This is a genomic window from Brevibacterium sp. XM4083 (assembly GCF_006489205.2).
Taxonomy (GTDB): Bacteria; Actinomycetota; Actinomycetes; order Actinomycetales; family Brevibacteriaceae; genus Brevibacterium.
On sequence record NZ_VFYR02000002.1, the window covers coordinates 115,344 to 801,351 of the forward strand.

A 686,008-nucleotide genomic window follows, 5' to 3' on the forward strand; every position below is an offset into this window, starting at 1 on the left:
TCAGCGCCGATCACACCAGCGGCGACCGGCCCGCTGTCAGACGGCCCGCAGCCGACCGGCCGACCGGCCGATGCCGGCAGACCGGCCGGCGCCGGCAGACGCCCGGGGGAGTCCCTGCGCTCGGTGACCGTCGTGCTCGAGGACCTCGCCGCGGCACTCACCGCATGGTCGGCAGCCGAGCGCGACATCGTTCCCACCCTTGATGACGACATCACCGCCGTCCACGCAGCGCGCTGCGTGCTCGCGGCCGGTGCGACCACGGTCCTCGCCACAGGACTGCGACTGCTGGGCGTCACCGCCCCGGAGAGGATATGAATGCCCGCCCACATCGCCGGACAGCTCCACGCGACCCCCGCCCCCGTGTGGCTGCCCTACCCCGACGACGTCAACGCCGTCATGCCGAGCCTCTGGTCGGACAACGTGGCCAAGGGCGCCGACGGGGTGCTCACGATCGCCGGACACCCGGTGACCGAGCTCGCCGAGCGCTTCGGCACGCCGACCTTCGTCTTCGACGTCGATGACTTCCGCTCCCGCGCCGGGCTCTACCGCGATGCCTATGCGGCGGCGTTCGCCCCGGAGAAGGGCCTGTCCGGCGTCGACGTCTTCTACGCCGGCAAGGCCTTCCTCTGCACGGCCGTCGCGAAATGGGTGCACGAGGCCGGACTCGGACTCGACACGTGCTCGCTCGGGGAGATGATGATCGCCCACGCCGCCGGCGTGCCGGGGGAGAGCATCGGTCTGCACGGGAACAACAAATCGATCGCCGAACTCGAGTACGCCCTCGACTACGGCGTCGGCCGGATCATCGTCGACAGCCTCGACGAGGTCGACCGGCTCGAAGCCGTGGCCGCCGCCAAGGGCGTCATCGCCCCCGTCATGCTCCGCGTCACCGTCGGCGTCGAAGCCCACACCCACGACTTCATCGCCACGGCGCACGAAGACCAGAAGTTCGGTCTCTCCGTCGCCGCCGGCAAGGCCGCCGAGGCCGCCGCCCGCGTCGTCGACTCCGCGCACCTGCGCCTCGACGGCCTCCACTCGCACATCGGGTCCCAGATCTTCGACATCTCGGGATTCCAGGTCGCGGCCGCGCGGGTGCTCGCACTGCGGGCCCAGATCATGTCCGACCACGGCGTCGACCTGCCCGACGTCGATCTCGGCGGCGGCTTCGGCATCCGCTACACCTCGCAGGACACGCCCATTCCCGTCGCGGAGATGGCCGGCGCCCTCGCCGAGGTGGTGGTCAAGGAGTGCCGCGGGCTCGGGACGAACGTGCCCCGGATCTCCATCGAACCCGGCCGCGCGATCGTCTCCCCGGCGGTCTTCACCCTCTACGCGGTCGGCACCGTCAAGGAGGTCGTCACCGACTCCGGTGTGCGCACGTACGTCGCCGTCGACGGCGGCATGAGCGACAACATTCGGACAGCTCTCTACGACGCCGACTATTCGTGTACCTTGGCCAATCGGAACTCCGATGCCGACCCCGCCGTCGTCCGCGTCGTCGGGAAGCACTGCGAGTCCGGCGACATCATCGTCCGCGACGAGTACATGGGCGCCGACGTCGCCCCCGGCGATCTCGTCGCCGTCCCCGGCACCGGAGCCTACTGCCGCGCCCTGTCGAGCAATTACAATCATGTCGCCCGACCGGGGGTGCTGGCCGTGACACCGGATAGGGTGGACTGGATCGTCACTCCCGAGACGTACTCGCAGCTCTTTGCGAACGACCCCGGGATGGCGGACGCCACCGGCCAGTGACGATAACGCAGCCCCCACCTGCGCAGAGACTGAAGAACAGAGAGTGAGCCATGCAGCCATTGAAAGTCGCGATGCTCGGAAGCGGAGTCGTCGGCACCGAGGTCGCCGCACGCATCCAGTCCCGCTCCGAGGCGCTGGCGGAGCGGATCGGCGCCCCCCTCGAGCTCACCGCCGTCGTCGTCCGTGACCTGGGCAAGGACCGGCCGGGCATCGACCCCAGCCTGCTCACCACCGACGCCGAGGCGGCGATCACCGGGGCCGACATCGTCATCGAGCTGATGGGCGGGATCGAACCGGCGAAGACGCTCATCATGCAGGCGCTCGCGCAGGGATCGTCGGTCGTCACCGCGAACAAGGCGCTGCTCGCGGCGTCCTACGGCGAGCTCATGGCCGCCGCCGACGACACCGAGGTCCGCCTCGAGCACGAAGCCGCGGTGGCCGGTGCCATCCCGATCATCCGGCCCGTCGGCGACTCGCTCGCCGGTGACCGCATCGACCGGATCATGGGCATCGTCAACGGGACGACGAACTACATCCTCGACCAGATGGACACCGAGGGCTGGGACTTCGCCGACGCGCTGGCCTCCGCCCAGGAGCTCGGATACGCCGAGGCGGACCCGACGGCCGACATCGGCGGACACGACGCCGCCGCGAAGGCCGCGATCCTCTCCTCGCTCGCCTTCCACGCCCCGATGACGATCGCCGACGTCCACGTCGAGGGGATCACCGGGATCACCGCCGACATGGTCGCCACCGCCAAGGAGCAGGGCTTCGTCATCAAGCTGCTCGCGGTGTGCGAACGCGTCGCCGACTCGCCGGCCGGACCCGGCCTCTCGGCCCGCGTCTACCCCGCGCTGCTGCCGCGCACGCATCCGCTGGCCTCGGTCCACGGGGCGTTCAACGCCGTCTTCGTCGAGGCCGAAGCCGCCGGCTCCCTGATGTTCTACGGTCAGGGCGCCGGGGGAGCGCCGACGGCCTCGGCGGTCCTCGGCGACGTCGTCTCCGTGGCTCGGCGCCGCGTGCTCGGCGGTCGCGGTCAGTACGAGCGTCCCTTCCACCCCGAGACGACGCTGCTGCCGATCTCGGCGATCACCACGCGCTATCACATCACCCTTGACGTCGTCGACCGTCCCGGCGTGCTCGCCGCGGTCTCCGAGGTCTTCGCCGCCGAGGGCGCCTCGATCGAGCTCATGCGCCAGACGATCGGCGAGATCGACGACGACGGAGTCCAGCACGCCAAGCTCGTGCTCGCGACCCACGAGAACACCGACGCCGCGCTGTCGCGGACGGTCGAGCGCCTCGGCGAACTGCCCGTCGTCCGCTCCGTCGTCTCCGTCATCCGCGCCGAAGGCCAGTGACCCGACCAACCCGCATGCGACACAAGAGAAGGACGAACATCGCGTGAGCACTTACCCCAGGCACCAGTGGCAGGGCGTCATCGACGAATACCGCAGCCTCATCGACATCGGGGAGACCACTCCGTCGGTCAGCCTCGGCGAGGGCGGAACGCCGCTCATCCGCGCCGAGCGCCTCAGTGAGCGCACCGGCGCCGAGGTGTGGGTGAAGTACGAGGGCCTCAACCCGACCGGCTCGTTCAAGGACCGGGGCATGACGATGGCGATCACCCAGGCCAAGGCGCAGGGCGCGAAGGCCGTGATCTGCGCGTCGACGGGCAACACCTCGGCTTCGGCCGCGGCCTACGCGACGAAGGCCGGGCTCACCTGCGCCGTGCTCGTGCCCGCCGGCAAGATCTCCCCGGGGAAGATGAGCCAGGCCGTCGCCCACGGTGCGACCCTGCTCGAGGTCGACGGCAACTTCGACGACTGCCTCACCCTGTGCCGGAAGCTCGCGGAGTCCTACCCCGTCCATCTCGTCAACTCCGTCAACCCCGACCGCATCGAAGGTCAGAAGACGGCGTCGTTCGAGGTCGTCGACGTCCTCGGCGACGCCCCCGACATCCACGTGCTGCCCGTCGGCAACGCCGGCAACATCACCGCGTACTGGAAGGGCTACAACGACTACCGGGCCGCCGGCGTCTCGACGCGGCTGCCGCAGATGTGGGGCTTCCAGGCCGCCGGCGCCGCGCCGCTCGTCCTCGGCCACCCGGTCACCGACCCGGACACGATCGCCACCGCGATCCGCATCGGCAACCCCGCCAGCTGGGAGCGGGCGATCGCCGCCCGCGACGATTCCGGAGGCCTCATCGACTCGGTCACCGACGAGGAGATCCTCGCCGCGCACAAGGTGCTCTCGCGCGAAGAGGGCATCTTCGTCGAACCCGGATCGGCCGCCTCGGTGGCAGGTCTGCTGAAGATGTCCGAGGCCGGTCGCGTTCCGGCCGGCGCGACGATCGCGGTGACCGTGACCGGACACGGGCTCAAGGATCCGCAGTGGGCCCTGCACACCGCCGACGGCGCCGACCTCGAACCCGTCCGGGTGCCCGTCGATGCCGTCTCCGCCGCCCGCGAACTCGGACTCGAGGACCGGTGAGCCGGGTCTTCCGGCTCGAGGTGCCGGCCACCTCGGCGAACATCGGACCCGGTTACGATTCGCTGGGCCTGGCGCTGCGCCTCGTCGACACGCTCGTCCTCACCCTCGGGGACGACCCGGTCGACCCGGATGCTGCGGTGACCGTGCGCGGGGAGGGCGCTGAGGATGTGCCCACCGACCATTCCCACCTCATCATGCGGGTGCTGTCGGACGTGCTCGCGCAGCTGCAGGGCGAGAGCGCTGCCGCGATCATGTCCCGGCTCAGCCTCGACTGCACGAACCGGATCCCGCATTCACGGGGTCTCGGGTCGTCGGCGGCCGCGGTCGTCGCGGGCATCGCGCTGGCCGGGGCCGTCTCCGAGTCCCTCGGCGGGCCGGGGCTGACCCGGGAGCGGATGCTCGAGATCGCCGCGGACCTCGAGGGCCACCCCGACAATGCGGCGCCGGCGATCTTCGGCGGACTGACGATCGCGCTGCCGGAGCCGGCCCGCGCGTGGACGGTTCCCGTCCGCACCGTCGAGGAGGTCACGGTCCTCATTCCCTCTGTGAGACTCGACACACTCACCGCGCGCGGTCTCATTCCGGCGACGATCGCCCACGCGGTCGCGGCGGAGAACTCCGCGCGCACGGGACTGCTCGTCCACGCCCTGAGCACGGACGCGACCGCGCTGCTCGAGGCCACCGACGACCGCCTCCACCAGGAGTTCCGTCGCAGCGCGTACCCTGAGTCGATGGCGCTCGTCGACGATCTCCGGGCCCGGGGGATTCCCGCGGTGATCTCCGGCGCGGGACCGACCGTGCTCGCTCTCACCGGGGATGTCCCCGCCGAGGCGGTGCCCGCGGGGGTGCGCGCCGTGCCGGTGGGGATCGATGAGGAGGGATTCCGGCTCGAATTCGCGTGATCGGGCCGGAGGAAGTAAACTGGTGCATGTTCCACCAGTGAACGGGCTTGGCGGTGTCACCGCGAACCCCATCTCAACTTCACGAATCCTGGAACATCTCCTGCACTCTTCAAGCAGGATGTCTTTCACAATGCACCGTCAAGGGTGTTTCCGTCGCCGTGGGATTACGGCTCTTTGCCGCACGGCCGAATGAGGGAGAAGGACCTTCGTGTCTGAAACCACAACCCCGGATTCCACACCGCGCACCGGCAGTCTGACCGCTCTGCGCCTTCCCCAGCTGCAGGAAATGGCAGCGGGAATGGGAATCAAAGGATACCGTCGACTTCGCAAGGGCGAACTCATCGACGCCATCAACAACCAGGGCGGATCGGGCGCCGGCACGGCTCCCGCCCCCACCACCGCGGCGCCGGCCGAAACCGCTGACTCCTCGGCCTCCGAGGGCAAGCGCGGCCGCCGGCCCGCCCGTCGCAGCGCGGCTGCGACCGCCCGTGAGGACTCCGCGGCCCGCGAGGACGCCGAGACCAGCGCGCCTGAGACCTCCGCCGCCGAGACTCCCGCTCCCGAGGCTGCTGCGGCACCCGCCGCCGAGACCGCCGGTGACGAGCAGGCCGGCCAGGAGCGCCAGCGCAACCGCCGCGGCCGCTCGCGTTCGCGCGGTGGTGACGCCGACACCGATCAGGGCGGCGACGAGGCCGCGAACCGTCGCAGCCGTCAGGGCGACGCCGAGGAGCGCCGGTCCGACCGCAAGGACCGCGAGGATCGCAAGTCCGACCGCGAGGACCGCGGGAACGATCGCAAGTCCGACCGTGACGACCGCGGCAATGACCGCAAGTCCGATCGTGACGACCGCAAGTCCGACCGTGACGACCGCCGGTCCGATCGCCGCAACCGCCAGGGTGACAGCGACGACAACCGTCGCGACAACGACAACCGCCGGGACAACGACAACCGCCGCGACAACGACCGCCGGAACCGCAACGGCTCCGACGACGACGAGCGCGGCGGCCGCCGCGGTCGCGGTCGTGACCGGAAGCGTCGCGGACGCGGGGGAGACGAGCCGGAGCTGCGCAGCGACGACGTCCTCATCCCCGTCGGCGGCATCCTCGATGTCCACGACAACTACGCGTTCCTCCGCACCTCGGGCTACCTGCCCGGGCCCAACGACGTCTACGTCTCGGCGTCGATGGTTCGCAAGAACGGTCTGCGCAAGGGCGACGCCGTCGCCGGTGCGATCCGTCAGCCGCGCGAGGGCGAGCGGGGCGGCAAGCGGGAGAAGTTCGACGCGCTCGTCCGCCTCGACTCCGTCAACGGGCTGAGCGTCGACGATGCGAAGAACCGCGTCGAGTTCTCGAAGCTCACCCCGCTCTACCCGCAGGAGCGCCTGCGCCTCGAGACCACCTCGAAGCTGCAGTCGACCCGCCTCATCGACCTCGTCACCCCGATCGGCAAGGGCCAGCGCGGACTCATCGTCGCGCCCCCGAAGGCCGGCAAGACGACGATCATGCAGCAGGTCGCCAACGCGATCACGGAGAACAACCCCGAAGTCCACCTCATGGTCGTCCTCGTCGACGAACGTCCCGAAGAGGTCACGGACATGCAGCGCGCGGTCGCCGGAGAGGTCATCGCCTCGACCTTCGACCGTCCCGCCGACGATCACACGACGATCGCCGAACTCGCGATCGAGCGCGCCAAGCGCCTCGTGGAGATGGGCTCCGATGTCGTCGTCCTCCTCGACAACATCACCCGCCTCGGCCGCGCCTACAACATCGCGCAGCCGGCCTCGGGCCGGATCCTCTCCGGTGGTGTCGACGCGAACGCGCTCTACCCGCCGAAGAAGTTCTTCGGCGCCGCCCGCAACATCGAAGGCGGCGGCTCCCTGACGATCCTCGCCACCGCCCTCGTCGAGACGGGGTCGAAGATGGACGAGGTCATCTTCGAGGAGTTCAAGGGCACCGGCAACATGGAGCTGCGCCTGTCGCGCCAGCTCGCCGACAAGCGCATCTTCCCGGCCGTCGACGTCAACGCCTCGTCGACGCGTCGTGAGGAGATGCTCATGACGCCGGAGGAGACGAAGGTCATGTGGCGTCTGCGCCGCCTGCTCTCGGGTCTCGAGCAGCAGCAGGCCGTCGAACTCCTCATGTCGAAGCTCAAGGAGACCGGCTCGAACGCGGAGTTCCTCATGCAGGTGCAGAAGACGACGCCGCTGCCGAAGTCCTCGACCGACGACCACTGAGATGAGCAGTGACAGCCTCACGGCCGGCCTCGCCGTGCTCGTCGACGAGCACACGAGGCTGTCCGAGGAGCTCTCCGACCCGGCCGTGCACGCTGATGCCGGCCGGGCTCGGAAGCTGTCGCGCCGCTATGCCGAACTCGACCGCATCGTCGTCGCGGCCCGTCGCGTCGACGAGCTGCGCGACGATCTCGCAGCGGCCGAGGAGCTCGGCGACGACGATCCCGAGTTCGCCGCCGAGGCGACGCGCCTGAGCGCCGAGCTCGAGGCGGCCGACGCCGAACTCCGCGACCTCCTCATCCCGCGCGATCCCGATGACGCCCGGGATGCGATCGTCGAGATCAAGGCGGGGGAGGGCGGCGACGAGTCGGCGCTCTTCGCCGGTGACCTCCTGCGCATGTACGAGCGCTGGATCGCCTCCCACGGGTGGTCGTCCCAGGTGCTCACCGCCACGCACTCCGACCTCGGCGGCTTCAAGGACGTGACGATCGCCGTCAAGGCCGGTGCCGACGGTGCGTACGGCTGGCTGAAGTTCGAAGGCGGCGTCCACCGGGTCCAGCGCGTCCCGGTCACCGAATCCCAGGGCCGCATCCACACCTCGGCCGCCGGCGTCCTCGTCTTCCCCGAGGTCGACGAACCCGAGGAGATCCACCTCGAGGACAAGGATCTGCGCATCGACGTCTACCGGTCCTCGGGCCCGGGCGGACAGTCGGTCAACACGACGGACTCGGCGGTGCGGATCACGCACCTGCCCACCGGGATCACCGCGAGCTGCCAGAACGAGAAGTCACAGCTGCAGAACAAGGAAGCGGCGCTGCGCATGCTCCGCGCCCGCATCCTCGCCAAACAGGCCGAGGAGGCCGCCGCCGAAGCCGCCGACATCCGCCGCTCCCAGGTGCGCACCGTCGACCGCTCGGAGCGGATCCGCACGTACAACTTCCCGGAGAACCGGATCACCGACCACCGCACGGGGTTCAAGGCCTACAACCTCGATCAGGTGCTCGCCGGCGACCTCGACGCCGTCATCGGCTCGAACCGCGACGCCGAACGCGCGGCACGCCTCGAGGCCCTGGGGGACTGAGCTGGACCCGACGACCATGGACGTCCCCACTCTGCTGCGGGCCGGTGCCCGTGTGCTCGCCGAGGCGGGGGTGCCCTCTCCCGAGGCCGACGTCTCCGCTCTGCTCGCCCATGCGTGGGACATCGACGCATCGACCCTGGCCCGTCGCCGGCTCTTCGCCGAGGCGGTCCCGGCCGCCGTCGCCGCCCGGTTCGCCCGGCTCCTCGACGAGCGCAGCCGCCGCATCCCGCTCCAGCACCTCACCGGTGTCGCGCACTTCCGCCGTCTCGATCTCGCGGTCGGACCCGGCGTGTTCGTGCCCCGACCCGAGACCGAACTCCTCGTCACCGAGGTCCTCGATCACCTCGCGCGCCGGGACACCGCGGCGGACTCCGACACCGCCCCGCTCGTGGTCGATCTCTGCTCGGGCTCGGGGGCGATCGCGCTGTCGGTCGCCCTCGAGCGCCCGGGCACCCGCGTCATCGGCATCGAACGCGAAGCCGGCGCCCTGCGGTGGTCACGGACGAACCTCGCCCGCCTCGACCTCGGCGCCTCCGACGTCGACCTCATCGCCGGCGATGCGACGACCGCGGCCGGCGACCACCCAGAGCTCGTCGGCACCGTCGACGTCGTCGTGACGAACCCGCCGTACGTGCCCGATGCGGCCGTGCCGAAGGACCCCGAGGTGCGCGACCACGATCCCGCCGCCGCGCTCTACGGCGGCGTCTCCGGACTCGAGATCCCCGCCCTCATCCTCGCCCAGGCAGCGCTGCTGCTCCGTCCCGGCGGGCTCGTCATCATGGAGCACGCCGAGGATCAGGGTGCAGGGGTCCGCGAGATCATCGCCGGTGTGGCGGGTCTGGCAGCTGCGACCACGTTCCCGGACTACACTGGACGCGACCGCTACACGGTGGCCGCGGCGACCGCTCCGCGCACCCACCCGACGAGCTGACAGCAGGAAAAGAGATTCAGTGTCCCGACGATTCGACGTCACGCAGGCCGATATCCGCGATCTCGTCCTCGACGAGTGCGCGCGCGTCGTCGAGGCGGGCAACCTCCTCGTCATCCCCACCGACACGGTCTACGGCATCGCCGCCGACGCCTTCAACGCCTCGGCGGTCGCCGCCCTGCTCACGGCCAAGGGCCGGGGCAGGAACATGCCGCCGCCGGTGCTCGTCCCCCGCGCGGAGACGGTGTTCGGTCTCGTCGACGGCGTCGATGAGACGGTGCTCGCGCTCACCGCGAAGTTCTGGCCGGGACCGCTGACGATCATCGCGAACGCCCAGCCCTCCCTCGACTGGGACCTCGGGGACACCCACGGCACCGTGGCCGTGCGGATGCCCGACGACGAGTACGCGCTCGCGCTGCTCGGCCGGACGGGACCGCTCGCCGTCTCGAGCGCGAACACCACAGGAGAGCCCGCGGCCACCTCGGCGGATGCTGCCCAGGACATGCTCGGATCTGATGTCGAGATCTACCTCGACGGCGGCGGGCGCGACTCCGGTCAGTCCTCGACGATCATCGACCTCTCCGGCGACGTCCCCCGCATCGTCCGCAACGGGCCGATCACCGCAGAGCAGCTGCGGGAGATCGTGCCCGACCTTCGCGACCTGGACGGCTGAGTGCGCGCCTACCTCTTCATCCTCGTCGTCTCCGCGCTGGTGGCGTACCTGCTCACGCCCATGGTCAAGCGGGTCGCCGAGCGCGGGCTCATCTTCTCCCCGCTGCGCGAACGCGACGTCCACTCCGTGCCGACGCCGAGGCTGGGCGGAGTCGCGATGTTCGGGGCCGTCATCGTCGGCCTCGTCTTCGCCTCCCAGACGCCGTTCCTCCAGCGGATCTTCGTCGAGATGGGCCCGATCATCGGCATCGCCGGGGCCGCCGGACTGCTCTGCCTGCTCGGGATCATCGACGACATCTGGGACCTCCACTGGATCACGAAGCTCGCCGGCCAGGCACTGGCGGCGGGCTTCATGGCGATCAACGGCGTCGCCCTGCTCTCGATCCCCTTCGGCGGGGTGATCATCGGCAGCCCGCGGATGTCGATCATCGTCACGATCCTCGTCGTCCTCGTGACGATCAACGCCGTGAACTTCGTCGACGGACTCGACGGGCTGGCCGCCGGGGTCGTCGCGATCGGCGGCAGCGCCTTCTTCATGTACTCGTACTGGCTCGCCCGCGACGCCTCGCCGGACTCGTACGCGAACCTCGCCTCGCTCATCATCGCGATCCTCGTCGGGGCGTGCCTCGGCTTCCTGCCGCACAACTTCAACCCGGCCCGCATCTTCATGGGCGACTCCGGCTCGATGCTCATCGGTCTGCTGCTCGCCGCCTCGACGATCCGGGTCACCGGTCAGGTCGATCCGGCCCTCATCGGACAGGAGCGGGTCTTCGCGACGTACCTGCCGATCATCCTGCCCATCGCCGTGATGTTCCTGCCGCTGCTCGACCTCGGACTCGCCGTCGTCCGCCGGCTCATGGCCGGGCAATCGCCGTTCTCCGCCGACGCCAAGCACCTCCACCACCGGATGCTCCGCCTCGGGCACTCCCACGCCCGGGCCGTCCTCATCCTCTACACGTGGACGGCGCTCATCGCCTTCGGCTCCGTCATGCTCCTGCTCGTCCCGGCCGTCTCCGTCGTCATCGTCGTCGGCCTGCTCTTCGCCGTCACCCTCGTCTTCACCTTCTACCCGCTGCGCGCCCGCCGCCATGCCAGAGAGGAAATCTCGTGACCGACCCTCAGCCGACCTCGGAGACCGCCGTCCAGGCCGCCTGGACCCGCGTGTGGAGGACGATGCTCATCCGCGGGGCGATCCTCGTCCTCGTCGTCGCCGCCGCCGGCATGGGCATCGGCTGGCTCGTCTCTGGCAGCGCCGGGCTCATCGGCGGGGCGATCGGCGGGGGACTGGCCGCCGTCTTCATCATCGTCACGCTCGTCATCATGTACCTCGGACGCAATCTCGGGCTCACCGCGATCGCGGGGTTCCTCGGGCTCGGCTTCCTCTTCAAGGCGTTCATCTTCATGATCGTCATCTGGCGGCTCAAGGACGCCGCGTGGCTCGACGGCACGGTGGCCTTCTTCACGATCGTCGTCGCCGTCATCGGCTCCTCTCTCGTCGAGGCGATCACCGTCGTCAAGGCGCGCGTGCCCTACGTCGATCCCGAAGCGGGAGGGTCCCGCTGATCCGTCCATATGCCGAGCTTCCACCGCTGCCAGGATTCGCTCAGCCAAGCCGCAAGGATTTGTCGGCAGCTCTCTACCGTTGGTAGAGTAGTTCCGGTGCTGGAGCCGTGTCGCTCCAAGTCGCTCCTGATCTTGATCCCCGCGCTCCTCGCGCGGCCGAAGGCCAGGCCATTTCCGGCCGATGACCATGGGAGAGAAACGTAAACGTGGGTAAACTCAACGCCGCGCACACACTGATCCAAGCCGCTGAAGGCGGATTCCACGCCCCGTCGATGGCGGAGTTCTTTCCCGCACCGTTCGCATTCGCCGGCACGCCGTTCGAGATGAACCGCGTGATGCTCATCCGCATCATCGCCACGATCGCCGTCGTCGTCGTCCTCGCCATCTGGGCGAAGCGGATGAAGCTCATTCCCGGCCGCTTCCAGTCGGCCATGGAGCTCGCCATGGAGTTCGTCACCGTCGGCATCGCCGAGGAGACCATGGGCAAGGAGAAGGCGAAGAAGTTCATGCCGCTCATCGTGGCGATCTTCTTCGGCGTCCTCTTCTGGAACGTCACGAAGCTCATTCCGTTCTTCAACATGCCGGCCACCGGCGTCATCGGACTGCCACTCGTGCTCACCCTGGTCGTCTACGTCACCTACCACTGGGCGGGCATTGCCGAGAAGGGCCTCGGCGGCTACCTCAAGTCGGCGCTCATCCTCCCGGGTGTGCCGTGGCCGATGCATATCCTCCTCATCCCCATCGAGTTCATCACGAAGTTCGTCACGCAGCCGTTCACGCTTGCGATCCGACTCTTCGCGAACATGATGGTCGGCCACCTCCTCCTCGTCCTCTGCTTCTCCGCGACGAGCTTCTTCCTCTTCGACGCCAGCAACGGCTTCCAATTCTTCTCGATCCTCACCTTCGCCGGCGGCTTCTTCGTCTTCCTCCTCGAGATGCTGGTCGTCGTCCTCCAGGCCTACATCTTCGCTCTGCTCTCGTGCGTCTACATCAACGCCGCCATCTCGGACGACCACTGAGTCGTCCCCACAGTCTGTAACCACGTGTTGCAAGGCCGGGCCAACCCCCCGGCCGACATATGAAAGGAAAGCATTCAATGGATATGCTCGCTGCAGTTGACGGAAGCATCGCCACCGTCGGATACGGCCTCGCCGCCATCGGCCCCGGTATCGGCGTCGGCATTGTCATCGGCAAGACCATCGAGGGAACCGCTCGCCAGCCCGAGATGGCCGGTGCACTCCGCGGAAACATGTTCCTCGGTATCGCTCTGATCGAGGCGCTGGCCCTCATCGGCATCGCGACCCCGTTCTTCCTGCCCTGATCCAAAAGATCCGAAGAGGACTAAACGATGACTCCGGTACAAATTGTTGCAGCGTCTGAGAACCCGCTTCTCCCGGCGCTGTATGACATCGTCTGGAGTGCCGTCTGTCTGCTGATCGTCTTCCTGGTTGTCTGGAAGTACGTCCTCCCCGCCTTCAACAAGACACTCGACGAGCGCGCTGAGCGCATCCAGGGTGGCATCGAGAAGGCCGAGAAGGTGCAGGCCGAAGCCGATCAGGCTCTGGCCGAATATCAGAAGCAGCTCGCCGACGGTCGTGCGGAAGCCGCACGACTGCGCGCCGAGGCTCAGGAAGAGGGCGCTCAGATCATCGCCGAGATGAAGGCACAGGCTCACTCCGAGGCTGATCGCATCATCGCGCAGGCGCAGGTCCAGATCGACGCGGAACGCCAGTCCGCCATGGTGCAGCTGCGCAGTGAGGTTGGCACGCTCGCCACCGATCTCGCTTCCCGCATCGTCGGCGAATCGCTCACCGATGACACCCGGTCCGCCGGAGTCGTCGATCGCTTCATCGCCGATCTCGAAACGCAGTCGTCCGGCCAGCCGGTCAAGGGGGCGTGATGCTCCAGTCGAGCAGGCTGTCCCTGCAGGCCGTCCTCGAGGCCGCGAACGCTGAGATCGCCACCGGCAATGCCCGTGAGATCGGCCAGTCGCTGCTCGGCGTCGTCGGCGTGCTCGCCGACAACCTCGGCCTGCGCAAGGCACTCGCGGACTCCTCGGAGTCCGCGGAGAAGAAGCAGGGCCTGCTGCGCGCCGTCTTCGGCGCCCAGGTGCCCGAAGCCGCTCTCACGATCGCCTCGGTGGCGGTCGGCCAGCGGTGGGCGCGCACGCAGGACTTCGTCACGAGTCTCGAGGTCGCCGGGGTCACGGCGATCGCGGCCGCGGCTCAGGAGCTCGGCCAGCTCGGTCAGGTGGAGGAGGAGATCTTCCGCTTCGCCCGACTGCTCGAGAGCGATCATGAGCTCTCGCGGGCGCTCGACTCCGATGCCGGGGCCGACGCCAAGCGCGCACTCGTGGAGAACCTGCTCGCAGGCAAGGCCTCGCCGGACACGATCACGCTCGTCGAGCACGCTGCGGTCCATCCGCGCGGGCTGCGCGTGGCGATCGCCCTCGACCACTTCAGCGACATCCTCGCCGCGCGCCAGCAGCGGTCCGTCGCCGATGTCACGGTGGCCAAGCCGCTGACGCCCGCGCAGACCGAGCGCCTCGCTGCGGCGCTGGCGAAGAACTACGGTCGTGAGCTCGTGCTCAACGTCCAGGTCGATCCCGAGGTCCTCGGGGGAGTCCGGGTGCAGGTCGGCGACGAGGTCATGAACTCGACCGTCGCGGACCGTCTGGCAGAGGTCCACCGCAAACTCGCAAGCTGATCACGCTCGCCGGCAGATCCGGCGGCACAGGCGGCCCACCGGTCGTCGGACACACGTTCTGAGTAAAAGGAAGCAGGGAAACCACAATGGCGGAACTGACAATTCGCCCGGAGGAGATCCGGGACGCTCTGGGGAAGTTCGTTGAGTCGTACAACCCCGAGAGCTCGGAGAAGACTGAGGTCGGAAAGGTCGTCACCGCCGGTGACGGCATCGCCCACGTCTCAGGTCTGCCGGGCACCATGGCCAACGAGCTCCTCCGTTTCGAAGACGGCACCCTGGGCCTGGCCCAGAACCTCGACGAGCGCGAGATCGGCGTCGTCGTCCTCGGCGACTTCGCAGGCATCGCGGAGGAGCAGGACGTCTACCGCACCGGTGAGGTCCTCTCGATCCCCGTCGGCGACGGCTACCTCGGTCGCGTCGTCGACCCGCTCGGTCGCCCGCTCGACGGCCTCGGCGAGGTCGAGACCGACGGCCGCCGCGAGCTCGAGCTCCAGGCCCCCGGCGTCATGGACCGCCAGGAAGTGCGCCAGCCGCTGCAGACCGGCTACAAGGCCGTCGATGCGATGATCCCCGTCGGCCGCGGCCAGCGTCAGCTCATCATCGGCGACCGCAAGACCGGCAAGACGGCTCTCGCGATCGACACGATCATCAACCAGCGCGACGCCTGGGCGACCGGTGACCCCGAGCAGCAGGTCCGCTGCATCTACGTCGCCGTCGGTCAGAAGGGCTCGACCGTGGCGAACGTGCGCCGTTCGCTCGAAGAGAACGGTGCGCTCGAGTACACGACGATCGTCTCGGCCCCTGCTTCCGACCCTGCGGGCTTCAAGTACCTCGCGCCCTACTCGGGTTCGGCCATCGGCCAGCACTGGATGTACAACGGCAAGCACGTCCTCATCGTCTTCGATGACCTCTCGAAGCAGGCCGAGGCCTACCGCGCCGTCTCCCTTCTGCTCCGCCGCCCGCCGGGCCGCGAAGCCTACCCGGGTGACGTCTTCTACCTCCACTCGCGCCTCCTCGAGCGCTGTGCGAAGCTCTCCGACGCCCTCGGCGCCGGCTCGATGACCGGTCTGCCGATCATCGAGACCAAGGCCAACGACGTCGGCGCGTTCATCCCGACGAACGTCATCTCGATCACCGACGGACAGATCTTCCTCCAGTCGGATCTGTTCAACTCCGGTCAGCGTCCTGCCGTCGACGTCGGCGTCTCGGTCTCCCGAGTCGGCGGTGCCGCGCAGACGAAGGCGCTCAAGAGCGTCTCCGGTACGCTCAAGCTCTCGCTCGCGCAGTACCGTTCGCTCGAGGCCTTCGCGATGTTCGCCTCGGACCTCGACGATGCGACCAAGCGCGACCTCGCCCGCGGTGCTCGCCTCATGGAGATGCTCAAGCAGCCGCAGTTCGACCCGATGCCGTTCGAGAAGCAGACCGTGTCGATCTTCGCCAGCACCAACGGCTACCTCGACGATGTCGCCGTCTCCGACGTGCTGCGCTGGGAAGCCGAGATGCTCGACACCGTCGAGCGCAAGACCGAGATCCTCACCGTCATCCGCGAGACGCAGAAGCTCGAGGACGACGTCCGCGAGCAGATCGAGAAGGCGCTTGACGAGTTCAACAAGAACTGGGTCGCTGACGAGAACGACGGCAGCAAGGCCGGCGCTGAGGACTCGTCCGTCGCCTCCTCCGATGACGTCGAGCAGGAGCAGATCGTTCGGCAGAAGCGTTGAACCTGATCTGTAACGGCGAAAGGAAGAACTGATGGGAGCCCAGCAGAGGGTCTTCAAACAGAAGATCCGCTCGACTCAGTCCTTGAGGAAGATCTTCAAGGCCATGGAGCTCATCGCCGCGTCCCGGATTCAGAAGGCGATCGCGCGTTCGCAGGCGGCCAGCCCGTATGCCAACGCCCTGACCCGCGCTGTCTCCGCCGTCGCGAGCGAATCGAACGTCGACCATGTGCTGACCTCGGAGCCGGACCATGTCACCCGCGCCGCGGTGCTCGTCATCGGTCCGGACCGAGGCTTCGCCGGAGCCTACTCCGCCAACCTCATCCGGGAGTCCGAGGAACTCGTCCGCCTGCTCAAGCAGGAGGGCAAGGAGGTCGCGCTCTACACTGTCGGCGGCAAGGCCGAGAGCTACTACACGTTCCGCGATCGTCCGATCGTCGAGGCGTGGACCGGGTTCTCGGAGAACCCGACCGCCGAAGACGCCCGGAAGATCGGCGAGGCGCTGCTCAAGGCTTTCGAGACCGACGCCGGTGACGGCGGGGTCCAGGAGATCTACATGGTCTTCACGCGATTCGTCTCCTCGGTCAAGCACGATCCCGAGTACCGGCGCCTGCTGCCGCTCGAAGTCGTCGACGCCGACGAGGCGACGACCTCGGGCAGCACCGGAGGCGGCGGGTCGGATGCCGGCACGATGCCGCTCTACGAGTTCGAACCGAGCGCGGAGGCCGTCCTCGACGCCCTCCTGCCGCGGTACATCGACTCGCGCATCCTCTCGGCACTGCTGTCCGCCTCGGCGTCCGAACAGGCCTCGCGTCAGGCGGCGATGAAGACGGCGACGGACAACGCCGACGACCTCATCAAGACCTACACCCGGCTGGCCAACTCGGCCCGTCAGGCGGAAATCACCCAGGAACTCACCGAGATCGTCGGTGGGGCCGACGCCCTTGCGGCATCGGCAGCCGGCGACTGACCGGTACGAGCAGAGAAGAAAGAGACCATGACTGCCACAGTTACGGATAACTCCCCGGCACAGGGCACAGCCCTCGGTCGCATTTCCCGGGTCATCGGCCCGGTCGTCGACGTCGAGTTCCCGCTCGATTCCGTGCCGGAGATCTACAACGCACTGACCACGACGGTTGAGCTCTCGGAGGGCACGCGCAAGCTCACCTTCGAGACCAGCCTCCACCTCGGCAACGGCATCGTCCGCGCCGTGTCCCTGCAGCCGACCGACGGCCTCGTCCGCGGCCAGGAAGTCGTCGACACCGGCGCGCCGATCTCGGTGCCCGTCGGCGACGTCACCAAGGGCCACGTGTGGAACACCACCGGTGACTGCCTCAACCTCGCCCCCGGCGAGGAACTCGACATCACCGAGCGCTGGCCGATCCACCGTCCCGCTCCGGCCTTCGACGAACTCGAGTCGAAGCAGGAGGTCCTCGAGACCGGCATCAAGAGCATCGACCTGCTCACCCCGTACGTCCAGGGTGGAAAGATCGGCCTCTTCGGCGGCGCGGGTGTGGGCAAGACCGTCCTCATCCAGGAGATGATCTACCGCATCGCGCACAACCACAACGGCACCTCGGTGTTCGCCGGTGTGGGTGAGCGCACCCGTGAGGGCAACGACCTCATCTTCGAGATGGACGAAGCCGGCGTCTTCGGCGACACCGCCCTCGTCTTCGGTCAGATGGACGAGCCGCCGGGCACGCGTCTGCGCGTGGCCCTGGCCGGGCTGACGATGGCGGAGTACTTCCGCGATGTCGCGAACCAGGACGTCCTCCTGTTCATCGACAACATCTTCCGCTTCACCCAGGCCGGTTCCGAGGTCTCGACGCTGCTCGGCCGCATGCCCTCGGCAGTGGGCTACCAGCCCAACCTCGCCGATGAGATGGGTGTGCTCCAGGAGCGCATCACCTCGACGCGCGGTCACTCGATCACCTCGATGCAGGCGATCTACGTCCCGGCCGACGACTACACCGACCCGGCTCCGGCGACGACGTTCGCTCACCTCGATGCGACGACCGAGCTCAACCGTGACATCGCCTCGCGTGGTCTCTACCCCGCGATCGACCCGCTGACCTCGTCCTCGCGCATCCTCGACCCGCTGGTCGTCGGCGAGGAGCACTACCGCGTGGCCAACGAGGTCAAGGCGATCCTGCAGAAGAACAAGGAGCTGCAGGACATCATCGCGATCCTCGGCGTCGACGAGCTCTCGGAAGAGGACAAGCTCGTCGTCCACCGTGCCCGCCGCATCGAGCAGTTCCTCTCGCAGAACACGTACACCGCTGAGAAGTTCACGGGTGTTCCCGGTTCGACTGTTCCCGTGGCCGACACCGTCGCGGGCTTCGCGAAGATCGTCTCCGGTGAGGTCGACTACATTCCGGAGCAGTGCTTCTTCAACGTCGGCGGCATGGACGATGTCATGCGCAACTACGAAGAACTGCAGAAGAAGTAAGCCATGGCAGTCCTCGATGTCAACGTCGTCGCAGCCGACCAGGAGGTGTGGGTCGGTGAGGCCAAGCGCGTCATCGCCCGCACCCTGGACGGCGAGATCGGCATCCTGCCCGGTCACGAACCCGTTCTCGGGGTCGTGGCCGATGGTGAGGCGAGGATTCTCACGACCTCGGACGAGACCGTCCGCGTGCAGGCCGACGGGGGATTCCTCTCGGTCGAGAACAATCGCGTCATCATTGCGGCTGATCAGGCCGAACTTCTCTGATCAGTCAATTACACTTGGCAACCGTGAACCCTTCCGTCCTGCTCATCGTTCTGCTTTCGCTGGTGGGACTGGCTCTTGCCCTCATCGTCGTCGTGACGATCCGGCGCAGGTCGATCTCGAAGTTGTCGGGTGCCTTTGACTGTTCGATCAACGTGGGCGAGGAATCCAGTTCCCGCCCACGTTGGCGTTTGGGCGTCGCGGTGTTCGCCGTCAGCTCGCTCGACTGGTATCCCGTGTTCGCTCTCAACCGGCGCGCGGCAGTGCGTCTGCCGCGCGCCGACCTCGACATCCTCGTGCGGCGCAAGCCCACCTCGGGGGAGCAGTACTCGGTGCTCCCCGATGCGGTCGTCGTCGACTGCTCGTACGGCAAGGCCGACGGGCGCCCGCGCAATGTCTCACTGGCGATGGACACCGAGTCGCTGTCGACGATGGCCTCGTGGCTCGAGTCCTCGCCCCCCGGCTTCAATCCGACGATGGGACGGTTCACCTGATGGAAGTCTTCCGCCTCACCGGCCCCACGCAGCTGCGCGGCACCGTCGACGTGCGCGGTGCGAAGAACAGCGTTCTCAAGCTCATGGCGGCGAGTCTGCTCGCCGTCGGCAAGACGACGATCACGAACGTTCCCGCGATCCTCGATGTGCGGATCATGGTCGAACTCCTCAGCCGCCTCGGATGCACCGTCGACTACGATGCCGAGGCCGGAATCGTCAGCATCGACGTCCCCGCCGAGGTGGGGATCCAAGCCGACTACGAACTCGTCCGCGCGATGCGGGCCTCGATCTCCGTCCTCGGACCGCTGACGGCGCGGATGCACTCGGCGCACGTCGCGCTGCCCGGCGGCGATGCGATCGGCTCCCGCGGCCTCGACATGCACCAGGCCGGACTCGAAGCCCTCGGCGCCCATGTGCGCCTCGAGCACGGCTACTTCGTCGCCGAGGCCCCCGGCGGCCTGACCGGCACGGACATCGCCCTCGATTTCCCCTCCGTGGGTGCCACGGAGAACCTCGTCATGGCAGCGACCCTGGCCTCGGGCGTGACGACGATCGCGAACGCGGCGAAGGAGCCGGAGATCGTCGACATCTGCCTCATGCTCGTCGAGATGGGTGCTCGGATCGAGGGGATCGGCACCGCGGATCTCACGATCACCGGCGTCGACGCGCTGCATCCGGTCGAGCACCGCACCGTCGGCGACCGCATCGTCGCCGGCACCTACGCGTTCGCCGCCGCGCTGAGCGGGGGAGACGTCATGGTGCGCGGGGTCGGCCTCGACATCATGCCCAACGTCGCGATCAAACTCCGCGACACCGGCGCGACGGTCGACGACCTCGGCGACATCACCCTGGGCGACGGCACGCAGGGCAAGGGCTTCCGCGTCATCGGTCCCGAGCGTCCCCACGCGATCCGCGTCGCGACGATGCCGTTTCCGGGCTTCCCGACCGATCTCCAGCCCTTCGTCATTGCGCTCAACTCGGTCTCCGACGGCGTCGGGCTGCTCTCGGAGAACCTCTTCGAGGCGCGCTGGCGCTTCGTCCAGGAGGTCGCCCGCCTCGGCGCGAAGGTCCGCGTCGACGGCAATCATGCCCTCATCACCGGGGTCGATGAGCTCTCCGGCGCCGAGGTGGAGGCCTCCGACATCCGCGCCGGTGCCGGTCTCGTCCTCGCCGGTCTGCGGGCGGCCGGGATCACCGAGGTCTCCGGAGTCGATCACATCGACCGCGGCTACGAGGGCTTCGTGCAGAAGCTCCAGGCGCTCGGCGCCGACATCGTCCGCGTCAGCCGCGCCGACCGCCTCAGCTTCGACTGAGCTCCCACTCGCACGGTGCGGCGACTCATCGGTCGTCGCTCAAGCCGCCTGTCGGTCAAGCCCGCCAGCACGTTTCGAGAGTTCCCGCACATCCGCGAGCTCACTCCAGGCTGAGCGCGGATCGCCGGTGTTGCACGCCTGGCTATCCGCGCCACGCCGTGACCGACACCACCCGGGCGCTCACTCCAGGCTGAGCGCGGATCGCCGGTGTTGCACGCCTGGCTATCCGCGCCACGCCGTGACCGACACCACCCGGGAGCTCACTCCAGGCTGAGCGCGGATCGCCGGTGTTGCACGCCTGGCTATCAGCGCTACGCCGTGACCGACACCTCCGGCGTACTCGTGCCGTTTGACTGTCCACAGGCGCGTTCGCCGCTCAGTAGTTATCCACAGGGCATTTTGATGCTCTTGCGTTTCGGATGCGTTTTGTTCCATGCTCGATTGCATGTTTGCGTGCTTGGAGACTTCGGATCTGGTGGCGGCGGGCTGGAACTCCCATCAGATCAGATCTGCCGTCGATTGCTGCCTGCGGCGACTCCGGCGGGGACGATAGGTCGTCACGCGTGCGTGCGACAATCCGTCGCACGCTTTCGTCGCAGCGATCGCGGAGGCGGAGGAGACCGCGTTGCCCCATGAGACCACGGGGATGCTCAAGCGCGGAGAGGATCTGAGGATTCTCGTCCGGTCATTCGTCCCCGACCTGCCGCATGACGCAGTGTTCTCCCATCGCAGTGCGCTGCTCGTCCACGGCCTGCCCGTGCCGTATGTCGATAAGGGTGAGGTGTACGTCGAAGTCGCGAGCCCTCGCAGCTCGGTCCGCCAGAGGGATCTCGTGATCCGCCGACGGTCCCTTCAGCCCGACACCATCGAGATCGTCGACGGGATTCCGGTGACGACGGTGGTGCAGACGCTCCTCGATGTCGCCAGGGATTGTCCGTTGGCGTTCGCCGTGGCTGTTGCGGATGCCGCGGTGCGCTTGGGGCAGGTGTCTCGCGAGGAGTTCCGAGCGCACCAATTGGCGCATCCTGTGCGGACCCGCCAGTCGCGGATCTCAGCGGTGCTGGAGAACATCGACGGACGGCGTGAAACGGTGGCGGAGTCGATCTGCGCCGTTCGATTCGTCGAGTATTCGATACCGGGCTTCGAGCCGCAACTCGTCATCTGCGACGCCGATGGCCGCTTCCTCGCTCGGTCCGACTTCGGCAACGAAGCAGTCAAAGTCATTGCCGAGTTCGATGGCGCCGGCAAGTACTACATCGATGACGGTGATCCGCACCGAGCCTTCGAACGCGAACGGAAGCGGGAGTACGCCCTGCGGAACGAGGGGTGGATGGTCTTCCGCATTCGATGGGCCGACCTCTTCAGGGCAGACCTCTTCCTCAGGATCAAAGAGGCGGTGCGGATCCGCGAGACGGAGATCGCCGCGCGAGACCGACTCGCAGGCCCGATTCACGGCGCGCAGTGAGGGCGATTCAGTCGTCGGTCAAGGCGCAGCGCGGATAGCGGGGCGTGCCCGGCCCGCCATCCGCACTAACGCTGGATCGGCGGGAATGGGCGCCGAGGCGGTCAGAAGAGGCGCGTCTCCGGGTCGTCCATCCCGCGCAGGGCATCGTAGTCGAGGACGACGCAGCGGATGCCGCGGTCCTCGGCGAGGGTGCGTGCCTGCGGTTTGATCTCCTGCGCGGCGAAGACGCCGGTGACCGGCGAGAGCAGCGGGTCGCGATTCATCAGCTCGAGGTAGCGGGTGAGCTGTTCGACGCCGTCGATGTCGCCGCGGCGCTTGATCTCGACGGCGACGGACTTCTGCGCCGCGTCGCGAGCGAGGATGTCGACCGGCCCGATCGCCGTCATGTACTCGCGGCGGACCAGGCTGTAGCCCGTGCCGAGGGTGTGGATGTGCTCGGCGAGGAGCTCCTGAAGGTGGGCTTCGACGCCGTCCTTGACGAGTCCGGGATCGACGCCGAGGTCGTGGCTGGAATCGGAGAGGACCTCGGCGACGGAGATGACGAGTCGGTCCCCGGTCTTCGCCTGGGAGACCGTCCACACTTCGCGCAGCCCTGCCTCGGCCTGCTCCTCGGTCGCCGGTGCGATCTGGACCGAGCACGGGGGAGTCATCCAGTTGAGCGGTTTGTACGATCCGCCGTCGGAGTGGATGAGGATCGAACCATCGGCCTTGAGCATGATGAGGCGGGTGGCCATGGGCAGATGGGCGGTCAGACGACCGGCATAGTCAACAGAGCATTCAGCTATCACGAGGCGCACCCGTCACACACTACGTGAGAGAATCGGCTTATGCCACGATCGAACTCCTCGCGTCGCCGGAACAAGTGGAGCACTCCCGGCCGGGACCTCTCGGAGTCCGTCGGCGGCCTGCGCCGCAGCCGTGATCTGCCCGACGGCACGTGGTCGGTCCAGCAGGTCGCCGGCAATGCCAGCGGCAAGGTCTATGTCTGTCCCGGCTGCGGTCAGAACGTGTCGGCAGCGACGGCGCATATCGTCGCGTGGCGGCAGAGCGCCCCTCACGGCATCGACATCGGCGTCGACGCGCGCCGGCACTGGCACATCCGCTGCTTCGAGAAGTTCCGCTGACGACAGCGCACCGGACACGTGAAAGGGGACCCACCGCGGTGGGTCCCCTTTCACGTCCGCGCCGCGCTCAGGCGAGCGATCGCTCTCAGACGGGAGCGTTTCAGTCCGTGAAGCGCGGACTCAGCGCAGAGAGTTGCGCGTGCGGGCGGCCTTCGACCGTCCCGCGCCTTCGTTCGCCGAAGCGGCTCCCCCCGAGCCCTGCGTCCCCGACGTGCCGCCGGAGACCTGGGCGTCGATCGCGATCGTCTTGTCATCGGTGGCGCCGTTGGGCAGCTCCGAAGTGTCGACATCGGACTCGACCGATTCCGCCTCGGCGGTGACCGTATCGTCGGCGGTCGCCTTCGCCCTCTGGGCAGCTGTCGCACCGCCCTGGTCGGCACCGGCTTTCTCTGCCGCGCTCTTGTCCGCGGAGCCCTTGTCCGCCGCACCTGCGGCTGCGGCTCCCTTGGCGGAGCCTGCCTTCGCGTCGGCGTTCTTCTTCGCGGCGTCCTGCTCCTCAGCGGCGTCGGCGGCGAGGAGGTCGGCGAGCGTCTCCCCATCGGCGATCTGCTCGGTCGCATGCGTCGCGGCTTCGGCCTTCGCCGGATCGACGGCGTCGCCGCCCATCACACCGGGCATCGCGAAGAGCGAGCGGAGCTGGTCGAGCTGCGCGGTGATCGTCTTGCGCTGCTTCGTGAGCAGATCGACCTGCGACTGCGCCGAGGCGACGTTGCGCTTGGCCTCGGCCGCGGACTCCTCGATCGTCGCCTCGGCCGTGGCGCGCGCCTCGGAGATGAGCGTCTGCGCCCGGGCCTTGCCGTCGGCGATGATCTCGTCGGCCTTCTTCACGGCATCGGCACGCGTGGTCTCGGCGCGCTCGGCGGCAGTCTTCGCATCGGTGTCGGCCTTGGCCGCGCGGGCCTGGGCCTCCTCGATGAGCTTCTTGTTCTCCGTCTGCGCGGTGTCGTAGCGCTTCTTCCGCTCGGCCTCTGCGTCCTTGCGCTTGGCGGCGAGTTCGACCTCGAGGTCGTTCGCGGCCTTCTTCGACGCCTCGTCGCGGGACTTCGCGGACGCGAGGAGCTCATCGGCCTGGGCCTGCGCTGCGGCGATGGTCTCATCGGCCTGGGTCTTGGCCTCGGCCCGGAGGTCGGTGGCCTCCTTCTCGGCGGCGGCGCGGAGTTCGGCGATCTCGTGCTCGAGGCTCTCGCGGGCCTCCTTCGACGCGGCGTCGTTGGCCTCCTTGGACTGGAGGGACTCGCGCTCGGCGGTGGCTTTGAGCTCGGCAGCGCGGTTCTCCGCCGACTTCACGGCCTCCTCGGCGCGCAGCTCCGCGGAGCTGATGATCGCGTCGGCTTCGGAGCGGGCGCTGCTGAGGGTGTCGTTGCTCTCGGTGCGCATCCGAGCGCGGGCTGACGCCGCCTCGGCGCGGGCCTTGTTGCGGATCGTCTCGGCATCGGAGTTCGCCTGGGCAAGCGTCTCGCGGGCCTGGGATTCGGCGATCTTCAGGAGATGGTCGATGCGGGATCCGGGAGGACCGGCCGCCTCGGCGTTCTCATTGGCCGCCTTCTTCAGCTGTGCCTTCGCCTCGGACAGCTCACCGGCGATCTGGAGCTTCGCTCGATCGGCGTTGATGACCTGACTGCGGGCATCCGACAGCGCCTTTCGCACGGATTCGATCTCCGTGCGCAGCTGCTGCAGTCGGGAATCGACTTCGCTCTTCTCGTACCCGCGCATCGCTGTGCGGAATTCTTCGGTGGGCGTCACTGAAGCTGACTCCTGTCGTCTCAAGGGGATGTTGTCGTGCCTGCGCGCTCCCCACTCTATCGGACTCAAGATGAGTGTTGTGTCCGAATCCGGCGGTCGGGACGGGACTGTGCGCCGGTCCGGTGACCCCGCGCACAACAGCTGCAGCGAGTGGATCGAGGGGCCGCCTCGGCGAGCAGGAACGATGCTCCACCGGCGTCAGAGGCGGGGCCGAACGCCCCCGCGGCACCCCAGTGATCAGTGCCACAGAGGGCTCGGTTACCCTGGGTGCAAGCAGCTCACCGCCGTGCAGCACCTGCTCGGGGCGAGGACATCCTTGATCAAGGAGGAAACATGACTGAAGCAGTGATCGTCTCCGGCGCGCGCACGCCGTTCGGCAAGCTCTCGGGAGCCCTGGGATCGCAGACCGCGGTCGACCTCGGCGCCGCCGCGATCAAGGGGGCCCTCGATCGCGCGGGGATCTCCGGAGATGAGGTCGAGTACGTCATCATGGGACAGGTGCTCCAGGCCGGCCTCGGCCAGGGTCCGGCACGTCAGGCCGCGGCTCAGGCGGGCATCCCGATGAGCGTTCCCGCGATCACGATCAACAAGCTCTGCCTCTCGGGGATCAACGCGATCACGCAGGCCGCACAGCTCGTGCGCGCCGGGGAGTACGACGTCGTCGTCGCCGGCGGACAGGAGTCGATGACGCTGGCCCCGCATCTGCTCGAGAAGTCGCGGGCCGGCTATAAGTACGGCGATGTCGTCGCCAAGGACCACATGGACTACGACGGACTCTGGGACGCGTTCACCGACCAGGCGATGGGCGGGCTGACCGACGAGGCGAACAAGGGCGATTCCGAGTTCAGCCGTGAGCAGCAGGACGCGTTCGCCGCGCAATCGCACCAGCGCGCCGCGGCCGGGTGGGAGTCCGGCGTCTTCGAGAACGAGGTCGTGCCCGTGACGATCACCAGCCGCAAGGGCGAGACGACGGTGACCGACGACGAGGGCGTGCGCCCGGACACGACGCCCGAGTCGATGGCGAAGCTGCGTCCGGCCTTCCGCAAGGACGGGGCGATCACCGCGGGCAACGCCTCGCAGATCTCCGACGGTGCGGCCGCCGTCGTCGTCATGTCGAAGGAGAAGGCCGAGGAGCTCGGTGCGCCGATCCTCGCCGAGATCCGCGCGCACGGATGGACCGCCGGACCGGACTCGACCCTCCAGCACCAGCCCTCGCAGGCGATCCGTGCGGCCGCTGAGAAGGAGGGCGTCGCTCCCGACTCGTTCGACCTCTACGAGATCAACGAGGCGTTCGCCGCCGTCGGTCTCGCGAGCACGCAGGACCTCGGCCTCGATCCCGAGAAGGTCAATGTCAACGGCGGTGCGATCGCACTTGGCCACCCGATCGGAGCCTCCGGGGCCCGCATCGTCCTCACGCTCGCCCTCGAACTCCAGCGCCGAGGCGGCGGCACCGGTGTCGCGGCGCTGTGCGGCGGCGGCGGCCAGGGCGATTCGCTCATCATCACCGTTCCCGCCCAGAGCTGAGGTCCGATGGCGGCGGCGCGCGTGGTGAGTGTCAGCAGCGATGCGGAGCATGCGTTCTCGAAGCCTGTCCGTGACGCGATCGAGCTCGTCGAGGGCATCGGCGTGCGCGGTGACGCGCACGCCGGCGTCACCGTCCGGCATCGCTCCCGTCTCGCCCGTACGCCGTCGGCGCCCAACCTCCGCCAGGTCCATCTTCTCCACGCGGAGCTCTTCGACCGCCTCGGCGCCGCCGGGTTCACCGTCGGCCCCGGGCAGCTCGGTGAGAACATCACGACGCTCGGCCTCGATCTCCTCGCGCTGCCCGTGGGCACGCGCCTGGGCATCGGGGAGGCCGTCGTCACGCTCACCGGTCTGCGCAATCCGTGCGCGCAGATCGACGGACTGGCCCCCGGACTGCTGGGGCAGGTCGTCTTCCGCGACGACGAGGGCCAGACTGTGCGCCTGGCCGGTGTCATGGGCATCGTCTCGACCAGCGGCACGGTGCGACCCGGGGACGCGGTGACCGTCGAGCTGCCGGACGGCGAGCCCCACGCCTTGGCGCCCGTCTGACCCGCCTCGGCGAGCTGACCGGAGCACCGCCGCAGCGTTTCCTCGGCCCCGAACTGACGACACCGACCACGACAGCAGACCAACCACGACCACAGGAAGGCACCACCATGCTTCTCGCATTCTCCGTCGCCCCTTCGGGCACCGGCCGCAGCGACGGCTCCGTCCACGAGGCCGTCGCGGCGGCCGTCGAGGTCGTTCGCGCCTCCGGGCTGCCCAACCGCACGACGAGCATGTTCACCGAGATCGAGGGCGAATGGGACGAGGTCTTCGACGTCGTCAAGCGCGCCACCGAGGCGGTCGCACCGTTCGGCTCCCGCATCTCCCTGGTCATCAAGGCCGACATCCGGCCAGGTCACGACGGGGAGATCGAGGCGAAGGTCGACCGCCTCGAAGACGCGCTCGAGGCGCGGAGGAAACTTTCCGACGAGTAATCGGTGACATGCGCGCCCAACGGGTCTATCGTCGTATTCAGGAAGAAGGAGGATGACCCATGAAGAACGGATCCGCGTATTTCACCACAGCCACTGCTCTGACCATGATCGCCCTGCTCGGGTTCATGATCGCCGGCTTCATTCCGCTCGCGGCCGAAGTGGCCTTCGGCGTCGAAGCCCTCGCCGTCATCCTCGCCCTGACCGGCGTCGTCATCCTGGCGATCGTCACGGTGCGCAAGACGCTCGAGAAGGCCGGCAACACCCACTGAGCTGACGACACCTCAGCGGTCCCGCACCCGCCGCCCGGTCATCTGACCAGGCGGGGGAGTGCGGGGCCGCTTTCGTCTGCCCGGCGGCGATCGGTTACGATGTGGGGGCCTCCGTAGCTCAGTCGGATAGAGCAACCGCCTTCTAAGCGGTAGGTCGCGGGTTCGAGCCCCGCCGGGGGCGCACAGTCCAGGGCAATTGTCGCTCGTCACGGCGTGCCTGGTGGAGCTCAGCTGTGAAAACGTGGAAAGTGGATGCGTGATGACAGACAGCGGAAATGCCGTGACGCCACCAGTGGGCGGAGCTCTCGCCGATATCGCGAAGAGGATCTCCGAAACCCGCTTCACCCTGCAGACCGACGACGCGGCCGAGGGGCGCCGTCTGCTCGGATCGCTCTCGGCTGAGATGACCGACTTCATCCTCCCGCGGATCAACCGCGCTCCCGCACCGTTCCTCATCGCCGTCGGCGGATCCACCGGCGCCGGCAAATCGACGCTCGTCAACTCGCTCATCGGACGCGTGGTCAGCCCTGCCGGCGTGCGCCGCCCGACGACGGCGAACCCGATCGTCATCCACAACCCCGCCGACGCGAAGCACTTCGAAGCCCAGACCTTCCTCGCCGATCTGCCGCGCAGCACCGACCCGGCCTCGCCGACCCCGGCGCTCGTCCTCATCCCCGATGCCGACATCGCCCCGGGCACCGCGATCCTCGACTGCCCCGACATCGACTCGATCGCCGAGGCGAACCGGGACCTCGCCCGCCGCATCCTCATGTGCGCCGACCTCTGGCTCTTCGTCACCACCGCCAACCGCTACGCCGACGCCGCGCCGTGGACGCTGCTGCGCGAGGCCGCGCAGCGGAGCACCTCGGTGGCCATCGTCCTCGACCGGGTGCCGCCGGAGGCCAACCGTGAAGTCCGCCACCACCTCTCCCATCTCCTCTCCGAGGCGGGACTGGCCCAGTCGCCGATCTTCTCCGTCGCCGAACTCCCGCTTGAGGACGGTCTGCTCCCGCACACGGCCGTCTACCCGATCCGCTCGTGGATCCAGGAGGTGAGCTCGGAAGCCGAATCCCGGAACCGGATCCGGCGACGCACCCTCACCGGATCGATCGCCGCGCTCCCGTCCCGCGTCGACACCCTCGCCTCCTGCGCCGAATCCCAGGAGGAGGCACACGCCCAGCTCGCCCGCATCGTCGACGAACGCTTCCGCGCCGCCCATGACGGCCTGGCCACGGTCGTCTCCGACGGTCGGATCCTCCAGGGCGCGGTCAACGCCCGGTGGCAGGACTTCGTCGGCACCGGACAGCTCTTCCGCGGTCTCGAGCCGACGATGGCCCGCATGCGCGACCGGATCTCCGCCGCCGTGACGGGCAAACACGATGCCGCCTCGCCGCTGCACATCGCGATCCTGCGCAGTGCCGCGATCTCCCTGCGCGAAGCCGCCGTCGACGTCGTCGACGGGGTCGTCGACGACTGGGGCCGGACCCCGGCCGGCGCCGCCCTCGTCGAATCCGATCCGGGCCTGCGCGCCCCGACCAGCGAACTCGAGGACCGGGTCAAAGAGGCCGTGAGCGGTTGGTCGAACGAGGTCAACGCCCTGGTCCGCGACATCGGTCAGGGAAAGAAGTCGAAGGCGCGGATTCTCTCCTTCGGCGTCAACGGCGTGTGCGCGGTCCTCGAATACGCGACCTTCTGGGACCCTCAGCACGCCCGGGCCACGGACGCGCAGACCACCGGTCCCGGGGTCGCCCTCAACCTCGCGGGAACGATCTTCGGCGAACAGGAGGCTGTCAGCCTCATCGCCTCGATCAGGGACCGCTTCCTCACCGCGGCTGCCGGCATCGTCGGTGACTGCCGTGTCCCATTCGACAGCGCACTACGACTGACAGCGGTGCCCACGCGACAGTCCGGAGCCCTCCGGACCGCCGGTGCCCGCCTCGAGGAGGCATTGTGAACGATTCGGCACAGTCCGAGATCCGACGGCTGGCCGAGGCCATCCGCCACTCGCTCGCGCTCGACCCCGACAAGGTCAGCCCCGACGTCCGCGCCGACGCCCAGAGCCTGCTCGAACGCGCCGACGATCGCCTCGACCTCGGCGAGGACTTCACCGTCGTCGCCTTCGCCGGGTCGACGGGGTCGGGCAAGTCCTCGCTCTTCAACGCCGTCGCCGGCCTCGACATCGCCCGGGTCGGCGTCCGCCGTCCCACGACCTCCCGGCCCACCGCGTGCGTCTGGGGAGAGGGCGGCCGGGAGATCCTCGACTGGCTCAAAGTCCCCGAGCGCAGCCGCACGTGGCGTGAGTCCGCGCTCGACGGCGACGACCAGCGCCGCCTCCACGGGCTCATCCTCCTCGACCTGCCCGACCACGATTCGACGGCAGTGGAGCACCGCGTCGAATCCGACCGCCTCGTCGGGCTCGTCGACGTCGTGTTCTGGGTCGTCGACCCGCAGAAGTACGCGGACTTCTCCCTCCACTCGGAGTACCTGACGAAGCTCGCGGAGAACAGCTCGAACATGGTCGTCGTGCTCAACCAGGTCGACAAGCTCAGCCCCGAGGAGCAGAAGGCCGCCGCCGATCATCTCCGGCAGCTGCTCGCCGAGGACGGACTCACCGACACCGAGGTGCGCCTGTCCTCAGCCGTGACCCGTGAGGGCATCCCGCAGCTGCGGTCGATCCTCGCCGACACCCTCGACTCGAAGCAGGCCGCAGCCGAACGCCTGCTCTCCGACATGCAGGCGATGGCCCGCCGGATCAGGGCGGAGCTCGGCGACCCGGTCGCCACTCCGGACGAGCTGCCCGGTGCCTCCCACCTCGTCGAGACGATGTCCGAGGCCGCCGGTGTCGAGGCCGTCGCGCAGACCGTTCACGACGACTACATCCGCCGCGCCTACAAGCGCACCGGGTATCCGCTTCTCGCCTGGATGCAGCGCAACGCACCCGACCCGCTCGGGGCGAAGCACGGTCTGACCCGCGACGAGCTCATCCGAGCCTCGGTGCCGGCGACGAGCAAGACGCAGAGCTCGCAGGTCCGGCTGATGGCCCACGATCTCATCACCGAATCCGTTGCGACGCTGCCGCGTCCGTGGCAGACTGCCGCGGCCGAGGCGGAGAAGCAGAGCACGAACCAGCTCGCCGACACCCTCGACTCGGCCGTCACGGCTGTGGACATCGAGCGTCGCAGGCCCGGCTGGTGGTCGTTCGCCGGCTTCCTCCAGATCGTGTTCTTCGTCGCCACGGTCATCGGACTCCTCGGTCTCATCGTCGTCACGGCCCTGACGTTCGCCGTTCCCGGGGCCCTTCCGGGGTGGATATGGGCCGTCGTCATCGGGCTCCTCGTCGTCGGGATCCTCGGCTCCGTCATCACCTCGGTGATCGCCCGCAATGCGCGGAACAAAGGGGCAGACGAAGCCGCCGAGGCGGTCGACCGCGAGCTGCGCACCGCCGTCGCCCAGGCCGCGCAGAGCTCCTATCTGCAGCCGGTCAACGCGGTCATCGCCGAGCACCGCGACGCGTACGAGAGACTCGCCTGAGACTCGAGCTCACAGGCGACACGACTTGCGTGCAGATGCCCTGTGGACGGCCGAGCGCTGTCCACAGGGCATCGTCGCACCCTCGACAGAACACGGCGGCGCGCGCTTCGCTGGAATCCCCACGGCGGGAAACGACCTGACGAGGCAGGAGACTCCCGATCGCTTCTCGCCGACCGTGCGAAGAGAAGCGAGGAAGCAATGTCGACCATCCCCATCAACGTCTGCGGCACCGTCGCGACCGTCCCGAATCTGAGAACCCTGCCCACCGGACGCCCCTGTGCGTCGTTCCGGCTCGCCGTCAATCACTGGAAGCTCGACAAGTCGACCGGCGAATTCGTCGAGGACGGCACCTCGTGGTTCGGCGTCGACTGCTACGGCACCCTGGCCAGCAACGTCGGCACATCGGTCGAGCAGGGCACGACAGTGCTCGTCCAGGGACACCTGCGCAATCGCGAGTGGGCCAGCGGAGAGCGGACCGGGATCGCACCGACGGTCATCGCCGATCACATCGGCCCCGATCTGCGCTTCGGCACGGCGCACTATCGGAAGTCAGCGACGACGCGACCGCGGCCGGCCGAGCCGGCCGGTGACGCTCAGGCGACGTCAGGCTGGGGTGGGCTCCCGGAACCCGGCGAGGCCGGGCGGCCTGCGACGACCGACCCGTCCGGCGTCGGTGCTGGCGGGGAGGGGACTGTCCCCGACGCCGTGGGGGAGGGACCCGACCTCGCGGGGCCGGACGGCGAGAGCGCAGACGGTGCCGCCGGCTGGTCGCCTGCCGCGGTGCCGTCCGAGACGGCGCACGGGTCGTACGCGGGCGGCGAGGACACCGATCCCGATGAGACCGGCGAGGACACCGACACCGGCCCGGAGGACGGTCAGGGGAAGGATCCCGCGATCGCCGAGGCGACGGCAGCCGCCGCGGCTCCGTTCTGACCCGTGCGGGACCGGGTGGAGACTCGGGGCGACGTCGTCCGCGCGGTCTGAGGCCGGAATCGGCTAGAGTGAGAACGTTCGTCGTCGTCCTCCCCAAGGTGATCCATGCGTGTCGTTCCCCTCCTGGGTGTCGCAGCCCTGACCATCGCCCTGTCCGGCTGCTCGCTGCTCGGACAGGACGACAATGCGGAACCGGCGCCGGCGACGACGTCGGCCAAGCCCGAGGCCGAGGTCGACAAGGTCATCAAGGCGGTCGAACCGCTGACCGGTGACTCCGAATCCGTGCCGTCGACGAAGAAGTTCTTCGACACGATGATCGACGCCGGATACAAGCCGGAGCAGCTCGAGGCCACCCTCGACGAATCGCCGCTGGGCAATGAGGTGCCCTCGAAGGTCTTCGGGGTGAAGACGAAGAAGGGCTGCGTCGTCGGTGAGATCCGTGCCGGCAAGGCCACGGCCGAGCTCATGCCGCCCTCGGAGTCGACAGGGGCCTGCCTGCTCGGCAAGGTCGACCGACCCGAAGGCGTCGAGGCGCCCGAGGGGGAGATGCGCGATGAGGACGGCGACGACAACGGCGCCGGACACCTCCCGGGTGAGAACATCACCGGTGACGACGCGGAGACCCCCAGCCCGGACAGCTCGTCGGGTTCGAGCGACTCCTCAGGGTCGTCGGGCTCCGGAGGCTCCTCCTCGAGCGGCTCGTCGGATTCGAGCGGGTCGTCGGATTCGAGCGGGTCGTCGTCGGGCTCCGGCGGTGGTGAGGAGGGCTCGTCGAGCTCGGACGGACCGTCGCTCGGCGGAGGCTGATGCGTTTGGCGCGGAGGCGCGCCAACCGATAATCTGGGGCCACTATGGCCGAATTCATTTACACCATGCACAAGGCGCGCAAGGCGCACGGTGACAAAGTCATCCTCGACGACGTGTCGATGTCCTTCTATCCGGGGGCGAAGATCGGCATGGTCGGCCCCAACGGCGCCGGCAAGTCGACGATCCTCAAGATCATGGCCGGCCTCGAACAGCCGTCGAACGGCGAAGCCCGGCTCAGCCCCGGCTACACGGTGGGCATCCTCATGCAGGAGCCCCCGCTCAACGAGAACAAGACCGTGCTCGGCAACGTCGAAGAGGGTGTCGCCGAGATCAAGGCGAAGCTCGACCGCTACAACGAGATCTCCGAGGAGATGGCGAACCCCGACGCGGACTTCGACGCCCTCATGGAGGAGATGGGCAAGCTGCAGGAGGCCATCGACGCCGCTGACGCGTGGGACCTCGACTCGCAGCTCGAACAGGCCATGGATGCGCTGCGCTGCCCGCCGCCCGACGCCGACGTCAGCGTCCTCTCCGGTGGTGAGCGCCGCCGTGTGGCGCTGTGCAAGCTGCTGCTGGAGAAGCCCGACCTGCTCCTCCTCGACGAGCCGACGAACCACCTCGACGCCGAATCCGTGCTCTGGCTCGAGCAGCACCTCAAGTCCTACCCCGGTGCCGTCATCGCCATCACCCACGACCGCTACTTCCTCGACCATGTCGCCGAATGGATCGCCGAGGTCGACCGCGGCCACCTCTACCCCTACGAGGGCAACTACTCGACCTACCTCGAGAAGAAGCGCGAGCGCCTGCAGGTCCAAGGCAAGAAGGACGCGAAGCTCGCCAAGCGCCTCAAGGACGAACTCGAATGGGTGCGATCGAACCCGAAGGCCAAGCAGACGAAGTCGAAGGCCCGCCTCGCCCGCTACGAGGAGATGGCAGCCGAGGCCGAGAAGACGCGCAAGCTCGACTTCGAAGAGATCCAGATCCCGGCCGGCCCCCGCCTCGGCGACATCGTCATCGAAGCCAAGGACCTCGAGAAGGGCTTCGACGGCCGCCTGCTCATCGACGGACTGAGCTTCTCGCTGCCGCGCAACGGCATCGTCGGAGTCATCGGCCCCAACGGCGTCGGCAAGTCGACGCTGTTCAAGACGATCGTCGGACTCGAAGAGCTCGACAACGGCAACCTCAAGGTCGGCGAGACCGTGAAGATCTCCTACGTCGACCAGTCCCGTGGGGGCATCGACCCGGAGAAGTCGCTGTGGGAGGTCGTCTCCGACGGACTCGACTTCATCCAGGTCGGCGCCGTCGAGATGCCGTCGCGCGCCTACGTCTCCGCGTTCGGCTTCAAGGGCCCCGACCAGCAGAAGAAGGCCGGAGTGCTCTCCGGTGGTGAGCGCAACCGCCTCAACCTCGCGCTCACGCTCAAGCAGGGCGGCAACCTGCTCCTCCTCGACGAGCCGACGAACGACCTCGACGTCGAGACCCTGGGATCACTCGAGAACGCTCTGCTCGAGTTCCCCGGCTGCGCCGTCGTCGTCTCCCACGACCGCTGGTTCCTCGACCGCGTCGCCACGCACATCCTCGCGTGGGAGGGCAACGACGAGGACCCGGCTCAGTGGTACTGGTTCGAGGGCAACTTCGAAGCCTACGAGAAGAACAAGGTCGAACGCCTCGGGGAGGATGCGGCCCGTCCGCACCGCGTCACCCATCGTCGCCTGACCCGCGACTGACGGACTGACGACACGAAGGCCCCGGCATCATGCCGGGGCCTTCGTGCGTGAGCGGCCGGTCCGTCTATGAGCGCGGGCCGGCACCGGGTTCGAAGCGGTCGAAGAGCTTGCGCCACATGCGGTGGAAGAGCGTGAGCAGGTACCGGACGACGAACGTGCCGAGGATGCCGAGGACGAGCGCGAGGATCGCGACGAGTCCGATGTGGAGATCCGTGCGGTCTCGGAGGACGAGCAGGGCGATCGAGGTGAGCACGAGGCACAGGGCGACGTTGACGAGGCGACTGAGGATCGAGGCGAGGACCTCGATCATCGCGGTCTTGTCATCGCTCACGGCATGTCCTTGACGCGGACCATGCCCTCCTGCGCGACGGTGGCGAGGAGCTCGCCGTCGCGGGAGAAGATCCGCCCGTAGCCGAGACCGCGACCGCCGCGGGCCGCCGGCGATTCCTGGACGTAGAGCATCCAGTCGTCGACGTGGACGCGCCGATGCCACCACATCGCATGGTCGAGACTCGCGACCCGTAGCCCGGGGGTGGCCCACGTGAGGTCATGTTTGCGCAGCACCGGTTCGAGGAGATTGAAGTCGCTGGCATAGGCCAGGGCCGCCGCATTGAGCACGGGGTCGTCGCCGAAGTGCGCGCTCGCGCGGAACCACACGTGCTGCTCGGGCAGCTCCGAGTCGACGTCCCCGGCACCGGGAACGCCGAAGGGCTCGACGGGACGGATGTCGAAGGGGCGCCGATTGAACCATTCGGTCACGCGCAGGGAATCGTCGGCGGCGAGCAGCTCCCGCAGATCGGGGCTGTCCTCCGGGCCGGGGATTCCCGCCGGCATCGGCTCGGAGTGCTCGAATCCCGGCTGCTCGTCCTGGAACGAGGCGATGAGCGAGAGGATCGGCACGTCCTTCTGATAAGCGTGGACGCGCCGGGCGGAGAAGGACCGGCCGTCGCGGAGGCGTTCGACGCCGAACTCGATGGGCTCGGCGACGTCGCCGGCCCGCAGGAAATAGCCGTGCAGAGAGTGGATGAGCCGGTCGGCGGGCAGGGTCGCGGCGGCCGCGACGATGCACTGCGCGAGCACCTGACCGCCGAAGACGCGGCCGTCGGGCTTGTACTGGCTCGGCCCGATGAAGTGATCCGACTCCCGCGTCGACTCGTCCACGGCGACCTTCCTCAATTCGAGGAGTTCGTGCAGGCGGGCGACATTCGCCTCGGCCAGGGTCGGCTCGGTCTCACTCACATGGGCCTCCAGGAGGACGGGGTCGGGCATCGTCTCGATCCTACCCGGGCACCGTGCGACCTGCGAGGAGACGCATCGCACCACCGCCGGCAACCAGGCAGTTCGAGTCGGTCCGCGGGTGATCCGGTCAGGTGAGCCACCTGCGTGTTCGATTGAGTCGCCCGGTCACAGGCTGGGCCCAGCGGGATGGCATCATGGGATCATGCACTCAGGCGCTGCGAACCCCCTTCTCGACGAATTCACCCGAGTCCTCCTCGAACTGCGATGGGGTGATATGGACGCCTACGGACACGTCAACAACGTCGTCCAGCTCCGGCTCCTCGAAGAGGCCCGCGTCCGAGCGCTGGGGTCCCCGACGCAGAGCCGTGACGCCGCCGTCCGGGCGGGAGACTACGGCGCCGCCGAGGTGGTCTCCGGTCTTCCGATGCCCGAGGTCTTCGGTGCCGCCTCGGCGACGACCGAACTCCTCGTCGCCTCGCACGCCATCGAATACCGCGCCCCGATCAGCTACCGTCCCGGTCCGATCGCCGTCGATCTCGTCATCAGCGAGGTGCGGCCCGCCTCGGTGACGATCAGCTACGTCGTCGTCGAACCCGACGGCTCGCTGGTCTACACGGTCGCCGAGACCGTCATCGTCTTCGTCGACCAGGCCAGCGGCCGTCCGCGGCGCCTGAGCGAGGACGAGATCGTCGCCCTCGAGTCGGTCGTGCGCGCCCCCGCGCGGATGCGGAGCCTGCGCCGATGACGACCCTCGAGATCGCCGATGAGAAGGCCCTGTCCGACCTCGCCGCGTTCACCTCGCTGGCGCACCGACTCGACCCCGACGGGGCGATGCGCCTGCAGGTCGCCTCGGAGGTCCTCGTCCTCACCGTCGCCCCGCTCTTCCCACACGGGATCGGCGATTCGACCCCGCTCGTGCTCGCGATGCGGATGCAGCGGCTCGATTCCCCCGAACTCGACGGCCTCGACGAGGTCGTCCCGCTCGCGGCGCTGGCCGACCGCTTCGCCCGCGCGGAGAACGGCACTAGCCTTCCGCTGCCGCCGACGTCGATGCTCGTCTCCTGGGCCGGCATCGCCCCGCCTCGGGGCCCGTGGGAGCAGACGGACACGATCGCCCCGTCCGCCCTCATCGCCGGCGCCGAGGCGGGGATCGCCGGGGTCGCCGACGGCACCCCCGACGGGGCGGGCTCGCATGCGGTCAAAGCGCTTCGGGCGCGGGTATGGGCGGCGCCGCTGACGGGCGACCACGGGACGACGGTGCCGGCGGGCCTCGCCTTCGCCGCCGCGGGCCTCCGCTTCCTCCCGCCGTCGGCGAGCGCCGCCTGCCCGGTCATGGAATCCGCCGGCTGGCTGCGCGTCGTCACCCCCGGCGGCCACCTCCTCACCCGGAAGGCCGCCTGAGGCAACCGGCAGCCCGAGGCAGACGGCCGCCTGAGGCAACCGGCAGGGGAGCGCGACCACGCGAGGGCTCACCCTGGTTCGCACGGCTCTGGTGCTGAACAGAGCCCTGCATACCGAGGTGAGCCGCAACGGGCGCCGTGCGCAGAACAGGGCGCGCACCAGTCGCGAGCCGCGCACGCCGCGTCGACCCGAGCAACGCCGTGCGCACGACGCGCACCGTGCCCACCGCCGTGAGCCGCGGCCTCAGGCTCCGGTGCTGTTCGTGTTGACCATCGCGGTGGCGGCGCGCTGGAAGTAGTCCCAGAACACCTCGTCGTAGAGGGGCGGCAGGTCGACTTCGTCGAGCGCCCCGCGCATCGCCCGCAGCCAGCGATCCCGGGCGTCGAAGTCGACGGGGAACGGGAAGTGGCGCATCCGCAGACGCGGGTGGCCCCGTTCCTCCTGATACGTCGTCGGCCCGCCGAAGTACTGCTCGAGGAACATCTGGAGCCGGTGCTTGGCCCCCGTGAGGTCGTGGCCCTCCGGATACATGCTGATGAGCGGTTCGTCGGCGGCGACATTGGCGTAGAACGCGTCGACGAGCCGGGTGAAAGTCGGATGGCCGCCGACCGCGTCGAAGATCGTCTCTGAGCTCATCGCTTCCTTCCGTCGGGGTTGCCGGTGCCCTTGTGTCCGGCACCTGAGCGGCTGCCCGTCGAGCGGCCGCCGGAGGCCCGACCGGGCGCCGGGGACTTGCCCGAACCGCCGGCCGAGGCGGACTCCCGGTCGTGGTCCTCGGAGTCGTCCTCGGCGTCGTTGGTCGCCTTGATCTTCGCCGCCTCGGTGGGGTCGGGCAGGGTGCGGAAGACCGTCTCCTGGGTGATCGGGATGTGGATGCCGTACTTGTCCATCTGGCGCTTGAGCTCGGCACGGAAGGCGCGCGCGACCTTCCACTGCTGGTTCGGCTTCGTCTTGAGCACCGTGCGGATGACCTGCGACTGCGCCGACAGGGACTCCACTCCCCAGATCTCGGGCGGCTCGAGGATCGCATCGGCGATCTCCGGATCCTCCTCGATGACCTTCGTCGTATCGGCGATGACCTTCGAATACGTCGCCACCGAGGTGTTGTACGCGACGGGGATGTCGAGGACGGCACGCGCCCAGCCCTGCGACTGGTTGCCGACGCGGAGGATCTCACCGTTGCGCACATGCCACAGGGTCCCGTCGAGGCCGCGGACCTGGGTGGTGCGCAGACCGACGTCCTCGACGGTGCCGATCGCCTCGCCGAGGTCGACGGAGTCACCGATCCCGTACTGGTCCTCGATGACCATGAAGAAGCCCGACAGGTAGTCCTTGACGAGCGCCTGCGCGCCGAAGCCGATCGCGACACCCGCGATACCCGCCGAGGCGAGGATCGGCCCGACGTTGAAGTTGAGTTCGGAGAGGACGATGAGGCTCGCGACGACGGCGATGACGATCGAGGTCACCGAGGAGAGCATCCGTCCCACGGTCTGCGCGCGCTGGGCGCGCCGCTCCCTGATCGTCGCCTGGTCGATGCCGGTGAACTGCGACTCCATCGCCGAGGTGGAGAACCGCGACGTCGACTTCGAGCTGCCGACGGTGCCCTTCGCCACGCTCGCGGCGAAGCGGCGGATGACGATGCGCATGAGGAAGTTGATGATGAGCGCGCCGACGATGATGAGGGTGACCCGCAGCGGGACGTCGAGGAGGAACGCCCAATCGATCTGCGAGGCGGCGAGCAGAGTGGTCTCGAGAGAATCAGAAGTCATGATGCCCTCGAGCCTAGCGAGCGATCTTGGACGGGTCCTCAACCATGCTGGACGTCTCCTGAGCCGTCAGGGCCCGCTGCGCGTCGGCGAGGTTCTCCCGCATCAGCCGCAGCAGTCCCTTCGGCGCCGCCGGATGATCGGTCAGCCACGCCGTCGCCTGGGCCACGGTGTGGTCGGTGGCCGGCGGGAAGAGCCTGAGCGTCATCGTCTGTGCCATCTCGAGCGTCCGGGTCTCCCACCAGCCCGAGACCCGCTGGAAGTACTCGGTCGCGAAGTCGAGGAGGGGCGCCTCGGCGGCGATGAGCTCACCGGTGTCGGTCTGCAGTCCCATCGCGAACCCGGTGGCCAGGGCCCCGAGCTCAGAGTTCGGCAGGTCGACCTCGTCGATCATCCGGGTGAAGGCCTGCGACTTCGCCGCCGAGGTGGCCCTGGCGGCCCGTGCGGTCGCGGCCTGCCGCTGTCCGGTGGCGCTGGGATCCTCGGCGGCCATGTCCGCGATCGCGGACTCGGCGATCGCATCGTGGTTCGACAGCGCGATGAGCAGCTCCCACTTCAGGTCCGTGTCGATCGTGATGCCGCCGACCTCGGCGGCGTCGAGCCACTGCCGCAGCCCGTCGATCTGCGCCGGTGACTGGGCGTGCCGGATGACTCCGCGGAGGAACTGGAACGCCTGATCCGATCCGGCCGGGGCCGATGCGAAGAGCTCGCCGAGGCGGTCGGCGACGCGGGTGTGCGCCTGTGCCCGCTCGGCCGGCGGCAGGTAGGCCCCGACGGCCGTCTCGAGCTGGCGCATCTGCGTGAGCAGACCGGAGGAGTGGGTGATCGCCCCGAGGTGGTTGAGCAGGGTCTCGATGTAGACGCCGGCCGGCAGCTCGCCGTCGCGCACGGAGTCCCACAGGGTGCTGAGCACGATCAGCTGGGTGAGGGAATCGTCGAAGTCGCTCAGCCGCTCTGCCGCGACCCGCATGCTCTCGGGATCGAAGCGGACCTTCGCGTACGTGAGGTCGGCGTCGTTGACGACGATGACGTCGGGCTTGGGCAGTCCCACGGCCTCGGGCACGTCCGTCTCGGCGGAGTCGAGGTCGAGCGGGAAGGCATGCGTGCGCACGAGCCGGCCCTCCGCGTTCTCGGAGTAGAACCCGATCGCGAGGCGATGCGGACGCAGGGACGGCACCGGCTGGCCCTCGATGATCCACGGCTTCTGCGTCACCTGCAGGCGCGTGACGGTCTCGGACTCCTCGTCGGTGTCGGCGGGAGCGGTCTCGACGCTCGCTTCGATGAGGTTGACGCCGGACTCCTCGAGCCACAGCTTCGACCACGTCGCGAGGTCCCGTCCGCTCGTCGCCTCGAGTTCGCGCAGCAGGTCGTCAAGCTCCGTGTTCGCCCACGCATGCTTCTCGAAGTACTGGGCGAGTCCGGCGAAGAACTCGGCCCGGCCGACCCAGGCGACGAGCTGCTTGAGCACCGAGGCGCCCTTGGCATACGTGATGCCGTCGAAGTTGACCTCGACATCGGCAAGATCCTCGATGGGAGCGACGATCGGATGCGTGCTCGGCAGCTGATCCTGGCGGTAGGCCCACGACTTCTCGATCGTCGCGAACGTCGTCCACGCCTCGGTGTACTTCGTCGCCTCGGCTGTCGCGAGCGTCGACATGAACTCGGCGAAGGACTCGTTGAGCCAGAGGTCGTTCCACCACTTCATCGTCACGAGATCGCCGAACCACATGTGCGCGAGCTCGTGGAGGACGGTGACGGTGCGGCGCTCGACGAGGGCCTCGGTGGGACGGGAGCGGAAGATGTAGTTCTCGAGGATCGTCACGGCCCCGGCGTTCTCCATCGCCCCGGCGTTGAACTCGGGGACGAAGAGCTGATCGTACTTCTCGAACGGGTAGGGCACGCCGAACTCGCGTTCGAAGAACTCGAAGCCGGCGCGGGTGATCCTGAAGAGGGTGTCGGAGTCGAGGTATTCGAAGAGCGACTCCCGGCAGTAGAGGCCCAGCGGCACCGGCTGTCCGTCGGAGGAGACGAGTTCGGAGTGGACGCTGCGGTAGGGTCCGGCGATGATCGCGGTGATGTAGGAGGAGATCGGCGTCGTCGGGGCGAACTGCCACACGGCCATGCCCTCGGCGGCCTCCTCGCCGAGGTCGGCGAAGGTCTCGGCCGGATCGCCGGGGGTCGGTGTCGGGGAGTTCGAGACGACCGTCCAGTGCTCGGGGGCGACGACGGTGAAGGAGAACGGGGCCTTGAGGTCGGGCTGTTCGAAGACGGGGAAGACGCGGCGGGCGTCGGGCACCTCGAACTGGGAGTAGAGGTAGACCTCGTCGTCGATCGGATCGACGAAGCGGTGGAGGCCCTCACCCGTGTTCATATAGGAGAAGTGGGCGTCGATGACGAGCTCGTTCTCCGCCGCGAGTCCCGGCAGGGTGATGCGGGAGGGGGCGACGACCTCGGCGAGTTCGAGGTCGAGGCCGTTGAGCACGATCCGTTCGACGCTCGCGGTGATCGCGTCGATGAAGGTCGTCGCATCCGGATCGGCGGTGAAGCGGATCCGGGACCGCACCCGGAACGAGTCCCCGCGACCGGTGAGGATGAGCGTGTGCTCGTAGCTCGTGACGTCAATGTGGGACGACCGCGAACGTGCTTCGTCGCGGGTGAGGTTGTATTGGGGCACTGTCTGGCGACCTCCGCATCAAGTCATGTGTACTGTCGTCATTCTGTCATGAACGCCGTGCGATCTCGGCTACGAGGACGCGGTGGGCCGGGGCGCGCGGAGTTGGTAGATTGGCACAGTGACCAGGGCGCTGCGGCGCACCCCTGCCGATGAGGAGCGAGAATGAGCAGAGAAACCCTTGACCTGTGGTTCGACACGGCGTGCCCGTGGGCGTGGATGACGTCCCGGTGGGGACTCGAGGTCGCGAAGGTCCGCGACGTCGACGTCCGCTTCCATCCGATGAGCCTCAACATCCTCAACCGCGGCAAGGACCTCCCCGAGGACTACCGGGAGCTCATCGACCGCACCCTGGGTCCGATGCGCGTCGTCACCGCCGCGATCGCCGAGCACGGCGAGGAGATCGCCGAGCCGCTCTACACCGCGATCGGCACCCGCATCCACCCCGGTGGGGAACAGGACTTCGACAAGGCCGTCGCCGAGGCGCTCGCTGAGCTCGATCTGCCCGCCGAACTCCTCGACTACGCCGAGCGCGACGACTACGACGCCGCGCTGCAGGCTTCCCACGACGAGGCGATGGCCCTCGTCGGCGACGACGTCGGCACCCCGATCTGCCGGGTCGCCGGCACCGCGTTCTTCGGTCCCGTCGTCACCCCGGCCCCGCAGGGCGAGGATGCCGGGCGCCTCTTCGACGGCGTCGTCGCCGTCGCCTCGACGCCGGGCTTCTTCGAACTCAAGCGCACCCGCGACCAGGGTCCGATCTTCGACTGAGGCTCTGCCCACAGCTCTGTCCGCTGCACTGTCCACGACCAGCGAGCTCACCACCCCTGACGAAAGGCACATGATGAAGGTTCACCTCGGCACCGACCACGCCGGGTACGAGTTCAAAGAGGTCCTCAAGGGCCACCTCGGCGAGGAGGGCTACGAGGTCGTCGACCACGGGGCACTCGAGTACGACGCGCTCGACGACTATCCGGCGTTCTGCATCGCCGCGGCTCAGGCCGTCGTCGACGACCGCGCCGCGGGCCTCGACTCGCTCGGCGTCGTCATCGGCGGGTCGGGCAACGGGGAGCAGATGGCGGCCAACCTCGTCACCGGCGCCAGGGCCGCACTCGCGTGGAACCCGGAGATCGCGCAGCTCGCCCGTGAGCACAACGATGCGCAGATCGTCGCCGTCGGCGCCCGCCAGCATTCCGAGGCCGATGCGATCGCCATCGTCGACGCGTTCCTCACCACCCCCTTCTCCGGTGATGACCGCCATGCCCGCCGGATCGGGATCATGGCCGCCTACGAGACCGAGGGTCAGGCCGGACTGTGAGGATCCGGGGCGCGGTGCTGCGCGAGGCAGAGCGTGACCGGCCGTATGCGGAGTCATCTCCGCTCACGGTCGAGGAGCTCGACCTCGACGCCCCGGGCCCCGGGGAGATCCGCATCCGGCTGACCGCGGCCGGGGTGTGCCACTCCGACCTCTCCGTCGTCGACGGGAACCGGCCCAGGCCGCTGCCGATGCTGCTCGGCCATGAGGGCGCGGGCATCGTCGAGGCCCTCGGCGACGGCGTCGACGACCTCGAGATCGGCGATCAGGTCGTCACCGTGTTCCTGCCGCGCTGCGGGGTCTGCCGCAACTGCCTCACCGACGGGAAGCTGCCGTGCCTGCCCGGGAGCGCGACGAACGCCGCAGGCACCCTGCCCTTCGACGGCCACAAGGTCAGACTCCACGATGCCTCCGGCGCCGAGGTGCTCCACCACCTCGGCGTCTCCGTCTTCGCCACGCATGCCGTGGTCAACCGCGCCTCCGTCGTGCCCGTCGGCCATGATGTGCCGGCCCCGATCGCCGCGGTCCTCGGCTGCGCGGTGCTCACCGGCGGGGGAGCGGTCCTCAACGCCGGCGCCCCGGGACCCGACGACGAGGTGATGATCGTCGGCCTCGGCGGGGTCGGGATGGCCGCGCTCATCACGGCGCTGTCGATCGAGACCGCCGGGGTCATCGGCGTCGACGCGAACCCGGAGAAGCTCGAGCATGCGCGAAGGCTCGGTGCGGTCGAGGTCTGGACGCCCGAGGAGCTCGGAGACCGGACGGCACCGATCGTCGTCGAATGCGTCGGCCATCCCCGCGCCTTCGAAACCGCCTTCACCGCGACCGCCGTGGGCGGAACCACTGTGACCGTGGGCCTGCCTGCTCCGGACGCCGAGGCCCGCATCACCCCGGTGACGCTGACCGCCGAGGCGCGCACCGTCATCGGCTCCTACCTCGGGTCGGCCGTGCCGGCCCGCGACATCCCGATCTACGCGCAGCTGTGGCGCGAGGGCCGGCTGCCCGTCGAGGAGCTCATCACCGAGACCGTCGCCCTCGACGACATCAACTCCGCGTTCGACGCGCTGGCCGCCGGCACCGTCATCCGCCAGGTCATCGACTTCGAGCGCTGAGGCACGCTCCCTGCGGCGGGGCGGCCGCTCAGTCCGGTGCCGGGATGCGGATGATCCGATCGTCGCCGGGACCCGGATCCCCGCGCCCGTCGGTGTTGTTCGTCAGCATCCAGATCTCCCCGGTCGGGGTCGTGACGACGTCGCGGAGGCGACCGTATTCGCCGTCATAGAACGTCCGCGACTGCGAGAGGTCGGTGACCGGAACCTCGCGCAGCGTCGCACCGCGGAGATTGGCGATGAGGATCGAATCGCCGGTGATCGTCATGCCGCTCGGACTCGCCTCCGCCGGAGCCCACTGCTGGACCGGATCGACGAAGTCCCCGCCCTCCCCGGGATCGGCCATGCCCTCGACCTCGGGCCAGCCGTAGTTCGCTCCCGGTTCGATGACGTTGAGCTCGTCCCACGCGTTCTGCCCGAACTCGCTGGCATACATCGTCCCGTCCTCGTCCCAGCTCAGCCCCTGCGGATTGCGGTGGCCGTAGGAATAGACGTACGACCCGTCGAACGGGTTGTCCTCGGGCACCGCACCGTCGGGGGTCAGCCGCAGGATCTTGCCCGACAGAGCGGCCCGGTCCTGCGCCGACGCGCTTTCCCCGGCATCGCCGGCCGTGGCGTAGAGCATGCCGTCGGGTCCGAAGGCGAGCCGGCCGCCGTTGTGCGTGGTGCCCGCCGGGATGCCGTCGAGGAGCACCTCGGGCTCCCCGAGTCCGAGGCCTCCGGGGTCGCCGGTGAGCGGGAAGCGGACGATGCGGTTGCCGTCTGCGGCCGTGAAGTAGGAGTAGAGGACGTCGTCGGCGACGGCGAGGCCGAGCAGACCGCCCTCGCCGGCGGCGGCGACATCGGGCACGGTGCCGACCTCCCGGACCTGCGCGGGACGGTCGGCGGAGAGTTCGAGGATCCGTCCCGTATCGCGTTCGGACACGAGCGGAGAGCTGCCGGCGAAGGCGATCGACCACGGTGCCGCGAGGTTCTCGGCGACGACCTCGGGGGCGGTGAGCGGCGGGGGAGACCCGGTCTCTGTACTCGGTGCCGGCGATGAGGTGAACGCCGAGGTGGCCGGCGCCGAGCTCGGGTCATCACCGGCAGTGCAGGCACTGAGGGCGAGACCGACGGCGGCCCCGAGTGCGGTCAGACGCACGGTGCGCGTCCGCGTGCGCAGTCGTGAGAGCGGGGTCGGGTGCGGGGGCAGCGGCGCCATGGCGGGTCCTTCCTGGATCCGGTCGGGACACCATTGTCGCGAACCTCCCTGCCGCGGGTCGAGCCGCAAACCGTCCAATGGGAACGGGGCGCATGCAGAAGAGCCGCCCTGACCTGCAGGTCAGGGCGGCTCTCGATCGTCGGGATGACAGGATTTGAACCTGCGACCCTCTGTTCCCAAAACAGATGCGCTACCAAGCTGCGCCACATCCCGCGACACTCAATCTAACCACATCCGCAGGCGCCGTCCCAACGACGCTCGCACCCTGTGACACACGTCATGAAAGCCCGATTTGGCCCGTGCCGACGACCTCGGATATAGTCATATTCGCAACACGGGGATGTAGCTCAATGGTAGAGCCTCAGTCTTCCAAACTGATGGTGCGGGTTCGATTCCCGTCATCCCCTCCACCGGCCGGTCGGACCCTCGTGGTTCGGCCGGTTTTCTCGTCTGCGCGACCACCTCGGCGCTTTTCGTGTTTTGGCTTGCGTTTCGCGTAGGATGGGTGACTGCATCTCAAAAGGACATGGTCCATGTCCGATCCCTCAGCGGTCCCACGGCTGACGAACCGTCGTGTCGACTGCGAGCATGATTGTCGATTCTGAAAGGTCCCACTGTGAAGAGCTCCGTCGAGCAACTCGACCCGACCCGGGTCAAGATCAGCGTGGAAGTCCCATACGCCGAACTCAAGCCGAGCGTCGACGAGGCCTACAAGACCATCGGTTCCCAGGTCAACGTCCCCGGGTTCCGTCAGGGCAAGGTCCCCACGCGCATCATCGACCAGCGCGTCGGCCGCCCCACCGTGATCCAGGAAGCGATCAACAACGGACTCGACGGGTTCTACCGTGACGCTGTGGAAGCCAACGATCTCAAGCCGCTCGGCCAGCCCGAGGTCGAGATCTCCGAGGTTCCCGGTCTCGACGGCACCGAGGACGGCGACCTCGTCTTCACCGTCGACGTCGACGTGCGTCCCGAGATCACGCTGCCCGCCTACGACTCGATCACCGTCGAGGTCGACCCCATCGAGGTCACCGACGCCGACGTCGACAACGAACTCGAGCAGCTGCGCTCGCGCTTCGGCACCCTGACCTCCGTCGACCGTCCGGCGGCCAAGGACGACTTCGTCACCCTCGACCTCGTCGCGAAGATCGACGACGAGGAGATCGACTCGGCCTCCGACATCTCCTACCAGGTGGGCGCCGGCACCATGCTCGACGGCATGGACGAAGCCCTCGAGGGTCTCTCGGCCGACGAGTCGACGACCTTCTCGACGACGTTCGCCGGCGGCGAGCACGAGGGCGAGTCGGGCACCGTGACCGTCACCCTCAAGGCCGTCAAGGAGCGCGAACTGCCCGAGGCCGACGACGACTTCGCGCAGCTGGCCAGCGAGTTCGACACCATCGACGAGCTCCGTGAGGACCTCAAGGTCCAGGCCGGCAAGCAGAAGGAGTTCGCGCAGGGCGCCGAGGCGCGCGACAAGGTCCTCGAAGCGATCATCGAGGCCGTCGACGTGCCGGTGCCCGCGAAGATCGTCACCGACGAGGTCGAGCGCCACCTCGAATCCGAGAACCGCGTCGACGACGATGAGCACCGCAAGGAGGTCACCGAGGAGACCGAGCGCAACCTGCGCACGCAGTTCGTCCTCGATGCCATCGCCGAGGCCGAAGAGGTCGAGGTCACCCAGCCCGAGCTCATCGAGTACCTCATCTCCGCCTCGCAGCAGTACGGCATGAACCCGAACGAGTTCGCGCAGATGCTCGACAACTCCGGCCAGGTCAACGCCCTCGTCGGTGAGGTCTCGCGCCGCAAGGCCCTCGCCGCGGCGCTGGCCGGTGCCGTCGTCAAGGACACCGACGGCAACGTCGTCGACATGGAGGAGTTCACCTCTCCTGCCGACGACTCCGCCGAGACCGTCTCCGCTGACGATGCTGAGGCCGACGACGCCGACGAGACCGTCGCCGAGGATGCGAAGGCCGACGCCGACGAGAAGTGAGCTTTCGTCACGCAGGCCGACAGCTGCCTCGGCGAGGGTCTGCTGACTGAGCACCGCTGACAACGGCGGGCACGGGATGACCGTGCCCGCCGTTTCGCGCATTCAGCCGCGGATCGCAGCCTTTCACGCTGAGGGCGAACACGGCTGATCGGGGGGACTAAAACCTGCGGCGCACCAGTTAGAGTCCATAGCAAGCCAATCTAGACCAACAGGAGAGAAACGTGAGCGCACAGAACACGACAGCGCCCGTCGGCCTCGACGCCGGTGGGGGAATGGGCCTCGACGACCACATCTTCAACCGTCTGCTCAAGGAGCGGATCATCTGGCTCGGCTCGGAGGTCCGTGACGACAACGCCAACGCGATCTGCGCGCAGATGATGCTGCTGGCGGCTGAGGACCCGGATTCCGACATCTGGCTCTACATCAACTCGCCCGGCGGCTCGGTCACCGCGGGCATGGCGATCTACGACACGATGCAGTACATCAAGCCGGACGTCGCGACCGTCGCGATGGGCATGGCCGCGTCGATGGGACAGTTCCTGCTGTCCTCCGGTGCCAAGGGCAAGCGCTACGCGACCCCGCACGCGCGCATCCTCATGCACCAGCCGCTCGGCGGCATCGGCGGCACGGCCACGGACATCAAGATCCAGGCCGAGCTCATCCTCCACATGAAGAAGCAGATGGCCGAGCTGACCGCCGAGCAGACCGGCAAGTCGCTCGAGCAGATCCTCAAGGACAACGACCGCGACCACTGGTTCACCGCCGAGGAAGCCCTCGAATACGGCTTCATCGACGACGTCGTGACCCAGGCGTCCGAAGTCAACGACAAGTGACGGGGAGACAGGGAAGAATGAACTCAATGAATCTCATGCCAGGATCGACCGCCGGCCAGATGCCGGTGTCGCGCTACGTCATGCCGCAGTTCGAAGAGCGCACGCCGTACGGCTTCAAGCGTCAGGACCCCTACACGAAGCTGTTCGAGGATCGCGTGATCTTCCTCGGCGTGCAGGTCGATGACACGAGCGCCGATGACATCATGGCGCAGCTGCTCGTCCTCGAATCGCAGGACCCCGACCGCGACATCACCCTCTACATCAACTCGCCCGGCGGCTCGTTCACCGCGCTGACCGCAATCTACGACACGATGCAGTACATCAAGCCGGAGATCCAGACGGTGTGCCTGGGCCAGGCGGCCTCCGCCGCGGCCGTGCTGCTCGCCGCCGGCACCCCCGGCAAGCGACTCGCGCTGCCCAACGCCCGCGTCCTCATCCACCAGCCCTCGATGCAGGGCCAGGGGCAGGGCCAGGCCTCGGACATCGAGATCCAGGCCGCCGAGGTGCTGCGCATGCGCCAGTGGCTCGAGGCGACGCTGTCGAAGCACTCGAACAAGACCGAGGAGCAGGTGTCGAACGACATCGAACGCGACCTCTTCCTCACCGCCGAGCAGGCGAAGGACTACGGTCTCGTCGACCAGGTGCTCACCTCCCGCAAGGGAGCCTGAGTCCGGCAGTCAGCGGGCCCGGACGGTGACAGCCGTCCGGGCCCGCTGGCGTCTCGGCGTCTCGGCGTCTCGGCAGGGAGATCCGCCGAGCCGGGTGCCGGAGGGCGATCGTTGGTGGTGGTCCGCGGGGCGGTCGACGGGACCGTTCCGACACACCGTATGACCCCGCGCAGGCGCTGCGTCAGTGTCATATGGGAAGCTATTGAGGTACAGGAAACACGAGCGGTAGAGTTGGGGCGAGACGCCCTGGCGAAAGGTTGTGACAGTGGCTCGCAGTGCGGACGGAGCAGATCTGCTCAAATGTAACTTCTGTGGCAAGTCACAGAAGCAGGTGCGGAAACTCATCGCCGGACCTGGGGTGTACATCTGCGATGAATGCATCGGACTGTGCAACGAGATCATCGAAGAGGAGCTCAGCGAGTCGACGGCGGAGCACGCCGAACTCGAGCTGCCCAAGCCGCGGGAGATCTTCGACTTCCTCCACGAGTACGTCGTCGGTCAGGATCCCGCGAAGAAGGCCCTCTCCGTCGCTGTCTACAACCACTACAAGCGCATCCGCGCCCTCCAGGGCGGCGACGACGCGAAGACGCTGGGCAGCGCCGATTCCGAGGTCGAGATCTCGAAGTCGAACATCCTCCTCGTCGGCCCCACCGGCTCCGGCAAGACCTACCTCGCCCAGACTCTGGCGAAGCGCCTCAACGTGCCCTTCGCCGTCGCCGATGCCACCGCGCTGACCGAAGCCGGCTATGTCGGCGAGGATGTCGAGAACATCCTCCTCAAGCTCATCCAGGCCGCGGACTTCGACATCCAGCGCGCCGAGCACGGCATCATCTACATCGACGAGATCGACAAGATCGCCCGCAAGTCGGAGAACCCGTCGATCACCCGCGACGTCTCCGGTGAGGGCGTGCAGCAAGCGCTGCTGAAGATCCTCGAGGGCACGCAGGCCTCGGTGCCCCCGCAGGGCGGCCGCAAGCACCCGCACCAGGACTTCCTGCAGATCGACACGACGAACGTCCTCTTCATCGTCGCCGGCGCCTTCGCCGGGATGGAGGAGATCGTCGCCGGTCGCAAGGGCAAGCACGGCATCGGCTTCGGCGCCCTGCTCCAGTCGAAGAACGACGAGGAGGACCTCTACGCGGACATCCTGCCCGAGGATCTGCTCAAGTTCGGGCTCATCCCCGAGTTCATCGGCCGTCTGCCGGTGCTCGCGACCGTGTCCAACCTCGACCGGCCGGCACTCATGTCGATCCTCACCGAACCGAAGAACGCCCTGGTCAAGCAGTACCAGCGGATGTTCGAGTTCGACAACGTCGAACTCCGGTTCGAGACCGAGGCCCTCGAGGCGATCGCCGATCTCGCACTCCTGCGCGGCACCGGGGCCCGCGGACTGCGGTCGATCATGGAGGAAGTCCTCCAGCCGATCATGTTCGATGTGCCCTCCCGTGAGGACGTCGCCGAGGTGGTCGTGACCAAGGACGTCGTCGAGAGCAACGTCGCCCCGACCCTCATCCCGCACGAGCAGACGCGGACGACGAAGAAGTCCGCGTGAGCGCTTCGCGCGCCGCATGAGGCTGTTCGCGGACACCAGACCGCTCAGATACGACAACTACCGCCGGCTGTGGCTGGCCAACATCGTCACCGTCCTCGGTACGCAGATGACCGTCGTCGCCATCCCGGCGCAGATCTTCCACATCACCGGGTCCTCCGGGTACGTCGGACTCAGCGGTGTCTTCGGGCTCGTCCCGCTCATCGTCTTCGGGCTCTGGGGAGGGTCGCTCGCCGATGTCATCGACCGGCGCAAGCTCCTCATCATCTCGACCGTCGGCCTCATCATCACGAGTGCGCTGCTCGCGTTCCTCGCCGTCATCCAGATCGACAACGTGTGGGTGCTGCTCAGCGTGTTCGCGATGCAGCAGGCCTTCTTCGGGCTCAACCAACCCGCCCGCGGGGCGCTGCTGCCGACGATCGTGCCGCTGGCACTGCTGCCGGCGGCGAACTCGCTCAACATGACGGTCGCGACACTCGGGGCGGTCGCCGGTCCCGTCATCGGCGGGGCGCTCATTCCGGTCTTCGGCTACCAGATGCTCTACATCCTCGACGCCCTCTTCCTCGCGACCACGCTCTACGCCGTGGTCAGGCTTCCCCCGCTCGTGCCGGGGAAGCAGCCGGACACGCGCTCGGGGTTCAAGGGCGTCGTCGACGGGTTCCGGTACCTCGGGACGAACACCGTCGTCATGGTCTCGCTCCTCGTCGACGTCATCGCCATGGTCTTCGGCATGCCCCGCGCCCTGTTCCCGCAGATCGCGACCGAGACCTTCGGCGGTCCGCCCGAGGGCGGCATCGTCTTCTCCCTCCTCTTCGCAGCGCTGGCCGCCGGCAGTGCCCTGGCCGGGATCTTCTCCGGGTGGGTCTCGAAGGTCGAACGCCAGGGGCTCGCCGTCATCGTCGCGATCATCGTCTGGGGCGCGGCGATGACGATCTTCGGACTCGCGCTGCCGTTCGCGAGCGGATTCTGGACGGCCGCGCTCATCGTCGCGCTCTTCGGCCTCGCACTCGGCGGGGGAGCGGACATCATCTCCGCCGCCTTCCGGTCGACGATGCTCCAGGAGGCTGCGAGCGATGACATGCGCGGGCGGATGCAGGGCGTGTTCATCGTCGTCGTCGCCGGAGGACCGCGCATCGCCGACATCGTCCACGGCTATGCCGCCGAGGCGACCACGACGACGATCGCCTCGGCCGGCGGCGGCATCGCCGTCATCGTGCTCGTCCTCATCTGCGCGGCAGTGTTCCCGGCGTTCCGGCGCTACCGTGTCGAACGGGGTGGGGCGGACGAGACGCGCGCGGTGGCCTGAGCCGCCGGCTCCCGGTCATGTGCGGGAAGGCAGGGGATCGCCTCGGGGCGGCTGGCCGGGGTTGCGCTGGTGAAGGATCGGCGGGGGACCGCCTCGGCGATCACACCTCGGCGATCACACCTCGGTGAGCGCGGACTCCATGGTCGCGAGGATGCCCGGCCATCCCGATCCCATGCCCTTGTACGCCTGCTGACCGAGCGGGGAGTCGACGTCGAGACCGGAATGGGCGAGGAACAGTCGCGTGCCCGTGCCCTCGGGTTCGATGGTCCAGGTCAGGGTCGAGTCGAGGCTGCCCTCGGCGAAGGTGAAGGCGATGAGGCGTTCGGGTTCGACGCGGGTCACCGTGCACGGCTGCTCGCCGAAGCCGCCCATGTCGAGGGTGAAGGCGTGGCCGACCACCGGTGCGATGTCGCCGGGCGCCCACCAGCGCGCGAGCAGCTCGGGTTCGGTGAGTGCCCGCCATACGGTGTGCGGCGGGTGGGTGAGGAACTGGTCGACTTCGATGGTCCGTTCGTCAGTCATCGTTCGTCTCCGTTTCGGGGTCGGTGGGGGTGTCGGTTTCGGTGATGTCGTCGAGGGTGCGCGCCAGATCGCCGAGGCGGTCGCGCCAATACCGTTCGAAGGGGTGGAGCCATTCGCCGAGCTCGGCCAGTGGCGCCGGTTCGAGATGATAGATCCGTCGCTGACCCTGCGGTTCCTCGCGGACGAGGCCGGCGAGACGGAGGATCCGCAGATGCTCGGAGACCGCGGGCCGGCTGAGGTCGAAGAGCCCTGTCAGCTCGGTGACGGAGCGGGGTTCGTCGCGCACCGCCTCGAGGATCTCGCGGCGTATGGGGTTCGCAACGGCTGCGAAGACATCGGTGTTCACGCCCTCGAGGTTATGTCGGGAATATCCGACATGTCAAGAAGTTCCGACATATCGTTCCGGTGAGCGGCGGGCAGTGTGTGCGGATGCCGGTCAGGGCGCGTGAAAGCGCGGCGCGGCCGCCGGTGGGAACCGACGGCCGCGGGGGATGTGGTGCGGGGATGCGTGGAGCGGGTGGGGAGTGTGCTCAGGCCGGGGCCGAGTAGACGGCGTTCTCGGCCGGCTGGACGACGACGAAACCGGGTCCGTGGAAGGCGAGCTGGATCGATTCGCCGGAGCCGCGTCCGAAGAACGAGCCGACGCTGACGTCGGTCTTGATCTTCGGGGCCAGCGACGACGACCAGCAGACCGCGGACTGCGGATCGACGAAGGTGGGCTGCTGTGAGGCGTCGAGGACCATCGGGTCGCCCTTGCAGCAGATCGCCGCCGTGCCGGTGCCGCTGAGCTCGAGGTTGAAGAGACCCGAACCGCTCGCGAGCGCGCCGATGCCGCCCTTGATGCGCTTGATCTCCCAGTTGAGGGCGTCGTCGAAAGCGAGAAGGTTCGACGTGTTGACGGTCAGGGCGTCCTGCTGGCCTTCGAGGGACATCATGAAGATGTTCGAGGCTTCGCGGGCGAAGAACACCTCACCATTGCCCTCGACGCGCATGACGTTGCCGCCCTCGCCGGTGGCCGCCTTCTTCATGAACTGGCCGACCGACTTCGATCCCTGGTGGGAGAAGCGGACATCGCCCTGGTAGGCGACCATGGCGCCCTTCGTGGCGATCATCGGAGCGTCCGGCGTGATCACCGTGCGCAGCATCTTACTCGACTGCAGCGTCCACCGATCCCGGTTCTGGACCTCGGCGTTGCGCTGCGCAAAGAGCTCACTTCTCATGGTCTGTCATGCCTTTCAGTCAGGTCGGGACCGAGTGCCCCGGCGTCTGCGACGACTCCATGATATGTGGGTCACACCGGGATTCCGGGACGATTCGTGTGCTCATTTGGGAACAGGTCTCGCACCGAGGCGACCGCTGGGTGGCACCGAGGCGACTCCTGGGTGACGGCCGGCAAACGCAGAGAGGCGGGACCGGAAGCATGTCCCGGTCCCGCCTCGCGGCAGCGAACCTCAGGCCTGCGGTTCGAACTCGATGGCGGCGACGGTGATCTCGTCTCCGCCGACGTCGGTCGTCAGGCTCTGCACCCTCCCGGCGGCCTTGAGGTCGCCCTCCGCCGAGGCGACAGCGCCGGTGATCGCGGCCGGGGCTTCGATCGTCAGGCTGAGCACCGAGGTCTTCTGCGAGACCTTCGCCTCGGTCTTCGCACGACGGATCTCCGAGAGCACAGCGGCCACGGAGCGCAGCAGCTCGGGATCGGCGGCGCCGGCCTCGGCGAGCGTCGCCTCATCGGAGGGCCACGGCGCGCGGTGAACCGAACCGGTGCGCCACCACGACCAGACCTCCTCGGTGACGAACGGCATGAACGGGGCGAACAGGCGCAGCAGCACATCGAGCGCGGTGGCGAGGGTGACATGCGCCGAGAGCTGATCGGCCTCCCCGGCGGCACCGTACGAGCGGTCCTTGACGAGTTCGACGTAGTCGTCGGTGAACTCCCAGAAGAAGCTCTCGACCTCGCGCAGGGCGTGCGCGTAGTCATAGGCCTCCATGTGGGTGGTGGCGCCGGCCGCTACCTCGCCGAGGCGGGCGAGCAGGGCCCGATCGAGGTCATGGCTGACCGCATCGACCTGTCCGACGAGTCCGGCGTGCACGCCCTGCGCGAGCGCGAACTTCGAGGCGTTGAGCAGCTTCATCGCCAGGCGGCGGCCGATCTGCATCTGCGAGACGTCGTAGGCGGTGTCAGCGCCGAGCTTCGCACTCGCCGCCCAGTAGCGCACGGCGTCGGGACCGAACCCGGGCTTCGCCTCGGCGAGGATGTCCGAGGGCACGACGACGTTGCCCTTCGACTTCGACATCTTCTTCCGGTCGGGGTCGAGGATCCACCCGGACAGGCCCGCATGCTTCCACGGGGCGGCGTCGTTGAGCGAATTCGCCCGAACGACCGTGGAGAAGAGCCACGTGCGGATGATGTCGTGGCCCTGCGGCCGCAGATCGAACGGGAAGACGGTGTCGAAGAACTTCTCGTCCCGGCTCCACTTGCCCAGCAGCTGCGGGGTCAGCGACGACGTCGCCCACGTGTCGAGGACGTCGGGGTCGGCGGTGAAGCCGCCCGGCTGGTCACGCTGGTCTTCCGTGAAGCCCGCCGGCACCTCGGCGATCGGATCGACCGGCAGGTTCTCGGGCACGATCGGGTTCTCGTAGTCCGGGGTGCCGTCGGCATCGAGGCGGTACCACAGCGGGATCGGCACCCCGAAGTAGCGCTGGCGGGAGACGAGCCAGTCGCCGTTGAGGTTCTCCACCCAGTTCTCGTAGCGGGAGCGCATGAACGCCGGATGCCATTCGATCTCACGCCCGCGGGCGATGAGCTCGTCGCGCAGCTGCGCCGAGCGGCCGCCGTTGCGGATGTACCACTGGCGGGAGGTGACGACCTCGAGCGGCTTGTCGCCCTTCTCGTAGAACGGCACGGGATGGGTAATCGCCTCGATCTCGCCGACGAGGTCACCGGAGTCCCGGAGCATCTCCGCGATGTCCTTGCGGGCGGTGAATGTCGTCTTGCCCGCGAGCGCCTCGTAGTTGGCCACGGCATCGGGTTTCGGCGAGGCCGCGATCCACTCGGGCACCTCGAGGCCGAGGCGTCCGGCGCGGTTGACCACGGCCCGGGTGGGCAGGTCGAGCTCACGCCACCAGGTGACGTCGGTGAGGTCGCCGAACGTGCAGACCATGGCGATGCCCGTGCCCTTGTCGGACTTCGCGAGCTCGTGGGCCCGGACCTCGACCTCGACGCCGAAGAGCGGAGAGACGAAGGTCGTGCCGAAGTGCGGCTGGTAGCGCTCGTCGTCGGGGTGGGCGACGAGGGCGACGACGGCGGGAATGAGCTCCGGCCGTGAGGTGAGGATGATGATCGGATCCGCCGAGGTGTCGGCCAGTCCGTCGGCTCCGCGCGGGAAGAACTTCACCTTGTGGTAGGCGCCCTCCTTCTCCCGGTCCTCGAGTTCGGCCTGGGCGACGGCGGTGCCGAAGGACACGTCCCACATCGTCGGGGCATCCTGCGAGTACGCGTGCCCGCCGGCGAGGTCGGTGAGGAACGCCCGCTGGCTCACGGCCCGTGAGGTGTCGTCGATCGTCCGGTAGGTGTACTTCCAGTCCACGGACAGACCGGTCGAGCGGAAGAGGTCCTCGAAGATCTGCTCGTCCTCGGCCGAGAGGCGTTCGCAGAGTTCGATGAAGTTCCGGCGCGAGACACGCTCGAAGTCCCGAGAGTTCTTCGCCGGCTTGGCCGGGGGAGTGAAGTCGGCGTCGTAGGGCTGCGACGGGTCGCACGTCACGCCGTAGTAGTTCTGCACCCGACGCTCGGTCGGCAGGCCGTTGTCGTCCCAGCCGAGCGGGTAGAAGACGTTCTTGCCCCGCATGCGCTGGAAGCGGGCGATGATGTCCGTCTGCGTGTACGAGAAGACGTGACCGACATGGAGCGACCCGGAGGCCGTCGGCGGGGGAGTGTCGATCGAGTAGACCTGCTCCCGGTCCGTGTCGGCGTCGAAGGCGTAGACGTCGGACTCGCTCCAGGCGGCGTCCCACTTGTCGCGCAGGCCCTCGAGAGCCGGCTTGTCCGGCAGGTTCACAGACTCGTGCGTCGAGTCGGAATAGGCAGAGTTCATAGTTGTCGATTTTCCCACTCGCGGACCCAGGCGCCAAACCGGTCCCCGCGGCCTCTCCCGCGGTGAGCCGAACCGGTCGCCGCAGCGTGTCCGGCGGTGAATCGGGACGGGTGTCCGCGCAGTCTCGACAACCGTCGGTGAGTTGTGTCGACAACCGTCGGAGAATTGCCTGAACGGGAGGTTCGAATGCGACCACCTGGTCAGATGAGACGATGGACGCATGGCGACCTTGGACAGAATCGGGACAGAGAATCCGCCTCCCACCTCGACGGGGTGGATGAACCCCGCGCGAGCCTTCGCGATCCTCGCCGTCGTCGCCATCCACTCCCTCGGCACCGTCGTCGAGGTCAACTTCGCCTCGATGGGCCCCGACTGGTGGGTCGCCAACGCCATCGACTCGGCGAGCCGCTGGTCGGTGCCCGTGTTCATCATGATCTCCGGTGCCCTCGCGCTCGACCCGCTGCGGGGCAGCAAGCCGCGGAAGTTCCTCTCCAAGCGCGTGTGGCGCATCGGCATCCCGCTGGTCTTCTGGACGATCGTCTACGTCGCCTTCCGCCGCTTCTACCTCCTGCCCCCGGACTCCGACTGGAACGCGCTGGTCGCGATCCTCTCCGGCTCGCCGTTCGTCCAGCTCTACTTCCTCTACGTCCTCGCCGGCCTCACCCTGCTCACGCCGTTCTTCCGTCTGCTCAGCGTCCACGGCTCCCGGCGCCTGCAGTGGGGCACAGGGCTGATCTTCCTCGGCATCGGCATGCTCGACCAATTCGTGTCGATGATCTTCTCCGTCGGGGAGGCGAACATCGCCACACGGTTCCTGCCCATGGCCGGGTTCTACATCCTCGGCTGGGTGCTGCGCGACGTCATGCTCTCGACCCGCGGTGTCGTGTGGGCCTGGGTCGCATTCGTCGCCTCGACCGCGGTGACCGCGCTGTGGGCGGGCTTCGGGCCGGGGGAGAAGCCGTGGCTCTATCCCTACGAATACCTGTCCCCGGGCGTCGTCGTCGCCTCGCTCGCGGCCTACCTCCTCCTCCACCACTACATGCGCACCGGGTTCAGGGTCCTCCACTGGTTCTACCCCTACTCGTTCGGCGTCTTCCTCCTCCACCCGCTCGTCCTCTACCCGCTGCGCAACCTCATCGGCCTGCCGACGACCGTGCCCGGGGTGCTCTTCCACGGCGTCGTCATGGTGCTCGTCTACACCGCGATCTGCGTCGCCGTGACGTGGGTGGCGGTGAGGATCCCCGGTCTGCGCGCCGTGTTCGGCGAGGGCGGACCCCGCAATCCGTACTCACCCCAGAAGCCCGAGACTCCTCCGGACGACGCCCCACCGGCCGGGGACCAGGCGCCCGACGGCGCCCGCTAGGGCCCCGACCGTAGACTGAGAGCGAGACCCGTTTTCAGTCGAGAGGGAGTTGAGGCAGATGCAGGCATTGCGAGCAGTCGTCACCGGAGCCAGCTCGGGCATCGGCGCCGCCACCGTGCGCCGGCTGCGGGACCAGGGCTGGGACGTCGTGGCCGTGGCCCGTCGCGGAGACAAGCTCACCGCCCTGGCCGAGGAGACCGGTGCCACCGCGATCACCGCCGACCTCACCGACGACGCCGCCGTGGCCGCAATGGCCGCCGAGGTGCTCGCCGGCGGTCCCGTCCACGCCCTCGTCGCCAACGCCGGTGCCGCGTTCGGCACGGACACCGTCGCCGAGGCCTCGGTCGAGGGATGGCGCGACATGTTCGACATCAACGTCCTCGGAGTCCTCCGCGTCGTCCAGGCATTCCTGCCCGCCCTCATCGACTCCGGCCGCGGCGACATCGTCGTCATGTCCTCGACCGCCGGTCACCAGGCCTACGAAGGCGGGGGCGGCTACGTCGCGACGAAGCACGGCACCCATTCGATCGCTGCGACCCTGCGCCTCGAACTCGCTGGTTCGCCCGTCCGCGTCATCGAGATCGCCCCGGGCATGGTCGCCACCGACGAGTTCACCCTCAAACGCGTCGGCGGGGACACCGCACGGGCCGAGAAGGTCTACGAGGGCGTGGAGAACCCGCTCACCGCCGACGACGTCGCCGACGCCGTGACCTGGACGCTCACGCGCCCGCACCACTTCAACGTCGACCTCATGGTCATCCGTCCGATCGCCCAGGCCGCCCAGCACAAGGTCGCCCGCCACCAGGGTCTCTGAGCAGCCCGCGACCAGGGTCTCTGAACTGCTCGCAGAGACCGCGGACGCAGCCCCTGATCCGCAGCGGGTGCGTCCGCTCGTCAGCGCTCCGGGTGACTGGTGTGGGTGCGGCCTGCGGGTATAGAATTGAGGACGCGTCGATCCGGCCATCACCGGGGAGCATCCGGAAGAACAGCACGACCGATCCTTAGCCGACCACCTCGGCGGGATGGGGTGCCCACTAGACCCGGACGGTCGGACCCGTCATCGTCCGCATGAATGAGCGATCCGTCGCTGAGGCACTGTGCCGGTCGGCACTGCGGCCCCGCGGCGGATAAGCGGGGTGGTACCGCGGCAGCAATGTCGTCCTCGCGGCCAGTGACCGCAGCTACCGTGAAGGACGCTCATGACGCAACCCCTCTATCCCAAGGTGTCGACCTCGGCCTTCGGCCTCAGCGCCTCGCCGAACTTCCCCGAGATCGAGCGCGCGGTGCTCGAGTACTGGAAGACGGACGATACCTTCGCCGCGTCGATCGCCGAACGCGATCCCGGTGAGAACGGGTCGAACGAATTCGTCTTCTACGACGGCCCGCCCTTCGCCAACGGCCTCCCGCACTACGGTCACCTCCTCACCGGCTACGTCAAGGACGTCGTCCCGCGCTACCAGACGATGCAGGGCAAGAAGGTCGACCGCCGCTTCGGCTGGGACACCCACGGGCTGCCGGCCGAACTCGAAGCCGAGCGTCAGCTGGGCATCACCGACAAGTCCGAGATCGGCCGCATGGGTCTGGCCGCCTTCAACGACGCGTGCCGGTCCTCGGTGCTGCGGTACACGCAGGAGTGGGAGGAGTACGTCACCCGGCAGGGCCGGTGGGTCGACTTCGAGAACGACTACAAGACCCTCAACGTCGAATACATGGAGAGCGTCATCTGGGCGTTCAAGCAGCTGTGGGACAAAGGCCTGGTCTACGAGGGCTACCGCGTCCTGCCCTACTGCTGGAAGGACCAGACCCCGCTGTCGAGCCATGAGCTGCGCATGGACGACGACGTCTACAAGATGCGGCAGGATCCGGCCGTGACGATCGGCTACAAGCTCACCGATTCGGACGAATGGGTCCTCATCTGGACGACGACTCCGTGGACGGTGCCGTCGAACCAGGCCGTGGCCGTCAACCCGGAGATCCCGCTCGTCGCGGTCGTCCCCGGCCCCGACGGTGCGCCCGAACTCCAGGGCAGGACCCTCATCCTCGCCGAGGCGCGCCTCGGCGCGTACGCCCGTGAACTCGGGGAGGACCCCGAGGTGCTGCGGACGTTCCCCGGCAGCGAGATCGTCGGACGCTCCTACGAGCCGCCGTTCCCCTACTTCGAGGGACGCCAGGACGAGTTCGGGCAGCGCATGCACACGATCCTGCCCGCGGACTTCGTCACCACCGAGGACGGCACCGGCATCGTCCACCAGGCTCCGGCCTTCGGTGAGGAGGACAAGGAGCTCACCGACGCCTTCGGCATCACCGCCGTCCGCCCCGTCGACGACGCCGGCCTCTTCGACGCCACCGTGCCCGACTACGCCGGGGAGCAGGTCTTCGACGCCAACCGCCCGATCATCCGGGATCTGCGCGACCACACGGGACCGCTCGAGGGCCGCAGCGCCCTGCTCGTGCGCCACGAGTCCTACGAGCACTCGTACCCGCACTGCTGGCGCTGCCGCAACCCGCTCATCTACCGCGCGGTGTCCTCGTGGTTCGTCCGCGTCACCGAGTTCAAGGACCGGATGGTCGAGCTCAACGAGCAGATCAACTGGGTGCCCGACAACGTCAAGGACGGACAGTTCGGCAAGTGGCTCGAGAACGCCCGCGACTGGTCGATCTCGCGCAACCGCTTCTGGGGCTCGCCGATCCCGGTGTGGATCTCCGACGACCCGACCTACCCGCGCACCGACGTCTACGGGTCGCTGGCCGAGATCGAAGCCGACTTCGGCCGGCTGCCGGTCAACGACCGCGGCGAGGTCGATCTCCACCGTCCGTGGGTCGACGACCTCACCCGTCCCAACCCCGACGACCCCACAGGGACGTCGACGATGCGCCGGATCCCGGAGATCTTCGACGTGTGGTTCGACTCGGGGTCGATGAGCTACGCCCAGGTCCACTACCCGTTCGAGAACGCCGCCTGGTTCGACAACCACTTCCCGGCCGACTTCATCGTCGAGTACATCGGGCAGACCCGCGGCTGGTTCTACCTCCTCCACGTCCTCGCCACCGCGATCTTCGACCGTCCGGCGTTCCTCAACTGCATCTCCCACGGCATCGTGCTCGGCTCCGACGGGCAGAAGATGTCGAAGTCCCTGCGCAACTACCCCGACGTCAACGAGGTCTTCGACCGCGACGGCTCGGATGCGATGCGCTGGTTCCTCATGGCCTCGTCGATCCTGCGCGGCGGCAACCTCGTCGTCACCGAACAGGGCATCCGCGACGCGGTCCGCCAGGTCGTGCTCCCGCTGTGGAACACGTGGCAGTTCTTCGCGACGTACTCGAACACCGCGGACCCGGCCGCAGGGACCGACGACGCCGAGGCGGTGGCCGGCTACCGGGCGTCGAAGCGCTACGACTCCTCCCAGGTCCTCGACCGCTACCTGCTCGCGAAGACGCACGACCTCATCGTCGACTTCGCCGCGGCGATGGACGACTTCGACATCTGGGCGGCCTGCGAGATCGTCCGCAGCTACCTCGACATGCTGACGAACTGGTACGTCCGCCGCTCGCGCCGGCGCTTCTGGGACGGCAGCGCGGAGACCCACGAGACCTTCGACGTCCTCTACACGTGCCTCGAGGCCTTCGCCCGGGTCGCCGCCCCGCTCCTGCCGTTCACGGTCGAGGAGATCTACCGCGGGCTCACCGGGCACCGGTCGGTCCACCTCGAGGACTACCCGGATGCCGCGGAGTTCCCGGCCGATCCCGATCTCGTCGCGGCGATGGACCTCACGCGCGACATCAGCTCGACGGCCTCCTCGGTGCGCAAGGCCAACCGACTGCGGGTGCGCCTGCCGCTCAGCCGCCTCGTCGTTGCCGGCAGCACTCCGCTTGCCCGCGAGTTCACCGACATCATCGCCGATGAGCTCAACGTCCGCGAGGTCGAGGCCCTCGATCTCACCGCCGCCGAGGATGCGGGCTTCTCGCTCACTCAGAACCTCGTCGTCAATGCCCGCGCCGCCGGTCCGCGACTGGGCAAGCAGGTGCAGGCCGCGATCAGGGGCTCGAAGACCGGTGACTGGTCGGTCGCCGCCGACGGCACCGTGACCAGCGGCGGCGTCGAGCTCGTCGACGGCGAGTACACGCTCGAGTCCGTCGCCGAATCCGGCACCGAGGGCATGGAGCTCGCCCCCCTCGACTCCGGATTCCTCGCGCTCGACACCCGGGTCACCCCGGAGCTCGAAGCCGAGGGCGTGGCCCGGGACACCGTGCGGGCGATCCAGGGCATCCGCAAGCAGCTCGACCTCCACGTCGCCGACCGCATCACCGTCGTCATCGAGGCCGATGAAGCCGTCACCGAGGCGCTCGGGACCCACCGGGACCTCATCAGCACCGAGACGCTGGCGACGGGACTCGACTTCGCTCCCGTCGCCGAGTCCGCGGAGGTCTTCACCCCCGAAGAGCTGCCCGCGGGCACCCGGATCTCGGTGGTGCGGGCATGAGCGCGGACGACCTCACCCGGGTCTATGCCACCCTGCTCGCCCGGGCGGGGGAGGCCGCCGTCGAGGTCCGCCTCGACGCGACCCGCCGGGCCGTCGAGCTCCTCGGCGACATCCACCGGGCCGCTCCCGTCATCACGGTGACGGGGACGAACGGGAAGACGTCGACGGCGCGGATGATCGACGCGATCATCTCCGCCCACGATCTGCGGGTCGGCCGGTTCACCAGCCCCCACCTCCATTCGGTCACCGAACGCGTGTCCGTCGACGGGCAGCCCGTCGACGCGGAGACGTTCGTGCGGATCTTCGACGAGATCGCCCCGTACCTCGACATCGTCGATGCCGAGCTCGTCGAATCCGGTCGTCCGAAGCTCACCTATTTCGAGGTCCTCACCGTGCTCGCCTTCGCGATCTTCGCCGACGCTCCCGTCGACGTCGTCGTCGCCGAGGTGGGGATGGGCGGGGAATGGGATTCGACGAACGTCGCCGACGCCGAGGTGTGCGTGTTCACCCGCATCGGCCTCGACCACCAGGCCTACCTCGGCGACACCCTCACCGCGATCGCCGAGACGAAGGCGGGAATCCTCAACCGCACCATCGACCCGACCCCGGCCCCGGAGCCGGTGGCGATCATCGCGGCACAGGAGGATGAGGCGCTCACCGCCCTCGACGCCGAAGTGGCCCGCCGTCAGGTGCCCGCGCTCGTCGAGGACCGCAGCTTCCGCCTCGTCGACCGGCAGCGGGCCGTCGACGGCCAGCTCATCGCCGTCCAGGGGATCCGGGACGTCTACACCGACCTGTTCCTTCCCCTCCACGGGGAGCACCAGGCGCACAACGCGGCCGTCGCGATCGTCGCCGCGGAGACCTTCCTCGGCGATGAGGACAAACCGCTCGACCGGGACACGGTCGCCGAGGGGCTGTCCCGTGTGACCTCGCCCGGACGCGCCGAACTCGTCCGCACCGGTCCCGCCGTCGTCGTCGACGGGGCGCACAATCCTGACGCCGCCCGCGTGCTCGCCGACACGATCACCGAGGCGTTCGACTTCGACTTCACCGTCATCGTCCTCGGCATGCTCGCCGACAAGGACGTCCACGGCGTCCTCGACGAACTCCACCGCACCGCCGACGCCTTCGTCGTCACCGCCCCGGTCAGCGATCGGGCGCTCGACCCGGAGACGCTCGCCGAGGCGGCCCGGGAATGGGTCGACGAGGACGCGGTGACCGTGGCCCCCGACCTCAACGCGGCACTGATGACGGCCTTCGACCTCGTCGAGGGCAGCGGTGCGCAGCGGCCCGGGGTCATCGTCACCGGCTCCCTCTACACCGTCGCCGAGGCGCGTCTGCTGCTCGGCCGGGGGGACGAGGCATGAAGTCGAAGTACCCCGTCCTCGCCGGCTCGATCCTCATCTGCGAACTCGTCGTCGTCTACTTCGCGGCACTCGCAGCGTTCGGCCTGACGGTGAAGACCAACGGCACCCTCGAGCTCTCCCAGCTCCTCATCGGCGCGTCTGCCATCGCGGTGGTCGGGATCGTCGCGACGATCCTCCTGCCGCGGCGCATCGGACAGAAGCGTCCCGGCGTCGTCCTCGGCTGGATCACGCAGGTGCTGCTGCTCGCCACCGGCTTCATCCTCCCGCCGATGTTCTTCATCGCCGCGATCTTCATCGCCCTGTGGGTCGTCGCCCTCTACTGGGCGGCCCGCATCGATCGAGAGGTCGCCGAGCGGTCCTGATCGCCCGTGTGCCCCGGGTACACTGTGCATCGACGAACTCTACGGAAGGACCCGAATGGAACGCACCCTCATCCTCATCAAGCCCGACGGCGTCGCCCGCGGCCTCATCGGTCAGATCGTCGGCCGCATCGAGGCCAAGGGCTATGCGATCGACGCCCTGAGCCTGCGCACGGCCACCCCTGAGGAGCTCGCGTCGCACTACGCCGAGCACGAGGGCAAGCCGTTCTACCAGCCGCTCGTCGACTTCATGTCGGAGGGCCCGATCGTCTCGATCATCGCCTCCGGTGAGGGCGTCATCCCCGGCTTCCGCTCGCTCGCCGGCGCCACCGACCCGACGACGGCCGCCCCGGGCACGATCCGCGGCGACTTCGGCCGCGACTGGGGCGCGAAGGTGCAGAAGAATCTTGTCCACGGATCCGACTCACCCGAGTCGGCCGAACGCGAGATCGGCATCTGGTTCCCCAACTGAGGTCGCCGGACCGCCCGAACGCACAGACACGTGGTGCCCCGCAGTTCAGCTGCGGGGCACCACGTGTCTGTGCCGTCGTCCGCGTGCGGCGGACGGGGCTCTCCGGACGGGAGTCTCAGCTCGGAGTCTCGGACAGGCGGAGGCTCAGAAGAGGGTCGCGAAGAAGTTCCAGAACTGGACGACGATGGTCGTGGCGATGATGAGCAGCCAGACGACGGCGATCGCGACGTTCTCCCGGGCGAGGACCGTGACCACGGCGCTGTCGCGGACCCCGCGGCCGAAGTTGCCAGCGAGCGCATTGTGAGCGGTGACCGCGCAGAACATCGGGATCGTCATCGTCCACACGACCATGCACCACGGGCAGCCGACGCCGATGACGTAGATCGACGTGTAGTAGAGGAACATGACGAGGACGACGCCGAGGGCGAGTCCGATGTTGAGGCCGATCATGATCCAGCCGGGAAGCTTCGCGCGGGCGACGAGAAGGACACCGATGAGGAGCGGGAAGATGAACGCGGCGACGCCGAGGAGCTGATTGGGGAAGCCGAAGAGCTGACTCTGCGGATACTCCATGACCGAGCCGCACGAGAAGAACGGGTTGAGGTCGCACGAGAGGACGGCGTCGGGGTTCTCGAGCTTCTCGTACTTCTCCACCGACAGGGCGAAGGAGGAGATGAAGCCGATCACCGAGGTGACGATGAGGAAGACTCCCAGCGCCGTCGGGCGCAGCACCCACGGACGCTTCCGCGGAGGCGCGTCGATGGCATCGTCGAGGTCGTCGTCTGCAAGCGCGGGTGCCGTGTTCACACTCCTAAGGATGCCTGCCCGCGGAGCATGCGGCAAACCCGGCGGGCCCGGTCTCAGCGGTCGGACAGCAGATCTGTGACATAATGATGCGACGGATACCTGCTCCCACACCGGGCAGGAGAAGTGCCTCCACCGAGTCGAGGGAACGGCCTCGCAGGTCGACACGAAGAAGAGGCAGCATCGACGGCCTACGCGCTGAGCGCGAGCCGAAGACGCCATCCACAGGTTTCGGTCCCACGGGGACCATGCAGGACACCGGAGATCCGTATGGTGTGAGCGGAGGCTCCGGTAGGAGTGAACATGAGCGATTCCACGAACGACAGCAACGGCACAGCCGATCCCACCGAGGGCATCCTCGCCGATCTCGCCGATCTGCAGGCCAACGCGGCCGCGGCCAAGGGCGCCGAGCACACGGTCGACGACGACGTCCGCGAGGAGCTCGACCACCTCGCCGATGCCGCGGGCTCCCTGCGGGAGAGCCCCGAGCGCGACGACGAGGACCGTGAGCGCGGTCGCCGTCGGCCCAAGCGGGCCCGCGATGCGGTCGCCAACCGCGGGCTCGTCTTCGAACAGTTCGTCCGCGAGACCGACGAAGGACTCGATCCCAGCGCCGAGGACGACGAGGATGAGTCGACCCCGCAGCCGCCGCAGGCCCCGGCCTTCGATCCCCGCAACCCCTTCGCCGCGCCGGCCGCCCCGGCCCCGGTCGAGCCTGCGAGCCGTCCGGCCGCCGCGGTGCCCCAGCACGGCGGACTGATCTTCCAGGTGCCCAAGGCGGAACTCGCCGAGACGGTGAGCATCGACGACGACTTCGACGATGAGGACTTCGACGAGGACGAGACCGACGACCGTGACGACCGCGAGGATCGTGACGACCGCGACGACGAGGGCGGCAGTCGTCGGCGCCGCCGCGGCGGACGCGGTCGCCGCTCGCGCAGCCGCGACGATGACGAGTCGGAGGCGCAGAGCTCCCGCAGCGAGAAGAGCCGGGAGAAGCCTGCGGAGAAGTCCGCGGAGAAGGACTCCGAGACCGCAGACGGCGACGAACGGCCCGCCCGCGCGAACCGTCGCGGAGACAAGGCGGAGAAGAAGTCCGACGACGACGCCCGCGACAAGACGAGCGAGAGCGACGACGACGGAGACGACGAGGACGGCGGTTCGCGCCGCCGCCGGCGTCGCCGCTCCCGCTCCCGCGGCTCCGACAGCGACGAGGTGACCTCGCTCAAGGGCTCGACGCGTCTCGAGGCCAAGCGCCAGCGGCGCAAGGAGGGCCGGGAAGCCGGACGCCGTCGCCCCGTCATCACGGAGGCCGAGTTCCTCGCCCGCCGCGAATCCGTCGACCGCACGATGCTCGTGCGCGAGAACGGCGATCAGACGCAGCTCGTCGTCGTCGAGGACGGCATCGCCGTCGAGCACTATCTCAAGGAGAACCGTCAGCAGTCCTCCCTCATCGGCAACGTCTACCTCGGCAAGGTGCAGAACGTGCTGCCGAGCATGGAGGCCGCCTTCGTCGACATCGGCAAGGGCCGCAACGCCGTCCTCTACGCCGGTGAGGTCAACTGGGACGCGCTCGGCATGGACGGCAAGGCCCGTCGCATCGAGGCCGCGCTCAGCCCCGGCGACTCCGTCCTCGTTCAGGTGACGAAGGACCCCGTCGGCCACAAGGGCGCCCGTCTGACGAGCCAGATCTCCCTGCCCGGACGCTTCCTCGTCTACGTGCCCGGCAACTCGATGACCGGCATCTCCCGCAAGCTGCCCGACGTCGAACGGGCCCGCCTGAAGAAGCTGCTCAAGGAGCTCGTCGGCGATTCCAACGGCGTCATCGTCCGCACCGCCGCCGAAGGCGCGACGGACAAGGAGCTCAGCCGCGACGTCGAGCGACTCGCGAAGCGCTGGGAGACGATCGAGAAGAAGTCGAAGTCGACGAAGGTGCTGGCCCCGCAGCTGCTCTACAGCGAGCCCGACATGATCGTGCGGATCATTCGCGACGTCTTCAACGAGGACTTCAATTCGCTCGTCATCGACGGCGACGGGGCGTGGAACACGATCCACGAATACGTCGAGGCCGTCGCTCCCGACCTCCTCGAGCGGGTGCACCGCTACTCCGAGGATGAGGGGATCTTCGACCACTACCGGATCGAGGAGCAGATCCAGAAGGCCCTGCAGCGCCAGGTCAATCTGCCCTCGGGCGGCTCGCTCGTCATCGACCGCACCGAGGCGATGACCGTCATCGACGTCAACACCGGCAAGTTCACCGGGGCCGGCGGCAACCTCGAGGAGACCGTGACGCGGAACAACCTCGAAGCCGCCGAGGAGGTCATCCGTCAGCTGCGCCTGCGCGACATCGGCGGCATCATCGTCGTCGACTTCATCGACATGGTCCTCGAATCGAACCGCGACCTCGTCGTGCGCCGGCTCGTCGAGTGCCTCGGCCGTGACCGGACGAAGCACCAGGTCGCCGAGGTGACCTCGCTCGGTCTCGTGCAGATGACGCGCAAGCGCATCGGCACGGGACTCGCCGAGTCGATGGTCTCCGCCGGAGCCGACCTCACCGGACGCGGCCTGCTCCTGCCCGGGTCGGAGGAGGACGGGTCGAAGGCCCATCGCGGCAACCGGTCGCAGAATTCCGAATCCTCGGGCAACGGCAAACGCGACCGCAAACGCCGGTCGTCGAAGAACAGCGAGTCGGAGTCACAGTCCGAGTCGGTCGGCAACGACGCCTCGCGCTCCGCAGTGGCAGCGATCGCGAAGGCGACGCTGAAGAAGGACGACGACGCCGAGGCAGCGGACGCACAGACCGACACGGGCGCAGCCGACACGACGCCTGAGGAGAAGCCGAGTCGCGCGAAGTCCCGCGGACGCAAGCGGACGAAGAGCACCGACCGGTCCGCCGAGGCCGGCCGAGGCGACACCGACACGCAGGACGAGAAGCCGAGCACCGGCGAGGAGCAGCCGATGCTGCCCGTCGAATCGGAACCGGAGACCACCGCACCGGCAGCGGACGCTCCCGCAGCGGCGGAGGCCTCACCGGAGGCCGAGCCGGCGGGGGAGATGCCGCTGATGATCGGCGCCGACACGACGACGAAGGTCGCCGTCGCCGCCGAGCCCGAAGCCCCGCGCCGCAAGGCCCCGGCGAAGAAGGACAAGCCGGCGGAGAAGCCCCAGGAGGCGCTGCCGACCTCGTTCGTCATCATCGGCGAGGACTGAGGCTCTCCCGCCTGCGAGCCACCGGCGACAGCGCAGCGCCCCACGTCGAATGACGTGGGGCGCTGCGCTGTCCGTGCCCGGATCCGGGCTCAGCCGCTGCCCCGGACTCGACCCCAGCACGCGCGCGAGCCGGGCACGCGCACCGCGGCGGAGCCGAGGAGAGGGGAGCGGTGGTCAGGTGCCCGACTGCTTGTTCCGGGTCGTGCTGATCGTCGGCTGTGCGGCCTGATCGCCGCAGAGGACGATCATGAGGTTCGTGACGAGGTCGCTGCGTTCGGCGTGCCCGAGGGAGACGATGTCACGACGTTCGATCTGCTCGATCGCCGTCTCGACCATGCCCACCGCACCTTCGACGATGAGCTGCCGGGCCGCGACGACGGCCGTGGCCTGCTGCCGCTGGAGCATCGCCCGGGCGATCTCCGGAGCATACGCGAGCTGGGTGATCCGGGATTCGATGATCGACACGCCCGCGGCGGCGACCCGGGCGGCCACCTCGGCGGAGAGCTTCTCCGTGATCTCATCGGCATTGTCGCGCAGAGACATCCGATGCGGATCGGAGGAGTCGTAGGCGTAGGAGTTCGCGATATGGCGCACCGCCGTCTCGGCCTGGATGGCGACGAACTCCTCGAAATCGTCGACCTCGAACATCGCCTGAGCCGTGTCGCGGACCTGCCAGACGACGACCGCACCGATCTCGATGGGATTGCCGTCGAGGTCGTTGACCTTGAGCGTCGAGGTCTCGTGATTGCGGATGCGCGTGGAGATCTGGATCTTCGAGAAGAGGGGATTGACGAAGCGCAGACCCGACTGACGCACCGTGCCGACGTATTTGCCGTAGAGCTGGAGGACGACGGCGTGGCCGGGGGCCACCGAGGTGCAGCCCTTGAAGAGGAACATCGAGGCGATGAAGGCGAGGACACCGAGGACGAGGAGGATGACGCCGAGCGGGTTCTGTCCGATCATCAGGCCGAAGCCGACGAGTCCGAGGAGGATCGCGACGAGGAGGAGGACGACGGCGCCGACGATCGCGAAGTAGCCCGAGACCGCACCGGCGGGTCGTTCGCGGACCCGGTCGCCCTCGACCGACTCGATGCGGGTCGGCTGATCCGGTCCTGGTCGTCCGCCGGCGGGTCCGCCGGTCATCTGCGGGTGGTGGCCACCTGGGCGTCCGGGCTGCGGGTGCTGCCCCTGCTGCCAGGGCTGCTGGGGTGGTGGGGTCGGGTGCTGGGGAGGGGGAGGGTTCTGTGACATGCGGCCAGTCTAGGTCACACCGGAAATCCACTATCCGAAACTCGCGGTGAGACCAATGTCACTTGCGCCGTGGTCGGTGTGATGCAGATAACAGTTCTGTAACTGTCCGAATATTGGAAGGTCGATTGCTTGATCCCGGTGTCGCATTGCGGAACATTTGATCGACATGGACATACTGCTGCTAGCGTCAGACGCACCGACGTCTCCCGTCGACGATGCCATCAACTCCTGGTTCACTCCGATCGCCACCTGGTTCTCCAGTGTGATCTTCGTGCCCGTCACGATCGGCGAGATCTCCTTCCCGTTCGTCGTCTTCTGGCTCATCCTCGGAGCCCTGATCTTCACCCTCTACTTCGGCTTCATCCAGTTCCGCGGCTTCAAGGTCTCCCTCGACGTCGTCCGCGGCAAGTACTCCAAGCCCACCGATCCCGGCGAGATCACCCACTTCCAGGCCCTGGCCTCCGCCCTCTCGGGCACCGTGGGACTCGGCAACATCGCCGGTGTCGGCGTCGCCGTCGCCCTCGGCGGACCGGGTGCGACGTTCTGGATGATCATCGCCGGTCTGCTCGGCATGTGCACGAAGTTCGTCGAGTGCACGCTCGGCGTGAAGTACCGCGAGATCGATGAGAACGGCGTCGTCCACGGCGGACCGTTCAAGTACCTGCCGGTGGCCTTCCGCCGGTTCTCCAAGCCCGTGGCCGCGATCCTCACCGGCCTCTTCGCCGTCGCGATCCTCATCTTCGGCGTCGTCGGCGGCGGCATGTTCCAGGCCAACCAGACGTTCGCCCAGGTCCGCACCGCCACCGGCGGGGCTGACGGCTTCCTCGGCGGCGCGTGGGCCGGACTGATCTTCGGCATCTTCTTCGCCCTCCTCGTCGGACTCGTCATCCTCGGCGGCATCCGCTCGATCGCGAAGGTCACCGACAAGCTCGTCCCGGCGATGGCGATCTTCTACGTCGTCTCCTGCCTCCTCGTCCTCGGCATCAACTTCCAGCAGATCCCGATGGCGATCGGCGAGATCTTCGAAGGCGCCTTCAACCCGCAGGGCATCGCCGGCGGCATCGTCGGCGTGATGATCATCGGCTTCCAGCGCTCGGCGTTCTCGAACGAGGCCGGCATCGGCTCGGCCGCCATCGCGCACTCGGCGGTCAAGACCCGCCGGCCGATCTCCGAAGGCTTCGTCGCCCTCCTCGAGCCCTTCATCGACACCGTCGTCATCTGCACCATGACCGCCCTGACGATCATCGTCGCCAACCAGCCCTCGTACCGCGAGGACCTCGGCGAAGGTGAGATCGGCGGCGTGGCGCTGGCCTCGGATGCCTTCTCCACCGTCGCCTCGTGGTACCCGGCGCTGCTCGCCGTCGCCGTCGCGCTCTTCGCGTTCTCCACCCTCATCACGTGGACGTACTACGGGGAGCGGGCCTGGAGCTACCTCTTCGGTCGCGGCAAGGCGACGATCATGGCCTTCCGCGTCCTCGTCTGCGTCTTCGTCGTCATCGGCTGTGTCGCCAGCTTCAGCAAGGTCGTCGAGTTCGCCGATGCGGCGCTGTTCATGTGCGCCTTCATCAACATCCTCGGCCTCTACCTCCTCATGCCGGTCGTGAAGAAGGAGATGAAGAAGTACCTCGCCGACCGCAAGGCCGGCACCCTCACCGACCCGGACACCAAGGACGCGGTCCCGGTCGAGCAGCCCGCCTGACCCTCACCCTCCCGTGCCCCGGCCGTCCCCGCGACGCCCGGGGCACGGTCGTGTCCGCGGCAGTGTTGCCTCTGCGGATTGTCTAGACTGATCGGGTGACTGACGACGACACCGCCGCCTCCCAGGCCGCCGACCGCCTGCTCGAGCTGCGGGGCAGCATCGACAACATCGACGCCGCCCTCATCCATCTGCTCGCCGAGCGCTTCAAGCTCACCGAATCCGTCGGCGTGCTCAAGGCCGACCACGGTCTGCCCCCGGCCGACGAAGCGCGGGAGGCCCGGCAGGTCGCCCGCCTGCGCCGGCTCGCCGAGGACTCGCACCTCGATCCGGAGTTCGCGGAGAAGTTCCTCGCCTTCATCGTCGCCGAGGTGATCCACCATCACGAGCGGATCGCGGAGTCTCGCGAGAGCTGAGCACCCGGTCCGGCGCCGTCGCAGCGCTGCGGTCCCGCATCGTCGCCGGACTGCGGTGCGGCGACGAGGCGGAGGTCACCTCCGCACCGGTTTGCCGTCGGCGGCCGGGATCGACTAAGCTTGAACGTCGGTGCGTCCGTCGCACCACGGCTGGTGATTCCTCTCAATGGGTCTGTCGTTCAGGGAGTTCGCTCCCTGTCGAGCCAAGGCATCAACCGCCGTTCGCAAGATTTCTTACGCAGAAAGGGTTCGACCATGGTCTACGCCATTGTCCGTGCCGGTGGCCACCAGGAAAAGGTCAGCGTCGGCGACATCATCACAGTGAATCGAATGAAGGCGCAGGCCGGGGACAGCGTCACGCTCGAACCCGTTCTCTTCGTCGACGGCGACGCGGTCACGACCGACGCCGATGCCCTCTCCAAGATCTCGGTGAGCGCCGAGGTCGTCGGTGAGCTCCGCGGTCCCAAGATCGTGATTCAGAAGTACAAGAACAAGACCGGGTACAAGAAGCGTCAGGGCCACCGCCAGGACCTCACCCGTCTGAAGATCACGAACATCAAGTAAGAGGAGGCCTCTGACATGTCAAGCAAAAAGGGAGTCAGCTCGACCCGCAACGGTCGCGACTCGAACCCGCAGTACCTCGGTGTCAAGCGCTTCGGCGGCCAGGTCGTCAAGGCCGGTGAGATCATCGTCCGCCAGCGCGGCACGAAGTTCCACCCCGGTGCGAACGTCGGCCGCGGCGGAGACGACACGCTCTTCGCTCTGACCGCCGGTGCCGTCGAGTTCGGCAAGCGCAACGGTCGCAAGATCGTCAACATCGTCGGCGTCTGACCGATACGATCTGATCTGCCCCGCTTCAGGGGTCCATGAAGGGTGAGTCTCACGACTCACCCTTCATCTGATATAAGGACATCATGGCCACCGAGTTCATTGATCGCGTCACGGTACACCTTGCGGCCGGCGACGGCGGAAACGGCTGCTCGTCGATCCGGCGGGAGAAGTTCAAACCGCTCGGCGGCCCCGACGGCGCCAACGGCGGTCGCGGCGGCGACATCACCTTCGTCGTCGACCCGCAGACGACGACCCTGCTGCCCCTCCACCACCGCCCCCACCTCAAGGCCGACGGCGGCGGTATCGGCAAGGGCGACCTGCGCCACGGCGCCGACGGCAAGGACCTCATCGTGCCCGTGCCCGACGGCACGGTCGTCAAGACCCAGGACGGTCAGATCCTCGCCGACCTCGTCGGCGCCGGCACGGAGTTCGTCGCCGCGGCGGGCGGCCGGGGTGGGCTCGGCAATGCCGCTCTCGCCTCGACGAAGCGCAAGGCACCCGGTTTCGCCCTCCTCGGCGAACCCGGTGAGGCCTCCACGCTCGTCCTCGAGCTCAAGACGATCGCCGACGTCGCCCTCGTCGGCTACCCCTCGGCAGGCAAGTCGAGTCTCATCGCCGCGCTGTCGGCGGCGAAGCCGAAGATCGCCGACTACCCGTTCACGACGCTCGTGCCCAACCTCGGCGTCGTCGAAGCCGGGGATGTCCGCTACACCGTCGCCGACGTCCCCGGGCTCATCCCCGGGGCGTCCGAGGGCAAGGGCCTCGGGCTGGAGTTCCTCCGTCACGTCGAACGGACCGCCGCCCTCGTCCACGTCATCGACATGGCGACGTGGGAGCCCGGCCGCGACCCGGTCTCCGACCTCGAGGTCATCGAGGCCGAACTCACCGCGTACTCCGTCGACCTCGGCGAGGAGGGCGGGGACCTCCCGCTCTCGCAGCGTCCGAAGCTCGTCGCCCTCAACAAGGTCGACATCCCCGACGGCCGCGAACTCGCCGACATCGTCCGCCCCGACCTCGAGGCCGCCGGCTACCGGGTCTTCGAAGTCTCCGCCGTCAGCCATGCGGGACTGCGCGAGCTCTCCTTCGCGATGGCCGGTCTCGTCGCCGCCGAACGCGAACGGCGCGCCGAGGTCGAAGCCGTGCCGCAGCGCGTCGTCATCCGGCCCAAGGCCGTCGACGACAAGGGCTTCACGATCCGCACCGAACGCGACGCCGACGGTCCGGTCTTCCGGGTCCTCGGCGACAAGCCCGAACGCTGGGTCGTCCAGACCGACTTCGCCAACGACGAAGCCGTCGGCTACCTCGCCGACCGACTCGAGCGCCTCGGCGTCGAAGAGGCACTGTTCAAGGCCGGCGCGACCCCGGGCGATACCGTCGTCATCGGCGAGGGCGACGGCGTCGTCTTCGACTGGGACCCCACGAGCGTCGGCGGTGCCGAGCTGCTCGGCTCCCGCGGCACCGACCTCCGACTCGAGGAGGAGGCCCGTGCGAGCCGCAAGGAGCGCAAGGCCGCCTACCACGAGCGGCAGGACGCGAAGGCCGCGACCCGGGCGGAGTTCGAGAAGGAGCGGCTCGCCGAGCGCGCCGCCCGCGAGAACTCCGCCGACGAGCGATGACCGCGACGACCGCGGCCGCCGACTCCGCGACCGTGCGGGCCGACATCGCCGGTGCCAAGCGCGTCGTCGTCAAGGTCGGCTCCTCGTCGCTGACGACGCTTGACGGCGGGCTCGACGAGTCACGGCTCGTGGCGCTCACCGACGTCATCGCCGCCCACCGGGCCGACGGCCGGGAGATCATCCTCGTCTCCTCGGGGGCGATCGCCGCGGGACTCGAACCCGTCGGCCTGCGCCGCCGGCCGCGCGACCTCGCCACCCAGCAGGCCGCCGCCGGGGTCGGACAGGGGCTGCTCATGGCCGCCTACGCGCGGGCACTGGGCCGCTTCGACCTCGTCCCCTCCCAGGTCCTGCTCTCGGCCGACGACCTCATCCGCCGCACCCGGTACAAGAACGCGCAGCGGGCCATCGACCGTCTGCTGTCCCTGGGCACGCTGCCGATCGTCAACGAGAACGACGCTGTGGCCACCGAGGAGATCCGCTTCGGCGACAACGACCGCCTCGCCGCCCTCGTCGCCCACCTCTCCCACGCCGACGCGCTCGTCCTCCTCTCCGACGTCGACGCCCTCTACACGGGACCCCCGTCCCAGGCCGGCGCCAGGCGCATCGACCATGTCGCCGGTCCCGACGACCTCGGTGCCGTGGCGATCGGCGGGGTCGGGACGGCCGGCACGGGCACCGGGGGAATGGCGACGAAGGTCGACGCCGCCCTCATGGTCACCGACTCCGGCATCCCCGCCGTGCTCACCTCCGCCGACCGGGTCGGCGACGTGCTCACCGGGGGGAGCGCTGGCACGTCCTTCGCCGTCACCCACCGTCGCCGCGGCACCCGACTGCTGTGGCTGCGCCATCTCGCCAAGACGTTCGGTTCGGTGACGATCGACGACGGCGCCGAGGCGGCCGTGCGGTCGCGGGGCACGAGCCTGCTCGCCGCCGGCGTCGTCGGCGTCGAAGGGGACTTCGAAGCCGGGGATCCCGTCGAGATCAGGAACACCGGCGGGCAGATCGTGGCGCGGGGGATGACGAACTTCTCCGCCGCCGAGCTGCCGACGATGTTCGGCCTGACCACCGAGGAACTTGGCACCCGGCTGGGAAGTGACTACCGTAAAGAAGTCATCCATCGCAATGATCTCGTCCTCACGCATGTGAGCGAGAGGAGTTAGTCCATGCCCGCTGCTGCCGACATCCATCCCAAGATCGTGCGCGGGGTGACGCGGATCGCCAGGAACGCGAAGGCGGCCGCCGCACGTCTGGCCACGACCTCGACCGCGGAGAAGAACGCCGCGCTCCAGGCGATCGCCGACGGTCTGCGGGCGAACTCCGCGCGCATCGTCAAAGCCAATGCGATCGACCTCGCCGCGGGGGCCGAGAACGGGATGAGCGAGTCCCTCCTCGATCGGCTCCGCCTCGACGAGGAGCGGATCTCCGCGATCGCCTCGGCGGTCGAACAGGTCATCGACATCCCCGACCCGGTCGGCACCGTCGTCGTCGGCCGCACCCTGCCCAACGGTGTGCGCCTGACCCAGAACCGGGTGCCCATGGGTGTGATCGGCGCGATCTACGAGGCCCGCCCCAATGTTACGGTCGACATCGCGATCCTCGCGCTCAAGGCCGGCAATGCGACGATCCTGCGCGGGGGATCGGCCGCGGAGAACACGAACGCCGAACTCGTCTCCGTCCTCCGCCGCGCCGTCGAATCCGTCCGCCTGCCCGCGGACACGATCAACACGATCGACCAGCACGGCCGCGACGGGGCCGTCGTGCTGATGAACTCCCGCGACTACGTCGACCTCCTCATCCCGCGCGGCGGGGCCGAGCTCATCAACACCGTCGTCCAGGAGTCGATCGTGCCCGTCATCGAGACGGGCATCGGCAACGTCCACATGTTCATCGACTCCTCGGCGACGGTGAAGAACGCCGTCGACCTCGTCCTCAACTCGAAGACCCAGCGGCCCAGCGTCTGCAACGCACTCGAGACCCTGCTCGTCCATGAGAAGGCCGCCAAGCGCGTGCTGCCGAAGATCCTCGAACGCCTCGACCAGGCCGGCGTCGTCGTCCACGCCGACGCCGATGTCGCAGCGCTGGCGCCCGAGTCGATGAAGATCCGCCGGGTCTCGCGCCGGGACTGGGCCAAGGAGTACCTCGACCTCGAACTCGCGATCAAGCTCGTTAACGGCATCGACGAGGCGATCGAGCACATCCGCGCCTACACCTCGGGCCACACCGAGGTGATCGTGACGAAGGACATCGACAACGCCGAGACCTTCGTCACAGCCATCGACGCCGCCGCCGTCGGCGTCAACGTCTCGACCCGCTTCACCGACGGCGGCGAGTTCGGGTTCGGCGCAGAGGTCGGCATCTCGACGCAGAAGCTCCACGCCCGCGGACCGATGGGCGTCGAGCAGCTGACGACGACGAAATGGGTCATGCTCGGAAACGGGCAGATCCGCGACTGACTTCGCCCATGTCGCTGCGCACGCAGACGACAGGGCGTGAGAAACTGAAGTGAACAGACTCATCAAGGGACAAGGAGCACTCTCGTGAACGCAACTCTGCTGGCCGCCGCAACCGAAGGCGCGGCACACACCGAGCTGCCGATGGAGCCGATCGGCTACGGCCTCATCACACTCGCGATCTTCATCTCGATGGCCGTCGTCGCACGGTCGTGGAAGGGCATCTCGTACCGCCACTGATATGGCAGAACGCACACGTCGGGTCGGTGTCATGGGCGGCACCTTCGACCCCATCCACCACGGACACCTGGTCGCGGCCAGCGAGGTGCAGTCGACGTTCGACCTCGACGAAGTCGTCTTCGTCCCCACCGGTCGGCCGTACCAGAAGGACGACAAGACCGTCACCGACGCCGAGCATCGGTACCTCATGACGGTCATCGCGACGGCGTCGAACCCGCGGTTCCGCGTCTCCCGCGTCGACATCGACCGTCCCGGTCCGACCTACACGATCGACACCCTGCGGGATCTGTCGAACAGCCTCGGCGAGAACACGGAGATGTTCTTCATCACCGGCGCGGACGCTTTGGCTCAGATTCTGACATGGAAGAATGTCGATGAGCTGTTCTCCTTGGCGCACTTCGTCGGGGTCAGCCGGCCGGGGCACGAACTCCGCAGCGAGGGCCTGCCCGTCGACCGGCTGAGTCTCGCGCAGATCCCGGCGCTGGCGATCTCGTCAACGGACTGCAGGCAACGGGTGATGGATGGAGCCCCGGTCTGGTACCTCGTGCCGGACGGCGTGGTGCAGTACATCGCGAAACACGATCTGTACAGGAGTGGAAATGGCTGAAGAGCAGTTCACGTCTCGACGTGCGAGGCGCGAAGCCGAGCGACTGGCCGCGGAAGAGGAGTTCGAGGCCAGGTCGTCCGCTCCCCAGGCGTCCGACGGCAGCCGCGCGGACTTCCTCACCCCACCGAAGCGTCCGACCGAGAAGCCGGCGACGACCACCGAGGCGGACTCCGCGTCGGTCAGCGACGCTCCGCTTGCCGCCGGTGGCGGCTCAGCATCGGGCGCCGGTGAGGCGGCTCCGTCGGCCCAGTCACCGGTGCCGTCGACGCCCCCGGCGTCTTCGCCGCAGACTCCGCAGGCCCCACAGACGCCTGCGGCCCCACAGACCCCTCCGGCCGCTGCGGCCCCGCAGACTCCTGAGTCTCCGGCGACACCGGCTCCCGAGAAGTCCGCTCCGGCCCGGCCCGCCGCGGCAGCGCCGGCCCCGGTCGGCGGCAGCGCGGGATCGACTCCCGCTGACCTTCCCTCGTCGCGCATCGACCCGGCGCCGACGCCGAAGGTCTCGCACGAGCGCGGGGCACTGGCCTCCGATCACCTGCCGCAGGAGCGGCCACCGGTCAACGCCGAGGATCGGCTCGACCCCCGCCGGGCACCGCTGCCGCACTTCGAATCGCGCGCCGCGCGCAAACGCTACCTGCGCGAGCACGGCCTGTCGATGGACGGCGACCTCTCCACGGGAGCGATCCCCGTCATCGCCGACCCCGCCGCGGATTCCCAGTCCGACGACACTGCCTCACAGACCAGCGACACGACCGCGAAGGCAGCCTCGGGTGAGCACGAATCGTTCGACGCCGCCGGCTTCGGTGGGTCGTCGGCCGAAGTGGCTGCTCGCGACTTCGAATCACCGGTGACCGCCGACTCGGCGCCGCGCCCGGCCTCCGGACCCGACGACGCGCTCTCGCGTCCTCTCCCGGAGACCACCCCCGAGACGTCGGCCCCCGCGCAGCCGACGCCGAGCGGCGACGCTGCGGCGGCGAAGGCGCCTGCGGCGGACACCTCTGCGACTGCCGCGAAGACGGACGCCGCCACGACCGACGCGAAGCCGGACGCCGTCGAGTCGGCGGCGACGAAGGCAACCCCCGCCGCGACGTCCGATGCGGCCGCGAAGCCCGCGGCCGCATCGGACGCGGACGGACCGGAGCCGGCCACCCGGTCCCGGCGGATGCCGATCGTCAATCCGCCGAGCACCTCGGGCGTGCGGGTCGTCACCGCCGCCTCGGCGAAGGTCTCCGAACCCGGCGCGAAGGAGACCGCAGCCTCGAAGGACGGTGCTGCGTCGAAGAGCGATGCCGCGTCGAAGACCGATTCCGCGTCGAAGGGTGAGGCAGCCTCGAAGGGTCAGGCCGCGTCGAAGGGCGAGGCCGCGTCGACGAAGCGCGGAACAGCGACGGACGCCTCGGCGCCGAACTCCTCGTCGGACGCCGCACGGGACCGCGACTCTCGCACCGAGGAGGCGGCGACGGTACAGTCGGCCGACGACGCCGCCCGCGAACTCGCCGCGAACCCCGAGACCCGTCCGATGGACACCGTGCCCGAGGCGTGGTCCCTGCCGAACTCCGACTATGAGGACGAAGAGACCGAGAACCCGCCCGGCACCCGCATCAAGGCGAGTGCCGTGACCGGGTACGACGGGCAGATCCTTGTTGGCGAAGAGCCATCCAAAGTACCCTTTATCGTGCTGGGCGTGGCGGCGCTCTTCGCCGTCGCCCTCATCGTCATCGCACTCGTCATGCTGCTGTGACAACCTGAACCCTGGGAAAGGACCACGTGGACACCACTGAACTGCTTCGGATCGCCGCCAAAGGCGCCGATGACAAGCTCGGCACCGATATCGTCGCCCTCGACGTCAGCTCCACCCTCTACATTACCGACGCCTTCCTCATCGTGTCCGCGGAGAACGAACGGCAGGTCGGTGCGATCGTCGACGGCGTCGAGGAGGCGCTGCTCAAGCAGGCCGGACGCAAACCCCTGCGGCGGGAGGGACGCGGCACCGGTGACTGGGTGCTCCTCGACTACGGCGACATCGTCGTCCACGTCTTCTCCACCGAACAGCGCGAGTACTACGCGCTCGAGCGCCTGTGGAAGGACGTTCCCGTCATCGACGTGACGATCGACGAGACTGCCGATGACGACGACTCGGCCGACGACGCTGCACCTGTCGACACCGAGTCCGACGGTCCTGCCGCCGGCACCGAGACTCGATGACGAAGACCGTCATCGTCTGGCGGCACGGGCAGACGGACTTCAACCTGCAGCGGCGCTTCCAAGGACAGTCCGACATTCCGCTCAACGCCGTCGGAATCGATCAGGCCGAACGGGCCGCCGCGGTCCTCGCCGCCCGCAGTCCCGAACTCATCGTCTCCTCCGACCTGCTGCGCGCAGCGGTCACCGCCGACACCCTCGCCGACCGGCTGGGGACGAGCGTCGACCGCGATCCGCGCCTGCGGGAGATGGCCTTCGGCGAGTGGGAGGGCCTGACCCGCGAGGAGATTGCGGCAGTCTGGCCCGAGGAGCTCCACAAGTGGCTCTCCGGCGGTGACCCGAAGCCGCCCGGGGGAGAGACCCGCAGCGAGTCCTCGCAGCGAGTGGCCCGCGCCATCACCGACATCGTCACGACCTCGGACGCGGAGACGATCGCCATCGTCGCCCACGGTGCGGTGCTGCGCGGTGCCGCAGAGATCCTCCTCGAGATGACCGGATCCGGAAGACTCGCCGTCCTCGCGAACTGCGGGCACGGCGAATTCGGCTTCACCGGCGACACGTGGGTGCTGCGCAACTGGGGCGAAGCCCCCGACTGATCACCGTCGCCTCGCGTTCACATCCCGGATGAGGCCGACGAGAGCGTCGGCCGACTCCGACCACGCGAACCTCTGCGACTGCACCTGCCCGGCCGCGGCGGCCCGTGCCCAGGCGTCGGGCTCGGTGAGTCTTCCGACCGCCTCGGCGATCGAGGCGGGATCGTCCTCGTCGAAGTACTCCGCCGCATCCCCGGCGATCTCATGGAAGATCGGGATGTCGGAGACCGCGACAGGCACGCCCTTGGCCATCGCCTCGATGACGGGCAGCCCGAAGCCCTCGGCGCGGGAGGCCGTGACGAGCGCTGTCGCCTCCTCGAGCAGCTGGGCGTACTCCTCATCGCTGACCCCGCGGTGGAAGACGACCCGCGCACGGTCGGGGATGAGCGCCCGCAGCGCCGCCTCCCGCCGCCCTTCGATCCGGCTCGCGATGTGAAGCGTCCACCCGGGCAGGTGCGCCAGGGCGCGGATGAGGGTTTCGACGTTCTTGTACGGCATGAACGAGCCCATGTAGACCAGGGACCTCGCCCCCGAGCGATCGACCGATCGGGGTGCGGCGGCGGTGACCTCGGCGGCGTTGGAGACGACGGTCACCGGTTTCGTCGTCAGATGCTCCTCGGCGATGAGGGCCTTCGTCGTCTCACTCACCGCGGCGATCGCATCGGCCCGGTTGAGCAGCAGTCGCTGCGGGGCGTAGCTGAGATGGTAGAGCCGCCACAGCAGCCGCACCGGGGCCGGCAGGTCGGCCGGCGGGAGCGGATGCGAGTAGTAGATGAGGTCGTGGACGGTGAGGATGAGCCCGTAGCGGCGACCGGTCGACCCCATGACCTGCATCGTCGAGAACACGACATCGGCGCCGAGGTCGTTGAGCCGTTTCGCGATGCCCACCTCGGCGGGGGAGAGCGGGGAGCTGAGCTTGACCCACGGGCAGTCGGGGAGGAGGGCGAGCTGGTCCTCGTCGCTGATGATCGCGGTGACCTCGATGTCCGTGCCCGCGGTCGCCTCGAGGAGGGCCTCGAGCAGGCACGAACCGTACCGGGAGATCCCGTCATGATGGGTCGTTCGGGTGAAGCGCGCGTCGAAGAAGACCCTGATTCGGTCGGGGGCCTGTGGAACGCGTGGGTTTTTGCTCATGGAACTCCGAGTCGATAGTCTGAACATTCGAAAGTGAGCGTTCGCCGCGACGAAGGGCCAGTGAGTGAAGGAACCAGCACCTGCGTCCGAAGCCCTGAGGCTCCGGTCATGATCCTAACGATTATCGCACTCGCCGCCCTCGTCGTCCTCACCCCGCTCCTCACCCGCCTCCTGGGTCGAGCCACCGGATGGCCGCTGGCCGCCGCCTACCTCGCCGTCGCCGCTCTCTTCACTCCCACCGCCGCCGAGGTGATGGCCGGGTCGACGCCGGAGGAGACCGTCTCATGGGTGCCGAGCCTCGGCGTCGACCTCGCCCTGCGCGCCGACGGCATCGGCGTGATCTTCACGTACATCGCCCTCGTCATCGGCGCCGTCGTCTTCGTCTATTCGACCGGATACCTGCCCAAGGGCCGCAATACGAGCTTCTACTGGCTCATGGTGATCTTCACGTTCTCGATGGTCGCCCTCGTGCTCAGCAACAACCTCATCGTCCTCTTCATCTGCTGGGAACTGACGTCGCTGGCCTCGTTCTTCCTCATCGCCCGCTCCGGGTCGCCCGGGCAGGCACCGTCCCTGCGCACCCTGTTCATCACCTTCATCGGCGGCCTCACGCTGCTGGTCGCCGTGGGACTGACGATCGCGGTGACCGGGACGACGAACCTCAACGAGGCGCTGCTCTCCGGAGCGTGGGCCGCGCAGCCGGCGGCCGCCACCCTCGTCGCCGTCCTCGTCGCGATCGCCGGCATGACGAAGTCCGCGCAGTTCCCGTTCCATTCGTGGTTGCCCGACGCGATGGCCGCGGCCACCCCCGTCTCGGCCTACCTCCACGCCGCGGCCGTCGTCAAGGCCGGCGTCTTCCTCATGCTCCGGTTCTCCCCGGCCTTCCATGCGACCCCGGCCTGGAACATCCTCCTCATCACCTCGGGTCTCATCGCCGCGTGCATCGGCGGCTGGTTCGCGCTCAACCAGCACGACGTCAAGAAGCTCATGGCGTACTCGACGGTCTCCCAGCTCGGCCTCATCACCGCCGTCATCGGCGTCGGCACCGAAGCCGCGATCGCCGCGGCGGCCCTCCACATCATCGCCCACGCGCTCTTCAAGTCCGGCCTGTTCATGATGGTCGGCGTCGTCGACCACCTCGCCGGGACCCGCGAACTCACCCGCATCCCGCGACTCATGGGTCCGGCCCCGACGGCCTTCGTCGTCATGATCCTCGGCTGCGCCTCGATGGCCGGGATCCCGCCTCTGCTCGGCTTCGTGTCGAAGGAGTCGCTGTTCACCGCGCTCGTCGAATCCGGCGGTGCCGGGTGGATGCTCTTCGTCATCGCCGTCGCCGCCTCGGTGCTCACCTTCGCCTACTGCGCGAAGACGGTGTGGGGCGCGTTCATCGACGGCAAACCGGTGACGAAGTCCGAACTCGAGCACTCCTCACCGATCATGCTCGCCGCCGCGGCCCTGCCGATCGTCGCCTCCCTCCCGCTCAGCCTCGTCCTCTACCTCTTCGACACCCCGCTCACCGCCGTGGTCGCCGCGGCGCTCCCCGGTGAGGTCGAACCCGTCCACGTGAAGTTCTGGCACGGATTCACCCCCGAGCTCATCGCCTCGGGCCTCATCATCGCCATCGGCATCGTCATCATCATCAACCGCTCCCGCGTCTTCGTCTTCTTCCACCGCGCCCGGCTCAGCTTCGACGGCGCCGACGTCATCGCCGGCATCGCCGACGGCCTTCAGCGCCTCGGCCGCGGCCTCGGCATCGTCGTGCGCCCGATGAACTCGACCCCCTACCTGGCGACGACCCTCGGCGGCCTCGCGCTCATCACGTTCCTCTCCGTGCCTGCGGTCTACCCGAGCCTGCCGCCGCTCCAGGAGAACCTGTGGCGGCCCGCGGACATCATCCTCCTCGTCCTCATCACCGTCGCCGTCCTCGTCGTGTGCACCTCGCACTCGCGTCTGACCACGGTCGTCGCGCTCTCGGCCATCGGCATCCTCGCGACCGTGCAGATCCTCGCCCTCGGCGCGCCCGACGTCACCCTCACCCAGCTGCTCGTCGAGGCGATGACGATCATCGTCATCATGCTCGTCCTCCAGAAGCTGCCCCGGTCGTTCTGGCGGTACTCGAAGCGCCTGCAGTCGAGCCGGGCGATCTTCGCGATCCTCGTCGGCATCGCCGTCACCGTGCTCACCCTCATGCTCAACGGACGGCGTGAGCGCTCCGACCTCGGTCTCTACTACATCGAACAGGCCCCGGAGATCAGCGGCGGCCACAACATCGTCAACACGATCCTCGTCGAGTTCCGTGCGCTCGATACGCTCGGCGAGCTCACTGTGCTCGGCATGGCCGGCATCGCGATCGTCGCCGTGATGTCGACGGTCAAGGACCGCTACATCGACCCGCCGGCGGAGAACATCCCGGAACCGCCGCGACGGGCGTGGGTGACGGTGCGCCCGAAGGGCACAAGCGCCTACCGCGGCGTCCACGAGGCGTGGCCCAACGTCATCCCGCTGCAGCTGACGATCAAGGTGCTCGGACCGCTGCTCATCATCGCCTCGCTGATGATCTTCTGGCGCGGCCACAACGAACCCGGCGGCGGCTTCATCGCCGCGCTCGTCGGCTCCGCCGTCATCGGCCTGCTCTACATGTCGACGGCCAAGGACCGCGCCATCGGACCCCCACGGGCGCCCCTCTACCTCATCGGCCTCGGCATCGGCATCGCCGTGGTCACCGGCCTGCTCGGGCTGATCTTCGCCGGATCCTTCCTCGAGCCGCTGCACACCTACATCCTCGGGCAGCGCTTCACGACCTCGATGCTCTTCGACGTCGGCGTCTACCTCGCCGTCCTCGGCCTCATCCTCCTCTCCTTCAACATCCTCGGCGTCTCCGACTCCGCGGCGACCCCGGCCGGTGACGACGTCCTCACCGACGGCATCATCCGCCGTGACGTCGAACTCACGCGTGAGCGCGCCGATGAGCTCCTCTACGGTGAGCTGCGCGGACCGCTCGAATCGATCAGGGGCGAGCGGCCCGGCCGCGGAGAGAAGATCGCCGGACGCGGCTCCGAGGAGAAGGCCAAGGCCTCGACGACGCACATCCTCGACGGTGATGCACCGCTCGACCGCGGTGAAGCCCCGACCACGAAGGAGGGGGATCCGCGATGATCCTTGCCCTGACGATCGGCGTGCTCACCGCCGGCGGTGTCTACCTCATGATGCAGCGGTCCATGGTCCGCGGCGTCTTCGGCCTCACCCTGATCTCGCACGCCGCGAACTTCATCCTGCTGTCCGCCGGAGTCGGGGCCTGGCGCGTCGAGCCGCTCGCCGAACGCGGTGACCAGACCATGGCCGCCGACCCGCTGCCGCAGGCGTTCGTCCTCACCGCGATCGTCATCACGCTCGCGGTGACGATCTTCATGCTCGCCCTCGCCGTGCTCGGCCACGACGACGACCAGAAGCGCGCTCCGGAGACCGGGGAGGTCCGCGAATCGTGAACTCCTCCCTCCTGCTCCTCCTCGTCGCGATCCCGCTGCTCGCCTCGGCGCTCAGCGTGCTCATCACCTCCCGCACCTTCGACCGCATCCTGCTCTTCGCCGTGCCCTCCTTCGTCGGCGCCGCGGCGATCGGGCTGCTCGTCCTCCACCGCACGGAACCGGTCGTCGCCCATTCCGTCGGCGGTTACATCCCGGGACTGGCGATCCCGTTCGTCTCGGACACGTTCACCGCCCTCATGCTGCTCCTGACGTCGCTGACGTCCCTGGTCAGCTGCATCTTCCTCGTGAGCACGGGGGAGGACCAGTACCGGTTCGTCCCGGCGCTCATCCTCATGATGCTCACCGGTGTCTACGGGGCGATCCTCACCGGCGACCTCTTCAACTTCTTCGTCTTCGTCGAGGTCATGGTGCTGCCGGCCTACGCGCTCATCGCGGTCACGGGAACGTGGCGCCGCCTCGGCGTGGGGCGGATGTTCGTCATGGTCAACCTGCTCACCTCGACCCTGCTGCTCATCGGCGTCGGCTTCGTCTACGGTGCCCTCGGCACCGTCAACCTCGCCGTGCTCGCCTCCCTCGGCACCCCGACGGGACAGGGGGCGCTCGCGCTCGGGATCGTCCTCTTCGCCCTGCTCGTCAAGGCCGGCGGCGCCCCGTTCCACGGCTGGTTGGCCCGCAGCTACCCGAACACCTCGGCGGGGATGATGTCGCTCTTCGCCGGTCTCCACTCGAAGGTCGCCCTCTACGCGATCTACCGCATCTGCACGACCGTCTACGGTGAGCCCCCGGCCTGGGCCAACGCGATCGTCGCGATCGCCGTGGTCAGCATCCTCGTCGGCTCCCTCTCCGGCTTCGGACAGAACCGGGTGCGCAACGTCCTCGCGTTCCAGATGACCTCCGGCGTCGGCCACATCCTCCTCGGCGTCGCCCTGCTCACCGCCCAGGCCCTGGCCGCCGGTGCCTTCTACATGGTCCACCACATGATCACGATGGCCGGTCTCCTCCTCGTCATGGGCGCGATCGAGCAGACCTACGGCACCGGGTCGTTCAAGAAGCTCTCCGGTCTGGCCAGTCGGGAGAAGTGGGCGGCGGTGCTCATGGTCCTCGGTCTCTTCTCCCTCATCGGCCTGCCCCCGACCTCGGGCATGTGGGGGAAGATCGGCTTGATCTCCGCGGCCACCGCCGTCGAGGACGCCGCCGGCTGGTGGCTCGTCTCCGCGATTGTCATCGGCTCGCTCATCTCCATGCTCGCCCTGCAGAACACGTGGCGCAACACGTTCTGGGGCGCCCCGATGCAGTCGTACCGCCCCGATTCCGCGGAGACCGGACGCGCCGCCTCGGTGGCGATCACCGATGATGTGCGCATCCCCGGTCGGCTGCTCGTGCCGGCGACGATCCTCATCGCGCTGTCCGTGGCGATCTTCGTCTGGCCCGAACCCCTGCTCGAGATCACCGGGCGGGCCGCGGCGGGACTGCTCGACCACACCGAATACATCGAGGCGGTGATCGGACGATGAGGCGAATCCTCCACGGCATCTCCTACGTCCTCTACATTCTCTGGGCGATCATCACGGGATCGGCGACGGTCGTCGGCCACCTCTTCCGCGTCGGCCGGCCCTACGCCCACCCGATGATCGTCGAGGTGCCCCTGCGCTGCCGCACCGACCTCGAGGTCACCCTCTTCGCCTCGTCGATCACGATCACCCCGGGCACGCTCGTCACCGCGATCGCCGCAGGCACCGCGACCACCCCGCCGGTGTTCTTCGTCCACTGCCTCTTCGAGGACTCCGAGGAGGACGCACTGGCCGGTCTCTACGACATGGAGTCGCGCCTGCTCGCGATGACCCGGGGCCGGGCGCCGCAGTCCTCGGCCTCGGACGTCGCCGAGGTGGAGGCCGCGTGGGTCGACCCCGGCCCCCACAATCCGTCCGCCGAAGAGGAGAGGAGAGGGCGATGACCGTCATCGTCGCCATCTGTGCGATCATTCTCGCCGCCGCGATCGTCGTCGGCCTCATCCGCGTGCTCACCGCCCGCGATCTGGGGTCCCGCGCGGTCGTCAGCGATCTCATCTACTTCTGTGCGATCGGAATCCTGACGATGATCGCGATCGGCGTGTCGTCCTCGATCGTCCTCGACGTCATCTTCCTCGCCTCGATGGTCGGCATCCTGGCGACGATCGCCCTGTCCCGGATCCTCACGAGGGGGCACCGCTGATGTCGGACACCGTCGCCACCGTTCTCGTCGGGATCTTCGGCATCACCGGGTCCCTGCTCATGCTCGCCTCGGCGCTGGCGATGTTCCGGGTCAAGGACGCGCTCTCCCGGATCAACGTGTTCTCCCCGGCCACCGGCCTGGGCATGCCGCTCATCGTCGTCGCCGCCTACATCCACACGCTCCACACCGAGGGCTTCAGGGTGATGACGCTGTTCATCGCGATCATCGCCATCCTCTGCCTCATCATCGTCTCCTCGGTCGCGAGCAACACGCTGTCGCGGGCGAGTGTGCTGTCCGGGCAGCCGATCTACCGCAAGACCTCTCCGAACCGTCTGGCCCAGCCCCCGGAGGGCATCGAGGACCCGGCTCCGTGAGACAGCGTGGCAAGGATTCGCGGCGCTCTGAGGCTTAAGTAAGGCTTTCCTTATGCTACGCTGAGCGAGCCGTGCCCCGCGGCGCTCCCCAGGACCAGAAAGCCGCCCATGTTCCAGACATTCCTCATCGGCCTGCGTGAAGGCCTCGAGGCCGCTCTCATCGTGAGCATCCTCATCGGCTACCTCGGCAGGATCGGCCGGACCCGTGAGGTCAGGGCGATGTGGTGGGGGATCGCCGCGGCGATCCTCGTGTCCCTCGGCTTCGGGGCGCTGCTCACCTTCGGTCCCTCGACGCTGACGTTCGAGGCCCAGGAGTTCATCGGCGGGACCCTGTCGATCATCGCCGTCGGCTTCGTCACGTGGATGATCTTCTGGATGGCCACGACGGCGAAGAGCCTCGGCGGGGAGCTGCGGGCGGCGGCGGACAAGGCCCTCGACGGTCCCGTCATCGGGCTCGTCATCCTCGGCGCCTTCTCCGTCGGCCGGGAAGGACTCGAGACCGCGCTCTTCCTCTGGGCCGCCACCCGCGCGAACGCCACCGGCACCACCTCGGCGCTCGGACTCACGGCGGCAGCGATCGCCGGCATCGCCATCGCCATCGTCCTCGCGTGGCTCATCGCCAAGGGCCTGCTCAGACTCAACCTCTCGGCGTTCTTCCGCTATTCGGGGGCGTTCCTCATCCTCATCGCCGCCGGCGTCCTCGCGTACGGATTCCACGACCTCCAGGAAGCCGGAGTCGTCCCCGGCCTCCACGCCCTGGCCTTCGACGTCTCCGATGCCATTCCGCCAACGAGCTGGTACGGGGTCCTGCTCAAGGGCATCTTCAACTTCTCCCCGGCGACGACGTGGGTCGAGTTCACCGTGTGGTGGCTCTACGTCCTCATCGTCGGCGCGCTCTTCATCCGCAGCCTCCGCGCCTCCCCGGCACCGGCGGCGCAACAGGCCGACCGCGGCGTCGCCGCCTGAGCGTCGCCACCGGCGACCCCACCCTGATCCCACTCGTGCCGGTTCCCCGGCGACCGCCTCGGCTGACCTCCCTCTGCCTCTTCGCAGGCCAACGAACAAAGGACCGATATGACCACTCTCTGGCCCCGTCTCGCCATCGGCCTCGCCGTCGGCGGTGCGCTCGTGCTCACCGGCTGCGAACCCAATGACTCAGGCGACGGCACGATCGCGGTGACGAGCACCGACGACTCGTGCGACGTCGCCGCCCAGGAGGCTCCGGCGGGCACTCTGAAGTTCTCCGTGACGAACGACGGATCGAAGGTCACGGAGTTCTACCTCCTCGGCGAGGACGGCCTGCGCATCATCGGCGAGGTCGAGAACATCGCGCCCGGACTCGAGCGCACCCTCACGGTCACCGCCCCGGAGGGCAAGTACTTCACGGCGTGCAAGCCGGGCATGGTCGGTGACGGGCTGCGCGGGGACTTCACGGTGACGAAGGGCACCGGGGGTCAGAGCGTGAGCGCCGAGGACTCGCAGCTCGCTAAGCAGGCGACGACGCAGTACGCGGCGTATGTGAAGGATCAGACGGAGCAGCTGCTCACCGGCACCGAGGAGTTCGCGAAGGCGTACAAGGACGGCGACGACGACAAGGCGCGGACTCTCTACGCCCAGGTGCGCACGAACTGGGAGCGCATCGAACCCGTCGCCGAATCCTTCGGCGACCTCGACCCCAAGCTCGACCTGCGTGAGGCCGACCTCGAGGAGGGACAGGAGTGGACCGGTTGGCACCGCATCGAGAAGGACCTGTGGCCGCCCAAGGACGGGTACACGGCACTGAGCGATGCAGACCGGACGAAGTACGCCGACCTCCTCGTCTCCGACACGCAGGTCCTCTATGACCGGACCCGGGACATCAGCTTCACCCCCGACCAGCTCTCCAACGGGGCCAAGGAGCTCCTCGACGAGGTGGCCACCGGCAAGGTCACCGGTGAGGAGGAGACCTGGTCGCACACCGACCTGTGGGACTTCCAGGCCAACGTCGACGGCGCCCGGGTCGCGTACGAGAACCTCCAGCCGCTGCTGGCCACGCGCGACAAGGAGCTCGACGCGACGCTCAAGACGCGCTTCGCCGACCTCCAGGCCCTCCTCGACGAGCACCGCAAGGGCGACGGGTTCGTCCTCTACACCGAACTGAGCGAGGACGAGGTCAAGACCCTGTCCGATTCCGTCAACGCGCTCTCCGAGCCGCTCTCCCAGCTCACCGACAAAGTGGTGGGCTGATGGCGGACCGGCCGGGTGTGTCGCGGAGGGCGATGTTCGGCATCGGGGCGGGTGCCGTCGCGGCCGGTGCCGCGGCCGGGTACTTCGCGCATGATCCGATCGCCGAGGCGGTCGGGGCCGATTCCGATGTCGTCGACTTCTACGGCGCGCACCAGGCCGGGATCGTCACCGAGGCCCAGGACCGCATGTGCTTCGCCGCGATCAACGTCCTCACCGACGACCGTGCGGAGCTCGTCGACCTCCTCAAGACGTGGACGGCAGCGGCGGCCAATCTCAGTCAGGGGCTGCCGGTCGTCGAGGGCGGCGTCGCCGACGGCTCTCGGTACGCCCCGCCCGAGGACACGGGGGAGGCGCAGGGGCTGAGCGCCGGCCACCTCACGGTGACGATCGGGTTCGGCCGCAGCCTCTTCACCGATGCCGAGGGGAAGGACCGCTTCGGCATCGGGGAGAGGCTGCCCGCCGGGCTCATCGACCTGCCGCACTTTCCCGGAGATCAGCTCGACGAGGCGCGCGTCGGCGGGGATCTGTGCATCCAAGCGTGCGCCGATGATCCGCAGGTCGCCGTCCATGCGGTGCGCAACCTCATCCGGATGGGCTTCGGCATCGTCTCGACGAAGTGGATGCAGCTGGGCTTCGGACGCACGGCGTCGACCTCACCGGCCCAGGAGACCCCGCGCAACCTCTTCGGGTTCAAGGACGGCACGGCGAACATCCGCTCCGACGAGGACACCGCGCTCAACGAGCACGTGTGGGTCCGCGACGGCTCATGGCTCGACGGCGGCAGCTACCTCGTCGCCCGGCGCATCCGCATGCACATCGAGACATGGGATCGGGAGAGCCTCGACGGGCAGGAGCAGATCTTCGGCCGCACGAAGATGACCGGCGCGCCGCTGTCCGGCGGCGAGGAATTCACCGCGCCCGACTTCGCGATGGCCGGGGCCGGCAGTCAGCCGATCATCCCGGTGACCTCACACGTCCATCTCGCGCATCCGAAGCAGAACGGCGGGGTGCGGATCCTGCGCCGCGGCTACAACTACGCCGACGGCGCGGATGCGCGCGGCAACCTCGACGCGGGTCTGTTCTTCATCGCCTTCGTCGCCGACCCCGCCCGTGACTATGTGCCGATGCAGAACCGGCTCGCATCCCAGGATGCGCTGAGCGAATACCTGCTCCACACGGGGTCGGGGCTCTTCGCGATCCCGCCAGGAGTGAGCAGGGGCGGCTGGATCGGGGAAACGCTCTTCGGGTGAGCGCGTTCAGTCGCGGCCGGTCGTGCGCATCGTGATGTTGATCCTGCCGCCGCCGAAGTCGGTCAGCTGCGCCGAGTCCGGGGCGGTGTCCGGGTGGATCTTCGTCACCCCGTGGTAGGCGAAGCGGGCGGGACCACCGAAGACGAAGGCGTCGCCTGAGGCGAGCCGGATGTCCTCGTACGGCTTGTTCCGCGTCTCGGTGTTGCCGAATCGGAAGGTGCACGTGTCGCCGAGGGAGAGGGAGACAACCGGGGCCGGATCGTGTTCGTCTTTGTCCTGGTGCATTCCCATCTTCGCCGCCTCGTCGTAGTAGTTGATGAGGGCGACGTCGGGGGAGTAGTGCGCGGGGTCGAACCCCCATGCCGCGGCCGCCCCGGCAGGGTGGTCGGGGTCGGCGTCGACCGCCTCGGTGGCGGTGGTGAGGATCTGGCGTCCGAGCCGTGTCATCCAGTCGGGGAACGGCGGGACGCGCTGCCGGTTGACGTCGACGGCTTCACGGTCGTAGCGGCCCGGCCGCCAGTGCCACCCGAGTCCGATCGTCGTCACGCTCATCGGGTGTCCCATGATCGTCGTCGAGTGCGGCGGGACCGGGCCGGAGCGCCACTGGGCGTACTGGCGGACGATCCATGCCTGCCCGGCATCGTCGAGGAAGCCGGGCAGCCACACGGCCCCGGGCGCGATCACCCGGGGGCCGCGGTCGAAGGCGTCGTCGGCGAAGAGGGCGGGCACAGACGCCTCAGAGGTCGGCGAGCGGAACCGATTCGTCGGCGAGGCGGGAGGCGTCGACCTGCGTGCCGACGATCGTGCGCAGGTCGTCGTTGACGTCCCAGACGTTGACGTTCATTGCGGCGGTGACGGTGCCGTCCTTGGTCCAGAACGCGATGAACTCGCCGGAGTCCTTGTCGCCGCGGATGACGACGTCGTCGTCTCCTGAGCCGTGGCCGACGTACTCCATGCCGAGGTCGAACTGGTCGGTGTAGAAGTACGGTTCCCAGTCGTAGACCTTGCTGCCGCCGGTGAGCGTCGAGGCGGCGACATCGGCCTGGCGCACCGCGTTGTCCCAGTGCTCGACGCGGATCCGGGAGTCGAGCCGGGTGTTGAAGGCGTTGGCGATGTCGCCGATGGCGAGCACACTCGGTTCGCTCGAGCGCATCTTCTCATCGACGGGAACGCCGTTGTCGATGTCGAGGCCGGCCGCCTCGGCGAGTTCGATCGTCGGATCCGCGCCGATGCCGACGACGACGAGATCAGCGGGCAGGTCGCCCTTCGTCGTCTGCACGGTGTCGACGGAATCCTCGCCGGCGAAGCCCGTGGTGTCGGCGTCGGCGAGGAACTTCACGCCGTTCTTCGTCTGCAGATCCTCGAAGTACTGGCCCAGCTCGTCGCCGAGGACCTTCTTCAGCGGGGGAGCGTCGCGGAGGACGACGGTGACGTCGGAGCCGTGCGTGCGGGCGGCAGCGGCGACCTCGAGGCCGATCCAGCCGCCGCCGATGATGACGACCTTCCTGCCCTCGCCGAACTGCGAGCGGATGGCCACGGCGTCACCGGCGGTGCGCAGGGTGTGCACGTTGGCGAGTTCCTGGCCGGGAACCTCGAGGGTGCGCGGAGTCGAACCGGTGGAGAGGATCGCCTGAGCATAGGTGAGCTCCTCGCCGGAGGCCAAAGTGACCGTGTTGGCGGAGGTGTCGAGCTTCGTCACGGTGTCGCCGAAGAACGTCGTGACGTCATGGGCCGGGTACCACTCCGCGCCGCGCAGTGCGGAGTCCGCGGGGTCGGTGTCCTCGAGCATGACCTTCTTCGACAGATCAGGACGGTAGTACGGCGGAAGGGGATCGGTGCCCACCAGGGCGATGGTGCCGGCGAAGCCGTCATTGCGCAGGGCCTCAACCACCTGACCTCCGCCGATTCCTGCACCGATGACGACGATTCCGAATTCCTGGGCCATGCTCGCTCCTTGCTCTTTCGGGGTCCTTGTCACAGACTCTACTGTCGGAATCCCGAGTCAACCACTCCCGGTTTTGTGCTTCCTGGGTGCTCGGGTCTAGAGTAGTGCGGTGTCAGGGGCTATAGCTCAGTTGGTAGAGCGCTTCGTTCGCAATGAAGAGGTCAGGGGTTCAATTCCCCTTAGCTCCACCCTGAAAGCGGGGGTCGGGGTACACGAGCGTGTACCCCATGTGTACCCCCGCTAGCGATCCAACTTCCTCACCGGATGTCTCACATCATCGTTTCGGTCGACGCGGTCATAGCAGTTGCGCAGGACCTAGGAGCCGACCACACCTCCAGCGAATTTCTCGCTCCGCCGAATCCGCATTCACGCTTTCATGATCGCAACATGACGGATTGCGAGGCCGTACCTGGCTGAGCGTGCGTCCCCACGGTCCGCACCTGGCGGCCTGAGTTGTGTGCGGTGTTGTCGTTGAAGACCAAACGATGCGGCAAAGCTGCTCCGAATATCCCCCGGAGCCAATCGAACCTTCAGCAGCCCCCAGCGCGAGCGTCGTTCAGTGGTGAACCGGCCTCAACCGACGTCTCTTCACATCGCCCTGTCGACCGCGACCGACGAGAACGGCGACACCGACCGCGGCTGTCCAGACGGTGAGCGTGTCGAAGGAGAGACGTTCGGCGACGCCGAAGCTCAGGCCCGGCAGCGCCGCGCCGTCGAGGGCGAGAAGGAAAGCTGCGAATCCGAGAATCGAGACAGCGACGGCGGCAATCGTCAGCCACCTGAAGACACTGCGCCCGGCAGCAACGGCAAGCAGGAGCATCGCCGCCCACTGGACGAGAGCCTGAGCTGCCGCGGCACCGTCATGCAGGGCCGGCAGTCGATCCCACGGCGCGAAGCCCACCGCGACGACACACACTCCGACGACGGCCATGAGAATCGTCGCCACACGTCCAGTCCGACTGCTCCAGCAGCCGTGCAGCAGCACCGCTCCGAGGGCCGTGAGCACACCGGAGGCGATCATGCCCGCATTGAACCCGACGTGCCACGGTGAGCAGACCTCGCGGACGACGCCGCCCTCGGTGAAGGGGCCGCAGACCGTGACACCGAGGTCGCTGATCGCATTTCGCGTCACCGAGTACCCGTCCGGCCACTGCAGTGCCACGATGAGCTGGACGGGCAGCAGCAGTGCACTGGCCACCCAGAGAGCTGCCCCGATTCTCCAACGCTGCCTCATGTCCCTCGCCCTCCTCATCGAACGCGATTGCCTTCGACTGCGCTGGGGACGCGGCAACCGGAGACGCGGTCTGCGTCCATCGTAGGGCGATCAGAGGTGATGCGAGGCGATCGGCGGGAAAGTCATGACCCCGCCACGCGCATGCCCTGCCCATCTCCGGGGGCGAGCACGATGTCGAAGCGCGTCTCGGCCCACCCTCTGCCACCGTCGTCATGTCCGTCCGGTGACGGGGTGCCGGGCTCATGATGGGAGAAGTCCATGATGAGCGACTCCTTGACCCCGAAGACGCTGTCACCGATCTCCAGCTGCTCATCACCGCGGACGAAGATGTGCGTGACCAGCGTCCGGAATCCCGGTGCCGTGACCATGAAGTGCAGGTGGCTCGCGCGCATCGGCGAGCGTCCGGTCGCTGCGAGCATCGCCCCGACGGGTCCGTCATCGGGGATCGGGTACGGCGTGGGAAACAGCCCCCAGAACCGGTAGGTGCCGGAATCGTCGGAGAACAGATGCGCTCGGGCAGCCATCCTCTCGTCGTCGTACTGGACGTCGTAGAAGCCGTCCTCATCGGCCTCCCACACCTCGATGCGCGCCCCGGGGATCGGGTTGCCCTCAGTGTCCGTGACCGACCCCTCAACGAGGCAGGGTTCGCCGAGCGCCCCGAACGCCATGTCCCCTCCGTGGGCGATCTCCGGGGCATCGTCGACGAAGAACGGTCCGAAGACCGTCGCCTCGGTGGCATTCGCATGCTCGGGATTGTTCATGCCCACAACCTGCATCGACGCCCCGAGCGTGTCCGAGAGGAGCACGAACTCCTGCCTCGTCTCGGTCGTGATGTGCCCGGCATCGGTGAGGAAGCGGATGCCGGCGTTCCATTCCGCCTCGGTGAGGCGCACTTCCCGGAGGAAGGCGTGCAGATGTCGGGTGAGGGCCTCCATGACGGATTTCAGGCGGGCGTCGTCGGTGCCGGCGAACGACGCGATGACCTCATCGACGAGTCCCTGTTCGCGCGCCGACTGCTCGGGGGAGATGTCGCTCATGCTGCTGCCCGCACGATCATGCCCGAGAGGATCGTATCGAGGCGCGTGGTGAGTTCGGCGGCATCACCGGCGACGAAGGCGACGTAGAAGTCCGGTCGCATGAGGAGATGGAGGGCACCGTGCTCACTCATCCACGTCGAGTACGTGCCGTCGAGATCGATGACCTCGGCACCGCTGTCGGGACCGCCGACCGTCAGCTGCCGACCCCCGACCCGCTCGAGGTCGGCGGCCAGGCCCGGATCGAGGTCACCGGCCGCCTCGGGAATCGAGAGGAGGAACCAGCCGTGGCCGACGGCATCGTCGAAGCGGCCGGTCCGCCCCTGATGGGCGACTCGGCCCTGGATTCCCGTCTTGCCCGCGGTGCCGTCCTCGGCGACCCAGGTGCCGGGGCCGAGGATCGTCTCATGCGCCGGCAGCGGGCCGACCTTCGACTGCTCGGCGTGTTCGGCGAGCATGCGCGCGTCCCGGGCGGCCGCCTCGGCGGGATCGGTGATGCAGATGATCTTGCCGAGATCGACGGAGAACTCGATGTACCACTTCGCCTGATCGCGCCGCTCGTCGGACCAGGCGTCGAGGAGGTTCCCGTCGGCGAGACCCTGCAGCACGAGATCGAGGCGCCACGCGAGATTGACGACATCACGCAGCCCCGCGCACATGCCCTCACCGGCGAACGGCGGCATGAGATGGGCGGCATCGCCGACGAGCATCGTCCGCCCGTGATGCCACTTCTCGAGGTACTTCGCCTCGAACCGGGGGAGAGCCAGGCGCTCGAGCGAGGCGTTGTCGGGACGGATGTCCCACGGCTCGAGCAGCTTCCACGCCGCCTGCGGGGTGAGCATCTCCTGGAGATCGTCGTCGGGCAGCATCATGAACTCCCACCGGCGCCTGCCCGGCCCACCCGGCACGACCGTCGTCGGCCGCACGGGATCGCAGACCTGGAAGTGGTGAGTCCTGTACGAGGGCATGACCTCGGGCTTCGTGTCGACGATGAGCCAGTGGAAGAGGAAGCCGAGATCCGTCATCTCCGCCCCGACCGACTCCCGGAGGAACGAATTCGCCCCATCCGCCCCGATCGCATACCGCGCCCGGATCCGACCGGACTCCCCGCCCTCGGCGTATTCGACGGTGCGCAGACCGGGGACTGTCTCCCGGAAGTCGAGGGTGACGCCGTCCTCGTCCTGGGCGAAGGCGACGGTGTCGCGTCCGAAATGGAGGGTGACGTTGGGCAGGGTCTGGGCGATGACGCGCAGCCGGTCCTCGAGTTCGGGCTGGCTGAACCAGTACCGCTTGCGGAACCCGTTGTCCTCCTTGCCCAACCAGTCGATCTCCATGAGGATCTCGCCGTCCCCGTTGAGCCAGTAGTAGTGGTCGTCGTGGAAGTCGATCGCCGGGTCGTTGTCGGGATCGATCCCGATCATCGCGAGCACGCGGGCGATCTCATGATCGAACGTCACCGCACGCGGGCGTCCGTACTGCGTGTGCCACCGGTCAAGGGCGTGAACGCGGTAGCCCTGGCGGCCGAGGAGGATCGTGGCGAGGAGGCCGACGGGGCCGAGGCCGTTGATGACGACGTCGGCGGTGTGTTCGACGGTGGGTGCGGATGCGGGGGTCATGTCTCACTCCTATGTGAACATATGTTCATCGTTGAACTTATGTTCATTATGGGGATGAGTTGAGGGGCCGTCAAGGGTTTGTGCTCGGATTCCGCCTGGGAGTTCTCCTCGCGCGCCGAGGCTGTCGCCCGTTCCCGTCTCCTCCGACCTCGCGCGCCTGCTGGCCGAGGCATGGCCTGAGCAGGCACAATCGTGTCCATGGCAGAATCTCCTGACCGGCGAGCCCGCAAGGCCGAGGCAACTCGTCGTCGCATCCTCGACGCCGCGCGCGACGTCATCGCCACCGGCGGACCGGAGGCGCTGACGATTCGGGCTGTGTCGAGCGGCGCCGACATCGCCGTCGGGACGTTCTACAACTACTTCACCTCCGTCGAGCAGCTCACCGATGAGGTCGTCTTCGATCTCGTCGAGACCTTCGGCCAGCGTCTTGATGCGCTGACCGGGGGCTTCGACGATGCCGCCGAGGTCTACGCGGTGTCTCTGCGGCACCTGGCGACGACGGCAATCTCCGATCCGGTGTGGGGGTGGCTGCTCGTCCGGCTCGGTCTCGCCCACGCGGGTCTGCTCGACGTGCTGGGTCCGCGTGCCAATCGCGACATCCAGAAGGGCGTCGACAGCGGTCGCTTCGACATCGACGACGTCGCCCTGGCCGGGGCGATGACCTTCGGGGCGCTGCTCTCGGCGATGCGCCTGCGTCTTGAACGCGGGGGATCCGATGAAGTCGTCGCCACCTACACCCAGTACCTGCTGCGGATGGTGGGGATCTCACGTGAGGAGGCGCGCGATCTCGCCCGGCGACCGCTGCCGCCTCTGCCGCCGCTCGAGGCATCCGACGGAACCGGGAGTCCAGCCGCACCTGAGTGACCGGGCGCGGCACTCAAGCAGTGCGGGCCGGCTCCCGTGGCGACCGTTCTATCCGTTCCCGGTCGTCGTGTCGAACTGCGCCCACGAACCCAGAGGCATCTCGACCATGGCGTAGCGATCGATATCGCGTTCGGAGACTCGGCCGAGACGCAGGAGTTGGTCGAGCACGTACGCTCGGGCGTCATAGCGCCACTTGTCTTCCGGGGAGAGAGTGTTTCGGTCGAGGCGTGAGTGGGGGTGCGTCCGTCGCATCCTGACCAGCAGCGCGATGGAGACGATGCCTGAGAGGACGACGGCGACAGCGAGCCAGGACAGCCATGCGGGCGACAATCCGTCAGCGAGCAGCAGTCCGGCTGCCGCTGCGGTGATGACGAGGGCGAGCGCGGTGACCCGAAGGCTGCCCCGGTCCCGCCGGCCTGCCTCAGACGTCAGTGTCGGAATGAGCATCCCGATACCGGCGACGATGAATGCACCGCCGGTGATCGTCGCCAACCACGATGGCGCCTCGGGGAGCTGAGTGGCCCAGGCGACGAGGCCGATGGTGGCAAGCGCGGGGAGCACGTAGACCGCCAGCAGAATCGCCCCCAGCGCTGCGGCGTTCATAGGATGCCGCATCTCGTCCGCCCGAGCGGCGTCGTCAGGGGACACCGGCAGGGACAGGATCTGAGCCTCGATATCACCCCAGGAGACAGGCCGGTCGTTCGGAGCGGACCTGGCGATCTCCTTCAGGTCCCGCGTGCTGTCTGCCACGTGTTCTCTCCCCTCGTCGGCGTGGTGGGTTTCGTCAGTGAGCTCAACGGCGGCCGAAACTCCACCCGACCTTTGCCGACCATGCGTGGTGACGGATCGTATCACGGCCGTGAGTGCTGGGATCGAAGCCGGCGCAGTCTGCAGAGATCCGTCATCGCGGACCCGGGGACGCACGTCGGATCCCTGTGGTCGATCCGATTGTGCTGGGAGTCCGAATACTCACCGGTAACACCGTGACGCCGGAATCGACTAGCCTGACGACTGACCTGTCCAAGACGCTGACACTTTTCACGCCGAGGAGTCCGATGAGACTGAGACCTGCACTGATGACCGGCCTTCTCGGATTCGCCGGGGCCATGCACTTCATCCGACCGCAGACATTCGATTCGATCGTCCCGCCTGCCCTCGGCAATCGGCGGGCGTGGACCTACGCGAGCGGGGTCGCCGAACTCGGCTGCGCTGCCCTGCTCGCCAACCCGGGCACACGACGCCTCGGAGGGGCTGCCTCGGCGGCACTCATGGTCGCCGTCTACCCGGCCAACCTCTACACCGTGGTCAAGTACTGGCACTCACCCCGCGGGCGGGCGATCGCGCTCGCGCGCCTGCCGCTGCAGATTCCCCTCGTGCAGATGTCGTGGGCGATCGCCACCGACAGGGGCGCGCGGGACTGACCTCCGGGCGGTGCGCCGATCGGCGGTCATTGGTAGCCTGGACGCAGCGAGTGCCCGTGTGCCTGACCCGTCCGGGCAGACGTCAGCAGGCATCGTGAGGGCGGCCCAAGGGGTCCTCATGTCTCAGCGCCACCACCTCGTCAGCCTCTGGCTCATCTTCTTCATCAACGGCTCAGTCATGGCCAGCTGGTCGCCGCGCATTCCCGAGGTCGCAGCCGCCCTCGACGTGGGTGACGCGGCATTGGGCATCGCTCTGCTCGGCTTCGCCGCCGGAGCCATCCCGGCGATGTTGTGTGCCGGTCACCTGACCCGTTGGGTGTCGCCTGAACTCGTCAGCCTCCTCTCTGCGACGGGGTTCTCCCTCGGCCTGCCGATGATCGCCGCGGCACCGAACCTCGTTGCGCTCTTCGCAGCTCTCTTCGGCATGGGGATCGCCGGGGGCCTGTGCGACATCACGATGAACCTTACAGGGGTGCGCATTGAGCATCGACTGCGCTCGAGCGTGCTCGGACGGCTTCACGCCGGATTCAGTCTCGGGGTCGTGGCCGGCGGTGTCGGTGCACTTATCGCGACCGCCCTCGGTGCGAGCGTCGCCGGGCATTTCGCGGTCGTGGCAGCCGTACTCGTTGTCCTCGCGGCAACTGGTGCTCCCGGTCTCATGCGCATCGGCGGACGGCGACCTGAGCGGGAGCGCGTGCCCGAAACCGCACGCTCTCCCGACAGTCCTCGTTTCACCTCGCACCTCCCGGCGGCGATCGCCGTCATGGCCATCTGCGGACTGTTGCTCGAGGGCGTCATCACCGACTGGTCGGCGCTCCTGCTCACTCGCGACCTCGCCGCCACCGCAACGCAGGGTGCATTGGCGCTCACGCTGTTCTCCGTGGCCATGGTCGGATCACGGGCAGTCACCGACCTGCTCGTCGACCGCCTCGGCGAATCGGTGATCCTTTGTGCCGGGGCAGTGACGGCCGCGACGGCGATGACGATCGGAATGCTCAGCGCGGTGCCCGGGATCGTCGTGGGGTCGATCGTGGTCATCGGCTTGGCGATCGGTCCGGTGTTTCCGATCACCCTGAGCCGAGCCTCCCGGTTCGGTGATCCGGCGGCCTCGATCGCCCGCATCAGTGTGGTCGGCTACACCGCGGGTCTGGTCGGTCCGCTGCTCATCGGCGTGATCTCCTCTGCTGTGGGCCTGCCGTGGACGATCACCGGCGCGGTGCTCGCCGGGAGTCTCGGCATCCTCTTCGCTCTTCGTCCCTCGTCGCGTGGTGACGAGACCGGCACGGCGCCTTAGTCCTCCGAAATCGGCGAGGTGATCTCTTCAGCACTCGGCGCCGAGTCAGGGTCGAGCAGCCACTGGGCGGCTACGCCGATGAGCATTGCGTAGTGACGCGAACCGGCTCTTTCGTCGTCACCCCCGAAAGCGCGTGCGAGCACGGCCCGTGCGGCATCGCCGCGCTCTTCGAGGCCTACGCGAATGGTGTCATTGTGCTGAGCCAGACTGATGGCCTCAAGGCAGGTGGTGTCAGGAGAGAACCACGAGCTCCGCGGTTGATCGGGTCATCGCGACGTAGCGGTCGACGGCACCGGTGATGCCGTCACCGAACCGATCGGGGTCGACGAGGACGACGAGATCGAATTCGAGACCCTTGACCTCGAGTGGATTGAACGCGTTCACCCGCTCGGATCGCCGCCAGTAGTCCGGGACTGGGAGGACACTGGGGTCGACCGCGATGATGCCGACAGTGCCCTGCTCATGGGCGCTCAGCCACGCCTCGATGACGGGGATGAACGCCTCCGTCCGTTCACGGCGCACCGGGTGTCCGGAGGAGCGCACGGAGTCGGGCACATTCGCATCGGGGAGGGCGGCGCGGATGACGGGACCGGCTTCGGCCATCACCTCGGCAGGGGTGCGATAGTTGACGCTCAGATGCACCGTCTCGACGCTCAGCCCCATCCGCGACAGTCGTTCCTCCCACGTCTCGGCGAACCCGTCCCTCGCCTGAGCGCGGTCTCCGACGATCGTCACCGACTTCGAGGGGCATCGGTCGAGGATCATCCGCCACTGGGCGTCGGTGAGCTCCTGGGCTTCGTCGATGATGATGTGACCGAACGGACCGGCGAGCCGGTCGGGTTGCGGCACCGTTCGACCACCGGAATTCTCGAGAGCGGTCTGCAGGTCGGCACCGCGGAGCATCGTCATCTCCCGCAGCTCGCTGTCGTCGGCAGAGATGAGGTCGTCGATGACGTCGCTCATCCGCGTGCGTTCGGCGGCGGACTCGCGCTCGTCGGTGCGTCGACGACGGAGAGCATCCGGGTCGCCGATGCGACGGCGAGCGGCATCGAGGAACGGCAGATCCTGTGCTGTCCATTCCCGTGGCCCACGGCGGATGAGCGCGTCGATCTGCGTCGGCGCCAGCCCCGGTGCGCACATGCCCAGGTAGGCCGGCACGGTCCACAGGTCGCCGACGACGTCGAGCGGATCGAGCACTGGCCATGCGGCGTTCAGTGCCGCCCGAAGCGCCGGATCGCAGCGGACCATGCGCCGAGTCAGTTCCTCGTCGATGTCGTCATCGAGGTCTCGGGCATGGTCGACGATGATGTCGACGAGGTCGTCCCACACCTCATCGCGGGCGTCGTTGTGCGGGGTCGTCCCGATCCCGGCCCGGAACGCTTCGGCCCACATTCCCGGTCCGACCGGGATCTCGCCGGCCGGAGTCGGGACGCTCAGATCGTCGGTCGGCGGCTGCTCGTAGAGCGACACGGCCCGGTCGACCACCTCGGCGGGATCGAGCGCCCCTTTGATCCGGGCGGAGTGCGCGGACTCGGGAGCCGTGGCAGTCTCCGGTACGAGGTCGCTCAGCGTGCACATCTGCACCGCATCCTCGCCGAGGCGGGGGAGGACGTCGTCGACATACCGCAGATACGATGCGGTCGGGCCGATGAAGAGCAGCCCGCCTCCGGATCTCACCTGCGGTGCGGAATGGAGCAGGTAGGCGGCCCGGTGCAGCGCGACGATGGTCTTGCCCGTGCCCGGCCCGCCGTCGACGACGAGCGGTCGACGAGCAGACGTGCGGATGACCGCATCCTGGTCGGCCTGGATCGTGCCGAGGACATCGGGCATCTGCGGGGAGCGCACCGCGGAGAGAGCTGCGAGGAAGGCCGACTGGTCGTCGAGCACAGCGGCATCGGCACCGCCGTCGGGACTCAGCTGCTCATCCCAATAGTCGATGACCACGCCGTCCCGCCAGCGATATCGTCTCCTGCTCGTGAGACCGAAGGGGGAGGCGAGGGTGGCGGCGAAGTACGGTTCGGCCGCAGAGGTGCGCCAGTCGACGAGCAGCGGGTCGCCGAGCTCGTCGCGGATGCCCATCCGACCGATGTGGAGCGTCTCACCGTTCGTGGTCACCATCCGACCGAGGCACAGGTCGAGGTCGAAGCGGCCGAGCAGGCTCAACTGCGCGGAGGCCTCGCGGATGAGGGCGTCGCGTTCGACGGCCGCCTCCCCGGAGGCAACGCGAGTCGCCCGCAGCTCGGCGAGGCGGGTGGTCAGCCGGGCGGACTCGGTCTCCAGGGCTTGGGAGACGCGGGAGAACAGCGCGTCGTCGGCAGCGATGAGGTGCGGTTGGGCTTTGGCGGACAGACGAGTGGGCAGGGCAAAGGCGCTGGTTGGCAAGGAGGCTCCTGGAGGGTGAACGGCGAGGTGAGGCACCTATTGTTCACCCTGTCAGGGGCCTTGCGGCAAGCCCCCTGTGCGCTGATATCCTGAGATTGCGAGGAGATATCAGCCGCTCGTCAGTCGCCCATGACGACAAGTCGGAGTGCTCGACCGGGAGGGTGTCAGCGGAAGTCGATGAGCTTCCCGCTCTTCGACAGCTCCGGATCCGTGCAGGAGGACAGGTCGAAGCAGCACGGCCGGCGCTTGCCGTTCTCGAGCTTGTCGATGGCCACGCCGACGCGTTTGGCCCGCGTCGCGGGATTCTTCGTCGCCTTGATCCAGCGCACCCACTCCCACCGCGCCATCGGCGTCAGGCTCGCCCACGTGTCATCGAGATCGCCGGCATCCGCGAGCGCCGCGGCGAGATCCTCCGGCACGCTCACCTCGGGCCAGTCCTTCGTCGGAGTCAGCGTCACGGACACCGTCGCGCTGTCCTCGAGGCCCGCGACCTCATCGAGATTGAGCCAGTGACCGCGCATCCCATCGGGCTCGACAACCGTCGCGAACCGCGCGTCGCCGACGACCGCCTCGGCGGCGACCTGACCCCGTGAGGGAAGCTCCGCACTCGCGTCGGGACTCAGCCGGATGATCGTGCGATCACCGAGCGTCGACACCTCTCCGGTGAACTCGATCGGTGCGGTCTGCGTCGCTGCCATGTCTCTCCTCCAAGGACAGGGATCCGACCCTCCGGATCCCCTCAACTGCTCTCGTCCCAGGATACTCGCGGGCAGCTGAGCAGGCTTCTCGATTCCTGACCGGTGCGCCCATCACCCTCTGCGCCCGGGGAGAGGGGAGGCGACAGGCGGGGCAGCGAGCAGGATTGACATTTCCTGAACAGTGTTCAATGATCGTGGCCATGCCGTCTTTCACCACCATCGCCGATCGCGCCTGCGCCGGTTCGCCGGCCACTCCCGACGAGGCTCTGGCCATCCTGCAGTCCTCCGATGACGACCTCCTCGACGTCGTCGCGGCAGCCGCGCGGGTCCGCCGCCAACACTTCGGCGACGCGGTCAAAGTCAACTATCTCGTCAACCTCAAATCGGGACTGTGCCCGGAGGACTGCGGCTACTGCTCCCAACGACTGGGGTCGGAATCGGAGATCCTCAAGTACTCGTGGCTGCCCGGTGACGAAGCGCGCCGGCAGGCGGAGTTCGGTCTCGCCGGCGGTGCCTCCCGAGTGTGCCTCGTCGCCAGCGGCCGCGGCCCCTCGAACCGGGACGTCGAACGGGTGGCGTCGATGACCGAGGACATCAAAGCCCACAACCCTGATGTCGAGGTCTGCGCGTGCCTCGGCTTCCTCAAAGGCGGCCAGGCCGAGCGCCTCCGGTCGGCCGGAGTCGACGCCTACAACCACAACCTCAACACCGCCGAGTCCAACTATCCCGAGATCTGCTCGACGCACACCTTCGCCGACCGCGTCGACACCGTCGAACAGGCCCGCGACGCGGGTCTCTCCCCATGTTCGGGACTCATCGTCGGCATGGGGGAGTCCCCGGAGCAGATCGTCGAGACGATCGTCGAACTGCGCCGCCTCGACGCCGACTCCATCCCCGTCAACTTCCTCATCCCGTTCGAGGGCACCCCGCTAGCAGGCACCCACGAACTCACTCCCCAGCACTGCCTGCGCATCCTCTGCGCAGTGCGGTTGATGTGCCCGGACAGCGAGCTGCGCATCGCCGGCGGCCGCGAGATGCACCTGCGCACTCTTCAGCCGCTCGCGCTGCACGTCGCGAACTCCCTGTTCCTCGGCGACTACCTCACGAGCGAGGGCCAGGACGCCGAGGCGGACCTCGACATGATCGTCGACGGCGGCTTCTCCATCGTCGGCGCCGACAGCGCAGCCCAACTGCGGGAACAGGTGCGCGCAGCCAAGGCGGCTCGCACCGCGGCCCTTCTCCCCGAGGCCACCCCGGCCGCCGCGAGCCTGCCGTGCGGGAAGCCGGCCCCGGCTTCCACCGCGACCGCTGGGATCGTCGTCCCCACGATCCGCCGTCGCGGGGCGGGAACGGCCGCGGCTCCCAATGCGTGAGACCGCAACCGCCGCTGGTCTCCACGACCGCGAGCGCGGCCTGCTCTGGCACCCCTACGGCGCCCTCGCCGACGGTTCGCACTTCGCGGTCGCCGGTGCCCGCGGCCCCCGCGTCGAACTCGTCGGACGAGACGGGCGCAGCATCACCGCCCTCGACGGGATGAGCTCATGGTGGTCAGTCGTTCACGGGTACCGCAATCCCGCGCTCGACCAGGCACTCGAGTCCCAGCTGCGGTCGTTCTCCCATGTCATGTTCGGCGGGCTCACCCACGAACCGGCGGTCGAACTCGCCGAGCGCCTCGTCGCCGTGACCCCGCCGGGCCTCGACCACGTCTTCCTCGCCGATTCCGGGTCGGTCTCAGTCGAGGTCGCACTCAAGACCGCCATCCAGTACCAGCGCGCCCAAGGTCGCGACCGCGGACGCTTCCTCGCCCTGCGCGGGGCCTATCACGGCGACACCACCGGTGCGATGAGCGTGTGCGACCCGGTCGAGAGCATGCACGCCGACTTCCGGGCCGTGCTCAGCGAGCAGCTCTTCGCCCCGCGGCCCCCGCTGCCGGGCGCCCCCGTTGCCGAGGTCGACGCGTGGTGCGCGGCCGTCGACGAGCTCTGTGACCGCCACGGTGACGAGCTCGCGGGCATCATCGTCGAACCCCTCTTCCAAGGCGCCGGCGGAATGCGGCCGTACGACGTCCGCGCCCTCCGCCATCTCGCCGCCCGGGCCCGCGACCTCGACGCCGTGCTCATCGCCGACGAGATCGCCACCGGCTTCGGCCGCACCGGAACCGCGTTCGCCTGCGAGCAGGCCGGCATCGTTCCCGACATCCTCTGTCTCGGCAAAGCGCTGACCGGTGGGTACATGACCCTGGCTGCGGTGCTCTGTGCCAGCGACCTCGCCGAGGTGATCGCCGGATCACCCCACCGTGCCCTCATGCACGGACCGACATTCATGGCCAACCCCCTGGCCTGCGCTGCGGCGCGGGCGTCGCTCGATCTGCTCTTCGCTCCCACCCCCGAGGGAACGCCTGCGTGGGCGACAGCCGTCACCCGGATCGGGGAGGGCCTCACCACGGGCCTCGCGCCGGCCGCGACCCTGCCCGGGGTCGCCGACGTCCGCGTCGTCGGCGGGATCGGCGTCCTCGAGATGCATCGCCCCGTCGACGTCGACATCGTCACCCGCATCGCGGCCGACCACGGTGTCTGGCTGCGCCCCTTCCGCACGCACATCTACACGATGCCGCCCTATATCGCCACGACCGAGGACGTCGCTGGGATCTGTGCGGCGATGCTCGCCGCCGCAGAGGGATGCTCGTGACCGCGCCGGTGCGTGAGGCGAACAGGATCCTCGACCGCCTCGACGCCGAGGCGCGAGCCCGTGCGGAGGCCGGCCTCGACCGCGCCGACGCCGGAGCCCACGGACTCGATCTCGCCTCGAACGACTACCTCGGACTCGCGAACCACCCGAGGGTGATCGCCGCCGGACGCGAGGCGATCGCCCGCTGGGGGACATCCGCGCGGGCCTCACGACTCGTCACCGGCACCACCCCGGCCCACCATGAGGCCGAAGCGGCACTGTCGGCTCTCACCGGGCGGGACACGGCGCTCGTCTTCTCCTCGGGCTACACCGCGAACCTCGCCGTGCTCACCGCGCTGAGCGGACCCGACTGCCTCATCGTCTCCGACGCCCACAACCACGCCTCGCTCATCGACGCCTGCCGTCTCTCGAAGGCCGAGGTCGTGCGCACCCCGCACGGAGATGCCACGGCCGTCGAGGAGGCCCTGCGGCAGCGCACCCGACCCGAGGCGATCGTCGTCGTCGAGTCCGTCTACTCGGTCCTCGGCGACGCTCCGGACCTGGCGGGTCTGCTCGAGCTCTGCGCTCGCTTCGATGCCCTGCTCGTCATCGACGAAGCCCACGGCATCGGCGTCGTCGGCGGCGGAGCGGGCGCGGCTGCCGCACTGGAGGACCACCGTGACCGTGTCGTCGTCACGGCCACCCTGTCGAAGGCCCTGGGAGCCCAAGGCGGAGCGGTGCTCGGTCCCGCTGCCGTCCGGGAGGCACTGGTCAACACCGCCCGGACCTTCATCTTCGACACCGGACTCGCCCCGGCGGCAGCGGCCGCGGCCACCGCCGCGATCCGGCTCATCGCGGCCGGTGAGGCACCGGTGGCGCAGCTGGCCGCCAATCGGCGAGCTCTGACAACATCCCTCGGCATCGCCGAACCGGCCGGGGCTGTGGCGTCTGTGCCGATGTCCTCGGCCCGGGCGGCCGTCGCCGCGCGTGACGCACTCCGGGAGCGCGGCCTGACCGTGGGGTGCTTTCGTCCGCCCTCGGTTCCCGACGGCGTCTCCCGCCTGCGCATCACCTGTCGCGGCGATCTCACCCCGTCCGCCGTCGACACCGCCGCCGCGGCGATCGGCGCCGTCGTCGCGGAGATGGGCTGACGATGCGCTGCATCGTCGTCACCGGGACCGACACGGGGGTCGGCAAGACCATCGTGACAGCGGCTCTCGCCGTCCGACTGCGGCAGCGCGCTGTCGCGGTGCACATCCGCAAACCGGTGCAGACCGGTCTCATCGCCGCCGACGACCCGCATCGCGGAGACCTCGAATCCCGCTACACCGACGTTGTCACCCGGGGTGATGCGGAGATCGCCGGGACCCTCGCCGGCGTCGCCTGGTCGACCGGGGTGAGCCTGAGACTGCCGATGGCACCGGCGGCCGCGGCCGCCGCGGTCGGAGTGTCGCTGCCGACGCCCCACGACCACGCCGAGGCGATCCTCGCGTGCGGCCGGGACGCCGCCGATCCTGCCGCGGTCATCGTCGAAGGCGCCGGGGGTCTCCTCGTCGACTTCGGCGACGGGCACACGCTGGCCGACATCGCCGCCGCTCTCAGCGAGCTCGCTCCCGCGGTCCGGGTCGAATTCGTCATCGTCGCCCGGCCAGGTCTCGGAACCCTCAACCACACGGCGCTGACCTGTGAGGCCCTACGTGCCCGCGGGCTTCCCATCGGCGGGATCGTCCTCGGCTCGTGGCCTCCCGATCCTGCTCCGGTCGCCGTCGACAACCGTCGCCGCCTCGGCGACAGCGCCCCGGTGCTCGGCGCTGTCCCTGCCGGCGCCGGACAGCTGCGCCCAGCTGCCTTCCGCGCCGCGGCAGGCAGCTGGACGAGCGTCGCCTGACTCAGCCCACGCGGCGACCGGACCACTCGGGCGTGCTGCGGGCCACCTTGGCGATCGTCGCTGCGATCTCCGGGGGGAACTCCGTGGCGGCATCCGCCGTCTGATCGACGTGGAGGGCGAGGATCTCCTCGGTCGCGACGACACGGCCGTCGACGATCATCTCGTACGCGAGGTGGAGCTTCTTCGCCCCGGCGGCGACGAGCTGCGGACGGACGATGAGCGTCGAGCCGAGCGAGACCTCGTCGAGGTACCGGACATGGGACTCCACGGTGTAGAGGGAGCACCCGGTGGCCTTCCGGTACTCAGCATCGAGGCCGAGTTCGTCCATGATCGCATCGGTGGCGAACCCGAAGACGAGGACGTAGAACGCCTCGGAGAGGTGCCCGTTGTAGTCGATCCACTCCTCGCGGACCGCGGTGCGGTACTCGCTGAGCTGACGACCGGTGCCGGCCGCAGCCGGGTCGACAACGCCTGGGCCGGCCGCATCGCCTGTCACAGCGGTGGTCGACTGAGCCGCAGCCTGAGTCGCGGCAGCGGTGGCACCCCCGCCCGAGTCGAGGTCGGCGGTGAGCCTGCGCAGGGCGACGATGCCGGCATCGCGAGCGGAGACGAGGTCGGCGATCGAGCGCCCCGCGCTCTCGTCCTCACAGCCGGCGACGACGGCATCGCGCAGCGCAGGCGTCAGCTCGGGCGCGTCGAGTCGCGTCCACGGCGACTTCAGCGAGGGACCGAAGTGATCGAGCATGTGGGCCATGCCGCCCTCACCCCCGGCGAGGTGGAAGGTGAGCATCGGCCCCTGGAAAGGCCAGCGCAGGCCCGGACCGTCCGTGATCGACCGGTCGATCTGCTCGACGGTGGCCTCGCCTGCCTCGACCATGTGCAGGGCTTCGCGCCACTGCGCCTCCTGGAGGCGGTTGGCGATGAATCCGGGGACTTCGCGGTCCATGCGGATGACGGACTTCCCGATGTGGGCGTAGAAGTCCGCGGCCCAGTCCACGGCGGCCGGGTCGGTGGCCTCACCGCCGACGACCTCGACCAAGGGGATGAGGTAGGGCGGGTTGAACGGGTGCCCGACGACGAAGCGTTCGGGGCGGGTCACCTCGGTGGCCATCTCCGTCATCGAATACCCCGAGGTCGATGATCCGATGATCACCGAGGCGGGGGTGAGCACGTCGATGTCGGCGAAGAGGCGGCGCTTGAGGTCGAGGTTCTCCGGAGCGGACTCCTGGACGAATTCGGTGCCGGCCAGCGCCTCGGCGAGGTCGGTGTGGATCGTCCAGGCGGTGCGGTCGGCTCCGGGAACCATGTCGAGTTCGGCGAGGGCGGGCCAGGCGGCGTCGATGAGGCGGGTGAGGCGCTCACCGGCAGCGGGATCGGGGTCCCAGACCTTGACCGTGTACCCGCGGGCGAGGAAGTAGGCGGCCCAGCCGCCGCCGATCGTGCCTGCGCCGATGCACGTGATCGTCCGCACGGACTCGGGGGCGGGGAAGGAGGAGGGTGCGGTCACAGGTCGGCTCCCATCGCGGTCGCGGTCTGCACGCGCAGATCGAGGATCTCGCGGGCTTCGTCGGGGGTGGCCACCTCGGCGCCGAGGTCCTCGATGATCGACACGGCGCGGTCGGTCAGGGCGGCGTTCGTCGCCTTGACCCCCTTGGAGATGTAGAGGTTGTCCTCGAGGCCGACTCGGGCGTGGCCGCCGGCAAGCACCGACTGCGCGACCCACGGCAGCTGGTTGCGGCCGATCGCGAACGAGGTGAACTCCGCGCCCTTGGGCAGGAGGTGGACCATGGCCTGGAGGAGGCCGGCGTCGACGGGGGCACCGTAGGGGATGCCCATGCACAGCTGGTAGAGCGGCGGCGGGTCGATGAGCCCCTCCTCGACGAGGACGTTGGCGAACCACAGGTTGCCGGTGTCGAAGATCTCGAGTTCGGGACGCACACCGAGGGTCTGGATCTTCTTCGACCCCTCACGGAGCATGTCCGGGGTCGAGACGTAGATGTTCGACCCTTCGCCGAAGTTGAGGGATCCGCAGTCGAGCGTGCAGATCTCCGGCAGGAGCTCCTCGACGTGGGGGAGGCGGTCGAGGGCGTTGACGAGGTCGGTGCCCGGCATCTGCGTCGTCGGATCCTGGGGGTCGATGACGAGGTCGCCGCCCATGCCCGCGGTGAGGTTGATGACGGGGTCGACGTCGGAGGCGCGGATGAGGCGGACGACCTCACGGTAGTAGGCGACCTCGCGGGAGCCGAGCGTCGTCTCGAGATCGCGGACGTGGATGTGGACGACCGAGGCCCCGGCGCGGGCGGCGGCGATCGCATCGGCGGCGATCTCCTCCGGGGTGACGGGAACGTGCTCGCTCTTGCCCGCGGTGTCGCCGGCACCTGTGACGGCACAGGTGAGAATGACTTTGCGATTCATGATGACTCCTCATCAGGTTCGGGGGTGATAATCGCTCGCCGCAGGTAGCGGTCGAGGCGGTGGCGGAACGTCGGCACGTCCATGAGTCCGGTGACGACTTTGATGCCGAGGCCGTCGACGACGGAGGTGAGTTCGTCGGTCATCTCCGTCGCATCGCCGGGCCGGAAGACACCGCTGGCCTGACCGTCTTCGAGCGTGGCGCGCACCGTCCGCGACCACCGGTCGTACCCGGCCGGATACGCGGACTCCGCCGGGTCCTCGACGGCGAGGCGACTCCACGTCTGAATCCAGATCGACCATTCCCGACGGGCGTCGGGTCCGATGGGCGACTGGAGTTCGAGGAGACGCTCGAGGCGCCGGCGCGGCGAGACGATCTCGTCGAGCCACGCGACCTGACGGTCGAAGGCGAGCTTGACCGAGAACTCGAGGGTGGCGTCGAAGAGCTCCGACTTCCCGGCGAAGTGGTAGTGCACGGCCGCACTGGAGACGCCGGCCGCCTCGGCGATGTCGGCGATGCGGACCGCATCGTAGCCGTGGCGGGCGAAGAGGTCCCAGGCGGTCTCGACGATGAGGCGCCGCGGCGAGGCCTGATCGGCCTCATCGAGCGCCGAGGCGGTGCGCAGGCCGGCAGGGACCGCGGAGACCGTCGACTCGTCGCCGAGCAGCCAGCGCACGGTCACGCCGGTCGCCGTCGCGAGGCCGAGGAGCTCCTCGGCGGTGAACTTGCGCCGACCCGAGAGCGACTTCGACAGTTTGGTCTCGTCGATGCCGATCGCCTGGGCGAGGCGGCGCTGGGACAGGCCGCTGCCGGCGACGGTCTCCCGGGCGCGGGCGGCGATGCTGGTGGCCATGCCTCGAGCCTACGGCAGCGTCTGCGGGAATCGCAAGCAAATATGATGTTCAATCAGTATTTGCGATTTCGGTGGGGCGGGCACCGCTGGAGAGCATCGTGAGGTCAGCGGTCGTCGCGAGCGCTGACGGCCGCGCCGGGAGCGGCCGCCGCTGACCGCCGAGCGGCTGCCGCTGGTCGCCGAGCGGCTGCCGCCGGTCGTCGAGCGGCGCCCGCCGGCCGCTTCGCGGTGCGGCACGAGGTCGGGAATCGGCCTGCGAACCGATATCCTCGGACGAATGAACACCCGCTCTTTCTCTCGGAGGCCCCGATGACCGACACTCCCCACGACCGCATGCACGTCGTCTCCGATGAGACCCGCAATCTCGTCAACCTCGTGCTCGACTACTCACGGCGGCGCACCCTCGCCGTCGACACCCCGCTCGACCACCCGATGAAGGACTCCGAGCTCACGCGGCTGGCCGGACCGACGATCAGCGAGGAGGGCCTCGGATCGGCCCGCGCACTCGCGATCTTCGAGCACATCTTCGCTCCCGCGTGCATCACGACCGACCACCCGAAGTACCTCTCCTTCATCCCCAGCGCCCCGACGAAGGCCGCCGTCGCCTTCGACCTCGTCGTCTCCGCGAGCGCCCTCTACGGAGGGTCGTGGCTCGAAGGCGCCGGAGTCGTCCACGCTGAGAACGAGGTGCTGTCGTGGCTCGCCTCCGAGTTCGGCCTCCCGAAGACCGCCGGTGGGGTCTTCGTCCAGGGCGGGACGATCGGCAACCTCTCCGCACTTGTCGCGGCCCGGGAAGCGCAGAAGGCGAAACTCGGGGACACCCGACCGGGCCGGTGGGTCATCGTCTGCAGCGCCGAGGCGCATTCCTCGGTGAAGTCCGCCGCTGACGTCATGGACGTCGACATCGCCCCCGTGCCCACCGATGAGTCCGGAATCCTCCGCCCCGAGGGCGTCCGCGAGGCGCTCGAGGAGCACGGCGACGCCGTCATCGCCGTCGTCGCCACCTCGGGGACGACGAACTTCGGGACGATCGACGACATCGCCGGGATCGCCGCCCTCAAGGACGACTTCGACTTCTGGCTCCACATCGACGGCGCGTACGGGCTCGCCGCGATGCTCTCCCCGCTCGCCAAGCACAAGTTCGCCGGCGTCGACCGCGCCGACTCCGTCATCGTCGATCCGCACAAGTGGCTCTTCGCCCCCTTCGACGCGTGTGCGCTCATCTACCGTGATCCCCGCAACGGCCGGCGCGCCCACACGCAGAAGGCGGAGTACCTCGACACCCTCACCGAGTCCGATGAGTGGAGTCCCTCGGACTACGCCATCCAGCTCACACGCCGCCCGCGCGGCCTGCCGCTGTGGTTCTCGCTCGCGACCTACGGCGCGCAGACCTATCGCGACGCCATCAGCCATTCGATCGATCTCGCCCGGCAGATCAGCACGGAGATCAAGAGGCGGCCGAACCTCCGCCTCGTGCGCGACCCCGAGCTCTCCGTCGTCGTCTTCGAACGCGTCGGCTGGGAGCGCGAGGACTACGACGCCTGGTCGGACAAGCTCCTCGAGGAGCAGCGGGCCTTCGTCGTCCCGAGCTCCCACGAGGGTCGCCCGAACGCGCGGTTCGCGATCGTCAATCCGCTCACGACCTTCGACGACCTCGTCGACATCCTCGACACCATGGAGTGAGCCTGCAAGCCTGCTGCCGCCGACGGCGCCGCTCTCCCGATGCGGGGAGGGCGGCGCCGTCGGCGTTGTCCGGGTGAATTGCCCTCAGGCCGGCTGTCGTCAGGTCAGGTGCCCACGGTGCTGCCGGGCGCGGTGCGGTCCGGTCAGTCTCGGGCGGCCCTGCGGGGCCGCAGCTCGACGGTGAAGACGGGCAGAAGCGCCTGCGTGATCGGTCCGATGCTCAGCGCGTAGAGCGCGGTGCCGATCCCGATGACCCCGCCGAGCGCCCACCCGACGGCGACGACGGTGACCTCGATGAGCGTGCGCACGAGCCGGATCGAACGACCGGTGACCCGGGAGAGCCCGGTCATCAGGCCGTCGCGCGGTCCCGGACCGAACTGCGAGCCGATGTACATCGCCGAGGCGACCCCGTTGAGGACGACGCCGGAGACGAGGAGGGCGATCCGCCACCCCAGATCCTCAGGTCGCGGCAGGAAGAGCAGGGTGACATCGAGGGACGGGCCGATGAGCAGCGCATTGAGCACCGTGCCCAGGCCCGGCATCTGCCTGAGCGGGATCCACGCGAGGAGGACGAGCACCGAGGTGATCGTGATGATCGTGCCGAACGTCAGCGGGACATGCCTGAGGATGCCCGAGTGGAGCACGTCCCACGGAATCATGCCGAGTCCGGCGACGACGACCATCGCCATCGACGCGCCGTAGAGGTAGAGGCCGACGAGGAGCTGGACGAGACGGCGGGGGAGCCGTCCCCCGGACAGCTGCTGAAGCGGTCCGACGTTGGCGAGTTCGCGTCGCGGTGGAGGAGTCGAGGCCATGGAGTGGACTTTCGGGTCGGTCGATGCGGTCTGTGTCAGAGGACCGCACGGGAGTGCGGCGTCTGACCATGATGACGTGAATTGGCATTGCGGAAAATAGCCAATTGGGACAAAGTGGTTCCATGACGACTGCGATGGGAGCCCGCCGGCTGGCACGGATCATCGGCACTGGCCCGTTCGCGCCGCCGGCCTATGAGTCGCTGGCCGGGGCGATCGCCCACGCGATCTCCGATGGCCGTATCCCGGTCGGCGTCCGCTTGCCGAGCGAACGCGAACTCGCGACCGCCCTCGACCTCTCCCGGACGACGTCGTCGCGGGCGTACGCCCGGCTGCGGGAACTCGGGTTCGTCCGCACGCGCCGGGGGTCGGGCAGCCTCGTCGAACTTCCCGAGGTGCCCGGCGGTCGCATCGACCACCTGCTCTCCCCGACGGAGCCGACCGCGGGTTCGATCGATCTCACGTGCACGGCCACGGTCGCACCGCTCGGACTCGTCGACGCCTATGAGCGGGCGGTCTCGCAGGTCCACGCGTATCTGCCGGGCACCGGCTACTATCCCTCGGGCATTCCGGCGCTGCGCGAACTCGTCGCCGCCCGTTACACGCAGCGTGGTCTGCCGACCCGCCCGGACGACATCCTCATCACCTCCGGGGCCCTGGGCGGCGCGGCGATCGGCATCCGCGCCCTGCTCGGCGGGTCCGGCGGCGTTCTCGTCGAGAGCCCGAGCTACCCGAACGCGATCGCGACGATCGAAGGCGCAGGCGCCCGCATCGTCGCCTACCCGCTCGAGGTCGACGACGACGGTCGCCACCGCTGGGACGTCAGGGCGATGGGGCAGACGATGCGCGAGAACCGCGTGCGCGCCGCCTACCTCATCCCCGACTTCCACAATCCCACGGGGGCGCTCCTGCCCGATGCCGATCGTGCAGCCCTGGCCGCGGAGCTCGCGAGGTCTGCAGTCGTTCCCGTCGTCGACGAGTCGCTCGTCGAGCTCGGTCTCGACGGCACGCCGGGACAGACGCCCCTGTCGGTGTTCGCCCCCGATTCGATCGCCGTGGGGAGCACGAGCAAGATCTTCTGGGGCGGGCTGCGGGTCGGCTGGATGCGTGTTCCGGCCGCCCGGATGGAGGAAGCCGCCGCCGTCCGCCTCACCCTCGACCTCGGGGCGCCCGTCCTCGAGCAGCTCGTCGCCGTCGAACTGCTGCGCAACCACGATGAGCTCGTCACGCAGATGCGGGCTCGGCTCGCCGCGGCTCGTGACCGACTCGTCGCCGACGTGCGCACCCACCTGCCGAGCTGGCAGGTCGCCGTGCCCGACGGCGGCATGGCGCTGTGGGCGCGACTGCCCGAGGAGCGCTCCGGGGCGCTCGTCTCCGCGGCCCGGGCGCACGGCGTCACCCTGGCATCGGGTCCGAACTTCGCCCCGATCGGAGGGCTCGATCGGTGGATCCGCCTGCCCTACACCGTCGCCGAGGCGGAGCTGGCCGAGGTCGCCCCGCGCCTGGCCGCGGCGTGGGAGGATGCTCTGCAGATGCCCGGGCCCATCCCCGACGAACGCGCACGGATCGTCGCGTGACTGCCTGGCAGACGCTCGGCTGCCTCGGTGCAGTGGCCGTCGGCATCATCGCCGGCACCCTCATCCCCGGTGCCGGGGATCTCGCCGGACTGCTCGTCACCCCGGTGCTCGTCCTGCTGCTCTTCACGACGTTCGCCTCCATCCCGCTTGCCGGGGCGGCACGCGCGTTCGGGAGGCCGCGCTTCGCCCTCACGGTCCTCGGCCTCAACTTCCTCGTCGTCCCCGTCGTCGTCGCGGGCATCCACCTCGCTGTGCCCCTGCCGGGCCCTGTCGTCGTCCCGGTGCTCATCGTCCTGCTCACCCCGTGCATCGACTACGTCATCGTCTTCACCGGGCTGGCCGGCGGGTCCGCGGACAGGCTGCTCGCGCTCACCCCCGTCCTCATGATCGCCCAGATCCTCCTGCTCCCGGTGTGGCTGCGGATCATCCTCGGCGAGGACGCGACCGCGGCGATCACCCCCGGCCCCTTCCTCTGGGCGCTCGTCGTCTTCATCATCGTCCCGCTCCTGGGCGCGGCCCTTCTCCAGGTCGCGGCAGTCCGGTCGGCTGGGGCCGTGCGCGTGCTCACTGGAGCGACCGCGGCGATGATACCGCTCATGCTCCTCACCCTTGCGCTCGTCGCCGCCGCTGAGGTGGCTGTCGTCGTTCCCCATCTCTCGGACCTCGGTCCCGCGGCGCTGGCGTTCATCGTCTTCGCCGTGGCCATGACGGGCATCGGATGGCTCCTCGGTCGCGCGAGTCTGCCCGAAGCGGGGGAGCGGCGGGCCCTGATCTTCACCGGCGTGACGCGGAACGCGCTCGTCATGCTGCCTCTCGTCCGCGCTGTCGATCGTGACGGTCTGGGCACCGCGGCCGTCGTCACCCAGACCCTCATCGAACTCGTCACGATGGTCGCTCTCGTGTGGCTCGTGCCGCGGATCGTTCCCCGTACTGCGATGTCCGAAAACCGCTAGCACGGTGCCGCGCCGGGGAGCAGAATGGTCCTATGCTCTCCACGGATCAGTGCTACCAGGCAGTCGCCGGCCGCGACCGGCGCTTCGACGGCATGTTCTTCACGGCGGTGTCGACGACGCGAATCTTCTGCCGGCCTTCGTGCCCGGCACGCACGCCGATGCGGGAGAACGTCACGTTCTATCCCACCGCTGCCGCTGCCGTCGAGGCCGGCTATCGGGCATGCAAGCGGTGCCGACCCGATGTCAGTCCCGGCTCCCCGGACTGGGATGTCCGCGCCGATGTCAGTGCCCGCGCGGTGCGGCTCATCCGCGACGGCCTCGTCGACCGGTCCGGCGTCTCCGGGCTGGCCGCGGCACTCGGCTACAGCAGCCGCCAGCTCGGCCGGGTCCTCCACGCCGAACTCGGGGCCGGGCCCTTGGCGCTGGCTCGCAGCGAACGGGTCCGCACCGCGCGCACCCTCGTCGAGTCGACGACGCTGACGATGAGTGAGATCGCCTTCGCCTCGGGATTCTCGAGCATCCGGCAGTTCAACGACACGTTTAGGGACACGTACGGTCTGGCCCCCGGGCGGCTGCGCACCGGTGCGCGTCTGCCGCGCGGCGACGACCTCGTCGTCCGGCTCGCGTACCGGCCCCCGTTCGACTTCGACCACCTCGTCGCCTATCTCGCCGCCCGCAGCGTGCCCGGCATCGAGGACGCCGGCGACGGGCGCTACACCCGGTCGCTGCGACTCGCCCACGGGCCCGCCGTGATCTCGCTCGCCGCCGGGATCGGGGACTTCGTCAGCTGCCGCCTCCACCTCGCCGACACCCGCGACCTCGGTGCGGCAGTCGCGCGGGCACGCCGGATCCTCGATCTCGACGCGGATCCCGCCGCCGTCCACGGAACCCTCGCCGAGGCGGGGCTGCGTGACCTTGCCGCCCTCGTGCCGGGCATCCGCTCACCGGGCCACGGCGACCCCGTCGAACTCTCCGTCCGCACCGTGCTCGGACAGCAGATCTCGATCCGCGCCGCGCAGACCCACCTCACGCGGCTCGTCGAGTCCACCGGTGAGATGCTTCCCGTCGAGATGCGCACGGGTGCCGTCGATCGGGTGTTTCCGACCGCCGAGGCGATCGCGGAGCTGCCCGATGACGCGTGGGCGCTGCCGGCCAAGCGCATCGCCACGCTGCGCACCCTCGCCGAGGCGCTCGCACGTCATGACATCGACCTCGGTCCCGGCTGCGACCGGGAGGAAGCTGCCGAGAGACTGCTCGCATTGCCCGGTGTCGGGCCGTGGAGCGTCGGCTACATCCGAATGCGCGCCCTCGGCGATCCCGACGTCCTCCTCGGCTCCGACCTCGGGGTGCGGAAGGCGCTCGAGGATCTCACCGCCGCCGGACCGCGGGGGCTGCCCGACCTCGACCGGGCCCGCCCGTGGCGGTCGTATCTCACCCATCTGCTCTGGGCGCTCCACGCCCGATCAGTCGCGTCGGGTCCCTGACCGCAGAGCACTTCTCACCGCCGACGACTCCGCTGCCGTCACAGCAGACCACCGTCGACCACACCGTCCATCGCACTGAGAGGAACGACCATGACGTTCACGACTCCGAGGACCGACGTCCTCATCTACTCGATCATCGACTCGCCCCTCGGGCAGATCCTGCTCACCTCGGACGGGGCCAGCCTCACCGGGGCCTACCTCGACGGATTCGCCGAGGTCCTCGACCGCCTCGCGGTGCGCACCGGCGCCGACCCGGTCGAGGATCCCGACCTCGACGTCCTCGTCGCGGCGCGAGCGCAGCTGGGGGAGTACTTCGCCGGCGACCGGACAGAGTTCGCCCTGCCGCTCGCCCCCATCGGCACCGTCTTCCAGCTGCAGGTGTGGGAGGCCCTGACGACGATTCCCTTCGGCGAGACCGCCGGCTACGGCGAGCTCGCGGGATGGATCGAGCGCCCGACCGCGGCGCGTGCCGTCGGGGCGGCCAACGGGAAGAACCCGATCAGCATCATCGTCCCGTGCCACCGGGTCATCGGCGCAGGAGGTGCGCTCACCGGGTATGCGTGGGGCGAGGAGAGGAAGCAGACCCTGCTTGACCTCGAGCGGTCAGCCGGCTGACAGGCGCCCGTCGCGGAAACGACGGTCTCGGTGGAACGACGAAGGCCCCGGACTTATTCGTCCGGGGCCTTCGCCCTGCGGTGGAGGTAAGGGGATTCGAACCCCTGACCTTCTCCATGCCATGGAGACGCGCTACCAACTGCGCCATACCCCCGCTTGCCTGATCAATATTACTCAGGCGCGGGCTGTGCGCCAAATCGGCGGTGCGTGACGCTCGGCACATCCTGCGGAAAGGCGCTGGTGACCCCGCGGCCAGTGTCCGGCTGCAGAGCCCGCAGGCCCGCGACCGGTGTCCGGCCGCGGGCCTGCAGCCGCTCAGACGAACGGGCGGACGTGCCAGAGGTAGCGCGCGACGTCGCGTTCGCGGCGCCGTGCCAGTTCCTCCCGGGCGGCCAGGCTGCTGACCTCGGCGATGCGACGGTCGACGTCGCGCTGCGTGACCGCGGTTGACGCGGTATGCGGACGCCGAGCCCAGCGCACCAGGCGCAGACCCGCGGACAGTGCGACCCGCCTGGGAAAAGTGAATGCAAATGTTGTCGACACGATTAGTCCTCACGTGTTTTCGGGCAGGGGAAATCCCCGGAAGAATGTCAGGTGAAAACTCACTGTTTCGAGCGTGCGGCAATGCACGAGAAGCAATGAGGTGAAATGCTCGCTGAGCGGAATTCCGAGACACCGGCACCGTGCCGCGTGACGATCACAGCTTGGACGTGAGGATCACAGTCCGGGAGTGAGGTCCACGAGGGCAATCGATGCGCGAGGCGCAGAGGAATCGCCGGCGCTCAGGGTGCCGGCGGAAGAAGACGAGTCAGGCTGGAAGGATCAGCCGTCGAGTCCCAGTCCGCCGACCGAGCAGGCAGCGAGCGTCGTCGGACGGATGTCGGAGTCCGGAAAGACGGGGTGGAAGATGTCGTTGGCATACATCTCAGCTGCACTCCTTTCATGGTCGTGGATCGTCGATGAGCGGCGTCAGTGCTCATGGGGAACAATGCAATTCTTTTATGGGTGCGAATCCGTAATTGCACTCACGAAGTTATCACAGAATCACTGCATCGTGGGACTTCTGGTCAGAATTGCTGAACTTTATTTCTCCTCCGGTCGATTTCCCAGTCGTCGGCATTGTGCGCAGACCCACATGTCACCATGTGCGGAATGCTCAGCGCGGACCGTCTCCGCCCACGTAGAATCGCTGAGAGAACCGCTACCAGCCAGGAGTCCTCCATGTCAGAATCCGCTGCCTCCCTGCCGCGCCTCGTCGTCGGCTACATCGCCACCGACCGCGGACGCGACGCCATCTCCCTGGCGATCTCGATCGCCCGCTCCGTCGCCGTCGAACTCGTCGTCACGATCATCCGGCCGGAGACCTCGACGTTCCACGCCGCCGGGTCGATCCCCAAGGACGGCACGGGAATCGTCGCTCAACAGCTCGACGACTGGCTCGAGGAGGCCCTCGCGCTCATCCCCGACGACATCGCCGCCCGCGGTGTCATCCACACCGCGACGAACGAGTCGAAGGGACTCATGGAGGTCGCCTCCGACGAGGACGCCGTCGCCATCGTCATCGGCGCGCGCGCCACGACGCTCATGCGCCAGTTCCGCATCGGCACAGTCGCCACCTCGCTGCTCCACTCCTCCGAGGTCCCCGTCGTCCTCGCCCCGGCCGGACGCTCGGACATCGGCCCGGTCTCGCGCATCACTGCGCTCTTCGGTGCCCGCCCCGGTGCCGCCGCCCTCGTCGGGTCGGCGATCGAGGCCGCCACCGCCTTCGACGTTCCCCTCCGTCTGCTCGCGCTCATCGAGAACGACGGCATGGCCGAGGACGAGGTCGCCGAGGTCACGGAGTTCGCCGAGGAGTTCGGCGGAGCAATGCTCGCCGGCAGGGCCTCCGACCTCTTCGCCTCCGGCCGGGCCACCGTCGTCTCGGAGGCCGGTGCCGACATCGAGGAGGCCGCCGAAAGCGTCGAATGGATCTCCGGTGAGCTCGCCTTCATCGGCTCGAGCCGGCTCGGTCACGGGCGTGTGTTCATCGGCGCCCGGGCGCGCCGCCTGCTGCGCGTACTCCCGGTGCCCGTCGTCGTCATTCCGCGTCGCACGCTGTCCGGCTCCGCACCGGCGGAGGCCTCCGACACCGTCGAGTCGGCCACCGCGGCCGACGACCGCTGAGCGTGGGGGAGCCGGAGCGCCGCGACCTCAGCGTCGCCGGGCATCCCACTCCGGTGTGGGTGCACCCCGGGCGCAGGCCCGGGCGACCGGTGCTCATGATCCACGGCTTCCGGGGTGACCACCACGGTCTCGACCGGATCGCCCACGGGCTGCGCGATCGCACCGTCATCGTGCCCGACCTGCCGGGTTTCGGTGAGGCGGCGCCCCTGACCGGCGGGCTGAGTCTGGCCGCCTACCTCGATCATCTCCGCCAGCTCATCGCCGAGGTGACCGCTGAGTGGGAGGCCGTGCCGATCCTCGTCGGCCACTCCTTCGGGTCGATCCTCGTTTCGCACCTCGCCGCAGCCGATCCTGCCGCGATGCCCGAGCTCGTCCTCATCAACCCCATCACCACCCCCGCCCTCGAAGGCTCAGCGCGCGTCCTCACGGCACTGACCCGGGTCTACTACGAGCTCGGCGCCCGCCTGCCGGAGGGACCCGGCCGGGCTCTGCTCTCCAGTCCCGTCATCGTCCGGCTGATGAGCGAAGTGATGGCGACGACGAAGGATCCCGGGCTGCGCCGCTACATCCATGACCAGCACGCCCGCTACTTCTCGACCTTCAGCGACCGGCGCTCGCTCGCGCAGGCCTTCGACGTGTCCGTCGCCCACACCGTCACCGAGGTGGCGGACAACCTGACGATGCCCCTCCTCGTCATCGCGGGGGACGCGGATGCGATCGCCCCGATCGACGTCACCCGCTCCGTCGTCGGCGGGCTCGACGACGTCAGGTTCGTCGAACTCACCGGGGTGGGTCACCTCGTCCACTACGAGCGGCCCGAGGAGGCCGCCTCGGCGATCGAGGATTTCTCCCGCACACGCGACTGACCGCGCCGCAGATGGTCTGCGACGCGGTCAGCGAAGTCTCAGGTCAGCGGTGACCCGACGTGAGGATCAGGAGCGGCGATCGACGATCGCGTGGTAGATCATCGGCAGCATGAAGGCGACCGCGGCGACGATGAGGCCGGCCCAGAACACCCAGAACTCGGTGCCGGCGGGGGAGGAGAACGCCGCGCCGAAGAGGTAGATCGAGAAGATGAAGAGCGCGAAGCAGACGACGAAGACGACGACGTCAGCGAAGTTCGCGGAGTTCTGCGTTCTCTGCGCGACGGGGTTGGACATGTTCTCCTCCGAGACTTGCGGCGATACGGCGATGATCAGCCATCAGTCTACATGCCGTAGAGAACGACACGGGCATTCGGAAGCCGGCCGTGTCAGTCCCGGTCGTAGGAGCGCTCCGGGGCGAGCCAGCCGAGCAGCGCGGAGACGACGGAGACGATGATCGCGGCGAGGATCGCCTGGAAGAAGAACGAGTCGATCGTGAAGACGAACGGCGTGAACCCGCTCAGCCAGCTCGTCAGCGCGAGCATCGCCGCGTTGATGACGATCGAGAACAGCCCGAGGGTCAGACACGTGATCGGTGCCGACAGCACGCTGATGATCGGTTTGATGAAGGCGTTGGCCAACCCGAAGATCAGACCGATGACGAGGTAGGAGACGACCATCGCGAAGACCGGACCGACCTGTTCCTCGATGAGCTCATTGCCGGCGATGCTCACGCCGGGCAGCAGCCACACGGCCACCCAGATGGCGAAGGCGTTGATGCCGACTCGGAAGAGGAAGTTCATGGTCATATCCTTTCACTCTCGTCTGCGGGTCCACTGAGTCAGGGATGGGAAAGCCGTGTCCGCGCCGCTCTGCGGCCGACCGTTCCGCGGGCTCTGCCGGCGTGAGCGGCCACACCTCACGGCCGGATCGTGACCGATGACACCGGTCGGCGACGGTCGCTTGCGGGTAGGCTGGGAGCTCAGTTCCCAGCAAGTCGATGTGCATCTACCGAGTGCAGAGCAGTTCACCACGGCGGCACCGAATCCTCGCGGTCACCCGCGGGCAGAAACGAAGAGCGCCATGCCACATCCCGAACCGACGAATTCGCACACCGACCCCGCGGACGCGGCGACGGCTCCGGATGCGACCCCCGTCGCGGCCGAGCCGGGCCTGCTGCGCGCCGTCGGCCTCAGCTATTTCCCCATCGCCTTCCTCGCCCGCATGCCCTATGCGATGGTCGTCGTCGGCGTCCTCACGCTCGTCGTCGCCGGTCGCGATTCGCTGAGCCTCGGCGGTCTCAACTCCGCGATGGTCGGTCTCGGCACGGCGATCTTCGGCTCCTTCATCGGCGCCGCCGCTGACCGCTGGGGACAGCGCCCCGTTCTCCTCGTCGTCGGGGCGATCAACAGTGCGGCGCTGCTCTTCCTCGCCTGGGTCGTCTTCTCCCCGCTGCCCGACGTCGTCGTCCTCCTCGCGTCCTTCCTCATCGGGGCGAGCGCCCCGCAGGTCTCCCCGATGTCGCGCTCCCGCCTCGTCGACGTCATCCTCTCGGTGCTGCCCGGCACCCGGCAGTCGAAGGTGCTCAACGGCACGATGGCGTACGAGTCCGCCGCCGACGAAGTCGTCTTCGTCTTCGGCCCCTTCATCGTCGGCCTCCTCGCCACGTGGTTCTCACCCGTCGCCCCGATCCTCGGGGCCGTCGCCATGACGCTCATCTTCGTCACCGCCTTCGCCCTCCACCGCAGCGGTCGCATCGCGACGTCCGGCGGGGCCGCGACCGTCGTCAAGGGACCGGTGCGCGACCTCTTCACCGGTCGGATCTTCGTCGTCGTCCTCGGCGTCTTCGGCATCGGGCTCGTCTTCGGTTCGACGCTCACGGCCCTGACTTCGCTGATGAATGACCTCGGCCACCCCGAACAGGCCGGGCTCGTCTACGGCGTCCTCGGCATCGGCTCAGCGATCCTCGCGATCTCCGTCGCCCTCTTCTCCCCGCGCTTCGCCCTCTGGGCGAGGCTGCTGTGCTTCGCCCCGCTGCTGCTTGCCGGGACCATCGTGCTCGCGACCGCATCAGCGATGCCCGGAGTCGTCATCGGGCTCCTCCTCATGGGCACCGCGATCGGGCCGTCACTGGTCACCCTCTTCAGCCTCGCCGCCGAACGCAGCCCCCGCGGACGTTCGGCCACCGTGATGTCGATGGCGGGATCGGCGATCATCGTCGGGCAGTCCGTGGCCTCGGCGCTCGTCGGCATCCTCGCCGAGGTGGCCGGAACGTCCACGGCCATCGCCGTTCCGATCGGTGCCGCGGTCGTCGTCGTCCTCGCTGCGCTGCTCAACGTCCTCGTGCGCTTCCGCCAGCGGAAACGAGATGTGGTTCACACCGAGATTCCGTGATCTGGGACGCCTCTTCCCATATCGGCGAAAATGTGCTGTGTGCCATGTCGTGGGAGTAGAGTAACCCGTTGTTCGCGCTCTCACATCGCGCGACCGCACGTCACAACGGAAAGCACGATATGTCTACCAGCACCTCGACGACCGAGGTCGTCAAGAGCGATACGCGGTTCTTCGGACACCCGCTTCCGCTCTTCCAGCTCTTCAGCCTCGAACTGTGGGAGCGCTTCTCCTACTACGGCATGAACGGCATCCTCGCCCTCTACCTGTACTTCCAGGTCTCAGACGGCGGACTCGGACTCCCGCAGGCCACAGCGGTCGGGATCGTCGGCGCCTATGGCGGTGCCGTCTTCCTCGCCACGATCCTCGGCGCCTGGATCGCCGACCGCATCCTCGGTGCGGAGAAGGTCCTCTTCTACTCGGCGATCATCATCATGGCCGGCCACATCGCGCTGGCACTCGTGCCGGGATTCGGCGGTGTCGCCGCCGGCCTCATCCTCGTGGCCCTCGGTTCCGGTGGACTCAAGGCCAACGCCTCCGCGCTCGTCGGTGAGCTCTACGACGAGAAGGACCCCCGCCGCGACGCGGGCTTCACGATCTTCTACATGGGCGTTAACATCGGCGCCCTCTTCGGCCCGCTCATCACCGGACTGCTCCAGCAGAACGTCGGCTTCCACTACGGCTTCGGCGCCGCCGCCGTCGGCATGGCCCTCGGCCTCGTCATCTACGGCTCCGGCCGGAAGAAGCTGCCCGCCGAATCGCGCACCGCGGTCAACCCGCTGCCGAAGTCGAAGCTCTACCTCTTCATCGTCGCGGTCGTCGCCGTCGTCGTCCTCGCCACCGTGCTGTGGATGACCGGTCTCGTCAACCCCGAGAACCTCGACTGGTGGATCGCCGGCATCTCCGCCGCGGCCGCAGCGTGCTACTTCATCGTCATGTACACCTCGCCGCAGACGAACGCCACCGAGCGCTCCCGGGTGCTCGCGTTCATCCCGTTCTTCATCACGAGCGTCGTCTTCTGGTCGATGTACCAGCAGATCTTCGGTGTCCTCACCGTCTACTCCGACGGCAACCTCAACCGGTCGATCTTCGGGTGGGAGATGCCGATCAACTGGATCCAGCTCATCCCGGCCGCGTTCGTCATCATCTTCGCCCCGCTGTTCGCGACGATGTGGATGAAGCTCGGGCCCAAGCAGATCTCGACCCCGGTCAAGGCGGGCCTCTCGCTCGTCTTCATCGGCCTCGGCTTCCTCATGTTCCTGCCGTACGCGACTGCGCCGGCGAACTCGACGCCGCTGCTGTGGGTCTGCCTCATCCTCGCCGTCTTCGTCTTCGGCGAGCTGCTCATCTCCCCGGTCGGTCTGTCGTTCTCGACGAAGGTCGCCCCGAAGGTGTTCCAGTCGCAGATGATCGCCGTGTTCTTCCTCGCCTCCGGTGTCGGCACCGCGCTCTCGGGTGTGCTCGGCGGGTACTTCGACCCGGCGAACCAGACCCCGTACTGGACGTCGATCGGCGGCACCTCGGTCGTCCTCGGCCTGCTTGCGCTGACGCTGACGAAGCCGATGCTCAAGCTGCTCAAGGGCGTGCGCTGAGCAGCCTCTGACACCCGTCGCCGCGGGTGACCAGACCACGACAGAACCGCCCTGTCCGGAACTCTCCGGACAGGGCGGTTCTCCTGTCGGGATCAGACCCCGATGAAGATCGGCAGCGCCTGCGGGTGGTGGGCGGCGACGATCGTGAGGAAGACGATCGCATCGAAGATGAGATGGACCGTGACCGTGTAGGGCAGGGACTTCGTCTTCGTGAAGATCACCGCCTGGACGAGGGCGAAGGGAATGGTCAGCAGCGGACCGATCGACCGGTAGCCGAGCTCCCAGAGGAACGAGACGAAGATGATCGTCGTGAGCACGTTCGCCGTCCAGAAGTCGAAGTGCCGGCGCAGCAGGGCGAAGACCGTGCAGATGAAGAACAGCTCGTCCCAGAGCCCGACGGCGTTGACGCCGATGAAGAGCCTGAGGATCTCATGCCATTCGGTCACCGCCGGCCAGTTGAGGTAGACCCCGGTGCGGAAGAAGTACTGGGGGAGGACGAGCCAGGCGACCACGACGACGAAGATCAGCCACCCCCACTCGAGCTTCGACCACGGCTGACCGTGCCGGCGCGGGTAGACGATGCTCTTCTCCTTGAACCAGTACCGGGTGACGAGGAAGGGCCCGATGACGACGGCGCTGAGCACGATCCCCATCCGCAGGATGTTCGTCCACGAGATGTCGGCCTCGACGGAGATCGCGGAGATGAGCGCAAGCGCGCCGGCGATGACACTGAGATCCCGGGCGAAGCTCCTGTCCGCCGTCGTCCACGCGAGGATGAGGGACGCGGCCATCGGCGCATAGCCCCACACCTTGACGGCCCGGAACTCCGTGCCGATCCCGAAGAGGATGACCGCCGAGGCGGCGAGGAGGACCGCGGCGAGCCCCGGCTGCGAGACGACGCTCCATCTTCTCGGGTCGGTCTTCTCCTCCACGTCACCCACTCTAATCGAGGCCGGCAGGGCGCATTGGTCGAGAGCGGCGCCCACGCCCTAGGATCGACGGAGACATCTCCGACCGGACGACTCACCGCGACTCCTCCGGCCCGCCGCAGCGAAAGGACGTGCGTGGACCCCGAGGCCTATTCCCGGATCATCGCCGGACCCCTGCCGGTCGGCAGTGAGACCGTGCCCCTCGCCGAGGCGGTCGGTCGGATCCTCGCCCACGACGTCGTCGCCCGGGATCCGATCCCGGCCTTCGCCACCTCGGCGATGGACGGCTACGCCCTTGACGCCCGCGCCCTCGAACGGGCCGGCGCAGGCGCCCCCGTCACCGTGGTCGGCGACGTGCCTGCCGGTCACCGGCCGGTCGACGTCGCCCCCGGCACAGCGGTGCGCGTGATGACCGGTGCCGCCGTGCCGGATGGTGCCGCGGCCGTCATCCCCGTCGAATTCACCGATGCCGCCCGGACCGGAGACATCCCCGAGACGATCACCGTCGCCAGCCTGCCGGAGAACCTTGTCGACCGGTGGAACATCCGCGACGTCGGTGAGGACACCGCGGTCGGCGACATCGTCGTCCTCGGCGGTCAGCGCCTGGGGGCCGCGGCGATCGGGACGCTCGCGATGCTCGGGGAGACCACCGTCGAGGTGCACCGGCGGCTGCGCGTCGGGCTCATCGTCACCGGCGACGAACTCGCCGCCGCCTCGGGCGCGGAGGAGGCGAGCGCGCCGATCATCCCGAACTCGAACCTGCCGATGCTCTCAGCCGCCATCGTCACCGCCGGGGCGATCCCGCACGTGGGCACGAGCAACGACGATCCGACCGAGTTCCTCACCGTGCTCGACGGTCTCCTCCCGGACGTCGACCTCGTCATCACGACCGGTGGGATCAGCGCCGGGGCCTTCGAAGTCGTGCGGGCGAGCCTCGAGGGCACCGATTCCGAGTTCGTCCGGGTCCGCCAACGCCCCGGGGGCCCGCAGGGCCACGGGCGCCGCGGCGGCGTGCCCCTGCTCCACTTCCCGGGCACCCCGTCCGGCGCGCTGCTGTCCTTCCACCTCTTCGCGCTCTCCCTGATGTCCGGGACCGACCTCGCCGCACGCTGGCAGAAAGCCGTCTATGCCGGCCCCGAGCTCGCAGGCCACGTCAAGGGCGTGTCCTTCGTGCCGGTCACCGTCTCGGTCGACGGCACCGTCGTCCCGGCCGAACGCTCCCGGCTTCGCGACTTCGCCGGTGCCGACGCGATCCTCCGCGTGCCCACTGCCCCGGCGGCGATCACTGCAGGCGACCTCGTCGAGGTCCTCGCCCTGCCGGCGGCCGGCCTCGAGAGGTAGGGGGCGCGCACGCGTGCGCGCACCGGACCTAGACTGAGAGCCATGGACCTCGCCCGCTACACCCGCCAGATCCGTCTCCGCGGATTCGGCGCCCAGGCTCAGGAGAGACTGCTCGCCTCCCATGTCGTCGTCATCGGCGCCGGTGGCCTCGGAGCGCCCGTGCTCACCTATCTCGCCGCCGCCGGGGTCGGCACCATCAGCGTCATCGACCCCGACGTCGTCGAACTGAGCAACCTCCACCGGCAGTTCCTCCACGCCGAGGAGGAGGTCGGCAACCGCAAGGTCGACTCCGCGGCCCGGCGGCTGGCCGGTCTCAACTCCGACATCGAGATCATCACGCACCCGGTGCTGCTCACCGCCGACAACGCCGAGGAGCTGCTGACCGGGGCCGACATCGTCGTCGACGGCAGTGACAACTTCGAGACCCGCTACCTCGTCAACGACGCGTGCGAGATGCTCGGGATCCCCCTCGTGTGGGGCACGATCCTCGGCTTCGACGGGCAGCTCGCCGTCTTCGACGCCCGCACCGGGTCGACGCTGCGCGACCTCTATCCCGAGATGCCCGCGCCGGGGTCCGTGCCCAACTGTGCGACCGCCGGGGTCATCGGCGCCCTGTGCGGCAGCATCGGGTCGGCGATGGCGATGGAGACGGTCAAGGTGCTCGCCAGCATCGGCACACCCCTGTTCGACGCCGTCTCGATCCACAGCAGCCTCGAGGCGAGCTGGGAGACGATCCCCGTCGCCCGGGACCCCGAGCGCCGGCCGGTGACGAGTCTCGAGGCCCACCGTTCCGGCGGTGTCCATGGAGCAGCCGGTGACCTCTCCGGAGCCACCGCGGCGAACGCGCCCGCCGACGAGGCCATCCCGGTCATCACGTGGGATGACCTCACCGCGGACGACGTGCTCGTCGACATCAGGGACGACGACGAGGTGGCGGCGGGCAGCGTCGCCGGAGCCGCCCACATTCCCATGGAGCGTCTCCTCGCCGAGCCCGAGCTGCTCACGGCGGCCGCAGGCGCGGCGGTGGTGGGGGAGTCCGCACGGTTCGCCCTCTACTGCCGGTCAGGGGTGCGCTCGGCCCGGACGGTCAGCGCTCTGCGCCGGGCGGGGATCGACGCCGTGTCGATCTCCGGCGGCTACCTCGCCCACCTCTCCCGCGGCGGCATCGACGCCGCGTCCTGACCGGCGGTCACGCTCCCACTCTCCGGCAGGTGTTCACGCCCGGCGGTCCCACGCCGACGGCGTTCCCATTCCGGCGGGCGGACCCGCGCTCTGTCCCGCTCAGCCTCCCGCGAAGGGCGGGAGGACGTCGACGGTGTCCCCGGCGGCCAAGGGCGCCTGCCGGTCGGTGCGCGCCCGGGCGTTGACGAGGAAGCTCGACCGCTCAAGGACGGTGACCGCCTCGGTGTCGGCCCCGGCGGTGAGGACGGAGATGAGCTCGCCGAGGGTGGCCGCCTCGGCGGTGGACTGCTTCGTGCCGAACGCCTCCCGGGCGGCGGCGAAGAAGCGCACGGTCACGGTCGCGGGTGCGGCGGCATGCGAGTCTGCGGTGGTCGACACGGTCTCTCTCATCCTCCGATGGCGCTCATCGGTCGCTGCGGCTGGGTGAAGTCGGCGGAGTCCATGCCGTGCCCGGCGAGCTTCGCCCAGTGCGCGCCCTTCCACAGGTTCGCGATCTCCTCATCAGTGGCACCCGAGCGCAGTGCGGCGAGCAGATCGACCTCGGTGCGGGAGAACAGGCACGTGCGCACCCTGCCCTCGGCGGTCAGTCGGGTGCGGGTGCAGTCGGCGCAGAACGGACGCGTGACCGAGGCGATGATGCCGACGTCGCCGAGGTCGGTGTCCGGATCCTCCCGGCTCGCGACCCGGAACTTCTCCGCCGGCGCCCCACCGCGCGGGGCCTCGTCGGGTGTGAGGACGAATCGGGGTGCCAGCAGTGCGAAGACGTCAGCGGCGGTGATCATCGTGCCGCGGTCCCACGAGTGCCCCGCATCGAGGGGCATCTGCTCGATGAACCGCAGCGACAGCCCGTGGTCGAGGCACCACTGGAGGAGGTCGGGCGCCTGAGCGTCGTTGACTCCCGGCAGGAGCACGGCGTTGATCTTCACCGGGTCGAGACCGGCCTCCTGTGCCCCCCGGACTCCGTCGAGGACGCGCTGGAGGAACGGACGCCGGGTGATCGCGGCGAACGTGTCCGCATCGACCGTGTCGAGGGAGACGTTGATCCGGTCGAGACCGGCCTCCTTGAGCTTCGCCGCGCGCTTGTCGAGACCGATCGCGTTCGTCGTCAGGGCGATGTTCGGCCGCGGTGTCAGGGCGGCGACGCCTGCGATGATGTCGGTGATGTCGTGGCGGGTCAGCGGCTCTCCGCCGGTGAACCGGATCTGGTCGACACCGAACCGCTCGACGCCGATGCGGGCGAAGCGGATGATCTCCTCTGCGCTCATCGCCGCGTCGCGGGGCATGAACTCGACACCCTCGGCGGGCATGCAGTAGCTGCAGCGCAGATTGCAGAAATCCGTCAGCGAGATCCGCAGGTCGCGCGCGCGACGCCCGAACGTGTCGAGGAGAGACTCCTCGCTGTGCGCGGTGAACGACGTGCCCGGGTCGAGAGTCGGAGTCCTCAGCACCGGGGTCGGCAGACCGATCGTCCCCATGTCCGTTCTCCTCCCTTGACGAAAGCTCTTCGCTATCATCGTCCCATGACCAGCGCCTTCACGCATCGTCGTCGGGTATTCGAGACGATCAGTCCGCTGCGCGGCGCGGCGCGCAGGCCCCTGACAGCCCTGTTCCAAGTGCCCAGGCAGCTTGCCGCCGATGTCGTCTCCGCCGTCGACGTCCCCGCGTTCGACAACTCGAGCATGGACGGCTTCGCCGTCGCCGCGCAGACCTTGACGACCGCACCGCGGGACGGGTCCCGCCTCGGCCCGCTGCCCGTCGTCGGGCAGGTCGCCGCCGGAGCCCGGGGCGCTGCCGTGGACCCCGGCACCGTCGTCGAGATCATGACCGGGGCCCCGGTGCCCGAGGGTGCGGACACGATCATCCCCATCGAGGCCACCGAACCGGGCACCTTCGGGGCGGCGGAGATCACCGTTGACGCCGCACCCGCAGCGGGCGCGTTCGTCCGCTCCCGCGGCAGCGACGTCACCGCCGGGACCACCGTCCTGCGCGCCGGTGCGCTCCTCACCCCCGCCCGCCTCGGCGTCGCCGCCGCCTGCGGAGTCGTCGACCTCGAGGTCGTCACCCTCCCGCGCATCCTCGTCCTCAGCACCGGAGACGAGATCGCCGGGGACGCCGACGCCGGCATCGAAGACGCCAACGGCATCACCCTGAACGCGAGCCTCACCCGCCTCGGTGCGGAGGTGACCCGGCTGCGGGTGCCCGACGACCCGGAGGAGCTGCTGCGTCGAGTGCGCGACGTCGACACCGACCTCGTCGTATCGACCGGCGGCATCTCGAAGGGCGCCCGCGAGGTCGTCAAGCTCGCCGCGGACCGAGACCCGGCCGCGGACATGCTCTTCGAACCCATCGCGATGCAGCCGGGCGGACCGCAGGGTGTGGGCAGGCTCGCCGGTCACCCGTGGGTGGCCCTGCCGGGCAACCCCGTGAGCGCCCTCATCAGCTATGAGCTCTTCATCCGCCCGGCCCTCCTCGGCATCGATCCCGGCACTGACGCCCGCCCCGTCGGCTTCCACCGGCTTGCCGCCGACCTCGACGAGACCCCGCCCCGCGGCAAACTCCAGGTGCGGCGGGCGATCGTCGACGACGACGGCATCACCCTCGTCGGCGGCTCCCGGTCGCATCTGCTCCACAGCTACGCCGAGAGCACCCACCTCGTCTTCATCCCGCCCACCGATGACCCTGACGACCCGTTCGCGGGCGCGGGGGATAGGCTGAGAACGTGGACAATCGCGTGAGCCTCACACACCTCGACGAGACCGGAGCCGCCCGGATGGTCGACGTCGGCGACAAGAGCACCACCCGGCGGCGGGCCGTGGCCACGGCCACGATCACGACGACCCCGGAGGTCATCGCCCTCATCGCCGAGGCGGGCCTGCCCAAGGGCGACGCCCTGCCGGTGGCGCGCATCGCCGCGGTGATGGGCGCCAAGCGCACGAGCGACCTCATCCCGCTCTGCCATCCGCTGCCCCTGACCGGCGTCGACGTCGACTTCATCCTCACCGACTCCGCCGTCACGGTGACCGCGGCCGTGAAGACGGTCTCGGTGACCGGTGTCGAGATGGAGGCCCTGACCGCGGTCTCCGTCGCCGCGCTGACGATCTTCGACATGATCAAGGCCGTCGACAACCGCGCGGTCATCGGCGACATCAAGGTGCTCGAGAAGACCGGCGGCAAGAGCGGGGACTGGAGTCGGGAGTCATGACCGTCATCACCACCGGCATCACCGAGTCCCCGATCAGCGTGACCGAACTCGAACCCGAGGTCGTCACCGCCGAATGCGGGGCCGCCGTGACCTTCTCCGGAATCATCCGCGACCACGATTCGGGCCGCGGTGTCACCCGGCTCGTCTACGAATCCCACCCGCTGGCGCCCGCGCACATCGCCGAGGTGGCCGCCGACGTGGCCGCGCGGCATCCCGCGGTCCGCCTCTCCGTCGTCCATCGGGTCGGAGAGCTGTCCGTCGGCGACGTGGCGCTGGCCGCCGTCGTCGCCTCACCGCACCGCCGTGAGTCGTTCGCCGCGTGCGGCGAGCTCGTCGATGAGGTCAAGGAGAAGGTGGCGATCTGGAAGCACCAGTTCTTCACCGACGGCGACGACGAATGGGTGGGAGCGCTCGAATGACTCAGCTGCGCATCAGCGAGGCCGCCCGGTTCCTCGGCGTCAGCGACGACACCATCCGCCGCTGGATCAGCGACGGCCGACTCGCTCAGCACAAGGACGCCTCGAACCGGTCCGTCGTCGACGGCGCCGAACTCGCCGTGCTCGCCCAGGACGGCGCCGGATCCCTCGAAGACCCGACGCACGTGCGCAGCTCGGCGCGCAACCGCTTCACCGGTCTCGTCACCGACGTCGTCATCGACGGGGTGATGGCGCAGGTCAGCCTCCAGTGCGGACCGTTCCGGGTCGTGTCCCTGATGTCCGCCGAGGCGTGCCGTCAGCTCGAACTCGAACCCGGCAGCCTCGCCACCGCGGCCGTCAAGGCGACGATGGTGTGGATCGACACCGCCGGCGGCGACTGACCCGAACCAGTCTCAGATGCTGACGCAGATGGCATGAAACTCCGCATCTGCGGGTGATAATGGGTGGATGATCTGTGATTCCACACCGGGAGACCGTCCGTGACGGGACGTGTCCGGAGGCATGCGACGGCGCCGAGGTGGCTGTGGATTCCCGCTGTCCTCGCCGTCGCGTTCCTCCTCGTCCCCATCATCGGGATGGTCACCCGCATCGACCTCGGCCACCTCGGCGAGGTCATCGCGGCCCCCGAGTCCCAGCTGGCGATGGGACTGTCCCTGCTCACGTCGACGATCTCCGCGTTCGTCAGCGTCGTTCTCGGCTTCCCGCTCGGGTATCTTCTCGCCACGACGACGTTCCATGGGCAGCGGCTCGTGCGCACCCTCATCCTCCTCCCGCTCGTCCTGCCGCCGGTCGTCAGCGGTCTCGCGCTCCTCTACACGTGGGGGCGCTCGGCATATCTCGGGTCCCTGCTCACCGAGGCCGGTCTCGGGCTCGCGTACACGACGGCGGCCGTCGTCGTCGCTCAGATCTTCGTCTCCCTCCCGTTCATGGTGATGTCGGTCGAGACCGCGGTCGCCGCGCGCGGGCAGCGCTATGAGATCGCCGCCGCCGAACTCGGGGCGACGCCGATGCGGGTGTTCTTCACGGTCACCCTGCCGATGCTGCGGGCGGGCATCGTCACCGGTGCCGTCCTCTGCTTCGCCCGGTCCCTCGGCGAGTTCGGGGCGACCCTCACCTTCGCCGGCTCCCTGTCGGGGGTGACCCGGACGATGCCGCTGCAGATCTACCTCGTCCGCGAGTCCGATCCGCAGTCGGCGATCGCCCTCTCCCTGCTCCTCGTCGTCACCGCCCTCATCATCATCGTCCTCGCCTACCGCTCGCCCCACGCCCCCCGCCTGCGCCGCTTCGCCCCGCGCGCCTCGACTCCCGGCGCGTCCGGTGCCGCCATCGCGCGCACGGGCGCACCCGCCTCCGCGCCGGCGGATACCGAAGTCGCGGCTCCGCTGGCGGCTCAGGGGGAGTCCCTCGCCGTTCACAGCAGCGCCGGCGACGGTGTCCGCGACAGTGTCGGCGCCGGGCGACTGAGCCTGAGCGCCCGGCTGCCCGCGCGCGGACTCGACGTCGCCCTCGACGTGCCTGCCGGGCAGACGACAGCACTCATCGGCCGCAACGGGGCCGGGAAGTCGAGCCTCTTCCAGATCATCACCGGCGCCCTGCCCGCCGAGTCCGGCGCGCTGCGCCTCGGCGACCGCACGATCTTCGACATCGACGCCGGACAGTGGCCGCCCATCCACGCCCGCGGGGTCGTCCACCTCGCCCAGAACCCGCTGCTCTTCCCGCACCTCAGCGTCCTCGACAACGTCGCGTTCGGACTCCGCGCCCACGGGCACCGGAGCGCCGACGCCCGCGCCGCCGCGCAGGCGATGCTCGACCGCCTCGGCGTCGGCTACTGCAGCGACCGCCGCCCCGAGGAGGTCTCCGGCGGGCAGGGAGCGCGCATCGCCCTCGCGCGGGCGCTCGTCATCGACCCCACGCTCCTCCTCCTCGACGAACCCCTCGCCGCCCTCGACGTCGACGTCAAGCTGAGCACGCGCGCCGTCCTCGCCGACGTGCTGCGCGGACGCAGCGCCCTGCTCATCACCCATGACGCCGCCGACGTCGCGGCCCTGAGCCGCGGACTCGTCCTCATCGACGCCGGTCGTGCGCGCGTCGTCGAGGCCGACGGCGTCGCCGGGCCCGGGATCGACGACGACTTCGTCCGCAGCTTCCGCGCCACCACCCGCACCCGCCTCGGCGGGGAGGCCGACGAGCGGGAGACCCCGGCCTTTGCGAGTCGGAGCGAACCGGAATAGTGTGAAGACGATCACAACGCACGCTGTCAGTGAACGCTGACGGGATACGAAGGGCGACAACGACGTGGCTGACCTCTCCTACTCCTCCGGCCCGTCGACCGAACCCCTGCGCGGGGAGACGATCCCGGCGAACTTCCGGCGCACTGCCGCCGCCCACCCGGACGCGATCGCCCTCATCGACCGCGGCTCCGACCGGCGCTGGACGTATGCCGAGTTCGACGCCGACACCGATGCGCTGGCCGCGGCCCTGATCGAGCGCGGCCTCGGCAAGGGCGACCGCATCGGGATCTGGGCGCAGAACGTCGGGGAATGGGCCCTCGTCCAATACGCGACGGCGAAGATCGGGGCGATCCTCGTCAACGTCAACCCCGCCTACCGCGCTCACGAACTCGAATTCGTCGTGGGCCAGTCGGGGATGACGATGCTCATCTCGCAGATCGCCGCCCCGCCCCATTCGGACTTCCACGCCCTGGCCACCGAGGTGGCCGCCTCGGTGCCGGGACTCGATCTCGTCTTCCTCGACACCGTCCCGGACGACCTGACCGGGACGGCGACGATCGGGGAGCGCGAATCGTTCGCCCGCCTGCTGACCCAGGGACGGGAGCTGCTCGCCGACCCCGGCGCGAAGTACGCGGTGCGCCTCGAGCAGGCGGCGGCCGAACTCTCGGCCGACGATCCCATCAACATCCAGTACACCTCCGGCACGACGGGCTTCCCCAAGGGCGTGACGCTGTCCCACCACAACATCCTCAACAACGGCTACTTCATCGGCGAGCTGCTCTCGTACTCGCCCGCCGACTCCGTCGTCCTGCCCGTGCCCTACTACCACTGCTTCGGCATGGTCATCGGCAACCTCGCGGCGCTCAGCCACGGGGCCTCGGTCATCCTCCCGTCCCCGGGCTTCGACCCGGCGGCGAGCCTCACCGCCGTCGCCGAGGAGGGGGCGACCTCCCTCTACGGAGTGCCGACGATGTTCATCGCCGAACTCGGCCTGCCCGACTTCGCCGACTACGACCTGACGACCCTGCGCACCGGGGTGATGGCCGGATCCCCGTGCCCGGTCGAGGTGATGCGCCACGTCATCGACGACATGAACATGTCCGAGGTCGCCATCTGCTACGGAATGACCGAGACCTCGCCGGTGTCGACGATGACCCGCGCCGACGACTCGCTCGAGGCCCGCACGCAGACGGTGGGCCGCGTCATGCCCCACGTCGAGGTGAAGATCGTCGACCCCGTGACGGGCCAGACGATGCCCCGCGGGCAGAAGGGCGAACTCTGCACTCGCGGATACTCGGTGATGCTCGGGTACTGGGAGGAGCCGGACAAGACCGCCGAGGCAATCGATGCCGCCCGCTGGATGCACACGGGCGATCTCGCGATCATGGACGACGACGGGTACGTCGACATCTCCGGGCGGATCAAGGACATGGTCATCCGCGGGGGAGAGAACGTCTACCCGCGGGAGATCGAGGAGTTCCTCTACCAGCATCCGGCGATCAGCGACGTCCAGGTCATCGGCGTCCCCGACGAGAAGTACGGGGAGGAGCTCATGGCCTGGGTCATCCTCAAGGACGGCTTCGACACCCTCACCGCCGCCGACGTCAGGGAGTTCGCCCAGGGCCGCCTCGCCCATTTCAAGATCCCGCGGTACGTCGAGGTCCGCGACTCGTTCCCGATGACGGTGTCCGGAAAGATCCGGAAAGTCGAGTTGCGCGACGAGGGCGAGAGGATCGTTCACGCAGGCAGCACGGTGTGAATGTCGCCCAGGTCACAAGTTCATTGCAGTTGTCCTGGGAACACCTGACGTTTTTCATGTGAGCAGGTCATTCACTAAGATCAATGGTCATGAGAGTTGAATCACAACCGCTGGTCTCGATGACCGACGTCGAGAAGCACTACGGTGACTTCCACGCGCTCAAGCACATCGATCTCGACATCCACGAGGGTGAGGTCGTCGTCGTCATCGGTCCCTCCGGCTCGGGCAAATCGACCCTGTGCCGGACGATCAACCGGTTGGAGACGATCACCTCGGGATCGATCACGATCGACGGCAAGGAGCTGCCGGCCGAAGGTGCGGCACTCGCGCAGCTGCGCTCGGACGTCGGCATGGTCTTCCAGTCGTTCAACCTGTTCGCCCACAAGACGATCCTCGAGAACGTCACCCTGGGCCCGATCAAGGTGCGGAAGCTGAAGAAGGCCGACGCGGATAAGCAGGCGATGGCGCTGCTCGAACGCGTCGGGGTCGCCCACCAGGCCGACAAGTACCCCGCTCAGCTCTCGGGTGGGCAGCAGCAGCGCGTCGCGATCGCCAGGGCGCTGGCGATGAAGCCGAAGGTCATGCTCTTCGACGAACCCACCTCCGCCCTCGACCCGGAGATGATCAACGAAGTCCTCGACGTCATGGTCGAACTCGCCAAGGAGGGGATGACGATGGTCGTCGTCACTCACGAGATGGGTTTCGCCCGCAAGGCCGGCAATCGCGTGGTCTTCATGGCCGACGGGGAGATCGTCGAGGTCAACGGTCCGGAGGAGTTCTTCACGAACCCGCAGAGCGGGCGCGCGCAGGACTTCCTCTCGAAGATCCTCACGAACTGACCCACTGATGCGACCTTCTGTTCCGTTCGACACCACCAAGGAGAAACCATGAAGAAGCTCAGCGTCGCGATCGCCTCGGTCGCGGTCGGACTCCTCGCCCTCAGCGGCTGCGGGCAGGGCGGCACCCCCGACAACCCGGCCGACGGCGGTTCGCAGGCCGCGGCCCCCGAATACCCGGTCAACGAGAGCGCCGATGTCGCCGACTCGAAGACCTGGCAGGCGGCGAAGGACGCCGGTCAGCTCAAGGTCGGCGTGAAGTTCGACCAGCCCGGTCTCGGCAATGTCACCACCGGTTCCGAGGACCCGGAGGGCTTCGACATCGAGATCGCGAAGATGGTCGGCGCGCAGCTCGGCTTCGCCCCTGACCAGATCGACTTCGTCGAGACCGTCTCGGCCAACCGCGAGCCCTTCCTCCAGCAGGGCACCGTCGACATGGTCGTCGCGACCTACACGATCAACGACGAGCGCAAGCAGGTCGTCGACTTCGCCGGCCCCTACTACGTCGCCGGTCAGGACCTGCTCGTGAAGTCCGACTCCGATATCGCCGGGCCCGAGGACCTCGCCGGCAGGAAGGTCTGCTCCGTCGACGGTTCGACCCCGGCGCAGCGGATCCAGGACGAGTACAAGGACGCCGAGCTCGTCACCTACGACACGTACTCGAAGTGCGTGACCGACCTCCAGTCCGGCGCCGTCGACGCGGTGACGACCGATGACGCGATCCTGCGCGGCTACGCGGCGCAGAACGAAGGCGAACTCAAGGTCGTCGGCAAGCCCTTCAGCGAAGAGCCCTACGGAATCGGCCTGCCCAAGGACGACACGGCCCTGCGCAACGCGGTCAACGACGCCGTGCAGAAGAGCATGGACGACGGCCAGTGGACCGAGGCCTTCGAGTACACGCTCGGATCGGCTGAGGGCGTGAAGATGCCGGAGATCGACCGCTACTGACCGCTTGCCGCACCGAGGCCGCCGACCGGCTGCCTCACTGACCTGATGCGAGGGCACCGACCGGTGCCCTCGCATCGATTAAGGAACCCGGGATGGACTTTCTCGCCCTGCTCGAGCTCTTCGGCTCCGGCGTCTGGGGCACGGTCAAGCTCTTCACCGTCACCCTCGTCGGATCGCTGGTACTCGGCACGATCCTCGCCGCCATGCGGGTCTCACCGACCCCGGTGCTGCGGATCGCCGCCTCGGCGTACATCAACATCGTCCGCAACACCCCGCTGACGCTCGTGATGTTCTTCTGCGCCTTCGGACTGCCGTTCCTCGACATCCGCTTCGGCGACTCGAGTTCGTTCAACTCCTTCGTCTACGCGACGCTCGCGCTCACCGCCTACACCGCGTGCTTCGTCGCCGAGACCCTCAAGGCGGGCATCGCGACGATCCCCGTCGGCCAGGCCGAGGCCGCCCGGGCCATCGGACTGACGTTCAACCAGACCCTCACTCAGGTCATCCTGCCGCAGGCCTTCCGGACGGTCATCCCGCCGCTCGGCAACGTCATCATCGCGATGCTCAAGAACACGTCGATCGCCTCGGCGTTCAACAACCGCGAACTCATCTCCGCGATGCGCAATGCGATCGAGCTCCGCGGCGACCTCGTCATCCCGATCCTCTTCGGCACCGCCGTCGCCTACCTCATCCTCGCGCTCATCCTCGGGCGCATCTTCTCCTACCTCGAGCGGAAGCTGGTGATCCTCCGATGAGCGCACCGACAGAGGTTCTCTTCGACGCCCCGGGCCCGAAGGCCCGCCGCAACAACGTCATCCTCTCGATCGTCTCGACGATCGTGCTCGCCGGACTCATCGCATGGATCATCTGGAAGTTCGCCGACGCAGGACAGCTCGAACCCGAGAAGTGGTATCCGTTCACCTTCGCCCAGATCCAGCTCGTCCTCCTCGACGGCATGCTCGCGACCCTCAAGGTCGCCGCCGTCGCCTCGGTGCTGGCGCTGGCCGTCGGCGTCGTCTTCGCCCTCCTGCGCCTGTCGTCGAAGCGGATCATCTCCGTGCCAGCGACGATCATCCTCGAGTTCTTCCGCGGCGTGCCGGTCCTCCTCCTCATCTTCGCGACGTTCCTCCTCTTCGGGAACACGATCGGCCCGTTCTGGTCCGTCGTCATCGGCCTCACCCTCTACAACGGCATGGTGCTCGCCGAGATCATCCGCGCCGGCATCCTCGCCGTGCCGAAAGGCCAGCGGGAGGCGGCGATGGCGATCGGCCTGCGGCCGGGACAGGTGATGAGCCTCGTGCTCATGCCGCAGGCGCTGCGGGCGATGATGCCGACGATCGTCGCGCAGATCGTCGTCCTCCTCAAGGACTCGGCGCTCGGCTTCATCGTCACCTACCAGGACCTTCTCTACCAGGTCAACCTCATCGGCCGCGAGTACAATAACCTTCTGCCGACGTTCATCGTCGGTGCCGCGCTCTTCATCATCATCAACATGATCGTCGCGAGCTTCGCGCGGTGGCTCGAGAGGCGACTGCAGCGCAAGACCACCGCCGACGTCGAGGGCGAAGGGCTGACGACGGCACCGGTGCGCTGAGCAGCTCACCGACGATGAAAGGGACGTGAGGATGGAACCCGAACTCAGCGCCACCCCGGTGACGATGCGCCACAACCGTGACCGGGAGCGCTTCGAACTCTTCACCACCGACGATCCCGAGGCGTTCGTCGGGTTCCTCGCCTACCAGCGGATCGGCGACACCACGCTCGAGCTCCAGCACACGATCATCTCCGAGGACTTCTCCCGGCGCGGGTTCGCTCGCACCCTCGTCACGCACGCCCTCGATGAGATCCGGGCGAACGGGGAGACGATCGTTCCGCTGTGCACCTACGTCCAGGACTACCTGCAGCGGTTCCCGCAGTACGCCGATCTCGTCGCCGACAGGTGAGGGCGGGAGCCGGTCGGTTCGCCCCGAGCCCCAGCGGCGACCTCCACATCGGCAACATCCGCACCGGGGTGCTCGCGTACGCGCGCGCCCGGCAGCAGGGCCAGCGCTTCCTCTGGCGCGTCGAGGACCTCGACCGGGTCCGAGCCGGCGCGGCGGAGTCCCAGCGGGCGGTGTTCGCCGACCTCGGGATCGTGCCCGACGACGAACCCCTCGTGCAGTCCGCGCGCCTCGACGTCTACGCTGAGGCGATCGCCCGTCTCGATCAGGCGGGACTCGTCTACGAATGCTACTGCTCGCGCAAGGACATCCAGCAGGCTCCCTCGGCACCGCACGCCCCGCCGGGAGCGTACCCGGGCACGTGCCGAGACCTCTCCGCGGAGCGGCGGACCGAGCGGCGGGCAGCTCTTGCCGCCGCGGGCCGCAGACCGGCCCTGCGGCTGCGCTCGGAGAACCGGGAGGTCACCGTGGCCGATGCTCTCCTCGGCACGATCACGGCACCGGTCGACGACGTCGTGCTCCGGCGCGGTGACGGCGTGTTCGCGTACAACCTCACCGTCGTCGTCGACGATGCGGCCAGTGGGATCACCGAGGTGGTCCGCGGGGACGACCTCGCCTCCTCGGCGCCGCGGCAGGCCCGCCTCGCCGAACTCCTCGACCTGCCCGAGCAGGCGTGGCTGCACGTTCCCCTCGTGCTCAGCGAATCTGGGTCTCGGCTGGCCAAACGCGACGGGGCCGTGACCTACGAGCAGCTGCGCGCCCGCGGCTGGACGGTCGCCGATGTCTACGGATGGATCTGGGAGTCGCTCGGCGGATCCGACCCGACGAGCGCCACCGGAGGCAGTGCCCGCTGGCGGTCGGTCGATGATGTCATCGCCGGTCTCGACGTCGCGCGGCTCGGGTCGGAGCCGTCGGTGTTCGTCCCGCCGGCCGACGACGCGGCCTGAATCGAGGCCGCATGGACTCCGTCGACGGGCCCTGAGCGGCAGGCCGCCTCAGGCAGCCGGTATCAGGCTGCGGTGTCGATGTATCCGGCGATGACGTCGGCGTAGATCGACTCGAACGTGTCGAGCGTGTACTCGATGTCATGGGTGGCGACGACGTCGAGGGAGGCCCGGGACATCGCCTCGCGCTCCTCGGGCGTCTGCGTGCAGATGCGGGTGAAGCGATCGGCAAGGGCCTCGACGTCCCGCGGCGGGAACAGGTAGCCGTTGACGCCGTCGCGGACGAGGTGGGGCAGGGCGACGGCGTCGGCGAGGACGACGGGTTTGCGCGAGGCCAGGGCCTCGAGCGTGGCGATCGACTGGAGTTCGGCCGTCGAGGGCATGCAGAAGAACGCGCACCGGGCATAGGCGTCCATGAGCGCGGAGTCGCTGATCTTGCCGAGGACGTGGATGCGGTCGGCGATGCCGAGTTCGGCGGCGAGTGCCTTGAGCGGCTCCTCCTGATCGCCGCCGCCGACGATGTCGGCCTCGAGCCCGAGTGCCGGGTCGGTGAGCGCGACGGCGCGGACGATGTCCTCAGCGTGCTTCTCCGCCGAGAGCCGACCGACGAAGAGGACTCGCGGGGCGGCCGCCTCGGTGCCGGTCGAGGAGCCCTTCCCACCGATGGCCGGCTGCTTGAGGTGGGAGAACCGGTCGAGGTCGATGCCGCAGGAGACGGCGCGGATGGGGGAGCTGAACCCGTTCTGGGTGAGCAGGTCAGCGGCGAGCTGCGTGGGGACGGTGATGAACTCCGCGGACTGGAACTTCCGGCGCAGATCCCACCACGCCAGCGCTGTGCCGCCGTCGACGAGCGGCTTGGGCACCCGGAGGTAGGGGCGGACGTTCTCGGGCATGAAGTGGTTCGTCGCGACGACGGGGATGCCGCGCTTGTGCGATTCGGAGAACGCGTAGCGGCCGATGACGAAGTGCGCCTGCGTGTGGACGACGTCGGGCTTGAGGGTGTCGAGGAGGCGGGCGATCTCCGGTTTCGTCTCCCACGGCATGCAGATCGTCCACGTGGGGTGGAGCATCCAGCGGTGGGAGGTGAGCCGGTGGACGGTGACGCCGTTCTCCACACTCACCGACGGGGTGCCGGTCGCCGACGGGCAGGCGACGTGGACGTCATGTCCGCGGGCGGCGAGTCCCGCTGCCAGGCGTTCGGCGAACTTCGCCGCTCCGTTGACCTCGGGGGCGTAGGTCTCGCTGGGGATGAGGATGCGACGGGTCGATTGTGCGGACAGAGCTCAACTCTCCTCGGTGTCGGTCAACTGATCGGTCTGGCGGGCGTCGCGGCGTTCGTCCTCGCGATCCTTGACATCGGGATGATACCGCGACAATACAACGACCCCGAGACACGCGACCAATCCTGTGATCGTGATGACAACGACGAGCCACGGGGGAGCCGTATGGGCCTCACCGAGGACGACGGAGCCGAGGATGACCGCGGCGATGGGATCGACGACGGTGAGCCCGGCGATGACCATCTCCGGGGGGCCGGCGGCGTACGAGTTCTGCACGAACCAGGAGCCCAGGGCCGCGGCGATGACGAGGGCGGCGACGTTGAGCCACGTGACGTTCTCGATGCCGGCGCGGAGGAATTGGACGCTGACGAGGTGGGCGTTCGTCGCCACGCACGCGAAGAGCAGGCCCGCCGCGGTGATGAGGACGAGCTGCGGGGCATGGCGGAAGAAGAGCATGACGATGAGTCCGGCGGCGACGATGACGCCGGTGATCCACACGAGCGGCAGGGCATCGGCGCCGAGGTGGACCGATGTCCGCGCGGTCGTGGCCGACAGGGCGACGAAGACCGTGACGCCGACGGTGCACCACACGACGGCCTGGACGAGGCGGCGGTTGACCTTGAGTCCGCGGTACTTCACGCCGAGGAGGACGGAGACGATGAGGGAGAACGCCCCGATCGGCTGGACGACCATGACGGGGGCGAGGGCCAGCGCCAGGAAGTTCCCCAGGGTGCCGAGGCCGAGGATGAAGAGCCCGAGCAGCCATTTCCGGTTCCCCAGCAGCTCCTTGAAGTGCGCCCAGCTCAGACCGTCGTGCGAATTGTCCTGATCGGCGACGGCGTCGTGCTGGTAGAGGGCCCCGTACGCGAGGGCCACAGCTGCCAGAACGGCTAAGGCGATGGCCACAATGGTCACGTGTTCTGCTTCCGTCGGGGATGGCTCGAAAGGGTCACCCCCGATGTTACAGTGCGGTACGCGGCAGCGTCGTGCGCGCGGGGCGATTGTCCGGTTCCCCGTCTCGCCGAGGTGGGGGAAACCGGAGGTGCCCACCGCGGCACCTCGAGGATCGGCACGAGCGGCGCTGGTGTGACCTAACGCACTGGGCGCCGCTTTGGCGAGGTCGGCTCACCTTTGCTATGCTGATTTCTCGTGCGCAGGTCACTGCCACATTCCTCCGTAGCTCAGTTGGCAGAGCATTCGACTGTTAATCGAAGGGTCGCTGGTTCGAGCCCAGCCGGGGGAGCAGAGCAAGGCCCCGTCGTTCGCGACGGGGCCTTCGTCGTTCCCTGCGTGCCCGCACTGGTAGGCGCGAGCCGTCGCCGCCCAAGCCCGCCGCGACACCTGTGATCAGCCGGAATAATTGAACCGTCAACCAGGTTGCCATCAGTATGAAGGCATTCGGATTCTTGAGTTTCGGCCATTACGGACCAGGCGCGGCCCCAGGGGAGTACGGCGCGAAGGAAGCGCTGAAGCAGGCCGTCGAGATCGGCGTCGGCGCCGATGAGATCGGCGTCAACGGAGCGTACTTCCGGGTCCACCACTTCGCACGGCAGGCGGCGTCGCCGATTCCCGTCCTCAGCGCGATCGCTGCGAAGACGAAGCACATCGAGGTCGGCACCGGCGTCATCGACATGCGGTATGAGAATCCGCTCTACCTCGCCGAGGAGGCCGCAGCGCTCGACATCCTCGCCGACGGCCGGGTGGCCCTCGGTGTCAGCCGGGGATCACCGGAGCCGGCCGAACGCGGGTGGGAGGCCTTCGGCTATCTCGATGCCGAGGACGCCAAGGGGGCGAACATCGCCCGCGCGAAGTTCGGGAAGTTCATGGCCGCGATCAAGGGCGAGAAGATGGCACCGGCGGATCCGAAGCAGTTCGGTCCCGGTGCCCGGCTCTCCATCGAACCGCATGCCCCCGGCCTCGACCGCCGCATCTGGTGGGGTGCGGCGACCCGAGCGACGGGGGAGTGGGCGGCCGAACAGGGCGTCAACCTCATGAGTTCGACCCTGCTCACCGAGGCGACCGGCGATTCGTTCGCCGACCTCCAGCGCGAGCAGATCGACAAGTTCCGCGAAGCATGGAAGGAAGCCGGTCACGACTGGACCCCGCGAGTGTCGGTGAGCCGCAGCATCTTCCCGATCACTACCGATCTCGACGACCTCTACTTCGGGCGGCGCTCCCATGAGGACGGCGACCAGATCGGCATCATCGATGACATGCGCTCGACGTTCGGCAAGACCTACGCGGCGGCCCCGGACGTCCTCATCGAACAGCTCAAGGACGACCCGGCGATCGAAGCCGCCGACACGGTCATGCTGACGATCCCCAGCCAGATCGGCGTCGACTACAATCTCCACGTCCTCCAGTCCTTCGCCGAGCACGTCGCTCCGGCACTGGGCTGGAAGCCGAACTGGGAGGGCCCGGTCACCGGCTACCCGATCTGATCCGCTCCATAGCAGGGCCCGGCGCACACCTCGTGCACCGGGCCCTGCTGTGCGTCATGACGGTACTGCCGGTGGTGCGCCCGGTCTCGCCGAGACGATGGTCGAGGTCATGCTTCTTTCCGTCTGTAACTGCTCAGAGGGGGTCGGCCGTCGCCGCACGCCGCCGCCGGCGGACCATGATGACGGCGACGATCGTGCCGAGAGCGAGCATGAGCGAGGACACGAGACTGCCCTCGAAGCCGAACGATCCGCCTGAGATCAGGTCGCTGGCACCGGGGGTCGGGCGGAAGGAGAGGACGGAGGTCTCGACGTCCATGTTCGAGACATGGGCACCCCAGAGGTTGCCCTGACCCCAGTTCCATACGGCATGGAACGCACAGACGCCCCAGAGCCCCTCCTCGGCGAGCGACCAGAAGCCGAGGAACACCGCCACGAGGACGAGATTGAGCACGGGCACGACGGTGATGCCGCCGTTGGCGCCGTGAAGAAGAGTGAACCACACCGTCTGGACGACGAAGGCCGCGAGCAGTCCCCACTTCCAGGACACGGCCTGGACGAGGTAGCCGCGGGCGAAGAGCTCCTCGGTGCTGCCCTGGATCGTGAAGCCGACGAGGAGGACGAGTGCGGGAAGCAGCGCATTCCAGTTCGGCGCGCCGAGGGTCCCCTGACCGGTCGCGACGGTGATGAGGGCGACCGCGGAGATCATGACGAGGCCGATGAGCGCTCCGCGGAGGATCTTCACCCCCGCCGAGGGCGCGGCGAAGCCGAGCGAGCGGATCGGTCGGCGCTCCTTGAACCGGACCCAGAGCATGAGGAGGATCGCTCCGACCCCGAAGCTGCCGGTGAGCACCGCCTGTTGGACGAAGGTGAGTCCGGCTCCCTCGGTCGGCAGACCGGCCGGCAGGGCCGCGAGCTGGGCGACGAAGAAGATCACGGTGGCGATGACGATGCCGAGGATCGGACCCGTCGGCCGCTGGGCCTGACCCATCGCCGCAGGGAATGTCAGGGACTGAGCTGGGTTGCCGTTCGGATTCATCATGGTCCGATCGTCGCGGTGGGAGGGGAGGTCGCCCTACCGTCACACGCTCACGGGCCGGTGTCAACGGGTGGTCCCACCGCGCCGGCCACCGGGCAAGGGGATAGGATCGCCAGCGGGAGGACGGTCGACGGTGACGTCGGCTGTCGAGAACGGTCGAAAGGTGTGGAATGGCTGCTGGCGGCGGAATGACTCAGGTGCAGAAGCGGATCCTCCTCGTCGCTCTCGTCCCGCTGTTCATGTCCCTGCTGTCGGTGTCGATCATCAACGTCGTCCTCCCGGCGATCGAACGCGACCTCGGCGCCTCAACCTCCGCTCTGCAGTGGGTCCTCACCGGGTATGCGCTCTCCTTCGGCGTCGTCCTCGTCGCGGCCGGTCGCGCCGGCGACGTCTTCGGCCGGGCCCAGCTCTTCATCGCCGGGGTCAGCCTCTTCGGCATCTCCTCGCTCGTGTCGGGGCTTGCCCCGGACCCGATCACCCTCAACATCGCCCGCGTCGTCATGGGCCTGGGCTCGGGGCTGCTCAACCCGCAGGTCGTCGGTCTCCTCCAGCAGTACTTCGAAGGACCGCGCCGCGGTCGTGCCTTCGGCCTCATGGGCACGATCGTCGGTCTGTCGGTGGCGATCGGACCGGTGCTCGGCGGTGTCCTCATCGCGATCTTCGGCAATGCCTTCGGATGGCGGGCGGCGTTCCTCGTCAACGTCCCGTTCGCCATCCTCGCCGTGATCTTCGCGATCGTCTGGCTGCCGAAGTCCGCGTGGGGCCCGGCTGTCGACCAGACCGACCCCATCGACGAGGCGGTGCCCCCGGCCCAGCGTCGGCACCGGCACGATCTCGACCCCGTCGGCGTCATCCTCCTCGGCCTCGGCGTCCTCCTCGTCCTTCTGCCGTTCGTCGAATCCTCCGTCGGCTGGTTCGTGTGGTTCGCCCTGCCGCTCGGACTCGTCGTCATCTGGGCGTGGACGAAGTGGGAGCGACGGTACGAATCGCGTGGCCGGACCCCGATGGTCGAACTCGACCTCTTCGCGATCAAGAGCTTCAGCAACGGCTCGATCATCATCGCCCTCTACTTCATGGGGGTGACGAGTGTGTGGGTGATCGTCGCGATGTTCATGCAGCAGGGCCTCGGTCACACCGCACTGGCCTCGGGGCTCATCGGGCTGCCCGCCGCGCTGCTCTCGGCCCTGTCGGCCGACATTTCCGGGCGCTACGTCTTCCAGGCCGGGCGCCGCCTCGTCGTCTGGGGCATCGTCACCTGCCTCTTCGGTCTGCTCTCCTCGGTCCTCGTCGTCGCCCTCCTCGCCCAGGGCATCGGCAGCGAATGGTGGCTGCTGCTCACCCTCAGCTTCGTCGGCATCGCGCAGGGCATGGTCATCAGCCCGAACCAAACGCTCACGCTCAACGAGGTGCCGCTCAAGTACGCCGGATCGGCCGGGGGAGTGCTGCAGACCGGTCAGCGCATCGGCACCTCGATGGGGTTGGCGATCCTCACCGCGGTCGCCTTCGCCGTCGTCGCGGTCAGCGACTGGGATCTCGGGCTCATCGTCGCGTTCCTGGCAATCGCCGTTGTCGTCATCATCGCCGGCATCGTCGGGATCGCCGAGGTCAGGCGCACGCGGCGACCTCAGCTGTGAGCGGAATAATGTTATCGAATCCAAACCGTTGACCGGACACGACTGTGGAAGACTGTGTACGCAGGTTTTCACAGGGAAGGACAGACGGTGGTAGGCACGGCGAACGATCAGGACCTGGCCCTCGAGGAGCTGGTGCGGTCGGGAGGGATCGAGACCTTCTTCGCACCCGTGGTCGACTCCTTCACCTTCGACACCGTGGGCTATCAGATCCTCCAAGCGCCGATCGGCGACCCCGCTCTCGGCCACGCCGAGTCGGAGAACCTGCGCCAGGCGATGCACGCCTCAGCGATGATCGGCGACATCGACGCCTCGATGCGGGCGACCGCCCTGCGCACCGCCGAGGCGGCCGGACTGCCGAACTCCAACCGCCTCTTCCTCCACGCTGAGGAGGAGTCCTTCGCCACGCTCGAGGATCGGACGGCCGAACCCGATCGCTCGTGCATCCTCCAGCTCGACGCCGACCGCGTCTCCTCCTCCCCGGCCTCTGTCCTCCGCTCAGTGCGCCAGGCCCGGTCGATGGGGTGGGGTGTGGGAATGTCGTCGGTGGGACCCGACCTGCGCAGCACGTCGTTCGTGCCGCTCGTCAACCCCTCGGTCGTCGGACTGCACCCCGACGTCCTCACCATCGAGTGCAGTGCGCAGCTGGCCGAGCTCAATCGGCTCCTCCATGCCCATCTCGAGCGGACCGGTGCGGTCATCCTCGCCGAGGGGGTCTCGAGCGAGGACGACCTCGACCGGGTGCAGGCGCTCGGCGCGCGTTTCATGTCGGGGCCGTACTTCGGTCGTTCGACCCGTGAGCCCGAGCCGTTCGCGCCTCCGGTCGAAGACGCTCTCGCCGATCACCATTCGCGCAACCTCCCGGCGCTCGGCACTCCGTACTCGATTGCGCAGGGGCTGCGGCGCGAGCCTCTCGTGATGAACCGCGAACTGCTCATCGCCCAGATCGCCGCCCTCGAGGAGCGGGCTCTGGCCTCCGGTGCGGCGACGATCACGCTCGGCGTCTTCGGGGACGAGGAGTCGTTCTCCCAGGAGACCTATGACCGGTATGAGCGGATCCGCGACACGGTCGGCCTCACAGCGATGTTCTCCGGCGGCTTCACGACTCCGCCGGTGCCTGGAGTTCGCGGGGGAGTCGTCGACGCCTCCGATCCGATGCGCAAGGAGCACGGAGTGGTCGTCGTCGGACCCGACTGGTCGGGTCTCGTGGCCGCCGCCCGCCGCAACGATCCCGGCAGCGACGGACAGGTCGAGTACGACGTCTACATCACCACAGAGCGCTACACGTGCGTCGATGCCGCCCGCAGCGTGCTCACTCGGATCTCTCCGAGCACCTCGGCGCACTGACCCGTTCGCCGCGCAGTTCGCCCACCGTCGAGCAAGCTCCGCCGGCTCTGCGTCGTAGGTCTCCCGCGATCCGCGCGAAATGGGAGCTGCCGGACTTCTGGTGCTAATCTGGTCAGGGCTCGCCCCCGTAGCTCAGCTGGTCAGAGCAGGGAACTCATAATTCTTTGGTCGCCGGTTCAAGTCCGGCCGGGGGCACCCCTGTGCGATCGCCCCGCAACCCTCACCGCGGTGAGAGGTGCGGGGCTTCGTCGTCACCCGACACCGCCAATGAGGCTCGACCTCAGCTGTGCATCGGCGCACCGGTCTCGATCCAGGTTTTGAGGTTGGAGATGAGGACCAGGCTGCCGTGGTCGACCTGGCGGGCGGTCTCAGTGGACGGGTCGAGGTCGAAGTGTTCGATCGTCACCAGCGTGGATCCGTCGCGGGACTCGAGGGACCACACGAGGCGGAAGGGGGCCTCCGGAGCGACGGCGTCGTCCCAGACCGGAGAGAAGGTCATCTCCAGGCGGTGGCCGGGGTCGGCTGCGATGATCGTGCCCTCAGCGGCTTTTCGGCCGTCAGGGTAGGTGTAGGTGTACGCGGTGCCGGGCTCCAGTGACGAGTTGAGCGTCGTGGTGAAGTACCACGAGGAACTCTCCTCGGTCAGTGCGGTCCAGACCCGTTCGGGTGAGGCGTCGATGACGATGGCGTGGCGGTGCAGCGGTGTCGTGGTGCTCATGATCTCCGGTCTCCGTTCGGAGGTGCTCTTCAGTCGGTTCAAAGCCTGCCCCCACTCGAACGCGTAGTCGTCGAGCCAGCGGTGTGCCAGCGCGACCAGCGGTGCGGCATTGAGATAGCAGTGGCGGATTCGCCCGGCTTTGTGCGAGGTGACCAATCCTGCGTCCTCGAGCACACCCACGTGCTTGAGGACGGCATGGCGTCCGAGTGCGGGCAGGACCTGCCCGAGCTCGCTCACGCTCTGCCCGTCTCGGTCGTGGAGGGCGTCGAGAAGAGCCCGCCGGCTCGGATGGGAGAGCGCCAGGAGGACCGCGTCGTCATCGGAAGTCGCCACGGACGCAACAATAGGTGACTCATGAGTCACCTGTCTAGACCCGGCCTGGACCCGATTCGATAGGCAAAGACGTCGGCTGCGACCCCAGCCCGGGGAACCGCGAAGGCAATCGGTCTCCAGGAGAGAGCTCGATCATTAAATCTCTGCCTGATGATCATTCACAATGATTTGCTTTTCATTGAGGGCACGGAGGTTCATGCTGAAAGGGAGCGAAAGTCGCTGCACAGGTGGGAGGAGTTGGTGATGATGGTGCTGCTGATTGTGGTCGGGATGATGATCGGTGTTCTCCTCATCATCGGGCGGGCCGTGTGCCCCGCTGCCGAACGCCTCGCGTGGCAGGACCTCGGGCTCGACGGATGGGTGGTCACCGCCGTGCGCGGCTGGGCCGCCGTCAGCGGTCTCTCGCGGTTGGAGACGATGACCGAGCAGATGCATCGCCGCCGCTCCTGACCGCGTTGAAGAACCGCGTGTCATCAGGCATTTCGCTACTTGGCTCACGTGTGTTTGTCGACTATCATGAGCGGAGTACCTCCTTTCGGATCGTAGGGGAAGACGTATCCGAGGTAGGAGGCACACATGGATATGACACAGGGCGTACTCTTCGTCCACTCAGCACCTCGCGCGCTCTGCCCGCACATCGAATGGGCAGCGGGCGGGGCGATCGGCGCACAGGCACGCTTCGACTGGACTCCCCAGCCGGCAGCACCGGGCCTCGTGCGCGCCGAAGTCTGCTGGCGTGCGCCGGCAGGTTCGGGCTCTCGCATCGCATCCGCACTCCGCGGATGGGACTCTCTGCGCTACGAAGTCACCGAGGAACCCTCGGCCGGTGTCGACGGCGGGCGGTGGAGCCACACTCCTGACCTCGGCATCTACCACGCCGTGACCGACACCGTCGGCAACATCCTCGTGCCCGAAGACCGCATCCGCTCCGTCATGGAGCGTGCCGGCGGAGATCCCGCGAAGCTCGCCCACGAGATGGGCCTCGCCCTCGGCGAAGCGTGGGACGAAGAGCTCGACGCATTCCGCCACGCCGGTGAGGGCGCCCCCGTGCGCTGGCTGACGAAGGTCGGCTGACTCCGGCACACTCGCCGCGATTCCGCACCCCGACTGTGCGGCGACCCTGCAGGATGACGAGTGGGAACGTCTCTGCCTCCGACGTGCCCACCGGTCTGCGCCTCATCTGCGACACAAGGAAGGGCCCCAGCTTCGGCTGGGGCCCTTCCTTGTGTCGCCGGACGTGTGTCGGTCGATCACACCGACTTGAAGGCGACGACCGCGTTGTGTCCGCCGAATCCGAAGGAGTTCGACAGGGCGGCGATGTCACCGTCGGGCAGCTGTGCGGGAGTGTCCCGGACGATGTTGATCTTCACCTTGGGATCGACCTCGGTGATGTTCATCGTCGGGGGAGCGGTCCGCGTCTCGAGCGCCTTGACCGTGAAGATCGCCTCGACCGCCCCGGCACCGCCGAGGAGGTGACCGGTCATCGACTTCGTGCCGCTGACGAGCGTGTCGTCGACGGAGTCGCCGAGGAGCTCGGCGATCGCCACGGACTCGGGGATGTCACCGACCGGCGTCGACGTCGCGTGCGCGTTGACGTGCTTGATGTCGGCAGGGGTGAGGCCGGCGGCCTCGAGCGCATCCTCCATCGCCTTGAGCGCATACTTGCCCTCGGGCTCGTTGCCGGTGATGTGGTAGGCGTCGTTCGAGATGCCCCAGCTGGCCACCTCGGCGTAGATCTTCGCCCCGCGGGCCTTCGCGTGCTCCTCGGTCTCGAGGATGAGCGCGCCGGCGCCCTCGCCCATGACGAAGCCGTCACGGTCGACGTCATAGGGCCGGGACGCGGTCTCGGGGGAATCCGTGCGACGCGAAAGCGCCTGCATCGAATTGAACGCCGCCAGGGTGATCGGGTGGATAGCGGCTTCGGAGCCGCCGGCGATGACGATGTCGGCGTCGCCGTTCGCGATGAGGTCGTAGGCGTGACCGAGGCTCTCGGTCGACGACGCGCAGGCCGAGACCATCGTCTGCACACCGGCGCGCGCCTTGAACTCCATGCCGATCGCGGCGGCCGGGCCGTTGGGCATGAGCATCGGCACGGTCAGGGGCATGACGCTGCGCGGACCTTCGTCCTTGAGCGTGTCCCAGGCGTCGAGCAGCGTCCACACGCCGCCGATGCCGGTAGCCCAGGAGACGGCGGTGCGTTCGGGATCGGTCTCCTCGAGACCGGCGTCGGCCATGGCCTCACGGGCGGAGATGAGAGCGAACTGGCTCGAGGGGTCGAGGCGCTTGGCCTGCACCCGCTTGAGCTTCTCGGGCACGACCTCGGGGTCGACCGTCGCAGCGAAGTCGACGGTCAGGCCGTACTTCTCGGCCCAGTCGTTGTCGAGCGTGGACACGCCGGACTGACCGGCCAGCAGGGCCTGCCAGGTCTCATCGGCAGTGGCGCCCAAGGGGGTCACCGCACCAATCCCGGTGACGACAACTTTTGGTGTCATGGTGTAAACCTCGTCGATAGTGTGGGACACGGCCCGTCGGTGGACGGGCCGTGTGCGTCCTCAGATGTTCAGGCTTCTTGGGCCTTATTGATGTAGTCGACGGCATCCTGGACGGTGACGAGGTCCTTGACGTCGTCGTCCGGGATCTTCACGCCGAACTTCTTCTCGGCGTTGACGACGATCGTCATCATGGAGATCGAGTCGATGTCGAGATCGTCGGTGAACGACTTGGAGGGCTCGACGGCCTCGACGGCCAGGCCGGTCTCTTCGTTGACGATCTCTGCCAGTCCGGAGAGGACTTCAGCTTCGGTGAATGCCATTTCTTTCCTACTTTCTAGTGACAACCGAGATGTCCCCGGTCGGATTGGAACGGTATCGACGAGTGTCCCGCCGAATATCTTAGGTCATTCGCGCGGTGATTTCGCCCGCGCCACGGGGGCTCAGGGCAGGCGAACGACCTGTGCGCCGTAGACGAGTCCGGCGCCGAATCCCATCTGCAGGGCGAGTCCGCCGCTGAGCTCGGGCTGTTCGCGCAGGAGACGTTCGGTGGCCAGCGGGATCGAGGCCGCCGAGGTGTTGCCGTTGTCGGCGATGTCACGGGCGATGACGACGGACTCGGGCAGACCCAGCTGCTTGGCGAGTTCGTCGATGATGCGCATGTTCGCCTGGTGGGGGATGAAGGCGGCGAGATCGGAGGCCTCGACTCCGGATTCCTCGAGAGCCTTCTTCGCCACCTCGGCGCCGTCCCACACCGCCCAGCGGAAGACGGTGGGTCCGTCCTGGCGCAGGGTGGGGAACGGCAGGTCGCGGTCGTCGCGGACATCCATGAGGGATTCGGTCATCCGGATCGTCGACCAGTTCTCGCCCTTCGACCCCCACACGGTCTTCGAGATCCCCGGCTCATCGGCCGAGGTGACGACGACCGCGCCGGCCCCGTCGCCGAGGATGAAGGAGATCGAGCGGTCGGTGGGATCGATGACGTCGGAGAGCTTCTCAGCGCCGATGACGAGGACGTTGTCCATCGTGCCGGCGCGCACGAGCGCATCGGCCTGGGCGATGCCGTAGCAGTAGCCGGCGCACGCGGCGCTGATGTCCCACGCGGGCACCGGTCCGGTGCCGATGCGGTCGGTGAGCGCAGCGGCAGCCGAAGGCGTGAAGTAGGGGAAGGTCACCGTGGAGATGATGACGCCGCCGACGTCCTCGGGCTTGAGACCCGCCGAGGCGATCGCCTCGAGGGCCGCCTCTTCGCACATCTCGAGCACGCCGACGTCCTTGCTGGCCCGGCGGCGGGTGACGATGCCGGTGCGCTGCCGGATCCACTCGTCCGAGGAGTTGATCGGACCGGCGATCTCGTCGTTGGTCACGAGGTTCTCGGCGCGGTAGGCGCCGATGCCGGCGATCTTCGAGAACCGGCCGGTCTGTGCGGTGTTGAGTGTGGGCATGGCGGTGGTCATCCTTCTTCTCCGGCGTTGGCCGCGGCGCCCGCATGGGCGGCCGCGAACTCACGCGCACCGTCGAGGTCGGCGGCTGACTTGATCGGGTAGGTCTCGACGCCCTTGAGCGACCGGCGGGCGATGCCGGTGAGCGTGCCGCCGGGGACGAGCTCGATGAGCCCGGTGACGCCGAGGCGCTGCAGCGTCTCCTGGCAGAGATCCCAGCGCACCGGGTTGGTCACCTGGGAGACGAGGAGGTCGACGTAGGCAGCACCGCTGTCGACGACGCTGCCGTCGGAATTCGTGAGGATCGGCAGGCTCGGATCGGTCACGGTCAGCTCGGTCGCGGTCTCCGTCAGCGCCGGCACAGCCGGAGCCATGTACTCGGTGTGGAACGCCCCGGCGACGGGCAGCGGGATGACCCGGGCGCGCTCGGGCGGGTTCTCCGCGAGGGTCTCGAGGTTCGGCAGTGCACCGGCGGCCACGGTCTGGCCGCCGCCGTTGACGTTGGCCGGTGCGGCACCGGCAGCGTCGATCGCGGCGAGGACGTCCGCGGGCTCCCCGCCGACGACGGCGGACATCCCGGTCGGGGTGGCGGCTGCGGCCTCGGCCATGCCGGCGCCGCGCACAGCGACGAAGCGCATGGCATCGGCGGGAGTGAGGATGCCGGCGATCTGTGCGGCGGCGATCTCACCGACCGAGTGGCCGGCGACGACGTCGGGGGTGACGCCGAGCTCGGCGGCGCAGGCGATGGCCGCGGCGACGAGCAGCGGCTGCGCGAGCGCGGTGTCCTTGATCGTCTCGTCATCGGAGGTCGTGCCGTGTGCGCGCAGGTCGATGCCCGACGCGGCGGCGAGTTCATCGATCTGTGCTGAGAAGGTCTCGAGTTCGAGGAAGGACTCGAGGAAACCTGACTTCTGGGCGCCCTGACCTGGGCACGTGATGACTAGCACTGAGAATCTCTTTTCGTTCGACGTCGCTGTTCAATCTAACGGATGGTTGTCGGGCGTCATTGCGTTTTGTCGCCTTGCGACAATAGCCCGGCATCTGACAGTCGTCCGTACACCAATGCGATGTGGATGACGAAGGCGTCCCGGGAGACTGTGGGATCGAGTCCGATCGCCTCGGTGATCTTCCGCAGCCGGTACCGGACGGTGTTGGGGTGGACGGACAGCGCCTTCGCGGTGGCTTCGAGGGAGGAGCCGAACTCGACGTAGGCGCTCACCGTCTTGAGCAGCTGGCCGGTGCCCGAGGTCAGCGGCTCGTAATAGCGGGAGATGAGCTCGCCCAGGGCCACGGCATCACCGGCCAGAGCCCTCTCGGGCAGGAGCTCGTCGGCCTTGACCGGGCGCGGGGAGTCGGGACGGGCGGTGGCTGCCTTGAGCGCCATGATCGCCGCCTTCGCCGAGGTGGCCGCCTCGGCGAGCGTCGGCACGCTGGGACCGACGATGACCTCGGAGGGGCCGAAGCAGTCCGAGAGGTCCTCGACTGCGGTGTCGAGGTCGCTGACGCCGCCGAGGACGAGGAGGAGGCGGTTGTCGTGGATGCCGACGAGGGCGTCCTCGGCCCATTTCCGAGCCTTGCGGCGGATGACCTCGATGCCCTTCTTCGCCGATCGCTGCGGGGCGCGGCCGACGAGGACGGTGACCGGTTCCTCGGACTGCCACCCGAAGGCGGCGGTGCGGCTGGCGAGTTCGTCGACGGAGTCCCCGCGCACGAGGGCGTCGACGACCATCGCCTCGAGACGGGCGTCCCAGCTGCCGCGGGCCTCGGCAGCCCGGGCGTAGACGTCGGCCGCGGCGAACGCGATCTCGCGGGAGTAGATGAGCACGGCTTCGCGCAGCGCCGGCTGCTCGGCGGTGCGCGCGATGTCGGGCACGCGCTCCTCGACGACTTCGACGACGACCTTGAGCAGCTGGAGGGTCTGCTGGAGGCTGATGGCGCGGATGAGGTCGCGGGGCGCGGACTTGAAGATCTCGCTGACGACCCGCAGGTCGGTGTCGGGCTGACGGTACCAGTCGATGAACGAGCTGATGCCCGACTGGGCGAGGAGCCCGACCCATGAGCGATCCGATGGCGACATCGAGCGGTACCAGGGCAGCCGGGTGTCGAGCCGCTGCAGGGTCACGGTGGAGAGGACGCCGACGCCTGCGCGCAGTCGTCGACCCGTCTCCGCTCGCCGACGGAGAGTCTCAGTGTCGGAGGTCATGGACTCCAGCTTAAAGCCTGTGGGACAAAACGCTTGTGCGAAACGCACAAAAATCTGTCATCGGGGACAGAAATGGCCGGAGTCCTGTCGACTCCGGCCATCTCCGCCACTCAGCGAGTGCGGCTGCTCACCTGTTCAGGCTCACGCACCGGCACCTTCGGTCGAACCGGAGGCGCCCGCCCGCGGATCGTCGAGCCGGTACTTCTTCGCCGCCTCGGCGGCCTTGTCGATCGGGATCACTCCGGTGTCCGCAAGCGAGATGAGCGCCTGGGTCGCCATCGAGGGACCGTCGACGAGGTAGTACCGGCGCGCCGCGGGACGGGTGTCCGAGATCGCGTAGCCGTCGGTGCCCAGCGACGTGAAGTGATTGGGCACGTACTGCCGGATCTGGTCGGGCACGGCCCGCATGAAGTCCGAGGTCGCGATGACCGGACCCGAGGCGTCGAGGAGCTTCTCGGTGACGAACGGGATCCGCGGCTCCGCCTCAGGGTCGAGCAGGCGCGCATCGTCGGCGGCGAGGCCGTCGCGGCGCAGCTCGGTCCATGAGGTCACCGACCACACGTCGGCGGACACGCCCCAGTCCTTCTCGAGGAGCTCCTGGGCCTCCAGGGCCCACGGCACACCGACGCCGGAGGCCATGAGCTGAACCTTCGGTCCTCCGTTGTCGGGCCCCTTCTTGAGCAGGTACATGCCCCGCAGCAGGCCGTCGACGTCGAGGTCCTCGGGTTCAGCCGGCTGGACCATCGGCTCGTTGTACATCGTCAGGTAGTAGAGGACGTTGGGGTCCCGGCCGTCGTCGGGCCCGTACATCCGGTTGAGTCCGTCCTTGACGATGTGGGAGATCTCGTAGACGTAGGCCGGGTCGTAGGAGATCACCGACGGGTACGTCGAGGAGAGCAGATGCGAGTGACCGTCACCGTGCTGGAGTCCCTCGGCCACGAGCGTCGTGCGTCCGGCGGTGGCGCCGAGGACGAAGCCGCGGGCCATCTGGTCACCGGCGGCCCAGAAGAAGTCACCGGTGCGCTGGAACCCGAACATCGAGTAGAAGATGTAGAACGGGATCATCGGTTCGCCGTGCGTGGCGTACGAGGTGCCGACAGCGGTCAGCGCCGCCGTCGCCCCGGCCTCGTTGATGCCGACGTGGAGGAGCTGGCCGTCCATCGCCTCCTTGTAGGCGAGGAACAGGTCGCGGTCGACGGAGATGTAGTTCTGCCCGTGCGGGTTGTAGATCTTCGCCGTCGGGAAGAACGAGTCCATGCCGAAGGTGCGGGCCTCATCGGGGATGATCGGCACGATGCGCTTGCCGAACTCCTTGTCGCGCATGAGGTCCTTGAGGACGCGGACGAAGCCCATGGTCGTCGCGATCGTCTGCTTGCCCGAGCCGCGGCGTCCGGCCTCGTAGGCCTTGTCGCCGGGCAGGGCGAGGTCGACGTACGTGCTGCGCCGTTCGGGGGAGTACCCGCCGAGGTCGGCCCGCCGCTGCTGGAGGTACTTGATCTCCGGGGCGTCGGGGCCCGGGTGGTAGTACGGCGGCAGCTTCGGGTTCTCCTCGAGCTCCTTGTCGGAGATCGGGATCTGGAAGTGATCGCGGGCGAGCTTGAGGTCGTCGATCGTCATCTTCTTCATCTGGTGCGTCGCGTTGCGCGCCTCGAAGTGCGGACCGAGCGAGTAGCCCTTGACAGTCTTGACGAGGATGACGGTGGGCTGACCGGTGTGCTCGAACGCGGCCTTGTAGGCGGCGTAGACCTTGCGGTAGTCGTGGCCGCCGCGCTTGAGCTGCCAGATCTGCTCATCCGAGTAGTTCTCGACCATCGCCTTCGTCCGCGGATCGCGGCCGAAGAAGTTGTCGCGGACGAACCCGCCGGACTCGCCCTTGTAGGTCTGGTAGTCACCGTCGGGGGTCTCGTTCATGAGGTTGACGAGGGCGCCGTCGCGGTCCTTGGCCAGCAGCGCATCCCACTCGCGGCCCCAGACGACTTTGATGACGTTCCAGCCGGCCCCGCGGAAGTACGCTTCGAGCTCCTGGATGATCTTGCCGTTGCCGCGCACCGGTCCGTCGAGGCGCTGCAGGTTGCAGTTGATGACGAAGTTGAGGTTGTCGAGCTCCTCGTAGGCGGCGACGTGGAGCATGCCGCGGCTTTCGGGCTCGTCGAGCTCGCCGTCGCCGAGGAACGCCCACGTCTGCTGCTGCGACGTGTCCTTGATCCCCCGATTGTGGAGGTACTTGTCGAACTGGGCCTGGGCGATCGCGTTCATCGGGCCGAGGCCCATCGAGACGGTCGGGTGCTCCCAGAAGTGCTCGAGCTGCCGCGGGTGCGGGTACGACGGAAGGCCGGCGGGCTTGCCGTCGATGAGGTGGGACTGCTGCTGACGGAATCCGTCGAGCTCCTCCTCGCTCATCCGTCCCTCGAGGAAGGCGCGGGCGTACATGCCGGGGGAGGCGTGTCCCTGATAGAAGATGTGGTCGCCGCCGCCGGGGTGGTCCTTGCCGCGGAAGAAGTGGTTGAGACCGACTTCGTAGAGAGTCGCCGAGGAGGCGTAGGTGGAGATGTGACCGCCGACCTCGATGCCGGGGCGCTGGGCGCGGTGGACGAGCATCGCGGCATTCCAGCGGTTCCACCGGCGGTAGCGGCGTTCGACCTCTTCGTCACCGGGGAACCACGGTTCGTTCTCAGGCCCGATCGTGTTGACGTAGTCGGTGGCGGTGAGGCTGGGCACGCCGATCTGCTTCTGGCGCGAGCGCTCGAGCATCCGCAGCATGACGTAGCGCGCACGCGAGCGCCCGCCTTCATCGATGAGGGAGTCGAGAGAGGCCAACCACTCCTCTGTCTCCTCTGGATCGATGTCAGGCACCTGGCTTGGCAGCCCGTTGAGTATCGGTCCGCCCTGATTGCGATTGTCCACAGTGTGGTCCTCTCTTCCCTCCGCGACCTGCATTGGTGGCGAAGTCGCGTTCTGCCGATGGAATGCGGTTCGGGTGATGACACTGAGCCCAGGGTCCACCGGATTCGATTCCAGCCTAGTACGCGGCGGCCGACTTCGCTCTGCCGTCTCCTGTGATCTGGATGACGACGACGGAATCCGCAGAACGGCCCGGCGAACGGGCGCGCCGACATTTGCCCCCGTCTGCAAATGGCGGAACAATGTCTGTATGAGCAACTCCGCTTCTGAAAGGACCTCTTCCACGTCGACCCTGCCGACCGAACTGGGACACAATCTCGGATTGGCAGCGGGGGACTATGTGCAAGAAATCGGCTACGACGACGACGTCGACCTCGATCTGTGCCAGGCGATCGAAACCATCATCGGAGAGAAGATCGCCGACGGCGACGTCGATGACGTATTCGACGTCATCCTCATGTGGTGGAGGTCCGACGACGACGACCTCATCGACGGCCTCGTCGACGCTCAGGTCACCCTCAAGGACGGAGGGGTCGTGTGGCTGCTCTCTCCCAAGGCCAACCGACCCGGCCACATCACCCCGGCAGAGATCTCCGAAGCGGCCCCGACCGCCGGCATGCACGTCACCTCGACCGTGTCCGCGGCCGAGGATTGGGCGGGCTTCCGCCTCGTCGGCAAGAAGAACTACTCATGAGCGCAGGCCGTCCATGATCCCGGGGCCCGGCGACCGGGCTCCCGACTTCTCCGTGACCGATCAGTTCGGCCGGACCATCACCCTCGCCGAGGCGACCGGCAGCTCCGTGGTCATCCTCGCATTCCTGCCCTATGCCTTCTCCCCGGTGTGCGGCGACGAGATCCGCGCCCTGCAGGAGATCCAGGACGACGCCGATGCGGCAGGCGATGATCTCACCGTCATCGCGATCACCGCGGATGCGAAGTACACCCTGGCGGCGTGGGGTGCCGAACGGGGTGTGAATCTCTCGATCGGCTCGGACTTCTGGCCCCACGGTGCGGTGGCGCGTGCCTACGGCGTCTTCGACGAGGACCACGGGGTCGCCGAGCGCGGTGTGTTCGTCATCACGAAAGCCGGTACGATCGAAAGCGGCCGCCAGGTCGCACGCACCGAGACCCGGGACTTCGCGATCGAGGCCCGCATCGCCGCCGGCATCGCCTGAGCCACCGGCAGCGCTGCGACCGCAGCACACCGGGCCGCTTTTCAGCCGCCCTCGACCGAGGAGGACCGCCATGGCCACGATCTTCACGAAGATCATCAACGGAGAGATCCCCGGAGCATTCGTCTACGAGGACGACCGGTGCGTCGCCTTCCTCGACGTCTCCCCGCTCACCGAGGGACATGCGATGGTCGTCCCGCGTGAGGAGATCTCCGCGTGGACGGACCTCGACGACGATCTCCTCGATCACCTCATGAATGTTGCGAAGCGGATCGGCCGTGCTCAGGAGGCCGCGTTCGAGTGCGAGCGGATCGGGATGATGATCGTCGGCTACGAGGTGCCCCACGTCCACATCCATGTGTGGCCGACGACGTCGATGGCCGATTTCGACATCTCCGACCGGGCCCCGATGCAGGACGCGCAGACGCTGGAAGGGCCCGCCGAGAGGATTCGGCAGGCCCTGTCCCAGCAGTCCTGAGCGTCAGTTCGCGTCGAGGTAGGACACGAGCGCGGCGCGGACGAACTCCGCACCCTGCTCACCGTAGTTCGCGGCGAACCGCGGGTCGGCGACGTACATCTCCGCGAGTCCTCGAACGTAGCCGTCGGTGTCACCGTCGGGGTCGGCGGCCGGGGTGCCGGGGACCGAGGACAGCCACTCGATGTGACGGCGGGACAGATCCCGCGCCTCGGGCGAATCCGGGTCGACACCCGCCTCGGCGGCTTGGGACCATTCGGTGGCAAGGTCACGGACACGGGCCTGCCAGCCGGCGCGCTCGTCGTCGCTCATCCCATTCCACCATTTCTCCGAGGTCTCGTAGGCGGCATCACCCCACCGCTGCCGGACCTCGTCTTCGTGCTCTCGATGGTCGAAGCCATCGAACATCTCCTCCGCCATGAGCGGTTCACCTGCTCTCAGTCGTGTCATCGTCGCGGTGACGGCGGCGATCTGCCGCTCCAAGCGCGCTCGCTCGCGTCTGAGCTCGCGCACGTGCTCCTCGAGGGCGGTGATCGGATCCGCGGTGGTCTCGAGCACCTCGGCGATCCGACCCAGCGGCAGGCCGAGCTCCCGCAGGAGGAGAATCCTCTGCAGGCGGACGAGGGCGTCCTCGTCGTAGTGTCGGCTGCCACCGGCTGCCCTCGACGACGGAGACAGCAGGCCGATCGCGTCGTAGTGACGCAGAGTCCGGCTCGTCGTGCCCGTCAGTCGCGCTGTTTCCTGTATGGACCAGTCCATGGGAATCAGCGTAGAAGTTGACGTCGCGTCAACGTCAACACCCCGTCAAGCGGCAGCGGCGTTAGTGGTCACAGAACCGAGGGATGCGCGCGATCTCGGCTGCATTGCCCAGGGTCTGTGACTGCGAACGCCTGCTCACGCGGCGGCGCGGACGGCGTCGAGGGCGGTGAAGAGGTCCTCGGCGAGGTCGTCGACGTGTTCGAGGCCGACGGAGAGGCGCACGAGTCCGTCGCCGGGTTTCGCCTCGGAGGCGACGGGACGGTGGGTCAGCGATGCGGGGTGCTGGATGAGGGTGTCGGCGCCGCCGAGGGAGACGGCATGGACGACGAGGCGGCAGTTCTCGACGAAGGTGCGGGCCGCCTCGAAGCCGCCGGCGATGTCGAGGGCGATCATTGCGCCGGGGCCGGCCATCTGCCGGCCGAGCAGACCGTGCGGATCCTGCCCCTCGAGTCCGGGGTAGCGGACCGCGGCGATCGCCGGATGGGCGCTGAGGCGCTCGGCCAGCTGCGTCGCGGTGGCCTGGGCGGCGCGCATCCGCACCCCGAGCGTGCGCAGTCCGCGATGGAGGAGGTAGGCGCCCATCGGATGGAGCAGGGCGCCGGTGATCGCGCGGACCTGACGCAGCCGGGTCGCCCACTGCGAGTTCGTCGCGATGATCCCTCCCATCGCATCGCCGTGGCCGCCGATGTACTTCGTCGCACTGTGAAGGACGAGGACGGCGCCGTGCCGGATCGGGCGCTGGAGAACAGGCGTGGAGAACGTGTTGTCGACGAGGACGGGAACAGCGCCCGCCGCCGCGACGACAGCGTCGAGGTCGACGAGGTCGAGGCTCGGATTCGCCGGGGTCTCGACGATGACGAGACCGGTGTCGTCCCGCACGGCCGAGGCGATGCCCTCCGGCGTCGTCCACGTCACCGTGGTGCCGAGCAGACCGGAGTCGAGCAGATGGTCGCTGCCGCCGTAGAGCGGACGGACGGCGACGATGTGCGGAGTCCCGGCGCTGACCGCGGCGAGCAGAGCCGTCGTCAGGGCCGCCATGCCGGTGGCGAAGGCCACAGCCTCCTCGGCGTGTTCGAGTTCGGCGAGGGCGGATTCGAAGCGGGCGACGCCGGGCTGCCACAGGCGCTGGTAGACGGCGGAGTCGCCTTCGCGCAGGGGATGGCCGGTGGCGAGCCATTCATACGATTCGCCGCCGGTGTCGATGTCGCCGACCGGGTTCGTCGTCGAGAGATCGATCGCGGGAACATGGACGCCCGCCTCGGTGAGGCCGTCCATGCCGCCGTGGACCATGAGGGTTTCGGGGTGAAGGGGTGATTCGGGGTGAAGAGAGGTCATGGCGGAATTCAATCGGGTTTCTCTCAACGACCGCAAGGTATCATCAAGGATCTTCTGCATTCGACCCTGTTCCGGCAGGATCCTTGACGAAGTGAACAGTGACGTGACGCGCGCCGCAGGATCTGCCGCCGGTGCGTCTCGCCTCGGTGCGCGAGTGCCGGGGAGCTGAGAGGAGCCTCTGCGTGGTGGTCATGCCTTGACCGGGCCACCCGATGTGCCTAAGCTCATTGAACATAATCATTATGTTTAATATCACATGATGACCAAACTCGAGGAGGAGTTGCCCCATGGTTGATGTCGATGTCATTCAGGTCGGATTCGGTCCCGTCGGACAAGTGCACGCAGCACTGCTCGGGGCGCAAGGGCACACGGTCGCGGCCTTCGACAAATGGCCGGGAACCTACCCGCTGCCGCGCGCCGGACATCTCGATCACGAGATCATGCGGATCCTCCAGGGCATCGGCGCGACCGACGCCTTCCGGCTCCAGGCGATTCCGATTCCCGACTACGACTGGGTGAATGCGGCGGGGGAGCTGCTGCTGCGGATCGACTGGAATGCTCCGACGCCGTCGGGCTGGAAGTCGGACTACCTCTTCTACCAGCCGGAGCTCGAGGCCGCCGTGCTCGACGCGGTCGGCAGGCATCCCAGTGTCACCGTCGAACTCGGGTGGGAGGCCGTCGAGGTGACCAACCATCCCGACCATGTCGAGGTGCGCGTGCGCGAGGTCGAGAAGACCGAGGCGGGCCTCACTCCCACCGGCAACGAGAAGACGGTCGCCGGTCGCTACCTCATCGGTGCCGACGGCGCGAACTCCCTTGTCCGCCGGCAGGTCGGCATCGAATGGGAGGATCTCGGCTTCGAGGAGGACTGGCTCGTCACCGACATCGAACCCCATGATCGCGATATGGTCATCGATATGCCCGACGCCGGGCAGATCTGCGACCCGGAGCGCCCGGTCTCCCTCTTCCGCTGGCTCGGGCGGCACACGGCGCGCTGGGAGTTCATGCTGCTCGACGATGAGAGTCCCGAGGACATGGCGAAGGAGGAGACGATCTGGTCGCTGCTGTCGCGATGGGGGCTGAGTGCGGACAACGCGTCGATCGTGCGGAAGAAGGTCTACGGCTTCCGCTCGCTCATCGCCTCGACGTTCCGCCGGGATCGCACGCTGCTCATCGGCGATTCCGCCCACCTCATGCCGCCGTTCATGGGGCAGGGGCTGTCCTCGGGCCTCCGCGACGCGGTCAATCTCGCATGGAAGCTCGACCTTGTGCTCTCCGCGCGGGCCGGTGACGATCTGCTCGACGCCTACACCGTCGAACGGCGCCCCCATGCCCGGGCCTACATCGAGGCGTCGATGGCGCTCGGCCGGGTAGTCTGCATGAAGGATCCGGATGAGGTCGCGGCCCGTGATGCCGCATTCCTCGCCGGGGAGGTCCCGCCGCCGGTCCTGCCGTGGCTGTATGAGGGGGTTCTCGACGGCGGTGAGAGCACCGAGGTGATCGGACGTCTCGGTCTGCAGGCCAGGGTGGAGGCGCAGGGCCGGGACGGCCTGGCCGACGACGTCATCGGCACAGGGTGGACGCTGCTGTCCTCCCGCGGTGACTATCTTGACGACCTCACCGCCGAGCAGCGGGCGATCATCGATGCGCTGGGCATGGTCCACGCCCATGTCAGCCGGGCCGAACTCGATTCGGCGCACAGCGTCGTCGACGTCGACGCCGACTACTCGCGCTGGTTCCGCGACATCGGCTCACCGATCGTCATCGTGCGACCCGACTACTACGTCTTCGGTCATGCCGCGAACTCCGCGGAGCTCGGCGCGCTCCTCGACCGTCTCGCCGAGCGGGCCTCACTCACCGTGTCCCCGGCGGCGGACGCCGTCCACGACAAAGCTGCCGCGCAGGTCTGAGCGGCCAGCAGCTCGGGGCGCTGGGCACGCGCGGATCGTCGATGGGATGGGAGCAGGCGCGCCCGAGTGCGTAGACTCTCCGAGACGGATCAGTTGAGGGGAGCGGGCACCGTGTCGCAGAAGATCGAACTCGATGACATCGACCGGCGACTGCTCTCGGCCCTGAGCGAGAATGCCCGCGCGTCGGGTGCTGCTCTGGCCGCGGAGGTCGGGATCTCGGAGTCGACGGTGTCGCTGCGGCTCAAGCGTCTGCGCTCGAGCGGCGTCATCCGCGGCTACAGCGTCGACATCGACACCTCGGCGCTCGGGATTCCGCTCCAGGCGCTCATCTCGATCCGCCTCGCCCAGCACGACCGGGCGCAGATCGACGCCTTCACCGCTGCGGCGCCGAAGTTCCCCGGCGTCGTGCGGATGTACCACATGGCCGGCGCCGACGACTATCTCCTCCACATCGTCGCCCCCGACACCGAGGCAGTCCAGGCCTTCGTCCTCGACTACCTCACCCGGTACCCGGCGGTCGCCCACACGCGGACGAACCTCATCTATCGCGTCGAGGACGGCACGGACTGGCTGCCGGAGAGCTGAGCACTGACAACGCCGACCGCCTCGGCGATAATCGATCCATGGCCGAACAGAAGACAAAGCCCACCGACGCCGATGTCCACGCCTTCATCGCTGCCGCGACCCCGGCGAAGCGCCGTGTCGACGGCCAGCGGCTCGCGGAGATCTTCACCGAGGTGACCGGGGTCGATCCGGTGATGTGGGGGCCGTCGATGGTCGGCTACGGCGAGTATCACTACCGGTCACCGGTCAACCCGCGCAATCACGGGGTGTGGCCGAAGACCGCGTTCTCCCCGCGGAAGGCGCAGCTGTCGCTCTACGGCCTCAAGGACCTTCCGAACGGTGCGGCTCTGCTGCCGAGGCTCGGGACGTACACCGAAGGGGCCGGGTGCGTGTACGTGAAGAAGCTCGAGGACATCGACGAGGCGGTCCTCCGGCAGCTCATCGCGATCGCCTTCGCCCGGGAGGACGACCCCGAACCGCAGCGGTGAGCGTTCTGCACAGGCCCCGGTGGCTCTCAGGTCCTGAGCGGTGGCCGTGATCCGATGCTCAGGCCCGGTTTGCGCTGGTGGACGGAGAAGTAGGTGAGACCGGATGGGCCGGCGAGGAACCGGCGCGTCGAGCGGCGGGGGAGCCAGACGATGAGACCGGGCGAGAGGTCGAGGGTGTCCGCGGCCGTCTCGAGGGTTCCCGAACCGGAGAGGACATGGATGAGCACGTCGAGGTCGGGGCCGGTGTGGGCGCGGATCTCGTCAGCGGCCGGCAGAGTGATGATGTTCGCGTCGAGATCCCGCTCTGGCGGGGTCAGCTGCCAGGCGGAACCGGACATCCGCGGTGGAACCTCGAGTTCGGAGGTGTCGGCGACAATCTGGGGAGTGGGCATGGGAACCACTCTAGAACGAAAGAATCTCGGGGCATCGTGCCTGCGATGCCCCGAGATTTCACTTGGTCGGGATAGCGGGATTTGAACCCACGACCTCCTCGTCCCGAACGAGGCGCGCTACCAACCTGCGCCATATCCCGTGACCAGCAACTACTATAGCCAGGGGATCGCGCATTTGAGAAATCGAGCGCGGGGAATGTCGAAAAGTGAAAGGTACGTCTCATTGGCGCTGAGTGCTGAGAGCATCACGATGACCGCACTCGACGTGCTCTCACGCTACGGATTGGGCGATCTGTCGATGCGTCGCCTCGCCCGTGAGCTCGACGTCCAGCCCTCCGCGCTCTACTGGCATGTGAAGAACAAGCAGGACCTCCTCGTGCTCATCGCGAAGAAGATGGGCGCCGAGGTCGACGGCCGCGCCCCGGTCACTGCAGACCCGCTCGTCACCGTTCTGGCGCTGCGCGATGTGCTGCTGCGGTTCCGTGACGGCGCGGAGATCTTCATGCTCGGGTACTCGCTCGCCCCGGACGACGTCACCCCCGCCGGACTGACCCCGACACGGCTCGGGGCGACCACCTCGGCGGCCGTGCTGTCGTACGCCCTCGGTGCGGTCGCCATCGAACAGAACCGCGCCCTCTTCGACGTCGCGGACGCCGCCGCAGGTGAGCGGTTCGCCGAGGTGGCCGCCGGGCTCCTGCGCCAGCGGGCCTGACCCTGTTTGGGGCGGGATTGACGTGGTCGTCACTGGTTGCAGCAGCGGGTGGGGGATATGACATACTGAACACGCGCGTTTGGGGCCTATAGCTCAGTTGGCTAGAGCATCTCGTTTACACCGAGAGGGTCGGGGGTTCGAGTCCCTCTGGGCCCACCAATGTGATGTGTCGCGACACATTTCACGCTTCTGACCCAGGTATGTCTCACGGCATCGGGTTAATGATCAGAATGTGGCTATAGCGCAGGCGCGTCGAGCTCACACACGTCGTCGTGGCCGGACGCCTTACTCCTTTGGTACAGTTGCCGCCTCGGTACTGAACCCAGTCCCATAGAACCGGTTCGGCTCCTCCGTGCCTTTCGCGGGCGGCCGCCGACGAGGGCCCGCCGATCGTTGGGTGCTTCGGTTCGCAAATATAGCGGCCTAGCGATCATACGGCCGGCATGTCCGATCGCTAGGCCGGGGCGGTCGCGGAAGAAATCGTGATGCCCGGGGATAACAAGACCTGGAAGATCGAAATTCTCTCTTACGACTGAAGTACACCGACGAGACCAAGGCACGCGCCGTTGTTTTACTCCTGTGTGCTCAAATCGGCCCGACCACGACCGACAGAGTGACTATCAGCGTGGAAAGGAGCCACTTCATGGGTAGGGAAGCCCTGCCCGTGCGGTGATCAAATAAAGGAACTCGGGCGAGACGACTCTAGCGACGTCGATTGACTTTGCGGCGGAGAACCGGAAACTGCGGGCAGAGGCGGCCCAAGTGAAACGAGGCGATGAGGTCCGCGCCAATCCGCGGCTTACCTCGTTCGGCTGAACTCGATTGTCCATCAAAGTGATCGTCGCATTCATTTTCTAGATTTAACATGAGTCCGCCAGACATGCCGATTGTGTCCGCTCTGAGAAGGACCGACGCACGCTTCGCTGTGAGCAGGCATCGCGCACACGAGATCGTAGGCCTTCGCCATGGGCGATCAGGGATTGGCGCCTGAAGTTCGCCAACGGTTGGTCGACGAAGCCAATCGTTCCTGCTGAGGAGTGCGGAAGATAGGGAACGCGATTCCCTGAGACCGTACCGGTCGGTTCGGACAAGTTGCCCGCTGCTACGTGATGGAGCGGTTGATGGTCGTCCGGCTGAGCTTCGACGGGGTTCGGTGCAGGCGGAAGCGCCCGAAAACGACGTCTGCCCGTGATGAGGAGACCGCGGATGATCACGTTGAGCGTGAGTTCACTTCTTAGGCTCCGAACGGCATGCGGCAACCGAGTGTACGAATGTTCCGACGTAAGCCGGCTGGGTCTGCGCGATGTTCATTATTGTCGTGGTCTATCGCGAGATCGTGGACTTACAGGTCACAAATCATCTACAGAAGAGGGATGCACTAATGCTGTCTCTGGCTGCGAAGAATGGGACTTATCGTACATGGTAGTGTTTGGCTATCGCGATATCTGAAGGATACTACGACTACGTTAACCCGCAGTTCGATGGATGTGAGTGCACCTAAAAAATACGTTTAGCCGCTCACGATGTGAAGATGAATGCAGTTCTAATCTGGTTTATGGGCGGGGGCTTGTAATGTCCACCGTCACGCGGTCCACACTGACGACGTTCACCCCTACAGGAGAAGCGAGTTCAGGAAAGAAAAGGGCCAAATTGACGCCCTCGCTTACTGAGCTTCGGTAGATAACACCTTGATAGCCCAGATTTTTGATGAACTCACACAAGTATTGGCTTGGTATGTACTCAAACGCAGCACTGCTGGGTTGCACTGGTTTCGTGAGTTCTTCGCCGAGTCTCTCCAACAATGGTAGTCCGGATCGAATTGCTGCGATCTGCTCCGCGTTCTCAAGTATGAATGGGGAGGCGCTGCGCCGAGGGTCGCGGAGATCAACAGCAAGAATAGAAGGCACTTGGAAAGTTGCGACGCACGCCCTCTCTCCGGTGTGCGGACGTACTTCAGCAACCGCCGTTTTGGCAGTCGAGCCGAGGTACAGGTAACGAATTCCTGCTGGATTCGCGCGTCCATGTCCGGCAAGGTGAGGAGGCGGGGCGCTCATCTTGTCTAGAGGAAAAGGCTTGTCGTCGGTGAGTAAGCGCGAGCGATGCCATAAAGTGGTGATCTCCGTCAGAGAGTTTACTGGGGCGATTAACTGCCCTAACAACTCAGCCAGACGGCCTAGATTGATCGGTTCGTCAAGAAACCAACGATTACGGTGCATCATCTCGTCCCGGAGATCATTCCAGCGTTGCGGTGTCTCACTGACTAAAAGGTCGATGGGAGCGAAGGGCTGCCGGACGATCTCGCCATCATCGAGGATCTCCGCGAGAAGCTCTTTGGCGTGGGCCTCGTCCATCGCAGGGTGATCAAAAAGTCGCCAGTCATCGGCGAGCAGAGATGCTAGAGACTTGCCATTGCTGTCAGGAACATAGCAATCGAGCAACATCTCAAACCACTGGCTTAATGCGGAGGGTTCTATAGTAGTAGTGTCTCTGTTTCCGCAGAAACCACAGTCGCCTTGGATGGGTTGACCAGTACCATCAGCGATGACCTTGGGAAGGATGCTCTGGGTCAGTCCTGGATCCCCGAAACAATCTGCGCAACAGTACTTCCTAACCATTGTTATCCACGGAATGGAAGCGAGCTAGTGTCTCTAAGTGGTGCTTAATAGAGAGCTTCTTGACATACCCCAATCCTGGAAAGTGACCCCGGTCGTGCAGGGCGCGAAACTCAGTAATTGCACTAGTTTCGAGTAAGTGTGAGTCGCGGGAATCGAGTTTCGCGATCAGCTTGCTCAGAGCCTGAGCGAACTTTCCTGCGGGGTCCGTGGGCGTATCGTTCGTTTCGGACTTGAAATGATAGACAAACATTGCGTCATCCTGACTCGAGTCAATGAAAGTCAAGTGGATAGCAACCGCATATGCAGGACCGCCGCCCTCGCTGTAGTTGTCGCCGACCGTGAGAAAGTCGCCATACCCGTCCATGCCTTCCTCAGGGTATGTGATGTGAAGGTCTGAGAAGGCCTCAACAGGAGGGTAGTCTGCGTTTTTCATCTGAACGAATCCATCGCTAACCAGAATCCTCGGTTTTCCGACGAAGTGTCTCCTGTAGAGGCGATTCGCGTGGTCTTCTAAGAAGATGTTGCGGAAGCGGGCCGCATCATCTGCAAGCTGATCTGACAGTGCCCGAGATTCGGTAAATCCAGCGTGTATCAGGGTGGTTCCGGCCGCAGTAAAAGTTTTGGCCAAGCTTAACGCGCGACTTACGCTTGTTTCATTTGTGAGGAGAATCCCGGCATTAACTCCATCGTTTCCACTATAGTCCTGTTCAAGAAGGCCCGTAATGTTCTCACTGTTCTCGCGATGGTCGCCGTGGCGTGGATTGACTACTACGACTGCCTTTGCGCCTGCATCGACCAAGGACCTAAGAGCCTTTTCCAGACCTCCCAGCGATTCGCGCACTGGCTCGATGATCGGAACAAAACCCGAGTCTGCGATGAGACTTGCTGATTCACGGATGGCCATCAGCTCGAATTGCTTACCTCGGAAATACGGGTAGTACATTTGGTCCTCAATTCCAGGCAAGTGCCTCAGCTAGTGGAGTATCAACAGCTTCCTTGATGCGAATCCTGCTCTTGGGGTTTGGCTTTGCGGCCAGGGAGGCTGCTCGAATTGAAGCGGGTATGGAGTCGATGAACGAGGCCAGATTGGCCTGGGAGCGGCTTGCTCTGAGGGTCTTGACTAACTCCTCGTGGACGGCAGTCGGATCCAGTTCTGCGAAGATTCGGTCAAGCTCGGAACGAATCTGAGTGTTCGGCACGCCAGGGACCTCCAGCCCAAGACGAGTCAGGACCGCAGCGGCTTCATCAACGCGTAGGACTTCAAGGGCCATCCTGGGAACGATGCGCTCTGCGCGGCTCTGCGCTTCTCGTGACGTTTGGAATCTGAAACGTTCAGATAGGGTGATGACTCCAACATCCTCGGGCGTAGCCTTGAGAACTTCAGACAGGTGCGACTTGCTGACCACCACGTTCACAGTTGCGAATACTTGCCGGTAGTTGAATATTTGGTTTTGTAACCGTGATAACGAGTCTCGCTCAGATTTTATTTCGTACGCTGTCGAAGTTCCATTTAGAATGACAACATCAGCCTTGCATGATCCTGCGCGTACTTCATTGAGTAACGTCGCTGTATTTAGATTGTGCCGACCTAGAACGATCTTCTCTGTAATCGCGGTTCGGTAGACATAGTCATCACGAAACCGGGATTTGCTCAGTAGTTCGAATGCTTTGTCGAACGCGGTTCCGACCGTTTCCTTTGGGGACATGTAGGTGGCAAGACGAGTGTGGTCGACTAGTCTCGCAAATAGCGGAGAACGGCCCTGCTTGCCAAGTTCTCGAAGAACCGTTGCGGAGAAAAGGCGGCTCAACGCCGCTGCTTCACTCCTGTCAAGACTCATGCGCTGTCCCTCCTTTGCTTCGGCGATGTGAGAACTTTCCGACCGCTCCAAGAGTATCGTGCTGCGACCTTTCATGCCTTGTGCGGCTCGCTACTTCTGAATCCGGTTGCCGGAAGCGGCTCAGGTTGTGCCGTGTATCGAAGCTCAAGGCACATCTGGGGCCGGACTCACCGTAGCTCGCGACTTTTCCAAGACTGCCATCGGGTGGTCTTCGAGCACCCGCGCGATGGACAAGAGGCTCTATCCGTTGTCGGGGACCAAGTGAATGGCGACTACGGTAATTGAGGCGTCTTAGACGTTCGACTTCTACACATTGGTTCGGCCAAAGCCTCAAACGGCTCCTCGGGCGCGTATTGCCCGATTGGTCGGAGCTCCCGCTTCATTTGTTTCTCCGTGGCTTCCAGTCGATCTACCCGGTTGACGACGTGTGCTTGCTATCCGGCGGCGGGCAGCGTGTACTAATGCACTTCATGGCGCTGTTTCTCCACCTCCGGCACCCCGGCCTCGCCGCGCATCATCGGGGTCCATTCAGTGTCACCCGCATACAATCAAGGCGTGAACGACCCCTCCCCAGACGGCCCACCCAGCCGACGCCGCACCTGGCAGCAGCTCATGAGCTCCCCAGGGTTGCGCGGCGTCAGTCTCATCGTCGGTCCCCTGGCCGTCCTCGCGCTCTACTTCACTGTTCCCCTGGCCAGTTCCGAAATGGGTGCGATCGAACGCCTGCTCGCAACCGCAGCGGCGCTGTCGGTCCTTGCCTTCGCCCTGCTCCGCCTGCGTCGCACCGACACGAATCTGCCTCTCCTCGTGCTGTCCTTCGTCCTCGTCGCGGCCACCTTCTCCGCGGTCTTCTTCGTTGTCGCGACGAACAATCCCCACGAGTTCGACGGCATCGAAACACGCGTCGACGCCCTCTACTTCACGCTGACGACGATGACGACGACCGGCTACGGTGACATCGTCGCCACCGGTCAGCTCTCGCGCATCCTCGTCTCCGCGGTCTTCGTCTTCGATCTCGTCTTCCTCGGACTCTTCGCCAGCGAACTCTCACGGATCGTCAGCCGGAGGCAGGCCGGTCCGACCGCGGCAGCTGATCGCCCATGAGGGCGCGCTTCGGGGGTGTCACCCCACGCCTGACGCTGCTGGCCATCGTCTACGGCGGCATCGCAGGACTCGTCGCGGCGCTGACCTTCAGCGGCATGACCGCCCTCCAGCACCTCGTCTGGGGAGCCGGCGGTGAACTCTTCGGAGATGCGACGACCATCCAGATCCTCGCGACCATCCTCGTCGGGGGTGCGCTGCTCATCCTCCTCGACCGGGCCGCCCCGACCGAGGATCTCCAGACGCTGCTCAAGCAGTCCGATGATCCCGCCGGACTGCCGCGGCGCGCCGTGCTCACCACGGCTTTCGCCGCGATCGTCGCGGTCGCCTTCGGCGGTGGCATCGGACCCGAAGCCGGCATCGTCGCCGTCGTCGCGCAGCTCTCGACGATCGTCGCCCACCTCATCGGCGAAGACGTCGCCATGCGCCGCACGATCGGCCAGGCCGGCAGCGCCGGCGCCCTCGGCGGTTTCTACGGGTCGCCACCGGGCGCGGCCGCCATCGACGGCGACCAGCTCGGCCCGCAGAAGGTCCTCCAGTTCGGTGCGGCCTTCGCCGGGTTCTTCGTCTTCCTCGCCGTGATGAGGGTGATGCCCGAGGGCAGCGGTGCACGCATCTCCCTGCCACCGGTCGACGTCGCCTACTTCAGCCCGTGGCTGCTCGCCGTCGCCGGCGCTGCAGCCGCCGCCGGCTTGGCCTTCCGTGCCCTCCACCATGTGCTCGACGTCGCAGCGCAGCGGGTCTCCCGCACCTGGGCGACGATCGCCATCGGCACGGTCCTCTTCGCCGTCCTCGCCGCCGCCGTGCCCCTCGTCCGCTTCTCCGGACACCACGAGTTGCACGATCTCCAGGTGCTCACCGACTCCGGGGCCTGGCCTGCGCTGCTTCTCGTCGCGGCGGCGAAGATCGTCGCGCTGTCGCTCTGCCTCGTCAGCGGCTGGCGGGGCGGGGAGTTCTTCCCGCTGATCTTCATCGGTTCGGCTATCGGCGCCGCCGCGGCCGTCCTCATCCCGAGCCTCGCTGTCGGAGCGGCCATGGCGACGGGAATGGCGGCGACGACCGCCGTCGGATGGCGCCGCCCGCTGGCCGTCCTTCTCATCCTCGTCCTCCTCGTCGACACCCCGGTGGCCCTGCCGCTCATCGTCGGAGCCGGCGTCGCCTACCTCGTCACTCTCCTCATCCCCGGCCGCGGTGGTGCCCCAGACGACGGCGAATCACCGCCTCCCGAGGCCGCGCGCTAACCACAGTCGCCGGCGATGAGAACCTCCGGTGATGACACGATCCGGCACATCCACCGGCGCTGGCCTTGACGGGTGAGCGTGCACCTTCTAAGTTGAGCGAAACTCCATCGGTCGCAGGCGTGCCTGCGACCACGAGAAGGCCGGGTGGGCGATGGCAACGGACAAGACAGGGTCATCGTGGCCGCAGCTGCGCGTCGATGATTGGACGGGAACGCGCGAGAGCCTCCACCAGTGGCTGCAGATCGTCGGCAAGATCGAACTGGTCTCCACGACGCTCATCAACCACTGGTGGAACGTCACTTATGACGTCAGCGCTCGCGGACTGCGCACGCAGATCCTCATGCGCCAGCAGGGCCGGACCTTCGATGCGGAATTCGACTTCATCGCCGACCATCTCGTGCTGCGAGCGAGCACCGGCGACATCGAGACCGTGCCCCTGAAGCCCCAATCTGTGGCCGACTTCTACGCCGCCGTGATGGAAGCCCTGACCAGGCTCGGCGCCCCGTGCACGGTGTGGGCATGGCCGAACGAACTGCCCCAGGCCACCCCGTTCGCCGAAGACACACGGCCACGGGAATACGATGCCGACGCCGTGCGGCTGTGGTGGAGACAGCTGCAGCACATCGATGACGTCTTCGCCTACTGGCGCGCCGGATTCGCAGGCAAAGCGAGCCCCGTCCAGCTGTTCTGGGGGTCGATGGACCTCTCCGTGACACGGTACTCGGGACGGGTCGCCCCGCCGAGCACGGCCTCACCCCCGAACTGTCCGCCCTGGGTGATGGCCGAGGCTGAGGACCGGGAGAATGTCGCCGTCGGGTTCTGGGCCGGCGGCAGCGACGAAGGCTCCTTCTACGCCTATGCGTATCCGGCGCCGAAAGGCTACTACGACGGGAAGCTCACCGCCGGCGGATACGACGCGAGCCTGGGGGAGTACCTCCTGCCCTACGCCACCGTCCGCACCTCCGCCGATCCCGAAGGCACGCTGCTGACGTTCCTCGACGAGGTCTACGACCGGGCCGCGGACCTCGCGCACTGGGACCGCACGATCCTCGACGTCGATCAGGATCGGCTCATCAAGTACCTGCCGCCTGCCGACCTCAGCTCCCACGAGCACTGAGCGAGGTCTGTCCTCACCCCGGCGGATCAGTCCTCGCCGAGGTCGGCGAGGATCCGGCCGATGAGCCGTTCGCGCGCTGACGCGCTCATCGGCGCGGTGAGAATGCTCTCATACCCCCACGAGCCGTCTGCGGCCATGCGGGCGACCAGGCACCGCAGCGACACGTCATCGAGCTCATCGACGGGGACGCCGTCATCGGGGAACCAGCGCCGATAGACCTCCTCCCAGGGCGCGATCCACTCCGGCTCGTTCGCCGCCTCCATGATGAGACGCAGCTCCACGGTGCTCGGCGTCTTCAGCGCTGCCCGCACGTAGCCGCGGGTGCGTTCGACGAGACTTGCCTCCTCGGGTGCCTTTCCGGTGGCGGCGAGGAGGTCCTCCTCGATGCGGGCGGCCAGATGCTCATGGATGCCCGCGAGCAAGTCGTGCTTGCTCGCGAAGTGGTAGAGCAGGCCGCGTTTGGTCACCCCCGCCTCCTCGGCGACGGAGTCAAGCGTGAGGGCAGTGATCCCTCGCTCCTCCACCACGGTCAGTGCCGCCTCGATGAGTTTGCGTCGTGCGCTCGGTCGTGCCATGGGTTCTCCTCTCGATGTCATAAGTATACCTTTCGGTGTAGTACACTCATTGGTGAAGTAACTCGAAAGGAGATGGAACCTCATGGACACCACACCCCCTCGGGCCACAGCCCGCACCTGGGTCGGTCTGGCCGTGCTCGTGCTGCCGATGCTGCTCATCGCCATCGACAGCATGGTGCTGATCTTCGCCCTCGGCGAGATCACCGCGGAACTCGAGCCCTCCGGTGCGCAGCAGCTGTGGATCCTCGACATCTACTCGCTCATGCTCGCGGGCCTGCTCGTCACCATGGCCTCACTCGGTGATCGTTTCGGAAGGCGGAAGGTGCTTCTCATCGGTGCGGTCGGCTTCGCGATCGCCTCGGTGATCGGCGCCCTGTCGACAGAGGCCTGGATGCTCATCGCCGCCCGGGCCCTCCTCGGCATGTCCGGTGCCGCGATCATGCCCGGCACCCTCTCACTCATCCGCAACATGTTCCTCGACCGCAGCGAACGCCGCACTGCGATGGCCGTGTGGGCGGCGGCCGGGGCACTCGGGGCCGCTGCCGGACCCATCGTCGGCGGAGCCCTCATCGAGGCGTTCAGCTGGCATGCCGCGTTCCTCATGAACATCCCGGTCATGATTCTCCTGCTCGTCCTCGCGCCCTTGCTCGTCCCGGAGAGCAGGAACCCCAACCCCGGTCGCGTCGACCTCCTCAGCATCGTCCTCTCCCTGGCCGGGATGATCGCCGTCATCTACGGAGTCAAGACCTTCGCCGAGGGCGATGAGCCCAGCATCGCCGTCGTCACCTTCATCGGCGGTCTCGTTCTCCTCGTCCTCTTCGTCATCAGGCAGCTGCGGATGCCGCTGCCGATGATCAACGTCCGCCTCTTCACCGGACGAGCGTTCACCGGTGCCGTGGTGACGAACTTCCTGTCGGTGTTCGCCCTGGTCGGGGCCATGTTCGCGCTCACGCAGTTCCTCCAGCTCGTCGCGGGACTCTCGATCATCGAATCCGCCCTGTGGATGCTGCCGCAGGCGCTCGTCTCGGCCGGTGCCGGCTTCGTCGCTGCGGCGCTCGTCAAGCGCATTCCGACATCGATCATCGTCACTGCGGGCATGCTCGTCACCGCGGGCGGGTTCGCGATCCTGCTCACGCTCACTCCCGAGACCCACCCGTGGGTCATCGCCGTGGCCCTCTGCCTGGTCGGTCTCGGCGCGGGTGTGGGGCTGACGCTGACCAACGACATCATCATGAGCTCGGTCCGTCCCGAGGAGTCCGGTCAGGCGGCGGCGATCAGCAACACCGGCTACGAGGTCGGCACCTCGTTCGGCATCGCGGTCCTCGGATCCGTGCTGCTCGGCTTCTACCGCACGAACCTCGAGGACTCGGTGCCGGCGGGACTGCCCGGCGAGGTGCTCGAGGCCGCCAAGGAGACCCTTGCGGCGGCGCTTCTCTACGCGGAGCAGATCTCCGGTGACATCGGTGCGGCCCTGGCATCGGCAGCCATGGAGTCTTTCACGACGGCGCTGTCGCTGACCGGCGGCATCGCCTCGGCGATCCTCGTGGCAGTGGCGATCTTCGCCGGCATCATGCTCCGCGGTGTCTCCGCTGAGGCCGATCTCGCCGAGAGCAACCGCGAGAACGTCGATCAGGAGGTCTGATCCGCTGTCGTCCGGCCCGCTCTTCCGCCGGCGCACTGCCGGATGAGCGGGCCGGCGAGCGGTCTGCCCCGGGCGACCGCGGTGGTCTCCGAAGCTGGGAAGTGAGCTTGCCCCGTTGCCAGGGCCGCGAAATGTTGCCATGATCGGTGGGACATCCGCACCATTCCGAGCACCACCGCTTCAGGAAGAGGAACCACCATGGCCACCGCAGATCTCGCCCAGCAGTTCCACACCGCTCTCGTCAGCGGCGACGCCGACACCCTCGGCTCGCTCGTCACTCCCGATGTCACGTTCACCGGGCCCGTCGCTCATGCCTCCGGCGCCGAGGAGGTGGTTCGGGGTCTTGCGGAGATGGGCTCGATGACGACCTCCGACGACGTCAAGGTCCAGCTCTCCGATGACGACAATGCCCTCATCTGGTCCGAACTCGCCACCTCCGGCTCTCCGGCGATCCCGGCCGCGACATGGCTGCGCTTCGAGGGCGGGAAGATCGCGGAGATCCAGACGGTCTTCAACGCCGCCCGCTGACTAGGGCTGCCCCGCCGGGGCGCCGATGAGGCCCGCTCGCGCACCCTCCGGTGTCATCCCGGTCCAGGTTTTGAACGCACGATAGAACGAATTCGTGTCGGTGTAGCCGAGGAGGAAGGCGATCTCGGCGGTGCGCAGATCATTGCGCACGAGATAGTGGCGTGCGAGGTTCTCTCGGGTCTCGGCGAGCACAGCCTGGAACGACGTCCCCTCGGCTTTGAGCTGCCGTTGCAGAGTGCGTGGACTCGTCGCCAACCGCCGGGTGACGGCGCCGATCGACGGATCTCCCGCCGGCAGCGACTCGACCAAGGCTGAATGCACGCGGTCGCGGGTGCTTGCGTGCGCGTCGAGATCGGCGAGCCGGCGGCGCAGCTCGGGCGCGAAGACCTGCCACATCCCCCTCATTCTCCGTGAGGAACGGCCGGGTGGCATCAGCCTGTGAGAAGGTGACCGACCATGCGTCCCCGGTCCGCACCCGCGCCCCGAGGTGGTCTTCGAGCACGCCGGGATCCGTGGGGATCTGCGGCATCGTCACCCGCACCGGACGCACCGGTTCCCGCGTCGCGAGGCGGGCGAGTGCAACCCAGAAGAGGATTTCGGCCATGGCGAGCAGGACCGGCGGCTCCGGCGCGGTCGGCCACCGATAGGCGATGGTGAGGTCGGATGCACTGTCGACGACGAGGGCGACCGGACCGATGAGCGGTTTGTAGACAGCCAGGCGCTCGGCTGCCGTGCGCAGATCCTGACTCGAGAGCGCAGCGAACAGCGGTGGGGAGAAGTGCTCGACGGAGATCGCCTCGCCGATCGCGACGGCCGCCTCCGTCGCGGTGCCGTGACGCTCGGCCTCCCGGGCGATCGCCTCCCAGAAGCGGTAGTAGTCCGCGGGGTCGAGCTCGGACGCTCCACGCGAGAGCAGATCCGCGGGCAGTCCTGCCCGACGGAGGACGAGTGCGGGGGAGATGTCGAGATCGCGCAGGAGCACGGCGATGCTCGGATCGAGATCGAAGCGGGTTCCGGCCATGGTCGAAGCGTAGCCGAGATCGCCGCGTTGACCACCGGCACAGTGCGCCAGTCGACCCGCAATGGACGCCAGGCGACGGTGGCGCGATCCGCAAGCACCTCGGCGTGCTCTGCCGGTCACACGGCGTCCTGTGACCTCTAATGTCGATGGTGTCATCACGGATCCGGTGGCGAACACCGACCGGATCCGCCCCCTGAGCACCACCCTGTTGAAAGGTCACCATCATGAAGGCAGCAGTCATTCCCGAACTCAACGGCACCTGGGAGCTGCGGGAGATTCCCACCCCGACCGCCGAACCCGGTCAGGTCCTCATCAAGGTTCATGCCACCGGCATCTGCTTCACCGACATCTGGACGACGCGCGGTGCCGCTGGCGATCTGTTCCCCAACACCCCGGGACATGAAGTCGTCGGCGAGATCGTCGCAGTCGGCGACGGCGTGACCGGCCGCAAGGTCGGCGACCGGGTCGGCACCACCTGGGTGCAGTCGACCTGCGGCCGGTGCGACTACTGCCGCGAGAACCTTCCCCTGTCCGGCCAAGCCGCAGTCAACTGCCCGAATGCCCGGCTCACCGGGTTCACCACCCAGGGCGGACACGCCGAGTACATCGCGGCCACCGCCACCGGCACCGTGCTCATCCCCGACGGACTGTCCTATGAGGAGGCCGCACCGATCTTCTGCGCCGGGTACACCGTGTGGAGCGGACTGCGGGCGGCTGATCCTCAGCCGGGCGAGACGATCGCCGTCGTCGGGATCGGCGGTCTGGGTCACCTTGCCGTCCAGTTCGCGAAGGCAGCCGGTTTCAGGACGATCGCGGTGACCCATTCGCCGGACAAGCATGACCTTGCCCGCGATCTCGGTGCCGATCTCGTCGTCGCCGACGGCGCGGGGCTCCAGGCGGCGGGTGGAGCCGATGTCCTGCTTCTGAGCTCGAACTCCTACGAGTCGGGCAGGGACGCGTTCAAGGGCCTGCGGCACGACGGTCGTGCTGTCCTCGTCGGTCTCGACCCGTTCGACGACTTCACGATCCCGACCGAACCGCAGCCGTTCTTCGCGCAGCGACAGAAGGTCATCGGCGCCACGCACAACGGGCTCAACTACCTCACCGAAGCACTCGAGATCGCTGCATCGGGGAAGGTCAAGCCGATGATCGAGGTCTTCGACAAGGAGGACATCACCGAGGCGGTCGCCAAGGTCACCGCCGGTGACGTCCGCTTCCGCGCCGTCGTCACCTACTGAGTGCCCTTCGGCTCCGACTGGTCTGCCATCGCGCCGGTCCCCGCCTCGGCGGGGACCGGCGCGGTGCCGCGCCACCGGGCGATGACCGTCATGAGCTGGTAGATGACGATCGCCGAGGCGGTGCCCAGGGCGATCCCGGCGAACTCGAGTCCGGCCGGGGTCCACGTGAAGTTCGCGATCGCGACGATGAGGGACACCGCTGCGGTGTTGAGGTTGATCGGATTGGCGAAGTCGACCCGGTTCTCCACCCAGATGCGGACGCCGAGGAGGCCGATCATCCCGTAGAGCACGGTCGCCGCCCCGCCGAGCACACCGGGTGGGATCGTCGCGATGATCTCCCCGAACTTCGGCAGCAGACTGAGGATGAGGGCGATGACCGCGGCACAGAGGTACGCGGCGGTCGAGTAGATCTTCGTCGCGGCCATCACGCCGATGTTCTCCGCGTACGTCGTCGTGCCCGATCCGCCGCCGGCTCCGGCGAGCGTCGTGGCGAGGCCGTCGGCGAAGAGGGCCCGACCGGTCAGCCCGTCGAGGTCGCGGCCGGTCATCGCGGCCACGGACTTCACATGCCCGATGTTCTCGGCGACGAGGACGAGGACGACGGGCAGGAAGAGTCCGAGGTATCCGAGGTCGAAGGCGGGAGCGTGGAAGGTCGGCAGGCCGAACCAGGCGGCGGAAGAGACGGTGGAGAAGTTCACTTCCCCCTGGACGAGTGCCGCACCGTAGCCGACGAGCACCCCGATGAGGATCGACAGCCGCCCGAGCATGCCCTTGAAGAGCACGGAGGTCACGACGATGACGGCGATCGTGATGACCGCGGTCAGCGGTGCTTGCTGCACCCATCCCCAGGCGGCAGGGGCGAGGTTGAGGCCGATGAGGGCGACGATCGAACCGGTGACGACCGGCGGCATCGTCACCTCGATCCACCGCACCCCGGCGAAGTGGACGACGATGCCGACAAGCGCGAGGGTCACCCCGACGGAGATGATCCCACCCTGGGCGAGCGCCATCGCCTGCGAGTCGAGCCGCTCCCCGGAAGTCGCCGCGAACCCGGTGACCGCGCCGATGGGGGCGAGCAGGCCGAAGGACGAGCCGAGGTAGGACGGCATCATCCCCTTCGTGATGAGGAGGAAGAGAAGCGTGCCGATCGCGGTGAAGAAGAGCGTCGTCGACGGCGGGAAGCCGGTGAGCAGAGGAACGAGGAACGTCGCCCCGAACATCGCGACGACGTGCTGGGCGCCGATCCCGATGGTCCGCGGCCAATTCAGCCGCTCCTCGGGTAGCACGATCTCCCCGGGACGGATCGTCCTGCCGTCACCGTGGAGGCTCCACTGCCACCTGGCGGTCGTGTCCATCTCGCGTACCCTTCCGTCGACGTCGGGCCCTCATCGGGCCCCAGTGCAGTGTATGCGCGCCGAGGCGGCCGTGCACGACGGCTCATTCGTCCCGCAGCGACCGCTTGAGGATCTTGCCGGCGGAGTTCTTCGGCAGCCCGGCGACGAACGTCACCCGTTTGGGCACCTTGAAGCCGGCGAGACGGTCTCTGACATGGGCGATGACATCCGCCTCGGCGATCTCACCGGCGTCGTCGCGGAGGACGACGAAGGCGCTGATGGCCTCGATCCACTTCTCGTCGGCGATGCCGACGACGGCAACCTCGGCGACTCCGGGCATCGCGAAGATCGCGTCCTCAACCTGACGACTGGCCACGAGCACCCCGCCGGTGTTGATGACGTCCTTGACGCGATCGACGACCTCGACGTAACCGTCGGCATCCATCCGCACGAGGTCACCGGAATGGAACCACTGGCCGTCGAAGGCGGCTTCGGTCGCCTCGGGCCTGTCCCAGTAGCCCTCGCACAGCTGCGGGGAGCGGTAGAGGATCTCCCCGAGCTCACCGGGGCCGACCTCCTCGCCGGCGGCGTCGACGACCCGGGTCTCGACGAAGAGGACGGCGCGTCCGGCCGAACCGGGGTGGGCGTCGTGCTCCTCGGGGCGGAGCACCGTGCACAGCGGACCCATCTCGGACTGTCCGAAGCAGTTGTAGAACCCGAGCCCGGGCAGTCGGGTGCGCAGCTTCTCGAGCACCGGGCCGGGCATGATCGACGCCCCGTAATAGGCCTTCTCGAGGCTGTCGAGGTTCCTCGTCGCCAGGTCGGGACTGTTCGCGAGCGCCACCCAGACGGTCGGGGCGGCGAAGAACGAGTTGATCCGCCGCTCCTCGAAGAGGGCGAGCAGGTCGTCGGGGACGGGGGCTGCGACGATGACGTTGTGGGCGCCGACGGCCAGCAGCGGGAGGAGAAAGACGTGCATCTGCGCCGAATGGTAGAGCGGCAGCGCATGGACGACCCGATCGGTGCCGGCGAAGTCGAGGCTCGTCAGGCACGAGAGGTACTCGTGGACGAGCGCGCGGTGCGTCATCACCGCGCCCTTCGGCGCCGAGGTGGTCCCCGAGGTGTAGAGCAGCTGCGCGACATCGGTGTCGGCGACGTCGAATTCGCCCTCCCCGGCCGGGGCGATGTCCGGCGCCGAGGCGGGACCGAAGAGTTCGTCGAACTCGACGAGACGGGCACTGCCGCCATGCGCGGTGGCGACGACCGCCTCGGCGAGGTCGGAGTCGGCGACGACGATCCGGGCCCCGGAGTTGGCGAGGATGTAGTCGAGTTCGTCCCCGGTGAGCTGGAAGTTCACGGGAACGTGGACGAACCCGGCACGGGCGCACGCGAGATAGAGGAGTGCGTAGAGGTCCGAGTTCCGGCCGTAGGCGGCGATCCGGTCGCCTGGGCCTGCGCCCACGCGGCGGAGTTCGCGGGCGAGCGCGGTGACCGCGGCATCGAGCTCGGCATAGGACCAAGTGCGGTCGCCGAACTCGACGGCGGTCCGAGAGCCGAAGCGGTCGGCGCTGCGCCGGATGAGATCGGCGACGGTGGAGGAGACGGGCTGGAGGGACGACGTCATCGTCGACGTGGAAGAGGTCATGGGGCCAATCTAGCGGCGATGCCGCGGCACGTGAACAGGTTCGCGCATCCGGCGCCTCGGCCGGGCAGCCTCGTCGGGTCGGTGGCAGGCGGCTCGCCGCGACCGGAGCCAGGGCGTGCGCTCCATCGCCCAGGCGGAGTGCCGGTGACGATGCATTAGTGTGGGCGTATGAGATATCCGACGGTCAGCGAATGTGTGGACCTCTTCGACTCCCTGTGGCCGCCGTCCCTGGCCGAGGACTGGGACACCGTCGGTCTCGCGGTCGGAGATCCGGACGCCGAGGTGCGCTCGATCCTCCTCGCCCTCGATCCCACCGATGCCGTCATCGCCGAGGCGGTCGTCCTCGGCGCGGACCTGCTCTTCACCCATCATCCGCTCATGCTGCGCCCGGTCTCCTCGGTGAGCGCGGGAACCCTCAAGGGCGGGGCCGTCCACACGCTCATCACGAACGGCATCGCCCAGTTCAACGCCCACACGAACGCCGACTCCGCCGTCGGAGGAGTCTCGGATGTCCTCATCGACCTCATCGGCGTCGCCGACTCCTCACCGCTCGTCCCCGATCCCGCGGATCCGGCACGCGGCATCGGCCGGGTGGGCGACCTCGGGAAGCCGACGACGGTCCGCGACATCGCCCGGACCCTGGCCGGTCGACTGCCGCGGACGACGACCGGTGTGCGCATCGCCGGTGACCCTGCCGCCGAGGTGACCCGGGTCGCCGTGTGCGGGGGAGCGGGGGATTCCCTCTTCGAGGCCGTGCGCGCCAGCGGTGCCGACGTCTACGTCACCGCCGATCTCCGCCATCATCCGGCGACCGAGGCGCTCGACACCGGCAATCGCGGCGACGCCCGCCCTCAGCTCATCGACGTCTCGCATTGGGCTTCGGAAGCGGTCTGGCTGGCGGCCGCCGCCGAGGCGCTCGAGGCCGAATTCGCCGCCCGTGGGCTCTCCGTCGCCCTTCAGGCCTCCGCCGTCAACACCGACCCCTGGGTCGAACGCTACTGACCTCTGCCCTCACTGCCCTAGGACCTGACCATGCAGCTCACCGCCGATCAGCGCACCCGTCTCGAGGAGCTCATCGAGCTCACGGCGAAGTCACGGGCCCTGCGCCACGAACACGAGAATCCCATCGAGGGACCGAAGCTGCAGGAGCTCATCGAGCGGCACAAGGCGCTGAGTGCGGAGAAGGCGGCCGCCGCCGAGGTGATCGCCGGGTTCGAGAGCGAGACCGCCGAGCTCACTGCCGCGATCGACAAGCAGGCGGCGCAGATTGCGAAGAAGACGACCGAACTCAATGACGGCACGGGGCTGACGAGCCGCGACCTCGTCCACCTCCAGGAGGAGATCGCCGCGCACGAGGCGAAGGTCGCCGAGTTCGAGGACACGGAGCTCGCGACGATGGAGCGACTCGAATCCGCGCAGGCGGAGATGGCGGGCATCGACACCCGCATCGCCGAGGTCACGGAGCAGGGACGCACGACCCAGACGGCGATCAAGGAGCGCAAGGCGGCGCTGGCCGAGGACATGGACGAACTCGGCAGCCAGGAGTCCCAGCTCAAGGCCGACCTGCCGCCGGAGCTCGTGCGCCGGTTCGAGGGCAATGTCGCCGAGGGCGGGCCGGGCGCGGCGATCATCGCCGGCCCCCACTGCCAGGCCTGCGGTCAGGAGATCAGCGGCGCCACATGGCATCAGTGGCTGAGCGAGGATCCGAACGAGGTCCACACCTGCGAGGAGTGCGAAGCGGTCCTGCTTCGCCGCGCGTGAAGCCGAGGGTTCAGTCGCGCAGAACGATCGTCAGTCCCGCCGGTCGGGTGGCGGTCGCCTCGGCGAATTCCACCTCATAGTGCTCTGCGGCGCGGGTGACGAGTGCGTCGATGCTCTCCGGCAGGGCGCGGTCGTCACGAAGCAGCCGGCCGACGAACTCGCCCCGGTAGAACTTCGCCCAGTGGGAGACGACGCTGCGCTTGTCCCCGGCCATCTTGACCGCCCCGAGCGTGACGACCTGCCCGTGGGGACCCGGCCACGCCGAGCGGTAGTCGCTCGAGCGGCAGTCGAGGATCACCTCGGCGTCACCGACCGTGAAGGACTTCGCGAGGATCGGCTTCCACCACGAGGAGAGACGGCCGAGCTGGCCGAGGTCGCTCTTCATCGCCAAACGGTACGCGGGGATCGGGTCGAGGCCGCCGACCTGCCCGAACACCGCGGAGAAGACATGGACGTCGCGGAGGCGGTCAGCGAACGCCGCATCGGATTCGGCGAGGGCGACGAGATCGGCCGCGCCCATCGCCTCGAAGAGGACCCCGGTGTAGGTGAGCAGCGCGGGAGCGCACGGCTGTTCGTCGATGGTGACGTTGCGGGCGACCTCCTCGGCCAGTGACTTCCCGACGCCGAGGGCGGTGAGCGCGTCCTTGCGCTTCGAGACCTTCTTCAGCGCACCGAGCACCTGTTTGCGCTTGGCGGTGAGATCCGGGGACGACAGGGCGGCCAGGTCGAGCGGTGCCCCGGTCGCTGGTGGGGTCTTGCCTTCGGAGGGAGGGAGGAGGATCTTCACCCCACCATCGTAGGCGGCAAGGCTGACACGCCCACCCCCGGTCCGTGTTGCCTTGGTCACCTGCGAGCGAGCTGTCGCCGCCACCTGCGGCCGATCCGCGTAGACTGGTCGGTGAGGACAGGTCACCAGACGGCCGCGGCCTTCGGGCTGAGGAACGTCCGGGCTCCGCAGAGCAGGGATGGTGGGTAACGCCCACCCGGGGCAACCCGCGGGCAAGTGCAACAGAAAGCAGACCGCCACGCGAGGCGATGCACATCGTGTCGCGGGGTAAGGGTGAAACGGTGGTGTAAGAGACCACCAGAGTGCCGGGTGACCGGCGCTGCTGGGTAAACCCCATCCGGAGCAAGATCAGACAGACGGCGTTCGAGGCTGCTCGCCGAGCCGTCGGGTGGATTGCTTGAGGCTGCTGGCAACAGTGGTCCCAGATAGATGGCCGTCAGTCGAGAAGGGCAACCGACTCGATGACAGAACCCGGCGTATCGGTGGCCTGTCCTCCTCAGTCACCCAGTCGTCTCACGACCGCTCCGCGCTCAGCTCTCGCCCTTCTTCACCCGCGCCTTGCCGTCATTGACCGCGAGGATCGCGGCCCCGACGATGCCGGCGTTGTTGAACATCTTCGCCGGGCACATGAGCGCGCGGGTCTTGATGAGCGGGAGGAACTCATCGTGCTGCTTCGAGATGCCGCCGCCGACGATGATGAGGTCCGGGGCGACGAGTAGCTCGACCTGGGAGTAGTACTGCTGGAGGCGAGCAGCCCACTCGTCGTACTCGAGCTCCTCGCGGACCTTGACCGATTCGGCCGCCTGCGTCTCGGCGTCGCGGCCGTTCATCTCGATGTGTCCGAGCTCGGTGTAGGGGACCAGCCGACCCTGCGTGAACAGCGCGGTGCCGATGCCGGTGCCGAGCGTCGTCAGCAGCACCGTCTTCTTCCGGTACTTCCGGCCGGCGCCGAAGACCATCTCCGCGAGTCCGGCGGCATCGGCGTCGTTCATGATGAAGAACCTCCGGCCGACGTGCTCACGGAGGATCGACTGGATGTTCGAGCCGATCCAGCTCTGATCGAGGTTCGCCGCGTAGTGGACCTCGTCGTCACGGACGACACCGGGGAACCCGCAGCCGAGCGGAAGCGCATCGAGGGACGACCGGTCGTCGACGACCTCGAGCTCGAGGGCGCGCTCGACGAGGAGTTCGACCACCTCGGCGATGGCATCGGCGACCGCCACCGGCGTGCTCGGCTTCGGCGTGAGCACCCGGACGCGCTTGAACGCGAGCTGACCGGTCGCCGTGTCGACGAGCGCGGCTTTGATGCCCGTGCCGCCGATGTCGATGCCGATCGCGAACCGGGCGGGGGAGTCGTCAGTCATTCGTGTCCTTGGGGCTCGGGCCTCCGGCGATCGCCGTGTTCGGATCGGGGAGGGTGAGGATATCGGCACCGGTGTCGGTGACGACGATGGTGTGCTCGAACTGGGCGGAGCGCTTCCGGTCCTTCGTCACGACCGTCCAGGAGTCGTCCCAGACGTCCCAGGCCTCGGTGCCGAGGTTGAGCATCGGCTCGATCGTGAAGATCATGCCCGGCTCCATCACCTCGGCGTGGGCGGGGGCGGCGTCGTAATGGGGGACGATGAGCCCGGAATGGAACTCCCGTCCGACCCCGTGGCCGCTGTAGTCGCGGACGACGCCGTACCCGAAGCGCTGCGCGTACTTCTCGATGACGCGGCCGATGATGTTGATCTCCCGACCTGGCCGAACGGCCTTGATGCCGCGCATCGTCGCCTCCCACGTGCGCTCGATGAGCAGACGGGACTCTTCGTCGATGTCGCCGACGGCGAACGTGTAGTTCGTGTCTCCGTGCATGCCGCCGATGAACGCGGTGATGTCGACGTTGACGATGTCGCCGTCGACGAGCGCGGTGGAGTCGGGGATCCCGTGGCAGATGACCTCGTTGACCGATGTGCACACCGACTTCGGGAACCCGCGGTAGCCCAGGGTCGACGGGTAGGCGCCGTGATCGGCCATGTACTCGTGGGCCACCCGGTCGATCTCATCGGTCGTGACTCCGGGGACGATGATCTCGCCGACCGCGGCCAGCGCGTTCGCCGCGATCGTCCCGGCGGTGCGGACGCGCTCGATCTCCTCCGGCGTGTAGTGGTTGCCGCCGCGGCCCTCATCGGCGTCGGCGCGACCGACGTATTCGGGGCGGGTGATCGAGGCGGGGACTCGACGTTCGGGAGAGAGCGTTCCGGGCGTGATGAGGCGAGGCTGGACTGTCATGATGGTCACGATTCTAGAGCCCCGGCGTGTCGATATTCCACCGCACACCCGCACCCGTGACCGCGGGTGGAGGCGCAGAAGCATAGACTCGATGGTGAGCAATGACGACGGAATCGACGCAGGAGGGGTGATGAGCGAGCGATCGGATGTGTCCGGTGGGGAGTTCTCCGGACTGAGCGAGGTGGTGAGCCTGACGAGCGCACCTCAGCAGATCGCCGACCACATCCTCTCCGGCATCGCCGTGGGAGCCCTGCCCGAGGGCACCCTGCTGCCCGGCGAGCGGGCCCTGGCCGCTGACCTGCAGGTGTCGCGTTCGAGTGTGCGGGCTGCGCTCGAACGGCTCGAGCGCCTCGGGGTCGTCGAACGGCGCCGAGGTCGCGGCGGCGGCACCTTCGTCGCCAACGTCGAACCGGCCACCTTGGCCCCCATGGCCGAACGCATCGAGGAGTTCTACGCCGAGCGCAAGAACCTCCTCGACGCTCGCGCCGTGTTCCAGAACGGTCTGGCCGCAACCGCGGCGACACGGCGGACTGATGACGAGCTCGCCGAACTCCGGGAGCTCGCGGCGGTGTACTCCGAACGCGCCGAGGCGGCCGCCGCCCGGACCGCCGATGCGCGGTTCCATTTCGCCATCGCCCGGGCCGGTCACAATCCCGAACTCGTGCGCATGGCCATCGACATCGACACCCGGATCAACGCCGGCTTCCGCCACGACCCGTTCTCGCATGAGCTCTTCGACCGTGCCGTCAACGACCATGCCGCGATCGTCGAGGCGATCGCCAACGGAGACGCCGAGGCGGCCGGGCGGCTGTGCGAAGAGCACTTCCGCTCGACGACGATGCCCGAACCCGGCTGACCGCGCCCCCGGAACTCCGCGGGGAGCGCTGAGACTCCGGGGAGCGCTGTGACTCCGCGGGGTGCCGCCGACACCCTCGGTGTGCAACCGCAACCCTGGGTCGAACACACACCTCTGCGCTCGACACACACCTCTGCGCTCGACACTCACCCCTGAGCACAGCGACAGGCACCCGCAGCTCCACCTCCACCGCGTGCACGGGGAGGATGTGGAGTTGCGGGTGCCTGTTGCGACGACTGCCGCCGGACCGGGTGCAGCGTCAGGCCTGCGCAAGGCCCGACGCTGCGGCGAGCAGCCTGCGACGAACGCTCAGTCGGCGAACGCTCAGTTGGCGAGTGCGTGCTCGACGGAGACGGCCTCGAGGCCGAACGCCTCGGCGACGTTGTCGTTGGTGACATGACCGTTGTGGACGTTGAGTCCCCGGGCGAGGCCGGCGTCGTTCGACAGCGCCGCGTGCCAGCCCTGGTCGGCGAGCTTGACGGCGAAGGGCAGGGTCGCGTTCGTCAGGGCCGCCGTCGCGGTGTTCGGCACGGCGCCGGGCATGTTCGCCACGCAGTAGAAGATCGACTGGTGGACGACGTAGGTCGGATCGTCGTGCGTCGTCGGGTGCGAGCCCTCGAAGCAGCCGCCCTGGTCGATGGCGATGTCGACGAGCACCGAACCGGGCTTCATGCCGGCGACCATCTCGTCGGTGACGAGCTTGGGAGCCTTCTTGCCGGGGATGAGGACCGAGCCGATGACGAGGTCGGCGGTCGAGAGCGACTTCGTGATCTCGTACTTGTTCGACACCTTCGTCGCGATCGCTCCGCCGAAGGTCTCATCGATCTGGCGCAGACGCGGGATGTTGATGTCGATGACCTCGACGTTGGCTCCGAGTCCGAGGGCCATGCGCGCGGCGTTCGTGCCGGCGACACCGGCGCCGATGACGACGACGTTGGCCTTGTCGGTGCCGGGGACACCGGAGAGGAGCACACCGCGGCCGCCTTCGGCCTTGAGCAGGCTGTGGGCGCCGACCTGCGTCGAGAGGCGTCCGGCGATCTCGCTCATCGGCGCGAGCAGCGGCAGGCCGCCGCCGTCGGGCTGAACGGTCTCGTAGGCGATCGCCGTGGTGCCGGCCTCCATGAGCGCCTTCGTCAGCGCTTCGTCGGCGGCGAGGTGGAGGTAGGTGAAGAGGATGAGATCCTGGCGGAGGAAGCCGTACTCGGAGGCGATGGGCTCCTTGACCTTGAGGACCATGTCACCGGCGGCCCAGGTGGCGGCGGCGTCGGGGGCGATCTTCGCGCCGGCAGCGATGTACTCATCGTCGGTGATGAATGATCCTTCGCCGGCTCCGGCCTGGACGGTGACCTGGTGACCGCGGGAGACGAGCTCGTGGACGCCGGCAGCGGTGATGGCGACGCGGAACTCGTTGTTCTTGACCTCTGTGGGCACTGAGATGCGCATTGGGATTCCTTCTTTCATGGCGCCCATGGGACGGGACAGATTCGGCTCTGCGGGGCAGCGACCGAGGGTACATCTCACTCTAAGCTTGTGAAGGTTCGCGAGGCAAACCTTTACGTGCCTATTTCGTCATCAATCTTGCGGAATCGGTTGTCCACCATGCGAAAGAATGGGGAAATCCGCGGAACTGGTCCCACATCGAGGGCACCTCTGTGGACCCCTCGCGAGCGCCGCGGCACTCCGCGGAATCGGGCACGGTCACCGGCCGACACCTCGGCGAACTCCCTGTCAGGCGGCCCGCGAACCGGTAAGCTGGCCGGTGTCAGAGCATCATCTCACCGACGACGGAAGGCCTGTCATGGGACTGTTCAGCGATATCGACGAAGCGAACTCGAAGTGGTACTTCAACACCGCCACGGGCGAGGTCGAGCAGGGTCTCGTCAGCGATTGGACCCACCGCATGGGTCCCTACGACACCGAGGCGGAGGCACGTGACGCCCTCGAGCAGGCGAAGAAGCGCAACGAGGAGTGGAACGAGGCCGACGAGAAGTGGAACGGCTGATCGATGTCGAAGCAGGAAGAGTTCGTCCTCCGCACCGTTGAGGATCGTGACGTCCGGTTCATCCGGCTGTGGTTCACCGACGTGCTCGGCGGACTGAAGTCCGTGGCCGTCGTCCCCGCCGAACTCGAAGGCGCGTTCTCCGAGGGCATCGGCTTCGACGGGTCGGCGGTCGAGGGACTCTCCCGGGTCTACGAGGCCGATATGGTCCTCAAGCCCGATCCGTCGACGTTCTCCCTGCTGCCGTGGCGCGGGGAGACGGAGCCGACGGGCCGGATGTTCTGCGACATCCACGTGCCCGGCGGGGAACCGGCGAAGGCCGATCCCCGCAACGTCCTCAAGCGCACGCTCGAGAGCGCAGCGAAGAAGGGGTTCACCTTCTACGTCCATCCCGAGATGGAGTTCTACCTCTTCCGGTCCGGCAACCTCGACCTCGGCAACGGCACCCTCGGTGCCCCGGTGCCCGTCGACACCGCCGGGTACTTCGACCACGTCAACGGCGGGACGGCGAACGACTTCCGGCGCTCGGCGGTGACGATGCTCGAGGCGATGGGACTGTCGGTCGAGTTCTCCCACCACGAGGCGGGTCCGGGACAGAACGAGATCGACCTGCGCTACGCCGACGCGCTGACGATGGCCGACAACATCATGACCTTCCGCTCGGTCATCAAGGAGGTCGCGATCGCCCAGGGCGTCTACGCCTCATTCATGCCCAAGCCGCTCGCCGACCACCCGGGCAACGGCATGCACACCCACGTGTCGCTCTTCGAGGGGGAGAACAACGCGTTCTTCGAACCGGGCGCGACCTATCAGCTCTCGAAGATCGGTCGCCAATTCATCGCCGGCCTGCTCCACCACGCGGCGGAGATCACGGCCGTGACGAACCAGTTCGTCAACTCCTACAAGCGCCTGTGGACCGGCCACGAAGCCCCCTCCTACATCTGCTGGGGACACCGGAACCGGTCCGCGCTCGTGCGGGTCCCGCAGTACAACTCCGGCAAATCGTCCTCGGCCCGCGTCGAGTACCGCGGCCTCGACTCCTCGGCCAACCCGTACCTGTCCTACGCCCTGCTCCTCGCCGCCGGGCTCAAGGGGATCGAAGAGGACTACGAGCTGCCGGAGGAGGCCGAGGACAACGTCTGGCTGCTCTCCGACACCGAACGCCGGGCGATGGGCATCCGCGCCCTTCCCGCGAGCCTCGCCGAGGCGCTCGAGATCATGGAGGGCTCCGACCTCGTCGCCGAGACCCTCGGTGAGGAGGTCTTCGACTTCTTCCTCCGCAACAAACGACAGGAATGGGACGGCTACCGCGCTCAGGTGACCCCGTACGAGCTCAGCAAGCACTTCTCGTCGATGTGATCCCATGGCGCGCCTGACCTCCCGCACCCCAGCGACGACCGCCTCGGCGAACCGCTTTCTCGGCGACATCGACGACCTCCTCGGCCAGCCCCTGGCCACGGATTCCCGCTTCGTCGACCTCCTCGAGGCCACGCCGGATCCGCACGCCGGCGCCCTCGGACTCCTCCGAGTCCTCGAAGAAGCCGAGAAGGACGCCGAGAAGGATGCGGCGACCGGCACCGGCACCGCGGCACCGGAGACGACGACCGCTGAGGTGGGGGAGGGTTCGCCCGCCGGCGCCGAGGCGGCAGCGAGCGGGATCGCGCGCTTCGTCGACGCGGCCCGGGTCACCGGCACGGGCACGGTCGCCGAGGACGAGCTCGACCGGCCGATGCTCGCTCGCCTGCTCGGTGTCTTCGGCACTTCGGAGGCGATGGTCGACCACCTCGTCCGGCACCCGGATTCCCTGCCGCTGCTCCTCGACCGCTCCCCGTACCTGATGATCTCGACCCCGCAGGCCTCGGCGAGTGCGCTGCGGGCGACCCTGCTCGAATCCGTCGGCGCCGATCCCAGCTCCGACGCACCGGTGGCCGCCCGGACGGGCAATGAGGGGATCGCGCGGATGCGGCGGGCCTACCGCGACGTGCTGCTGCGGCTCGTCGCCGATGACCTCTACTCGGATCAGCCCGAGCAGATCGTCGACCTCGTCACCGCGGTCCTCTCCGATCTCGCCGCCGCGGCGATCGAGACCGCCCAGGCGATCGCGCGGGCCGAACTCGACCCGGAGTCGACCGTGCGCATGGCCGTCATCGCGCTCGGCAAGACCGGGGCACGGGAGCTCAACTACGTCTCCGACGTCGACGTCGTCTTCGTCCAGGACTCCGAGGCGACCGAGGAGCAGCGGACGCTGGCTACCGAGGTGGCCCAGCGGATGCGCTCGATCCTCTCCGATCCCGGTGCCGAACCGGCTCTCTGGGAGCTCGACACCGCTCTGCGGCCCGAAGGCAAGGCCGGGGCGCTCGTGCGCACGCTCTCGGAGTTCGAGCACTACTACACCGACATCGCGAAGAACTGGGAGTTCCAGGCCCTCCTCAAGGCCCGGGCGGTCGCCGGTGACCCCGCGGTCGGTGCGGCGTTCACCGAGACCCTCTCACCGCTGGTCTGGGAGGCCGCCGGCCGGGAGGGGTTCATCGACGGCATCCGGGCGATGCGCCGTCGTGTCGTCGACCTCATCCCCGCCGCCGAGGCCCCGAGGCAGATCAAGCTCGGCCGCGGGGGACTGCGCGACGTCGAGTTCTCCGCGCAGCTCCTCCAGCTCGTCCACGGGCAGAGCGACGACGAGATCCGCTCGCCGAACACCCTGCGCGCCCTCGACGAGCTCGGGGAGCACGGGTACATCGGACTCGACGACGCCCTCGTGTTCTCCTCGGCCTACCGGTTCATGCGCGTCGTCGAACACCGGGTGCAGATCCCGCGGATGCTGCGCAACGCCCTCATCCCCGACGACGAGGCGAAGCTGCGGACCCTCGCCCGCTCCGTCTTCCCCTCCGGTTCCCGCACGGGCGCTCGGCTCGAGGAGAACCGCCGCGACTTCGCCAAACAGGTCACCCGGCTCCACGAGCAGATCTTCTACCGGCCGATCCTCGACGCCGCCGTCGGCATCCACGGTGAGGTCGTCGACGCCCATCACCGCGGGACGAGTCTCAAGGCGGCAGCCGACCGCCTCCGCGCGTTCGGCTACCGCGACCCGCAGGGGGCGCTCGGCCACATCAAGTCGCTGACCACGGGCATGTCGCGGACCGCGCTCGTCATCAAACAGGTGCTGCCGGCGCTCCTCGACTGGTTCTCCGACGGCGTCGACCCCGATGCCGCCCTGCTCTCCTTCCGCCGACTCACCGATTCGCTGTCGTCCTCGGGTTGGTTCCTCAAGATGCTCCGCGACTCCGGGCTCGCCGCGAAGTCCGTGGCGGAGGTGCTCACGCTCTCCGGCTACGCCACCGAACTCCTCCTCCGCCAGCCGGCAGCGGTCGCGTGGCTCGACGACTACGCGAGTCTCGCCGCGCGCGATCAGCAGGTGCTCGCCGCTGAGGTCGACGGGCTGCTCCACCGTCACGGCGCCGAGGCGATCACCCGGATCCGGGAGACGTACAGTCGCGAACTGCTGCGGATCGCACTGCGGGACGTCCTCGACGTCGGTGACCGCGCCGAGGTGCCCGGGGACCTCTCCGACCTCATGGACCTCACCGTCGACGGCGCCCTGCGCGCCGTGCGCCTCGACCTCGACGACGCCGCGGTGCCGGAGTACGAGTTCGCCGTCGTCGCGATGGGCCGGTGGGGCGGCCGGGAGATCGGGTACTTCTCCGATGCGGATGCGATGTTCGTCTACCGTGCCGTCGCCGACGACCTCGACGCCGAGGCCCGCGCGAAGCTCGCCAAGCACGTCACGAAGGTCGCCCTGCAGCTGAGCTCCCGGCTCAAGGCCAGCGAAGGCGCTCGCGGCATCGAGCTCGACGCGGATCTGCGGCCGGAGGGGAAGAACGGTCCGCTCGTGCGCACGTTCGCCTCCTATGAGTCCTACTATGCGAAGTGGTCGCAGCCGTGGGAGGCCCAGGCCCTGCTTCGGGCGCGGCCGATGGCCGGTGACGCAGCGCTCAAGGACGACTTCACCGCGCTCATCGACCCGCTGCGCTACCCGGCGGAGATGCCGGCGAAGGCGCTCACCCAGGTCCGCACCCTCAAGGCGCGGATGGAGGACGAGCGGCTGCCGAAGGGAGCGGACAAACGCCGCCACCTCAAGCTCGGCCGGGGCAGCCTCTCCGACGTCGAGTGGACGGTCCAGCTCCTCCAGCTTCAGCACGCGCACGCGATTCCGGGACTGCGGACGACCTCGACGCTGGACGCCCTCGACGTCGCCACGCAGGAGGGACTCATCCCCGCCGAGGACGCCGCCGAGCTCGCCGCGGCCTGGCAGCTGGCGACGAATGTCCGCTCGGCCGTCATGCTCTTCCGGGGCCGCACCGCTGCGGCGCTGCCCGACGAGCATTCGGAGCTCGAGGCGACGGCGCGGCTGCTCGGCTATCCTGCCGGCGGCGGGCGCGAACTCGAGGACGACTACCTCCGGGCGACCCGTCATGCCCGGACGGTCATGGAGCAGCGCTTCTACGGGTTCTGACTCGCTGAGGTCGCTGACCCACAGCGACCTCAGGCCGGCCGACCGGTCCGCCTCGGCGCAGTCAGCGCGGCGTGAACTCGAGTCCGAGCAGAGCGTTCTCGACGACCTCGGGCAGCGCCGGGTGGATCCAGTACTGGCCCCGAGCCACCTCGTCGGCGGGCTGGTCGAAGGCCATCGCCTGGATGAGCGGCTGGATGATCATCGACGCCTCGGCCCCGACGATCTGCGCACCGAGGATGAGCCGGGAGTCCCGGTCGGCGATGATCTTGACGATCCCGGGATCGTCGGCCATCGCCCACCCGTAGGCGACGTCGGAGTACTGCTGGACTTTGACGGTGACGTCGTGTCCGGCCTGCCGGGCTTCGTCCTCGGTCATGCCGACGGTCGCGACCTGCGGGGAGGTGAAGACCGCAGCCGGCACGGCCTTGTGGCTGGCGGCCTCGAGAGCGTCCTCCGCGGCGGCCCCGGGTGCCCCGGCGGCAACGTCGATGACGAGGTTGTCACCGACGACCCGAGCCTCGTGGTTGGCCACGTGCTTGAGCTGGTGCTCGGAGCTGATGTCGCCGAGGGCGAAGACACCGGGGACGGGCTCGCCGCCGGCATAGACCCGCTGGAACGCGTCGACGACGAGCCTGCCGTCGGGAGTGAGATCGTAGCCGACTTCGGCGGCGTCGAGGCCTGCGGTGTTCGGGTGACGACCGATGGCGATGAGGACGATGTCGGCCTCGATCGCGGCGGGAACGTCGACGTCATCGACCCGACCGCTGGGTTCGAGCTCGATCGTCATCGGTGCGCCCTCCCCATCGCCGAGGCGGTAGGCCGCAGGCTGAGCCCCGAGGATGACGTTGTGGTCGACGGTGAAGATCTTCGTGAATTCCGCCGAGGCGGTGCCGTCGAGGTCCTGGAGCAGCCGGGGTCCGCGGGCGATGACCGTGACATCGCTGCCGAAGCTCGTGAAGATGTGGGCGAATTCCATGGCGATGACGCCGGAGCCGACGATCGCCAACCGCTTCGGCTGCTCGGGCAGGCGCATGATCGAATTCGAGGTGACGATCGGGTAGCCCGGAGTGTCGACCCGCGCCGGATCGAGGCCGGGGGTGTCGGGGAGGGTGGGTGCGGCCCCCGCGGCGATGACGATCCGATCCGCGGTGATCTCCTCACCCGATGCGGTGACCACGGTCTTCTCATCGATGAAGCGGACGTGTTCGGGGATGACGGTGTTGTTCGGCTGGCGGTCGCCCGATCGGTACTCCCGACCGCCGGCTTCGATCGCGTCGACGCGGGAGAAGATGCGCTCCTGCAGACCCGGCCAATCGACGCCGTCGAAACTGGCCTCGACGTCGTAGCGGCGGGCGTGTGCGGCCTCCTCGGCGACGGTGGCCGGGTAGACGAACATCTTCGTCGGAATGCACCCGACGTTGAGGCACGTGCCCCCGAAATGCCATTCCTCGGCGATCGCGGTCTTCAGCCCCGCGAACCTCTTGTCGAGGAACATGTTCCCCGACCCCGTGCCGATGAGCAGCAGATCGTAGTGCGTCATAGTTCGTCCTCGCAGAAGATGGTGTCGATGCCGAGCGCCCGTGCCGCCGTGCAACGCAGCGGGGGCGCCACCGGAGAAACCGGTGACGCCCCCACTGTATTCCCTGCGAGCCGAAATGGTCCGCCGGTCGGGTCAGATCGAGTAGTAGAGCTCGAACTCGGTCGGAGTCGGGCGCAGACGCGCGACGTCGATCTCGTTCTCGCGCTTGATCTTGATCCACGTCTCGATGAGGTCAGGAGTGAAGACGTCACCGGCGGTGAGGAAGTCGTGATCGCGCTCGAGCTCGTCGAGCGCCTCGTCGAGGGAGGCCGGGACGAGCTTGATGTCCTTGGCCTCCTCCGGGGGCAGCTCGTAGAGGTCCTTGTCGATCGGCTCCGGCGGTTCGATGCGGTTGCGGATGCCGTCGAGGCCGGCCATGAGCTGCGCGGAGAACGCGAGGTAGGGGTTGCTCGACGGGTCGGGCACGCGGAACTCGAGGCGCTTGGCCTTCGGGGAGGAGCCGGTCACCGGGATGCGGATGGCTGCCGAGCGGTTGCGGGCCGAGTAGACGAGGTTGACGGGCGCCTCGTAGCCGGGCACGAGGCGACGGTAGGAGTTGATCGTCGGGTTCGTGAACGCGAGGACGGCGCCGGCGTGTTCGATGAGGCCGCCGATGTACCAGCGGGCGAGGTCGGAGAGTCCGGCGTAGCCGTTCTCGTCGTAGAACAGCGGTTCGCCGTTCTTCCACAGCGACTGGTGGCAGTGCATGCCCGAACCGTTGTCGCCGAAGAGGGGCTTGGGCATGAAGGTGACCGTCTTGCCGTACTCGTCGGCGGTGTTCTTGACGACGTACTTGAAGTCGAGGAGCTGGTCGGCGGCGTGCTGGAGGGTGTTGAACTTGTAGTTGATCTCCTGCTGCCCGGCCGTGCCGACCTCGTGGTGGGCGCGCTCCATCTCGAAGCCGATCTCCTCGAGCGTCATCGACATCTCATCGCGGATGTCGGCGAACTTGTCCTGCGGGGAGACGGGGAAGTAGCCGCCCTTGTAGGGCGTCTTGTAGCCGAGGTTGCCGTCGGGTTCCTGTGCGCCGGTGTTCCATGCCGCTTCGATGGAGTTGACCTCGTAGAAGCTGTGCCCGGGGGTGTTCTGGTAGCGGATCGAGTCGAACATGTAGAACTCGGCCTCGGCACCGTAGTAGACGGTGTCGGCGATGCCGGTGCTCTCCAGGTACTTCTCCGCCTTCGCCGCGACCTGGCGGGGATCGCGGGAGTAGGGCTCGTCGGTGAAAGGGTCGACGATTGAGTGCGTGACGACGAGGGTCTTCGCCTCCCGGTAGGGGTCGATGAACGCCGAGGCGACATCGGCGAGGAGCTTCATGTCCGATTCGTGGATGCCCTGGAAGCCTGTGATCGAGGACCCGTCGAAGAGGAGACCTTCGGTGATCTCATCCACGCCGTACGAGGCGGCGGGAAGGTTGAAGTGCTGGACGACACCGGGCAGGTCGCAGAAGCGGACATCGACGAAACGCACGTCGTTCTCCGCGATGTAGTTGACGAGTTCTTCAGCAGACGAGAACACTTAGGTCTCCTAGTTAGACGTATGGTCGGTTCTTCGTGACCGAGATCCATCCTAGTTCTTGCTCGGTGAAGCCGTGATGACAGTCATGTTTCGGGGATGTTTCCTGATGATTCACTCAGGGACGACTTCGGTACCCTGGAGGAGTGATCAATCGCGACGACCTCGGGTCCTGGCTGCAGGGACCACAGATCAGCCGAGACGAGGGTGACTGGCCCGGACGCCGACTCGGCCTGCCGGAGACCGGCAGCCATGCGGTGGCCCCCGCGTGGAAGCGCCTGCTCGCCCTCATGGTCGACTGGTTCATGTGTCTGGCGATCGCCGGACTCTTCGCCTCGACCAACCCGTTCCTCGCCCCGGGCATCTTCCTGCTGGAGAACATCCTCCTCGTCTCGACGCTCGGCTATACCGTCGGCCACCGCATCTTCGGGATCGAGGTGCGCCGCCTCGACGGCCGCGTCCCGGGATTCGTGCCCGCCCTCATCCGCTCACTGCTCGTCGTCCTCGTCATTCCCGCGCTCATCTTCGACCGCGACCACCGCGGTCTCCACGACCTCGCGGCGAAGACGGCGATCCTCCGCCGCTGAGCCGGCAGCCGGCGCCGACGACAGCGGCCCCGTCACCATGGTCTCGGTGACGGGGCCGTATGCGTTGGCGAGGCGGAGCGGCGATCAGCGTCCGCGCATCGCCTTGTGGTTGGGGCGCGCCTTGTTCGGGTCGATGCCCTTGGGGATCGGCGGACGGGTGCCCTGGGTGCCGAGCGCGGAGAGGCGGTTGCGCACGGCGAGCACCTCGGCGCGGTTGAGCTTGCGGGGCAGCTTGTGGACGGTCGAGACGACCTGCTTCATCTGCAGCTGGCCGTCCTCGCTGCCGCCCTGGAGGGTGTGGACGGGGACGTTGGGGAGGATGCGCTCGTGGCGCTTCTTCTCCTTGGCGAGCAGCTTCGCGCTGCGGGCCTTCGGTCCCTCACTGAGCAGCACGACTCCCGAGCGGCCCGTCGAACGGAAGACGAGGTCACGGCTCTTCGGGTCGATGGCAATGGGCTTCTCGTCCATGAGGTAGCCGCGCCGTGCGGTGTTGAGGACCGCGCCGAAGGCGCCTGGCTGGCCCTCCATCTGCGCGAACGCGGCGGTCTCGGCGAAGCGGCCGAGCATGAACATGCCGAGCAGCAGACCGACCATGAGTCCCAGGATCGTCGTGAACACGGCCCCGCCGAAGACGAGTCCGGCGAGCAGGCCGAGGAGCGTGAAGCCCACGACAGCGGCGGCCAGCAGCCACGGGGTCGCCTTGTTGTGCTTCGCGGCGAGGTCGTAGACCTGCCGCATCTGCGCCAGACGGCCCGGCTTCTTGTTCGGATCCTTCGGCTTGCGACGGAACAGTCCCTTGCGCGGTTCTTCGCTCATTCTCTCACTTGCTCTTGACGGGCCGACGGGTCCCGAGGACAGGCCCGCGGAACCACTCATTGCTCAGCAGACAAGTCTACCTCTTCGCCTGCGCCGAACATATCCACAACGGCCTGCGCCTCCTGCTTGGCCGGGGTGTGCTTGTCGAGATGCGCGAGGTGGGCGGGGATCTCCTCGCCTCGGTGGCGCATCGCTGTGGCCCAGAGGCGACCGGCGCGGTACGACGAGCGCACGAGCGGACCGGACATGACTCCGAGGAAGCCGATCTCCTCGGCGGCGTCGCGGAGCATGACGAAGTCGGCGGGCTTGACCCAGCGGGTGACGGGATGGTGGCGCGGCGACGGGCGCAGGTACTGGGTGATCGTGATGAGGTCGCACCCGGCGTCGTGGAGGTCCTGAAGCGCGGAGATGATCTCGTCGTTTGTCTCGCCCATGCCGAGGATGAGGTTCGACTTCGTGATGAGTCCGGCCTCGCGGGCCTGGGTGATCACCGACAGGGAGCGCTCGTAGCGGAAAGCCGGACGGATGCGCTTGAAGATGCGCGGCACCGTCTCGACATTGTGGGCGAGCACCTCCGGCCGGGAGGAGAACACCTCGGCGAGCTGGTCGGGCTTCGCGTTGAAGTCGGGGATGAGGAGCTCGACCCCGGTGCCGCGGCCGTCGACGTAGTCGAGGTCGTGGATCTGGCGGACCGTCTCCGCGTAGAGCCACGCACCGCCGTCGGGCAGGTCGTCGCGGGCCACACCGGTGATCGTCGAGTAGCGCAGGCCCATCTCGCCCACCGAGGCGGCGACGCGGCGCGGCTCATCGGCGTCGAAATCGGCGGGACGGCCGGTGTCGATCTGACAGAAGTCGCAGCGGCGGGTGCACTGCTCGCCGCCGATGAGGAAGGTCGCTTCGCGATCCTCCCAGCATTCGAAGATGTTCGGGCAGCCGGCCTCCTCGCACACGGTGTGGAGGTCCTGTTTGCGCACGAGGGACTTCAGGGAGGTGTACTCCGGGCCGATGTGGGCCTTCGCCTTGATCCAGGCTGGCTTCTCCTCGATCGGCGTCTCCGAGTTCCGTGCCTCGACACGGAGCATGCGGCGGCCTTCGGGTGCGATCGTCACGTCGGTTCTCCTAAGCGGTGATGGTCTCGTGCAGGATCTCGTCGAGCCGGGGAGCGACCTCTTCGGGGGTCACAGTCCGGCCGAGTTCGGCACTGATGGTGGTCGTGTCGGCATCGGTGATGCCGCAGGCGATGATCGATTCGTAGGCACCGAGGTCGTTGCTGCAGTTGAGAGCGAGACCGTGCATCGTCACGCCGTCGTGGATGCGGATGCCGATCGCCCCGATCTTGCGGTCACGCCGGGTGTCGTCGCCGAGGATCCACACTCCCGCGCGGCCCTCGATCGTCGTGGCGTCGATGCCGTACTCGCTGAGCAGGCGGATCATCGAATCCTCGAGCTGGGCGACGAAGAGGCGGACCTCTTTGGGATCGTTGAGCCGGTAGATGAAGTAGGCGACGAGCTGACCCGGGCCGTGCCAGGTGATCTTGCCGCCGCGGTCGACGTCGATGACCTCGGTGCCATCGGTCGGTCGTTCGTGGTCCTCCGTGCGTTTGCCGGCAGTGTAGACCGGGGGGTGTTCGAGGAGCAGGATCGTCGACTCCCTGTTCCCGGCGAGCACGTCTTCGTGATACTTCTTCTGCAGGTCCCACGTGGTGCGATAGTCCGAGAAGACCGGCGCGAAACCCAGAATCTCTGTGGCCAGTGGCATGCGTCCAGACTATGCCCGTTGACCGGGGTGTTCAATTCATCTCCGCATGACCCTCGACACGTTCTCCACAGCCTCGCCATTGACTTATCACAGCGCATCATACATCATCAAATGATATCGAACACCAATGACTGTCATTGACGGGGATGACGAACTATGACATGGCACTTCGAAGCGACGATCGCCGACGACATCCATCGCGTCGGCGACGACACGGGGGAGACCCGCTGGGGCGTCGTCGCCGGAGAGCAGACCCGCAAGCCTGGCACGGCTGACCCGTCTGCCACCGATCCGGCCGACGATGCCGGAGTGCTCGAAACGGCCGAGGTCATCCTCCCGACCGGGGAGGCGAGACTGCTCCTCGTCCCGGTCCTGCCCGGCGGCCTCGTCATCGACGTCGTCCGCGCCTTCCACGGTCTCACGGAGGGCGAAGCCCACACCCTGCTGCGCGGCATGTTCGCCGAACTCGCCGAGGTCGACGCTGCGACCGAGCGGCTCAGCCTCGCGTGCTTCGGTCTCGACGCCGCTGGCCGCCCGCGGGTCATCCCCGGCATGCGCCGCGCCTTGGAGACTCCGGTGAGGCGCGCGGTGGGGGAGCTGCTCTATCACGCCCTCCACGGGGTGCCGTGGACCGACAGTCTGCTGCCCGTCGGGGTCGCGCTCGAGTCGTGCAGCGCCGACGTGCAGGCCCTGGTCACCGATCTCCTCGACGAGTCGAGTCCGGCAGCGGGGGCGTCGCTGCCGGCCGTCATCGCCGAGGTGACCCCGCGGCTCAGTCGCCTCGGCACTCCGGCTGTGCTTCCGCTCGTCCCGGCCTCCCGTGATCTCGATCCGGCGCTGGCCCTGACGGCCCGTCTGCGCGTGACCACGTCCCCGGCGGTCGAGGACCGCGACCTGCCCGATTCGGTGGGGGCCGAGGGGGCCGGCTCCGGGTCGTCGCGGCGGGGGCTGTCGACGGTGGCCGCTCTCCGCTCGAGCGGCCGCTCACGCTTCGGACGCCGAGGCGAAGCGACCCCGGACCGCGGTGACGCGCCGGTGGTCCGACGCCGTCCGGGCGATCGCGGTACAGGCGATCGCGGTACAGGCGATCGCCGCTCCGGCAGTCGCGGCACCGGGCGGGCTCGGGAACGCGCCACCGCCTCGGCGGTTGCCCGTCTCTGCGCTGTCGTGACCTCGCCGTGGGCCAAGCGTGCCGCGCTCGGGGCGGCGATGGTCGTCGTTCTCCTCGGCGGTCTGCTCATGGTCCGCGCGTGGTCGACCGGTGATGAGGCGTCTCCCTCGCCGGTCGCCGCCGACGACGGTGCGGCGGAGAGTGCGGACACGGATGCGGGCGGGCTCAGCGACACGGCCGTCGCCGAGCGCCTCGGCGAACTCTGCGCCGAACGCGCACGCGTGCTCGAAGCCGGAGACGAGGAGGGTCTGGCCGGGCTCACGGTGCCCGGGTCGACGGCGGCGGCCGCCGATGAACTCATTGACCTCGCCGCATATTCCGGAGGGACGTACACGATCACCGTGACCGATGTCGCCGTCGAGTCGCAGTCGCCTGCGGAGATCGTCGTCACCGCGACGATGACGACGACAGCGGAGAGCGGGGGCGACCAGGAGGCGTTCGACGCGAAGGACGTCGTCGTCACACTCGGTCGGCATGCCGGGCAATGGCTCATCGCCGAGGTGGCCGAGGCGTGAATGCCGCAGGGGGCCGGTCGATGACCGGCCCCCTGCGGGCTGCTGAGATCGCGGTGGCTCAGAGTTCGAGGTCGGCCTCGAAGTTGCCGTCCTCGAGACGCGCCTTGATCGTCTGCAGGAAGCGTCCCGCATCCGCACCGTCGACCAGCTGGTGGTTGTAGGTGAGCGGAAGGTAGACCATGTCGCGGATCGCGATCGACTCCTCGCCGTCAGCGGTCTTGACGACGATCGGGCGACGCACGATCGCACCGGTGCCGATGATGCCCATCTGCGGCTGGTTGATGATCGGCGTGTCGAAGAGCGCACCCACGGAGCCGATGTTCGTCACCGTGAAGGTGCCGCCCGACAGCTCGTCCGGCATGATCTTGTTGTTGCGGGTGCGATCGGCGACATCGTCGATGGCCTTGGCGAGGCCCGCGATGCTGAGATCCCCGGCGTCCTTGACGACCGGCACGAGCAGACCACGCGGAGTGTCGACCGCGACCGCGAGGTTCTCGTGGTCGAAGTACGTGATCTGCTGGGTCTCGAGATCGTACTGCGCGTTGACCTTCGGGTGCTGCTTGAGCGCCTCGACGATCGCCTTCGCGAAGAACGGCAGGTAGGTGAGCTTGACGCCGTGCTTTTCAAGGAACGCGTCCTTGTTCGCCTTGCGCAGCTTCGCCACCCGCGTCATGTCGACCTCGATGACCTGCGTGAGCTGAGCCGAGACCTCGAGCGATTCGCTCATCCGCTTCGCAATGGTCTGGCGGATGCGCGAGGCCTTCTCGGTGGTGCCGCGCAGCTTCGCAGCCTCCTCCGGGATCTCGAGCGTGAACGGCTTCTTCGCCTCGCCGGAGGCAGCCGGTGCCGCAGCGGACGATCCTGCGGCAGGACGGTTCGCCGCTGCGGCGATGACGTCCTGCTTGCGGATGCGGCCGCCGACTCCGGTGCCGGTGACGGTCGAGAGATCGACGCCCTCGTCCTTGGCGAGACGACGCACGAGCGGCGTGACGTACGCGGAGTTCTCTCCGACGGTGTCAGCCGCCGCCGACTCGGACTTCGCCGGAGCCGACTCCGACTTCGCCGGAGCGGACTGCGCGGCGGCCGCCGACTGCGCTGCCGGAGCGGAGGCGGAGCTCGTCTCCTGCTTCGGAGCCTCCTGCTTCGGGGCTTCCTCCTTGGGAGCCTCCTGCTTGGGAGCTTCCTGCTGAGGTGCCTCTTCCTTCGGAGTCTCCTGCTGGGGAGCCTCTTCCTTGGGCGCCTCTTCCTTCGGAGCCTCCTCCTGCTTCGACTCCTCGGCGGCCGGCTGCGACTCCGCCGGAGCTCCCGAACCGATGCGTGCGAGGGGAGCGCCGACCTCGACGGTCTCGTCCTCCTCGGCGAGGTGCGCCTGGACGACACCGGCGACGGGGGAGGGAACCTCGGTGTCGACTTTGTCGGTCGAGACCTCGAGGAGCGGTTCGTCGACCTCGACCTCTTCGCCGACTTCCTTGAGCCAACGGGTCACAGTGCCCTCGGTGACGGATTCGCCGAGCGCCGGCATCGTCACCTCGGTGCCCTCACCGGACGACGACTGGGAGTCAGCGGCGGGAGCGGACTCTGCGGACTTCTCGGACTCGGAGGATTCTGCCGACGAGGAGGTGTCCTCGGCCGGAGCCTCGTCCTCGGCCTTCTCCTCGGCGGGGGCCGACTCTTCGGCCGCCACGCTCGCCGGCTCCTCCTCAGGAGCCACCTCGGCGGATCCGGAATCGCTGCCGTCGCCGATGTACGCGAGATCGCCGCCGACCTCGACGACATCGTCTTCGTCGGCGAGGATCTTCTCGAGCACGCCGGCGAACGGGCTCGGAATCTCCGTATCGACCTTGTCGGTCGAGACCTCGAGCAGGGGCTCGTCGACCTCGACGGTGTCGCCGACGGACTTCAGCCACCGGGTGACTGTACCTTCGGTCACCGACTCACCGAGAGCCGGCATCTGAACGGAATTCGACATGTCTTTCGTCTCCTCGGATCTTATGAGTGGAAGTGCAGGGGCTTGCCGGCGGCGGCCAGGTGTGCCTCGCCGATCGCCTCATTCTGCGTCGGGTGCGCATGGATGAGCTGTGCGACTTCCTCAGGGAAAGCCTCCCAGTTGACGATGAGCTGCGCTTCGCCCGCCTGCTCACTGAGACGCGCGCCGATGCCGTGGATGCCGACGACCGGGCCGTCCTTCTCCCGGATGACCTTGATGAAGCCGGTCGTGTTGAGGATGACCGACTTGCCGTTGCCGCCGAGGTTGTACTCGAGCGTCTCGACGTTGTCCGCACCGTACTTCTCCTCGGCCTGCTTCGCCGAGAGTCCGACGGAGAAGATCTCCGGTTCGCAGTACGTCACACGCGGGATGCCGCTCTCGACGATCGGTGCCGGGTTGAGGCCGGCGATCTCCTCGGCGACGAAGATGCCCTGGCCGAACCCGCGGTGGGCGAGCTGGAGGCCGGGGACGATGTCGCCGATCGCGTAGATGTTGCCGACTCCGGTGTGGAGGCGCTCGTTCGCGAGGACGAAGCCGCGATCCATCGGGATGCCCTGCTCCTCGAAGCCGAGTCCCTCGGTCACGGGACCGCGTCCGACGGCGACGAGGAGGTACTCGGCCTCGAGCGTCGTGCCGTCCTCGAGCGTCACCTTGACGCCGTCGGCGGTCTCCTCGACGCCCTTGAACATGACGCCGAGCTTGAAGTTGATCTTGCGCTTCTTGAACGCGCGCTCGAGCGCCTTCGAGATCGACTCGTCCTCGTTGGCCACGAGGTGGGGCAGACCCTCGACTATCGTGACGTCGGCACCGTAGGAGTTCCACACGCTCGCGAACTCGACGCCGATGACGCCGCCGCCGAGGACGATGACCGACTTCGGCACGGTCGCCAGCTGCAGGGCCTCGGTCGAGGTGATGACCCGGTCGGTGACGTCGAGGCCGATGGTCTTCGACGTCGAACCGGTGGCGAGGATGATGTTCTTGCCCTTGAGGGTGTAGTGCTCATCGTCGCCGGTGACCTCGACGGTGTCCTCGCCGACGAGCTTGCCCTTGCCGATGTAGGTGTCGATGCCGCGGGCCTTGACGAGACCCTGGAGACCCTTGTAGTTGCGGTTGATGACGTTGTTCTTGTAGTCGAGCACCTTGTCGATGTCGATGCCCTTGAACTCCGCCTGCACGCCGAACGTCTCCGAGTCCTTCGCGGCATCGGCGATCTCCGCCGTGTGGAGGAGGGCCTTCGTCGGCACGCAGCCGCGGTGCAGGCACGTCCCGCCAACCTTGTCCTGTTCGATGAGGGCGACCTTCATATCGAGTTCTGCGGCGCGCAGAGCAGCGGCATAGCCGCCGGGTCCGCCGCCGAGGACGACAAGGTCATAGGTCAATGCGTCACTCACGGATTACTCCTCGTAGCTGTGGTCAAGCCTGCCAAGGGCAGCTTTCCCTCTTATCTTTCCACTTTTCTCGCCAGGGGCGAAAGCAAACGGTGTCTGTTGCGCCACAGGTGGGGAGCATCACTCCCGCCGTGTCCCGGACGCAGAGTTCGGCGCCCGGGACACGGCGCGGCGATGCTGGTCAGTCGGCGTCGCGGGCGATCTCGACGAGCGTGCGCACGGCGGCTCCGGTCGCCGCGGCCGGGGTGTAGCCGAAGGCCGAGCCGGTGTTGAAGCTCGGACCGGCGATGTCGATGTGCGCCCATTCGGCGTCATCGGCGACGAATTCCTGGAGGAACGCGGCGGCGGCGAGCATGCCGCCGGCCCGCGGGCCGGAGTTCTTGAGATCGGCGGCGGTCGAATCGAATCCGGAGAGCAGCTCTTCGGGGATCGGCATCGGCCAGACGTCCTCACCGGCCACGGCGGCCCGCTCAGCCACCGTCGTGCGGGCCGCGGGCGTGCCCATGACTCCGGAGGTGCGGTTGCCGAGGGCGACGATCTGCGCGCCGGTCAGGGTGGCGACGTCGATGAGGAGGTCGGGGTCCTCCGCCCCGGCGTCGGTGAGCGCGTCGGCGAGGACGAGGCGACCCTCGGCGTCGGTGTTCGTCACCTCGACGGTCTTGCCGCTGCGCATGGTGAGCACGTCCGAGGGACGCTGCGCCGAGGAGCCGGGCATGTTCTCCGCCAGCGGCAGCCAGGCGGTGGCGCGGACGGGCAGTCCGAGGTCGGCGATCGCGAAGACCGCCTCGACGACCGCTGCGGCTCCGGCCATATCGGACTTCATGTCCTCCATGCTCGCGGCAGGCTTGAGGGAGAGACCGCCGGAGTCGAAGGTGATGCCCTTGCCGACGAAGCTGATGTGACGGCGGGCCTTCTTCGGGCTGTACTCGACCTTGACGAGGCGCGGTCCCCGGGTCGACCCCTGACCGACGCCGATGAGGCCGCCGTAGCCGCCGGCGGCGAGTTCCTTCTCACCGAGGACGGTGACCTTGACCTTGCGGGACTTCGCTTGGTCCTTGACGAGCTGGGCGAAGGACTCCGGGTAGAGGTCGAGCGGGGGCGTGTTGACGAGATCGCGGGCGGCGTTCGTCGCCGCGGCGATGATCGTGCCGGCCTCGTGAGCCGCTGCGTACGTCTTGCCCTTCGGGCCGAGCACCGTGACGGGGCCGGGCACGCGGTCATCGTCGCCCGAGCGGTAGGTCGTGAAGCGGTAGGCGCCCAGGGCGGCGCCGACGGTGACGGCTTCGACGGCGGCGGGGGAGTCGACGGGCAGTGCCACGGCGATCGAGGAGGCGCCCGAGAGTGCGCGCAGTGCGGCACCGGCGGCCCGGCGCAGGACTTCGTTCGCGGCCGCGGCATCGTCGCCGGCGCTCGTGGCATCGAGGTCGCCGAGACCGACGAGGAGGATGCTCTCGGCGGTCACGCCCTTGGGTGCGGGGATGCGCGCGGTGGCCCCGGCCTTCCCGGTGAATTCGATGGCCCGGGCCGCGTCGTCGACGGCCGTGCGCACCGTCTTCGCGGAGTCGAGGCCGTGGACCGAACCGTCGGCCACGCCGAGGACGAGGACGGCTGCACTCACCTTCGTGGGGGTCGTCGAAGCGTAGCTGCTGGGGGTGGTGGCACCGGGCATGGAATCCCTTTCTTCGTCGTTGAGCGTTGTCTCGATCCTAGTCGCAAAACCCGCCGAGGTCGTGTTCGGAGCACAGCGGGCACCGGGCACTGCCCTATTGTTGAGGCGTGTACCGACTCATCTTCTCTCTCGTCTTCCGACCGATGGACGCCGAGCGCGCGCACCATCTCTCCTTCTCCGCCCTCCGGATCCTCGACCGGATCCCACTGCTCGGCCGGCTGCTGCGCCTCGTCTTCGCCCGGGGCACCAGCGCTCCGGTGAACGTCCTCGGCCTCACCTTCCCCAACCGGGTGGGCCTGGCCGCCGGCTTCGACAAGAACGGCGTCGGCATCCGCGCGCTGTCGGCCCTCGGCTTCGGACACATCGAGGTGGGCACGATCACCGCGCACGCCCAGCCGGGCAATGACCGGCCGCGGCTCTTCCGACTGCTGCGCAACCGCGCGCTGCTCAACCGGATGGGGTTCAACAACGACGGCGCCCGGCAGGCGTCGTTCAACATCACCGCCCAGCGTCGCGCGCTCAACGCACTGCCCGCCCGGCAGCGTCCGATCATCGGAGTCAACATCGGCAAGACGAAGGTCGTGCCCGCCGCTGACGCGGTCGCCGACTACGTCGCCTCGACCCGGGAGCTCGCCCCGCTCGCCGACTACCTCGTCATCAACGTCAGCTCCCCGAACACCCCCGGTCTGCGCGACCTCCAGTCGGTGGCGAGTCTCGAACCGATCATCACCGCTGTCAGGGACGCCGCCGCCGAGGTGGTCGCGGCACCCCGGTCGACCCTCGGTCACGTCCCGCTGCTCGTCAAGATCGCCCCGGACCTCTCCGACGAGGATGTCGTCGACATCTGCGACCTCGCGGTGCGCACCGGCGCCGACGGCCTCATCGTGACGAACACGACGATCGATCGCGCTGTGCTCACCGGCCCCGAGGCCGAGTTCGCCCGGTCCCAGGCCGGCGGCATCTCCGGGCGCCCCCTGGCTCCGCGCTCCCTCGAGGTGCTCCGGCTCGTGGCCGCCACCGTGAGCGGGGAGCTGACGATCATCTCCGTCGGCGGCATCGGCGACGGAAACGACGTCGGCGCCCGCGTGGCAGCGGGCGCCGATCTCGTTCAGGTCTATTCGGAGATGATCTACTCGGGCCCGTTCTGGCCCGGCCGGATCATCCGCTCCGGCGGGCGGACCCGCCTGCTCACTCGGGGTACTGGCGACGCTTGACCTGCGGCTTGGGCATGCGCAGCGGCCGCAGCTGGACGCTGCGCATGACCGCGTAGAACGGCAGGCCGCGCTCGACCGTGCCGAACTTCGCCCGCAGGCGTCCCTTGAGGATGTAGTTGAGGATGAAGCCGTCGAGGATGACGAGCGCGAGCAGACCCCACACCGCGTACGTGAAGTACTGCTGGATCGCCACGGGCTGGGTGAAGGCGACGACGAGGATGAGGATCGCGGCGGGGATGAAGAGCTCCCCGATCGAGAAGCGGGCGTCGACGAAATCGCGGACGTAGCGGCGCTGCGGGCCCCGGTCACGGCGGGTGAGGTACTTCTCCTCACCGTTCATCATGCCGATGCGCGCACGGTCGCGCTCTTTGCGCTGCTGCTCCTTGGCCCGCTGGTTCGCCACCTTGCGATCCTTCGAGACCAGCGGCTGGCGCCGCATCGATTCCTGCTGGCTGCGTTTGGGGGTGGGACGTCCCTTCTTCGCTTCCGCATCACGAGGGCTGGCCTCGCCTGCGGTGAGGTCGTCGTCTGGCGTCGTGGAGGAGTCGTTGTCCTCGTGAGTCTTTTTGCTTCCGAACACCCTTTCAATACTACCGTTGGACCATGACCGAATCGACTTCCGCGCTTGACGGCGCCTCCCTGCACACCCGCGTCGACGAGATCTTCGACGACGTCCTCGACTCCCTCGCCGATCTCGTGGCGATCCCGTCCGTGGCCTGGCCGAGCTTCGATCCCGCCGCGGTCACGGCCAGCGCCGAGGCGGTCGCCGCCCTCGCCCGCGACCTCGGCCTCGACGTCGAGATCCTCACCGCCGACACCGCGGACGGCACACCCGGCTATCCCGCCGTCGTCGCCTCGGCGCCGGGGCCTGCGGGGGCACCCACGGTGCTCCTCTACGCCCATCACGACGTCCAGCCGCCCGGCCGCGACGAGGCCTGGGACACCGAGCCGTTCGTCGCGACGCGGAAGGGGGACCGTCTCTTCGGTCGCGGCGCCGCCGACGACAAGGCCGGGATCATGGTCCACCTCACGGCTCTGCGGCTGCTCGCCGACCGCCTCGGCGTCGGGGTGCGCCTCTTCATCGAAGGGGAGGAGGAGGCGGGCAGCCCGAGCTTCCGGAACTTCCTCGAGCGCTACCGCGACAAACTCGCCGCCGACGTCATCGTCGTCGCCGACTCGAGCAACTGGGCTGCCGGCACCCCGGCCCTGACGACGAGCCTGCGCGGGATGTGCGCCCTCGAATTCGAGGTCTCCACGCTCGATCACGCCGTGCATTCGGGCATGTACGGGGGAGTGGTGCCCGATGCGATGCTCGCGATGACGAAGGTGCTCGCGAGCCTCCACGACGACGACGGCGCGGTCGCGGTGGCCGGACTCGCCGCGGTGCCCGAATCCCCGATCGACTACGCCGAGGCCACGGTCCGCGAGGACTCCGGTGTCCTGCCTGGCACTGAGCTCATCGGCACCGGGAGCCTGGCCTCCCGGATGTGGACGCAGCCGTCGATCACCGTCATCGGCCTCGACATCCCCGACGTCGACGTCTCCTCGAACACCCTGCAGCCGAGCCTGCGGGCGAAGCTGTCCATCCGACTCGCCCCCGGGGACACCCCTGAGAGCGCGATCGCGGCGGTGACGAAGCACCTCGAGGACAATCTTCCCTTCGGCGCGACCCTGAGCATCGGGGCGACCGAGGGCGGCAGCCCTTGGCAGGCCGACCTCGACGATCCCGCTGTCCGGGTCGCCCGGGCCGCTCTCACCGAGGCGTGGGGGACCGAATCGGTGACGATGGGCATCGGCGGATCGATCCCCTTCATCGCCGACCTCCTCGAGGTCTTCCCGCAGGCCTCGATCCTCGTCACCGGGGTCGAAGATCCCGACGCCCGAGCGCACAGCGCCAACGAATCCCTGTATCTGCCCGACTTCAAGGCTGCGATCGTCGCCGAGGCGCTTCTCCTCGACGCCCTCGGACGTCAGGGTCGTCGCGCCGGCGACGCCGCGCCGGGCACGTCAGCGCAGGCGTGAGCGCCGAGGATTTCGGCGCGCGGGGAATAGGTCCCGGATGATCCGCGTTGAACGCGGTGTAGCCTGGGCCCAGGAACAATGAAGGAGTACCAATGACAGCGACGAACGAAGCCACTGCCACGCACGAGGTCGAACTCTCGACGACCGCGGCGGACAAGGTGCGCAGCCTCCTCCAGCAGGAGGGCCGTGACGATCTGCGCCTGCGCGTGGCCGTCCAGCCCGGCGGCTGCTCAGGTCTGATTTACCAGCTCTACTTCGACGAGCGTCACCTCGACGGGGATGCCGTGCGCGACTTCGACGGCGTCGAGGTCATCGTCGACCGGATGAGCGTGCCCTACCTCAACGGCTCGACCATCGACTTCTCCGACACCATCGAGAAGCAGGGCTTCACGATCGACAACCCGAATGCGGGCGGATCGTGCGCCTGCGGCGACTCGTTCCACTGAGCGGAACCGCTGACCCGGCAGCCGCACAGCAGCACTGACGAAATGGACCTGGAGGATCTGCGCGCCGTCACGACGACGGCCACAGATCACCAGGTTCTTTCCGCATATCGGGCCGGACTCTTCCCGATGGGCATCGGCCGCGGCGGCACCGGTCGCATGGGGTGGTGGGGCCCGCGCCGTCGCGGCGTCCTCCTGCCCGGTGACCTCAAGGTGAGCAAGAGCCTGCGCAAATCGCTGCGCGGCTTCGAGTTCACCGTCGACGAGTCCTTCGGCGAGGTCATCCGCGCGTGCGCAGAACCGAGCCGTCCCGGCGGCTGGATCACCGCGGAGATCATCAGCCTCTACGAAGGCCTCTTCGCCGACGGCTGGGCGCATTCGATCGAGGTGCGCCGAGACGGGCGCCTCGTCGGCGGACTCTACGGCGTCGCCATCGGGTCCCTCTTCGCCGGCGAATCGATGTTCCACCGCGACCGCGATGCCTCGAAGGCCGCCCTCGTCCACCTCGTCGCCCTCCTCGACGGCGAGCCGGAACCGGATGCGGCGCGGTCGCCCTCCGGCCCCCGAACCGACCCCGCCACCTCGGACGATGATCCCGACTGGCTCATCGACACACAGTGGCAGACACCACATCTGGCCACCCTCGGCGTGTCGGAGATCAGCGGTCTCGACTACGCCGCGCGCCTAGAATCCGCGCTCCGCGGCAATCGTGCTCAGCGAATTCTCAACAAATGAACATCTGCATGTGAATTTCTACCGTGTGTAGCGGTAGTCTGTTAGATGACAAAGTACGTACTCGTCTTTCGGCCTGCCGAACGGCGAAGATGGTTGTGAAAGGCTGCACGTGGATTCTCCGAATCAGCCAGGACCGCGCCGGTCCTGGGCGAAGCGGCTCGGCATTCTGGGCGCCGTGGTTCTGCCGGTGTTGCTCTCGGGATGTACGAAAGAGCAGATTGCCAACGGTTTCTTCCCCCTTGAGTCGAAGGGCGCGACCAACCACACCGAGGCCTACACCTCGCTGTGGAACGGAGCGTGGATCGCTTCGATGATCGTGGGACTCATCGTCTGGGGTCTGATCCTGTGGGCCATCGTCGCCTACCGTCGCCGCAAGAACGATCGCGGCCTGCCGGTGCAGATGCGCTACAGCATGCCCATCGAGATCCTCTTCACGGTGACCCCCGTCATCCTCGTCCTCGGATTCTTCTTCCAGAACGTCCAGGTCATGGCGAAGACGACCGACGACCGGACCCCGGGCACGCAGGTCATCGAAGTGGCCGCCAAGCAGTGGGCGTGGGACTTCAACTACGTCAACCAGGACGTCTACTACGCCGGCACGCAGGTGCCGCTGGACGGCACCGCTGAACCGGGCGAGAACGCCCCCACTCTCTACCTCCCCGTCAACACCGACCTGGAGATCAAGCTCCACTCGCGTGACGTCATCCACTCCTTCTGGGTCCCCGCCTTCCTCGAGAAGCGCGACATGATCCCCGGCAACGACCAGAGCCTGTATCTGCGTGCCGAGAAGGAAGGCGACTTCGTCGGCAAGTGTGCCGAACTCTGCGGTGAATACCACTCCGAGATGCTCTTCAACGTCAAGGTCGTCTCGCAGGCGGAGTTCGACGAGTACACGCAGTCTCTGGCTGATCAGGGCAACACCGGTCAGCTCGGGCCTGAGTACGATCGCAACTGGTACCCGAAAGAAGGTGCTCAAGAATGACCGCGACAGCTGAGAAACCGGCTCTCGACGCTCCGGTCGTACCCCGGAGCAAGGGCAAGATCATCGTCGACTGGATCACGTCGACGGATCACAAGACCATCGGGTACATGTACCTGATCGGCTCGTTCTTCTTCTTCTGCGTCGGCGGCGTGATGGCTCTGATCATCCGCCTCGAGCTCTTCGAGCCCGGCATGCAGATCGTCGAGACGAAGGAACAGTACAACCAGCTGTTCACGATGCACGGCACGCTCATGCTGCTGATGTTCGCGACACCGCTGTTCGCCGGCTTCGCCAACGTCATCATGCCGTTGCAGATCGGCGCTCCCGACGTCGCGTTCCCCCGACTCAACGCCTTCGCGTTCTGGCTCTACCTCTTCGGCAGCCTCATCGCCCTCTCCGGCTTCCTCACCCCGCAGGGTGCGGCAGCATTCGGCTGGACGGCGTATGCGCCATTGAGCAATACGACATTCACACCAGGCGCGGGCGGCAATCTCTGGGTCCTCGGCCTCGCGCTGCAGGGCTTCGGCACGATCCTCGGTTCGGTCAACTTCATCACCACGATCATCACGATGCGCGCTCCGGGCATGACGATGTTCCGCATGCCGATCTTCAGCTGGAACGTCCTCATCACCGGCATCCTCGTGCTCATGGCCTTCCAGCCGCTGGCCGCGGCCCTGCTCGTGCTCGCCTCCGACCGCATACTCGGGTCCCATGTGTTCAGTCCGGGCAACGGCGGACCCATACTCTGGCAGCACCTGTTCTGGTTCTTCGGACATCCAGAGGTCTACGTCATCGCTCTGCCGTTCTTCGGCATCATCACGGAGATCATCCCTGTCTTCAGCCGCAAGCCCGTCTTCGGCTACAAGGAGCTCGTGTTCGCGACGATCTCGATCGCGGCCCTGTCCGTGACCGTGTGGGCGCACCACATGTACGTCACCGGCGTGGTGGCGTTGCCGTTCTTCGCCTTCATGACGATGCTCATCGCGATTCCCACAGGTGTGAAGTTCTTCAACTGGATCGGCACGATGTGGAGAGGCTCGATCACGTTCGAGACGCCCATGGTCTGGGCGATCGGCTTCCTCGTGACCTTCCTCTTCGGCGGTCTCACGGGTGTCATCCTCGCCAGCCCGGCGCTCGACCAGTCGGTCTCGGACTCGTACTTCGTCGTCGCGCACTTCCACTACGTCGTCTTCGGCACGGTCGTGTTCGGGATGTTCGCCGGATTCTACTTCTGGTGGCCCAAGTGGACGGGCCGGATGCTCAACGAGAAACTCGGCCACATCCACTTCTGGATCCTCTTCATCGGCTTCCACAGCACGTTCCTCGTCCAGCACTGGCTCGGCGTCGACGGCATGCCCCGTCGCTACGCGGACTACCTGCCGCAGGACGGCTTCACGTGGATGAACCAGGTGTCGACGGTCGGCGCGATGCTGCTCGGTCTCTCGATGGTTCCGTTCTTCTGGAACGTGTGGATCACGGCGCGCAATGCGCCGAAGGTCACCGTCGACGATCCGTGGGGCTACGGCGGTTCGCTCGAATGGGCGACCTCGTGCCCGCCCCCGCGCCACAACTTCACGTCGCTGCCTCGCATCCGTTCGGAGCGCCCGGCATTCGACGTCAACCATCCTGAGCTTCTCGAATACGCCGGACACGGCCACGCAGAACCTCAGCTCACCGGAGGTGCTGCCAAGTGAAGGCTTCGATCAATCTCTTCGTCCTCTGCGGCATCTTCTTCATGATCATGGCCGTCATCTACGGCTTCGTCACCCATTTCGACGAGATGGTGGGCTTCCCGGCCCTCCTCCTCGTGGGCGTCATGTCGATCATGATCGGCGTCTACCTGTGGCTGACCGACCGTCGCGTCGGCCGTCAGCCCCAGGACACCGAGACCGCCGAGATCTCGGATGCGGATGCCGACTACGGCTTCTTCAGCCCGTGGAGCTGGTGGCCGATCGTCTGCGCCGCTGCCGGTGCCGTCTCCTTCTACGGCATCGCCATGGGCTGGTGGATCTTCCCGTTCGGTGCCGTGCTCGGCATCATCGCGCTCGTCGGCATCTCCTACGAACACGATCGCGGCGGATTCGCCCACTGATCACCGCATGAGCGGCCCGCATCGCTGATGCTCGGCTCAGTCGCGGAGGCCCGGACTCGTGAGAGTCCGGGCCTCCGCGCATTCACCCCGCTGTCGCTGTGGTGGGGGCGGGCGCCGGCGTGCCTGTTGAATCCGGCGGCGCGCGGGACATCAGCAGGCCATCCAGTGCCGGCCTGGGCATCAGCCGGCCGTCCAATGGCGGCCTGGCATCAGCCGAAGCCCCCTTGCACCCCCTGGAGCGCGTTGTCCGCGCTCAACGCGCCTCATACCACCAACGGCACCTGCAGCTGCTGACAACGCGGCCTGAGCGTCTTCTCCAATCCGTCCCAGGGCGGTGAAGCGCAGTGGTCGATGCAAGGCCGCCTGCGGGGTCGTCGATCCCGTCGTCGTCCGAGGCGCGATGGCGCGGTGTTCGGGGGCGCGGTCACCACCTCGTCGACTGCCCTGCCCTCGCGCCGCTGAGTTCGCACGGATCCGTCCCCGTCGTGACGGTCGACCGCCTCGACGACCGTGCGACCGCACGCGCACCATTCGCTGACTGCACTGAGGACCGTACGACCGCACGCGCACCGTGGGACCACCTCGAGGACCGTGGGACCGCACGCGCACCCATCGCTGACTGAGCACCCTTCTTTGGAGCGATCGAAAACGCGTCAGTGGAGCACGCGCTGCAGCGATCTGGGCCGCGGGACGGTGACCAGCGGACACAGAGGCCCCCGAACGATTGCACCGTGGAAAGCGACGCCCTCAGCAATACCGCCGAGTGGGACCCAGACCACCGGTTCCCTCGCGTAGAGAGTCCATCGCGACCAGGGGAGTGAGCGCGCCGGCACCGTGGCCTCGTGGCTGGTCACCCGCGGGGAGCGTCACCCCGAGGGATCGCGACGGTCGCACTCCGCGCCGAAACCGCGCCGCTCGTTCAACACTTCGCGCGTTCATCGCCGCTGCGGCGACTCACCGACCGCTCATTCAACACTTGGCGTGAATAAGTCGCCTTTGGGGACCACATTTTCACGCGAACTGTTGATTGAGCGGCCACCCGGCTGTTCGGCAGGCTGAACTTCATCGTGAAGGTTCGCGCAGGACAGGGGAGATCAACGCGGGGAGAGCGCGGACACCGTCGATGAGCCGACCGCCAGGTGCGCCCCTCAGGAGGACGTTCTCGCGGCTGTTCAGCTGGGGGAGCGGGACAGTGGGCGGGTACGCGAGAGGGCCCAGCACATGATGTGCTGGGCCCTCTCGAGTGCGACCGGAGTCAGCGGGTCAGGATCCGGTGCTCGCCGGAACCCGAACCGTGGCGATCAGTGGCTGATCGACTTCTGATCCGCGCCTTCGACCGCTCCGTGGTCGTGGTGCGAGGCCTCGAGTTCGGTCTTCGTCACCGGTGCCACACGGTCTTCGAAGAAGAACTTCGACAGGCGGGCGCGGAACTTCTCGAGCTTGGTCACCTTGCCTTCGGCGTTCGGCTGCGGCGGGATGTAGTGCGGCGATTCGAACGCGGTGAGCTTCCACAGCTTGTTCGGCGGGAGCGCCTCGTGACGCTCGAGGAACTCGCCGTGGGGGAGGCGGATGATGTTCGCCGTCTCCCGACCGTGCAGAGCGACTTCACGGTCCTTGCGCTGCAGTGCGAGGCACATGCGCTTGGTCACGATGTAGCCGATGACCGGGCCGATGAAGAAGAGCGTGCGGAAGATGTAGATCATGTCGTTGAGCGACATGTGGAAGAACACGGCGATGATGTCACCCGACGCAGCAGCCCACATGTTGCAGTAGAAGATGATGCCTGCGACACCGATCGCGGTGCGTGTGGGGTTGTTGCGCGGACGGTCGAGGATGTGATGCTCACGGTTGTCCTTGAGCAGCCAGGCCTCGAAGAACGGGTAGACGAACATCGCTGCGAACACGCCGCCCATGACGAGCACGGCGCTGTTGATGTTGAACGAGATCGGCCAGCCGGCGATGTAGAACTCGAACCAGCCCGGCACGATGCGGAGGAAGCCGTCGGCCCAGCCGATGTACCAGTCCGGCTGCGTGCCGGCGGAGACGGGGGAGGGGTCGTACGGTCCGTAGTTCCAGATCGGGTTGATCGTGAACAGTGCCGAGATGACGGAGATGAGACCGAAGATGAGGAAGAAGAATCCTCCGCCCTTCGCGGCGAACGTCGGGAGGACGGGTTCGCCGACGACGTTCTTCTCGGTGTGTCCGGCGCCGGGCCACTGCGTGTGCTTGTGGACGACGACGAAGATGAGGTGGATGCCGATGAGCGCGATGAGCAGCGCCGGGACGATCATGATGTGCAGCGAGTACAGTCGCGACACGATGTCGACACCCGGGAACTCGCCGCCGAAGAGGAAGAACGAGATGTAGGTGCCGACGAGCGGCAGCGACTTGAGGATGCCGTCGATGATGCGCAGACCGTTGCCCGAGAGCAGGTCGTCCGGCAGCGAGTAGCCGGTGAAGCCGGCAGCCATCGCGAGGATGAGGAGGAAGACGCCGACGACCCAGTTGAGCTCGCGCGGCTTGCGGAAGGCACCCGTGAAGAAGACGCGCAGCATGTGAAGGCTGAGTGCTGCGACGAAGAGCAGCGCGCCCCAGTGGTGCATCTGGCGGATGAAGAGTCCGCCGCGGATCTCAAAGGAGATCGCGAGCGTCGAGTCATAGGCCTCGGAGATCTGGACACCGCGCAGCGGCACCCAGGGTCCCTCGTAGTGGAGCTCGCCCATGGCGGGCTGGAAGAAGAACGTGAGGAACGTGCCCGAGAGCACGACGATGACGAAGCTGTAGAGGGCGACCTCGCCGAGCATGAAGGACCAGTGCGACGGGAAGATCTTGCGCCCGAACTCGCGGACGAGGACAGAGGCCCCGACGCGCTGTTCGGTGAAGTTCGTCAGCTTCCCGACGGTTGTTGTGGGCTGTGCAGTACTCATGGGTGATTGATCTCCCAGAACGTAGGTCCGACAGGCTCAGGGAAGTCCGACTGCGCGACCAGGTAGCCTTCGCTGTCGACCCGGATGGGCAACTGTGGCAGCGGGCGCTTCGCCGGGCCGAAGATGACCTTGCAGTGCTCGGTCACGTCGAACGTCGACTGGTGGCACGGGCAGAGCAGATGGTGGGTCTGGTGCTCGTAGAGGGCCACCGGGCAGCCGACATGGGTGCAGATCTTCGAGTACGCGACGATGCCGTCGTGCGACCAGTCGGCGCGTGCCGGATCCTCTTTGAGTTCCTTGGGGTCGATGCGCATGAGGAGAACAGCGGCCTTCGCCTTCTCATCGAGCGCATGACCGGCGTTGGACTCGTCGCCGATGCCGGAGGGCAGAACGTGGTAAGCGGAGCCGATCGTGACGTCTTCGGCCTTGATTGGGCGCTCCGAATCGGGGCTGGGAATGCCGCCCGGATCGCGGATGAGCCGCACGCCCTCGCCCCACAGGGTCTTGAACAGGGCGTCGCCGGGCAGCGGCCCGAGGTCGCGGAAGACGAGGATCGCCGGGAGGGGAGCAATCGCCAGTGCTGCGATGAGCGTGTTGCGCAGGAGGGGACGACGGGCGATGCCCGATTCCTCCTTGGCCTGGTGGAGGATCTCGAGCGCGATCGCCTGATCCTCTTCGCTGCCGCTGATGTCGTGGCGCTCGTCGATGCCCTCGTGATCGCTCATGAGGTTCTTCGCCCACAGCACCGCGCCGGCACCGAGGGAGAACATCGCGACGGCGGCACCGAGGCCGACCATCATGTTGGCGATGCGGATGCTCTGCATCTCCTCACCCAGGGGGAAGAGGAAGTACGCGACGATGAACCAGATCGTGCCGACCATCGACAGCATGAACCAGAAGGCGACCTGGCGCTCCGCGACCTTCTGGGCGCGGGGGTCGGAGTCGGACAGACGCGGCTTGTGCTCGGGCAGACCCGGGTTGGTGAACCCGTTCAACTCCTCGAGCTGGCTGCCGCCGCCGGAGTGCTCTTTCGAGGTCATCGAATAATTCCCCGTCTAATCTCGTAATGGAAGGTGGTCAACAACGCTGCGCTCATTTCGCTCTCGAGGACAGCCAGACGGTCAGACCGATGACTGCTGCGAGTCCGAAGAACCAGATGAAGAGGCCCTCGGCCACTGGTCCGAGCGAACCGAGCTTGAAGCCGCCGGGGGACGGGTTCTCCGAGACTTCGCGGACATAGGAGATGATGTCGCGCTTGTCTTCGGGGGTGAGGTTCGCGTCGTTGAAGATGGGCATGTTCTGCGGTCCGGTCTGCATCGCCTCGTAGAGGTGCTTGGGCGAGACATCCTGGAGGTTCGGGGCGTACTTGCCCCGGGTCAGCGCGCCGCCGGCGCCGACGACGTTGTGGCACATCGCGCAGTTGGTCCGGAAGAGGCCGCCGCCGACAGCGGGATCGCCCTTCTCGGGATCGATGTACTGAGCTTCGGGGATCGCCGGTCCCGGTCCCAGAGAAGCGACATACGCTGCCAGCTGCTCGGTCTGCTTCTCGTTGAACTGGGGTTCCTTGGCGGGGGCCTGCGGGCCGTTGGCCTGCAGGGGCATGCGACCGGTGCCGACCTGGAAGTCGACGGCCGCGGCGCCGACGCCGATGAGGCCGGGGCCGGCCTTGGTGCCCTCGGCGTTGAGGCCGTGGCAGGTTGCGCAGTTCGCGGCGAAGAGTTTCTGGCCCTCTTCGATGTCAGAGGCGCTGGCGGTCTGGGCCTTGGCGCTCGAGGTCTGAGTGAAGAGAGCATACGCTCCGCCGGTCAGCAGCAGGCCCACGAGGAGCAGCACGACGAGTGCCATCGGGTGCCTGCGGCGATCTGCTAAAAGCTTCACGGGAAAGTCCTTTGCTTGAAGTTTCTGATGTCCGGGTGACCGTGTCGGCGGTGGACTACTGGAGGAGGTAGATGACGCCGAAGAGGCCGATCCAGACGACATCGACGAAGTGCCAGTAATAGGACACGCAGATCGCGAATGTGGCTTCGTGGTGGCCGAACTTCTTCGCTCCGTAGGCGCGTCCGATGACGAGCAGGAAGCAGATGAGTCCGATGGTGACGTGGAGGCCGTGGAAGCCGGTGGTCAGGTAGAAGACCGAACCGTATCCGTCGGTGTCGATCGACAGACCCTCGCGCACGAGCTCCGCGTACTCCATGACCTGACCCGAGACGAAGACCGCGCCGAGGAGGAACGTGAGGTAGAACCACTCGATCATGCCCCACTTGGCGATGTTGAACAGCCCTCCGGTCCGGCGGGGCCGGAACCGCTCAGCCGCGAACACGCCCATCTGACAGGTGAAGGACGACGACACCAGGATGATGGTGTTGCCGAGCGCGAACGGGACGTTCAGCAGCTCGGTCTGCGTCTCCCACAGACCCGGGACGACGGATCGGATGGTGAAGTACATGGCGAAGAGCGCGGCAAAGAACATCAGGTCGCTCGCGAGGAACACGATGAAGCCCACCGTGGTCACATTCGGGCGATTGACTACCGGATGCGCTGGCGCTGTCTGGGATGCAGTGGCAGTTGACACCCCACCATTATTACCCGTCTCGGGGTGAGTTTTCACCTTTTACCCAGGTTTCGGAGGAGAAATTTCTACACGGTGTAGCGAAATCCCCGGATTGGTGCCCCAATCTCGTGATTCTGTGATCTCCACCCCGCGTGTCGAAGACGCGATAGGATGCCGCAGGTAAGGTCCGCCTCCTGTTGGGAGGCGGTGCACGCGCCCCCGGATGGAGAGCACTGAGCAATGACGGATCACCCGCGCACGACAGCCCCGGCGACCACGGTCACCGGGACCGCTTCGACAGGTGCGGATGTCGCTGCGAACTGGCCCGATCTGCTCATGACCCTCATGCACGGCCAGGACCTCACCGAGGCGCAGGCCTCGTGGGCGATGGATCAGATCATGTCCGGGCAGACGCCGGATGTGACGATGGCCGCATTCCTCGCCGCACACCACACGAAGGGCGAGACGGTCGCGGAGATCGCCGGTCTCGTCGCCGCGATGATGGATCACGCGGTGCCCCTGCCGGGTCTCGAGGACTCCGTCGACATCGTCGGCACCGGCGGTGACCGGGCGAAGACCGCGAACATCTCCTCGACGGCGGCGATGATCATCTCCGCCACCGGGCAGCGGGTCGTCAAGCACGGCAACCGAGCGACCTCCTCGGCGTCCGGGTCGGCCGACGTCCTCGAGGCTCTCGGCGTGCGGTTCGACATCACGCCGGAGCAGACGGGCATCGTCGCCGCCGAGGTGGGGCTCGCGTTCTGCTTCGCCAACGTCTTCCATCCGTCGATGCAGTTCGTCGCCGCCGTGCGGCGCCAGATCAGCGTGCCGACGGCGTTCAACATCCTCGGTCCGCTGACGAACCCGGCCCGCGCCCGGCACACGGCGATCGGCGTCGCCGATGCGCAGATGGCCCCGCTCGTCGTCGGCACGCTTGCCAAACGCGGTCACCAGGCGGTCGTCTTCCGCTCCCGTGACGGCCTCGACGAACTGAGCAACACCGATGTCAACGACGTCTGGGAGGTCCGCCACGGCGAGGTCGAGCACACGACCTTCGATGCCCTCGACCTCGGGTTCGAACGGGTGACGAAGGACGACCTGCGCGGCGGGGGTCCGCTCGAGAACGCGGCGATCACCCGGTCGGTGCTCGCCGGCGAGAAGTCACCGGTGCGCGACATCGTCCTCATCAACGCCGCCGCCGCGCTCGTCGCCGCCGACGAGGCGGCTGTCGGATCGTTCACCGAGCGCCTCGCCGCGAAGCTGCGCATCGTCGAGGACACCGTCGACTCCGGGCTCGGGGCCCAGAAGCTCGATCAGCTCGTCACGGTCTCACGACGCATCGCCGAGGCGAACGGCGCCTGAGGCCCGGGCGTGGAAGGCTGCGCCCTCCCGCGGCAGCGCCCATTCCCCGGTGACCGACCACGGCACGGCAGTCTCCAGCCAGTGGGCGAGCATCCGCGTCTCCTCGGGCAGCGGATCGCCGGGGGAGGGGAACAGGCCCGGGGCCGGCACCCACTCCGCCGTCGCCGCCAGCGCCGTGAACGCCTCGTCGAGGCCGGTCGGCGTCGACCGGTGACCGGCCGCGGCGAGCCGACCGTGGCGGATGACGACGAGATCGATTCCGCCCTCACCCCCCGGGGCCCACGCCTGGATCTCCTCGACGGCGGCCAGGCCTCCCACGGTCTCGGCGCGGGCGGCCGTGGTCAGTGCCGCCCGCATGCCGTCACGGACCTCGGCGGCCGTCTCGTAGCGGGCTTCCCCGGACAGCCGTGCCATCCTCTCCCGACTGTGCTCGCGCAGCGAGGTGAAGTCTCCCGACAGCGCGCCGAAGAGCCCGGCGATGACCGCCCGGTACTCGCTCGGATCGGTGACTCCGGCGCAGGGACCCCCGCACTGTCCGACCTGAGCGCTCACGCACGCACGGTGGGCTGCCAGTGTCGCGGGACTCACCTTCGCAGTGCACCGTTTGACGGGGTAGAGGGTCTCGAGGAGCTCCTTGACCGCCTGGGCCCGCTTCCGGGACCGGAACGGGCCCAGCGGCGGTGCCGGTGAGCGCTCGAGTGCGGAGCGGGAGCGGACGACGGAGAGCCTCGGGTAGGCCTCGTCGCTGAGGACGACCCAGGCGCTGCGCTCGGGGTTCTTCGACCGCCGGTTGTACGGCGGGGCGAGTTCGCCGATGAGGCGGACCTCGCGCACCTCCGCTTCGAGGACGTGCGCGCACGGCAGCGCGGTGACCTCCTGGGCGGCGGTGATCATCTCAGCCATCCGCCCCCGATTCTCCGAGGCGTTGAAGTAGCCGCGCACGCGTCGGGCCATGTTGCCGGACTTCCCGATGTAGAGGACTCGACGGGTGCCGTCGACGAACATGTAGACCCCCGGCTCGGCGGGCACGCCCTTCGCGAGGTGCGCTTTGGCCTGGCGGCGGGCCCAGCCCGCCTGACGGACCGTCGCGAGCTCTTCGAGGGTGGTGATGCCGAAGCTCCCGAACCGCTCGAGGAGGCGGTGGAGCACCTCGCCGGTCGCGCGGGCGTCCGACAGCGCGCGGTGGTCGGGTTCGACCGCGGTGCCGAAGTGGGCCGCGAGCGTGCCGAGTTTGTGGTTGCGGACCTCGTCGCGACCGAGCACGCGGCGCGAGAGCGTCACCGTGTCGAGCACCTGAGGGCTCGGCCAGTGGTAGTCGAGACGGTCGCACGCGGAGCGGAGGAAGCCGATGTCGAAGGGGGCGTTGTGGGCGACGAGCACGGTGCCGGCGGCGAATTCGAGGAAGCTCGGGAGCACCGAGCGGATCGTCGGGGCGTCGTCGACCATGGCGTGGGTGATGCCGGTGAGGCGGGAGACGAACGGGGTGATGACGGAGTGCTCGGGCTTGACGAGGGTCTGGAACTCCCCGATGACCTCCCCGGCCCGCAGCTTGACTGCACCGATCTCGGTGATCTCCGCCGTTCCCGCGTGCGTGCCCGTCGTCTCGAGGTCGACGACGACGAACGTGACGTCGTAGAGCGGGGTGCCGATGTCCTCGAGGCTCAGCTGCGTGTGCTCGAGGCGGGTCGGCGCCCGATCGAAGGGGGCGGCGGGAGACGTCATGGTCGCCAGTGTGCCAGGCGCCCCTGACACGCGCTCACACCGAGGCTCCGCTGTCCCCGCCCTCGGTGCGCGACTGCTTGGGCAGGTGGAAGAACAGTCCGATCGCACCGCCGATGCCGACGGCGAGCCCGACGAGGAGGAACCACTGCGGCAGCGGACGGAAGAGGACTGCGCCGATGATGAGGAGGACGACGGCGCCGAAGGTCGCGACGACGGAGAGCATGAGCGTCGGGGGAGCCGTGCGCCACCCGATCGGGGCCGCGGGCTCGGGTTCCCAGTGCTCGGCGTCGGCCAGCCGCTCCCGGATCTCCTCGACGGGCAGCTCGCTCATCGGCGCATCCGGTTCGGACAGCCGGGCCACGACATCCTCCCAGTGGCTGTCGCTGACCCGGGAGGAGTCGCCGATCGTCTCGGACTCCGGCACGTGCCGGCGCCAGTCCTCGGTCTCGTCGTCGCTCATGTCATTCATCAGCAATCACCGCTGCGGCGATATTCCCGGCACCGGCGAATCCGTCCCCGACCGCGGGGCGCCGGCCGCGCGCGGAGCATGCGCGCGGTGTGCGGCGGCGGCGACCGCCTCGGCGATGACGTCGGCATCGTAGTCGAGGGTCGCGACATGACGACTGCGCCGCAACGGCACGATGGCGGCTCGCACGCCGAGGCGGGACCGGAGCACCCGCAGACTCCGCGGTCCGACGACGCTGTCCTGACCGGACACGAGCACCGTCGTCGGCGTCGCCACCTGCCAGAGGTTCTCCCGCAGGTCGCGCAGGGCAGCGGCGAACGAGGCGACCGCGGCCACCGGGGTCCGGTCGCCGGCGAACTCGTCGCGGTCGGGATGGGCGATGTCGTTGCCGATCGCCGGGACGAAGGGGACGACGTGCCGGAGCACGGGCAACAGGGGAGTGAGCGGGGAGTCGATGTAGAGGCCGGGGTTGACGAGGACGATCTCATCCGGCGGGTTCTCACCCGCCGCCAGGGCGAGGGTCAGTGCCCCGCCCATCGAGAGTCCGGCGACGACGACCCGGGTGTGGCGGGCCTGGAGCTCACGCAGCTCCGCCTCGGCGCCGGTCAGCCAGTCCGCCCACGTCGTGGCCGCAAGCTCCCGCCACGTGCCCCCGTGGCCGGGGAGGAGGGGGACGGAGACGCTGAGGTCCTCGGCTGCCAGGGCGCGCGCGATCGGCTGCCAGGCCGCCGGCGAGCCGGTGATGCCGTGGAGGAAGAGGACCGCGGTGTCCGCAGACGGGGCGATCGCGGAGTACGCGGCGCGCGGGGCGGCAGAGGGGGTGAAGTCGATGTCCATTCCACCAGCATCGCACGTCGGTCGGCGACGCACGGTTCGACAGTGCAGTTGGATATATGATGACCGGGGACGTTCAAGCGTCGTGACATGGAAGGGTGCGCGTGTTCTACTGGTTTCTCAAACGGGTCCTGGCCGGACCCATCCTGCGGATCCTCTTCCGTCCGTGGGTGCGCGGTTTGGACAACCTGCCGCAGGACGGCCCGGCGATCATCGCCGGCAACCACATGCACTTCATGGATTCGATCTTCGTTCCGCTGCTCGCCCCGCGCCCCGTCGTCTACCTCGCGAAGAAGGACTACTTCACCGGACGCGGCATCAAAGGCGCGGCGACGCGGTGGTTCTTCAAGCTCAACAACCAGCTGCCGATGGACCGCGGCGGCGGCTCCGGGTCCCAGGCGTCACTGGAGTCCGGGCTCAAGGTCCTCCGTGAGGGCAATTCGCTGGGCATCTACCCCGAGGGGACGCGCTCTCCCGACGGCAAGCTCTACCGCGGCCGCACCGGCATCGCCCGCCTCGTCCTCGAATCCGGGGCCCCCGTCATCCCCGTTGCGATCATCGGCACCGACAAGATCCAGCCCGCCGGCCGTCTCATCCCGAAGTTCCGGCGCGTCGGCGTCGTCTTCGGCTCGCCGATGGACTTCTCGAAGTACGAGGGCCTGCCCGTCGACCGGTTCCTGCTGCGGTCGATCACCGATGAGATCATGTACGAGATCATGCGCCTGAGCGGCCAGGAGTACGTCGACACCTATGCCTCGACCGTGAAGACGAAGCTGCTGACCTCGGCGAAGCCGAAGAAGGCAGCGGAGGAAACCGACGACGGGACCGCCGCCTGAGCTCTCATCGTCCGAGGTCACAAGCGGTGCCTGCCGGATCCGTCACAGGTTGGAGACGGTGTTCGATTCCTCCCATAACGGCGACACGCGCAAATCGTTACCTTGGGGTGTTTGTCGCGGCCTCCGCGGCAGAATAGTTTGGAGTTGTTGAATCCCACTGTAGGTTCGCTGCGAAGAGCGGTAGAATGGTTCCATTCTCTGACCCTTCGAAGCGGCCTCGCTTCCCCCAGGGACTATAAGGAGGAGTCGGTGTGAACCGCTCAAGTCACGAAAGCGTCGAGTCGACGCCACTGCCGTCGGCAGCACAGGGTCTCCTGTTCGACGACGACCTGCCCGTCCTCGACGAAGAGGCCGGCTACCGCGGTCCCACCGTGTGCAAGGTCGTCGGCATCAGCTACCGGCGCCTCGACTACTGGGCACGCACCGACCTCGTCACTCCCTCGATCCGCAACGCCACCGGCTCCGGCAGCCAGCGTCTCTACAGCTTCCGCGACATCCTCGTCCTCAAGATCGTCAAGCGCCTCCTCGACACCGGTGTCGGGCTGCAGTCGATCCGCACCGCCGTCGACCACCTGCGGTCCCGCGGCGTCGAGGACCTCTCCCAGATCACGCTGATGTCCGACGGCGCGAGCGTCTTCGAATGCACCTCGCCCGATGAGGTCGTCGACCTCCTCCAGGGCGGACAGGGAGTCTTCGGCATCGCCGTCGGCCGCGTGTGGAACGAAGTCGAAGGCAGCCTCTCGGAACTGCCGAGCGAACGCCTGCCCGAAGACGATTCCGCCGTCCTCGCGATGGACGAGCTCGCGCAACGCCGCGCCCAGAAGCTCGGCTGAGCACAGACCCCAGGGAAGACGGCGAAGGGCCCAACCGATTCGGTTGGGCCCTTCGCCGTTGTGCCGCACTGCGGCAGGGAGGGTCTAGGACTGCTTGGCCGACTTCCGGCCGCGGATGTTCTCCGAGCGCAGGGCACGCTCGAGGAGGGCATCGAACGAGGAGGTGACCTCCTCGGCGGGTTTGCCCGGCCATGAATGGATGGGCCGAGCCGAGCCCTGCGCCTGCTGCATGACAGCGCGTTCGGCGAGCGGGGGATTGAGGACGAGCGGGCCGAACATCTCCCGCATCTCCGTGATCCGGTAGTCGTGCTCGGTCGAACCGGCGCGCACGCGGTTGACGACGAGGCCGAGCGGCTGGATGTCGGAGGTGCCGCGCTGGCGCAGCTCGTCGGCGGCGCGCAATGCGCGGTCGGCGGCGGCGACGGAGAAGAGACTCGGCTCGGTGACGACCGCCACCCGGCTGCTCGCCGTCCACGCGGTGCGGGTGAGTCCATTGAGGCTCGGCGGGCAGTCGATGAGGACGAGCCGGTAGCCCTTCGCGATGCGGCTGAGCGCATCCTCGAGCCGGCGCAGGTAGCGCTCGGACAGGGAGGGACGGTCGAACTCCGCGGCCCGCGGCGAGCCGGAGATGACATCAAGGTGCCCCAGCTTGTCACCGACCCACCCCGAGGGGATGATCGCCTCGGAGAGGATCTTCTGCGATTTCGGGGCGGCGAGGACGTCGGCGATGTCGACCCTCGTCGAGGTGGGGACGTCGAGTCCCGTCGACGAGTCCGCCTGCGGGTCCATGTCGACGACGAGCGTCGGGATGCCGCGGTTGTACGCGGCCGACGCGAGACCGAGGGTCACGGACGTCTTGCCGACGCCGCCCTTGAGACTGCTGATACTGAGGACAAGCACCCTCCTACGGTAACGTATCCTCCCCGTTCGGGCAGGGTCGACCACGCCGAGGTGAGCGCGGTGCCCGAATCGGGGACCCCCTGCATTCAGTGGTCCACGTCACTGAGTAGAGTGGTCTCTCGACAGCCAGTCGACTGTTCGCCGCTCGGCGACCGATGAAGAAGCGAGAAACACGGATGTTCTCTAAAGTGCTTGTGGCCAATCGCGGGGAGATCGCCGTCCGCGCGTTCCGCGCGGCGTACGAACTCGGCGCCTCGACCGTTGCTGTCTTCCCCTACGAAGACCGCAACTCCGAACACCGGATGAAGGCCGACGAGGCCTACATGATCGGCGATGAGGGGCATCCGGTCCGCGCCTACCTCAATGTCGAGGAGATCATCCGCGTCGCCAAGGAGTCCGGCGCCGACGCCGTCTACCCCGGGTACGGCTTCCTCTCGGAGAACCCCGATCTCGCCCGCGCGTGCGCAGAGAACGGCATCACGTTCATCGGCCCCAAGGCCGATGTCCTCGAACTCGCCGGCAACAAGGTCCAAGCGCTCTCGGCAGCGCGCGGGGCGGGAATCCCGGTCCTCGACTCGACCCGTCCCTCCGCGGACATCGCCCAGCTGCTCGCCGACGCCGAATCGATGGAGTACCCCCTCTTCGTCAAGGCCGTCGCCGGCGGCGGGGGCCGCGGCATGCGCCGGGTCTCGGATCCCGACCAGCTCGAGGACGCCCTCAAGGCCGCGATGCGCGAAGCCGAAGGCGCCTTCGGCGATCCCACGGTCTTCATCGAGCAGGCCGTGCAGCGGCCGCGCCACATCGAGGTCCAGATACTCGCCGACAACGATGCGAACGCGATCCACCTCTTCGAACGCGACTGCTCCGTCCAGCGCCGCCACCAGAAGGTCATCGAGATCGCTCCGGCGCCCAACCTCGACCCGGAGATCGCCGCGGCGCTGCACTCCGACGCCCTGAAATTCGCCGAGGCGCTCGGCTACCAGAACGCCGGCACCGTCGAGTTCCTCCTCGAGACCGACGGACCCCGAGCGGGCAAGCACGTGTTCATCGAGATGAACCCCCGCATCCAGGTCGAGCACACCGTGACCGAGGAGATCACCGACGTCGACCTCGTCGCCTCCCAGATGCGCATCGCAGCGGGGGAGACGCTGGCCGACCTCGGGCTGCGCCAGGAGGACATGCGGATCAAGGGCGCGGCCCTGCAGTGCCGCATCACGACAGAGGATCCGGCGAACTCGTTCCGTCCCGACACCGGCACGATCACCGCCTACCGGTCCGCCGGCGGCGCGGGCGTCCGCCTCGACGGCGGCACCGTCCACGCGGGCGCCTCGGTGAGCGCGCACTTCGACTCGATGCTCGTCAAGCTCACATGCCGCGGACGCGACTTCGCCCAGGCCGTCTCCCGCGCCCGCCGCGCCCTCGCGGAGTTCCGCATCCGCGGCGTGTCGTCGAACATCGGCTTCCTCCAGGCCGTGCTCGAGGACCCCTCGTTCGTCGCCGGCGACCTCGCGACCTCGTTCATCGAGGAGCGCCCGCAGCTCCTCGACGCCCGGGTCAGCGCCGACCGCGGCTCGAAGATCCTCGACTACCTCGCCGACGTCACCGTCAACCGGCCCCACGGTGAGCCGACCGTGCGTCTGCGCCCGGCCGACAAGCTGCCCGACCTCGACCTTGGTCAGGCTCCGCCTCCCGGCAGCCGCGACCGCCTCCTCGACCTCGGCCCCGAGGCCTTCGCCCGGTCCCTGCGCGACCAGGAGGCCCTGGCGGTCACGGACACGACGTTCCGCGACGCCCACCAGTCCCTGCTCGCCACCCGAGTGCGCACCCGCGACCTCCTCGCCGTCGCCGGCCATGTCGCCCGGATGACCCCGCAGCTGCTGAGCATCGAGGCCTGGGGCGGGGCCACCTACGATGTCGCGCTGCGCTTCCTCGGTGAGGACCCGTGGGAGCGGCTGGCCCAGCTGCGCGAGGCCGTGCCGAACATCGCCCTGCAGATGCTCCTGCGCGGGCGCAACACCGTCGGGTACACGCCGTACCCCACGCAGGTCACCGATGCCTTCGTCGACGAGGCGGCCCGCACCGGCATCGACGTCTTCCGCATCTTCGACGCCCTCAACGACATCGAGCAGATGCGCCCGGCGATCGAGGCCGTGCGGGGGACGAACACGACGATCGCCGAGGTGGCCCTCTGCTACACCTCGGACATCCTCGACCCGAACGAGGAGCTCTACACCCTCGACTACTACCTCCGGCTCGCCGAGCAGATCGTCGAGGCCGGAGCACACGTGCTCGCGGTCAAGGACATGGCCGGTCTGCTGCGTCCGGCCGCCGCAGCGAAGCTCGTGACCGCGCTGCGGGAGAACTTCGACCTGCCCGTCCACGTCCACACCCATGACACGGCCGGCGGTCAGCTCGCGACCCTCTTCGCCGCGGCCGGCGCCGGAGCCGACGCCGTCGATGCCGCCTCGGCGGCGATGGCCGGCACGACGAGCCAGCCGAGCCTCTCCGCTCTCGTCGCCGCCTTCGAGCACACCGACCGGGACACCGGCATCAGCCTCACCGCCGTCGAGGACCTCGAACCCTACTGGGAGTCCGTGCGCAAGGTCTACGCTCCCTTCGAATCGGGCCTGCCGGGGCCGACGGGCCGCGTCTACCGGCACGAGATCCCCGGCGGTCAGCTCTCGAACCTGCGGCAGCAGGCCGTGGCCCTCGGCCTCGGGGAGCGGTTCGAGGAGATCGAGAAGATGTACGAGGCCGCCGATGACATCCTCGGCCACCTCGTCAAGGTCACGCCCTCGTCGAAGGTCGTCGGCGACCTCGCCCTCCACCTCGTCGGAGCTGGCGTCGACCCGGCCGAGTTCGCGGAGAACCCGGAGAAGTTCGACATCCCGGACTCGGTCATCGGCTTCCTCTCCGGCGACCTCGGTGACCCTCCGGGCGGCTGGCCCGAGCCCTTCCGGACGAAGGCCCTGGCCGGTCGCACCCACAAGCCCGTGACCGAGGAGCTCGCACCAGCGGATGCGGAGGCCCTGACGACCCCCGGACCCGAGCGGCAGGCGAAGCTCAACGAACTGCTCTTCCCCGCCCCGACGAAGGAGTTCGAGCGGATGCGCTCGAGCTTCGGCGACCTCTCGATCGTCGAGACCGCCGAATACCTCTACGGCCTGACCTCCGGGGAGGAGGCGACCGTCGAACTGTCCAAGGGCAAGAACCTCCTCATCGGCCTGCGCGCGATCGGCGACACCGACGAACGCGGCATGCGTTCAGTGATGTTCACCCTCAACGGCCAGCTGCGTCCGCTCGAGGTCCGCGACCGGTCTGTCGAGTCCGACGTCAAGACCGCGGAGAAGGCCGACCCGTCGAAGCCGGGGCACGTCTCGAGCCCGTTCGCCGGTGTCGTCACCCTCCAGGTCGGCGTCGGCGACACCGTCGAGGCCGGCGATGTCATCGCGACGATCGAGGCGATGAAGATGGAGGCCTCGATCACCGCGCCGGTGGCCGGGCCGATCTCCCGGATCGCGATCGACTCCGTCTCCCAGCTCGAGGGCGGCGATCTCGTGGCGGTCATCGATGCCTGAGCGGGACATCCGCCTGTGGGGTGACCCGGTGCTCCGCAGCAAGGCCGACCCGATCACCGTCTTCGACGACTCCGTGGCCGCCCTGGCCGCCGACCTCGTCGACTCGTCCCTGCCCGAGGGGCGGGCGGCCGTCGCCGCACCGCAGATCGGGGTGGGTTTGCGGGCCTTCGGCTACGACCTCGACGGGCGCACCGGCTACGTCATCAATCCCGAGATCGTCGAACTCGGCGGTCAGCTGCGCGACATCGACGAAGGCTGCCTGTCCGTGCCGGGGCTCTTCTTCCTCACCCCGAGGTGGGAGTTCGCCCGGGTGCGCGGCGTCGATGCGCAGAACAACCCGATCGAGATCTCCGGCACCGAGGTGTTCGCGCAGATGCTCCAGCACGAAGTGGCGCACCTCGACGGGCAGGTCTACATCCAGACGCTGCCGGGGGAGCGCCGACGCGAGGCGATGAAGGCCATCCGCAGCGCGGACTGGTTCCTCGCCTCATGACAGTCACCGAGGTGCCCGCCCGGGGTACTGAGAACGAAGGGAAGTCCATGGTCATCGCCCGCACCGCTGTCATCGGCAGCGGACTCATGGGAGCCGGCATCGCCGAGGTGCTCGCGAAGTCCGGTCTCGACGTCATCGTCTCCGAGGTCAGCGACGAGGCGGCTGCCGCCGGTCAGGCACGGATCGAGAAGTCACTGGCCCGCGCCGTGGAGAAGGGCAAGCTCACGGCAGCCGAGAGCGAGGCGGCCAAAGCGCGGCTGCGGTTGACCACCGACATCGCCGAACTCGCCGACCGGCAGCTCGTCATCGAGGCGGCGAGTGAGAACGAGGAGATCAAGAAGTCGATCTTCGCCCGCCTCGATGAGGTCGTCACCGATGAGGAGGCGATCTTCGCGTCGAACACCTCGTCGATGCCGATCATCCGCTTCGCGCAGGCGACGTCGCGGCCCGAACGGGTCCTCGGCATCCACTTCTTCAACCCCGCACCCGTCCAGCCGCTCGTCGAGGTCGTGTCCTCGGTGCTCACCGACCCCGGTGTGGCCGAGTCGGTCACGGATTTCGTGGGTGAGGTGCTCGGCAAGACGCCGGTGCAGGCGCAGGACCGGCCGGGCTTCATCGTCAACGCCCTCCTCATCCCGTATCTGTGCTCGGCGATCCGCATGCTCGAGTCGGGGGCGGCGACGAAGGAGGACATCGACGCCGGCATGGTCGGCGGTGCCGCCCACCCGATGGGCCCGATCGCCCTCGCCGATCTCGTCGGGCTCGACACGTGCCTGTTCGCGGCCCAGAGCATCTTCGACGAGACCGGGGATCCTGCCGCGAAGCCTCCGGTCCTCCTCTCCCGCATGGTCGATGCCGGTCTCCTCGGGAGGAAGACCGGCCGCGGCTTCTACGAGTACTGAGCCCGCACACGCCGACGGGGCTGTCCGCGCACGATGCGCAGACAGCCCCGTTCCGCTGTGCCGGAAGATCCTGGGCTCAGCCGGCGAGGAGCTTCTCGTAGCTCGCGAGCTTGACGCAGGCGACGAGTCCCTCGGCGGCGAGTTCGACGTCGGCCAGCGTCGGCATCGTCGGAGCGATGCGGATGACATTGCCCTGCGGATCGAGGCCGTACGGGTGCGTGGCCCCGGCCGGGGTGAGCTTGACCCCGGCCTCGGCGGCGAGCTTGACGATCCGATCGGCTGTGCCCTCGAGGGTGGTCAGGGTGATGAAGTAGCCGCCGTCGGGCTTCGTCCACGTCGCGAGATCCGTCCCGCCGAGTCCGGACTCCAGGGCGTCGAGCACTGCGTCGAACTTCGGGGCGATGATCTCAGCGTGCTTGCGCATATGGTCGATCACACCCTGGCTGTCTTTGAAGAAGCGCAGGTGACGCAGTTGGTTGACCTTGTCGGGTCCGATCGCGATCTTGCCAAGGTTCGAGGTGAACCAGCGCACGGTCTCCGGACCGCCGGCGAAGAACGAGACCCCGGACCCGGCATGCGTGATCTTCGAGGTCGACGCGAAGATCCACGGCCGTTCGGGGTGGCCGGCCGCTGCGCAGAGGTCGAGGATGTCGATGGTCTCCGGATGCTCGTCGCGGAGGTGGTGGAGGGCGTACGCGTTGTCCCAGAGCAGCGTGAAGTCCGGGGCCGCGGCGGGCAGCGCAGCGAGCGCGGCGGCCCGCTCGGGGCTGATCGTGATCCCTGTCGGGTTCGAGTACATCGGCACGAGCCACATGCCCTTGACGCTCGGGTCCGCGGCGAGCCGCTGCGCTGCGGCGAGGTCGGGGCCTTCGTCGTCCAGCGGAATGCTCAGCAGCTCGAAGCCGAGGGATTCGGCGAGCGTGAAATGGCGGTCGTAGCCGGGGACCGGGCAGATGAGCTTGTGGGGGCCCGCACCCCACGGGGTGGCGTCGGCGGCCGTGCCGTGGAGGAGGGCGAAGGTGAGCGCCTGCGCCATGAGGGTGAGCGAGGCGTTGCCGCCGGCGAGCAGCTGCTCGGCGGGCACCTTGAGCAGCGGAGCGAAGATCTCCCGGAGTTCGATGATCCCGTCGAGGCCGCCGTAGTTGCGCGTGTCGACACCCCCAGGTGTGCGGTAGTCGTCCCCGGTCACCTGCGTGAACAGGTCGTCGGCGAGGTCGAGCTGGGCGGGACTCGGCTTGCCCCGGGTGATGTCGAGGTCGAGACCGCGCGAGGCGAACTCCTCGTACGCGCGGGAGGCCTTCTCGAGTTCGGACTCGAGATCGGGGGTGGGGGTCATCGATGCTCCTTCTCGCCGCGCTGCGGCGGTGGTGACTGCCAGTGGCTCCATCCTAGTCACAGGGCGGGCCGGGCGGGTTCGTTAGAGTGTGTTCCTGAGACGATCCGCCACAGAGCCGCAGAGGAGGGCAGCGCGATGGTCAGACCCCGAGCTCGGGCCGCGCATGGGACCCGGTTCGGCACTCAGGCCCACCTCTACGACGCCGTGCGGCCCGACTATCCGCAGGCGGCCCTCGACCTCCTCGGCGCCGACTGGGCCGGGCTGCGGGTGTGCGACCTCGGGGCGGGCACGGGAATCCTCAGCCGCAGGCTGCTCGCCGCCGGCGCCGAGGTCGTCGCCGTCGATCCGGACGCCGAGGCTCTCGAGCACAACCCGGCGCCGTCGCTCGTCGGGTCCGCGGAGACGACCGGCCTGGCGGCCGGCAGCGTCGACGTCGTCACGGTCGCCCAGGCCTGGCACTGGTTCGACGAGGCGGCAGCGGGGGAGGAGATCGCGAGGATCCTCAGGCCCTCCGGTCGGCTGCTCATCCTCATCAACCAACTCGACGTCCGCGTCGACTGGGTGCTCAGGCTCAGCCGCATCATGCACGCCGGGGACGTCTACCGCCCGGCGTATGTGCCCGCTCCGCGCGGCTTCGCGCTCCGCGATCGGGCCGTCATCGACTTCTCCACCCCGCTCGACGTCGACGGCATCGTCGATCTTGCACGCACCCGGTCGTACTGGCTGCGGTCGAATGAGGCGACCCGCAGCCGCGTCGAGGCGAACCTGCGCGGCTATCTCACCGAGGAGCATCCGATCACCGGCACTGTCGACCTGCCGTACATGTGCCTGGCCTACCTCCTCGTCCCGCAGCACTGAAGAAGCGGGCAGGGCCGCATGAGTGCGTCCCTGCCCGCCGGTGCGGATCATCCCGAGATCAGATGTTCGGGTCGTCCTCGGTCTCGACCACCTCGGTGGATTCGATGACCTCGGTCTGCTTCGGCGCCTGGTGGGAGACGCTGATCTTGCGCGGGCGGGCCTCCTCGGCGACGGGGATCGTCAGGGTGAGCACGCCGTCCTCGTAGTCGGCGCGGATCCGGTCGAGGGCGACGCGATTGCCGAGGGTGAGCTGGCGGGCGTACGTGCCCGAGGTCCGCTCCCTGGTCAGCCACTTGACGTCCTTGTCCGCCACCGGTGAGGTCCGCTGCGCGCGCACCGTGAGCGTGCGGTCCTCGACATCGACGTCGATGCTCGAGGGATCGACGCCTGGCATATCGATCTGCGCGACGAACACCTCGCCGTCGCGGTAGAGGTCCATCGGCATGGTCGCGGCGTTCGGGGTGCGGGTGACCTCGGTGAAGAAGCGGTCGAGATCGCGGATGGGATCGAAGCGAGTGGCCATGATCGTCCTTTCAGTGGGGTACACGTCCTGTATTGAGTCAAGCACACTCAATTTTGAAATCAATCCTCGCACATGGAACTCTCAAGAACTATGAGCCTGTCTCCGATCCTCGCCGCCCTCGTCCCGGTCACAGCGCTCATCGTGCTCGGGCTGGGACTGCGGAGGACTCCGCTGTTCTCCCGCGAGGACTTCTGGGCGGGGGCGGAGCGGCTCGCGTACTACTGCCTCCTGCCCGTTCTCCTCTTCACCTCCGTCGCCGAGGTGGACGTCACCGCCGTGCCCGTGCTCAGACTCGCTGTCGCCCTCGTCGTGCCCACGCTCCTCGTCTCGGTGCTCATCATCGTCCTCCGCCGCGTCGTCGCCGCGGATCTGCCGGCGTTCACCTCGGTGCTCCAGGGCGGGATCCGCTTCAACACGTACATCGGGCTCTCGATCTCCGCGAGCCTGCTCGGACCGAGCGGGGGAGCGCTGGCGGCGATCGTCGCGGCCATCCTCGTGCCCACGGTCAACATCGTCTCGAGTCTCGGGTTCGAGTTCCTCCGCACGGGACGACGGTCGGTGCTCGGCATCGTCCGCGTCGTCGTCCTCAACCCCCTCGTCATCGGGTGCGCCCTCGGGGGACTGTGGAACCTCACCGGGTGGGCGCTGCCGCAGCTCGTCTCCGGTGTCCTCGATCCGCTCGCGGCCGCGGCCCTGCCGATCGGTCTCATCTGTGTGGGGGCGGGGCTGCGGTGGTTCTCCCTGCGGGAGCACGGTGCCGGCCTCGTCTGGTCGACGGCGGCCAAGCTCGTCGTCCTGCCCGGTTTCAGTCTCGCCGCCCTCGTCCTGCTCGACGTCCCCGCCGAGGCGGCCGTGGTCGGACTGGTCTTCCAGGCGATCGCGACGGCGAGCTCCGGATATGTCATGGCCCGGCAGCTCGGCGGCAACGCCGAGCTCATGGCCGCACTCATCGCCGCCCAGACGGTGCTCATGCTCGGCACCCTGCCCCCGACCCTGCTCCTCGCCCAGTTCGTCTTCGGGGTCTGAGGAACCCGCTGCAGGGGCCCGGCATCGGCCCGCGGCCGGCGCGGAGAAGCACAACGGCCGGCTCCCCGCAGTGGGGAACCGGCCGTGTCAGCGCAGTCTCACTCGCTGTCAGCGCAGTCTCACTCGCTGTCGGCGGAGATGTCCGGGTGGCGCGAACCGAGCGCATTGTCGATCGAGAGCAGACCCGAGCCGCTGTCGCCGACGATCTCGAGACGACCGATGATCTCGGAGATGCTCGCCTCTTCTTCGACCTGCTCGTCGATGAACCAGTTGAGCAGGGGGAGGACGTCGAGGTCGCCCTCGGCCTGGGCGGTGCGGTAGATGTTGCGGATCGACTCCGAGACCTTCTCCTCGTGGGCGAGTGCGGCCTTGAAGAAGTCGAGCGGACGGGACCCGGAGACCTTCGGGGCGGCGATGTCGCCGATCTGCGGGGCGAAGCCGCGGTCGACGCAGTGCTGGATGAACTTCGCGGCGTGGACCTGCTCCTCCTCCGACTGGGCGCGCATCCACCGGGTCATGCCGGTGAGCTCGAGGTCGTCGAGCTGAATGGACATCTGCAGGTAGACCATCGAGGCCTCGAGTTCGAGCGTGACCTGCTCGCCGAGGACCTTCTGCATTGCGGGGCTCAGGTGCATGTGAATCTCCTAATGCGTTGTCAGGCGGCGGACTGCCGCCTGCGTCGTGACCAGCTTGACACCATTTCTGGAATCATTCCAGTGTGGAAAGGCTCGGCAAACAGTGCTGAGGCAAGCCGAACCATCACTGGTCGACCGTCGGGTGGCGTTCATTCCACCGGGTGGCCTGTTCGAAGGCCTGGGCGATCTCGAGGAGGCGGACATCGTCGCCGGGCTTCGCGACGAGTTGGACGCCGACGGGCAGCCCCGCCGCGGAGAACCCGGCCGGCACGGAGATCGCGGGGCAGCCGGTGGCGGTGATCAGGCACGGCGCCCGCATCCAGTCGAGGTAGGTCTCGAGCTCGACGCCGTCGATCTCCATGGGGTATTCGATGCCGACGTCGAAGGGCAGGACCTGGCACGTGGTGAGCACGAGGAGATCACGGTCGGCGAAGAACCGCTGCACCTCGCCGCTCAGCCTCGCGCGGGCCGCCTCGGCCGAGACGATCTGCGGGCCGGTGAGCCGCAGTCCGGCTTCGATGTTCCAGCGCACCGATTCCTTCATCCGGTCGCGATCGGTCTCGTAGAGTCCGCCCCAGGAGGCGAGGAAGTCCATGGCTCGGCGCACGCCGAAGACCTCATCACCGTCGGAGAGATCGGGGATGTTGTCGTCGACGGAGGCACCGAGACCCTCGAAGACGGGGGCCGTGGCCGCGACGATGTCGATGACCTCGGACTCGACGGGCAGGAGTCCGTTGAGATCGGGGCTGAAGCCGATCCGGACCCCCGTGAGGTCGGGAGCCTGCCCGCCGAGGCGGAACTGGGGACGGTCGAAGACCGATCCGGGTTCGGGCAGGATCGCCGGCAGCCCGGGTTCGGGACCGGCGGCGATGCTCATGAGGAACGCGATGTCGGAGACGGTGCGCGCCATGAAGCCGGTCTGTCCGAGCCAGGAGAACGGCGACGGCGAGGAGTTGGGGATCCGGCCGTTCGTCGGTCGGAAGCCGGCGACGTTGTTGAATGACCCGGGGGAGCGCAGCGACCCGCCCATGTCGGAGCCGTCACCGGAGGCCTGGATGCCCGCAGCCAGGGCCGCCCCGACACCCCCGGAGGAGCCCGAGGCGGACTTCTCGCGATCGTACGGGTTGCGGGTGACGCCGAAGACGGGGTTGAACGTGTGCGAGCCGGCGGCGAACTCGGGGACGTTCGTCTTGCCGGTCGTGATCACCCCGGCGCGGCGCAGCCGGGAGATGATGAGGGAGTCGGACTCCGGTACGCGGTCGGCGAAGATCGGCGACCCCCACGTCGTGCGCATGCCCGCGGTGTCGTTCGTGTCCTTGTGGGTCATCGGCACGCCGTGGAGGGGTCCGATCTCCGCTCCGGCCGCGAGCGCGTCGTCGGCGGCTGCGGCTTCCGCCCGTGCCCGCTCGTCGTCGCGGGTGACGACGGCGTTGAGCGCGGGGTTGACCTCGTCGATGCGGCGCAGCTGATCCTCCAGCGCCTCCCGGGCCGAGATCTCCTTCTCAGCGATCCTCGCGGCGAGTTCGCGGGTGCTCATCCAGCGCAGGTCCTCACTCATGCCTCCGCCTTTCCGAGGTCGGAGAGCACAGCCGTCAGGGCGGCGCGCAGACCCGTCTCGAGGGTGGTGGGCACATCGTCAGGGGCGAAGTGCGGGGAGTGATTGCCCGCCGGCGGTTCGTCGCCGTCGAGGGCGGCGGGGGAGTAGCCGCCGAAGAACCAGTAGACGTAGGGCACACCGAGCGCGTCGCCGAACGCCCCGAAGTCCTCACTGCCGGTCACGGCGGGCACGACGTGGACGTGGTCCTCACCGAGTTCGGCGCCCGCGGCTGAGACGAAGGCGGCCGTGCGATCGGGATCGTTGACGCAGCGGGGGAAGGAGTGCATCGGTTCGATGAGGGGGTCGGGGGCGCCGGAGGCCGCGGCTTCGGCGCGGACGATGCGGTCGACCCGGTCGAGGACGACGGCGCGGACGTCTTCGTCGAAGGTGCGGATGTTGAGGGTGAAGACCGCGGTCTCGGGGATGATGTTCTCCTTGAGACCGCCGTGGAAGGTGCCGACGGTGACGACGGCGGTGTCGCGACCCGAGATCTCCCGGGACACGATCGACTGGAGGCGGGTGATCATGAAGGCGCCGAGGACGATCGGGTCGATCGCGTTCTCCGGCTGGGAGCCGTGCGCCTGCTTCCCGCGGACCGTGACGCGCAGGGAATCGGACATCGCCATCGCCGTGCCCGAGGAGACGTAGACGTCACCGGCGCGTCCGGGCCACACGTGCTGACCGTAGACGACCTCGGGATTGACCACGGTCTCCCACAGGCCGTCTGCCAGCATCGCCTTCGCCCCCGCAGCGGTCTCCTCCCCGGGCTGGAAGAGGAGGACGACGGTGCCCGCCCACGCCTCGCGGTGCTCGGTGAGGAACCGCGCGAGGTAGAGGCCGACGGTGATGTGGGTGTCGTGGCCGCACCCGTGCATGACCGGGGTCGTCGTCCCATCAGGCAGGGTGCCCTCGGCGCGGGAGGCGTAGTCGAGTCCGGTGTCCTCGGCGATCGGCAGTCCGTCCGTGTCGGCGCGGTAGGCGACGACGGGTCCCTCGCCGTTCTCGATGACGGCGACGACGCCGGTGCCGCCGAACGTGTGCGGAGCGAGACCGAGCCCGGTGAGGAACTCAGCGATCGCTGCCGCCGTCTGCGTCTCGGCCATCGAGAGTTCGGGGGTGCGGTGGAACTGCTGGTAGTCGGCGACCGCCTCGGCGAGGGAATCGGTGACCGCGGTGCGCAGGCGCGTTGTCAGCGGCATGGCGTCCTTTCGTGCTCGGTCGGGAGCTCAGTTGATCCCGACGGTGTCCTCACCTGGGTCATCACGGGAGTCGGTGACCGCCCGGTTCCGGGTGAACCATGTGATGACGATGGTGACAATGACCACAATAGCGACGTCGCCGGGGGCGAGGACGGGGACGACCGGAATGAGGACGAGGATGACGAGGGCGGCGACGGCCAGCGCGATGATCGTCGACTTCACCTGCCGGAGCGAGACGATGAGCTGGACGGTGACCCCGCCGAGGATCGCCGGGAGGATGTAGAGCTGGGCGATGAGGGTGATGTTCTCCGGGATGACCGTGACGAGCCACGTGCCGAGGACGCCGACGAAGAGGACCATGGAGACGACGTGGATCATCGCGGCCCCGCAGATCGCCATCGTTGCCGCGTACTCGCCCTTCCGGGTGCCCGGCCGCGCCCCGATCGTGTCCTGGGCGACGATCGCCGAGGGCAGCAGCTTGTTCGCGACGTTGCCGATCATGAACGCCTGGTACATCCCGGCCGGTCCGAGGATGGGGAAGTACGTCAGCGGTTCGACGATGTAGAAGACGCCGTAGACGGCGAAGACGGCGAGGAACGCGGTGAGGATGTCGCCGAACCCGATGTCGGCGTCGGCGACGACGAGGAGGTAGAACGGCACCGAGGTGGCGATGAGGAAGCCGGCGAAGAGCGTGATCGAGCCCCACTTCGTCGTCGTGGCTTCGAACGCCTCATGCGAGGGAGAGGGAATGACGGACATGGGGCCTCCTTCAGGCGTCGGGCATGCCGAGGCCGGCGTAGTGGGCGAAGTAGGCGGCGACGAGACCGGCGAGCACGGAGATGCCCAGTCCCCATTCCTTGAGCCATGACTGGCGGAGGACGTGGGCGGCGGCGAGGCAGTTCGCCATCGTCACCGCGGACACGGCGATCGCGATGACGTGGGTCGGTGACTTCGGGATCTCGCGGAACGTCAGCGCCGCGAACGCCGCGAGCAGCGCGGCTCCGGGCACGAGCGACATGAGCGCGGGATTTATCTTCTCGAGCTTGTGGGAGCTGCGTTTGAAGATCGGGGTGAGGATGAGCGCCGAGAGCATCCAGCCGGCACCGGAGAGGCTCATCGCCATGAGCGCGACGATGAAGACCCCGCGGGTGAAGGTCGCATCGCCGAGGTTGGCGTCCATCGTCCCGGCCGCGATCGAGGCCGAGGCCACCTCGGTGGCGGCGGAGCCGATGAGGCCGACGCGGACGATGACCGGGGGAGTGCCGAAGAGCGGGAGGAGCGCGATGGCGACGAGGACGACGGCGAGCGAGGGGCCGATCGCCGCGACTCCGCCGGCCCGGAAGGCGGCGGTGACCTCGGCCTGGCTCATGTCGGCCGAGGCGGCGTTCCGCCGCACCGCGCGCATGTAGATGAGCGATTGGACGACGACGACACCCATGACCGACAGCGCGAGGATCCACAGGACCGGGGCGTTGGCCAGGGGCAGATAGTCGGCGGAGGCACTTGCCGTCACCATGGTCGGACTCCTCACCTCGGATGCTTCTTCTCGTGTGAGCAAGATAACCCCAAACGCCGAGGCGGCCCAGAGCCGGCGCGAAACTTCCCATCAGATGAGAAGCCGGCCGTCGTGGCAGAATCGGTGGCATGCTCTCACCCGTCATCGCCGAGAATCTCGACCGCGCCGAGGCCTGCTGGGTGCAGGCTCTGCGGCATCTCGGACCGCCCGAGGGCAGTGCGCGCTATGCCGCGCCGAGCGGCTGCCAGGGCTGGTCGAACCGCGAGCTCGTCAACCACCTCATCGGCGGGGGACTGCGGTACGCGATGCTGCTCGACCAGGACCCGCCCGCCGAGGTGGAGGCGACGAGGGACCGGGACCACCTCGGCGAGGATCCGCTCGAGGCGTTCTGGACCCATGAGCGCCGTTTCCGCCGTCTCGCCGCCGACGTCGATCTCACGGTGCCGGTCAGCCACCGGATCGGGAAGATGCCGGGCACCCAGCTCGTGCAGATGCGCATCCTCGAACTCGCCCTCCATGCCGCTGACCTCTCCGTGGGCACCGGTGATCCCTGGCCGGTCGATGACGCGCTCGCGGAGTTCATGGCGACCGATCTCGCCGCGCTCATCGTTGAGCTCGGCGACACCGGCGGCTATGCCCCGCCGCGGACCGACGCACCGGCGGCGAGTGCGGCCGACCGGGTGCTCCTGTTGTCGGGACGCGCGGTCACACGCCGAGCATGATCATGCCTGGGCGGCGGCGCCGCGGACGATGACCTTGTCACGTTCGGGATCGGCGAAGAGCAGGGTGAGCACGGCCGAGACTGCCGCGGCGATGCCGAGGACCTGGAACGCCGTCGCGTAGCCGAGGCCGGGGCTCGCAGCGGCATCGACGATGAGCCCGGTGACATAGGGACCGACGAGCCCGCCGATGGCCATGAGGGCGAGGAAGACTCCCAGCGTGCCCGCGGTCTGCTGGGGCGGGCAGATCTCCGAGACCGCGGCATTCGACAGCGGGAGGACGACGACCCCGACGCCGTATCCGATCGAGACGATCGCGACCGCAGCGGCCGCGTTCTCGATCGAGGGCAGAAGGCAGAGGATGCCGCCGCCGACGATGACGAGCAGCGAGGGTCCGACGATGCGGACGAAGCGTGACGACCAGCCGCGGGCGAGGAGGAAGTCAGAGAGCAGGGTGCCGCCGATGAGGCTGATGAGACCGACGATCGAGGGGATCGCGAGCATCGATCCGGCCTCGAGGCGGCTGAAGCCGAGACCGACCTCGAAGTACGACGGCAGCCAGGTGAGGACGACGGTGACGAGGGCGTAGATGCTCGCCACGAGCGGCACGCCGGTGAGGAAGGTGCGGGTGAGGAGGATCCTCGCCCACGGCACTCGGGGTTCGTCCGAGTCTCTCGCTGCGGTGTCCTCGTCCTCGGCGCCACGCGCCTTCTTCGCCGGTCCGGTCGCCTTCGCGGGGATGTAGGGTCCGACCTCCCAGAAGCGCAGCCAGAAGACACACCAGACGATGCCGATGACGGCCATCGTGATGAGCGCGCTGCGCCAGCCGAACGTCACCGAGAGGTACGCGAGCAGGGGAGCGAGGACGATCTTCGCCACCGAGGCGGCGCTGGCGAGCAGTGCACCCGGGAAGCCGCGGCGAGACGAGGGGTGCCACGAATACGCGGCGGTGTGGATGAGAGCCGAGCTCGGGCCTTCGGCGAAGCCGAGGAGCATCCGGGAGGCGATGAGCACGGCGAAGGTCGCGGCGACGACGAGCGGGAGCATGGCGGCTGCCCACACGAGGGCGAGCACGAGGAGGACGGTGCGCAGCGACATCCACCGGTTGAGGGCGCCGGCGAAGAAGCCGCCGACCGTGAAGGCGAAGAAGAAGAGGCTGCCGACGAGGCCGATCTGGGCGGCGCTGATGCCGAGTTCCTCGCCGAGCGCCTGCGCGATGATGCCGAAGGCGGCCTTGTCGCCGTAGTTGACGACGTAGAGGACGACGAGCAGGGCCGTGAGCGACCAGGCCTTGCGGCGGGATTCCGATCCGGCTGTGGCAGCGAGCGCGACAGGGGGAGTGGACTGAGGGTGAACCATGAAGCGTCCTTGCGTCGTGGTGACATCCGACCGATCTCCTGTGGCCGCGATCACACACACCCTATTGAACGCTCGTTAGATAAGTCAACAGTCCGATGTCTGGTAGTTCCATCGCGATAGATCGACGCTGAAAGCGGCCGAATGGCCGATGGGACTAGGGGAGTAGTCCGACGACTGGACGTCAAGGACGGTGCACCCGGCAGGACGTCTCAGCCGTTCAGGCCAGCTCGTCACGCAGTCGTCGACCGCCGAGGCGGTGGAGATGCAGGTGCATGACGCACTGGATGGCATGCAGGCTCCATGTCGACCTGCGGGTTCCACGACCGACGCGAGATGCAGTCGGGGCAGTGGCCTCATCAGTTTAGTTAACATAATGTATATTATCGGCGCGATACACAGGAGCGCCGGGGATGCGGTGCAATGTGCGTGTGGCCGCGGACAGCTCGACGCTGTCCGCGGCCACACCATGATCCGACGATCATCAGCTCACGACATAACCGCCGAGGCCGACCTTGCCGGAGTCGTCCGAACCACCGGAGCCACCGCCGTCGTCAGCAGCGCCGTTCTCCTTCGTCAGGCCGGCTTTCTCACCGCACGTCGGCCAGGCACCGGGTCCCTGTTCCGCCAGCGTCTTCTGGGCGATGCGGATCTGCTCCTGCTTGCTCGCCTCATGCGGCATGCCTTCACCGCCGAAGGCCTTCCAGGTCTGCTCCGAGAACTGCAGTCCGCCGTAGTACCCGTTGCCGGTGTTGATGCTCCAGTCACCACCGGACTCGCATTCGGCGACGCGATCCCAGACGCCGTCGGACTCAGCGGCCTGGGCTGGTGCGCCGAAGCCGACGAGTCCGGCGGCGGCGATCGCGCCGACACCGGTGAGCAGTGCTGTTCTGCGCAGAGTGGTCGCAGCGTGTTTCACGAATGTCATCTCCATCGGTCGACTGCATTCGGTCAAGCGGTTCGGCCGTTACCGAACCGTTATACACGCTAGCGAAGATGAGCACTTCTGTCCGGTGTGCGCGCGTGGGAATCGCCTCAGAGGACGGTCACCGTGCCCTGAGTGCCCAGAGTGCGCTGAGTGCACTGACTCCCCCAGCAGACTGCGTGGTCAGAAGATCTGGATGACGTGACCGGTGAGGCCGGTGCCGTTCGGCGGGCTCCCGCCGTCGTCGTCGCCGTTCGACGCGGGTGCGTCGCCGGTGCCCGCCGAGTCATCGGCGGTGTCCTCGGCAGGCGCGTCGGTCGTCGGTTCCTCCGGTGCCGTCGGCTCCTCGGTCGCTGCTGGTTCGTCCTTGGGCTCCTCGGCCTTCGGTTCTTCAGCCTTGGGCTCCTCAGGCTTCGGTTCCTCAGCCTTCGGTTCGTCCTTCTTCGGCTCCTCGGGTGCCGGCGGTTCCTCAGCTTTCGGTTCGTCCTTCTTCGGCTCCTCAGCCTTGGGCTCTTCGGCCTTCGCGTCCTCGTCCTTCGTGGCTTCGGAGGCTCCGCCGTCATCGGCAGCGCCGTTCTCCTTCGTCAGGCCCGCCTTCTTCCCGCACGTGGGCCAGGCGCCGGGACCCTGCACGGCGAGTGTCTTCTGCGCGATCCGGATCTGCTCCTCACGGCTGGCTTCGTGCGGCATGCCCTCACCGCCGAAGGCCTTCCATGTCTGCAGCGAGAACTGCAGACCGCCGTAGTAGCCGTTGCCCGTGTTGATGCTCCAGTCGCCGCTCGACTCGCAGGCGGCGACGCGATCCCACACGCTCTCGGACTCATCGGCGAGGGCGGGCGCATTCGCCCCGAGGAGACCGGCCGCGGCCAGTGCCCCGGCCCCGACGAGCATCGCAGATCTGCGCAGGAAGGTGCTGACGAGTTTCACAGTGGTCATCTCCGTTGTGAGGTGGGTGCATGCCCTTGGGAAGGAGCCTCGGACACGGCCGGACGTTACCGAACCGTTAGAAACGGTAATCGACTTCTCCGACCGTGTCCATACGGGCACGGAAAGTTCACACCTGTACACTCTGCCGGACATAGTCGCCGAGGTGGCGCGCCGTGAGCGTGGCACCGTCGGCGATGAGTTCGGCAGGAGTGCCGGTGAAGACGACCCGCCCGCCGTCGTGTCCGGCGCCCGGCCCGAGGTCGATGATGTGATCGGCGTGGGCCATGACCGCCTGATGGTGTTCGATGACGATGACGGTGCGCCCGGCGTCGACGAGGCCGTCGAGCAGCCGCAGGAGGTTCTCGACATCGGCGAGGTGGAGCCCGGTCGACGGCTCGTCGAGCACGATGACCGACGCGGCGTCGGCGGCCTTCGCCGACAGATGCGCGGCGAGTTTGAGGCGCTGCCGCTCACCGCCGGACAGCGTCGTCAGCGGCTGGCCCAGACTGATGTAGCCGAGACCGACGTCGACGAGGGCGGCGGCGATCTTCGCGGCCTGCGGGACCTTCGACTCCCCCGCGGAGAAGAAGTCGACCGCCTCGGCGGCGGGCATGTCGAGGACCTCGCGGATGTTCCTGCCCCCGAACGTGTAGTCGAGCACCGCGGCCTGGAAGCCCTTGCCCTGACAGACATCGCACGGGGCGGACATCCCCACCATCATGCCGAGATCCGAATAGATCACGCCGGCCCCGTTGCACACCGGGCAGGCTCCTTCGGAGTTCGCGCTGAAGAGGGCCGGTTTGACGTCGTTGGCCTTCGCGAACGCCTTGCGGATCGGTTCGAGCATGCCGGTGTACGTTGCCGGGTTGCTCCGTCTCGACCCCTTGATCGGCGTCTGGTCGATGATGATGACGCCGTCGCGGGTGGCGAGCGAGTTGTCGATGAGCGTGCTCTTGCCCGACCCCGCGACCCCGGTGACGACGGTGAGCACACCGAGGGGGATGTCGACGTCGACATCGCGGAGATTGTGGCCGTTCGCTCCCCTGATCTCCAGTGCACCGGTCGGTGTGCGCACCGTCTCCTTGAGCGCGGCGGTGAAGCCGAGATGATCGCCGGTGCGCGTGCCCGACTCCCGCAGACCCGCGACGGTGCCGGTGAAGCAGATCTCTCCCCCGGCGGTGCCGGCCCCGGGACCGAGGTCGACGACATGGTCGGCGATGCCGATCGTCTCCGGTTTGTGCTCGACGACGAGGACGGTGTTGCCCTTGTCGCGCAGCTGCAGGAGCAGACGGTTCATCGACTCGATGTCGTGGGGGTGGAGGCCGATCGTCGGTTCGTCGAAGACATACGTGACGTCGGTGAGTGCGGAGCCGAGATGGCGGACGAGCTTGATCCGCTGGGCCTCTCCCCCGGACAGCGATCCTGATGAGCGGTCGAGGGAGAGGTAGCCGAGACCGATGTCGACGAAGGCCTGCACGGTCTCTTTGAGGGAGGCGACGAGCGGTGCGACACCGGGGTCGTCGATCTCATCGAGCCACGCGGTCAGGTCCGAGATCTCCATCGCGCACACCTCGGCGATGGACGCACCGGCGAGCAGCGAGGACCGCGCTACCGCGTTGAGCCTGGTCCCGTGGCACTCGGGGCACTCGGTGAAGACGACGGCACGGTCGACGAACTCCCGGATGTGCTTCTGCATGCCGTCCCGGTCCTTGGACAGGAAGGACTTCCGGATCTTCGGGATGAGGCTGTCGTAGGTGAGGTTCGTCCCGTTGACGACGATCTTCTCCCCCTCGAGATCGAGCAGGGCGCGACGCTGCGCGGCGGTGAACTCGGCGACGGGGACGTCGGGGTCGAAGAACCCGGACTCCGCGTAGAAGCGAACGGACCAGCCGCCGACCTTGAATCCGGGGACGGTGATCGCCCCCTCGTTGATCGACTTCGTCTCGTCGATGATCTGCGTGACGTCGATGTCGGTGGCCGTGCCCATGCCCTCGCAGTGCGGGCACATGCCGCCGTTGACGCTGAATTCGCGCCGTTCGACCTCCTTGGCATCGCCCTTGACCGTCGTCACCGCGCCCTTGCCGCTGATCGTCGCGACGTTGAACGAGTAGGCGTTCGGGGAGCCGAGGTTCGGTTCGGCGAGCCGGGAGTAGAGGATCCGCAGCTTCGCGTTGATGTCGCTCACGGTGCCCACCGTCGAGCGCGGGTTCGCCCCGATCCGCTCCTGGTCGACGAGGATCGCCGTCGTCAGGCCCTCGAGGACGTCGACGTCGGGCCTGGCCATCTGCGGCATGAACCCTTGGACGAAGGCGCTGTAGGTCTCGTTGATCATCCGCTGCGACTCCGCGGCGATCGTGCCGAAGACGAGTGAGCTCTTGCCCGACCCGGAGACACCGGTGAACACGGTGAGCCGGCGTTTGGGCAGGTCGACGGAGACGTCACGGAGATTGTTCTCCCGGGCCCCGCGCACCCGGATGAGGTCATGGCTGTCCGCTGCCTGGGTCATCTCAGCCCTTCAGTCCCGCTGCTGGACGCGGATGAGGTTGCCCGCCGGATCGCGCAGCGCGAAGTCGCGCAGACCGTAGGGCTGGTCCATCGGCTCTTGGACGATGTCGGCGCCCTTCGCCTCGACCTCGGCGAAGACGGCGTCGACGGCGGGGCTCGCGAAGACGATGGAGGCGTAGCTGCCCTTGGCTATGAGCGCCGCGATGGTCTCGCGCTCGGCTTCGGTGAGCGTCGGGTCGACGACGGCGGGGGTGAGCACGATCGAGGTGTCGGGCTGGTCGGGCGCGCCGACGGTGATCCAGCGCATCTGGCCCTGGCCGACGTCGAGGCGGACCTCGAAACCGAGGACGTCGCGGTAGAAGGTCAGTGACGCCTCGGCGTCGGTGTGCGGAAGGAAGCTGGCATTGATCGAGATGTCCATGACGCTCATGCTAGTCGGAAGGACGGGGTCTCTCTTCTCGATTCCTGACGGGTCTGAGCACGGTTCGCACGATGATCGTCGGCAGGTCGAGGTCGCCGTGGACCGCCCGCTGCCGGTAGCTCGTCGGCGACAGACCCACGAGTTCGGAGAACCGTGTGCTGAACGTGCCGAGCGAGCTGAACCCGACCATGAAGCAGATCTCAGTGATCGAGAGGTCGCGGCGGCGGATGAGCGACATCGCCCTCTCGATGCGCCGAGTGAGCAGGTAGGCATACGGCGACTCGCCGTAGGCGGCCTTGAATCGACGACTGAGGTGACCGGCCGACATGTGCATCCCGGCTGCGAGATCGGGGACGTTGAGGGGGCGGTCGAACTCGCGGTCGATGCGATCGCGGACCCGCCGCAGCGCCCGCAGCTCGGCCAGCCGGTGCCTCTCCCCCACCTCAGGCAGCCTCGGCGTGGACGCCCTTCTTCAGCGTCTCTCCGCGGAAGTACGCGGGGTGGCGCACGGCCTGGATGATCATGATGACGACGCCGAGGAGGAGCACGCCGATCCCGAGGACGAAGACGAGGCCGATGCCGAAGACCGACGACCCCGACCCGTACGAGGGGTCGAGGGAGTCGATCGCGGTGCGGACGAAGATGACGAGGAGGGTGAGCCCGCCGAGGAGGGGGAAGAGGAAGCGGAAGAACACCGTCCGGGCGGAGAGGAAGAGGGACCGGCGGAAGTACCACGTGCACGCGAGCCCGGTCACCCCGTAGTAGAAGCAGACCATGAGCCCGAGCGCGGTGATCGTGTCCCACAGGGCGTTCTCGGACAGCAGCCGCATGACGACGTAGAAGATGATCGCCGCTGCCGCCGAGGTGATCGTCGCCACCGAGGGCGACTTGAAGCGCGGGGAGACGTTGCCGTAGCGCTTCGGCAGCGCACCGTAGTGCCCCATCGCGAGGATCGTCCGGGAGGGTGAGACCATCGTCGACTGCAGCGAGGCCAGTGACGAGGAGAGCACGGCGATCGAGACGATGATGGCGAAGGGTCCCATGATCGGCGAGGCCAGTGCCGCGAAGATCGACTCCTGGTTCTCCGGGTTGCCGGCCCCGAGTCCCTCCGTGCCGACGCCGGCGTAGGCGATGACGGCGATCGTGCAGGCGAGGTAGATGATGACGATCGCGACGATCGTCAGCATCGCCGCCCGGCCGGGGGTCTTCTCCGGGTCCTTGGCCTCTTCGTTCATCGTGATGACGGTGTCCCAGCCCCAGAAGAGGAAGATCGACAGCGACACGGCTGCGGCGATCGTCGAGAAGTCCCCGGCCGCGGCCGGGTTGAACCAGTCGAGGCTGACCGGCGTCGCGTCGAAGGCGGTGCCGTTGGCGACGTGGATGAGCGCGGCGATGACGAACCACCCGAGCGCGATGACCTGGAAGGCGACGAGCCAGACCTGGACCTTCTCGGTGGCTTCGACGCCGCGGTAGGAGATCCACGCGGCGATCGCGGTGAGCAGGATGGTGATGGGGATGTTGATCCACAGCACCCGGGTGAGGTCGGCGATCGCGGGATCGGAGAAGATCTGGCTGAGGAGGATGAAGAGGAAGTCGACGCCGACGGCGGCGAGGTTGGACAGGACGAGCACGGTCGCGGCGATGAGCCCCCAGCCGCCCATCCACCCGAGCCACGGACCGAAGGCGCGCGTCGCCCACGTGAAGGTCGTGCCCGAATCGGGCATCGCGGTGTTGAGTTCCCGGTAGCCGAAGACGACGAGGAGCATGGGGACGAAGCCGATGAGGAGGATGGCGGGGGTGTGGACCCCGACCTCGGAGATCGTCGGGCCGAGCCCTGAGGTGAGCGTGTACGCGGGCGCGATACAGGCGATGCCGATGATCGCGCCGCCGATCGCACCGACCTTGCCGGCGGAGAGCCCCTTTGCGCTGAGGCCGGAGTCGGTTTCGATGGGGCGTTCTGGTGCGGGTGTTGCCGAAGTCATCCGTTCATCTAACCACTAGTCGGCGAGAGCGCGAAGCACCGTCTCAGCGGTGTCCCGCCCGATCCGCACCGCCCCGTCGACATGCTGGTAGCCACGGCCGGCGATGTCCGAGCTCGCGAAGTGGAGCGGTCCGACGGGATCGTTCTGGTGCCGTCCCCAGCGGCTCAGCCCGCCGAGGTCGTAGCTCGTCGCGTACGCCCCGCGCGTCCATTCCTCGGCCCCGAAGTCCGAGAGGTGGAAGACCGTCGGGGTGAGCGCCTCCGGTCCGAGGAATGCCGCGATCGCCTCGAGGATCTCAGTCTTCCGGTCCTCCTCGTCCAGTGCCCACATGCGATCGGCGTTGACGTCGGAGATGAAGCCGACGAGCGTGCCCTGCTCTTCCCCGTGGTTCGTATTGTCGTAGACCTCCTGGACGAGGTGGCCCGCGCCGAAACCGGTGCCCGACAAGCCCTGCTCCCGCCAGAACGGGCGCGGGTACGTCGCGTGGACCTTGATGACGAGGCCCATCGACTGGTGCTGGTGGAAGACCTGTTGGAGGCGCGGCAGGTGCGGGACGTAGGTGATCCGGGAGTAGAGGTTGGGCGGGACGGCGACGATCACCTCGGTTCCGGTGAAGGACGCGTCATCGGTGGAGACGACGACGTCCTCACCGCTCCAGTCGATGGTTCGGACGGGGCTGTTCAGCCGCACGATGTCCGGACCGAGATCGGCGGCCAGGCGCTCGGACACCGACTGCATGCCGCCGACGACCCGGCGGTCGAGGATGAAGTGGTCGTCGACGAGGTGGGAGAACGATCCCGCCGAGGCGGCCATGAGGATCGCCTGCAGCGCCGAGAACGCGGTCGTCGGCTTCGTCAGCATGCCACCGGCGACGAACATCCCGATGTTCGCCACCGCGAGCTCGTCGTCGGACTGCTCCTCCAGCCAGTGCTGGAAGGAGACCGCGTCGAGTTCGGCAGCCTCAGGTGCGTCCCACGGGGCGTCGGCGCCGATGCGCTCGGCGAGGTCGTCGAGCAGGCCGATGAGGCGTTCCATCTCCGCCTGCGTGGCCGCGGGCACGGGGAACATGCCGCCGTCGTAGACGGTCCGGGTCCCGTCGGGGGCGAGGTAGACGCTGTCGCCGTCGCGGTAGCGCTGGTAGGTCGTCAGCCCGAGTTCGTCGACGAGGTCGAGGATCGCCGTTTGGTCCGGTGAGATCCACTGGCCGCCGATCTCGAACATCTGTCCGTCGATCGTGTCCGTCCACGTCCTCCCGCCCACCCGGTCACGGGCTTCGAGGACGATGACCGACCGCCCCGCAGCAGTGAGCGCGCGGGCGGCGGTCAGCCCCGTCGGCCCGGCTCCGACGATGATGACGTCTGCTGTCTCCTCCGACATGGCGCTCCCCTCAAGGATCGTGGTTCCGCTGATGTACTGCCAGAGTAGTCCCGGGTGCCGGGGTTGGGTAGCGGTGTCTCACCTCGCTCGGTCACCGGAAGGTCATCGGGTCCACGGACGGATCGTCCTCCTTCGCGGCGAGGAAGCCCCACGCATCGGGCCGGGAGCCGTCGAGGTCGGTGAGATCGTAGGTCGCCGCGAGGTCGAAGCTGCTCAGTGTCCGTCCCGTGAAGCGGTGACGGTCGGGATCGGCGGCGAGTGCGGCGATGCCGCGGCCGATCAGGTGCGGAGTCTCGGAGATCGCGAAGTCCCGCGGCGTGGCCTCGTTCGACTCGTCGAGGGCGTCGGTCAGCCATGCCTCCTCGCTCGTCGCGAAGCCCTCGAGCATCATCTCCGAGCGCAGCCAGCCCGGAGTCAGGGCGACGGCGGTCGCGCCGACGGGGCCGAGCTCATGGGAAAGGCCGAAGGCGAACCGGCTGATCGCCGTCTTCGTGAGGTCGAGCCAGACGGATTCCCGGAAGTGAGTCGCGTTGTAGTCGCTCGTGCCGTCGGTGATCTCGAGGTGGAGCCCGCCCGGCGTGCGGGTGAGCAGCGGGAGAAGCGCGCGAGCGGTGAGGACGTGGCTGAGCAGTCCGGTCTCGAAGAGTCGCCGGCCCTGGACGGCGTCGGCCTCCCACAGCGGCTGACCCCAGGACACGTAGGCCTCGCCGCCGATGTCGCCGACGAGGATGTCGAGACCTCGGCCCTCCGCTTCGACCCGCTCGGCCAGGGCCGACACCGACTCCTCGTCGAGGTGGTCGCAGACCACCGCCTGGCCCTCTCCCCCGGCGGCCCTGATGAGGTCGACCGTGCCGTCGATCGTCTCCGGGCGCCCGTAGTCCGATGGTCTGCCGGCGGTCGACCGGCCGGTGCACCACACGAATGCTCCGGCGGCGGCGAGTTCCCGGGCGATCGCCCGGCCTGCGCCGCGGGTCGCCCCGGCGACGAGAGCGGTCCGGCCGGCCAGCGGCCGGCTGTCGAGAGGGGTCGGTTCGGCCAGCGGCCGGCTGTCGAGAGGGGTCGGTTCGGGGCGGGTGGACGACTGTGCTGGTGCTGCTGAATGCGTCATGGATCGATCCTCGACCCCGATCCCTGACATCGACTGTCAGGGATGAGCATAGAATCTCTGTCCATGGATGCTGTGTCGTCGGTCGGGAGTGCACCATGAAGGCCGCCCGCCTCGTCTCGGAGATCGCGCTGCTCTCGGCGCGGTCGCATCCCCTCACAGCGAGCGACCTCGCGACCCGCCTCGAGGTCACGGTGCGCACGATCTACCGCGACCTCGCTGAGCTCTCCCGGATGGGCGTGCCCATCGTCACGGAGTCCGGTCCGGGCGGCGGGGTGAGCCTCCTCGGCGAGTGGACGTCACCGCTGTCGGGTCTCACCCGCACCGAGCTCGATTCGGTGCTCCTCGGATCCTTCGCCGCTGCCGACCTCGGTCTCTCCGGCGACCTCGCGACGGCGCGGGCGAAGATCGCCGCCGCCGGTCATGACGATCTCACGCGCACCGTCATCGTCGACGGACCCGACTGGTTCGCCGAGGAGGCCGCTCCCCCGGCGCTCGACACCGTGGCCACCGCGCTGCGCCGGCGCCGCGGTCTCCGCTTCGCCTATCCGCGGGCCTCCGGCACCCGGCTGCGCCGCGTCATCCCGTTGGGGCTCGTCGTCAAGGCCGGGCGCTGGTACCTCGTCGCCCAGCCGCCGGGAGGCGCGCCGCGGACGTATCGGGTCTCGCGGATCACCGACGCGCGACTGCACTGGACGCAGGCGACCGGCCCCACGGGGTTCGACCTCGGTGACCACTGGCAACAGGCGCGCATCGACTTCGACCGGAGTCTGCGCACCCTGCCGGTCCGGATCCGGCTGGCGCAGGCGGCGTGCGCTGATCTTCTCCGCCTCGTCCCCGGTCCTCTCACCGCCGAGGCGGTCGCCGCCGCTCGTCCGGTCACCGGGGCCGACGGCGTGGCGCGCCTCGAGGTCGACATCGCGCTCGAATCGGTCGAGGTCGCCGTCTCTCAGCTGCTCACCGTGCCCGGAGTCGAGGTCGTCTCTCCGGCACCGGTGCGCGAGAAGCTCGCACGCCGGGCGTGCGAGCTTCTCGAACTCAATAGGGTGTGACCGGCCGCGCGGTCGGTCTCAGAGGACTTCGTAGGAGCCCTGGATCTCCCCGGCGCTGATTCCGCCGACGGCTTCCATCGCGGCCTTCGAGAGGTCGATGCAGCGAGATCCGCTGTAGGGGCCGCGGTCGTTGATGCGCACGGTCACGGACTTGCCGTTGGCCTTGTTCGTGATCTTCACCTTCGAGCCGAAAGGCAGGCTCTTGTGCGCGGCGGTGAGCTCGTTCGTGTTGAACGTCTCGCCGTTCGCTGTCTTCTGCCCGTCGAAGCCGTCACCGCCGCCGTAGTACGACATCGGGCACGAGCCGGAGCTGCCGGCCGAGGACCCCGACTTCGAGGGTGCGGAGTCGTCGGATCCGGAGGACTTCGATCCTGAGCTCTGTGCCGGCGACGACTTCTTGCTCGAGGCAGAGGGCTTGGGCTCCGGTGCCTTCGTCTTCGCTTCGAGTGAGAGCTTCTCCGGCTCGGCCTTCGCCTGCTCCTCGGCCTTCTTGAGGTTGTCGTCGGCGGCGGGGCTGGCAGCGGGGACCTCGACGACGACGGGGCTCTGTGCGACGACCTGCTCCGCGGGACCGGTCGCATCGGGTGCCATGGCGAACGTCGACCCGACGACCGCTGCGGTCGCGGCGGCCGGGACGATGAAGGCCGAGAGCACGGGCCGTGAGCGGACGGCGGAGAGGACTCCGCTCGCCGAGTTCGCCTCGGGCGCGTGGCGCCCCGTGCGCTTCTTCGCCGGTTTGAGTGCGGCGAGGAGAGAGCCCTTCGTCGAGGTCGAGGAGTGTTTGCCCACAGTCCGTCCTTCACGTGAGAGTGCGCGGCACACGCTCATCGAGCCTGCGCCCCAAGTTATCGGATCGTTACCTGGGGCCAGTCTAGTTAACGAACTGTTACATTTTCAACGCGGCGCGCGCAGTCGCCGCCCGAGGGCGGGAGAGATGCGTCACGGCAGCGATCTCAGTCGCGGGTGCGCCCGGCGTCCTGCGGCCCGGCATCATCCTGTCGTGACCGGCGCGTGACGAGGCGGCGGACGCTGTCGGCCCCCGAGGTCACGGTCTCCTGCGCGCGGTCGAAGGCGCGTTCGACCTTGCCGCTGCGCACGGCGTCGTCGATCGCATGGGAGACGCTGCCGAGCGCCTTGTTCACCGACGACTCGGCGGCCTCGATGAGACGTGAGCCCTTCGCGGCCTCGCGGACGTTCCTCACGCCGCTGCTCGCGGCGCCGTAGGCGCGGGTCGCGGCGGTGCGCGCCCGCTCGGTGGGGGTGCGCTTGGTCGAATCGATGACGAAGTCCGGTTCGATGGGGTCCTGTGCTCGGCTCATGCCTCCATCGTTGTCGACACCAGGGGAGATTTCAACAGGACTCTAGGATTGGATCATGAATTCCCAGCCTGAGATCATCGCCCATCGCGGCGGCCTGTGGCCCGGCACGAGCGAGAACACGCTCACGGCATTCACCGCGGCGTGGGACGCGGGAATCTCGTGGATGGAGACCGATGTCCACGCCTCCGCCGACGGGGTGCTCTTCGCCGCCCACGATGCGGATCTGCGGCGCATCGCCGACTGCCCGCACCTCATCCGGGACCTGCCGGCCGACGAGCTCGACGCCATCGACCTCGTCGACGGCGGGCGACTGCCCCGCCTCGGCGAGCTCGTCGACGCACTGCCGGGCGCGAAGTGGAACATCGACGTCAAGGCTCCGGAGTCGATCGCGGCGATGGTCCGCTTCGTCCTCGTCCGCGGCATCGAGGACTCCCTGCGGCTGGCGTCGTTCTCCGATGCCACGCTGCGGCGGCTGCGGGCGAGCCTGCCCGGGGTGGCCACCTCGGCGGGCACCGGGGAGACGGCACGGTTCCTCCTCGGCGCCCTGCCCGGCTTCCCGACCCGCGGTCTGCTTCAGCTCGCTCCCGACCTCGACGCCTTCCAGGTGCCGATGCGCTGGAAGGGCGTGCCGATCGTCACACGGAGCTTCGTCGATCGCGCCCACCGGCTCGGACTCGAGGTGCATGTGTGGACGATCAACGACGCCGCCGACATGCGCACGCTCGCCGGTCTCGGCGTCGACGCCATCGTCACCGATGACGTCCCGCTCGCGCAGGCGACGCTCGGCTGACCGCCTGCGCAGGGGAACGGCTGCCCTGTTCCTTGAGCCTGCACAGAACGAGGCCGGCTCCCCGCCCCCGCCGGGGAATAGCCCGACGCGGTAGACTGTTGCTTTCGTATGCACGTCTGCAGTCGAGTCGGAAGGTCTGAAAGATGAGCGAACGCAGTCTTCGCGGAACACAGTTGGGCTCGCGCAGCCTGGAGTCGGAGGAGGGCGTCGAGCCGGCGCCGCGCCAGATGGTCGAATTCGAATGCGAGGACGGCACCCGCTTCAAGGTTCCGTTCTCGATCGAGGCGGAAGTCCCCTCGACATGGGATTCGGGCATCCACGGCATCGGCGTGCGCGTCGGCGTCAACGAACCCGACGGCGAACCCGAGAAGCACGTCCGCTCGCACTGGGACATGCTCCTCGAGCGCCGCTCCTTCGACGAACTCCAGGTCCTCCTCGACGAGCGCCTGGCGATTCGCCGCGGTGAGGTGCCCGCGCAGAGCTGAGACTCCGCCGCCCGACACGAGGGGCGTCGACCGACAGGTCGCCGCCCCTCGTGCATTTCAGGAACGGAATCCGGTCCTCAGCGTCCGAAGAGCGCCCTCACCTGGCGGCCGCGGCGGGCCAGTCCCCAGCCGGCGACCTTCGTGAACGCCTCCGAGATGATCGAGGAGCTCATCTTCGACTCCCCGAGCTCGCGTTCGACGAAGACGATCGGAACCTCGAGCACCCGGAAGCCCGCGTCGATCGTGCGGTACGTCATGTCGATCTGGAAGCAGTAGCCCTGTGACTCGACCCCGGTGAGCTGGAGCGCCTCGAGGACCTCGCGCCGGTAGGCCCGGAAGCCAGCGGTGGCGTCCCGGACTCCGAGGCCCATCATCGCGTCGACGTAGAGGTTGGCGCCCCGGGAGAGGAGGAAGCGGGACCGGGGCCAGTCGACGATCGCGCCGCCGCGCACCCAGCGGGAGCCGATGACGAGATCGGCGGCACCGGCGAGTGCCGGAGCGATGAGCTGACCGAGGTCGAGGGGCCGATGCGACCCGTCGGCATCGAATTCGCAGATGATCTCGTAGTCGCGCTCGAGCGCCCACGTGAAGCCGGCGATGTAGGCCATGCCGAGACCGGCCTTCTCCGTGCGGTGGAGGACGTGGATGCGATCATCGACGGCCGCCTGCTCGTCGGCCCACTCCCCCGTCCCGTCGGGAGAGCCGTCGTCGACGACGAGAACGTCGACCTCGGGCTGATGCTCGAACAGCCCCGCGAGAGTGACGGGAAGGGCGAGACGTTCGTTGTACGTCGGGATGACTACCAGAATCTTCGAAACCACGGCGTCAACCCTACGCCCCTCGGGCCCCGAACAATGAGCCGACACCCCCGCCTTCGGACCACGCTGTGCTCACACGGGGAAACCGCGGCGCACAGTGAGTTATCTATTGACAGGAGTGTCGGCTCCATTCCACAACCGGTGGAACGTCAACGACGAATCTAATCGCTCGACCCGAGTCTGCAAAATGTCTGTGACCTGCGACTTTGATCAAATCCGCAGGTGAGAGCGAAGCCTGCGGGGCAAGAAAACTTCTCACTCCTCGGCGTGTCGGGTTGAAATCCGACTCAGCTCACGCGTGTCGGCAGGGCGACGTCGGGTGCGAGCTCGGGCAGCCCCGGAGTGCCCGACGCCGGATCGGTGCTCCACGCCGCGACCCTGGGGTCGGCGACCTGGACGACGAGACGCTCGACCCGCCAGCGGACGTAGTCGGCTGCGGCACCGGGACGGAGCACTCCGCCCTCCGGATTGCCGGCGGCACGGTGGGCGAACCGGGTGGCGGCGTTGAAGGCGGCGCGGGCGCCGACCCCGTCGCTGCCGATGACCGCATCGCGCACGCTCGCCCACGGCGACTCGCCTGCGAGGACGAAGGAGACCTGCGCTCCGGCGGAGAGCAGCGCGGCCAGCGGCTGATCGCGGCTCGGGTCGAGGGTGAGCGCGACACCGCTGCGGCCGAGGTCGTCGACCAGGGCGGCGGGCACCGTGAAGTCGAGGAGCAGACGGTACCCCCACCGCTGCGCGTGGGCCGCATCCGCAGCGAATCGGGTGAGCACCGCGGAGAGCTCCTCAGGGTCGGCGACGACCAGGTAGAGGGAGGTCTCGGGCAGGGCGGTGAGCTCCGTGAGCGCCGCGGCGGGCAGCCACGCCAGGCTGTCACCGGCCGCGAGTTTCGGGTAGCCGATGACCCTCAGGCCCTCGGGCGCGGCGGCCGTGAAGCGCGCGAGCGCCGTCTCGTCCCCGAGCGCGTGGACGTAGGCGATGCCCGCGTCATGGAGGGCCGCCGGACTCGGCGCCGCCTCGTCGAGGAGGAGGCCGGCGTGGACGAACCCGGGAGTGAGGAAGTCACCGCCCAGGTCGACCGCCTCGGCGTCGAGGGCCAGTGCCGCCTCGTCCGAGCCGATGAAGTTCACGGTCCCGTCCGCGCTGCCGAGGGCAGTCGCGAAGGGATCGACGCTGCTGTAGACATCTCCGCCGTAGTACATGATCACAGCCGCCAGGCTACACCTGCCCTCGCGCGCCGCGCGCATCGGGCGTCGCGGTGTCAGCGCCGTCGGGTATCGTCGGGGACTGTGAAGCCATTGGTACTCGTCGACACGCCCGCGCTCTACTACCGCGCCTTCTATTCGGTGCCGGATTCGATCGTCAACGACGAGGGCCAGCCGGTCAACGCCGTCCGCGGCGTCGTCGACGCCATCGCCCAGATGATCCGCCGCTTCTCCTCGGCACGGGTGATCGCGACGATGGACGCCGACTGGCGTCCGGAGTTCCGCACCCGGATCATGCCCGAGTACAAGGCGGCCCGCATCAAGGACGCCGAGGCCGGCACGGAGATCCCTCCCGAACTCGACGCCCAGCTGCCGATCATGCGTCGGGTGCTCGCGGCCGCCGGCATTCCGATCGCCGAGGTGGAAGGGACCGAGGCCGACGACGTCATCGCCACGCTCGCCGCGGAGTCGACGACCCCGGTCGTCATCGTCTCCCCCGACCGTGACCTCCTCGCCCTCCTCGACGCCGAACGCGACATCAGCGTGCTGCGCCCGCGCAAGGGCGGTGAGTGGGAGGCGATCGGCGCCGCCGACCTCCCCGAGCTCTACGGGGTCGCGACCGGCCTGCGCTATCGCGAGCTCGCCGCGCTGCGCGGTGACCCCTCCGACGGGCTGCCGGGCGCGCCGGGCATCGGGGAGAAGACCGCCGCCACCCTGCTGGCGAGCTTCGGTTCGCTGTCGGGCATCATCTCCGCCGCCAAGGCCGGGGTCAAGGACGGAGGACTGAGCCCGAAGCGCGCGACGACGATCGTCGACTCGGAGGAGACTCTGCTCAAGACCGTCGACGTGATGACGTGCCTGACCGACGTCGCCCACGGTCTCGATCTCAGCGCGCTGCCCCACCCGGTCGATGCCGACGCCGTGACGGCGGCCGCGGCGGGACAGAACATCACCCGTTCGGTCGACAACCTGCTCGCGGCCCTGACCGAGGCCACCCGCGATGGGGATGCCCTGCCGGCCGCTCCTGCAACAGCGACCGCGCCCGCGCCGGGGCCCGCCTCCCGTGCTGCCGCCGCGCCGCCGTGGCCGCAGGCCCGCCTCATCGGCTTCGACCTCGAGACGACGGGGGTCGAACCGGCGACCGCGCGCATCGTCACCGCCGCGCTCGTCGAGGATTCCGACCGCGTCGAGATGTGGCTGGCCGATCCCGGCATCGAGATCCCCGAGTCCGCCCGCGCCGTCCACGGCATCACCACGGAGTACGCGCAGGCCAACGGCTCCCCCGCCGTCGAGGTCGTCACCGCCCTGTGCGCCGCGTTCGCCGGCTTCCGCGATGAGGGCGCCGTCGTTGTCGGGCACAACATCGTCTATGACCTCAGCGTCCTCGACGCCGAGGTCCGCCGCCACCGCCCCGACCTCTCCCTGAGCGAGCTGCTGCCGGCGATCGTCGACACCTTCGTCATCGACCGGCACGTCGACCGGTACCGAAAGGGCAAGCGCACCCTCACCGCGACCGCCGAGGCGTGGCACGTCTCCCTCCTCGACGCCCACGACGCGGCCGCCGATGCGCGTGCCGCCCTGGACATCTCCCGAGCGATCGCTGACAGCTCGGCGGAAATCGCCGGGCTGACCGGACCGCAGATCATGGCCTCCCAACGGGACTGGAAGCGCGCTCAGGCCGCGGATCTCCAGGCGTTCCTGCGCCGCAAGGGCAACGCCGAGGCGGTCGTCGACGGGTCCTGGCCGATCGCCGTCGAGGATAGAATCGACTCTCGACCACCGCAACAGACAGGACGATGACTTGGGACTTCTTTCCCGTTTGCTCAACCGCCCGGGCGCGCAGGCCGAGAAGGCCACCGGCTGGTTCGAGAAGGCCACCACGGACATCGACGCCGCAGGCGCCGAATTCGCCGATCTCAGCGATGCCGAGCTCACCGAGGCCGCCGGTGAGGTCTTCGCCAGCGGCGGCGCCAAGGACACGCTCATCCGGTACGCCGCACTCGCCCGCGAAGCCGCTGAACGCACCCTCGGCGAACGCGCCTATGACACGCAGCTGACCGGTCTCGTCGGTCTCCTCCAGGGCCACATTGTCCAGATGGCCACCGGTGAGGGCAAGACCCTCGTCGGCGCTCTCGCCGCCGCCGGGTACGCGCTCCAGGGCCGCCGGGTCCACGTCGTCAGCGTCAACGACTACCTTGCGGTGCGCGACCGCACGTGGATGCAGCCGGTCTTCGACCTCCTCGGCGTGTCCTCCGCGGCGATCTCCGCCGCCCAGGACGACGACGAGCGCCGGGCCGCCTACCGTGCCGAGGTGCTCTACGCCTCGGTCACCGAGGTCGGCTTCGACGTGTTGCGCGACCGCTTCGTCCTCGACGATGACGACATCAGGGTCGCCGACCGCGACGTCGTCATCGTCGACGAGGCCGACTCCGTCCTCATCGACGAGGCCAGGGTCCCCCTCGTCCTCGCCGGCTCCTCGACCATCGAGGACGGCAATGAGCGCATCGCCGCGCTCGTCGAGAACCTCACCCCGGGCGTCGACTACGAGATCAGCCCCGACCGCCGTGCGGTGTCCCTGACCGACGACGGCGTCACCCGCGTCGAGGACGAACTCGGGGTCGAACTCTACGGCGACGGCGCGGCCGACCTCGCCGCGGTCAACCTCGCCCTCTACGCCAAGGCGCTCGTCAAGCGCGACGTCGACTACCTCGTCGTCGACGGAGCCATCAAGCTCATCTCCGCCTCCCGTGGTCGAGTCGCCGAACTCCAGCGCTGGCCCGACGGCCTCCAGGCCGCCGTCGAGGCCAAGGAGAAGCTCGTGACCACCGAGAGCGGGGAGATCCTCGACCAGATGACGGTCGAAGAGCTCATCCACGGCTATGCCACCGTGTGCGGGATGACCGGAACGGCACTGGCCGTCGGCGACGACCTCCGCGAGTTCTACTCGCTCGAGATCGTGCCCGTCGACACGCATCTGCCCGTCATCCGCGATGACGAACCCGACCGGCTCTACACGTATCAGGAGTCGAAGGAGCGGGCGATCGTCGAGGAGGTCGTCGAGAACCATACGAAGGGCCGCCCCGTGCTCATCGGCACCTCCTCGGTGGCCGAGAGCGAATCCCTGGCCGCCCGTCTCATCGACCGCGGTGTCGACGTCGCCGTCCTCAATGCCAAGGACGACTCGGCCGAAGCCGCGATCATCGGCGATGCCGGGCGCGCCGGCGCGGTGACCGTGTCGACCCAGATGGCCGGGCGCGGCACCGACATCCGCCTCGCCGATGACGAGGTCGCCGAGGCGGGCGGACTGCTCGTCATCGGCGCCGGGCGCTACCTCTCCTCCCGCCTCGACGATCAGCTGCGCGGTCGTGCCGGACGGCAGGGGGATCCGGGGTCATCGGTGTTCTTCACGAGCCTCGAGGACGAACTCCTCACCCGCGTCCCGGAGATCCAGCGCTTCGTCACCGAGGGCGACGAGAACGGGTGGATCGAATCGAAGCGGGCCCTCACCCTCGTCGAGCACGCCCAGCGGGTCGCGGAGGGGCAGAACACGGCCCTGCACCGCGACACGTGGCGGTTCAACGAGCTCATGGCCAAGCAGCGCGAACTCGTCCTCGCCCGCCGCCGGGAGCTGCGCGATGGCAACGAGGCGATCGACGAGCTCAGGGAGCGCCTCGGGGACACGGTGACCGAGCTCGAGAAGGAGCATTCGCCCGAGCTCATCGACGAGAGCCTGCGCTCCGTGCTCCTCTTCCACCTCGACGCCCGGTGGGTCGACCATCTCGCGTTCCTCAACGATCTGCGGGAGGGCATCCACCTGCGCACCTTCGCGAAGGAGAAGCCGCACGAGGCGTTCAACACGGAGTCGATCCGCGTGTTCTCCTCGTTCTGGTCCGATGTCCTCGACGACTCGCAGGCCACGGTCGAGGAGGCGGAGTTCACCGACACCGGGATCGACCTCGCCTCTCACGGCCTCAAGCGTCCGTCGTCGACGTGGACCTATCTGACGACGGAGAACGCCTTCGGCTCCGACATCGAGAACATCGTCAAGCGCATCCGCCGCTGAGTCGACGGCTCACGAGGCGTCAGTTCAGCAAGCGTCGGCCCAGCAGGCGTCGCGTCACGAGTCGTCGGCGACGACGCCGCGGCGCACCGCGTCGATGGTCCGGCGGATGCGCACCGCGGTCTCCGGCGTGACGACCTCGGTGAGCTGTCCGAGGAGGTCGAGGGTCTGCTTCGCCCAGCGGACGAAGTCGCCGGCGGCGATGTCCGTGCCCCGCAGGGACTCGGCGAGGTTCTTGCCCTCCGTCCACCGGAACATCGGGGTGAACAGACCGCGGTCGGGTTCCGGCGTCGGGGTCAGGGCGTGCTGCTCCTCGAGCCGGTAGAGCTCCTTCCACAGGTCGATCGCCTCATCGCCTGCGACCTTGAGGTCGCGGCTGGGGGCGCGTTCGGCGTGGAAGCTCTCGCTGCGCCGGGCCTGGTAGACGAAGCTCGAGGCGAAGGCCGCGAGTTCGGGTTCCGTGAGCCGATCCCAGAGGCCGGCGCGCACCGTCAGTGCCACGAGGAGGTCGCGCTCCCCGTAGATGCGGCGCAGCATGTCCGAATGCTCCGGGTCGAACCCGAGCGTCGCCAGCACCTCCTGCACGCGTTCGAAGACGAGGGCGATCGAGGTCGTGCGTCCCTCGATGCGCTTGATGAGCGACGCGTTCTCCTTGTGCAGCTTCGCCGCGCGATTGGCCCACCGGGCGTGCATCTCGCGATCGGGACAGTCATGGCAGGGATGGGACCGCAGCCGGGCCTGGAGTTCGGCGACCGTCGTGCTCACCCCGGTGCCCGTCGGTGTCGAAACCCAGTGGGCGTCGCGGTCGACACGGCCGTCGGCGATCGCCTCGGCGAGGATGCCGAGCAGCACCCGGCGGTCCGCTGCCTGCCGGTGATTGAACTTCTTCGGCACCTTGATCCGCCCCATCGAGGCGACCGGTTCGGTGACCTCATGGGGACGCAGATGCCACACCTTGCCCTGTTCGGTGAGCACCGTCGGCAGCCGGGAGACCCCGTCGCGGGAGCTCATCGGGGCGATGATCACCGCGGTGCCCTCGACGCGCTTCGTCGGCAGGGTGATGACATCGCCGACCTTGAGCGCGGTCAGCGATTCGACGATGTCGCGCTGCTTCGTCTTCGTCTTCGTCCGCGTCTCCTGCTTCTCCGTCTCGGAGATCTGCTGACGCAGCCGCGCGTACTCGCCGAAGTCGCCGCGGTCGCACTGCATCGACGTCTCGTACGCCGCGATCGTCGCTTCGTTCTTCCGGACCTTCCGGGCCAGACCGACGACGGCCTTGTCAGCCTGGAACTGGGCGAACGAGGTCTCGAGCACCTTCGCGGCGTCGGCGGGGCTCATCCGGGAGAGCAGGTTCGCCGTCATGTTGTACGTCGGACCGAAGGCCGAGCTCAGCGCGTACGAGCGGTTCGAGGCGAGGCCGGCGACCTCGCTGATGTCCATCGTCGGATGCCAGACGACGACGGCGTGACCGATCCGGTCGATGCCGCGGCGGCCGGCGCGGCCGGTCAGCTGCGTGTACTCGCCGGGGGTGATCGACACGTGGGCTTCGCCGTTGAACTTCACGAGCTTCTCGAGGACGACGGTCCGGGCGGGCATGTTGATGCCCAGCGCGAGGGTCTCCGTGGCGAAGACGACCTTGATGACGCCGGCCGAGAAGAGCTCTTCGACGAGTTCCTTGAACTGCGGGATCATCCCGGCATGGTGGGCGGCCACGCCGAGGAGGAGGCCCTCGCGGAACGAGTGGTACCCGAGGATCCCGAGGTCCTCGGCGGGCAGTTCGTCACGCAGCCGTTCGAGCGCCGCGTTGACGATGACCTTGTCCTCACGCGTGTTGAGGTCGGCACCCGTGGCGATGTACTGCTCGACGGCTTCGTCGCAGCCGTTGCGGGAGAAGATGAACATGATCGCCGGCAGCATCCCCGCCTCGGCGAGGGAGGCGACGATCTGCGTGCGGCTGGGCCGGCGGAAGCGGGCCTTCGCGCCGCGCTCGCGCTTCGACCGCGGTCCCCCGTACGTCCGGGTGGCATGGGAGAGCGCGGGATCGATGCGCTCGGAGTCGTGGTGGGTGAAGAGGTCGTACATGCGGTGCCCGACGAGCGCGTGGTTGACCAGCGGCACCGGACGGTGCGAGGTCGAGATCACCGTCGTCGGTCCCCGGACCTCGCGCAGCCACGCCCCGAACTCCTCGACGTTCGACACCGTCGCCGAGAGCGAGACGACCTGGACGCGTTCGGGCAGGTGGATGATGACCTCTTCCCACACGGGCCCGCGGAAGCGGTCGGCGAGGTAGTGGACCTCGTCGAGGACGACGAAGCCGAGGTCGTCGAGGCCCTCGGGGTCGTTGTAGAGCATGTTGCGCAGCACCTCGGTCGTCATGACGATGATCGGCGCATCACGTCGGATCGAGGTGTCACCGGTGAGGAGGCCGACGTTCTCCGCCCCGTGGACGGCGACGAGATCGGCGAACTTCTGATTGCTCAGGGCCTTGATCGGGGTCGTGTAGAAGACCCGCTTGCCCTCGTCCATCGCAAGGTCGACGGCGAATTCGGCGATGATCGTCTTGCCCGCCCCGGTGGGCGCGGTGACGAGGACGTCCTTGCCCTCCTGCAGCTCCGTGCAGGCCTCGAGCTGGAAGTCGTCGAGGGCGAAGTCGGTGCGGGCGATGAACCGTCCCAGCGGCGTCTGGTCGCGTTCGGCGCGGGCCCGGAACTCCGCATACGCGGCAGCCGGGCTCTGGGAGTCGTTCATCGCTGTCCCTTCTCATCGTCGTCGTCGAGTTCGTCCGGGTCGACCCAGACGCCCTGTGCGACGAGCTTGCGCTTGCGTCTGCGGTCGCCGAGCACGCAGATCCCCCACGCCAGGCAGAAGAGCGTGAGCATGGGGATGACGAGGAAGAACATCGACATCGCATCGGGGGTGGGGGTGGCGACGGCGGCGAAGACGAAGGTGATCATGACGATGATGCGCCAGGACTTCCGGATCCGCGTCGCCGAGAGGATGCCGAGCATGTTGAGTCCGACCATGAGGACAGGCAGGACGAAGGCGAGGCCGAAGACGACGATGATCACCATGACGAAGTTGAGGTAGTCCTGCGCCGGGATGATGTTCGTCGCGCCCGAAGGCGTGAACGAGGTCAGGGCCTTGACGGCGTTCGGCAACGCGAAGAACGCCATCGCGGCGCCCGCGAGGAAGAGCGGGACGGCGGCGCCGAGGAACCCGAACGAGTACCGCTTCTCCTTCTTCGTCAGGCCCGGGACGACGAACGCCCAGACCTGATAGAGCCAGATCGGGCACGAGATGAAGAGGCCGATGAAGAACGAGAGCTTGATCTTCATGTCGAACGGCGAGGCGACGCCGGCGAAGTTGACCTGCGCCACCCGGCCAGTGGAGTCGTTGATCGTCCTCACCGGCTCCTGGAGGATGTCGAGGACCGGGTCGTAGAGGAACCAGCCGCCGATGGCGCCGAGGAGGATCGCGACGGCCGCGATGACGAACCGGTTGCGCAGTTCGATGAGATGCCCCATGACGGGCATCTTCTTCTCAGGGTTCTTCTTCCGTGAGGACAGGCCGCTCCGTTCGCTGCGGGATTTCACTTCTCGCGAGACTGCGGATCCTGGTTCGGCTGCGCCGCGGACCGGTTCGGCGCGGCGTCAGGCGTGGTGCGCGGTGCCGACTGGTCGGACTCTCGGCCCAGCTGACCCGGCTCGGTGGTCTTCTCATCGGTGTCATCGCTGCGGAGGTCCTTGACCTCGGACTTGAAGATCTTCAGCGACTGGCCGAGGCTCCTGGCCAGCATCGGCAGCTTGGGAGCACCGAAGATGAGGATGATGACGATGACCACCACGGCGATGTGCATGGGGCTTAAGTTCATGAGAGCTCCTAGGCTTGTGACTGCTCCTGGCAATTCTACGCTGTGCGGCTGAGCCTTTCATCCGCGCGCGCCGATCAGCCGAGGCGCTCCCGGGCGGCGGCCACCGCGTCCGGCGCGTCGATGGCCGCAACGACGTCGGCATGGCCGAGGAGGAACCGGGCCAGCCAGTCGCGGGAGTGGACGGTGAGACGGATCTCGACGCTGCCGTCGCCGTCGACGCCGTACGTCCGCTCGCGGACGTCGAGTTCGTCGGCGAGCCACGCCCCGGCCGCGGTCAGGGTCATCGTCACCTCGGTCGGCGCCTCGGGGGCGGCACCCTCGTGCATCGGCGGATGGGCGGTCTCCGTCCAGGCCCGGATCCGGGAGAGGGCGAAGCGGCGCGGGCCCTGCGCGGAGTAGCACCACGCGTCGAGATACCAGTCGGCGCCGGGCACGAGGCGCGTGGGGGCGATGGTGCGCGTGGTCAGTTCGTCGCGGGACTCGACGTAGTAGTCGATCTCGACGGCCGCCTCGGCGGCGATGAACCCCTTGAGCGCGCTCATCAGCTCCTCGTCGGCGGGGACGGGGTCGACGTCGACGGGGGTGTGGAGGTTCTCGCCGGCCGCGACCCGCAGCTTCGCCGCCGCCGTGCGCACCGCCTCGGCGTCGAGGCCGGGCAGGGCGTCGATGAGTTCGAGGGCGAGGACGAGGAGGCCGGCCTCCTCGGCGCTCAGGCGCACGGGGACGGAGACCTCCTCGGCGTTGGAGATGTAGATCTTCCCGCCGTCCCACGTCGCGTCGATGAGGTCATCGGGCATGTGTCCGGGACGACCGGTGACGAAGAGGAGCTCGAGGTCGTCGATGAGGGTCGCGGCATCGATGCCGAAGTACGCAGCCGTCTCCTCGAGGTCGGCGCCGGGGTGGGCATCGAGGTAGGGCACGAGGCTGAGCAGCCGGGTGAGCCTCTCACGCGCTGAGGACACTGCGACCTCCCAAGCGGTCGAGGGAATCGGCGATCGTCTCCCGGCGCGCCTGCACCGCGCGCACGAGCTCGGCGGGCCCGCGGACCTCGACGGCGTCGCCGTAGCCGACGATCTCGGCCGCGAGCGTCTGGGCGTCGGAGTATTCGACGATGATGTCCTCGCCGTCGCGCCGCACCCGGCGCCGGCGCAGCGGATCGGCCCGGTGGGCGGCCAGGCGCAGCCGCGCCTCGGTGACGACGGCCATCTCCGTGCTCGCCTGGAGGCTGACCGCGGGCGCGAAGTCGGCGGGGATCTCGTAGTCCCCGGGGTCGCGGCCGCCGAGTTTGGCGAGCTTCCCCTCGATCCGGGTGAGCCGGAACGTCCGTTCGGCCCCGCGGTCGAGGTCGAAGCCGATGAGGTAGACCCGGTCCCCGCGGCTGAGCAGGGCGTAGGGCTCGAGCCGCACCTTCCGCGGACTCTGCCCGGGCTTGTGGTACTTGAAGCTCACCGCTTCGCGGGCGTTGATGTGGTGGAGGGCGGTGGCGAAGTTGGCGTTGCCGAGTTTGCTCGCCGCTCCCGGGCCGATGCCGAGCCCCTGCCCGGCGGTGAGTTCGATGCCCAGCGCCCGCAGCTTCGTCAGCGCCTGAGCGCTCGATTCGCCGAGTTCGGTGTCGGACCAGAAGCGTGCAGCCACGGCCACCGCTGCCGCCTCGGCGGGGGTGAGATCGACGTCGCCCATCGCGTAGTCGTCGGTGGAGATCCGATACCCGGTCTCCCCGACATCGGAGTACGCGTCGTGTTCGCCGCGGGTCGCGATCGTGATCCCCATGTGCCGCAGCAGCTCCTTGTCGCGGGAGAACTTGCGGTCGAAGGCGGCGTCGTCGAGGTCGCCGTAGCCGTCGATGGCGCTCATCAGGGTCGTCCGGGACACCCAGCCGCGGGCCGCCCGCAGGGCGATGAGCAGGTTCATCAGCCGCTCGGTCTGCTGCCGCTGGCGGCTCGCGCGTTGTGTGTTCACAGCATCCACCGTAACCCACCGCCACAGGGTTCGGGCGATAGGGTTGGGACCATGATTCATTGGCGCACAGGCACCGTCGCAGGCATCCGCTCCTCCCGCCCCGGTCTCACCGAGGTCGACGCCGACCTCGACCGGCCCCTGCCGGGCACGGACGTGGAGCGGATCAGGGCGATCGCCTACACCGAGGCGACAGGCACCCCGCAGGTCGGCGACACCGTCCTGCTCAACGTCTCCGCGCTCGCGAAGCGGCTCGGCACCGGCGGCTTCGGTCTCATCGTGGCCCTGCCCGACCGTCTGCCCGCGGACCCCGCCCCGGGTCCCGGCCATCTCGTCAAGGACCGCTACTCCCCCCTGCAGACGATGGTCCTCGGCGTCGACGATCAGGAGTCGGAGCATCACGGGATCCTCGCCGCGGCGGAGTCGATCGACGGCATGCCCGTCCTCGTCGCCGACCTCCACTCCGCGCTGCCGGCGGTCGTCGCCGGCATCCGCGCCGTCGATCCGACGCTGCGCGTCGCCTACATCCTCACCGACGGCGCGGCGCTGCCGGCCGCGTTCTCCCAGGCCGTGGCCGGGCTCACCGCTGCGGGGTGGATCACCGGCAGCATCAGCACGGGTCAGTCGTGGGGTGCTGATTACGAGGCGGTGACGATCCACACCGGACTGCTCGCGGCCAAGCACGTCCTCGGCGCTGACATCGCCGTCGTCGCGCAGGGACCGGGCAACCTCGGCACGGGGACGAAGTACGGGTTCTCCGGTCTCGTCGTCGGCGAGCACCTCAATGCCGCCGCCCTCCTCGGCGGCATCCCCGTCGGAGTCCTGCGGATGTCGAACGCCGATGCCCGGGGCCGGCATTTCGGGATCTCCCACCACACGCTCACCGCGCTCGCCGAGGTGGCCCGTCCGGGCGTGCGGGTGCCGGTGCCGGACTTCGCGACGCTGCCGGAGGCCGACCGCGCCGCCATGGATCCCGATCCGCAGGTCATCGCCGAGGCGGTCGCCGAGCAGTTGCCTCAGCTGCGCGACCATGAGCTCGTCGACGTCGACCTGACCGGGCTGTGGGCGGCCCTGCACGACAGCCCCGTGGGCCTGTCGACGATGGGACGCAGACTGCCCGCCGATGCGGCAGCGTTCCTCGCTGCCGCCGCGGCGGGCAGGTATGCGGCGGGGCTCGTCTCCCCCGCCTGAGTCAGCGTCCGGTCAGCGGATGCCTTCGAGGTCGCAGACGAAGATCAGCGACTCGCCGGGCTTGATGACCCCGCCGGCGCCCTGATCGCCGTAGGCGAGGTGCGCGGGGATCTGCAGGGTGCGGCGTCCGCCGACCTTCATCCCCTGGATGCCCTGGTCCCAGCCGGCGATGACCATGCCGGAACCGAGACGGAACTCGAGCGGGGTGCCGCGGTTGTACGAGGCATCGAACTCCTCGCCCGTCGAGTGGGCGACGCCGACGTAGTTGACGCTCACGGTGTCCCCGGGCTTCGCCTCGGGGCCATCGCCGATGATGTCGTCGACGATGACGAGCTCCGTGGGAGCCTCGCCGCCGGGGAATTCGACTTCGGGCTTCTGCTTGGCCATGGTGTTCCTCCTTGGTGGTGGACTGCTGCGCCTGACCGGGCGGTCGACGCGAGGGGGGTCTCAGCCGTCGGCCGAGAGGATGTCGATGACGAAGATCAGCGTCGCGTTCTCCGGGATCTTCGGCGGGCTGCCGGCCGCGCCGTAGCCCTTGTCCGGGGGAATGACGAGGACGATCTGGCTGCCGACCTTCTGGCCGACGAGGCCTTCGTTCCAGCCGTCGATGACGTTGGCCTGTCCCACCGGTGAGACGGGGAACGGCTGGCTGCCCTCGGGCCAGTTCGAGTCGAACGGCTGGGACGTGTCGTCCCACAGCCATCCGCTGTACTTCACGGCGACCGTCTGGCCCTCCTTGACCTCGGGGCCGGTGCCCTCGATCGTCGTATACGTCTGGAGGTCGCTCGGCTTGTCGCCGGTGGGGGCGGTGATCTTCGGTTCGCCGTCGTCCTCCCATGTCACGGTCACGGGGTTGCCGGACTGGTCGGTCTTCTCGCCCTCGGCGCGGGTGAGCGGCTGCGAGGTCTTCTCGATGTCGATGACGTAGACGAGCGTCTGGCTCGGCTGTCCCTGCTGGGGGCTGCCGTTGAGGGTCATGAGCACTCGGGAGCCGACCTTCTTGCCCTCGATCGCGGTGTAGAGGTCTTCGGAGATCTGGGACTTGTCCATGGGGAACCCGGCGGGCGATCCCGAGTCGTAGCTCGACTCGATGACCTCACCGGTGACGCCGGAGACCAGCGTCATCTGCGCGGTGACCTGCTCGCCGGCAGCCACCGGATCGCCGTCGCCCTCGGTGAGCACCTTAGCCTCGGTCGATTCAACGACGAGAGGGGCAGCGAACTCCACCGTCGGCTTCTCGCCCGGCTTGCCGTCGACGGTGACGTCGTCGAGGCTCGTCGACTTCGCGTCCTGGGCGGGCACGGAGGCCGGAGCGCTCGCTCCGCTGTCGTCGGGCTCGGACGACCCGCAGGCCGAGAGCAGCAGCACGGCTGCCGCGATGGCGCTGAGCACTGTGGTGCGCACGTGGTTCCTTTCGTCGGAATGTTCCAGACGATCCTACAGGCCGGCGATGAGAGCTTCGGCCTGCGGATGCGTCGGAGAGAAGGGGTCCTTGAGCGCCACGGCACGGCCCGATTCGTCGTTGAGGCGCAGATGGACCCAGTCGACGGTGTAGTCGCGGCGGGCGTCGTGGGCGGCGCGGATGAACTCTCCACGCACGGCCGCCCGCGTCGTCTGCGGTGGAGTCTCCTTCGCCGCGTCCTGGTCCTGCCGGCTGACGAGGTTCTTCGCCAGGCCCGCCGCCTCGAGCTTGGGGAAGAGTCCGGTGGCCGGGGTGATGTCGTGGTAGGCGATGTCGAGGCGCTGGATCTGCGGGTCGCTCAGCCCGATGTCGCCGCGGGTCATCGCCCGGTCGATGAGCGTGCGCTTGATCACCCAGTCGATCTCGGTGTCGACGCCGGAGAAGTCCTGCGCGTCGACGGCGGTGAGCATCCGCGACCACAGGTCGATGACATAGGCGGCCAGCGTCTCGTCCCCGAGGCTGTGGTCGCCGGTCTCGACGAGGTGGGCTGCCCGGTCCCGATAGTCGGTGAGCAGTCCCAGCGGTGTCGTCGTCGACCCGTCCGTGCGTTCGAGAACGGTCCTTCCCGTGAGGTCGCGGGCGATGACGCGGATGTCGCGGACGGGGTGGCGCAGCCCGTGGTCGGGGATTCGCGCCCCCTGTTCGATGAGGTCGAGCATGAGCACGGCGGAGCCGAGCTTGAGCGCCGAGGTGGCCGTCGACATCGAGGAGTCGCCGACGATGACGTGGAGTCGGCGGTACTTCTCCGCATCGGCGTGCGGTTCGTCGCGGGCGTTGATGATCGGCCGCGAGCGGGTCGTCGCCGAGGACAGGCCCTCCCACATGACGTCGGAGCGGGCGGAGAGGCCGAAGGTCATGTCCGTGCGCGAGACGTCCTCATCGGGGTGGAACGAGGAGGCGCGGGGAATGATCGCCCCGGCTCCGACGAGCAGCTGCCGGGTGACGAGGAAGGGCAGGAGCACGGTGGTCAGCCGGTTGAAGTCGAGGCCGCGGCGGATGAGGAAGTTCTCGTGCGAACCGTAGGAGTTGCCCGCCGCATCCGTATTGTTCTTCACCATGTGGATCCGCCCGGTCAGCCCGTCGGCGGCCAGCGCCTCCTGCGCCTGGTCGAGGAGGTCGATCATCAGTGCCTCACCCGCGCGATCCTGGGCGAGCAGGTCGGTGAGCGAATCGCATTCGGCGGTCGCGTACTCCGGGTGGGAGCCGACGTCGAGGTAGAGGCGGGAGCCGTTGGGGAGGAAGACGTTCGACGACCGTCCCCAGCTGACGACGGGCCGGAAGAGGTAGCGGGCGATCTCCTCGGGGCCGATCCGCCGCCGGTCCTCCCCAGGGGTGTGGGCGAGCCCGTACTCGGTCTCGAGCCCGTAGATGCGGGCCATCAGTCCGACCGGAGCTCGGCCAGGGCGGCGTCGGAGAGCCGCCGGAAGGTGCGATGTCCGGGCACCTCGCGGTCGAGGACGGCGGCTTCGAGATCGTCGACGGGCAGCGGACCCGAACCGGCGGCGGTCAGCGCCTCGATGCCGAGGTCGACGACCTCGGTGAGCGGCTTCGCGCTCGTGACGATCCCCTTGAGCCGCGCGGTGATCGCATCGGCCTGGCCGCCGATGGCCACGTGCTCGGTCTCATCGATGACGGACCCGTCGTAGGTGATCCGGTAGAGCTGGTCGGTCGCGGCGGTGCGGCCGAGCTCGGCGACGACGAGTTCGACCTCGAAGGGCTTCGACTCGGTCGTGAACACCCCGGCCAGGGTCTGGGCGTACGCGTTCGTCAGCCCCCGGGCGGTGACGTCGCTGCGGTCGTAGGAGTAGCCGCGCAGATCCGCGTAGCGGACCCCGGCCTGCCGCAGCGTCTCGAACTCGTTGTACTTGCCGACGGCGGCGAAGCCGATGCGGTCGTAGATCTCGGCGATCTTGTGCAGCGTCGGCGAGGGGTTCTCGGCGAGCAGGAGGATGCCCGAGTCGTAGCGGAGGACGACGACGGACCGGCCGCGGGCGATGCCCTTGCGCGCGAAGTCCGCCCGATCCTTCATCAGCTGTTCGGGTGAGACGTAGAACGGTGCCTGAGTCAAGCCTGTGCCTTCCGCGTGCGCTCCGCGACCACCTCGGCGGCGGTGGCGAGCACCCGATCGGCGGGGATCTCCCTGACCCCGGTGCCGAGTTCGACGGTGAAGACCGTCGGCGCGAGCTTCCGCACGAAATCCGGTCCCCCGGTCGCCGAGTCGTCGTCGGAGGCGTCGAAGAGGGCTTCGACGGCGACGCTGAGCGCGGCATCGGGCTCGAGTCCGGGCTCCCAGAGCTTCTTCAGCGCACCCCGGGCGAACCCGGAGCCCGAGCCGATCGCGTGGAAGCGGTGCTCCTCGTACTTGCCGCCGGTGATGTCGAAGCTGAAGATCTGCCCGTCCGGGCGGGAGTCGTCGACGCCGGCGAACATCGGCACGACGCTCAGCCCCTGCATCGCCAGTCCGAGGTTGCCGCGCAGCATCGCCGCGAGCCGGTTGGCCTTCCCGCCGAGGGAGAGCCGGGCGTCCTCGATCTTCTCGTAGTGCTCGAGCTCGAGCTGGAAGAGCCGGATGAGGTCGAGGGCGACACCGGCGGTGCCGGCGATGCCGATGACGGAGTAGTCGTCGGCGGGGCGCACCTTCTCCATCGCATGGGAGGCGATCATGTTCCCGATCGTCGCGCGCCGGTCACCGGCCATGAGGACGCCGGCGGCGGTGTGGAACGCGACGATCGTCGTCGCGTGCGGCAGCTGCTCGCTCATCGGCGAGCCCTGCGGCTGCGGCAGCGCGTCCGGGGCGAGATCCCGGATGAGGTCGATGAAGGAGTTGCTCGTCGAGCTGAGGAATGCAGGCGGGAACCCTGCCATCTCATTGGCCGCCCTTCTGCACGAAGTTGCGGACGAACTCTTCGGCGTTGGACTCGAGCACGCTGTCGATCTCGTCGAGGATCGAATCGACGTTCTCGGTGTTGATCTGGGCGGACACCGCCTGCGGCGGATCGACCGGCGGCTCGTCCCCACCGGCGGAGTGGTCCTTGTTGATCTGTTCGTTCGAGCTCATCACAGCCTTCTCTCTTGCGTCTTGGCGCTCAGTCTAGTCACTCCCAGGGCCGTCAGCAGGCCGTCGACGTCGTCGACGTCGGCCAGTCGCTCGGCGAGGAGAGCGCGGGTTCCCTTGCGGGGTTCGCTCATCGGCAGACGCACCAGCCCGGCGGTCCCGGCGTCGAAGACGAGGGAGTCCCAGCTCGCGGCGACGAGAGCGTCGGAGAACCGCGTCACCGCGAGTCCCCTGAGGTAGGCGCGAGTGCCCTCCGGCGGGGTCGTGACGGCGGCCTCGACCTCCTCCAGTGTCGTCAGACGGGTGATCCGCCCGGCCCGCTCGAGCTTGTGGAAGAGGCCCTTCTCAGGGCGCACATCGTGGTACTGGACGTCGATGAGGGCGAGCTTCGGATGATCCCAGGACAGTCCCTCCCGCTGCCGGTAGCCGTCGAGGAGCACCCATTTGGCGACCCAGTCGATCGAATCGGCGAGCGTCGTGGGATCGGCCGCGAGACCGTCGAGGAAGCGGCGCCATTCGGCGAGCACCTCCTGCGTCTCCGGGTCGTCACCGGCCTGCTCCCGGCAGGCGCTCCAGTAGAGGTCCTGGATCTCCAGGGCGGTCAGGTGCGACCCGTCGGCCAGCGGCAGGCGGGTGCTCAGCTGCAGATCATGGGAGACGTCCCAGAGCGCCTGGAGCGGGTCGGCGAGCTCGATCCGGGGAGCCAGACCCGCCTCGATGAGGCCGAGGACGAGGGCGGTCGAGCCGAACCGGACGAGGGTCGCAGGTTCGGCCAGGGTGGCGTCGCCGATGATGACGTGGAGTCGACGGTACCGGTCGGGATCGGCATGCGGTTCGTCACGGGTGTTGACGATGGGCCGGCGCAGCGTCGTCTCGAGTCCGACTTGGGCTTCGAAGAAGTCCGCCCGCGAGGAGATCTGGAAGCCGGGGGTCTCCCCTTCGCGGCCGATCCCGACCCGACCGGAGCCGCAGAGGATCTGCCGGGTGACGAAGAACGGGATGAGTCCGGCGACGAGGTCGTCGAAGTCAACGGTGCGCTCGACGAGGTAGTTCTCATGGGTGCCGTAGGAGGCGCCCTTCGAATCGGTGTTGTTCTTGTAGAGGTTGACCGGGGCGTCGGTCGCGGCCAGGCGACGGACGGAGGCCAGGGCGACGAGATCCCCGGCCCGGTCGTAGGTGACGAGGTCACGCGGGGTGAGCACCTCGGGTGAGGAGTACTCGGGGTGGGCGTGGTCGACGTAGTAGCGGGCGCCGTTCTCCGTGACGACGTTGGCGAGGTACTCGGCTTCGACCGCCTCGGCGGGCAGGTGCGTGAGCTGGGAGACGTCGGCGTCGGCGACGTTCATGAGGAACCCGCGGGCATCGGCGAGCGGGGACTCGGTCTCGAAGTCCCAGAAGCTCTGGGACGACTTGAGACCGCGCGGCCCCGCATACGCGTCGACGACGCGCGCGGAGTCGCGCATCGGGTTCGCCCCGGGGTTGCCCGGCTGGCTCAGCCCGAACTCGGTCTCGGCTCCCATCACCCGGTGCACCGTGATCATGACCTGCTCCCTCCACCGTTAGACTCGCAGTCGTGGCTGCGAAGAAATCTCATCTCCCGATCGCCCTTGTCGTCGACCTCGTGCTCGTGATCCTCTTCACGATCATCGGTCATTACACCCACTCTAACGACCTCGACCCGCAGGGCATCGTCACGACCGCATGGCCGTTCGTCGCCGCCCTCGTCGTCGCGTGGGTGCTCGCCGCGGTGTGGGACCGACCGCTGTCCCCGCTCGCCTCGGGCACCGGGATCTGGGCGATCACCGTGCTCCTAGGACTCGTCATCCGCGGCCTCACGGGCGCCGGTGGCGATCCCGGGCAGGTTCCCGTGAGCTTCATGGTCGTCGCCACGACGCTCAACTTCATCACCCTCGTCGGCTGGCGGGTCATCGCCACCACTGTCTCCGGCGGCGGCACGCGCCGACGCTGATCCCGCGGCCCTGTCAGGCCTGGACCGGCCACCGACCTCAGAGCAGGTCGGGGTTCGGTGTCGCCTCGGCGATCTCGGACTCGAGCGTCGGGGCTCCGCGGGTCGTGTCGAGGTGCATCATCCGCAGATGGGTGACCCGCTCGCCCTTGCGCCCGGAGATCCGGGCCCACTCGTCGGGGTTCGTCGTGTTCGGCAGGTCCTCGTGCTCGCTGAACTCCTCGGCGATCGCCTCGGCGAAGTGCTCGGGGTGCAGACCCCGCTGCCCGGTCTCGAGCAGTGACTTGATCGCTCCCTTCTTCGCACGGTCGACGATGTTGTGGATCATCGCGCCCGAGGCGAAGTCGGAGAAGTGGAGGACCTCGCGGGAGCCGTCGGCGTAGGTGGCCTCGACGAACTCGTTCTCCGGCACGCTCGCGTACATCCGCTCGACGCAGTAGTCGATGAGGGCGCTGACCGTGGCCTCGGCTCCCCCGTGCTCGGCCACGAGGCTCTCCCGCAGCGGCAGCGCCGGGGTGAGGTACTTGCCGAAGATGTCGCGGGCGGCCTCGGCGTCGGGCCGTTCGATGCGGATCTTGACGTCGAGGCGACCGGGGCGCAGGATCGCGGGGTCGATGAGGTCCTCGCGGTTCGAAGCGCCGATGACGATGACGTTGTCGAGCTGCTCGACGCCGTCGATCTCCGTGAGCAGCTGCGGAACGATCGTCGTCTCGACGTCGGAGGACTTGCCGGTGCCGCGGGTGCGGAACAGCGATTCCATCTCGTCGAAGAAGACGACGACGGGGAACCCGGCCGAGGCCTTCTCACGGGCCCGGGCGAAGATCAGCCGGAGCTGCCGCTCCGTCTCTCCGACGTACTTGTCGAGGAGTTCGGGGCCCTTGATGTTGAGGAAGTAGGTCCGGCGCGCGCGTTCCGAGCTGCGTTCGGCAAGCGAGTTCGCGACCGCCTTGGCGATGAGCGTCTTGCCGCAGCCGGGCGGACCGTAGAGGAGGATGCCCTTGGGCGGTTTGAGCCCGTGCTCGGTGTAGAGCTGCGGGTGCTCGAAGGGCAGCTCGACGGCGTCCTGGATCTGCCCGATCTGATCGGCGAGGCCGCCGATGTCCGAGTACGTGATGTCGGGGACCTCTTCGAGCAGGAGCGAGGACACCTCCGGCTTCTCGACGACCTCGAGGGCGAAATGGGTGCGAGTGTCGACGACGACGGCATCACCGAGGCGGACGCCTGAGTCGAGGACCTCCTGAGTGAGGACGTAGACCTGCTCGTCATCGCCGGGAGCGCCGACGAGGATGCGGGTGTCGTCGATGAACTCGCGGACGGTGACGACGCTGCCGACCGAGCCGAAGTCGCCGGTGCCGATGATGACGAGACCCTCGGACAGGAGCACCTCGGTGCCGGGCCGCAGCGTCGCCGTCTCGACCTCGGGACCGACCGCCACCCGCATCCGCCGTCCGCCGACGATGACATCGGCGGACAGACCCTCGGCGTCGACGGCGATGAGAGTGCCCCAGCTGTTCGGGGGTTCGGTCAGCCGCCGGGCCTCCTCCTTGATCCGCCCGAGCTCCTCCCGGGCGGTGCGCAGCGTCGTCGACAGCGCCTCGTTCCGCTTGCCGGCGGTGAACAGCTGCTGGCGCAGGGAAGCGGTGTCCTCCCGCAGCTTCTTCACCTCGCTCGTCGGTGTCTCTGTCATCGGCTGTCCTCCTTCTGCTCTGGTTCCGTGGCCGCTGCGGCCGGTTGGGCGGGGTCGGTCTGGTCTGCGGCCGGCTGGGCCGGGTCCGTCTGGTCTGCGAACGGCCGGTCTGGCGCGGGCTGTGGCTGGTCCGTGCCGGGGGTCTCGAGCCGTCTGCCGGCCTCGCGCATCACGCGACGCAGCTTCTTGCCGGTCGCCACCCGGGTGCCGATCGCCGTCTCCGTCACCTCTCCCCCGGTCCACGCTTCGACGTCGGCGCTCGATGCCGGCGCTCCCTGGGGACGCTTCTTCTTCTCGAGGGGAACCTCCCCCGGTGCCATTCTGCGGGCGATGACGAGGAAGCCGGTGTGGGCGATCATCCTGTGGTCGGGACGGACGGCGAGTCCGTCGACGTGCCAGCCGCGGACCATCGACTCCATCGCGCTCGGCTCGCTGAAGCACCCGGTCTCCCGGACCGCCTCGACGAAGCGCGAGAGCTGCGGGACGGTCGCGACATAGGCGATGACGACGCCCCCGGGAGCCAGCGCCTGCGTCACGGCGGCGAGCACGTTCCACGGGGTGAGCATGTCGAGGACGACGCGGTCGACCGTGCCGGGAGCGAACTCGGCGGGCAGGGTCTCGGCGAGGTCGCCGACCGTGACCGCCCAGTTGTCGGGGGCGCCGTCGAAGAAGTCGGCGATGTTGCCGGCGGCGATGTGGGCGAACTCCTCCCGCAGCTCGAACGAGTGGAGGCGGCCCTGCGGTCCGACGGCGCGCAGCAGGGCGATCGACAGGGCGCCTGACCCGACGCCCGCCTCGACGACGGTGGCACCGGGGAACACATCGCCGAGGGTGACGATGAGGCCCGAATCCTTGGGGTAGACGACGGCGGCACCGCGCGGCATCGAGAGCACGAAGTCCTCGTAGAGGGGGCGGAAGACCTGGAAGTCGACACCCCCGGAGTTCGTCACGACGATGCCCTCAGGTCGGCCGATGATGTCGTCGTGGCTGATGAGTCCCTTGTGGGTGTGGAACACCTCTCCGGAGGCGAGCACGATCGTGTGCATCCGGCCCTTGGGATCGGTGAGTTGGATCTTCTCCCCCGCGCGCAGTGCGGTGTCGGGTCGGTGAGGCTCAGTCATGATGCTTCTACTCTACGCTGGTGAGGTGTGCCTTATGCACACCGGTTCAGGCCGCGAGAAGCTCGTCGAAGAACTCCTGCAGATCGATGACGCCGACGAGCGTGTTGCCGTCCATGACCAGGCAGAACTGCGCCTTGGGGCGGTGGGTCAGCGACTCGAGCAGGTGCGGTGCGGTGATGTCCTTGGGCACCCCGATCCAGCCGGCAAGGGGCCTGGCCACTTCGCCGACGGGGATGTGGGTCATCGATTCGGCAAGCCGGCCGGCCGCGGCGTGCCGGTCGACGAGACCGTAGGGCAGCCCCTTCTGGTCGAGGACGACGATGAGCGTGCGCTCCTTGGCGTGGCCGAGGGTGTTCGCATAGTCGAGGGTGTCGGCGAGATCGGCGTCCCAGGTCGCGGCGATCGCCGGCTGGATGACCTGCCGCAGGTCGTAGGTCTCCATCTTCCGGGCCCGCTTCGCATGGGTCGCGGCATCCCCGGCGGAGAACCACAGCATGATGGCGATGAGCGACATCCAGGCGACGTTGAGCGGATCGGGCCGCTGCCCGGCGAGCAGCGGGGTGATGACCGACCAGCCGATGAAGCCGATCGCGATGATCCGCCCCACCCAGCTCGCGACGATCGTGCCGAGGTACTGGGAGCCGGTGATCCGCCACATCAGCGCCTGCAGTGCCCATCCGCCGTCGAGCGGGATGCCCGGCAGCAGGTTGATCGCGCCGAGGGCGACGTTGGCGAAGGTGATCGCGATGAGGAGCAGCCACGGCACCGAGTACGGGGTGACCGCGCTCAGGCACCACCACCCGAGGAGGGCGAGGACGATGTTGACGATGGGCCCGACGATGGAGATGACGAAGCTCGTCATCGCCGCCTTGTCGCGCGGATTGTCCACCTGCGGTTCGAAGCGGGTGAAGCCGCCCCAGATGTTGAGCTCGATCGCCGCGACCTTCTGCCCGTAGAACTGGCCGGCGACGCCGTGGGCGAGTTCGTGGAGGAACACCGAGGCGAAGAGGAGGACGGCGTAGGCGAACGCCACCGCCCACGACCACAGACCGAGGTCGGGGCGCACGGTGTGCACCCAGGGGGCGAAGAGGATCGTGATGACGATCGCGGCGAGGAACCACGACCACGCGAGGATGACGGGGGCGCCGAGAACGGTCCCCAGGCGCACGCCGGATGAGGCGCCGGTCTGGTGGTTCTTCGCGGCCATGAAAAGGACATCCTCTTGCACGTCGGGGTCGGGATTCTCAGCCTAACAGCGGCAGAGGCCTTCACCATGTCAGACGCGTCGTGTCCGCTCAACTCGACGGCGGCGCCCCGCCCGTGTCAGGACCCCTCGCTAGAGTGGGTGCATGGCCGAGCTCACCAGTCTCTCTCCGTCCCGTGCGAACGACTTCGTGCAATGCCCCTTGAAGTTCCGCTTCCGCAGCATTGACAGGCTTCCGGAACCCCCTTCACAGGCGGCATTCAAGGGCACGCTCGTCCATTCCGTGCTCGAGCAGCTCTTCGCGCTGCCGGCGGCCGAGCGCACCGAGGACGCCGCCCAGGCGATGCTCTCCCCGAGCTGGGACGCACTCGTCGAGAAGGACCCGACCGTGCTCGAGATCTTCGCCGACGATGCGGAGAAGGAGACATTCTTCACATCCGCCCACAACCTCGTGCGCGCGTACTTCACCCTCGAGTACCCCGAGCATCTCGAACCGGAGACGACGGAGAAGTACGTGACGACGACACTGGACAACGGCCTCGAGCTGCGCGGATTCATCGACCGGGTCGACGTCGCTCCGGGCGGGGAGAAGCGCCTCGTCGACTACAAGACCGGCAAACAGCCGAAACCCCAGTACGGGCGGGAGGCGAAGTTCCAGATGGGCTTCTACGCGCTCGTCGAGTACCGGCTCACCGGAGAACTCGTCCACACGCTCCAGCTCATGTACCTCGGCTCGCGGAGCATCCTCAAATCGCATCCGACGCCGGCCGACCTCGAGGCCAGCGAATTCGAGATCGCCGCGATCTGGAACGACATCGTCGCGGCGGCCGAAGCCGATCGCTGGCGCCCCCGGAAGTCCCCGCTGTGCAACTGGTGCTCGTTCAAGCCCCTGTGCCCGGCCTGGGGCAACGCCGCTCCCCCGACGCCTGAGATCACGCGGATAGTCGGGACGTGAGCGCGCGCAGATCGTCGACGTCGTGTCCGGCGAGGCTCGTCCACAGGGTCGTGCCCGGTGCGGGGTCGAGGTCGACGAGGTGCGGGATGCCGATCGCGATCGTGCCCGCCGCCTCGGCGCTGGCCAGTCCGGGCCGGGAGTCCTCGAGGGCGATGCAGCTGCCGGGATCGAGACCGAGCAGCGCGGCACCCGCAAGGTAGGGCTCCGGGTCGGGTTTGCCGGCGCTGACCTCGTCACCGGAGATGAGCCCGACGAAGCTGTCGGGCGGGCACGCGGCGATGACCGCCTCGGCGAGGCTGCGGTAGGACATCGTCACCATGACGCACGGAATCCCCTCCTCCCGCAGCGCGCTCAGCAGCTCCAGCGCCCCGGGCCGGAAAGGCACGGACTCGGCGATGCGGGCGATGACGGCCGCGAGCAGGGTGTCGACGATGACGGGTGCCGGCAGGTCGAGCCCGGCCTCCCGCATGAGGTTGCCGGAGGTGAGGAGATCGTTGCCGACGAACTCGAGCCCCTGCTCCTCCGACCACGGCAGTCCGTGGGCGGCCATGAGCTCGGTCTCGGCCTCGATCCAGTACGGTTCGGTGTCGACCAGGGTTCCGTCCATGTCCCAGAGGACCGCGCCAGGATTCGTCATGGTTCCAGCGTAATGTGGTCGCATGACATTTCTCCCATCAGGTCACGGTGCGCTCGTCTTCATCGCCTTCGAGGGGCAGGATGCCGATGCTTCGGAGGCGGCGAGCTCGCTGGTCAAGGACATCATCGACACGTGGGGGCTCGACGACAGCGAGATCCTCGACACCGACGGCTTCTACGAGTTCCGCTTCTCCGAACCGGAGATCGAACGCGATGAGACGGGGCGGGCGAGCATCGCGTGGCCCGGTGTCGAGGTCCACCGCGGCACCCATGAGGGGCGCGCGGTCACCGTCATCCACGGGCACGAGCCCGGACTCAAGTGGCGGGAGTTCCTCTCCCTCATCCTCGCCGAGGTGGGTGAGGACGATTCCGTCGTCCTCCTCGGCGGTCTCCACGCCGAGGTGCCCCACACCAGGCCGCTGCCGGTCGTCGCGAACACCGAGGACCCCGACCTCGCCGCGCAGCTGGGCATCGAGATCAACAGCTACGAGGGGCCCATCGGGATCCTCGGACTCCTCGGGGTCGCGTGCTCGTGGCGGCAGCTCACCGCCATCAACCTCTGGGTGGGCGTGCCCGACTACCTCGGCGACTCGCCGTCGCCGAAGGCCGAACTCGCCCTCGTCCGGGCCGTCGAGAAGACCACGGGGGTGGAGATCGACATTCCCATCCTCGAGGAGGAGAGCCGGGCTTGGGAGCTCGGCGCCGATGAGGTCGTGTCGGCGAATCCGCAGCTGGGCGAGCTGCTCGGACGCCTCGAACAGCGCATCGACGCGACCGAACTGCCCGAAGCCAGCGGCGAGGCGATCGCCGCGGAGTTCGAACGCTACCTGCGCGGTCGCGGCCGCGAGCGCTGAGTCAGTCGCGCAGTCGGATGCCGAGCAGGGCGTCGACGGCGTCGGCGACCCGCTCGCCCGTCACCGGGCCGGGCTGCCCGGCCGGGGTGTCGGCGTAGTGCTCGGCCCATTCGTCGAGGATCCCCAGGGCCCGCGGGCTGTCGAGGTCGTCGGCGAGGGCTTCGCGCAGGAGGCCGATGATATGGGTGCGCAACCCCTCCCGGCACTCCGATTCGCACGTCGCCGCGTGCCGCCATGCGGCGAGGCGCTCGGCGGCGGAGTCGAGGAGGTCGCGGGTGAAGTTCCAGTCGCTGCGGTAGTGGTTCGACAGGAGCACCGTGCGGATGACCATCGGGTCGACGCCTTCGGCGAGCAGCTGCGAGACGAGGACGAGGTTGCCCTTCGACTTGCTCATCTTCTCGCCCTCGAAACCGACCATGCCGGTGTGCATGAACGTCCGCGCCAGCGGCGTATGCTGCCACGCCGCGGCATGGGCGGCGCCCATCTCATGGTGCGGGAAGATGAGGTCGCTGCCGCCGCCCTGGACGTCGACCGGCAGTCCGAGACAGTCATCGGCGATGACCGTGCACTCGATGTGCCAGCCGGGGCGTCCCGGGCCGAGCGCCCCGCCGTCCCAGGAGGGCTCGCCCTCGCGGGCCGCGCGCCACAGCAGCGGATCGAGCGGATTCTCCTTGCCGGGGGTCTCGGGGTCGCCGCCGCGTTCGGCCGACAGGCGCAGCATCGTCGCGCGATCGTCGTGGCTGACGCTGCCGAACGGCGGCTGGATCGGGGTGTCCACCCGGTAGTAGACATCGCCGTTGTCCAGCGTGTACGCCGCCCCCTCGGCGAGGAGGGCGCTGACCGCGGCGGCGATGCGCGGAATCGATTCGACGACGCCGACGTAGTCCTGCGGCGGGATGACGCGCAGGGCCTCCATGTCGTCGCGGAAGAGATGGATCTGCGATTCGGCGAGTTCGCGCCAGTCCACGCCCGTGGCCGCGGCGCGTTCGAGCAGCGGGTCGTCGACATCGGTCGTGTTCTGGACGTAGACGACGTCGAGGCCGGCATCGCGCCACACCCGGCCGAGCAGGTCGAAGGCGACGTAGGTCGCGGCATGACCGAGGTGAGTCGCATCGTAAGGGGTGATCCCGCAGACGTAGAGGGCTGCTCGGCCGTCGCGTCCGCTCAGTCGCCTCGGGCTGCGCGCCCCGGTGTCGAAGACGGTGGGGACTGTGCCGGTGGTGGACAGCTGGGGCAGCTCAGGTGCGGACCATGATTTCACGCAGACCAGCCTAACCGAGACCGACGGTCGCGAGCACGTCCTAGATCGGCGGCCAGGGAATCGCCGTCCGGTCCTCGGGCGGGGCGGGGAACACCCCGGTGTCGGCGAGGGTCTGCGCCCGCTCCGCGAGCGCCGTGATCTCCGTCTCCTTCAGGCATCCGGTGAGCGCGTCCCCGAGCACCGCAGGCATGGCCGCGACCTCGTCGAGGGCAGCGCGCTCGGTGTCATCGAACGCGGAGTCGGCGAACCCCCAGAGCACCGTGCGCAGCTTCTCCTGCCGGTGGAAGCTCAAGCCGTTGTCGATGCCGAACGTCCCGAGTCCCCCGGCCGCCCCGGGCAACACGCTGCCGGTGATGATGTGTCCGGCCTTGCGGTCGGCGTTGCCGGCGAGCAGATCGAAGAAAGCGACCCGCCGCAGCTCCTCGCCGAGGCTGTGGGAGAGGACGAGGTCCCGTCCCTCCTCGGTGCGCAGAGCGAACATCGGGGCGAAGGCCTCGGGGATCCCGTCGATCTCGGTGAGGGCGACATCGGCGTCGTCGCCGGCGTCCTCGACGTAGGCCTGGAGGGAACCGGGGCCGTGCGGCAGGTCGGTGCGGAGCACGGTGGGCGGGACGACCCGCAGGCCGAGATGGGCGCTGAGCCGGTAGGCGGCGACTTCGCGCCGCCCCAGGGTCCAGTCGGGGAAGTCGCGAAGGGGTCTCTCGCCGGCGATCGGCTTGTAGACGGCCTTGAGCACGCGGCCGGCGTGGTCGACGACGACGAGCGAGGTCGCGTTGCTCGCCCGCGGGATGTCTCCCATGAGCGTCAGCTCCCCGCCGGTCAGCGCGGATTCGACGAGGCGGTCGACCGCCGCCGGACCCTCAGGCTCGTGCAACACCGTTGGCGCGCGGGCAGAGGTGGCCTTCGGGTTCGAGCGGCAGCGAGCAGAACGGGCAGTCCCCGCGCCCGGCGGAAACGACCTGCTCGGCGCGGCGCGCGAACTCGCGGGCACCGGCCGCATCGAGGACGGTCCGCAGCACGTCACGCTCGACTTCGTCGTCATCGGGGTCGGCCGAGGTCCCGGCCTGCGCGTCCTCCTCGGTGAGTTCGAAGCATTCGACGACGAGTTCGTGGGCGACGGTGTCCCACCCCAGGCTCATCGTCCCGACCCGGAACTCGGGGTCGATGGGGACATTGAGTCCCGCGTTGTCGATGCGGTCGTCGATCGCCGTCTGCGGCACGCGGGCGGCAGGGTCTTTGATCATCACCATGTCGAGGAGCTCAGTGATGCGGTCGGCGAGGATCTCGACCTGCTCCTTCTCGACGATCACCGTCGTCAGGGCGTCGCCGGACTTCGCTTGGAGGAGGAAGGTCCGCTCCCCCGGCAGGCCGATCGTGCCGACGACGAAGCGGTCGGGTGTGGGGTGATCGTAGAGTGAGGCCATGTGACCCAGCCTAATCCACTGTCGCCCAGTGTTCGGAACCCCGGCCATCTGCGCCGACTCTAGGCGTGACCGTCGTGCTGGGATACATTTGACTCATGAGCACAGATCCTCGTGAGGCCCTGGACGCATTCCTCGAAGCGGTGAGGGAGCACTTCGCCGCATCCGCACATCGCAATGGAGACCAAGACCCCCGAGTCGAAGCCGCCTACATGGCTTTGGCCGACGCCTTCGAGATCTACGAAGACGCCATCTACACCGCGTACGACGAAGTCACCCCGTTCGAGCTCTTCGACGATGTCGAGGATGCGAAGGCCGACGACGAGGACGAGGACTACGACGAGTTCGGCGTCGCCGATGACGACGATGACGAGGACGACATCGACGACGCCCGACGCTGACGGCTCACGAGAGCTCACGACCTCACGGGAGCCGGTGCCTGTCGAGAGCCGAGGCCTCAGGAGATCTGCTCGAGCACCTCGGCGATCTCCGGTTCGAGGGTGACATCGCTGCCCATGACCTGATTCAGCTGCTCCGGGGTGCGCGCGGAGACGAGGGTGGAGGCGATGCCGCGTTCGCGGTTGAAGGCCAGGGCGATGTCGGTCGTGCTCACCCCGAGGGCCGCCGCGGCCCGGCGCACCCCGGCGAGCACTCGCGACGCCCTGTCGTCGAGGTAGGGCGAGACGTAGTCGGAGAGCTCCCCCGCCAGCCGCGAGTCCTGCGGAGTGCCGCGCTGGTACTTGTCCGCGAGCACCCCGCGGCCGAGCCCGGCACCGGCGATGAAGCCGATCCCCGCATAGTCGCAGGCCGGTCCGAGTTCGGCATCGGCGTCGCGGTTGAGCAGGGAGTATTCGCTGATCGCGCACGCGATCGGGATGCCGGCCCCGCGCATCTCGGCGAGCTGCCACCCCGTGTGGTGGGAGACGCCGACGTAGCGGACGGTGCCGAGCGTGAGCAGGGTGTCGATCGCCGAGGCGGTCTCGGACCTGTCGACCTCAGCGTCGAAGACATCGAGGACGAGGACGTCGAGGTGGTCCCGGCCGATCGCGCGCAGCAGCTCGGCGACCTGGTCGAGGATGCGGGCGCGCCCGAGCCCGAGCTCGATGTGGGATGACTCACTCAGCGACACCCCGACCCTGCCCATCACACTCACCGCGTCCGGCAGGTCGACCTGTCCGAGGATCTCGGCCGCATGGAGGCCTGAGCTGGGAAGTTCGAGGAGATTACCGCCCGCCTCGGCGTAGGCGTCGACGAGCCTCTGCGCGTCCCGCCCGTCGACCCGATGCCCCCACTCGAAGGTGCCCAAACCCACATCGCTGACGTCAAGACCGGTCGTTCCCAGGCGGTTGGAGTTCATGATTCTTGAGGTTACCCGATTCGCCGACTACCGTGGTCACGTTCCCACCAACCCTCTTCTCCTAGGAGACGCATGTACGAATGGCTCGTGGCCGCCGTGCTCGGAATCGTCCAGGCACTCACGGAATTCCTGCCGATCTCATCGTCGGCGCACGTGCGCATCGTCGGCGAATGGCTCCTGCCGGGTCGGGATCCGGGCGCGTTCTTCACCGCGATCATCCAGATCGGCACCGAGCTCGCCGTCGTCGTCTACTTCTGGCGCGACATCGTCTCCATCATCTCGAAGTGGTGCCTGGCGCTCGTCGGCAAACATGACCGCAAGGACCCCGAGGTGCGCCTGGGCTGGCTCATCATCGTCGGATCGATCCCCATCGTCATCCTCGGACTCCTCTTCCAGGACTACATCGAGACGACCTTCCGCAGCCTGTGGATCACCGCGACGATGCTCATCGTCTTCGGCCTCATCATCGGCCTCGCGGACTGGGTGGGGAAGAAGCAGTACACGATCGAGGACATGACCTGGGGACAGGGCATCGTCTACGGTTTCGCGCAGGCCCTCGCCCTCATCCCCGGCGTCTCCCGCTCGGGAGGCACGATCATGGCCGGCCGGTTCATGGGCTTCGACCGGCCCTCCGCCGCGCGCTACTCGTTCCTGCTCGCCATTCCCGCCGTGCTCGGGTCGGGCCTCTACGGCATCGTCAAGAGCCTCGGCGACACCGAGATGGTGCTCGGCTGGGGTCCGACGATCCTCGCCACCGTCATCGCGTTCTGCCTCGGACTCGCCGTCATCCACTGGTTCCTGCGCTACATCCAGACGAAGTCGTTCGCGATCTTCGTGTGGTACCGCGTCGCGCTCGGCATCCTCCTCTTCATCCTGCTCGGCACCGGCGTCCTCGCCGCAGGCTGAGGTCACTCGGGGTCGCTGAGACCGCCGCCGCCGGGCACACCGGCCTCCGCGAGTCCGGCGGCGGTCACCGACATCGCCGTGAGCACCGGGAACGGCCCGGACCAGTCGATGATCGTGAACGAGCCGGGGGCGACCGCGAGCCGCTGGAAGTCATCGAGCGGCATGCCGAGCGCCTCGGCGATGATCGCCTTGATGATGTCGCCATGGGAGACGATCATCCCCCACGCGGGCTTCGGCTTCTCCCCCGCCGCCGACTCCGCGGTCCCTGGCGCGTCCGCCGGCTCGGGCCGCTCCGCTGCCTGCTCCCGCCTCTCGAGCTCCCGGAGTTCGCCGACGAGGAACCGCACGCCGGACACGGCCCGGTCGGCCGCCTCGGCGATGGCCTCACCGGCCGGGAACCGCATCGCCGAGGCCCGCTCGGTCACCGTCTTCCAGTCGGGTGTCGTGACGAGGTCGGCGAGGCTGCGACCGGTCCAGTCCCCGTAGTCGAGTTCGACGAACTCCTCGCCGATGCGCGTCTCGGTCACCTCGATGTGCCTCTGGGCGATCTCGGCGGTCTGCACGCAGCGCAGCAGCGGCGAGTGGATGAGGCGGGCGAAGGAGGTGTGCGGAAGCAGCCGCAGCGTCGCCTCGAGTGCGCGGGTCCCGTCCTCGGTCAGCGACACGCCGGGCGTGCGTCCGGCGAGGATCCCTGCCGTGTTCGCGCTCGAGAGTCCGTGTCGGAGGAGGACGATGACGGGCATACGATCCAGATTAGCCCACATCGTCTACAGTGGCCCTATGAAGGAGGTGGGCGCATGAAACGCCAGCGACCGAGGATGACCTACGAGTTCCGGAAGGTCTCGTTCTCCAAGGACGTCCCGCGCTCCGTCAGTCTCCAGGAGCTCAACGACCAGGCCGAATACGGTCAGTGGGAGCTCGCACGGACCCGGATCTCCGCAGGCGGAACCCGCACCGTCTGGCTGCGCCGCAAGATCATGCCGCTCCCGACCGCCGGCTGACCGCGGGATTGGGAACGCACTCGGGCTTCCTGTCCCTCCTCCTCGCCGGCTCCGCGACGATCCTCGCGGGGGCGGCGATGTCGTTGCAGGGACGCGCCAACGGTCTGCTCGGGGCGGTGCTCGGAGGCGCCGTCTTCGCCGCCCTCATCTCGTTCGCCACAGGCCTCCTCGTCGTCGGTGTCGTCCTCGCCGCGTCCGCGTCGTCGCGGGCCGGCGCCCGTGAGCTCGTCGTTCGGGTGCGCTCGGGGCGGCTGCCGTGGTGGATGCTCCTCGGCGGGCTCAACGGCGCGTTCGTCGTCGTCGCCCAGGCCGTGACGGTCCCGCTCATGGGGGTCGCGATGTTCACGATGGCGTTCGTCGCCGGTCAGGTCACCGGCGGCATCATCGTCGACGGCACGGCGCTGCCGCCCGGCGGCCGTCAGCGGCTGACGGTGTTGCGCATCATCGGGGTCCTCATCGTCCTCGGAGCCCTCGTCGTCGGCGCCGCCGAGCGGCTCGACCTCGGGGTGCCGTGGTGGGCACCCCTGCTGCCGTTCATCGCCGGCGGTCTCGTCAGTGTCCAGCAGGCCTTCAACGGCCGTGTCCGAGCGGCCACCGGATCGGCCGTCGTCGCGACGACGGCGAACTTCGCGACCGGGTTCCTCGCCCTCCTCGCGGCGACCGCCGTCGTCATGGCCGCCGGTGTCCGGTGGCAGGGGTTCCCGACGGCGCCCGATCAGTGGTGGCTGCTGCTCGGCGGAGCCTTCGGGGTGATCTTCATCGGAATCACCGCGCTCACGGTCAGTCGCCTCGGCGTGCTCCTCCTCAGCCTCTTCTCGCTGTTCGGGAACCTGCTGGGCGCGCTCCTCCTCGATTACCTGCTGCCCCTGCCGGGATCCCTCGTGAGCGTGACGACGGTGCTCAGCGCCGCGCTCGTCCTCGTCGGGATCGCGGTGACGATCACGCCCGCATCAGGAAGTCGCCGAGGACGCGGGTCCCGAACCTGAGCGCGTCGACGGGCACACGCTCGTCGACGCCGTGGAACATCGCCGGGAAGTCGAGATCCCCGGTGAGCCGAAGAGGCGCGAAGCCGTAGCCGGCGATCCCGAGCTCCGACAGCGACTTGTTGTCGGTGCCGCCCGAGAGCGTGTACGGCAGCACCTTGGCGTCCGGGTCGGCGGCGAGCAGGCTCGCGTTCATCTGGGCCACCAGCGGGGTCTGATAGTCGGCTTCGAGTGCAGGGCCCTGTTCGCTGACCTCGATGTCGATGCCCGGACCCGCAAGCTCCTTGATCGTGAGCATGACGTCCTCGTGCTGGCCGGGCAGAGTGCGGCAGTCGACGTACCCGGTCGCGGTGCCGGGGATGACATTGTGCTTGTAGCCGGCCTCGAGGAACGTCGGGTTCGACGTGTTCTGCAGGGTCGGGGCGACGAACTTCGCGACGGAGCCGAGTTCGGTGAGCAGCTCGCCGATCGTCTCCGAGGTGAAGGCGATCCCAGTGATCTCCGAGACCCCTTCGAGCAGCTGCCGTGTCGCCGGAGGGATGTCCTGCGGCCATTCGTGCTCGCCGATCCGGGTGATCGCCGCGGCAAGGCGGGTGACGGGATTGTCGTCGTTGCGCTGGGAACCGTGGCCGGCGGAGCCGTGGGCGATGAGGTTGAGCCACGCCAGCCCCTTCTCCGCGGTCTGGATGAGGTAGACCCGCTGTCCGCGGATGTCGACGGAGTAGCCGCCGACCTCGGAGATCGCCTCGGTGGCACCGGCGAAGAACTCGGGGTGGTTGCGCACGACGTAGCGGGCCCCGTATTCGCCTCCCGCCTCCTCGTCGGCGAAGAAGGCGACGATGAGGTCGCGGCGAGGCTGCAGGCCCTGACGGACCATGTCGCGGATCGCTGCGATGATCATCGCGTCCATGTCCTTCATGTCCACCGCGCCGCGACCCCACAGCAGACCGTCCTTGATGACACCGGCGAAGGGGTCGACGCTCCAGTCCTCGGCGGCGGCCGGGACGACGTCGGTGTGGCCGTGGACGACGAGGGCGGGGGCCGTCGCATCGACGCCGGAGATCCGGGTGACCAGCGACGCTCGGCCGGGAGCGGATTCGACGATCGTCGACTGCAGCCCCACCTCGGCGAACCAGCTCTCGATGAGCTCAGCGGCGGGCCTTTCCGGGTTCGCCTTGTTCATCCCCCAGTTCTGGGTGTCGATGCGGATGAGCTGCTGGCACAGGGATGTGACCTCGTCCTCGGCGGCACTGAAATCAAACATGGAGACTCCCCTTCGACGCGACGGTGCTGAACAGGATCAACGTTAACGCACGGGCGCGACGGTGAATGAGCGAAGGCCCTCCCGGATCACTCCGGAAGGGCCTTCCCTGTTGTGCGCGAAGGGGGACTTGAACCCCCACGTCCGATAAGTTGGACACTAGCACCTCAAGCTAGCGCGTCTACCAATTCCGCCACCCGCGCTGGCAACAGGAATTACTCTACACGCGTTCGGCGGCGGCGCAAAATCGAATCGGCCGTTTGTGACCGACCTCACTGCCCACCGTCTCTGACCTCAGGCGATGCCGCTCGGCAGGCTCAAGCGCTGCCGCTCAGCGGCCTCAGGCGCTGCTGGTCGGCGCGGCGACCTCGGTGACGCTCGAGAGCACGTGCGGCTTGCCCTTGGCCGGGTCGAAGACCGCGAAGTCCGCCGCTTCGTGCCGCGCTCCCTCGGTGAAGGCGAACCCGACGGTCCCGGGAAGCAGGATCGGCTTCGCGAAGGAGACATCCCAGCGGTAGGACTCGAGTCGGGGATCGGCCGCCGCCAGCGCCCGGGACGCGGTGTACATCCCGTGCGCGATGACCTTGGGGAACCCGAAGCCGCGGGCGGCGAGCCCGTTGAGGTGGATCGGATTGTAGTCGCCGGAGACCTTCGCGTAGCGCTGTCCGATGATCGGATCGAGCCGCCAGCGCGCGGTCGGCAGCGGCGCAACGAAGTCCTCACGCTCCGGCTGCGGCTGCTCCTTCGCGCCGGCGAGCCGCTTGCCCTTCGCCAGGTACGTCGTCGTCTCCGTCAGCACCGTCTCGCCGTCGACCTGCGCGGTGACCTCGACGTCGATCGTCGTCCCCGACGGATGCGCGTACGGACCGGCCAGGGAGACGTGGAAGTCGACGACGTCGCCGATGCGCACCGGGCGCAGGACATCGACCCGATTGCGGATGTGGACCATCCCGACGAGCGGCAGCGGCACCGCTGGGTCGCTGAGGAGCTGCATGCTCAGCGGGAACGCGAGCACGTGGAGGTAACCGGGATGGACGACGTCGCGCAGCGGAGCTTCGATGACCTTCGCGAACCCCGCATAGGCGGTGGCGTCGATGGCGATGCTGCGCCCGATCGTCCGGTCGGGCAGATCCGTGCCGGGACGCGTGCCGAACGGCAGGGCCTTGAGGACGGCCTTGGCATAGACGGGAAGCATGCTCATCACGCACCCACCATGTTCTGCCCGCACACCCGCAGGGTCTGGCCGTTGATGCCGCGCGCCGAGGCGGAGGCGAGGAACGCGATCGTCTCGGCGACGTCGACGGGCAGTCCGCCCTGCTGGAGACTCGAGAGGCGCCGCGCGACCTGCCGGGTGAGCGGGGGCATCGCCGCGGTCATCTCGGTTTCGATGAACCCGGGGGCGACGGCGTTCGCGCTGCCGCCGAGTGCCGCGAAGTCCCCCGCCGAGGCGGCCGTGAGTCCGATGACCCCGGCCTTCGACGTCGCATAGTTCGTCTGACCGCGGTTGCCGGCGATGCCGGAGGTCGAGGCGAGCGAGACGACCTGGGCGCCTTCGGCGAAGCGTCCGGTCTCGAAGAGGCGGGCGTTGATGCGCGCCTGGGAGGCGATGTTGACCGCGATCACCGAGTCCCAGCGGGAGGCGTCCATGTTCGCGAGCAGCTTGTCACGGGTGATCCCGGCGTTGTGGACGAGGATGTCGACGGTGCCGTCAGCGGCTTCGGCGATCGCGTCGGCGGCTCCGTCGGCGGTGATGTCGAGCTGGAGGGACTTCCCGCCGACCTCGTTCATCACCTGCGCCAGGGCCTGCCCGGCCTGGGGCATGTCGACGCCGATGAGGTGGGCGCCGTCGCGGGCGAGCACACGGGCCACCTCGGCGCCGATCCCACGGGCGGCTCCGGTGACGACGGCGGTGCGCCCGGCGAGCGGACCGGCCTGGCCGGTCGCGAGGAATTCGGCGTCGGTCACCGCAGCGCCGGCATCCGAGGTCACAGTGATGAACTGACCGTCGACATAGGCCGATTTCCCCGACAGGAGGAACCACAGCGCCGACGCCACCGACGGGGCGTCGATGCCGACGCCGCGCCCGAGGAGGATTCCGTTGGCGGTTGCGCCGCGCCGCATCTCATGGGCCAGCGACCGGGTCAGACCGGTGATGCCCTGGGTGGCGGCTGCCACCTGCGGATCCTGAGCGGTCGGGTCGGGGGTTGCCGAGATCGTCACAACGCGACCGCACTTGGCCAGCGACCGCACCGCACCGCCGAGGCCGAGCACGGTCTCGGAGAGCGCGGAGGGCGAGGTCACGTCGTCGAGGACGGCGATGATCGCCCGCAGCGACTCATCGGGGGCCGCGTGCCGCCGGACCTCGAATCCGTTGTCGAGGAGGAGGTCGGCGATCGTCTGGGCCCCGCTGCCGGAGCCGAGGACGAGGACGGGCCGGCGCAGATAGGACTCGGGAGTCGAGCCGAAGCGCTGGAGTTCGACGGGCTGCGGGAGACCGAGGGTCTTCGCGATCTTCCCGAGCGGGCCGCCCATGAGTTCGAGGTACTTGTCCTTCATGCCGCCTCCACGATCGCCGTGAGCCCCTGTCCGCCTGCTGCGCAGATCGAGACGAGGGAGCGCTTCTTGCCGGTCTCCTTGAGGTACTTCGCGGTCGTCGCGATGATGCGCCCGCCGGTCGCGGCGAACGGATGTCCCGCCGCGAGCGAGGAGCCGAGCGGGTTGAGCTTCGCACGGTCGAGCGTGCCGAAGGCCCCGTCGAGACCGAGCTTCTCGCGACCGAACTCCTCGGACTCCCACGCCGCCAGATGCGCGAGCACCGTTGAGGCGAAGGCCTCGTGGATCTCGAAGACGTCGAAGTCGTCGAAGGTCAGACCGTTGCGGGCGAGCAGCCGGGGTACCGCGTAGGCGGGAGCCATGAGCAGGCCCTCGGCCCCGTCGACGAAGTCCACGGCGGCTGCCTCGGCGTCGATGAGCCGGGCCAGCGGGGTGAAGCCGCGCTCGGCCGCCCACTCCTCGCTGCCGAGCAGGACCGATGCGGCCCCATCGGTGAGCGGGGTCGAGTTGCCTGCGGTCATCGTCGCCGGGGTCGGCAGGCGCTTGCCGAAGACCGGGGAGAGCTTCGCCAACGACTCCAGAGTCGAGTCGGGGCGGAGGTTCGTGTCGCGGCTGACTCCGAGGTACGGGGTCACGAGGTCGTCGAAGAAGCCCTCGTCCCACGCCCCGGCCAGTCCCTGGTGGGAGGCGAGGGCGAGCTCGTCCTGGGCCTCCCGGCTGATCTGCCATTCGGCGGTCGTGATCGCCTGGTGCTCACCCATGCTCAGGCCCGTCCGCGGCTCTCCCGTCGACGGCGCCTGCGGAGCGAGGTAGGCGGGCCGGATCTGCGCGGCGATGCGCACGCGCTGTGCCAGCGTCTTCGCCCGTGAAAGCTCGAGGAGGATCTCCCGCAGCGAGTCGTTGACGACGATCGGCGCGTCCGAGGCCGAGTCGACGCCCGCGGCGATGCCCGATTCGATCTGCCCGGCGTTGATCTTGTTCGTCAGGCTGACGACGGTCTCGAGGCCCGTCGCGCAGGCCTGGCCGATGTCGTAGGCCGGTGTCGTCGGGGACAGCGCCGAGCCGAGGACGGCCTCGCGGGTGAGGTTGAAGTCCTTCGAATGCTTGAGGACGGCACCGCCGGCGACCTCGCCGATCGTCTCTCCGGCCAGCCCGAAGCGGGCGACGAGGCCGTCGATCGTGCTCGTGAGCATGTCGAGATTGCTCGCCTTCGCGTACTGCTTGTTCGACCGCGCGAAGGGAATGCGGTTGCCGCCGAGGATGACGGCGCGTGAGGTGGGTGCGGGCATGAGCGCCTCCGTGTCTGTCGAGGAATTAGCTGTTACCGACAGTACCTGATACCGTCTGTATCATGAAATCGCTCACAGACGGCCGCTCGACGCGGTGGCAGGAGCATCGCGACAGTCGTCGCCGCGAGCTGCTGCGGACGGTCCGCCATGTCGTCGACGAACACGGTGACGATCTGTCGATGGAGCAGATCTCCGAGCACTCCGGGACGACGAAGGCCGTGCTCTACCGCTACTTCACCGACCGCGCCGGGCTCCAGGAGGCGATGGGCGGCTGGGCGATGCAGGTGATCGCGAACTCGCTCGACGAAGCCAGCGCCTCCCGCGTCCCGGCCCCGGACTCCGCCGGCCCGACCCCTGACCGCCGTGAGACCCTCGAGGCGATGATCCGCGCGTTCGTCAGCCTCGCCGCCGAGTCGCCGAGCATCTACCGCTTCTGCGACCAGGCGGTGGGGCGCTTCGATCCTGGTGAGGAGGGCGGCTTCTTCCGCGAAGTCGCCGACCTCCTCGCCGAACGCCTCGACCTCGATGTCACCGACGGACGGTTCGCCGGTGACGACGGGAAGCTGTGGGCTGCCGGCGCCATCGGCTTCGTCCGCGCCGCGACGGAGACGTGGCTCTCGGCCCCCGGCTCCCCCGAGGCGTTCGCCGCCTCGGTGAGCACGTGGCTGTGGGCGTCCCTGCCGCCCGAAGCCAGGGGCGCACCGCCGACAGCCTGAGACACTCGCCCCGATCCGACCACACACCGCCATCGCACAGACCAGGAGCACACGCATGACCGACTTCGCGCTCGACCTCGATCCCACTGCCATCCAGACCGTCCTCGACGGACGCTGGGCCGATGCCCGCCGCCAGGGACGCAGCCTCGCCCTCGACGAGTCGACCCACCTCGACCCCGCTGACGACCTCGAGACCACCCGCGCGAACACCCTCGCCGCGGTCGGACTCATGGCCGGCACGAAGCTGCCGATGGCCGCGCTGCCGGAGACGCTCGGGGGGACGAACGAACACGCGAAGACCGTCGCCGGGTTCGAGGAGACCGTGACCGCCTCGCCGAGCCTGCAGATCAAGGCCGGGGTGCAGTTCGGACTCTTCGGGGGCGCGATCCTCCACCTCGGCAACCCCACCCAGCACGCCGACTGGCTCGTGCCCGCCCAGCAGGGAGAGCTGCTCGGGTCGTTCGCGATGACCGAGATCGGCCACGGCTCCGATGTCGCCGCGATCGGCACGACCGCCACCTACGATGCCGCGACCGAGGAGTTCGTCATCGACACCCCGTTCCGGGCTGCGACGAAGGAGTACATCGGCAATGCCGCCCGGGACGCACGGGCCGCCGTCGTCTTCGCCCAGCTCATCACCGCCGGGGTCAACCACGGCGTGCACGCGTTCTTCGTGCCCATCCGCACCGCCGAGGGCCAGCCGCTGCCGGGTGTGAGCATCGAGGACGACGGATACAAGGGCGGACTGCGGGGAGTCGACAACGGTCGGTTCGCCTTCGACGCCGTGCGCATCCCGCGCACGAATCTCCTCGACCGCTACGGCGCAGTGACCGCCGACGGCGAGTACTCCTCCCCCATCGATTCGCCCGGACGCCGGTTCTTCACGATGCTCGGCACCCTCGTCCAGGGCCGCGTCTCCCTCGACGGATCCGCGGTCGTGGCGAGCAAGCTCGCCCTCGACATCGCCGTGCGCTACGGGCTCGAACGCAAGCAGTTCACCACCGTCGACGACTACACCGAGACGACACTGCTCGACTACCAGCAGCATCAGCGCCGGCTCATGCCCGGCCTCGCCGCGGTCTACGCCTCGAGCCTCGCCCATGAGAAGCTGCTCACCTCGTTCGAGGAGGTGTTCTCCGGCGTCGACGACAGCGAGGAGAATCGCGCCCTGCTCGAGACCCGGGCCGCGGCGTTCAAGGCCGACTCGACGTGGATGGCCCTCGACGTCATCCAGGAGTGCCGCGAAGCCTGCGGCGGTGCCGGGTTCATGGCCGAGAACCGCCTCGTGGGCCTGCGGGCCGACCTCGACGTCTACGTGACGTTCGAAGGCGACAACACGGTCCTCCTCCAGCTCGTCGCCAAGCGCATCCTCGGCGACTACGCCAAGGAGTTCGCGCACATCGATGTCGGCGGAGCCGCCCGCTTCATCGGCACCCAGGCCGCCGAGCACACGCTCTACCGCAGCGGCCTGGCCAATGCCGGACGCGCGATCTCCGATGTCTTCACGCCCAATCTCAGCGAGAGGCGGATCCGTTCGGGTCGCCTCCAGCGCACCCTGCTCGAGACCCGTCTCGAGGTCATGGTCTCCGGGCTCGCCGCAGCGCTGCGTCCGGCGGCGAAGATGCCGGCGGCCAAGGCGGCCGAGCTCTTCAACTCCCAGCAGCACGAACTCGTCGAGATGGCCCGCGCCTACGTCGAGCTCGAGAAGTGGAAGGCCATCGACGAGGCGATGAGGGAGCAGAAGGATCCCGCCCAGGCGAAGATCTTCCGCCGACTGCGCGACACCTACGGGCTCAGCCTCATCGAGAAGCACATCGGCTGGCACCTCATGTACGGCCGTCTGCCGATGTCGCGCGCCCGCCAGGTCGGTGAGACGCTCAACCGCCTCTGCGCGAAGCTCGCGGCCAACGCCCTCGAGCTCGTCGACGCCTTCGGCTACGGGGACGATCACCGCCGGGCGACGATCGCCACCGGCGTCGAAGCCGAACGTCAGGCCGAGGCCGCCGCACACTACCGGCGGGCCCGCGCCCAGCGCGACTACCCGGTCCCGGAGAAGCAGCTGAAGAAGGCCGCGAAGTCCCGCACCGCCTGATGAGGCCGGCGCCTCACGCGGTGAGGAAGTCCCGCAGCGCCGCGGACACGGCGGCGGCCTCGGTGAGGAAGCCGTCGTGTCCGACCGGGGAGTCGATGACCCGGTAGTCGACCCGCCCGGGAAGATGCCTCGCGAGCTGTTCGACCTGCGCCGGCGGGTAGAGCCGATCCGAGGACACGGAGACGACGAGGCTGTCGGTGCATGCCTGCGCGAGTGCCGTGCGCAGGTCGGCCGAGCGTCCCGTGCGCACATCGTGGTCGCGCAGCGCCTTCGACAATAGGACGTAGCTGTGCGGGTCGAAGCGGGCGGTGAGCTTCTTCGCCTGGTGGTCGAGGTACGAGCTCACCTCGTAGTAGCCGGCTGAGCGCAGCCGCCGGGAGAAGCGCTCGTTGAGGTCGGCGTCGTTGCGGTAGGTCAGGTGGGCGATCTGCCGGGCGAGTCCGAGGCCGGCGGCGGGGAACCTGCCGATCGCCGCATAGTCCCCACCGCAGTAGTCGGGGTCGAGTTCGATGGCCCGCTCCTGCGTCATCGCCCACGCGATCTGGTCGGCCTCGGAGAAGGCGGGAGCGGCGATGATCGCACACTTCGCGGTCTTGCGCGCATCGAGGAGACCGAATTCGAGGGCCCTCGCCCCGCCCATCGATCCGCCGATGACGGCATGCCAGGTCTCGATGCCGAGGATCTGCGTGAGATTGTGCTCGAGGCGCGCCATGTCCCTGATCGTCACCGCAGGAAAGCGCGACCCGTAGGGCAGACCGTCGCCGAAGGCCGACTGCGGACCCGTCGTGCCGCTGCACCCGCCGAGCGCGTTCGCGCAGACGACGAAATACTCGTTCGTGTCGACGGCCCGACCCGGTCCGACGACCCCCGACCACCAGTCGGTGGCCCGGGTGTCGCCGGTGAGCGCGTGTTCGACGAGGATCGCGTTCGACCGGTCAGCGTTGAGGGTGCCGAAGGTCTCGTAGGCGATCTCGACGGTCCCGAACGTGTGTCCGGAATCCGTGGTGAAGCCGAGGATCGACTCCACGGACGTGCTCTGAGTGGTCATCTCAGGCGGCGGTCTCGGCCGTCGCCGCTGCGGCGGCGAAGCCCGCATCGAGGTCGGCGAGGATGTCGTCGATGCCCTCGAGGCCCACCGAGAGGCGCACGAGTGCGGGGTTGACCCCGGAGGCGGCCTGCGCGGCGTCGTCGAGCTGGGAATGCGTCGTCGAGGCCGGGTGGATGACGAGCGAGCGGACATCGCCGATGTTCGCGACGAGTGAGTGGAGTTCGAGCGCGTCGACGAAGGCCACGGCCGCGTCGTAGCCGCCGGCGATGTCGAAGGCGAGGACCGAGCCGACGCCGTAGGGCAGGTACGTCTGCGCCCGTGCATGCCACGGGCTGGATTCGAGACCCGCGTAGGCGACGCGCGTGACCTGGTCGTGGCCTTCGAGGTAGGCGGCGACCCGCTCGGCATTCGCGACGTGGCGTTCGATGCGCAGACTCAGCGTCTCGAGTCCCTGGGCGATGAGGAACGCGTTGAACGGGCTGACGGCGGGACCGAGGTCGCGCAGCAGCTGGACGCGGAGTTTGAGGCCGTAGGACACGTTCGCCCCGAACGCGGAGTCCGCACCGAGGTCGCGGGCGTAGACGAGACCGTTGTACGACTCGTCGGGAGTGTTGAAGCCGGGGAAGCGCTCGGGGTGGGCGCCGTAGTCGAAGGTGCCGCCGTCGACGACGACGCCGGCGATCGAGGTGCCGTGACCGCCGAGGTACTTCGTCGCGGAGTGGATGACGACGTCGGCGCCGTGTTCGATGGGGCGCACGAGGTAGGGGGTGGCGAGCGTGTTGTCGACGACGAGCGGCACCCCGGCGGCGTGGGCGATGTCGGCGACCGCGGTGATGTCGAGGACGTCGGAGCGGGGGTTGGAGACCACCTCGGCGAAGAAGAGCTTCGTGTTGTCCTCGACGGCGTCGCGCCAGGCGTCGAGGTCGTCGACGTCGACGAAGGTCGTGGAGATGCCGAGCTTGCGCAGGGTGACGTCGAGGAGGTTGTACGTGCCGCCGTAGAGGCTCGAGCTGGCGACGATGTGGTCACCGGCCTCGGCGATGTTCGCGATCGCGAGGAACTCGGCGGACTGGCCCGAGGCGGTGAGCACGGCATGGACGCCGCCTTCGAGGTCGGCGATCCGGTTCTCGACGACCTCGGTCGTCGGGTTGGTGATGCGGGTGTAGATCGGGCCGAGTTCGGCGAGGGCGAACCGGTTCTTCGCCTGGTCGTTGTCGGCGAAGACGTAGGAGGTCGTCTGGTGGATCGGCAGCGCACGGGAGCCCGTCGCGGGGTCGGGGACCTGTCCGGCATGGATCTGGCGGGTTTCGAATGACTGGGCCATGGCATCTCCTCTGAGTGAGCGGGTGCCTCCACTCTCACCTGTGACCGCTCCTGCTCTGCGCGTTCTCGTCATGGAGCTGTCACCGACCGTCATCTGTCGTCATGTGGCCGACCTCACCGAGGCGGCCCCGTCACCGGAAGTTGCGGGCCTTCGTCGGCAGCTGGACCTCGAGCGGGACGAGCTTGTGGGCATAGAGGCTCACGACGTCCCCGCCGCGCTGGATGAGCCCGGTGACGACGAGGGCGTTGCGGGAGGTCGCGACCGCCCGGAACCGCTTCATCAGCCCGGCGGTGGCGACGACGTTGAGCATTCCGAACTCGTCCTCGAGGTTGATGAAGGTGATCCCCGAGGCGGTCGCCGGGCGCTGCCGGTGGGTGACGAGCGCGGCGACGGTCATCCGCTTGCCGTCGGGAGCGGCGGCGGCATCGGCCGTCGAGGCGTAACCGCGTTCGCGCAGCGACTGCCGGAGGATCTCCGTGGGATAGCCGTCGACGGTGATCCCGGTGGAGAAGAGCTCGGCCAGGGTCGTCTCGAAGGCGTCCATCGTCGGCAGGGCCGGGGCGTGGGAGACGGCGCCCGTGCCCGGCAGCACGCCCGGGTGGGATCCGGCGACGCCCCCGGCCAGCCACAGCGCCTGCCGCCGGTCGAGGTCGAAGCCGGACAGGGCCCCGGCGGTGGCGAGTCCTTCGAGGGCCTGCTTCCCGATGCCGGTGCGTTCGGCGAGGTCGGCCACCGAGGCGAACGGCGCGTGTTCGCGTTCGGCGACGATCACCTCGGCGAAGGAGCCGACATGGGAGACCGAGTCGAGGCCGAGCCGGATCCCCAGCTCCCCGGTCTCCGTGGCCTCGAGATCGGTGCCGGCCGCGGAGCGGCTGAGGTCGACGGGCAGGATCGGCACCGCGTGCCGGCGGGCGTCGGCGATGAGCGACTGCGGGGAGTAGAAGCCCATCGGCTGGGCGCGCAGCAGGCCCGCGGTGAACGCGGCATGGTGATGGTATTTGAACCATGCGGACTGGTAGACGAGGTTGGCGAAGCTGATCGCATGCGATTCGGGGAACCCGTAGTTCGCGAACGCCGCGATCGTGTCGAAGATCTTCTCCGCGGTCTCCGCGTCGACGCCGCGCTCCTGGGCCCCGGTGCGGAACTTCTCCGCGAGCTCGGCCATCCTCCGCTGGGAGCGGCGCGAGCCCATCGCCTGCCGCAGCCGGTCGGCGTCGGCCCCGGAGAAGCCGCCGACGTCGATGGCCATCTGCATGAGCTGCTCCTGGAACAGCGGGACCCCGCACGTCTTGGCCAGGGACTTCTCGAGCAGCGGGTGGAGGTATTCGACCGCGTCGAGTCCCTGCCGCCGTCGGATGTAGGGGTGGACCGACCCGCCCTGGATGGGGCCGGGGCGGATGAGCGCGACCTGGACGGCGAGGTCGTAGAACTCGCGCGGTCGCAGTCGGGGCAGGGTCGCGAGCTGGGCGCGGGACTCGACCTGGAAGACGCCGACGGCGTCGGCCCGGCAGAGCATCTCGTACACCCGCGGGTCCTCATCGTCGATGAGGGCGCGGTCGATGCGCTCCCCGGTGTGCCGCTCGACGAGGTCGACCATCTCGTGGAGGGCGGTGAGCATCCCGAGGCCGAGGAGGTCGAATTTGACGAGGTCCATCGCCGCGCAGTCGTCCTTGTCCCATTGGACGACGGTGCGATGGTCCATCGTCGCATGTTCGATGGGCACGACCTCGCCGATGGGACGGTCGGCGAGGATCATCCCGCCGGAGTGGATGCCGAGGTGGCGGGGTGAGCCGAGCAGGTCACCGGCGACGTCGATGACCTGGGCCGGCACCGGGGAGTCCGCGGCCTCGGGCAGGGTCGACCAGCGGTTGCTCGCCTTCGAGAACGCGTCCTGCTGCCCCGGGGCGAAGCCGAGGCTGAAGGCGGCGTCGCGGATCGCCGACTTCGCCCGGTAGGTGATGACGTTGGCGACCTGGGCCGCCCGCTCCCGCCCGAAGTGGTCGTAGACGTACTGGATGACCTCTTCCCGCCGGCCCGATTCGATGTCGATGTCGATGTCGGGGTAGCCCTTGCGGTCCGGGGAGAGGAAGCGGTCGAAGAGGAGGTTGTGCTTGACCGCGTCGACGGCGGTGATGTCGAGGACATAGCAGACCGCGGAGTTCGCCGCCGATCCCCGGCCCTGGCAGAAGATCGCCTCCCGATGGCAGAAGCTCGTGATGTCGTGGACGATGAGGAAGTACCCGCAGAACCCGAGCCGGGCGATCATGTCCATCTCCCGGTCGAGCTGCTCCCAGGCCCGCGGATGCTCCGCCCGCGTCCCGTAGCGGGCGAGGCCGCAGTCGGTGACGAGCTCCCGCAGGTACTCCTCGGCCTCACGGTCATCGGGCATCGGCGCCTTGGGCAGTTCGGGGCGGGCCGAGCTCAGGGTGAACGCGCACTCCTCGCCGATCCGCACGGCCCCGTCGAGTGCGGCGGCGGGGAACTGCGCCGCCATCTCCTCTCCTGTGTGGATGCGGCCCACCGCTGTCGCCGGCAGCCACCCGGCGAGGTCGTCGAGGGAGCGCCGCGACCGCACGGAGGCCCGCACCTGCGCTGAGCGCCAGTGCGCCCGCGTGGCGAAGTGGACGTTGCTGCTGGCCGCGGTCGGCAGTCCCGTCCGGGCGGCCAGGTCGGTCAGGTGACGCAGCCGCTCGTCGTCGTCAGGGGTGCCGTCGCGGCTGAGTTCGACCGCGACGCGGTCGGGACCGAAGAGCGCACTCAGCCGCCGCAGGGCGCTCAGCCCGCCGTCGGGGTCGCTCAGCGCCCGACGCAGGGGGCCCTTGCGGCAGCCGGTGAGGATCATCCAGTCCGCACTGGCCGCGGCGAGCTCCTCGAGGTCGAAGACGGGGCGGTTCTTCTCCCCGGCGAGGTTCGCCTGCGTGATTGCCGCCGAGAGGCTGCGGTAGCCTGCGACTCCGCGGGCGAGGACGAGCAGGTGCGTGGCCGCGGGATCGGTCTGACCGGGGATCTTCTCGCTCAGCCCGACGGAGAGCTCGGCACCGAAGACCGTGGGCAGTCCCGCCTCGGCGGCGGCATGGGCGAAGCGGACGGCTCCGTAGAGTCCGTTGTGGTCGGTCAGGGCCATCGCGGACAGGCCTGCGGCGGCACCGGCGGTGACGAGGTCCTCGGGGTCGGAGGCGCCGTCGAGGAAGCTGAACTGGGAGTGGACGTGCAGCTCCGCCCACGGTCGGGTCGGCGAAGGCAGGAGGATCGGGCCGCCGACGCCCGAGCTGTCTCCGAGGGCTCCCGGGTAGCGGGCGAGGCCGTCGGGACCGCGCGGGCCGACGGAGACCGGGTAGCGGTCCGGGCGGGAGAAGGCCGGGGCGTCGGAGCCGTCGGCGTGCTTGTCGACCGGGGTGCGGTTCGAGCCGGAAGGGGTCGGCGTGCCGTCTGCCTGCGTGCGTCCGGTCGGTTTGCCGCCTGCCCGAGTGCCGCCGGTCGGTTTGCCTTCGAGACGTCGGGCGAGTTCCGACCACGGGGTGCGCGGGTTCGAGAATCCCATCAGCGGTACCGTCCCGTGAGATACCACTGGCCGGATTCGCGGCTCAGCAGCAGCGCCTGACCGGACTCCGTGACGACCTGCAGCCGTGTCCGGTACGTCGACCGGGACGGATCCCACCACCCGGATTCGATCGGCCACGAGCCGGAGAAGTCGACGATCGCCTCGGTGGTCCCGGTCGGGAAGCGGATCGTCTGCGGGGCGGCGCCGAGGCCTGCGGGACGTGCCTCGACGGGGAGGCCTCCGGCGGCGAGCACATCGACGGCGACCCGGTCGACGGTCGTCGGCCGCGGGGTGCCCAGCGATCCCGGCCAGGGGGCCTGCGGGTCCCGGGCGGGGGCGGCGGTCTGCTGCCACGGGGTCCAGAGGTTCGTCTCGGCCGGATCCCAGCCGCCCTGCAGGCGGGGCACGAGGACGGCGTCGGGGCCGAAGAGGCCCTGCAGGCGTTCGAGGGTGTGGGTGATCTGCCCCGTGTTCTCGTCGAAGAGGCTCTTCGTCGCGCCCACCGGTGTCGTCAGCTCCGCGGCGATGAGGCCGAGCGCGGTGATCCCCTCCTCGGAGAAGTCCTCGGGATCGGGGCCGGGGTCATCGCCGTCGTCGGTCGGGACGGCGCCGATGCTCCGGCCCCTGCCGAGGTTCCGGCCTCCGGTGCGGGGACGGCCGAGGCCGGCCAGCCAGCCTTCGGCCTGCCACCGCAGCCGGTCGGCGATGGCGTTCTCGGTCATGTCCTCGATGCGCCATGTCCGCCGCGAGGAGCGGTCGCCGGCGGCGCGGAGGTCGATGGTGATCTGCGTGCACACGAGGCCTCCCGCGCGCACCCGGGTCAACAGGTCGGCGGCGAGCTGCCGGGCGAGGAAGCCGAGGGTGTCGCTGCGGGTGGTGGGGACGTCGAGGACGCTCTCGACCTGGAGGTCCTCCGTGCGGAGGTGGTCGCGCAGGGGCCTGTCGGGACGACCCGAGGCGAGATCGTGGGCGCGCCGACCGGCAGGGCCGAACCGGGACATCACATCGGTCGCGTCGAGGGCGGCCAGGGCGCCCAGACTCCGCAGGCCGAGGTGGACGAAGACGTCGATGAGCTCGGTCCAGTTCTCTCCGGTGACCTCGAGGGCGGTGATCGGCTGGGCGCTGAGGAACGCCACGGTCTCCCCCGGCGGGACCCGGGTGGCCCTGCCGGCGGCGATCCGGGCGGCGAAGACGGTGTCGGCGATGCCGGGGAAGAACTCCCAGCCGGTCGTCGCGACGAGCGCGGAGATGAGGGCCTCGACGGCGGCGGCTTCGTCGGCATAGCCGTGCCGCAGAGCGTCGAGGGGAACGGCGAGGGTTCCCGGAGCGAGCAGGGTGAACCGGGCGACGAGGTCTTCGAGCGCCCCCACCCCGGCCGAGAAGTGCCGGTTGTCGACGTCTTCGTCCCACACGAGGATCTGCGCCTCGGGACAGCGGAAGCCCGCGGCGCGCTTGTTGTTGCCCACCGCGATGCCGGCGGTCCGGGCCGGAGCGTTGGCGGCGATGACCTTGCCGGCGTGGAGGACGGCGACCGGGGTGCCGGGACTGAGGTCATGCTCGATGGCAGCGGCCACCGCCGGCCAGTCGGGGACGGTGAGGACGAGGGTGCGCGTGTCAGCTGACACTGCGGATCACCGGCCTCTGCTCTGGGCCGGGCCCGACGGCTGGTTCGGCACTCGGCCCGGCACCCGGCACGGCATCCTGCCCGGCGGAGGCCGGCGCGGGGGTGCCGTCGGGTCCGGGGAGGAGGAAGCGGTGGACTCCGGTCTGCGAGCGGGCTTCGACGAGGCACGAGCGCAGTCGGCCGTGCCCGTGGTCGGTGCCCGACCAGTGGACGTCGGTGATCTCGATCTGCTCCGTGCTCCCCTGCAGCGGCGTGAGACTGATGAAGCTCATCTTCCTCTCGCGGACCTTGGCCAGCAGGCGGGCGCGCTCGCCCGCGCTCGGCTGGTAGGCGGGATCGACGAGGAGGATGTCGAAGGATTCGATGAGGATCGAGGCCACCCGCAGCCAGTCCTGCGGTGGGGTGACGAGATTGACGAAGTGGTCGAGGTCGACGCCGAGGTCGGCGATCGAGGACACCGCCGGTTCGCCGAGGCCGATGCCGGCGCACCACTTCTGCTCCCGGGTGGCCGCCGCGACCGTCGCCAGGGCGCAGCTGAGCGACTGTCCGCCGGTCAGGGAGACGATCTCCCCGCGCGGCAGACCGCCGCGACGGAAGATCGGCGCGAGCACGGGATGCACGGGCCGAGGCGGATGGCCGTCGAACAGGGACGTTGCCGTGGAGATCCCCATCTCCCGGCTGAGCTGTTCGACGAGTGGTGCAGCGGACATGACATCTATTATCGAACTAGTGTTCGAAATAGGCAACATTCAGGCGGCAGCTGCGTTCGCTCGGGCGTGTCGCATCTTCGGCAGATACGGAATATACGGGTTCATACGGACCGGAGCGCTGAGCATCAGGATCCGGGCGACTGCCCTCTGCCTCACTCGGGCAGCGCCGGGGCCTCCTTCGTCGTGAAGGACACCGTGATCCACGCGTGCGGATCGTCGCCGCCGAGGCGCGCCTCGGCCTCGTCGCGGATGCGATCCCAGTCCTCGAGCGGACGGGCAGGCAGACCGCGGGGAACGTAGAAGACGATCTCGATCGTCCGCGCACGCCCCTGCGCCGTCGCATACACCCGGAAGTCGTCGAAGCCCTCGGCCGCGCAGATGTCTCGGGCGACCGCCTCGGCGTCCTTCCGCAGCGCGGGCGGGGTGACGAGGGAGACCTGGGCCAGGGCGCGGCGCGCCGTCGACAGCGGCACGGGGATGAGGACGGCGGCGACGACGGTGAGGACGGCCGGGTCGACGTAGGGCATGAGCCAGGCGGCCTCGGTGCCGTCGATGAGCATGCCGATGATGAACGCGATGAGCAGGGCGCCGGTAACGCCGCCGGCCATGATCCAGCCCTTGACGTCCATGGCGACGAACTCGGAGCCGATCCGCCGGTTCGCCCGGTGTTCGAGGGTGCCCATGACGGCGGTGATGAGGACGACGACTGCGGCGTAGACGACGGCGGGGCCGAAGTCGACCGGGCGCCCGCCGCTGAGCAGCGCAGAGACCGCTTGGAACAGGGCGTAGGCGGCCACACCCATCATGAGCACCGAATTGATGAGGAGGACGATCGGCTCGAAGTGCCAGAATCCCATCGTAAACGCGTTCTGCGTGCGCAGCGACAGTCGGTTCGTCACCGACCGTGAGATGAGACCGGCCACGGTGAGCGAGACGATCGACATCACCGCGTCCATGAGGGAGAACACGCCGTCGAAGAGGATCGCGAATGATCCGGAGACGAGTCCGAAGCCGATCCCGAGCACGGACACGAGGAGGATCGCGGCCAGGGAGACCTTGAGTGCCTGATGTTCGGTGCGCATGTGACGGCGGGTCCCTTCACCTCGGCGGATGTCCGACCTCCATCCTATAGAGCGCCGAGGCGGTCGTCCGGTCGCATCGGACGGACCCATCCGCAACGGACTGCCCCATCCGCACCCGGCCGCAGCATCCCCGCGGAGGACGGGTCCGTCGGGGCACGCTGTCCCCGCGGAGGCGTTTCGTTTGCGCCCGGCACGGTCTAGGCTCAGGGCATGAACGCCTCCGACTACGTGACCGCGACCCGCACCTCCTATGACGCGATCGCCAAGACCTACACGGACTGGGTCTCCGCCGAGCTCACCGCCAAACCCCATGATCGCGCCGTTCTCGGCGCCTTCGCCGAACTCGTCCTTGCCACCGGGCACCCCGAGACCCTCGACCTCGGCAGCGGCCCGGGGCGGATCACGGCGTTCCTCACCGGGCTCGGCCTCGACGCAACCGGTCTCGACCTCTCCCCGGAGATGATCGCCTCCGCCCGCAGCCTCTACTCCGATCTCGAGTTCACGACCGGATCGATGACGTGCCTGCCGTATCCGGCGAGCAGCTTCTCCGGCCTCGTCGCGTGGTATTCGATCATCCACATCCCCGATGACGATCTCGATCAGGTCTTCGCCGAGGCGGCGCGCGTGCTCCGCGCCGGCGGGTACTTCCAGCTCGCCTTCCAACTCGGCGACTCCGTCGACCACTTCTCCGACCTCGCCGGGTTCGACGTCGACCTCGACTTCCACCGCCGCAGCCTCGACGACGTGCTCGAGCGCCTCCGTCCCCACGGCTTCTCTCCCGTCACCCGGCTCGAACGCGAACCCGACGCCGCCGGCCGCTTCCCCGAGTCGACCCGGCAGGGATACCTCCTCGTGCGCCGGGACTCCGGTGACCGCCTCGGCGAGGATCATTACTGACCGAGGTGAGATGATGTCAGTGATATGAGCATCGACATCGTCTTCCACACCCCCGAGATCCCCGGCAACACCGGCAATGCGATCCGTCTGGCCGCCGTCACCGGGGCCCACCTCCACCTCGTCGAACCGCTCGGCTTCGATCTCACGGACGCGAAGCTGCGGCGGGCAGGCCTCGACTACCACGACCTCGCCCACGTCACGGTCCATCCCGATCTCGACCACCTGTGGGAGGTCCTCGGCGACCGGCGGGTCATCGCGTTCACGACGCACACGTCCGACTCCTTCGCCGAGGTGGCCTATGCGGACGGCGACGTCCTCCTCTTCGGTCAGGAGTCGACGGGTCTGCCCGATGCCGTCGTCGACGATGAGCACGTCGACCTGCGGGTGCGGATCCCGATGCTGCCGGGCCGGCGCTCCCTCAACCTCGCGAACTCCGCCTCGATCGCCGTCTACGAGGCATGGCGTCAGCGCGGTTACGCGGGCGCGTAGACTTCTCGTCGACAGTTTTTCCCGAAAGGACCACCATGACCGCCAAGTTGCTCACCATCGCCGGCTCCGACGTCTCCGGCGGGGCCGGACTCGAAGCCGACCTGAAGATGTTCGAGGAGTACGGTGCCTTCGGCACCGCCGTCGTCACCTGCATCGTCACCTTCGACCCGGAGGACTCGTTCAACCACGCGATCGACTTCATCGAGCCCGAGGTCGTCAATCGCCAGCTCGCCTCAGCACTCGCGATCCACCGCTTCGACGCGATCAAGTCGGGCATGCTCGGCTCCGTCGAATCCGCCCTCGTCCTCGCCGAGGACCTCAAGGACAATCAGCTGCCGTACGTCTTCGACCCCGTCCTCGTGTGCAAGGGCTCCGGGTCGATGGTCGACCTCCGCGACCTCTTCGTCGAGAACCTCGTGCCCCTGGCCACCGTCATCACCCCGAACCTCGAAGAGGCGGCCGTGCTCGCCGGCATCGACCCCATCGACTCCGTCGAGGGCATGATCGAGGCCGCGCAGATCATCCACGGGCAGGGAGCTCAGAACGTCGTCGTCAAGGGCGGAGCGCGCCTGGCCGGTGAGGACGCCATCGACATCCTCTTCGACGGCCAGACCGTGACGACCCTGCGCTCGCGCAAGGTCAACGACAAGCTCGTCAACGGCGCCGGCTGCTCGTTCGCCTCGTCGATCGCCGCCGGCATCGCCACGGGACTGTCGATTCCCGACGCCGTCGTCAAGGCCAAGGAGACCGTCGCCCACGGGATCGCTGCGAGCCTCGACAACGCCACCGGCGTGTCCTCGCTCCTCCACCCGGCCGCCCGCACGACGCCGTCGGCCGAGGTCGCCGTGACCGTCGCCTGAACGCCGCTGCGGCCTGAGGCCCGCCGCGCCCGGGGCGTCCCCGCGGGAACGCCCCGGGATGCAGAACTGCCCCGCACACCACTGGTGTGCGGGGCAGTTTCGCGTTCGCAGATTCGCGGTGGGAACCGCGAGGGGGATCAGCGCTTGCCGAAGCCCTTGTAGCGGTCCTTGAACTTCTCGACGCGGCCCGCGGAGTCGAGGATGCGCTGCTTGCCCGTGTAGAACGGGTGCGAGGCGCTGGAGATCTCGACGTCGATGACGGGGTAGGTGTTGCCGTCTTCCCACTCGATCGTCTTGTCGCTCTTCGCGGTCGAGCGCGTGAGGAACTTGGTGCCGGACGCGAGGTCGTTGAACACGATCGGCGCGTATTCCGGGTGGATGTCCTTCTTCATATTCTTACCTTTGCTGAATCCGCTCAGGCGCCTGGTATGGGTCCGACCCATCCGCCAGTGCCCGAATTCGTCTGCTGAAAACGCTTCGCGCCGTAGGAACCGGACGCGAACCGACAGTCCAGTCTAACCGACGCAGGCCCCCAATGCGATTCGACACCGGTCTCCTAGACTGTGGGCATGAACACTGCCCTCCCCACCCGGGCCCGTCTCAGCGCCCAGTTCGACGTTCGCCCCGCCGCGCAGGCACCCGAGCTCATGGCCGCCCCGACGGCCGCGGCACTGCCGACGGTCACCGGTGACGTCGAGGTCTTCGCGATCGATCCCGAGATCGCCGACACCGCGGCCCTTCTCGCCGCGACCGGGCTGGGCCCGGAGACCTCGGCGAACTGCGTCCTCGTCGCCGGTGCCCGCTCGGGCGAGGAGCGGATCGCCGCCTGCCTCGTCCTCGCCGACACCCGAGCCGACGTCAACAAGCGCGTGAAGAAGCTCCTCGACGTCCGCAAGGCATCGTTCCTGCCGATGGACCGGGCCGTCGGCGAGTCCGGCATGGAGTACGGCGGCATCGGCCCGATCGGTCTGCCGGACTCCTACCGGATCCTCATCGACTCCCGCGTCGCCGAGGCCGATGAGCTCATCATCGGCTCCGGCATCCGCGGGTCGAAGCTCCTGCTCTCCGGTGCGGCACTCGCGTCCCTGCCGGGTGCCGAGGTGATCGAGGGCCTGGCGACAGCGATCAACTGAGGACGGCGCCAGGACCCACCCGGCCGCGCCCGGACTCACCCGGCGCCGTACGCTTCTGCTCAGCCGAGTTCAGTTCAGTCGAGTTCTGCCCGTTCGAGGCCGGCCCGCTCGAGGACGAACTCGATGAGCGGACCGTAGAGGTAGGGGTCGACGTCATCATCGAGGGGCACGACCGTCTCGATGGCCCCCTGGGCTTCGGCGACGAAGAGCGCCGGATCGTTGCAGTCGGCGTAGCCGACGGTGCGCAGTCCCCGCGCCGAGGCGGCCCCGGCCCAGCCGTGGTCGGCGACGATGAGGTCAGGCAGCGTCTCGCCCCGGCGCGCGAGGTCGTCGAGCAGGGTCTGCATCGGTTCGGCCAGATGCGTGTGCGGGGTGCCGCCGTGGAGCTGCCAGACCCAGACCCGGTCGATCTCGCGCAGGTCGCCGCCGAGTTCGGGCAGCGGGACCGAGGACGACTGGCGCACGATGGCAGCCCCGCGTTCCTCAGCCGCTTCGGCGATGGCCATGTGCACGGGCAGGAGTCCTGCCGGGTGGCCGGTGGCGAAGAGGATCCGTCCTCCGGCCCGGGCGACGTCGCCGATGGCGGCCGCGAGCCGTTCGAGGGCGTCGATGCAGCGCTCGGTCGAGATCGTGTCGACCCCGTGGGTGAAGTCCTTCTCCGGGCGCAGACCCGCACGCTCGACCATGAGCGCGAAGACGGAGTCGAAGTCCCAGTCCTCGGTGAGGGTCACCCCGAAGTCGAACTGGCGTTCTCCGGTGAGGAAGCGCCGCATGTGGTCGAGGTTGTTGTCCCGCGGAGTCGCCACCTCCCCTGTGATGCGTCCGGTCTCCAGGGCTTGGGCTAGGGTCGTGCGGTCCACTGATCTCCTCATACGGGGCGGCTGTGCTGTCACAGCGCCGGTCTCTCCGCCATCGCCTCTCTGTCTCCGGCAACGGCTCCCACAACTCTATACAGTCCCGCGACCGCGCGGCCCCCGCACGCCCGTGAGGACGGGGGCGGCGACCGGTGTTCCCGAGGTGTTCACGCGGAGGTCATATCACCTCAGCGCTGAAGTCGGCCATCGGGACTGCTCGCCGAGGCGGACCACCGCGGGACCTCCCCAACCAGTCGGAGAGCGCGTACCCTGGTGGCATGAGCTCAGCGATGCGCGTCATCAGTGATCCGGCCGCCTGGCTCGAGCGCGCCTTCGCCGCTCCCGACGAGGACGTCATCCTCGTCAGCCCTCACCTCGCCCACAGCTTCGGTGAGCGCATCGCCGAGGCGGCCGCCGACTCCCCGCGGACGTGGGCGGTGGTGACGACGATCGATCCCGTGGCCGTCGCCGGCGGTTATCTCTCGGTCGACGGTCTCCAGCGCCTCCTCGACACCGGAGTCCAGATCCAGCATGTCGACCGCCTGCGCACGCACTGCTTCTTCGTCGGCCGTCGCGCCCTGCTCGGGTCGCCGAACCTCGGTGTCGCGGCCCCCGGGGCTGCCTACCTCGATGAGGACGAGCCCCAGTCCGGTGAGCTCGCCGTCGAACTCACCGACGACGACCTCGCCGCAGCGTGGCGGGAGATCGCGGCACTGCGCTCCGTCATCGTCGATGCCCGCGACCTCAACTGGTTGCGGCAGCAGGCCGGTCGCTGAGCGCGAGGCACGCCCGCTGACTCACCGACCCTGCAGGGCGAAGCACGTGACCGCCGAGGCGGCGGCGACGTTGAGGGAGTCGACTCCCCCGCTCATCGGGATCATCACCTTCGAATCGGCCGCGGCGATCGTCGCCCTCGCCAGTCCGTCGCCCTCGGTGCCGAAGACGACGGCGGTGCGCTCCGGGGCGGTGGCCGCGAACTCCTGGATCGAGACCGAGTCCTCGTCGAGGGCGAGAGCGGCGACGTGGAACCCGAGCTCCCGCAGGGTCGCAGCCCCACCCGGCCAGGGGTCGATGCGCGTCCACGGGACCTGGAACACCGTGCCCATCGACACCCGGATCGACCTCCGATAGAGGGGGTCGGCGCACCGCGGCGTGACGAGCACGGCGTCGACGCCGAAGGCCGCCGCCGAGCGGAAGATCGCGCCGACGTTGAAATGGTGCCCAACTACGTTCCACTGCGGGGCAACCGCGCCTGACCAGGTGCAACGGCATAAGCGCGTATCGCATAAGAATATTGATAGATCGTTCCGATAGGAACGACTATGGCTTTTGAATCGCAGCGCGAAGGCTGTCAAAGCGCCGAATTGCCCCGAGATGGCGACAGTTCCGGCACTCGTGCAGGTTGTGTGCTGACAGGGGATGCGGGTGGCACCGAGATGTACATTGGAACGTCGGACGAGCCGCGCGAGGTTCTGGTTTCGTCGACCTGTGCCACACGGCACGATCGCCGAGCGACCGAGGACGAAGTGGCATTGAAGATCAGCAGCCCGTTCAACACGAGCGCTTCCAATGTCGGCAATGCCGCGATGCAGGCGGCCAACGTCCCCTGGGACACTCCCGTGGAGATGCAGCTGGGTGCCGACGGGTCGGGTGAGATCGGAGCGTACGTCGAAGTCAGCGACCCACGCGGATTCGGCACACGGATCCCGATCGACGAGGGGCGACTGTCCGATTGTCGGCACGAGAAAGGTGGTCCGGCTGGGATCGCGCTGTGCCAGCGACTCGTCGACGACCTGGCTGCGCAGATCAGGACAGCCGTGAAGGAAGCGGTGCGCGGGTGAATGGCCGGGTCGAGATGCTCGATTACGCCGCGCCTTTGGTGCTTGGCTGGATGCGCAGATTGAGTCAAGCAAGCGGCTGCACCGCCATCACTCTTCGTACTGGCCTCAGTCCCCAGGCTCTCCATCTCCTGTGGTAAGCCCCCGGAACCGCTCAAAGAATCTAGAGAGCGCTTCGATGACCCGCTTCTTTTTGTCGCCGTGGTTTGTCTCGCGGTTGAACCGTGACACGGGTGGCAGTATGTGGATGATCTCGATACCCGTCGTGCGCAGCTGACCGTCACGGAATGCCGCCTCGATGAAAGCTTGCGTCGATTCTGGTTTGAGTCCCTCCGCGTCGATGATCGCCTGGATCTCGGCATCACGTTTGGCTGCGACAAACGCTTCCCATTGCCTGTCGATGCCGCCAAGCTGCGAGACTGACTCAACGAAGTCCTCGACGAGGTCGCGCTTGCTGCGCAGACTCGGGCTCGCGTCTACGGCACGTGTAATCTCGGCACGGATTTCTTTGTCGTTGCCGTCGCCCTTCTCGGTGCGGAGCTTCTCCACGAGCATGAGGATGTAGTCGACGTTGATCTCGACCTGCTTGACGAGCTCGATCTCGAACACAACGTCGTCGTTGATGACTTCCCTGTCGCCGTCGCGATCGCGGGTGTACTCATCGCGGAGGCGCAGGTAGATGCTGGTGTAGTCCTGACGCTGCCGCTCGGTGAGTGGGTCGTTGCCCTCGAAATCGTCGAACGACGTGAGGATATTCCGGAACCGCAGGATCGCGCCGAACAGCTGGATGAAGTCCTTCTGCGCTTGCTCCCCCACGTTCTGCTGCCAGATCGGGAAACGCGTGAGCAGCTCGGTCACCTTGTCGACGTACTCGCCGTAGTAGTCGCCGTACGGTTTCAGCAACACGACGCCGCGCGCGTCCTTGTTACCGAACAGCTCCAGCGCTGCGTTCGTTTCTTCTTCGAGGTCGCGGAAGGCGACGATGTTTCCGTAGGTCTTCACGGAGTTGAGGATGCGGTTCGTGCGCGAATACGCCTGGATCAGGCCGTGCGCGCGCAGGTTCTTGTCGACGAACAGCGTATTCAGTGTCGTCGCGTCGAACCCGGTGAGGAACATGTTCACCACGATGACCAAGTCGATCTCGCGGTTCTTCATCCGCTGCGACAGATCCTTGTAGTAGTTCTGGAACCGATCCGCGCTCGTGTCGTAGCTCGTCCCGAACATGTCGTTGTAGTCCTGAATCGCGTCTTCCAAGAACGAGCGCGCGTCAAGGTCGAGCGCATCGGTGTCGAACGCTTCATCATCGAGGATGCCGTCCGCCTCGGCCTCGTTCGCGCCGTAGCTGAAGATCAGCCCAATCTTCAGGCGCTTGTCCGGTGGAAGCTCCGCCATCTGCATCTGGAATTGGTTGTAGTAACGGCGCGCGGCATCGATCGACGCAGTCGCGAACAACGCGTTAAATCCGCGGACTCGCTTCCGCTCCTTGAGTGCCTCCGCCTGGCGCCGACCCCGCACCGAGTCGGCGACGTTCGTCACGACTCCATGCTCGTAGCTCGATGAGCGCTTCGTCTTCTGATCGAAGTGCTCCAGGGTGTACGCCACAACGTCCCGGATCCGACGCACGTCCAGGAGAGCTCGCTCGCGGTCGATCGCAGAGACCTGCGAGTCGTCGGGGTTCCCGACCTTGATGGTGTTGATGTAGTCGATCCGGAACGGCAGCACGTTCTTGTCTGTAATGGCGTCGACGATCGTGTACGTGTGCAGCTTGTCGCCGAAAGCCTGCTCAGTCGTGCGCAGCTGAGGATTTCCACCGCTACCGGCGTTCGCGGCGAAAATAGGCGTGCCGGTGAATCCGAACAGGTTGTACCGTTTGAACGCGCGCGTAATGTCGGTATGCATGTCGCCGAACTGCGAACGGTGGCACTCATCGAAGATGATCACCGCGTGGCCCGAGAACACCTCGTGGCCCTTGTTCGCCTTGATGAACATCGACAGCTTCTGGATCGTCGTGATGATGATCCGCGCACCGGAGTCCTCAAGCTGCTTCTTCAGTACCGCCGTCGACGTGTTTGAGTTCGCCGCGCCCTTCTCGAAACGGTCGTACTCACGCATCGTCTGGTAGTCGAGGTCCTTGCGGTCCACGACGAATAGCACCTTGTCCACACTCCGCATCTTCGATGCGAGCTGCGCTGCCTTGAACGAGGTAAGTGTCTTGCCCGACCCGGTCGTGTGCCAGATGTACCCTCCGGCATCGACGGTACCGAGTGACTTGTAGTTCGTAGAGATCTGGATCTTCTGCAGGATCCGCTCAGTCGCGACGATCTGGTACGGCCGCATCACGAGCAAGTCGCGATCCGCGGTGAGCACGCAGTACTTCGCTAGAATGTTCAACAGCGCGTGTTTTGCGAAGAACGTCTTCACGAACGCCGTCAGTTCAGTGATTGGCCTGTTATTCGCGTCAGCCCACCAGCTGGTGAACTCGAACGAGTTGCTCGACTTCTTCCCCTTGCCCGCACCACTCGCCTTCTTCTGCTCGGCCAGGTGCCTGCTGCGAGTGCTGTTGGAGTAGTACTTCGTGAGCGTGCCGTTGCTGATGACGAACAGCTGAACATATTCGAACAAACCCGAGCCCGCCCAGAAGCTATCTCGTTGGTAGCGGTTGATCTGGTTGAACGCTTCCCGGATGTCCACGCCGCGCCGTTTCAGCTCGATGTGCACCATCGGCAAACCGTTGACGAGCACGGTCACGTCATACCGGTTCGCGTACTTCGCACCACCCTCTCCGGTGTCACCCCCGCCGCGCCCGATCTCATACTGGTTGATGACCTGCAGCTGGTTGATGTGAATGTTCGACTTGTCGATCAGCGCGATGTTTTTTGTCGTTCCGTCGTCGCGCTTGAGGATCTGGACGTGATCCGCCTGGACGCGGACTGTCTTTTCGACGATGCCGTCGTTAGCACCCGCAATCTTCGTCTTAAAGAACTGCTCCCACTCGGCATTCGAGAAGGTCATCTTATTGATCTTCTCAAGCTGCACTCGCAGGTTCGCGACCAGGTCTGCCTCCGATGTGATCGGCAGGTAGTCGTACGCCTGCCCCTCGAGTAAGCGGATCATCTCGCGCTCGAGCGCGGACTCCGACTGATACGCATCAGCCTGCGACGGATTATGAACATACTCAGCGACGACCGTGCTCTCCGAAGAGATCGCGATCGGGTCGAACTTCCGTGCCGCTGACTCGCTCATGAGGCAGCCGCCCATCTGAAGGTCTTCAGAAACTCCTGAAACTCGCTCCTAAAAGCTTCCCTGAACTCTTCGGCCACGTCGAAGGTGTCGATATCAGCGAATCGGTCGTGACTGTACAGATTGAGAACCTTAGTCACCAAGGCGGCGTCTGGCCCGACAAGGAGGTCACCCCAACCACCTGTGTGGCCGAGGAAGTTGGCCGTCTTCTCGAGCAGTGCTCGGAACTGGTTGAAATGGGCTCGCTCAATCGCATTCGCGGAAATGGCTTCTTGAATATCTTTAATAATCCCGAGGTGGTAGCTGAAAGGCGAGTCCTTTGATTGCCTTGCAAGCGTCCACCCGGCAATGGGATCTATCGCGAGAATATACGCTCGGTCAGTCTTCCGCCGGAGCGAGTTGAACAGAACATTAAAGAAGAGAGCGTGGTGTGTGGCGATCACAAACTTCAAGTCAAGCTCTGATGCTCGCTTGATAAGCGCTGCTAATGCGAGAGCGACCGAAACGATACGCACGTCGTCCATTGAAGACACGGGATCGTCTATAACTGCATGCGTAAGCCTGTCATAGTCAACCGTTGAACGAAGATCGGGGCTATCACTAAGTGCCTCAATCGCTTCATTTAGTACCGAATAATACACACTCCAAACAAATATGCTCTCCTCAGCTCGCGATATTTTGATGCCGTCCGCCGAGTTATCGTCTCCCCTATGTACTCCAAAGCTCACCTCGCCATTCTCGAAGTCGATTCTTGGTTCGATTTTGCCGTTTGTGAAGGCTTTGAAAGTATCGATAATAGCACTGTCGAGACCTTGCGTCACGATAGTTTCAAATAGCTCTGCCTCTGGGTTCATCTTGAATACGACACGCTCGTTATCCCAGCTGAATACGTCCTCGACAAAGGAGTTGTAGACGACTACACCCTCTGGATTGTGCTCCTTGAGGCACTGCGCCAGCCGAGTCTTGCCGACCGTATTCGGTGCGTAAATAAGAGCGGTACGAGAATCGGCAAGGCCCTGTAGTACCTCCTCAGCCAAGCTCGCGACCGTCTCATGAAATCTATTCACCTAGACAGCCCCCTTGAACGTCAGCAGGCGGTCGCGGTAGTACTCGTACTGCTTGCGACGCGCGTCGAGTTCAGCCGGGAGACCAATGCTGATGTCGTTGACGAGCGCGTCGAACCTGTCGAGCGACCGGACGATTGATGCTTGTTCCTCCAGCGATGGCACAGGGATTTCGATCGCCCCAAGACCCGTGGCCGACAGTCGCTTTACCTTTGCACGCGACACGTGGCGCTCCTTCTGCCGATGAAAATCAGCCGTCTGCACCGCATATGCCACATACTTCGGGTCGAGGTCGGAGCTGAAAACGAACGTGTCGTCGTGCGTGGCGATCGGCTCTTCACCTAACCACGCCACGGCCTTCCCCACGTCCGCGACCGTCTCGCCGACGCCGGCGAACACAACACTCCCGGGTTGCGCGAACCGAAGCTCATCCCTTAGATCAGCTCGAATATGCCGGACGGCCCTCGTGGCTGACGTCCCGTAAACAGTGTAGATCTCTCCGTAGTGGAGGCTGGGAATACCCGCCTCAACGACGTCACTCTTGGTGAACCGGCGACCACGAACGAACGTGCCAAGATCGGCAAGCCTCTTCCTTCGATACCCGTGGCCGCGCACGAGCTCGTCGCGGTAGTGCTCGTACTGGTCGCGCCGGGCTTCCAGCTCCGCTTCCAGCTCCACTTCCAGCTCCGCTTCCAGCTGCGTGAACTTATCCAATACTCGCACGATCTCGCGCTGCACCTCGAGAGGCGGCACGGGGACCCGAATTCGCATGAGTGTCTGATTCGTGATCCCCTTGACAATCGTCCCGTTCCCGACAATATGAAGTGTTTTGAAGTAGTACGTCAGGAAGTATGGGTCGAGTTCAACATTCAGAAGAAGCCCACGTATGTCCTGGTTGATTGCGATAGGTTGCTCGACAACACGCATTGCTCCGGGAGCGATCTTCACGGCAACAACAACCCAGCCCGCAGCGACAAGATTGCTGGAACTTGCCTGAAGCCCTTCTCCAGTGATTGTCTGCCGGGTGCCGCGAATCTTCAACATTGTCGCGGTGATGTCACCGACTGAAGCCCAATACACGCCTCCGTTCCAGTACTCAAGTTTCGAACGCGACGGTGTACCTCCGCCTACGTTCCGCGTCACACAGTCGCCAAGCTCTTTGAACTCCACTCCGCGTGGGCACAGGTCTTGAATCAGTTCGTCGATGCGGCTCACTTAGAACCCTCCAGATCCGCCACGATCTCGTCGATCGCCGTGCGGAGCTCTGCCTGGCGCGCCACGATGCGCGCGATCTCGGCATTCAGCTCGACGATGTCGACTTCCTCGCGGGTGTCCTCGGCCTGGACGTAGGACGAAACGGCGATGTTGTAATCGTTCGAGGCGATGTCCTCGTTGCTGACGACGGTGGTGAAGTAGTTCTCGGGCTCGCGCGTCGTGAACGCCTCGAGGATCCTCGCCTGGTGCTCCGCAAGCAGCTTGTTCTTGTTGCCGACACGCTTGAATTCGGCCGACGCGTCGATGAACAGCACGTCGCTGGTCTTCTTCGATTTCTTCAACACTAGGATGCAGGTTGCGATTGTCGTGCCGAAGAACAGGTCCGGTGGCAGCTGGATCACGGCGTCGACGTAGTTGTTATCGACGAGGTACTGCCGGATCTTCTTTTCCGCACCACCTCGGTAAAGCACACCTGGGAATTCGACGATCGCGGCCGTACCATTGATGGCCAACCAGCTAAGCATGTGCATTGTGAAGGCGAGATCGGCCTTCGACTTCGGTGCCAGCACGCCAGCCGGAGCAAACCGCTCGTCGTTGATCAGGAGAGGGTTGGCGTCGCCCTCCCACTTGATCGAGTACGGAGGGTTGGAGACGATTGCCTCAAACGGCTCGTCGTCCCAGTGCTGTGGGTCAATCAGGGTGTCGCCGTGGGCGAGGTTGAAGTCGGCATAGTTAACGTCGTGCAGGAACATGTTGATCCGCGCGAGGTTGTAAGTCGTCAGGTTGATCTCCTGACCGTAGAACCCCTGACGGACGTTGTTCTTGCCGAGCACCTTGTCGAACTTCAAAAGAAGAGACCCCGAGCCGACCGCCGGGTCGTAGACCTTGTTGACATGCTTCTTGCCGACCACCGTGATTCGCGCCAGGAGCTCGGACACCTCCTGCGGCGTGTAGTACTCACCACCTGACTTACCGGCATTGGCCGCATACATTTGCATCAGATACTCGTAGGCGTCACCAAACAAGTCAATCGAATTGTCCTCCCACCGCCCCAGGGGAAGGTCACCGATCTCGTCGAGTAGCTTCACCAGCTTCTGGTTGCGCTTCGCGACCGTCGAACCGAGCTTGTTGCTGTTGACGTCCAGATCGTCGAACAGACCCTTGATGTCGTCCTCGCTGTCCGTGCCCAACGCCGACGCCTCGAAGTTCTTGAAGACCCGCTCGAGCGTCTCGTTCAGGTTCTCGTCGTCCGCGGCACGTTCACGGACGTTGGCGAACAGGTCGGACGGCAGGATGAAGAAGCCCTTCTCAGCCACCACCTCGTTGCGCGCGAAGTCCGCCTGCGAGTCTGCCATCTGCGTGTAGTCGAACGACGCGTCACCGGCCTCATGCTCACCGTGATTGATGTAGGCCGTGAGGTTCTCGGAGACGAACCGGTAGAAGAGCATCCCCAGCACGTAAGACTTGAAATCCCACCCGTCAACACTGCCCCGAAGGTCATTTGCGATGCGCCAAATCATCTTGTGCAACTCGGCTCGCTGCGCCTCTTTGGTGCTCGGTGCCATAGGTCTAACTCCTCCGCGCCACTGCGCAATTACGGTACTGGGTGGTTTACATCTCAGGCTATCGCGCACCACTGACATCGGGTCGAGTCGACATCACTTAGTTGCGTAAAAAGCCACAGCTGCTGCTGCGGTCACGTTCAACGAGTCGACGCCGCCCATCATCGGTATCGTCACACGGCGATCCAGTAGAGCATTAGTTTCCCTCGTAATCCCGTGGCCCTCAGTCCCGAACACAAGAGCAAGCTTCTCGTGGTCTTCGGCCACCAGATCATCAAGTGTGATCGCGCCCTCCCCCAGCGTCAGGCCAGCCACGACGTAGCCAGCCTCCTTGAGGTCCGCGATGCCCTTCTCCCAATCAGGGATCCGGGTCCACGGCACTTGGAAGACCGTCCCCATCGAAACCCGTACCGACCGCCGGTATAGGGGGTCAGCGCAAGTCGGCGACACCAGCACAGCATCGAGGCCCAGAGCCGCAGCATTGCGGAAGGCACTGCCCACGTTGGTATGGTCCACTAGGCCTTCCAGGACCGCTACCCTACTGCGTCCGCTCGGCGCGGCGACAGGTTCCGGATGGAGTAGTTTAGGATCAGACACGTTCGTATGGTCGACAACGTCCTCGATGACGACGACCCGGCGGGCTTCGGCGAGCAGATCGGTGAGTGGGGGCAGGACCGGGCGCTCCATCGCCGCGAGTGCCCCGCGGTGGAGGTGGAAGCCGGTGAGCGCCTCGACGGCGTCGTCGGTGCCGATGTGGATCGGGGCGTCATTTCCGGCGATGAGGTCGGCGAGATCGAAGAGCCACTTCGGGCTCGTCAGATACGACCGCGGTGCCATGCCTGCGGCATGGGCACGGCGGATGATCTTCGAGGATTCGGCGATGAAGAGTCCCTCGGCCGGTTCGCGGACACTGCGCAGGGCGACGTCGGTGAGGTTCGTGTAATCGGCCAGCGCCGCGCCGGCCTCAGCACCAGCGCCCCCGGCCGCACCCGCGTCTGCCCCGCCGACCTCGGCGGTGTCGAAGAAGTGCAGGCGGCCGGTGGCGATCCCGAGTTCGGCAGCCCGTGCGATGATCTGCTCCCGGGTCAGCGGAGCCTTCGCCGGAGTGTTCACTGCCTGTCCCCCCATCTCGGCGCCGCTCACAGCGTGAGGATCCGCACGATCGCGACGATGCCGAGGACGACGATGACCGCCCGCAGCAGACCCGGGGAGAACTTCCGTCCCACCCGGGCCCCGATGTAGCCGCCGATGAGCGAGCCGACGGCCACGCAGACGACTGCCGTCCAGTTGATCCGGTCGTGACCGACGATGATGTACGTCGTCGCCGAGACGGTGTTGACGACGAGGACGAGGACGTTCTTCAGCCCGTTGAGCCGCTGCAGGTCGTCGGTGAGGATGAGCCCGAGCAGGGCGACGAGGATGATCCCCTGCGCCGCGGCGAAGTATCCGCCGTAGATCGCGGTGAGGAAGATGATGATGAGCGCGACCGTGTACTTCGCCGGTCCCAGCCCCGCCCCCGAGCCGTCGAGCGCAGAGGGGGCAACGACCGCCTCGGTGGCCTCCCGCCGCAGCGCCCGCTCCTTGAGGTACCGGGAGAGGTAGGGCTGGCCGACGACCATGACGACGGCGAGGACGAGGAGGATCGGCACGATCGTCTCGAACGCGTCCTCGGGCAGGTGGAGGAGCAGATAGGCACCGAGGAGGGACCCGGCCAGGGAGGCGGGAACGAACCCGGCGAACCGCTTCCACTGCCCCTTGAGCTCCTCCCGGTACCCGAACGACGAGGCGATGTTGCCGGGGACGAGGCCCACGGCATTGCTCATCGTCGCCACGACCGGGGGCACCCCGAAGGCGACGAGGACGGGGAACGTGATGAGCGTCCCGGATCCGACGACGGCATTGATCCCCCCGGCGCCGATGCCGGCGAGGATGATGAGTGCGATCTGCCAGATCTCCACGCTGTCAGCCGCGGTTCACGACTGGGAGCGCGCGTGGAAGCGATCGCCGTCGCGGGTGAGCTTGACGTCGAGGCCGAAGGTCTCCGAGAGGTTCTCCGCCGTGAGCGTCTCATCGAGCGGACCCGCCGCGACCGCCTTCCCACCGCCGAGGAGGAGCGCGTGGGTGATGCCCACGGGGATCTCCTCGACGTGGTGGGTGACCATGATCGTCGCCGGAGCCCACTTCGAGGAGAGGATCTCCGTGAGCGCGCTCAGCAGCTCCTCGCGACCGCCGAGGTCGAGGCCGGAGGCGGGTTCGTCGAGGAGGAGGAGTTCGGGGTCGGTCATGAGCGCACGGGCGATCTGGACGCGCTTGCGCTCACCTTCCGAGAGGGTGCCGAAGGTGCGCTCGGCGAGGTGGGTGATGTTGAAGGCCTCGAGCAGATCCTTGGCACGGTCGATGTCGGTCTCGTCGTACTGCTCGACCCAGCGACCGGTGACGCCGTAGGCGGCGGTGAGCACCGTGTCGAGGGCGGCTTCGGAGTTCGGGATGCGCCCGGCCAGGGCGGTCGAGGCGTAGCCGATGCGCGGACGCAGCTCGAAGACGTCGACCCGTCCGAGGCGCTCCTCGAGGATGCCGACCTTGCCCGACGTGGGATGCATGCGTCCTGCTGCGAGTTCGAGCAGCGTCGTCTTGCCGGCGCCGTTGGGGCCGAGGACGACCCAATGCTGGCCTTCGGAGACGGTGAGGGAGAAGTCTCGGAGGAGGAAGCTCTCCCCGCGGCGCACGGACACGGAATCCACAGTCAGCACATCACTCATATCACCCAACTCTATCTCAGCGGTGGATCTATTCTGGTCCGACATGGACTCACTGCTCGACTCGCTGCTGCTCACGCTCGCACTCAATCACCGCCTGTCGGGGACCCGGGCCCCCGACGAGGTCAGCACTGCCTTCCTCGACGCCGAACGTGATGTTCCTCTCATCGTCTCCGATGCCGTCCTGGAGACGCCTGGCCCGACCGGTCTCCTCCTCTTCGCCGCGGCCGCGCAGGCGGCTGGGATCACCCATGCCCGTCTCGCCCTCCACCATCCCTCCCTGCCGCACACCACCCCGCCGGTCGCGAAGGAGGACCGTGCGCGCGTCGGTCGTCACCCCGCCCCCATCGTCCTCCACCGGGGCGCCGATCAGGTGGGGATCATGCTGCTCGGCGCCGAGGCGAACGTCGAGGTCATCGCGTGCCGGGAGTCCGTCTATCGCCCCGTCACCGTCGAGACGCCCGCCGAGGCACTGCGCCGGCTGCGGCTGCTCGTCATGGAGGGTCTGTCGATCGTCGAGTCGATCGACGTGCCCGAGCAGTGGCGGACCGCGCCGTGGCGGGACTGGCAGGAAGAGCTGACGTCGACGCACCCGCTGACGACGCTCCTGCCGCTCGACGTCGATTCGCGGGCGATCTTCGCCGCCCTCGACATCCACGCGCGGATGCGCACCGTCCTCGCCCCGGCCACACTCGACCCGCCGGTCTTCGGCGAGCTGCTCTCCCGCCTCCACCCTGCCGCCGCGGACTACGTCACCGCGGTGGCTACGATGAGAGGGTGACTGACTCTCCCGCGCTCGCCGCCCCCGTCCAGCTGCTCGTCATGGACGTCGATTCGACGTTCCTCAACGAAGAGGTCATCGACCTCATCGCCGACCATGCCGGAGTCGGCGCCCAGGTCGCCGACATCACCGAACGGGCGATGGCCGGTCAGCTCGACTTCGCGGCGTCCCTGGCCGAGCGCGTGTCCCTGCTCGCCGGTCTGCCCGTCTCCGTCCTCGACGCGGTCCGGGAGCGGGTGACGCTCACCCGCGGAGCCGCCGAACTCGTCGCCGCCGTGCAGGCCGCCGGCGGAGTCGTCGCCCTCGTCTCCGGCGGCTTCACCGCCGTCATCGGCCCGATCGCTGAGACCCTCGGCATCACCGAGGTCCACGCGAACGGTCTCGAGGTCAGTGAGGGCCGGCTCACGGGACGCACGCAGGGTCCCGTCATCGACCCGGGGGCCAAGGAGCGGATCTTCACCGAACTCGTCACCCGATACGACTGCGACCCCGAGCGGACCGTGGCGATCGGTGACGGTGCCAATGACATCGGCATGATCGGCGCGGCCGGGCTCGGGGTCGCATTCTGTGCGAAGCCGGCGCTGAGAGCGGCGGCGGACGTCGTGATCGACACCCGCGATCTCGCCGAGGTGGTCAGATTCCTCGGAACGACGTGACCTCGGGGGCCGGGTAGGCTCCGGGTTCGACGTCCCACGACGGCAGGTCGAAGACCGCGAGCGACGAGGGACGGAACGACTCCGGGACTCCGGCGTCGGCGGAGAGGTGACCGACCACCTCGGCGACGGTGGGCTGGTGGCCGACGATGTACGCGCACGTCGCAGCCGCCGGGATCGACCGGATCACGTCCATCCAGTCCTCGACTCCCCCGCCGTAGAGGGACTCGTCGAGGACGAGCTCGAGGTCGCCGCCGGACACCCGGTTGACGGCCTCGACGACGGCCTGCCCGGTCTGCGTGGTGCGCCGGGCCGCCGAGGCGATGGCCACCTCGGGTGACCATCGCTCGGCGATCTCGGCCCCGGCCTCGACGGCTTGGGCCAGTCCGGTCGCGCTCAGCGAGCGCTCGAAGTCGGTCGGACCGTTCGGTTCGGCCTTCGCGTGCCGGGCGAGGATGAGGACGGGCATGGTCTCAGGCGCCGGTCGAGTGGAATCCGCCGTCGACGTGGACCATCTCGCCGGTCGTCGCGGGGAACCAGTCGGAGACGAGGGCGACGATGGCCTTGCCGGCCGGCGTCGTGTCCTTCTGGTCCCAGCCGAGCGGGGCGCGCTCGCCCCACATGTCCTCGAGCGTCCCGAAGCCGGGGATCGAGGTCGCCGCCGTCGTCTTCAGCGGTCCCGCGGAGACGAGGTTGACGCGGATGCCCTTGTCGCCGACGTACTTCGCGAGGTAGCGGGCGGTCGACTCGAAGGCGGCCTTGGCCACGCCCATCCAGTCGTAGACCGGCCAGGAGATCGTCGCGTCGAAGGTCAGGCCGACGATGCCCGCGCCCGGGTTGAGCACCGGGAGGGCGGCGACGGTGATCGCCTTGAGCGAGTACGCCGAGACCTGGATGGCGGCCTGCACCGACTCCCACGGGGTGTCGAGGAAGACGCCGCCGAGGGCGTCCTTGGGGGCGAAGGCGATCGCGTGGACGATGCCGTCGATGTTGCCCTCGAGGCGCTCGGGCAGAGCGGCGAGGTCCTCTTCGCTCGTGGCGTCGAGTTCGATGACGCGCGGGGTCACGGGCAGGCGCTCGGCGATGACCTGGGTGATCTTCATCTGGCGGCCGAAGCTCGAGAGGATGACCTCGGCTCCCTGCTCCTGGGCGATGCGGGCGGCGGCGAAGGCGATCGACGCCTCGGTGAGCACTCCGGTGACGAGGATGCGCTTTCCGTCAAGAATTCCCATGGTGGTCCTTTCTCAGTCTGTTCTCTGATGCTGGTGCAGCGTCAGGCTGCTCAGTGTCTGGGGTCAGGGGGTGGTTGTCAGTGTCCCATGCCGAGGCCGCCGTCGACGGGGATGACGGCTCCGGAGATGTAGGAGGCGTCGTCGGAGGCGACCCAGCGGACGACGCGGGCGACCTCGTCGGCCTCGGCGAAGCGCTTGGCGGGGATGGTCGCGAGGTAGTCCTTCTGCTGCTTCTCGTCGAGCTCATCGGTCATGTCGGTGCGGATGAAGCCCGGGGCGACGACGTTGGCGGTGATGCCGCGGGAACCGAGCTCGCGGGTGATCGAGCGGGCGAAGCCGACGAGACCGGCCTTCGACGCCGAGTAGTTCGCCTGGCCGGGCACGCCGTAGAGGCCGGAGACCGAGGAGATGAGGACGATGCGGCCCTTCTTCGCGCGGATCATGTTGGTGATCGCGCGCTTCACAGTGCGGTAGGCACCGGTGAGGTTCGTGTCGATGACCGCTGCGAAGTCGTCGTCGCCCATGCGCATGAGCAGGTTGTCGCGGGTGATGCCGGCGTTGGCGACGACCACCTCGACGGGTCCGAGCTTCTCCTCGACCTCGCTGAACGCGGCGTCGAGGGACGCGGAGTCGGTGACATCGGCGGCGACGGCCAGGGCGCCGTCGGGGGCATCTCCGTTGCGGGAGGTCACGGCCACCTTGTCGCCGTTGGCGAGGAACTCCTCGGCGATGGTGCGGCCGATTCCGCGGTTGCCTCCGGTGACGAGGACTACACGTGGTTCTGACACGGGACTCTCTTCTGTTGGAACGACAGTACGGAGACCAACCTACCGTGTTTGGTGCGGCCTCGACATGCTCCCACAAACGAAGCGTATGATTTTGTAGGTAGACCCGAGTGAAGAAGGTTATGGCCAAGCACCCGCAGCAGATCACCACAGCAGACACTGCGCTCGACGACGATATGAAGTCGAGGATCATCAAGTATTCGATCACCATGGGGATCCGCACACTCTGCTTCGTGGCGGCCTATTTCGCGTTCGTCGCCTCGCAGCACGTCCTCATGTGGATCTGCGTCGCCGGCGCCGTGCTCCTGCCCTATCCGGCTGTCATCTTCGCCAACGCCGGACGGGAGCGCTCCCGCGACGACCGCTCGGCGCTCATCGACTCCGCTCCCCTCGACCAGCTGCCGCCCGGCCGCGGCGAGACGATCAGCGGCGACACCCTCGGCGGAGAGCCCGGTGAGGCGACCGCGGAGGACTCCGGGACCGGGCGCGCGCCGCGAGGCGAGACGATCCCCGGCGAGACCGTCGATCCCGGGACAGGCGATGCGGGAACCGACGGGACCGACCCGGGCACCGCCTCGGCGGGTCCGTCTGCACAGCGATCCCCGCGGATGACCGAGAGCGAACACCACTTCACCGCCTCGAGCAGCGGCGAGATCGTCGAGGACGACGATGAGAGCGCGGGTGGCCGCCGGTGACCGAGGCACTGCGGTGCTCGGCCAAGGGGTGCCGAGCCGATGCGACACGGGCAATCCTGTGGAACAACCCCCGCCTGCACACGCCTGTCAGGCGCAAGGTGTGGCTCGCCTGTGACGAGCACCTCGACCAGCTGCGGGAGTTCCTCACCCTGCGCAGCTTCTATCGCACCGATGTTTCCGTCGACGAGATCCCGGAGGACGCCGGCTGATGGCCCGTTACTCATTCCTCTTCAGTGCCCGGTGGCTCAAGTACATCGCGATGACGATCATCGTCGTCATCGCGTGCGTGTTCCTCGCGCTGTGGCAGAAGGACCGCCGCGCCGAACGCCAGGCGGAGATCGACACGATCAATGCCAACTACTCGGCGGCTCCCGTCGACATCTCCGCGGTGCTCCCGTCGACCTCGGCGACGCTGCCGGAATCCGCGGAATGGACGCCGGTGTCGCTGACCGGGCGCTTCGAGACCGAGGACACGGTGCTCGCCCGCAACCGCACCGTCAACGACAAGGTCGGCTTCTACGTCGTCGTCCCGTTCACCCTGACCAGCGGAGAGACGATCGCGATCGTGCGCGGATGGGTGCCCGAATCGACCGCGGTGCCCGAGGCCCCGGCCGGTGAGCAGACGATCACCGCGCGGCTGAAGATCGCCCAGGACGGCTCCGACGATGACAATCCCGACGGCATGATCAAGGCGATCGACCCGGCCCGGATCCCCGGCATGGGCGAGGCGTACGCCAATGTCTACGCCGAGGAGGCGGCGACGGGGGCAACCCAGGCCGAGGGCCTCACTCCCCTGCCGGCGCCCGACCTCAACCCCGGCAACCACCTGTCCTACATGCTCCAGTGGTTCGCGTTCGGGATCATGATCATCATCGCCGTGTCGATCTCGGCGCGGAGGGAACGCAAGGCGAACGCCGAGGCGGTGGCCACCGCGACGACCGACACCGAGTACGTCGTCGTCGACAAGGCGGCCCTCGACGCCGGGGCCAAGGTCAGCCAGCCGGGCAGCCGGTACGGCCGCAATCGCTTCGTCAGTCCCACCGTGCGCGGACGGGACGAAGCCGAGGAGGACGAGCTCCTCGAGGAGCGCTTCCGGTCGAGGTGAGCCCCCTGCGGCTCTGCAGCTCGCTCAGGGGCTCAGCGGCTCAGGCGAGGGTGACGAGGTCGAGGTAGGTGTCGTTCCACAGGTCCTCATCGCCGTCGGGCAGGAGCAGCACCCGGTCGGGATCGAGTGCGGACACCGCGCCCTCATCGTGAGTGACGAGGATGATCGCTCCCTCGTAGCGGCGGATCGCTGAGAGGATCTCCTCCCGCGAGGCCGGGTCGAGGTTGTTCGTCGGCTCGTCGAGGAGGAGGACGTTGGCGCTCGAGACGACGAGGGTCGCCAGGGCCAGTCGCGTCTTCTCACCGCCGGAGAGGACTCCGGCGGGTTTGTGGACGTCGTCGCCGGAGAAGAGGAACGAGCCGAGGACGTTGCGCACCGCGGTGTCGTCGAGGTGCGGGGAGTTGCGCTGCATGTTCTCGAGCACGCTGCGGTCGAGGTCGAGCGTCTCATGCTCCTGCGCGTAGTAGCCGAGCTTGAGCCCGTGACCGGCGATGACCTCGCCGGAGTCGGGTTCGTCGAGTCCGGCGAGCAGGCGCAGCAGAGTCGTCTTCCCGGCGCCGTTGTAGCCGAGGATGACGACGCGTGAGCCCTTGTCGATCGCGAGGTCGACACCGGTGAAGACCTCCGTCGACCCGAAGCTGCGGGACAGCCCCTCGGCGGTCAGCGGCACCCGGCCGACGTCGGCGGGGGCGGGGAAGCGGAGGTTCGCGACCTTGTCGGCGCTGCGTTCCTCATCGAGGCCGGCGAGCATCCGTTCGGCGCGCTTGACCATCTGCTGGGCGGCGACGGTCTTCGTCGCCTTCGCCATCATCTTGTTCGCCTGGGCCGTCAGCGCCGCGGCCTTCTTCTCCGCGTTCGCCCGTTCGCGCCGGCGCCGGCGTTCGTCGTCCTCGCGCTGCTTGAGGTAGAGGCGGTAGCCCATCGAGTAGATGTCGATGGTCTGCCGGGTGGCGTCGAGGAAGAAGACCTTGTTGACGACTTCGTCGATGAGGTCGAGATCGTGGCTGATGACGATGAGCCCGCCGGAGTACGCCTTGAGGTAGTCGCGCAGCCAGAGCACGGATTCGGCGTCGAGGTGGTTCGTCGGCTCGTCGAGGATCATCGTGTCCGGGGCCGAGAAGAGGATCCGGGCGAGTTCGACGCGACGGCGCTGACCGCCGGAGAGTGTGCCGATCTCCTGGTTGACGAGGTCCTCGTCGAGGCCGAGGTTCGCGGCGATCGCGTACGCCTCGGACTCCGCGGCGTATCCGCCGGCGGCGACGAATTCGGCTTCGATGCGCGGGTAGCGGTCGATGGCCTTCGCCGCGACGTTCTCATCGGGTGAGGCCATCTGACGTTCGGCCTTGCGCAGGCGCTTGACGAGCACGTCGAGGTCACGGGCGCCGAGGATGCGCTCCTTCGCCGTCGCCTCGAGGTCGCCGCTGCGCGGGTCCTGCGGCAGATAGCCCACGGACCCGGAGATCGAGACGGTGCCCGAGGTGGCGGGGTGGCCGCCCATGATCACCTTCGTCAGCGTCGTCTTCCCGGCGCCGTTGCGTCCGACGAGCCCGACGCGGTCGCCCTTGTCGACGCGGAAGGACACGTCGGACATCAGGGTGCGGGCGCCGACGGCGACTTCGAGGCCGGAGGCCTGGATCATTCTCTCTCCAAACTGCGGCCAATGAGGTCGGCCAGGTATTCCTGTGGGTGGACTCCCTGGGCGCGGGCCCGGGAAACGAGTTCGTCGGCGACGGTGCGGGCCACGCGCGTGGAGACGACAGTGGTGTCGCCGCCCGGCGCGGGGGCCTCGGCGTGCGCCGGTGCCTCTGGCTCGACCGCAACGTGCGCCGGTGCTTCCGTGCCGGCCTCGGCGTGCGCCGGGGATTCCCCGCCGGCGTCGACGCTCACCGACGTCCCCACGGGGACGTATCCGGGTCCTTCGGGCACCGCTGTGCCCTTCTGGTAGGCGGTGGCGACGGCCCGGGCGCGTTCGTCGGCGGCTTCGTTCATCGCGTGGTTGTTGTGGCCCTTGACCCATTCGAACTCGACGTCGCGCCCGGTCAGCGCCTCGTCGAGGGATTCGAGGAGGTCGCGGTTGAGGACCTCCTTGCCGTCGGCCTTCTTCCAGCCCTTGCGCTTCCAGCCCGGCATCCATTTCGTCAGGGCGTTGATGACGTATTGGGAGTCGCAGAAGATCTTGAGGTCCTCGTCGACGTCGGCGGTCGATTCGAGGAGGTCGAGGACGGCCATGAGCTCGCCGCGGTTGTTCGTCGCGTTCTTCCAGCCCCCGGCGTGCCAGCAGTCGTCGTCGATGTACCAGGCCCACCCGGCGGGTCCGGGGTTGCCGAGCGCAGACCCGTCTGCGGCAGCGATGATCGTCAATGGTTCTCCTCTGGACGTCGGGCCCGGTCGTCAATGGGCCCGCACCATTGTTTCACGAACGTCGCGATGCCTGGGCACTTGTGACAGCGAGTCAAAGTTCATGATGCAGCGAAATCGCGGTCAGTGGCGTGCAGTTTATGGACGAAGTCTTTGACCGCTCGGCTGCAGAGACCAGCAGAGCAGTTCGATACGTACTTCAGAGCCGGGGCGCGCATATATCACCACCCTTTACGGTGTTGTCACAGCTCGCTCCGCTCGACAGCCTTGAGCATTTTCGTCAGCTCGTCTCTGCTTCATCGGATTCCCTATTGAGAAGGGACTGCGCGAACCAGTAGAGGCTTTGTCCCTGGTATTGCCAACCGTCGGCGGCTGAGAAGTTGTGCGAACTCACACCTGCCTGGGCGAATATCTCGTCGCGCAGCGCTGTAGGCGTCCACCGAGCGGAGGGATCCTCTGCCGCGGCCCAAAGTAGAGGCCTTACCTTGTCGTTCACCCAGGTGACCGAACGGCGGCTGGACTCAGCGGCGAGCCAATCATCGATCTGGGCGACGATCTCGGATTTCACCAGCGTGTCGAGATTTAGTTCGATCCGGGCGTGGTCAGGGATACCGCGACGCTCTGCAATGACTTTCACAGACCTGGCCCTCCGCTCCCGAGTGGCGATCCGTTCGCGCACCTGACCAGTATCCACCGCTGGAGCGGGTCGCAGAGTTCGCCCTTCGAGGTTCTCCACTGGGAAGATCTTCTGAAAGCTTGAGTAGAGCGCACCGTTATCTCGGAAGAGGCTGTATTCGTGACACTCGATCTCGAGGCCGTGGGCAACGGTGTCCGCAAGCCACTGCACGGTGGTGAGCACCTGGTCCGGAAAAGATTCGGCGACAAGGACGAGTCGCGGGAGCTTGAGGATCTCGTCGTCCCATCCGGATTCCAGATGCTCCGTCAGTTGTTCGAGGGCCTCCTCGGCGGTTGTCGCTGCGCCATTCTTGGTGAGCCAATGAGCATGCGCATCTGCGAGCATATGCCTGTCGAAGCCCGCAACAAGTGCCTCGTATGTAATCGCCTGGAGATGTACTTTGCGGTCGCTCCCCCGTTTGAGTTCGATCACCACAGTCTGACCGCTGGACGACAATGCCAGGACATCGAGAGCTTCCTTCGCCGAACCTCCCTCAACGGAGACCCAACGGTTGTACTGAGATGCGACAATCTTCAGTCCTTCGTCGATCACCTCAGGGTGGTGGACGATCCACTGCTCCAGGTGCCGCGTTTCCTCAAGGCATTCTTCGGACATGGTTGTCTCCACTGCAGGGGTAGCTGTGGCCTGGTCGATTCGAAGCAAGTGCGCCATGCACTCATCATGCCAGGGAAGCTCCTGCCAAACCGTCTGAGTTGCTCCGAAAGCCCTTTCGCGGACATCGGACGTTGAAGTCGAGCACTCGCATATTGTTGCTTGCGCCTTCGTTGACCATGGCCGGAATTCATGGAGGCAACCGCAGGCGCAAGAGGACGAAGCCCTGCCCGTATATCGAGTCGAGCACTGGTGTCTGCGCTCAACAAGCCGGGTGTCTTTTAATCTAGATTTTCGTTATCCCACGGACACGCCGTTGCGATATTCCGATGCCCGGGCGGTTGTTCTATGAACCCGCACATCCGACGTACGTTCCTCTACGCAACCTCGCCGAGGCGGCGCATCGGCCACCTCGGCGAGGAAGGTGCGGAGTTCATGAAGCGGCAAGTGCGCGGACGTACGTGGCCTGCTGGTCGATGTGCACTTCGATGACCCCGACTCGAGCCAATCGCTGAAGACTGTCCAGAGAAGGCACAGCGTCACCGCGCTCCAGTCTCGCCACTTGCGGCTGCTTCCAGTTGAGCATTCTTCCGAACGCCGTCTGCGTCAGGTTGTGCTGGGCCCGGTAGCGGACGACAGCGAGACTCACCGCGCCGGCCAAGGCGAGACGTTCCGCTTCGGCGGCGTATTCGGGATCGTCCTCCTGGCGTTCGCGGATCATCGCATCGTGGCTCTGCAGCTCCGAGAGCTTCATGATCATCACCCTCATTCCTCGATTTGATTCAGTCGCAGTTCGGCGTCTCGGCACGCTTTGGCGAAGCCCTTGCGGTCATGCTGAGCTTCCGGCCCGTAGGCCCCGACGACGAAAACCTCGCCGAACTGTCTGTACAGGGCACGTGTGATGCTCCGTCCGCCTCGAGGACGCAGTTCTCTGAGCTTCTCGGCACTTCGCACCGCACTGCTGTGCGGATATGGAAGCGATGGCCCGAGCAACGCCAGCTTCGCGATCGCGTTGTCTACGGCCACGGCCTCCCGAGCGTCAAGTCGTCTGTATTCGACTGCGGCATCGGGGTGGTCGACTACCCTCCACATGCCACGAGTATATCACTGCTGTTATACTCCGTAAGCCCCATTTTGGAGAGACGTCAACCGAGTGAACCTGGGTGAGCCCGCTGGCCGGGGTGACGTCATCATCTGCCACGACCCCAGCTAACCGAATCCACTTCCTGCAATGGCACCACTACGCACAAAACTACGCACAATTGACAGAGAATCACTCCCCGCCGCGAACAAGAGTCCCAAAGCGCCGAGACTGTTGCGACGTGCCCCGGAGGACGAACAGTTGTCCTGCGAGGGCAGCATCCTGGGACAGGAAAGGCCCTCCCACCGGCAGATTTGCTGGCAGGAGGGCCTTTTCGCGAGTGCTCAGATATTGAACCCGAGGGCGCGCATCTGCTCGCGGCCGTCCTCGGTGATCTTCTCCGGACCCCATGGCGGCATCCACACCCAGTTGATGCGGTACGCCGGCACGATGCCGTCGAGGCACTGCGCGGTCTGGTCCTCGATGACGTCGGTGAGCGGGCAGGCCGCCGACGTCAGGGTCATCTCGATGACGGCGGTGCCGTCGTCCTCCACGGCGAGGCCGTAGATGAGTCCGAGGTCGACGATGTTGACGCCGAGCTCGGGGTCGACGACGTCCATCATCGCTTCGCGCACTTCGTCGACGCTCGCGTTCTGCGGTGCATCAATGACTTCGGGCATCACTTCTCCTCGTCTTCGGTCGGTGCGGTGGGAGTCTGTTCCGGAGCTCCCGCCTGGGCTTGGCTGAGCGCGTCCTTGAACGCCATCCAGGCGAGCAGGGCGCACTTGATCCGTGCCGGGAACTTCGACACTCCGGTGAACGCCGCGGCGTCGCCGAGTATTTCCTCGTCGGCCTCGACGGTGCCCCGGGAGTGCATGAGCTCGTGGAAGGCCCCTTCGATCTCGAGCATCTCGGACACCGTCGCCGAGGCGGCGAGCTCGGTGAGCACGGACGCCGAGGCCATCGAGATCGAACACCCGTCACCGGTCCATCGCACGGTCACGGTGCCGTCGGCGGCGAGTTCGGTCTCGAGCTCGATCTCGTCCCCGCAGGTCGGGTTGACCTGGTGGGAGTGCCCGTGCGGTCCGGGCGCCGAATCGCCGAGCAGCGCGGCATTGCCGATCCGCGACCGCGAATGGTCGAGGATGACCTGCTGGTAGAGCTGCTGCATCTGGGTGGTCATGACGCCTGCGCCTTCTCCGCGGCCGGCGGGTCCTCGAGACCGAAGAACGGGCGCACCTCGGCCAGCGCGGTGAGGAAGCGCTCGACATCGTCGCCGTTGTTGTAGAGGTACGTGCTCGCCCGAGTCGAGGCGGTCACCCCGAACCGGCGGTGGAGCGGCTGCGCGCAGTGGTGACCCACGCGCACGGCCACACCCTGGGAGTCGAGGTACTGGCCGACATCGTGGGCGTGGACGCCGTCGACGTCGAAGGCCACGGTGCCGATCCGGTTCTCGGCATTGCCGAGGACCCGGATGCCGGGGATCTGCGCGATCCCCTCGAGGAGCCGGCGGCCGAGCTCGACCTCATGGTCGAAGACCCGGTCGAGGCCCACCTCGGTGAGGTAGCCGACGGCCGTCGCGAACGCCGCGACCTCGGCCACCGGCTGAGTGCCGGCCTCGAAGCGCTGCGGTGCGGGCATGAACTCCGCGGAGTCCATCGTCACGGTCGTGATCATCGACCCGCCGGTGAGCACGGGCGGGAGCGCGTCGAGGAGCTCGGTCTTCCCCCAGAGCACGCCGAGGCCGGTCGGCCCGAGCGCCTTGTGCGCGGAGAACGCGGCGAAGTCGACGTCGAGGTCGGTGAAGTCCACCGGCATGTGCGGCACCGACTGGCACGCGTCGAGAACGACGTACGCCCCGACCTCGCGGGCCCTGGCGACGAGTTCGGCGACCGGGTTGATCGTGCCCAGGACGTTCGAGACGTGGGTGAACGCGAGCACCTTCGTCGTCTCGTCGACGATCGTCTCGAGGTCGGTGAGGTCGAGCTCTCCGTCATCGGTGACCGGGATCCACCGCAGCTGCGCCCCGGTGGCCTGGGCGAGCTGCTGCCAGGGGACGACGTTCGCGTGGTGCTCCATCTCGGTGACGACGATCGAATCGCCCTCCCCGATGGCGAACCGCTGCGCGGCCTCTCCCCCGAACCCGTGGCTGGCCCGGTCGATGCCGAGGGCGACGATGTTGAGCGCCTCGGTGGCGTTCTTCGTCCACACGACCTGGTTCGGCGCACCGCCGACGAGGTTCGCCACGGCTTCCCGGCCGGCCTCGAACGTGTCGGTGGCCATGACGGCGAGCGTGTGCGCACCCCGGTGGACGGCGGCGTTGCGCTGCGTGAAGTACTCGGTGAACGTGTCGATGACGCATTCGGGCTTCTGCGACGTCGCTCCCGAGTCGAGATAGGTCAGCGGCGACTCCCCGACCCTCGCATGGAGGATCGGGAAGTCACCCCGGAGCCGAGAGAACATCAGACCGCGGACGAGAGGAAGCGGTCGTAGCCCTCGTTCTCGAGGCGCTCGGCGAGTTCCGGTCCGCCCTCCTCGGCGACCTTGCCCTTGACGATGACGTGGACGAAGTCGGGCTTGATGTAGCGGAGGATCCGCGTGTAATGGGTGATGAGGAGGACGCCGACGTCGGTCGTCTCACGGACCCGGTTGACGCCTTCGGAGACGATGCGCAGGGCGTCGACGTCGAGGCCGGAGTCGGTCTCGTCGAGGACGGCGAACTTCGGCTTGAGCATCTCCATCTGGAGGATCTCGTGGCGCTTCTTCTCACCGCCGGAGAAGCCCTCGTTGACGTTGCGGGTCGCGAACTCGGGGTCGACGCGCAACTGCTCCATCGCCGACTTGAGGTCCTTCGTCCAGTTGCGCAGCTTGGGAGCCTCGCCGTCGATCGCGGTCTTGGCCGAGCGGAGGAAGTTCGTCACGGTCACGCCGGGCACCTCGACGGGGTACTGCATGGCGAGGAAGAGACCGGCCTTGGCGCGCTCGTCGACGGTCATGTCGAGGACGTCCTCACCGTCGAGGGTGACGGATCCTCCGGTGACTTCGTACTTCGGGTGACCGGCGAGCGAGTAGGCCAGCGTCGACTTGCCCGAGCCGTTGGGGCCCATGATCGCGTGCGTCTGGTTCGAGTCGATCTCGAGGTTGATGCCGTTGAGGATCGGCTTCTGGCCGGCCTCGGTGTTGACGCTGACGTGCAGGTCGGAGATTTTCAGTGTGGACATGATTATCCTTTTCAGTTCACAGTCGTGTTCGGGTCGAGCAGGATGCGGCCGGCGATCTCCTGGCACGGGTAGACCGCGACGGGTTCGAAGGCCGGGGGGCTCAGCGGCTGGCCGGTGTTGAGGTCGAACTGGGAGCCGTGCAGCCAGCATTCGATGGCGCACCCCTCCACGTCGCCCTCGGCCAGGGACACCTCGCCGTGGGTGCACAGATCGTCGATCGCGTGGACGACTCCGAAGGAGTCGCGGGCCAGGCAGATCTCGCGGTTCTCCACGTCGATCCGCAGCGCGCTGTCGAGTGCCACATCCTCGGAGGCGGCCACGTCGATCATCGTCACAGAACGCTCCGGGACAGTTCGTCCTCGATGCGGGCCGAGAGGACCTCTTCGATCTCCGGCACCTGGATCTTCTGGATGACCTCGTTGAAGAAGCCCCGGACGACGAGCTGGCGGGCGACGTCCTCGGGGATGCCGCGCGACATCAGGTAGAAGAGGTGCTCCTCATCGAAGCGACCGGTCGACGAGGCGTGTCCGGCTCCTTCGATGTCACCGGTCTCGATCTCGAGGTTCGGCACGGAGTCGGCGCGCGCCCCATCGGTGAGGATGAGGTTGCGGTTGAGCTCGTACGTGTCGATGCCGAGCGCCTCGGGGCGGATGAGGACGTCGCCGATCCACACGCTGCGCGCGTCCTTGCCCTGCAGGGCGCCCTTGTACATGACGTTCGACGTCGCCTTCGCGGTGTTGTGGTCGATGTACGTGCGGTGCTCGAGGTGCTGGCCGGCATCGGCGAAGTAGAGGCCGAGGAGTTCGGCCTCGCCGCCGTTGGCGGAGTAGCGGACGTTGGCGTTGAGCCGGACGATATCACCGCCGAGGGTGACGACGATGTGCTTGAGCTTCGCGTCCTTGCCGACGATCGCGTCGTGCTGGCCGAGGTGCTGCGCACCGTCGTCCCACAGCTGCAGGGAGACGAAGGTGAGGTCCGCGCCGTCGCCGACGACGAGGGAGACGAGCTCGGAGTAGCGGGTCAGTCCCTCGTGCTCGACGACGATCGTCGCCTTCGCGTTCGCTCCCACGGACACGACGACATGGCCGTGGACGAGGTCGGTGCCGGTGCCGTCGGCGTGGATGACGACCGCCTCGGTGAGCTCCGTGTCAGCGGACACCGTGTAGTGGGTGACGGAGCTCGTGCGATTCGCGGCCACAGCGGCCGCCCGGTCCTCGGGTTCGAGGATGCCGAGCTCCTGGGCGGCGTCGAGGCTGATCTCCTCGACGGTGACGCCGGCAGGCAGCTCGCCGGTGACGTTCAGGCGCGCCTCGCCGGGCGCATCGGCGAAGAAGTCGCTGAGCTTGCGCACGGGCGAGAAGCGCCACTCCTCCTCCCGGCCGGTGGGCACGGGGAAGTCGGCGACGTCGAAGCTGCGGGTGCGCGCGTCGCGCTTGGCGTCGGGCACGTGGACGCCCGCGCCGTGCGAATGCTCGGAGACGCCGAGCGGGTTGGTGGTGTCAGTCACAAAATCTCCTTAAGCGTGCAGTCGGTCGCGGGCTCAGCCCACGGCGCCTTCCATCTGCAGTTCGATGAGGCGGTTGAGCTCGAGGGCGTACTCCATCGGCAGCTCGCGGGCGATCGGCTCGACGAAGCCGCGCACGATCATCGCCATCGCCTCGGTCTCCTCGAGGCCGCGCGACATGAGGTAGAAGAGCTGGTCCTCACTCACCTTCGACACGGTCGCCTCGTGGCCGAGCGTGACGTCGTCCTCGCGGATGTCGATGTAGGGGTACGTGTCCGACCGGGAGATGTTGTCGACGAGCAGGGCATCGCAGAGCACGTTGTTCGACGAGCCCTCGGCACCCGGGTAGACGTGGACGAGTCCGCGGTAGCCGGCGCGACCGCCGCCGCGGGCGACGGACTTCGAGACGATCGAGGACTGCGTGTGCGGGGCGGCGTGGACCATCTTCGCACCGGTGTCCTGGTGCTGGCCCTCGCCGGCGAAGGCGACCGAGAGCGTCTCACCGCGAGCGTGTTCGCCCGTCAGCCAGATCGCCGGGTACTTCATCGTCACCTTCGAGCCGATGTTGCCGTCGACCCATTCCATCGTCGCGCCCTCTTCGGCGATCGCACGCTTCGTCACGAGGTTGTAGACGTTGTTCGACCAGTTCTGGATCGTCGTGTAGCGGACGCGGGCGTCCTTCTTAGCGATGATCTCGACGACGGCGGAGTGGAGCGAGTCCGTCTTGTAGATCGGGGCCGTGCAGCCCTCGACGTAGTGGACGTACGAGCCCTCGTCGGCGATGATGAGCGTGCGCTCGAACTGGCCCATGTTCTCCGTGTTGATGCGGAAGTAGGCCTGCAGCGGGATCTCGACGTGGACGCCCTTGGGGACGTAGATGAACGATCCGCCCGACCACACGGCCGTATTCAGCGCCGAGAACTTGTTGTCACCCGAGGGGATGACCGAGCCGAAGTACTCCTCGAAGATCTCCGGGTGCTCCTTGAGACCGGTGTCGGTGTCGAGGAAGATGACGCCCTGGCTCTCGAGCTCCTCGTTGATCTTGTGGTAGACGACCTCGGACTCGTACTGCGCGGCGACGCCGGCGACGAGGCGCTGCTTCTCCGCCTCCGGGATGCCGAGGCGGTCGTAGGTGTTCTTGATGTCCTCGGGCAGGTCCTCCCACGACTGGGCCTGGCCCTCGGTGGAGCGGACGAAGTACTTGATGTCGGCGAAGTCGATCCCCGAGAGGTCAGCACCCCAGTTCGGCATCGGCTTCTTCTCGAAGAGCTTGAGCGCCTTGAGGCGACGCTGGAGCATCCAGTCCGGTTCGTCCTTGAGCTTCGAGATGTTGCGCACGACGTCTTCGTTGAGACCGCGAGCCGCTGCGGCTCCGGCATCGTTCTCGTCGTGCCAGCCGTATGCGTACTGCCCGAGGTCTTTGAGCTCGGGGTTCGCCTCGATGATCGGATTGCTTGTGTCAGTCATCGTGAACCTCCTTGAGGTCGATCGATTGAGTGGATGAGGGGCCTGGTGAGTTCCGAGGTCGGAATGTGGGTCGTGCAGACGTGGTCACCGTGGGCGAGCGACGAGAGTCTTCTCACATCGACGCCGAGGTATTCCGAGAACATCGCGAGCTCTGCTTCGCAGATCTCGGGGAACTCGGCGGCCACGGATTGGATCGGACAGTGTCCTTGGCACAGCTGCATCGCCTCGAGCGACGTGCCCGCCGCAACCGGTGTCGCCGAGGCGGCGTAGCCCTCACGGGTGAGCGCTGAGGCCAGGGCTCTCGAGCGCGACGCCACCGACGTCCCGCCCCGCTTCTCGAGCTCTCCGCCGAGGCGGTCGCGCAGCTTGGCGACGAAGTCGTCGGAGAAGTCGACGACCGCGTCCTCCCCCATCCGGTCCTGGAAGAACCGGAGGATGTTGACGGCGAACTCGTCGTAGGAGCGGCTGAGTTCGTCGTGGCCGCGCGAGGTGACGACGTAGTGCCTGGCCGGTCTGCCCCGCCCTGCCTGCTTCCCGGCGAGACCGCGGACCTCGATGAGTCCCTGGCCTTCGAGCGCGTCGAGGTGACGACGGATCGCTGCCGGGGTGAGCTCAAGGCCCTTTGCCAGCGCCGAGGCGGTGATGGGACCGTCGTCGAGCACGGAGCGGAACACCTTCTGCCGGGTCCTGCTGTCGTCCGCGTCGTTCGCAGTCATAGTCCACCTCCCTTGACTAACACAACACTATTGTTGCGTAAATTGTTTCGTAAAACTAGGTGAGCCTAACTGAAGGCCCGGTTTCGACGGGACGTTTCGACCGGTCGTAGAATGGTCGGGTGGCACAATCGGCACTCCTCATCCGTGGGCTGCGCTATTCCTACGGGGCGCACCACGTCGTCGACGGCATCGACCTCGACGCCCGCGTCGGCACCGTCCTCGGCGTTCTCGGCCCCAACGGGGCGGGCAAGTCGACGACGATCGCACTCGCCGTCGGCTCGAAGCGGCCCGACGCCGGAACCGTGGAGATCTTCGGTCGCGACCCGTACCGCCGCCACGAGGAGACCGCACAGCTCGCCGGTGTCATGCTCCAGGACGGCGGCCTGCCGATGAGCGCGAAGCCGCTCGCCGTCCTCCGCCACCTCGCCGCCCTCTATCCCGATCCGCGCCCGCTCGACGAGCTCGTCGAACCGCTCGGCATCCGCGAGTTCGCCAACCGGTCGATCCGCCGGCTCTCCGGCGGACAGCGCCAGCGCGTGGCGCTCGCCGCCGCCCTCATCGGCCGTCCCCGCATCGTCTTCCTCGACGAGCCGAGCGCCGGGCTCGACCCGCAGGCCCGTGAGGTCGTACACGAGGTCATCGGCGACCTCGCCGCCTCCGGGGTCAGCGTCGTCCTCACCACGCATGACCTCGCCGAGGCGGAGAAGCTCGCCGAGGACATCGTCGTCGTCGACCGCGGCAGGATCATCGCCCGCGGTGCCCCCGCGGAGCTGCGCGGCGCCTCGGCGGCGGGACGTCGGCTCGTCATCACCGTGCCCGACGCTCCCGACCCGTCGACGGACGCCGGACGGGAGCTGACCACTGCCCTGACCGCCGTCGCCCCCGCCTCGGTGCAGGGCACGCTCATCGTCGCCGCAGGGAACCTCGACAGCGCGCGCATCGCCGCCCTGTGCACGGTCATCGCCGAGGCGGGGCTGACGATCGGGGACATCAGCATGCAGTCGCAGTCGCTGGCCGATGTCTTCTTCGAACTCACGGGAAGGCCGCTGCGATGACCGAGACGACAGTCAGCGGCGCGGGTGCCTCCCAGCCGTCCACGGCACCGGGCATGCGCGCCCGGCGGGTGTTCGCCCAGGCGAAGTTCGAGACCGCAGCCGTGCTCCGCAACGGCGAACAGCTCCTGCTCGCGCTCATCCTCCCGCTCGGACTCCTCGTCTTCCTCACGACGACTCCCCTGCTCGACGCGCTCGGGGCGATCCCGGCCGGCGGCGACCGGCTGAGCATCGCGTTGCCCGGCACCCTCGGTCTCTGCCTGGCCTCGACGGCGTTCACCGGGCAGGCGATCGCCACCGCCTTCGACCGGCGCTACGGGGTGCTCGCCCAGCTCGCGACGACGCCGCTGGGCACGACAGGCCTCATCCTCGGCAAGCTCGGGGCGGTCATCGGCGTCGTCGTCATCCAGTACGCGCTCGCGTTCGGCATAGCCGCCGTCCTCGGCTACCGCGGCGGACTCGACGTCCTCGCGCTCATCATCACCACGATCCTCGGTACTGCGGCCCTGCTCGCGCTCGGGCTGCTCATGGCCGGCACGCTGCGCGCCGAGGCGACCCTGGGCGCTGCCAATCTCGTCTGGGTCCTCATGGCCGGTGCCGGCGGACTCGTCCTTCCCGCCACCGGCGAATGGGGAACCATCGTCGGCTGCCTTCCCTCCGGTGCCCTCGGGGACGCGATGCGCGCGAGCCTCGCCGGCACCTGGGACGTCACAGCTTTGATCGTGCTCCTCGTCTGGAGCCTGGTGGGAGCGCTTGCCGCACGCAGGTGGTTCCGCTTCGAATGAACAGAGGAATGCGCATGAAGAACCAAGTGACCCGAATCCGGTTCGCCGCGTGGGCGATGCTCATCGCTCAGGCCGGGATCATCTTCACCGGCGGCATCGTCCGCCTCACCGGCTCCGGACTGGGCTGCTCGGACTGGCCGAAGTGCACCCCGGATTCGCTCGTGCCCACGCAGGCGATGGGCTTCCACGGTCTCATCGAGTTCGGCAACCGCCTGCTCGCCGTGGTCCTCGCCCTCATCGGCGTCGCGATCCTCGTCCTCCTCTGGCGTCACCGGAAGGCGCGCCCGGATCTCTTCTGGCTCAACATCGCGCTCACGGCGATCGTGCCGATCCAGGCGGTGATGGGCGGGATCACCGTGTGGACGAAGCTCAACCCGTGGGTCGTCGCCGGACACTTCGTCCCCTCGGCCATCGCCGTCGGCGTCGCCGCGTACTTCGTCCGCCGTACCTATGACACCGGTGTGCGCACCGGAGAGAAGGCGCCGTCCCCGCTGCCGGCCCTCGGGTGGGCGATTCTCGTGCTCACAGCGATCGTCGTGTTCTTCGGTGTGCTCACCACCGGCGCCGGCCCCCACTCGGGATCGACGATCTCGACGCGCAACGGCCTCGACAACATCTGGATCACCCGCTTCCACGCGTTCCCCGTGTGGCTGCTCGTCATCTCGACGATCGCCGCGCTCGTCGTCGCGCGCAAGCGCTGGGCCCCGATGGTGCGCCCCCTCGTCGTCCTCCTCATCGTCGAGCTCGCACAGGGACTCATCGGGTACGTCCAGTACTTCACCGGTGTGCCCTGGGTGCTCGTGGCATTCCATATGATCGGTCTCTCGGCTACGATCGCAGCCAGTGTCGCTGTGCTCGACAGCGCGTACCCGAGGAGAACCCATGTCAACGCCGATCGTTCCGTGTCTGTGGTTCACTGACCGCGCCGAGGAGGCGATGGAGTTCTACTGCTCCGTCTTCCCGAACTCGCGCATCGTCTCGATCGAGCGGTATCCCGATGAGAGTCTCGACGAGCACTTCGTCGGGATGAGCGGGAAGGTCATCACCGGCGTCTTCGAGCTCGACGGCAACCGCTTCATCTGCCTCGACGGCGGACCCGCGTTCACCTTCAATGAGGCGATCTCGCTGACTGTCGAATGCGCCGACCAGGCGGAGATCGACCACTACTGGCAGGCGCTGTCCGCGGTGCCCGAGTCCGAGCAGTGCGGCTGGCTCAAGGACCGGTACGGGATCAGCTGGCAGATCGTGCCGAAGAACCTCGACGAGCTGATGACCGGCGACGCTCAGGTGCGCGCACTCATGGGGATGAAGAGGATCGTCATCGCCGACCTCGTCGCCGCCGGCTGACCTGCCGGCTCAGGAACAGCCTCGGCGTGCCTGCACCACCCGGAGACTCACTGACAACCTCGGCGCGCCTGCGCCACTCGCAGCTGCGCAGTTCGTTCACTCAGGGATGAGCACACCGTGGGCACGGGTGGTGCGTGGAACCTCAGGTGCGGGGCGGCAGAAGCTAGCCGCCGGTCACCAGAGGCTCGGCAGCAGCGGGGTGACGAACGGGTCGACGGCGACGGCGAGGAAGAGCACCGACAGGTACGTGATCGAGCCGTGGAAGACCTTCATCGCCCGCAGCGAGGTGCCGCTGAGACCCTTCTTCGCGCGGGACACGAGCTGGTAGCAGGACCAGAGGAACCAGGCACCGGCGAGCACTGCAACGGCCGTGTAGACCGGGCCCATCGGGGCGACGGGGATGAGCACGAGCGAGGTGAGCACCATCGCCCAGGCGTAGAGGATGATCTGGCGGCCCACCGAGGTCGGCGGGACCTTCGACGGCAGCATCGGCACACCGGCGGCGTCGTAGTCGGCCTTGTACTTGATTGCGAGCGGCCAGTAGTGCGGCGGCGTCCAGAAGAAGATGACGAGGAAGAGGATGACCGGCTCCCACGACAGTCCGCCGGTCACCGCCGACCAGCCGATGAGCACCGGCATGCAGCCGGCCGCGCCGCCCCACACGATGTTCTGCGTCGTCCGGCGCTTGAGGACGAGCGTGTAGAAGACCGCGTAGAGGAGGATCGCCGAGGCGGTCAGTCCTGCCGTCACCCAGTTCGTGAAACCGCCGAGCCAGAAGATCGATCCGATGCCGAGGACGAAGGCGAAGATCAGGGCCGCGCGCGGCGAGATCTCGCCGGTGACGAGCGGACGGTGCTTCGTCCGATCCATCTTCGCGTCGATGTCGCGGTCGACGTAGCAGTTGAACACCGACGCCGAGGCGGCTGCGGCGGCCCCGCCGATGAGGGTGTTGAGGACGAGCCAGAGATTCGGCATGCCGTTGGCGGCGAGGAACATCACCGGGGCGGTGGTGACGAGGAGGAGTTCGATGACCCGCGGCTTCGTCAGGGCGATGTAGGCGCCGATGATCGACCGGGGTTTCTGCGAGTGTCGAGCTTCGTCGATGGTCCTCTGCAGAGGTCGTTCACTCTGCGTGCCCGGGTTCTGACGAAGTTCACTCACGAGACACGATTCTACTCTGTGTCGAATGAATTTCCAGTTGGGGTCGGGCGAGTCGCCCTGTCATCGGGACCGGATGCGCGGTCAGCGGGACCCTGCGCGCGCTCACGGCGGCGGTGGAGAAGCACCGCGACGCCCCCGACGACCAGCCCCACCACGACGAGTGCGGCCCACAGGACCGCCGCGAGGACGACCAGTCCGAGCCCCGCGAGGGGGTCGTCGAGTGTGAGCATCTCGACATCGAGGATGAGGCCGTAGGCTCCGGCGACCACTGTGAAGACCACCGCCGCCCACCAGATGAGGCCGGCAGGTCGGGCGATCGCGAGGACGACGAGGACGACGAGGAAGGGGCCCGCGCCGAGGAGGAAGGCGAGCAGCCAGCTCCCGACCGCCTCGGCGCCGGCATCGTTTCCGAATGGCTCGAGGAAGAGGGTCGTGAAGACGATCCGCCAGACGAGGACGAGGACGGTCAGGCTGATGCCGAGGATCCGGAATGTCCGCGCATGGCGCGCGGGTGATCGACGAGACAGGGGCGGGTGTTGGAGGCTGCGGGGAATGGGGAGTTCTCCTTGAGGCGAGCGTGGACGTGCCGGTGACGAGGTTCGGGCAGCACAGTGGGGACACTGCCAGCGTAGTGGCTGTATCAACCGGTGTCCGGACGGGGAGGGTCGGGCCGGTGCGCGGTAGAGTTTGAGAGGACGCATCGCCGACGACAGAAGGAACGCTCTCAGACATGAATGCCCTGTCCTGGACAGACCTCGACTCACAGGCAGTCGACACCGCCCGCCTCCTCGCCGCAGACGCCGTGCAGAAGGTCGGAAACGGACACCCCGGCACCGCGATGAGCCTCGCTCCCGTCGCCTACTACCTCTACCAGAAGGCCCTCACGCTCGACCCGTCCGATCCCACGTGGGTCGGCCGTGACCGCTTCGTCCTCTCCCTCGGTCACAGCTCGCTGACGCAGTACGTCCAGCTCTACCTCGCCGGCATCGGCCTCGAGCTCGACGACCTCAAGGCGCTGCGCACGTGGGATTCGCTCACTCCCGGCCACCCCGAGGTCGGGCACACTCCCGGTGTCGAGATCACCACGGGCCCGCTCGGCTCAGGTGTCGCCTCGGCGGTGGGCATGGCGATGGCCTCCCGCCGCGAACGCGGACTCTTCGATCCCGACGCCGCCCCCGGCACTTCGCCGTTCGACCACGACATCATCGTCCTCGCCTCCGACGGCGACATGGAGGAGGGCGTCTCCGGTGAGGCCTCCTCGCTCGCCGGCACCCAGGAGCTGTCGAACCTCATCGTCATCTGGGACGACAACCGCATCTCCATCGAGGACGACACCGCGATCGCCTTCGGCGAGGACACCGCGGCGCGCTATGAGGCCTACGGCTGGCACGTCCAGCACGTCGACTGGACTGCCGACGGAGAGTACACCGAGGACCTCGATGCCCTCCACGCCGCCGTCGAGGCCGCGCGCGCCGACTCCCGTCCCTCCTTCATCCGCCTCTCGACGATCATCGCGTGGCCGGCCCCGAACGCCCGGAACACGGGGGCCGCGCACGGCGCCGCCCTCGGTGAGGAGGAGGTGCGGGCGACGAAGGAGCTGCTCGGCTTCGATCCCGATGCGACCTTCGCGATCTCCCCCGAGGTGCTCGAGCACACCCGCCGCAGCGCCGAGGAGCGCGGCCGCGCCGCTCACCTCGCGTGGAAGGAGAAGTACGCGGCATGGCGCGACGCCAACGGCGACCGCGCCGCGCTGTTCGACCGCCTCTCCACCCGCACCCTGCCCGAGGGCCTCGACGGAGACTTCCCCGTCTTCGACGCCGACGCGAAGGGCATCGCAACCCGCGCCGCCTCCGGCCAGGTGCTCAATGCCATCGCGGCCCGGATGCCCGAACTTTGGGGCGGGTCGTCCGACCTCGCGGGGTCGAACAACACCCTCATCAAGGCCGACCCGAGCTTCCTGCCGACCGACCGCTCGACGGACTCGTTCTCCGGCAACCCGTACGGACGCAACATCCACTTCGGCGTCCGCGAGTTCTCCGCCGGCCTCATCGGCAACGGCATCGCCCTCCACGGCGGGACCCGCCCCTACAACGGCACGTTCCTCGTCTTCAGCGACTACCAGCGACCCGCCGTGCGCCTGGCCGCCATCCAGAAGCTGCCGAACATCTTCGTGTGGACCCATGATTCGATCGGCCTCGGTGAGGACGGCCCCACCCATCAGCCCGTCGAGCATCTCTCGGCCCTGCGCGCGATCCCCGGCCTCGACGTCGTCCGCCCCGCCGATGCCAACGAGACCGCGGTCGTGTGGCGGAAGATCCTCGACCGCACCGACGGCCCCAGCGGCCTCATCCTCAGCCGGCAGGCCGTGCCGACCCTCGACCGGACGAAGTACGCCCCGGCCTCCGAGGCGGCCCGCGGCGGCTACGTCCTCCTCGACACCGGCGACGACCCGCAGGTCGCGATCATCGCCACCGGCTCGGAGATCCAGCTCGCGATCGCCGCTGCCGAGGAGCTCGAGACCAAGGGAATCGCGGCTCGCGTCATCTCGATGCCGAGCCAGGAATGGTTCGACGCCCAGGACGAGGACTACCGCGATGCCGTCCTCCCCCGGTCGCTCAAGGCTCGCGTCAGCGTCGAAGCCGGATCGGCGATGAGCTGGCACCGCTACCTCGGCGATGCCGGCCGGGCCGTGTCCCTCGAGCATTTCGGCGCCTCAGCGGACGCCGCGACGCTCTTCGAGAAGTTCGGCATCACCGCCGAGGCGGTCGTCGCCGCGGCCGAGGAATCCATTGCAGCAGCGAAGGGAGAAGCATGAGCGAGAACCTCACCCGCCTCACCGAGGCCGGCGTGTCCGTGTGGCTCGACGATCTGTCCCGCACCCGGCTCGAGTCCGGAGACCTCCAGACCCTCATCGATGAGTCGTCGGTGACCGGGGTGACGACGAACCCGACGATCTTCGCCACCGCGATCGCCGGCTCCGACAGCTATGACGGCGCGCTCTCCGACCTCGCCGCCTCCGGTGCCGACGTCGAAGAGGCGATCGAATCGCTGACCACCGACGATGTCGCCGCCGCTGCCCGGCTGCTGCGTCCCGTCTACGACGCCACCGAGGGCGCCGACGGACGCGTCTCGATCGAGGTCCCCCCACCGCTGGCCCGCGACACCGCGGGCACGGCGTCGGCGGCGAAGCTCATGTGGGAGCGGGTCGGCGAGCCGAACGCGATGATCAAGATCCCCGCCACCGAGGAGGGTCTGAGCGCGATCGCCGACACCATCGGCGCCGGCATCAGCGTCAACGTCACGCTCGTGTTCTCTCTCTCGCGCTACCGGCACGTCGTCGAGGCGTACCTCCAGGGACTGGAGAAGGCGCGGGCCGCCGGCCACGATCTCTCGACGATCCGCTCGGTCGCCTCGATCTTCGTCTCCCGCGTCGATGCGGAGATCGACAAGCGCCTCGCCGCCCTCGACGACCCGGCCGCCGCGGAGCTCGCCGGTCGCGCGGGCATCGCCAACTGCGTGCTCGCCCACGAGATCCACTCGCAGCTCTTCACCTCCGAGCGCTTCCGCGTCCTCGAACTCGCCGGAGCTCAGCCCCAGCGGCTCCTGTGGGCGTCGACCGGCGTGAAGAACCCGGACTACCCGGACACGATGTACGTCACCGGTCTCGTCTCCCCCGACACCGTCAACACGATGCCCGAGGCGACGCTGCGCGCCTTCGCCGACCACGGCGAGGTCGGGGCTCCCATCGCCGCCGAGGACTACCGGGCCGCCGATGAGGTCTTCGACCGACTCGCCGGGCTCGGCATCGACTACGCCGATGTCATGACCGTCCTCGAGACCGAGGGCCTGGAGAAGTTCGACGTCAGCTGGACCGAGCTCCAGGGCACCGTCCGTCGGGCATTGGAGCGCGCATGAGAGTCGAACTCAGCGTTCCCATCAGTGCGGAGTTCGACGCCGAGCTCGACCGCCTGCTCAGCGCCCGGGTGCCCTCCCGGATCGCGGCGCAGGACGCGAGCGTCTTCTCCGACTCCGTCGCCGCCGATCGTCTCGGCTGGGTCGATCTCGCCGGCCGGGCCGGTGAGCTCGTCACCGAAATCGAGGCGCTGCGCGAGGAGTTGGCAGCGCAGGGTCTGCGTTCGATCAGCCTCACCGGCATGGGCGGCTCCTCGCTCGCTCCCGAGGTGATGGCGGCGTGGGCCGGGGTCGACCTCGAGATCGTCGATTCGACCGATCCCAATCAGGTCGCCGAGGCGATCGGCACCGACCTCGACCACACCGTCCTCGTCATCGCCTCGAAGTCGGGGACGACGATCGAGACCGACGCCATCCGGCGTGCGTTCGCCGCGGCGTTCGAGGCCGTCGGCATCGACCCGGCCAGCCGGTTCATCGCGATCACCGATCCGGGGACCGAACTCGCTGAGCTCGCGAGTGCCGAGGGCTACCTGGCGACGTTCCACGCCGACCCGAACGTCGGCGGCCGGTTCAGTGCGCTCTCCCCGTTCGGCCTCGTCCCTGCCGGTCTCGCCGGGGTCGACATCCGCCGGATCGTCGAGTCCGCGGCGGGCATCGCCGCCGACCTCGGCGCCGACAGCGCGGACAATCCGGCGCTGCGGTTCGGCACCTGGCTGGGCATCGCCCACGCCCGGGCCACGGAGAAGCTCGTCCTCGCCCCCACCTCGGCGGCGCTTGACGGTCTGGGAGCCTGGGTCGAGCAGCTCATCGCCGAATCGCTCGGCAAGGACGGCCAGGGGATCCTCCCCGTCGTCCTCGACGAACCCGGTGATGTCGGCTTCGCCGACGCCCGCGCCGATGCCCTGCTCTGCACGCTCGGACCGGCCACGACGATCGGCGCGCCCTCGGGCTTCAACGCCGAGGTCGACGGCGATCTGGGCGAGCAGTTCCTCTTCTGGGAGTTCGCCACGGCGATCGCCGGCTACAGCATCGGAGTCGACCCATTCGATCAGCCGGATGTCGAGGCGGCGAAGGCCTTCGCCCGGGAGGCCCTCGACACGGGCACCCACGCCGAGGAGATCCCGGCGTTCGTCGACGGCGCCGTCGAGGTCTACGGCGACATCGATGAGGCCGACGACCTCGTCGGGGCCCTCCGTGAGCTCTTCGCACAGGTCGACGAGTACGGCTACGTCGCCATCCAGGCCTACCTCGATCGGCTCGGCGACGCCGAGGCGGTCGACCTCCGTCCGCTCGTCTCCCGGCACGCCGGGGTGCAGACGACGTTCGGATTCGGCCCGCGCTACCTCCACTCGACGGGCCAGTACCACAAGGGCGGGCACCCCAACGGCGTGTTCCTCCAGATCACGGCCGACCCGCGCACGGAACTCCTCGTGCCCGGCCGCGGCTACGGGTTCGGTGAACTCGAGCAGGCGCAGGCGCTCGGCGATGCCGCGGCCCTGCGGGCGAAGGGGCGTCCGGTGCTCCGGGTCCATCTCACCGATCGGGCCCGCGGTCTCGAACAGCTCCGCAGCGCCGTCTCCGAGGTCGCCCCGCACCACCACTTCGGAGTCGACTGACCTGGCGAACACAGCGAAGGCCCTCACCGGTAACGGTGAGGGCCTTCGTCGGTTCTGCGCTTCGTCGGGTGGTCCGCCCGCTCAGCTGTTGAAGCGCGTGATGAGTCCGAGGAGGATGATCGACGCACCCCAGACGATCGCCATGAGCGCGGTGAACCGGTTGAGGTTGCGCTCGGCGACGCCGGAGGACCCCAGCGAGGAGGACATGCCGCCGCCGAACATGTCGGACATGCCGCCGCCCTTGCCCTTGTGCATGAGGATGAGCAGGGTGAGGAAGATGCTCGTGAGGACGAGCACGCCGATGAGTACGTAGGTCAGTATTTCCACGTCGAGTTCAACCTGTGTTTCTGTCAGAGGATTTGGGGTTCAGTCTACTTGCCGACGGCGGCCTTGCACAAAGCGGCGAAGTCGGGCCCGCTCAGGCTCGCACCCCCGACGAGTGCGCCGTCGACGTCGTCGGAGACGAGGATGTCGGCGACGTTGTCGGTCTTCACCGACCCGCCGTAGAGGATCCGCGTGGTGTCGGCGAGGCTGTCGCCGTACTTCTCCCGCAGGCGACCGCGGATCGCCGCGGCCATCTCTGCGGCATCAGCGGCCGTCGCCGTCTTCCCCGTGCCGATCGCCCACACGGGTTCGTAGGCGACGACGAGCCCGCTGAGCTCCTCGGCCGAGAGGCCGGACAGCGAGTCGTCGAGCTGGCCCAGGGTGAAGTCGACGTGGGTGCCGTCCTCGCGCTCGGCCAGGGACTCGCCGACGCAGACGATGGGGGTGAGGTCGTGGCCGAGCGCGGCCTTGACCTTCGCGGCGACGACGTCGGAGGTCTCGTGGTTGTCGGCGCGGCGCTCGCTGTGGCCGACGACGACAAACGAGCAGCCGAGGCGGGAGAGGAACGACGCGGCGATCTCCCCGGTGTGCGCGCCCGGTTCGTGGCGGGACACGTCCTGGGCGCCGTAGCGCAGCCACAGTTTGTCGCCCTGGACGAGCGTCTGCACGGAGCGGATGTCGGTGAACGGCGGGACGACGACGACCTCGAGCTGGGAGTCGTCGAGCTTGGCGTCCTCGAGTGCCCACGCGAGCTTCTGGACTGTCGAGATCGCCTCGAGGTGGTCGTGGTTCATCTTCCAGTTGCCGGCGAGCAGCAGTGTGCGGTCAGTCATGGTGGGTCGTCCTCACGCGAGAGCGTCGATGCCGGGCAGGGTCTTGCCTTCGAGGTATTCGAGGCTCGCCCCGCCGCCGGTGGAGATGTGGCCGAATTCGTCGTCGGAGAAGCCGAGCGCCCGCACCGCGGCCGCGGAGTCTCCCCCGCCGACGACGGTGAGCCGGTCGGCTCGCGCCCCCTCGGCGGTGGCCGTGAGGGCAGCGGCCACGGTCTTCGTGCCCGCGGCGAAGGCCGGGAACTCGAAGACGCCCATGGGGCCGTTCCAGAACACGGTCGCGGAGTCGGCGATCACCTCGGCGTAGGCCCGTGCGGTGTCGGGGCCGATGTCGAGGCCGAGTCCCTCAGCGCCGGCCGGGGTGTCCTCGAGGCGGTCGACGGGACGCACCCAGTTCTCGGCGTCGGGGGCGAAGGCGGCGGCCATGACGATGTCGGTGGGGAGCATGATCCGCGCCCCGCCCTTCTCGGCACGGTCGAGGTAGCCCTTGACATCGTCAATGCGGTCCTTCTCGACGAGGCTCGCACCGATGTCGTGGCCGAGCGCGGCGAGGAACGTGAAGACCATGCCGCCGCCGATGAGGAGGTTGTCGGCGCGGTCGATGAGGTTGTCGATGACCCCGAGCTTGTCGGAGACCTTCGAGCCGCCGAGGACGACGGTGAAGGGCCGCTCCGGCGAGTTGAGGAGACGGTCGCTGACCTCGACCTCGGCCTGGACGAGCGAACCGGCATAGTGCGGCAGGAGCTGCGCGAGTTCGTAGACCGAGGCCTGCTTGCGATGGACGACGCCGAATCCGTCGGAGACGAAGTCGTCGGCGAACGCCGCGAGCTGCTCGGCGAATGCGCGCCGTTCGGTCTCGTCCTTCGAGGTCTCCCCCGGGTTGAACCGGAGGTTCTCGAGGAGGAGGACGTCCCCGTCGCCGAGCGCTGCGACCTTCGCCTGCGCATCCTCACCGACGGTGTCGGAGGCGAAGGCGACGTCGCGGCCGATCGCGGCGGCGAGTTCGCCGGCGATCGGGGCGAGCGAGAAGTGCGGGTCGGGTTCGCCCTTCGGGCGGCCGAGGTGGGAGATGACGATCACCCGGCCCCCCGCCTCGGCGAGGGATCGGATCGTCGCCGCGGATGCGAGGATGCGTCCGCTGTCAGTGATCGTCGTCCCGTCCATGGGAACGTTAAGATCGCTGCGGACGAGCACCGTCCGGTGGGCGAAGATCTCCGGGTCCGTGAATGTCCTCATTGGGGCCTTTCGCGCAGAAGGTAGCTGACCATGTCCTTGAGTCGGTTCGAGTAGCCCCACTCATTGTCGTACCACGCGACGACCTTGACCTGGTCGCCGAGGACCATCGTCAGCTCCGAGTCGGCGATCGCCGAGGCGGTGGTCCCGACGATGTCCGTGGAGACGAGGGCCGCCTCGGTGTAGTCGAGGTAGGGCGAGTCCTCTGCGGCGGCCTTGAGGATCGCGTTGACCTCGTCGCGGGTGACCGGCTTCTTCGGGGTGAAGGTGAAGTCGATGATCGATCCGGCGGGCACGGGCACCCGGATCGCGAAGCCGTCGAGCTTGCCCTCGAGGTGGGGCATGACCTTGCCGACGGTGCGGGCGGCGCCGGTCGTCGTCGGCACGATGTTGATCGCGGCCGCGCGAGCGCGGCGGAGGTCGCGGTGCGGACCGTCGACGAGCTTCTGGTCGCCGGTGTAGGCGTGAACGGTGTTGAGCAGTCCGGATTCCACGCCGATCGCGTCGTCGAGGGCCTTGACGACCGTGGCCATGCAGTTCGTCGTGCACGAGGCGTTGGAGACGACTTCGTGCTTCTCCGGGTCGTACGTCTCCTCATTGACGCCCATGACGAATGTCGCGTCGACATCCTTGCCGGGAGCGGAGAGGACAACGGTCTTCACGGACCCGCCGAGGTGGGCCTCGGCCTGGTCGCGGCGGGTGAAGATGCCGGTCGATTCGACGACGAGTTCGACGTCCTTCGCGGTCCACTCGATGTCGGCGGGGTTCTTCTCCGAGAAGACGGCGATCTCACGGCCGTCGACGATGAGCGAGTCCTCCCCGGCCTCGACGGTGTGGTCGAAGCGCGGCCACACGGAGTCGTAGGCGAGCAGGTGGGCGAGCGTCGCAGTGTCGGTGAGGTCGTTGATGGCGACGACTTCGAAGTCGGCACCGGGTTCGAGGGACAGGCGGAAGAGGGCGCGACCGATGCGGCCGAAGCCATTGATTGCGATTCGTCTCATGCTCGAATCCTATCGGTCTTCGAGCATGTCGGGAGTGAGACTTGCTTCAGTCCCAGGAATTCCCAATTCTTCCGCCCGCTTGTCCGCCGTCGACAGCAGCCGCCGGATGCGTCCGGCCACGGCGTCCTTCGTCATCGGCGGGTCGGCGAGCTGTCCGAGCTCCTCGAGGGAGGCCTGTTTGTGGGTGACGCGCAGCTGCCCGGCGTAGCGGAGGTGTTCGGGCACGTCCTCGCCGAGGATCTCCAGCGCCCGTTCGACGCGAGCGCCTGCCGCCACGGCGGCCCGGGCGGAGCGGCGCAGATTGGCGTCGTCGAAGTTCGCGAGTCGGTTGGCCGTCGCCCTGACCTCGCGGCGCATCCGCCGCTCCTCCCACACGAGGACCGCGTTGTGAGAGCCCATGCGCGTGAGCAGAGCGGCGATGTCGTCGCCGTCGCGGATGACGACGCGGTCGACGCCGCGGACCTCGCGGGCCTTCGCGCTCAGGCCCAGCCGCCGAGCGGCTCCGACGAGTGCGAGTGCCGCCTCGGGGCCGGGGCACGTGACCTCGAGGGCGGAGGAGCGGCCGGGTTCGGTGAGTGAGCCGTGGGAGAGGAAGGCCCCGCGCCAGGCGGCCTCGGCATCGGCGACGGAGCCGTTGACGATCGCCGAGGGCAGACCGCGCACGGGTCGGCCGCGGTTGTCGACGAGCCCGGTCTGGCGGGCCAACGCCCCGCCGTCGCGGGTGACGCGCAGCAGGTAGCGGTTGGAGCGGCGGATGCCGGCGGCGTTGATGACGACGATGTCGGCGAACTGGCCGTAGAGATCCTTGATCTCGCTGCGCAGACGCTTCGCGGCCTGCGCGGTGTCGAGTTCGGCTTCGAGCACGATCGAGCCGTTGACGAGGTGGAGGGCGGAGGAGAAGCGGAAGATCGAGGACACTTCGGCCTTCCGAGCCGAGGTGCGGGTGATCTTCACCCTCGCCAGCTCATCCTTGACCTGAGCGGTCAATGCCATTGTTCGTCCTCCTGCACGGATCGGTCCTACCACTGCTCGTCGACGTCGATCCCGGCGTCAACCAACATGTCACGGTAACATGCTGCGAGCTTGAGGCTGTCATGCTGCCCTGCCCGCCGGGAGCTGAGCGGATGCACGCGGAGTTTGGCGTCGAACATCTCCCGCGCATGGTGCTCGAGCTCCGGTTCGGCGACCACGGACGCCTCGTCGACGAGCACGTAGTCGAGGGTGAGGGCGGGCGCGTGGCGGTGCAGCGACATGAGGTGCTGACCGAGGCTGAGGTCCCTCGTCTCCCCGTCCGAGGACGAGAGGTTGAGCGTGAGGGATTTCACCGCGTTCGACCGCACGATCGCATCGGCGAGGGAGGGCACGAGCAGGTGCGGCATCACCGAGGTGTACCACGAGCCGGGACCGAGGTTGAGGACCTCCGCCTCGGCGACGGCTTCGACGGTCTCATAACGGGCCGGCGGATCCGCGGGGTCGAGGCGGACGGATTCGACATGACCGCGGGTCGAGGCGAGCACCGACTGTCCGCGCACAACCTGGAACGAACCGGGGAACTGGACGTCGGCTTCGATCGTCAGCGGCACCGAGGACATCGGCAGCACGCGGCCGTGGGCGCGCAGCAGCTTCGCCATCCAGTCGAGGCCTGCCACGTGGTCGCCGTGGATCTGCCAGAGGGCGGCGATGAGGAGGTTGCCGACGGCGTGGCCGTTGAGCTCCCCGCTCGATTCGAAGCGGTGCTGGATGACGTCGCGCCACGTCTTGCCCCAGTTCCCGTCGTCGCAGAGCGCGGCCAGAGCCATGCGCAGGTCCCCGGGCGGCAGCCCGCCGAGCTCGTCGCGCAGCCGACCGGAGGAGCCGCCGTCATCGGCGACGGTGACGACGGCCGTGAGCGATTCGGTGAGCAGCCGGAACGCGCGCAGCGCGGCGTAGAGACCGTGACCGCCGCCGAAGGACACGATCTTCGGACCCTTGTTGATGACGGCCGGGGTGATCTGCGGGAGATCCTCGGTCTCCATGTCATTCCCTCCCCAGGTCGCGATGGCGCACGGTGACGGGAATGCCGGTGCGGGCGGCCAGGCCCTTCGCGATGCGTTCGCTGATCGCCACCGACCGATGCTTGCCGCCGGTGCAGCCGATGCCGATGAGGGCGTAGCCGCGGCCCTCCCGGAGGTAGCCCTGCGCGATCGTGTCGAGGGTGGCGGTGTAGCGTTCGATGAACTCCTCGGCGCCGTTCTGTCCGAGCACGTAGTCGGCGACATCGGAGTCGAGCCCGTTGTGTCCGCGCAGATGGGGAATCCAGTACGGATTGGGCAGGAAGCGCACGTCGGCGACGTTGTCGGCGTCCTTGGGCAGGCCGTACTTGAAGCCGAAGCTCATCACCGTCAGCCGCAGCGGCGGGGCGTCGTCGGCGCTGAAGCGCTTGCGCACCTCGGCGCCGAGCTGGTGGACGTTGAGGTCGGAGGTGTCGATGATGATGTCGGCACGGTGCTTGAGGGATTCGAGGGCCTCACGTTCGGCTTCGATCCCCTCGAGGAGGGTCCCCTCCCCCTGCAGCGGGTGCGGCCGGCGGGTGGATTCGAAACGGCGGACGAGGACCTCGTCGGCGGCGTCGAGGTAGAGGATGCGCAGCGACAGCCCCTGGTCGAGGAAGTCGGAGATCGTGTCCTCGAGCTCCGTGTACTTCGCCCGGCCCTTCGAGTCGGTGACGATCGCGATCTTCGGCACGGCGCCGTCGGCGCGGGCGACGAGTTCGACGAGGGTGCGCATCATCTGCGGCGGCAGGTTGTCGACGACGTACCAGTCGAGGTCTTCGAGGACGTTGGCCACGGTGGTCCGCCCGGCCCCGGACATGCCGGTGACGAGGACGACCTCGATGGGGTGGTCGTCGGCCTGTGTGGTCATGCGTCCTCCTCGTGTCCCCGGCTCCGAGCGACCGCGCACGGTCGCTCATATCGAACACTACTGTAGAGCACGCCCACGGGGCGTCGATCTCAGTGCCCGTTCAGCTCGGGGTGCTGGGGCTCGGGGTGCTGGGGCTCGGCGTGCTGGGGCTCAGTCCGTCTGCAGGGCCGCGGCGATCTTCTCCGCCAGGGCCGGTCCGATCCCCTTGACCTCGCAGAGCTGCTCGACGCTGGCCGCCCGCGTCCGCTTCACCGAGCCGAAGTGCTTGAGCAGCGCCGTCCGCTTCGCCTCGCCGAGGCCGGGGATCTCGTCGAGGACGGAGCTCGTCATCGCCTTCGCCCGCTTCGACCGGTGGTAGGTGATCGCGAAGCGGTGCGCCTCATCCCGCAGGCGCTGCATGAGGAAGAGTCCCTCGGAGTTGCGCGGGAGGATGACGGGGAACGGGTCGTCGGGGACCCAGACCTCCTCGAGGCGCTTGGCGAGGCCGACGACGGAGATGTCGACGATGCCGAGGTCGTGCAGCGCCCGGGTCGCCGCGGCGACCTGGGGTCCGGCGCCGTCGACGACGAGGAGACTGGGGCGGTACCCGAAGCGGTCGTCGGGTTCGTCGGACGCCATCTGCTCGAGGTAGCGGCTGAAGCGCCGGGAGACGACGTCGTACATCGAGGCGGTGTCGTCGGTCGCCGCCTCACCATGGATCGCGAAGTGCCGGTAGTCGCGCTTCTTCGCCAGGCCGTCCTCGAAGACGACGAGGCTCGCGACGACGTTCGAGCCCTGCGTGTGGGAGATGTCGATGCACTCGATGCGCAGCGGCGCCTCGGGCAGGTCGAGGTGCTCCTGGATCTCCTTGAGCGCGGTGCTGCGGGTCGTCAGGTCGGAGGAGCGCTTGAGCTTGTGCTGGACGAGCGCCTCCTTCGCGTTCTTCGTCACCGTCTCGAGCACGGCCTTCTTCTCGCCGCGTTCGGGCACCCGGACGGTGACCTTGGCTCCGCGCTGTTCGCTCAGCCAGGCTTCGAGCGAGTCGAGGTCGGCGGGCACGGTGTCGACGAGGATCTCCTTGGGGATCGCGTCGGCGTCGAGACCCGTGTACGCCTGCCGGAGGTAGTCGGTGGTCAGCTCGGCCGGAGTGTGGTCGTCGGAGCGTTCGATGATCCACCCGCGCTGCCCGCGGATGCGCCCGCCGCGGACGTGGAAGACCTGGACGGAGGCTTCGAGCTCCTCGGTGACGAGGGCGAAGACATCGCAGTCGGCGGACACGGAGAGGACGACGGCGGACTTGTCGAGGACCTTCTGCAGTGCGGTGAGCTCGTCGCGCAGCCGCGCCGCCTGTTCGTAGTCGAGGTCGGCGGCTGCGGCCGCCATCTCCTTCTTCCGCTCGCTGATGAAGCGTCCCGTATTGCCGGACATGAAGTCGACGACGCTGCGAGCGAGGTCCCGATGCTCGTCGATGCTGATCGCGCCGACGCACGGGGCAGCGCATTTGTCGATGTACCCGAGCAGGCACGGTCGACCTCTGCGTTCGGCACGGCGGTACACCCCCGGGGTGCACGTGCGCATGGGGAACGCCTTGAGGAGGAGATCGAGAGTGTCCCTGATCGCCCACACCTGGGCGAACGGACCGAAGTACTTCACGCCCCGGCGCCGTTTGCCGCGGGTGATGAACGCCCGGGGCACCTCATCGTTCATCGTGATCGCCAGATACGGGTAGGACTTGTCGTCGCGGAACATGACGTTGAACCGCGGATTGAATTCGTTGATCCACGTCCACTCGAGCTGGAGCGCCTCGACCTCGGTGTCGACGACGGTCCATTCCACCGAGGCGGCGGTGTGGACCATCGTCGAGGTCCGCGGGTGCAGCTGCGCGGGGTTGGCGAAGTACGAGTTGAGCCGGTTCCGCAGGTTCTTCGCCTTGCCGACGTAGATCACCCGCCGGTCGGGGTCACGGAACTTGTAGACCCCGGCCGAGGTGGGAATGCTGCCGGTGGCCGGACGGTAGCTCGCGGGATCAGGCATCGAGCATCTCGGCGAGGAAGCGCCCGGTGTGGTTGGCGGGGTTCTTCGCGACCTCCTCCGGGGTGCCTTCGGCGACGACCTGACCGCCGCCGCGACCACCCTCGGGGCCGAGGTCGATGACGTAGTCGGAGTTCGCGATGACATCGAGGTTGTGCTCGATGACGATCACGGAGTTCCCCTTCTCCACGAGCCCCTGGAGGACGTGGAGGAGCTTCGAGATGTCCTCGAAGTGGAGACCGGTCGTCGGCTCGTCGAGGACGTAGACGGTGCGACCGCGGGAGCGCTTCTGGAGTTCGGCGGCGAGCTTGACGCGCTGCGCCTCACCGCCGGAGAGCGTCGTCGCGGGCTGACCGAGCCGGACGTAGCCGAGTCCGACGTCGACGAGGGTCGACAGGTGCCGGGAGATCGCGGGGATCGCAGCGAAGAACTCCGCGGCCTCCTCGATCGGCATGTCGAGCACCTCGGCGATCGTCTTGCCCTTGAACGTCACCTCGAGCGTCTCCCGGTTGTACCGGGCTCCCCCGCACACCTCGCACGGGACGTAGACGTCGGGGAGGAAGTTCATCTCGATCTTGATCGTGCCGTCACCGCTGCAGTTCTCACAGCGTCCGCCCTTGACGTTGAAGGAGAAGCGGCCCGGCTGGTAGCCGCGGACCTTCGCGGACTCGGTCTCGGCGAAGAGCCTGCGGATGTGGTCGAAGACTCCGGTGTACGTCGCCGGATTCGACCGCGGGGTGCGGCCGATCGGCGACTGGTCGACGTGGACGACCTTGTCGAGGTTCTCCAGCCCCGTCACCCGCTTGTGCCGACCGGGCACGCGGGACGCGCCGTTGAGGACGTTCGCCATCTGCGTGTAGAGGATCTCGTTGACGAGCGTCGACTTGCCGGACCCGGACACCCCGGTGACCGCGGTGAGGACGCCGAGCGGGAAGGAGACGGTGAGGTCGCGGAGGTTGTTCTCGCTCGCCTTCTCGACGGTGACCATCCGTTCGGGGTCGATCGGCCTGCGCACGGTGGGGATCGCAATCGACTTGCGCCCGTCGAGGTAGGCGCCGGTGATCGACCGCTCGGCGTCTTTGAGCCCGGGGACCGGACCGGAGTAGATGACCTCTCCCCCGTGTTCGCCGGCGCCGGGGCCGATGTCGACGATCCAGTCGGCCGCGCCGATCGTGTCCTCGTCGTGTTCGACGACGATGAGGGTGTTGCCGAGGTCCTTGAGCTTGATGAGCGTGTCGATGAGACGGCGGTTGTCCCGCTGGTGGAGGCCGATCGACGGCTCGTCGAGGACGTAGAGGACGCCGACGAGGCCCGAGCCGATCTGCGTGGCCAGGCGGATGCGCTGGGCCTCACCGCCGGAGAGCGTCCCGGCGGCGCGGTTGAGACTGAGGTATTCGAGGCCGACGTCGAGGAGGAAGCCGAGCCGGGCGTTGATCTCCTTCATCACCTGCGAGGCCACGGCGGCGTCACGTCCGCTGAGCTCAAGTCCGGAGAGGAAGCCGGCCGCCTCGTCGAGAGCGAGCTCGGCCACCTCGGCGATCGATCGGTCACCGACCTTGACGGCGAGGGCCTCGGGCTTGAGCCGGGTGCCGTTGCACGAGGCGCACGGGATCTCGCGCATGTACGACTCGTAGCGCTCACGCGACCAGTCGGACTCGGTCTCGTCGTGTTTGCGCTGGATGTACTGGAAGACGCCCTCGAAGCCCGTCGAGTACGTCCGCTCCCGGCCGAAGCGGTTGCGGTACTTGACGTGGACCTCGTAGTCCTTGCCGGTGAGGATCGCGGTGCGCTGTGCGCTCGTGAGATCCTTCCACGGGGTCTTGAGCGTGAAGCCGAGCTCGTTGCCGAGCCCGGTGAGCAGGCGGTTGAAGTACTTCGACACCTGCTTGCCGCCCGACCACGGGGCGATCGCGCCGGCGCCGAGGCTGAGGTCCTCATCGGGGACGACGAGGCTCTCATCGACCTGGAGCCGGGTGCCGATGCCGTCGCACGTCGGGCACGCGCCGAAGGGCGAGTTGAAGGAGAACGTCCGCGGTTCGATCTCGTCGATCGTCAGCGGATGCTCGTTCGGGCACGACATGTGCTCGGAGAACGTGCGGGTCACACCTTCGTCGACGAGGTCGACGTCGATGCGGCCGTCGGCGAGTCCCAGAGCGGTCTCGACCGAGTCGGTGAGACGCGGACGCATGCCCGGCTTCGCGACGAGGCGATCAACGACGACGGAGATCGTGTGCTTGTACTTCTTGTCCAGGGTCGGCGGGTCGCTCAGGCTGATCTGCTCACCGTCGACGATGGCACGGGAGAAGCCCTTGGCCTGCAGGTCGGTGAAGAGGTCGACGAATTCGCCCTTGCGCAGGCGCACGACGGGCGCGAGGACGAGGAACTTCGTCCGCTCCGGCAGCTCGAGGAGCTGATCGACGATCTGCTGCGGGGTCTGCTTCGTGATGACCTCTCCGCAGATCGGACAGTGCGGCACGCCGATGCGCGCCCAGAGGAGGCGGAGGAAGTCGTAGACCTCGGTGATCGTGCCGACCGTCGACCGCGGGTTGCGCGACGTCGACTTCTGATCGATCGACACCGCCGGGGAGAGTCCTTCGATGAAGTCGACGTCGGGTTTGTCCATCTGGCCGAGGAACATCCGGGCGTACGACGACAGGGATTCGACGTACCGGCGCTGGCCCTCGGCGAAGATCGTGTCGAACGCCAGCGACGACTTGCCCGACCCCGAGAGTCCGGTGAAGACGACCATGGAGTCGCGCGGCAGCGCGATCTCGACGTTCTTGAGGTTGTGCGCGCGGGCGCCCTTGACCCACAGCGTGTCGAGATGGGACACGCCGGAGGGGTTCTGCGCGCTGTTCGCACTGTTCGTTTTCATCACCTGTCCACTGTATTACTCGGTCCTGACATGACGGTCGCGGCGGGAGGAGGCGACGCCTGCGAGGAGTGTCTCACTCGGCCCTGACATGGCTGTCGGCGATCTCTCCGACGGCGAGGATGCGCACGACGATGTCCCCGGTCTCATCGCTCGCGGCGACGTCGACCTCGGCATCGATCGCCCAGTCGCGGTTGCCGTCGGGATCGGCGAGGATCTGGCGCACACCCCAGGTGGTCGAACCGGGAACGATGTCGATATATTCCCGTCCCCGGGCGGTCTGGTCGACGAGCAGGTCCCCGTATTCGTCGTAGAAGTCCTCGATCGCGGTCTCCCAGGCCTTCTCGTCGAACCCGGACTCCCCGTCGAGGCGGCCGAGTTCGGCGTAGTCCGCGCGTTCGGCCAGCAGCACGCGATGGAACATCGCATTGCGGATCTCAGCGGTGAAGAGCTTCGTGTTCGCCGAGAACGCGCGGTCGAGGTCGGGAAGCTCCTCGTCGCCGAAGTCCGTGGGGCTCAGCCCCTGGAGGGTGCGCCATTCGTCGAGGAGGGAGGAATCGGTGCGGGCCACCGTCTCCCCGAGCCATTCGATGATGTCCTGGAGCTCCTCCCCGCGCCGATCGGCCGGGACATTGTGGGTCAGCGCCCGGTAGACGTCGGTGAGGTAGCGCAGGAGGCTGCCTTCGGCGCGGGCGAGACCGTAGTAGCCGACGAACTGGGTGAAGCCCATCGCCTGTTCGACCATGTCGCGCACGATCGACTTCGGCTCGAAGTCGCCGGCCCGCAGCCACGGGTGGGAGAGGAGGAAGTGGTCGAACGCGGGTTCGAGGATCTCGGCCAACGGCTTCGGTCCGGTCACCTCGTCGAGGATGGCCATCCGCTCCGGGTAGTCGAGGCCCTCGGATTTGAGTTCGGCCAGCGTCTCCCGCTTGATCCGGTCGAGCTGGCCCTTGAGGATCGCGAAGGGCACGGGGGTCGTCGCCTCGACGAGGGAGACGACGTCGAGCGCCCACGTCGGGGAATCGGGGTCGAGGAGGTCGAGTCCGGCGAGGACGAACGGGGCGAGCGGCTGGTTGAGGGCGAACTGGGGGCCGAGGTCCTCCGTCGGCACGAGTTCGGTCCCGCGCCGCTCGATGAGTCCGGCATCGAGGAGGGAGCGGCCGATCTTCAGCGCCGTGAGCTTGAGGTCGAGGTGGCGTTCGCGGCTTTCGTGCGTCCCGTCGATGAACCGGCTGATCGTCGCGACATCGGATCCGGGGCGGGCGATGAGGTTGAGGATCATCGAATGGTCGATGCGCATCCGCGACCGCAGGGACTCGGGCGCGGACTCGATGAGCTTGGCGAAGGTCTCCTCGGACCACCCGACGAATCCGGCGGGGGCGGACTTCTTCTTCACCTTCTTCCGCTTCTTCTCGTCGCCGGCGGCCTTCGCCTCGGCGCGGAGGTTCTCGATGACGTGCTCGGGGGCCTGGGCGACGACGAACCCGCGGGTGTCGAAGCCGGCGCGACCGGCCCGGCCGGCGAGCTGCTGGAACTCGCGGACGCTGAGCTTGCGCATCCGCCGCCCGTCGAACTTCGTCAGTCCGGTCAGGAGCACGGTGCGGATGGGCACGTTGATGCCGACCCCGAGGGTGTCGGTGCCGGAGATGACGAGGAGGACGCCCTTGAGGGCGAGCTGCTCGACGAGGCGGCGGTACTTCGGGAGCATCCCGGCATGGTGGACGCCGACGCCGTGGAGGAGGAGGCGGCGCAGCGTCTGGCCGAATCCCTTCGAGAACGTGAATCCCCTGATCTCCTCGGCGATCCTCGCCTTCTGCTCCTTGCTCGCGAGATCGACCGAGAGCAGGCCCGTGGCGAGGTCGATCGCCCCGGCCTGGGAGTACGAGACGACGTAGACGGGTGCCCGGTCGTGGCGGACGAGAGCGCGCAGGGTGTCGGAGAGCGGTTCGGTCGAGTACTCGTATTCGAGCGGCACGGGACGCGACGCCGAGGTGACGAGGGCGGAGTCGCGTCCCGTCGTCTCCGTCATCGTCGCCCGGATCTCCGCCGTCTCCCCGAGCGTGGCCGACATGAGCACCATCTGCGCCTGCGGGAGTTCGAGGAGCGGAACCTGCCAGGCCCACCCGCGGGTGGGGTCGGCGAAGTAGTGGAACTCGTCCATGACGACCATGCCGACGTCGAGGAGTCCGCCTTCGCGCAGGGCCTGGTTGGCGAGGATCTCCGCGGTCGCGCAGATGACGGGCGCATCGCCGTTGACCGTCGAGTCGCCGGTGATCATGCCGACGTTCTCGGGCCCGAACGCGTCGATGAGGGAGAAGAACTTCTCACTGACGAGGGCTTTGAGCGGTGCGGTGTAGTACGCCCGGATGCCGCGGGTGAACGAGCAGTAGAGCGCGAAGAGCGCGACGAGGGACTTCCCCGAACCCGTCGGGGTGGCGACGATCGTGTTGTCCCCGGAGAGGATCGCGAGCATCGCCTCCTCCTGCGCCGGGTAGGGTTCGATCCCCAGTTCGCGGCAGTACTCGGCGAACGCCTCGAAGATCGTGTCCTCGTCGGCGAACTCCGCCGGTATCTCCTGCAGCCTCGTCACCACTGTGCACTGACCTTTCGCTCTAGACTGATGTCCATCCTATTGACCTCGAATCCCTCAAGGAGTGGCAGATGCCGGTTTTCGCCGTCACCTACGTCTATGGCCCCGACACCGAGACGCGTCTCGCGCACAGGCCCGCACACCGCCAGTGGCAGGCCGCGCAGAACGCGTCCGGTGCCATGCTCGCCTCCGGCCCGTTCACCGACGACGAGCAGCCCGGCGGCCTGCTGCTTGTCAGCGCCGCCGACCAGGATGCCGCCCGCGAGATGCTCACCGGCGACCCGTACCACGACCTCGGTGTCATCGCCGAGACCCGGATCCGTGAGTGGAATCCGATGTTCGGGGCGTTCGCCGAGGACTGAGCCGGTCCCCGACTCACCGGTCCCGGACTCTCCGGTCCGGGCTCTCCGGTCTCCGACACTCCGGTCCCGACGACGCAGTGCGCGGGTGCCCCCGCTGACGGGGGCACCCGCGCACTGCTGTCTCCGCTGTCCCTGCAGGCGGCGCATGCCGCCTGCAGGAACGCGGGCTCAGTCCTGCTTGGCTTCCGTTTCGGTCGTCCCGGCGTCGCGGAACGACCTGCCCTCGCGCTTCATCTTCCACAGCGAGGCGAGTGTCGCCACTGCCATGGCGACGACGATGAAGGTCAGGGACAGCCAGGTCGGGACCTCGGGCACGGAGTTGCCCCACGACAGCCATGAGACGTCCGTTTCGTGGAGGGCGTGGAGGAAGAGCTTGACGCCGATGAACGCGAGGATGGCCGCGATTCCGTAGTGGAGGTAGACGAGCTTGTCGACGAGTCCGCCGAGGAGGAAGTAGAGCTGGCGCAGTCCCATGAGCGCGAAGACGTTGGCGGTGAAGACGAGGAACGCGTTCTGGGTGACACCGAAGATCGCCGGAATCGAGTCGAGGGCGAACATGACGTCCGTCGAGCCGATCGCGAGGAAGACGATGAACATGGGCGTCCAGTACTTCTTGCCGTCGATGTCGACGCGCAGCTTGTTGCCGTGGTACTCGTCGACGACGTTGATCCGCTTGCGGAGGAAGCGGATGAGCGCGTTCTCGCCGTCGCCTTCGTCGTCGCTGCTGAAGGCCTGCCGGTAGGCGACGAAGAGGAGGAAGAGGCCGAAGATGAAGAACACCTCGACGAACGCGCTGATGATCGCCGCTCCCGCGAGGATGAAGATGCCGCGGAAGATGATGGCGATGATGATGCCCACCATGAGGACTTCCTGCTGGTACTTCCGGGGCACCTGGAAGCTGGCCATGATGATGATGAAGACGAAGAGGTTGTCGATGCTCAGGGAGTACTCGAGCAGCCAGCCGGTGAGGAACTCACTCCCGTGCTGGGCGTCGCCGATCCAGAAGAGCGAACCGGCGAAGGCGAGGGCGAGGGCGACGTAGAACGCGACCCAGATGCCGGCTTCGCGCATCGAGGGGACGTGGGGGCGCTTGATGACGAGGAGGAGGTCGAAGATGAGGATCGCGACGACGACGATCCCGGAGGTGATCATGAACCAGCCGGGAATGACTGCTCCTGTCGATGCGGCGGCATTGCCGCCGGCGGCGAGGGTGGAGGACAGGGTATCCAATTGGGGCCTTTCGTGATGACGGACTGTACCCGTGTCGAAAGTCTCTCCCACGCTGTGACCGCGGAATCGTCGGCCGACCGCGGATGGTCGCGGTGCGGCAGGCGGGCCTGCGGCGGCGTGCGCTCCGTGCCCGGACCCGCGGACGGGTCGTGGTGACGAGCACGGATGGACGGGATACTCCCTTTCGCCAGCCTCACCAGTATAGTCGGGTTGCCGCGATTGTGCGCATCCGCCTCTCAGGACGCGGACGGGATTCCCGTCAAGCCCGCCTGCTGCTTTGCCGCCGGCTCCGCCGAGCGCGCGGAGACTGCGGGAGCCGATTCACGCGTGGCCGACCTCCTTCATCGCCCGCAGCTCCTTCTTGAGGTCGGAGAGCTCATCGCGCAGCCGCGCGGCGAGTTCGAACTGGAGTTCCGCGGCAGCCGCATGCATCTGCGTCGTCAGGGACTCGATGAGCTCGGTGAGATCGGCGGCCGGGGGCCGCAGCGAGCCGCCGCCGCTCGAAGCGGCCTGCCGCTGTTCGTCGGTGAGCGTCGAGTTGTAGCCGCGCTTGCCCTTGCCGTAGTCGAATTCGGTGAGGAGTTCGCGCGTGTCGGCGTCCTCGCGCTGCAGGCGCTCGGTGATGTCGACGATCTTCTTGACCAGCGGCGCCGGGTCGATGCCGTGTTCCTCGTTGTAGGCGATCTGGATCTCGCGACGGCGATTCGTCTCGTCGATCGCCTCCTGCATCGACCGGGTGATCGTGTCGGCGTACATGTGGACTTCGCCGTGGACGTTGCGGGCCGCGCGTCCGATCGTCTGGATGAGCGAGGTCGCCGAGCGCAGGAAGCCCTCCTTGTCGGCGTCGAGGATCGCCACGAGTGAGACCTCCGGCAGGTCGAGGCCCTCACGGAGCAGGTTGATGCCGACGAGGACGTCGAACTCTCCGGCTCGCAGCTCGGTGAGCAGTTCGACGCGGCGCAGCGTGTCGACGTCCGAGTGGAGGTACTGGACGCGGATCTCGTGCTCGAGGAGGTAGTCGGTGAGGTCCTCGGCCATCTTTTTCGTCAGGGTCGTGACGAGGACGCGCTCGTTCCTCTCGACCCGCGTCCTGATCTCATCGAGGAGGTCGTCGATCTGGCCCTTCGTCGGCTTGACGACGACCTCGGGGTCGACGAGACCGGTCGGGCGGATGATCTGCTGGACGGTGCCCTCCGACCGTTCGAGTTCGAAGTCGCCGGGGGTCGCCGACAGGTAGACGGTCTGTCCGACGCGCTCGCGGAACTCGTCGAACTTCAGCGGCCGGTTGTCCATCGCGCTCGGCAGGCGGAAGCCGTGTTCGACGAGGGTGCGCTTGCGGGACATGTCGCCTTCGTACATGCCGCCGATCTGCGGCACGGTGACGTGGGACTCGTCGATGACGAGGAGGAAGTCCTCGGGGAAGTAGTCGAGCAGGCAGTTCGGGGCCGACCCCGCAGGGCGTCCGTCGATGTGCCGGGAGTAGTTCTCGATGCCCGAGGTGAAGCCCATCGACTCCATCATCTCGAGATCGTAGCTCGTGCGCATCTTCAGGCGCTGGGCCTCGAGGAGCTTGTTCTGCGCCTCGAATTCGCTCAACCGCGACTGCAGCTCGTCCTCGATCTCGCTGATCGCCCGCCCCATCCGGTTCTCCCCGGCGACGTAGTGGGAGGCGGGGAAGACGTGGATCGTGTCCTCGTCGCGGACGATCTCTCCGGTGAGCGGGTGGAGGGTCTGGAGGGACTCGATCTCGTCGCCGAAGAACTCGATGCGCAGGGCGAGCTCCTCGTACTGCGGGATGATCTCGACCGTGTCGCCCCGCACCCGGAAGGTGCCGCGGGTGAACGCCATGTCGTTGCGCGAGTACTGCATCGACACGAAGCGCTTGAGGAGTTCGTCGCGGTCGTACTCCTGCCCCTTGTGGAGGGTGACCATCCGGTCGACGTACTCCTCGGGCGTGCCGAGGCCGTAGATGCAGGAGACGGTCGAGACGACGACGACATCGCGTCTGGTCAACAGCGAATTCGTCGCGGAGTGCCGGAGCCGCTCGACCTCGTCGTTGATCGACGAGTCCTTCTCGATGAATGTGTCCGTCTGCGGGACGTACGCCTCGGGCTGGTAGTAGTCGTAGTAGGAGACGAAGTACTCGACGGCGTTGTTCGGCAGCAGCTGACGGAATTCGTTGGCCAGCTGCGCGGCGAGCGTCTTGTTCGGCGCCATGATGAGCGTCGGACGCTGCACCTGTTCGATGAGCCACGCCGTGGTCGCCGACTTGCCGGTGCCGGTCGCGCCGAGGAGGACGATGTCGCGCTCTCCCGACTCGAGGCGGTCGGAGATGTCGTGGATGGCGGTGGGCTGATCGCCCGACGGGGAGTATTCGGAGACGACCTCGAACGGCGCCACCGTGCGGGTGACGTCCGGGCGGTGCCCGATCGCGGGCAGGGGACGGGTTTCGCTCATGCCTCCAGCCTAGACCTCGGCCCTGACACGGCACTGAGCGCCTCCGCGCAGCGACCGCGTCGGGCGGTGGGCGCCCGCCTGGCAGGGCGCGGTCACTCCGTTGCCTCGACGAGGAGATCCGCGGGCTGGCCGGGGTCGGCACTCGCCCGCCGGCCGATGTCGCCCGCGGATTCAGCCGGCGGGAATCCGAGCGCGGTCAGCTGCGGGGAGAGCGCCTCGGCGGTCGGGCCGTCCCCGGCGTCGAGGACGAGGGAGAGCGGGGCACCGGGCGGCGTCTCACGCGCGGAGATCGGGTGGGCCTCCCCCGTGCCGTGACGCAGCTTGGCCACGAGTCGGTCCGCGTCGCCGGCCCGATGCTCATCCGCGCCGACAGCGTGCCGCCGGCGGCTCGCCTCGGCACGGGCGGCCGGCCGTCCGGCGGCGAGGTTCTCCGCGAACGGCTCGAGTCGCTGCGTCCACAGCGCGTCGACGACCGCTGCGGTCTCGGCGATCGTTCCCGTGTTGTCGATGAGGACGTCGCATGCGGCGCGGCGCGCCTCGTCCGTGGTCTGCCGGGCGATGCGGGACTCGGCATCGGCCCGGTCCATCCCCCGGGTCTCGACGAGCCGGGCCAGGCGCACCGCGGCGGGGACGTCGACGAGCAGCGTGAGGTGGTAGCCCACCTCCATGTGGTTCTCGACGAGGAGGGGCACGTCGTGGACGACCACCTCGGCGTCGGAGGCGGCGAAGCGGGCGGCGGTGCGGTCCCGGATGACCGGGTGCATGAGCTCGCCGAGGCGCTTCGTCGACTCCGCGTCGGCGAAGGCGACGGCGGCCAGCCGGGCCCGGTCGAGGCTGCCGTCGGCGGCGAGGATCGCGGGCCCGAACTCGCCGGCGAGGACGTCGAGGAGCGGTTCCCCGGGGGCGACGACCTCCCGGGCGATGGCGTCGGCGTCGATGATCTCCGCGCCGTGGGCGGCGAGGAGGTCCGCCACCGTCGACTTGCCCGCGCCGATTCCCCCGGTGAGTCCGATTCTCAGCATGGGGCCAGCTTAGCGAAACGCCTCACGGGCCCACCCGGTAGACGACGACGCCTTCGCCGGAGAACACGGGCTCACCGAGCGCGGCGTCGAGGAGGCCTTCGAGCTCGCCGGTTCCGCCCGGGGTCAGCGGGGCCTCGGGCGCGAGGACGACGAAGTCGACGCCGTCGGCGCGCAGACCCTCGACCCCGGCGGTGACGGCCGGATCCGAGGCCGCCGGCACCGGGGCGCCGTTGAAGATCGTCGCCCGCAGCGCGGCATCGAGGTCGTCCTCGGGGGCCGAATAGATGATCGGCGAGCTCGGGCTCGACCCGATGAAGTACCCGCCGGTCTCCCGGTAGCGGAAATCGGCGACCGACTGCCACACCATCGCCTCGTCGGCGTGCGGTTCGGCCCACGCCAAGGGGCGCGGGAGGGTCTTGACGACGGATCCCTCCGGGATCACCTCGGCGATGGATCCGCTGTAGAAGTCCGGGACGTAGACCTCACGGGTCGGCTGGGCGCCGGGCATGACGACGACGGCGGACACGGCGAGGAGGGCGAGCATGCCGATGCCCGCCCGGGTGCTGCGGCGGTCGAGCGCCCACTGCAGTCCGCAGCCGAGGACCGCCCAGAGCGCGATCGTCGAGTGGAGGACGAGGCGCATCGGCAGGATGTTGTTGAGGACCGGGATCGCCTCGACGAGGGCGAAGGGACCCGCGCCGAGGAGGGGCTGACCGGCGAAGAGCACGGGCGACCCGAGGGAGAGGAGGAAGACGAGGGTGCCGGTGACGGCGGCGACGCGCACCGGCACGACCCATCTCCCCCGCCGTCCGAGGGTGAGGACGATGATGGCCGCGGCCACGAGCGCGGGGACGCCGACGTACGCGCCGATCTCCGCGCCGTCGAGGTCCATGACGCGCGGCAGCGGCGACTCCCCGGTGCCGAAGAGCGTCGGCAGGCCCGGCACGATGGGGTCGAGGAGGTCGGTGTTCCACACGCCGTGCGGCCGGATCGCCCCCGACGGCGCGTTGGGCCCGGCCATCGTCATCAGCAGCGGCAGGGCCGCGAGCAGGGCGATGCCGGCGCCGACGAGGCCGCCGGTTCCCAGCCGCAGCCAGCCGGCCCGCGACAGCAGGGACCGACCGCCGACGATGAGGGCGGCCAGGAAGCAGAGGAACGCGAGGAAGGTCCCGGCGAGCACCTCGGTGGAGACGTAGAACTGGAATCCGAGGACGACGCCGAGGCCGATGCTCGGCAGCCAGAAGCGGCGCCCGGCGGGCCGGCCGGTGCGCGGACCGGACAGAAGCGCGAGAACGAGGGCGGCGACGAGCGGCGGGGTCACGGCGAACGCGAGGTTCGGGTGGCCTGAGAGCTGCGCGATGACGTAGGAGGAGAAGCCGACGCCGGCCGCGGCAGCGAACGCGGGTCCGCGGCCCAGGAACCGGCGGAAGAGGATCGCGCAGGCCAGCGAATTGAGCACCGGGAGGCTGAGGATGAGGACGTTGTAGGCGATGATCGGCCCGGCCACCCACGTCAGCGGGGCGAGGAGGATGGCGATGCCGGTCAGCGAGGTGTTCCAGGCGCCGTTGACGCCGCCGGCCAGCGCATTCATCGCCTCGGTGTAGAGGAAGCCGTCGCCGGTGCCGGCGAGCCCCCCGCCGAAGCCGAGGAGGCCGGCGAGCACCTCGGCGCCGTGGCCGAGCCACCAGATGAACAGCGAGGAGTCGTCGTTGCCGGCCGACACGGTGCCGCCCGGGTCGGCGGCGACCCCGCCGAAGACGGTGATGCTGCCGAGGGTGAGGGCGAGGGCGTACCACGCCCATGGTCGCAGTCGCGCATATGCAAAGGGCTCCCGGCCTGTCGGCCGGGAGCCCTTCACTGCGCTGATATCAGCTGCCTGCAAGCTTCTCACGCAGGGCTGCGAGTGCTTCGTCGCTGGCGAGCGTGCCTTCGTCGCCCGACTCCTCGGAGGAGAAGGACCCGGTGGCAGGAGCGGCGTCGGAGCCCGATTCCGCGGCGCCGGCCTCGGCGTCTGCGGCAATCGCCTTCGCGACCTGCTTCTTGTGCTCTTCCCAGCGGGACTGGGCGGCGGCGTACTGCTGCTCCCAGATCTCGCGCTGTGCCTCGAAGCCCTCGATCCATTCGTTGGTCTCGGGGTCGAAGCCTTCGGGGTACTTGTAGTTGCCGTCCTCGTCGTACTCCTGCGGCATGCCGTAGAGCGCGGGGTCGAGGAACTCTTCGGCCTCGGGGTCGACGCCTTCGTTCGCCTGCTTGAGCGAGAGCGAAATGCGGCGGCGCTCGAGGTCGATGTCGATGACCTTGACGTAGATCGTCTCGTCGACGGAGACGACCTGCTCCGGGAGGTCGACGTGGCGCACGGCGAGCTCGGAGATGTGGACGAGGCCCTCGATGCCGTCTTCGACGCGCACGAACGCACCGAACGGAACGAGCTTGGTGACCTTGCCCGGCACGATCTGGCCGATGACGTGGGTCCGGGCGAAGTGCTGCCACGGATCTTCCTGCGTCGCCTTGAGCGAGAGCGAGACGCGCTCACGGTCCATGTCGACGTCGAGGACCTCGACGGTGACCTCGTCACCGACGGTGACGACCTCACCCGGGTGATCGATGTGCTTCCAGGACAGCTCCGAGACGTGCACGAGTCCGTCGACACCACCGAGGTCGACGAAGGCACCGAAGTTGACGATCGAGGAGACGACGCCCGGACGGACCTGACCCTTCTGGAGGGTCTGGAGGAAGTCGTGGCGAACCTCGGACTGGGTCTGCTCGAGCCAGGCGCGGCGCGAGAGGACGACGTTGTTGCGGTTCTTGTCGAGTTCGATGATCTTCGCCTCGACCTGCTGCCCGATGTAAGGGGCGAGGTCGCGGACGCGACGCATCTCGACGAGCGAGGCGGGGAGGAAGCCGCGGAGGCCGATGTCGACGATCAGGCCGCCCTTGACGACCTCGATGACGGTGCCGGTGACGACGCCGTCCTCTTCCTTGATCTTCTCGATGTCGCCCCAGGCGCGCTCGTACTGCGCACGCTTCTTCGACAGCATGAGACGGCCCTCTTTGTCCTCCTTCTGGAGAACGAGTGCCTCGATGGGGTCCCCGACCTCGACGACTTCGCCGGGATCGACATCGTGCTTGATGGAGAGTTCACGCGAAAGGACGACGCCTTCCGTCTTGTATCCGATGTCGACGAGGACCTCGTCGCGATCGACCTTGACGACGGTGCCTTCGACGATGTCGCCATCGTTGAAGTACTTGATCGTCTCGTCGACGGCGGCGAGGAAGTCCTCAGCGGTTCCGATGTCATTGACAGCGACCTGCTTCGGCTGCACCGATTCCGGCGTGGTGGTGGTCATATAGGTAGGGACTCCGATGGAATTGTGTCCCGGATCCGATACCCTTGATCTGCTGTGACACAGCGTGTGGGGAATCGCATCCGGTCTCGATTACGATTATGGACTTGTATGCATACGCACATACGGTTGTCAATACTAGCATCATTCAGGGCGTGAATGCACCCTCGGAATCCGAGGTGATCTGCCCGTTCGACCGCGGAGGACTCATGAGCGACGGAAGCTATTCGACAGAGGTCATCAGCGGCGGGTACCTGCCCATCGACGAAGAGGCGTCAGTGCGCGCCAATCGCAGCTATTGGGACAACTCCGCCGAGGACTACCTCGCCGAGCACGGCAGCTTCCTCGGCGCCTCCGATTTCATCTGGTGTCCCGAGGGAATTCACGAATCCGACGTCCATCTCCTCGGTGACGTCGCCCGCCGCCAGATCCTCGAAGTCGGGTGCGGGGCCGGCCAGTGCTCCCGCTGGCTCGCCGAAGAGGGGGCGATCGCCACCGGCATCGACGTCTCCGCGGGCATGCTCGAACAGGCCTCGCGCCTGCAGCGGGAGAATCCGCTGAGCGCCGACGCCACTCCCCCGACCTTCGTCCGCGCCGATGCCCGCCAGCTGCCGTTCGCGTCGAACAGCTTCGACATCGCGTTCTCCGCCTACGGGGCCCTCCCCTTCGTCAAGGACGCCGAGGTGGTCCTCGCCGAGGTGGCCCGCGTCGTCCGACCCGGCGGGAAGTGGGTGTTCTCGACGACGCATCCGATGCGCTGGATGTTCCCCGACGTGCCCGGAGAGAACGGGCTGACCGTCGAGTACTCGTACTTCGACCGGACCCCGTACGTCGAGATCGCCGCCGACGGTCAGCCCGTCTACGCCGAGCACCACCGGACGATGGGCGACTGGGTGAGCCTCCTCGTGGCCGCCGGCTTCCGGATCGACGCGGTCACCGAACCCGAGTGGCCCGACTCCAACGAGACGGCGTGGGGCGGCTGGTCGCCCCTGCGCGGTGCCCTCATGCCCGGCACCGTGATCTTCTCGACGACCCTTCCCGAGGCCTGACCCCTGCCCGAGGTCTGAACCCTGCCGGACGCCTGACCCGTGCCTCGCACGGCCGCCTCGGCGCACCGCCGTCTCGGCGTAGCTTCCCCTCATTCAAGCGTTAGCGCGGATGGCGGGCCGTGCACGGGCCGCTATCCGCGCTCCGGCTTGATCGAGAGCGCGCCAACGCGATTTCCTCGTTGCCGCGAGTTCGAGAGCGGGGCGGCCGCGAACCTCGGTTGAGGACCTCGTCAGTCGAGGACGGAGAACCGGTCTCCGAGCGCGGTTCTGCCCGTCAGCGCCAGGAGCACGCGTTCTCCGTCGCCTCCGTGGACAGCCAGTCGGGCTGCGATACCGAGCGATTCGACCAAGGGACCTCGCGGCGCCGAAGCGGTGATTCCGGCAGCTGCGGCGATGTCGAGACCGTGCACGGTGAGTTCGAACGTCCGCGTCGGCAGATAGGCACTGAGCAGCATGGGGCCGGCGGCAGTCGTCATGACGCGGTCCTCAGCCGACTGAACGAGCGGGATGACCCGGTCGGCGATCTCGCTCAGCGCACGCCCGAGGTCGCTGCCGAGGGCCTCACCGGCGGCAACGCCCCGCTCGAACACGGCACCCGGATCAGTGCTCGTCTGCGTGGCGACGAAGGCGAAGTAGGCCTCTGGGCTCTCAAGCGCCACCTCGTCGGCGGGAGCGGCCAGGTAGGCCTCAACGGTGAGCAGTGACCTGCTCGTGTGACCGACGAGGGCACGAAGACTCCAGTCGCCCAGGCCGGGTCCGTCCCAGGCGCGCGGGTCGATGCGGCCGACGAGCGCCTCGACCCAGCGAGCAGCCTCGGCGAAATTCTCAACCAATCGCTCATCCATGCCAGCAGTGTAGTCGGGTCCGCCGGACCGGAATCCCGCGCTCACGCAGGATCCTCGCGTTCACGCCGGGCCGCCTCGTCGCGCTCTTCTGTCGATCACACGTGCGCGCGAGAATCGGCCCGCCCACGACGCGATTTCCCCTCGTGCACGCGGCAGCTTCCCCTCGATCATGCGTTAGCGCGGATGGCGGGTCGTGCACGAGCCACCATCCGCACTCCGGCTTGATCGAGCGCCGCAGACGCCCTCAGTGGGCGGCGGCGTGCCAGGAGACGCCGGTGCCGACGTTGACGTCGAGCGGGACGTCGAGTTCGAACGCCGAGCCCATCTCCTCGGTGACGATGGCCGTGACCTCGTCGGCCTCCTCGGGGTGGAGGTCGACGATGATCTCGTCGTGGACCTGCAGCAGCATCCGGGACCGGAAGCCCTCGAGGCGGTCGGCGACCTTGAGCATGGCGATCTTCATGATGTCGGCCGCCGAGCCCTGGATCGGGGCGTTGAGCGCCGCGCGCTCGGCCATCTCGCGCAGCTGACGGCGGTCGCTGTGGAGTGCCGGCAGATAGCGCCGGCGGCCCATGATCGTCTCGGTGAAGCCGTTGTCCCTGGCCTGTTCGACGATCTCGTCGAGGTAGTCCTTGACGGCGCCGAAGCGCTCGAAGTACTGGTCCATGAGACCGCGGGCCTCGTCGACGCCGATCGCCAGCTGCTTCGACAGTCCGAATGCGGAGAGTCCGTAGACGAGGCCGTACGACATCGCCTTGACCTTCGAGCGCATCGTGGAATCGACCTCGTCGATGCCGACGGAGAAGACCTTCGAGCCGACGTAGGAGTGGAGGTCCTCGCCGTCCTTGAACGCCTGGATGAGCGCGGCGTCCCCGGACAGATGGGCCATGATCCGCATCTCGATCTGCGAGTAGTCGGCGGTGAGGAGCAGCCCGCCCGGCACGTTCGGGTCGGCGACGAAGACCTCCCGGATGCGTCGACCCGATTCCGTGCGCACGGGGATGTTCTGCAGGTTCGGGTCGAGCGAGGACAGGCGCCCGGTCGCAGCGACCGTCTGCTGATACGTCGTGTGGATGCGCCCGTCCTCGGCGACGGTCTTGCCGAGGCCGACGACGGTCTGCTTGAGCTTCGTCGCGTCGCGGTGGGCGAGCAGATGCTGGAGGAACGGGTGCTCGGTCTTGACGAAGAGCTCGGCCAGCGCGTCCGCGTCGGTCGTGTACCCCGTCTTCGTCCGCTTCGTCTTCGGCATGTCGAGTTCGTCGAAGAGCACCGTCTGGAGCTGCTTCGGGGAGCCGAGGTTGACCTCGTGGCCGATCGCCTCGTACGCGAGTTCGGCACTGGCCTGCGCCTGCTTTGTGAAGTCCTCGACGAGTTCGGCCAGCCCCTTCTCGTCGATGGCGATGCCGGCGAGCTCCATGCCCGCGAGGACGGGCACGAGCGGCAGCTCGATGTCGCGGTAGACCTGGGTCATGTTCGCCTCGTCGATGGCCGTCGCGAGGATCTCGTGGACCTCGAGCAGGGCCGCGGCGTTGGCGCCGTGGGTGCGCGCGGTCGCGTCGGTGTCGAGGTCGAGGGCGAGCTGACCGTCCTTCGCCTCGGCGGGGGCGAGGTCGATGCCGGCGCGCTCGGCGGCGATGTCGCGCAGCTCGTAGCTGCGCTGATCGGGCACGAGGAGGTACGCGGCCAGGGCTGTGTCCCCGGCGACGTCGGTGAGGTCGATGCCCACCGAACGCAGGGCCTTGATCTGCACCTTCGAGGAGTGGAAGATGAGCGCGGCCTTCCGCAGGGCGGCTTCCAGGGCGCTGAGGTCGGCGTCGCTCGCCTCTCCCAGGTCGACCACCGAGGCGGTCCCCGGCTGCGCGGAGACCGCGAGGAACCGCACATCGCCGTGCCCGAGTTCGTACGTTCCGTCGGTGTCGAGGGCGAGGACATCCGCCTCGGCGATGGAGTCGAGGAGGGCGGGCACATCGACCGTCGCGACCTCGACCTCTCGGGCGGGTGCGGACTCCCCCGCCTCCGGGGTCGCGGCGTCGCCGAAGATCGCCGCGAGGCGCTTGCCGAGGGCCTGGAACTCGAGCTGGTCGAAGAGGCTGCTGAGCTCGGCCGGGTCGCCCTCGCCCCATTTCAGGTCGGCGAAGTCGAGGCCGAGGTCGAGGTCGTCGAGGAGCCGATTGAGGCGGTAGTTGCGTTCGACCTCGGGGATGTGGTCGCGCAGCTTCTCCCCCACCTTGCCGCCGATCTCGTCGGCGTGCTCGAGCACACCGGGCAGGTCGCCGTGGGCTGTGAGCCATTTCGCAGCGGTCTTGTCCCCGACTCCGGGCACGCCGGGCAGGTTGTCGGCCTTCTCCCCGACGAGCGCGGCCAGGCCCCGGTAGTTGGCGGGGGTGACCCCGTACTTCTCCTCGATCGCCTCGGGCGTCATCCGCACGAGGTCGCTGACCCCGCGCTTGGGATAGAGGATCGTCACGGTGTCGGTCGAGAGCTGGAACGAGTCCTTGTCCCCGGTCATCACCTCGACCGCGGCACCGGCCTCGGTGCCCATCTTCGCCATTGTCGCAAGCGCGTCGTCGGCTTCGAAGCCCTCCTTCGTCACAACCCGGATGCCCATGGCCGTGACAATGTCCTTGATGAGGTCGATCTGCGGGTGGAACTCCGGCGGGGTCTTCGCCCGCCCCGCCTTGTACTCCGGATACTCCTCGAGGCGGAACGTCTCCCGGCCGAGGTCGAAGGCGACGGCGACGTGGCTCGGCGATTCGTCGCGGAGGACGTTGATGAGCATCGAGATGAACCCGAAGATCGCGTTCGTCGTCTGGCCGGTGCTCGTGGAGAAGTTCTCCGCCGGGAGGGCGTGGAAGGCGCGGTAGGCCAGCGAGTGACCATCGATGAGCAGGAGGGATTCGTTAGCGTGACTCACATGCCTTAGCCTAGCGTTCATCACGGACATGAGAAGGAGATCAATGGTGGTTCCGCACGTATCGCTGACAGCAGAGACGACCGAGGACGAGGCGCGGGTCATGCTCGACCAGCTCAATGCCCAGGGCGCCGGCGGCGGCCTGGCCAACCGGATGGGCATCGCGTTCACCGGCATCAGCTTCGACTGGATGAGCGCGACGGTCCCGGTCGCGGGCAACACGCAGCCGATGGGCCTCTTCCACGGCGGCGGTCACGTCGTCCTCGCGGAGTCGCTCGCGTCGATGCATGCGTTCCTCACCAGCGGCGGGAAGAACGTCGTCGGCGTCGATCTCAACGCGACCCATCTGCGGGCGATGCGCGGCGAGCTCGTCACCGGGCGCGCCGAGGTGCTCCACCGCGGCCGCACGCTCATGTCCCACGAGGTGAGGATGACCGATGAGGAGGGCCGGCTGCTCTCGATCGTGCGGATCACGAACATGATCCTCGCCTCGAAGGCGCAGTAGCTCGCCCGGCGGTCGGGTGAGCAGCGCTCACCGGGTGGCAGCGCTCGCCGGGTGGGCACCGTCATCGTGATGCGCCGAGGCGGTCGACCGCCTCGGCGCGTTGATCGCCTCCGCACGCACGACGGCCCCGGTCGCGGTTCTCTCCGCGTCCGGGGCCGAGTCGTCTCAGTGTGAATCCGGGACGGCGCCGCTCAGCGGCGGCCCCGGGGACGGTGTCAGTCCTTCTTCGCGCCGATCTGCTTGAGGACGGTTTCGGCGACTTCGCGCATCGTCAGACGGCGGTCCATCGAGGTCTTCTGGATCCAGCGGAAGGCCTCGGGCTCGCTCAGACCCATCGAGGTCTGGAGGAGGCTCTTCGCGCGCTCGACGAGCTTGCGGGTCTCGAAGCGCTCGGTGAGGTCGGAGATCTCGGATTCGAGCGAGCTGATCTCTGCGTGGCGCGACAGCGCGATCTCGAGGGCCGGGATGAGGTCGGCCGAGGTGAAGGGCTTGACGACGTAGGCCATCGCACCGGCGTCGCGGGCGCGCTCGACGAGTTCCTTCTGCGAGAACGCGGTGAGGAGGACGACGGGGGCGATGCGGGCCTTGGCGATGCGCTCGGCCGCGGCGATGCCGTCGAGGATCGGCATCTTGATGTCCATGACGACGAGGTCGGGGCGCAGCTCTTCGGCCAGCCGGATCGCGGATTCGCCGTCCGCGGCTTCACCGACGACGTCGTAGCCGACCTCGCGGAGCATTTCGACGATGTCGAGACGGATCACGGCCTCGTCTTCGGCCACGACGACGCGGCGGACGGGCACGGATTCATCTGCGGTGGGTTGTTCGCTGTTGGAAAGCACGGCACCAGTCTAGACCAGGCATGCCTGCGCATCAGTCGTTTCTCCTGTGAGGACAGCCACCCATCGGGCCAGGCGATTGGGCGATGCCGCGCGCCCTGCCGTAGAGTTGTCGATGTCGGGAACGGTGTTCGCGACGAGCCGGATTGGCGGAATCGGTAGACGCGGCGCACTCAAAATGCGTTGTCGAAAGACGTGTGGGTTCGAGTCCCACATCCGGTACCACGGCGCTGAATCCCAGCATCACGGTGTCCCAGCACCGCGCTTGCGCGTGCAGAATCGTGTTTCGCGCCGGGTTGAGGGCGGCCACTGGCATTCTGCGCCCGGTTCAGGACGGACTCTGGACATTCTGCGCCAGGTTCAGCGCGGCCACCGGGATTCTGCGCCAGGTTCAGGGCGGTATCGCGCTCATAATCACCATGGGCGCGGCGCACAATCGCCCCGGAGGTGGCGCACACTCTGCGGGGCGGCTCAGATTCGCCACGAGGACGCACCGGGACGACCGGACCGCGCGAAGAAAGAAGCTGCACGGTCACGATTGGCAACACCGCGTGGTTCCGCGCCAGGTTCAGCGCGGCGCCCGAGATTTCGCGCCGGGTTCAGCGCGGCCGCTAGCATTATGCGCCCGGTTCAGGGCGGTCTCTGAGGTTCTGCGCCAAGTTCAGGGCGATATTGCCTTCGTTTTCACCGTGGGAGTGGCGCACAATCGCCGCCGAAGTGGCGCATACTCTGCGGGGCGGCTCAGGGTCGCCACGAGGACGCACCGGCACGGCCGGACCGCGCGAGGAAATAAGCTGCACGGTCACGATTGGCAGCACCACGTGGTTCCGCGCCGGGTTCAGGGCGGCCACTGGCATTCTGCGCCCAGTTCATGGCGGGTCTGAGATTCCGCGCCAAGTTCAAGGCGGCGCCTGAGATTTCGCGGCAAGTTCAGGGCGGCCACTGGGCATTCTGCGCCTGGTTGATGGCGGCGCCTGAGACTCTGCGCCAGGTTCAGGGCGATATCGCATTCATAATCACCACGGGCGCGGCGCACAATCGCCTCCGAGGTGGCGCAGATGCGATTCGTGCAGCGAGTCAGGGACTGCGGAGAGAGCGTGAGTCGCGCGGGGACCGCCGGGGGACAGCGAGGATTTCAGAGAATCTGACGAAGAGCACGCGGCCGACACTGCGACCCTGGAAGACACAAGGCTAACAAGGGCCCGGACGATGAGAGCGGGTGACGGGAGTCGAACCCGCCTCTAGACCTTGGGAAGGTCTCATTCTACCGATGAACTACACCCGCGAAGTGGAACATGTCCCAATGTAGCCGATATCTGGCGGTTCTGCGCAGTCGACGCGCGAATCCCTTCACCGCGACACGCTGATCGCTCATTCCGTGCCGGTCTCGCCTCGCAGGTCGAGGGCGTAGAAGTGGGTGTCGTAGCGTTCATCGCCGACGGCGACGAAACCTTCGAGGAGACCGTAGCGGACAAAACCGAGCGACTCGTAGAGCCGTATGGCTGCGTCATTGTCACCTCGCAGGTCGAGCGTCATCACTTCGACGCCGAGGTCGCGGGCCTCACTGATGAGCGCCGTCATGAGCGATCGCCCGATTCCTGCGCGCTGCACGGCCGCGCCGACTGCGACCTTCTCGACGTCGACATGTCGCCGAAGAGTGGGCCTGGTGTAGCGGGTCCAGTACGCGAATCCGACCACGGCGCCCTGTGACCGCGCGAGCGCGACCCGCGCATCATTCTCTGCCGTCGCGATGGCCAAGTCCTCAAGGAGCGCACTGACCTCCTCACGGCTGGGCGGTTCGATCCATCCCAGCGCTGCTCCCCCGGAGACGAGGTCGTCGAGCAGCCTGGTGAGATCGTCGAGCTCGGCGGCATCGAGCACTGTGTCCGCAGACAGACCGGCGGCCGGGGGCATGAGCATGATGCTCACCCCGCCCGGCCGCCGATTCTCAGTCATGGTCGGATGATATCCCGCATTCAGACGCGTGAGCTCTCCGCCCGCGACTCGGCAGCAGCTCCGGAGTCGGCGACGGACTTCGGCGCATCGCCGACGCCGTTCGAGCCTTCGGCAGCCGGGCCAGCGACCGTCGGGCCAGCGATCGTGGAACCAGTCGCACCCGTGGTGCCGTCCGCATCCGAGACACCGTCCGCACGCCCACCGTCAGCGACGTCCTCGCTCACCGGCACGTAGCCGTCGATGCGCTTCGCGTCGTACCGGGCGACGTCGAGGATACCGTGGCGCTTCGCGACGATCGCCGGGATGAGCGCCTGACCGGAGACATTGAGCGCGGTGCGGCCCATGTCGACGATCGGTTCGATCGCGAGCAGCAGGCCCACACCCTCGAGCGGCAGGCCGATCGTCGACAGCGTGAGGGTGAGCATGACCGTGGCACCCGTCGTCCCGGCGGTCGCAGCCGACCCGATGACGGAGACGAAGATGATGAGCAGGTACTGGATGGGTCCGAGCTCGATCCCGAAGAACTGAGCGACGAACACCGCGGCGATCGCCGGGTAGATGGCCGCGCAGCCGTCCATCTTCGTCGTCGACCCGAACGGCACGGCGAAGGCCGCGTAGCCCTGCGGGACGCCGAAGTTGTCGGTCGCGACCTTCTGCGTCACCGGCATCGTCCCGATCGAGGAGCGGGAGACGAATCCCATCTGCGTCGCCGGCCACACACCCGAGAAGTACTGGCGCACGGAGAGTCCATTGACGCGGGCGAGCAGCGGGTAGACGACGAAGAAGACGATCGCGAGCCCGATGTAGACGGCGACGACGAACCACAGCAGCGATCCCATCGTCGACCAGCCGTACGAGTTCACGGCGTTGCCGATGAGGCCGAGCGTGCCGATCGGGGCGATCCGCACGATCCACCAGACGACCTTCTGGACGACGGCGAGGGCCGCCTCGGCGAATTCGAGGAACGGCTCGGCGGCCTTGCCCACCTTGACCGCGGCGATGCCGAGCGCACCGGAGACGATGATGAGCTGGAGGACGTTGAAGTTGACCTCCGAGGCCAGCGCGCCCGTGTCATCGGGAGCCGTGGCGACCTCGAGGCCGAGGAAGTTCACCGGGATGAGCCCGGTGAGGAAGCCGATCCAGCTGCCTTCGCTCGACGGAGCCCCGCCCTGCAGGGACGCGGCATCCGCGTGCGCGCCGGGCTGCATGACGACGCCGATGATGAGACCGATGATCACGGCGATGAGCGCGGTGAGCGCGAACCACAGCAGCGTCGACACGGCGAGCTTCGCGGCGTTCGTCACCTTGCGCAGGTTGCCGATGCTCGCGATGATCGCGGTGATGATGAGCGGCACGACAGCCGCCTTGAGCAGAGTGACGTACGAGGACCCGATGGTCTCGAGCGTCGTCCCCAGCCAGTTGTCCTGCGTCTCGCTCACAGGACCCCACGAACGGGCGACGAGTCCGAGGACGACACCGGCGATCAGCGCGATCGTCACCTGCACCCCGAACGACTTCGACCAAGCCGGCAGTCTCATATGGTTCCTTTCGACGGTGGCACGGGCACAGCGGCGCCCGCGGAAAACTCAACTCACTGCACAACTGTTGAGCAATCCGTCGAATTCCGCAAACCGGAGTGACATGGATCGCATCCGCGCCGAGGTGGCCGACCCTGCCATACGACCGCGTCCTCGCCGAGGTGGCCGGCGGTCCCGCACACACGCACCGCGCCGAGGTGGTCGACCGATCTCTACGACTGCACCCCGCCGAGGTGGTCGGCGGTCCCGCACGAGCGCATCCCCGCCGAGGCGGTCCACCGTCTCGTACGACCGTTTCCCCGCCGAGGCGGCCGACCAGAAGGGCGGTGGCTGAGAGCAGAGCGATCGCCCCGCAGAGCGTCCCGCACGCAGCAGGGCCCGACCGGAGATCATCTCCGGTCGGGCCCTGCCTGCTGCCAGAAGTGAGCCTCAAGTGCTCAGCACCCGCGCTCAGTCGCTCAGCCCTCCGCGGTCCGCACGATCGGGATGTCGCGGGTGATCGGCGCCTCGGACACGACGCCGTACCCGGCGAGGGGATCCTCGTCGCTGTCGCTCGAGTCCTGGTAGGCCGCGGTCACACCCTTCGCGGCATCGCCCATCGTGTGGATGCGCAGTGCGTTCGTCGACCCGGGGATGCCGGGAGGCGAACCGGCGACGAGGATCGACTGGTCCCCTTCGCGGGCGGTGCCGTCGGCGAGCAGCACCGCGTCGACCTGTCGGGCCATCTGGTCGGTGTGGCGGACGGTCTTGACGAGGTAGGGCCGCACACCCCACGTCAGCGCGAGCTGGTGGCGGACCTGCGGGTCGGGGGTGAAGCCGAGGATCGGCCACCGCGGACGCAGCCGCGACATCCGGCGCACGGAGTCACCGGTCTGCGAGAACGTGCAGAGCAGATCGATGTCGAGCTGCTCAGCGATCTGCACGGCGGCAGCCGTGACGGCGCCGCCCTTCGTGTGGGGGACGGTGCCGAGCGGACGGATCCGATCGAGCCCGTGCTCCTCCGTCGAGGAGATGATCCGGCTCATCGTCCGGATCGCCTCGACCCAGTGCGCACCGACCGAGGTCTCCCCGGAGAGCATGAGCGCATCGGCGCCGTCGAGGACCGCGTTCGCGCAGTCGCTCGCCTCGGCGCGGGTGGGCCGTGAGGCCTCGATCATCGTCTCGAGCATCTGCGTGGCGACGATGACGGGCTTGGCCTGCTGGCGCGCGATCTCCACGGCGCGCTTCTGCACGATCGGCACCTGTTCGAGCGGCAGTTCGACGCCGAGGTCGCCGCGGGCGACCATGATCCCGTCGAAGGCGTCGATGACGGCGTCGAGCTCCTCGACGGCCTGCGGCTTCTCGAGCTTCGCGATGACGGGGGCGCGCACGCCGACCTCGTCCATCACGGCGTGGACGTCGTCGATGTCGGCGGGGCTGCGGACGAAGGACAGCGCCACCCAGTCGAAGCCGAGGCCCAGACCCCATTTGAGGTCGTCGATGTCCTTCTCCGACAGCGCCGGCACGGACACGGGCACACCGGGGAGGTTGATGCCCTTGTGGTTGGAGATCGGACCGCCGATCTCGACCTCGGTGACGACGTCGGTCTCGGTGACCTCGGTGGCCCGCAGGCGCAGGCGCCCGTCGTCGATGAGCAGCGGGTCGCCGACGGACACGTCGTTCGGCAGGGTCTTGAGCGTCGTGCTCACGATCTCCGCGGTGCCGGGCACGTCGCGGCTCGTGATCGTGAAGGTCGCCCCGTCCTCGAGGTACTCCTTGCCGTTGGCGAAGGTGCCGACCCGGATCTTCGGACCCTGGAGGTCGAGGAGGACGGCGACGGCACGTCCGGTGTCGAGAGCGGCCTGGCGGACCCAGGCGAACTTCTCCTCATGCTCTTCCCGCAGCCCGTGGCTGAGATTGAATCGGGCGACGTCGACGCCCTCATCGACGAGTGTGCGGATGTCTTCGTAGGAATTCTGATTCGGACCCAGTGTTGCGACTATCTTTGCTCGCCTCATGCACTCCACCCTACCTGCACCTCAGGAGTCGCATCGACCCCTCTCCGGCAGGAGTTCCCTGCCGGAGAGCCGATGCACGCCCTTGTGCGTATTCTCAAATAGTGACACAGATCATTTTACACTGTGAATCCGGTGTCGCGCGGGCGGACCGGTGCCGGAAGCCGCGTCGACCCGGTGAGGTACGTGTCGACCTCGGCGGCGACCGCCCGTCCCTCGGCGATCGCCCAGACGATGAGCGACTGCCCGCGGCCGGCGTCACCGGCGACGTAGACGCCCGGCTGCGAGGACGCGTAGCTGTCGTCGCGGACGAAGGCTCCGGTGTCGGCGACGTCGAGGCCGAGCGCCTCGGACTCCGGTCCGGAGAAGCCGAGCGCGAGCAGGACGAGGTCCGCGTCGAGGACGTGCTCGGTGCCCGGGGTCGGGATCCGCCGCCCGTCGACGAACTGCGTCTCGGAGACCTCGATGCCCGCGACCGCGCCCTCGCCGTCGCCGGAGAAGCCCGTCGTCGACGCCAGGTACTGCCGGGTGCCGCCCTCCTCGTGGGAGGTCTGGACCTCGAAGATCCGCGGCACCGTCGGCCACGGGTCGCGTTCGCTGCGCGAGGCCGGGGGCTTGGCGCCGATCGCGAGCGTCGTCACCGAGGCGGCCTCCTGGCGCAGCGCGGTGCCGAGGCAGTCGGCTCCCGTGTCACCGCCGCCGATGATGATGACGTTCTTGCCCTTGGCACTGATCGGCGTGGGATCCCCGCCGGCCTGCGCCTTGTTGGACGGGACGAGGAAGTCCATCGCGAACTCGACGCCGTCGAGCTCACGGCCGGCCACCGGCATGTCCCGGGGCACGGTCGCCCCGGTGCACACGATGACGGCGTCGAAGCGCGACTGGAGCTGCTCGAGGGTGATGTCGACGCCGATCTCGACGTCGGTCTCGAAGCGCGTGCCCTCGGCCCGCATCTGGTGGAGGCGCCGGTCGATGTGGTGCTTCTCGAGCTTGAAGTCGGGGATGCCGTAGCGCAGCAGCCCGCCGAGGCGGTCGTCGCGTTCGTAGACGACGACGGTGTGCCCGGCGCGGGTGAGCTGCTGGGCCGCGGCGAGTCCCGCCGGACCCGACCCGACGACGGCGACGGTGTGACCGGTGATGCGGTCGGGGATCTGCGGCTGGATGAGACCGGCGGCGAACCCCTCGTCGACGATCGTCACCTCGACCTGTTTGATCGTCACGGCCGGCTGGTTGATGCTGAGCACGCACGCGTTCTCACACGGCGCCGGGCACGCCCGGCCGGTGAACTCCGGGAAGTTGTTCGTCGCGTGGAGGAGGTCGACGGCCCGGGGCAGCTCGCCGCGGTACATCGCATCGTTGAACTCCGGGATGAGGTTGCCGAGCGGGCAGCCCTGGTGGCAGAACGGGACGCCGCAGTCCATGCAGCGCGAGGCCTGGCGGCGCAGCTGCTCGGGGTCGCCGGCCTCGTAGACCTCGCGGTAGTCGAGCAGGCGGATGGGAACCGGGCGGCGCTGAGGCAGCTCGCGTTCGGTGACGGTGAGGAATCCGTGCGGATCAGCCATGGGTGACCTCCAGAATCTTGCGCCAGGCGGCGTCCGAGTCCGCTGGCGTGCCCTCGGCGGCCATCTCGGACTGGATGTCTCGCACCGCCTGGTAGGCGACGGGAATGATCTTCGTGAAGCGGGAGAGGACGTCCTCGCCGCGGCGCAGGCCGTCAAGCAGCTGGGCGGCCAGTGGGGAGTCCGTCCATTCGACGTGCTCGCCGAGCAGCCGCTCGAGGACCTCCATGTCGTCGACGCCGACCCCGGTGAAGCGGAAGACGCCGGCGGCGCGTTCGTCCGGGTTGAGCCGGGCCGGGTTGAAGTCGAGGACGTAGGCGGTGCCGCCGGACATGCCGGCCGCGAAGTTGCGTCCCGTGCCGCCGAGGATGACGGCGACCCCACCGGTCATGTACTCCAGGCCGTGGTCGCCGATGCCCTCGACGACCGCCTCGGCGCCGGAGTTGCGGACCATGAAGCGCTCCCCCACCTGACCGGAGATGAAGAGCTTGCCGCTGGTCGCGCCGTAGCCGATGACGTTGCCGGCGATGACGTTGTGCTCGGGACGGGTCGGGTTCTCCGGGGCCGGATGGACGGCCACGGTGCCCCCGGACAGTCCCTTGCCGACGTAGTCGTTGGCGTCGCCGGTGAGGTCGATGCTCACCCCGATGGGCAGGTACGCGCCGAGCGACTGCCCGGCGGTGCCGTGGAGTTCGAGGCGGATCGTGTCCTCGGGCAGGCCGCGGTCGGCGTGCGCCCGGGTGACGTGGTGGCCGAGCAGGGTGCCGACGCTGCGGTCGGTGTTGACGACCGTCGAGGAGATCGTCACCGGCGACTTCGTCTCGATCGCCTCCCGGGCCTGCTCGAGCAGCTGCGGGTCGAGTTCCCCGTGGAAGTCACGGAACACCTGACCGGCGCATTTGCGGGCCACCGAGGTGTCCCCGGAGAGGTTGCCCGGGACCGTGAGGATCGTCGAGAGGTCGAGGTCGAGACCCGACTCCCGGGCCCGGTCCTCGTCGACGCGCAGGCGCTCGACGGCGCCGATCGCCTCGTCGAGGGTGCGGAAGCCCAGCTGCGCGAGGTACCCGCGGACCTCCTCGGCGATGAACGTGAAGAAGTTGACGACGTGGTCGGCCTGACCCGTGTAGCGCGAGCGCAGCAGCGGGTTCTGCGTGGCCACGCCCACCGGGCACGTGTCCTTGTGGCAAACGCGCATCATGATGCAGCCGGAGACGACGAGCGCGGTCGTCGCGAACCCGAACTCCTCGGCGCCGAGGAGTGCGGCGATGATGACGTCGCGGCCGGTCTTGAGCTGACCGTCGACCTGGACGCTCACCTTCTCCCGCAGGCCGTTGAGGATGAGCGTCTGCTGCGCCTCGGCGAGGCCGAGCTCCCACGGGGTGCCCGCGTGCTTGAGGGAGTTGAGCGGGCTCGCGCCCGTGCCCCCGTCGTGACCGGAGATGAGGACGACGTCGGCACCCGCCTTCGCGACTCCCGCCGCAACCGTGCCGACCCCGACCGCGGAGACGAGCTTGACGTGGACCCGGGCGCGGGCGTTGGCCCGGCCGAGGTCGTAGATGAGCTGCGCGAGGTCCTCGATCGAGTAGATGTCGTGGTGCGGCGGCGGGGAGATGAGCCCGACGCCGGGGGTCGCGTGGCGGGTCTTCGCGATCCACGGGTAGACCTTCTCCCCGGGCAGCTGACCGCCTTCCCCGGGCTTGGCACCCTGGGCCATCTTGATCTGCAGATCATCGGCCTCGGTGAGGTAGTGGCTGGTCACCCCGAAGCGGCCCGAGGCGATCTGCTTGATCGCCGAGCGGCGCTCGGGATCGAGCAGCCGGTCGACGTCCTCGCCGCCCTCACCCGTGTTCGACTTCCCGCCGATCCGATTCATCGCGATCGCGAGCGTCTCATGGGCCTCCTTCGAGATCGACCCGTAGCTCATCGCGCCGGTCGAGAAGCGCTTCATGATCGCCTCGGCCGGTTCGACCTCGGAGATGTCTATGGGGCCCTCGGCCCCGGGCACGAGGTCGAGGAGGCCGCGCAGGGTCATGAGCTCACGCGACTGGTCGTCGACGGCGCGGGTGTACTCCTCGAAGATGTCATAGCGCTTCGACGCCGTCGCGTGCTGGAGCTTGAAGATCGTCTCCGGGTTGAACAGGTGGCCCGGGCCCTCCCGGCGCCACTGGTACTCCCCGCCGACCCCCAGCGGCCGGTGCGAGGGACGCGGATGGTCGTCGCGGTGGGCATCGGCGTGGCGTGCGGTGTTCTCCGCGGCGATCTCGCGCATCCCCTTGCCGCCGAGCTGGTGCGGCGTCGACGTGAAGTGCCGGTCGATGAGGTCATCGGAGAGGCCGACGGCTTCGAACGTCTGCGCCCCGTGGTAGGACTGCACGGTCGAGATGCCCATCTTCGACATGATCTTGAGCAGGCCCTTGTTGAGCGCGCCGAGGACGTTGGCCACGGCCGCGGATTCGCTCACCCCGGTCACCCGGTCGGAGCGGACGAGGGCTTCCGCGGTCTCCATGAGCAGGTAGGGGTTGACCGCCGAGGCGCCGAAGGACACGAGCGTCGCGGCATGGTGGACCTCGCGGACGTCGCCGGCCTCGACGACGATGCTCACCCGGGTCCGGGACCGTTCCCGCACGAGGTGGTGATGGAGCGCCGAGGTGAGCAGCAGCGAGGGGATCGGCGCGAGGTCGGCCGTGGAGTCGCGGTCGGAGAGGATGATGAACACCGCACCGGCGTCGACCGCGGCGCTCGCCTCGGCGCACAGTGCCTCGATCCGCGCCTCCATCGCGTCGGGTCCGGCGTTGACCGAGTAGAGACCCGAGAGCGTGACGGTGGGACGGGGAGTGTCGACGCCGAGGTGGTGGCCCTTGACGTGGCCGATCGCCGCGAGCTCGTCGTTGTCGATGACCGGGCGCGAGATCATGATGTGCGCGGAGTCGGGGCGGCTGTGCTCGAGGAGGTTGCCCTCCCGGCCGAGTCCCGCGGCCATGCTCGTGACGATGTGCTCGCGGATGGAGTCGAGCGGCGGGTTCGTCACCTGCGCGAAGTTCTGGTGGAAGTAGTCGAAGAGCAGCCGCGGGCGCGTCGAGAGGCCCGCGATCGCGGTGTCGGTGCCCATCGCCCCGAGCGGTTCGGCCCCGGTCTCGGCCATCGGGGTGATGAGCAGCCGCAGCTCCTCCTCGGTGTAGCCGAAGGTCCGCTGGCGCCGGCGCACCGAGGCCTGCGGGTGGAGGACGTGGACGCGGGTGGGCAGATCCTCGAGTCGCTTCGAGGAGTCGGCGACCCACTCGGCGTAGGGGTGCTGGGTGGCGAGCTGGTTCTTGATCTCCGTGTCGGAGATGATCCGCTCGGATTCCGTGTCGACGAGGAACATGCGGCCGGGGGTGAGCCGTCCGCGGCCGACGATGTCGGCCTCGGGCAGGTCGACGACGCCGATCTCACTGGCGAGCACGACGGTGTCGGAGGTCATGACGTAGCGGGCCGGCCGCAGACCGTTGCGGTCGAGCACGGCACCGGCGAGCTTGCCGTCGGTGAAGCCGACGCACGCGGGACCGTCCCACGGCTCCATGAGCAGCGAGTGGTACTCGTAGAAGGCCTTGCGCGACTCCCCCATCCCCGGGTTGTTCTCCCAGGCCTCGGGGATCATCATGAGCATCGCCTGCGGCAGCGACCGCCCCGAGGCGACCATGAGCTCGAGGACGGCGTTGAAGGACGCGGAGTCCGAGGCGCCCGGGGGCACGATCGGGAAGAGGCGCTCGAGGCTCGAGTCGGTCTCGGGCACCGGGGAGGCGAGCAGGTCGGAGGCGAGATGGGCCTCCCGGGCCCGCATCCAGTTGCGGTTGCCGCGCACGGTGTTGATCTCCCCGTTGTGGGCGATCGTCCCGAACGGCTGGGCGAGCTGCCACGACGGGAACGTGTTCGTCGAGAACCGCGAGTGGACGAGCGCGATGCGCGAGGTCACCCGTGCGTCGTTGAGCTCCGTGTAGTACGGGGCGAGCTGACCGGTCGCGAGCATCCCCTTGTACGTGATCGTCGCCGGCGACAGCGAGGGGAAGTAGATGCCCTCCCGATCGAGGCGCTTGCGCACGATGTAGGACCGGCGGCGCAGGTCGTCGGCGTCCCGGGCCGGGTAGCGGGCGTCGAACCCGAAGAAGACGTGGCGCATGTGGGGCTGCGTCGAGGCCGCGATCTCGCCGAGGACGCTCTCGTCGCGGGGGACGTCGCGGATGGCGAGGACGCTCAGGCCCTCTTCGGCGGCGATCCGGCGCACGAGCGCCTCCTCGTCGGCCAGCGGCTCCTCCCCGGCGGTCGGGAACTCGCCAGCGGGGATCGGCGACTCGGTCGAGGTCAGTCCGGTGAGGTCGGTGCGGTAGTCCTGGGAGAAGAAGCCGATGCCCACGGCGTACTCGCCGGGCGCGGGCAGGTCGATGTCCTGCTCGGCGCGGAGCACCTCGGCGAAGTAGTCGTGCGGGATCTGCAGGGTGAGCCCGGCGCCGTCGCCGGTGCCTTCGTCGGAGCCGATGCCGCCGCGGTGCTCGAGCTTGCGCAGCGCCCTCAGCGCCTGTTCGACGACCTCGTGGTCGGCCGTGCCGCGGTAGCGGACGATGAGAGCGAGACCGCACGCATCGTGTTCGAGCGCGGGGTCGTAGAGTCCGGTGCGCTGCGGCGGGAGTTGCGGGGTCGATGAGGTTTCACGGGACATCGGCTGCCTTCACGGGGTCTAGTCATTCTCCAGCAGACGACGCTGTCTCGAACTGGCTTCGGCATGCCCTGGGGAGATCGTCCTGCGGGCACAGGTGTGACGTGGTTCTCACGGTCGGATTACCAACTTACACCCCGTGAGGGCTCAACGTGAAAACGAGAAAGGACCGAAAGGTGAACCTCAACGTCTCAATTGCCGGACTTTTCGTCCTCTCCTCCGCGGTTCCGCGACCGCACATCGGGGATGATCGAGATCGCCGAGGTGACTGCTCCGAAGAATCCGAAACCGGGCTTCTCGTCGTCCTTGCCCCGCTGCTTGCGCCGGGCATCGGCCCGGTCGACAGCCGCGTCGTCGGCGGTCACGGTCTCCTGCGCGGGGGCCTGTCCCTGCGCGGCTGCGCGGGTCGGCCCCGCAGCTCCGCCGCCGGGGGTGCCGTCGTGGTCGGCTCCGTCGTCCTCGTGTCGGCCGTGCTTGGCCAGCGCGCGGGCCCCGGGCACGTAGACGGTCGACTCCGGCTCCTTGTGGCGTGAGCGGGAGACGAGGAACCAGATGAGTCCGACGGCGAAGACGAGGATCGATGTCCAGATGTTGAGCCGCAGTCCGAGGACGAGTTCGGCGTCGTCGATGCGCAGCGCTTCGATCCACACGCGTCCGAGCGTGTAGTAGCAGATGTAGAGCGCGAAGACCTGGCCGTGGCCGAGCCGGAACCTCCGGGCGGCGACGATGAGGATGAGGCAGCCGGCGAGGTTCCACAGGGATTCGTAGAGGAACGTCGGCTGGAAGAGCGTGTCGGCCGGCAGCGCGGGATCCGGCCAGTTCGGGTTGAGCCGGCCGTCGATGAACTTGTCGATGCGTAGACCCCACGGCAGGGTCGTCGGGGCGCCGAAGAGCTCCTGGTTGAACCAGTTGCCCCACCGGCCCACGGCCTGGGCGAGGATGAGCCCGGGGGCGGCGGCGTCGAGGAACGGGAGGATCTTAATCCCCTGATAGCGGGCGACGAGCCATGCCGCGAGCATGCCGAGCGCCACGGCGCCCCAGATGCCGAGGCCGCCGTTCCAGATCTTGAACGCGTCGAGCGGGTTGCCGTTCGGCCCGAAGTACGGGTCAGGGCTGGAGAAGACGTGGTAGAGCCGTCCGCCGATGATGCCCGCGGGCACGGCGATGATCGCGATGTTCCACAGGTCGTCCTCGTGTCCGCCCATCGCCCGCCAGCGCCGCGAGGTCAGCCACAGGGCGAGCAGGATGCCGGCGAGGATGCACAGCGCGTACGCGTGGATCGTCAGCGGCCCGATGGAGAACCCGCTCCACGTCGGAGACGGAATCGCAGCGGTGATGTCGACGGGGCTCATGCACAGCCTTCCCTGAGTTGCGCGGCGAGATCGGACAGGGCGGGGACTCCGCCGTCGTCGAGGCTGCGGACGAGAGCGGAGCCGACGATGACGCCGTCGGCGTACGCGGCGACCTCGGCGGCCTGGTCCCGGGTCGAGACGCCGAGTCCGACGCACGCGTGCGGGGCACCGGCCTCGCGGAGGCGGGCGACGAGGTCGCGGGCATGGTCGTCGACGGACGTGCGCACCCCGGTCACTCCCATCGTCGAGGCGGCGTAGACGAAGCCGCGGCTGGCGGAGACGATGCGGCTGATGCGCTCAGGCGTCGAGGACGGGGCGGCGAGGAAGATGCGGTCGAGGTCGTACTCGTCGGAGGCGGCCAGCCAGTCGGCGGCTTCGTCGGGGATGAGGTCGGGGGTGATGATCCCGGCCCCGCCGGCGGCGGCGAGGTCGCGGGCGAACGCGTCGACGCCGTACTGGAGGACGAGGTTCCAGTAGCTCATGACCACCGGCGTCCCGCCCGCCTCGGCGACGGCACTGATGGCCGCGAAGACGTCCTTCGTCCGCACCCCGCCGGCCAGGGCCTGCTCGGCGGCGCGCTGGATGACGGGCCCGTCCATGCCCGGGTCGGAGTACGGGAGTCCGACCTCGACGATGTCGACGCCGGAGTCGACGAGGGCGGTCATCGCCTCGATCGACCCTGCCACGGTGGGGAACCCGACGGGCAGGTAGCCGATGAGGGCGGCGCTGCGTCCGGCGGCCGTGATCGCGTCGAGCATCGCCCCGGTGCGGGGTCTGGCTGTCGTGCCTGTCATACCTGCACGGCTCCTTCGTCGAAGTAGTCGAACCACGTGGCGGCCGTGGTCATGTCCTTGTCGCCGCGGCCCGAGAGATTGACGAGGAGGACCGCGTCGGGCCCGAGCTGTCGGCCGACCCGCATCGCCCCGGCCAGCGCATGGGCGGATTCGATCGCGGGGATGATGCCCTCGGTGCGGGCGAGCAGCTGGAGGGCCTCCATCGCCTCGTCGTCGACGACGGGTTCGTAGGTGACGCGCCCGGCATCGTGGAGGAACGAGTGCTCGGGTCCCACCGACGGGTAGTCGAGGCCTGCCGAGACCGAGTGCGAGGGCCGGGTCTGGCCGTCCTCGTCCTGGAGGATGTAGGTCGCCGATCCGTGGAGGACGCCGGGGCGCCCCCCGGAGAAGCGGGCGGCGTGCCGTCCGGACTCGATGCCCTCTCCCCCGGCCTCGAAGCCGTAGATGCGGACCTCGGGGTCGTCGAGGAACGCCGCGAAGATGCCCATCGCGTTCGACCCGCCGCCGACGCAGGCGAGGACGGCGTCGGGCAGGCCGCCGGTGGCTTCGCGCAGCTGGTCGCGGGCTTCGTCGCCGATGACGCGCTGGAACGCGCGGACCATCGCAGGGAACGGGTGGGGACCGGCGACGGTGCCGATGACGTAGTGCGTGCTCCCGACGTTGGCGACCCAGTCGCGCATCGCCTCGTTCATCGCGTCCTTGAGGGTGCGGGTGCCGTTGGTCACGGCGTTGACCTTCGCCCCGAGCAGCCGCATTCGGGCGACGTTGAGCGCCTGGCGCTGCGTGTCCTCCTCGCCCATGTAGACCTCGCACTCCATGTCGAGGAGGGCGGCGGCGGTCGCCGTGGCGACCCCGTGCTGGCCGGCCCCGGTCTCGGCGATGAGCCGGGTCTTGCCCATCCGCTTGGCGAGCAGGGCCTGACCGAGGGCGTTGTTGATCTTGTGGCTGCCCGTGTGGTTGAGGTCCTCCCGCTTGAGGAAGATGCGGGCACCGCCGCAGTGGGCGGAGAACCGCTTGGCCTCGGTGAGCAGGCTCGGGCGCCCGATGTAGGACACCTGCAGCTCGTGCAGCTCGGCCCCGAACTCCGGATCGACCTGGGACTTCCGCCAGGTCTCCTCGATCTCATCGAGGGCCGGGATGAGGGCTTCGGGAATGAACCTGCCGCCGAAGGCACCGAAGTACGGTCCGGTCTCCTGGCTGGTCTCGGTCATGGTGCGTCCTTTGCGGTTCGTGGTGCGTCCGGCACCGAGGCGGCCGGGCCGTCTCGGGCGCCGTGCGGGTCAGCGGCTGGGGTGGGTCGTCCGGGGTGTCCGGGCGGCCCGACCGGCGGCGGTGAAGGCGGCGACGGCCGCGGCGGGATCGCCGTCGCGGACGAGGGCTTCGCCGACGAGGGCGACGTCGGCTCCGTCCCGTGCGTAGTCCTCGATGTCGGTCACCGAGGCGACTCCGGACTCGGCGACGAGCGTGGCCTCGGCCGGGGCGAGGGCCGATAGCGGCGCGAATCGTCCCGTGTCGACGCTGAGGTCCTTGAGGTTGCGGGTGTTGACGCCGATGAGGCGGGCGCCGATGTCGATCGCGGTGGCGAGTTCGGCTTCGCTGTGGGTCTCGACGAGCGCGGTCATCCCGAGGGAGGCGGCGAGGTCGTGGAACTCCCGCAGCTGGGCGGGGCTGAGGGCGGCGACGATGAGGAGGACGAGGTCGGCGCCGTGGGCGCGGGCCTCGTGGAACTGGTACTCGTCGACCATGAAGTCCTTGCGGAGGACGGGCAGGTCGACGGCCGCACGGACCGCGTCGAGGTCGGCGAGGCTGCCGGAGAACCGACGGCCCTCGGTGAGCACGCTGATCGCCCGAGCGCCGCCGGCGGCGTAGAGGCCGGCGAGCGTGCCCGGATCGGGGATCGTCGCGAGGTCCCCGCGGGAGGGCGAACGGCGCTTGACCTCGGCGATGACCCCGAAGTCGGCGCTGAGGTCGAAGGGGCGGACCGCCGGTGCGGCCGCCGCCGCATCGCGCAGGGCCGCCAGCGGGACCTCGCGCCGCCGAGCGGCGAGGTCCTCGGTCACCCCGGTGACGATGTCGTCGAGGACGGTCATGTGCGCTTCGGCTTGTTTCCCAGTCCGACGGCGCGCAGGATGATGCCGACGATGAGGCCGAGAACGGTGACGCCGCCGCCGATGTAGGTGATCATCGGGGCATGGATCGTGAAGCCCACGCAGCCGATCGAGAGTCCGATGAGCATGATGATGACGCCGGTCCACCCGGCGACGGAGTTGCCGTGACCGGGATCGGCGATCGCAGCGTAGTCGATCGTGGACTTATCGAGATCGGTGGCACCCGAGCGGGCGACTGATTGCGACATGGTGCTCCTTATGCTGACGTGCACGTGATGGGTCTATTGTGTCATGTCCGAGGGGGTGAGTTCGCATCGACGCGACCGGCGGGCCAGGGTCGGGGCAGGATCGTCATGTCCGAGGTGGTGAGTTCGCATCGACGCGACCGGCGGGCCAGGGTCGGGGCAGGATCGTCATGTCCGAGGTGGTGAGTTCGCCTCGGCGCGAGCGGCGAGACGTGGCAGACGCCACACGCAACCTCAGCGGCGGCTCGTCGGGCCCTCGTCGCTGCGCGGGGACTCATCCTCCGCCGTCTCCGCGGCCTGCGCATCCGCCGCCTCCGCCTCCGCGGTCTGCGCGTCCACTGACTCCGCGTCCTGCTCGTCCGCGGATTCCGCGTCCGCCGCCTCGGCGCCGGTCCCCTCGCGTCCGGTCTCCACCTCGTCCCCACGGGAGAGCGCATCCCACGTCGCGGCCGAGTCGAACTCGCCGCCGGCGCCCTCGGCGCTGCGGGCGTACCGGTTCGACCCCGTCCAGGCCCGGGAGGCGTAGGCGACCCAGCCGATGACGACGACGCCGACGACGGCGGCGAGCAGCGCGACGATCGGCCATGAGGTCGCCCCGGGGGCACCGATCGCGGTGATCGCGCTCACCCCGTAGCCGAGTGCCGCGAGCTCCGCGAGACCGAAGATGACGAACCGGCCGATGCGCCCGAACATCGCCGAGAGCAGCCCGCACACGGCGATGATCGCCACGCATGCGGTGGCCACGGGCGAGGCCTGCGTCGTCTCGGCCTGACCGGGCATCGCGACCCCCGCGGGACCGAGAGTCTCGCTGCTCGCGCCCGCCTGCCATGTGGCCAGGGTGATCGCCCACATGCCGGCGGCGACGACGAGGACGAGGAGGACTCCGCGGGATTTCGTCATCGTGCTCCTTCCGTCAGGCGCTGGACCCGACCGGCGGCTGCGGCGGCCGCGAGCACCGCGGCCGCCTTGGTCTCCGACTCACGATACTCCGTCTCCGGTTCGGAGTCGGCGACGATCCCGCCGCCGGCGAAGACGCTCATCACTCCCCGCGCGAGCACCCCGGTGCGGATGGCGATCGCGAGATCGAGGTCACCGGTGAACGAGAGGTAGCCGACGACTCCCCCGTAGAGTCCGCGCCCGACGACTTCGAGCTCGTCGATGATCTTCAGGGCCCGCGGCTTCGGCGCCCCGGAGAGGGTGCCGGCGGGAAACGTCGCCCGCAGCACGTCGATGCCGTCGTGGCCCTCGGCGACCTCGCCACGCACGGTCGAGGAGATGTGCATGATGTGGCTGAAGCGCTCGATGTCCATGAAGGTGCTGACGTCGACCGTGCCCGCGGTGCAGACCTTCGCGAGGTCGTTGCGGGCGAGGTCGACGAGCATGAGGTGTTCGGCGCGCTCCTTCTCATCGCGGAGCAGCTCCCGGGCGAGCCGGTCGTCGTCCTCCGGGGTCGCGCCGCGGGGACGCGACCCGGCGATGGGGTGGGTGACGACGGTGCCGGAGCGGACCGTGACGAGAGCCTCGGGCGAGGAGCCGATGATGCTCACCGGCTGCCCGTCGGCGTCGTGGAGGCCCAGCAGGTACATGAACGGCGAGGGATTGGAGTGCCGGAGCATGCGGTAGACCATGAGCGGGTCGGCGTCGCAGTCGGTGTCGAAGCGCTGGCCGAGGACGACCTGGAAGATCTCCCCGTCGACGATGTCCTGCTTCGCGCGCGCGACACCGGCGAGGTATTCCTCCCGGGGTGTGCGGGTGCGCACCTGCGGTGTCGCGGGGCCGGGGACGACCGCCTCGGCGAGGGCGGGACGGGACAGCCGGGCGAGCATCGCCTCGATCCGCGCCACCCCGGAGGCGTAGGCCTCGTCGATGCCGGTGTCGGCCCCGTTGACGTTGACGACGTTGGCGACGAGGGTGAGCGTGCCCGAGTAGTGGTCGTAGACGGCGATGTCGCCGGGGATCATCAGCTGCACGGTCGGCAGGCGGTGCTCGTCGGGATTGGCGGGCCCGAGCTTCTCGAACTCCCGGATGATGTCCCACCCGAAGTACCCGACGAGGCTCGAGACCATCGGCGGGAGATCGCTCGTGTCGATCTTCAGCAGCTCGAGGGTCGCCGAGACCGCGTCGAGGACGCTGCCGGTCTCGGGCACCCCGACCGGCGGAGTGCCGGTCCAGGTGAAGCCCTCGGGAGTGGTGATCAGCGTCGCCACGGGGGCGGAGCCGATGAACGAATAGCGCGCCCAGGCCCCGGCCTCGGCGGATTCGAAGAGGAACGACCCGGGACCGCCGTCGGTGAGCTTCCGGTAGAGGCTCAGAGGCGTGTCGGTGTCGGCGAGGACCTCGGTGTGGACGGGCACGAGCCGGTGGTCGGCGCCGGCGGCGCGGAACTCGGTGAGGCTCGGGCGGATGGTCAGCGGCTCAGTCGTGCGCGTCGTCACTGATCGTCCTTCCGGTGAAGCAGGTTGCGGTCAGCGTGTGGCAGGCCGGACCGGTCTGGTCGACGGTCATGAGGAGGGCGTCGGCGTCGCAGTCGAGGGCGAGCGAGCGCAGCGCCTGGGTGTTGCCCGACGTCTCCCCCTTGACCCAGTGCTCCTGCCGGGACCGCGACCAGTAGACGGCACGGCGTTCGGTCAGCGTCCGCTCGACGGCGGTGCGGTCCATCCACGCGAGCATGAGGACATCGCGCGTCGTCGCCTCCTGGACGACGACGGGGATGAGGCCGCCGGGCCCGAAGCTGATGATCTCGCGCCAGTTCTCCGGCGTCGCGTCGATCTGCTGCTGACTCATCGGACATCGAACCCTTCTGCGCGCAGTGCGTCCTTGACCTCGGCGATGGTGAGCGTCCCGAAGTGGAACACGCTCGCGGCGAGCAGGGCATCGGCCCCGGCCCGCACGGCGGGGGCGAAGTGCTCGACCTTCCCGGCGCCGCCGGAGGCGATGAGCGGGACGCCCACGGCCTCGCGGGCGGCGGCGATGAGTTCGAGGTCGAAGCCCTCACGGGTGCCGTCGGCGTCGATCGAGTTGAGCAGGATCTCCCCCACCCCCCGGTCGGCGGCCTCGCGGATCCAGTCGATCGCGCAGCGGCCCGTGCCCTCGCGCCCGCCGCGGACGGTGACCTCGAAGCCCGACGGGGTCGTCGTGTCCCGGGTGCGCCGGGCGTCGAGGGAGAGGACGAGCACCTGGTTGCCGAAGTGCCGGGAGATGTCGCTGATGAGCTGCGGGTCGACCACCGCTGAGGTGTTGACGGAGATCTTGTCGGCGCCGTCGCGCAGGAGGCGGTCGACGTCGTCGACGCTGCGCACTCCCCCGCCGACGGTGAGCGGGATGAACACCTGTTCGGCACTGGCCCGGACGACGTCGTGGACGGTCTCCCGGTTGCCGCTGCTCGCGGTGACGTCGAGGAACGTCAGCTCGTCGGCCCCGGACTCGCCGTAGACGCGTGCGAGTTCGACCGGGTCTCCGGCGTCCCGGAGGTCGGCGAAGCGCACGCCTTTGACGACGCGTCCCTCATCGACGTCGAGGCACGGGATGACTCTCACGGCAACCATGGTTCTCTTCTCTCTTCGCTAGATCCCGAGCGCGCGGTAGCGCTCCATGCGGCGGGCCAGACGGCGCTGCGACTGGGCCCGCATGAGCTCGATGAGCTCGAATTCGAGGGTCTGTCCGACCCGGGCGACGAAGTCGAGGGGTTCGTCGCTGGCATCGGGATGTTCGGCGATGATCCGGTCGACGACTCCTGTGGCGAGCAGCTGGGGAGCGTGGACGCCCTGGCTCTGCGCCATCTGCGGGGCGAAGTCGGTCGTCCGGTGGACGATCGCCGAAGCGCCCTCGGGCGGCAGCGGGGAGAGCCACCCGTTCTCGGCGCTGAGCACCCGGTCGGCGGGGATGAGCGCAAGCGCCCCGCCGCCCGAGCCCTCCCCGAGGATGAGGGAGACGGTGGGCGCGTCGAGGTTGGCGAGTTCGGCGAGCGAGCGCGCGATCTCTCCGGCCATCCCGCCCTCCTCGGCGGATTGGGACAGGGCGGCGCCGGGGGTGTCGATGACGGTGACGAGCGGCAGGTCGAGCTCCCTGGCCAGCCGCATGCCGCGGCGGGCCTCCCGCAGCGCTGCCGGACCGAGCGGTGCCCGCGAGTCCTGCCGGAAGCGGTCCTGGCCGAGGACGATGCACGGGGCGGAGCCGAACTTCGCGAGCGCGAGCAGCAACCCGGGATCCTTCTCGCCCTCACCGGTGCCGTTGAGCGGGAGCACCGTGTTCGCCGCGGTGCGCAGGAGATCGCGCACCCCGGGACGTTCGGGACGGCGGGACCGGGTGATCGCCGCCCACGCATCGGATTCGGGGTCGGTCGTCTCCGGGCGGGTGTCCGGGTCGGGCACGCGCGGGGGCACCTCCTTGGCGCCCATGAGGACGTCGAGGACCCGGGAGACCGTCGTCTGGATCCGCTCGGGACCGATGACGGCGTCGATGATCCCGTGCTTGTGGAGGTTCTCCCCGGTCTGCACACCCTCGGGGAACGCCTCGCCGTAGAGGGCTTCGAAGACGCGGGGGCCGAGGAAGCCGATGAGGGATCCGGGTTCGGCGACGGTGACATGGCCCATCGAGCCCCACGAGGCGAACACGCCGCCGGTCGTGGGGTGGCGGAGGTAGACGAGGTAGGGCAGACCGGCCCGGCGGTGGGCGACGACGGCGTTCGTGATCTTGACCATCGAGAGGAACGCGACGGTGCCTTCCTGCATCCGGGTGCCCCCGGAGGCGGGACCGGCGAGCAGCGGCAGGCCCTCGAGCGTGGCCCTCTCGATCGCGTCGACGAGCCGCTGGGCGGCGGCGACGCCGATCGATCCGGCGAGGAACCGGAACTCTCCGGCGACGACGGCGACCCGCCGGCCGCCGATCGTGCCTTCCCCGGTGATGATCGCCTCGTCGACCCCGGACTTCTCGCGGGCCGCGGCGAGTTCGGCCGCGTAGGCCTCGGAGATGCCGCCGGCAGGGGTGATGGGGGCCTCGTCCCAGGAGACGAACGACCCCTCATCGACGACGATGTCGACGAGTTCGTGCGCATTCAGCCTCGCCATCGTCTCACTCCTCGTCCGCAGTCGCCGAGGCGGTCGCCGGCTCACCGGTCAGCCAGGCCGCGATCGCCTCGGCGTCCTCATCGAGCAGCGGCGGGGCGTCGTGGGACGTCTTCGTCGTCTCGACCTCGCCGTCGGCTCCCGTGTCGAAGAATCGCAGCGGGGGTCCGGGCAGGTCGATGTCGCCGAGCACCGGGTGGTCGACGGAGACCTTGAGTCCCTGGCTCAGCGCCTGCTCCCAGTCGTAGACCTCGGCGAGGGTGCGCACCGTGCCGGCGGGGATGCCCGCGGCGCTGAGCTTCTCGAGCAGCTGCGCGGACGTGAAGTCGGCGAAGCGGGATTCGATGAGGGCGATGACGGCCGGACGGTTGGCCACGCGCTCGGCGTTGTCGGCCATTCCCGGGGTGGCCGGGTCGATGTCGAAGGCCGCGGCGAACTTCTGCCAGAGGCTCTCGTTGCCCACGGAGATCTGCACGGCCCCGTCCTGGGAGGCGAAGAGGCCGTACGGGGACAGCGACGGGTGGTGGTTGCCGCCGGGCTGCGGGTTCTCCCCGGCCACGGTGGCCCGGGTTCCCTGGAACGCGTGGACGCCGACCATGCCGGCGATGAGCGAGGTGCGCACGATCTTCCCGCGTCCGGTGCGCTCGCGCTCCAGCAGGGCGGCGAGAACCCCGTAGGAGCCGTAGATGCCGGCGAGGAGGTCGGCGATCGGCACGCCCACCCGCTGCATGTCCTCCGGCCCGGACCCGGTCAGGGACATCAGCCCGGCTTCGCCCTGGGCGATCTGGTCGTAGCCGGCCCGGGCGGCCTCCGGCCCGTCGTGGCCGAAGCCGGTGATCGAGAGGATGACGAGGCGCGGGTTGATCTCCAGGCACGTGGCCGGGGAGAACCCGAGGCGGTCGAGGACCCCGGTGCGGAAGTTCTCGATGAGGACGTCAGCACGGGCGATGAGCGCCCGCAGCGTGTCCTTGCCGGTCTCGGATTTGAGGTCGAGGGCGATCGACTCCTTGTTCCGGTTCGCCGAGAGGAAGTACGTCGCCTGCGGGTCGTCGGCGGGACCGACGAAGGGCGGCCCCCACGAGCGGGAGTCATCGCCGCGGCCGGGGTTCTCGACCTTGATGACCCGGGCGCCGAGGTCGCCGAACATCATTCCCGCGTGCGGTCCCGCGAGCGCGCGGGAGAGGTCGATGACGGTGTAGCCGCTCAGCGGCCCCTCACCTGTGGCCGGTGCGTCGTCGAACATGCCTAGTCCTCCTCATATGTGGTCCATGTGGTCACGAGCTTACGCAGTCGGGCGACCTCGTCGTACGCGCGGGGGCCGTCGGCGTGCTGGATGGCCATGACCGCGCACGTCGAGCCGTCGGCGAGGTCGAGGATCGCCCACGGGTCGTCGCCGTACGTCGAGAACGTCACCCCGAGGATCTGGCCCCAGCCGAAGCGGCGTGTGCGCACGATGTTGCGCACCGTCAGCCCCGCCTCGTCGGGACGGGCCTCGATGCTGCCGACCCGCAGGAGCGCTGCGGAGAAGAGGACGCCGAGGAGGTTCATCCACACGACGTCGAACCACGTCCACGGCCGCCAGTCGACGACGAGGAGGGCGACGGAGAGCACCGCGAAGCCGACGAAGACGACGCCCGCGCCGACGAAGCCGAGCGCGCGGACCCGCCGGGGCCGGAAGACGGCGAACTCAGATGCGGCAGGCGCCAATGGTCGTCACCAGGATCGCACGCGCACCGACCGCGTAGAGGCGGTCCATGACGTTGTTCACGGACTTCGCCTCGACCATGACCCGCACGGCCACCCAGCCGGTCTCCTGCAGCGGGGAGACCGTCGGCGATTCGAGCCCCGGGGTCAGACTGATCGCCTCGGGCACGAGGCGCTCTTCGATGTTGTAGTCGACGAGCACGTACTGGCGGGCGACCATGACGGATTCGAGGCGGCGCTTGAGCACCTCGATCGAGGCGTCGGCGCCGTCGCGCTGGACGAGGACTGCCTCGGACTCGAGCATCGGCTCCCCGAAGGTCTCGAGGCCCGCCGCCCGCAGGGTGCTGCCGGTCTCGACGACGTCGGCGACGGCATCGGCGACGCCGAGCTGGATCGAGACCTCGATGGCGCCGTCGAGCTGGACCGTCTCAGCCGTGATGCCCCTGGCGTCGAGGTCGGTCTGAACGAGGTGCGGGAAGCTCGTGGCGATCCGCTTGCCGGCGAGCTCGGCGACGCTGGAGTAGCGGCCGCGCTCCCCGGCGTAGAAGAAGCGGGAGTTCCCGAAGCCGAGGCCGATGACCTCTTGGGCCGTCGCCTGGGATTCGAGGAGGAGGTCGCGGCCGGTGATCCCGGCATCGAGGATTCCGGAGCCGACGTAGACGGCGATGTCGCGGGGGCGCAGGTAGAAGAACTCGACCCCGTTCGTCTCGTCGCGGTGGACGAGGGTCTTCGATCCGCGCCGGGTCGAGTACCCGGCTTCGCTGAGCATGTCGGTGGCGGCTTCGGACAGGATGCCCTTGTTGGGCACGGCTACACGCAGCATGGCGTCCTTTGCGAGGAGGAGAGGAAGGTCACAGGTGGGCGTTGACGTCGTCGAGGCTTAAGTCCTTGGCGATCATGAGCACCTGGAGATGGTAGAGCAGCTGGGAGATCTCCGCGGCGAGGTCGTCCTGCGTCTCGTACTCCGCGGCCATCCACACCTCGGCGGCCTCCTCGACGATCTTCTTCCCGATCGCATGGACTCCCGCGTCGAGTTCGGCGACGGTCTTCGATCCGGCGGGCCGGTCGAGGGACTTGGCGAGGAGTTCAGCGTAGAGAGAGTCGAAGGTCTTCACGTGATCCAGGGTAGACCATCGCCGCTGCGTGCCCTGACCGGGGTCTCAGGTCCCGGACGCGGCATCGGGGCCGCGGGTGATGTCGGTCGCACCGGTGTGCGGGGCGGAGATCGTCTGCTTCGAGCGCTTCGACCAGTCGAGGAAGCCGATGACGACCATGACGAGGAAGATGAGGTAGACGGCGCCGGAGAAGACGAGTCCCCCGGCCACGGCCAGCGGGATGCCGACGAGGTCGACGGCGAGCCAGACGAACCAGAACTCGACGATCGCCCGTCCCTGGGCGTACATCGCCACGAGGGAGCCGATGAAGATGTAGGCGTCCGGGTAGGGGTTCCACGACCAGCCGCCGACGGAGAGGATGTACCCGAAGACGGCGGTGCCGATGACGAGGGCGGCGATGAGCCCGATCCGCTCCTTCCACGTCGCCCACCGGACGACGACCTCCCCCTTCGCTTCCCGCGACTTCCGCCACTGCGTCCATCCCCACACGGCGGCGACGATGATGACGACCTGGCGGGAGGCGTTGCCGCCGAGGCCGGCCGAGAGCGACGCGGAGAAGAGGAGGATCGATCCGAGGATCTGCACCGGCCAGGAGAGGATGTTGCGCCTAAGGGCGAGGACGACGGTGGCCAGCGCGCAGATGTTGCCGAAGAGATCCGAGTACGGCACGGGTTTGCCGAGAAGCTCGAAGGCCGGGGTGTTGAGCCAGGTGAGGAATTCCATGATGTGCCTCGGATCGCAGGTCGGTCAGTGGGTGTGGGCGGCGGCGAGGCTGCGGAGCTCGGCGATCGCGGCGCCCGCATCCTCGGCGCTGTAGACGGCGGATCCGGCGACGAGGACGTCGGCGCCGGCGTCGACGACGCGCTCGACCGTCGCGGCGGAGACTCCGCCGTCGACCTGCAGCCTGATCTCGAGTCCGGAGGCGGAGATCGCCTCCCGGGTGCGGGCGATCTTCGGCAGGCACACGTCGAGGAACTTCTGCCCGCCGAAGCCGGGTTCGACGGTCATGATGAGGATCTGGTCGAATTCGGGCAGGAGGTCGATGTAGGGCTCGATCGGGGTCGCGGGCTTGAGCGCGAGGCTCGCCTTCGCCCCCAGCCGGCGCAGCTCCCTGGCCAGCCGCACGGGAGCCGCGGCCGCCTCGGCGTGGAAGGTCACCGAGGCGCACCCGAGCTCGGCATACACGGGCGCGTTGCGGTCGGCATCGGCGATCATGAGGTGCGCGTCGAGCGGGATCGGGCTGATCGCCTGGATCCGCTCGACGACGGGAGGCCCGAAGGTGAGATTGGGCACGAAGTGGTTGTCCATGACGTCGATGTGGGCCATGTCCGCCGTCGCGATCTTCGCAAGCTCCCCGCGGAGGTCGGAGAAGTCGGAGGAGAGGATGCTCGGGTTGATCTCGATCGCCATATCAGTTCGCCTTCTTCAGCAGGGCCAGGAACATTCCGTCGGTGTCGTGGACGTGGGGCCACAGCTGCGCGAAGCGGCCGTCGCCGCGGCTGACCGAGGCGAAGGAGTCGGCCTCGGCGCCGGTGACGGCGGCGAGCACGGCCGGGGTGTCGAGGATCTCGACGTCGTCGCCGGTCTCCTTCCGCCGCCGGCGGAGGACGTCGTCGACGACGAGGACGGTCTCCGCATAGTGGGGTGAGCACGTCGAGTACGCGACGACGCCGCCGGGTGCCGCCGCGTCGAGGGCGGCGGTGAGGATCTCCCGTTGGAGCGCGGCCAGGGCGTTGACGTCGTCGGGGCTGCGCCGGTAGCGGGCCTCCGGCCGGCGCCGCAGCGCTCCGAGGCCGGTGCAGGGGACATCGACGAGGATCTTCGCGTACGGGCCCTCGGCGTCCCGGGCGTCGGCGACGCCGACGGTGACGTTCTCAAGGGCCTGGGTCGAGGTCTCGACGAGGGACGCCCGGTGCGGGCTCGAGTCGAAGGCGTCGAGGGTCTCCCCCGCGGTGCGGGCACGGGCGGCGAGGACGGCGGCCTTCCCGCCGGGGCCCGCGCAGAGGTCGGCCCACGTCCCGTCCGGGGCGGCCGCCTCGGCGAGTGCCAGGGCAACGAGGGCCGAGCCTTCGTCCTGGACCCGGGCGAGACCGTCGGCGACGGCGGGGATGTCCTTGGGTACGGCCGTCTCGAGGTGGACGCCGAGCGGGGAGAGCGGAGTCGGGGTGCCGGGCAGGTCGCTGCGGTCGAGCAGTCCCGGCAGGGCGGTGACAGCGACCTGGGCCGGGGTGTTGTCGGCGGTGAGCAGCGCGTCGAGTTCGCCGGCGTCGCGGCCGTGGCCCTTGAGCGCCTGGGTGAGCGCGCGGACGATCCATTCGGGGTGGGAGCTGGCGATCGCCTGCCGGGCGGTCTCCGAGCGCCCCTGCCCGATCCGGTCGAGCCAGGTCTGCCGGTCGGCTTCGGAGACACGCCGCAGCACTGCGTTGACGAAGCCCGCGGTCTTCGGGGCCGCGTATTTGACGACACCGACGGTCTCGGACAGCGCGGCGTGGTCGGGCACGCGCATCGCGAGGATCTGGTGGGCGCCCATCCGCATCGCCGCGAGCGGCTCGGGGTCGATCTGCGTCACCGGCCGCCCGGCGGCGTGCGCGATGACGGCGTCGTAGAACTCCTGTCCGCGCAGGGTGCCGTACGTGAGTTCGGTGGCGAACGCGGCGTCCGGGGGGCTCAAGTGCGTGCGCGCGATCTTCGCCGGCAGCAGGAGGTTCGCGTACGCGTCCTTCGTGTCGACGTCGGTGAGCACCTCCCACGCGAGCCGGCGGGGCAGGTTGGGCTTCGCGGCCATCTCAGGCCTCCTTGCTCGTCGTGGCGCGGCCGGCATCGGTCGATGCGTCGGCGTCGGTCGGTACGGCGGCGTCGGCCGGTGCGTCGGCGGCGACGGCGTCGATGCGGACGTCACCGTGTCCGCGCAGGTAGTCGGCGGCGACGGCGTCGATGCGGACGTCACCGTGTCCGCGCAGGTAGTCGGCGGCGCTCATGCGGGGTTTGCCGAAGGGCTGGATCTCACTCACCTGCAGCCAGCCGTCCCCGACCCCGAGCACGGCGGCTCCGTCGCGGGCGGTGAGCAGGCCGATATCCGCCGAGGCGGTCGGGGCCTGGGTCCCGGCGGCATCGCCCCCCACCGGGGCGAGGCCGAAGAGCTTCGTCCGCTTCCCGTCGACCGTCACCCACGGTCCCGGGGCGGGGCTGACCCCGCGGGAGCGGGCGATGACCTCGGCAGCGGGACGGGTGAGGTCGAGGTGGGCGTCGGCGGCGGTGATCTTCTCGGCATGGCTCGGCTGGGAGCCTGTGGCGATGAGCGCGTCCTGCGAGGTGAAGACCGCGGTGCCGGCGGCGAGATCGTCGAACGCGGCGACGAGTTCGCCGGCCCCGACCTCGGCGTAGGCGGCCAGTGCTGCGGCGGCGTCGGGCTGATCGAGCGGCAGGGTGCGGGTGCGCACGACATCACCGGTGTCCATGCCGGTGTCGATGCGGAAGACGCTCACCCCGCTCGTCGTCTCCCCCGCGATGAGCGCGCGCTGGACGGGGGCGGCCCCGCGGTGGGCGGGCAGGAGCGAGAAGTGGAGGTTGAACCAGCCGAGTCGCGCCGTCGACAGCGCCGCCGGTCCGGCGATGGCGCCGTAGGCGACGACGGCGACGGCATCGGCCCCGATCTCCCGCAGCTGCCCGATGACGTCCCCGCGCAGACGGTCGGCTTCGATGACGGGCAGTCCGAGTTCGAGCGCCCGGGCCTTGACGGGTGAGGGGGTGAGGACGCGCTTGCGGCCGACCGGGGCGTCGGGACGGGTGAGCACCGCGCGGACCGTGTGGGCGGAGGCGACGAGCGCCTCGAGCGCGGGAACGGCGACCTCCGGGGTGCCGGCGAAGACGATATCCACAGAAAGTGATTGTACGTCGTGGGGACCCGGCTCAGAGCGACCGGGGATCGTCGATGCGCACCCGCACCTGCGGCAGCTTCTTCGCCGACCGCGCCGCCGTCGTCTCGGCCAGGCGCGTGCCGATGTGGGGGCCGGCGGCGATCGGGAAGGCGGCGACGACGCGCTGGCCGTCCTCGTCGTCGTCGCGGATGAGTTCGGTGAGCTCCGGGACCGCGGCGAGCACGGCGTCGATCTCGGTGCCGGGACCGGTGAGTTCGACGATTCGGCGGTACGGCGGGAACCCGAGTTCGCGGCGGTCGGCCAGCGATCGCGTCATCGTCACGGCGGGGTCGAAGGTCGTCAGCGCCCCGCGGATCGTCTCATCGGCATCACCGAGGTAGACGACTCCCCCGTCGGTGCGCGACCGGACGAGGGAGGCCGCCCGCATCCGCCGCCGCACCCCTTCGTCGCTCGCTCGCATCCACGGGCCCGGCCACAGGGTGTCGAGGAGGATCCCTGCGGCGTAGCCGCCGATCGCGTAGGGTTCGGCCCCGGTCGTCGCGACGACGACGCGGGGGGCGAAGTCGAGGGCGACGGGGATGTCGTCGCCCCCGGATTCGACGATCTCGATGCCCGGCAGCGCCTTCGTCAGCTCCTCGACGGTGCGGGTGCGTCCGCGCACGATCGAGCGCACCTGGTGGGAGTGGCAGCGCGCGCACGTGAAGGTCTCCGAGTGGTAGCCGCACGTCCGGCAGGCGAAGGGGCCGACCTCGGACTGGGTCGACAGCGGAGATTCGCACACCGGGCAGCGGGCCGTCTCCTGGCACCGTGCGCACGCGAACACCGGGTAGTAGCCGCCGCGGGGGACCTGAACGAGGACAGGACCGGGTGTGCTCCCGTCCCGGGGCTTCAGCGCCGAGCGCATGATGTCCCACGCCCGGGTGGGGATCCGCTGCCACGCGAAGGGGTCGCGCTCCTCGTCGGGGACGATGACGAGCGGTGAGGAGCTGCGGCGGGCCGCGGCGGCGGGGCTGATGTCGCGCAGCCACCCGATCTCGACGAGTCGCTCGACCTCGGCGCTGCGGTCGGTCGAGGCGAAGAGCAGGCCGGTCTCCTCGAGGTTCGACCGGAGCAGGCTGACCTCCCGCGCGTGCGGGTAGGGGGCGTGCTGGTCGAGGTAGTTCTGGTTGGCGTCGTCGAGGCAGATGATGACGCCGAGGTCAGTAAGCGGGGCGAAGGCGGCGGCGCGGGTGCCGATGATCAGCCGGGTGTCGCCGAGGAGGCCGCGCAGCCACGCCGCCCACCGCTGCTCCGGTGACTGGTCGGCGTGGAGGGCGGTGTACTCGGTGATCTCTCCACCGCGGGCGATCTCGGCGTCGAGCGCTGCCGAGAGCACCGCGATCTCCCGGTGGTCGGGGACGAGCCAGAGCACAGCGGCCCCCCGGGCCAGAGCGGCCTGCGCGGCACGCAGTCCTGCGGTGATCCACCCGAGGCCGGGGGTGGTGCCGGGAGTGAAGGTGAGCGCGAGGCGCGCACGGTCGGACCCGGCGGCACCGGGATCGCCGTCGGTCACCTCGGTGCCGGCCTCGATGACCCACTCGCCGAGCGCGTCGACGACCGGGGTCTCCTCGGGGGCGTCCTCGTCCGCTCCGGGCTCGTCTCGGCTGCGCCCGTCCCGGCCGGGCCCGCCTCCCGCGGACTTCCCGGCGGTCTGCGCCGTCTGCCGCTCCTCGATCGCGTGGAGCACGGCCTTCTCCGCGCGGGCGTGGCGCGGTGGGATCGCAAGCCGGAGCACATCGGGCAGGGTGCCCGCGTAACGGGTGGCGACGGCCTCGCAGAGTTCGAGGAAGGATGGGGTGAGCACGGGCAGCGGGCTCGTGATCCGTTCGATGACGGCGAGCGGACCGATGTGGTCGCTCTCGTCCGCGCGTTCGAGGATGAACCCGTCACGGAGCCGGCCGGCGAACTTCACGCGCACCCGCACCCCCGGCTGCGCCGCCTCGGCGAGCTTCTCCGGGACGGCGTAGTCGAAGGCGCGCGCGAGATGCGGGACCGGATGGTCGACGAGGACGCGGGCGACGGGCGCGTCCGGGGCGAGCGGCACCTGCCCCACAGCGGTGGTGCCGGTCGCGATGGGAAGGGGCTCGTCCACTCTCAGTGCGCGGACACGGCGCGCAGCAGGTCGTCGGCGCGGTCGGTCCTCTCCCACGTGAAGTCGGGCAGCTCACGACCGAAGTGACCGTAGGTCGAGGTCTGCGAGTAGATCGGGCGGAGCAGGTCGAGTTCGCGGATGATCATCGCCGGGCGCAGGTCGAAGACCTCGCGGATGGCCTTGGTGATCGCTGCGGGATCGACCTTCTCGGTGCCGAAGGTCTCGACGTAGAGGCCCATCGGGTCGACCCTGCCGATCGCGTAGGAGACCTGGACCTCGGCGCGGTCGGCCAGTCCCGCGGCGACGATGTTCTTCGCCACCCAGCGCATCGCGTAGGCGGCCGAGCGGTCGACCTTCGAGGGGTCCTTGCCGGAGAACGCGCCGCCGCCGTGGCGGGAGAAGCCGCCGTAGGTGTCGACGATGATCTTGCGTCCCGTCAGTCCCGCATCGCCCATCGGGCCGCCGGTGACGAAGGGTCCGGCGGGGTTGATGTGGATCTTCTCATTGCCGCGGTCGAGTCCCGAGGCCTCGGCGATGGGGCCGACGACGAATTCCTTGATGTCGGCCTGGAGCTGGTCCTGGGAGACGTCGGCGGCATGCTGGGTGGAGACGACGATGTTCTCGAGCGAGACCGCGGTGTCCCCGTCGTAGCCGATCGTCAGCTGGGTCTTGCCGTCGGGGCGGAGGTAGGACAGCTCCCCGGACTTGCGGACGGCGCTGAGCTTCTCGGCCATCCGGGAGGCGAGGTGGATGGGCAGGGGCATGAGGACATCGGTCGCATTGTCGGCGTAGCCGAACATCAGCCCCTGGTCGCCGGCGCCCAGCGACGAGCCGTGGTCGGTCTCGAGCGCCTCGCGGAAGTCGAGCGGGTTCGTCACCCCGGAGTGGATGTCGAGGGACTGGCTGCCGATCGAGACCGACACACCGCACGAATGACCGTCGAAGCCGGTGTCTGAGGAGTCGTAGCCGATCCCGGTGATGAGGCTGCGGACGATGCCGGCGACATCGGCGTACGCGTCGGTGTTGACCTCACCGGCGACGTGGACGAGTCCGGTCGTCACCATCGTCTCGACGGCGACCTTCGCGTTCGGATCCTTGGAGAGGAGGTCGTCGAGCACGGCGTCGCTGATCTGATCGCAGATCTTGTCGGGGTGGCCTTCGGTGACGGATTCGGAGGAGAAGTAGCGCAGTTCGGATGTACTCACGGCGTCGATTCTACTGGGGTGATGCGGCGGGCGATTTCGGCAACGACCTTTTGCGCAACATCGTCCTTCGTGCCCGCCAGCGTCGCCGCGTCGACGACGTCGGAAGCGCCGTCCCCGGCGGCGAGGATGACGACCTCGGTGACATCGTGGCCGAAGGCGCGGTCGGCGGAGACGTCGTTGAAGACGAGGAGGTCGGCACCCTTGCGGCGGAACTTCGCCTCCGCGTACTCGTGTGCGGAGTGGGCGGCGTCGCCGGTCTCGGCGGCGAAGCCGACGATGAACTGGCCGGGCCGGCGGTCGGCGACGAGCCCGGCGAGGACGTCGGGGTTCTGGACGAGTTCGATGCTCATCCCCTCGTCCCCGGACTTCTTGAGCTTCGCATCGGCGAGCCGGGCCGGCCGGAAGTCGGCGACGGCGGCGGCCATGATGATGATGTCCGCGTGCTCGGCGGCTGTGGCCATCGCGGCCTGGAGGTCAAGCGTCGACTCGATCGGGGTCACGGTGATGCCGGCGGGCAGGTCGGCCAGCAGTCCGGAGTCGACGTGGGCGGCGACGAGTTCGACCCGGGCGCCGGCGGCGAACGCGGCGCGGGCCAGGGCGATGCCCTGCTTGCCCGAGGAGCGGTTGCCGAGGAATCGGACGGGGTCGAGCGCCTCCCGGGTGCCCCCGGCGCTGACGACGACGCGCTTGCCGCTCAGGGAGCCCGCGGAATCGGTGCGGTCCGTGCCGGACCCGGCAGTGCCGGTCTCAGTCGTGCCTCCTTCGGCGGCGGCGAGGGCGAAGGCGACGATCTCCTCGGGTTCGGGCAGGCGTCCGGGCCCGGAATCGGGTCCGGTGAGGCGGCCGACAGCGGGGTCGAGGACGTGCACCCCGCGCTCGCGCAGCGTCGCGATGTTCGCGACCGTCGCAGGGTTGTGCCACATCTCCGTGTGCATCGCAGGCGCGACGACGATCGGCGCCGTCGTCGTGAGCACCGAGGCGGTGAGCAGGTCGTCGGCGAGGCCGGCGGCGATCTTCGCGATCGTGTTCGCCGTGGCCGGGGCGACGATGAGGAGCTCTGCCTCATGGCCGATGCGCACATGGTTGACCTTGTCGACCTCGTCGAAGACGTCGGTGGTCACCGGCTGTCCCGACAGCGCTTCGAAGGTCGGGGCGCCGACGAACTTCAGGGCGTCAGCGGTGGGCACGACCGTGACGGTGTGCCCGAGCTCCCGGAGGCGCCGGATGACGTGCGCCGATTTGTAGGCGGCGATCCCACCGGCGACTCCGAGGACGATTCTCACTGGTCGCTGAAGTCGATCGCGCCGTCGGTGCTCACGGGCGCCTCGGTGGTCTCCTCGACGGTCGGCGTCGCGAAGTCGGCTTCGCTGATCTCACGGGAGACGATCTTGCCCTCGTTGATCTCGCGCAGGGCGATCGACAGGGGCTTCTCGTGGGGTTCCGGGGTGACGAGCGGTCCGACGTTCTCGAGCAGACCCTCCTGCAGCTGTGCGTAGTAGGAGTTGATCTGGCGCGCACGCTGAGCGGCGACGGACACGAGTTCGTACTTCGAGCCGGTGACGGTGAGGAGTTCGTCGATCGGCGGATTGGTGATGCCTTCGGGCTGAGCAGGCAAGGGGTGTCCCATCTAATCGAGTGTGGATATACCCATCAATTGTATGAGTTCTTCTGCCGCAGTGCGAACACTGTCGTTGACGATGGTGACGTCGAACTCGGATTCCGCGGCGAGTTCGGCCCGCGCGGTGGTCAGCCGCCTGGCCTGCTCCTCGGCGCTTTCGGTGCCGCGCCCGGTGAGCCGGCAGACGAGTTCGTCCCAGGTCGGCGGGGCGAGGAAGACGAAGAGGGCGTCGGGCATCTTCGCCTTGACCTGGCGCGCCCCCTGCAGGTCGATCTCGAGCAGGGAGGGGATGCCGTCGGCGAGGTGCTGCCGCACGGGACCCGACGGGGTGCCGTAGCGGTGTCGGCCGTGGACGACGGCGTACTCGAGCATCTCGTCGCGGGAGATGAGTCCGTCGAACTCGTCGTCGGAGACGAAGTGATAATGAACACCGTCGATCTCACCGGGGCGTCGCGGCCGCGTCGTCGCCGACACCGAGAACCAGATCTCGGGGTGGTGCTGTCTGATATAGGAGCTGATGGTGCCTTTTCCGACCGCGGTGGGTCCCGCGAGAACGGTGAGTCGAGTGTTCACAGATCTAAAGTGTCACACTCAGGAGTATTTCTCCAACAGGGCGTTCTTCTGGTGCACGCCGAGGCCCTTGATGCGCCGCGATGAGGCGATCCCGACCTCTTCCATCGCCGCTTCGGCCCGGCGATCGCCCACTCCGGGCAGCGACCGGAGGAGGTCGAGCACGCGCATCTTCGCGAGTGCTTCGTCCTTCCCTGCCTTCTTGAGCACTGCCGCAAGATCGGTCTCGCCGCTCTTGAGGGCCGACTTCACCTCGGCGCGCACCTGTCGAGCCTTGAACGCTTTGTCAAGAGCGGCCGAACGCTGTTGCGGGGTCAATGGTTCGAGTGCCACATTATCTCCTCTGTCACCATGAACGGGCAGGTAGGGAAGTTGCTTCAGTCTAAAACACAAACCATGACAACCGACACAGCGCAGGGAAGAAAATCCGCGCCCCGGCCCAGCCGTGCGGCAGGGCAGGGGCGCGTGCGGAGCCGATCAGCCTCCGGGCGGATTCCGGCGGGCGCCGTCAGGCGGGTGCCGTGAGCGACGCGTTGAGGCTGCGGGCCGCCTCGGCGAGACCGGTCGGTCCGGCGGCGAGCACGGCGCGGGAGACGGCGACGACGACCTGGTGGCGCGCGAGCGCCGCTGCCCCGAAGACGTCGAGGAGTTCGTCCCGGCCGGCCCCCTGCGCCCCGACGCCGGGGGTGAGGAGCGGTCCCCCGCAGGCGCTCGGATCGAAGCCGAGGTCCCGCGCGGCCGACCCGATCGTCGCCCCGACGACGAGGCCGAAGGGGCCGAGCTCACCCGCTCCCCCGGTGAGCTCCGCGTTGCGGGCGGCGACGGCGGCGGCCACGGACCCCGCGACGGAGTCGCCGAAGTCGGGGACGCCTGAACCGGTGCGGGCGTGCTGGATGTCCGCGCCCTCCGGGTTCGAGGTGAGCGCGAGGACGAAGAGGCCCCGATCGTGGGCGGCGGCGAGGTCGAACGCGGCGGCCAGGGCACCGACGCCGAGGTAGGGCGAGACCGTGATGGCGTCGGCGGACAGGGGTGAGTCGGGCAGCAGATGGGCCTCGGCGTAGCCGGCCATCGTCGAGCCGATGTCCCCGCGCTTGACGTCGAGGATCGTCAGCAGCCCCTGCTCCCGGCACGCCGCGACGGTGTCCTCGAGGGCGGCGACACCGGCGGAGCCGAAGCGCTCGAAGAACGCGGCCTGCGGTTTGACCGCGGCGACCGTCCCCGCGAGCGCCTCAACGGTGCGCAGCCCGAACTCCCGGACGCCGGCGGCGCTGCGCGGCAGCCCCCACGCCTCCAGGAGATGGTCGTGGGGGTCGATGCCCACGCACACGGGACCGTGCGCGGCCATCGCCGCGGTGAGCCGGGTGGAGAACATCACGCGCTCCAGTCCTGGAGGCTGCGCACGCCGAAGGTCTTGTCGCGGACGACGTGGAGCGAGGTCACGGCGGCGGCGAACTCGGCGATCGTCGTGATGAGCGGCACCGAGTTCGCGGTCGCCGCGGCACGGATCTCGTAGCCGTCGGCGCGCTCCTGGCGGCCCGAGGGCACGTTGATGACCATGTCGATCGTCCCAGCGGCGAGGTAGTCGAGGACCGTGCGGTCCTCGGCGTCGGCCTCGAAGTGCTTGTGGACCTGCGAGGTCGCGATGCCGTAGCGGGAGAGCACGGCGGCCGTGCCCGTCGTCGCGACGACGTCGAAGCCGAGGTCGACGAGCTCCTTGACCGGCAGCACCATGGCCCGCTTGTCGCGGTCGGCGACGGAGACGAAGACCGTGCCCGAGGTGGGCAGTTTGATCGAGGCGCCGAGCTGGCCCTTGGCGAACGCGGTCGGGAAATCGTGGTCGATGCCCATGACCTCGCCGGTCGAGCGCATCTCGGGGCCGAGGATCGAATCGACGACCTTGCCCTCGACGGTCCGGAACCGACGGAACGGCAGCACGGCCTCCTTGACGGCGATCGGGTGCTCGAGCGGCAGGGTCGAGCCGTCGCCGGTCTCCGGCAGGAGATCGCCGCGCAGGTCGGCGATGGTCCGGCCCACGGCGATGAGCGCGGCGGCCTTCGCCAGCTGCGTCGACGTCGCCTTCGAGACGAACGGCACGGTGCGCGAGGCGCGCGGGTTGGCTTCGATGACGTAGAGGACGTCGGCGGTGATGGCGAACTGGATGTTGAGCAGGCCGCGGACGCTCACGCCTTCGGCGATCGCCCGGGTGGCCTGCCGGACGCGGTCGAGGACATCCTCGCCGAGGGTGAGCGAGGGCAGCACGCACGCGGAGTCGCCGGAGTGGATGCCGGCCTCCTCGATGTGCTCCATGATGCCGCCGATGAAGATGTCCTCACCGTCGTAGAGGGCGTCGACGTCGATCTCAATGGCGTCCTCGAGGAACCGGTCGACGAGGACGGGCCGGTCGACGGAGACCTCCGTGGCGGTGGCCATGTAGTCGAGCAGCTGCGTGCGGTCGTAGACGATCTGCATGCCGCGGCCGCCGAGGACGTAGGAGGGGCGCACGAGCACGGGGTAGCCGATCTCCGCGGCGATCGCGGCGGCCTGGGCGGCGGTGACGGCGGTGCCGTGCTTGGGCGCGGTCAGCCCCGCCCGGTCGAGGACGGCGCCGAACTCGCCGCGGTCCTCGGCGAGGTCGATCGCCTCGGGCTGGGTGCCGAGCACCGGCACGCCCGCCGCCTTGAGCTGGTCGGCGAGTCCGAGCGGAGTCTGCCCGCCGAGGGTGCACACGACGCCGGCGACGGGGCCGGCGGCGAGTTCCGCGTGGTAGACCTCCATGACGTCTTCGAATGTCAGCGGTTCGAAGTAGAGGCGGTCGGCGGKGTCGTAGTCGGTCGAGACGGTCTCGGGGTTGCAGTTGACCATGACGGTCTCGAAGCCTGCCTCCCCGATCGCCATCGTCGCGTGGACGCACGAGTAGTCGAATTCGATGCCCTGACCGATCCGGTTCGGGCCCGACCCGAGGATGAGGACGGCGGGACGCTCCCGCGGGGCGACCTCGGTCTCGGCGTCGTAGCTCGAGTAGTGGTACGGGGTGTGGGCTTCGAACTCTCCCGCGCACGTGTCGACGGTCTTGAAGACGGGGCGGATGCGCAGGGCGTGGCGGATGCCGGTGACGACCTCGGTGGTGAGGCTGCGCAGGCCGGCGATCTGCTCGTCGGAGAACCCGTGGTTCTTCGCGACCCTGAGCACTTCGGCGTCGAGCTCGTCGGCGTCGGCGATGAACTGCGCGACCTCGTTGATGAGCTCGATCTGGTCGAGGAACCACGGGTCGATCCCGCAGGCCTCGTGGACCTCCGCATTGGTCAGGCCCGCGGCGAGCCCGCGCTGGACGGAGTGGATGCGATCGGCGGTGGGGTGGGCGATCCGCTCGAGGAGGGCCTCGCGCACCTCGTCGTCGCTGATGTCGGGCAGGTCCGACCAGTCGAACGAGGAGTCCTTCTGCTCCATCGAGCGCATCGCCTTCTGCAGGGCGGTCGTGAAGTTGCGGCCCAGCGCCATGACCTCGCCGACGGATTTCATCGTCGTCGTCAGGGTCGGGTCGGCGGCGGGGAACTTCTCGAAGGTGAAGCGCGGGATCTTGACGACGACGTAGTCGAGGGTCGGCTCGAAGCTCGCCGGGGTGACCTTCGTGATGTCGTTGGGGATCTCGTCGAGGGAGTAGCCGACGGCGAGCTTGGCCGCCATCTTCGCGATCGGGAAGCCCGTGGCCTTCGACGCCAGCGCCGAGGACCGGGAGACCCGCGGGTTCATCTCGATGACGACGATGCGGCCGGTGGTCGGGTCGACGGCGAACTGGATGTTGCAGCCGCCGGTGTCGACGCCGACGGCGCGGATGATGTCGATGCCGATGTCGCGCATCGTCTGGTATTCGCGGTCGGTGAGCGTCAGCGACGGGGCGACGGTGATCGAGTCGCCGGTGTGGACGCCGACGGGGTCGACGTTCTCGATCGAGCACACGACGACGACGTTGTCCTTGTGGTCGCGCATGAGCTCGAGCTCGTACTCCTTCCAGCCGAGGATCGACTCCTCGAGGAGGACCTCGGTCGTCAGCGAGTCCGAGAGCCCGGCGCCGGCGATGCGGCGCAGGTCGGTCTCGTCGTAGGCCATGCCCGACCCGAGGCCGCCCATCGTGAAGGAGGGACGGACGACGAGCGGGTAGCCGAGCTCCGCGGCCCCGGCCAGCGCCTCGTCGAGGGTGTGGCAGATGACGGAGCGGGCCACCTCGGCGCCGCATTCCTCGACGATGTCCTTGAACTTCTGGCGGTCCTCACCGCGCTGGATCGCGTCGACGTCGGCGCCGATGAGCTCGACGCCGTACTTCTCGAGCGTGCCGGCGTCGTGGAGGGCGATCGCGGCGTTGAGCGCGGTCTGCCCGCCGAGGGTCGGAAGGAGGGCGTCGGGGCGCTCCTTGGCGATGATCGACTCGATGATGTCGGGGTCGATCGGTTCGACGTAGGTGGCGTCGGCGACGTCGGGGTCGGTCATGATCGTCGCGGGGTTCGAGTTGATGAGGATGACGCGCAGGCCCTCGGACCGGAGCACGCGGCACGCCTGGGTGCCGGAGTAGTCGAACTCGCAGGCCTGTCCGATGACGATGGGACCGGAGCCGATGACGAGGACGGATTCGATATCGCTTCTCAGTGGCATGGGGTCTCCTTAGGCGCGGGCGGACATGAGGTCGACGAACCGATCGAACAGGTAGCTCGAATCGTGGGGCCCGGCCGCTGCCTCGGGGTGGAATTGGACGGAGAACGCGGGGATGTCGAGGCACTGGAGTCCCTCGACGACGTCGTCGTTGAGGCACACGTGGGAGACGGCGACGCGGCCGAAGGCCGGGTCCGCCGGGGCCGTGGTCTCCCCCTCGAGCGGGGCGTCGACGGCGAAGCCGTGGTTCTGGGCGGTGATCTCGACCTTCTCGGTCGTCCGGTCGATGACGGGGACGTTGATGCCGCGGTGGCCGAAGGGCAGCTTGAACGTGCCGAAGCCCAGGGCCCGGCCGAGCAGCTGGTTGCCGAAGCAGATGCCGAAGAACGGGATCCGGGCGGTGAGCACCTGCCGCAGCAGTGCGACCTGGTCGTCGGCGGTCGCAGGGTCGCCGGGTCCGTTGGAGAAGAACACCCCGTCGACGCCGAGGGCCTCGATCTCGGCGAAGGTCACCGAGGCGGGCAGGACGTGGACGTCGATGCCGCGCTCGGCCAGTCGCTGCGGGGTCATCGCCTTGATTCCGAGGTCGACGGCGGCGACGCTGAACTTCGCCTCACCGACGGCGGGCACGAACTCGGCTGCGGAGACGCTGACCTCCTCGGCGAGCCGGGCCCCGGCCATCCGCGGGGTCTCGAGCACAGTATCGAGCATGACAGTCGGGTCGAGCTCGGCGGCGGGACCGGAGAAGATCCCCATCCGCATCGCTCCCTTGTCCCGCAGGTGCAGGGTGAGCGCCCGGGTGTCGACGTCGCTGATGCCGACGATGCCCTCGGACTTCAGCCGCTCGTCGAGGTCGCCCTCGCTGCGCCAGTTCGACGAGACGCGGGAGGCGTCGCGCACGACGTAGCCGGCGGCCCAGAAGCGGCGGGACTCGTCGTCGGCGGCGTTGACGCCGGTGTTGCCGATGTGGGGTGCGGTCTGGATGATGATCTGCCGGTGGTACGACGGATCGGTCAGCGTCTCCTGGTAGCCGGACATCGCGGTGACGAACACGGCTTCGCCGACGGTCTGGCCGATCGCGCCGTAGGCGGATCCGGTGAACGTGCGGCCGTCTTCGAGCACGAGGACGGCGGGAGTGGTGGACAGTCTCATGATGCCTCTACGATCATCTCTCTGATGCGGTTGACGGTGGGGGCGGTGTCGGCGGAGTACCGGGCGCGGAAGCCCGTGTCGACGAGGGTCTCCCCGAGCCTCCAGGTGATGCGGACGATGCCGCCGCGTTCGACGAACTTCCCGATCATCCCCGAGGTGGTGTCGACGGAGACGATGTCGGAGCGCGGGATGATGAAGTCCTCCCGCCCGGCGAGGTCCATGATGACCCCGGCGTCGGTGACGACGAGCTCGCCGCTGGTGCGGATGCCGAGGCCGTGGACGGCGACCCGGTCGAGCGGGTTGCCGGCCGTCGTCGTCGAGACGTACGAACCGGCCACGGGGTCGGCGATCGGGGTGATGCCGAGGCCGGGCTTGACGGGGGCGGCGACGTCGGTCTGTCGGCTCTTGCGCCGCGACCAGCCCCAGGTCAGGGCGAGGAGGATGAGGAGGAGGATGCCTGCGATGATGAGGACGCTCACTGTTCGGTCCATGACGCTCCTGCCGGATGGGGGGTGGTGAGTTCGCCGTCTGCGAGCACGCGGTGCCCGTAGAAGAACGTGTCGGTGATCGCGGTGGCGACCTCGAGCCCGGCGAAGGGGTTGTTCCTGCCCTTCGTCGCGTGGTCGGCCGGGACGATCGTGTGCGGGGCGTTCGGGTCGATGAGCACGAGGTTCGCGCTCGCGCCCGTCTCGAGGCTGCCGTGGCCGGTGGCGCCGGTGATCCGGGCGGGGGCCTGGGACATCACCCGGGCGATGTCGCCGAAGTCGAAGTCGTAGTCGCGCATCGCCTCGACGACGATGGGCAGGGCGGTCTCCATGCCGACCATGCCCATGGCCGCCGCCGACCATTCGCTGCACTTGTGTTCGGCGGTGTGCGGGGCGTGGTCGGTGCCGATGACGTCGATCGTGCCGTCGGCCAGCGCCTCCCGCAGGGCGGTGACGTCGCGCTGCGTGCGCAGCGGCGGGTTGACCTTGTAGACGGGGTCGAAGGTGCGCACGAGTTCGTCGGTGAGCATGAGGTGGTGCGGTGTGACCTCGGCGGTGACCTGGACTCCGCGGGACTTCGCCCAGCGGACGATGTCGACGCTGCCAGCGGTCGAGACGTGGCAGATGTGGAGGCGGGAGCCGACGTGTTCGGCGAGCAGCACGTCGCGGGCGATGATCGACTCCTCGGCGACCGCCGGCCAGCCGGGCAGGCCGAGTTCGGCCGAGACCACGCCCTCGTTCATCTGCGCGCCCTCGGTGAGCCGGGGCTCCTGCGCGTGCTGGGCGATGACGCCGTCGAAGGTCTTGACGTATTCGAGGGCCCGGCGCATGAGCAGCGGATCGGAGACGCAGATCCCGTCGTCGGAGAAGATCCGCACGCGGGCCTCCGAGCGGGCCATCGCGCCGAGTTCGGCGAGCTGCCTGCCCTCGAGTCCGATGGTCACGGCGCCGATGGGCACGACCTCGGTGAAGCCGGCGCTGCGGCCCAGCCGGTGGACCTGTTCGACGACGCCGGCGGTGTCGGCCACGGGGGCGGTGTTCGCCATCGCGTGGACGCACGTGTACCCGCCGGCGGCGGCGGACCGGGAGCCGGTGAGCACCGTCTCCGCGTCCTCCTTGCCGGGTTCGCGCAGGTGGGTGTGCATGTCGACGAGGCCGGGCAGGGCGATGAGCCCGGTGGCGTCGATGACCTCGGGGTCGGGCCCGAGGAGGTCGGGGTCGACGAACGCGCCGTCGGAGATCGCGATGTCGGCGCGTCCGCGGCCGAGCACGTCGGCACCTGTGATGAGGTAGTCAGTCAATGGTCTCCTCCTGACCGGTCAGCAGGCGGTAGAGCACCGCCATGCGCACGCTCACACCGTTCTCGACCTGGTCGAGGACGAGGGCGCGGGGTGAGTCCGCGGCGGCCGCGGAGATCTCGAAGCCCCGGTTCATCGGCCCGGGGTGCATGATGAAGGCGGACTCCGGCAGGGCCCGCAGGCGGGCCTCGCTCAGTCCCCACAGGCGCGCGTACTCGCGGGCGTTGGGGAAGAACGACTCGTGCATCCGCTCGTGCTGGACCCGCAGCATCATCACCGCGTCGAAGTCCTGGCCGGCGATCGCCTCGTCGAGGTCGTAGTGGATCGTCACCGGCCACGTCTCCGCACCCCAGGGCAGGAGCGTGGGCGGGGCGATGAGGTGGACGTCGGCGCCGAGGCGGTCGAGCAGGTGGACGTTCGACCGGGCCACCCGGGAGTGGAGGATGTCGCCGACGATCGCCACGGTGGCGCCGTCGAGTCCCTTCCCGCGAGGTCCGTCCTTGACCGCCCCCGACGCGGGGAAGCCGCCCAGCGCCCGACGCAGGGTGAAGGCGTCGAGCAGGGCCTGCGTGGGGTGTTCGTGGGTGCCGTCCCCGGCGTTGACGACGGGGACGTCGATCCAGCCGGTGTCGGCGAGGCGCTGCGCGGTGCCGGCGGCGGAGTGGCGGACGACGATCGCGTCGGCACCCATCGCGGAGATCGTCTGGACGGTGTCCTGGAGGCTCTCGCCCTTCGACACCGAGGAGCCCTTCGCGGAGAAGTTGAGGACGTCGGCGGACAGGCGCTTCGCGGCGGCTTCGAAGGAGAGCCGGGTGCGGGTCGAGTCCTCGAAGAAGAGGTTGACGACGGTGCGGCCGCGCAGCACGGGCAGCTTCTTCACCTCGCGCTCACCGACCTGCGCCATCTCCTCGGCGATGTCGAGGATCGCGACGGCGTCCTCACGGGTCAGCGACGCGGTGTCGAGGAGGTGCTTCATTCGCGGCCTCCGGAGATCGTCACGGCGTCGGTTCCGTCGATCTCGGCGAGCGAGACGTTGACGCGTTCGCTGCTCGAGGTGGGGAGGTTCTTGCCGACGTGGTCGGCGCGGATCGGCAGGTCCCGGTGGCCGCGGTCGACGAGGACGGCCAGGCGCACCTTGGCGGGGCGTCCGAGGTCCGAGAGCGCGTCGAGGGCGGCGCGGATCGTCCGACCCGAGAAGAGGACGTCGTCGACGAGGACGACGGTGGTCCCGTCGACGCCCTCCCCGGGGATGTCGGTGGGGGCCGGTGCCCGGTAGGCATTCGAGCGCAGGTCATCGCGGTACATCGTGATGTCGAGGCTGCCGACGAGTCCCGGAGCGCCCTGCGGACGGTCGGAGATGTCGGCGATGAGCTCGCCGAGGCGGGTGGCCAGGGGGACTCCGCGGCGGGGAATGCCGAGGAGGACGAGATCGTCGGTGCCCTTGTTGCCTTCGATGATCTCGTGGGCGATGCGGGTCATCGCCCGCCGCATGTCTGCGGCATCGAGCACTGTTCGCTCAGTCATATCTGCCCTTCTCCGCCTCTCGGGACGGTGGTTAAAGGAGCGTGGTGTGCTCAGTCTAGCGCGCGCCTGCGCCGGCCCGAGCGGTGGGTCCGCTGCGCCCGGCGAGTGCGGGCGCAGCGACTCACGTCAGCGTCGGTTTGACGTCGAGGATGCGCGAGAGCAGACCCGAGACGAAGCCCGGGGAGTCGTCGGTCGAGAACTGCTTCGCGAGCATCTTCGCCTCGTCGATCGCGGCAGTGTCGGGAACCTCGTCGTTGAAGAGGATCTCCCACGTGCCGATCTCGAGCAGCGCCCGGTCGACGGCCGGCATCCGGTCGATCGTCCAGCCCTCCGAGTAGGTGGAGATGATCTCGTCGATCTCCTCGCGGTGGGACTTCACGCCGTCGACGATCTCGACGGCGTAGGCCTTCATCGGGTAGTCGGGGTCGTTCGACCGCATGGCCACGACCTCGTCGATGTCGAGTCCCCGCTGTCCCGCTTCGAAGAGGAGCTCGAGGGCCCGGCGCCGGGCCCGGGTGCGTGCTCCCACTTACTTGACGCGGCCGAGGTAGTCACCCGTGCGGGTGTCGACCTTGATCTTCGTGCCCTCTTCGAGGAAGAGCGGGACCTGGATCTCGTAGCCGGTCTCCAGGGTCGCGGGCTTCGATCCGCCGGTCGAGCGGTCGCCCTGGAGGCCCGGTTCGGTGTGGGAGATCGTCAGCTCGACGGAGGCCGGGAGCTCGACCGACAGCGGGGTGCCGTCGTGGAAGGAGACCTGGAGCTCCTGGTTCTCGAGCATGTAGTTCGCGGCGTCGGCGACGAGGCTCGCGGGGATGGTCACCTGGTCGTAGTCCTTGGCGTCCATGAAGACGTAGTCGGAGCCGTCGTGGTAGAGGTACTGCATGTCGCGGCGGTCGACGTTGGCGGTCTCGACCTTGGTGCCGGCGTTGAACGTCTTGTCGATGATCTTGCCGGAGATCACGTGCTTGAGCTTGGTGCGGACGAACGCGGGACCCTTGCCGGGCTTGACGTGCTGGAACTCCAGCACCTGCCACAGCTGGTTGTCGAGGTTGAGCACGAGGCCGTTCTTCAGGTCGTTCGTTGTCGCCACTAATCCGTCCTTCTTCACATCATGCCCCGCACGATGCGGTCGTGTCAGGGGGCGGCGGTTTCGCCAATGAGCGATTCTAGCAAGCCCGCACTGCCACTGTCATACGCGCTCAGGGAGCGCCCCCGTCGCTCACGCGCCGGGCCCGAGCAGCCTGCGCGGGGAGTCCTCGCCGATCTCCTGGTACGCGGTGTGGAGGAGGGAGACGTCGGGGATCTCGACGGTCGTGGGCTGACCGATGTCGCTCAGCAGCACCATGCGCAGCATCGACCCGCGGGCCTTCTTGTCCCGTTTCATCGTGTCGAGCAGCTGCGGCCACACGTCGGCACGGTACCCGGTGGGCAGGCCGAGCTTGGTGAGCAGCTCACGGTGGAGGTCGACGACCTCGGCGGGAAGGTTCTTCACCATCGCCGCGACTTCGGCGGCGAAGACCATGCCGACGGACACGGCCGCGCCGTGGCGCCACTGGTAGCGCTCCTTGTGCTCGATCGCGTGGCCGAGGGTGTGGCCGTAGTTGAGGATCTCGCGGCGCCCGGCCTCCGTGAAGTCGTCGGCGACGACCTCGGCCTTCACGGCGATCGCCCGTTCGATGAGTTCGCGGAGCACGGGTCCCTTGACGTCGGCGATCTCCTCCTTCGTGTGGTCGCGGAGGAGGTCGAGGATGACGGGGTCGGCGATGAAGCCGGCCTTGACGACCTCGGCGAGCCCGGTGAAGAGTTCGTTCTCCGGCAGGGTGGACAGCGTGTCGAGGTCCACGAGGACGCCGGCGGGGGCGTGGAAGGAGCCGACGAGGTTCTTGCCCTCGGCCGTGTTGATCCCGGTCTTCCCGCCGATCGCGGCGTCGACCATGCCGAGGACCGTCGTGGGGATGTGGATGACGCGGATCCCGCGCAGCCACGTCGCGGCGACGAATCCGCCGAGGTCGCTCACCGCTCCCCCGCCGACGGTGACGATCGCGTCGGTGCGGGTGAAGTCGGACTGTCCGAGCACCTGCCAGCAGAAGGCGGCGACCTGGATGTGCTTGGCCTCCTCGGCGTCGGGGATCTCCGCGACGATCGCGTCGAGTCCCGTCGCGCCGAGGTCGTCGCGCACCGCCTCGCCCGTCGAGCGCAGGGCGCGGGGGTGGACGACGAGGACCTTCTCGACCTGGGGTCCGAGCAGGTCGGGCAGCTGCCCGAGCAGTCCCTGACCGACGAGCACCGGGTAGCGGCCTCCGGCGTCGACGTCGATGGTGGTCACGGTCATGGGGTCTCCTTGGTCTGCTGGTACTTCGCGTAGTCCTCGGCCCGCTGGAGGCCGGTGAGGACGTCGACGATGCGGTTGACGACGGTCGAGGGCGGTGAGTTCGAGGCATGGACGCGGAACGTCGCCACCTGCTGGTAGAGGGGTTCGCGTTCGGCGACGAGGGCGAGCCAGTTCTCCACCGGGGAGCCGGCACCGCGCAGCAGCGGCCGGTGCGGGGCGTTGAGCCGCGGGGCCACGGTCTCGGTGTCGATGTCGATGTGGACGACCTTGATCGCGGGGTGGAGCAGCTGCGCGCGGGTCCCGGAGTTGAGGATCGCTCCCCCGCCGAGGGAGACGATGCCGGGGCGGTCGAGGAGGCGGCGCAGCGCCCGGCGCACGACTTCGCGTTCGAGGCGGCGGAAGTGGTCCTCACCGCGTTCGACGAAGATGTCGGCGATGACGCCGTGGCGGTCGACGATGTTCGCGTCGGTGTCCGTCAGGGGCAGGCCCAGCCGGTCGGCGAGGAGCCGGCCGATCGTCGACTTCCCCGCCGCCGGCGGTCCGGTGAGCACGATGCGCGAGTGCGCGGCGGGCACCGGTTCGAGCGGCGGAACGGGTTTCGGAAGCGGGTGCTCGCTCATCGTCCGATGCGCAGGTTCTCCGGGATGGCGGCGAGGTAGCCCTCCAGGTTCCGCTTCGTCTCGGCCACCGAGTCGCCGCCGAACTTCTCGACGACCGCCTCGGCGAGGACGAGGGCGACCATCGCCTCGGCGACGACGCCGGCGGCGGGCACGGCGCAGACATCCGAGCGCTGGTGGTTGGCCTTCGCCGGCTCCCCGGTGACGACGTCGACGGTCGACAGGGCGCGGGGCACGGTGGCGATCGGCTTCATCGCCGCGCGCACGCGCAGCGGCTCACCCGTCGACATGCCGCCCTCGGTCCCGCCGGCGCGGTTGCTCGCCCGGTGGTAGCCGGAGGCGCCGACGAGGATCTCGTCGTGGGCGGCGGATCCGGGGCGGGCGGCAGTGAGGAAGCCGTCGCCGACCTCGACGCCCTTGATCGCCTGGACGCCCATGAGGGCACCGGCGAGGCGGGAGTCGAGGCGACGGTCCCAGTGCACGTGGGAGCCGAGGCCCGGCGGGAGGTCGTAGGCGAGGACCTCGACGACTCCGCCGAGGGTGTCCCCGGCCTTCTTCGCCGCGTCGATCTCCGCGACCATCCGGGTCGAGAGCGCCGGATCGAAGCTGCGGACGGGGTCGCCGTCGAGGGTGTCGACGTCACTGGCGCGTGGCAGCGGGGCGTCGGCGCCGGGGGCGTTCTCGACGCCGCCGATCGCCACCGTGTGCGAGACGAGGGTGATGCCGAGTTCGCCGAGGAACTTCGCGGCCACGGTGCCCAGCGCCACGCGCATCGCCGTCTCCCGGGCCGAGGCGCGTTCGAGGACGGGGCGGGCCTCGTCGAAGCCGTACTTCTGCATCCCGACGATGTCGGCATGGCCGGGGCGGGGGCGGGTGAGCGGGGCGTTGCGGGCCTGACCGTCGAGGTCGGACTCGTCGATCGCGTCGGCGCTCATCACCGTCTCCCATTTGGGCCATTCGGTGTTGCCGACCTCGATCGCCACCGGCGAGCCGAGGGTCTTCGCGTGGCGGACGCCGCCGAGGATCCGGACCTCGTCGGCCTCGAACTTCATGCGTGCGCCCCGGCCATAGCCGAGCCTGCGCCTGGCGAGGTTGACGCGGATGTCGTCCCTGGTGATGGGGATGTGGGCGGGCAGCCCCTCAATGATCCCGATCAGCGCTTCGCCGTGGGATTCGCCTGCAGTCAGCCATCTCAACATTCCACCGATTCTACAAAACGAACGGTGCCCCCACCGACCCCAGCCACAGACCGGACAGCATCGCAGGACCGAACGGGATCGTCGTCGCCTTCAGGTCGTGGGCGCGCAGGCCGGCGATGAGCGCCCAGATCCCGGCGATGAGCACGCTGAGCAGGAGGACGACGAGCGGGGCCCACGGGGAGAAGAGCCCGGAGACACCGGCGACGACGAATGCGAGCTTGACGTCGCCGAGTCCCATCGTCGGCTTCCGCACGAGACGTCCGACGAGGTGGATGGCGCCGAAGAGGAGGATGCCGACGACCGCCCCGAGGAGGGCGAACCACCACAGCGTCGAGTTCCCGACGAGGATGCCGGTGATGAAGGCGGCGCCGAGGAGGGCGATGAGCGGGTAGACGATCCGGTCGGGCAGGCGCCGGATGAGGAGATCGGTGACGAACAGGACGGGTGTGGCGGCCGCCCCGGCGCCGAGGCTGAGGCTCGTCAGCGCGAAGTCGATCCCCGTCGGGTGGGGTGGGGTGAGCGTCGTGCCGCTGCCCGGCGCGTGGGCCGTCCATTCCGGTGGGTGGGGAATCGCCTGGTCGATGGGAAAGAGCGCAGCGGCGGCCGCAGCGAGGGCGACGGCTGCGAGGATGAGGAGGCTCGGCCGGAAGGCGCGGGAGCCGGTGAGCGCGGTGAGGTCGGCGTCGTCGGCGAGCCACCGGGCGGGGGTCGCGACGAGGAGGGCGGCGAGACCGCCGGCGATGACCGCGGTGACGGCGATGAAGAGCGCGTGGGCGACCATACGCGGTCCCGGTCAGGCCCTCTCGGCCGCGCCGTGCATCGCTTCGGCCACCGTCGCCAGCTGGGCCGCGGTGAGCGGGGTGCCGGCGGCCGCGGCGAAGAAGAGCGCGAACTGGGCGACGGCCTGTTCGACGAGCATCGCGATGCCCGGGACAGGGGTGAAGCCGTGGGCGGCGGCGTCGGTGAGCAGCGCCGAATCCGCGGCGTAGGCGACGTCGAGGGCGACCCCGGGCCCGGTCGGCCAGGTGAGCGCGGGGGCCGCCTCGGCGGGAAGGGTCGAGACGACGATCGCCGAGGGCGCGATCGTCGTCAGCGGTGCGGTGTCGGCGCTCATCCCCAGCCGGTCGGCCAGGTCGAGGACGGCGGCGGCCCGGGCGGGGCTGCGGACGAGGATGTCGACCTCGGTGACGCCGAGGCGGTGGCAGGCGAGCAGTGCCGACCGGGCGGTGGCCCCGGCGCCGAGGATCGTCGCCCGCCCCCGTCCGGCCGCCTCGGTGTCGGGGAGGACGGGAGTGAGCGCGCGGACGATGCCGTCGACGTCGGTGTTCGCCACCGTCGTCTCAGCTCCGGCACGGACGAGGGTGTTCGCGACCCCGGTCTCCTCGGCGGTGTCGTCGAGGACCCAGCCGCGGTCCCGGGCGAGTGTGACGAGGCGCTCCTTGAGCGGCATCGTCAGGGAGAACCCGGTGTGGTCGGGGTGGGCGTCGAGGAAGGCGGTGAGGTCGTCGGCGCCGACCTCGGCGCGCTCATAGCTGCTGTCGGTGAGACTGAGCGCGGCGAACGCCGCGGTGTGGAGCACCGGTGACTGCGAATGCGCGATCGGGCGTCCGAGAACGGCGGCGCGGATGCGCGCGCCCGCCGCTATCCCCCGTTCTCCCGCAGCCATGCGCGGTACTCCTCGACGTTCTTCTGGTGGTCGGCGTACGTGTCGGCGAACTTCGTCTCCCCCGTGTCGGGGTTGACGGCGACGAAGAACTGCCAGGATCCGTCGGCCGGGTTGAGGGCCGCGTCGACGGCGCCGGCGCTCGGGGAGTTGATCGGTCCCGGGGGCAGGCCCTTCGCCTTGTACGTGTTGTAGGGGCTGTCGGAGCTGCGCTCCTCGGCCGTCGTCGTGAGATCGGCGCGGGCGCCGAAGATGTAGGCGACGGTCGCATCGGACTGGAGGAGCTGACCGGTCTGGGACTGGTCGGAGATTCGGTTGAGGAAGACGCGGGCGACCTTCTTCCGCGTCTCCTCGTCACCCGGCGATTCGATCTCGACGAGGCTGGCGAGGGTGAGGACGCGGTTGGCGTCGGCGTTCTCGATGCCGGCGGTGTCGAGTTCGAGCTTGGTCTTGTCGACCATCTCCTGGACGATCATCTCCGCGGTCTTGCCCGCCCCCACCTCGTAGGTGGCCGGGTAGAGGTAGCCTTCGAGGCTCGGGGCCTCGACGTCGAGGTCGTAGTCGACGGGCTTCTTGTCGTCGATGGCCTTGTCGACCTCTTCGGCCTTCATCCCCGATTCGATCATCGTCGCCTTGATCTGCTCGATCTTCCGGCCCTCGGCGATCGTCATCGTCGGCGGTTTGATCGGGTTGATGAACGCGTCGACGGCGGCGGCTGAGCTCATCTGCTCGCGCATGACGATCGGACCGGCCTGGATCGTGAGATTGCGGCGCTCGACCTCGTCGAGGAAGGGCTTGGAGTCCTTGATGACGCCCTCTTCGACGAGCTGGTTGGCCACCGACCGCGCCGAGGCGCCCGGTGGGATCTCGAGGGAGACCTCGGTCGTGCCGTTGCCCTCGTAGTCGGAGCCGCCGCCGAAGAGGTCGTCGACGACTCCCCCGGCTGCGCGGAGGCCGAAGAATCCGCCGAGGCCGAAGACGAGGACGCAGATGACGACGATGACCGTCGTGCGCCGCTTACGCATCATCCGCCGCCGCTTCTTCGCTTTGATCTCGGACCGGGACAGTCCTTCGTCGTCCGAGAACTCACCGGGGAACGGAATCATTGCTCACTCTCCTGTGTGGGGCAGCTCGCGACCTGCGGGCATGCCCGTGTTGCGTTCGGATTCGAGCGCATTCTGCAGAATGATGACCGCCGCCTGGGCGTCGACGATCTCCCGGCGCTGGCGGGAGTTCTTTCCCGCTGCGGCCAGGGCGCTGTGGGCTTCGACGGTGCTGAAGCGCTCGTCGACGAGGCGGATGGGCACCCCGGCGTCGATCTTCACCGCGAAGTCGAGGGCGGCGTCGGCGGCCGCCCGCGCGGTGCCGTCGAGGGACTTGGGGTCCCCGACGAGGAGTTCGATGGGCTCGTATTCGGCGATGATCTCCCGCAGCTGTCGCAGCGCTGCCGGTTCGTCGGTGCGGCGCACCACGGTCAGCGGGGTCGCGAGGATCCCCTCGGGGTCGCAGGCTGCGACCCCGATGCGCACCGAGCCGATGTCGAGACCCAGTCGGCGCCCCCTCCTCAGTGTCACGTGAGCTCCGCCTTGACCGCGCTGATCGCCGCGGGGATCTGCGCGGGTTCGCTGCCGCCGCCCTGCGCGAGGTCGGGCTTGCCGCCGCCTCCGCCGCCGAGCGTCGAGCTCGCCAGGGACACGAGTCTGCCGGCCTGGTTGCCGGCCTGGCGCGCCGCCTCGGTGGTCGCGATGACGACGACGGGCTTGCCGCCGGAGACGCCGATGCCGAGGACGACGGCGGAGCGGTCGGAGACGCGGGCGCGCAGGTCGGTGACGATCGTGCGGACGTCCCCGCCGTTGGCGACCTCACCGAGGTCGGCGACGACGAAGAGGGTCGCACCCACCGTTTCGGCGCCCTCGAGGAAGCGGCCGGCCTGGGCGAGCAGCTGCTGCGAGTGGAGGCGTGCGATCTCCTTCTCCGCATCGCGGAGCCTGACCATGAGCTCCGAGACCCGGTCCTTGACGTCGGTGCCGGGGACCTTGAGCATCTCGGACAGGGAGGACACGATCGTGCGCTCGGCGGCCAGGGAGCGGAAGGCGTCCATGCCGACGGCGGCTTCGATGCGGCGCACCCCGGAGCCGACGGAGGCTTCGGAGAGCACGGAGATCGGTCCGACCTCCGCCGAGGCGGCCACGTGCGTGCCGCCGCACAGCTCACGGGAGAACGGTCCGCCGATGTCGACGACGCGGACGATGTTCGGGTACTTCTCGCCGAAGAGGGCCATCGCGCCGGAGCGCTTGGCCTCCTCGAACGGGAGGTACTCCGTGCCGACGTCATAGTTCGAGCGCACGGCGAGGTTCGCGACGTCTTCGATCTCGTCGCGCATCTGCGCGCTCGGGGCCTCCGGGAAGGAGTAGTCGAAGCGCATGTAGCCGGGCTGGTTCATCGAACCGGCCTGGACGGCGTGGGTGCCGAGGATCTCCCGGAGTGCGGCGTGGACGAGGTGGGTGGCCGTATGGGCCTGGGAGCCCTGGAAGCGGTGCTCGTGGTCCACCTCGGCGAGGACGTCGGCGCCGACGGGGATCTCCCCGTCGATGACCTCGATGCGGTGGGCGGCGAGTCCCTTGAGCGGGTTCTGGACGTCGAGGACGCGGGCGGTGAAGCCGTCGCCCTTGATGAGGCCGACGTCGGCGCGCTGGCCGCCGGATTCGGCGTAGAACGGGGTGAGGTCGAGGACGATATCGCCGGTCTGTCCGGTGGTGAGCACCTCCTGGGCTTGACCGTCGACGACGATGCCGCGGATCCGGGAATCGGCTTCGAGGGCGTCGTAGCCGACGAATTCGCTCTGCCCCTCGTCGAGCAGCGCGGAGTACGCGGTGAGGTCGGTGTGGCCGCCGCCCTTCTTCGCCTTCGCGTCGGCCTTCGCGCGGGTGCGCTGTTCGGCCATGAGGGAGCGGAAGCCCTCCTCGTCGACGCTGACACCGTGCTCGGCGGCCATTTCGAGGGTGAGGTCGATCGGGAAGCCGTGGGTGTCGTGGAGGGTGAAGGCGACGTCGCCGCTGATCGTCTTGTCGGAGCTGTCGAGCTTCTCGTAGGCGGTCTCGAAGAGCTGGGTGCCCGATTCGAGGGTGCGCAGGAACGCCTTCTCCTCGGCGTAGGCGATGCGCGAGATCCGGTCGAAGTCGGTCTCGAGCTCCGGGTAGGAGTGCTTCATCGCGTTCATCGACACGGGCAGCAGGGAGGGCATGACCTCGGTGGTGACGCCGAGGAGGCGCATCGCCCGCACGGCCCGGCGGATGAGGCGGCGGAGGATGTAGCCGCGGCCCTCGTTGCCGGGGCGCACGCCGTCGCCGATGATCATCAGGGCGGAGCGGACGTGGTCGGCGACGACGCGCATCTGCACGTCGGAGTGGTGGTCGGCGCCGTACTCGTGGCCGGACAGCCGGCTCGCCTCGGCGATGACGGGGAAGACCTCGTCGATCTCGTACATGTTCTCGACGCCCTGGAGGAGGAACGCGACGCGTTCGAGTCCCATGCCGGTGTCGATGTTCTTCGCAGGCAGCTCGCCGGCGATGTCGAAGTCGACCTTCGAGCGGACCTCGGAGAGCTCGAACTCCATGAACACGAGGTTCCAGATCTCGATGTAGCGGTCCTCGTCGGCTTCCGGACCGCCTTCGGCACCGTAGGCGGATCCGCGGTCGAAGTAGATCTCCGAGCAGTAGCCGCCGGGTCCGGGCTGGCCGGTGTGCCAGAAGTTGTCCTCGTTGCCGCGCAGCTGGATGCGCTCGCGCGGGATCGAGGTCTCCTCGAGCCAGAGGTCGATCGTCTCGAGGTCGTCCTCGTGGACGGTGGCCCAGAGCAGGTCGGGGTCGAAGCCGAGTCCGCCGTCGGCGGTGGGCTGCGTGAGCAGGCCCCACGCATAGCGGATGGCTTCGCGCTTGAAGTAGTCGCCGAAGGAGAAGTTGCCGTTCATCTGGAAGAACGTGCCGTGGCGGGTCGTCTTCCCGACCTCTTCGATGTCGGCGGTGCGCACGCACTTCTGCACGCTCGTGGCGCGGAGGAAGGGCGCGGGCTCACGGCCGGTGAGGTACGGGATGAACTGCACCATGCCGGCGATGTTGAAGAGGATCGAGGGATCGGAGCTGATGACCGACGCCGAGGGCACGACCACATGTCCGTTCGCCTCGAAGTAGTCGAGCCAGCGCTTCTTGATCTCTGCCGTCTTCATCCATGGCCTTTCAGGTGTTGCGTCTGCGGTGGGTGCGGTGCGCACCCGTTCCACACTAGTTTAATTGCTCACCAGTCGAGATGGTGATGGCCTGCGAGTCGTCGCACCCGCAGATGAATGCACGACTGCCCGGAACGCGGGCGTTCCGGGCAGTCGGGTGAGGTGGCTCAGCGCGAGTAGAACTCGACGACGAGCTGCACGTCAGCGGTGATGGGCACCTCTTCGCGCTTGGGGCGGCGCAGGAGGGTGGCCTGCAGGCCCTCAAGGTTGACGTCGAGGTAGCCCGGGACTGCCGGGAGAACGTCCTTGTGTCCGCCTGCCGCGGCGACCTGGAACGGATCCATGTCGGCGCTCTTCGGGTGGACCTGGATGGTCTGGCCTTCCTTGACGCGGAAGGACGGGCGATCCACGCGCTGGCCGTCGACCGTGATGTGGCGGTGGACGACGAACTGGCGGGCCTGAGCGATCGTGCGGGCGAAGCCGGCACGGAGGACGAGGGCGTCGAGACGCATCTCGAGGAGCTCGACGAGGTTCTCACCGGTCAGACCTTCGAGGCGCTTGGCCTCCTTGTAGGTCTTGAGCATCTGGGCCTCGCGGATGCCGTACTGGGCGCGCAGACGCTGCTTCTCCTTGAGGCGGACCGAGTAGTCGCTGTCATTGCGGCGACGGGCGCGGCCGTGCTCGCCCGGAGGGTAGGGGCGGCGCTCGAAGTACTTCTCAGCCTTCGGGGTCAGCGGCAGGCCGAGGGCACGCGAGAGGCGGGCCATCCGGCGGTTACGTGCTGGTGCTGGCACTGGGTTACCTTTCGTGGGTGCGGGTCGTCCCGGCAGGCATCGAAGTCCTCGCCCTGATCGGAACCGTTGTTTCCCCGGTTGGGAAAGAGGGATTGAGCGTCGAGAACCGCTCGCACCGACCGCCTTTACATATGAGGCACAACAGCTGACCATCTTAGCCGAGTTCGCACCCCTCCCGCAACGCGGACGGAGGCGCTGCGACGCGGATCACGCGGAGGGTCAGTTCCCGCGGAGGATCGTGCGGATCGTGGCCAGCCGCTCCTCGATGGTGCGCTCGAGGCCGTTGCCCGAGGGCGTGTAGTACTCCGTGCCCTTGAGCGTCTCAGGCAGGTGCTCCTGCGGCGCGACGCCGTGGGGGTAGTTGTGGGCGTACATGTAGTCCTTGCCGTGACCGAGTGCCTTCGCTCCCGGATAGTGCGCGTCGCGCAGATGGTTGGGGACCTCACCGGACTTCCCGGCTCGGACATCGGCGATCGCCGCGTCAAGCGCCTTGTAGCTCGCATTCGACTTCGGGGCCATCGCCAGGTAGGTGACCGCCTCGGCGAGAGGGATCCGACCTTCGGGCATCCCGATGTTCTGCACCGCCGTCGAGGCGGCCACGGCGATCGGCAGCGCCTGCGGATCGGCCATCCCGATGTCCTCGGCCGCGGAGATGACGACGCGGCGGGCGATGAATCGCGGATCCTCACCAGCGACGATCATCCGCGCGAGGTAGTGGAGGGCGGCGTCGACGTCGGAGCCGCGGATCGACTTGATGAACGCGGAGATGACGTCGTAGTGCTGGTCGCCGTCCCGGTCGTAGCGGAGCACGGTCTCGCTGCTCGCTTCGGCCACGGCCTCCTCGGTGATGAGGATCGGACTCGCATCGTCGGCCGCGCTCTCCGCAGATGCGGCGGCCTCGGACGCGCCCTCCCCGGACGCAGCTTCCCCGGACTCGTCGCCCGCGTCGCCAGCGCGTGCCGCGTTACTCTCGTCGGCCGTGTCACTCTCGCCGGGCTCGCTTTCGCCCGCCTTCTCATCGCCCGCCTGCTCCACGTCAGCACCGCCCTGCTCGGCGGCCTGGGCCGCGGCGATCCCGGCCGCGGCCTCGAGAAGGGTGAGCGAGCGCCTGGCATCAGCCCCGGAGATGCGGACGATGAAGTCCTTCGCCTCGGGGTCGAGGGCGAACTGTCCGGCCAGTCCCCGCTCGCTGGCGATCGCGCGCTCGAGGAGCTGCGCGATCGCCGCGTCGTCGAGCGGGCGCAGCGTGAGCATGAGCGACCGGGAGAGCAGCGGCGAGATGATCGAGAACGACGGGTTCTCCGTCGTCGCCGCGACGAGGACGACGAGCCGGTTCTCCACCGCCGGCAGCAGCGCGTCCTGCTGCGCCTTGGAGAACCGGTGGATCTCGTCGAGGAAGAGCACGGTCGTGCGTCCGTACATCTCGCGTTCGCGGCGGGCGTTCTCGATGACCTGCCGGACGTCCTTGACTCCGGCCGTGATCGCCGAGAGCTCGACGAACCGACGGCCAGGGGCATGCGAGATGACATGCGCGAGCGTCGTCTTGCCGACTCCGGGAGGACCCCAGAGGATCACCGAGGAGGCCCCGGCCCGGTCTCCCCCGCTCGCTTCGACGAGCTGGTTGAGCGGGGACCCGGGGAACGTCAGATGGTCCTGGCCAACGACCTCGGCGATGGTGCGCGGACGCATCCGCACCGCGAGCGGATCGAGCGCCCGCCCCTGACCGGGCTCGAACGCACCGGTGCCCGGACCGGGATCGTCCCGGTCCGGGTCGGAGAAGAGGTCGGGCCCGTCGGTCACCGCGAACCCTCGATCATCGGGCTGCCTGGGTCACTGCATCACGCGATCACTGCATCACGCGTCGGCGTCAGCGTCCGGGTCGAAGTCGACGCCCGCCTCGGCGCGCTGCGCCTCGGTGATGGGGGCCGGAGCCTGCGTGAGCGGATCGTAGCCGCCGCCGGACTTCGGGAACGCAATGACCTCGCGGATCGACTCGACCCCGGCGAGCAGGGACACGATGCGGTCCCAGCCGAAGGCGATGCCGCCGTGCGGGGGCGCCCCGAACTTGAAGGCCTCGAGGAGGAAGCCGAACTTCTCCTGCGCCTCCTTCTCGGAGATGCCCATGATCTCGAAGACGCGCTCCTGGACGGCGCGCTGGTGGATGCGGATCGAACCGCCGCCGATCTCGTTGCCGTTGCAGACGATGTCGTAGGCGTAGGCCAGCGCCGCCCCCGGATCGGATTCGAGGGAGTCGAGGAACTCCGGCTTCGGGGCGGTGAAGGCGTGGTGGACGGCCGTCCACTGGCCTTCGCCGACGGCGACGTCACCGGCGGCCTGGGCGTCGGCGGCGGATTCGAAGAGCGGTGCGTCGACGACCCAGACGAACGCCCAGTCGCCGTCCTTGATCAGACCGGTGCGCTCGGCGATCTCGCGGCGCGCGGCGCCGAGGAGGGCCCGCGAGCTGCCGGCATCGCCGGCGGCGAAGAAGATCGCATCGCCGGGGTTCGCTCCGGCGGCCTCGACGAGTCCGGCCTTCTCCTCATCGGAGATGTTCTTCGCGACGGGACCGGTCAGCGTGCCGTCCTCGGCGACGAGGACGTAGGCGAGGCCCTTCGCGCCGCGCTGTTTGGCCCAGTCCTGCCACGCGTCGAGCTGACGTCGCGGCAGCGAGCCGCCGCCGGGGTAGACGACGGAGCCGACGTAGGCGGACTGGAAGACGCGGAACGGGGTCTCGGAGAAGAACTCGGTGAGGTTCGTCAGTTCGAGGCCGAAGCGCAGGTCGGGCTTGTCCGACCCGAAGCGCTCCATCGCCTCGTGGTACGTGATGTGCGGGATCGGCGTCTCGATGTCATAGCCGATGAGCTTCCACAGGGCGACGAGGATCTCCTCGGCCAGGGCGATGACATCGGCCTGCTCGACGAACGAGGCCTCGATGTCGAGCTGCGTGAACTCCGGCTGCCGGTCGGCGCGGAAGTCCTCGTCACGGTAGCAGCGGGCGATCTGGTAGTAGCGCTCCATGCCGGCGACCTGGAGGAGCTGCTTGAACAGCTGCGGCGACTGCGGCAGGGCGTACCACGAACCGGGCTGAAGGCGGGCCGGGACGAGGAAGTCACGGGCGCCCTCGGGCGTCGACTTCGTCAGCGTCGGAGTCTCGATCTCGACGAAGCCGTGCTCGTCGAGGACTCCGCGGGCGGCCTTGTTGACCGCCGAGCGCAGCCGCATCGCATGCGCCGGACCCGACCGGCGCAGGTCGAGGTAGCGGTACTTCAGGCGGGTCTCCTCACCGACGGTGCCGGCATCCTCGGCGTGGTCGGAGACCTGGAACGGCAGCGGGGCCGCCTCGGCGAGGATCTCGACACTCGTGTCGACGATCTCGATCTCACCGGTGGGCAGGTTGGGGTTCTGGTTGCCCTCGGGGCGCAGGGCCACGGTGCCGGTGACCTTGACGACGGTCTCGTTGCGCAGCGCGTGCGCGTCGTCCTCGCGGACGACGACCTGGACGATTCCCGAAGCATCCCGCAGATCGATGAAGGCGACACCTCCATGATCGCGACGGCGATCGACCCACCCGGCGAGGGTGACGGTCTCTCCTGCGTTGGCGGCACGCAGGCTTCCGGTTTCGTGGCTTCGCAGCACTGATGGGCTCCTTTACGATGGTGATGCGGGGAGTGCGTGACCAATGATAGTCGCTCGAACACCCTACCCCCGCACGCGTACAGCGCGGACAGAGAGGACCCATGGACGCCACGGAGACCGACCCGACGCCCACCTCGGCGCAGGTCGAGGTCGCTGCCGAGACGTTCCGCATGCTCTCGCAGGCGACCCGGCTGCGGGTCGTGTGGACGCTCGTGCACCAGGAGCTCGACGTCTCCTCCCTCGCCGAGGCGATCGGGGCGACCGTGCCCGCCGTCAGCCAGCATCTCGCCAAGCTCCGGTTGGCCGGGCTCATCTCCTCCCGCCGTGAGGGTCGGCGGATCTTCTACACCGTCGACGACCCGCACGTCGTGTCGATGGTCCGGGAGATGTTCGAGCACATCGCCCCCGACGGGTCGCTCGCCCCGGATCCCGCCTAGGCGCGCTCACTGTCCGGCGCGCGCCTCCGCGAACGGTCCGGTGCGCACGCCCTACGCCCCGGTCACGCGGGGTCGGAGATCCTCGGCCGGCGGCTCCCACGTCTGCGGGTCGGCCGGGGTCTGCTCACCGGAGCGGATGTCCTTGACCTCGTGGCCGGCCTCGCCGTCGGTGAACCACACGAAGGGGATGTCCCGGCGTTCGGCATAGCGGATCTGACGGCCGAACTTCGCCGCACTCGGGGAGACCTCGCAGGCGATGTCGCGGGCGCGCAGAGCCGCCGCGACGGCGTCGGCCTCACCGCGGCGCGCCTCGTCGGTGACGGCGATGACGACGGCCGAAGGGGTGCCCCGAGTCGCGGAGATGCCGCTGTCCTCACCGAGGACGAAGGCCATGAGCCGGGAGATGCCGATCGACATGCCCACCCCCGGGTAGGTCTTCTTTCCCACCGTCGCGAGTGAGTCGTAGCGTCCGCCCGAGGCGACGGAGCCGAGCTCCTCGTGGCCGACGAGCTGCGTCTCGTAGACGGCACCCGTGTAGTAGTCGAGTCCGCGCGCGATCTTCAGCTGCGCGACGAGGACGCCGGGGGCGCGCTCGGCCGCCGCGGCGAGCATCGTCGTCAGTGCTTCGAGCCCTTCGTCGAGGAGCGGGTGGCTCACGCCGAGGGCGCGGATCTCGTCGGCGAAGTCGGGCGAATCGGATTCGATCGCGGCCAGCGCCAGGCACAGCTGCTGCTGGCGCTCATCGGCACCGGCGTCGGCGGCGAGCAGCTTCGCGACCTCCTCGGGCCCGATCTTGTCGTACTTGTCGAGGCTGCGCAGCACGGCGGGGATGTCGGTCAGCCCGATCCCCCGGGCGAAGCCCTCGAGGAGGCGACGGTCGTTGACGACGATGCGGATCGGCGGGACGCCGAGCGGGGCGAGACGGGCGAAGGCATCGGCGATGGCGAGCGGGATCTCGACCTCGAAGTGTCCGGGCAGCTCGCCGTCGGCGATGATGTCGATGTCGGCCTGGATGAACTCGCGGTAGCGGCCCTGCTGCGGACGCTCCCCGCGCCACACGGGCTGGATGCGGGTGGCGCGGAACGGGAAGCTCAGCGCGTTCGCGTTCTCCGTGACGAAGCGGGCCAGGGGCACCGTGAGGTCGAAGTGGAGGCCGAGCGGGTTGCGCTCGGTGCCCTCGGAGTGGAGACGGGAGACCGCGAAGATCTCCTTGTCGATCTCCCCGTCCTTCGCGAGCTGGCTCAGGGGTTCGACGGCGCGGTGGTGGAGGGCGGAGAAGCCGTGGAGGGCGAAGGTGTGGTCGAGGATGTCGATGATGCGCTTCTCGATCACGCGCTCGGCCGGGAGCCGTTCCGGGAATCCGGACAGACGGGCTGACTTCGCCATGGTTCTCCTTGCTGTGGGTGGTGCGGGGTGTGCTGTGAGTGGTGCGCTGAGGCCGCTGAGGTGCGGGGTCGACGCCGCGGTGTGCGATTGCCGCGCGGGTCAGAGGAACGGGTTCGTCCGCAGCTCGTGACTGACCCGGGAGGCCGGACCGTGTCCAGGATAGATGGGAACGTCGGGCAGGGTCGCAAACGCCCGCAGCGTGTCCGCCATCGCCGCGGCGTCCCCGCCGGGCAGGTCGATGCGGCCGATCGCGCCCGCGAAGACGACGTCACCGGTGAAGATGACCTCCTCCCCGTCGGCGCTGACGGACAGCAGCGTCGAGCCCTCGGTGTGGCCAGGGGCGGGAATCGCGGTAACGGTGAGGCCGGCGACGGTGACGACGGTGCCCGCATTGAGGGGGACCACCTCGGCGGGGGCCTGCCATCCTTCGAGCAGCGGAGCGATCATCTGCGCGAACTGCGGGCCCAGCGTCTCCCCCGGTGCGCTGACCCGGTAATGGTCGGGTTCGCCGAGGTGGACGGGCACGTCCCAGCGGCCGAGCAGCGAGGGCAGCCCGAGGATGTGGTCGGGATGTCCGTGGGTGAGGAAGATCGCGACGGGGTTGAGTCCCTCGGCAGCGGCGAGCTCGGCGAGCTCGGGCCCGGCGTCGTAGCCGGCATCGATGAGGATGCAGTCGCTCTCCCCCTCCGCCCGGACGGCGTAGCAGTTGACATCGAGGAATTCGGCGCGCGTCGTGAAGACATCCATGGCCAAAGTCTAACGAGAGGTGACGTGGTGGTTATGCTGGGATAACCCCAGCAGATCGAGTGATCGGCGCCAGTGCCGGTTCGACCGATGAAGAATAGGTGAGAAACATGTCGACCCCGACTCCGAAGCCGACTCCCCGTCCCTCAGCCGTGCCGCGTCCGCAGGCAGCGCAGCCGGTGGCCGGCAGCACGGTTGACCATGACGCCGAGGTGGCGCGCGCGGTCACGCACGGTCGCGCCGACGAGCAGGGCACCGTCTTCGTCATCACCGCCGATGGCGAACGCGAGGTCGGCCAGTACCCGGATGCGACCGGCGAGGAGGCCATCGAGTACTTCGCGAAGAAGTACGTCGAACTCCTCGAACACGCCGCTCACCTGCGCAGCCGCCTCTCCGCCGGAGCACCGGGCCGCGAGGTGACGCACGCGGCGACGACGCTACGGGAGTCGCTTTCCGAGGCCAACGTCGTCGGCGACCTCAAGGGACTCGGCGCCACTCTCGACACCCTCATCTCCGATGCGAAGGCGACGGAGTCGAAGCAGGCGGCCCGCACCGAGGCGGCCAAGCTCGAAGCCGCGCAGAAGCGCGAGGAGCTCGTCGTCGAGGCCGAGAGCCTCGCCGGCAAGGACCCGGACAAGATCCAGTGGAAGGTCTCCGGCGCCCGCCTGCGGGAGCTCTTCGCGCAGTGGAAGGACATGCAGCGCAGCGGGCCGCGCCTGCCGCGCTCGGTCGACCAGGAGCTGTGGGGCCGGTTCTCGCAGGCGCGGAACACGTTCGAGCGCAAGCGCAAGGACTTCTTCGCCGAACTCGACAAGCACAACTCCGAGGGCAAGCGGATCAAGGAGAAGATCGTCGCCGAGGCGGAGGCCCTGTCCGGCTCGACCGATTTCCGCACCGTGTCCCAGAAGTACAAGGACCTCATGAGCCAGTGGAAGCGCGCGCCGCGGGCCTCCCGCAAGGACGACGACGCGCTCTGGGCGCGCTTCCGGGCCGCGCAGGACGTCTTCTTCGCCGCCCGCGATGCCGAGAACGCCGCCCTCGACGAGGAGTTCAAGGGCAACCTCGTCGTCAAGGAGGAGCTGCTGAAGAAGGCGCAGGCGCTGCTGCCGATCACCGATCCGACGGCCGCGAAGCGTGAGCTGCGGGTCATCCAGGACGAGTGGGAGGAGGCCGGGAAGGTTCCCCGCGCCGATGTCTCCCGCATGGAGAACGGTCTGCGCGAGGTCGAGCGGGCTCTGGCCGAGGCCGAGGACGCCGCGTGGAAGCGCAGCAACCCGGAGACGAAGGCGCGGACTTCGGGGGCGCTGAGCCAGCTCGACGAGTCGATCGCCGAACTCGAGGCAGCGCTGGAGAAGGCGAAGGCCGGCGGCGATGAGAAGGCCGTGGCCGATGCGCAGGCGGCCCTCGATGCCCGCCGGGCGTGGCGCGATCAGCTCGCGCAGACGGCCGCCGAACTCGACTGACGCCGAACTCGACTGACAGAGCTTCGGCGGTTATCCACAGGCGATGCCGCCGCCGGCCGGTTATCCACAGGCGCCGTCTCCGCTCTTGATCTCAGCGTGTGAGGCGACGAGAGTTGCGCCATGGAGGACATCTACCGTCTCAGCGACTTCGGCTATGAGCATCTCACAGAGCTCACTCTCGACGGTCTGCTCACCAGACTGTCGGAGACGACGTGGGTGCGCGCGGGGGCGGTGCTCGGTCCCGAGGAGCGGATGAGTGCGCTCGCCGCGCAGATCCCTGCCCGCCTCGTCGTCTCCCACGCGACCGCGTGGTGGGTCCACGTCGGGCTCGGTCGTGCCCCGAGTCCGCTGACGCTGACGACGCATCCGCGCCGGCGCGTGCTCGAGACGACGGGGCTCGTCGTCCACGAGCTCAGTCTTAACCGCGGTGATTGGGAGACGATCGCGGGTCACCCGGTGACAACGCCGATGCGCACCCTCTACGACCTGCTTCTCCCCCTCGTCCGCGACCCCAGGCGGGCCTCAGGCCCGCAGATCGCGGCACTCATCGACGATGTCCCCGGTGACATGGTCAGGCGCCTGCGGCTCTACCTCGACGAGGTGGGACGGCGCCCGTACGCCGCGCAGATGCGGCAGGTCGTCGACCATTTCACACGCCCCGGCATCCGGGCCGCAACAAGCGTGCAGCGGGACGAGGGAACTCAGCCGCCGGAGATGCGGTAGACGTCGAAGACGCCTTCGACTTTGCGGACCGCGGAGAGCACGGTGTCGAGGTGGCTGGCATCGGACATCTCGAAGACGAACTTCGACTGGGCGACCCGGGCCTTCGATGTCGCCACCGACGCGGAGAGGATGTTGACGTGGGTCTCCGTGAGCACCTTCGTGATGTCGGAGAGCAGACCCGAACGGTCGAGGGCCTCGACCTGGATCTGGACGAGGTAGACCCCGCTCGTCTTCTCGCCCCACGAGACCTCGACCATGCGCTCGGGTTCGCGTTCGAGGGAGACGACGTTGGGGCAGTCGACCCGGTGGACGGAGACCCCGGAGCCGCGGGTGACGAAGCCGACGATCTCATCCCCGGGCACCGGAGTGCAGCAGCGGGCGAGTTTGACGAGGACGTCGTCGACGCCCTTGACGACGACGCCGCCGGCCGAGGAGTGGTGGCCCGATGACTGACCGGTGCGGTTGCGCGGCTCCGGCGGGAGGACCGCGACCTCCTCCTCTTCGCCGACCTCCTTCGCGAGCAGGTCGACGACGTGGGCGGCCGAGGTCACACCGTTGCCGATCGCCGCGTAGAGCGCGGTGACGTCGGGCAGGCGCAGCTCGGTGGCGACGACCTGGAGGGCTTCCTGGCTCATCAGGGCGTTCGCTGACAGCGAGTGTCGGCGCATCGCGCGGGCGAGCTGTTCGCGACCGTTCTCGATCGCCTCTTCGCGCCGCTCCTTCGAGAACCACTGGCGGATCTTCGACCGCGCGCGGGGGCTCTTGACGAAGCCGAGCCAGTCGCGGCTCGGGCCGGCGTTCTCGTCCTTCGAGGTGAACACCTCGACGGAGTCGCCGTTCTTCAGCTCCGTGTCGAGGGCGACGAGGCGGCCGTTGACGCGGGCGCCCATCGTCTTGTGGCCGACCTCGGTGTGGACGGCGTAGGCGAAGTCGACGGGGGTCGCACCCGCGGGCAGGCTCATGACGTCGCCCTTGGGGGTGAAGACGTAGACCTCCTTCGAGTTGACCTCGTAGCGGAGGCTGTCGAGGAACTCGTCGGGGTCGCTGACCTCGCGCTGCCAGTCGAGCAGCTGGCGCAGCCACGCGGCGTCGTCGACTCCGCCGTCGTCGGAGACCTTGACCGAACGGGCGGTGTTCGAGGTGATCGCCTTCGACGGGTTGCCGCGATCCTTGTACTTCCAGTGGGCGGCGACGCCGAACTCCGCACGGCGGTCCATCTCATGGGTGCGGATCTGGATCTCGACGGGTTTGCCGCCTGGGCCGATGACCGTGGTGTGGAGGCTCTGGTACATGTTGTACTTCGGCATCGCGATGTAGTCCTTGAACCGGCCGGGGACCGGGTTCCAGCGGGCGTGGACGATGCCGAGGGTCGCGTAGCATTCGCGGACGGTCTCGACGAGGACGCGGACGCCGACGAGGTCGTAGATGTCGGCGAACTCGTGACCGCGCACGACCATCTTCTGGTAGATCGAGTAGTAGTGCTTCGGCCGGCCGGTGATGGCCGCCTCGATGCCGGAGTCGGCGAGTTCGGACTGGAGCTCGTGCGAGACGGTCGAAAGGTACTTCTCCCGCTCCGGTGCCCGGTCGGCGACGAGGCGGACCACCTCGTCGTAGACCTTGGGGTGGAGGACCTGGAACGAGAGGTCCTCGAGTTCCCACTTGATCGTGTTCATGCCGAGCCGGTGCGCGAGCGGGGCGTAGATCTCGAGGGTCTCGCGTGCCTTCTTCGTGCTCGAGGAGGCGGGCACGAACTTCCATGTGCGCGCGTTGTGGAGACGGTCGGCGAGCTTGATGACGAGGACGCGGATGTCCTTGGCCATCGCGACGATCATCTTCCGCACGGTCTCCGACTGGGCGGCCTGACCGTAGGTGAGCTTGTCGAGCTTCGTCACCCCGTCGACCATTGCCGCGACTTCGGGTCCGAAGGACTCGGTGAGCTGCTCGAGCGAGTAGTCGGTGTCCTCGACAGTGTCGTGGAGGAGCGCCGCGGCCAGGGTGACCGGGAGCATGCCGATCTCGGCGAGGATCGTCGCGACCGCCACCGGATGGGTGATGTAGGGGTCCCCGGACTTCCGGGTCTGCCCGCGGTGGGCCTCCTCGGCGACCGTGTAGGCACGCACGACGAGGTCGATGTCAGCCTTCGGGTGGCTCGACTGCAGGGCCCGGATCATCGGTCCGAGCACCCGCGGGTAGCCGGGGTCGTTCTGCGCCCTGGCCGCCCACCAGGCCAGACGGGAGATGCCGCGCGGACGGCGCGATTCAGCCGATGATGCCACCACGTCCCCCTCTCTGACGTGATCCAGCTCGTGGTCTCGTCTCAGACCTCGGCGTGGATCACGGGTGCCACATCGTCTTTGCCGTCCTTCAAGCGTAATTCACGCACGGCCTCTTCCTGTTCCTTCACGGCGGGTTCGTTCGACCGCAGGAGCGCGTATAGGGGGCTGGCGACGAAGAGCGTCGAGGCGGCGGCGACGATCGTGCCGACGAAGAGCGAGAGCGAGATGTCGACGAGCGTGCCCGCGCCGAGGAGGAAGACGCCGATGAAGAGGATCGAGGCGATCGGCAGCACCGAGACGACGGAGGTGTTGATCGAGCGCACCGTCGTCTGGTTGATGCCGAGGTTGACGAGCTCGGAGAACTTCAGGCGCTTGTTGTCCTTGAATCTCGCGGTGTTCTCGCGGATCTTGTCGAAGACGACGACCGTGTCGTAGAGCGAGAAGCTCAGGACGGTGAGGAAGCCGATGACGGCTTCCGGGGTGACTTCGAAGCCGGTGGCCGAGTAGATGCCCATCGTGACGATCATGACGACGAAGAGTCCGACGATCGCGGCCAGCGACATCTTCCAGGTCCGGAAGTAGAGCGCCATGACGATCATCGCGATCGCGACGAAGATGACGAGCGCCCTGACCATCTTCTGGGTCACGTCAGCGCCCCACTGGGGGCCGACGAAGGTCGAGGTGACGTCCTCGGCGGGGACGTCGTAGCCGGCCGACAGGGCGTCGCGGACTTCCTGCATCTGCTCGTCGGAGAGCTGGTTCGTCTCGATGCGCACCGCGGTGTCCCCGGTCGGGGTCAGACGCGGTTCGGAGTCGGGGACGACGTCGTTGACGATGGTCTCGCCCTTGCTCGCCGAGGTGTCGGTGACGTTGTCGACCTGGAACTGCGAACCGCCGCGGAAGGCGATGCCGAAGTTGAATCCGGCGATGAGCGGAACGAGGAGGGAGAGGATGACGAGGACGCCGGCGATCGAGAGCCAGAGCTTGGCCTTCCCGACGAAGGGGATGGAGGACTCACCGTTGTGGAGGCGGTTGCCCCAGGCGAAGAACTTCTTCACTTCTCTGCCCCCTTCTCTTCGTCTGCGGCTGCCGCGCGCTTGGCGGCCGCCTTGCGTTCGGCGATCGTGCCGCCGGTCGACGGAGTGTCCGATCCGCGTTTGCGTCGCGAGCTCTTCGTCTTCTTCGTCACGGCCGAATCTGCGGACTCGGTCGACGCTGCCGTGCCGGACTCGGAGTCTTCTGAGTCCGCGGCGGTGTCCTTCGTCGTCGTGTCGTCGGCCTCGGTCACCTCGGCGGTCTCCGACGAACCGTCGGCGAGTGCGGTCGTCGTCGCGGTGGCCGTGCGGGAGCTGCCGGTGGACTCCTCAGACGACGTGGAGTTCTTCGCCTCGGCCCGGCGCTTGGCGCGGCGGCCGGCGATGGTCTCCGTGTCGTCGTCGAGGCCGAGTTTGCGGGCCCGCGCCTTGTCGCGGCGTTGGGCTTCGGGCGACTTGTCCTTGTTGTCGAGGTCGATGCCGAGCGCACCGCGGTAGGCGGCCGGTTTGACTCCGAGCAGACGCGGATCCATACCCGACATCGGGTGCCCCTGGCCGAAGAACTTCGTTCGGGCGAGGAGCTGGAGCATCGGGTGGGTGAAGAGGAAGACGACGAGGATGTCGACGATGACCGCGAGGCCGAGGGTGAACGCGAAGCCGCGCACCGAACCGACGGCGAGGATGTAGAGGATGACGGCGGCGAGCATGTTGACCGACTTCGACGCCCAGATCGTGCGCTTGGCGCGGTCCCAGCCGACTTCGACGGCCGAGAGGAGGTTCCGTCCGCTGCGCAGCTCGTCTCGGACGCGTTCGAAGTAGACGATGAACGAGTCCGCCGCCATGCCGATGCCGATGATGATACCGGCGACACCGGCCAGGGAGAGCCGGTAGCCGTATCTCCACGATGCGATGAGGAGGAGCAGATACGTGAGGACGCCGACGACGACGAGGCTCGAGACGGTGACGAGTCCGAGGACCCGGTACTGCAGGAGCGAGTAGACGACGACGAGGAGGAGACCGACGAGTCCGGTGAGGATGCCGATGTTGAGGTAGTTCGCACCGAGGGTCGGTGAGATCTGCTCTTCGCTCTGGACCTGGAAGCTGATCGGCAGGGAGCCGTTCTTGAGCTGGTTGGCCAGTGTCTGGGCCTCGTCGAGGGTGAAGTTGCCCGAGATCTCGGCCCGGCCGTCGGTGATGACGGCGTTCGAGGTCGGAGCGGAGAGGACGAGGCCGTCGAGCGAGATCGCGAACTGGTTGTACGGCTGCTGGAGGCCGGTGATCGCCGAGGTGATCTGCTTGAAGATCTCGCGACCCGTGTCGTCGAACTCGAGGTTGACGGCGGGCTGGTTGGTCTGGACGCCGTTGGCGCCGGCCGCGTAGCCGAAGGTCGCGTCGGTGAGGTGGTCACCGGAGAGTTCGACGGGGCCGAGCACGTACTTCGCCGACCCGTCCTGGGCGCACGAGACGACCGGCTCGTCGGCCGGCTGCTGGACGCCGCCGGTCCGGTTCTCCGGGTTCGTGCAGTCGAGCTCCGTGTACTGGTTGATGATCTCCTGCGTCTGCCATTCGGCAGTGTCCTGCTCGGGATCGAACAGGGGGCGCGGCGTCGAGTCGGTCACCTGGGTGTCCTCGCCCTGGCCTTCGCCTGCCTGGGTCGGGGCCGGCGACTCACCGGCCGGTGTCTCACCGGCTGGCGACTCGGACGGGGCGGGCGCGTTGCCGCCGGCGTTCGCGGGTTCGTCTGCGCTTCCGTTGCCTGCGCCGGGTTCGTCTGCGCCGGTTTCGTCTGAGCTGCTCGAGTTGACGACGGCGCCGCCGCCGGTCGGGGCGTCCTGGCTGCCGCCGGTCAAATCTTCGAGGCGCTGACGCTCCTCGTCGGTGAGTCCCTCAGAGGGGTCTCCCCCGTTCTGTCCCTGCTGCTCTTCGTCGATCTGCGCCTGGGAGCGCGGGTCGCCGACGAGGGCGACGCGGCGGAAGACGAGCTGAGCCGAGGAGCGGACGAGGTTGCGGGTCTCCTCATCCGGGTTGCCCGGCAGGTTGACGACGATGTTCCTGTCGCCCTGCGTCGTGATCTCGGCTTCGGAGACACCCGTCGAGTCGACCCTCTGGCGGATGATGGCGACAGCCTGATCGAGCTGTTCCTTGCTGATCGTCGTGTCCTCTGACACCTGGGGTTCCAGGATGATCGAGGTGCCGCCCTCGAGGTCGAGGGCGAGCTTCGGTGTGGGAGTGGCGTCGGACCAGATGATCCCTGCGCCGAGGACGCCGAGGAGGATCAGGGTGACGATCGTCAACCACAGGAAGCGCAAACCAGGGCGTGGCTTTTCTTCGATGTCGGACACGTCTCAGCTTTCGATCGGGTGCAGTGAGGGGATCAGTTCTTCTTGTCGTCGGTGTCCGGCTTGTCGGTGCCGGTCCCCTTCGACGGATCCTCAGTCGAGCTGCCGTCCACGTCGTCGGCGCTGGTCTTCGCAGCCGCATCCGCCTCGGCGGCAGTGCGGTCGGCATTGTCGGCCTTGAGATCAGCATTATCGGCCTTGAGATCGGCGTCGAGCGCCTTCTCATCAGCGCGGTCAGCCTTGAGGTCGGCATCGGTGGCCTTCGCATCGGCGCGGTCAGCCTTCGCATCAGCGCGATCGGCCTTGAGGTCGGCATCGGCGGCGTCGACGTCAGCGTCGGCGGCCTTGATATCGTCGTCGCCGGCCTCGGCGCGCTTGCGCTCGTTCATCGCGTCGAGTTCGGCGTCGGTGATCGCCGGGGAGTCGGTCGCCTCGGTGGCGGGGGCCGCATCGACCGCGGTGTCCGGGGTGTCGATCTGGCCGATGGCCTGGCGGTGCACGCGCAGGATCGTGCCGGGCCCGGATTCGATGGTGACCTGGTTGTCCTCGTCGTCGATCGAGAGCACGGTGCCGAAGACGCCGAAGGTCGTCATGACCTTGGCTCCGGGGACGAGGTTCGTCTTGATCTGCTCCGCACGCGCCTTCTGCTTACGCCGAGAGTTGAACAGGAAAAAAATCAGCAGCGCAGCGAGCGCGAGAGGGATCAGCAAATCCACAGGTATCAACCTTCCATAAGAACGGACCAGTGCACTAGCTTAGTTCGAAGTCCGTACTCAAGGCGAACCGATACGCAGGGTTCAGTACTCATAGTTTGCTGGGATGTGGAGTCCCAGATGCCTCCATGCCGCCGAGGTGGCGACGCGTCCGCGTGGGGTGCGGCTGATGAGGCCCTCCCGCACGAGGTACGGCTCGGACACGGTCTCGACCGTATCGGCTTCCTCCCCGACCGAGACCGACAGCGTGCCGAGTCCCACGGGCCCGCCGGAGAAGCGCTTGCAGAGGACTTCGAGGACGGAGCGGTCGAGGCGGTCGAGGCCGAGTTCGTCGACTTCGTAGACGGTGAGCGCGTTGAGTGCGGCGGCCTCGTCGATGGTGCCGTTGCCGCGCACCTGCGCCCAGTCCCGGACGCGGCGGAGCAGACGGTTGGCGATGCGGGGTGTGCCCCGGGAGCGGGTGGAGATCTCCGTGAGCCCACGGTTCTCTGCGTCGATGCCGAGCATCCGGGCAGAGCGGGTGAGCACGGTGAGCAGGTCGGCGCTCGAGTAGAAGTCGAGGTGCCCGGTGAACCCAAAGCGGTCGCGCAGCGGTGCCGGAAGGAGTCCCGAACGGGTCGTCGCGCCGACGAGGGTGAAGGGCGGGAGGTCGAGCGGAATCGCCGTGGCGCCGGGGCCCTTGCCGACGATGACGTCGACGCGGAAGTCCTCCATCGCCACGTAGAGCATCTCCTCGGCGGCGCGGGCCATCCGGTGGATCTCGTCGATGAAGAGGACTTCGCCCTCTTCGAGGGAGGAGAGGATCGCGGCGAGGTCGCCGGCGTGCTGGACGGCGGGTCCGGAGGTCACACGCAGGCTTGCCTGCATCTCGTGGGCGATGATCATCGCCAGCGTCGTCTTGCCGAGCCCGGGTGGGCCGGAGAGCAGGACGTGGTCGGGGGCCTTGTGCCGGGCCTTCGCGGCGTCGAGGACGAGGGAGAGCTGTTCGCGAACCTGGGGCTGGCCGATGAAGTCGTGGAGCCCTTTGGGCCGCAGCGCCGCCTCGGCATCGCGTTCGGCGGCTTCGGCGCTGCCGGAGACGAGCCGGTCGTGCTCGGCACCGGTGAGGCGCTGGTCGCCGAAGTCCATCTCGTAGGACGTGGTTTCGCGGTCGGTCATTTCCGGGCACCGAGGACTTTGAGCGAGGCCTTGAGCAGCGCCGAGGTGCCGGCGTCGGCCCCGAGGTCAGCGACGACTTCCTGGACCACCTCGGCGGCTTGGGGTTCCTTCCAGCCGAGGCCGACGAGGGCGTCGACGACCTGCTGGTTGGTCCCGCCGAAGGAGAGCGTGGGGCCGGGCGCTGCGGCGGCGAACTTCGGGAGCTTGTTCTCGAGTTCGAGGATGATGCGTGAGGCGCCCTTCTTGCCGATGCCCGGCACACGCGTGAGGGCGGTGGCGTCCTGGCCGGCGATCGCGGCGGCGAGTTCGTCGGGGCCCATGACGGAGAGGATAGCCATCGCCAGGCGGGGTCCGATGCCCGAGATCGTCAGGAGGACCTCGAAGGTGTGGTTCTCGTCTTCGGTGCCGAAGCCGAAGAGGGTCATCGAGTCCTCGCGGACGACGAGGGTCGTGACGAGGTCAATGTCGGCGCCGTGGCGGGTGCCGGCCAGGGTGTCGGGTGTCACGTGCACTTTCCTGCCGACACCGTAGGTGAGGACGACGAGGTGGTCAGCTGCGATGCGATGAACCGTACCGCTGAGGAAACTGATCACGGACTGCCTTTCAGGTGGGAACACGTGTACGAATCCAGACTAACAGTTCGAGGTCGCTCGCCTCATCCGACATGCCCGGGCGTGCGGCACACTCGTCCCCTCGAGCGGGCCGCTCACCACAGACCTCGATCCCCGGGACCAGGATCATCGTCACCGGTGGCATCATCACCGGTGGCTTCGCCTCCCGGCGACATCTCTCCGTCGACTGCGCCGCCGACGGCAACGCCGCCCGTGGCGCCGCCATCGGTGGCGCCACCATCGCTGCAGTCGTCGATGCCCCAGCCCGGTCCACGCGCGACTCCCGATTCGGGCACACTGCCCCATTGCTCCGAATCCGCGTCGCTCCCCCGCATCAGCTCCGGCCCACAATGCTCCGCGTCGACGCCGACGTCGGCGGCGGTGAGCGGCGAATACGGAAGGTCGGCGAAGAGTGAGTCGACGGCATCGTCGGTGACGAATCGTGCATGGAGGATCGGTCGCCGTTCGATGTCGATCGAAGCCGGTGGTATCCATGCGGCACGGCCGTCCTTGAGCATGATCGTCTCCCACTCGGATCTGTCGATGAGGTGGTGGTGCATGCTGCAGACGAGGGTGAGGTTATTGAGGTCGGTTCTGCCGCCGAGCGCCCACGGGAAGACATGGTGCGCGTCGCACCAGCCCGGTGGAGTCTCGCATCCGGGGAAAGTGCAGCCTTTGTCTCGCGCGCCGAGGATCGCCAGCTGACGGGGAGTCGCATGCCGCTGTTCGGTCGCCAGCGCCATCGACTTCGCCTTCTCGGTCATGAGATGGAAGAACACCGTGCCGTTGAGGCCCTCATCGGCGGCGAGGTCGATCGGGAAGTCGGCTTCGGCTCCCGTCGTCGCCCGGCCTTTCCCCTCGGCGAGGTTCTCGGCCGTGGCGGTGACGACGAGGGCGAACGGCGCTCCCCTGCCGACCCGACCCATTTCGGTGTGGGAGATCAGTGTCGAGAAGCGTTCGTACATGAGATTCTGCACTGTGCCCTGTTCGCTCGAGGTGTCGGCGAACGTGCCGTCGGCGCGGACACCCCAGCCGCGGGGGTTCTCAGAGCCGGGTCCCGACAGCTGCGGATTCGCATCGGCCGGCAGTGGCCTGTCGGTGATGTCTCCGGCGAGCACGCTGTCGAAGAGCTCGAGCATCTGTTCGCCCTCGACGCGGAGGTCATCAGCGGGTCCACCGCCAGGACCTGTCGGATCGTGTGCACTGCCGTCACCGGATCCACCGTCGAGACCCGTCGTGGCGTCTGCGCGACTGTCACCGGTCGTGGCGCCCGCTCCGGTCGGACTGTCCGCTCCGGACGAGTCGCTTTCGCCGGTCGGACTGTCCGCTCCGGTCGAGTCTCCCGCTCCGGTCGGACTGTCCGCTCCGGTCGGGTCATCGGCTTTGATCCGCGAGGTCAGCCATCCCTGAATGATGCCACCGGTGATCGGGTCGAGAAGGCCGCTGAGGTCCCAGTCGCCGTCGTGGCGCTGCCGGACGTTGACCTTGTACTTCGAGCGGTCGTGGAAGTCGGTCGGCTCGGTGCCGTCGGGATCGACCCGGTCGAGCATGGCGGTGAAGATCCGCCGGAGGTCGGAGACGCGGACGCTCGGAGCGCGTTCGACGAGTTTGCCCTCGATCCGTTCGCGCACCTCAACGCCGAGCCAGAAGGGGACCTCGTCGAGGCATTTTCCGATCATCGCCGCCTGGCTCGACGAGAGCGCTCCGGACTGCAGACCGGCCGCGACGATCGGATACTTCGGCGGCCGCGACTGCCCAGTCAGGTCGACCCGGTTGCCGAGGTTCTTCGCCAGCTCGGTGCGGCGGTGTGCCTCGGTGCTGCTGAGTTGGAGTTTGTCCTGCACCAGCGCCTTCGTCGATTTCGCCCCGTAGTCCTTGGGTGTTCCGACGCGTTCGAACACCGACAGCGTCACAGCGTGGAGCGAATCGACAAGACGGCTGAGCGCTTCGACTCCCCTCATCACGGTGATGGCCTCGTCGGGTCCCATCGGGCGTCGGAAATCGCGGAGTTCGGCTTCGAGTCGGGTGATCGCCGCGATGCTGTCGGTCACTTCGGGAACCGAGTCTCCGAGGTCAGCCCACTGCTCCTTCGAGAGCATCGGATGAGGAGAGTCCGCCAGGGAGGTGTCACGGTGCTCGTCGACGGCCGCTTGGAAGGGGTTGTCCATATCGGACACACACGGTCGCGGTGCACCGGCGGCGTCCATGTCGTTGCGCGCGGATTGAGGTGAGCCGACTCCCTCGACGCCGGTGGTGCCCCCTGACTCGCCCGCAGCGGTCGATGAGCCATTCCCTCCGCCGTCGCCTCGGCGAACCTCTCGGGCAGAGAGTCCAGCGTCTGCAGGGACAGTAAGCGAGTGATCGCAGGCCGAAGGATCAACCGCAGAGAAGTCAGGCGCCGCGACCGCGTCCATGCTGCCGAGCGTCTCAGCCAGCCCATGACCGCTGAGATCCATTCCGGCCGCTTCGAGCTGATCGCGAAGTGATCGTGGGGCCGTCGAGCCCTTCTTGCCGCGCGACCCGGGCCGCGTCTTCGATGCGTCTGCACGCGCGCCCGACTCTTTGCCACGGGAGCCATCATCCCGGTGGTTCTGCGGTCGTTCCGGCGTGAGCGTCATGATCTCGGCAATCTGTCCGTCAACGGTGATGTTGTGCGGTTGCCTCTATTCTAGATGTCACGGACATCACATGTCTATAGTTTCGTTCGATTTTCTCAACTGATTTTCGAAGACATTCGGGGCAGTTCTATTCAGTCGAAAAGCGCGCTGCTCACCAGTGACGATGGCGTGAAGAGCGCGGAGTGGAACTTGTTCCGAAGCTCACTTCGCATTGCGCAGTGCACGGGCCCACTGTTCTTGGGCTCTGGTCAGCCCACTCCCCTGCCGGCCGCCGCCCTTGCGCTCGGTGAGGTCCTTGTTCATGCCTGGCGTCGACTGGGCACTGAGCGCTCCTCGCCAGGAGTGGCAGATCGCGATGGCCAGCGCGTCGGCGGCGTCGGCGGGCTTGGGCGGCGCGTCGAGTCCGAGGATGCGGGTGACCATGTTCGTCACCTGCTTCTTGTCCGCCCGTCCGGAGCCCGTGATCGCGGCTTTGACCTCAGACGGCGTGTGCATGGCGACAGGGATCCCGCGGCGCGCGGCCAACCCCATCGTCAGGCCCGAGGCCTGCGCGGTGCCCATGATCGTCGAAACGTCGTTGCGGGCGAAGACCCGCTCGATCGCGACGACATCGGGACGGTGCGTGTCCAGCCAGGTGTCGAACGCCTCGGCGAGGGACCCCAGCCTCAGGTCCACGGAATCCGCGGACGGGGTGCGGAAGACGTCGACGGCGACCATGGCGGCCTTCCTGGCCGGCAGGGTGTCGATGACGCCGAATCCGCACCGGGTGAGGCCGGGGTCCACGCCGAGGATGCGCATCAGGCGTCGAGTTCTGCGAGAACCTCGTCGCTGACGTCGGCGTTCGAATAGACGTTCTGCACTTCGTCGCTGTCTTCGAGGGCGTCGATGAGCTTGAACACCTTGGTGGCGGTGGCCGCGTCGAGGCTGACCTTGAGTCCGGGGACGAACGAGGCCTCGGCGGAGTCGTAGTCGATGCCGGCGTCGACGAGCGCCGTGCGCACCGCGACGAGGTCGGTCGCCTCGGAGATGACCTCGAAGGTCTCCCCTTCGTCGTTGACCTCTTCGGCGCCGGCTTCGAGGGTCGCCTCGACGATGGCGTCCTCATCGGTGCCATCGGCCGGGACGACGATGACGCCCTTGCGGTTGAAGTTGTACGACACCGAACCGGGATCGGCCATCGAACCGCCGTTGCGGGTCACGGCGACGCGCACTTCGGAGGCCGCACGGTTCCGGTTGTCGGTGAGGCACTCGATGAGGAGTGCGACGCCGCCGGCCGCGTAGCCTTCGTACATGATCGTCTCGTAGTTGACCGCTTCGCCGTCGAGGCCGCCGCCGCGCTTGACCGCGCGGTTGATGTTGTCTGCGGGCACCGAGTTCTTCTTCGCCTTCTGGATCGCGTCGAAGAGAGTCGGGTTGCCGTCGGGATCAGGTCCACCGTTGCGTGCGGCAACCTCGATGTTCTTGATCAGCTTGGCAAACAGCTTGCCGCGCTTGGCATCGATGGCAGCTTTCTTGTGCTTAGTCGTTGCCCATTTGGAATGACCTGACACTGGTGTTCCTTCCTATAGATGAAGCCCTTAGATTCTATACGCCCCAGCGCCCGCGCGCCGAAACCCGTCGCGGTGCAGTCGTTTCCCGCCGAGGCGGTGGAGGCGATTCCCGCGGACGTGCGGTTGTCTCCCGCGAAAGTGCGATCGATTCCCGCCGAGGCGGTCCGGCTGACTCCTGCCCCGGTGCAGTCGCGCCTCGGCTCAGTCGCTTCCCACCGAGGCGGTGCCGACGGCATCGCCATGAACCGGCACCGTCATCGCCACAGATCGACCCCGCAACCGCTCCGGACCGGCGACGCGGCCCCGCTCAGTCGATGACGAGGGGGACGTCGGGCACGGTGCCGACGGCGGCGAGCTCCATGAGGCTGAGCAGGTTCTTCGGGTAGATCGTCTCGGTCGTCGCCATGAGCTCGTCGCGGGACCACCAGCGGAACTCGAGCAGGCTGCGCTTCTCGATGTCGGTCCACACGGCGTCCTCGAGTTCGATGTCCTCACTCGTCCGGTAGGCGAAGTACGTCTCGAGCTGCCGCAGCTCCTTCTCGGTGAAGTGGAAGACCTCGTCGCGGATAGCGAGCGGACCGATGAGGTCGCCGGGTTCGCATTCGAGGCCGGTCTCCTCGGCGAGTTCGCGGGCCGCGGTCTGCGCCGGCGATTCGCCCATCTCCGAGCCGCCGCCCACGGTCATCCACCACTGATGGGTGGGCGTGAGCAGGTCCTGGGCCCTGATGAGGAGAACCTCGTCGCGCTCATTGAGCAGAACGACCCGTGAAGCTTTACGCGGTTTCATGGTTCTCCAGGAGTTGACGGCGGACAGACGAAATTCTTTGCAGGATAGTGATGCAGCAGGCGATCATCAAGACGCCCAAGGCGACCGTCAGAACGATATCGGGAAGTCCCATTCCCACCAAGCCGGTGACGATGAGTGTGACCAACAACCGGTCGGCGCGCTCGGCGATTCCGCCGGACGCGTGGACGCCGAGGCCCTCGGCCCGCGCCCGCACATATGAGACAAGCGACCCTGTCACCAGGCAGCCGAGGGCGAGGAGTGCGGTGAGCGGATCATCCGCACCGAGGAAGAACCACAGTGCGAGACCGACGAACACGGCGGAGTCCGCGATGCGGTCGAGCGTCGAGTCGAGGAATGCGCCCCACAGGCTCTTGCGCCCCATCTCCCGGGCCATGATCCCGTCGAGCATGTCGCAGAAGACGAAGACGGTGATGACGACCGTGCCCCAGAACAGGTGCCCGAGCGGGTAGAAGATCAGCGCGCCGGCGCTCACCCCGAGCGTGCCGATGAACGTCACGGCATCGGGGGTGAGCCCGAGGCGCAGGAGCAGCCTGGCCAGGGGACGGAAGAGTCGGGTGAATGCCTCGCGGGCGATGGTGTTGAGCATCGGGTCAGCGAACCGCCGAGGTGGTGAGCGGGCGATCGACGGTCGTGCAGTCGGCCTTGGGGGCCCGCAGGCGCTGATCCCACCAGTCGAGGATCGCATCGAAGCGCTGCCGGCGATGTCGCGGCTGCCCCGAGCGCGAGAGCTCATGGTTCTCACCGGGGAAGATGAGCAGCTCGGTGACGACTCCGGCCCGCTGGAGCGCGGCGTAGTACTGCTGTGCCTGTTCGAGCGGGCACCGGAAGTCGAGTTCGGAGTGCATGACGAGCGTCGGGGTGCGCACTTCAGCCGCGTGGGCGAGCGGGGACTGCCGGGCGATCGCCGCGGCATCACGCGAGGTGTACTCCTCGGTGAAGAAGCGTCCGATGTCGGAGGTGCCGAGGAAGCTGTGCGGGTCGAGGTATCCGCGTTCGACGATCGCCGCGGCGAAGCGGTGGTCGGCGGCGATCGTCATCGCCGTGAGATACCCGCCGTACGATCCGCCCTGCACGCCGAGGCGGCTGGCATCGAGGTCGGCATCCGCGGCCAGTGCGTGGTCGAGGACAGCGAGGACGTCGGCCATCGCCGGGGCGGCCATATCGCCCTGCACCGCGGTGCCCCACGTGCGCGTCCGTCCTCCCGAACCGCGCGGGTTCGCGTAGACGACGGCATAGCCCGCCGAGGTGAGCACCTGAGTCTCGTCGAACCAGCCGTGCGTGTACTGCGCGAACGGTCCGCCGTGGATGTTGAGGATCACCGGGAACGGGCCCTGCCCGGCGGGTTTGGCGAGCCATCCGGTGACCGTGCCGCCGGGACCCTCGACCCGGAGGACCTCGGGACGCACCGAGGCGGCCGGAGCGGGATGCTCGAGCACGACGGTGGGAACCGGTGCCCCGGACGACTCTCGAGCGGCGTCGACGTCGACGCGCAGCAGTGCGGCCGGTGTCGTCGGCGTCACCGCGGTGACGACCGCGGTGCCGTCGGCGACGTCGAAGCCCGTGACGACGGTGACGTCGTCGGTGAGGAACACGAGATCGTCGAGAGCCGCCTCGGTGCCGGTGACGGCCGACTCATCGATCACAGCCGAGCCATCGGCCCCGGCCGACCCTTCGAGCACATCATCGAGGCGGAGGCCGGCCAGACGTGTCGCACCGTCGGAGTCGACGGCGAAGACGACGGTCCCGGCGACGATCTGCGGTGGGATCTGGGCGACGGCGACCGTCTCGGGATCGGTCAGCCGCTGCGTCGTCCCGGTGCGCATGTCGTGGACGAAGAGACCGGGCATCTGCCCGACGAAGTCGAGTTCGTCACGGGTGAGGTCGCTGCCGACGAGGAGGATCCGGTCGGCGTCGATCCACCGGTGGAGGCTCACACTCATCCGCGGCAGCTCGAGCGGGGTGGGTCCCTTCGCCCCGAGCAGCCACACGGTCGAGCGCAGGTCGGGTGCGCCGTGGTCCGGATGAGTCGCGGCGACGACGCTCATGTGCGCGCCGTCGGGCGAGAACTGCGGGTCGTGGACATCGGAGTCCGGGGTCGTGAGCATCGTCGAGAGCGGCACCTCGTCGGAGCCGGCGATCCCCGACTTGCCGAGCCCGGGTTCGATGAGGTCGACGAGGAACGCCCGCGCGGGACGATCCTTGACGTATCCGAGACCGTTGGCCTGATACGCCGCCGAGGTGATCCGCCGCGGCGCCTCCTCGTCGGCGGGAATGTCGTCGTCGGTGCCGTAGCGGCCGGGTTCGGGCACCCGGGAGATGTAGAGGACGCGGCCCGTGGCATCGTCGAGGGCGAATTCGGAGACGCCGAGGTGGCGATCGGTGATCCGGTGCGCCGTCGTCAGGGTGGGGCCGGCGAAGAGCTGGGACCGCTCGCCCTTCTCGGCACTGAGGTAGGCCGCCCATGCCTCACCGATCTGCGGTGAGGTGTCGCGCCACGCGTGGGTGAGGCGGCGCGGGGAATCGGCGCCGACGGCGAAGAGCTGGGAGAGGTACGAGTTCGATTCGAGGTCGGGACGAGAGATCGCGATGATCGTCTCATCACCGGCGGCGACGGGTGTGGCGTACTCGGCGAGCGAATCGAGATCTTCCGGGTTCATCGGTTCCATTCCTTCGACAGTGCCGCTCGCACATCGGCGTGCACCTGCGGCAGGGCCTTCGTCTGCGCCACGATGGGCAGGAAGTTCGCGTCTCCACTCCACCGCGGGACGACGTGCTGGTGCAGGTGCGCGGCGATCCCCGCTCCGGCCACCTCGCCTTGGTTCATCCCGAGGTTGAAGCCGTCGGGGCCAGAGACGGCCCGGATGACCTCCATCGCCTTCTGCGTGAACTCCGCGAGCTCGACCGTCTCCGCCGGTGTCAGCTCCGTGTAGTCGGCGACATGACGGTACGGGCAGATGAGCAGGTGACCCGGGTTGTACGGGTAGAGGTTGAGCACCGCGTAGACGGTCTCACCGCGGGCGACGATGAGCGCCTCCTCATCGGACTTCTTCGGCGCAGCGCAGAACGGGCACTCGGCGGGACCGGAGTCCTTCGGCTTGTCCTGTCCCCCGATGTAGACCATCCGGTGCGGTGTCCACAGCCGCTGGAAGGCGTCGGGCACGCGCGGGAAGCCCTCGGCGGCTTCGATGTCGGACAGGTCCATGCCCAGCGCGGGATCCGGACGGTCCCCCGCGCCGAGGTGGTGGTCCGGGTCCGCGGCCTGCTCGCCCTCGCTCGTCATACCTGGGCCTTGGTCTCGATCGCCTCGGTGATCCGGGCGATCGCCTCGGCGACGGGCACGCCGTTGTCCTGGGTGCCGTCGCGGAAGCGGAACGACACGGCCCCGGCGTCGCGGTCCTCACCGCCGGCGATGAGGACGAAGGGGACCTTCGACTTCGAGGCGTTCCGGATCTTCTTCGGGAAGCGGTCGTCGCTGTCGTCGACCTCGACCCGCACGCCGGCCGCGCGCAACTGGTCGGCCACCTCGGTCAGGTAGTCGTTGAACTCCTCGGCCACGGGGATCGCGGTGACCTGGACCGGCGAGAGCCACACCGGGAAGGCCCCGGCGTAGTGTTCGGTGAGGACGCCGAGGAAGCGCTCGATCGAGCCGAACTTCGCCGAATGGATCATCACCGGCCGCTTGCGGGTGCCGTCGGCGGCGACGTATTCGAGGCCGAAGCGCTCGGGCTGGTTGAAGTCGAGCTGGACCGTCGACATCTGCCACGTGCGGCCGATCGCGTCGCGGGCCTGGACGGAGATCTTCGGGCCGTAGAAGGCGGCGCCGCCGGGATCGGGGACGAGTTCGAGACCGGATTCGGCGGCGACCTGCTCGAGCGTCGCCGTCGCCTCGGCCCACTGCTCGTCGGAGCCGATGAACTTGTCCTTCTTCTTCCCGTCCTCGTCGCGGGTCGAGAGTTCGAGGTAGAAGTCGTTGAGGCCGAAGTCCCGGAGCAGGCTGAGGACGAAGCCGAGGAGGTGGCGGATCTCGGCCGCGGCGTCCTCGACGGCGACGTAGGAGTGGGAGTCGTCCTGAGTGAGGGCGCGGACGCGGGTGAGGCCGTGGACGACGCCGGAGGGCTCGTCGCGGTAGACGGTGCCGAACTCGAAGAGGCGCAGCGGCAGGTCGCGGTAGGAACGGCCCCGCGAGCGGTAGATGAGGTTGTGCATCGGGCAGTTCATCGCCTTGAGCCGGTACGGGGTGCCCTCCTTGACGATCTCGCCCTCCTCATCGCGGACCTCGTCGACGAGCATCGCCGGGAACATGTTCTCCCCGTAGTAGGGCAGGTGCCCCGAGGTGTAGTAGAGGGTCTCCTTCGAGATGTGCGGGGTGCCGACGTAGTCGAAGCCCTCGGCGATGTGGCGGGCGCGGACGTAGTCCTCCATCTCCCGCTTGATGATGCCGCCCTTGGGGTGGAAGACCGGCAGACCGGAGCCGAGCTCCTCGGGGAACGAGAAGAGATCGAGTTCGGCACCGAGCTTGCGGTGGTCACGGCGCTCCGCCTCGGCGAGGCGGTCCTGGTAGGCCTTGAGATCGTCCTTCGACGCCCACGCGGTGCCGTAGACGCGCTGCAGGCTCGCGTTGGCCTGGTCGCCGCGCCAGTACGCCGCCGAGGAGCGGGTGACGGCGAATCCGTTGCCGATGAGCTTCGTGTTCGGCAGGTGGGGGCCGCGGCAGAGGTCCTGCCACACGACCTCGCCCTTGCGGTCGACGTTCTCGTAGACGGTGAGTTCGCCGGCGCCGACCTCGACGGCCGCCGACTCGTCGTCACCGGCGCCCTTGTCGGAGATGAGTTCGAGCTTGTACGGCTCGTTCGCCATGCGCTCACGCGCTTCGTCCTCGGTGACGACGACCCGGTTGAAGGTCTGGCCGGACTTGACGATCTGCGCGGCCTTCTTCTGGATGGCCTTGAGGTCCTCGGGCGTGAATGGCTCGGCGACGTCGAAGTCGAAGTAGTAGCCGTCGGTGATGTAGGGCCCGATGCCGAGCTTCGCATCGGGGAAGAGATCCTGGACGGCCTGCGCAGTGACGTGCGCGGTCGAATGGCGGAGGATGTCGAGCCCCTCAGGGGAATCGATGGTGATCGGGGCGATCGCATCGCCCGCGGAGAGTTCGCGACTGAGGTCGGCCGGCTCTCCATTCAGCCACATCGCCACCACCGCGCGGTCCGTGGAGAAGATCTCCGTCCCGGTCATGCCCTGAGTCCAGGGGATGCTCTGGCCCGCGCAGTCGATGCTGTCTGCCACTGAATTTCTCCGTTTCGTTGTGCTTGTCTCGCGGTGCGGGCCTGGGGCGCGGCCAGTCTCTCAGGACGGGCCTGCGCGCACGCCGCTCTTAGAGTCTAGTCCCTCAACGGGACTGCAGAATCAGTTGGGCGGCAGTCGTCCGACTGCCGCCCAACTGATGGGGTGAACAGGGTCGCACCGAACGGTGCGGGATCCCCGACAGCGCGGCTGTCCGGGACACCCGAACCGTGCGGCGCTGCTGGGCTCAGGCCTTCTTGAAGGTGAACTCCGTACCGGCCCCGAGGTCCTCGATGAGGGAGAGGGTGAGCTCGACGCCATCGACCTCAGCGGCCGGAACCGCATAGGCGAACTCGTAGGTCTGCTCGCCGCCGGCCGGCACCGGCTCGTCGAAGCCGAGGATGCCCTGGTACTGGGATCCGTCGAACACTTCCTGGTAGGTCGCGCCGGAGCCGTTGGTCGCGCTCAGCAGGGTGAGGCCCATGTCGACGTCGGAGCTCGAGTTGTTCTTCACCGTCATCGTGACGACGGCGATCTCACCGTTTGTCGATTCGGCGCCGATCGCGGTGTCGCTCGCAGTGTCGGAGGTGACGGAGATCGCGGCCGTGACATCGGTGCCGATCTCGACCTCGCCGCCCTCGACGGGGGCTGCCTCAGCAGAGGAGTCGTCGGTGCTGCCGGAGTCGGGCGATTCGAGGCCCGGATCAGACGGGTCCATCGGTGCCGGAGCGGTCGGCGAGTAGCTCTGGATGCCCTCGTTGACCGCGCTGCCGATCATTCCGAGGCCGATGATCGTCGCGATGATGACGATGATCGAGATCACGACTCCGACGAAGCCGAGGATGAGGCCGGTGAGGGTGAGGCCTTTGTTGTTCGCCTGCCCCTTCTTGATCGCCGAGAGGCCGATGAAGCCGAAGATGATCGCGGCGACGGCGAAGAGGAAGCCGATGCCGAATACGAAGCCGAGGACGACGCCGACGATGCCGCCGATGAGCGCGAGGATGCCCCAGATGTTCTTCGAGGTGTTGTTGCCCGACCCCGATGAGTAGGTGCCGTAGGAGGCGTTGGGGTTCGCCGGGGTGAACTGGTCTCCCCCGCCACCGCCGGCTGCCGCGTAGGAGGGCTGCTGGCTGTACTGGTTGGCGTCGTAGCCCTGACTCTGGCCGTACTGGTTGGCGTCGTAGCCCTGGTTTTGTCCGTAGCTCTGGCCGTAGCCGCCCTGAGAGCCCTGCGCGTTCTGGTCGTAGCCCTGACCGTAGTTCTGGTTCTGGTCGTAGCCCTGGTTCTGGCTATAGCCGCCCTGCGCGTTCTGGTCGTAGCCCTGGTTCTGGTCCTGGCCGTACTGCTGCTGGGAGCCGTACTGCGGGGCCTGGTCACCGCTGCCGTAGGAGGGGGTGTCATTCGAATCGTAGGCGCGCGTGGCATCGTTCGCGCTGTCGTAGGAGCGGGTGTCGCCCGAGCCGTACTGCGGGGCCTGATCCCCCGAGCTGTACTGAGGCGCCTGGCTGCCATTGTCCTCAGCCGATCGGCTCTGATCGGCAGACGAGTTCTGGTCAGAGTTGTCGTTGCCCGAACCGCGGTTCGGGTCGTACGGATTCTGCGGGGTAGACATAGTTGCTCCGAAGTCCTTGTCGATGTTTGCTGTGATTAGCGTACAAGCACAAGAGTAGCGGTCGCCCGCCTCATTCGTGGCAGAACTGACACACATTCTCACCGGTGAGGACGACAGGTCACGCGGACACGACGACGTGCCGCGGCAACGGCGCTCGACAGCACGACGGCGGGGACCGCGGGAGGCCCCTGCGAGCACGGACCTCGAGGAGTCGAGCACTGGAGTGAATGCACGAAACCCCAGACCTAAGTCCGGGGTTCCTGTTGTGCGCGATACTGGGATCGAACCAGTGACCTCTTCCGTGTCAGGGAAGCGCGCTACCGCTGCGCCAATCGCGCTCTATTCATTTGTTGCACCGGAACCGTAATGGTCCCTGTGCGCGATACTGGGATCGAACCAGTGACCTCTTCCGTGTGAAGGAAGCGCGCTACCGCTGCGCCAATCGCGCCGACTCACCGACAGTCAGACTGTCGAGGAATCCGAGGTGGCGACGGGATTCGAACCCGTGTATACGGCTTTGCAGGCCGCTGCCTCGCCTCTCGGCCACGCCACCGCCAAGGCAGTGCCATGACGCCTCCGAGCGGATGACGGGACTCGAACCCGCGACCCTCACCTTGGCAAGGTGATGCTCTACCAACTGAGCCACATCCGCGTTTCGCTGCCTGGTTTCCCTGGCAACGAGATATAACTCTATACGCAGCCGGCCCCGCACGCAAAATCGATCCGCGGTGATCGTCGTCACAGCTCCCGATCAAGCTTTCAGGCTGGTGAGGTTGAATGTGCTGTGTGAGCGAACGATCCCCCGTCAAGCGCCCGAAGGGCTGGCTGTCGCGTCATCACAAGCACGGGAGGCGCCCGTGGAGACAGTGCCGACTGGGTTACCTCCGATGGCGGCAGAGCGTCGCCGCCAACCCCCACGTCGATCGCCTCTTCAGACTCATCGTCGGCGGCGTCGGCACGCTCATCGTCATCTTCGGCCTCATCCTCGTGCCCCTGCCGGGGCCGGGCTGGCTCATCGTCATCATCGGTCTCTTCGTCATCTCGACCGAGTTCCACTGGGCCAGGCATCTCCTCCACTTCGTGCGGGTGCGCGTCGAGGCGTGGACGCGCTGGATCATGCGGCAGCCGCTCTGGGTGCGCTGGACGGTCGGTGCGCTGACGGCGGCCTTCGTCGCAGTCATCGTGTGGCTCGTCCTCAGACTCATCGGCATCCCGGACTGGGTGCCCGACCTCGGCGGACTGCTCGAGTTCCTCCACCTGCGCTAGGCAGACGATCCCGTGGCGGGAGGCCCCTCAGGCCTCCTCGGTCTCCGGGGCCGAGAGCGCGGTGAGGCGCGAGAGGCAGCGCATGTACTTCTTGCGGTAGCCGCCGGCCAGGGACTCCTCGGTGAAGACCTTGTCGAGGCGCTCACCGGAGTTGATGATCCGCACGTCGCGGTCGTAGAGGCGGTCGACGAGGGCGACGAAGCGCAGCGCCACGCTCTCGTTGTCGATCGTGCGCACGTCGTCCCACACGGCGGCGTCGATCCCGTCGACCATACGGCCGTACTTCGAGGGATGGACGGTCGCGAGGTGGTCGAGCAGAGTGGAGAAGTCGTCGCGGGCGACGTTGCCGGACAGCTGCGCCGCCGCCGCGTCGAGCTGCTCGGGGGTGAGCGGTTCGGCCGGGGCCGTGAGACCGCGGTGCCGGTAGTCCTGGCCGTCGATCCGGTAGACCTCGAACTGGTCGGCCAGCGCCTGGATCTCGCGGAGGAAGTCCTGGGCGGCGAAGCGCCCCTCGCCGAGCGACCCCGGCAGGGTGTTCGACGTCGCGATGATCTTCACCCCGGCATCGGTGAGCTCGCGCATCAGCCGGGACATGAGCACGGTGTCGCCCGGGTCGTCGAGTTCGAACTCGTCGACGCAGACGAGCTTCATCTCCTTGAGGTCGTCGCGCGCTTTGACGAAGCCGAGCGCTCCCACGAGGTTCGTGTACTCGACGAAGGTGCCGAAGGTCGCCGGCTTCTCATTGGCATGCCACGCCGAGGCGAGCAGGTGGGTCTTGCCGACGCCGTAGCCGCCGTCGAGGTAGACGCCCTTCGGACCGTCCTTGCCCTTGCCGAAGAGCTTGCCGAAGAACCCGGTCGACCGGTCGGCGGCGACGAACTCCTCGAGTTTGTTCCGCGCCTCGGCCTGCGAGGGCTGGGCGGGGTCGGTGCGATAGCTCGCGAAGGAGACGTTCTCGAACTGCGGGGGCGGGACGAGTCCGGCGATGAGTTCTTCGGGGGCGACCTTCGGGTTGCGCTCACTCAGAGAGGTCAGAGTCTGCTCGGCATTCACTCGCCCAATTCTATGGCAGGCGTCGATGCGGGCCGACCGGGCCCCGGCTCAGCTGAAGTCGAAGCCGAGGCGCCCGAGCTGCTTGGGGTCGCGCTGCCAGTCCTTGGCGACCTTGACGTGGAGGTCGAGGTAGACCTTCGTGCCCAGCAGCGCTTCGATGCCGCGGCGGGAGACCGAGCCGATCTCCTTGAGCCGCTTGCCGCCCTTGCCGATGATGATCGCCTTCTGGCTCGGGCGCTCGACGTAGAGGTTGACGTGGACGTTCCACAGCGGGTTGTCCTCGCTGCGGCCCTCCCGCGGGTACATCTCCTCGACCTGCACGGCGAGCGAATGCGGGAGTTCGTCGCGCACACCCTCGAGGGCGGCCTCGCGGACGAGTTCGGCGATCATCACCTCCTCGGGCTCGTCGGTGAGCTCACCCTCGGGGTAGAGCGGCGGCGAGACCGGCAGGTGGCTGGCCAGCACCTGTCCGACGGTGTCGACCTGGAAGCCGTCGACCGCGGAGACGGGGACGACGTCGGCGAAGTCGGCGAGCTCACCGACGGCCAGGAGCGCCTCGGCGACCTTCTCCTGGCTCACCGTGTCGACCTTCGTCACGAGCGCGACGATCGGGGTCCGGCCGTCGAGCAGCGCGAGCTGGGAGGCGATGTAGCGGTCACCGGGCCCGATCGGCTCGTCCGCGGGCAGGCAGAAGCCGATGACGTCGACCTCGGAGAGCGTGGCGACGACGAGGTCGTTGAGGCGCGAGCCGAGCAGGGTGCGCGGCTTGTGGAGACCGGGGGTGTCGACGAGGACGAGCTGGTAGTCGTCCTCATGGACGATGCCGCGGATCGTGTGCCTCGTCGTCTGGGGCTTCGCCGAGGTGATCGCCACCTTCTCCCCCACGAGCGCGTTCGTCAGCGTCGACTTGCCCGTGTTGGGGCGGCCGACGAAGCACGCGAAGCCCGCGCGGTAGTCCTCCGGGTAGTCCGTGCGAAAGTCCATCTCAGCTCTCTTCCCTGGTGACCTTGACGTGGGTGATGCGGTGCCGGCGCCCCTGGCCTTCGAGGGCGGTGAGCCGGAGCCCGGCGATGTGCGCGGTCGAACCGGCGATGGGGACGCGGCCGACGAGCTTCGTCAGCAGACCGCCGACGCTCGTCACGTCGTCCTCGTCGATGCGCACGTCGAAGTACTCGGCGAAGTCGGTGATCGACATGCGCGTGCTGATGACGAACGAGCCGTCGTCGTCGCTGACGAGGTCCTCGTCGCCGGAGTCGTATTCGTCCTCGATCTCGCCGACGATCTCCTCGACGATGTCCTCGATGGTGACCAGCCCCGCGGTGCCCCCGTACTCGTCGACGAGGACCGCCAGATGCGTCGAATCGATCTGCATCTGCCTGAGGAGGTCGTCGGCCGGCTTCGTCTCGGGCACGAAGAGGACGTCGCGGGCGAGCGTGTTGACGGGCCGGTCGGCGTCCTCCGGGTGCTGGTGGAGGCGGCGGGCGACGTCCTTGAGGTAGGCGACGCCTTCGATGTCGTCGAGGTCGTCGCCGCTGATCGGGATCCGGGAGAACCCGGAGCGGAGGAAGAGGTTCATCACCTTGTGCAGCGGTGTGCCGGAGGTGACGGTGACGAGGTCGGTGCGCGGAACCATGACCTGCTTCGCCGAGGTCTCGCGAAGGCTGAAGACCGACTGGATCATCTCCCGCTCCCCGTCTTCGATGACATCGGATTCGCTGGCCCGCTCGACGAGGTCGCGCAGCTGCTCCGAGGTGACGAAGGGACCGTCGCGGTAGACGCGGTCGGGGGTGAGCAGGTTGCCGAGCCACACGAGCACCCGCGTCAGGGGTCTGAGGATGACGAGGAGGACGGTGACGACCCCGCTGAGCGCCAGGCTCACCCCGAGCGAGCGGCGGCGGCCGATCGTGCGCGGGGAGATGCCGGCGACGACGAAGACGGCGATCGACGAGGTGATGACGGTGAGCACGATCATCAGCGGGCCCACGGAGTAGATCGAGTCGTAGGCGAGTGCGATGAAGACGGTGGCCAGCGCCTCGAGGAAGAGGCGGACGAAGATGATGACGTTGATGTTCGTCGGCAGGTCGGCCAGGATCCGCTCGACCCGGGCCGCGGACTTCTTCCCCTCGGCCTTCGCGTCCTGGATCGCATGGTGGGAGACGCTGAGCAGGGCGGCGTCGACGGCGGCCAGAGCGGCTGCGACGACAAGGCAGAGGAGCGCGCCGAGGAAGAGCCAGATCACGGCGTCAGACCTCGGTGGGTGCGGGGATGTCCGTCCGCCCGTCGTAGCGAGCGGCGAAGAACGTCAGCAGCAGGTGGCGCTGGAGGGCGAACATCTCCTCGCGCTCTTCCGCCTCCCCGTGGTCGTAGCCGAGGAGGTGGAGGAAGCCGTGGACGGTGAGGAGGAGGATCTCGTCCATCGTCGAGTGCCCAGCGGTCGCCGCCTGCTTCGCGGCGACGGCCGGGCAGATGATGATGTCGCCCATCTGGCCTTCTGTCGGCGCGTCGGCGCGGCCCCGGCTGAGCTGGTCCATGGGGAACGACATGACATCGGTCGGTCCCTCGAGATCCATCCACGTGACGTGGAGCTCGGCCATCGCCGCCTCGTCGACCATCGTCACCGACAGTTCCGCACCGGGGTGCATGTGGAGGGCCTCGCCGAGGTATTCGGTGAGCGCCACGACCTCGTCGAGGTCGACCTCGGCGTCGGTCTCGTTCGCGATCTCCGTGTTCACTTCGAGTTCCCCCACAGGTCGTAGGCGTCGACGATCTTCGTCACGAGCGAATGCCGCACGACGTCCTTGCTGCCGAGCTGGCAGAACGCGAGGTCGTCGATGCCGGCGAGGATCTTCTGCACGACCTTGAGCCCGCTCTTCGTGTTCCCGGGCAGGTCGATCTGCGAGACGTCGCCGGTGACGACCATCCGCGAGCCGAAGCCGAGGCGGGTGAGGAACATCTTCATCTGCTCCCCCGTCGTGTTCTGCGCCTCGTCGAGGACGATGAAGGCGTCGTTGAGGGTGCGCCCGCGCATGTAGGCCAGGGGCGCGACCTCGATCGTGCCGGACTCGATGAGCAGCGGGATCGATTCGGGGTCGACCATGTCGTGGAGGGCGTCGTAGAGGGGACGGACGTAGGGGTCGATCTTCTCCCCCAGCGTGCCCGGCAGGAAGCCGAGGCGCTCACCGGCCTCGACGGCGGGGCGGGTGAGGATGATCCGGGAGACGTCCTTGTTCTGCAGGGCGTTGACGGCCATCGCCATCGCGAGATACGTCTTGCCCGTGCCGGCGGGACCGATGCCGAAGGTGATCGTGTTGTTCCGGATCGCCTTGACGTAGTCGTGCTGGCCCATCGTCTTCGGTCGGATCGACTTGCCCCGGGTCGAGAGGATGTTCGTCCCCATCACCGCCGAGGCGGCCTTGCCCTCGGAGGAGAACGAGGCGACGCGCTCGATCGTCTCCTCATCGATGCGGTGGCCCGACTGGTGGAGCTTCTTGAGTTCGCCGATGACGGAGACGAACGCGCTCACCTGGTCGGGGTCGCCGGCGGCCTGGAGCTGGTTGGCGCGCAGGTGGAGGTCGAGCTCGGGGTAGACCTTCTCGAGCGCCCGGAGGTTGGCCTCCCCGGGTCCGAAGAATTCGACGAGGTCGATCGATTCGGGGATGACGAGGCGCACGGTCTCCGAGGCGGTGGTGGTCGTGGCGTCAGTGGAGGTGTCCAGAACTGTCCTTCGTTGATCGGGCGCTCCGTATCCGGAGCGCAGCAGGGTGCATTCCCATCGTAGTCCGGTATCTCACCAGCGGCCCAGGGAATTCTGTGCGAGCACGAGTCCCGCCGGTCCCGCCGAGGAGGACCGCAGGACGGTGTCGCCGAGGAGGACGGGGGTGGCCCCGACCCCGGCCAGGGAGTCGAGCTCCCGGTCGCTGATCCCGCCTTCGGGTCCGACGACGAGGACGATCCGCGCCGTCGTCTCGGCATCGAGACCCGCCAGTGCCGCCGAGAGCCGGAGCTCCGCGGTCTCGTGGAGGACGAAGATCGCATCGGCAGACGGTTCCCCGTCCGGTGCGGTCCCTTCGCCGAGGCGGGCCAGGAGTTCGGCACCGCGGGCCAGCTCGGCCAGAACGGGGAAGCGGGAGCGCCGCGACTGCAGGGAGGCGGCCGTGAGGAGGTTCTCCCATTTCGCCGCCATCTTCGTCTGCTTCTTCGCCGGCCAATCGGCGATCGAGCGGTCGGCGGCCCACGGGATGATCTCGTCGACCCCGATCTCCGTGGCCGCTTCGATGGCCTGGAGGTCACGGTCGCCCTTCGCGAGGGCCTGGACGAGGACGAGACGGGGCGTTGGCGCCGGGGTGGCGGTCACCTCGGTGACGTCGAGGGTGAGCTCGGTCGCCGAAGCGGTCGCCACGGTGCCCCGGGCCCGGGTCCCGTTCCCGTCGACGACGTCGATCTCCTCGCCGGGTCCGATGCGGCGGACCCGCACGGCGTGCCCGGCCACGTCCAAACCGAGGGTGAGCAGGCGACCGGCGACCGCCTCGGCGGCCTGGGGCGAATGGAAGACCGGGAGACTCACCGACCGGCGAACTTCTCACGCATGCGGGAGAACATGCCGCGGGCCTCCGTCGTGATCTGCGCCCGCGGGGTCTCCTCGCCGCGCAGCTTCGCGAGCTGGGCGAGCAGCTCCTTCTGCTCATCGTCGATCTTGTCGGGGGTGACGACGTCGACGGTGATGAGGAGGTCGCCGCGGGTCTCGGTGCGCAGGCGGGTCGCGCCGAGGCCCGGGAGCTTGACGACGGTGCCCGACTGCGTGCCGGGTTCGATGTCGAGATCCTGGACGCCGTCGAAGGTCTCGAACGGGATCCGGGCGCCGAGTGCGGCGGCGGTCATCGGCACGGACACGGCGGCGCGGAGGTTGTCGCCGTCGCGGCGGAACACCTCGTGGCGGGCGACCATGACCTCGACGAAGAGGTCACCGGCGGGACCGCCGCCGGGGCCGACCTCGCCCTGGGCCGACAGCTGGATGCGGGTGCCGTCGGAGACGCCGGCGGGGATGCGGATCTTCATCGTCCGCTGCTTGCGCACGCGGCCGTCGCCCTGGCAGTTGAGGCAGGGGTGCGGGATGACGGTGCCGTAGCCGTGGCACTGGTTGCACGTCTGGTTCGTCACCATCTGCCCCAGCAGGGTCCGGGTCATCCGCTGGATGCTGCCGGAGCCGTGGCACAGCGAACACGTCTCGACGGAGGTGCCGTCCTGGGTGCCGGCGCCGTGGCAGGTCTCGCAGACGACGGCGGTGGTGACGTCGAGGTCGACGGTGCCGCCGAAGGCCGCGGTCTGCAGGTCGATGTTGACGCCGACGAGGGCGTCCTTGCCGCGCTGCATGCGCGGAATCGGACCTCCGGCCGAGCCTCCCCCGCCGCCGAAGAACGTCTCGAAGATGTCGCCGAAACCACCGAAGCCGCCGGCCGGGAAGCCCTGCCCGTTGTCGCCGCCGCCCATGTCGTAGTTGCGGCGCTTGTCCGGATCGGAGAGGACCTCGTAGGCGAGGGAGATCGACTTGAACTCCTCGTCGTATCCGGGGTTGACGTCGGGGTGGTATTTGCGGGCCAGCTTGAGATAGGACTTCTTGATCTCAGCCGCCGAAGCGTCCTTCGACACTCCGAGTGCTTCGTAGTGGTCGGCCACAGAAACTTCTCTTTCCCTGGTGGTGGTGTGTGCGTGTGAGGTGGATGGGGCGCGCCCGGACTGTCGGCGGGCCTACCCCTGGTCTAGGGCCGAGGAGACGTATTTGGCGACGGCTCGCACGGCCGAGATCGTCGTCGGATAGTCCATGCGGGTAGGACCGAGGACGGCCAGACGGGCCGAGGATCCCGCCAGATGACCATATTCGGCGGCGACGACGGATGTCGAGCTGAAGGACTCGTGAGTGTTCTCACGGCCGATCCGCACGCTGATCTCCGCATGGTCCTCGGCCATCGAGGTGAGCAGCCGGAGCAGGACGACCTGCTCCTCGAAGGCCTCGAGGATCGGGGCCATCTGCTCGCCGAATTCGGAGCCGGAGCGCGCGAGGTTCGCGGTGCCGGCCATGATGATGCGCTCCTCCCGGGTCGCCGCGACGAGGTCGATGACGGCCTCGCGGATGCGGTCGAGGACGGGACTGCCAGCCTCGTCGTCGGGTCCGGTCGCGGCAGCCGTCGCGCCCACCTCGGCGCCGCGGTCGGGGCCGCGGACGTCGACGCGGGAGAGCTTGGCCCCGGCGAATTCGGAGTTGATCCGCTCGCGGAACCGCTGCAGATCGGCGTCGTCGACCGCCTCGGCGCTCGTGACGATCTTCTGCTCGACCTGCCCGGCGTCGGTGATGAGGACGACGAGGATGCGGCCGGGGGCGAGCCCGACGACCTCGATGTGCTTGATGCGCGCCTGCGAGACCATCGGGTACTGGATGAGCGCGACCTGATGGGTGAGTCCGGCGAGGACACGGACCGTGCGGTCGAGCATGCCGTCGAGGTCGACGTCGCCGTCGACGACCTGGAGGATCGCGCGGCGCTCGGCGTGGCTGAGGGGCTTGAACTCGTCGATGCGGTCGACGAACATGCGGTAGCCGAGGTCCGTGGGAATGCGACCGGCCGAGGTGTGGGGCTGGGCGATGTAGCCCTCGGCCTCGAGCTGGGCCATGTCGTTGCGGATCGTCGCCGGTGAGACGCCGAGGGTGTGGCGCTGGACGATCGCCTTCGATCCGACGGGTTCGTTCGTGGCCACGAAGTCTTCGACGATTGCCCGCAGCACCTGCGCGCGCCTGCTGTCGTTCATTCGTCTCCTCCCCGGATTTGGCACTCGAATACTCAGAGTGCCAATTCTACGCCTCTTGATCCGTGATTTCACGTCCACCCCCTCGTCCCGCCGAGGCACGCGGATTCCGCGGCGTCGGTCGGCACCCGACCTGCGTGTCAGCCCCGCCGCACCGGTGGCGATTCACTAGGCTGGGGCACCGTGAATGCCTTTGATCGCTACGGCTCCGATGTGCTCTCGGGATCCTCGCCGTCCTCGCACCGCCCGAAGAAGTCCCGCCCCGTCGAGGTCGGCCTCGGCATGGTCCTCGAAGACGCGATGAGCGGGTTCGTCGGCGCGGTCATCGGGGCGGAGAAGACGGCTGGCGGAGTCGCCGTCACCCTCGAGGACCGTCGCGGCGGGCGCCGGGCGTTCCCTCTAGGCCCGGGCTTCCTCTTCGAAGGCGAGCCCGTCGACCTGCGGCTGCCCAAGCGGAAGCCGCAGGCGCCGGGTCGCACCGCCTCGGGGTCACGGGCCGTCGTCGATGCGAAGGCGCGGGTGGCCAGGGGGTCGCGGATCTGGGTCGAGGGCAAGCATGACGCTGAACTCGTCGAGAAGATCTGGGGCGATGACCTGCGCATCGAGGGCGTCGTCGTCGAACCGCTCGGTGGACTCGACGACGTCGCCGACAAGCTCGAAGCCTTCGGTCCCGACCGGCAGCACCGGGTCGGGATCCTCGCTGACCACCTCGTCACGGGCACGAAGGAGTCGAAGATCGCCGAGGCGGTCCGCGCCGATCCCCGCTACGCCGAGGTCGTCCACATCATCGGTCACCCCTACGTCGATATCTGGCAGGCGGTCAAGCCGCGGGTCGTCGGCATCGACGCGTGGCCGACCGTGCCGCGCGGCGAGGATTGGAAGACCGGCATCCTGCGCCGCATCGGCTGGCCGCACGCCGACCACAGGGACGTCGCCGCCGGCTGGGTGCGGATACTGAAGTCGGTGACGACGATCGCCGACGTCGAACCGACGCTTTCGGGCCGCGTCGAGGAGCTCATCGACTTCGTCACCGTGGACTGAGGGCTCGTGGACTGAGTTGGCGGTGGATCGCGTCGCCCGTGGTCCGAGCTGCCCGTGGGTTGAGGAGTCTCGCGACAGCCGTTCCGCCTCGGTGCGCGGTCAGACTACGGCCAGGGCTCGCGCGGGCAGTTGTGATGGATTTGGAACGCCGTTCCCACGCCTGGGCAAGCCGGGTCGACTAGGGTGAGGGGGCAGAAGCCCGTCGAAAGGACCCGAAATGTCAAATTCCCCGCAGCCGCCCAACGGCGAGCAGAACCAGTCCCGCCCGATGCCGCCCGACTACTCCCAGGCCTCGGGACCCCAGCAGCCCTACAGCCAGCAGAACCAGTACGGTTCGCAGCAGAACAACGGCGGGCAGCAGTACGGCTCGCAGCAGAACTACGGGTCCCAGCAGAACTACGGGTCCCAGCAGAATCAGTACGGCAGTCAGCCGCAGAGCTACGGCGGCCAGCAGTACGGCAGCCAGCAGCAGTACGGTTCACAGCAGTACGGCTCTCAGCAGGGCTACGGCAACCAGGGATACGGCGGGCAGGGCTACGGTGCCCAGCAGCAGTACGGCCAGCCCGGCTACGGGATCCAGCAGGCGAATCCTGCGCTGTTCAATTCTGCCAACCTCCCCGAGGCCGCCTACGGACCCGGCTCCGAGCGCTTCTGGAATGCCAACGAGTCCGAGCGGACGACAGCACTGTGGACGAACATCGGCGCCCTCTTCATCGGGTTCCTTCCGCTCATCATGTTCCTCGTGAAGAAGGATGAGTCGCCCTTCGTCCGTGAGTACGCTCGGCAGGGCACGAACGCCTGGATCACGAACATGATCGCGACCTTTGCCGCATCGTTCGTCCTCGGCATCCTCGGCTTCCTCCTTGCTCTCGTCACGCTGGGATTCGGGTTCTTCATCGTCTACCTCTCGTTCCTCATTCCGCTGTTCTACGCGGTCCTCTACATCATCGCCGCCGTGGCGGCGAACAAGGGCGAGGGCTACAAGTTCCCGCTGACGATCAACTTCATCAAGTGAGCGTGATCGGCTCCCAAGCCGGCCGACTCCGATACTGACAGTCAGACGCTGACAGTCAACCGAGACGGGCCGCCGTGCTGAGGCACGGCGGCCCGTCGTCGTTCATCGCGCAGCCCAGCGCGTGCCGCGTCGGCGGTGGGCAAACCATGCCGAGGATCGCGGCAGGAAGGCGAAGACGAGACTGGCAGCACCGAACAGCTGAAAACCCGTGACGAGGATCGGGCTGAGCGGTGTGAGGACGAACAGAGACACGATGAGTGCGGCTAGGGCGATCCACCGAGCGCGGCCGCGCCCCACGAGAAGTCGCCAGGCATAGACGACGAAGGCGACGATGACGATGAGCCCGACGATGATGCCCACCACGACAAGGGCATTGGCCAGGGCGGTCGACACGTCACCGACGGAGGTGACCGCCTCTGCTCCGGTGCTGCCGCCCAGCTGCCGCAGCGCGAAACCCGCCGCCCTCAGCGTCCTCCCACCGGTGACGGCCATGACGATGACTGCCAGCGCAATGAACAGCGGCGCGATCAACCCGAGGATCGCTGCAGCGACCACTTCCCACGGTCGGCGCTTGCGACCGGTGCGATCTGCATGAAGGGAGGACGCTGTCGTGTAGGCGTCCCGTCCCTGCCGGACAGCTGCGGTCGATGCCTCCCATGCGACGCGGCTTCCGGACAGAGCCGTTGCCGACGCACGTCCCGCAGCTCTGCGTCCCTTCGTCCACAGCGCGGACCGGCCCATGGTGCTCGTGGCACGCACCGCGACGTTCTTGACGTCGCCGCTCACCCGACCGATCTCCTGTGCCACAGACTGGCGCTGCGACCGAGCGGGATGGGGGTGCGGGAGTGACGGAGGACGATGCCGGTCGTCGCGATGCTCATTCTCCCCCTTGCCGGACCGTGAGATCTCCACTCGCGGCGCCGGTGACCGTGTGGGCTGCACTTCGGATCGGGAATCCGAGGCGCGCTCGGCACTCTGTGGGAACGGGGGCAGGCCAGACGGCTCTTCGTACGGATCGGAACTGGGCATCGGCCACCTCCCCGGCGAGATTCCCCGAGTGCGGACCCACGGCAAGGAGAGCGTCCGCGAGGCCAACCACCATATCTGTAGTCAGAGTAGCAGGAAGTCAGCGTCGTGTGCCGGCCCTCCCGACCTCAGTCCACGTACTCCGTGAGGACGCGGACCATGTAGTCGGCCATGAGCCGGCCCTGCAGGGTCGGTGAGAAGCGACCGCTCTCGACCGCCTCGGCGTCGAGGAGTCCCTGTTTGACGAAGGTCCTGATCGCGGCGTCGCTGCCGGGGGCGAGCGTGTCGAGCGGCAGCTCGGAGTCGATGCGGGCGGCGAGCATGATTCGCTCGATCTCCCGCGTCGATGCCGTGAGCACTTCACGGCCGATCGCCGGCGAGTCACCGGCGCGCAGCCGGTCGGACCAGGCACGCGGGTGCTTCGCATTCCAGAACCGCACTCCCCCGATGTGCGAATGCGCCCCGGGCCCGAAACCCCACCAGTCGGCATTGCGCCAATACGCCATGTTGTGTTCGCAGCGGGTCGCCTCCGATGTCGACCAGTTGCTCACCTCGTACCAGCGCAGCCCGGCAGCGGCGATGGCGGCATCGGCGATCTCGTACTTGTCGGCGAGATCGTCCTCGTCGGGCATCGGCAGCTGCCCGCGACGGACCATCGCCCCCATCTTCGTGCCGGGTTCGACGATGAGCGAGTACGCGGAGATGTGGTCGACGTCGCCCTCGAGCGCGGCATCGAGGGAGGCTCTCCAGTCGTCGATCGACTCGCCGGGAGTGCCGTAGATGAGGTCGAGGCTGAGTTCGAGGTCCGCGTCCTTGATCCACCGGGTGACCTCGGGGATCTTCTTCGGATCATGCGTTCGGTCGAGTGTGGCGAGCACGTGCGGCACCGCCGACTGCATGCCCACCGACATCCGGGTGAAGCCGGCGGCCGCGAGCGTGTCGATGTAGCCCGGGTCGAGCGTGTCGGGGTTCGCCTCGGTCGTCACCTCGACGTCGGGAGCCAACCGGTAGCGGTCGCGGATGTCGTCCATCACCCCGGCGAGCACCTCGGCGGGCAGGAGCGTCGGGGTGCCCCCGCCGAAGAAGATCGTCCCGACCTCACGATCACCGGCCCCCGCCTCGGCGAGGACCCGGGTCGAGAGATCGAGCTCACGGGCGATCATCGCGCGGTAGTCCTCGCGGTTCGCGCCCGGTCCGAGCTCATCGGCGGTGTAGGTGTTGAAGTCGCAGTACCCGCACCGGACCCGGCAGTACGGGACGTGGACGTAGAGACTCAGCCGCGTGTCGGTCCCGGTCCCCGCCGAAGCGGGAAGGGACCCGTCGAGCGGCGGGATCTCACCGAGCGGTTGTGCCGGCACTTACTTCTTGGCGTCCTTCTTGTCGGGCTCGTCCGAGGACAGGGCGGCAATGAAGGCCTCCTGCGGGACCTCGACGCTGCCGACCATCTTCATCCGCTTCTTGCCCTCCTTCTGCTTCTCGAGCAGCTTGCGCTTGCGGCTGATGTCGCCGCCGTAGCACTTCGAGAGCACGTCCTTGCGGATCGCGCGGATGGTCTCACGAGCGATGATGCGCGAGCCGATGGCGGCCTGGATCGGCACCTCGAACTGCTGGCGGGGAATGAGTCCGCGCAGCTTGCCGGCCATGAGCACCCCGTACCCGTAGGCCTTGTCGCGGTGGACGATCGCGGAGAACGCGTCGACCTGGTCGCCGTGGAGGAGGATGTCGACCTTGACGAGATCCGCTGCGTCCTCACCGTCGTCGGCGTAGTCGAGGGAGGCGTACCCCTTCGTCCGGGACTTGAGCTGGTCGAAGAAGTCGAAGACGATCTCCGCCAGCGGCAGCCGGTAGCGGATCTCCACCCGGTCCGAGGACAGGTAGTCCATGCCCTGGAGCTTGCCGCGACGATCCTGGCACAGCTCCATGACCGCGCCGATGTAGTCACTCGGCGTGAGGATGGTCGCGCGCACCATGGGTTCGCGGACTTCGCGGATCTTGCCGGTCGGGAACTCGCTCGGGTTCGTCACGACGACCTCCGAACGGTCCTCGAGGGTGACGTTGTAGATCACGCTCGGGGCCGTCGAGATGAGGTCGAGGTCGAATTCGCGCTCGAGGCGCTCCCGGACGATCTCGAGGTGGAGGAGACCGAGGAACCCGCAGCGGAAGCCGAAGCCGAGTGCGGTCGAGGTCTCGGGCTCGTAGACGAGTGCGGCGTCGTTGAGCTTGAGCTTGTCGAGGGCATCGCGCAGCGCCGGGTAGTCGGAGCCGTCGATCGGGAAGAGACCGGAGAACACCATCGGCTTGGGTTCGGAGTAGCCGGCCAGGGGCGCCTCGGCGGGGGCCTTCGTCGCGGTCACGGTGTCGCCGACCTTGGACTGGCGGACGTCCTTGACGCCGGTGATGAGGTAGCCGACCTCACCGACGCCGAGTCCCTTCGTCGCGATCGGCTCCGGGGAGGACACGCCGATCTCGAGGAGTTCGTGCGTCGTGCCCGTCGACATCATCGTCACCTTCTCCCGCGGGGAGAGCGAGCCGTCGACGACGCGGACATAGGTGACGACACCGCGGTAGGTGTCGTAGACGGAGTCGAAGATCATCGCCCGGGCCGGAGCATCGGCATCGCCGACGGGGGCGGGAATGTCGGTGATGATCCGGTCGAGGACGCCCTCGACGCCCTCACCGGTCTTGCCGGAGACGCGGAGGACGTCGGCCGGGTCGCTGCCGATGAGGTTCGCCAGCTCCTCGGCGTACTTGTCCGGCTGCGCGGCAGGCAGGTCGATCTTGTTGAGCACGGGGATGATCGTGAGGTCGTTCTCCATCGCGAGGTAGAGGTTCGCGAGCGTCTGGGCTTCGATGCCCTGCGCTGAGTCGACGAGGAGGAGCGCACCCTCACAGGCGGCGAGTGACCGGGAGACCTCGTAGGTGAAGTCGACGTGGCCGGGGGTGTCGATCATGTTGAGCGCGTACGGGGTGCCCTCGGTCTCCCAGGGCATGCGCACGGCCTGCGATTTGATCGTGATGCCGCGCTCGCGTTCGATGTCCATCCGGTCGAGGTACTGCGCGCGCATGTCGCGGGGCTGGACGACGCCGGTGATCTGGAGCATCCGGTCGGCCAGGGTCGACTTGCCGTGGTCGATGTGGGCGATGATGCAGAAATTGCGGATCAACTCGGGTGAGGTCGCGGACGGTGTGATCCGCTGGAGTGCTTGTGGCGACACCTGAGGTGACATGAACGCCCTTTCTTCAATTCGTGCGAACCTCCATTGTTCCACGAGTTGGTCCCCCGGCCGGAATCCGCGCGGGCGGGGCCTCGTGCCCCGAACTCCGGACTCGGTTAGCCCGGATCATTGGACTCGGTGGGGCCGGTTCACCGGACTCGGTGCGGGAAAACACGGCGGAGATCTCTCCGCTCGCGAGGGATGTCCGCGATGATGGTCTCATGAGCGACTTCACCGTTATGAGCTTCAATCTCCGCTACCCGGCGATGGACGGACACCCCGTCGCCGAACGTCTGCCGGTCGCCGCCGAGCTCATCCGCGCCGCCCATCCGCATCTCATCGGCACCCAGGAGGGCGAGCTCGACCAGCTCGAGACCCTCATCGAGCTCCTCCCCGATGAGTACATCTGGCTCGGCGAGGGGCATTCGGGCGGCAATGCCGGAGAGTTCACGGCGATCATCTGCGACTCCTCCCGCTTCGAGGTCGAGACCGTCGACATCAGCTGGCTGTCGGAGACCCCGGACACCGTCGCCTCGGAGTCGTGGGGCGTCTCGCACGCCCGCACCCTGACGACGGTCGACTTCAAGGACCTCGAGACCGGCCGGGCGCTGCGGCTGCTCAACACCCACCTCGACCACAAGTCCGAACGCGCACGGCTCGAGTCCGCGAAGATCATGGCGGAGACCATCGCCGAGGTGGCCGTCCCCTGCGTCATCACCGGTGACTTCAACGTCGCCACCGGAGCCCCAGTCTACGACTACTTCGTCACGGATCTCGGCCTCACCGACACCGCCGCCGCGGTGCCCGGGGAGGACATCGGCACGTTTCACCGCTACAAAGGACCCAAGGCCGGGGAGCCGCGCATCGACTGGATCCTCACGACGCCGGGGCTCGAGACCGTGGCGACCCGCATCGACACCTTCAATGTCGACGGCACGTACCCGTCCGATCACTTCCCCGTCGAGGCGACCCTGCGCTGGACCGACGACGTCCGGGCGTGAGGCGCGGACAGCTGACGCCCGTCGCCCCCAGATGACTTTCGATGCCGGGCCGGGCACAGCATGCTCGGAAGCCGGGCACAGGGGATGTCACGAGCCGGGCCGGCGCTCGGCGACACGGTGCTCCCGGCAGCCGGGCCGGCGCTCGGCGACAGAGTACTGTCAGAGCCGTCCACTAGGCTGGACGGCATGAGCTGGAGATCAATCGTCAATCGTGCCGTGAAGATCGGTGTCCGCGAGGGCATGAAGTACCTCAAGGAGTCGCAGAGCAAGCGGTCACAGGGCGGACAGTCCGGTAGTCGGCCCGCTCCCCGACCGTCCTCGCAGGGTCAGTCGCGTCCGGGTGGGGGAACCGCCTCGGCGCCGGGAGGGGCCCGGACCACGAGCGCCCGCACCGGAGGCTACCCCGGTGACTACCGGGGACCGGTCACGGTCTCCTACTCCCCCGATCTCGACGGTGACGCGGATCCCGGCGAGGTCGTGTGGGGCTGGGTGCCGTTCGAGGAGGACCATTCGCAGGGCAAGGATCGGCCCTCGCTCGTCATCGGCAAGGACGGGCAGTGGGTGCTCGTCCTCATGCTCACGAGCCAAGATCACATCCCCGGTGGGATCGGCGAGGTGCGCTCGGACGGAGGTGCCCGGTGGATGAACATCGGCAGCGGTGACTGGGACGCGCAGGGCCGGCCCTCGGAGGTGCGCCTCGACCGCATCATCCGCCTCGATCCGAACGGCATCCGCCGGGAGGGTGCGGTGATGTCGCGTGAGGTCTTCGGCCTCGTCGCCGCCGAGTTCGACTGAGGGCGGTCGCCTGGTAGGATATGTGCTTGTGTCTTCATCAAGGCGTGTGTCTCGCCGAGGTCGGGTGAAGACGCCGTCCGACACGATGTCATCGAGGTGTTTCCCCGCGGAGATGACGTGCTCGTGCGGATGTGCCCTCACGACCATGTAGTACGAACACGAAAGAGTGTTGAAATTGGCTAATATCAAGTCCCAGATGAAGCGGATCAAGACCAACGAGAAGGCTCGTCTGCGCAACAAGTCGGTGCGCACCGAGGTCCGCGGTCTCATTCGCGACGTCCGTGAGAGCATTGCTGCCGGCAACAAGGACGAGGCACAGCAGGCTTATGCTGTGGCCGCCCGCAAGCTCGACAAGGCTGTGTCGAAGGGTGTTCTGCACAAGAACAACGCTGCGAACCGCAAGTCGAGGCTCGCCAAGCAGATCAACGCTCTCTGAGTTGATGGCTTCTGAAAGGGCCCGATCCGCACTGCGGATCGGGCCCTTTCGCTAACCCGGGAACAGGTGCTCGTGCCCAGGATCAGTTGCTGGTGCCCGGGAACGGTCGCCGGGACGGGTCCGCTCCGGCCACCGGTGTGGGGACTCAGCGGGCGCGGGCGAGCCGGCACACCTCGGAGACGAACGTCTCGACGGCGTAGACGGGGTCGCGGCCGCCGCCTTTGACGGCTTCGTCCGCCTCGGCTGCGGCGATGAGGGACTGTCCGAGGGCGACCTCGTTCCAGCGCCGCACTTCCCTCCGCGCCCGGTCGACCTGCCAGGGCGCCATCTTCAGTTCGGCGGCGAGTTCGCCGCTCGATCCGGAGAAGCCCTGGACCTTCGCCATGCCGCGCAGCTTCATCGCCACGGCCGCCACGAGGGGCACGGGATCCGATCCCGTCGACAGCGCGTGGCGGAGCAGGCTGAGCGCGCTCTTCGCATCGCCGGAGACCGCGGCATCGGCGACCTTGAAGCCGGTCGCCTCGACCCTGCCGCCGTAGTAGCGGTCGACGACGGCGCCGGTGATCGTGCCCTCCGTGTCCTCGATGAGCTGGTCGACGCCGGCGTTGAGCTCTGAGAGGTCGGCGCCGAGGGCGGACATGAGCGCTTCCATCCCGGATTCGTCGATCTGCCGCTTCGCTGACTTGAAGCGCGCCTGGGCGAATTTCGCCCGGTCGCTCTCGTTCTTGAGCACGGCGGCATCGATGCGCGGGAAACCGGCCGCGTCGATCTTCTTCACGAGCTTCGCACCGCGGTTGCCTCCGCCGTGGAGCAGGAGGACGACGGCGTCGTCGTTCGGTTCGTCGAGGTAGGACAGCGCGTCCTCGAGGAACGGTTCGGAGCACTTCTCGACGGCGTCGACGACGATGAGCTTGGCGCTCGAGAACAGCGACGGTGAGGCCGCCATCTCGAGTTCCCCACCCTGGTAGGCGGCGGCGTCGAACTCGACCTCTTCGGGGTCCTTCTTCCGGGCTGCGGAGACGATCCGGTCCTTGGCCATCCGCACGAGCACCGATTCGCTGCCGGAGATCATGACGACGGGCGCGGGCTTCGCCGAACTCCAGGGGATCAGTGTCTTCTTCGCTGCCATGCCCCCAGCCTATCGTCCGCGCGGGACACGACCCTCGCCGTCCTCGCCGCCGGCGCTGGCGCAGCTGCGGGCCGTGCTGAATCGGGGCCCTGCGTAGAGGGCGATCGTCCCGCACTCGTCGGTGCGCAGCACCCTGACCGGCCCGAACGCCTGGAGTGACCGCTCGGTCGGGTGACCGTAGCGGTTCTCCCCCACCGAGACGATGCCGAGCTGCGCACGAGCCGCACGGTAGAAGTCATCCGAGAGGTCCGAGGACCCGTGGTGCGGGGCGAGCAGCACGTCGGTGGGCGTCAGGCTCTGCGCGAGGACGAACTGCTCCTCCTCCCCGACATCGCCGGGGATGAGGACGGTGAGTCCGCGAACGACGACGCGGAAGACGAGGGAGTCCTCGTTGCGCGCGGCCGTCCCGTCCCCGGACCGGCCGTTGGCCTGCCCGATTCCGCCCGCGGCGTCTCCCCCGATCCCGCCTCTGCCCTCAGCGGGCGGCACGCCCGTGCTGGGCGGCCAGAGGACCTCGATGGCCACTCCGCCGATGTCGAGGCGACGTCCGCGGTGGAGGGGAGCCACCTCGGCGCCGGTGTCCCGGACGAGCTGCGCGACGTCGGGACTGCCGATGGCATTGGCCGACACCCACACCTGGCCCACCGTCCGCGACCATGTGGTGCCGGCGGCACCACCGCTGTGGTCGGCATCGAAATGGGAGATCGCGAGGTCGACCTCGGCGATCCCGCTGTCATCGAGGCACTCATCGATCGGCCCCGGCTGCTTCCCCGCATCGATGACAAGGCCCCGCCCGCCGCCGAGGTTGACGACCGTCGCCGACCCCTGCCCGACATCGCAGGCGAGCACGAGCCAGTCCCGGGCAGGCGGACGCGGACTGCCCACGACGACGACCGCCGCCCCGAGGGCGACCGCGAGGACGACGACCGGCGCGCCCCAGAGCCGCTTGCGAATGAGCAGGACGACGCCGACGGTGAGCAGCGCGAGCACCGCGAGCGCGACCAGCGATCCCACCGGCGGATCCGGCCATGCGAGCGATGCCCCGGGCAGGCGGGCGCAGACCCGGGCGACGGCGACGATCCACCAGGCGCACAGCGACCCGAGCCATGCGGTGAACTCGGCGATCCACGACAGTCCGGGCAGGCCGATCCCGCCGGCCACGAGGGAGACGAACCCGGCGACCGTCGCCGGGAGGACGGCCGGGGAGGCCAGCGCATTCGCGACCACCGACCAGCCGCCCAGGCGCGGATCGATGGCGACGAGGACCGGGGTGCACGCGAGCTGCGCGACGAGCGGGACGACGAGCGCGCTGACGAGCACGGACGGGGCGAGCGGAAAGCGGACGAGGAGTCTGCGCAGCAGGAGCGGGACGACGAACATGATGACCGTCGTCGCGATGACCGAGAGGACGAATCCCACCGAGGTGGCGAGCACCGGCACTCCGGTGAGGAGGAGCGCGACCGTGGCCGCGATGACGGCGACCGGGGCGATCCCGCCGCCGCGGAGGAAGACGAGAGCGACGGCGACGGCCATCCCGGCGGCGCGGATCGCGCTCGGCTCGAAGCCGACGACGAAGACGTAGCCGAGGCAGGTGAGCACGCCGACGGCGACGCGGGTGCGCGGGCCCGCCCGGCACGCTCCGGCGAGAAGACCGGCGCCGAGGCTGACGATTGTCACGTTCGTGCCGGACACCGCGGACAGATGGGTGAGGGAGACGACGCGCATGTCGTCGGTCATCTGCGCATCCTGCGGCGCGGTGTCCCCGACGACGAGGCCGGGCAGCAGCGCACCGCCGCTGGTGCCTGCGGCGAGCGAGTTCTCGCGCAGGGTCGCGCGCATCTCCGCCCGCCACCTCCACACGGCGTTCGGTGCGCGCATCACGCGGGGATCGTCACGGGTGATGCGAATGTCGTCGAGCCGCTCGGTGCGCATCTCGACCCGCGCGCCGACAGGCGGGACAGCGGGAGCAAGCACCTCGGCGAAGCCACCGCCGGTGAGCAGAGTGAGTCGTGACCAGCCCGACGGACCCGGCGTCGAAGCCCCGACGACGATCCCGTTCGTCTCCGTGTTCTCCACAGGACCGCGCGCGGAAGTGAGCACGCAGATCTGGACCGCGGCGAGGCACGCGAAGACGATGAGCCCGACGCCGAGGTGGTGGAACCGGCGGCGACGGACGACGACGAAGCCGATTCCGATGACGACCGGGGCGCCCACGAGCGCCCAGGGGCCGGGCGCGAGGAGGGCGAGTGCCCAGAGTCCGGCGGCGCAGAGGACGAGCCGCACCGACGACGGCCACAGCGTCGCAGTCGTCCGCGCCCACTGGCCTCCTGCCCGGGCCTGCCTGCGCGCCCAGTCCGCCGCTTTGTGGGGTCCAGCGCTCGGCGGTCCAGCTACGCGTCGCTGCCGCTCCGTGGTGCGTCTCCTCGGCCGGGACTGTGGGAGCGACTGTGGCCGCGAGAGCTGCTTGGACTGCGGCCGGACCTGGGGTCGAGACTGTGGTCGATTCTCCGCCCTGATCTGAGGCTCGGTACGCGGACCAGTTTCCGGTCGGCTCTGCTGCCGCGCCGCTCGGGTGGCTTCCTCATCCGACGGTGACAAGGTCCTTGAGACTCTCAAAGGTCTTCGGGCCGATGCCCTTGACGAGGAGGAGATCCTCGACGCTCGTGAACGGGGTCTGTTCCCGGTGGGTGATGATCGCCTGGGCGGTGACGGGGCCGACCCCGGGCAGGGTCTCCAACGTCGCCGAGTCCGCCGTATTGAGGTCGATCCTGCCGCCGGGCACCGCACCCGGCCCTCCGCCGGGAGGTGCCGGGGCGGAGGGCACACCAGGGGCCTGACCGCCTGGAGGCTGACCGCCTGGAGCTTGGCCGTCCGGCGCTGGACTCGGCGGCTGTCCGCCCGGGGCCTGACCCGCGGGTGTCTCGCCGACGGCCGGGATGCGGATCTGTTCGCCGTCGGCGACGAGCCGGGCGAGGTTGACCGCTTCCGCGTCGGCGTCGGCGGTCAGTCCCCCGGCCGCCTCGACGGCGTCGCTGACCCGTGAGCCGCCGGGCAGTGTGACGACGGACGGGTTCGCGACCTCACCCGTGACATGGGCGACGATCTGCTGGTTCGCCGGCTGGTCACCGGATCCTGCGCTGTCCTGAGCCGGCCCGGGGTCTCCGCTGCCGCCGTCTTGACTGCCGGCCGCCTCGGCGGATGGGCCTTCCGACACCGCACCTCCTGCGGTCGGGTCGGACGGGCTCTGCGTTTGTGTTGGGCGGAACACGTAGAACGCGAGGACGAGCACAGCGGTCGTCGCCACGGCGAGGGCGATGAGGATGGGCAGACGGACGCGTCGCGGCGGGACCGGCTCCTCGTCGCCTTCGGTGTCGGCGGTGTAGATGTCGCCGGGAACCCATCCGCCGCGTTCGGCGCTCGCATTGACGAGGCCGGCGAACCTGTCATCGGGAGACACAGCCATGCGCGCACGCTACGACGGGCACGAGCACGGACTCCACGCGATCGTCCGGTCGTGTGGACAGTGCGCGAGCGTCCACAGGCTCTCAGCACACGAGTCGCAGTGTCATCCACACCCTGCCGCACGCGAGTCCGTGGCGTACTGGAGACCGTCCGGCGGCGATTGGTCCCGCGCGGGAGGCCGCGGTCCGAAATCGCGCGCGGATGCACGACACGACTGTGCGCCAGTTCGCTCGGAGATGGCCAAGGCCACCCTGGCCATCTCAGACTCAACTGGCGCACACTCTCGTTCGGGCTCACTTGGGTTTCCAGGGCTCACGTCATTACCTGAGCCCTCCGGCCCCAACAGTGCCGCAACCGCCAGGCCGCGAAGGGCACAAGGACGTTTCGGCGGCGCGGGAAGCGGCGCGCTGACGACGGCTGGTCCCGAGCGGGAAGTCGCGGCCCGACAGCTCGCGCGGATGCTCGACACCACTGTGCGCCGGTTCCGGCACACCTGGGTTTCCAGGGCTCACGTCTTTACCTGAGCCCTCCGGCCCTAACAGTGCCGCAGCCGCCGGCCGCGAAAGGCGCAAAGACCTTGCGGCGACGCGGGAAGCGGCGCGCTGACGACGGTTGGTCCTGTGCGGAAGGTTGCGGTCGAACTGCTCGCGCGGATGCACGACACGACTGTGCGCCGGTTCGCTCGGAGATGGCCAAGGCCACCGTGGCCAACTCAGCCTCAACGGGCGCACACTCCCCTTCCGGCTCACCTCGGTTTCCAGGGCTCACGTCTTTACCTGAGCCCTCCGGTCCCAACAGTGCCGGAGCCGACCGTGCGAGCAGTTCAGGTCAGCCGCACCCCGGCCAGCTGCACCCCGATCAGCCGGCTGCCCGAGTCCCGGCCCCCAGACCACCCGCACTACGGGGTGGTCTGGACCGTGATGCCGAGGGCGCCGGGGCCGACGTGGGCGGTGATGATCGGCGAGAGCGTGCGGAACGTCGGCGTCAGGCCCCGGTCGACGAGCTTCTCGGTGAGGGTGACGACGTCGGGGGCGTCGGGGCTGCCGTCGGCGTGCTGGATCTCGACCTGCAGGGGCCGGTCTCCCCCGCCGAGGCTCGCCGCCGTCTCCCCGGCGATGACGCTCATCCGCTCGAGCGCCTTCGCGCGGGTGCGGACTCGGGCGACCGGGGTGACGACGCCGGCACCGAGGCCGAGCACCGGCACGATCTGCAGGGCACGCCCGAGCAGCGAGGATGCGGCCCCGATGCGACCGCCTCGGCGGAGGTGTTCGAGGTTCTGCGGAGCGAAGACGGTCATCGTCTCCCCCGCACACCAGTCGGCGACGGTGCCGGCGATCGATGCGACGTCCTCGCCGCGCCCGATCCCGGCGGCGGCGACTGCGACGGCCCCGGCGAGTCCCGCCGAGGTGGTGCGCGAGTCGACGACGTCGATGAGCACCGGCTGGTCGGTCGCCGCGGTGACCGCCGAATCGCGGGTGCCCGAGAGCTCCCCGGACATCGTGACGACGATGATCGCCTCGGCGCCGTGGTCGATGAGATCGGCGTACGCGGCGGCGAACCGGGCGGGTGTGGCCATCGAGGTGCTCACCTCGGAGCCGGCGTCCATCGCCGCACACAGCCGGTCAGGATCGAGTTCACCGTCGATGTAGGCGACCCCGTCGATGAGCACGGTGAGCGGGACGACCGCGAAGAGGCCGCCGGTGGTCTCGCGCAGCCGGGCCGCCTCGGCATCATGGAGCTGGGCGGTCGAATCGGTGACGAGACCGATCCTCATGGCCGGCCCAGCGCCCGGTACGTCCACCCTGCCGACCGCCACGTGTGCGGGTCGAGCACATTGCGCCCGTCGACGAGCACCCGCCCGGCCACGAGACCGCCGACGACCTCCGGGTCGAGATCCCGGTACTCCTGCCACTCGGTCAGCAGCAGCACCGCATCCGCCCCGGTCAGCGCCTCGGTGGTGTCGGTGACGAAGCTGAGCTCGGGAAACGCCCGGGACGCGTTCGCCACAGCTTCCGGGTCGGTGACCGTGACGACCCCGCCCTGCGTGCCGATGAGCCGGGCCACCGCGAGCGCCGGGGAGTCGCGGACATCATCGCTGTCGGGTTTGAACGCCGCCCCGAGGATCGTCACCCGCTTGCCGATGAACGACCCGCCGAGCGCGTCCCGGGCGATGTCGACCATCCGCACCCGCCTGCGCATGTTGATCGAGTCGATCTCCTTGAGGAACGCCACCGCCTGATCGGCCCCGAGCTCCCCGGCGCGGGCCATGAACGCACGGATGTCCTTGGGCAGACAGCCCCCGCCGAAGCCGAGGCCGGCGTTGAGGAACTTCCGCCCGATCCGATCGTCCATCCCGATCGCATCCGCCAGCAGCGTGACATCGGCCCCGGAGGCCTCACAGAGTTCGGCCATCGCGTTGATGAAGGAGATCTTCGTCGCGAGGAACGAGTTCGCCGCGGTCTTCACCAGCTCCGCGGTCGCGAAGTCCGCGACGAGCCGCGGCGTGTCGGCCTCAAGCATCGGCGCGTAGACCTCATCAAGCGCCGCCGTCGCCGCGACTCCGGCCTCGCCTTCGGCGACACCGTAGACGAGACGGTTGGGGTGGAGGGTGTCCTCGACGGCGTGGCCCTCACGGAGGAACTCGGGATTCCACATGAGCATCCCCCCGGCCGGTTCGACGAGCGCAGCCAACCGGGCCGCCGTGCCCACCGGCACCGTCGACTTGCCGACGACCACCGCACCGGGCGCCAGATGCGGCAGGAGCGAGTCGACGGCGGCATCGACGTACGTGACGTCAGCGGCGAACTCCCCGCGCCGCTGCGGGGTGCCCACGCACACGAAGTGGACGCTCGCCTCGGCGGCCCGGGAGACATCCGTCGTGAAGTCGAGACTGCCCTTCTCCTGACCCTCGACGAGGAGATCGGCGAGTCCCGGTTCGAAGAACGGCGGGCGTCCGTCACGCAGAGCCGCGATCTTCGCCTCGTCGACGTCGACGCCGACGACCTCGTGACCCAGCGACGCCATGGCCGCCGCATGCACGGCTCCCAGATACCCACAACCGATGACCGAAATCAACACCTGGCACTACCTCGTTTCGTCCGAGCATTTTCACGCACACTATATGCCACCTGCATGCACGATCGCCTACACGATTTACGGAGGTCGAAACAGTAGTCTTGTCAGTGTGAAGCGTTTCCTGGATTTCCTCACCAACTCGACCGCCGCGGTGGTTCTCGCCGTCCTCATCGTCGCGGGCATCGTGCTCTTCGCCATCCCCGCCCTCCACCCGTTCGCGTGGCTCATCGGGATCGTGCTCTGCCTCGGTGCCGCTGCCGCCCTGCTGATCTTCCACGGCGAATGGCGGCGCGCCCAGACCCAGATCGATGCCCTGCGCGGCAGCCTCGCGACCGAACGCGGACGGATGGATGCGGTGGGCCTGACCCCTGTCGCCGAGGAGGTCGCGCAGATCCCCGACGAGACGCGGGCTCAGCGGATCCTCACCCTCATCCCCGACTCCGACGGCCTCATCCAGTCCCTGCGTCTCGATGCGACGTTCGGCACCCTCGCCGTCGACGAGCTCGCCCCGCTCCACACGTTCCGTGAGGAGTTCGCGAAGTCGAGCTTCGACAACCCCCGCTCGCACACGGCGTTCATGAACCTCTACCGGGCCGCCGAAGCGCTGTCGATCTGGGTGAACGAGGAGACCCGCGTCGTCGCCGACGACGAGGCGAAGCGGGAGATCACCCCCGGCGACTCGCGCAAGGGCGGGTGGCGTGAGTACACGGAGGCGCGCAGCCGCGGGGAGAGCCTCGGCGACACGTTCGTCACCGCCCGCTGGGAGTTCAAGCAGACCGCGCTCGAGCTCGGGCTGACCGCCTGAGGAGCCGGCGACACCTGAGACCCCGTCAGTGCCGGATCCACCAGTTGTCGGTCGGGGTCACCGGGGTGCGGCGCTTGTGCTCGGTCGCCCGGTAGCGGTCGATGAGCCGCTGGGCCGCCTCGGCGTCGATCTCGTTGCCTTCGAGGAAGTCGTCGATCTGCTCGTAGGTCAGCCCCAGGGACGATTCGTCGGTCTGACCGGGATCCTCGTCGAGGAGGTCCGCCGTCGGGGTCTTCGTCGTCAGGTGCTCCGGCGCGCCGAGGTGGCGCAGCAGCTCCCGTCCCTGCCGCTTGCTCAGGCCCGACAGCGGGATGACGTCGGCAGCCCCGTCACCGAACTTCGTGAAGAACCCGGTGACCGCCTCGGCGGCATGATCGGTGCCGACGACGAGGAGGCGTTTCTCCCCGGCGATCTCGAACTGCGCGGTCATCCGCAGGCGCGCCTTGACGTTGCCCTTGCCGAAGTCGGAGATCGGCTCGCCCATCGCCTCGCGGTACTCCTCAGCGGCGGCGTCCGTGGCCGCGCCGATGTTGAAGACGATCTCGTGGTCGGCGGCGATGAACTTCAGCGCGTCCTGCGCATCGGATTCGTCGGCCTGGACGTGGTAGGGCAGACGCACCGCGTAGAACTCGGCCTTCTCTCCGCGCCGCCGCAGGGTTTCGACCGCCAACTGGCAGAGTCGGCCGGCCAGCGTCGAGTCCTGTCCCCCGCTGATGCCGAGGACGAGCCCGCGCACCCCGGTGGTGAGCACGTAGTCGACGAGGAATTCGACACGGCGGATCACCTCGGTGGCGGGATCGATCTGCGGACGCACACCGAGCGCAGTGCGGATCTCGTCCTGAACGGCGGCGATGGAGCTCATGGGAGTCAGGGGTCCTTCTCTCTTCGGTGACCGGAGCCGGTCAGCGGTTCACGCGTCGGGAACGATGTTGACGAGCTTGGGTGCCTTGACGATGACCTTGCGCACCCCGGCGCCGTCGAGCGTGCGCTGGACGTTCGGCGAGGCCAGCGCCAGGGCTTCGAGGTCCTCGGCGGTGATGTCGGGGGCGACGTCGAGCCGCGCGCGCACCTTGCCCTTGATCTGGACGACCGCGGTGACGGTGTCGGCGACGAGGTAGGCGGGGTCGGCCTCGGGGAAGTCGACGTAGGTGATCGACGACTCGTGCCCCAGCCGCTTCCACAGCTCCTCGGCGAGGTGCGGGGCGAAGGGCGAGAGCATGATCGCCAACGGCTCGAGGACGTCGACGGTCGCACTACCCTGCTTCGTCAGGTGGTTGGTGAGCACGATGAGCTTCGAGATCGCCGTGTTGAAGCGCAGGTGGTCCATGTCGTCGCGGACTCCGGCGATGACCTGGTGCGCGACCTTGAGCGTCTCGGGATCGGCGGTGCCCGCGGCGACGACGGACTCACCGGTCGCCTCGTCGACGAAGAGGCGCCACACGCGCTGGAGGAAGCGCTGCGCGCCGACGACGGCTCGGGTCTCCCACGGCCGATCCTGCTCGATCGGCCCCATCGACATCTCGTAGACGCGGAACGTGTCCGCGCCGTAGGCGTCGTAGATCTCATCGGGCATGACGGAGTTCTTCAGCGACTTGCCGATCTTGCCGTACTCGCGGTTGACCTGCTCGCCTGAGTACCAGAACGTCGTCTCGCCCGCCTCGTCGGTGCGCTCCTCGACGTCGGCGGCCGGGACGTAGACGCCGCGGGCATCGGTGTAGGCGTAGGCCTGGATGTAGCCCTGGTTGACGAGCCGGTGGAACGGCTCGGACGAGGAGATGTACCCGAGGTCGAAGAGCACCTTGTGCCAGAAGCGGGCGTAGAGGAGGTGGAGCACCGCGTGCTCCTGTCCGCCGACGTAGAGGTCGGCCCCTCCTCGCGGCTTCGACGCCCGCGGCCCCAGCCAGTAGGCCTCGTTGGCCGGGTCGACGACGGCATCGGAGTTGTTGGGGTCGGCGTAGCGCAGCTGGTACCACGAGGACCCGGCCCAGTTGGGCATCGTGTTCGTCTCGCGGTAGTAGGTGCGCGGTCCGTCGCCGAGGTCGAGTTCGACCTCGACCCACTCCCGGTTGCGCGACAGGGCCGGCTCCGGCTGGGAGTCGGCGTCGTCGGGGGCATAGGTCCGCGGGGCGAAGTCGTCGACCTCGGGCAGCTGGACGGGCAGCTGGTCGTCGGGCAGCGCGATCGGGGTGCCGTGCTCGTCGTAGACGATCGGGAACGGCTCACCCCAGTAGCGCTGGCGGGAGAAGAGCCAGTCGCGCAGCCGGTACTGCGTCGTCTCCTCGGCCAGCCCCAGACCGGCCAGCCATGCGGTGACCGCGGCCTTCGCCTCGGCGATCGACAGGCCGTTGACGTCGATCGACTCGTTCGCGGAGTTGATCATCACCCCCTCGCCCGTGTACGGCGAGTCCTCGTCGTGGCCCTCCGGGGGCTGTACCGTGCGGACGTAGGGCAGACCGAACTCCTTCGCGAACTCCCAGTCGCGGGCGTCCTCGGCGGGCACCGCCATGATCGCCCCGGTGCCGTAGCCCATGAGGACGTAGTCGGCGACGAAGATCGGGATCTGCTCACCGGTTGCAGGGTTGAGCGCCGAGGAGCCGGTGAAGATGCCGGTCTTCTCCCGGCTCTGCTGCCGGTCGGCGTCGGTCTTGGCCGCGGCCGCACGCTGGTAGGCGGCGATCGCCTCGGCGGGGGTGCCTGCTCCTCCGCGCCAGCGCTCGGGCGTACCCTCGGGCCACTGCGCCGCAGTGAGGTCGGCGACGGCCGGGTGCTCGGGTGAGAGCACGAGGTAGGTGGCGCCGAAGAGTGTGTCCGGGCGCGTCGTGAAGACCTCGATGGACTCCTCGGTCGTCGAATCGGCGTCGGCGGCCGTGGCAGCGGCGGGCATGAGAGGCAGGCGCAGCAGAGCGCCCTTCGACCGTCCGATCCAGTTGACCTGCATCGCGCGGATCGCACTCGGCCAGTCGAGGGCGTCGAGGTCGTCGATGAGGCGGTCGGCATACGCCGTGATGCGCATGTTCCACTGGCGCAGGGTGCGCGTGTAGACGGGGAAGTTGCCGCGCTCGGACAGACCCTCGGCGGTGACCTCCTCGTTCGCGAGCACGGTGCCCAGTCCCGGCGCCCAGTTGACCGGGGACTCCGAGACGTAGGCCAGCCGGTAGCCCTGGAGGACGTCCTCCTGCTCCGCGGCGCTCAGCTGCGCCCAGTCCCGCCCGTCGGGGGTCGGCCGCTGCCCGCTCGCGAACTGCTCGATGAGGGTGGAGATCGGACGCGCAGCACCGGCAGAGTCCTCCCCCGGTGCCTGCGCCTCGGGGTCGTACCACGAGTTGAAGATCTGCAGGAAGATCCACTGCGTCCACTTGACGAAGTCGTCGTCGGTCGTCGCGAAGCTGCGACGCGCGTCGTGGGCGAGCCCGAGGCGACGCAGCTGACCGGTCATGTTCGTGATGTTCGCGTCGGTCGTGATCCGCGGATGCTGGCCCGTCTGCACCGCGTAGAGATCGGCGGGCAGTCCGAAGGCGTCGTAGGACAGCGCGTGCATGACGTTGCGTCCGCGCATCCGCTGATAGCGGCCGAAGACGTCGGTGCCGAGATACCCGAGCGGATGGCCGACGTGGAGGCCCGCACCCGAGGGGTACGGGAACATGTCCATGATGTAGAGGGACTCCCGCTCGCCGAGGTTGTCCGGCGGCCCGTACGAGGACTGCGGGGCGGAGGCGGCGAGGTCCTGGCTGAGATCACCGGTCGGGTTGGGGGCGTGGTACGTTCCCGCCTGCTCCCAGGTGCGCTGCCATGACGTCTCGATCTTCTCCGCCAGTTCCGCGTCGTAGCGGAAACCGGTGTCCTCAGGGTTCGTCGACATTACCTTCCTTCGCCAGTGATCGGGTTTGATCCATCGTAGCCTGAACGCTCACGCGCTGAACTGGCTAGACTGCAGACGAGACATGATCACCCGGCAAACGTGATCGATTTCACGGCTGAACGTTCGCACAGTAAAGTACTTAACGATCGCACAGTAAAGTAACTGGGCAGTAACTTATGTCCCGAAGGAGTACGCATGAGCCCACAGACAATGCCCCAGTCAGCCACTCCGGTCGTCGGGTACGAGGTGGACACGACGTCGTCGACGACCGACATCCTTCTCAACCGCCTCGCCACCGCCCCCACCCATCCGGCACTGGCCAAGGCCGTCGGCGACGAGTGGGTCGAGGTGACGACGGCGGAGTTCGTCGATGAGGTCCGCGCCGTCGCCAAGGGACTCATGGCCTCCGGGGTCGGGCTCGAGGACAAGGTCGGCATCTTCGGTCCGACCTCCTTCGACTGGACGCTGTCGGACTACGCCGTGTGGTTCGCCGGCGCGATCTCCGTGCCCTTCTATGACACCTCCTCGCAGGATCAGCTCGCGTGGATGCTCGAGAACGCCGAGGTCACCGCCGGCCTCGTCGCCACGCAGGAGCACGCCCAGCGCGTCCGCGACGCCGCGGCCGCCGCGGGGCTTCCGGCCCCCACGCTGTGGATCTGGGACGAGGGCGCCTTCCGCGAGCTCGCCGCCGCGGGCGAATCCGTCAGCGACGCCGACCTCGAGGCCCGCCGCAGCGAGGTCGGCAGCGAGTCGATCGCGACGATCATCTTCACCTCCGGGACGACGGGCAGGCCCAAGGGCTGCGTGCTCACGCATGCGAACTTCGTCCAGACCGCACAGGCCGCCGAAGAGCAGATCAGCGAGGTCACCGGCGGTGACGCCCGCTGCCTCCTCTTCCTCCCCCAGGCCCACGTCTTCGCCCGCTTCATCGAGGTCCTCTGCGTGAGCACGGGAGGGCTGCTCGCCCACCAGGCCGACCTGACGAAGCTCACCGACGCCCTCGGCAGCTTCAAGCCGACGTTCATCCTCGGCGTGCCCCGGGTCTTCGAGAAGGTCTTCAACTCCGCGCTCGCGAAGGCGCAGGCCGGCGGCAAGGAGAAGATCTTCCGCCGGGCCGAGCAGGTCGCCGTCGCCTATTCGAAGGCCCTCGACGCCGGCAAGGTCCCGCTCACGCTCAAGGCCCAGCACGCGCTCTTCGACACCCTCGTCTACCGCAAGCTGCGGGAGATCATGGGCAACAACGTCAAGTGGGCGGTCTCCGGCGGCGGGCCGCTGGGCACCCACCTCGGCCACTTCTACCGCGGCATCGGCCTCGTCGTCCTCGAGGGCTACGGCCTCACGGAGACGACGGCCCCGATCACGGTCAACGTCCCCGAGAACTCGAAGATCGGCACCGTCGGCGTGCCCCTGCCCGGAGCGACCGTGGCGATCGCCCCCGACGGCGAGATCCTCGCCAAGGGCGTGCCCGTCTTCCGCGAGTACTGGAAGAACCCCGAGGCCACGGCCAAGGAGTTTCACGACGGCTGGTTCGCCACCGGTGACCTCGGGTCGCTCGACGAGGACGGCTACCTCAGCATCGTCGGGCGCAAGAAGGAGCTCATCGTCACCTCGAGCGGCAAGAACATCGCCCCCGCCCCGCTCGAGGACGCGCTGCGCCGCCACCCGATCATCGGCCAGCCGGTGCTCGTCGGCGACAACCGCAAGTACATCACCGCACTGATCTTCCTCGACCCGGAGATGTTGCCGACGTGGCTTAAAAATCATGATCTGCCGGAGATGACCCTCGCCGAGGCGGCCGAGGACGAGACCGTGCGCCAGACGATCGAGAAGGCGATCGAGCGCGTCAATCGGACCGTCTCCCGGGCCGAGGGCATCAAGAAGTTCCGCATCGTGCCCGTCGAGCTCAGCGAAGCCAACGGCTATCTCTCGGCGAAGCAGTCGGTCAAGCGCCACCTGCTCGGCAAGGACTTCGCCGACGAGATCGAAGCGCTCTACGCCGACTGAGGCGGGTGGGGAGACGCGGCGATGGTCAGCTGAGTAAGATGAAGTTTCAACCATCGTGACGTCGGGTCGGTCGCCCGCTCACCCCGGGCGGCCGACCCGACGCACTCAGTCGCGTGAGAGAGGACATCCCCATGTCGAACGACACCGAGACGAACACCGCCGACACAGACACGTCCGGCTCGTACGTCGAGAAGGGCGCGGAGTTCAACCGCGACACGAACTACATCGAGGACCGCATCCTCGACGATCCCGACGCGCAGTGGCCCGTCGAACCCGGCCGCTACCGCCTCATCGCCGCCCGCGCCTGCCCGTGGGCCAATCGGACGGTCATCGTCCGACGTCTCCTCGGTCTCGAGGACGTCATCTCGCTCGGGATGCCCGGGCCCACCCACGACAAGCGCTCGTGGACCTTCGACCTCGATCCAGGCGGCGTCGATCCGGTGCTCGGGATCGAGAGGCTCCAGGAGGCGTTCTTCAAGCGCTATCCCGACTACCCGCGTGGCATCACGGTGCCCGCGATCGTCGACATCCCCTCCGGTGCGGTCGTGACGAACGACTTCGCGCAGATCACCGAGGACTTCTCGACCCAGTGGACGGCCTACCACCGCGAGGGTGCGCCGAACCTGTGGCCGGAGGAGTCACGGGACGAGATGGAGTCCCTCATGCGGATGATCTACACGGAGATCAACAACGGGGTCTACCGGTCGGGCTTCGCCGGCTCGCAGGAGGCCTATGAGAAGGCCTTCGACCGTCTGTTCACTGCCCTCGACACCGTCGAGGAGCGGCTGGCGACCCGGCGCTACCTCATGGGTGAGTCGATCACCGAGGCCGATGTCCGGCTCTTCACGACGCTCGCGCGCTTCGATCCCGTCTACTACGGGCACTTCAAGGCCAACCGCACCGCGCTGCGGGACTTCCCGAACCTCTGGGGCTACGCCCGCGACCTCTATCAGACGCCGGGATTCGGCGACACGATCGACTTCCCGCAGATCAAGGACCACTACTACATCGTCCACAAGGACGTGAATCCCACCGGCATCGTTCCCGTCGGTCCGGACCTGTCGGGCTGGCTGACTCCGCACGGTCGTGAGGAGCTCGGCGGTTCGCCGTTCGGCGACGGCACTGCTCCCGGTCCGGTGGCAACGGGCGAGGAGGTTCCGTTCGAGAGCACCGCGGCGGCCTGGGTGAAGTGAGCCCGGTGGACGCTCCATTCCGCCGAGGTGAATGACTGAAGCCCGACCACTTGGTCGGGCTTCGCTCATTCATCGCTTAAGGGGTGCCGCCGGGCTCGGCGTCCTGCTCCCGCTCGAAGTCGGAGTCGTGGGTTCCCGTCGCGCGCTGGCGACGCCGCTTGCGGACCTTGAGCACGATCCACGCGACGACGGCGACCGCGACGACGACGATGACGAGCGTCTGGAAGTACCCGGCGTAGGTCTCGACGATCGACCAGTTCTCACCGAGGTAGAAGCCTGCGACGATGAGGATCGTATTCCAGATCGTGCTGCCGGCGGCCGTGAGGAGGAGGAACTTGAGCATCGGCATCGCCCGCATGCCTGCCGGGATGGAGATGAGGGAGCGGAAGATCGGGATCATCCGCCCGAAGAAGACGGCCTTGTCACCGTGGCGGTCGAACCACGCGATCGTCTTGTGGACGTCGGCGACGTCGACGAGCGGCATCTTCACCGCGATCCGCACGATCCGGTCGAGTCCGATCCACCGGCCCACCGCGTAGAGCACGAGAGCCCCGACGACCGATCCGATCGTGGCGAAGACGATGGCGAGGACGAGACTGAGCTGACCGCGACTCGCCGTGAAGCCGGCCAGCGGCAGCACAAGCTCGCTCGGGATCGGCGGGAAGATGTTGTCGAGGAACACGAGGAACCCGACGCCGAGGGGCCCGAGCGTCTCCATGATCGCCACCGTCCACGCGGAGAAGCCGCTGAGGTTCTCAGCGGCGCCGGAGGCGGAGGCCGTGACCAGGACGGAGGTCGAAGCGGTGAGCGGCATGTTCTGTAGTGTAGAGAACAGGTCGACCTTTCGCTCACAGAGCGCTCCCAGCGGATAGTCTGTAAGGCGATGCCCAAGAAGGAGGAGCACCCAGTGACACCAGCGAAGATCCTGGCCTCACGCAGTCCCATGGCCGAAGCCGGCCACCAGGCGATCAATCAGCCCGGCCCCGCCCATCTCGTTCGCGCCGTCCAGCGCTTCATCACGCGCCTGGGCAACCAGTTCGGGGCCGCGATCACGTACTTCCTCGTTCTCGCGGTCATTCCGATCGCGATGTTCACCTTCGCAGGACTCGGTTTCGTCCTCGACGTCGTCCGACCCGACCTCGTTCCCGTCATCACCCAGCAGATCGAGGACTTCTCCCCCGGCAATTCGACCCTGACCGACCAGCTCGAGGGATTCCTCAACGACTGGCAGGCGGTCGGGATCTTCGGCATCCTCGCCGGTCTCTACACCGGGCAGGGATTCATCGGCAACCTCGGCGCGGCCGTCCGCGCCCAGCTCCACGACGACTTCGACGACGACGTCAACCAGCCGCTGGTCAAGAAGTTCTTCTCGAACACCGTGACCCTGCTCGGACTCATCGTCGGTCTGCTGCTCACCGCCGGCCTCACGGTCATCGGCACGGGGCTGCGCAGCTTCATCACCGATCTCTTCGACCTCTCCGGCTGGATGTCGGGCCTCCTCGTCGTCGTCCCGATGATCATCACCTTCGGCGCCTCGTGGCTGATCTTCATGTTCCTCTTCACGATGCTGCCCGAGCATCCGGTCAATCAGCAGGCGAAGGTGCGCGGTTCACTCATCGGCGCCGTCGCCTTCACGATCCTGCTCAACCTCGCCACCGTCCTCGTCGACCTCTTCTCCGCGGGGAAGGCCGCGGGTGTGTTCGGGTCGATCATCGCCGTGATGCTGACGATGAACGTCTTCGCCCGCATCATCCTCTTCGTCGCCGCCTGGATCGGCACCGCGGTGCCGCCGCCGCTGCCGGAGGACTCGGCCCCGCACCGCAGGTTCGTCGCGCCCGAGCTTCAGGTCCAGAGCCTCGGCGCTCTCATCACCGGCGTCGGACTCGTCGCGCTCACGCTGCTCGGGTTCAAGCGCTACGACGAACGCCGGTCAAGGAGCGCGGGGTCGACACGGTAGACTTGGGGCGGGAATCGACCAATTGAATATAAGGGGACTCGACCTTTGACTCAAGCAACAGCCGCTCGTCTCGACGAGTGGGAGAAGAAGCAGACTGCCGCGGAAGAACTCATCCCGCTGGTCGGCCGCCTCCACCGCAACAACGACGTGCTGCTCACCCTGTTCGGGCGCTCGCTCCAGGGCAAGTCCGTGACCGGCATGATCAAGGCCCACCGCTACGCCCGCCACTTCCTCGGCGAAGAGCTCGACATCGAAACCACGCTCGAGGTCGTCCGGGCGCTCGCCGAGCTCGACCTCAGCTCCGCGCGCATCGACCTCGGTCGCCTCATCGTCAAGCGCGATGAGCAGTCCGCCTCGACGGCGGAGTTCCTCGCCGAGGAGCTCGAGTCGGTCATCGGCAGCGAGTCCTCCGACGGGGAGCCCCGCGACGTCGTCCTCTACGGGTTCGGACGCATCGGCCGTCTGCTCGCCCGCATCCTCATCGAACGCTCCGGCGGCACCGGGATGCGCCTGCGGGCCATCGTCGTGCGCAAGGGCGGGGAGAACGACATCGTCAAGCGCGCGTCCCTGCTGCGCCGCGACTCGGTGCACGGGAAGTTCGACGGCAGCATCGTCGTCGACGAGGAGAACAACACGATCCTCGCCAACGGCACCCTCATCCAGGTCATCTACTCCGATGACCCCTCGACGGTCGACTACACCGAGTACGGCATCAACGACGCGATCATCGTCGACAACACCGGCAAGTGGCGCGACGAAGAGGGCCTGTCGAAGCACCTGCAGTCCAAGGGTGCTGCAAAGGTCATCCTCACCGCTCCCGGCAAGGGCGACATCAAGAACATCGTCTTCGGCGTCAACTCGCATGACATCACCGACGCCGACACGATCCTCTCGGCGGCCTCGTGCACGACGAACGCGATCACCCCGGTGCTCAAGGCGCTCAACGACCGCTTCGGCGTCCGCAACGGCCACGTCGAGACGGTGCACTCGTTCACGAACGATCAGAACCTCATCGACAACTTCCACAAGGGCTCGCGTCGCGGACGTGCGGCGGGTCTGAACATGGTGCTCACGGAGACGGGTGCGGCGAAGGCCGTGGCCAAGGCGCTGCCGGAGCTCAAGGGCAAGCTGTCGGGCAACGCGATCCGCGTGCCCACCCCGAACGTGTCGATGGCGATCCTCAACCTCAACCTCGAGAACCCCACGACCGTCGACGAGCTCAACGGATTCCTCCGCGAGACCTCGATGAACTCGCCGCTGCGCAACCAGGTCGACTACGTCGCCTCCCCCGAGCTCGTCTCGACCGACCTCGTCGGCTCGCGACGCGCGGGTGTCGTCGACGGTCTGGCCACGATCGTCGACGAGGACCGCGTCGTCGTCTACGTGTGGTACGACAACGAGTTCGGCTACAGCCACCAGGTCATCCGCTGCGTGGCCGAGATGGCCGACGTCGACACCCCGTCGTTCCCCGCAGTCTCGAACTGATCGTCAGCGACCGGCAAGCGCCCCCGACCTCTCGGACGGGGGCGCTTCGTCGTCTTCGGCGCGCAGCGTGATCCGCAGTCGGATCGGGCCCGCACCGAGGCGGCCGGTCTCTCAGCGGTCCTCGCGGGCCGCGCGTTCGGTCTCCATCGCGTCGTGGAGCCAGATCGGGGTGAATGTCGCGAACCGGGCGGCAAGGTCGTCGTCGTCGGCGAGCATGAACGCGAGCCGGTCATCGCCGGTCGAGAGCTCATGGGCCCAGATCGGACCGAGGCACGCGAGCAGCAGGCAGGACAGGACGACGGCACCGGCGAGGATGGGCGTCTCGGGCACGAGCAGGAAGCCGAGGAGGATCCCGAGGACGACGAAGGCGATCGCCACCGCCATGCCCCCGCCCTTCGACCGTGGAGCCCGCGTGCTCGCCGGTCGTCTGGCCGCCACGGAGTCGAGGATGTCGCGGCGCAGCCGGGTCCATGCGACGAGCGCGCCGAGGGCGCAGACGATGCCGATCATGATGAGGCTGAACGCCGAGAAGAGCAGCACGGCGTCGACCCGCTCCCCCTGGGCCTGCAGCGCCGCGCCAAGACCCGCGACGAGCATCGCCATCGCCAGCACGAGCATGCTCAGCAGCCGGGCCCGGCGGATCGCGACGAGGTCGGAGAGGGTGCGGGCGAGGAAGGCCCGGTCGTCGGGGACCTCAGCGGTGCTCATCGGACGTACCCTGCTTCCTTGTCGACGGTGTGGGCGAAGGGGCGACCGGACAGATACGTCTCGACGAGGTCGAGGAACTGATCGAGGAGCCGCTCGCGCCACCCCTCGGTGTCACCGGACATGTGCGGGGTGATGATGACGTTCGGCGCCTCCCACAGCCGGTGGTCGGCCGGCAGCGGCTCGACGTCGACGACATCGATGCCGGCGCCGGCGATCGCCCCGGTCTCCAGCGCGGTGACGAGGGCATCGGTGTCGACGGTCGCCCCGCGGCCGACGTTGACCAAGACCGCGTGCGGCTCCATCGCCGCGAACACCTCGGCGTCGAAGAGACCCGCGGTGCGGTCGGTGAGCGGGGCGACGTCGATGACCCAGTCGACCCCGGTCAGGTGCGCGGCGAGGTCGGCGGAGTCGATGACGTCGCCGAAGTCGGCGTCCCCGCTGCGGGCACGGCTGCCCGCCCCGCTGACGTCGACGCCGAGGGCGCGCAGCACGCGGGCGATCTCCCGACCGATCGCCCCGGTGCCGACGATGAGGGCCCGTGTGCCGGCGAGGTCACGGGTCGAGCGTCGGTTCCAGCGGTGCTCCCGCTGGTCGGCGAGCGAGCCGAGCGCCGACTTCGCGTGCATGAGGACGAGGCTGAGGACGAACTCGGCGATCGGCCGGTCGAAGACTCCGCGGGCGTTCGTCACGACGACCTCGGAGGCGATGAGCTCGTCGAAGAGGAGCGCATCGACACCGGCGGCCGCGACGTGGATCCAGCGCAGCTCGTCGGCTGCGTCGAAGACCTCGGTCAGTGCTGTGGAGAAGTAGTCCCAGAGGAGGAGCACCTCGGTGCCGGGCAGGGCCTCGCCGAGGCGGTCTGCCGTGACGATGCGGATGTCGACGTCGTCACGGCGGCCGAGCTCAGTGAGCCGGTCGGGAACCGGGCTGCCTGGCGGGTTGAGAATCGTCAGTGTCGTCATCCGTGGAGTCCTTCGTGGTCAGCGGCACAGCCAGACTATCGGATGGCCCCTGCAGCGAGGAATCGGCGTCGACGGGCACCTCGGCGGCGTGTTCGTGGGTGACGACATGCTCACGGGCGGCGGCGTCCTGGCTCTTCAGCGTCGACGCGAGCGGCGTGTTCGGCAGGAAGAGGAGGATGACGAAGCCGAGGAACGCCAGCGGCGCGACCCAGAGGAAGAGCGGGACGAGCGCGTCGTTGTACGCGTTGATGATGAGCGCGTGGATCGGTTCGGGCAGGTCCCCGACGATCTGCGGGGTCAGCCCGGTCGACGAGATCTGCGGCAGCTCGAGGTTCGGGTTCGAGGCGGCGAGGCTGCGGATGCCGGACTCGATGTTCTCGAGCAGGCGCTGGGTGAACACCGAGCCGATGAACGCCATGCCGAGCGTCGCGCCCACCTGGCGGAAGTAATTGTTCGACGCGGTCGCCGTGCCGACCATCTCGACGGGGAAGGCGTTCTGGACGACGAGGACGAGGATCTGCATGCTCAGTCCCAGGCCGAGGCCGAGCAGGGCGAGTCCGACCATCGGCTCCCACACCGGGCTGTCGGCCTTGAGGGTCGAGAGCAGGATGAGCGAGACGCCGATGAGGAGGATGCCGGTGAGCGGGTAGCGCTTGTACTTGCCGGTGCGGGCGACGACGAAGCCGGTCAGGGTCGAGGAGATGAGCATCGTGCCCATCATCGGGACCATCATGAGTCCGGCGACGGTCGCGTCGATGCCGTGGACCATCTGCAGGTAGGTCGGCATGTAGGACAGGACGCCGAACATGCTCACGCCGATGAAGAGACCGGCGATCGTCGCGAGGAGGAAGTCGCGGTTCTTGAACAGCCACAGCGGGATGACCGGTTCGCTCACCTTCGCCTCGACGATGACGAACGCGATGATCGCGAGCGCCCCGAGGACGATGAGACCGTTGATCTGCCACGAGCCCCACGCGTAGTCGTGGCCGCCCCACGCGGAGACGAGGACGATGCACGAGGTGATGACGGAGATGAGCGCCATGCCGCCGACGTCGATCTTCGGCCGTGGGCCGTGGGTCTGCTTGGGGATCTTGAGGAAGACCGCGGCGGCGATGAGGGCGATGATCCCGAGCGGGAAGTTGATCGCGAACGCCCAGCGCCAACCGGGGCCCTCCGTCAGCCATCCGCCGATGAGGGGGCCGGCGACCGAGGACACGGCGAAGGCCGAGCCCATGATGCCCATGTACTTGCCGCGCTCGCGCGGTGGGACGACGGAGGCGATGATCGACTGCGAGAGGATCATCATGCCCCCACCGCCGATGCCCTGGAGGACCCGGCCGAAGATCAGCAGCGACATGTCCTGGGCGAGGAGGGCGAAGACGGAGCCGGCGAGGAAGCAGCTGATCGCGAACATGAACAGCGGCTTGCGGCCGAAGAGGTCGCCGACCTTGCCGTAGATCGGCATCATGATCGTCGAGGCGAGCATGAAGGCCGTCGACACCCAGAGCATCTGGTCGACGCCGTCGAGTTCGCCGACGATCGTCGGCAGGGCCGTGGCGAGCACGGTCTGGTTGAGGGAGAACATGAACATCGCGATCATCAACCCCACGAAGAGGAGAATGATCGCCGAGGTCGTCATCGGGGCGGCGTCATTGCTGTGGTTCTCAGGTGCTTCGGCTGTCTGTGTCATGTCCTGGCTCTCGGCCCTCATTCTTCCCTCATCTGTTCTCTCAGCGCAATGGTCTCTGTCCTCGCCGACTCCGTGACCGCGGGGCGGTGTCATGTCCTCATCGCAGTCTCTCGAGCACCTTGAGGAAGAGCCCGAGGGAATCGTCGTAGATCCGCTGGGTGCTCTCCTCGTCGACGACGAGTTCGGGTGCGTGCTTGACGACGCGGATCGCATGGTGGAGCGGCACCATGCACATCTGGGTGAGCATCCGGGCGCTGCGCCATGCCGAGTCCTCGGTCGAGAACTCCTGACCGAGGAACCGGAGCCGGGCGAGCACGTATTCGGAGACCCGCTCCTCGAGCGCCTCGACCTGGTCGAAGCGTCGGCCCACGAGCTGCGGATACGCGACGAAGAGCTCGCGCCGGCGACTCGAGAGTCCGGGTTCGGTGCCGATGAGGAGTGCCTCGCGCACGAAGTTCGCGGTGTCCTCGGCGAGCGTGTCGAAGCCTGAGTCGGATTCGACGTAGTCGGCGACGAGCTGGTCGTCGATGTTCGCGACGTCGAGACCGACGATCGCGTCTTCCTTCGTCGCGTAGTAGTTGAAGAACGTCCGCGGGGACACGCCGGCGTCGGCGGCGATGTTCGCCACCGTCGTCGCTTCGAGCCCTTCGTCGAGGACGCGCGTGAGCGCCGCCTCATGGATGGCGGTGCGGGTCTCACGGGCTTTCCGGGTCCGCAGCGATTCGTTCTCAGCCATGCGAATAATTCTGCACTAGATGCAACTTTTCATCAACTGCAAAATTGCATCTGTGCAGTATTTCACTCTTCCGACGCGTCTCGCCGCCTCCGCAGGGCGGGATCTCAGGTCATGAGTTCGCGCAGTCGCACCCGGTGCTGCTCGAGGACCTGGAGCTGGCGCAGGAGCGCGGTCTGCGCCTCGGCATCGCCGGAGCTCTGGCGCTGCAGGCGCGAGTGGAGCTCCTTGGCGATGCGCTCGAGGTCGTAGTCGAAGAGCTTCGCGACGATTCCCTGCGCGAACTTCTCCGCACTCACTCCTTCGGACACCGGCAGCGGGGTGACGAGGAGACGGGCGACGTCGGGTCCGAGCTCGTCGCCGGCGGCCTCCATGACGGTCTCGGTCCACCGTCCGGGGGCAGCGGCGGCCGCGCGCAGTCCCCCGGCCTGCTTGAGCGCCGCCTGGATCCGGCGGTGTCCGGGATGTTCGAAGGCCTTCTCCGACAGCGAGTCGAAGAGCTTCGCGTTGACGAACTCGGGGTGCTGGAGGGCGACCATGAGCGCGCCCTTCTCCGTCTTCAGCCGCGTCGGGGTGATCGGTGCGGAGAGATCGGAGACGTCGGGGCGCTCGTCGTAGACGTACTCGATGCCGACGTCGTCAGCGGCCGGGCTCGCCTGCTGCCGGCGGCCGCCGGTGGGACGGCCCTCGCCGTTGGGCGGGTGCGCCTGCTCGCGTCGCTGCCCGGGGTGGGCCGGGACAGCCTGGTCGCGCCCGGGGCCGGCACCCTGACCCTGGCGCGCTCCGGCGGTCTGTCCGGGCCCCTGTGCCGAGCGGCCGCGGTCGGACCCGGTCGGGCGCGGATGTCTCCGGGCGGTCTTGACGGCCGCCTCGACCTCGTCGATGTCGACGCCGATGCGCCCGGCGACGAACCGGTGGTAGTGGCTGAGACTGTTGCGGTCACGGATCCCCGCGAGCACCTCGGCGCTGGCCTTCACTGCCGCGATCCGGCCTTCGACGGTGTCGAGGTCGAACTGCGCGATCGCGGTGGTGATGACGAACTCGAAGAGCGGTTTGCGGCCCTCGATGAGCTCACGGATCGCCGCATCGCCCTTCTCCAGCCGCAGATCGTTGGGGTCGAGTCCCGAGGGTTCGACGGCGACGAAGGTCTGCGCGGTGAACTCGGACTCGAACTCGAAGGCCTTGAGCGCCGCCTTCTGCCCGGCCTCGTCGCCGTCGAAGGTGAAGATCACCTGCCCGCTGGGGTCATCGCCTAAGAGCCGGCGGACGATCTTGACGTGCTCGGCGCCGAAGGCGGTGCCGCACGTCGCCACCGCCTGGGTGACGCCGGAGAGCTGAGCGGCCATGACGTCGGTGTAGCCCTCGACGATGACGACGCGCTTGGTCTTCGCGATGTCGCGTTTGGCGAGATCGAGGCCGTAGAGCACCTGGTTCTTGTGGTAGAGCGCGGTCTCCGGGGTGTTGAGGTACTTCGGCCCCTGATCGTCGTCGAAGAGCCGGCGGGCCCCGAAGCCGATCGTCCGCCCCGTCATGTCCCGGATCGGCCACATCACGCGTCCGCGGAACCGGTCGTAGATGCCGCGGCTGCCCTCGCTGGCCAGACCGGCGGCGAGGATCTCCTCATCGCTGAAGCCGGCCCGGCGCAGATGACCGGTCAGGGCATCCCACGACTTCGGGGCGAAGCCGATGCCGAAGCGGGGGTGCTCACCGACCGGGAAGCCCTTCGCGGCGAGGAAGTCGCGCGCGATCTGCCCGGCCTCCTCGGACAGCGCTGCGGCGAAGAAGCGCTCGGCGACCTCGTGCATCTCGAGGAGGCGCTGCCGCCTGCTCGCCTGCTCTCGGTCGGGGCCTTTGCCGTCCTCGTAGCGCAGGTGCATGCCGATGCGGCCGGCGAGCATCTCGACGGCCTCGACGAAGCTGAGCTGTTCGACCTTCTGGAGGAAGGTGAAGACGTCACCGGATTCCCCGCAGCCGAAGCAGTGGTACATCCCGACCTGCGGGCGGACATGGAACGACGGGGTCTTCTCATCGTGAAACGGGCACAGTCCCTTGAGGGAGCCGATGCCCGCGGTCTTGAGCGTGACGAACTCTCCGACGACCTCGTCGATGCGCGTGCGCGAGCGCAGTTCGTCGATGTCCTCGCGCTTGATGAGTCCCGCCATGGTCTAGAGCCGGTCCCCCGCCCCCGCCTGGATCCGGTGGTAGAGCGTCCACGCCGAATGGTCGGTCAGCGAGGCGATCTGGTCGGCGATGACCCGCAGCCGGGCCGCGTCGTCGGCGGCCTCTGCGTGGTCGGCGGCGAACATCGGGTCGAGCCCGTCGGGGTGGGCGTCGTACCATTCGGCGAGGTTCGTGATCACGGTGTCCTGGATGTCGTGGAGGCGCAGGCGGTCCTCGGCGACCATGACGGTCAGTGTCGCCATGCCCTTGAGCACGGCGATCTCGACGGCCGTGGACTCGGGCACGACGAGGGAGGCGGCGTAGCGGTTGAGGGGCTCCCAGCCGTACTCCTCACGGGTGGCGGCCTCCGCGGCCCCGACGAAGCGGCCGATGAGCTGGCTCGTCATGTGCTTGAGCGCCGCCTGGGCCCGCCGTGACCCGTCGAAGTCCTCGGCCGGCCAGTACGCGGCGGCCTGCAGCCTGGTGAGCGCCTTGTCCATCTCCGCGTCATCGGTCTCGGGCAGGTACCACTGGCGGGTGATCTCGAAGAGCTCGAAGCGGCGGACCTCGTCGGCGAATTCGCCGAGGCGGAGGTGACCGGCGACGACGGCGTCCTCGACGTCGTGAACGGAGTACGAGATGTCGTCGGCCAAGTCCATGACCTGGGCTTCGAGGCAGCGGCGGCCGTTGTCGACGCCGTCCCGGTAGAAGTCGAAGACGGCGAGGTCGTCGTCGTAGACGCCGAACTTCCGCACCCCGGAGTCGCGTCGCCCGGCCGCGGCTTCGGCGCGCGGCCACGGGTACTTCGTCAGCGCGTCGAGGCTGGCCCGGGTGAGGTTGAGCCCGGCCGGACGGCCGTCGGGGGCGATGACCTTCGGTTCGATCCGGGTGACGAGGCGCAGGGTCTGCGCGTTGCCCTCGAATCCGCCGATGTCGGCGCAGAGCCGGTCGAGGATCGTCTCCCCGTGGTGGCCGAAGGGCGGATGCCCGAGGTCGTGGCTCAGGCACGCGGTGTCGACGATGTCGGGGTCGCAGCCGAGGTAGCGGGCGAGTTCGCGCCCGACCTGTGCGACTTCGAGGGAGTGCGTGAGCCGGGTGCGGACGAAGTCGTCGGTGCCGGGCGAGACGACCTGCGTCTTCGCTCCGAGGCGGCGCAGCCCCGAGGAATGGAGGACCCTCGCCCGATCGCGCTGGAAGGCCGAACGGCGCGGGTTCTTCGCCGGTTCGATGACCCAGCGCTCCTCGTCGCGCGGCGAGTAGTCCGCGACGCTGCCCGAGGCCCGGGCGATGCGCGCGGAGGTGTCGGTGGGCATCCTCATCCTCCCGAGACGTCGAGTTCGGCCTCAGCGAGATCGGCGGAGCCGCTCTCATCGAAGACGCGGGAGTCGAGCCAGCCCTCGGGCAGGTGGGGGCGCTTGGGACGGGTGGTCCGTCCGCGCGAGCCTTCGGCGGCCTCACCCGGGTAGGGGGCGTCGCCGAGTTCGGCGAGCAGTGCGTCGAGCTCGGCGAGCGAGGAGACCATCGCCAGCCGGCTGCGCAGGTCGCCGCCGACGGGGTAGCCCTTGAAGTACCACGCGATGTGCTTGCGCAGGTCGCGCACCCCGTAGAACTCCTCGCCGTAGTAGTCGACGAGGTATTCGCCGTGGAGACGCACCGCCCGGGCCACCTCGGCGAGTCCGGGACGATGACGATCGGCGCTGCCGTTCAGCGCATTCGCGAGATCACCGAACAGCCACGGCCGACCCTGGCATCCGCGACCGATGACGACCCCGTCGCAGCCGGTCGTGCGCATCATCTCGAGCGCATCCTCGGCGGAGAAGATATCACCGTTGCCGAGCACGGGAACGGTGTCGCCGAGGTGGTCCTTGAGCCGGGCGATCGCGTCCCAGTCCGCGGTTCCGGAGTAGAGGTCGGCGGTCGTGCGCCCGTGGAGGGCGATCGCTGCGACCCCGGCGTTGCGCGCGGTCTCCCCGGCGTCGAGGTAGGTGTGGTGGTCGGCGTCGATGCCCTTGCGCATCTTCACCGTCAGCGGGATGCCGCCGCGGTCGGCCTCCTCGACGGCGGTCGTGACGATCGCTTGGAAGAGGTCCTTCTTCCACGGCAGGGCCGAGCCGCCGCCCTTGCGGGTGACCTTGGGGACCGGGCAGCCGAAGTTGAGGTCGATGTGGTCGGCGCGGTCCTCGTCGACGAGCATCCGCACGGCCTGTCCGATCGTCACCGGGTCGACGCCGTAGAGCTGGACGGAGCGCGGGGTCTCGTACGGCTCGTGGTGGATGATGCGCATGCTCTTGGGGCTGCGTTCGACGAGCGCGCGGGAGGTCACCATCTCGGTGACGTAGAGGCCCGCCCCGTACTCGCGGCACAGGCGCCGGAACGCGGTGTTCGTGATCCCCGCCATCGGTGCGAGCACGACCGGGGAGGACAGCTCGATGGGACCGATGCGCAGCGGCTCGACGGTCTGGGCGGTGGATTCTGGGCTGGGGCTGATGACACTCACCATGCCATTATCCCAAAGCCTGCCAAATCGGGCATCGTCCCCTTGCTCACAGTCCCGCAACACCGAGGCGGTGCGGCATATTCCCTGGTCACACCGCGCCCGTGGGTCGGCACGGGAGGAGTGCCAGGCGACGTGTGCGCGGGAGGAGTGCCGGGCGGCGTGTGCGCGGGACGGCCGTTCACCGGTCGTCCTCCCCGCGCAGGTCGTGCACCTCCCAGACGGCGTCGAGGCAGAGGTCGGCGGCGAGGCGGTCGTCGTGGGTGACGACGAGCATCGCTCCCCCGTATCCCTCGAGCGCCGAGGTGAGCGCCCGCTGCGAGGCGACGTCGAGGTTGTTGCCGGGTTCGTCGAGGATGAGTAGCTGCGGGGCGGGGTCGGAGAGCAGGGTCGCGGCCAGCGCGACGCGGAAGCGCTCCCCGCCCGAGAGCGTGCCGCACAGCTGGGCGGTCCGCTCGGCGCGCAGGCCCATGGCGGCGAGCACCTCGTGGATGCGGTGCTTCTCAAGACCGGGGTTCGGCCGGCGCACCGCCTCCATGACGCTGAGCGCGGCGGGCAGGCGGTACTGCTGGTCGAGGTGGCCGATCGGCACGGACACCTGCAGCTCGAGGCCGGGGAAGAGCTCGTCGACAAGGCTGCCGCTGCCCGGCCCGCCGCTGTCGCCGTGATCGCCGCCCAACCCACCGCTGTCGCCGTCCGCGGTCGGTGCGGCGCCGCGGACGGCGGCGAGGAGTGTCGACTTCCCCGCGCCGTTGGGCCCGGTGAGCCGGATCCGCTCCGGTCCGACGAGCGTCCGCGGGCGCTCGAGGGTGCTCGTGCGCACCTCGAGGACGCGCTTGCTCGGATGGACCTCGGTCTCGGGCAGGTGGAGGGTGATCGAGGAGTCCCGGCGCAGCGCGTCCTTCGCGGTCTGCACGGCAGCGGCGGCCGCGGCCTCGTCGGCGGCCTTGTCCCCGCGCCGTTTGGCCGCTGACTTCTGCGCGAAGTCGGTGAGTCCGTTCATGACGATCTTCGGTCGGCGTTTGCTCGCCTTGTCCTTCGCGGCCTTCCGGTCCGAACGCGCCAGCGTCGTCTCGAGGTCGATGCGCTGGCGCTTCTCGATCGCGTGGGCCTTCTTCGCATCGGTCAGCCGCGCCAGTTTCGCCTCCTCCTCGGCGGCGACCATCTCCTCGTACGCGGTGTAGTTCCCGCCGTAGACGCGCAGCTGATCGGTCATCTCGACGATCGTCGTCATCGCATCGAGGAGCTCGCGGTCGTGGGAGATGACGAGGGTGGGCCCGGGCCGGCGTGCGAGCAGCTCAGTGAGCAGGGCCCGGCCCGCCGCGTCGAGGTTGTTGCTCGGTTCGTCGAGGATGAGCCACGCGGACCCGACCATCGCCGCGCGGGCGAGACCGATCCGCATCGCCTCCCCGCCGGAGAACGTCGAGGCCCGACGGTCGAGGTCGTCCGCGGTGAGGGCGAGCCCCACCTCGGCGAGGGCGGACAGGGCCCGCTCCTCGATGTCCCAGTCCTCCCCGATGATGTCGAAGTCGGCTGGTGCGGCCTCGCCGTGCAGCGCTCGATGCAGGCTCGTGCGGATGCCGTCGATGCCGAGGATCGCGTCGACGCGGTCGTCGGTGTGCGGCAGCAGCTGGTCGATGTGGACGGCGCCGGCGGCACCGGTGACGGTCCCCGTCGTGGGGGCGAGCGCGCCGGTGAGGAGCCGGGCGAGAGTGGATTTGCCGATCCCGTTGTCACCGACGAGGCCGGTGAGTCCCAGCGGGATCGTGGCGGTGAGGCGGGTGAGGATCTCGGTGTCGCTGAGGCGGTATCCGAGTCCGGACAGGGTGATGGCAGAGGGCATCAGTGATCTCATTTCGTGCACGCGGTGCGGTGCGGGTCCGAATCACCCGCGGGTGCGGAAATGAGGTGTCACTTCATTCTCAGGCGCTGCCTTCGCTCGACTGTGGGACCTCACAAGGATGCCCGAGTCGCGTCAGGTGCGTCAAGGTCGCCGAGGCGGTCGCCCGGTCCCGGCCGGCGGCTCCGCTGCTGACGCCGGTCCGGTGAGGATCCGGCTCAGGTGATGATGAGCATGAGCTCTGCCGAGCGGTCGCTGGGGTTGGCGAGCTGGTGGGGCACGTCGCCGGGGGCCTGTGCGCAGTCGCCGGCGCGCAGGATCGTGCGGCGGTCGATTGTGACTATCTCGATGGTGCCGGCGAGGACGAAGAAGGTCTCCCGGGATCCCGAGCGGTGGGCGGCGAAGGGCGAGGTCTCGCTGCGGGGTTCGAGCGAGTAGTGGATGACCTCGATGTTCTCACTCGGCGAGGGCAGGTCGCGGCGCCAGGTCCCGGGACCGTAGGTGGCGTGCGGGACGATGGCGTCGGCCGGGGTGACGAGCACCTCGGGTTCGGCGAGGAGCTCGCCGACGTCGACGCCGAGCGCGCGGGAGAGCCCCATCGCGTTGGACACAGACGTGTCCTGCTCACCGCGTTCGATCTTCGACAGCGCGGCCCGGGAGATGCCGGCCCGGATCGCGAGCTCGTTGAGGGTGAGATTGCTGTATTTGCGGCGAGCCCGGATGCGCGCCCCGAACACCCGCGCCCCGGGATCCTCTGACTTCGCCATGGTGCCATCCTAATGTAATCTCTGATAGTAGATCTCAATCCATTAAAAGTGATTATGTCCGGACTGCTGGCGCTCATCCCCATCGTCCTCGCCGTCGCGCTCCTCGCCCTCCGCGCGCCGACGTGGGCCTCGGCGCTGGCCGGGTTCGCCGGTGCCGGGATCTGCGCGGTCCTCGCCTTCCCCACTCCCCTCCCCCTCGTCGCCCGAGCCGCCGGCGACTACTTCCCCCTCATCGCCGAGGTGGTCCTCATCCTCCTCTTCGGGATGATGCTCGCCGGCATCCTCGAGGCCACCGGTGCGATGCGCACGATCTCCTCGAGTGTCGAGGCGATGGTGCCCAGCCGGTCCCTCGGCGTCGCCCTCGTCGTCTTCGGCCTCGTCCCCTTCGCCGAATCCGTCACGGGCTTCGGCATCGGGGTGACGATCGGCGTGCCGATCCTCCGCCATCTCGGCTGTTCGCTGCGGCATTCGGCGCTCCTCGGGCTCCTCGGACTCGTCGCGGTCCCATGGGGTGCGCTCGGACCGGGCACGACGGTGGCCGCAGCGCTCGCCGGCTTCGATGTCGATGACCTCGGTCTGGCGACGGCCTGGGTCAACGCGATCCCGGTGGCCGTGGTCCTCTGCGCTGTTCTCGTCCTCCTGCGTCCCCGCCTCGGGAGTGCCCTCGGGATGATCGGGGCCGCCGGGCTGCTGTGGGGCGGAATCCTCCTCGCCAACCGTCTTCTCGGCATGGCGCCGGCCGGCATCATCGGGTCCCTCGTCGTCATCGTCGGCCTCGGCGTGCCGCTGGCGGTGCGCGGCCGGTTCGCCGGAGTCACCGCAGCGCTCGGGCGAGCAGTCCTGCCCTACGGAGTTCTCACCCTCGGCATCCTCGCCGCGCGTGAGCTCCTTGCCGTGTTCCCGTCTCCGCTCATGGAGAGTCTCGCCTCTCCCCCGTTCTGGCTGGCCGTCGCCTGCCTCGTCGCAGCGCTCTCGCGGACCCGCGGGTCGACGGATGCTCAGAGGGGGCACGGGTCGACGGGTGAGCGGAGGGACGACGGATCAACGGATGAGCGCAGGGACGGTGCGTCGCTGCGCCCGGCGATCGTCCGTGCGGCGCGCGCGTGGGTGCCGATCGGGGCGGCGACGGCGGCGTTCATGCTCATGGGCTGGGTGATGACGACCTCGGGGATGAGCACCGCGTTCGGGGACCTGCTGCCGACGGGACTCCTCGTGCTCGCCCCGTGGCTGTCGACGATCGGTGCCGTGCTCACCGGGTCGAACACGGGAAGCAATGCGATGTTCGCGAGCACCCTCGCCGTCGCCGGTCAGGGGACGGCAGCGGGGCCGCTGACCGCCGTCGCCGCGGGCAACGCCGCAGGATCACTGGCGGCGCTCGCCGCTCCGCCCCGTGTCGCGATGGCTGTCCAGCTCTCCGGCGCCGGAGCCGCCGATGCGCGGGACGGCTCGTGGGTGCTCAGCCGGGCGTTCCTCGTCGTCGGCCTCAACACCCTGGCCATCGGTCTCTGGCTCCAGTTCCTCGCGTGAGCGGGGCGCCGCCTCGGTGGCGGCTGCCCGAGCCTGCCCGACGTCCTGCGCGCACTGCCGCGCCCTCCACTGCGCTTCTCACGACTCCGGCCCATCGACACAGCCTCCCCGTGCACAGGCTGCCTGAGCGAGCGAATTCGCGGCAGGTCGCCGATCGTCCCCTCAGAGGTCACGAGCAGCGCTCAGCGCATCCGCCGCAACGTCCGTCGTCTCCGGATGTGTTCGGGACGCAGACCCATTCCGATGATGTGTCCCGGCACCCGCGCGAGTACGGGAAACCGGTCGATCAGCCGCAACGGCAGCGGTGGGCGGGAGTGAGGATCATCGGCGAGGAGCATCGGCTGGATGCGCTGCTGGATCCACTGGATCGCTGCCGCCGGCCACGCACGCCGTCGCTGAATCGCGCGCAGCTCCCGTGTCGACGGTGTGCGCTCCCTCAGCACAGGTCCGAGTTCACGGGCGGCGGCCACAGCATCCTGGATCGCCAGATTGATCCCGACACCACCCGCCGGTGACATCGCATGGGCGGCATCGCCGATGCACAGCACCCCGCGGGCGGACCACTGCGGCAGTCTCTCGAGCCGCACGCGCAGCAGTCTCAGGTCGTCGAGACCCACGGATTCCATCCGGGCCCGCAGCTCCGGAGCGATGCGCGCTATCCGCCTGCGCAGGGCGATGAGCGCCTCGGGCGACGCGTCCCATGTCCCTGCCGGGATGGCGTGGGCGACCTGGAAACCGTCGCCCCGATCGATCGCGATGACGAATCCTGCCCCGGCCTGGGCGAAGGGCAGCGTCTCAGCAGCGACCTTGGGCAGGCGGAACCACAGGACGTCCATGGCATTGGCGAGCGTCCGCGGCACAAGTCCGACTGCTCTTCTCACCGTCGAATCGCGACCGTCCGCGCCGATGACGAGCCGGGCCCTGACCTCGCCATCACCGTCGCCGGACCGAGTGCGCACACCGACGACCTGCCCTGCCTCGGTCACCACGCCGGTCACCTCCGTGCTCCGCAGCAGCGTGAAGCCGTCCTCGCGGACCCCAGCACGGGCAATGAGGTCGAGGAACTCCCACTGCGGCATGAAGCTGATGACCCTCCGACTGGTGGGCAGGTGCGAGAAGTCGGCGAGCACAAGCTGATCCGAGTTCCATCTCAGCGTCACCTGTGCCATGTCCGCATGGGGAAGGACGAGGAAGTCCTCGAGCAGACCGAGTTCGGCCAACAGATCCTGCGTCGCGGGATGAATGGTGTCACCGCGGAAGTCCCGGAGGAAATCACTGTGCTTCTCGATGACCAGGGTCTCGACACCGGCACGAGCCAGCATGAGTCCGCAGATGAGCCCGGCCGGACCTCCGCCGACGACGACACAGTCCACGGTCAGTGTCTTCACGTTCGCTGTCATACCCCCACGATGGAACCCGAACCTGCCACAATGCCACCATGGTCAATAAACGACCCGGTCGACCCGCCGACGGTTCGGATGCCCGCGAGCAGCTCATCGCCGCGGCTCAACGGCTGCTCACGGACGGTCATCCGGCGACGATCTCGACACGACGGATCGCTCGCGACGCGGGCGTGAGCCATTCGCTGGTCAATTATCACTTCGGGTCGAAAGACGATCTCATTCTCACCGCACTCTCGCTGACCATTGCTCCACACCATGTCGTGCGCGCAGCAACTGCGGGTGGCACGCTCGACGTCACGGCGCTCGCGACCGGGATCGTCCGTCTCTGGGATCACCCCGACCACGGGCCTCGCCTCGTGCGCTTCGCTCGCGAAATCGCGTCCGACGGCACCCGCGCGGCACTGCTGAGCAGCTATCTCGAGAACGCCGTCTTCGGCGGCCTTGCCGCCGCCGTGGGCAATCGGACGGCCCGGCGGCTTGCCGTGATCATCGTCGGCACGATCTTCACCCGTTATGTGCTCGCCCTGCCGTTGATGGCTGCACAGCCCTCCGCCGAGGTGATCCGGCAGTTCGTCGACCTGGCCGGTCCGATGCCCCCGCGGGATCGGCCGCCTCGGCGCTCCGGCACCGAACCGTCAGAGGGGCCCTGACCGATCAGAGGCGCAACCGACCGATCAGAGGCGGATGAGCTCGCGCGGGAACGCCGTGAACGTGTCAGCACCCGAGTCGGTGATGAGGATCGATTCGGAGAGCTCGTAGCCGTAGCCGTTCATCCACATGCCGCAGATGAGGTGGAAGGCCATCCCCGCCTCGAGGATCTGATCGTCCTCGGTGCGGATCGAGATCGTCCGCTCACCCCAGTCCGGCGGATAGCCGATGCCGATCGAATAGCCCAGGCGGCTCGGCTTCTCGAGTCCGTGCAGGGCCAGCGACCGATTCCAGGTCCGCGCGAGCTCCGCGGTGGGCACCCCGGGTCGGGCGACGTCGAGGACGGCTGCCAGCGCCTCGGCGACGACCCCTTCGAGACGGACGAGTTCCTGCTTCGGACGGCCGACGACCGCCGTCCGGGCCAGCGGGACATGGTAGCGGCGGTGGACTCCGGCGAGCTCGATGCTCACGGACTCATCCGTCGCGAACACTCTGTCGGTCCACGTCAGGTGCGGGGTGTCGGCGCTCTCTCCGGTGGGCATGAGCGGCACGATCGCCGGATAGTCACCCCAGGCGGCGTCGTGCCCGCGGATCTGCGCGGCGGCGATCGCGGCGGCGACCTCATGCTGGCCCACTCCTTCGGCGATCGACTCGAGGGCCGCGTTCATCGCCGCGGTCGTCACCTCGGCGGCCCGGTGCATGAGTGCGAGTTCGGCCGGGGATTTGATCGCCCGGATCCAGTTGACGAGTTCGAACGAATCGACGAGGCGCCATTCGGGCACCCCGTTGACGAGCGCGCGGAAGGCCCGCGGGGAGAAGAAGTGCGAGTCCATCTCGACACCCACGGGCGAGGTGGAGGCGCGCGCGACCTCCCACCGCTGACGCAGGGCGAAGGCGACCCAGTCGAAGGGGTGGATGTGCGGGCGCTGCACATAGCGCTCGGGGTAGCCGACGATGTCCTCCGGCGGCAGCCACGAGGTGTGCGTGGCCCCACGGGCGTCCATATCGCGCATGAAGAGCGTGAGCGGACCCGAGGAGGGGACGAAGAGCAGCTGCGGAGTGTAGAACGACCACGCGTTGTAGCCGGTGAGGTAGTAGATGTTCGCCGGATCGGTGACGATGAGCGCCGACAGACCCTGGTCGCTCATCCGCCCCCGCACCGCGGCGATGCGAGCGAGGTACTCCTCGGGAGCGAAGCCGAGATGCTTCGCTCCGATCGTGTCGACCTCGCCGGGATAGGGCTGCGGACGCGACCGGACTTCGGCCCCGGCCCCTCCCTGCTCGGCGCCCGGACGCATCCCCTGCACATCGGCGCGGCTGTCGGCGCGACCGGAGAACAGCTCACCCTCATTCATGCGCCCAGTCTGGTGATCCGCCTCACACGGTGTCAATGAGGCGCGCGCGGAGCGCCACCGACGCGGCCGGCGCGAGGTCCCGATGACGCTGCGGCCCGAGCAGGCACAACCCAGCGGCCCGCCGCAGCAGGCCCTGAGCGGCAACCACCCCCGACACCCAGCCCCACCGCCTCGCCGCGATGACGAATACAGAATGAAAGTTCAAGGAAATCAACTGAATCCGCAAACAGGACTACGCATTCCGACTGAATCGATGGTAGGTTGGTCTGAGACTCACATCACGGAGGTGAAGAATGACCCACTCGCTGCCGAGCGTCAGCAGTCACCGCCTGGGCAACCTCGACGAGAAGTCCAAGGCGATCATCGTCGAACTCCAGCACGACGGACGCAAGTCCTACTCTGCCATCGGCAAGTCCGTCGGACTCTCCGAGGCGGCCGTGCGGCAGCGGGTGTCACGGCTCATCGAATCCGGCGTGATGGAGATCGTGGCCGTGACCGACCCGCTCAGTCTCGGCTTCGCCCGACAGGCCATGGTGGGCGTGAAGGTCCGCGGAGACATCTCGAAGGTCGCCGACAGGCTGCACGGGTATGACGAGATCGACTATCTCGTCGTCACCGCGGGGTCGTTCGACCTCCTTGTGGAGATCGTCTGCGAATCGGACCGACACCTCATCGATTTCGTCAACCGAGAACTCCGGTCGATCGACGCCGTCGTCGACACGGAGCTCTTCATGTACCTCTCACTCGAAAAGCAAAAATACAATTGGGGGACACGATGACAGACAATGTCACCAGAGCCGGCACTCCGTATCAGGAAGCCGTGCGCAACAACGTGTGGATGCACATGGCACCGCACCAGGCCCTGTTCAACGGCGGACAGGCACCGATCATCACCCGCGGCGAAGGCCACCACATCTTCGACGACCAGGGCAAGAAGTACCTCGACGGCCTCGCCGGGCTCTTCACCGTCCAGGTCGGACACGGTCGTGAGGAGATCGCTAAGGCGATGTACGACCAGACCATGAAGCTGCCCTTCATGCCGCTGTGGTCGTTCGCGCACCCGCAAGCCATCGAGCTCTCCGAGCGTCTCGCAGGCTACGCCCCCGGCGACCTCAACCGCGTGTTCCTCACCTCCGGCGGCGGCGACTCCGTCGAATCGGCGATGAAGCTCGCGAAGAACTACTTCAAGCTCACCGGCAAGCCCGGCAAGCACAAGATCATCTCCCGCGCCACCGCCTACCACGGCACCCCGCACGGCGCGCTGTCGGTGACGTCCCTGCCGGGCCTGCGCGAGCAGTTCGCGCCCCTCGTCCCCGGTGCCTACAAGGTTCCGAACACGAACTTCTACCGTGCGCCCGAACCGTACGCGCACGATGAGAAGGCCTTCGGCCGCTGGGCGGCCGACCGCATCGCCGAGGCGATCGAATTCGAAGGCGCCGACTCCGTGGCAGCCGTCTTCCTCGAGCCCGTGCAGAACTCCGGTGGCTGCTTCCCGCCGCCTCCCGGCTACTTCGAGCGCGTGCGCGAGATCTGCGACGAGAACGACGTCCTCCTCGTCTCCGACGAGACGATCTGCGCCTACGGCCGCATCGGCGACATGTTCGCGTGCAACGACTTCGGCTACGTCCCCGACATCATCACCTCGGCGAAGGGCATCACCTCCGGGTACGCCCCGCTCGGTGCGATGATCGCCTCGGACCGCCTCTTCGAGCCCTTCGGCCCCGACGGTGACGCGACGTTCTACCACGGCTACACCTTCGGCGGACACCCCGTCGCCTGTGCCGCCGCGATGGCGAACTTCGACGTGTTCGAGAACGAGAAGCTCAACGACCACGTGCACGAGAACGCCGGTGCGTTCAAGTTCACGCTCGAGAAGCTCAAGGACCTCCCGATCGTCGGCGACGTCCGCGGTGAGGGCTTCTTCTACGGCATCGAACTCGTCAAGGACAAGGACACGAAGGAGTCCTTCACCGAAGAGGAGTCCGAGCGCATCCTCAAGAACTTCGTCTCGGCGAAGATGTACGAGAACGGCCTCTACTGCCGTGCCGACGACCGCGGCGACCCGGTCATCCAGCTCTCGCCCCCGCTGACCGTCGGTCAGAAGGAGTTCGACGAGATGGAATCGATCATCCGCAGCGTCCTCAAGGAAGCGTGGACGATGTTCTGATCGCCCACCTCGGCGCGTGAGACACGACAGCGGCCCCGACACCTGGTCATGGTGTCGGGGCCGCTGTCGTTGCTGGTGGGGCGGGTGAGATCATCGACCGCCGAGGTGGACGGGCAGGGGCGTGTGACCGTGCCCGTCCGCTGGCCCTTGAGTCTCAGACGCCTCAGTCTCAGACGCCGAGGTGATCGGCGAGGTAGGCTTCGACCTGGTCGAGGCTCACGCGCTCCTGGCTCATGTCGTCGCGCTTGCGGATCGTCACCGCACCGTCGTCGAGGGAGTCGAAGTCGTACGTGATGCACAGGGGCGTGCCGATCTCGTCCTGGCGACGGTAGCGTCGGCCGATGGCTCCGGCGTCGTCGAAGTCGATGTTCCAGCGCTTGCGCAGCTGTGCGGCGAGCTCCTTGGCCTGCGGGGTGAGCTTCTCGTTGCGGCTCAGCGGCAGCACCGCCGCCTTGACCGGGGCGAGCCGCGGGTCGAGGCGGAGGACGATGCGGGTGTCCGTGCCGCCCTTCGTGTTCGGGGCCTCGTCCTCGGTGTAGGCGTCGACGAGGAATGCCATCATCGACCGGGTGAGACCGAACGCGGGTTCGATGACATACGGGGTGTAGCGCTCCCCGCTGGCCTGATCGAAGTACTGCAGCTTCGCGCCCGAGGCCTCGGAGTGGGTGCCGAGGTCGTAGTCGGTGCGATTGGCCACGCCCATGAGCTCGCCCCATTCCGACCCCTGGAAGCCGAAGCGGTACTCGATGTCGATCGTGCCCGCCGAGTAGTGGGCGCGCTCGTCCTCAGGCACGTCGAACCGGCGCATGTTCGCCTCGTCGATGCCGAGCCCGATGAACCAGTTCCAGCAGTCCTCGACCCAGGTGGAGAAGAACGAGTCGGCCTCGTCGGGGTGGACGAAGTACTCGAGCTCCATCTGCTCGAACTCGCGGGTGCGGAAGATGAAGTTGCCGGGCGTGATCTCGTTGCGGAAGGACTTGCCGATCTGGCCGATGCCGAACGGCGGCTTCTTCCGGGCAGCGGTGACGACGTTGTTGAAGTTGACGAAGATGCCCTGCGCGGTCTCCGGACGCAGGTAGTGGAGGCCCGCCTCGGACTCGACGGGACCGAGGTAGGTCTTGACAAGCCCGGAGAACTGCTGCGGCTCCGTCCACTGACCGCGGGTGCCGCAGTCGGGGCAGACGATGTCGGCCATGCCGTTGGCCGGTGCCTTGCCGTGCTTGGCCTCGTAGGCCTCGACGAGGTGGTCCTCGCGGTGCCGGTGGTGGCAGTGGAGGCATTCGACGAGGGGGTCGACGAAGGTCTCGACGTGACCCGAGGCCTCCCACACGCGCTTGGGCAGGATGATCGAGGAGTCGAGGCCGACGACGTCCTCACGCCCGCGGACGAAGGTCTGCCACCACTGCGACTTGATGTTGTCCTTGAGTTCGACACCGAGCGGACCGTAGTCCCATGACGACCGGGTACCGCCGTAGATCTCTCCGGCTTGGAAGACGAAGCCCCGGCGCTTGGCGAGGGCGATGACGGCATCCAGCTTGGACTGTGCCACGATTGACTCTCCTTGGTCTCCTTGCCGCCGACGGCCGGCTGCCGTGGCGCACAACTCCCCAGCCTATCGGTTCGCGCCCCGCCGCGGACACAGGCCGCTGGCGATGGAACTCACACTTTCTCTGCCCACTGGGGACCGCCTCGGCGCGGGACGACAAGGTAGACTGGGGGCACACCCAAACCTATCTTCCGTACCGACGGCTGTGCATCGGCACATGCCCTGAAGAATGACACGTACGGTTCCGGCCCGGATTGCCAGACATGATCGCATAAGCGGCCGCAGGGTAGATCGCCACTTCAGTCATCTGCGATCAAGTGTGTGCCGCAAGTGAGAGTGAGACCTCATGTCCGAACAGTCCGCCGAATCCACCCCGACCTTCTCCGAACTCGGCCTCCACCCGGAGGTGCTGCGCGCCGTCGATGCGCTCGGCTACGAGTCCCCCTCCCCCATCCAGGCAGCGACCATCCCCGCCCTCGTCGAGGGCCGCGACGTCATCGGCCTCGCCCAGACCGGAACGGGCAAGACCGCGGCGTTCGCGCTGCCGGTCCTCTCCCACCTCGCCGAGGCGGGGCGCGCCGAGGACGGCCCGTTCGCCCTCGTGCTCACCCCCACCCGTGAGCTCGCGCTCCAGGTCGCCGAGGCGTTCACCTCGTATGCGACGAACCTCGACGACTTCTCCGTGCTCCCGATCTACGGCGGGCAGTCCTACGGCCCGCAGCTGGCCGGGCTCAAGCGCGGTGCGCAGGTCGTCGTCGGCACGCCCGGACGCGTCATCGACCACCTCAAGCGGGGTTCGCTCAAGCTCCAGAACCTCCAGCACCTCGTGCTCGACGAAGCCGATGAGATGCTCAAGATGGGCTTCGCCGAGGACATCGAGGAGATCTTCAACGCGACCGGCGACTCCCGCCAGGTCGCGCTCTTCTCCGCGACGATGCCGACCTCGATCCACCGCCTCACCGGCAAGTACCTCAACGATCCCGAAGAGGTCAGGGTCGCGGCGAAGTCGCAGACCGGGTCGAACATCCGCCAGCGTTACCTCATGGTCCAGCACTCCCACAAGCTCGATGCCCTCACCCGGATCCTCGAGGTCGAGGAGTACGACGGCATCATCATGTTCGTGCGCACGAAGCAGGCCACCGAGGAGCTCGCGGAGAAGCTGCGGGCCCGCGGGTTCAAGGCCTCGGCGATCAACGGCGACATCCCGCAGCAGGCGCGTGAGCGCACCGTCGAGATGCTGCGCGAGGGCAAGATCGACATCCTCGTCGCTACCGACGTCGCCGCGCGCGGTCTCGACGTCGAGCGCATCTCGCTCGTCGTCAACTACGACATCCCGCACGACACGGAGTCGTACGTCCACCGCATCGGCCGCACCGGTCGTGCCGGCCGCTCCGGTGAGGCGATCCTCTTCATCACCCCGCGTGAGCAGCGTCTGCTCGGCTCGATCGAGCGCGCGACGAAGCAGAAGGTCGAACCGCTGACGCTGCCGAGCGTCGAGGAGCTGACGAACACGCGCGTCGAGAAGTTCACCAAGCGCATCGACGATGCCCTGGCGACGACCGAGCTCAGCGAACTCGCGACCGTCATCGAACAGTACGAGCTCAGCCGCAACGTTCCGGCCACGGACATCGCGGCCGCACTGGCCGCACTCCTCCTCGAGTCGAACTCGCTCAAGGCCGAGCCGATGCCCGAGCCCACCCGCGGCAAGCAGGGCCGTGACCGTGATCGCGACGGCAAGCCCGGCCGGGAGCGCGGGGCGCGCAACCGCGAGGGCATGGTCACCTACCGTCTCGCGGTCGGCCGCAACGAGCGCGTCCAGCCGGGGTCGATCGTCGGTGCGATCGCGAACGAAGGCGGTATCACCTCGAAGCAGATCGGCCACATCGACATCCGGTCGAACCACACGCTCGTCGACCTGCCGCAGGATCTCGATCCGGGCGTGCTCAAGAAGCTCGCGCACACGGAGATCCAGGGTCGGCCGATCGACATCCGCCCCGATTCGGGTCGTCCGGGCCGTCCGTTCAAGAAGCGCAACTTCGACAAGCAGCCCGGCGACAACCGCAACTTCCGCGGCGACCGTCGCGGCGGCGGCAAGAAGTTCGGCGGCCGTGACCGCGATCGTTCGCGCGACCGCTACTGAGATCCGCCCCTGAAGGGCCCGCAGCGTCCGCGCTGCGGGCCCTTCGGGCATCCTGGGGGCGATTGCCTCGGGGGCCGTCCGTCCTCCGGCAGGTTCCTGGTGCTCCGTTCCTGCGGCGGACTTCCGGCGACCGCCTGGGTGCCGCCGATTGCGGCTCACGTGAGTTTCGGGGGCTCAGTTCCGGAACAGAGCCGTGGAAACCAGGGTGAGCCCGAACCGTCGGCAGGCCCCACACATCGGCCCGAGTCGACTCTCAGCGCGGACCCCACCGGGTTCGCGCCAGTCTGATCCGAGATCGCCAGTACAGGCAGTGACCATCGCGGATCGAACCAGCGCACACCGCCGAGTCCCCGGCACAATGACGGGCCGGACGTCACACGGAGCCCCCGGCCCGAACGCCGCCCGGGCACCAACGGGAACAGCTCACGTGAGTTTCGAGGGCTCAGTTCGTGAACAGTGCCGTGGATACCAAGGTGAGCCCGAACAGTCGGGCAGTCGCACGCGCACGTTCCCTCGCACACCTGGTGGAGGCCCCACGGCCCCTTCCGAACAGGAAACGCCTCGCCCTCAGGCTCCGGCGGCCTCGCCCGGGCGGTCGATGGCGCCGCCGAAGCGGCGGTCGCGTCGCGCGTACTCCTCGATCGCCGCCCACAGGGTGCGCCGGTCGACGTCAGGCCAGAGCACGTCCTGGAACACCATCTCGGCGTACGCGGACTGCCAGAGGAGGAAGTTCGAGGTCCGTTGCTCCCCCGACGACCGGACGAAGAGGTCGACGTCGGGCACCTGGGGCGCGTAGAGCCGGGCGCGCAGGGTCTTCTCGCTCACCTTGCCGGGCTTGAGCCGGCCGGCGGCCACCTCCGCGGTGATCTCATTGACGGCATCGACGATCTCCGAGCGTCCGCCGTAATTCACGCAGAACTGGAGGGTCAGGCCAGTGTTGTGCTTCGTCATCTCGGCGGCGGTCTCGAGTTCGTCGATGACCGAGCGCCACAGACGCCCCCGCCGTCCCGACCACACGATGCGCACGCCCAGGGCGTTGAGCTCGTCACGGCGCCGGCGGATGACATCGCGGTTGAAGCCCATGAGGAAGCGGACCTCCTCGGGTGAGCGCTTCCAGTTCTCCGTCGAGAACGCGTATGCCGACAGGTAGTCGACGCCGATCTCGATGGCCCCGTGGATGACGTCGAGGAGGGAGGCCTCGCCGGCCTTGTGTCCCTCGGTCCGCGGCAGTCCGCGCTCGTTGGCCCAGCGGCCGTTGCCGTCCATGACGACGGCGACGTGGCGGGGGACGAACTTCTCGTCGAGGCGCGGCGGCTTCGCCCCGCTCGGATGGGCGGGTGGGGCGGGATAGCTCACGTGCGCTCCAGGACTCTCAGGGATCGGATGTTGCGTTCGAGGTGCCACGACACCCAGTCGGAGACGAGCTTCGACCCGTCCATCTGGTCGTGGAGGTCCGAGGCCTCGGCGCGTGCCCAGTCCCCGGTGAGGAGGGCTGCGAGGTGGTCGAGGGCGTCGGTGTCGGGCAGGGCGGCACCGCTGGGCCGGCAGCCCGAGCACACCGCCCCGCCGAGGGCCGCGGAGAAGGCACGGTGCGGTCCGGGTGCCCCGCACTGGGCGCAGTCGGCGAGGCTCGGCGCCCACCCGGCCACCGACATCGCCCGCAGCAGGTAGGCGTCGAGAGCCAGCCGGGGCGGGTGCTCGCCCCTGCACAGGGAGCGGATCGCTGCGACGAGGAGGAGGAACTGCGCCCGGGAGACCGGCTCGGCCTCCGTGATCCTGCTCGCCGTCTCCGCCATCACCGAGGCGGCCGAATAGGCATCGTAGTCCGCGCCGATGCCGCGGGCGAAGGGTTCGATGAGCTCGACCTGGGTGACGATGTCGAGGTTGCGTCCGACGTGGCATTGGACGTCGATGAGCATGAACGGTTCGAGGCGGGAGCCGAACCGGGACTTCGTGCGCCGCACCCCCTTGGCCACCGCGCGGACGAGTCCGTGGCTGCGGGTGAGCACGGTGACGATGCGGTCGGCTTCACCGAGCTTGTGGCCCGAGAGGACGATGCCCTCATCACGATAGTTGTGCACTGCACCATTATCGCAGAGTGCACCATCGACCGCGCCGAGGTGGCCCGTGTCGTGCGCACGCGCCTGCCCGAGGTGGCCCGGCCGAATGCGAGCGGCGCAGCCCGGCCACACTGGCCGGCCTCGCCCCGCAGCCCGGCCACGCCCCGCCGACCGGCCACGCCGGCCGGCGGACGGTCACGCGGCCGACGGACGGTCAACCGGTCAGCGGTCGGACTCGGCGTCGCGCGCGGCGCGGTTGACCGCGGAGATGACGGCCTTGAGCGAGGCCTTCGTGATGTTCGGGTGGAGACCCGCACCCCAGCGCACCCGGTCCTCGATGGCGAGTTCGACATAGGCGGCGGCCATCGTGTCCGCGCCCGAGCCGATCGCGTGCTCCGTGTAGTCCTGGAGGCGCATATCGATGTCGAAGTTGTCGTTGAGGACGCGGACGAGGGCGTCGATCGGGCCCTTGCCGCGGCCTTCGTAGGTCCGCTCCTGACCGTCGACGATGAGGTCGACCTCGATGCGCTCGGAGGCGCTCGTGTCATCGACGGCACCGGATTCGGTCCGCAGGCCCACGATCTGGAAGCGACCCCACGTGGAGTCGGGGTCGTCGCTCGGCAGGTATTCGTGGTTGAAGATGCGGCGGATCTCCTCGGCGGTGACCTCACCGCCGGCTTCAGTGTGCTGCTGGACGGCCTTGGAGAACTCGACCTGCATGCGGCGCGGCAGATCGAGACCGTACTCGCTCTTGAGGAGGTACGTCACTCCGCCCTTTCCCGACTGCGAGTTGACGCGGATGATCGCCTCGTACGAGCGTCCCAGGTCCTTCGGGTCGACAGGCAGGTAGGGCATGTCCCATTCCATGAGGTCGACGGGCACGCCGTCGGCCTTGGCGTTGCGCTCCCGGTCGGCGAAGGCCTTGTTGATCGCATCCTGATGTGACCCGGAGAACGAGGTGAACACGAGGTCCCCGCCGTAGGGGTGGCGCTCGTGGACGCCGATCTGGTTGCATTCGGTGACGGTGTGGATGACCTCGTCGATGTCGGAGAAGTCGAGTTCGGGGTCGACGCCCTGCGTGTAGAGGTTGAGGGCGACGGTGACGAGGTCGAGGTTGCCAGTGCGCTCACCGTTGCCGAAGAGGCAGCCCTCGATCCGGTCGGCCCCGGCCATGATGCCGAGTTCGGCGGCGGCGACGCCGGTGCCGCGGTCGTTGTGCGGGTGGAGGGAGACGGCCACCTCGTCGCGGTAGGGCATGTTGCGGCAGAACCATTCGATCTGGTCCGCATACGTGTTCGGGGTGCCGCGCTCGACGGTGGCGGGGAGGTTGACGACGGTTTCGCGCCCCGCGCCGGGCTGCCACATGTCGAGGACGCTGCCGACGATGTCGAGCGCGAACTCCGGTTCGGTGTCGACGAAGATCTCCGGCGAGTACTGGTACCCGAAGTCCGAGCCCGACAGCAGCGTCTCGGCGTGCTTCATCACCGCCTGCGTGCCCTGGAGGGCGATGTCGCGGGTCTGGTCGAAGCCGTCTCCGTCGAACCCGAAGACGACCTTGCGGAAGACGGGGGCTGTCGCGTTGTAGAGGTGGACGGTCGGCATCTTCGCCCCGACGAGGGACTCGACGGTCCGTTCGATGAGATCCTCCCGGGCCTGCGTGAGCACGGAGATGCGCACGTCGTCGGGGATCGCGTCGTCCTCGATGATCGAGCGCACGAAGTCGAAGTCGACCTGGCTGGCGGCGGGGAAGCCCACCTCGATCTCCTTGAAGCCGAGCTTGACGAGGAGATCGAACATCCGCCGCTTGCGGTCGGGGGTCATCGGGTCGATGAGCGCCTGGTTGCCGTCGCGCAGGTCGGTGCTCAGCCAGCGCGGGGCCTTCCGGATGACCTGGTCAGGCCAGGTGCGATCGTGCATGTCGAGCACGATCCGATCCTGGAACGACTTGTACTTCGTGAATGGCATGGGGGTCGGCTGCTGCAGGTTCATCATTCCTCATCATCTGTCGTCGGGGTTTACAGCATGAGAGCCTCCGCGACGAGGGCGCTGTCCGAATCAGGACTCGTCGCGGCACGGAAGGAGGAGGAACCTGTGAGCCACGCCTCCACCGTAGACCGTGATGAGCCGCAGGCGGACACGATGTCCACATCTCAAGACGGGTACCGGGCGGTCACGGACGGCGGAGCCCACCCCACCGAGGCGTGGCCCGATCCCACCGAGACGTGGCCCCACCCCGCCGAGGCAGGGCGCTCAGTCGCGACAGCGGTGCGCTCAGTCGCCGAGGAAGTCGACCGAGGCCCGTCGCATCGTGAAGCCGACGCCCGTGTCGTCGGCGGTGCACGTCATGCCGTCCTCGGCCGAGGTGCACGTCATCCCCGAGGCGGAGATCGACTCACCGTAGCCGAGCACGCGCGCCGGACCAGAGTTCGCCGGGGCCTCCCGGCACGAAAAGCCCGCGCCCTCGCCGTTGGCGACGACGACGGAGCCCCAGTTGTCCATCTGACAGTCTTCGGGCTTCTCCGGGGGCGTGTAGTCGAACGAGGCGATGACGCACCGCGCCCGGTCGGCGTCGATCGTGCATTCGATGTTGCCCGACGGTGATGCGAACGTCTCGACGGCCGCCGGCGGGCTCGAGGTCTCCGACCCCTGGCTCTCCGTCGGCTCGGGTGTGGGCTGGAGGGAGGGTGAGTTCGGCGCCGAGGCGGTCTCCTCCGTGCTCTGCATCGAATCCCAGACGATGTAGCCGACGATCCCGATGGCGAGCACGAGGGCGATCGAAGCGAGCACCCACAGCCAGGCAGGGACTTTCGCCGTCTCCGGTTCGCGCCGGTACGGTCCGCCCGGACCGCCCGCGGATCCGGCCCCGCCGGGTCCCCCCGGTCCGGTCGGTCCACCGGGGCCCGGGTAGCCGCCGTTCTGATATCCCGCGGCGTAAGCGGCTCCGGCCGGTGCCGGAGTCCCGCTGTGCGGGCGACCCTGTTGTCCAGGCTGCCCGGGATGCCCCTGCCCGCTCACCTGTGGAGAGAACTGGCCGGGCGCCGCGGCGCCGAAGCCCTCGGCGGGGCGGGACACTCCTTCGGCCCCGCCGTAGTGCGGGGTGCCCTGCGGGTTCCACTGGCGGGGTGCCGCCGCGGCCTCGGCCTCGGCGAGGTCCGAGGAGTTGACCTTCCGGGGTGCCGCTGCGGGCTCATCGATCTCCGGGTCGCCGCCTTCGGCGGCCGCGATGGCGCGGAGCTCCTCGAGGCTGAGGACCTCGGTCGCCGCGGCGCCATCGGCGGAGACCATCGACTTCAGCCGGTCGATCTCCTCGGCGCTGAGCGCCTGCGTCGAGCCGTCGGCCTGCGGCGACTTGTCCTGGCCGATGAAGAGCTGCGTGGTGATCGAATCCGGAGACTCCTCGGCCGGTTTCCGGCGCCCGGGGCGCGGAGGATGATTCGGCACGGGTGGAATACTCATGAACGCCATTTTCTCACAGCCCCCGGCCTCCCCCTTTTCAGGTTCGTGAGAGGATGACCTCATGTTCAGTCGTCGCACCCGCGCAGGCGCGGGCCTCGTCGGACTCGCCGTCACCGTCTCCCTGGCGTCGTGCGGGCCCGCAGACGACTCCCCCGACCGCACGATCGCGGCACCCGCGCAGCAGGGTCCGACCGGTGACTTCGCCGTTCCGGTCCAGCTCGAACCCGGGACCGCCTCGGCGACGAAGACCGGCGAACAATCCGGCGAACAAGCCCGCGAACAGGACGGGGCGGCTTCCGGACAGGACCCGGCTCCGGCACTGCCGGGACTCGGACCGGAGACCTCGGCTCAGATCCCGGCCGAGACGACTCAGGCGCTCGTCGTCTCGAGCCCGGACGCGGACTCCGAGTCCGGGGAGATGCGCGTCTACCAGCGCACCGGCGACGAGTGGGAGACAGTGAAGACCTTCGCCACGCACAACGGGTCGGCGGGATGGCTGGCCGACCGCCGCGAAGGCGATCAGACGAGCCCGATCGGCGTCTTCACCCTCAGCGATGCCGGCGGCTATGCGAAGAACCCCGGCACCAAGCTGCCGTACACGCGGGACAAGGGCCTCTCCGCCTCGGCGAGCATCGCGTACGGACCCGAGTACGCACGGGTCTTCGACTACGTCATCGCCATCGACTACAACCGCACACCCGGCACTCCCCCGACCGACCGCACGCGTCCGCTGGGCAAGGAGCGCGGTGGCGGGATCTGGCTCCACCTCGACCACGATTCGGGGACGAACGGCTGCGTCACCCTGAAGAAGGACGACCTCGTGTGGCTGCTGGAGAACCTCGACCCGCAGGCGCATCCGCGGATCGCGATGGGTCCGGTCGCAGAACTGGCGAAATAGGAGGCGAGCGCATGCGAGAGGTCATCATCTCCCTCGTGCAGTCGATCAACGGCGCGTATGCCCAGGACGGGTGGTCGACGGGGGTGTCGACGCCCACGGACTTCACCTACTTCATCGGTCTGCGGAGGCGGGCCGGGGCGATCCTCATCGATCGCCGCACGGCGCTCAATCCGCAGCTGCCGATGATCAACGCGCCCGGCAAGGTGCTCGAGCACACCCCCGTCTATGTGCTCACGGAATCCGACGCCGCGGTCCTCTCTGAGCAGCTCGCCGAGCGCGGCCTCGACTACCGTGCCGTCCACTTCACCCCCGAGACCCTGCCCGAGGTGATCGCCGGACTCGAGACGACCGGGGACATGCTCCTCTGCGAGGCCGGCCCCAACCTCGCCTACCGTCTCCTCGACCACGGTCCGGGCGTCGAGCTCCACCTGAGCATCTCCCCGCGCTACCTCAAGGATCCCGGCACGCACTTCTCCGCCCTCGACGCCGACATCCCGCTGCGTGTCCGCGGCGTCGAACAGCGCGACGACCAGGTCATCATCCGCTACGTGCGCGCGTGACCTCGGCGTCGTCGCGCGTGTGACTGCGCCGAGGCGGTCAGGAGTCCATTCGCGTCCCCGCAGAAGCGGTCAGGAGTCCGTTCGCGTCCCCGCGGAGGTGGTGAGGAGTCGTCCGGGTGACTCCGCCGAGGTGGTCGCGCATCCGGTGGATGACTGCGCCGAGGCGGTCTCCCGGCCCGCCCTCGCCGAGGCCGTCGGCCCGCGACCGGGCATCCGATCACCGTCCCGGTGAGAGAAAGGTGACGATCTCCTCGTCGCCCGACGAATCCGCGCCGCCCGGAGAGCCTTCGCCGCCCGACGAATCCACGCCGCCCGGAGATTCCCTGCGCCCGGACTCGACGGAGGCGATCTCGCCACGCTCGAGGATCGCTGCCGCGGCGGCGCTCACCTCGGCGATGTCGATCGTCTCCACTCCCCCAGTGAGGTCGTTGCGGTCATCACCGGAGACGGGGGCGAGGATCGTCAGCTCCCGGAAGCGGACGTCGGCGGTCTCGGCGTCGGCGACGCGGATGAGCATCGACTGGGCGGCGCCGAAGACGCTGATCGCCCCGGATCCGCTCAGCGCCTCGATGCTCGCGACCCCGTTGAGGGCGAGATGCGTGCCCACGCCCAGATCGGCCGAGATCCCCGCAGCGGTGAAGTGTCCGCGCAGATGAGAGGCATAAACCGCGTCGAACGCGGTCAGCCCCCGGGCGAGCACCGGGTCACCGACGGACCAGCCGCCGATCGCGGCGACCGCAGCGTCGACCTCGGCGCCGAGGTCGGCCAGGCCCGCCTTGACGGTCTCGGGATGGTCGACCCAGTCCGGGCACACGAGCGGGGTGTAGGCGACGGGACCCTCGGGCAGCGAGCGGACGACGCCGATGATCTCGTGCTCAGCGCCGAGGTGGGCGGACAGATGCGTGCCGATCCAGCCGGAGGCACCGAAGAGGAGGATGCGCATCGGCTCAGTCTACGACCCCGGAGCGCCGAGACGGCTGCGCAGACATCACCGCCCAGGCGCGACCGCGCAGCGACCCCGGCACCGAGACGACCGTGCGTCCGCTCAGTTCGAGTAGAAGACGCGCACGCCCTCGCTCGCGGTGAACGTCATGTACCCGCCTTCGAAGTTCTGGCGGGTCTTGCCGCCGGAGGAGAACTCGCCGGTCGTCGGCAGACCGAGCCGGCTGCGCTCCCACCCGAGCTCCTTCCACTTGCTCAGCATCCCGTAGCTGAGCGGCTGACCCTTCGTCGCCTGCGAGTACGTGATGATGCCGTGCTCGAACCCCTGGTAGACGGCGTCGGCACGGTACCTGAACGTCACCTCGTCGGTCGTGGGGAACCCGAGAAGCCCCTTCTCGTACTGCAGCGCCGCGTACGCGGAGCGGATGCCGCCCTTGTTGAGGTGGGCACCGGTCGACTTCGACCAGTAGACGACGCCCTTCTCGAAGAACTGGTACGCCCCGTCGGGATTCGACAGGGACCGCTCGGGACCCGTGGGCTCGCCGGTGGCGGCCTTGTTGGCGCGGTAGTACGACCCGATCGCCCCGCCGACGGAGTAGCCGAGGTCGTCCTGGAGGGCGGCGGCATTCGTTCTCATCGCCCCGAGCCGGGAGTAGAACGCGCCGCCCGGACAGTCCGTGTAGCTCGTGTCCCGATGCCCGGAGACGGTCTTGAGCGTGACCTTCTGCCCTGCCGGGTACTTCGACGTCCCGCCTCCGCCGGAGGTCAGGGTCATCGACCCGGTCGGGGAGAATCCGTACGTGTTCGCCTTCCACGCGATGACCCGCTCGACGGCCTTCTGCGCGGCCGAGCTCGGCGCCGATCCCGTGTACGTGCCGAGCACGCTCACCCCGATCGTCGAGGAGTTGAACCCGGACGCGTGCGCCCCGGTGATCGCCTTGTCGATGCTGCCGGCCCGGCCTTCGTAGATGTTGCCGAACCGGTCGACGAGGAAGTTGTAGCCGATGTCGCACCAGCCCCGCGACTGCGTGTGGTAAGCGAGGTAGCCGCGGATGATGCCCGGCGCCTCGGCCTCGGAGTACGAGTTCGACCCGGCAGTGTGGTGGACGAAGACGCCCTTCGCACTCGAGGTCTGATCCGACTGGCAGCGCACGAGGCTCTCATCGGCACCCCATTCGGCGCGGGTGATGATGTTGGCCTTGAGCCCCTCGTTGTACTTCTGCGGGGACAGGCCCGACGGCGATCCCAGATCGGGTCGCTGCGCCAGCGACTCGTCGGCGTCGGTGACCGGGGTCGCGGCAGTCGTGATCGTCAGGTCCGTCGTCGCCGCACCGGCGGCGGAGGCGCGGACCTCGACCGCAGTCGAGTCGAGGACGGGAACGGCCTCGGACTCCCCAGCCGCGTCGGTCGACTGCGCGGCCTCCGGTGAGGACTCATCGGGGCCCGGGTCGTCTGCGGCCGGCAGGTCCTCCCAACCAGTCCAGGTGCCGTTCGTCTCCGAGCGGAACTCGAGTCCGGGGTCCTCGCCGTTCCAGCGGGCACCGAGGATCGTCACCTCGGCGGGGTCGAGGGCGATCCGCTCGACGTCGCCGACGGCGGCGGAGTACGTGTCGACGGCCGTTCCCCCGCCGGCCGTGGAGCCGGTGGAGGAGTCCGGGGACGACGCATCCGGCGCCGAGGCGGGCGCTGAGGACGGCGAGGACGTGGTGTCCGGCGATGGCGCGGAGTCGTCCTCGCCGCCTGCCGGGGCACTGGGCGACGGGGCGCTGCTCGACGGCGCGGACCCGAGCCCGGGTTCGGAGGTCTCGGCGGCGAGCGCCGGCACGCCGATCGAGGCGGCGATGAGGGTGGTGGTCACGGCGGTCACGGTCAGGGAGAGAGCTCTCATGGGCGTCCTGCTTCCTCGCTCGGTCACGGCTGCGACGATACCTCAGCTGAGAGTCACTTGTGAACCCTCTCACACCGATTCCGCGCAGGTTCGCTGCCCGAAATGACCGCGCGGTAGGCTTCTGTGGTCCCCTCCCGCCCGATCCGTGAGAGATCTCCATGCCCCAGCCCAGCGACCCTCAGCGCAGCCGCGAGCTCACGCGGCTCGAAGCGCTCCTCGACACCGTCGCGAACCGCTGGCTCACCCGTGTCCCCGCCGGTCTGCGGGAGTTCCTCGCCTTCGGGATCAAGCAGGCCTGGGCGTGTCTCTTCGGGGCGCTCATGCTCGCCGCCATCATCCTCACCTCGTGGTGGTATCCCGCCGATGCGCCGGTCGCCCGCAACGACGTCCTCGTCATCATCGCCGTGCTCATCCAGATCGGGATGCTCGCCTTCCGCCTCGAGACCGGTCGCGAGTTCCTCGTCATCGTCCTCTTCCACATCGTCGGCACGGTCATGGAGCTCTTCAAGACGGCGGTCGGCTCCTGGAACTACGCCCCCGGCGGCATCCTCCACATCGGCGCGGTGCCGCTGTTCACGGGGTTCATGTACGCGGCCGTCGGCTCCTACATCGTCCGCGTGTACCGGCTCTTCGATCTCCGGTTCAGCCACTACCCGCCGAGGTGGATCACCGCGGTCATCGCGGCAGCGATCTACGTCAACTTCTTCGCCCACCACTTCGTCATCGATATCCGCCTGTTCCTCGTCGCGGCCACCGTCATCGTCTACCTCCGCTGCGTCATGCACTTCCGCGTCCACACCCGCACCCTGCGCATGCCGATCCTCCTCGCCTTCGTCCTCGTCGCGTTCTTCATCTGGATCGCGGAGAACATCGGCACCGCGGCCGGCGCGTGGCTCTACCCCTCGCAGGCCGAGGGCTGGGAGCTCGTGCCCGTGACGAAGCTCGTCGCGTGGTTCCTCCTCATGATGATCTCCGTCGTCCTCGTCACGTTCGTCTACCCGCCCCGACCTCCGGAGGCGACGACACACCGCGGTTCCGCCGCCGACCGCCCCTGAGCACCGCCGCCGGCCCTGTGAAGCACCTATACTCGGGACCAACGACGTCGAAGGGGACTTCATGGCTGCCGCGGAACCGGACGCGCCGAGCGCACTCGAATCGGCCATGCGCCCGCCCTCGGGCACCTATCTCCATCTGAGCAGGAGAATCGTCCTCCGCGTCGTCGCCGGTCTCGTCGTCCTCGTCCTCCTCGCCGTTCTCCTCGGCATCGTCGTCGTCCGCCGCTCCTTCCCCACGACTGACGGTGAGATCAGCCTGCCGGGTCTCGATGCGCAGGTCACCGTGACCCGGGACGGCAGCGGCATCCCGATGATCGAGGCCTCGACCGCGCACGACCTCTTCCTCGCCCAGGGCTTCGTCCACGCCCAGGACCGGTTCTGGGAGATGGACTTCCGACGCAAGGTCACCGCGGGGCGGCTCTCGGAGTACTTCGGCCCCTCGCAGTACAGCACGGACGCCTTCATCCGCACCCTCGGCTGGCGCAAGGTCGCCGAGGAGGAGGTCGCCCAGCTCGATGAGACGACGCTCGGCTATTACGAGGCCTACGCCGAGGGTGTCAACGCCTACCTCAAGGACCGCTCCCCCACCGAGGTCTCCCTCGAATACGGGATCCTCGGCCTCCAGGCCGGACCGATCGAGATCGAGGAGTGGACGCCGGCCGACAGCGTCGCCTGGCTCAAGGCGATGGCGTGGGATCTGCGGTCGAACCTCGAGGACGAGATCGACCGGGCGATCACCAGTGCGGCGCTCACCGAGGAGCAGATGGCCGACATCTACCCCGACTATCCCTACGACGAACGACCGACGATCATCGACGGCCCACCCGGTGACGCCCCGCCGGCCCCCGCCGACGATCCACCCGAGGGCCAGTCCGCGACCGGCGGGACCACAGACTCCAGCGACGACCCCGCCGCAACCTCGGAGGGGAATGACGGGGATCCCGCCACCACCTCGGCGGGGGACGACGGCTCCCCGCAGGCCGGTGGATCCCTCACTCCGGGCAGCGGACCCGCCACCGGTCCCGTATCCGACGGCACCCTGCCGGAGAGCCTCGGCGAACTCGATGCCCGACTGCGGGAGATCCCGGGCCTGCTGGGGATGAACAGCCGCGACATCGGCTCGAACTCGTGGGTGGTCTCCGGTGCGCTCACGGACACGGGCGCGCCTCTGCTCGCCAACGATCCGCACCTGTCGCCGGCGATGCCCTCGGTCTGGTACCAGGTCGGGCTGCGGTGCTCCCAGGTCACGCCCGCATGTCCGTTCGACGTCTCGGGGTTCTCGTTCTCGGGCCTGCCCGGGGTCGTCATCGGGCACAATCAGTCGATCGCGTGGGGCATGACGAACCTCGGCCCCGATGTCACGGACCTCGTCGTCGAGAAGATCGATGACGCCGACGCGATCTACGACGACGAGAGGGAACGCGTCGTCACGCGGCAGGAGACGATTCGGATCGCGAAGGAGGAGCCGCGGACGATGACGGTCTGGGAGACGAAACACGGCCCGATCGTCTCCAGTCTCGACGACACGTATCGCACGGTCCTCGACTCGACCTCCCCGACGGCGAACAGCGGGCTGGCCGGTGCCCGCTACCAGCTCGCCCTCGAATGGACGGCGCTCACCCCCGGTCGCACCGCCTCGGCGATCTTCGCGCTCAACAGGGCGACGAACTGGGAGGAGTTCCGGGCCGCCGCCGAACTCTTCGACGTGCCCTCCCAGAACCTCGTCTACGCCGACGTCGAGGGCAACATCGGCTACCAGGCGCCGGGGAAGATCCCCCGCCGCGGCACCGCCGACGGCATGCTCCCCCGCCAGGGATGGGACTCAGGCCAGGACTGGCAGGGCTGGATCGACTTCGACGAGCTGCCCTCGGCCCTCAACCCTGAGCGCGGGTGGATCGTCACCGCGAACAACCCCGTCACCCGGCCGGGCGAATCCGAGCGCCTCGGCGACGACTACGACGACGGGGACCGGGCGACCCGGATCACCGATCTCCTCACCGAGGCGATCGCGGCGGGTCCGGTGAGCGCCGATGACTTCGCGGCGATCCAGGGCGATGATCTCAATCCCCTCGCCGATACGCTCGTGCCCCGGCTGCTCGCGCTCGACGCGAACGGGGACCCCGACATCGAGGCCGCCCAGGAGATGCTGCGGACCTGGGACGGCCGCGACGCCGCGGACAGTGCGGCAGCCGCGTACTTCAACGTCGTCGTCTCGACGATCCTCGCCGAGGTGTTCGCCCCCAAGCTGCCCCCGGAGGTCCGTCCCTCCGGGGGCAGCCGCTGGTACCTCGTCATCGACGATCTGCTCACCGAACCGCAGTCGCCGTGGTGGACGGACGCCGAAGTCACCGGTCGGGACGAAGCGCTCACCCGGGCGCTCAGGTCGTCGTGGACCCGGACGGCCGACCTGCTCGGTCCCGAACCGGTGACCTGGCGGTGGGGCACCCTCCACGAACTGACGATCAGGAACGCGAGCCTCGGCGAATCCGGGATCACCGCGGTGGAGAAGCTCTTCAACCGCGGGCCCTTCGAGGTCTCCGGCGGCTCGGGCGTCGTCAACGCCACCGGATGGGACGCCGCGGTCGGCTTCGAGACGGACTGGGTGCCGTCGATGCGGCAGATCATCGACGTCGGGGACTTCGACCGCTCGCGGTGGATCAACCTCACCGGCGCCTCGGGTCATGCGTTCAACCCGAACTACGCCGATCAGACGGAGGACTGGGCGGCGAATCGGACCCGACCGTGGGCGTACTCACCGCAAGCGGTGGCCGCAGCCGCGGAGGACACGCTCGTCCTCACGCCGTGACGGGCACCGGCACCGTGCCGGGCCCTCAGTCGCGTGGGAGGACCTTCGTCTCGAGGAAGTTCGCGACATCGTCCTCCCAGCGCACGGGGTCGACGTTCCATTCCTTCGTGTGCCGGGCCTTGACGTACGGGGGCATCGTCACGAGGTCGCGGCGGACCGAGGCGAGGGCATGGGAGGGTGAGGACGGAACGAACTCGTCGTCGTCGGAGTGGATGAGGAGGACGGGCACATCGAGCTCCGCGGCCCGGGTCACCCAGTCCATCCGCCCGAGGTCGAGCGGGGTCTCGAGGCCGGTGATGGGGCGCGCCCACGGCTGCGTGATCATCTCGAGCGTGAGCTTCGCGACCGGGGTCGGGAGCATGTTCTTCTTCGCCTGGCCGTCGAGGACGTTGATCCAGTCGACGACGGGTCCGTCGAGGACGAGGGCGGCGATGTGCTCGCGGTTGCGTCCGCGCGAGGCCGCCTGGAACGCGATCGCCCCGCCCATCGACCAGCCGAAGAGGACGACGTTGCGGGCTCCGTGGGCGAGCGCGAAGTCGATCGCGGCGTCGACGTCGATCCACTCGGTGTCGCCGAGGCCGTAGCGCGAGGAGGACTCGATGCGCACCTCGGCGTCGTTGCGGTAGGACATCGCGATCGCCGGCACGCCGAGCGTGTTGAGCACGGGGGCCGCCCGCAGGCCCTCGGCGCGGGTGCTCGCGCGCCCGTGGATGAGGATCGCCCACGTGTCGCGGGGTTCGGGGTGGTCGGTGGGCAGGTACCAGGCCGGCAGCGTCCCGGCGTCGGAATCGAGGTCGATGTCCTCGAACTTCACTCCCGCCGCGAGCGGGTCCGGGTAGACGACGCCAGTCCAGCGGCCATGCCGGGCGCGGCGTATATCGCCCTTGGTCACGCTGACGACCTCGCGGGAGACGGTGCGCGAGCGCGGATCGTATTCGACGATGTCGCCGATCACCGCATGTCCGGCACCCTGGTTGAAATAGAGGCCGTAGAGGCCCGGCACCGTCGTCTCCTCGTCGGCCGGGAGGTGGATGCGCATGTTCGGGGAGAAGCCGTCGATGTGGAGGATGTCGAGCTCTTCGGGGGCGTTCTCGGGAACGACGATGCGACGGGCGAAGTACGCGGCGAGTCCCGAGGAAGCCACTGAGATCACAGCGCCGATGCCGGCGCCGACGCCGACTGCGGCGAGCAGCAGGCGTGTGGGGAACTGAGAGTCGCGTGCCATGGTGTCATTCTCTCCCACGGAATGAGATCTCTCCAAACGCTGTTGACCTCATGGACGAGTCGTGGACGCCGCAGCGTCGGGCCCGCACCGTCCCGGTGGTGGGACAATGGACACCACCGCACCGAGCAATGAGACCGGAGGTCACCATGAGCCACACTCCCACCCCCGCCGCCGACGGCACCGAGGAGGTCCGCTGGCAGGACGTGCTCACCCCGGAGGAGTTCGCCGTCCTCCGCCAGGGCGCCACCGAGCGTCCGTTCACCGGCGAGTACAACGACACGACGACGGTGGGCATGTACCAGTGTCGGGCGTGCGGGGCCGACCTGTTCCCCTCGGACACGAAGTTCGCCTCGCACTGCGGGTGGCCCTCGTTCTACGCTCCGCTCGCCGAGGACCGGGTCCGCTACATCAGGGACACCTCGATGGGCATGGAGCGCATCGAGGTCCGCTGCGCGAACTGCGACTCCCACTTGGGTCACGTGTTCTCCGGTGAGGGCTACGACACCCCCACCGATCAGCGCTACTGCATCAACTCGATCTCGCTGCGGCTCAACGAGGACACGCAGGATGCGTAAGTGAGCGAGCTTGTCATCAAGCCGTTCGCGGAGCTGACGACGGCCGAGCTCTACGGCATCCTCCAGCTGCGCTCCCAGGTCTTCGTCGTCGAGCAGGACTGCGTCTTCCTCGACCTCGACGGGGTCGACACCCTGCCGGGCACGCTCCATGCGTTCCATCCCGGAGACGGCGGAACGATCCCCGACTCCCACGGCGCCGAGGCCGGCGTGAGCCTGATGCCGCGCGCGTATGCCCGTATCCTCCCGGAGGGCTTCGCAGACGGGCCGGCCGCGGTGCCGGGAGCCCGCAGCATCGGCCGGGTCGTCACGGATCCGGCTGCCCGCGGTCAGGGATGGGGCAGGCGCCTCATCGCCGAGGTGGTCGCCGAGTTCGCGCACCTGCCGCTCACGCTCAACGCCCAGTCCCACCTCGAGGGGTTCTACACCGGGTTCGGCTTCGCCCCGAACGGTCCTCGCTTCGACGAGGACGGCATCGAGCACACGCCGATGGGGCGGACCGCGACCCCGGCCGACTGAGCGCCTGTCGCCTGAGGTCCGGGGTCGACCAGGCCGGGGCCCTGAGGCTCGATCACCGGCCGGGGCCCGGGCCCCGGCCCGGAGGTCTACGAGGCCGGTGAGGAATCGCTGACGTTCGAGGCGTCGACGGCGGCGATGATCCGGGTCATCGTCGCATGGAGATCGCGCACCCCCGCCTCGTCGATGTCGAGCTTGGCCATCATCTGGCCGGGAATCGCCTCGGCTGCCCGGCGCAGATCGGCACCGGTCGGGGTGAGCGTGACCTCGACGACGCGCTCGTCGCTGGCGCTGCGCGCACGCGTGACGTAGTCGAGGGCCTCGAGCCGCTTGATCAGCGGTGAGACCGTCGCCGGTTCGAGGCGGAGCAGTTCTGCGATGCGCCGGACCGGCAGGCTGCCGTGCTGCCAGAGGGCGAGCATGACGAGGTACTGCGGGTGGGTGAGGCGCAGCGGCTCGAGCACCGACCGGTACGCGGAGATCACCCCGCGTGAGGCGACGGCGAGTGCGAAGCAGATCTGGCTCTCGAGAGCCAGCGGATCATCCAGGTCCATGAGTGTCCTCCCACGATTAGTTAGTGCACTAATATTCAGTGTACTATTGAGTTATCAGTTTCGTCGCCTCGCACCGGGACGGTCCCGGTGCGATTCCGTCGAGGAGGACCTCCATGACCGAGTACCACGATCCCCAGCGCCGCGTCGCCTGGCTCAATTCCTTCTTCCGCCGCATCGTCGGACCCGCGCAGGTCGACAGCTCGCGCCCCGGCGGCTACTTCGAGGACGAGCACCTGCGCCACGAACGCCTCGACGCCCTCGGCCTCGAGATGCGCACCGACGCCGCCGGCCACTCCTACGTCGTCGCGAAGACTCCGCAGCCGCCGACCGCCGACTGAGGCCCGTCTCCCCCGCACGTCCGGCGCCGCCGGACGCTGTTCCCAGCCTGCTCCCACACACAGATCCACCGACGCGCTTGAGGCCGACACTCCGTGAGAGTGTCGGCCTCATGTGCATCTGCGGTGCTCAGCGCCAGTCGGTGATGATGTCGACGAGGCTGCGGCGCGGGCCCGTGTAGAACGGGATCTCCTCGCGCACGTGCCGCCTGGCCTCGGTGTTGCGCAGGTCGCGCATGAGGTCGACGATGCGGTGGAGCTCCTCGGCCTCGAAGGAGAGCAGCCATTCGTAGTCGCCGAGGGCGAAGGCCGAGATCGTGTTCGCCTTGATGTCCTTGTAGCCGGCCGCCGCGATCCCGTGGTCGCGCAGCATCGTCGACCGCTCGCCCGGGTCGAGGAGGTACCAGTCGTAGGACCGGACGAACGGGTAGACGCAGATGTAGGAGCCGGGCTGATCGTCGGTGAGGAGGGCGGGCAGGTGGGCCTTGTTGAACTCGGCGGGACGGTGGAGTCCGACGACCGACCACACGGGTTCGAGGATCCCGCCGAGCAGGGTCCGGCGGATCGCCGAGTACGCGGCCTGGATGAGTTCGATCGTCGGGGCGTGGTACCAGAACATGACGTCGGCGTCGGCGCGCAGGGCGGAGACGTCGTAGACGCCGCGGACGACGAGTCCCTGGTCGATGAGCGGGGCGAGCGCCTCGTCGACCTCGGCGGCCAGCGGCGCCCGGTCGGCATCGCCGAGCTCACCGGCGGCGGCGAAGACCGAGTACGCGATGTAGCGGATCTCCTGGTTGGCCTGCTCGATCTGTTCCTCGGTGGGTTGCGTGTAGTCGCTCACAGCGTCTCCTTCGTCTCGGTTGGGTGGTGGTCTGCTGGCCGGCTCAGCCTCTGCGCGACGGTCTCAGCGCGGGCGAGGCAGGCGGGGATGCCGACTCCGGCGTACGCCGAGCCGACGAGTTCGAGGCCGGGGATCGACTCGATCTCGGCGTCGAGGTCCGCCATCGCGCCGAGGTGGCCCGGCAGGTACTGCGGCAGCGCATCGTCCCAGCGCTGCACCTGGCTGACGATGATCCGGTCGCCGGTGCGTCCGGTGATCTCCTGCCAGTCGGCGAAGGCGCGGTCGCGCAGCGCCGTGTCGTCAAGCTCCTGCCATGTGCCGGGGGCGTCGCCGAAGCGTCCGACGCTCATCCGGATGAGCGCGGTGCCCTCGGGGAGGCGCTCGGCCAGCCACGGCCATTTGTTCGACGCGAACGTCGAGGCCTTGATGAACGTGTCCGCCGTCGCCGGGACGAGGAATCCCGAGCCCGTCAGCGGTCCGTCGCCGAGGTCGAGGAGGGCGACGACGAGCGCGGTCGAGGCGTAGGGCACCGCACGGAGCCGGCGGGCGGGACCGGGGGCCGCCTCGGCGAGCAGTCCGGCCGTGACCGGGGCGGGCGTGGCGAAGACGACGGTGTCGGCGGTGTCCTCACCCTCCGGGGTCGTCAGCGTCCAGGTTCCGTCGTCGCGCCGCTGCACGGCAGTGACCGGGGAGTTCGTGCGGATCTGCCCGCCGGCCGCCGTGATCGCCGACTCGAGGGCGGGGATGAGACGGCTGATGCCGCCGACGAGGGACATGAACACCGGCGCGGCGTCGGACGCCGCGGCCTGGTCATCGCGGGCGCTGAGCAGGGCGGTGACGAGATCGAGCACCGAGGTGCCCTCGGCGACCGCAGGCAGGAGCGCGGGCACCGTGGCGGCCAGCGACAGATCGCGGCACCGGCCGGCATAGACCCCGCTGAGCAGCGGATCGACGAGCGTGTCGACGAGGTCGTCGCCGAGGCGGGCGGCGAGGAACTCCCCCACCGAGGTGTCGGAGTCGGCGAGCGCGGGGGTGAGCACTTCGGCCGCGATGCGCGCGGTGGCGGCGTCGCCGAGGAGATCGCGGACGACCTCGGGGTCACCGGGCACGCCCATGACCGTGCGCTTCGGGATCGCCTGGAGGCGACCGGCGGCGAGCACCTGCGAGGAGTGGTGAGGCGAGGGGAACTCGAGGTCGAGGCCGAGTTCGGCGGCGAGCTCCCGGGTCTCGGGACGGCGGACGAGGCTCGCCTCGGCGCCGAGGTCGAGACCGACCCCGACGTGACCGCCGAGCGTCGTCGACTTCAGGCATCCGCCGAGGCGGTCGCCGGCTTCGAGCACGGTGACCTCGTGTGAGACGGCGAGGCGGTGAGCGACGGCGAGCCCGGAGATGCCCCCGCCGACGATCGTCATCCTGCTCATCGGGTGCCTGCCGCCTCCTCGGCGATGAGCTGCTGCGAGAGGCGGTGCACCTCGGCGACGATCCGACCGGGCACCTCCGGGTCGGTGTCGGGCAGGACGCCGTGCCCGAGGTTGAAGACGAAGCCCGCATCATGGGCGAGGCCGGCGCGGACGATGTCGGCGATCCGGGGGGCCAGCGCCTCCCACGGGGCGAAGAGCAGCGCCGGGTCGAGGTTGCCCTGGAGGGCCTGTCCGGGACGCACCCGGGTCGCGGCGTCGGCGAGGTCGACGCGGAAGTCGACGCCCATCGCATTCGACCCGGCCTCGGCCATCGAGGAGAGCAGCTCACCGGTCTGGACGCCGAAGTGGATGCTCGGGACGTCGTGGGCGGCAAGGGCGGAGAACACCGCGGTCGAGTGCTCGAGGACGTGGTCGACGTAGTCGCGGCGGCTGAGGTAGCCCGCCCACGAGTCGAAGAGCTGGAAGGCCCGGGCTCCGGCGGACAGCTGGACGTCGATGAACGTCGCGGAGATCCGGGCGAGCTTCGCCAGCAGCAGGGAGAACGTGTCGGGATCGGAGATCATCAGCGACTTCGTCTTCTCATGGTTCTTGCTCGGCCCGCCCTCGATGAGATAGCTCGCGAGGGTGAAGGGGGCGCCGGCGAACCCGATGAGCGGCGTCGCCTCCCCGAGTTCGGCGGTGATGCGCCCGATCGACTCGGCGATGTCGGGGATGTCGGCCGGATCGAGCTCCGGCAGCGCCTCGACATCGGCGCGCGAGCGGATCGGCGAGGCGAGGACGGGCCCGCGCCCGGCGACGATCTCGACATCGACCCCGGCGGCCTGGAGCGGCACGACGATGTCGGAGAAGAAGATCGCGGCGTCGACTCCGTGCCGGCGCACCGGCTGCAGGGTGATCTCCGTGACGAGCTCCGGGTCGCGGCACGAGGCGAGCATCGAGGTGCCCTGGCGCAGCTCACGGTACTCGGGCAGCGACCGCCCGGCCTGACGCATGAACCAGACGGGGGTGTGGTCGACAGGCTCTCCCCGGAGAGCGGCGAGCAAGGTTGAGGTCATGGCCCCATCCTCCCATTCCCGGTGCCCGCGCGCCCAACCGGAAACGGTTTCAAGACGGCGCGTCTTGCGGATTCTTCGCCCGCTGTGCGGCGTGGATGATTCCCCCACAGCATCCGCTGTTCTATCGTGACCAGTGTGGTCAACACCTCACCTCTCAACCGCATTCCGGCGGAGTTCTCCGCCGTGACATCGGTCCTGCGCGAAGCGCGGAACACGAACAACGTCTCGATCTCGGAGATCCCCGCGCCGGCGAAGCTCGCGCCGTACTCGTACGCCCTCGGCGCCGAGGTCACCGCCGATGAGACCTTCCTCTCCGCGAGCGGAGAGTCCATCGAGGAGCTCGCGACCGGACGCATCGTCGTCCTCTTCGATCCCGAGTCCCCCGCCGAGTGGGAAGGCAGGTTCCGGATCGTGTCCTACATCCGGGCGGAGCTCGAACACGAACTCGGCAATGAGACGATGCTCGGCCATGTCGCCTGGTCATGGCTCGAGGACGCGCTCGAATCCAATGACTGCGAGGTCGTCGCGGCGGGCGGGACGACGACGCGGGTGCTCTCGGAGAGCTTCGGCACCCTGGCGACGCGGCCGGCGACGATAGACTTGGAGCTGCGCGCCTCGTGGACCCCGATCATCGACAGTCCCGATGAGATCGGCAACCACCTCGAGGCCTGGATCGATCTGCTGTGCACAGTCGCCGGACTGCCGCCTCTGCCTGAAGGAGTATCAGCCCTGCCCGGGCGCCGTCGATGACTACCGAACCACCGCTCCTGACCGCCCCTGCCCACGGGGTCCCCCCGCTCACCGACACCCCCGCCGGACTCGCCGATGCCGTGACCGCGCTGTCAGCGGTGACCGGGCCGATCGCCATCGACGCCGAACGCGCCTCGGGCATCCGCTACGGCCAGCGCGCGTTCCTCGTCCAGCTGCGCCGCGAGGGTGCGGGCACGTTCCTCCTCGACTCCGAGGTCCTCGGCGACCTCTCCCCGCTCAACCCCGCGCTCGGCTCCGATGAGTGGGTCATCCACTCCGTCACCCAGGACCTGCCGTGCCTCCAGGAGCGCGGCATGGTGCCCGCCGCCCTCTTCGACACCGAGCTCGCCGCGCGCCTCCTCGGGTGGGAGAAGTTCGGCCTCGCCGCGGTCGCCGAGGCCACCCTCGGGATCCGGTTGGCCAAGGAGCACTCCGCGGCGGACTGGTCGACGCGGCCCCTGCCGGAGGAGTGGCTCAACTACGCCGCCCTCGACGTCGAAGTCCTCGTGCCGATCCGCGACATCCTCGCCGAGGAGCTGCGGCAGGCGGGCAAATGGGAGTTCGCGCAGCAGGAGTTCGCGCACCTGCTGTCGTTCGAGCCCAAGGTCCACGCCGAGCCGTGGCGGCGCACGAGCGGAGTCGCGAAGCTGGGGTCCCGTGCGGAGCTGGCGAAGGTGCGCGCCCTCTGGGAGGCCAGGGACGCGATGGCCGCCGAGACCGATCTCGCCCCGTCGAAGGTGCTCCGCGACCGTGAGCTCATCGATCTCGCACGAGCGCGGGTGCGTTCGAGCGATGACATCCTCGACCGCTGGCCCAGGCTCTCCCGCACGGAGTCCGTCCGGCTCTTCCGCGCGCTGCGCAAGGCCGGACAGCTGACCCCGGAGGAGCTGCCGCCGAAGCGGGAGCGTAGCAGCCAGCCGCGTTCGCCGTTCAGCCACACGGAGCTCAAGGAGCGCACCGCCGCCCTGCGCACCGCTGTCGCCGAGGTGGCCGCGGCACAGACGATGCCCCATGAGGTGCTCCTCCAGCCTGCGATCGTCAAGTCGCTCGCGGCCTCGGGCCGCACCGACGTCGAGGAGTTCCTCACCGAGCGCGGGGCACGGCCGTGGCAGGTCGAGCTGACGACTCCCGCGCTGTCCGCGGCGCTCGCCGCGCTCCCGCTGCCGTGAGCGCACCCGAACTCGTCCTCATGGTCGGGCAGGTCGGGGCGGGGAAGACGACTCGGGCCAAGGAGCTCGCGACGGCGCTGCCGGCGGTGCGGCTGACCCCCGATGAGTGGATGCGACCGCTCTTCGACGACCCGGAGGCCGACGGAATGCGCACCGTCGTCGAAGGCCGACTCATCGCCACGGCCGTCGAGATCCTCCGCGCCGGGGCCTCCGTCGTCCTCGACTTCGGACTGTGGACCCGTGACGAGCGGATCGCGCTGAGCTGGCTCGCCGGCACCGTCGGGGCCCGTGCCCGCACCGAGTACCTCGCCATCGATCCCGCCCAGCAGGCGGCCCGCGTCGCCGAGCGCGGCAGGAGCGACAGCACCGCGTGGCCGGTCACGCAGGACGCGCTCGATGAGTGGCGGACCCTGCTCGAGGAGCCCACCCAGGCCGAGACCGCCGGCGATTTCGGACCGCAGGCCGCAGCCGACTGGGGCGACTGGATCGCCCGGAAGTGGCCTAGCGCTCTCACCGAGGTCTAGCGGTTCGGCTCACGCGCCTCGGCGGGTGCCCCGTTCTGCCCGGCTGCGCACCTCGGCGGGGAGGATGTTGACGATCTCGGCGACCATCGAATCGACGTCGAGGCCGACGTATTCGAGGATCTCGTCGCGGGTGCCCTGCGGCAGGAATTCGTCCGGAGCCCCGAGTTCGACGACGCCGATCCGGGAGTCCGCGGCCCGCAGGTCGCTGCGGATGCGGGAGCCGATGCCGCCGAGGCGCACCCCGTCCTCGATGACGGCGACCTGGGAGTGCTCCATCGCGAGGTCGATGACGTCAGTGGGCACCGGCAGGACCCAGCGGGGGTCGATGATCGTCGCGGTGATGCCCTCGGCGGCCAGCGCCTCGGCGACCTCATGGGCGCGGGAGGCGAAGGGGCCGACGGAGACGATGAGGACGTCCTTGGGCTCGCCCTCGGGGATCTCGCGGAGGATGTCGACGCCGCCTGTGGTCCGGCGCACCGCGGGCACGTCGGCGCCGACGCTGCCGCGGGGGAAGCGGATGACGGTGGGCGCGTCGGAGACGGCGACGGCTTCGCGCAGCTCCTCGGTCAGCCGGGCGCCGTCGCGGGGGGCGGCGAGCCGGAGGCCGGGGACGATGCGCAGCATCGCCATGTCCCACACCCCGTGGTGGCTCGCCCCGTCGGGTCCGGTGATGCCGGCCCGGTCGAGGACGAAGGTCACGCCCTGCCCGTGGAGGGCGACGTCCATGAGGATCTGGTCGAAGGCGCGGTTGAGGAACGTCGCGTAGATGCAGACGATCGGGTGGAGCCCGCCGTACGCGAGTCCCGCCGCCGAGGTGACGGCGTGCTGTTCGGCGATTCCGACGTCGAAGACGCGCTCGGGGTAGGCTTCGGCGAACTTCGCGAGCCCGACCGGCAGGAGCATCGCGGCGGTGACGGCGACGACGTCGTCGCGGTCGCGGGCGATCTCGAGGACCTCGTCACCGAAGACGGAGGTCCACGAGGTCTGCTTCGACGGGGTCGACCGTCCCGTCACGGGGTCGATGACCCCGACGGAGTGGAACTGGTCGGCGTCGTCGTTGACGGCGGGGTCGTAGCCCTGGCCCTTCTGCGTGATCATGTGGACGATGACGGGTCCGCCCTCGTACTGCTTGGCGCGGGCCAGGGCCTTCTCGACGGCGGCGAGGTCGTGCCCGTCGACGGGGCCGAGGTATTTGATGCCGAGTTCGTCGAACATGCCCGTCTGCTCGGCGCTGACCATGTCCTTGAGGCCGCGCTTGACGCCGTGGATCGCGGAGTAGGCGGCGCGGCCGGGTGCACCGGACTGCTGGAGGGTCGACTTGCCCCACGAGAGGAGCTTCTCGTAGCTCGTCATCGTCCGCAGGTCGTCGAGGTGGGCGGCGAAGCCGCCGACGGTCGGGGCGTAGGAGCGTCCGTTGTCGTTGACGACGATGACGAGTTTGCGCGGCGGCGTCGAGGTGTCGGCGGCGATCGTGTTGAGTGCCTCCCAGGCCATGCCACCGGTCAGCGCCCCGTCGCCGATGACGGCGACGACGTGGCGGTCGCTCTCCCCCTTGAGCTGGTGGGCCTTGGCGATGCCGTCGGCCCACGACAGGGACGCCGAGGCGTGGGAATTCTCGATGACGTCGTGGTCGCTCTCGGCCCGGCTCGGGTAGCCGGAGAGGCCGTGCCGCTGGCGCAGCGTGCCGAACTCGGCCATCCGACCGGTGAGCAGCTTGTGGACGTACGTCTGGTGGCCGACGTCGAAGAGGATCGTGTCGCGCGGGGAGTCGAAGACCCGGTGCAGTCCCATCGTGAGTTCGACGACGCCGAGGTTGGGGCCGAGATGGCCTCCCGTGCCGGCGACCGTGGTGACGAGGAAGTCCCGGATCTCCTTCGCGAGCACCTCGCACTCGGCCGCATCGAGTCCGCGCAGATCCGCAGGACTCTCGATCGACTCCAGGAATGTCATGCGGCCTCGCTTTTGGGATGTGACGACGGACGATGCTCATCGTCCGCCGAGGGTACGGCTGTTTCCACTCGGAACATTTTAGCGCGTTCCCAAGCCGCAACCCAGCTTGTGAGCGTGGATGTTCCGTCGGTCACAGCTCTCAACGCGAGAGTCCCCCGCCCCGACCCCGGGAAGGAGTCGAGACGGGGGACGCTGCCGGCGGACGGATCAGGCCGTCGCGAGCTGCCGCAGCACGTACTGGAGGATGCCGCCGTTGCGGTAGTAGTCGGCCTCACCCGGGGTGTCGATGCGGACCACGGCGTCGAAGTCGACGGTCGTGCCGTCGTCCTTCGTCGCGGTGACCTTGACGGTCTTCGGGGTGGTGCCCTCGTTGAGCTCGGTGACACCGGAGATCGAGAACGTCTCGGTGCCGTCGAGGCCCAGCGAGTCCGCGGATTCCCCGGCGGGGAACTGGAGCGGGACGACGCCCATGCCGATGAGGTTCGAGCGGTGGATGCGCTCGAAGCTCTCGGCGATGACCGCGCGGACGCCGAGCAGCTTCGTGCCCTTGGCCGCCCAGTCACGCGAGGATCCCGAACCGTACTCCTTGCCGCCGAGGACGACGAGCGGAATGCCGGCGTTCTGGTAGTTGACCGACGCGTCGTAGATCGTCGTCTGCGGAGCGCCCTCCTGCGTGAAGTCACGCGTGAAGCCGCCCTGGACGCCGTCGAGGAGCTGGTTGGCCAGGCGGATGTTCGCGAACGTGCCGCGGATCATCACCTCGTGGTTGCCGCGGCGCGAGCCGTAGGAGTTGAAGTCCTTGCGCTCGACGCCGTGGTCGATGAGGTACTTGCCGGCCGGAGTGTCGGCCTTGAAGGAGCCGGCGGGCGAGATGTGGTCGGTCGTCACCGAGTCGCCGAGCTTCGCGAGCACGCGGGCGCCCTCGATGTCGGTTACCGGCACGGTCTCGAGCGTCATGCCGTCGAAGTAGTTCGGCTTGCGCACGTAGGTCGACTTCTCGTCCCATTCGAAGATCGCACCCTCGGGCGTCTGCAGCGCCTGCCAGCGCTCGTCGCCGTCGAAGATCCGACCGTACTCGGTGTCGAACATGTCGGTCGAGATCGAGGAGTCGATGACCGCCTGGACCTCTTCCGGCGAGGGCCAGAGATCCTTGAGGTAGACGTCGACGCCGTCCTTGTCCTGGCCCAGCGGCTGGTTCTCGAAGTCGAAGTCCATCGTCCCGGCCAGCGCGTAGGCGATGACGAGCGGCGGCGAGGCGAGGTAGTTCATCTTCACATCGGGGCTGATGCGGCCCTCGAAGTTGCGGTTGCCCGAGAGCACCGCGGTGACGGCGAGGTCGTTGTCCTGGATGCTCTCGGAGATCTCGGCATCGAGGGGACCCGAGTTGCCGATGCACGTCGTGCAGCCGTAGCCGACGACGAAGAAGTTGAGCGCCTCGAGGTCCTCGATGAGCCCGGCCTTCGTGTAGTAGTCGGTGACGACCTTCGAGCCCGGGGCGATCGACGTCTTCACCCACGGCTTCGAGTTGAGTCCGCGCTCCCGGGCGTTGCGGGCGAGCAGACCCGCGGCGAGCATGACCGAGGGGTTCGAGGTGTTCGTGCACGAGGTGATCGAGGCGATCGCCACGGCGCCGTTGGCGAGTTCGAAGTTCCGTCCGTCACCGGTCGACACGGGAGCCGACTTCGACTCCTCGCCGGGAGCGGCGTAGTTGTGGATGTCCTTGGCGAACTGGCTCTTGGCGTCGGAGAGCTCGATGCGGTCCTGCGGACGCTTCGGACCCGAGATCGAGGGCACGACGCTGGAGAGGTCGAGCTCGAGGTACTCGGAGTAGGCGACCTCGTTGGCCGGATCGTGCCAGAGTCCCTGGGTCTTCGCGTAGTCCTCGACGAGCTGGATCTGCTCGGGCGAGCGACCCGTGAGCTTGAGGTAGTCGATCGTCACGTCGTCGATCGGGAAGATCGCGGCGGTCGAGCCGAACTCGGGGCTCATGTTGCCGATCGTCGCACGGTTGGCCAGCGGCACCGAGGCCACGCCCTCACCGTAGAACTCGACGAACTTGCCGACGACACCGTGCTGGCGGAGCATGTCGGTGATCGTGAGGACGACGTCGGTGGCGGTCACGCCCGAGGGGATCTCCCCGGTGAGCTTGAAGCCGACGACGCGCGGGATGAGCATCGAGACGGGCTGGCCGAGCATGGCCGCCTCGGCTTCGATGCCGCCGACGCCCCAGCCGAGGACGCCGAGGCCGTTGACCATCGTCGTGTGCGAGTCGGTGCCGACGAGGGTGTCGGGGTAGGCGCGCAGCACCCCGTCGACCTCACGCGGCATGACGACGCGGGCGAGGTATTCGATGTTGACCTGGTGGACGATGCCCATGCCGGGGGGAACGACCTTGAAGTCGTCGAACGCGGTCTGGCCCCAGCGGAGGAACTGGTAGCGCTCGCCGTTGCGCTGGTATTCGATGTCCATGTTGCGCTCGATCGAATCGGCCGTGCCGAACGAGTCGATCTGGACGGAGTGGTCGATGACGAGCTCGGCCGGGGCGAGCGGGTTGACCTTGTCCGGGTCGCCGCCGAGCTCGGCGACCTTCTCGCGCATCGTCGCGAGGTCGACGATGCAGGGCACACCGGTGAAGTCCTGCATGACGACGCGGGCGGGGGTGAACTGGATCTCCGTGCTCGGATCGGCGCTGGGATCCCAGTTCGCGAGGGCCTTGATGTGGTCCTCGGTGATGTTGGCACCGTCTTCGGTGCGCAGCAGGTTCTCGAGCAGCACCTTGAGGCTGAAGGGAAGCTTCTCCGAGCCCTCAACCTGATCGAGGCGATAGATCTCGTAGTCCGTATCGCCCACGGTCAGGGTGCTCTTCGATTTGAACGTATCGACGTTGCTCATCGTGATTCTCCTGTTTCATTCGACACTCATCCAAGAAACCGGGCGCTCGGCCCTGCGCGCGCACCGATTTACGCGACACAAATGTTTCCAAAAGTATCTTGACGTCAAGATAAATTCTAGCGCATTCGACCGCTCTTGACCACCACCGCGACACCGCTTCCGCCTCGGGTTTTCCACCCGTCGGTCTCCGGTTGGCACCACAGCGCCGGGGACGTCCGCGCTCCTATTCTGGAGGCGGACATCGCCCATCTCCGCACCTGTCGCGGACCACGTCAAGGAGTCTCCATGGACCCGTTCACCCTGGGCGCCGGCTTCGGCTTCGGTGCGCTCCTCGTCGGCATCATCTTCGCCGTCATCTGCAATGCGCTGGCGAAGGAGAAGGGCCGCTCCGCCGGCTGGTGGGGCCTGCTCGGCTTCCTCACGACCTTCCTCGCCCTCATCGTCCTCGTCCTCCTGCCCGCGAAGACCCGGGTCGCCTGATCCGCGCCGAGGCGGTCCCCCGGTCCCGAGGTGAGCACCGTCTCCTCAGCGCCGCAGCACCGTCTGATCAGCGCCGCAGCACCGTGACGGTCTCGACGTGCGCGGTGAGCGGGAAGAGGTCGTGACCGACAAGGCTCTCGATCGTGTAGCCGCCGGCGCTCAGCTGCGCGAGATCGCGGGCGAGCGTCCCGGCGTCGCACGAGACGTAGACGATCGTCTCGGGGCCATCGGCGCTGAGCCGGTCGGTCACCGCCTTCCCGGCGCCGGCACGCGGCGGGTCGAGGAGGAGGACATCGGAGCTCGGGAAGTCGGCCGTGTCGACGCGGCCGGCGACGAACCGGGCATCGATGCCGGCGGCATTGATCCGGGCGTTCTCGATCGCCGGACCGACCCCTTCGACGCCGAAGAGCCTCGCCCCGGTCGCCTCGGCGGCCGTGATGCCGAGCAGCCCGACCCCGCAGTAGAGGTCGGTGAGCGTGCGCGCGTCGGCCGGCACGGCCGCCCGCACCGCGTCGGTGAGGACGCCCGGCGCGTCGACGTGCACCTGCCAGAAGCCGTCGGCGGCGACGCGGAAGTCCCGTCCCGCCGCCGTCTGAAGCAGATGATCGGTTCCCCGGATGACCTCGAGCACCGGCGCCGAGGCGGTCGACCGTCCCGCACCCCGGTGACGGCTGCCTCCCCGGCCCTGACCGCGGCGTCTCCCACCGCGACCGGCACCGGACCGACTCGCCGATCGGGCGGGGGCGGCGGGGCCTGCGAGGATCGACCACTGCTCGGGCAGGGACTCGGCGAGCACGTCGAGTCCGGCCCGGTCGGTCTCCCCGCGGACGATGACCGCGCCGGTGCTGCCCGCCCACGCGAACTCGACCCTCTCGGCACCGGGCAGGCGCAGGGACGTCAGGTCCGCCTCGGCGATCGCGGGCACGGCGAGCGGGGCACGGGTGACGGGGACGACGTCGTGGCTGCGGGAGCGCAGCATCCCGAGCTCACCGGTGCCGCTCACGGCGAGCTGAATGCGGGTGCGCCACTCGAGCCCGGTCTCCTCCCCCGGTGCCGCGGCGACGGTGACGTCCCGGTCGATGCCGCCGATGCGGGAGAGCTGATCGGCGATGACCTGGCCCTTGAGCTCTCGGCTGTGGGCGAGGTCGACGTGGGCGTACTCCATGCCGCCGAAGAGCCCGCCCCCGGCCTCGGCGAGGAAGCCGGCGCGCCGGTCGGGCACGCGGTGCGGCGACGGGTCGAGCACCTCGGTGACCTCGGCGCGCAGGACCTTCCCGGTCTCGGTGAGCCGGGCGCGGATCGACTCGCCGGGCAGGGCGCCGGCGACGAAGACGACACGACCGTCGAGGCGGGCCACTGAGGTGCCGCCCGCGGCCGGCCCCGCGATGCGCAGCTCGACCACGTCACCGGGTGAGAGCGGATCGGCCGTCATGGCTTCGGCACCTGACCGTAGAGCGGGGCCTCCGAGTCCGGACCGTCGCCGCTGTGGGCGCGCGAGTACGAGCGCAGCCGCCACGGGACGGAGACGACGACGACGTTGGGGACGAGGAGCAGGCGGGTGCGCAGCTTGATCGCGATCTGGTTGTGGAGAAGGTGCTCCCACCAGCGTCCGACGATGTACTGCGGGATGTAGACGATGACGAGGTCGCGCGGTGAGCGCCGCCGGATCGCGAGGACGTGGGCGATGAGCGGGCGGACGAGTTCGCGGTACGGCGAGGCGAGCACCGTGAGCGGGACGGGCAGCTCCATCTCGTTCCACCGCTTCTGCAGCTTCTCCGCCGCCTCCTCGTCGACGGCGACGGTGACGGCTTCGAGCTGGGTCGACCGCGCCACCCGCGCATACGACAGCGCCCGCAGGGTCGGTTTGTTGATCTCGTTGACGACGACGATCGCGTGCGTGTTCGACGGGATCGTCCGCGAGTCGACGTTGGCCTCGGGGGCGAGTTCGCTCGCGACCCGCGAATAGTGGCGGTGGATGGCGCCCATGACGAGGAAGAGCCCGGCCATCGCCGCCACCGCGATCCACGCCCCGGCGAGGAACTTCGAGACGATGACGACGATGAGGACGCCGGCAGCGATGACGCAGCCGACGGTGTTGACCGCCCGGTTGAAGCGCATCCGCATCCGCGCCTTGGGGTCGATGACGAGCCGCAGGCGCTTGTTCCAGTGGAGCACCATGCCGAGCTGGCCGACGACAAAGCTCGCGAAGACGCCGACGAGGTAGAGCTGGATGAGGGTCGTCGCCGAGGCGTTCGTCGCGACGACGAGGACGATCGCGGCGACGGCGAGGAGGAGGATGCCGTTGGAGAACGTCAGCCGGTCGCCCTTCGTCGCGAGCTGCCGGGGCAGGAAGCCGTCACGGGCGAGCCGGGAGGCCAGCCCCGGGAAGCCCTCGACCGCGGTGTTCGCGGCGACGATGAGGACGAGAGCGGCGACGAGGACGACGAGGAAGAACATCAGGGGCGTGTCGGCGAAGATCGTGTGGGCGAGCTGCCCGAGGACCGGTTCCTGCTCGTATTCGGCCGAGACGGGGCTTCCGTCGGGGCGGACGAGGTAGAGGTGCGGGTCGTCGACGTACTTCACCCCGGTCACCGAGGCGAGATACGTCAGTCCGGTGAGCATGACGGCGGCGAGGAATCCGGAGAGGACGAGCGTGTTGCCGGCGTTCTTCCCCCGCGGCTTCTTGAAGGCCGGCACCGCGGTGGCCACGGTCTGGACGCCGGCGAGGGCCACCGACCCGGAGGAGAACGCGCGGAGGACGATGAGGACGGTCGCAAGCCCCAGGGTCGCCTGATCCGTCACCGCATCGTGGACGATCGTGTAGTTCGCGGTCTCGGCCTGCGGGGTCTCACCGAGCCCGACCTGGACGAGGCCGACGATCATCGTGAGGAACACCGCGCCGAGGAAGAGGTACGTCGGGATCGCCAGGAGCACCGGGGTGGCCCGGGACCCGCGGAGGCCGGCGAGGGAGATGACGAGGATGCCGACGATCGCCACCGGCACCCGGTAGGGCGCGAGCAGCGGGAACGCCGTCGTGATGTAGGCGGCGAAGACCGTCATCGACACGGCCAGGGTGAGGACGTAGTCGACGAGGAGGGCGGCGGCGACGATGAGACCGGCGCGGGGGCCGAGGTTCTTCGACGCGACCTCGTAGTCCCCTCCTCCCGACGGGTAGGCGCGGACGTTGAGGCGGTAGCACGCGACGATGACGAGGATGACCGCGCCGACGGCCGCGCCGATCCACGGGGCGGCGGTGATCGAGACGAGCGTCGTCAGGGACAGGGCCAGGAGGATCTCATCCGGGGCGTACGCCACCGAGGAGAGCATGTCCGAGGCGAACACGGGCATGGCGATGCGCTTCTTCAGCGCAGGAGCACGCCTGTCCTCACTGCGGAACGGCCGTCCAACGAGTAGTCTTTTGACGGCATCAGAAAAACTGCTGGCCACGAGCACCAATGGTAGAGCAATTGTCGGAAGGGATGACCATGCACTTCGTCATCATGGGCTGCGGCCGAGTCGGGGCGACCCTGGCCAGGGCACTTGATGCCAACGGCCATTCCGTCGCCGTCGTCGACCGGGACCCCGATGCCTTCCTCAAGCTCGGGCCGGACTTCACAGGATCGACGATCACCGGCCTCGGATTCGACCGGGAGACCCTCACGCAGGCCCGCACCGCCGACGCGTTCGCGTTCGCCGCGGTCTCGAGCGGAGACAATTCCAACATCCTCGCCGCGCGTGTCGCCCGGGAGACCTTCGGTGTGCCCAATGTCGCGGCCCGCATCTACGATCCCGATCGGGCGCAGGTCTTCGAGCGCCTCGGCATTCCGACGGTGCCGACCGTGCGGTGGACGGCCGAGCAGGTGATGCGCAAACTCGTCCCGCAGGGGTCGATCACCGAGTACCGGGAGCCCTCGGGCAACCTCGTCCTCGCCGAGGTGCACCTCGACCCCAGCTGGGTGGCCCGGCCGATCGCGGAGATCGAGGAGGCCACCCAGGCCCGCGTCGCGTATGTCACGCGACTCTCGGAGGGCATCGTCGCCACCGACGACCTCCTGCTCCAGGACGGTGACCTCGTCCACCTCATGTGCCCCGTCGACCGCCTCGACGAGATCGCGCGCATCCTCGACAAGCCCGTGACCTCCAGGGAGGAAGAAGAATGAGAGTCGTCATCGCCGGAGCCGGGTCGGTGGGCCGTTCGGTGGCCAGGGAGCTGCTCGACAAGGGCCACTCCGTCCTCCTCATCGACCAGAGCAAGGAGGCCCTCGCGCACGAGAAGATCCCCGGCGCCCAGTGGCTCCTCTCCGATGCGTGCGAGCTCGCCGGTCTCGGGGAGGCGAAGCTCGAGGAAGCCGACGTCGTCGTCGCCGCCACCGGTGACGACAAGACGAACCTCGTCCTCTCCCTCCTCGCGAAGACGGAGTTCGGGGTGCCCCGCACCGTCTCCCGGGTCAACAATCCGAAGAACGAATGGCTCTTCGACGACAACTGGGGCGTCGACGTCGCGGTGTCGACGCCGCGGCTGATGACCGCGCTCGTCGAGGAGGCCGTCGAGGTCGGCGGTCTCGTCCATCTCATGAGCTTCGAACGCGGGCAGGCCGGCCTCATGGAGTTCACCGTCAACGAGTCCTCGGACCTCGTGGCCTCCCGGATCGGGAACATCGCGTTCCCCGTCGACACCGTGCTCGTCGCGATCATCCGCAACGCCCGCGCCTTCGCGCCGAGCGCCGATGACGTCGTCGAGGCCGGCGACGAGCTCTTCTTCCTCTCCTCCCCCGATCAGGAAGGGGCGCTGCTCAGCCTGCTCCAGGCCGCGGCCAGGGCCGACAGCACGGACTGAGCACTCCGACGCGCTGACCGCTGACGATCAGTCGGCGCTCACTCGTGGTCGTCGCCCCGGGCGACGAGTTCGTAGACGGGGTTGTGGGCGGCGAGCACACCGTCGCGGTCGCAGAACCGACCCTCGAGGACGAGGAGCGCGCCGGGCTTGATGCCGCTGATCTCGCGGCGGCCGAGGAACTGGGCCTCGACGTCGCCGGTGCCGTCGGAGACGGTGATCGTCAGGCGCGGGTTGTCGGCGTTCGTCGACCGCGTCACGGCGCTGACGACCCCGGCGACGCGGACCATCGCCCGCGGGGCGATGTCGCCGATGCTCACGACGCCGGGAATCCGGCTGGCCATCCGCAGGTCCTCGCGGGCATCGTCGTCGCGGGAGCCCAGGCTCTGCGTGAGCCGGCTGAGAAGATCGAGCATGGCGATCAGCGGACCTCGGTGATCTCGGGTCCGCGGGCGAACGGGTTGATGTCCTCGGTCTCGTCCTCGGGCTCGGGGGCCGCATCGACCTCGGGGGCGGTGAGGGCGATGAGCTCACGGGGAGCCATCGCCTCGTCGCCGCGGTCGACGACGACACCGCGCACGAGCGCGCTGAGCTCAGCGCGCACCTCGGCGTCGGTGACGGCCTTGCCGGAGAACACGGCGCGGACGAACCAGCGCGGACCGTCGACGCCGGCGAACCGCATCGCACGCTTGCCGGGACGTCCGTCCTCGGTCTTCGCGGGCACCTCGACGGCGAGCTCACGGCCGAGCCCGGTGTGGAGTTCGGTGCACTCCCCGCCCTGGGATTCGACGGATTCGGTGAGCTGCCGGCGCACGGTGTTCCACAGTCCCTCGGATCGCGGGGTGGCGAACGCCTGGAGCTGGACTCCCCCACCGTCGTGGATGAGGGTCACGGCGAGCACGCGCTGCGAATCGTCGTCGGTGTCGAGGCGGATCTGCATGCCGTCGACGACGGGCACCTTGAGCGCACCGAGGTCGAGGCGGTTGAGCTCGGGGTAGTCCTCGGCCGCGTCGAAGGGGCCCTTCTCGGCCCGGTCGAGCGGTGCGGACTTCTCCAGGACCTCATCGTCGTCGAGGTCCTCGGCCTCCGCCTCGGTCTCGGCGACCGCCTCGGCGTCATCAGCGCTGTCGTGATCGTCAGCGCTGTCGTGATCGTCAGCGACGTCCTCGTCGACGATCTCCTCGTCGGTGCTGCGGTCGCTCGCGGACTCCTCGTCCACGGTCGATGACTTCTTCGAAAAACGTGAGAACAGTCCCATTGTCCTTCACTCCACTTCTGCGTTGAGACCGGAGACGACTCCGCCGGTGGAGCCGAATCCGCCGGTGCCGCGGTCGCTGTCGTCGAGGGTGTCGACGACGGTGAATGCGGCCTGTCGGATCTCCTGAATGATGAGCTGGGCGATGCGGTCACCGCGGGTGATGCGCAGCGGCACGGTCGGGTCGAGGTTGATGAGCGGCACCTTGATCTCGCCGCGGTATCCGGAGTCGATCGTCCCCGGAGCGTTGACGACGGTGACGCCGTGCCTGCTCGAGAGCCCCGAGCGGGGGTGGACGAAACCGGCATGGCCGGGCGGGAGCGCGATCGCGATCCCGGTGGGCACGGTGCGCCGTTCGAACGGTTCGAGGGTGAAGTCGATCGCCGAGCACAGGTCCGCGCCGGCGTCGGACGCGTGGGCGTAGCTCGGCGGGGCCATTCCGTCGTCGACGAGGGTGATTTCGATGCGCAAGCCTTCTGTCACAAGGTTGCACTCTAGTGCCCAAGCCTGAGCGCTTCAAACATGCGCGCTGTGGGAGAATGGAGGACATGGCTCAGACTCATACCGATTCGCAGGTGGCCTACCGGGAGAAGGTCAGCCCCTCGCCCGCCATGTGGGTGCTCATCGCCGTCGCCGCCGTCTCGACAGCGGCCATGGTCCTCCCCGTCTGGACGCTCGGCGCCTTCATCCTGCCCGTCGTCACGTTCGCTCTGCTCGCGTGGTGGCTGCGCTCGCTGGGGATCACGATCATCGTCACCGACCACCAGCTCTTCGTCGGCGATGCCCACATCGATCGCACGTTCCTCGGCGGCGTCGAGGCCCTCGGCATCGAGGCGGCCCGTGAGGCCCGTGGCACCGGACTCGACGCCCGCGCCTTCCTCGTGCTCCGCCCCTGGGTGAAGACCGCAGTGCGCATCGACATCGACGACGCCTCCGACCCCACCCCGTACTGGCTCGTCTCGAGTCGGCACCCCGAGGAGCTCGCCGCCGCCCTGCGCGCCTGAGGACGGCCGCGCCGCGCGCCCGCGCCGCCGGTGCCCGCCTGCACCACAAGCGCCCGACCAACGAAAAACGCGCCCTCGAAGGGGCGCGTTCGTCTTGGTGGGGATGTCGCGACGCTCAGCCTGCGCAGTCCGTGCAGATGAGGATTCCGCCCTCATCGCTCGCCAGCTGCGAACGGTGACGGACGAGGAAGCACTCCATGCAGGTGAATTCGTCGTTCTGCTTCGGAAGCACGCGCACCGAGAGCTCTTCGTTCGACAGGTCGGCGCCGGGAAGTTCGAACCCTTCGGCCGCTGCCGTCTCGTCCTCGTCGATCTTGCTGGCCTGCGCCTGCGAGCGCTGCGCCTTGAGCTGCTCGATCGAGTCGCTCTTGATTTCGTCGTCGTGCTTGCGAGGTGCGTCGTAGTCGGTTGCCATATGGCCTCATCGCTCTCTGTCGGGTGTGCTGAAATGGAGTTTCAGCCCCTGTCGCCTATCGTGTCCCCAGCATTGTGCACTGCCCAGTACCCTTTGGCAAGAGCAGATGGTACCCTGTCACGGTGATTCTCGTCACGATGACGAAGGACACACATACGACTCTCGAAAAGCTCTGCGAGAATGCAGGAGACGACGCTGAGCGAGCATGCCGGCCTCGGAGAGAAACGACCACACGTCGGCGATGACTCGACCTCATCCCCGGCGGCCTATTGTCGGAAGGACGGATGCACGATGAGTGAATTCGCAGATCAGCTCGATAACAGAATCGACGATGTCCGTCATCGCCTACACGACGCCAGGGATGCCGGCGACGACTTCCTCGTCGAGAGCCTCATCGACGACCTCGAGAACCTCCTCGAACTCGCCGACCGCAACGACGTCGACACCGGCCCGATCGCCGAGGTCATCAAGGCCGAGACCGGCGCGATCCCGGTCATCCCCGAACCGCGGGAATCCTGACCCGAGCAGCCACGCCTCAGGCGCACAGACCTCAGACACACGGATGCGGCCCCTTCCGAGATCATTCGGGAGGGGCCGCATCCGTGTGGGCCGGGCTGCTGCGCCGGTCTCAGGCCGAGGGCCAGTTCGGCAGGGTCGGGCGCTCGACCCGGCCCCGGCAGCATTCGATGCTGCACGCCCCGCTGCCGGGGGTCAGCGCACGTGTGCCGGGGATCGCCGGGGTCTCCGGAGTCTGCCCGGACAGCTGCGCGATGCGCTCCTCGACGAGGTCGACGAGGCCTGAGACGAACGTCGGATGCGTGCCGACGGTGGCCACGCGGGTGAACGCGAGGCCGAGCTCCTCCGCCGTCTCCTTCGCCTCGGTGTCGAGGTCGAAGGCGACCTCCATGTGGTCGGAGATGAAGCCGATCGGGGCGAGGACGACACCGGTGACGCCCTCGGCGGCGAGCTCCTCCATGCGGTCGTTGACGTCGGGTTCGAGCCACGGCACGTGCGGGGCACCCGACCGGGAGCAGTAGACGAGCTCCGCGGGCAGCCGGTCCGCCTCGGCGAGACCGCCGAGGAGGTGCTCCATGAGCTCCTCATGCTGGGCCTGGTAGCCCACGGTCGCCACCGCCGAGGCCTCCTGCATGACATCGGGGATCGAATGCGTGACGAAGAGGATCCGGTGACGGGCCGGGTCGAGGGCGCCGACCTGGGTCCGGAAGTCGTCGAGACCTTCGCGCAGCAGCGCCGCGCACGCCTCGGCGTAGCCGGGATGGTTGAAGAACTGACGGACCTTGTCGAAGCTCACCTCGACGCCCTCGTCGGCGAGACCTGAGACCGTGCCGGCGAAGTCCTCACGGTACTGCCGGCACGAGGAGTAGGAGGAGTACGCCGAGGTGTCGATCGCGAGGAAGCGGGAACGGCCGGCCGCCGCCTCGGTGCGGGCGACATCGGTGAGGTAGGGCTCCCAGTTGCGATTGCCCCACACGAGCGGGAGGTCGAGGCCGCGCCGCTCGAGTTCGGCGCGCAGAGCCGCCAGCAGCGCCTTGTTCTGGTCGTTGATCGGGGACTTGCCGCCGAATCCGTAGTAGTGCTCTCCGACCTCCTCGAGGCGCTCGTCGGGGATGCCGCGCCCCGCAGTGACGTTCTTGAGGAACGGAACGACCTCCTCGGGCGATTCCGGTCCGCCGAAGGACATGAGGACAAGGGTGTCGATGGGGGCTGTCGTATTCACGTCAGAGATTTTACAGCGTGTAGAGATCGCTTGCCCGTTGTCCGCACCCTGAGCACGATCGACTCACGATCGCCGCCCGCCGCTGCCCGTGCGCACCCCGGCCCGCCGAATTCGCCGGGATTTCGCGACTCGCGAGCAAATCTGCGGGGCTGAGCGGTGTGGTCGTGACACGATTCTTCATGAGAAGCGATAAAGGAGCGAAATGCGTGAACTCATCTTGCACGGGGTCGATGCCGACGGCACTCATCTGCTCCTCGGCGATGACTCCGGGGCACAGTATCGACTGAGACTCGACGAGTCCCTCTATGCGGCTGTGCGCAAGGACAGGGCTGTCGTGCGCTCCGACTCCCCCATCCGCCCGCGCGACATCCAGGCGATGATCCGCGGCGGGATGAGCGCCGAAGAGGTCATCGCGGCCACCGGCGCCGACCCCGACCAGGTCCGCACGTACGAACGCCCGGCCCTGGCCGAACGCGCCCACATGGCCCACACCGCGAGCCGGCACCCCATCTACTCCGATCACGACCCCAACGGCGACCCGACCCCGCTCGTCGAGCTCAGCCAGACCCGTCTGGCGATGCGCGATGTCGACATCGAGACGATGGACTGGGACGCGTGGAAGCAGCAGGACGGCAACTGGTACGTCGAGCTCAGCTTCATCGCCGCCGACCGCAAGCGCACCGCCGGGTGGAACTACTACCGCGGCTCGCTCACGGCCCTCGACGATGAGGCGAAGTGGCTCGCGGACTCCGGTCCCACGGACACCGGTCCGATCCCCGGCTACAGCTCGAGCCGCCGCACCACCGAGGAGATCGACACCCCCGACCCGCAGGCGCCGGAGCGGCCGGCCGAGCAGCCGGCGACGCTCGGCGACCACCAGGCCGAGACCGGGCGAATCCTCGAGAACCTCCGTCGTCGCCGTCGCGATGACGATGAGCCCCGCGGTCGCCTCCGCGCCGTCACCGAGGATCCCGAGACCCACCCGCAGGGCGCGCACACCGCGCCCGGGCGTCCCGCCGATGCCACCGACGATGAGGTGTTCGCGTTCGAGGACCGGATCGCCGAGGCGGCGAACCGCTCGAGCGCGGCGACGGTCGGCGACCGTGAGCCCGCGCAGGCCGAGGTCTCATCCGGTGGCGATGAGGAGCCGCAGGAGCCGACTCAGGAGGTCGGCACGTTCGACGACGACAACCAGCTCTCCCTGCTCAACGAGCCCGGGGTCAGCGACGGTGTCGAGACCTCGAAGGACACCGAGTCGAAGGCGAAGAAGAAGAGCAGCCGTGCCTCGGTTCCGAGCTGGGACGAGATCATGTTCGGATCGAAGCGGGACTGACGTCCGTTCCCAACCGCAGCACGCGGTCGCCGGAGTCGATGAGGCTCTCATCGTGGGTGACCATGATGACCGTGTGACCCGGAAGGTTGGCCCGCAGGTCCGCGACGAGGCGGTGCGCCGTGGCCGCATCGAGGTGCGCGGTGGGTTCGTCGAGGACGATGACCTCGGCCCCGCTGAGCAGGGTGCGCGCGACGGCGAGGCGCTGCCTCTCCCCTCCTGAGATCTCCGACCCGTGGTCCCCGACCCAGCGGTCGAGGCCCTCGGGGCTCGCCCAGTGCCCGAGCCCGGCCGCGGTGAGCGCGGCGAACATCTCCTCATCATCCGGCACATCCCGGCGCGCCAGGGCGAGGTTGCCGCGCACCGTCGACCGGAACACGTGCGCCTCCTGCGGGCACCACGCGATCCGACCGGCGAGCTCGGCGGGATCGAGCGCGAGGACGTCGATGCGCTTCCCGTTCCGCTCCCGTGCGTCGTAGCGCCCGCGCCACGGGGTGAGGAATCGCAGGAGGACGCTCACCGTCGTCGTCTTCCCGCTGCCGCTCTCCCCGCACACGACCGTCCACCGGTCCGCATCCGCGAAGAGGTCGAGATCGTCGAGGACGGGGACGCCGTCCCAGCCGACGGTGACGTCGGCGAGGTCGAGGTCGGTGAGCGCCGAGGCGGCCGCCGGGCTGACGGCGGCCTCATCGTCGTCGACGGCCTCGTCGTCGGCCTCATCGTCGTCGTGGCGGGAGTCCGCGGTGACGGGCGGCAGCCGGTCGAGGGCGATCCCGAGGGCGGGCATCTGCCGCCATGCCGTGAGCGCCGAGGCCAGCGGGTCGACGAGACCGAAGGTGCTGAGGACGACGACGGCGAGGATCTCCGTGGGCGCCGGGGAGATGAGGGCGATGACGATGGCGGCGAGCACCGTGGTCACCTCGACCCACAGCTGGGCAGCCCCGAAGTTCCGCGCCGAGGCGCGCTGCGCGGTCTCGAGCTCGTCTTCGGCCGCAGTGAGCCGGGCGAGGACGGCGGCGGTCGCGCCGTTGGCGCTGAGATCGGTCTTCGCCCCGAGCGCGCGGGCGAGGAGGGAGAGGATCCGTGCCTGTCCTGCGCGGATCCGCCGGGCCCACGGCGCCTCGGCGCGGACGAAGACGAGGGGGACGACGACGAGATTGACGAGCGCGAGAGCGACGAGGACGGGCACCGACCCCGGATCGAGGATCGCGGTGGCGACGATGACGGCGACGACGACGAGCGCGGAGACGACGGGCGGGAAGAGGGTGCGCGGCACGAGGTCCCGGACCTCGTCGGCATCGGCGACCATCGTCGTCAGCGCCGTGTCCGAGGTGAGCATCGTGCGGTCGCTCATGCCCGCGCGCTCGAAATGCGACCACAGCACCGAGCGCAGGCGCCCGAGGGCGGAGAAGATCGCCGAATGGAGGTTGAGGCGGCTGACGTAGAGGAAGATCGAGCGGCTGAGACCGAAGAAGCGCACTCCGACGATCGCGACGAGCAGCGTCATGATCGGCGGCCCGTACGAAGCTTCGACGATGAGCCACCCGGAGAGTGCGGTGAGCGAGATCGCGGCGAGGCTCGAGGCGCACGCGGTGAGGAGGGCGATGAGCATCGTCCACCGCATCAGCGGCAGTGCGGTGCGCAGCGTTGCCGCGCGCCGGCGCAGACTCCCGGGTACGGGCACGTCGTCGTGGCCGCGTTCGGGCGGCTCGACCGTCGTGTCCCCGGAGCGGTCGTCGGCCGCCGGGGTCCCAGCGGATGCCCGCGCCCGGGCCTCAACGGTCGCCGTCGTGCCCGGGGTCGTCGTGCCCGGGGTCGTCGTGCCCGGATCACGCGACTCGGCCGTCGCGGTGCCCGCGGTGCTCTCCTCGACCGGGCCGGCGGAGGCGGAGACCGGGGCCGCGGTGACACGCGGGGTGATCGTGTCGGTCGCGAGCGCGAGCACCCGCGGGTCATGGCTGGCGAGGACGACGCGGGTCGAGGCGGCCGCCTCGGCGATCATCGCGATGATGGTCTCCGCATTGTCGTCGTCGAGGTGGGCGGTCGGCTCATCGAGGATGAGGAGATCGGTGTCCCTGCCGCCCACGCGCACGAGGGCGAGCCGGCGCAGCTGTCCGGGGCTGAGCGCGCCGGTGGGCAGGTCGAGAGCAGTGGGAAGGCCCGCGGCGCGCAGTGCGGCCTCGGCGGTGGCACCGGTGAGTCCGAAGGTCGCGAGCTCTTCACCGAGCGTCGCCCCGAAGGTCCGCGGGGTCTGCGGCACGAGGGCGGCGCGGGCGGGGTCCAGGGTCGCCGTCGCTCCCGCCGCGAGGCTGCCCGAGAGCGCCGCGAGGATCGTCGACTTCCCCGCCCCGGAGGGGCCGAGGACCGCGGTGATGCCCGGGGTGGTCGGGATGGAACCGTCCCAGGCGACGGTGGTTCCGTCGGCGTAGGTCACGGCATGACCGGCGTGCGCAGCCGCCTCGGCGGGACCGGTTTCATCCTCGGCCTCGGCGAGGAGTGCCTGGGCCCGGTCGTAGGACTCGCGGCCGTTCTCACTGGCGTGGAATCCGGCGCCGAGGGCGCGCAGCGGCATGAAGCACTCGGGGGCGAGCAGCAGCGCGAGCAGTCCGTCGCTCAGGTCCATCGTGCCGTAGACGAGGCGCACGCCGATGACGACGGCGACGAGGGCCACGGAGATCGTCGCGATGAGTTCGAGGGCGAGGCTCGAGAGGAACGCGATGCGCAGCGTCGCGAGATTCGCCTGGTGGTAGTCGGTGCTCAGCCTGCGCAGGGTGCGGGCGTGCTCCCGGGACCGGCCGAGTCCGATGAGGACCGGCAGGCCTTCGGCGAGTTCGGCGAGGTGGTCCGACATCCGCTCGAGCGCGCGTGTGCTCTCTGCCGTCGTCTCCTCGGTGTAGCGGCCGATGAGAACCATGAACAGCGGGACGAGCGGCAGGCACGCGATGATGATGACCGCCGAGAGGAGGTCGGCGAAGAGGATCCGCACGAGGAGCACCGCGGGCACGACCGCAGCCTGGGTGAGTGCGGGCACGACCGTCGTGAAGTAGTCGTCGAGGTCGTCGACCCCGCGCGTCACCGTCACCGCGGCCTTGGCCCGGGGCATCCCGCGCCTGGCCAGGAGCGTGGAGAGGATGCCGGCGCGCAGTCCGCGCTTCGCCGCGGCGGCTGCCCCGGTGCCGAGGCTGTGGTCGGCCCACAGGCTCGCTCCGCGCAGTCCGGCGCCCAGGAGGCCGAGGACGATCCACAGTGGGAGCGAACCGAGGTCGAGGATCGTGCGCACGAGCGCCTCGGCGATGAAGACGATGCCGACAGCGCGTGCTGCCGCGCTCGTCACGGAGAGGACGAGGCTCCTCCTGCCGTCGGGCAGCGACAGGAGGATCCCCAGTGGCGAGCTCACGAGCGGATCGCCGCCGGCACCTTGTGGGCGTCGGGGATGTGCGACTCCGTGAGTCGGTTGAGGTACTGCCGGTAGCTGAAGATCTGGTAGCCGAGCACGATCGGGAAGAAGATCGCGGTGACGACGAGCATGACTCCGAGCGTGTAGTCCGACGACGACGCGGTGGCGATCGTCAGCGAGAACGCCGGATCGAGCGTCGAGGGCAGGACGTTCGGGAACACACCGGCGAAGACCGCGCCCATCCCGGCGAGGAGGAAGACGCCGTGGAGGAAGAACGCCTTCTTCTCCGCCCCGGCCCGCAGTGCGACGAACGAGGCGATGAGCGCGATGAGGGCGATCGCGACCGGCACGATCAGCCACGCGCCGTGGCGGATCGAGAAGGCGAACCAGAGGAGGAAGGGAATCGCGAACGGCAGGGTCGTCGCCCGTGCCCAGCGGCGGGCCTTGGCCCGCAGCTCACCGTCGGTCTTGAGGCAGAGGAACATGAGCCCGTGGACGAAGCTGAAGCCGACACCGCCGAGTCCGCCGAGGAGGGCGGGCCAGCCGAGCCATGCGAAGGGACCGCCGACCATGTCGCCGTTCTCGTTGAGCGGCAGACCCGTCGTCGTGATGACGAGGAGGGCGCCGATGAGGAACGCGACGACGGCCGAGCCGATGGCCATCGCCCAGGTCCAGAACGTCAGCCAGCGCTGCGTGTGGCCCTTTCCGCGGTATTCGATGGCCACGGCGCGGAAGATGAGCCCGAGCAGGCAGAGCGTGAGCGGGATGTAGAGGGCGCTGAAGAGGGAGGCGTACCAGTGCGGGAACGCCGCGAACATCGCGCCGGCCGCCGTGATCAGCCACACCTCGTTGCCGTCCCAGACGGGTCCGATCGAGTTGAGCAGAACGCGCCTGCCGCGCTCGTCCTTCGTGAAGATCGGCATGAGCATGCCGACTCCGAGGTCGAACCCGTCGAGGAACAGGTAGCCGATCCACAGGACGGCGATGAGGACGAACCAGATCGTTGCCAGGATTTCCATCTGTCTTCTCCTCCTCAGTACGCGAACGACAGAACGTCGTCGTCGTTGCCGGTGATCGTGGGCTTCTTGTTGGACTCGGCGAGTTCGGGCATCGCCGAGGCGACCCCTCCTCTGGTGTACTTGATGATGAGTTTGAGTTCGACGACCATCAGCCCGCCGTAGACGAGGGTGAGGCTGATGAGGGAGAACAGCAGCATCGCCGGGGTCAGCTGCGGTGAGAGGGCAGCTTGGGTGAACATGTAGACACCGTCGAGCTGGGCCGGGTTGGGGGCGACGACGAAGGGCTGGCGGCCCATCTCGGTGAAGATCCACCCCGCCGAGTTCGCGATGAACGGTGCGGTGATCGCCAGCAGCGCCCCGCGCATCATCCAGGGCGACGCCGGCACCGTGCCCTTCCTCGTGATCCACAGGGCCAGCGCGCACACTCCGACGGCGACGAAGCCGAAGCCGATCATCGCACGGAAGCCCCAGTAGGTGACGATCATGATGGGCTGGTAGTCGATCGGCTCGCCGGCGTGCTCGCCGTAGCGCGGATCGTCGGGTAGGTTCGTCCCGTACCGCTCCTGGTACTCCGGCAGGAGGGTGTTGACCCCGTGGACCGGGGTGCTGAAGTCACCCTTGGCGAGGAACGAGAGCAGACCGGGGATCTCGAGCACGGACTGGACGTCGGAGCAGTTGTTCGACTGCAGGTCGCCGACGGTGAGCACGGAGAACTCCGTGCCGTCGTGGCAGGCGCCCTCGGCCGAGGCCATCTTCATCGGCTGCTGCTCGAACATCAGCTTCGCCTGGATGTCACCGGTGATCGAGACGCCGGCGAAGGCGATGATGCCGGAGATCGCGCCGATGCGCAGGCACTTGATCCACACGCGGTAGTCGATCGCGTCGCGACCGGGCACATCGGGGGCGCTGCCGACGATGACCCTGCCGTCCTTGCCGACGGTGTCGATGCCGTCCTTGCGCCGCCGGTAGAGGTGGTACCACGAGATGCCGACGAGGAAGCTGCCGCCGACGGCGACGGCGCCGAAGAGCGTGTGGGTGTAGGCGGCGATCGCCGTGTTGTTGCCGAGCACCGCCCAGACGTCGGTCATCACCGGCTTGCCGTCGACGAGTTCGACGCCGACGGGGTGCTGCATCCACGAGTTCGCGACGATGATGAAGAACGCGGAGATCCACGAGCCGATGACGGCACACCACAGCACGGTGAGGTGGACGGGTCGGCTGAGCCTGCCCCAGCCGAAGATCCACAGACCGAGGAACGTCGATTCGAGGAAGAACGCGATGAGCGCCTCCATCGCCAGCGGGGCGCCGAAGACGTCGCCGACGAAGCGGGAGTACTCGCTCCAGGCCATGCCGAACTGGAACTCCTGGACGAGACCGGTGGCCACGCCCATGATGAAGTTGATGAGATAGAGCTTGCCGAAGAACTTCGTGGCCCGCAGGTAGACCTCATTGTCGGTGCGGTGGTACATCGTCTGGAGGATCGCGACGAGCATGCCGAGCCCGAGCGTGAGGGGAACCATCCAGAAGTGATAGACGGTGGTGATGCCGAACTGCCAGCGTCCGATGAGCACCGGATCCAGTTCCATGGGCTTCTCCGTTCTAGTCGTCGAGGGGAAACTTTCTACAACACGTAGAATTCTACGCTTGGTAGAACTCTGAAAGCCACTGTCTCACATTCCAGCCCGGACCATCCCGGCATCCGTGTCCGCGCAGGTCAGCACCCACAGACGGGAGAATAGGCACGGCTGACGCAGAGGCGCGTCTCACATGGAATTCGACACCATGTAGAGGTAGAATGGGGGCTCCAGCCGGACCGGCGCCGCAGGCGGCGCGGTCACTACCGAGGACAAGGACATCGTGGGAACTCTGGGCGAACTCGAACGCAGCGTCATGGACGCCATCTGGGCGCACGAGGACGGCCTCAGCGCCGCGGAGCTGCGTGACGCCCTCGCCGACCGTGACCTCGCCCTCACCACGGTCCACACCGTGCTCACGCGCCTGGAGAAGAAGGGCTTCGTCACCCGCGATCGGAGCATCCGCCCGCATCGCTACCTCGCGGTCTCGACCCGTGAGGACCACGTCGCCGAGCTCATGACCGAGGTGCTCTCGCAGGCCCCGGATCGTCAGGCCGTCCTCGCCCGCTTCCTCGGCACCGTGTCGGAGGCCGACGAGAAGACCCTGCGCAGCCTTCTGGGGCGCAACCACTCGACGCGCTCCTGACGGCGGGCCGAGTACCACCATGAGCATCGTCGGGTGTCTCCTGGGAGTGTTGGCGTTCCTCCTCGCCTGGCCGGTTCCCGCGCTGCTGCGCCGGTTTCGCAGCGACCCGATCTCCGAGGTCATCCTCTGGCAGGCCGTCGGACTCTCAGGCGGGCTCTCGCTCATCGGCGCGGCCTTGGCCTTCGCCGTCGAGCCCGGAGCACCGAATCTTCCCATCGGACTGTGGGATCTCATCCGCGGCGAATCGCATGCACAGCTGTCGATCCTCGCGTGGATCTTCCTCATCATCGCGCTGGTGCTCATCGGGCGCCTCCTCGGCTGCCTCGCGCTGACGTTCTACTCAGCGCGGAGAACTCGACTTCGCCATGCCGAGATCTTACACCTGCTCAGCGAGCCGTCGCAGAATTATCCCGACACCCGCATCATCTCCTCGGACGAGCCCGTCGCCTACTGTCTGCCCGAAGGGCCGCGCAAGGGCACGGCGGTCCTGTCGACAGGCCTCCTTGAGGTTCTCAGCGAGGCCGAGCGCTCCGCGGTCATCGCGCATGAGAAGGCGCATCTCGACTTCCGCCACGACATCCTCGTCATCCCGTTCGCGGCGTGGCATCGGGCGCTGCCGTTCTTCTCGGCCACGGCGATCGGCCTCAATTCCGTCAATCGCCTCATCGAGTTCATGGCCGACGACCAGGCGCGTCAGACCGTCGACCCGGCGGTGCTCGCACGCGCCGTCGCTGCGGCCGCGTCGATCAGTCCCGAGCATCGGGAGGGTCTGAGCGCCGAGCGCATTGCACGCCTGTCCCAGCCGCGCCATCCCGCACGCACGATGGTGCGCCTGTGCGCCTGCCTGGTGGCAGCGGGCCTGCTGCTCATTCCGACGGTGCTCCTCTTCGTGCCCGTCGCTCCCCTCCACTGATCCGCGCGCATTGCGCTGAGCACCGCCTCGGGCACCGTGGGAGCACGGTCGCTCCCCCGCGCCGAGGCGGTTGCCGCGCCCTCAGCTGTCGATGCGCTCGGCGTCGAGGACGGCGGCGCCGGAGACGATGAACTCCTTGCGCGGGCCCACCGAGGAGCCCATGAGGAGTTCGAAGGTCCGCTCCGCCGCCTCGGCGTCGGCCATCGTCACCCGCCGCAGGGTGCGGTCGGCAGGATCCATCGTCGTCTCCGCGAGCTGATCGGCGTCCATCTCTCCGAGGCCCTTGTAGCGCTGGATCGGCTCCTTGTACGACTTCTTCGACTTGTCGAGCTTCTTCAGCAGCGCGTGGAGTTCGGCCTCGGAATACGTGTAGACGATCTCGTTCGGGGTGCCGCGCTTCGTCACGACCTCGACGCGGTGGAGCGGCGGCACGGCGGCGAAGACCCGGCCCTCCTCGACGAGCGGCTTCATGTAGCGGAAGAAGAGCGTGAGCAGCAGTGTGCGGATGTGCGCGCCGTCGACGTCGGCGTCGGTCATGATGATGACCTTGCCGTAACGGGCCGCCTCGAGGTCGAAGCTGCGACCGGAACCGGCGCCGATGACCTGGATGAGGGCGGCGCATTCGACGTTGGCGAGCATGTCCGCCAGCGAGGCCTTCTGGACGTTGAGGATCTTGCCGCGGATCGGGAAGAGCGCCTGGTGGTCGGAGTTGCGCGCCGACTTCGCCGTGCCCATCGCCGAATCGCCCTCGACGATGAAGAGCTCGGTGTTCGCGACCCCGCTGTCGCGGCAGTCGTAGAGCTTCGCCGGCAGCGAGGACGCCTCGAGCGCGGTCTTGCGGCGCTGGTTCTCCTTGTGGGTGCGCGCCGAGATCCGCGACTTCAGCTCCGCGACGACCTTCTCCATGAGGACCGCGGCCTGCTGCTTCTCCGCGCGCTTCGTCGAGGCGAGGATGCCGCCGAGCTGGGCTTCGACGGTCTTCGCGACGATCTGGCGGACCGCGGCGGTGCCGAGGACCTCCTTCGTCTGCCCCTCGAACTGCGGTTCGGCGAGCTGGACGGTGACGACGGCGGTGAGGCCGGCGAGGACATCGTCCTTCTCGAGGCGGTCCTTGCCGAGTTTGAGCTTGCGGGAGTTCGCCTCCACGGCCTTGCGCATCGCCTTGAGCGTCGCCTGTTCGAAACCGGCGAGGTGGGTGCCGCCGTGCGGGGTGGCGACGACGTTGACGAAGCTCTTGATCTTCGTGTCGTAGCCGGTCCCCCAGCGCAGGGCGACGTCGACGCCGACCTCGCGTTCGACCTCCTTCGACACGAGATGTCCCGAGGAGTCGAGGACGGGCACGGTCTCCTTGAACGAGCCCGTGCTCTGCATCCGCCAGGTGTCGGTGATCGGCGGGTCGATCGAGAGGTGGTCGACGAACTCGGTGATGCCGCCGTCGAAGCGGAAGTCCTCGACGCGTTCGGCGATGACGGCGCCGGTCTCATCGCGGGCGACGCCGCGGCGGTCGACGATGGTGAGTTCGAGGCCGGGGACGAGGAACGCCGTCTGCCGAGCGCGCTCGACGAGGTGCTGGTAGTCGAACTGGGCGCTGCCGAGGAAGATCTGCGGGTCGGCCCAGTAGTGGACCTTCGTGCCGGTCACTCCCCGCTTGGCCTTGCCGACGATCTCGAGGCCGGTGGCCTCGTGGAACTCCTCGAACGGGTTGTCCGGGCTCGGTGCCTTCCCCTTGTCGTCGAAGCGGCCGGGCACCCCGCGGCGGAAGGACATCTTGTGGATCTTCGAGCCGCGGGTGACCTCGACGTCGAGGCGCGAGGACAGGGCGTTGACGACGGAGGCGCCGACACCGTGGAGGCCGCCGGAGGCGGCATACGACGAGCCGCCGAACTTGCCGCCGGCGTGGAGCTTCGTCATGACGACCTCGACGCCGGTCAGACCGGTCTTCGGTTCGATGTCGACGGGGATGCCGCGGCCGTGGTCGGTCACGGCCACGGAGCCGTCGGCCTCGAGTTCGATGAGGATCGAGGAGCCGAACCCGCCGAGCGCCTCGTCGACGGCGTTGTCGATGATCTCCCACAGACAGTGCATGAGCCCGCGCGAGTCGGTCGTTCCGATGTACATGCCCGGACGCTTGCGCACCGCCTCGAGCCCTGAGAGCACGGACAGATGCCGTGCGCCGTAGCTTTCCTCTTCCACACTCTTCCTCTCGTTCGATTGAATTCTAATCGCCGTGGTCCCCCGCGCCCGGGTGCGGGGTCGCCGTGTCGGCCAGGTTTGCTGGAACAATGGCCCCATGACCCGCCCACGTCTCCCCCTGCGCGCCGCAGCCCTGCCCGCAGCCGCCCTGCTCGGCGCCGTGCTGCTCGGCGCCTGCGCCGCCCCCGCCCCCGCGCCCGGCCAGCGGTCGACGACGGTCGCCGCCGAGCCGCTGCCGTCGGGGTCGTCCGGAAGCGCACCGACCGCCTCGGCGCGGGTCGTCGACGAGGATCTCACGGGAACGACGATCGCCATCGACCCCGGTCACAACGGCGGCAACGCGAAGGATCCCGCAGCGATCGCGAGCCCTGTCCCCGATGGCCGAGGCGGGGAGAAGGCGTGCAACACGACGGGCACCGCGACCGACTCCGACTACTCCGAAGCGGAGTTCGCGTGGGAGGTCAGCGGGCTGCTCGCCGCAGATCTCGAGGCCGCCGGCGCCGAGGTGGTCCTCAGTCGGGAGGACAACGACGGAGTCGGGCCGTGCGTCGATGAGCGCGGCACGTTCGCCGCCGACGCCGATGCGCTGGTGAGCATCCACGCCAACGGCAGCGAGTCGACGGCGGCGAAGGGCTTCCACGTCATCGTCGCCGACCCCGGGACGACACCGGAGCTCGAGACCGCGTCGACGGCGCTCGCCGAGGCGATCAGCGCGGCGCTGGCCGGGCCGTTCACGCCGAACCCGGCGTACGGGAAGGACGCGATCAGTCCGCGTCCGGATCTTGCGGGACTCAACAACTCCTCGGTGCCGGCCGTCATCGTCGAATGCGGGGAGATGCGCAATCCCGAGGAGGCGAAGGCGATGGAATCCGCGGACGGCCGGAAGGAGTACGCCGAGGCGATCGCCCGCGGAGTCGCCGACTGGCTGGGCTGACCCCGCCCACGCAGATCGCGGTGCAGACGACAGCGACGCCGGGTCCGCGGTCGGATGACCATGGGCCCGGCGTCGTCGGTCAGCCGTGTCAGTCGAGGTAGTCGCGCAGCACCTGCGAGCGCGACGGGTGGCGCAGCTTCGCCATCGTCTTCGACTCGATCTGGCGGATCCGCTCCCGGGTGACGCCGTAGACCTTGCCGATCTCGTCGAGGGTCTTCGGCTGTCCGTCATTGAGCCCGAAGCGCATCGAGACGACCCCGGCTTCGCGCTCGGACAGGGTGTCGAGCACCGAGTGCAGCTGCTCCTGGAGCAGGGTGAAGCTCACCGAGTCCGAGGGCACGACCGCTTCGGAGTCCTCGATGAGGTCGCCGAACTCGGAGTCGCCGTCCTCGCCGAGCGGGGTGTGCAGGGAGATCGGCTCACGGCCGTACTTCTGCACCTCGACGACGCGTTCGGGCGTCATGTCGAGTTCCTTCGCGAGCTCTTCGGGGCTCGGCTCCCGGCCGAGGTCCTGGAGCATCTGGCGCTGGACGCGAGCGAGCTTGTTGATGACCTCGACCATGTGGACGGGGATGCGGATCGTGCGCGCCTGGTCGGCCATCGCGCGGGTGATGGCCTGACGGATCCACCACGTCGCGTAGGTCGAGAACTTGAAGCCCTTTGTGTAGTCGAACTTCTCGACGGCGCGGATGAGGCCGAGGTTGCCCTCCTGGATGAGATCGAGGAAGAGCATGCCGCGGCCCGTGTAGCGCTTGGCGAGCGAGACGACGAGGCGGAGGTTCGCCTCGAGGAGGTGGTTCTTCGCGATCCGTCCGTCGTGGATGATCCACTTGTAGTCCATCGTCAGGCGCGGGTCGGTCACCTCACCCTCGTCGAGGAGGTGCTCGGCGTACATGCCGGCTTCGATGCGCTTGGCGAGGTCGACCTCCTCGGCGGCGTTGAGGAGCGCGACCTTGCCGATCTGCTTGAGGTAGTCCTTGACCGGGTCGGCGGTGGCACCGGCGGAGACGACCTGCTGGGCGGGAGCGTCGTCCTCGTCGGCGTCGGAGACGATGAAGCCGCCGGCCTCGGTGACCGCGGCGTTCTTCTCCTTCTCCTCGGAGTTCTTCGTCTCGGTCGCCTCGGAGGGGCTGAGCTCGGTGGCGAGCGCGTCCGCGGTCGGTTCGACGTCCTCGGTCGACTCGACGTCGGAGTCGGACTTCTTCTTCGTGCTCACCGGCGCGTCGTCGGCTTCGGCGGTCTTCTTCGTCGTCTTCTTCGCGGCGGTCTTCTTCGCGGCCGTGGTGGTCTTCGCGGCTGCGGTGGTCTTCTTCGCCGCCGTCTTCTTCGCGGGAGCCTTCTGCTCCGTGGTCTCCTGGCTCTCCGCGGGCTCAGCCGGCTTGCTCTTCGCCGCCGTGGTCTTCTTGGCCGTCGTCTTCGCGGTCGCGGTCTTCGCGGCAGTCGTCTTCTTCGCCGCAGTCGTCTTGGCACGCGAGGTCGACGACGTCTTCGTCGTCTTCTTTCCCTTCGCCGCTGTGGTCGTCGATCCACCCGACGAAGTGGCCTCCGACTCCTCAGTCACTGTTTTCCTGTCGACTGTCGGCACGTGTTCACCTTTCGCGAGCGCTGATACTTCCCAGTTGCACCAGGACATTACTAAGACCCTTGTCAAGGGGGCGCAAGGGTCGTGTGCCCAAGGGCGAGCGCACAGCTCTCCCAATATGCAATGACAGGGTCAACGCACAAGTCTGGCACGTTATTCCCCGCTTGGCGAATCGGCGGGAAGCCGCGTCCACGCACCGAAACGCCCTGTCCGGACTCGCTCAACACCGGCACCGTCGCAGAGATTCCCCCGCCCACCCGCCTCGGTGCCGTGAACGCTGCCGGTCGGCTCAGAACGGCGCCCGCGTCATCAGCCACCGCGGCAGGTAGCCGTGGCCGACGGCGGAGATGAGGAGTTCGGCGAGTGAGTTGCCCTCATCGACGGCGAGCGCGGCGAGTCCGTACTGCTCGGCCATCGTCGAACCGCCCAGCGACCATTCGAACCAGGCGATGACCGCGTACGCCGTCGACAGGGTGCGCGGGCTGCTCCACGGCACGTAGCTTTCGAGGAAGGCGATCGCGAGCAGCACATCGTAGGGCGTGGGCGCGCGGTCGGAGAGTCCGATCATCTGGTCGGCCGCTGCCCGCGACTTCCCCGCCCGGCGCGCCCACTGCACGAGCTCGCCGGGTTGGGCCCGGCACACCCGGCGCGGCAGGAAGTCGGGATGGTCGAAGCCGAGGATCATCTCGAGGGCGTCTCGGGACCACTTCTCGGCAAGGATCCGGTCGAGGGCACGGACCACCCGCGGGGTCATCAGCGCGCTGAGCTCCTCGCGGTCGAAGGCCTCGGTGCGTCCGCGCTGGGCGAGGAGACCGGGGTAGACCTCGCCGAGGATGTCGAAGGCCTGAGTCATCGTCGTCGGTTCGTCATGCTCTTCCGTGAAGAACGCCGCTCTCTCCTCCGCACCGGCCGGCAGGACGATGAGGTCGCTCGGACCCTCCGCGGGCGCCGACCCCGTCGAGACGAGCTCCGTGGCGCACGCCGAGGACTGCGCTGCGGCGAGATCGGTGCCGGGATCGTCGCGGTCATCGATGCGGCCGAAGCGACCGTCGGAGACCCACCATGCGCTCAGGGTGTCGATACCGACGCTGCCGAGGGCGCGAGCCATCTCGTCGGTGGCGGCCCGGATGAGGCTGCGGCGCATCTCCGAGTACTCGGCATCGCCGCGGGTGACGAGGTCGTCGGGGCCGACGAAGACGTACTCCTCGTCGGGCGCGTACTCGTCGTCGTAGAGGACGAGGAACACCCCCGAGGGCCGGCAGGCGCGACACACGAGCTCACACAGCCACTGACCTCCCTCCGCCGCTGTCGCCGCCGCCCGCTCGAGGTCGAAGTCGACGCGCAGGGTCGTCGCGCACGACTGCGCCCCGCTCCCGTCGGTGACGACGAGGATCGCGACGAGACTGTGCGCGGGCGTGTAGCCCAGGGTGTGGGGAACGATTCCGATGATGTCCTCTGCGGTCTTCGCTGGCGTGTCCATGCCGCCAGTCGACTCCACCTGGGTGCGCAGGCGCCAGACCCCGCGCAGCCCCTGTGGACGCGGCGATTCCGTCCACAGGACGAGGGCGCGCAAGTCACGTCCGCTCTCCCCACGCACCCGCGCACGAATTGCCCTGAGATGAGAACTGACATACAAGTAGGTGGTGGCGAAGAGACGGATATTCACAGCACCCAGCGCGCAAGTCGTCGAGATCTCGACGGGCACCGCCCGGCTGGAGAAGGTCGCCGGGGAGCCCGACAGCTATGTGCTCCACGTCAACGACGTGCCCTCGTCGTCGATCACCCTGAGCGACCCCGCCCGCCTCGACTTCGAATACCTCGACTGGATGGCGCGGATCATCGAGGCGACCCTGCCGTCCGGCACCGTGCGCGCCATCCACATCGGCGCCGCCGGCTGTGCGCTGGCGCGGGCGCTCGACGCCCGCCGGCCCGGATCGCGGCAGACGGCCATCGACATCGACCCGGTTCTCATCGACTGCGTGCGCACGTGGTTCGACCTCCCCCGTTCGCCTGCCCTGGCGCTGCGTGCCGGGGACGGCGCCGAGGAGATCGCCGGCTTCCGCGACGACACCGCCGACGTCATCGTCCGGGACGCCTTCTCCCACGACTCCGTGCCCACCGCGCTCCAGACCCCGAAGTTCTTTGCCGAGAGCGCCCGCGTGCTCAAACCCGGCGGGCTCTTCCTCGCCAACGTCCCCGATGCCGGCGACCACCGGGTGCTGCGCGACGAGCTCGACGCCGCCGCCTCGGCGTTCCCGCACCTCGCCGCCGCCTCGGAGCCCGGTGTCCTCAAGGGCCGTCGGCGCGGCAACGTCGTCGTCGCCGCCGCGGCGCAGCCGCTGCCCGACGCCGCCCTCGATCGGGTGCTGCGCACGGCCCCGACGATGGCCGCGTGGCTGACCGGGGAGACGCTCGCGGCCCGGCTCGGCCGCTGACCGCACCCCGACGGACCGACGACCTGCCTGACCGACGACTTGCCGGACCGACGGATTCGTCGCACCGACGACCCGGGAGGCCGATCCCCCGGAGAGTCGGACACCTCGGTGCGCCCCGCCCGTGGCGTGTCGGCTGGTGACGCGTGCGCACGCTCCGTTCGGCACCGCCCGTGTGACGGGCCCGACTACTCCCGTCCGGGAAAGTTCGGCATAATTGATTGCCGACCCAAGAAGGTGAGATGACCGAGACTTCAGAAATCGCCGTCGAACAGGCCAAGCTCGACGAACTCTATGCCCGACTCGACGAACTGCGGGACGAGACCAGTGCCCGGCTGGGAACCGTCCGGATCTCCGAGGTCGGCGGCAACCATCAGCACCGCAGCGAACGCGACGCCTTCGCGACCCTCTACGAGGATCAGCTCATCCGCCTCAACAGCGCCGAGGAGGGGCTGTGCTTCGGGCGACTCGACTTCAAGGACGACGTCGAACCGAGCTACATCGGCCGCATCGGGCTCACCGATGCCGACCGCAAGCAGATCCTCATCGACTGGCGCGCCCCCGCCTCGGAGCCCTTCTACCAGTCGACTGCGGCGAACCCCGAGGGCGTCGTCCGCCGGCGCCACCTCGTGACGAAGAACCGGAAGGTCACCGATGTCGAGGACGATGTGCTCGACATCGATGCCCTCGATGACACCCAGCGCTCGGCCCTGCAGGGCGAGGGGGCGCTCATCGCGGCACTGACGAGCCACCGGACCGGCCGGATGGGCGACATCGTCGCCACGATCCAGGCCGAACAGGATGCGATCATCCGGCAGCCGCTGCAGGGCGTCCTCGTCGTCCAGGGCGGACCGGGCACCGGCAAGACCGCGGTCGCCCTCCACCGCGCCGCCTACCTGCTCTACCGGCATCGGGAGCGGATCGCGAAATCCGGCGTCCTCCTCGTCGGCCCCTCCCCCGTGTTCCTCAAGTACATCGAGAAGGTCCTGCCCAGCCTCGGCGAGACCGGTGCCCTCCTGCTCACCCCCGGCCAGCTCTACCCGGGCCTCGACACGGACATCTCCGATGATCCGCGGGTCGCCGAGATCAAGGGCCGGTCGGTCATGGCGAGCGTGCTCGCCAACCACATCGCGAACTACGAGCGCGTGCCTGAGGAGGACGAACGTCTGCGCGTCGGCGCCCACACGGTGCTTCTGCGTCGCAAGGACGTGCGCTCGGCCAGGGATCGCGCACGGCGCAGCGGAGACGCCCACAATGCCGCGCGCACCGGATTCGTTGCCGGGCTGCTCAAGACGCTCGCCGAGGATCTCGCCGGGCAGATGGGCCTCGACGGCGCCGGTGAGCGTCTGCCCGAACTCCTCGACGAGCTGCGCTCGAGCGTCGACGTCCGGCGCGCCCTCAACCTCGCATGGTTCCCCATCAGCCCCGGCGATGCGCTGCGCGCCCTCCTGTCGAAGCCGCACAAGCTCCGCGCCGCGGCCGACCGGGTGCTCTCTGCCGCCGAGCAGGAGCTGCTCCTCCGTCCCGCGAACGCACCGCTGACGATCGAGGATGCGCCGCTGCTCGACGAACTCGCCGAACTGCTCGGCTCGACCCCGCAGCAGACCGCCGCCCGTGACGAATCGGCCAGGGAGTACGCCGAGGCGGTCGTCGACATGACCGAGACCTCGGCGATCGTCAGCGCCGAGACGCTCGCTGCCCGGTGGGAGGAGGCGGGTCCGGCGACGACGCTGGCCGAGCGGGCGATCGAGGACCGCGAATGGACGTACGGCCACCTCGTCGTCGACGAGGCGCAGGAGCTCTCCCCCATGCAGTGGCGGGTGCTCTTCCGGCGGGTGCCCTCGAAGTCGGCGACGCTCGTCGGCGACCTCGCGCAGTCCTCGCACGGCGACAGCGCCCGGACCTGGGAGTCGATCCTCTCGGAGTTCGTCGGCGACCGGTTCTCCCTCGAGGTGCTCACGGTCTCCTACCGCACGCCGCAGGCCGTCATGGACCTCGCGAACCGCTATCTCCACCGGCATTTCCCGCAGCTCGAGCTCGTCGAGTCGGTGCGGCAGGGCGGCCCCCCGCCGACGCTCGAGGTCTTCGCCGATTCCCCGGCGGTCATCGCCGCGCTGCCGGCCGCAGCGGCGGCTGAGGTCGACGCGGTCTCCGGCGGCAAGATCGCCGTCATCGCCCCGGAGGAGCTCATCGATTCCGTCGCCGAGGCGCTCACGGGCTTCGACATCGGGCGCTCGGTGCTCGGTCTCGACCATCAGATCGCCGTCATCACCCCGCAGCAGGCGAAGGGACTCGAGTTCGACTCCGTCCTCATCGTCGAACCCGGGCTCATCGCCCCGGTCGGCGGGGACGACGGGGTCGGCGCGCTCTACGTCGCGCTCACCCGCACGACGGACCGCCTCGGCGTCCTCGCCTCGGCTCCGACGGAGCTCTCGGACCTCGGCATCGGCTGAGGCTCGTTCACCAGTCGGCGTGAATATGCGGTCGTCGAAGACGACATATTCACGCCGACTGCAGAACGAGCGACGGTCGAGTCGGCGAACTGGTGGATTTCACGCCACCTGTTGAGCGACAGCGCAGGCGCAGGGTGATGTGGACGCGGGTTGTCAGCGACTTTCCCGGGGAACGTCGAAGGCCGCTTGACGGTTCGGCTTCCCCTCCGAACCGCAAGCGGCCGCGCACCGAAGCGCGCACTCATAATGGTACACAACTATTGCCGTGATCGACGACTTTCGGGCAAGTTTTCGCGAGAAGATTTCCGCAACCTCGGCTGACTCCATGACGAGGACTGCTCGCCCACCGGCCTCAGGCCTCGAAGTCCTCCGGCGTCGCCTCGCGGGAGTCCCCGGAGCGCAGCGCGGCATCGGCGCGCAGCGAGTCGATCGCGGCCTCGAAGTCCTCGAGCGAATCGAAGCCCTGGTAGACGCTCGCGAAGCGCAGGTAGGCGACCTGATCGAGTTCGCGCAGCGGCTCGAGGATCGACAGGCCCACCTCGTCGGCGTCGATCTCGGCGATGCCCTTCGACCGGATGTCCTCTTCGACCTTCTGCGCGAGCTTCGCGAGATCGTCGTCGCCGACGGGCCGGCCCTGGCAGGCCTTGCGGACTCCGGACATGATCTTCTGGCGGGAGAACTCCTCGGTCACCCCCGAGCGCTTGATGACGGAGAGGCTCGTCGCCTCCATGGTCGTGAAGCGGCGCCCGCAGTGGCGGCACTGCCGGCGGCGGCGGATCGCCGCCCCGTCCTCACTCGTTCTCGAATCGACGACCCGTGAATCGGACTCACGGCAGAATGGGCAGCGCATGTCACTCCTCGAAGCGGATGCTCACGGCACGTCCGTGGGCGGGAAGCTGTTCGACCGTCGCGAGCGCGACGATGTGCTCGGCGACGTCGCCGAGAGCGGGCCGACCGTAGTCGATGACCTGGCTGACCTTGAGGAACGAGTGCACGCCGAGTCCCGATCCGTGGGCGGCGGTGCCCATCGTCGGCAGCACGTGGTTCGAGCCGGCCGCATAGTCGCCGAGGGCGACGGGCGCATAGGGTCCGACGAAGACGGCTCCCCCGTTGACGATGCGCTCGGCCACCGCGGCATCGTCGGCGGTGTGGATCTCGACGTGCTCACCGGCATAGGCGTTGACCACGGTGACGGCGGCATCGAGGTCGTCGACGAGGACGAGGGCCGACTGCTCTCCGGCCAGCGCGGTGCGGATGCGCTCGACGTGCGCGGTCTCGGGAACCTGGCGGTCGAGCTCGGCGGCCACGGCCTCGAGCAGCTCGGGCGAGTCCGTGACGAGCACCGAGGCGGCGAGTTCGTCGTGTTCGGCCTGGCTGATGAGGTCGGCGGCGACGAACGCCGGGTTCGCCGTGGCATCGGCGAGGATGATGATCTCCGTGGGTCCGGCGACCGCGTCGATGCCGACGTGCGAGCGCACAAGCGACTTCGCGGCGGCGACATAGGCGTTGCCGGGTCCCGTGATGAGGTCGACCGGCTCACACACCTCGGCGTCGTCGAAGCCGTACGCCAGCGCTCCGATCGCCTGGGCGCCGCCCATCGCCCACACCTCGTCGACGCCGAGGATGTGCGCGGTGGCGAGGACGACCGGATGGGGCAGCCCCGACTCCTGCGGCGGGCTGGCGATCGCCAGCGACTGGGCGCCCGCGACCTGCGCGGGCACGACGTTCATGATCACCGTCGACGGGTAGACGGCGAGTCCGCCGGGCACATAGAGCCCGACGCGCTCGATCGGCAGGCTCCGGGTCGTCACGACGGCGCCGGGGGCGAGTTCGGTGACGACGTCGGCGGGTCGCTGATCCTCGGCGACCTTCCGGGTGCGGGCGATCGTCTCGACGAGCGCGGCCCGCACCTGCGGATCGAGCTCGGCGGCGGCCCGGGCGAGTTCGGCGACGGGCACGCGCAGAGCGTCGGGACGGACCCCGTCGAAGCGCTCCGTGAGGTCCTTCACCGTCGTCGATCCTCCGCGGGCCACCTCGCCGAGGAGGTCGGAGACCCGGCGTTCGACGTCGGCGTGCGTGGCTGCCGCCCGCGGCAGGCGCTGCCGGAGGAATCGTCTGCTCAGGGTCTCACCGCGGAAGTCCAGAATGTTCACCAGACCATTCTAGTCCCGGCGCACGTGGCGCCCCGGACCCGCCTCAGGCGCTCAGGCAGCGCGACCCGAGGAGGGCCTTGAGATCGCCGTAGAGGCTCGGGTTGGGGTCGACGCGGATCGAGCGGTCGAGCCGCATCACGGTGTGCTTGCCGGGCTGGGTGAGCACGAGGTGGACGTCGGTCTGGCCCTTGTTCGCCTCGAGGATACGACGCAGCTTCTCCGCCATCTCCTCGGTGGCCTTCTCCATCGGCATGATGAGGTTGAGCGGACGATCCCCCGGGTCGGTGATGTCGGGAATCGTCATCGACATCGCCATGAGCGAAGTCGGCCGGTCGTCGGACTGGCGGATCCGACCGGTCAGGGAGATGACGAGATCGGTCGCGAGCAGGCTCGCCACGGGTTCGTACGTGTCACCGAAGAACATGACCTCGACCTCGGCGTCGAGGTCCTCGAGCGTGACGATCGCGTACGGCTTGCCCGAGTTCTTCGACACCTTGCGGGTGACCTGCGTGATCATCCCGCAGACCTTGATCTGCGAACCGTCGGGACGGTGCGATTCGGGGTCGACCACCTCGGCGATCGAGGCATCCGACTCCGCGGCGAGCACCCCTTCGAGCCCGTTGAGGGGATGGTCGGAGACGTAGAGGCCGATCATGTCGCGTTCGAACGCGAGCTTCTCCTTCTTCTCCCATTCGGGACGATCGGGGATCGCCACGGAGAAGCTCGGGCCGTCGTCACCGCCGTCGAGACCGGCGAAGAGATCGAACTCGCCGATCGCCTCCTTGCGCTTGACGCCGATGACGGAGTCGACGGCCTCCTCGTGGATCTCGACGAGGGAGCGGCGGGTGTGTCCGAGGGAGTCGAAGCCGCCGGCCTTGATGAGCGATTCGATCGTGCGCTTGTTGCACACGTGGCTCGGCACCTTGTCGAGGAAGTCCGTGAACGAGGTGTACGCGCCCTTCTCCTCGCGGGCCGCGACGATCCCGTCGACGACGTTGGCCCCGACGTTGCGCACCGCACCCATGCCGAAGCGGATGTCCTCCCCGACCGGGGTGAAGTGGAGCGCGGAGTCGTTGACGTCCGGCGGCAGCACGGTGATGCCGAGCCGGCGGCACTCGTTGAGGTAGATCGCGAGCTTGTCCTTGTTGTCGCCCACCGAGGTGAGCAGGGCGGCCATGTACTCGGCGGTGTAGTGGGCCTTGAGGTAGGCCGTCCAGTAGGAGACGACGCCGTACGCGGCCGAGTGCGCCTTGTTGAACGCGTAGTCGGAGAACGGCAGGAGGATGTCCCACAGGGCCTGCGCGGCGGCCTCGGAGTAGCCGCGCTCCTTCATGCCGCCGAAGAAGCCGACCTGCTGCTTGTCGAGTTCGGACTTCTTCTTCTTGCCCATCGCGCGACGGAGGATGTCGGCCTGACCGAGCGAGTACCCGGCGACCTTCTGCGCGATCGCCATCACCTGCTCCTGGTAGATGATGAGGCCGAAGGTCGTGTCGAGGATCTCCTTGAGCGGCTCGGCGAGCTCCGGATGGATCGGCGTGACCTCCTGGAGGCCGTTCTTGCGCAGCGCGTAGTTCGTGTGCGAGTCCGCGCCCATCGGGCCGGGACGGTAGAGGGCCAGGGTCGCCGAGATGTCCTCGAAGTTGTCCGGCTTCATCATCCGCAGCAGGGCCCGCAGGCCGCCGCCGTCGAGCTGGAAGACGCCGAGGGTGTCACCGCGCGTGAGCAGCTCGTAGGCCCCGCGGTCGTCGAGTTCGAGGTGTTCGAGGTCGAGTTCGAAGTCCCGGTTGGCCCGGATGTTCTCGACCGCGTCGGAGATGATCGTCAGGTTGCGCAGCCCGAGGAAGTCCATCTTGATGAGCCCCAGGCCCTCGGACGTCGGGTAGTCGAACTGGGTGATGACCTGCCCGTCCTGGAACCGGCGCATGATCGGGATGACGTCGATGATCGGGTCCGAGGACATGATGACCCCGGCGGCGTGGACGCCCCACTGCCGCTTCAGGCCCTCGAGGCCCTTCGCGGTCTCGAAGGTCTCGCGGGCATCGGCTTCGGAGTCGACGAGGGCCCGGAACTCGCCGGCCTCCTTGAACCGCTTCGCGTCCGGGTTCTCGATGTCGGCGAGCGGGATGTCCTTGGCCATCTCCGCCGGCGGCAGCGCCTTCGTCAGCCGCTCGCCGAGGGAGAACGGCTTGCCGAGCACCCGGGCGGAGTCCTTGAGCGCCTGCTTCGTCTTGATCGTGCCGTAGGTGACGATCATCGCCACGCGCTCGTCACCGTACTTGCGGGTGACGTATTCGATGACCTCGCCGCGGCGGCGATCATCGAAGTCGACGTCGAAGTCGGGCATCGAGACGCGGTCGGGGTTGAGGAAGCGCTCGAAGTAGAGGCCGTGCTGGAGCGGGTCGAGGTCGGTGATGCGCATCGCGTACGCGACCATCGACCCGGCGCCGGAGCCGCGGCCGGGACCGACGCGGATGCCGTTGTCCTTCGACCAGTTGATGAAGTCGGCGACGACGAGGAAGTACCCGGGGAAGCCCATGGAGATGATGATGTCGAGCTCGTAGTCCGCCTGTTTGCGGACGTCGTCGGGGATCCCGTTCGGGTATCGGTACTCGAGCCCCTTCTGCACCTCTTTGACCAGCCACGACGTCTCGTCCTCCCCGGCCGGGGTGGGGAACTTCGGCATGTAGTTCGCCGAGGTGTCGAAGGAGACCTCGCACATCTCCGCGATCGCCAGCGTGTTGTCGCACGCCTCGGGCATCTCCTTGAAGAGCTCCCGCATCTCCGCCGGCGTCTTGAGGTAGTAGCCGGATCCGGAGAAGGCGAAGCGCGAGCCGCCCTGATCGTAGGTCGGCTCGATGAGCTTCGAGCCCGACTGGATCGCGAGCAGGGCCTCATGGGCCTTCGCATCGGATTCGTGGGTGTAGTGGAGATCGTTCGTGGCGACGAGCGGGATGTCCATCTCCTTCGCCAGCCGCAGCAGGTCCTTCGTCACCCGTCTCTCGATCGACAGACCGTGGTCCATGAGCTCGCAGAAGTAGTTCTCGGCCCCGAAGATCTCCCGGTACTTCCCCGCCGCGGCCTTCGCCTCCTCGTACTGGCCCAGGCGCAGCCGGGTCTGGATCTCCCCGGACGGGCAGCCGGTGGTGGCGATGAGTCCCTCCGAGTAGGTCTCGAGGAGGTCCTGGTCGAGGCGCGGCCACTTCGCCGTGACCGAATCGAGGGAGGCCACCGAGGAGGCCTTGAAGAGGTTGCGCATGCCCGTGTTGTTCTTCGACAGCAGGGTCATGTGCGTGTAGAGGCCGCCGCCGGAGAGGTCGTCGCTCTTCTGCGACTCCTCGGTCCGCCACTTCACGCGGGTCTTGTCGTCACGGGCGGTGCCGGGGGTGACGTAGGCTTCGACGCCGATGATCGGCTTGATGTCGGCCTTCGTCGCCTGCGACCAGAAGTCGAAGGCGCCGAAGAGGTACCCGTGGTCGGTCGTCGCGATCGCCGACATGCCCGACGCCTTCGTCGCGGCCATGAGGTCGCCGAGGCGGGCCGCCCCGTCGAGCATGGAGTATTCGGTGTGGACGTGAAGATGGACGAAATCGTCGTTCGGCACGCTCTGCCTTCCCTTGCGGATCCCTTGCCAATGACCTGCGATGCCCACTCAGCTTAAACCATGGGCTCAGCTCTCCCGGATCCGGTCGAGGGCCTCTTGGAGGTCGGCGGGATACTCGCTTTCGAACTCGACCCACTCCCCCGTCTCCGGGTGGTGGAAGCCGAGTCGCAGCGCGTGCAGCCACTGTCGCGTCAGCCCCAGCTCCTTCGCGAGGACGGGGTCCGCGCCGTAGGGCAGGTCCCCGGCGCACGGGCGCCCCAGGGCTGAGAAGTGCACGCGGATCTGGTGGGTGCGGCCGGTCTCGAGGTGGATCTCGAGGAGAGCGGCGCGGCGGTGCGCCTCGATGACCTCGTAGTGGGTGATCGCATGCTTGCCCTCGCTGTGGACGGCGTAGAGGCCGTCGTGGCGGGGGTGGCGGGCGATCGGGGCATCGATCGTGCCGACGACGGGGTCGGGCAGACCCTGGACGAGGGCGTGGTAGGTCTTCTCGACCGTGCGCTCCTTGAACGCCCGCTTGAGCACGCTGTAGGCGTATTCGCTCTTCGCGACGACCATGAGCCCCGAGGTGCCGACGTCGAGACGCTGGACGATGCCCTGCCGCTCAGGCGCCCCCGAGGTCGCGATCCGGTAGCCGGCCGCGGCGAGGCCGCCGACGACGGTCGGTCCGGTCCAGCCGATGGCCGGGTGCGCGGCGACGCCGACGGGCTTGTCGACGACGACGAACGAATCGTCGTCATAGACGATGCGCATGCCGGGCACAGGGTCGGCGACGACCTCGAGCGGACGTTTGGGTTCGGGAAGCATGACGTCGATGCGGGCGCCGGCGACGACGCGATCGGATTTGCCGACGACCCGGCCGTCGAGTTGGACTCCCCCGTCGGCGCAGATGTCGGCGGCGGCGGTGCGCGAGAGGCCGAGCAGCTTCGACAGCGCCGCATCGACCCGCTGGCCCTCGAGCCCCTCGGGAACGAGGATCGAGCGTTCAGTCATGGGAGTCCTCCTTCTCCGCGGTGGCGGCCACCCGGTGCGAACCGTCGAGTTCGATGCCGCGGAGGCTGGCGATGATGAGCGTCACCGCGGCCGCCGAGATCGCGACGTCGGCGAAGTTGCAGATGAAGAGCGAGAGGTCGATGAAGTCGACGACGGCGCCGTTGGGGAACCCCGGCTGCCGGAAGAGCCGATCGACGAGGTTGCCGAAGAGGCCGCCGAGCAGCAGGCCGAGTCCGATCGCCCAGCCCCGTGAGCCGAGCTTGCGGGAGAGGAAGAGGATGGCGATGAAGACGGCGACGGCGATGAGCGGGAAGACCCACGTCATGTTCGCGCCGAGGCCGAGGGCGGCTCCGGGGTTGCGGTAGAAGGCGAATCCGGCGAGGTTCCCGATGACGGGGATCGAGGGGCGGCCTTCGAGGAAGGCGATGGCGAGCTGCTTCGTCAGCTGGTCGAACGCGAGGATCGCTGCGGCGATGCCGAACAGTGTCCAGAGCAGCTTCTGTCGACGCCGTACCGGCACCGGGCGGTCTTCGTTCATTCGGATCATTCTAGCCGACCGCGCCTGCGGCGATTCCCATTTCACGCGCAGGAACGGCGCACGATCGGGACGTGCGGCCCGCGCGTGGCCGGCCCGCAGGCCGACGCGCGGCGACAGCCTCCGGACCGTCAACGACGACGGGGCCGGAGGACTCGGATGAGTCCTCCGGCCCCGTGGAGCTCGGTGCGTCGGATCAGAGCTTGTTGCTCGAGGATCCGAACGAGTTGCCGTCGAGGGTCTCGGGAGCGAGGCTCGTCGAGTTCTCGAGGTCGCGGAGCTGATCGTTGAGGTAGCTCTTCAGGCGCGTGCGGTACTGGCGCTCGAAGTTCGAGAGCTGGTCGATCGAGCGCTCGAGCTGCGACTTCTGCGTCTCGAGGCTCGAGAGGGTCTCGTCGCGCTTGGCCTCGGCCTTGCCGACGATGTCCTGAGCTTCCTTCTCGGCGCCCTTGATGAGTTCGGCGCGCTTGCGCTCACCTTCGGCGACGTGCTCGTCGTGGACGCGCTGGGCCAGCGCGATGAGTCCGTGCGAGTCGTTCTCGCCGGCAGAGGCCGCGGCGGCACCGGCTCCGGCAGCGGGAACGGCAGCCGAGACGGCAGGAGCCGAGTCGGTCTGCTTCGGAGCGGGAGCGGCTTCCTTGACGACGGGAGCCTTGGGCTCCTCGGCGGCAGGGGCGGCCGGGGCTGCGGGAGCCTGGTCGGCCTTCGGTGCAGGGGCGTCCTTCGAGGTGTCCGGCGCCGGCACGGCGGCAGGCATCGCCTGGGTGGCGTCGATGTCCTGGGCGGGGGCTGCCTTCGCGGCGCCACCCGATTCGAGCTCCTTGACCCGCTGTTCGGCAGCGGAGAGCTTCTGACGCAGTTCGTCGTTCTCCTGGTAGAGGCGTCGAAGTTCGACGACGACCTCGTCGAGGAAGTCATCGACCTCATCCTGGTCGTATCCGTCGCGGAACTTCACATGCTGGAACCGCTTGTTTACTACGTCTTCAGGCGTGAGCGCCATGAGGTCACCTTTGGTCGATCTGCATTCATTTCACTGCCGTCCGCGCGGGACGGCTTCAACGTCACAATAGCGTAACACCAGAGCATTTGTCGTGCAGAAATGCTCCGCCACGCCGGGCGGAAACGGAAATTCCATCAGGCGTCGTTGCTGATCACGCGACACACCATCCGACCAGCGGCCGGAACCGATGTCTCAGACCGAGCTCTGGGAGAGGCTGAAGAGGACCGAGGCGAGGATCTGGATGCCGATGAGGAGGACGATGAAACCGAGATCGAGCGAGATCTGGCCGAGCCGCAGCGGCGGAATGACCTTCCGCAGGAGCTTGAGCGGCGGATCGGTGAGCGTGTAGACGATCTCGGCGAGCACGAGGAAGAAGCCCTTGGGCCTCCACTCGCGGGAGAACACCTGGACGAGGTCGAGCACGACCCGAGCCAGGAGCACGTACACATAGAGGCTGAGCGCCGTGCCGAGGATGTAGAAGATGATGGCCACGTGGGATCCTCGCGTCTTTCGTCGTTGCTGATCTGACTGCAGGCCCCAGCCTATACGCTCCAGCTGAGGAACCGCTCAGACCGGGGCGTGCGAACGCTCATCAGCTCTGGTTGAAGAAGCTCGCCTGCGAATCTCCGTCGGCTTCGCTCTCACCGCTGACTTCGATGTTCTCCGGTGTGAGGAGGAACACCTTGTTCGTCACCCGTTCGATCGATCCGTGGAGTCCGAAGATCAGACCCGCGGAGAAGTCGACGAGGCGCTTCGAGTTGTTCTCGTCCATCTCGGAGAGATTCATGATCACCGGGGTGCCGTCGCGGAACGCGGCGCCGATGACCATGGCATCGTTGTAGCTGCGGGGATGGATGGTCTTGATGCGATTCATGGAGCTCCCTGGCGCCGGAGTGTCGACTGGACGAATCGGAGTCGGGTGAATGGGGGTCACCTGTGCCGGCGGCCGCTCCTCCCGGGCGACGGGCTCCTGCTCGGGCTCGTCGAAGGTCTCGATGACCTCGCGTCCGCGGCGCTCCTCACGACGGTCGTCGCGGGTCTGGCGCTCGACGGTCTCGTCGTCCTCTTCGACGAATCCCAGGTATTCGAGTGTTTTCTTGATTGCTGACATTCTCAACGCTCCTCGGCCTTCAGCGGTTCCACATCTGCGGCAAAACTATCGCACCGGAGAGCACGCGTCCCGGTGCCCCGCCGGTGTGTCGCCGGGAAATCTCCCCGACTTCCGGCTCACTGGAGCCAGATGACTCCCGCGAACCGACCGGTGCGCTGCTGCCGGCGGTAGGAGTAGAGGTCCTCGGATTCCTTCGTGCACGTCCGGGAGAAGTGGTCGATGACCGCTCCCTCCCGACGCAGCAGTTCGGCGACCGCGCCGGCGACGTCGAGGGCGGGAGTACCTGACACCGACACCGAGGCGGCCACGGGTTCGACGGCGGCCACCTCGTCGCGCAGTTCGGCGGGGACCTCGTAGCAGCGCGGGCAGACCGAGGGACCGATGACCGCATGGATGGTCTCGGCCCCGAGGGCGCGCATCCGCGCGAGCGTCTCCGGCACGACGCCGGCGGCCATCCCGGGGCGCCCGGCGTGGACGGCACCGATGACGCCTGCCTCGGTGTCGGCGAGGAGCACGGGGGTGCAGTCGGCGACCATGATGACGAGCCCGATTCCGGGCTGGGCGGTGACCTGGGCGTCCGCCTCGGCGCCGGCCCGGGCATCGGCGGGTGCGGTGACCTCGTGGACGGCGGTGCCGTGGACCTGGGATACGAAGCTGAGGCGCTCGGCACTGAGGCCGAGCACCTGAGCGAGCGCCGACCGGTTGGCGGCGACGAGCTCCTCGTCGTCACCGACGTGCCGGGCGAGGTTGAAGGAGGAGAAGTCCCCGCTCGAATATCCGCCGTGCCGGTCGGTGAAGGCGACGTGTGCCGTCTGCCGACCGGGCACGACGAACCTCGAGTGCAGCATGGCTTACTTGAGGAAGTCGGGGATGTCGAGGTCGTTGTCGAGGCTCGAGGTGCTCCGTTCGTTCGGCAGCGACGTGGGGATCTGGTGCTCCTCACGACGCGGCTCGGGAGCGGCGGCGGGCTCGGGGTCGGTGACCTCGACGCTCTCGGCCTCCGATTCGATGACCGGCGAGGACGACGCGGCGGCACCGGACGCGGCACCGACACCGGCGGGCACGGCCTCGACGACGTTGCCGTCCTGGCCGGGCACGGTGTTGTCGAAGCCGGCGGCGATGACGGTGACGCGGCACTCGTCGCCGATGTTGTCGTCGATGACGGCGCCGAAGATGATGTTCGCCTCGGGGTGGGCGGCCTCCTGGACGAGGCGCGCGGCCTCGTTGACCTCGAAGAGGCCGAGGTCGGCGCCGCCCTGGATGCAGAAGAGCACACCGTGGGCACCGTCGATGCTCGCTTCGAGCAGCGGCGAGGCGATCGCGGACTCCGCGGCCTGGACGGCGCGGTCGTCGCCGGTCGCGGCGCCGATGCCCATGAGCGCGGTGCCCGCGTCCTGCATGACGGACTTGACGTCGGCGAAGTCGAGGTTGATCAGTCCCGGCACGGAGATGAGGTCCGTGATGCCCTGGACACCGGAGCGCAGGACCTCGTCGGCGGAGCGGAAGGCCTCGACGACGGAGACGCTGCGGTCGGAGATCGAGAGCAGGCGGTCGTTGGGGATGACGATGAGGGTGTCGACCTCTTCGCGCAGCGCGGCGATGCCGGCTTCGGCCTGCGCCGAGCGGCGGCGGCCCTCGAACGTGAAGGGGCGGGTGACGACGCCGATCGTCAGGGCGCCGAGAGAGCGGGCGACCCGGGCGACGACGGGTGCCGCACCGGTTCCGGTGCCGCCGCCCTCACCGGCGGTGACGAAGACCATGTCCGCGCCTTCGAGGGCGTCGCGGATCGCGTCCTCGCTCGATTCGGCGGCCTTGCGGCCGATCTCCGGGTCCGCGCCGGCGCCGAGGCCGCGGGTCTGGTCGCGGCCGATCTCGAGCTTGACGTCGGCATCGGAGAGGACGAGGGCCTGCGCATCGGTGTTGATCGCGATGAATTCCACGCCCCGCAGGCCGACGTCGATCATCCTCTGGACAGCGTTGACACCGCCGCCGCCTGTGCCGGCGACTTTGATATCCGCTCCGGATTGTGGGAATTCAGCCAAGTCGGTTCCTCTTCTCACGCGCATCGTCCACGCGGTCTCAAGCGTGCATTGTTCGACGTCTCTCATCCTTCAGGCCGGTGGCCCAAGGCGATGACACTGCAACCATTCTCCCCGGAGAGCCGGAGTTCGGCCAGTTTCCTCCCCGGTGTGTCGGAGCATATCGGATCAGTCGGTGACGGGCACCGAGGGCACGGAGACGTCGATCTCGGTGCGGCCCTCGGCGGCGAGCTGGAGCGCGGTGCGCATCTTCAGGCTCGCGTCCTCGCTGTCGCCGAAGACGACGGAGGCCTGCGCGTCTCCGGTGTCGATCGTCCCCGACAGGCCCTGCTCGCTGTCGGCCTTCACGGTGGTCAGGCTGCCGCGCAGGTCCTCACCGAGGGTCGACATGAAGCGGATGACCGCGCTCACGGTCTCCTCGTCGGGGGTGTCCGCTTCGAGGACGGTGAGGCCGTCGGGGGCCGTGTCGACGGATCCGAGGTCGACCGCCTCGGCGTCGTAGAGGATGAAGCCGCCGGCTGAGGAGACCGCGACGACCGGGGTCCGGTCGGTGATCGTGATCCGCAGGCTCCGCGGTCCCGCGTAGTGGACGGAGGCGTCCTCGGCGCGGGGGAACTGCTTCTCGACCTCGGACTCGATCGTGCCCGGACGCAGCTGCGGCAGCGGTGTGCCGGCGTGTTCGGTCAGCACGAAGTCCGAGACCTCGGAGCCGGTGACGAGCTCGGTGTCCTCGACCTCGACGGCAGAGAGCGCGAGGACGGGTGAGAACCAGGCCACCGCGGCCAGCGCGAGCACCGCGACGACGATGCCGATCGCGGTCAGCCGTTTGGCCCACACCCGCCGGCGGCGGGCGCGGATGATCCCGGTGAGGTCGGCCGTCGAGTCGTCGCCGACTCGTGGGGGTGCGAGCGGCACGGGTCTCACTTCTCCAGGGCGGCGAGGATCTCGGGGCCGAGGATCGTCACATCGCCGGCGCCGACGGTGAGCACGAGGTCGCCGGGGCGCACGCGCTCGGCGACGAAGGGCACGGCGTCGGCGAAGGATTCGAGGAACGTCACATGCGAATGGGGGACGCGTTCGGCGATGAGGTTGCCGGTCACCCCGGGCACCGGATCCTCCCGGGCCGGGAAGACGTCGAGGACGACGACCTCGTCGGCGAGTCCGAGAGCCTCCCCGAACTCGGCTTTGAATTCCGCGGTGCGCGAGTAGAGGTGGGGCTGGAACACCGCCCACACGCGTCCCTCGTCGGTGACGACCCCACGGGCGGCGGTGAGCACCGCGCGCAGCTCGGTCGGGTGGTGGGCGTAGTCGTCGATGACCCGGACGCCGGCCGCGATCCCCCGCTCCTCGAAGCGGCGGCGGGTGCCGCCGTAGCCGGCGAGTCCGGCGGCGGCCTTCTCGACGTCGGCGCCGAGCGCGTGGGCCACGGCGACCGCGGCGGTCGCGTTGCGCGCGTTGTGGGCGCCGGGTTGGCGCAGGGTGATCGGCAGCGCGGTCCCCCGCCCGGGGATGACGAGTTCGAATTCCGAGCCGAGTCCCGAGACGAGGTCGACGATGCGGATGTCGGCGTCGTCGGCGGTGCCGTAGAGGAGGACGGCGGTGCCCTGACGGCGGGCCTCCTCGGCGACATCCCGGGAACCGGGGTCGTCGGCGCAGGCGATGACCGTGCCGCCGCGAGCGCCGATGCCGGCGGTGAAGTCGACGAAGGCCTGCCGGACGTTCTCCGCGGTGCCGTAGTGGTCGAGGTGGTCGGCTTCGACGTTGGTGAGGATCCCGATCGCCGGTTCGTAGAGGAGGAACGAGCCGTCCGATTCGTCCGCCTCGGCGACGAAGACATCACCGGTGCCGAGGTGGGCGTTCGTGCCTGTCGTCGAGAGCACCCCGCCGATGACGAACGAGGGGTCGAGCCCGCAGGCCTGGAGCGCGACGGTGGTCATCGACGTCGTCGTCGTCTTCCCGTGGGTGCCGGCCACGGCGACGGCGGTCCGGCCGGCCATGAGGGAGGCGAGGGCTCCGGAGCGGTGGAGGATCCGCAGGCCCCGCTGACGGGCGGCGACGAGTTCGGGGTTGTCGGCCCGGATCGCCGAGGACACGACGAGGGTGTCGGCAGCGCCGAGGTGGTCGGCGTCGTGGCCGATGTCGACGCGGGCGCCGAGCGCCCGGAGGATGTCGACGACGGCGGACTCCTTCGCGTCGGAGCCGGAGACCTCGACGCCGTTCATCGCCATGATCCGGGCGATCCCGGACATGCCCGACCCGCCGATGCCGATGAAGTGGACGGCGCCCAGTTCGGCGACGGGGACGATCTCGGACTGGCTCATGGTCATCCTCTCAGGGCGGCGGTCGTGATGTCGGCCATTGCGGCCGCGGCGTCGGTGGGGTAATGGAGGCCTCTGGCGGCGCGGCTCATCTGCTCAAGACGCGCCTCGTCGGCGATGAGCGGGAGGACGACGTCGGTGACCGTCGCCGCGGTGAAGTCGGCGTTGTCGACGATCTGCGAGCCGCCGGCGGCCGCGCTCGAGGCGGCGTTGAGCCGCTGTTCGCCGTTGCCGATCGGCAGCGGGACGTAGATCGCCGGGACCCCGACGACGGTCGTCTCGGCGACAGTGGCCGCCCCGGACCGGGCGACGAGGAGGTCGGCGGCCGCGTAGACCTTCTCCATTCCGTCGACGTAGTCGACGACATGGTAGTCGGGCAGCTCGGCTGTGGCCTGTCGCAGGGACTCGCCCTTGCCCGCGCCGGTGATGTGGAGGACCTGGATGCCTGCGGCCTGGCACGCCGCGGCTGCTTCCTCGAACGCCTCGTTGATCCGCTGGGCCCCCGAGGAGCCGCCGGTGACGACGAGGACGGGCAGGTCGGGACGCAGACCCAGCGCAGTCCGGGCGGCGTCCCGGACGCCGGGGTCGCTGCGGTCCAGGGTGGAGATCTGCGCGGGCATCGGCATCCCGACGAGCGTCGAGTTCCTCAGCGTCGTGTCGGGGAACGTCACCCCGACCCGTCCCGGCTTCGTCAGCATCGCGCCGAGGCGGTTCGCCATTCCCGGCTTCGCGTTCGCCTCGTGGATGATGATGGGCACCTTCGCCTGCTTCGCGGCGAGGTAGGCCGGCGGGCACACGTAGCCGCCGACGCCGACGACGGCGTCGACGCCGCGGTCGGCGATGATCCGGCGCACCGCGGCGATGTTGTCGGCGAACGCCTTCGGGAAGCGCAGGAGACCGGGGGTCAGCCGCCGCGGCATCGGCACCTTGTCGATCGTGACAAGCTCGAACCCGGCGGCGGGCACGATCGAGGTCTCGAGTCCGTCGGCGGTGCCGAGGGCGAACACATCGGCGCCGTCGAGGCGCTGCCGCAGTTCCTCGCCGATGGCCAGCATCGGCGAGATGTGGCCGGTGGTGCCGCCACCGGCCAGCAGGATGCTCGTCGTCATCTCACTCCTTCTTCTTCCGGCCGGGAGCTCTCCTGGCCAGGACGGCGAATGAGGACCGCACGCGGTCCTTGTGGGCGCGGATCGCCTCGGGGGCCCCCTTCTCCGTGCGCGCGAAGGAGAGGATGACTCCGACGGCGAGCAGGGAGGCGATGATCGAGGATCCGCCGTAGGACACGAACGGCAGGGGCAGCCCGATGACGGGCAGGAGGCCGGCGACGACGCCGACGTTGATGGCCGCCTGGCCGATGAGCCACGCGAAGAGGCCTGCCGTGGTGATCTTCGCGAACAGGCTCTCAGCGCGCAGCATGACGCGGATGAGGCCGAAGGCGAGGACGGTGAAGACGAGGAGGACGAGGATCGTGCCAACGAGGCCGAGCTCCTCGCCGATGATGGCGAAGATGAAGTCGTTGTGCGCTTCGGGCAGCCACGACCACTTCTCCCGGCTTGCCCCGAGGCCGACGCCGAACCAGCCGCCCGAGGCGAGTGAGAAGAGCCCGTGGTTGGACTGCCACGCCTGACCCGTCGTGTCGATCGCCGCCTGGTCGGCGTGCCCGGTGATCGCGAGGGCGAGACGGTCGAGCCGGTTCTCGGAGCTGAGCACGTAGAACGCGGTGACCGCCCCGAGGCCGGCGAGGAGGAGGAGGAAGTGCTTCATCGGGAAGCCGCCGATGAAGAGGCAGGCCAAGGCGATGGCCATGAGGACGAGTGCGGTGCCGAGGTCGTTGCCGGCGACGACGAGGCCGACGGCCACGGCGATGCCGGGCACGACGGGGATCATCGCGTGCGTGAACGTCGTCATCTTCCCGAACTTGTTCGCGAGCACGCAGCCGAGCCACACGGCCAGGGCGATCTTGAGGAACTCGGAGGGCTGGAGCTGGAAGGAGCCGAGCTGGATCCAGTTCGCGTTGCCCTTCGTCTCCTTGCCGAAGCCGGGAATGAACACGGCGGCCTGCATGAGCACCCCGAGGCCGATCGCCGGCCATGCGAGCTTCTTCCACAGGCTCAGCGGCACGAAGGACGCGGCGATGAGGAGGGCGAAGCCGACGGCCGCGAAGCCCGCCTGCTTGTTGAAGTACTCGAACGAGGAGCCCTCTCCCCCGTCGTACGACGTGATCGAGGAGGCCGAGAGCACCATGACGAGGCCGAGCCCGGTCAGCGCCACGACGGAGATGAGGATGAGGTAGTACGTCGCGAGCGGATTCGCGGAGATCGTCCGGTATTCGGCGACGACGGAACGCAGCAGCGCCCTGCCGGGAATCCCGCGCCGCCGTGTCGTCCCCGGCGCCGAGGCGGTCCCGGAGTCGGGTGCGCTCGTCACCTGAGCCTGCCCACCGGTGGTCGTCTGCGCGGTCGTCGGCGTCGCGCCGGTCGTCTTCGCGCTGGTCGTCTTCGTCCCGGACTTCTTCGCCCACGGCATCGTGGCTCTGGGCTTCTTCGCGGCAGGCTTCTGCGCGGCCGCCTTCTTGCCTTTGGGCTTCTTCGCGGCAGGCTTCTTCGCGGCAGCCGCGTTCGCACGCGACGCTGTTCCGCCCGCTGGAGTCGTCGTCTTTCCTCCGCGGTCGGTCCTGGTCGGGGCGTCGACCGGAGCCGAGTCCGCGCTCGGTCGGCGTCGCGTCGTGCTCTGCCGTCCCATGTCAGCGTCCTGGCAGCTGCTCGACGGCGTGGGCGAAGAGCTCGCCTCGGGTGCTGTAGTTGAGGAACTGGTCCATGCTCGCCGCGGCGGGGGCGAGCAGCACGGTGTCGCCGGGGACGGCGATCCTCCAGGCGGCGGCGACGGCGGCGTCCATGACGGCGGCGCCGCGGGCGGCGGGGTCGGTCCCCGGGTCCTCGGGCAACGGGTCGATGCGGACGATGTCGAGGTCGGGGGCGCCTGCGGCGGCGGCCGAGCGGAACGCCGCGTCGTCGGCGCCGATGAGGATGAGCGCCTTGAGCCGGTCGGCGTTGGCGGCGAAGAGCTCGGTGAAGTCCGCGCCCTTGGGCAGGCCGCCGGCGATCCACACGATGGGGTCGAAGCTCGCGAGCGATGCCGCGGCGGCGTGGGTGTTCGTCGCCTTCGAGTCATCGACCCAGCGGACGCCGTCGGTCTCGGCCACGGTGACCATGCGGTGGGCGCCGAGGGCATGGTTCTGCAGGCCCGCGGCGATCGCCTGGCCGGGCACGTCGATGCTGCGGGCGAGGGCGGCGGCGGCCAGCGCGTTGGCGATCTGGTGGTCGGCGGGTCGCTGTCCCGGGGTGCCTGCTGCCTGGGCGACGTCGGCGAGTGAGGCGATCTCGGCGGCAGCCGTGTACCGCTGCGGGATGAAGGCCCGGTCGACGAGGAGGTCGTCGACGACGCCGAGCTCACCGGGGGCGGGGATCCCGGTCGTGAAGCCGATCGCCCGGGCCCCGGCGACGACCTCGGCGTTCTCCACCATCGTCTTCGTCGCCGGGTCGGCGACGTTGTAGACGCAGGCGTCGCGGACGTGTTCGTAGATCTTCGCCTTGTCACGGGCGTACGCGTCGACGCTGCCGTGCCAGTCGACGTGGTCGGGGGCGAGGTTGAGGACGACCGCGGAGGTCGCCGACATCGAGAACTCCCAGTGGAGCTGGAAGCTCGAGAGTTCGATCGCAAGCACCTCGAGGCCGGGTTCGAGGACGGCTTCGAGGAGCGGGGCGCCGATGTTGCCGCACGCCTTCGCGCGCAGTCCCGCGGCGAGCAGCATCGACTCGAGCATCGTCGTCGTCGTGGTCTTCCCGTTCGTCCCGGTGATCGCCAGCCAGGCCGCGTCGTTCGTCCCGCGGATCCGCCACGCGAGTTCGACCTCGCCGATGACGGGGATGCCGGCGGCGATCGCCGCGGCGAGCACCGGCTGGTCCGGGGTCCATCCGGGTGAGGTGACGACGAGGTCGAACGTGCCCTCGGGCAGTCCGGTCACGGCCTCGGGTCCGCGGCGGATGTCGACGTCGAAGACCTCGAGGATTGCGGTCTTCTCCGCCATGTCCTTCGTCGCGTCCCCGTCGATGAGGACCACCTCGGCGCCGCGTTCGGCGAGGTGGACGGCGGCGGGGAACCCGGTGACGCCGAAGCCGGTGACGAGGATCCGCAGCCCGTTGAGCGACGACGTCGGTCCGCTCAGCGCCGCGGGGATCCGGTCGGCCAGCGGGTAGTCGGTTGCGAGGTCATCCGCCAATGCGCGCCACCCATTCGGCGTAGAAGAGGCAGACTCCGGCGATGACGAAGAGCGCGGCGATGATCCAGAACCGGACGACGATCGTCACCTCGGCCCACCCCTTGAGTTCGAAGTGGTGCTGGAGGGGCGCCATGCGGAAGACGCGTTTGCCGGTGGTCTTGAACGAGGCGACCTGGATGATCACGGAGAGGGTGATGATGACGAAGAGGCCGCCGAGGACGACGAGGAGCAGCTGGGTCCGGGACATGATCGCCAGGCCGGCGATGGCGCCGCCGATCGCGAGCGACCCGGTGTCGCCCATGAAGATCTTCGCCGGCGAGGTGTTCCACCACAGGAAGCCGAAGCAGGCGGCGGCCATGGCGCCGGCGACCATCGCGAGGTCGCGCGGATCGCGCATGTAGTAGCACGCGTTCGTCGCCTCGGACATGAGGTTGCAGTTCTGCGTCGACTGCCAGGTGCCGATGACGACGTAGGCGGCGAAGACGACGGCCGAGGCGCCGGCGGCGAGACCGTCGAGGCCGTCGGTGAGGTTGACGGCGTTCGACACGGCGGTGACGATGAGGTTCGCCCAGATGATGAAGAGGACGAGGCCGAGCGCGCCGCCGGCGAAGGCGAGATCGAGGTTCGTGTCCCGGATGAAGGAGATCTTCGTCGACGCCGGGGTCTCCCCGAACGAGTTGGGGAACTGGAGGGCCATGACGGCGAACGAGATGCCGACGAAGGCCTGGCCGAGCAGCTTCGGCACGGGGCGCAGACCGAGGGAGCGCTGCTTCCTGATCTTGATGAAGTCGTCGAGGAAGCCGACGATGCCGAGGCCGGCGGCCAGCCACAGGACGAGGAGTCCCGAGGCGGTGGGCACCGAACCGGTGAGCAGATGGCCGAGGAGGTAGGCGATGATCGCGGCGCCGATGATGACGACACCGCCCATCGTCGGGGTTCCGCGTTTCGTCGCGTGCGTCGTCGGGCCGTCGTCACGGACGAACTGACCATAGCCGCGCTTGACGAGGACCCGGATGAAGAGCGGGGTCCCGACGAGCGCGAGGACGAGTGCGACACAGGCCGCGAGCAGCACCGCGATCATTGGGCCCCCGAGACGCCGGCGATGTCGTCCCCGAGATACCGCAGGCCGGCATCGCGTGAGGACTTGAACAGAACGATGTCGCCGGCGGTGAGCTCTGCGGTGAGCAGATCCTTCGCTTCGGCGGCAGTGGCCACCCACGACGCCTCATTGCCCCACGAGCCTTCGAGGTTCGCGGCGTTGAAGATCGGCTTGGCGCCCTCTCCGACGACGATGGTGCGGGTGATGTTGAGGCGGACGACGAGTTCGCCGATGTCGGCATGGGCGCTGATCGACTCGTCGCCGAGTTCGAGCATCTCCCCGAGCACGGCGAAGGTCCGCCGGGGGCGGGACTCCTCGTCGCCGCGGCCCATCGCCGCGAGCGCCTTGAGCGAGGCGCGCATCGATTCGGGATTGGCGTTGTAGGCGTCGTTGAGCACGGTGACGCCGCTCGGCGAATCGATGAGCTCCATCCGCCACCGGCTCGCCGCAGACGAGGTCGCGAGCGTCGTGACGATCGACTTCACACCGACCCCGCACGCGGACGCGACGGCGGCAGCGGCCAGCGCGTTGCCGACGTGGTGTTCGCCGACGAGGGCCAGGCGCACCTCCTGCGGTTCCTCCCCGGGCAGGTGGAGGACGAACGAGGGGTGGCCGGAGGCGTCGGTGGAGACTCCCGTCGCCCGCACCACGGCGTCGTCGGCGCCGACCCAGTCGGGCAGCGACTCGCGCTGGGAGAACCACAGCGTCGTCACGTCGGGGGCGAGCACCTCGTGCATCGCCGCGACCCGGGGGTCATCGGCGTTGAGCACGGCCGTCCCGCCGGCGATGAGGGATTCGACGAGTTCGGCCTTCGCCCGGGCCGTGTTCTCGATCGACCCGAAGACTCCGGAGTGGGCGGTGCCCACGGCGAGTTCGACGGCGATGTCGGGACGCACGAGGCCGGTGAGATAGGCGAGGTTGCCGATCGACCGGGCGCCCATCTCGAGGACGAGGAATCGGGTCTCCTCGTCGGCGCGCAGGGCTGTGAGCGGAACCCCGACCTCGTTGTTGTACGAGTTCGGGGGCCACACGGTCGGGGCCGCACCGGCGAGGAGATCGGCGGCGAGGTCCTTGACCGTCGTCTTCCCGACGGAGCCGGTGATGGCGATGACGGTGATCTCGCCAGAGGCCCGCAGCGCCTCGACGCTCGCACTCGCCAGCCGCCCGAGCGCCTCGGTGGCGTCGGAGACGAGGACGGTGGGCAGAGGCTGGTCGTCGACGGTGGGCACGGATTCGCCGATGATCAGTGCGGCACCGGCCTCGACGGCGGCGGCGGCGAACTCGATGCCGTCGACGTTCTCGCCGCGGCGGGCCACGTAGATGTCGCCGGGTCCGACTTCGCGGGAGTCGGTGACGACTCCGGCACTCAACAGGGATTCGGGGTCTACGCCGTACAACTCGCCGTTGACGGCGGTTGCGATGTCGGCTGCACTCAGTCGCTTCATATCAACTGTGAACTTTACCTGTTTCCGGACCGCCGAGTCGCGCAGTCAGCGCCGAGCGTGTCCGGGTGCGGTCATCGAATTCGGTGACGACGGCGCCGATCGTCTGGCCGGTTTCATGCCCCTTGCCCGCGATGAGCACGGTCGTTGCAGGGTCTGCTGTCGCAATCGCTGTGTCGATGGCCTCGCCCCGATCGGCGATTTCGATGACCTTCTTCACACGCGCGTCGCCGGACGAGACAGCCGCCTCGATCCCCTCCCGCACGGCCGCCCGGATCGCGGCGGGATCCTCGGTGCGCGGGTTGTCGTCGGTGAGAACGATCACATCGGCTCCGCGCGCCGCCGCCTCGCCCATGCCGAAGCGCTTGCCGGGGTCGCGGTCCCCGCCGGCGCCGAAGACGATGACGAGCTCGTCGCTGTCGGCGTCGAGGGAGGCCAGGGCCTTCTCGATGGCATCGGGGGTGTGCGAGTAGTCGACGATCGCCCGGGGCAGCCCGGTCGCCGGTGCCGGGTCGACGTCGATGATCTCCATGCGGCCGGGCACGGCGGCGGTGAAGGTCCGGCCGATCTCCGCCAGGTCGGCAGGGGCGAGGCCCGCTTCGACGAGCATGGCCGCAGCCAGCGCGGTGTTCGTCACGTTGAAGTCACCGGGCAGGGGTGAGCGCAGCGGGATCGGCGTCCCGTCGCCGAGGCGGAGGGTGAAGTCCGACTCCCCCGGCACGTGGTCGATGCGCAGCTCGCTGCGGTCGTCGCGACCGAGCGTGCGCACGGGGATCTGCGCGGCCTCGGCCATCCGCTCCCCCCAGGCGTCCTCGATGACGATGACGGCGCGGTCGGAGAAGGCGCGGGTGAAGAGCAGGGCCTTGGCCGCGAAGTACTCGTCCATCGAGTGGTGGAAGTCGAGGTGGTCCTGGGAGAGGTTCGTGAATCCGGCGACGGCGAAGTGGGCGCCGTCGACGCGGTGCTGGGTGAGCGCATGCGAGGAGACCTCCATCGCGCAGGTGTCGACGTCGGCCGCGCGCATCTTCGCGAACAGGGCGTGGAGTTCGGGAGCCTCGGGGGTCGTGCGGACGCTCGGCACCGCGGTGCCGGCGATGAGGGTCGCGACGGTGCCGATCACCCCGGTGCGTCGCCCGAGCGCCTCGAGCAGACCGGCGAGCAGGTACGTCGTCGTCGTCTTCCCGTTCGTCCCGGTCACGCCGAGGAGCTCCGGGGTCACCGAGGTGCCGTAGATCGCGGCGGAGACGAAGCCGAGCACGCCCCGGGGGTCATCGACGATGAGTCCGGTCACCTCGGCGAGCTGGTCCTCCGGCACGTCGGTGCTGATGATCTCCCAGCCGGCGGGGTCGGTGAGGATCGCCGTGACTCCGCGGGCGACGAGGTCGGCGGCGAAGCGGGCGCCGTGGACGTTCGCGCCGGGCAGGGCGGCGTAGAGCTGGCCCGGGGCGACGGTGCGCGAGTCGTGGGAGACCCCGGCGACCTCGCGTTCGGGGTCGCCGTGGATCGTGCCGGGGGCTGCGGGGAGCAGCTGGGAGATGCGCATCATTTCCATTCTCGTGGCGGGAGCTGGGGCTGTTCCGTGGATGGGGGGATCTTGTAGTGCCGCATCGCGAAGCCGGCGACGTCGGAGAACACGGGCGCGGCGGCGGTACCACCGTAGTAGCCGTCGCGGGGGCGCTGCAAAGTCACGGAGATCGCGAACTTCGGGTCCTCGGCGGGGATGACGCCGACGAACGAGGCCGTGTAGCCGTCGTAGCCGCTGCCGTCGGCGGCCGGCGCCTGGGCGGTGCCCGTCTTGCCCGCGACCCGGTAGCCGGACACGGCAGCGGACTTGCCGGTGCCCTCGGCGACGACGCCCTCGAGCATCGCCAGGGTCTGGTCGGCGGCCTTCTCGCTGACGACCCGCGTGGGCTCTCCGGCGGGGACCGGGATGGTCTTGCCCGACGGGGAGATCGTGCCGTCGACGAGGCGGGCGGGAACGCTCACTCCCCCGTTGGCGATCGTCGCGATCACCGAGGTGGTCTGCAGGGCGTTCGCGGCCATGCCCTGGCCGAACATCACGGTGTACTTCGTGCGCCCGTCCCAGTCCTCGTAGGGGTGGAGGATGCCGCCGGTCTCGCCCGGGAAGTCGACCGCGGACTTCGAGCCGAATCCGAACTTCTTGAGGTACTCGTAGCGCTGGGCCTCGGTGAGCGCCTGACCGGCGAGGATCGTTCCCGTGTTCGAGGATTCGGCGAGGATGCCGGCGAACGTGAGCTTCTGATCGGGGTGCGGGGAGGAGTCGCGGAACTCCTCGTCGTTGGGCGCCGTCCACGTGTCGGGGACCGTGAACTCCTGGTCGGGGGTGACGAGTCCCTGGTCGAGGAGAGCGGCGGCGGTGACCATCTTCGCCGTCGACCCGGGTTCGAAGACGTCGGTGAAGATCCGCGAACCGCGATCGTCGCCGTCGACCTTGCCGGGGTTGTTCGGGTCGACGGTCGGGGCGTCGGCGGCGGTGACGATCCTGCCGGTGCCGATCTCCTCGATGACGATCGAGCCGGATTCGGCCTTGCGGGCCTTGACCTGCTCCTCGATCGCCTGCTGGGCGTAGTACTGCATCGCGGGATTGATCGTCGTGCGGATGCCGGAGCCGTCCACGGCGTTCTCGATGTTGTTGTCGCCGAGCGGGATGATCTCCCCGCGTGCCCCGCGCTCGTACTGCTGCTTGCCGTCGCGGCCGCTGAGCTCCTCATCGAAGGAGAGTTCGAGTCCCGCCTGCGCCTGGCCGTCGGAGCTGAGGAACCCGACGAGGTTGCCGGCGATCGCCCCGGACGGGTACGAGCGCACCGCGTACTCCTCGGCGGAGATGCCGAGGATGCCGAGGTCGTCGATCTCCCGCCACGTCTCCGAGGTCAGACCCTTGGCGACCGGGTTCCACCGCTTGTCCCCGACGAGTTCGGGGTAGAGGAGACCCGGGTCGGTGTCGAGCGGGCCGGCGAGCGCCTCGGCTGCCCCCCACGCGCCGACGAGCTTGCCGTCGACCTTGTACTGGGCGACGTTCTGCTGGTCGACGACGACCTGGTAGCGGGAGACGCTGTCGGCGAGCACGGTGCCGTCGGATGCGACGATCTGACCGCGGTCGGCGGGCAGGGTGCGGGTGACGAGGCGGTTGGCCAGGGCCTGTTCGGCGAGCTTCATCGAATCCATGCCCTGGATCGAGATGAGGCGCACCCCGGTGATGACGAGGACGAGAGCCGAGAAGGCTGCGATGACCGCGACACGGCGACGGAGGTTGGGAGTCTTCTTCGCCTTGCGTGTCCGCGGGGCCATACTTCGTCCTTACCTCATCGGCTCAAATCTCTGTCACTGCCGTCGCCTGCTGTGCGGGCCGCTCACTTGGGAGCGACCTGCGCGGGAGGCGCGATGTCCTTGCTGGGGCTGCCGCCGACGACGGGCAGCGTCTCATCCGATCGTAGATTGGGCCGGAGGTCTTCCCTGGTATCGGCGCGCGGTCCGGGCACAACTGCCGGTTCCTTGTCTCCGCTCTCGTCGATCGGCGGGGCGTCGATGACCTTCCCGGTCTTCGCGTCGAGGAACTCCGGGGAGGTGTCGCGGACGAGTCCGAGCTCCTCTGCGGCCTTCGCGATGTTCTGCGGGGACTCGCGGTAGGAGTTGTCCTCGACGAGGCGGTCCTTCTCCTCGGCGAGCTGCTCCTTCTGCGCCCCGAGCTGATCGATCTGGTAAGAGGTGTTGGAGATGTAGATGTTGAGCAGGAGGACGGCGACGAGCGCGGTGACGAGGATGCCCAGGCACAGCAGTGAGAAGGGCAGCTTCGACTTCGGCAGTTCGAACTTCAGCAGCCGCAGGCGCGGCGCCGGCGTCGTCGTCGCCGGTGTGCGGTGCTGTGGCCGGGTGACGGCTGGGGCGTGACTCACGGCTGTGCCTCCCTGATCTTCTCGACGGCGCGCAGGCGCACGCTCTTGGCGCGGGGATTGCTCTCCGCTTCTTCCTCATCGGCGACTTCGGCGCCGCGCACGATCTCCCGCAGCCACGGTTGCATGTGCTCGGGCACGACGGGCAGGTCCGGTGGGGCCTGGGTGTGGGTGCCGGCGCGGAAGATCTTCTTGACGATCGTGTCCTCGAGCGACTGGTAGGACTCGATGACGGCAACACCGCCGAGGTGGAGGGCATCGAGCGCTGCCGGCAGCGCGGTCCGCAGCACCCCGAGTTCGTCGTTGACCTCGATCCGCAGCGCCTGGAACGTCCGCTTGGCCGGGTGGGAGCGCTTCTTCGTGTCGGGCAGGACGCGGGTGAGCATCGCCGCGAGCTGATCCGAGGTCGTCCACGGCGTCTGGCCGCGGTCGGCGACGATGATCTTCGCGATCTTCCCGGCCATCTTCTCCTCCCCGTAGTCCCGGAGGATGCGGCGGAGGTCGGCCTCGGAGTAGGTCGCGAGCACCTCGGCGGCGGTCAGTGTCTGGGTCTGGTCCATCCGCATGTCCAGCGGCGCCGGACGGGAGTAGGAGAACCCGCGCTCGTCCTCGTCGAGTTGGAGGGAGGAGACGCCGAGGTCGAGGAGGATCGCGCTGATCGCGTCGATCCCGAGGTCGTCGAGGACGTTCGGGAGCTCGTCGTCGACGGCGTGGACGATGTCGGTGCGGTCGGCGAACGGCTGCAGGCGCGCACTGGCGATCGCGATGGCGTCCTGGTCGCGGTCGAGGCCGACGAGGTGGACGTCTGGGAAGGCTGTGAGCACCGCCTCGGCGTGACCGCCCATCCCGAGCGTGCCGTCGACGACGACAGGGGTGATGCCCTGTGCCCGGGCCGCCGCGACGCCGACGCCGATGAGCTCGACCACGCGGGCCAGGAGCACTGGCACATGCTGTGCGTTCATGGTCGAGCCCTTCGTGCGTGGTCGTCGGTGTGTGTCGGTGGCCGTCTGAACCGGCCTGCCGGCCGGGCGTCCTGCTGGAGCCGGAACCTTGTCCGCCGTGGCCCTGGCACCGGGGAAGTGTGTCAGGACTGGTGTGCTTCGGAACCGGGGAAGTGCCCCGAAACCCCATGCACGGCGGGCAAGGATCGAGCCCGAGCAGAATCAGATCACTCCGGGGATCACCTCGTTCTCGCGTTCGGCGAAGGCCTGCTGCGCGCCGACGAGGTACTCCTCCCAGGTCGGGGCGTCCCAGATCTCGACTCGGTTTCCCATGCCGATCACCGCGACTTCCCGGTCGAGTGATGCGTACTGCCGCAATATGTGCGGAACGGTGATCCGTCCCTGCTTGTCCGGCTGGTCCGCGAAGGCCGCTGACAGGAACACGCGCTGGTAGTCGCGCGCCTCCTTGTTCGTCTTCGGCGCGTTCTGGATCCGCTCGTGCTCGGCTTCGAACTCCGTGGTGGGGAACAGGGTGAGGCAGTTCTCCTGGCCACGTGTGAGAACGAGTCCGGGCGAGAGCTCGTCGCGGAACTTCGCGGGCAGGATGAGGCGACCCTTGTCGTCGAGCTTCTGCATATGAGTGCCCAAGAACATGTCGTCTCACCCCTTTCGAAACCAATCGGCTCCGATAGCAACCACAGTACTCCACTTCCCTCCACCCAATCCAGCACCTGACCCCACTTTCGCCTGAGAACCCGATAAACGCCCAGGTCAGACCCGTGGAGGAAAGTGGAAGAAATCTCCCGCCCGCGCGTCTCCGGGGGTTCCGAGGAGGGCGGATTCGGGTCCGGACGACCACCTCGGCGCGGTCCTCTTCCCTGAGATTCCGGGGATCGTCGCCGAGGTGGGGCGATGTGGGGAGGGAAGTGGGGAATCCGGTGGGGCGAAGTGGAGGAGGTGGTGGAGGAAGGTGGGGAGGGAAGTGGGAGGGCGGAGATCCTGAGAGGCTCCCGTGTGCGGACCGGGCCCGTTATAAGGGACAATGGACGCATGTCGACGAGCCAGGAAGCCACACAGACCAATTCAGTCATCGGTGCCGAGCACATCGAGTGGGTACAGCAGCTGACATCACGGGCGCGCACTGCGATGAACTCAGTGCTCGAGGGCAAGGACGAGGCCGTGGGCCTCTCCCTCATCGCCCTCCTCGCCGGCGGCCATGTCCTGCTCGAGGATGTGCCGGGCGTCGGCAAGACCCTGCTCGCCCGGGCGATGGGCAAGGTCGTCGACGGCTCGGTGCGCCGCATCCAGTTCACTCCGGACCTGCTGCCCACCGATGTCGTCGGCGTCAACCTCTTCAATCAGGAGACCCGGCACTTCGAGTTCCGCCGCGGTCCCGTGTTCGCCAACATCATCATCGCCGACGAGATCAACCGCGCGTCCCCGAAGACGCAGTCGGCGATGCTCGAGTGCATGGCCGAGGGCCAGGCGACGATCGACGGCGAGACGCACATGATGCCCTCGCCGTTCATCGTCGTCGCCACGCAGAACCCCATCGACATGGAGGGCACATACGCCCTGCCCGAGGCCCAGCGCGACCGCTTCATGACGCGCATCTCGCTCGGATACCCGTCGACGGCCGACGAGGTCGACCTGCTCGACAACCAGATCGAGCACGATCCGCTCACCGCCGCGCAGGCGGTGACGAGCCTCGAGCAGATCAAGCAGGCCCGCGACATCGTCCGCCATGTCTCGGCGAGCCCGGCGCTGCGCGAGTACATCGTCGCGATCCTCCAGGCGACGCGCAGCGATCAGGCGATCGTGCTCGGCTCCTCACCGCGCGGCGGCGTCCACCTGCTGCGCGCCGCGAAGGCCAGGGCCGCCCTGTCGGGTCGCACCTTCGTCACTCCCGACGACATCCAGGCGCTTGCGCCCTTCATCCTCGCCCACCGCATCATCCCGCGCGACGGCGACGACTCGGAGCTCGCGGCCGACCTCATCGCCCGCGTGCTCGCGCGAGTGCCCGTCTCGACGAATCAGTGACGGCATGCGGCTTTCGACCTCGGGAATCATCTTCATCATCGCCGGAGCCGCGCTCATCGTCGGCGCCTACCGCTTCGCTCTGCCCGGTCTTCTCCCGGCAGGACTGCTGCTCATCGGGCTCGTCGGCCTCTCCGCCGCCCTCATCGGCTGGGGCACGCGCCGGATCTCGGTGACCCTGCACACTCCCCTGCCCGAAGTCCGGCTCCAGCCCGGAGACGAGCGCTACCCGCTGGCGCCCGAAGGCAAGGAAGTCGAGGTCGACGCCGTGGTCCGCAACACCGGTCACCTCGCGGTGCCCGCGTCGACGATCGACTTCGTCGCCGCCGACGGCTTCGGCGACTCGACCGTCGGTGAGGTGCCGCCCCTGGCCGGAGGCCGCTCGCAGAACGTCGTCACCTCCTTCACCCCGAACCGTCGCGGCCTCAGCGGCATCGAGGCGGTGCTCGTCACCGTCGCCGGTCCCTTCGGTCTCGTCACGGCGAAGAAGAAGGTGCTCGGCGCGCAGCCGATCGCCGTGGCCGTGCCCTCCCTCGGCGCTCGGATTCCCGGGGACACCGCGAATCGGCCGGCGCGCCTCGACGAGGGCAAGATCCGCTCGGGTCACACGACCCGCGACTTCCACACCCGGGAGTACGTACCCGGCGACGATCTGCGCCACGTCCACTGGCCGACGACGGCGAAGTCGGGCGAGCTCATGGTCCGTCACGAGGCCGAGGAGGAGACGCTCCATGCGCTCATCGTCGTCGATCTCGTCGGCGCCGAGGAGCCGCCGGACGATCTCGAGCAGGAGTTCCTCCTCGCCGCGGCGGCCGCCGCGGGTGTCGCCTTCCTCCGCGCCGACTACGAGGTCTGCATGATCACCCCCGGCCATGAGTTCCGGTTCCGCGGCCCGCGCGACGTCGACCGTCTGCGCCTGCTCACCGCGCTCGTCGAACCGGGACCGGCCCACCTGCCCTCGCACGACAATCCCAACCACGTCGTCATCTGCGCCGCCGATGACGCCCGCGCCCAGGCGATGGCCGCGCAGTTCACGCGCCGGATCCCCATCACCGTCCGCAGCCTCTCGGAGATCGATGACATGACGATGCTCGGTTTGAGCGAAGACCTGCCCGAATCCTGGACGACCTTCGACTCGAAGCGGGTCGTGCGATGAGCGCCGACGTCCTGCAGCCCGACGTCGTGCAGCCCGGAGTTGTGCAGGAGGAGCGGCAGCGCTCTTCGACGTGGCTCGAGTCGCTGTCGGTGTTCGTCGCCATGGTGCTCACCGCGATCGGCCTCTCCGCGGTGTTCTCCGACTTCGACTGGCTGCTGCCGGTCCTCGTCGCCGTCTTCCTCATCGTCCTCGTCGGGGCGATCTTCCGCAGCATCCCGGGGCTCAGGGCCACCGGCACCGCGGTCATCGCCCAGTGCATCGTCGGCGTCATCGCCGTCCTCGTCCTCTGTGCCCCCGACACGCTGCTGGCAGGGATCATCCCGACCGGTGAGTCGTTCGTCGCCGTCATCGACCTCCTCTCGGCCGGGGTGAGCGACCTCTACGCCTCGACCCCGCCGGCGGAGAGCACGCCCGGCTTCACGGCGATGCTGACGATCGCGTTCACGCTCATCACAATCCTCATCGACGGACTCGTCTCCGACCTCCGCGCCCCGAAGGTCAGCGGCGTCCTCCTGCTCGTGCTGTGGATGATCCCGGTGTTCTTCGCCCCCGCGCAGGTGCGGTGGTGGCACATCGCGGCGATCCTCGCCGCGTTCCTCCTCCTAATGCTCAGCCCCTACTTCCCGCACTCGAAGTGGCGCGGCGGGCTCACCGCAGTCGTCGCCGGCGCGGTCGCGATCATCCTCGGGATCGCCCTGCCGACTCTCCTGCCGCAGGTGCCGACGCTGCCCAACCGCGCGTCGAACAATCAGGGCGACCTCACGGTGACGAACCCGTTCCTCGATTTGCGCGCCGACCTCGGCGCCCGCGACGATTCGACGCTGTTCACGTACACGACGACGGCGGAGAACCCCGAGCCGATCCGCCTGACGTCGATCAACTCCTTCGACGGGCAGACATGGGCGCCGACGCCGTTCGGACTCGACCAGTTCGCGATCGCCGCCGAGGGCCTGCCGTGGCCGCAGGGTCTGCCGCGCGACCAGGGCTACTCCGAGCAGCGCATCGACTTCTCGATCGGCCAGTACGATCAGCAGTACCTGCCGACGCCCTACGCCCCGCAGCAGCCGGAGGGACTCGACCGCCGGTGGATCTACGACGAGTCCTCGCTGACGATCGTCGGCAACGGGGAGCGCTCCGGCGGGCTCGACTACTCGATGAACTACCTGTCGATCGAACCCGATGTCAGCGTCATGCAGTCGGCGACCCCGGTCAACTCCGCGGAGTTCGAGACCGAGCTCGAAGTGCCCGAGACCCTGCCGCAGAGCGTGCGCGACACCGCCGACGAGGTCACCGCCGGGGCGAGCAACCAGTGGGAGGCCGCCGTGCTGCTCCAGGCGTACTTCCGCAGCGGCGAGTTCGAGTACTCACTCGATGCCCCGGAGGAGGCCAGCGGTGACGCGATCTCCGACTTCCTCGTCGACAAGCGCGGCTACTGCGTGCAGTTCTCCTCGGCGATGACGATCATGGCCAGGACCCTGGGCATTCCCGCCCGGATCGGCGTCGGTTTCGCCTCCGGCACCGAGAACGGGGGCGAGTACCAGGTCTCGATGCAGGATTCCCACGCGTGGCCGGAGCTCTACTTCGACGGTGTCGGCTGGGTGCGCTTCGAGCCCACACCGGGCGGACCGGCGGGGGCGCCCCCGGCGTGGACCGTCGCCGACGGCAATGCCGATGAGGCGAATGAGGAGACCACCGAATCCGCCACGCCGACCGCGGAGCCGACGGAGAGCGCATCCGAGGCCGCCCCGGCGACCGAGGAGGAAGCGACCACCGAGGCGACGGATGCCGCAGCGGAGCCGGCGAACTCGACTCTCGGCACCGTGATGTGGGCCGTCATCATCGCCGTTCTCATCCTCCTGCTGCTCGCGATTCCCGCGCTGTGGCGGGTGCTCCAGCGCCGTCGCCGCACCGGCTCCCCGGTCGACCTCGAGAACGTGTGGACCGAGATCAGGGCTCTGGCGACCGATTACGGACAGAGCCTCGATCCGAGCCGCACCCTCCGCCACAGCGAACTCGTCCTCGCCGGCGGTCCCGCCGTCGCCGAGGCGGGTGCTCGCGCCGCCCGCGGTGAGACGCGGTCCGACTCCGGCTCAGCCGAGCGCAACGGGGTCGACCGGGCCGGGGTTGCCGGTGTCGCGGGCGCCGGGGCTGCGGGAGCCGGGGTTGCCGACGGAGGTGCCGGTGCGGCTTCTGGCGCAGGGGCCGGGACGTTCAGTCCGTCTGGCCCGAGTCACGGCCGCACCGACGGCGGGCGCGTGCCCGCGAGCCAGGCGGCTGCAGGTTCCGACGGCACCAGCACGCTCGGCGGTTCGACTGGGGGACGTCCCCCGTCGGCGCTCGGCCTCGACGCTCTGCGAAGCCCGGTTCCGTCGGCCGCCGGCATCCGCCGTCACGACGACACGGCGCTGTCGGCGTTCATCGACGCCCTCGAAGCGCAGCGCTACGGCGCGCAGGCCACGGACCTCTCCCCCGCCGAGGTGCAGGCCGTCGTCGACGAGGTGCAGACGGACCTGTCCGAGCATGCGACACCCGGCAGCCGGATCTCCGCGAAGATCTGGCCGGCGAGCATCTTCAATCCCCCGAGGTGACCGCCCGCCGCGCGTCGACCGACCACGACCCGCTTCCCACCGCCGCTTGGGCACACCTGGGTTTCGGCGGCTCAGTTCATTACCTGAGCCCTCCGGCCTGGACAGAGCTGCCGACGAATGTCCGCGCGCGGGCCCGGCGTCATCTCTCCGAGTCCTCCTCGGACGCCACTCCTGTCCGCCTCCGGTGACATTGCGCCAGGTCGAACCGAGATGGCCCCGACAAGGACCGGCCATCCCGAATCCAACTGGCGCACACCGCCGATCGACCCGACCTGTCCTTCCTCCCACTGCTGGCTGGTCCGACCCGTCCCGCCTCCCCCGGCCGCTTGAGCTCACCTGGGTTTCGGCGGCTCAGTTCATTACCTGAGCCCTCCGGCGTGGACAGAGCTGCCGACGAAAGTCTGCGCGCGGGCCCGGCGTCATCTCTCCGAGACCTCCCCGCCGCCACACCTGCCCGCCTCCGGTGACATTGCGCCAGGTCGAACCGAGATGGCACCGGCAACGACCGGCCATTCCGAATCCAGCTGGCCCGCACCGCGGATCGACCCGACCCGCCCCGCCTCCCACCGCTGGCTGGTCCGACCCGTCCCGCCTCCCCCTGCCGTTTGAGCTCACCTGGTTTTCGGCGGCTCAGTTCATTACCTGAGCCCTCCGGCGTGGACAGAGCCCGAGTTCGCAGGCGCCTGCGCGAGGGCGGCGGCACGCCCAACTGCGCACGGGCGGTGGCACGCTCAGCCGCGAGCGGACGGTTGCGCCCGCGCGCGGGGCATGCGAAAGGGCACCGGGATGATTGCTCATCCGCAGTGCCCTTCGAAACTCAGAGGCTCACGGCACTCACCGGTGCCGAGTGCTCACTCCCCGCGCTGGCGCTTCTCCCAGCGATCCTCCATGCGGCTCATGAAGCCACCGGAGCTCTTGCCGTTCGACTTCGGCGCCGCTCCTGATCCCGAGGAGTTCTTCGCGCCATCGCCGACGCGTCCGGGACGGCTGAATGCCCAATACATACCGGCGACCATGAGACCGAAACCGACGACGCCGAGGGCGATCCACGCAACCGCCTGATTCACCATCGAGATCGCGAAGATCGTCGCGGCGAGACCGGCGAGGGCGACGAGGATGCCGACGACGAAGCGCTTCGCCGAGAAACCCGGACCGCTCACTGCCGCCTGGGATTCCGAGATGTTGCGTGCGAATCGGGGGTCTTCGCTGCGCAGCTGCTTCTCCAGCTGATCGAGAAGCTGCTGTTCGTGATCGGAGAGTGGCATGTCGAACCCCCGTTTCCTTACTCTGGCCTATTGCCCCAATCATAGTCTCTGAACACTGAAAAAACATCTTCGGAACGGGGCAGGCGGGGGTATTCCCACCCCGTCCTCAGACTCACTGATGGCGGCTGAACGCGCGCCCTGTGCGACGTCCGCCGCACAGCCTCCTGCGCCCGTCTCTCCGGGCGAACAACGGCCCTGGCCAGAGACCCTGCGAGGCGCGCTGACCACCCTCTCACACGATGTCCGAAACCCGCTGGTGACGCGTCGGCTCCCCCGTGCCGAAACCCCGTGGACGTCAGCGCTTGGGCTGCCGGCGGAGGAGGGAGGCCTGCGAGATCGCCTCGGTGCCGAACCGGCGTCGCACGTCGTCGAGGGCGACCTCCGCTTCGCGCCCGGCGTGCTCGGGTTCGTCCAACCGGGCTTGCCGCCCGCTGACGGCGAAGTCCATGAGCCCCGCAGCGCGGACTCCGAGCAGCCGGACGCCCTTGGTCCGCTGCTCCCGCAGTCCGCGCAGCGCCGGCCCGAGCGCCTCGTACATCTCCCGGGCCAGATCGGTGGGAGCTTCGAGGGTGATCGACCGGGACAGCGTCGTGAAGTCGTCGAGTCGGTACTTGAGCCCGAGCGTCGTCGCGACCTTCCCCTCGGCCCGCACGCGGTGCGCAACCTTGTCGCAGAGCCGCAGAAGCTCGTGCTCGAGCTCCGAGAGATCCCAGACGTCGGCGCCGAACGTGTGCTCGGCACTGATCGACCGGTCCTTGACCTGGCGATCCATGCCATGGGAGTCGAGTCCGTGCGCGCTGCGCCACAGGTGGTGCCCATGCGCACCGAACACCCGCCCGACCCACGCTTCGTCCATCGCCGCAAGATCGCCGATGAGGCGGATACCGTACTTCGCGAACCCCGCCTGGGTCTTCTCCCCCACGCCGGGCAGCGCCTCGATCGGCATCGGGTCGAGGAAGTCCCGGGTCGCGGCGAGCGGAACGAGCAGCTGACCGTGCGGCTTCGCCCGCGCCGAGGCGAGCTTGGCGACGACCCGTGACCCGGCGATCCCGACGGAGGCGCTCAGTCCCGTGCGCTGCTCGATCTCCGCGCGCAGCTGTGTCGTGATGTGGACCGGGGACCCGAGCCTGCGCACCGCCCCGGAGACGTCGATGTACGCCTCGTCGACGCTGACCTGGAGGACGTCGGGTGTCACCTCGGCGACGAGGTCGAAGACCTGCTTCGAATACGCGGAGTACAGGCCATGGGAGGAGGGGATCACCTCGGCGATCGGACACAGGCCGATGGCCCGGGACATCGGCATCGCTGCGTGGACCCCGAACTCACGGGCCTCATAGCTGGCGGAGACGACGACACCGCGCCCGGCCCTGCCGCCGACGATGACGGGCCTGCCGACGAGTTCGGGACGTGAGAGCAGCTCGACGGAGACGAAGAACGAATCCATGTCGAGATGGAGCATCGTCGCTCCCGTGTCATCCGTTCCCAGGTGCTCGAGGTCACCGCCGGAACGGGCCAGCTGCTTGCGGCTCATGTCCCACCCACGGATCGAACTTTTCGGCTCCCGCACGGTCTGCGGGTAATCTGTGACCATGGTATCGCGCAGCACTGTCACGACGATGACGCTTGCCCTCGGCCTTGTCCTCGCCGGATGCTCGGGACCCAGCGACCCGACGTCTCAGTCGACGTCGACCCCGTCGGAGTCCGCGACGCAGACCGACGCCACCGCAGCTCCCAGCGATGCGGGCACCGAGAGTCCGACCCCCACCGAGGCGGCCCCCACACAGGCCGAACTCCCCGACTTCATGGCCCCCTACGAGGGCGCCGAGGTGATCTCGAGTTCGCGGGCGCAGGCCGAGTCCGGGAAGCTCGATCAGGTGAGCATCGTCATGCGGGCGGAGGCCGAACCCGACGACATCGTCAAGTCCTACACCGAGAAGCTCGAGCAGGCCGGGTTCGAGACCTTCGGCGACGGGTCGCTGACGAAGGCCGCGCAGGTCGTGAACTTCCGTCACAAGGACAACGACGGCATGCTCGTCCTCACCGTCAGCGACGACCCCGCCGACCCGAAGTCCTCGATCGTGTCGCTCGGCGGGACCATCGCTCCGTGACCTCGCCCGACCGCGTCGAGTCCCTTGACGCTCCCGCGGACATCGCCGCCGAGGTGGCGGCCGGCCTCACCTCCTTCCTCACCGCGAAGGCGGCTGAGTTCGAGGCGATCTCGCCCGATACGACGGAGATCGGCACCGCGCTCATCGACTTCACCCGCGGCGGCAAGCGGATCCGCCCGGTCCTCCTGTGGTGGGGCTATCAGCTCGCCACCGGAGGCGGGCGCCACCTCGGTGAGGGGACGGGCTCCACGCGTTCGGCACTCACCGAGGCGGCCGCCTCCCTCGAGCTCCTCCACGCCGCGGCGCTCATCCACGACGATGTCATCGACCACTCGGACACCCGGCGCGGCGAGCCGGCCCTCCACCGCCGGTTCGAGGCCCTCCATGCGGCACTGGGCTATCAGGGCGGGGCCGAGCCGTTCGGGGTCGCCGCGGCGATCGTCATCGGCGACATCTGCCTGGCCCTCAGCGAGGAGATCTACGAGACCGCGTGCGACGCCCTCTCCGGGTCGGCCACGGCGCAGGCGCTGCGCGCCCAGATGCGTCGGGACGTCATGGTCGGGCAGTTCCTCGACGTCCGCGCCGAGGTGATCCCGCTCGACGATGACCGCATCAGCGAACGGGCGTGGGAAGTCCTGAGCTTCAAGTCCGCGAAGTACTCCGTCGAACAGCCGCTCCTGCTCGGCGCCGCCCTCGGCGGGGCGAGCGACGACCAGCTCGCCGCGCTCTCCCGCTTCGGTCTGCCGCTGGGACAGGCGTTCCAGCTGCGCGACGACGTCCTCGGCATCTTCGGCGACCCGGCCGCGACCGGCAAACCCGCCGGTGACGACATCCGTGAGGGCAAGCGCACCGTGCTCATCGCCGAGAACCTGCGCCGGCTGCCTGCCGAGCGGCGGGAGATCCTCGCCGCGCGCCTCGGCGTCAGCGACCTCAGCGACGCCGAGGTGGCCGAGACCGTGACGATGCTCGCCGAGGCGGGCGGACTCGCCGCCGTCGAGGAGCTCATCGCGATCAAGCACGGGGAGGCGCTGAGCGAACTGCGCCGGTGGTCCGACGACGCGCAGGCGCTCGACGCGGCAGGGTCAGGAAACGCTGGGTCAGCAGACGCTGGGTCGGCAGACGCTGGGACGGCGTTCCGCCTCGGCGCGGGTGCCCTCGAGCGGCTCGAGGACTTCGCGACGAAGCTGAGCTACCGGCAGCGCTGACGCAGTCAGAACGCGAGCGCCTGGGCTCGGCGGCGGACTTCCTTGCGGTTGCCGGCGCGGAGCAGGTCGATCGGGCGTCCCGGCAGGGAGTCGTCGGGGGTGAAGAGCCACTTGATCGACTCCTCGGCGTCGAAGCCGGCGTCCTTGAGGGTGCTCAGCGTGCCCTTGAGCGGGGTGAGCACCGCACCGTCGACGAAGAAGGCCGACGGCACCCGCAGCACCTTGGGGTCGCCGTGCTTGTACCCGCAGATTGCGCCGTCTTCGAGGAGTCTGCGCACCTGGGAGATGCCGAGACCGGTGGATTCCGCGATGTCCGGCAGGGTTTCCCAGTCCTGGACGAGTTCTTCCGTATTCACCCCTCAAGCCTAGCAAAATCGGGAAGAAACACGCCGCCATGCGGGCGCCAATCCCGGGTCCGGCGCGGGGTTCTCGATACGCTGGTGGTTGAAACTTCCCCAGAGAGATGAAGCCGAACAGGTGACAGATGACTAGCACGCGACGGAAATCGCAGATTCCCATCACCGCCGCCCCTGACATCCGTGCTGCCTCACGCGTGAGTTCGACCGGCCCGATCCCCCGCCCTGCGGGAGCGGAAGCCGACACCGCCGAGGCGGCCCCGACGCCTGCCCCGGAATCGCCGTCCCAGCGGGGCGCGTCCCAGACAGCAACCGCAGCACAGGCTTCGGTCCCGCAGGCTTCGACCGCGCAAGCCCAGCCTTTGCAGGCCCCGGCACTTCAGGCTTCGGGACCGCAGTGGACGTCGGGCACGCAGAGCGAGACGGTGCCCGTCACCCACGGCGGACGCACCTACAAGGTCAGACAGGGCGACACGCTTTACGCGGTCGCAAGCCGTCACGGCGTCTCCGTGCCCGCCCTCGCCGAACTCAACCGGATCTCCCCCCGGCAGAATCTCAGCCAAGGGCAGGTCCTCTCCCTGCCGGAGAAGAACGACCTGCCCGACACCGACCCGTCCCACGTCGTCGCCCCGGGCGAGACGCTCAACGGGATCGCTGCGACCCACGGGATCTCCCCGGGCACGCTGCGCCGCGCGAACGCGTTGGGCGACGATTCGCTCATCCGGGTCGGCGAGCTGCTGCTTCTGCGCGACGGCGCAGCGCGTCCGCGCCGCCACGCACCGGACGTCCCGGAGGCGCTGCCGCAGGTCGCCGGCGCCGAGGGCATCCGCCCGAGCGTCGTCCGTGCCGCCCGCCTCAACAAGGCCACCCTGCTCGCCCGCACCCATCCGACCCCGGAGCAGGCGCGCTTCCTCGTCGCGCAGATCGCCGAGGAGCTCGGTGCCGACCCGGCGCTCATGCAGGCCGTCGCCGCCCAGGAGTCCGGTTTCCAGCACGCCACGGTCTCGGCCGGGAACGCGATCGGGATCATGCAGGTCACTCCCCGCTCGGGCCGGTGGGCCAGCGACATCGTCGGACGCAGCCTCGACCTGCTCGACATCGCCGACAACATCGTCGCTGGGACCGTCATCCTCGGATGGCTCGTCGAGACCGCCGAGTCCGAGACCGAAGCACTCGCCGGCTACTACCAGGACCTGCGGACGGTGCGCGAGGACGGACTGCTGCCGGAGACGAAGGCCTTCGTCCGCGCCGTGCAGATGCAGCGGGGCCGCTGGGAGGAGGCACGATGAACGCGCTGCCCGATCCGCTCATCGGCGTGGTCCTCAACGACCGCTACCGGATCGACGCGAAGATCGCCCGCGGCGGCATGGCCATGGTCTACCGCGGCACCGACCTGCGCCTCGACCGGGAGATCGCGATCAAGGTCATGCACGAACACCTCATCTCCGATGAGACGTTCGTCGAGCGCTTCCGACGGGAGGCGATCAACGCCGGTCGCCTCACCCACCCCAACCTCGTCGCCATCCACGACCAGGCGCGCGACGGCGACATCGTCTACCTCGTGATGGAGCACCTGCCCTCGGTGACGCTGCGCCGGGAGCTCAAGCACCGCGGATCGTTCACGCCGCGGCAGGCGATCGTCGTCCTCGACGCGATCCTCGCCGCCCTCGAGGCCGTCCACTCCACCGGCATCATCCACCGCGACCTCAAGCCCGACAACGTCCTGCTCGGCACCGACGGCCAGGTCAAACTCGCCGATTTCGGGCTCGCCCGCGCCGTCACCTCGGCGACGACGACGAAGACCCTCATCGGCACCGTCGGCTACGTCGCCCCTGAGCTCGTCACGCGCGCCGGGGCCGACGCCCGCACGGACCTCTACACCGTGGGCATCATGTTCTACGAGATGCTCACCGGAACGCAGCCCTACACCGATGACGTGCCCATCCAGGTCGCCTACCGGCATGTCCATGACACGGTGCCGCCGCCGTCGGAGCGGGTGCCGGGGCTCAGCCCCCGTCTCGACGCCCTCGTGCTGTGGGCGACGTCGAAGGATCCCGATGACCGGCCCGCGGATGCCGCGGAGTTTCGTATCGCCCTCGCCGAGGCGCGCGCCCAGATGAACGATGCCGAGCTCGATTTCGGTGACCCCGAGGCGGTCGCCGGGGAACACTCCCCCGCTCTGACCGCGAGCATCGACCTCGGCTCGGATGTGCCGAAGGAGAAGAAGTCCCGCACCGACGAGATCCCCTACCTCGAGGATGACGAAGCCGACGAGACCGCCGAGAAGGAGACGTCCGACGAGGCGACGACCGGGGACGGCGCCGAGGCGAGAGCCGGATCCGCTGCGAACGGCGAGACCACGGACCGGCGCTCCGCCGTCGGTGCCGGAGTCGCAGCCGGTGCCGGTGCCGTTGCCGGTGCCGGTGCGGTCGCCGCGTCCGGCAGCGCCGAAGCGGGATCGGCCGGTGGGGGCGGTACCGTCACCGCACTGCGCGATGAGTCGCCGACCGGTGGCGACGACTCTCCGGAGTCGTCCCCCGGCGATTCCCCCGAGAGCGCCGACCCCGGCACTCCCGACCCCGACGCCGAGCCCGACGCCGAGCCCGCTGCCGCGTCTGCCCGCTCGCCGAAGCTGAAGAAGGCGTCGAAGCAGAAGAAGACGAAGGCCCGCACGGGGACTGCGGTCGCCGCTGCGGCCGGTGCCGGATCCGGGTCCGGCGCCGCGTCAGCGCAGGCTGAACCCTCCGGAGGCGACACGGACGACGCGGGTGGAACCGTCACGGCGGCGGCCGCCTCGGCGGATCCGAAGCGCCGCACGCGCCGTCGCCTCGCGACGACCCTCGTCGCCGCCGCAGCGATCATCGTCCTCGTGGCCTGGCTCGTCATCGTCAACCTGCCGACCCCGACGTCGATCGTCCCCGGTCAGCTCGCCGGCAAGCCCGTCGCCGAGGCGACTGCAGCCGTCGAGGACAGCGGGCTGACGACGGAACGGCAGGAGGTCTTCGACGACCAGGTTCCGGCCGGCACCGTCGTCGGGTCCGAACCGGTCGGAGGCACCGAGCTCACCCCCGAATCGACGGTGACGCTCGTCGTCTCGAAGGGCGTGGAGATGTTCGCGGTCCCCGAACTCGTCGGTCTGACCAGCGATGAGGCGAAGTCGGCGCTCGAGGACACCGGTCTCGCCGTCGGCGACGTCAGCGAGGAGTACAGCGACTCCGTCGACAAGGGACGCGTCATCAGCGCCTCGGAGGACCAGGGCAAGGAGCTCATGCACGACACGGCCGTCGACCTCGTCGTCTCGAAAGGGCCCGAGCCGATCGCTGTGCCCAACGTCGAGGGCCTGTCCTACGACGCGGCCTTCGCGACGCTGACGAAGCGCGGATTCCGTGTCGGCAAGGAAGAGGTCTTCTCCGACACCGTTCCCAAGGGCGATGTCGTCTTCCAGTGGCCCAAGAGCACCGAGGCGAAGCCGTACAACTCGCTCGTCATCGTCCGCGTCTCGAAGGGCAAGGAGGAGAAGCCCGCCGACGAGAACAAGGACGAGAAGCCGAAGGACGAAGCGGACAAGGACGGCAAGTGACCGAAGTGCTGTCGCGGCTCCCGCGCTGAACCGGCAGCGACGCGACAAGGGCGCCCCTCGCAGAAAGAATCTGCGAGGGGCGCCCTTGTGTCAGACGACTTCAGGTCGGAAGGGGCCTGTGGCGGCCGCGTCCCCCACTGGGTACCGCACGCTGCGGTGCGGACTCAGCTGCAGCGCAGACTCAGCTGCGGCGCGTGAGGTACTCTGCGACCTGGAACGCCATCTCGAGCGATTGGTCGTGGTTGAGGCGCGGGTCGACGAGCGTCTCGTAGCGGCGGCGCAGGCCTTCGTCGTCGATCTCCGTCGCCCCGCCCATGATCTCGGTGACGTCGTCACCGGTGAGTTCGATGTGGAGACCGCCGGGGACCGTGCCGGCCTCCTGGTGCGCGGCGAAGAAGCCCTCGACCTCGGCCATGACGTCCTCGAAGCGTCGGGTCTTGTATCCCGTGCTCGAGGTGATCGTATTCCCGTGCATCGGGTCGCTGACCCACGTGACGTGCGGCAGCTGGTCGCCGATGCCGGCGAGGAGTTCGGGCAGGACGTCGTTGATCTTGCCGGCACCCATGCGGGTGACGAAGGTGAGTCGTCCGGGCTCCGCGTTCGGGTCGAGCTTCTCGGCCAGCGCCAGGGCATCGGCGGCGGTCGCCGTCGGGCCGAGCTTGACGCCGATCGGGTTCTGCACCTTCGAGAGGAAGTCGACGTGGGCGCCGTCGATCTCCCGTGTCCGCTCCCCGATCCACAGGAAGTGGCCGGAGACGTCGTAGGGCAGTCCGGTGCGCGAGTCGATGCGGGTCAGCGCTCGTTCGTATTCGAGGAGGAGCGCCTCGTGGGCGGAGTAGAACTCCGTCGTGCGCAGCGCATCGAAGTCGGCGCCGCAGGCGTCCATGAACCGGATCGCCCGATCGATCTCCCGGGCGGTCTGCTCGTAGCGCTGGTAGCCGGGGTTCGACGTGAGGAAGCCGCGGTTCCATTCGTGGACGAGCCGCAGATCGGCAAAACCGCCCTGCGTGAAGGCGCGGATGAGATTGAGCGTCGAGGAGGAGACGTGGTAGCCCTGGAGCAGGCGGTTCGGGTCGTGCCGGCGCGACTCCTCGGTGAATTCGTAGCCGTTGACGATGTCGCCGCGGAACGAGGGCAGCGTGACGCCGTCGCGGGTCTCCATGTCCGCGGACCGCGGCTTGGCGAACTGCCCGGCCATGCGGCCGATCTTGACGACCGGCATCGAACCGCCGTAGGTGAGCACGGCCGCCATCTGGAGCACCGTCTGGACGCGGGCACGGATCTTGTCCGCCTGGGCACCGGCGAAGGATTCGGCGCAGTCGCCGCCGGCGAGGACGAAGGCCTCACCGCGGGAGGCTGCGGCGATCCGCTGCTTGAGCACGTCGGCTTCCCCGGCGAAGATGAGCGGCGGGTAGCTGCGCAGCTTCTCGAGGGAGTCTTCGAGCGCTTCGGCATCGAGATACGTCGGTTGCTGCTTCGCATCCATCGTCCGCCAGTCATCGAGACCGCTGAGGTCGTCGGTGCCGGCTGCGGCGATGTCCGTGTGGGCGAAAACCGGATCGATATGAAGGCTCACTTCAGTTCTTTCGTTACGTTTCGTCACCGGTCTCGAAGTCCTCCGCGGAGACGTTGTCGAGGAAGTCGCGGAACTGGGCGACTTCCTCTTCGTCTGCTTCGGGAGCTTCGATGCCGGCGTCTTTGAGGAGATCGGAGTCGACGTAGACCGGGCACTCTGCCGTCAGGGCCAGGGTCACGGCGTCCGAGGGGCGCGCGGAGATCGTCTTGCCGTCCTCGGTGTGGAGTTCGGCGAGGAAGATCTGTCCGTCGCGACCGGTGATGGTCACATCGGCGAGTTCGTCGTCATGGGCGGCGAGCACGTCGAGGAGCAGAGCATGGGCCATCGGCCGCGGCGGGGTCAGGCCCCGCTGCGCGATCGAGAGCGCATTCGCTTCGATCGCACCCACCCAGATCGGCAGATAGTAGGCGGGCTCATTGGCCTTGAGCAAAAGGATCGGTTGGTTGGCGGGCATTTCGATGCGCACACCGACAACCTCAACTTCGACGTTTGACATTATCCCCCGGTCAGGAGCGCGGGCGCTGCTGGAAGATCATTCTGAACTTCCCGATCTGCACGTCCGCGCCGTTCTGCAGTTCGATGGAGTCGATGAGCTGACGACCGACATACGTGCCGTTGAGCGACCCGGTGTCGCGCAGGGTGAATCCGCTCGGCGTGCGAATGAATTCAGCGTGCTTGCGCGACACAGTGACGTCGTCGAGGAAGATGTCGGCATTCGGGCTGCGGCCCACCGTGACGACATCCGTGTCGAGCAGGATCTGCGAACCGGAGTCCGGTCCCGACACGACGACGAGGAGTGCATCGGTGTCCTGGAGGCCGTCGAGGTCCGGCACGGGGTGGATCTCACCCGTGTGCGGATCGAGGATGCCCTGGAACGGCTGCTGACCCGAGTCGCCGGCATTCTGCGCGCCCGGATACTGCTGGCCACCCTGCGGCTGTCCGCCCTGGTTCTGCTGGTCACGCGGGTCGTAGCCCTGCTGGCCGCCGGACTGCAGGCTGTACCCCTGCTGATCGTACGAACCCTGCGAGCCACCCTGCTGGTTATAGCCCTGCTGCGCGTACTGACCCTGCTGGTCATAGTCCTGCGGCTGATACTGACCCTGCTGGGTGTAGTCGTCCTGCTGGCCGTACCGGCCGGGAGGCTGCTCGCCCGTCGGGTGGTCGGCGTGCCGACCGTGTCCGGAGTCGCCCTGGTTCTGCTGCGGCTGGTTCTGGCCGAAGTTCGGCGCTGCGGGCGCATCCTGTACCGGCGGCTGTCCGTAGGCAGGCGTGTTGCCACGACCGTCACGGCCCTGATCCTGGTCGGCACCATCGTTTCCGGTGCCGAAGGGGAACTTCTTCGACTGCGGAACTTCTCCGTTGTCGTACCACGGCTGCGAGGGATTCCGGCGCCCTTGGTCATTGTTCTGCGACATTATGCCTCCTCGCTCTGCACGAGCTTATGGTACTGCTCCTCGTCCAACAGGCCCATCACCTGTTCGGGATCGCTCGCCTCGACGAGGTACATCCAGCCGTCCTCATAGGGAGAGGAGTTGACGGTCTCGGGTTTGTCGGAGAGCGCTTCGTTGATCTCGGTGATGGTGCCGGACAGAGGAGCGATGAGGTCGGAGACGCTCTTCGTGCTCTCCACCTCTCCGCAGGAGTCACCCTGGGTGATCGAATCTCCGACTGCGGGCAGGTCGACATAGACGACGTCGCCCAGCTGGGACTGGGCGAAATCGGTGATACCCACACGGTAGACGACGTTGTTCTCCGTGGTGTGGACCCATTCGTGGTCCCGTGAGTATAGGTAAGAGACTGGAAAATCCAGTTCCGCCATGTCGACTCCTCCAGCTTGTCGGTGTTCCAAGCATAGCCGCCTGGAGTGCTTACATAACAATCACGAAACAGAAATGTTACTGACCCTCTGACGACAAGTCAGCAGACCCCTGCCTCTCAGGTGACTACCTGGGATGATACTAGTTTGTCGAAGGTCACGAACCGCAATTTTGGAAGTTCGGGAGCGATCGTTATAGGCTTGACCACGTTGCCCCGGCACGGGTGCTGAGCAACGGGCTATGGCGCAGCTTGGTAGCGCGCTTCACTGGGGGTGAAGAGGTCGTGGGTTCAAATCCCGCTAGCCCGACCAAATCCGCCGCTCATCATCCTTGAATTTAAGCGGAAGAATGCCCCGCCACACGTACAGTGTGACGGGGCATTTCGTTTACCTCTCACAAGGCCTCTCACAAAGCGCGAGAGTCCTCAAGCGGCATGAGTACGTGACCCGAGGGCCTGCGCCGCCGCTGTGATGCCTGAGTCTCCAGCGTCCGGAAGGTACGTGCTGAGATGGACCTCGACAGTGTGCCCGAGGAGGGCGGCGGCATCGCCGGGCACTACTCCGAGTCGATGGAGCAAGAACGCGAGAGTGTGCCTCACTGAATGCAGGCGGATCACAGGGACACCCGAGCGTCGGCATAGCGCCCTGAACCAATCTGAGTACAGCTCAGGACGGAGAGGACACCCCACCTCGTCGACGACGACATAGCCGCTGTCGTGGTAGGCCGCTCCCGCCTCCAACTTCTCACTTACCTGCCTTATCTTGAGCTGTCGCAGGAGGTCGAGAGTACCCGCCTCGATGACATCGACCGGCACCGAGCGGCGACGCTGTTCTGACTTCGTATCGTCGACAACATCGCCCCCACCCTTGTCGGCAATGACTCGACCTTGCCGGACTGTGACGGTGCCCGCGCCGAAGTCGATGTCCGACCATCGCAGGCCCATTACATCCGCCCTGGTGAGTCCGCACAAGGTGAGCCGCCATGCCCCAGCGAGGCGATCCAAGTCTGACTTGGCACGGAACTTGTCGAGGTCAGTGCATACGGCCTCGGCCCCATGGCCTTCAGTGGGCCAGTGTTCCAGCTCAGTGCCCCTGGTCTTGCGAGCGCGTGGCATCCTCACCAAATCGGCGACATTCTTCTCGACCAGACCGTCGCGGACCGCGAAGTCGAGCGCCTGGCTGAGGCGGTTCACTGCCGAACGCACAGTGCCAGGAGCGAACGGCCGACCATCTCGGCGCGTCCGCTCCCCCGCCACCGTCTCGGCGATGAACTTCTCTATCTCGCCCGCTGTCAACTCCCGCACGGGTCTATCCCCGAGCGCGTCGACGACAGGTTTCGCCCGGTAGGCGTAGTTGTCGGCTGTGGTCTTACGGATGTCGACGCGAGACGCGACATAGCGGTCAACGAGCTGAGCAACCGTGAGCGTCCGCGCAGACAGTCCCCCACGCTCGGAAACCTCGGCGCGCACCTCGGCGACGAACTGCCGCGCCTCATCGAGAGTGTCGAGCGTCTTCGTCGCTTGCTTGCGCTTAGCCGCACCTCTGGGCGTGGCATCGACGACGACGCGGAAGCGAACGCCGCGCGCCGTCTCGATACGGCGGATCGGCTCATCCCACATCGGACAGTTGGGGCACGTGTAGCCGATCACCTCGTCGCCCTTGTGGATCGGCCCCCAGCCTTGTCGGCGATTGCCTCGGGACTCTCCACACGAGGGGCACGTCTTGAGAGCATCGGCTGGGACAGCTCGACGGTTTCCCGTGCTCATGCCGCCACCTCCTCGGAGGTCAGACGAACTACTCCACCCCGTATGGGTAGAACGCCCTCAGCGATGAACTTGGCTGTTATACGCCGAATCTCGTCATCGTCGCTATGCTGACCGCAGCCGAGACGGTAGACGACGGCACTGTCGGCGATCCTGGTCAGCATGAGGCCCGTGGTGGTATCGACCCCACCGAGGCGGTCGACAGGAGCCTCCTCGCTGTAGATCACGCTCAGGTGTGGCTCTATGGCCTCGGCGAGAGTGAGATGGGTAGTCTGGTGCATGGCTGTTTCTCCGTTCTCAAATATGAGTTTCAGTCAGGCGGTCCCGGGGGTTCTTGGCGGAAGTCCGGGGCCGCTTTCTATTTCTCCGACCTGTCAAGGCCGGAAGCTCGTTTATTGCGCTGGATGGCGCTTTCTTCAAGGTGCCCCTCGTCCCGAAGGAAGCGCACCCATTTGTCGACGGTGTACTCAGTCACGCCGTAATGCTCTGAAAGGGCTTGGCGGCGAGGCGTGCGGGCGATCGTGCCGTCTGGTCGCCGTCTCGGACCGGCGTCACGATAGGCCTGCAAGAACTCGACGACAGGCGTCCTGCCGTCGGGCATGAGGTCGGGCTGCTCCGCCTCGTCGAGAGCATCATCGAGCCGGAAACCCTCATCTAAATGTTGTTCGACCTGCCTCATGTAGGAATAGGCCACTGCTCGGATTTCGGTAAGGGGCACTCCTCGAAGATGAGACTGCTTTACGTTATCGGCATGCACCGTGAGTGAGGTGATCCTCTCGCCGTCTCCGAGCGTGACCGTCCATCGGCCTCCTCTGCCGTCCTCGACTTCAACCCAAGTTTCTCGGTGTGAGTGATTATCTTGCCTTTCGTTGGCGGGGCGGTCTGGACCGCTTCTCGCTCTCCAAGTTGGATTGCGTTTCGTCATGTCTACAAGATTATAGGTTGGTGTCTGCAATTACAACCTTCTAGAGTGAAAGTCGTCGGCAGACATCAGATGAAACAAGCAAAAACTGGAAATTGGAGGAAGACATGACCGCAGTTGTCGAGTCCCCAACATTGGAGAGAGTAATGAAAGTGTCCGAGGTAGCCGCTCATCTTGAGTGCACCAATGACACCGTGTATCGCGTCATAGCCGAGGGTGCGCTCCGGGCCATCCGAGTGGGGCGACTCCTACGCGTGCCCGAGTCCGCCCTCGCAGAGTTCATCGCCGGGGCCGCACGATGATGAGTCAGGATGAGCACCGTCGCAGACTTCGTCGTGCGGACATGATCGCCGCCGCCGAAGCTCGACAGCGGGAGCGGCAACAGGTCGAAGCCCAACGACGACAAGCTGAGGAGCAAGCCCGGCATGTCGAGAAAGCTCGACGGGACGAGAAAGAGCGTCGACCGGCCACCCCGACACACTCGACCGACGAGATCGCGGCGGCATTCGCCGACTGGGAGCGACGCGTGTCGAGAGGCGGGTCGCTTGCCTCTCAACACTTCTGAGCGATCAAGATCCAGATCGCACATGCCGCTGGCGCGAGGGCCGGGCAGTCCTACGAGGGCCGCTCGGCCCTCCGCATTTCAGAAAGGACTCACATGATGATTCGAAAAAGCGAAGTGCCCCCGACTACACCGAGGGCACTTCTCACATGGGCATCGAGATCGCACTCGACGGAACCAAGGGCGAAACTGCCGGTAACTGCTGTACCGAGAGTGAAGCCTGATCTTGGCTCAATTTTTCTCCCCACCGCTGATCGGAGGGGCGATGCCAACGCTACCTCGCGCTGAAAACTCCGCAAGTTTCATAACGCTCGACGACCTGGTCGGCGAGCTTGATGAAAGCCTGACCTCATCGGCGGCACTCAACGCGGCGACGGCGGTAGAGGCAGGCGTGCCAGTAGTGGCCCTGGTGCCTAGTGGCAAGCAACCCACCCACGCTCTCGGGTTGGGATCAAGGTCCCAACCGTTCAGCCGCGCCGAGCAGGTGCTCGACCATGAGGTAGAGGTCCTGCGGACGATGGGGCAACGACCGAACTGGGGCCTCCTCTGTGGTCGTGGCCTGGCAGTGCTCGATTTCGACGGCCCCGAGGGTCGAGCGTGGCTCGACGAGTTGGCCGCAAGGCATGCCGAGGTCTCTGTCTGGGCACGCTCGACCCTCAAGGTAACGACCGGACGCCCCGACGGAGGCGTGCACCTATACGGATCCGTGCCCGAGGGCGTGGACCTGCTCACGGCTTCTGGTGCGGTCGCCCCGCATGTCGATGTCCGAGGCGCTGGCTTCTACGTCGTTGGCCCAGGGTGTCGTCATGCCTCGGGAGCCTTCTACCGCATTACTACCGACCTTGGCTATCACCGCGCCGCCGCAGAGAAGGACGCGGGCGCTGTGCGTGACCTTTTCCCTGTAGTGGAGGACGAGGGTGTGACGATGCTCAGTGCGCTCACAGTGCCGGAGGTGCTTCTCGACCTCATGCGCCGCCCCGAGGACACTTCTCAGGGACCGAGAGATGGGCGGCATACCTTGAGTGCGACAACAGCCGACTTCAGGCCCGGAACGACTGTTCCGAGCGCCTACGTCGGGAGGGCCGTCGAGGGCGTGCTCGCCGAGCTGCACGAGCTTGGCAAGCTCGGCAAAGATCAACGCAATGATCGCGGGCACGGCTGGGACACCGGCGCATTCGCGGCGGCAGTGCGCCTGGTCGAGCTGAGCAATGCCGACCCTGAAGGGCACCCGCTCGACGACATGCGCGAGCAGTATCTCGCGACATGCCCTCGGGATCGACGGTTCGGTTCTAGGCAAGTCGAGCACAAGTGGGCGAGCGCCATCGAGAGGGTCGGCGAGCGCCCCGCCGAGATCACAGGAACAGGCACTGAGGAGATCGAGAGCGTGACGACCACGGCTGAGGCGGAGATCGTTCCCGAGGTCGCCGAGGCGACGGCGCGCGAGCCTGTCAATTGCTCTGCGGAAGCTGGACGCGCGAGCACTCCAGCCGAGGAAGTGCGAAAGGCTTATCCTCTGGCGAACTTGGCTGCGCTTGTTGACCCTGACCGCCCCGAGCGTGCATGGGCGTGGCATGGAGTGGTCCCCGAAGGCGAGCAGGTCTCGATCATCGCCCCTGCGGGCGAAGGAAAGAGCTTGCTGGTGCAAGCGCTCGCAGTGGCGCTGGCCATGGAGCGGCCCGATTTCATCGGTCGGCAGCTCACGTTCGCTCGGTCTGCTCGCGTGCTCATCGTCGACATGGAGAACAGCGATGACGACCACGCCGAGAGGCTTACCGACCTTGGCGTGACACCAGAGAATGTCGAGAGAGTCTCTGAACGCCTGCTATTGCTCTCAATGCCTCGTCTGCGCGGTTTGGACACCGACAAGGGAGCTGAGCAACTGCGAGCGATCCTCGACGCATACGGCATCGGACGCGGCGACCTTCTCATCCTGGACTCGACTCAGCGTGTGACCGAGGGCGAGGAAAACAGTTCTGACACGATGAGGCGGCTGTACAACCTCACCAGTGCTGAGCTGAAGCGGCGCGGGCTGACAGTGATCCGCACCGACAATACTGGCTGGGCTGGCGACCGTGCACGCGGATCAAGCGGCAAGCGTGACGACGTGGGTGGGAGCTGGACCCTCAAGAGAGATGAGCGTGAGCGCGAGATGTTCTCTCTCGTCAATACCAAGCAGCGCTCCAAAGGCGACGGGTCCACCCTCACCTTTCGGCGGTCGCTCGACGAGACGGGCCGTCTGGCGTTCGTTCCCGAGCGCACCACATTCGGAGTCGTCACCCAAGACATCCGCGACTTGCTCGACCGACTCGACGTACCAACCGACGCAGGTGCTCGCCATGCCCGCGATGTCGTCATGCGCGAGAAGAAACGTGCCGAGGAGATGGGCGAGGAATTCCCCTCGGGCGTGACAGGTCGCCTCGTCGAGAAGGTACAGCGCGAGCGCGGCCTCATCATCGAAACAGTCGAAGCGGGGGAAGCCGAGGAGGTCGAAGGGTGGTAACACAAGTAGGAATAGAACACGTGTTCCCCGCGCATGAGAGTGCAAATATTGACCCGATTCAGACCAGGCATGCGCGGGGCATTTTTGCCGCGCGCCGATATGCGCGGGTTTGCGCGGGTCACTGCATTAGGCACCTTCTGCCGCTATTTCTAGCGGATCGCAGCCGCGCAAGGGTCTGCGCGGGTTCTGAGCGGCCTCGGCACGGAGGCATCATCCCGGGGGTGCCCGCGCACCCGCGCGCACCCTTTAGGGTGCGCGGGTGCGCGGCCCCCTGGAGCCTGAGCGCGAGCGGGGTGATTGAACAGATGAAAACACCCGCTCATTGGCCTGATACGCGAAGCCAACTGAAGAGCTTCAGCCCACCGCCCGGGGCAGGGAACTCCACCCCTGCTCAGAGCGCCACACCACCATTACTGTCCTCGCGCGTGCGAGAGCCCATCATTTCGAGGAGATCACAATGAGCGCCAAGACACCTGAATCAGTTGTGAGCATCGCACCGACCGCTCCCCCACCAATGACGCGAGACCACGGCGTGAGCGAAAGGTCGACATCTGTCCTTGCCAACCTTGCCCGCAGGGCGACCGAGTTCGCCTCGACAGTGGCGCGGCCTGCTCCACACACCTGCGGTCGCGTGCACAGATTGCACAGGGCGCTCGCACGGTGCCGGTGGCCGCGCGCCGAGTGGGTGATGGGCGACGGACCGCACGCCGTCCTGAGCCACTGCGGACGCGGCCTCACGGTCGCTCTGTACGCCACCGAGGCGGAAGCGGAAAAGGCGAGGGCGTGGCTGGACTCATCCCGCTGCGGGCATGCCTGCAACGGGACTGGCTGGCATGAGCTGGTGAGTCTACCTGCTCGACCTGCCGAGGCAGGCGCGAGGAGGTGCGAGACATGAGCACCAAGTACCGCAAGAGTGCCCCACTTCCCGAGTGGAGAAGTGGGTCTAACGACTCGCCTGCCCTCTCAACTGGAGCGATGCTCGGATCACCTTTGGGCTTCTCACAGGAGTACTCACAGGGTCGCGGGAATGAGGCCGAAGCGGCCCCGTCGATCCACGTCCCGAAGCGCTCGAAGCTGTTCGATCTCGTCGACACGGCGAAGAACACGCCCTGCCCGATCTGCCGGTCGAAGCGAGGTAGCTGGTGCCGAGGCAACCTCGGCTATCCCACTCGCATCTTCGACGACTGCTACCTCCACGTCATGAGGCTTGAGGCGGCGATCCTGGCCGATGACAGCCGGAGGTCGGGACAGTCGACCGTCGTGTCGGCAGTGGCCTCGGCAGGCGCTCCACCGACAGCACAGGAGCACACGACCGACCGTGACGACGAGCAGAGCGGAGACGACCGCGATGGATAACCGCAGACGCGCCCATGCCGCCCTCGCGCCTCTCCTCGTGGCGATGGAGACCGACCGGCCCGCCTGCGAGGGTGACGAGCGGTTCATCGACGACCGCATCAGGCAGGGCGGCGGCCTCCGGGACCGCATCGACATGAGGCAGACCTGCCGATCCTGCCCACTGCTGGAGCTGTGCCAGGAGTTCGCCACCACGGCCAGACCTGAGGCGGGCTTCTGGGCGGGCAAGTGGCGCGGTGGCGAGCCTCGACCGCTGAGCCGCAACGGCGGTGATCCGCTGTGACCCCGCGCTCTCGGTCATCGCCCTCGTCGCCACCCCCGGCGCTCCACCCCCACATCGACACCATCTCGACCGTGCCACCCCTGACCAAGTGGTGGCGAAGAATCACAACGAAAGGCCCGAATATGTATTACGAAACCAACCCCTACGCTCCCGAATTCACCCCAACCGTCGAGCTGGCGGACGGCTGGCTCGCCTGCCGCGTCTGCGGGGTAGCGACCGCGCCGACCGTCCAGCACGGGCAGGACACCATCACCTCGCTCGGTCGGGAGTATCGAGGCGGGTCGCCGTCACTGCGAAGGAAAGCGGCACAGGAGTTCGAGACCACCATGACAAGATGCTCGGCCTGCGAGGAGCGCCGTGAGCGTGCTGTGGCGGTCAACATCGAGCACCCGGCAGGGCGAGGGCAGTACGTCGCTGACGTGATAGCGAACACCGCCGTCGAGCGTGCCCTCGCTGTCGCCGCCGTGGCGGAGACCGACCTCAAGCTGACTTCGGCGCGACGGGTCCGCATGGCGATTCGCTATCTCACGACCGAGGCCCTGGGCCTGGTGTGGGAGAGCAGATTCGCTCCCGTCGCCGAGGCCGAGGCCCACCCGAGCACCGGAGCGGCCCTGCCATGGTCACACGTGCCCGAGGAGGGACGTGCTCGCGCACGGCAAGCGGTGGCCGCGTTCCTCCGCGCCCTGACCGAGCGCCCCCAGCCAACCCCAGCGCCCACTGGTGGCGGTTGCTACCTCTGCGGGGTCGCCTCGGTCGAGGTCGTCCCCTCACGGGCATCGTCGGCATGGACCGAGGCGCGAGTCTCACCGTCCTCGCTCGGCGGCACCTCGACCGCCCACCGGCGCGTGTCGGTGTGCCGGACGTGCGCCGATGCCGCCGAGGCATTCGGGGCCTACGGACAGTCGGCTATGGCACGCCTCGTGCTGGAGGCGGCAGGCATCTCGCGCAAGCTCGGCATCGAGAACGTGCGCCTCGACCCTCCAGCCTGGGGCGTGATGGACATCGAACCGAACCCGACCCCATGGGCACATATCGACCTCGCCGACCTGCGAGAGAAGTTCGAGACCGGGAGGGTCGGGCGATGAGCAGGAAGATGAAGAAGGGCCTGACCGCTGCCGAGGTCGCCAAGCTCCCACCTGACCAATGGCCGTCATGGTATCGCCCCGCGAAGGGCGCAGGACGCGGCTCACCGAAGCACTCGGACTTCTCCGAGAACAACACCGTGAACCTTCAGAGCGGCTACAGATCACCGAGGGTCTACAGCGCCGTGAGCGCCGCCCTCGTGGCGGGCATCGTCGACGACCGACCGGACTTGAGGAAGTATCCCGAGGCCCTGGCAGCATGGGCGGATGCCGAGGCCCGAGCTGCGCTCCTGCGTCGTCACCTGGACGAGATCGGCATCATTGACGACGACGGACAGCCTCGCACCTCGCTGGTGAACATGCTCCGTTGGTTCGAGAACAGTGCCACCTCTGCCCGTGACCGCCTCGGCTTGGACCCCCGATCTGAGGCGGAGTTGTCTCTACTCAGGGCAAAGGCCGTCCGCGAGGGCACCAGCTCTGCTGTCGACCTCGACGCGCTGGTCGAGAAGGGTCGAGAGGTACTCGACGCTGGACCCGACCCCGTGATCGCGGCACTCGACCGAGTGAAGGCCGAAGGCGCACAGACCACCCCTGAGGAGGACGACCGATGAACAGGACAAAGACCACCGCTACGCTCGCCGCGCTCGACCTCCTCGCCGCTTTGCCTCTGGAGAACGGCGCGAGGTGGGGCGAAATGGCCCACCCGTTTCAATTGGCCGACGCTCGGGCAATATTCGACCCCGAGGGACCTCGACGGCATTTCCTCCTCCGAGGACGCGGCATGTCCAAGACGACCGACATCGCTGGTATTACTTTGTCGCTACTCCTCACCGAGGCCCCAGCGAACTCGACCTCACTGGTCTACGCGTCAGACGCGGATCAGGCCGAGCTGACCATGGAGGCGCTGAGTGGCTTCGTCGACCGTTCCGGTCTCCGGTCGAGCGCGAAGGTGCTGGGCAGGACGGTCGAGAACACGGCGACGGGTGCCACGCTGACCGTCGAGACTTCCGACGGGGCCTCAGCCTTCGGCAAGCGGCCATGGCTCCAGATCGTTGACGAGCTGGCAGTCTGGCCGAACACGCCGAACCACCGAACACTGTGGTCGGCCATCTCCTCGGCGGTGCCGAAGGTGCCAGGGTCGCGGCTCATCATCATCACGACGGCGGGGTCGCCGACGGGCATCGGTGCCAAGAGGTGGCAGAAGGCCCTGACCTCGCCCGCCTGGCACACCTCGCTCCATCCTGGCCCCTCGCCCTGGTGGACTGAGGAGGACATCGCCGAGGTGAAAGACGATCTCACCCCCTCGGAATGGCGGCGGCTTATCCTCTGCGAGTGGTCCGAGGCTGACGACGCTCTGACCTCGCCTGCCGACATCGAGGCAGTCATCCGCCCAGGCGACCCGGTGCTCGCCCCTGATCCTCGCCGTGAGTATGTCGCCGCGCTCGACGTGGGCACCCGGCGAGACCTCACGGCGCTCGCGGTCGGTCACGCCGAGGAGCGTGCAGCGGGCCGCGTGTTCATCATCGACAAGGTGATGAGCTGGAGACCATCGGACAGTGGGGGCAGAGTCGACCTCGCCGAGGTCGAGGCTGCCTCGCTGCGCGTCTGTCGTGAGTACGGAGCCAAGCTCCGCTTCGACCGGATGCAGGCGGAGCAATTGACGACGAACCTCCAACGGCAAGGCGTACGCACCGAGGAGTTCGTGTTCTCCTCGGCCGGCGCGAATCGCCTCGCACGGTCGCTATGGGGCGCACTCCGCGACCGCTCGCTGAGCCTGCCTGACGATGACGAGACTCGGGAGGAGTTCATGAGTGCTCGCATGGTCGAAACTGGCCCCTCGACAGTGAAGCTCCAGAACCCTCCAGGAACTCACGACGACCTCGTGGTCGCTGTCGGCATGATCGTCGCTGACCTCTCTCAGCGGCCCGCCGCGCTCATGGGCGGGATCAGCATCCCCGGCAGAAGCGTCGCTCCCTCCGACGAACGCCGACTCCCGACCCCACATCGCTCGGGAGAGGCTCGACGAGCCGTCACTCCGACCGGAGGGATACCACCACAGGCCAAGAGGCTGACAAGCGCACCGAGACGGGTCTATGCGGTGGCCGGAAAGGCTCGCCCGTATGGCTACGAAACTGGGCGGCGGCGGTCGTAGGGGTCGGCTCCTGGCACGGTCCATAGTGGAGTGGCGACCTCTTCGTCGGCGAAGGTGCCGTGAACGGCGGTTTCGTCGTTTGATGCGTCCGGGCGGCACATCCCGGCATATGCCGTGACCGACTCATCGTCGGGCAGCTCGGTAATCGACATACCGTTATCGAGTTTCTTCCCCTGCCAGTCGTCAAAGACGTTCGGGGCATCGACGAGCACTGGATCGTAGGAGCCACGAACCCCGTCTTTGTAGTAGACGCCTGAGATGTCGAGACTATCGCTTGGATTGACAGTCGAGCCGGAGTTGTTGGCAATAGTCAGTTTGAACACGGCGACCGGATCGCCTGCGGTGCAGTTGCTCGCGGTCCCGTGCTCGCTGAACTTCGTCTCTCCGAGGTAGTCGACGGTCAGCTCCATGCCGGACGGGAAAATTGCTGTCTTGCCAAAGTCGAAATAGCCGGTGCCATCGTCCTTATAGGAGGTGGCACCTGATGCGGTAGCAGGCGGGTCGGCCTCAGTCTGCACGTAGTCGCCGTCGGAATCTTGAGTCTCGTGAGCCTGCGGACTCGCCTCGGCGACTTGTGACTCCGTGTGTGAGTCGTCCGTCGCCGATGTGCACGCCGAGAGGGTTAGAAGTCCCAGAGCGGTAGCAGTGGCTGTGATTCGCTTCATGGAGTCTCCGTCCTATTTGTCGAGGTCCGGGTTGACCATGCCCGCGTCCCTAAGGTCCCAAATATCAATCAATGCGCTGTTGTCGAAATCGATCTTCTCGACAGTGTCTCGTGTGTATCGAACGCTGAACAGGTAGGAGTTGTCCTTGTTGCCGTACTTGTCGACGGTCGGGCCGCTACCCATCACAACGATGCTCTTGTAGTCGGGGTACTTCGCCTTTGCGGCCTGGAGCGCCGCGATGGTGTCTTGTTTCGCGCCGGTGGCCACCAGTCCGGTAGTGAAATTGTCGTCAATCTCGAACTGGACTGTGACCTCGCCTTGGTAGTAGTCGAAGTCGAATTTGTCATCGTCTGTCGACTTCGACTCGGACTCCGACTCCTTCTCTTTGGAGCTTTCGTCCTTGGCCTTCTCCTCCGCTTTGGCCTTCTCAGCCTTCTTTTCCTCTGCTGACTCCTGGTCGTCGTCGATCTTGGATACTGTGAGGGTGACGGCATCACCCGGCTCGACTTCTGCACCGGCATTGGGGGACGTGCTCTCAACCTTCCAGTTGGAATTCAGAATCACCGAACGATCCTCATCGCTCTCGTCGACAAAGTCCGCTTTCAGATCGAGGTCGTCGAGCGCGTCTTTGGCTTCGTCTCCAGCCTTTCCGACGAGATCGGGCACCGTTATCGGCTCTGCCTCCTCGGTAGAGCTGGCCTCGACAGTTTCCGGCGCGTCCTCGGTCTGGCCGAACACCCCGGTAGCGGAGAGCACGACCAGCGCAGCCAGCGTCCAGACCCACCACCTCTTATAGAACGGTTTCGAGGCTCGACGCTGCCTCGGGCGCGCCTGTGGTGCTTCTCCAGTGGGGCGGTCAGTCATTCGGGCTCCATCGCTTCTGTAGTTCACTACATCTATACCACCATTGTGCTACTTATAAGTCTGTAGACCAAAAAGTAGCACCGGTAGACGCTTGGTCGAGTGGAAGGTGAGTTGCAGCGCGTCGTGGGTGAGAACCTCCGACGCCATCGGTTACGGCTCGGGCTGAGTCAAGAGGCATTTGCTGAGCGCCTCGGAGTGCATCGCACCTACATGGGTGGCGTTGAACGCGGCGAGCGCAACCTCACGCTTAAGACCGTCGAGCGGCTGGCAGAGACGATAGGGGTGCAGCCTCTCTCGCTACTCACCGGGCCTGCCGACTGCCACTAATTGCCGCCAGGTCGCTGCGCCCATACCCGATAGCATCATTCGCAATTTGAGACACATCTTCAAACGCCAAGGGCTTGAAGTGGTTAGTTTGAATTCTCCAAGGGATAGCTTTGGGGCGCAACGTTGACTTCTGGGAGCTTACCGTTATAAACCTGTGCAGTGTATTGCGCGATGTGCCATTGAACGGATTGGTCGGAACACTTGAAGCCTCTGCTCTCAAGTTCCTGTTGCAGACTTACATGTATCTCTGCGGGATTTTTGCCGTCTCGACGTTGGTAGACCAACTTAATCGCCTTTTCTAGCGTCACCTGTTTTGCGAAAGCGGCTATCTCATCCAAGAACATAACGTACTCGTATGGTCCGACGGTCTCGAATGTGGCACGAGAGCCGTCGAGAGACTGGTCGAGGCAAACGTCGCGAGTGTAGGCAGGGCTTTTCGGCTCCTCGCCTTTGAAATACCAACTATCGCCATGGGCGGCGGCGTTTCTGAAATGCCGTGCGAACTGAGTGAGCGGCCTTTCTGATCTGTTTAGGTCATGTCGAATTAGTAGGTTGCCGATTTTGGTCGCTCCGAGGAGCATCGGCCCGGCGAGTAGGTCCTTTTGTACGTCTGCGCTCGGTAGCTCTCGCACGTACTCGAAAGCTTGCAGAGCTGAGAAGCGGACTCCCTCATCTGTATCCCGCTTCATCAGGTCCACAGGTATATCAGCGTCGCGAGGAGCGCCCGTCAATTCGCGATGCCACTCCAAGATCGGCGCGCCAGGGTGGAGCATCGCCACGAGGGAAAGATTCTGAGTGATGAAAAGCGTCTTCAGTGAGTTTGCCGCCTCAGCAATGTCCATATCGCGCTTGGGTTTCTGAGCCATTCGCTCAGTCTATGTCGACCTCTCACAATCCTCTCACAGAAGGCACGGAATGAGGCAGGAAGAGACACAACAAGAAAGGTCAGCAGTCCGAGAGAACCGCATGAAATAAGGGCAGACGGCACAAGCCACTGCGCCTAGTCTTCACTGGGGGTGAAGAGGTCGTGGGTTCAAATCCCGCTAGCCCGACCGATCGAATGTGTCGCGACTGAAGTCGCGGCACATTTTTCATTTCCTTTCGATTTCCCTCCGCACGCTCGCCCTCCGGTGCTTCCTCGGTGCCCGTGTGCGCCCCTCGCGGCCGTAGGCACGACGACGCCGTGTCCGTTCTCGGCGGCGCCGGAACCCCGGACGAGCTCCCCTGCGCGGTCAGTCCTCCCGCTGCCGCTCACCGTCGAGGCGTCCGGCGAAGACCACGGTCGCCGCCCCGATGAGGACGAGCAGCCCGAGGCCCCAGCGCAGGTTGGTCGCGGTGGCGATGACCCCGACGAGCGGACTCGTCGCCATGAACCCGATGCGCATGATCCAGTTGACGAGCGTCACCCCGGCCGCCCGCCCGGCTCCGGGAAGGCGTGAGGCGGCACTGAGCGCGCCGGGCACGAGCGTCGCCGAGCCGTATCCGAGCGCGGCGAGCGAGACCAGCAGCTGCACGGGTTCGACCGCAGTGGCCGCCCCGAGTCCTCCGAGAGCGATGAGAACGCCGCCGAGGCGGGCGATCCGTCCCGCCCCGAACCGTCCGACGAGGACATCGCCGGAGAAACGGCCGACGCATTGGCTGCCGATGACGATGCTGAAGCCGATCCCGGCCATCGTCACCGGCAGACCTGCGATGTCGACGGCGGCGAGCGCCGCCCAGTTGTTCGCGATGTCCTCGACCGCGGTCCCGCAGACTGCGACGATCGCCAACGGCAGCGCGGCGAGGAGGATCCGGCGCTTGCGCCCGGGTCCCGGGGCCGGTGCACGGGCCGCCTCGGCGTCGTCGATGATGCGCCTGCCCCACTGCCTGCCCTCCCCTCCGATGAGCCACCGCCCGATGATGACGAGGACGATGCAGCCGACTGCGACGAGGAGAAGGTGCAGTCGGATGTCCATGCCCGCCGCCGCGGCCGCGGTCGCGAGCGCACCGCTGAGCAGACCGCCGAGGCTCCACAGGGCATGCATCGAGGAGAGGATGATCCGCGACCGGTTCTCCTGGACGCCGATGCCGACGACGTTCTGTGCGACGTCGACGACGGCGTCGCAGACTCCGACGAGAAAGAGGCAGCCGGCCATCATCCAGCCGCTCGTCGACCAGCCGGTGAGCGCGACGAACGCGACGAGGAGGACGGTGCCGCCGACGACGACCGCATTCGCGCCGAAGCGTCCGATGAGCCGGGCCGGCAGGACTGAGGAGGCGATCGCGCCGATGGCGAAGGAGGCGACGACGAGTCCGAACTCCCACGCGCTCAGACCCAGCCGAGTGATGAGGAGCGGATACCACGGCAGGAGCGCGGCGAACGCGGCGCCGTTGGACGAGAAGTAGATGCCCGCTCCCGCAATGCCCGCGAACCCCGGCGTGCTCCGCTGTCCCACAGTCTCTCCTCCCATGCTCCCCGGCCTGCTGTGCCCGGCCCACTGTCCCGGACTCCTGTGCCCCGGCCCACTGTCCCGGACTGCAGCGGTGCCGGTCGGGTCGCTGCGATCCGTCACCGGCCGGCACAATGGTCCCCACCCTATCGATCCCTCCCGCCCGCGATCGCGAGCCACGCGTGAGGACTGCTGCGGACACGGCAGCGCGGCAGTCGCCTGTGCCCGCCGACCTGGCGTACCCTGGGTGACGCACAGCACCCGGGATGATCGGTTCCGGGCGACCGAATCATCCAAGGAGACCTCCCGTGTCCTCGTCTCAGAACCCAGCCGACAACCGGCTGCACGGAATGGAGCGGGTGTCCTCCCGCATCATCGGCATCTCGATCGCCGCCGCCCTCGGCGGGTTCCTCTTCGGCTTCGACACGGCGGTCATCAACGGCGCCGTCGACGCCCTGGCCACCGACTTCGGTCTCGATGCGTTCCTCAAGGGCTTCGCCGTCTCCTCGGCGCTCATCGCCTGCGCCGTCGGTGCGTGGTTCGCGGGATCGCTCGCCAACCGCTTCGGTCGCCTGCCCGTTATGGTTGTCGCCGCGATCCTCTTCTTCATCTCCGCGATCGGCTCGGGTCTCGCCTTCGGCGTCACCGACCTCATCATCTGGCGCATGGTCGGCGGCCTCGGCGTCGGGGCGGCCTCCGTCATCGCACCCGCGTACATCGCCGAGGTCTCCCCCGCCCGCGTGCGCGGACGCCTCGGATCCCTCCAGCAGCTCGCGATCGTCTCCGGCATCTTCGCCGCGCTGCTGTCCAACGCGCTGCTCGCCACGGTCTCCGGTGGGGCGTCGGCCCCGTTCTGGTTCGGCATCGACACGTGGCGGTGGATGTTCATGGTCGAGGCGATCCCGGCCCTCATCTACGGTCTCTCCGCCCTCGGACTGCCGGAGTCCCCGCGCTTCCTCGTCGCCCGTGGACGCGAGGAGGAGGCGGCGAAGGTGCTGCGCGACTTCACCGGCGTCGTCGACACCGATGCCCTCATCGACCGCATCCGCGAGTCACTCAAGCGCGAGGAGCGCGAGTCATTCCGCGACCTCATCGGCAAGCGGTTCGGCCTCAAGCCGATCGTGTGGATCGGCATCCTGCTGTCGGTCTTCCAGCAGTTCGTCGGCATCAACGTCATCTTCTACTACTCGACGACCCTGTGGAGGTCCGTCGGCTTCGACGAGTCGAGCGCCCTGCTCACCTCGGTCATCACCTCGGTGACGAACATCGTCGTGACGATCGTCGCAATCCTCCTCGTCGACCGGGTCGGGCGCCGCAAGATGCTCCTCGCCGGTTCCCTGCTCATGGGCGTGTCACTGGCGATGATGGCGATCGCGTTCTCCTTCGCCGAACTCGTCACCGCCGCCGACGGCACGACGAGCGCCGAGCTCGGCGCCCCCTGGTCGGTCATCGCCCTCATCTCCGCGAATGTCTTCGTCGTCGGCTTCGGCGCGACGTGGGGTCCGCTGACCTGGGTCCTCCTAGGCGAGATGTTCCCCAACCGGATCCGCGCCGCCGCCCTCGCCGTCGCCGCGGCAGCTCAGTGGGTCGCGAACTTCGCGATCTCGACGACGTTCCCGATCTTCGCCGACATCAGCCTCACCTTCGCGTACGGCTTCTACGCGTTCTTCGCCGTCCTATCCTTCTTCTTCGTGTGGTGGAAGGTGCCGGAGACGAAGGGCATCGAACTCGAGGACATGAGCGAGGACGCCTCCCCCACCCACAAGCCCTGACCCTCACAGCCCTCACCGCGAGGTCCGCGCGCACCCTCGCCGAGGTGGTGAGAGGTCACCCGCGCCGAGGCGGTCGCGCAGCCCCGTGGTCCCGACTCCTGGGTCGTGTGCGCCACCACTGCTCGGGCGTGTGCGCCACATCCACGGCGAAAGTGCGCCACCTCCAGGGTGAATCCGGGCTCGAAATCGCCATGAGCGCGGCGCAGAACCTCAGGCATCGCCATGAGCGTGGCGCAGAATCACAGTCACCGCCATGAGCGCGGCGCACAACCGCGAACGCCGAGGTGGTCACGCGTTGTCGTCGGATGCGTGGGAGGACCGTGCCTGCCCGGCGCGCGCCTCACCGGAGTCGCCGGTGTCACTGAAGTCACTGGCGTCGGCGTGACCATCGCCGGCGTCGGCGTGACCAGCGTCGGCATCGCCGGCTACCGCAGGGTTGCCAGCGTCCGCAGCATCTCCCTCGCCGGCCGCGTCAGCGTCACCTCCAGCGCCCTCCTCAACAGCGCCCGCCTCAACAGGGTCGTCTTTGCGCTTGAGGCCGATGATGAGACCGGCGATCGCGAGCACGAAGCACGCGACGAGCCCGACCGTCAGCCCGGGGGCGAGCGCGTAGGCCTTCGCCAGCGCCTGGAAGCCGAGGAAGCCGACGGTCGAGTAGACGAGCGCCCACGCCGAACCGCCGATGATGAGCGCCGGAATGTACCGGCGCGCGCTCATCCCCGAGGTGCCGGCAGCGAGGTTGACGACTGTCTGGAGCCCGACCGTGAGGAAGCTCAGCGCAACGATCGGCGAGCCGTAGCGGTTGATCATCGCCTCGGCCCTGCGGTACTTCCGTCCCGACATGAGCCGGTCGACGCGGTCGATGCGGCGGATGCCGTTGCGGGCGAGACGCCCGAGCAGGTAGGTGCCGCCGGCGCGGGCGAGGATGATGCCGAAGAGGATGAGCCACGTGACGGCGACGGGGAACGACCAGTCGAGGGGGTTCATCGGCGCTGCGCCTCACCGTGCCGGGTGCTCTTCGTGCTCACCCTTCGAGTCTACGGCATCCCAGGTTAGTCCGCCCTAACCTGAGGTGCGGCGAGACGGGCCATCTCAGGCGCTCACAGCCACCTCATCCCGACAGCCGCCGGGCCGCACCCGCTCACACGCGCACGCCCCCGAGCCACACCTGGTCCACCCGGTCCTCGATGCCGCGGACGTCGTCGGTGCTGAGGTCCCCGTCGACGAGGACGAGGTCGGCGAGGAGGTCAGCAGCGATGCGCCCCCGGTCGTCGTGCCCGAGGAGGTCGGCGGCCACCGAGGTGCCGGCGGCGAGCGCCTCGGCCCCGGAGAGTCCGGCGCCGGCGAGCAGGCTGATCTCCTCGAGGTTCTCCCCGTGCGGGCCGACTCCGGCGTCAGTGCCCATCGCGATCCGCACCCCCGCCTCGTGGGCGCGCACGATCGAATCGTGGTGGGCGTCGATGACGGCCTTCGCCTTGTCGATGACCGACTGCGGCATGTTCGCCCCCGCCTCGGCGGCCTTGATGACGGCCCGCGGCGCCTGAAGGGTGGGGACGAGGAACGTGCCGTGCTCGAGCATGAGGTCGATCGCCTCGTCGTCGAGGTAGATGCCGTGCTCGATCGAGCGGACACCGGCGCGCACCGCGGCCTTGATCCCCGGTGCGCCCTGCGCATGGGACATGACGTGCGCGCCCTGGGCGGTCGCCTCGGCGACGATCATCGCGATCTCAGCGTCGGAGAACTGGGAGTGCCGCGGATCGTCCCGCGGGGAGAGGACCCCGCCGGTCGAGCAGATCTTGATGTGGTCGGCGCCGGCCCGGAGCAGCTCACGGGCCTTCCTCTGCACCCCTTCGACACCGTCGGCGACCCCCGAGGGGCGACCGGGGTGGGCGGCGAGGAACGGGGACTCGGCCCCGGAGACGAGGTGGTTGTCGCCGTGCCCGCCGGTCTGGGACATGATGTTGACGGCGATCGTCAGCCGCGGCCCGGGCACGACCCCGGTCTCGACGGCCGTCTTCGTCCCGAGGTCGGTGCCTCCGGCGTCGCGGACCGTCGTCACCCCGCCGGCGAGCGTGTCGGCCATGTGCCGCACGGAGTTGTAGAACTGGAGGGAGAACGGGTCGTGGAAGGCCGAGACGTTCGCCGCGCCTGCGCTCATGAGATGGACGTGGCAGTCGATGATGCCGGGCACGAGCGTGCGATCGGTGGCGTCGACGAATTCGTCGTCGGCGTTGTGGGACCCCTGCCCCGCCTCGGTGATCGCGGTGATCCGATCGCCGTCGACGACGACATCGCGCCGTCCGGGGACGAACCGGGTGCCGTCGAAGACCTTCGCGTTCGTGAAAACCGTGACCATGGGCGCTCTCCTCAGCATCGTGGAATGGTGTCGCAGCGGGACCGGCCGACCGATCCCCGTGATCCTTCACATCTATCACGTCACCGTGTTCCACGTCATACCGGCGTTCACGTGCCCGACACCTTCTCCGGTTAAGATCATCAGCGAATACTCAGTCGGCGCTCACGGCGTCGACCTGGCAGCTCGATCCGGAAGTACTGTGACAGAACACGCCGCGCAATTCCCTGCCCAGCCCCGCCCCCGCGAGGATCGCACCCTCATCGATGTGCTCCTGGAGACTGCGGGCGCCCACGGCGACCAGCCCGCGATCGACGACGGCAGGATCGTGCTCAGCTACTCCGAGCTCATCGCCGACATCCGCGATCTCGCCCTCCGCCTCGCCGAGGCGGGCATCGGTCCCGGTGACAAGGTGGGGGTGCGTGTGCCGTCGGGGTCCGTCGACCTCTACGTCGCGATCCTCGCAACGATGATGCTCGGTGCCGCCTACGTCCCCGTCGACGTCGACGACCCCGATGAGCGGGCCCGCACCGTGTTCGCCGAGGCGGCCGTGACCGGGGTGATCACCGAGGGCCGGGCGATCGAGGCCCGCACCGCGCGGGGTCCGCTCGAGCGCACCGAGATGCGCGGGCCGACGCCCGACGACGACTGCTGGGTGATCTTCACCTCCGGATCGACGGGCACCCCGAAGGGCGTGGCCGTCTCCCACCGCTCGGCTGCCGCGTTCGTCGACGCCGAGGCGGCCCTTTTCCTCGCCGAGGAGCCGCTCGGTCCCGGTGACCGCGTGCTCGCCGGTCTCTCCGTCGCCTTCGATGCCAGCTGTGAGGAGATGTGGCTGGCGTGGCGGCACGGGGCCTGCCTCGTCCCCGCCCCGCGCGCCCTCGTCAAGTCCGGCATGGACCTCGGGCCGTGGCTGTCCTCGCGCGGCATCACCGTCGTCTCGACGGTGCCCACGCTCGCCGCCCTGTGGCCGGCCGAGAGCCTCGACGCCGTGCGCCTCCTCATCTTCGGCGGCGAGGCCTGTCCCCCCGAACTCGCCCGCCGCCTCAGCGACGAGGGCCGCGAGGTGTGGAACACGTACGGCCCCACCGAGGCGACCGTCGTCGCCTGCGCGGCCCTCCTCGACGGGACCGAGCCGATCCGCATCGGCCTGCCGCTCGACGGCTGGTCGCTCGCCGTCGTCGACTCCGCCGGCGCCCCCGTGGCCGAGGGTGAGACCGGTGAGCTCATCATCGGCGGCGTCGGCCTGGCCCGCTACCTCGATCCGGCCAAGGACGCGGAGAAGTACGCGCCCATGCCGAGTCTCGGCTGGGAGCGCGCCTACCGGTCCGGCGACCTCGTCGTCAACGATCCCGCCGGCCTCATCTTCGTCGGCCGCGCCGACGAGCAGATCAAACTCGGCGGTCGCCGCATCGAACTCGGTGAGATCGACGCCGCCCTCCAGGCACTGGCCGGCGTCGAGGGCGCGGCGGCAGCGGTGAAGACGACCCCGGCGGGCACGGACATCCTCGTCGGCTACCTCGCAAGCGCCGCCCCGGACGCGCAGGCGCGGATCCCCGCGTGGGAGGAGGCGCTGCGCGCCGAACTGCCGGCCGCGCTCGTCCCCCGCCTCGCCCTCATCGACGAGCTGCCGACGAAGACCTCGGGCAAGGTCGACCGCGCCGCCCTGCCGTGGCCGATGGGCGGGGAGGCGGAGACCGCGGACAGCACCGAGGTGTTCGACCCCGCCACCGAATGGATCGCCGACCAGTGGACGGCGGTCCTCGGATCCCGCCCGGGTGCGGACACGGACTTCTTCACGGTCGGCGGCGGCAGCCTCGCCGCCGCCCAGCTCGTGTCCCGGCTGCGCGGCCAGCACCCGAGCGTCACCGTCGGCGACATCTACGCCCACCCGCGCTTCGGTGCGCTGGCCACTCTCTGCCTCGGCGACGACGGGGCCGCCGCTCCCGGACCGATCCGGGAGATCGGGCGGACGTCGAAGGGCATGCAGGCGTTCCAGACGCTGCTCGCGATCCCCGTCCACATCCTCGGCGGGGTGCGGTGGGTCGTCATCGCCATGGTGCTCGCCAACCTCGCGAACCTCCTCGGCGCCGACGTGCCCCGGACGCCGTGGCCGGTCGTCATCACCCTCTTCCTCGTCTTCGTCACCGCGTGGGGGCGGATGCTCATCTCCGCCGGCGCCGCGCGCCTGCTCCTCGCCGGGCTGAAACCGGGCGTCTATCCGCGCTCGGGCTGGGTGCACAAGCGGCTGTGGCTCGCCGAGCACATCGCCGACCTCGCCGCTGCCGTCTCCGTCGCCAGCGCCCCCTGGGTGGGGTGGTACGCGAAGCTGCTCGGCAACCGCATCGGCCCCGACGCGGACCTCCATTCCGCCCCGCCGGTCACCGGTTTCCTCACCCTCGAAGGGGGTGCGGCGATCGAACCCGAGGTCGACCTCAAGGGCTGGTGGGTCGATGGTGACCTCCTGCGCATCGGCACGATCGTCGTCGGGGAGAACGCGACTGTCGGCGCCCGGTCGACGCTCATGCCCGGGACGCAGATCGGTGCCGGGGCGCTCGTCGAAGCCGGTTCCGCGGTGACCGGCAAGGTGCGGCGCAACCAGATCTACTCGGGCTCCCCGGCCGTGCGCATCGGCAAGGCGAAGAAGACGTGGCCCGCCCCGCCGCAGCGCCGTCGCCTGCCGTTCCTCTTCTACGCCGCCGGCTCCCAGTTCAACGCCGCCCTGCCCTACCTCGCCGCGGTGCCGGGGCTCCTCCTCATGGTCGCCGTCTCCGGCATCTCCGTCGTCGAGAACCCGTGGCTCGTCCTCGCGTGGTCACCGGTGCTCGCCTGCGTGTGGTTCGTCTGCACGGCCTTGTTCATCCTCATCTCCGTGCGCGTCCTCGCCATCGGCATGGAGGAGGGCGAGTTCCCCGTCCGGTCGGCCCGCGGCTACCGGGTGTGGGCGACCGAGCGTCTCCTCGACCTCGCCCGCGACCTCCTCTTCCCCCTCTACGCCTCGATGCTCACCCCATGGTGGCTGCGGGCGCTCGGGGCCAAGGTCGGTCCCGGCACGGAGATCTCCACCGTCGTCTTCGTCCCGAAGATGACGACGATCGCCGCCGGCGCCTTCCTCGCCGACGACACGATGGTCGCGAGCTACGAACTCGGCCACGGGTGGATGCGCGCGGGCCGGGCGAAGGTCGGCAAACGGGCGTTCCTCGGCAACTCGGGCATCGCCTCACCGGGCAGGCGGGTGCCGAAGAACGCGCTCGTCGCCGTGCTCTCGGCAGCCCCGGCGAAGGCGAAGAAGGGCTCCTCGTGGCTCGGGTCTCCCCCGGTGCAGCTGCGCCGGGCCGCCGTCGACGCCGACGAAGCGCTCACCTACGCCCCGAAGCTCGGCGTGAAGATCGCCCGCGGCATCTTCGAGACGCTGCGGATCACCTCGGTGATGGTCGGCGGCGCGCTCGTCGCCGCAGTCATCCTCACGATCATCGCCCTCCTCGGCGTCCCCGGCGGACCGGCCTCCCCGGCCGGCGGCTTCCTCGCCTCCGTCGGGCTCGCCCTCCTCACCTCCGGGGTCGTCATGATGGTCGCCGGCGCAGTGGCCGCGGGCTTGGCGGTCATCGCGAAATGGGTCTTCGTCGGCCGGATCAGCCCCGGGGACCACCCGCTGTGGTCGTCGTTCATCTGGCGCGGCGAAGTCGCCGATTGCTTCGTCGAACTCGTCGCCGCCCCCTGGTTCACCCGCAACGCCGTGGGCACCCCGGCGATCGTGTGGTACCTGCGCGCGATGGGGGCGAGGATCGGGCACGGCGTGTGGTGCGAGTCGTACTGGCTGCCCGAGGCCGACCTCGTGCGCCTCGACGACAATTCGACGGTCAACCGCGGTTGCGTCGTCCAGACCCACCTCTTCCACGACCGGGTGATGAGCCTCGACGAGGTCACCCTCGAGGCCGGGGCGACGCTCGGACCCAACAGCGTCATCCTGCCCGCGGCGACCCTCGGGCAGAACGCGACGGTGGGGGCGACCTCGCTCGTCATGCGCGGCGAGTTCGTGCCGCCCCATGCGTACTTCAGCGGCAATCCTGTCATACCCTGGGTGGATGCACCTGAACTCCCTGAGCGCGCCCCGGTCGAGCACCCCGTCGATGCTTGATCCCTATACGCCGGGCGTCGGCAGTGCGGATCTGCTCATCGACCACTATGACATCGACCTCGACTACCGGATCGGGCCCAACCGGTTGGCCGGGAAGGCGCGGCTGACCGGCCGGGTGCTCACGGAGACGTCGACGATCGTCCTCGATCTCACGGGGATGCGGGTGACGAAGGCGAGCGTCAACGGCCGCAAGGTCCGCTACTCGCTGCGCGGGAAGAAGCTGCGGCTGAGCACCGAGGCGCTGGGGAAGAACCAGCCGGTGCGCATCGACATCGCCTACGAGGGCAATCCGCAGCCGGCGATCGGCACGTGGGGCGACATCGGCTGGGAGGAGCTCGAGGACGGCGTCCTCGTCGCCGGTCAGCCCGTCGGCGCCTCGACGTGGTTCCCGTGCAATGACCATCCCTCGAACAAGGCGAAGTTCCGGATCCGGGTGCTCACGGAGTCCGAGTACACGGTCGTGTCCAATGGCGACCTCGTCGAGAAGGTCCGCAAGGCCGGACGCACGGCGTGGACGTTCCAGTCGACGACACCGCTGGCGACGTACCTTGCGACCGTGCAGATCGGCCGGTACCGCAGCGCCGAGCTGCCCGCCCCGCCCGGTGTCGCCCCGAGCCCCGTGCCGCTGACGGTCTTCGCCGGTGAGGCCTGGCAGACCGCGGTCGCGCGCCTGCCCGTCCAGCACGCGATGATGACCCTCTTCGTCGACCGCTTCGGTCCCTACCCGTTCGACCGCTACGACGTCGTCGTGACGAACGAGGAGCTCGAGATCCCGCTCGAGTCGCAGCCGCTGTCCGTGCTCGGACCCAACCACCTCGGCCCCGAATGGGAGGCCGAACGGCTCGTCGCCCACGAGTTGGCCCACCAGTGGTTCGGCAATTCGCTCACCCCGAACAGTTGGTCGGACATCTGGCTCAACGAGGGCTTCGCGTGCTACGCCGAGTGGCTGTGGTCGGAGGAGACGGGGCTGATGAGCGCCGACGAGTGGGCCCGGACCTGGCATCGGGCGCTCAGCGCCTCCCCGCAGGACATCGTGCTCGCCGATCCCGGGGGCCCCGACATGTTCGACGACCGCGTCTACAAGCGCGGGGCGCTCACCCTCCACGCTCTGCGGCTGACCCTCGGCGACGACGTCTTCTTCGCGTGCGTGCGCGAATGGACGACGCGGCACCGGCACGGCAACGTCACGACGAGGGATTTCATCGACAGCGTCTCGCGCACGTCAGGGCGTGACATCGCCGAGGTGGTTCGTCCGTGGCTGACCGAGACCGCACTGCCGCCGCTGCCGTTACCCCAGCTGCCGCACGAGCAGGTCTGAGTCGCCGCTGCGCCCGACGGGTGCGAATCCGCGGCTGCGGTAGAGGTGGGCGGCGCCGTTGCCGTCCTCGACGGCGAGGCTGACAGCGCGGACCCTGGAGAGCCGGGCGAGCGTGAGGAGGACGTCGAGGAGGGCCCCGCCGATCCCCTGCCCCTGGTAGGCGGGGAGCACGGCGATCGAGAGCTCCGGGATGTCGGCGGCGACCCACCCGTAGCCGGCGAACGGCGCGGTGGCCTCTTCACCGGCCTCGTCTCCGACCTCGGCGACGAAGTCCGCCTGACCCGATTCGTCCTCGACCACCTCGGCGATGGCCCCGCCGTCTTCGGAATCGTCGTCGACGACGCTCGAGGCGATGACGGTCGAGTGGGGCTCGAGCCCGGCGATGAACGTCGCGTCCGCGGGAGCCTCCTCGTCGCCGGGGATCGCGGCGGGGTCGGCATAGCGCAGCCACGCAAGGCCGACGATCTCCTCCCCGGCCTCGTCGTAGCAGGCCACGGCGAGGTCGCCTCGGCGTCCCCAGTCTGAGAAGTACGCCCGCGCATCGGGTCGGTCGACGAGCTCGGCGCGCGGAATCGTCGGCTTGTCCATCGACCAGTTGAAGGCGAGGTCGACGAAGGGGACGAACACCTCGTCGGGGGTGTCGGCCGGCAGGGGCCGGATCCGGGTGCGCAGATCGTGCTCGCTCATGTCAGTCCCTTCTCTACCGCGGTGCGGATCCAGGTGTGGTTGCGCACGCGCCAGCCCAGGGTGAGCGCGCGCAGGCCGATGAAGCCGAGGCAGAAGGTCGCCCACAGTCCCAGCGCGCCCGGCCACAGCGCGGTGATGGGGATGAGGACGAGGGCGTAGCCGATGACGGCGACGAGCTGGGCCAGGGCGAGGTAGCGGGCGTCCTCGGCGCCCATGAGGACCCCGTCGAGGACGAAGACGTACCCGGCGATCGGCATGCCGAGGGCGAGGATCGGCAGGAGCCCGGTCAGCGTCGCGATGACGGCGGGGTCGGAGGAGAAGACGCGCGGGATGAGGCCGGAGCCGGCGAAGAGGACGAGCCCGACGATGATCCCGAAGACGATGCCCCAGAGGATGAGGCGGCGGTTGATCGCGGCGACGGCCTCGACGTTCCGCGCTCCGAGCTGGAGGCCGATGAGGGCCTGACCGGCGATCGCGAGGGAGTCGAGGGCGAGCGCGAGGGCGAAGAAGAGGCTCTGGGCGACCTGGATCGCCGCGAGCTCCGTCGTGCCGGCTGCGGTGGCGAGGACGACGAGGACGATGAGGGACGCACGCAGGCTCGCGTTGCGCACGAGCAGCCAGCCGGAGGTCTTCGCCGAGGAGAGGACACCGGCCCAGTGGGGGCGGAAGCTCGCGTGGAAGCGGCGGGCCGCGCGGAGGCTGATGAGGAGGTAGACGGCGCACATGCCGGCCTGCGCGACGACGGTGCCGAGCGCGGATCCGGCGACGCCGAGGCCGAGGCCGTAGATGAAGAGGGCGTTGAGACCGATGTTCGCGACACAGCCGACGGCGGCGACGACGAGCGGGGTACGGGTGTCCTGGAGTCCGCGCAGCAGCCCGGTCGCGGCGATGACGACGAGCATGAACGGCAGTCCCCACCACGAGATCGCCAGATATGTCTGTGCCCCGGACGCGACCGCGGCTGCCGGTCCGAACGCGGCGATCGCCGTCGACAGCAGCGGCAGTCCGGCGACGAGGAGCGCCACCGAGGTGACGAGGGCGAGCCAGATGCCGTCGAAGCCGGCCCCGACGGCACCGCGGATGTCCCCGGCGCCCATCCGCTTGGCCACCCGCGGAGTCGTCGCATAGGCGAGGAAGATCATCAGTCCGAGCACGGTCTGGAGGATCGTCGAGGCGATCGCGAGTGATCCGAGGGCATCGGCGCCGAGGTGGCCGACCATGGCCGTGTCGGTGAGCAGGAAGATCGGTTCGGCGATGAGCGCGCCGAGAGCCGGCAGCGCCAGCCGAAGTATGTCCCTGTCGATCGCTGCCACGCCTGCGAGTCTATCCAATCGCAGGTGCGGCGGCGATGAACGGGGCGGGCTCAGACGACTTCGAAGAGCCCGGCAGCACCCTGCCCGCCGCCGATGCACATCGTCACGACGACGTACTTGACGCCGCGGCGCTTGCCTTCGATGAGGGCATGGCCGACGAGGCGGGCCCCGGTCATCCCGTAGGGGTGGCCGACGGAGATGCCGCCGCCGTCGACGTTGTAGCGTTCCGGGTCGATGCCGAGCCGGTCCCGGCAGTAGAGGGCCTGGACAGCGAAGGCCTCGTTGAGCTCCCAGAGGCCGATGTCGTCGATCGTCAGACCGTGACGCTCGAGGAGCTTCGGCACGGCGAAGACGGGACCGATGCCCATCTCGTCCGGGGCCACGCCGGCCACGGCCATGCCGCGGTAGATGCCGAGCGGGCTGAGTCCGCGGCGGGACGCCTCGGTGTCGGACATGAGGACGGCCGCCGAAGCGCCGTCGGAGAGCTGGGAGGCGTTGCCGGCGGTGACGCTCGGATGCTGCGAGGCGACGCCGGGGTCGAGGACAGGCTTGAGTCCGGCGAGGCCCTCGAGGGTGGTCTCGGGGCGGTTGCCCTCGTCCTGGGTGAGCGTGACCTCTTCGGTCGAGGTCTCCCCCGTCGCCTTGTCGACGACGACCTTCGTCGTGGGCAGCGGCACGATCTCCGCGTCGAAGCGTCCGGCGGCCTGCGCGGCGGCGGTGCGCTTCTGCGATTCGAGGGAGTAGGCGTCCTGCTCCTCGCGGCTGACCCCGTAGCGTTCGGCGACGATCTCCGCGGTTGCGAGCATCGGGTAGTAGATGCCGGGCACGTTCTCCTCGAGCCACGGATCCTTCGCCCGGAAGGTGTTCATGTGCTCGTTCTGGACGAGCGAGATCGATTCGACGCCGCCGCCGACGGCGATCGACTGTCCGTCGACGATGATCTGCTTGGCCGCGGTCGCGATCGCCATGAGCCCCGAGGCGCACTGGCGGTCGACGGACATCCCGGCCACGGTGACGGGGAGGCCGGCGCGCAGGGCGGCCTGGCGTCCGATGTTCGTGCTCTGGCTGCCCTGTTGGAGGGCCGAGCCCATGATGACGTCGTCGACCTCCGCGCCGTCGACGCCGGCGCGCTCGACGGCGTGGGCGATCGCGTGGCCGGCCAGCTCCTGGGCCTGCGTGTCGTTGAAGGCGCCGCGGTAGGCGCGTCCGATCGGGGTTCTGGCGGTGGAGACGATGACGGCGTCGACCATGACTGTCCTGCTTCCCTCGTGGCGATGGATGGTGGGGTGGTGCGGTTGCGGGGTGGTGCGGTTGCGGGGTGGTGCGGTTGCGGGGTGGTGCCGGCGCCCCGATCAGCTGCGGGGGCCGGGTCTGGCGCGGGGACGGTCCCCGATCAGTTCCGGGGGCCGCCGGCGACGTAGATGACCTGACCGGAGACGAATCCCGCGCCCTCGGAGACGAGGAACGACGCGGTGTTCGCGATGTCGTCGGGGGTGCCGGCACGGCCGACGGGGATCTGGCTGATCGCCGCCTTCTTGAAGTCGGCGAAGTCGACGCCCACTCGCTCGGCTGTCGCCTTCGTCATGTCGGTCTCGATGAAGCCGGGGGCGATCGCATTGGCGGTGACGCCGAACTTCCCGAGTTCGATCGCCCACGTCTTTGTCATGCCCTGGATGCCGGCCTTCGCCGCGGAGTAGTTCGTCTGTCCGCGGTTGCCGAGCGCCGAGGTCGACGACATCGACACGATCCGCCCGAACTTCTCGGCGACCATGTGCTCCTGAACCGCCTTGGCCATGAGGAACGCCCCGCCGAGGTGGACGGAGAGCACCTTCTCGAACTCCTCGTAGCTCATCTTGAAGAGGAGGTTGTCGCGGAGGATGCCGGCGTTGTTGATGAGCACGGTGGGAGCACCGAGGCGGTCGGCCACCTCGGCGACGGCGGTAACCACGGACGCTTCGTCCGAGACATCGGCGGCGAGTCCGATCGCCTCGCCCCCGGCTGCGGTGATCGCGTCGACGGTGTCGTCGGTCGGCCCCATGTCGAGGACGGCGACCTTGAGCCCGTCGGCGCTGAGCTTCTTCGCGATCGCGGCGCCGATGCCGCGTCCGCCGCCGGTGACGATTGCTGTGCGTGCCATGGATGACTCCTTCAGTGACGGATCATGGGGCGGTCAGTGGCGGAGGGCGAGGCGATCGTTCTCTGTGATGCACACCTCACTGCCGCTTCCTCCCACTGTAGACCATCACTGAACGAATGATTGCTCACCGGTCGGCCGCCTCGGCGCGTACGGGGTCATGGAGGACACCGACACGAGCGCGCGACTCCCCTGCCCCACCGACGCCCCGAACCGGCAACTACGCCGTCACCCGGCAATGACGCCGTCACACGACAGCCACCACTCCATCGACGCCCTCAACCGGCAAATACGCGCTTAGCAGACGGCGTATTTGTCGGTTCACCGCGTCGAAGCCCAGTTCCACCCCGCGCACTGCACCGAGGCGGCTGGACCGACGCCCCGAACCGACCGCGACGCCCCCAACCGACACATACGCGGTCAGCCGACAACCACCACTCCACCGACGCTCTCAACCGACAAATACGCGCTTAGCAGACGGCGTATTTGTCGGTTCACCGCGTCGAAGCCCAGTTCCACCCCGCGCACTGCACCGAGGCGGCCGGACCAACGCCCCGAACCGACCGCGACGCCGTCAACCGGCAATGACGCGGTCACCCGACGGCCGGCACGCCACCGACGCCCCGAACCGACAAATACGCGGTTAGCAGACGGCGTATTTGTCGGTTCAGCGCGTCGAAGCCCAGTGCCGCCCAGCACACCGCACCGAGGCAGCCGCGTCGAAGCCCAGCGCCGCCCAGCACACCACTCCGACGCGGCCGGAGACGGCCCTCCACCCGCGGCGGGGCAACCGGCCTACTCGTCGAGGAAGCGGGAGACGTCGCCGGCGCCGACGCGGGCGACCTCAGGGTACTTGCCGGTGAAGTCGATGACCGAGGTGGGCACGACGCCGGGGGTGCCGGAGTCGATGACGACGTCGACCTCGTGGCCGATCTGGTCCATGACGTCGTCGGCCTCGGTGAGCGGATCCTCGTCGCCGGGCAGGAGCAGGGTCGAGGAGAGGATCGGCTCGCCCATCGCCTCGACGAGAGCCAGAGCCGTCGTGTTCTGCGGGATCCGCGCGCCCACCGAGTGCTTCTTCGGGTGCATCATCCGCCGCGGCACCTCTTTCGTCGCCTTCATGATGAACGTGTACGGGCCCGGCGTCATCGACTTGATCGCCCGGAAGTCCGAGTTGTCGACGATGACGAACTGCCCGAGCTGCGCGAAGTCATGACACATGAGCGTGAAATGGTGCTTGGAGTTCAGGTGCCGGATCCGCGTGATCCGCTCGATGCCGTCCTTGTTCTCCAGAGCGCACCCGAGCGCGTAGCACGAGTCCGTCGGATAGGCGATGAGTCCGCCGTCGCGCAGAACCTGCGCGGCACGCTCGATGAGTCGGGGCTGCGGGTTGTCAGGATGGATCTCAAGAAGTGTCGCCATGCTTCATGGTAACCACGGCCGACGGTCCCTGTGAACGGCGCGGCCGTCGAGAAGATGCCCATCCGCCGAGGCGGTCGCCCGTGTTCGCAGGCGTCCAGTGGCTGTCCGGGCCCGACGTCCACTGAGGCGGTCGCCCAAATCCGCGGGCGTCCAGTGGCCGTCCGAACCCGACGGCCGCCGAGGCGGTCGCCCGAGTCTGCGGACGTTCAGTGGCCGCCCGCGTCTCCGCCCGTCCAGTGGCCGTCCGGGCCCGACGCCGCCGAGGCGGTCGCCTGCGCCCGCGGCTGTTCAGTGCCCGGGTCTCGTCTTCCGTGACAGCAGTCGGGCACCGGGATCCGTCGGCTGCAACGTGTTCGGAGTCTTACCCGCCTCCGGGGTCGCGCGCGGACCCATGACCGTGCCGGGGTGGGAGTCCTTCGCCGTGTGCGGATCGGAGGCCAGGAGGATGTTCACCCACTTCGCCCGCGGGTCGGCGTCGACGAGGAGGGCTTTGACGAGCAGGGTCGCCGGCAGGGCGAGCAGAGCGCCGAGCCAGCCGAGCACCCACACCCAGAAGAGCAGGGAGAGGAAGGACACGAGCGGGGTGACGCCGACGGATTCGCCCGTGAACTTCGGCTGGATGATCGCCTGGATGACGAAGTTGAGGACCGAGTATGCGGCGATGACCCAGAGCGCCGACTGCCAGCCGCTGTCAACGAGGGCGAGCAGCGCCGGCGGGACGAGGCCGATGATGAACCCGATGTTGGGGATGTAGTTCGTGAGGAACGCGAGCACACCCCACACCCATACGAGCGGGACGTCGATGATCGCGAGCGCCACGACGTCGAGGACGGCGACGATGAGACCGAAGATCGTCGCCACCACCCAGTACCGGCGCACACCGCTGGCGAATCCGCCGAGCGCGGCGGCCAGCGACGGCTTCGCGTCGACGAGCATCGTCATCCGCTGGCCGATGCCCATCGAGTCCATCGCGACGAAGAAGACAGCCATGACGACGGTCGTGAGCAGTCCGGCGACGACGGAGACGTTGGTCAGCAGCGGGGTGACCGCATCGATGATCGACCGCGCATTGAACCCGCGCAGCTGGTCTTCGAGCACGCTCGAGGTCACCCCGAGCTGCGAGAGCAGGGACATGAGACTGTGGTACGTCGAGACGATCTCGCTGCTGTAGCTCGGGATGAGCAGCACGAGTTCGGCGATCGACCAGGCCGTGAGCCCGAAGAACGCGACGATCATGCAGAGGACGAGGACGACGGAGATCACCGCGCCGATCGCCCCGGGCACCCGGTGCCGGGTGAGGAACTTCTGCAGCGGGTAGACGACGATGTAGAAGTTGAGCGCGAGGAAGACGGGCGCGACGATGTCCTGGAGTCCCCGGAAGAACGTCAGGGCATACGCGATGCCCGCGATCGTCAGGGCGATGACGAGGGCTCTGGCCGGCGGGCGCGCATGCCATGGCTGCTGCTGACCTCGAGCCTGGGTGTCATCGCTCAACTACCGACCTCGTCTCTTCTCCCTGATGCGCATCGACAGCTCGATGGGGGTTCCCTCGAAGCCGAATGTCTCGCGCAGTCGCCTGATGATGAAACGACGATACCCCGGTTCAAGGAATCCTGTGGTGAAGAGCACGAATTTCGGCGGCCGGGACTGCGCCTGGGTGCCGAAGAGGATGCGCGGCTGCTTGCCGCCGCGGACCGGGTGGGGGTTCGCGGCGACGAGTTCGCCGAGGAACGCGTTGAGACGTCCGGTCGGGATGCGCTTGTCCCAGTTCTCCAGCGCCGTCTCCATCGCCGGGACGAGCTTCTCGGCGTGTCGGCCGGTCTTCGCGGAGATGTTGACCCGCGGCGCCCACGAGACATGCGCGAGGTCGCGTTCGATCTCGCGTTCGAGGTAGTAGCGGCGCTCCTCGTCGAGGAGGTCCCACTTGTTGAAGGCGAGGACGACGGCCCGACCCGCCTCGGCGGCGGTCGTGACGATGCGGACGTCCTGCTCGCTCAGCGGCTCCTGCGCCTCGAGGAGGACGACGGCCACCTCGGCTCGTTCCAGGGCCGTCTGCGTGCGCAGGGCGGCGTAGAAGTCGGCCCCGCTCGCCTGGTGGGCCCGCCGGCGGATGCCCGCCGTGTCGACGAAGCGCCACTGCTTGCCGCCGAGCTCGATGAGTTCATCGACGGGGTCGCGGGTCGTGCCCGCGACGTTGTCGACGAGCACGCGCTCGGAGCCGACGAGCTTGTTGAGCAGGGAGGACTTGCCGACGTTGGGGCGCCCGACGAGCGCGACCCTGCGCGGGCCGCCCTCCTCGATGCGCGTCTCGACGGCGGAGACCTCGGGGAGTACGTCGATCGCCTCGTCGAGGAGGTCGGCGACGCCGCGGCCGTGGAGGGCCGAGACCGACCACGGCTGGCCGAGGCCGAGACCCCAGAGTTCGGCGGCCATGAGCTCGCCGCGCTCATCGTCGACCTTGTTCGCGGCGAGGATGACCGGTTTCTTCTTCTTCCGCAGCATCTTCACGACCATCTCGTCGGTGGCCGTCGGGCCGGTCGTGGCGTCGACGACGAGGACGACGGCGTCGGCCATGTCGACGGCGACCTCGGACTGGATGGCGATCCGCGAGGCCATGCCCTTCGAATCGGAGTCCCAGCCGCCGGTGTCGACGAGGGTGAAGTCCTTGCCGTTCCACTCCGCGCGGTAGCTCACCCGGTCGCGGGTGACCCCGGGAACGTCCTCGACGACGGCTTCCCGTCGGCCGAGGATGCGGTTGACGAGCGTCGACTTCCCGACGTTCGGACGGCCGACGATCGCGAGGACGGGATCGGCCCCGTGTTCCTCCTCGTCCTCGACCTCGAAGCCGAGGGAGTCGAGCAGCGCCCGGTCGTCGTCTTCGAGCTCATAGCCCTCGAGGCCGGCCTCGAGCGCGGTCGCCCGCTGCTCGGCTTCCTCGTCGCTGATCTGCTCGAGACGCTCGGCCAGTGCCTCGTCGGGGGCCTCGTGGAATTCCTCTTCGGTCATCGTGCTTCCTTCACCAGATCGAGCACGGTCGTGACGACCTGCTCGAAGTCGAGATCGCTCGTGTCGAGGGTGTGGACGCCGTCGGCGGCGGTGAGGAAGCTCGTCGTCGCCGAGTCCTTCGCATCACGGCCGGTCACCTGGGCCTGAGTCGCGGCGACCGCCTCGGCGTCGTCACTGCCGTGGAGCTCCTTGGCCCGGCGGGAGACGCGGACGTCGTCGCGGGCGGTCATGAGGAGCCGGACCTCGGCGTCGGGGGCGACGACGGTCGTGATGTCACGGCCCTCGACGACGACGCCCGGGGCGGCGGCTGCGATGATGTCGCGCTGACGTTCGATGAGCTCGCTCCGGGCGTCGGGGACGGCCGAGACCGTCTGGACGTTCTCGGAGACCTCGGGGCTGCGGATCTCCTCGGTGACGTCGATGCCGTCGACGGACACGGAGAAGTCGTCGGGGTCCGTGGAGATCTCGAGGTCTGCGCCGCGGACCTGTTCGAGGACGTCGACGGGATCGGTGACCCCGCGGTTGAGCGCCAGCCACGCCATCGCCCGGTACATCGCACCGGTGTCGAGGTAGGCGTAGCCGAGCCGGCGGGCGACCTCCTTCGCGGTGCTCGACTTGCCGACTCCGCTGGGTCCGTCGATGGCGACGACGCTCATGTGGTTCCTTCCTTCTCGATGGCGGATTCGGGGATCCGCCATCCCAGTGACTGCAGTCCGTGTTCGAGTTCGTTCGCGTTCGCCGGCATCACCGAGACGTCGACGATGCCGAGCCGGCGCCCGGGCGCGTGGTCCATCCGGAAGTCCTCGACGTTGATGCCGAGGTCCCCGATGTCCTTGAACAGGGAGGCCAGCGTCCCCGGGGTGTCGGGGATGAGGACCGTGACGACAGCATATGCGGTCGGCGCCTGTCCGTGCTTGCCGGGGATCCGGTCGTGACCTTCGTTGCCGAAGGCGATCGTCCGCGCGATCACCCCGGTCGAGCCGGGACCGAGGGCGAGCGCGTCGATGACGGCGTCGAGTTCGCCGCGCAGGGCGACGAGCACGGCCCGGACCTCCTCGGCGTTGCCGGAGAGGATCTGCGTCCACAGACCCGGATCCGAGGCGGCGATGCGGGTGACGTCGCGCAGTCCCTGCCCGGCCAGGGCCACCTCGTCGAGCGGGGCGTGGCGCAGCTGGGAGGCGACGAGGGAGGACACGACCTGCGGGACGTGGGAGACCTTCGCGACGGCGGCATCGTGGATCCGGGGGTCGAGGTGGGTGACCGAGGCGCCGGTCGCCTCGGCCATCTCCTCGACAGCGGTCAGCCGGGCAGCCGGGGTGTCCTCATCGGAGCAGATCACCCACGGGCGGGCGATGAAGAGGTCGGGCCGCGCCGCGATCGCCCCGGACTTCTCCCGCCCGGCCATCGGGTGGCAGCCGATGTAGCGGTCGAGGGCATCACCGGTGACGAGCTCCCGGACGGTCTCGAGCAGGCGGGTCTTGATGCTCGCGACGTCGGTGACGGTGGCGCTCGGGTACGTGGTCAGCGCCGCGGCGATGACGCCGGCGGCAACATCGGGCGGGGTGGCGACGACGACGATGTCGGGGTCGGGTGCCGTGCCGGGTGCGACCGGCTCACCGGCGCCGAGGTCGGAGGCGAGCTGCTGCGCGGTCGGGGACGTGTCCTCGAGGGTGACGCTGTACCCGCGTCCGCGCAGGGCAAGGCCGAGGCTCGCACCGAGCAGCCCGGTGCCGATGATGTGGATCCTCACAGGTCGACGGCTTCGAAGAGCTCCCCGACCTCGTCGGAGCGCAGCGGGCGGATCTTGCCCTGCCGCTGTTCGGCGAGCGAGATCGGGCCGAACTTCGTGCGCACGAGCCGTTCGACGGGGTTGCCGATCGCGGCGAGCAGGCGGCGGACGACGCGGTTGCGTCCCGAATGGAGGGTGAGTTCGACGACGGAGCGGCCCGGGGTGGAGTCGACGAGGCGGAACTCGTCGACCTTGACGATGCCGTCGTCGAGTTCGATGCCGGCCTTGAGCCGGGCCGAGGCGTCCTTCGCGAGCTGACCCTTGACCTGCGCGAGGTAGGTCTTGGGGATCTCGTAGCGGGGGTGGGCGAGCCGGTTCGACAACTCTCCGTCATTGGTCAGGAGGATGAGGCCCTCGGTGTCCGTGTCGAGGCGCCCGACGTGGAAGATCCGCTCGGCGCGGTTGCCGACGTAGTCGGCCAGGGACTTCCGCCCTTCGGGGTCCTTCATCGTCGAGACGACGCCCGCGGGCTTGTTGAGGGCGAGGTAGATCTTCTGCGGGCTCGTCGAGATCCGCAGGGTGTCGACGTAGACGGACTGGGTGTCCGGGTCGATGCGGGTGCCGAGTTCGGTGACGACGCTGCCGTCGACCTCGACCCGACCGTCGAGGATGAGCTGCTCGCACGCGCGCCGGGACCCCAGCCCCGCCTCGGCGAGGACCTTCTGCAGTCGCACTCCCCCGCTGACATGGGCGTCGCCGCCCTTCGCGCCGGTGCTGGCGCGCTGCTTGCGGCTCGGTCGGTTGCTGCGCCCGCCGGGCGCCCTGGGATCGCGGTAGGGACTCATGGGGTCCATTGTCTCAAATCAAACGTCGTCTGGTGACATCTCGTCGCCGACTGTGGCGAGGACCTCGGTCTCGTCGGCGCCGAGTTCCTCGAGGTCGGAGTCCTCGGGCAGGTACGGGGCGATGTCGGGGAGGTCGTCGAGGCTCTGCATGCCGAGCGCATCGAGGAACTGGTGGGTCGTCGTGTAGAGGAGCGCCGAGGTGGTCGCCTCCTTCCCGGCTTCGACGATGAGTCCGCGCAGCAGCAGGGTGCGGATGACGCCGTCGACGCTGACCCCGCGGATCGCGGCGATCCGCGGCCGGGAGATCGGCTGCCGGTAGGCGATGACGGCGAGCGTCTCGAGGGCGGCCTGGGAGAGCTTCGCGCTCTGCCCGGCGGTGAGGAAGTCCTTGACGACGTCGTGGTAGTCGCCGCGGGAGAAGATGCGGAAGCCTCCGGCCACGGCCCGGATCTCGAAGCCGCGCTGCCGGCGCTGCTCGTCGCCGTCGTAGTCGCGGGAGAGCTCCTCGATCGCCGTCATCACGGTGTCCTCGTCGATGCCGAGGGCCGCGGCGAGCTCCGCGGGCGAGACCGCTGAGTCGCTGACCATGAGGACGGCTTCGATGCCGCCGAGGATCTCATCGTCGATCATTGCCCGTCCTCGCTCTCGTCGTCCGTGGGCACAGCGTCGTCGTCCTCGTCGTTCACAGAGTCATCCGCCGAGGCGGTGCCCGGTGCGTCGTGCCGCGCGTCGTCGTCCTCGTCGGCGCTCCATGTCCCCTCGGTGCGCAGATCGACCCCGTCCTCCGGGGTCTCGGTGCGGGTGATGAGGAGTCGGCCGAGCGGTTCGTCCTGGTCGAAGTCGCAGAGGCCGACCTTGAAGAGCTCGAGGAGGGCGAGGAACCGTGCGACGACGACGAGGGTGTTCTCCGCGGTGTCGAGGAGCTCCTGGAAGTCGAGCTCGCCGGCGCGCAGCAGCCCGAGGATGTGTCCGCGCTGCTCGGAGACGCTGACGAGCGGCAGGTGGATGTGGTCGACGGCGACCGTCGGCGGGGTGTGGTCGCGCTGGAGGACGGTGGCGAAGAGACCGGCGAGCTCGCCGGGTCCGATGCGGATCTCCAGCGGCGGCAGGACGTCCTGGAACTCTGCGTCGAGACCGACGTCGCGGGGCACGCGGATGGCCCCGGCGGTCATCGCCTCGGCGAAGTGGGCGCTGACGGACTTGTACGCCCGGTACTGGAGGAGCCTGGCGAAGAGGAGGTCGCGGGCCTCGAGGAGTTCGAGGTCGAGCTCCTCCTCCCCCTCCTCGTGCGGCAGCAGCCGTGCGGTCTTGAGGTCGAGCAGGGTGGCGGCGACGAGGAGGAACTGGGAGATCTCCGCGAGGTCGGCGGCACCGTCGCGGTCCCCGCCGGAGCGCAGACTCGTCGTGTACGCGATGAACTCGTCGGTCACCTCGGCGAGGGCGATCTCCGTGATGTCGAGACGGCGTTTCGAGATGAGACCGAGCAACAGGTCGAAGGGACCGGAGAAGTTCTCCAGTTCGACCTGGAAGCCCGTGGGCGCGTCCCCGGTGCCGGAATCCCCGGTGCTCGATTCCTCAGGCATGGCGTCCGCGGTGACGGTCTCGCTCAGGGCGCGCCTCCGCGGGCGATGAGCTCACGGGCGAGCCTGCGGTACGCCTCGGATCCGGGGTGCTTGGGGGCGAAGCTGGTGATCGGCTCGGCGGCGACGGAGGCGTCGGGGAACTTCACGGTGCGGTTGATGACGGTGTCGAAGACCTTGTCCTCGAACGCCTCGGAGACCCGGCTCATCACCTCTTTCGAGTGCAGGGTCCGCGAGTCGAACATCGTCGCGAGGATCCCGTCGACCTCGAGGGAGGGGTTGAGGCGGTCCTGGACCTTCTCGATCGTCTCGACGAGGAGGGCGACGCCGCGCAGGGCGAAGAACTCCGTCTCGAGCGGGATGATGACGCCGTGGGAGGCGGTGAGCGCGTTGACGGTCAGCAGGCCGAGCGAGGGCTGGCAGTCGATGAGGACGACGTCGTACTCGCCGGCGACCTTGGCAAGGACGCGGGAGAGGACCTGTTCGCGGGCGACTTCGCCGACGAGCTGGACTTCGGCCGCGGAGAGGTCGATGTTCGCCGGCAGGACGTCGATGTAGTCGAACTCGGTCTCGACGATGACGTCGTGCGGGTCGAGGCGCGGGTTCATCAGCAGGTTGTAGATGCTGATGTCGAGGTCGTAGGGGTTGATGCCGAGCCCCACCGACAGGGCGCCCTGCGGGTCGAAGTCGACGAGGAGGACCTTGCGGCCGTACGCGGCCAGGGAGGCGCCCAAGTTGATCGACGACGTCGTCTTCCCGACCCCGCCCTTCTGGTTGACCATGGCGATGATGCGTGCGGGCCCGTGCGAGTCCAGCGGGGCGGGTTCGGCGAAGTCGTCGACGCTCTTCGCTGCGGGGAGATCCAACGCCTGTTGCGGATTCATCACTCGGTCGGCCACCTTTCGTTGCGTGCTGTGCACAACCCTACCGCGCTCGGGGGTGCGAGGTGGCGTAGACCTCGCGCAATGTTTCCTCCGACACCTTCGTGTAGATCTGCGTCGTCGTCACCGAGGCGTGCCCGAGCAGCTCCTGGACGACGCGGATGTCCGCCCCGCCCTCGAGGAGGTGGGTGGCGAAGGAATGGCGGAACGTGTGCGGGGAGACCTCGGTCTCGAGTCCGGCGAGTTCCCCGGCGGCGACGACGATCTTCCACGCCGTCTGCCGCGACATCCGCGTGCCGCGGGCGTTGAGGAAGAGTGCCCCGGCCGGCGCGCCGGAGGCCGCCTTCGCCGCCATCGCCGGGCGCACGCGTGTCACCCAGGCCCCGAGGGCCGCGGCGGCATGGGATCCGAACGGGACGATCCGCTCCTTCCCGCCCTTGCCGTAGAGGCGGATGAGCCCGGTCTCGAGGTCGAGGTCGTCGAGGTCGGCGCCGACGGCTTCGGAGATGCGCGCCCCGGTCGCGTAGAGGAGTTCGAGGAGGGCAGCGGCCCGCAGCTGCGCCGGCTCCTCTCCCGCCGTCGTCGCGAGCATCGCCTCGACTGCGGACACGGACAGCGCCTTCGGCAGCCGCAGGCCCTCCCGCGGCGGACTGACCTCGGACGCGGGGTCGGTGTCGGCGAGCCCGTCGGCATGGGCGAAGGCATGGAAGCGGCGGACCGCGACGAGGGCACGGGCCCGGGTCCGCGGAGCGAGGCCCGAATCCTGGAGATGGAGCGCGAAGTCCTCGATGTGCGTACGGGTCACCTCGCCGAGGCGGCCGATCCCCTGCGCCGCCAGCCACGTCCCGTACCGGCCGAGGTCACGGGCGTAGGCGTCGATGGAGTTGAGTGAGAGACCGCGTTCGAAGCGCAGCGCGCCGAGGTAACCGGCGAAGGCGCGCTCGAGCGCCGCGGGCAGGTCGGGAAGGAGTTCGGCACCGTGCCTGGCCATGCCGGCTCAGGACTCAGCCGACGGCGGGGCCGAGATCGATCCGGCCGGGGGCGCGTCGCGTCCGTCGACGAGGAGCCGGGGCGCGTCGACCGGACGTGTGGGTGCGCTCTCGCCTGCCGCCTCGCGGCGGACGACGTTGGCGACCTGGAGGATCGCGAGCTGGGCCACGGAGTTCGTCAGGCGGCCGTCGGCGATCGCCGCGAGCGCCTCGTCGAGGTCGACCCAGCGGTAGACGAAGCCGGCCTCCTCGTCGCTGCGCTCATGCCGGTCGGCGGCGGCCACCGGGGTGAGGTCGCGGGCGAGGTAGAGCCGCATCGTCTCACTGCTGCCGCCCGGGGAGAGCACGGAGTCCGAGAGCACCCGCCACGATCCGGCACGCAGGTCGGCCTCCTCGGCGAGCTCCCGCTGCGCGGCCGTGAGCGGGTCCTCGCCGGGAATGTCGAGGAGTCCTGCCGGCACCTCCCAGAGCCGGGCCCGGACGGGATGGCGGTACTGCTGGACGAGGAGGATCTGGTTCTCCTCGTTCAGGCACGCCACGGCCACGGCACCCGTGTGCGCCATGAGGTCGCGCACGAGTCCCGTGGCTTCGGGCAGGTCGAAGGTCTCGCGCCGGATCGACCACACGGCACCCTGGTACGCCTCGGTCGATGCAGTGATCTCCGGGGTGAACGGGATGTCGTGGAGGTCATTCACCGGCGCGGTCCCTCACCGGTTCGCCAGAGCGGCGGCGACGAGGCCGGCGAAGAGCGGATGCGGCTTCGTCGGGCGCGACTTCAGCTCGGGGTGCGCCTGCGTCGACACGTAGTACGGGTGGACGTCGGCGGGCAGTTCGACGAATTCGACGAGCTCACCGTTGGGTGAGGTGCCGGAGAACTGCAGCCCCGCCTCGGCGAGCTCATCGCGGTAGGCGTTGTTGACCTCGTAGCGGTGGCGGTGGCGTTCGCTGATGTCGGTCGCCCCGTACGCGCCGGCGGCGACGCTGCCCTCGGTGAGCTTCGCCTGGTACGTGCCCAGACGCATCGTGCCGCCGAGGTCGCCCTCGCCGTCGACGATCGACATCTGCTCGGCCATCGTCGCGACGACGGGGAACTTCGTGTCGGGGTCGAACTCCGAGGACGACGCGCCCTCGATGCCGGCGGCGTGACGGGCGTACTCGATGACCATGCACTGCAGGCCCAGGCACAGGCCGAGCGTCGGAATCCCGTTCTCGCGGGCGTACTTGAGCGCACCGACCTTGCCCTCGATGCCGCGGACGCCGAAGCCGCCGGGGATGCAGATCGCGTCGAGGCCCGACAGCGCCGCGGCGGCACCGGCCTCGGAGTCGCACTCGTCGGACTGGATCCATTCGATCTTCACCCGGGCGTCGTTGGCGAACCCGCCGTGGCGCAGCGCCTCGGTGACGGAGAGGTACGCGTCGGGCAGGTCGATGTACTTGCCGACGACGCCGATGCGCACTTCCTGCGCCGGATTGTGCACGCGTTCGAGCACCCAGTCCCACTTCGTCCAGTCGACGTCGCGGAAGGGCAGGTTGAGGCGGCGGATGACGTAGACGTCGAGACCGCCGTCGTGGAGGACCTTGGGGATCTCGTAGATGCTCGAGGCGTCGACGCAGGGCACGACGGCTTCGAGGTCGACATCGCTGGCCGAGGCGATCTTCGCGCGGATCGAGTCCGGCAGGTCGCGGTCGGAGCGGAGCACGATCGAGTCGGGCTGGATGCCGATCGAGCGCAGCGCGGCCACGGAGTGCTGGGTCGGCTTCGTCTTCAGCTCGCCCGAGGGCCCGAGGTAGGGCACGAGGGAGACATGGATGAAGAAGACGTTGTCGCGGCCGACGTCGTGGCGGACCTGGCGGGCGGCCTCGAGGAACGGCTGGGATTCGATGTCGCCGACGGTGCCGCCGATCTCGGTGATGATGACATCGGGACGGTCCTCGGCGGGACGTTCGGCCTGCGCGCGCATCCGGGACTTGATCTCGTCCGTGATGTGCGGGATGACCTGGACGGTGTCGCCGAGGTAGGCGCCGCGGCGCTCCTTGGCGATGACCGAGGAGTAGACCTGTCCGGTGGTGACGTTCGCGGCACCATCGAGGTCGATGTCGAGGAAGCGCTCGTAGTGACCGATGTCGAGGTCGGTCTCCGCTCCATCCTCGGTGACGAAGACCTCACCGTGCTGGAACGGGTTCATCGTTCCCGGGTCGACGTTGAGGTAGGGGTCGAGCTTCTGCATGGCGACCTTGATGCCGCGCTGAGTGAGCAGGTGTCCGAGGCTCGATGCCGTCAGACCCTTGCCGAGAGAGGAGGCGACGCCTCCGGTGACGAAGATGTGCTTGACTGTGTTCGGCTCTTGGGCCCCGATACGATTCACCACGGAATTTGATTCTATCAAACCGGCTGTCGGGAATTCGACGCGGCGTCGGCCTCGGCATAGACGCCGAGGAGGCTCGAGGCGATCTGGCCGGGGTTGTCGACGTCGATGACCCGCTTCTTCGCGGCGATCGCCTGTGCGCCGCGGGCGGCGGGGTCGTCGAGAAGATGATTGATCTCACGCAGCAGCCCGTCCGTGTCGTCGGGGGCGACGATCGGCGCCGAATCGCCCCAGATGCCCGCACGGCGCTCGTTGCCGATGAAGATCGTCGGCTTCGACAGCTGCATGAGGTCCTCGTGGCTGAGCCCGGTCATGTTCTCCGCGGCGATGACGAGATCGGCGGCGGCGACGACGTCGACGAGGTCGTCGGCCGGGGCGACGATGACGCCGCGGTCGGCGAACGAGTTCGCCACGGTCCTCCGGTCCCGGCCGGTGCCGGTGAGGACGGTGACGGCGCGGCGGTCGCGGCGGCGGGTGTTGATCTGGCCGGCGGCGTCGAGGACGGTCGCGAGCGCCGTGTGGTCCTTGAGCGCGATCGGGCTCGCGATCATCCACGTGCCGTCCTTGATGCCCAACTGCTTGCGCACCTGCGCCCGGGACATCGTCACCGTGAGGTCGGTGTCGATGTCGGGGGTGACGAGTTCGGCGCGTTCGACGAGCGGGACGGAGCCGGCGAACCATTCGACGACGGGTTCGGTCGTCCCGAGCACGGCGGTCGCGGTGCGGGCGACGACCTCGGCGCCGGTCTTCTCGATGACATCGGCCGGGTCGAAGTTCTCCACCGTGGCCACCGCCGTCGGGTGGAGCCGGGAGGGCAGTCCCGTGAAGCCGAGACCGGTCAGGGTGGCGGCGTGGAGGCCGTGGGCGTGGACGACGTCGACGTGCGGGTAGTGCTTGTGGAGGATGAAAGCCGAGTTCGGGTCCGAGGGGCTCAGCCGCCGCTTGGCCGTCAGCGGGATCTCCCGGTAGTTCTCCCGCAGGTCAGCAGGCACCTCGATCGTCTCGAGCAGATCCGGGTGAGCGGCGAGTCCGACCTTGAAACCGGCCTTGAGATGGCCGATCACGGCGATCTTCGCGACCTCGGCGACGGGTCCCGTCGTCTCGGCGAGCACGTGGAGGATCCTCGTGGCGGTGCTCAGCGGCTGGATCTCGGCGGTGTGGCTCATTCCCTCATCCTCTTTCTTCTCAGTTGCCCTCAAGCCTACCTGGGACGACGGGCGCTTCAGCGTAGACGGCCAGGATCTCTGCGGCGACCGCGGCCTCGTCGGGGAGTTCGGCTCCCCGCGCCCGCGCCCGGGCCCCGAGCTCGGCGCGCCGGCCGGGGTCGGTCGCGAGGTCTCCGATCGCCTCGGCCAGGGCCGCATCGTCGTCGGAGGCGATGAGGATCCCGGCGTCGCCGACGAGCTCCGGTGTCCCCCCGGTGGATGTCGCGATGATCGCCTGCCCGGAGAGCATCGCCTCCTGGAGGACGAGCGCGCGGGCCTCCCAGCGGCTCGTGAGGACGGAGATGTCGGCGGCGGCGATGAGCTCGGCGATGTCGTCGCGGGGTCCGAGGAAATGGAGGGCGGGCAGCGCCGAGGCGGCCGCCGCAGTCGCGTACTGTGCGCGGATCTCGGCGAGCTCGGTCTCATCGGCGGCGCCGGCGACGAGGACGACGAGGTCGTGTGAATGCTCTCCCAGCCGCGCGAGAGCGCGGACGAGCATGCCGTAGTTCTTCTGCGGGGCGACGCGTCCGACGGCGAGGACGATGACGGCGTCAGCGGGGAACCCGTACTCGGCGGCCAGCGCCTGCCGGGTCGCGGTCGCCTCGGCGGTGCTGATCTCGCGCACCGGCGGTGCGGCGGCCGGGGCGAACCGGGCGTCGCGGGCGCCGAGGTCGTGGGCGCGGATGACGAGGTCGGTGCTCGCGGCGAGGGTGACGTCGGCGCCGCGGGCGAGCAGCCGCTGGATCCCGGTTTCGATGCGGCCGCGCACTCCCGTGCCCGCGGCCTGGTTGTGGAGGCTGACGATGAAGCGCGGGCGGGGGCGCAGCAAGCGGGTGGCGAGGTGGGCGAGCAGGCCGGCGCGGAAGCCGTGCGCGTGGACGACGTCGGGACCGAAGCGGCGGAGGATCCGGCGCAGTTCGGTGACGAGTCCGGTGTCGCGGAGACCGACCCCGGTGCCGACGTCGAGGGCAGCGAAGCGCACCCCCGGCAGCGCGGAGAACCCGAACTGCGCGTCGGTGGCGGCCGGGCCGACGACGCCGACCTCGTGACCGGCGGCGGCGACGTCGCGGGCGAGTGCCCGCACGTGGGTGCCGACTCCTCCGGTCGAGGTGCCGATGACGTAGACGATCCTCATGGGTTCTCCTCGTTCGGGGTCGGTGAGGCTCCTGGGACGTGGTCGGTGCCCGCGGGCGGACCGGTCACCGGAGGCGTGGGCGCGGTGGTGCGGCGGGAGGCCAGCAGGCCGCGCACCTCGGCGAGGTAGCTGCGGTCGAGGAGGACGATGAGTCCGAAGACGAGGCACCCGATGAGGGCGGCGAGGATGCCGACGACGACCGAGGGGGCTGCCATGGTGCCGAGCAGACCGGCGAGCCAGCGGGCGGCGAGCGTGCCGATGACCGAGGCGATGCCGGCCGCGACGAGGGAGAGGAGGCTGCGGCGCAGCACTCCGGTCAGTCCGCCGGGGCCGAGGACGCGGCGGATCGAGATGAGCAGGGACACGGCGGCGGCGGTCATGCCGAGGACGTAGCCGAGGCAGATCGCAACGAGGGTGCGGTCCGGGTTGCCCTGCGCGTTCGTCACGGCGATCGCGGCGATCATGCCGACGATGACGAGGACCCAGCCGATCGTCGTCGCCACCGCGGCGTGGCGGGAGCGTTCGAGGGCGTAGAAGATCCGCGAGCCCCACGCGATGAACGACCAGCCGGGCACGGCGAGGGCCATGACGACGATCGCTGCGCTCATCGCGGAGAACGGGGCGGAGTCCTCGCCGCCGACGGCGTCGATCGCGGTGAAGAAGTACTCGAGCGGTCCGGCCGCGCTCATGAGGATGACGGTCCCGAGCAGTCCGATGGTGATGATGACCGCCGAGGTGGTCGCCGTGAGCGAGTGCAGGCGGGTCCGGGCGGCTTCCCGGTCACCGGCGGTGGCCGCGGGGTCGCCGGCGCGGCCCACCCAGGTCGAGATCGTCGGGAACATCACCGTGACGACGGGGATCGCGAGGACCGCGTAGGGCAGGAGGTAGACGGCGTTGATGTAGTTGAAGAGGACGAACGTGCCGGTGCCGCCGGAGCGGTTGGACAGGAACATTGTGACGAGGACGGCGCCCTGCTGGGCGAGCAGGGTGGCCATCCCGGCGCCGGCCAGGCGCAGGGCGCGCCGGGCGACACCGGGCGGGAACGTCCACGTCGGGCGGATCCGCAGACCGGTCGAGCGCATCGGCAGGGCCAGCGGCAGCGCGAGGGCGGCGACTCCGGCCGTCGTCCCCCAGCCGAGCCACCCGATGTGGGTCTGCCACGTCGCGTCCGTGCCGCCGACACCGGCGTAGGTGATGTAGGAGCCGATGACGACGAGGCTGGAGAGGAGCGGGGCGAAGGCGGGCCAGAGGAACTTCCGGTGCGCCTGGAGGACGCCGGTGAGCACGGCGCCGATGCCGTAGAGGACGAGCTGCGGGGCGAACATGAGGAGGAAGACCGCTGTCGCCGTCTGCTGGGTGCCGGCGCCGTGATCGCCGGGCGGGATGAGCAGGGCGGCGATCGGCTGGGCGAAGACGGCGACGAGGAGCGTCAGCGGCAGTGTCACGCTCACCGCCCAGGTCAGCAGCGCCGAGGCGATCCGGCTCGCCGTCTCCCTGTCCGCCCGGGCCAGGGGCACGGCGAGCAGGGGGATGACCGCGCCGGCCAGAGCGCCGCCGGCGACGACCTCGAAGAGGATGTTCGGCACCTGGTTGGCCGTCTGGTAGGCGGTGCCGACGGTGCCGGCGCCGACCGAGTTGGAGAAGACGAGCCAGCGGAGGAACCCGACGAGCCGGGTGATCAGGGTGATGATCGAGACGAGCAGCGCCGCCGAGGCGAAGAGCCGGACGAGCCTGTTCACTTCACCTCACGCCCGAAGGCGTCGATCTCCCGCAGTCCGGGGGTGGATTCGATGATCGACGTGAACGAGACCTTCTCGCTGAGCAGGGTGAGGCCGACGAGCACGCCGAGGACGACCGCGCGCTGACGGGCCGTCGAGTTCGCCGCGACCGTCGTGCCGAGGGCAGCGCCGAGGGCGTTGGCACCGGTGTCGCCGAGCATCGCGGCCCCGCCGAGGTCGTCGGGCCAGGCCGCGGCGGTCGTGCCGGTGACGACGGCGGTCGGGACCCACGTGACCCCGCGGCGGTGCGGCATCAGTCCCGCCACGAGGAGGCCGGCTTTGAGCGCGCGTCCCGGACGGAGGTCGAGGAGGTTGAAGAGGTTCGCCGACCCGGCGATGACTCCCCCGGTGACGACGGTGTCGACGGTCGCAGCGACCCACGAGCGCTCGTGCTTCGGCTGCGCCCACTGCGGCAGGGCCGCAGTGAGGACGCCCTGGCGGCGGTGGGCGTCGGGGCCGAGGATGGCCGCGGCGATGATCGCGGCCACCGGGATGCCGGTGACCTTGATCGCCCCGGTCGTCACCTCCCCGCGGGCGAGAGCGCTGAGGTGACCGCGCAGGCCCTTCGAGCTGCCGGATTCGAGGAAGTCGTCGACGGCGCCGAGGGCGCCGGAGGCGGCGGTCGCGAGCAGGGTCGCCGCCCGCTGGCGGGGGTCGGAGATGAGAACGCTGCCGGCGAGCAGTCCCGAGGCCACGGCGGGGCCTTCGAGGAGGGTGACGTCCTCACCGGCGTGGTTGGTGCGGACGACGCGCGGGTGGCTGCGCAGCGGGGAGGACAGCAGGGCCTTCGTCACGCCGTACCCGAGGAGTCCGGCGACGGCGGAGGAGACGATCGTGCGGATCATGTCAGACCTTTCCGGGCAGGACCGCTTCGGCGTCCGAGGCGAAGCCCCAGTGGCCGTGGGTGCCGTTGTTGGCCGCCGCGATCGCGCGGACGGTGATGATGGGTCCGGCGCCGAGGCCGAGGCCGTCGACGGTCGAGGCCCGGGACTTCTCGGTCCGCAGGACGTTGACGAGCCCGTTCTGGGCGGAGCCGGCGTCACCGGCGACGACGACGGCCTTCGATTCAGCGGTCAGGGCGTTGACGAAGTCGGTGATGACTTCGCGGGTGGCCTTGTCGCCGGTCGCCTCGGGACTCGGCTGCGTCTCGTCGGCGAGCTGGGAGTTCTCGTCGTCGACGATGACGAAGAGCTCGGTCGTGCGGTGGTCGGTGTCGGTGCGCAGCCGGCCGGCGTCGACGAAGGCGTTGTAGAGCTCCGTGGCCTTCGCCTCGGCGTCGTCGCGCTCCTGTCCTTCGGTGATCATCGACGCCCGGCCGGTGAGGGCGATGACGAGCGCCGAGCGCAGCGCGGTCGCATCGTCGGCGGGCAGGCCCGGGACGATGCCGCGCAGGGTGGTGAGGAAGTCACCGGAGCCGTCGACGGTGAGCGTGTCGTCGACGAACGCGACGTCACCGGCGATCTGACCGCCGGCCTCCTGGATCCGGTTGGTCACCTGTTCGACCTGCTCGGCGTTCGCCTCGGGGCCGGTGATGACGGTGATCTGCGTGTCGTTGAGGGTGCCGCCGATGAGTTCGGGGGCGGCGGCGGAGACGAACTCGTTCTGCTTCTCGATGTTGCCGCCGGCGGCCTCGAGCTGGGTGCGCAGGTCGTCGCGGTCGGTGCGCAGGGCGTCGACCTGGCTCTGCAGTGACTCCCCGATGGGCTCCTTGAGGGGGCCGGCGCCGAGGACGATGCCGACGGCGAGGGCGAGGAACACCGAGACGAGGGAGACGAGATGGTAGCGGAAGTCGATCACGAGGCAATCCTTGATTCGAGTCCGGCGCGCAGGGCACCGGATGATTCTGTCGCAGCGGTGGGGTCGCCGCCGAAGAGGGAGCCGATCCAGCCGAAGACGCCGTCGAGCTGCGCGGCGATGAGACCGAGGAAGGTCTGACCGGCCGCGGTGGCGGCCATCGCGACGCCGAGGGCGACGAGGCCGGCGATGATGAGGACGGTGAGCTGGAGGCTCGAGATGCGCTGGCGGTAGAGCAGGGAGACGCCCTTGGCGTCGATGAGCTTCGACCCGACGCGCAGGCGGGTGAGGAACGTCGAGGCCATGCCCTTGCGGCCCTTGTCGAGGAACTCCATGAGCGTGTCGTGGGTGCCGACGGCGACGATGAGGTCGGCCCCCTTGTCGTCGGCGAGCAGCATCGCGATGTCCTCGCTCGTGCCGGAGGCGGCGAAGGCGACGCAGTCGACGCCGAGGGCCTTGACGCGCTCGGTGCCCGGGGAATGGCCGTCGCGGTAGGCGTGGACGACGATCTCCGCGCCCGAGGTCAGCGCGGAGTCGGACACGGAGTCCATGTCGCCGACGATCATGTCGGGTTTGTACCCGGCTTCGAGGATCGCGTCGGCACCGCCGTCGACGCCGATGAGCAGGGGCCGGTATTCGCGGATGTAGGGGGCGAGGATCGCGAGGTCTTCTTTGTAGTGGTAGCCGCGGACGACGATGAGGGCGTGCCGACCGTCGAAGTCGGTGCGGACCTCGGGGACGACGAGTTCGGCGGAGAGGAGGTCGGAGTCCTTGCGGATGTACTCGATCGTGTTGTCGACGAAGTCGACGAGCACGGAGTTCATGCCGGCTTCGGCCTCGTGCATGTCCTCGGCGATCGTCTCCGGGGTCTGCGCGACGCCCGCGGCGACCTCCTTGCCGTCGAGGTAGACGGTGCCGCCGTCGATGCTGATCTCATCGCCTTCGGTGATCGCGTCGAAGATCTCCGCACCCGTGGCGTCGATGAGCGGGATGCCGGCGTCGACGATGATCCCGGGGCCGAGGTTCGGGTAGCGTCCGGAGATCGACTTGTCGGCGTTGATGACGGCGACGGGACGGCACGCGACGAGGGCTTCGGCGGAGACGCGGTCGATGTCGGAGTGCTTGATGACCGCGATGTCACCGGCGGTCAGGCGCTTCGTGAGGTCCTTCGTCCGGCGGTCGAGTTTCGCCGGTGCCGGGTCCGATCGGGTCGGGACGGTGGGGGTCTCCCTCGTTCTGCGCGCTTTCATGGTTCGCCCATTCTCTCACGAAGGCGTCGGCGCACCGGCTTTGACCTGCCGGGCGGAGTCGAGGAGCTCGGCGGCGTGGGCTTTCGCCGAGGCGGAGTCCTCCATGCCCGCGAGCATCCGCGAGAGTTCGATCACACGTTCGTCCTCGGTGAGTTCGCGGACCCCGGAGCGAACGGTCTCCGCGTCATCGTCCTTGACGATCGTCACGTGCGTGTCCGCCCACGCCGCGACCTGCGGGAGGTGGGTGACGACGATGACCTGGGCGTGCCGGGCGAGGGCGGCCAGGCGCCGGCCGATCTCGACGGCCGCCTTGCCGCCGACGCCGGCGTCGACCTCGTCGAAGACGTACGTCGGCACCCCGTCCTCGGCGGCGCGGACGACTTCGATGGCGAGCATGACGCGGGAGAGCTCACCGCCGGAGGCGACCTTGCCGATGTCGTCGCCGGGCGAGGAGTCGTGCGGGGCGAAGGTGAGGCGGATGTCGTCCATGCCGTGGGTCGTCGGTTCCCGTTCGGAGATCTCGAAGGCCACGGCGGCCTTCGGCATCGACAGAGCGGTGAGCTCGCGGCTCACCGCAGCCGAGAACGTCACAGCAGTCGCTTCGCGCAGGGCCCGCAGGGCCAGACCCTTCTCCCGCATCGCGGCTTCGGCGGCGGCGAGTTCGGCGTCGAGGTGGTCGAGGTCGGCGTCCTCGGCTTCGAGTTCGGTGAGTTCAGCGGCCGCCCGGGTCTCGAAGTCGAGGACCTCGGTGACCGTCTCGCCGTAGGGGGCGAGCGAGCCGAGTTCGGCGCGGCGGGCCTCGGTCTCTTCCAGCGAGGTCTCCCCCAGCTCATCGAAGCCGGAGAGGTACGAGCTCAGTTCCGCCGCGGCGTCGGAGAGGCGCAGCACGGTGTCGGAGAGGCCCTCGCGGATCCGGGCGAGCTCCGGGTCGGTGCCCTCGACGTCGCCGAGGCTGCTGATCGCCTCGTGGACGCGGTCGACGGCGGCCCCGGTCTCCTCGAGCTCGGAGCCGAGCAGGAGGTCGTGGGCGGTGCCGACGGCACGGGTGATGTCCGCTGCGGCCCCGAGCTTCGCCGCGAGCGCCGTCAGCGCCTCGTCCTCGCCGGGCACGGGGCGCACGGCGTCGATCGCGTCGAGGCAGCCGCGCAGCCAGAGGATGCGCTCGCGCCGGGCCGCGGTCGAGTCCTTGATCCGCGCGACCCGGGCGACGGTCTCGCGCCAGGTCTCGTACGCGGTTGCGTAGGCGGCGGCCGCCTCGGCGAGCTCAGCGCCACCGGCTGCGTCGAGGAGCCGGCGTTGGGCACCTGCACCCTTGAGCCGCAGCTGCTCGGACTGGCCGTGGAGGGTGATGAGGTCGTCGGCGATCTCGGAGAGGACGGAGATCGGCACGGTCCGTCCGCCCGCGGTCGCCCGGGCCCGGCCCTTGGAGGCGACGGTGCGGGAGATGATCGCGTCGTCGTCAGCGCTGCCGCCGGCCTCCTCGATGCGGACCTGGACGGGGGCGGGGACCTCGGTGAAGATGCCTTCGACCTCGGCCTTGTCCGCGCCCTTCCGGACCACCCCTGAGCCGACCTTCTCCCCCATGAGGAGGCTGAGGGCGGAGACGAACATCGTCTTGCCGGCACCGGTCTCACCGGTGACGACGGTGAAGCCGGGGGCGAGTTCGACCTCGGCTTCGGCGATGACGCCGAGGTGGGTGATGCGCAGTTCGGAGATCACGTCAGCCTCCTTCGATCGGTCCCCGCCAACCGGAGACGGGCAGGCGGAACTTCGCGACGAGACGGTCGGTGAACGGTCCGGTGTGGAGGCGGGCGAGCTTGATCGGGGATTCCGAGCGCTTCGCCTCGACGCGGGAGCCGGCGGGCAGTTCGAGACCGCGGCGCCCGTCGCTCCAGAGGACGGCGGCGAAGTCGGGATTGGACGGGGTGATCTCGACGCCGAGGCGGGAGTTGGGGTTGACGACGAGCGGTTCGGTGAAGAGGGCGTGGGCGGAGATGGGGACGAGGAGGAGGGCTTCGACGTCGGGCCACACGATCGGTCCGCCGGCGGAGAACGAGTACGCGGTCGAACCGGTCGGGGTGGCGAGGATGACGCCGTCGCAGCCGAAGGAGGACACAGGTCGGGAGTCGACGCCGAGGACGACGTCGATCATCCGCGCCTTCGAGGTCTTCTCCACGGTCACCTCGTTGAGGGCCCATGCCTCGTAGATGATCTCGCCCTCGTGCCACACGGCGACGTCGAGGGCGAGACGCTCCTCGACGAGGTAGTCACGGGCTGCGGCACGGTGGACCGCCTCGTCGAGGTCCTCCTTCTCGCTTTCGGCGAGGAATCCGACGTGGCCCAGGTTGATGCCCATGAGGGGGACGCCGGAGCCGTGGAAGCGCTCGGCTGCGCGCAGGATCGTGCCGTCACCGCCGAGGACGATGACGAGTTCGCACTTCGCGCGCCATTCGGGCAGGTCGCTGGCGTTGATGATGACGCAGCGGGAGAGGAGCTCCTGGTGGACCGCGGGATAGGAGCTGCGGGAGGCGATGACGAGGATCTCCTCGTCGAGGACGACGGGGGTGATGCCGGCGTCGAGGAGGGCCTTCCACACCTGGACGGCGGCGACGGCGGAGTCCTCGCGCTGGGGGTGGAGCAGCACCATGATGTAGCGGCTCACGACTCTCCTTCCATGATCTCATCGAGGCGGACGGTGATGGCCGCCTCGTCGAGCCTAGCGGACTGGGGTGCACTCGATTCGGGTCGAACACGCAGGAAGTACTCGCGGTTTCCGCTGGGACCGGGAAGCGCCGAGGCGGCGATGCCGGTGACGTGTGCGCCGGTGGCGGTGAGCGCGGTGAGGACGGAGTCGAGTGCGCGGCGCCGGTCGGCTGTGCGGGTGACGACGCCGTGCTTGTCGAGGACGGACCGGGCGAGTTCGAACTGGGGTTTGACCATGAGGAGGAGCTCGCCGCCGGGGCGGACGGTGCGCAGCAGCGGCTCGAGGAGGAGGCGCAGGGAGATGAAGGAGACGTCGGCGACGACGAGGTCGACGCCGGGGACGTCTGCCTCGGCGAGGTCACGGAGATTGAGGCCTTCGCGGACGTGGACCCGCGGGTCGGTCCGGAGGGTCGGGGCGAGCTGGTCGTGGCCGACGTCGACGGCCCACACCTCGGCGGCACCCCTGCTGAGGAGGACCTGGGTGAACCCGCCGGTCGAGGCTCCCGCGTCGAGGGCGCGGATGCCGTCGAGGCGGTCGATGCCGAAGTCGTCGAGGGCGCCGAGGAGTTTGTGGGCGCTGCGGGCGACCCACGGGTCGGGGTCGTTCACGGTGAGCGTGTCGGTCGCGGCCACCTCGGCGGCGGGTTTCGTCACGGTGATGCCGTTGACGCTCACCCGGCCGGCGGCGATCTCCCGCGCCGCGCGGGAGCGGGAGGCGAGGAGACCGCGGGCGACGAGTTCGCGGTCGAGTCGGCTCACAGGGAGCCCACCTGACCCTCGAGGTCGTCGAGGAGGTCGGAGATGCGGGCGTGACGGTCCGCTGCCGGGGCCTCGGCGGTCTCGGTGAGGTTCGCGCGCCACGCTTCGGTCGGCACGTCCTTGTTGACGGTGCACGGGGTGGGTGGCGATGTCGGAGTCGGTGCGCCGGGTGTCGGGGTCGGCGTCGGAGCTCGTGGCGTGGGCGGCTCCGGCGGCGTCGTGTGCTCGGCGTCAGTCATCGATCCTCCTCGGCAGGTTCCCCGGCGCAATCCTCTCACCGGAGTCGATGGCTGCCCATGCGAGGCGCAGTGCGGATTCGATCGCCTCCGGAGAGGTCAGCGCTGCCTCGGCGAGCTGGAGCTTCCCGTCGACGATCCGCACTCCCCCGTCTGCGGCCTGGGCGCCCGAGTCGGGCGCGTCGGCGCGTTCTGGCGCGGCGGCGTCGAGGACACGCGGCAGGTCGGCGAGCGTCGGCAGCACGAACGCGGGCCGGCGGATCGGGTCGGCGGCGAGCGCATCGTGGAGGTCGTGGACGCCGGTGAGGACGAGTGCGGAGTCGAAGCCTGCCCGGTTTCCGCCTTCGATGTCCGTGTCGAGGCGATCGCCGACCATGAGGGGCCGCAGCGCGCCGAGGCGGTGGCCCGCATGCGTCATGACGTCCGGTGAGGGTTTGCCGACGATGTGCGGCGTCCGGCCGGTCAGCCGCGCGAGCATGTCGACGAACGCGCCGTTGCCGGGGACTCGGCTCGCGGGGCCGACCATCGAGAAGTCGGGGTTGGTCGCCCACCAGTCGAGTCCGGCTGTGATCGCTTCGGCGGCGCGCACGATGCCCGCGTAGTCGATGTGGGGGTCGAGTCCCTGGGCCAGGGCGACGGGTGAGTCGTCGAGTGACCCGACGATGTCGAGGCCCTCGGACTCGAGGGCCTCTCGCAGGCCGGTGGTGCCGACGAGGAGGATGGGCGCGCCGGGGCCGAATTCCTCGGACAGCCGTGCCGCGAGGACCTGCGCCGAGGTGATGACCTCCGCGGTCGCGGTCGGTATGCCGAGAGCGGAGATGTGGTCGGCGACGACCTCGGCGGTGCGGGTGGCATTGTTCGTCACGTAGCCGACGGGGATGCCGCGTTCGTGCAGGTCGGCGATGCCGGCGACGGCACCCGGGATGGCGTCGGGGCCGTGGTAGACGACGCCGTCGAGGTCGAAGAGGACGCCGTCGATCGGCGTCCCCGCGGGGGCGCCGACCTCACCGGCGACGTCAGTCGCACCGGTGACGTCGGTCGCACCGGTGACGTCGGTCGCCGGGGTCACCGGTCTCCGTTCGCCGAATCCGATCCCTGGGATTCGTCGGCAGCGTCGGCTGCTTCGGTGCCGGTTGAGTCAGTACCGGTTGAGACGGACTCTGCACTTTCGCTGTCTGCGTCAGCGCTGTCGGAGTCTGCGTCAGCGCTGTCGGATTCAGCGTCGGCAGCGGCTTCGTTGTCGGCGTCGACGTCGGCACTGTCCGCTTCGGCGTCGGCGAGGATCTCGTCGAGTTCGGCTTCGATCTCGTCGTCGGAGACCTTGACCTTCTTCAGTTCCTTCTCCGACACATGGGTCTTCGACTTCGGGGCCGCCTCGGCGGCTGGCGTCGGCTCAGTGCCTTCAGCGTCGGTCGATTGGGTCTGGGACTCGTCGGTCTCTGTCTCCTGGGACTCGTCGGTCTCTGTCTCCTGGGACTCGGTCGCGGACTCACCGGAGTCGGAGCTTCTGTCAGACTCGCCGGATTCGATGTCAGACTCGCCGGTCTCGGACTCCGCATCGGCGGCGGTCTCGGACTCCGCGTCCGCGGCGGTGTCGCCGTCCGCCTCGGCGAGCTCCTCGTCGGGGATCTCTTCGATGGTCTCGATCTCGACGCCGAAGTTCGGGTCGGGCTCCTCGTCGCCGAAGAGCGTTCCCGTGGCCTTGGCCGTGCGGCGGGAGAGCTCCTCGTACTTATCGGCGAGTTCGGTCTCGCCGTGGAGACGGAGGACGTCGGCGTAGGCGGCCATGAGGCGCACGAGGGCGCCCGTCGGTCGCTGGGTGAAGTCCTCTGCCTCGATGAGTCGGCGGGCAGCGGCGAGGTCGCCCTGGTCGGACTTCGCGCCGGCGGCGACGATGACGAGTTCCGTGCGGGTGTCGTTGTCGAGGTCGGCGTCCTTGGCCCAGTCGAGGAGCTCGAGGGCCTTCTCCGGCTTGCCGCGGCCGCGTTCGGCGTCGGCGATCAGTGCGATGTTCTCGTTGGACCCGGAGATGCGGCGGTGTGTGCGCAGTTCGCGGACGGCTTCGTCGTACTTCTCGACGTGGTAGGCCGCGATGCCGAGGGCTTCGCGGACGAGGCCGACCCGGCCGGCGCGAGCCATGGCCGCTTTCGCGTGTTCGTAAGCGCGTTCGGGATCGGTGTCGAGGAACGCGCCGGTGGCGACGAGGTGCTTGGCAACAGTCTCCGCGTTCTCCTTGTCGAGCGAGCGCAGCTGACCGCGGATCTCCTTGTCGAGTTCCTGGCCGGTGATGCCTTCGGGAATCTCGGGTTCGTCGACGCGGGGGCGGCGGGCGCGCTGTTCGCGTGCGTAGTCGCCGGTGTCGGTGGCGCGGGAGGCGCGGCGATCGTTCGAGTTGCGGCCGTGTCCGCCGCGGTCGTTGCGGCGGTCACCGTGGTAGGAACCGCGGCGGTCGTCCTCGCGGCGGTCACCGCGGTAGCCACCTCGGCGATCGTCGTCACGGCGGTTGCCCTGGTACCCACCCCGACGATCGTCATCGCGGCGGTCGCCCCGGTATCCGCCGCGGCGGTCACCATCGTTGGAACGGCCGCCACGGAATCCACCCTGACGATCGTCGTCACGGCGGTTGCCCTGGTAGCCGCCCCGGCGGTCACCATCGTTGGAACGACCTCCGCCGAAATCACCTCGGCGATCATCGTCATTCCGACGGTTGCCCTGGTAGCCGCCGCGGCGGTCACCATCGTTGGAACGACCTCCGCCGAAACCACCTCGACGGTCATCGTCATTTCGACGATTGCCCTGGTAGCCACCTCGACGGTCATCGTCGTTCCGGCGATTTCCTTGGTAGCCGCCGCGACGGTCGTCATCCCGGCGATTGCCCTGGTATCCACCTCGGCGGTCACCATCGTTGGATCGGCCGCCACGGAATCCGCCCTGACGATCGTCGTCACGGCGGTCGCCCCGGTATCCGCCCCGGCGGTCATCGTCATTTCGGCGATTTCCTTGGTAGCCACCTCGGCGATCGCCGTCGTTGGAACGACCTCCGCCGAAACCACCTCGGCGATCGTCATCCCGGCGATTGCCCTGGTAACCCCCGCGACGATCGTCGTCACGGCGTTGACCCTGGTAGCCGCCTCGGCGGTCATCTCTGCGATCGGACTGACGTGGCCCGCGGGCTCCTCGCGACGACGGGGAGTCCTGTCGACGATTGCGACTGCCTCCGCGATTGTCGTCGCCCGAGCGGCGGTTGTGCTGGCTGTCTCGCGAATCCCCTTGGGCCACGATTCTCCCTATAAAGACTTTTCAATGATTCCGATCCATTCTAGTCCACGACCGGTGGCGGCATCGGCGAGGAAAGGCCAACATCTGTTGCCTCCCCGCAGAGATCTGGAGACAAATACACATCACGGGCCGCTCGATTCGCCGTGTTCCCGGTGGCTCTGTTCGGGGCTGGACGCCTGATCACGCCACCCGAGGTCGTGACTGATCGCACTGGTCGTCTCCACAAGCTCGGGAAGGCTCTTCTCAAGTGCCGCAAGGTCGAGGCGGGTGCGGAAGGCGGTGATGGACACGGCCCCGGCTACGTCCCCTCCGTGGTCGAAGACGGGAGCTGCGATGCAATTCGACAAGTCGTCGTACTCACCGTCGTCGTAAGACCAGCCGCGCTCCTGAACTCCCGTCAGTACGCGTTCGTAGTCCTCACGGTGTGTGATCGATCGCTCAGTGTAGGCAGGGAACTCTGCCCGCGAGAGAATCTCATGACGACGTGAACTCGGAAGGAACGCGAGGATTGCCTTCGCGACGCCGGCGGTACTCACGACTACCTCACCACCGATCTCCGTGTTGAGAACAATTGAATCCCGTGGCTCGATCTTGTCGACATACCTGATGCGACTGCCGTCGGGCACCGCGAACTGCACAGTGAGACCCAGTAGGGTGCTCAGCTGCTGCAGGTGGGGATGGGCGAGGCCGCGCAGATCAAAGTGAGCCATCGCAGACTTCGCCAGAGCCGCGAGACGGAATCCGGTGCCGAACTTGCCGGGTTCGGTCTGTCTGATGAGTCCGGCTTCCTGCAGCGTCAACAGGGTTCGCAATGCCGTCGTGCGGTGCACTCCGAGGCTGGCGGCGATTTCGGCCGCGGTCTGCGGCTCAGCGCTGCACAGCTCCAGGATCTGCACTGCGCGAAACACCGTAGAGCTCATGTTCTCGTTGTCCATTTCTCTCAGGGCGCTGGCCCGGCGGACCCGATAGGAGCCGAGTCACCCCGATGCGCAGCAGTGCGTTCGCGAAGCGGCGGGTGTCGCCCGTCACCACACACAACCCTAAATCCTCCGACCGGGTGAGGGCTTTGAAGTCGTCGCGCTCCACACGATCGTGCGTGACATTGCCGACGGCCCTGGCGATTTGGCTCCCCACGGCGGCGAGCTCGTCGGTGGGGGCGATCATGGTCGTGACGGATTCGATGGCGATAGTCCGCGCAAGGCAGCCTGCGACGTCTGGGGTGAGCGGCGTGTCCGGAACGATAGCGGTATGGACCACGACCGCTCTTGGGTTCGTCGAAGTTGCCACGGCGAAATGTGCGTCGGTCACGAGGACGAGGGATCCATGACCCAGCCGAGCGAGCGATGACAGAATCTCAGGGTGGATGATCGGTGTTCGCAACATCAGCTGAAGAACTGTCCGCCGTTGACGTCGACGATCGCTCCGGTGACGAAGGAAGATGACGGAGACGCCAACCATGCCACCGTATGGGCGACGTCGGCCGGCACACCTGCGCGCCCGACCGGAATGCCTGCCACGGTCGAACTCTTCGATTCCGGGGAAGTGAACGTGTCGTGGAACGGCGTCGCTTCGATGAAGCCCGGTGCCACCGCATTGACGGTGATTCCGCGCTCGGCGACCTCGGAGGCGAGACCGCGGGTGAAACCGAACAATGCTGCCTTCGAAGTGGCATATGCGGTGGCACCGGCGTGCCCACCACTGCGCCCGGCGAGAGACGCCACGGTGATGATTCGTCCTCCCGCTCCCATCAGCGGCAACATTCGCTTCGTCACGAGAAAGGTCGAGTCGACGTTGAGCACTTGGACTCGGCGGAAGAGCTCATAGGACATCTCGGCGATGGTCGACCGTTGGATGAGCCCGCCAGCGTTATTGACGAGTATGTCCACCCCACCGATGCTTTCGATCTGTGCACCGAGGTTGGCAACTTCGGCCTCGACGGTGAGATCGGCGGCGACCGCCACCGGTTCCTGCCCGTCGATACTGATGAGGCGTGCAAGGGCCTCATCGTCCGGACGGTGGGAGCGATAGGTGACGGCGACGCGAGCGCCGCGAGCTGCGAGCGACTCTGCGATCGAGGCACCGATGCCGACCCCGCCTCCTGTGACGAGTGCAAGTTTTCCGGCGAGTTCATAGTTCGCGTTGGAGGGTGTGTTCATGGAGGTCCCTTTCTGGATCGCGCCAATCAGACGCTGTGTGAACTTGTGGACTGCGAGATGCGGAAGGCCAACTCCGTGTTCCCCTCAGGTCGGCGCCCGGCGAAGACAACTGTGGCGATCGCCGTGGCTCCGAGGGCCGAGGCGAGGAACAGCACTCCGGCCTGCGTCGAACCCGTCGCATCGATGAGCCATCCGACAACGACCGGTGAGACGAAACCGGCAATATTTCCCACCGATCCGACGAGCGCGATGCCAGCTGCTGCGGCAGGACCGACGAAGAGACTCGCCGACATTGAGAGCATCGGCCCGATGGCCGTGTAGACGCCTATCGACACGACGCATAGCGCGGCTATTGCCAAAATCGGGGAAAAGGCCAGACTGAAGCCGGCAACTACGAGGCCCAAAGCGGCCGTCCCGAGGCTGACAGCGACGTGGAGGGCACGCTTGCCCGTGCGATCGGCGCGGCCACTCCACCACAGCACGAAGGACGCTCCTGCCGCGTAGGGAACAGCGACGACGAGGCCGCGCTGTAGTGGTGCGAAGTCGCCGAGTTCGGAGACGATCGATGGGAGCCAGAATGCAAGTCCGTAGATGCCGAGCACCATTCCGAAATTGAGCAGCGCGTATCCCCAAGCCAGCGGACTTCTCAGGGCCACGGAGAACGACGCTCCAGTGGAGGCGATCCGTACGGCGTCCTCGGCGATGGTCCTCTCCAGAGCCGCCTTCTCCACGTCGGTCAGCCACCTCGCTGCGGCGGGATGATCGGTCATGACAAAGGGCACGATGAGGCCGAAGATGACGGCGGGGAACCCTTCGACGAGAAACATCCACTGCCAACCGTGCAGCCCAGCGATGCCGTGCATCTGCAGCAGGAGACCACTGATCGGTGCTCCAAGCATGTTCGCGATCGGTTGGGCAAGGACGAAGACACCGAGGATCGCGGCGCGCTGTCGAACGGGAAACCACAGGGTCAGATAGAACACGACCGCGGGAAAGAAGCCCGCCTCAGCAATCCCGAGGAGCAACCTCACGATCGAGAACGACACGTCGTCGACGACGAATGCCGTGCCCATCGCAAGCAGCCCCCAGGGAATGAGGATGCGGGCGATCCAGCGCCGCGCACCGAACCGATGCATCCCGGCGTTGCTGGGGATCTCGAAGATCGTGTACCCGATGAAGAAGAGGCCGGCGGCGAGGCCGAACGCAGAGGCGCTGAGGTTGAGCGATTCGCTCATCTCCTCACGAGCGAAACCGACGTTGTTCCGATCGAGGTAGGCGATGAAGTACAGGATGCAGACCAATGGGAGGATCCGCCATCGCGCCTTGCGCAGTGCACTGGCGAGCGGGGATTCAGGGGTGACGGTGGCAGACGACATGAGACTCCTTCGGCGCAATATCGCGGCAATGCCTTGAAACTGCAAAGCACTGGGAACGGACTGCGGTGTCCGCTCGGTTGTGCGTCGGCTCGCGGACCCACTCGGGATAAACGAATCAACGACATCCCGACGGTACATTGTTTGCACCTTCAGTGCAATATATGCACTCTTTCTCAAAGTGCTGGCCATGAGCTTGTCCGGGTACCGATCCGCTTTCCGCCGCGACACCCTGTGGTCGCGAACACGTCATGACAGGCCGGAATGCCGTTCTCCGTTCACCGAAAGCGACCGTGAGACTCCCAGACCTACCAGGTGGTACGGGACGTCTGCTCTGTTAGACTCTCTCGCGAACCGATCAGTGCGCCCCGATTCCGGGGCATCCACCCATGCGCATGCAGACAGTGGGGTATTCATGGCCGCAGGCACACCGACAGCTGAGAGCCTGCACACGGTTTCACATCACTCTCGCCATCGCGAGACGCTTATGCAGGCGGCCGGACTCGGGGCGCCCGAATCCACCCCTGCGGGAAACCGTTCGCGATCCACCATCTCCCCCTTCGGGCCGGTCGGAGTGACCGCCGGCAAGTACACAAGACCCGACGGGGACACAGGACAATGACGCGAGGACACCGACTCACAGCCTCTGCCCACATCGCCGCAGGTCGTCGGCACCGCTGATCACAGCCCACGGATTCGAATCAGGAACAGGAGACATCGTGCCCAATACACTCTTCATCGATGGACAGTGGGTCTCGGCCCAGGACGGCAGGACCCGGGAGATCCACAATCCTGCCGATGACAGCCTCGTGGCCGTCGTCGACGAAGCCAGCCCGGCCGACACGGAGCTCGCGATCGCCGCGGCCCGCCGCGCCTTCGACTCCGGCGTGTGGTCGAGCGTGCCCGCCAGCGAACGCGGCGACTTCCTGCTGCGCTTCGCCGCCGCCCTGCGGGAGCGCAAAGAGGAGTTCGCCGTCGCCGAGTCACTCGACACCGGCAAGCGGATCGTCGAGTCGCGCATCGACATGGACGACATCGCGAACTGCTTCGACTACTTCGGCAAGCTCGCCGCCAATGATGCAGGCCGCATCGTCGACGCCGGTGCCGACTCTGTCGTCAGCCGCATCTCCTACGAACCGGTCGGCGTGTGCGCGCTCATCACCCCGTGGAACTACCCGCTGCTCCAGGCGGCGTGGAAGATCGCGCCGTGTCTGGCCGCCGGAAACACCTTCGTCCTCAAGCCCGCCGAGCTCACCCCGCACACGGCGATCATGACGATGCAGGTCATGGAGGAGCTCGGACTGCCGGCCGGTGTCGGCAACCTCATCCTCGGCGCCGGAGCCGATGCCGGTGCGCCCCTGTCGACGAGTGAGGACGTCGACATGGTCTCGTTCACCGGCGGACTTGTCACCGGTCGACTGCTCGCGGCCAACGCCGCGGCGACGGTGAAGAAGGTCGCGCTCGAACTCGGCGGCAAGAACCCCAACGTCGTCTTCGCCGACGCCGACCTCGATGCCGCCCTCGACAACGCCCTCAACGGCGCGTTCGTTCACTCGGGCCAGGTCTGCTCCGCCGGTGCCCGCCTCATCGTCGAGGATTCGATCGCCGAGGAGTTCGTCGACAAGCTCGTCGAACGCGCCTCGCAGATCCGCCTCGGCGGCCCGTTCGATCCCGACGCCGAGACCGGCCCGCTCATCTCCGCCGCGCACCGCGACAAGGTGACGAAGTACGTGGAGAAGGGAGTCGCCGAGGGCGCCCGTGTGCGCTGCGGCGGCAAGTGGGGCGAGGGCGACCTCGAGAACGGCTACTACTACCTGCCGACGGTCCTCGACAACGTCGAACGCGGAATGTCGGTCGTCTCCGATGAGGCCTTCGGACCCGTCGTCACCGTCGAGACGTTCTCGTCCGTCGACGAGGCGGTCGAGACCGCCAATGACACGATCTACGGTCTCGCGGGTGCCGTGTGGACGCAGGATGCCGGCAAGTGCCAGGAGGTCGCGGCGAAGCTGCGCCACGGCACGATCTGGATCAACGACTTCCACCCCTACCTGCCGCAGGCCGAGTGGGGCGGATTCAAGCAGTCCGGCTTCGGCCGTGAGCTGGGCCCGACCGGCATGGCCGAATACCAGGAGGCCAAGCACATCTACCACAACCTCGAGCCCGCCGTGACCGGCTGGTTCCCCGTCCACACCGAAAGCGAATGAGGAGAGACCACGTGGATACCACGCACAGCTTTGACTATGTCGTCGTCGGCGGCGGATCGGCCGGCGCTGCCGTTGCCGCTCGCCTGAGCGAGGACCCGAACGTCACCGTCGGCCTCCTCGAGGCGGGTCCCACCGACGTCGACGAAGACGTCATCCTCCGCCTCAACCGGTGGATGGAGCTGCTCGAGTCCGGCTTCGACTGGGACTACCCGATTGAGAAGCAGGAGCACGGCAACTCGTTCATGCGCCATGCCCGCGCGAAGGTCCTCGGCGGCTGCTCCTCGCACAACTCGTGCATCGCCTTCTGGGCACCGAAGGAGGACCTCGACGAGTGGGAGTCGAAGCACGGCGCCACCGGCTGGGGTTCGGCCGACACCTTCGGGCTCTACAAGAAGCTCGAGAACAACGAGCTGCCCGGTGACCATCACGGCCACGACGGTCCCGTGCGCCTGATGAATGTCCCGCCCGTCGATCCGTGCGGCATCGCCCTCCTCGAGGCGTGCGAAGAGGCGGGCATCCCCCGCGTCCAGTTCAACGAGGGCGAGACCGTCATCAACGGGGCGAACTTCTTCCAGGTCAACCGCAAGGATGACGGCACCCGGTCGTCCTCCTCAGTGTCCTACCTCCACCCGATCCTCGACCGTGAGAACCTCACGATCCTCACCGACACCCAGGCCAAGGAGATCGAGTTCGACGACGCGGGCAACGCCGTCGCCGTCCTCGTCGTCAACAACGCCTTCGGCAAGACCCACCGGATCGAGGCGACGAAGGAGGTCATCGTCTCCGCCGGTGCGATCAACACCCCGCAGCTGCTCATGCTCTCGGGCATCGGGCCGAAGGACCACCTCGCCGAGGTGGGGATCGAGGCCCGCGTCGATGCGCCGGGAGTCGGGGAGAACCTCCAGGACCACCCCGAGGGCGTCATCAGCTGGGAGGCCAAGCAGCCGATGGTCGAGGACTCGACCCAGTGGTGGGAGATCGGCATCTTCTCCCCCACCGAGGACGGACTCGATCGTCCCGACCTCATGATGCACTACGGGTCGGTGCCGTTCGACATGCACACGGTCCGGCAGGGCTACCCGACCGCGGAGAACACGTTCTGCCTGACGCCGAACGTCACGCACGCGCGCTCGCGCGGCACGGTGCGTCTGCGGTCGTGCGACTTCCGCGACAAGCCCCTCGTCGACCCGCGCTACTTCACCGATCCCGACGGCCATGACATGCGCGTGATGATCGCCGGCATCCGCAAGGCCCGCGAGATCGTCTCCCAGGACGCGATGAAGGACTGGGCGGGCCGAGAGCTGTTCCCCGGCACCGAGGCGCAGACCGACGAGGAGCTCGAGGACTACATCGTCCGCACCCACAACACCGTCTACCACCCGGTGGGCACGGTGAAGATGGGTGCCGCCGACGACGACTCCGCACCGCTTGACCCGCAGCTGCGCGTCAAGGGCGTCAACCGCCTGCGCGTCGTCGACGCCTCGGCGATGCCCGAGATCACCACCGTCAACCCGAACATCACCGTGATGATGATGGGCGAGAAGCTCGCGGAGATGATCAAGAACGGTCAGTGACCCGTCGGGTTGGGGGCAGCCGATTCGTCGGGTGGGGGCCATCGATTCGTCGGGTGGCGGCCGTCGTCCGGGATAGTCGAGCAGGTCTCAGATGAGTCCGGGTTGTGTTTGGCGGGGCACGGATGATCGCCGAGGCGGGTCTCCGGATCTGACGGACCCCTGACTCCCAGCGCACAATGCTTCTCGCGCACTAGGGCCGGTCGCACACCTTTTGAGGTGGGCGGCCGGCCCTTCGCGGTGTTCGGCCGGGGCTTTCGCGGTGTTCGGCCGGGGCTTTCGCACTGCGCCGGTTCGGACGACCCTTCGCGTAGCGCGGACGGCCCAGACGCCCCGCGCCCGGGGACTCGGGCTCACCCCAGTTTCGGGGGCTCACTTCAGGACCTGAGCCCCCGAAACTGGGGTGAGCCCGAACGGCTTTGCGCCGGGCGAACCCGTCCGCGCACCCCATCGGCCGGCCGCCGGCTATCCGGCCCACGCCCGAGCGGCCCGCGACCGAGCGCCGTCAGTCCGGCCCGCGACCGAGCGCCGTCAGTCCGGCCCGCGACCGAACGCCGTCAGTCCACGTTCGTCGGCGACCGACTGCCGGTCCGGCTGGCCAAAGTGCTCTGCCGTTTGGGCTTGGTCTTGGACTTCGATTTCGGCTCGTCGACGTAGGGGTCGCGGAACTCCGGGGCGGGTTCGACGGCCTCGGGGGCGATGACGGTCTCGACCGAATCGTCGTATTCGCTGCTGAACTCGTCGGAGTCGTCCTCGCGGCGTTCGACCTCCTCGGGTGGGAGGACCTTCTTCCAGCGGCGCATGCGCACCCGCGGCAACGCGCCGGCGTCCTCGCGCAGCGCTCTCATCAGGGCGTAGATCTGGAAGTACGCGATGACGAAGAACGGCAGGCCGATGAGGATGATCGTCGATTGGAGCGCCTCGAGCCCGCCCGATCCGGAGAACACGAGCAGTGTCGCCGTGACGACGGCGATCGCGAGCGCCCAGAAGATCCTCTGCGGGAGCGGGTTGAAGTCCTCGTGCCCGTTGTTCATCGTGTCGACGACGAGCGCCGCGGAGTCGACCGAGGTGACGAAGAAGATGACGACGAGGAGGATCGCGACGATCGACACGGGAATCGCCAGCGGGTAGTGCTCGAGGAACGCGAACAGCGCGCCCGGAATGTCGCCCTGGTTGACGACGCGGTCGACGAGGCCGCCGCCTTGATTGAACTCGATGTCGAAGGACGCGTAGCCGAAGACGCCGAACCACAGGACCGAGAACGCCGAGGGGATGGCGAGAACGCCGATGACGAACTGGCGGATCGTGCGACCGCGGGAGATCCGGGCGATGAAGATCCCGACGAACGGCGACCACGTGATCGTCCATGCCCAGTAGAAGACGGTCCACGTCTTCTGCCAGCCCGTGTCGGCGAACGTGTCGTTCCACAGCGCGAGCTCGGGCAGCTGCTGGATGTAGGTGCCCACCGACTCGAAGATCCCGCGGGCCATGAACAGGGTCGGACCGAAGACGATGATGAAGACGAGGAGCAGGACCGCGACGACGATGTTGATGTTCGAGAGCACCTTGATGCCCTTGTCGAGTCCGAGCGAGACGGAGATCGTCGCCAGCCCGCAGACGACGCCGATGATGATGAGCTGCCACAGCGCGTTCTCGGGGATCCCGAGGACCTGGGCGAGCCCGCCGTTGATCTGCAGCGTGCCCAGCCCGATCGACACCGCGACACCGAAGACGGTGCCGATGATGGCGATGACGTCGATCGTCTTCCCGATCGGCCCGTGGATCCGCTCACCGAGGATGGGCTGGAAGATCGAGCTCACCCGTGGCGGCAGGTTGCGCTTGTGGATGAAGTACGCGAAGCACAGCGCCGGCAGCGTGAAGATCGTCCACGTGTGGAGCGTGAAATGGTAGTACGTGAAGTTCATCGCGTCGGCCGCGGCCTCGACCGTGCCCGGTTCGATCCCGGTGCTCGCCCGTGGTGGATCGCCGAGGTGGCTGACCGGTTCCGCGACACCCCAGAACATGAGGATGGAGCCGATTCCCGCGGCGAAGAGCATCGCGAACCAGGCACCGTTGGAATGCTCGGGCGGTTCGTCGTCGGGACCGAGTTTGACCCGACCGTAGCGGGAGGCCGCAATGTAGATGAGGAAGACGAGGAACACCGTGACGCCGACGATGTAGAACCAGCCGAAGTTCGTCAGCAGCCAGTCCGAGGCAGCCGAGACACCGGTGTCGAGGGCGTCGGTGAAGACGATCGTTCCGACGACGAAGAGGATGATCACCGCCGCCGAGGAGAAGAAGATGGCCGGGTTCGTCCGCAGCCTGAGGGCATCGTGCATTCGCGTGAGCATGCGCAGTACCTTCCGTTGGTCGCTCCTGCCCACGTTACCGAAGATCACGATATTGACAACAAACTCACTTGTCACAATCCGATCAAGAACGCCCAGGTGGCGGCCCTCGATCCGCGAGTTCGACGCCATCGGGGCGGTTCGGCGAAGTCCCTGAGATCGTCACGAATTCTTCCCGAGTTCACCCCCAACCCCGCCCCGACCACGAGTCACCTCGACCGCAAAACGGGCGACCGCCTCGGCGAGAATTCATCTCACCGGCCTCTCAATCGAGACGTCATCGGCTCTTGGTCTCGCCACCGCGGCGGCATAGGGTTGTAGTGCACTGATGCGGGCCGGCGACGGGATGACGATCATGGAGAACCTCGACCTCCGGGCACTGCCGAGCACGTTCATCCAGTCGATCGACCGCGCACTCCTGGTGCTCCGGATCCTGCGGGATTCCGCTCCCCTGCCCCTCCAGGAGATCAGCGCGCGGGCCGAGCTGTCGCCGTCGACGTGCCACCGGGTGCTCCAGATGCTCGTCTATCGTGATTTCGCCACTCAGCTCGATGACCGCCGCTACACGGTCGGGACGGCGGTGACGGCACCGCTCAACGTCTCAGACGAACTCTTCGACCTTCAGCAGCGGGCTCGTCGGCCGTTGCGGCGCCTGGTCGAGGAGACCGGTGAGACGGCCAACCTCATGGTGAGGACCGGCAGCAGCGTGCGGGTCGTCATCTCCTACGCGGGGGCGACCGAACCGCACGTCGGCAGCCGGGAGAACGCCGTGCTTCCCGCCGCGACGACGGCGGGCGGACTCGCGCTCCTCGCGCAGCTGCCCGACGAATGGCTCGTCCGGGTGTTCTTCACCGAGCAGATCGACCGGTCCTCCCCCGTCCGCGACCTCTTTCCGACAGCGGCGGATTTCATGCGGATGATGGAGCGGATCCGCTTCGACGGCTTCGCCCAGGTGTCCGGCTTCACCGAACGCGGAGTCGACGCGATCGGGCTCGCCCTGCGCGGTTGCGACAGTGTCGCGCCGGTGGCCCTGAGTGTGGCCGCCCCGGAGGTCAGGGCGGCCACGCTCTCATCGGCGCGGGTCCGGGAGGCTATCGCCCGATGCGCTGCGGAGATCGAGCGGCGCTCTGCCCGTCCTGGGGATCGTCCGGGCGGTCGCCAGAGCTGAAACCGAACAGACGCTGCGCATTGCCGGCGGCGATCTTCGCCTTGTCGCGGTCGTTGAGTTCGACGTCGTCGAACCACACGGCGGCCTCCTCCATCGACTCGAACGGGTAGTCGGCCGAGAACATGATCCGGTCGGCGCCGACCTCCTGGATCGCGTTGAGGAGGGCCGGCGTGCGGAAGTTCCCGCTCGTCGTGAGGTAGAAGTTGTTGCGCAAGTAGTGCCCGAAGGAGTGCTCGACGTCGAGACCGCGCGGGGCGACGGCGAGACGATGGTCGGTGCGCCAGATGTTGTAGGGCAGCAGCTCGCCGAGGTGGCCGATGATGATGCTGATGCCCGGGTGCCGGTCGAAGAGGCCCGAGCCCATGAGCCGCAGGGCGTGCGTGCCGGTCTCGACGGAGAACGCCCATGAGGAGCCGTAGAGCCAGGGGTGCCCGTCGTACTGCGGGCTCTTCGAGACGAGCGGGTCGCGGGGGTGGAGGTAGATCGGGACATCGAGCTCGGCGACCGTCGACCAGAAGTCCGCGTAGCGCGGGTCGTCGAGGTAGACGACCGTGTTCTCGTCGTCGACCTGGGAGAAGCCGTTGATGAGGGCCCCGACGAGGCCGAGGTCGCTGACCGCGCGGGTGAGCTCCTCTGTCGCGGCGTCGGGATCCTGCATAGGGAGGGCGGCGAACGAGGCGAAGCGCTCGGGGTTGACCGCGACCTGGTCGGCCGCGTAGTCGTTGAGCCGGCGTGCCCAGTCGACAGCCTCGGTGCGCTGGTGAAGCGATTGGATGCCCGGAGCGAGGAGGGAGAGGATGACCTTCTCGATGCCGAGTTCGTCCATCTTCTGCAGGCGCGTCTCATGGATGTCGAGCAGCGCGGCGCGCCTCTCCGGCCAGGCGTCGGGGGTGAAGTGTTCGGCGGACTGTTCGACGATGTTGGGGTCGGTGGCGCCGAAGTGCTCTTCGAGGGCGATCTTCTTCATGGTGGTCTCAGTGCTCCTCTGCAATGACATGTGGTTCGGTGATGTGATGCTGCTGGCCGATGCGCGTGGCATCAGGGCGTGTGGGCGGTGTTCGGAGTGGTCACGGCGGCGTTGCTCGCGCCGGCGAGAGCGGCGGTGTCTTCTGGCACGGAGAGCGCCGCTCGCCGGATGACGAGGATGAGCACCCCCATGACGACCGCAGCGAAGATCGCTCCCCCGGCGAAGACGCCATAGACCGCGGCGACACCGGCCGCGGTGCCGATGAGCAGCCCGCCGGCCTGCGGGGCGAGAACCGCACCGAGGCGGCCCATCCCGAGTGCCCAGCCGAGTGCCGTCCCGCGGATCGCAGCGGGATACGTGTTGTTGATGGCGCCGATGATCAGACACAGCGACCCGTGCGTGCCGATGCCGGCGACGATGAGCAGCAGGTAGGTGACGACGATGGGCAGCTGGTCGGAGATCATCGCGACCATGGCAAGCCCGGTCAGTGCGGTGGCGACGGCCGCCGCAGCCAGAGCTCCGTACCGGGTGCCCGCCCAGGCGGTGAGGATCGAACCGATGACCGCGCCGATGTTGAGGGTGAGGGCGAAGGTCAGCGCCGATCCGAGGTCGTAGCCCTGCGTCTCGAGAAGCCGCGGCAGCCAGATGCCGAGTCCGAACCAGACGAAGAGGACGGCCAGAGCGGCGATGGCGAAGAGCGCAGAGATGAGCGCATACGGCCCGGCGAAGAGGGAGCTCCGGTTCGCCCGGTCGGCGCGGGCGCTGGCTTCCTCGGGCCCGCGGGAGGGCAGGTACTTGAGAGCGAAGGGGATGATGAGGAGGGAGACGAGGGTGAGGAAGAACATCCACCGCCAGCCGAGGGTGGGGATGACGATGAGGCCGGTGAGTGCGGCGAGGATGCCGCCGACGGGGACGCCGGACATCATGATCGTCGCGACGGTGGCCCGCCAGCGCGGTGCGACGAGCCCGGCGACCAGGGCGTTCGAACTCGGCAGCAGACCGCCGAGGCCGACGCCGGCGAGGAATCGGAGCACCCCGAAGAGGACGGGGCTGTCGACGGCACCGCAGAGGGCGTTGAGGCAGGTGAAGACGATGGTGCAGAAGATGACGGTCCGTTTCTGACCGAATCGATCACCGAGGCGGCCCCCGAACAGGGCGCCGAGCATCATGCCGACGAACGCGAGCGACCCGAGGGTGCCGATCGATGCGTTCGTCAGTCCCCAGCCTGTGCTCTCGATGAGCGAGGACTGGACGGTGCCGAAGACGATGAGGTCGTATCCGTCGGAGACGACCAGTGTCCATGACACGAAGATCGCCATGATCGGCACGGCTTTGGCACCTGGCGATGAAGAGGCTGACGCAGACTGATCAGGACTCCGGTGTGTACTCATTTCGATCTCTTCTCGATCCTCACCGTTGAGGTGTGCAGCGCAGACTCTCTGCGGCTCCATGCACGCTACGGGGAGGATCACCGCCGGCACAGCGAATCGTTGATCAATTCCACACCGTGAAAATCCTATCCGGTGGTGAATACAGAAAAAGGGGGACCTCACCAGTCCCCCACCACCACGCCAGCCGGCTCGACGCCCGGTCCGGTGCGTGAATGCAGAAAGTGGGGGCACCCCCAAAAGGGTGCCCCCACCATCAACGAATATTGCGGCAGTCACTTACTCTCCCACAACCACC

General features: G+C 68.3%; 606 protein-coding genes, 17 tRNA genes, 1 other RNA gene and 2 pseudogenes (1 of these 626 running past the window's edge). 250 read left to right on the plus strand and 376 right to left on the minus strand.

Features of this window, described 5'->3' with window-relative positions; genetic code table 11:
- From FJ887_RS06250 to FJ887_RS06355, 22 genes are all read left to right on the plus strand, one after another.
- Positions 1 to 315: the 3' portion of a DALR anticodon-binding domain-containing protein gene (locus FJ887_RS06250; protein ID WP_181365631.1), read on the plus strand. It extends 876 nt beyond the left edge of the window; the window shows 315 of its 1,191 coding nt (coding positions 877-1,191); the start codon falls outside the window, past its left edge; it ends in the stop codon at positions 313 to 315.
- Positions 316 to 1,752 carry a diaminopimelate decarboxylase gene (gene lysA / locus FJ887_RS06255; RefSeq protein WP_140955157.1) on the plus strand — a complete coding sequence of 479 codons (1,437 nt, stop codon included), beginning with the start codon at positions 316 to 318 and terminating at the stop codon, positions 1,750 to 1,752. It abuts the gene before it with no gap.
- Between the two features lie 50 nt (positions 1,753 to 1,802).
- A complete protein-coding gene (locus FJ887_RS06260) occupies positions 1,803 to 3,110 on the plus strand; it encodes a homoserine dehydrogenase (protein ID WP_140955156.1) in 1,308 nt (435 codons plus the stop codon).
- A 43-nt stretch (positions 3,111 to 3,153) separates the two neighbouring features.
- Positions 3,154 to 4,242 (plus strand): threonine synthase, encoded by a 1,089-nt coding sequence (gene thrC / locus FJ887_RS06265; protein ID WP_140955154.1) that lies wholly within the window; start codon positions 3,154 to 3,156, stop codon positions 4,240 to 4,242.
- Positions 4,239 to 5,144, plus strand: a complete 906-nt coding sequence (gene thrB, locus FJ887_RS06270) for a homoserine kinase (protein WP_140955152.1) — start codon at positions 4,239 to 4,241, stop codon at positions 5,142 to 5,144. Before thrC ends, thrB begins: the two co-directional genes overlap by 4 nt.
- A gap of 208 nt (positions 5,145 to 5,352) precedes the next feature.
- A complete protein-coding gene (gene rho, locus FJ887_RS06275) occupies positions 5,353 to 7,377 on the plus strand; it encodes a transcription termination factor Rho (protein WP_140955151.1) in 2,025 nt (674 codons plus the stop codon).
- A gap of 1 nt (position 7,378) precedes the next feature.
- Positions 7,379 to 8,455, plus strand: coding sequence for a peptide chain release factor 1 (gene prfA / locus FJ887_RS06280; RefSeq protein WP_140955149.1), 1,077 nt, complete (start codon positions 7,379 to 7,381; stop codon positions 8,453 to 8,455).
- 16 nt (positions 8,456 to 8,471) lie between these two features.
- Complete coding sequence (gene prmC, locus FJ887_RS06285; protein WP_140955148.1) at positions 8,472 to 9,386, plus strand: peptide chain release factor N(5)-glutamine methyltransferase; 915 nt, start codon at positions 8,472 to 8,474, stop codon at positions 9,384 to 9,386.
- 19 nt (positions 9,387 to 9,405) lie between these two features.
- Positions 9,406 to 10,056, plus strand: a complete 651-nt coding sequence (locus FJ887_RS06290; protein WP_140955146.1) for an L-threonylcarbamoyladenylate synthase — start codon at positions 9,406 to 9,408, stop codon at positions 10,054 to 10,056.
- Positions 10,057 to 11,166, plus strand: coding sequence for an MraY family glycosyltransferase (locus tag FJ887_RS06295; RefSeq protein WP_140955145.1), 1,110 nt, complete (start codon positions 10,057 to 10,059; stop codon positions 11,164 to 11,166). It begins immediately after the preceding gene.
- A complete protein-coding gene (locus FJ887_RS06300) occupies positions 11,163 to 11,618 on the plus strand; it encodes a Cg1360 family ATP-synthase-associated protein (RefSeq protein WP_140955144.1) in 456 nt (151 codons plus the stop codon). The genes FJ887_RS06295 and FJ887_RS06300 overlap by 4 nt, the downstream gene beginning before the upstream one ends.
- Positions 11,619 to 11,824: 206 nt before the next feature.
- Positions 11,825 to 12,637, plus strand: a complete 813-nt coding sequence (atpB, locus tag FJ887_RS06305) for a F0F1 ATP synthase subunit A (protein WP_250786174.1) — start codon at positions 11,825 to 11,827, stop codon at positions 12,635 to 12,637.
- 77 nt (positions 12,638 to 12,714) lie between these two features.
- A complete protein-coding gene (atpE, locus tag FJ887_RS06310; protein WP_137825930.1) occupies positions 12,715 to 12,939 on the plus strand; it encodes a F0F1 ATP synthase subunit C in 225 nt (74 codons plus the stop codon).
- Positions 12,940 to 12,966: 27 nt separating this feature from the next.
- A complete protein-coding gene (locus FJ887_RS06315) occupies positions 12,967 to 13,518 on the plus strand; it encodes a F0F1 ATP synthase subunit B (RefSeq protein WP_137825931.1) in 552 nt (183 codons plus the stop codon).
- Entirely contained in the window at positions 13,518 to 14,324 is an 807-nt protein-coding gene (locus FJ887_RS06320; protein ID WP_140955143.1) for a F0F1 ATP synthase subunit delta, read from the plus strand. The genes FJ887_RS06315 and FJ887_RS06320 overlap by 1 nt, the downstream gene beginning before the upstream one ends.
- Before the next feature lie 86 nt (positions 14,325 to 14,410).
- Positions 14,411 to 16,045 (plus strand): F0F1 ATP synthase subunit alpha, encoded by a 1,635-nt coding sequence (gene atpA, locus FJ887_RS06325; protein WP_140955142.1) that lies wholly within the window; start codon positions 14,411 to 14,413, stop codon positions 16,043 to 16,045.
- A gap of 31 nt (positions 16,046 to 16,076) precedes the next feature.
- Positions 16,077 to 17,012, plus strand: coding sequence for a F0F1 ATP synthase subunit gamma (locus FJ887_RS06330; RefSeq protein ID WP_140955141.1), 936 nt, complete (start codon positions 16,077 to 16,079; stop codon positions 17,010 to 17,012).
- A 27-nt stretch (positions 17,013 to 17,039) separates the two neighbouring features.
- Positions 17,040 to 18,491, plus strand: a complete 1,452-nt coding sequence (gene atpD, locus FJ887_RS06335; RefSeq protein ID WP_140955140.1) for a F0F1 ATP synthase subunit beta — start codon at positions 17,040 to 17,042, stop codon at positions 18,489 to 18,491.
- Positions 18,492 to 18,494: 3 nt separating this feature from the next.
- On the plus strand, positions 18,495 to 18,755 hold the full coding sequence (locus tag FJ887_RS06340) for a F0F1 ATP synthase subunit epsilon (protein ID WP_137825936.1): 261 nt from the start codon (positions 18,495 to 18,497) through the stop codon (positions 18,753 to 18,755).
- A 23-nt stretch (positions 18,756 to 18,778) separates the two neighbouring features.
- Complete coding sequence (locus tag FJ887_RS06345; protein ID WP_137825948.1) at positions 18,779 to 19,246, plus strand: DUF2550 domain-containing protein; 468 nt, start codon at positions 18,779 to 18,781, stop codon at positions 19,244 to 19,246.
- Positions 19,246 to 20,559 (plus strand): UDP-N-acetylglucosamine 1-carboxyvinyltransferase, encoded by a 1,314-nt coding sequence (murA, locus tag FJ887_RS06350; RefSeq protein ID WP_140955139.1) that lies wholly within the window; start codon positions 19,246 to 19,248, stop codon positions 20,557 to 20,559. Before FJ887_RS06345 ends, murA begins: the two co-directional genes overlap by 1 nt.
- Before the next feature lie 646 nt (positions 20,560 to 21,205).
- Positions 21,206 to 22,024 (plus strand): type IV toxin-antitoxin system AbiEi family antitoxin, encoded by an 819-nt coding sequence (locus FJ887_RS06355; RefSeq protein WP_502799915.1) that lies wholly within the window; start codon positions 21,206 to 21,208, stop codon positions 22,022 to 22,024.
- Positions 22,025 to 22,125: 101 nt separating this feature from the next.
- On the opposite strand, the gene nucS is transcribed toward FJ887_RS06355, so the two are convergent.
- Positions 22,126 to 22,821 carry an endonuclease NucS gene (gene nucS / locus FJ887_RS06360; RefSeq protein WP_137825939.1) on the minus strand — a complete coding sequence of 232 codons (696 nt, stop codon included), beginning with the start codon at positions 22,819 to 22,821 and terminating at the stop codon, positions 22,126 to 22,128.
- A gap of 30 nt (positions 22,822 to 22,851) precedes the next feature.
- On the opposite strand from nucS, the gene FJ887_RS06365 reads away from it, so the two are divergent.
- Positions 22,852 to 23,148, plus strand: coding sequence for an Rv1322 family protein (locus tag FJ887_RS06365; protein ID WP_249356810.1), 297 nt, complete (start codon positions 22,852 to 22,854; stop codon positions 23,146 to 23,148).
- 120 nt (positions 23,149 to 23,268) lie between these two features.
- Here FJ887_RS06365 and FJ887_RS06370 read toward each other — a convergent pair whose 3' ends face one another.
- Positions 23,269 to 24,891 (minus strand): coiled-coil domain-containing protein, encoded by a 1,623-nt coding sequence (locus tag FJ887_RS06370; RefSeq protein ID WP_137825940.1) that lies wholly within the window; start codon positions 24,889 to 24,891, stop codon positions 23,269 to 23,271.
- 333 nt (positions 24,892 to 25,224) lie between these two features.
- On the opposite strand from FJ887_RS06370, the gene FJ887_RS06375 reads away from it, so the two are divergent.
- The 10 genes from FJ887_RS06375 to ettA all read left to right on the plus strand — a co-directional run bounded on the left by FJ887_RS06375 (position 25,225) and on the right by ettA (position 34,662).
- A complete protein-coding gene (locus tag FJ887_RS06375) occupies positions 25,225 to 26,415 on the plus strand; it encodes an acetyl-CoA C-acetyltransferase (RefSeq protein WP_137825941.1) in 1,191 nt (396 codons plus the stop codon).
- A 6-nt stretch (positions 26,416 to 26,421) separates the two neighbouring features.
- A complete protein-coding gene (locus FJ887_RS06380) occupies positions 26,422 to 26,964 on the plus strand; it encodes an MOSC domain-containing protein (RefSeq protein ID WP_137825942.1) in 543 nt (180 codons plus the stop codon).
- Between the two features lie 107 nt (positions 26,965 to 27,071).
- Positions 27,072 to 27,395 carry a thiamine-binding protein gene (locus tag FJ887_RS06385; RefSeq protein ID WP_137825943.1) on the plus strand — a complete coding sequence of 108 codons (324 nt, stop codon included), beginning with the start codon at positions 27,072 to 27,074 and terminating at the stop codon, positions 27,393 to 27,395.
- A 59-nt stretch (positions 27,396 to 27,454) separates the two neighbouring features.
- A complete protein-coding gene (locus FJ887_RS06390; RefSeq protein WP_137825944.1) occupies positions 27,455 to 27,664 on the plus strand; it encodes a hypothetical protein in 210 nt (69 codons plus the stop codon).
- 107 nt (positions 27,665 to 27,771) lie between these two features.
- A tRNA-Arg gene (locus FJ887_RS06395) sits at positions 27,772 to 27,845 on the plus strand.
- Between the two features lie 78 nt (positions 27,846 to 27,923).
- Complete coding sequence (locus tag FJ887_RS06400; RefSeq protein WP_249356811.1) at positions 27,924 to 29,618, plus strand: dynamin family protein; 1,695 nt, start codon at positions 27,924 to 27,926, stop codon at positions 29,616 to 29,618.
- Entirely contained in the window at positions 29,615 to 31,195 is a 1,581-nt protein-coding gene (locus tag FJ887_RS06405) for a GTPase (protein ID WP_140955137.1), read from the plus strand. Before FJ887_RS06400 ends, FJ887_RS06405 begins: the two co-directional genes overlap by 4 nt.
- Positions 31,196 to 31,393: 198 nt before the next feature.
- Positions 31,394 to 32,128, plus strand: a complete 735-nt coding sequence (locus FJ887_RS06410) for a single-stranded DNA-binding protein (RefSeq protein ID WP_140955136.1) — start codon at positions 31,394 to 31,396, stop codon at positions 32,126 to 32,128.
- A gap of 105 nt (positions 32,129 to 32,233) precedes the next feature.
- On the plus strand, positions 32,234 to 32,935 hold the full coding sequence (locus FJ887_RS06415; RefSeq protein ID WP_140955135.1) for a DUF6993 domain-containing protein: 702 nt from the start codon (positions 32,234 to 32,236) through the stop codon (positions 32,933 to 32,935).
- Between the two features lie 44 nt (positions 32,936 to 32,979).
- On the plus strand, positions 32,980 to 34,662 hold the full coding sequence (gene ettA, locus FJ887_RS06420; RefSeq protein WP_137826330.1) for an energy-dependent translational throttle protein EttA: 1,683 nt from the start codon (positions 32,980 to 32,982) through the stop codon (positions 34,660 to 34,662).
- 64 nt (positions 34,663 to 34,726) lie between these two features.
- Here ettA and FJ887_RS06425 read toward each other — a convergent pair whose 3' ends face one another.
- On the minus strand, positions 34,727 to 34,993 hold the full coding sequence (locus FJ887_RS06425) for a hypothetical protein (RefSeq protein ID WP_140955134.1): 267 nt from the start codon (positions 34,991 to 34,993) through the stop codon (positions 34,727 to 34,729).
- Positions 34,990 to 35,931 (minus strand): acyl-CoA thioesterase, encoded by a 942-nt coding sequence (locus FJ887_RS06430; RefSeq protein ID WP_140955133.1) that lies wholly within the window; start codon positions 35,929 to 35,931, stop codon positions 34,990 to 34,992. The genes FJ887_RS06425 and FJ887_RS06430 overlap by 4 nt, the downstream gene beginning before the upstream one ends.
- 172 nt (positions 35,932 to 36,103) lie before the next feature.
- Here FJ887_RS06430 and FJ887_RS06435 point away from each other — a divergent pair, with 172 nt between their 5' ends.
- Together FJ887_RS06435 and FJ887_RS06440 are read left to right on the plus strand one after the other, a co-directional pair.
- Positions 36,104 to 36,646 carry an acyl-CoA thioesterase gene (locus FJ887_RS06435; protein ID WP_140955132.1) on the plus strand — a complete coding sequence of 181 codons (543 nt, stop codon included), beginning with the start codon at positions 36,104 to 36,106 and terminating at the stop codon, positions 36,644 to 36,646.
- A complete protein-coding gene (locus tag FJ887_RS06440; protein WP_140955131.1) occupies positions 36,643 to 37,302 on the plus strand; it encodes a DUF8185 domain-containing protein in 660 nt (219 codons plus the stop codon). The genes FJ887_RS06435 and FJ887_RS06440 overlap by 4 nt, the downstream gene beginning before the upstream one ends.
- Before the next feature lie 243 nt (positions 37,303 to 37,545).
- On the opposite strand, the gene FJ887_RS06445 is transcribed toward FJ887_RS06440, so the two are convergent.
- The 3 genes from FJ887_RS06445 to pepN are packed head-to-tail and all read right to left on the minus strand — an operon-like array spanning position 37,546 to position 41,742.
- Positions 37,546 to 37,938 carry a globin gene (locus tag FJ887_RS06445; RefSeq protein WP_140955130.1) on the minus strand — a complete coding sequence of 131 codons (393 nt, stop codon included), beginning with the start codon at positions 37,936 to 37,938 and terminating at the stop codon, positions 37,546 to 37,548.
- On the minus strand, positions 37,935 to 39,071 hold the full coding sequence (locus FJ887_RS06450) for a mechanosensitive ion channel family protein (RefSeq protein ID WP_140955129.1): 1,137 nt from the start codon (positions 39,069 to 39,071) through the stop codon (positions 37,935 to 37,937). Before FJ887_RS06450 ends, FJ887_RS06445 begins: the two co-directional genes overlap by 4 nt.
- 13 nt (positions 39,072 to 39,084) lie before the next feature.
- Positions 39,085 to 41,742 (minus strand): aminopeptidase N, encoded by a 2,658-nt coding sequence (gene pepN / locus FJ887_RS06455; RefSeq protein WP_140955128.1) that lies wholly within the window; start codon positions 41,740 to 41,742, stop codon positions 39,085 to 39,087.
- A 162-nt stretch (positions 41,743 to 41,904) separates the two neighbouring features.
- On the opposite strand from pepN, the gene FJ887_RS06460 reads away from it, so the two are divergent.
- The 3 genes from FJ887_RS06460 to FJ887_RS06470 all read left to right on the plus strand — a co-directional run bounded on the left by FJ887_RS06460 (position 41,905) and on the right by FJ887_RS06470 (position 44,166).
- Positions 41,905 to 42,510: a mycothiol-dependent nitroreductase Rv2466c family protein gene (locus FJ887_RS06460; protein ID WP_137826322.1), complete on the plus strand. Its 606-nt coding sequence runs from the start codon at positions 41,905 to 41,907 to the stop codon at positions 42,508 to 42,510.
- A 73-nt stretch (positions 42,511 to 42,583) separates the two neighbouring features.
- Entirely contained in the window at positions 42,584 to 43,057 is a 474-nt protein-coding gene (locus FJ887_RS06465) for a ribose-5-phosphate isomerase (RefSeq protein WP_137826333.1), read from the plus strand.
- Positions 43,054 to 44,166, plus strand: a complete 1,113-nt coding sequence (locus tag FJ887_RS06470) for an alcohol dehydrogenase catalytic domain-containing protein (protein ID WP_140955127.1) — start codon at positions 43,054 to 43,056, stop codon at positions 44,164 to 44,166. The genes FJ887_RS06465 and FJ887_RS06470 overlap by 4 nt, the downstream gene beginning before the upstream one ends.
- 28 nt (positions 44,167 to 44,194) lie before the next feature.
- On the opposite strand, the gene FJ887_RS06475 is transcribed toward FJ887_RS06470, so the two are convergent.
- Both FJ887_RS06475 and FJ887_RS06480 read right to left on the minus strand, forming a co-directional pair.
- The gene (locus FJ887_RS06475) at positions 44,195 to 45,364 is read right to left on the minus strand and encodes a PQQ-dependent sugar dehydrogenase (protein WP_137826320.1); all 1,170 of its coding nucleotides are present in this window, start codon (positions 45,362 to 45,364) and stop codon (positions 44,195 to 44,197) included.
- Between the two features lie 139 nt (positions 45,365 to 45,503).
- Positions 45,504 to 45,577, minus strand: a tRNA-Pro gene (locus tag FJ887_RS06480).
- 123 nt (positions 45,578 to 45,700) lie between these two features.
- Between FJ887_RS06480 and FJ887_RS06485 the strand changes: the two genes are divergently transcribed.
- The 6 genes from FJ887_RS06485 to FJ887_RS06510 all read left to right on the plus strand — a co-directional run bounded on the left by FJ887_RS06485 (position 45,701) and on the right by FJ887_RS06510 (position 51,713).
- A tRNA-Gly gene (locus FJ887_RS06485) sits at positions 45,701 to 45,774 on the plus strand.
- A 206-nt stretch (positions 45,775 to 45,980) separates the two neighbouring features.
- Complete coding sequence (gene tig, locus FJ887_RS06490; protein WP_137826319.1) at positions 45,981 to 47,357, plus strand: trigger factor; 1,377 nt, start codon at positions 45,981 to 45,983, stop codon at positions 47,355 to 47,357.
- 272 nt (positions 47,358 to 47,629) lie between these two features.
- Positions 47,630 to 48,190 carry an ATP-dependent Clp protease proteolytic subunit gene (locus FJ887_RS06495; RefSeq protein WP_137826332.1) on the plus strand — a complete coding sequence of 187 codons (561 nt, stop codon included), beginning with the start codon at positions 47,630 to 47,632 and terminating at the stop codon, positions 48,188 to 48,190.
- Between the two features lie 26 nt (positions 48,191 to 48,216).
- On the plus strand, positions 48,217 to 48,858 hold the full coding sequence (locus tag FJ887_RS06500; RefSeq protein WP_137826318.1) for an ATP-dependent Clp protease proteolytic subunit: 642 nt from the start codon (positions 48,217 to 48,219) through the stop codon (positions 48,856 to 48,858).
- Positions 48,859 to 49,123: 265 nt separating this feature from the next.
- Positions 49,124 to 50,410: an ATP-dependent Clp protease ATP-binding subunit ClpX gene (gene clpX / locus FJ887_RS06505; protein WP_137826317.1), complete on the plus strand. Its 1,287-nt coding sequence runs from the start codon at positions 49,124 to 49,126 to the stop codon at positions 50,408 to 50,410.
- Positions 50,411 to 50,426: 16 nt separating this feature from the next.
- Positions 50,427 to 51,713: an MFS transporter gene (locus FJ887_RS06510; protein ID WP_140955126.1), complete on the plus strand. Its 1,287-nt coding sequence runs from the start codon at positions 50,427 to 50,429 to the stop codon at positions 51,711 to 51,713.
- A gap of 114 nt (positions 51,714 to 51,827) precedes the next feature.
- On the opposite strand, the gene FJ887_RS06515 is transcribed toward FJ887_RS06510, so the two are convergent.
- The 4 genes from FJ887_RS06515 to valS all read right to left on the minus strand — a co-directional run bounded on the left by FJ887_RS06515 (position 51,828) and on the right by valS (position 56,329).
- Positions 51,828 to 52,235 (minus strand): SRPBCC family protein, encoded by a 408-nt coding sequence (locus FJ887_RS06515; protein ID WP_137826315.1) that lies wholly within the window; start codon positions 52,233 to 52,235, stop codon positions 51,828 to 51,830.
- Entirely contained in the window at positions 52,228 to 52,581 is a 354-nt protein-coding gene (locus FJ887_RS06520) for an ArsR/SmtB family transcription factor (protein ID WP_137826314.1), read from the minus strand. Before FJ887_RS06520 ends, FJ887_RS06515 begins: the two co-directional genes overlap by 8 nt.
- Before the next feature lie 184 nt (positions 52,582 to 52,765).
- A complete protein-coding gene (locus FJ887_RS06525) occupies positions 52,766 to 53,455 on the minus strand; it encodes an AIM24 family protein (RefSeq protein ID WP_140955125.1) in 690 nt (229 codons plus the stop codon).
- A 231-nt stretch (positions 53,456 to 53,686) separates the two neighbouring features.
- Positions 53,687 to 56,329: a valine--tRNA ligase gene (valS, locus tag FJ887_RS06530; RefSeq protein WP_137826312.1), complete on the minus strand. Its 2,643-nt coding sequence runs from the start codon at positions 56,327 to 56,329 to the stop codon at positions 53,687 to 53,689.
- A gap of 220 nt (positions 56,330 to 56,549) precedes the next feature.
- Here valS and FJ887_RS06535 point away from each other — a divergent pair, with 220 nt between their 5' ends.
- The 6 genes from FJ887_RS06535 (at position 56,550) to ndk (ending at position 64,371) form a co-directional block, all read left to right on the plus strand.
- Complete coding sequence (locus tag FJ887_RS06535; RefSeq protein WP_250786176.1) at positions 56,550 to 57,692, plus strand: acyltransferase; 1,143 nt, start codon at positions 56,550 to 56,552, stop codon at positions 57,690 to 57,692.
- Positions 57,693 to 57,750: 58 nt separating this feature from the next.
- The gene (locus FJ887_RS06540) at positions 57,751 to 58,506 is read left to right on the plus strand and encodes an SDR family oxidoreductase (protein ID WP_140955124.1); all 756 of its coding nucleotides are present in this window, start codon (positions 57,751 to 57,753) and stop codon (positions 58,504 to 58,506) included.
- A gap of 385 nt (positions 58,507 to 58,891) precedes the next feature.
- On the plus strand, positions 58,892 to 62,173 hold the full coding sequence (gene ileS / locus FJ887_RS06545; protein WP_140955123.1) for an isoleucine--tRNA ligase: 3,282 nt from the start codon (positions 58,892 to 58,894) through the stop codon (positions 62,171 to 62,173).
- Positions 62,170 to 63,540, plus strand: coding sequence for a bifunctional folylpolyglutamate synthase/dihydrofolate synthase (locus tag FJ887_RS06550; protein WP_140955122.1), 1,371 nt, complete (start codon positions 62,170 to 62,172; stop codon positions 63,538 to 63,540). Before ileS ends, FJ887_RS06550 begins: the two co-directional genes overlap by 4 nt.
- Positions 63,537 to 63,902 (plus strand): DUF4233 domain-containing protein, encoded by a 366-nt coding sequence (locus tag FJ887_RS06555; RefSeq protein ID WP_140955121.1) that lies wholly within the window; start codon positions 63,537 to 63,539, stop codon positions 63,900 to 63,902. The genes FJ887_RS06550 and FJ887_RS06555 overlap by 4 nt, the downstream gene beginning before the upstream one ends.
- A gap of 55 nt (positions 63,903 to 63,957) precedes the next feature.
- A complete protein-coding gene (ndk, locus tag FJ887_RS06560; protein ID WP_140955120.1) occupies positions 63,958 to 64,371 on the plus strand; it encodes a nucleoside-diphosphate kinase in 414 nt (137 codons plus the stop codon).
- A gap of 144 nt (positions 64,372 to 64,515) precedes the next feature.
- Here the strand turns inward: ndk and FJ887_RS06565 are convergent, their stop codons facing one another.
- The gene (locus FJ887_RS06565) at positions 64,516 to 65,178 is read right to left on the minus strand and encodes a vitamin K epoxide reductase family protein (RefSeq protein WP_137826306.1); all 663 of its coding nucleotides are present in this window, start codon (positions 65,176 to 65,178) and stop codon (positions 64,516 to 64,518) included.
- Positions 65,179 to 65,478: 300 nt separating this feature from the next.
- On the opposite strand from FJ887_RS06565, the gene FJ887_RS06570 reads away from it, so the two are divergent.
- Complete coding sequence (locus FJ887_RS06570; protein WP_250786177.1) at positions 65,479 to 68,385, plus strand: Rne/Rng family ribonuclease; 2,907 nt, start codon at positions 65,479 to 65,481, stop codon at positions 68,383 to 68,385.
- A gap of 174 nt (positions 68,386 to 68,559) precedes the next feature.
- On the opposite strand, the gene FJ887_RS06575 is transcribed toward FJ887_RS06570, so the two are convergent.
- Positions 68,560 to 69,636 (minus strand): SPFH domain-containing protein, encoded by a 1,077-nt coding sequence (locus FJ887_RS06575; RefSeq protein ID WP_250786178.1) that lies wholly within the window; start codon positions 69,634 to 69,636, stop codon positions 68,560 to 68,562.
- Positions 69,637 to 69,802: 166 nt separating this feature from the next.
- Here FJ887_RS06575 and FJ887_RS06580 point away from each other — a divergent pair, with 166 nt between their 5' ends.
- From FJ887_RS06580 to FJ887_RS06635, 12 genes are all read left to right on the plus strand, one after another.
- Complete coding sequence (locus FJ887_RS06580) at positions 69,803 to 71,335, plus strand: alanine/glycine:cation symporter family protein (RefSeq protein ID WP_140955118.1); 1,533 nt, start codon at positions 69,803 to 69,805, stop codon at positions 71,333 to 71,335.
- Positions 71,336 to 71,430: 95 nt separating this feature from the next.
- Complete coding sequence (locus FJ887_RS06585; protein WP_140955117.1) at positions 71,431 to 71,748, plus strand: chorismate mutase; 318 nt, start codon at positions 71,431 to 71,433, stop codon at positions 71,746 to 71,748.
- Between the two features lie 255 nt (positions 71,749 to 72,003).
- Entirely contained in the window at positions 72,004 to 72,312 is a 309-nt protein-coding gene (gene rplU / locus FJ887_RS06590; RefSeq protein ID WP_137825320.1) for a 50S ribosomal protein L21, read from the plus strand.
- 15 nt (positions 72,313 to 72,327) lie between these two features.
- A complete protein-coding gene (gene rpmA / locus FJ887_RS06595) occupies positions 72,328 to 72,579 on the plus strand; it encodes a 50S ribosomal protein L27 (RefSeq protein ID WP_137825319.1) in 252 nt (83 codons plus the stop codon).
- An 83-nt stretch (positions 72,580 to 72,662) separates the two neighbouring features.
- Entirely contained in the window at positions 72,663 to 74,195 is a 1,533-nt protein-coding gene (gene obgE, locus FJ887_RS06600; RefSeq protein ID WP_140955116.1) for a GTPase ObgE, read from the plus strand.
- Positions 74,192 to 75,355, plus strand: a complete 1,164-nt coding sequence (proB, locus tag FJ887_RS06605; RefSeq protein ID WP_140955115.1) for a glutamate 5-kinase — start codon at positions 74,192 to 74,194, stop codon at positions 75,353 to 75,355. Before obgE ends, proB begins: the two co-directional genes overlap by 4 nt.
- A gap of 3 nt (positions 75,356 to 75,358) precedes the next feature.
- Positions 75,359 to 76,648 (plus strand): glutamate-5-semialdehyde dehydrogenase, encoded by a 1,290-nt coding sequence (locus tag FJ887_RS06610; RefSeq protein WP_137825316.1) that lies wholly within the window; start codon positions 75,359 to 75,361, stop codon positions 76,646 to 76,648.
- A gap of 84 nt (positions 76,649 to 76,732) precedes the next feature.
- Positions 76,733 to 76,885, plus strand: coding sequence for a hypothetical protein (locus FJ887_RS06615; protein WP_171007026.1), 153 nt, complete (start codon positions 76,733 to 76,735; stop codon positions 76,883 to 76,885).
- Between the two features lies 1 nt (position 76,886).
- The gene (nadD, locus tag FJ887_RS06620) at positions 76,887 to 77,492 is read left to right on the plus strand and encodes a nicotinate-nucleotide adenylyltransferase (RefSeq protein WP_137825315.1); all 606 of its coding nucleotides are present in this window, start codon (positions 76,887 to 76,889) and stop codon (positions 77,490 to 77,492) included.
- Positions 77,485 to 79,233: a hypothetical protein gene (locus FJ887_RS06625; protein ID WP_140955114.1), complete on the plus strand. Its 1,749-nt coding sequence runs from the start codon at positions 77,485 to 77,487 to the stop codon at positions 79,231 to 79,233. The genes nadD and FJ887_RS06625 overlap by 8 nt, the downstream gene beginning before the upstream one ends.
- Positions 79,234 to 79,259: 26 nt before the next feature.
- Positions 79,260 to 79,697, plus strand: coding sequence for a ribosome silencing factor (gene rsfS / locus FJ887_RS06630; protein ID WP_140955113.1), 438 nt, complete (start codon positions 79,260 to 79,262; stop codon positions 79,695 to 79,697).
- Positions 79,694 to 80,290, plus strand: a complete 597-nt coding sequence (locus FJ887_RS06635; protein ID WP_140955112.1) for a histidine phosphatase family protein — start codon at positions 79,694 to 79,696, stop codon at positions 80,288 to 80,290. Before rsfS ends, FJ887_RS06635 begins: the two co-directional genes overlap by 4 nt.
- Here the strand turns inward: FJ887_RS06635 and FJ887_RS06640 are convergent, their stop codons facing one another.
- The gene (locus tag FJ887_RS06640; RefSeq protein WP_250786179.1) at positions 80,291 to 81,421 is read right to left on the minus strand and encodes a glycosyltransferase family 4 protein; all 1,131 of its coding nucleotides are present in this window, start codon (positions 81,419 to 81,421) and stop codon (positions 80,291 to 80,293) included.
- Between the two features lie 108 nt (positions 81,422 to 81,529).
- Here FJ887_RS06640 and FJ887_RS06645 point away from each other — a divergent pair, with 108 nt between their 5' ends.
- The 9 genes from FJ887_RS06645 (at position 81,530) to efeB (ending at position 90,967) form a co-directional block, all read left to right on the plus strand.
- Positions 81,530 to 84,577: a DUF4040 family protein gene (locus FJ887_RS06645; protein WP_140955111.1), complete on the plus strand. Its 3,048-nt coding sequence runs from the start codon at positions 81,530 to 81,532 to the stop codon at positions 84,575 to 84,577.
- The gene (locus tag FJ887_RS06650; RefSeq protein WP_137825310.1) at positions 84,574 to 84,906 is read left to right on the plus strand and encodes a sodium:proton antiporter; all 333 of its coding nucleotides are present in this window, start codon (positions 84,574 to 84,576) and stop codon (positions 84,904 to 84,906) included. Before FJ887_RS06645 ends, FJ887_RS06650 begins: the two co-directional genes overlap by 4 nt.
- Complete coding sequence (locus FJ887_RS06655) at positions 84,903 to 86,420, plus strand: proton-conducting transporter transmembrane domain-containing protein (protein ID WP_140955110.1); 1,518 nt, start codon at positions 84,903 to 84,905, stop codon at positions 86,418 to 86,420. The genes FJ887_RS06650 and FJ887_RS06655 overlap by 4 nt, the downstream gene beginning before the upstream one ends.
- Entirely contained in the window at positions 86,417 to 86,860 is a 444-nt protein-coding gene (locus FJ887_RS06660) for a Na+/H+ antiporter subunit E (protein WP_137825308.1), read from the plus strand. Before FJ887_RS06655 ends, FJ887_RS06660 begins: the two co-directional genes overlap by 4 nt.
- Positions 86,857 to 87,117: a monovalent cation/H+ antiporter complex subunit F gene (locus FJ887_RS06665; RefSeq protein WP_137825307.1), complete on the plus strand. Its 261-nt coding sequence runs from the start codon at positions 86,857 to 86,859 to the stop codon at positions 87,115 to 87,117. Before FJ887_RS06660 ends, FJ887_RS06665 begins: the two co-directional genes overlap by 4 nt.
- Positions 87,117 to 87,491: a cation:proton antiporter gene (locus tag FJ887_RS06670; protein ID WP_140955109.1), complete on the plus strand. Its 375-nt coding sequence runs from the start codon at positions 87,117 to 87,119 to the stop codon at positions 87,489 to 87,491. The genes FJ887_RS06665 and FJ887_RS06670 overlap by 1 nt, the downstream gene beginning before the upstream one ends.
- Positions 87,492 to 87,599: 108 nt before the next feature.
- Positions 87,600 to 88,457 carry an iron uptake transporter permease EfeU gene (gene efeU / locus FJ887_RS06675; RefSeq protein WP_140955108.1) on the plus strand — a complete coding sequence of 286 codons (858 nt, stop codon included), beginning with the start codon at positions 87,600 to 87,602 and terminating at the stop codon, positions 88,455 to 88,457.
- A 108-nt stretch (positions 88,458 to 88,565) separates the two neighbouring features.
- Positions 88,566 to 89,717 carry an iron uptake system protein EfeO gene (gene efeO / locus FJ887_RS06680; protein WP_140955107.1) on the plus strand — a complete coding sequence of 384 codons (1,152 nt, stop codon included), beginning with the start codon at positions 88,566 to 88,568 and terminating at the stop codon, positions 89,715 to 89,717.
- Between the two features lie 32 nt (positions 89,718 to 89,749).
- Complete coding sequence (gene efeB / locus FJ887_RS06685) at positions 89,750 to 90,967, plus strand: iron uptake transporter deferrochelatase/peroxidase subunit (protein ID WP_502799908.1); 1,218 nt, start codon at positions 89,750 to 89,752, stop codon at positions 90,965 to 90,967.
- A gap of 6 nt (positions 90,968 to 90,973) precedes the next feature.
- Here efeB and FJ887_RS06690 read toward each other — a convergent pair whose 3' ends face one another.
- Both FJ887_RS06690 and FJ887_RS06695 read right to left on the minus strand, forming a co-directional pair.
- Positions 90,974 to 91,696, minus strand: coding sequence for an alpha-ketoglutarate-dependent dioxygenase AlkB (locus FJ887_RS06690; protein ID WP_140955105.1), 723 nt, complete (start codon positions 91,694 to 91,696; stop codon positions 90,974 to 90,976).
- Between the two features lie 7 nt (positions 91,697 to 91,703).
- Positions 91,704 to 92,912 carry an NAD(P)/FAD-dependent oxidoreductase gene (locus FJ887_RS06695; RefSeq protein WP_140955104.1) on the minus strand — a complete coding sequence of 403 codons (1,209 nt, stop codon included), beginning with the start codon at positions 92,910 to 92,912 and terminating at the stop codon, positions 91,704 to 91,706.
- Positions 92,913 to 93,027: 115 nt separating this feature from the next.
- On the opposite strand from FJ887_RS06695, the gene FJ887_RS06700 reads away from it, so the two are divergent.
- Positions 93,028 to 93,100, plus strand: a tRNA-Ala gene (locus FJ887_RS06700).
- Between the two features lie 368 nt (positions 93,101 to 93,468).
- On the opposite strand, the gene FJ887_RS06705 is transcribed toward FJ887_RS06700, so the two are convergent.
- The 3 genes from FJ887_RS06705 to mhpA (FJ887_RS06715) all read right to left on the minus strand — a co-directional run bounded on the left by FJ887_RS06705 (position 93,469) and on the right by mhpA (FJ887_RS06715) (position 96,796).
- Complete coding sequence (locus FJ887_RS06705) at positions 93,469 to 94,146, minus strand: DUF998 domain-containing protein (RefSeq protein ID WP_140955103.1); 678 nt, start codon at positions 94,144 to 94,146, stop codon at positions 93,469 to 93,471.
- Positions 94,147 to 94,268: 122 nt separating this feature from the next.
- Positions 94,269 to 95,183: a hydroxyquinol 1,2-dioxygenase gene (locus FJ887_RS06710; RefSeq protein ID WP_140955102.1), complete on the minus strand. Its 915-nt coding sequence runs from the start codon at positions 95,181 to 95,183 to the stop codon at positions 94,269 to 94,271.
- Entirely contained in the window at positions 95,180 to 96,796 is a 1,617-nt protein-coding gene (gene mhpA / locus FJ887_RS06715) for a bifunctional 3-(3-hydroxy-phenyl)propionate/3-hydroxycinnamic acid hydroxylase MhpA (RefSeq protein ID WP_140955101.1), read from the minus strand. Before mhpA (FJ887_RS06715) ends, FJ887_RS06710 begins: the two co-directional genes overlap by 4 nt.
- A 198-nt stretch (positions 96,797 to 96,994) precedes the next feature.
- Here mhpA (FJ887_RS06715) and FJ887_RS06720 point away from each other — a divergent pair, with 198 nt between their 5' ends.
- Entirely contained in the window at positions 96,995 to 97,660 is a 666-nt protein-coding gene (locus FJ887_RS06720) for a TetR/AcrR family transcriptional regulator (RefSeq protein WP_140955100.1), read from the plus strand.
- A gap of 48 nt (positions 97,661 to 97,708) precedes the next feature.
- Here the strand turns inward: FJ887_RS06720 and FJ887_RS06725 are convergent, their stop codons facing one another.
- Positions 97,709 to 98,410, minus strand: coding sequence for a hypothetical protein (locus FJ887_RS06725; RefSeq protein ID WP_140955099.1), 702 nt, complete (start codon positions 98,408 to 98,410; stop codon positions 97,709 to 97,711).
- A gap of 305 nt (positions 98,411 to 98,715) precedes the next feature.
- Between FJ887_RS06725 and FJ887_RS06730 the strand changes: the two genes are divergently transcribed.
- Together FJ887_RS06730 and FJ887_RS06735 are read left to right on the plus strand one after the other, a co-directional pair.
- Positions 98,716 to 99,081 (plus strand): DoxX family protein, encoded by a 366-nt coding sequence (locus tag FJ887_RS06730; RefSeq protein ID WP_250786180.1) that lies wholly within the window; start codon positions 98,716 to 98,718, stop codon positions 99,079 to 99,081.
- Between the two features lie 118 nt (positions 99,082 to 99,199).
- Positions 99,200 to 100,375, plus strand: a complete 1,176-nt coding sequence (locus tag FJ887_RS06735; protein ID WP_140955098.1) for an MFS transporter — start codon at positions 99,200 to 99,202, stop codon at positions 100,373 to 100,375.
- Positions 100,376 to 100,606: 231 nt separating this feature from the next.
- Here FJ887_RS06735 and helR read toward each other — a convergent pair whose 3' ends face one another.
- Positions 100,607 to 102,757 carry an RNA polymerase recycling motor ATPase HelR gene (gene helR / locus FJ887_RS06740; RefSeq protein WP_250786181.1) on the minus strand — a complete coding sequence of 717 codons (2,151 nt, stop codon included), beginning with the start codon at positions 102,755 to 102,757 and terminating at the stop codon, positions 100,607 to 100,609.
- Between the two features lie 164 nt (positions 102,758 to 102,921).
- Positions 102,922 to 103,455 carry a YdeI/OmpD-associated family protein gene (locus tag FJ887_RS06745; protein ID WP_140955096.1) on the minus strand — a complete coding sequence of 178 codons (534 nt, stop codon included), beginning with the start codon at positions 103,453 to 103,455 and terminating at the stop codon, positions 102,922 to 102,924.
- Between the two features lie 200 nt (positions 103,456 to 103,655).
- Between FJ887_RS06745 and bioB the strand changes: the two genes are divergently transcribed.
- The 4 genes from bioB to bioD are packed head-to-tail and all read left to right on the plus strand — an operon-like array spanning position 103,656 to position 108,010.
- Complete coding sequence (gene bioB / locus FJ887_RS06750; RefSeq protein WP_140955095.1) at positions 103,656 to 104,828, plus strand: biotin synthase BioB; 1,173 nt, start codon at positions 103,656 to 103,658, stop codon at positions 104,826 to 104,828.
- On the plus strand, positions 104,821 to 106,143 hold the full coding sequence (locus FJ887_RS06755; RefSeq protein ID WP_140955094.1) for an adenosylmethionine--8-amino-7-oxononanoate transaminase: 1,323 nt from the start codon (positions 104,821 to 104,823) through the stop codon (positions 106,141 to 106,143). The genes bioB and FJ887_RS06755 overlap by 8 nt, the downstream gene beginning before the upstream one ends.
- A complete protein-coding gene (locus FJ887_RS06760) occupies positions 106,140 to 107,273 on the plus strand; it encodes an aminotransferase class I/II-fold pyridoxal phosphate-dependent enzyme (RefSeq protein WP_250786182.1) in 1,134 nt (377 codons plus the stop codon). Before FJ887_RS06755 ends, FJ887_RS06760 begins: the two co-directional genes overlap by 4 nt.
- A gap of 2 nt (positions 107,274 to 107,275) precedes the next feature.
- Positions 107,276 to 108,010 (plus strand): dethiobiotin synthase, encoded by a 735-nt coding sequence (gene bioD, locus FJ887_RS06765; protein WP_140955092.1) that lies wholly within the window; start codon positions 107,276 to 107,278, stop codon positions 108,008 to 108,010.
- Between the two features lies 1 nt (position 108,011).
- Here bioD and FJ887_RS18495 read toward each other — a convergent pair whose 3' ends face one another.
- Genes FJ887_RS18495 through FJ887_RS06780 form a run of 3 tightly spaced genes read right to left on the minus strand, consistent with a single transcriptional unit; the run spans position 108,012 to position 111,276 of the window.
- Positions 108,012 to 109,517: a 3-hydroxyacyl-CoA dehydrogenase NAD-binding domain-containing protein gene (locus tag FJ887_RS18495; RefSeq protein WP_140955091.1), complete on the minus strand. Its 1,506-nt coding sequence runs from the start codon at positions 109,515 to 109,517 to the stop codon at positions 108,012 to 108,014.
- Positions 109,514 to 110,425 carry a beta-keto acid cleavage family enzyme gene (locus FJ887_RS06775; protein WP_140955090.1) on the minus strand — a complete coding sequence of 304 codons (912 nt, stop codon included), beginning with the start codon at positions 110,423 to 110,425 and terminating at the stop codon, positions 109,514 to 109,516. Before FJ887_RS06775 ends, FJ887_RS18495 begins: the two co-directional genes overlap by 4 nt.
- The gene (locus FJ887_RS06780; RefSeq protein WP_140955089.1) at positions 110,422 to 111,276 is read right to left on the minus strand and encodes a TetR family transcriptional regulator; all 855 of its coding nucleotides are present in this window, start codon (positions 111,274 to 111,276) and stop codon (positions 110,422 to 110,424) included. Before FJ887_RS06780 ends, FJ887_RS06775 begins: the two co-directional genes overlap by 4 nt.
- Positions 111,277 to 111,585: 309 nt before the next feature.
- On the opposite strand from FJ887_RS06780, the gene FJ887_RS06785 reads away from it, so the two are divergent.
- Entirely contained in the window at positions 111,586 to 112,959 is a 1,374-nt protein-coding gene (locus FJ887_RS06785; RefSeq protein WP_140955088.1) for a pyridoxal phosphate-dependent decarboxylase family protein, read from the plus strand.
- A 143-nt stretch (positions 112,960 to 113,102) separates the two neighbouring features.
- Here the strand turns inward: FJ887_RS06785 and yczE are convergent, their stop codons facing one another.
- Positions 113,103 to 113,774, minus strand: a complete 672-nt coding sequence (gene yczE, locus FJ887_RS06790; protein WP_140955087.1) for a membrane protein YczE — start codon at positions 113,772 to 113,774, stop codon at positions 113,103 to 113,105.
- Positions 113,775 to 113,896: 122 nt separating this feature from the next.
- On the opposite strand from yczE, the gene yczR reads away from it, so the two are divergent.
- The 4 genes from yczR to FJ887_RS06810 all read left to right on the plus strand — a co-directional run bounded on the left by yczR (position 113,897) and on the right by FJ887_RS06810 (position 118,400).
- Positions 113,897 to 115,348 carry a MocR-like transcription factor YczR gene (yczR, locus tag FJ887_RS06795; RefSeq protein WP_250786183.1) on the plus strand — a complete coding sequence of 484 codons (1,452 nt, stop codon included), beginning with the start codon at positions 113,897 to 113,899 and terminating at the stop codon, positions 115,346 to 115,348.
- On the plus strand, positions 115,345 to 116,301 hold the full coding sequence (locus FJ887_RS06800; RefSeq protein WP_140955086.1) for an arsenic resistance protein: 957 nt from the start codon (positions 115,345 to 115,347) through the stop codon (positions 116,299 to 116,301). Before yczR ends, FJ887_RS06800 begins: the two co-directional genes overlap by 4 nt.
- A gap of 32 nt (positions 116,302 to 116,333) precedes the next feature.
- Entirely contained in the window at positions 116,334 to 117,785 is a 1,452-nt protein-coding gene (locus tag FJ887_RS06805; RefSeq protein ID WP_140955085.1) for a DNA-3-methyladenine glycosylase 2 family protein, read from the plus strand.
- A gap of 90 nt (positions 117,786 to 117,875) precedes the next feature.
- A complete protein-coding gene (locus tag FJ887_RS06810) occupies positions 117,876 to 118,400 on the plus strand; it encodes a methylated-DNA--[protein]-cysteine S-methyltransferase (RefSeq protein WP_140955084.1) in 525 nt (174 codons plus the stop codon).
- Between the two features lie 81 nt (positions 118,401 to 118,481).
- On the opposite strand, the gene FJ887_RS06815 is transcribed toward FJ887_RS06810, so the two are convergent.
- Positions 118,482 to 118,554, minus strand: a tRNA-Ala gene (locus tag FJ887_RS06815).
- Between the two features lie 161 nt (positions 118,555 to 118,715).
- Entirely contained in the window at positions 118,716 to 118,943 is a 228-nt protein-coding gene (locus tag FJ887_RS06820) for a hypothetical protein (protein ID WP_140955083.1), read from the minus strand.
- A gap of 678 nt (positions 118,944 to 119,621) precedes the next feature.
- Between FJ887_RS06820 and FJ887_RS06825 the strand changes: the two genes are divergently transcribed.
- Positions 119,622 to 120,563: a universal stress protein gene (locus FJ887_RS06825; RefSeq protein WP_250786184.1), complete on the plus strand. Its 942-nt coding sequence runs from the start codon at positions 119,622 to 119,624 to the stop codon at positions 120,561 to 120,563.
- 2 nt (positions 120,564 to 120,565) lie between these two features.
- The gene (locus FJ887_RS06830) at positions 120,566 to 121,429 is read left to right on the plus strand and encodes an alpha/beta fold hydrolase (protein WP_250786185.1); all 864 of its coding nucleotides are present in this window, start codon (positions 120,566 to 120,568) and stop codon (positions 121,427 to 121,429) included.
- Positions 121,430 to 121,495: 66 nt separating this feature from the next.
- On the opposite strand, the gene FJ887_RS06835 is transcribed toward FJ887_RS06830, so the two are convergent.
- Both FJ887_RS06835 and FJ887_RS06840 read right to left on the minus strand, forming a co-directional pair.
- A complete protein-coding gene (locus tag FJ887_RS06835) occupies positions 121,496 to 121,723 on the minus strand; it encodes a hypothetical protein (protein ID WP_140955081.1) in 228 nt (75 codons plus the stop codon).
- A gap of 92 nt (positions 121,724 to 121,815) precedes the next feature.
- Positions 121,816 to 122,229 (minus strand): phage holin family protein, encoded by a 414-nt coding sequence (locus tag FJ887_RS06840; RefSeq protein WP_140955080.1) that lies wholly within the window; start codon positions 122,227 to 122,229, stop codon positions 121,816 to 121,818.
- Between the two features lie 280 nt (positions 122,230 to 122,509).
- On the opposite strand from FJ887_RS06840, the gene FJ887_RS06845 reads away from it, so the two are divergent.
- Both FJ887_RS06845 and FJ887_RS06850 read left to right on the plus strand, forming a co-directional pair.
- Complete coding sequence (locus FJ887_RS06845) at positions 122,510 to 123,820, plus strand: MFS transporter (RefSeq protein ID WP_140955079.1); 1,311 nt, start codon at positions 122,510 to 122,512, stop codon at positions 123,818 to 123,820.
- 119 nt (positions 123,821 to 123,939) lie between these two features.
- Positions 123,940 to 125,409, plus strand: coding sequence for a peptide MFS transporter (locus tag FJ887_RS06850; protein WP_137825277.1), 1,470 nt, complete (start codon positions 123,940 to 123,942; stop codon positions 125,407 to 125,409).
- Positions 125,410 to 125,501: 92 nt separating this feature from the next.
- Here FJ887_RS06850 and FJ887_RS06855 read toward each other — a convergent pair whose 3' ends face one another.
- Positions 125,502 to 126,341 carry a CPBP family intramembrane glutamic endopeptidase gene (locus FJ887_RS06855; protein WP_250786186.1) on the minus strand — a complete coding sequence of 280 codons (840 nt, stop codon included), beginning with the start codon at positions 126,339 to 126,341 and terminating at the stop codon, positions 125,502 to 125,504.
- Between the two features lie 132 nt (positions 126,342 to 126,473).
- Between FJ887_RS06855 and FJ887_RS06860 the strand changes: the two genes are divergently transcribed.
- Entirely contained in the window at positions 126,474 to 127,679 is a 1,206-nt protein-coding gene (locus FJ887_RS06860; RefSeq protein WP_140955077.1) for a molybdopterin molybdotransferase MoeA, read from the plus strand.
- A 42-nt stretch (positions 127,680 to 127,721) separates the two neighbouring features.
- Complete coding sequence (locus FJ887_RS06865) at positions 127,722 to 128,861, plus strand: HesA/MoeB/ThiF family protein (RefSeq protein ID WP_140955076.1); 1,140 nt, start codon at positions 127,722 to 127,724, stop codon at positions 128,859 to 128,861.
- 99 nt (positions 128,862 to 128,960) lie between these two features.
- Here the strand turns inward: FJ887_RS06865 and FJ887_RS06870 are convergent, their stop codons facing one another.
- Both FJ887_RS06870 and moaA read right to left on the minus strand, forming a co-directional pair.
- Positions 128,961 to 129,239 (minus strand): MoaD/ThiS family protein, encoded by a 279-nt coding sequence (locus tag FJ887_RS06870; protein WP_250786187.1) that lies wholly within the window; start codon positions 129,237 to 129,239, stop codon positions 128,961 to 128,963.
- 8 nt (positions 129,240 to 129,247) lie between these two features.
- Positions 129,248 to 130,336, minus strand: a complete 1,089-nt coding sequence (gene moaA, locus FJ887_RS06875) for a GTP 3',8-cyclase MoaA (RefSeq protein WP_137825272.1) — start codon at positions 130,334 to 130,336, stop codon at positions 129,248 to 129,250.
- 45 nt (positions 130,337 to 130,381) lie between these two features.
- Here moaA and FJ887_RS06880 point away from each other — a divergent pair, with 45 nt between their 5' ends.
- From FJ887_RS06880 to gluQRS, 12 genes are all read left to right on the plus strand, one after another.
- Positions 130,382 to 131,596, plus strand: a complete 1,215-nt coding sequence (locus FJ887_RS06880; RefSeq protein WP_140955074.1) for a molybdopterin molybdotransferase MoeA — start codon at positions 130,382 to 130,384, stop codon at positions 131,594 to 131,596.
- 35 nt (positions 131,597 to 131,631) lie between these two features.
- Complete coding sequence (moaC, locus tag FJ887_RS06885) at positions 131,632 to 132,063, plus strand: cyclic pyranopterin monophosphate synthase MoaC (RefSeq protein ID WP_250786203.1); 432 nt, start codon at positions 131,632 to 131,634, stop codon at positions 132,061 to 132,063.
- The gene (locus FJ887_RS06890; RefSeq protein ID WP_140955072.1) at positions 132,060 to 132,482 is read left to right on the plus strand and encodes a molybdenum cofactor biosynthesis protein MoaE; all 423 of its coding nucleotides are present in this window, start codon (positions 132,060 to 132,062) and stop codon (positions 132,480 to 132,482) included. The genes moaC and FJ887_RS06890 overlap by 4 nt, the downstream gene beginning before the upstream one ends.
- Complete coding sequence (locus FJ887_RS06895) at positions 132,479 to 132,880, plus strand: TOBE domain-containing protein (protein WP_137825268.1); 402 nt, start codon at positions 132,479 to 132,481, stop codon at positions 132,878 to 132,880. The genes FJ887_RS06890 and FJ887_RS06895 overlap by 4 nt, the downstream gene beginning before the upstream one ends.
- Before the next feature lie 99 nt (positions 132,881 to 132,979).
- Complete coding sequence (locus FJ887_RS06900) at positions 132,980 to 134,731, plus strand: ABC transporter permease (protein WP_140955071.1); 1,752 nt, start codon at positions 132,980 to 132,982, stop codon at positions 134,729 to 134,731.
- A 64-nt stretch (positions 134,732 to 134,795) separates the two neighbouring features.
- The gene (locus tag FJ887_RS06905) at positions 134,796 to 136,490 is read left to right on the plus strand and encodes an AMP-binding protein (protein WP_140955070.1); all 1,695 of its coding nucleotides are present in this window, start codon (positions 134,796 to 134,798) and stop codon (positions 136,488 to 136,490) included.
- Between the two features lie 110 nt (positions 136,491 to 136,600).
- On the plus strand, positions 136,601 to 137,329 hold the full coding sequence (locus FJ887_RS06910) for an amino acid ABC transporter ATP-binding protein (protein WP_211979286.1): 729 nt from the start codon (positions 136,601 to 136,603) through the stop codon (positions 137,327 to 137,329).
- A gap of 48 nt (positions 137,330 to 137,377) precedes the next feature.
- Positions 137,378 to 138,274: a glutamate ABC transporter substrate-binding protein gene (locus FJ887_RS06915; protein ID WP_140955069.1), complete on the plus strand. Its 897-nt coding sequence runs from the start codon at positions 137,378 to 137,380 to the stop codon at positions 138,272 to 138,274.
- Positions 138,275 to 138,366: 92 nt separating this feature from the next.
- Positions 138,367 to 139,029, plus strand: a complete 663-nt coding sequence (locus tag FJ887_RS06920) for an amino acid ABC transporter permease (protein WP_140955068.1) — start codon at positions 138,367 to 138,369, stop codon at positions 139,027 to 139,029.
- A complete protein-coding gene (locus FJ887_RS06925; RefSeq protein WP_137825481.1) occupies positions 139,026 to 139,868 on the plus strand; it encodes an amino acid ABC transporter permease in 843 nt (280 codons plus the stop codon). The genes FJ887_RS06920 and FJ887_RS06925 overlap by 4 nt, the downstream gene beginning before the upstream one ends.
- A gap of 31 nt (positions 139,869 to 139,899) precedes the next feature.
- On the plus strand, positions 139,900 to 140,217 hold the full coding sequence (locus tag FJ887_RS06930) for a GNAT family N-acetyltransferase (protein WP_137825482.1): 318 nt from the start codon (positions 139,900 to 139,902) through the stop codon (positions 140,215 to 140,217).
- Positions 140,214 to 141,161: a tRNA glutamyl-Q(34) synthetase GluQRS gene (gene gluQRS / locus FJ887_RS06935; RefSeq protein WP_140955067.1), complete on the plus strand. Its 948-nt coding sequence runs from the start codon at positions 140,214 to 140,216 to the stop codon at positions 141,159 to 141,161. Before FJ887_RS06930 ends, gluQRS begins: the two co-directional genes overlap by 4 nt.
- A gap of 62 nt (positions 141,162 to 141,223) precedes the next feature.
- Here the strand turns inward: gluQRS and FJ887_RS06940 are convergent, their stop codons facing one another.
- Positions 141,224 to 142,438, minus strand: a complete 1,215-nt coding sequence (locus tag FJ887_RS06940) for a glycosyltransferase (RefSeq protein WP_140955066.1) — start codon at positions 142,436 to 142,438, stop codon at positions 141,224 to 141,226.
- A gap of 3 nt (positions 142,439 to 142,441) precedes the next feature.
- On the minus strand, positions 142,442 to 143,353 hold the full coding sequence (locus tag FJ887_RS06945) for a DMT family transporter (RefSeq protein ID WP_250786188.1): 912 nt from the start codon (positions 143,351 to 143,353) through the stop codon (positions 142,442 to 142,444).
- Positions 143,354 to 143,608: 255 nt separating this feature from the next.
- Here FJ887_RS06945 and FJ887_RS06950 point away from each other — a divergent pair.
- Positions 143,609 to 143,681: transfer RNA gene (locus FJ887_RS06950), tRNA-Asn, on the plus strand.
- 145 nt (positions 143,682 to 143,826) lie between these two features.
- Complete coding sequence (locus FJ887_RS06955) at positions 143,827 to 144,879, plus strand: LLM class flavin-dependent oxidoreductase (RefSeq protein WP_137825526.1); 1,053 nt, start codon at positions 143,827 to 143,829, stop codon at positions 144,877 to 144,879.
- Positions 144,880 to 145,012: 133 nt separating this feature from the next.
- On the opposite strand, the gene FJ887_RS06960 is transcribed toward FJ887_RS06955, so the two are convergent.
- Positions 145,013 to 145,918 (minus strand): CPBP family intramembrane glutamic endopeptidase, encoded by a 906-nt coding sequence (locus FJ887_RS06960; protein WP_140955065.1) that lies wholly within the window; start codon positions 145,916 to 145,918, stop codon positions 145,013 to 145,015.
- A gap of 167 nt (positions 145,919 to 146,085) precedes the next feature.
- Between FJ887_RS06960 and FJ887_RS06965 the strand changes: the two genes are divergently transcribed.
- The 3 genes from FJ887_RS06965 (at position 146,086) to FJ887_RS06975 (ending at position 149,088) form a co-directional block, all read left to right on the plus strand.
- Positions 146,086 to 147,549, plus strand: coding sequence for an MFS transporter (locus FJ887_RS06965; protein ID WP_140955064.1), 1,464 nt, complete (start codon positions 146,086 to 146,088; stop codon positions 147,547 to 147,549).
- 87 nt (positions 147,550 to 147,636) lie between these two features.
- Complete coding sequence (locus FJ887_RS06970) at positions 147,637 to 148,893, plus strand: EAL domain-containing protein (RefSeq protein ID WP_137825487.1); 1,257 nt, start codon at positions 147,637 to 147,639, stop codon at positions 148,891 to 148,893.
- 121 nt (positions 148,894 to 149,014) lie between these two features.
- Positions 149,015 to 149,088: transfer RNA gene (locus FJ887_RS06975), tRNA-Ile, on the plus strand.
- An 85-nt stretch (positions 149,089 to 149,173) separates the two neighbouring features.
- Here the strand turns inward: FJ887_RS06975 and FJ887_RS06980 are convergent.
- Positions 149,174 to 149,944 carry an ArsR/SmtB family transcription factor gene (locus FJ887_RS06980; RefSeq protein WP_140955063.1) on the minus strand — a complete coding sequence of 257 codons (771 nt, stop codon included), beginning with the start codon at positions 149,942 to 149,944 and terminating at the stop codon, positions 149,174 to 149,176.
- Between the two features lie 150 nt (positions 149,945 to 150,094).
- Here FJ887_RS06980 and FJ887_RS06985 point away from each other — a divergent pair, with 150 nt between their 5' ends.
- Together FJ887_RS06985 and FJ887_RS06990 are read left to right on the plus strand one after the other, a co-directional pair.
- Complete coding sequence (locus FJ887_RS06985; protein ID WP_140955062.1) at positions 150,095 to 150,394, plus strand: hypothetical protein; 300 nt, start codon at positions 150,095 to 150,097, stop codon at positions 150,392 to 150,394.
- Positions 150,395 to 150,526: 132 nt separating this feature from the next.
- A complete protein-coding gene (locus FJ887_RS06990) occupies positions 150,527 to 151,018 on the plus strand; it encodes a DUF3145 domain-containing protein (protein ID WP_140955218.1) in 492 nt (163 codons plus the stop codon).
- 176 nt (positions 151,019 to 151,194) lie between these two features.
- Here the strand turns inward: FJ887_RS06990 and FJ887_RS06995 are convergent, their stop codons facing one another.
- From FJ887_RS06995 to aceE, 6 genes are all read right to left on the minus strand, one after another.
- Positions 151,195 to 152,436 carry a beta-ketoacyl-[acyl-carrier-protein] synthase family protein gene (locus FJ887_RS06995; protein WP_137825490.1) on the minus strand — a complete coding sequence of 414 codons (1,242 nt, stop codon included), beginning with the start codon at positions 152,434 to 152,436 and terminating at the stop codon, positions 151,195 to 151,197.
- A 68-nt stretch (positions 152,437 to 152,504) separates the two neighbouring features.
- On the minus strand, positions 152,505 to 152,756 hold the full coding sequence (locus tag FJ887_RS07000) for an acyl carrier protein (RefSeq protein WP_137825491.1): 252 nt from the start codon (positions 152,754 to 152,756) through the stop codon (positions 152,505 to 152,507).
- 120 nt (positions 152,757 to 152,876) lie between these two features.
- Positions 152,877 to 153,878, minus strand: coding sequence for a beta-ketoacyl-ACP synthase III (locus FJ887_RS07005; protein ID WP_140955061.1), 1,002 nt, complete (start codon positions 153,876 to 153,878; stop codon positions 152,877 to 152,879).
- Between the two features lie 8 nt (positions 153,879 to 153,886).
- A complete protein-coding gene (locus FJ887_RS07010) occupies positions 153,887 to 154,822 on the minus strand; it encodes an ACP S-malonyltransferase (protein WP_140955060.1) in 936 nt (311 codons plus the stop codon).
- Between the two features lie 56 nt (positions 154,823 to 154,878).
- Entirely contained in the window at positions 154,879 to 156,078 is a 1,200-nt protein-coding gene (locus FJ887_RS07015; protein ID WP_137825494.1) for a PucR family transcriptional regulator, read from the minus strand.
- A 141-nt stretch (positions 156,079 to 156,219) separates the two neighbouring features.
- Complete coding sequence (gene aceE / locus FJ887_RS07020) at positions 156,220 to 159,015, minus strand: pyruvate dehydrogenase (acetyl-transferring), homodimeric type (RefSeq protein WP_250786189.1); 2,796 nt, start codon at positions 159,013 to 159,015, stop codon at positions 156,220 to 156,222.
- Between the two features lie 214 nt (positions 159,016 to 159,229).
- On the opposite strand from aceE, the gene FJ887_RS07025 reads away from it, so the two are divergent.
- The 3 genes from FJ887_RS07025 (at position 159,230) to FJ887_RS07035 (ending at position 160,629) form a co-directional block, all read left to right on the plus strand.
- On the plus strand, positions 159,230 to 159,673 hold the full coding sequence (locus FJ887_RS07025; protein ID WP_249120861.1) for a DUF3052 domain-containing protein: 444 nt from the start codon (positions 159,230 to 159,232) through the stop codon (positions 159,671 to 159,673).
- Between the two features lie 13 nt (positions 159,674 to 159,686).
- Positions 159,687 to 160,154 (plus strand): redoxin domain-containing protein, encoded by a 468-nt coding sequence (locus tag FJ887_RS07030; RefSeq protein WP_137825497.1) that lies wholly within the window; start codon positions 159,687 to 159,689, stop codon positions 160,152 to 160,154.
- A 70-nt stretch (positions 160,155 to 160,224) separates the two neighbouring features.
- Positions 160,225 to 160,629 (plus strand): HIT family protein, encoded by a 405-nt coding sequence (locus tag FJ887_RS07035; protein ID WP_140955058.1) that lies wholly within the window; start codon positions 160,225 to 160,227, stop codon positions 160,627 to 160,629.
- A 3-nt stretch (positions 160,630 to 160,632) separates the two neighbouring features.
- Here the strand turns inward: FJ887_RS07035 and FJ887_RS07040 are convergent, their stop codons facing one another.
- Entirely contained in the window at positions 160,633 to 161,385 is a 753-nt protein-coding gene (locus FJ887_RS07040; protein WP_140955057.1) for a MerR family transcriptional regulator, read from the minus strand.
- 135 nt (positions 161,386 to 161,520) lie between these two features.
- On the minus strand, positions 161,521 to 162,720 hold the full coding sequence (locus tag FJ887_RS07045) for a trans-sulfuration enzyme family protein (RefSeq protein WP_140955056.1): 1,200 nt from the start codon (positions 162,718 to 162,720) through the stop codon (positions 161,521 to 161,523).
- 287 nt (positions 162,721 to 163,007) lie between these two features.
- On the opposite strand from FJ887_RS07045, the gene mhpA (FJ887_RS07050) reads away from it, so the two are divergent.
- The 3 genes from mhpA (FJ887_RS07050) (at position 163,008) to FJ887_RS07060 (ending at position 165,682) form a co-directional block, all read left to right on the plus strand.
- The gene (gene mhpA, locus FJ887_RS07050; protein WP_140955055.1) at positions 163,008 to 164,630 is read left to right on the plus strand and encodes a bifunctional 3-(3-hydroxy-phenyl)propionate/3-hydroxycinnamic acid hydroxylase MhpA; all 1,623 of its coding nucleotides are present in this window, start codon (positions 163,008 to 163,010) and stop codon (positions 164,628 to 164,630) included.
- Positions 164,631 to 164,741: 111 nt separating this feature from the next.
- Complete coding sequence (locus tag FJ887_RS07055) at positions 164,742 to 165,215, plus strand: Lrp/AsnC family transcriptional regulator (RefSeq protein ID WP_137825502.1); 474 nt, start codon at positions 164,742 to 164,744, stop codon at positions 165,213 to 165,215.
- Between the two features lie 38 nt (positions 165,216 to 165,253).
- Positions 165,254 to 165,682, plus strand: coding sequence for a DUF1801 domain-containing protein (locus tag FJ887_RS07060; protein WP_137825503.1), 429 nt, complete (start codon positions 165,254 to 165,256; stop codon positions 165,680 to 165,682).
- Positions 165,683 to 165,708: 26 nt separating this feature from the next.
- On the opposite strand, the gene FJ887_RS07065 is transcribed toward FJ887_RS07060, so the two are convergent.
- Both FJ887_RS07065 and FJ887_RS07070 read right to left on the minus strand, forming a co-directional pair.
- A complete protein-coding gene (locus tag FJ887_RS07065; protein WP_140955054.1) occupies positions 165,709 to 166,074 on the minus strand; it encodes a cupin domain-containing protein in 366 nt (121 codons plus the stop codon).
- 63 nt (positions 166,075 to 166,137) lie between these two features.
- Positions 166,138 to 166,214, minus strand: a tRNA-Pro gene (locus tag FJ887_RS07070).
- A 110-nt stretch (positions 166,215 to 166,324) separates the two neighbouring features.
- On the opposite strand from FJ887_RS07070, the gene FJ887_RS07075 reads away from it, so the two are divergent.
- On the plus strand, positions 166,325 to 166,786 hold the full coding sequence (locus tag FJ887_RS07075) for a TetR family transcriptional regulator (RefSeq protein ID WP_250786190.1): 462 nt from the start codon (positions 166,325 to 166,327) through the stop codon (positions 166,784 to 166,786).
- An 82-nt stretch (positions 166,787 to 166,868) separates the two neighbouring features.
- Positions 166,869 to 166,945, plus strand: a tRNA-Val gene (locus FJ887_RS07080).
- Positions 166,946 to 168,339: 1,394 nt separating this feature from the next.
- Here the strand turns inward: FJ887_RS07080 and FJ887_RS07085 are convergent.
- The 3 genes from FJ887_RS07085 to FJ887_RS07095 all read right to left on the minus strand — a co-directional run bounded on the left by FJ887_RS07085 (position 168,340) and on the right by FJ887_RS07095 (position 171,239).
- Positions 168,340 to 169,227 carry an RES family NAD+ phosphorylase gene (locus tag FJ887_RS07085; RefSeq protein ID WP_250786191.1) on the minus strand — a complete coding sequence of 296 codons (888 nt, stop codon included), beginning with the start codon at positions 169,225 to 169,227 and terminating at the stop codon, positions 168,340 to 168,342.
- A 166-nt stretch (positions 169,228 to 169,393) separates the two neighbouring features.
- The gene (locus FJ887_RS07090; protein WP_140955051.1) at positions 169,394 to 170,344 is read right to left on the minus strand and encodes a sce7725 family protein; all 951 of its coding nucleotides are present in this window, start codon (positions 170,342 to 170,344) and stop codon (positions 169,394 to 169,396) included.
- Positions 170,345 to 170,351: 7 nt separating this feature from the next.
- Positions 170,352 to 171,239 carry a sce7726 family protein gene (locus FJ887_RS07095; protein WP_219993825.1) on the minus strand — a complete coding sequence of 296 codons (888 nt, stop codon included), beginning with the start codon at positions 171,237 to 171,239 and terminating at the stop codon, positions 170,352 to 170,354.
- 555 nt (positions 171,240 to 171,794) lie between these two features.
- On the opposite strand from FJ887_RS07095, the gene FJ887_RS07100 reads away from it, so the two are divergent.
- The 3 genes from FJ887_RS07100 (at position 171,795) to FJ887_RS07110 (ending at position 174,698) form a co-directional block, all read left to right on the plus strand.
- The gene (locus tag FJ887_RS07100; RefSeq protein ID WP_140955050.1) at positions 171,795 to 172,343 is read left to right on the plus strand and encodes an ion channel; all 549 of its coding nucleotides are present in this window, start codon (positions 171,795 to 171,797) and stop codon (positions 172,341 to 172,343) included.
- Positions 172,340 to 173,581: a chloride channel protein gene (locus tag FJ887_RS07105; RefSeq protein ID WP_140955049.1), complete on the plus strand. Its 1,242-nt coding sequence runs from the start codon at positions 172,340 to 172,342 to the stop codon at positions 173,579 to 173,581. Before FJ887_RS07100 ends, FJ887_RS07105 begins: the two co-directional genes overlap by 4 nt.
- Before the next feature lie 151 nt (positions 173,582 to 173,732).
- A complete protein-coding gene (locus tag FJ887_RS07110; protein ID WP_140955048.1) occupies positions 173,733 to 174,698 on the plus strand; it encodes a DUF5996 family protein in 966 nt (321 codons plus the stop codon).
- Between the two features lie 26 nt (positions 174,699 to 174,724).
- Here the strand turns inward: FJ887_RS07110 and FJ887_RS18305 are convergent, their stop codons facing one another.
- The gene (locus FJ887_RS18305; RefSeq protein ID WP_137825508.1) at positions 174,725 to 175,273 is read right to left on the minus strand and encodes a TetR/AcrR family transcriptional regulator; all 549 of its coding nucleotides are present in this window, start codon (positions 175,271 to 175,273) and stop codon (positions 174,725 to 174,727) included.
- Positions 175,274 to 175,355: 82 nt separating this feature from the next.
- Between FJ887_RS18305 and FJ887_RS07125 the strand changes: the two genes are divergently transcribed.
- Both FJ887_RS07125 and FJ887_RS07130 read left to right on the plus strand, forming a co-directional pair.
- Positions 175,356 to 176,915 carry an MFS transporter gene (locus tag FJ887_RS07125; RefSeq protein WP_140955047.1) on the plus strand — a complete coding sequence of 520 codons (1,560 nt, stop codon included), beginning with the start codon at positions 175,356 to 175,358 and terminating at the stop codon, positions 176,913 to 176,915.
- A gap of 198 nt (positions 176,916 to 177,113) precedes the next feature.
- The gene (locus FJ887_RS07130) at positions 177,114 to 177,443 is read left to right on the plus strand and encodes a nuclear transport factor 2 family protein (protein WP_140955046.1); all 330 of its coding nucleotides are present in this window, start codon (positions 177,114 to 177,116) and stop codon (positions 177,441 to 177,443) included.
- Here FJ887_RS07130 and FJ887_RS07135 read toward each other — a convergent pair whose 3' ends face one another.
- Together FJ887_RS07135 and FJ887_RS07140 are read right to left on the minus strand one after the other, a co-directional pair.
- Positions 177,444 to 177,698, minus strand: coding sequence for a helix-turn-helix transcriptional regulator (locus tag FJ887_RS07135; protein WP_219993824.1), 255 nt, complete (start codon positions 177,696 to 177,698; stop codon positions 177,444 to 177,446).
- The gene (locus tag FJ887_RS07140; RefSeq protein WP_219993823.1) at positions 177,583 to 178,464 is read right to left on the minus strand and encodes an AraC family transcriptional regulator ligand-binding domain-containing protein; all 882 of its coding nucleotides are present in this window, start codon (positions 178,462 to 178,464) and stop codon (positions 177,583 to 177,585) included. The genes FJ887_RS07135 and FJ887_RS07140 overlap by 116 nt, the downstream gene beginning before the upstream one ends.
- A 224-nt stretch (positions 178,465 to 178,688) precedes the next feature.
- Here FJ887_RS07140 and FJ887_RS07145 point away from each other — a divergent pair, with 224 nt between their 5' ends.
- Positions 178,689 to 179,702, plus strand: coding sequence for an alcohol dehydrogenase catalytic domain-containing protein (locus tag FJ887_RS07145; RefSeq protein WP_140955045.1), 1,014 nt, complete (start codon positions 178,689 to 178,691; stop codon positions 179,700 to 179,702).
- Here FJ887_RS07145 and FJ887_RS07150 read toward each other — a convergent pair.
- Both FJ887_RS07150 and FJ887_RS07155 read right to left on the minus strand, forming a co-directional pair.
- Positions 179,696 to 181,057 carry a uracil-xanthine permease family protein gene (locus tag FJ887_RS07150; RefSeq protein ID WP_140955044.1) on the minus strand — a complete coding sequence of 454 codons (1,362 nt, stop codon included), beginning with the start codon at positions 181,055 to 181,057 and terminating at the stop codon, positions 179,696 to 179,698. The genes FJ887_RS07145 and FJ887_RS07150 overlap by 7 nt on opposite strands.
- Positions 181,058 to 181,139: 82 nt before the next feature.
- Positions 181,140 to 182,681, minus strand: coding sequence for a fatty acyl-CoA synthetase (locus FJ887_RS07155; RefSeq protein WP_250786192.1), 1,542 nt, complete (start codon positions 182,679 to 182,681; stop codon positions 181,140 to 181,142).
- Positions 182,682 to 182,849: 168 nt separating this feature from the next.
- Between FJ887_RS07155 and FJ887_RS07160 the strand changes: the two genes are divergently transcribed.
- Entirely contained in the window at positions 182,850 to 183,683 is an 834-nt protein-coding gene (locus FJ887_RS07160) for a Nif3-like dinuclear metal center hexameric protein (protein ID WP_140955043.1), read from the plus strand.
- Positions 183,684 to 183,713: 30 nt separating this feature from the next.
- A complete protein-coding gene (locus FJ887_RS07165; protein ID WP_140955042.1) occupies positions 183,714 to 184,442 on the plus strand; it encodes a zinc ribbon domain-containing protein in 729 nt (242 codons plus the stop codon).
- A 10-nt stretch (positions 184,443 to 184,452) separates the two neighbouring features.
- On the opposite strand, the gene FJ887_RS07170 is transcribed toward FJ887_RS07165, so the two are convergent.
- Complete coding sequence (locus tag FJ887_RS07170; protein ID WP_140955041.1) at positions 184,453 to 185,229, minus strand: YaaA family protein; 777 nt, start codon at positions 185,227 to 185,229, stop codon at positions 184,453 to 184,455.
- A gap of 117 nt (positions 185,230 to 185,346) precedes the next feature.
- On the opposite strand from FJ887_RS07170, the gene rnpB reads away from it, so the two are divergent.
- Positions 185,347 to 185,724: RNase P RNA component class A (rnpB, locus tag FJ887_RS07175), an RNA gene on the plus strand.
- A gap of 35 nt (positions 185,725 to 185,759) precedes the next feature.
- Here rnpB and ppgK read toward each other — a convergent pair.
- On the minus strand, positions 185,760 to 186,593 hold the full coding sequence (gene ppgK, locus FJ887_RS07180; protein WP_137825517.1) for a polyphosphate--glucose phosphotransferase: 834 nt from the start codon (positions 186,591 to 186,593) through the stop codon (positions 185,760 to 185,762).
- Positions 186,586 to 187,500: a type I methionyl aminopeptidase gene (gene map / locus FJ887_RS07185; RefSeq protein WP_140955040.1), complete on the minus strand. Its 915-nt coding sequence runs from the start codon at positions 187,498 to 187,500 to the stop codon at positions 186,586 to 186,588. Before map ends, ppgK begins: the two co-directional genes overlap by 8 nt.
- 130 nt (positions 187,501 to 187,630) lie before the next feature.
- Here map and FJ887_RS07190 point away from each other — a divergent pair, with 130 nt between their 5' ends.
- The gene (locus tag FJ887_RS07190) at positions 187,631 to 188,356 is read left to right on the plus strand and encodes a FadR/GntR family transcriptional regulator (protein ID WP_140955039.1); all 726 of its coding nucleotides are present in this window, start codon (positions 187,631 to 187,633) and stop codon (positions 188,354 to 188,356) included.
- A gap of 324 nt (positions 188,357 to 188,680) precedes the next feature.
- On the opposite strand, the gene ald is transcribed toward FJ887_RS07190, so the two are convergent.
- The gene (ald, locus tag FJ887_RS07195; protein ID WP_137825520.1) at positions 188,681 to 189,799 is read right to left on the minus strand and encodes an alanine dehydrogenase; all 1,119 of its coding nucleotides are present in this window, start codon (positions 189,797 to 189,799) and stop codon (positions 188,681 to 188,683) included.
- Between the two features lie 355 nt (positions 189,800 to 190,154).
- Between ald and FJ887_RS07200 the strand changes: the two genes are divergently transcribed.
- From FJ887_RS07200 to FJ887_RS07210, 3 genes are read left to right on the plus strand one after another with little or no spacing between them, the layout of a single operon-like run.
- Complete coding sequence (locus FJ887_RS07200; RefSeq protein ID WP_137825521.1) at positions 190,155 to 190,358, plus strand: hypothetical protein; 204 nt, start codon at positions 190,155 to 190,157, stop codon at positions 190,356 to 190,358.
- Between the two features lie 3 nt (positions 190,359 to 190,361).
- Complete coding sequence (gene glnA, locus FJ887_RS07205; RefSeq protein WP_140955038.1) at positions 190,362 to 191,714, plus strand: type I glutamate--ammonia ligase; 1,353 nt, start codon at positions 190,362 to 190,364, stop codon at positions 191,712 to 191,714.
- A gap of 4 nt (positions 191,715 to 191,718) precedes the next feature.
- Positions 191,719 to 194,865, plus strand: coding sequence for a bifunctional [glutamine synthetase] adenylyltransferase/[glutamine synthetase]-adenylyl-L-tyrosine phosphorylase (locus FJ887_RS07210; protein WP_140955037.1), 3,147 nt, complete (start codon positions 191,719 to 191,721; stop codon positions 194,863 to 194,865).
- A gap of 61 nt (positions 194,866 to 194,926) precedes the next feature.
- Here the strand turns inward: FJ887_RS07210 and FJ887_RS07215 are convergent, their stop codons facing one another.
- Together FJ887_RS07215 and glnA (FJ887_RS07220) are read right to left on the minus strand one after the other, a co-directional pair.
- Entirely contained in the window at positions 194,927 to 196,405 is a 1,479-nt protein-coding gene (locus FJ887_RS07215) for a mycothione reductase (protein WP_140955036.1), read from the minus strand.
- Between the two features lie 132 nt (positions 196,406 to 196,537).
- Positions 196,538 to 197,962 (minus strand): type I glutamate--ammonia ligase, encoded by a 1,425-nt coding sequence (gene glnA, locus FJ887_RS07220; protein ID WP_137826122.1) that lies wholly within the window; start codon positions 197,960 to 197,962, stop codon positions 196,538 to 196,540.
- Positions 197,963 to 198,105: 143 nt separating this feature from the next.
- Here glnA (FJ887_RS07220) and FJ887_RS07225 point away from each other — a divergent pair, with 143 nt between their 5' ends.
- A complete protein-coding gene (locus tag FJ887_RS07225; RefSeq protein ID WP_140955035.1) occupies positions 198,106 to 198,546 on the plus strand; it encodes an RDD family protein in 441 nt (146 codons plus the stop codon).
- A gap of 84 nt (positions 198,547 to 198,630) precedes the next feature.
- On the opposite strand, the gene FJ887_RS07230 is transcribed toward FJ887_RS07225, so the two are convergent.
- Genes FJ887_RS07230 through lipB form a run of 3 tightly spaced genes read right to left on the minus strand, consistent with a single transcriptional unit; the run spans position 198,631 to position 201,120 of the window.
- Complete coding sequence (locus FJ887_RS07230; RefSeq protein ID WP_137826124.1) at positions 198,631 to 199,362, minus strand: DUF4191 domain-containing protein; 732 nt, start codon at positions 199,360 to 199,362, stop codon at positions 198,631 to 198,633.
- A gap of 56 nt (positions 199,363 to 199,418) precedes the next feature.
- A complete protein-coding gene (gene lipA, locus FJ887_RS07235; RefSeq protein ID WP_137826125.1) occupies positions 199,419 to 200,471 on the minus strand; it encodes a lipoyl synthase in 1,053 nt (350 codons plus the stop codon).
- Between the two features lie 10 nt (positions 200,472 to 200,481).
- A complete protein-coding gene (gene lipB, locus FJ887_RS07240) occupies positions 200,482 to 201,120 on the minus strand; it encodes a lipoyl(octanoyl) transferase LipB (RefSeq protein WP_140955034.1) in 639 nt (212 codons plus the stop codon).
- Positions 201,121 to 201,276: 156 nt separating this feature from the next.
- Between lipB and FJ887_RS07245 the strand changes: the two genes are divergently transcribed.
- Complete coding sequence (locus tag FJ887_RS07245; protein ID WP_140955033.1) at positions 201,277 to 202,806, plus strand: hypothetical protein; 1,530 nt, start codon at positions 201,277 to 201,279, stop codon at positions 202,804 to 202,806.
- A gap of 58 nt (positions 202,807 to 202,864) precedes the next feature.
- Here the strand turns inward: FJ887_RS07245 and sucB are convergent, their stop codons facing one another.
- The 3 genes from sucB to FJ887_RS07260 form a co-directional block, all read right to left on the minus strand.
- Positions 202,865 to 204,775 (minus strand): 2-oxoglutarate dehydrogenase, E2 component, dihydrolipoamide succinyltransferase, encoded by a 1,911-nt coding sequence (sucB, locus tag FJ887_RS07250; protein WP_140955032.1) that lies wholly within the window; start codon positions 204,773 to 204,775, stop codon positions 202,865 to 202,867.
- A 20-nt stretch (positions 204,776 to 204,795) separates the two neighbouring features.
- A complete protein-coding gene (lpdA, locus tag FJ887_RS07255; RefSeq protein ID WP_137826129.1) occupies positions 204,796 to 206,184 on the minus strand; it encodes a dihydrolipoyl dehydrogenase in 1,389 nt (462 codons plus the stop codon).
- Positions 206,185 to 206,362: 178 nt separating this feature from the next.
- The gene (locus FJ887_RS07260) at positions 206,363 to 207,850 is read right to left on the minus strand and encodes a leucyl aminopeptidase (protein ID WP_140955031.1); all 1,488 of its coding nucleotides are present in this window, start codon (positions 207,848 to 207,850) and stop codon (positions 206,363 to 206,365) included.
- A 107-nt stretch (positions 207,851 to 207,957) separates the two neighbouring features.
- Between FJ887_RS07260 and FJ887_RS07265 the strand changes: the two genes are divergently transcribed.
- Positions 207,958 to 209,064, plus strand: coding sequence for a quinone-dependent dihydroorotate dehydrogenase (locus FJ887_RS07265; protein WP_140955030.1), 1,107 nt, complete (start codon positions 207,958 to 207,960; stop codon positions 209,062 to 209,064).
- Here FJ887_RS07265 and FJ887_RS07270 read toward each other — a convergent pair.
- Positions 209,039 to 209,644, minus strand: coding sequence for a DUF3043 domain-containing protein (locus FJ887_RS07270; RefSeq protein ID WP_137826132.1), 606 nt, complete (start codon positions 209,642 to 209,644; stop codon positions 209,039 to 209,041). The two genes, FJ887_RS07265 and FJ887_RS07270, sit on opposite strands and share 26 nt — an antisense overlap.
- 23 nt (positions 209,645 to 209,667) lie before the next feature.
- Between FJ887_RS07270 and FJ887_RS07275 the strand changes: the two genes are divergently transcribed.
- From FJ887_RS07275 to FJ887_RS07300, 6 genes are all read left to right on the plus strand, one after another.
- Entirely contained in the window at positions 209,668 to 211,086 is a 1,419-nt protein-coding gene (locus tag FJ887_RS07275; protein ID WP_140955029.1) for a M20/M25/M40 family metallo-hydrolase, read from the plus strand.
- Positions 211,087 to 211,178: 92 nt separating this feature from the next.
- Complete coding sequence (locus tag FJ887_RS07280; protein ID WP_140955028.1) at positions 211,179 to 211,532, plus strand: HesB/IscA family protein; 354 nt, start codon at positions 211,179 to 211,181, stop codon at positions 211,530 to 211,532.
- A gap of 42 nt (positions 211,533 to 211,574) precedes the next feature.
- On the plus strand, positions 211,575 to 212,264 hold the full coding sequence (locus FJ887_RS07285) for a leucyl/phenylalanyl-tRNA--protein transferase (RefSeq protein ID WP_140955027.1): 690 nt from the start codon (positions 211,575 to 211,577) through the stop codon (positions 212,262 to 212,264).
- 109 nt (positions 212,265 to 212,373) lie between these two features.
- A complete protein-coding gene (gene ctaC, locus FJ887_RS07290; RefSeq protein WP_140955026.1) occupies positions 212,374 to 213,246 on the plus strand; it encodes an aa3-type cytochrome oxidase subunit II in 873 nt (290 codons plus the stop codon).
- Positions 213,243 to 214,940 (plus strand): aa3-type cytochrome oxidase subunit I, encoded by a 1,698-nt coding sequence (gene ctaD, locus FJ887_RS07295; RefSeq protein ID WP_140955025.1) that lies wholly within the window; start codon positions 213,243 to 213,245, stop codon positions 214,938 to 214,940. Before ctaC ends, ctaD begins: the two co-directional genes overlap by 4 nt.
- A complete protein-coding gene (locus FJ887_RS07300) occupies positions 214,937 to 215,338 on the plus strand; it encodes a cytochrome c oxidase subunit 4 (RefSeq protein ID WP_137826138.1) in 402 nt (133 codons plus the stop codon). The genes ctaD and FJ887_RS07300 overlap by 4 nt, the downstream gene beginning before the upstream one ends.
- 1,301 nt (positions 215,339 to 216,639) lie before the next feature.
- Here FJ887_RS07300 and qcrB read toward each other — a convergent pair.
- From qcrB to ctaE, 4 genes are read right to left on the minus strand one after another with little or no spacing between them, the layout of a single operon-like run.
- Positions 216,640 to 218,265: a cytochrome bc1 complex cytochrome b subunit gene (gene qcrB / locus FJ887_RS07305; RefSeq protein WP_140955024.1), complete on the minus strand. Its 1,626-nt coding sequence runs from the start codon at positions 218,263 to 218,265 to the stop codon at positions 216,640 to 216,642.
- On the minus strand, positions 218,262 to 219,305 hold the full coding sequence (gene qcrA / locus FJ887_RS07310) for a cytochrome bc1 complex Rieske iron-sulfur subunit (RefSeq protein ID WP_137826140.1): 1,044 nt from the start codon (positions 219,303 to 219,305) through the stop codon (positions 218,262 to 218,264). Before qcrA ends, qcrB begins: the two co-directional genes overlap by 4 nt.
- Before the next feature lie 52 nt (positions 219,306 to 219,357).
- Positions 219,358 to 220,143, minus strand: coding sequence for a cytochrome bc1 complex diheme cytochrome c subunit (gene qcrC / locus FJ887_RS07315; RefSeq protein WP_137826141.1), 786 nt, complete (start codon positions 220,141 to 220,143; stop codon positions 219,358 to 219,360).
- A gap of 55 nt (positions 220,144 to 220,198) precedes the next feature.
- Complete coding sequence (ctaE, locus tag FJ887_RS07320; RefSeq protein WP_486005686.1) at positions 220,199 to 220,837, minus strand: aa3-type cytochrome oxidase subunit III; 639 nt, start codon at positions 220,835 to 220,837, stop codon at positions 220,199 to 220,201.
- A gap of 219 nt (positions 220,838 to 221,056) precedes the next feature.
- Here ctaE and trpD point away from each other — a divergent pair, with 219 nt between their 5' ends.
- A complete protein-coding gene (gene trpD, locus FJ887_RS07325; protein WP_137826143.1) occupies positions 221,057 to 222,178 on the plus strand; it encodes an anthranilate phosphoribosyltransferase in 1,122 nt (373 codons plus the stop codon).
- On the opposite strand, the gene FJ887_RS07330 is transcribed toward trpD, so the two are convergent.
- The 3 genes from FJ887_RS07330 to FJ887_RS07340 are packed head-to-tail and all read right to left on the minus strand — an operon-like array spanning position 222,146 to position 225,203.
- Positions 222,146 to 223,900, minus strand: coding sequence for a DEDD exonuclease domain-containing protein (locus tag FJ887_RS07330; protein WP_140955023.1), 1,755 nt, complete (start codon positions 223,898 to 223,900; stop codon positions 222,146 to 222,148). The genes trpD and FJ887_RS07330 overlap by 33 nt on opposite strands.
- A gap of 34 nt (positions 223,901 to 223,934) precedes the next feature.
- Entirely contained in the window at positions 223,935 to 224,360 is a 426-nt protein-coding gene (locus FJ887_RS07335; RefSeq protein ID WP_140955022.1) for a hypothetical protein, read from the minus strand.
- Positions 224,361 to 224,375: 15 nt separating this feature from the next.
- Entirely contained in the window at positions 224,376 to 225,203 is an 828-nt protein-coding gene (locus FJ887_RS07340) for an alpha/beta hydrolase (protein ID WP_140955021.1), read from the minus strand.
- A gap of 101 nt (positions 225,204 to 225,304) precedes the next feature.
- Here FJ887_RS07340 and FJ887_RS07345 point away from each other — a divergent pair, with 101 nt between their 5' ends.
- Positions 225,305 to 226,036, plus strand: a complete 732-nt coding sequence (locus tag FJ887_RS07345) for a lysophospholipid acyltransferase family protein (RefSeq protein WP_137826147.1) — start codon at positions 225,305 to 225,307, stop codon at positions 226,034 to 226,036.
- Positions 226,037 to 226,287: 251 nt separating this feature from the next.
- Positions 226,288 to 226,869 (plus strand): MerR family transcriptional regulator, encoded by a 582-nt coding sequence (locus FJ887_RS07350; protein ID WP_137826148.1) that lies wholly within the window; start codon positions 226,288 to 226,290, stop codon positions 226,867 to 226,869.
- 84 nt (positions 226,870 to 226,953) lie between these two features.
- Here the strand turns inward: FJ887_RS07350 and FJ887_RS07355 are convergent, their stop codons facing one another.
- On the minus strand, positions 226,954 to 227,769 hold the full coding sequence (locus FJ887_RS07355) for a ParA family protein (protein ID WP_140955020.1): 816 nt from the start codon (positions 227,767 to 227,769) through the stop codon (positions 226,954 to 226,956).
- A gap of 176 nt (positions 227,770 to 227,945) precedes the next feature.
- Between FJ887_RS07355 and FJ887_RS07360 the strand changes: the two genes are divergently transcribed.
- Genes FJ887_RS07360 through FJ887_RS07370 form a run of 3 tightly spaced genes read left to right on the plus strand, consistent with a single transcriptional unit; the run spans position 227,946 to position 232,742 of the window.
- Complete coding sequence (locus tag FJ887_RS07360; RefSeq protein WP_137826150.1) at positions 227,946 to 231,347, plus strand: pyruvate carboxylase; 3,402 nt, start codon at positions 227,946 to 227,948, stop codon at positions 231,345 to 231,347.
- Positions 231,340 to 231,840 carry a peptide deformylase gene (locus FJ887_RS07365; protein ID WP_140955019.1) on the plus strand — a complete coding sequence of 167 codons (501 nt, stop codon included), beginning with the start codon at positions 231,340 to 231,342 and terminating at the stop codon, positions 231,838 to 231,840. Before FJ887_RS07360 ends, FJ887_RS07365 begins: the two co-directional genes overlap by 8 nt.
- The gene (locus FJ887_RS07370; protein ID WP_284711096.1) at positions 231,837 to 232,742 is read left to right on the plus strand and encodes a 3-hydroxybutyryl-CoA dehydrogenase; all 906 of its coding nucleotides are present in this window, start codon (positions 231,837 to 231,839) and stop codon (positions 232,740 to 232,742) included. Before FJ887_RS07365 ends, FJ887_RS07370 begins: the two co-directional genes overlap by 4 nt.
- Before the next feature lie 76 nt (positions 232,743 to 232,818).
- Here FJ887_RS07370 and FJ887_RS07375 read toward each other — a convergent pair whose 3' ends face one another.
- Complete coding sequence (locus FJ887_RS07375; protein WP_140955018.1) at positions 232,819 to 234,078, minus strand: aspartate aminotransferase type Ic; 1,260 nt, start codon at positions 234,076 to 234,078, stop codon at positions 232,819 to 232,821.
- 135 nt (positions 234,079 to 234,213) lie between these two features.
- On the opposite strand from FJ887_RS07375, the gene FJ887_RS07380 reads away from it, so the two are divergent.
- A complete protein-coding gene (locus tag FJ887_RS07380) occupies positions 234,214 to 234,936 on the plus strand; it encodes a class I SAM-dependent methyltransferase (RefSeq protein ID WP_140955017.1) in 723 nt (240 codons plus the stop codon).
- Between the two features lie 58 nt (positions 234,937 to 234,994).
- On the opposite strand, the gene FJ887_RS07385 is transcribed toward FJ887_RS07380, so the two are convergent.
- Positions 234,995 to 235,459 (minus strand): Hsp20/alpha crystallin family protein, encoded by a 465-nt coding sequence (locus tag FJ887_RS07385; protein ID WP_140955016.1) that lies wholly within the window; start codon positions 235,457 to 235,459, stop codon positions 234,995 to 234,997.
- A gap of 90 nt (positions 235,460 to 235,549) precedes the next feature.
- Here FJ887_RS07385 and FJ887_RS07390 point away from each other — a divergent pair, with 90 nt between their 5' ends.
- Positions 235,550 to 236,485, plus strand: coding sequence for an AEC family transporter (locus FJ887_RS07390; RefSeq protein WP_140955015.1), 936 nt, complete (start codon positions 235,550 to 235,552; stop codon positions 236,483 to 236,485).
- A gap of 119 nt (positions 236,486 to 236,604) precedes the next feature.
- Here FJ887_RS07390 and FJ887_RS07395 read toward each other — a convergent pair whose 3' ends face one another.
- The 5 genes from FJ887_RS07395 to FJ887_RS07415 form a co-directional block, all read right to left on the minus strand.
- Positions 236,605 to 237,120 carry a ferritin gene (locus tag FJ887_RS07395; protein WP_137824099.1) on the minus strand — a complete coding sequence of 172 codons (516 nt, stop codon included), beginning with the start codon at positions 237,118 to 237,120 and terminating at the stop codon, positions 236,605 to 236,607.
- A gap of 124 nt (positions 237,121 to 237,244) precedes the next feature.
- Entirely contained in the window at positions 237,245 to 238,678 is a 1,434-nt protein-coding gene (locus FJ887_RS07400) for an amidase (protein ID WP_140955014.1), read from the minus strand.
- Positions 238,675 to 239,916, minus strand: a complete 1,242-nt coding sequence (locus FJ887_RS07405; RefSeq protein ID WP_140955013.1) for an amidohydrolase — start codon at positions 239,914 to 239,916, stop codon at positions 238,675 to 238,677. The genes FJ887_RS07400 and FJ887_RS07405 overlap by 4 nt, the downstream gene beginning before the upstream one ends.
- Before the next feature lie 27 nt (positions 239,917 to 239,943).
- Entirely contained in the window at positions 239,944 to 240,675 is a 732-nt protein-coding gene (locus FJ887_RS07410) for a hypothetical protein (protein WP_140955012.1), read from the minus strand.
- Positions 240,676 to 240,685: 10 nt separating this feature from the next.
- Positions 240,686 to 241,432: a DUF5058 family protein gene (locus FJ887_RS07415; protein WP_140955011.1), complete on the minus strand. Its 747-nt coding sequence runs from the start codon at positions 241,430 to 241,432 to the stop codon at positions 240,686 to 240,688.
- A gap of 128 nt (positions 241,433 to 241,560) precedes the next feature.
- On the opposite strand from FJ887_RS07415, the gene FJ887_RS07420 reads away from it, so the two are divergent.
- Positions 241,561 to 242,154, plus strand: a complete 594-nt coding sequence (locus FJ887_RS07420; protein ID WP_140955010.1) for a maleylpyruvate isomerase N-terminal domain-containing protein — start codon at positions 241,561 to 241,563, stop codon at positions 242,152 to 242,154.
- Here FJ887_RS07420 and FJ887_RS07425 read toward each other — a convergent pair whose 3' ends face one another.
- From FJ887_RS07425 to FJ887_RS07465, 9 genes are all read right to left on the minus strand, one after another.
- Complete coding sequence (locus tag FJ887_RS07425) at positions 242,155 to 243,510, minus strand: MFS transporter (protein WP_140955009.1); 1,356 nt, start codon at positions 243,508 to 243,510, stop codon at positions 242,155 to 242,157.
- 481 nt (positions 243,511 to 243,991) lie between these two features.
- A complete protein-coding gene (locus FJ887_RS07430; RefSeq protein WP_137824092.1) occupies positions 243,992 to 244,435 on the minus strand; it encodes a transglycosylase family protein in 444 nt (147 codons plus the stop codon).
- Positions 244,436 to 244,615: 180 nt separating this feature from the next.
- A complete protein-coding gene (locus FJ887_RS18310) occupies positions 244,616 to 245,368 on the minus strand; it encodes a transglycosylase family protein (protein ID WP_284711097.1) in 753 nt (250 codons plus the stop codon).
- 118 nt (positions 245,369 to 245,486) lie between these two features.
- A complete protein-coding gene (locus tag FJ887_RS07440; protein WP_140955008.1) occupies positions 245,487 to 247,865 on the minus strand; it encodes an ATP-binding cassette domain-containing protein in 2,379 nt (792 codons plus the stop codon).
- Positions 247,866 to 247,874: 9 nt separating this feature from the next.
- Positions 247,875 to 248,294 (minus strand): VOC family protein, encoded by a 420-nt coding sequence (locus tag FJ887_RS07445; RefSeq protein WP_140955007.1) that lies wholly within the window; start codon positions 248,292 to 248,294, stop codon positions 247,875 to 247,877.
- A gap of 1 nt (position 248,295) precedes the next feature.
- On the minus strand, positions 248,296 to 248,736 hold the full coding sequence (locus FJ887_RS07450) for a helix-turn-helix transcriptional regulator (RefSeq protein WP_140955006.1): 441 nt from the start codon (positions 248,734 to 248,736) through the stop codon (positions 248,296 to 248,298).
- Complete coding sequence (locus FJ887_RS07455; protein WP_137824088.1) at positions 248,729 to 250,267, minus strand: APC family permease; 1,539 nt, start codon at positions 250,265 to 250,267, stop codon at positions 248,729 to 248,731. Before FJ887_RS07455 ends, FJ887_RS07450 begins: the two co-directional genes overlap by 8 nt.
- A gap of 15 nt (positions 250,268 to 250,282) precedes the next feature.
- Complete coding sequence (locus FJ887_RS07460) at positions 250,283 to 251,644, minus strand: flavin monoamine oxidase family protein (protein ID WP_140955005.1); 1,362 nt, start codon at positions 251,642 to 251,644, stop codon at positions 250,283 to 250,285.
- Positions 251,645 to 251,735: 91 nt separating this feature from the next.
- Entirely contained in the window at positions 251,736 to 252,752 is a 1,017-nt protein-coding gene (locus FJ887_RS07465; RefSeq protein WP_140955004.1) for an SDR family oxidoreductase, read from the minus strand.
- A gap of 95 nt (positions 252,753 to 252,847) precedes the next feature.
- Between FJ887_RS07465 and FJ887_RS07470 the strand changes: the two genes are divergently transcribed.
- Positions 252,848 to 253,801 (plus strand): helix-turn-helix transcriptional regulator, encoded by a 954-nt coding sequence (locus FJ887_RS07470; RefSeq protein ID WP_140955003.1) that lies wholly within the window; start codon positions 252,848 to 252,850, stop codon positions 253,799 to 253,801.
- Between the two features lie 18 nt (positions 253,802 to 253,819).
- On the opposite strand, the gene FJ887_RS18500 is transcribed toward FJ887_RS07470, so the two are convergent.
- On the minus strand, positions 253,820 to 254,590 hold the full coding sequence (locus FJ887_RS18500) for a septal ring lytic transglycosylase RlpA family protein (protein WP_140955002.1): 771 nt from the start codon (positions 254,588 to 254,590) through the stop codon (positions 253,820 to 253,822).
- 164 nt (positions 254,591 to 254,754) lie between these two features.
- A complete protein-coding gene (locus FJ887_RS07480; RefSeq protein WP_137824084.1) occupies positions 254,755 to 255,120 on the minus strand; it encodes a hypothetical protein in 366 nt (121 codons plus the stop codon).
- Positions 255,121 to 255,175: 55 nt separating this feature from the next.
- Between FJ887_RS07480 and FJ887_RS07485 the strand changes: the two genes are divergently transcribed.
- Entirely contained in the window at positions 255,176 to 255,910 is a 735-nt protein-coding gene (locus tag FJ887_RS07485; protein ID WP_140955001.1) for a glycerophosphodiester phosphodiesterase family protein, read from the plus strand.
- Between the two features lie 143 nt (positions 255,911 to 256,053).
- Positions 256,054 to 256,395, plus strand: coding sequence for an RNA polymerase-binding protein RbpA (locus FJ887_RS07490; protein ID WP_009375781.1), 342 nt, complete (start codon positions 256,054 to 256,056; stop codon positions 256,393 to 256,395).
- 77 nt (positions 256,396 to 256,472) lie between these two features.
- On the opposite strand, the gene FJ887_RS07495 is transcribed toward FJ887_RS07490, so the two are convergent.
- Both FJ887_RS07495 and FJ887_RS07500 read right to left on the minus strand, forming a co-directional pair.
- Complete coding sequence (locus tag FJ887_RS07495; protein WP_137824082.1) at positions 256,473 to 257,216, minus strand: polyprenol monophosphomannose synthase; 744 nt, start codon at positions 257,214 to 257,216, stop codon at positions 256,473 to 256,475.
- A 284-nt stretch (positions 257,217 to 257,500) separates the two neighbouring features.
- A complete protein-coding gene (locus FJ887_RS07500) occupies positions 257,501 to 258,415 on the minus strand; it encodes a metal-dependent hydrolase (RefSeq protein WP_140955212.1) in 915 nt (304 codons plus the stop codon).
- Between the two features lie 87 nt (positions 258,416 to 258,502).
- Between FJ887_RS07500 and FJ887_RS07505 the strand changes: the two genes are divergently transcribed.
- On the plus strand, positions 258,503 to 260,218 hold the full coding sequence (locus tag FJ887_RS07505) for a 5'-3' exonuclease H3TH domain-containing protein (RefSeq protein WP_250786193.1): 1,716 nt from the start codon (positions 258,503 to 258,505) through the stop codon (positions 260,216 to 260,218).
- Between the two features lies 1 nt (position 260,219).
- Complete coding sequence (gene secA2 / locus FJ887_RS07510; protein WP_140955000.1) at positions 260,220 to 262,481, plus strand: accessory Sec system translocase SecA2; 2,262 nt, start codon at positions 260,220 to 260,222, stop codon at positions 262,479 to 262,481.
- A gap of 54 nt (positions 262,482 to 262,535) precedes the next feature.
- Here secA2 and FJ887_RS07515 read toward each other — a convergent pair whose 3' ends face one another.
- From FJ887_RS07515 to FJ887_RS07535, 5 genes are all read right to left on the minus strand, one after another.
- Entirely contained in the window at positions 262,536 to 265,226 is a 2,691-nt protein-coding gene (locus tag FJ887_RS07515; protein WP_137824080.1) for a DEAD/DEAH box helicase, read from the minus strand.
- The gene (gene tatC / locus FJ887_RS07520) at positions 265,223 to 266,011 is read right to left on the minus strand and encodes a twin-arginine translocase subunit TatC (protein WP_171006939.1); all 789 of its coding nucleotides are present in this window, start codon (positions 266,009 to 266,011) and stop codon (positions 265,223 to 265,225) included. Before tatC ends, FJ887_RS07515 begins: the two co-directional genes overlap by 4 nt.
- A gap of 56 nt (positions 266,012 to 266,067) precedes the next feature.
- Positions 266,068 to 266,349: a Sec-independent protein translocase subunit TatA gene (tatA, locus tag FJ887_RS07525; protein ID WP_249356356.1), complete on the minus strand. Its 282-nt coding sequence runs from the start codon at positions 266,347 to 266,349 to the stop codon at positions 266,068 to 266,070.
- A 74-nt stretch (positions 266,350 to 266,423) separates the two neighbouring features.
- Positions 266,424 to 267,311: a WYL domain-containing transcriptional regulator gene (locus FJ887_RS18505; RefSeq protein WP_137824079.1), complete on the minus strand. Its 888-nt coding sequence runs from the start codon at positions 267,309 to 267,311 to the stop codon at positions 266,424 to 266,426.
- Positions 267,295 to 268,308 carry a helix-turn-helix transcriptional regulator gene (locus tag FJ887_RS07535; protein ID WP_250786194.1) on the minus strand — a complete coding sequence of 338 codons (1,014 nt, stop codon included), beginning with the start codon at positions 268,306 to 268,308 and terminating at the stop codon, positions 267,295 to 267,297. Before FJ887_RS07535 ends, FJ887_RS18505 begins: the two co-directional genes overlap by 17 nt.
- 51 nt (positions 268,309 to 268,359) lie before the next feature.
- Here FJ887_RS07535 and FJ887_RS07540 point away from each other — a divergent pair, with 51 nt between their 5' ends.
- Positions 268,360 to 269,496: a DUF3866 family protein gene (locus tag FJ887_RS07540; RefSeq protein WP_140954999.1), complete on the plus strand. Its 1,137-nt coding sequence runs from the start codon at positions 268,360 to 268,362 to the stop codon at positions 269,494 to 269,496.
- 12 nt (positions 269,497 to 269,508) lie between these two features.
- Here the strand turns inward: FJ887_RS07540 and FJ887_RS07545 are convergent, their stop codons facing one another.
- The 7 genes from FJ887_RS07545 to dop are packed head-to-tail and all read right to left on the minus strand — an operon-like array spanning position 269,509 to position 275,554.
- Positions 269,509 to 269,883, minus strand: a complete 375-nt coding sequence (locus tag FJ887_RS07545) for an FKBP-type peptidyl-prolyl cis-trans isomerase (RefSeq protein ID WP_137824077.1) — start codon at positions 269,881 to 269,883, stop codon at positions 269,509 to 269,511.
- 60 nt (positions 269,884 to 269,943) lie between these two features.
- A complete protein-coding gene (locus FJ887_RS07550) occupies positions 269,944 to 270,900 on the minus strand; it encodes an FKBP-type peptidyl-prolyl cis-trans isomerase (RefSeq protein ID WP_250786195.1) in 957 nt (318 codons plus the stop codon).
- Between the two features lie 33 nt (positions 270,901 to 270,933).
- A complete protein-coding gene (gene pafA / locus FJ887_RS07555) occupies positions 270,934 to 272,340 on the minus strand; it encodes a Pup--protein ligase (protein WP_181365634.1) in 1,407 nt (468 codons plus the stop codon).
- Positions 272,337 to 273,026 carry a proteasome subunit alpha gene (prcA, locus tag FJ887_RS07560; protein ID WP_137824075.1) on the minus strand — a complete coding sequence of 230 codons (690 nt, stop codon included), beginning with the start codon at positions 273,024 to 273,026 and terminating at the stop codon, positions 272,337 to 272,339. Before prcA ends, pafA begins: the two co-directional genes overlap by 4 nt.
- Entirely contained in the window at positions 273,023 to 273,823 is an 801-nt protein-coding gene (gene prcB / locus FJ887_RS07565) for a proteasome subunit beta (RefSeq protein ID WP_140954997.1), read from the minus strand. Before prcB ends, prcA begins: the two co-directional genes overlap by 4 nt.
- 1 nt (position 273,824) lies before the next feature.
- Positions 273,825 to 274,016 carry a ubiquitin-like protein Pup gene (locus tag FJ887_RS07570; protein WP_095375555.1) on the minus strand — a complete coding sequence of 64 codons (192 nt, stop codon included), beginning with the start codon at positions 274,014 to 274,016 and terminating at the stop codon, positions 273,825 to 273,827.
- A complete protein-coding gene (gene dop, locus FJ887_RS07575; protein WP_140954996.1) occupies positions 274,016 to 275,554 on the minus strand; it encodes a depupylase/deamidase Dop in 1,539 nt (512 codons plus the stop codon). Before dop ends, FJ887_RS07570 begins: the two co-directional genes overlap by 1 nt.
- A gap of 32 nt (positions 275,555 to 275,586) precedes the next feature.
- Between dop and FJ887_RS07580 the strand changes: the two genes are divergently transcribed.
- Positions 275,587 to 275,982, plus strand: coding sequence for a DUF3054 domain-containing protein (locus FJ887_RS07580; protein ID WP_140954995.1), 396 nt, complete (start codon positions 275,587 to 275,589; stop codon positions 275,980 to 275,982).
- Positions 275,983 to 276,019: 37 nt separating this feature from the next.
- Here FJ887_RS07580 and arc read toward each other — a convergent pair whose 3' ends face one another.
- Genes arc through FJ887_RS07595 form a run of 3 tightly spaced genes read right to left on the minus strand, consistent with a single transcriptional unit; the run spans position 276,020 to position 279,994 of the window.
- Positions 276,020 to 277,666, minus strand: coding sequence for a proteasome ATPase (gene arc, locus FJ887_RS07585; RefSeq protein WP_137824070.1), 1,647 nt, complete (start codon positions 277,664 to 277,666; stop codon positions 276,020 to 276,022).
- The gene (locus FJ887_RS07590; RefSeq protein ID WP_250786196.1) at positions 277,663 to 278,787 is read right to left on the minus strand and encodes a tRNA (adenine-N1)-methyltransferase; all 1,125 of its coding nucleotides are present in this window, start codon (positions 278,785 to 278,787) and stop codon (positions 277,663 to 277,665) included. The genes arc and FJ887_RS07590 overlap by 4 nt, the downstream gene beginning before the upstream one ends.
- A 46-nt stretch (positions 278,788 to 278,833) precedes the next feature.
- Positions 278,834 to 279,994 carry a site-2 protease family protein gene (locus FJ887_RS07595; protein WP_137824068.1) on the minus strand — a complete coding sequence of 387 codons (1,161 nt, stop codon included), beginning with the start codon at positions 279,992 to 279,994 and terminating at the stop codon, positions 278,834 to 278,836.
- A gap of 142 nt (positions 279,995 to 280,136) precedes the next feature.
- Here FJ887_RS07595 and FJ887_RS07600 point away from each other — a divergent pair, with 142 nt between their 5' ends.
- Positions 280,137 to 280,946 carry a RecB family exonuclease gene (locus FJ887_RS07600; protein ID WP_137824067.1) on the plus strand — a complete coding sequence of 270 codons (810 nt, stop codon included), beginning with the start codon at positions 280,137 to 280,139 and terminating at the stop codon, positions 280,944 to 280,946.
- Here the strand turns inward: FJ887_RS07600 and FJ887_RS07605 are convergent.
- Positions 280,924 to 281,583, minus strand: coding sequence for an HAD family hydrolase (locus tag FJ887_RS07605; protein ID WP_140954994.1), 660 nt, complete (start codon positions 281,581 to 281,583; stop codon positions 280,924 to 280,926). The two genes, FJ887_RS07600 and FJ887_RS07605, sit on opposite strands and share 23 nt — an antisense overlap.
- Positions 281,584 to 281,605: 22 nt before the next feature.
- On the opposite strand from FJ887_RS07605, the gene FJ887_RS07610 reads away from it, so the two are divergent.
- Complete coding sequence (locus FJ887_RS07610) at positions 281,606 to 282,436, plus strand: proteasome assembly chaperone family protein (RefSeq protein WP_137824065.1); 831 nt, start codon at positions 281,606 to 281,608, stop codon at positions 282,434 to 282,436.
- A 1-nt stretch (position 282,437) separates the two neighbouring features.
- On the opposite strand, the gene mshC is transcribed toward FJ887_RS07610, so the two are convergent.
- Genes mshC through FJ887_RS07625 form a run of 3 tightly spaced genes read right to left on the minus strand, consistent with a single transcriptional unit; the run spans position 282,438 to position 285,121 of the window.
- Positions 282,438 to 283,697: a cysteine--1-D-myo-inosityl 2-amino-2-deoxy-alpha-D-glucopyranoside ligase gene (gene mshC / locus FJ887_RS07615; RefSeq protein WP_140954993.1), complete on the minus strand. Its 1,260-nt coding sequence runs from the start codon at positions 283,695 to 283,697 to the stop codon at positions 282,438 to 282,440.
- A gap of 40 nt (positions 283,698 to 283,737) precedes the next feature.
- On the minus strand, positions 283,738 to 284,571 hold the full coding sequence (locus FJ887_RS07620) for an SCO1664 family protein (RefSeq protein WP_250786197.1): 834 nt from the start codon (positions 284,569 to 284,571) through the stop codon (positions 283,738 to 283,740).
- On the minus strand, positions 284,558 to 285,121 hold the full coding sequence (locus FJ887_RS07625; protein ID WP_137824063.1) for a DUF3090 domain-containing protein: 564 nt from the start codon (positions 285,119 to 285,121) through the stop codon (positions 284,558 to 284,560). Before FJ887_RS07625 ends, FJ887_RS07620 begins: the two co-directional genes overlap by 14 nt.
- Positions 285,122 to 285,216: 95 nt before the next feature.
- Here FJ887_RS07625 and FJ887_RS07630 point away from each other — a divergent pair, with 95 nt between their 5' ends.
- Entirely contained in the window at positions 285,217 to 285,519 is a 303-nt protein-coding gene (locus FJ887_RS07630; RefSeq protein WP_137824062.1) for a hypothetical protein, read from the plus strand.
- Between the two features lie 56 nt (positions 285,520 to 285,575).
- Here the strand turns inward: FJ887_RS07630 and FJ887_RS07635 are convergent, their stop codons facing one another.
- Complete coding sequence (locus FJ887_RS07635; protein ID WP_140954992.1) at positions 285,576 to 286,475, minus strand: aldo/keto reductase; 900 nt, start codon at positions 286,473 to 286,475, stop codon at positions 285,576 to 285,578.
- Positions 286,476 to 286,547: 72 nt separating this feature from the next.
- Here FJ887_RS07635 and FJ887_RS07640 point away from each other — a divergent pair, with 72 nt between their 5' ends.
- Positions 286,548 to 287,381 (plus strand): undecaprenyl-diphosphate phosphatase, encoded by an 834-nt coding sequence (locus FJ887_RS07640; RefSeq protein ID WP_140954991.1) that lies wholly within the window; start codon positions 286,548 to 286,550, stop codon positions 287,379 to 287,381.
- 2 nt (positions 287,382 to 287,383) lie between these two features.
- Here FJ887_RS07640 and FJ887_RS07645 read toward each other — a convergent pair whose 3' ends face one another.
- A complete protein-coding gene (locus FJ887_RS07645) occupies positions 287,384 to 288,124 on the minus strand; it encodes a histidine phosphatase family protein (RefSeq protein ID WP_140954990.1) in 741 nt (246 codons plus the stop codon).
- A 54-nt stretch (positions 288,125 to 288,178) separates the two neighbouring features.
- On the opposite strand from FJ887_RS07645, the gene FJ887_RS07650 reads away from it, so the two are divergent.
- Positions 288,179 to 288,382 (plus strand): DUF5703 family protein, encoded by a 204-nt coding sequence (locus FJ887_RS07650; RefSeq protein WP_232623601.1) that lies wholly within the window; start codon positions 288,179 to 288,181, stop codon positions 288,380 to 288,382.
- 8 nt (positions 288,383 to 288,390) lie between these two features.
- Positions 288,391 to 289,368, plus strand: a complete 978-nt coding sequence (locus tag FJ887_RS07655; protein ID WP_250786198.1) for a DMT family transporter — start codon at positions 288,391 to 288,393, stop codon at positions 289,366 to 289,368.
- Here the strand turns inward: FJ887_RS07655 and FJ887_RS07660 are convergent.
- The 5 genes from FJ887_RS07660 to FJ887_RS07680 all read right to left on the minus strand — a co-directional run bounded on the left by FJ887_RS07660 (position 289,322) and on the right by FJ887_RS07680 (position 294,468).
- Entirely contained in the window at positions 289,322 to 290,629 is a 1,308-nt protein-coding gene (locus tag FJ887_RS07660) for a M20/M25/M40 family metallo-hydrolase (RefSeq protein ID WP_140954989.1), read from the minus strand. The two genes, FJ887_RS07655 and FJ887_RS07660, sit on opposite strands and share 47 nt — an antisense overlap.
- Before the next feature lie 112 nt (positions 290,630 to 290,741).
- A tRNA-Leu gene (locus FJ887_RS07665) sits at positions 290,742 to 290,829 on the minus strand.
- 137 nt (positions 290,830 to 290,966) lie between these two features.
- Positions 290,967 to 291,827: a MaoC/PaaZ C-terminal domain-containing protein gene (locus FJ887_RS07670; RefSeq protein WP_140954988.1), complete on the minus strand. Its 861-nt coding sequence runs from the start codon at positions 291,825 to 291,827 to the stop codon at positions 290,967 to 290,969.
- A complete protein-coding gene (locus FJ887_RS07675) occupies positions 291,827 to 293,182 on the minus strand; it encodes a 3-oxoacyl-ACP reductase (protein ID WP_140954987.1) in 1,356 nt (451 codons plus the stop codon). Before FJ887_RS07675 ends, FJ887_RS07670 begins: the two co-directional genes overlap by 1 nt.
- Positions 293,179 to 294,468 carry an acetyl-CoA C-acetyltransferase gene (locus tag FJ887_RS07680; RefSeq protein ID WP_140954986.1) on the minus strand — a complete coding sequence of 430 codons (1,290 nt, stop codon included), beginning with the start codon at positions 294,466 to 294,468 and terminating at the stop codon, positions 293,179 to 293,181. The genes FJ887_RS07675 and FJ887_RS07680 overlap by 4 nt, the downstream gene beginning before the upstream one ends.
- Positions 294,469 to 294,530: 62 nt before the next feature.
- Between FJ887_RS07680 and FJ887_RS07685 the strand changes: the two genes are divergently transcribed.
- Both FJ887_RS07685 and FJ887_RS07690 read left to right on the plus strand, forming a co-directional pair.
- Entirely contained in the window at positions 294,531 to 295,184 is a 654-nt protein-coding gene (locus FJ887_RS07685; RefSeq protein ID WP_140954985.1) for a TetR/AcrR family transcriptional regulator, read from the plus strand.
- A gap of 55 nt (positions 295,185 to 295,239) precedes the next feature.
- Positions 295,240 to 297,276 carry an acyl-CoA dehydrogenase family protein gene (locus tag FJ887_RS07690; protein ID WP_140954984.1) on the plus strand — a complete coding sequence of 679 codons (2,037 nt, stop codon included), beginning with the start codon at positions 295,240 to 295,242 and terminating at the stop codon, positions 297,274 to 297,276.
- Positions 297,277 to 297,289: 13 nt separating this feature from the next.
- Here the strand turns inward: FJ887_RS07690 and metX are convergent, their stop codons facing one another.
- From metX to FJ887_RS07720, 6 genes are all read right to left on the minus strand, one after another.
- On the minus strand, positions 297,290 to 298,324 hold the full coding sequence (gene metX, locus FJ887_RS07695; protein WP_137824052.1) for a homoserine O-acetyltransferase MetX: 1,035 nt from the start codon (positions 298,322 to 298,324) through the stop codon (positions 297,290 to 297,292).
- Between the two features lies 1 nt (position 298,325).
- A complete protein-coding gene (locus FJ887_RS07700; protein WP_140954983.1) occupies positions 298,326 to 299,648 on the minus strand; it encodes a bifunctional o-acetylhomoserine/o-acetylserine sulfhydrylase in 1,323 nt (440 codons plus the stop codon).
- Positions 299,649 to 299,778: 130 nt separating this feature from the next.
- Complete coding sequence (locus tag FJ887_RS07705) at positions 299,779 to 303,189, minus strand: error-prone DNA polymerase (RefSeq protein ID WP_140954982.1); 3,411 nt, start codon at positions 303,187 to 303,189, stop codon at positions 299,779 to 299,781.
- A complete protein-coding gene (locus FJ887_RS07710; protein ID WP_140954981.1) occupies positions 303,189 to 304,814 on the minus strand; it encodes a DNA polymerase Y family protein in 1,626 nt (541 codons plus the stop codon). The genes FJ887_RS07705 and FJ887_RS07710 overlap by 1 nt, the downstream gene beginning before the upstream one ends.
- Complete coding sequence (gene imuA', locus FJ887_RS07715; protein WP_249356344.1) at positions 304,804 to 305,523, minus strand: DnaE2-dependent mutagenesis accessory factor ImuA'; 720 nt, start codon at positions 305,521 to 305,523, stop codon at positions 304,804 to 304,806. Before imuA' ends, FJ887_RS07710 begins: the two co-directional genes overlap by 11 nt.
- 152 nt (positions 305,524 to 305,675) lie before the next feature.
- A complete protein-coding gene (locus FJ887_RS07720) occupies positions 305,676 to 306,605 on the minus strand; it encodes a cation diffusion facilitator family transporter (RefSeq protein WP_140954980.1) in 930 nt (309 codons plus the stop codon).
- Positions 306,606 to 306,815: 210 nt separating this feature from the next.
- Between FJ887_RS07720 and FJ887_RS07725 the strand changes: the two genes are divergently transcribed.
- Genes FJ887_RS07725 through FJ887_RS07735 form a run of 3 tightly spaced genes read left to right on the plus strand, consistent with a single transcriptional unit; the run spans position 306,816 to position 308,851 of the window.
- Positions 306,816 to 307,502 (plus strand): class I SAM-dependent methyltransferase, encoded by a 687-nt coding sequence (locus FJ887_RS07725; RefSeq protein ID WP_140954979.1) that lies wholly within the window; start codon positions 306,816 to 306,818, stop codon positions 307,500 to 307,502.
- A gap of 24 nt (positions 307,503 to 307,526) precedes the next feature.
- Positions 307,527 to 307,991 carry a tRNA (cytidine(34)-2'-O)-methyltransferase gene (locus FJ887_RS07730; protein WP_140954978.1) on the plus strand — a complete coding sequence of 155 codons (465 nt, stop codon included), beginning with the start codon at positions 307,527 to 307,529 and terminating at the stop codon, positions 307,989 to 307,991.
- A gap of 35 nt (positions 307,992 to 308,026) precedes the next feature.
- Positions 308,027 to 308,851, plus strand: coding sequence for a PfkB family carbohydrate kinase (locus FJ887_RS07735; protein ID WP_137824045.1), 825 nt, complete (start codon positions 308,027 to 308,029; stop codon positions 308,849 to 308,851).
- 137 nt (positions 308,852 to 308,988) lie between these two features.
- Here FJ887_RS07735 and FJ887_RS07740 read toward each other — a convergent pair whose 3' ends face one another.
- Complete coding sequence (locus tag FJ887_RS07740) at positions 308,989 to 309,243, minus strand: type B 50S ribosomal protein L31 (RefSeq protein ID WP_009375892.1); 255 nt, start codon at positions 309,241 to 309,243, stop codon at positions 308,989 to 308,991.
- A gap of 177 nt (positions 309,244 to 309,420) precedes the next feature.
- On the opposite strand from FJ887_RS07740, the gene FJ887_RS07745 reads away from it, so the two are divergent.
- Positions 309,421 to 309,984, plus strand: a complete 564-nt coding sequence (locus FJ887_RS07745) for a YbaK/EbsC family protein (RefSeq protein ID WP_140954977.1) — start codon at positions 309,421 to 309,423, stop codon at positions 309,982 to 309,984.
- A gap of 74 nt (positions 309,985 to 310,058) precedes the next feature.
- Here FJ887_RS07745 and FJ887_RS07750 read toward each other — a convergent pair whose 3' ends face one another.
- Entirely contained in the window at positions 310,059 to 310,844 is a 786-nt protein-coding gene (locus FJ887_RS07750) for a phosphatase (protein ID WP_250786199.1), read from the minus strand.
- A 272-nt stretch (positions 310,845 to 311,116) separates the two neighbouring features.
- Here FJ887_RS07750 and FJ887_RS07755 point away from each other — a divergent pair, with 272 nt between their 5' ends.
- On the plus strand, positions 311,117 to 311,614 hold the full coding sequence (locus FJ887_RS07755) for a hypothetical protein (RefSeq protein WP_140954975.1): 498 nt from the start codon (positions 311,117 to 311,119) through the stop codon (positions 311,612 to 311,614).
- A gap of 21 nt (positions 311,615 to 311,635) precedes the next feature.
- On the opposite strand, the pseudogene FJ887_RS07760 reads toward FJ887_RS07755, so the two are convergent.
- Positions 311,636 to 312,055: pseudogene (locus tag FJ887_RS07760) on the minus strand (TrmH family RNA methyltransferase); the annotation flags it as partial.
- A 105-nt stretch (positions 312,056 to 312,160) separates the two neighbouring features.
- Here FJ887_RS07760 and FJ887_RS07765 point away from each other — a divergent pair.
- The gene (locus tag FJ887_RS07765; protein ID WP_250786200.1) at positions 312,161 to 312,679 is read left to right on the plus strand and encodes a hypothetical protein; all 519 of its coding nucleotides are present in this window, start codon (positions 312,161 to 312,163) and stop codon (positions 312,677 to 312,679) included.
- A 105-nt stretch (positions 312,680 to 312,784) separates the two neighbouring features.
- Here the strand turns inward: FJ887_RS07765 and FJ887_RS07770 are convergent, their stop codons facing one another.
- The 7 genes from FJ887_RS07770 to FJ887_RS07800 form a co-directional block, all read right to left on the minus strand.
- Entirely contained in the window at positions 312,785 to 315,919 is a 3,135-nt protein-coding gene (locus FJ887_RS07770) for a type I restriction endonuclease subunit R (RefSeq protein WP_140954974.1), read from the minus strand.
- Complete coding sequence (locus FJ887_RS07775) at positions 315,916 to 316,953, minus strand: AAA family ATPase (RefSeq protein WP_140954973.1); 1,038 nt, start codon at positions 316,951 to 316,953, stop codon at positions 315,916 to 315,918. The genes FJ887_RS07770 and FJ887_RS07775 overlap by 4 nt, the downstream gene beginning before the upstream one ends.
- A 30-nt stretch (positions 316,954 to 316,983) precedes the next feature.
- Positions 316,984 to 318,195, minus strand: coding sequence for a restriction endonuclease subunit S (locus tag FJ887_RS07780; protein WP_140954972.1), 1,212 nt, complete (start codon positions 318,193 to 318,195; stop codon positions 316,984 to 316,986).
- Positions 318,192 to 319,760: a type I restriction-modification system subunit M gene (locus tag FJ887_RS07785; protein ID WP_140954971.1), complete on the minus strand. Its 1,569-nt coding sequence runs from the start codon at positions 319,758 to 319,760 to the stop codon at positions 318,192 to 318,194. The genes FJ887_RS07780 and FJ887_RS07785 overlap by 4 nt, the downstream gene beginning before the upstream one ends.
- Before the next feature lie 93 nt (positions 319,761 to 319,853).
- Entirely contained in the window at positions 319,854 to 320,870 is a 1,017-nt protein-coding gene (locus FJ887_RS07790) for a TrmH family RNA methyltransferase (protein ID WP_140954970.1), read from the minus strand.
- Positions 320,871 to 320,896: 26 nt separating this feature from the next.
- Positions 320,897 to 321,715, minus strand: a complete 819-nt coding sequence (locus FJ887_RS07795; RefSeq protein ID WP_140954969.1) for a sulfite exporter TauE/SafE family protein — start codon at positions 321,713 to 321,715, stop codon at positions 320,897 to 320,899.
- Between the two features lie 15 nt (positions 321,716 to 321,730).
- Entirely contained in the window at positions 321,731 to 322,516 is a 786-nt protein-coding gene (locus FJ887_RS07800; RefSeq protein WP_140954968.1) for an ABC transporter ATP-binding protein, read from the minus strand.
- Between the two features lie 43 nt (positions 322,517 to 322,559).
- Here FJ887_RS07800 and FJ887_RS07805 point away from each other — a divergent pair, with 43 nt between their 5' ends.
- Together FJ887_RS07805 and serB are read left to right on the plus strand one after the other, a co-directional pair.
- Entirely contained in the window at positions 322,560 to 323,294 is a 735-nt protein-coding gene (locus FJ887_RS07805; protein ID WP_137824036.1) for a hypothetical protein, read from the plus strand.
- A complete protein-coding gene (serB, locus tag FJ887_RS07810; protein WP_137824035.1) occupies positions 323,291 to 323,950 on the plus strand; it encodes a phosphoserine phosphatase SerB in 660 nt (219 codons plus the stop codon). Before FJ887_RS07805 ends, serB begins: the two co-directional genes overlap by 4 nt.
- Here serB and FJ887_RS07815 read toward each other — a convergent pair.
- From FJ887_RS07815 to FJ887_RS07825, 3 genes are all read right to left on the minus strand, one after another.
- The gene (locus FJ887_RS07815; protein WP_137824034.1) at positions 323,928 to 324,416 is read right to left on the minus strand and encodes a SixA phosphatase family protein; all 489 of its coding nucleotides are present in this window, start codon (positions 324,414 to 324,416) and stop codon (positions 323,928 to 323,930) included. The two genes, serB and FJ887_RS07815, sit on opposite strands and share 23 nt — an antisense overlap.
- A 4-nt stretch (positions 324,417 to 324,420) precedes the next feature.
- On the minus strand, positions 324,421 to 325,179 hold the full coding sequence (fabI, locus tag FJ887_RS07820; protein WP_137824033.1) for an enoyl-ACP reductase FabI: 759 nt from the start codon (positions 325,177 to 325,179) through the stop codon (positions 324,421 to 324,423).
- A 77-nt stretch (positions 325,180 to 325,256) separates the two neighbouring features.
- On the minus strand, positions 325,257 to 325,967 hold the full coding sequence (locus FJ887_RS07825) for a beta-ketoacyl-ACP reductase (protein WP_137824032.1): 711 nt from the start codon (positions 325,965 to 325,967) through the stop codon (positions 325,257 to 325,259).
- A gap of 119 nt (positions 325,968 to 326,086) precedes the next feature.
- On the opposite strand from FJ887_RS07825, the gene FJ887_RS07830 reads away from it, so the two are divergent.
- From FJ887_RS07830 to FJ887_RS07840, 3 genes are read left to right on the plus strand one after another with little or no spacing between them, the layout of a single operon-like run.
- Entirely contained in the window at positions 326,087 to 326,659 is a 573-nt protein-coding gene (locus FJ887_RS07830; protein WP_137824031.1) for a DUF3099 domain-containing protein, read from the plus strand.
- Complete coding sequence (locus FJ887_RS07835) at positions 326,656 to 326,868, plus strand: hypothetical protein (RefSeq protein WP_137824030.1); 213 nt, start codon at positions 326,656 to 326,658, stop codon at positions 326,866 to 326,868. The genes FJ887_RS07830 and FJ887_RS07835 overlap by 4 nt, the downstream gene beginning before the upstream one ends.
- Positions 326,868 to 327,764: an SURF1 family cytochrome oxidase biogenesis protein gene (locus FJ887_RS07840; RefSeq protein ID WP_137824029.1), complete on the plus strand. Its 897-nt coding sequence runs from the start codon at positions 326,868 to 326,870 to the stop codon at positions 327,762 to 327,764. Before FJ887_RS07835 ends, FJ887_RS07840 begins: the two co-directional genes overlap by 1 nt.
- A 40-nt stretch (positions 327,765 to 327,804) precedes the next feature.
- Here FJ887_RS07840 and FJ887_RS07845 read toward each other — a convergent pair whose 3' ends face one another.
- The 13 genes from FJ887_RS07845 to FJ887_RS07905 form a co-directional block, all read right to left on the minus strand.
- Positions 327,805 to 329,403, minus strand: a complete 1,599-nt coding sequence (locus FJ887_RS07845) for an ABC-F family ATP-binding cassette domain-containing protein (RefSeq protein WP_137824028.1) — start codon at positions 329,401 to 329,403, stop codon at positions 327,805 to 327,807.
- A complete protein-coding gene (locus tag FJ887_RS18645; RefSeq protein ID WP_137824027.1) occupies positions 329,400 to 330,125 on the minus strand; it encodes a ribonuclease H family protein in 726 nt (241 codons plus the stop codon). The genes FJ887_RS07845 and FJ887_RS18645 overlap by 4 nt, the downstream gene beginning before the upstream one ends.
- 277 nt (positions 330,126 to 330,402) lie before the next feature.
- Positions 330,403 to 331,470: a PDDEXK family nuclease gene (locus tag FJ887_RS07855; protein ID WP_140954967.1), complete on the minus strand. Its 1,068-nt coding sequence runs from the start codon at positions 331,468 to 331,470 to the stop codon at positions 330,403 to 330,405.
- 373 nt (positions 331,471 to 331,843) lie between these two features.
- Entirely contained in the window at positions 331,844 to 332,170 is a 327-nt protein-coding gene (locus tag FJ887_RS07860) for a helix-turn-helix domain-containing protein (protein WP_171006932.1), read from the minus strand.
- A gap of 5 nt (positions 332,171 to 332,175) precedes the next feature.
- The gene (locus tag FJ887_RS07865; RefSeq protein WP_137824024.1) at positions 332,176 to 332,502 is read right to left on the minus strand and encodes a type II toxin-antitoxin system RelE/ParE family toxin; all 327 of its coding nucleotides are present in this window, start codon (positions 332,500 to 332,502) and stop codon (positions 332,176 to 332,178) included.
- A gap of 333 nt (positions 332,503 to 332,835) precedes the next feature.
- Positions 332,836 to 333,171, minus strand: a complete 336-nt coding sequence (locus FJ887_RS07870) for a metal-sulfur cluster assembly factor (RefSeq protein ID WP_137824023.1) — start codon at positions 333,169 to 333,171, stop codon at positions 332,836 to 332,838.
- A complete protein-coding gene (gene sufU / locus FJ887_RS07875) occupies positions 333,171 to 333,674 on the minus strand; it encodes a Fe-S cluster assembly sulfur transfer protein SufU (RefSeq protein ID WP_249356339.1) in 504 nt (167 codons plus the stop codon). The genes FJ887_RS07870 and sufU overlap by 1 nt, the downstream gene beginning before the upstream one ends.
- Positions 333,671 to 334,954: a SufS family cysteine desulfurase gene (locus tag FJ887_RS07880; RefSeq protein WP_137824022.1), complete on the minus strand. Its 1,284-nt coding sequence runs from the start codon at positions 334,952 to 334,954 to the stop codon at positions 333,671 to 333,673. The genes sufU and FJ887_RS07880 overlap by 4 nt, the downstream gene beginning before the upstream one ends.
- The gene (sufC, locus tag FJ887_RS07885) at positions 334,954 to 335,712 is read right to left on the minus strand and encodes a Fe-S cluster assembly ATPase SufC (protein WP_137824021.1); all 759 of its coding nucleotides are present in this window, start codon (positions 335,710 to 335,712) and stop codon (positions 334,954 to 334,956) included. The genes FJ887_RS07880 and sufC overlap by 1 nt, the downstream gene beginning before the upstream one ends.
- A gap of 11 nt (positions 335,713 to 335,723) precedes the next feature.
- Positions 335,724 to 336,047, minus strand: coding sequence for a non-heme iron oxygenase ferredoxin subunit (locus FJ887_RS07890; RefSeq protein ID WP_137824020.1), 324 nt, complete (start codon positions 336,045 to 336,047; stop codon positions 335,724 to 335,726).
- Complete coding sequence (gene sufD / locus FJ887_RS07895; protein ID WP_137824019.1) at positions 336,044 to 337,219, minus strand: Fe-S cluster assembly protein SufD; 1,176 nt, start codon at positions 337,217 to 337,219, stop codon at positions 336,044 to 336,046. The genes FJ887_RS07890 and sufD overlap by 4 nt, the downstream gene beginning before the upstream one ends.
- 33 nt (positions 337,220 to 337,252) lie before the next feature.
- Entirely contained in the window at positions 337,253 to 338,683 is a 1,431-nt protein-coding gene (sufB, locus tag FJ887_RS07900) for a Fe-S cluster assembly protein SufB (RefSeq protein WP_137824018.1), read from the minus strand.
- Positions 338,680 to 339,399, minus strand: coding sequence for a helix-turn-helix transcriptional regulator (locus FJ887_RS07905; RefSeq protein ID WP_137824017.1), 720 nt, complete (start codon positions 339,397 to 339,399; stop codon positions 338,680 to 338,682). The genes sufB and FJ887_RS07905 overlap by 4 nt, the downstream gene beginning before the upstream one ends.
- Positions 339,400 to 339,518: 119 nt before the next feature.
- Here FJ887_RS07905 and FJ887_RS07910 point away from each other — a divergent pair, with 119 nt between their 5' ends.
- The 4 genes from FJ887_RS07910 to FJ887_RS07925 are packed head-to-tail and all read left to right on the plus strand — an operon-like array spanning position 339,519 to position 342,583.
- Positions 339,519 to 340,454 carry an ABC transporter ATP-binding protein gene (locus tag FJ887_RS07910; RefSeq protein ID WP_137824016.1) on the plus strand — a complete coding sequence of 312 codons (936 nt, stop codon included), beginning with the start codon at positions 339,519 to 339,521 and terminating at the stop codon, positions 340,452 to 340,454.
- A complete protein-coding gene (locus FJ887_RS07915) occupies positions 340,451 to 341,236 on the plus strand; it encodes an ABC transporter permease (RefSeq protein WP_249356336.1) in 786 nt (261 codons plus the stop codon). Before FJ887_RS07910 ends, FJ887_RS07915 begins: the two co-directional genes overlap by 4 nt.
- 14 nt (positions 341,237 to 341,250) lie before the next feature.
- Complete coding sequence (locus tag FJ887_RS07920; protein ID WP_171006931.1) at positions 341,251 to 342,156, plus strand: COX15/CtaA family protein; 906 nt, start codon at positions 341,251 to 341,253, stop codon at positions 342,154 to 342,156.
- Entirely contained in the window at positions 342,119 to 342,583 is a 465-nt protein-coding gene (locus FJ887_RS07925; RefSeq protein ID WP_137824015.1) for a VOC family protein, read from the plus strand. Before FJ887_RS07920 ends, FJ887_RS07925 begins: the two co-directional genes overlap by 38 nt.
- A gap of 174 nt (positions 342,584 to 342,757) precedes the next feature.
- On the opposite strand, the gene FJ887_RS07930 is transcribed toward FJ887_RS07925, so the two are convergent.
- Entirely contained in the window at positions 342,758 to 343,744 is a 987-nt protein-coding gene (locus tag FJ887_RS07930) for a heme o synthase (RefSeq protein WP_137824014.1), read from the minus strand.
- 113 nt (positions 343,745 to 343,857) lie between these two features.
- On the opposite strand from FJ887_RS07930, the gene FJ887_RS07935 reads away from it, so the two are divergent.
- The 4 genes from FJ887_RS07935 to FJ887_RS07950 all read left to right on the plus strand — a co-directional run bounded on the left by FJ887_RS07935 (position 343,858) and on the right by FJ887_RS07950 (position 349,272).
- Positions 343,858 to 344,259: a hypothetical protein gene (locus tag FJ887_RS07935; protein WP_137824013.1), complete on the plus strand. Its 402-nt coding sequence runs from the start codon at positions 343,858 to 343,860 to the stop codon at positions 344,257 to 344,259.
- Between the two features lie 215 nt (positions 344,260 to 344,474).
- A complete protein-coding gene (gene tkt / locus FJ887_RS07940) occupies positions 344,475 to 346,559 on the plus strand; it encodes a transketolase (RefSeq protein WP_137824012.1) in 2,085 nt (694 codons plus the stop codon).
- A complete protein-coding gene (tal, locus tag FJ887_RS07945; protein WP_137824011.1) occupies positions 346,556 to 347,659 on the plus strand; it encodes a transaldolase in 1,104 nt (367 codons plus the stop codon). Before tkt ends, tal begins: the two co-directional genes overlap by 4 nt.
- Positions 347,656 to 349,272 carry a phosphoglucose isomerase-related protein gene (locus tag FJ887_RS07950; protein ID WP_137824010.1) on the plus strand — a complete coding sequence of 539 codons (1,617 nt, stop codon included), beginning with the start codon at positions 347,656 to 347,658 and terminating at the stop codon, positions 349,270 to 349,272. Before tal ends, FJ887_RS07950 begins: the two co-directional genes overlap by 4 nt.
- An 81-nt stretch (positions 349,273 to 349,353) precedes the next feature.
- Here the strand turns inward: FJ887_RS07950 and secG are convergent, their stop codons facing one another.
- The 10 genes from secG to FJ887_RS08000 form a co-directional block, all read right to left on the minus strand.
- Positions 349,354 to 349,599 (minus strand): preprotein translocase subunit SecG, encoded by a 246-nt coding sequence (gene secG, locus FJ887_RS07955; protein WP_137824009.1) that lies wholly within the window; start codon positions 349,597 to 349,599, stop codon positions 349,354 to 349,356.
- Positions 349,600 to 349,643: 44 nt separating this feature from the next.
- Positions 349,644 to 350,429, minus strand: a complete 786-nt coding sequence (gene tpiA / locus FJ887_RS07960) for a triose-phosphate isomerase (RefSeq protein WP_137824008.1) — start codon at positions 350,427 to 350,429, stop codon at positions 349,644 to 349,646.
- Positions 350,430 to 350,441: 12 nt separating this feature from the next.
- Positions 350,442 to 351,662 carry a phosphoglycerate kinase gene (locus FJ887_RS07965; RefSeq protein ID WP_140954966.1) on the minus strand — a complete coding sequence of 407 codons (1,221 nt, stop codon included), beginning with the start codon at positions 351,660 to 351,662 and terminating at the stop codon, positions 350,442 to 350,444.
- Positions 351,659 to 352,660 (minus strand): type I glyceraldehyde-3-phosphate dehydrogenase, encoded by a 1,002-nt coding sequence (gap, locus tag FJ887_RS07970; RefSeq protein WP_137824006.1) that lies wholly within the window; start codon positions 352,658 to 352,660, stop codon positions 351,659 to 351,661. The genes FJ887_RS07965 and gap overlap by 4 nt, the downstream gene beginning before the upstream one ends.
- Before the next feature lie 9 nt (positions 352,661 to 352,669).
- Entirely contained in the window at positions 352,670 to 353,653 is a 984-nt protein-coding gene (gene whiA / locus FJ887_RS07975) for a DNA-binding protein WhiA (protein ID WP_137824005.1), read from the minus strand.
- A gap of 26 nt (positions 353,654 to 353,679) precedes the next feature.
- Positions 353,680 to 354,675 carry a gluconeogenesis factor YvcK family protein gene (locus FJ887_RS07980; RefSeq protein ID WP_137824004.1) on the minus strand — a complete coding sequence of 332 codons (996 nt, stop codon included), beginning with the start codon at positions 354,673 to 354,675 and terminating at the stop codon, positions 353,680 to 353,682.
- A gap of 1 nt (position 354,676) precedes the next feature.
- A complete protein-coding gene (gene rapZ, locus FJ887_RS07985) occupies positions 354,677 to 355,561 on the minus strand; it encodes an RNase adapter RapZ (protein ID WP_137824003.1) in 885 nt (294 codons plus the stop codon).
- A 150-nt stretch (positions 355,562 to 355,711) separates the two neighbouring features.
- The gene (gene uvrC / locus FJ887_RS07990; protein WP_137824002.1) at positions 355,712 to 357,574 is read right to left on the minus strand and encodes an excinuclease ABC subunit UvrC; all 1,863 of its coding nucleotides are present in this window, start codon (positions 357,572 to 357,574) and stop codon (positions 355,712 to 355,714) included.
- On the minus strand, positions 357,567 to 360,446 hold the full coding sequence (gene uvrA, locus FJ887_RS07995; protein ID WP_137824001.1) for an excinuclease ABC subunit UvrA: 2,880 nt from the start codon (positions 360,444 to 360,446) through the stop codon (positions 357,567 to 357,569). Before uvrA ends, uvrC begins: the two co-directional genes overlap by 8 nt.
- Positions 360,447 to 360,519: 73 nt before the next feature.
- A complete protein-coding gene (locus FJ887_RS08000) occupies positions 360,520 to 363,033 on the minus strand; it encodes a DEAD/DEAH box helicase (RefSeq protein ID WP_137824000.1) in 2,514 nt (837 codons plus the stop codon).
- Positions 363,034 to 363,104: 71 nt separating this feature from the next.
- On the opposite strand from FJ887_RS08000, the gene FJ887_RS08005 reads away from it, so the two are divergent.
- Entirely contained in the window at positions 363,105 to 363,395 is a 291-nt protein-coding gene (locus FJ887_RS08005; protein WP_137823999.1) for a YciI family protein, read from the plus strand.
- 168 nt (positions 363,396 to 363,563) lie between these two features.
- Here FJ887_RS08005 and FJ887_RS08010 read toward each other — a convergent pair whose 3' ends face one another.
- The 5 genes from FJ887_RS08010 to rpsA all read right to left on the minus strand — a co-directional run bounded on the left by FJ887_RS08010 (position 363,564) and on the right by rpsA (position 371,451).
- Positions 363,564 to 364,625, minus strand: coding sequence for a TerC/Alx family metal homeostasis membrane protein (locus tag FJ887_RS08010; protein ID WP_171006930.1), 1,062 nt, complete (start codon positions 364,623 to 364,625; stop codon positions 363,564 to 363,566).
- Positions 364,626 to 364,946: 321 nt separating this feature from the next.
- On the minus strand, positions 364,947 to 367,082 hold the full coding sequence (gene uvrB / locus FJ887_RS08015; RefSeq protein ID WP_137823998.1) for an excinuclease ABC subunit UvrB: 2,136 nt from the start codon (positions 367,080 to 367,082) through the stop codon (positions 364,947 to 364,949).
- Positions 367,083 to 367,174: 92 nt separating this feature from the next.
- Positions 367,175 to 368,104: a dephospho-CoA kinase gene (gene coaE / locus FJ887_RS08020; RefSeq protein WP_137823997.1), complete on the minus strand. Its 930-nt coding sequence runs from the start codon at positions 368,102 to 368,104 to the stop codon at positions 367,175 to 367,177.
- Between the two features lie 22 nt (positions 368,105 to 368,126).
- Entirely contained in the window at positions 368,127 to 369,995 is a 1,869-nt protein-coding gene (locus FJ887_RS08025; RefSeq protein WP_250786201.1) for a hypothetical protein, read from the minus strand.
- Positions 369,973 to 371,451 carry a 30S ribosomal protein S1 gene (gene rpsA / locus FJ887_RS08030; RefSeq protein WP_137823995.1) on the minus strand — a complete coding sequence of 493 codons (1,479 nt, stop codon included), beginning with the start codon at positions 371,449 to 371,451 and terminating at the stop codon, positions 369,973 to 369,975. The genes FJ887_RS08025 and rpsA overlap by 23 nt, the downstream gene beginning before the upstream one ends.
- Before the next feature lie 206 nt (positions 371,452 to 371,657).
- Between rpsA and FJ887_RS08035 the strand changes: the two genes are divergently transcribed.
- The gene (locus FJ887_RS08035; RefSeq protein WP_137824113.1) at positions 371,658 to 372,497 is read left to right on the plus strand and encodes a class I SAM-dependent methyltransferase; all 840 of its coding nucleotides are present in this window, start codon (positions 371,658 to 371,660) and stop codon (positions 372,495 to 372,497) included.
- Positions 372,498 to 372,727: 230 nt separating this feature from the next.
- On the opposite strand, the gene FJ887_RS08040 is transcribed toward FJ887_RS08035, so the two are convergent.
- A complete protein-coding gene (locus FJ887_RS08040; RefSeq protein ID WP_137823994.1) occupies positions 372,728 to 373,342 on the minus strand; it encodes a maleylpyruvate isomerase N-terminal domain-containing protein in 615 nt (204 codons plus the stop codon).
- Positions 373,343 to 373,586: 244 nt separating this feature from the next.
- A complete protein-coding gene (gene polA / locus FJ887_RS08045; protein WP_137823993.1) occupies positions 373,587 to 376,256 on the minus strand; it encodes a DNA polymerase I in 2,670 nt (889 codons plus the stop codon).
- A 43-nt stretch (positions 376,257 to 376,299) separates the two neighbouring features.
- Here polA and FJ887_RS08050 point away from each other — a divergent pair, with 43 nt between their 5' ends.
- Complete coding sequence (locus tag FJ887_RS08050) at positions 376,300 to 376,758, plus strand: hotdog fold thioesterase (protein ID WP_137823992.1); 459 nt, start codon at positions 376,300 to 376,302, stop codon at positions 376,756 to 376,758.
- A 215-nt stretch (positions 376,759 to 376,973) separates the two neighbouring features.
- Here FJ887_RS08050 and FJ887_RS08055 read toward each other — a convergent pair whose 3' ends face one another.
- Positions 376,974 to 377,597: an ANTAR domain-containing response regulator gene (locus FJ887_RS08055; RefSeq protein ID WP_232623608.1), complete on the minus strand. Its 624-nt coding sequence runs from the start codon at positions 377,595 to 377,597 to the stop codon at positions 376,974 to 376,976.
- A 137-nt stretch (positions 377,598 to 377,734) separates the two neighbouring features.
- Here FJ887_RS08055 and FJ887_RS08060 point away from each other — a divergent pair.
- Positions 377,735 to 377,819 (plus strand) — tRNA-Leu (locus FJ887_RS08060).
- Positions 377,820 to 378,808: 989 nt separating this feature from the next.
- Here FJ887_RS08060 and FJ887_RS08065 read toward each other — a convergent pair.
- From FJ887_RS08065 to aspS, 50 genes are all read right to left on the minus strand, one after another.
- A tRNA-Gly gene (locus tag FJ887_RS08065) sits at positions 378,809 to 378,879 on the minus strand.
- Between the two features lie 86 nt (positions 378,880 to 378,965).
- Positions 378,966 to 379,550, minus strand: coding sequence for a GNAT family N-acetyltransferase (locus FJ887_RS08070; protein WP_212743266.1), 585 nt, complete (start codon positions 379,548 to 379,550; stop codon positions 378,966 to 378,968).
- Positions 379,551 to 379,570: 20 nt separating this feature from the next.
- On the minus strand, positions 379,571 to 381,088 hold the full coding sequence (locus tag FJ887_RS08075; protein WP_171006928.1) for a dicarboxylate/amino acid:cation symporter: 1,518 nt from the start codon (positions 381,086 to 381,088) through the stop codon (positions 379,571 to 379,573).
- Between the two features lie 458 nt (positions 381,089 to 381,546).
- Positions 381,547 to 383,085, minus strand: a complete 1,539-nt coding sequence (gene pyk, locus FJ887_RS08080) for a pyruvate kinase (RefSeq protein ID WP_137823991.1) — start codon at positions 383,083 to 383,085, stop codon at positions 381,547 to 381,549.
- A 116-nt stretch (positions 383,086 to 383,201) separates the two neighbouring features.
- The gene (locus tag FJ887_RS08085) at positions 383,202 to 384,644 is read right to left on the minus strand and encodes a glutamate synthase subunit beta (protein WP_137823990.1); all 1,443 of its coding nucleotides are present in this window, start codon (positions 384,642 to 384,644) and stop codon (positions 383,202 to 383,204) included.
- A complete protein-coding gene (gltB, locus tag FJ887_RS08090; protein WP_137823989.1) occupies positions 384,637 to 389,334 on the minus strand; it encodes a glutamate synthase large subunit in 4,698 nt (1,565 codons plus the stop codon). Before gltB ends, FJ887_RS08085 begins: the two co-directional genes overlap by 8 nt.
- A 188-nt stretch (positions 389,335 to 389,522) precedes the next feature.
- Positions 389,523 to 390,683, minus strand: a complete 1,161-nt coding sequence (gene lgt / locus FJ887_RS08095; protein ID WP_137823988.1) for a prolipoprotein diacylglyceryl transferase — start codon at positions 390,681 to 390,683, stop codon at positions 389,523 to 389,525.
- On the minus strand, positions 390,680 to 391,477 hold the full coding sequence (gene trpA / locus FJ887_RS08100) for a tryptophan synthase subunit alpha (protein ID WP_137823987.1): 798 nt from the start codon (positions 391,475 to 391,477) through the stop codon (positions 390,680 to 390,682). Before trpA ends, lgt begins: the two co-directional genes overlap by 4 nt.
- Positions 391,474 to 392,688 carry a tryptophan synthase subunit beta gene (gene trpB / locus FJ887_RS08105; RefSeq protein ID WP_137823986.1) on the minus strand — a complete coding sequence of 405 codons (1,215 nt, stop codon included), beginning with the start codon at positions 392,686 to 392,688 and terminating at the stop codon, positions 391,474 to 391,476. The genes trpA and trpB overlap by 4 nt, the downstream gene beginning before the upstream one ends.
- A 69-nt stretch (positions 392,689 to 392,757) precedes the next feature.
- Positions 392,758 to 393,567, minus strand: a complete 810-nt coding sequence (trpC, locus tag FJ887_RS08110) for an indole-3-glycerol phosphate synthase TrpC (protein WP_137823985.1) — start codon at positions 393,565 to 393,567, stop codon at positions 392,758 to 392,760.
- A complete protein-coding gene (locus tag FJ887_RS08115) occupies positions 393,564 to 393,833 on the minus strand; it encodes an HGxxPAAW family protein (protein ID WP_137823984.1) in 270 nt (89 codons plus the stop codon). Before FJ887_RS08115 ends, trpC begins: the two co-directional genes overlap by 4 nt.
- 231 nt (positions 393,834 to 394,064) lie before the next feature.
- On the minus strand, positions 394,065 to 394,730 hold the full coding sequence (locus FJ887_RS08120; protein ID WP_181365627.1) for a Trp biosynthesis-associated membrane protein: 666 nt from the start codon (positions 394,728 to 394,730) through the stop codon (positions 394,065 to 394,067).
- Positions 394,727 to 396,265: an anthranilate synthase component I gene (gene trpE, locus FJ887_RS08125; RefSeq protein ID WP_137823983.1), complete on the minus strand. Its 1,539-nt coding sequence runs from the start codon at positions 396,263 to 396,265 to the stop codon at positions 394,727 to 394,729. Before trpE ends, FJ887_RS08120 begins: the two co-directional genes overlap by 4 nt.
- Entirely contained in the window at positions 396,246 to 396,614 is a 369-nt protein-coding gene (gene hisI, locus FJ887_RS08130) for a phosphoribosyl-AMP cyclohydrolase (RefSeq protein ID WP_137823982.1), read from the minus strand. Before hisI ends, trpE begins: the two co-directional genes overlap by 20 nt.
- The gene (gene hisF, locus FJ887_RS08135; RefSeq protein ID WP_137823981.1) at positions 396,611 to 397,375 is read right to left on the minus strand and encodes an imidazole glycerol phosphate synthase subunit HisF; all 765 of its coding nucleotides are present in this window, start codon (positions 397,373 to 397,375) and stop codon (positions 396,611 to 396,613) included. Before hisF ends, hisI begins: the two co-directional genes overlap by 4 nt.
- A gap of 18 nt (positions 397,376 to 397,393) precedes the next feature.
- The gene (locus FJ887_RS08140) at positions 397,394 to 398,896 is read right to left on the minus strand and encodes a carboxyl transferase domain-containing protein (protein WP_137823980.1); all 1,503 of its coding nucleotides are present in this window, start codon (positions 398,894 to 398,896) and stop codon (positions 397,394 to 397,396) included.
- Positions 398,897 to 398,900: 4 nt separating this feature from the next.
- Positions 398,901 to 400,136 (minus strand): CaiB/BaiF CoA transferase family protein, encoded by a 1,236-nt coding sequence (locus FJ887_RS08145; protein WP_137823979.1) that lies wholly within the window; start codon positions 400,134 to 400,136, stop codon positions 398,901 to 398,903.
- A 2-nt stretch (positions 400,137 to 400,138) separates the two neighbouring features.
- Positions 400,139 to 400,600, minus strand: a complete 462-nt coding sequence (locus FJ887_RS08150) for a PH domain-containing protein (RefSeq protein WP_137823978.1) — start codon at positions 400,598 to 400,600, stop codon at positions 400,139 to 400,141.
- The gene (gene hisG, locus FJ887_RS08155) at positions 400,581 to 401,420 is read right to left on the minus strand and encodes an ATP phosphoribosyltransferase (RefSeq protein ID WP_137823977.1); all 840 of its coding nucleotides are present in this window, start codon (positions 401,418 to 401,420) and stop codon (positions 400,581 to 400,583) included. Before hisG ends, FJ887_RS08150 begins: the two co-directional genes overlap by 20 nt.
- 28 nt (positions 401,421 to 401,448) lie before the next feature.
- A complete protein-coding gene (locus FJ887_RS08160; protein ID WP_137823976.1) occupies positions 401,449 to 401,712 on the minus strand; it encodes a phosphoribosyl-ATP diphosphatase in 264 nt (87 codons plus the stop codon).
- 45 nt (positions 401,713 to 401,757) lie between these two features.
- On the minus strand, positions 401,758 to 402,435 hold the full coding sequence (locus tag FJ887_RS08165) for a nicotinamide mononucleotide transporter family protein (protein WP_137823975.1): 678 nt from the start codon (positions 402,433 to 402,435) through the stop codon (positions 401,758 to 401,760).
- Positions 402,436 to 402,459: 24 nt separating this feature from the next.
- The gene (gene rpe / locus FJ887_RS08170; RefSeq protein ID WP_137823974.1) at positions 402,460 to 403,122 is read right to left on the minus strand and encodes a ribulose-phosphate 3-epimerase; all 663 of its coding nucleotides are present in this window, start codon (positions 403,120 to 403,122) and stop codon (positions 402,460 to 402,462) included.
- Position 403,123: 1 nt separating this feature from the next.
- Positions 403,124 to 404,497, minus strand: a complete 1,374-nt coding sequence (locus tag FJ887_RS08175; protein ID WP_137823973.1) for an RsmB/NOP family class I SAM-dependent RNA methyltransferase — start codon at positions 404,495 to 404,497, stop codon at positions 403,124 to 403,126.
- A gap of 1 nt (position 404,498) precedes the next feature.
- A complete protein-coding gene (locus tag FJ887_RS08180) occupies positions 404,499 to 405,590 on the minus strand; it encodes a methionyl-tRNA formyltransferase (protein WP_212743265.1) in 1,092 nt (363 codons plus the stop codon).
- A gap of 31 nt (positions 405,591 to 405,621) precedes the next feature.
- Complete coding sequence (locus FJ887_RS08185) at positions 405,622 to 407,721, minus strand: primosomal protein N' family DNA-binding protein (protein ID WP_137823972.1); 2,100 nt, start codon at positions 407,719 to 407,721, stop codon at positions 405,622 to 405,624.
- 2 nt (positions 407,722 to 407,723) lie between these two features.
- Entirely contained in the window at positions 407,724 to 408,926 is a 1,203-nt protein-coding gene (gene metK / locus FJ887_RS08190; protein WP_137823971.1) for a methionine adenosyltransferase, read from the minus strand.
- Entirely contained in the window at positions 408,923 to 410,209 is a 1,287-nt protein-coding gene (gene coaBC / locus FJ887_RS08195) for a bifunctional phosphopantothenoylcysteine decarboxylase/phosphopantothenate--cysteine ligase CoaBC (RefSeq protein ID WP_137823970.1), read from the minus strand. The genes metK and coaBC overlap by 4 nt, the downstream gene beginning before the upstream one ends.
- Complete coding sequence (gene rpoZ / locus FJ887_RS08200) at positions 410,206 to 410,553, minus strand: DNA-directed RNA polymerase subunit omega (RefSeq protein WP_137823969.1); 348 nt, start codon at positions 410,551 to 410,553, stop codon at positions 410,206 to 410,208. Before rpoZ ends, coaBC begins: the two co-directional genes overlap by 4 nt.
- On the minus strand, positions 410,554 to 411,117 hold the full coding sequence (gene gmk, locus FJ887_RS08205; protein ID WP_137823968.1) for a guanylate kinase: 564 nt from the start codon (positions 411,115 to 411,117) through the stop codon (positions 410,554 to 410,556).
- A gap of 18 nt (positions 411,118 to 411,135) precedes the next feature.
- Positions 411,136 to 411,447, minus strand: a complete 312-nt coding sequence (mihF, locus tag FJ887_RS08210; protein ID WP_137823967.1) for an integration host factor, actinobacterial type — start codon at positions 411,445 to 411,447, stop codon at positions 411,136 to 411,138.
- Between the two features lie 175 nt (positions 411,448 to 411,622).
- Positions 411,623 to 412,486: an orotidine-5'-phosphate decarboxylase gene (gene pyrF / locus FJ887_RS08215; RefSeq protein ID WP_137823966.1), complete on the minus strand. Its 864-nt coding sequence runs from the start codon at positions 412,484 to 412,486 to the stop codon at positions 411,623 to 411,625.
- Positions 412,486 to 415,761 carry a carbamoyl-phosphate synthase large subunit gene (gene carB / locus FJ887_RS08220; RefSeq protein ID WP_250786202.1) on the minus strand — a complete coding sequence of 1,092 codons (3,276 nt, stop codon included), beginning with the start codon at positions 415,759 to 415,761 and terminating at the stop codon, positions 412,486 to 412,488. The genes pyrF and carB overlap by 1 nt, the downstream gene beginning before the upstream one ends.
- A 9-nt stretch (positions 415,762 to 415,770) precedes the next feature.
- Entirely contained in the window at positions 415,771 to 416,910 is a 1,140-nt protein-coding gene (gene carA, locus FJ887_RS08225) for a glutamine-hydrolyzing carbamoyl-phosphate synthase small subunit (RefSeq protein WP_140954964.1), read from the minus strand.
- Positions 416,907 to 417,401 carry a PH-like domain-containing protein gene (locus FJ887_RS08230; protein WP_140954963.1) on the minus strand — a complete coding sequence of 165 codons (495 nt, stop codon included), beginning with the start codon at positions 417,399 to 417,401 and terminating at the stop codon, positions 416,907 to 416,909. Before FJ887_RS08230 ends, carA begins: the two co-directional genes overlap by 4 nt.
- The gene (locus tag FJ887_RS08235; RefSeq protein WP_140954962.1) at positions 417,386 to 418,696 is read right to left on the minus strand and encodes a dihydroorotase; all 1,311 of its coding nucleotides are present in this window, start codon (positions 418,694 to 418,696) and stop codon (positions 417,386 to 417,388) included. The genes FJ887_RS08230 and FJ887_RS08235 overlap by 16 nt, the downstream gene beginning before the upstream one ends.
- On the minus strand, positions 418,689 to 419,669 hold the full coding sequence (locus FJ887_RS08240) for an aspartate carbamoyltransferase catalytic subunit (RefSeq protein WP_140954961.1): 981 nt from the start codon (positions 419,667 to 419,669) through the stop codon (positions 418,689 to 418,691). Before FJ887_RS08240 ends, FJ887_RS08235 begins: the two co-directional genes overlap by 8 nt.
- The gene (pyrR, locus tag FJ887_RS08245; protein WP_140954960.1) at positions 419,666 to 420,217 is read right to left on the minus strand and encodes a bifunctional pyr operon transcriptional regulator/uracil phosphoribosyltransferase PyrR; all 552 of its coding nucleotides are present in this window, start codon (positions 420,215 to 420,217) and stop codon (positions 419,666 to 419,668) included. Before pyrR ends, FJ887_RS08240 begins: the two co-directional genes overlap by 4 nt.
- Before the next feature lie 121 nt (positions 420,218 to 420,338).
- Positions 420,339 to 420,746: a transcription antitermination factor NusB gene (gene nusB / locus FJ887_RS08250; protein ID WP_137823959.1), complete on the minus strand. Its 408-nt coding sequence runs from the start codon at positions 420,744 to 420,746 to the stop codon at positions 420,339 to 420,341.
- A complete protein-coding gene (gene efp / locus FJ887_RS08255) occupies positions 420,747 to 421,307 on the minus strand; it encodes an elongation factor P (protein ID WP_137823958.1) in 561 nt (186 codons plus the stop codon). It abuts the gene before it with no gap.
- 129 nt (positions 421,308 to 421,436) lie between these two features.
- Complete coding sequence (gene aroB, locus FJ887_RS08260) at positions 421,437 to 422,549, minus strand: 3-dehydroquinate synthase (protein WP_140954959.1); 1,113 nt, start codon at positions 422,547 to 422,549, stop codon at positions 421,437 to 421,439.
- Positions 422,546 to 423,169 carry a shikimate kinase gene (locus FJ887_RS08265; RefSeq protein WP_140954958.1) on the minus strand — a complete coding sequence of 208 codons (624 nt, stop codon included), beginning with the start codon at positions 423,167 to 423,169 and terminating at the stop codon, positions 422,546 to 422,548. The genes aroB and FJ887_RS08265 overlap by 4 nt, the downstream gene beginning before the upstream one ends.
- Positions 423,166 to 424,365: a chorismate synthase gene (aroC, locus tag FJ887_RS08270; RefSeq protein ID WP_137823955.1), complete on the minus strand. Its 1,200-nt coding sequence runs from the start codon at positions 424,363 to 424,365 to the stop codon at positions 423,166 to 423,168. The genes FJ887_RS08265 and aroC overlap by 4 nt, the downstream gene beginning before the upstream one ends.
- 10 nt (positions 424,366 to 424,375) lie before the next feature.
- Positions 424,376 to 425,146: a prepilin peptidase gene (locus tag FJ887_RS08275; RefSeq protein ID WP_140954957.1), complete on the minus strand. Its 771-nt coding sequence runs from the start codon at positions 425,144 to 425,146 to the stop codon at positions 424,376 to 424,378.
- 12 nt (positions 425,147 to 425,158) lie between these two features.
- Entirely contained in the window at positions 425,159 to 426,031 is an 873-nt protein-coding gene (locus FJ887_RS08280; protein ID WP_140954956.1) for a shikimate dehydrogenase family protein, read from the minus strand.
- Positions 426,007 to 427,134, minus strand: coding sequence for an endolytic transglycosylase MltG (gene mltG, locus FJ887_RS08285; RefSeq protein WP_140954955.1), 1,128 nt, complete (start codon positions 427,132 to 427,134; stop codon positions 426,007 to 426,009). The genes FJ887_RS08280 and mltG overlap by 25 nt, the downstream gene beginning before the upstream one ends.
- Before the next feature lie 3 nt (positions 427,135 to 427,137).
- Entirely contained in the window at positions 427,138 to 427,602 is a 465-nt protein-coding gene (ruvX, locus tag FJ887_RS08290; protein WP_137823951.1) for a Holliday junction resolvase RuvX, read from the minus strand.
- Positions 427,599 to 430,253: an alanine--tRNA ligase gene (alaS, locus tag FJ887_RS08295; RefSeq protein WP_140954954.1), complete on the minus strand. Its 2,655-nt coding sequence runs from the start codon at positions 430,251 to 430,253 to the stop codon at positions 427,599 to 427,601. Before alaS ends, ruvX begins: the two co-directional genes overlap by 4 nt.
- 167 nt (positions 430,254 to 430,420) lie before the next feature.
- Entirely contained in the window at positions 430,421 to 431,020 is a 600-nt protein-coding gene (gene rpsD / locus FJ887_RS08300; protein WP_137824111.1) for a 30S ribosomal protein S4, read from the minus strand.
- Positions 431,021 to 431,266: 246 nt separating this feature from the next.
- Positions 431,267 to 432,847 (minus strand): replication-associated recombination protein A, encoded by a 1,581-nt coding sequence (locus FJ887_RS08305; protein ID WP_502799911.1) that lies wholly within the window; start codon positions 432,845 to 432,847, stop codon positions 431,267 to 431,269.
- Between the two features lie 54 nt (positions 432,848 to 432,901).
- Positions 432,902 to 434,683, minus strand: coding sequence for an aspartate--tRNA ligase (aspS, locus tag FJ887_RS08310; RefSeq protein ID WP_137823949.1), 1,782 nt, complete (start codon positions 434,681 to 434,683; stop codon positions 432,902 to 432,904).
- Positions 434,684 to 434,784: 101 nt separating this feature from the next.
- On the opposite strand from aspS, the gene FJ887_RS08315 reads away from it, so the two are divergent.
- Positions 434,785 to 435,120 carry an ArsR/SmtB family transcription factor gene (locus tag FJ887_RS08315; protein ID WP_137823948.1) on the plus strand — a complete coding sequence of 112 codons (336 nt, stop codon included), beginning with the start codon at positions 434,785 to 434,787 and terminating at the stop codon, positions 435,118 to 435,120.
- 51 nt (positions 435,121 to 435,171) lie between these two features.
- Here FJ887_RS08315 and hisS read toward each other — a convergent pair whose 3' ends face one another.
- Together hisS and FJ887_RS08325 are read right to left on the minus strand one after the other, a co-directional pair.
- Positions 435,172 to 436,506: a histidine--tRNA ligase gene (gene hisS / locus FJ887_RS08320; protein WP_137823947.1), complete on the minus strand. Its 1,335-nt coding sequence runs from the start codon at positions 436,504 to 436,506 to the stop codon at positions 435,172 to 435,174.
- Positions 436,507 to 436,605: 99 nt separating this feature from the next.
- Positions 436,606 to 437,253 (minus strand): MBL fold metallo-hydrolase, encoded by a 648-nt coding sequence (locus tag FJ887_RS08325; RefSeq protein WP_137823946.1) that lies wholly within the window; start codon positions 437,251 to 437,253, stop codon positions 436,606 to 436,608.
- 107 nt (positions 437,254 to 437,360) lie between these two features.
- Here FJ887_RS08325 and FJ887_RS08330 point away from each other — a divergent pair, with 107 nt between their 5' ends.
- Both FJ887_RS08330 and FJ887_RS08335 read left to right on the plus strand, forming a co-directional pair.
- The gene (locus tag FJ887_RS08330) at positions 437,361 to 438,713 is read left to right on the plus strand and encodes a DUF349 domain-containing protein (RefSeq protein ID WP_137823945.1); all 1,353 of its coding nucleotides are present in this window, start codon (positions 437,361 to 437,363) and stop codon (positions 438,711 to 438,713) included.
- 120 nt (positions 438,714 to 438,833) lie between these two features.
- Entirely contained in the window at positions 438,834 to 439,436 is a 603-nt protein-coding gene (locus FJ887_RS08335; protein WP_181365626.1) for a hypothetical protein, read from the plus strand.
- Here FJ887_RS08335 and FJ887_RS08340 read toward each other — a convergent pair.
- The 19 genes from FJ887_RS08340 to FJ887_RS08430 all read right to left on the minus strand — a co-directional run bounded on the left by FJ887_RS08340 (position 439,415) and on the right by FJ887_RS08430 (position 460,087).
- Positions 439,415 to 441,712, minus strand: coding sequence for a RelA/SpoT family protein (locus FJ887_RS08340; protein ID WP_137823944.1), 2,298 nt, complete (start codon positions 441,710 to 441,712; stop codon positions 439,415 to 439,417). The genes FJ887_RS08335 and FJ887_RS08340 overlap by 22 nt on opposite strands.
- 41 nt (positions 441,713 to 441,753) lie before the next feature.
- Positions 441,754 to 442,770: a protein translocase subunit SecF gene (gene secF / locus FJ887_RS08345; RefSeq protein ID WP_137823943.1), complete on the minus strand. Its 1,017-nt coding sequence runs from the start codon at positions 442,768 to 442,770 to the stop codon at positions 441,754 to 441,756.
- Positions 442,767 to 445,040 carry a protein translocase subunit SecD gene (gene secD, locus FJ887_RS08350; protein WP_137823942.1) on the minus strand — a complete coding sequence of 758 codons (2,274 nt, stop codon included), beginning with the start codon at positions 445,038 to 445,040 and terminating at the stop codon, positions 442,767 to 442,769. Before secD ends, secF begins: the two co-directional genes overlap by 4 nt.
- Positions 445,041 to 445,120: 80 nt before the next feature.
- On the minus strand, positions 445,121 to 445,801 hold the full coding sequence (gene yajC, locus FJ887_RS08355) for a preprotein translocase subunit YajC (RefSeq protein ID WP_249356333.1): 681 nt from the start codon (positions 445,799 to 445,801) through the stop codon (positions 445,121 to 445,123).
- A gap of 81 nt (positions 445,802 to 445,882) precedes the next feature.
- A complete protein-coding gene (ruvB, locus tag FJ887_RS08360; RefSeq protein WP_137824109.1) occupies positions 445,883 to 446,926 on the minus strand; it encodes a Holliday junction branch migration DNA helicase RuvB in 1,044 nt (347 codons plus the stop codon).
- A 26-nt stretch (positions 446,927 to 446,952) separates the two neighbouring features.
- Complete coding sequence (ruvA, locus tag FJ887_RS08365) at positions 446,953 to 447,549, minus strand: Holliday junction branch migration protein RuvA (protein ID WP_137823941.1); 597 nt, start codon at positions 447,547 to 447,549, stop codon at positions 446,953 to 446,955.
- Positions 447,550 to 447,662: 113 nt separating this feature from the next.
- On the minus strand, positions 447,663 to 449,735 hold the full coding sequence (locus FJ887_RS08370; protein WP_171006927.1) for an HNH endonuclease signature motif containing protein: 2,073 nt from the start codon (positions 449,733 to 449,735) through the stop codon (positions 447,663 to 447,665).
- Between the two features lie 651 nt (positions 449,736 to 450,386).
- On the minus strand, positions 450,387 to 450,983 hold the full coding sequence (gene ruvC / locus FJ887_RS08375) for a crossover junction endodeoxyribonuclease RuvC (RefSeq protein ID WP_137823939.1): 597 nt from the start codon (positions 450,981 to 450,983) through the stop codon (positions 450,387 to 450,389).
- Entirely contained in the window at positions 450,983 to 451,735 is a 753-nt protein-coding gene (locus FJ887_RS08380; RefSeq protein WP_137823938.1) for a YebC/PmpR family DNA-binding transcriptional regulator, read from the minus strand. Before FJ887_RS08380 ends, ruvC begins: the two co-directional genes overlap by 1 nt.
- Before the next feature lie 307 nt (positions 451,736 to 452,042).
- The gene (locus tag FJ887_RS08385; RefSeq protein ID WP_137823937.1) at positions 452,043 to 452,522 is read right to left on the minus strand and encodes an NUDIX hydrolase; all 480 of its coding nucleotides are present in this window, start codon (positions 452,520 to 452,522) and stop codon (positions 452,043 to 452,045) included.
- Positions 452,509 to 453,129, minus strand: a complete 621-nt coding sequence (gene pgsA / locus FJ887_RS08390) for a phosphatidylinositol phosphate synthase (protein ID WP_140954953.1) — start codon at positions 453,127 to 453,129, stop codon at positions 452,509 to 452,511. The genes FJ887_RS08385 and pgsA overlap by 14 nt, the downstream gene beginning before the upstream one ends.
- A 4-nt stretch (positions 453,130 to 453,133) precedes the next feature.
- A complete protein-coding gene (locus tag FJ887_RS08395; RefSeq protein ID WP_137823935.1) occupies positions 453,134 to 455,200 on the minus strand; it encodes an alpha/beta hydrolase family protein in 2,067 nt (688 codons plus the stop codon).
- The gene (locus FJ887_RS08400; RefSeq protein WP_249356370.1) at positions 455,197 to 455,745 is read right to left on the minus strand and encodes an HIT family protein; all 549 of its coding nucleotides are present in this window, start codon (positions 455,743 to 455,745) and stop codon (positions 455,197 to 455,199) included. Before FJ887_RS08400 ends, FJ887_RS08395 begins: the two co-directional genes overlap by 4 nt.
- Positions 455,746 to 455,819: 74 nt before the next feature.
- Positions 455,820 to 457,826, minus strand: coding sequence for a threonine--tRNA ligase (gene thrS / locus FJ887_RS08405; RefSeq protein WP_137823933.1), 2,007 nt, complete (start codon positions 457,824 to 457,826; stop codon positions 455,820 to 455,822).
- Between the two features lie 244 nt (positions 457,827 to 458,070).
- Positions 458,071 to 459,435, minus strand: coding sequence for a DUF4190 domain-containing protein (locus FJ887_RS08410; protein WP_140954952.1), 1,365 nt, complete (start codon positions 459,433 to 459,435; stop codon positions 458,071 to 458,073).
- A gap of 266 nt (positions 459,436 to 459,701) precedes the next feature.
- A tRNA-Val gene (locus FJ887_RS08415) sits at positions 459,702 to 459,773 on the minus strand.
- A 38-nt stretch (positions 459,774 to 459,811) separates the two neighbouring features.
- A tRNA-Val gene (locus FJ887_RS08420) sits at positions 459,812 to 459,883 on the minus strand.
- A gap of 34 nt (positions 459,884 to 459,917) precedes the next feature.
- Positions 459,918 to 459,988, minus strand: a tRNA-Cys gene (locus FJ887_RS08425).
- Positions 459,989 to 460,014: 26 nt separating this feature from the next.
- Positions 460,015 to 460,087: transfer RNA gene (locus tag FJ887_RS08430), tRNA-Gly, on the minus strand.
- Positions 460,088 to 460,221: 134 nt separating this feature from the next.
- Between FJ887_RS08430 and FJ887_RS08435 the strand changes: the two genes are divergently transcribed.
- Positions 460,222 to 460,701 carry a TIGR02611 family protein gene (locus tag FJ887_RS08435; RefSeq protein WP_249356327.1) on the plus strand — a complete coding sequence of 160 codons (480 nt, stop codon included), beginning with the start codon at positions 460,222 to 460,224 and terminating at the stop codon, positions 460,699 to 460,701.
- Positions 460,702 to 460,728: 27 nt separating this feature from the next.
- On the opposite strand, the gene zapE is transcribed toward FJ887_RS08435, so the two are convergent.
- The 8 genes from zapE to hrcA all read right to left on the minus strand — a co-directional run bounded on the left by zapE (position 460,729) and on the right by hrcA (position 468,552).
- Positions 460,729 to 461,754, minus strand: a complete 1,026-nt coding sequence (gene zapE / locus FJ887_RS08440; RefSeq protein ID WP_137823929.1) for a cell division protein ZapE — start codon at positions 461,752 to 461,754, stop codon at positions 460,729 to 460,731.
- A 48-nt stretch (positions 461,755 to 461,802) separates the two neighbouring features.
- A complete protein-coding gene (era, locus tag FJ887_RS08445) occupies positions 461,803 to 462,738 on the minus strand; it encodes a GTPase Era (RefSeq protein WP_137823928.1) in 936 nt (311 codons plus the stop codon).
- Between the two features lies 1 nt (position 462,739).
- Positions 462,740 to 463,993, minus strand: a complete 1,254-nt coding sequence (locus tag FJ887_RS18510) for a hemolysin family protein (RefSeq protein WP_137823927.1) — start codon at positions 463,991 to 463,993, stop codon at positions 462,740 to 462,742.
- Between the two features lie 4 nt (positions 463,994 to 463,997).
- Positions 463,998 to 464,486, minus strand: a complete 489-nt coding sequence (gene ybeY / locus FJ887_RS08455) for an rRNA maturation RNase YbeY (RefSeq protein ID WP_137823926.1) — start codon at positions 464,484 to 464,486, stop codon at positions 463,998 to 464,000.
- Positions 464,483 to 465,424 carry a PhoH family protein gene (locus FJ887_RS08460; RefSeq protein WP_232623612.1) on the minus strand — a complete coding sequence of 314 codons (942 nt, stop codon included), beginning with the start codon at positions 465,422 to 465,424 and terminating at the stop codon, positions 464,483 to 464,485. Before FJ887_RS08460 ends, ybeY begins: the two co-directional genes overlap by 4 nt.
- 117 nt (positions 465,425 to 465,541) lie before the next feature.
- Positions 465,542 to 466,318: a 16S rRNA (uracil(1498)-N(3))-methyltransferase gene (locus tag FJ887_RS08465; RefSeq protein ID WP_137823924.1), complete on the minus strand. Its 777-nt coding sequence runs from the start codon at positions 466,316 to 466,318 to the stop codon at positions 465,542 to 465,544.
- Positions 466,315 to 467,427 (minus strand): molecular chaperone DnaJ, encoded by a 1,113-nt coding sequence (dnaJ, locus tag FJ887_RS08470; protein ID WP_140954951.1) that lies wholly within the window; start codon positions 467,425 to 467,427, stop codon positions 466,315 to 466,317. The genes FJ887_RS08465 and dnaJ overlap by 4 nt, the downstream gene beginning before the upstream one ends.
- A gap of 72 nt (positions 467,428 to 467,499) precedes the next feature.
- Positions 467,500 to 468,552, minus strand: coding sequence for a heat-inducible transcriptional repressor HrcA (hrcA, locus tag FJ887_RS08475; RefSeq protein WP_137823922.1), 1,053 nt, complete (start codon positions 468,550 to 468,552; stop codon positions 467,500 to 467,502).
- Between the two features lie 180 nt (positions 468,553 to 468,732).
- Between hrcA and FJ887_RS08480 the strand changes: the two genes are divergently transcribed.
- Together FJ887_RS08480 and FJ887_RS08485 are read left to right on the plus strand one after the other, a co-directional pair.
- The gene (locus FJ887_RS08480; protein ID WP_181365625.1) at positions 468,733 to 469,590 is read left to right on the plus strand and encodes a DUF3097 domain-containing protein; all 858 of its coding nucleotides are present in this window, start codon (positions 468,733 to 468,735) and stop codon (positions 469,588 to 469,590) included.
- Positions 469,591 to 469,807: 217 nt separating this feature from the next.
- Positions 469,808 to 470,605: a DUF4870 domain-containing protein gene (locus FJ887_RS08485; protein WP_137823921.1), complete on the plus strand. Its 798-nt coding sequence runs from the start codon at positions 469,808 to 469,810 to the stop codon at positions 470,603 to 470,605.
- Between the two features lie 102 nt (positions 470,606 to 470,707).
- Here FJ887_RS08485 and FJ887_RS08490 read toward each other — a convergent pair whose 3' ends face one another.
- From FJ887_RS08490 to lepA, 3 genes are all read right to left on the minus strand, one after another.
- Positions 470,708 to 471,412, minus strand: a complete 705-nt coding sequence (locus tag FJ887_RS08490; protein ID WP_137823920.1) for a hypothetical protein — start codon at positions 471,410 to 471,412, stop codon at positions 470,708 to 470,710.
- 347 nt (positions 471,413 to 471,759) lie between these two features.
- Complete coding sequence (gene hemW / locus FJ887_RS08495; protein WP_137823919.1) at positions 471,760 to 472,989, minus strand: radical SAM family heme chaperone HemW; 1,230 nt, start codon at positions 472,987 to 472,989, stop codon at positions 471,760 to 471,762.
- Complete coding sequence (lepA, locus tag FJ887_RS08500; RefSeq protein WP_232623613.1) at positions 472,990 to 474,858, minus strand: translation elongation factor 4; 1,869 nt, start codon at positions 474,856 to 474,858, stop codon at positions 472,990 to 472,992.
- Positions 474,859 to 475,067: 209 nt separating this feature from the next.
- Here lepA and FJ887_RS08505 point away from each other — a divergent pair, with 209 nt between their 5' ends.
- The 3 genes from FJ887_RS08505 to rpsT all read left to right on the plus strand — a co-directional run bounded on the left by FJ887_RS08505 (position 475,068) and on the right by rpsT (position 477,078).
- Positions 475,068 to 475,847: an endonuclease/exonuclease/phosphatase family protein gene (locus tag FJ887_RS08505; RefSeq protein ID WP_137823917.1), complete on the plus strand. Its 780-nt coding sequence runs from the start codon at positions 475,068 to 475,070 to the stop codon at positions 475,845 to 475,847.
- Positions 475,848 to 476,033: 186 nt separating this feature from the next.
- Complete coding sequence (locus tag FJ887_RS08510; protein ID WP_137823916.1) at positions 476,034 to 476,642, plus strand: type II toxin-antitoxin system PemK/MazF family toxin; 609 nt, start codon at positions 476,034 to 476,036, stop codon at positions 476,640 to 476,642.
- 175 nt (positions 476,643 to 476,817) lie between these two features.
- Positions 476,818 to 477,078, plus strand: a complete 261-nt coding sequence (gene rpsT, locus FJ887_RS08515) for a 30S ribosomal protein S20 (protein WP_137823915.1) — start codon at positions 476,818 to 476,820, stop codon at positions 477,076 to 477,078.
- Between the two features lie 145 nt (positions 477,079 to 477,223).
- Here rpsT and holA read toward each other — a convergent pair whose 3' ends face one another.
- The 5 genes from holA to FJ887_RS08540 all read right to left on the minus strand — a co-directional run bounded on the left by holA (position 477,224) and on the right by FJ887_RS08540 (position 484,747).
- The gene (gene holA, locus FJ887_RS08520) at positions 477,224 to 478,207 is read right to left on the minus strand and encodes a DNA polymerase III subunit delta (RefSeq protein WP_137823914.1); all 984 of its coding nucleotides are present in this window, start codon (positions 478,205 to 478,207) and stop codon (positions 477,224 to 477,226) included.
- Positions 478,208 to 478,216: 9 nt separating this feature from the next.
- Positions 478,217 to 480,490: a ComEC/Rec2 family competence protein gene (locus FJ887_RS08525; protein WP_249356325.1), complete on the minus strand. Its 2,274-nt coding sequence runs from the start codon at positions 480,488 to 480,490 to the stop codon at positions 478,217 to 478,219.
- 298 nt (positions 480,491 to 480,788) lie between these two features.
- Positions 480,789 to 481,670, minus strand: a complete 882-nt coding sequence (locus tag FJ887_RS08530) for a ComEA family DNA-binding protein (protein ID WP_137823913.1) — start codon at positions 481,668 to 481,670, stop codon at positions 480,789 to 480,791.
- 897 nt (positions 481,671 to 482,567) lie between these two features.
- Positions 482,568 to 483,443 carry a DegV family protein gene (locus FJ887_RS08535; RefSeq protein ID WP_137823912.1) on the minus strand — a complete coding sequence of 292 codons (876 nt, stop codon included), beginning with the start codon at positions 483,441 to 483,443 and terminating at the stop codon, positions 482,568 to 482,570.
- A complete protein-coding gene (locus FJ887_RS08540; RefSeq protein WP_137823911.1) occupies positions 483,440 to 484,747 on the minus strand; it encodes a UDP-glucose dehydrogenase family protein in 1,308 nt (435 codons plus the stop codon). Before FJ887_RS08540 ends, FJ887_RS08535 begins: the two co-directional genes overlap by 4 nt.
- 106 nt (positions 484,748 to 484,853) lie before the next feature.
- Between FJ887_RS08540 and FJ887_RS08545 the strand changes: the two genes are divergently transcribed.
- Positions 484,854 to 485,549 (plus strand): hypothetical protein, encoded by a 696-nt coding sequence (locus tag FJ887_RS08545; RefSeq protein WP_137823910.1) that lies wholly within the window; start codon positions 484,854 to 484,856, stop codon positions 485,547 to 485,549.
- A gap of 25 nt (positions 485,550 to 485,574) precedes the next feature.
- On the opposite strand, the gene nadE is transcribed toward FJ887_RS08545, so the two are convergent.
- Both nadE and leuS read right to left on the minus strand, forming a co-directional pair.
- Positions 485,575 to 486,411, minus strand: coding sequence for an NAD(+) synthase (gene nadE, locus FJ887_RS08550; RefSeq protein WP_171006926.1), 837 nt, complete (start codon positions 486,409 to 486,411; stop codon positions 485,575 to 485,577).
- Positions 486,412 to 486,459: 48 nt separating this feature from the next.
- The gene (gene leuS, locus FJ887_RS08555) at positions 486,460 to 489,408 is read right to left on the minus strand and encodes a leucine--tRNA ligase (protein WP_137823909.1); all 2,949 of its coding nucleotides are present in this window, start codon (positions 489,406 to 489,408) and stop codon (positions 486,460 to 486,462) included.
- 195 nt (positions 489,409 to 489,603) lie between these two features.
- On the opposite strand from leuS, the gene FJ887_RS08560 reads away from it, so the two are divergent.
- Entirely contained in the window at positions 489,604 to 491,412 is a 1,809-nt protein-coding gene (locus tag FJ887_RS08560) for an AMP-dependent synthetase/ligase (RefSeq protein WP_249356320.1), read from the plus strand.
- Positions 491,413 to 491,543: 131 nt separating this feature from the next.
- Positions 491,544 to 492,605, plus strand: coding sequence for a glutathione S-transferase family protein (locus tag FJ887_RS08565; protein ID WP_137823908.1), 1,062 nt, complete (start codon positions 491,544 to 491,546; stop codon positions 492,603 to 492,605).
- Positions 492,606 to 492,681: 76 nt separating this feature from the next.
- Here the strand turns inward: FJ887_RS08565 and FJ887_RS08570 are convergent, their stop codons facing one another.
- Complete coding sequence (locus FJ887_RS08570) at positions 492,682 to 493,419, minus strand: DedA family protein (RefSeq protein WP_137823907.1); 738 nt, start codon at positions 493,417 to 493,419, stop codon at positions 492,682 to 492,684.
- 93 nt (positions 493,420 to 493,512) lie between these two features.
- On the opposite strand from FJ887_RS08570, the gene FJ887_RS08575 reads away from it, so the two are divergent.
- Both FJ887_RS08575 and FJ887_RS08580 read left to right on the plus strand, forming a co-directional pair.
- Positions 493,513 to 494,562, plus strand: a complete 1,050-nt coding sequence (locus tag FJ887_RS08575) for a YhjD/YihY/BrkB family envelope integrity protein (protein WP_137824104.1) — start codon at positions 493,513 to 493,515, stop codon at positions 494,560 to 494,562.
- A 45-nt stretch (positions 494,563 to 494,607) separates the two neighbouring features.
- On the plus strand, positions 494,608 to 496,047 hold the full coding sequence (locus FJ887_RS08580) for a glyceraldehyde-3-phosphate dehydrogenase (protein ID WP_137823906.1): 1,440 nt from the start codon (positions 494,608 to 494,610) through the stop codon (positions 496,045 to 496,047).
- Between the two features lie 111 nt (positions 496,048 to 496,158).
- Here the strand turns inward: FJ887_RS08580 and FJ887_RS08585 are convergent, their stop codons facing one another.
- From FJ887_RS08585 to FJ887_RS08625, 9 genes and pseudogenes are all read right to left on the minus strand, one after another.
- Complete coding sequence (locus FJ887_RS08585; protein WP_137823905.1) at positions 496,159 to 496,755, minus strand: hypothetical protein; 597 nt, start codon at positions 496,753 to 496,755, stop codon at positions 496,159 to 496,161.
- The gene (locus FJ887_RS08590) at positions 496,752 to 497,717 is read right to left on the minus strand and encodes a D-2-hydroxyacid dehydrogenase (protein WP_137823904.1); all 966 of its coding nucleotides are present in this window, start codon (positions 497,715 to 497,717) and stop codon (positions 496,752 to 496,754) included. Before FJ887_RS08590 ends, FJ887_RS08585 begins: the two co-directional genes overlap by 4 nt.
- A pseudogene (locus FJ887_RS08595) lies at positions 497,659 to 499,431 on the minus strand (MDR family MFS transporter); the annotation flags it as partial. The pseudogene FJ887_RS08595 and the gene FJ887_RS08590, both read right to left, overlap by 59 nt.
- A gap of 73 nt (positions 499,432 to 499,504) precedes the next feature.
- Positions 499,505 to 500,143 carry a TetR/AcrR family transcriptional regulator gene (locus tag FJ887_RS08600; RefSeq protein WP_137823902.1) on the minus strand — a complete coding sequence of 213 codons (639 nt, stop codon included), beginning with the start codon at positions 500,141 to 500,143 and terminating at the stop codon, positions 499,505 to 499,507.
- 104 nt (positions 500,144 to 500,247) lie between these two features.
- Complete coding sequence (gene dnaG, locus FJ887_RS08605) at positions 500,248 to 502,302, minus strand: DNA primase (RefSeq protein ID WP_137823901.1); 2,055 nt, start codon at positions 502,300 to 502,302, stop codon at positions 500,248 to 500,250.
- Between the two features lie 3 nt (positions 502,303 to 502,305).
- Positions 502,306 to 503,613 carry a deoxyguanosinetriphosphate triphosphohydrolase gene (locus FJ887_RS08610; protein WP_171006925.1) on the minus strand — a complete coding sequence of 436 codons (1,308 nt, stop codon included), beginning with the start codon at positions 503,611 to 503,613 and terminating at the stop codon, positions 502,306 to 502,308.
- 2 nt (positions 503,614 to 503,615) lie between these two features.
- Entirely contained in the window at positions 503,616 to 504,800 is a 1,185-nt protein-coding gene (dusB, locus tag FJ887_RS08615; RefSeq protein ID WP_137823900.1) for a tRNA dihydrouridine synthase DusB, read from the minus strand.
- Positions 504,801 to 504,975: 175 nt separating this feature from the next.
- Positions 504,976 to 506,637, minus strand: coding sequence for an ATP-binding cassette domain-containing protein (locus FJ887_RS08620; protein ID WP_137823899.1), 1,662 nt, complete (start codon positions 506,635 to 506,637; stop codon positions 504,976 to 504,978).
- Positions 506,638 to 506,852: 215 nt separating this feature from the next.
- Complete coding sequence (locus tag FJ887_RS08625; RefSeq protein WP_137823898.1) at positions 506,853 to 507,401, minus strand: helix-turn-helix domain-containing protein; 549 nt, start codon at positions 507,399 to 507,401, stop codon at positions 506,853 to 506,855.
- 54 nt (positions 507,402 to 507,455) lie between these two features.
- Here FJ887_RS08625 and FJ887_RS08630 point away from each other — a divergent pair, with 54 nt between their 5' ends.
- Positions 507,456 to 508,928: an L-lactate permease gene (locus FJ887_RS08630; RefSeq protein WP_140954949.1), complete on the plus strand. Its 1,473-nt coding sequence runs from the start codon at positions 507,456 to 507,458 to the stop codon at positions 508,926 to 508,928.
- Between the two features lie 182 nt (positions 508,929 to 509,110).
- Here FJ887_RS08630 and FJ887_RS08635 read toward each other — a convergent pair whose 3' ends face one another.
- Entirely contained in the window at positions 509,111 to 510,328 is a 1,218-nt protein-coding gene (locus FJ887_RS08635; RefSeq protein ID WP_137827079.1) for an FAD-dependent oxidoreductase, read from the minus strand.
- Between the two features lie 38 nt (positions 510,329 to 510,366).
- Between FJ887_RS08635 and FJ887_RS08640 the strand changes: the two genes are divergently transcribed.
- Positions 510,367 to 510,981 (plus strand): TetR/AcrR family transcriptional regulator, encoded by a 615-nt coding sequence (locus FJ887_RS08640; protein ID WP_137827078.1) that lies wholly within the window; start codon positions 510,367 to 510,369, stop codon positions 510,979 to 510,981.
- 24 nt (positions 510,982 to 511,005) lie between these two features.
- Here FJ887_RS08640 and FJ887_RS08645 read toward each other — a convergent pair whose 3' ends face one another.
- Positions 511,006 to 512,334 carry a M24 family metallopeptidase gene (locus FJ887_RS08645; protein WP_137827077.1) on the minus strand — a complete coding sequence of 443 codons (1,329 nt, stop codon included), beginning with the start codon at positions 512,332 to 512,334 and terminating at the stop codon, positions 511,006 to 511,008.
- Between the two features lie 293 nt (positions 512,335 to 512,627).
- Here FJ887_RS08645 and FJ887_RS08650 point away from each other — a divergent pair, with 293 nt between their 5' ends.
- Together FJ887_RS08650 and FJ887_RS08655 are read left to right on the plus strand one after the other, a co-directional pair.
- A complete protein-coding gene (locus FJ887_RS08650) occupies positions 512,628 to 513,113 on the plus strand; it encodes an Lrp/AsnC family transcriptional regulator (protein WP_137827067.1) in 486 nt (161 codons plus the stop codon).
- Positions 513,110 to 514,501 (plus strand): aspartate aminotransferase family protein, encoded by a 1,392-nt coding sequence (locus FJ887_RS08655; RefSeq protein ID WP_137827068.1) that lies wholly within the window; start codon positions 513,110 to 513,112, stop codon positions 514,499 to 514,501. Before FJ887_RS08650 ends, FJ887_RS08655 begins: the two co-directional genes overlap by 4 nt.
- A gap of 169 nt (positions 514,502 to 514,670) precedes the next feature.
- On the opposite strand, the gene FJ887_RS08660 is transcribed toward FJ887_RS08655, so the two are convergent.
- Complete coding sequence (locus FJ887_RS08660) at positions 514,671 to 516,053, minus strand: glycine--tRNA ligase (protein ID WP_137827070.1); 1,383 nt, start codon at positions 516,051 to 516,053, stop codon at positions 514,671 to 514,673.
- A 340-nt stretch (positions 516,054 to 516,393) separates the two neighbouring features.
- On the opposite strand from FJ887_RS08660, the gene FJ887_RS08665 reads away from it, so the two are divergent.
- Complete coding sequence (locus tag FJ887_RS08665; RefSeq protein ID WP_140954948.1) at positions 516,394 to 518,187, plus strand: DEAD/DEAH box helicase; 1,794 nt, start codon at positions 516,394 to 516,396, stop codon at positions 518,185 to 518,187.
- A 567-nt stretch (positions 518,188 to 518,754) separates the two neighbouring features.
- On the opposite strand, the gene FJ887_RS08670 is transcribed toward FJ887_RS08665, so the two are convergent.
- The 4 genes from FJ887_RS08670 to FJ887_RS08685 all read right to left on the minus strand — a co-directional run bounded on the left by FJ887_RS08670 (position 518,755) and on the right by FJ887_RS08685 (position 523,703).
- Positions 518,755 to 519,543 (minus strand): isoprenyl transferase, encoded by a 789-nt coding sequence (locus tag FJ887_RS08670; RefSeq protein WP_140954947.1) that lies wholly within the window; start codon positions 519,541 to 519,543, stop codon positions 518,755 to 518,757.
- Positions 519,540 to 520,268 carry a DNA repair protein RecO gene (gene recO, locus FJ887_RS08675; protein WP_140954946.1) on the minus strand — a complete coding sequence of 243 codons (729 nt, stop codon included), beginning with the start codon at positions 520,266 to 520,268 and terminating at the stop codon, positions 519,540 to 519,542. The genes FJ887_RS08670 and recO overlap by 4 nt, the downstream gene beginning before the upstream one ends.
- 201 nt (positions 520,269 to 520,469) lie before the next feature.
- The gene (gene leuA, locus FJ887_RS08680) at positions 520,470 to 522,239 is read right to left on the minus strand and encodes a 2-isopropylmalate synthase (protein ID WP_137825786.1); all 1,770 of its coding nucleotides are present in this window, start codon (positions 522,237 to 522,239) and stop codon (positions 520,470 to 520,472) included.
- 279 nt (positions 522,240 to 522,518) lie between these two features.
- Entirely contained in the window at positions 522,519 to 523,703 is a 1,185-nt protein-coding gene (locus tag FJ887_RS08685) for a DUF6636 domain-containing protein (protein ID WP_171007053.1), read from the minus strand.
- A gap of 61 nt (positions 523,704 to 523,764) precedes the next feature.
- Here FJ887_RS08685 and FJ887_RS08690 point away from each other — a divergent pair, with 61 nt between their 5' ends.
- Both FJ887_RS08690 and FJ887_RS08695 read left to right on the plus strand, forming a co-directional pair.
- Positions 523,765 to 524,601, plus strand: a complete 837-nt coding sequence (locus FJ887_RS08690; protein ID WP_137825784.1) for a L,D-transpeptidase family protein — start codon at positions 523,765 to 523,767, stop codon at positions 524,599 to 524,601.
- Positions 524,602 to 524,612: 11 nt separating this feature from the next.
- Positions 524,613 to 525,161, plus strand: a complete 549-nt coding sequence (locus tag FJ887_RS08695) for a dihydrofolate reductase family protein (RefSeq protein WP_137825783.1) — start codon at positions 524,613 to 524,615, stop codon at positions 525,159 to 525,161.
- Between the two features lie 217 nt (positions 525,162 to 525,378).
- Here the strand turns inward: FJ887_RS08695 and FJ887_RS08700 are convergent, their stop codons facing one another.
- Both FJ887_RS08700 and FJ887_RS08705 read right to left on the minus strand, forming a co-directional pair.
- The gene (locus tag FJ887_RS08700; RefSeq protein ID WP_181365624.1) at positions 525,379 to 526,104 is read right to left on the minus strand and encodes a Rossmann-fold NAD(P)-binding domain-containing protein; all 726 of its coding nucleotides are present in this window, start codon (positions 526,102 to 526,104) and stop codon (positions 525,379 to 525,381) included.
- Between the two features lie 102 nt (positions 526,105 to 526,206).
- Positions 526,207 to 527,991, minus strand: a complete 1,785-nt coding sequence (locus FJ887_RS08705; RefSeq protein ID WP_137825782.1) for an N-acetylmuramoyl-L-alanine amidase — start codon at positions 527,989 to 527,991, stop codon at positions 526,207 to 526,209.
- A gap of 158 nt (positions 527,992 to 528,149) precedes the next feature.
- On the opposite strand from FJ887_RS08705, the gene FJ887_RS08710 reads away from it, so the two are divergent.
- Together FJ887_RS08710 and FJ887_RS08715 are read left to right on the plus strand one after the other, a co-directional pair.
- Positions 528,150 to 529,046 carry a DUF817 domain-containing protein gene (locus FJ887_RS08710; protein WP_137825781.1) on the plus strand — a complete coding sequence of 299 codons (897 nt, stop codon included), beginning with the start codon at positions 528,150 to 528,152 and terminating at the stop codon, positions 529,044 to 529,046.
- A 61-nt stretch (positions 529,047 to 529,107) separates the two neighbouring features.
- Positions 529,108 to 531,852: a penicillin acylase family protein gene (locus FJ887_RS08715; RefSeq protein WP_140954945.1), complete on the plus strand. Its 2,745-nt coding sequence runs from the start codon at positions 529,108 to 529,110 to the stop codon at positions 531,850 to 531,852.
- Positions 531,853 to 531,877: 25 nt separating this feature from the next.
- Here FJ887_RS08715 and FJ887_RS08720 read toward each other — a convergent pair whose 3' ends face one another.
- Positions 531,878 to 533,077, minus strand: a complete 1,200-nt coding sequence (locus FJ887_RS08720) for an alpha/beta hydrolase family protein (protein WP_137825779.1) — start codon at positions 533,075 to 533,077, stop codon at positions 531,878 to 531,880.
- A gap of 146 nt (positions 533,078 to 533,223) precedes the next feature.
- Between FJ887_RS08720 and msrB the strand changes: the two genes are divergently transcribed.
- A complete protein-coding gene (msrB, locus tag FJ887_RS08725; protein WP_137825778.1) occupies positions 533,224 to 533,652 on the plus strand; it encodes a peptide-methionine (R)-S-oxide reductase MsrB in 429 nt (142 codons plus the stop codon).
- A complete protein-coding gene (locus FJ887_RS08730; RefSeq protein ID WP_140954944.1) occupies positions 533,653 to 534,168 on the plus strand; it encodes a GNAT family N-acetyltransferase in 516 nt (171 codons plus the stop codon). It abuts the gene before it with no gap.
- Positions 534,169 to 534,254: 86 nt separating this feature from the next.
- On the opposite strand, the gene FJ887_RS08735 is transcribed toward FJ887_RS08730, so the two are convergent.
- Positions 534,255 to 534,719: a MarR family winged helix-turn-helix transcriptional regulator gene (locus FJ887_RS08735; protein WP_137825776.1), complete on the minus strand. Its 465-nt coding sequence runs from the start codon at positions 534,717 to 534,719 to the stop codon at positions 534,255 to 534,257.
- A 113-nt stretch (positions 534,720 to 534,832) separates the two neighbouring features.
- Between FJ887_RS08735 and FJ887_RS08740 the strand changes: the two genes are divergently transcribed.
- Positions 534,833 to 535,057 (plus strand): hypothetical protein, encoded by a 225-nt coding sequence (locus FJ887_RS08740; RefSeq protein WP_137825775.1) that lies wholly within the window; start codon positions 534,833 to 534,835, stop codon positions 535,055 to 535,057.
- 127 nt (positions 535,058 to 535,184) lie between these two features.
- On the opposite strand, the gene hemQ is transcribed toward FJ887_RS08740, so the two are convergent.
- The 3 genes from hemQ to hemE are packed head-to-tail and all read right to left on the minus strand — an operon-like array spanning position 535,185 to position 538,371.
- On the minus strand, positions 535,185 to 535,895 hold the full coding sequence (hemQ, locus tag FJ887_RS08745; protein ID WP_137825774.1) for a hydrogen peroxide-dependent heme synthase: 711 nt from the start codon (positions 535,893 to 535,895) through the stop codon (positions 535,185 to 535,187).
- On the minus strand, positions 535,892 to 537,316 hold the full coding sequence (hemG, locus tag FJ887_RS08750) for a protoporphyrinogen oxidase (RefSeq protein WP_137825773.1): 1,425 nt from the start codon (positions 537,314 to 537,316) through the stop codon (positions 535,892 to 535,894). Before hemG ends, hemQ begins: the two co-directional genes overlap by 4 nt.
- Positions 537,313 to 538,371, minus strand: coding sequence for a uroporphyrinogen decarboxylase (gene hemE, locus FJ887_RS08755; protein WP_137825772.1), 1,059 nt, complete (start codon positions 538,369 to 538,371; stop codon positions 537,313 to 537,315). Before hemE ends, hemG begins: the two co-directional genes overlap by 4 nt.
- Before the next feature lie 135 nt (positions 538,372 to 538,506).
- Here hemE and FJ887_RS08760 point away from each other — a divergent pair, with 135 nt between their 5' ends.
- From FJ887_RS08760 to FJ887_RS08770, 3 genes are read left to right on the plus strand one after another with little or no spacing between them, the layout of a single operon-like run.
- Entirely contained in the window at positions 538,507 to 539,121 is a 615-nt protein-coding gene (locus tag FJ887_RS08760; RefSeq protein WP_137825771.1) for a DUF3000 domain-containing protein, read from the plus strand.
- On the plus strand, positions 539,118 to 540,290 hold the full coding sequence (locus tag FJ887_RS08765; protein ID WP_137825770.1) for an HRDC domain-containing protein: 1,173 nt from the start codon (positions 539,118 to 539,120) through the stop codon (positions 540,288 to 540,290). Before FJ887_RS08760 ends, FJ887_RS08765 begins: the two co-directional genes overlap by 4 nt.
- Positions 540,287 to 540,814: a P-loop nucleotide/nucleoside kinase family protein gene (locus FJ887_RS08770; RefSeq protein ID WP_249356786.1), complete on the plus strand. Its 528-nt coding sequence runs from the start codon at positions 540,287 to 540,289 to the stop codon at positions 540,812 to 540,814. Before FJ887_RS08765 ends, FJ887_RS08770 begins: the two co-directional genes overlap by 4 nt.
- Before the next feature lie 9 nt (positions 540,815 to 540,823).
- On the opposite strand, the gene dxs is transcribed toward FJ887_RS08770, so the two are convergent.
- Together dxs and acnA are read right to left on the minus strand one after the other, a co-directional pair.
- Positions 540,824 to 542,764: a 1-deoxy-D-xylulose-5-phosphate synthase gene (gene dxs / locus FJ887_RS08775; protein WP_137825769.1), complete on the minus strand. Its 1,941-nt coding sequence runs from the start codon at positions 542,762 to 542,764 to the stop codon at positions 540,824 to 540,826.
- Positions 542,765 to 542,971: 207 nt separating this feature from the next.
- On the minus strand, positions 542,972 to 545,656 hold the full coding sequence (gene acnA, locus FJ887_RS08780; RefSeq protein WP_140954943.1) for an aconitate hydratase AcnA: 2,685 nt from the start codon (positions 545,654 to 545,656) through the stop codon (positions 542,972 to 542,974).
- 285 nt (positions 545,657 to 545,941) lie between these two features.
- On the opposite strand from acnA, the gene FJ887_RS08785 reads away from it, so the two are divergent.
- On the plus strand, positions 545,942 to 546,136 hold the full coding sequence (locus FJ887_RS08785; RefSeq protein WP_137825767.1) for a hypothetical protein: 195 nt from the start codon (positions 545,942 to 545,944) through the stop codon (positions 546,134 to 546,136).
- A gap of 67 nt (positions 546,137 to 546,203) precedes the next feature.
- On the opposite strand, the gene FJ887_RS08790 is transcribed toward FJ887_RS08785, so the two are convergent.
- Together FJ887_RS08790 and FJ887_RS08795 are read right to left on the minus strand one after the other, a co-directional pair.
- Positions 546,204 to 547,568, minus strand: a complete 1,365-nt coding sequence (locus FJ887_RS08790) for a class I SAM-dependent RNA methyltransferase (protein ID WP_137825766.1) — start codon at positions 547,566 to 547,568, stop codon at positions 546,204 to 546,206.
- The gene (locus FJ887_RS08795) at positions 547,565 to 549,484 is read right to left on the minus strand and encodes an APC family permease (RefSeq protein ID WP_137825765.1); all 1,920 of its coding nucleotides are present in this window, start codon (positions 549,482 to 549,484) and stop codon (positions 547,565 to 547,567) included. Before FJ887_RS08795 ends, FJ887_RS08790 begins: the two co-directional genes overlap by 4 nt.
- 137 nt (positions 549,485 to 549,621) lie before the next feature.
- On the opposite strand from FJ887_RS08795, the gene FJ887_RS08800 reads away from it, so the two are divergent.
- Both FJ887_RS08800 and FJ887_RS08805 read left to right on the plus strand, forming a co-directional pair.
- Positions 549,622 to 550,296, plus strand: coding sequence for a potassium channel family protein (locus FJ887_RS08800; protein WP_137825789.1), 675 nt, complete (start codon positions 549,622 to 549,624; stop codon positions 550,294 to 550,296).
- A complete protein-coding gene (locus FJ887_RS08805) occupies positions 550,293 to 550,973 on the plus strand; it encodes a potassium channel family protein (protein ID WP_137825764.1) in 681 nt (226 codons plus the stop codon). The genes FJ887_RS08800 and FJ887_RS08805 overlap by 4 nt, the downstream gene beginning before the upstream one ends.
- A 38-nt stretch (positions 550,974 to 551,011) precedes the next feature.
- Here FJ887_RS08805 and FJ887_RS08810 read toward each other — a convergent pair whose 3' ends face one another.
- From FJ887_RS08810 to dut, 3 genes are read right to left on the minus strand one after another with little or no spacing between them, the layout of a single operon-like run.
- On the minus strand, positions 551,012 to 551,386 hold the full coding sequence (locus FJ887_RS08810) for an OB-fold nucleic acid binding domain-containing protein (protein WP_137825763.1): 375 nt from the start codon (positions 551,384 to 551,386) through the stop codon (positions 551,012 to 551,014).
- A gap of 5 nt (positions 551,387 to 551,391) precedes the next feature.
- On the minus strand, positions 551,392 to 552,189 hold the full coding sequence (locus FJ887_RS08815) for a DUF3710 domain-containing protein (RefSeq protein WP_249356785.1): 798 nt from the start codon (positions 552,187 to 552,189) through the stop codon (positions 551,392 to 551,394).
- 45 nt (positions 552,190 to 552,234) lie between these two features.
- A complete protein-coding gene (gene dut / locus FJ887_RS08820) occupies positions 552,235 to 552,708 on the minus strand; it encodes a dUTP diphosphatase (RefSeq protein WP_137825761.1) in 474 nt (157 codons plus the stop codon).
- Between the two features lie 65 nt (positions 552,709 to 552,773).
- Here dut and FJ887_RS08825 point away from each other — a divergent pair, with 65 nt between their 5' ends.
- Positions 552,774 to 553,229, plus strand: a complete 456-nt coding sequence (locus FJ887_RS08825; protein WP_137825760.1) for a DUF3093 domain-containing protein — start codon at positions 552,774 to 552,776, stop codon at positions 553,227 to 553,229.
- Between the two features lie 115 nt (positions 553,230 to 553,344).
- Here FJ887_RS08825 and FJ887_RS08830 read toward each other — a convergent pair whose 3' ends face one another.
- Positions 553,345 to 553,644 (minus strand): DUF4193 domain-containing protein, encoded by a 300-nt coding sequence (locus FJ887_RS08830; RefSeq protein WP_009376994.1) that lies wholly within the window; start codon positions 553,642 to 553,644, stop codon positions 553,345 to 553,347.
- A gap of 291 nt (positions 553,645 to 553,935) precedes the next feature.
- Here FJ887_RS08830 and FJ887_RS08835 point away from each other — a divergent pair, with 291 nt between their 5' ends.
- Positions 553,936 to 554,163 carry a hypothetical protein gene (locus FJ887_RS08835; protein WP_137825759.1) on the plus strand — a complete coding sequence of 76 codons (228 nt, stop codon included), beginning with the start codon at positions 553,936 to 553,938 and terminating at the stop codon, positions 554,161 to 554,163.
- A gap of 109 nt (positions 554,164 to 554,272) precedes the next feature.
- Here FJ887_RS08835 and FJ887_RS08840 read toward each other — a convergent pair whose 3' ends face one another.
- Entirely contained in the window at positions 554,273 to 555,382 is a 1,110-nt protein-coding gene (locus FJ887_RS08840) for a ferrochelatase (RefSeq protein ID WP_137825758.1), read from the minus strand.
- 202 nt (positions 555,383 to 555,584) lie between these two features.
- Between FJ887_RS08840 and sepH the strand changes: the two genes are divergently transcribed.
- Positions 555,585 to 556,715, plus strand: a complete 1,131-nt coding sequence (sepH, locus tag FJ887_RS08845; RefSeq protein WP_137825757.1) for a septation protein SepH — start codon at positions 555,585 to 555,587, stop codon at positions 556,713 to 556,715.
- Here the strand turns inward: sepH and cydC are convergent.
- From cydC to FJ887_RS08860, 3 genes are read right to left on the minus strand one after another with little or no spacing between them, the layout of a single operon-like run.
- Positions 556,690 to 560,109, minus strand: a complete 3,420-nt coding sequence (gene cydC / locus FJ887_RS08850) for a thiol reductant ABC exporter subunit CydC (protein ID WP_137825756.1) — start codon at positions 560,107 to 560,109, stop codon at positions 556,690 to 556,692. The genes sepH and cydC overlap by 26 nt on opposite strands.
- Positions 560,106 to 561,128, minus strand: a complete 1,023-nt coding sequence (gene cydB, locus FJ887_RS08855) for a cytochrome d ubiquinol oxidase subunit II (protein ID WP_137825755.1) — start codon at positions 561,126 to 561,128, stop codon at positions 560,106 to 560,108. Before cydB ends, cydC begins: the two co-directional genes overlap by 4 nt.
- Before the next feature lie 14 nt (positions 561,129 to 561,142).
- Entirely contained in the window at positions 561,143 to 562,714 is a 1,572-nt protein-coding gene (locus FJ887_RS08860; protein WP_212743327.1) for a cytochrome ubiquinol oxidase subunit I, read from the minus strand.
- A gap of 271 nt (positions 562,715 to 562,985) precedes the next feature.
- Here FJ887_RS08860 and FJ887_RS08865 point away from each other — a divergent pair, with 271 nt between their 5' ends.
- Positions 562,986 to 563,348, plus strand: coding sequence for a BlaI/MecI/CopY family transcriptional regulator (locus FJ887_RS08865; protein WP_137825754.1), 363 nt, complete (start codon positions 562,986 to 562,988; stop codon positions 563,346 to 563,348).
- A gap of 19 nt (positions 563,349 to 563,367) precedes the next feature.
- Positions 563,368 to 564,261, plus strand: a complete 894-nt coding sequence (locus FJ887_RS08870; RefSeq protein WP_137825753.1) for a M56 family metallopeptidase — start codon at positions 563,368 to 563,370, stop codon at positions 564,259 to 564,261.
- A gap of 81 nt (positions 564,262 to 564,342) precedes the next feature.
- Here FJ887_RS08870 and FJ887_RS08875 read toward each other — a convergent pair whose 3' ends face one another.
- Entirely contained in the window at positions 564,343 to 566,454 is a 2,112-nt protein-coding gene (locus FJ887_RS08875; protein WP_137825752.1) for a DNA gyrase/topoisomerase IV subunit B, read from the minus strand.
- A 97-nt stretch (positions 566,455 to 566,551) separates the two neighbouring features.
- Between FJ887_RS08875 and FJ887_RS08880 the strand changes: the two genes are divergently transcribed.
- The gene (locus tag FJ887_RS08880; RefSeq protein ID WP_140954942.1) at positions 566,552 to 567,388 is read left to right on the plus strand and encodes an N-acetylmuramoyl-L-alanine amidase family protein; all 837 of its coding nucleotides are present in this window, start codon (positions 566,552 to 566,554) and stop codon (positions 567,386 to 567,388) included.
- Positions 567,389 to 567,476: 88 nt separating this feature from the next.
- Here FJ887_RS08880 and FJ887_RS08885 read toward each other — a convergent pair whose 3' ends face one another.
- Together FJ887_RS08885 and FJ887_RS08890 are read right to left on the minus strand one after the other, a co-directional pair.
- Positions 567,477 to 568,949: an RNA polymerase sigma factor gene (locus tag FJ887_RS08885; RefSeq protein WP_249356853.1), complete on the minus strand. Its 1,473-nt coding sequence runs from the start codon at positions 568,947 to 568,949 to the stop codon at positions 567,477 to 567,479.
- Positions 568,950 to 569,259: 310 nt separating this feature from the next.
- Positions 569,260 to 570,450: a DUF4192 family protein gene (locus tag FJ887_RS08890; protein WP_137826383.1), complete on the minus strand. Its 1,191-nt coding sequence runs from the start codon at positions 570,448 to 570,450 to the stop codon at positions 569,260 to 569,262.
- Between the two features lie 163 nt (positions 570,451 to 570,613).
- Here FJ887_RS08890 and FJ887_RS08895 point away from each other — a divergent pair, with 163 nt between their 5' ends.
- Complete coding sequence (locus tag FJ887_RS08895; protein WP_137826382.1) at positions 570,614 to 571,405, plus strand: spermidine synthase; 792 nt, start codon at positions 570,614 to 570,616, stop codon at positions 571,403 to 571,405.
- 239 nt (positions 571,406 to 571,644) lie between these two features.
- Positions 571,645 to 573,855 (plus strand): HelD family protein, encoded by a 2,211-nt coding sequence (locus FJ887_RS08900; RefSeq protein WP_137826381.1) that lies wholly within the window; start codon positions 571,645 to 571,647, stop codon positions 573,853 to 573,855.
- Positions 573,856 to 574,207: 352 nt separating this feature from the next.
- On the opposite strand, the gene nrdR is transcribed toward FJ887_RS08900, so the two are convergent.
- The 22 genes from nrdR to mraZ all read right to left on the minus strand — a co-directional run bounded on the left by nrdR (position 574,208) and on the right by mraZ (position 599,928).
- Positions 574,208 to 574,705 (minus strand): transcriptional regulator NrdR, encoded by a 498-nt coding sequence (gene nrdR, locus FJ887_RS08905; RefSeq protein ID WP_137826380.1) that lies wholly within the window; start codon positions 574,703 to 574,705, stop codon positions 574,208 to 574,210.
- A gap of 1 nt (position 574,706) precedes the next feature.
- Positions 574,707 to 576,011: a histidinol dehydrogenase gene (gene hisD / locus FJ887_RS08910; protein ID WP_137826379.1), complete on the minus strand. Its 1,305-nt coding sequence runs from the start codon at positions 576,009 to 576,011 to the stop codon at positions 574,707 to 574,709.
- A 40-nt stretch (positions 576,012 to 576,051) separates the two neighbouring features.
- On the minus strand, positions 576,052 to 579,561 hold the full coding sequence (gene dnaE, locus FJ887_RS08915) for a DNA polymerase III subunit alpha (RefSeq protein ID WP_249356854.1): 3,510 nt from the start codon (positions 579,559 to 579,561) through the stop codon (positions 576,052 to 576,054).
- Between the two features lie 114 nt (positions 579,562 to 579,675).
- Positions 579,676 to 580,599, minus strand: coding sequence for an RluA family pseudouridine synthase (locus FJ887_RS08920; protein WP_137826377.1), 924 nt, complete (start codon positions 580,597 to 580,599; stop codon positions 579,676 to 579,678).
- Positions 580,592 to 581,137: a signal peptidase II gene (locus FJ887_RS08925; protein ID WP_137826376.1), complete on the minus strand. Its 546-nt coding sequence runs from the start codon at positions 581,135 to 581,137 to the stop codon at positions 580,592 to 580,594. Before FJ887_RS08925 ends, FJ887_RS08920 begins: the two co-directional genes overlap by 8 nt.
- A 193-nt stretch (positions 581,138 to 581,330) precedes the next feature.
- Positions 581,331 to 582,134: a DivIVA domain-containing protein gene (locus FJ887_RS08930; protein WP_137826375.1), complete on the minus strand. Its 804-nt coding sequence runs from the start codon at positions 582,132 to 582,134 to the stop codon at positions 581,331 to 581,333.
- A gap of 192 nt (positions 582,135 to 582,326) precedes the next feature.
- Positions 582,327 to 582,626 (minus strand): YggT family protein, encoded by a 300-nt coding sequence (locus FJ887_RS08935; RefSeq protein WP_137826374.1) that lies wholly within the window; start codon positions 582,624 to 582,626, stop codon positions 582,327 to 582,329.
- A 100-nt stretch (positions 582,627 to 582,726) separates the two neighbouring features.
- A complete protein-coding gene (locus tag FJ887_RS08940; RefSeq protein ID WP_137826373.1) occupies positions 582,727 to 583,245 on the minus strand; it encodes a cell division protein SepF in 519 nt (172 codons plus the stop codon).
- A gap of 116 nt (positions 583,246 to 583,361) precedes the next feature.
- The gene (pgeF, locus tag FJ887_RS08945; RefSeq protein ID WP_140954941.1) at positions 583,362 to 584,093 is read right to left on the minus strand and encodes a peptidoglycan editing factor PgeF; all 732 of its coding nucleotides are present in this window, start codon (positions 584,091 to 584,093) and stop codon (positions 583,362 to 583,364) included.
- A gap of 3 nt (positions 584,094 to 584,096) precedes the next feature.
- Positions 584,097 to 585,287, minus strand: coding sequence for a cell division protein FtsZ (gene ftsZ, locus FJ887_RS08950; RefSeq protein WP_137826371.1), 1,191 nt, complete (start codon positions 585,285 to 585,287; stop codon positions 584,097 to 584,099).
- A gap of 165 nt (positions 585,288 to 585,452) precedes the next feature.
- Positions 585,453 to 586,199 carry a cell division protein FtsQ/DivIB gene (locus FJ887_RS08955; protein ID WP_137826370.1) on the minus strand — a complete coding sequence of 249 codons (747 nt, stop codon included), beginning with the start codon at positions 586,197 to 586,199 and terminating at the stop codon, positions 585,453 to 585,455.
- A gap of 5 nt (positions 586,200 to 586,204) precedes the next feature.
- Positions 586,205 to 587,605 carry a UDP-N-acetylmuramate--L-alanine ligase gene (gene murC, locus FJ887_RS08960; protein WP_137826369.1) on the minus strand — a complete coding sequence of 467 codons (1,401 nt, stop codon included), beginning with the start codon at positions 587,603 to 587,605 and terminating at the stop codon, positions 586,205 to 586,207.
- Between the two features lie 2 nt (positions 587,606 to 587,607).
- The gene (locus FJ887_RS08965) at positions 587,608 to 588,711 is read right to left on the minus strand and encodes a UDP-N-acetylglucosamine--N-acetylmuramyl-(pentapeptide) pyrophosphoryl-undecaprenol N-acetylglucosamine transferase (RefSeq protein ID WP_137826368.1); all 1,104 of its coding nucleotides are present in this window, start codon (positions 588,709 to 588,711) and stop codon (positions 587,608 to 587,610) included.
- A gap of 1 nt (position 588,712) precedes the next feature.
- Positions 588,713 to 590,344, minus strand: coding sequence for a putative lipid II flippase FtsW (gene ftsW, locus FJ887_RS08970; protein WP_249356852.1), 1,632 nt, complete (start codon positions 590,342 to 590,344; stop codon positions 588,713 to 588,715).
- Between the two features lies 1 nt (position 590,345).
- Entirely contained in the window at positions 590,346 to 591,881 is a 1,536-nt protein-coding gene (gene murD, locus FJ887_RS08975) for a UDP-N-acetylmuramoyl-L-alanine--D-glutamate ligase (RefSeq protein WP_137826367.1), read from the minus strand.
- Positions 591,871 to 592,962 (minus strand): phospho-N-acetylmuramoyl-pentapeptide-transferase, encoded by a 1,092-nt coding sequence (gene mraY / locus FJ887_RS08980; protein WP_137826366.1) that lies wholly within the window; start codon positions 592,960 to 592,962, stop codon positions 591,871 to 591,873. The genes murD and mraY overlap by 11 nt, the downstream gene beginning before the upstream one ends.
- Positions 592,959 to 594,425 (minus strand): UDP-N-acetylmuramoyl-tripeptide--D-alanyl-D-alanine ligase, encoded by a 1,467-nt coding sequence (locus tag FJ887_RS08985; RefSeq protein ID WP_140954940.1) that lies wholly within the window; start codon positions 594,423 to 594,425, stop codon positions 592,959 to 592,961. Before FJ887_RS08985 ends, mraY begins: the two co-directional genes overlap by 4 nt.
- A 1-nt stretch (position 594,426) precedes the next feature.
- A complete protein-coding gene (locus FJ887_RS08990) occupies positions 594,427 to 595,968 on the minus strand; it encodes a UDP-N-acetylmuramoyl-L-alanyl-D-glutamate--2,6-diaminopimelate ligase (RefSeq protein WP_137826364.1) in 1,542 nt (513 codons plus the stop codon).
- Positions 595,965 to 597,731, minus strand: a complete 1,767-nt coding sequence (locus FJ887_RS08995; protein ID WP_137826363.1) for a peptidoglycan D,D-transpeptidase FtsI family protein — start codon at positions 597,729 to 597,731, stop codon at positions 595,965 to 595,967. Before FJ887_RS08995 ends, FJ887_RS08990 begins: the two co-directional genes overlap by 4 nt.
- 62 nt (positions 597,732 to 597,793) lie before the next feature.
- Positions 597,794 to 598,336, minus strand: coding sequence for a cell division protein FtsL (gene ftsL, locus FJ887_RS09000; RefSeq protein WP_249356850.1), 543 nt, complete (start codon positions 598,334 to 598,336; stop codon positions 597,794 to 597,796).
- Entirely contained in the window at positions 598,333 to 599,295 is a 963-nt protein-coding gene (rsmH, locus tag FJ887_RS09005; RefSeq protein WP_137826362.1) for a 16S rRNA (cytosine(1402)-N(4))-methyltransferase RsmH, read from the minus strand. The genes ftsL and rsmH overlap by 4 nt, the downstream gene beginning before the upstream one ends.
- Positions 599,296 to 599,496: 201 nt before the next feature.
- Positions 599,497 to 599,928, minus strand: a complete 432-nt coding sequence (mraZ, locus tag FJ887_RS09010; protein ID WP_040342214.1) for a division/cell wall cluster transcriptional repressor MraZ — start codon at positions 599,926 to 599,928, stop codon at positions 599,497 to 599,499.
- 396 nt (positions 599,929 to 600,324) lie between these two features.
- Here mraZ and FJ887_RS09015 point away from each other — a divergent pair, with 396 nt between their 5' ends.
- The 3 genes from FJ887_RS09015 to FJ887_RS09025 are packed head-to-tail and all read left to right on the plus strand — an operon-like array spanning position 600,325 to position 605,055.
- Positions 600,325 to 601,314 (plus strand): AAA family ATPase, encoded by a 990-nt coding sequence (locus tag FJ887_RS09015; RefSeq protein ID WP_137826469.1) that lies wholly within the window; start codon positions 600,325 to 600,327, stop codon positions 601,312 to 601,314.
- Between the two features lie 4 nt (positions 601,315 to 601,318).
- Positions 601,319 to 602,467 carry a DUF58 domain-containing protein gene (locus FJ887_RS09020; protein ID WP_137826470.1) on the plus strand — a complete coding sequence of 383 codons (1,149 nt, stop codon included), beginning with the start codon at positions 601,319 to 601,321 and terminating at the stop codon, positions 602,465 to 602,467.
- The gene (locus FJ887_RS09025; protein ID WP_249356864.1) at positions 602,464 to 605,055 is read left to right on the plus strand and encodes a transglutaminase TgpA family protein; all 2,592 of its coding nucleotides are present in this window, start codon (positions 602,464 to 602,466) and stop codon (positions 605,053 to 605,055) included. The genes FJ887_RS09020 and FJ887_RS09025 overlap by 4 nt, the downstream gene beginning before the upstream one ends.
- Positions 605,056 to 605,906: 851 nt before the next feature.
- Here the strand turns inward: FJ887_RS09025 and FJ887_RS09030 are convergent.
- The gene (locus FJ887_RS09030) at positions 605,907 to 606,320 is read right to left on the minus strand and encodes an SCO2097 family morphological protein (protein WP_137826471.1); all 414 of its coding nucleotides are present in this window, start codon (positions 606,318 to 606,320) and stop codon (positions 605,907 to 605,909) included.
- A gap of 295 nt (positions 606,321 to 606,615) precedes the next feature.
- A complete protein-coding gene (gene dinB, locus FJ887_RS09035; RefSeq protein WP_137826484.1) occupies positions 606,616 to 607,851 on the minus strand; it encodes a DNA polymerase IV in 1,236 nt (411 codons plus the stop codon).
- Between the two features lie 58 nt (positions 607,852 to 607,909).
- Between dinB and FJ887_RS09040 the strand changes: the two genes are divergently transcribed.
- On the plus strand, positions 607,910 to 608,428 hold the full coding sequence (locus FJ887_RS09040; protein ID WP_249356865.1) for a hypothetical protein: 519 nt from the start codon (positions 607,910 to 607,912) through the stop codon (positions 608,426 to 608,428).
- Positions 608,425 to 609,633 (plus strand): polyprenyl synthetase family protein, encoded by a 1,209-nt coding sequence (locus FJ887_RS09045; RefSeq protein ID WP_137826472.1) that lies wholly within the window; start codon positions 608,425 to 608,427, stop codon positions 609,631 to 609,633. Before FJ887_RS09040 ends, FJ887_RS09045 begins: the two co-directional genes overlap by 4 nt.
- Positions 609,634 to 609,638: 5 nt before the next feature.
- Here FJ887_RS09045 and FJ887_RS09050 read toward each other — a convergent pair whose 3' ends face one another.
- A complete protein-coding gene (locus FJ887_RS09050; protein ID WP_137826473.1) occupies positions 609,639 to 609,989 on the minus strand; it encodes an Rv2175c family DNA-binding protein in 351 nt (116 codons plus the stop codon).
- A gap of 128 nt (positions 609,990 to 610,117) precedes the next feature.
- Here FJ887_RS09050 and FJ887_RS09055 point away from each other — a divergent pair, with 128 nt between their 5' ends.
- Together FJ887_RS09055 and FJ887_RS09060 are read left to right on the plus strand one after the other, a co-directional pair.
- Positions 610,118 to 611,278, plus strand: coding sequence for a lytic transglycosylase (locus FJ887_RS09055; RefSeq protein WP_249356866.1), 1,161 nt, complete (start codon positions 610,118 to 610,120; stop codon positions 611,276 to 611,278).
- Positions 611,275 to 613,569, plus strand: a complete 2,295-nt coding sequence (locus FJ887_RS09060) for a protein kinase domain-containing protein (protein WP_140954939.1) — start codon at positions 611,275 to 611,277, stop codon at positions 613,567 to 613,569. The genes FJ887_RS09055 and FJ887_RS09060 overlap by 4 nt, the downstream gene beginning before the upstream one ends.
- 181 nt (positions 613,570 to 613,750) lie before the next feature.
- Here the strand turns inward: FJ887_RS09060 and FJ887_RS09065 are convergent, their stop codons facing one another.
- The 4 genes from FJ887_RS09065 to gcvH are packed head-to-tail and all read right to left on the minus strand — an operon-like array spanning position 613,751 to position 616,964.
- A complete protein-coding gene (locus FJ887_RS09065) occupies positions 613,751 to 615,145 on the minus strand; it encodes a class II 3-deoxy-7-phosphoheptulonate synthase (RefSeq protein WP_137826475.1) in 1,395 nt (464 codons plus the stop codon).
- 13 nt (positions 615,146 to 615,158) lie between these two features.
- On the minus strand, positions 615,159 to 615,611 hold the full coding sequence (locus FJ887_RS09070; RefSeq protein WP_249356867.1) for a bifunctional nuclease family protein: 453 nt from the start codon (positions 615,609 to 615,611) through the stop codon (positions 615,159 to 615,161).
- A gap of 40 nt (positions 615,612 to 615,651) precedes the next feature.
- Positions 615,652 to 616,560 (minus strand): FHA domain-containing protein, encoded by a 909-nt coding sequence (locus tag FJ887_RS18515; RefSeq protein ID WP_171007095.1) that lies wholly within the window; start codon positions 616,558 to 616,560, stop codon positions 615,652 to 615,654.
- The gene (gene gcvH, locus FJ887_RS09080; protein ID WP_137826477.1) at positions 616,560 to 616,964 is read right to left on the minus strand and encodes a glycine cleavage system protein GcvH; all 405 of its coding nucleotides are present in this window, start codon (positions 616,962 to 616,964) and stop codon (positions 616,560 to 616,562) included. Before gcvH ends, FJ887_RS18515 begins: the two co-directional genes overlap by 1 nt.
- A gap of 232 nt (positions 616,965 to 617,196) precedes the next feature.
- Between gcvH and FJ887_RS09085 the strand changes: the two genes are divergently transcribed.
- Positions 617,197 to 617,273 (plus strand) — tRNA-Pro (locus FJ887_RS09085).
- A 113-nt stretch (positions 617,274 to 617,386) separates the two neighbouring features.
- Here FJ887_RS09085 and FJ887_RS18520 read toward each other — a convergent pair.
- The 3 genes from FJ887_RS18520 to FJ887_RS09100 all read right to left on the minus strand — a co-directional run bounded on the left by FJ887_RS18520 (position 617,387) and on the right by FJ887_RS09100 (position 619,418).
- Positions 617,387 to 618,610, minus strand: a complete 1,224-nt coding sequence (locus tag FJ887_RS18520) for a tyrosine-type recombinase/integrase (protein ID WP_180960572.1) — start codon at positions 618,608 to 618,610, stop codon at positions 617,387 to 617,389.
- A 113-nt stretch (positions 618,611 to 618,723) separates the two neighbouring features.
- Positions 618,724 to 619,005 carry a hypothetical protein gene (locus FJ887_RS09095; protein WP_101623674.1) on the minus strand — a complete coding sequence of 94 codons (282 nt, stop codon included), beginning with the start codon at positions 619,003 to 619,005 and terminating at the stop codon, positions 618,724 to 618,726.
- 77 nt (positions 619,006 to 619,082) lie between these two features.
- A complete protein-coding gene (locus tag FJ887_RS09100) occupies positions 619,083 to 619,418 on the minus strand; it encodes a hypothetical protein (RefSeq protein WP_101623673.1) in 336 nt (111 codons plus the stop codon).
- Between the two features lie 374 nt (positions 619,419 to 619,792).
- Between FJ887_RS09100 and FJ887_RS09105 the strand changes: the two genes are divergently transcribed.
- The 7 genes from FJ887_RS09105 to FJ887_RS09135 all read left to right on the plus strand — a co-directional run bounded on the left by FJ887_RS09105 (position 619,793) and on the right by FJ887_RS09135 (position 627,578).
- A complete protein-coding gene (locus tag FJ887_RS09105; RefSeq protein ID WP_232252813.1) occupies positions 619,793 to 619,948 on the plus strand; it encodes an excisionase family DNA-binding protein in 156 nt (51 codons plus the stop codon).
- 525 nt (positions 619,949 to 620,473) lie between these two features.
- Positions 620,474 to 622,708 (plus strand): bifunctional DNA primase/polymerase, encoded by a 2,235-nt coding sequence (locus tag FJ887_RS09110; protein ID WP_101623671.1) that lies wholly within the window; start codon positions 620,474 to 620,476, stop codon positions 622,706 to 622,708.
- Between the two features lie 975 nt (positions 622,709 to 623,683).
- On the plus strand, positions 623,684 to 624,064 hold the full coding sequence (locus FJ887_RS09115) for a hypothetical protein (RefSeq protein ID WP_140954938.1): 381 nt from the start codon (positions 623,684 to 623,686) through the stop codon (positions 624,062 to 624,064).
- Positions 624,065 to 624,101: 37 nt separating this feature from the next.
- Complete coding sequence (locus FJ887_RS09120; RefSeq protein ID WP_140954937.1) at positions 624,102 to 624,344, plus strand: WhiB family transcriptional regulator; 243 nt, start codon at positions 624,102 to 624,104, stop codon at positions 624,342 to 624,344.
- Between the two features lie 122 nt (positions 624,345 to 624,466).
- A complete protein-coding gene (locus FJ887_RS09125) occupies positions 624,467 to 625,429 on the plus strand; it encodes a hypothetical protein (protein WP_140954936.1) in 963 nt (320 codons plus the stop codon).
- Entirely contained in the window at positions 625,426 to 626,037 is a 612-nt protein-coding gene (locus FJ887_RS09130; RefSeq protein ID WP_140954935.1) for a hypothetical protein, read from the plus strand. The genes FJ887_RS09125 and FJ887_RS09130 overlap by 4 nt, the downstream gene beginning before the upstream one ends.
- A 170-nt stretch (positions 626,038 to 626,207) precedes the next feature.
- Positions 626,208 to 627,578, plus strand: a complete 1,371-nt coding sequence (locus FJ887_RS09135) for a terminase large subunit domain-containing protein (protein WP_180960571.1) — start codon at positions 626,208 to 626,210, stop codon at positions 627,576 to 627,578.
- On the opposite strand, the gene FJ887_RS09140 is transcribed toward FJ887_RS09135, so the two are convergent.
- Positions 627,551 to 628,243: a hypothetical protein gene (locus FJ887_RS09140; RefSeq protein ID WP_101623665.1), complete on the minus strand. Its 693-nt coding sequence runs from the start codon at positions 628,241 to 628,243 to the stop codon at positions 627,551 to 627,553. The genes FJ887_RS09135 and FJ887_RS09140 overlap by 28 nt on opposite strands.
- A gap of 12 nt (positions 628,244 to 628,255) precedes the next feature.
- Positions 628,256 to 629,107: a PASTA domain-containing protein gene (locus FJ887_RS09145; RefSeq protein WP_101623664.1), complete on the minus strand. Its 852-nt coding sequence runs from the start codon at positions 629,105 to 629,107 to the stop codon at positions 628,256 to 628,258.
- A gap of 123 nt (positions 629,108 to 629,230) precedes the next feature.
- Here FJ887_RS09145 and FJ887_RS09150 point away from each other — a divergent pair, with 123 nt between their 5' ends.
- Positions 629,231 to 629,434: a helix-turn-helix domain-containing protein gene (locus FJ887_RS09150; protein ID WP_232252591.1), complete on the plus strand. Its 204-nt coding sequence runs from the start codon at positions 629,231 to 629,233 to the stop codon at positions 629,432 to 629,434.
- Positions 629,435 to 629,517: 83 nt separating this feature from the next.
- Here FJ887_RS09150 and FJ887_RS09155 read toward each other — a convergent pair whose 3' ends face one another.
- Both FJ887_RS09155 and FJ887_RS09160 read right to left on the minus strand, forming a co-directional pair.
- Entirely contained in the window at positions 629,518 to 630,300 is a 783-nt protein-coding gene (locus FJ887_RS09155) for a hypothetical protein (RefSeq protein ID WP_101623662.1), read from the minus strand.
- Between the two features lie 366 nt (positions 630,301 to 630,666).
- Positions 630,667 to 631,869, minus strand: a complete 1,203-nt coding sequence (locus FJ887_RS09160) for an MFS transporter (RefSeq protein WP_249356868.1) — start codon at positions 631,867 to 631,869, stop codon at positions 630,667 to 630,669.
- 344 nt (positions 631,870 to 632,213) lie between these two features.
- On the opposite strand from FJ887_RS09160, the gene FJ887_RS09165 reads away from it, so the two are divergent.
- Positions 632,214 to 633,635 carry a sugar porter family MFS transporter gene (locus FJ887_RS09165; RefSeq protein WP_171007096.1) on the plus strand — a complete coding sequence of 474 codons (1,422 nt, stop codon included), beginning with the start codon at positions 632,214 to 632,216 and terminating at the stop codon, positions 633,633 to 633,635.
- A gap of 288 nt (positions 633,636 to 633,923) precedes the next feature.
- On the opposite strand, the gene FJ887_RS09170 is transcribed toward FJ887_RS09165, so the two are convergent.
- Complete coding sequence (locus FJ887_RS09170) at positions 633,924 to 634,622, minus strand: DedA family protein (RefSeq protein WP_249356869.1); 699 nt, start codon at positions 634,620 to 634,622, stop codon at positions 633,924 to 633,926.
- A gap of 154 nt (positions 634,623 to 634,776) precedes the next feature.
- Positions 634,777 to 635,991: a metal-dependent hydrolase family protein gene (locus FJ887_RS09175; protein WP_137826479.1), complete on the minus strand. Its 1,215-nt coding sequence runs from the start codon at positions 635,989 to 635,991 to the stop codon at positions 634,777 to 634,779.
- Between the two features lie 199 nt (positions 635,992 to 636,190).
- Here FJ887_RS09175 and FJ887_RS09180 point away from each other — a divergent pair, with 199 nt between their 5' ends.
- Together FJ887_RS09180 and FJ887_RS09185 are read left to right on the plus strand one after the other, a co-directional pair.
- The gene (locus FJ887_RS09180; protein ID WP_137826480.1) at positions 636,191 to 640,126 is read left to right on the plus strand and encodes a Pls/PosA family non-ribosomal peptide synthetase; all 3,936 of its coding nucleotides are present in this window, start codon (positions 636,191 to 636,193) and stop codon (positions 640,124 to 640,126) included.
- On the plus strand, positions 640,074 to 641,444 hold the full coding sequence (locus FJ887_RS09185) for a M1 family metallopeptidase (protein ID WP_249356870.1): 1,371 nt from the start codon (positions 640,074 to 640,076) through the stop codon (positions 641,442 to 641,444). Before FJ887_RS09180 ends, FJ887_RS09185 begins: the two co-directional genes overlap by 53 nt.
- Here the strand turns inward: FJ887_RS09185 and FJ887_RS09190 are convergent.
- The 28 genes from FJ887_RS09190 to FJ887_RS09325 form a co-directional block, all read right to left on the minus strand.
- Positions 641,415 to 642,131 carry a GNAT family N-acetyltransferase gene (locus tag FJ887_RS09190; protein ID WP_137826481.1) on the minus strand — a complete coding sequence of 239 codons (717 nt, stop codon included), beginning with the start codon at positions 642,129 to 642,131 and terminating at the stop codon, positions 641,415 to 641,417. The two genes, FJ887_RS09185 and FJ887_RS09190, sit on opposite strands and share 30 nt — an antisense overlap.
- Entirely contained in the window at positions 642,128 to 643,444 is a 1,317-nt protein-coding gene (locus FJ887_RS09195) for an MATE family efflux transporter (protein WP_137826482.1), read from the minus strand. The genes FJ887_RS09190 and FJ887_RS09195 overlap by 4 nt, the downstream gene beginning before the upstream one ends.
- Positions 643,445 to 643,494: 50 nt before the next feature.
- Complete coding sequence (locus FJ887_RS09200) at positions 643,495 to 644,694, minus strand: acetyl-CoA C-acyltransferase (protein WP_137826483.1); 1,200 nt, start codon at positions 644,692 to 644,694, stop codon at positions 643,495 to 643,497.
- 143 nt (positions 644,695 to 644,837) lie between these two features.
- Positions 644,838 to 645,581, minus strand: coding sequence for an SDR family oxidoreductase (locus FJ887_RS09205; RefSeq protein WP_137826276.1), 744 nt, complete (start codon positions 645,579 to 645,581; stop codon positions 644,838 to 644,840).
- Positions 645,582 to 646,373: 792 nt separating this feature from the next.
- Positions 646,374 to 647,000 (minus strand): L-threonylcarbamoyladenylate synthase, encoded by a 627-nt coding sequence (locus tag FJ887_RS09210; protein WP_137826275.1) that lies wholly within the window; start codon positions 646,998 to 647,000, stop codon positions 646,374 to 646,376.
- Positions 647,001 to 647,288: 288 nt separating this feature from the next.
- The gene (locus FJ887_RS09215; protein WP_137826274.1) at positions 647,289 to 648,494 is read right to left on the minus strand and encodes an AI-2E family transporter; all 1,206 of its coding nucleotides are present in this window, start codon (positions 648,492 to 648,494) and stop codon (positions 647,289 to 647,291) included.
- Positions 648,495 to 650,006, minus strand: a complete 1,512-nt coding sequence (gene der, locus FJ887_RS09220; protein ID WP_137826273.1) for a ribosome biogenesis GTPase Der — start codon at positions 650,004 to 650,006, stop codon at positions 648,495 to 648,497.
- Positions 650,003 to 650,662: a (d)CMP kinase gene (cmk, locus tag FJ887_RS09225; RefSeq protein WP_137826272.1), complete on the minus strand. Its 660-nt coding sequence runs from the start codon at positions 650,660 to 650,662 to the stop codon at positions 650,003 to 650,005. Before cmk ends, der begins: the two co-directional genes overlap by 4 nt.
- Positions 650,659 to 651,756: a prephenate dehydrogenase gene (locus FJ887_RS09230; RefSeq protein WP_137826271.1), complete on the minus strand. Its 1,098-nt coding sequence runs from the start codon at positions 651,754 to 651,756 to the stop codon at positions 650,659 to 650,661. The genes cmk and FJ887_RS09230 overlap by 4 nt, the downstream gene beginning before the upstream one ends.
- Positions 651,753 to 652,589 carry a pseudouridine synthase gene (locus tag FJ887_RS09235; RefSeq protein WP_137826270.1) on the minus strand — a complete coding sequence of 279 codons (837 nt, stop codon included), beginning with the start codon at positions 652,587 to 652,589 and terminating at the stop codon, positions 651,753 to 651,755. Before FJ887_RS09235 ends, FJ887_RS09230 begins: the two co-directional genes overlap by 4 nt.
- Positions 652,590 to 652,598: 9 nt before the next feature.
- Complete coding sequence (gene scpB / locus FJ887_RS09240) at positions 652,599 to 653,210, minus strand: SMC-Scp complex subunit ScpB (RefSeq protein ID WP_137826269.1); 612 nt, start codon at positions 653,208 to 653,210, stop codon at positions 652,599 to 652,601.
- Complete coding sequence (locus FJ887_RS09245; protein WP_137826268.1) at positions 653,207 to 654,163, minus strand: segregation and condensation protein A; 957 nt, start codon at positions 654,161 to 654,163, stop codon at positions 653,207 to 653,209. Before FJ887_RS09245 ends, scpB begins: the two co-directional genes overlap by 4 nt.
- A 23-nt stretch (positions 654,164 to 654,186) precedes the next feature.
- On the minus strand, positions 654,187 to 655,044 hold the full coding sequence (locus FJ887_RS09250; protein WP_137826267.1) for a ParA family protein: 858 nt from the start codon (positions 655,042 to 655,044) through the stop codon (positions 654,187 to 654,189).
- 40 nt (positions 655,045 to 655,084) lie between these two features.
- On the minus strand, positions 655,085 to 656,032 hold the full coding sequence (xerD, locus tag FJ887_RS09255) for a site-specific tyrosine recombinase XerD (protein ID WP_137826266.1): 948 nt from the start codon (positions 656,030 to 656,032) through the stop codon (positions 655,085 to 655,087).
- Positions 656,033 to 656,038: 6 nt separating this feature from the next.
- Positions 656,039 to 656,725 carry an NUDIX domain-containing protein gene (locus FJ887_RS09260; protein ID WP_137826265.1) on the minus strand — a complete coding sequence of 229 codons (687 nt, stop codon included), beginning with the start codon at positions 656,723 to 656,725 and terminating at the stop codon, positions 656,039 to 656,041.
- A 12-nt stretch (positions 656,726 to 656,737) separates the two neighbouring features.
- Positions 656,738 to 658,417 carry a CTP synthase gene (gene pyrG, locus FJ887_RS09265; RefSeq protein ID WP_137826264.1) on the minus strand — a complete coding sequence of 560 codons (1,680 nt, stop codon included), beginning with the start codon at positions 658,415 to 658,417 and terminating at the stop codon, positions 656,738 to 656,740.
- Positions 658,414 to 659,562 (minus strand): glycosyltransferase family protein, encoded by a 1,149-nt coding sequence (locus FJ887_RS09270; protein WP_137826263.1) that lies wholly within the window; start codon positions 659,560 to 659,562, stop codon positions 658,414 to 658,416. The genes pyrG and FJ887_RS09270 overlap by 4 nt, the downstream gene beginning before the upstream one ends.
- A gap of 19 nt (positions 659,563 to 659,581) precedes the next feature.
- Positions 659,582 to 660,736: a glycosyltransferase family 4 protein gene (locus FJ887_RS09275; protein ID WP_137826262.1), complete on the minus strand. Its 1,155-nt coding sequence runs from the start codon at positions 660,734 to 660,736 to the stop codon at positions 659,582 to 659,584.
- Complete coding sequence (murJ, locus tag FJ887_RS09280; protein WP_137826261.1) at positions 660,733 to 662,475, minus strand: murein biosynthesis integral membrane protein MurJ; 1,743 nt, start codon at positions 662,473 to 662,475, stop codon at positions 660,733 to 660,735. Before murJ ends, FJ887_RS09275 begins: the two co-directional genes overlap by 4 nt.
- Complete coding sequence (locus FJ887_RS09285) at positions 662,472 to 663,359, minus strand: hypothetical protein (protein WP_137826260.1); 888 nt, start codon at positions 663,357 to 663,359, stop codon at positions 662,472 to 662,474. The genes murJ and FJ887_RS09285 overlap by 4 nt, the downstream gene beginning before the upstream one ends.
- Position 663,360: 1 nt before the next feature.
- Entirely contained in the window at positions 663,361 to 664,311 is a 951-nt protein-coding gene (locus FJ887_RS09290) for a copper transporter (protein WP_137826259.1), read from the minus strand.
- Positions 664,308 to 665,558 carry a putative cytokinetic ring protein SteA gene (steA, locus tag FJ887_RS09295; protein ID WP_137826258.1) on the minus strand — a complete coding sequence of 417 codons (1,251 nt, stop codon included), beginning with the start codon at positions 665,556 to 665,558 and terminating at the stop codon, positions 664,308 to 664,310. Before steA ends, FJ887_RS09290 begins: the two co-directional genes overlap by 4 nt.
- Positions 665,559 to 665,573: 15 nt before the next feature.
- Entirely contained in the window at positions 665,574 to 667,277 is a 1,704-nt protein-coding gene (recN, locus tag FJ887_RS09300; protein ID WP_137826257.1) for a DNA repair protein RecN, read from the minus strand.
- 1 nt (position 667,278) lies between these two features.
- Positions 667,279 to 668,220 (minus strand): NAD kinase, encoded by a 942-nt coding sequence (locus FJ887_RS09305; protein WP_171007082.1) that lies wholly within the window; start codon positions 668,218 to 668,220, stop codon positions 667,279 to 667,281.
- A complete protein-coding gene (locus tag FJ887_RS09310; protein ID WP_137826256.1) occupies positions 668,217 to 669,020 on the minus strand; it encodes a TlyA family RNA methyltransferase in 804 nt (267 codons plus the stop codon). The genes FJ887_RS09305 and FJ887_RS09310 overlap by 4 nt, the downstream gene beginning before the upstream one ends.
- Positions 669,017 to 669,259, minus strand: coding sequence for a hypothetical protein (locus FJ887_RS09315; protein ID WP_137826255.1), 243 nt, complete (start codon positions 669,257 to 669,259; stop codon positions 669,017 to 669,019). The genes FJ887_RS09310 and FJ887_RS09315 overlap by 4 nt, the downstream gene beginning before the upstream one ends.
- Positions 669,252 to 670,325 (minus strand): HAD-IIA family hydrolase, encoded by a 1,074-nt coding sequence (locus FJ887_RS09320; RefSeq protein ID WP_137826254.1) that lies wholly within the window; start codon positions 670,323 to 670,325, stop codon positions 669,252 to 669,254. Before FJ887_RS09320 ends, FJ887_RS09315 begins: the two co-directional genes overlap by 8 nt.
- Complete coding sequence (locus FJ887_RS09325; RefSeq protein WP_137826253.1) at positions 670,322 to 671,395, minus strand: hypothetical protein; 1,074 nt, start codon at positions 671,393 to 671,395, stop codon at positions 670,322 to 670,324. The genes FJ887_RS09320 and FJ887_RS09325 overlap by 4 nt, the downstream gene beginning before the upstream one ends.
- On the opposite strand from FJ887_RS09325, the gene FJ887_RS09330 reads away from it, so the two are divergent.
- On the plus strand, positions 671,336 to 672,715 hold the full coding sequence (locus FJ887_RS09330) for a hypothetical protein (protein ID WP_137826252.1): 1,380 nt from the start codon (positions 671,336 to 671,338) through the stop codon (positions 672,713 to 672,715). The two genes, FJ887_RS09325 and FJ887_RS09330, sit on opposite strands and share 60 nt — an antisense overlap.
- On the opposite strand, the gene FJ887_RS09335 is transcribed toward FJ887_RS09330, so the two are convergent.
- From FJ887_RS09335 to FJ887_RS09350, 4 genes are read right to left on the minus strand one after another with little or no spacing between them, the layout of a single operon-like run.
- Complete coding sequence (locus tag FJ887_RS09335) at positions 672,658 to 673,470, minus strand: IclR family transcriptional regulator (RefSeq protein ID WP_249356843.1); 813 nt, start codon at positions 673,468 to 673,470, stop codon at positions 672,658 to 672,660. The two genes, FJ887_RS09330 and FJ887_RS09335, sit on opposite strands and share 58 nt — an antisense overlap.
- Entirely contained in the window at positions 673,403 to 673,918 is a 516-nt protein-coding gene (locus FJ887_RS09340) for an RbsD/FucU domain-containing protein (protein WP_171007081.1), read from the minus strand. Before FJ887_RS09340 ends, FJ887_RS09335 begins: the two co-directional genes overlap by 68 nt.
- Positions 673,918 to 674,691, minus strand: a complete 774-nt coding sequence (locus FJ887_RS09345; protein WP_137826250.1) for an SDR family NAD(P)-dependent oxidoreductase — start codon at positions 674,689 to 674,691, stop codon at positions 673,918 to 673,920. The genes FJ887_RS09340 and FJ887_RS09345 overlap by 1 nt, the downstream gene beginning before the upstream one ends.
- Before the next feature lie 26 nt (positions 674,692 to 674,717).
- Positions 674,718 to 676,067, minus strand: coding sequence for an MFS transporter (locus FJ887_RS09350; RefSeq protein WP_137826277.1), 1,350 nt, complete (start codon positions 676,065 to 676,067; stop codon positions 674,718 to 674,720).
- A 716-nt stretch (positions 676,068 to 676,783) separates the two neighbouring features.
- Here FJ887_RS09350 and FJ887_RS09355 point away from each other — a divergent pair.
- Together FJ887_RS09355 and FJ887_RS09360 are read left to right on the plus strand one after the other, a co-directional pair.
- Positions 676,784 to 678,268, plus strand: a complete 1,485-nt coding sequence (locus FJ887_RS09355; protein WP_137826249.1) for an aldehyde dehydrogenase family protein — start codon at positions 676,784 to 676,786, stop codon at positions 678,266 to 678,268.
- Positions 678,265 to 679,842, plus strand: coding sequence for a GMC family oxidoreductase (locus FJ887_RS09360; RefSeq protein WP_140955805.1), 1,578 nt, complete (start codon positions 678,265 to 678,267; stop codon positions 679,840 to 679,842). The genes FJ887_RS09355 and FJ887_RS09360 overlap by 4 nt, the downstream gene beginning before the upstream one ends.
- 554 nt (positions 679,843 to 680,396) lie before the next feature.
- Here the strand turns inward: FJ887_RS09360 and FJ887_RS09365 are convergent.
- On the minus strand, positions 680,397 to 682,190 hold the full coding sequence (locus FJ887_RS09365) for a BCCT family transporter (RefSeq protein WP_137827060.1): 1,794 nt from the start codon (positions 682,188 to 682,190) through the stop codon (positions 680,397 to 680,399).
- 325 nt (positions 682,191 to 682,515) lie between these two features.
- Between FJ887_RS09365 and FJ887_RS09370 the strand changes: the two genes are divergently transcribed.
- Positions 682,516 to 683,355 carry an IclR family transcriptional regulator gene (locus FJ887_RS09370; RefSeq protein WP_137827061.1) on the plus strand — a complete coding sequence of 280 codons (840 nt, stop codon included), beginning with the start codon at positions 682,516 to 682,518 and terminating at the stop codon, positions 683,353 to 683,355.
- Here FJ887_RS09370 and FJ887_RS09375 read toward each other — a convergent pair.
- Positions 683,279 to 684,322: an amidohydrolase family protein gene (locus FJ887_RS09375; protein ID WP_249356929.1), complete on the minus strand. Its 1,044-nt coding sequence runs from the start codon at positions 684,320 to 684,322 to the stop codon at positions 683,279 to 683,281. The genes FJ887_RS09370 and FJ887_RS09375 overlap by 77 nt on opposite strands.
- 71 nt (positions 684,323 to 684,393) lie before the next feature.
- The gene (locus FJ887_RS09380; RefSeq protein ID WP_349290540.1) at positions 684,394 to 685,629 is read right to left on the minus strand and encodes an MFS transporter; all 1,236 of its coding nucleotides are present in this window, start codon (positions 685,627 to 685,629) and stop codon (positions 684,394 to 684,396) included.
- Between the last annotated feature and the right edge of the window lie 379 nt (positions 685,630 to 686,008).

Excerpts from the sequence above, each read along its gene's own strand:
- FJ887_RS09095 (WP_101623674.1), bottom strand. The coding sequence starts at position 619,005 with ATGCACCAGACTACCCATCTCACTCTCGCCGAGGCCATAGAGCCACAC.
- FJ887_RS07015 (WP_137825494.1), bottom strand. The coding sequence starts at position 156,078 with ATGACCTCCGACACTGAGACTCTCCGTCGGCGAGCGGAGACGGGTCGA.
- rapZ (WP_137824003.1), bottom strand. The coding sequence starts at position 355,561 with ATGACCACACAGGCCGACGACCACCCCATCGAGGTCGTCCTCGTCACC.
- FJ887_RS06720 (WP_140955100.1), top strand. The coding sequence starts at position 96,995 with ATGGCAGAATCTCCTGACCGGCGAGCCCGCAAGGCCGAGGCAACTCGT.
- FJ887_RS07950 (WP_137824010.1), top strand. The coding sequence starts at position 347,656 with ATGAGAGTCGAACTCAGCGTTCCCATCAGTGCGGAGTTCGACGCCGAG.
- mltG (WP_140954955.1), bottom strand. The coding sequence starts at position 427,134 with ATGATTCCGTTCCCCGGTGAGTTCTCGGACGACGAAGGACTGTCCCGG.
- FJ887_RS09115 (WP_140954938.1), top strand. The coding sequence starts at position 623,684 with ATGCTCGGATCACCTTTGGGCTTCTCACAGGAGTACTCACAGGGTCGC.
- FJ887_RS07700 (WP_140954983.1), bottom strand. The coding sequence starts at position 299,648 with ATGGCCCAGTCATTCGAAACCCGCCAGATCCATGCCGGACAGGTCCCC.
- FJ887_RS08400 (WP_249356370.1), bottom strand. The coding sequence starts at position 455,745 with ATGGACCTGTCCGACATCGAAGCCGCCGAGGGCTTCCCGCGCGTGCCC.
- FJ887_RS06450 (WP_140955129.1), bottom strand. The coding sequence starts at position 39,071 with ATGACTTCTGATTCTCTCGAGACCACTCTGCTCGCCGCCTCGCAGATC.
- FJ887_RS08990 (WP_137826364.1), bottom strand. The coding sequence starts at position 595,968 with ATGATGCGCATCTCCCAGCTGCTCCCCGCAGCCCCCGGCACGATCCAC.
- FJ887_RS06465 (WP_137826333.1), top strand. The coding sequence starts at position 42,584 with ATGAAGGTTCACCTCGGCACCGACCACGCCGGGTACGAGTTCAAAGAG.
- aroC (WP_137823955.1), bottom strand. The coding sequence starts at position 424,365 with ATGTTGAGATGGCTGACTGCAGGCGAATCCCACGGCGAAGCGCTGATC.
- FJ887_RS06665 (WP_137825307.1), top strand. The coding sequence starts at position 86,857 with ATGACCGTCATCGTCGCCATCTGTGCGATCATTCTCGCCGCCGCGATC.
- efeU (WP_140955108.1), top strand. The coding sequence starts at position 87,600 with ATGTTCCAGACATTCCTCATCGGCCTGCGTGAAGGCCTCGAGGCCGCT.
- FJ887_RS07770 (WP_140954974.1), bottom strand. The coding sequence starts at position 315,919 with ATGAGCGAGTCAGCGGCACGGAAGTTCGACCCGATCGCGATCTCTTCG.
- FJ887_RS07440 (WP_140955008.1), bottom strand. The coding sequence starts at position 247,865 with ATGACCCAGGCAGCGGACAGCCATGACCTCATCCGGGTGCGCGGGGCC.
- atpD (WP_140955140.1), top strand. The coding sequence starts at position 17,040 with ATGACTGCCACAGTTACGGATAACTCCCCGGCACAGGGCACAGCCCTC.
- FJ887_RS08175 (WP_137823973.1), bottom strand. The coding sequence starts at position 404,497 with ATGGCCGCGAAGCCCAACCTGCCCCGCCGGCTCGCGTGGGAGGTGCTC.
- FJ887_RS06890 (WP_140955072.1), top strand. The coding sequence starts at position 132,060 with ATGACCGTCATCACCACCGGCATCACCGAGTCCCCGATCAGCGTGACC.
- FJ887_RS06810 (WP_140955084.1), top strand. The coding sequence starts at position 117,876 with ATGACGTTCACGACTCCGAGGACCGACGTCCTCATCTACTCGATCATC.
- FJ887_RS09325 (WP_137826253.1), bottom strand. The coding sequence starts at position 671,395 with ATGGCTCGCGCCGGCCGGGTCGGCCTCGTCCGCGAAGCCCTCGGCATC.
- FJ887_RS07880 (WP_137824022.1), bottom strand. The coding sequence starts at position 334,954 with ATGTTCTCTCGGCTCCGGGGTGACTTCCCGATCCTCCATGCGAGGGTC.
- FJ887_RS07685 (WP_140954985.1), top strand. The coding sequence starts at position 294,531 with ATGAAATCGCTCACAGACGGCCGCTCGACGCGGTGGCAGGAGCATCGC.
- FJ887_RS07595 (WP_137824068.1), bottom strand. The coding sequence starts at position 279,994 with ATGGCCGCGAAGAACCACCAGACCGGCGCCTCATCCGGCGTGCGCCTG.
- FJ887_RS08835 (WP_137825759.1), top strand. The coding sequence starts at position 553,936 with ATGAGTGAATTCGCAGATCAGCTCGATAACAGAATCGACGATGTCCGT.
- FJ887_RS07690 (WP_140954984.1), top strand. The coding sequence starts at position 295,240 with ATGACCGACTTCGCGCTCGACCTCGATCCCACTGCCATCCAGACCGTC.
- FJ887_RS06375 (WP_137825941.1), top strand. The coding sequence starts at position 25,225 with ATGACTGAAGCAGTGATCGTCTCCGGCGCGCGCACGCCGTTCGGCAAG.
- FJ887_RS07155 (WP_250786192.1), bottom strand. The coding sequence starts at position 182,681 with ATGACCTCTTCCACGTCGACGATGACGTCGTCCCTCCAGCCCGTCTCC.
- FJ887_RS06730 (WP_250786180.1), top strand. The coding sequence starts at position 98,716 with ATGAGACTGAGACCTGCACTGATGACCGGCCTTCTCGGATTCGCCGGG.
- cydB (WP_137825755.1), bottom strand. The coding sequence starts at position 561,128 with ATGGAAATCCTGGCAACGATCTGGTTCGTCCTCATCGCCGTCCTGTGG.
- FJ887_RS09235 (WP_137826270.1), bottom strand. The coding sequence starts at position 652,589 with ATGGACCCCATGAGTCCCTACCGCGATCCCAGGGCGCCCGGCGGGCGC.
- uvrB (WP_137823998.1), bottom strand. The coding sequence starts at position 367,082 with ATGAGCGAAACCCGTCCCCTGCCCGCGATCGGGCACCGCCCGGACGTC.
- cmk (WP_137826272.1), bottom strand. The coding sequence starts at position 650,662 with ATGAGCGTCGTCGCCATCGACGGACCCAGCGGAGTCGGCAAGTCGAGC.
- FJ887_RS07380 (WP_140955017.1), top strand. The coding sequence starts at position 234,214 with ATGGTCAGACCCCGAGCTCGGGCCGCGCATGGGACCCGGTTCGGCACT.
- FJ887_RS08720 (WP_137825779.1), bottom strand. The coding sequence starts at position 533,077 with ATGGCACGCGACTCTCAGTTCCCCACACGCCTGCTGCTCGCCGCAGTC.
- FJ887_RS07145 (WP_140955045.1), top strand. The coding sequence starts at position 178,689 with ATGAAGGCAGCAGTCATTCCCGAACTCAACGGCACCTGGGAGCTGCGG.
- FJ887_RS07980 (WP_137824004.1), bottom strand. The coding sequence starts at position 354,675 with ATGGAGACCGAGGATCTCCCGCAGATCACCCCGGCCGTCATCAACAAG.
- FJ887_RS07060 (WP_137825503.1), top strand. The coding sequence starts at position 165,254 with ATGGCCGAACAGAAGACAAAGCCCACCGACGCCGATGTCCACGCCTTC.
- FJ887_RS07815 (WP_137824034.1), bottom strand. The coding sequence starts at position 324,416 with ATGCCCGTCCTCATCCTCGCCCGGCACGCGAAGGCCGAACCGAACGGT.
- FJ887_RS08685 (WP_171007053.1), bottom strand. The coding sequence starts at position 523,703 with ATGAGTATTCCACCCGTGCCGAATCATCCTCCGCGCCCCGGGCGCCGG.
- dusB (WP_137823900.1), bottom strand. The coding sequence starts at position 504,800 with ATGGTGAGTGTCATCAGCCCCAGCCCAGAATCCACCGCCCAGACCGTC.
- FJ887_RS08070 (WP_212743266.1), bottom strand. The coding sequence starts at position 379,550 with ATGACTGAGAATCGGCGGCCGGGCGGGGTGAGCATCATGCTCATGCCC.
- FJ887_RS06965 (WP_140955064.1), top strand. The coding sequence starts at position 146,086 with ATGGCTGCTGGCGGCGGAATGACTCAGGTGCAGAAGCGGATCCTCCTC.
- FJ887_RS08040 (WP_137823994.1), bottom strand. The coding sequence starts at position 373,342 with ATGGATGAGCGATTGGTTGAGAATTTCGCCGAGGCTGCTCGCTGGGTC.
- FJ887_RS07800 (WP_140954968.1), bottom strand. The coding sequence starts at position 322,516 with ATGAGTGATGTGCTGACTGTGGATTCCGTGTCCGTGCGCCGCGGGGAG.
- uvrA (WP_137824001.1), bottom strand. The coding sequence starts at position 360,446 with ATGAAAACGAACAGTGCGAACAGCGCGCAGAACCCCTCCGGCGTGTCC.
- FJ887_RS09125 (WP_140954936.1), top strand. The coding sequence starts at position 624,467 with ATGTATTACGAAACCAACCCCTACGCTCCCGAATTCACCCCAACCGTC.
- FJ887_RS06640 (WP_250786179.1), bottom strand. The coding sequence starts at position 81,421 with ATGAGCAAAAACCCACGCGTTCCACAGGCCCCCGACCGAATCAGGGTC.
- FJ887_RS08765 (WP_137825770.1), top strand. The coding sequence starts at position 539,118 with ATGACTACCGAACCACCGCTCCTGACCGCCCCTGCCCACGGGGTCCCC.
- FJ887_RS07280 (WP_140955028.1), top strand. The coding sequence starts at position 211,179 with ATGACAGCGACGAACGAAGCCACTGCCACGCACGAGGTCGAACTCTCG.
- FJ887_RS08830 (WP_009376994.1), bottom strand. The coding sequence starts at position 553,644 with ATGGCAACCGACTACGACGCACCTCGCAAGCACGACGACGAAATCAAG.
- FJ887_RS08925 (WP_137826376.1), bottom strand. The coding sequence starts at position 581,137 with ATGAACGAAGACCGCCCGGTGCCGGTACGGCGTCGACAGAAGCTGCTC.
- FJ887_RS08640 (WP_137827078.1), top strand. The coding sequence starts at position 510,367 with ATGGTCAATAAACGACCCGGTCGACCCGCCGACGGTTCGGATGCCCGC.
- FJ887_RS08785 (WP_137825767.1), top strand. The coding sequence starts at position 545,942 with ATGGACCCGTTCACCCTGGGCGCCGGCTTCGGCTTCGGTGCGCTCCTC.
- FJ887_RS07160 (WP_140955043.1), top strand. The coding sequence starts at position 182,850 with ATGAGATATCCGACGGTCAGCGAATGTGTGGACCTCTTCGACTCCCTG.
- FJ887_RS07025 (WP_249120861.1), top strand. The coding sequence starts at position 159,230 with ATGAGCAACTCCGCTTCTGAAAGGACCTCTTCCACGTCGACCCTGCCG.
- ppgK (WP_137825517.1), bottom strand. The coding sequence starts at position 186,593 with ATGACTGACGACTCCCCCGCCCGGTTCGCGATCGGCATCGACATCGGC.
- FJ887_RS09210 (WP_137826275.1), bottom strand. The coding sequence starts at position 647,000 with ATGGCGACACTTCTTGAGATCCATCCTGACAACCCGCAGCCCCGACTC.
- FJ887_RS07725 (WP_140954979.1), top strand. The coding sequence starts at position 306,816 with ATGAACGCCTCCGACTACGTGACCGCGACCCGCACCTCCTATGACGCG.
- trpA (WP_137823987.1), bottom strand. The coding sequence starts at position 391,477 with ATGACAGGCACGACAGCCAGACCCCGCACCGGGGCGATGCTCGACGCG.
- FJ887_RS06755 (WP_140955094.1), top strand. The coding sequence starts at position 104,821 with ATGCGTGAGACCGCAACCGCCGCTGGTCTCCACGACCGCGAGCGCGGC.
- glnA (WP_140955038.1), top strand. The coding sequence starts at position 190,362 with ATGTCGAAGCAGGAAGAGTTCGTCCTCCGCACCGTTGAGGATCGTGAC.
- FJ887_RS08930 (WP_137826375.1), bottom strand. The coding sequence starts at position 582,134 with ATGGCGCTCACGCCTGAAGACGTAGTAAACAAGCGGTTCCAGCATGTG.
- FJ887_RS09250 (WP_137826267.1), bottom strand. The coding sequence starts at position 655,044 with ATGAATCCGCAACAGGCGTTGGATCTCCCCGCAGCGAAGAGCGTCGAC.
- bioD (WP_140955092.1), top strand. The coding sequence starts at position 107,276 with ATGCGCTGCATCGTCGTCACCGGGACCGACACGGGGGTCGGCAAGACC.
- hisI (WP_137823982.1), bottom strand. The coding sequence starts at position 396,614 with ATGAGTCAGCAGCAGATCGACGCGACGCCGGAGAACTGGCGCGAGATC.
- FJ887_RS08795 (WP_137825765.1), bottom strand. The coding sequence starts at position 549,484 with ATGCCCGTGTTCGCCTCGGACATGCTCTCCTCGGTGGCGTACGCCCCG.
- FJ887_RS07635 (WP_140954992.1), bottom strand. The coding sequence starts at position 286,475 with ATGAACTCCAACCGCCTGGGAACGACCGGTCTTGACGTCAGCGATGTG.
- FJ887_RS06660 (WP_137825308.1), top strand. The coding sequence starts at position 86,417 with ATGAGGCGAATCCTCCACGGCATCTCCTACGTCCTCTACATTCTCTGG.
- moaA (WP_137825272.1), bottom strand. The coding sequence starts at position 130,336 with ATGGGGACGATCGGTCTGCCGACCCCGGTGCTGAGGACTCCGACTCTC.
- tpiA (WP_137824008.1), bottom strand. The coding sequence starts at position 350,429 with ATGACTGACCGCACACTGCTGCTCGCCGGCAACTGGAAGATGAACCAC.
- FJ887_RS06525 (WP_140955125.1), bottom strand. The coding sequence starts at position 53,455 with ATGAGAAGTGAGCTCTTTGCGCAGCGCAACGCCGAGGTCCAGAACCGG.
- rpe (WP_137823974.1), bottom strand. The coding sequence starts at position 403,122 with ATGGCGATCGAGATCAACCCGAGCATCCTCTCCTCCGACTTCTCCGAC.
- trpD (WP_137826143.1), top strand. The coding sequence starts at position 221,057 with ATGACGGATCACCCGCGCACGACAGCCCCGGCGACCACGGTCACCGGG.
- ndk (WP_140955120.1), top strand. The coding sequence starts at position 63,958 with ATGGAACGCACCCTCATCCTCATCAAGCCCGACGGCGTCGCCCGCGGC.
- FJ887_RS07720 (WP_140954980.1), bottom strand. The coding sequence starts at position 306,605 with ATGCGCACCGAACATCAGGCACTCAAGGTCTCCCTGGCCGCGATCCTC.
- FJ887_RS08315 (WP_137823948.1), top strand. The coding sequence starts at position 434,785 with ATGGACGCCACGGAGACCGACCCGACGCCCACCTCGGCGCAGGTCGAG.
- murA (WP_140955139.1), top strand. The coding sequence starts at position 19,246 with ATGGAAGTCTTCCGCCTCACCGGCCCCACGCAGCTGCGCGGCACCGTC.
- FJ887_RS08625 (WP_137823898.1), bottom strand. The coding sequence starts at position 507,401 with ATGGCGAAGTCAGAGGATCCCGGGGCGCGGGTGTTCGGGGCGCGCATC.
- FJ887_RS06515 (WP_137826315.1), bottom strand. The coding sequence starts at position 52,235 with ATGACTGACGAACGGACCATCGAAGTCGACCAGTTCCTCACCCACCCG.
- hemE (WP_137825772.1), bottom strand. The coding sequence starts at position 538,371 with ATGACCTCAACCTTGCTCGCCGCTCTCCGGGGAGAGCCTGTCGACCAC.
- FJ887_RS09030 (WP_137826471.1), bottom strand. The coding sequence starts at position 606,320 with ATGCCACTCTCCGATCACGAACAGCAGCTTCTCGATCAGCTGGAGAAG.
- FJ887_RS07395 (WP_137824099.1), bottom strand. The coding sequence starts at position 237,120 with ATGCACCTGAGCCCCGCAATGCAGAAGGTCCTCGGCGAGCAGGTCACG.
- FJ887_RS07125 (WP_140955047.1), top strand. The coding sequence starts at position 175,356 with ATGGACACCACACCCCCTCGGGCCACAGCCCGCACCTGGGTCGGTCTG.
- scpB (WP_137826269.1), bottom strand. The coding sequence starts at position 653,210 with ATGATCGACGATGAGATCCTCGGCGGCATCGAAGCCGTCCTCATGGTC.
- FJ887_RS06780 (WP_140955089.1), bottom strand. The coding sequence starts at position 111,276 with ATGGCCACCAGCATCGCCGCCCGCGCCCGGGAGACCGTCGCCGGCAGC.
- FJ887_RS08485 (WP_137823921.1), top strand. The coding sequence starts at position 469,808 with ATGTCAAATTCCCCGCAGCCGCCCAACGGCGAGCAGAACCAGTCCCGC.
- sufC (WP_137824021.1), bottom strand. The coding sequence starts at position 335,712 with ATGTCCACACTGAAAATCTCCGACCTGCACGTCAGCGTCAACACCGAG.
- FJ887_RS08700 (WP_181365624.1), bottom strand. The coding sequence starts at position 526,104 with ATGCGCATCCTCCTCTTCGGTGCCTCCGGCTGGATCGGCACGCATCTG.
- FJ887_RS07285 (WP_140955027.1), top strand. The coding sequence starts at position 211,575 with ATGGACCTGGAGGATCTGCGCGCCGTCACGACGACGGCCACAGATCAC.
- ctaD (WP_140955025.1), top strand. The coding sequence starts at position 213,243 with ATGACCGCGACAGCTGAGAAACCGGCTCTCGACGCTCCGGTCGTACCC.
- FJ887_RS07230 (WP_137826124.1), bottom strand. The coding sequence starts at position 199,362 with ATGAGCGAAGAACCGCGCAAGGGACTGTTCCGTCGCAAGCCGAAGGAT.
- FJ887_RS06785 (WP_140955088.1), top strand. The coding sequence starts at position 111,586 with ATGACCGACACTCCCCACGACCGCATGCACGTCGTCTCCGATGAGACC.
- FJ887_RS08690 (WP_137825784.1), top strand. The coding sequence starts at position 523,765 with ATGTTCAGTCGTCGCACCCGCGCAGGCGCGGGCCTCGTCGGACTCGCC.
- FJ887_RS07455 (WP_137824088.1), bottom strand. The coding sequence starts at position 250,267 with ATGACTTCGGCAACACCCGCACCAGAACGCCCCATCGAAACCGACTCC.
- FJ887_RS06330 (WP_140955141.1), top strand. The coding sequence starts at position 16,077 with ATGGGAGCCCAGCAGAGGGTCTTCAAACAGAAGATCCGCTCGACTCAG.
- atpA (WP_140955142.1), top strand. The coding sequence starts at position 14,411 with ATGGCGGAACTGACAATTCGCCCGGAGGAGATCCGGGACGCTCTGGGG.
- FJ887_RS06745 (WP_140955096.1), bottom strand. The coding sequence starts at position 103,455 with ATGGCAGCGACGCAGACCGCACCGATCGAGTTCACCGGAGAGGTGTCG.
- tatC (WP_171006939.1), bottom strand. The coding sequence starts at position 266,011 with ATGCCCGTCATGGGGCATCTCATCGAACTGCGCAACCGGTTCGTCATC.
- FJ887_RS06925 (WP_137825481.1), top strand. The coding sequence starts at position 139,026 with ATGAGCGCACCGACAGAGGTTCTCTTCGACGCCCCGGGCCCGAAGGCC.
- mraY (WP_137826366.1), bottom strand. The coding sequence starts at position 592,962 with ATGATCGCGGTGCTGCTCGCGGCCTGTGTCGCACTCGTCCTCGCGCTC.
- FJ887_RS08410 (WP_140954952.1), bottom strand. The coding sequence starts at position 459,435 with ATGTCTACCCCGCAGAATCCGTACGACCCGAACCGCGGTTCGGGCAAC.
- FJ887_RS07915 (WP_249356336.1), top strand. The coding sequence starts at position 340,451 with ATGACCGAGACGACAGTCAGCGGCGCGGGTGCCTCCCAGCCGTCCACG.
- pgeF (WP_140954941.1), bottom strand. The coding sequence starts at position 584,093 with ATGCTGCACTCGAGGTTCGTCGTGCCCGGTCGGCAGACGGCACACGTC.
- FJ887_RS09375 (WP_249356929.1), bottom strand. The coding sequence starts at position 684,322 with ATGAAGAAGATCGCCCTCGAAGAGCACTTCGGCGCCACCGACCCCAAC.
- valS (WP_137826312.1), bottom strand. The coding sequence starts at position 56,329 with ATGAACTCTGCCTATTCCGACTCGACGCACGAGTCTGTGAACCTGCCG.
- FJ887_RS08265 (WP_140954958.1), bottom strand. The coding sequence starts at position 423,169 with ATGAGCGAGCACCCGCTTCCGAAACCCGTTCCGCCGCTCGAACCGGTG.
- FJ887_RS06835 (WP_140955081.1), bottom strand. The coding sequence starts at position 121,723 with ATGTCCAACCCCGTCGCGCAGAGAACGCAGAACTCCGCGAACTTCGCT.
- FJ887_RS06985 (WP_140955062.1), top strand. The coding sequence starts at position 150,095 with ATGATCATTCACAATGATTTGCTTTTCATTGAGGGCACGGAGGTTCAT.
- FJ887_RS07905 (WP_137824017.1), bottom strand. The coding sequence starts at position 339,399 with ATGACTGCGAACGACGCGGACGACAGCAGGACCCGGCAGAAGGTGTTC.
- FJ887_RS07625 (WP_137824063.1), bottom strand. The coding sequence starts at position 285,121 with ATGGCCTCACTCTACGATCACCCCACACCCGACCGCTTCGTCGTCGGC.
- FJ887_RS06390 (WP_137825944.1), top strand. The coding sequence starts at position 27,455 with ATGAAGAACGGATCCGCGTATTTCACCACAGCCACTGCTCTGACCATG.
- FJ887_RS07420 (WP_140955010.1), top strand. The coding sequence starts at position 241,561 with ATGCTCTCACCCGTCATCGCCGAGAATCTCGACCGCGCCGAGGCCTGC.
- FJ887_RS08570 (WP_137823907.1), bottom strand. The coding sequence starts at position 493,419 with ATGCCGCTCACCGCTTCGACCTCCGTCCTGGTCACGGCCTCCGCCTCC.
- FJ887_RS08120 (WP_181365627.1), bottom strand. The coding sequence starts at position 394,730 with ATGACGAAATCCCGCGGAGTCCTCCTCGTCCTCGTCGTCGCCGCCGGC.
- FJ887_RS09365 (WP_137827060.1), bottom strand. The coding sequence starts at position 682,190 with ATGCTCACGCGAATGCACGATGCCCTCAGGCTGCGGACGAACCCGGCC.
- FJ887_RS08645 (WP_137827077.1), bottom strand. The coding sequence starts at position 512,334 with ATGAATGAGGGTGAGCTGTTCTCCGGTCGCGCCGACAGCCGCGCCGAT.
- ftsW (WP_249356852.1), bottom strand. The coding sequence starts at position 590,344 with ATGGGACGGCAGAGCACGACGCGACGCCGACCGAGCGCGGACTCGGCT.
- uvrC (WP_137824002.1), bottom strand. The coding sequence starts at position 357,574 with ATGCCTGATCCCGCGAGCTACCGTCCGGCCACCGGCAGCATTCCCACC.
- dnaG (WP_137823901.1), bottom strand. The coding sequence starts at position 502,302 with ATGGCGGGACTCATCAAGCGCGAGGACATCGACGAACTGCGCTCGCGC.
- obgE (WP_140955116.1), top strand. The coding sequence starts at position 72,663 with ATGGCCACCGAGTTCATTGATCGCGTCACGGTACACCTTGCGGCCGGC.
- FJ887_RS08145 (WP_137823979.1), bottom strand. The coding sequence starts at position 400,136 with ATGTTCGACGACGCACCGGCCACAGGTGAGGGGCCGCTGAGCGGCTAC.
- FJ887_RS06695 (WP_140955104.1), bottom strand. The coding sequence starts at position 92,912 with ATGGCCCAGGAATTCGGAATCGTCGTCATCGGTGCAGGAATCGGCGGA.
- FJ887_RS08335 (WP_181365626.1), top strand. The coding sequence starts at position 438,834 with ATGGAGGACATCTACCGTCTCAGCGACTTCGGCTATGAGCATCTCACA.
- fabI (WP_137824033.1), bottom strand. The coding sequence starts at position 325,179 with ATGGGAATTCTTGACGGAAAGCGCATCCTCGTCACCGGAGTGCTCACC.
- prfA (WP_140955149.1), top strand. The coding sequence starts at position 7,379 with ATGAGCAGTGACAGCCTCACGGCCGGCCTCGCCGTGCTCGTCGACGAG.
- FJ887_RS06895 (WP_137825268.1), top strand. The coding sequence starts at position 132,479 with ATGACTCAGCTGCGCATCAGCGAGGCCGCCCGGTTCCTCGGCGTCAGC.
- FJ887_RS06625 (WP_140955114.1), top strand. The coding sequence starts at position 77,485 with ATGGCTGAAGAGCAGTTCACGTCTCGACGTGCGAGGCGCGAAGCCGAG.
- FJ887_RS07735 (WP_137824045.1), top strand. The coding sequence starts at position 308,027 with ATGACCGCCAAGTTGCTCACCATCGCCGGCTCCGACGTCTCCGGCGGG.
- FJ887_RS06650 (WP_137825310.1), top strand. The coding sequence starts at position 84,574 with ATGATCCTTGCCCTGACGATCGGCGTGCTCACCGCCGGCGGTGTCTAC.
- FJ887_RS08280 (WP_140954956.1), bottom strand. The coding sequence starts at position 426,031 with ATGGCTGCGGGAGAACGGGGGATAGCGGCGGGCGCGCGCATCCGCGCC.
- prcB (WP_140954997.1), bottom strand. The coding sequence starts at position 273,823 with ATGGCAGGGTTCCCGCCTGCATTCCTCAGCTCGACGAGCAACTCCTTC.
- map (WP_140955040.1), bottom strand. The coding sequence starts at position 187,500 with ATGACAGTCCAGCCTCGCCTCATCACGCCCGGAACGCTCTCTCCCGAA.
- FJ887_RS07105 (WP_140955049.1), top strand. The coding sequence starts at position 172,340 with ATGAGGGCGCGCTTCGGGGGTGTCACCCCACGCCTGACGCTGCTGGCC.
- sufB (WP_137824018.1), bottom strand. The coding sequence starts at position 338,683 with ATGACTGACACAAGCAATCCGATCATCGAGGCGAACCCCGAGCTCAAA.
- imuA' (WP_249356344.1), bottom strand. The coding sequence starts at position 305,523 with ATGTCCGCTGCACCACTCGTCGAACAGCTCAGCCGGGAGATGGGGATC.
- FJ887_RS07765 (WP_250786200.1), top strand. The coding sequence starts at position 312,161 with ATGGCTTTTGAATCGCAGCGCGAAGGCTGTCAAAGCGCCGAATTGCCC.
- FJ887_RS07485 (WP_140955001.1), top strand. The coding sequence starts at position 255,176 with ATGAATTCCCAGCCTGAGATCATCGCCCATCGCGGCGGCCTGTGGCCC.
- FJ887_RS08035 (WP_137824113.1), top strand. The coding sequence starts at position 371,658 with ATGAGCGACGGAAGCTATTCGACAGAGGTCATCAGCGGCGGGTACCTG.
- rplU (WP_137825320.1), top strand. The coding sequence starts at position 72,004 with ATGGTCTACGCCATTGTCCGTGCCGGTGGCCACCAGGAAAAGGTCAGC.
- FJ887_RS09155 (WP_101623662.1), bottom strand. The coding sequence starts at position 630,300 with ATGGCTCAGAAACCCAAGCGCGATATGGACATTGCTGAGGCGGCAAAC.
- FJ887_RS06880 (WP_140955074.1), top strand. The coding sequence starts at position 130,382 with ATGACCAGCGCCTTCACGCATCGTCGTCGGGTATTCGAGACGATCAGT.
- FJ887_RS08530 (WP_137823913.1), bottom strand. The coding sequence starts at position 481,670 with ATGGCTGTGTCTCCCGATGACAGGTTCGCCGGCCTCGTCAATGCGAGC.
- pyrR (WP_140954960.1), bottom strand. The coding sequence starts at position 420,217 with ATGACTGAGCGAACAGTGCTCGATGCCGCAGACATGCGGCGGGCGATG.
- yczE (WP_140955087.1), bottom strand. The coding sequence starts at position 113,774 with ATGGCCTCGACTCCTCCACCGCGACGCGAACTCGCCAACGTCGGACCG.
- trpB (WP_137823986.1), bottom strand. The coding sequence starts at position 392,688 with ATGACCGAGACCAGCCAGGAGACCGGACCGTACTTCGGTGCCTTCGGC.
- FJ887_RS09270 (WP_137826263.1), bottom strand. The coding sequence starts at position 659,562 with ATGAGCCACACCGCCGAGATCCAGCCGCTGAGCACCGCCACGAGGATC.
- FJ887_RS07650 (WP_232623601.1), top strand. The coding sequence starts at position 288,179 with ATGAAACGCCAGCGACCGAGGATGACCTACGAGTTCCGGAAGGTCTCG.
- rpoZ (WP_137823969.1), bottom strand. The coding sequence starts at position 410,553 with ATGGGACACCCCTTGCCTGCTCAGCCCGAAGGCATCACCAATCCGCCG.
- FJ887_RS07570 (WP_095375555.1), bottom strand. The coding sequence starts at position 274,016 with ATGAGCTCGAACGAACAGATCAACAAGGACCACTCCGCCGGTGGGGAC.
- acnA (WP_140954943.1), bottom strand. The coding sequence starts at position 545,656 with ATGAGCAACGTCGATACGTTCAAATCGAAGAGCACCCTGACCGTGGGC.
- FJ887_RS08900 (WP_137826381.1), top strand. The coding sequence starts at position 571,645 with ATGACCGAGACTTCAGAAATCGCCGTCGAACAGGCCAAGCTCGACGAA.
- FJ887_RS08630 (WP_140954949.1), top strand. The coding sequence starts at position 507,456 with ATGTCCGGACTGCTGGCGCTCATCCCCATCGTCCTCGCCGTCGCGCTC.
- leuA (WP_137825786.1), bottom strand. The coding sequence starts at position 522,239 with ATGATGAACCTGCAGCAGCCGACCCCCATGCCATTCACGAAGTACAAG.
- FJ887_RS08870 (WP_137825753.1), top strand. The coding sequence starts at position 563,368 with ATGAGCATCGTCGGGTGTCTCCTGGGAGTGTTGGCGTTCCTCCTCGCC.
- FJ887_RS06540 (WP_140955124.1), top strand. The coding sequence starts at position 57,751 with ATGCAGGCATTGCGAGCAGTCGTCACCGGAGCCAGCTCGGGCATCGGC.
- FJ887_RS18515 (WP_171007095.1), bottom strand. The coding sequence starts at position 616,560 with ATGTCGCAGAACAATGACCAAGGGCGCCGGAATCCCTCGCAGCCGTGG.
- FJ887_RS07540 (WP_140954999.1), top strand. The coding sequence starts at position 268,360 with ATGATTCATTGGCGCACAGGCACCGTCGCAGGCATCCGCTCCTCCCGC.
- nadD (WP_137825315.1), top strand. The coding sequence starts at position 76,887 with ATGGCAGAACGCACACGTCGGGTCGGTGTCATGGGCGGCACCTTCGAC.
- FJ887_RS09175 (WP_137826479.1), bottom strand. The coding sequence starts at position 635,991 with ATGGTCACGGTTTTCACGAACGCGAAGGTCTTCGACGGCACCCGGTTC.
- FJ887_RS06635 (WP_140955112.1), top strand. The coding sequence starts at position 79,694 with ATGACGAAGACCGTCATCGTCTGGCGGCACGGGCAGACGGACTTCAAC.
- FJ887_RS08695 (WP_137825783.1), top strand. The coding sequence starts at position 524,613 with ATGCGAGAGGTCATCATCTCCCTCGTGCAGTCGATCAACGGCGCGTAT.
- FJ887_RS09170 (WP_249356869.1), bottom strand. The coding sequence starts at position 634,622 with ATGAACCCCCTCGACTGGTCGTTCCCCGTCGCCGTCACGTGGCTCATC.
- FJ887_RS09245 (WP_137826268.1), bottom strand. The coding sequence starts at position 654,163 with ATGCCTGAGGAATCGAGCACCGGGGATTCCGGCACCGGGGACGCGCCC.
- FJ887_RS06645 (WP_140955111.1), top strand. The coding sequence starts at position 81,530 with ATGATCCTAACGATTATCGCACTCGCCGCCCTCGTCGTCCTCACCCCG.
- FJ887_RS06580 (WP_140955118.1), top strand. The coding sequence starts at position 69,803 with ATGGACATACTGCTGCTAGCGTCAGACGCACCGACGTCTCCCGTCGAC.
- carA (WP_140954964.1), bottom strand. The coding sequence starts at position 416,910 with ATGAGACTGTCCACCACTCCCGCCGTCCTCGTGCTCGAAGACGGCCGC.
- dop (WP_140954996.1), bottom strand. The coding sequence starts at position 275,554 with ATGATCACGGTGCACCGGGTGATGGGAGCCGAGACCGAGTTCGGGCTG.
- FJ887_RS07215 (WP_140955036.1), bottom strand. The coding sequence starts at position 196,405 with ATGACGCACTACGATCTGCTGCTCATCGGCACGGGGTCGGGGAACATG.
- der (WP_137826273.1), bottom strand. The coding sequence starts at position 650,006 with ATGACCGAAGAGGAATTCCACGAGGCCCCCGACGAGGCACTGGCCGAG.
- aroB (WP_140954959.1), bottom strand. The coding sequence starts at position 422,549 with ATGACCGTGACCACCATCGACGTCGACGCCGGAGGCCGCTACCCGGTG.
- prmC (WP_140955148.1), top strand. The coding sequence starts at position 8,472 with ATGGACGTCCCCACTCTGCTGCGGGCCGGTGCCCGTGTGCTCGCCGAG.
- FJ887_RS08710 (WP_137825781.1), top strand. The coding sequence starts at position 528,150 with ATGCCCCAGCCCAGCGACCCTCAGCGCAGCCGCGAGCTCACGCGGCTC.
- FJ887_RS08825 (WP_137825760.1), top strand. The coding sequence starts at position 552,774 with ATGGCTCAGACTCATACCGATTCGCAGGTGGCCTACCGGGAGAAGGTC.
- FJ887_RS09055 (WP_249356866.1), top strand. The coding sequence starts at position 610,118 with ATGACTAGCACGCGACGGAAATCGCAGATTCCCATCACCGCCGCCCCT.
- FJ887_RS06995 (WP_137825490.1), bottom strand. The coding sequence starts at position 152,436 with ATGACACCAAAAGTTGTCGTCACCGGGATTGGTGCGGTGACCCCCTTG.
- FJ887_RS08505 (WP_137823917.1), top strand. The coding sequence starts at position 475,068 with ATGAGCGACTTCACCGTTATGAGCTTCAATCTCCGCTACCCGGCGATG.
- FJ887_RS07085 (WP_250786191.1), bottom strand. The coding sequence starts at position 169,227 with ATGTTGCTCGATTGCTATGTTCCTGACAGCAATGGCAAGTCTCTAGCA.
- FJ887_RS08115 (WP_137823984.1), bottom strand. The coding sequence starts at position 393,833 with ATGTCGCAATCAGTCGCCCGCTCGGGTGCCACCGATCTCGATAAGTCC.
- FJ887_RS07865 (WP_137824024.1), bottom strand. The coding sequence starts at position 332,502 with ATGTGGAGGGTAGTCGACCACCCCGATGCCGCAGTCGAATACAGACGA.
- lysA (WP_140955157.1), top strand. The coding sequence starts at position 316 with ATGCCCGCCCACATCGCCGGACAGCTCCACGCGACCCCCGCCCCCGTG.
- FJ887_RS08385 (WP_137823937.1), bottom strand. The coding sequence starts at position 452,522 with ATGAAACCGCGTAAAGCTTCACGGGTCGTTCTGCTCAATGAGCGCGAC.
- FJ887_RS07590 (WP_250786196.1), bottom strand. The coding sequence starts at position 278,787 with ATGACTGAGCCTCACCGACCCGACACCGCACTGCGCGCGGGGGAGAAG.
- FJ887_RS07630 (WP_137824062.1), top strand. The coding sequence starts at position 285,217 with ATGAGCACAGATCCTCGTGAGGCCCTGGACGCATTCCTCGAAGCGGTG.
- dnaE (WP_249356854.1), bottom strand. The coding sequence starts at position 579,561 with ATGCTCGACGGGGCGGCCCGCCTCGGCGACCTCATGGCCGCGACGAAG.
- pyk (WP_137823991.1), bottom strand. The coding sequence starts at position 383,085 with ATGAGGCGAGCAAAGATAGTCGCAACACTGGGTCCGAATCAGAATTCC.
- FJ887_RS06920 (WP_140955068.1), top strand. The coding sequence starts at position 138,367 with ATGGACTTTCTCGCCCTGCTCGAGCTCTTCGGCTCCGGCGTCTGGGGC.
- FJ887_RS09105 (WP_232252813.1), top strand. The coding sequence starts at position 619,793 with ATGAAAGTGTCCGAGGTAGCCGCTCATCTTGAGTGCACCAATGACACC.
- FJ887_RS09145 (WP_101623664.1), bottom strand. The coding sequence starts at position 629,107 with ATGACTGACCGCCCCACTGGAGAAGCACCACAGGCGCGCCCGAGGCAG.
- FJ887_RS07670 (WP_140954988.1), bottom strand. The coding sequence starts at position 291,827 with ATGAGCATGCTTCCCGTCTATGCCAAGGCCGTCCTCAAGGCCCTGCCG.
- coaE (WP_137823997.1), bottom strand. The coding sequence starts at position 368,104 with ATGCTGAGAATCGGACTCACCGGGGGAATCGGCGCGGGCAAGTCGACG.
- FJ887_RS06445 (WP_140955130.1), bottom strand. The coding sequence starts at position 37,938 with ATGAGCTCAGAGACGATCTTCGACGCGGTCGGCGGCCATCCGACTTTC.
- FJ887_RS07705 (WP_140954982.1), bottom strand. The coding sequence starts at position 303,189 with ATGGGATTCTCGAACCCGCGCACCCCGTGGTCGGAACTCGCCCGACGT.
- FJ887_RS08085 (WP_137823990.1), bottom strand. The coding sequence starts at position 384,644 with ATGGCTGATCCGCACGGATTCCTCACCGTCACCGAACGCGAGCTGCCT.
- FJ887_RS08075 (WP_171006928.1), bottom strand. The coding sequence starts at position 381,088 with ATGAGACTGCCGGCTTGGTCGAAGTCGTTCGGGGTGCAGGTGACGATC.
- FJ887_RS07460 (WP_140955005.1), bottom strand. The coding sequence starts at position 251,644 with ATGTCGGAGGAGACAGCAGACGTCATCATCGTCGGAGCCGGGCCGACG.
- FJ887_RS07545 (WP_137824077.1), bottom strand. The coding sequence starts at position 269,883 with ATGGCCAAGCAGAAGCCCGAAGTCGAATTCCCCGGCGGCGAGGCTCCC.
- FJ887_RS07165 (WP_140955042.1), top strand. The coding sequence starts at position 183,714 with ATGCAGCTCACCGCCGATCAGCGCACCCGTCTCGAGGAGCTCATCGAG.
- ald (WP_137825520.1), bottom strand. The coding sequence starts at position 189,799 with ATGCGCATCTCAGTGCCCACAGAGGTCAAGAACAACGAGTTCCGCGTC.
- rpsD (WP_137824111.1), bottom strand. The coding sequence starts at position 431,020 with ATGGCCCGCCTCTCGCGTGCCCTCGGCCTGCCGCTGACCCCGAAGGCT.
- FJ887_RS09315 (WP_137826255.1), bottom strand. The coding sequence starts at position 669,259 with ATGACTGACGCCGAGCACACGACGCCGCCGGAGCCGCCCACGCCACGA.
- ileS (WP_140955123.1), top strand. The coding sequence starts at position 58,892 with ATGACGCAACCCCTCTATCCCAAGGTGTCGACCTCGGCCTTCGGCCTC.
- FJ887_RS08330 (WP_137823945.1), top strand. The coding sequence starts at position 437,361 with ATGTCGACCCCGACTCCGAAGCCGACTCCCCGTCCCTCAGCCGTGCCG.
- FJ887_RS08705 (WP_137825782.1), bottom strand. The coding sequence starts at position 527,991 with ATGAGAGCTCTCTCCCTGACCGTGACCGCCGTGACCACCACCCTCATC.
- FJ887_RS08655 (WP_137827068.1), top strand. The coding sequence starts at position 513,110 with ATGACAGACAATGTCACCAGAGCCGGCACTCCGTATCAGGAAGCCGTG.
- FJ887_RS08165 (WP_137823975.1), bottom strand. The coding sequence starts at position 402,435 with ATGGAATTCCTCACCTGGCTCAACACCCCGGCCTTCGAGCTTCTCGGC.
- FJ887_RS08325 (WP_137823946.1), bottom strand. The coding sequence starts at position 437,253 with ATGGATGTCTTCACGACGCGCGCCGAATTCCTCGATGTCAACTGCTAC.
- FJ887_RS08735 (WP_137825776.1), bottom strand. The coding sequence starts at position 534,719 with ATGGACCTGGATGATCCGCTGGCTCTCGAGAGCCAGATCTGCTTCGCA.
- ruvB (WP_137824109.1), bottom strand. The coding sequence starts at position 446,926 with ATGGACTTCGGCGACCAGCGCCTCACCGGTGCCGAGCACGACCGGCTC.
- FJ887_RS06955 (WP_137825526.1), top strand. The coding sequence starts at position 143,827 with ATGAAGGCATTCGGATTCTTGAGTTTCGGCCATTACGGACCAGGCGCG.
- FJ887_RS06435 (WP_140955132.1), top strand. The coding sequence starts at position 36,104 with ATGCACTCAGGCGCTGCGAACCCCCTTCTCGACGAATTCACCCGAGTC.
- gcvH (WP_137826477.1), bottom strand. The coding sequence starts at position 616,964 with ATGGCGGAACTGGATTTTCCAGTCTCTTACCTATACTCACGGGACCAC.
- FJ887_RS07870 (WP_137824023.1), bottom strand. The coding sequence starts at position 333,171 with ATGCCCGAAGTCATTGATGCACCGCAGAACGCGAGCGTCGACGAAGTG.
- FJ887_RS07245 (WP_140955033.1), top strand. The coding sequence starts at position 201,277 with ATGACATGGCACTTCGAAGCGACGATCGCCGACGACATCCATCGCGTC.
- pgsA (WP_140954953.1), bottom strand. The coding sequence starts at position 453,129 with ATGCTCAACACCATCGCCCGCGAGGCATTCACCCGACTCTTCCGTCCC.
- FJ887_RS06845 (WP_140955079.1), top strand. The coding sequence starts at position 122,510 with ATGCCACATCCCGAACCGACGAATTCGCACACCGACCCCGCGGACGCG.
- FJ887_RS06850 (WP_137825277.1), top strand. The coding sequence starts at position 123,940 with ATGTCTACCAGCACCTCGACGACCGAGGTCGTCAAGAGCGATACGCGG.
- FJ887_RS09110 (WP_101623671.1), top strand. The coding sequence starts at position 620,474 with ATGCCAACGCTACCTCGCGCTGAAAACTCCGCAAGTTTCATAACGCTC.
- FJ887_RS06775 (WP_140955090.1), bottom strand. The coding sequence starts at position 110,425 with ATGAATCGCAAAGTCATTCTCACCTGTGCCGTCACAGGTGCCGGCGAC.
- FJ887_RS07065 (WP_140955054.1), bottom strand. The coding sequence starts at position 166,074 with ATGCCCACTCCCCAGATTGTCGCCGACACCTCCGAACTCGAGGTTCCA.
- FJ887_RS08800 (WP_137825789.1), top strand. The coding sequence starts at position 549,622 with ATGCACTTCGTCATCATGGGCTGCGGCCGAGTCGGGGCGACCCTGGCC.
- FJ887_RS06840 (WP_140955080.1), bottom strand. The coding sequence starts at position 122,229 with ATGAACTTCCTCTTCCGAGTCGGCATCAACGCCTTCGCCATCTGGGTG.
- FJ887_RS06410 (WP_140955136.1), top strand. The coding sequence starts at position 31,394 with ATGTCGACCATCCCCATCAACGTCTGCGGCACCGTCGCGACCGTCCCG.
- FJ887_RS07385 (WP_140955016.1), bottom strand. The coding sequence starts at position 235,459 with ATGGCCACTCGCTTCGATCCCATCCGCGATCTCGACCGCTTCTTCACC.
- FJ887_RS06825 (WP_250786184.1), top strand. The coding sequence starts at position 119,622 with ATGTCAGAATCCGCTGCCTCCCTGCCGCGCCTCGTCGTCGGCTACATC.
- hisS (WP_137823947.1), bottom strand. The coding sequence starts at position 436,506 with ATGGCGAAGTCAGCCCGTCTGTCCGGATTCCCGGAACGGCTCCCGGCC.
- FJ887_RS08610 (WP_171006925.1), bottom strand. The coding sequence starts at position 503,613 with ATGCCCACCGACACCTCCGCGCGCATCGCCCGGGCCTCGGGCAGCGTC.
- FJ887_RS07095 (WP_219993825.1), bottom strand. The coding sequence starts at position 171,239 with ATGAGTCTTGACAGGAGTGAAGCAGCGGCGTTGAGCCGCCTTTTCTCC.
- FJ887_RS07860 (WP_171006932.1), bottom strand. The coding sequence starts at position 332,170 with ATGATCATGAAGCTCTCGGAGCTGCAGAGCCACGATGCGATGATCCGC.
- FJ887_RS06320 (WP_140955143.1), top strand. The coding sequence starts at position 13,518 with ATGCTCCAGTCGAGCAGGCTGTCCCTGCAGGCCGTCCTCGAGGCCGCG.
- FJ887_RS09350 (WP_137826277.1), bottom strand. The coding sequence starts at position 676,067 with ATGTCGTCTGCCACCGTCACCCCTGAATCCCCGCTCGCCAGTGCACTG.
- bioB (WP_140955095.1), top strand. The coding sequence starts at position 103,656 with ATGCCGTCTTTCACCACCATCGCCGATCGCGCCTGCGCCGGTTCGCCG.
- FJ887_RS18305 (WP_137825508.1), bottom strand. The coding sequence starts at position 175,273 with ATGGCACGACCGAGCGCACGACGCAAACTCATCGAGGCGGCACTGACC.
- FJ887_RS07610 (WP_137824065.1), top strand. The coding sequence starts at position 281,606 with ATGACATTTCTCCCATCAGGTCACGGTGCGCTCGTCTTCATCGCCTTC.
- FJ887_RS07515 (WP_137824080.1), bottom strand. The coding sequence starts at position 265,226 with ATGAACGACTCCCAGAGCCCGGCTGCCGCGTATGCGGAGTTCCGGGCC.
- hrcA (WP_137823922.1), bottom strand. The coding sequence starts at position 468,552 with ATGAACGACAGCAGGCGCGCGCAGGTGCTGCGGGCAATCGTCGAAGAC.
- FJ887_RS08940 (WP_137826373.1), bottom strand. The coding sequence starts at position 583,245 with ATGTCAGCAATCAAGAAAACACTCGAATACCTGGGATTCGTCGAAGAG.
- FJ887_RS06440 (WP_140955131.1), top strand. The coding sequence starts at position 36,643 with ATGACGACCCTCGAGATCGCCGATGAGAAGGCCCTGTCCGACCTCGCC.
- FJ887_RS06380 (WP_137825942.1), top strand. The coding sequence starts at position 26,422 with ATGGCGGCGGCGCGCGTGGTGAGTGTCAGCAGCGATGCGGAGCATGCG.
- FJ887_RS07925 (WP_137824015.1), top strand. The coding sequence starts at position 342,119 with ATGTCAACGCCGATCGTTCCGTGTCTGTGGTTCACTGACCGCGCCGAG.
- FJ887_RS08880 (WP_140954942.1), top strand. The coding sequence starts at position 566,552 with ATGACCCGCCCACGTCTCCCCCTGCGCGCCGCAGCCCTGCCCGCAGCC.
- FJ887_RS07745 (WP_140954977.1), top strand. The coding sequence starts at position 309,421 with ATGAACACTGCCCTCCCCACCCGGGCCCGTCTCAGCGCCCAGTTCGAC.
- FJ887_RS07785 (WP_140954971.1), bottom strand. The coding sequence starts at position 319,760 with ATGGCACCGAGCACCAAAGAGGCGCAGCGAGCCGAGTTGCACAAGATG.
- FJ887_RS09345 (WP_137826250.1), bottom strand. The coding sequence starts at position 674,691 with ATGAACACACCCTCCAACGCGAACTATGAACTCGCCGGAAAACTTGCA.
- ettA (WP_137826330.1), top strand. The coding sequence starts at position 32,980 with ATGGCCGAATTCATTTACACCATGCACAAGGCGCGCAAGGCGCACGGT.
- FJ887_RS06735 (WP_140955098.1), top strand. The coding sequence starts at position 99,200 with ATGTCTCAGCGCCACCACCTCGTCAGCCTCTGGCTCATCTTCTTCATC.
- FJ887_RS09335 (WP_249356843.1), bottom strand. The coding sequence starts at position 673,470 with ATGGACAACGAGAACATGAGCTCTACGGTGTTTCGCGCAGTGCAGATC.
- FJ887_RS07405 (WP_140955013.1), bottom strand. The coding sequence starts at position 239,916 with ATGCCGCTGACAACGCGCCTGCGCACCGCGGTCACCGATTCCCTCGCC.
- FJ887_RS07840 (WP_137824029.1), top strand. The coding sequence starts at position 326,868 with ATGGCCCGTTACTCATTCCTCTTCAGTGCCCGGTGGCTCAAGTACATC.
- FJ887_RS09285 (WP_137826260.1), bottom strand. The coding sequence starts at position 663,359 with ATGATCCGCACGATCGTCTCCTCCGCCGTCGCCGGACTCCTCGGGTAC.
- FJ887_RS07445 (WP_140955007.1), bottom strand. The coding sequence starts at position 248,294 with ATGAGCGTCATGGACATCTCGATCAATGCCAGCTTCCTTCCGCACACC.
- efeO (WP_140955107.1), top strand. The coding sequence starts at position 88,566 with ATGACCACTCTCTGGCCCCGTCTCGCCATCGGCCTCGCCGTCGGCGGT.
- FJ887_RS06805 (WP_140955085.1), top strand. The coding sequence starts at position 116,334 with ATGCTCTCCACGGATCAGTGCTACCAGGCAGTCGCCGGCCGCGACCGG.
- tal (WP_137824011.1), top strand. The coding sequence starts at position 346,556 with ATGAGCGAGAACCTCACCCGCCTCACCGAGGCCGGCGTGTCCGTGTGG.
- FJ887_RS07415 (WP_140955011.1), bottom strand. The coding sequence starts at position 241,432 with ATGGTGACGGCAAGTGCCTCCGCCGACTATCTGCCCCTGGCCAACGCC.
- FJ887_RS08565 (WP_137823908.1), top strand. The coding sequence starts at position 491,544 with ATGTCGAACGACACCGAGACGAACACCGCCGACACAGACACGTCCGGC.
- FJ887_RS08790 (WP_137825766.1), bottom strand. The coding sequence starts at position 547,568 with ATGACGGCCGATCCGCTCTCACCCGGTGACGTGGTCGAGCTGCGCATC.
- FJ887_RS09275 (WP_137826262.1), bottom strand. The coding sequence starts at position 660,736 with ATGAGGATCGTCTACGTCATCGGCACCTCGACCGGAGGAGTCGGCACC.
- FJ887_RS08370 (WP_171006927.1), bottom strand. The coding sequence starts at position 449,735 with ATGGACAACCCCTTCCAAGCGGCCGTCGACGAGCACCGTGACACCTCC.
- FJ887_RS07920 (WP_171006931.1), top strand. The coding sequence starts at position 341,251 with ATGAAGAACCAAGTGACCCGAATCCGGTTCGCCGCGTGGGCGATGCTC.
- aceE (WP_250786189.1), bottom strand. The coding sequence starts at position 159,015 with ATGCAGGTCGCGGAGGGAAGAGAGGACCACACTGTGGACAATCGCAAT.
- FJ887_RS07370 (WP_284711096.1), top strand. The coding sequence starts at position 231,837 with ATGACAGTCACCGAGGTGCCCGCCCGGGGTACTGAGAACGAAGGGAAG.
- FJ887_RS06475 (WP_137826320.1), bottom strand. The coding sequence starts at position 45,364 with ATGGCGCCGCTGCCCCCGCACCCGACCCCGCTCTCACGACTGCGCACG.
- FJ887_RS08715 (WP_140954945.1), top strand. The coding sequence starts at position 529,108 with ATGGCTGCCGCGGAACCGGACGCGCCGAGCGCACTCGAATCGGCCATG.
- gap (WP_137824006.1), bottom strand. The coding sequence starts at position 352,660 with ATGAGACGAATCGCAATCAATGGCTTCGGCCGCATCGGTCGCGCCCTC.
- dxs (WP_137825769.1), bottom strand. The coding sequence starts at position 542,764 with ATGACATTCCTGGAGTCGATCGAGAGTCCTGCGGATCTGCGCGGACTC.
- FJ887_RS07330 (WP_140955023.1), bottom strand. The coding sequence starts at position 223,900 with ATGACGTCTCCCGCCGCCCCCTTCGATCGGGCGCCGACCCGCCTCGAG.
- FJ887_RS07645 (WP_140954990.1), bottom strand. The coding sequence starts at position 288,124 with ATGCCCGTCATCGTCCTCCTCCGACACGGACTCTCGAGCGCGAACACG.
- FJ887_RS09130 (WP_140954935.1), top strand. The coding sequence starts at position 625,426 with ATGAGCAGGAAGATGAAGAAGGGCCTGACCGCTGCCGAGGTCGCCAAG.
- FJ887_RS06930 (WP_137825482.1), top strand. The coding sequence starts at position 139,900 with ATGGAACCCGAACTCAGCGCCACCCCGGTGACGATGCGCCACAACCGT.
- FJ887_RS09340 (WP_171007081.1), bottom strand. The coding sequence starts at position 673,918 with ATGTTGCGAACACCGATCATCCACCCTGAGATTCTGTCATCGCTCGCT.
- FJ887_RS07805 (WP_137824036.1), top strand. The coding sequence starts at position 322,560 with ATGGACTCACTGCTCGACTCGCTGCTGCTCACGCTCGCACTCAATCAC.
- FJ887_RS08860 (WP_212743327.1), bottom strand. The coding sequence starts at position 562,714 with ATGGAACTGGATCCGGTGCTCATCGGACGCTGGCAGTTCGGCATCACC.
- nrdR (WP_137826380.1), bottom strand. The coding sequence starts at position 574,705 with ATGCGCTGCCCATTCTGCCGTGAGTCCGATTCACGGGTCGTCGATTCG.
- hisF (WP_137823981.1), bottom strand. The coding sequence starts at position 397,375 with ATGGTTGCCGTGAGAGTCATCCCGTGCCTCGACGTCGATGAGGGACGC.
- FJ887_RS09015 (WP_137826469.1), top strand. The coding sequence starts at position 600,325 with ATGTCGACGAGCCAGGAAGCCACACAGACCAATTCAGTCATCGGTGCC.
- FJ887_RS08585 (WP_137823905.1), bottom strand. The coding sequence starts at position 496,755 with ATGAGCACCGCTGAGGTCCCCGACGACCGGGCCTTCCTCGCCCGCACC.
- FJ887_RS08920 (WP_137826377.1), bottom strand. The coding sequence starts at position 580,599 with ATGACTGAACGCTCGATCCTCGTTCCCGAGGGGCTCGAGGGCCAGCGG.
- yczR (WP_250786183.1), top strand. The coding sequence starts at position 113,897 with ATGACGACTGCGATGGGAGCCCGCCGGCTGGCACGGATCATCGGCACT.
- trpC (WP_137823985.1), bottom strand. The coding sequence starts at position 393,567 with ATGACCGTCCTCGACGACATCGTCACCGGGGTGACCGAGGACCTCGCC.
- gltB (WP_137823989.1), bottom strand. The coding sequence starts at position 389,334 with ATGTCCCGTGAAACCTCATCGACCCCGCAACTCCCGCCGCAGCGCACC.
- alaS (WP_140954954.1), bottom strand. The coding sequence starts at position 430,253 with ATGAAGACGGCAGAGATCAAGAAGCGCTGGCTCGACTACTTCGAGGCG.
- FJ887_RS07855 (WP_140954967.1), bottom strand. The coding sequence starts at position 331,470 with ATGGCGCACTTGCTTCGAATCGACCAGGCCACAGCTACCCCTGCAGTG.
- steA (WP_137826258.1), bottom strand. The coding sequence starts at position 665,558 with ATGAAAGCGCGCAGAACGAGGGAGACCCCCACCGTCCCGACCCGATCG.
- FJ887_RS06260 (WP_140955156.1), top strand. The coding sequence starts at position 1,803 with ATGCAGCCATTGAAAGTCGCGATGCTCGGAAGCGGAGTCGTCGGCACC.
- FJ887_RS08590 (WP_137823904.1), bottom strand. The coding sequence starts at position 497,717 with ATGACGACACTGACGATTCTCAACCCGCCAGGCAGCCCGGTTCCCGAC.
- FJ887_RS08985 (WP_140954940.1), bottom strand. The coding sequence starts at position 594,425 with ATGAAGCGACTGAGTGCAGCCGACATCGCAACCGCCGTCAACGGCGAG.
- FJ887_RS07040 (WP_140955057.1), bottom strand. The coding sequence starts at position 161,385 with ATGGACTGGTCCATACAGGAAACAGCGCGACTGACGGGCACGACGAGC.
- FJ887_RS09135 (WP_180960571.1), top strand. The coding sequence starts at position 626,208 with ATGTCCAAGACGACCGACATCGCTGGTATTACTTTGTCGCTACTCCTC.
- FJ887_RS07410 (WP_140955012.1), bottom strand. The coding sequence starts at position 240,675 with ATGTCCGTCATTCCCTCTCCCTCGCATGAGGCGTTCGAAGCCACGACG.
- era (WP_137823928.1), bottom strand. The coding sequence starts at position 462,738 with ATGGACTTTCGCACGGACTACCCGGAGGACTACCGCGCGGGCTTCGCG.
- FJ887_RS09360 (WP_140955805.1), top strand. The coding sequence starts at position 678,265 with ATGAGGAGAGACCACGTGGATACCACGCACAGCTTTGACTATGTCGTC.
- whiA (WP_137824005.1), bottom strand. The coding sequence starts at position 353,653 with ATGGCATTGACCGCTCAGGTCAAGGATGAGCTGGCGAGGGTGAAGATC.
- FJ887_RS07045 (WP_140955056.1), bottom strand. The coding sequence starts at position 162,720 with ATGACCTCTCTTCACCCCGAATCACCCCTTCACCCCGAAACCCTCATG.
- FJ887_RS07465 (WP_140955004.1), bottom strand. The coding sequence starts at position 252,752 with ATGACGCATTCAGCAGCACCAGCACAGTCGTCCACCCGCCCCGAACCG.
- lgt (WP_137823988.1), bottom strand. The coding sequence starts at position 390,683 with ATGAGCCCCGTCGACATCACCGCTGCGATTCCGTCTCCGACGTGGAGC.
- FJ887_RS07640 (WP_140954991.1), top strand. The coding sequence starts at position 286,548 with ATGTACGAATGGCTCGTGGCCGCCGTGCTCGGAATCGTCCAGGCACTC.
- FJ887_RS07275 (WP_140955029.1), top strand. The coding sequence starts at position 209,668 with ATGACCGAATCGACTTCCGCGCTTGACGGCGCCTCCCTGCACACCCGC.
- nadE (WP_171006926.1), bottom strand. The coding sequence starts at position 486,411 with ATGAGCTCCATCGCCGCCGTTCAGGACGAGATCCGCACTGCGCTCGGT.
- FJ887_RS06510 (WP_140955126.1), top strand. The coding sequence starts at position 50,427 with ATGAGGCTGTTCGCGGACACCAGACCGCTCAGATACGACAACTACCGC.
- FJ887_RS08665 (WP_140954948.1), top strand. The coding sequence starts at position 516,394 with ATGTCCGAACAGTCCGCCGAATCCACCCCGACCTTCTCCGAACTCGGC.
- FJ887_RS07005 (WP_140955061.1), bottom strand. The coding sequence starts at position 153,878 with ATGCCCACACTCAACACCGCACAGACCGGCCGGTTCTCGAAGATCGCC.
- FJ887_RS08995 (WP_137826363.1), bottom strand. The coding sequence starts at position 597,731 with ATGGCCCCGCGGACACGCAAGGCGAAGAAGACTCCCAACCTCCGTCGC.
- FJ887_RS18310 (WP_284711097.1), bottom strand. The coding sequence starts at position 245,368 with ATGACCACTGTGAAACTCGTCAGCACCTTCCTGCGCAGATCTGCGATG.
- FJ887_RS06710 (WP_140955102.1), bottom strand. The coding sequence starts at position 95,183 with ATGAGCGACATCTCCCCCGAGCAGTCGGCGCGCGAACAGGGACTCGTC.
- FJ887_RS07190 (WP_140955039.1), top strand. The coding sequence starts at position 187,631 with ATGAGCGAGCGATCGGATGTGTCCGGTGGGGAGTTCTCCGGACTGAGC.
- FJ887_RS07500 (WP_140955212.1), bottom strand. The coding sequence starts at position 258,415 with ATGTACTACGGCGGAGATGTCTACAGCAGCGTCGATCCCTTCGCGACT.
- qcrA (WP_137826140.1), bottom strand. The coding sequence starts at position 219,305 with ATGACCTCGAAAGAGCACTCCGGCGGCGGCAGCCAGCTCGAGGAGTTG.
- sucB (WP_140955032.1), bottom strand. The coding sequence starts at position 204,775 with ATGTCGAATTCCGTTCAGATGCCGGCTCTCGGTGAGTCGGTGACCGAA.
- FJ887_RS08620 (WP_137823899.1), bottom strand. The coding sequence starts at position 506,637 with ATGCCCTCTGCCATCACCCTGTCCGGACTCGGATACCGCCTCAGCGAC.
- FJ887_RS06915 (WP_140955069.1), top strand. The coding sequence starts at position 137,378 with ATGAAGAAGCTCAGCGTCGCGATCGCCTCGGTCGCGGTCGGACTCCTC.
- sufU (WP_249356339.1), bottom strand. The coding sequence starts at position 333,674 with ATGACCACCCAGATGCAGCAGCTCTACCAGCAGGTCATCCTCGACCAT.
- lepA (WP_232623613.1), bottom strand. The coding sequence starts at position 474,858 with ATGTCACCTCAGGTGTCGCCACAAGCACTCCAGCGGATCACACCGTCC.
- FJ887_RS06960 (WP_140955065.1), bottom strand. The coding sequence starts at position 145,918 with ATGATGAATCCGAACGGCAACCCAGCTCAGTCCCTGACATTCCCTGCG.
- FJ887_RS06575 (WP_250786178.1), bottom strand. The coding sequence starts at position 69,636 with ATGTCACAGAACCCTCCCCCTCCCCAGCACCCGACCCCACCACCCCAG.
- sepH (WP_137825757.1), top strand. The coding sequence starts at position 555,585 with ATGCGTGAACTCATCTTGCACGGGGTCGATGCCGACGGCACTCATCTG.
- FJ887_RS06570 (WP_250786177.1), top strand. The coding sequence starts at position 65,479 with ATGAGCGATTCCACGAACGACAGCAACGGCACAGCCGATCCCACCGAG.
- FJ887_RS07365 (WP_140955019.1), top strand. The coding sequence starts at position 231,340 with ATGCCTGAGCGGGACATCCGCCTGTGGGGTGACCCGGTGCTCCGCAGC.
- FJ887_RS06550 (WP_140955122.1), top strand. The coding sequence starts at position 62,170 with ATGAGCGCGGACGACCTCACCCGGGTCTATGCCACCCTGCTCGCCCGG.
- FJ887_RS06400 (WP_249356811.1), top strand. The coding sequence starts at position 27,924 with ATGACAGACAGCGGAAATGCCGTGACGCCACCAGTGGGCGGAGCTCTC.
- proB (WP_140955115.1), top strand. The coding sequence starts at position 74,192 with ATGACCGCGACGACCGCGGCCGCCGACTCCGCGACCGTGCGGGCCGAC.
- FJ887_RS08600 (WP_137823902.1), bottom strand. The coding sequence starts at position 500,143 with ATGGCTGAGAACGAATCGCTGCGGACCCGGAAAGCCCGTGAGACCCGC.
- FJ887_RS07480 (WP_137824084.1), bottom strand. The coding sequence starts at position 255,120 with ATGAGCCGAGCACAGGACCCCATCGAACCGGACTTCGTCATCGATTCG.
- FJ887_RS06865 (WP_140955076.1), top strand. The coding sequence starts at position 127,722 with ATGGACCTCGCCCGCTACACCCGCCAGATCCGTCTCCGCGGATTCGGC.
- FJ887_RS09200 (WP_137826483.1), bottom strand. The coding sequence starts at position 644,694 with ATGGTCGACGCCGTCATCGTCTCCACCGCCAGAACCCCGATCGGACGC.
- FJ887_RS08240 (WP_140954961.1), bottom strand. The coding sequence starts at position 419,669 with ATGAAGCACCTCCTCGACACCGCGTCGCTGACCCGTGAGGACGCCGTC.
- FJ887_RS06535 (WP_250786176.1), top strand. The coding sequence starts at position 56,550 with ATGGCGACCTTGGACAGAATCGGGACAGAGAATCCGCCTCCCACCTCG.
- FJ887_RS07470 (WP_140955003.1), top strand. The coding sequence starts at position 252,848 with ATGAAGGCCGCCCGCCTCGTCTCGGAGATCGCGCTGCTCTCGGCGCGG.
- FJ887_RS06460 (WP_137826322.1), top strand. The coding sequence starts at position 41,905 with ATGAGCAGAGAAACCCTTGACCTGTGGTTCGACACGGCGTGCCCGTGG.
- FJ887_RS08560 (WP_249356320.1), top strand. The coding sequence starts at position 489,604 with ATGAGCCCACAGACAATGCCCCAGTCAGCCACTCCGGTCGTCGGGTAC.
- moaC (WP_250786203.1), top strand. The coding sequence starts at position 131,632 with ATGGTCGACGTCGGCGACAAGAGCACCACCCGGCGGCGGGCCGTGGCC.
- FJ887_RS06365 (WP_249356810.1), top strand. The coding sequence starts at position 22,852 with ATGCCACGATCGAACTCCTCGCGTCGCCGGAACAAGTGGAGCACTCCC.
- hisG (WP_137823977.1), bottom strand. The coding sequence starts at position 401,420 with ATGCTGCGTGTAGCCGTGCCCAACAAGGGCATCCTGTCCGAAGCCGCC.
- FJ887_RS09140 (WP_101623665.1), bottom strand. The coding sequence starts at position 628,243 with ATGAAGCGAATCACAGCCACTGCTACCGCTCTGGGACTTCTAACCCTC.
- FJ887_RS08005 (WP_137823999.1), top strand. The coding sequence starts at position 363,105 with ATGCCGGTTTTCGCCGTCACCTACGTCTATGGCCCCGACACCGAGACG.
- FJ887_RS07075 (WP_250786190.1), top strand. The coding sequence starts at position 166,325 with ATGACCGCACTCGACGTGCTCTCACGCTACGGATTGGGCGATCTGTCG.
- FJ887_RS06385 (WP_137825943.1), top strand. The coding sequence starts at position 27,072 with ATGCTTCTCGCATTCTCCGTCGCCCCTTCGGGCACCGGCCGCAGCGAC.
- pyrF (WP_137823966.1), bottom strand. The coding sequence starts at position 412,486 with ATGTTCTCCACCCGGCTCACCGCGGCGATGGCCGCGCACGGTCCCGTG.
- FJ887_RS09190 (WP_137826481.1), bottom strand. The coding sequence starts at position 642,131 with ATGAGCGAGCACGATCTGCGCACCCGGATCCGGCCCCTGCCGGCCGAC.
- FJ887_RS06430 (WP_140955133.1), bottom strand. The coding sequence starts at position 35,931 with ATGCCCGACCCCGTCCTCCTGGAGGCCCATGTGAGTGAGACCGAGCCG.
- FJ887_RS07965 (WP_140954966.1), bottom strand. The coding sequence starts at position 351,662 with ATGAGGACATTCACGGACCCGGAGATCTTCGCCCACCGGACGGTGCTC.
- FJ887_RS08275 (WP_140954957.1), bottom strand. The coding sequence starts at position 425,146 with ATGGTCGCCCACGCGCTCTTCATCGCCGTCACCGCGGTCATCGCCGGC.
- xerD (WP_137826266.1), bottom strand. The coding sequence starts at position 656,032 with ATGGCCAGGCACGGTGCCGAACTCCTTCCCGACCTGCCCGCGGCGCTC.
- FJ887_RS08230 (WP_140954963.1), bottom strand. The coding sequence starts at position 417,401 with ATGGACCGAACAGTGAGCGTCCTCATCATCGCAGGCATCCTCCTCCTC.
- hemG (WP_137825773.1), bottom strand. The coding sequence starts at position 537,316 with ATGAGCAGGATGACGATCGTCGGCGGGGGCATCTCCGGGCTCGCCGTC.
- FJ887_RS08395 (WP_137823935.1), bottom strand. The coding sequence starts at position 455,200 with ATGAACCCGGAAGATCTCGATTCGCTCGCCGAGTACGCCACACCCGTC.
- FJ887_RS09025 (WP_249356864.1), top strand. The coding sequence starts at position 602,464 with ATGAGCGCCGACGTCCTGCAGCCCGACGTCGTGCAGCCCGGAGTTGTG.
- FJ887_RS09185 (WP_249356870.1), top strand. The coding sequence starts at position 640,074 with ATGCACCTGAACTCCCTGAGCGCGCCCCGGTCGAGCACCCCGTCGATG.
- FJ887_RS07150 (WP_140955044.1), bottom strand. The coding sequence starts at position 181,057 with ATGGACACGACCGCCAGGTGGCAGTGGAGCCTCCACGGTGACGGCAGG.
- tkt (WP_137824012.1), top strand. The coding sequence starts at position 344,475 with ATGAATGCCCTGTCCTGGACAGACCTCGACTCACAGGCAGTCGACACC.
- FJ887_RS07140 (WP_219993823.1), bottom strand. The coding sequence starts at position 178,464 with ATGGCCGGAACCCGCTTCGATCTCGATCCGAGCATCGCCGTGCTCCTG.
- FJ887_RS08740 (WP_137825775.1), top strand. The coding sequence starts at position 534,833 with ATGACCGAGTACCACGATCCCCAGCGCCGCGTCGCCTGGCTCAATTCC.
- FJ887_RS07210 (WP_140955037.1), top strand. The coding sequence starts at position 191,719 with ATGGCGCGCCTGACCTCCCGCACCCCAGCGACGACCGCCTCGGCGAAC.
- dinB (WP_137826484.1), bottom strand. The coding sequence starts at position 607,851 with ATGAGCCGCAAGCAGCTGGCCCGTTCCGGCGGTGACCTCGAGCACCTG.
- FJ887_RS07400 (WP_140955014.1), bottom strand. The coding sequence starts at position 238,678 with ATGAGTGAGGACCTGCGCTGGATGAGCACCCGCGAACTCGCCGCGAGG.
- FJ887_RS07430 (WP_137824092.1), bottom strand. The coding sequence starts at position 244,435 with ATGACATTCGTGAAACACGCTGCGACCACTCTGCGCAGAACAGCACTG.
- FJ887_RS07130 (WP_140955046.1), top strand. The coding sequence starts at position 177,114 with ATGGCCACCGCAGATCTCGCCCAGCAGTTCCACACCGCTCTCGTCAGC.
- lipB (WP_140955034.1), bottom strand. The coding sequence starts at position 201,120 with ATGCCACTGGCCACAGAGATTCTGGGTTTCGCGCCGGTCTTCTCGGAC.
- FJ887_RS07375 (WP_140955018.1), bottom strand. The coding sequence starts at position 234,078 with ATGACCCCCACCCCCGATCTCGAGTCCGAACTCGAGAAGGCCTCCCGC.
- FJ887_RS07605 (WP_140954994.1), bottom strand. The coding sequence starts at position 281,583 with ATGACGAATCCTGGCGCGGTCCTCTGGGACATGGACGGAACCCTGGTC.
- FJ887_RS08810 (WP_137825763.1), bottom strand. The coding sequence starts at position 551,386 with ATGCTCGATCTTCTCAGCCGGCTCACGCAGAGCCTGGGCTCCCGCGAC.
- FJ887_RS06495 (WP_137826332.1), top strand. The coding sequence starts at position 47,630 with ATGGGCCTCGACGACCACATCTTCAACCGTCTGCTCAAGGAGCGGATC.
- leuS (WP_137823909.1), bottom strand. The coding sequence starts at position 489,408 with ATGTCGACGAACCCTGAGGACACCGGTTTCCGCTACGACGCGGAACTG.
- FJ887_RS09370 (WP_137827061.1), top strand. The coding sequence starts at position 682,516 with ATGCGGGCCGGCGACGGGATGACGATCATGGAGAACCTCGACCTCCGG.
- FJ887_RS07340 (WP_140955021.1), bottom strand. The coding sequence starts at position 225,203 with ATGGACATCGACTTCACCCCCTCTGCCGCCCCGCGCGCCGCGTACTCC.
- rpsA (WP_137823995.1), bottom strand. The coding sequence starts at position 371,451 with ATGACCACCACCACGCCGGAATCGGTGCAGCCGAAGCAGGTCGCTGTC.
- murC (WP_137826369.1), bottom strand. The coding sequence starts at position 587,605 with ATGAGCCAGTCCGAGATCGTCCCCGTCGCCGAACTGGGCGCCGTCCAC.
- rpmA (WP_137825319.1), top strand. The coding sequence starts at position 72,328 with ATGTCAAGCAAAAAGGGAGTCAGCTCGACCCGCAACGGTCGCGACTCG.
- FJ887_RS07260 (WP_140955031.1), bottom strand. The coding sequence starts at position 207,850 with ATGCCCGGTGCCACCACCCCCAGCAGCTACGCTTCGACGACCCCCACG.
- efeB (WP_502799908.1), top strand. The coding sequence starts at position 89,750 with ATGTTCGGCATCGGGGCGGGTGCCGTCGCGGCCGGTGCCGCGGCCGGG.
- FJ887_RS08965 (WP_137826368.1), bottom strand. The coding sequence starts at position 588,711 with ATGACGACGAGCATCCTGCTGGCCGGTGGCGGCACCACCGGCCACATC.
- FJ887_RS06315 (WP_137825931.1), top strand. The coding sequence starts at position 12,967 with ATGACTCCGGTACAAATTGTTGCAGCGTCTGAGAACCCGCTTCTCCCG.
- FJ887_RS06990 (WP_140955218.1), top strand. The coding sequence starts at position 150,527 with ATGACACAGGGCGTACTCTTCGTCCACTCAGCACCTCGCGCGCTCTGC.
- FJ887_RS06415 (WP_140955135.1), top strand. The coding sequence starts at position 32,234 with ATGCGTGTCGTTCCCCTCCTGGGTGTCGCAGCCCTGACCATCGCCCTG.
- FJ887_RS09020 (WP_137826470.1), top strand. The coding sequence starts at position 601,319 with ATGCGGCTTTCGACCTCGGGAATCATCTTCATCATCGCCGGAGCCGCG.
- FJ887_RS07740 (WP_009375892.1), bottom strand. The coding sequence starts at position 309,243 with ATGAAGAAGGACATCCACCCGGAATACGCGCCGATCGTGTTCAACGAC.
- metX (WP_137824052.1), bottom strand. The coding sequence starts at position 298,324 with ATGACCACTCAGAGCACGTCCGTGGAGTCGATCCTCGGCTTCACCACG.
- FJ887_RS08050 (WP_137823992.1), top strand. The coding sequence starts at position 376,300 with ATGGTGGTTCCGCACGTATCGCTGACAGCAGAGACGACCGAGGACGAG.
- FJ887_RS07110 (WP_140955048.1), top strand. The coding sequence starts at position 173,733 with ATGGCAACGGACAAGACAGGGTCATCGTGGCCGCAGCTGCGCGTCGAT.
- FJ887_RS09205 (WP_137826276.1), bottom strand. The coding sequence starts at position 645,581 with ATGGCACGCACAGCAATCGTCACCGGCGGCGGACGCGGCATCGGCGCC.
- FJ887_RS06670 (WP_140955109.1), top strand. The coding sequence starts at position 87,117 with ATGTCGGACACCGTCGCCACCGTTCTCGTCGGGATCTTCGGCATCACC.
- rsmH (WP_137826362.1), bottom strand. The coding sequence starts at position 599,295 with ATGAACGCACAGCATGTGCCAGTGCTCCTGGCCCGCGTGGTCGAGCTC.
- FJ887_RS07830 (WP_137824031.1), top strand. The coding sequence starts at position 326,087 with ATGGCCAAGCACCCGCAGCAGATCACCACAGCAGACACTGCGCTCGAC.
- FJ887_RS08510 (WP_137823916.1), top strand. The coding sequence starts at position 476,034 with ATGAGCTGGAGATCAATCGTCAATCGTGCCGTGAAGATCGGTGTCCGC.
- FJ887_RS08140 (WP_137823980.1), bottom strand. The coding sequence starts at position 398,896 with ATGGCGAGGCTGAATGCGCACGAACTCGTCGACATCGTCGTCGATGAG.
- FJ887_RS07675 (WP_140954987.1), bottom strand. The coding sequence starts at position 293,182 with ATGAAGGACAAGTACCTCGAACTCATGGGCGGCCCGCTCGGGAAGATC.
- FJ887_RS06340 (WP_137825936.1), top strand. The coding sequence starts at position 18,495 with ATGGCAGTCCTCGATGTCAACGTCGTCGCAGCCGACCAGGAGGTGTGG.
- FJ887_RS07000 (WP_137825491.1), bottom strand. The coding sequence starts at position 152,756 with ATGGCATTCACCGAAGCTGAAGTCCTCTCCGGACTGGCAGAGATCGTC.
- FJ887_RS08535 (WP_137823912.1), bottom strand. The coding sequence starts at position 483,443 with ATGAGGATCGGTCTCGTCACCGATTCGACCGCCCAGCTCCATGATGCC.
- ruvC (WP_137823939.1), bottom strand. The coding sequence starts at position 450,983 with ATGCGCATCCTCGGCGTGGACCCCGGCCTCACCCGGTGCGGATTCGGC.
- FJ887_RS07660 (WP_140954989.1), bottom strand. The coding sequence starts at position 290,629 with ATGTTTGATTTCAGTGCCGCCGAGGACGAGGTCACATCCCTGTGCCAG.
- FJ887_RS07090 (WP_140955051.1), bottom strand. The coding sequence starts at position 170,344 with ATGTACTACCCGTATTTCCGAGGTAAGCAATTCGAGCTGATGGCCATC.
- FJ887_RS07390 (WP_140955015.1), top strand. The coding sequence starts at position 235,550 with ATGAGCCTGTCTCCGATCCTCGCCGCCCTCGTCCCGGTCACAGCGCTC.
- FJ887_RS09060 (WP_140954939.1), top strand. The coding sequence starts at position 611,275 with ATGAACGCGCTGCCCGATCCGCTCATCGGCGTGGTCCTCAACGACCGC.
- FJ887_RS07730 (WP_140954978.1), top strand. The coding sequence starts at position 307,527 with ATGAGCATCGACATCGTCTTCCACACCCCCGAGATCCCCGGCAACACC.
- FJ887_RS07030 (WP_137825497.1), top strand. The coding sequence starts at position 159,687 with ATGATCCCGGGGCCCGGCGACCGGGCTCCCGACTTCTCCGTGACCGAT.
- FJ887_RS08635 (WP_137827079.1), bottom strand. The coding sequence starts at position 510,328 with ATGACAGCGAACGTGAAGACACTGACCGTGGACTGTGTCGTCGTCGGC.
- FJ887_RS07755 (WP_140954975.1), top strand. The coding sequence starts at position 311,117 with ATGAGCTCAGCGATGCGCGTCATCAGTGATCCGGCCGCCTGGCTCGAG.
- FJ887_RS07490 (WP_009375781.1), top strand. The coding sequence starts at position 256,054 with ATGAGCGAACGCAGTCTTCGCGGAACACAGTTGGGCTCGCGCAGCCTG.
- FJ887_RS07845 (WP_137824028.1), bottom strand. The coding sequence starts at position 329,403 with ATGATCCAGGCCTCCGGCCTCGAAGTCGCCGTCGGCGCCCGCACCCTG.
- holA (WP_137823914.1), bottom strand. The coding sequence starts at position 478,207 with ATGGCAGCGAAGAAGACACTGATCCCCTGGAGTTCGGCGAAGCCCGCG.
- FJ887_RS07035 (WP_140955058.1), top strand. The coding sequence starts at position 160,225 with ATGGCCACGATCTTCACGAAGATCATCAACGGAGAGATCCCCGGAGCA.
- FJ887_RS06610 (WP_137825316.1), top strand. The coding sequence starts at position 75,359 with ATGCCCGCTGCTGCCGACATCCATCCCAAGATCGTGCGCGGGGTGACG.
- FJ887_RS07360 (WP_137826150.1), top strand. The coding sequence starts at position 227,946 with ATGTTCTCTAAAGTGCTTGTGGCCAATCGCGGGGAGATCGCCGTCCGC.
- FJ887_RS07200 (WP_137825521.1), top strand. The coding sequence starts at position 190,155 with ATGGGACTGTTCAGCGATATCGACGAAGCGAACTCGAAGTGGTACTTC.
- FJ887_RS08805 (WP_137825764.1), top strand. The coding sequence starts at position 550,293 with ATGAGAGTCGTCATCGCCGGAGCCGGGTCGGTGGGCCGTTCGGTGGCC.
- FJ887_RS06705 (WP_140955103.1), bottom strand. The coding sequence starts at position 94,146 with ATGAGGCAGCGTTGGAGAATCGGGGCAGCTCTCTGGGTGGCCAGTGCA.
- FJ887_RS07600 (WP_137824067.1), top strand. The coding sequence starts at position 280,137 with ATGGCCGAGCTCACCAGTCTCTCTCCGTCCCGTGCGAACGACTTCGTG.
- FJ887_RS09040 (WP_249356865.1), top strand. The coding sequence starts at position 607,910 with ATGGTATCGCGCAGCACTGTCACGACGATGACGCTTGCCCTCGGCCTT.
- FJ887_RS07425 (WP_140955009.1), bottom strand. The coding sequence starts at position 243,510 with ATGGTTCACCCTCAGTCCACTCCCCCTGTCGCGCTCGCTGCCACAGCC.
- mhpA (WP_140955101.1), bottom strand. The coding sequence starts at position 96,796 with ATGACCCCCGCATCCGCACCCACCGTCGAACACACCGCCGACGTCGTC.
- msrB (WP_137825778.1), top strand. The coding sequence starts at position 533,224 with ATGAGCCACACTCCCACCCCCGCCGCCGACGGCACCGAGGAGGTCCGC.
- FJ887_RS07680 (WP_140954986.1), bottom strand. The coding sequence starts at position 294,468 with ATGCCCGCACCCACCTCACGCGCCGTCATCCTCGGCGGCAACCGCATT.
- FJ887_RS06555 (WP_140955121.1), top strand. The coding sequence starts at position 63,537 with ATGAAGTCGAAGTACCCCGTCCTCGCCGGCTCGATCCTCATCTGCGAA.
- FJ887_RS06355 (WP_502799915.1), top strand. The coding sequence starts at position 21,206 with ATGCTCAAGCGCGGAGAGGATCTGAGGATTCTCGTCCGGTCATTCGTC.
- FJ887_RS07335 (WP_140955022.1), bottom strand. The coding sequence starts at position 224,360 with ATGAGCGACGACGAGACCGAGGACTGGCGCCGGCACGTGCCGGAGTCC.
- FJ887_RS06500 (WP_137826318.1), top strand. The coding sequence starts at position 48,217 with ATGAATCTCATGCCAGGATCGACCGCCGGCCAGATGCCGGTGTCGCGC.
- atpE (WP_137825930.1), top strand. The coding sequence starts at position 12,715 with ATGGATATGCTCGCTGCAGTTGACGGAAGCATCGCCACCGTCGGATAC.
- arc (WP_137824070.1), bottom strand. The coding sequence starts at position 277,666 with ATGACAGAGACACCGACGAGCGAGGTGAAGAAGCTGCGGGAGGACACC.
- mraZ (WP_040342214.1), bottom strand. The coding sequence starts at position 599,928 with ATGTTCTTGGGCACTCATATGCAGAAGCTCGACGACAAGGGTCGCCTC.
- tatA (WP_249356356.1), bottom strand. The coding sequence starts at position 266,349 with ATGAACTTAAGCCCCATGCACATCGCCGTGGTGGTCATCGTCATCATC.
- FJ887_RS08650 (WP_137827067.1), top strand. The coding sequence starts at position 512,628 with ATGACCCACTCGCTGCCGAGCGTCAGCAGTCACCGCCTGGGCAACCTC.
- FJ887_RS09165 (WP_171007096.1), top strand. The coding sequence starts at position 632,214 with ATGGAGCGGGTGTCCTCCCGCATCATCGGCATCTCGATCGCCGCCGCC.
- FJ887_RS08890 (WP_137826383.1), bottom strand. The coding sequence starts at position 570,450 with ATGGACACGCCAGCGAAGACCGCAGAGGACATCATCGGAATCGTTCCC.
- mhpA (WP_140955055.1), top strand. The coding sequence starts at position 163,008 with ATGGTTGATGTCGATGTCATTCAGGTCGGATTCGGTCCCGTCGGACAA.
- qcrB (WP_140955024.1), bottom strand. The coding sequence starts at position 218,265 with ATGAGTACTGCACAGCCCACAACAACCGTCGGGAAGCTGACGAACTTC.